Genomic DNA, 922,746 nt, shown 5'->3' on the forward strand with positions numbered 1-922,746 from the left:
GAAGCCGCATTACGGAGAGGTTCTTGCTCTGCAGGAAAAAAATGCTCCCGCAGCCGCTGCATCCCTCTCTGAACTGAGCAGCGACAGCCTCCAGCCCGCTATCATCCGTTCAGTCGCCCTTTCCTTTCTCAGCCGATACCCCGGCCCGCAGACCCAACAGGCGATCAGACTGGCGCTCAACAGTGAAGAGGCCTTGCTTCGCCATACAGCCCTGCGGATGCTCCAGGGACCGGAACAAGGTACCATTATCCGCGACATCGCTCCCAAATTGTATGATCCGGTCAAAGCTGTGCGGATAGAAGCCGCACTCAGCCTCCTCCAGCTGCCCCAGGAAAAAATCAAAGAACAGGACCGTGCCACCCTTGCCCGCACCATTGAAGAATACAGGGAGGCCATGGCCTACAACGGCGACTTTGCTCCCCAGCGATTCAACCTGGGAAATCTGGAGCGCACATTGGGCAACAGCCTGGTTGCGATTGACTATTACCGTCAGGCCCTGGCCATTGATCATCACTTTGTACCGGCCAAGGTCAACCTGGCCATGGAGTTGAACAAAATTGGAGACAATGAGGCGGCAGAGAATCTCTTCAGGGAGGTGGCGGCAGCCCATCCGCAGCTCTACCAGATCCAGTACTCGCTCGGCTTGCTCCTGGCTGAATTGCATCGGTATGCCGAGGCGATCGAATTCCTGGAAAAAGCTGCCCACGGAATGCCGGACAACAGTCGACCAGCGTACAACCTGGCCCTGGTCCTGCTCAAACTCAAACGCTATTCTGATGGTGTAAAACGGCTGGAAGCACTGGTAGGACGCGAGCCGTCAAACCAGGAATATTTTACCACCCTGGCACAGCTCTATCTCAATTTCGGGAAATATTCCGAGGCACGTCACCTGGCGGAATCGGTTCTGGAAAGGGAACCCGATCACCCTTCGGCAAAGGAATTACTGCGGCTCCTGGGCCAGTGATAATCAGCATCTTGCTCAGCCATGACCCTGCGCACCGGCTTAGCGTTGTCCGAATGGAGAACCTGGAAGAAAGGCAGGATCACACCTGCGTAAGGTGAACTGGCAGGAAAAACAGAAAGGATCAGGGGTTGAGGCAGGAAACTGGTAAGGGAAGCTCGTTCTGCTCGGCGGCAATAGCACTGTATAAAAAAACTGCATCATCACCCATGCCGCCTCCGGCAAAACAGGGATGATGATGCAATTTTACGCTGCCTACTTACGCTTAAAACTGAACTTCTGTCCGCCAAGGCTGGCTTCATACATCAGCCCCCCCTTGGTGATCTGAAAGGTAGCCATGCCTTTATTGTAGCCGGCACTGCCGATGGCTGCATTATTTTTTCCGCCGCTTGCTGTTGCCGAGCTGCCGCTGGTGTTGGCGGACGCTCCGGCCGCTGCGGTCAGAACCGTTGCCTGAGCTTCTGCACCGAACTCAAAGTTGCCATTGGTGAATTCGTCCAGGGCACGTTTATCCTGGAAAAAGACAACCTGACTGAATCCAGTGGCGCCGAGCTGAAAGCCGACACTGGCTTGGGTCATGGAGGTATCGCCGATATACTTGCCCTGCTCATACACCCGCCCCTCGCCATAGGCACCGCCTACAACAAAGCCAGCCTTGCCGATGGTCGGAAAAAGGGCATAACCATAGGCGGTTGAAAACATATCCCCGACACCGCCACCAATAAACATTTTCTGGGTTTCCTGGTACTTGTCCGCCCAGGCGGCGGTACTGACGGCCAACATCACAACAGCAAACACAAGGACACGGTAAACGGATTTCATTTCACACCTCATCATGGTAGAGATTGATAATGGCACTGCCTTGGTTATTCGTAGCGTTCCTTTCAACCGATATACAAAGAAAAATGATCCAGCCAGCAAACTCCCCCACTCACAGGGACGGCGAGAAGGCCTACAGGTTTGTCAGTGCCACTTACTCAATGAACTGCAGATTCAAGCCCAGAAAAACCTGCCATTGCGGCTGTCCGGCTCCCCGATCAGCAACCGACACCTGCGGTTCGATAAAAACATTGAAGACCGTGTGCCCTCGCTTGATCACGTGGCCTATGCCTAACCCCACGGGAATATTATAATCATCATTTTCCAGATTGTAGGTCCAAATCGGGGCCATTCGCAAATAAGTACCACCTCCGAGCTGATAGAAAGCAAACGGCTGAAACGCCGCGATGTTGACATCGGCACGACTGTCTTCGCCTGCAAAGCTCTCCTGCCACGAGAGGAGATAGCCATATTGATTTTTTTTTGACCTGCCAGCAAACAACACGTTGACCAGGCCTGCCGACCGCTTTTCTGTTCCCATTGCATCCTCAGGTGCTGTGGGGCAGTCAATTGGGGTCCAAAACCAAAACTCACTGCCGGATTGCCTGTCACAAACAGATAAGCGGCAAAAAGATTAAGATCACCAAGGCCGGTTGTGGTACCGGAAGACTGAACCGGGAAGGTATTCATCGGCAGCGAAGCCCGCAGCAAACAAAGAATCACTCTGCATGCAAGTTGCGCCATCACAGCTCTTTGCCATCTTGAGCAGCGAACACGGCTTTCCAGTCATCTTTCATGCTGATGACATGCCAACCTCGCTGTCCGGCCTCGTCCATCAGTGACTGCGGAAATGCACCAAACGGTGTTTTCTCCAACCCGTTGGCAGGGCCGTAGGCATACTCACGTTCAGCATCATCGTGAAATACCAGCATCATGAGTCGTGCGCCATCACCGGCCCCAACCCACTCCAGCATTTCCCGATCACCGGCTGAATTACCAAAAGCCGCGATAGGTCGTTTCCCGATAAACTTGTTGATAGCAACCGGTTTTCCTTTCTTGTCATCGATAAAATCGATTTCTGCAAGACGGGTCAGTTGGGGTTTCCCGTCTTTGACCTCATACTCGGTTTTGATGGATGAACCAATGACCTGCTCCGGTGGGATTCCGTAGACTTCCTCGGTCATCGGACGCATGAATTCAATGCCGCCCCCGGAAACAATATAGGTTGTAAAGCCATTGGCCCGCAGGTAGGCCAGCAGCTCCAGCATGGGTGTGAACGTCAGTTCTATATACTTGCGCTTGAAACGCGGATGAACCGATTTTTCTATCCACTCTTGAACAATAGCTTCGAATGCCGCCGTACTCATGCCGGCGTGGGAAGCCATAACCAACTGGAGCAGTCCTTTCTCGCCAGCCGCGGCAAGCGCCTTGTGGTCGTTTTCAAGAACCGCTTGGAAGGGCTGGGTCGTTTTCCATTCCGGATGCTCGGGGGCCAGCGCTTTAACACGATCCAGGGCAAAGGCCAGCTGGGTATACATGGGATGCTCAGTCCAGAGTGTCCCGTCGTTATCAAAGGTGGCGATACGATCGCCTTCAGGGACAAAGTCTTTGGATTGCGGCAGGGTAACGCTCTCGACAAACTCTAAAATAGCCGTTTTCGCTTTGCCTTGATTCCAGGATGGCAGGGGATCAGCGGCCCGGCTTTGCGCAGCGAACAGTACACTGCTTATAATCGCTAGAAAAAACATCAAACGTGGTAAACTTTGCTCACATCTCATACCTGAGACCTCATTTCGCATGAAGGTTATCGGATCAGCCTGCATTCCCGATCATCATCATTTCAGCACGTTAGACCTACACCTGTGCAGGGTTCAAAAAAGTCACCGGGCAGCATCCCGTCTCAATAAAAATATCTGCATTGGCCAATGCGAGACCAAAAGTATTGTATTTAGCCTGCCATTCTTGGACGCCCCGCGCGCGTGCCTGGCGAGTCTAAGCCTGACAATAACAATATATTAAAGTAAACAAGACGTTAAGTCGTCACGGATTCATGATTAAACTAAAAGGGATTCAGTCCGGACTGCGAATATCGCGAAAAAAAAGCAGCCACGGAATCCCGAGGCTGCCTTCATATCATCAATGTCCGCTTGCCCCCGCCTTTAGTTTGAGAACTGTAGGCACGTTTTACTGCAGTCGAAAAATAAAATCACGTAATATCAGCACGTTGCACTTTCAAGTCTCCTGATTTTGGTCAAAACCTGTAGGCACACGTTTGAGTAGTTTGTTATTGACAGGTTGGGGATACGCATTTAGCATGATAGGCAATCATGTATTTGCGAACTACTCAACGAAAGAACAAAGACGGCTCGGTAACAAAATACTACCAGCTGGCCCATAACGAACGGCATCCGGTCACCGGTAAGGTGACTGCTAAAATTATCCACAGCTTCGGGCGGGCAGACCAGTTGGACCGTGAAGCCTTGGTGCGGTTATGCCGATCCGTTGCCAGAGTCTGCGGCGTCGAGGTTATTGATCCTCTGGACGGTGAAGTGCGCAAAGGCGGCTTGCCGGAAGATGTCAAGATCCTCCGGACCGTCGATTTCGGTACAGTTAAAATCATCGAGGAACTGTGGGAGCAATACGGTATCGGCAAAATATTCAGGGAGGTTGCCAAAAAGAAGCAGGTTCCCTATGAAAAAGCCCTGCTTGCCATGGTTGCCAATCGACTGTGTACTCCGGAATCAAAACTTGGTGTTTGGGACAGGTGGCTTGAAACTGTATATCTGCCAGGGTGTGACAGCTTGCAACTGCATCACATGTATGAGGCCATGGACTTGCTCCATAGCCATTCGGATAAGGTAGAGCGGGAGATCTTTTACAATGTGGCCAACCTGCTGAACCTGACGGTGGATCTCATCTTCTATGATACCACTACAGCATCTTTTGCCATTGATTATGAGGATGAGGAAGGCCCGCGGCAGTATGGTCATACGAAAGAAGGGACATGGGCGCCTCAGGTCGTTGTCGCCCTGGCTGTTACTCGAGAGGGTATCCCTGTGAGAAGTTGGGTATTCCCCGGCAATACTGCTGACGTCAGTACTGTCGAGACCATTAAAAGCGATCTTCGAGGGTGGAATCTTGGCAGGGCGCTGTTCGTTGCTGATTCCGGGATGAACTCCGAAGGGAATCGAAAGGAACTGGCTAAGGCCTGCGGCACATATCTGCTTGCCACCAGGATGGCCAGTGTCAAGGAGGTTAAGGAAACAGTTCTTTCGCAGCCAGGTCGTTACAGGGAATTCTCTGAAAATCTTCATGCCAAAGAGGTGAACCTCGCCAACGGCAAGCGATATATCGTCTGTTATAATCCGTCGGAGGCCAGACGGCAGGCCACCCACCGAGAAAAAATTGTTGCCATGCTTGAATGGGAACTCAAGCAGCACAAAGACAAGAGTGCAACCAGGAAATGGGCTATAGCCCTGTTGGGTTCTCGAAGGTACAAAAAATACCTGACCATAACTGAGAAGGGCACCGTCCGGATCGACCGTAAAGCCATAAAGGCTGCGGCAAAGTATGATGGCAAGTGGGTACTGGAAACCAACGACATCCACCTGAGCCTTGAGGATGCGGCCTATGGTTACCGTGGCCTGATGGTCATTGAGCGGTGCTTCCGCTCACTTAAGCGTACGCAGATCAAAATGATGCCAATGTACCATTGGGCTGAAAGGCGAATAGAAGCCCATGTAAAAATATGTGTGTTGGCACTATTCGTAGAGCGGATAGCGGAGCTGAAATGCAAAAAACCCTGGTCACAGATTAGACGGGTTGCGTCTAAAATACAGGCAACGGAGTTCGCCACACCAGATCACAGTTTTTACCAATTAAATGAGCTACCCAAGGTGGCGAAGTCCATGCTGAACTGCCTTTCAATTGACCGACTTCACGAGGTTTTTGGTATAAAAACTGTTAAAAACGGTACTGCAATAACGTAGGCACACGCGAAAAACAGCGTCCTTTGCCAAGGCCCGCGGGAGCAGGCTTAGCGCCGAGGTGTTGATTTTGAATTTTAAACCCCAGCCCGCTTTGATCTGCTGTTGGATCTTTTCAAGATTGAATGACCCCGGAGACTGGGAAGGCGGGAACTCATTCATGGTCTGCAAAAATTGTGCAGCCAGCTGCTGCAGGGGTACGATCACATAGGGCCGGTCAAGAAACCAGTCATTGTAGGTATTGGAGTTGTGCTGTGCTTTTTCAAACGGATCGCGACGCAGGTGGAAGAGCAGTGGAATGCGCAGTTCTGTAAAAGGTTCACGCCATATCCCAAAGGCTTGTCCGCGGTTTTCCAGAAAGACTGCCTTCCAGGCATCGTAGCGAATAGCCACAATCTGCCCATCATCATTGACATAGAAGAATTCACTACGCGGCGACTCACTCGCCTTGCCGGTCAGGTAATCCAATTGATTGTAGCCGTCTATGTAATTTTTGTAGGTTCGTCCGATTATCTCGGTTCCCTGCTGCAGCTTGCCTTTGATGTCGGTTTCACCTGCGGCTGCGGCAAAGGTCGGCAGCCAATCCTCATGGGAAACAATACCATTGAGCACAGTATCAGCAGAAATATGCCCGGGCCAGCGAATAAAGGCCGGAACCCGGTAGGCCCCCTCCCAGTTGGAGTTTTTTTCACTGCGAAACGGCGTCGTCCCTGCATCCGGCCAGGTGTTGTAATGCGGTCCGTTGTCTGTGGAATAGAAAACAATGGTATTCTCGGCTATTCCCAGTTCGTCAAGGAGCGTGAGCAACTCACCCACATGCATATCGTGCTCGACCATGCCGTCGCTATATTCATCCTGACCGGAAATGCCCCGGTGCACGTCCTTCACATGGGTACGAAAATGCATTCTGGTCGCATTCCACCAGCAGAAAAACGGTTTACCGGATTCATGTTGACGCTTGATAAAATCCTTGGCCGCAGCAAGGGTCTCCTCGTCCACAGTCTCCATACGCTTTTTGGTCAATGGCCCGGTATCCTCAATCCGCTGGCTTCCATCCGCCTGCGCCCACGATTTGATCACCCCTCGTGGCCCGTACTGCTCCCGGAAGGTTTTACCATTGGCAAGGACCATATCCCCCGGATAATCTTCGTTCTCCGGCTCTTCTTCAGCATTCAGATGGTAGAGATTGCCAAAGAACTCGTCAAATCCATGATTGGTCGGCAGGTGCTCATCCAGGTCCCCCTGGTGGTTTTTTCCAAACTGTCCGGTTGCATACCCCAGGCTTTTCATCACTCCGGCAATGGTGACATCGGTCTCTTGCCAGCCTTCCTTGGCCCCGGGAAGCCCCACCTTGGTCATGCCGGTACGTACAGGTACATTACCTCCTAAAAAGGCTGCCCGGCCGGCTGTGCAGCTCTGTTGCCCGTAATAATCGGTGAATGACGCACCCTCATGGGCAATTCGGTCGATATTCGGCGTTTGATACCCCATCATGCCGCGACTGTTGACACTGATGTTCCACAGGCCGATATCGTCTCCCCAGATAACAAGAATATTTGGTTGGCTGCCTGCCTGATCAGCGGCATAGACCTGCCCTTCACGCAACGCCACCACCATGAACATCGCAAAAACAACAAAAATCATTCTCCGAAATCGCATCTTTGCCTCCACTGTTTGTTGGTGCTTTGCCTTTAAAACACTAACTAACTTTAGGTACAGCTTGTTGTGATGTCAAAAAAATGTAGGAAAAATTATCAACGATATCCAAACGTAATACCACGGACATACTGACGCCATTCAATAAATGGCGTTGAATAAACGGCTTTGGTCTGCGCTGATTTTTAGGTAGCTACTCCCTGTTTCCGTGGGCGATCACTAGCCGTGCAGGCGAAAAAGGACACCCAAGCTGACCACACTGAGCAGTACGCCAACAGGTAATATCGCCCCAAATGTACTGTGCCTGGCCGTCAGAGAATTCTACTCCGGGTTGTTCTTCGCAGTTACAGCAGGCCTTCCAACGACAAAAAGAACAGAAAGGAAAAACCACACTCCTATTCTGCCCTGGTCAGTGTCGAACCAAAGCTTGAAGCTGAATAACAACCTGTTATTATTTATTACTTATACAGGATAAGGGATATGCGCTAAAGTCCTTAGGCTCACCGGCTGTCCGACGTACCATTCAAGGTCTGCGCTTTACGCTATACAACAGATTCGGCTTCACGTATGGAAAAAATGGTCTTGGCTGGATGCGAAAACTATTGGGTGAATATACCCGGGAAGGAACACGGTCCCCCTGCCCTTCGGTGGCAGCCGGACCGTGTTGCATGAACTAGTCATCAACTATGCACATGGGGATACCCCCATGGGGTAAAGACTACCCGAGACCCGAGGCAGATCAGCTGTTGATGTTATAGAAGGGGTTGACGTGTCCCTGATCAGAGAAGGTTTTATCAAGAAACTGGACCTTATCCACGCCTTCGATATCTGTGACCACTTTCTCAATCCTTGAACGGATCATCTCATCATTTTTTAAGACATCGCCCACGTTGGAAAGGTAGGCGACCCTGTCTTTCACCCTCACCTCGACCACCAGGGAGTAGTCAATCATGATGGTATGAATTTTGGCCTCTAAGGTTAATTCGTTTATTCGTTTTTTTGACTCCTCGGTTGTCTGAAAAACAGGGGACTGGACAGCAGAGGAGAGGATATTGACCGCATCGTCGACCTGTAATTTATGAATATTGAGCACCATATCATAGAGTCGGCTGTCCCAGGTATCTATGCCATACAGCTGCAGTCCCCATTTACGTCGTTCAATATCATCTTTTTTTATGGTATCAAATGCTTTGGCTTCCGAGATGCCGTCTCGCTGCATCACCTCGCTGACACGATCGGTGATGTTAGCCAGCACTCTGACTTTAAAAACCGTGGGAATATCCTTTAAAAAGTAGTGCCCGGCCAGACCATGGTAGACCACATTGTCGTTCTGCACATGTTTGAGCAGGGCGTACTTGTAATAGGTCATGTACCTCAGTTTCCCCTGATTGAAACGCTCAAATATGGAGGAAGAATCATGGAGCGCACGGGAAAGCCTCATTTCCGGTATGTCAAATTCCTGGGACGCTTCAAGGAGAATTTCTCGAGAGACACACTCGTAGCCTAGTTTTTCCGCCAGTTTTTCCGCAACTTCCTTACCCCTGCTAAACGAACCCCTTGAAATGGTAATAATTGCCATATTGCTCTCCTTGATTCCTGAGTGAATTTACCGTATTGAAAGTATAGTAAAAGAAAGGGCATAACCCGTCAACCTCATGCTCCCCCTGCAGTTATCGCCCTCACTCCATGGGCATAGTAACAGGCAGACACGACTTTTCATTAAAAATGATCTGTATGTTGAAAATAACTGCATCGAATTGTGGCCCAAATAGTGCTACACAATCCAGCATACCCGCTGAATTGCTCATCCCATTACATCCTTTGAGGAATTTCCATGCGCAAACAGGTCCTTTCGTCTCTTTTTCTCTGTCCTGCCTTTCTCCTGACGGTGGGGTTCAGTAACGTTTTTGCCGCTGTCGGGCCTAAAGGAGGGGCAAGCGTATTCACCCTCCAGATGGGACTTGTTTTCGGTGTGCTTGCCCTGGTCATCGTCCTCTTTGTCTTTGAATGGGTAAGGGTCGATGTGGTCGGCATCATGATGATGGTAATCCTTCCCCTCCTCAGTCTGGTCTCCCCCCAGGAAGCCATCAGCGGCCTATCCAGCAACGCGGTGGTTGCCATCATCGCGGTAATTATTATCGGGGCGGGGCTCGACAAGACGGGCGGTATGAATATCCTTGCCCGACAGATATTGCATCGGGCGGGAAAATCGGAAAACAAAATCATTATCCTGATTTCTGTGACCGTTGCCTTTATTTCCAGTTTCATGCAAAATATCGGGGCTGCAGCGCTTTTTCTTCCTGCTGTTCGCCGGATTTCCCGGCAAACAGGTATTTCCGCCTCCAAGATCCTGATGCCCATGGCCTATTGTGCCATCATCGGCGGCACCATCACCTTAGTTGGCGCCAGCCCGACCATTCTCCTCAACGACCTGATCGAGCAAGCCAACGAGCTCAATACCTTTGCCCAGCCCATTGAGCCGCTCGGGCTTTTCACTCAAACACCCATCGGCCTTGCCCTGGTTATTTCCGCAGTACTGTATTTTGTTGTTTTCGGTCGTGTTATCATCCCGCAAAAAGATTCCAGTACTGAGGACAACCAGATCATGCCCTCTACCCTGGCTGACACTTATCAGGAGATCGCCGGAGTCTTTGAAGTGGACATCCCTGCTGACTTCGGCTCGTTTACCCTGGAGGAGCTGCATGTTCGAGACAGTTACCACGTCACCATTGCCGGGGTCTACTCGCCGGAAAAAAAACTGAAAAACTACGCTCCGACCAGGTACGAACTCATCCACTCGGATGAAACGCTTGCCCTGGTCGGCAATGAAGTCCATGTGCGACAATGTGCACACGACTTGGGATGGAGATTCAAGGGAGACCTGGATATTTTCGCAGAAGACTTTTCCCCCAACAACGCGGGCATCGTAGAGGGGATCGTCACTCCCCGTTCCGAAATGGTCGGCAGAGACATGCGGGAAATGCGATTCAGGAAAAGGCATGGCATTGTACCGGTAGTGCTCTGCCGGGATGGTGCCTGTCAATTCGATCAGATCACCAGGGAAACAATCAAGCCCGGCGACGCCCTGCTGATGTTTGGGCGGTGGGAAAAATTCCTGGAACTGGCCAAAAAAGATTGTTTTGCCTTTACCAATGAACTGAAAGGAGAAGTGGTACGAGAGGAAAAAGTCGTGACCGCCTTCGGCTGGCTGGCCCTTACCATAGCGATGATACTTTGGCTCAAGCCCCTCACCGCAGCGATCGGGGTACCGGTGAACGCCTCGCTTTCGGTATGCCTGCTTACCGGCGCACTGGGCATGATCCTGACCAGGGTGATTACCATTGACGAGGCATATAAATCCATCGACTGGATGACCGTCTTCCTGCTTGGCGGCCTTATTCCCCTGGGGCTCGCCTTTCAAAAAACCGGCGCCGCCGAATGGATGGCCACCACCATCATGACCCTGGTCGGCACCGTGCCTGATGCGTTATTTCTGCTCATCATCGGAGCGCTGACCTCGTTTTTCACCCTGGTTGTATCTAATGTCGGAGCCACGGTTCTTCTGGTACCGCTCTCCATGTCAATGGCTGTTGAAACAGGCTGCGATCCCCGGGTGGCGGCTATGGTTGTCGCCCTCGCAGCATCAAATACCTTTGTTCTGCCCACCCACCAGGTTAACGCACTGGTCATGCGACCAGGTGGCTACCAAACCATGGACTACGTGAAAGCGGGCGCAGGAATGACCATCCTGTTTCTTCTGATTTTAACGCTTATGCTGATTGCCTTTTATTAGCCATCTCTGGGTGTGAAGCGGCAGCTCGCTGCTCAACGTTGGTCTTCGTGCTGATCCATACGCTCAACACCCCCTCGACTCGGTACCGCAGCATCCGCTCTTGCCCTGATCACCAGAGAGCGAACATGGTCCGGCGCCGTGAACCTGCCTGCTGAGGATTGACCCAAGCCACACCGTTCTTAGTGTATTGCTCACAGACAGCCAACAGTCCCCCGGGACATGGCCATTCATCGACATCACTGAAAGGAGACGACCATGAGCAAAATCAGCTATCCACTTACCGGTATCCTGCTGCTCATGCTGCTTGCCGCGTGTGGGGCCAAGCAGCCTCAACCCATCATTGAGAGCGAATCAGTGCTTCCTGGAACGGAAGTAACTCGCCAATCCACCACCATGGCTCTGCTCGGCCAGGGCATCCAGGTTGGTCAGAGATTGCCGAAGACTCCCCTCGTTGATGCCCAAACCATGCAGCCGGTAGACCTGAGTGCCATCACGGGCAAAGTGCTGCTGTTGAGCATGGTGCCGTCTATTGATACCAAAGTGTGTGACATCCAGACCCACATCCTGGGAGAAGAAGGCGACAAACTCCCTGCTTCGATCAAGCGAATCACCATCAGCCGCGACACCCCATTTGCCCAAGAGCGTTTTGCCCAGGCAGCAAAACTGACTGACCTCACCTACCTCTCTGATTATAAGCAAGGGGACTTCGGCAGGGCAACCGGACTCCTGGTTGAAGGGCCGATGCTGCTCGCCCGGTCGATCATCATTGTCGATAAACAGGGGATCGTGCGCTACATCCAGGTGGTTCCCGAATTGACCCACCTGCCGGATATGGAAAAGGCCTTTGCCATTGCAGAAAAACTCGATGCCTTACCTTGAACAACCCGGTATACTCTGTGGTTGCCTTCCTTCTCCCTGTAAAGGTTCTCCTTGTGCAACCCGCACGGGTCGATGGAGCTATTTCAGCAGACGCCAGTTATCTGCTGTGAAGGCACCCATTTTTTGTATGCATCTCCACCCTCTTCTTGAAAAGATAAGGGAATTGCAACGGGAGCATAGATGGTCAAAAAGGAGATAGCCCGGTTACCTGTCATCGGTTGGCGGGAATGGGTCGCACTGCCGGATCTTGGAATACCCACCATCAAAGCGAAAGTCGACTCCGGGGCACGTACATCCTCGCTGCATGCCTTTGATATGCAAATTTTCGAGCGGAACCAGTGCCAATGGGTGCGCTTTACTGTTCATCCGGTGCAACGCTCAAAAGATAACACAGTCGTTGTCGAGGCAGCCATCCTTGAATTCAGGTCAGTGAGAAGCTCCAGCGGCGTAGCAAAAATGCGACCGGTGATTATGACCACTGTCGAATTACTCGGTGCACGCTGGCCGGTCGAGCTCACCCTTGCCAGCCGCGATGCAATGGGATTTAGGATGCTCCTTGGTCGAGAAGCTTTTCGTGGTCGATTTTTAGTTGACGGAGGCACGTCCTATTATGGCGGACGGCCTCCGCGCAAAAAAAAGCCCCCCCGCAAAAAAAGCCAAAAATAAGAGAATATTTCAGCAGAGGAACCTCATGAAGCTAGCAATATTATCGTGCAGCCCGCAGAGCTATAGCACGCGACGTCTTCGCGAAGCTGCGATCCAAAGAGGACACAATGTCAAGGTTCTTAATACGCTGAAATTCGCCATTGACCTTGAGGAAGGAAACCCTGATCTCTTTTTTCGACAAAAACGCCTTTCACAATACGATGCGGTACTGCCCAGGATAGGGGCGTCTATTACCTATTACGGCAATGCTGTTGTCAGGCAATTCGAACAAATGGACGTATTTTGTGCGAATACTTCGGCCAGTATTGCCAATTCCCGCGACAAATTACGCAGTTTGCAGATACTCAGTCGCCACAATATCGGCATCCCCCAAACGACCTTTGTCAGAGACAAGAAAGATGTGCTCCCGGCCATTGAGCGAGTCGGCGGGGCTCCTGTTATTATTAAATTGATTGAAGGTACCCAAGGGATCGGGGTTATTCTGGTCAATTCCATCAATACCGCTGCCGGCATCATAGAGCTGCTGCAGAGCCAAAAACAAAGTGTCCTGATACAGAAATTCGTCAAGGAGAGCAAGGGCAGAGATATTCGAGCATTTGTAGTGGGCGATCGGGTTGTTGGCGCCATGCGAAGGGTTGCTCAAGGACAGGAATTCCGCAGCAACGTCCACAGAGGAGGTGTGACGGAACCGGTCATCCTTGACGATCAATACAAAGAAACAGCCGTGCGGGCAGCACAGATACTTGGGCTTCGAGTCGCGGGAGTTGACCTACTTGAGGGAAAAAAAGGTCCACAGATTATGGAAGTCAATTCATCGCCCGGACTCGAGGGGATCGAAGGCTGCACCCAACTGGATATCGCTGGTTCAATCATTGATTATATTGCGGCACAGATCGATTTTCCCGAGATTGACTTGCGCCAGCGTCTTACCGTCAGCAGCGGGTATGGCGTCGCTGAAATTCAGATACCGGAAGGTTCAGAATACATAGGGAAGACCATTCATGAATCTGGTTTACGAGAAAAGGATATTGTTGTTCTTACCCTCCACCGAGAGGCAAAGGTTATCCCCAACCCCCGCTCCGATCGTGTGATACAGGCAGCGGACCGATTGCTTTGCTTTGGCAAGCTGGAACTGATGCGCCACCTGACGCCGGTGAAGATTCGTCGCAAAAGACGGCCCAAGGTAAGAGGTCTCCCCGACCTGCCCGTGGCTGATGAGGTCTTGAATGAATCTGGACTCATTGCACCGATTGCAATACCATCAGGAGGCAATCAAACCGGTAATGAATAATACTTCGAGCTATAAAAAAAACATCGCTGAGTGGTTTGGGCTCAGCATAGCTCCGGGAGAATCACGCGACGTGGAACTCGCTGTGGGAGAGAGCTACAGCGGCATGACGGTCAACATCCAGCTGCACATTCGTCGGGCAATTGCGGAAGGCCCTACGGTTTTTGTGACAGCGGCATTACACGGAGACGAACTGAACGGCTGTGGTGCTGTACGCCAACTCATCCAGGACAACGACTTTCACCTGCTGCGGGGTGCAGTCATTCTGGTGCCGGTACTTAACCTCCCCGCGTTTGAGCGGCACTCTCGATACCTTCCGGATCGCCGGGACTTAAACCGCTCATTTCCGGGCACTGCTGACGGAAGCCTTGCCAGCCGCATGGCCCATACCATTTTTAATCACATTGTCATGCGCTCCGATTACGGGATCGACCTGCACACGGCATCGGTCCGCCGCACCAACTACCCGACAGTCAGAGGCGATCTGACCAATCCGGAGGTCAAACGGATTGCCGGGGTTTTCGGCACCGAAATAATCATGAACGGCAAAGGACCAAAAGGTTCATTTCGCAGAGAAGCCTGCGCTGCTGGATGTCCGACGATCATTCTCGAAGCCGGTGAGGTGTGGAAAGTCGAGCCGGGCATTGTCGAGACCACCATTCGGGGGATCAAAAATGTGTTCAGTGAACTCGGTATGATAGAGAGCCAGACGGAAAAGCCGCCCTATCAGGTCGTCATTCAGCAATCCAAATGGATTCGCGCCGAGCAGGGCGGGTTCCTGCACTTCCATTTCAAGCCTGGTGATCTGGTCGAAAAAGGACAGCCATTGGCAACCAGCACCACCCTGTTGGGCGAGGAACAGGGGACGTTGCATGCACCTTTTAACGGTGTGATCATGGGAATGACGAGCCTGCCCTCCATCAGTCCTGGTGAGCCAATCTGTCACCTCGGCAAGCTGCCCAAAAAAGCGGTTCCCCGGAAACTCTCAAAGTTACGGGCGAAAAAAGATAGCCTGGAGCAACAGGTTCTTGAAGAATTAGGATCAAGCGTCCTCGTCGTAGAGCCCACACAAGAAGCCAGTCCGCAGGAAGAGTAAGCCGACGAGTGACGGTGAGGGACAACACTTCCTGCTTTCAGGCTACGTAGCGGTCGGCACATGAAAACAGGCACATGCGCCAAGGGAAAGGAGAGAAAAGAGGAGAAAAGACGTTCAGGCCTGATAGAAAACATCGCATACCAAGCACCCTGTTCAAACGGATCGCTACCAGGCCCGAACGCAATCAGCAGAGAAAAAGTTAAAACCACCAGATCATTTTTTTCGGCGGATTGCCGAATGATTCAAAGGAATCGCCGGATTCCCGCAACACGTCTTCCAGCTCTTCGACAGTGAATGCATAGCCGTCCTCACCGGCAAGGACTACAAATTCATCCATGGTCTTGAGTACATCGTATTTTTTGCGAATAGATTCATTTTCGCCGCCCGCTATCAGCAGTTCTTCAACATTCTTTTTCGCCATAGTCTACACTCCTTGTGTTCGTCAGGTCCATATTCCATCTATGCGATAAACTCAATCTGCAAGGTTTCATTCTCCGAATTGGCAACCATCTTATAGGTGCCGCTTTGTTGTATGTTAAAATCAAACACTTCGGCCTGGGACTGGAAGGCGTCCATAATATCACCCGTTTTTCCAGACTCGCAGTCGACGTTAAACCATACATGGAGATCTTTACCCTCTTCCCCCATTTGGACGAGGAAGGCATTATGCTCAACAAACACCAGGTCCTCATGAAAGTGGGTCGGCTGAAACCCCAAGCCTTCCAACATGGTCGCAATCATTCCCAAGGGCCGATAGGGTATAGGTTCCTGTGTTGTCATGCACTTCACCTCATGAGCTATTCGCCGTTCTTACCAAGTGTTCTCACCGATGCGATAGAGTCCCAGCTATAGTAGGTATTAACGGTTTCACCTGGTAGTGATTCCGTTATCCTGATAAAATCATCACCCAGGAACATTACCGCCTCCTCATACACGCGTCCTTCGTTCACCTGCATCTTGACCCCATTGCGCAATTTTCTTGACAGGGTGCCATGCACAGGCATGGAGGCATATTCAAAAATTTTTTCCATTATCTCTTTTTTCATCAGGTATCTCCTTCGACCTTCTTTTGTCGAACGTCTTTATTTGCTTTCCTCCTGCATATACGGCAGGAGCATCTCTTGAACATCTTCACCAATAGCAACAAAGGTTTCCACTTCCTTTGTCGTCGGGATCTGCACCCTATAGGTTTCCAGATCACATATCTCCTGAAACGAATCCAGGTATTGCATCTTACGGGCAAACTCTTGATCCGGCCCGAGATGTTGCTCTACTGCCCGTTGCAGATCACCCATGGTATGATTTTCAGCCAGGTCGCCCCGACTCATCAAAAAAGCCATGATTATTTTTTCGATCCCCATACACGTGAGGTTGTACAGTGTCTCTGGGGAAAAGGCTTTTTTCCGTTGACGGAATGCCGCATCTGCCACCCGGAGAAACTGTTTCCCATCGCGGAGATACTCCTGCCACTCGTCAATCTGTACAATATTTGTTGCACTATCAATCTGTACGACGTTCATGGTTTTCTGTTTGGTATTTGCGCAAACAGATCAGCTCTGTCTGCTGCCAGTAATTTTCCCGGTAAAAACAAAGCGCCGGTTCATTGTTTCGGTCGGCCAGAAGCTGCATCCTCCTGGCTCCCTGCTGACGACCCCAGATGCTCACTTCCCTCAGCAGATCGCTGCCGATACCGCTTCGTTGCCAGGGACGGGCCACAACCACGTCCTCCACCAGCAACGCAGGACCACCCTCTGCAGTGGAAATTACTTTCTGGCCGGTGGCCATGCCAATGACCTCGTGATCGGTTTCCGCAACCACAATGATGGCTTCCGGAGTATCCAACAGGAGTTCCAGCCCTCGCTTTTGTCGATCAGGATGAAAGGTGAAGTCTTCTTCAATGGCAAACAACTGATGCAGCAGTTGTAAGAGGGCTGTGATATCTGCCCTCGTCGCCTGTCGATAAACAACACTGTTCATATGTCTCTAGCCAATCAAATAGTCCGCAGGCGGCTCCCCATCTTCCACCCCATCCAGGATAGCATCGATGGCATCCTCACTGTCAACGCCTTTGAACCACCAGTTCTCAGGCTGCACGACCATTATCGGCCCGGACTCACACTGCTTGAGACAACCGGTGGCGATAACCTGCATATCAAGGCCGCGATCAAGGATCTCTTCTTCTATGTACTGGAGAAAACCATCGGTCTGTTTATGACAGATACCTTTGGGATCACCTTTCAAACGAAAACTCTGACAGACAAGTATCTGTTTTTCTGGAATTGCCATTACTTCTTCTCCTTCAATGCTTCGCTCTATCCATGCAGTCGCCGGCGAGCTGTCTATTGTTTACATTTATTCTTTTTCCCACCGCCATAGAGTACGTCCACGCACCCCTCGATGGGATCGTTGACCACCATTACCCTGATGCCGTTGGCACCCAGGATCTTTCGCGGACTGGCACCGGCACTGGCTACCAGCAGGGCAAAGCAATCGGAGAGCATTGATGCAAGTTCCTGCCAGCGCCCATTACCGCCGCCCTTGGGCGGAGCCGTGCGTGTGTCCAACAGGCACGCCAAACCATCATCTCGAGGGCCATACACCAGCACTCGATCGGCATGGCCAAGATGCATGTCAACTTCCATCCCATTGGAACTGACCACCGCAACATTGGGCCTGGCCGCTGACGGCTTGGGCAGCCCTTTACCGCTCAATCCGGCAGCATCAGCTGCCTGCTCCGCCTGCCATGCCGGCAACGGAATGGTCAGCGGCAGATACTCAGCCGCCGCCGCCCGCAGAGAATCAATATCAGGCGCGCTCTCCCCTTCGGCATCCGAAGAAACAACACTCAGCGACACGCCTGCTACCTTGAGTTCTTTGAGCACCGAGCAGGTATGTTTGACCTCTTGCGTGGTTGTGCCTGCATGACAGGAAATATTCCCGTAAACGGGTACGTTGCACTCCCTGAATGCCTCAATACACTGCCGCTGCTCTTCAAAGAGGATTGCTGTCGCCTTTTTGAGCGCCAGGGTTTTACGTCCAGGGCGTATCCACAGATACATCCCTGCAATAGTCTCCGGGGTAAAACCATCGGTGATGAGTTCGATGCGGGTAACGCCTGCTTCCGCATACGCTGCGGCCAATTCAGCACCGCCAATACCCAATGTTCGTATCTCTATACCGGCCTCGGGGTAGTTGTCCTTTATGGTACGCATCACCTTGAGGATCTCATCCGGTGTCGCCAGAGGGTCACCAGGACCAGCAATGACCACGGTTATTTTTTTTTCCGGAGTGACGCCTTCCGCCTCAGCAAGATAGTGCAGCACCTCTCCGGGAAGCATACAGTGGGGTTGCCCCTGCTGCATGCTGGCAAACTTTGTTCGGAAAGTTGCCAACGGCGCCACTGGCAGACTTATCGTCGATCCGCCATCCATGACGTACTGCTCGGCCTTGGCCTGTTTGTAGTCTTTGAGGGAGAAAACATTCATGTACTTCACAACCGGGAAAAGGGGTGAAGCAGCAGTGAGGAAGTACCTCACTGCTGCAAGGAAAGATTTACAGTACCAGTTCAAACGCAGTGGGTGAATCGTCGCGATCTTTTCTATCCAGCAAGGCTGTAGATATTTTCTCCAGGAGCCGTAACCCGCCCATATAGCCGACGGTGGGGAAGTGCTGGTGCCCCTGGCGATCGAGGATTGGAAAGCCCCAGCGCACAAATGGAATATCCTCGTCCCGTGCAATGTATTTGCAGTAGGTGTTGCCAATGATCAGGTCAACCGGATCATTCTTGATCCACTGATGCAGGAGAAACATATCACCCTTGGCCTTGACATTGACCTCACAGTCCATTTCCGCGGTTATTTCCTTGATCCGTTTTTCGAACTTCTTACCCGGCGTTCCGGTCACGATATGCACAGGGCACATATCTATGGACACCAGGAACTCAGTCATGGCAATCAACTGGTCTGGATCGCCGACCAAGGCCACTTTTTTTCCATAAAAGTACTGGTGCAGATCGGAAATATAGTCAACCAGTCGGCCACGCTCGACGGCAATTTCATCAGGCACAGTGGTTCCAGCCAGGGTGCGCAGGGCATCGATGAACCGATCTGTCGCCTGCAGGCCGAATGGCATATCAAGCACAGAACAAGGTACCTTACATTTGGTATCCAGCAGCCTCGCGCCATCGGCTGAGCACCACTCCCCCAAGGCAAGCGTGCCGAGTGCCCCGCCGGACTTGCGGATATCCTCAATAGGTGTGCCTGCATCCGGAAACATGTGGTATTCGCCGGTCAACGGACCATCCAGCACGCCGGAGGTATCCGGGAACATGGTAATGTCAATCCCGATCAAGGTGGCAAGCCGTTTTAATTCCGCCATGTCAGAGGGTTCTACCCAACCGGGAAGGACATTGATTTTCCCGTTCTTCTTATCCTGAGGCTCAGCCAATGCGGCCATGGCTTTGACCATGTTGGAGAAACCGGTAACATGGGAACCGACGTAGCTTGGAGTGGGCGCCCCGAAGACGGTTTTTCCTTCCGGAACCTTCTTTTCCTTAATTGCCTTGTCAAAAATCTGAGGCAGGTCATCGCCAATGGTCTCGGAGAGACAGGTGGTATGAACAGCTATCACCTCCGGTTCATAAACGGTAAAAATATTATTGATCGCCTGGAGCAGGTTAGCCTGACCACCGAAAACCGAAGCCCCCTCTGTAAATGAACTGGTAGCGGCGGAGATAGGCTCCTTGTAATGCCTGGTCAACGTGCTTCGATGATAGGCGCAACATCCCTGGGAGCCGTGACTGTGCGGCAGACATCCTTTGATACCGAGGGATGCATACATGGCACCGATCGGCTGGCAGGTCTTGGCCGGATTAATAGTCAAGGCCTTACGCTCGGATATTTCTTTTGGTGTATGTCGTAGTAACATGATCGTACCTTTTCTCTACTCTATTATTCCCACACATAGGTTGCGGAAAGTTCTGGGTTTTCCTGCCAGGGAGCCTTCATGTAACTCCAGACCCTGCTGTTTACCAGCCGGTCAATTTCCTTGTAAAAGTTCACGGCCCCTTTAAACCCGGCATAGGGCCCACCGGAGTCATAGCTGTGGAGCTGCTTCATCGGAACACCCAGCTTCTGGATGGAAAATTTTTCTTTAATGCCGGCGCAGAAGATGTCCGGTTTCAGCAGCTCGACAAGTTTCTCGGCCTCGTACTGGTTCAGGTCATCTATTACCAGGGTCCCTTCATCCATCTGCGGATTCAGCCCTTCGTACTCTTTAAATTTCAAGCCAGCTTCTTCCAGGGCCTTGAGTTCTTCTTCCGTCTTGCGCGGGCTGTAGAGCTCCGGATCGGGATCGACCTCGATCTCTTCAATGTTTCGACTGTCCGCGTCTACTTTGAGATTCGGTATGACATGACGCCCTTCATAGTCATCCCGATGGGCGAACTCGTAGCCGGCAGAGAGGGTTTTCATCCCCAGTTCCTCGAACAGGTCCTGATAGTGATGCGCACGGGAACCACCGACAAACAGCATCGCGGTCTTTCCTGTGGTCCGCGGAAGAACATCTTCCTGCACTGCCGTTACTTCTGGCATCTCTTCGGCAATGACCGCCTCCACCTGGTCTATCAGCTCCTGGTCACCAAAATACTGAGCGATTTTCCGCAACGATTTGGCCGTGGACTTAGCGCCGATAAAATTCACCTTGATCCACGGGATCCCGTACTTGGTCTCCAGCATGTCGGCCACGTAGTTGATGGATCGATGACACATGACACAGCTCAGATCAGCCTGGTTGGCAGAGGCAAACTGCTCATAGGTAGAGTTCCCGGAGAAGGTGGCGATGTTGGTGATACCGCACTTCTTGAGCACCCTGTCGATCTCGAATCCGTCACCACCGATATTATACTCGCCCAGCAGGTTAATCTTGTACTTGTCAGTCTTCTCATCCTCGCTGGTTCCAACCAGATGGGTAAAAACCTGGTTGTTGGCGATATGATGGCCGGCGGACTGGGATACGCCTTTATATCCCTCGCAACTGAACGCAAATACGTTGCAATCTCCAAATTTTTCTTTCATCTTCTTGGCCACCGCATGGATATCGTCACCAATGAGGCCGACCGGACAGGTCGCAAAGACCGCGATCCCTTTGGGATGAAACAGGTCGTACGCCTCCTGGATGGCGGCCTCGAGTTTCTTCTCCCCGCCGAAGATAATGTCCGAATCCTGCATATCGGTGGTAAAGGCATACGGCATGTAATTCTCTTCACCTTTGAGTGGTGCATCGGTCTGATTTCTTCTGGTCAGCCATGCGTAAAAGCTGCACCCCACAGGCCCATGGACCAGGTTAACGATATCACTGGTCGGGCCCATGATAACGCCCTTGCACCCGGCGTACGTACAACCGCGCATGGTGATGATACCGGGTATAGTCCGCACATTAGCAACGATTTCCGGGGTGGTATTTTCCATTGCCTCGTTAATCATTATCTGCTTGGCGCGCTTACGGGCAACTTTGGCGGGGTATTTCTCAAGGAGTTTCGCCTTGATATCATTTGGCTCCCACTGCACCAATTTTTCAGTTTTTCCCATGATATGTACTCCCTAAAGGAATTTACTGGATCGACTTGAGGCCCCGTTCGTGGGTACGAACTCTGGCGGCGTCGGGCAACGGAAGAACGAATATCTTGCCGTCTCCAGCTTTTCCTGTCTTGTTGGTGGTAATGATTGCTTCAACGATATCATCAACTTTTTCATCTTCGACAACGACGGTAACCATTCGCTTGGGGTAGAGATTGCCTTTCTCGCCGAGCAGGGCTGCAGCCTCTTCGTATCCTTCTTCCACCCCTTCCATCAGTTTGCGGTTGACGAACCCTACGCCCCTGCCTTGAACTTCATGGGCAAAGAAGGCATCCACCCCGGCCTCGGTTAATGCGGCCTTGGTTTTGTTCATCATGTTCATGCGAACAACGGCTATTATTTCCTTCATGCGGTCACCTCCTCTGCAGAGGCCCCCTCTTTGACGCCGGAACTGATGGTATAGACATCTTCCACTTCTGAGACGAAGATTTTTCCATCGCCAAAGGCTCCCTTTTTCCCTGATCGGGCTGTGTCCATAATGGTATCGATAACAAATTCCTTATCCGTTGCCGGCACAACCGTCAGCAGCATGGTTTTAGGGATCTCATCGTAGGTCACCTCCCCGATTTTGATGCCGCGCTGTTTACCGCGTCCGGCAACGGAGTACTTGGTTACCGCCGGGAAACCGGCGTCCATAAGTGCGGCAAGTACCTCATCAGACTTTTCCGGTCGAACAATTGCTCTAATCATGATCATCATTGTTTTTCTCCTGTAAAATCAATTCAATTACGCTTCCAACAAACCAAAATCGAGTAACAACTGTTCGAGTTCTTCAATTTCCAGCGGAGTCGGTACAACAAACATATCATTGGCATCAATAGCTTTGGCAAGGCCCCGGTATTCATTCGCCTGAGGACATTCTCCATTCCACTCAATGACCGTCTTCCGGTTGATCTCTGCTCGCTGCACATCATTATCACGCGGGACAAAGTAGATCATCTGGGTACCAAGTTTCTTCGCCAATTCTTCAATCATCTCCTTTTCATTGTCCACATTACGGGAGTTGCAGATCAGCCCGCCAAGACGTACCGCTCCTGACTGGGCGTACTTGACAATACCTTTACAGATGTTATTGGCCGCATACATGGCCATCATCTCACCGGAGCAGACAATGTAAATCTCTTCCGCTTTTCCATCCCTGATCGGCATCGCAAAACCGCCGCACACAACGTCGCCCAATACATCGTAAAACGCGAAGTCCAGTGCTTCACTCTCTTCATAGGCGCCAAGGGCTTCGAGCATATTAATGGAAGTGATAATTCCTCGACCCGCGCAACCAACTCCCGGTTCAGGTCCACCGGATTCAACACACCAGGTATCACCGTATCCAGCTTTGCGGATATCCTCGAGTTCCACATCTTCGCCCTCTTCCCTGAGGGTATCGAGTACCGATTTCTGTGCCAAACCGCCCAACAGCAAACGGGTTGAGTCTGCCTTGGGATCACAGCCGACGACCATAACCTTTCGGCCCATTTCCGCCAGTCCGGCTACCGTGTTCTGTGTGGTTGTGGATTTACCGATACCGCCTTTTCCGTAGATTGCTACTTTCCTCATTGTTTTCTCCTACTTATGAATAGTTTACTTTCATTGCTTGTTGTGCAGCAGCAATCTGGATCGATCTATCTACTGCAGTGTATCCCTAGCCTCATTCTTTACGTTCTCTTCATCAAAGCCTATGCCAGAAAACGAAAAATTATTTTTTCCACAACAATTACAGATAAATACAATTATAACTCCTTTCATTGTCCGCCTCCCGCCGCTGCCTGACCGTCTTTTTACCGTACAAGTAACTCACAAAATTGTAGACTTATCGACACATTTGGCAACAAACTTCCCTTTGACCTGTATCGGAAAAAATATTACAAATATGTTTGTGCAAACACTCTTGTTCGACATCTCTGTAAACCATCAAGAAGTGCTGCATGGTCATCTTTCACACAAAAAATATATAATATCAGACTGTTAAAGCGCATAACCCAGGAAAACAAAATTGGCATTGCGCTTGCTTAGATACAGGGAGACGTCTGTAGATGGCCCTTGCGCTCTCTGTGCATGGAAATACTCCCATGACCATCAGCCAGAACGCTACTGCCACCTGGTTCATCTTCACCTGCTACGGAAGGAGACAACAAGCATGCACACCGATCGAACAGACCTGCAATATACCTCTGCCACCACTGCGGGGATGGAATTGCTGGCCCTGCATCGAATAACCGAACTCATCGGCAATGCCGCCGATCTGGACACAACCCTGGCCAATATCCTGGCGGTCCTCTACGAGACTATGAAAATGGAAAGAGCCACTCTGCTGGTCTACGATAATAAACAGCAGAAACTGGTGATTAAGGCCTCATACGGCCTTTCGGAGATAGAGGAAATGCGGGGAGTATATAACCCTGGAGAGGGGGTAATCGGACAGATTTTCAAAACCAAAGCACCGTTCGTGGTCCCTGATATTCACAGCGAACCGCTGTTTCTCAACCGGACCGGCGCCAGGTCGCGACTTGACCGCAACACAGTGTCCTTTCTTGGCGTGCCGGTAATGGTGCAGGGTGCTGTGGAAGGGGTACTCACCGTGGACCGGCTCTTTGGAGACGAGGTATCGTTTGAAGAAGATATTCGTTTTTTAACCGTACTGGCGACACTGATCGCTCAGTTCCTTACGCTGCACCGGGAAATAGAGAAAAAAGAGGCCAAACTGCTGGAGGAAAACGAATCGCTGAAGGCAAAGCTGCACAAAGCACACAACGGTCACTATATCATCGGTCATTCCAAACCGATGCAGGAGGTATTCAGTATTATCGACAAACTCTCCAATAGCGACGCCACCGCTTTACTGCTGGGAGAGTCGGGTACCGGAAAGGAATTGGTCGCCCGGGCCATCCATGAAAGCGGCATCCGCAACGAAAAACCATTCATCAAACTCAACTGCGCTGCTCTGCCGGAAACCCTGCTGGAAAGCGAGCTGTTCGGCCATGAGCGGGGCGCATTTACCGGCGCCCACAGCTCAAGGGCCGGCCGTTTCGAGCTCGCTGACGGGGGAACAATCTTTCTCGATGAAATCGGCGAGATGCCGCTTTCCCTGCAGGCAAAGATGCTGCGCGCCCTCCAGGAAAAACAGTTTGAACGACTGGGGGGCACCCATACCTACATCGTGGACGTCCGCATCATTGCCGCTACTAACGTCAGCCTGGAGTCAGCCGTAACCAACGGGACTTTTCGCGCTGACCTCTATTACCGGCTGAATGTCGTCCCTATCATCCTTCCGCCCCTGCGGGAACGAACCGACGACATCCCGCTTCTGCTCAACCACTTTTTAGCGACAAGCAATGAACGCAACAACAGGCGGATAAAAATCACGTCCGAACTGTTGGACTTTCTCATGGCCTACCCCTGGCCGGGGAATGTTCGGGAAATGCAGAACCTGGTTGAACGGATGGTTATCCTCGCGGAAAGCGACAGGCTGACGATCAATGACTTACCGGCAAATATACTCTCCTTTCAGCTGCCGGCTCCTGCATCGGAGGAAGCGGGCCACCATTCCTCACCCGGCCATACACCACCAGCCCCAGAGCACTCCCAGCCAACGCCAACGGCCCTGTGTGACATCGAGCGCAATGAAATTCTTGCTGCCCTGTCCCGCAACGGTTGGGTGCAGGCAAGGGCAGCAAAAGAGCTGGGACTCACGCAACGACAGATCGGCTACCGTATCAAGAAATACAATCTCCAGCAGCAGAATCCATACAAGCGGACCCCATGACCATTGGTCGGTGTTCCCGAGCAGTCGGTGCTGCGGGCAGACCGGCTGTTACTTCAGCTTCCACTCCGGATTACGCCGCTCAAAGAAGGCTTTCACCCCCTCCTTGGCATCATCAGTGGTACACAGGCGGGCAAAGGCCTCATTCATCAGGGCAAACTGCTGGAAATACTCCATATCTTCGGAAGCATAGAACCCCTCTTTGGCGATCTGGACGGCAAGAGGACTCCTTTTGGCCAGGGACTCGGCCCAGGCGACAGCCTCCTGCTCCAGCTCTTCTTTTGGTACAACCCGGTTGACCAGCCCCAGCTCTTTGGCTTCCGGCGCCTTGATCAGATCTCCATAGAGCAGCAACTCCAGCGCTTTTTTGCGCCCTACACACCTGGCAACCGGAATGATTGGTCCCACGCAGTTCAACCCCACGTTGATGGCGGTCAAACCCATTTTGGTGTTTTCGGCAGCAATCGCCAGGTCGGCGGCAGCAACCAGGCCCATGCCATTGGCTGCAGCCACGCCCTGTACCTGGGCGATAACCGGTTTTTTCATCCGGGCAATGGTCATCAGCGGCTGCTCCATGTGCTCAATCCAGGCTCGATACTCCATGGCGGTCTTGCCTTCGAGCTCATTGACGTCAATCCCGGCACAAAAGGCCTTTCCCGCCCCCTTCACAAGTACAACCCGCACCCCCTCATCATCGTCCATGCCCTTCAACGCACAGGCAAGCTCACCGGCGAGTTCGCTGTTGAAGGTATTTAACTGTTCAGGCCGGTTTAAGGTGATGGTTCCAACAAAACGTTCACTGACTTCAGTGATTAGATGCGTATAGGACATAGGTCTCCTCCTCTGCGAATTTGAACAACGTGGTCACCATACTTCTTTCTCTCACCTTCCATCGATACACAACCTGCGCACCGTTTCCGTGCCTGCAACCGGAAAACCGAGCAGACGTAACGAAACTTATATTCTCATGCTATAAAAGCAGATCAGTCGCCCCATGGAGTGAACTTTTCCGCGTGCAGCGAACAATTGGTTGATTTTTTGATACTGATAGCCTATTCAACGTGTCCATGAACGGCTCTCATCGGCACCCCCAACGCATCATTACTCCACAATACAAAAATAGCCACCTGAAAAATGAAAGTTATCAAAATTGGCGGAGGCTGTCTCAAAGGCATTAATACCATTCGGCAAATTTCCCGCCTAATCCCCATCTACGGCAAAAACAACATCATCGTCGTCTCCGCTCTGTACGGTGTTACCGATATCCTTATTGCCGGCATCGACAAAGCGCTGGAGGATGAAGAAAAAATTCTTCCCCACCTGGAAATCATTCTTCGACTCCATCTCTCCGTGGCCTCATTGCTTATGGATGCAGAGGAGTGCATCCAGGGGTACAAGGCCGAACTGGCCGAAACAGTCAAACAGCTTGAGCGGTATTATTTCGGATTGAACTTTACCGGCGAACTCACTCCCAAGATGAATGATGCGATCAGATGTATTGGCGAGCGCCTCTCCGCCCAGTTGCTGTCCTGGACCCTGCGATCATACGGGCTAAACTGCGGATATCTTCTTCCTCAGGAGGTGAGGTTGTACACTGACGGCAAATTTGGCGACGCCACCGTTGACCTTGACGCCACCAGTGCAGCGGTCCAGGAAACCTTGCTTCCCTCGCTTGACCGACACGACCTGATCTTTATTCCCGGGTTCTACGGCATCAGTACTAAAGGGCACATAACCACCTTCGGTCGGGGCGGAAGCGATTATTCCGCAGCAGCCATTGCCGCAGCAACCCATGCCGACGTTTTGGAAATTTGGAAGGATGTGGACGGATTCATGACCTCGGATCCCAAACTGATACCTGAGGCCGCCTTTATCCAACGCCTCTCCTATGAGGAATGCGCTGAACTTTCTTATTTTGGCGCCACGATCCTCCACCCTCGCACAGTGGAACCGGTTCGACAGCGAAACATTCCCATAGTGATCAAAAATACCATGAACCCCGATGGGCAAGGATCGATCATCTCCGCTACCGCCAGGCAGTCTGCGGGAGTCATCAAGAGCATCACTTATACCGAGGACATCAGCATTCTTAAAGTCCACGCATCAGGAGTCGGTTACCGACCGGGCATCCTCAGTATTGTATCCAAAGGGATTACCGATGCAGGGCTCAACATCCGCTCGGTGGTAGCCACCCAGACCTGTATTACCTTTCTGCTCTCCACAAAGGACCTGGAACCCGCCTACAAGGCATTGAAAGCGATCCAGCCGGTACCCTTTCGGCTACTGGAAAAAGAAGACCAATTAGTGCTGCTGGCCATTGTCGGCGAGGGACTGTCTACCAATAAAGGAATTGCCGCCAAATGCTTCAGTGCCATCGCAGAAGCAGACATCAACGTGGAACTGATCTCCTTCGGGCCGAGTCCGGCAGCCCTCTACTTTCTGCTCGACCGGGACAAACTTCATCACGGGATCCAAGCGCTGCATACCACGTTTTTCACTCCTGGGAAAAATATCACCCCTGTGTCGCAATAAAAAAGAGGCTCCGCAGCACATCATTCTATTGCACCCGGAAAACTGAGTGGCTATGTTTACCACCACTTGGCTGTTGACCTGCGTCAATGGCCGAGCGCAGATGCCATACTCATGATTCACGCCACCCTTCTGTTATTGAGGCCCCTGTGATTACGTTCACCAATGTCAATAAATGGTTCGGGGATTTTCACGTCCTTGAAGATATCAATCTGGAAATCGACAAAGGAGAGGTTGTGGTGATCTGCGGCCCTTCAGGGTCGGGAAAAAGTACCCTCATCCGTTGCATTAATCGGCTGGAACCGATCCAGGAGGGCGAGATCGTTGTCGACGGTATGAACGTCGGGGATCCGGCCACCAACATGACTCACCTGCGGGCAGAGGTCGGTTTTGTCTTCCAGCAGTTCAACCTCTACCCGCACATGACCGTTCTCGACAATGTAACCCTTGCACCGACCCTGGTTCGCCGAATAGCGGCCGACAAGGCGGCGGAAATAGCCATGGAGCTTCTGGAGAAAGTCAACATTCCCGACAAAGCCGACTTCTACCCATCCCAGTTGTCCGGCGGCCAGCAGCAGCGGGTTGCTATTGCCAGGGGACTGGCCATGCGCCCCAAAATCATGCTCTTTGACGAGCCCACCAGTGCCCTTGACCCGGAGATGATCAATGAGGTTCTGGATGTGATGAAGTCCCTGGCCGGGGAAGGAATGACCATGGTCTGCGTTACCCACGAGATGGGCTTTGCCAGGGAAGTGGCGGACCGCGTGATCTTCATGGACCACGGAAAGCTGGTGGAGCAAAATCCCCCGGAAGTTTTCTTCCATAATCCCCAGCATCAGCGGACCAAGGACTTTTTAAGCAAGATTCTCAGCCACTAGCAGAAACAAGCAGTCCCTGCCGGCGGCATGGAGCGGCTGGCAGCACCCCATAACCCCCTTATATAACGAGGAGATATTTATGAAAGGTTTGAAAGTCAGTGCATTATCAGCCGTTGTATTGCTGGTGTCAGCCTGTATTGCTCTCGCGGGCCCGACCTATGACCGCGTCATGAAGGACAAGGTCGTGAAAGCCGGTATCACCAATAAGGGCAAGCCTTTTGGCTTCATTGACGCCAACAACGAATGGGTCGGTTTTGACATGGACGTAGCCAAGGAGATTGCCAAACGTCTTGGAGTAGAATTCGAACCTGTAGTAGTCAACAACAAAACCCGTATTTCCTTTCTCCAGACCAATCCTCCCAAGGTGGACATGGTCCTCTCCAACATGACCCACAAACGCGTCCGTGACGAAAAAATCGATTTCTCCATTACTTATTTTTTTGATGGCCAAAAATTTCTCGCCCAGGTCGGCACGATCAAAGACCCCAAAGACCTGGCAGGCAAAAAAATCGGTTCCATGCAGGGCACAACCTCTATTGTCAATGCCAAGGCTTACCTGAAAAAACTCGGTGACACCAACCCCAATGTTACCGGCTACCAGAACGAAGTGGAAATGTTTGAAGCGCTACGGTCCGGTCGCGTGCAGGCTATCAGCACGGACTCTACCCTGCTCATCGCTCTGGCGGCAAAAGAGCCCGGGAAATATGAACTGGTTGGCGAATTCATCTCCGACGAACCCTACGGTGTTGGCCTGCCGCAGGATGATTCCGCCTGGCGTGATGCGATCAATTTCACCATCCAGGACATGTGGAAAGACGGCACGTACATGGAACTGTACAACAAATGGTTCGGACCTGATACCGAGACCCCATTCCCCATGACTGAGAAAATTGAAATGTGGCCCTAGGCCGCACCAATCGCTACAACCGGAGCCATTGCCGCCCTTTTGGGGCAGGCAGGATTCCTCCCAACCCGCATTCCGGAGCACCCGCTCCGGAATGCGCTCTCAAGGCCGACCATGCTGCAGCACTATTTTGAAAAACCCTGGGTACAGAACTTGACCCTCGGCATCCTCCTGGGACTGATCGGATGCTACTTTGGTTTCTTTTTCCATTTTGATTACGACTTCAACTGGTCGGTTCTCTTCGAGGAAACCGAGTACGGCCATATGGGAGAGCTGCTGCTTAACGGCCTGGGACTGACGGTGACCATTTCCCTCTACTCCGCCATTATTGCCCTGGTGCTCGGCACCCTGTTCGGCCTGGCCCGGTTATCTCAGTTCAAGCCGATCTACGGGTTCGCCACAGCCTATGTTGAATTCTTTCGCAACACCCCGCTATTGGTGCAGCTCTTTTTCTGGAACTTCGCCCTGCCCGCAGGCTTGCCTGAGCAAGTTCGACACACGCTGTTCAGTCTCAACTTCGAATTCTGGGTGGCCACCTTGGGGCTTGGCATTTACACCAGCGCGTTCATGGCCGAGATCATCCGGGCTGGCATCCAATCGGTTCCCAAGGGCCTGCTCGAGGCCTCCTATTCCTCCGGCATGACCTATGGTCAGTCGCTGCGCAAAATCATCCTGCCACTCGCTTTTCGTGAAATCATGCCGCCATTGGGCAGCGAATTTCTCAACAACATGAAGAACTCATCTCTGGCCATGACTGTCGGCGTGGCAGAGGTCTGCTGGTCTGCACAGGAGGTGGAGGCACTGACCTACAGCGGTTTTGAGGCAACCGCGGCAGCAACCGGAATCTACCTCACCCTCTCCCTGATCATCTCGCTGATACTTAACCTGGTCAACGCCAAACTCAAGATCGTGGACCGCGCCAATCGATCACTGATGCGCAAGGCAGCGGATGTGCTCTTTGCCCCGGTAGCGCTCATCCATTTCGCCCTGGGCAGGGTGCTTGCCTTTTTCCACCGACCACCGGCAGATACCAAGACCCTCTCACCGGCCCAGGTTGCCTGGTTGAAGACCCACCGGATGCTCTGGCTCATTCTCACACATGGAGGCAAGGCGCTCTTTATCCTGTTCCTGGTCGCCCTGGTCGTACAGACCGGACGAGGCTTGCTCTCTTTCAACTATCAGGTGATTCTGGACAACCTGCAGGCCCTGTTGATCTGGAGATTTCCCAAAGGAGGCAGTACCGAGGTCTTCATGGGCCTGGGCGGCCTCTCCATGTCCCTGATCATGGCCGTTATCTGCATCACTGTCAGTTTTTTCATCGGCCTGGTCGTGGGCATCGGCCGCTCAGCGACCAACAAGGTGGCACGCATCCCCTGCATTTTCTACATCGAACTGATTCGTGGCAATCCGCTGATCATGGTTATTTTCTGGGTCTACTTTTTTGTACCGCCCATGCTGAAAATCCAGCTCGACGTTTTCTGGAGTGCGGTGGTGGCCATGACCATCTTTTTCGGTGCCTACATTGCTGAAATCGTTCGCGGCGGCATCGAAAACATCCCGCCAGGACAGGTGGAGGCCGCCAAATCCACGGGACTCGGCTACCTGCAGACCATGCGCTGGATTATCCTGCCTCAGGCACTCAAGCAGATGCTGCCCGCCATTGTGGGCCTGTTTATCGCCGCCTTTAAGGACACCTCGCTGGCCTATATCATCGGCGTAATGGAACTGACCACTGCAGCCTACTCCATCAATAACCGGCTGATGCTCTACCCCTTTGAGATCTACACCACGATCGCGGTCCTTTACTTCCTGTGCTGCTATGCGCTCAGCGAGTTTGCCAAACGCCTGGAACGCCGGCTCAACCCGGAAAAGGTACGGCTGGCCATGTGAACCTGCACAGCTCGCCTGAAGGTTAAACAAGAAGCTCCCACGCACCATTGCAACATACACCCTTCGGCCAGACCATGCCCCAGATACCCTCCTCCAGCCTGCTGTTCATCTTTTCCGGTGATCGGCTCCTGGTCCACCAGCAGGAAGGCGCCCTGGTGCTGCCCACAGTGCTCCCACCCGCCTATGTCGATCTGGTCGGATACGCTCGTCTGCTACCGGGGAGTGTCACTCCGGCCGTTGCCATTGACCTGTTACAGGGCGGAGAACCGGCAGCAGGTGAGTTCGTCAGCCTGCGCAGCCTGTTTCACCACCTGCAAGACGACCTGTGGTCCCTGGCAGGCACAGCCTCGCAGATTGTACGCTGGAACAGAGACCATCAATTCTGCAGCCGTTGCGGGGCCACTGTCAGCGAAAGCAGCCGCGAGCTGGCCAAGCAGTGCAGCCGATGCGGCCTAACCAGTTATCCGCGCATCACGCCGGCAGTGATCATGACCATCTCCGATGGTGATCGCCTCCTGCTCGCCCGTAACCGACGATTCCCCCCCGGCAAGTACAGCCCCCTGGCAGGGTTTGTTGAACCTGGAGAAACCATGGAGCAGGCAGTGGGGCGGGAAGTCATGGAAGAAGTCAATCTCCAGGTGGACAACATCACCTACTTCGGCAGCCAGTCCTGGCCGTTTCCCCACTCACTGATGGTCGCCTTCACTACCCGTTTCAAGGGTGGAACCCTCCAGGTCGACAATCAGGAAATCACCGATGCCCGGTGGTTCACCCGCGACCAACTCCCACCCATTCTGCCGCCCCGAGTGAGCATCGCCTACCAGCTGGTAACCCATTTTCTTCACCGGTAGCACAATCCACCCGATCCAAAATTGCTCCTCCCTCTCCCATGGAAACCGGGCAACGGAAGAAGAACCACAGCCCTCCCTTCCGGCCTTGGAAGCTGTTCACACTCCCTCTGCCTCTGTGTGGTCATAAATTCCTGTACCATTTCCTGTATTCATCCTTACCATAAAGAGATAAATTTGCAGTACTCGCCAACACGCAACCAACGGGGAAAAAGATGCACCACACCAACGGTCCTCGCCTGTTTTTCAATGCGCTTTGGTTCAGGCCCATGCTGCTGTTGCCGGCGGTATGCCTCCTGCTCCTCTCTTCAACAGCCACACACACCAAGGCATCCGCTATCTTACGCACCCTGCAGTCGGACAACCACTTTGCCCTTATACGGCATGCCATCGCCCCAGGGATCGGCGACCCGGAACATTTTACCCTTGGCGATTGCTCAACCCAGAGGAACCTTTCCGATGCTGGGCGTGAGCAGGCAATAAAGATCGGCAAACGTTTTCAGGCGCACGGGATTACTACAGCGCGGGTATTCTCCAGTCAGTGGTGCAGATGCCTTGAAACAGCCCAGCTGCTTGGCCTGGGGCGGGTCAAGGAATTACCGCAATTAAACTCCTTTTTTCGCCATTTCGAGCGCAAAGAATCACAGACGCAAGCCCTGAGTGGATGGCTCGCCAGGCAGGAGTTTACCGGCCCCCTCGTATTGGTTACCCACCAGGTCAACATCACCGCGCTGACCGGCATCTACCCTGCCTCCGGCGAAATAATTATTGTTCACCACTCCTCACCGGGTACGTACACAGTTGTTGGCAGAGTGAAACTGCATTGATCTCCCGGAATCGGAAAAGGGACCTTTTCCTGTAAAGGGCGGCCAGATGTTATCTTCTCCTTTTTCATCATCCATGCTCCATCGCTCCTCTTTTACCGTTTCAAGGACTCCAGGCAAAAGCCTGTACAACATGTCGATCAAGAACATTCCCTTTACACGACCTTGCCATGTATGTGCTCCTTGATTATTTTTTCTTCGTTTTCCATGCTATCCTGGTGCTGTTTCATCTCACCGGTTGGGCGTGGGAAACAACGCGACGCCTCCATTTGATGACGGTAAGCCTCACCTTTCTGTCATGGTTTGGCCTGGGCCTGTTTTACGGATGGGGTTACTGTCCATGCACCGATTGGCACTGGGCGGTTAAACGCGAACTCGGAGAGAGCCACCTGCCAGGTTCCTACGTCAAATACTATGCAGACAAGCTCACAGGTGGTACATGGGATGCTTTGCTCATAGATGCCATAGTTTTTATCCTCGGTCTTTTTGCATTCGTGCTTTCGTGTTGGTTCAACCTGCGCGATGCTTCTCTTCACCGAAGAACCCGAAACCTCGATTCATCGCAACGTTAAGATATTCGGCTACCCTATACCCAGCGGCCTGTACTACGGTTACTGCTCGATATGCACCACCACTCCTGGTGCATTTGCACCACGATCAATACCTTTTTTCCCCCTCTGTTTCACGCATGGAACCCCTTGCTATGGGATCTGATGGCAAAAAAGACATTGGCTGCTCCTGTGGCATAACACTTGCTATGTTTGCTGAAAAGGGTGAAGCGCATCCAACTGCTGGATCCCGGATGCTGAGAAGAAACGATAATTACGCTCGCACAGGGAGGATGAGATGAACAGGGCCATGATAATTCTTTTATTAACCATGGTTGCAGTGGCTTCGGCATCTGCAGAAACGTGGGTAGCGATCTGCAATGATGGCCAACGGCTGCAATACAACCAGGTACGCGGGGGGGAAGGTTCGCTTATTTTGCAACCTAAACCCGGCTTCGCAAGAGGTGCGCAAGGAGGCCTCGTTGTGGCACGCCTCAGGCAGACCTTTGCCAAGGGGGACCTGATCTGCGGAACGGTTAAAGGCAGTGCAACCGGCCGTGATGGGTATCCGGTCACTCAAATATGTGCGAACAAACGGCAACGCAGCCTCTTTATCCGGTACAAACATCCCTATGAGGACAAGCCACTGGAAGGGATGGCCTTTTGCGATGCCGATGTAACCATCAGGTAGCCGCTGTTCCTGGACTGTATTGCAGACAAAGGGAAGCATAGACGCGTACCTTTGCCCACTTCCAGCAACTATAGAAAAGATGTCGCTGGTTTTGGGCAAAAAAAATAGAGCAGCAGAGGAGAACAGGATGAAAAAATATGGTGCGGAATTTTTTGGAACCTTTTGGCTGGTTCTTGGCGGGTGCGGCAGCGCAGTGCTGGCGGCAGGCTTTCCCAATGTGGGTATCGGGCTGCTGGGGGTTTCCCTGGCCTTTGGCTTAACGGTCCTGACCATGGCATTTGCCATTGGACATATCTCCGGTTGCCACCTCAACCCGGCGGTAACCCTCGGCCTATGGGCCGGCGGTCGATTCCCGGCAAAAGATATCCTACCCTATATTATTGCCCAGGTCGCAGGTGGGATCGTCGCCGGCGGTGTACTGTATTTGATAGCCAGCGGTAAAGCGGATTTTTCCCTGTCCGACGGGTTTGCCGCCAACGGATACGGCGCACACTCCCCAGGCGGGTACAGCCTCCTGGCTGCCCTGATCTCGGAAGTCGTCATGACGATGATGTTTCTGCTGGTTATCCTGGGAGCAACCGACGAGCAGGCTCCTCAGGGGTTTGCCCCCATAGCCATCGGGCTCTGCTTGACCCTGATACACCTGATCAGTATTCCGGTAACCAACACCTCGGTGAATCCGGCACGCAGTACAGGGGTTGCCGTATTTGCCGGCAACTGGGCCATGGCCCAACTCTGGCTGTTCTGGGCCGCCCCCATCATTGGCGGTATCCTGGGTGCTGTGATTTACCGCATTCTCGGAAGGAAAGACTGAACTGTCCGGCAAGGAGAGGAGAAAACGTCTTCAACGCCCTCTTGCCTGGCAGGGAGAGCGAAAAAAGGAGGGCAAGAAAGGTGTGCACCAAGCACTGAACAGAGGAAAAGCAGCACTGATTGCAACGGACACTAGAGATTGGAGATGGGTGTAAACCCCGCCTTTTCATCGTCAAAATGAAGGGCTCCGATCAGGATTTCGAGACTCTGCTCCAAATCGGTCAGTTGCTGCTGGGAAAGTTTGGCCAGGGTACTGCTTAACTTACCCTGGGGAGGCGAAGGGGCCAGGTCAAGTACCGCCCGTCCCTTGTCGGTGAGGTGGAGTTTGACCGTACGCTGATCGGTCTTGCTTCGCTTGCGATACACCAATTCCTTGTCTTCGAGCTTGTCGAGCATATTTGAACAGGTTGAGCGGTGGATAGACAATTCCGTCGCCAGTTCGGAAACCTTGATACCTGGTATCGCGCCTATTTCATGCAACATCCATAGTTTGGCGCCGCTGAGTCCGCAGGCTTTTTCAACCCTTTTGGAGTGTGCCTGAATGGCCCTGAAAACTATACGCAGTTGCTGAGTTATCGCTTTTTCCTGTTCAACCCGCTTGTCCATCAATCCTCCACTGGTAAAGGGGTGTTTTTTACCCTATTAATCATGGAGCAGCCATAAAAAATAGGCTAAAAAACACTTTTCCTTTCCCCTACGGGGCGGCATTGCTACCGCCCCTCACTACGCCTCATCAATGATCGGCTGTTTTTGCTGCAGCAAGCCAGCCGTTCCATTTATCGGTATTTTTAGCGATCCATTCATCCACATGACGCTCGATGTCTTTCTGGCTCTTTTCGCCTTCGTTCATGCGGGTATTTTGCTCGTTGATATCTTCAAGCGGCAGGGTGAAGACCTCAAAAAATTTCTTCGCTGCCGGATTGTCAGCCAAAAACTTTTTATTAGCCACGATTTGCACATCCGAGACAACAAAACCAAGCTTGACCGGATCTGAAACCGCTCCTTTAATCCCGCTGACCTCCATGCGATCCTTGCCAGCCATCTGCGACTCCTTAGGCATGGTCTTGGGAACATTAATCCACATCACATCTTCGCCCGGCTTGAGCTTAAAAATGGTCCAGTTGGGTGCCCAGGTATAAAAGAAAATGGGTTGACCATCATTGTACTCGGCCAGAGCCGAGGCCATTCCCGCCTCATACGCGGCCTTTACCGGATTGATATGGTCTTTAAGCTCATACACATCCATATGATGGGCAATTACCGTCTCACAGCCCCATCCAGGAGGACAGGCTGTAAGGTCGGCTTTGCCATCCCCATTTTTATCAAAGGCTTTTTTCACCTCGTCGCGCTTAAAGTCATCAAGTGATTGGATGCCGAACTTGTCAACGTGTTCCTTGGACACCAGGTAGCCCTGCAGACCACCTGCCTTGACAACATAGCCGACTTTTTCGGCCTTGTCGTAAAAATTTTTGGGCAGCTGACCGTCGTGGTTCGGGAACCAGCCATTGGTCCAATAGTCCACATCACCGAGGGAAAGGCTTTTGTAAAAAATCGGATTGGAGAGATCCTTGGGTTTGCTCACTTTGTATCCCAGTTCTTCAAGTCCGCGTCGAACCAGGGCTTCCTGGAAAAAACCGGTGTTCCAGGTTGCCCGAGCGGGCTGCACTTTAACGCCTTCCCCGGGTAGATTGTCCGCTGCCTGTGCCACAGGACAGGCGGTCATCGCCACTGCTGCCAGGGCAACGGAGAGTATTGTGTGCTTCAACATGGTGTATCCTCCTTTAGTATTATTTTTTTTCACCCATTGCTTGGGTAATTCGATCAAGAATAATGGCGATAAGCACAATGGCCAAACCGCCGATGGTGGCCAAACCGATATCCAGGGTATTGAGGCCCAGGACCACTGGAGCCCCCAGCCCTCCTGCTCCAATCAGCGCGGCAATAACGACCATGGAAAGAGCCATCATGATAGTCTGATTCAGCCCTGCCATAATGGTTGGCAAGGCGAGGGGAATCTGCACCTTCAACAGCACCTGATTACTGGTAGCGCCAAAGGCCAGCGCCGCTTCAACCAGCTCTGGATGAACCTGACGAATGCCGAGGGCCGTCAGCCGGACAATGGGCGGCAGGGAAAAGACAATCGTTGCCAGTACCCCCGCCACATTGCCGATGGAAAAAAGCATAACGATCGGCACCAGGTAGACAAATGCCGGGGTGGTCTGCATCCCATCGAGGACAGGGCGTAACATCGATTCAAACCGATCGTTTCTGCCGGCAAATATCCCCAGGGGGATACCGACAATCGTACAGAACACGACCGAGGAAAAGACCATTGCCAGGGTAACCATGGTCTCTTCCCAGAAACCGAGCAAACCGATAAAGACCAGGGTGGCCACGGTAAACCCTGCCAATCGCAACCCGGATGTTCTCCAGGCGATAAGCGCCAGTATGACAATCATCACTACAGGGGGAATGGCCTGCAGCCCTTGCTCCAGCCCGGAGAGGGTGATCTCCACTGGCCATTTAATGCCCTGAAAAAACCACCGGTAACCCTCCACCAGCCAGTCGACAAACTGGGTAATCCAGTCATCTAAGGGGATAACTTTATCTTCAAATTCGAACATTTTCTCGTCCTCTGCGTGAATAAAAACTCGGTTTACTGGTTCTCGGTACTTCCGTCTGCCCGATACAACGTCCGGAGAAAGCGATTTTTGGAAACAACCCCCTTAAAGACCGATTCATCGTCAATAACCGGGACGGGCCACGGGTGGGAAGCTACCTGGGGAAGTATATCCTGAAGGAATTCCGACTCCTTGACCGCCAGGGCTTCTTTGATAAAGGCATGCTCTATGTTACTTTTCTGCCCAGCCGGCGTGTTCTCTACCACATCACGCAGGGTATCGATGGAGACGACGCCGTAAAAGCGTTTTTCCGAATCCAGGACATAGGCATACTCACGATCCTCGTTGTTCAGCATCTCCAGGACTGACCGAGGACTCCCTTCCGGCGTGTGCCAGATAACCGTGGGGTGCTTCTTGTGGACGATATCACCGGCGGAAATAACACCTGTGGGATCAACTCCGCGAAAGAAGGCACGCACATACTCATCTGCTGGATTCTGCAGAATTTCCTCGGGGGTTCCCACCTGGACAACTCGTCCTCCCTCCATAATCGCGATCCGATCACCGATGCGCAACGCTTCATCAAGGTCATGGGAGATGAACACGATCGTTCGTTCATGACGGTCCTGCAATTTCAGGAGTTCGTCCTGCATCTCGGTGCGGATCAAAGGATCGAGGGCAGAAAAGGCCTCGTCCATAAGCAGGATGTCGGGATCAACCGCCAGTCCACGGGCCAGACCGACCCGCTGCTGCATTCCTCCACTGAGTTCGGAGGGATAGGCATTTTCCCAGCCATCCAGCCCCACCTGCTTGAGGGCATCCTTGGCCCGCTCCTGACGTCCTTTTTTATCCACGCCATCGAGTTCCAGGCCAAAGGCAACATTGCTGAGAACATCCATGTGGGGCATAAGGGCAAACGACTGAAAGACCATGCTGGTTTTACTTCGTCTGAATCGAACCAGCTCATGCTTGTCCATCTTGTGGACAGCCTCACCATCGATAATCACCTCTCCGGCGGTTGGCTCGATCAACCTGTTCAACATGCGAACCAGGGTCGATTTACCCGAACCGGACAGTCCCATGACGACAAAAATTTCTCCTTTTTCCACATCAAAACTGGCATCCTGAACGCCGACGGTCATGCCGGTGGCCTCATAGATTTCCTCTTTGGTTTTTCCCTGTTCAAGCAGCTTTAACGCATTCTGCGGACTGGGGCCGAAGACCTTGTATAAATTTCGTATAGATAAGAGAGCCATGATTAATCCTGTTAATATACGGTATCCCAGCAGCATCCCTTGCCAGCCTGCACGACAGCAAAGCCTGATGGTAAAATACTGTATTTAGCAATATAGTTTTCTTGAAATAGTTTTGCGAAATACTACACCAGTGGCCTGAAATGTCAAGACAGTTGTCGCAACACATCCCATGAACCCCCGCCAATCACAGGCAAGTCTCACAGGTAGAGAAGGGGAAAAGGGCTGGTGGTGGATCTCCGGACGAAGGAAAGGTGTGGCTATCGAGGCATTTTCGTGCGTACCGGCCAATGCTCAAGTTTCATCGTCACTTAAGGCAGGGTTGGGGACAAGCAGAGGGAAGATGGTGACGGCATCCGCTACAGACCACGGGGTCAAAAACGAAGCCGCATACTCTAATCCTCCTGGATGGTGTCAGGCAGCTTATGCACCAGATAAAAGGTTATGCCGGTGGCAATGAGGACGGCACCGGTACCGAGCAGATAGAGGGGTTCCAGGTTTTCGTAGTCAAGGATGATAACCTTTCTGGCAATGGCCATGAGGGCGGTGGAGATGACTATTTTTACATGAATGACATTATCACGCAGGTAAAGAATAATATTTTGGAAGATTTCAATGGCGATTAAGACCACCATAAACGCACCAAAGGTAGCGAGAATATCACCGATGGTCAGGACGAGCGAGGGTTCGGCCTCAAGCCGTTTGTACAGCGTCCAGCCCACATCCACTACTCCCGAAATGATGACGAGCACCATCAGTAGACCAAGAATTTTAAGACAGTAATGAATTATCTTTTTGAGGAACCACAGGAAGGCGTCCTCTTTTTTGGAAATATCTTTCATACCTGTCGCTCCATAACTAAAGGGGAAACAAAATCGTCTGCTTTCACCGCCACCATCATCCAGTTCACCGGGGAGAGGAATTCCTCAGCCTTCTTGCCGATAAGCAGGCCCCGCAGTCCTGCTCCGAAGACCATTCCCCTGACCAGCACCTCGCCATGAAGCTGATGAAGTAACGGGGGTATCATTCTCTCTGGCTCTCCCTCGGGAAATGGAGTTGTTCTTGAATCGTCTCTAGGCCTGTCTATTCAAGCATCGCGGTCATGGTCTGTGGTCTCTGTTCAAGAATTTCCTTCTTGATGAAAAAGCATACCCTTGAATTGTTACTTTAGAGCCGCTAGAGGCAGCACAGATCACCTGGAGCTGATACGGAGTTGCTCACAAAGATACATAGTAACAACGGCGCTCACTTTGACAACAAGAGAAAAGGGATCAATAAATGATAGGCTTCCTTCCCAGCCATCGCCAGTTCCCCTGCCCTCACTCCGCCGACAATGCTGAAGTGTTTGATATGCACCACCAGAACTGGTGCATATGCACCAGTTTTGCCGAGCAAACATGGCGCAGCCGCATGGCGCGGGGACGATCTATGGCGTCTGCGCCTTAAGCATCGCATTCCTCTCCTGTGGTACGACATTTGCTACAGGGCAATTAGAGGGGAGTGTACACACCGTAGACCTCCACCTGCATGGTGTCTGCCTACGGTTGGCTCTGATCAGGTTCCTCAATCCATGGAGAGCAAATGGACATTTATCAAGAGATCTGGAGTGCAGATCAATCGGAATCAGGTGTTGTCCCCATACTGGAGAGTGAAACCGGCGACCCATCGATTGGCTACGTCAAGGTGAGCACGCAGCTCAACAGCCGGGAAGGCTCCCTGCGGGCGCTCCCGGAGGTGATTATCCCGCAAACGAAACAGCGAACCTACACCCTCTGCCGGGAACTATTTGATAACTATTCCCTCCCGGAACGCGATGAAGAGCATGACACGCCCGAGGAACGGGAAGAAGTACATGATCTGGTTCATGCAATGGTTGATACCGCACCGATGCAAGTTGCACGGGACTACGTGGCCCAAGCCACAGGTACCAGTATGACCAGGGAACGGTGGTATAACACCCTCATGGAGCTGTGGTTTCGTCGCTTTGCCCAGGGTGGAGATCCGCATTTAAGCGGCTTTGAACACGTGGTGGTTGGCGAGCAGGAAGGAGCCAAGGCCAAGGGGTACCATTTCTGGTACAAGTACTACCTGGACGACGGTTTTGCCCGGATGGTGGATGACGCCCGCGACCGTTTCGCAGGACTCGTTGACGACCGTATTGTCTACTTGGGGACACGGCTGAAAGAAGGGCAAACCCAATTCCCGGAGTCCATAACCATCTCCTACCGCTGGCACGCACCTGATTATGAGCGGGAACAGCTTCGCCCTCTGACCAAACCCATTGGCGGTTTTTTTGTCGGGTGCAGTATCGAGGGGTTGCTGGCCCTTGGTACGGTTCGGGCGCACCTCGGCGCACGTGCTCCCAAGCAGTGTACCATAAACGGGGCACTGTACAGCCTCAAGATGTTTCGCAGCGACAACAAACGGCATGTTCGCACCTTTTATCCTGAATTCTTGGGGCCTGCAGTGCCTGATAAAGGAAAAGATAGCGGAAACCCTCCCGTCACTTCCGGTCACATCCGCATTGTTGCAGCGCTGATCAATCCTAAGGGCCATGACCCCGGCAAAGAAACCGTTACCCTGATCAATACAGGCGCCACTTCGATCCCGCTTACCGGATGGCAATTACGCGATCACAAGGATCGGACTCACCCATTGCAGGACCTCACCATCGGCCCTGGCGAATGCACACGAATTTCCCTTGACCCTCGAGGGGTGCAACTCTCTAACAGAGGTGGCTCCATACGTGTGATCAATAAGGATGGACAAACAATCCACTGTGTCACCTACTCCAAAGGGCAGGCCAGGACCGATGGAGGGACGGTTCTCTTTTAACTGGCATGGATGATGTCCGATCATACGCCCAACCGGCAGCCGCTGCTGCTCCCAGGTAGGGACAACGGCGGAACTCCGTTTTCTCCAGGAGATTTAATATGATGACCGATGCAACCAATGCCGCCTTCCAGTTGGAAAAGACCTTACAGCAGATTGATCTCGCAGCGCTGACCAGGGACCGAAGCTACTTCCCCTCCCCTGCTGCATGGGAAGACCAAATACTCTACTTTCTTCTGGTGGACAGGTTTTCGGACGGCCGGGAGCATGGGGGATTCGCCGATGTGGAGGGGAACCCGATCAGCGGCCAAGATACCCAGCGGGATACGCCCCTTTTCACCCCTGAGGACGCCTGGCAGGCCGACCGAGAACAGTGGTTTGCTGCTGGAAAAACATGGTGTGGCGGGACGCTGGCAGGCCTGACCGACAAGCTGGGCTACTTGCAGCGATTAGGCGTTACTGCGGTGTGGCTCAGTCCAATTTTCCGACAGGTCGCAGGCAGCAGTGATTACCATGGCTACGGCATTCAGCATTTCCTGGATATTGATCCCCATTTCGGCACCAGAGAGGAATTCCTCTTCTTCGTCGAATCAGCACATCGGTGCGGCATACGCGTCATCCTCGATATCATCCTCAACCATGCAGGCAATGTCTTTGCCTACCAGCACGATGCCCGTTTCTTTTATCATCAGGGCCATCAGTGGCCGGTGGAGGGGTTTCGTATCCGCAGCGACGACCCCGGCAGCCTCCCTTTTGGCCGGCTCTCTCCAGAGCACCAGTCGAAGGCATGGCCGAACGGTGCAGTATGGCCCGCCGAATTCCAGGACCCGGAAACGTGGACCCGGTGCGGAGAGATAACCGAGTGGAACGATTTTCCCGATTATCTTGACGGTGATTTTTTTGCACTCAAAGATATTCATCATGGACATTCTCTCACTGCCTTCGAACAGGCCTGGGATGTGCAAAAAAGAATCAGGGAGTTTACCGCCTCCAAAACATTGCTGCATTTGTGCAGGGTCTACTGCTACTGGATTGCCTTTGCCGATCTCGACGGCTACAGAATTGACACTGTCAAGCATATGCAACCCGGAGCAGTCCGGTTGTTTGCCAATGTGATCCACGAATTTGCCCAGTCTATCGGCAAGGAAAAGTTCTACCTCATCGGTGAAGTTACCGGTGGGAGAGCCCATGCAGTCAATATCCTGAATACCACCGGCATAGATGCGGCCCTCGGGATCAACGACATTCCCGATAAACTCGAATTTCTCGCCAAAGGGTGGCGCAGCCCCGGCAACCCGCAGACCGCAGCCCAGGAGGGATATTTCGACCTGTTCCGTAACAGTTTGCTCGACCACAAGCATACCCATCAATGGTTCGGCAAGCATGTGGTGACCATGTTCGACGACCATGATCAGGTGGGTACCCGCCACAAGTTTCGTTTCTGCGGGCAGGCAAGCGATGCCCACCATCTCTTGCCGGTCGTGTTGGGCCTGCACCTGACCACCACCGGGATTCCCTGCATCTATTACGGCACCGAGCAGGCATTTACCGGCGCCGACCGGCGAACGGACGACGAGGCATACAGCGATGTTTTTCTTCGCGAATGCATGTTCGGCGGTCCCTTCGGCAGCCACCAAAGTAGCGAACGCCACTTTTTTAACGAAAACCATCGGGCCTATGGTCTGATCCGGGACATATGCCGCCTGCGCAGCGATCATATTGGGCTGCGAAGGGGGCGTCAGTACCTGCGCGAGGTCTCTGGTGGTGATGGACAATTCCACTATCCCCGGCCCATCGGCGGCACACTGCGCTGGGTTGTAGCCTGGTCGCGAATATTTGCCGATGTGGAATACCTGTGCGCTGTCAATACCGACCCCGACAAACCGCTGAAAGTGACCATTACCGTGGACCACGATCTTCATCCCCCCGGTACCTCCATGGGCTGCCTCTTTTCCACCGACCCTGATCAAAAGGGCCAACAGGTGACGGTGGAACCGAGCAACGGCTCAGCGATCAGGGTGACGGTCCCGGCCGCCGGTTTTGTAGTCTACCGTTAGTCTGCCTGTATCCAATCGATACCCTTCACAGAGCGAGATGCAGTTCTCGACCCAAGCGCTATAGTCCGTCTGTTGTACATACTCCCAGAAGGGCAACAGGCTCTGCGTCGTCAGGAATGGCGGGAGTGGAAATTGGGTTGGCAGCAGTGTTGTTTTCTGTTCAAATACACCGGTTACAACGGCTGGGTCACAGGCATCGCTTCGACGGCAATACAAAATGCTCGTGGTCTATCTATCATGCGTAAATTACCCAAACGTTGCAGGGAGAGTTGAGATGTCCTTCACCCATTTTGATACCATTGTTATCGGTTCTGGAACTGCGGCGTACTTTGCCGTGGATGGGCTCGTTCAAGCCGGCCAGCGGGTCGCCATCGTCGACGAACGTCCCTATGGCGGGACCTGCGCTCTGCGCGGCTGTCAACCGAAAAAATACCTGGTCAGCAATGCCGAGGCCGTGGCCCTGGTCAGCCAGCTGGTCGGCCGAGGCATCAAAAATCCTGCACACACTGACTGGAAGGCCCTGCAAGCACTGAAAAATCAATTTCTCGAAGGGCGCTCAGAGGCCGATGTACGCCAGTGGCAGAAAAAAGGCGTCACCACCCTGCATGGCAAAGCGGTACTGACTGGACCGGAAACAGTACGCATCAATGACCAACAGGTGACGGCAGACACCATTATTCTCGCCACAGGCGCTTTGCCCAGAGCAAACACTCTCCCTGGTGCAGAGCATATTCAAGACAGCGAATATTTTCTGAACCTGTCAGATCTGCCCAAACGTTTGCTTTTCATCGGTGGCGGCTATATTTCCTTTGAGTTTGCCCATGTGGCAGCGCGAGCAGGCGCCGAAGAGGTGACGATTCTCCATCGCTCGGCAGAGCCCTTGAAATCGTTTGACCAGGATGCCGTGGAGGCAGTCGTTCATGCCAGCAGGGAGGTCGGCATCAAGGTTATTCTCAACACCCACCCGACCGCCATCACCCCAGGGGAAGAGGGGTTCCTCCTTCATGACTCAACCGGAACAGAACACCCTGTGGACTGTATTATCGGAGCAATCGGCCGTGTCCCCAACCTGAGCGTTCTTGCCGGCAATCACGGCCGGGTCGACCATGATGAACGGGGTGTCCGGGTCAACCAATACCTGCAGAGTATTTCCAATCCCCGGGTTTATGCCATTGGTGACTGTGCCGCAACCAAGCACATGTTGGCACCGGTTGCCGATCAGGAAGGCAAAACCGTTGTCCGCAATATTTTGGAATCAAACAGCACTCCGCTTGATACCAACGTGGTCCCAAGCGTGGTCTTTACCATTCCCTGCCTTGCGACGGTCGGCCACTCCGAACAGAGTGCAGCTGCCCTGGGGTCGGAATATCGGGTGAATGCCGGAGAAACAAAAAACTGGCCGTCTTCCAAACGGATAGGGGAGGCGCACGGCTACTACAAGGTGCTGATCGATAAGGCCACCGATGAGATACTGGGCGCCCACCTTACCCGGCATAATGCTGACGAGGTGATCAACATCTTTGCCCTGGCAATCCGCCATCGAATTCCAGCTGGAGAGTTGGCGGAATTCCTCTGGGCCTATCCAACCTTTACCTCAGATATTAAATACATGGTCCGATAGGCTGGCTAAACTCCACGCGTCTCTTGCCAATGCGCCAACCGTTTACAGAACGGGTGATCACCCTCATCCATAACATTCCCCGAGGCCGGGTCACAACCTACGGAACCATTGCCGCCATGGCCGGAAATCCGCAGGCAGCGCGGCAGGTTGCGCGCATTCTCCATGCCTGTTCAGCCACGGATAACCTGCCATGGCACCGGGTCGTCAACCGCGAGGGACGTATCTCGCTCCCCCGCTGGAGCGGGTACGAGGAACAAAAGCAGTTGCTTGAGTCAGAGGGCGTGCGATTTGATGCAGCCGATCGGATCATGCTCAATCAGTTCCTCTGGCCCTCTGACCGGGAATAATTTCGCCCACCTCCCCCCGACATGCTCCGCCAATGCAACAAGACGAACTCAATCTCGATGAACCGCTGATAGCAATTCAGGTTCAGTGCCGCCTTCCCATGCTTTCACCCTTGCTCTTGTTGCTCATACGGGACATAATCGGTATACCCTTGGGCACCAGGCGTATACCACAACGACATATCATCGTAGGCGGCAAGCGGCCATCCGTTGCGCAACCGCTCGACCAAATCAGGGTTGCTGATAAACGGTCGGCCGAAGGCGGCGATATCCATGACGCCTGCATGCAGACGTTCTTCGGCATCAACGCGACTGTACCCGCAGTTGCCGATAATCATACCCGAATAATATTTTCTGAACTCGGCCAGGGTCATCGGTTTTCCCTGCTCATGGAAACCAAACGCAAGACCGTCCATGATATGGACATAAGCCAGACCTAAGGGCTCGAGCTGTTTGATCAGGTGGAGATAAGTCTCCCGGTAGTCAGCGCTTCCCATGTCGTTGAATACACCATTAGGAGAAAGCCGCACCCCCACCCTGTTTGCCGGCCAGACGGTCAACAACGCCGCCAGAACTTCCAGCAGTAGCCGGCACCTGTTTTCCACACTACCACCGTAGGCATCGGTTCGCAGATTGGTTTTGCTGTCCAAAAACTGATTGAGCAGGTACCCATTGGCGCTATGGACCTCGACCCCGGAGAAGCCGGCATCCTTTGCCCTTTCGGCTGCGACGCGATAATCCTCAACTGTCGCCAGTATCTCCTCCACTGTAAGCGGGCGGGGTGTTTCAAACTCCTTTTTCCCCACTGGCGTGCGAATCTGGTCCCCCTGCAACCTTACTGCAGAAGCGGACACCGGCAACTCACCGTGGTGAAATGCGCTATGTGATACCCTGCCGCAATGCCACAACTGAAGAAACAGATGACTGCCAGTTGGATTAACCCGCCTGGTGACCTTACGCCACCCTTCGGCCATTGCATCTGTATACATACCCGGAGACCCGACCCACCCGTTGCCTTGAGCAGAAACCACAGTAGCTTCCGTGATCAGCAGGCCGGCTGTTGACCGCTGGTAGTAATATTCCGCCATCAGCTCGTTGGGTATTCGCGCATCTCCTGCCCGACCTCGAGTCATGGGTGCCATAGCAATCCTGTTTTTCAAGGTGAGGTCGCCCAATAGTACAGAATCAAATAACGATGGTGCTGCCATATTCACCTCCTTTCCTGGGGTCAACGTCTGTTGGTATACCTCTGCAGGGCAAACTATAAGCTGTTTTTGAACGATGTCTCCATGCGGCTGGTGATCTTTGTACTGAACCAGGCGATTGACACGTTTTTTTAGCAACGGACAGGCCTCTCCCCCCGCGCCGCGAGAAGGCATCAGCGGCAGTCCGAGGATGCGTCCAGCTGCGCAGATACCCCGCGTTTCACTGTCTGATCACGGACATCTCTTTCCCATTGCTTGGTTTAAAATAACAGTTTAAGTTGACAACTAGCGGTAATTTGGGCAAAAATATATATAGCTCCACCTGACTTCCCCTCTTCACTCACTCACTGTTGCAGGGTACATGGCATGGAAGCGCTCAACACACTCCGATGCAGCATTGATGATCACCAGCTGGCCTACTCCGTATCCGGAAACGGCGTCCCGGTATTGCTGGTGCATGGCATCACCACCTACTCTTTCATTTGGCGTAACATTGTCCCGTTGATGCGGGACCATTACCAGGTACTGACAGTCGACCTGTTGGGATGTGGTGAATCGAGCAAGGAAATGAATCAACCCTATTCACTACCGAATCATGCTCGACTGTTGAAAACATTTCTCGACACCCTGGGAGTGAAAAAACTGCACTTCGTTGGCCATGACCTCGGCGGAGGAATCGGTCAAATTTTTGCAGTGGACTACCCGGAAATGCTTTATGACCTTACCTTGATCAATAGTGTTGCCTATGACTTCTGGCCGGTCCAGCCCATCCTTTCCATGCGAACCCCAATCATCAGGCAATTTGCAATGGCTGCACTGGATGCTGGCGCCCTCCGGCTGCTCATCCGCCGAGGTCTCTACCACAAGGAAAAATCTGTGGAAGAGCTGGTCGAACTTTTTGCCCGGCCACTGAAAACCCGGCAGGGAAGAAAGGCATTTCTCCATTTCGCTGCAAGCCTGGACAATCGGCACCTCATCGAAATAGCCGATCAACTGCACCAGCTCGATCTTCCAGTGCTCATACTTCGCGGAGATGCCGACAAATTTCTCAGCGCAGCGATTTGCGAAAAACTTGCCCATAATTTGAAGGATGCAAAACTTGTGCGCATCCCCACAGGCAGCCACTTTATCCAAGAGGATGAACCGGAAATGATCGCCACGGCACTCCACTCTTTCTTTCGAAAACAGCATGTTTAAGGTCATTACGGCTGGCGCACTCAATCAGTTACGGCATACCATCCATACACTCCAGGAGGAAAACGTCCATCTCATCACCGTGGCAGAAGAGGCACTCCTGCTCGGCCTTGTTTCCGATACCCTGCAGAATATTGACGACAAAATCGACATACTCGCCAACACCCTTGAACAGATATCCATACTCAAATCCATTCCCTACTGCGTCTGCGGCCTTCTCTCTGACCAGCAGAGCACCATCAAGGTGTTATCGAGTTACTGCACATCGAGCGAGGATGACGATTGCCTTGCCGCAATCAAACTGGGCAACGGTCTGCTGCGAGAGCTCCATCATGGACCCGTTGTCAGTGATAATCTGGACGCACTCACGATAGATTTTTCCTCGTTTGCCTTTTCCCCGGCTTGCTTTGCCATCATCCCGTTCGTGCTTGATGCCAGCACCACAGGCATTTTTCTCTTTATCAGTAATATTCAGGAAAAAACACGATTGGCAGCAATGATGCCCACGCTCCACCACGCTACGGATATTGCTGTTTCAAAATACAAAAACATTCATCTGCTGGAAAAACTCCAACAGATGAATGCGGAACTTGAACAAAAAATCAGCCAGCGAACAGCGGAATTGTCAGCAGCCAATGCCCACCTTGAACGGGAGATGGCTGTGAAAGAAGCCTCCCAAAAGGCCCTGCAGGAATCACACGAGAGTTTCCTGACCATTCTCAACAGTATCGATGCCATGGTGCATGCCGTGGACCTGGAAACGCACACCATACTTTTCATGAACCAGTATATGATTGATGCCATCGGTGGTGATTTTACCGGCAGTAAATGTTTTCAGCGGCTCAGGAACGGCAGCTCTCCCTGTACGGATTGCGCCAACAACCAATTGCTGGATCACAACCGGCAACCAGCCGGTGTACAGATTTGGGAAGAGCAGAACCCGATAAACGGACGATGGTACATCAACCACGACAGAGCGGTGAAATGGACGGATGGCCGCATGGTAAGGATTCAGATTGCCACGGATATTACCCGGATGAAAGAAATGGAAGCCCAATTACTCCAGGCACAGAAAATGGACGCCATAGGAACGCTCGCTGGAGGGATTGCACACGACTTTAATAACATTCTCACCGGGATCCAGGGTCACGCCTCTCTCCTTCTCGCTGACCATACCCTTGCTCCTGACCAGCGTGAACGCCTGGAGGCAATTGAGCAATATGTTCACAGTGCTGCCGAGTTATCCAACCGGATGCTCGGATTGGCCAAGGGCGGGAAATACCATGGTACGCTGATTGACGTGAACGAACTCATCACGCACAGCCTCAATCTTTTCAGCCGAACACGGAAGGCGTTAACGACCCATTGCTTACTTGCCACCAAACCACCCGTGATCTCTGCTGACAGGAACCAGTTGGAACAGGTCCTCCTCAACCTGTTCATCAATGCCTGGCAGGCAATGTCCGAAGCCGGAGAGCTCACCGTTTCAAGTGCGATAGTTGCGTTGGATGAGGACTTTTGTGCACCCCACGAGATGGAAGCTGGGACATATGCGGCAATCAGGGTCACCGACAACGGGGCAGGAATTCCGGCCGCTGATATCAGCAGAGTGTTTGACCCTTTTTTTACCACCAAGCATAAAGACCGTGGGAGCGGACTAGGCTTGGCCTCCTGCTATGCAATCATCCGCAACCACTCGGGTCTCATCACTGTTGAAAGCCAGGAGGGCAGTGGCAGTACCTTCACCTGCTACCTGCCCCATGTGGAGGCAGAAGTGGTACCACCTCCCTTGAAAAATTCAGGCAGCATTACAGGCGCCGGAAAAATCCTGTTGGTGGACGACGAGGAGGTAGTACTGGAAGTTGCCGAAGCCATGCTGGAACGGTTGGGATACTCCGTCACCGTTGCCCAGGGTGGACAAAGGGCTATAGATATTCTGGAGCAGAAAGCAGGGTCCTTTGATCTGCTGATCATCGATATGGTGATGCCCGGGGTCGATGGGAAAAGGGTGTGTGCACAGGCTGCTGCCCTCGGATACACCGGGCCGATACTCATAGCGAGCGGGTACTCGGCAAATGGCGAGGTGAAGGAACTTCTCGACAAAGGTGTGCAAGGATTTATCCACAAGCCCTTCGGCCTTTCTGATTTATCACAGAAAATCCACCAAGTGCTGAAAGCTGACCACCCATGAAAGGGCGGCCGACGCGCCCGTGGCGCTGGCATGCACCCCGGGTGTGCCGGCAATCCAGCGCAATACTGCAGGCAACCGTTACTCGAACAGTGTCACATATTCACCATACCCTTCTTTTTCCAGATCAGCGGCAGGAATGAACCGCAGCGATGCGGAGTTAATGCAGTAGCGAAGTCCTGTGGGCGGAGGCCCATCCTCAAAGACATGGCCGAGGTGAGAGTCACCGTTTTTACTGCGCACCTCGGTGCGTACCATAAAAAAGCTTCGATCCTGTTTTTCGACGATGTTTTCCTGATTCAGTGGGCGGGTAAAACTTGGCCATCCGGTTCCGGATGCAAACTTATCCGTTGAACTGAACAGCGGTTCGCCGGAAACAATGTCCACATAAATTCCGGGTTGTTTATTGTCCCAGTACTCGTTATTGAATGCAGGCTCTGTACCGTCTTCCTGGGTAACCCTGAATTGCAGAGGAGTCAACTTTTCTTGAAGGTCTGCCTTGCTTACCGTTTTCATAGGTTCCTTGCTCCACACCTTATTGAGAAAATCATCCCGACCGGAACGAGAGCGGTAAAACTTATACCGGATCGGATTCTCTTTATAATAATCCTGATGATACGCTTCTGCCGGATAAAACGGTCCGGCCTGGATTATCGGGGTCACCAGCGACCGGTTGAACCGACCACTCATTTCCAACTCCCGCTTGGATGCCTCGGCGAGCTCTCGCTGGTTCTCATCGTAATAATAAATTGCAGTGGTGTACCCATGCCCGCGGTCAACGAATTGCCCACCGGCATCTGTGGGATCTACCTGACGCCAATAGGTATCAAGAAGCCGTTGATACCCTATTTTTTCCGGTCGATAGGTTACCTGCACCACCTCCCGATGGCCATTGTGTTCATAGTTTTTATAAGTGGGATTCTCGTTCGCTCCTCCGGAATACCCTGAAACCACAGACACGACTCCATCGAGCTGCTCAAAAGGCTTTTCCATACACCAGAAACAGCCGCCGGCAAACATGGCCAGCGCTGTTTGTTCCGAAGGAACCTTCCCCTCAGCTCCCGTCTTCTTTTCTGCCGAGACACTCGCGGCTCCAATCACCAGGAGACCGAAGAGGGCAACCACCGTGATCAGATGCCCCTTGAAATAGTGCTTTGTCGTATTTGCCATTCGTCTTCCTCCGCTTTCCGCCTTCTTTGCTTTTCGTGCGGCCTGCCTCAACAAAATCGATATCCATACGATGAGCTGCAGGCTGCAGATATCGCGAAACAACCATATTCCCGCATCCACAGATTTTCCCAGCATGTATGGCTGCTCCTTGTGGTTGGTCTACGATATACCTCTCAATGTATCCATAAGGTGAAGATAAGAACGCTGGAAAAAGACGCCAGAAAAGCAATGAAAAGAATCGTTCGGGGTATGTTGACGGCTTGCTGCCCCATGCGGTTTGGTAAACAAAGTATATCGTGCAATAACAAAATATTACACGACAAAATCCGTCCTGAACGTCCACAAACGGTGTTCATCAGACGCATTATACAGTCTTTCCTGCAGAGGAGGTTCAAGCACGGTACGGATGCGAGGTCACTGGTAATACGGGAGAATAGCAAAGACCACCCCAGCAGCTGTCGACAACAAGCAGGGAAAGCCAGTTCTCCGTGCCTCTCATTGATGTATGGTGTAGAGTATGCTATCTCTTCAACGCTAGCACAGGAGAGTAAGCCTTCTTTTCCATCCCGTTCTTCAACACCCCCATGCGTTTGCCACAGCTACCTATCCATGCCGCTATCCCTGAACTGCACACCGCGCTTGAAGCCGGCTCAGCGGTCTTGGCGGCGCCTCCCGGCTCAGGAAAAACCACGATCGTCCCCCTGACCCTGCTTAACGCCCCCTGGCTCCAGGGAAAAAAAATACTCATGCTCGAACCGAGACGCCTGGCCACCCGTGCTGCTGCCGCCAGGATGGCCTCTCTGCTCGGAGAAAAAGTCGGACAAACCATCGGCTACCAGGTCCGTTTTGACCGCAGGGTGAGTACTGCAACCCGAGTCGAAGTGGTCACCGAAGGCATCCTGACCAGGCGCATCCAGGAAGACAGCGCGCTTCAGGATATCGGGCTGATTATTTTTGACGAATTCCACGAACGATCGCTTCATGCGGACCTTGCTCTTGCTCTGTGTTTGGACCTGCGTCAATTACGCGAAGATCTGCGGTTACTGGTAATGTCTGCCACCCTGGATACCAGGCCCATTGCCGAGCTGCTCGGAGGAGTGCCGATCATAACCGCCAAGGGCAGGAGCCACCCGGTTTCTATCGCCTATCTGGAACGAAAACAGACAGGAGACCTGGTAACCACCGTCACCACGGGGATTCAAAAGGTCTGCAAGGAACACACAGGTGACGTGCTGGTCTTTCTGCCCGGCACCGGAGAGATTCGCGCTGTTGGAGAGCGGCTGGCTCAGCATCCTGCTCTGGAAGCATGCTCCATTGTGCCGTTGCACGGGAATCTCCCCCTTGCTGATCAGGATCGGGCACTGACCACGGCCCCGGACGGGCGAAGACGAATCATCTTGGCCACCTCCATTGCGGAAACCAGCCTTACCATTGAAGGCATCCATTGTGTGGTTGATTCCGGCTGGTCACGGCGCCCGCAATTCCACCCTGCAAGTGGACTGACTCGGTTGACCACCGTTCGCGTCTCTCGCGCTGTTGCCGATCAGCGTGCCGGCAGAGCCGGCAGGACGAGTCCAGGGGCCTGTCTTCGCCTCTGGGCCGGAGAGGAACAATACAATCTCCCGCCCTTTCACCCACCGGAGATCCGGGAAGCGGATCTGGCCCAATTTGCGCTTGAACTGGCCCTCTGGGGAGTTGCCGACCCCGTTCAACTGCAGTGGCTATCCCCGCCTCCTGAAGGAGCCTTTCAGCAGGCCCGAACCTTGCTCGAGCAACTGGGTGCACTTGATCGGGGTGGCCGAATTACCCCTGCAGGAAAACAGATGGCTACTCTGGCCATGCACCCTCGGCTGGGCAATATGGTGCTCCAGGGAAAACGGATAGGACATGCTGCGCTGGCCTGTGATTTGGCAGCCCTCCTGTCGGAAAGGGATATCGTACGCACCCGCTCCGGCCCAAAAGATGCTGACATCCTGTCACGGCTCGCACTCCTGGAAGAGTGGCGAAAGAAAAAATCGACTGGTCTAAAAAATCGAGGCGCTGACCCTCGAGCGTGCAGTCGAGTGGACACCATAGCTCGCGCTTGGCTCAAGCGCATTGGCGCCCCTATCGACAAGGGCGGGAAAGCGGCGGTTGGGACCCTGCTCGCCTATGCCTACCCTGACCGCATTGCCCATCGCCGCTCCCAGGAGCAAGGTACCTTTCTCCTGGCTTCAGGGCGAGCAGCCAGGCTATCCCCTCTTGACCCGCTGGCTGCCAACGAGTTCCTGCTCGCCTGTCGGTTGGATGCAGGCTGCAGACAGGGGAAAATCTTTCTCGCCGCACCGGTACAACTTGCCACGTTGCTCGCCAGTCACCCTCACCTGTTCAGCCAATCGACGGTTGTAGAATGGGACACTCAGCGAGCAAGGGTGATCGCCGTTGACCGACAGTCGCTGGGAGCTATTGTGGTGGAAGAACACCCTGCCACCAGCGTTGCCCCCGCGCTGATTACCCAGGCGCTGTTAACCGGCATACGTCAGCAGGGATTGAACTGTCTGCCCTGGGACCGCCCGGCGCGCCAGCTCCAGCTCAGAGTCAACAGCCTGCGCCAATGGCAGCCACAGGCAGGCTGGCCAGATATCAGCGATAATCGACTTGAGAGGGATCTCTCCTGGCTTGAGCCCCACGTGCTAGGAATAAATACAGTGGAAAAGCTGCGTCAACTGAACCTGGCCGAGATTTTATCCTCCCAACTCGACTGGAAAAAGCAGCAGCTTCTGGAACAACTGGCACCTTCTACCATTACCGTGCCCAGCGGTTCGCGTATACGGCTGCGTTACCAGGAAGGCGAGCCGCCGATACTGGCCGTCCGCCTCCAGGAAATGTTCGGCCTCGCAGCTACCCCCACGGTATGCGGGGGCAAGGTGCCGGTGCTCCTTCACCTCCTCTCTCCGGCGCAGCGGCCCATACAGGTGACCAGCGACCTGGCTGGATTTTGGCAGCGAAGTTATCCGGAAGTCAAAAAAGAACTCAAGGGACGATACCCGAAACACTGGTGGCCGGAAGACCCGCTGACCGCGGCACCGACAAGAGGAACCAAAAAATCGATCATGAAAAACCGGGGATAAAACCGGGATTGTCGCCCCCTTCTCCATGAAAAAAACTACCTGCTCTGCCCGGAGGAACGTTCAACCACTTCCAACCTGGCAGTATCGTTCCTTCCCCTACCTGTAAAAAAAGGTCGTCACACCGTGGCATGACGACCTCTAAAAAACAAGATAAGCTCGGACAAACCCAGGAATTATACTCCAGGTCTGCCCTCGGTCAGCGCTTCTGCCCACCGATTGGCTGCCACCTCGTCGGTTGAATAATCGGGCAGGATAATCGGTGCCACTTTCGGCTTCTCAATACCGGCTTCTGCCAGATCCTGTTCAAACTTGACTACATGGTCCAGGGAGAGATCTTTCACGTCCACGCCACCGTTGATATATTCAGCAGCATGGACACCGGCACGGCGGCCAAAGGTGATGATATCCTGCAGGCTGTTGCCCATCAGTCGGTTTTCACCGTGTACGCCGCCGATCACCTCACCGGCACCAAACAGTCCCGGCAGGGTGGTGTTGGTGTTACCATTCACACAGATTCCGCCATTTTGATAGTGCAGGGTCGGGTACACCAGCATTGGTTCTTTGGAGATATCAATGCCGTGACGCTCAAACTGAATGAACTTGGCAGGCAGCTCCTTCTTGACCGTTCCCGGGCCATGCAGCTCTTCGATCATGGGAGAGTCAAGCCACAGACCGACACGACCGGTCGGGGTCATAATACCTTTGCCCTTGGCCATTGCTTCCTGGATAAGTTCGGCAGACTCCACATCACGAGGCTCAAGCGGGAAGCAGAACTGTTCACCGTCCACGTTCAACACATGGGCACCAAGACCGCGAACCTTTTCCGTAATCAGCAGCCCGACATTCTGCTCGGGATAGCTGACGCCGGTGGGATGGTACTGGGTGGAATGCAGGGACTTGTTGGCAACCCCTGCACGATAGGCCATAACAACGCCGTCCATGGTTGCGCCATAATGGTTGGTGGTGGCGAAACCTTTAATATGCAGCCGTCCGAATCCACCGGTTGCCATAATGACCGCCTTGGCCTTAATAATGGTGAACTCATGGGTTTCCATGTTGAACAGGATCGCACCGGCACATTTGCCTTCGGAGTCCAGCAGCAATTCGACTGCCGGGTTAAACTCGATAACGGAAATCATGTCGCCGCGGTTGCGGGCTTCATCGCGGACAACCCGCATGATCTCCGCTCCGGTCATATCGCCGGCGGACTGGAGACGCTTGCGGGAAGAACCGCCGCAGTGACGGACAACGGTACGACCATCTTCATACTTGTTGAACATCATACCCAGTTTCTCAAGCCAGGCGATGGAAAGGGGTGCATCCTTGGCAAGGGCAGCTACCAGGTCGCGCTGGTTGGTAAAGTGACCACCGCCGATGGTATCGAGAAAATGGTAATAGGGTGAATCAGCTTCCTGGGTCGCCGCCTGGATTCCACCTTCGGCCATGATGGTGTTGGAGTCGCCGTGACGCAGCTTGTTGGCGATAATGACCTTGCAGCCGGCATCAGCCGCCATGATAGCCGCCGAGGTACCGGCGCCGCCACCACCGATGACCAAGACATCAGTTTCCATGTCGACGTTGGCTAAATTAACCTTATCGGGACGAACAACAGACCGGGATTCCAGCAGTGCGGCAACGCCTTCCTGGAACACGTCGCCCTTATTGGGGCCGACCAGGACAGTGCGCTTAGCATCTTCCTGGTAATCGGGATGAAACTTGGACAGCACCTCGCGTCGTTCATCCATGGTAAGAGCGGGGTAGTGCTCATTACGACGGGCCATAGCCACACGCTCCGGGCGGGTAGCCTCAACTCTTTTGATCAGTTCTTTTAATTCGGGTGTATATCCCATGATATTCTCCTTACAAACAGGATAATCGATTCGTTTTATCTCTTAGAGGTACTGGGTGTCCTGAGGCATCCAGGTTCCCGGCTCGGCCATATCGGGTTCACGTTCACGAGCAACGTAGTTGGCCTCCAAGTCATCTTTGCTCATTGCACTCAACTCATCGAGCATCTGGTCATACTTACCGGATTCGATTTCAGCGGCTCTGTTTTTAAGGTGCTCCGCCTGCGGCTGGATATAGCGGGCAAAGACACGGCGCGCCAGCTGTGCAATGTGGTACTGCGGGATTTCCCCCATACACCGACTTGCACACAACCCACACTGGATACAGTCAAAAGACATGCGGGCCGCCTTTTCAATGTTGCCCTGCTTGAGAGCGGAAATATAGCCGAGTACGTCGACATCCATGGGGCATGCCTTGGTACAGAGATTACAGGCCACGCAGCGAAACAGTTCAGGATAGAGGGCATGAATGGCGTCGGCAAGCCCTTCCATCTCATCAATGTTATATTCAGCCCTGTTTGCGGGGAAAAAAGGGATCTGGGCCAGGTACATGTTGGGCTCAACAACCGTCTGACAGGCCAGTCCGAAGTGGAGCTTATAGTCGCCGGCCATTCGGTAGACGGTCGGGCACGCCCCGCAGATACCGCCTCTGCATCCTGCACCACGCAGGAAGCGGAATCCGGCGAACTCCATCGCCTTCATAATGGTAAGGGTCTCGGGCACTTCATACTTTTTTCCCATGACAAAGATGGGGATGGTACGGGCACCTTCAGGTAAAATCGCTCTATCCCCTGTTGCAAAATTCGGCGTTTTGGTACTTGTATCACACATGGTTTATCTCCATTCACTCACGAAGTATGCTTCAACTCCGGGCCCGATCAAGCTGCAGCCAGGTAGTTCTTGTTTTGTAACAGTTCCAGACTCTGAACATCGTTGAGCTCAAACCGGCAGGTCTCAGGGTCAATGCCCAGCGCTACGGCAAGCAACTGGGTGAAATAAAAGGTCGGCACCGTCTTGGTAATCGCCTGGTTGTCCACCATCAACTGCTGCTGTTTACCCAGGTTATATTCGCACAGGGGACAGCTCGTTGCCAACGCTTCGATTCCAGCATCACCGGCTATGTTGAGCACTGCGGCGGCAGCTGTGTTTTCCCCAGGTGCATTACCGAGCACCTGATACGAGCCACAGCACTTGTCAGCTGCATTAAATGGTACCACCGTCGCCCCCAGCGCCTCCATCAACCCGGTCATCTGGGTAAAACTGCCGTAGGGCTCAATTCCAACTTCAGCCGGACGCTGGAGGGTGCAGCCGTAATAGGTCCCAACCTGCAGATCGGTCAACGGAACTTTCACCTTCTCCCTGATGGCATCCCATCCGACCTGGTCCTGCAATAAGGAGAGATAATGGACAACTTCCACCTCTCCAGAATAGTCAATTTCATCATCCATGAAACGATTGATGGTTTCTCGTTTTTCCGGATCATTTTTCATCAGCTGATTAGCGCGTGCGAGCGTGTTGTAGCACATGGAGCAGAGGGTCACGAGGGTATCGGCACCCATCTCCTTTGCCCGAATCAGATTACGCACCGGCCCGACGTGATGAATGAGGTCATCGGCGGTCAGAGAGTACACCGCACCACAGCAGTTCCACCTTTCAATCTCTTCCACTTCGATACCGAGTGCTTCCAGAGAAGCAACCGCAGCCTTTTCCAGGTTGGCGGCTTTGGTTTTCAAGGTACACCCGGGATAATAACTGATTTTCATCGCTCTCCCTAACTGGTCAATTTTCTGAACCCTGCAACCATTGCGATCTGCGGCAGTTCCGCGATCTGCTCTGCCGGCATCTTTGAAGGTTCAATGTAGTTTGTGTTTGTACGCAATGTCAGTTGTCGCAAAGCTTCCATGACTTTGGCAATATCAATCCCCCTCGGGCACTTGACGGTACATGCATGACAGGACGCACACTTCCAGTACGTGTTGATCGCTTCCAGTTTGGACTGCAGCCCAAACTGCGCCATATGCATTACTTTCCGGGGGCTGTACTCCATTTCCTCAGTCATGGGGCACATACCGGTGCAAGTGGCACACTGCATACAGAGTTTTACATTTTCTCCACTCAGTTCATTCAGTTGCTTGATCGACTCCTTTGAAAGAGTCCCTTCCTTGATTTGCAATGTCATTTTGATTCTCTTCCTGAAACAGTGAAATATCCTCCTCGCCATCAGAAGGTATTGTTGTCATCCTTCCTGCCGCGATGCAGCCCTGCTCCGCTCACCCCCGGAGAAAAGATGCGGCGACAGGCCAGTCCAAACAACAGACCAATTTGACTCAGTTCTACTTAACAAAAATATCAATTTCTTTCAATACGGTTTACTTGTATACATTTCAACATATTATGCATTAATAGTGAATGAGTCCTCATTCTATTTGCACGGTCCCTTTTCCACTGGCAACCACTGCTTCCTCTTTTTTCTCTTCCCAGCGCGTTGCAAGAGCCCATCAACCCTGCTCCCTGCCCTTAGCGGAGATCGCGATCAGCGAACGGACAGGTGCCGGAAAATACACAACAAAAATAAACAATTACAATGAAATACAGCCACAATTCACCCAGAAAGAGCACGCCAGGCCCCACAAAACCGCCGGTCCCGACAAAAACAGAGACACCGCCGCATAAACATTGCCGCTGTCTCGCAAAACTTCCTGGCCAGAAAAAATACCACTTGACACTTGCTTGCCTTGTAGGGTTTATTTTTGCGTCGTCCTGATCATGGTCAGGATAATCTCTCCCTCACTTCCGCCGACATGCATCAGGCAAGGCTCTACACTGCCCGTTTTGCCACCAAGGCCTTGCACGATAATCGTCGGAACAAATCAAAGAGAAGACAGACGACGCCCGTCTGTACCACAGAAGGTACAGAGCGGTTTACCTCACTCATCACCATCACCAGGGAGTCAGCATGGCATTCTGGCGTGAGCCGCTTGATGCTCAAGAAATCCAACCAACCAAGGGTATTGTCCACATCATCGAGGATCGATGTAAGGGATGCGGGTACTGCATAGAATTCTGCCCCAAAGAAATTCTCGCTTTTGCCGACAAGTTTAACAAAAAAGGCTACCACCCACCCATGACAATCAAGCCTGATGACTGTGTCAATTGCCACTACTGCGAAATCATCTGTCCGGAGTTTGCGATCTTCTCAGAGGAGGCCCCCGAAACTCAGGCCTCACAGTAACGCCAACCGGCATGGCTCGCGGACTACGCCCTTATCCAACCCCAGATATCCCGGAAATTGATTATGAAGCCAGCAGTTCGAACAGGAGAACACTACATCACAGGCGACGTAGCCTGCGCCGAGGGCGCCATTGCCGCCGGATGCACCTTTTTTGGCGCTTACCCCATAACGCCGGCAACGGAAATAGCCGAACATATGGCAGAACGATTACCCGATATCGGCGGCACATTTATCCAGATGGAGGACGAGATAGCGGCAATGGCTTCCATTCTCGGCGCCGCCTGGACAGGTGCAAAAAGCATGACCGCTACTTCAGGTCCGGGTTTCAGCCTGATGATGGAAAACCTCGGTCTCGGTGTCTGCACGGAAACTCCGTGTGTGATCGTCAATGTGCAGCGAACCGGACCGTCCACCGGGCTGCCGACACTCACCGGCCAGGGGGACATGATGCAGGCCAGGTGGGGTTCCCACGGGGACTATGAAATCATCGCCCTCGCTCCCACTTCGCCCCAGGATTGTTTCTACCACACCATTCGCGCCTTTAACCTCAGCGAAGCCTATCGGGTTCCGGTACTGGTCATGGCGGACGAAATCGTCGGCCACATGAGTGAAAAAGTCGTCATCCCCGAAGCCTCAGCCATCAAACTGGTTGACCGGCCGAAACCAAAGGGAAGAAAGGATCGCTTCAAGCTCTACCAGCCCGGAGCTAACGGTGTAGCCCCCATGCCATCCATCGGTGACGGCTACAATGTACATGTAACCGGTCTCACCCACGATGAACGAGGTTATCCTGCAATGGATGTGGAGGCCCAGGAACGGATGATGGCGACCCTTAAGGGAAAAATTCGCAACAATCTCGACGATATTATTGCAACCGAATCCTACCGTCTCGACGACGCAGAAATTGTTATCGTTTCCTATGGAGTTTCCGTCCGTACCGGCCTGACAGCCGTCGACCAGGCAAGAGAACTCGGATATAAAGCAGGCCTGCTGCAACTGGTGACGGTCTGGCCGTTTCCTGAGCAGCTCATCAGGGATATCGCCGAACGCGTGCGAGGACTTATCACCGTAGAGATCAACCTGGGTCAGGTCCACTACGAAGTCGAGCGCTGTGCCGGCGGCAAGGCTCCAGCGTATCTTGTCGGCAGTGCTGGTGGAAAGATCATCCATCCGGACAAGGTTATCAGCCTGATCAAGGAGGCATTCTGAACCATGACCAAAAATCCTAAAAAATACAAAAAACAGCCGGTCCATCCCCTTGACGATCTCATTCGCACCGACCGCATCCCGCACATATGGTGCTCCGGGTGCGGTATCGGGACGGTCTTCTCCTCTTGCCTCACGGCGATCAAGGCTACCGGCATACCTTATAACCGTTTTACCATGGTTTCCGGTATCGGCTGTTCGGCCAGGGGCGCTGGTTATGTCAAGCTTGACTCCTTTCATACCACCCATGGTCGAGCCATCCCTTTTGCCAGCGGCATCAAGATGGCCAATCCGGACCTGAAAGTGATCGTCTTCAGCGGCGACGGCGACCTGTTTGCCATTGGCGGTAACCACTTCATCCATGCGGCACGGCGTAATATGGATATGACGGTCATCTGCGTCAATAACCTCACCTATGGTATGACCGGTGGCCAGGTGGCTGCGACCACTCCCAATAACGCCAATACCACAACCACTCCGTTCGGTAACCCTGACGCACCGTTCAACCTGCCCCTCATGGCCTTTGCCTCAGGTGCGAGTTATGTTGCCCGGTGGACCATTCTCCATACCCGTGACCTCACCGATGCCATCAACGCGGCCATTGACAAGAAAGGTTTTTCTTTCATCGAAGTACTTTCCCCTTGTCCGATTAACTACGGTCGCAGAAACAAAGAAAAGTCTCTCGACACCCTGAAGCTCTACCAGGAAAAGACCATCATTAAAAATGGGGCCAATCCGGTTGATGCAGATATTGATTTCAGCAAGGGAGTCATCCTCGGCACCTTTGTTGATACGGACCGAAGTACCTGCGACGATATGTATGCGGCTGCCTGCAACCGCTCCTGTGTTGACGACTGAACGTTATTCCACCTTACATGCCCTGCAGACGGAGAAATATGAGCAACGCACACGACAAGACCACCCGGCAACAGGAGATTATTGTCACCGGATTCGGTGGCCAGGGGATTATCCTTGCCGGTAAAATCCTGGGGATGGCCGCTTCACTCGGTGACCAGAAGGAAAGCACCCTTGTTCAGGCATATGGTCCAGAATCCAGGGGTGGTGCCTGTAATGCACAGGTGATTATTTCCGATATTCCCATTCACTACCCCTATGTCCAGCATCCGGACATCCTTATCGCCATGTCCCAGGCTGGCTATGATAAATTTTCAAGCCAGCTATCAGCTGAGAGCACCTTGCTGACCGACCAGGATCTGGTCCCAACCGTTGACGCACCGTGCGCCAGTTACGCCATCAGCTCGACCAGGATGGCGGAGAAGCTCGGTAATAAAATGATGGCGAATATTATCATGCTTGGCTTTACCACTGCCATTACCGGCCTGGTGTCCATCGCCGCTGCCGAAAAGATGATTGCCTCCTCAGTGCCCAAAGGTACGGAGGAAAAAAATATTGAAGCCTTTACCAAGGGGTATGATTACGGCCTCTCCACACTGAAAGGCAAGACAAGAAAGGCCGCCGGAAAGACAGGAGCCATTGCATAATGACACGAGAAAAAGAACGTCTACAAAGAGTTATCGTTATTGGCGCAACCCCTGAAGGTATAGCGGCCGCCAACAAGCTGGGAGAGCTCGGGGTTGCGGTCACCCTGATTGATAACGAGCCGGATATTGACCAGAAACTGGCAGGCGACGCCTTCCGCCTTCAATCAGGCCTGCGCTACAACTATGCCTACCGCCCCGGATTGATTCGAATTATGCGCAACAGCGCCATACGCAGCATTCTTCCGGCAACCATCCACTCCATCAAACACACCCCCCAGGGGTTCAGTGTGGGTGTTACCCAGGAGCAGACTTTTGTCGACCCGGAAACATGTACCCTGTGCGGTAAATGCGCCGACGCCTGTCAGGTAACCACCAGTGAAGGATGCCGCCCCATCACCTTTCACTCGCGAGTCAGCCTGCCGGGGCGCCCCTTCATCGATAAGCGTCAACAGCCCCTGTGCCAGACGAATTGCCCTCTGGGAGTCAACGCCCAAGGGTACATAACCCTGGCAGCCCAAGGCAAATACCGGGAAGCACTCAATCTCATTCGTGAACGCAACGTGCTGCCCGGCATCTGCGGTCGAATATGCACCCACCCCTGCGAGGATGCCTGCCGTAGAGGAGACTTCGACCAGGCAGTTTCCATACGTTCCATCAAACGTTTTGTCGCTGACTACGTCGAAGGGGAAGGCCAGCAGGCGGGTTCACCCCTTGCAGGTCCGCCCACTGCCAAACGGGAGGAGCGGGTTGCTGTTATAGGCTCAGGTCCTGCCGGCCTGGCTGCAGCTGCCGACCTGGCCGGCCACGGATACAGGGTCACGGTTTTTGAAAAGGAATCCAAACCTGGCGGCATGCTCCGTTATGGCATCGGTGCCCACCGGCTCCCAGAACCGGTCATAGAGAGGGAAATAGCCTACATCCAAGCCCTGGGCGTTGAATTTGCTACCGACCAACCTATCGACATAGAACGGGAACTTGCAGGAATGCAGGAGCACTACCAGGCGGTTATCCTGGGCACGGGCACCTGGTTCGATCGCACACTGGGGGTTCCGGGCGAGGAAATGGAGGGCGTCGAAGGATGCCTGGCATTTCTTGGCAGCCAGGCGGTCCGCAATCGGGAAAACCTGTCCCACCAGGTGGCGGTTATTGGCGACGGCAATTCCGCCTTTGACCTGGCACGAACCCTTACCCGGATGGGTGCACAGGTAACTCTTATTTCCTGGTTTCCCGTTGACCAGATACCAGCTGACAGCGATGAGGTTCGTGAGGCGTGCGAAGAAGGGGTAAATATCATTGATCGCACCCAGGTTACGGCCTTTTTAGGCGAGGACAACAAGCTCCAGTCACTTGCGTGCCGAAAAACCGTCCCTGGTAATACAGATGCAAACGGCGTTGCCTGGCCGGTCATAGATGAGACCGCGGACCCCTTCACCCTGGAATTTGAGCACGCGATTGTTGCAGTCGGACAGGTGGGAGGGTTCGATCCCCAATGCGATAGCCTTCCATGCACTATCACGGATCGTGGTTTTATAGCTGCCGATTCCATGCAGCAGACTTCCTGCCAGGGCGTATACGCTGTCGGCGATGCTGTTTCCGGTCCCTCCTCTGTAGTTCATGCCATGGCCTCGGGCAAGCGCGCCGCAGACGCTATTCATGCTGCGTTCAGCGGCAAGCCCCCCCGCCCGCAGACTATTCGCCCACAGGAAAAACCACTCACCATCATCCCAGACGATATACCCCGCCGCAACCGGCAACCCATGGCCGAAAGGGCCGCCGCAGAGCGAAGTATCTGCTTTGCCGAAGTGGCTCTGGGGCTGAACGAAGAACAGGCGGTACAAGAAGCGCAGCGCTGTCTCCAGTGTGGCTCCTGTTCTGAATGTTTCCAGTGTGCCGAGGCATGCGGGGCCTTGCAGGCCATTAATCATCGGCAGGAGAAACAGGAGATAAAAGAACAGGGCGGAGTGGTGATAGTTGCCGATCCCTCCATGGCGCCCAATGTCAAAGGAGAAGATGTCATTCGCGCATATGGTCCCAAAGCCGCCCGTTCCGATGTGAGCGATATGACGGTACGCGGCTTTGCTGCGGCAGGCAAGGCAATGCTCTTGTTGGAAAAAGGTAATGGGAAAAAGACCAAGGGATATGGACTGGCCGCTGCTGCCCCTGATGCCGGTCTCGCCCCCGAATTACGCCTCGGCGTCTTTGCCTGTCGCTGCAACGATTCCCTTGGCTGGCTGGACAACATGAGCGGATACCTCAATCAACTCCAAGCCACCGACGCAACCATCGTCCACACAGAAGAATTGCCCGCTGCCTGCGTCCCCGAGGGTATTGATGCCATCATCAAAACCACCAGAGAAAAAGGCCTGACCAGGATTGTGCTCGCTTCCTGCGTCTGCTGCCCGCTCAATTTTGTCTGCAGTTCCTGCACCGATCAGCGCAGCCGCCTCAAAGATGGCCTGTTTCACGGCACTGGCATCAGCCGGTCCATGGTTGAGACCTCCAACCTGCGAGGAGAAATTCTCCGCTTAGTCGGCAACAATCCGCTCCTGGCCATCGAACGATTTCAGGGGCTGCTGCAGCGATCCATAGAGCGAGCAAAAATTCTCAAACCACTGCCGGCAGTGGACCGCAACTATAATTTTACCGCCGCAGTGATTGGCCATTCGGAAGCAACCCTCACCAGTGCCATGTACCTGGCCGAAACAGGGCACGATGTTTTTCGCTTCGGTACCAGTAAGCAGCCGCTGCAAGAGCCTTCCCCGCACCCGAATATTCACAGCTTTACCGGTTGGGACGTGCAGGCCCTCAGTGGCACCATCGGTGATTTTCAGCTCCTGGTCGAATCGGCAGAGGGACGCCAGGTCGTCAGGGCCGGAACGGTTATTCTCGGTGAAAAAGCTCGCCGCGCCCTCCCCTATACCCACCAGGAAGGTCTACCGACCTGCCGGGTTGAACCGTTAATTCAGGAAAAAAAGGTTTCGGGCATCCCCTTTGCCTATCCGTGTGCCACTTCTGTTCCCGGCCTTTTCCTTGCCGAACCCTCCGGCATCAACGTCTCCAAGTTGAAAAAAGGGGCGGCTGCAGCCATTATGGCGGCTGCGGCATTACCGCGAGGCCCGAGGCAAAGTAAAGGGTTCACGGTGGTCGTCGATCAAAAACTTTGCCGGGGGTGCGGCAGATGCACCGCAGTGTGCCCCTACCATGCCGTCACCTTTCATCCTCAGCAGACGGGTGGGTGGCATGCAACCGTTGACGAGGCGATATGCAAGGGGTGCGGCAACTGTATTTCCGTTTGCCCGACCGGGGCTGCCGACAGCCCCTACCGCAGCCGAGAATACCTTGAGCAGACTCTTGAGGAAATCTTAAGCAACCAGGACATTCATGAACATGCACAGTAAGACGTCTTCTCCCATCAAGATCATCCTGTTTCTCTGCAACTGGGGCGCCCACGCCGCCTATCAGACCTTGCAGGATGAGCAGCGCACCATACCCGATGAAGTGCACATGGTGCGCATTCCATGTACCGGCAGAATTGATCGCGCGCTCCTGCTCAAGGCCTTTGCCATGGGCGCTGACGGAGTGGCTCTCCTCGGTTGCGATCCGGGTACCTGCAGATACGGCACCGGAACGGCAACTGCGCAGCGCAACACTGCAGATACGGTCAGGATCCTCGACCTGATGGGACTTGGCAGTGACCGGCTTCGCTTTGCCTCCTTTCTTCCCGACGAATCCGACAAGCTGCTCAACTTTCTCTCTACCTTTCACCAGGATCTGCAGCAAAAAGGGCATACCGGCATTCTTCCGGCCAACGGAGCACGGGCCGAACGCAACCGACCGTTACCACTCATAGCCGCGCCCCGCCTGCAGGAGCTGGCTGCCAAGCATGACATTCATGCCTGCCAGGACTGTGGAAAATGCTCATCGGCCTGTCCACTGGCACTGATCGGCAAGCCTTTTTCCGCCCGCGGCATTGCCAATGCCGTCACCGCCGGCAACCTCAACGACCCGACAGTGCGGGAAAATGTATGGTCCTGCCTGACCTGCGGATTATGCCATGAACGATGCCCTTCGGCGGTCAACTTTCCTGCCTTTATTCAAGAACTGCGTGCTCTTTACACACAGGAAAAGCAGCACGGAGAGGAGACCCATGGTGGATTCCTTCACGCTTTGATGCGTTCCATGGCTTCACCTGACCTCTCACCCAGGCGGTGGCGACAGCTTCCCGGGGAACTGCAGGTTGACCAGCAGAGCAAAACCCTTTTTTACGGTGGATGTGCGCCTTATTATGACATCTTTTTCAACAAACACCTGGATGTGCAAACAGAGAAGATCCTGTTTGACGCCATCAGGCTGCTGAATTTTTTCGATGTACGCCCCCGTCTGCTTGAGGATGAACGCTGCTGCGGACACGACCTGCTGTGGTCCGGCGATCGGGAGTATTTTGATCGCATCGCCCGCCTGAACGTGGAAAGACTCAACGGGCTCGGTATTGAAACCCTGATCACTTCCTGCCCTGAATGTTACACGACATTTCATACCACTTATCCACAGCATGGGCTGGAGCTCAACTTCCAGGTTGTCCACCTCTACGATTACCTGGAAAAAGAGATCGATCGATCGGCTGTGAGTTTTCAGCCGTTAAGCAAACACTTTACCTTCCAGGATTCCTGTCGCCTCACCCGGCTGGAAAACCGGCCGGAACTCCCGCGCCTGTTGCTGGAGCGACTCGGCTCTGCAACATTTACCGAGGTCTCAGATTCAGGGAAAGCCGCCATGTGCTGCGGCAACAGCGCCTGGACCGGATGCGATGCCTATAGTAAGGCGATGCAGGTGAAAAGGCTTGAACAGGTACAGGCTACCGGTGCCGATCTGCTGGTCACCGCCTGCCCCAAATGCCAGATTCACCTTAAATGCGCCATGGAAGACCCGCTGCGACTCAACGATCTTACCATTGAAATGCAAGACCTTACCAGCGTCCTTGCCCAGAGCATACGCTGGAAGTAACCAAAGGAGTGGAGAACACACATGACCCCAACCAATTTCCAACAAGCAACGCCAGGTGAGCACAACAGCCCCCGGATCGGCGTCTATGTCTGCCACTGCGGGCTCAATATTGCGCAATCGGTTAACTGTCCACAGGTAGCGGCACGCGCGGCTGCAGCTGACGACGTCATCCTTTCCAAGGACATCACTTACGCCTGCTCTGAACCGGGCCAACAGGAAATAAAGCAGGACATCATCGACAACCAGCTGGACCGGGTAGTAATCGCCTCCTGCTCGCCCCGTCTGCACGAGCCCACCTTCAAACAGATGGTCCAGTCGGCCGGTCTTAACCCCTACATGATGGAAATGGCCAATCTTCGGGAGCAGTGTTCCTGGGTCCACATGAATGACATGGACCATGCCACCCGCAAGGCGGAAACCCTGGTGGACATGGCTATTTCCAGGGCTCGCCACCTTGACCCGTTGACCGAGGAAACCTTGCCGCTGATCAAGAAGACCCTGGTGATCGGAGGAGGTATTGCCGGCATCCAGGCCGCTCTTGACTTAGCCGACAGTGGCTACGAGGTGGTCCTGGTGGAAAAGGAACCCTCCATAGGCGGCATGATGGCTCGGCTGGACAAAACCTTTCCCACCATGGACTGCTCGATCTGAATACTCGGTCCGAAGATGACGGATGCCGGTCGGCATCCACGAATTACACTCCTGACCTTGAGCGAGGTCGTGGACGTGAAGGGATATGTCGGCAACTTTGATGTCAAAATCGTCAAAAAAGCCAAGTATGTGGATGAAAGCGCCTGTACGGCCTGCGGGGACTGCGCCGAGGTGTGCCCGGTGGTTCGTCCGGATGAATTCAATGTGGGACTGGCCTCACGAAAGGCTATTTACAGCCCCTTCCCTCAGGCCGTCCCCTCATCCTATCTTATAAACATCAACGAATGCCTCGGGCACAATCCGGCGGTCTGTTCCAAGTGCGTTGATGCATGCGCCAAAAAATGCATTGATTTTCACATGTCGGATGAAGAGATCACCGAACATGTGGGCTCCATCATCGTTGCCACCGGCCTCACCCCGTATGACCCTACCGAACTGGATGAGTACGGCTACACACGTTTTGAAAATGTCCTGACCAGTCTGGAATTCGAACGTCTGGTCAATGCCGGGGGACCGTCCCAAGGGGCACTTATCCGGCCGACGGACAGAAAACGGCCAAAATCGGTGGGATTCATCCAGTGTGTAGGATCCAGGTCACTGCGAAAAGGGGCTCAGTACTGTTCCAATATCTGCTGTATGAATACCATCAAGTCCACCCTGGTGCTCAAAGAACACTATCCGGATATGGAGGTGAAGGTCTTCTATATCGATATTCGCGCCTTTGGCAAGGGATTTGAAGACCTTTACACTCGAAGCCGTCGGATGGGCGTGCAGTTTGTGCGCGGACTGCCAGGTTCGCTGGAAGAAAATGCCGACAAATCCATGCGGGTTGCAGTGGAAAACAGCGCCACCGGCAAGCTGGAATATCATGAGCTGGATATGCTGGTGCTCGCCCAGGGCATAGAACCAGCTCCCAGCACGCAGCGTCTACAGGAGATGATGGGGCTGCAGCTCACCCCGGACGGCTTTTACCTGGAAGCCCACCCGAAGCTCCAGCCGGTGGATGCAGCCACCCGCGGCATATTCTACGCCGGGTGTGCCGAAGGCCCCAAGGACATCAAGGAGAGCGTCACCCAGGCCTCTGCGGCGGCTGTCAGGGCCATTCGCCTGATGCATAAAGGAGAGATCACCACCGAACCGATCACTTCGGAAATCATTGTTGAGCAGTGCAAAGCCTGCGGCAAGTGTGCGGAGGTCTGTCCTTATAACGCCATCAGCGTGGATGTCAAACTGAAGAAGCCGGCCGTGGTCAACTCTGCGGCGTGCGCTGGGTGTGGCACCTGCGCCGCAGAGTGCCATTTTGACGCCATTTCCATGAACCATTACACTGACCAGCAGCTCCTCGGCCAAGTGGACGCCATGCTTGCCACTGAACCGGAAAGCAAAATTCTGGTCTTTGCCTGTAATTGGTGCTCGTATGCCGGGGCTGACTATGCCGGGGTATCCAGGTTACAATACCCGACCAACGTCCACCTGGTACGCGTCATGTGCTCGGGCAGAGTGGATGAAAAATTCATCTGGGAAGGATTTCGAGCCGGAGCACCAGTGGTCTTGGTCAGCGGCTGCCATATCGGCGACTGCCACTACATTGACGCCAACCACTGGACCGAAAAGCGTATCAATCGGCTCCACCGAAAAATGGAACGCCTTGGCATCCGCCCGGAAAGGCTGCAGCTTGAATGGATCAGCGCTGCCGAGGGCATCCGGTTTGCGGAAAAGATGAAGGTCATGGAGGAACTGAGAAAAAGCGTTACCCCTAGAGAAATAACCGACACCATTGAACTGTTGTCCAATCTCTAACCAGGTTGCGGGAAAATATTGCCTCGCCCGGAAGAAAGTGTATAGTCTTCCACACAACGGTTGAACAATGCCGTTGTGTGGAGGGGCCAGCTCTATACATCCGGGGCTGAGTCAAGACTGAATGAACCGATGATGAACAATGGTGAAAAAAGAACTGCTGGATATCCTGGCCTGCCCCCAATGCAAAGGGCCGGTGGAAATAAATAACACCCAAACCGGTCTGATATGCCGCAATTGCAAGCTGCTCTATCCTATCAAGGAAGATATCCCGGTCATGTTGATCGACGAGGCCGTTTTGCTCGATAAAGAGGATGGCCCTGCTGCCGACATGTAAATCGAATGATCGCTTTTCCGCTGAATGAGCGCACTCTAGTGCCTCCATTTGTTGTGGAAACAAGCTGCGAAGCCTGACCCTTCAATTGGTCATCAGGCAGAGAGGGCCAAGCGCATCAGCCTCCTGCTGGGAGCGGTTAGCAGGGCACAAATGCAATAATGGCCCGGTCGTAACAACCGGGCCATTATTACTCGTACCATCACTGTTACGGACAGTCCCTTGGCTTTCAGGGAGAAACCCCCATCTCTTTTTCTTTTTTCGCAATTTCAAGCCGGGTCTTTACCACTGTATCAGAGACCAGACTGATGGAATCGATTCCCTGCTCAACCAAAAAAGTGGCAAAGTCGGGAAAATCAGACGGTCCCTGGCCGCAGATACCTATCTTCCGCCCTCTTCTTTTGGCGGTCTCGATCACCATTTTTATCATGGTTTTCACGGCTTCATTGCGTTCATCATAAATATGGGAGACCAGGTCGGAATCCCTATCCAGACCAAGGGTGAGCTGGGTCAAGTCATTCGAACCGATGGAAAACCCATCAAAAACATCGGCAAAGGCGTCAGCTGAAATCACATTAGAGGGAATCTCACACATCACATACACCTCCAGCCCGTTTTCCCCTTGAACCAGGCCAAATTCGCGCATCACCTCAATGACCCGTCGTCCTTCCTCCGGAGTCCTGCAAAAGGGTACCATCAACTTGATGTTTTCAAACCCCATATCATTTCTTGCCTTGAGCAGCGCCTTGCACTCCAACTCAAACGCTACCTTGTAGCGGTCATCGTAATAGCGTGAGGCGCCGCGCCACCCGATCATGGGGTTGGATTCTTCCGGCTCGTAGAGATACCCGCCGATCAAATTAGCGTATTCATTGGATTTAAAATCCGAAAGTCGGACAATAACATCCCGCGGGTAAAATCCTGCTGCTATCCGCCCAACGCCCTCTGCCAGTTTATCAATAAAATACTGCCGTTTATCTTCAGGATAGGCGGAGGTTGTGTAGTTAATATCTTCAATGACATCCCATATTTCCTCATCATCCTTGGCCTCTTCGCAGAGTTCCTCATAGTTGTACAGGGCCAGCGGATGAATGCCGATATGGGCATTGATGATAAACTCCTCACGAGCCAGGCCGACCCCGTCATTGGGGATCTGTCCTTCGACAAAGGCCTTTTCCGGCAGCCCGACGTTCATCATCACCTTCGTCCGGGTGGGAGGGATATTGTCAAGGTCCAAGGTTTCAATCGTGTAGTCGAGCAACCCATCGTAGATATAGCCTGTTTCTCCCTCGGCGCAAGAGGCGGTTATTTCCTGTCCCTCTTGAATAACCTCGGTCCCGTTCTCAGTGCCGATCACGCAGGGGATACCCAGTTCCCTGGAGATAATAGCCGCATGGCAGGTACGTCCGCCACGGTTGGTCACAATAGCACTGGCAATTTTCATGATCGGCTCCCAGTCCGGATCGGTCATGTCGGTCACCAGGACCTCTCCAGCCTGAAAATCGTGAATCTGGCTTACATCATGTAAAATCCTGGTAGCGCCCTTGCCGATTTTGGCCCCAACCGCCTGGCCACTGGTCAGCACCTGCCCTTTTTCCTTGAGCAGATAGGTTTGCATGGATTTCTTGCTGGCCTGAGAGTGGACGGTTTCAGGACGCGCCTGCACAATAAACAGTTCACCGGTGCCAACGGTCTCGCCATCACCGTCTTTTGCCCATTCGATATCCATAGGCCTGCCGTAATGGTCCTCAATAATGCAGGCCCACCGGGCGAGCCGCAGGATGTCCTCGTCACCCAGGACATACACGCCTCTCTCGGCCGCGGTTGTCTCTACATTCATCACCGGCTCTTCTGCATCCGGGTCGGTACTATAGACCATTTTTATTTCCTTGGTTCCTACCCGTTTACCGACAATAGGCCGTTTGCCCTGCTTGAGGGTAGGTTTGAACACATAGTATTCATCCGGACTGACCGCACCCTGGACCACATTTTCTCCTAGTCCCCAGGCAGCGGTAACAAAGACCGCATCTTCGAATCCGGACTCCGTATCAATGGAGAACAACACTCCTGAGGAGGCAGAATCGGAACGGACCATCTTCTGCACCACAATGGAAAGATACACGTCAAACTGACTGAACCCCTTGTCATGACGATAGGAAATGGCCCGATTGGTGAAGAGTGAGGCAAAGCAGCGCTTGCAGGCATCGATCAAGGCTTCTGGGCCGCGAATATTGAGGTAGGTATCCTGCTGACCGGCAAACGATGCGTCCGGCAGGTCTTCAGCCGTTGCCGACGAGCGGACCGCCACATCCACCCCCTTGCCATATTGTTCTTCCATTTTTCGATAGGCATCAATGATTGCCACCCGCAAATCATCGGGAAAAGCGGCGTTACGGATAATTTTCCGCACTTTTGCTCCACGTTCCTGCAGGTTGTGGAGATCATGCGTATCAAGCCCCTGGAGGGCCTCCCGAATAGCCTCTTCCAACCCGGCATCCTTCAGCAGGTGTTGATAGGCATAGGCGGTAACGGCATATCCATTGGGTACGGCAACCCCCTGGTTGTGCAGGTGCTGATACATTTCTCCCAAAGAGGCGTTTTTTCCGCCGACCAAGGGTACATCATTTATGCCGATTTCATCAAACCAGAGAATAAGCTCCTTCGCGTGTCCTGTTTCCATTTTTTCCTCACTTCAGTATTGCAACTCCACCGCCTGCCCGCTGCTGCAGCGGCAGTCCCAAACATAATCAATACTCGGCCCCGCAGTGCGGTCTCCAGGGGGAATCAACCCGGAGCGGTGAAATGTCTTATCACTCCCTGCCCCATCTGGGACAGCCACGTGTTGCCAATCTCAGGGTGAAGCAGTATACTTTATTGCTCGATAGCATAAACAGGATGAAAATACTCGGATTAAATACAGTTCAACGTCACAATCCAAGAGGTATGCAGATGACCAACGAAGCACATGCGACTGCAATCACAGCCCGGCACATTGTCCCAGGAAACCATGCTGCCAGCGATTACTTCGCTGCAATCAGCGAACTGGTAACGCTTCGACAGGCATCCGTAGACGCCTCATCAAGCGCAATATGGCAGGATGCCATCGATGCGGTCTATGCGATGCTGAGGCAAGAGATGGTAAGCAATGCCTCGCAACCGGTTACTCCGGTAAAATTCGGCACTTCAGGATGGCGAGGTATCCTTGGCAAAGACATCTTTGTCTCTTCGGTAGCCACTGTCACCTGCGCCATCCTCAACCTGTTCCGCCAAGCCGGCGATCACCCGGAACTAGCCGAGGCATTAGATGGTATCGATTTTCACACCATGCAGGAACGCGGCTGTGTTGTCGGCTTTGACAACCGATTTGGCGGCGACCTCCTGGCCCTTGCTGTGGTCAATGTACTCGCGCACAATAAAATAAAGGTGTTCTATGCCGGGGAATCAACAACCGGTGCGCTCTCCGCCGCGGTGCTCGAACTTGGGGCCGCCTTCTCCATCAACCTGACGCCTAGTCACAATCCCATGCAGTACGGCGGTTTTAAATTCAATGCTGCCGATGCCGGCCCGGCGGCGGCTATTCTGACAGATACCATCACGGCTACCGCCAGGGAATACCTCGAGCAAGGCACCAATCCTTATCTGCCGGACAACGCCGACCTGTTGACTCCGTTGGAAGACCTTGACAATATTGCCCGGCAAGACGCACTGACCAGCTGGCAGCACCTGGTGGAACGCAACACCCCCCGCCACGGCATCGCCTACAGGCAGCTGCTCACTGACCTGGCAGAGCGGCAGGATCTGGTGATCTGTGTTGACTCTGTCCATGGCGCATCCAGAGACTACATCGAACGTTTGCTCGGCAATCCGCCACCAGAACGCCTGGTCCTGCTGCGCAATACGAACGACCCCACCTTCGGCGGTATCGCCCCGGAACCCTCGTCAGCCAACATGCAACCGGTGCTTGCAGCGCTGAGCAGCCACCCTGCGCCCCTTAAAATTGGCGCTGTCATTGATCCTGATGGAGATCGCATTCGATTCACCGATGGAGAAACGGAAATATCCATGAACCAATTCGGTGCCATGGCCTACCATTTTCTCCACGAAGTGAAGAAGAAGCAGGGGATGGTTGCGAAAACGGTTGCCACCAGCAACCTGGCAAATGCCATCGCATCCGCCCTGTCCGAGGAAACCTTTGAGCCCAGGGTTGGCTTTAAGGAGTTCAAGCCGGTTATGGGCAACGCCCTTGTTTTTTTTGAAGAGTCCGACGGAATCTCCATCATCGGGCACACCCCGGAAAAAGATGCGTTTATCGGCCTTATTCTGGCTGTTGACATGGTGCTTACCCTTGCCAAGCCCCTGGGGCACTACCTTCACCACATCGAGGACACTTACGGGCATTATTATCCGGACAGGGATGGTATAACCGTCAGCCAGAGCGGCCATGAACTCATCGAAACCCTTGGGCAACTCAAAAAATACCGGCAGGACAGTGAAGTGGTTGTTGGTGAGCGTACCAAACGGATTGCTCAGGTGATTGATATTGACGGTCGAAAGATGATCTTTGAGGACGGATCATGGATCATGATTCGTCCATCGGGCACCGAACCCAAAGTACGATTTTATGTGGAAGCACGTAATCCCCAGGAAACGGCCGCCCTCGTAAAAAGTGCGCATTCCATGCTTGCCGAAATAGGACTCCTGCCATAATGTTACCGGGGTAATAGAATAAACGAAGATTTCACCACCGTATCCAGGTGGCTGTCCTTCTCTGCCCGACCGTTTTTTTGTCAACAATACTAACATAGAGATTTACATCATGTGGGATTATACGGATAAGGTTCAGGAACATTTCATACACCCGAAAAATGTCGGAGAGGTTGAAAATGCGGACGGTGTCGGCAATGTTGGCTCCCTGGCGTGCGGGGATGCGTTGAAATTGACCATTAAAGTCGACGAGAATAACATTATCACCGATGCAAAATTCAAGACCTTCGGCTGTGCCTCGGCCATTGCCAGCTCCTCGGTGCTCACAGAAATGCTCATAGGCATGCCCATCGACAAGGCAAAAAATATCAGTAATGACGATATTGCTCAGGCCCTTGGAGGACTGCCCAAAGAAAAAATGCATTGTTCAGTCATGGGACGGGAAGCGCTTGAAGCAGCCATCGCCGACTATACCGGCGCCATACTGCCTATGGCCGAAGGAGAGGTGGTGTGTGAGTGTTTCGGCGTAACCGACCTGGAAGTGATCCGTGCGGTAAAGGAAAACAACCTGCGCTCGGTGGAGGAAATAACCAACTTCACCAAAGCCGGCGGTGGATGCGGAAAATGCGAGGACACCCTGCGCGGGCTGTTGCTCAAAACAGTTGAGGATTTGCCGGTCGCTCAACAATCGGATGCAGGGAAAAAAAGAATGACCACCCTGCAGAAAATCAAACGTATTGAGGAGGTGCTGGAGCGGGAAATCAAACCTACGCTGAAAAAGGACGGCGGCAGCATCGAGCTGATTGACGTGGACGGTGATTTTGTGCTGGTTTCTCTACGCGGAGCGTGTTCAGGTTGCCATTCATCGCAGACGACGCTCAAAGAGTATGTCGAGAAAAAATTGCGGGAACAGGTACTTGATACCCTGATTGTAGAGGAGGAGAAATAATGCAGTGCAGCCCCGATGATGTCGTTTACATGGATAACAACGCCACCACCCGAATTGCTCCCGAGGTAGTGGAGGCAATGATGCCCTTTCTCACCGACTACTATGGTAACCCCTCCTCGATGCACACCTTTGGCGGCCAGCTCGGTCAACCGGTCAAACATGCCCGCCAGGCTGTCGCCGATCTCATAGGCGCCGATCCTGAAGAGATTGTATTTACTAGCTGCGGTACCGAGAGCGATTCAACAGCGATCCTCTCTGCTCTGCAAATCAATCCCGAGAATCGTCACATCGTCACCACACGGGTGGAACACCCGGCAGTAAAAAGCCTGTGTGAAAACCTTGACAATCTCACCGGCCACAAGCACCGCATCACCTGGCTGAAGGTGGATGCCGACGGCATGCTGGACATGGAAGCCTACAAGGAATGCCTCACCGATGAAACCGCCATCGTCAGCGTGATGTGGGCCAATAATGAAACCGGAGTCATCTTTCCTGTAGAGGAGATGGCGCAGATAGCAAAAGAACGAGGTATTCTTTTTCATACCGACGGTGTCCAGGCGGTCGGCAAGATCCCCCTCAATCTCCGGGACACGGCGATTAATTTCCTCTCTCTTTCAGGGCACAAGCTGCATGCCCCCAAAGGCATAGGCGTCCTTTACGTAAAAAAAGGAACGCCCTTTATACCGTTTCTTAACGGAGGACATCAGGAGAACGGTCGCAGGGGAGGCACTGAAAATGTGGCTTCCATCATTGGGCTTGGTCGGGCCTGCGAACTTGCCCAGGGGATGATCGCAGAAGAAAACACCAGGGTGCGCGCCCTCCGCGACAAATTGGAAAAGGGACTGCTGAGTAGCATTCCACGTTCCCTGTTGAACGGCCATACGGAGCAGCGTTTGCCCAACACCACCAACATCAGTTTTGAATATGTAGAGGGGGAGGCGATCCTCCTGCATATGAATCAGTTCAATATCTGCGCGTCATCGGGCTCCGCATGCACCTCAGGTTCACTGGAACCTTCCCACGTCCTGCGCGCCATGGGCGTCCCTTTTACCGCGGCCCACGGTTCAATCCGCTTCAGTCTGTCGACCTACAACACGGAAGAAGATGTGGATTTTGTCCTGGAAAAAATGCCGACAATCATAAAAAACCTACGCGAGATGTCTCCCTTCTGGGAAGAATAAACCGCTCCTCCTGCACATTCGATCAACCCGATGATAATCACCAAGCCGTCGTATACCATCCTGCATGAACTTGATCGGCAGAGCCTCCCCGTGCGCATCGAGTACAGCGGCAGGATCTGTTATAAAAGCGAAGACCGCATTGATGAAACTTCAGCCATTCCCTTTGTTCGTAAAATGGCTCACCACGGGCACAATTCGGTGCTGGAGATGGGGGTTGCCACCTTCAGACTGCAAGGATTGAGCAGTGAGCAGATTACCGCCTTCTTCCTCTGTCAGCCGAAATTTTTGCATATTACCAGGGAGAAGGGCGATACGCTGCTGATCACCGGGTCTATCCGTGCGTACCGAGAGATGCTGCTCGCTCACCCTCAAGATACCATCACCACTGCCATTACCAGCTATCTTGCCGCCCATCATCCCTACTTTTTTGAGACCATTCTCCCAGATGACGGGACCTCATTGCCATCGGAGAGTATCACGCTGACCAAGCTGCCCCTTGAACAGGTCGAGCAATTGGAAGACCAACAGCTCGCTCTGCACCGTTTTCTGGGCGTCCGGTTCATCGTCAACCGGGCGGTCACCCATGAACTGGTCAGGCACCGTCCATGCGCCTTTCTTCAGGAAAGTCAGCGCTATTGTCGGTATGCGGATGAACGGTTCGGCAATGAGGTGACCTTCATTCAACCCCTCTTCTATGCAGAGGGCAGTTCCGAGCTTGCGGCATGGAAACAGGCCATGGAGCAAACGGAAAAGATTTATTTCGACCTGCTCAATACCTCCACAGCGCAGGCAGCAAGAACGGTATTGCCCAATTCCTGTAAAACCGAAATAATCGTTTACACCAACCTTGCCCAGTGGCAGCATATTCTCGCCCTGCGAACACCTACAAATGCCGATCCCTCGATGCGGGAAGTAATGGTCCCCCTCCAGCAAGAATTACAGGCCCTTTATCCAACACTGTTCTAACCGGTCTTCTTCACTGCGTAATTTTCCGGCATGCAACCGGAAAATTACGCACAGCGGTTCCTCTCCAATTCCTCTGTGCTCGCCCATTTCATCGAAAGAAAGGAATCATTCCTTTTTTTGACCATCTATTTCATTTGTAGTATGATGGTCCCACAGCATATATTTATCAAGACAATCCGATCCACTCCTACGCCTATAGGTTGTACACGGCATTACCATGGCTACAAAACCAGCAAATAATAAAAATTCCCAGCAACGGTCTTCGATGAAGCGGACGGTCAAGGACCAGTCTGGCGCCGGTAAATTGAAGATTGGCGAATTGCTCAGTAAAGCTGGGTATATTACTGCCGCCCAGTTTGAAGAGGCGAAAACCGTTCAAAAGAAAACCGGCGAGCGGCTGGGTCGCATTCTGCTGGAGAGCGGGGTCATCGAACGGGATACCATCGCCAATTTCCTCAGCAGGAATTATAATTACATGCTGGTGAATATTGAGGAAGAGCCGCCCAGCCAGGAAGCGCTGGAGCTATTGCCTTACGAAGTAGCCAAGGAATACCTGGCTTTTCCGCTTCGTGTTGCCGGCAACACCCTCCAGGTCACCATGACCGAACCGACAGATGCAGTAGAAGTGGAGGAACTGCAGGACAGGGTCAACAAAGGGCTGAATATCTGCGTGTCCACTGCCAAAGATATCATTGAAGCCTACAAAAAATACTACAAAATCAGCGAGGAAGAATACAACTCTTTCTTCAAGTTCGAGGAGGAAGAGCAGGAAGAGGTAACCCAGATAGATGACTTCGGCGCCTTGGTATCAGACGCTGCCGAAGATTTTGAAATTGAAAGCTCTTCCGATGCCGAAGAGGGGTTTGATCAATTTTCCGCTTCCGATGCACCGATCATCAAGTTGGTCAACGGCATCCTGGTCAAGGCGGTACAGGAAGGGGTGAGTGACATCCATATCGAACCCTTTGAAAAAACCATGCAGGTCCGCTACCGTAAAGACGGCTCCCTGTTCAAATCGATGAACCTGCCGCTCACCATCAAGAACGCGATGGTGGCAAGGATGAAGATTCTGGCGGATCTCAACATCACTGAACGTCGTATACCTCAGGACGGACGCATCAAGATGCGACTCGGCCGCAACAAAGCTGTTGATTTCCGTGTCTCCACTCTGCCCTTGCTCCATGGTGAGGGAATTGTCCTTCGTATTCTTGATAAGAGTTCACTCAATGTCGATTTGACCAAACTCGGTTTTACCCGAGACACCTTTTCCTCCCTGCAACGCTGCCTGAAGCGGCCTCAAGGACTGTTGCTGGTTACCGGCCCGACCGGCTCCGGGAAAACGGTCACCCTGTATTCAGCACTCAATTCCCTTAACACGGAAGATATCAAGATCCTCACCGCTGAGGATCCGGTGGAATTCAATTTCAAGGGGATCAACCAGGTCAACGTCAACACGGAAGTCGGTATGACGTTTGCCGCGGCGCTCAAAGCTTTCCTCCGTCAGGATCCGGATATCATCATGGTCGGTGAGATTCGAGACTACGACACCGCTGAAATCGCCATGAAGGCCGCCATGACCGGCCATCTCGTTTTTTCCACCCTCCACACCAACGATTCCCCCTCAACGGTCAGTCGAATGGTGGACATCGGCGTTCCTGCCTATATCCTCGCCTCCTCGCTGAGCATGGTCCTCGCCCAGCGACTCGGACGAAGGTTGTGCCTTGAATGCCGGGAACCGGCATCGTATCCCAAACAGGAACTGCTGAGCGCTGGCTTTAAGGAGAGCGAAATCGATGACCTGTCCCTCTACAGGGCAAAAGGCTGCGCAAAATGTAACGGGCTGGGATATAAAGGCAGGGTCGGTTTTTTCGAACTCATGGAAGTCACCGACGAGGTGGCCAAAGCCATCCAGGCTGAAGTCTCGGAGGAGCAGCTGCGCAAGGTGGCCATTCAGGAGGGGATGTATACCCTGCGGGAAGCAGCGCTACAGAAAGCAAGAGAGGGTATTACCAGCCTGGAGGAAGTCTTGCGACGCACCGTCGCCCATGAGGACAGTCTGCCCGCCTATCTGGTCAATCCCGATGTTGAAGAGTATGAAGACGGAGATGTAATCATTCAGGAGTCCAACAAAGATAAGGATTTTTTCAAACTGGTGCGGGGCAAGGTTGCCGTCCTTCGGGGAGGAAAAAAGATTGCGGAAATTACCGAACCCGGAGAATACTTCGGAGAGATGGCTGCCATCCTGGAAGAACCGCGTTCGGCATCAATCATCTCTGCAGGCCGCTGCACCATCAAACGCTACCCCGGTGACAAACTCAACGAACTGATTGAGAAATACCCGGACGTCTCCAGACACCTGTTCCGAACACTGGTTGAACGACTGCAAAAAACCGACCGCATCGTTGTTCAATTGGCAGGCGGCAACCGAAACCGTCCTCAGGTTGTCCGCCGCGCATGAAAAAAATATCCGTCTACATCATTGCCTACAATGAGGCAGAAAAAATTGCCGACGCCATCAATTCGGTCCTGTGGGCCGATGAAATAGTCCTTGCCGACTCCTACAGCCAGGACGATACGGCCACTATTGCAGAGCAAATGGGTGCTCGGGTGGTCCAGATTCCTTTCCAGGGATTCGGTGATTTGCGCAACCAGGCCATGGAGGCCTGCACCCATGACTGGATTTTTTCCCTGGACTCAGATGAACGCTGCACCCGCGAAGCGCGCGACGAGATACTCCACACGGTGGCCAATCCTTCAGCAGAGGCCTACTATATCCCGCGCCGCAATTATTTTATGGGCCGCTGGATTAAGCACTCGGGATTTTATCCGGATTATCGCCAGCCCCAGCTCTTTAAAAAAGGAACCCTGCACTTTAAAAACGACCCTGTCCATGAAGAGTATACAATACTCTCACAGATGCCGGTCGGGTACCTTAGCAATCCTATTTGGCAGTTCCCCTATAAAAATCTCGCTGAAGTCGCCCACAAAGCCAATAAATACTCCACCCTTGGCGCCGAAAAACTGCTGAACAGAGGACGCACGGCCTCCTTGGGGACCGCGCTCGCCAGGGGCATGTGGTCTTTTTTTCATATGTACATTCTCAAACGCGGCATTCTCGATGGCTGGCCCGGTTTGGTGATCGCCCTTGGCAATTTTGAAGGCACCTTCTATAAATATGCCAAACTGCATGAACTGCAGGCCGAGTGGCGACCTCCTGACTCCCCCCCGCTAAAAAGATAGCCTGCGTTCCGAGCCAGTGAGCGTTCAAGATCGGTAGAGCTGCGAGGCGGAAACATAATTGACCATACTGGAGGATATCAATACGCCTCTACCAAGGAAGCAGCTGTGACGTTCGTGGATATCCTGCGGGGCGGCCTGGTGAGCCTGCAGTGTAACATGCATCCCAGGTACTTAGCCTCACGGGTGCAGGGACTTTCCCAGGTGATTGTCAAGCCCCCGCAGACACCTTATGCTTTTGTCAACAATGGTCTGGCGAAGAATGGTGTCGTTAATTGCCAGTCTGTCTCTCGTGTTCATGGGGTGAAAGAGGTGATATCCTAAGGCAAAAAACTTGACATTTTGGCGAATTACACCCAGATTGAGCAATCTGGCCGTAAACTCCGAATCCTCACGCCCCCACCCGACAAACTCCTCGTTAAACCCGTTGATGCGGATGGCATCCTCACGCCAGAAGGCAAAGTTACAGGTTTTCACCCCTTTCAGCCTAGTACTCTTAAAGGAAAACAGGTGTGCTAGCGCAGCGGACCGAACAGCGTTTTTTCTGTTTTCCACTCCCCTGCGAAGAGGATGCATCCGCCCGAGCCCATTATCAAGAATGTCGGCGGAAAGACGCTTACCAAGCAGAACCCGGGTCCCCTGGACAAAACAATTTTTCCGAACAAACCGACAATGATCGCTGATAAAATGTCGTTCCAAAATAATATCGCCATCTATCAGGATGATATAGTTGCCTCGGGCCCTGGCTATAGCCTGATTCCGGCTTCGTGCCAAACGAAACCCCTTATCTTCATGCCAGGAATGGATCACTTCCACAGGCGCAGTCGCCTGGACGTGCTGCACCACCTGTGCAGTCTCCTCCCCCGAACCGTCATCAGCAACAATAATCTCATCGGGAAGCCGTGACTGTGCAACCGCACTTTGCAGGGAGACCTTAAGCGCTTCCGGCCAGTTATAAGTGGTGACGATGAGGCTGACCCGCAATCTATCCTTCATATCTGCTCTTGCTCTTGCTCTTGGAGTAAATCAACGACAGCCTGGTAAACCTGCTCAACCGTTATCCCTCGCATACAGGACATATGGCTGCATGTCCGTTGTCGGCAGCAAAGACAATCCAGGTTGGGGGCCTGGATAATCCGATGCAGCACATTATACGGTCCGACCCGTTCCGGGTGCGTCGGTCCGAACAACGCCACCACCGGCGTTTTCACCATGGCGGCGATATGCATGGGGCCGGTATCCAAACCGGTATATACGGCCGCCCTCTCGATTAAAGCCACTGACTGGGTCAAAGTCAGCCGACCGGCTGCAACAGGGGCAGGGTGTGTCATCAACTGAGTGATGGAACGTATATAGTCCCGATCACTTCTGCTTCCGCCAATCACAATCTTCAGCTCGGCATCGAGGAGCTGATCAGCCAGCAATGCCCATCTCTCTGCCGACCAGAATTTCGTAGCCCAGCGGGCGGTGGGATTGATATAGGCAAACCGCTGTTTCCCCGTTATCCCGTGATCAAGGAGGAATGTGGTAGCCAACCGCTTATCCGCATCACTGGTGGTCATAAAAAAATCACTCTCTGCAACCGGGCAGTGCAGGTGGTCGGCAAAAAGCAAATTTTTCTCCAGGGCATGATCAATCCGCTGAGGTACGCGAATATGCTCGTGCTGAAACAAGGTATTCATCTCTCTGGCATCCTTAAACCCCACTCGACAAGCGCCCTTATTCATCAACGATAGCAAGCCGCTTCGAAAAGAGGCATGGAGGTCGAGACTGATATCATAGGGTGTTTCACGAAAAGCGCGTCTCAACCCTGCCAAGGTTTGCATGGTTGCCAGAAATGCCCGGAGATATACACCATTTGCCGCCTGCGGGTCACTGGTTGCGGGTATGTGGATGGGGTAGACATTATCCACAGCCGCGTCCCGCTCAACGATCTCTGCCAGCCCTTGCTCAACCACCCAGCCGATACAGCAGTCAGGGTGGTGCCTTTTCAGGGCATGAACAACAGGGAGGGTATGCACAATGTCGCCCAGTGAACTCTGCTTAATTACAAGTATCCGTTTGTTGCTGAGGTCCATTCAATACTCTCTCCGGGATTGAGCCAGATCCTTTAAGGCCAAAATATGCTGCCTGGTCTCCAGGCCGTGACGGGCTGCAAATCCTGGCTCAACCGCTGCTGGCCGCAGGTTGCATATGGCTGCAGCAAGCGTCGTCGGTTGATTATCAGCAAGGACGATACCCTCTCCCGGCCCTATGAGTTCAGCGGCCCCAACTGCTGCAGAAACCACAACCGGGGTACCGCTCTCCAGGGCTTCGACAACGACTAGACCAAAGGGTTCGTAATGAGAAGGCAAAACAACGTAGTCTACGGCCCGATAAAGGGCGGCCATGTCATCCACATAGCCGATAAATCGTATGTTTTCCGAAGCCTTTCCCTGGACGCTGTCTCCCTCCCCTACCACAATCAATTCATGACGCGCAGGGTCCAGCGATGCATAGGCCGAGAGTAGTTCAGGCAGCCCTTTTCGCTGATGACTCATGGAAGGAAAAAGCAGGGTCAGCTTATCCTGGGAAACCCCAAACCTCTGCAGATCATCGTTTCTGCAAGTTTTGGCACTGCTGCCGAAACGACGCTCGTTGATAGGTGGATGCATTACCCTGATCTTATCCGATTCAATAGCGTAATGGTGCTCAATATCAGTCCGTATGGATTGTGAATGCGCCACCACCCAGGGGACAGTGGTGAGCATTTTCCGTTCGAAATAATTTTCAATGGCGTCGTGAGCCCTGCGGTAGCTGTTCTGGCTGCGTCTCGTCAGGACCGACTGAGGGTGCACCCCTCCGACAACTGCGATATCCTGGCAGGCTGTACGCGTCAGGCTGAGCGAAAGATCATAGGCATGACGGTCAAAGGAACGATTATATCGATGGAGAAAGGCATATTTTTTCAACCGACGCGGTAAATAAAACAGGGGCGTTGCATGAAACGCACAATCATACTGAGCAGCGAGTGTACGATCAATCTCATAGGCATGCACATGCACCTCATCCCCTTGGTCGAGAAACCCGTTGATCAGGGTCAACAGGTAGGATTCCATGCCACCAGACTTGTTGAACTGATTATGAATAAGTGCGATCTTCATTGCCCCGCCTCCGGGCCAGCCAAATCACGGTAAGCGGTAAAGGCATATCTGTAGCGTGCAAGTTTGGTACGCTGAAGGTGCTTTTGTCCCGGCAACGGAGGCAGGCAGGTGAGACAAAATATCCGCCATCCAGCCTGCAATGCGCGCACACGCCCGATTTTGCCGCACAGCTTTGACGAGTAGTGCTTGCGCAGGAACAACATCTCTGCCTGGAGTTTTTTTTCAAACACAACCAGTGGCTCCACCCCGCGTTCGCTTTGTCCTTCCAAGTGGGTAATTCCAGCGCCCATAATTGTTGCTATCTCCCACCCAGCCAGACGTATTCGCAGGCAGAGGTCAATGTCTTCTCCATAGAGAAAAAAATCTTCGTCAAAGCCGCCAACCTGCTCCATCACCCCGGAACGAACAACCATTCCCGCACCAAGCACCCAGGCTGTTCGTCCAGGTAGTCCATCGAGTGTTCCATTGCTGTAATGCGCTCCAGGATACTCGGCTTCCGCGGTCTGCTGCAAGGCGCCAGTGCTATCATACATCTGCACACCGCCAAGCCCTACCCGCTCATGTGCAGCCATAAATCGCCTGGCTGCCGCAAGACACCCTGGCGAGAGGGTTGTATCGGGGTTAAGCAGAAAAACCAGATCACTCTCACAGTGGGGCACTGCAAGATTATTGGCTACGCCAAACCCCAGGTTTTTCCGGTTGACGATAAGCTTCACCCACGGATACCTCTCCTGGACCATGGCAACGCTGTCATCAGCAGAGGCGTTGTCCACCACGATCACCTGCTCCCATTCTTGACGCTGCTCGCGAATTGAATCCAGGCAGGCCGGCAACAGGTCGGCAGTATTGTAATTGACGATGACAATGGAAAGTGACGGGAGGGACATTATTGATTATTTTTTCCCCACAACGACCATGGTCCCGCCATCGAATGTGCTGGTACAGACCGGACAATGCCAGTGACCATTCTCACTCACGACGCTGTCCCGATGCTGGTCTGTGGCGGTTGCCGGTAGAGCACCGCGCAAAACAAGGAAAAGAAAAAGCCGGTTTCATACACCACCAGATAGGATTCTGTCAGCATGATCACCAGAAAAAAAAGCGGGAAGGCACAGCGCATTCGCTGCAGCCCATCGCTATGCTGGCGAGCCTGCTGAAACTGGAGAAAAAAAATGGAAAGCATCACCACAACGCCAACCAGGCCGAACCTGCTTCCTACGAGGAAATACTGGCTGTGTGGGTTGTCGGTGGGGGCAATTTCCGGTGAATGCTGTTGGTTGACAGCAGCATATTCTGTATCAAAATCACCGGTCCCTACTCCAAACCAGGGGTGAGCCTTGATCAATTCAAAAGAGTTATGCCAGTAAAGCAGACGTAATCCGACCGAGGTATTGGGGTTTTGCTCGAACTGAGCAATCTCTTGTCGGGCAAGATCGACCCGTTCCTGGAAACGTGGACTCAGGACATACCCTGCAGAAAAGACCAGGGGAAGAACGATGGCCACGGTTGCCAGTGCCAACACTACATTCCTTCGCATCTTCTGCACGACAATGAGACCGGCCAAGGCGAAAAAAACCAGCTGTCCGGCCCTGCCCTCAGTGACAAACATGTTCAGGCACATGGCACCCAACAGGAAAAAACCGAGGAAACGGCTCCTCCCACTGACCTTTCCCCAGAACAGCTCATGAGCAACCATATAGATGGCGATAGCAAGAAGCGGGTTATAGACGACATGAAACGTTTTTTTGGTCAAGTGCTCGGGAGTGACATCGGCATAGTGAAGCAGATCAAACCATGCAAGATAGGTCATAGCCATGGCAACCGACATACCCAGCACAAACGCGCCCATATACCACCTGCGTTTCTCGTACACCACAAGGGTCAAAAAGAGTGGCATCAGCATGAATTTCCATCGTTTCGCCAGAAACTCAAGCCCTGAAGCTATATCATCGGTCCACAGCAGGCCAAGGATCATCAACGCAATATACGCCAGAACAGCCAGGCAGACCCTGTTACTAAGTACCGTTGCCAGTTTTTCCCTGTACCGTCCTTCAACAACCCAGCCCAGCACTATCAGGCAGGCGAGAACGGAGATCACCGATGTGGACAGCGGAAGGAAAAAGGCGAGCAACAACATCAACCACATGTTCACCTGTTCCATTCGCTGGGAAAAGCCTGCAGTCATTGCTTGACTCCTCCCCTTACCCTGCATACTGCAGCTCATAGAGGGATCTGTATTCCCCGCCAAGTGCCAGAAGCTCCTCATGGGTTCCAGACTCCACCAGTCTTCCGCCTTTGACAACGACAATCCGATCGGCATTTTTAATAGTCGACAGACGGTGAGCAATGACAATGGTCGTGCGATTCTGCATGAGGTTTTCCAGGGCACGTTGTACCTTCTGCTCTGACTCTGTATCCAGAGAGGAGGTTGCCTCATCCAGAATAAGGATGGGTGCATTTTTCAGTAAAGCCCTGGCAATGGAAATGCGTTGCTGCTGGCCGCCCGACAATCTTGCTCCCGACTCACCAACTACCGTATCCAACCCTTTGGGCAATGCATTGATAAAGTCCAATGCATAGGCGGACTTGGCTGCCTCCAGGATGTCTGCATCCGTGCATTCCTCAACCCCATAACCGATATTGTAGCGTACCGTATCGTTGAAAAGAATAGTCTGTTGCGTAACCATGGCCACTTGGTTGCGCAACGAGTGCAGAGTGACCTCTTTTATGTTGGTTCCATCAATCTCAAGAACCCCTGAAGATACATCATAAAAACGAGGGATCAGGTTTGCCAGGGTGCTCTTTCCTCCACCACTGGGTCCAACAACCGCCAGCACTTCACCCTGTTCAATGGTAAGATCAATATGCTCAAGGAGCGGCTCCTCCTCAGCATAGCGGAAAGCGACATCACGAAAGGCGATTGAGCGTGAGAAAGGCGGTAGGATTGTAGCCGTCGGTTTTTCCTGAATATCCGGAGAGATATCCAGCAAGGAAAAAATCCTCTGTGCAGAGGCCATCCCCGACTGAATCGTTGCGTTGATTTTACTGACACCTTTCACCGGCTCATACAGCATAATCAATGCGGTGAGAAACGACATAAAGGTTCCGGGGGTGGAGTTACCATTGAGGACCTGCATGCCACCAAACCAGATAATCAGCGCCATGCCTATTCCGCCGAGAAATTCAACCATGGGGTGCGAGAGGCAACGAAATCGGGTCTCACTCATCAGGATATCGAAAAGCTTTTGCATGTGACCGCTAAAACGTCGCTTCTCGAAGTCCTCCATGCAGAAAGCTTTGACAATGCGGGCACCGCCGATTGTCTCGTGGAGTTGGTTGGTTGAAACCCCCAGGTGCATCTGGTAGCGGGTACTGATTCGCCTGAATTTCTTGCCAAAAACCGTTATCGGCACAGCAGCCATTGGAATAAAAATCAAGGAAACCATCGCCAGGCGCCAGTCCATGTAGAAAATTACGCCCAACAATCCGATAACGGTAAAAAAATTACGCAGCAGATGAATCAGCGCGTGCGAAACCGACCCCTGGAGCATACTCACATCATTGACAATACGCGATATCAGCTCTCCCGTTGGGCGGGTATGGAAAAAACTCAACCCCAAGGCATTGAGGTGTTCATAGATACCGACCCGCAGGTCGCGTATGACATTCTGCCCCACCCACTCAAGAAGATAGGAATAGACGAAATAAAAAATACCCTTGACCAGAAACACCGCAAGCAGCGCTATGGGTAAAATAGTGAGCAGGGTGGCATCCTGCTTAAAAAAAATTTCATCGAGGAGCGGTTTCACCATATAGGCCTGAGCGGCATTGAAGCCGGCGACGACGACCATGGCAGCCATGGCAACAAACAACTTCGCCTGATAGGGGCGTATTACACTGTATAAACGGGTAATAATTTCTCGAGACGTCATTTCTTTCCGTGGCATGCAAAGAGAGCAATCCAGCAGGCATAGTATATGCTTACCTTTCGAACTGCTGCAGTATGTATTCAATGGCGACCTGCCCCATGCAGGTCGCAAGGCAGCACTTAGTCCCGCCTGCAATGTGCGCCCCTCTCAGGCGCAATCGGCTCATTTAGCCGCCATGCAATCAACCCTGGGTTCGTTACTGCCATTTCCCCATCGGGTTTTCCTGGTCAAGTTTTCTTCCTTCTTCCGTGATCGGTAACGGTTTGCAGGCGGCAACGCAAGACACCATCCTGGAATTTTTGACGCCCTGGAGTCTGATTTCTTGATACCTGTCTCTCGTCTGGGCCGCAAAGATGCTGGAGTATCAATGCAAACGTGTGTGTCGTGCCGCCAGGTTCCCCTATCAAGCTAAACCTTGCGTATAATTTCCGGTAAGTTTCTCTTGCCCTTCTTTTTTTCCCTGCATCCAGGCCGCGGCCGATGCCACTTCGCGCTGGAAAGCACCGCCTTGCAGGTCAACTACAAAATATGCAACTCCCATGGCCATCATTTCCTGTACATAGTTGAACAGAACCAAGGGGGCTCTCGGCCGCACATAGGTCAGGTTGTTTTTCCGCTCCACCCCATAATACTCTCCCTTGGGGCTGACCACACTTTTTCGCATCTGCAGATGCGCGGCTTGCAGACGGGCAGTAAACAGCGGGAGCCTGCCGTAGACATACATACCAATTTCAGGAAAATTGCCGCTTTGTCCATGCCTGGCAATTTCCCTGCCGGCAGCCAGGGCATGGGCAAGGGTTGCCCGATCGGTTTCAACCGAAAACAGCGTTCCATTCAGGCCCTGTTGCCTGACAAATCTACAGGCTGCACTATTGAGGATATTCAGTGTATAGTCACCAAACAATTGCAGATTCTTCGCCGGCGAGGTGTACTCGGCAAAAAGCCTGAGCTGGGAGAGGTGACCAAGCTGATAACGTATGAAGCCCCTTTTCAGCAACGCCTCAACCACTTCCCTGTACCACGCAACATCCTGCTGATGAATAACCGGCGGCAGCATCCATACTACCTGTGGATAAAGTGCGTGCGCTTTTTTTCCAAGCAGTTGCACCTGCTCCCAGGAAGTACCCGATATCTGGACCAGCAAATATGTGGGCTGAAAAGGATATCGCTGCTTTACCGGCGGAAGTTCGTTGCAGCGAAGCCACCATTGAGGGCGTCTCGAACCTTTCTCTCTACCGCCGGTAGCACTACTGTTCACAGCCGGTAGCATGTCGTCACCCTGCTGCTTCCAGCCGAGCGTACCAAGAACCTGGTCGATGCGTTTTCTGTCAGGCCGGGGAGTGGAACCGGTATTTTTTCTGGAAATCGCGGTCTCAACCCTCCCTTCGTTTTTCCTCCGTTGGCTCCGGTCAACCAGAAAAAGCAGTCCTTCCTTGACTCTGCTGCGCCCTTCCACCACGTTCCTGGGCAACCCTATTTGCACGTTCTGCCCTTTTTGGGCGTGCTGGACCGAGCGGCGATTACGCTGCAGCAACTGTAAAGTGAAGCTCTCACGCACATCATTGCGTTCATTTTGGAAACGTAATCGGTCTCCCAGGCGAATATCGGCTCGAAGCGATACCGAGCAAAGCGGCTGGGAAGCCGCCAACGCTCTTTTTCCCGAATGAAGTTTAGCCTTTCCGGCAAAAATTCCAGCCCCTCCCGAAAGGTCTGGAGAGACGATATCCTTGGTATTACCCTGAAAAAAGCCGCTGCTCCGCTTCCTGCTCATTGCCGCGTCAAGCAATGCTTCAGCCTCTTGCTGCACCCGTTTGCGCTGATCGTTTGACGCGCCCCTATTGTCCAGGCACAACCGATAAGCACGCACGGTCTGCCGTACATATTCAGCAGACTTCAAACGGCCTTCAATTTTCAGGCTCACCACTCCGATCCGTCTCAATTGATCTAAAAATCGGATCCCGCAGAGATCATTCATGGAAAAAAGAAATTTCCCCTGCCTATTCCGCTCGGAAGTGTTCATTCTCCCTTTTCGTGGGGTTGCCAATCGATAATGTCGTCGACATGGCTGAACGCATTGTCCCCGAAGACTCGACTTACCGCCATGCATACTGGAAAACAGACAGAGTCCGGAATAGCTGAAGCACATGGCTCCATGAATGAATACCTCGAGCTGGGCCGTGGTCTGCTGGCCGATTTGACGAATATCCTCCAAGGAAAGTTCGCGGGCAAGGACAACCCTCTCCATGCCCAACTCCGTCAGGTATTGCGCCCCCAGTGCATTATGCACCGACATAAGCGTGGAGGCATGAAGAGACAAAGCTGGAAAGTTCTCTTTGGCCAGGCGGAGCAGCCCGATATCCTGAATGATCAGTGCATCGGGTGAGAGTGTTTCCAGTGAGGCAAGGATTTCTACCGCTGCAGCAATTTCAGCTTCCTTCACCAGGCTGTTCATGGCGACATAGAGGCGTTTGCCCGCATCATGGGCCTGACGAATCAGTGCGCCTATATCGGCAAGAGAGAAATCACGCCGCAACGACCTGGCATTAAAGCCCGGAGCACCAATATAGACCGCATCAGCGCCTTCCGCCAGAGCCGCTTCAAAAGCGGCGAAATTCCCCGCCGGAGCAAGGAGTTCCATGGCTGGCTCCTGTGCAGTAGTTGATCTGCTCTTCATTTATTTGCAATGGATCAGAAGAAATATGGTCAATACGAGGAGAGCGGTTTCACGTGCCATCTGTGAGCAGCAACGGCTCGATATCCAAAGGCGGCAACGGGAGGATGAAGAAAAAGTTGTTCCCTTGCGGAGTCGGCTCATACCCGGCCTCACCGCCATGCATTTCGACCACATGACGAATGAAGGAAAGCCCATGACCAGTTCCGGGAATGTGCTGGCTCCCCTCGCCTCGAACCCCTTCTTCAAAGAGGCTGTTTCCCTCCTGCCTGCTGAGGGCTGGCCCAGTTGTAAACACATTGAATTTTACGCTTTTGTATCCTTTTTCTGGATAATCGTCGAGGATGTCACACCCATAGGCCATGGTCTTTCGTTGCTTTCCATGGTGATCGATAATTCCTTTTGCATATTTGGCGGCATTGGAAAAAAAGTTGGCATAGACCTGCGCCATAAGGCCAATATCGACATAAATCGGGATGTTCCCCGCTACCATGTTGGTCGGTTTCTCTATGGTTACATTGGCTGCTTCAAGCCTGCTGGCATAATGTTCCAACTGCGGATTGATCACGTCCCGTTCAATAAAGCACTGCTTGGGGTGCAGCACCAGGTGGCCTCGCTCAAAGTGTTCTTTGCGAAAAAGGCTCTCGAGAAACAAACTGGTATTGGAATGATGCTTCACCATCTCCTGGTGATAGCCCAACAGGCTTTTCTGCAGTTCGGAAAGCGCTTGAACGCATTGATTGCATTTATCCTGATCGTCATTGGATCGAAAAACGCCCTGCATTTGATCCTGAATATCTGCTATCTCCTCAATCTTTTTCCGCAACTGGTTGAAGATGTGTTTGAAATACATATTGGGCACAATAATATTGTGCTCGATATCCACCACCAGGGCATTAATGAATTTCAGATGCTTGACATTCTGGCGGGCGATAAGCCGATTATCCAGATTATACCCAATCCGGTTGGCATACTTGGTAAAAAAGAACCGGTCAGCAGCAGAGAGGTTTTCACCATCCTTTATTTCATACATGCCAAGCGTAAAGCCTTCACCACAGCTCCCATTCAGCTCCTTCCACAACGTCGTCTGCCGCTCCTGCCCTTGGCGCAGGTCTGTTCTTTCTGTGGGTTTGAAAGGATGTTTACTGAAAATCGGGATAACATACGACCCGGCAATTTCATACGGTGCATCGTGCATCCTCACCGGGTATACCGCAGGCTCCGGTTCCCTCAGCACCCCTCGTTTACTGGAACAGACCAAACTCAGGCCCTCTTCTTCCCCATGACAGAGATAGAGTGCGCTGGAGAGGCCCAGCATGGCAAAGGGAACAGAGACGCATACACGGTAGAAATCATCCAGGGAATCATACTCCTGGGCAAGATCAAAAAACGCTTTTAAAAAGTCGTTATGGTATTGAGAAAAATTATACTTTTTGTAGCTTTCCGTCTTTTGATGCACCCGTTCACAGACCTGCTGCAAGTCTCGAGGAATGGCATGATGTGGTGTTGTATTTTTGACCATAAAGCAAGTGGTTAATCGTAGTTATCGTCCGCTTCGGATGACAGGAAAAACTAGGTTGATTCAGTATGTGACAGCACCACCTGGTTCTGTTCCCCATTCTCTTCCAGCAGAACATCAACCCGTTCGAAATCGGCTGCATTCACCGACATGCCAACATAATCCGGCTGAATGGGTAGTTCCCTGCCGCCACGGTCGACAAGAACGGCCAGCTGAATCGAACGGGGACGGCCATAATCCATAATGGCATCCATGGCGGCCCGGACAGTTCTGCCCGTAAAAACGACATCATCCACCAGAATAACGATCCGATCTTCAAGTGCAAAACCTATCTCGGATTTCTTGACGATTGGATTCTGGGAAATCAGGCTCCAGTCATCCCTGTAAAGGGTAATGTCGAGACTGCCTGCTGGTAAAGCTACCTGTTCATGTTCTTTGATCTTCCGGTGGATCCTTTCTGCTAAAAATACGCCGCCGGTATGGACCCCTACCAGGGCCAACTCTTCCACCCCGTGATTGCGCTCGACGATCTCAAGGCTTATGCGATCAAGGCTTCGATCGATGTCCCGATCGGTCATGATAATCTTTTGTGCCATAATGAGTTACACCCTATGCCAAAAATAATCGATGCCCATACTGTCCACCAAATTGATTGCTGCCGGATAGGCTTCGCACTCCAAGGCAAAAACCTTGGCGGCAATGTCGTCCGGAGTATCTTCATATTCCAGACTTACGCACCGCTGCAGCACAATCGGTCCCTGGTCATACTCCTCATTGGCAAAGTGAACAGTACACCCGCTAACCGTACAGCCCTTGGCCTTGACCGCCTCGTGGACATGGTGCCCATAGTACCCCTTGCCGCAAAAAGAAGGAATGAGCGAGGGGTGAATATTCAGCACCGCTTTTTTCAGGTCTTGTGGCGGGGTATACAGTTGCAGGTAGCCCGCAAGCACAACCAGATCCACATCATACTCACCCAGCAGGGTGTTGATTGCAGCATCATCAGCCGCATAATGTGCAGGATATCCATACTTTTTCGCCTTTTCAAGGCCCAGTACAGACTGCACATTGGAGACCACTACCTGAATTTCCGCCTGCAGCGTCCCCTCTTGAATCTTCTCATGAAAATTATCCAGGGTTCGCCCGCTGCCGGAGAGGAGTACAGCCAGCTTCTGCATTATTCCTCTCCCTTGAAATAGGCTTCGGTCGCCGGATCTATGCCCTCCATCCAGTTGGCAATCGCTCTGTCATAAGCATTGGTCAACTGAAACACCTTTCTGGCCAGCAGGAAACGAGTTGCCAGGGTCGTGTCCCCCTTCTGCTCCAGTTCTTCAATCACCTTCGGGTAGTCTGCCGGATCGACAATCACCGTGACATCATGAAAATTCTTGGCAGCCGCACGCAGCAGCGTCGGCCCGCCGATATCAATATTTTCTATCGCATCCGCAAAGCTGCATCCTTGAGCAACTGTCTGCTCAAAAGCGTACAGGTTGACCGCAACGATGTCTATTGAACGAATACCGTGCGCCATGCACTGTTCCACGTGACTGGCATTATGTCGTTGATGAAGAATACCACCATGAACAAGCGGATGAAGGGTTTTTACCCGGCCGTCAAGCATTTCAGGGAATCCGGTAAATTCGGAAACATCCGTCACCTGCAGCCCGCCTTCTCTCAGTTTTTTTGCCGTACCCCCTGTTGATAAGATCTCGACTCCGAGTGCATCCAACGCTTTGGCAAATATTTCAATACCGCTTTTATCGGTTAAGCTGATAAGTGCGCGCTTACCGTTTTGCATAGATTACTCTCCTTTAAACAACGATGAAAAATGAGCTGATACACCCTGGTTGGCGGGGGACTATTGTTTTTTGAGGAATTGGCGAATTTTTCGCCGATCTCGTTTATCCGGGCGGCGCTCTGGTTTTGCGGCCGGCGCATTAATCAACCGTCTCTCCTCCCGCACCTGCTCACGTTTGGCGATGGAATCAGGGCTCTCCTCATACAGCAGCCGTGCAGCCGCAGCCGGCCCCCTGCGATCATGGAGCGAAAGAACGGTGACCTCAAAGGTCTGTGGACCCTTGCGAATTATTACTCCATCGCCCTCCTGAACCACTCGTGCAGGCTTTACCCGCTGACCGTTCAGGTGCACATGCCCGCCAGCAACTGCTTTTGCCGCCATTGAGCGGGTTTTAAAAAACCGTGCTGCCCACAACCACTTATCGATCCGTACTTTCTCCACAGGCCGGCCCCTAAGAGTGAACGATTAAAAAGAATTAAATTTACCACATTCTCTCTCATCCATCAAACAAAGAACCACATTACCATGAGAGAGCAGCGCATTGGTTGAAAAGCTTCATCTGGCAGTGCCTTTTCCTGTTGGCTCTTGCCCCTCTGCCAAAAATACAGTATGTGGTTCACCAGAAACTACCTTGCGGATTTTCAGCCGATGCGGCCACAGCTGCCTCAAACGCAGCATGAACACGGAGGCTCAGCCTTTCTATGACCCTGCAGACTGTCGGCATTCACCATTTGCCTCACCCTATATCGCTCACCACCAAAAATGGCGACATCCAGCAAACCGTTGCAACTATTGAACTGGAAGCACTCCTGCCTGGGAACTATTCCGCACCCTGTATCGACGTCATGCTTCCGTTGCTTGCCCAGTACGCGGAAAACCTCCACGTAGGAATTATTCCCGAGCTGCTGCTTTCCGTGCAAAATCGCCTTCAGGCGGAAGAGACGCGCCTCTCCATGGCTTTCTCCTATTTCATCAACAAGGCTGCTCCGGTATCAAGTACCCCAAGCCTCATGGAATACCAATGCACCTTTTCCGGCAACACCACCACCATTACCACGCCCGTTATCCGGGTCACCGTCCCTGTCACCACTCTTTGCCCCTGCTCCAAGGAGATTAGTTCCGCTGGCGCGCATAACCAACGGGCAGAGGTGACGTTAACCGTACAGTCCAGCAGATATCTCTGGCTGGAGGACCTGATCCACCTGGTGGAGGAAAGCGGTTCCTGCCCCCTTTATGCATTGCTTAAAAGACCTGATGAAAAGTATGTCACAGAAAGAGCCTATGCCAATCCCATGTTTGTTGAGGATGTTGCTCGAATGGTTGCCATGAAAACGCGGGAACTCCGTGAGGTCATCTGGTTTTCCGTGGAGGTTGAAAGTTTTGAATCAATTCACAAACACAGCGCGTATGCCTTCATTGACAGCAATGACCTGCGCCCTTGAGCGCGAAAACCGCAAGTTGGAGGAAAGCATCAACCGTCCCATGCAGTGGAGACAACGGTTGGGTGTTCTCTGCTGATGTACTCGATGCCTGTCTTACTCTTTTTTATTCCGCCAGCTGTCCCGACATGGTAACATATGACAACTGCTTACCTTTTTCATGGAAAACAAATGGCTATTGACCTGCGGAGATCAACCAGAAATCAGGATTACCTCCCCATCATCGTTAATGCGGTGGACAGTGCTGACCGCACACTGCTTGCCGGCCCTTTTTCCAGTCGTATCATTGATATTTCATCCCATGGCGCCTGCCTGCTCATGACCCAGGTTTTCAAGCAAAGGTATCATGTTTTCCATACGGCCATGGATCACAGCTCACACCGGCTTGAATTGCATATCGACCTTCCTTCAGACCAGGAGCATTACACCATCATTGCCCGTCCGATATGGATGGACCTTTTTCGTCAGAAAGAAATTACCGCTTTTAAGCTGGGGGTGGAGTTTACCGAGAGTCTTGAGGACGGCAAGCGACGAGAAATAGAAAAGGCCATCCTCAAAGAGCAAAAACAAAGAAGCTCCTGGTGGGTCCGAGCATGCGCCGCACTGGAAATGAAAAACACCCACTGAGGGTACAGGTGGTGTTTCAGGAGACTTCCCTGGCTGTGCCCTCTATGCCAGAGTTCCTCTCACCGCATATACGCTCACAGCCTCCTTAATGCCGCGCAAACGCATCTTCTCCTTTTTCTCCAGCACAAACTGACCCTGAATATCTCGCTGTACGCTTTCGGTTACAAAAATCCTGCACTGGCTGGATTCTGCAGCCAGCCGTTGAGCGATATTGACCTCATTGCCGATCACGGTATAGTCAAACCGTTTGGAAGAGCCGACATTACCAAGAAAAACGTTGCCGCTGGTAACACCAATCCCCAGGTCGATGTCGGCAAACACAGCGTTTTTCAGTAGCCACCTGTTATGTAACCGTTCAAATCGCTTTTTAATCAACAATGCGGCTTCAACGGCTGCACTGTTGGCCCGGGCATTCCTGACCGGCGCACCGAACAGGGCCAATACCGCATCGCCCATAAATTTATCCACCGTTCCCTGGTGCTGAAAAATAGTATCGGTAAAAATATTAAAAAACTCGTTAAGAAAGAAACGCAGCACATTGAGGTCAAGGTGCTGCACCAGACCTGTAAAATTGCGTATATCTGCAAAGAGAATGGTCACCTGTCGTATATCTCCCAGCCCCATTGGATCGGCTTTTTCCGCCAGCAGCAACTCGGCGACCTCCGGTGCCATGAATTGCTGCAACAAGGTTCGGGTACGGGTGGTCTCCTCTAAACGCTGCAGGGCGCGAACATTTTCCAGCGCCAGGGCGGCTTGTCCACAGACAATGCTCATTACCTCTTTTTCCACTTCAGTAAAACGATCCTCGGTTTCGGTCTTGCTGATGTTGAGCACGCCGAGAATGCGCCCCCTGATGAGAATAGGGCAAGACATGGAGGAAACGATCTCTTTTCTTTTGAGGAAGGGGGCAAAAATCGTTTTCTCCTGGTCCTCTCTATTAAGAAGGACAGGTTTCCCATGGGTAAAAACCCAACCGGCAATCTTCTCCCCGGGCAACATCCGGATGGAGTCGGCCATGCTTTTATCCATTCCCTTTGCGGCCGCGACATGCAATCGAGCCTGCTGTTCATCATACAGCAAAATGGATATCTGGGGGGAGCCGGTAAGCTCAGCCACACTGTCGAGCAGTCCGTTCACCACCTCTTGCTCGCTGGTTGACGAGAGAAACTGCTCGCCAAGAGCATACAGCGGTAATAAGGTACGTAGGTGAATGTTTTCGTCCCTGATTTCCTTCTGTAGAAAAGCCTGCTCGATCATACCCAGCAGTTGGTCCGGAACAAAAGGAATATGAAGAAGGCCGCTGAAGCCTGCAGAAAAACAGGCGGTCAGCGTTTCATTGCCAACATCCGAGGAAAGGAGAATTGCCACTATTCCCGGGGAACACAAGCGCAGGGTTGCCAAAGTCTCGGCGGCTTTCTGCCCTGGCAGTTCATTTTCTATGACAGCCAGCGATACAGGTTCTCTGCTGCATGCAGCCACAGCCTCCCGCTGGTCATGACAGCGAATAACCGTATAGTCTCCCATGAACGAGGCCATGGTCGACGCATACTGCGCATCAGATACCATAAAAAGAATAATCTTTTTTTTGGCATGCTGTATAAAAGAGTTGGACAACAACATACCGTAACATTACCATTTGGTAAGCACTGAGGCAAGGACTGTGGTTGGGTCCCGACCCTCGCACCAATCGAGAAATCCACAGGCAGAGCCATGCACCCTTTTTCCTCATCCCTTTTCACGACCCTTTGCAGCCAGGCACTGCGCAGCACCCATAGCAGAGGGCGAATAATGGCATCCAGACGAACAGCAGTTGTTTTTATTTCCCTCCTGTGCACCTTTTTTACAGTTCTCTCATCAGCACATGCGGAAAATGTCAAGCAATGGCGCCTGCTCTATTCCAATGATATCCATGGCACACTCCAGCCCTGCGGCTGAGGGAGCAATAAACTGGGCGGTCTGCTCAGAAAAACTGCTGTGCTTGATGCGCTGACAGAAAACAGAGAGGATGCACTTGTAGTTGACAGCGGCAATCTTTTTTTCCGTCCGGGAACAGCACCTGTCTCCACAAAGGAAAAAAGCAGTGCAGAGCACATTGCTCGGGACTTTCTGGCTGACAAAAGGGGTGTCGCAGCCGTTGGCAGCGGTGATCTGAGGGCCGGTACAGACTATCTGCATGGGTTGGCAACCGATTACGCTCTGGTCCTGCTCTCGGCTAATCTATACAGATCTGCAACCACGCAGCCCGTTTTCCCACCCTTCATCACTCGACAGGCCGGACCACTTACAGCGGCGCTCATCGGGCTTACCGGCACCCTACCAGCAAACAGAATCAACAGGGACCTCCTTCTCCGTTCATGGCAGGATACCCTTCCCCAAACCCTCTCCCGGCTTCCGGAAAACGTTGACGTGGTGATTGTACTGTCCAACCTTGCGCCCCATGAAAATGTAAACATTGCAAAAAAATTCAGACAAATACATATTATTGTCCAGTCAGGGGGCACCCCGGGCAACATTCCGCCTTTTTTCGTCAACAACACGCTCATTTGCCAGACGGCCGACCGAGGCCGCTACCAGGGCGTGCTGGATATGCAGTGGGACGCATCAGGCAAGTGGAGCCTGCACGCCCAACAGGAAGAGCTAGGTAGAAAAGTGGAACGTCAGCTTGTGTTGACCAAAAGAAAAATAGCTGTTGAAGCGGGTCGACAGCAGCTCAACCCGGCACTTGAGCAGCGGAAGCTGCAGTTGGAGAATGCCCTGGATACGCTTGAGCAGCAGTTAGTGAACCGGGACAGCCTGGCAGGGTGGACCTACCATAACCGGTTCATAGCCCTGTCAGGTGAAATAGTCGGCAAGAATGGGCTAAAAGCGCTGCAGCGCACAGCCTATCCGCCGGTAAACGAACAATAAAAAAAAGGGGCATGTCCGATTGGACACGCCCCTCTATCAGTCAGCCGTCAGTTGCGATAATTAGCAGCCAAACGCTTTCTGCAGGTTGGGAACGGTCTGCTTTTTACGACTCATCATACCGTCAATCCACATGCAGTTGTCGCTGAGCTTGGAATCAAATGCTTTTTCTACCAACTCTGGCTCATCGGACAGAACGACCAGATCGGTTCCTTCTTTGACGACATCCGTCAGCATCAACAGGATTGAGTGACGGCCATCGGCTTTCATCTCTTCCATTGCCTTCATCAGGTCGCCGCGAACATCAGCAACCTGATCCAGGGTTGCCAACTCAAGCTGTCCCACGCCTACCTTTTTACCATTCATGTCAAAATCTTTGTAATCACGGTTCAACAGATCCATGGCAGGAACACCGGCAACAGCGCTCTTTGCTTTCAGCATATCCATGAACAGTCCCTCGGTGTCGTCAACACCAGCAATCTCCGCCAGTTCCGCAACAGCTTTTTTATCTGCATCAGTACAGGTGGGCGATTTAAAATTTACCGTATCACTGAGGATAGCAGCCAACATCAGGCCAGCCACCTTAGGATCAATTGCCACACCATCCAGATCGTAGAGCACCTTTAAGACGGTACCAGTACAACCGACAGGCATGTTGCAGAAAAAGATGGGGACGTTGGTGGTGACATCACCGATTTTATGATGGTCAACCACGGCTACGACCTCACCATCGCTCAAATTATCAGGTGCCTGGGCCAAATCGCTGTGATCAACAAGTGCGACCTGTTTACCGGCGGCATCGGTCATAATTTCCGGCATAGCAACCCCAAAGCGATCAAGCACGGTAACGGTTTCAGGGTTTGCTTGCCCCTGCATAACCGGTACATAGTCTTCCCCTTTTGCTTTCATCAGCTCAGCATACGCAATAGCAGCGGTTACAGAGTCGGTATCCGGACTTTTGTGACCAAAAACATAAACAGACATAGCGTTATTTCCTCCAGAGTCTTAAGTAGATGACGCGGTAGATGCGATCCTAGTTCCCCTGAACCAAGCAGAACCTGGAAACAATAAAATTGAACGATATTATAACGCTCACTTATAAGCGTCAAGTAGAAAAACCAAAACTTACGTCAAGAGAGAAAGTTGTCCGCATAAACCCGAAAGATCTCCTCTCTGGTTATCCGTAGAGCAATTTTTCTCCCACCATTTGCCTGCAATCTGCTAGAGTAGAGCTACATGAAATGTGACGCAACACCTACTCTTCCTCCAGCTTCGGACCGCCATGCCAAACCCACACTACAGGCGCCCCCCAAAAAAAGGACGTATCAAGTGGATTCTTCTTGGAGCATTCCTGCTTGCAGGAAGCCTGTTTGCCCTCAATTACACGGGTTATCTCCCTCTATCACGCAGTGTGCAGCAGCAATCGAACGAATCAGCAACCGTGGTATCGCCGCTGGAGGAACAGCGGGAGCCTCTCGAGACCAGGCAGCCCGAACAAAAAGCGGTAGCCGATGAAACGCCGCCATCACTGGAAACCGCCCCACCCCAGCCTCCCTCGATAACGATGGAGCAGGAGGACGCTGAACCGCTTTTTTTTCCGCCGCTCCAACCACCGCAATGTGTAGAAGCCGCCGATCAACTGGTTCGATTCTTTACCGCCTTGGACGCTCGACCCTACATCCAAGCCTACAAGCTGTCGATTCCTTCTCAGGAGCATTTCACCGCGCTGGTCAATACGCTGCTCAGTCACCCGCCCACGGTGTCGAGAGAAACCGATGATCTCTATACCATTCTCACCAATATGGCCCATTTTTTCCGAATCATCGGTAATGACAATATTCAGCTCATTAAGGCCATTCTTGACAGGGAGCGAGATATCGTTGAAGACGTGGGCCTCACCCTGTACAGCTGGATCACCTCGAACTGTTCCAGCGAGGCGTTCACCCTACAGGCTCCCCTTGAAGGTCTCTATGAATATGCCGGTTTTTTCCTCAATACCATGGGAGGGCGCTCCTACCTCTTCCGGAGGGATTCCAGGTCAAGGCTCCTTATCCATTATTACGCGGTGCTCGTAGTTCAACGAGCCAACGAGGCCGGCATCAACAGGCATGGCCTCAACCTTGAAGAATATCTCGGCCCGCTGATCAACGAGATCGAGGCATCCAACCAACTGGTCTACAAGGAACTCTATCTCGACCACCTCTACAGCCTTTTGGAAGCCTCTGCCCAAGGCAGATAAACCGCTGGTTTTTACCCTTTGCGCGAATCGCCGATGGTGAGCGTTCCTCCTACAAAAAAAACGACAGACCTCTATCGGACCTGTCGTTTTGGCGCTTTTATTGTCTCAACAATCAATCCCGACTTCCACCGAAAAGGCGCAGCAGCATCAAGAACAGGTTGATAAAGTCAAGATACAGGGCCAATGCACCGATGATGGCTCCTTTGCGAATCGCAGCCTCGCCCTGCTCCATAATGCCCTGTTCCCCTATGGTTTTTATTTTCTGGACATCATAGGCGGTCAAACCGACGAACACCAGAACGCCGATAACCGATATCGCCCAGTAGAGGCTGGAACTCTGCAGAAAGATATTGACCACTGAAGCCAGGATAATACCGATCAGCCCCATAAACAGGAAGGACCCCATTCCTGACAGATCTCGCTTGGTCACCATTCCATATACCGCCATGGCGCCAAACATGCCGGCAGTAATGAAAAAAGTGCCGGCAATGGATGCTCTGGTATACGCCAGGAATATAGTTGAGAGTGTCAACCCATTGAGCACCGCATAGCCCAAGAAAAGTGCCGTAGCAGTGCCCGGGGCAATCTTTTCCACCCTGGCGGAAAGGTAAAACACCATGCCCAGTTCAACGAGAATCAGCACAATAAAGAGCGGACTGCTTGCAATGGTGAGCGCAAGGCCAGACTGAGCGGTGAAATAGGCAAGAAAACCGGTCACTGCCAGACCTATGCCCATCCAGTTGAAGACCTTGGCAAGAAAAACTGTGGAAGCTTCGTGTCTGGCCTGGGCCAGTGTCATTGTCTGTGTTGTTTGTGCGTGCATTACATCATACTCCTTTGTTGCTCATTTTTATCCAGCCGGATATCTCCCCTGTACGGGTCAAGCGCAGTCTATGCCAACTAAGGCGTTCCATTTTTCTGTTTGAAGTGTAACCACTTTCCCGCGGAACACAACATCTTCCGGTTTTGAGAAGGAGTATTCCCAGGTATCTTTTTCAATAGGCGCCTTTTCCGCTGAACATACACAGTACGGTTTTGCCAATGATCTTCAGATCGGTCCTGAGCGAGTAGTTGAGCACATACCAGTCATCAAGCTCAACCCTCTCCTGATAATTAACGATATCGCTTCGCTTCATCACCTGCCAGGGACCGGTGATTCCGGGTTTCATAGAGCAATATCTGCCAGCGCTCTGCTCCCCGTTCCCTTTATAGTAGGCCTCCAGTTCTTTACCGACGATTGGCCGAGCTCCGACTACGCTCATCTCCCCTCTGAGAACATTATAAAACTGCGGCAATTCATCGAGACTTGTTCGTCGTAAAAATCTACCTATACGAGTAATACGCGGGTCCTTTTTCAACTTGAAGTGTTTTTGCCACTCACGCCTCAATTCCGCATCCTCTGCTATGAGCCGTTCCAGTTGCTGGTCGGCATCAACCACCATGGTCCTGAATTTGAGACAGGAAAATTCTCTGCCGGTGGCCGTTATCCGACGATGCCGATAAAAAACCGGGCCAGGACTATCCAGCTTTATGGCCAGCGCCAACAAAAGAAAGAGCGGTAAGCCCAGGAAAAGAACAGCGACGGAAAAGCATACATCAAAGGTTCGTTTCCATTGTCGATCCGGATTGAAGTTCAGAACGAGCATGTCACCGAGTGACTGTATTTCGGCATGGTGCAGCCCAAAAATATACAGATCAGGGACCAGTAAAATCTGTGCTCCCAGGTCACGGCAGGAGTGGAGAAGAGAAAATATCTTTTTTTCCGCCCGCATGGGAAGGGCAATATAGACATAATCCACATCATGCTTGATTAAAAACGGTTCAACATCACTGATTTTTCCAAGCAGAGGCTTCTCCAGTGGCGCAAGTTTTTCCTGGGAGGCCAGTTTGTCATCAAAAAATCCAATTATTTCAATGCCGGCCCAGGGAATATTTTCCACCTGCCTGGCCATTCGAATTCCCAGGTCACCGGCACCGACGATCACCGCGTGACGAATGTTTTTGCCCTGCATACGGTAAAAACGCAGCAGCTTGCGCACAAAAAAATGACTGAGAAAGATAAGAAACGGGGTCGTCAGGCTCAGCAGGAGAAAAACAGTTCGCGAATAGGCAATAGATATTTTGAAAAAGAAGAAATAAAAGAGCAGGAAACCGATAACTGCTCCCCATGCCTGCAAAATCACCAGAAATTCTCGGTAATATTTCCATCCTCGCCAAGAACGATAAAGTTGAAATGAGTGAAAGCTGACAAAGGAACCGATAAAAAGCAGGATCATTAACCTAGTATAATAGGGTGTCCAGGGTACCCCGTACAGCCACACGTAGAGCCAGAGAAAGAAACAGACCAGCGCGCAATCAAAGATATGCAAAAATCGATAAATCAGCGAACTGCGTTCACGCAGATTGTAGGAAAGGAGAGATGACATAGAGACTACAGGGGTTATTTCCACCAACGATGGTGCATACTCAACCTACGAGCCATTGAGCGGGGTAGAAGAGTGTATCGTCTGCCAATACCGTATGCGACGAATTTTAAAACGTTGCGCACCAGACTCTGGGGGACGAGTATATATTTTTTTCTATGGAAAAGAAAGAAAATCTCTGACAGAACATAGCGTTTTCCGGCTCCTGTCGGTGCGCCAAAATTCTCCACCAGGTCCGGCTGTAGACTGTGGAGTACCCCGATATCAAAATACCGCCGGAAATCTTGTGATATTGTGTAATTATGCGAATGAACAACGCAGGCATCATGCACATAGCGCACTCGGTGACCCTTTTCGAGCAATTTCGCCAGCGTGCATGTATCCTCACCGAAAATAATGTTATCAGGAAAATACCCGACCTCCGCCAACCGCGAAGCACGGTAGGCGGCAAATGAATTGGAGATGAAGATGGTTTTAAAACCGTGTTCTTTTCGATCCTCCCAGCAACGAACATACCCCTGATCAGGATAATTGAATAGACGCAGGTGCTCGCTTGAGGGCGAGGCATCGGGGTTGGCAAGTTGACGGCCATACGTTGCGGCAAGGGAATGGTCAGCCAACAGTGGTCGCACCAGCCGCTCCAGCGCATGTTTATCTGCCGGGATGGCATCCTGGGTGAGAAAGACAAGAAACTCGCCGCTTGCCATGCGGGTAGCCATGCTTCTGGTTCCGCCGTGGTCAAAGGTACTGGTGGGGATCTTTACCACCGTGGCGTGGAAATCTCTGGCAATACCCCGTGATTGATCATTGGAACTTGAATCGATCACAAGCACTTCATCGGGACGCCAGGTCTGTTGCTGGACACACTCCAACAGCACCGGAAGCCATTGTTCGCCGTTATAGGTGGGGATTATGACGGAGATTCTTTTCCCAGGAGCTGTTGCTGAAGCCCTCTGCCCAGTGCCATTCACAGGCGTAATCCTCGCACACACAGGTACTTCAAGACGGCCCAAACCACATATACAGACGGATGGCGCATATAGAGCAGAACCTCGTTTCGTGCGGCGCTCTCCCTGAGGTGATATGCCATGCGTGAGCGTTGTCGACTCCACCCTCGACAGTGATAGACCTCCAACTCAGGAGCATACAGAATCTTCCACCCTTTTTTACGGAGCCGCAGGCTCAGTTCGATATCTTCCTTGTACAGGAAAAACGCAGGGTCAAAAACCGCTCCCCCTTCCAGCTGCACCTCTTCAAGTGCTTCTCTTCGCATAAACATGAAGGCTCCGCAAGCGGCGGGAACCTCCTCTGCATGCCCCCGCTGGCCAGTATCCGCTTCTCCCTGGTCCCTGTCGAACCAGCGACCGTACCATGTACGGAAAACCCCGGTGGAGTCCAGCCGACCTGTAGGTTGCCCCGTGTTCACATCGTAGCCCAACAGCCTGCCGCCCAAGCAACCGACGCGCGGTTTGCTGGCCAATAGCCTGACTGCCGCATCAATGGTCCCAGAGCGGACAAATGCGTCCGGGTTGAGAAAAAGAATGTATTCCGCCTTGGAAGAGCACTCTCCATACCCGACATTATTTGCTCGGGAAAAACCAATATTCTCCTCCAGCCGCACCGTGACTGCAGGCAGCTTTTCCAGCGGCTCGAGATATCCCGTGTCCGTTGACCCGGAATCGACAATGTGTACTTCCAGCGTATGCTGTTGGTCCCGCGTGAGGGCCCGCAGACACTGTTCAATAACCTGCTCGGCGTTGCAGGTGACGATGACTACGGCAACAGTGGCCATGCATCGCCATCCGGGACGTCCCCCTCTCCCTTTTCCATCAGGGGAATGGTCAAACCGAAAAGAGAAATATGCTTACTGCTTGTGGCCATTTTCCTCTCCACCTCCCAGTACTTTGCGCACATGATAAATCGGTTTACTCTGGGACTCATGGTAGGTACGAACCACCAGTTCGGCCACCAGGCCGATGGTGATGAACTGGATACCAATAAAAAGCAAGAGGATGGAAAGCAGCAGCAGCGGCCGGTCGCCAAGCGGTACACCAAAAAACTGTCGCTGAATCGTCATGATAAGGGCCAGGAAAAAACCAAGGGCCGAACAGAGAAAACCGACCCCGCCAAAAACGTGCAGAGGCCTGGTGGCATAACTCAAAAGGAACTTTACAGTGATCAAATCGAGGACGACCCGTATGGTACGGGAAATCCCGTATTTTGATGACCCAAACTGACGAGCGCGGTGATTGACCTTGATCTCAGTGAAACTAATCCCCATGCCGCTGGCAATAGCTGGAATAAAACGGTGCATTTCCCCATACAACCTGATATTCGCGGCAACTTCCTTGCGAAAGGCTTTCAGGGTGCACCCGTAATCATTGAGCTTCACACCGGTAATCCATGATATCAGCCGATTGGCTATCTTTGATGGAAGCTTTCTGGATAAAAACGGGTCTTTTCGATCGTGACGCCATCCAGTAACCACGTCATACCCTTCTTCTACCTTTTCGATCAGTGAAGGAATATCGCGAGGGTCATTCTGCAGATCCCCATCCATGGTGATACAGATATCGCCTCTGGCAAAATCAAAGCCTGCCGACATGGCGGCAGTTTGTCCGAAATTACGGCGAAAGGCCACTACCACCACTCGTTCGTCTGCCTGCTGAAGCCGCTCAAGTTCGGCAAGGCTCCGGTCCCGTGAGCCGTCATCCACAAAGATTATTTCATACGCACGCTCCAGTCCGGAAAGGGCCGTTACTATTTCCTCATACAAGAGCGGTATATTCTCTTCTTCGTTATATATTGGAATTACAATCGATACATCCACGCCAGTTACCTCTCTCAGAGTCAATTGACCACGGTTTTCCCCGGACCACGGTCCCGATTCAAGTGAATACGCAAACAAAATAAAAAACGCCGACACGCGCTCCTGCAGGACCAAACAGTTCCAGTCCAATTTTCCGTTCTTTCCCACCCTCCTGCTCCAGACGACAGGAAAAACGAAACCCTAAAGGCTGCCGGGTGAATCGGGGATATACAGCCTCAACATCCGGTCGCAGATCCGTTGGCAGGGTTTCCCCCAGTTGTCGATCATCGCAGGAAACCACAATCCGCTCTATCGCCATGTCAGCAGCTGCCGCCCACCCTCGCATCTGCAGCAGATCGCCCGGCATAACGAGAATTTCATCTATCCTGGCCATCTTGCGTCCTGCTATTTTGTCAAGCAAGGCTCGAAAAGGCACTCTTTTTACTTGGCCATACTGCACGCCGTCAAAAAAGGAAGGATGGGCATTGGTTGTCACCAAGGGAGAGACAATGGGGAGTTGGGCAATGGTCTCCATGGTGTACTGCTGTGAATGGTATTGGGAATGCGTGACCACAAAAACCAGGGTATCGACCCCAATCTCTCCAGCCTTTTCCTGGGCAGCCAGCAATTCCTCCCTGCCATCGTTGAATTCAAAAAGGATATATTTCCAGATCACCTGCGGTCTACCTTTGGACCGGGCTGATGCCGCATCAGCCATGAACCGCACTACTTTATCGACCTTTCCTTTTACCCGATACTGGCTGTAACTCTCCTGGTAAACCCCATCACAGGCAACCATTATCTCGTCAATCGGTGCACTGGTCAGGGTTTTCTGGTAGGAAAAATTCCCGTTGGTAATCACCCGCTGCCAGGCATGAGGATAGTACTCCCTGGTCAAGACCACAAACTGATCGAACTGCGGATGCATTAATGGTTCGCCCTGCCCGCAGTACTCCACACTGTCCAGCCTGTACCCCGCCTCCTTGAGAGAGCCCAATACCGCCTCAAAGGTCGATGGCTCCATGAGATGGGGTTGCTTTCTTTCCTTGACCTGCACGTCGTTGCTGCAGCACCTGCAGTTCAAGTTGCACAACAGGGAGGGTTCGAGCTGCAGTTTGGTGATATGCTTTGTGGCCAGCAGGTCGGTCAGGGGTTCTTCATGCCGCAAAAAAGCGCATTGCTCGCAAATACCGCTCCAGGGCACTACTCCCGTTGAAAAAGCGGTTCGAATGTGCTGATACTGATCGTTGCTGAACAGCCGCTCCATACCGCCGTGGGGAAGATCAACAGCAACATCGGCAAGCAGTACCCGTTCTCCATAATCATCGTTACAAAGCACTTCCCCGTTGCTTTTTATATACAGGGTATGCAGGATTTCACAGTTCACGTCACTTCACCTGGCGATTGAGAGGAGGCAGACGGAAACCGCTGCCGGCACGACGAGTAAAAACAGTCTCACGTTGCATTCAATGGTCCTTTTTTTCCCAATATACCATGCCACAGACCAAGCAACAGGTAGGCGCAGCGCCTGCTGCGCTGAGGGCCGGTCAGGAGAAGCAGTCCTCCCCGGAGCAGAAGATTGCGCCCCCCATAGGTTAACAACCACGAATACGGGATATAGTCTGCTCGCGCCAATAAAAAAAGGTTGCGCGCCTGATAGTATGTTCTCGACGGGGCATGAACACTGATCTCCCTGACAATGCGGAAAAACCCTAGCCGCCTTTTCTCCCCCACCTGATGGCTGATACGGGCCGTGCACACACCATAGCAGTCCATATGCAGGGCAGCAGCACGGAATCCCCATTCAATATCCACCAGATCGATGAACAGGGTATGGTCCAACAGTCCGATCTTTTGCACAGCCGCTATGCGAAGAAGAGTTCCCGAGGCGTGCAGATAGGCCACCCGGATCGACGGTGTATCCTTCTGGTTGCAGGTGCGCCGGGCAAAACCGCGCCGGGTTTTGACCACAAAAGGTTCCCTCTGCAGCGGGTCATTGGGCGCAACAGCCTGCGGTCCAACCGCCCCCACACCAATCCCCTGCCCTATGAGTTTTTGCTCTTCCCGGAGCAGCGCGCTCACCATATCCTCATCTGGCAGGCTATCCTGGTCCAAAAGCAGGACATGGGTATATCCACGGGATTCCGCCCACTCGATGCCTCTATTCTGTGCAGCAGCAATCCCGTCGTTGGTGCCGGAGGAAAGCAATGTTGCCTCAGGCGCTGGAGGAGCTTCCAGAACAGTCTGCGCATGCTCCGTATTATCAATAATCAGGGTATGCGCTACCTGCTTGCTCATCCGTCGGCACAGCTGCCTGAGTTGTGCATGTTCCGGATAATAGGTGACGATAACAGCCAGCACCTTCGGTTTGTTCCTGCCTGTGCCTGTTTGTTGAACCACATTCATTGCCTTGATGGCCCCTGTAGGCAAAACCGCGCCAATGTTAGGCAGAAACGGCATCTATACGCTGGAAGGCTCCCCAGGCAAGGAGGTAAATGCCCAGTGCAAGGAGCAATGCCACTTGAAATCCGAGAAAAAAAGCACAGAGCAGGCTGACAAATCCGCCAAAAACAGTGAAAAAACCGTTCATTCCCCATGCCCACGGAATTCCTTCCGGTGCGACCTGCCCCAATCGGTACATGCCGAGTGGAAAGGGCATACCCAGAAAAAAGCCAATGGGTACCATCATTGCTACCGCGGAGAGTATCCGTAGAGGAAGAGCAGCCTGCAGCAGCAGGGAAAAGAGCGGCTGATACACCGCGACAAATACTGCCCCGGTACACAATATAGCAACAAAGATTATCGACCAGCGTCGCTGTTGATGCAGCTTCCATCTTTTAGAGGCCGCCGAACCGATGCCTGCGGCAAAAAGCAGAGAAAACAAGACGGTGGCAAAGGTATGGGTCGGATACCCGATGAGTTTAGTAAAGATCTGAATCAACATCAGTTCGATGATTATAAAGCCTGCCCCCAGGCAGGAAAAATAAAGCAGGTACCATCCCCTGCCCTGCCACCTGGCCTTGCCGGCCCGAGAACCAAGTAGCGGGACAAAAACAAAGACGCAGGCAAAGATAATCGAAACGACCCCAACCACGAAAAAACTGATCAGGTCCCGGGAGAGAAACGGCAGCAGTTGAGAATTCAACACGTTGACCGTCCCCCCGTCGATATATTTTGAAGTGCCTGTACTCAGCCGCTCGGGTGTTTTTCTGATCATATTGAAAAACGGTTGATTGTCGGTCACGGGCGTCAACCGGTAATCCGCTTCCGCTGCCAGCTCCTCGGGAAAAGGCTGTTGGAGAAATCGAGCGGGCAGCAGGTTGTCTTCCAGCGCAAGAGGGTGAAAGACAATGGTATAGGGTTTTACGGCACCCACTATGTCAGCAGGAAGCGATGGGCCCCCCTGCTCATCCAACCACACGGAGAATGCTTTATCAGGGTCATTGTTGTCTGCCGTTACCTGGAAGAAAATCTCCTGCCCCGTGACATCACCGATGGGCAGAGGCAGATCGAACTTTACCTCCTGATTATCACCAATGAAACGACCGTCAACGGTCACGGCCATAGCGTCCCAGGTGGGGCCGGCATGTATCTTGAGCGTTACCGGATAAGCAAGTGACGGCTGATTATAGGTCCCGATAAGCAGGGGAAGAGCATCAAGCTCCTCGCATCGGGCAATAAAGGAGCCGGAATACGGCTGACCGGCCAATATTTTTTCCGAGGGCCTGGATACGCTTGCCCGCTCTATCTCCCTGGTCTGCTCACGATTGACATACTGGTGCACCTTCTCCACTTGAGCAGCAGTCCAAGGCGTCATCTTGATGAGCATGGTAGGCAGGGTATCCTGGGTAAATCGCTCAAGCACAACCACATGACGCGCAAAATCCGTTCTCCCCATCCGGTCCCAGGCAAGGGCGGCGGTAGTCAGCATTCGTGGATAAATATGCCGGTTAATCGAGAGGACCCCGTCCTCCTTAAGATGCTCAAAGTATTCGATGTATGCTTCCGCCGTCTGCAGATACGCTGCACCCAGCGCCCCGCTGCCCTGGGCGATGCTTGAGCTGGTGTGGTTGCTGAACATCTGGATAATATCGTACTTTTTTCTGGTGGAACGCAGAAAAGTCCGTCCTTCACCAACGGTGTAATCGACTTTCGGATGATTAAAAATGTTTCCGCTGTAGTCTGCATAGCGCCCTTTAGCGGCCGAAACCATAGCCCCCACCAGCTCAATAGCGTCAACATGACGCGCTCCAAAGACCAGTGCAGCCTTGGTTTCTCCACCTACTGCCGCCCCCAGGACAAGCACATCCGCCTCCGTGCCCTGCTTGAAATAGTGCGCCACGGAATTAAGACCAAAATAGTACGTATCCGGGGAAGACTCCATCTGCTGTGAAAAACGGCTAAAATCACCATCAAAGGCAGCCAGCCATGAGGCCTGCTGTCCCCCGTCCAGGGCAAAATACTTTGCGTGGGGATGCACATTGAATACGTCCAATTTCGACACCGCATCCCAACGGACATATTCCCGTTTCCCATCGCTTATCCATTGATCGATTCCCCGCTTGTTCCCGTGCCCGCGGAACTCGAAATAGTTATCGCGTACAAGGGGGACAATAATCAGGGCAACTATCAGGGGAACGATCCAGGCAACCCGGGAGAGTGGAATAGACGAGTAAAGCACACCGGCGAGACACAGGAAAGCGGCAATGACAAACAACAGTCCTCCTGGACCGAAATACGGTATCAGGGGGACCAGCGCCAGGCAGCCAAGCCCTGCACCGACCAGGTCGTAAAAATACAACCCATGACTTTCTGAGGAGCAGACGGAAAAAACAATGGAAATGATAATCCCGCCAATAAAAAAAGGGGTGATGAGGACGAAATATAGTCCTGCCCATGATAGGATCTGTACCCACAGAGAACCGCCAAAGTTCATATCAAAGGGCAGGAGATTGAGCAACGGCAGCAAGGCCAAGGCGGTGACGCCGTAGCCAAGGGAAAGCGGCGGCAGCAATCGGACCAGCCGGCTGCGTGACGGGTGCAGCAGATAGACATAAATCCCGCCCAGACCAAGGGCAAACATGGCAGCGGTGACAACCATGTACCCCATGGATGGGTTCAGAATAACATCAAAAACCCTGACCATACATAATTCAAGAAGAATAGTGGCCAGGGTCGTCAATCCAAGCCCCATCTTCATTCTGATCACTGAAAGGCTATCCTGCATATTCATTCCTTCTATAAAAGTGCCGGCCCGTATTGACCCTACGAACAGTTACCGCATTCATTCTTTCTTTGGTGTGCAAATCCTCTCAACGCACGATCCGAGGGCGAGAAGATAGCGGGTCTTGACTCAAACCACCCAGCGAGGTAATTCGCCCCCTGCCGGCCTAATGCTGTAAGGGTGCAAAATACCGATACACTCGCTCCAGTTCAGCCGTCCGCTGCTGCGGGCTCCACCCAAGCAGTGTTGTCATGACATCTGCGGCCATCTCAAGGGTTTCATCACTCGGTTGCGACGCTGTTGCTATACCCGTTCTGCGCAGGAGCACATCGTCGAGATGAAGCGCCATCTCCTGCTCCACTGCATACCGTATCTCGCCTGGGTCTAATTGTTCAGCGGTACCATTGGCAGTGCCAGCATTGCCCTGACCGCTCAGGTATGGTACTACGGCAAGAGCCTGACGCCCGTATCTTCTCCTCAAATAAGCAGGAAGTTCCTGCACCTGCTCGCGGCCTGGTGCGGCCGCAAAGGGTGAGGCAACCGCCTTCTCCCAGTCAGCTTTTTTCAGGATACCGCCATCAGCCAGTTGCTGAAACAGTCGGCAGGCCATGGTAAAAGCGGTTGTATACTTCACGGTCTTTACCGAATAGACATTGGGAAGGCTATCTTCCTTGCCGTGGTCGACGATCAATTCCCGCTTGTCGAGTTGGACATCGTAGGGACCTCCCCCCTCGCCGGCAATTGAGGGCATCACCCCTACATGAAAAGTGGCAATGTCCTCAAACCGGAGCTTTCCGGCCGGATAGATCTGATTGATTTCTTTGATCATGTCCTCCAGGTCCTTCCTGGTTACCGTCGCTGCCACCCGTGGGTCAGCATGGGGGGTATAGACGGTCCCGATCATGGTTCTTCCCCGCCACGGTACAAAGAAAAACAACCGCTTGCCTTTTTGTATAACTGCATCATGATCAACAAAAGAACTGGACCCCTCGAGACCGACCGCATAGGTGGGAAAAAGTTGCCGCCCAACGACCAGATTGACTGCCCTGCTCCAGCCTTTACTCTCTGCCGAAGCGGCCTGCAATGGCGCAAATTGAGTCAATCCAGGTCCGGTGCTGTTGACCACGCAGCCGGCATGCAGGGTGAGTGACGCGCCGGTTTCTCTGTCCCTGCAGGCCAAAGTCGTTGTGGTACCCTCTTGCACGATGCCGTCAACCGCAACATAATTGGCGGCATCTCCGCCCCGCTGGGTCAGCAGGACAACCAGCTCCAGTATAATACGTTCGGTATTTTCAGCCAGCGCATCGTACCAACAGGCTCCACCCGTTGTCGATTCCTGTTCCAGGCCGGAAATTATCTTTCGACAGGCCGCAACGGAAAGAATTTTTCCCCTGCCCAGATGGTGGGAAGGGAGCACTCCCCTATTTCGGGTGCAGCTGAAGAGATCGTTCAGCAACAGTCCAACCGTCATGGCCTCCCGGCTGCGCACCCCTCTTCCTCTGGTGGGCATAATGCACTGCAGGGGCCGAACCAATTCGGGGAAATTGTGCAGCATCCAGCGACGGCTTGCCACCGAGTCACGGATTCGGGGAAAATCCATATGCTGCAGGTACCGCAGCCCCCCGTGCAGAATCTTCAAACTATTGGCAGATGTGCCGCTGCAAAAATCACCACGTTCCAGCAGAACAGTGCGGAGCCCGCACGCTGCTCCCAGGGCAGAGATAACCGCCCCATGAACACCGGCGCCAATAACCGCCATGTCAAAGCGAGTCTTCTGCAACCGTTCCAGGTCTCGTTTCATTGCCTCACCTATCTGGCCAATCGCAGTTTGAATTGAGTCGACAGGAAGGTCCACAGCGGCTGACGCTGACCATACGGTTGAAGACTGGCAGTGCCCTGTTGTATAACGTTGCGAAGTGAAGCCAGTGGGTTCTGCAGGTCCAACGACTCTCGAACAATTGTACCGTAGTTGCCGACCCGAGCAATCTCTCCGTCTAGAAAAAGAGGATCAGAACCGGTAACCAGGGGGATACTGCGCTGGGCAGCTTCTGCAAATTGAGGCACCCTGGCCCACACCTGCGGACGATTGCCGTTATCGCCAAGGCAATACCCCTGAATATGATGGTTCTGCAATAACCGGCTCACCGCTTTTCCTCGATTGCCGAGCCATTTTCCGACTCCCCAGGGAACAATAACCAATGCGCCTTCACCTAGCGACTGCTCAACGCTTTCCTCCAGTGATCGCACCTCGTACGGGTGATTGGCCCCAAAAAGCAGCAATTCAAGCCGCTCGGTGGTGTTGACCTGTTCCCCGAGGGCGCAGCACAGCGTATCACCTGCTTCGTTCCGACAAAGAATACTTTGGTCTTCTTGAGTAGATTGCACTTTCCAGAGGTGCTGCCCCTTGAGCGGCTTGTCACTGTCGGCCAACTGGACCATTGTTTGCAGCCATTGCTGAGCAGGCAAGCCAGCTATGAGCAGCAGCCCTGAGATCCGACCCGATGGTTCCTGTTGCCGACGGGCATGCACGCCCATGTTATGCAGGCCGGCATCCAAAAGGTGCACGAATACCTCCGGATGCTGTAAATGAACGTGTCCGTCAAGAAAATACATGCAAAAGGGTGTGCGAATGAAAGAGGACGAAGAAAAGGGGGAAGAAACAGTGTCTGTTGCTTCCCCCTGTGCAGCATTGATGAGACCGGTGTTTCAACCAGCTGCCTGCCACCGGACTGATCAGTATGAACCGGCTTGAGAAATGCTACGCCTGCGAATCAGCAGTACAGCCACCACGGAAAGTACGCCAAGAACTCCAGCAGCAAGAAACTGCTGCCATATGCTCGCCTTGAGCAACAGGTAACTGCACATTATCAAGGGATACAGCAATACACGAACAACTCGTTTCAGATATTCACGCTCAGCGATAAAGTCAGCTATGGGAGGTGATACCGTATAGTACAGGTTGACGAAGTGTTTACCCAGCGTATTGGGCAGCAGGACCTGGTCACGAAACTGCTTGAGCACGCCGACATGAGGGGCCAATTCGGAACCAAAGGCAGCCGTGGCGATAAAACAGCCACCACCTCCACTGTCGCCGCCTCCGCCGGAACCACCGCCTCCGCCGGTGCAGGGTATATTGCCATCCCAGGCGAGGGCCATTACATTATATCCCCCATCATTGGGATGAATACCATCCCCGCTCCAGCCGCCCCAATTATAGGCGAGCGCTCCCCACATATCCACCACGGCCACTCCCAGATTGGCGCCAATACTCTGAATGAGCGGATTGTAGGTGCCGTATATATCCTTCTGGCTTGCCTCCGGCCTGGTATCTGGAGTCAAGGTGGCGAGAAGAGGAGTGACGCCGGCATCTCTGCTCTTGGCGATCATGGTTTCCAGATGGTATTGGGTTGCCCCCAGCGACATCCCGAAAAACAGGTCATTGGTACCTTCCATGATCAGAATATAGCTGGCTCCAGGATGAGCGGCAAGCGGCGTTTCGATCCTGCCCGAGCCGTAGGAGGTCGTTTCCCCTTGCTGGCCATAATTGTACACAGCCGATGCTCCGCACCTTTCGTTCAACAGGGCCTCAAGCTTGGTGGGGTACCCGCCGGTTGAACTTCCAGTGCCATAGGTTATGCTGTCGCCAAAGGCAATGACTTCCACTCCATAGACAGCGACGGCAGAACCGACGATGAACACCATGGTGAATATTTGTACCAACAGGATGGACGGCCACCCGTAACTGCGCTTACATATCGTATTGATCATCCTTTCAACTCCGCTCAACCGGATATCATAAAACATTATTTCGTCATGCCTGGTACCAGACGAAGGGGAACCGACTGCACCTCTTGCCCCGGAACATACATTGAGGCCTTGCCGGGATCCTGGAGATAATCAGGTAGCTTCAGATCAAGTATCAACGGTTCCTTTTCATCGGTAATCGTTTCGGCATACTGCAGGTACAGGCTCTCTTCAACTACGGTAACCCCTTCCCACTGTTCACCGTCCCATCGGGCAACCATGGTAATATACCCTGCATCAGCATAGTGCTTCCACTGCACCCAAACCGTCCCGTCAGCAGTCAATCCCAATACCGGCAGGACATCGGGAACACTGTTGTCGATTATACGCTCCGGCGGTTCAAATGCTGAACCGTTCCACCGAGTATAATAGATATCATCATCCTGTCCATCACCGCCAGCCCAAACGAGCCATACTACCTGCTGACTGTCAATAAGCAACGATGGCGCAATATTGGCAGGCAAGCCTGTCTCAAATGTCTGCTCCTCCGTCCACTCCCCCCGATGATAACGGGCAAAATGCAACTCGGTTGTACCGCTATCAAAGACCGTCCATGCCAACCATTTTTCCTTGCCAGCACCACGCGTTACCGTTGGCACTATATTGAGCTTATCATTTGCGGAAATCACCGCTGGCTCCCCCCATTGGTCGCCGTCATACTGGCTGTAAAATACTGCAAAGTTGCCTTTGTGCTCCTCAACCCAGGTCAAAGCAGCTCCCTCCACCGCGGTGGTGACCGAGGTGCTTTGCGCAGCCATCCCGGGAAGACAGGTCAATAGACCTGCCACCGCAACAACGAGCCCGAGCAGACTCTTTTGTAGTCGTTTACTGTGTGTACTCATTCGTCATACCTCTGCCACAGTGTAGCGTGGCAATACTGTCCGGCCATTGCATCTTTTCGGACAATCCTCTGGCCGGACTTCTTTCATATGTTCCTGTGCTGTCGCTTATAACGCGTTACGAATTAATCGCCAGTAAAAATTCAGTAAATTGTTTAAAATTTTGTACCCTGTCCGCAGAACAGGGGAAGACATCTCTTCGGTGTACACAAAAATATCACCACAGCCAATAAGTTCTCTATCCGGAACACGCCGCCGACTCTGAATTTTTTTCCGCTGCCTGAAGATATCGGGAAACTGCTTCATCACGTTGGCCATCCCGATAAAATAGTCTCCCGGTTTTTTCTGCATCACCAGGAAACCGAACAGGGGAAGTTCATAGAAAAGCAGCGCCGGCAGCACCAGCAAGAGCGTTTTCAATTGATACATTTCCAGAAGAAAACGCCACCGATTCTGTACTGCACTGACATATCTTTTGGATGCGCTGTGTCGCTTGTGAAGAACAACGGACGCGGGAACGTGATAGCAATTGAACCCCGCCATGTTCAGTTTATGGTTGAATTCACCGTCATCTCCCCACCCGAGCCTGTAGCGCTCGTTGAACCACCCCACTGAGGCGGTCTTTTCCTTGTCGATCATCTGCACCCCCCAGCCGATGCTCAGTCGGGGCGTACTGTCTGCTTCACCAACCGGCAGATCCCGGTTAATATTAGGAGAAGCACCCACATAATGCAGTATCTGTCCATCCTGGTAGATTATGTCCGGCTTCTCCTCATATACCGCCCTGGTCATACAGACTGCGGCTCCGGGGAGAGTATTCAGGGCATTCACAGCCTCATCCACACAGTCAGGCATAAGAACCACATCATTGTCAACGATGAAGACCAGTGCAGTCTCAGCCTCCTGCAGGGCTTTATTTCGCACCACATTCAGCATACCGCCCGAATTTTGAGGAAACACCACAATACGTACTTGCGGATAATGCTCCTTGACCCATTGCGGACTACCGTCGTTTGAACCATCATCGACCATGATCACCTCACCCGGTGGGTGATCAAGCTCAGTGATAGAGGCAAAAAGATCAGGGATTTTACCCAGCCCGTTATAGTTCAAAACGGCAACAGTCACATCAGCCGCTGTATACTCACCCACTCTTTGTCTCCTTGTCTCTGCTCACCGATGTCACCAATGTAGTGCCAGGACCCCCATCGCCAGCCGCTTCTCCGGCAGACTGCTGTCCGTGCTTGAATGAAAGATAAAAAATTCCGCCCATCAACCCGATCAACGTCACCATCACCGAATTGGTCCCGGATATGGCGAAGGAGTCATTCACCCCTACTCCCACTAAGGCAAAAAGGCTGATAAACGACCCTTCACGTACACCCAAACCGCCAATGGAAACCGGAATCATGATAACAATAACCGTCAGGGGGACGACGATGAAAAACTTTACCACCTCGGCGTCGATTTGAAAAGCAAGGGCTGTTATGTACAACGTGAACACCCGAATCAACTGCAGCACCAGCGAGTAGAGAAAGGATTGCACCATCACCATCGGGTACTGTTTAAAATTCAAAAACGCCCTGTGCATGCTGATGAGTTTCACCCCTATCGCATGGTGCTTGAAAAATCCTATCCTTTGCTCAAGAAATCGCGGCACCGCCTCCCAATAGGCAGCGCAGGCGGCGACCACGCAGAGAACAGTGACAAACACCACATACTCGATAATCGAGGAGGCAAAATTTGCACTATAAAACAATACACTGACCAGACAGCAAAACAGGAGCGAAAAAAGGCCCATCATCCGGTCAACGACCACCGATGCAGCCGAGAGGTCGAGATCTGCGGTATTTTTTGAGAGGTAATACCCGCGAACCACATCGGTACTGAGGCTGGAGGGGAGAAACAGTCCCCAGAACGCACCAATATTGTATATACAGAACAAGGTCCATAATGAGATATGCGTTTGCTGGGCTTTGAGGAGAAAGCGCCATTTATACACGGCCCATGCCCGCTCAACCCACAAGAGAACAAAGGCCACCCCCAACAAGGCGGGGTCGGCCATACTGAGCGTTTCCCCAAAGGCAGCCCAATCGATCCGGGAAAGGATAATCGCGATGATGGTGCAGCTGACGGTCAGCTTGAGCAGATATCGAGTTCGTGCGGATGCCATGTGCTGTCGTCTAGGTTGTGCGCGATTTTTTCACCGTGGCCGGCACACCGGCAGCGATGCTGAACGACGGCACATCCTGGCGAACCACGGCCCCACTGCCAATGATGCTATCTCTACCGATAGTTACGCCATCCTGTACCAGTACGCCACCACCAAGCCAGCAGTTATCCTCAATGGACACCCCGCGTACGACCTGCCCCTGGCTGAGAATCGGTATATCCGTCCGATCGGTCTGGTGATCGCCGCCGCCGATCACATAACAGTAGGCGCCAAACAGCACACTCGTGCCGATATGCACGCTTTTAGCAGATTGAACAAAACAATTCATGGCAATATTGGTATTATCGCCAATCACAATGTCCCCATTCTTACAGCTCAATACCGTCGATCTCCCGATCATCACGTTGCGCCCCAGGCGAATCCCCTGGTTGTCGTCTCCTTTTGCATCCAGTACGCAGTAATCATCAAACACAGCATTATCGCCGATGTGTATTTTATGCGGATGCCTGATGGTTATTGAACGACCAAACACCACCTTTTTACCGACTGAGCCAAACAGCAGCGGGTAGAGTTTGCTGCGAAGAAGCAACCCTGCTGCCCCCGGAAGCGGTCCAAGAAAAGAGGTCAACAGTTCAAACAACAGCAGCCGCCCCCAGCCGGGACGGCCGACAACGACCTCCTGGTACTTGTGCAGGGCCGACTTGCCGGTATCGGTGAGCGCAGACTGCAGGGCTGTTTTCGCCTCACCAGCCCCGTTTGCCTTCAGGATCTCTTCCCCCCGGTTTTTCTGCTCTGGCTTCATAACCACCCCTCCTGTTCATACCAGGCTATAGTCCGCCTGATGGCTTCCTCCAAGGACACCTGGGGTTGGAAGCCAAGAACATTCTTTGCCTTGTCAATGCAAAACGCTCTGTTGTTTTGGAAAAAACTCACCCGCCGGCGATGCAGGGGGGGCTCGACACCCAGGGGAACACAAAGTGCCTCGCACAGGGACGCCATCCACAGCACCGGCTGAAGAGGTATCCGCACAGATGGCGGTTTCACCTTCAGTTGTCCAGCAATGAGATCAAACAGCTCCTCCAGGGTGATATACTCGTCACCGCCGATAATGAATACTTCACCATATGCTTTTGCATTGCCCAGACAAAGAAGGAACCCGTCAACCACATCATCGATGTAGGCGGGTTGGAAGTAGGCTGAACAGGGACCTATCTTCATAAACTTGCCCTGCTTGATCATTTTAAACAGCTTAAGCATCCGGTTGTCGCCGGGGCCAATCAGTGATATCGGACGAATGACCGTCGTCTGCAGCCCATACTCCTCGGCCAGACGCCATACTTCCAGCTCTGCCTCCAGCTTGGTCTCCTGGTACAGGTCCCCGGGGTTAAACGGGGTGGTCTCGGTGGCAGGTATCTCCTGAACACTGCCGTGTACGCCAATGGTCGAACAATGGACGAGTTGCTTTACCTGGTGGGCGTGGCACGCCTCGACCACCAGGCGAGTGCCGGTCACATTGATTGCATGGGCTTCGCCCTTGTCTGAGCCTCCGTGGCGAAAATTGGAAACAGTGTGTACCACCCGGTCAACCCCTTTAACAGCCCTGTCGACCGTCTCTGGATCGCGAATGTCGCCCCAAACCGTGGGAAATCCCTCCGAAGGCTGCTGGTCGCCATGACGCCTCGCCAAAATTCGGACATCATATCCCTCTTGCTGCAGCCTGCGACAAATATGCGAACCGAGAAAGCCGTTGCCGCCGGTAACAAGAATTTGTTCTTTCATGATGTACTGTTGTTCGATTTATATTGTTGCGCCCGTGTGTAGGCGTCAAGAAGTTTAGTTGCAAATACCTTGTAGCTGTACTTTTCTCTTACCAGTTCCATCGCCGCCTGGGCCCTGGCATGGGCCCCTTCAAACTCGTGCAGTGCCTGACGAATGGCTGCGGCCATCGCTTCTTTCTCCGGTGCGACCAAAAAAGCTGTTGAATCAGAGAGGACCTGAGTATGCGTCGTTCTTCTGGTCGCGATGATCGGCTTCCCCGCTGCCATATAGGTATATATCTTCAGGGGGGTATTTTCCCCGGCAGAGCGGGGCGAAATCAGAGCCTGCGCCCTCTCCATCCATGCAGACATCTCCTGCGCCGGCCTTGGCCCGATAAAGCAAATGGTCTCCCCATGCTGCATGCCTTGGCAGCGTTCCCGGTATGCAGCAACAAGCTGCTGGGGACCGCCGACAACCACCAGGCGACCGGATGCGTCATCACCACAGGCACCAATGTAGCGCTCCCATGCCTCAACCAGAAGGTCAATGCCCTGATAGGCCTGAAGATTACCGGTATACAGGAGAATTTGTTTATTCTCCAGCCCATTGGCTTGCAGCATGGCTGCCACTTCCTGCTGAGCCTGCTGAATGTCGTCCCTATCGGTGGGAAAAGCAAACTCCAGCGGTATATCCTCAATCTGGGCCACCTCTGCTCCGGGCTTGACTGAACGGGCCGCATCAGTCAGGGAGTGGCAAACCGTCAACACAAGAGTAGCTCGTCGAATAGCCCACGCCTCAAGCCTGCGGACCCCCTCACGCAATACTGTTTTAACACCCCCAGCGCTAAACTGATCGGACAACACCGAGTCCATATCATATACAGTCGCCGCCCCTCTGATGAATAAAAATCCGGCAGCTACAGCGACGATCCCGCCCTCTTCCACGCCATGGACAACCTGGTACCTGTTTTTCAGACAGAGCCCCGCACACCACACGGGCAGCAGGCAATCCAAAAACATTTTTTTCCAGGAAAAGCCAATGGGGATATGCTTGAACAACAGGATATTGGGAAGCCTGATGACCCTGACCCCAGGGATATCGAGTGGATTTCCTGTGGGAAAAACCAACAGGTCAACAGCATAGCCGGCAGCGCCCAGTATGGAGCACATCAGGCGCACGTTCATCGGCGTACCGCGCTCCTCGTAAAAAGGCTGGGGCGCTATGAGGAGTACTTTTGCTCCCCTGGGTGCGGGTTCACCGGGTATGTCTGTCTCTGTCATAATTGGTCCTGTTTCTCCGGGCTGCGCATGTCATTGGTTTATCGGCTGCACTCAAGCTCCCTTTCTCAAGAGACAGCGCAGAAAAAATAGTGTAAGCTGCAAGGCGCAGGCTACGTGGAGAACGACTTGTTCACTTTGTGCTTTGGCGACAGAGAAGGCATGACAGACAGCGACATTTCCCATGGCCTTTCCTTGAATATTCAACAATTACCTGCAGAAAATGTTCTCGCCTCAAGCGACCTGACGACCGCTTTTCTGGATATTTCAGGATATCCCGGAGTCTTTTCCATGGCGTCCGCTTCTGCAGATAACGCCCATAACTAACCACAGCTATACGTAATTCACCAGTGGTATTCAGTTCTACGATTTTTCTTTTTTTGTTTCTCCCTGTCGTTTTGACCGGGTATTACCTTGTTCCCACCATAAGGGCAAAAAATATTTTTCTCTTATTTGCCAGCCTCTTTTTTTATGCCTGGGGAGAACAGGTTTATCTGCTCTTGATGGTTGGCTCAATCAGCCTCAATCACCTCTGCGGAATGTTCATGGTCCGTACCTCCCACCCCGGACGCCAACAATTGTACCTTGCGCTCGGGATAGCCGGCAACCTGCTCCTGCTTGCGATCTTTAAATATACCAATTTCCTTGTCGACAGCGTCAATCCGCTAATCAATCTTATGGGCTTTTCGCCGATTGCCATTGGCCAGATACATCTGCCCATCGGGATCTCTTTTTTTACTTTTCAGGCCATTTCCTATATCATTGATGTCTACAGACAAGATGCGTCTATGCAGCCCAATCCACTGGATACAGGGCTCTATATTGCGCTTTTTCCGCAGTTGATCGCAGGCCCCATTGTCCGTTATCACGACATCGCCAGGCAACTGCTCCATCGGCTGCATACAGCTGAGCGAGTCACTAGAGGAATTTTCACGTTCATCATCGGATTGGGCAAAAAAATGCTGATTGCCAATCCCATGGGCCAGGTTGCTGACACTGTTTTTGCCCTCTCCCCCCATGAACTGACCCCTCTACTCGCCTGGAGCGGAGCGTTTGCCTATGGCCTGCAAATCTATTTTGACTTTTCCGGCTACTCTGACATGGCCATCGGCCTTGGGCGACTTTTCGGCTTTGAGCTGCGCATCAACTTCAATTATCCCTACATCGCCCGCTCTTTCCGCGAGTTCTGGCGCCGGTGGCACATTTCCCTTTCCAGCTGGTTCCGAGACTACCTGTATATCCCTTTGGGCGGAAACCGGTGCAGCAAACAACGCACTGCGTTCAACCTCTTTCTGGTCTTTTTCCTGTGCGGACTCTGGCACGGAGCCAGTTGGAATTTTATCATCTGGGGCCTGTTGCACGGTACCTTTCTTGTCATGGAGCGGGGAAAAATGGGGAGCCTGCTTGCCCGCTGCCCTTCCTTGTTGGGGCATCTGTACCTGCTCGGTGGTGTAACGATCACCTGGGTGTTCTTCAGGGCGGAAACGCTGCCGGCGGCACTGCAGTTTCTCGCTGCCATGACTGGTTTTTCGTCAGCTGATCCGCAGCTTTACCCCTTGGGTCTGGTATGGACCAAACACACCCTGCTCGTCTGCGTTATCGGCATATGTGGGGCAACCCCCATCTATGCACAACTGCACAAATGGGTGCGCTCAAGATATGCTCCAAACACAGGAGGCCGATTTGTCTGTGGCGGAGTCCAGGCAGGCTTCTGTGCCCTGATATTCTGGCTATGTGCCATGGAGCTGGCGGCGGGGACGCACAACCCTTTCATATATTTCAGGTTTTAACACAATGTATACTCGACTAGCGCGTTATCTCACGATTTGCTGTTTTCTCCTTTCCCTCTGGGCGCCATTGCTTATTGCTGTCGCCACCCCGGACCAAAAAATCTCCGCAGCTGAAAAACGGCAACTTGCCTCGCGACCACAACTCCAATGGGACACGCTCTCTCAGTTCCCCGATGCATTTGAGGCATACTACAACGATCATTTCGGCTTGCGTGAAGAATTGCTTTTTGGCTACAATTACTATCAGTTTGCTCTACTGAATGTTTCCACTTCAAACAGGGTTATAGTCGGCAGCGACGGATGGCTTTTCCAGAACGGTGGCGACCATGTGCGAGATATGCGAAATATTTGGCCGTTTTCCCCAGGGGAACTGCAGCATTGGGCCAATATTCTTACCCTCAAGCACCAGTGGCTGCAGCAGCAGGGTATTGACTATCTTTTTGTCGTGACGCCCAGCAAACACCTCATCTATCCGGAAAAACTCCCTGGCGCTTTTGCACCTGTTCAGCCGGTATCAAGGGCCGATCAATTGATAACCTACCTCAAAGAAAATACCAAGGTACCGGTGGTGGATATGCGCAAAGCCTTATTCAAAGAAAAAAACAAGCTCCGCCCCTACCACAAGACCGACACCCACTGGAACAGCTATGGCGCATACATCGGCTACCGGGAAATGATGCAGCAGATAAAAAAACAGCTTCGGGGCATTCCTGTTGTCAAACTACGGCGCTCTTCTTTTGACCTGGTCTCCCAACCAGGTGGAGACCTTGCCCAATCCCTGAACCTGCATCAACAGGTACAGGAAGAGGCCCCGCTTCCCACGGCATGGAATGCTGCCTGCCTGCACAATCACAATCTGAAAGGGGAAGCTAACGATACCTCGCGCAACCAGCAGTGGTTTACCACCACCTGCCCTGAAGGAAAATACCGGGCAATCATGTTTCGCGACTCCTATTCAGTGGCTATGATGCCCTATCTCTCCCAGTCCTTTGCCTCTATCTACTATATCCCTCACAGTCCGGTCCGGGTTCAGAATATGCAGCAAATCGTCCTGGAAAACAAACCGGACCTGGTCATCGAACAACGTGCCAGCCGCTGGTTGAGGACGCCTGAGGGGTGAAAAAATGAAGCTTAAAAAAGAATTATTGCTTCTTGCGGTCCTGGCCGGCCTCCTCTCGGGCATTATTTCCTGGTACCATGCCCAGGCAGCGAGGTTTCTCACGGTTTCAATGGAAGTCACCACCAGCACCGAACTGGAGACCCCTATATTTCAGCTGTTCTACGATGTTGGAAGAGGCTTTAACGAACGGGACTCAAAAAGTTTTTTACTCAATACTGATGGGGCTACAAAAACCATATCTCACACCGTCCCCAGTCCAAGCATCTGTGGATTGCGTTTGGATTATCTTAATGGCCCGGGTCAGGTTACCCTTGAAAATATTGCTTTACACTCAAACGCTGGAGAGAGCATATTTCTCTCCTTAACTCGGGAACGATTGCAGGTAAACCAAACGGCGAGCTTTCATTTTAATCCTCGATCACTGCAGGCTACCGCTATCAGCACCGCCACCGACCCATACATACACCTTATGTTTGAGCCGGCATGCTCTGTGGCAATTACCGGCATCCAGCTTAAAGATATCAGCTTTGCACTCAAATCGTTCTTTGTCCTCTATGCAGGTATTGGCCTGATTTTTCTGCTCACACAACAAAAAAAGGCCGAATGCTGAAAAAATTCATAACGTTTACCGGTGTCGGTGCCATTGGTACAACCGCCCACTATATCACAATGTTTGTGTGCGTGCAGTATGGCCTTCTTCATCCGGTAACCGGTTCCAGCGCGGGAGCTCTTGTTGGAGCAGGAGTCAACTATATTCTCAATTACAAGTACACCTTTCAAAGCGATAGTTTACATAGAAAGACTGTTTGGAAATTTTTTTTAATCGCTTTCGTCGGTTTTCTTCTTAACGGATTTTTCATGGGAATCTTTACAGAAGCACTGCATGTGTACTATTTAATTGCGCAATGCATGACCACCGCTTTAGTCTTATTGTGGAATTTTTCCGCAAACCACCTGTGGACTTTTCGCCAAAGGTCCCAAGCATAGAAGATCGCATTCAATCCTTGTTGTCTACTGTTTCCCTTTTCACTATCCCATGGCTCGATTCAATAATGTACATGGGTCTTGCTTTGATCTCTTCGTACATCTTTGCAATATATTCACCCATTATCCCCAGGCTAATCATATTTACACTTCCAAGAATAAGTACAGTAATTATGATTGTGGCAAAACCGGACACGGAATTTCCCATAAACCATGACCACAGTGTTTCTGCCGCCACCACCCCTGCAAACAGCAATGTACAAAGCCCTAGTATGGTGACGATACGAAGAGGAGCACTTGTAAAGGAGATGATGGCCGTAACAGCAAGCCCTACCAAAGAAAAAAAAGACCACTTGCCGACGCCGGCATTTCTATCGGCAACGCAGAAGGGCACCCTGGATTGGGGGAAACCAATCCAATCGGCCAATCCACGATAGAAGCGTCCCCTCTCCGGTAAAGCCTGTACAAGAACGTCAACAGCGGTCCGATCCAACAACTTGAAATCCGATGCATTCCTCGCCTCTATGCCACCCAAACGCTTCATCAGCCCATTGAAGATGTTTGCGCGCAAGCGGGTGACATAAGAATCATTATGCCGGTCTTCCTTAACAGCATGAACAACCTTGTACCCATTTTCCCACTCGCGTAATAACGTGGGAATCAAGGTTGGCGGGTGTTGGAGGTCGGCATCCATAGTCACCACCACATCGCCAGCGGCAAGTTCCAATCCCGCCAGCAATGCCGCTTCCTTCCCGAAATTTCGGCTGAATTTGACCGCTTTAACGCAAGGATTGTCGAGCATGCTCAAGGTTGCATAGGTCTGATCCCGGCTGCCATCATCCACAACGATGATCTCGTACTGATTCGCAGAACGGGAAACGACATCCGCGACAGCCTGTACCGTGTGTATAATTCCACGCTCTTCATTATGTGCAGGAATTACCACACTTAAAAAAATATTTTTCATATCTGATACGCTTGCAGATTGTATATAGAAAGAGGGCTGGAAAGTATTAAAGATCTCTGTATCGTGTAAGCCTGACACGATATTGTTTACACAATGCGGAAAAATCAGGATGCAGCAACGCGTCAAGTTCCTCCTGCCACCGATGATAGTGGAGGATATGCTCATCGACTATCTCTTGCTGGTCAAAAAAACCCGGATGACACATCAATTCATAGATACGGCCGGGACGCAGCAGGGGTATCAATTTTCCCAAATACTCGAAATCTAAGCGACCACTCACGCCCATCCCCAGCATATGGTGTTTTCCATTTGCCTCCACTCTTTTTTTATTCACCCACCCCATCCCCTCCATGAGCACATTGCGCACAAGACCGTCCATCCCCCCCATCCTCCACTCAGGTGCGGATAACCTGACAAACGGTATATCATACTCCTCTGCAAGAGATTGTGTTCCTGAAAAAAGGGTTGGCAGCATGTGCAAATGTTCATGGGAATTCAAAAAATAGAGTTTGATGTCACTAGATAAACACCTTTCTATCTGCAAACGAAACTCTTCCAAGATGGCTCTTTTGTCGAGTCTCCCGGTCAGCAGAGCTTTGATCACCTCAAACTTGCTTACAAATTTTCCCTGGTTAAAAAATAACTGACGAGACATGTCAGGCGAAAGCGGTTCCCCATGGGTTATGTTTAAATGGACGCCGGCATCAATCTCACTGACATCCGCCAACCAAGACAGTCGTTTTTGAAAATCAACACAATTGGCCATAATCCCTGTTGCTGTAATGACACCAGCCTTTGCCCCGTGAATGATCCCCTGGGACACGCAGTCGAAGTATCCAAAATCATCGGCATTGACAATTAGACGGGTTTGTTTCTTTTTGCACGCTCTGAAGTTTCTTTCCAAAGTAGCCTACCAATAGCAATACGTAAAAAGTTTAATTATTGATTCAATCTGTTATATAATATGCAGGTCATCTATAAAAATTGCGTTTTCTTCCAATCTCGATGTTCAGTTCAAAATTATTGCCTAGGAATAATCTAAATATGCCTGCGTAGATTTTAGAGTACCCCTCGAAGTTGGGGCCTACCTGAACTTGATCGGAAATCTCATTTTGCACGATACCCTCCGACTTTACCGTCTCCAATGAACACTCTTCATCCTCTTACGACAACCATCAAAATTATGATCATAACATTTCGAAATTTGTGCATTGCTCTTTTGCTCGTTACCTGTCCTGGGCTCATTTTTAAGCCAAATGAGCCCTGTGCAAGCGTTCCCACCCCAAATCTTCATTCCATCCAGTCCTTTTTAGCGGGTGGTTCGGGAAACGACTACCTTTCAAAAATGGTACTACTCGACGAAAACCACCTCTTAATAGCTGGCAATACAACCTCCGATCGGTGGCAAAACGCTCAAAATATAATAAAAATAGGCAAGGCAAAAAAAAGTAATGTTTATATCGCCCTTGTTTCCCTTCCCCGTTTAGAGATCACTCGACTCTTGATGATAGGTGGCAGCGATAATGATTTTCTTGACGCAATGACAAGAGGACCTTCAGGAGAAATTTACCTTTGCGGAAACACCTTCTCCAAAGACTTTCCTTCAGAAAACACCCTCGGGACCCCGCATACCAACGATAAAAACGACGCATTTCTGTTGAAATTACCCCCTGACCTGACAACAATTTTAAAGTCCATCACTTTTGGCGGTAAAGATTATGACTACCCCTCTGTCATGGCAATAAATTCCGACCATATTTACGTCGGTGGCAATACCGCATCAGTGGACTTCCCTATGCCCCCCGATGCATCAAAGGATAAACTCAACACGAAGCCTCCTGGCAATAAAAACAGTTACGGGTTTGATGCCTTTATCATTGCCTTTGACTCCGCCCTCACCTCTGCAAATTGCGCCACTTTTTTGGGTGGGGAGGAGGATGAGTTTATACGAGCAATGCAGTTTAGCGAAGATGGCAAGCTTGTTGCGTCAGGATTCACCCTTTCATCGGATTTCTATCGCTCTAAGGGTATTAAGGCAACGCCATCGAGTTCTTTTGGCCTTAGCGCTTTTATAACTGTACTCAACCCAAACCTGTCCCAAATTACAGACTCCCTGATCTTGGGCACCACCAATCATCTTTATGTCCGAGACTTGGCGATTGACCCGGATGGTAGTTTCTGGATTACCGGATACTGTACAGACGGCAATTTGCCGACTACAAGCAACGTGATCGCCAAAAGGTACGGAGGGGGCGGTTACGACAGTTTTATAGTACATATATCTAAGGACATGCAATCTATTGAAGCGGCAACATATCTCGGAGGCAGTAATAATGAATTTGCCCAGAAAATTCTGGTCACCCCCCAGGGCAATGTCCTCATAGGCGGCTTCACCGACTCATTTCATGATTTTCCGATTAGCCATAATTTAAACAAGACCCTTAACCTAGGGCATTTTGATATCTTTACCACAGAACTCTCCAGAGATCTGACAACGGTACACTTTTCCCTGTTAAACGGGGGATCGGGGTATGATTATCTCTACGACATGATATTGAGCGAAGGAATTATTTATCTAGCCGGCAACTCAACCTCCGTCAAATTCGACACCATGGAACGCAATAAGACATTCCCAAAAAACAAGCTTAATAACGTATATTTTCAGACAACTACGCTTACAGACCTTCGCTAATTAATAAAAAACTTCCAAATTATTGGATGCGCCTCACCGGCAATGAACTGCAAAAAGCAAATGGTATCCACTGGTAATTGCCGCCACTTCCGGCTTTCAATAATGACTGAAAAATTAGTCAACAAAATAACCTAGCAATAGCATCCATTCACCATGTCCCCTAGCAAAAAAACACACAGCAGCCACCTATCTCCTTTATATTTATAAAAAAATCGAGCAAAATGCAGAAAAACAAACAGCATATTTTTTCTTACCGGCACTTGCTGAACGAATATTTTTGTGCATTTTTTCTTTTCATCCAACTAGTTCCATATATTGGTTACCTCTATTTCCTTGAAAACTTTTTACCCAAAAATATATGGCCCGATTCGTTTCGTTATGTATGGGAAGCAGGCAGTCAATTTGCTTTCATCACAAATTCTTCCTTAACTGTAAGGCTACTATACAGCTTTCTCGACAATAACATTGGGTTGATATGTTGTGTTCAATTAGCACTTATAGCTACATGTCAAATAGCAATATACAGAGTGATGTGTAACGGAACATTACACCGAGACTTACCTCTTGCTTTAGTGTTAATTATAATTTTTGCATCTCATAACAGTAAATGGATGTATAACATAGCAATGTCTGACAGCATATTCACATCTCTTTTTTTAATTTTTATAACAATATGCTGTATCTATGATGACCAGGATAAAAGCAGCAAGAAAATACTTTCTTTCTTACTGGTAGCCCTCTTTATATTTTCCAGAAACCCCGCACCATATATTACTATTTTCACATCCATTTGGATCCTTATAGTTCGATTATTTTTCAAACAGAAAACAACACTTCTTGCCGTATCCGCAATAATTCTCTCCCTAATAGCAATACTATCAACCAAGGCATTCGACACCACAGTCGAACTCAACGTAACACAGAATATATTGAAAAAAGTCTTTCCTGACAAAGAAAAGACTGACTTCTTTCACGAGGTTTATGGGATGCCAGTTGGCCCATTTGTTGATACCTGCAAGGGGGGGACTGTAAACTCCTTATGCTTTGATTATCAGCGGATTCAATCCGGTTCAACCTTTACCCGGACATACAAGGTAACCTTTGATAGTTTTGGCTTCGCAGACTGGGTAAGAGAAAAGGGGATGCAATCATGGCAACATTATTTATTAGTCAAAAATTTGAGCGAAACTATTCAGGAGTTTGCTTTTCAGTACAAAGATAAATTCACGAACCTGTTCACTCTTCCACCACATAAGAGATGGGGGAAAAATTACACTAGCCAATTAGATGCGCTTGACCCTTTGAAAACCCTTGGTAAGCTGTACACCTTTATTCGATTAAATAATATATACTCACTGACGACACTCATCTTTTTGTCATTGGCATGCTACATAGGCACAGGATTAAAAAATGAATTTTTATTCGCTGGAACTTTAATGGCATCCGGATTAGCGATGACCTTTATTGGCTATTTTGGAGATGTTGGCTCTGACCGTCAAGTCTACCCAGGGATTTATTCTATATACTTAGGACAATTTTTTTTCATTTTTTTTCTTATTGAGTTTGTAGCAAAAAAAATTCATATATCTTTAAATAAAATAAAATTTGCTCATATTGAGAACACATAAAGCACATGAAGATGCCACTATTAATGGCAATCCTCTTAGGAATATGCGCAACTTTTTTCCATTACAACAAAATGGGAAAAGATGTGATTTTATCCTTAGATATGGCGATAAAAAGTGATTTAAAAGTTGCAGACTCACAACTTTTTTACAATACAGGTAATGGATACAACGAAAAAGAAAGCTTTCGACAACCAATTTTGTGCGATGATGAATACCACCCTCTAAAATACAGAGCAATATTAAAAAATGGTTACAATCTTCGGTTTGATCCGCTCAACGGAAGAGGCTCTATCCGCATAAAAAATCTCGAGTTTTCTCTTTTTTACGGAAAAGCGACAATTCACATTAACGAAAACGACATCACCCAAGGTAATCAGATAGCATCAATTGTCATTGAAGAGTCAGGAGCACTATCTGTTCAGACCACAACAAATGCCACTGACCCTTATTTATTTATCAATGGGCCAAATAAAAACCTATTCAATAATTTTTCAGTTACAAAATATATTTTTTCATTTTTTTTAAAATTTTCAATTACATTTTATGTATTCTTACTGAGCATTTTACATATAACAGAAAAATAACCTTTTTTTCTTATTTACACACCATTTGACCTGTTAAACAAACCACGACCTCATCCTGAACTGCCTCATGATTGAAGACAATAAACGATTTGCGTTTTTTATTAAAAATGCAGATACAATCCTTATCCTTCTCCAACTCCTGCCATATTTTTATTATTTTTACCATTTGGAAACCTCGCTAGACAAGAACTTGGCAGCCGACTCGTTCAGGTACCTATGGAAAGATGGGTCCCCTTTGTCTTTTTTTACTAACTCTTCCTTTACGGTACGGTTCTTCTACTTTATTACCGGCAACAACATTGATCTCATAGCTTCTCTCCAACTCGCCTTTGTCGCAATAGCCCAAATAGCCATTTATAAGGCATTTGCCTGCAGATCACTCATACAAAACTTGCTTCTGGCCCTGCTGCTACTCTTCCTGTTTTCATCACATCACAGTAAATGGCTATATAACTTTGCCATGTCAGACAGCCTATTCATTACCCTGTACTTTTTATTTGCAACAACTGTATGCACAGCAAAGAAAGGTGACTCACCGGTAAAAACCGCATATATACTTGCCATTGCCGCCGCCTTTATCTTTTCGCGGAACCTTGCGCCCTATATAGCCCTACTCACCATAGCCATTACTTTCTCCCTGCAATTACTCTACAGAAACAGTTCACTCAGAATTCTTCTCTGCATCGTTGCTCTCTCACTGTGCTCTCTATTCACAACCAGCAAATTCGACACCTCCACCGAGCTCAATGCAGCACAAAATATTATCCTTAAAGTATTTCCAGACCAGGAAAAAGTTGATCTTTTTCACGAAAAATACGGGATGCCTATTGGTCCTTTTATTTCAGCATGTCGCGGCGGCAATGTCAATGCCTACTGCTTTAATTACCAGCGAGTACAGACGGGATCAACATATACTCGTACGTATAAAGTGACAACAGATGACTTTTATTTTGCAGACTGGATTAGAAACAAAGGAATGCATTCGTGGCAACACTATTTATTCATACACGATTTAAACAATACTTTTGTGAGTTTTTATTTCGGTTATACAGAAAAATTTCATAATATTTTCAAACAAATTCCAGGTGATTTTTGGGGGGAGCAATACAGAACTCCGTTCGAAAAATGGGATCCCTTCTTTTTTCTCCATAAAGCATTTCTATTTCTCCACTTTGACAACCTTATCTCATTGTCAATAATTATTCTTTGCAGTATTCTTTTTTATTTCATAACTTCATTAAAAAAAGAATTTGAGTGCGCAACAGTATTGCTTATTGGTGGAATGGCCCTTTTCTTTATCGGTTATTTTGGAGACATCTCGTCGGACAGGCAAGTATACCCCGGCATCTTGTCAATATATTTAGGTATAATACTGTTTCTTTTTCTGACCATACAAGTAATTTTCGCCAAACTCAAATCGATGTATATTCAGCCCTAAAAATAGTAAATGCAGATAGGATCACATTCAATCCCAAATCCATCAATGAAGTGGTATAATTTATTTATTATCGTTGCAACGCTTGCGCTCGTTTCCGTCGTTTTTAACTACCGAAGCACTCACCAGCAGTTAACCATAAACTTTGACATGGCTATCACTTCTGATAATGAATTTACAGCTGGTCAACTTTTCTACAATACCGGGAATGGGTACAGGGAGGAAGATTCGCATATCTTTCCGATTCGTTGCGATGGAACCCAGCAAAGGTACTCACTGCAGGTCCCCTACCATCGCAGACAACACCTTCGTTTCGACCCGACCAACGATAGCGGAGAAATTCGCATTGCCAACATGTCCATCACAACAAATAAACATATCACGCCAATTGCGGTGAAAATTAGAAATATAAGTGCTATGCAGCATATCGAAACAATTCGTTACAAAAAAAATACAGTGGTAATCAACACGGATAAAAATTCAAAAGACCCTTCACTGTTACTTCTTATTGATGCGACCAAACTTTTCCCCAGAGAAATAGTATATTATTTCTTTTTTTGGCTCCGTCTTACTTTGACATGCTTCCTGTTTCTTTTTATCGTTTTGCAAGCTCACAAAGCCTAACGGGGTATTGGCTGCATTTCCATTGACCAGTGGACACACAATGTGATATCTCATCAGGCCACCTCTATCAAGATCAAGCTCCATAGCACCATGTAAGTCCCGCTAACTGTCAAGAAACCCCTGCTAAGTTTTTTTGATAAACTGAAGGGTTGAGACATATACCATAAACGACAATTGAAACACTTGAGAAACTTCTACAACTACTAAGGTTGACTAAAATTAGCAGGAAATCAAGATTTACAATTTTGAACTAGTACAAATATGAACAAAAATTCCCTCATGGCGCATAAAAAAATGTTTTTATCATTTTCAGTGAATAACTTACAACTCGCTATATTGATAATTCTTTTATTATCTGTTTTTTCGGTGCGTTATCATATAGCCACTGAAGCTGTCACAGTTCACAACGATGAGCGTCACTATGCTGTTGATGGGCTCTGGGTCAAATCGAAAATTCCTGCTAAAATTATATTGACGGATCTTCTATACAATCATATTCGCCCACACCCATTATGGCACCCTGATATTGAAGAGGTTGTGTACCATGGAGAAACTCAACATGCATTTCCCAATAATAAAGGTGACATGGGCCCATACCCTCGTGCAGGGCACCCTGCCCTATACTCGTTACTACTAGGAATCATATTCAGCTTTATCCCCAAAAGTTATTTGTTGAGTGGAGATAACTATGTTTATGTTGCCAGAATAGTAAATATTTGTCTTGATATCGGAAGCTTAACACTTCTATTTGATATCTTTAGAAAAAACTTTTCCTATAAAATTTCAATTGCCACAACTTTTTTATTAGCAACAGCACCTTTCACACTTGTTTACGGATCACTCGCCTACTTAGACTCTCCAGGAACATTTTTTGCCACAATAAGTATCTGGTATTATATAACATTTACGCGGAAAAAGTTTGAATATATACACTGGCTGACACTGGGAACAGTTATATCACTTTCAATACTTATCAAACAATCGAATTTACTTGTCATCCCTGCATTTATAAGTATAACTTTGCTATTCCCACCCATATGGAAAACTAAAAAAAATATACTTGCTTCATCGCTTTGCTTTATTTTCTCTGCTTTTTTTACATTTATACTATTATGTAACCCTTTAGGGCTGTATAAAGAAATTCAAAACCCTACAGATCCTGACATGAGTATAGATTTTAGTATAAAACGCACTTCAAGTAATTTTGCCAAATTATTACAGCCAAAAAAACATTATTACTTTGGAGTTGAACGGCACAATACCCATACTTATGTAACCGAAAAAACACTTATTAAATTGTACGAAATAACAACACCAATATACATTATCATAGCATGCATATCTTCCATAATAATTTTATTAAATTATGGATATAGATCTATACCATTAATAGCAATACTATTATTATTTATAGCAATAATACCTATGGGATCGGTCATAAGAAGGCTCTATGTATTTATGCCATTTTACGCTCTGATAATAGCACTTTCCTTAGCAATAGTTTCAAATAAAAAACGGACACCATGCAAAAAAAATATATACATTAATTAAATTTTAAATACATCATTTGTCGAAAATATATGTATAGCGATAAACAAAAATTCTTTTCTTGAGGGGCTGCTTCACAATGAATACAAAATACAAAAACTCATTTTTAACTGGGCCAGTTTCTGTTGGCCTAGTTCACACCAATGCTGTCCTCATTCCCCCTTGCGCCTATAGCTAAAATAAACAATCCTATGTTAAACAATTGAGCTTGCCAAAAAAGACTCACAGGCCAGCCATTCTGAAACGCAGACGGTTGAGGAGTTAGCAGTCACTCTTTACTGAAGAATGACTGCCTTTAAACCACAAAATTTCAAAAATTGTGCGATAGCGCTTACCATCCCCCTCAAATCATTCGTCACTGATTCTGTCATAATACAACAGGTAATTACATGGAACCTTCAGTATACAAACTCGATAAACTATCAATAGTTATCCCAGTATTTAATGAACGAGAGACACTAAAGAGATTAGTCCACAAAGTTCAATCTGTCGAAATTCCACTCGAAAAAGAAATAATAATTGTGGATGACTGTTCAACTGACGGAACAAAGCAATTAATTGAAACAGAACTAGAACAGGACAATATTGTAAAAATTTACCACCAAATAAACCGCGGCAAAGGAGCTGCACTCCGCTCTGGATTCAAATCTGCAACAGGTGATATTATCTTAATTCAGGATGCTGACTTAGAATACGACCCTGCGGAATACAACAAATTACTAAAACCCATCCTCGAGGGTAAAGCGGATGTTGTGTACGGGTCTAGATTTGTTGGATCTGAGGCACACAGGGTTCTTTACTTTTGGCATATGGTAGGAAATCGATTTTTAACTTTACTTTCAAATATGTTTACAAATTTAAATTTATCGGACATGGAAACCTGCTACAAACTTTTTCGAAAGGATGTAATTGATCAAATTAGACTCAAGGAAAACAGGTTTGGATTTGAACCAGAAGTAACTGCAAAAATTTCTCGCCTCAGGTGTAGAATATATGAGGTGGGAATTTCCTACAGTGGACGTACTTATTCAGAAGGAAAAAAAATAAATTGGCTGGATGGCCTGAGTGCTCTCCGTTGCCTTATTAAGTATCGAATAATTGACTGAATTTCTTCAGAAGAAAAACATGAGACAAGAGGCAACCTGCTATATAAATAGCTTATCCGAAAACATGAAACCGCTCAATAATAAATACAGAAAAAACTAACGGCTCCGCACCGAAATGAACCAATACTTGTCAACCTGCACTATTTTTTTATTTTCATTACTACAAACGAAATAACGAGCTGGAAACACTATTCTTCTCAACATAGCCCGCACTTAATGCCCTATCCTATTTTTTCGTCTGTCCAGGTACAGAGATAAGAGGGTATTTCAAACGCATTAACAATGCCAGCACCAAAGCAACAAAAGAAATCAACATACTTTGATAAAAAAATGGAGGAGTATAGTGCAGTTTTATATCATAGATGCCTTTACCTGGTAAAAGGACTCCGGTAAATCCAAAATCTAGTTGTAAGAGTTGTTCTTTTTTTCCGTTTACTTGGACGCTCCAACCAGGATCAAAAGGGACCGGAAAAAACAGGATAGCAGGAGCTAACGTCCTGGCAGTTCCATGAAAGTGTTCATTACTCCAAGATGTTAATTTCAGCCCGCGTTGATTGAACACGGTGCCAGCATTATATGGCCCAAAATCCACATCCCTTGCTTTGGTTTCTATTCTGCTAATATGTGGTATTGCTGTTTCAGTAACTACTGCTTCCAGCAATATAGCGTCTTTTTCTCCCAATGAATATTCTTTGAAAAGTGAAGCACTAATTTGTTTATAAAACACCTTCCCAAAAGAATATACATAGTTATTCCTATACACTTTTATTCCGGAAATAGTGTCGAGCAATGAAAAACCTTCAAGGTCACTACACTCTTTTTCTGTTCTACAGAGAAAATATTTAACCCCAAGCAGCGACTGGAGAGCTGAGCGCTTTTCCATACCATACCGATACGAGGCAAGGCGTGGAGAGTCCTTCGAGAGCCCCAAGTAGCGATAAAAATCAACCACACCTTTGCTGACAAAACCGAAATAGGCCTGCGTACCGAAATATCCCTGAACAAGGGAGTCGTTGAGATGACCATCATTATACCCTTTTTCAAGCCTATAGAAGGAGTCATCAATCTGTTGGAGGTGGTAAAGAGTTGTCAACGTACTGGGATTAAAATAATACTCACCCCGCTTTGCAAAAAAAGGGGTCACGGTACCAGGATTACTGTCTACGGTACCCCGTGAAAACAGGCTAATCTCAACAGCTACCAAAAACAGCAAACTGTACTTCATCCAGACGAGCGATTTACGAGGCAAAAAGAAAAACACCAGCAAATACAAAAATACAAAGGCAAAGGATCGCCATAAAGTTAGGCGATCCACTGCCCAGACACCTGGATTCCATTGCTCAATTGCAAAATAGAGAGCAAGGCTTAGGCAAAATGCGATAAACAAAAGACGCATCAGGCGACGAAGGGCACCAGCTGAAGAGGAAGAAAGAGATCCTGTAAATATTTGCCCTAATAGGACTATCGCTGGGTAAAGAACGAAAAAACCACAAAACAAGGAAAGATATTTAAACGTTCCACTGGCAAACCCATTGAGCGCCGTACGGAAAAAAGGAAAGCAGCAGAGGACCAACACGCTGCAGGGAAACAACCACAGCAACCTATGTTTCTTTTCCTTTACCGCCAGGGACAGCGGGAACATTAGAAAGGACAAAATGCCAACATAGAGGGTTGAATCCTCAAAATAATTAGCCATGCCGCGATAACCGATCCAGGAGCCCAGTAGATCGCTTGCAAGAAAACGAGCAAGAAAAACTTGGAGACCGGGCCACGTCTCCAGCGAAAAAATCCTCAGTAGTGCATCCACAGCTGAGGCATCATGAACCGCGCCTTCTACCCGTGAAGAAGATAAGATGGCCGCAATGTTCGGCAGGAGCACATAGGCACTTATAAATAATCCAATAATAAAAAAAAGGGCTAGCCAACCGTATACCAACAGTACACGTGAACAGTAGCCCATGCTATTTACGCAGCGGTAGAATACATATATTGCTCCAAAACAGACCATCTGAAACAATTGTAACTCTCCCTTCAAGGCCACCGCCCCCAAGACGATCACCAGCGGAAACCAGCGCCCATCTTGAAACCAAAGCTCAAAACAAAACAAAAAAATGGCCACAAATACGGCATAATTGGCATAGTGATACCAATGAATGTTAATGACCATGTACCCGCTGAATGTAAACAAAAGCGAACCGATAATCGCAGCCACCGGCTCAATATTGAGCTTTCTGAGGAAGGCATGAAAAAACAAACCGGCAGCCATAAATTTGAGCAGGATCACCATGGGCATGGCTTCTAGGAAATAGTCCTGTCCAAACAGAAGGAAAACTAGGTCAAACGGGTTAGCATTGGCCATGAGGGAGTAGACATCAATGCCCAGATCGAACTGGAATGACCAGAAAGGAAAGGTGCCGGATAAGAGATTCTTCAGTCGAAAATACTCTATGGGATAAAACTGACTGAGGGTATCAATGGCAAATTGATCAAAGACAAATGCCTTGCGAAATAATAGGTAATCCTGGAAAATAAACGACCAGATGCCGGCTATAACAAAACAGAGGCAAAGTTGGCTGTTTCCAACAACAAGCCGCTCAATAACCAGGAGCGCTCTCTTCTCGTCTTTAATCCAGCGCATATGTTTCTGTTCCCCCTACATCTGCAGATGTACAACTGAAGAGGTCAGTTAGCTGACGTTATGTTTACTCTTCTCAAGTCCTATGGAGAAATCTTCCCGAATCAATGATAAATTGGGATTATAATAAGGGTCCCCTTGTTGGAGAAGCGTACCCCACCTTTCTTCACAAAATTGTCGTTCTTCACCAAATCGACGCCTTTTTTGAGGAGTATTCTCATAGCCGCGACTGATGGACTCGTGGTGATACAACTCGGCAAAAGGGGTATACACGACCAGATACCCTCTCTCCCTCATTTTCAGGCAGAGATCAACATCATTAAAAGCGTGGCTTAACTTCTCCTCAAAACCTCCAACCTCTTCGAACACTGAACGCTTTGTCAGCATGCAGGCCGCGGTGACTGCACTCAAGTTCTGAACCGTTTTCAATCGCCCGAAGTAACCATACTCTAAACGGGGAAAATATTTGTGGGAATGGCCGGCCACCCCGCCAATTCCAACAATTATACCGCCGTGCTGAATAGTATCATTGGAGTAATAGAGCAGGCTACCAACAGCCCCTACGTCTGGACGCTGCGCATATCCAAGCATTTCCTCCAACCACTCTGGAGAAATCACCTCGGTATCGTTATTTAAAAACAACAGGTAATCACCTTGGACTTCTTTGACTGCGTAGTTATTGATTGCAGAAAAATTAAACGGTTTGCGGTATTCAAGAATAGAAATCGCCGGATGATCATGTAACGACTGATAATAGGTATAAGTCGCCTGCTCCTCACTGCCATTGTCTACGATGTAAATATGGTAGGAGGCGTAGGAGGTGCGGGCAAGAATAGAATCTACACAGCGTCGGAGGATATCCGCCTTATCCCTGGTGGGAATGATGATAGCCACCTCGGGTCGATGTGCCAGTGCGTAGTGAATACGGTAGGAGCCGAGAAAAAGTCCCTCCTCCACCTCACCATCGATCCCGATGCGTTTCAAATGCTCGGCAAGGGCCTTTCGGGCGCTGGCGTAGGCATACATTTTCGCATCCCCTCGCTTGCCCACTGACCCTTCTATGGCACGCCAGTGATAAAGAACGGCCGGTATATGTACAATCTTTTTGGCCAGCTCGGTCACACGAAGAAAAAGATCGTAATCCTGTGAACCATCAAATCCAGCCCTGAAGCCACCGACCCTGCTCAGCAGTTCACGCTGTATGACGGTAAAATGGCACAGGTAGTTATAGCTGCGCAGCGTGTCTGGAGACCAGTCAGGCTTGAAAAACGGGTCATAGCGATGTCCCCCTTCACTGATTTTATCCTCATCACTGTACAGGACATCAGCATCCGGTTCCCTGTTAATGGCTTTCACCACCTCCAACAGAGCATGGGGTGCGAGCTCATCATCATTATCAAGCAAGCCGACAAATTCACCGGATGCCAATGCCAGGGCGGCGTTAGAGGCGCCGGCAATTCCTCGGTTTTTCGGCAGGTAGGTAATACTCACCCGCTCATCCGTTGCAGCAAAGTGCTCCAGTACCTCCTGCAGGCGTTGATCGGTTGAACAATCGTCTGCGATGCAGAGCTGCCAGTGGGGGTAGGTCTGTTGCTGTACCGAACGGAAGGCTTTTTCCAGCCATTCAGGTTTAACGTTATATACCGGCATCACCAGGCTGATGGTTGGAAGCGAGGAAAACCTCTCCATTTCCGATTCAACCTGGCGGAAGGCAGCATCCAGCGCCTCCTGTTCCAGCTCCATCCACCGTGCATATGCGTCCTTGCATACCCCCATCCGGACCAGCGGCAGCGCCAGATATTTTCGGTACAGTCGCTTGCACCGAGGTATAAAAACAGCTTGCAGCGAGGGAAACCAGTTCAACAAATGCACCCGTAACAAACGGCGAAAGAATTCTGCACAACGCCATACCTTTGAATTGAGCACACTTGCATGCTCCTTTTCCAGCCTCAACAAAGCGTGCTCCTGCTCGGCATAGAGTCGCTGCTGACGAGCGAGTTCCTGCTGTAGCCGATGCACCTCGTCCTGCTTGCAGACCTCCTCTTGCTGTGGGCTTTCCGGCCTTAGTTTACTCACAACTGTTCATCTCCAGCAAACGATGGCGCTCTTCAGGTGAACTATACCAGGTCAGGAAACTGTTTTTGGCAAAGTCCTCCCTGTCCAGGCTGAGGTTGCAGTTAAAATAGGGATCTCCGGCCTGCAGAATCTCTCTCCACTTTGCCTGAAAATAGCTGACCTCTTGCTGGAACCGGGCCTTTTTCTCCGGAGTATCTTCATACCCTCTGGAAATCGACTCATGGTGGACAGCCTCGGCATAGGGGGTGAAAATGTTCAGGTACCCGGCTTGTCTTAATTTCAAACAAAAATCCACGTCATTTAATGCGACACCGAGATGCTCTTCATCAAGCCCATTGACCTGCTCATAACAGGATCGCTTCACCATCAGCAGCGCTGCAGTCACCGCGCTGAGATTCTGGATGCAGTTAAGCCGGTTAAAGTAGCCGGCCGAGGAGCGTGCAAAATGGCGATGACCATGGCCGGCGAACCCACCGATACCGATAATAACCCCGGCATGCTGGATTGTATCATCAGGGTAATAGAGCTTTGCTCCCACTGCACCCGCCTCAGGACGCTGCGAGTGCTCAAGCATGGCCTCCAGCCAGTCACTATTCAACACCTCGATATCGTTGTTCATGAGCACGACATGCTCGCCCTGACATTCGCTGACACCGAAGTTATTGATAGCCGAATAATTAAACGGATGATTATACTCGACAAACCTAACCCGCTGATCGCTGGCCGAGAGTTTTTCCATCAGAGCGAAAGTTTCCTCCAGTTCACTGTTGTTGCTTATCCCCAGTACCTCATAATGGGGATAGACGGTTCGCTCCAACAACCTATTAATGCATTGCCTCAGGTAGTCCGGTTGATCGCGAAAGGGGATTATAATGGAGATCAACGGTCTTTTCGCTAGTCGTCGTTTTACCCGGTAATAAAATGGCAGGTTTCCGTAATAAACTTCTCCCTGAACAGCTCTACGGACAAGCGCGGCCTCAAGCGCCTTTTTGCCGGCAACATCTGCATAGGATTTCGCACCGGGATCGGCACTGGTGGAAGAGGGAAGCGTTCTCCACCTGTAGAGTATTTTGGGAATGTGTGCAATGCGCTCAGCACGCTCGGTCGCCTTCAGCAAGAGGTCATAATCCTGCGCACCGTCACAGACAGAGGCCACTCCGCCGACCGATGCATACAGGTCGGCTCGAAGGACAAGAAAGTGAGTGATGTAGTTATGGCAGAGGAGCAGGTCTGGAGAAAAATCAGGTTTATGGTGAGCCTCAAGCAAGTTGCCGTCAACATCGACAATACATTCGTCCGAGTAGACAATGTCCGCTTTCTCCTGATTCAAAGCACGCACGACCTCAAGGAGGGCATTTCGGGTTAACTCATCATCATTATCGAGAAACCCGATATACTCACCGGTAGCCATTTCCGCAGCGGCGTTGGTGGCTCCCGCTATTCCACGATTTTCCGTGAGGCAGGTAACTTTTATCCGAGGATCCAGGTTTCGGTACTCTTCAAGGACCGTCTGTACGTGGTGTTCAGAGCTGGCATCATCCACTAAGCAGAGTTCCCAGTGTTCATAGGTCTGCGCAAGCACCGAGTCTATGCAGGCGCGCAGGTACTGTGCCGGGACATTGTAGACCGGGGTAAGGATGCTGATTTTAGGCAGTGAGGGAAAGGACTCCTGTATGCGGACAGTTGATCGCCCTTCCCAAATTCCTTGACGGATGTAATGGTACAAAGGGTTTTCCCCGCTCTCGCGAACATCGGCATTAGACTCCAGATAATATCCGCTATCAAACAGAGGGTTGGGTTTGTAGCCCTGTCTTGCACCCTGGGTGAGATAGTGGGCGAGGGGAGACAAGCCGCTCTCCCTCACCTGAGGATAACACCGGAGGTAATAGTCGCTTTCAAACATTGCGCAGGGATTCCTGCCCTCTCTCCAGCCTACCGAAGCATAATGATAGAGCGGATTAATCCCCTGCTCAGCTACCTCCGGATAGGCTAGCCAGTACCAACTGGTCTCAAACAGGGGGTTGGGATTACGCCCTTCGCGGTGCCCATGCTCCAGATAATGAATGAGCGGGTTGATCAGGCTAGAGCGTAAATCGGGGTTACAGGCCAGGTAGAATGCTGTATCAAAGAGCCCTGAACGTTCTATAACCCTATATGGCTGGGAAAAAGCATAACGGGCATTGGTCGCCGTATATTTCGCTTTCCTTACGCCAAGCCTAAGCAGTTCTTTCCAGGTAAGTGATACCGCTGGCTTATTCAACTCAGCGGATTGCAGGCGATCGATTTCAGCCTTAAATCCTTGGGCAACAGCCCGCTGGCGCTCAATCTCTTCATCTTTCCGTTTCAACAGGTAGAAAAAAGCCTCTTTCCCTGTACGTAAAAAATTGAGCGAAACGGTGAAACGGGCAATACGGTTGGCATGAAAACTCGGATCTGGCAACTCGTATTGGATATGGGGAGTGTTGTTACTGAAGACCAGGTTGGTGTGATCATCATCGATGGTATTGGCCAGAAACTCCACCAACCGGACGGTGTATCCTGATTCCGAGCTGAGTTCCACAGCGTTGAGATGAAGTGCGCAATAATCATTGATCGGGTGAAAACGAAGCCGCACAACCCTGCTGAAGCTTGAGACATCAAAGGATATCTGCCTAGTCAATGGATTGAGCTTCTGGGTAAGGGTCTGCTCCTCATTGAACCCCTCACCGGTATCAACATACAACCTGGTGACGTAGTTCTCTTCGTGGCGATCTAACAGTTGGTCAATCCAGATGTGAATATTGTCCGAAAAAAGCTGCCGGTGTTTGCGGTAAATCCTGCCCAAGATCTCTGTTTTCTGCTCTCTACTCTTGGAGCGAACCATGGAATCAGCGGTAACCCGATAGTGAAACAATATTTCCGGAATCTTGTATACCTGTCGTCCGCGTTCGATCAGGGAAAGCCAGAAGTCATAGTCTTCCCACCCAAAGACCATCTCCGTGTCATACCCGCCGACAAGCTCCCAATCGGATCTTCGAAACAGACTGGAGCAGAAAATCACGTTGTCAAGCAGCATCACATCCAGCGAGTATTCCGGCAGCACCCACTCACTCTCCAGTTCACCGAACAGTCGAGCACGACAGTAAACGATCCCCATGTCCTTGCTTTGATCCAAAATGCGGACCGCTTTTTCGAGATATGTCGATTCGATACGATCATCAGCATCGAGAGGAAGGATATATTCACCGACAGCAGCCTTGATACCATTATTTCGTGCTGCTGCGAGTCCCTGGTTGTCGGTAGCAATCACCCGGGTGCGCGGTTTGGCATAGGCTGCCAGCACCTCGTTGGTGTGCTCATCGGTTGAACCATCATTGACAATGATGATCTCAAAATCATCATAGGTCTGCTGGAGAACTGACTCAACGGCCTCATCGACATAGCCCCCCTGGTTGTAACAGGGTATAACAACGCTTACTTTGGGGTGATGTTGCATGTATTCTCAAGACATGAAAAAGGAGAAAAGCGTACGCAGAAAGGAACAGGTTGGACGGCTCCTACTCTCCGCTAACCAATCCTGAGGACAATAACCGGTCAAAATACTCAATGGTGGGGCGCAATCCCTCTGTCAGCGCAACAGTGGGCTCCCAATCAATCACCTTCTTAGCCAGGCTAATATCGGGCTTTCGCTGCATGGGGTCATCACTTGGCAAGGGATTAAAGGACACCGAGGAGGAAGAACCGGTCAACTCAATGATTACATCTGCCAGTTCCTTGATGGTGAATTCACCAGGGTTGCCCATATTCATGGGACCGGTGAAACTATCATCCGTCTCCATTATGCGGACAAAAGCCTCTATGAGATCACTGACATAACAAAACGAACGGGTCTGGCTTCCATCACCGTACACGGTAATCGGCTTTCCTTGCAGAGCCTGAACAATGAAGTTGGAAACAACCCGTCCATCATGAGGATGCATTCTCGGCCCATAGGTGTTGAAGATACGGCCGACCTTTATACGTAAATTATGCTGGCGGTGATAATCAAAAAACAGGGTCTCGGCACATCGTTTCCCTTCATCGTAACAGGACCTGTAGCCGATGGGATTCACTTTCCCCCAGTAGGATTCCGGCTGTGGATGCACCTCCGGGTCCCCATAGACTTCGCTGGTAGACGCCTGAAAAATCTTCGCCTTGACCCGCTTGGCCAGCCCCAGCATATTAATGGCACCATGGACACAGGTCTTGGTGGTCTGCACCGGGTCAAACTGATAGTGAATGGGAGAAGCCGGGCAGGCAAGGTTGTAAATCTCGTCCACTTCCACATAGAGGGGAAAGGTCACATCATGGCGCAGTAATTCAAAATTGGGATTGTCCAACAGATGGGCAACATTATCCTTCGTACCGGTAAAATAGTTATCCAGACAGAGGACATCATGGCCCAACTCAAGCAGTCTTTCACAGAGGTGGGACCCCAGAAAGCCACTGCCGCCCGTTACCAGTACTCTTTTTTTTGAAAATCTCACAGTGCCTCCATGGCTACAGGATTGCTGGAAATTGGCAAGTTATCTTTGTTCCCGTGCATGCCACTGATAAGCCGTTTTGATAATAGTATCCACATCGGAATATTGTGGAGACCATTGAAGTTCTCTTTTCGCCTTGGCTGCGTTGGCTACCAGCACAGGAGGGTCGCCAACTCTTCGCTCACCATATGCAAAAGGCACCTTTACCCCACAGGCAGCTTCTGTGCTGTCAATAATTTCCTTCACCGAGGTACCGGTTTCAGAGCCAAGATTAAACTGATCACTGTTGCCGGTTGCTTCAAGCAGTGCGAGCGATCGTACATGGGCATCGGCAAGATCCATTACATGAACATAATCACGTATCGCCGTCCCATCGGAGGTAGGATAGTCATCACCATAGACCACAAGCTTATCCCTTTTACCAAGAGCCGCTTCCAGAACAATGGGAATAAGATGAGTTTCCGGGGTGTGATCTTCGCCTATCTCTCCATCCGGGTCAGCACCGGCAGCATTGAAATACCGCAGGGCAACATGCTTCATCCCATAGGCATGGTCATAGTCGGCAAGGATTTGCTCGATCATCAATTTACTGCGGCCATAAGGATTTATGGGTTGCTGCGGCGATTTCTCAGTAATAGGTAATGTTTCTGGTACGCCAAAGGTTGCACAGGTGCTTGAAAAAACGACTTTCTCGCACTCAGCCCTCCTCATAGCTTCCAGTAAATTGACAGTCCCGGAGACATTGTTGGTATAATACTTTCCCGGATCTTGTACTGATTCCCCAACATAACCAAAAGCCGCAAAATGGATAACCGCTACAGGCGAGTACTTTGCAAATACTTCCTTCAATCGGGGTGCATCGAGAATATCCCCCTCTTCAAAAGGCCCCCATTGTACGGCTTCCTTATGCCCATAAATTAAATTATCATAGGTTACAGGCAGGTACCCGTTTTGCTTGAGCACCTTACAGGTATGACTCCCTATGTAGCCTGCTCCACCGGTTACTAATACAGTTTTACTCATAATCCTCTACAATTTTATGCCTGAACTTCCCTCCGAAACAAGACTCTCGTAGAGAAGCGCATATCGTGATATCATTTGCGGTAAGGAAAAGTTTTCCTCAATGATTTGCTTTGCTCTCATCCCTAGGCGTTCTCTTAGGTCCTTACTGGAGAGGAGACGAATGACAGCATCACTAATCTCATGTGGGTCATGACTGTCAATGAGGATCCCCGACAAACCATGTTCGATGATTTCCGGATTCCCTCCTAGATTGGTCGCGACGACAGGCTTTCCCAATGCACAGTATTCCATTATGACATTGGAAAGTCCCTCTCCATCAGGGCTCAGGAGTACACAAACCTCAGCACCTTTAATATAGCCACCAGGTGCAATGCAATCATTAATTATGTGAACATGCCCTCTCAGTCCGGATTCTTGAATCTGTTGCCGGTACTCCTGCTCTCTCTCCCCCTTGCCTATTAGAAAAAGTTGATGCCTGTCAAATTTCTCACAGATCTTTGGTAATGCGTTGAGCAGTGCACCGTGGTCTTTTTTGCGAGAAAAGTTCCCAACCATGCAAAGGTAAGGAGCATCTGATTGAAATTTTTCTACATTTTGCAAAGGCTGCAAATCGATTCCATTGTAGATTACTTTAGCCCGCCATTGATCTTTCATAGAAAAAGCCTCAAGACCAGCTTGAGAGTTAGCCACTATCCTGTCAGCATACCGCATTGCCAGTTTGCTCAGCTTATCACGGCGGGTGAGCATTTTTCTTGCTGAGCGAATGGATCCGTTTATGAGATGCACGCCTGTTAATTTGGCGGCAACGACCCCAGCGATATCGGAAATGCTGCCAAATGTATGAATAATATCAATGTCCAATTCTTTGACAAACCGAGTCACCGACCATGCCAGCGTTACGTCGAGTGGATGTGACTGTCTAATTGGAAGAGTTTCATCTGCGTAGTATCGGGCCTCCTGCTCTCTTTCCCCTCCCTTGGCAAGCACCCCGAACAACGTAAAAATATGAGGGCAATCTCTCTTCAACCCTTTGAGCAATTCAACAATCTGTCGCTCTGTTCCACCGGCCGGCATTCCATCGACCAGAATAAGCACCCTGATACAAACATCTTTCTTCTTCAACAGAGACACCGGTTAGTTCTCAAAATTGGCAGCTTGGCGATAGAAACCTACCTCCAGCTTGACGTTGTTGACCTCAATGGACTCGACATGTGAACCCCAGTAACCTTTTTCAAGAAGAGTTTCCACTACCCGAGGAGAAATCTTCTTTTCCCCAAATACCAGTGCAAAGTCTGCACATTGTCGCTCCAACACTCGCTCAAAGGGTATGGAGTGGTTATCGCACACCACGCCGATGGTACGAGACTGCAACAGACTACTCCTCAGAGAAGACGGATAAGTGGAGGCCTTGCCATCTATACAATCAAACCGGCTAAAACCGCTAAGGTACCACCATGATCGCAATGCAGGGCACTCCTCAGCAGACCGGCTAAGGTATCCCCAAAAAAGCCCCCGGGACAGTAGCCCCATGGTCACAGCTCCAACGCCCTGACAGATATCAACCACTACCGTCTCGCTCAAGCTGATTCCAATATCTGACAGTAACTTTTCTACCCGACTACAAAAAACTTCAATGGCATCAGACGGCTTTCCCTTTATCTTTTCTGGGGTCTGTAATAACATTGAAGACAACAGATCGCGCCCATACCTCTCAACAACTATCTTATTGATAAGGTTAATCTTTGACGTCTCAGACAATATGAAGTTTTGTATATCTACATAGTAGATTTGGTTTCCATCTGTAACTATGTTATCCCTAAAAGATGGCGCTCTCAGGTCACAATGTTCAGCAATACTAGCCGTCATCATCCCCTTATCTCGCAGCACGCTTTTAAACTTTTCTACGAATTTTTCCCCCTTACTACCATAAACAACGGGGCCCTCTATATGTTCAACTATTTGAGCAAAACAGGCGGACCCGCCTTCACTCTTTAACTTAATCAGGTCATACACCCTCGGAGCGACCTGTTCCTGATGAAGCAAGTTAGCAACAATCCCTTTCTCAAGCACACTACCGATAGCCTTCATGCTCCAGTTAGTAGAAGCAGGAGCCAAAACCGAGGAAGTATAAAAGGGAGTGCCATCAGGCGATATTTCCTGACTCTTTATAATTTTAATGCCGAATGGCTGAGGATAGCGTTGAACAAGTGAATCACATATTTTTTTTATTTCACTTTCACCAGAAACATATACACTATGCCTACCGCTCTTATAAGTTACACCTTCATATTCAAGGACTTGACTTATGCCAATGTCACGAGAAGTTGCCAAGTCAATCTTTGAATTATATGTTAATATTGATTGCCGCCATTTTACCAATGCATTCAGTTGTTTTCTTGCTGGCCATAGTCTTAAAATAAAATAGCCATACATAGAATGAATAATGTATTTATCCACCCACCTTAAAAAAGGCCAGACACCTTCGGGCATTATTTTTTTTAGTCTTGATCTCAACAACGTACTGACTCAAAACAACGGATTTACTATACTGGCTTTGTTATCGTAAAGCAGGAGTCCGACAATTTCCGAACTTGCATTCCGGTAAAATCAGGTTCTATTCTAATAAAATTAGTTACAGCCCTTTCCATTTCCGCCAACGGTAAGTTGTCAAACTTATGTCGGGCATATAGAGCACCTTTCCGTCCTTCCCTGAATCGCCGGTAAAGGGTCAACAGATGATAATATGACCGAAATGGCGACGATGCCAACAGGCGGAAATACTGTCGCGGCTTTGACAGGTCTTTAACCAGGGACTTTAAATCATTTACGATAGCACAGCACGCCGTTCCACCAGACATATTGGATATATAATACTCAGCGACCTGCAACTGTGCTTTGCTCTCCTGGCCGTGAGAGGAGGGGTCTGGTCCTTTGAGGTGACCTATCTTGCATAGTACAGCATTGACTAACCCATCGATATCCGGCACAGTTACACTCAAGAAATTAGGCAAAAATGTTTCAAATTTTTCAGATTGTATTGGCCGAAAAGCAATAACCGGTTTGTTTAAAAGGTATGCCTCAACAGCTGTAGTGCAATCGTTATGCACAACACACTCAGAAGCTAAAATCCATTCGATAACGTTGCCTTCATGTAAAACATGGACATTCCCATACTCCGCTGTAACGTCTTTCCAATAATCATGATTTTCCGAAGGATGGGGACGAACAACAAGTTGTATATCCTCCAGTTTTGCAGCGAGTCTTTGTACCCCTCTTACAAACTCTGAAAAAATCTGTTGCTGAAACTGTCGCCACTCACGTATAAATTTCTCCATCTCCGGGCCCCTTCCTTTCTTACGAATTTTTTCTTTATAACCTGGGCCTGCAAAATGGTTCACATGCCCAAAATTCGTATTTACCAGGACGAAGCGGCCTAACTGCCTTCTGATTTTCTCTACTCGCTCCTTGTAAAAGGGACGATATTCTTTTTGCAACATATCAAACCGAGGATTACCACTCGTGATTATTTTTCCCCCGGCCTCCGACACAGATGCCTTTATTTCTTTCTCATGATGCTCACCCCAAGCATAAAACCTCTTTATTAGTCTAAAAGCATCCCTGGAAAAACGTTTTTCAACGTACGTTCCGTCATGAAAAATAAGCCCTTCTTCGTCCCATGCGACCAAGGTATTGCCCAAAGCAGAAAATCGTTGAAACCACTTCTCTTTTGACTGAGCAACACTTTTATCAACATATATTCCGGGCAACCTGAACGGCAGCTGTTCCCTTACTTCCCGCTGTTCACCAATAATCACCCTAAACCCTGCATTTGCTGCGTACAGGCTAAATAGAACCTTACCGTGTAACTCTCTTACCTTTGTTTCAATAGGAACAAAGAGATTGACAGGTTGAGATAAATTAGAGGAGTGCATAGCTACTTCAACAGCTCATGGGTGATAAATTGATCCTGCACAATATCTGCAATCAACCTTTTCCCTATTACATCATGCATATTATCCGGTGACAGTCCGGTTCCAGGCCGTTTAAACGCAAGATCTCCGGCAGTCAATTGATGCCCTGAACCAAGATCCCTGGCTGCCACAATACTTTGACGGGCCCAGTCCCTCGCCTCGCTCAGCAGCTTTTTGCGCTTCCCCTTATTACATTTCAAAGCTTGTTCTATGTCACGAATATGGGAGACCATTTGCTTTAAATCATCTGGTTCGCATGAAACAGCACAATCCAGAGAGCGCTTATCTTGCTTATCAAACGAAATATGCTTTTCAATCACCTTTGCTCCAAGTGCTGCAGCAGCAGTAGGAACATGCCATCCTATTGTATGGTCAGAGTAACCCACTGGGTAAGTAAAGCGCTGTTGCATTTTTTTTATTGCACCCAGGTCAACAATATCCAGCGGGGTTGGATAAACAGTATTGCAGTGCATAATTATTATCTCATTGCATCCCCCTTGCTCAAGAACCTGAATTGACCGCTCAATTTCATTCATTGAAGCATGCATGCCAAAAGAAATCATTACCGGTTTTCCTTTGGTCGCAACTTGCTCTAAAAAAGCTGCATTTACAGACTCACCGGACCCGACCTTCACAAACGGCACATCCAGTACATCAACAATAAAATCCAAATCTTTTTGCGTATGCGCCGTTACAAAAAAATCTATATTCCTGATCGAACAATAGTTCCGTAATTCTATTAAATCTTCATAGGTCAACTCTTTGTACTTTAACCGACGATACCAATATGGCGACTCATACCGAGAAACGAGGTCTTCCGTACTTTGTGCCTGAAATTTAATTGCATCAACTCCCGCAGCCATTGCCATGTCAACCTGTTGCTTGGCAAGATTTACATCCCCCCAGTTAGTCAACCCACCCTCAGCAATAATATAGACAGGACTATCCTTACCGATTTCAAAACGATCATTTCCAATAAAAAGGGACTTCATCATCTCTGTAACAAGCCAAACTCTAAATGTTAAACCATTTAATTACCGGTAATATAGAATCTTCTAGAATATTATTCTTTGTTTCTACAATTTTCTTTATTAACTCCCGTAAAACCTCTACGTCCAACTCCTCACTAATATCAGCAACCGATTTTGAAAGGATTCTTTCTCGCTGCTCTACAAATTCTTTTCTAGGGTTTTCGATATATTCTACGGATACATCAATCCCAAGGTCACGGATCGCATCTTGAACGAACCCCGCTGCTTGATTCAAGGACATGATGCTTCCAAAGGCATTACAGGTCTTTATATCGCCAGGCGCAACGATTTCTTGTTGCTCTACAACCAATGCGATCGCATCAACAGTATCCTGTATGAGAGTGAAACCACACCTGTGCTTTCCGTCTCCGTAAAGGGTTAAAGGCATCCCTACAACCGCTTGCACGCAAAACCTGTTAACAACTGTGCCAAAAACCCGATCATAGTGAAAAGCAGTCTGCAAATTTTCATGGAGAACCGTCTCTTCAGTGGTGACATCATATACGACCCCGGTGTTGACAACAGCGGCCTTCAGCATCCAGTTTTTACATGAAAAATACAGATTGTTATAATCATGCACACGGGATAATTCATAAAAGGAATCTGCGGCAAACGTATCTTTTGAGCACACGTTTTCCCCGTCCGCAAGTGAACTGGATCCTAATCTTACGTACAATGCTTCCGGGCATGACCGTTTCAGGGCAAATAGGATGTTGAGCCCGGTAATGATATTGTTCATCTGAGTGGTTACCGCAGTGTTTATCCCTTTCATGGAGAAAGGGGCGGAGGGCTGATCCGCACAATGCACGATGACATCAGGCTTCCACTCAAACAAATCGTATACGAAACGCTGATTGGTCAAATCACCAACAACCAAGTTAATGCTGTAACCGGTACACTTTTCCCAATACTGAATTCTGTCTTGAAGAATAGGCAACTGAACCAGCGGTTTTACCCCTATTTCCAACTCCCATTTCCGCTTATTAAAATTGTCACAAATCGTCACATCATGACCGGCACGAGACAGCTTCATGGCCGTTGGCCAGCCGATATACCCATCGCCACCTAGTATCAGAACCTTTTTTTTCATCGCAGATTAGTCTCAGTAGGTAATTTTTTTCATGAGCCACGACTCATCAAGATCAATTGTTTTCAATATCTCATAGATTCGCTCACCGGCATTGCCTGTACCAAAAATAAAGTTATTTTCAACAGTACTTCTAAATTCCTCGCTCAAACCTTTTTTAATCCCACGAAGAATGGCCTCTTTATCCGGTTCAACATCAATTACATTATTATCACGCACTCTCCCGTTCTGCCTTAGCCCGATATTAACCGTTGGCAGACCAAAATATGGGGTTTCCATTAAACCAGCACTGGAATTGCCTATAAAAAGAGTGGCTCTTGACATTAAGCTCCAAAAATCAAGCGCTTCAATATTTGGATATACATCAAGAAATTCCTTTTCCCTGAATTGATCTATTGCCTTGATGGTTCCTTTATATCCCTGATCACTACAAGGATACACCATTATTGTTTTTGTATCACACTCCTCAAGCGCAGATAACAACTCGTATGCTTCTTCATACGATTTATTTTCCTGGAGGGTCATGGGGTGTTGGATGCATATAAAATATGGCTCGTCTTCTGCAATGCCGTACCGTTTCAACACCTCTTTCGGCAGATTATATCTTTTCTGAACGATGTAATCCACATAGGTAGCCCCCACATTCTTGACCCGATGAGGTTCTTCTCCCAACTTTACAATACGCTGTGCACTATCTGAAGAAGAGGGAAAGTGCAGATGCGCCAATTTTGTAATAGCATGAATACGATTGCCGTCACGATTACCCGCAACATCACCGCCAAGAATATGAGCTATCGGTATATTCAACTCCATCGCAGCTATACAAGCAGACAGGACTTCCCCACGATCACCAAGGGTAACCAAGATATCCGGCTTTGCAAGGCTAAGTATATTGGTCATTTTCATCAGGCAGCGCCCCAAAGCAAGCGACCGCTCCTCACAACTGTCATCCAACTGGCCGAGTTCCAGTTTGTATGAAATCTTGAAAAACTTCTCCACTTCTTTGGCGGTATAGCCAAAAAAAGTTGAAAGATGCATATCGGTAACAATCAAAATTAAATCCATGTCTGGATCGTCATCGATAAACTTCATCAACCCCAGCATGGCTCCGAACCCGCCACGCTTTCCCGTTACAATTGCAATGCGCCGTTTTTTCATCAATATGTAGCTTTAGAATGCTTTCAATTTACTTTTTTTATATTCAAGCCATGCTTCAACCAACTGCAAATCACCTGGGTAATCAATATCCATGGCATACTCCCATTCAACTTCAAGAAAATGATTGCGCACGCCTTCAAGTTTCCCTTCGTTAATAAGAGTTTCGTAGGCAGTAATCCACATGTTGGCAGCCTTGTAAAACACACTCTGCTCACGAAGAGATTTATCATAATGTGCTTCAGGTTGCCAAAACTCCATGAATCCGCTCTTACCACGGACTCTTATATTGTAAGGATTGGAAGTTGTATCAACTTTCGTAACCGTTACAACAGAGTCAACCTTTTGCCGTGATTGTAGGATATCCACAGCACTTTTAATATGGGCGGAAGATAGGACGGGGGTGGTTGGTTGCAGCAACACCGTATAGTCAACATGCATTTTTTCGTTCTTTTCCAACCAATCCACAGCGTGGATTATTGTATCAACAACTTTGCTTTCTGCTCCTGCGAGAGACCTGGGCCTGATAAAGGGGACCTCTGCTCCGAAGTTAACCGCAACCCTTGCAATCTCACCACAATCGGTCGAGACAATTACTCTGGATATCTCCGGCACAGAAAGTGCTGCTTCAACCGGATAGGCAACAAGGGGCTTTCCCGCAAGCAAAGTAACATTTTTGCCAGGGAATCTTACGGATCCCCCCCTGGCAGGAACGATTGCCACAATATTGGGTAACTGCCGGCCTTTCACTGGTCACCTTGGGATTTACAATTGGGCTGCACATGTTCATCCTGTATCATTTCCCGATAAGGTCCGCTTCGCACTATTTTTCCGTCTTTCAATTCAATAATGAGATCACAGAACTGCAACGTGGTTAATCGATGGGCAATCATTATAATGGTCTTTTTCCCTGCTAAACTCCGAATCCCTTGCATGAGGGTATTTTCTGTAGCGTTGTCAAGAGCGGATGTCCCTTCGTCAAAAATCAAAACATCCGGGTTATGGTAAAGCGCACGGGCAATTCCTAATCTTTGTTTTTGTCCACCACTTAACTTGACGCCTCGTTCACCAACAACAGTTTCATACCCTTTTTCAAGAGAACCCGCTATTGTCTCATGTATTCTAGCGAGTTTACTCGCACGAATAACCGCCGCACGGTCAACTTCTCCCGGCTCCACACCATAGGCTATATTATTTTCCACAGTATCATCTAGCAAAAATATTTCCTGCGGAACGTAACCTATCTGCTTTCTCCAAGACGGCAATAAATCTGAAGACACGACAAGATCGTTTACCCTAAAATTTCCGCTTTGCGGGACCAGCAGTCCAAGTAACAAATCTACAAAGGTCGTCTTGCCCGCCCCTGTCGTACCTATGATCCCGACAGTTTTCTTGCCCTGAATAACAAAATCTATATCCCTGAGAACGGGTTTCCCCTGTCCAGGATACGTGTAACTAACTGATTCTGCTTTAATTGTATTAATCTGGCGAAACAAGTTAAGGGGCTCTTTATTTTCTCCTCTTGCGATTGGATCCTGGCTAACGGCTTCCAACTCCATGTCCTTCAACAAGCTGTCCAGAGCAGGTTTTGTATAGCGTATTTCAGATAGCCCGATAAACAGAGTCTGCAAAGCAGGCATCAGCCTATAACCAGCAAAAGCATAAAGAGAAAGCACAGGGACAAGACGGGTCAACTCATAGTCAAGGGCCAGGTAATAGATAATAATCACAAGAATTCCTCCGAAAGCAATGACTTCGAAGGCATGTTTAGGCAATTTAGAGACAACGCTTTTCATGGCCTGGCTACGGGAAAACTCCTCCGAGTACTGCTCAAACCTTTTAAGAAAAAATCGTTTTCTCTCCAGCACATTCAGTTCTTTTATTCCTTTCAACGCCTCATCAGCGGTCTTAAACCTCCCTTGATTCGCAATCGCCCGCTCTTTCCCTATTCGCTTCAGATACCGACTGATGAATGTAAAGAGAAGGGTATAGGCTCCTCCCATGCAAATGGAGGTCACAAGTGCGAGATTCGTGTCAATGTAAAGAAGCAGGGCAAAAACTGTGGTAACAGTAATGATATTCTTAGCCATTGCCAACAAAGGGCTAAGCAACCCCACTACCACCATCCGAACTTCATCAAATAAATTTTTTTCGAGATCAGAAGTGTTTGCACCTAAAAAGAACTCATAAGGTTTTCCCATGTAGTGAGAAAACATCCGCGTTGAAATACTCGCATTTCGCATCCAGGAAAAATTAAAGATCCACCAGTTAACATAAGCAGTATACCCGTTATTCAGGATGAGCAGACCTAAAACGCCACCTCCGAGAATCAACAAAAAACTTCTTTCTCCTCTACCTCCGAAGAGTTCGTACAAGTAGCTCATCATCTGGCTTTCCTGTAAGGATCCAGGATCAGAAACCACCTGCATGAAAGGAAGAATAGACCCTACTCCGACACATTCAACTACACCCAGCAGTATCATGGCCAAAACCAAACGATAAAGCTCCCATCTTTCGGCCCGTGATAATAATGTGAAAAGCTGTGTAATGAAATGAAACATCATTTTTGTGCAGTCTGCACTAAAGTGAGGATGAAAAAAATGTAAGGCGGGAAAATTTCTGAGTTACGAATTACAAAGAAACCAATCAACAGTCCTGCTAAGCCCTTCCTCAAGGCTCACCCCTGCACTCCACTTGAGTATCTGCTTAGCTTTTGTGGTGTCCGAGTAGTTCCTTTTCACATCCCCCAATCTTGGTTCTGTATATGTCACTGCAACTTCCAGGGAGTACCTTTTTTGCGCAAACACTTCTAACAATACATCAGCCATTTCTCCAACCGAGGTTTCCCGGGCTGTTGCAATTTGAAAGGTTTCCCCTCCTATTCCGGAAATACTAGATGCCTGCCGAATCGCGCTAACTAGGTCATCGATATAGAGGAAATCCCTGGTCTGGGCACCATCACCATAGACCTCGAGGTTTTTCTGCTGGAGAACATTTTTTATAAATTTTGCGACAACGCTGTCCTTTCTGGTTGAAAATGGGCCATATACATTACTAAAACGCAATGCAACAGTCTCCACTCCAAACGTTTTAAAGTAAGCGGAACAATATCCTTCACCCGCCAGTTTACTGGCACCGTATGGCGATACAGGATGTGGCGGAAGCTCTTCATGGATCGGCGGTGTGCACTCTCCAGCTGGGGCCCCACTGGAGGCAAAAACAAACCGCTTACCACCGCTCAAGCGTGCGGCTTCAAGATAGTTAAGGGTTCCTAATACGTTAGTGGTACAGTCATAGCGAGGATTCTCGACAGATGGAGCTACTCCAGTGTTCGCGGCCAAATGAACCACGACGTCCACGCCTTCTATCACCTCGATCGCCAACTGTTCATCGAGGATATCCCCAACAATCAGTTCCACCTTCCCCGGTGCTACTTCCCCGACAGACCTACTCTCCTGAAAAGCACACACAGCGGAAAGGTCTTCTTTATTTCCAACAGAGAGATTGTCCACAATCCGAATAGAATGGCCTCCTTCTTTCAACAAAGCCAGCATGAGGTTTCTTCCAATAAAACCGCACCCTCCAGTTATCAACCAGCGCATTACCACTTTACTCCTTTATAGATTACATCTTTACGGATATTGTCTTTGTACCGTCCAACTACCTCAAACATATCTTTGAGCATTTCATCTGTAAGGTAATGGGGCTTCACACCGAGTTCAAGCAACCCCTGATAGGAAGGGTTATAATAATGTTCTTCTGCTTCTTGTCTTGGGTTTTCAATTTTTTCAATCACAACATCGTACCCAACATCCCCCCCCACTCTGCTGACCATTTCAGCCAAATCGTTCACCGTAAACGTTTCCATTATCTGATTGAAAACTCTTAAATCACCGGGTTCTGGGGGATGCTGTACAGCGTGATAGACGCACTGAAGTGTGTCATTAATGTTGAGATATCCTCTGGTCTGCCCACCACCCCCGTATACAGTAAGCGGGTAGTCGGCAATAGCTTGAACGATAAAACGATTTATTACGGTCCCAAAAATCTCATCATAATTGAATATTGTTTTCAAGCTATCATCTACCAAAGATTCTTCTGTAACTATTCCATACACCGGCCCCTGCATGAGATCGGTAACAGTTAAACCCCAAGTTCTTACACCGAACCACAGGAGGTCTGTATCCATAATCTTCGAGGTGTGATATATTGAACTCGCCTGCCGTGGAAAAAGAAATTTATCGGATCTCCCTTTGTGCTCTATCTCCAACCACCCTTCTTCTATGTCTATATTGGGCGTACCATATTCCCCCATAGTACCTAACTTGACGATATGGCACTCTGGCGCGAAATCTTTCACCGCAAACATCACGTTGTTCGTAACAAGCAAATTATTGGCGATTGTTGTGTTCGCATAGGAATAATCAATTAATGAATATGGCGCGGAAGGCTGTTCAGCAAAATGAATTATTGCGTTTGGACTTCCTGTAAACCTAGCATTTACAGACCACTGGTAGGTGATTTGCCCGTTAAACAGGGACCTGGCCACTTCAGGCTTTACAAGGTCACCGATGACCACCTTAATTTCGTATCCGGTTTTTTTGTACCAAATCTTGGCTCGTTCTACCAAAGAAGGTACCGGATACAGCATCCCTACATCTAATTCGAGACAACTGTTCCTGCGAAAATAATTATCAACAACAGTTACTTCATGCCCTCTGCTTGAAAAATACATAGCACTAGGCCAACCAAGGTACCCATCACCTCCCAAAATAAGAATGTGCATGACTCAATCCCTTTCACCTGGCCAGTAACGTTTCGCAGGCATACGGTCTTCAGCCGTTGCTGACAAATCAAGCAAGTCGCTCTTTTTAAGAAACGCAAGAACCTCGCTCTTACTCAACGGTTTTTCATTGGCTGAATTATAAGGGTGCTCCACCTTTTCTCTCAAAATATCCTCATAATCATAAGTGATGTCTCGATATATCCCTCGAAACGCCGGCAAAACTATAAAAAAGTCTTCAAGTTCAACGGTTCTTCTGATTTCCTCCTCACTCATCAGTTCTTCGTATTGTTTCTCCCCCGGCTTTGTTCCAATTTCCTTTATCTCAATTTCTTCTGACTTATATCCAAATCGAGGGGCAAGCACCTCTATCATTACCTCTGCCAAATCTTTTATTCGAATGACCGGCATCTTCGTGATAAAAACATCACCCCCTTGTGCCTTTCTAGAAGATTCGACAACCAACTTGACAGCGTCACTAATGCTCATCACAAACCGGGTCATCCCAGGGTCGGTCAGAGTTACTGGGCCACCCTTCGAGATTTGTTTTTTAAAAATAGGAATAACTGAGCCACGAGACCCAAGTACATTACCAAATCGCGTTGAGGCAAAAATAGGGCCTTCGCGGCGGACATTACTATTGGCTGCCGTCATTATCCTTTCGCCCATTAGCTTGGATGTCCCCATCACATTAGTCGGATTTACAGCCTTGTCAGAACTTGTGAAGATTACTTTTCCAACACCATTTTCGTTGGCTGCAAGAATTACATTCTGCACCCCTATGATATTGGTTTGAACAGCTTCAAACGGAGAGCGTTCGCAAAGAACAACATGTTTAAAAGCCGCAGTGTGGAAAACCACATCGATACCCTTGAAAGCACGTGAAAGTTTATCCCTATCCCGCACATCTCCAAGAAAAAACGTTCCCCTCCCATCTTCGAGGTACTGCTGTTCCAAAAAAAAGAGCCCACTTTCATTGTTATCAACAGCAACAACTTCTGCGGGGTTATAGTTGCGAGTCAAGAGAAGATTGAGTAATTGTGAGCCCACAGTTCCACAGGCACCAGTAACCAAGACTCTCTTGTTTTCCAAGAACCTCCCTTTTTCAACCACTTAAACCCTCCAATGAAGTAGTTCCCATTTTTACTCTGAAGAATTCTGCATTGAAACCAACAGCTGTCTTAAAATCTTAGAGTGAAGCAATTTTTTTTCCACAGCATCTTCCATTTTACAAAAACACTGCTCCCATAACTCTTTACTCAACAACAACCTTTCAATACCTGCAGAAAAATTTTCAAATGAGACATCAAACAATATTTCTCTTGGAATTAGTTTTCTCCATGATACATCTACGGATGGCTCATTTATGTACGGCAGAGCCCCTAAACCAATAGCCTCATAATGTCGATAACAGTCCCATCCTCCCCCCTCCACAGAAACAACTATCTTGCTCTTTGCGGACAAAAAGCAATACTCATCAAAAGAAACAACATCCTTAATGACAATATTCCATCTTTTTTCTGCACTTATTTTTTCAAGAAAAAATTTAGCCTTTCTCCTTAAAGAACTTGAAGAACTGCCTGCATAAAAAACATCTATATTTTTTCACAGGATCTATTTTTTTTCAGTGAAAAATATTTTTCATCCTCTATACCAAGAGGCACACCTAAAATTTTATCAGACTCTACAAGTAATTTATCCCTCCTTACTCTCCAAGGGCTTGGTCGGTTCTGATAGTATACAAATAATCTATTGTAGGGCAACTCTCTTTTAAAGTAAAAGTCAACCTTACCTAGCACTTCTTGCTCTCTCTCAGTTATGCATATCCAGTCATTTAAATCAACGACAGCTAAAAGACTTTTTGAACAAATATTTTCAATTGGCATGGAGAGAGAGTAGAAAAAATTGTATACTTCCTTTACCCCATCAACATTTCCATGAATCATTCTTTTAAAATCTTTTAATAACTCAACCACTTTTTTTCTGAATCCAAGCGTTACATATCTAAAAAGTTTACAATCATGATCAACAATCAATACAAGGTCATAAGCACCTGATTCGATTTTTCTTCGCACTTGCCTAAAACTTGGCACGACTTTATAATTTAAATCGTCCCATTTACGACTAGCACCCCAGTATTTGTCGAGCTTATATTTTATATTTTCAGGAAATTTTGGATATTGTTCAAAATAGACATCAGGTATACCTTTTAATGCACCAGCAACAAATGCGCCAAGAAGTGGCTTTTCAGCTGACCTCAAAAAAAGAATATTCATAGTAATAATATTATAAAAATTTAATAGTTAATGAAATTTTCACATAACCATTAGTCACGGTGCAAAATTTTATGGTAAAGCACTCCATAATATCCCGATACAAAATCAAAAGAATATGTTTCCATCATTTTTTTCCTTGCAGCTAAGCCTATTCGTCTTAATTCTCCATTATTTAAATAATTATTTTTCACGCAAACAATTAGCTCTTGGACATTATCTTTTTCAAAGAAAAAACCATTTTCATTTTCATCCACCAAGTCTACATTACCACCTATACGGGTAACGATTACGGCTAGCTCTGCAGCCATTGCTTCCATAAGCGCATTTGGAAAGCCTTCTTGCCTGGAAGGGAAAACAAAAATATCACTATTTGCTAAAAACAGCTCCGGGCTATCACTTGCTCCAAGAAAAATCAACCGATTCAATCCCAAAGTATTTTTGAGTTTTTTCAGCTCAGCTTCAACGGAATCATCCTGGTCAGTACCACTCCCCAAAATAAGCAGGTAAAGGCCGGTGGTACTCTTTTCCAACTGACCCCATGCTTCAACAAGAATATCAACACCCTTTCGCCGGACAAGGCGACCGGTAAAAAGAACCACTTTAGCACTTTCTGGCATCCCTAAATTGCGCCTGAAAAGCTGACGTTTTTCTTCATCATTTTCCCGGCGAAATTTATTGCAATCAACTCCATTAGGAATACATGCGACCCGTTGCTCTTCAAGCCCAACCAATTCCAGCTCTCTTCTGATCTCCTCAGTCATACATACCACCGCATCTGACTGTTTAAAGATTTTGAGCATCAAACGCCCCAACGCCTTCTCCTGCAGCGGTTTAACTTTTCCGGCGGTGGCTATTTTCGCTACATTCTTTGCCCCGGTGACCCATGTTCCAATGCGACACAGCACACCCATTTTTACCACTCCATGGGAGTGATAACAGTCATAACGTCGACCGGACAGAAGCAGGTAGACGAATAAATGAAAGACAAAAACTAAGGTTGCAATGGGATTCGCTCCTGGTATTCCCAACCGCACAAGCGGGACACCGTCAATTCTTTCACTTTTTGCCATGTTTCTGCGCCAACGTCTCGTTACAATTGTCACGCTATGCCCAGCTTCAACAAGATAGGGGATAAGTTGACGAAGCTGATTTTCCGCTCCACCCCATACGGGAAGATAACGCTCTGTAACCATTAAAATTTTACTCATAGAAAACTACTCAAAGATTTCTTCAGCGTACTCGTAAAGAAAGTTGCGGGCATGACACAACCTCAACAAAAAATCAAATATAGCTTTTTATAATAAGCTCAGAAATTTACGACCAATTGCATGAGGTTGAATTTTCTTTTTGACGTGTTCGTAAAGGCGGGAATTTAGAAGTTGACCAGACGTTTTTTTCATCTCCAAAATGGCCTCCGCCAATTTATCCGGAGATGCAGGGGGGACGAGCAAGACGCCTGGCGTGTCAGGAGAAAGCAACTCGCGAATTGCCTCGGAATCACGTGTTACCAAGGGCCGCTCAGATTGAATCACCTGAAAGACTTTATTTGGTATCACTCTTCCAGCCTTACCGGAGTCACCAAAAATCCCCAGACATACATCCGCCTCTTCAATCAACTTACAGAGGGTTTGATACTCGATCCACGGAATAAGCCTTACAGAATCCAGTGCCCTGCTCTTTACCATTTTCTGTATCCTTTCCAACTCCTGGCCGCTTCCGATAATCGTAAAAGACACATCCTCTTTTTTGAGTAGGCTCGCAGCCTCGATAATTGTTGGAATACCATGAAGAGGAATACATTGTCCGTAAAAAACCAGTGACAATTCCTTACCTTTACCCTCTTTTGTCTTTCTTTTAACAGGTGGAAAACAATCAGGTTCAACACCCACGAATACACTGCCAACCCTCTTCGCCTCCAGGGAATAATGATGGCAGAAAAAAGCAGCATGTGCATCGGTATCAAGAATAACCTTTGCAGCAGCTCTGCAGGCCAACCATTCCCATCTATAAATTAAACGTGCTCGCAGGCTGTTTGGGGGGCAGAGCTTTCTGTCGTACACAACAGTATCGTGTATTGAGAGAAAAGCATCCCACACGATCGTCGCCCCTCTCAATTTTGCAAACATCCAGAGTACCAAAACGTCCAACTGACCGAGATAGCCAACAACTACAACGTCATGTTTCGGCAACATCAGATAGCGAAAGACCAGGACAGGATATGCAGCCAACCACCTGAGGAGAAAACGAAACCTGGTCTTTTTACTTTTCAGGTCACTCTTATCCTCTACACCTTCCCAGACATGATAATGACACTCAATAGGGTCTATTCCGTTTTCACGAAGCCCACGCAAAAGTATACGATTGCGTGGCTTCCCGATATCATATGTTCCCCAAAAAACGATGCGCATCGATCCTACAGCAACGGCCTTTATTCATCTGTGAACGCATTATTTTCAGCGTTATACTCATGCTTTTTGACCCGATACTGTATATCTTCCAATAAGCGCCTGTTTACAGATAACAAATCGGATAGAAAAGCTACTAAAATAACCTGAAAACCACCACCTATTAATATAGAAACAAGAATTAATGATTGGATATGCCCAGAACCGCTGCCTGAAAAATACTGTAGTAAAAACCTCCCTCCTAAAAGAGTCCCCAATAAAAGCAAAATCGAACCTATTACCATAAAAAAGCGAAAGGGTTTATACACCACAAATATGCGAATAATAGTGGTAATCGATTTTTTAATATAGGAGGAAATACTGGACATGAGGCGGGAAGGTCGAAGATATCCATTTGTACGGATATCAACAGAGCTAATGCTCATACGTTTTTGACCGGCCTGGATGATGGTTTCAAGCGTATAAGTGTACTCATTAAAAACGTTCATTTGCATGGCCGCATCCCTACTAATTGCACGAAAACCACTGGTTGCGTCAACCACGTCTGTTTTACTGGCAATACGCACCACCTTGCTGCCCATTTTTTGCAGAAGCTTTTTTAATGAAGAAAAATGCTCAATCTCATCGATAGGACGAGCACCGATGACCATATCCGCCTCACCAAGAAGAATCGGCTTGGTCAGTTTAGGAATATCGAGGGCATTGTACTGATTATCCGCGTCAGTATTGACAATAACATCTGCCCCTAACTTCAAACACGCTTCCAAACCGGCGATAAAGCCTTTTGCCAAGCCGTGATTTTTATTAAAGTGAACCACATGATCAACACCATGACTCAGTGCCACCTGAACGGTATTGTCACTGCAGCCATCATCGATAATTAGGCGCTCAACAACATCAAACCCCTCGACTTCCGTGGGAAGCTCTGCAAGGGCAATGGGAAGCGTTGCCGCCTCATTGTAGCAAGGTATTTGGATAATTAATTTTTTCACTGAGTATTTTCCCGTATGTTTACCTTAGCCTGGTGGTGAGCTTTCAATCACGCATCTTTTTTCATTGCTCTGCCAAAAAAGTAAAGGGAGAAACAATACTATTCCAAGAAGAACAAGAGGATAGTGATAACGGAAGATCGATTTATGGATCACAACCAGAAAAACTGGAAGTGAATTGACCAATGCCGGGAACATCACAAGGTACATTTTTTTACCTGTACGAACTGTACACACCACAACTAGTCCACAGAGAATATACAGGTAGACAGCCGGACGCCATATCCAAAACAGTAAATTATCATGTCGTGTCAATTCAAATAGAGAATAAAGCAAACTCTTTATTTTGGGCAAAAAAGATTGTTCAGTAATTCCGTACTTATTGGAACTCACATACCGTATTGTTTCGTGAGTTTCTCCAACTTGCCCCCAAAGATTAACTTGCTCTATTCTTTTATGAAAAAACGCCATTGGCGTGATACGCCATAAGGCGGATGCCGAGTAGAGCCTATCGAGAATTGGACCAAAATTGTTTTTATTATTTTCTGCTTTTTTTATATCCTCACCTGATTTCTCTTTCTTGAAGCTCTTCTCATCGTCTGTTTTTCCAACTTGCAAAAAGTCTTTTTCCAGACGTGCTATCACTTTAGTTATCGGCCCCCCAACTTTTACATCAAGATAGCTGTACAACGGCCCCTTAATCATGGCATGCCCAATACATCCAACTACCAAAACCGCCACAATCCCAGTTTTAAATCTAGGATAACTAATAAGCAGTGCTAACGGTGTCAATACGGCTGGCACAATCCCATTGTGCCGATACAGGGAAACAAGAACAAGAATGAAGCAGAGTAAGACAAGATTGGTTTTTTGATTAAGCCATTCCCCGTTTTCCACAGCAACCTGAAGTAGATATATTGCCAGTACAAACATGGCGATACTGAAAGCAACATCTTTCCACAGCGTCACAACCATATACCCATTTACCGGCCAAGTGGCACATAAAACGCTGGTACACCATAGTACGCGTCGCCGGACACCATACCGCCCCAGCACACTAAGCGCCCAGCCAATTGAGCAGGACAGGGCTACTATTTGGGCAATAACGGCTGCGGCAGGGGATTCATACACTCTAGTGACCAGCCATATGCTCATTGTGTGGAAAGCAGGGTGCCAATCCTTCCAATGACCACCATCTATCACCTGTTTCCACTGATCAAAAGAATCAGGACTCATGGACCCCGGCCAGAAAGCCAATAGCCAGATCATCCAAACAGAAAAAGGTACCAGGGAAAACAAAAGCCAATACCAACGAGACTGCGACTCCTTTCCTTTGCGAACACTTGGCCGAGTCAAGAGCCAGAACAAAAGAATACAAAGTACCGAGCCTACTGTATAAGCAAGAGACAACCAATATAATGCTGTATATTTTCCTCCTGACGCTCCTGGCAGTACCAGCAAAAATAATACCCCCACAATAGAAATCGCTCCTGCCCACACAAACCAATGGCTTACCTTCCCAGGGTAAGTGAAGAATGATCGAGCGACATAACGAGATGATGACACATAGCCTATGGCTGCCCCAAACAGCACCGCCATCAATAATGCACGCAATAGATACAGGCTCTCCTTCACCCAATGGTGCCGATCAACATCAGGACTCACATCCACTTCAAAATATGGGTCCTCTCCCAAAGGGATAAGTACAATCCCTTTCTCGGTCGCCCCCATTTCCAGGCCCATTTCAGTGGCCTCAAGCCGCTCTTTCAGTTCGCGCCCTTTAAAATCACACAGGATAGTGCCCTCTGAGAACACCTTAAACCCAAGTAAAGTAACCTCATTCCCCTGTTTTTCTGCTCGATCAACCCTCAGCCTGTACAGTTTGCCCTCAGGTTGTATGGGTATATGGTATTCATGTTCACCGGGATAAAGAGAAGCAATGGAGCTTTTTTCATGCACATAGCCATGGCTTGAAGTCCCCCAAAAGACCTGAACAGGCTCCACTGATTGCGATATGACCGTTAGAACTACTTTAATTTGTGGTTGATTCGGTCCAAAGTGGAGCACGCCCCATACTGCCAGAAAAAAAAGGGCAGTTAGCAGCACTCGCGCCCTGAAAGGCAGAGGCATTTTAGTTTTCCCTGAATAGTTGCCGTCTCGTGCTAGCATGTTCCAAAAAAGCGAGCCGCTATTCTCTTTACGCCTCGCTTTATCCTGTTATTTCGCAGGGAGCGAATAATTTCTTGCACATTACAATCATGCGCGTCGCACCAATAAATAGTCACATCAAGATACATGCTGGCGACATTTGGCAACTTGGGCAGGAATAATTGAGGGTCATCATCATGTGCAGTAACCACTAACACATCCTCTATGATGTCATGACCTTGTTTACCCCCAGAAATACATTGATCAAACCCTTCTTTAGATGAGGCCTTAAACAAAGCCCGCCCGAATTTTTTTTCCCTGATTACCAACTCTTTTATCAAAATAGTCCCAGAAGAATTTGCAGGGTCAACCCTATAGCCAACATCTTCGCCCTCAAAAGGCAGGTTCAGCCTGATAGACTGCCACTGGTTTCGTGGATAGTCAAAAAACACAGAAGCTTCTTCATCACCATGGGCATACGCTTGAAACCGTGTTGTATGCAAAAACTGTAAATCGTCTAGCCGTTTCGGTTTGAGGAAAGCATTTCGCAACTGCAGCTCTGCAAATTCCGATTTCATTTCAGCCTCTTTCCAGAGCCGCGCAAGCATGATCGCCATTTTTGCGGCATAGGGGGCCAATGCCTGCTCGTGCTTGATCATCATATACTGGATGAGATCCGTTCGTTGACGGTTCGCGGTAACGTACACCATGGAATCATAATGCCTCCGGTAACGAAACATTTCAGCGGGGAGTACGTCCCCTTCAACCCCGTTATCATGGAGAGTGAGCAGATAATCCCAATCTTCGTAAGAGGTCATCACCTCATCATATCCGCCATACTCTGCAAAGAGAGATTTTCGGTACACATTACTGCACTTTCCATGCGTATTGATATACGGCATCAATTCAGGGACATAGCCGATGGGGATGTAGGCGTTATTGATTTCGCCGAAATTCTGGGCATGGCAACTGACGTAACCGAGCTCAGGGTTGTTCTGGAGCGCCTCTACACCTTTACGAATATAGTCGTTCTCAATGAGGTCGTCGGCGTCAAGCGGTAGAACGAACTCTCCTTTTGCCGCCTCTATCCCGGCATTTCTGGCTGAGCTGAGTCCACCGTTCTCCTTAGACACCTTGACCACGCCGGACAAGGCCTCATAAGCCTCACGCGCTTCCACAGTCGAAGAGCCGTCATTGACCACAACAATTTCAATATTTGGATAATCAGAGGCCGCCACAGAGGCCACTGCCTCTTGAAGATAGTGCGGTTGGTTGTAGTAGGGTATGATCACTGAAACAAGCGGCGTATCATTACGCAACTCTGCCGGTTCTTTTTTGAGCACATCGAGGCGATAATTTCCCTCCATGACTTCAGCCGCTCTTTGCGGACTACAAATCTCACGACTCCTCAACACAGCACGATGAGAAATCTGCTCCAGGAGGGCACTCCGGGTATAGTGATTCAAGATAGTTTCGGCGATCTCGTCTGGGTCAAGCGGATCAACCACAAACCCGCTCTTTCCATGCTCAATCATCTCACTCATCCCACCGTTTTTTGAAGCGAGTACCACGCAGCCATAGGACATGGCTTCTAAACAGACATTGGCCCAATTTTCCCATCGAGAGGGATAGACACAAAAACAGGAATCATTGAAAAGAGCTGGAATCTCACTGTAGGGCACCCCCCCGCAAAAGACTATTTTATCCTGCAATTCCTTGGGAATAAGCCGAGCGGCGATATCACTATAGGTTTTTCCAAAAAGAAGAGCATTACGGTCCGCGCCCCAGATTTCAAAAAGAAAGGTATCGTCCTGCTGCAGCACCTTTACGGCAGCACGAATAAAGGTATCTATTCCTTTTCTGACCTGGATTGAACCGATCAGGCGGACCCTGCGCACCTGCTGGTCTGTAAAACACCGCCCTTCCCCTTCGGCCGGCAGCTCCATGGGATAAGGACATTGCCGAATATCCTTCCGCCCTACTCGCTGCGCAAAGTATTCCCCCAGTGAGAGTGAAGGAGAAGTCACCATATCTGCATGGGTAACACAATAGTCTTCCATGGTGTAATCACAGAGACTGTCCACATGAAGACGCCGGTCTTCATTGATCTGGTAGAGGAGCGAACTGGGGGTATGCAGCTTGACTACCAGCTTGGTGGCCGCAAAGTCTCCCAATAGCCGTTTGCCGCGGATCGCGGCAAAACCCTCAACCCCAAATTCGGCAAACTCAACTACATCAAGCTGCTCTTTACCTCCAAGCTCCTTGAGGGTGTCATAGACCCTATAGCTGTATTCGTGATGGGGAGAGACAAAACTGCCCACTCGATTGGTCCTTGTGGCAAGCGGCGCAATCAATTGTATCCCCTCGGGCAACAGTTCCATGTTACCGTCATGAAAACAGTCGGTCAGCAAAAAGACACCATGCCCCCGGTCCACCATGGCCATGCAGGCATTATATATATAGGTTCCGATACCTCCACCGGTAACAGGACCAAACTCCCGGCACACATAGACAATATTTAAACGCTTATTTTTCACAATACTTAGGAAGGATAGCTTATTGCTTAAAAAAGGGGAAACGGTCAAAAAGCGAAGAAAAACATTTGCCCCCGTCCTGGATTATGCTTTTCACCTTTTTTTCTGATGGTCCGTAATACTCTATAATTCTGTCCATGTCTCGCTCTAAAGAGCGGGTTATATCATTCATGGCCCCAAGAAGACACGGGATTTCCGCCAACGTTGTCGACAATGCCGACTCCTGCCCATGGCCTGACGGATGCAAATCCACGAGTTTCGTATACCCGGCCTCCCCCTGTTGGACAATTTCATCAGCACGCCGCCTAACTGCCTTACGGATGCATTCGTGGCTGGCAGTATCTGTAAAGAACCCTTGGAGAGCATCTACCACTGTTTCTGTGGCTGAAAAATCCACCGCAAATCGAGCAAGCTCCTCACCGATGACCTCCTCCATCCCAGTGCCCTGTGCTACCAATACCGGTACACCAGCAGCCATGGCCTCCAGGCAAACATTACCAAAGACCTCCCAGCGGGAAGGAAACAGACAGAGGGTGGCTGCGGCAAGATACTCTTCCACTTTGGCGTGATCCACCTGTCCTTTAAACTCTATGGCCTGCTCATAAGCAGACGGAATCTTCCCTGCCCACTCTTCAAGGAAAGAACTTTCATACTCTTTCCAGTAGCAGTCCCTGCCGAGAAGTACCAACCTTGTCCCTGTTCCATATTTCGCGAGAAAGCGGATAAACACCTTCAGCAATCGGTCCGCGCCTTTATGGCGGTCAAGCCTGCCAATAAACAACAGCATGGGCTTACTCTCTGCTGAAGGTTGCGGCAACGGGCTACAGCCAACTTTCCCGGTAAACAGATTAGGCACCTGGTGGACGCTCTTCACATGTATCTCCAGGCGTTGAGCCACTTCACGCCAGGCGACATTTGTCGGGGTAATAATTTCATCGGCTAAGCGCAGGCAGATATTCTCCATGGAACAAGTGAGGCGATTTTGAGGCTCCACCAGTTCACTGGCAAAACGTTCTCCAGCGCCTGCCTCATAAATAGAGAGCGATTCATGTAACCCACCGGAAAGGTGGAGTAAAAATCTGGTAGAAGGGTATCGTCCAACAGCCTTACGCAACAACAAGACCAATGCTTCGGCTCCAAAGTCCGGCGCAATCACCAGGTCTGGGCGCACCGCTTCATAAATTCGCTCAAAGGTTGCAGCTACAGCTAAGGAATAGGAAAGATTATAGGAAGAAATATTCCCGCCGCTAGGAGAGTACCGTGCCTGATGGGGAAGATCCGTTCGTTCTAAAAAGAATAGAGCAACATCGTTATAGTACGAATCAATAAGTTCGCGTTCAAAACCTTCAGGCCGAAGAGAAAGGATACCAATGGAATGACCGGATCGTCGAAACAGATTAGCCATTGCCATGAAAAGCGTGCCGATGCCGCCATAAAAAAAGGGTACAAGTTCCCTGGTAATCAGCAGTATGTTCTTTGACATGAAAAGGCCTTTACAAAAGGAAAACTGTGGAAAAAAGTTGTCCTCTAGGAGGAGCCTGTCATTTTGTCCAGAAAATATCTCAATTTCTTCTCTATTCGATAGCCAAGAGAGCGCTGCACCTGATGCAGTTCCTCTTCTCTCTCAATATACAGGGCATGGAGCTTGTGCCACTCCTGATAAATTTCTTCCCTTGCCTGCCAACCATCATGACAATTACAAATAAAATCCCGCCCCGCTTTCCGAAAAGGGTGCTCAGGGTCATCAAGGATTTCCAGAAACAACTGTTCCTTATCCCCCATATAGCCGGACAAAAGTGAAAAGATGAGCATGACCTTGTCTGCGTGATGGGTATTCAAGGAATAAAGAAACTTACCCATTGCATCAGGTGAGGCAAAATCAATGATCTTGCTCAAGTCATGAGTCAACAAAAAAGTTGAGACGACCAGTGCGCATTCAAAATCTACTGCGGCCTGATCTTCCTTAAGGGTGTTGCCTGGGTGTACCCGATATTTCAGCAAGGGATCAGCAATACACTGAACTTTACATTGAGAGGATAGCCTGAGGAAAAAGTCGTAATCATGCGTATAGCGCAGATTGCGAAACATGCCGACTTTGTCAAAACACTCTTTTCTGCAGAATAAATTTGAGGTGGTCTTGATAAAATTCCCAGCCAATAAATCCAGGGTAAGACTGCCGCTTGACTTAAATGAGTCTTCCTCCTCCTTCCCTTGCCAATTTTCCTCTGCGCCAATAACAGTTTTTAAGTACTGATCGTTTTCGTCAATATACTCCACACCCGAATAAACCGCATCTAACGACAAATCGTTGTCAAGCACATCCACACACCTCTTCAATCTCCCCAGAGAGTAAAGATCATCTGAATTCAGGATGGATATATACTTCCCAATTGATTCGCCAATCCCCCAATTGATGGCGTAGGCAGCGCCATGGTTCTCTTGATAATGATACCTAATTCTTTCATCATTTATCAATCTGACGACATCACCTGAGTTGTCGATTGAACCATCATCTATAACGATAATTTCGAAATGGTCATATGATTGATCGATAACAGAAAGAATGGTATCATGAATATAGCGGCTATGATTATATAATGGTATTACTACGCTTACAGTCGGCATAAATAACTTCTTAAATATATTTAAATCAAATTACCAACAACTTCATGCACCCTATTTCAAGAAAATTATACTAGTACAGACGACTTGATAAATCATGCTTAAGGATAGTTGTAATCATGAAAAAAATACAAAAAAGTAGCATACAACGGCAACACTAGCCATACAAAAAAAACGACATTAAACGCATACCACAAAAACAAATTACTATGCCTAGGAAAATGAATTACTAATTCGTCATGCTCAACTGAATAAAGGTCATAAACCTTTGAGGTGCTATCCCATACTACATCCACAAGACCAGAGTACCTGTGCGTTAAAAAGGCTATCGACACCCCGGCATTAAGTTGCCCTTCCCAATAGGCTTTGGTGCCTTTTCTACCGTCAGCGACTATCGCTCTTTTACGTGATAGCCACTCACCCTCAAGGACAAGATTTTCCCTATCAATTACATTGCTGAAATTATTTCTCCGGTCAATAATCCACACCTCGCAACCCCTAGACTGAACATTTTTTTGCAACAATGGACGAACTTCCAACGAATGAGAAATTTCTAACCTAGAGCTAATAGCAAAAACTATAAAAAAAGAAAAAAACAACGAGAGAAAAAGTAAAAAAACATATATTTTTACAGGAACTTGCTTCACAAAAAAACATTTAAGAAAATAACAACTGAAAAAACAAAAAAAGAAGCAAACTATGACACAAATGAAAGTATAAAAATTTACACCAAAAATTAAAAAAAGCAAAAAAGAAAACAAAAAAATCAAGCTAAAAATACAGACTAGAAAGAAAATTTTAAAAAACATTAAACTCAAGAAGAAAAAGGATCTTTTCGATAAAAAAACATATCCATACTTGAAAATGAATAGTCAATAGCATTAAATAAAATTAAAATTTTTACCAGTACAAATAATATTATAACATATAGCATAAAATATTTTTCCCAACCATCCTTCACATAAGGGCGAACGAAGGTTTCAACCTTAACTGGGGTTTAAAATTCAAAATCAACACCTCGGCGCTAAGCCTGCTCCCGCGGGCCTTGGCAAAGGACGCTGTTTTTCGCGTGTGCCTACGTTATTGCAGTACCGTTTTTAACAGTTTTTATACCAAAAACCTCGTGAAGTCGGTCAATTGAAAGGCAGTTCAGCATGGACTTCGCCACCTTGGGTAGCTCATTTAATTGGTAAAAACTGTGATCTGGTGTGGCGAACTCCGTTGCCTGTATTTTAGACGCAACCCGTCTAATCTGTGACCAGGGTTTTTTGCATTTCAGCTCCGCTATCCGCTCTACGAATAGTGCCAACACACATATTTTTACATGGGCTTCTATTCGCCTTTCAGCCCAATGGTACATTGGCATCATTTTGATCTGCGTACGCTTAAGTGAGCGGAAGCACCGCTCAATGACCATCAGGCCACGGTAACCATAGGCCGCATCCTCAAGGCTCAGGTGGATGTCGTTGGTTTCCAGTACCCACTTGCCATCATACTTTGCCGCAGCCTTTATGGCTTTACGGTCGATCCGGACGGTGCCCTTCTCAGTTATGGTCAGGTATTTTTTGTACCTTCGAGAACCCAACAGGGCTATAGCCCATTTCCTGGTTGCACTCTTGTCTTTGTGCTGCTTGAGTTCCCATTCAAGCATGGCAACAATTTTTTCTCGGTGGGTGGCCTGCCGTCTGGCCTCCGACGGATTATAACAGACGATATATCGCTTGCCGTTGGCGAGGTTCACCTCTTTGGCATGAAGATTTTCAGAGAATTCCCTGTAACGACCTGGCTGCGAAAGAACTGTTTCCTTAACCTCCTTGACACTGGCCATCCTGGTGGCAAGCAGATATGTGCCGCAGGCCTTAGCCAGTTCCTTTCGATTCCCTTCGGAGTTCATCCCGGAATCAGCAACGAACAGCGCCCTGCCAAGATTCCACCCTCGAAGATCGCTTTTTATGGTCTCGACAGTACTGACGTCAGCAGTATTGCCGGGGAATACCCAACTTCTCACAGGGATACCCTCTCGAGTAACAGCCAGGGCGACAACGACCTGAGGCGCCCATGTCCCTTCTTTCGTATGACCATACTGCCGCGGGCCTTCCTCATCCTCATAATCAATGGCAAAAGATGCTGTAGTGGTATCATAGAAGATGAGATCCACCGTCAGGTTCAGCAGGTTGGCCACATTGTAAAAGATCTCCCGCTCTACCTTATCCGAATGGCTATGGAGCAAGTCCATGGCCTCATACATGTGATGCAGTTGCAAGCTGTCACACCCTGGCAGATATACAGTTTCAAGCCACCTGTCCCAAACACCAAGTTTTGATTCCGGAGTACACAGTCGATTGGCAACCATGGCAAGCAGGGCTTTTTCATAGGGAACCTGCTTCTTTTTGGCAACCTCCCTGAATATTTTGCCGATACCGTATTGCTCCCACAGTTCCTCGATGATTTTAACTGTACCGAAATCGACGGTCCGGAGGATCTTGACATCTTCCGGTAAGCCGCCTTTGCGCACTTCACCGTCCAGAGGATCAATAACCTCGACGCCGCAGACTCTGGCAACGGATCGGCATAACCGCACCAAGGCTTCACGGTCCAACTGGTCTGCCCGCCCGAAGCTGTGGATAATTTTAGCAGTCACCTTACCGGTGACCGGATGCCGTTCGTTATGGGCCAGCTGGTAGTATTTTGTTACCGAGCCGTCTTTGTTCTTTCGTTGAGTAGTTCGCAAATACATGATTGCCTATCATGCTAAATGCGTATCCCCAACCTGTCAATAAAAAACTACTCAAACGTGTGCCTACAGGTTTTGACCAAAATCAGGAGACTTGAAAGTGCAACGTGCTGATATTAGGTGATTTTATTTTTCGACTGCAGTAAAACGTGCCTACAGTTCTCAAACTAAAGCTTAACAAAGGTTAAAAAAAATATATATCCTAATGGTAGATAAAATATATAGAAAAAAGGTAAAGACTGGCGAAGTTTTGCTCCAGCTATCGCTACATATAAAAATCTTGGAAAAAATACTAGCAAAGCAGAACAAATGAACAACTTTGCTTCGGATTTTTTTCTCAAAAAAATAAAGAACGAAAAGAATAAAACAGCTTGTTCACATACAATCAATATCCTTGGAACAGGAACAAGATTCTCCCACTGCCAAAAGATGGGAAAAAAAAAGAATAAAAACGCCTTGACCCAAGGAAAGAGATGGTCCAATCCGTAAGCAGCCCAACCAGCATGCTGCGCATTGACCAAAACATTGTCCCCACTCATCAACGTATCAATTATTCTATTAATTTTAGTTAGATAACGGACAAAAAAATCCTTTCCAGAAAACGCCAAGATACAGAAAAAAACAGAAAGAAAAGGAATAAGCTGTACAAACAGACAAGTACATTTCGAGCTCAGTTTCCTTTTTTCCAATAGAAAATAAAATGGCAATAAAAACACCAGCCATATAGCAGATTCTTTAATAAGTAAAGAAAAACCGATAAAAATGCCAGAAAGCAGAAAAAAATAGAGTTCCCTTTCTTTAAATTTCAAAGCAAGAGCTATAGTTATCAAAGAAAAATTAATAAAAAGCAACAGAACCAAATCAATATGGGGAAAATATACAAAATGGAGAAAAGTAAACGAAGTCAGAACAAAAAAACATGATAACACGCCTGAAATAAAATTAAATAAAAGACTCCCAAGAATCAGCGCCTGAACCGAAACAATGGTTATACAAACCAGGTAAAAGAAACGAATTGACTCTAAGCTATAGCCAAAAAATTCAAGCCAACCATAGAGCAATAATGGGAATAAATTTGTACGCGTCTTTGTAGCGAAAAGAGAAAATTCACCATTTGCCATATCTTCGACAATTCGAAGATAATAGTACATATCACTATAATTAAGAAGGATCCCATCAGAAATGACCAATAAAACATATAGCCAAACGACCCCTACCAATGCCACTCCTCGCAACACAAAAAAAGACTCTCGACGACACAATTGAATCTTGAAGCGAGCGGGCATTTTACTTTCCCTGCACCCTAAATAACGCTTTTAATGTTTTAACAAAAACAAGACAATCAAGAAAAAAGGAGGTGTCGTGTATGTAAAACAATTCGTATTCAAACTTCTCTCTTTGCTTTTCTCCTGAATCAGCATAGCCACAACTCACCTGGGCCCAACCGCTCAACCCTGGTTGAACTCTAAATCGCAAATCGTAAAATGGCACAGATAGAGCTAGACTATCTGCAAAATGCTTACGTATCGGCCTAGGACCAATAAACGACATCTCTCCAACAACAACATTGTACAATTGAGGAAGTTCATCCATCCTAGTTTTCCTCAATAATCTACCTATTCGAGTGACCCGACTATCGCCACACTGAGCCCAGACTGGACCAGTTTGGGCTTCGGCATCAGCAACCATTGTCCTAAACTTTATACATTTAAATGGTTTCTTATTAAGCCCCAACCGCTCTTGCACAAACAAAGCTGGCCCCTTACTATCCAATTTAATTGCCAACCCGATAACAAGCAAAAACGGCGCTAAAACAAACAACAAAGCAAGTGAAAACAAAAGATCAAATATTCTTTTTATCTTGAGGTAATATTTACAAGCTACTCCTTGAGCTGCCTCCCTCCGAAGAAGCCAATTTCCATCTATATACCTTAAAGGGATTTTACCTGTAATATTTTTATAATAGGTGGCGACATCATAAACATATTTGTGAGAAAGTCTGAGTTCCATAACCTTTTCTGCTTCTTCATCAGAAAAAGTTGAATCGACCGAATCGAAAAGAAAAATATCGCAATTATCAATTTCAGTTATATTTTTACCACCATATTCGTCTTCATCAACTATACAACTAATAAAATTATCAGCACTATTACTGTGCACCTTTTTCATTTCTGAGATGAAGGGCAAAACGACCGACTTACTCCCAACCACTTTAATTAACCTTGACCGTCTTTTTTTTAAAAGTTTTTTAACGAAGACCATTCTCCAAGAAACGAGAAAAAAAACAGACAATATTAAATTAAGGACAAAAACATAGCGGCCAAAGACATATTTAGGAACAAAATATAGCATTAATCCTATGAAACAATTTGCCAATAAAACACTTAAAAAAATGTCGAAAAATCTCTTCGTTGAATACTCATTTTTATTGGGGTTATATAAATCAAACAAATAGATACAAAACAAATAGCATAAATTTAATGGAAGAACCCATACTGATACCCGATCGACAGCCCAATCAAATGACACATGATGCTGCGTAAACAATGCTTTCAGCACAAAGCTAAAATACATTGACAAAAACACCAACAAACAATCGCCAACGAGCAAAATATATTGATGTTTTTTTGCGCCAGTATAAAAATACTCTCTCATAATATGTCACCAAAGAACCGTAGAAACTAACAGGTTACCGAAAACCTCAAGTATATTAGTCGCATACCATCACCAGGTTGTTTTTCGCCACCTGCCCTGATTTTGGCGACCAAAAAGGCAAAGCCAGAGCTTGATCATGGAAAGCGCAACTTCTAGTCCACCTGTCCCGACTCCGAGCGTGACACGTCACTCAACAACCAAGAAATTGCGGTTCGCTATAAAGACGTGGCCTATGGAACAGAGCTTTCCTTCTTAACCCTTACCTTATTTGAAGAGCCTTGATACCGGATCAGTGGCAAAGGTTCAGGCCGTATTGCATTGCCTCTCTCCGTGAAAGCCTTCTTCAGGGGTAAAGCCACCACTCTCTGACCCGAGTCATCATTTTTGGGGGACGAAAACTTTTTGACTACCCCAGGCTTCTGTCAACGTTCCATCGACCGTGAAATGCTCTTCGGAAAGAATTCCTTCCCCTTCAAACTGACTCGTAAAATACTGGAGGAAAAGTACAGGTATGTCATCACTGACTATTCGCTCATGTTTTTTTGAATGGGTGGAGTGGCTCCAAACAGTATCTTCAACAGACAGGCCTACGAGCCAGCAAAAAGGGAAATTACAATCCAGATACTCAACCAGCATATGCTCAATGCGTATCGAGTAGACCACCCCCCATAGAAATGACCTCAGGAGGTTTTCCGGACCGAGCCGGCACTGAAGTTAATTTCTTTGAAAATTGGCAGCCGTTCTCGCATTGGTTTGTCGACCATGGCACGAGCCTGTCGCAAGCGTAGCCCCTCGGAGACTCAGGCCTCTGAGGAGGCAAACTCACCATCTGAACTGACCATTCCGGAACCTTTATTCATGATTCCCAAGATAGTTATATTGGACCAGATACCGCTCGTCGCGGTGTTTATCAATTGGCGTTTTCCAACACCCTACTTAAGTAGCTAAAGTGCGCTTACAACCACGAATCAATAAGCGTTACTCACCATGCATCTTTTGACGAATATGCTCGTAAATTCGCTTGCAATTTTCGTGATCTCTATGTTGGAAAATTCGCGCAACCTTTAGCACATCACTCTCAGTATATGCCTGCTTTTTACTTGTAATATTCTCAAAAGCCTGAATAAATTGCTCACTGTTTTCAAAGATAACTGCTGGTAGGTCGTGTTCAAAATCAATTAAAGGGGGCCCATTAGGAGGAGAATACCATTCTGCCTTGTCAAACATAATACTGCATACCGGCTTGTATTGATAAAAGAAATCGTACATAACACTGGAATAATCGGTAACAAGTAGATCTGATTCGATTATATGTTTTTGCAGGGGCTCATCGGACTCAGTAATGATTTTAATATTCTTGGAATGCCCTTCAAAATCATGAATATACCTCATCATATTGAAATGCGGTTGAAAAACGAGTTGGATATCACGATTTTCAAGCATCTTGATAAATTTTTCTGATTTCAGCAGCCCTGCCCACTCTTTGTAATAGATACTTTCTCTTATATCATGCTTATTGGCCAACCATTTACGCCAGGTAGGTGCGACAAGTATCTTACGGACCATGTACTCTTTGCGATCAAGTGGTAACTTATCGAACCTAGCAATTCCCGTAACGACTACTTCACTTTCATGAAAACCATAAACGTCGACAAAAGATAGCTTTTCCCTTTCATTGCTCGTCACGACCATATTGAAATAAGGATGCCTCTCTTTATAATAGCTCATTGTTTTATTTCCAGATACACCATGCTGCAGAAAAACATTAAAAGTCTTTCTCCGAATAAAAGGTATGAGTTCAAACGGAAAAGCCAATGCTTTAAAACCGTCTGTTGAAATCAGTACCTGAGCAAAGCGGAGTAATCGGAGATGCTCCCAGGAGAATAAAATGACCACATTACCATAGGGTTGAACGTTCCCTCTCTGCACTGAATTCTTTTTGATTATATAGTATACTGGTAAATCAGGATGTTGAGTTCGTAAATAAATGAAAAAATGCAAGCTGTTATCTTCTGCACTTTGAGCCCACCTCTCATCGATGAGCCACACCTCCTGCTCATCCCATTTGTTCGCTCCCCTAACTAGAAAACTTAGATCAATAACTAGGTATTTAATTACGCAGTAAAGACCAGAAAAATTTCCTTGAGCGGCAGCCCTAGCTACTCTTTTCAGCAAGTAGTAGCTACGCCTCAAAAATCTTTTCACTAAGAAGTATTTAGGTCGAATAAACCGTTTTACTTTCTGCAAACTCGACAGACTAGACTCACCACGTTTATGTTCTTTCCAAAGGCCATGCACAAGCCGCACACAATTTGTATTTTTTATAGCCTTTAAAAAGTTACCACCATTCTCATTGCCAATCAGTCGATATAGTGCATCAATTTCGTTCTCCTTCAGCAGGATAATTTTCATCTTATCCACAGGAGAAAGATCTTTACAGGTACGCAATGCTTCAAACTGAACAAGATGCACGAGAGATTGAATGGATACAACAATTTCCCTCTGATCCTTTCCAGGCAAGGTGCCAATTACTTTTGACAGTCTATTACCAACAAGCTTTCGAATTTCAGACCTCAGGAGAAACTGAAAAATGGCCAATTGATCAGCCTGCTCGTAGAAGCTGTATAGCGAATGTGTAGTAGAAACTCGATCTTGAAAAAAAGATGCTTTTATTCTTCCCGTGCTAGCATTTACTCTGGCTCGATAATTATAAACAACTTCAGGCAGAATTGATATTTTATTGAACTCCAAGAAGACCCTGCCCATAAAATCGAGATCTTCCCCTGCTTTCTGTTCGGGAAAAAGTATGCCTGTTCCGTTTAATTTGCTTCTTCGAATCAGTTTATTGCACGCACTGATATCAGATAAAAGATCAGGGAACTCAATAATGTTTGTATTATGAATGGCTTCACCGAAATGATTCCGGTGCACAGGTACACCAACCCAGCGTCTCGTAGGACTAAAAGATTGTTGAACCCCAACGACCATATCAGATGAATTTTCCTGTGCCATTGCATACATATGCTGATATGCTGTTGGAGGTATGGTGTCATCTGAATCTAGAAATGCAACAAATTCTCCAGCAGCATGCCTTAATGCCAGATTCCTAGCCGCCCCTTGTCGTTTTCTTTGTTGCTGAAAAGTTAATATATTATCATGCAAACTTTGGTATTGCTGAATAACCTCCCAACTGCCATCGTCCGACCCGTCATCGACAATTAGTATTTCAATACCTTCTAACGATTGTTCTAAAACTGAATCAAGACATTCCGGTAGATATTTTTTAGTATTATATACTGGTATGATAACACTGAGTCGCATTTTCCTGTGATTTACTAACAATTTGCTTTAATTGAACATTTAACAACTTCTATGAACTAGATTGTCTATGATCTAGACTGGCTTCATTTACCTTTAACCATGCTTGCGAATCCTCACAAAAGGATTCATACTCCGGGAGGACAGCACTGGGGACACCATCCCTCATAACTTTACCCTGATGCAACCATATAACCCTAGAGCACATTTTTTTTACCTGGCCAATGCTATGGGATACCATAATTATAGTCTTTGTCCTCTCACGCATTTCTTCCATCCGCTTGTCAGCCTTCTTTCTGAATGCAGCATCTCCAGTGGACATAATCTCATCAAGAATGAGTATATCTGGACTAACAGCGGTGGCCACGGCAAAACCAAGCCTACTCCGCATGCCTGCCGAATACGTACGAACCGGTTCTTCCATGAACTGACCCAGCTCTGCAAAATCCTCAATCTCTGGAAGGCATTTTACAATTTCTTTCTTACTAAGGCCAAGAAGCGCACCATTTAGAAATACATTTTCCCGGCCGGAAAGCTCGTTCCTGAATCCAAGCCCAATCGAGAGAAGCTGAGCACGTCCATTTGTTATTAACGAACCTTTGTCAGGGGGTAATGAACCGCAGATCAGCATAGCGATAGTGCTCTTTCCTGAACCATTTCGTCCGATGATTCCGACCGTTTCACCTTCGTAAATGGTGAGCGAAATATCCGTAAGAGCTTGGTATTCAAATGATTGCCTCAGCTTCTTATTAAAAGACAAGAGTGAAATTGCATTTCTACTGTAAGCAAGACTGACATTGTTTAAAATGATTGCTGGCTCCCTGTCGGAGGAGTCATTTTCATCCGACTCCCTGTGGGGGGTATCACATTCATTTATTCCAATTTGGGGTGAAGGTACCACTGTATCAATATCGTTTTTCGGGGTTTCTCCTACACGTATGTCGTTTTTTGTGATTGGTGGCAAATATGGTACAGGCTCTCTCCGTTCTCCGTTTAAAAAGAATGACAGCCCATCTCGGCCAAGGCCTTCTATTTCTAATGACAGCGGGGCTAAATAAAAAACACGAGGCTCCCTGAATTCTTGCAAATCAGGAAAGAAAATCTCTGTGGCCTCTTGTTCCCCGGTATTAACATCAAAAGAAACAATTCGCGGAGGTATTTGTTCTTTTTCAGTAGCCCCCCAATGACACACACCACAAAATATTGAACCATCAACACAAGCCATTCCTCTCATATTTTGAATACTTTTCGAAAACTTCGGGTTATAAATTTCAGGTTTGTTTTCCCAGCTTTTTTTGTTAACCGGCATGCCTGCTTGATCTAGCGGATAAGTAGATAGTAGTCCTTGAGCCATCTCTTGAACAAAAAATTGGTTATCATAACATATTCCACCATGTGGCTTGTCCAGATCATTGAGTAAAATCTCGCCTGTGTCAAAGTTTAAAACACAGCCCATGTCTCCGCCGTTCACAGAACTCACCGTCAATAACACTGTTCCCAAGCCAGTCTCAACTATTTGCCTGATATGCCCATATTTAAATGGCTCGGTGATAGTTTCTGGAACTGCAAATAATAGAGGGGCTATTTTATAAAGAAAATGACGCTTAATAAACACTCCATCAACAGAAAACTCGTCCACTGAATTGAAAAGATTGTTAGCAACTAATAATTGTTTTCTTCGAGGAGAAATTAAAATCCCTAATAGGTCAGCTTGTGTCTTTGGCCCTAACAACCACTCGGGCAACGAAATTTTCCTTTTCAACTCAAAAAGTGGTTTGTCTAAATCCAGCACAACAGAATAAACAAGGACTGAGGTTGGTGTTGTGATATAAAGGCAGTCTTGGTGGTATGCCATACCACGTAACTGGTGCGATATGGTTGAGTCTGGTGGATTGTCGACCTGTAAATAGACGAGACCGTGCTCTGAGTCTATTATTCCAATACCTCCACTTTTGCTAAGTGGAGAATGTAAGGTAGCTAAAAAAACTGCCATATTCTTATCTATAACATTTTGATAATTTTTGAAGAGTTGGCACGCATCCAAATTAGCCCAACTTTAACCAGCAGCAAAACCAATAGTAGAAGAAGGGTGAACTCTCCCAAATCGTATACCTCACCAGTGAGAACTATATTTCGGGCAGATGGAAGAATCCACATCATCGGATTAAACTGTAATATGAACTTGAACTGTTCTGGTATACTGGGTGAATCAACGAGTCTTGTTGTAGGATAAAGCACCGGACTAATAAAAAAACCAGCTCTAAGTATATAGGAAATTAATTGACGTATATCTGAAAAAAATACACTAACCACTGAAGAAAAAAGACCAACTCCATAACTTAAAAGAGCTACAATAAACAAAAGTGGAACAATTGCCAATACGTTAAAACTAATAATTGAAAAATTAAATATAACGACTATAAACATTCCTACGAATGCAAAGAAAAAATTAGTTACAACAGGAATGGCAATAAGAACAGGTAAGGGAAAGGCTATCTGCCGAATAACCTGTTTGCTGCCAGATATCACATTCAGAGTAGCCATGATACTTTTTGTAAAAAACTGCCAGATTACAATTCCAGTTAATACAAAAATATGATAATCTTCACCTCCTCTGCCAAAGACACCCTTGACGAGGAAATAATATATAGCCATCATTATTAATGGATCGAGAATCCACCAGATCCAACCCAGTTTGGTTGAAAGAACAGTGGTTCTTATATTAATTCCTACTAGTACTTTAAAGGCCTGGAAATGATCATGTGTATTACGAACAAGTTGAAGCATGGTATATTTTTATGGGGGGGGGAGGGGGAGACAGAATTAATGTAAGCACCAGGTAAGCCACTCCCTGGATCACTCTAGCTTGCTTTTTATTTTTCCTAGCATTCCAAGGTAGCATTGTTTCATGATCACGCAACACCTGTGACCCCGTGAAAGGGGCTCAATATGTAGCTCACCTCTCTACCTAACGGATATTAGCAAGTCGTTAGCTAACACTGGTTTGGGCCGGTAATATAGGCTTCCTCTGCTGATACCAATCAGTTTACTCTATAGGTGAGTTCTTTACTTCACGAATAGTGGAAAGATCAACTAACATTTCAGGAGGAGCTGCAAATTTTCTGTGTTTTTCTGGAAAATCTATATAAGCTTTTTCTTCGCTCAGAGTCGCATGCCAACGTGAAAAAGAATCACGATATTTTGCTCGCACCTCCGATAATCCTCCGCCGTGGGGCCGAATTCCGTGGGTAGTATGATTAGTAAGACTGTTTGGAGTATCAAGACAAATCATAGCTATGGTTTGGGTGGCTTGAAATGCCGGACCAAATATCTTGCGTGCTCTTTCGATTAACTCGCTATCAGCACCAAATCGGATTGAATCCCAGTGCCCCAATCTTTCCTTGAATGTTTTTGCCTCAAATAATGCCGAGATAGATGCTAGTCGAGCAGCTCCGTCAAACGAAGTTTTTCCTCCTTTTACGCAGAAGTTTGTAAATTGACCTTGCTCAGTTACCCTAATCATATAGGCGATGCTGAATTTTATCCCTGGTTCAGCGAGCAAGGGCGATAATTGTTGTTCGATACGCTGTGGGTGAGACCAGTCATCGGCGTCATGACCTGTAATATAAGTACCTGTTGCATGCATCAGGGCTCGGTTCTTTGAAACATAAGGTCCGACGTTAACAGTGTTACGGAGAACTTTAATCCTTGAATCTTCGGTGGCCAAGGATTGTATGATTTGCCATGTATCATCAGTGCTAGCATCATCTACGATGATAAGTTCTATGTTTTTCCACGTTTGATTGAGAATGGAAGAGATGGAGTGAGCAATCGTTGTCTCAGAATTGAAAGCGGGCATTATAACGCTTACCTTAGGTCCCTCTGCAAGGGAATACCCGGGATTCGATGAAATTCTATAAAAAAGTGGTTTTTTACCCTGCTGCAGTTGTAATGGAGCAAGTTGAAATTGTTTTAGGTAAGAGTTAACATTCTGAGTCCATTTCGTGTCATTTTTTATATATTTATTGGCATAAAAGAGGACTGAGACGTTGTTGTCATTGTCACTTCCATGTAATTGCAAGAACTTAATTGCTTTTTTTGTTGTTTTTTTCTGTTCAATCAATGATGCTTCAAAAACAACACGTTTAGGTATAGGAGAGGGACCTTTTCGCAATTTCAGTTTTTTCTGGAAATGCATGATACCAACTCCAGTAGCAGCAAATGGTAGTTTTGCCAGTCCCAAAGGTGTTCGGGTATGCTTGCTGATCACATTTCTCAGACGGTAAGTGGTAGAGCTTCTGATTCTCTTGATAGTGTTTTTGTATTTTTGTGCAGACTTTTGTTCAACAGATATACGTTTCTTAAGTTCCTCGACGGTTTGCCTTTCTTGATCTAATTGTTCCTCGACGGTTTGCCTTTCTCGATCTAATTTTAGGCGGAGAGTATTAATTTCTCGATCCTTGTACTTTATCTGTTTATTAAAGGCCGACTTAAGGTCATCCCGCATTTTGAAAAGGTCATCACGTTCTTTGTGAAACATTGCAATGATGCGCTCAAGCTGATAGATAATCTTTTCTTTGGAGTCCTCGAATTGAGGTGCTTCCTTTTCGGGGCCAAGATCTAAAAAACTTAGATTGCTACGTGAGTCAAACTCGGCAAGAGCCTTCTGTAGGTCTCCTTCAGCACCAATATGCGTCCAGAATTGTTCGAACTCGACCTTGGGGTTGCTAATATCAATATGAAAAATTTGGGTTTTATCTTTTAAGAATAAGTTAATGTTTTCAGTGACTGTTCTAATATAGTCGAGACAGGGGTCGATTCCAAGAAGGCGAGATTGGAGTATACCGCGAGCGTATGCCAGAACAATCATTCTTGGGTACGTCCAACGTTTGTTATAGCTCTCAGCTACATCCTCTGCAGCCCTGTATAGATGAACATAGACAGCGTCGTTCCCGTATTTTTCATCAATCCTTCCCAAAAACCATGCCAATCGATTGTCGATTTCGATATGGAAGTCAGGGTAAGCTAGGCGTTCATCACCAAGTTTTGTGCACCGAGTCTCATGGCCCGATGTAAAGTTGGATATATGAGTACATGCCTTTGCAAAAGTTTTCGATCCACATCGCCCCGTGGAAAGAACAAATACGTTTCGTGGCCGATTAGATTCCTCGCCGGATTTATTGAAAGCCTCTTCCATTAGGGTAGCTCCACTAACTCTTATTAGATTATTGTCAACACCGTGGCATTGATTCCCGATAACCTTTAACTGGACTTCTAAGTCAATAGCTGCGGCAATCGAGATAATTGAAGGTTGAACCTTGCATTAAGTATTGGGGTGAACTTTGAGGAGGTGGTTAGCCTTTGTAAGCGTATTGATTGAACAGCTTTCTTGCTATCTGGCCAAGAGCATCATTTCCCAGGCTTCACAATACGCATTTTTTGTTCCAAAGTTATTCTTCATGAAACACAGAGCAAAATACTGTTTGAGCTTATGTTTGCCAAGCACTTCATGTGCTCCTTTATTCATTGTTTGCATCATTTTTGATCAGTAGAAATCGTTTTAAAATTTGTACATACTCGTTTACCTGATCCATATATTGATCAATCAAACGACAATAATCTCTCTTTTCTAATAAAATCTACTGGAAATTTAACCGTTTCTTCAATTGAGAAAGCCAGTAAATCGATCCATCCGGTGAGAGATGATGGTGATCTCGATGAGTTGATTGACCATTTTTCATGAAAAAATTGCATGTATTATTGGGACACTGGACATCTCTCACTTGAATAAATTCTGGAACTAACTGCTCGATAGTTTCATTATATGCTAACTCTCGTTCTACTCTGCTTTGATCCGGGACGCATCGCCTTTCAATTGCTTCATTAGAAATCAGATATCGAGGAACACTAGCGCAAAGGGAGATATTATTACCTGGTCGAATAAAATCACCTAGCAAAAGGACATTATGCCCCCTGTTTTTTAACTTTCGAATAATGATATTTGAAGAATTGGCAACCACATCAGGAGAACCACGTTTGGCACTCGTCAAGATCACGTTTGTCGGTTTATAATCTGAAAGGAATGCCATCATTGCTTTGTTTCGCTCAATACACTTTGCTTGGAGGTCCTCACGGCCATTCAAAGATCTGACATAGTTGCCAAATCCATTTTGTGGTGTACAGCCCGTAGAGTACGCTATGTATATGTTGTAATTTGGAAAAGTGGCTGACATTCCGCCTACTAGATGCAATGCATGGCTATCACCCCATATGAAAATATCTCGATCAGAATTCCTGAAATTTTGGCATGTTAGAAGATCTCTAGGCATATCCGGGGCGAAGGTCATACAATAATTGCGAAGTTGCAAACTACGCCATTCGGAATTTGTTTTAGTGATTCTCTCTTCAGGAATACGACTATCGAAGAATCTCGGAGATATGTACCCTAACCCTGATGTGAGTAATGCAAGAAAAGTCACTCCAACCAGAAAAGTTGGGCTTTTCGCCAATCGTTTATTCGATATTTGACCCTGATTACGAAAAGGCTGTTCAATAAATTTGTAGAAAATATACGCAAGCGTCATTGATGCGCAGACAACCATCACCTGTTCTTCGAGGGTCAAAGCTCTTAGAGTCCAACTTTTCCAGAATACAATGATAGGCCAGTGCACTAAATACAATGAGTAACTGATTAATCCGATTTGAGCAGTGAACAAATTCCTCAGTATCATTCCTAGATAACGTGAAGTTCCCCCCCAAATTACAAATGCAGCGCCGATACAGGGCAGAAGCGCGTTATAGAATGGAAATATACTTTGATCATTCAATGTTAATACGGAATAGGCAATAATTATGAGCCCTACAGCCAAACTGATTTCACGCACACTATTCGGTGCAGGTTGACGCTTGGTAGCCCAAACCATCAAACCTCCTATAACGAATTCGAACACACGAAATGGGAGCATATAAAAAGCTGTTTCTTGACCCGCTGACAGCAGCGATGTTACATAAGCTGGTAACGCTAGATTATGTACTAATTGTGTCTGAATAATTACCCAATTTAAAAAAAAACTTACTCCACCAATAACAATTAAGACTACGGGTAATGATTTCTTTATTTTTATAATAACAACGAGGAATAACGGCCAAAACAGATAAAATTGTTCCTCGACAGCTAAAGACCACAAATGGAGTAAAGGCTTCAATGAAGCATCTAAGTCAAAATACCCAACGGTATTCCAGAAATAAAAATTTGAGACACTTAATACGGCGGCAGAAAAGGAGTTGGTAAAATAGTTAAATTGTTCATCAGAAAAAAGGAGAAAAGCGAACAAATAACACAATAATAATGTTACAAACAATACCGGTAAGAGTCGTCTGCTCCTGCGTACATAGAAATTTGAGAAACTAAATTTTCCGGAAGCCTCGATTTCAACAAGTATCAAACGAGTAATCAAGAAGCCACTTATGACAAAAAAGATATCAACACCAACAAAACCACCTTGAAAGAAAGGGACTTCAACGTGATTGAACAAAACACTTAATACAGCAATTGCTCGAAGGCCATCTATGTCTGATCGATATTCTGTGTTTTTGTTTATTGCTGATTTATTCATAATTTTAACCACTATTTTCCGATCAAATCACCTTAAAATAATTTAAATACAATCAGATATACAATCATCATATTGCAAAAAAAACAATCGGTCACATTAGCCCAATTCAGGCCCTGGTAAATTGAGACTTAAAAGACACAAAACTTTTTTTCAAAAGGATTTATAATCTCTCTAGAGTTGTCGCCTGCAAATGAACATGAGATTGCGAGCAAATGGAGGGGTACCAAATAAGAGAGGAGCAAGGAGGAGACTAATTTTGTTACTTTTTGGCACCTTTTGCGGTCAACAGAATTTGTAGCAAGTAAAAAGGTAATAAAAATGTATTCTTACCCGGTTTAGTTAATGCTTTCACAATGACTTGTCCTATTTGAAAGGTGGGAGAGTTTCTTAATGCAATAAGTTTTTGATCTTTATCATTTAATTTTTGTTGAACTTCAGTCATTTCTGAATTCAGAGCTAATATTTTAATACGATGGTTTTCGTTTTCATCCCTTAAATCGATACATTCTTGAAGATATTTGTTGGCATTTAAAACAGATTTTTCCAAGTCCTTCTTAAGCTTATTGGGCTCAAAATTACCGCTGTGTTTATAGACGCGTTGTGCCTCGATTGCCCAACCTGAAAATTCGTCCATCGCAGCACGACATTCCATTATCGCATCCATGAGAGCGTGTCGATCAAATTGATCCCCACGACATTTTTCTAATTGCGCTTGCAATTTTATTACGTATCTGTTCGTTACTTCGTCGTCATTAAGAACAGCCCGATTAACATACGGTTTAATAATTTTTCTTATAATTTGAGTTATGTCCGCATCGTTACCCCAAAAGCTATCTAACTTTGTATATCTAAGAAGCTCTTTAGCCACTTCAGGTGCTCTATTTGTGAACCAGTCTTCGTAGTGGACGATGAAGCAATTACTACCAGTTTGATAAATTGCCTCTGTAATGTTGGTTAGCCAGAACAATTCCCTTGTGCTCGGGCTATGAGCCTCTTGTCTTGGCATTGACGCTACAACACTTTTCGGTTGCCTCGTCGCGAGAATATATAAAGGGATAAGGTCTAGTTCGTTGAAAACCTGAGTCCACATAGGAATATACAATGCTGTTTGGGGATCTTTGAACCCAAAAATAGTAGAATTATCCCTTAGCCTGTCAGAAATAATAGATTTCAAACGAAACTTTATTTTATTGGTGACTCCTTTGCTAAGCCAACCGTCAGGGGGTGGCATAGTTGTTGGAGACAGATGCTTAGTTAGTTTCGATTGGAGCGCAAATATCTCCGAGTCTTCATATGGAGCAAATGGATTATGCTCTTCAGCAGAAATCATATCCTTTGAAACAGTCATGCCAAAGCTATCCAATAATTGCATGAGGATAGAGGCTCCTGACCTGCTAGGTCCAATGATGACAATGATGTGTTTGCGGTTTTTCATAGCAGGTATCAGTTTTGTATATATTTTTCCGAAATTTAAACGAGTGTTGTAGTATGTAATACTACATTTTTTTTAAAAAAACTAATAATCGGCTACATTAAACAATAAAGCAAGGGGCTTCCTTCCTTGAAGATATTTTGATTGAGTTATGCTTTAGTTCTTCTTCGTCGATTTGCCATGTATGGTTGAATGATTTTTTTCTACGGACAACAGCCATATTAAATACATCAGTTGTCACAATGTTTACAGGTGTGTCTATAGAGGCAAGAAAGACATTGTCTGACCCTTTTGGAATGTCATTGTCCCATGGGTATTTTTTCATAAGTTGTGTTGTTGCACCAATGGTATTTCCTGATACATACATTTTTCCAGGATATTTTTGGTGATTATATGGTATCAGACAAAGTGGTGATCTATTGCTCTTTTTTGTGTACCAGTAGGACTCATCTGACTCATAGTATGTAAAACGAGATTGAGATTTTCCAAATAGATCAATGTCTAGTGCTTTTGTGTATAACATCATGTCAGAAATGTAATGTTCAGAATACAAGTCATCATCATCCATTTTAAAGCAATAACTGCCATTAGCAGAAGCTACACCCATATTAATGGATAAACCTAATGTTGTTTCTTCTGGGACAACTAGTAACCGAATGTTACAATCTTTTTCTTCTATTTTAGCTTTTGTTATAGAGGATGATAATGGTCCGTTGTAAATAATTATCATTTCTTTGTTTTTATATTTTTGATTTTTAAATGTTTTTATACAATTTTCAATATGACTTTCTCGCTTTGAAGCAAATAATGTTGAAATGAGTGGCAAGCTGTTATTAATTAAGGGAACACTAGCAGCCTGGCAAATTGTTTGAAATCGATGGGTAAAAGTATGCTCTGAATTAACTTTTCTCCAAGCGAGGTGAGCAAGTTTTTCTCTGTATAAGTCATCTTCTTTGAAACGATATAATTCTGTGAGAATATCTGAGTTATTTTTATGTTGAGCAACAATGTCTTTTCTAATGTCATCTTTTAATAATTCCCCTAAATGTAAAACAGGTGTTCTGCAAGCAGCACATTCCAAAGCCATCCATTGTTGAGTTGTACGCGTTGCCAAGCTTTTTGATATCATTAAAAACGCAGATGCATATTTGAGCGCAACAATGCGGCTAGCAAATGTAACACAACCAAGAATATTATTGTTGAGATCATCAAAAAAAGAAATTCTTCCCTTAAGTAATTTATACCTTGACTCTATAATAGACAGACCATATTTTTTTACATCTTTTAGTAGAGTTACGTGTTCGCCGTACTCCTCAAGGTCACATATGCCGTCATAAAGAACATTAAGAGAGGCACTTCTAGAAAAATCATATTCACGGAAGGGGTGGTAGATTGCAGGTTGGATAGCTGGTAGCAAAACAGTAGCTTTTATCCCTGCGTTACAGAGTGCTTCTACTGATCGAGTGTCTGCACAAAAAACATAATCAAAATATGCTGCAATATTTTTGTAGTGTTCAATATACTGGAAATCTTGAGTAATCCAAAAAACAGAAGGTACATTATTCTTCTTCGCTAAACTAAGAATTCTAATGACATCACTTGGACCTTTTGATAAATTATTTAGAGGTAGATGCCAATCTCCTGTAGCTGTAGCAATGCAAGATTCTACTAACAAGAGGTCAGGTCCACCATGCATCATGGTTTCTTCCCAACTATTTTCTGTCAGCAAAAGTAAATTGCATTCGTAGCGGAACCCGTGAAACAGTCGTTCACTAACGATAGCAGCGATTTTTATGGATGTATTTACTGTTTTTTTAATAGGCGAGATATGTGGCACATGCGGTTGCCAGAACTTTATATTGTCTAGTATATTTTTTCGCATTTTTTTCTTACGGCAAACGTTTGTAAAAGGCTTACTCAGTGCCGATATCAACCAACGTAACCTCAAATTCTAGTTTTCGAAATTGTTGCGTCGGTGGCTCAATCATCCTGAAATTGTTATTTGAAAAAGCGTTTTCCATTTATTTGTTTAAACTCAAGTTTCTGAGTTTTCATATGCTACTGTAAATAAGCTGTTGCTTGATGTTGCACTTAAGGCAAAGCCTGGCTATTCGCCGCATTGTCTCGACCATGCTGAGGTCATCTTTCTCGTCACTGCAGGCATAGAAAAGGGAACCGAGCGCGTTTTGGGGTCATCATGATAGCGTTGCTTATCTGGCAGGAAAACATAACGACTCATAGCGATACTAATATGTCGGATCAAGCCGCCATACGTAATGATTTTAGATTTTCAGTCAAACCAGAATCTTGAGATGAAAAATGAAACTGGTCTCTGAAAAGCAAAGCATGCCATAGTAAGGGATAAGCTGACAAAACGATAGTATCCTCATGTAAGACCTGTCTCGTATCTCAGCTCTTCTCTATTGCCAATCCACGGTACCAATTTACAGTTTTTAAGAGACCTTCTTCCAGTGTTGTTTCTGCCTGCCAGCCCAGTATATTTTTTGCTTTTGTCGTATCCGAAAAGTTTCGCTTCACATCGCCTAATCTTTTTTCTGCGTATTCAAGTTTAATTGACTTCGTAGGATCTTTTTTTGCATATATGTTAACAAGATGCTCGGCAATCCAGCCAACAGTAGTCTCTTCACTTGTTGCTATCTGGAAGGTCTCGCCCCCTATGCCAGGTTTCTCTGCTGCGATACGAATGCCCTTAACCAGGTCATTTATGTAAAGAAAATCTCGAGTCTGACTACCATCACCATAAATTATTACTGGCTCATTGCTTTCAATCTTCTTTATAAATTTAGCCACTACACTGTTTTTTTTTCCCGAAAAAGGCCCGTATACGTTGCTAAATCGAAGTACTACTGTCTCAATGTCAAAGGTCCTTGAGTACGCAGAACAATAGCCTTCTCCAGCAAGCTTGCTTGCTCCGTATGGTGAAACTGGGTGAGGTGGCATCTCTTCATGGATAGGTGGTGTACACTCACCGGCAGGGGCCCCGCTTGAAGCAAATATGAAGCGCTTCACTTTGTGAATTCTGGCACCCTCAAGATAATTAAAAGTACCAATGACATTTGTAACGCAATCCTTACGAGGATTTTCAACTGACAAAGGGACGCCGGTGTTGGCTGCAAGATGGAGGAGAACATCAATGCCATCACAGCAACTTACAGCCAACGCCTCATCCAGTATGTCGCCAGCTATCAATTGGACCGCCCCTTCATCGCGAAATGGTGTCGGTTGATTACCTTCAACAAAAGTGCATACACTACCTAGTTCCTCGCGAGTACCTACAGATAGATTGTCTACTACTCGGATATTGTGACCACCTTCATTAACGAGATCCTTAATGACCTTTCTGCCGATAAATCCACATCCGCCAGTGATGAGCCAATTCATTACCATTTCACGCCCCTAAATATAACGTCTTTTCGTATATTTTTTTTTGACGTTTCAACGACATGAAACATAGCCTTCAGCGATTTATCTGTTAAGTAATGCGGTTCAACTCCAAGGTCGAGTAACCCCTGATAAGTTGGATTGTAATAATGTTCTTCTGCTTCTTTACGGGGGTTTTCAATCTCTTTTATCTCGACAGCATAGCCTAATTCTCTTCCTACTTTCTGAACTTTTCGGGCAAGTTCATTTACCGAGAAGGTTTCCATGATTTGATTGTAAATTTTAAGTTCACCTTTGTTGGGCGGATTCGTGACACTTTTATGGATGCACTGCAGAGTGTCATTAATGTTTATATATCCTCTAGTCTGTCCCCCCTTACCATACACTGTCAGCGGATATCCTACAATGGCCTGGGTTATGAACCGGTTTAAAACCGTACCGAATATTTCATCATAGTTGAATATTGTTTTTAAACGTTCATCTATTGCAGATTCCGGTGTTTCTATTCCATAAACAGGTCCTTGCATTAAGTCAGTTATCTGTAGCCCCCACATGCGAACAGCAAACCACATAAGATCCGTGTCCATGATCTTTGTAGTGTGGTACAGAGAACTAGCCTGCCTGGGAAATAAGAACCTATCCTTTCTGCCCTTGTGCTCAATGTCAAGCCAACCTTCTTCTATATCAATATTTGGAGTGCCATATTCTCCCATGGTTCCTACATGAACCACATGGGTTTCGGGGCTCAAGTCACGGATAGCAAACATTAAGTTGTTGGTGATAAGCAGATTATTGACGATAGTCGTATTCGCATATTTGTAGTTCAAGAGTGAGTAGGGAGCAGATGGTTGCTCTGCATAATGAACAACGGTTTTCGGGATTCCCGTAAAGGTATCGTCAATAGCCCATTGATATTGTACCCGTCCCTCAAAAAAGGAGCGCATCAGTTCTGGCTCCTGCAGGTTTCCGATCACTACTTTGATTTCTTTACCTGTCTTTTTATGCCAAATTTTGGCGCGTTCAATAAGTGTAGGAACAGGGTAAAGCATGCCAACATCTAGCTCGGTGCAGGCATTACGGCGGAAGTAATTATCCACTGCGGTAACCTGATAGCCAAGTTTTGAAAAATACATAGCCGTGGGCCAACCCAGGTAACCGTCTGCACCAAGAATTAAAATGTGATTGTTGTTTTTCATTCTATTTCAGGGTTTCCTTAATAATGTGTCTTGAGCCGAAACACATTGGCTCATGATCTTTGACAACTCGCACGCTGTGGGACTAACCAGCACAGACCCTTTATCACCCCCCCACTATGACGTTGAAAAAAGGGAGCATACGATGAATATAGAATCATTAGACGACATGGAGCTTTTCGCCCTTTGTCTTTTTTAATCCCTGACCTGTTCCTCGTACCCATCAAAAAATGCGTCAAATTTTGAATTGTGATTACCACTGATTTTCAGCCACATTTATTTTGGGGGTTCGTCACTATATGACAAACCCGCTATGTCATAATTCTCCAAGAGCAAATTAAGCGGAGGATAGACATGGCGAAAAATCAAATTCAATTTCAGAAGGGCTTGGGTTTAACCAGTTCTCTTTCCCAGTATGGCGACGAAGCAAAATGCTACCAAGCCTTGTTTACATTTCGGTGGCCCAATGGGTTTAAATGCCCGCGATGGGGCCACCCCGGACATTGCCACATTGCATTACGTAAAGTTCTCCAGTGCAATTATTGCCATGCCCAAACATCTTTGACTGCCGGGACCATATTTGCGGCAACCAAGTTGCCGCTCACCGTTTGGTTTCTTGCGATATACCTGCTTACCCAGTCAAAGAGCGGTATCTCTTCGTTAAGCCTGGGGCGGCCCCTTGGCGTTTCTGCAAACACTGCGTTACGCATGAAGCATAAGCTCCAGCAGGCAATGAAAGAAAGAGACGACACCCAACCATTGCAAGCATTGGTTGTGATTGATGATGCATACTGGGGCGGCAAGAAAAAGGACGGCATTCGAGGCCGCGGCGCAACGGGAAAAACACCCTTTGTGGCGTCTGTCTCGCTTACCGAGGAGGGGCATCCGGTAAAAATGCGCCTGAGCCGTGTAAAAGGTTTTACACAACAAGAGCTCAAAGCATGGGCAAAGGTGCATTTAGCTCCCAACACGCTGGTGGTATCTGATGGCCTTAACTGCTTCCCTGGAATAAAGAAGGCGGGCTGCAAGCACGAACCAATCATAGCATATACAGACAAAGGATATGATGAGTATGGTGTTTTCAAATGGGTCAATGTCATGATCGGCAATGTTAAAAATGGGCTACATGGTACTTACCACCATGTGAGCTCCCGTCACCTGCCAAGGTATCTTGCTGAGTTCTGCTATCGGTTCAACCGAAGATTTGAGTTGCATACCATGGTCGACAGGTTGGCATTCATGGCAATGCGAACGCCGCCGATGCCACAGCGTCTACTAAAGTTGGCTGAAGTTCGTTGGTAATCACATTTTGAATTGTATTTGGCGCAACACAGCTTCAGAATAATGTTGGCATAACCACCTTCCACCAAGCCTCTGATCTTTTTTCGTAACCGTGAAAATCGAAGATATTGCAAGCACCACCAGATTCGGTTACCTGGATCCAGGCTTGACTGACCGCCAAAAGTGGTCCATGAAAATGCCAAAGCACTGCAAGTAGCGAAATAGCAGGCAAGGCAGGATGAAATTGATAGAAATGCGGTTGAGGGCAAGTTCGGTCATGGCAAACGCCGCTAAAGTTTGAACCGGATCATAATCAAGCTGTCTTGTAACAGTGAAACCGCAATTGTGATCAGTTTCTTGGTAATGAACCCGAAGCGATGGCTGTCCATCATCATTTTATTACTTTTTCAAAGAACAAAAGCTCGATTTGCATTTGCGAGTGTTTGGTGGACGCCTCATCAACTTGTTTACCTTTTGGCCGGGTTCGTAGTCATCGAAGCTGTAAACGGTTAATCGTTGTTCAGTAAACCCTATTTAATTTCAACTCAAGTTTCTTACTTGTTGAGCCAAGCGACTTTTCGCATGGCAACCATATAAAATTATTAGATATTAACGTGAAAAGCCTTTCACTTTTTGACACATTGATTTCTGCGAAAAAGTCAACAATATCAAAAAGGAAAGGCTTAAATGGACATTACCAAACAATACTACGAGCAGCAAGAAGCAAAGCGACTGCATGATCGGGTTGCATCCTTTATCAGTGACTTCAAGGTCGGTACCCTGCTTAACCGCAGCGGCATCAGCAAAATGCGAGGAGCCAAGCCGCTGGAGTTGTTTACTGTCATCTTCTTGCTGCCATTTCAAGGGGTGAACTTTGCCCAGGGAATTGTTGGCAACCCCGCACTGGGGTTCCAGAAGGATGCTGCCTACGATTTCCTCAAGAGCCCAAAGCATAACTGGCGGAAGTTCATGCTCGGCTTGGTTGAGCTCGTTGTTCGCTTCTTTGATGTGCTGACTGATGAGCAGCGAGAAAAGGTACTGATTTTTGATGACAGTACCTACGACAGATCTCGGTCCAAAGTTGTAGAGTTGCTGTCCTGGATTTATGACCATAACAGCGGCAAGAGCCTCAAAGGTTTCAGGCTGTTGACGCTGGGCTGGTCTGACGGAGCCAGTTTCTTGCCGTTGGATTTTGTACTGTGCGCCTCGACAAAGCCTGACAAGCGTCTCCAGGGAATCCGTAAGCAGATGGATAAGCGCTGTTGTGGATACAGAAGGAGGCAGGAGGCGATAACCAAATCGACTGCTCACCTGGAAACCATGGTCAAACGGGTGCTGGCCAGGGGGGTACATGCCGACTATATCCTGATGGACAGTTGGTTCTGTTTTCCTTCTCTGCTTGCGGTTCTTGGTCAATATTTGCCAGTTATCTGCATGGCGAAAAATATGCCCAAGATATTCTATCGCTATCAGGGGAAGTGGCTGACTCTCGGCAGGCTGTTTAGCCAGTTGAAAAAAAGACCCGGCAAGGCAAGAATACTTGCCAGTGTGGTAACGGAGACCAAACAGGGGCAACAGGTCAAAATCGTCTTCGTTCGTCACCACCAAAAACGGAAATGGCTGGCGGTGCTGTCGACCAGGATTGATTTGCCTGATGATGAAATAGTGCGGATCTACGGCAAGCGCTGGGACATTGAGGTGTTCTTCAAAATGATGAAGCACTACCTGAATCTTGAACGGGAAACCCAGTTGCGTGATTATGACGGAATGGTAGCGCATATCACCATCGCTATGTCCCGATACATATTCCTGTCGTTTGAGCAGCGATGTCATGATGATCCGAGAACCCTTGGGACCCTCTTTTTCGCCTGCAGCAGCGAAATGAGAGACCTTAATCTGCTTGAGGCACTGCAACGCTTGACCAGCCTTGCCATGGAGAAAGTACGTAACGTGGGCATCGTGACTGAAGATGTCGTGCTTTTGCTGGTTGATACGATCATGAGCGTTGCAGTTGACACAATTCAAAAGAGCCGGAAAATGTCTTGTTTTAATGACAGTATTTTAGTGAGTAGAACTAACTGTAGAGTAGAGCGCTAATAATCAGCATTTCCCAGACCTTATACAGACGCCCCGCCGCACGCGGCTACTACGTGTCTGAAAAGTCGCTTGTCCTATCAGCGCCCCCTCGTCAAACCGGACATGCGATTTTCCCGCATCCGGCTTTCCTGTTGTTTTCACATCATCACTCTCGCGGTGGAGGTCAGGCTTTATAGACGGATCAGGCCAAGGTGCTCGTACACAAACCCATACCATGTCATCCCTTCCGGTGGGCGGACAGGACGCTGACTCCGACGTTTAAGGTGCTTAACAAACCGGTGGCAAAGAAAGTAGTTCATGCGCTGAAATCTCATTCCATGGTGAAAACGATTAAAGTAGTGCTTCCACCCCGCCACCTGACGGTTAACTCGAGCGACCAGTTCCGCAATTGGAATATACGTCGTCTGCGCGTTCACTAGTTGGCGGACAGATTCCCGCTGACGAGAGCAGGCTTTCTCACTCGGCTCGACGCTGAGATAAGACTGTCCGGAATTATACATACTGTGCTTGAAACGGAAGGTATAACCAAGGAAATCGAAGCTCTCCCCAGTTTTTCTGAGGTTACGGACAGAGGTCTTCTCTTTATTAATCGACAGCCCCATCCATACCTCAACAGTATCTTCCACCCAAGTAAGCATTTTCGGCCCAATGTATCTTGCCAGAATAACAAAATCGTCCGCGTAGCGGACAATGTGTGCCTTGGCAAAGCAGGCCGGTCCATCTTTAGCATGAAACTTCTTGTCCAACCAGTGCAGATAAAGGTTGGCCAGCAGCGGCGATATTACTCCCCCCTGCGGTGTCCCCATTTTCCTGCAATCAGCACCCGGTGGTCGACGCTGCCCCTTGGGCGATTCCTGCACTGGTGCTTTCAACCACATGCGAATCAGACGAAGAACACTCCGATCCGATACCCGCATTCCCATGCACGCCATCAACTTATCGTGCGGAATGGTATCAAAATACGCCCTCAGGTCAGCATCATAGACTGCGGTATAACCCTTCTCGACAACGGTCTGTATTTCAGACAGTGCATCGTGGGCCGACCTCATTGGTCGAAATCCATAGGAACTTTTAAGGAAATCCGCCTCAAAGATTGGTTCCAGAATCAGCTTGGCGGCAGTCTGTATAACTCTGTCACGAACTGTGGGGATCCCCAGAGGACGTTCTCCGCCATTAGCCTTTGGAATCATTACCCGTCTTACCGCTTGCGGCTTGTAGAGCTTTGCCTTCAGCAGGGTATGTATCTCCTCAAGAAAGGCTTGCTCTCTACCGGGAGAGGTCTGTATCTGCTTGGTACTTATTCCATCCACCCCTGGTGCACCCCCGTTACGGACCACCAGAGCCCAGGCCGCCGCAAGTACGTCTTGCCGGTAAATCCGGTCATACAAAGAATAAAACCGAAATCCCGGCTCCCGCTTCGCTTTGATGTACAGTTTCTTCCTCAGCTTGAAGAGTGGTTCGGGCAGACCAAGTTGATTCACCTGAAAGGCAGGCGACAACAAAGAGTCTACATCTTCCGTAGTGGTCTTTTCAGACAAGCGGCACTCTCCTTCCGATTTCAAAACACATCAACAGTAAGGCCCCTTCGCTCCACGGGAGTTACCCCGCTTCAACACTACTATGGACCTCTCCGACTCCCACTGTCCCGGCAATCAAGGTTATGTATTCCCTCAACGCCGTCAGGGTACGACCCTCAGGGCAGTGGGCCTCCCAGGTTCCTGACTGTTCTTTCTCCACGTGCCGTCCCCAAACACCCCGAGGAGCCATGCCGCTGCAAGCGTTGGTTTCTTCACGACATGTGCAGGCTTCACCATTTCGGGCAGGCTGGCCACTCCCATAGAATTTACGAGGCCGAATCGGGTTCATTTACATTACGGCTCATGGATTCGTCCACCGGGGCTTCGACTGCACTGTTACCAGATACAACCGCCCGGCTTCCTACATACCCAACCAACAATTTATATGGTAAGCTCCTTTCAGCTTACAAGATCAGCCAGACTTTGCCTGGCGCACCCGAAACTTAAGGTTCAAGTGGTTGAGAAATATTCAGGAATAGACCATTGGAATTCTAGCAGGACCTAGCAGTACTGCGTTTCGGCGCCATACTGAAAAAAAGTACAGAACTCTAGGCCTTCTGAAACTGAATTTAATTTTCCGCCAAGACAATCTTCCCTTTGACGTGCTTTTGGAAAATTACGACATGACCACTTTACCACCTACCGACAAACCTCTAAATTAAATTTGCTAAAATAATACAAGAAGCCCCCTTATCCTGCAAATATGAGAAAGACCCCAAAATTTCCTTCTCACTTCAACTCCCCCAGCGAACAGTCCTATTACCTTTCATTCCACTAAGCAGCCCCAAGAAAGCACCACTTATTGATAAAACATAATAATAACACAACCTAATGATTCTTTTTTTTGCTTTACTAGAATATTTATTTCCATCATTTTGACAAACAGCCCTGCCAAATGCAGATAATATAAAAATTAAACAAGGCGGAATTACTGCTACTAAATAGTAAAAATTCATTCCAACAATGGACAATATGATACCTGACACAATATATGCCAGCAGTGCAGGAAAAACCAGCCTTCTCAGTAAAATCTTTGTGACAACCTGCAAGGAAAAAAAGCCATATTTAAAAGGATTTAAAATCTCCTTTACCAATACCAAAGAATAAACAGCTCTCTCTCCAATTCTTTTTTTCCGAGAAAAAATATCCTCAAAACTCTCACTCAAGGCCTCTACAGCAAGAGCTGCTCCATCATAAACAATTCGATAACCTTGGAGTACAACATACAAAGGACGCAACAAATCGTCATTTGCATCTTTTGGCAACTCGACCACCAAACTTGACCTGACAGCGAACAAGGCCCCACTCCCCCCAACCGGCATAGTGACCAAGCCCTCAAGACTTTTAACCCATTGAGAAAATTGCAAAAAAAATGATTCTTCATGAGCGACACCATTCACAACGCCCTCACCCACGTTAACAAGTCGCCCGACTACACACCCTACTTTTTCATCACAGAACTTCGATGCTACACTTAGCAAACAATTGGAATCGAGCATACTCGACGAGTCAGTAAAAAGAATAATATCGCCAGAGGTTTCCCTAAAAGCCAAGTTCTGACATGCAGTTTTCCCTATCCTCCCTTCGTAACGCAACAGGCAAATACCCTTATGGGCATAACTACGTACTATTTCATCAGTCAAATCATCACTACCATCAGAAAAAACAAAAATCTCAAGTAAAGAATTTGGATAATTTAAGCTTAAAGTGTTTTCAATCTTCTCACCAATCACTTTTTCTTCATTATAACATGCTATTATTACTGAAATTTTCGGCAAATTACCTTTAGTATCACCATACAAGGGTTGCTTGCTTTTAAAAAAAGGGGGTACTCGCGACCAAAAAAATAGCAAAACAGGGTACAACAAATGAACATATAACAAAAATATCAAACTGAAAAAAAAAATTAACTTTAACGAGAAAAGCATATCAACGAATCACCTGTCCTGTTTTTCTAATCATTTTCTCCTGGCCAATAACGTTTTGCCGGGTGTTCGTCCGAAACAGTCTGTACCAACAAATTATTCTCTCTCAAGAACTCAAGTAATCTCTTTTGAGTCATAGGTTTTTCATTAGATGAATTATATGGGTTACTCACCTTATCCGAAATTATATTTTCATAGTCATATGATATATCACGATATACACCACGAAAAGCCGGGAGGACAACAAAGTAATCTGGCAATTCTACAGCCCTTCGCATCTCCTCATCGCTCATTAATTCTTCGTAGAGCTTCTCACCAGGCTTTGTACCAATCTCAACAATTTCTATCCCCTTTGGATCATAACCATATTTTGGAGCTAACTCCGATATCATTACTTCAGCGAGGTCCCTGATCTTAACAACAGGCATCTTGGTAACAAACACTCCACCACCGCGTGCTATAGCAGCTGAATCTATGACTAATTTGACAGCCTGTTCCTTTGTCATCACAAAACGCGTCATGTCGGGATGGGTCAACGTCACAGGCCCGCCAGTAAATATCTGCCTTGCAAAAATTGGAATTACCGACCCACTAGAACCGAGAACATTCCCAAATCTTGTTGATGCAAATATCGGGCCTTTGCCCCTTGTGTTACTATTTGCGGCAGTCATCAATCGTTCCCCCATGAGCTTTGATGTGCCCATAACATTAGTTGGGTTCACAGCCTTGTCAGAACTCGTGAATATCACTTTTTCAACCTGACAATCTGTTGCTGCGAGAATGACGTTTTGAACACCATTAATATTTGTCTGCACCGCTTCATAGGGAGAACGTTCACATAATATTACATGTTTTAATGCGGCAGAATGGAACACAACATCTATACCTGCCATCTTCCTTGTAATTTTTTCACGATCTCTAATATCAGCCAAATAAAACTGGGCTCTTTTATCTTTAATAAATTTTTGCTCTAAAAAGAACAATTCACTCTCATTATTATCTAGGCCAATGACTTCATCAGGTTCATACCCACCTGTAAGCAATAATTCTATAAGACTTGAGCCAATAGTTCCGCATGCTCCGGTAACAAGAACCCTCTTTCCCTCAAGACAATACAGACTCATAATTAACACACCAAAAAATATTATTGAATTAAGCCTTAATCGTTATTATTCAAAAAAACTAATTATCTAAAAATAAATTCATATGCAGCTTTGCAAAGTTATTATATCCTAAAATATATTCTTTATACTCCTCGATTATGCGCCCTCGCTCAAAAATTGCCTGAGCAATCATCTCTGCGATGACATCAGAGCGATCAGGATAAGGAACAACCAGTCTGGAGTGGAGATAAGGGTGATCTTCAAAAAGGTGAGAATTTGGTCCAAGAAGACAGGGAACGCCTACGGCCAAGCTCTCCAAGGGCAACATAGGTGCACACTCACTCAGGGTTACGTAGAGGTTCAAATCCATCCTGGCCAGGGCCTCTGGCATTTCCTCCTGGGGTACCGGTTCCGCTCTGTGAACCAAGTCGATCCCAAAAAAACGGGCAAACTCAACAGCTCTCTCGTTTTGGCCTACCACATGTACCTTGGCCTGATCCAGCATAGCGGTTGCTGCCAGCATGGCATAGGGGGTTTTTCTCCAGATGGGTGCCAAGGCCCATAGCCCAATATGGGGAGGTTCCTTGAGCGGCCGTATCTTCCCCTCCGGTACTCGTTTAACATAGTTGGCAATGAAGCCGGTCTTTGCCCCTGTCCGCGCCACAGCTTCAGCCATCCCTTTCTTGGCAAAGCCGAGCTTCCTGATCACCCCTTCTTTATGCAACCGGCTCATGGTTAGAAATGCATGCCAGACATAGTCTTCATCGGATTGCAAAAAGCTACTATGCCAAAAAACATATATCTCAACATCCGGTGCTTTTTCCCGAAGCCTTCGCACCAACAATTCATAGGACAGGGGGAAACCGCTGATGAGCACTTTCGTGCACCCAGAGTGCACCAGGAGATCTGCATAACGGCTCGCAGAATATTCATTCAGCTTATCTTCAATAAATAAGCAATGGGAAACAAGATTTTCCGTGGCACTACGCACGCCTCTCCACTCTGGGTGGGTGACGGCTACAACCGCAGGCTGCTCCGCGAGAACAGCAGAAAGCCATTCTTGCTCCTGTTGGGTTGTATACAACTCTTGATCAGTATCACCCTCAACCAGGTCAGAAAGGGCAATCTCCACTCGACCACTTAACGGCGAATAGAGATCAAAGGAATACTCCAGACCATGCACAGTGACAGAAAGAATGCCGCTCCAAGGGTGCTTCATAAACTGAAAACAGCTGGTGGCGGGGACATCAAAGACCGCACGGTCACCGGCAGAAAAGAGCAGTGCAGACTGTTCATCCATTTTTTGCAGGTGCAACGCGCCGGTATGAGATAACTTTTCCCACGCTACCTGAGAAGCGCCGTTCTCATCGGTAATATCAAGCATCCACGCTTCATTTCCTCGGCAATCCTTGTTAGGTATATGCTTTAACCCTATTTCCACTCTGGCCCTTTCTGTGGCCATTTGGCCATCACCATCTATACGGATCTCTTGGCTTTCCGATTGACTCCTTGATGAACCCGTCGCTGCTACAGGGTAACTGCTCTTGTCGATAAGACCCTTTCTGGCTCTCCTCACCTTTTCTGCGAGCCTCCAGGCCAGGGTCTCCTCCATCCGTTTCATTTCATTTTGGAGCTGAGCCTTTTCCTGGCGCAAGCGATCATTCTCGCCTGCCAATGCCGCCTTTTCGCTGGTTACCGCCTCAATACGCTTGCGTACCTGGGCATTATCTTCCTGATAGGCAGCCAGTTTCCTTTGCACCTCCTGGTGTCCGTTGTATACAGAAAGCACCTGTTCAAGATCAGGGAATAAAAAAAAGTTTTTTTCTTTCAAGTAGCGTCGCCCGAGCGCACTTAATCGCGGGATAAACTGTTCATCTTCACCGCGATCACAGGCTGCCATCAAGAGATTCACCGCTTCTCCCACCAAGCCGGCCCCTCCCTCTGCTTCGACCTCACCGCCGGTGTGGTGCTTCAATCCCTTTTCAACAAATCCGTGGGTTGCCTCTAAATAATTTTCAGGAACTATATGGCGCAACCCAAAAGTTTCAATGAGTCGCTCAACGACCCCCTCCGGCTCATTGACCAACTGGTTAAATGAGAGAAAAAGGCGTGAACAGCCGCGGGTCACCCGCTCTGCGGTGAGGCTATGATTCATCCACAGGTTCAGCCCTTTGTTCAAGGAAAAGCCATCCCTCGCCTCTAGTGACCTCGCGACTTCCATGGGATGACGGACCGGCAGGATACAGACCGGCTGGATATCGCGTTCCAAACAGGCCTTTTTCCACAGAGGAAAAAGGATACTAATACGTGGATCTTTGATACTGAACAGCGTTGACTCGGCAAATTCCTGCTCAAGGAATGCTTCCACTTCCTTTTGAAACGGTACTGTATTTTTATGTTGCAGCCAGTTGTGACCACAGAGAAATGGGTCATCCCAACGGGAGCCAAAGTGTTTTAGGATTTCCTCGTTAAGGGCATAAACTCGCTGGTTTTCAAAAAAACCTTTGGGATTGTCAGCCAAGGGTTCCATAAGCTGCTTGCCCAGCTCTACCCCGAGGAGCTTCAACAAACCTGTCAACGCCGAAGTACCACTTCGATGCATCCCAACAACAAAAATACAGGTCTTACCGTTCATCTCGTTGTCTCTGGGCTGAGTAAAGGACACGTCGTTCTTCAATGGTGCTCAGTGGTAATATCAGGAAAGCCAACAAGAGTGGTTAATGCTGTACAATGTTGTACATCATCACCTATAACCCGAAACATAGCTACATCAATCCGGCGATCCATATAAAACTCTCCCTCATCTTCAACACCCAAAACACCTGCATTTAAAAAGTACACATCTGGATAAAAAAGGCATTGAAAAGGAAATCTCACCAAAACCACCTGGCCTTTCTGCATGGCTTCGCACTCCCTTACCGAGGAGTCAGCTGAGCAACCGCAGATCTCCACACCCTTTATGGTCTTGATCAGCATACCAAACTTTACCTTAGTGATACTCCTGTCAAATTTCACCTGGTACGCATAGTAGTACGTCTTCCCATTTTTCAAAATATTGACCAACGTTCCGTCTTCATCTTCCAGTCTCGGGTTGAAGATCGCGGCACCTTTCCGCTCGTACTCTACTATGCTTGCCGGCACCAGGTGCGGGTCGTAATATTCTGATGTTTCTTGGGTGTGCTTGCCTGCCCCCTCTCGATGCCTTTTTTTCTCACCCTGGTTGTTCTCGATCGTTTCGACCTCCTCCAGTTGTAGGTCAAAGCGATTATCCATCATCCGCATTTGCTGTTTCAATTCACCAACCGTTTCTTCAGGCGCATATATCATTTTTTGATATCTTGAAACCACCTGCTTCGGTTCTCCAGCAATAAGCAACTCACCCTTATCCAGCATGAATGCTCGTGAACAAAGCTCAACAATAGATGTGGTTGAGTGGCTGACAAATAAAATAGTGCCGCCGCGTTCCTGAATGCTGTTGATCTTAGCAAAACATTTTCGCTGGAAAGCCTCATCACCGACCGAGAGGGCTTCATCAACGACTAATATTTCCGGTTCAACACTTATTGCCACGGAAAAAGCCAACCTGACAAACATGCCGCTCGAATAGGATTTGACAGGTTGATCTATGAACTCTCCAATATCTGCAAAGGAGAGAATGTCGTCTAACCGCTCCTCAATTTCAACCTGGGTTAACCCCAGTATGGACCCGTTCAAGTGTACATTCTGGCGACCTGTAAACTCAGGATTGAACCCTGCTCCCAGCTCCAGCAATGCCGAGATACGCCCTTGCACATCCACAGCACCGACAGTCGGTTTGACAATTCCACAAATAATCTGCAAAAGGGTAGACTTTCCGCTTCCGTTTCTGCCAACAATGCCAACCGTTTCCCCCTTATGAATTTCAAGAGAAACGTTATCAAGGGCCCGAAAAGCTTGATGATACGTTCGTTCGCTAGGCAGAAAGGTCTCCACCACACGTTGAATCGGCTTGTTATAGAGACGATACTCTTTAGTCAGATTCCGGATCCGTACGGCAACTGCGTCAGATTTCATCGGTGTAACAAATCCCTTCCGCATTGGTTAGAGCACATCGGCAAACTGCGGTTTGAGTTTTCTGAAAACATATGCTCCCAGCACAAAGACTACCCCGGTAAACAGCCAGTAATAAAGTGTATATTTGGGATGGTGCCAAAAAGGGATAAAATTGATAAATGATTCTCTGTAGCCCTGAACAACGTAATAGACAGGATTTATTTTCAACCATTGCTGTACACGCGGCGACATCATGGAAATATCCCAAAATATTGGTGTTGCCCAAAAACCAACCTGCAGTACCAGGGCCACAATCTGTCCGACATCACGTAAAAACACATTCAGGGATGCGAAAATCCAGGAAAAACCAAGAGTTAAAACAGACAAGCAAAACAGATAGTACATAAACTGGACAACGTAAAATCCGATCCCAATATGCTGCAGGAGCAACAGACCAAAGAGGATAATCAGAAATACTCCATGGGTGATCAGGCCAGACAACAGTTTCACCACCGGTAGAATTTGCGATGGAAACAACGTTTTTTTCACAAGTGGTGCATTACCGACAACCGCACCGGTTGACGCCATGAGGGTTTCTGCAAAAAAGAACCATGGCGCCATTCCGGAGGTAAGCCAGACAACAAAAGGCACATCTCCCATCGGCTTGGATTTAAAACCGACGCTGAACACGAACCAAAACACCGATATCATCACTAACGGCTTGATAAAGGTCCAGATAAACCCAAGCAGTGAACCGACATATTGTTCGGCAATCTCCCGCTTGGCCATGGAAAAAATAAGGTAACGCTGCCGGACAAGCAGCGTGATAAACCTTAGAAATCCCTGTAAAAAAGCTACCATTCCTTCTCCTGCCCCATCTTGGAAATAATTCAACGCCTCAAAAACACATAAACCTGACGACGCACATCTCACGACCTGGCAACACATCAACACGGTGCATCAAAATAAGGCCGGTCAGATTGATCAATACCTATAGTAATGGAATTTCGGCTACGCTATCCGGTGAGCTCCGTACCTGCTTCCACTATCGAAGCGATAGGAAAGATCATTACAGATACATGATAAAAATAGGTAACTGCTCACGGGCACCCCACAGAATCTCCCGGTGGTCGCTTACCTGCGAGGAATAACGCTTGACCAAATCCGGAGCACCAGAGAACAGCTACGGTTCGGAGGATAACGATACTGGGGAGTTACCAGCCCGTGTATAGTAACAAAAAAACTGCAGGGGACCAGCATAGGCTCCATCGCACTCTTCAATGCTTTAGAACAAATACCTCTCTTTGCTTGGTTCACGTGGCGCAATAATTATGTCATTTCGATCCACGCCCCATCGATCAGCAACTCATGCGGCCTGAAGCGCTTTTTATAATCCATCCCTTTGAGATCTTTAATCCAGTAGCCAAGATAGAGGTAAGGTATCTTCTGGTACCTGCAAAAATTGACCAGATAGAGAATGTTATAGGTTCCAAGGCTTCTGTCTGCCAATTCCGGATCAAAATAATAGTACACGGCATTGAGCCAGCCGGCAGCGGCATCAACGACTGCCACACCGACGAGCTGATCATCGACCCGGTAACGTATTTCAAAACAGCGGGTGATGCTAGTAATAAAGAACCCGGTGTAATACCCCTCAGCGTGATTATTGCTGTCCGGATAGCGGGTGACAAGAAACTTTTCCAGCAGGTTGAGGTTCTCGCGAGACATGGTCAAGGGGGCGACGCCTGCAGTTACGTCCCTGTTTTTTTTCAACACGCGCCGCTGATTTCTATCGGGTTGGAATCGCTCGGGTCGGATACGGATCGGCACGCACAGCGAACACTGCGGACAGCGCATGTTGTACAGGGTATTGCCGTTGCGCCTATAACCCAGCGACAAAAAGCGCCCCATCATCACCTCATCCATCCAGCCGAAAATCGCCTGGTGATAGACCGCTATCTGCTCAAGCCCGTAAGGGCAACGGGCCGCAATGTCGACAAAGGAGGTATCGATGGCGAGGCCCACCCCTGCTGCAGGAGTAAACGGGGTGTTCTCCCTCTCAACCACAGCCAGCGCAGCCTCTGTCAGACCAGTCCCTGGTCAAGCATCGCATTGACCACATTGACAAATCCGGCGATATTCGCCCCGGCAACATAATTTCCCGGCATACCATACTCTTCCGAGGCCTGCACGCAGGTGGTATGAATACAGTGCATTATCTGTTTTAGACGGGACTCCACCTCCTCCCTGGGCCACTTTAACCGCATGGAATTTTGCGCCATCTCCAACCCGGACACGGCTACTCCGCCGGCATTCGCTGCTTTTCCCGGCCCATAAAGGATGTTGTTGTCAACAAAAATATCAACCGCACTGGGTGAACTCGGCATGTTTGCCCCTTCACTGACCAGGCCGACACCGTTATTGACCATGGTCTGGGCATCTTTGGCATTGATCTCGTTCTGGGTGGCGCACGGCATGGCACAGTCGGCGGCATGCGTCCAGAGCGGATTATAGTCCAGGCCGGGATCTGCCTCCACGTAAATTGCCTGAGGGTACTTTTCGCAGTATTCGCGAATCCGCCCGCGCCTGATATTTTTTATCTCTTTAACATGCTCCAGCTTCTCCCTGTTAATCCCCTCCTCATCAAAAATGTAGCCGGACGAATCCGACAGGGTGAGCACCTGTCCGCCAAGGTCAAGGACCTTTTCCGCAGTAAATTGCGCCACGTTCCCCGATCCGGAGACGAGACAGGTTTTGCCGTGCAGGGTTTCACCCCGGTGCTCGAGCATTTCCGCGGCAAAATAAACCACACCGTAGCCAGTCGCCTCCGGCCGGATCAGGCTGCCCCCCCAGGCGAGACTCTTTCCGGTCAGCACCCCGCTGAACTCATTGCGCAACTTCTTGTACATCCCAAAAAGATACCCGATTTCCCGGGCGCCGACCCCGATATCACCGGCAGGGACATCGGTATCAGGACCGATATGACGGTAGAGTTCTGCCATGAAGGCCTGACAGAACCGCATGACCTCGGCATCGGAGCGTCCCTTGGGGTCAAAATCAGACCCACCCTTGCCGCCACCCATTTGCAGCGTGGTCAGGCTGTTTTTAAAGACCTGCTCAAAGGCGAGAAACTTGATAATGGACAAGGTCACCGAAGGATGAAAACGCAGCCCCCCCTTGTATGGGCCGATGGCTGAGTTCATCTCCACCCGAAAACCTCGATTGACATGCACCTGCCCCTGATCATCCATCCAGGGAACGCGGAACATTATAACCCGTTCCGGTTCGACGACTCGTTCCAGCACTGCCTGCTTGCGAAACTCCGGGTTTCTGTCAAGTACGGGACGGACCGTCTCCAGCACCTCCTGCACGGCCTGATGAAATTCTTTCTGCTCGGGATCCCGCTGGATAATCCGTGCTATTACCTGCTCCATATTCTCTCTCTGCTCCTTACTCCTCAAAAAATCCTACGGCTTCGGATGTAATGCCATCGACTTTCAGGGTAAACGGTGTGCGAAAACGTACATGGCACGTATAGGCCCCATCTGTAATCAATTCCTGCGCATGCAGCAATTCCCAATCGATAAATTCTCGTTTTTCCGGTTCACTTTCCTCAACCTCACCCTGTTCTTGGTTGATCATCAGGTAGGGAATATCCAGGGAAGTAATATTTTGAAAGAAATGCGACCCCTGGGAAGGTTCAGCATTGATACTGCTGTCCTGGATTTCGATAATCGCCGCCACCCCGGAAATATCATTCCATTGCACAGGAATACCGAGCCACGGGTCTGCCGTTCCCCATCTGCCTGGCCCCACCAGGAGAAAAGGCCTGCCCTCCCGGTGCAGCTTGGCATTGATACGTCCTATCTCTTCAGCAATCTTTCTCGTTGCCGCCCGTTCAAAACACGCTGCCTTTACATAAATGGCATCACTGATCGCATGGTAAAGGCCGTGCCCCAGGGATCGGCCGGAGGCGATGATCGCCCTGCTCCGCTCGCGCGGCTGTATGCCGGAAAGCTTCTTCTCCATTCCTGTTACCACAGGACGCACCTGAAGGAAATACAGCTCACTTTTCAATGGATCCGGATGCAGATCCACGGCAAATTCCACTTCCACTTCACACCCCATGCCCTCGCGTGCCAGGCGGATAAGCTCCAGCAGCAGCTGCGGCAGAGGATAGATATCATATTTTAGGATCGGTGCAAAAGTCAGCACCTTGTACCCCGGGAGATCCGTATCCCTGATGCGATCCTCCTGGCTCAAATAGGTTGAACACAACAACCGCACCGGATGTTCGGCAGCCGCTTCACTCAGCTCGCGATGAATAAGGTTGCTGTTGAGGGTGTGGAGGTCACTGTCCCGGCTGCAGTCCAACGCATAAAACCGACGCTGACTGTTTTTCAAGATGTCAGCTACTGTGGAGAACTGGGGCAGGTACTCCGGATATTTTGGAGAAAAACGCAGGCTGCTTTCCCCCTCGACCACGGTCTTTCCAAACCCGACGGCAATATGGGCAATACCTTCTTTGGCCTCCATCTTACCGACCGGATAATAATTATAGGATTGCGCAACCCCGGAGATTGCCGGGTAATAAAAATCTCCATACCGACGACCCACCACCTGCTGAATGATAACGCCCATGGAATCTTCCTGGGTCTGCCCTATGGAGCGAGAAAAAGCCCGCGGCGCCTCAAACCAGGTGGAGGCATATACCAGCTTGACCGCATCAACAAGCTGGGAAAAACGGACCTCGAATGAAGCATGGGTATTGGGCAGCATGTAGGTCTTGTACAAGCCTGCATAAGGGCGGAATTGTGCGTCCTCCAGCATACTTGAAGAACGAACCGACACAGGAAAATTCACCTCCTGCAGGTAGACTCGCAGGTCCTCCACCAGCCAATCCGGCAAATCGGCCTGAAGAAAACGTGCGGCAATGGCATCATCCGGCTCATCGGCCACAGGCTGCAGACGATTGGCATGTATAAAGTCATCAAAACCGGAATTGGCGATAGCACAGGTCTGCGGAATCTTGATCCCATGGGCTGCAAGAACCGGGTTGCCTTTACCCGCCTGATGCAGGACAGAAGACATATAAGCTATCCCGCGAGCCTTGCCCCCCATCGAGCCGCTGCCGATACGAACGAAGTCGGAAATCTTTGGATCAAAGCGAGCCCTGTTGAATTGCGTCACCACGCCCTTTTGCCTCAACTTTCGCAAAGCATGCACCTTTGAGAGAATATCATCCCGCAGCTCCCGGTCATCTGTTATCTGCACAAAGTGGTGCTTGTGCAGGCGCGCCGCCAGGGCCACCTCCGCCCTCGCCATAACCCAGTTAAAAAAATGGTTGTGGTTTGCATGGTAGCGAATGGACTCCAGCGGAATCGTAGGCAGCTCTTTTTCAAATTCATACAGGGTGGAGACACGGCCCACCTGGGTTAAATCAGGCAAACGAAAAACAAAATCTCCAAAACCAAGGTAGCGAAGAAAAAAATCATGAATCTGCTGGTCAATATTAGAAGCATTTTTATCCACAAAAACCGCTGGAATTTCCTCAGCCAGTTCCTGATTGCGCTGATCTGTACTGAGCATCAATAACGGCAAGTCCTTTTTTTCTGATCGCATTTCCTGCAGGAGCAGATAGCCGGAATCATCTTCCAGCCTTCCCTGGCGGGGGAAACGCGCATCGGACATCACTGAAAAAACATACGGCTTATATCGATAAAACAGATCAAGGGCCTCCTCGTAACTGGCAGCAGTGAGGATTTTTGGCCGGGCCCGCATCTTGAGCAGCCGGTGCTGTTCATTGATTCCTTCTCCAAGAACCGACTGGGTCTGCTTGACCAGTTCACCATAGAGCAATGGAAGCAGGCGTGAGCGGTAGACTGGGGAATCCTCCACCAGAATGATAACCCTGACCATGGCTTTTTCCGTATCAAAATCGACATTCTGTTGGTCTTCCACGTTTTTGACAATGGCCAGCAGGATATCGGAATCAAACGTCCACACAAAGCTGTTGTCAATACAGGAAAACATTTCTCCTTCCGGACCGAACATAACGTCACGGTTGGTATGGGAAAGCAGAACGACGGGCACTTTGCGCCGCTTTTGCTTTACCTCGGCACTCAGTGTGCACCCATCCATGCCTCCCAGGTGGGGCATGGTGACAACCAGATCAAACTCCTTCTCCGCCAGAAGCGCCAGCGCCTCTTCACCGGTTGGCACCCGGGTAATCCGCGGCGGCTGGCTCAGGTTGAGCCCAAAGTACTCGTGTATAATCCGGGAGGCCAGGCTCCCATCTTCCTCCATAATATAGGCATCATACGGACTGGAAACGAGCAGTATTTCTCGAACCTTATACCTCATCAGCTCGTGGAAGATCTTAAAATGGGGATCATAGCCGAAGGTGCGGGAGTAGGTTTCCAAATCGGTCATGGGCAGCCTGCGTGTAATTGGTAATACAGAAAGAAACGGCACCTGCAGGTGACAGCACCATGCTGGGTTGCCGCACGGTCGACCTGTGCCGGAATAACATCCTATATTTTCAAGATAATACCATCTGGGGCCAACAACAAATAAACTTTACTTTCACCACAGTGAAGGATAAGAATACTGATAGACGTTTGATACTGGATTTCCACGTACTGCAAGGAGGTGAGCCACCAAAAGAGGAGCTATCCCGTCAAGCATCCACGCGCCTCGCGTTCCATACTCGCCTCGGTCGGTCGATTGTGGCGCCTATGGGCAACACCTGTACCGGAGCACCGCGATGCGCTGGATACCAGAGCCACAAAAAGGAGGAGGAGTCATGAAGGTAACCGTTGCCAGGAAGGTAGGCGTGCTCACGCTTTTTCTTCTGCTTTTCGGAGCTGCCATGGTCGGAGCCAGGGAAGCAGAAACCATTGACGAGCTCGTTGCGATGTTTGATGATAAAAAATGCGCCGAATGCCACGAAGAAATCTACAGCGAATGGCAGGCTTCATGGCATGCCAAGGCGATCAATTCATCCCTTAAAGGCATGCGCAACTTTATTGCTGTCGGTCTGAAAAAGGAATGGAAAACCCCGCTGACCAAAGCCGAAGTCCTCAAGTGCCTGGATTGCCACGCACCGGCCGTCAACTATGCCTCGGAGGAACTGGCTGTTGAAATCGGCAACCTTATTGTCACGGCCTTTGAAAAAAAAGGCTCTGCCGAAGGCGCGAAAGCTTCTCAGGAACTGGCCAAACTCAACGTCGGATGTTACGCCTGTCATAACATCAAGGCAACCGGTGTCGCCCCCGGCCTGCGAGGAAAACCGAAAAAAGACGTTATATACGGCCCCCACGGAGAAGATGGCGACGACTTCCATACCTCCGTTGAGCTGGTGGATATAACAACTTCCGCTTTCTGCATGCAGTGCCACGGAGTCTACAATGCTCCAGATGGGGAAACCATCCAGTGCAATACTCTTTCAGGAAGCTATCGCCACGGCTACCTGGCGGCTGGCGGCAGTAAAACCTGCCAGGAATGCCACCTCAGCAAAGGCCACCTCTTTCCCGGCGGCCATGACCTGGAAACGGTCAAACAGGGGCTGGGATTCAACCTGGAAATTGCTCAATACCAACACCTCCCCGGTCAAATCAAAGAGGTGAAAGATCCCACTGAATGGGTACCGAGTGCCGTTATTACCGCCTTTATTGAAAACAAGGCCGGCCACCGTATCCCGGACGGCTGACTGTGGTCGGGAAAAGTGGTCCTGGAAGTGACCGCAAAAGACGTTGAAGGCAACCAACTGTTTTACAAGGAAAAAAACTGGTTTGAAATCGGCCTGGACCCAGACAGGGACATGCGCTACGGGGCCTGGCAGATAAAAGAAATAATCGACCTGACCCTTCCGCCGCTCCAGACCCAGCGCGAACAGTATCTGGTTCATTTTGATACAGATATCGACGAGGTGATCGTGGAAGCAAAACTCTGGTACTATATCAGTGGCGGCAAGGGGGAGATAGTGCACGAAGAGGAAAAAACGCTGTTCTTTTAAACTCTCCTCCACCACCCGTTCATCCCGCTATCACAGGTGGCAGGATCCTTCCTGTTACCTGTGGGGCGCCAATTCCCTGGGGGTATTCACATTACACCAGCATTGCCGAAGCGCAACCGGCGGCTGGGGAGTGAATATCCCCTCGGCATCCCGCAGTCGATTAATCCGCAATGATCCCTGGGCGGCAATGCTCTCCACCGCGCCCCGACAGCGAAAATCATAATACGCCAGTAACGGCTCAACCCTGCCTCGGCCTTCGAGATCGGGAAGGATTGCCCGCCTGCCGATCCCTCGCTGATCAAGCAGCCACTGCAGAGCAGCCTCGTTCATCAACGGCAGATCGCAGGCAACGACGAGCCACGCCACATCCGAACGCCACCGAAGCAATGCCAGAATGCCGGCCAATGGACCGGCCAGCCCTTCCGCATCCTTCACCCGCTGCAAATGGCTCAGGGAGGACGGCAGGACCCCTTCCCCGGAGATGACAACCTGAGCAACCTTGGAACTCAGCACCTCTACTGCGCGCTCCACCCAGGTTGCACCGTTGCGGCGAATCAGATGCTTGGCCCTTCCCATTCTGCGGCTTTTGCCGCCGACGAGTACGCACCCCCACACCGGTGGCCGGGCCCACTGATCATCCAGCCAGCCGGCGACCTGCTCTCCCAGAATGTGAACATCGGCCATTCCGCATGGCTGCGTCCAAGGCAGGCCATGCGGCAGCACCCTGTATTTTTCCACCCACAGGTGCGCAAAGGGAAGTCTTTTCGGACTCTTCACCACAACCGCTGCATACCGCTGACAGAGGTCGCAAATGGTCTCCTCCAAGGCGACGTTGCACGGTTCATTCAAGGAATAGACGCGGGCATCCACCTGCTGCTGCCCCAGTTCCTGCTCAAGAGCCGCTGTCCATGCCGTTCGATCCGCTGCCGAGCCGCCGCAGAGACCGATAACCGGCAGGTGCGCCAGTCCACGCCGAGACTGTTCGTCCTTTAACGGAAGAGCTTCCATTCACCTTTTTCCGGATGCGCAAACAGACCCGCCTCAACGCCACGGTGCAGTAGTGCTTCAACCGCGGCGACACCTTCATCTCCCAGTTCCAGGGAAAAAGGATTAACGTAGAGACCGATGTGGCTCTGCACCACTTCATCGGCCAGCTCCTGGGCGTGCTTTTGAATATATGCGCTGCACTCCGACGGGTTTTCCATCGCATAGCGCAGGCTGGCGCGGATAGCCTCATCCAGCTCAGTGATCACTCCAGGCGACAAGCTCTTTCGCGCGGCAATGCACCCCAACGGAATCGGCAGGCCTGTAGTTTCTTCCCACCATGCACCCAGATCCTGCACGCACTCCAGGCCATGCTCCTGGTAGGTAAACCTGCTCTCGTGAATAATCACCCCTGCGTCAACCTTGCCCGCAATCACGGCGGGAATAATCTGCTCAAATCGCATCACCTCGAACTGCGAGCTCTCTGGAGCATACAACTGCAGGAGCATGGCAGCGGTGGTGAATTCACCGGGAATGGCTATTTTCCAGTCCTTGAGTGCAGGCCCCTTGGGAAGCTTACCGGTAATCAACAGCGGACCGCACCCCCTCCCCAAAGCAGCACCGGAACGCAACAACACATAGCGGTCAAGCAGATGGCCCAGAGCATGAAAAGAAAGCTTTGTTATATCAAGCCGTCCCTCCATGGCCCAACGGTTCAACGTTTCCACGTCATCCAGAACAGGAGGGGCCAGACGAAAAGCAGAACACGGTACCTGCCCGTGTACCAGCCCGTAAAAAATAAAGGTATCATTGGGGCATGGAGAGTACCCAATGGTCAATGGTCGGTTACTGCTCATCAAAGCCTCCTTGGACGACAGCTGCGGCGGCCTTGCCGCAGAGAGTTGCCGCTTCCCGTATTTTCCAGTTCTTCCGGTTCCTCTCTTCCACCAGGTTGGAGACGCACCGCATCTCCAGCATGGGCAGGGAAAACTCTTCACACACCCGCGCCGCTGCCGCCCCTTCCATATTCTCGCACAATCCATGGTAGCGGTCTGCCAGCATCTGCCCCCTGCGCGCCGTTGCACTCACACCATTTACGGTTACAAAGGTCCCGGTGCGATATGGCCACTGATGCTGTTCAAGAGTGCAACATGCCTGTTTGAGCACCCGACGGTCCAGGAGGAATTCTCGCCTGGTGTCTGCACCAACAGCGTCAAAAGGCTCAACCCGATCATCGTAGCAGATGCCGAAATCGCCCAGATACTCCTTCTCGGCAAGGCACAGATCGAGTATACGGGCACTGTTCCGGGGAGTGACATAGGCCCCGGCAATTCCCACATTTATAACCAGACGGACAGTGTCATCACAGGAACTCAGGTACCGGGTCAGCCTGATTGCCGTTTCCACAGGACCGACGCCGGTAATGAGGGTGCGGATACCACGGGTACCGTTCAGATATTGACAACAGGCCTTCATCTCCAGTTCGGTTGCAGCAGTAATCAGGTACATAAGGGGCTCTCTGAACGACAGACGGCACAAGACTTTTTTGGCAATGTATAGTAGGCTACCCTGCCTTGCAAGGCAGCTGCAGCTGTATTCCACCAATCTTTACCCTTTTCTCTGATCATTTTATGCACGACCTATCCTATCGGTTGGAAGATTACGATTATCATCTTCCTCTGGAGCGTATCGCCCAGCAGCCGGCCGAACAACGCGACCAGAGTCGCCTGCTGGTGCTGGACCCGACAACCCCTGACATCCTCCACCGGAAGTTCACCGACATACTCGACTATCTCCTCCCGGGTGACCTGATTATTGCCAATAATACCAGGGTATTTCCTGCACGAATCCTGGGAAAGAAAACCACCGGTGGGCGGGTGGAGCTTTTTCTCCTTGAGTTGCCACAGCCCTGTCCACACCAATCACCTGGGCAAAACTGGCAGGAGGCAACAGCCCCGGCGCTGCTCAAAAGTTCCAAACGGCCCCGTCCTGGCAGTACCCTGCTCTTCAGCCCCACTCTCGAGGCAACCGTTGAGAGCTACCAGGAGGACGGTACGGCCCTCGTCCGACTCCGCTACCGTCCAGCAACAGGGAAAGATCTTGAATCAGTCCTCAATGCCAATGGCCAGGTCCCTTTGCCGCCCTATATCCATCGCGAGCAGGGATCTACTCGAGAGGATGCATCCCGATACCAGACAACGTATGCCTGCCATACAGGCTCTGTCGCCGCGCCTACGGCCGGTCTGCATTTCAGCTCTTCACTGATAGACGCCATTCGAACCAGGGGGATACTCCTGGAACACATCACGCTGCACGTCGGCTTCGGAACCTTTGCGCCTGTGCGCGCAGAAGACATTCGCCACCATACCATCCACAGGGAGTACGTGACAGTCTCCGCAGCCACGGCAACAGCCGTCAATGCGGCGAAAAAACGAGGAGCAAGGATATGGGCGGTGGGGACGACATCAGTACGAACCATTGAACATGCAACGGACAAGGAGGGCCAGGTTCACCCCATCAACGGAGTGTGCGATCTGTTTATCTATCCCGGCTACCGTTTTCGCACGGTGGATAACCTGATCACCAATTTCCATCTGCCGAAATCTTCTCTCCTGTTTCTGGTTTCAGCACTTGCAGGTAGAAAACGCATCCTTCAGGCCTATGAGGAGGCAGTTTGCAGGGGATATCGGTTCTTTTCCTATGGAGATGCAATGGCAATCATAACCAGGTGAGCGAGACAGAGCGTGGAGCACTGGTGCGAAAAACGGTTCTCCAACCGGCGAGCAAAACAATATCCCCTTAACCGTCAGGGAAGGAGCTACCCCATTCTCAGTTTGAGGATAAATTGATCGGCTTCACGAATGGAAGCCTCCATCTCGCGAACCAGACGGGCTACATCCTTTTCCAGACTGAGCAACTCTCCCTGAAGTGCTGCGATAGCCCGGGCGTTGAGGTTGTGTTTCAAGTAGAGCACCTGGTCATGAAAGACGGTCAGGACAGGTTGAATTTTTTCTTCCGCCCGCTTCATCGCCTGGAGCAATCGCTTATACTGGGTCCGGGTCTGCTCCAGCTTTTGTTGGCTATCGCGTCGCAGCGCATCACTGGAATACAATCCCAGTTCCTGCTCCCATTCATCAAACAACGCCTCGGCCACCGATTCAACATCGGCAATACGGCTATGGACAGCGTCGGCCTTGTCTTTACTTTCGTCATAGGCGGCTTTGAGAACATCATACTGTTCCTCAAGGTCCCCGCCATCGACATTCACCACACTGGCAAACTGCTCATAGGCCGACTCAAACTGCTGCTTGGCCTGCTCCTGGGCATCCCGTGCTTCACCAACACGATCTACCATAATATCTCGTTTGTGCACCCCGAACTGCTCCATAGTGGAGTAGTAAGCAGATGAGCAGCCGGTGAGAAACACCAGCAACACGAGCGGCAACGACGTTATTTTTTTCATGGCATTATCCTTTCAACTTGCCCGTGATCAATGATCCCGGGCATGGCTGGTCGGAGCGTGTGTAGGCAAATCAGGAACTGGCTGAAGCAGCGGGACAGCTTTTGCAGGACTCTCCAGTCTGGCAGGGGGGCGGCGTGGAGGAGGCTGAAGGGGAAGGCTTGGAGGAGCCATTTTTTCCGTTACCGCCGCTCCCTCCGCTATAGCCGTCGGCATACCAACCACCGCCCTTGAGCTGGAAAGAACTCATGGAAATCAACTTTTTGACAGGACCGCCACATTCAGGACAGACAGAAAGGGGATCATCAGTCATTCGCTGTTGTACCTCTAAAATCTTCTTGCATTGTGGACAATCATACTCGTAAACAGGCATCGTACTACCTCTGTGGTAAAAATGGTAAAGATAATATAGTATTCCCCATTCATGGATTATTTGACGGGTCCAATAGTAATGATTCCCCTGCCCCCTGTCAACCTCCCCCTCGGTTTTACATCTTCCACCCACCACATACGGATCACCATCTACCGCCCCGTGAGCATGTGAAGAGGGAGAGATACTCCACCGACCGATAGAGGCGCCCCGATTTTTCCAAACCAAATAAAGAATTCTTCAAAAAAAGTATAGAATATGGTGATGCCTGCGAAAAAAATTTGCTTTGTTGTCCTACATGTTCTATCGTTGCCCCTAACACTATACAGTTATTCGCCACAGAATATATTTACCACATCATAAGAATCAAGGAGTACCTCATGAGTAAATCACTGGTTGAGATGACTGCTGAAATTATTCAGTCACAAATCAGCAGCAAAGAAATGTCCACCGATGAAATAAAGGACGCTCTTCAAGATACCTTCAACACGCTTAAATCGCTGCAAGAAGTGGAATCCTCCGCCACTGATTCCATTGCAGAGGAAAGCGGCCCGGTAATGGAGCCTAAAAAATCCATCCAGAAAAATAAAGTAGTCTGTCTTGAGTGCGGCCAGGAATTTAAGATGCTCTCTCCAAAACATCTTAAATCACACGGACTCACCCCAAGAGAGTACAGGAAAAAATATGGATTTTCCGCTCGACAACCGCTTTGTGCTAAGTCCCTTTCAGAAAGGCGCTCCAAATCAGGGAAAGAACGTGGACTCCCTCCCAACCTGCGCAAGGCCATAGAAGAACGCACCAAGAGAAAGACCAAGTAATCCACGTAACCGCTCCCCCTCCTTCGTCTATGGCGGAAGGAGGGGCCTATCCACTTTTTCCCCACAGCACATGATCGGCATTTTTGACTCCGGCCTCGGCGGAATGACAGTAACCCGCGCCATTGAGCAGCTCTGTCCGGAATACCCCCTGCTTTATTTCGGAGACCTTATACACACCCCTTATGGCTCTAAAAGTACCGAAGCCCTTATTACCTATGCCATCCGCAACACCGAATTTCTGCTTTCCCAAGGCGCACAACTGATCGTCATTGCCTGTAATTCGGCGGCCAGTATTGCAGGAAACGCCTTGCGCCAACATTTTTCCTGCCCCATTATTGATGTGATTGAACCTGCGGTTGCCAAAGCCGTTGAAGTGAGTCCGGGCGGCAACATCGGAGTCATCGGCACCCATGCGACTATCAAATCAGGCGTATACCAAACAAAAATACATGCTCGTCGCCCAGGGTGTACCGTCAATGCCGCAGCATGCCCGTTGCTCGTTCCACTGGTAGAAGAGGGGTGGCTTACACGAAGAGAAACCAAAATGATCGTTAAAAAATACCTGCACCCTCTTCGCTCTCATCAGGTCGACACCCTTATTCTGGGCTGTACACACTACCCCCTACTCAAAGAAATAATTATCCCTCGCATCGGTAAACGGGTTCATCTGGTCGATTCCTCCACTGAAACAGCCCTCTTCCTCCAACATTTTCTGGAGCAGAATCCTGCGCTGCAGCAGGAATTGCAGGCGACGCCTGCCGACAATCGGTTTTTTGTTTCCGATCTGCCCGTCCCCACCCAATCATTGGCCCAGGCTATTTTCAACCGTCCCGTCCATCTGGAAAAAGTCCATGTATAACGTCCCGTCCCTGCTCAGTCGCTGCGCTCTGGTTCTCATCCTGCTGGCCCAGGTTTCGCTGCGCCCCGCAGCAGCTTCCGCCTTGACAGAGGAGGCGCTCCGTATCCAGGATACCTATCAACACCTGTCAAGCATCCGCTTCACCTTTCAGCAACAGACGGCCACCAGTGGTCGAGTAAGGAAAGGAACAGGAGAAGCCGTTTTTGTCAGGCTGCCGGAACACCAGGAACAAGCCCCCCAGACCAGCAGCACCATCATGCGCTGGAACTACAGTGAGCCTGCAGAACAAATCATTCTCAACACAGGCAAGGAACTGTCGGTATATACGAAAAATGACAACCAGCTTATCATCACCTCAACCGAGCAATTGGAATCAGACATAACTCTTGCCCTGTTTGCAGGAAAGGTTGATCTCACCGACACCTTCCACATCGTCGATCAACAACCGGCAGGTTCAACCGCCCCCCTCTCATCAGCTCGGCAGCCATTGGAGCTTATTCCGCAAAAACCGCACTCGCAACTCCAGCGCCTGCGCATCTGGTACTCAGCGGACTACCTCATTGAACAGCTCGCAATGGAGGACCACTTCGGTTCAGTAACCACCATTGTCCTGACCAACATACAGCTTAACACCGTCGACACCACCGACGACCAGCAACTGGAAAATATTCTGCACATGGACATTCCTCCGGAAACGGAAATCATTCGCCAATAGTTGCGACAGCACAGGAAACGAGAGGATGCACAGACCACGCTCTCAGTTGGCTTTCTCTTAAGAAAGGGGTTGCTCAACCTGCACAAGCAGGGTAAAGATGGATACGTTTTTTCATACTTGATACTGCTCTCTTCCTCCGTGATCAAATCCTACGTGCCCATCGGCTATTGTTGCCCCCGTTCATGCTTTTAGCCATCCTTTCCGACAGCCATGACCAGATTATCCATCTCCGACGGGCAGCAGAGTTTGCTGAAACATCGGGTGCGCAGGCCCTCATTCATTGTGGAGACCTGATCTCTCCCTTCATGCTGCAACACCTCTCATTGTTTACCGGGGAAATCCATCTCATCTATGGGAACAATGGCGGCGACCACCATCTGATCTCGTCGAGATGTACAACATCTTCTGGAAAAATACACCATCATGGAGTGTTCGGTGCTTTGGAATTAGGCGGGGTGCACCTTGCTTTTCATCATTACCCTGACATCGCCAAAGGTCTTGCTGCCAGCGGCCAATATGATGTTGTCTGCTGTGGCCACAATCACCGTTGCGAAATACAGTGGATTAATAACTGCCTGCTGGTCAATCCTGGCGACCTGCTGGGCAAGGATACACCACCAGGGTTCCTTCTCCTTGATACAGAGACCCTGGTTGCCGACCACGTGGTAGTCGGTGACCCAATAAATTTTGACAGCCTTTTCACCCCACTATCAACAACCTTGAACGACCATGTTTCACAATTAACTGGCAACCTACGGAAAGCACCATGAGTGACGAAAAATTTACAGATCTTTTTCAGGCGAAAACCGTTTCCCGTTCCGCTCTCAAACCAGGCGACCGAATGCAGGCTGTGGTTGCCGCCATCAGCGGTGAGAACATCTTTCTGGATGTCGGCAAAAAAAGCGAAGGGGTACTCAATGCCGCTGAGATGAGAGATGAAAATGGAGAACTCACCGTAGCGGTCGGTGATACCATCGAGGTCTTCCTCCTTTCCAGCCGAGGCGGTGAGATGACCTTTACCACCCGGATCGGCTCTGGCCATGCCTCTTCTCAGGAACTGGAGGATGCCTTTCACTCCGGCATACCGGTAGAGGGGAAAGTACTCGAAGAGATCAAAGGGGGGTTCAGCGTCTCGGTTGCCGGACAGCGCGGGTTTTGCCCCTATTCGCAGATGGACATACGGCGGATCGAAAATCCTGAGGATTACCTTGAAGCTACCCTCTCCTTTAAAATCATTGAATTCGGCAACAGAGGGAAAAATATCATCCTTTCCGCCCGTGCCCTGCTTGAAGAACAACGTCAGGCCGCACGAGAACATTTACAGGAAACCCTCGCCGAGGGGATGCAGGTCTCTGGAAAGGTCATGTCCATACGGGATTTTGGAGCATTTGTCGATATCGGCGGTGTAGACGGCCTGATTCCCGTCTCCGAACTCGCCTGGGGACAAACAGACCGGGTTGAAGATGTTGTCCAGATCGGCCAACAGGTTGAAGTGGTGCTCAAACGGATTGACTGGGAAAACGATAAAATCTCCTTGAGCCTTCGCGAAACAATGCCAGATCCATGGAGCCAGGTAAACGAAAGGTACCCGGTGGGAAGCACGCATATGGGGAGGGTTGCCCGGCTGGCGGCCTTTGGCGCCTTTATCACCCTTGAACCGGGAGTGGACGGGTTACTCCATATCTCGAAAATGGGAAGTGGTAGAAAAATCAACCATCCCAGGGAGTTGTTTGAGGCCGGTCAGGAAGTGACCGTTAAAATTGATGGCGTGGACGAGGAAAAGAAACGCATATCCCTGGTACCGGATGACTACGAAAAGTCAGATGACCAGGATCGGGAAGCGGTTACCCGAAAAATTGCCTCTCCACCCCAGTCTATGGGAACCTTAGGCGACCTGCTCAAGGCCCAGATCGACAAAGGGAAAGGGTAATCTGCCAACCGATCCCTCCTGCACATGAAGCAGGCAACCGGAAGCATCATGCAATCCTTGCACGCAGCCGGTTGCCCGCTATGATACCCCTCGTCCAGCTTCCCAAAAAACAGCACAGCTCCCGGCGGTTTTCTTGATTATAGCCGCGCCCGCTCCTGACGCCGCATTTCAAACATGATCACCGCTGCAGCGACCGAGGCATTGAGCGAGTTAAAATTTCCATCCATGGGGATGGTTACCAACTGATCACACTGCTTCTGTACCAGCGGTCGTATCCCCTTGCTTTCACTGCCGATGACCAGACAAAGGGGACCGGAAAAATCAGCCTCGTAAAGGGAAACCGCGTCCTGTTGCCCGGCAACCGCGCCAAAAACCCAGAACCCTGCAGCTTTCAACTTTTGCAACGCATCTGTAAGATTAGAGACCTGGCAGATCTGCAGGTGTGCCACGGCGCCTGCTGAAATTTTTGCAGCCGTTCCCCCCAGGGGAGCACTCCGTTCGCGGGTAAGCAGCACATGGTGAAAGCCGGCAGCAAGGGCAGAGCGCAGGATGGAACCAAGATTATGCGGATCCTGAAGGGAGTCGAGCACAAGGACACTGCAGGGCGCATGTTCCTGTTGCTGCTGCAGCATGGAGAGAAAGTCTTCCAGGGGCACAAGCTCTGTTGCGGCAAGGCGTGCAACCACCCCCTGGTGTGCACATTTTTTTGGAACTCCAAGGCGCTGCGGGTCAACAAACCGTAGTTTAACCCTGTGTTCCCTGGCCATATCCACCAGTTGCTGAATCCGGGCCCCTGCCTTGCCTTTCTGCACACTGACCTCGGCTACCGTACCCGGCCGAGAGGTCAAGGCTTCGAGCACCGCGTTAATTCCCCAAATAAAATCTGATTCCGGGTTCAGCCGGTGGTTGGTTGCCGAACGGTCCTGAATGCCGCCTTTCATTTGCGCCGTCACCGTACCGTATTCAGCACATTGTGCAGACGATCGGCTCGATACCGGCAACGCTCTGCGATGATAATACTCTTCAGGCTGGCAACGGCCTCGTCAAGCACATCATTGACAATCAGGTAGTCATACCGGGAAGCAGCCTTCATTTCTGTTGTAGCGTTGCGCAGCCTGAGTGCGATGGTGTCGTCATCCTCTGTCCCCCTTCCACGCAGTCTCCTCTCCAGCTCGGCCATAGAAGGCGGTGCAACAAACACGCTCACAGGGGAAGCCTTTTCCATGACCTGCTCAGCCCCCTGAACATCAATATCCAACAGGACATCCTGGCCAAGCTGCTGCAGTCGTTCTACTTCGTTTCTGCTGGTCCCGTAGTAGTTACCATGTACCTCGGCCCATTCAATAAAAGCGGATGGCTTCCGGTTCCGCATATCCAGAAAACGCTGCGGGGTCACAAAATAATAATGGTGCCCATCCTGTTCCTGGCCGCGTGGTGACCGGGTAGTGTGTGAAATGGAAAAAGCCAGATTAGGCAGCTCACCCATGACCCGCCTCAACATGGTCGTCTTCCCGCAACCGGAGGGAGCGGACACAACAAGCAGCATGCCCTCACTCATCTCTGCCCTCCTGCTGCTGACGATCAAGCAGGGAAAAAGGGGTCCGTTGCTCAACATCCAATGCTGCAAGTCGCTGATTAATGGTGTCGGGTTGGACCGAGGACAACACCAGGTGCCCGGAATCCAGAATGATAATTGCTCTGGTCCGGCGCCCCTCGGTGACGTCGATAAGTTTCTTCTCCACCCGGGCATCTTCCTTTAATTTACGAATTGGCGAAGAACCGGGATTGACCACCGCGACAATACGGCTGACTTTCAATGCATTGCCGAAGCCAATGTTCACTAATCGCATACTTTCCATATTTAACTCAATGACCGGCCAGGGAGAGGAGAAGAGGCAAAATCCGACAGGACCTACTCAAGATTCTGTACCTGTTCCCGTAATTTTTCGATCTCATTTTTCATCTCCACCCCCAGGTGAGCAATATCGGCGTTGGCAATTTTTGAGGCCAGAGTATTCACCTCGCGGAGAAACTCCTGCAACAGAAAATCAAGACGCCTGCCAACCGGCTCATCACTTCCAAGGAAGGCCTTAAACTGCTCCACATGACTGCTCAGCCGCACCAGCTCTTCGGTGATATCGCACTTATCGGCAAGGATTGTAGCCTCCTGTGCCAGGCGGCTCTCATCTATCTGCACGCCTTCAAGCAGCGTCTGCAGTTTTTGTTTGAGATCTTGGTGTCGCTGAGCTAAAAGCACCGGCGCATTGTTCGCTATTGTACCGACAATGTTATGAAAATCATCCAAGCGCTGCAGCAGCTCCTTGTGTAACGCCATCCCCTCCTGCTCACGCATGCGATTGCATTCGCTTAGCGCCTGGTTGAGTGCTGCAGCAACGAGCTCCCATTCCTCATCCACATCAGGGGGTAACTCCTCCTGGGTAATGATATCGCGCATGGTCAACATATCGGCAACAGTTATCGTACCATCAAGCTGATAGTCCTCAACCAGTTGCTTGAGGCAGCGATGGTACTGACCGGCCGCGGCCTGATCAACAATTAACTGGGGAGTGGCCGCTGACTGTCCCTGCACCGCAAGGACAACATCCACTCTCCCGCGCTCCAGATGCTTTGCGACCTGTTTTTTCACGGCCTCTTCAAAACCGCTAAAAGGGCGTGGAATGACGACCCGTTGGTCGAGAAAACGATGATTAACCGTCCTGACCTCCACCGTCCATGTTCGCACATCGGCCGAGGCTTCCCCCCGGCCAAATCCAGTCATGCTGCGCAGCCCCATCTTTTCTCCTTGTCCACTCACCACAATTTATCGTTATCGCAAAGGTGACGCTTAAACGGTCTATCAAGAAACCCGGCTATTTTGCGGCAGACTGCTTTCCAATTCAGTGGCAGTGACGCAGGCTGTCCCTACCTTGCCCACCACAATTCCTGCTGCGTAGTTGGCCAGCACAGCCGCCTCTTCCATGGAACAGCCGGAGGCCAATCCAAGAGCAAGGGTAGCGGCAACGGTATCTCCAGCGCCGGTAACATCATACACTTCTTTGGCCATGGTAGGGATGGTGACCAGAGGCTGCCCCTGTTGCAGCAACGCCATACCTGCCTCTCCACGGGTAATCAATACTGCTTCGCACCCTATATCTTCCAGGATATGGTGTGCTGCCGCCAAGAGGGTATGCTCATCATGAATATCGATACCGCTCATCAGTCCCGCCTCATGATGGTTGGGAGTAATCACGGTAGCCCCGACAAAACAGTGCATATTGGAAGGTTTGGGGTCGACGATCAGAGGAAGCTTTTTTCCATGCTGCTTTTCAACACCCTCTATGATGCGGCGCAAACGAATCATCAGCTGTTCATTGACCACGCCCTTGGCATAATCTGACACCATGATCGCATCAAAGCTCCCCACATGTTGTTCCAGATAGGCAAGCAGCTGATTCAGTGTCGCCTTGGAAGGCTCACCAGTATGTTCACGGTCAAAGCGGACTACCTGCTGGCCTTGGGCAACGACTCTGGTTTTCACCGTCGTTGGCCGCTTCCCGCATACAATTCCATCGGTTGCAGCACCCAGCTCAACAACCAATTCCCGGATCTGGTCCCCCATGGAATCGGTACCGATAAGTCCGCAGATGGTCCCCTTGCCTCCCAAGGAAATAATATTTCTCAAGACGTTGGCGCTGCCGCCGAGCAGCAGTTCTTCCCTCTTGACATTGACTACCGGCACCGGGGCTTCAGGCGAAATGCGGGTCACCGATCCCCAGATGAAGTGGTCGACGATAATATCGCCTATAACCAATACCCGCGCACCGGAAACCCCCCTGACCAGGTCACGTAAGGCGTGTGATGACATCTCCCTGGTTGTCCGTTGTCTACTTCATGGCTTTGTTCAGTGCCTTGGTCACGCTTGCGGTGATATCTGCGCTGTCCTCGGCATAAAGAATTACGTTGTGTGGAAGTACCAGGGTGTACCCTTGCTCCTTGGCCACGTCCTTTACCACATTCTTCAGCTCCTGGAGGATGGGTTCAACCTTTTCTCCACGCAGTTGTTTGAGTTCCAGTTGCGCGTCTTCCTGCTTCACTGCCAGGTCCCGGCGCATCTTCTGGAACTCGATCCCTTTTTCCTGCTTCATTTCATCGCTCCAGGCAGAGCTTTTTTTCTCAATTTCCTGCTGCAGGGCCACCAAAGCGTCCTGATCCTTTTTAAAGCCAGCCTGCAGCTCCTCCATTTTCTCGGCAACCGCTGCCTGCGCATTTTTGCCAGCTTCGGAACTTGCCAGCACCTGCTGCATGTTGATGAAACCGATCTTTGCCTCTGCAGCCGTTGCATTGCCTGTTCCAGTGAAAACAACTGCCCACAGGGATACCGCACACCATACACTTATCTTTTTAATTTTACTCACAACTTTCTCCTTATATTCTCTTGAGTAACACTCATTAACGACCTAAAATATACGCCTGAATCCATAACCGTACAGCACCTGCATTCAGCTCTCTGTTTGCTGCGTAAAAACAGGACTGCACCTGGATACACGCTCAGGGTGAGCCGACATCCCGGCAACCTGTCCGGGGTGATGGCCCTTGTCTGCGGCGGCAACAGATGGAAGCACCACGTCGTATCCATTCAGTCAGTACACCGAGGCTGTGCCGCTTACAGGGAACCCACCGATCAAGTCTGTAGAAAAAAATAAACCGGACACGGTTCTCCCGGTCCGGTTATGCACTGAAAAACGGGTGGTCTTACTTAATGATTACAAAGTCGCCACGCCTGTTTTGAGCCCACGAGATTTCATCGTGGCCGAAAAGCAGCAGTTTTTCCTCTCCCCAGCTGATGGTGGTGAGTCTTTCCGGAGCAATCCCAAGGTTGATGAGATATTTTTTCGCACTTTGAGCTCTTCGTTCACCAAGGGCGAGGTTATATTCTCGAGTTCCCCGTGGGTCGCAGTTACCCTCAATACGCACCTTGACATCCTTGTTTTTCAGCAGGAAATCGCCATTTCCCTCAATACGCTGAACCTGCTCTCCAACAATATTTGACTTATCAAAAGCAAAATACACAGGCAGCATGGGGCCGGAAGTGCGCCCTTCCATGATATCCGTTTCCTTGCTCTCCAAAGATTCCTCAGGGCCAAGGCCTTCAGCAGCCATTTCTTTTGAGGCATCAGGTGCTTTTTTACCGCACCCACCAAGGACCAGCCCAGACAGTAACACCATGCAGACGACCAGACAAAACGATTTATCGATGCGCATTACGCCCTCCTCAGACAAATTTATCAATCATCTTGTAAAAATACCTTAAATTAGTGCCACGATTCTACTCAACCAGCAAAGGAATACAACATTTTTTTCCATGAAAAGGAATTCACTTGCAAAACAAATCCAGCCTTTCTAAACTTCGCTCTTGGTAATCATTACGCCCCAACCCTTTAGCCGAGAAGTACATCTTGCACTCTTTTGAATCAACACACCCTGTTTCTACCGCTGATCCCGCTACAGAGCTTCTCTGCAGTAACCGGTTCGGCACTTTTTTCGGCGTTTCCCAGTCGGTTTTCGAAACCGTGTGGGAAAGGTTTACCGCCGCTGAAGCAAACTCCGTGGCCTACGTTTCCATGGAAATCGGCGCTGACCCTGATGTTTTTCAGCCCCTTAAACATTCACTGATGCGCAATGAGGTCACCTCAAGCAAGCATCGTTTGGCCGGGACCCTCCTAAAAAAGTTCCTCCAGGGCCCACGAAAAATCCCCAATTACAGCGGCGGCCTTGGTGTACTTGCAGGCGACACCCTCAAAAGTTTTGCCGATCTGCACATGCCGGTTTTTGGCATCAGCCTGCTCTATCGAGGTGGCTATTTTTCTCAGATCGTTGACTCCAAAGTTGGGCAAATTGACCATGCCACCAGCTGGGAACCGGAAGAAACCCCGACGCTGTATCAGCTTCGCTCTCCTGAAGCGCCGGAGCAGCCACTTACAATCGATATTCCATTTTTCAATGGGCAGGACAAGCCGATGTTGATCAAGGCCCATGTCTGGATGAAAATGGAAATATCAGAGCGCCTGGACTACTTCACCCCGGAATTCCTGCTCGACTACAGCCTTCCCGGTGCACCGGAATGGATCGTTGAGGCTGCGGGTCAACTCTACAATGCCACTTCCGACATAGTAAAGGCTAACCAACGCAGAATGCTCGGCAGCGGTGTTCTTCCTCTCCTCTCTGCCTTGGGATTCACGACCCAGACCATTCATCTCAATGAACAGCACGGGGTCACCGTGACCTTGCACCTCATCCTGCAGGAGCTTGAAGCTGCCTTTGGCAGGAATTTCGGTGAACTGGTTACTGACGCCGACATCCTCAGCGCTGCAGAGCGGGTGGCGCAAAAAATCGTCTACACCATTCACACACCGGTCAAGGCTGGCCATGATCGTTTTTCACGGCAACTTTACTCGTCGATCAGCCACGCTGAATTCCAGCGGATTCTCAATGTGGCCGCCCTGGATGAGGAGAATCCCCACGCATATAATTTTACGGCCATGGCCATGCGCATCAACCGGAGCATTAACAGTGTCAGCCGGCTCCATCGGGACGTGACCAGAAAACAGTTCCCTGCCTTTGCGCAAAAGATTAAAGCCATCACCAACGGTGTCCACCACCTGACATGGATCAGCGACGCCAGGGCTGCTCTTTTTGACCGACTGCCTTCCCTTCGCCGCTGGCGTGACGTGCCCGGCTGCTTCGCTTCCATTGCCATAGACGACTACCCTGATCTCACGGCCGGTTTACAGCAAGCCTGGACAGAAGACAATAAGCACCTGATCGATTTCACCAACCAGATGCTGGAGCTACACCGCGCACAAATGACGGAAACCTGGATTGATCCGCCAAATTACCTCTCCAGGCTCGACCAGCCCGACTACCTTGAACCACAGACCTTCACCATAGGGTTTGCGCGACGCTTTTCAACCTACAAGCGGGCTGATCTTATTTTCGAAAACATAACCACCCTGGCCCGGATCCTCGTAGAAAACGACTGGCCGGTGAATTTCCTTTATGCAGGCAAAGCCCACCCCGAAGATGAGCCCGGCAAATCGGTACTCAAACTCATTCTCGACTGTCAGGAAGAACTGTACACCAAGAGCAATGGTCTGGGAAAACTGATTTTCATACCCGATTATGATATGCAGATCGCCAAGCGCATGGTTTCCGGCGTGCATGCATGGTTGAACAGTCCGAAACGGCCGCTGGAGGCCAGCGGTACCAGCGGTATGAAAGCGGCGATGAATGGCGTCCCCAACATCAGTGTACTTGATGGCTGGTGGGCGGAAGGCTACCATGAGGGCCTGACCGGCTGGAAATTCGGCTACGATGGACCGGTGGAAGAGGCGGATCTCAGTGAAGCACCTGAGACGCTGCTCTACCAGGAGGATTCAGACTCCTTTTATGAGCTATTGCCGACTATACTGGAGATGTTTTACACCAGGCCTGATGCGTACCTGGCCAAAGCTGTCAATAACCTCAAGCTCAATATTCCCATATTCAACACCCACCGGATGACAGCAGAATATATCCAGGCCTATGATCTGAAGCTCAATCAACAGGAAGCGACAAAAATCGACTTATTTCGAAGCTTATATCAAAGCGATACGTTAGAATAAAAGGCATGCACAACAGACTCTATACACGTGTACAGGAAAGCTGTTTATTTAGGCTAACCTGCCCAACAGGCCATCATTGGGCATGACCGTCTTTATCATTTTTCACCTTACCGGCTGCTTGCATGCAGTCGAAGAAAGCAGGAGCTGAGCACCATGGCCCGTCATATTAACCCGAGTAATGCCACCAATAGAACCATTGACGCCATTGATCGCAAGCGGGATCGCGAACGGATGGTTCTGCTGAAAAAAGCCCGGGAAAACAGCAGAGAGCTAGCGGTCGCACTGGTACAGCGCCTGCTGGACCAATCCATCCTGGAAACCAACGACGTGATGGCAATTCAGGAGGCCATAGATCATCAGCTGCGCACCATGGGCGACCTGGAGGAATTTGAGATGCGGTATAAAATAGCACCGATTCGCAACCTCACCCAGGATCCCAATATTGCCAGCCTGTTCATCACCCAATATGTGATCGAAGATCTCCTCGATCACCCCAAGGTACAGGACATTTTTGGCGATGATCTGGACGTTTACCAGGCGGTGGACTCTATACTCTCCGCAATCCGTCCCCGCTGAACCGCCATCCTTCGCACCACTTCCACTCCATGAGGGAGCGCCACCCGACAGCAGTACCTGCGCTGGTTTTTGCCGGCAGCGATGGTGCGGTTCAGGAATATACCGGGCTGCGAATGGCAGCCCAGTCTGCGGGTACATTCTACGCACCACCGCTGGAGGACCTGATAGAACTTCCGGAAGGCAGTGAACTCTTTGTCCTGCCCGGAAGGCATCCGGTCGGCATCGAACCAGATAGCGGCGAGCCTGCGCTCCTCGATACCGACCCCTACGACGGTTCCGGTAGCATCCAGGCTGTTGCGGCCTTTATGGCCCCTGCCTATACTGCGCTTGCCACCGCTGCCTACCAGACCAGCGCGCCAGACAGCCCAATGCTCCCTCTTTTTGCCTATACGGCTGTCGGCTGGCACGATGACAGATTCTGGGTTACGGGGTTCAGGAGCGATCGAAACCGTCGCCAGGATGCGGCCAATTTCGATCAGGACCTGATCAACCTCCGAACCCGAAAGAAATTACAACAGCACCCCCACAATCGCCTTATTCAGCACCTGGGAAAATGCTGTCTAACCTACTGCTGTCCAGCGGCAAGAAATTATTTTCTCAATCGCTGGGAAGCGCCGTTGCCGTGCTCACCGGTCTGCAATGCTTCCTGTGCGGGCTGCATTTCCCTGCAACCCTCGGGTTGCTGCGCTTCAACCCAGGAAAGGATAACCTTTGTCCCCACTGCCGCGGAAATTGCGGAAATCGCCATTGAACATTTGGAAACCGCACCAGACCCCATCGTCAGCTTTGGCCAGGGATGCGAAGGGGAGCCGCTCCTCCAGGCAGAGGTGATGGAGCGGAGCATCAGGCTCATACGCAAAAAAACAACCAAAGGCACCATTAACCTCAACACCAACGGTTCCCTGCCCTTAGCTGTCGAGCAGCTCGCAAAAGCCGGTCTTGATTCCATCCGCATATCGCTTAACAGCGCGCAACCGGAAAAACACGCCCTCTATTATCGTCCCAAGGGCTTTACCCTGACCGATGTGCGGCATTCGATGACCATCATGAAGCGCTATCAGCGCCACGTATCACTAAATTATTTTATTTTTCCCGGCTTTACCGACGCCCCGCAGGAATTTGCCGCACTGTCGGAACTCCTAAGTTCCTGCGCCCCTGATTTTATTCAGCTGCGCAACCTGAACATAGACCCCGAATACTACCTGCAGGTCATAGCGCATCACCCTGCAGACCCACCGATGGGGATCAGGGCCTGGCTGCGCAGACTGCAGGAGCATTTTCCCGCACTGCAGTTTGGGTATTTCAACCCGCAGCTGCAATCTTGAACGCGTCCGCCACATCCTGTTGAAGTTTTTTCAGTCCTTCTGCGTCGCTGCGGGAGAAAAAATCACCAGCCCTGCTGAGCGCTTCTTCCATGGTCTGGCTTGATTGCACCCGGCTGGCCAGGTGGTGTCCAAACGCATAGTTGGCTGCAAAGTAGTGGGTAAATTCCTTGAGCCGACCCAACCGCCGTTCCGGACGAAATCTTTTCTGCAAGGCCTCAGAAAAATCATAATAGACTCTAGGCAGAGAAACCATAGGATGCCCGCCGCCCTTCATCTTATAGATTTCAGCAGCAATCTCTGCAAACAACCAGGGCTTGGTAGCAGCTGCCCGACCGATCATCAGACCGTCTGCCCGGCTTTCTGCAAGGCACTGACGAGCATCATCAACGGTCCATATTCCACCGTTGGCAATGACCGGTATTGCTATGGCCTCCTTAATCTTTGCGACCCACTCCCAACGCGGTTTCCGGCAGAATGCCTCCTTTTCCAGGCGGGCGTGGACGGTCAGGAGATCGACGCCCTCGTCCTCCAGCATCTGGCTAAAATCAATCATCCTCTGCGCATCAAGATTTTTCCCCAGGCGAATCTTCGCGGAGATGGGCAGGGTCGTCTCTTTTCGTGCCTCCCGAAGGATCCTCCTGACCATGTCACTGTCCGCTGCTAACCGTGCCCCTCCTCCTGCGCGCTGTATGCGCGGAGCAGGACAGCCAAGATTGATATCAACGGCATTCGCAGAGAGTCGATGCAGCGCATCCAATGCCGGGCCAAGGGTTTCAGGCTGACTCACCAGCAGCTGGTAGGAGAGAGGCTTTTCCGCTGGTGTGCGGATAAGAAACGGGGAAACTGCAGGATTTTCCTTTGGGAGACGCCAGGCAGCAAGCATTTCCGTACTCAGCAGACCGATACCACCAAAGGTGAGAATGGTTGTTCGCAGAGCGGAATGGGTTACCCCTGCCATGGGTGCAAGCAATAACGGCGGCCAAATGGGAAGCTCACGAAACATGACCGGCGAAGTGACTGGATGGGCCTGGGAAGGATGGTTATTCATTTGCAACTTGAAAAAAAAGGCTCCAGGGTTTAAGCTGATAATAGTTATCTTGACTATTAACCATATTCATCACGGATAAGGTGTATTGCACAACGCCTCTCCGATCAAACCGAACCTGGCGAAGGTAGCACACGCTCGACCAGATTCACCTACTTAATGAAGCGAGTATGAACGCACCAACTCCAATGCTCCGCCTGACAACCCAACGTCAAGTCATCCTCGAAGAGCTGAGCAAGGTAAAAACCCACCCGACGGCAAACGAACTCTACGATATGGTACGTAAACGTTTACCGCGCATCGGCCTCGGCACCGTGTACAGAAACCTCGAACTCATGGCCGAAAACGGCATGATCCTGAAAATAGAAGTCGGTGGTTCTCAAAAGCGTTTTGATGCAACAACGGACATCCATTACCACATCCGCTGTTCACACTGCGGAAGAGTGGATGATATTGACGTTCCAGTGATCAAAGATCTTGTTGAGGAAGCCTCAGCAAACAGCGCCTACCACATTATCGGTCACCATATCGAATTCAGCGGTATATGCAATGACTGTCAACAGGCGCAAGCCGAGCAATCTACGGAAAAAGACCATCACTAGGACACCCGCCCTCTCCCAGTTACCCAGTTACAAAAAATGCGGCAGCCTCTAATTGAGGTTTGCCGCATTTTTTCCCTGCCGCTCTGAAGAAAAGAGGGCTCTTCAGCAAACAAACCACAAGGAATTGCTACGTTTTTTGCAGCCTGCAGCCGTTTCACCACTGATGTGGTCATTGCGCTCATCTGCGGTAAAGAGGCTGTGCTCCTTTTCTATTTTGCATACTCTATAGCCCTGGTTTCGCGAATAACCGTGACCCGTATCTGACCCGGGTAGGTCAACTGCTCTTCGATCTCCTTGGCAATATCGCGGCTGATCAGGGTGGCCTCGTCATCTTTCACCTTCTGACTATCCACAATGATACGCAGCTCGCGCCCGGCCTGAATGGCATAGGATTTCTCCACCCCCTTGAAGGCGTTGGCGATGGCTTCCAGGTCTTCGAGGCGCTTGACATAACTCTGGAGCATTTCCTTGCGAGCGCCAGGACGGGCTCCAGACAGCGCGTCTGCGGACTGGACCAGTATGTCGAGTACGCTCTTGGGCGGCTGATCTTCGTGGTGGGCACCTATGGCATACACAATATCCTCTGCCTCACCATATTTTCGGGCAAGGTCACGGCCAATAATCGCATGTGATCCTTCCACCTCATGATCAACGGCTTTACCAATATCGTGCAACAGGCCGGCTCGCTTGGCCTTTTTCACATCCAAGCCGAGCTCTGCCGCCATCACTCCACAGAGAAAGGCAACTTCCAGTGAATGCTGTAAAATATTCTGCCCATAACTGGTCCTGAACTTGAGTCGTCCGATGAGATTTATCAGGTCCACATGCATGCCGTGGGCTCCCACATCAAAGGTCGCCTTCTCACCGGCCTCACGAATCTCCACCTCCAGCTCTTCAGTGACCTTTTGCACAACCTCCTCAATTCGAGCCGGGTGGATACGGCCATCGGATATCAACTGTTCCAGAGCGAGGCGGGCAACCTCACGGCGGATGGGATTGAAACCAGAAAGAATGACCGCTTCAGGGGTATCATCAATGATGATATCAATACCGGTGGCGGCTTCAATGGCTCTGATATTTCGCCCCTCTCTCCCGATAATCCTGCCCTTCATGTCGTCATTGGGCAATGGAACCATAGAGACGGTTTTATCTGCAACATAATCTCCTGCATAACGGGCAATGGCCAGCGCCAAAATATTTTTCCCCTTTCTATCCGCCTCTATTTTCATCTCGTTTTCAATTCGGACCAGCCGCTTGGCAGAATCCATCCGCGCCTCAGATTCAATGGACTGCATCAGTTCCTGCTTGGCTTCTTCGCGATCTATGCCGGCGATCTGTTCCAATTTGTACCGCTGCTCATCAAGGAGGCTTGCATAGGTCTGCTGCTGCTCAGCAACCTTACGCTCAACTTCGCCAACATCTACCTCGCGGTCGCGTACCTGCTCCTGGCGTTCTTCGAGCAACTCAAAATCTTTCTGGACCTCGTCAAATTTTCGATTCAGTCGACGCTGATCATCCTTGAGTTCCTGCCGACTGATCTTAATCTCACGATCAGCCTCCTGCTTCACCTGGTACGCCTCTTCCTTGGCCTGGAGCAGAGCCTCCTTTTTGATCTGTTCAGCTTCACTGATGGAGTTCTCGATAATTTGTCGTCCCTGGGCCTCCAGGTTTCGTTGGTTCCCCTCGACAAGCCGTTTTCGTAAATATATGCCAATTCCAAGACCGACGATGAAGTTGATCACCGCCAGAAACATGGTCATCATATTGTGCTCCATGGGAGTTCCCGTATGTTGTGCAGCTCCCTGGCCTCACCGTGAACAGCGGCCAAGGCTGCGGAAAATGGAAAAATGGGAGGGGGTAAAGCGGAATACAACGGTGAGCACCGTTGTAGAGGACACAGTCGGGCCAGACAGGTTCAGGAGATTTTCACGCCTCCGCCGAACATGGGAAAGCGACCTGGTTCTCTCATCAGACTGGGCGTTGCCCGGTAGCAGGAAAAGAGTATGCTTCCACTTTTTCCCCAACAGTTCGGGCGGCGGGTTTCACGTATATAGTAAAACTGATCTCATCAGAGTTGTCTTGTTTCACTGGACCGGCTGGCGTCCACTTCTGCACTTACATCCATCCCGTTATTATACATCAGACGGCTTGATGGCCGCACTCTCCGTCACTGGTGACGGTTGCGGATATATAAAAAGAAACCCCCGCGCTGCCGTGTCAACGCAATGATTAAACCTAACGAATTAGGTGGGCAATGCCTACTGCCGCTCTCAGGGAATCAATTCAGTTTCCCATCTTTCGACACAACGGCTACCCTCATCATGAGAGTTGGCTCAATACTCCGTTGATCACCAACAGAGCAGGGGTTATCATTGCCTATTGCCTGCAGTATAGCAGAACGCAACCTGAAACTAAATAACAATCTCCCGGGATCAGTGCATTCCCTCGATTATTTTCTGGATGAGCTTTTCCACTGATTGGTCCTGTACTCGCTGCCTGTTTTCAACCTTTTGTTCCAGCTGCACGTACTTTGCCGCCAGGCGAAGACACCCCAGAACAAGCATCTTGCTGGAAGGAATAGCGCTTCGGCTCATCTTTTCACCTCCTTCCAGTTCCTGGCGAAGCAGTTCAATGGCCGAATTCACTTCCAGGTCCGGGGCGTCACTGTAAAAAGCAAACTCCTGACCAAAGAGATTGAAACGAACGAGACGTTCTTTCATGCTGAGGATCGTTTATCCGTGGTGCTCTTCCGTTTCATCATTAAACAGCGACCCCTGACCACCGGACTGGTCGTCATACTCTCCGCTCCCGTGGCCCTGTTCGCCTGCCTGTTCGTTTTCCCACTGGGTAATACGATCCAACAGACCTGAAACCCTGTTACTCACAGCAGTACGCTCTGTGCTCAGGTTTTCGATGGTCCCCTTGAGTTCCGCACACTCAGTATCCCGCTCTTGCAGCATCTCTTCAAGGGCGTGGTAGTCGGCTTTCAACTGGCTGTATTTGGTCAAAAGCTGATCAACAAGCTCTTCCAAGCGAAGCAATTCCGCATTATTCTCCATAGTCACACCTCAATTTAACTTTCTGAAAAAACTAAAAAATTAATGATCGTTTTTGATTTTCTCCACAGTGCCCAACTATACAGAGCCCAACACTCAAAGGCAAGTTTTTTAGCCTTCCTTTGTTTGCGGTCTCTCGTTGGCGGGATCGAAAAAATAACCAGATACACTTCCTCCCCCTCACGGGTCAACAGCGAACGTAGTTCCAGGAAAGAGGCCGGCCGCCGTCGTAAGGCATGTAGCCATGAAACATGCGGGGATCACCGTCAAACACCAGGGGAAGAAAAAAGCGATCTCCTTCCCACATGGGGAGGGCGTCCATATCAGACAGCAGATGCCATGCCAGTTCGCCCTCATTATTCCGGGACATCAACTCTCCGGAAAATTTGGTGATGAGAAAGACAAAGCCCAACCAATCCTCACCGTTGGGACCAAAACCGGTCCAGTTAATGGTTCCCCGTAGTTGCATTTCTTCGCAGCGTAAAGCTGATTCTTCACGTATTTCCCGATGCATGCAACTGACAACATCCTCGTCAGAGTGCATTTTTCCGCCCAACCCGTTATATTTCCCCAAATGCTGATCATCCCTGCGGGCGTTTCTGTGCACCAGCAGTACCTTTTTCTGATCCGGTGACAGAATATAACCAAGGGTGCCGACAATAGGTGTGTACATATCGCGCTTACTCGCTCGTTTTCCAGTTATTGTTTTTGCAGATGCGGTTTTCACAGTATACTATAAGGCATAAGGCTACACCTCGGCTCAAGTTCTACTTTGTCTGCGGGTAGCATACATGCTGTTGCTGTTTAACCCAGCCTATACATCACTTTTTTCCATATGCGCAATCTTTTCCATGGCTTCAGGCATATTGTGAGCATTCCACGATTCTGCATACCACTCGTCAGTACACTGTGCCTCGTTCTTTCTGCCTCCTGGTGTGCTGCAGCAAAAGATCCCTTCCCGCTCTACCCGGTTATTGCGCCCAACGTTTCCTTCTGGGAAGATGTTTACGGCACCTATACCTCCAATCAGGGTATACTCCACGACAGGGATAACCTGGAGATCGTCTACACCGTCGTCGACCTGGTCAATTGGGGTACGCTCGGATCTGCTCAAATCAACGGTAAACTGATCAAACTTGCCCGACAACGAACCAAGCGCATCCTGGCTGATTTAGGACACGGAAAAAAACCAACCACCCGTGAGGAAAAAAGAATTGCCGCCCTCTTTCCCAAACAGCGGCACACGAGTTATCTCAAGGCAAGAGATAATATTCGGCTGCAAATTGGCCAGAAAGACCGATTCAAAAAGGGCGTCATCCGTTCAGGCAGGCATATTGACCAGATCAAAAGAATCTTACAACGCTATCAACTCCCCCCGGACCTTGCCTACCTCCCCCATGTCGAATCTTCGTTCAATCCGCAAGCCAAGAGTAAAGCGGGGGCCACGGGATTATGGCAATTCACCCGCAGCACCGGCAGGCAGTACCTGACCATCAACGAGCTTACTGACCAACGGCTCGACCCCATCCTGTCAACCCACGCCGCGGCCAAACTTTTGCAAGAGAACTACGCGCAGCTTGCAAGCTGGCCTCTGGCACTGACCGCCTACAACTACGGACGACCGGGAATGTTACGAGCAGTGAAGGAGTACAAGCGATACCCCGCCATTTTTGCCAACTACCGAAAAGGGCATTTTAAATTTGCCTCGCAAAATTTCTATTCGGAGTTCCTGGCAGCGGTCCGTGTTGCCAAACAAGTGGAAAAAGACTCAAGCGTCATAATGGATCGACCTGAGGCCATTAAATCCTTTCACCTGGAGGGTTACGCCTCCCGTCAGCAGCTCTGTTCTTTTTTCCGCGTCTCCCCGGAGGACTTTGCCCGCCTCAATCCGTCGCTCAAACAGCCAGTCCTCAGCGGAACAAAGCTCATCCCTAAAGGCCACGTTATACGCCTCCCCGCAACCAAGCAGGTTCGACTCAAAATCAGCCAGTGGAAACCTGCCATGTATGCTGCCAGCCAGACTCCTGACCGGTACCATATGGTCAAGAAGGGGGAAACCGTCAGCACCATTGCCCGAAAACACCGCACCTCTGCGCAGCAGCTCAAAAAGCTCAACGGGCTCGATCGACACGCCACCATCCGGATCGGTCAAAAGCTGACGCTGCCGGATTCCGGTCGTACGGTTGTTGTTTTGAAAAACAAATCCAAAAAAAAACCAATTTAGCGAGATTCAACCATGGACATCAGCAAAACTATCCAATCCCTGAAGCAGCGCCCCGATTTCACCGACAACGTTGGCATGATCCTTATTCACAACGGCACAGTTCGCAACTGGTCAAGAGCAGACAAGGAAACAGTGAAAAGTCTGGAAACCGTTGTTGATCACCACAAGATCGAGGCGCTACGTAAAGAATACCTGGCCAAAGAAGGCATCTACGAAATCATTATCGAGGCCAACTCCGGCTCCTTTCAGCCGGGGGACGATCTCCTGTTTATCATTGTTGCAGGCGATTTACGGGAAAACATCAAGCCCGTCCTGGCGGAACTACTCGACCGCATCAAAGCTGAAGCCGTCACCAAGACCGAACACAAGGTGTAACAGCACCGCACTTTCCCAGGTCGTGCATTTTTCCCGGTCCCCATCATACGGAGATTCCTATGCTTGCGGCTGAAAAGCTGATCAAACAATTTAAAAAAACCAAAACCCTGCCGCATATTGTGACCAGGTTGGCGGAGCTGATAAAAGATGAAGATTCCACCCTCCAGGACTTTGAGGAGGTCATCCGTCTGGATCCTGCACTGGTCGCACGTTTGCTGACCCTTGTCAACAGCTCCTTCTTCGGCATGTCCCGCAGCGTGGACTCCATCTCGCGGGCGGTAGCGCTTCTGGGCATGAAAAACCTGCACAACATCGCCGTTACCGACGCTATTCAGGAAATGATTGACACCGAGGCCGCAGCGGAATTTGATCCCCAGCGCCTGTGGTCGCACAGTGCGGCTGTGGGCATTTGCTGCAAAATGATCGCTGAGCGGATTTTATCCATCAACGGCGACGACGCCTACCTCACCGGCATCCTGCATGATATTGGCCTGATTGTGGAATTCGAGACAGCCAGGGCGGACTTTCTGGAAATCATCGGTCAGTTCGATGAACACCATCCCCGGATCACCGACCTGGAACAACAGAAACTGGGTACAGACCATTGTCAAATCGGCTACCTTCTTGCCTGCGACTGGCAGATCGCCCAGCCACTGGCAGAGGCCATCAGAGATCACCACGAAGAAGGAGCAGTTTTTCAACCGACCTCCCCCTCGGCCATCCTGCAGCTTGCCGAGTATCTCGTCAACCAACTGGGGTTTTCCCTCACCGAGGGACTGCAGTCACAACTCTCTCCCGAGCTCGCCGAACACGTGCAGGAGAATATTGCCGAATACAAGGTACTTGCTGAAGACCTGCCGGAAGAGCTTGAGAACATCACCAGTATGTACGGTAAGTAGCCCATGGCAATCACTACGTTATTTGCAGATCTTGTCGACCCGGTCCACACCCTCTCTCTGCTGTGCGACCACCTGGAGCAGGAAACCGACCAGATCCTCTTTTTTTGTGTCGACCAGCAGGGTAACCATGTTGCGTCCTCTCGTTTTCCTCTTGATGCAGGGGAAGCCGGACAGCTCATCGACAACAGTCGCGACCTGGCCTCGGAAATAACGCTTGACTATACAGGCCGCTGCTACGCCCTGCACATGATCCCTGATCTAGAATGCTCCATCCTGGCAACTCCTGCAAGCAGCAGTTCCACGCCGGCGCCGGACTGGCTGAGCACTATCGTTCGCCTGAATATTCGCCTTTTCCTTGCCCACAAGGAGACAGAAGACACCATCAATCGCCTGCGGATACAAAAAAAGCAATTTGACCGGAAGTCCTCAGTCCTTGAAAAAAAGTTCCAGGACATCATGGTCGAAAACGAGGATAACTACCGAAAGATTCAAGAACAGCAGCTCAACTATTCAAAAACCCTGCAGGCGGAGATCAAGCAGCAGACAGCCGAACTTCGCCGCGCAAAAAAGGCAGCAGAATCGGCCAATATCGCAAAAAGCGAATTTCTGGCCTCCATGAGCCATGAGATTCGTACGCCGATGAATGGCATCATCGGGTTTACGGATATGCTGATTGATTCGGATCTCAACGATACCCAACGGGAGTTCGCCCAGACAATCAAGCGCAGTGCAGATGCGCTACTGTCGCTGATCAATGACATCCTGGATTTCTCAAAAGTCGAAGCAGGCAAGCTCGACCTTGAATGGATCGATTTTGATCCGGAAATTACTGCCCAGGACGTTTGCGACCTTATACGTCCCAAGGTCGATAACCGTCCCATTGAGGTTTTGTGCAGGATTGACAGCAGCCTGCCGGCGAATATTACCGGTGATCCCGGTCGATTTCGTCAGGTACTGGTTAACTTGATGGGCAACGCGGCAAAATTTACCAAATCAGGAGAAATCGAGTTGACAGTCCTGGTTGCCGAAGAATCTGATGAGCACATCACCCTGCACACTCAGGTGCGTGATACCGGCATAGGCCTGCCGGAAAACAAGCTTGAAACGATCTTCGATGCATTTTGTCAGGCTGATGGGTCTACTACCCGGGAATTTGGCGGCACCGGACTCGGTCTCTCCGTCTGCCGTAAAATCGCGTCCCTTATGGGTGGGCATGTCTGGGCTGAAAGTTGGCAAGGCGAGGGAAGCACCTTCCACTTTACCAGTCGAATGCGCAAATCCAGCCAACAGCGCCTCAAAACGTTTACCAAGGTCCCACTGGACGGAAAAAGAGTCCTTGTCGCCGACGATAATGCAACGAATGTCAGCATTCTCGAACATATTCTTGCCGATGCGGGTATGGTGGTCACCTCCACCACCGACAGCACAACCGTCCGCCACCTGATCGAACAATCACTGGCAACCCAACAACCGTTTGACCTGATCATCCTCGACATTCAGATGCCGCAACCGGATGGCTACGCCCTGGCCCGTATTATTCGCAACGAGATTCCTGCGACGGCCAATACCCCTCTGCTGGCCTATACCTCAGCCAATGACCGAAACGCCAAGCGGTGCAACCAATTGGGGTTCAATGCCTTTCTCACCAAACCGGCCCGACGTGAAATCCTCTTCAAAACCATTGAAAAGCTCTTGGGAGAAGAAAAAACCGACAAAGAAAAAGTAGCTGCTGAAAAGCTGATCACCCAGTACAGTGTCCGTGAAGAGTTGAAACAGTCCATACGTATACTGCTGGCCGAGGACAACCCGGTCAATCAGAAGCTGGCCACCCTCATCCTGACCAAAGCTGGCTACAAGGTAGAAGTAGCACATAACGGCAAGGCGGCGATTGACACCTTTTCCGCCTCCCCCGAGGAGTTTGATCTTATCCTCATGGATATTCAGATGCCGGAAGTCGATGGCCTGGAAGCGACGCGAATCATTCGTGAACGCGGCTTTATACAAATTCCCATTGTAGCCATGACCGCCAATGCCATGAAAGGCGACCGAGAGATTTGCCTCAATGCCGGTATGAACGATTATATCTCCAAACCGATAAAGCGAGAGATTGTCTTTGAAATAATTGAAAAATGGCTCTTTCGCGAGCTTGCAAACTGATACGGTCGCTCGCCCATGTCTACACCGTCTCCATCCGCTACCCGTCACTCACCCGGCCGCCATGGTCAGCGATGGGATCATTTTCTATCCAGGACCTTTGCCCAACAGGAGTCCGGCGGCCGATTACTCCCCTGGGTGCGTCCTTTGCTGCGCATTGTAATCATCGTTTTCCGAGAGGCTGTTCGCGCAAAAATTTCCATACGGGCCGCAGCCCTCACCTATTCGGTAATCCTGGCCATGGTCCCGCTGCTGGCCATGAGCACGGCCATACTCAAGGGAATGGGCAGCGGTGACCAGCTGAAAATAGCGACTGAACGTTTCATCGAACAATTCGAACCGCGACCGACTCCTTCACCAGCGGAGAACTTGCCGGAAGATGCCACCGGCACAGCGGTACAATCGCCGCGCAACACCATGAGCGGCCATCTCTACCGCGCAGTTGATACGATTTTTTCCTATGCGGAAAACACCAACTTTGCCGCCCTTGGCGCATTTGGTATCGTAGGTACCCTCCTGGTGGTTATTTCCGTTTTCAGCTCCATCGAGGAAGCGATGCTAGACATCTGGAAACAGCGGAAAGGAAGGCCGTTTTTACGCAAAGTTATGGATTACCTTGCCCTGCTGATCCTCTTGCCGGTCTCCATCAATCTGGCATTGGCCGGTGAGGCTATCCTCGTCAACCAGCGTATGCTTTCCCACATTCAATCGATCATTCCCTTTCCCTGGTTGATCGGCGCCCTCTTTAAATTCTTACCCTTTGCCTTTATCACCCTTACCCTCATGTTGATGTACCTGTTCTTTTCCAGAGCAAAGGTAACAACGCGGGCTGCTTTTACCGGGGCGTTCTTTGCTTCAATGTTCTGGTTTTTCACCCAGAAGATCTATATTTTACTGCAAGTCGGCGTCTCCAATTACAATGTGATCTACGGCTCTTTTGCCACTGTCCCGCTTTTCCTCGTCTGGGTCTACCTGGGATGGAATTTTATTCTCCTGGGAGCGGCGCTGGCCTATGCAGTCCAGCATCAGCGTCATTATACGCTCGATGACGGCTCCCAATGGCCGCTGCGTCGGTTGCAGCTGGCCTTTGATATGCTTCAGCTGATCTCATCAGATTTTCAACACCGCACCCCGACGACACTCCACTCCCTGGCCGAGCGAATGGAGGGGGTATCCGCCAGCGAACTGGAAACTATAGCCTCCACGCTGAAAGCAGCGCGCCTGGTGCACTGGTCGCGCGCAGACGAGCAATCAGTCCTCTTACCGGTCACAAGGCGGGAAAACCTCACTCCGGAAGAAATCATCACCGCCATCTGGGGACAGGCTTCCGAAACCACCTACGGCGGCAAAATGGCAGCCCTCGCACTCAGCGGGGCGCACCAGGCATGCAGCAACAACCACCTGTCTGCTCAGCCGGACAGCGAGCCCACTTAACCTCCTCTCCAGCCAGAGGACCTTCCCCGCACGACAGAATCGCCTCCCCTACTGTTCGGTATCGGGTGCCGGCTCCTGCAATAACCGATGCGCTTCTCTGAGCAGCTCCAGGGTGTGTTCAGCTCGACCTCCGTGCGCGTTGAGGGTATCGGTAAGGTTAAAGCCGTCAACCAGTGCGCCGTTATTTCCCGCTACCCAATCACTGCCCGTACTCAGCTTGGCATACCTGGCCCGGGCATAGTCCAGGAGGTCCCAGCCACGGGCAAGGTTGTACAGCCAGGCGATAAAGGGAATATTGATCATCCCTGGTGTTTGTCGATAGCAGGGATAGCGTTCCCAATCAATGTCCGGCCGATCGCACCCGCAAATGGCTTTCATGCGTTCCTGCCATCGCAGATAGATCCCGTGTACCAGAGCAATGTCATCAATCCATTCCAGGGCCCGGACATGCTCATCAAAATCGCCAGGCTGTGCCGCACCGATGCTCAGTGTATGGATCGCCGGCTGATGAAGGCAGAAAAGATCATTGAACTGCATTGGCGATAGGGGTTCACTGAGCCTGGTGAGCAGGGCCGGGGGCGTATGCAGCATTCCCCCCTTGTCCGACGGACTGATGATAAAAACCCCCATGTCGCGTTCAGCCGCCGCCGCAAGCACCGGTTGATGGCGTTGAAATATAGTATACCAGTGGAGATTGAGATAATCGAATCCCCGTTCCTCTGCATGCCCAACCGCCTGCAGCAGGAGCTCGGTGGAACCATGACTGGAAAAACCGACCCAGCCGACCTTGCCCTGCTGTTGCAGTTTCCGCGCTGCGGCAAGACATCCCCCAGGTTTACAGGCCCACCAGAGCTGCTCATAGGTATTGATACCGTGCAGCCCCAATAAATCGACCCGTTCGACCTGGAGCCGGTTCAAGGAATCGAGTACATTGTCGGTAAAAATCAGGGGGTCGGCTGTTGGAGCAACTTTGGTCTGCAGGATATAGGAAGCTCGTGAATACTTCTTGAGCACTTCTCCCAATTGGCGTTCAGACGTGCCATAAACCCTGGCGGTTTCGATGTGGTTGATGCCCACGGCAAAGGCTCGAGCGACTATTTGCTCCAGCAGTTGCTGTTCCGTTGACTGTATTTCCTCCAGGCCAACGTCTTTCCATGACTGCATAAAGCGCATTCCGCCAGCGCTCAACACCGCCATTTGCAGTTCTGTTCTGCCAAATCTTCGATACAGCATATGCCCTCTTTATCGTAGCAGGAAGTAACCGGTCTGCAGCCCGCCCATTTTTTACAGAAAAAACCACATCGGGAAGGACGAACCCTCCCTCCATCTGGTGAGATTGCCGCTCCCATGCCCCCACCTCGGCAGTCAATACGTCTGACAGGCCTGTCTGGGCAACCATTCCCCGGAACCACTTTTCTCCGCAAGAAATAGCGGCAGTTGAGTTGGCAGCAGATTCTTTTTTCTTCATGGACCGTCACCACACTTATCGAGGACATCAGGATAGAGGCCCTCTGTTCCCCTGCGTATTCTACCAGCGTACTCAACCGATACTATTTGTTTTTTCTTTTTTTCACCAATTGACCTCCTTCCCTCTCTGCATTATTCTAAAAGAGTCAGTTTGTTATCTATCCATCATCCATTTCAAATCAAGGAGAAAATCATGAAGAGGTTTCGTCTAGGTATGCTCATTGGCCTGACGCTGCTGCTTGCTGCATGTTTCGTCAGTCAGGCATCGGCTAAGGAAGTCACGAAAATGGTCGACGGCAAAAAGGTGACCTTTGTCAAATTGGCCGATAATTTTCTCGTGCTCTATGACTCTTCCAGTTCCATGCGTGCAGAATCAAAGCCTGGAACAATGCGCATTGATGTAGAGCGGCAAATCCTTACAGAAAAAGTATCCACTCTGCCTGAACTCGATTGGCAGGCCGGAATCTACTCATTTACCCCTGGATTTGGCAAAGAAGCATTCAAGACCTTTCTACCGGTGCAGACCTATAACAAAGGCCTGTTTTCCTCCACCATCGATGCCCTTCCTGCACGTCCGTCGGGAACCACCCTCCTGCAGCACGGCCTGGTCTCCCTGGACCCGATCCTTGCGCAGCTCCAAGGCGAAACAGTTGTCTTTCTCTTTACAGATGGCCAGTACACGCTTAACAAGGGGCTTCCCAAACCAGGAGCGATAGCCAAACAGCTGGCTGAAAAATACAAGGTTTGCTTCTATGTCATCGACACTGATGACGCTTCCGCGGGCGATAATGCGGTCCTGGCTGTTGCCAATGCTTCTGACTGCGGAAAAGTAATCCAATTCTCCAAGCTGCTCGGACATCCTGAATGGCTGACCAATCCCCTGTTCATGGTCAAAGAAGGTGAAATGCCCAAAGCTAAAGTTGTCGGTACAAGCGTCAGCGATGTTCACTTTGACTTTGATAAATCCAATATTAAACCCGAATACTACGTAGCACTGAACGAACTGGCGATTCTTCTGCAAAACAACCCCAAAGCACAGGTTACCCTTGCAGGGCACACCGACAGCATCGGCTCCGAAGAGTACAACTTTAAGCTTGCTCAGCGGCGGGCGGCAAGTGTACGGGCCTACCTGGTCGAAAAAGGTGGTATTGATAACAAACGCATCACGCTGAGTTCCTTTGGCAAATCAAAACCCGTTGCCAGTAATGATACCGAAGAAGGGCGTGCAAAAAACAGGCGGGTGGAAAGCATCATCACCGGCATGTAACCGTCTTCTTTGAGCGGAACATACGTTTATTTTCCCCGGCCGGCGGTTTGATTACCGCCGGCCGTATGGTCTTGCATCTGCAACGCACCATGTCTCCTGCTACGGCATGCTGAACCATAGGAAACCACGGCTCCCGTTATCCGTTGTACATCTCTACAGGGCGCTCTTCCGCCTGTTTTCTTCTCCTTTCCGCTTTGACCAGCATATATCTCTTCTCGTTGCACTGCTGGTGACAATATGCGGATGCGTCCAGCTGCCTGACTATGCTGCTCCAGTCATTCAAACAAGCAAAGATCCCGCAGCACCCTATTTCTCATATAGACCGCTTACACAGATGGATTTCAGGGCACCGGCACTGACCGGTCCGTCCCCGGAGATGCAGGCACATTTCAATGCCCGCTCAAGCATCCAGATCCGCCCCAAACCCTCGACCAAAATCGCTGTCAGGGCAAGCATGCTCGGTGATGCACCGGTCTTTTTTGCTGACATTGAAAATCTGGCTGTTGAAGCCGTATTTATCCCCGACCATTCCTGGTGGAACCCAAAAGTCCCTCCGGAAAAACAGCCGTACGTGCTCCAGCACGAACAGATTCACTTTGCCCTTATGGAATTGACGGCACGAAAAATTAACCGTGAACAGCATCAGGCTGGTCACGACCTCCCGATTATCGGCAACAGCCCTCAAGAGGCTCAGGCGCTTGCAGTAGCCAGGATCAATACCATCATCGCTGCGTACCATGAGGAAATCCTTGCCCAACACACGGATTTTGACACGGATACCTCCGCTCAATACGCTCCTGAAATACAGCAACGCTGGTGGAACGAGGTCTCCCGGCAACTGCTTCAACACCCCCCAAACTAGCTCAATCATCTCCAGCTCTCAGGTATCCCATGCATCCCTCTTCTTCTCTCACCCTCACGCCCCTTGGCTCAGGTGGCTGGATACCTACCCTTGAGCGACAAACCTGCTGCTACTGTCTCGAGATTGGCCGCTCGCTGTTTATCTTGGATGCCGGGACAGGTATGGCCCGCTTTGGCGAACCAACCGGAGCTCGGATAGCAGCCAAGTACACCTCCATCAACATCCTGCTTTCCCACTACCACTACGATCACCTGATTGGCCTCACCTATCTCCCCCTCTTTTTTCCGGGGAAACAGCTGAACATCTTCGGGCCGGGTAAGGAGCTGTACGGCAAAGGGGTTCGAGAAATCCTGAACACTTTTTTTGATACCCTTTTTTTCTCCACTCCCCTTGCAGCCTTTCCCATGAGGCTCACCTGCACCGACCTCGTCCCCGGTCGAACCGTCATCGACGGGCACCAGGTAGAAGCCGTCCTCCAGCAGCACAGCGCGCCATCGTTGGGGTACAGGATCAACGACGACATCGCCTATGTCACCGATACCTGTTCCTCCACAACCACCCTTGATTTGGCTGCTCATGTACGGCTGCTGCTGCACGAGTCTTGGCTGGATCACCAGGACTCGACCGCTCTCCCACAGGCAGAACAAGATGCTTCTCAGCCAATGCCCCACACCTCCATAGACCAGGTGCTCCATGTTGCCTGTCATGCCCAGGTCGAGCGGTTGATGCTGATTCACCTCAACCCATCCTATGCACAAAGCAGACTCGACAATATGCTGGTCTACGCCCGCCACCATTTTGCCGACACCCTGCTTGCCACCGACAACCAGCAAGTTACGCTCGGCACCATAACATAAAAAACAATTTATCTATTGACAAATAGTCAATAGATGATAAATCTACAGGCCAAGGAGGCATGATGCAACGATACGGTAAACGCCATGGAAGGAATTCTCAAGGCCGAGGCAAACGCAGAAAATCTGTATTTATCCAGACCTGCTGTCTCTTTCAACTGGCAGACAGCGACCGCCATGGATACGAACTGCTCCAAGGGTTGGCTGCCTACTCTGAATCCGCATCCATCATTGACCCCAGCATTCTATATCGAATGATGCGGGAAATGGAGCACAGTGGTCTGGTAGCCTCCTATGACGGGGAAACCAGTCGCGGTCCGCGACGCAGAGTCTACCGATTGACCACGGCTGGAAGACAACAGCTGGAACAGTGGATAGCGGAACTGGAACAGACACGCGACGAAATCAACCAGCTGCTAGCAGCGTATGCCCGGTCGCACAGCACATAGTGCTCATGCAGGAACCGCCTGCCTGATGCGGGCAGGGTGAACGGGCCGTGCATGAGCAATGATAAACCTACTCAACCATTTATTCACCACAAGGAGGATGAAATGCCTAATCAAGATCAAACAGGACCTGCCGGCCAAGGACCGGCAACAGGAAGAGGACGTGGTACCTGCCGTCAGCCAACGCAGGACAACCCGCAAAACGATGCCCCATTGTTTGGAGGATTTCGCCGAGGACAGGCGGCTAACGGCAGGGGCATGGCCCGAGGTGGACGCCGGGGATGCGGCATGGGCCGCGGAGGCAGGCGACAGGGTCGCTAATGCAGAGTGCACCTCTTGCTCTCCCGGCGGCGAAGACGTTGTTGCCGGGAGAGTCTTCTCCCGGGAGATCATCACGTTCTCCCGGTTATCATCGGCTGCAGCAACGGATATTGCAACCTATCCAATACAACTTATTGGGAAGGCGGCAACTCAAAGGCGACTTTGGTCTCTTCACTCTGCTGCAGTAACTCATTGAGTACATCCACCGTACTCCGCCAGCGGTACTGAGGAAAATCCACGATCGCCTGCTTGAGCTTTTGCTCCAGCATGTCATAGAGGATCTGAACGACCTGCTTGGCATGCCTGCCGATCCCCTCATCGATGATAAACACCAGCGCATCGATGATATCTGCGAGCTTGACGATGACCATAAACTCCGGGTTTTCCCGTTCAATCGCCGCCTTCATTTCAAACAGCCACGGCGCTATCTCCCGTTCGATTGCTTCAATAGGATTATTGTCTCCGCTCAACTGTTCAATGTGTCGCTTCAACGGACTTGGCAGATCTCCCATCAACAGTTCCGGGGTATCATGAAGAGAGGCATACTCCATGATCTGCAGCAATGAAGAATCAGACAAGTGTGGTCCGAGAATAACTTTTGCCAGACGGTTGGAAATTCGTGTGACCATGTAGTGATGTTCTGCAAGGGTCTGGTCGCGGGAAGTCCGCACACTGTGCCACCTGGTCACATGCCCAGAACGAGCAAGATCGGCAAGGGTAAGCTTCGGCAATTTCATGGTTGTTTCGGGAAGGCTCCTTCATCAAGGGACTCACACTGTTTCAACCACGCTCTCGACGGTGGGTGGAGAACACGGAAAAAACAGGGAAAGATAGTGCAACTCGATCACACTGTTCAGGCAAGGACCTCCTGAATAGTTCGACTGAGCGCAGCTCTACGGTAGGGTTTTTGAATAAACCCTCCAAGTCCGTTCTCCTGCATGTGTTGCAGTTCTTCATCAGTAATATACCCGTAGGAGAGAATGACCCGTACACCTGGGTCAATCTGCTGTAGTGCAAGCAGAGTATCCCGCCCATTCATCACAGGCATCAGCATATCTAATATAACCAGGTCAATAGTGGTATTTTCCCTGCGGAATATGCTCACCGCTTCCTTGCCGTCCCGGGCCAGCTGCACCTCAAATCCCAGCTCCTCAAGCAGTGCTTTGCCAGTGCTGCGCATGATCTCTTCATCATCCACCAGCAAAATTTTTCCTATGCCTGAACGGTCTTTCAAGGGAGAAGGCATAGCTGCCATATGCTCCCGATCAGCCACAGGTAAATGGAGGGTAAAAGTGGTTCCCTCTCCAACAAGGCTGGATACGGTGATCGCGCCGTGGTGCTGCTGCACCGTCGCAAAAACAGTAGCCAATCCCAGGCCGGTCCCTTTCTGCTCCTTGGTGGTAAAAAAAGGGTCAAATATCTTGTGCACAACCTCAGGCGCAATACCGGCGCCAGTATCACGCACAACCATCTCTAAAAATTGACCTGGCTGGAGCTCAAATGGTGAATCCTGACAGGTAGCGGCATCCAGTGTAACATTTGCGGATGAAACCACTATACTTCCGCCATCAGGCATGGCGTGGGCACTGTTTATACCGAGATTGAGAAAAACATTCTGCAGTTGCGACTGATCGCCAATCACGATGGTTTGCTGGGCATCCAGGCGGGTTTCCAGGGATATACGTGGATCAACGGTGTTCTCGAGCAGTACAATCGTTTCCCGTATGACCTGATGCATGTCGACCAAGGAGTTTTTCGGGGGTGTCCTTCGGCTCAAGGTCAGCAGTTTGCCGATCAACTCCGCTGCCCGGTCAGCTGTATCCAGAATCAGGCGATGAAATTTTTGGGCCTTTTGATCATCAGGCAGATAAACCTGGAGCATCTCTGCCGCGCCGACAATGCCGCCAAGCATATTATTGAAATCATGAGCTATCCCCCCGACTAGTTGACCGATGGCATTCATTTTCTCAACCTGCTGGAGGCGTAACTCCAGGGCAGCACGCTCCGTCTCTGCCTGCTTATGCCTCAGCGCGGTCTCTGCGAGGGCGGCAATGAAGCCTGTGAGGGCAATATCATAGTCAATGATCGTTTGTACCTTCTCTTTGGTAAAAACCGGTACCCGTTCCAGGGCCTCCAGATAGGTTTTCTGATCAAAATCATACTGATTGGCCTGCTTGATAAACAGCTCCCGGTCCGGTACCTCGCCTTCATAAAAAAACTGTCCGAGGAACAAGGTCGCCAAGTGTTTTCCGGCAACTATCACCGGCATTCCCACATTCCACAGACCGTTAAGGCACTTGTACGAACAGGGGGAGGTGCGATGAAAACCGGCCTGCACAAAAGCGTCGCTCTCCAGGCACCGTTGCAACGTTTGCGGATGGTTTCGATGAAAATGCACACAGATATCCTGCCACCCTGCGCCGACAAGGGGTGCATTATCAGCGGTATCGATCAAGCCGATGGGAATGCCGGTTGCCTGAAAATGGGAATCAGCCATTTTTTGCACAGCAGCCAGGTCAATAAGGTCGGAAAGCCGGTAAGGGTGCTCGGCTGAAGCTGGGCTGCAGGAATCCACGCCCCCTGTAATTTCGCCTCCGGCGTCTTGCCTCTCTTCCGTTGACACAGTTTCGATGTAACCTCAAACCTTGATTATTGCTCCATGGTATACCCCCCGCTACCAGGAAAACGCCGGCTGACTATGCCTCAGATGCTCATGCACGGCAGTGGTTACGGAGTTCCTTTGCCCCATACGACATCAAAAGATGGCCTTTTTGGTTCCCAATGGGGATGCGTCTTGCAGCGAAACCAGGCCCCCCTTTCAACTCACCAGCACCAAGAGTACAATAGCATGAAAAAAGGTGAGAAACTAGCGCGAATGTCCGCCTTTTCCGCCTCAGTTGAGGCGACGTCTGATTCGAAGTCTCTGCCAAAAAAACCTGGCGCTGGTGTGCACAGGAAGAAGGCTGAAGCCGATCAGTGACGAGAGGTCAAACCAATGGTGCCTTAGCAATCTCCATACAGGTAAACGCAGTACCGGCCTGCTTATTCTCGCTGCCGGCCCGATTTTTCCAGACCGAGAATCGGTCGCACGACCAATGAGGTCAACACAGTCGTCACCAGGGCCATGATCACCACCGCTGAAAAGAGGTTGGCCACCTCAGGGGGAACAGGAAAAGGCCGGGAGAACAGCCCTGCCTCCATGGCAATCTCCGCTACGATTAATTCCACAGCACCCCGTGCGCTCATGGCCGCTCCGATGCCGAATGATTGACGGGGACTAAATCCCATGGCAACAGCCGGCAACCCCGCACCTAGCAGCTTTCCGATCACCGCAGCCATTACCAGCAGGAAAACAAAGAGCGGAATCTCTGTCAGTGCGGAGAGGTTGAGATGCAGCCCGATGGAGGCGAAAAAAAGTGGCGCAAAAAAGCCTTTGGTCCAGCTTGTCAGGCTCCCCTTAATGTTCGTATACACCGCATCGCTCATGGTCCGGCGTACAAAAAACAACCCGGCAACAAAAGCCCCGAGAATAAAATGCAAGCCTAAGGCCTCTGCCAGAAGCGCGAACAGCAGGGCAACCACCAGTAAGGTGCTGAACTCAGACTCGTCTGACTTGAAACGAACCACGGTTCGATTGATCCATGGCAGGAGATACAGCCCCATTGCAATGGTTACCACAAAAAACAGGACCGCTTTCAGGAGCAGTACCAGCAGGACTGATGCTTCGGGCATTTGTCCGGTGTTGATAATCGCGGTCAGCACTGCCAACAGGATAAGGCTGAAAATATCATCAAACAGGGCGGCGGAGACGATCGCCTGTCCGAGCTTGGACCTGAGCAGATGCAGATCCATCAGGATTTTGACCGAAACAGGTACGGCGGTAATGGCAAGGGCGGTCCCAAGGAAGAGGCACTGCGCCAATTTATAGGGAGAGTCGGGCAAAAATATCCGCCCGAGGACCACGCCGAAGAGCATGGGGAGGAGCACTCCACCTGCGGCGATGGCCATAGCCGGCCCCGAGGTCTTGGCCAGGTCACGCGGCCGCAGTTCCAATCCGGCGAGCAGCATAAGAAAGAAGATCGATAGATCGGTAAAGCCCTTGTAGACCTCATTATCCGGCAATGCGGACAGTATCGGCAGTACATGGCCATAGCGCTGAAAGATCACCCCCATGGCGATGCCTGCCAGCAATTCGCCTACCAGGGATGGTTGGTTGAGCCGCTCGGCCGCCTCCCCGCAAACACGGGTAGCCAGCAACACGACAAGCAGGATGTACAGTAGATGCATAGCCAGACGCTCCGTTTTCGCTCACCGCACCCCCTGCAGCACGCTCTTTTGCTTTCTTCCCGGGAAGAGCTGCGGTTGCAGTACCCTGGCCTGCTTTACACCTCTCCCCCCGTATCGGTCATGACCGGCCAGATATGGAAATCCCTGTTGGCTTTGAACCCTACCCCAACAGCCCCTTTATGCAGGTACAACACATAGGCCCAGTCAGGAGCAAAACCGCTGGTAGTCGAACTCCAGTATGCCTCCATGGTACCTGGAAAAAAGAACGATTCAGGCAAGGCCGGCTCATAGCGGGAGGCATCGATCAGGCTTTCCAGTTCATTGATAGTCGGCAACCGAAACGGATACCCGGTCTGCCGCCCATACTGTGCCACCGCTTCGAGGGCCCCTGCCCAGGTGGTCGGTTCTTGGTTGAGCCTCCCTTCCCGATGCCATATCAGGCCGGTCAACCTGTCAAGCACGCCGCCAGCCTTTTCAACAAACCGCGGTTGAGGCCATCCAACCCCTTTTTGAAGGGCGCCGTCCTGGCCGCTGCCATCGCAGACTATTTCTCCTCCACGCTCATCATAACAGCGGCTGGAGCCGGTTCGCGGCAGGAGGGGACTCTCACCGGCCACTGGCAGTATCCAGTGATATTCTTGTTTATTACCGTAAAACATCCTGCCGCCCTCAAGGTGCAGGTACCATGCATACCTGGTCTCTATGGCGGCAGTGGTTGACGTCCAGTACCACCCTATAGCGGCATGAACAAAAGGATACTTCCGGGGCAATGCCGGCATCTTTTGGCTATGGTCAATCAGGCTGCGCAATTCCCGGCGATTGGGCAGGCGCCAGTCATCCCGGCCGAGAGCGCACTGTCGTCTCAACTCCTCCACATGATCCAGCCCTTCCTGCCAACTGAGTGGAAATTCAACAGGACACCCCTCTTTCGGCCACAACAGCCGGGTTACCCGATCAACAACCAGTCCCTCTCCCTGAGGGACAAAACGGGGCTCCGGCCAGAGTGAAGAGGTTGCCGCTGCAGCGTCTTGCCCTGCACCGTCGCATGTTATCACCTGGCCATGGGTGTCAAAACAGTCCACCTGTCCAGTCCACAAAATATGCTCAGGAACCATTGTTCTCCTTTTCACCTGCAAAGGCATCCGCTCCGCACCCCCTCTCCGGCGACACCGTTACACAATCATCCATGGTGGTCTTCATCTCCCTGAACAATGACAACGTTTTTTCCACTGGCTTTAGCAGTATAGAGGGCCTGATCTGCCCGCTTGATATACCACTCCGGTTCCAGTCCGCGGCGATTGCTGCCGTAAAGCCCAACACTCACACTAATATGCCCATGATGAAACCGGTGGGCAACTACTCCCAGGCGAATTCTTTCCGCCACCTCGCGGGCAACATCGGGAGGGGTGTTGGGCATAAGGACAGCAAACTCTTCCCCTCCATATCGTGCAGCCAGATCCATCTCCCGGGTATTCCGATTGAGAATTTTCCCAATCTGGGTCAGTACCCGGTCGCCTTCCGGATGCCCATAGTTGTCATTGACCAGCTTGAAATCATCGATATCAATCATAAGCAGGCACAGGTGCCTGCCGCTCCTGCTTGAATCAGCCACACTCTTTTTCAAGACCAGGTCAAAGACCTCACGCGTATAGAGATCGGTCAACTCATCCTTGATGGTGGAACCGATGATGAACTCGCTTTTATTCTCCTCAATTACCTTGGGATGCTGCAGTTCCCGGACAATATTCTGCAGATAATCCAGTGTGGCGACCGAGATACCGACCTCCCGCTCCAAGGCCCGGTTCATCCTTTTTCTGTGATCAAGTATGGCCTCCCACAAGCCCCTTGCTTCCTCTTCGCTGTAGGACTCATGGGTAAGCGAGAGCAGGAGCTGGGCGAAAAAGCCTCCAGGGTATCTGGCCTGCACCTGTTTACACAGCTGCCGATCATCAGCCATGGCTTCGATATGCTCCAGCGAAATCGCCCCTTCACCGATCTCTACCAGATCTTCCAACTGCCCCGCATGGGGAGAGTGCTTCCTCTTCATCTCTGCCCACCAGGTATCGGGTTGCTGCTGTTCACCTGCTACGACCCCAGCAAACACTTGTCCGAGCTATCGGCATCCGCATAATACCTGGCTTCAATGAGGTTGTGCTCGGGGTCCTGAAAGTAAATGGAGACGCCCGCCCCCCTGGCACCCCAGCGCTGTACAGGCCCCTCTTGCACAGCAATGCCATTTCTGGCAAGCCGCTCCTGCAAGGCGTCCCATTCGGCACGCTTCAGGCAGAGGCAAAAATGGTTGAGATGAGCGCGTCCCTGGACATCAGCTCGTCCCTTCTGCCACATTCGTCGGGGAAACAGGTCGATGATAGTGTCTCTGCTCAGGCGGAGAGAAGGAAACGGGACCTCACCGGCTCTATAGGCTGTCAATCGTTCCGATGCCAATCCCAGTACCTCGGTGTAAAAGGTCAGCATCGCCTCATCATCTTCCACATTCAATACAATATGGTCCATCCGGCATTCCATGCCTTCTCTCCTGTTGTCTTATTCAAGCTGCATATTCCTAAGGGTAACCGCCCTACTGTTTGAGCGCCACTCGGGCGGCTATAACCAGTGGATCCCACACATTGCCAAATGGTGGTGCATAGCTCAAGTCAAGGTGCAGCATATCCTCCAGCGTATATCCTGCATGGAGGGCAACGACCAAGGTATCAATGCGCTTGGCTGCGCCCGGTCCGCCAACGATTTGCCCCCCCAGGATGCGGGCTGTCCCCCGTTCGGCAAAGATTTTGACTGTGAGGGGTGCCGTACCGGGGTAATAGCCGGGCAAAGTACGCGCCTCAATCTCACCGGTGACGTAATCAATCCCCAGCTCGTGTAATTTTCGGGTATTCAGCCCTGTGCAGGCGCATTCAACATCCTTAAACTTGGTGATGGCGGTGCCCAGAACTCCGCGGAACGAGGCGTCGCCGCCACCAAGATTAATACCGGCTGTCCGTCCTTGCTTGTTGGCTGTCGTCCCCAGAGGGATGTACACCGGTTGTTTGCTCACCAGGTGCATGGACTGGCAGCAATCACCAGCCGCCCAGATATCTGCGACACTGGTCTGCGTGCGTTCGTTGACCTCGATACTTGCCGAGGGGCCGAGGCGCAGGCCCGCACTTTCTGCGAGCTTGGAATTGGGCGTCACGCCCATGCCCAGCACAAACAGATCGCCGGGGATGGTCCGGTCACCAGTCACCACGGCCCTGGCCGTATCACCTTCAATCTCGAACCCGGTCACCTCTGATCCGGTCAGCAGGGTCACGCCGTGCCGCTCAAGCCCTTCGGCAACTAATTTGGCCATGGAGGGATCAAAAGCCTCCATGACCTGGTCGCTTCGCTGGACTATGGTGACCTGGATGCCTCGCATGACCAGGGCTTCTGCAAGTTCGATCCCGATATACCCCCCGCCGACGATAACCGCGTGTTCAACCTGCTCCTCCTCCAGGTGCCGTTTCAACGCTATCCCTGAAGCAAGGCTTTTGAGCACGCGCAGGTTGTTAACATCTTTTGCCTCAGCAAAAGGCTGCACCGGTTGTGCACCGGTTGCGAGCAAAAGATGGTCGTAGGCTTCCTCCCGTTCTTTGCCGGTTTCCCTGTCAAGCACCTGAACGACCTTTCTGTGAGCGTCAACCGAGGTCACTTCCTGACCAAGATGCACATCAATATCCTGACGTTGCTCAAAGGTCTCTTTTGTTCGAGCTATCAGTGCCGCATGGTCATCGACCAACCTGCCGATGTAATAGGGCAACCCTCAAGCCGCATAGGATACATGCTGCCCCTGTTCAAAAACGGTAATCCGCAGGTCAGGGTCAAGTTTCCGGGCCTGGGAAGCACCGCTCATACCAGCAGCATCGCCACCCACAACAACCAAGTGTTTTCGAGACATACCCACTCCTCATGTATAAAGAAACGTTATCATAACTTATAGATATAACCACGATTCAACACAAAGACACCCCCTGGAGAATGCGCTGCGACCGGGTTCTCCCTGCCTGCCGGCAACTCCTGCCAAGGGAGAGGAAACGAAAAAAGGGCGGGCACAATGCCACCGGGCCCTAATAATCACGACAACTGACAGGCCCCCCCCCAAATCGACACGTATTTCAATGAAGGGGGACCGAAAGCGTTCGGCGCCTGGTCAGCACAAACGCTGTTTTGGCTCCGTAATAGGCCGCCTCATTGATAAAGATGGGAACGAGGGGCTCTTTTTCGTGATAGCGCGTCACCTCTCCCGAAGGATGATAAAAAAGAGGGGCTCCCGCTTTAAGGGGATGATAATCGCGATCCTGCAGGGCCTGGTGGACAACTGCGTCGATACTGCCTGCCGGGTCCACCGGGTATGAAACACTGCGCACATGCTCATGGATGGTGACTGTCTCCGGCAGGTCGAGCGGTTTTTTCAGGTTCCGCAACTCGACAAAATCCAAACAGCAGCGCACTCCTTGCAGAGCCCTTGCCAGCAGGTCGTGACGGACAATATTGTTGCCTATTGGCCCCAACTCGAGGCTGATGCCGCACCGGGCCATCGAGGTGAGAAAAGGTTGGTCTTCCATGGCACCATACACCGCCGCAGGAATGGCATAGATGCGCACGGCCGGCAGCCGTTTCTGCAGGAAAGCGGCAATCTGCAGCTTAGGCTGGTCATACCCCACCACAATCATGGTCGTGCCCATGTTGGCGGTACTGGTATGCACGTCAATCAGCAGGTCGGTTACCGGATCTTCCCTGGGGCCAAGCTGGGCATTGATCTCCCTGGCCCGCTTGAACTCGTACCCCTTCAGCTCTTGATTACCCAGGTCAGCCGCCAAAAAGGAGCGGTTCAGATCGTGGTCAATGTACCGCCTTCCCTCACGAAAAGCCCTGGGATTAGCCAACAGCAGGGTGGTGGTGAAGGTAGTATAGCACTGGTCGGGATGCTGCCTGCCGAGCCGGTGCAACACAGCAGGTCCGGTATATTCGTTGCCGTGGGTACCGCCCACGACGGCTACGGAATCGATCATATTCGCCCGCTTTAACAGGCTACTCCTGCAGATAGCCCAGGGTAACCGCCCGTTCGATGAGGGTAGAGGCAAATGCCCATAATTCGGTCGAACCTTCTGCAATGTGGCGGTTGCGTTCGATCACCTGCGCCTTTTTCACCCCGTGCTTACGCCAGGATTTCCCCTGGGAATAATAGTTGAGCATCAGCGGCATCAGTCGATCAAGCGCATTGGCAAACCGGGATTCGGCAGTTTGCCGCGCTTCAAACTCGCGCCAAAGGGCGTGCATTTCCTCTCCCTGCGCCATAGGCAGGATACCGAAGATGCGTCTTGCAGCCGCCTGTTCGCGCTGGGCCTTATCCCCATGCGCCGCCTCATCATAGCAGAAGGTGTCGCCGGCATCGATTTCCACCATATCATGGATGAGCACCATTTTCATGATATGACAGATATCAACCGACTCATCGGCATGCTCGGCCAGTACCATGGCCATCACGGCCAACTGCCAGCTGTGCTCGGCATCATTCTCCCACCGGTCGCTATCAAGCACATAGCTGCGTCGAAACACGGATTTGAGTTTTTCCATCTCCAAGAGAAATTCCAATCGCCGAGCCATGGATGGATTGTCGCTCTCCTGCACTCTCTGCCCTTCATCGGTTAACGGAACAGGTGGTGTCATCGTGCGCCTAAAACCTTTTTTATTTCCTCGTTACCGATAACCTGGATTTCGGCTTCATTATTTTTCGACTTCACCCGCAGAGGGACCGGACCGTGTAGGTCAAATGGCACCAGCTGCGGTTCGTCGTCATCAACAAAAACAATCACTGCCGGAGCTTTGGCCGTGTCCTCCAGACGAAACCCTTCCAAACGGGTGGTCTCCTTGTTGACCACAACCACCTCTTCCTCTACTGCATACATATCGTTTTTTCTCCTCAGGCAACGTAGATGTGTGCCGGGCAGAAGCCGTTGTCTCCTCCTGCATGGCCAGTAATCCTTTGTATATCTGAAGCAGACCATACAAAAGGCTGGAGCCGGAATCCATCGAAAACTGCACTCCCGGCAGACAATGACCATTCCATTCGCCAGACTCTTGTCCCCTCTGCCTCCTCCGCTTGCATTCCCAAGTTCCTCCTTTTGCCTGCGCACCCATTGACAATGGACAAAGCATTGCTACGTTGAACACATCCATCTTCATAGAGCGAGAGCTGCATGCCACTGCAGCCAGCCAACCCCAGGAGGAAGACCTATGTGTGGACGCTACGCCTTTGCCCTCCAGCCGCTGGGACCATGGTCGGCTGTATTCCGGGCCTGGATGGAATCAATGGAACCCAGATACAATATAGCCCCGACAAGCACCATCCCCGTATTCACCGCTGCTGGCTGGCACACCATGCGCTGGGGGTTGATTCCCGCGTGGTCCAAAGAATCGACGACCAGATATGCCACCTTCAATGCCCGCGCCGAATCACTAAAGGATAAACCCGCCTATCGTACAGCCTGGAAACAGAGGCAGCGATGCCTGATGCCGGCGCTGGGGTACTATGAGTGGAAAAAACAGGGGAACGGGAAAACACCCTACTTCATCCGCTCCTCAGGCAACCAACCGCTGGTTTTCGCCGGCCTGTGGGACCGTTGGCAAAGCGAACGGAAAACATTACTCTCCAGCACTATCATCACCTGCCCGGCCATCGCACAGATAGAGGAGTTGCACCCGCGTATGCCGTTTCTTCTGACCCCGCAGGCTGCCGAGGAGTGGCTTCACGGAAGCATTGCCGCCTGCGACGACCTGTTGAAACAACCGCCGGCAGTAGCGCTTAATTTTTACCCGGTGGATCAACGGGTGGGCAATGTGCACAACACGGGCGAGGAATTGACCCAACCGGCCTGAGGGGGTAGGGTTCGCTCCTCCCCTCGCCCATCCATGGCATCTGCCGGCAAATCTGTGATCTGTCATTGCCCGAAAAACTGTTAGTATGTATACATAGCTCTATGACCGAAGAGCTGCGCTCCTTTTGATCAAGGGAAGAAAATAGTGCTCTCGCCAATATTCAAACTCCATCAAATCATGACTACCAGGTTGCTTCCCACCAATGGCATCCACAAAACCACCCCATAACGAAACTGAAGAAAGGGTCACCTCCTCCCCGCTTGGTGAACCGGACAACGATGCTGCAGGGACCGGACAAACAGAACGCGGAGTGGAACGGCAAATAGAGGACGAAGACTATGTGCCGGTAATTATCAAACGGAGCGATGAAACGGTTCGTCATCCCGACGACGTGCTTGAGAAAGCCATTGAAGAAGGCCTTGAGCAGCTGGAAAGGCCGCTTCTCTCCTTTGTTCTCTCTTCCATGGGGGCGGGGCTGGTACTTGGGTTTACAGCCATGGCCGTTGCGGTCATGGCGACACTCACCGGCGATTCCGGTAACCCGCTGTATACTCGACTAACCATGGCGCTGGTTTACCCGCTTGGATTCATGATCTGTATCATGAGTGGAACCCAACTCTTCACAGAGCATACCGCCACCGCCGTCTATCCTGTGCTTGCCGGGAAAGCTCGCATACAACAGCTGCTGCGTTTATGGCTGGTCGTCATCCTGGGAAATGAAATAGGAGCGGTATGCAGCGCATGGCTACTGGTGACCGCCGATGAGGTCATCATGGCCCGCGAAGGGTATCTTTTCATTGGCCACCACCTGGTAGCGCAAAGCAACGTTGCACTGCTGGTCAGCTCCGTACTTGCCGGCTGGCTGATGGCGCTGGGCGCATGGCTGGTACTGGTAACCTCGCCGTCGCTGAGCCAGATGGTATGCATCTATATCGTCACCTTCCTCATCGGTCTGGGTGGTCTGCATCACTCTATCGCCGGCTCGGTGGAAATGTTTGTGGCCATATTCATCAGCGATGCCTATTCCCTGGGTCAAGGTCTCCGATTTATCGGCCTTGCTATTGCCGGCAACCTCGTTGGCGGCAGTGTCTTTGTGGCCGGCTTCAACTACAGCCAGATCCGGAAGACGCAGGAACTGTGAACACGCCAACACATTCTACCCCTTGTGCCATGCGGTATCGGTAGAGGCACAGGAACGGTGCTGGTTTCAAGCGGCAACGAGGGAACCTATCCCTCCTGAATACCAACCCGTACCCAGAGGCACCACACAGGTGAAAGCATGCAATGAAAAAGAACCATCACTCCCTGATAATTTTTGATGGAGTGTGCAGCCTTTGTGAATTTTCCGTGCAGTTTATCATCAAGAGAGACCCGCAAGCAAAATTTACCTTTGTTGCAGCCCAATCGGAAAAAGGGAAGGAGCTGCAGCACCAGTACGGCGTTGATACCCTGCAGGACGGGACGGTCATCCTGCTGAAAAACAATCAGGTCTATGTAAAAAGTGATGCTGCGCTGGAAATCGCAAAAGAGCTGCAGGGCCCGTGGCACTTACTGCAGTTCTTAAAAATCATACCAAAACCGGCCAGAGATTTTGTGTATTCGATCATTGCCAAAAACAGGTATCGCTGGTTTGGCAAAAAAAATGAATGCCTCGTTCCGGACAAGAAAACCCGGGAGCGATTTCTTTAATGCCCCTGTCACATGAATCTCCGCCACACCTTGCAGTAGATATTCAACAGATGAGCGTTTTTACCAGTATTCACCCCTGCTGCGCCTAAGGAGCACCGACCATTGAATATCCCCCTGTCTATCACTTAACCATGCATGAGGAGTAATTTGTGGGCATTGCGACAGATATCATCATTCTTGTTCTGACAGCTTTTTTCTGCGGATTGATTATGCAGCGGCTGCACCAACCGCTGATTCTTGGCTATATTCTTGCTGGTATCATTCTTGGCCCCTATACAGGCGGATTAACCATCACGGAAATCCACAGCATCGAACTGCTGGCCGAAATCGGGGTGGCGCTACTGTTATTTGCCCTTGGCCTTGAGTTCTCCCTCAAAGACCTCAAGCCGGTCAAACACATCGCTCTTGTGGGCACGCCGCTGCAGATGCTGGGCACCATCGGCTTTGGCATCGGGATTGGCCGCCTTTTTGGCTGGGACTGGAACACCGCCTTGTGGTTCGGGTCCCTCATCTCTCTCTCCTCCACCATGGTGATCCTGAAAACACTGATGAGCCAAGGCTGGTTGGGAACCCTGTCGAGTAAGGTGATGATCGGCATGCTGATTATTCAGGACCTGGCAGTAGTGCCGCTGATGATCATCCTCCCCCAGTTGAATGATCCGGCCACCGGCCTCGGTATTCTCGGTTTTGCGGTCATCAAGGCAGGAATATTTCTTGTCGCCATGTTTCTTCTTGGTACCCGATTGCTGCCTTTCCTGCTCAAAGTTATTGCCAGGCTCGGCTCCCGTGAGCTGTTTATACTCGCTATTTCCGCCATCGGCCTGGGGGTGGGGTACGCCACCTACCTTGTCGGCCTGTCCTTTGCCTTTGGCGCCTTTATCGCAGGCATGGTGCTCAGCGAATCTGATTACGGCCATCAGGCGCTCAGTGATATCATTCCACTTCGCGACCTCTTCGGCCTACTGTTCTTTGCCTCTGTGGGTATGCTCCTTGATCCCCGCTTTCTGCTCAACCACTTCACCCTCATCCTGGTGCTGGTGCTCGTTGTCAGCCTGGGCAAGGGATGCATCTTTGCACTGCTTGCCCGGCTTTTTCATTACCGCAACGTCGTGCCCCTTGCCGTTGGCCTGGGCATGTTCCAGGTCGGTGAGTTCTCTTTTGTGCTTGCCCGCATAGGTGTTGCCAGTGAGTCCATCAGCAGAGAGTTTTACAACCAGTTTCTTACCATGGCGGTTGTCTCCATGGCCCTGACCCCTTTTATTTCCTCACAGACCGCACGCCTATACGGCTTGAAAAAACGATGGTTTAAACACGAGCCCCTTGAATCGATCAATTTCCCGGAAACCGAGCTGCGCCATCATGTGGTCATTGCCGGATGCGGGCGCATCGGTTTTCAGGTCGCTGCGGTGCTGCAGCGGTTGGCAATCCCCTTTGTGTTGGTTGAACACGACCAGCTGCGCATCGAACGGGCCAAAGAAGCCCATTTTCCGGTTGTTTATGGAGACGGTAGCCAGGAAATCGTCCAGGAGGCTTTGCTGGTCAGCCGTGCATCCCTGCTGGTGGTCACGATCTCTGATATTGTTGTTGCCCGATCGATTATCAGTCATGCAAAAAAAGTAAACCCCGAGATCAGGATCATCGCCCGTATTTCCGACCCTGATTTTTTCTCCGTCTTCCGTGAACTGGAAGTAGTTGACCTGGTCAACCCGGAAGTGGAAGCCGGCTTGGAGATGCTCCGGCAGGTTCTGCTTTACCTTCGCTTTCCCGCACCGGAGATTCAACTGCATACGGAAAACCTTCGCCATCAACAGCTTGCAGAAGCCTTCGTGGCAGGAGAAGACTATCGGACCCTTGGCCAGATGCGGTCGGCAGAACAACAGTTTGATCTCCAGTGGATCGAACTTGAACCGGGCAACCCGCTGATCGACACGACGATCGCCAAGGCGGAAATCCGTAAAATAACCGGTGTTTCCGTTGTTGGAATTATCCGGGACAGTCAATTGATCACCAATCCGGAACCTTCTTTCCGCTTGCGGCAACATGACTTGCTCGCCATCATCGGTTCTGCCGAGGCTCGGCAGCAGTTTCACTGCTTCATAAACCCCATCTCGGAAAAATGCCTCATCCCCGAAGATCCGTTTGTGGTGCCAGTAAAGTGAGGCTGTGCCGCCTCTCAATTTCTGCACCTTCTCTACACCTCGACGTGCAAGATGGGGCTACTGTTTGTTTCCAGCTCAAGGATTGCTGATATCAAGAATTGCCGATATAGTATTCTCTCTACGCTGACAGCGTGCCGCATTAACGATCGTCACATTTCTTGACCCAAAAAGATGAACATACGACTGCATTCACAGACCATGAGATATTTTGTCATAGGGATTATCTTTTTTTGTGTAATCTCCTCCAGCCAGGCAGTCCATGCTGCACAAACCGATCATTCAGCGACCTCCCCCTCCCCCGACGCGGTTGAAACCGATCAGCAAAAGAAATTACCCAAGGATGAGCAGTTTTTTATCGAGATAAAGGCGTTCAAAACCAAACTTGCAGAGATGCGAGAGGAATTACGGGGACTCACCGGTGAGCAACAGTTGGCCCTTGGACTACAAGTGCGTGAGACGGAAACACAGCTCCGGGAGCTGTTTGGAGATGTTCTTCAGTATATTACCGAAGAAAGAAATAAAAATAGCCTCAAGCCTTACATTCTTCCACAAATAAAATCTCTCCTGCAGGAAGAATCTAAAATCATTCAACGCGAGCTAGCCTATATTGAGAAACACATCAAGTCCTTGATGGAGGGCCAGAAAGATCTTGATGCACTGCAGCTTTTTGCCAGAAAGCAAGAAATCGGCAACTATTACAAGATCTATGACGCCTTGCTGAAGGATTTTTACGAAAATGCACAACGACTTGAATCTCTTGAACTCTCTGTCGCAGATGATCTGAGCCTGCTTGATTCCCTTTTAAACCACCGGTCATTGACTGTTTCCAGCGAAATAAAGCTGGTGCTGAATAAATTGGCTGATTTGCGCGAGCAGCATAGAAACGCCATCGAAGGAGACAAGCAGAAAATCAATACAAAAATATTGGCTCTGGAAGAATATAAGGAGGGGCTTACCGATAGCCTGACGGTGCTGGTCAATCTTCTTCAGCAGCGAAAAATCGATGCAACAGAGTACAGTGAGCTATTAATCAAGGCTACCGGCCAGATATCAAGTGAAATCTTTGATAAGCAGGTTGCTTTTTCCCTCTTTTCTCATGCCATAGATGACGGAAAAGTTTGGATCAAGGAAAATGGCCTGAGGCTCTCTCTCAACCTGTTCTTTGTCCTGCTTATTCTCTCTTTTTTTAAGCTGTTGGCGTGGTTGACCAAACGGCTGCTGCAAAAAACATTACGTACGAAAAATTCCAGGATGTCCAACCTTGCCGGTAATTTTCTCGTCTCCATGTCCGGCAAGCTCGTTATGGTACTGGGGGTAATGTTGGCCCTATCGCAGCTGGGATTTAAAATTGGTCCACTTCTCGCAGGCCTTGGTATTGCAGGATTTATTATTGGTTTTGCCCTGCAGGATGTTCTGTCCAATTTTGCATCCGGGGTAATGATTCTCATGTACCGGCCGTTTGATGTGGGGGATATTATCGAGGTCCCAGAAGTGAGCGGCAAGGTCCAGGGGATGAACCTTGTCTCGACCCTTATTTTGACCTTTGACAACCAAAAGCTGGTTGTACCCAACAATAAAATTTGGGGAAACATCATCCGTAACGTCCACTCTGAACGAGTCCGACGGGTGGATCTGGTATTTGGGATTGCCTATGAGGCTGATATTGATCAGGCAGAGCAAATATTCCAGGAAATCTTAGATGACCATGAACTCGTGCTGCAACATCCTGAATCCACTATCAAACTCCATACGCTTGGCGAATCATCGATGGACTTTATTGTCCGGCCATGGACAAAAAGTGAGGACTACTGGACCGTGTATTGGGATATCACCAAAACAGTGAAAAAACGGTTGGATAAAGAGGGCATCTCCATTCCATACCCACAACGGGATGTCCATATTCATAATACAGGCTCTACGTCATAATGCACTGTTCTCTGACCATCCCCGACTATGGACGTTTATACCGCGCTCCCGTACATGACGTGGAGAAGGCCTGGTTCTGTAACCGTATCGATCAGAGGCAGGTTTTAAAGCAATACACAACCCTTGAGACATGAAACCATCTTCTCTAATGAGCAACTGAAGAACCAAGCTGTCCGAGTAGCCATTACCGCCCCCTTACCTTGCTCACGCCTGAAAAAACCGCAGCCTCAGCGCGTTGCTCACTACGGACACGGAGCTCAGTGCCATGGCACCCCCGGCAATCATCGGATTGAGTGACGGTCCGCCGAACAGGGTCAGCAGACCCGCTGCTACCGGAATACCTACTGTATTATAGGCAAAAGCCCAGAACAGATTCTGACGGATATTGCTCATGGTGGCCTTTGACAAAGCCAGCGCGGTGATAACCCCGTCCAGGTTCCCCCGCATGAGCACAATGTCGCCGGACTCAATAGCGATATCGATCCCGGTCCCCATGGCCATACCCACATCGGCCCGGGCAAGGGCAGGAGCGTCATTGATGCCGTCGCCAACCATGGCAACCTGATGACCCCGTTGCTGCAGCTCTTCGATGACATCGGCTTTTTTATCAGGCAGTACGCCGGCGATTACCTCGTCAATACCTGCCTGCGCGGCGACGGCATCCGCCGTGACCTGCTGATCACCGGTCAACATGATGCATCGCAGGCCCATCTTCCGCATGCGGGACAGAGCCGGCACCACCTCTGCCTTCAGGGTGTCCGCCACTGCAAGCAGCGCGGTCAACTGCCTGTTCACCGCCAGATAGAGAACGGTCTTGCCCTGGGAAGAAAGCTGGGCCACGGTCTCTTCGACACCCACGGTATCGATGCCATTGCCCTGAAGAAGCTGGCGGTTACCCAAGAGAATAGCCTCGCTTTCCACGGTTGCGGCTATTCCCTTGCCCTGTATCGCGGTAAATGCCTGCGGCTGCTGCAGTGCCACCCCTTTTTGCCGCGCATGGTTCACCAGGGCCTCGGCCAGGGGATGTTCTGAATGCTGCTCGCCGGAGGCGGCAAGCAAGAGCACCCGCTCTCTTTCCAGCGCATCATCCACTGAAATAATATCGGTCAGGACCGGTGTTCCGTGGGTAAGGGTACCGGTTTTATCAAAGACCACCACATCAGTCTTTTCCGCGCGTTCAAGCACCTCGCCGCTTTTTACCAGTACCCCGAGCTGAGCGCCTCTGCCGGTGCCAACCATAATGGAGGTAGGAGTGGCGAGCCCCATGGCGCAGGGGCAGGCGATAACCATCACGGCAATAAAGAAACGAAGCGCAGTCGAGAACTCCACCTCTCCCAGAAAATACCACCCAAGGCCCGTGGCCAGGGCAACACTCATCACCACCGGGACAAAATAAAGACTGATCCGGTCTGCCATATTGGCGATGGGCGCTTTGGATCCCTGGGCCTCCTGCACCATCCTCACAATCCTGGCCAGCATGGTGTCGTTGCCCACCTGCCGGGCACGGACGTGCAGCAGCCCGTTGCGGTTCAGGGTACCGCCGACGACCGCGTCTCCTTCCTTTTTGGAAACCGGGATCGGCTCGCCGGTGAGCATGGACTCATCGATAACAGAACTGCCAAAGACAACTTCCCCATCCACCGGAATTCGATCGCCGGGGCGTATGAGCAGCAGGTCACCCTCTTCTATCTCTTCGGCGGGAAGATCCCGTTGCTCCAGTTCGCCTTCTGCATCGACCAGCTGGGTCGCCACATCAGGGGTAAGCTGCATCAGTTGTGCTATGGCGTCAGAGGTATGCGACGTGGACCGGCTCTCCATATACTTGCCCACTGAAACCAGGGCAATCAGCACTCCTGCTGATTCGAAATAGAGGTCCATCACCTTTGCTTGCACATCGATACCCAGCATAATTTCCACCATGTTCCAGGTGGAGTAGATAAAGGCCGCACCCGTTCCCACGGCAATAAGCGAGTCCATATTGGGAACGCCGCGAAACAACGCGGGAAAGCCATTGAGGTAGAAGTTACGCCCCAGGAACATGATCCCCACAACAAGAATAAACTGTATAAGCGCAAAATTGACCGGATGGGAATACGGCGAAATACTCTCCGGCAAGGGAATCCCCAGCATCTCTCCCATGGAGAGAAAAAAGAGGGGCAGCGCAAGCAGGATGGCAAGGATAAGTTTTTTCTTCATCGCCGCCAGCCGTGCTGCAGTCTCCTCCCTTTTGCGAGTAAAAAGGTCCTGCTGGGCACTTACCGGGCGGGCCTCAAACCCCAGGTTGCCAATCGCTTCGCGAATTGCGCGTTGGCTGACCACATCGTTGCGAAAATCAACCCATCCGGATGCATCGGCGAGGTTGATATGCACCGCTTCCACCCCCTCCAGTTGGGAGAGCACCTTTTCAATCCTGGTGGAGCAGGCGGCGCAGGACATGCCGCTGATACTGAGATCGAGCCGGGCGAACTCGCTTTCCTCCGGAGCAACCAGCTCAAAGCCCAAGGCCTGTATGCGCTCGGCTATTTCCTCAAAAGTGTGAATGTTCTCATCCCAGACCAGGTCCATGGTCTCGGCAGCCAGGTTGACCGCTGCCCTTTCCACCCCGTCCATATTACCGGCCACCCGCTCAATTCGGCTGGAACAGGCGGCACAGTGCATTCCCTTTACGGTCAGTTGTCGTTCTTGCATACGCTTCTTAAAGTCGCTCCCTCCTGCCGGAGCGGGCTCTTCAGGGTGGTGGACACCACCTGCGGAAAAGCCATTTTGTAATTGTTCATAGCGCTGGAAATCAGTTCCATCCACGATGGTTGATAGCTCTGGTGCTGCAACCACACTCTGGGCGATAACTGATCGGTATCATTATTTTTTAAGCCGCAACTGTTCTCAGGTACTCCAGATTTGCTCAAGCATCATTTCTCGCAGGTGAGCAATCGTTGTGAGCCCCCGATAGCCTGCCTATGCGAAGGATGATGCTTGGCCAAAGAGGAAACGACCGCCAGGAGACTCCGTGGGGTGCCTGTGAGCAGTTACCTTGTTTTTTCTAAAAAAATGAGCATAGATATGCACTGAAACGCGGAACAACTCATTTGTAAACGGAGAAAATAGATGAATACAGTAAAAATCAAGGGCATGAGCTGTCAACACTGTGTAGCCTCGGTAAAAAAAGCCCTGGAGGCTCTTCCCGGTGTAAGCAACGTAACGGTTGACCTGGACAACAACCAGGCCACCTTTGAAGGAAACCCTGATGCCGTGGCAGTCGAAAAAGCAATCACCAGCATCGGCTTTGAAGTAATACGCTGAGGGGCATCCCTCTGTACTGATCCTGCCGGATGGAGCACCATGAAAAGCGAAAAAAAATTTGACCCAGGCAAGCTGCACAAACTCAACAACCCGCAGCGATTAAAGGATATCCCGGTGGAGCACATCCTTGAACAGGCAGAGCTGGAGCAAAAGGAGGTGTTTGTTGAAATAGGCGCGGGAACAGCTTTCTTCAGTATTGCCTTCCTAGAGCAGGCCGCACCGACAACCCTCTATGCGTGCGACATTTCAGCCCCCATGCTGGATTGGGTAAGGGAGAATGTCGTCCCCCGGTACCCTGCGATATACCCGGTACGCAACGAGGAGGTTACGATCCCCCTCGGTGATGCCATTGCAGACCTTGTATTCATGATCCACCTGCACCACGAGCTGGATAATCCGCAACGCATACTCGAAGAAGCATACAGGCTGCTGAGAAAAGGTGGCAAGGTTTTGGTCATAGACTGGAAAAAAGAAGAGATGACCGAAGGCCCGCCTGTCCACATTCGATGCCAGCCGCAAGAGGTTGAAAGGCAGATGAAGAGGGCCAACTTCCAGCAGATACGACACTCCAGCGAGCTTGCGAAACACTTCTTTGTGATTGCACAGAAATAGGTTCTGCTCTACCGACAATAGCGGTGGAGCGGGCAAGGCAACTTCCGGTCTGGGGCGAACACACGCTGTCCATCCTTTTCCATGCCACCCTGTGGGCACTTAATTCCCCCTTGCAACTACAGCACCATCGTGGGCTCAGTGCCCGCAACCGCAACCGTGGTTATGGTCATGGTGCCTCGGTGCAACCCGCTCTTCCCCGGATTTTTGAAAAAACCGCGCATACTGTTTCAGTATCCAGGGTTTGGCAATCAGCAGCAGCAACACAACGGCTGCAACAGTGTGCACCCACCCGTGGACATCTGTATGTTCCTGGTGCACCCACCCGGCTACGCTCAACCCCATTCCAAAATAGAGCCAATTGACCGCTACCCCCAAAAATAGAGAGCAGACAACGATCGAGGCCACATAGATAACCGCGGTCTTCCTCCCGAGGAGACGGGCAACCACGGTGATGGTTGCCATATTGGTTGCAGGCCCGGCCAGCAGAAATACCAGGGCTGCGCCAGGCGAAAGCCCCTTGAGCGCAAGGGCTGCCGCAATAGGGGTTGATGCGGTAGCGCAGACATAGAGTGGTGTTGCCAGGGCAATCATAACCAGCATGGAAAACAGCCCGTTCCCCAGGTAGTCATGAATAAACTCCGGGGAAACGAACACGGTGATCAATGCGGCAAGCACAATCCCAATGAGCAACCAGCCACCGATTTCGTTAAGCAGATTGCCAAAAGAAAATTGCATCCCTGTGCGCAGCTTACTCCATGCATTGTGCAACCGTGAAGATGCACCTGCGGGGAAGGCTTTTACGCCGTCCGGGTAATGCTGATGATGGCTTGGCACCTGGGCCATGGGGAGCACCGTCCCTGGCCCGAGAGTGGCTCCTAGCTGCTCATTCCCTGCAGGCTCCCTATCAAACATATTGACCAGCAATCCGGTCACCGAGGCAGTAAAAAAAGCGGCCAGCGGCCTGGCTGCGGTCATGATCGGGTCAAGCAGGGCATAGGTGACGGCTATGGAGTCCACCCCGGTTTCGGGGGTGGAAATCATAAAGGAGGTCACCGCCCCTTTACTGGCTTTCTGTTGCCGCAGACCTGCGGCAGCGGGGATTACCCCGCAGCTTCACAAGGGAATGGGTATCCCAAAAAGCGAAGCTTTAAAAACTCCGGCTTTTTTTCTTCCCCCAAGATGACGTTCTATAAAATGAGTGGGAATAAATCCCCTCAACAGCCCGGCGACAAAAAAGCCAAACAGGACAAAAACCGAGGATGCCAACAGGATGTCCCACGCGGCAGCCACAATATGTACCAATCCGGTACTCACACTCTGTATCATTGCTTCTGATCCACTCTTTCCAAATACGGTCCACCATGCCATGCTGGTTGGCCCATACCGCCCTCATCCGTGCAGCCGGCCAGACAGCAACGACACTCTTCACGGACAATGGCCCTGGATATGTTCCAGTCCATCACGGAGGAGCTCACGCACGTGGTCATCATCAAGGGAGTAGTATGCATGCTTCCCCTCTTTTCTGGACTTCACCACTTTTGCAGCACGCAGCACACGCAGCTGGTGGGAGACCGCCGGTTGACTCATATTGACAATATCCACCAGGTCACAGACACACAGTTCTCGTATATACAGTGCCGACAGGATTTTGAGACGGCTGACCTCGCCAAATACCTTGAAAAAATAAGCCAAGTCCTGCAGCGTTTCGTCCTGGGGCAACTGATCCCGTATTTCACTGCAATCCTTCGGTCTGCTGCATTCGATACCTGTCATGCTCTCACCATATGTTTAATATATGCACATACGTTCATATGTACTCGTTTTTTTCCCTTCCGGCCATTTTTTAATTCCCCTGCATCAACGCACACAGCCGCCCGAGAGAAAAAGGTGCAAGCCCTGGATAGCCAGGCATCCTGGTACTGCTCGCGATAATCCCCTGCTCAAAATCAATACAATGTGAAAAGGGATACTGTTTTCCCCTCCTTTCCTTCGATGATTACTTTTCAAAAATAATTCACCACTTCACTCTTGATTGGTGCTGCAGAAGCCATTACTTAATGGGGGTGCAGCAACTTTCACCAGCCATTAATCTGTTTGTTGTGAACTGCAGTATTGTGCTGCACCTGGCTACATCACTAAAACTTTACTCCAAGGCCCAAGGGCTGCACCGGGAAAGGTGAGACATGATGAATTTGCTTGATGGCGTCAAATCAGCAGATATCAAAATGAGCAAAGAAGTGCGTTCACTTGGTGAAACCGTCCAAGACACCAGCTTGTCACACCTGGAGCGTCTTGAGAGCTTCGAGGATATTATCAGTCTGGAGGTGGGCGACACTTCTCTCACCCGGGCAAGAAACCTGGAAAGAGAGCTCGATCTTCGACAGCTGTTCATCAAGTACGAAGGAGAAAATCCCTCTGGAACCCAGAAGGACAGAATTGCTTTTGCCCAGGTACACGACGCATTCAGAAGAACATTTGATACCGTGACCTTGGCAACATGCGGGAATTACGGTGTGGCTATTGCCTATGCGACCTATTTGGCGGGCTTAACCTGCAGGATTTATATACCTGAAAGCTACCACACCGAAAGAATCGGAGAAATGGAGCGTTTCAATGCCATCATTGTTCGCTTGCCCGGCTCCTATGAAGATACAGTACTGGCGTCGAGCAGGATAGCTGCTGAAAATGGATGGTACGATGCCAACCCCGGAGGCGCCAACACAGCGCTGCAGATGTCAGCCTATTCTTCCATCGCTTACGAAATCTATGACCAGTTGCGAGATGCCCCCAAGTACCTAGCCGCTCCAGTGTCGAACGGCACCCTTCTGGCCGGAGTGTACCGGGGGTTCGTCAGCCTGTTCAAGCGCGGAAAAACATCACGAATACCGATTTTCATTGCTGGTTCTGCTGCCTTCAAGAACCCAATTATCGCATCGTTTAAAGCCGGTCTCCTGGAGTGCAAGGACATCGATCCCGGCAGGGTCAAAGAAACGGCCGTTAATGAACCATTGATCAACTGGCATAGTTTTGATGGCAACGAAGCACTGCATGCCCTCAGGCAGACAGAAGGGGAAGCACGAAACATAAGCGATAAAAAAATGAGAGAAATGAGCACTTTCCTTCACAGGAAGGAAGGTTACAGAATCCTGCCCGCTTCAACAGCCGGGCTCATAGCCATGCTGGAAAAGCATCGCCAGGAATACTTCATAAACGACAGGTATGTCGCAATCCTTACAGGCAGATATTAACAATGAAAGAATCAATTGATGGTAAGGCACTTGTTTATGCTGATGGAGCGTTTAACACTCCCAACGGAAAAACGGCCCATGGCCTTGTGCGATTTACTGAGCGGTATGAGGTTGTTGGCGTCATCGATCATGTGTTTGCAGGCCAGGACGCCGGTGAAGTACTCGACGGAAGAAAAAACGGCATACCGCTTTTTGCCGATCTCTCCTCTGCGGTGTCAGCGCTCAATCTTGACACGAAAAAATCCACCCTCGTCGTCGGCCTTGCCCCAGACGGAGGCCGCTTGCCAGGCAGTGCAAAACAAACACTGGTAAAGGCCCTGGAACTCGGGATGAATATTGACAGCGGTTTGCATGATTTTCTCTCCAAAGATGAACACTTTATGGCCATTGCCGATAAACACGGATGCAGAGTTCGCGACATCCGCAAGACCCCGGACAGAGAGCAGCTCCACTTCTTTACCGGAAAGATTGAAGAGGTGAATTGCCTGAAAATTGCAGTTCTGGGAACAGATTCTGCCATAGGCAAGAGAACCACGGCCTGGATAATCGTCCATGCCCTGCGCAAAGAGGGGATCAAGGCGGAAATGGTAGGCACTGGTCAGACTGCGTGGATGCAGGGCGCCAAATACTCTATGATAATGGACAGTTGCATCAATGATTTTGTTTCTGGAGAAATAGAACATGCCGTACATGAGGCGTGGAAGAATGCATCGCCTGATGTCATTCTCATTGAAGGCCAAGGGAGCCTGATGAACCCAGCCTATCCTGGTGGCTTCGAAATCCTCGCTGCCGGCAGGCCGGATTTCATCATTCTTCAACATGCGCCAACACGAAAGGAGTATGATGGCTTCCCGGGATACAGACTGCACTCTCTCCCCGAACAGATCAAGGCGCTCGAGACCATTTGTGACAAACGGGTGAAAGCCATAACCGTCAACCATGAGCTCATGAACAACGACGAAATACAACCAGCATGCGACAGCATTACCGCAGAGACAGGGCTCCTTGCCGTGGATGTGCTCCATTCAGGGGCGGAAAGCATTGTCAAGTTAATCAAGGACGCTCTCCGATGACGATGCTCGACGCCTACCTCGTCTTGAGGAAACTCACTGTTTGCAATATTCGTGTTGAACCCAAAAAGATTCGGGCAGAGTATGTTGTCGAACAATTCTCCGGCAACAAAGCACAGTACGAGCTGATCTATTCCTACAGCAGGCCCTACTTTCATCATCAATGCCCTGAAGATGTAAATCTCGCCTCGATGATGGCTGTTCAAGTTGCCCTCAACTATGGCCTTTTCTGCCAGTCCATAGAGTTCGACGGCCTCTTTGACACGACCGACAAAGCGTTTTTGAAAAAAATGCTGGAGAATACCTCTCGGGAAATCTTGACCAACAAGCTGCTCATTGACAATGAATTCATCCTGCCCGACTACAAGCCACTCTCCGTTCCGCAACAGAAAGTGTATACCCAGGCGAAGCTAGTGTTCAGCAACACACGATTTTCTCACCTTACGCTGACAAAAGAAAATGTGCAGCCAGACAAGGACAGCTATGCAATCCTGAGCAGTGGGGGCAAGGACAGCCTGCTGACCTATGGAATCATCAAAGAGTTCGGCAAACCGCACCCGATATTTATCAACGAAGCAGGCAGGCACTGGTTTACCGCCTTCAACAGCTACAAATATTTTTCAGCAAACGAACCCAATACGGAAAAACCATGGTGCAACAGCGACCGTGTTTTTAACTGGATGCTCAAGCAACTCCCTTTTATCCGCAAAGACTATGCCTCAATCCGGGCGGACATATACCCTGTCAGGCTTTGGACCGTTGCAGTTTTTCTTTTTGGCACCTTGCCCATCGTTCGAAAAAGAAATATTGGCAACATCCTCATTGGCAACGAATATGACACAACGATTCGGGAAAAAAAGGACGGAATAGCCAATTTCGCGGGCCTCTTTGACCAGAGTACATACTTTGACGCGGCTTTGACCCAATACTTCAAAGCGAAAGGCTGGGCGATCAAACAGTTCTCATTATTGAGGTCGATGTCCGAGTTATTGATTATGAAAATGCTCTCCAACAGGTATCCGGAATTACAGGTCAATCAAGTCTCCTGCCATGCCGCCCGCAAGGAAGGGGAAAAAATGCGTCCGTGCGGCAAATGCGAAAAATGCAGAAGAATTATAGGAATGCTCATGGCACTTGATGGCGATCCCAGAAAATGCGGGTATACCGACGAACAGATACAAGACGGACTCACCGCGCTTGAAAAAAAATCAGTAAAACAGATTGGCAGTGATGCATCGCATCTCTATTACCTGCTCACGGAAAAAGGCTTGATCAACAGGACGCCGCATACAGAAAAACTCGCTTGCCGACACTCGGAAATAACCAAGCTGCGCTTCGATGCAGAGCGAAGTAATCTTGCAGATCTTCCAGAAGCTGTCCGAGAGCCATTGTTTTCCAGGCTGCAACTCTACGCTGATGGTGCGGTCAAACGAGTGGGCCGTCAATGGCAGGAAATAGTCATTGATCAGGATTTTCTTTTCAACATTCCCTATAAAGGATGACAAGTGCAGCAAAAAAAGAGAGCGCCCGAATATATGTGGGAAACCTGCTCATGGCCAGAGCTTGCAGAACGGTTGAAAATCGTTGATACCGCCATTTTACCCTGTGGGGCAATAGAGCAGCATGGTCCGCACCTGCCCGTGGATTTGGATTATTTTGACGCCGCCTACATGGCCAGGAAAGTGGCGGAAGGCTGCAACGATCCCAAGCCATTTGTTTTGCCGCCACTCCCCTATGGGGTTTCCTACCACCACAGTGATTTCAAGGGAACAATAAGCGTGACCAACACCGCCCTGTCAGCGCTTGTCTACGACATTGGCATGAGCCTGGCGCACAACGGTATTAAAAAGCTCGTTATCTTGAATGGTCATGGCGACAATGCCCCAACGCTCAACTACGCAGCCCAGATGATCAATCGCGATGCCAGAATTTTTGTCTGTGTCGAAACAGGAGAAACCAGCGATGTGGACATCTATAGGCTCTCAACCACCCAGAACGACATTCACGCCGGTGAAATTGAAACCAGCACTTCCCTGGCGATACGCCCTCATCTGGTCGATATGAAAAAAGCCGTTGACCACACCCTTGACCTGGATAATGAGTACCTTGACTTCACCTCGGACCGTGGCGTCTCCTGGTTTGTCCACACCAAAAGGCTGTCTGATTCAGGGGTAATGGGCAATCCCACAAGGGCATCTGCAGAAAAGGGACAGAAAATATGGGATATTATGATTTCCAAGATGATTGAGTTCGTGGAAACCATCAAAAACACCCCATCGGACAAACTCTACCAGAACAGGTATTAAGTTGAAAATTGCCGAAATAACCTGTTGCAGGCTCGACATGGACCTGGCAACACCCTATACAATCGCTTACGAAACAGTGAACCATGCATCCAACGTGATCCTCAAGCTGGTCACTGATACGGGCCTCGTCGGCTGGGGATGCGCAGCGCCCGACCAGGTTGTCACAGGCGAGAGCCCGGAAAAGGTGCTCACCCATGTGGATGGCACTGTCCGCGACATGCTGATTGGTCTCAACCCTTTTCAGATAGCCCGCATTACCCATGACCTGAAATGCAGCTTGCCGTCAAAATCCTCGTCCACCATCGCCATGGTTGATATGGCACTGTTTGACCTGATGGCACGCAAGGCTGACCTCCCTCTCTACCGTTTGCTTGGCGGGTATCGAGATTCGATCCCTACCAGCATCACCATCGGCATTGTTCCCCTGGAAGAAACGCTTACTATTGCCGGTAGACACCTGCACAACGGATTCACCATTCTCAAACTCAAAGGCGGTCATTCCCTTGAGGAAGATATTGAAAAAGTATTGAAGCTCAGGGAGCAGTTCGGCAAAGATTTTTTCCTGCGTTTTGATGCAAACCAAGGATACGATTTCACTCAGGCTATTCGCTTTATGAAAGAGGTCGAGGGTGCCGATATTGAAATTGTTGAACAACCCACCGCTCAAAACCAGGATGAAAGCCTGGGCAGGGTCACGCAGGCCGTGGAGGTTCCAGTCATGGCTGATGAAAGCATCAAGACCCTTGCAGATGCCTTTCGCCTGGCTGCAAATGACCGTATCGATATGATCAATATCAAACTGATGAAAATGGGCGGCATTTTTGAGTCCCTCCATATTAACTCGGTCGCCAAAGCGGCTGGTTTGGAGGTCATGGTGGGATGTCTCGATGAATCTGCTCTTGGAATTTCCGCCGGCATGCACTTTGCGCTCAGCAGAGCAAATATTGAGTATGCCGACCTCGACGGACACCTCGACCTTGTCAATGATCCCTTTCAAGGGTTATTTGATCTACACGATGGTATCCTGTATCCAACAGCTGCACCTGGACTCGGCGCCATAGGGGAACATATCGAGAAATCCCTGAATCCGTGAGCGTCTAACAATATTTGCAGATGCAAGGCAGCAAAGTAATTGGTGCGGCTGCACTTCCGCTGCCATCAACTTCTCGCGCTTTGTGTGGTCTCCTCCCTAGTCCCGACACTAGAGTTGTGTCACTGGTGTTCATCAACCAGCGCCATAATCCTGCGGCCATATTCCATTTTCAGCTGATCAAGGTAGTCTTTATCGATCGGACCTTTCCACGTGATTACCTCGTAGAAACGTTTGGGTATTTCGATTTCCCCAGGATTATAGCCTGTAGCTATCCTCGTTTTCCAACGTAACGTCCTGATATACTCCGAAACTGAGGGCATAGTCGATGCGAGCTCATCATACCCGATTGATTCCAGACAGTTACCGAGCTGCTCATCCCTGTAAATCGATCGAGAGAAAAGACAGCCAACCATTGAAGTCAAAAAAGACCTGCCAGGCTCATCCTCCATGAGAAAGCGAACACCGGCGTCCACATTTTTGTGGCTGTTTTTCTGGTCCCATGAGTATGCACCGGTATCCAGGTGAGAATGCCTGAAAGCCAAGGCCTGAGACGCAAAATACAATTCTCCAGTGGCATAGCCTGCCATCTCCTGCCCTAATACACAGGCAAAATCTTCGCCACCATACGCTGAAGCGGCCTTCAGCGTACCCTGCCCCAATGCCTGATAAAACGGATTTGTTCCATGACAAAGATGATGCGCAGCTGCCTTATAGGTATCAGCATCTCCAAAACGCAATGGTACCAGCGTCTCCTGCTGACTTATCATACGACGCTCAGTTGCCTCTGTTGCCCAGGCGAGTGCGACCCCGCCAGACATGACATCAATACCACCACTCTCCATGACATCAAGGATGCGAAGAATATCAAAGGTATTCTTTACCCCCAGCATTGCTCCGGCAGCAAATATCGGCTCATAATCATAGGGGACCTGATGATAATGGTATCGAGGCTGCTCTTTCATTTTCTCTCGAATAAACCCTATATGGATACACCCAATAGGGCAACCTGCGCATGCGCTGTTTCTCAGCAATGTTTCATCTGCAAAGGAGTCACCGTTTATGCTGTTCGCCTCAGGATCATAAGTTTTTTTAAGGTTATACCAGGGCAGCGAATGGATATCATTGAGCGGCTGCACATTCCCTGCTGTGCCGAGGCCAAAATACTTATGCATCATTTCGGTTGCTGTTACTTGTTGATACACCTCCTTGTAAACCGCGGGATACGCTTTCCCGGGTGGCGCAGGGAAATTACCATCGCCGAGCAGAAAAATACCTTTAAGATTTTTTTGACCCATGAGTGCGCCGCCACCCATCCTGCCAAAATGGCGGTAGGTATCAACATTGATGCATGCCATCGAGGAACCGATTTCTCCTGCCGGCCCTATGCGGAGAATTGAGCGGTGACCAGTACCCTGCTTGAACATCTTGCGCATGAACTTCCCTGTGGTATCGGTGTCCTTACCACGCATAAACTCAACATCTCGCACCTGCAGGTGCTGAGAGCCGATGCTCAAACAACTCAGGCGCTCTGCCTTGCCAACTATCACCAATGCATCGAGGTTACAGAAGAACAATGCAAAAGCAGCTCTGCCGCCTCCATGACTTTCGGTATACTGATTGTGATAAGACGACTTAAAGGCGCAAACAGTTTTACTCATTAAAGGAAAAAATCCCGTCAGCGGACCGATGGTGAAAATAAGCGGTTGTGCGGGGTCATCCCAGTTCAACGCGGGGTAGCCGTAGGTTGAATACAGTAGTGCTGCCAAACCACTTCCACCGGCAACCTGGTTTCTCCCATCGGTTTCAACAATTTTGCCACGGCCTGTATGAAGATCAACGATGAGCACTCGGAAATATTCTCTTATCATCTTATATCTCGCGTAGTTCCAAACAATTTTGAGGACAGAACGCTACACACCTTCCGCAATGAATACAGACAAAAACCTCTTGCTCCTGGTTGTGGTAAATAGCATCAACAGGACAAGCATTCACGCAAGCCCCACACTTGATGCACAACTTTTTCTTCACCACAACCCCTCCACCTTTTCGCTGGCTGTAGGCCTGGGTTGGACAGACCTCAGCACATGGAGCCGGTTCGCAGGCCACACATATATCGGCAACAAAACCAGTAGAAAGGCCGCCTGAAGAATGAATACGTATCCCAGCTGTATGCCAAGATATGTTACCATGAATCAATCGTGCACAGGCCAGAGAGCAGGAATGGCAGCCAATGCATTGATCTATCCGCGGAGCAATCAATTTTTTCATTACCGCACCTCCTGATAGAAAAAAGATCCTCTCTTCCAATTATCCACTGGCTTCCAATACGTTAAACCGCTTCATGGACGAAATCCCAAGTGATTGAAGAGAGACCTGCATTTCCCGAATATGCATTTCGAGAAAAAAATAACCACAACAATAGATTAGACTTCTTTCAGCCAATAGAAGCTAAAACCGGGGATAACCAGACTGTTGTTAAAAATCTCCGGGCTTTCTCCGCGATACAGATCTACCAGTTGCCGGTAGGGTGTTCGCCAATTTTCCAGATTGTCTACATTGAGGTGCTGGGGCTTCGCACTGAAATTGGCAACCACCAGTACCTGCTCGCTTGGTTGATGCAAATGGTAGCGGTTGAAGACAAACAGGTGCGGGTTTTCCACCTCGATGAGTTCACGGTTGTTGAAATCCGCAAAGACCTCAATCTCTTTCCGCACCGCGATCATCCGTTTCAACCCATGAAAAATTTCAAACTCAACCGTACCAGGGGTGTTCCGCAATTCAGCCTTTTGCCAATTGATGGAAGGACGATGCACCCAGCGTGTATCGCTTCGTTTATGAGGATCTTCACGATAGGAGTCATCGTTGAGGGTGCCAATTTCATCTCCATAATAAAGTAGAGGAATGCCGCCAAAAGACAGCACCATGCCGTGAAGGAGCAAGATCAATTTGAGGGAATCCTGTAATGCTTCGTAATCGTCAAGCTCCAGAGCATGCTCCAGTCCTATCAGGGAGGCAAGGGAACCGGATATGCGCGCATCGCCAGTCTTGGTGTTGTGGCCAAAAGGCAGGCCCCGTGCATAAGAGTGCTCAAATTTTCCGGTAAAGTAGTCGATCAAAAATCTGCGGTGTTCAGGAGGATTATAGTCACAGAGCATGACATCCCTGTCATCGAACCCCAGGCCGATATCATCATGGCAGCGAACGTAGTTCAACCAGGTGGCCCGCTCAAGCTTTACCGGCAGGTTTTTGATGCTTTGGTTAAGCAGGCGGGCATTCTTGGTTGCTACGGCATCCCAGAGTAATGCCATGTAGGTCGCATTATAGGCAATCTCGCACTCTTTGGCGATGACCGCATCTTCACCAAAATACTTGATGACTTCAAAGGGAGACACAATCGCCTCTGCAATAAACACAACACCCGGTGCCGTGACCTGGCAACAATCTTTGAGCAGCTGTAGAATCAGGTGCGCCTCCCGTTCATTTTGGCAGGTACTGCCTATTTTTTTCCACAGAAAAGCCACCGCATCCAGTCGCAGAATATCCGCACCCTGATTTGCCCAGAAGAGTATGATATCAAGCATCTCGATAAAGACCGACGGGTTGCTGTAATTGAGATCCCATTGGTATTCATTGAAGACCGTCATTACCCAACGCTCCATATCCTCATCCCACGTGAAATTGCCCGGCGCTGTTTCCGGGAAGATTTCAGGCATACTCTGTTCAAACATATCCGGGACATTGCGGGTCGAGAAGGTGTAATAATAATCTTGATACTCCTTGTCTCCAGCTTTTGCCTTCATGGCCCATTCATGGCTGTTTGAGGTATGGTTGACAACCACATCAAGCACCAGCAGGATGTCTCGACGACGCATTTCCTCAGCCAGCCGTTGAACATCTTGTAGACTGCCAAGCTCCGGATTGATCTCCTGAAAATCACTCACCGCATATCCACCGTCACTGCTTCCCTCTGGACAACGCATCACCGGCATCACATGGACCAGGTTGACACCCAACTCCTGAAAGTAATGCAACCGTTCTCGCAGCCCCTCCAAGCTGCCTGCAAAACCTTTACAGTACAGCGCCATGCCAACCCATTGTTGACTGAGAAACCAATTGTAATCCTTTTCTCGAGCAAGATCGACGGCACGGAGTTCACGGGGGCGCTTGATATACTGCAACGCCATGGTCTCAACAAGTCGCTGGGCATGCTCCTCCATATCATCCCTATACCCATAGAGGGTCTGGAACAGAGAATAAATCCCGTAAAAATTCGCCCCCAAGCGGGTATAGAAATGCCGCAAATCCTCGTCAGATATTTCAGGCTTGATTCGGTTTAGAATATCATTGAGCAATGAATGGGAAACTTGTTCGTACATTTTCAACCCAGTATTTTTTATTAGAAAGAGCTCATCGCTCGGAGTAAACGAGAAAGATGAGTATCGATACATGCCGCGATCAGCGGCTCTGATAGTTTCTTGGAGAGGCAAGGCAAATCAGCCGTTGCTGGTCAAAACCATTTTCCGTCTGGATATTGACAGGAGCCCTCCCTCTCAGTAGACGTACCATAAACACAAGAAGAAACAATTGGATCAGAATAGCATTCTGCTCCATGTTTGTTCCACGTTGATACAAAAAAAAATAGAACAAGAAGAAAAAAATGGCTTAACAGCTGATTAAATTGAAGAATCCTCTATCACGTCTTGGTGACCCGGCACGAATCGAATGTGCGACGCCAAAATTAAGAATCTTGGCTGCAATATTCACAACAGATTGATGTAAATATATTTTTTCCTGCCAAGAAAAACGCTCATTTTTTGCTCCACCTCATTTTACCTCTCTATTTTCTCTCCAACGGAAACTCTTTGATTTTTTTAATTTTTTCATGGTCCTTAATTATTGTACTTGCAAAATCTTGATTCATTGTCGATACGGCATAGGGAGAACAGGAACGGCTGTTCTGGCATATTTCCTTCAGGCTGGTTACGACTACAGAGGTGCCGAAAAGCTTCTGACATCCACTCCTTCCTGGCCAACCTCTCGCACTCAAATTGACCTGATCGATGAGTACAGCAGCAGCTTGAAGGGTTTTCACATAAAAAACAATCTAATTCAAATTAGGCCATATCCTACTAATTCAAATAAGTATTTTTTCTAGAGTTAAGGAATTTTTTGATTGGGAAAAATAGAAGACACAAGGTAACTGTGGTGCTGTTCTTTTTAAAGAGCTGACCAGGATTTTCTGTATTAAAATCAGTATAGCATCGAAAACAGGCCTCTCATCAGGGCAAAGGTTGAGCCAAAAGATTTAAATACTTTTTCCTTTTTAACAAAAGGACCATTTGACAACGCTGAAGAAAACCAAAGATCGATGCTGAATAACAGCGAAAGAGGATAATTGCTACCACCAGAAATATCGAATTGAGCCGAGAAACGATCTGATACCCTATCGATATATAAACCACATGAGGTTGCTTTATGAAAAAAAGGGACCACATCGCATCGATGCATAAATCTACCAAAGCCATTCATGTGGGAACGTTGGAACATACCGTCTACGGAGAAGTCTCAGTCCCGATTTTTCAGAGTTCAACTTTTGCTTTCCCCACCGCTGAAGAAGGCGCTGCACGCTTTTCGGGAGAATATCCCGGGTACATATACTCCCGTCTGGGTAATCCCACTGTGCAGGCTTTGGAAGAAAATGTCGCTTCCCTTGAAAACGGTTTTGCCGGCATAGCTACAGCCAGCGGTATGGCTGCTATCCATACCGTCCTTTTAGCTTTTTTGGGGAGCGGAGAGCATATTCTTGCCTCTGATTGTCTTTACGGATCTACGCTGGTACTGATTGAGGAAGAGCTTCCCCGATTCGGCATGAGGTTCACTTTTGTGAATACGTCTCACCCGCAACACATTCGCCAGGCCATTCAACCGGAAACTCGAATCATCTTCATCGAAACTCCGACCAACCCCACCATGCATATTACCGATATTCGGAGTGTTGCTGAAATTGCGCATCAACATGATGCACTTCTGGTCGTAGATAATACCTTTGCCAGCCCTTATCTGCAGCGCCCTCTAGATCATGGGGCCGATGTAGTAGTACACAGTCTAACCAAGTTTATCAATGGGCACACTGATGTTATTGGCGGTATGATTGTCACTAAAAACGAAGCACTTTATACCAAACTAAAACGGTTCCATGCGCTGATGGGCGGCATTATGGATCCGCATCAAGCCTGGCTCATACTGCGAGGAGCCCGCACTCTTCCCTTACGGATCGAAAAAGCACAACAAAACGCATTGCAACTGGCTAGGTTTCTCAGTCACCACCCCAAAGTGACCTGGGTAAATTACCCTGGCCTGCCAAACCACCCGCAACACCGCCTCGCAAAAAAACAAATGGATGGGTTTGGGGCCATGCTGTGCTTTGGAGTCAAAAATGGTCTGGAAGGCGGAAAAATAGTCATGGACAATGTACAGTTGATCACCCTGGCCGTATCTCTTGGTGGGGTGGATTCCCTGATCGAACATCCAGCTTCCATGACTCATGCTTTGGTTCCTCAGAAGGTTCGGGAACAGGCAGGAATTGTAGACGAACTTGTTCGCCTGTCGGTTGGATGCGAAGCGTTCGAAGATCTTCGAGATGATTTGGATCAGGGCTTGAACAAAATTTGCTCGTAAACAGCAGCTGAAATGAAGAGAACTGCTTTTGAGAAAAGATCGTCTCAGAGGCTCCACGCGTGACGTTGAAGTGTTCTCTGGACCTATGTAGTTCAGCAACACAACTCCTACTTGTCTAATGACAAAAGCATTTTTGCGGGAGTATGAGAAGTGGATTGAACACGAACAAAACGCTATTGAGGAAATACAAGCATTGCAGGGGATAATCGCCATCTGTGCAAATCTACCCAGCGTTTAAAGTAGCTCTTCCCAATAACCTTTGGGGAGAGGTTTGTAGCTGTAATAACAAGTAGTATTTCACCAGATTCATCCAACAACAAAAGGAGCGTAACACATGGAGAAAAAAGACTATCAGTCAGATCGTCGCAAGTTTCTCGCGGGTATGGGAATGGCTGGAGCCGCCACCCTGGCAGCTCCGGCGTTAAATGCAATGGCTAGTGAGGAAGAAGTCAAATGGAACGAGGAGCGCGAAATTGTCATCATTGGCTCTGGTTTTACCGGACTTGCTGCCGCGATTGAGGCAAAGAAACTGGGAGCAACGGATGTTGTCGTCTACGACAAGATGCCATATTTTGGAGGTAATTCGACGTATAACGGAGGATTATTTGCCGTACCGGTTTCCCCTATGCAAAAAAAGGAGGGAATCAAGGATTCCCCTGAGATCATGGCAAATGATCAGATAAAGGCTGGGCGCGGGATAGCGTATAAAGATTTACTGCTCCATGTTGCCAAACATGCAAATGAAGCGCTTCAAATGACTCTCGAGGCAGGAAGTGAGTATCTGCCATATCTCCAGCAACTCGGCGGACATTCTGTTCCACGCACCTACCAGACCGTAGAGGCATGTGGCGCCGGTATAATTCGCCCACTTGTCAAGCAATGCAGAAAGCTTGGCATAAAGCTCATTAGCAGGGCCAAATTCGATAGCCTTATCCTAGATGACCAGGGAAAGGTTGTGGGCGTAAAAATGATGATGGGGTATTACTTCGGACGAGGCGTTGACGGCACTCCGGTAAACATCCGTTCACAACGTGGCGTTTTGATAGCAACAGGAGGCTTTGCCAGAAATGTCGGGCTACGGAGCGCTCAAGATCCGACCCTTACCGAAGAAGTTCCCTCCACCAATGCTCCCTGCGCAACGGGAGAAGCTCTTCTAGAGTTGTTCCGCATCGGTGCTGTTCCGGTTCATATGGCGTATATACAGACAGGCCCATGGGCTTCACCGGATGAGGACGGTTTTGGGTATGTTTCAAACTACTCCATATACAACTTTCCCCATTCCATCTCCATCAGTGTTAAAACGGGAAAGCGGTTCATGGATGAAATTGCTGACAGGAAGACTCGGTCAGATGCTCAACTTTCTCTTCGCAAGGATGACGGTAGCCCCCTTCCCCCTATCACTATCACGAGTTACGAACATGCCAAGGAACACCCAACAATGGAAAAAGTGCTCAAATATGGCGTGGGGTGGAAATTTGATACTCTTGAGGAACTCTCAGCACATTTTGATGTACCACTAGAACCACTGAGAATCCAAATCGAAGAATATAATGGCTACGTGAAGTCAGGAGTTGATGAACAGTTTGGAAAACCGATGGATAAAGCGAAGGGGAAATACATCAAGCCCCCCTTTGTAGTGGTGAGGAATTGGCCCAAGGTTCATTATTGCCAAGGCGGTGCCCAAATTGATGTTCATGCACGTGTAATTGATTCAGTTACCTGGGAACCCATACCTGGACTTTATGCTGGAGGCGAGGTTACCGGAGGGATGCATGGTGTCAGCAGGTTAGGTAGTTGTTCAATACCAGACTGCATGGTCATGGGCATGACTGCTGCAAGGACAATGATGAAATCATAACAGTGCCACACAAGGAGACACCATGAAATCACAACTGAAATTTACATTACTTTTTATAACAGGCCTTGCTTTATTCGCTGCCGGAAACTGTTATTCTGGAGAAACCCTCAAGCAATTCGGTAACATGAAAGGTCGAACCTACCACGCTGATCTTTATGAGGGACCATCCTGCGATTCATGCCATGAAAAATCTGAACCAACAGCTTTTCCAGCTGACTTTGTCTGTTTAGATTGTCATGATGGGGAAGAGTTGATAGAAGCAACAGCCCATCCTGATGATGAACGATGGCAGAATCCTCACAACAATATGCACTATGGCAACGATGTCCCTTGTATGGAGTGTCATGGCGAACACCAGGAAAGCCAACTACTCTGTGCCGGCTGCCACTTTTTCGATTATCCAAATTTTAAAAAATAGATAAACCCAGAGGCCCAGCCAGCTCTTAGTGCTGGGCCTCTTATTAGAGGGTACGTACTGGAAACAATACTCACCCATCAACCTGAAGGTAGCGGTGACCACATCAAAAAAGAGCAATCGCAGGTCGAACGAAGTACAAATCAAATTTGCGGCTCTCGGATACTTAATAAAGGAATTGGGCAACGGCGGTACATTTTTTGTGCACATGATCCCATCACCATATCAACTAAATTTGTTCTACCCTTAATTCCCATAACCAATAAATCAGGTTTTTTGCTCTCTATCTCTTCAAGCAATGCCAAGTAAGGCACTCCAATTCTTATAGATATTTCAAATTCAACGTCGTCAACATTTGACTCTTTTACAAGTTCTTCAAGTCGCATTTTCCTATCTACCAGGTATTCATCTATATAGGGCTTCCTGAATAATGTGTTTTGAGCCGAAAACAGATTGGCTCATGATCTTTGACAACTCGCACGCTGTAGGGCTAACCAGCACAGCCCCTCTATCACCCCTACTATGACGCCGAAAAAAGCCGTTAGAGGGGCTGCAGCATGTCGTAAAAAAAGAAAGAATAGACACAAAAACGCCTCCCGCAGCAATTTTTCCAGGTTCATCACAATGAAGGTGATGGCGATCATGGTTTCACTGGTTTGCGAGAGTTTGGCCATTATTCTTGCAAGGCCGAAACGGCGTTTACCCTGTCCAAACTTCCCTTCGATGGGAATCCGATCACGTTCATCCTGTCGCTGCTGAAGCTTTTGGGCCTTGAGTGCCCCGGCATTCTTTTCCGTCTTCTTCTGGGGCCTCCCCAGGGGTGGTCCAGACATGCGTATCCCGTGCTTCTTGCAGAACTTCCGATTATTTCGGGTGCGATAAATCTTATCACAATGGACTGATGCCGGATAATGCCCGAAGCGTTTTCTGTAGTCCTCAAGCTGAGGAATCAGGTCTCCGCACTCGTTGTAGGGATCCCAGGAAAGATGGTCAAGAAACACCTCCCCTTCGACCAGACTGGCTGAGAGTTTTGCCCCGAACTCAGTGGGAGCAGATGCCTTACCCCGTACAATGGGTCTCACGTGTGGCTGACTGATGCTGACGATCCGGTCATCAACTCGATGGCACCGGTTCTCATACATCCACAGTTGCTGACGGTGTAGTTCATGAATGACCAGCAGATCACGGTATCGGCGAGGGCGCAGATGAGTCAAGGGCACCTGTTTGCTCAACTGTTCTATGGTTCTGAGGTTACGGCCGAGGAAACGTAACTGTTGCCCAAGGGCTTTGCGTCTGTGACGACTGGCATGTTTGCGTTTTTTGACATGGGCAAGATAAAGACGATGCGCTTTCCTGCGGTATGTCCGCGGTTTGCGCTGCGTCCCCTTCAGCGGCTTAAACAGAATATCGATGATCTGTTCGCTTTTTATCCGAGCCTCGTTGACCAGGCTGATATCAGTAGGGTAACGGATGTCAGCCGGGGCACAGGTCGCATCGACAATCAGCTTGCCCTTGTTGCTGCCCGGTGAATCATCCTCATCATCGTTATCGTCTTGTTCTTTCTCAGCAGTGGCTTGCTGTGTCGCTTGCTCGGCATTGACTATGGCTTCGTTGATTTGATTGAGCTGCTCCAGGTTAAAACGCTTGCGAAAATGGACATACATGGAGGGATCGAATGGAGGTTCATCGCGAAATTCTTTGAACCCAAGAAAGAACTGTAGGTAAGGGTTCTCCTGGATCTGCAGTACGGCCTCCTCATCACTCACGCCAAGACGTTCTTTGATGATGAGAGCACCCAAGGCAACACGAGCCGGTTTAGCAGAAGGACCAAGGCCGCTTCCAGCAAACTGCTTTGCATAGAACGACTCAGCAAGTTCCCAGGGAATCATGTCGGCCAGTTTGACCCAACGATTATCACTTCGGAGTTTACCTCCAAAGGGGAGTACAAAGTCTACGAAACTGAGTTGTTTGCTATACCTTTTTCGATACATTATCAAATAAAAGTGCAAGGGTTTGATAGGTAACTATCCGTTTTTCCTGCACATAATAACACGTAGTCAAAAGAATTCCTATTTAATTTCAACTGGTTGAGAAATAATCAGGAAGCCCTATATATTTTTTAACGTCAAAATCTGGCTCTTGCCTGGCAACTTTTTTTAACATATCAATATCTCTTTGATTCAATACATTTGTGAGCAACAAGCTTGCAGAGACATCTTTTGCCAAAGATGAGGCGTAACATATTGAAGGCAAAGAATAATCAGAAAAATCAACAGCAACCATTATTTTATTAATTGTTTTCACCGGAAACTCCTTGTTAAAGGTATTGATTAAAAATTTTTAGATTAAACAATACTTTATAAGTACTTCACAAAACGAGAATAAAAAATTTTACTTTTACTGATAATAATTCACCCGACCATCTTAATGCATGCAAGTATAAAAAAAATATACTATAACAGCCAATAAATAAAATTTATTTTTAACGTACAGGATGTATTTTTACTATCCCTCGCAACAATCGACCTAAAATATCTGCTCCAGTTATAATTCTTTTCGTACTACTCCAAAGAATAATCAAATCATCATCAACAACATCATCTTCCCTGTGCATGGGATTCACTTTAAAAAGTGTTATAATTCGTTCTAGGGGAGTCGCTGGATCTGATATGACTATCGGCTTGTGGCAAAAACCAATTGGATTTACAGAAATACCAGAAAAAAGAACTTTTCGTAAAAATAGATGCGCATCCAAAGCATATATAGGCCAATTTTCTTCATTTGTTATAATGACCCATTTTTTACCTGACAGCTGAACTTGAGAAAGAAACGGATCGTTTGGATCACAACTATATTCTGGAAAAACAAAGCTGTTATTGGACATCTGAAAAGATATAATGCTCTGCGGATCAATAATCTCTCCTTCATCTTTTACCAATATATCATCAAGATGAAGAAAGTTCAGAGCTCCAATTCCTTCAACAAGATCGATCTCGCTGTCAGCCTGCCTCAGGTGCAGCTTAATCATGTTTCTTAGCTCCCGCTCCTTATAAAAATGAATACCCTCAGGCCCTAGCCAAGCATCGAGCAACTTCGCAGTTGGCTTCGCGCAAGGGTATAATAATATTTGATAAAGCTTTAAAATTGGCCGCAGCAAAGAGGCCATTTTGAGGGCATGTCTTGAGAAATAAGCCTGGGGTAGAATTTCACCTATTAAGGTGATGAATACGGTTGAAAAGAGAAAAGCAGCCACACCAAATAGAACTCGACTAGAGAGAAGGGTGAGCAAAACATTAATTCCCACATTTCCCCAGAGAATAGTAGTCAGTATGAAATTGCTGTCATTGCGCATTTCCAGGACTTTTTCAGCGTCGCTATTGCCCTGCTCTTTCTCAACCTCTAGTCGCAATCGAGAAACGCTGAAATATGCCAAATTTAGCCCGGAAAAAATCGCTGATTGAGAAATACAAAAAAGAATACCGAGCCACAATACAAGCGTCATAATTCACCAAAATATGATGCAGGAATTCCCCAGAAAATCATTGAACATGATAAATAAAATTGCGAAATACAATGGAACTCAGTCACCTTTGCAAGTGAACTCGTACTTGCGAAAATAAAACGTACTTGCGAAAATAAAATTATCTTTTGTTACAATGGGGGCTTTGGACACCCTACAAGAGGTGTTTCCTCATGCGCTTAAACGCACGCAATAAAGGGGGGTGGTCGCCAAAACAAGGCAAATGGCTAAAAAACAACCGCCAGTCAAGAAGATTAGTTTAATATCCCTTTTAACACCTTACAGCATGGTCCGGTTCGTAAAAATTACTTCGAAACGGTACATCCCCTTTATCACTTAAGAATGCTGTAAAGTAAACAGTATAGACAGGGAGCGATTCTTTTCAATGCACTGCCTTTTTATCGTCGCCTGTTATTAGCGATTCAATATCAGAACCCTCGCTTTCCCTGTTTCAACTGCATGTAACCATTTCGCTACATGCTCGGTTCAGATATGCGAATGCATCCTGAACAGAGCCTCTTTTCCCCGCTTGTGGATTAGCGTCAAATATTGCCCCCTTTTAACTTTGAATTTTACCTTTTTTGCTATTTGCGACGGACTGCATACTTTTTCTCTTTAAAACCATTTTATTCTAGAAGGTTATGAGGATAAAAAAAGAAAAGGCTAGCAAGCTGAAATCACTTGCTAGCCTTGATATATTTTATGGTGCCCCCGGCACGAATCGAACGTGCGACACCAGGATTAGGAATCCTGTGCTCTATCCCCTGAGCTACGGGGGCATTGTCGTTATTTCTGATAGTTTTACACGAGCGACGCGAATCGTTGCCCCGTGTTGCAACCTGAATTAGGCAAGAATCTTTACCCTGGCGCTGCATATTTTTCAAGCAAAACCTGGCGCCGCCCCCCCCACATTGCTTCGGTTTTACGGCCTGCGATCCGCATTTTTTAGCTTTCTGCCAAACAAAAAAGACTAACAGGGATCACTATCAATCTTCAAAAGACATCGCTTCAATAAATTGTGTGTTTATACCGAGAAAGGTATGTGGCAGATTGATTCTTTTTTTAGACCATTTATTCTCTATTTTTTTTATTTCAGTAACGCTTGCTTCAAAGAGAGGTATGAATTTATCTTTAGATTTTTTCTTAAATAACCCATAAAATTTACCATTAATATCAAAAAATGAATTTGCTATGAGTGGAGTTATGATGGTTACAGACTTCATTGTTTCATGAGTCTTATCACGCATTGACACAGCACGAGACTTCTCCTGCTCATCACCAATTGTTTCATAATTATCAAAAAATATAATTATTTCTGAATATTTCAATTGAACTTTATTGAATTTTTTGTAAATTGCTTTTTCGTCAAGCGCCAACTTAGCATCACGAAGCAATATAGAGTTGTCAAAACACTTTTCATTAGGATCTTTCCAGTAAATTGTATTACTATTTAATAAATCAGTGGTTCGCATGGATTCATTAGGAACGTCAATCTTGCCGTAATAGATTTTCCCAAAGGTTGTTATAGCGACAATTGGTCGTTGAGTATTTTCCATGTTCTCCTCATTTTTAATACCATTATGCGTTTATTGTATAATAGAAATGGAGAGCAAATCAAGTTGATGTTCCTGGAACTTTGGCAGAATAGATGAAAAAACACCAAACAACAACAAGTAGTTGAGAAGGGAAAAGATAAGTTCCAAAAATTATACATATCATTTCCAATCTGGTAGAGGGGAAGAATTTTTGCTGTGTGTCCTGCAGCTTTCACCACGGTACAAGCTGAGATGAAATGCCATTAATAGCGATCAAATCATGGGTTCAACCTCCTCGTCTGGCTCAGTTAAAATACTAGTGAGGGAACGTACCTGGTGATGATTGCGACTCAGTTCTGTATATTTTTACCTTGCACCTTGCAAAGGGCCCCTCGCAAAAAGCTACGTTACGGAAGGCAAATAAACTCAACGATCCAGCATCATCGCTGCAAAAACCCTTGTTTTCTATCGGGCTAGAGGCTCGACTATTCTATATAATTTGCAGCAGGTGCTTCTCCTCCTGCCTGGCTCGGTTAAATGGATTCGCCATCCTCCAGGGTAAGTGTGCCGTTAAAGTCCTTCTCTGCAAATCCGAAGTCCACAATACAGTTGCGCCCCACGCCGGCCCCTGGAGGAATCCTTGACTCCTTGCCGATCAGAGTGATTCCGGTGTAAAGGTGCTTGGGAAACTTGCGGTTGACCACAGTCAGATTTTCGGTGTTACCGATGACTGCCCCTTCGCCGATGCGGACCCTCTTGTCGCAGATAGTCAGGTCGACCCTGGCATCACGGCCGACCACACCGTCATCAAAAATGATGGAATTGGTGACCACCGCCCCTTTTTCCACCTTGACGCCGGGTGAGAGGACAGAGTTCTCCACCGTTCCCTCGATTACGCAGCCGGCTGATATCAGTGATGAGGTGACGCTGCAACCGTCAACGAAACGGCTCGGCGCCCGATCCATGGGCCGGTCGCCGTAAGCGGGGTTGGGCTGAATTCCCCATTCTTCCGGGTTGATCTCGGCATTTTCCCGGATAATGTCCATGTTGGTCTCCCAGTAGGACTGAACCGTGCCCACATCCCGCCAGTAGCCGTAAAAGGGGTAAGCAAAGACCTGATCATGCTCTATGGCCCACGGAATGATGTGCATCCCGAAGTCTATCTCCAGCTTATCACGGGAAAGCGCTCTCAAGAGGTACTGGGTGTCGAACACATAGATCCCCATGGAGGCGAGATTGGTCCTGGGCTCCTTGGGTTTTTCCTCCCAGTCAATAATCCGGTTCTGTGCATCGACGATTCCGGCACCGAACTGATGGATCTGACTCTTGGGAACCACCATCATGCCGATAGTCACGTCCGCCTGCTTGTGCTGATGGTAGGACAGCATGGCCTCGAGATCCATCCGATAGATATGGTCGCCGGAAAGAATCACGATATGGTCTGAAGGGTTGTTACGGATAAAATCGATATTCTGGCGGATGGCATCAGCGGTTCCCCGGTACCAATCGGAATCCTTTTCTCCGGTTCGCGGCGGAAGAATCTTTACCCCGCGGGTACGACCGGTAAAATCCCAGGCTTCTCCATTGCCGATATGGGTCATCAGAGAGAGAGGCTTGTACTGGGTAAGGACCCCTACTTTATTCAGCCCCGAATTCATTACATTGGACAGACTGAAGTCAATAATCCGGTAGATCCCGCCAAAGGGAACAGCAGGCTTGGCCCGATGACCGACGAGGACGTTGAGCCGGCTGCCTATGCCGCCAGCGAGCAGCAGTACTAATGCATTCATACCATCTCCTCCCGGTCATTGATCGCCTGGTCCGGCCACCGGCACTCGTCAATGCAGGGAGCAACCGTACAGCCACTGCCGATGGTGGTTCCGGGTGGGACCTGGTTGTTCCACCCTATCACGGTCACACTCCCCGGCTCGTTCTTGTCGGGAGAACCAATCTGAACATTGCAGCCAAACGTGGTATTTACGTCGCTGACTACCCGGTTCAGTTTTGCCCCCTCCTGGACGATGTTGTCAAAAAAGAGAACCGAGTCGACTACCTCTGCCCCTTTTTCCACTCGCACACCGGGAAAGAGGATGGAGTTACGCACCGTCCCTTCGACGATACAGCCGTTATAGGCCATGGAGTTGGCAAACTCCGCGTCTTTTCCGACTTTGAGCGGCTGACGCCCGGTGATGTCGCGGTGGGCGAGGTTGGTGCGCACCCCCCAGGCCTCCAAATCGATCTTCGGCTCCGGCCCGAGCAGGTCCATGGACGTCTGCCAGTATTCATCCACGGTTCGTGTATACCCCCAGTAGCCGTTAAACTTGAACCCGTGAACATTGAGCCGATTTTCCATCATCATGGGGATGATATCCCGGCCGAATTCATAGGATTGGTTCTTCTGGTTTTCCTTGAGGATCTCGTAGAGTACTTCCGGGCGAAAGCAATAGACCGTCAGCGAAGCCCAGTCGCTTTTCGGGTCTGCCGGTTTCTCCTCATAGGAGATGACCTTGCCGCCCACAGGACTGTCTTCAGATATCTCGGCGACCCCGAAACGCGATGCAGAGCGGCTGCGCGGCACGCGAATAAACGCGGCGGTGAGGTCGGCTTTGTTTTCGTTGTGGTAGTGAATCAACTCCCGGTAATCCATCTGGTAGATGTGATCGCCGGAGAGGATCAGCAGGTTGGCCGGATCGTAGTACTTGATAAAATCGAGATTCTGGTACACTGCATCTGCAGATCCCCGATACCAGTGGGGACTCTCATAGTCTTTGAACGGCGGCAGAATCGAGATACCCCGCTTGCGGCCTATCATGTCCCAGGCTGCACCGGTCCCGATATGATTAATCAGCGAATAGGAACGATACTGGCTGAGAATGGCTATCCGCTCTATGCCGGAGTGAAGAAGATTGGAAAGTGGGAAATCTATTACGCGGGCAAAGCCGCCGAACGGTACCGCTGATTTCGGTCGATAATGGGTCAATACTCCCAGTTCATCCACACGGCTCCCGGCAAGGATCATTGCCAGAATGGAAGGTTTCGACATAGACACACCTCTGGATCGGATTACGCTCCGCCAACTTCCTGGCCCCCTGCGTGTGCATTGCCGGGAAGCGGAAAGCCTGTTGTAGATCCATAGTATTGCATAATTGTCGATTCACGCAAGTGATAACTCTCGTCATACCGCAAGATTACCCTGCGGATAGGCGGTCTGTGGCTGGCGGGTGAAGGCAGAGCAAGGGAGCTACTTGACGTGACGGGTGCCGATGCGGATGAGGGTGTTGGTTGTGAATTCCTGGTTTTCTCGCAGGGGCAGGTTTTTCAGCGGAACTTCTGCCCGGGCCGCCTCCCTGTGGCCGCCGGCCGGACCATATTCACCAAAGGTTTTCTGGGCCAGTTTCCCGGCATTTTTCCGGTAGCCGTCGCAGCGGAAGATGACCACCAGTTTTTCTCCGAAGATACCGGAGACAATCACCCAGTCAAATTTATCCACGTGATTGAAGAAATCGGCAATTATCACCAGGATGTCGGGGGTGCCGACCTTGCCGAGATGCACATAGGCCCGACCTTTCCTGCTCTTGACCTCATTGAGTGCGATGCGGAAGTATTTGAGTTCCGAACGGCGAAGCTCGGTGAGCTCGAATTTGCGCACCAGGTTCAGGTTGGCGATATTGAACAGGTAGCGAAAGGAGATACCGTCACCCACCTGCATGTTTTTCTTCTGAAAATTCTGGGTATCAACCTTGATCCCGTAAAAAAGGGCTGTGGCAAGCGCCACCGAAGGCTTGATATTTGCCGCCCGCAGGTACTCTACCATCATGGAAGAAACAGCACCGTATTCCGGTCGAATATCGATAAACTGGGCATCCCACCCCTTGGTCACAGGGTGATGATCGATGACCACATCAAACTCAATTTTTTCAAAACAGGTATGGTGGGTCGGTTGAGAATCCACCAGAATGTATTTGGAATAGTCCTTGACCGGAAGGGTATGCATCCGCTCCAGGGGAATTTTCAGACGATCCACCATGGTCATGTTGTTGAGGCGGCGAATTTCGTTGGGATAACCGATGGCCACACTCTGCACCCGGTAGCTCAGCAACCGCTTAACCGCCATGGCCGAGGCAATGGCATCGGGATCGGCGCTGATAAGGATCAATACCTCATCATCACGGCCAAAAATATCCCAAAAGCCCTGCAGCCGGGTTATGGCCGAATTCTTACTGGCGCTCTGGGTCACGGTGTCTGCAATTTTTTCCAGTCGTTTATGCATAAATGTGAGGAGAATAAAAAAAAGCCACTACAGATTTCCCTCCGGGAAACGCAGTGGCGTCAACAACCAGCCGAATAACGTGACAGTACACCGGTGTTCAGAATATTCCAGTGACCGTTGCAGGTCTTTTGCGTTATAGACTGATCCATACAATCACCCCTTTCATCCGCCAGTATGCCGGACGCAAGGAAAGCCACTATACCACAACAAAATCTAAAATAGCAAGCCTTGCCTGATCGAGCTGTATTTCAACACAACTAATTGATTTTTATACAGTTACCTGCAGGCATCTTTGGGTCCGGAAAGCAGCGAGACACCCCTCTGCACAATCATCTTTTGCTTTTTTGCCAGTCATGGTACAAGATGAACTGCTGTGCAGAGGTCACTTGTTTCCATTCGGGTACCTGGCAATCAGACGCCGGTAAACCCGTTGCTGCTCCTGCGAACATTTCGCTGAAACCGGTTGAACAGTCGCCGCCAAAACCTACCCTTTTCCCCACCGCTGCTGTGATACTTCTCTACCGTTACGTTTTTTATCAGTTCCTGCGCAACATCATCATGCTGATGGCAAGCTTCAGTGCCATTTATCTGCTGATAGATTTTTTTGAAAAAATCGACAATTTTCTCGAGAAAGGAAAATCCATGGGGCTTGTCCTTAAGTTTTTCCTGCTCAACATTCCCTTTATTCTCGACCAGATGGCTCCGGTGTGCATCTTGCTTGCAGGGGTGGTTACTCTTGGCATTCTCAATCACAGCAATGAGCTGATCGCGCTCAAGGCTGGCGGGGTTCCGCTCAAGAAAGTCACCGGGCCTATCCTTGTTTCCGGCATCCTGTTTACCCTGCTCTTCCTTGGGATGTCCCAGTTTGTCCTTCCCAAAACCATTGGAGAGACCAACCGAATTTGGCACAAAGAGATTAAAGGCAGGATACCCCTGGGCATTTACCGTAACGGACGCTACTATTACCGCGGTCAGGAAGGGTTCTACTCTTTTGCCCGCCATTCGCCGACCAGTAATGATTTCCGATTTTTTTCTTATGTTTCGTGGAATGATGACTACGAGTTAGCCACCCATATCGCTTCGCTGGAGGCCCATTGGGCAGACGATACCTGGACCCTGAAAGACGGTCAGGTACAGCAGGCTGCTGGAGAAAACAGATTTCGCACCACTCTGTTCGACACCCAGACCTTTGCCTTTCGGGAAAAGCCTGAGGACTTCTTCGTGCCTGAGTACCAGGCACTTGAACTCTCCCTGCTAGACCTGTACAAAGCCACAAGGCGGGCCTACTCCGAGGATGAACTCAACCTGGCCTGGGCAAACTTTTTCGGTCGAATTTCCTATACTCTGCTTGGCCTGCCGCTCCTTATTCTCGGCCTTCCCCTACTGCTGATCGTTTACAGAAAATGGGGCAGAGACCTCTCCCTCGCCGTACCGACCAGCTGCGGTATGGCCTTTGCGTGCTGGGGTATATGGGGGACCCTTCAGTCCCTGGCCAAGGCCGGCTACCTCAACCCCTTGCTGGCGGCCATCTCCATTCACCTGTTCATGGGCTTTTTTGGCTTTATCCTGCTGCTCCGGGAAGACAGCTAGCGTGGAATCAAGGAAAAGGCCAAACAAGCATGTACCCGCTCAATGCCTACCCCGGAAAGACTATGACCGATATCCAGTCCCTCTTCACTGAAACGCAAACAGCGCCTCAGCCATGAATAAGGGAAAGGTGTTTACACTGCACCATGCCGGTGAGGCGCACCCGATAGAACCGCTGCTTGACGCCGCAGGTCTGGACCGGTTGGTTGCCGGCCACTCCTCGATTCTTATCAAGCCAAACCTGGTTGAGGCGTTGGCCCCACCCATCACCACCCCGGTATACCTGGTCGAGCAGGTTATACGCTATCTCCAGCAGCGCACCGATGCCACTCTTGTTGTCGGCGAGGGCACGGCTGCGGCCGAATACGACACCTTGCACACCTTCGAGGTACTTGGCTACACCCGTATGGCCGAGGCATTAAACATCACACTTGTCGATTTAAACATCGAGCCCAGTGTGCGGCTGCACAACCACCGCTGCCAGAGGTGGCCGGAAATGTATCTCCCTCGCCTGGCCATGGACAGTTTCCTGCTCTCCGTGCCGGTGCTCAAGGCCCATTCATTGGCCCAGGTGACCCTGACCATGAAAAACATGATGGGCCTCGCCCCCCCTGCCCACTATCAACAGGGAGGAGGATGGAAGAAATCCGCCTTCCACCTGGCCATTCAGGAGGCAGTAGCAGACCTCAATCATTATCGCAGCCCGGATTTCACGCTCCTGGATGCCACGGTCGGGATGGCCAAGGCCCATCTGTGGGGCCCAACCTGCGACCCGCCGCCCCAGGTACTGGCCGCCAGCGACGATCCCGTGGCCATCGATGCGTACGGAGCGGCGCTACTGGGGAAAAAATGGGAGGATATCGACCATATCCGCCATGTCCACCGGGTGCTGGGGCTTGCGGAGCCGTTAACCGTTCATTCGGTAGAGGCCCCCTCTTGAAACAAAAACGCCGGGTATCGTCTACACATGCAGATACCCGGCAGAATGACCACAGAACACGCTGGTTATTTTTTCTTTTTTTTCCCTTTCGCGTCCTTCTTCTTTTTCTTTTTGTCTTTCTTTTCCTTGTCCTTCTTTTCCGCAGGAGCACCATTCAATTTTCTCAATGCGCATCCCTTGGCAAACAGAGGACAACGGCTGCAGGGTTTCCCCTTCTTGCGGAATTTAGCACAGCATTTCTTTTTACATTCTTTTTGTTTACCCATATGCTGCACCTCCCCAATGTGTTGCTTCAGCAGCAATACTCTCTGCTGTGTTAAAGAGAAAAATTAATTTTCCTCTTCGGGAATGTCAAGCAGCTCTACCGTGAATTGGAGCATGGAGCCTGGCTCAATCACCGGCGGGGCGCCTCGATCGCCATAGGCAAGTTTTGCAGGAATATACAGCTCATACGTTGACCCAACATTCATGAGCTGCAGCGCCTCCTGCCAGCCGGGAATAACCTGGTTGACCTGAAACTGGGCCGGCTCATTGCGTTTGTAGGAACTGTCAAACTCGGTTCCATCGAGGAGAGTCCCCTTGTAATGGACCTTTACCGTATCTTCAGGGACAGGTTTGCTGCCCTCCCCCTCTTTGACCACTTTGTATTGCAGTCCTGAAGCGGTCTCCACCACTCCTTCCTTGCCTTTATTCTCCGCTAAAAAGGCCTCTTCCGCCTCTCGGTTTTTCTGGACCATGGCCACGGTTTTTTTGATCTGCTGCTCCTGCTGCCGTTTGGCAAAATTCTGCTGAATGACGGCTGCCTCTTCCTCGGTTATGAGCGGCGTTTTGCCCGTGTAGGCATCGCTCATACCCCGACTGAGCACCTCCAGATCCAGTTTTTCGTCAATGTTCTGAAAATACTTCCCCAGGTCAAGTCCCATGGCATAACTGAGGCGCTGCTGTTCGGTTTCCAGCTTCATGGGGGCGTCGGCAGCCAGCACGTTTCCGGCGAGCATTACTCCTGCCACAATGGCAGATACGATAAATTTCATACAAATCTCCTGTCAATGAGAGCGCAGGCTGCTATGTACTGTACAGACCTGCAAATAAAACCCGCCTGACACGGCTACAGAAAAAAGCCGTGACGGGCGGGAAAAAAGAGTGTTGTACCGCGCAGCGGTTACTGAGAAGCACGTTCTTTGGCCAACTCCTCAGGCGACATGACCCAAAAGGGTTTGCCGTTTTTGGTCAATCGCACTTTCAGGGAAAAATAATCGCCTTTCTTGATCTTAGAGGCTAAAAAAACGTCTTCCCCGTCAATTTCAGCCCAGGCGCCACGGATTTTTACCCGATCACCGCGACGCAAACCGAAGTTGCTGCCAAGAAAGGCCTTGGGACCGATATGGACCGTCACCTTCTCCCCATCACCATCCTTGAGAATAAGGCCTATCCCTGGATCCATTCCTTCCATGGGGGTCACGTCGATCAATTTCTGAATATTTCCCTTCAATCGATCCAACTCGGAAAGCTGATATAGCTGGTTGTATTCCCCATCAATCTCCCACCCTTTCACCCCTTCTCCAGCAAAGGTTGCGGATGAAAAAGGGGACAACAGGGAGACTAGGCAGCATGCAGTCACAAACAGTATGAGCCGGCGCATAAAAAATGTACCTCCTAAAATTCGCGTTTATCAATGACCCGCTTGGATTTACCCTCGGAACGCTCAATGGTTTTTTCCTCAACCAGCTTGACGTCAACCGAGATACCCAGCTCCGAGGCAAGCCGGGCCTTAATATGATCGACCATTTGGCGCTGCTTTTTCATTTCATCAAAAAAGATATTCTCCGACACTTCCACCAGCACCGATACCTTATCGGTATGATTTTCCCTCTCAACAATGATCTGGTAGTGGGGTTCGGTCCCCTTGATCTCAAACAGCACCTTCTCAATCTGGATCGGAAAAACATTTACCCCTTTTATAATAAGCATGTCATCGGAACGGCCAATGACCCGCTGCATTTTTTTTAGGGTCCGGCCACAGGGGCAGGGCTCGGTGATGAACCGGGTGAGATCGCGGGTCCGGTAGCGGATCATGGGAAAAGCCTCTTTGGTAAGGGTGGTAATCACCAACTCCCCTACCTCCCCCGGGGCGACCGGCTCCAGAGTACGCGGGTCGACCACCTCAAGCAGAAAGTGGTCCTCGTTGATATGCAGACCGTTGCACTCCTGACACTCGCCTGCTACCCCTGGTCCCATCACTTCAGACAAGCCATAGTTGTCGGTGGCGACAATCCCCAACTTTTCATGAACTTCCTGACGCATGGCCTCGGACCAGGGTTCGCCGCCAAATAGGCCGTAACGCAGCGACAGTCCGTTGGGGTTGACCCCCATCTCCATCATGGTATCGGCGATAACCAATGCATAGGAGGGTGTACAGACCAGGGCTGTTGTCTTGAAATCCTGCATGATCTGGATTTGTCGCTTGGTATTGCCCGCTGATATGGGAATAACCGAGGCTCCAATACGCTCTGCCCCATAGTGGAGCCCGAAACCGCCGGTGAACAGGCCGTAGCCAAAGGCTATCTGGATGACATCGTTGTTGGTCACTCCAGCAGCGGTCAGGATGCGACCGACAAGGTTGGACCAGGTTTTGATGTCATTTCGGGTATACCCAACCACCGTGGCATGTCCGGTGGTGCCGGACGAGGAGTGAACCCGGACCACGTCGCGCAGGGGCACGGCAAACAGCCCGTAAGGGTAGTTATTGCGCAGGTCATCCTTTTCGGTGAAGGGAAGCCGCCGAATGTCTGCCAGAGAACGGACATCGTCGTAATTGAACTTGAGCTCCTCGAACTTCTTTCGATAAAAAGGCACATGGGTTCCCACCCGGTATAAGGTGGACTGCAACCGTTCCAGCTGCAGCTGTTCCAGGTCCTCCCTTGCCATACACTCTCTTTCTGCTTCCCAGTACATTTGCTTCAACACAAGTAGTAAATGGTTGATAATAACCCGGCAAAAACAGATAGTGTTTTCACCTGGCAACAGGTTCAGTTCTGCACGGCCATCGACAGGCAGAGCAGGTAATGCCCCTTATGGTCACTCGATTTTTTCTCTGCCCAGGTAGGCGCGCTGAACATCGGCGTTGGCCAACAGGTCCTCCGCCGGTCCCTGCAGGATCACCTTGCCCACTTCCAGCACATACCCCCGATCGGCAATACCAAGCGCGGCCTTGGCGTTCTGTTCCACCAGCAGCACCGTATTGCCATCATCACGCAGCCTGGTGATAATCCCGAAAATATTCTTGACGATCAACGGAGCCAGTCCGGTTGACGGTTCGTCCATCATCACCAGGCGCGGCTTGGACATCAACGCCCGCCCCATGGCCAGCATCTGCTGCTCCCCACCGGAAAGGGTGCCTGCAAGTTGATCCCGCCGCTCACGCAGCACAGGGAACAGGTCATACTGATACTGCAGCTCACGCTTCACCGCCTGTCTGCCTTCGGATTTTTCCAGCACGTAGCCGCCGAGGATCAGGTTCTCTTCCACCGACATCGTGGCAAACACCTGACGTCCTTCAGGCACTAAAGCGCATCCGGCGGCCACAATCCGCTGGGCAGCAAGCTTATTGCAGCACTGCCCTTGAAATTCAACGGTCCCGGTCTTTGGTCGCACCAGTCCGATGGTGGTGTGCAGCAGGGTGGTTTTACCGGCACCGTTTGCGCCGATTATGGTCACAATCTCTCCGCCGTCTACATGAAGGGAGATATTTTTCAGGACCCGCAGTTTTCCGTATCCGGCATCCAGGTTGCGAATTTTCAACATGATTGCAGCCTACTCCTCATCATCGCCAAGATAGATTCTGACCACTTCCGGGTTCTGCTGGACCTTTACCGGGATATCCTCGGCAATTTTCTCGCCAAAGCAGAGCACCACGATTTCATCGGATATTTCCATAACCAGCGACATGTCATGCTCCACCAGCAACACGGTAATGCCCATGTCGCGTATACGGCATATCAGGCGAGCCACCTCGGCGGTTTCGTAGATATTGAGTCCTGCCGCCGGTTCATCCAGCAGTAAAAGTTTGGGTTCCGAGGCCAGGGCCCTGGCCAGCTCAACTGCACGCTGCTGTCCGAAGGCGAGGCTCGTTGCCTCCACATCGGCGTATTCGGCGATTTCCAGCAAATCCAGTAATTCCATGGAGCGATCAGTGATCCACCGTTCCTCCTGTCTCGACCTCGGCAGGTGCAGCATACCGGAAAGGAATCCGGCTCGGCTGCGGAGATGGCACCCGACCTTGACACAGTCAAGCGCGGTCATGCCATGAAAAAGCTTGATATTCTGAAAGGTGCGCGACATACCGCGGCCGGCAATCTGGTGGGGCTTTTTTCCGTGAATGGGCTTTCCCTGAAAAAAAATGGTCCCACTGCTGGGCTGGAGGTTGCCGGCAATCAGGTTGAACAGGGTGGTCTTCCCGGCACCGTTGGGTCCGATAACCGCCTTTATCGCTCCCTCTTCCACCTGGAAGCTGACATTATTGACCGCGTGCAAACCGCCAAATCGCTTATTGACCGATTGAAGTTCAAGCATGAGAAACTACGACCTGATGAATGATCACTGGCGCCCCCTGCCTCGGGCGAATTCCCCGCTGTTACTGCACGGAGCCGTTTTTATTGATGAAAAGCCTGTCACGGAGGCTGAGCACACCGTCCGGCGCAAACAGCATCACCCCGATGAGAATGGCTCCAAATACCGCATCGTCCATAGTGCCGAACACACCGCGAAGAGAGAGAAAGGTCAGGCTGACGCCCATGATCAGTGTACCCCACAGGTTGGTCATCCCTCCCACGGCCACCAGGGCGACATATCGTACTGATTTCATGACTGAGGCCTCGGAAGGACCGATACCGCTGTTGTAGTGAGTGAGCAACACCCCGGCAAAGGCGGCAAAAACCGCACTGAGTACAAACACGCTCACCTTGAACCAGGAGGTGTTAATCCCGGCCGCTTCGGCAGCCTCTTCCGAACTGTGAAGGGACCGCAGTGCCCGTCCGACCCTAGAGTTCATCAGATTGAGCAGAAGCACCATACCCACGATCAATACGGCCCAGGCCGCGTAGTAATTGACGACCCGCATGCTGAAATCGCCGCTGATGACGATCGGCGGCAACGCTCCAATAGCGGGCAGCAGTTCAAGGGGTGGAACCTCGGAAATACCGTCGGCCTCGCCGAAATAGGGCGAAGCGAGCAGCAGCCTGTAGATGATGGTGCCAAAACCCAGGGTGGCCATGGCCAGGTAATGCCCCTTGAGTTTAAGGACCGGTATACCGAGCGCCAGAGCGATCAACGCGGCTGTGCCCACAGCGAGCACACAGGCTGCCCACGGCGAGACGGTGAGCAGCTGGTCACCGTAAATGTCCTGGCCAGCAACCAGGCATCCGGTACGGTCCAACAGCCGAACGAGCGGCGTGCCGGCGGACTCAAGCAGGTTATGGGTTGTCAGCGCGGCCGAGAGGTAACCGCCGATGGCGAAAAAACCGGCATGGCCGATGGATATCTGGCCGGCATACCCCATCAGAACCCCCAGCCCAATCACCACCAACCCGTAATAGGCGGACATGGTGAGCTGGGTCAGGTAAAACTGGGTACCGGTAAACAGGGTGAGCAGCTGGACGGCCACCACCAATGCACAGAGAACAGCTATCTTGACACTGTTGTTTGCTTTCATCAAAAATCCTTTAACCTCGCCGCTTCACTGGAGCCAAAGATACCGTGCGGTTTGACAAACAGGATGATGAGCAACAGGGTGATGGCAATGGCATCCTGAAAGGCCAGTGGGACAACGGACACGGAAAACGCCTCGATAACCCCCAGCAGGATCCCCGCTGCAACCGCTGCCATGGAGTTGCCGAGCCCCCCCAGAATAGCCACGGTAAACCCTTTAATGGCTAGCCCGGTCCCCGAATCGTACTGGGTATAGGTTATGGGCGACATAACGCATCCCGCGAGGGCCCCCAGGCCTGCGCTCAGCATAAACGACAGGGTGACCATATTACGGGTGGAAATACCGCACAGTATGGCGGCAGTGCGGTTGGCGGAACAGGCCCGCATTTCTCTGCCGGTGGCGGTGTAGCGAAAAAAGAGACTCAGGCCGCCCACCATCACGCTGCAGGCCCCGATCACCCACAGAACCTGGGGAGAGAGGTTAACCGACCCCAGGGTGATAGTGGTAATTTCATTACCGTAAAAATAGGGCAGGCTGCGGATAGACTCACCCCAGATATGCAGCGCTGCCTCGCGCAACAGAATGGATACCCCGATGGTAATAATGATCAGCCGCAACACCGATGGACTCGCCAGCCAACGAATAAAAAGAATTTCAATGGCCGCACCGATGAGCATGGTCAGGACAACGGCCAGGGCGATGGCCAGGGGCAAGGGCACAAACTGCAGCAGGGTAATGGCGATCATCCCGCCCAGCATGACAAATTCACCCTGGGCAAAATTGATGATACCGGTGGTGTTGTAAATGATATTATAGCCAATAGCCACAATGGCATAGATCACACCGTAGGTAATCCCGGCAAACAGATACTGGAAAAAAAGATCAACAGTCATAGGCGAAGAAAAGAAATGGCAGATTCCCTCGGAACCTGCCATGGCTGGCATTACTAACGGCCCTGGTGGTGCATGGGTTGACCGCCTCCAGGGTCCAGGGTCGCACAGGCGCGATAGCCCCTGCCCTTTCCGGCACAGGGCGCTGCTCCCGAATTCTGGTGCGGTCCGGTTACAGTGCGCAGATCTGCGCTCCTGAGAGCAGGGTGAACCCTTGCTCCTGCATGACCTCGATGGCCTTGTCCATATCGTCAAAACGGAAGATCAGCACCGCATCCTCCGCACTCTTATTGACAAAGGCATACATGTACTCCACGTTGAGTTGTGCATCGTTGGCAGCCTTGAGTACACTAGCCAGGCCGCCTGTCCGGTCGGGAACCTCCACAGCGATGACATTGGTTTTACCGACAGTGAACCCGCCTTCCTGCAAACATTTCTTTGCTGTTTCAACCTTATCGACAATCAACCGCAGAATGCCGAAATCTGCGGTATCAGCAACAGACAACGCCCTGATATTGACATCGTTTTCCGCGAGAATTCTGGTGATTTCCGCAAGACGTCCGGATTTGTTTTCAAGAAAAACGGCAATCTGTTCTACTCGCATAGCTGCTCCTCCAGGCTTGGTGGTCATGCCGGCTTCCAACTCGCTTTTACGGCGGGAGGCCGCCCGGCTGTTACAGTTTTCTCTTATCAATGACTCGCTGGGCCTTTCCTTCGGACCGCTGGATGGTGCGGGGCTCGACCAGCTTGACCTGGCAGGTTACCCCGAGCATATCCTTCACATCCGCCTGGATCTTCTTACTGAGCCCTTCCAGCACCCTGATCTCATCGGAAAAGATATCTTCACTCACCTCGACCAGGATCGACATGGTATCGAGGCTGCCCTCGCGGCTGACCTCTATCTGGTAGTGGGGTTCCACTCCTTCAATGCCGACCAGTACATGTTCGACCTGAGAAGGAAAGACATTGACCCCGCGAATAATAAGCATATCGTCGGTACGCCCCATGACCTTTTCCATGCGGACCAGGGTGCGTCCGCAGGCGCATGGTTCGGCAATAAGACGGGAGATATCCTTGGTCCGGTAACGGATCAGGGGAAACGCCTCCTTGGTCAGGGTGGTGAACACTAGTTCTCCCACCTCGCCGTAGGGAAGCGGCTCCAGAGTTTCCGGGTCAACGATCTCCGGCAGAAAGTGGTCTTCCAGGATGTGCATGCCTCGATCGGTATGGAGGCACTCCATGGCCACTCCCGGGCCGATAATTTCCGACAGGCCGTAAATGTCTACCGCTCTGATGCCCAATTTACGCTCAACCTCTTCGCGCATATTCTCGCTCCATGGCTCGGCCCCGTGAATCCCCACCCGCAACTGGAGATCCGCGGGCGAAACCCCGACATCAGCCATGGCATCGGCCAGGTTCAAGGCATAGGAGGGGGTAGAGAGCAGCACGGTCGAGCCGAAATCGCGCATGATGGTGATCTGTCGCTTGGAGTTGCCGCCAGAAACAGGAATGACCGTCGCTCCCAGGGCCTCGATGCCGTAGTGGGCACCAAGTCCGCCGGTAAAAAGGCCATACCCATAGGCGTTGTGCACCATATCACCTGGGGTGACCCCGGCCATGGCCAGGGCTCTGGACATCACCGAAGCCCACAGTTCTATATCGGCCTCGGTATAGCCGACCACCGTGGGTTGTCCGGTGGTACCGGAGGAAGCGTGCACGCGAATGACTTCCTCAAGGGGCACGGTAAACAGCCCGAACGGATAATTATCGCGCAGGTCATCCTTGGTGTTGAACGGCAGTTTGCGGAGGTCCTGCAAGGAACGAATATCGCCGGGTGCTATTCCGGCCGCCTCCATTTTGCGACGGTACGGCTCTACCGTCGCATACACCCGCTCGACCAGGGCCTGCAGTCGCTTCAGTTGGATCGACTCCAACCCCGGACGCGGTAATGTTTCGATTTCTTCAACCCACATCATACGTTTTCCTCATCTCTCCCTCTTCTCGGAGTCTGCGCTTAGCTGTCAATCGGCAAATCCTTCGAGCCTGATGCCACCTGAACGGATGAGGAATCCAGACAAACCCGAATTCCTCATAAACATCAGGGCTAAGCGTACACTGCTGCCCTGCCGGCCTCAAAAGCACGCTTGTTGACCTCGCGAAACTGTTTCTTGACCGTTGTGTCAATCACCCGAAGAAACACCTCAGGGCTAACAGCCAGGAAATTGGACATGGCGCCGACCATAGCCACGTTTACCGTCCGCATTTCCCCCACCTCTTCGGCAATGGCAAAGGCATCAATAGGTACCACGTTGATCTTGCGCTCGGTGAGTTCTGAGAGGATATCCTCCGGATAACTCGCCTTGCCCAGGGCAACTGCAGGCGGCAAGATCTTCTGGGTATTGACTACTACCGCACTATCCTTGTGCAGGTAGGGCAGATAACGGGCCGCCTCAAGGATTTCGAAGGCCACCAGTATGTCAGCGCTGCCCGGGTCGATGAGCGGCGAATAGACCCGCTCCCCGTATCGCAGATGCGCTTCCACCGAACCACCGCGCTGGGCCATGCCATGGACCTCGCTTTTTTTCACATCAAAGCCTTCGGCCAGCTGGGCGTAGGCCGTCAATTCGCTTGCCAGAAGGATCCCCTGTCCGCCAACTCCGGAAAAGAGTATGTTCCCGCTTTGCTTCATCAGTTTTCCCCCCTTCTGGTAATCGCACTGAACTTACAGACAGCGGCACACTGGCCGCAGCCGTTACACTGGACTTCGGTAATCTCCGCATACCCGCGCTGCTTCTCCCGGTATCCCCGTTCAACGGCTTCTTCCGGAGTAAGGGGATGCCAGCTGATTGCCGGACAGCCCATCTGTACGCAGGCGGTGCAGCCGGTACAGTTGTCCAGGTTGGTGAAGTAGGTCGGCTTGTTGCGCTTGACCTCTTCGGGCAGGAGAATGCAGGGTGCCTGGCTGATAATCACCGAAGGCTCTGGGGAAGCTATTTCCTCTTTCAACACTTTCCGGGTGGCATCGATATCATTGGGATCAATCACCACTACCCGCTCAACGCCCAGCGAACGGCACAGCTGTTCAAAGTCAATTGCGCTGGCCGGCTCACCATAAATACTCTTACCCGAGGCGGGATTGTGCTGATGGCCGGTCATGGCGGTTATGCGGTTGTCGAGGATAATCACCGAGGCATAGGAACGGTTGTATACCGTATTGAGCAAACCGGTGATGCCGGAGTGCATGAAGGTGGAGTCACCGATGACCGCCACCAGTCTGCCTTCACCCTCTTCACCCAGGGCCTTGGCCATGCCGTGGGCCATGCTGATCGAAGCACCCATACAGACACAGGCATCCATAGCGGAAAGAGGGGGCAGAAACCCGAGGGTATAGCAGCCAATGTCTCCGGAGACGAAGACATCCTTCATCTTGGAGAGTCCATAGAACAAACCGCGATGCGGACAACCGGCGCACATATTGGGCGGTCGCATGGGCAGTTCCAGGGGAGTGAAGAGCTCGGGCGCGGATGCCGGCTCCACCGCGGTCTTGACGATGAACGAGTTCAGCTCGCCCTGGTTGGGAATAATATCCTCTCCATGGCACGCTATCCCCATGGCCTTGATATGGAGCTCAAGAAACGGGTCGAGTTCTTCGACAATGATCAGTTCCTCGACCGAATCGGCAAAAGTGCGGATCAGCTGCTCGGGCAGCGGCCAGACCATGCCCAGTTTCAGCACCGGCGCATCCGGAAAGGCTTCCTTGACGTAATTATAAGAGGTGCCTGCTGCGATGAATCCCCGGGGACCGGTCCCCTCTTCGATGCGGTTTTCAGGCAGGGTTTCGGCCAGCTCCCTGGCCGTGGCCATCCTTTTTTCCACTTCGCGGCGCCGCACCCTGGCATTGCCCGGCAGCATCACCAGTTTGGCCGGTACTTTTTCAATGGATGGAGTGGGCAACGCCACCCGCTCGCCTTTTTCGACCACGCCTTTCACATGAGCTATCCGGGTGGTTATGCGCAGAAGAACCGGCGTATCGAGCTGCTCGCTGAGTTCAACCGCCCTGCCGACCATGGCCTTGGCCTCGGCCGGTTCGGAAGGCTCCAGCATTGGCAGCTTGGCGGCAAAGGCATAGTTTCGGTTATCCTGCTCATTCTGCGAGCTGTGCATCTCCGGATCATCAGCGGTCAGCACGACCAAACCGCCGCGGACGCCGGTGTAGGCTGCAGTGAATAACGGATCAGCGGCCACATTCAAGCCGACATGCTTCATGGTTGCCAGGGCACGCGCGCCGGCAAAAGAAGCACCGATGGCCACTTCCAGCCCGACTTTTTCATTGGGGGCCCATTCGGCATACACCCCGTCATATTGCGCAAAATTCCCCATAATTTCGGTAGAAGGGGTACCGGGGTAGCCGGAAGCCACCGTAATGCCGGCCTCCCAGGCTCCCTGTGCTATCGCCTCGTTACCGGAAAGCCACTGTTTTGTATCGCTATCTAAAACCACATTTCCTCCTTTCAAGTCTCATGTCCAGCGGCAACGGAGCCGCTGGATGTGAGTGGATCAGGAAGCGCCCCAAGCCTGTTGCCGCTTCGCATGCATCAGCAAAAACAACAGTCCACATGGTGGCGCATTCATTCCTCTCCTTCCCTGGCGGCCCGGCCGCGTATGCTGCCAACAATGACCGGCAACACAACAAATGACCATCAATACCCTGAATTCAATCGGTTAGGCAAGAGCTTTTTCCATCTCGTCCCTCGCATGAACCGCCCTGGCAGGGCCGCCTCTCTTATTCGCTCCCCGCTATCGGCTCCCGGGGAATGAGGGTGCTGTTCCATTCGGCGTGGGTTGGTGTAAAACGAGAGGTCATCCCCACCACCTCATACGCCTGGAGCAGGGCCAGGATCTCCTCCCCAAGCCGCGATGCGGAAATGCCCTGCACCGCCGACAGGGTAGTAATCAGCCAACCGGCAATATCCTCCAGCTCACGGCCGAGTCGCGCAGGATACACCACCATGGCCCCCATGCCGGCCGCTTCCAGCTGCCCCGGCAGACGAACGCCCATATCCGCTGCAACCTCTCCGGGAAGCGCATCCGCTGCTGCCGATCGATTGAGCAGGTCGACCAGTACCGACTTGCCGTTAGCAGCATAGAGCATGGTCGGGGTGAGCACCAGTGCCGGCTGGGTCGCTTCACCGGGCAACAGCGACCAATAGAAGACGGTCTGACCGCCCGCCTCGACCTGCTGTTCCCGGGCAAAACCGCTCTTATTGATGGCTGCGCGCAACCGCTCAAACACCTCCACTGCCCGCTGGTGATCACGAACCTCGACAAAGGCTACGACCTTGGGGACCGGAAAAAATCCGCTATTGACAATTTCATTAACGGTAAAACCGTACTGCGGACCAAAGGCAGCCAGCAACTCTGCCAGGGAAAGATCCAAATACTCACTGATGGCAGCATCGTACCGGTCAACCTGCTTCCGGTCTCCTGCAGCAAGGGAGTGCAGCAACAACTCTGCCGACAGAGAGGAGGACCAGTCATAGATGAGTGTCTTATTGCCAAACAGGTTGAGTGAGGTGTTGCGGCCCGATTGCTCGTCCATGGCGGCCCTGAGTGCCGGATGCAGGCTCTCGGCCGTGAAGCCCGCCCTGGTGTCACTGCGCAGTTCCTCTCCCTGATGGTACGTCAGGGAAGCGAAATAGGTAATCCCTTCCAGGTACCCGGCCAGTGAAGCAGCCTCCTCACCGCCTTGTGCAAGCAGTGCCTGAAGCGAAAGGGGATTGACAAACAGTCGGCTGTACACGGTTGCCGCCTCATTTTCCTCCCAGAAACGGCCTGTTTGCTGAAAAGCGGCCGTTGTCTCCAGGGTCTGCTCGGTGGTGGCCGCCTGCAGGCAAGCGGTCACAGTGGCTGGAACAGCGGAGAGCAGTACCAGCCCGTTGACGGTTGCACCGTAATAGGTTTTGCCGCTGTCCAACTGAACCCTGGTCAATTCGACTCCGTCAACCACCTCAGTGGTGACGGCTTGACGCATGACGGCTTTGGCAAATGTTTCCAGAGCGCCGGAAACTGTCGTCGTGGCAAAGACAACCATGGAACGCTCCACCTCTTCCCGGGGGGTTGCCCTCAATCGGGCCAGGTCGGGCGAGAGCAGCGCCAGCGCTGCATCATCGCCGAACACGGCCAGAAAGGCCGGATTGTTGACCAGGGTGACGACGCTGTCGTACGTCTCATTATAGCTGGTAATCGCCTCAGGGGAAGCCTGAAGCTCGGCAAGGATCTCATTCATGGTTGCCTTGGCAAGCAGGCGTCCAAGCGGCGAGTCGGCAAAGGATGCGCTGATCTCCGCCAAGTGGGTCAGACTCACCGTCGCCAGGGTATCCTGGGGAAGATAGGCAGCATAGGCTCCGGCATCCTCCTGCTTAAAAAAGTGTACAGCATATATCCCTGCGGCTGCGGCTATTGCCACTGCCAGCAGGAGTATTCCCACGCGTTTATTCATTGGCTTATCCTCATCTCGGTAACGGGTTACAGTTCCTGTTCTATGGCTTCCATGGCAGCCTGGGCCTCTTCCCAACGGCCGTAGGCCCGCTCCAGGTGCCGCTCGATCTGGGCATACTCTTTACTGGTCGCGGTCCATGCCTCCTGCTCTGCATACAGCTCGGGATCAGCCATCAGCTCCTCGAGTTCGGCCTTGCGGGTCTCATAGCGCTCTATCTCCCGTTCAGCATCCTGATTCTTTTTTTTCCACGGCCCGAGCCGGCGATTCAACTGCTCCCGCTCCTTGGCCCGTTGCCGCCGATGCTCCTTCTTATCTATCCGGCGTCCTTCCCGGTCGGATGTAGTCGTCGCATTTTCCTTTTCGTCGTTGGCTGAGGCAGTTGCCGTTGCCTCCTCTTCACGCTGCCGTTGTTCCAGGTAGTCGTCAACATTGCCCTCGTAGATGGTGGCCTTGCCGTCGCGAATCTCCAGCACCTTGTTGACAAAGGAGTTGACGAAAAAGCGGTTATGAGAGACCACCACAATGGTGCCCTCATACTGTGCCATTGCCTCCTGCAGCACTTCCTGGGAGCTGATATCCAGGTGGTTGGTCGGCTCATCCAGCAGCATCAGATTGGCGGGTCGCACCAGCATTTTCGCCAGTGCCACCCGCGATTTTTCCCCGCCCGAGAGGACCTGCACCTGTTTTTCCACCTCGTCCCCGCTGAAGAGAAAGGTACCCAGGAGTGAACGCACCTGGGTCATGGTCATTTCCGGAGCTGCATGGTAGACTGAGTCGAGGATGGTGAGCTCACCGGCCAGTTCCTGGGCCTGGTGCTGTCCGAAATAGGTCAAGATGACATTGTGCCCCTGGCGGATGGTCCCTTCTGCCGGTTCGAGCCCGGCCAGCATCTTGAGCAGGGTGGTCTTGCCGGCACCATTCACCCCGACCACGGCCAGCTTATCGCCGCGCTGCAGACAGAGTGAGACGTTCCGCAGCACCTGGCGACCTCCATAGGCCTTGCCGACCCCGTCCAGGGTGAGCACGTCTCTTCCCGAGGGGGCGGCCGGGGGAAAAGTAAAGGCAATGGTACGATCGGTTTCCGAGAGTTCAATCCGCTCCATCTTTTCCAGCTGCTTGACCCGGCTCTGCACCTGCCTTGCCTTGGTGGACTTGGAACGGAAGCGGGTGATGAAGCGCTCGGTCTGACGGATCATTGCCTGCTGATTGTTATAGGCAGCCCGTTCCAGCTCCAGACGCTGCTCCTTTTCCACCAGATAATGGGAATAGTTGCCCTTATAAACGGTCAGCCGCCCCAGGCTGAGTTCCCAGGTGGTCGAGGTCAACCGGTCAAGAAAGGTGCGGTCATGGGAGATGATGATCATGGCCCCCTCATACTGCTGGAGATAATTCTCCAGCCAGGTCAGCGAATCCAGGTCAAGGTGGTTGGTCGGCTCGTCAAGCAGCAGCAGCGAGGGTTTGCGCAGCAGCAGCTTGGCCAGCAGCAACCGCATGATCCATCCGCCGGAGAAACTGGCAGCCGGCGCCTCAAAATCAGCGTCACTGAAGCCCAACCCGGTCAGAATCCGCTCGATCTGCGGGCGAATGCGAAAGACATCGCACCCCTCCAGCGCATGCTGGAGCTCCCCTTGGCGGGCAAGCAGTGGGTCGATCTCCGCACTGTCCTGGTCCAATACTGCAAGTTCTTCGCTGATGCGATCGAGTTCCTGCTGCTGGGCAATAACATCGTCAAAGGCCGATTCCGCCTCCTCAAAAAGGGTGCGCCGCCCCAGGTCAAGCGTGACCTCCTGGGGCAGGTAGGACACAGAAAACCACGCCGCACGGGAGACAATGCCCGGGTCGGTCTCCTGCTCCCCGCACATGATCCGGAGCAGGGTTGACTTCCCGGTTCCGTTGACTCCCACCAACCCGATACGATCGCCGCTGTGCACCTGGACCGATACATCGCGAAATATGTGCTTGCTCCCATACTGGAGCTGTAAATCATTGACACTGAGCATTGCGCCCTCAATTAGCTGTTGCCAGGTTCCGAGATGGTTCGGATCCTTGGTTCAGATATATGAAAGATGACTCCATACAATGTGAAAACCCAGGTGCGTCGGTTGTGGACGCCCCGGATGCGGGTTTCATTGGTCATGCACCCTGATCTGATACCGCTGCTGACGGTCATCGGTCACCAGCGAAAAGCTGTCGAGCAGGCCCAGTTCAGCCAGCCGATGCATGTTGGCGGAGCGGATACCTCTGAAAATGGAGAGGTCACGACGGTTGATGACCAGGGTGGTATGATCGGCCTTTTGCCCCTGCAGGAGTCGCCTGGTTTGCCGGAGCATCAACCGGGACAGCACCAGCTCGCCGAAAGCAGGGTGATACGGACCGGCAATCAGGGACCGTTCAAGTGTTGCACCCGCCTGCAGCCCCATGCGTATAACCCGGATTCGTGCCTGATCAAAGCTTTTTTTCATATAGGCGGCCTGGAGCACGGCCTTATCCAGAGAAAGGGGGTGGTAGCGGTCAGCGCCGTAGGCTGCGGCCAGGCCACTGCCCTCCACCACCAGCACCGGATAGATGCGCACGCAATCGGGCTGTAGGTGGATGGTCCCGGCAACGGTCTTGCGCAGCGAACGAAACGATTGCCCTGGCAGGCCGAGCATCAGCTGCATGCCCACGGACAACCCGCCATCCCGGAGCAGGGAAATCGCCCTGACCACATCCTCGCAGCTGTGCCCGCGTCCTGCCAGGCGAAGCACCCGGTCATCCAGCGACTGTACCCCTAACTCGACCACGCTTACCCCATGATCATGGAGGAGGTCCAGTCGTTCCCGGTCCACATAATCGGGCCGGGTGGAAAGACGAATCTGCTGCACCCGGCCCTGCTCGACAAAGGGCCGGACAGCGCCGAGCAGTTCACGCTGGCGCGGCAGGGCAAGACCGGTAAAGCTGCCGCCGTAAAAGGCGACCTGCACCGCCTGCCCCTGTTCGGGCCGAACCCATCCCAGCCAGGTCGCTATGGTTTCGGTCACCTCAGCGGGAGTTATCTGGGGAGTGGCACTGCCACTGATCGCGTGCTGGTTGCAGAAACTGCAGCTATGCGGACAGCCCTCGTGGGCAATGAAGACAGGGATGATAAACGCCATGCTGCACTCGCTGGAGCGGGCCTACTCCTGCTCCGCCTCATCATCGTCCTGCCGGAGCTGTTCCAGGGCCGCTCTGGCAGCCTGCTGCTCCGCTTCCTTTTTGCTCGAGGCCTTGCCCATCCCTAGCTCCTCGCCCTGGAAACAGGCGGCAATGGAAAACTGGCGGGCATGGGCCGGTCCCTCTTCGCGCCGGAGCACATACTCCGGCCCCTCGTTATGCTGTTCCTGGAGCAGCTCCTGGAGCGCACTCTTGGCATCGGCAATGATCAGGTTGTCGCTGCGCCTGGCGATGTGCGGCTCAAAAAAACGGCGGACAAACGCCAGCGCCTCATCATAGCCGCCATCGAGAAACAGGGCACCGACCACAGCCTCGTAGGCGCAGGAGAGAATAGACGGCTTCTCCCGCCCCATGGAGGCATTCTCGCCGCGTCCCAGCAGCAGGTAGCGACCAAGGTCTATGCTTCTGGCCATCTGGGCAAGCCCGCCTTCATTGACCAGGGCGGAACGGATCCGGGTCAACTTGCCCTCGCGCATGTCCGGAAAACGGGTGAACAGGATATAGCCCACCGTCAGGTCCAGGACCGCATCACCGAGAAACTCAAGGGTCTCGTTGTGTCGTTTGTCGTCCAGCCGCTCAAAGGCAAAGCTGCTGTGCACGAGAGCGAGCTGCAGCAGCTGCAGGTCACGGAATTGGTAGCCAATCCGCTCCTGCAGCTGCTGCAGTTCCTCCGCGTGGTCCTGCACCAGTGCCCACAATGTTGTTCCCATGGGTGCAATTTCCTCTTGTCAAAATTTATAGCTGTGGTATAAGATGCCGCTACATTCTTACGGCGACGTAGCCAAGTGGTAAGGCAGTGGTCTGCAAAACCATTATTCAGCGGTTCGAATCCGCTCGTCGCCTCCAGACTTTAAAAGGGTCACAGCGTATACTGTGACCCTTTTTTTGTGTTTCTTGTGTTTCATAACAACTAGAAATATAACACACAATCGCATGCACAGCATCAGGTTAACAACTCTACGAAAGCGGTTGAACAAAATAACAAGTTGCCGGAAAGAAGGAAATCAGTTTGTTTTACAAATTCTTTCCAGAAAACAGGAATTTTTCCCAGAGGCATTATGAAAAAAAACAGCCAAGAATACATAACCGATTAATACATTTGATAAAAATACACGACGACCGAACTGGACCATAATTTGCTTACTTTTTATCAAGATCAATGAACATACTTTAGAGCCATTGATACACCTTATCTGAGAGGAAAAGCTATGTTGCACAAACACTTATTTCTATCGGTTTTACTTTTAAGCACCATCGTCGCGACAGCACATGCAATCCCGTCCCTACAGCTTGGCCCAGGGGGGGCTGGGACATGGAATTATGACAACGCTACAGACACATGGATGGTGTCGGACGATCCATTCACCCTCAACGCCACAGCTAATGCAATCACTGGCAATGGAGCCTACGCATGGGATATGACGGGGACTACCCAAACAGCATACCTCATCTTTGCCGCCGTACCTGATATTGGAGATGTAGATGGATTTGACATCACTGTTTCTAATGATGGTGGTAATCTAGCAGTCTTCGACTCGGGATATGGGACTCCACCCCTTGAAGACCAAAACAGCTTAGCACCGCACGGTATTTACGATACTTACTTCGAAATTTATGCCTTTAACTTTGACGGCCCCATCGTACAAATTTCTGATACTCAACCTGGACAAACGGGTACAGGCGACGGGTATATTGAGGCATTCGCTGTCACTGTCAACAGCTTGACCGCTGGCGTGACTGGCATCCATATGGACCTGTATACAGTTAGCGGAGACGGCACCTACAATCCGTTGACACAAGCCGATGACAGAGGTCTCGTTAGTGCATTTGCACCTTTCTCGCATGATGCTGAATATGACCCCGGCACCCCAGTCCCCGAACCGACCACCATGCTCCTTTTCGGAGCCGGACTTGCTGGGTTGGCCGGTGTGCTCCGCAAGAAACGAAAGTAGTTATTTCCGGAAAAAATTCCGGATAAATGAACCATCAAAAAAGCAGAGCTTCAGGGCTCTGCTTTTTACGTTGATTAGCTCTCCGCTCATGCGTCTCCCAACTCGTATTCCTCTTCCACCGTATGCACCGCCCCCTGGCGACCAAGCACGCTGGAATAGAGGCGGTAATTTTCCACCGTAAACGGCTCTGTTGAGAAAAGTCCACACTCTTCCAGGTAGCGAGCCACCTTACTGGTGGCGGTGCTTTTCAGGCGGGCAATGGTGATATGGGGGGCGAACTTGCGCCGTTCCAGGGCCAGGCCCAGGGAGGCAAGGCGGGTATAAATCTTCTGGTGCAGCCGATGGAGCCGCTCATCGGCCTCCACCCCGACCCACACCACCCGCGGCCTGCCCCGCGGCGGGAAACAGCCCACCCCGTCCAGCCGTATGGAAAAAGCAGGAACGCTCACCTGGTGCAAGGCCTCACGGATGTCATGAAACACCGCGCCATCGACCTCGCCAATAAAGCAGAGGGTCAGGTGAAGCTGCTCCGAAGCCACCCAACGAGCTCCGGGCAGCCCACTGCACAACGGTTCTACTCGAGAGGCAACGTGCTCAGGAAGATCAAGGGCAACAAATAAACGTTTTTTCATGTTCGGTTACTACAGCGCCAAGGCGTTTAACAGTGCTTCAGATATAAGCAGAAAAGCGAGGCCGCTAGAGCAAAGCTATGCGGACTCGGTTTTCCGCTTAAAGATGGAGTACTTGGAGGAGTCAGGGGACTGATTTTATTTTTCTTGTTTAAAACGGGGACAGAATGATTTTCACAGCCTCAGCCTTGTAACACAGTACATTTACATTACAGGAAAAAGAAAAATTCAATCTGTCTCCCGAATAAAAAGCTGTGAAATAAAACCAGTCCCCTGACTCCTTAACAGGTCTAACACCAGTCCATGCCGATATCGCAGGCACCAGCAGAGTGGGTCAGGCCGCCAATGGAAATCACATCCACCCCGGTCTCGGCAATGCCCTGCACCGTTTCCAGGGTAACCCCGCCCGAGGCCTCAATGGTGGCCCGGCCGTCGATACGGCCCACCGCCTCCCGCATGGTGGCAAGGTCCATGTTATCCAGCATGATCACCTCCACCCGACAGGCCAGACACTCCTCCACCTGTTCCAGGGTGTCGGTCTCGACCTCGATGCTGATCGTATGCGGTACCCGACGGCGTACCCGCTCCACCGCCTTGGTAATGGAGCCGCAGGCGGCAATATGATTATCCTTGATCATCACCCCGTCGCTGAGACTGAAACGGTGATTGGAGCCGCCGCCTACCCGGACGGCGTACTTTTCCAGCAACCGCAGTCCGGGGGTGGTTTTTCGGGTATCAACGATCTTTACCGGCAGCCCTTCCACCGCCTCGACATAGGCGGCGGTCAGGGTCGCTATGCCGCACAACCGCTGCACCAGGTTCAGGGCAACCCGTTCCCCGCGCAGCAGGGCCCTGGTGGGCCCGATAAGCTCCAGGAGGATATCCCCCTTTTCCACCCGTTTGCCGTCCTGAACGCTGCGCCCGCTGGTGGTCCTGGGATCAAGCAGGGCAAAAATCGGCCATGCTACCCTGTCCATTCCCGCTACCACCATGGGCTCCCGTGCCGTCAGGTAAGCGTGGGCCTTGTCTTTCTCGGAAAAAATCGCGTCCGTGGTAATGTCACCGTGCTCAAGGTCTTCGCGCAGGAAGGCGTCAAGCAGGGGTTTGAGCAAATAGGCATCCATAGGTTATTGTAGGTTCCGTAATCGTTGGGTGGATTCCTGGTTTTTCTCCAGCCTGGACTGCAACTCAGCCTCTATCCCCCGTTCTTTAGCCACGATTTCCGGCGGGGCATTGTTGAGGAACTTTTGGTTGCCGAGTTTGCCGCTGACCCGCTGCAACTCCTTTTCCAGTTTTCCCCGCTCACGGGCCAGTTTTTCCAGCTCAGCCTCCACGTCAATGAGTCCGCTCAGGGGAATGACCAGCTCCACCTCCTGGACCATGGCATGGCCGGCATCGTCGGGGATGGTACCCTGGTCAACGATGGTCAGCTGCTTTGCCCGCACCATGGCCTCGATGCCGCCCCTAAACTGCTCGATCACTGTACGCTTGCGCGCATCGCCACAGATAATGGTGGCATCGACCTTGGCGGTCGGGTGCAATTCCGCTTCGGTGCGGATGGTTCTGAGCCCGGAAATGACATCCATGAGCAACTCCATATCCTGCTCGGCCGCTGTATTCGTCCATTCCGGCCGTGCCTCCGGGAACTGCTCGGTCATGATGGTCGTCCGCGTACCCGGCAGCTGGCTCCAGATCTCCTCGGTCACAAACGGGGAGACCGGGTGCATCAGTTTGAGGATATTTTCCAGTACTCCCAACAAGACCCCCTGGGCATTCCGGCGTCGCGCGGGATCATCGCCATAGAGGTCGGCCTTGATCCACTCCAGGTACCAATCACAGAACTCATGCCAGATAAACTGGTAGATGGTGGAAGCGACCTCATTGAAATGATAACCTTCAAGCGCAGCCCGGACCTGAGCAATGGTAGCCGTGGTGCGACTCAGTATCCAGCGATGGGCAAGATCCAGTTCGCCCGGCGTATCAGCTACGGCGGTCACCTGCGGATCCACGTCCTTGATATGCATCTGAGCAAAACGCGCGGCATTCCACAGCTTATTGATAAAGCGTCGATACCCCTCCACCCGCTCTTCATCCATACGAATTTCCCGGCCCTGGGCGGCAAAGGCGGTCAGAGTGAAGCGGAAGGCGTCAGTACCGTACTGGCCGATCATCACCAGCGGATCGATCACGTTGCCGGTGGACTTGGACATTTTTTTCCCGTCCTTGTCCCGTACCAGGGCATGGAGGTAGACATCGCGAAAGGGCACCTCATCCATGAAATGCAGCCCCATCATCATCATCCGCGCCACCCAGAAAAAGAGGATATCAAAGCTGGTGATCAGCACCGAGGTGGGATAAAAGGTCTGCAGCTCCCTGGTCTGCTCCGGCCACCCCAGGGTAGAAAAAGGCCACAGGGCGGAACTGAACCAGGTATCGAGCACATCGGTTTCCTGCCGCAACGCGCTGCTGCCGCACTTGGTACAGGTGGTCGGGTCCTCGAGTTCGACCATCACCTCGCCGCAGTCCTCACAGGTCCAGGCCGGGATGCGATGGCCCCACCAGATCTGCCTGGAAATGCACCAATCGCGGATATTGTCCATCCAGGCATAGAAGGTCTTGTGCCAGGTGGAAGGATAGATATTGATCCGTTGCTCGCGGACCGCGGCTACCGCTTTATCGGCCAAGGGACGGACTGAAACAAACCACTGCTTGGAGGTGGTGGGCTCCACCACGGTAGCGCAGCGGTAGCATTTGCCCACCGCATGCTGATAGTCTTCAATCTTTTCCAGATAGCCCTGGGACTCCAGGTCGGCCACTATCTGTTTGCGGCAGGCAAAACGGTCCATGCCGGCATAGGACCCGGCGGCTTCGTTCATGATCCCCTTGTCATCCATGACCTTGAGGCGGTCCAGGTCATGACGCAGGCCGATTTCGTAGTCGTCACGGTCATGGGCAGGGGTGACCTTGAGCGCCCCGGTACCGAACTCGCGCTGTACGTGATGATCAAGCACCACCGGAATAATGCGTCCGGTCAGCGGCAACTCGATTCCGACCTTTTCCAGCCCCTGGTAGCGTTCATCCTCGGGATGGACCGCCACAGCCGTATCGCCGAGCATGGTTTCCGGACGGGTGGTGGCCACCACCACATGACCGCTCCCGTCGGCATAGGGATAACGGATATGGTAAAGCTTGCCGTCGGTCGGGTCGTGCTCGACCTCATCGTCGGCCAGGGCCGTGTGACAGCGGGGACACCAGTTGACAATGTAGTCGCCCTTGTAGATAAGCCCTTCCCTGTAGAGCCGGACAAACACCTCGCGTACCGCACTGGAAAGCCCCTCGTCCATGGTGAATCGTTCCCGGTCCCAGTCGCAGGAGGCGCCCATCCGCTTGAGCTGACTGATAATGGTCCCCCCTTTTTCGCGGCGCCAGTCCCAGACCCGCTCAATAAACTGTTCCCGGCCCACCTCGTGCCGGGTGGTCCCTTCGGCCGCCAGCTGTCGTTCAACCACATTCTGAGTGGCAATACCGGCATGGTCGGTTCCCGGCACCCAGAGGGTGTTGTCTCCCTTCATCCGATGGTAACGGACCAGGATATCCTGCAGGGTATTATTGAGCGCATGGCCGATGTGGAGAACCCCGGTTACATTGGGCGGAGGAATAACGATGGAAAAGGCTGGTTTCCCTGCATCCAGGGTGGCGGAAAAACTTTTTTCCGCCATCCAGCGGCTGTACCATCGCTGCTCAACTTCATCAAACTCATACCCCTTGGGCAGATCATACTTCTCGTTTATTTGCGTTGCTGATTTTTCCATCATCCTCTCGCACCGGCAGGGTACCGGCTCAATGCTCTCCAGTTTATGATATGGTCAGTAGGGTTTAAGGCGAAATAGTCGACTGTTGCCGCAGGCCGGGACTTGCTGCTACATGATGCTCCAGGGTTTGGGCATGAAAATCTGGGTGTACAGCCCAAGGGCGTACCGATCGGTCATGCCGGCAATAAAATCGCAGACCTGTCGATGCCGCTTGGTCTCTTCGGTTTTGTTGTTAATGGGTTGCCTCAGCTGGCAGTAGACGCCAGCACCGTGAACCGGGAACTCATGGCTGAGAAAGTAGCCATAGAGGTCGCGAATAATTCGCTGCGCCTTCTCAAATTCATCATGCACCCGCCAATTACGGTAGACATTGTCATAGAGGAACGAGCGCAGCTCATTGATGGTCTCCTCCATTCCGGGGCTGAGATGCAGGTGGCCATCGTCAACACCCGTGGTCGTCTCCACCAGGTCGCCGACCATGGCCTTGATCCGCTGCGATGAACTTTCTCCCAGCACCTGCCGAAGAGGCATGGGAAGATCGCTGCTCTTGACCATCTCTGCCCGAATGGCGTCATCCAGGTCATGATTGACATAGGCCATGATATCGGCAACCCGCACCAGCTGCCCTTCCAGGGTAGCCGGCAATTCCCCGGTGTTTTCCGGAAGAATGGCTCCATAGCCTTTGGAATGCTTGAGGATCCCGTTGCGCACCTCCCAGGTGAGGTTCAACCCTTGACCGTCATTTTCAAGAAAATCGACGATGCGCAGACTCTGTTGAAAATGCCTAAACCCTTTGGGATGGAGCTGATTGAGACTGAACTCACCTGCATGGCCAAATGGTGTATGCCCCAGATCGTGCCCCAGGGCAATGGCCTCGGCCAGGTATTCGTTCAACCGCAGGCAGGCGGCCATGCTGCGGGCAATCTGGGACACCTCAAGCACATGGGTGAGGCGGGTACGATAGTGGTCTCCGGCAGGAGCGAGAAATACCTGGGTCTTATGCTTGAGCCGGCGAAAGGTCTTGCAATGAATGATGCGGTCACGGTCACGCTGAAAGGCGGTCCGCAATTCGCACGGCTGATGTTTTTTTCCCCGGTTCGGGGAAAATCTTCCCCTGGACGCACTGCTCAGGCAGGCGTGGGGGGAAAGGACACGTTTTTCCAACTCCTCCTGCTGCTGCCGGATGGTCTGCTTCATGGCATTATCGTTTTTTCCTTGCTCTTGGTGTGGGAAATGCTCACGCCTTTCAGCTGTTTCCTCCAGGCTGCCACAGGAGATACGACTTGATAAAACGCTCCAGTTTGCCATCCAGCACGGCATCAACGTTGCCTTCCTCACAGCCGGTACGATGATCTTTGATCATCCGATAGGGCTGGAGAACGTAGGAACGAATCTGGGAGCCCCAAGCGATCTCCTTCTTATCTCCCTGAAGATTTTCATGCTCCTTGGCCTGCTCCTCCCGTTCCTTTTCCAGCAACCGCGCCATGAGCATCTTCATCGCCATGTCCTTGTTGCGATGCTGAGAGCGTTCGTTCTGGCACTGAACGACGATGCCGCTGGGCAGGTGGGTGATGCGAATAGCCGAATCGGTCTTGTTGACGTGCTGACCGCCGGCGCCACTGGCCCGGTAGGTATCTATGCGGATATCCTTGTCCTGGATATCCACTTCCACATCGTCGTCAAGCTCCGGCAGGACCATCACCGAGGCAAAAGAGGTATGCCTGCGGCCGCTGGCATCAAAGGGAGATATACGCACCAGACGGTGAATGCCGATCTCTGAACGAAGATAGCCATATGCATACTTGCCTTTGACCAGAACGGTAACACTTTTGGTCCCGGCTTCATCACCGGGCAGTAAGTCGAGAATATCGGTTTTGAATCCCTTATCCTCAGCCCACCGGAGGTACATGCGCAGCAACATCCCCACCCAGTCCTGTGCCTCGGTGCCGCCCGCTCCGGCATGAATGGTGACGATCCCGTTACCGGCATCATGCTCGCCGCTGAACATGCATTCCAACTCGACCAGACCAATGCGGTCCTGCAGGGTCGACAGGGCATCGACGACCTCCTGAAAGGTCTCCCCATCCGCTTCTTCCACAGCCATGTCGAGCAACATCTCGGTCTCTTCCAGGTCAGTATAACTTTTTTCCCAGGATTCGATCACGTCCTGCAGCTGACCCAGCTGCCGCTGCACCTTTTTCGCTGTTGCCTGATCGTTCCAGAAGTTGGGAGAAAGCGTCTGCCGCTCGAGCAGCTCCACCTGTTCCTTTTTATTATCTAAGTCAAAGATGCTCCTTCAGGGCAAGCATTTTGCCCTTGAGGTCATTCACTTGTTGTCGGGCATCGGCGGATTCACTGATTTCTGCCATGGGTACTCCTCTTTCTATACGCTCATTACAATGTTGACAAACGGTGTATATTATCCAGTAACCGTACAAGTCTCAAGAGGGGAAAAGCGGAAAACCGGATTTCAACCTAAAAAAAGCGCCACCGTCTGCACTCCAGCCCCTGATCAGCCCTGTCGGCGATACATCACCACCAGTGCAGCCACCCCGCACAGGCAGCAAAGCCCGAACAGGTGCCCGGCGCGGGAAAAAACCGTTTTCTCCTCCCACAGGCTGACCTGTTCGGTCAGAGCGGCTGGAACGAACAGCTCGGAGCGGCGGGTGATGTTGCCTGCAGGATCGACAAAGGCGCTGATGCCGGTATTTGCCGCACGAACCAGTGACCGCCTGGTCTCCACCGCCCGAAAAACGGCCATGGCCATGGATTGATGAGGCGCGCTTGATCGCCCGTACCAGGCATCATTGGTCAGATTGACCAGCAGGTTGGCTCCCTGGGCGACACTTGCTCGGGCGATCTCCGGGAAAATCGACTCAAAACAGATCAACACGCCCATGCGGATAGTGCCCATGGTCAGCGGCAGGCTGGATGTTCCGGCACTGAAATTGCCTACACTGACCACCAGTGGCGAAAGAAACGGGAGATATTTTTTCAACGGTACATACTCACCGAACGGCACCAGGTGCTGTTTTCGGTAATGGCCCGTCACCCTGCCATCGGTATCGAGCAGCAGGGCGGCATTGTAATAGTTGACCTGACCGTCATCTTCTCCTGTGGAAGGACCTCTGGCATAGGTGGGGGCTCCGGTCAGCAGCCAGACATTATTCTCGTGCACGAATCGGGCAACGCCAGATGCAAGAGGGCTGCGCTGCAGGTAGAAAGGCAATGCCGTTTCCGGCCAGACCACCAATTCGACATCCCCTGCGCTGAGTTCCTTTTCCGAAAGCCGGACATAGGTCGCCACGGTAGCTGCTTTTTTTCCTGGTGTCCATTTTTCAGCCTGATCGATATTTCCCTGCACAGCCGTTACCCTGGCCTGCAGGCCCCGGACAGTCGCCAGCTGCACGATATCGTAGCGCAGAAAAGAATAGCCAAAAAGGAAAACCAGGCAGCCGCCGGCCAAAAGCAGCATCCGTCGTTCACCGCGAATATTCCAGCGGACATCAGAGCGCTGACGATCGATAATTGCCACCACCAGGCTGTTGCACAGTACCAGGGCAAAGGTCACCGTATGATGGCCGCCCAGGTCGGCGGCCTGAATAAGCACGGGCTGGCTGTAGAGGCCGTACCCGAGATCCATCCAGGGAAAACCGCTGAAAAGCATGCTGCGCAGGCTATCAAGCGCAACCCAGAGTACCGGTGCGAACCAGACCAACCCGGCAATAGACCGTTCCCGCTGCCACCAGCGACCGGTAAACCGACTGAGGAGAAAACAGAACAGCGCCCAGTAGCAGCTCATGTAGAGTGCGAGCAGCACCAATGCTCCCACTGCCAGAAAAAGAGGCAGTCCGCCGTAGCGCCCCACCGCGACAACCACCCAATAGATGAGCGCCAGGTGATAGACAAAGCCTATTGCCAAACCTGCTAGCCCGCTGCGCAGGGGCGGCAGACGGAGGCAAAGCATCAGCAGCGGTACCAGCGCTATGAACAGCAGCGGCCACCAGCCGAAATGTCCCGGCATGCCAACGGTCAACAATAGCGCAGAGGTTGCCCCGCACCCGACAATGGTGCGCGACGAAAGATCAGTCATCCTGGTCAGCCGACTCCTGGAAAGTTATCCTGAGCGTTTTTACTCGCCGCTTGTCAGCCCCAAGCACTTGAAAGAGAAGCGGTGCATACTCCACCTGGTCGCCGGTTGCCGGTACCTTGCCCAGCTGGTGGATGACAAAGCCTCCCACCGATTCATAAGGACCTTCGGGCAAGTGTAGCCCGAAATGGGCCTCCACCTCTTCAATGTCTATCTTGGCATCGACAATGATGGTCTCATCGTTCACCACCCGCAGCTCGCGTTCTTCCTGGTCGTGCTCATCATCAATTTCGCCGACGATTTCCTCGATCACATCCTCCAGCGTGATGAGCCCGCGCACACTACCGAATTCGTCCACCACCATGGCCATATGGTTTTTTTTGGTCTGAAAATCCTGGAGCAGTTCAGTGATCGGCTTGGATTCCTGAATCAACATGGGTGGATTGAGGTACTCCTGGATGGTAAAGGGATGGCTGCTGTCTCCGGCACAGATTCTGAGCAGATCCTTGGCATGGAGGATGCCGAGAATGTGGTCCGGATTTTCGCGGTAGATGGGAATACGCGTATACCCCTGCTTGTTGATCATCCGCACCAACTCCTCCACGGTGGAGGTCTCTGCGGCACAGACAATTTCTGCCGAAGGGGTCATGATTTCCGAGGCTATGGTCTCGCGAAAGTCAAAGATGGAACTGATCAGCCGCTCTTCCTCACGGGTAATCAGGCCCTGTTCTTCTCCTTCCTCCAGCAACTCCTGGATTTCATTTTCCAATTCTTCAGTGGTATCCGGGGCGCCGCGCAAACGAAAAAAAGAGCGCAGTCCTTCAAGGAAACCTTTGGACGACGGGTGGGGTTCGGATTTGGTATCTGCTGATGTCTCTGATGTGTCCATGCTGCCTGGTGCAAAATTCAATAAAACAGGTGGAATATGGTGAAAGTAGGCCGGTTCACGGCAAAGTCAAGTTCTTTTGCATCACCAGAGCGTATTTCCTTGTCCTTGCCGCTTTAGTGTTTCAGCTGCAGACGACAGCCTATCCTCTGGCCATATTTTCCCTGAATAATAGAAAAAATTACCTGGTGACAGTGCATCGGACCATTTTCTGCTTATGGTGTAGGTACATGATACCTGCCATTTTCCCCTCGGCAGAGGGTCGGTGTTGACGACGGAAGCCTAACGCAACCTGGAGGTGCTCTATGGGGTATGTGGTACTGTTGTTGCTGCTGCTTGGTCTTGTTTTTTTCCTCTCTCTTTTTCGCATTTCACTCAAATTCTCTTCCCTGATTCTTGTTGCTGCCCTGGTGGTCTGGTCGCTGGCAGCCTCTCCGTTGCCTTGGGTAAGCATCCTTTTTCTGGGGGCGGGATTGGCTGCAGCAGTGGTACTCAACTACGAGTCGCTGCGGCAGCGCTACCTCACCGCCCCTCTGTTCGGCCGCGCCCGGCAGATCATGCCAAAAGTCAGCCAGACTGAGCAGGAGGCACTTGACGCCGGCAAGGTCTGGTGGGATGCCGAGCTCTGGACCGGCGCACCCGACTGGCAAAAAATCCTCGCCTACCCCCAGACCCATCTCACTGCTGAGGAACAGGCATTTCTCAGCGGACCGGTGGAGGAGCTGTGCGGCCTCCTCGATGACTGGCAGATCACCCATACACTCCTCGACCTGCCGCCTGCCGTGTGGCAGTTTCTCAAAGACAACCGTTTTTTCGGCATGATCATTCCCCGGGAATATGGCGGACTCGGCTTTTCCGCCACCGCTCATTCGGCCATTATCACCAAGATCGCCAGCCGAAGTATCCCGGCGGCAGTCACGGTCATGGTGCCCAACTCCATCGGTCCGGCGGAGCTGCTGCTTCACTACGGCACCCAGGAGCAACGGGACTACTACCTGCCGCGCCTTGCCGCAGGCGAAGAGGTCCCTTGTTTCGGCCTCACCGGCCCGGAAGCGGGAAGCGATGCCAGCTCCACCCCGGATTACGGTATCGTCTGTCGAGACGAATACCAGGGCCAGGAAGTCACCGGCATCCGCCTCAACTGGCATAAACGCTACATTACACTGAGCCCTGTCGCCACCCTCATCGGACTGGCCTTTAAGCTTTACGATCCCGACCACATACTGGGCGACCAGGAAGAGCTTGGCATTACCTTTGCCGTCATCCCCGGCGATACTCCGGGTATATGGACAGGGAACCGGCATTTCCCCCTGAACTGCCCGTTTCAGAACGGTCCCATGAAAGGCAAGAACGTCTTTGTTCCCCTGGATATGGTTATAGGCGGCAGCAGCGGCGTTGGCAAAGGCTGGAGCATGCTGATGGAGGCCCTGGCGGCAGGCAGGGGCATCTCCCTCCCCGCCCTGTCCACAGGGGGCGCTAAGCTGGCAACCAGGGCTATGGGGGCCTATGCCGTGGCCAGAAAGCAGTTTAATCTCCCTATTCACCGCTTTGAAGGCGTAGAGGAAGCGCTTACCCGCATCGGTGGCAACACCTATATCATGGATAGCGCCAGAGCCGTTACCGTCAATGGCATCGACAACGGCGAGCGGCCGGCTGTCATCACAGCGATCGTCAAATACCACCTGACCGAGTTGATGCGCTCGGTGGTGAACGATGCCATGGACGTGCACGGTGGTGCAGGCATCTGCCTGGGACCTCGAAACCTGCTGGGCAGGATGTACCAGTCAGCCCCTATCGGTATAACCGTTGAAGGTGCGAATATCCTTACCCGCACTTTCATTATTTTCAATCAGAGTCTCCTCCGCTGCCATCCTTACGTTTACCAGGAGATCAAAGCCATTGAAGCAGACAGCCTGCAGCAGTTTGACCGGGCGCTTTTCGGCCACCTCGGTTTCCTGCTCACCAACTGGAGCCGTTCCCTGTGGGGCGCTTTAGGCGCAACCCTGCTGCCGACGAGGCATGGCAACAAGGTCACCGGCACCTATATCCGCCGCGTCAGCAGGCTCTCTTCCGCATTTGCCCTTGCCGGTGACGTCTCCATGCTGGTACTGGGCGCCGATCTCAAACGCAAAGAGAAGCTTACCGGCAGACTGGGTGATACCATCGGCAACCTCTTTCTCAGCCTGGCCGTGATCAAACATTACCACGATTCCGGTGCACCGGAGAGTGACACGCCGCTGGTTGAGTGGGCGTGCCAGAAATGCCTCCACGCCGCCCAGGAGAGCCTGCTCGACCTTTATGCCAACTTTCCGGTTCCTGCTCTAGGCCGACTGCTTCGCCTGGCGACTTTTCCTCTGGGGCGTTCCTACCGGCCTCCGGGAGACCGGCTGGGCCGCCAGGTCGCCGCCATCCTCCTTGCCGACACCCCCCAGCGTGATCGTCTAACCGACGGCATCTACCTGCCCGACTCTTCCCAGGACCCTCTGGGCAGACTGGATGCCTTTCTGCGACTTTCCGCAGCGGCACAGGCAGGGGAAGCTGCCCTGCACAAAGCGATCAAGGCAGGTGAAGTCAGCGGTTCAACCGTTGAAGAACGCATTGAGCAGGGACGTGAAAAAGCATTCCTCACCCGGGAGCAGGCCGAACAGCTGCTGCGCGTCGAGCAGTATCGAAAAGAAATCATTACCGTCGATGATTTTGACAACGCAACCCTGTCAGGGGGAACATCCCTATGAGTCATCACCCGCCAGTATACATTGTTGACGGAAGCCGTACACCGTTTTTGAAATCCAGCGGCAAACCCGGACCGTTTACCGCCGCTGACCTGCTTGTTGCCACGGGCAAGCAACTGCTCGCCCGCCAGCCCTTTGCTCCGGAAGCACTCAGTGAAGTCATTATCGGCAGCGTTCTCCCCAGTCCCGATGAGGTCAACATTGCCCGGGTTGCCTCGCAGCGTCTTGGCTGCGGCCCCGGTGTGCCGGCCTGGACGGTACAACGAAACTGCGGCTCAGGCATGCAGGCCCTGGAAACGGCGATGGAGCGGATCAGAGGCGGCCATTCCACCCTCATCCTCGCCGGCGGGGTGGATGCAATGAGCCATGCACCGGTGCTGATGAGCGATGAAATGATCGGCTGGTTATCCGATGTGCAAAAGGCCAAAGGGACTATAGCCAAACTTCGACAACTGGTACAACTGCGCCCCAGGTACCTGCGCCCGATTTTCGGCATCCTTCGCGGCTTGACCGACCCGGTGGTCAATCTCAACATGGGTCAGACAGCGGAAAACCTGGCCAACATGTTTCATATTCAGCGGGATGAAATGGACAGCTATGCGCTCAGCAGCCACCAACAGCTGGCAGCAGCCTTTGATGAAGGACGCATGCAGGAGGTGACGCCGATTTATACTGCTGACGGGCACTGTTACGAGGAAGACGATGGTCTGCGCAGAGATTCCTCGCTGGAAAAGCTGTCCAGGCTGCGTCCAGTGTTTGATCGCCGCTTCGGCCGCATTACCGCTGGCAACGGTGCTCAGATAACCGACGGCGCAGCCCTGTTGCTCCTGGCCGGTGAAGAAGCCGTCAAGCAGTACAATCTGCCCGTACTCGGCACCATCGAAGACACCTGCTGGGCGGGATTGGCGCCGGAATACATGGGACTTGGCCCGGTTCATGCCACCATTCCACTCCTGGCCCGCAACCTTCTTGGGCTGCAGGATATCGACTACTGGGAACTCAACGAGGCATTCGCGGCCCAGGTACTGGCCTGTACCAGGGCCTTTGCCGACGAGAAATACTGTCGGCAGCACTTTGATCTGCACGAACCGCTGGGCACCATTGCCAAGGATCGACTGAATGTGGATGGCGGGGCCATCAGTCTCGGTCATCCTGTGGGTGCCAGCGGAGCGAGGATCGTCCTCCATCTGCTCCATGTCCTGAAGCAGCGTGATGCCCGATTAGGCGTCGCAACCCTCTGCATAGGGGGCGGTCAGGGTGGAGCAATGCTCATTAAAAACAGTGCGTGATGCACCCAGGATGCACAACCCAGCCTAGGACGTGGAGCAGAGAGATGACCATGGAAACAACTACCTTGTCACACTGGAAATACCATACAGATGACGCCGGCATATGTTGGCTGACCATTGACGTCGCAGGAAAATCCGCCAACATCCTCTCTGTCCAGGTTCTCGAAGAACTGGACTCAGCCCTTGCAGCCATCGACAAAGAAGCGCCTCGCAGCCTGGTCATCCAGTCGGGCAAGCCATCCGGCTTCATTGCCGGTGCGGATATCAATGCGTTCACCGCCATCTCCTCCAGAGAAGAGGCGCTGGCGCTTATCAAAAAGGGGCAGCACCTTTTTACCCGGCTGGAAGAGCTGCCCTTTCCCACCGCCAGCCTTATTCAAGGGTTCTGCCTGGGTGGAGGGCTGGAGCTGGCGCTCGCCTGCACCTATCGCATCGCTGCTGATGACCCGGCAACCAAAATAGGGTTGCCTGAGGTAAAACTCGGGATCCATCCGGGCTTTGGCGGCACGGTCCGACTGGTCAAACTCATTGGCGCCCCGGCAGCCCTGCCCCTGATGCTCAGCGGTAGAATATTGGCTGCCCGGCAGGCCGCAAAGCTGGGGATCGTCACCCACGCAGTACCGCCCCGTCTCCTGCGTCCCGCCGTCAGGCAAACCCTTGCCAAACAGGGCCCGCTCCGGCGGAGCCTCACTGCTCGTCTTGCAGACTCTGCCCCTGGTCGACCACTGGTAGCAGCACTTGCCAGAAAACGCTTACGCACCCGGGTCCGCGCGGAGCACTATCCCGCCCCTTTTGCCCTGCTCAAACTGTGGGAACAGCATGGCGGCTCACCACGGGATATGATGGAGCAGGAAGCCCGCTCAGTAGCGAACCTGATACGCACCCCTGCAGCCCAAAACCTGATTCGGGTCTTCACCCTCCAGGAAAAACTGAAATCTCTACCCGCTGATACCTCGTTTGCTCCCCGTCATATCCATGTGATCGGGGCTGGAGTCATGGGGGGAGACATTGCCGCCTGGTGCGCTCTGCGCGGATTCAAGGTTTCCATTCAGGACAATACCCACCAGATTCTGGCAGGCGCGGTGCAAAGGGCCGGCAAACTGTTCAGGCGAAAACTCCGGGCGCCCCACCTTGTTACAGCGGCCCAGGACAGGTTCCTTCCTGATATCGATGGCGTTGGCATTTCCAGTGCAGACGTGGTCATTGAAGCCATTTTCGAGGACGTCAGTGCCAAAAAAGCGCTCTTTGCGCAGGTAGTACCGAAATTACGCTCTGAGGCCCTGTTGGCCACCAATACCTCCTCCATCCCCCTGGAGACCTTGGCCGACGACCTGCCGGCCCCTGAGCGGCTGGTCGGTCTTCATTTTTTCAATCCTGTGGCCCGCATGCAGCTGGTGGAAGTCGTCAGCACGGCCTATTCTGCAGCCGCAGATATTGACAAGGCTATCCAGTTCACCCATACAATCGGTAAATTGCCGCTGCCTGTGCAAAGCAGCCCGGGTTTTCTGGTCAACCGCATCCTCATGCCCTATCTGCATGAGGCAGCTCTGCTCGAAGCCGAGGGCATCTCACCAACTGCCATTGACCAGGCTGCAGAGGCCTTTGGCATGCCGGTCGGTCCTATTGAGTTGATGGATCTGGTCGGCTTGGATATCTGTCATTCAGTGGCGGAATTCATGGCCGATCGGCCGGCGATGAAGATGCCGGAAAACCTGAACCGACTGCTTGAGCAGGGACGACGCGGAAAAAAAAGCGGAGCCGGCTATTACACCTACAAAAAAGGGCGACCGCGTAAACCGGCTATTGGCAAGAAAACGCCCCTCCCTGAAGACCTGACCGATCGGTTGATTCTTCGCCTGGTCAATGAAAGCGTGGCCTGTCTCCGCGAAGGCGTGGTCGCCGACCAGGAGCTGCTTGATGCTGGAATGATTTTCGGAACCGGATTCGCCCCCTTCAGGGGAGGGGTCATGCACTATGTACACGACCAGTCGACAACGGTGCTGCTGAAGCGGCTGGAGCAGCTGCACGCAACCTATGGCAAACGGTTCATGCCAGACCAGGGATGGAAAACCATCTCCAGCCCACGCCACGATTAACCATAGCTGTCGTACCGCCACCTGCATCCCGGAAACCCCAAGGAGGCTTTCGATGCCGCGACCAACAGCCTACATACTTCCTGACCACGTCCATACCCTGCATGGTCTTTTTCTGGAGCGCATTGCCCGCAGTCCGAAGAAGCGGGCCTATCACTACTACGACCGGACTGCCGATGTCTGGCAGGATATTACCTGGGAGGAAATGGGCAAGCGACTGGCGGTCTGGAAAGCAGCGCTTGCGGCCGAACAACTTACTCCCGGAGACAGGGTCGCCCTGATGCTCCCCAACAGTCCTGAATGGGTCTGCTTTGATATTGCATCGCTTTCCCTTGGCCTGGTCGTGGTGCCCCTGTTCGCCAATGACCGGCCGGAAAACATCGCCTACATCCTTGAAGAGACCGGGGCGAAAATTTTGCTCTGCCCGGGGCTTGCCTACTGGAACGACCTGGAACCGGTGCTGTTTCGGCTGAAACAGCTGCAACGGATTGTTACCCTCGATTATTGCAAAATTCAAGACGAGGACCAACGCATTGCCTGCAGCAGCGATTGGCTTGCGCACAAACCGCAAGATATCGATGAACAGATTAACGATGGCGAGCGGCTGGCGACCATTGTGTTCACTTCCGGCACAACCGGACCGCCCAAAGGGGTGATGCTGAGCCACCGTAATATTCTGGAAAACAGCTTTGCAGGTCTCAAGGCCATCAGCGTCTACCCCGAGGACCTGTTTCTCTCCTTTCTGCCGATGTCGCACATGCTGGAACGGACTGTCGGGTATTATCTGCCGGTAATGGCCGGGGCCACCGTTGCCTATGTCCGCTCAATTCCTCAGCTTGGCGAAGACATCCAGCAGGTGCAGCCGACGGCACTGATCGCCGTGCCTCGTATTTTTGAAAAGATCTATGCGGGTATAACGGCAAAACTGGCCGACAAGAGCGCGCTCACTCGAAAGCTTTTCACCCTCGCGGTAGAGGTCGGCTGGCAGCGTTTTGAATACGAGCAGGGAAGAAAAGCCTGGTCACCCACGCTCCTGTTCCATCCCTTGCTTGATCGGCTGGTTGCAGTTAAAGTTCGTAGGCAGCTCGGGGGTAAACTGCGGGTCATCATCAGCGGGGGCGCCGCCCTTGCTCAGGAGATCACCAAGGTATTTATCGGCCTTGGGCTGCCGATCTGCCAGGGCTACGGCCTGACAGAAACAAGTCCGGTGGTGAGTGTCAATCGCATGGAGGACAACCTGCCGGACAGTGTGGGCCCTCCGTTGCCAGGCGTTGAGGTGCAGATTGGCGACGACAGGGAACTTCTCGTACGCGGGAGCTGCGTGATGCAGGGGTACTGGCAGGATCCGTCTGCAACAGCCCAGGTCATGACCCCTGAGGGATGGCTGCGCACCGGTGACCAGGTATCAATGACCGGAGAGCATATCCGGATCATCGGCAGGCGCAAAGAGATCATCGTCCTCAGCAACTCGGAAAAAGTTGCTCCGGTGGATCTGGAAATGGCCATTGCCATTGATCCGCTGTTCGAACAGGTCATGGTGATCGGTGAAAACAAGCCGTTCCTGACGATGGTCGCCGTCCTGGATCCAGAGGAGTGGAAAAAGCTGTGCTCATCCCTTGACTTGCCCCAGAGCCCCGAATCGCTGGAGGCTGATGCGCTGCAGGAAGAGGCGCTGGCCCGAGTTGATCAACGACTGCACGCCTTCCCGGGCTTTGCCTGGATAAAACAGGCCACCCTGACCCTGGATCCCTGGACAGTAGAAAACGGATTATTAACCCCCACACTGAAAATCAAACGACAAAAAATCGCGGAACTCCTGGAGCAGGAGATACATCGCATGTATGCGTGAGCACGCTTACCCGAGCTGCCCTACAAAGAGTCCTATCCGCTGGAAAACCTTTTCCGCCCCCTTCCCCTGGACGATAATATGCCGGGTAAAGCTCATCAGCTCATACTCTTTCTGCGGGCTGGCAAGACGATCAAACAGACGCCGTGATCCTTTTCTCCTGACCACCGGATCGTTATCGGCATGAATAACTAGCGCCGGCACCTGTATCTGCTCGATTCTCTTGCCGAGTTCGTCCAGCAGGGTATCAACCTCCCTGATCCCTGAAACCGGGTTGCGCTGGTAGTTGATTTGGGGGTTTTCAGCGGCAAACTCAAGAAACGACTCGGCGGAATGACCGCCCCGGATTCGCTGCACCATCCGCCTCCAGGTATCGACAGGAGGCATGAACTGTTCGGAATAGTCTTTGAGCTGCAGCGGCGGGCCAACGGCAAACACTCCGGCGACCTCTGGTACTCGCGAGGCCAGATGAAAGGCCAGGCTGCCGCCGACAGATATCCCCCCGACAGCGACCCGACGGCAAGTATTGTTGAGCAGGGCATAACCGGCATCAACAGCCTCCACCCACCTGGCAGAACTGCACTCGGCCAGGTCGGCAGCACTGGTTCCGTGTCCTGGCAGCCGGAGGGCATACACCCAGTATCCCTGGTGATGGAGGTAGTCGGCCAACGCGTAAACCTCTCTGGGACCGGCCAGGTAACTGTGGATAAGCAGCACCCCGGTTCGCTTCTGCACACTGGGATAAAACAGTGGTTTTCCGATGGCAGGAGGCTGAATATCCTCTTCCGCCGACCATTTCTGCAATGCCTGCAGGTGCTGAAGCTTGGCCCTGCGCAGCAGGTAGCGTATCACACACATTTTAATCAGCACATCAGGCTGCCAGGCCAGAGAATAGAGGAATTTCTGCAGACTGCGCAACGGCTCGACTTCGTTGGCAATGACTTCGATGGGATTGTCAATTCGGCCTCGATGAAAACTGACCGGAGCGGTTAGTTGGCTGCGATCACGAACCAGCATATCCCCTTGCCTGGTAACAATCCCCTTTTCCTCGGCAAGGCGGAGGAAATTGATAAATTTCTCAAAACGATCGTCCACGATCAGATGTGCCTGGTCCTCCTGCAGGGATTTATGAAGAAAGAGACCGTGATTTTTTCGCTGCTGAAGAAGTGATGCAGCATAGAACACCCTTCGTTGGAGGTCTTTTACCCGGATTTTCTCATAAGGGTACATCCGTAAAAAAGAGGCAAAGAGGTGTTCATGGTTCACCGTGGTCATGGAGTAGATCGAATGCATGTACTGCTGCATGATCTGCCGCCCCATCTTCTGGATCGTTGCATTAAAGAAGGGGGTGGCTACAAAGGAGGTGAAATCCGATGCCAGCAGCTCCTTATCGTCTATTACCCGGGCAATGTGCTCTTGCATATCGATCGGTTGGCCGAAGCGAATATCCAGGTCAACACCGGCAAAGAGCATGGTCCCCTCGGTCATTATCTCTTCAATGACCCGCTCGGAGACCCCTTTGACCAATTTTTCCGCAAGGGCTGAGGCTATATTCTCGTGAGCCCTGAGCGGATAATAGGTCAGGTTGACCGGCACGATGCACGGGCTGACATTGCGCATGATCTCAATGGAATCCAGCCCGAGGAAATCCAGAGAGCAGGTAGCCTGGGGCGTCTTGTGCACGGCATGGAGCATTATGTATCTTCTAAACAGTTCGGCGCGCAATGCCAGTGTAGCAGCACCGGTATGCGGTTCACGGACGCCGTGAGGGTTAGTGACCATATACCGTCCACCATGCATGATCTTTTTTGTCTTGATCATGCTCCCCTCAGGAAAAATAATCCAATTTGCCTCTCCGGTCAGGAGGGTCTTGATCACCAGTTCATCGCGCTGCGGGTCCTTGGTGGAAACAGCTCCCACCATTTCAAGAAAATGTCCGAACCCGCTTTGGAACAGCTGGGCATTGGCCAATGACCATACTGGAATTCCGGTAAGGTTGAAAATATGATAGGGAAGGAGAAAGGTTTCGATGCGGGTGAAATGATTGATAACAAATATGGTGGGCTTGTCCGGGAGATTTTCTCTTCCATGAATGGCAATATTCGCCTTGGAAAAACGGGACAGCGTTTTTATGGCCATCCCGGTGGTGAGGTATGCTGAACGGTTCATCCACGGCTCCGCTGAGGATCACGCCTAACAATCGGGGAATACTTACAATATAGGAAGCGTTGCCGTATTGATCAAGGGCCGGGCCAGCCCTGCACAGGGTGGAAAAAAGGAGCGAGTTGATGGCAGGAAGTACGACTAGACCGGACCGCCCCTACGCGACGGCGGCCCGGCCTGAAGGGTATGGGACTCAGGGAAGTATGGGACTCAGGGAAGCTTGTTCTCTTCCGTTCCCTGGCCCTGTGACGGCTTCGGCTCCAAGGTTATCTCTCCGGCTGCAGCCCCGGCTTCCACCACTTCCCGAACCTTCTCCGGGGATAGATGCTGTTCGTCAACCTGCGGGACCTCGACAATCACCTTTCGGTGGGCATAATGAACGCCTTTTGCAGCCAGCGCTTCGGTAATGCGGCGGAAGGCCTCTCGGCGAATGAGAAATTGACGTCCAGGCTTGGCAGTAAATTTCACTCGTATAACCATCACCGAATTGGTAATCTCGTAGACGCCCTGGGATTTGACCGGCAGGATAAAATCCGGGCCGAGTTCCTCGTCCTGCAGCATAGCCTGACCGACTTTTTTGATGGTTTTGCGTACCAGTTCCACATCGGTATCGTAGGGAAACTCCAGATTGAACTTCACGACAATGCCGCCGCGCATGAAATTGGTAATTGATCCCAGCTCGCTGTGGGGAACAATCTGCAGCATACCCCGATGGTGGCGAAGCATGACGTTGCGAAGGGTGATATTTTCCACGGCGCCCTTGACCGATCCGGCCTGTATATACTCCCCTACCCGGAAGGCATCGTCCAGCAGATAGAAAACACCGGACAGCACATCACTGACCAGCTTCTGGGCGCCAAACCCAACCGCCAGACCGATGACTCCGGCACCAGCCAGCAGGGGTCCGATGTCCACCCCGATGGAGGACAGTACGATCAACGACACCATGACCATCAGGGTGGTGGCGATAAACTTGCGTATCATCGGCAGCAGGGTATAGGTCCGACCCAGTTGCCTGGTCGCACCGAACTCCCCACCGTCATCCGCCTCTTGTTCCTGCTCCTCGGGGAGCGACTCCTGGATCTTCCGTTCAATGAACCTGGATATATATCGCCAAACAAAGAGCGCCAGGGTGAGGGTAATGAGGATGTCAAAGGCCGCCTGCACGATATTGCCTGCCAACGGAAAATCCACCCCCCAGAGCGCCATCATCCACACAATGAGAATCAGCACGATAAAGGCACGGTAGGCCCGCAGCATGACAGTTATCAGGCGTCGCTCTTTCTCTTCCGGGCTGACGTACGCCTCGCCAAGCCTTTCCTGTTTCTCTGCTTCATCAGCCGCATCCCCTCGTAACTCCAGGGCAGTCACAATGGTTCCGACCAGCCATACCCCTATTCGATCAAAAAGGAGGTAAATGGGAACAATCAGTAGACTGATGATCAGGGCGCCGTTATCCTTACCGGTTCCGGTCAGTATGGTGTTGATCCAGATACTCCAGATAGCGAAGAGATACAGCAGGGCAAAAAAATGCCACATGGAGGCAAACTGGCGAAGTGCCCATGGAGCCTCCCGGTCGTCCCTTGCCGCGCATATCTGTCTGGCCACCGGTTCACGTATGAGAACAATCTTCACCGCAATCAGCAGCAGCAGACCGGTGCCAAGGACAGCCCCCAGGGCCAGGCGGGACCCTTGTGCCATGCCTGTGGACTCAAGAAAACTAAGCAGCATCAGGGCAGCTACAGTGTACCACACAAAAAACTGGAAGCCCCGATGCACTTGTGCTGCCAGCCGATCATCCAAGGGGAGAAGACGAAAGGCTGAGGAATCAGGGCTGCAGAGAAACCGGGAAATCAGCGACAGGCCTCTGCCGCCCACAATGGTACCGAGCAGCGCCATGAACGCAACGCGAAGCGATACCGCCTCATTGGCAAAAAGCAGGAAAAATACAATGGAGGCAAAAGCAAATGCAGTCAGGTGCATGACCGGCGGCAGCAGGCCTACCACTGCGCCCCAGAAGCGCCCCTCTCCATCATCACTGGCGGCGACTGGAGGATGGTAGATGGCTGTCCGGCCGGTAAGGCGTCGAAAAAACCATTCTGCCAGGCTCCCAAAGCCGAAGACAAGGGCCATGATCAACACATTGATGATCAGTTGCCCGAACCGTCCCTCGCCTATCTGCAGCACCGATCGCCCTAGTTCACCAGGGATACGCAGAAAAAACGGCAACAAACGTGCCCCGCCTCCATGATGCACTTCCTCCTTTTTGTCGAGGGCGTGGAGCCATTGATGCAGTCGTGTGCTCAGCCCCGAGGACGGTGTCTGTTGCACCGCTCTTGCATCAATATTCTCAGACAGCTTGCTTAATACCAGCGCTCGTATCTCACTGTCGCTGAGCCGGGCCACCATCGCTTCCACTTCCTGGGTACTTGTAGCAGCCTCCAGCCGTTGTTCTGTGTCCGACGCACCTGCATCCTCGCCCAGGACGGTTGCAGGGGGCGTTCCACACAGCATCAAAAGCACCAGTGGAAGCAATAGAACCAACCTGAAGCTGGCAATGTTGAACATCTCTCTCTCCTTACGGTCTCAAATGGTGGTGTGTGGGGGGGTAATGTATTTTCTGCTCCTGCTCAATGTGGTGCGTCCGTCTACCAGGATTATGTACGCTGCACTCCGGTCGATTGCTTTTCGCCAATCACCCGGAGCCCATTCTTAACGCTGGTTCAAGGAAAAATCTTACGGTGCGCGTCCCCTGAAATGAGGACGTTGATTGTTCAGGCGCCCATCGCTCTTTGCTGCTGGATTCTTCCTGAAGAAACATTTAAGGGCTTTTTCCGGACAGGGCCTGGTCACGATCCTCTTTGCGTATCCAGCCGCCTCCAAGGGCTTTGTACAAGCTGACGTAGGCATTGAGGTATTGCTGCTGCAGTTGAGAATGTTGCAAATCTGTCGAAAAAAGAGTCCGTTCGGTATCAAGTACTTCAAGATAGCTGCTCACGCCCTTGTCATATCGTTCTTTCGAGAGAAGGGTCGCATTTGCTGACGCTTGCAATTGACGTCGGATAGCCGCAAGTTCATTGCGATAGGTTTCGATTTCAACCAGGGCATCCTCCACCTCTCTAAACGCCGTAAGAACGGTATTTTCATACTGGAAAAGGGCCTGCTGGGTCCTCTGCTCCTGAACTTCCACGCGCCTCTTATTCTTATTAAAATCAACAATCGGTCCCAGCAATCTGCCGCCCACCGACCATACCCCGCCGTCAATGGTGATAGAGCCAAGTTCCGTGCTGGCCCCCCCCAGGGTCCCGGTAAGGGAAATTGCCGGCCAACGCAGGGCCTCGGCAACACCGATATTCTCTGTTTGCGCTTTCAGCAGATACATGGCCTGGTGTATATCCGGCCGACGCTCCAGGATTGCCGGCGGTAAGCCGACGGGAATCTCGGGAACCCGAAGTTTCTCCCCCCTTTTCGCCCCCACTGTAATGGGGCCTGGTAAGCGGCCAAGCAAAATGCTCAGGTTGTTCTCCGTCTTTGCAATGGATCGCTTGTACAGCGGAATGGCGGCAGCAGCGATCTCCCTCTGGATTTGTGCCTGATTGACGTCGAGTTCAGCTATTATCCCCTTGGTAAACCGTTGCTGAATGATCTCCAGGCTCGCCTCACGGGAAGCGAGTGTTTCTTGGGAAATATGCAGGCGACGATAAAAATCGAGCAGCTGATAGTAGTTGCTTACCACATCAGCAATCAATGTCAGCTGAATGCTTTTGAGACCGTATTCGGAGGCCATCAATTCAGCCTGCGCTGCTGCGGTTGAACGCCTGAACTTTCCCCAAAAATCCACCTCCCAGCTAACCGGCGCGGCGAGATAGACAGTAGAGTTTGTATCCTCGGAGCGAAAGCCGCCACTGAAGTTGCCGCTTGAAGCCCCTGCATCGATGTCGACACGCGGATATTGATCCGCCCGCACAAATCCGAGATTGGCACGTGCCTGTTCGATGCGGCTGACGGCGATTTGCAGGTCACGATTGTTGGCCAGAGCCGAGGTTACCAGGGCGTAGAGGGAGGGATCTTCAAAAAGCTCCCACCACTGAAGATCATCCACCGGATCAGCCGGCATGATCTGCGTACGGTACGCTTCGGGAGTGGGGGGTGAGGGGTGTATGAAATCAGGCCCCAGGGTGCAGGCCGAAAAAAAGAGCGGGAGAAGCAGAATGAGAAGAGTACTCCCCTTACCTGCTATTGTACGCGTATCCATGATCTCTATACCTGCTGCTCCTGCAGCTCTCGTTTTTTCTCGTATCCAGCAATTTTTCCGATGAACACAAAGAGCATGGGATAGAAAAATACTCCCAAAGATGTTGCAAGGACCATGCCCCCGAGCAGCGCCATCCCCATCACCACCCGTGCCTCTGCACCAGCCCCGGAGGCCATCACCAGTGGCAGGACGCCCAGAATAAAAGAAAAAGCGGTCATCAGGATCGGCCTGAAGCGTAATTTTGCGGCCTTGATGGCTGCGTCATAGAGGGACAAGCCCTTATGAAATTCGATGTTGGCAAACTCAACAATGAGAATCGCGTTTTTCGCGGCCATGCCGATAAGCATGATCAGGGCGATCTGGGCAAACACATTGAGCTCAAAACTGGTACTGGCCATACGCGCCAGATACAGTGCCCCAAAAGCACCAAACATGGCAAAGGGCGTGCCCAGCAGGATACTGAAGGGAAGCGTCCAGCTCTCATACTGGGCGGCAAGGATGAGAAAAACAAAAAGCAGGGAAAAAATCAAAACGATTCCTGCCGTGCCTGAGGACTTTTTCTCCTGAAAGGACATGTTACTCCAGGCATAGCCCATATCTGCAGGCAGGGATGCAGCAGCAACCTCTTCCAGCGCGTTCAGCGCCTGGACAGAGGTATACCCCGGAGCAGGACCGCCGGTTAACTCAATGGCACGGTACAGATTAAACCGATTGGTAAAGTCCGGCCCGGCAATATCCTTGATGGTGACAAAGGCACTCAATGGTACCAGGTCGCCTTTTCCGTTCTTTACAAAAAAGGAGTTGATCTTGTCTTCACTGAGCCGGTATTCGGGCTCGGCTTGAATGTACGCCTTGTAGAGTCGACCGAATCTGTTGAAATCGTTGACATAGGAGCCGCCAAGAAAGGCGCCGACCGTTGTATAGATATCGTTGAGCGATATGCCGGCCTTGAGCACCTTATCACGGTTGATTTCCATATAGCGTTGTGGAACCGAGGCGCGAAAGGTGGTGAAAATGGAACCGATTTCCGGACGCTTCATCGCGGTCTCGATAAATGCCGCAGTCTGGCTGGCCAAATATTCAGGTGTATTGCCTGCTCGATCCTGCATCATCATGGTAAAGCCGGAACCATTCCCCAGCCCGGGAATCGGCGGCGGTCCGAAGGCAAAAACCTGTGCTTCGTTGACCTGGGTGAAAAATTCACGATTCAGCTCTTCTACAAGCGCATTGGCGGTTTTCTCTCGCTCGCTCCAATCTTTGAGCGAGACAAAAACAAAACCGGCATTGGACGACATGCTGCCTGAAATAAGACTGAAACCAGTGGCCGCTGTAATGAATTCGACCTCTTCATGTTTACCGATGATCTCTTCAACCTTTTTGACCACCACATCTGAACGCTGCAGAGAGGCGGCATCCGGCAGTTGGACATTCACCATCAGGTAGCCCATATCCTCACTGGGCATAAATCCTCCGGGTAAAACCTTACCGAGAACAGCCAGGCCTCCGGTAAGGATGACCATGAAGGTCAGCCCCATGGCAATCTTGCGGGTGACCACCTTAGTCAGGCCGGTATAGCCATTGGTGGTTTTATCAAAAACCGCATTGAAGCCACGGAAAAAGGCGCCGAGCGGCCCGCCTACCGGTTGTTGCTTACGCAGTAGCAGGGCACACAGTGCAGGGCTCAAGGTCAGGGCATTTATCGAAGAGAAAACCACCGAGACAGCAACCGTGATGGCAAATTGCTGATATAGCTGGCCTGTGATGCCCCCCATGACCGCAACAGGAATGAAGATCGCCACCATCACCAGGGTGGTGGCGATAACCGGGGCGGTCACCTCGCGCATGGCTGCCCGGGTGGCTTCCCCCGGCGACATACCCGCCTCGATATTGACCTGAACGGCCTCCACCACGACGATGGCATCATCGACGACAATACCAATAGCCAGTACCAGGCCCAACAAGGAGAGCACATTGATGGTAAAGCCAATGAGTGGAAAGGCAATAAAGGCGCCGAGCAGAGAAACGGGAATGGCAATGGTGGGGATGAGGGCCGCCCGCCAATCCTGTATAAAAACATAAACAACCAACACCACCAATGCCAGGGCAATGAAGAGGGTTTCGATGATTTCTTCAATACCGGCAGTAATGGCAGTGGTGGTATCAAGAGAGATATCGTAGCGCATTCCCTTGGGAAAGGACGCGGATAGTTGGGCCATGGTTTCCTGCACCTGCTCCGCCAGCGCAACTGCATTGGAACCTGGTGCCTGGTACAGAGCGATCATGGCACAGGGTTGAGCATTCAGACGGGTGAAGGCATTGTAGGTTTCCACCCCCAGCTCGACCCTGGCAATATCTTTGAGTTTTACCTGGGCTCCCTCCGAAGTGGTGCGAATGACGATCTCGCCGAATTGCTTTTCGCTCTGGAGTCGATCGGGCAGACGAACAGTGTAGGTGAACTCGTTGCCCGGGGGCGCCGGCTCGGCACCGAATTTCCCTCCCGGGACCACCACGCTCTGCGCCCGGATGGCATCAAGTATTTCCGGTACCGAAATACCCAGATACGCCAATCGATCAGGTTTTACCCAGATGCGCATTGAATAGTCACTGGCTCCGATGACATTGACCCTGCCTATCCCCTTGATGCGGGCAAGAATATCCTTGATGTTGATCAGGGAATAATTGCCGAGAAACTGCTGATCAAAACGGGGATCATCTGCGGTCAGGGAGATCAGCATGAGGATATTGGGCAGAGACTTTTCAGTGGTGACTCCCAGGCGCTTCACCTCTTCAGGCAGTTTGGCCGTTGCCGCTGCAACCCGATTCTGGGTAAAGACGGTATTCATATCAGGGTCTGTACCCACCTCGAACGAGACCTGGATCGTCATGGTCCCGTCGTTGGCATTGGTGGATTTCATGTAGATCATGTTGTCCACACCGTTGATCTGCTGCTCAAGCGGTGTGGCAACCGACTGTTCAACGCTTACGGCATTGGCCCCTGTATAGGTGGCTCTCACCTCAACAATGGGGGGAGTAATATCCGGGTACTGCTCCATAGGCAACCCACTGAGGAATACCACCCCGACAATGACCATAAAAATGGCCATAACCATGGCCACTATGGGCCGTCGTACGAAAAAATCACCCATGGCTGATCACTTCTTCCCCAGATCTGTTGAATTGATTTCCACGACGGTTGGATTGACGACAATGCCGTCTTTTGCCTTTTGCAGTCCCTCGTACACCACCATCTCCCCTGGCTCGAGCCCCTCTTCAATCAGCCAGAGAGAACCGACTTTTTCTCCCACCTTGATTTCCCTGGTTTCGACCTTGTTTTCCCCGTTCACCACCAACACGTTAAAAAGACCCTGTATTTCAATGACACAGCGTTGGGGGATCAAGATGGCATCATTCAACTCCTCCACCAGGGAACGTACAACGGCAAACTGCCCCGGTCGCAATAATTTCTCCGGATTAGGAAAGGATGCCTGTACCATGATGGCACCGGTGGCCGTGTCCACCTCTCGGTCTATAAAATCAGCGTGCCCCTTGTGGGGGTACACCTCTCCATTAATCAGGATAAGTTCGAGGTTGGCCTCCCGCTGTTCCGGTTCGACCTCCTCTGTCTCGGCTATATAGCTGGCCAGGGCCAGGTACTGGGTTTCGGTGATGAAAAAATGGACAAGAATGGTATCCACCTGGGACACCGTATTGAGGATGACCGGGTTTGGGTCTTTACCGACAAAGTCGCCGACTTTGGCTTTGGTCCTGCCAATGATGCCATTGATGGGTGAGTAGATTTTGGTGTACCCGAGCTCTATCTGCGCAGAACGCAACTGCGCCTTGGCTGCATCAAGCGAAGAGAGGGTGGCCTCATAGGCGGCAACCGCCGCATCGAGGTCACTCTGACTGACGGCATTTATTGCCGCAAGGGGCCGGATCCGATCCAGATCGCCCTTATTTTTTGCCAGAATGGTCTGCACTTCAGCGACCTGGCTCATCCTGGTAGCAACCTTTTCCTCAAACGGCTGGCTTTCCAGGGTGTACAGCAAGGCGCCCTTTTCCACCTCTGACCCTTCCTGGAAATGAATGCCCTCGAGAAAGCCCTCCAATCGTGCGCGGATAGCGATGTCCTTTAGCCCTAAGGTCTGGCCGACAAATTCTTTAAAAAGAGGGAGTTGACGAGGCTGGGTCGTAACCACAGAAACGTCTGGAGGCGGGGGCGGGGCTGGAGTTTGCTTCTCCCCGCTGCAGGCGAAGAGCAAAGAGGTCAGGCAAGCAATCAAACCAATGGCTGTTAATCTCATGGTGCCTTCTCTGGGTAATACTGAAATGTTATTAAAGCACAGTCATCTACCAGGCGGAACAACAGGGAATAGATACTCCGCAGTGGTAGAGTATTTGCCGCAAACCATACCATTGCAAGAACAAGAATGATTCCATAAGTTACAATGTATTCCCGAATATACAACGAAAACCATCGACCCATGAAAAAAATCACTGGCCGACGGAATCTGCGGTGGGGAGCCGTACATTTACCCCGGGGTATGGTTGTCCTCACCCGCCTCTTTTGCTGCCCGCAGTCTCGGCAGGCACACCAAGGCCACCGCCAGCAAAACGACGATCAGGTACCAGGGAAACCATCCCATGGAGAGACGAAACGCCTCATTTTCCACCATCTCGCCAGACCATTGCGGATGCACCCCCCCTTGCTGTACACGCAGGTACTGTATCAGGCCTGCATAGAGGATACCAATCACACCGTAGGCGCCATTAAAGGCCAACCCCTTGAAGCTGAGCACTGTCGCCCGCTGGTCGGATGCGGTTATTTCGTTGAGATAATTGCTGGTAAAAAAAGAGGTCAGCATCATGCCCACAAAAACGAACATCATGGGCAACAGCCCGAAGAAGGGGATAAACAACGGCAGCAGGAATAAGGTGCCTATGGTCAGCACGGCAAGGACAAGCAGGTTGCCGGTCATGGAGATACGATCGGTCATCCATCTCGCTACCCGAGGGACCAACAGGCCAAGAAATGCCACCGCGGAGCCCAACAGGCCAAAGCTTGCCTCTGGCAGATCGATCAGGCGGTAATATTGACTGGTCATGGTCACGATCATCCGCAGGGTATGATCAAAGGTCATGGCGAACAGGATAATGGCCAACGCCAGGGGCGTATGGAGAATCCAGCCACCGGAACGCAGAGTAGTGCGGGTCATGTCCATGATGCTCAACCGCTGCTGCCCGTTTGTCTCCCCCTGGCTCGCGACTTCCGGATCGCGCATGCGCATGGTCGTCAACCAGGCCAAAATGCCCAGCACCAGGGTGAGGTATATCGGAAAACGCATGGTCACCTGCTGATCCACACTGATGGATACCCCGAGCAGGTGGAGCAGCCGGTTGACCATGCCGGGATCGTAGACCGCCGCCCCCAGGGTCATGGCAAAAATATAACCAAGGTTCTGCGCCCGCATCTGCAAGTCAAGCACTTTGGACCACTCCTGGCGAATACCGGCCTCGACCAGGGTATCATAAGCCATGGCTTCGTCAGCACCGCTCGCCATGGCCTCGGCCAGACCACTGAGTATTCTGTTCAACAGAAAAGCGGAAAAAACAATGGTACCGTTGCCAAGAGGGACAAAGGCAATCAGGGCCATCTCGGCGATCATAAACAGGGTCGTCCCCACCAACAGACGTTTTCTGCCGATCAGATCAGCAACCACTCCCAAGGGGACTTCCGCGAGAACGATGGTAAATGCCCAGACGGTGTTAAGCAGGGCAAACTGCTCCAGCGTCAGCCCGTAGTCCAGAAAAAGAATGGTAAAAACCGGATAGTAAAATCGGGCATTGAACAGTACCCTGAACAGGAGAAACAGTCGAATGTTGGGAAGGTGAAACGGTGAAACAGCAGCATTCATGGTCTTTCCGCGGAAAAAAGTGGAAAAGTTTCTGCAAGGCGGTCATCAGGCGCCGGCACATGAGCCGAGACCGATAAGATTTCTCCCATCATACCCATTTCCCAAGCGAAGACCAGTGAAAAAGCCGCTCTGGTAGGCAAAGGGGAAGCGGCATTGAATCTATTGGACTAATCCCTGACGCTTCTATATACTGTTACCGATAGGTGATGAAGAGTCATCCTCCTATCAACAGGACAACGGCATTGCCGCCTGCTGCATTGCCATCCGGGTATCTCCCGTACGGTGGCGGCCATATACACCCTGCACCTGGTATTACAATTCGTTCATGCGCTTTTTCCACCATCCATCCGTGCGTCGATTCACTTTCGTCACCATGGTGTCGGCATCGCTCCTGAGCCTCCTCGCTCTTCTTTTCTATGCTGTCCTCTGGTTTCATGAGCCCTCTGCTTCCCACAATCAATCAAGACAACTCCAGGCGCTTGCGCAAACGCTTGAACGACAGCTGACAACTTCCGTTCACACGGCCCAGCGCAATTATCTCCGCACCACTGCCGCCAATACGCTTGCATCCCTCCGGGCCATAGATTTACAGGCGAAAACAGGCGCCCTTTCGCAGGATGAGGCAAGATGGCTTGCCCGTACATTTATTTCCTCGGCCCCCTCCCCGCCCAATACCTATTCCTTTGCCTACGACGAGCGTCAAATCATCCGTGCCCACCCCATTGAGGAGATGCTGGGCAGCACACTTGATCAGCGCCTTGTAGACATGCATGGGCAGCATGCACAGAAATCAGTCTACACGTTTACCGACCGGCACGATGAAGCCGACAGCGGGATACCGGTTGCCATGCTTGGCTACTCAACCGTTTTTTCCCCGTGGCAATGGCACCTGGTCACCGCCATCCCGCTTGACAATGCCACCGCCTTTATATCTCTGCAGGATATCCGGTCAATGATAGAGCAATCTCCACTCTACCAGGACTACCAGGTTGTCGTTTTTTTCAAGGACGGAACAATCTGGACGGCCGACCCGGATGCCTCTGCAGACAACCCGGCAACGATGGAGGAGTATTCAGCGCTCACCAAAACCCTTTGGGCAAGAAAAAACGGTTTACATACCTACAAGTGGATTGATGCACAAAACAGCACGCCCCTGACCAGGAACATCGCCTATAGAGAAATCCACGCACTCAACCTGATTGTCGCTGTTTCCGCCGAACACATGCCTTCAGCGCTCACCTTTATCGTGAACCAAAACGGCCTTCCGGCTGCGGTCCTGCTGACCCTGCTCACCATCGGTTTAATTGGCTTTCTCGCCAGCCGGCTGCTTTCCCGGCCTATTGTCCAGCTCTCCAGGGAGCTTGCCACCTGCGCCGCAGAAACACACCCCTCCTCCATTCCGGGATGGAGCCCCAGGGAGATACAGCGTGCCGGCCATCACTTCAACACCGTGGTTGAGCAACTTCTCCACACGCAACAGCAACTAAACGAAGAGCAACGTACCAGTGAAACGGTCTATGAACAGCTCCGCAGCGAAATCGTCACCCGCAAAGAAACCCACCAAAAACTTTTGGCCGAGATCTCAACCCGCAAAAGTGCGGAAAATTATCTCCAGCTCTTTAAAAATATCTTTGACCATGCCATAGAAGGCATAATCATTACCGATAACCAAGCCCGCATACTCACGGTCAACCAGTCGTTTACAGATATAACCGGCTATCTTCCCGACGAAGTGATCGGTAAGAACCCAAGCATCCTGAGCTCTGGACAGCAGTCGGAAAATTTCTACCGGAAAATGTGGCAATCCCTGGAGGAAAAAGGATCATGGTTTGGTGAAATCGTCAATCGCAAGAAAGATGGTACAATCTGTCCGGAATGGCTTTCCATCAGCCAACTGAAAGACAGCAACAACCGAATCACCCATTATTTTGCCTTTTTCCACGATATCACCGAATTGAAGGAAAAGGAAAAACAGATATCCTTCATGGCCTACCGGGATGCGCTCACCCTGCTGCCCAATCGGGCTGCGCTTGAAGCTCGCCTGGCAAAGGCCATCTCCAAGGCAAAGAGGGAGGGCTCGGTCCTAGCGGTTCTTTTCATCGACCTGGATAATTTCAAAAACATCAACGACACCCTGGGGCATGACAAGGGTGATGAGGTATTGATTCAGGTAGCCGAACGGATCAATCAGACCATACGTAACGAAGATACGCTCTCCCGACTCGGCGGAGACGAGTTCATCCTGCTCAGCGAATCCATTGAAAACGAAAGCGGTATTTTCCACCTTGCCTCGCGCATCCTTGCCTGCCTCAAAGAACCGTTTACCATTGGTTTCAGCGAATTATTCATTAATGCCAGCATCGGGATCGCTACCTACCCCAACGATGGTAAAAACACCAACGAATTAATTAAAAATGCCGATATGGCCATGTACCGGGCAAAAAATGAGGGGAAAAATAAATTTGTGCTCTTTACCCAGGAAATGCACGAAAACTTTCTCACCCATGTCCGCATTGAGAACTCCATTCGAACCGGGCTCCTGAAACGTGAGTTTATCATCTACTACCAGCCGAAAATAGAGATTTCCACCCAAAAGGTAACCTCTTTTGAGGCCCTTATCCGCTGGAATAAAAACGGCCTGATCATCGGGCCGGACAAGTTCATCCCCGTTGCGGAGGAATCAGGCCTGATTGACAAAATGAGCCTCTATGTCCTTGAAGAGGTGTGTACGTTCCTCAACAAACTCCAGGCCAAGCACCTCCGTATTCTCCCGGTGAGCGTCAACATGGCCCCTCGCACATTCAACAACCTTGAAATTGTTGAGACCATAGACGATATCCTTGACAAGCATAACATTGACCATAAATATATAGAATTCGAGATCACCGAGACCACAGCCATGCAGGACATCCAGCACACGCTCAGCACTATGCATCGCTTTCGTCAACGGGGGATCAACTTCTCCATTGATGATTTCGGCACCGGCTATTCATCCCTGAGCTACCTGAGCGAAATGCCGGTCTCTACCCTGAAAATAGATAAGCGCTTTGTCAATGCGGAAGACAACCACAGCAGAAGTATTGTATCAACAATCACCGCAATGTCCCGGCAGATGCAGCTCAAAGTGGTTGCCGAAGGTGTTGAAACAGCCGAGCAGCTTGAATGGCTGCGTACGCTCGGCTGCAATGAGGCACAGGGCTACTACTTCGCCCGCCCCATGCCTGAGCAGGAAACCGTTCCTTTTTTCGACCAGGCAGCGCTCCCGCTTATGGAGCGGTAGCAAAGCCGGGAGTGGAACCGGATCGACCTGCGCTATGCACAGATGCCAGCCGCTGGTTGACAATGTCTGGAAACAAGGCGTTCCGACTGCATCTGGCCGATCGCCACTCCTCCCTTGTTTCCTCCGGTCGACCTCGTGAACCTCGTTTCTTCGCCATCAGCCAGCCCGATTACAGCGTGCCCTGGATGCGATCTGCTGATCGCCGATGTGGATGTGCTCCCTCACCATACCCAACTCTGTCCGCGCTGCAATGAGGTACTGCACCGGGATAAACACAACCCCGAGCTGAAGACGTTTGCCCTGAGCCTGACCGGCCTGCTGCTCTACCTTCCGGCAATGTTCACCCCGTTGCTCACCATGTCCATCCTGGGTAATGGGTCGGCGACCTCTCTTTTTTCCGCCTGCTGCAATCTCTTTGCTCAGCACCAGTATTTTGTCGGTCTGATGGTTCTGCTGACCGCCCTCCTCCTTCCACTGTTCACCCTGGCGGCCGTCTGTATGGTGAGCGGCGGGCTCCTGTTCAACAGGCGGTGGCCATGGATGCCGTGGCTGTTCAGGCATTACACCCATTTTCGAGAGTGGGCCATGACGGATGTCCTCCTGGTCGGCATACTGATCACTATCATCAAGATGGCTCACTCCGCGGAAATATCTTATAATCTCGGTTTTTTCTGCTTTATTGCCCTGGTCGTTGCTACGGTCGCCTCCCAGACGGTCGTCGACCGCAAACGATTCTGGTCGTTAATGGATTCTTCCTCAGCACCGACAAACGCATCCCCTGGACAAGAGGCTGCATTGGACTTTTCGCCCACCCCGGAGAAGGTGCCACATATAACCTGCCACACCTGCCATAAGGTAATGTGGTCGGATGCTCAGCCACCCTCGGGATACCCCACCCGCTGTCCTCGATGCAGAGAAAAACTTCATTACCGCAAACGCAACAGTATCGCCCGTACCTGGGCCCTTCTCTGCACAGCCATCATCTTTACCTTCCCAGCCAATCTCCTGCCGATTATGGAGGTTGAATATTTCGGTTTACCAGAGCGTTCAACCATCATAGATGGCATTGTCTATTTTTTTCAGGACGGCTCATACGGCATAGGGCTTATCATCCTTACCGCATCCATACTGGTTCCGCTTTTCAAGATCCTGGGCCTGCTGATCATTTTACTCTCGATTCATTTTCATTGGCACAGGGGCTTGCGCCACAAGGCGGCCATGTTTCGATTGATCGAATTCATCGGCCGCTGGTCCATGCTAGACATCTTTGTCATCGCCCTGCTCTGCGCCCTGGTCAAGTTTGGCTTTCTCTCGACCATAACCACCGCGCCAGCTGCTTTTCATTTTACCTGTGTTGTCCTCTCCACCATGCTTGCTGCCCTCACTTTTGACATGCGCCTGCTCTGGGATGACGCTCATTCATTGTAGGGAAAATCACCATGCACCAACCACGGCAACGGAAAAAACGCATCTTCTCCCCCATCTGGATTCTTCCGTTCGTTGCTCTCTGCATCGGCAGCTGGCTGCTCTATACAAGTTTTCGCGACGCTGGCATTGACATCCACGTTCATTTTGCCAATGCCAAAGGCATTACCCCCGGAAAAACAAAGGTCATTTTCAAAGGTATTCCAGTGGGGACGGTACGGGCCATAGCCATTGATGACGACATGGAAGGGGTTGACCTGGTCATAAAAATGGAAAACCGCGCCCGCCCGCTGCTGGTGAAGGACACGGCCTTCTGGATTGTCAAAGCAGAGGTTTCCGCCGGACGCGTTAGCGGACTGGAGACCTTGCTCGGTGGTTCCTACATCGCTGCCCAGCGCGGCACTGCAACCGAGAAAAGCACCAGGTTTGAAGGCCGCAGCACGCCACCGCCGCTAGGTCCAGCCACCCCCGGCCTTCGCTTTACCCTGGAGTCCGACACCCTCTACTCACTCCAACGCGGCTCCAACATCTACACTAAAAATCTGCAGATCGGCCATATTGAAGACTATACGCTTCAAGCGGACGGCAAAATCCTTTTCCATGCCTATGTGCAGCCCCAATTTACCCACCTGATTAAAAACGGTACCCGTTTCTGGAATTCCAGCGGCCTCTCCCTAACAGGCAATCTGCGCCAGGGGATGACCGTGAATATCCAGTCCCTGGCATCGCTGCTGTATGGCGGCATAACCTGCGACACCCACCCATCCCTGGAACATACCGCATCGGCCTCGGAAAACAGCCATTTCACCCTGTACAAAGATTTTGAAGCTGCCGAATATGGAATCAACATGACCCTGCAGCTCACATCGGGCGACGGTATTGTCCCAGGAAAAACAGAGGTTCGATATCGGGGGCTGCGGGTGGGCGTGGTCAAGGATCTCACTATCAATCAAGACAGTTTTCATACGGTTACAGCCAATATTCTGCTGGACCCCCGAGCTGAGGTCATTTTACGCGAATCAACCAGATTTTGGGTCATAAAGCCCGTAGTCGGCATTACGGGCATTGATAATCTGGAAACCCTCCTGGGCGGCAACTTCATAACCTTCAAGATTGGCGCCGGCGAATTTCAACATCACTTTACTGAGGAGCCAGACCCCATGCCCAGTCAGCTCGTTCGTGAAGGGACGACCTTTTCCCTCGAGGCGTCGAACAGCGGCTCACTGAAGGTTGGCGCACCGGTTCTCTACAAACAACTCAAAGTGGGAGAAATCATAGACATAACCCTTGAACCGGTAACAAGCAACGTGCGCATCAACATTCGGATTTTTGCACCGTACGACACGCTGGTACGCTCACAAACCGTTTTCTGGAACGTATCCGGAGTCCAGATCGATGGCAGTCTCTCCTACTTCAAGGTCAATCTTGCCTCCCTGCAGTCCATGCTTGCAGGCGGGATAGCCTTTACCACCCCTCCCCACCTTGCAGGCGCGCAGGTACCGCCCCCTGTGGAAAACCAGACCTTTTTCCTGTACGACAACTACCGTTCTGCGGTCAGGGCCAATGATCGGCTCCTGCCCGAAGGGCTGCAACTCACTATTCTTGCCGAAACCATGCCGTCACTGACTATTGGCTCACCAATTCTCTTTACATCGGTCCAGGTGGGTGAGGTCATTGATTTCCACCTCACCCCGCATTCAAGCAAGGCGGCCATCAAAATCTTTATCGAACAAAAATATGCCCACCTTGTCCATTCCGGGTGCAGATTTTATAATGTTTCCGGGCTGCAGGTCCGGGCATCTCTTCGCGGGCTGGAAGTGGAGGCTGGCTCCCTTGATTCAATACTTTCCGGCGGCCTGGCCTTTCTCGCGGAGGATCAGGGTGTACCGGCAGTCGACCACCAGCAGTTTCCGCTGTTTGAAAGCCTGACCGCAGCCTCTCATGCCGATGATATTCGCCTTGAGCTGACCCTCTCCACCGCCTCAGGCATCACCGACCAGACCAGAATCACCTGCAAGGGTATTCCTATAGGCCAGATTGACAAGGTTGAACTCGCCTCGGATGCCTCAACGGTACATGCCACCGCGTATGTTTCGCCGGAGACAGCCAACCTTTTTCGTACCGGGTCAACCCTGGCCCTGGTTCGACCGGAGGTGAGTCTTCGCGGGGTGAGGCATCTTTCCTCTCTGTTGACGGGCCCAACCATTGCCGTCCACCCCGGCCACGGGGCTCTGCAGACCAGCTTTCATGTCCAGGAACGGCCGACATCGCCCCGGGAACCGTTGCCCGGATTAAATATTATCCTGGAGGCCTCTCGCCTCGGTTCTCTCTCCCATGGCAGCCCGGTATATTACCGGCAGGTGAACATCGGCCGGGTAACCGGGTTCACCCTCTCCCCTACCAGTCAATCGGTGTGGATACGCGTGAACATCATGCCCGAATATCGACAGCTCGTGTATACAGGATCAAAGTTCTGGAACGCCAGTGGAGTACAGATCAGCGGCGGGCTGTTCAATGGAGTACAGGTCAACACCGAATCGGTGGAGACACTTGTGCGAGGAGGGATTGCCATGGCCAGCCCTGAACGGTCAGACCTGGGCTCCCCGGCCAGGAACGGCGACCATTTTCCCCTGGCGGAAAAAGGAAAACCCGAATGGCTTACCTGGAGCCCCATATTGCCGCCGCACGCTGCCGAGCACTCAGCCACCGGGGAGAACGTCCCTGATAAACCGCCGATAAGCGGAGGGGAAGATACTGCTGACGCCTACCTCTGACCTGGATCATGGCAGGAAAAAGCCTGCGTTGTACACCTGCCCGTTCTTTGGGAATAAAGCCGCAGCGCTGATCAAGAACCCAGCATCACCTCGCTCTGCCCCTGTACGGTCCGTGAACGCTCAGTGATTGAGCACCGTGCCCGACGCTTATGCGGATCGCTTCACCTCTTCTGGAAAGAGAAAATTACTGACCAATGCAAGCAATATTGCAAAACCAATAGCCGCCACACCGAGGAGAACATTATAGTAGACTGGCGCCACCAAGGCGATGCGAATCATCAAGGTGGCCAGCGCATAGCCGGAATTACGGAACACAAATTTTGCAGAGGGATGGAAGCACTGGGAAATAAGGACGATGAGAATATCAGTCAGGATCAGCAGCGTATAAAAGCCATGAAAGAATTCCGTATGTTCGCCCTCAACATGGGTGCGCAGGAGAGAGTATCCCCCCATACAAACAAAAGCGCCGAGCAGCAGCAGGGATATCCCTTTTTTGGCGGCCACAAAACCCAGAATATCCATAGGCCGGCTCCTCTCTTCCGCTCGGACCTGTATCTTGTAGTACACGCCAAGCAGGGCGAAAATCAACAGTGCGCCAAATCCATCGGAAAGGATGTGAAGGATTTTCTCTTCATTTCCCAGGTAGGTGATCGGCTCGGGGAAGTAGGACAGTTCCTTGAAGGCATTGCGAATAAGAATGAGAGAGAGAATTTCAAATTGTTTGCCCAGGGACCGTGAAAAAGAACAGGGCAGGACAAAAATCAGGCTGATCACCTCCAATACCAGAATGATGGAGAAAGCCATCTGCACCGCAAAAAAATGGTTGGCCGGTAAAAGAACGCCTATTGATGCGGGGAAAAAGTGCTGCCGGTTGAGTTCTATGACCAGCAGACTCGCCAGAAAGAAGACCACCAGGGCGGCGGACAGCTTACGATGGAGATTCTCGTGCTCGTAAAAGGCGTGCAGAGGATCAAAGAGATAGGTGATCCGCTCATAGATACTGTGCATGAAAAACAGGACCGTTTCAGGGGTTGACCAATCGCTGGTGAGTGGTGTGCATGTCGTCTGCTTTGCCTACATTCATCTGTAACCATCTACAAACAGTACAGACGCAATGCTTGTCCTTGCTCCTGCAGGGAGAAGGAACCCTGCCTGGCCAGCGCAACAGCTGCGCCTGTTCACTCGCTCGTCAATTGGCGATGTTGTTAAAGCGGCAGAATATGAATCTCTTCCTGCAGCGGATAGTTTCCCTGAATCAGCAGGCCATGGCGCCCATCAATGGCGACAGGGTCGCCAAAAGCAATGCGAAACCCGTTGATCTCGGCATATTCATCAGCTTCATAGACCTGCATATCACGGCAGCCGACAACACAGGTTTTCTCCAAGCGGGTGGCAACCACCGATGCATGAGAAGTCTGTCCACCCCGGGAGGTCACCAGGCCGTCGACCAGGGAGATCTCCCGAATATCCTCAGGCACAGTATCCTGGCGCAGGAGAATTATGTCCGTTTCTTTATCCTCAGCTCGAAGCTGTTTAATATTTTCCTCGGTGAAGACCGCTCGACCCGACATGGCGGAGCCTGAAACGCCGATCCCTTTAGTTAATATATGCTTATGGGCCAGATCACTGTCGACAAAGACATTAAGGTGCTCCTTTTTCTTGATGGTGATCATATCCCTGGTCTGGAGAATATACAGGTGCTCAGGCGTAGGGCCTTCAAAGGTAAACTCTATTTCCTGAGGATTCCAGCCCTTTTCATAAACCAGCTCGCGGCTGATTTCCCGTAGTCGGTTATAGATTTCCGGGAACCGAAGCTCCAGGCTGTTTTCCGCATTGCGGCCATCCAACTCAGCCTGCTCCACCGAAATCGGATAACTGGTCACCAGTCCTGAGACGATATCCTCTCCCTGATCTCCAGGGGCATAATCGCCCCACAGGGCCACCCGACGGACCTTACGATAGGGGTGAGCAGTAAACAACACGCCGCTGCCTGCCTGGCCACTGAGATTACCATACACCATGGCTTGTACGATCACCGCTGTCCCCCAGTCATCGGAGACATCCATTAATCGCCGGTAATCTCTAGCCTTCTGGGTATTCCATGAGGCGAGCACGGTTTCCACCGCACCTACGAGCTGCAGCCACGGGTCCTCGGGCATGCCATATCCGCGATTGCGGATGGCCTGCTGATAATTCAAGGCCAGCTGATGCATAGCCTCGGGTGAAAAATCCCTTTTCAGCCGCACATCATGACGCTGCTTATGCTCGTCCATCAACTCCTGAAAGTCCTCCCGTCCCATCCCGTGGGACATCCCCCAGGATTGAAGAAACCGGCGGTAGTTATCCCAGGCAAAGTAGGTCAGGTCCGGATGCTGGCTTACATACTCCTCGACCAATTCCTCATTGGTCCCCACATTATGAATGGTGGTCATCATTCCCGGCATGGAAATCGACGACCCGGACCGCACGGAAAGCAGCAGGGGCCGGTCCACCCCGCCGAAAACGGTATTGGTCAACCGCTCGATCTCGGTGATCGACGAACGCACCCGCCGCATAAACTCATCCCGTGCCCGGTCAAACTTGAGAACAGCCTCGTAGCAGCGGAATATTTCGGTAGTAATAATGAAAGCCGGCGGTACCGGTTTCTCATCGCGGGCCATTACCACCAGGTTAAACCCCTTGTTCCCCAGATGAATGAGATTATGGGTGCGCATGTTCTCATCATGAAGGGCGCTAATCGCTTTTTCCGGGTTATACGACATCAGGAGGTCCAGAGTATCTTCATCCAAAATATCTTTCTGGGCCTCCAGGGTCTGAATAATCTTGCTGATAAAGTTGTCCAGATGCTGCAAGCCAAATGCCGTGGCAATGTGCTCCCGGAAGAAGGACTCGGAAATCCTGAGCACGGTCTCGGGAATATTCTCATCATCCCAGAGGGAGTGATACTTTCCCAAGAGATTCTGACGGCCAACCTGGGGGACAATAATCGACAGGTTGTTCTGATGGATATTGGTGTAATAGGCATAGATGATGTCCTTGACCCCTTCGGACAACCCGCGCATGATGTCCAGGTGCTGGGTATAGGAAAATCGTTTGATGCCGATGGAGGAGGCAAGCAGGTTGGTATAGGTATCCAACCGACGGCTGGTGATCCCATCAATTTGCAGGGCCTTGGTAAAGAAACGAAGGCACTTGAGAATACGGATAAAGGTCGCCTGGGTGATAAACGAAAGATTGACCGTCTCAAACAGCCGCTCCAGGTAGATATTCGCCAGACTCTCCAGACGGAAAGTCAATCCCAGGGCATCAAACTTTCGCTCACTGTATCGGCCGTACACCGAAGGTATATCCACGGCAATATGCCGTTTGTAATAAATTTCCTCGTTGGGTTCAAAGCGCCTGCTGCTGAGGATAATCTGGCGAAGTTCGGTAAGCTGTTCCAACAGGGCATCGAGGCAACGAAAGGTGTCGTCTTCGGCCAATACCTCCATCAGGCTCTCCAGTTGGGGAAAACCATTCTGGATCGCATGCTGCAGCTGCAGATGCAGCTCCGGTAGGCTGAGATGGTACTTCTGGTGCAGCAGTTTGTACATCTTCACCAGCAGATTAAAGCGCTTCAGTTCAATCGAATCAATATCAGCCTGGTTGTCCAGAAAGCGGCGGCGCTCGCTGTCGTCCCATCCCAGGATCTGATCCATCCTGGTGAACCGCAGTTCCTGTTTGATCCGCTGGGCCAGCCGGTGCTGTCCCTCGACAAACGGACCCGAGGTTTCGACCTTGTTCAACACCTCGGGCGGCAGATAATCCTGGAGATACCCCTTGTCAAGGGTGATCCAGAAAGTGAAAATAGCTTCGATAAACCCGACAATCAGGTTGCTGGACTCCACATGGGCCTGCTTGCGGAGAAAATGGATGAGCACATCTTTGCGCTTGTGGAGCTCGTCGATCTCGGTCGAGACATCCCGCAGCTCTCCTTCTGCACCGATTTCATTAAAGAAAACAGGCATCAACCGGGTAAACTGTTTAGCCAGGTTATAGATCGGCTCAATGGGATGATTGAGCAGGTCGGTGATGTCGCGCTGAAACAGGTCGGTGTCTTTAACGCAAATCCCGGACAGATGGATATTGATGATCAGGGCCGAAAAGAGGGTGGAACACCATTTCGGTTCCTGTTGAATCAGGTTGAGCCAAATGCGAATATTGCTCAGGTGAGCGGGATTGGCAATGGGTTGCCAGTCTTCATCCACCCCTCGCACGTTGGCATATTGAAACCCGAATCGAACCGCTTCCCACAAAAACGCCTCGACCAGGCTGGAGTTGCCACGCTTGAACACTTCGTTGCCGATGACCTGGATACACTGGAGCGAGGTATGGGGGTATCGCCGCACGTTGGCTTTGAGCAACTGGAAGGTGGTGATGAAAAAACGCTCAATCTCCTCAAAACTCTGGTTTCGAATAAGCTGGACCAGTGAACGGTTGATCTCCCGCAGGGTTTCCTCATGAATGAGGCGAAGGCCGTCGGTTTCCATGATTCGAAACAGAAACAGCAGCTTCCTGTTTTCCACAAAATGGGAGGCTTCCTCATCCATGGGACCTGCCACCAGATGGGTGGGAATACGCCTGTACAGGCGGACAATATCCATATGGTTAGGAAGTTCGGCCATGGTGGCCAATGCCCTTTCCGGGTCTGTACCAAGATCGATGGCCTGCAGCTGCTGCTGATACGAACGGATTTTTTCATGGGATATGGCCACCAGGTATTCGCCGGCATACCAATTCTTGCAGTATTCACCACAACGCTCCTCAAACCACGGCAACGGATCCTCCTCGCTCAACCAATACCCGTAGTTGCGTTCCAGGATAACCCGAACCAGCACCGCAAGCTCATCCAGGTGAAACGTTTTCTCTGCAAGTCCCTGCCAAAGGGTCAACACCCTGGCTGCAATTTTTCGCACCGGGTGATGTCCCTGGACGATATGCATCATCACCTGCGGTTTGGAGGTATTAAGCTGGTGCAGGTAACGGAAGAAGGCGTTGAGTTCACGCTCATATGCAGGCAACCCCTGCGGTTCCAGGGAGGTCAGAAACTTATCGGCATAGGCCAGCAGAGCCTCGATAACCCGGGAGACCATCTGCTCGTCTTTCGCCGAATCTTCCAAAGCCTGAAAAAAAATGGAGGTAAAGAGGGTAAACGCCCGGGGCCCCTGCTCATGCTTGCGGTAATGATGCTCATTCTTGAGCACAAAAGCCCGCAGCTCGGGGATGAGCAATTTCCAGTTCCGATAGGGGTGGTGGATCTCGTAGAGCAGGGTCTCAATCTTTGAAGCCAGCCCCCGGTAGTCGCCGATGATATCGTGAAGCAGCATATACTCCGGGCTGATCTCCACTTCCCCTGCGGTTTCCAGGAGATTCGCCTTCAATGCATCCGACTGTATGGCCAGCGATGATTCAACAAAAGACATGACGTCCCTCACGCAGAATGTGACAGAAAAGAAACCTCTGGTAGAAGTCTAAATCGGATCAAGGCGAAAGTCAGCTGTTGTTTTACTTCATCCACCAAAAGATATTATCCACCGCTGCAGGACAAGGCAACGGTATACATAGAGAAGGCGGCGCGCCCCCTCTCGGCAGAAAAAAAACAGGAGGGCAATGCTGACGACACGTACAGCAACAGCAAATGACAAAGGCTTCACCCTCAACCTGTGACAGTTCAGAACCTGAGTTTTCCCAACAGAGCGTTGTTCAGAGATACAAGCGCAAGACCGTGAACGGTACAACAGGCCTTACCAGTGCGAAAAGGGGTGCCTGACAAGCGATGCATTGTAATAGCGCCGGTCGCCGGTGACCTCCTGCCCGATCCAGGGGGGGAGGTCAAAGGGCTGGTCCTCCGCTTCAAGCTCGATTTCCGCCACAATCAACCCCTGGTTGTCGCCGAAAAATTCGTCTACCTCCCAGTTGAACCCCTTGTGAGCAATAGTGTAGCGTTTTTTTTCTATCAAGGGCTGCATGCACAACTGGTCCAGCATGGCATTGGCATCGTCCAGGGGAATCGCATACTCATACTCGCTGCGTGAGGCGCCGACGGTACGGCCCTTGATGGTCAAAAAACCGCTTTTGCCCACGGTCCGCACCCGTACCGTACACTCCCCATCAGCACGCAGGTACCCCTGACGATAGAGTACGCCTTGGGCCAACTGCCGCCACTGATCACCCTGCAATAAAAATTTTCTTTCAATTTCCACTCCCATACTCCACCTTTTTTACTGTTGATCAAAAGAATAGTAGTGCGGCCACCAGTTCTTTCAGGATACGATGGTCATTGCATCCTCCATACGCTGAGGAATGAGGCAAAGCAGGGATGCCGCTCCCTCTTCTCCTGAAACGACACGCACATGACATCAAAAAATATTTGCTCCCAGTTCTCCCTTGACCTGCCCGCATGGGCCGTCAGCCGTCTTGCAGAGGTCCCCCCCAACCTGAAAACCCCAGAAGAACGGATGGAAGCCGTTCTCCGCTTCAGTGGGGAAAATTTTCGCCGTGACACCGGCGGCCCTTTTGCCGCTGCGGTCTTTGAAGAACCAACCGGCAGATTAATCAGTATCGGCGTCAACCGCGTTATCCCTACCAACTGCTCTTCCGCCCATGCGGAGGTCATGGCCCTGTCGCTTGCCCAACAGCGACTGGGTACCTACGACCTTGGAGGACCGGGGATGGCTGCGCACCAGCTGGTGGTTAACTGGTGTCCGTGTGTCATGTGCTTTGGCGCGGTTCTCTGGTCCGGGATCCGCTCGCTGGTTATTGCCGGTTCCGGGCCGCTGCTGGAGGAGATCACTGGCTTTGACGAAGGTCCGATTCATCCGGCCTGGAGAGAAGAGCTCACCCGCAGAGGAATCGCCCTGCAGGAAAATATCCTCCACCAGCAAGCGGTCGAACAATTCCGAAAATTTGCTGCCTCAGGCAGGGTGGTTTACAATGCCAGACGTGGCTGAAAACGCTTGTTTCTCTCTCTTCACCCGCTATTAGTCGCCATGGTCCGCATCATGCTGCTCGGTCTGCTGGCCGGCCTGTTTTTCAGCTCCACCTTTATTCTTAACCGGGCGATGAGCCTGGAGGGTGGTCATTGGTTCTGGTCTGCATCACTCCGATACGGCTACATGTTCGTCATGCTGGTCATGGGGCTGACGATCATCAGTGGACCTCCATACCTGCGTCGTCTGGCCGGCGAATTCGTCCGCAACTGGCGATTCTGGGTCATCAGCGGCAGCATCGGATTCGGCGGATTTTACTCGCTGATCTGTTTTGCTGCAGACTTTGCTCCCGGCTGGGTGGTGGCTACGACCTGGCAGCTGACCATCATCGCCTCCCTGGTGGTGCTGCTCGGGTTCGGCAGGACGTTTTCCCCTCAAATCTGGCTTTTTTCCCTGGTGGTCTTCAGTGGTGTATTGCTGGTGAACATCAGTCAAATGGAAACCACTGACTTTACCAGGCTCCTGCTTGGAGTCGTTCCCGTATTGGGGGCTGCCTTCTGCTACCCCCTGGGTAACCAGCTGGTGTGGGAGGCCCAGAATGGTCATCATCGCCTGCCGCAGGTGGACGGGCAACTGTTGCGCAACGGTTTTGCCAAGGTGCTGTTGCTGACCACGGGCAGCATTCCCTTCTGGACCATTCTCGGGGTGCTGGTCAAACCCGCTCCCCCTTCCGGCGGACAACTCATCTCAGTAGCCCTGGTGGCCGTCTTCTCCGGCATCGCCGCCACTACCCTCTTTCTCAACGCCCGTCATCAGGCGAGCCGTGCCAGTCAGCTCGCGGCCGTCGACGCCACCCAATCCAGTGAAGTGCTCTTTGCCTTGGGCGGCGAAATCCTTTTTCTCGGTGCAGGACTCCCCAGCGGAAGCGCACTGGCCGGCATCCTTATCACCATAACCGGCCTAATCGCCTTTGCCACCCATGATCATCGATAGCCGCTTCCCATCAGAAGCTGGCCGGGTTATGGGCTGCGGAGCTGCAAGCCAGAGCCCCCCCTTTATGCTGCCTGAAAATAATTCGGCTCGTTCCCCGGTTTCCACTTGATATTGCAGCCCATACTCGGCTTCTGCTCTTCAGGTACGGGTTCGCCGTTCACCAGGGCGTCCAGGGCCGCCCGCAGGTCCCTACCTGTAACAGGTATGTCGCTCCCTGGACGGGAGTCATCCAACTGGCCGCGATAAACCAGCCGCTTGTCACGATCAAACAGAAAAATATCCGGTGTACATGCTGCCAGATACCTTTTGGCTACGTCCTGTTCAGCATCATACAGGTAGGGAAAAGGGTAGCCCTGCTTTACCACCTCTTCCTGCATTTTTTCATAGCTGTCATCAGGATGGGTCGCGGCATCATTGGCATTGATCCCAATCACTGCAACACCTCTGGGCATATATTCACCGGCGATGGCGGTCAACTCCTGCTGGATGTGCTTTACATACGGACAATGGTTGCACATAAATACCACCAGCAATCCCTTTTCCGGGTGGAGTTCTTCAAGATGCACTGTGCGGCCGTTGGTATCCGGCAGCGAAAATGCAGGCGCCTCTGTGCCGATCTCCAGCATGTTTGATGCGGTTAAAACCATGCGTTATCTCCTTTGTTCAGGTTTTCTCTCAACAACAATCCGGTGTGGGCGCTCATGCCCCGCACCCTGGGGGTGCAGCCTCTGGCCATTGCCCCCGACAACAGTGCAAACCATAAGCATCATCGTTTTCTTTACCAGAGCGGCGGTAATACCTGGCGGTAAAACTGGCTATTCACCATTGAAAATAATATATAAACACGGTAGGTTGCATGCAGTCCATACGCATGACCACTGCCCGAACGCCCTCCTCCAGGTTCTCACCTGTGGCAAATGGTCCCTATTTTATTGAACACAACATCTTGATACCCATGCAATATAATGGTCTTTTCTTTGGTCTCACCGCGGTTGATATCATTCACTATGTCCCTCGTTTTCCGAAGGCCAATGAAAAACTGAAAAGCGAGCGTCAGCTCACCTATGCCGGCGGACCGGCGGCCAATGCGGCAGTTACCTTCTGCGCCCTGGGCAACGCGGCAACTCTTGTCACCGATATCGGCAAGCTGTTCGGAGGACAATTTGCGCGGGAGGAGCTGGCTGGCTGGGGAGTAGAAGTAATTGACTGCACCGATCAGCCCGACCGGCCGCCTGTAACCGCTTCGATCCTGGTTGATCTCTCCAACGGCAACCGCATGGTGGTCTACTCCAATACCGATGTACGCAAGATTAAAAGGGAAATCCTGAACGAAACATTACTCGACAACAAAGACATTCTCCTGTTGGACGGTCACTATCCCGAACAGGCAGCGCGGGTGGCTCAACGAGCAAGGGAAGTGGGCATCCCCACCGTTCTCGACGGCGGCAGCTGGAAAGAGGGAGAAGAGGCCTTGCTCCCCTCTATCGATTACGCCATCTGCTCGGCCGATTTCCGCCCCCCCGGGTGCGAGGACAGCAATTCGGTGATCTCCTACCTCCAGGAGTATGGCATCCGCAACCTTGCCATTACTCGAGGCGCGGATTCGGTGGTGGCCGTGAAAGACGGTGACCGCAGGGAATTGCCTGTTCTGGATATCAAGCCCATTGATACATTGGGAGCCGGCGATATCTTTCATGGTGCCTTTTGTCACTTCATCCTGCACCACGATTTTCTCACCAGCCTGGCCCGGGCATCGGAAATAGCCACCCTTTCCTGCACCTCCCTTGGCACACGCAGGTGGATTGAACAGGAAAAATTTATCTAGCCGTAAGGTCACGGCACTGCAGACCCTCTAGCGCTGACGATAGGGAATCTGGCAGTAATCTATTCCCTGGGCCGGTACAATCCCATGCTGCTCAAGAAACATTTTGAGCGAGTTCATAGAGATATTGATATGCGAGGTCGGCCCCAGGTAGCAATGGTCCAGCTGCGGAGGACTGCCGGACTCCCTCTGCAGGCAGAACTCCACATACGGCACCAGCATGGCATTGGCCTCACGAAACAGGATCCGGGAATCACCCCAACTGAGCAGAACCGGAGAAATCAGCCGCCACTCCTGCTCTTCCCGAAAGGAAGGGTGCTTGAGGATGGCCGCTATACGCAGCAGGTCGATCTCTATTTGCTCAAAAATGGTATGATACAAGGCCGACAGTTCTTCGCTGGTCGCGCCCTCCTGCACCTGCTGCTCCACATTGGCCTCCACCGCGTCCACTACATAGGCAATGAGTTGCCGTTGCCGCTCTGGTTCGTATATGCATCGACCAATCTGGAAATGCTGCTTCCTGGCGCATTGGAGAATGTAGTCTGCCGAAAATCCGAGACTTACTCCTTTGCCATGGGTGCTGTACCCTCGCCACTGGCTGAGCAGGTTACCATGCGAGCGGAAGGAGGCCCCGAACAACAGGTGTCCGTTGGTTATTCGATAGGTCACCCAGTCAACAAACTGGCCGAGCAGGTCGGCCTTGCCTTTGCCCTCGGCAAGACGTCGCTGAACTTCCAGGCGAATGAGATCTGCGGCGTGCTTGAGCTCGGCGGAATCATTCATATACCTGACATCACTGGCCCAGAGCTTCTGACTACCGACAATGCCCAGCAATCCGGTGAGGGTGGTATAATGATACAGCAGCCCCTTGGGGTTGTCGCTGAATAGGCGCCTTGTTAATTGACCGATTTGTTCCACCGTACAGGCTCCTTTGTTGTTGTACTGGTATGGGTAGCCACTGGTCCTCTCTTCTGTTTCTGCCCCTTTTGTCAGGGATCGTCCCAGGCGGCTCGACAGACGCGAAGAACCCCTTGAGTTTTTACCCTTCATCTGGTATGGAGCTTTGTCCGTCAGCCCAGTTTCGGAAGACGCGCCTTACGCCTATTGGTCGCAGCCTAACCCTCTGCGGTAGCGATGATTCAGCGTAGCAACCACTCACTTAACCAAGAGTTTTTCATGTATAGAAATTTTAAAATCGTACCCAATATCATATTCGGCCGGGGTTGCTTCACTCAACTCGACGACATACTCAGCGAACGAAGGATCAACCGGGACGCCCCTATTATATTTGTCCTGGATGACGTTTTCAAAGGCAAACCCCTTGAAGGACGCATTCCCTGTAGAGGCAATGACATGATCCTTCATGTCAATGTGGATGACGAGCCGAAAACCGGGTACATCGACGAGCTGGTTGAACGAATCAGGCAATCCTATCCAGTCACGCCGGACGGCATCATCGGCATCGGCGGCGGTTCAACCATGGATATTGCCAAGGCGGTCTCTCTCATGCTGACCAATCCAGGTTCAGCCGCTGACTACCAGGGGTGGGACCTGATCAAGCATCCAGCCGTCTACCATGCCGCAGTACCCACCCTTTCCGGTACCGGAGCGGAAATCTCCCGCACTACGGTGTTGACCGGTCCGGAAAAAAAACTCGGCATCAACTCCGACTACACCCTGTATGACCAGATTGTCCTTGACCCGGAACTCATTGCAGGTGTCCCCAAAGAACAGTGGTTCTATACCGGCATGGATTGCTATATCCATGATGTCGAGTCCCTGGAAGGCACCTACCTCAACGAATTCAGCAAAGCCTACGGGGAAAAATCCATCGAATTGTGCCGGCAGGTCTTTCTGGAGGATCATCCGGAGCGTGACGATAAACTGATGATGGCCTCCTATTTCGGGGGAATGAGCATCGCCTATTCTCAGGTTGGGGCCTGCCATGCCCTCTCTTATGGGCTCTCGTTTGTCCTTGGCACCCACCATGGTATTGGCTGCTGCATTACCTTTGACTACCTGGAAGACATCTATCCTCAAGGGGTGGAGGAGTTTCGAGGCATGATGGAAAAACATGGCATCTCCCTTCCACGCAATCTGACGGCAAAGCTGAGTGCGGAAGAGCTGGAAACAATGACCACGGTCGCTTTGGGCTTAACACCCCTGTGGGAAAACTGTCTGGGTAAGGACTGGAAACAGCAGATGACCAGGGAACGGGTTCTGGAACTCTATCGTCGTATGTAACCCCCGCAATCAACAGGGTTGTCTTGCCTGAGCGGGTAAGACAGCCCTGCAATCACCTACAGCAGTACAGCAGAACCGCTGCACTCCATAGTTCTTAAAAATTGAACACTTTGGCTTCTGCTGCCATATCAATCAGATGGGGCCCTCCGTCAAGCAGCATATTGGGATGGAAATCCGCCTCATCAAGGTTTCTGTTTTTTGCGCACGGCGTACATACGCCAGTTTCAACTTCGTTTTCAACCAGGTAGGGTAAATAGTCTTCAGGACAATCGCCGGTATCGGTTTTCTGGCTACCGTCTTTGGTCTTTATCGCCCAGTCCACCCCGCTATCAATCAGAAACAGGTTGACCTGATGCCCTTTTGAGTGAGCAATTTTTGCAAACTGGAAACAGCGGGTAGCCTTCTCGTTGTCATTGTGCCGCAGTACAAATAAAAAATTCGCCACGTTCTCCTCCTTTTTATCAGCATTTATTGGGTCATTCCAATTCACTACGCTGTTACGCAGGCTATTGAGTAAACGGACTCATTGTTACCAGCATCCGCACAGATTGACAATAGCTACTTCCGGTTAAGTCGTCATTTGCTTTGTCAACTTCGCCGCCTCCGCCTCCTCCTCTCTACACGGCAACTCATGGCACTCCTCATTCAGACAGGGTTCAACATGGATGGTGACATCAGCCCCTTCAATAGCCGCGGCGATCTCTGTCTCCAGTTCATCGGTCAACTGGTGTGCTTCGGCCACGGTCAGATGCTTACAGACCGTTATGTGAAAATCAATCAGCTTATGGGAACCGGCCTTTCGAGTGCGAAGATTATGCACATTCATCAGATGTTTTCCACCATGTGCCCCGATAACCTCCTCTACCTTTCTCCGCGTTGGCTCCGGCAATTGCTCGTCCAGAACCTCTTTTAGACTGAAACGAATCAATTTCAGGGCCTCAAAAAGGATATAACCGGCCACACACATGGAAAGCACGGCGTCGATCCAGTAGAAACGAAAAATCATCATCACCACCACTCCGGCCAACAGTGCCAGATTGGTATACACATCCATGGAGAAATGGAGGGAGTCGGCCGCCAATGCCGACGAATCGGTCTCCGTGGCGACTCTGCGCAGATAACGGCTGATGACAAAGGAAACAATGACGCTTACACAAAGCACCGCTACCCCACCGCCCAGTCCGCCCGGAGCCGAACCGGTTATCAGGCGACGGATGGATTCGAAAAAAATCCACACACCCGAGCCACCGATGATCAGCGACTGTATAAGGGTGGCCATGGTCTCGAACTTGCCGTGTCCATAGGCATGGTTTTCGTCGGCCGGTTGTTCAGCCTGACGAATACCCAGAAAATTCACGCCAGACATGAGAATATCCAGCATGGAATCAATGGCCGAGGAAAGCACTGCCATGGAGCCGGAGAGGATGCCGACAATGAGCTTCATCGCTGCCAGACCGACTGCGGTGGTAATGGAAAATTTTGCCGCCCGGATTTTTCGCTGTGCTAACTGCATGCTGCCACTCATCTTGTATCTATTCCAGCCCCCTGAAGCATCTGGAGCTCACCGAGGCTGACCATGATCTGCACTCCACCAGGTGCTGCCACTTGCCTGCACTGCTGCAGTGTTCCGCCTTTGACCCGGTGAAAAAGGTTCCACTCATCCATCGCCAACACATCCTGCCACCTCCATCCTCTCTCATCATGTGGGAGTCTGGGGCGAACGTGCACAAGTATAGCTTTTTTCTTGATCACGACAACAAAGATAATTAATTTTATATTATTTCCCGAACAGTTACCCGTTTCGGCCGCATACAACCACGGTCATCGACGCTGTTCCTTTCCGCCTCTCTGCAGACCAACTTATGGATATCTGGATCACTACGACCATACTGCTGGCCACCCTGTACCTGCTTGTTACGGAAAAGATATCCGTTGCCTTGACGGCTATCGGCATCATTGTCCTGCTGGTTGTCTCCAAAATTCTTACTCCTCAGGAGGCGGTGGCAGGCTTCGCCAACCCGGCAGTCATCACGGTGGGAGCGATGTTCGTGGTCAGCAAGGGCATGATGCGAACCGGTGGCGTGGAATTTCTCAGCCGACGAGTCATTTCCCTTACCCGAGGCAACACGACGCTGGCCCTGGCAATCATCCTGGTGTCGGTGGCCGTTGCCTCGGCATTTATCAACAATACCCCGGTGGTCATCCTTTTTATACCGGTGATCATGACCATGTGTTGTCAGTTCGGGCTCAGCCCGTCCACCTTTCTTATCCCTATCTCCTACGCCTCGATTCTCGCCGGAACCTGTACACTCATCGGCACCTCCACCAATATCATCATCAGTGACCTCAGCGCAGCTTCGGGATACGCGCCGATTTCCATGTTCGAGCTGTCAATTGTCGGGGTCCCCATCGCTGTGGTCGGTATCTGCTTCCTCCTGTTTGCAGCACCCAGGATTCTGCCGCGGCTGGCTAATCCCGTTTGCCAGATGCAGGATGGAGAGCACCGCAATTACCTCGCCGAACTACAGATTCCCGAGAACAGCGCACTGATCGGCTCCTCCCCAGCCGATATTTTTCAGCAGAAATACCCTTCGATTAATATCCTGGAACTGATTTCCAAGTCCCATATCTATCGCCCTGAACGGGACCGGAAGACCATTTCAGCACAGGACATTCTCCTGGTCAAAGGATCGTTGAACGACCTGGTGGATATCTTGCACAGAGAAGAAGTTGAGCTGCCTTCATCGGAAAAAGGGCTGACGCTGGGCGCCCAAAAAGATGCACCTATTGTCGTGGAGCTGATTATCCCCCCTCACTCTCCCCTGTGTAATCAGCGTCTGCACGGTACCGATATCGCCAAAGACCCAGAAGTACACATCATTGCGGTCAAACGGAGTAACCTCCATATCAGCGAGCACCAGATCCAGGACGTACTCTTAAAAAACGGAGACGTGCTCTTGATCTGGTGCACCGACAGTAAACTGGAGACCATTCGCACCAATGCCGATTACATTGTTATAGAGGATGTCTATGAAGAACTGGTGCATAAACGAAAGGCGGCGTGGTCGATCATCAATTTCGCCGGGATGGTGGGCACAGCCACCCTGGGTCTGGCCGATATCATGACCTGCGCCCTGACCGCCGCATTTCTGATGATCATCACCGGGTGCCTGCAGATGCGCGACGCCTACAAGGCGTTGCAGGGAGAAGTGCTTCTCCTGATTGCCGGCACTATCGCCCTGGGAGCTGCCATGCAGAAGACGGGGGCCAGCCAGCTGTATGCGGAAGCTTTTCTCAACTTTTTTTCCGGCTTCTCGCCCAACATTATCCTGGGAGCGATTATTCTCCTCACCAGTATAAGCACCCAAATTCTCAGCAACAATGCAACCGCGGTCCTGCTGCTGCCGATTGCCATCTCCACTGCCATTGGTATCGGGGTCGACCCCAAGCCCTTTATTATCGGCGTCTGCTTCGGTGCGAGTGCCTGCTTTGCCACCCCGGTAGGCTATCAGACCAATCTGCTGGTGTATGGACCAGGCGGCTACAGTTTTCGGGACTACCTGAAGCTGGGCATTCCGCTTAATATCTTTGTCGTCCTTGCCGGAATGTTCTCCATACCGCTGGTATGGTCATTTTAACCTCAACGGCTGGAGGCCCTATGTTACCGGTTGTTTCCATTTTTTCCGACTATATCTGACCATGGTGCTATTTCATTACCGGGTGTATTGAACAACTCAGCAATGATTATGCAGTGACCGTGCGCTGGCGTCCGTTCCCGCTCCATCCGCAGACACCGGTTGAGGGGCTTCCGCTGTCGCGCCTGTTTGCCGGCTCCACCGTCGACATCGAAGCCATGGGACGCCAGCTGGAGCAGGTTGCACAACAGCTTGGCCTCCCCTATGGCAAACGAACCATGACCTACAACAGTCGACTTGCTCAGGAGCTCGGCCTGTGGGCCGAGTCGCAGGGGAAAGCAGACTGTTTTCATCGGGCGGCCTTCCTCGCCTACTTCCGCGACGGCATCAACCTGGCACTTCCTACGGCCCTCATCCCTCTAGCTGAAGGATGCGGCCTTTCCGCCGCAGAGGCTCAACAGGTTGTTCGTACACGAAGCCTGGCCGAGACCGTTGATCGTGAGTGGCAAACCTCCCGCAAGCTGGGCATTACAGCGGTGCCGACCATCCTCTTCGCCGGCCACCGGCTGACCGGCTTTCAACCCTATGACCGCGTGAAGCAGCTTCTTGATCTTGGGTCGGCTATCCCAAACAACCTGGGATGATTTTTATGCTACCTGAAAAGAGAAAACTGGCGCCCATGCAACCTGTTTCTTTACCAAGGTCAACAAAGCCGTATCCCCTGTTGGTGGTCCGCATGGATGGTCGCTGTATTACCCAATGGCAGAAGCCCTGCACGATTTACGCAAGGAAGTGAAAAAAGGAGTCAGCGTTTTTCATCAACTATGTTATAGAGATGGAGGCGAACGCTTTGCTTTTTTTTATTATTGATTTATAGTGTGGAAACTTTACAGCTTTGTTTTTCAAATCCTAAAGGAGGAAACAATGTCACAGGATCTCAAGAAAATGGAATGTCCCACCTGCCAGGGAAAAGGAGTCATTGACGGTATATGCGAAACCCAAGGTGAATGGCAGGGCACCGGTTCTGACAGCAACGACGGTCAGGTATGCACCCCTGATCAGAAATGCCCGACCTGTAATGGCACAGGCTACATATACGTAGAGAAATAAGCACTCTTCTACGTGTTTGCGTGCGCCCTCTCCAAAGGGGCATGCACGCCTTACATGCTTACCGGATTGCCAGCTCCCCATAGTGCAGGCAATCCGGTTTTTTTTGCCCGGGCTGGACAGCGCCCGGCACCGGCACAGAAGCCGTTGTTGCCGTTCAATAGCCGCGCAGGCGCAGGGGACTCAGATAATCTTTTCCTGCTCCATGTAGAGCACTAAATCCAACATTCGATTGGAATACCCCCACTCATTATCGTACCAGCTCATAACCTTTACGGTCTTATCAAGCACGCGGGTACAGAGACCGTCGACAATGGAAGAGTGCGGGTCACCCTGGAAATCAATGGATACCAGTGGCTCCTCAGTGTAGCCAAGATACCTGTTCGCTGCATTTTTCAGGGCCTTGTTCACCTCAGGTACCGTTACCTCCCGTTCAACCTCCATCACCACATCCACCAGCGATACATCCGGAGTCGGTACACGCACCGCCAGCCCATCAAATTTATTCTTCAATTCGGGAATCACCAGTGCCACAGCTGCCGCTGCCCCGGTTTTTGTCGGCACCATGGACATGGCAGCAGCCCGTGCCCGACGGAGGTCGGAATGGGGAAAATCGAGCAATCGCTGATCTCCGGTATACGCATGCACGGTAGTCATCAACCCTCGCTTGATACCGAAATTATCGAGAATGACCTGAGCCACGGGTGCCAGACAGTTGGTTGTACAGGATGCATTGGAAACCACATGGTGAGTTGCCGGGTCGTATTGGTCTTCGTTCACCCCCATAACAATGGTCTTAACCTCCCCTTTTGCAGGAGCGGAAATTATCACCTTGGCAGCACCGGCGTCGATATGGGACACCGCCGAATCATGGTCACGGAAAAGACCGGTGCATTCCAGAACATACTCCACGCCCCATTCGGCCCAGGGGATGTCGCTGGGTGCCCGATGATTACTGACCGGTATGGTGCGGCCATCAACGATGATGGCATTATCGGCTGCGGTCACTGTTTTTTCATACACTCCCATAATAGAGTCATATTTGATCAGATGGGCCAGGGTGGCAACATCAGTCAAATCATTTATACCGACCACCTCAATTTCCGCAAAAGCCGGATCTTTGCTTAATGCCCTGAATATATTGCGTCCAATGCGCCCAAATCCATTGATTCCGATCCGTATACTCATCTTTTTTCTCCTTTTAAGTGCCAATGCCACCAGGATGATTGCTGCAAAGGAACCAACAGTTCGAGGTCCTGCAGCATTGACGGTTTACGGTAAAATACTCTGTGGATTACCCACCTGCTGAATGGCCGTCTCTCCCTCCATGCAGAACGGAGTAGCGACCAGGGCCAAAAAAAAGCCGCCCTTTACAATGTCTGCCTGCCAAAGACAGCCTTTCCGTCAGCAGTTATTGCCTCAAGCTGGACAACCTTGGCCATTGCTTCGCTGCATTCTTTATCCACAGCCAGAGCCCTTCTGTACATCACCAGGGCCTGATGATACCATTGACTTCGCAGGTAACTCATACCGGCAAAACAAAATCCGTGAGCAACGTTGCCGCCGAACATATCGCTAAATATACGTTCCAGCGGCTCCCCCCATACCTCTGCAAGCATGATTTCCTTTTCGGCAAGCAACCGAACAACCAGCTCGTTTTCCGCCAGAGCTGGCATCATGACACGAAGCAGATAGCAGCCCCTGCCAAAAAGGAGAGCGATCCGTTCCAGCTGATGTTCGGTATCAAGTGCAACTCTTCTAAAAACTCCGGGGATATCGACAAGCTGCGACAACGAAAAATAGGTATCCCCTGTGGTCCTGTCCCGATGACCTTCATCCTGTTCTGCACAGAACACCGCCGGGCCATAATTATTCAACAGGTACAGATTTTCCTTCAACTTCATGGCCTCATGAAAGAGCGAACCGACGAGCCAGTCCACCAGGGAACCAAGCACGTTCTGCTGACGCTCGCTCTCCGGCCAGACTATATGACAAAGATCCTTGAGCCGCCAGAGCAGTCCTCTGCTGCTTTCGGTACCGAGTATTGCCGAAAGTTGCTCATAGAGTGTCTCTCTCAGGGAAGCGGACGACGGCAGCAGCAATACGTCCGCTCCTCGTGCCGCGCCCTGGTAATGATGACGAAAATCTTGATAAAGCGCGCAGTACAACTCATCGACCTCCAGGTAATCGTTCACCACCTGGCGGATAAAAAAACTACTGCGCTTGGTCAGCCATGGGGTTTTGAGCTGCGAGGCTGCAGCTGGAAGCGTATACTGGAGGCTCATTTTTTTTCGCCGGCCCTATCCGGCTCTGCCCGCTGGTAAAGCTCAATGTAGCTATCCATTACCTGCTCCCAGGTATGGTGTTCCAGAATCCTCTTCACCGCCTGCTGCTGCATCTGCATCAAGGTCTCCGGTCGTCGATATACCTCCAGGGCCCTGTCCATGGCCGCTCTCAACGCATCAGGTTCATTCTTTGTATAGGCGAACCCCGTCCGGCCATCCAGCACTTTAACCAATCCGCCCACATGGTGCACGATCGGCAGGTTACCTAGCAGTTGTGCGATATAGTCCGTCAACCCGCACGGTTCATAGAGGGAGGGGACAAGAAAAAAATCACCGGCAGCATAGATTCTGGTGGCCAACGCCGGATCAAATCCCCGAAGAAAACAGAGCCGACCACTGCTTTGCGCTGTATTTGCCAGCCGCTGCAGTTCCGCCTCGACCCCGTGTTCACCAGAACCTAGCACCAGAAAACGGCTGTCTGCACCGGTCTGCAGAAAATACTGAATGCAGTCCAGCAGCAAACCGGTGCCCTTTTGCTGGGTCAGCCTGCCAATAAAGGTAAACAGCGGCGGATGGACAGCCTCTGCAAGCCGACCGAACTGTTCAACATGCTCCCACTGGCGAATTGCGGCGATTTCGCCCACTAAATCCTCTTTACACCGCTCTTTACCGGCAAATTCCCCACCAAGGATATCGAACGAGGCCGGTAATCCTAATTTTTCCGCATCGGCCGGGTAAAAGGAATCCGGATTGATGCCGTTGGTTATGCCGTGCAGCTTCACCTGCCGTTCTTTGAGATGATGTCCCAGCCAGCCCGTCCTGACATCCTCCACCGTCTCCTGCAGTTCATGGGCATACTGCTCACTGACGGTGTTGAGCACCGCGTAATCGGCAGCCGCGACAAATGGATCAAAACTTTCGGCAAGCAGATTGGCCTGAATCACGCCTGCAGGTAATCCGCTAACAGCCTGGGCAAATGCAAGATCCGCCACCTCCTGATGATAACCGACGCCAGCATTGTGAACGGTAACCACCGCTCCGGTTTGACGAAAAAAGTGGCGATACCCGTCGATCTCCCGCATCATGGCGGGCAGCAGGGCCGCGTGTCCGTCATGACAGTGGACGACCCATGGCGCTTCATCCAGGAGCAGCATCAGGGTAAGCGCCGCTTTCTGGTGCAGAATGTTCATGGCAAAATAATCATAATGCCCTTTCCCCTGCTCCTGCCAGGAAGTCTGCTGCTGTTCTGCTGCCGTATAGGTATATATTCCCTGCTTTTCTCCGAAGCGATCGGCCTCCAGGAGATACACAGCTACCTTATTCAACCGGCCATGCCAGACCGCAACCTTCTCCCGCCGTTCTTCCTCAGGATAGTGCATGGCCACACTGAAGCAATTGGATACGTCGTTCCCGCTGATACGGCCAGGAGCGGTACCGGCAATGGCAAGGGGTTCGAACCCCTTTTCCGATGGAGATATAAAACCATACCTCGGCAGAACCACCCGCACCTGGTATCCTTTTGCAGCCAGGGTCTCCGCCAGTTGACGGCAAACGTCCTTTACCCCACCCGCTCCTGCCAGCCCGTCATATTCCCGGCTGACCATCCAGACGGTCCTGGTCGCAGCTTGTTGTTTCTTGTTTCTTTTCACCTGTATGCTCGATGCTATTATTCGCTGTAAAGCTCAGTTTCCCCCCCAAGGGGGTGACCGGCCGGGGTGATCGAGGAAATGTACCCTTCTTTTATCAACCTGTGCAGCAGCGATGCCGCCAGGGCTTCCGGTTTGCCGCCCGCAGTATCAACAACCAGGTCCGAACCGGCAGCATAGAGCGGTGTTCGTCTAGCCAGTACCTGGACAACCTCCTCCTCAATGGAATTGTCTGTCAATGGCGGCCGTTGGCCTGCCGTCTGTCGATCAGCGCTCATACGCCTGAGGATAGTGTTGACATCGGCTTTCAACCAGACAACCACATACCTTGTCCGCAGCTGACTCCAAATGTCCTCGTGTTCAATGGCACCGCCACCAACTGCCAGTACAGTCAACCTGTTCCCGATCATCTCGCTCAGCAGGAGACGTTCCATTCTTCTGAACGCCTGCCATCCATGCGCAGCAACAATTTCCGCCACCGTCTGCCCCTGCTGTCGACAGAGCTCAGCATCGGTATCCACAAACCGATATCCCAGCCTGTCGGCTAACATCCTGCCGATCAGTGACTTGCCGGTTGCCCTGTATCCGGTCAAGAGAATGTTTTCCTTGGTATTGCTCATAATCATTTTCAACCGGAAAGAAAACCAGCCTCTGCCGGATCAGAGGTCTCATGCCCTTTTTGTAACTACGCAGCAGCACCCCAACTCTTCACGATCTGCCCACCTACTCATACCCATGTGCAGCTAATCGGTCAGCCTGGGAAATATTTGGAGCACTTCTAAACAGTTACAGGCAAAAATAGAGTGACAGCTTGTAGACCTTCGCTGAATAGTTGCTCATTTTTTCCTTTTCTTTTTCAAATGCTGCTCTTAATGTATCCTCAACTGAGATTTTTTCAAGATTCAAACAAGATAGGCTATGGAATACAAGGATTATTACCAGATACTGGGAATCGAGCGGGACGCAACTCAGGAGCAGGTGAAACAGGCCTACCGCAAAGGAGCTCGCAAGTACCACCCGGATGTCAACAAGGCCCCGGAAGCGGAAAAAAAATTCAAAGAGATCGGCGAGGCCTATGAAGTCCTGAAAGATCCGGAGAAACGAGCCGCATACGACAAGTTCGGCAGCAACTGGGAAAACGGTCAGGACTTTGAACCGCCGCCAAACTGGGACGCCGGTTTTCAATTCAGCGGGACCGGCTACACAGGAGCTGACCCAACCGGCTTCAGCGATTTTTTCGAGTCCCTGTTCGGCCATACACATTTTGGCGGTCGGAACCAGCGGACGACCTTTCGCATGAAGGGCGAAGATCAGCATGCCAAGGTAATGCTGCACCTTCGGGACGCCTTTCACGGCACACGGCAGACCCTGAACCTGAACCGTTCCACCATCGATGCCCAGGGAAATGTCGTTACCACCCCGCACACTCTCCATGTCGCTATTCCCAAAGGCGTTATCGAGGGGCAACGTATCCGTCTCGAAGGCCAGGGCGCCCCGGGATATGGCGACAGCCCAGCTGGCGATCTCTACCTGGAAATAGCCTTTTATGAAGACCCAGTTTTCCATGCCGAAAAACGCGATATTCATATGACCTTACCTATCACCCCATGGGAAGCGGCTCTGGGAGAAACGGTCACCGTACCCACCCTTGACGGCCAGGTTCAACTGAAAATACCGCCCGGTTCACAAGGAGGAAAAAAGCTCCGATTAAAAGGCAAGGGGTTGTCCACCGCACGACAGAGCGGCGACCAGATAGTCACCCTCCGGGTTGTGGTCCCTGAAGCGGTAACTGAAGAGCAGAAAAATCTCTACACCGCCATGGCTGAACTCATGCCGACCAACCCTCGCAGGAACCTGGGAGCCTGATATGGGAGAAAGAAAATATTTACACGGCACCGTCCTTGACGAAGATATCCAGTGCAGTCTCGCTGAACTCTGTCATTTTTGCGGAGTACCGGCAGAAATCATTCACGAGATGGTCGACGAAGGGTTAATCTCTCCCCATGGTGACTCCCCCGGAGAATGGCATTTCACCTTCCTGGAGATCAGACGTGTACAGACTGCCGTCCGCCTGCAGCATGACCTGCATGTCAACCTGCCGGGATGCGCCCTTGTGCTGGACCTGATGGAAGAGCTTGAAGAGCTTCGCCTGCGCCTACGCAGGCGAAGCTAATCCGAAAAAGCCTGACAGTGTGATTGTGGACACCCCCTTTTCGCTGCTCCTTCGACTCGATCCGCTCTCTGCCGCACTGCTTGGACTGGCAACAGGATTGCTGCTCGCTCCGATTCTTTTTGCACTCTATACCGGTCGACTGCGGCGACGGCTCCTGCGAACCGAACTCGGCCTGGAACAATGCATCCGGGAAAACAGCCGACAGGAAGAATTAACCCAGCGCCTGCGCCGTGAACGGGATGAACTCCGGCAGGCCTATGAGGGCCTCGGACGAGACAACGGGGCCCTGCGTGCCAGATGTTCCGGCCTTGAAGACCTGCTTGAGGAACGAGACCTGCTGCTGGAAGCTACCCAACGGCAGATTGAACAGCGATTCGAATTTCTTGCCAGCGACATTCTCACTGAAAAAAGCTCCCTGATCAACCAGCAGCACGAGTCGACCTTGAAGCTGCTGCTTTCACCGTTTCAGAAGCAGCTTCAGGAGTTCCATCGGCGAATCGACGATGTTTACGACCGCGAGGCGCGTGATCGGGTTGCCATGATAAAGGAAATCGAGCAGCTTCGGCAGCTCAACCTGCGTCTGAGCAACGATGCGGTCAACCTGACCGAAGCACTGCAGGGAAAAAATAAACTTCAGGGTCAATGGGGAGAAATGATCCTGGAGAAAATCCTTGAGGAGTCGGGGTTACGCAAAGGCAGGGAATATTCTCCCCAGGCATCCCTGCAGACGACCTCCGGCTCCAGGCGGCAGCCGGATGTTATTGTCCACCTGCCGCAGCAACGTGACGTCATTATCGATGCCAAAGTCTCCCTCAAAGCCTACACCTTTGCCCACACGGAACAGGACCAGCAGCAGCGAAAACGTCTCATCGACCGTCACCTCAGTTCTATCAACAAGCATATCTCCTCCCTGTCCGGTAAACACTACCACCAGCTGGAGGGCGCCAACAGCCTGGAGTTCGTTCTGCTGTTTATCCCCATTGAAGGTGCGTTTCAGATGGCACTGGAACATGACGCCACCCTGCTCACCAGAGCGACACGCAAGCAGATTGTCCTGTGCAGCCCTTCGACCTTGCTTGCCATATTGCGCACCATCCACCACCTGTGGCGGATTGATGATCAACACCGAAACGGTTTAATCATTGCCAAACAGGCAGGGAATCTTTATGATAAATTTGTTGGGTTTGTACAAACATTTGAACAGATCGGGGTACGTCTCGACCAGTCTCAACAGGCTTGGAGCCTGGCCAAAAAACGGTTGAGCAGCGGTCAGGGAAACCTTATCCTGCGAGCAGAGCGTCTCAAGGAACTGGGTATTCAAACCGAAAGAGAGCTGGCGGACGCACTCAAGGAGTCCCCGGCCACACAAGGAGAAAAACAATGAAATATATTACTGTAACGGCAATCATCCTGTTAGCCCTACTCACGGCCTGCGCCGATATGAATAAAGCCCAGAAAGGAGCGATCGGCGGGGCAGCCGGTGGCGCACTCATTGGACAGATGATCGGCCACAACACCGAGGCGACCCTGATAGGAACTGCCGTTGGAACCATGCTCGGCTACATCGTCGGTAATGAAATGGACAAGTATGACAAAGAGCAAATCAACCATGTCTACGAACGTGGCATTTCCAACCAGCGTTCTTCCTGGATTAATCCTGATACCGGTAACCAGTATGCCGTAACCCCGCAACCTGCATTCCAGACCCCCTCCAACCAAATTTGCCGAAAGGCAGAAATAGAGGCGGTTATCGACGGGAAAAAACAGACCACCTACTCTACCGCCTGTCGCGATGCCAATGGCCAGTGGCAGTTACAGTAAGGGGAAAACATGGTGTATGGCAATTTTGGCGTCCAGACCGCCAGTGCTATGGAAATGATTGATGTGACCAGGCAACTGCAGCATGTGGTCGCGGAAAGCGGGGTGAACGAGGGCCTGCTTACTGTTTTTAACCCGCACACCACCGCAGGGGTAACCATCAACGAAGGGGCTGACCCGGATGTGCAGGACGACCTTCTCGGCGCGCTGCAGGCCATAGTCTCCCAGCGCTACCCTTACAAACACAGGGAGGGGAATTCCCCCTCCCATGTCATGGCCACCTTGACCGGCAGTTCGGCCGCAATTTGCATTGTCGATGGAAAACTGCAGCTCGGCACCTGGCAGCGGGTCTTTTTCTGCGAATACGACGGACCGCGCAACCGGCAACTCAGCTGGCAAATACTGCCGGGTTAACACCACAGGTACCCCAGGAGACCCCATGCTGTTCGGACTCAACCGCCAGACAGACGAACAATCCATCAGGGAGCTGCTTGAACATGTGGCGCAGAGAGAGGTTACCGAGGTACTTCTTCCCCGCATGAGCGATGAAGAGATGACCCGACTTGCCGACCTGTTGATGGATCTGGTACGCACCCACCTCTCCCATGCCGAATATCATCGTCTGCTGCTCAAGGATGGCCACCACAGTCACTGATGACAGGTTGCACTCACCCTTTCCTCCTGTGGGAATATTCCATGTCGCAGACAGTCAGCCTGCGCTCTTTGCTTGATCAGTCTACTCCACAGCCCTTCACTTCATGGAACGATTGCAAAAATTTCTCGCCCAGGCAGGGGTAGCTTCCCGCCGGGGGGCCGAAAAACTGATCCTTCAGGGGCGCATCCGCGTGAACAACCGGGTTGTCACCGAAATGGGACAAAAAATCGATCCCGACAATGACACCGTCAGCTTTGACGGACGCCGGGTTACTCTGGAAAAAAAACTGTATCTGCTGCTCAATAAACCGGCAGGATACGTCACTACCCTTTCCGACCCCCAGGGGCGGCCGATTGTCACCGATCTGCTGCCGGAGATCTCAGCCCGTGTTTTTCCCATCGGCCGGCTTGACCTTGAAACCGAAGGCGCCCTCATACTGACCAATGACGGTCAGCTCGGTAACTATATCCTCCATCCCCGGTATGAGGTAAAAAAAACCTATGAGGCAACCGTACGGGGCATCCCTTCCCATGACAATATCACGCGCCTCAGCCGTGGTATTGTCATAGAGGGTCGTAAAACTTTTCCTGCCACCTTGCGATTTTTGGAAAAAAAACGGTCACAATCGAAAATAGAGATTATTATTCATGAAGGGAAGAAGCGGCAAGTCCGTAAAATGTTTCAGGCAATCGGACATCCTGTGATCCATCTGCGGCGAACGGCCTATGGAGGCCTTCAACTGGGGAGTCTTTCCATTGGAAAATATCGGACTTTAAGCCTAAAAGACCTAAAAAAAGTGTTTTCGGGAAAAATTCCCTTTACAATCAAAAACATACCTGCTTAAATTTTCTAAGCTTTACCATTGCAGCTCCTGTTTCACTGTATTCACCCAGCAGACATAAGAATACGATAGTCCCGGACAGATACCGATCGATGAAAAGGGGAGACAGATATGAATAAATCCGAACTGATTGAAGCGCTGGCAGAAGAGATGGATATTCCCATTCGCGAAGCTGCCTCCATTACCAACACCATCATAGAGACTATGAGTGATGCCCTTGCCAGGGGGGAATCCATTGAGATACGTGGATTTGGCAGTTTTGTGGTCAAAGAATATGAATCGTACGTTGGCAGGAATCCAAAGACAGGGGAAAAGATCAAGGTCTCTCCCAAAAAACTCCCCTTCTTCAAAGTAGGCAAAGATTTACGCGAGCAGGTCAATAAGCACAAAGGTTAACCTGCGGCAGTACATCTTCCCCTTTACTCGCTCATCGTCACCTCACCCACCAGGTCGTAGATGTGTGCCTCGCTTATAGCAACCTGGACAATATCACCAGCATTGACGTGACCGCTGGTGATATAGACACAGCCGTCAATATCAGGTGCCTGAAAACGGGAACGTCCTTCGAGCAGTAAATCGCTCTCACGACTGACGCCTTCAATCAGTACCGGTTCCACCCGACCGACAAAGCGTTGTTGTCGTTCCCTGCTGATCCCCGACTGCAAGTCCATCACCGCATCAAACCTTTCCTTTTTTATTTCCTCTGGAACTTTATCCTGCAATCTTGCGGCAACACTTCCTTCCTCATCCTGGTACTCAAACACCCCGACATGGTCCAGTTGCCACGTGGCAAGTGCATGGAGTAAAGTCTGCATATCCTCCTCGGTCTCTCCGGGAAATCCTACCATGATCGTCGTTCGCAACGCGCAATCAGGCAACAAGGTGCGTACCTGGTTTACCAGCCTGTCGAGGTCCTGCTTTCCGTATGGACGATTCATTCTGCGCAGCACCCGATCACTTACATGCTGCATCGGGATATCGAGGTAGGGGACGATACGCGGTTGTTCGGCCATCAGCTGCAGGAGCGCGTTGTCGATGCCGGAGGGGTAAAGGTAGAGCAGGCGAATCCATGGAACCGTCGTCTGAGCAAGCAGGGCCTCAAGGAGTGTCACCAGCCCGGTACGACCATCCTCGAAGTCCCGGCCATAGGCTGTCAGATCCTGGGCGATGAGGGTCAACTCCTTTACCCCTTGATCGGCCAGATGGACTGATTCAGCAACGAGATCATCGATGGTTCTGCTCCGTAAACCGCCGCGAATAGATGGGATCATACAGTAGGTGCAACGGTTGTCGCACCCTTCGGTGATTTTTACATATGCTCGAAAAAACGGCGTGGAGACTTTACGCGGCACCGTGGCGTCCATCAGGTAGGTGGACCGCTCACTGACAGCCATAGTCGTTGTACCCTGTGAATGGGCGGCAAGTCGCTGGACAATCTCGGGAAACTCATCAACGCCAAGAAATATATCGACCTCCGGCAATTCTTTGGCCAGCTCATCCCTGTAACGCTGAACCATGCAGCCGGTAACCACCAGCAACCGCTCAGGACGCGACTCTTTATATGCTGCCAGGTGAAGAATCTCATCCACAGCCTCCTCGACTGCCGGCTGGATGAATCCGCAGGTGTTGACCAGCAGCACTTCAGCTTCTTCCGGGGCCTCGACCACCTGGTATCCGCCTCCCTCGAGCAGAGCGAGCATGACCTCTGTGTCGATCAGGTTTTTCGGACATCCAAGGCTGACGATGTAAATGGATCTGTTTAACATGTAAATGCTCCTGAATGGGCTGCCTCGCACAAGACGGCCAGCAGACGTTGAGAGGTGGAACGAAACCCTTTGCGGTTATAATGGGGACGCCATGGGGTATGATACAGTTCATCGGAAACCAGCATCACCGCAGCCAGCTCTACGCCACGAAAGGCAGCGACCGCACTGAGGCCGGTATATTCCATATCCACTCCACAGACCCCCTCTTGCGCCACCTGCTCCATCTGGCAGTGGGTCTCGCGATAAACAGCGTCGGTGGACCAGACCAGGCCGCAATGCACTGCGGATTCGGTCTGCTGCTGCACGACTGTCTCTACCTGCTTGCGGAGCATGACAGGTGGAGCAAATCCTGTAGAGCCGGGATAGTGGGCACTTGTCCCTTCAGCGCTGATGCCTCCTTCAGGTATGAGGATATCGCCGACCTTGACGCGCCGGTCAACCGCTCCGCACCATCCGTAAACGATAATAATCCGGGCGCCGAGGGCAATGCATTTTTCCAGGCACATGGCGGCCATGGGCGCGCCAACGGCAGGCCCGGCAACAAAAAAACGGGAAGAGGCATACAGGGAGGAATGGAATAAGAATTGACGGCGCAGGTCATAGGCTGACGCAAGTGCGGTAAAGGAACCTGCATCCGATGGATTAACCGCAAGAATACCGACGGCAGGCAACAGCGGCTCACCCTTGCCCTGCACTGGATTGATAACGCATGTTTCCATAGTATTGCACAAAAAAAAAGCTGCGGCTTGGAGCCGCAGCTTTAGATAAGCGATTTCGCTTGATCTGTCTACTTACATACCAAGGGCAGCCTTGAATGGGTTAGCGTAGAGCAGGATAAACGCAATAACCAGACCATAAATCGCGATAGACTCACAGAGTGCCATACCAAGAATCATGGTGGTGGTAATCGCACCTTTTGCTTCGGGATTACGAGCAACACCGTCACACGCGCCGCGCAGACCATTACCCATACCAACACCTGCACCATGACCAGCCAGACCGATACTCAGGGCAGCACCTATACAAATCAAAGCGATTGCAATTTCCATTGTCTTACTCCTCCATTAGTTAAAAATATATATTGGCCTTCTTCGTTACTTAAACACAATTGTTCATTACTACGTTATACGATCAGTGTGCGTGTTCCATCGCTCCCGCGCAGTACAGGACCGCAAGAAGAACGAAAACCACTGCCTGAATAACACTCACCAGGACACCGAGACAGAGAATTGGCAGGGGGGCAAAAAAAGCACCAGCAAGCATAAACAGTACGGCGAGCAGTACTTCCTTTGCAAAAATGTTTCCGAAAAGACGCATGGAAAGTGATATCAGTCGAGCAAAGTTACTGATAACCTCCAGGAGAAACATGAAGGGCGCCAGCGCCTTGCTTGGCCCCATGAAATGTTTGTAGTAGCTGAGACCATGGGTCTTAAACCCGAGCACATGATGGGTAATCCAGACAATAATCGTCATTCCCAAGGTAATATTCAGGTTGGATGTCGGTGACATGAACCCTGGAATCAGCCCTATCATGTTCGCCAGGATAATATAGAAGAAAAAGGTCGCCATCATGGGGAACAACATTTTCGCCCCCTCTTCTCCCAGGTTTTCGGTAAAAAAGTCCATTAACCCGCCGATCATGACTTCCCAGAAATTCTGTCCGCTGCCCGGCACCATCTCCAGTTTGCCCATGGTCAGTTTCGGCACGATAATCAGAAATGCCATAACCAGCCAGGTATAGGTCATATAGGGGGTACAGAGCTGTTCCAGCAAGTTATGTCCGGTGACCGTATGTGGCACCGGAAGTCCAAGCTTTTCCAGAATAAGTGAAATAAATAATATTGGATGTTCCATAACCTACACGCTCCTCAAACTTTGCTCGGAATAAAAGTATTTACCTCTGCTCAGTACCGTCCCTATCACACTGAGCATAACTGTAGCCAGGCCGAGACTAAGGCCGATCATATTGATCGGCAGTCTGGCGACCAACAAGATCAACAATAAGCCCAACACAATCAGGCGGGCATAAAACTTGATGAAAAACCGTATCTTCTCTGTTCGTGAAACAGCTGCTGCATGGCTGCCGGCAACGCTTACTTTATCGAGTAGTTGCTCAAGATCCTTTTTCAGCAAAAGAAAACTGCTGTTCACCAGCACGCCGCCTATGCAAACGGAAACACCAAACTGTTTATCGATGAGCATCCAGCCGACAGTGGTCATCACTGCCAGCAAGAGCCAGGTACACCCGGTCACTGATCGAACCAGCCTTTTGCCGGGATCGACCTTTTGCTCTTTTCTTCTGTTCTTATTTACCATCCGATATCTTCCTGGTCAGTTGCCACAGACTCCTGAACCCGGCTGCAATACCAAACCCGAGAAAAACAAACGTTAAATAGGGAACCGTTTTTCCATCAAAAACCTTATTATCAAGAAACCAACCGATCCCAAAGCCTACCAGAATAGAGAAGACAAAGGTCATGCCAATTTGGCTGTACTCGGCAAGCTGCCTGAACATTTCTCTCCGATCATCAGACATTAACCGAAACACTCCCTTCTCGTAGAGGTTCAACATTTCGAGCTACTGGTATCATGCACAACAACCAAAGGCAAGATTTTTTTATTTAATTCATCAATTTTTTGAATGACGACTCAATCACATTCAATGCTTTTTCCAAATGAATACGCTCATGTGCCGCCGAAATAAACATCGCCTCAAACTGAGAAGGTGCCAGCCAGATTCCGCCTTCCAGCATATTTCTGTAGTGTTTTCCGTACATTTCAGTGTCTGCCCGCATGGCGGACTCAAAATCGATCACCGGAGTATCGGTAAAAAAGCAGGTCATCAGCGAACCGATTCGATTGAGTACGGTCGGTACCGGTGAGGCGTCGGCAATTTGTTGTAGCTGGGTTCCAAACCACTCAGCCTTTTCTTCCAGGTCCCGATAAAAATCAGGCGTCTGCAGCAGGCGCAGCATGGCCAGCCCCGCAGCCATTGCCAAAGGGTTGCCGGAAAGGGTGCCAGCCTGATATACAGGACCATCCGGAGCGATATTGTCCATTATCTCCGCCTTTCCACCATAGGCGCCGACCGGCAGTCCGCCACCGATAATTTTTCCTAAACAGGTAAGGTCCGGCACGATGTTAAAACGCTCCTGCGCCCCGCCCAGCGCCAACCTGAAACCAGTGATCACCTCATCAAAAATAAGGACAATACCCAGCTCCGCTGTCAGTTGGCGTAGCTTACGGACAAAATCCATATCCGGTACCACCACTCCCATATTGCCTGCCACCGGTTCAAGAATAACGCATGCAATATCGAGGCTCTGGTCGCGTAGAGTCTGTTCAAGCACCTCTTCATTATTATAAGGGATGGAGAGGGTATTTTTGACAATGTCGTCGGGGACACCAGGGCTGCCGGGAATACCGAGGGTTATGAGGCCAGATCCGGCTTTGACCAGAAAGGAGTCGGCATGTCCGTGATAACACCCGTCAAATTTGACCACCATATTTCTTCCTGTGTACCCGCGGGCGAGTCGCACGGCGCTCATGGTTGCCTCGGTCCCGGAATTAACGAAACGCACCTTTTCCATGGAAGGGACGCTCTTACAGACCAATTCCGCCAGCTCCACTTCAAGCGGAGTTGGCGCGCCAAAACTCGTCCCCTGCAACGCAGCATTTTGAACGGCTTTCACAACATCGGGGTGGGCATGACCGGCAATCATAGGCCCCCAGGAACCGACAAAATCTATAAAAGAATTGCCATCTACGTCAGTAACCGTACAACCGGATGCCTGCTTGATAAACAACGGATCACATCCCACGGATCTGCAGGCCCGTACAGGGGAATTCACCCCCCCGGGAATCACAGCTTGAGCATGAGCAAAAAGGGCTGCAGAGCGATCAGTATTCATAATAATATAACTCCAGATAAGATATCTTCAGGAAAGACAGTTATGCAAAAATAGACAACGACTATACCACCGTCGGTTTTACCATGTCAAAATGAAAAGGAAAACCACTATGACAACTTGACAGGATACCATTAATGCTAATTTTCTCTTGTCACGTTCATACGCTCAAGGTAAAATATCCATTTATGCTGCTAACTCACATAACCATTGAGAATTAAATATTTTACCCCAACTCTACCTCAATGGCTGCAACAAGGAGAAAACAAGATGGCAAGTGACAAGGTAATGCACGTATCTGACAGTGAATTCGACGCAAAAGTCATAGGCAATGAACTCCCTTGCCTGGTAGATTTTTGGGCCCCCTGGTGCGGTCCCTGCAAAGCCATAGGACCGGTAATCGATGACCTTGCCGACGAATTTGACGGTAAAGTACTTATCGCAAAAATGAATGTGGATGACAACCCTGCGACACCGGGTAAATTCGGCATTCGTGCCATCCCCACGCTCATCCTGTTCAAAGATGGTGAAGTTGTCGACCAGATCACCGGTGCAGTTGGAAAAAGTCAGCTGCAGGATCTGATGAACAAAGCCGTCTAGTCAATACACCCTGCAACGGTTCTCTGCTCATTCCGACAGAGAACCGTTTTTTCTTCCGTCCGTTTCCCAGCCCCGACGGATTGCTGGAGCACACTGCGGAAGAATCTTTCTTCCCGACCAAACAGCAGCTCATCATCGACCATTCCACCGTTTTCCTGCGCAAAGAACAGCTGGCAAGCACGAAACAGGAGGCACCATGAAACGAATCCGACACACCAGCACCGCTTTAGCCCCCCTGTTGCTGACGCTGCTGCTCTTGCTTTCAGGGTGCGCAACCTTTGAAGGAATGTTTGACAGCATTACCTTCGGAGAGCAGGAAGAAATAAAAGGTTCGCCGGAGGTCCTTATCGATGAGGGGATGGATGCGTATACCGTTGGTGATTATGAACGGGCGATTCGCGCCTTTGAACGCATCCTTGACGAATACCCTTTCAGCGAGCAGGCCATGCTGGCCGAACTCAAAGCTGCTGATGCCCACTATTACAATAAATCCTACCTGGAGGCTAAGCTCCTCTACCAGGAATTTGAAGAACGCCATCCGACCAACGAGGCCATTCCCTACGTCATTTTTCAGATCGGGATGTGTGACTTTACCCGGTCTGACAGAATTGACCGGGACATCAGTGGAGCGCAGGATGCCATTAAATCATTCTCCCGCCTTCTGCGAGCTTTTCCCAACTCGCCCTACAGCAAAGAGGCGAAAGCAAGGATTCAGGCTGCACGCGACTTTCTGGTCAACCACGAGTATTTTGTGGTTGTCTTTTATGTGAAAACCGAAAAATACACGCAGGCCATACATCGACTCAAATATCTGCTGGCCGTGTATCCCGACGCCACCATTGCCCCCAAGGCCCAGGCCCTGCTGGAACGACTGGAAGCCGGCGAGCCTCCGCGATGGGGATTAAACAGATGGATGCCGGATATTTCCATGCCTTCCTGGACCTTGTGGGAGGAAGACGAGAACCAAGAGCCCGCAGCTCCGCCCAAAGAAGAAGAATAAACACTGGCCATCCCGATCTCCTTGGTCCAGGCAGTTGAACGACGATCAACTGCGGGCATCCAGGAGGCAAATCACCCCACGAGTTGAGCCACTTGTTCCACCAGTGAAGCGATATCCTTCCCGGTATCAAGCACGAACAGCCCCTCGCCAGTTCCCTTTTCCGGAGCAGCAAAGGTACTGAGTTGATGCAGGTATATCTCCCAGCGCCCATCTGATACAGCCTGACTATCCTGCGCCCGTTCCTCAAGCCGCCGCCGAATTTCTGCCCGTGAACAGTGGCAATAAATAAAGCAGGCAACAGCATTACACCTTTGGGCAACCTCCTGCACAGCCGCCCTCTCCTCCTCCCGGCTATAGGATCCATCAAGGATAACCGTTTGGCACCCTCTGGAGAAATCGACGACCGCCATGTCCAGCATCCGGGCGTAGGTTTTTTCGGTCAAGGCAGCACTATAAATCCCCTGGCCCACCGGATCAGGTCGGGAATCAGTTGGGGCGAGTCCGGCCAGCTGCTTGCGGACCCTGTCGGTATTGTAGTATGGAAGGTTTTTACGTGTCGCATACGCGCCGGCCAGGGTGGATTTTCCGGAGGCGGTCATGCCAAAAAAAACAACGAGATGTCTGGCCATCAGCTATTCCTCAAGCCCTGCTCTGCAGAGTTTATTGTTTGCCCGCTGCATACCGGTGGGCAAGAGCAAAGTAACGGGCCGCACTTTCACGATTGGCCTGGCGGACGCTATCCTCGACGCCTGAATCTGCAGCGGTAAAAAGACCTATCTTTCCTCGGACATAGGCACGATAGGCTTTATAAAAATCCAACATCTCTACCAGGCCCGGATCCTTCGCCGCCTGACAAAAACGCTCGATGAAAAGCTGAGAGTAGTTTTCAAGGCCGTGATAATCAAGATCCATTGCCAAAAAAGCGACATCGCAGGCAACATCATGGAAGCGAAAACGTTCGTTGAATTCAATACAGTCGTAAATGTAGGCATGTCCCTGACTCAGACAGATGTTCACCGAGTGCAGGTCACCATGGCAATCACGAATATGGTTGCCGGCTATGCGGCGGTCAAACAATTCGGCGTCGGCCAGTACGGATGTGGAATAGGCACGGATATCTTCAAACTGTTGTGCTGACAGTTCACCCTGTCCTACAAAAGAACGTGTCTGCTCAAAATTCTCCAGCACATTGACCCCTACGGCCTCAGCGGTGCCGAAACGATTGATTTCTTCACCGGTGGCTGCCTGGTGGTAAAAAGGAACCAGCGTGTCGACAATGGTTTCCAGATGATGTTCTCGCAGTTGGCCATTGGCAATGAGGTTTGGCATCATGTGCTCTTCCGGCATGCGTACCATCTTCACTCCATATTCCACGACCTCGCCGGAACCATTCAGAGCAAAGGCACCGTGATCACGGGTAAGCTCTACCACCTCCAGATATATTTCAGGACAGAGCCGCCGGTTCAGGGTAAGTTCCTGGTGACAGTAATGCCGTCGTTTTTGCAGATCTGAAAAGTCTAAGAAGCCAAAATCAACCGGCTTTTTAAACTTATACACAAAGTCTCCCGCCACCAGGACATAGGATATGTGGGTTTGGATAAGCTCCACCCCTTCAGTCGAATGCGGATACAGTTTCGGCTGAAGAAGAGCCTGAATAAAATCGGGGAGTGGTTGGTGTGTCATTGCATTGTGCCTCAATCAGTATATGGTATGGTAATGAAGTTGTTGTAAAAAAAATCACTCTACCAAAACAGTGTGGATGCGTAAACAGCGGTTTCTGCCACTACTGGATGGCGTCCACACCAGGACTCCGGTTTCTCCACCTTCATGAACGAACAATATCTTTTCTCCCTCCTTGAGCAGTTGCAGCAGGGAAAGCTTGACGTCCCGGATATCATGGATCAACTGCGCCTGCTTCCCGGAGAAGCATTCTCCGATGTACAGCTCGATCACCATCGTGCCCTTCGCACAGGGATCCCCGAAGTCATCTTCGGGGAAAGGAAGAGCAAAGAGCAGCTGGTTGCCATCATCGAAAGAATGCTGTCCACCCCATCGGTTGTACTCGGAACAAGGGTTTCAGCACCGAAGGCTGCTTTTGTCTGTGAGCGTATTGCCGACATCACCTATCACCCCACGGCCAGGATGCTCACCGGCAACCGGCAACACATCCCCCGCAACCGTTCCAGGGGAACGGTCATCATCACTACTGCCGGCTCATCTGATATGCCGGTGGCAGAGGAAGCCAGATTGACGCTGGAACATTTTGGTCACCCGGTAGAAACTATTTATGATGCCGGGGTGGCCGGCATCCATCGGATCCTGAGCAAAAGAGACATGCTCCAGCGGGCAACCGTCGTTATTGTTATTGCCGGCATGGAAGGGGCGCTACCGTCGGTAGTCGCCGGCATGACCGGTGCTCCGGTAATCGGTGTCCCGACAAGTGTTGGTTACGGCACAGGTGCCGGTGGATACGCGGCGCTGCTGGGGATGCTCAACAGCTGCTCTCCCGGACTGGCGGTGGTGAATATCGACAACGGGTTTGGCGCAGCCTGCATGGCTGACGCCATCAACCGCAAAAAAAATATCGATTAACTCCGTTCCCTCCCGTAAAAACGCCATCTGCCCATTGCAGTCTGCTCGCTATCATCGTATAATCGTTTCTTTTTGCATATATACATTTAACCTTTCCTTATTCTCCTAACAGGCATACTTTCAATGAACACCTCCCTGAAGATGAAGATCGGGCTGCTCCTTGTCCTGGTGCTCTTTTCCTGCATGACCCTGGCGCCGTCCTTTTATCCCAATGCCCCTCAATGGTTGAAAAAATACTTCGCCCCGGAAGGCCTTAAACTTGGGCTTGACCTTCAGGGCGGCATGCACCTTGTTCTTCAGGTCGACCTGGAAAAGGCCATTGAGAACTCGCTCGACCTGGCGGCCGCTGACCTCAAAGACGGTTTGGCGGAACAACAGATCACAGCGGTGCGGATGCGTTCGGACGACCTTTCCCGAGTGGTGTTTACCTTGCCCAACACAGGAGCAGTCGATACCGTTCGCCAAACCCTTGCCGATGATTTCCCCAACCTGGACGTCCAGGTCGATGCTGAAGACGGTAGCTTCCCCCGCATCACCCTCCAGTTAAAGCCGGAAGAAATAGACTTTATCCGAAAAAATGCGGTGAACCAGTCGCTGGAAATCATCAGAAACCGTATTGATCAGTTCGGTGTGGCAGAACCGGTTATCCTCCGCCAGGGGGAAAACGAAATCGTCGTGCAGCTCCCTGGAGTGAAAGATCCTGACCGGGCCATGGACCTGATCGGCCAAACAGCTCAGCTCGAATTCAAGCTTGTCGCCGAAACACAGGGACTCAACCTAGGCAACCTCCTGGCCGATGCCCAGGCCGCGGGACAATGGCAGGTCGGTGAAAGCCGGAAAAAACTCAATCTTGCCCTTCAGGGACGGCTCCCTCAAGGAACAGAGGTCTACTTTGAGCGAGTGATCGATAAGCAGACCATGGCCGAGTCCCTGGTGCCCATTCTCCTGGAAAGCCAGGTATTGATGACCGGTGAGATGGTGAAAAATGCCCAGGTACGTATCGGCGGCAGCTTCAATGAACCCTACGTCAGCCTGGACCTGACCGGTCGGGGCGGCAAGGTCTTTGCCCATGTTACTGAAAAAAATGTGAACCGAAGGCTGGCGATAGTGCTCGACGAGGTGGTCCGGTCCGCCCCGGTCATTCGCGAACGCATCTTAGGCGGCAGTGCCCAGATATCCGGCAGCTTCACTCATGAAGAGGCCACTGACCTGGCGATTGTGCTCCGTGTCGGCGCCCTGCCGGCACCGGTTGAGATCATTCAGAACCTGACGGTCGGGGCAAGCCTTGGCCAGGATTCCATTAACAAAGGCTTGAACTCAGGTCTGTTCGGCGCCCTGTTGGTGCTCCTCTTCATGGTCGTCTATTACCGTCTGTCAGGTATTATCGCCAATTTTGCCCTCATGCTCAACATCCTGTTTCTTTTTGTCGGGCTGGCCATGCTGGGCGCCACCCTCACCCTTCCCGGTATTGCCGGTATTATTCTCTCCATCGGTATGGCGGTGGATGCCAATGTCCTCATCTTTGAGCGAATGCGGGAAGAGTTCGCTCTGGGCAGAACGATAAAATCAGGCGTTGACTCAGGCTTCAGCAAGGCATTCTGGAGTATTGTCGACTCGCAGGTGACCACCCTGATTACCGCCCTGGCCTTGTTTCTGTTTGGAACCGGCCCGATCAAAGGATTCGCGGTCACCCTTTCCCTTGGAATTATCTTCAACCTGTTTGCCGTCCTTTTTTGCACCAGGCTCGTCTATGACAGCCTCTATTCAACCCGGATGTTGAAGCGGCTGTCGTTCATGCAGCTGATACGCAATCCCCGTTTTAATTTTATGAAAGCCCGCCGGATCGCCTTTGCTTTCTCGGCAGTCATGGTCCTCGTCGGCATCGTCGCCTTTGTCCAGATTCTGCGTGGCCAGGCCAACCTTGGGGTTGATTTTTCCGGTGGCACACTCCTCCAATACAAGGCAGCTAAACCATTCAGCCTGGAGGAAGTCCGCACAGCGCTCAACGAAAACGGTTACCCGGATATTGACCTCCAGGAGGTTACGGGTGAAGATCGCCTGATCGTGAAGATGAAAAAGTCTGAAGAGACAGTCGGCCATCACGGTGATGAAATCACCACCATCCTCCGCGATGCACAGGCTGATCATGAGTTCCAGCTTGAGAGTCAATCCGAGATCGGCTCGTCCATCTCCGAGGTACTCCGCAACAAGGCGATTCAGGCCATCGCCATCTCTCTTGCTGGCGTGCTGTTTTACCTCGCCCTGCGGTTTGATTTCACCTTTGGCTTGGCTGCAGCGGCGGCAACCTTTCATGACGTCATGGTCGTGCTTGGCATCTGCTGGATCATGAACATGGAAATTACCCTGCTGGTAGTTACCGCCCTGCTGACACTCGCAGGCTATTCGCTCAATGACTCAGTGGTCGTATTTGACCGTATTCGGGAAAATATGAATAAAGAGGAAGACATCGGTTTCTTTGAGGTGATCAATAACAGCATCAACCAGGTTCTTGGCAGGTCGGCTGTCACCTCGCTCACGACTGCCTTGGTCCTGCTTTCGCTGTTTATCCTGGGCGGCTCCACCATTCATGATTTTTCTCTGACACTCCTGGTTGGTGTTCTGGTCGGAACCTATTCCTCCATTTTCATTGCCAGTCCCCTGCTCACCATTAAATCGAGGTAATACGACCGTGAGTGATACGCTGCCCAAACATTTTCACCGGCTCCTTCCAGAAGAGAAGTTCTGCTTTGCCTGCCATCCCGGCGTTCCCTGTTTCACAGAATGCTGCAGGGAACTGGACCTTGCCCTTACGCCCTACGATGTCCTACGCCTGAAAAATCGGCTCAAACTCCATTCAGGCCGATTTCTCGAGCAGTACGTCATTATTGAATGGGATGAGCAACATCCCTTTCCGGTCTGCTACCTCACCATGGTCGACGACGGTAAGGCCAGTTGCGTGTTTGTTGACCAGAACGGATGCAGTGTCTATGCTGATCGACCGGGGAGTTGCAGGGCCTATCCGGTTGGCCGCGGCACCATTCGCACCGGCGATGGAACCGTGGAAGAGACCTTTGTGCTTCTTCGTGAGGAACATTGCAAAGGGTTCTCCGAAGCGCAGGAACAGGTTGCCTCAACCTATTTTGACGATCAGGAGCTGGCGGAATACAACCGGTTCAACGATGCTCTGCTCCCGCTCTACCAGCACCCACGTATTCAGCAGGGCTACCGGCCGACCAGGGAACAACTCGACCAGTATATTCTGGCCCTGTATAATCTTGATATGTTCAGGCAGGAAATGGCTGATGGGAGAATTGCCATGCGCCGGCCTCTGAAGCCTCGCGAACTCCAGGGATTGGCCGGTGACGACGAACAATTGCTCCTGCTTGGCATAGCCTGGCTCATGCAGGAATTTTTCAACGAATAGAAATGGTTACGACCGTCGCTTCTCAAGCGTCTTTATGCCTTTTTCCACTGATCTCCTGATCGAACAGATTCATCGCATCAGTCATCGGTACAGCCTCCAGGAGGGTGGGTCCCACGGCCCTGACCATAGTGAACGGGTGTACTACATGGCGCTGGCCATCGGAACGCACATGCAGGCCGACCTGTTTGTGCTTAAGGCAGCGGCCCTGCTGCATGATATCGGCCGAAGGGCAGAAAGCGAAAGCAGAGGTGCGGTGTGTCATGCGCAGCACAGTGCCGAGTTAGCCCGAGCGGCACTGCAGGAACTGCAGCTCAGCGAAGAAACAATAGAACAAATCTGTCACTGCATCCGCAGCCACAGATTTCGCAAAGGAGAAGCGCCCGAAACCTTGGAGGCCAGGATTCTTTTTGATGCCGACAAGCTTGATTCCATCGGCGCCATAGGTATCGGACGCGCATACCTCTTCGCCGGTCAGATTGGTGCACGTCTGCACAATCCTGATAAAAATCCAGCGGATACGGCTTCCTATTCAATCGAAGATACGGCGTACAGAGAGTTCCAGGTAAAAATGTCAAAGGTGAAAAATCAGATGCTCACCCCGCTCGGCAAACGGATTGCCAGGCGGCGCCATGCCTTTATGGAAACTTTTTTTGATGAACTTAACCGCGAAATCTACGCCGTGGCCGACGGCCTCGACAGCGAGGATGAGGGGTAATATGCTGAAGTTGGTTGTTTTTGATTGCGATGGTGTCATGTTCAGTAGCCTGGAAACCAACAGGGTCTACTACAATCACCTGCTGGAGGCTTTTCACTGTCCGCCAATGGATCAGGCAGAGCTGGAATACGTTCACATTCACAATGTGGCCCGATCAATAGGACACATATTTCGCAATCATCCGCAGGTCAAGATAGAGGACGTCCGCGCCTATGCCCAGGCCCTGGACTACCAGCCGTTTCTTCAGCATATGATCATGGAGCCCGACCTGCCTGCATTTCTTGAATCGATCAAACCGCACTATCACACTGCCATCTCAACCAACCGAACCAATACTATGGATATGATCCTCGACAGCTTTCAGTTGCGATCCTGGTTTGACATGGTGGTCACGGCCAGTGATGTTGATCGTCCAAAACCGGCACCTGACGGCCTGCTGATGATCCTTGAACGTTTTGGTGTCCAACCGGACGAAGTAATCTATATCGGGGATTCCACCGTTGACCGCGATCACTGCGCCAGCGTGGGGGTCGACCTTGTGGCCTTCAAGAACCCGGCGCTTGAAGCCAAATACCACGTCAACAACTTTACCACCATTGCCCAGCTCCCCCCTTTTCAGCACCGTTGACCACTGCCGATGCCTGCCCCCAGGGGGCTAGCCTTCCTCGTCAACCCGCTTCAGACCCTCCATCAGGATCATCATAAAGTCACCAATCTCCCTGGCCTGCATAAGCGAATCCGGCAGGCCAGGATAAAAATGGAAATTTCCCTGCCTTTCCGCCAGAATGGCGTAAACCGCCTCATGATTATCAAGATCATGATATCGCGCGGCAAGCAAGCCGCCCTCACGAAACGTTACCCGTGCATCGCCCTCTGCCAGCTCCATTATCAACCTGCCGGTTTTCTGGTGCATATGAAAAACCTGCAGCAATTCTGCCGGCAAGATTTCATCGATACTCCCGCTCATGGCAGCAATTTGCTGATTATTGGTCTCCGGCGTTTGCTTCGCCGCAGGGGGGAGCAGGTCAGTCAGTTGAAATTTAATGAGTCCTGTGCATCCGCCACAGGGAAAAACAGTTTCGCGGTAGTCTGCAAAGCCAGATGATCTGTGGGGTAACAGGGTGACAAGCAGGCCTGTCAGTTCACGGATTAAGATGATGCAGGAAGGACGCTCCGGAACAAATTCCACCGCCTGGCTTGAGAGCTCAAAACCATTTCCCTTGCTGTAGAACGGACAGTTGCGCTCTTCAGTTATAATGAATTGTGCACAGAATTCAGACATGCTCTCTCGTTACATTTTGCTTGGTTGATAACCTATTGTACACGCAAAATAACTACACTCAACTAGAAGTTATGACAATAGAAGATCTTGCCCCGGCATTTTTACTGGCCTCTACCAATGGAGCTTGTTTCGACTCTGTAAATAATATACTATAGAACATGGTGCGGCCTACGGGTGCAAACCTGGGCGTTCAACTGTCACTTTCAACTTACCACAAAGCAGGATATTCCATGGCAACGGGCTCACAACAGCTTGTCGACGACTTCGAACAACTTCAAAGCTCTCTGGAACTGTACCCCAAAGTTACCATAGTAAACACCGAAGGACAGCCCCCGGATAATTATGAAATCGAATACACCCTGCGCGGATATGCAAAAGGTGCTGATGGAGCGGTTTCAATTACCAACGTACATCGGGTCCTGATCAGCCTGCCTTTTGGATATCCTCACTTTGCCCCCACGGTTAAGCCGCTCACCAATATTTTTCACCCTGATGTGGATCCTGCTGCTATCCGCATAGCTGATCACTGGCAACACAACCCCTCTCTGGCAGACCTTGTCCTCTATATCGGCGAGATGATCTGCGGGCAAACCTATAGTTTAAATGACCCTTTCAACCAGGAAGCCGCTGACTGGTATGAACGGCAGCAACCTAACTTACCACTTGACTCACTCAGCATTGCGGCAATCGAGGATGCTTCTCAGGATATCGACTCCCTGGTAGATGACACCTTTGCCTCCCTGGGGCTGGAGACTGATGATTTTCTCGAACCGGTGAAGGATTTCGCCCCAGCAGATATCGACCATATCCATATGCTGCTGGAACAAAAACAATGCTATGCTGCCAGACAATCGCTTGAAGAACTGCCTGATTCCTTCCCGGAAAGGGAAGAAATTGAAGGAAAAATCGAGCGCGCCATCTCCAAGGCCCAGCAATTGTATTCCCTTGCCGAGCAACTTGAGGAATTGGGCAAACAGGATGAAGCCATGGAGGTGGTCAATAATCTTTTTGATACTTGCAGCGACACCCCCGGAATTGACGCGCTGCGGGATCGCATTCAGCGTTCCTTTACCGCCGCGTCAGGTCGGGACCCTGTGGAACACAAGGCCAAGGGAAATGATAGTCTGATAGTGCCCCAAGAGGACACTCCCAAAAAGAAGAAAAAAAAATCCAAAGACAATGGGCAAAAAGGTGTTGTTGCCGCACCTTCCAAATTCAAACTCAAGATTCCTTTTCAACTGATCCTCACCATTACCATCCTCCTGGCGATCTGTATTGGTGCTATCAGCCTCTATTTCAAGGATCAGAATATTCTCAGTCGCTCCCAGGCCAACATCTTAAAAAGCCAGCTGCTGATTGATAAAAAACAGTTCGAAGACGCACAAGAAACCCTCATCAATGCGAAAAAGGCCCTATCCGGGCTAACGATCCTGCGCTTTCGAAAAGCGGCAGTAGAACGGGATATCCAAACCCTCCTCACCTCCAAGGAATTGGATCAAGGGTTAAAAGGACACGTCCTCTACAAGGGCCAATATATCCCTGCTGCCGAGGCAAAAGCTCTTCGTGAACTGACTACCCTCACTGATCAGGCCAAATCGCTGGTTGAGCAGAATAACCACGCAGACGCCATCACCCTCTATCGGCAGGCATTCCTTTTTGCCCAAAAAAATAAGCTCAGTGACCAGTCGGTTGAACTAGAGGCCATTATTAAATCTCTGGAACTGCAACAGACCCTCACCCTTGCTGAACAGGCTGAACTTGGAAAAAACTGGCAAGAGGCGGCTGAAACATATCGTAAAGCGCTCGAACTCTCCAGCAGCCTCTCTGACCCGAAAACCGCCAGCGCCATCACCTCCAGGCTCACCGCTGCGACCTTTCGCCATGAACTGGACCTTTCCAAGAAGACCTTTACTCGTGAACAGTGGCAGGAAACCATCCAGAAGCTTGAACATGCCCAACGGCTCATCGACTCCGACCCCAATGCCGTAACCGCCAGGGAGCGTAGGGATCTGCACCGGTTACTGGTCAATGCCCGTCTCTACGGCATCCTTTCCTCGGCCAGGGAAGCGTACCAGGCGAAAAACTGGGCAAATGCCATAACAGAATATCGCAACGCCATTGAACTGCTGGAAGATGAAAAGGAAAATTTCGAAGGACACCTAGATCCCTCAATCCAAAAAATACAGAAAACCATGTTCATGGTGAACATCGCCATGATTCAGGAAAAAGTGTTGCTTGCTGAAAATCAGCCAAATCTGAATGAGGCTGTTCGCCACTCCGAAGAAATTCTTGCACTTATCCGCAAGAGTCCCTTTCAGGACGATCCAGCGGTTCAGGATGTAGCCCGCCGGGTAAGCAAACAGATCACGGAAAAAGAGGAACAGATTGTTCACAACGACAGGATAGCCTGGTTGGAAAACCATTTTGAAGAAATCTTCCGAGCCAACTATCCGACCTTCAGGGGCTCACTACTGCTCGCTCCCAGTGCAGCTCTGCTCAAACAGGTGGACGATAAAGCCATCTACCTGCTCACCTGCACCGAAAAAAGCCAGGGAGCCTCTTCACGCCTGGAATTGAATTATATGTATGATGCGGAAAACGACGAATGGTCTGTGTATACCGGCGAGTAGCAGAAAAGCACCAATACTCTGTAGGGACTGTATTCTCTGGGTTTCTCCCTTAAATAAGGAAGCGAAACTCACCTTTTCCCAACAGATCATGGAGGTGCAATATCCCCCGCAGGAAGCCCCTTTTGTCCACCACCGCCAACACCGTGATCTCCCGACCCTGCATGAGGCTGAGGGCATCTGCAGCCATGGTCGTCTCACTGATGGTGATCGGGTTGCAGGTCATCACCTCGCGGACTGCTGAGGCGTCTGGAACTTTGCCGCTGGTCAGTAACCGCCTGATGTCTCCATCAGTCACAATGCCACTGAGCACGCCGGTACTGTCGAGCACCATAACCGCGCCTATATTTTTGTTGTTAAGCTCAGCAACAGCAGCTGTCATGGCATCGTTCTCGGATACGCACGGTACATCCTCACCGGTGAGCATTACTTCCCGCACCGCTACTTTTAAACGTTCCCCGAGGCTTCCGCCCGGATGATTCCGCCTGAAATCCTCTGCGCGGAACTGGTTTTTCTGCAGCAGGGTGACAGCCAGGGCATCGCCGAGAGCTAGGGTAGCGGTGGTGGATGATGTAGGTGCCAGACCAAGCGGACAGGCCTCTTTCGGTACACCGATATCAAGTACCACCTCACCAAAACGGGCAAGTGTTGACTGTGTGTTGCCGGTCATGGCAATAACCAGAGCACCTCGCTCCCGCAGGCTGCCCAGCAATCCATTGAGTTCCGGTGTTTCTCCCGAGTAAGATATGGCCAGGACCACATCAGTGGGCGAGACCATACCCAAATCGCCGTGCATGGCTTCAACAGGATGAAGAAAAAAAGAGGGGGTGCCGGTGGAGTTCATGGTCGCAGCAATTTTCTGGCCGACTAAACCGGACTTGCCGATACCGGTGACAACCAGCCGACTCGGACAGGCAGCAATAAGGTTGACGGCCTGTTCTATTTTCCCATCCAAACGGTCCCGAACAGCTTCCACCCCCTGACACTCAATAGTCAGTACTTCCTTTGCTTGTTCTACTATATTCACGTGTACTCCTGTTCTATGTTCTTCTCTGCTGCCACACCGTTGTCTCGCTGTTTCATTGGCATCCAGCCACCAGCGAAATGCAAGGAGCGATCCTTGACCCCTGTTGTTCAGGCGGTTGTGTTGGTGGGTGAATCCGCCTCAACCTCAAGGATAGGGATCACTGTCCTGGCAACTCTTCTGGAGGGGGCGATCGTGTGGGAAAATATTCTGGCCAAATTAATTCACGACCGGGGACCGGTCAATATGAAAGGGAGATATGAAGGTCTTTTCCTCCAGCCGTCTACAAGGAGAAACAATCGGATTAGAACGGGGTACCACTGGTCAAGGGTCGGACCTGGCCGCCGATAATTTCATGGACATTGTCGTGGTTGTCTACCATCTGATAACACCCGTTTTCGCTGATTCCCATACCGGTTCCGGTAAGGTCCAACCTTTCGGTGACGTAACGGAGTCGGCGGTTATAGAGATAATCACGTTGCTGCCAGAGACGGAGCATTTCCTGCTGATCCTCTTTGAGCAGTTCAACCGCCCTAAAAATACGATCAACCAGCTGAAGGAGCGCGGACCCAAGATCGATAAAGCCACCGGTCTGTTCGCGTATGGTGGTCAATATTGGCTGCACTTCCTCAGGATACTCTATAACAGACGTATTGGCATTGAGTCCGACCCCGATAATGGTATACGGCTGGTTCTTATCCAGGATCGACTCACAGAGAATACCACCTAATTTACGGCCTGCGCAGTATACATCATTTGGCCATTTCAGCTGAGCGGGCAGCAAAACCTCCTGATCGAGATAGTGGGCACAAGCCACCCCCACTGCCAGAGTGATCAGGGGCAGTTGATGGGCTGGCAGCTCTGGCTGCAGCAAAACGGAAAAATAGAGCCCGCCAGGAGGTGAACTGAATGATCTGCCATACTGCCCACGACCGCCGGTCTGGGATGCAGCAACAATGAGCTGCGGTTCCTCTGGAGCAATGGAGACCAATGTTTTCGCGTGGGCGTTGGTGGATTCTACCTGTTCCAATCGAATAATATGCACGGTCATCCTCTCCTGATCCTTTCATGGCACCAGGCCAAAAAAAAAGCAGAGCCACAGTGGCCCCGCTTTTCTGCGCGTACGAATGGAGAAGGGTAAAATTAGTTGATCCCTTCCTCTCCTTCCTCATTCTTGATGCGGTCAGGCCGTGCGTACATGGTAGTGGATCCTGAAGACCAGAACATCAACTCACCCTTGGTGACCAATGCGTTGGCTACTTTCTTGATCTCACGCGGTTTTGCATCAGGATCGCATTTGTAGAAATCCTTGATATAGAGCTGCGGTTTGGGAGATTTTGTTGCTTTCTCGATAATTGCAGCTTCCAGTTCTTCTAGACTGAGTGCCATGATTAACTCCTTACCAAAATAAAAGGTCAAAAAAACGATCGGCCCTGACATCCAGAGCCGATCGCGATAAATTTACTTGGTGTATGCAGCGGTATGGCTGGTGAACTTGAACTGGGTGGTTGTTCTCCACGTATCGTATGCGAGACGATAGTCATCGATAGATTTCTCGGTAAACGGAATACCGGTTTTCTCGAAGAATTTCTCCCAACCAATTCGTTCTGCCCACTCGCCAAGACGCTCGTACTTCTTGGCATCCTTGGCATATGCTTCCAGGATATCACGAACGCACTTGACGGTTTCCGGCCAGCGCGGGGTGGTGTTCGGCAGGAATGGAACAACCAGCTTGGAGAACTTAGGCGCAGATTTTGCGTTGGAAACCTTACCACCAACGAGAATCGCGATACCGTCACCTTCCGGATCAGCCAGCGGCATAGCCGGACACATGGTGTAGCAGTTACCGCAGAACATACAGCGTTCGTTGTTGACCTTAACGGTCTTGATCTCTTCGCCGTTCACTTCAGCCTTGGCAGGCTTGATCGCACCAAGCGGACAGGAAGCGATGGCCAGCGGAATCTCACAAACGCCGGTGATACGCTCGTTATCAATCATCGGCGGCGTACGGTGAATTCCAAGAATCGCGATATCGGAGGCGTGAACCGCACCACACATGTTCAGGCAGCAGGCAAGCGCAATCCGTACCTGCGCAGGCAGAGTCATGGAACCAAAGTACTCAAACAGGTCATCCATTACCGCCTTCACCGGACCGGATGCATCGGTAGCCGGGGTATGGCAGTGAATCCATCCCTGGGTATGGACGATGTTGGTTACACAGGCACCGGTACCACCGATGGGGAACTGGTTGCCGTAAGAGGCAAGGGTTTCCTTCAGCGGAGCGACCTTGTCTTCAGCGTCCACCATGAACTCGATGTTGTTTCGGGTGGTGAAACGTACGAAACCGTCGCAATGCTTGTCTGCGATGTCACAGATGTCGCGAACATAGCTTACGGTTACCAAGCGAGGGGAACCACAGCGAACAGTAAATACCTTGTCGCCGGTCTCACTGACATGTACCAGCACACCTGGCTCAAGGATTTCGTGATAGAGCCATTTGCCCTTGTTATTTTTAATGATCGGAGCCAGCATGTCTCCGTAGTACTTCGGTCCTAAGTCGGTGATTCGACCTTCCATAGGATTATTCGGATCGTAACCCATTGTATAGTCTCCTTATAATATACGTCTCAATTCAGTTATAAGCTCAGTCGGGATGCAATTACATTGCGTGACGCTTGCGGAATTCCTTGATGTCACGATCCCATCCGCCAGGTACTTCCTCTTCCTTCCAGAAGACATATGGGTTGGAGCGAGGCTCTTTCACGTGCTGCGGCAGAGGCTCAATTTCCATAACGCTGAGGAAGGTCGGCAGGCCGACACGCTGCATGGTCTCACCCACACGCTCACGGTTTTTACCAACTTCCATCCACCAGTCCCAGACCTTCTCGATAACCTCGATAACGTCTTCGAAATCGTTTTCCTTGTTGATTTCGATAAAAGGAATAACCAGCGTGGAGAACTGGGCACCGTCAAGGATAGGCGCCTTTGCACCGATCAGGATGGATGCACCTTTCTGGGCGCCCGGGCGCAGTGCGCGAGGCATAACATTAATACAGTGCATACAACGGGTACATTCTGCATCATCAATCTTCAGTTCATCGCCTTCCATCCACATACACTGGGTGGGGCAGAGGTCCAGCACTTCGGCCTGAATGTCAAACGGACCCCAGTCGCCGCCTTTATGGGCGCCACCGTTTGAAGGATACCCATCAGCACCATCCATGTAGGCTTTGACAGCAGCCTGGTCGATACGGATGTTATCTTTCCAGGTACCGACAACGGAGAAGTCGGAACGGGCTACCGCAGCAACGCAGTCATTGGGGCAACCGGAGAATTTGAACTTGAACTTATAGGGGAACGCAGGACGGTGAATCTCATCCTGGTAATGCTGGGTCAGGTGGTTACATACTTCCTGGGTATCGAAGCATGACCACTCACAGCGGGACTCGCCGAGACAGCAGGCAGGGGTACGCAGGTTGGAGCCGGAACCACCAAGGTCCTGACCGAGGTCATGGGTCAGATCCCAGAACAGGGGCTCAAGGTTTTCGGTACGGGTACCGAGGAAAATCATGTCACCGGTTGAACCGTGCATGTTGGTTACACCGGAACCATATTTTTCCCACAGATCCATCAGGGCGCGCAGGTTTTCAGTGGTGTAGTAGAGGCCGGATGGCTGAGCAATACGAACGGTATGGAAATGCTCAACACCAGGAAACTGAGCAGGAACGTCGGAGTAACGACCAACGATACCACCGCCATAGCCGAAAACACCTACGATACCGCCGTGTTTCCAGTGAGTGATCCTGTCTTTGTATGAAAGCTCAAGCTGACCAAGGATGTCCCAGCACTCCGGCTTTGTTTCAGCCTGTCGCTTGAGGTCGGTGACGAAACTCGGCCATGGACCTTTTTCCAGTTCGTCCAATAGAGGCGTTTCATGCTTTGCCATCAGTGTTCCTCCTAGAAATGATGTGGTTTGTTTACAACCGGTAAAAAGTAATAAACTGATCAACAGATAGGCGTTGATGCAAACTCGAGAGCGGACAATACACTATTGAATGCTCATTCATCTGAGCGACAATAAACGGACGACAGGCCTTTGTCAACAAAAAAGCTAACCCATTGTAGCACCATCAAAATACCGACGAATCAGCCTATTTGCTCACTCCAGGCCCGCTGTTTTCAACAAGGCTTCTTCCACACTTTTTGCCTCAGAAACAGGTGCATGATCTCCCTTGTCTGCCGTCATATGCTGCAATATTTTTTCGGCCAGCACCTTGCCCAGCTGCACCCCTTCCTGGTCAAAGGAATTTATGTTCCAGCAAAACCCCTGAAAGACGATTTTATTTTCATACATGGCCAGCAAAGCGCCCATGGATTCCGGGGTCAGCTTATCGGCAATCAGCAGCATGCTCGGTCGATTGCCTGCAAACGATCGGGCAGGGTTGTCACTGGCCCTTCCGGCGGCCATTGCAAGGGACTGAGCCAGCATATTCGCGCAGAGTTTCTGCTGGGAGGTGGTGCCTGCTACCTCTACATCCAGACCATACTGGCTTGATCGAAAGCCGATAAACTCCACAGGTACGATCTCCGTCCCCTGATGGAGAAGCTGATAGAAGGCATGCTGGCCGTTGGTCCCCGGTTCACCCCAGACAATAGGTCCTGTTGACCAATCCACCGCCATGCCATGGCGGGTCACGGATTTGCCGTTGCTTTCCATATCGCATTGCTGCAGATGCGCTGAAAATCGCGAAAGAGCCTGGCTGTAAGGAAGCACCGCCACAGTGGGCAGACCAAGAAAATTGCGGTTCCATATGCCGAGCATGGCCATGAGCAAGGGGATATTGCGCTGAATATCCCTTTCCTCTGCTGCCCGGTCCACCGCATTGGCCCCCCGGAGAATAGCCTCAAATCCACGGTAGCCAAGGACAAAGCCCAAGGTCACCCCGCCGACCATGGAGGTAGCTGAATACCTGCCTCCCACGTAATCATACATATAAAAGGATGCCATGTACCGGTCAGGATCATCCATGGGGCTTCCTTTCCCGGTTACCGCGACAATATGACGAGCCGGTTCCAGCCCGGCCTCGCGCAGTGCCGTGCGAATCAACTGCTCATTGGTCAACGTTTCCAGCGTGGAACCGCTTTTGGAGACCACATTGAACAGGGTACGGGAAAGATCGATCCCTTTAAGCACCGCTGCAGCGTCATCTGGATCCACGTTGGCGATGAAACGGGCCTGGCGGTCTGGCAGACAATACGATTGCAAAGCGAGATAAAGGGCGCGCGGCCCCAAATCCGAACCGCCTATGCCGACCTGAACGATTGTCGTATACGACTGCCCATCGGCATTGACGATTTCCCCGCTGTCAATGGCATGTAAAAACTGTTGGAGTTTTTCCAATTCCTGCTTTGCCTGAACGGTAGCCTCTTGTGCATCAGGCGTATCGCTGAAGAGATCACGGCAGGCAGTGTGCAGCACCTGTCGGTTTTCGCTCTCGTAACCGATGATCCTGTTCATCAGCTCACCTTTTTTCATGGCGAGAAACTGATCCACCAGTTCGGCTTGATCTGCCAGCCGCTGCAAGGCACCCAGGGTTTGCTGATCAACACGCTGGGTGGCGTACAGCAAATCGTACCCATTTGCGCTCCACCGAAAACGTTCAATTCTCGACGGAGAAAGAGCGTCGATGCCGGTCAAATCATACGGATCATCGGCCAAGGCGCGTAACTCGCCAACCGCTGCCAGTTGAGTAAAGTCCTGGTACCTCATTGCTCTCCTCCCTCAGTTTGCTCCGTCGCCTGCCTGCGTCCGGAGCTCATCGATAACCGACCGGTAGTCGTCCTGGCCGTAGATGGCCGATCCTGCAACAAATATATTCGCCCCGGCAGCGGCGATGCGGGCGATGGTCGCCGGACTCACCCCACCGTCAACCTCGATACCAGCTGCAGGGTTCACCCGGTCCAGCCGCTGACGAAGCTGAGTAATCTTCCTCAGGCTCGACTCGATAAACGATTGCCCGCCGAACCCTGGGTTGACGCTCATCAGCATAACCAGATCGACCTCTTCCAGCACAAAGTCCAGGGTAGTAAGCGGGGTAGCCGGATTGAGCACTGCTCCCGCCTTTTTTCCCATTTCCCTGATAGCTGTCAATGTCCGATGCAGGTGAGTACATGCCTCGACGTGCACCGTTATCCAATCCGCCCCTGCATCCCCAAAGGCGGCGATATACTGGTCCGCATCACTGATCATCAGGTGTACATCAATGGGCAGATCGGTGATGCGGCGAACCGCCTTGACCACCAGTGGCCCCATGGTGATGTTGGGGACGAAATGCCCATCCATAACGTCAACATGAATAACATCAGCACCCGCCGCTTCCACCGCCCTAACCTCCTCTCCCAAGCGCGTAAAATCCGCAGAGAGGATGGAAGGGGCAATCATTGTTGATCTCATGACCACAATCCTTTACCTGAGTTGTTTTATCGAAATGCCATCCACTTATGCTCTATGCAGGAAAGCCTACCGTATATGGGAAGAAATGAGAAGGGAAAGGACCGGGGAAGGGGGATAATTCAGGAGGCTTTCTCATACTGCTGGCCCGGAAGTTGGCGTGCCAGCCCCTTGAGCTCAAGCTGTAGCAGGAGGGCATGGACTTCACCGCTTGACCACCCCAGCTCCCTGCCCAGGGTATCTATATCCTTGGGATACACTTCCAGACAATCCAGCAACGTTTGCTCCCGGATATTTTCAACTCCATCGGCAATAGCGGTTACTGCAGATACGTTTGGTTGGACCTCAGACAGTAATCGGCACTCGCGCAGGATGTCCTCCACTCTCTGCACCAGGTGCGCCCCCTGCTGAATCAACCCATGGCATCCGCTGCTTTTCACACTGTCTATCCTGCCGGGAACGGCAAACACCTCGCGGCCTTGATCAAGTGCAAGCCTGGCGGTAATCAGTGAACCGGATTTCTCAGTTGCCTCGACAACAACAACCCCCTTGGCCAGACCGCTGATAATCCGATTTCGTGCAGGAAAGCGGTACCCTTCCGGTTTTGTGCCGAGCGGGTACTCGGAAAAGAGGGCCCCTCGCTCTAGAATGCTTGAAAAAAGTTGGCCGTGCGGCTGTGGGTAGACAACATCAACGCCACACCCGAGGACTGCGACTGTCCGCCCCTGCCCACTGAGCGTCCCACTGTGTGCAGCGGCATCGATGCCATAGGCTCCGCCGGAGACAACAGTTACTCCGGCCCGAGCCAGTTCCTGGCCGAGCAATGCACTTATTCGCTTCCCATAGGTTGTTGCCGCCCGGGAACCGACGACGGCAATGCATGGCTGATCAACCGCCTTCCGGTTGCCTCGGCAATACAGCAGCAGCGGCGGATCAGGAATATGTCGCAGGGAATCGGGAAATGCTGGACAGTAGAGTGAAAGGAGGGAAGCGTGTTCGCGTTCCAGGCGCTGCAGTTCATCAGCTGCCCGCCGACTGGCAGCAGCCCGGTTGGCAGGATCAGCCAAGCGTCTGCACAACTCAGGCCCTATGCCTGCTACGGACCGCAGGCCCTCGCCTGCACGCAGTATCTCAGCTGGAGATTGAAAATACTCAACCAGTCTGCTGATAAGCGCTGGTCCCAACCCTGGCAGGAAACTGAGGGTCAGCCACTCTTCAGCATGGGGACAGACGTACACTCCATCCTCAATCTGTTACAAATGCTTTGAGGTCGTCACTGCGCGAAGGATGTCTGAGCTTCTTGATTGCCTGGGCCTCGATCTGTCGAATGCGTTCTCGTGTGACGGAAAAACACTGACCGACTTCCTCCAGGGTGTGGTCGCAGCCGATCTCAATCCCATACCGCATTCGCAGTACCTTTTCCTCTCGAGGAGTCAGTGAACCCATAACCTTGCACAGGCAACGTTTGAGGCTTTCGGTCATCGAGTGATCCTGGGGATCCGGATGAGCGTGATCTTCGATGAAATCGCTGAGCATAGCATCTTCTTCATCACTGACCGGGGCATCGAGAGAGATGGCATCCTTAGCGGTTTTCAACGCCACCGTGACTTTGTCGACTTCTGTCCCCAGCTGATCCGCTATTTCTTGCGGGGTTGGCTCGCGACTCTCAACCCGCTGAAAATCTTTGGAAAAACGAAGCATCCTGTTAATAGTTTCAATCATGTGCACCGGAAGGCGAATGGTTCGCCCCTGATCGGCAATCCCGCGAGTCACTGCCTGGCGTATCCACCAGGTGGCATAGGTGGAAAACTTATAGCCGCGCTTGTAGTCATATTTTTCCACCGCTTTCATCAGGCCGATATTTCCTTCCTGGATAAGGTCAGGCAGCTGCATTCCCCGGTTGAGAAATTTTTTGGATACGGAAATAACCAGGCGCAGGTTACCGCGAACCAGGGCCTCTTTGGCTTGTTTTGCCATTTCTCTTCCGAGTTCTATTTCCTGCTGCACTTCGGTAAAGGCCGCCCAACTGACACCTATGGTTTCCGCCAATTCCAGGGTTACACGTCGTTCAACTTCGGCGGCACTGACCTGCTCTTCCTTACCGGCTGAAGCCTGTTCCCTCCTCAGTGCCAGTAATTCTCGCTGCTGGGCCACCACTCTGACTTTATTAAATTTACCACTTAACTCCTTGACGGCATCGGCCACCGAGAGCAGCCCCTTGGAACAGAGGCGGTAGTCCCGGAAAAGGTTGGAAATTTCCCATCCGGTATCAAGAATCTCTGTGACGATGCGCTGCTCCGAGTCGGCATCACCGGCATTTTTCTTGAGCGCGGCAAACAGCTCCCGCCGCCGCAGGTCGATGGCATTGGCCTCCTCCACCCGATCAAGAAAGGAATCACGAATCGTCTGCAGCGCTTCGCTGTCGTTTTCAGAGACCCCTCGAATGACCGTGTTGATGCGCAGACTGCCACGGAGGATGTTTTCCGCAATGTCGTTGAGCGCCGTGATGCCAAGGGTGAGGCGAAGCACAGCAAACTGAATCCGCGCCTCTCCTTCTTCCACCATCTTGGCCAGCTCAATCTCCTCCGCCTGAGTGAGCAAACGCTGGCTGCCCATCTCTCGAAGGTAAATGTTCATGGGATCGGTACTGGTCCCCTCGCCTCTACGATCAGATTTTCGCCGATCAATACCGGAACGGCGATCAATCTGCCGCCTTCTATCCTTGGGCGGGGGGCCGGTCGAATCACCTGAAGGGCCAGACTGGCAGGCTGCTCCTTCTATCCCGTTTTCTGTGTCGGACTTACTCTTCCCAGAGTTCTTGTCGACATCATAATGCGTACTATCCATTCCTTCTCTCCAGGATGCCAATCCACGTCATAGAAAATATTTTGACCACCAAGCCTGAACGGGCACACTAAAAATATGCAATATCAGCCAGATATGACCAACTGAAAGAAACTAGCTTAACCGCCCGATTTCACTTGACTTCCCAGGAAAACTCATACCCGATGAACCAACACCAGTAAAAGTACATTTTTGTAAGCTACCATCTTTATGCATTTTTTCAACATGTTATATCAATACCCGGTCCTTTTTTTCTCTGTTTCCATTTTTTTCTGTAAGAGCTGCATCAGTAACCCGGTATCTCCCTTCTGCTCGGCCTCCTTGATTTGTTGTTGCAGGCGAAGGCTTTCCTCCTGATCGCTCCTCCCTTCCAGCCATGACAACAGCTCACCCAGCATTTCTGCAGCCACCTCGGCATTTTTTTCCTGGTCAGCACCGCTTCCCTGCATGAGCAGATGTGCCACATATCGACGTTCATGCTCTGTTTCGAGCACTGTCAACAGTTGCTCTGGCGTGCTGCGCGCCTGCTCCTGCAATTCCATCAACAGTGCAACTATGCGCCGCGACAGTCCTTCTCGCAGGACCTTGTCCATGCCTGCGGCAAGCAGTTGCTCAAGGTATTCCGGATACAGGATCACGAACTCGACCAATTGCCGTTCCCTGCGCGGCAGAAGAACAAAGCCCTCCTGAGTGGGCGGAACAAATCCCCGCGCCTGCCCTCGACCGGGCCGTTCTGCATGCAGCAGGCCCGGTTCAACGCCGAGTTTTTCACTGAAATGGGCAACCATCAGTGACCGCTGCGCATTATCTGTCGCCTCTTTGAGCAGCGATCGCAATTCACGCATGATCCTGTCCTTCCCGCTGAGGGTCAAGCCATGTTCCTGAACCAGGACATCAAAATAAAACTCAGCCAGCGGCCGGGCCCCATCAACCAACTGAGTTACCGCTTTTACGCCCTCTTCACGCACCAGGCTGTCAGGATCCTGCCCGTTTGGCAACACAGCTATCCGACAGTCAACCTGCTCAGCCAGAAACAGGGGAATACTTCGCATGGCCGCTCGCTGACCGGCGGTATCGGCATCAAACAACAGGACCACGTCCCTGCAATAGCCCCGCAATGATTTGACGTGGGCTCGGGTAAGTGATGTTCCTAGAGGAGCGACCACATTGTCGATACCATGAACAGCAAGGAGCAGCAGGTCAAAATTCCCTTCCACCACGATCGCAGTCCGTGCCTGCCGGATGGCCTCTCTATGTTGATACAACCCGAACAGAAGACGGCTTTTTTCAAAAATCGGGCTCTCAGGAGAGTTCATATATTTCGGTTTTCCCTCGCCCACTATCCGCCCACCAAAAGCAACCACCCTCCCGGTCATATCGAGAATCGGGAACATTATGCGGGAACGAAACCGATCATAGCACCCGCCCCGATCTTTCTCCACCGATATGCCGGCAGCAACCAATGCCTGCGCAGACAGCGATTGCCTGCGCAGGGTCTCGGTCTGATAACTCCAGCCAACATCTTCAGGCCCCGGCACGAATCCCAATCGGTACCGACTGACAAATGCTTCCGGAACCCCCCGTTGCTGCAGATACGCTCTGGCTTCAGCGGCCCAGCTCTCCTGAGTAAGCCACCGATGATAGAGGACCGTAGCCGACTCATTGGCACGGTACAGGGTATCCTTCTCCCTTAACCGACGCTTCTCCCCCTCACTCATGTCCTTTTCCGGCAGGGCAATGTGGTACTTATCGGCCAAGGTCTTCAATGCCTCGGGAAACTCCATGCGATAATATTTCATCACAAACGAGAAGACATCGCCGGATTCACCGCATCCGAAACAGTAAAAAAACTGCCCTTGGGGATTGACCGAAAAAGAAGGGGTTTTTTCGGAATGAAAAGGGCACAGGCCCACAAATCGAGTGCCCGCCTTTTTCAAGGTAATGCACTCACCTATGACCTCTACGATATCAGCGGTTTCCCGTACAGTCTGCTTGACATTATCTCGGAGAGTATTACTGATCATGACGATGGAGATGGTAATCTTTCATTTCAATGGAAAAAGGAGACCCGGCAAGGTACATTGCCGGCAAGACATGAGGACATTGGTAAAATGCGCACACAACACGCTCGGCTCATTGGGCTCCTTGGGTTACGATGAGGCGGGCTGCCTTGAAGCGAGGCTGCCAATGGCATTCGGTCTGAATTGCCGCCATCACTGCCGGAAAGATGGTCCATCCCCCCTTTTGTTCCAGGAATCGTGCCCATGAATGAACTCGACCAGATACTTTCTCTGGAAATCAAAAAAGAAGTCGCAGACAGGTATTTCGGGTTTCGCAAAGCCATCGAGGAAGATATCAAAGCGTACAACGAGCAGCTCCTGGTCTCTCTGCGCCACCTGGAACAAACAATCGGCATAGACCTCATCAGGCTGTATATTCTGCTCAAATACCCTGAACTGATCAATGATTTTTTCGAGCTCACCGGATTGAAAGACACCACCTTTTTCGACCCCTACCTGCTGGACTCACCCACAGTGAAAAAAAGGGTTTTTTCCGGATACCACTGCCGGGGCTGGACAAAACGACAACGTTTCACCCGCTTGTTTCTTGATATATACAGGGAACTCAACCAGTACCTGGCCAGCTATGACCATACTTTACAGAAGCTGTTTGTCGAACAGGAAACAATTTCCGAAGAGATCAAACTTTTTTACCGAAATAACGATTTAAGCGCAATTCTGGGGTTTTTCAGGAACCTGGAAACCGATGCCGTTTCAGATGCCCTCGGTGCCGGTAGCGACATGCATGGCGGCGGCGATGCTCAGCTCGCCGATAAAATGCGATTGCAACCGCCGCAGACAGCAGACAAGATTCTCCCAGTCATGAAACCCTTAAAACCGCTGCAGACCATCAAATCACCACTTACCCGACTTCTTCATCAGAGCTTTGAGCGCCAGGGACACCCGGATGTTCAATCTTTCTGTCGCTAACACACTATGGATCAATTTTCACCACTTTTTGCAGCACTGGGTTCGGTGCTTTTCGGCCTGCTCATGCTCGTTGCCGGTGGAGAATCCCTTATCAACGGGTCTACCCGGCTTGCCCAACGGCTCCGCCTGACCCCACATCTTATCGGCCTGACAGTGGTTGCCTTTGGCACCTCTGTTCCCGAACTTTTCATCTCCCTGACAGCCGCCTTTCAGGGCTACCCGGATATAATGATAGGCAATGTCATCGGCAGCAACATCGCCAACGTTGGCCTTATCCTTGGCTGTTGCGCACTCCTGGCTCCACTCAAACTGGAACTGAAAGAGGTGTGGACTGAACTGTTGATTGTTACAGGAGCAAGCGTTTTCCTCATGTTGTGCAGCGGATACGGTACTTTCCCACGCATCGTCGGTCTGTTTTTCCTCTTCACCCTTATCGGGTACACCTATCTAACCTACACCGGCAATGGGAAAAAAAGCGCCGAAAACAACGAACCTGTCATCAGTCGCTCACGGTTGGAGCCGGCATTCATCGGCTGCTGCATTCTTGTCGGATTGGGGTTGCTTGCCTTGGGTTCTTCGCTGTTTATCGACGGAGCAGTCGATGTGGCACGTTTTTTCGGCATCAGCGAACTGGTCATCGGTTTGACCCTGGCGGCGATCGGCACCTCACTGCCTGAGCTGGCGGCCAGCATAGCCGCCCTGCGCCAACGGGAGACAGGCCTGCTCATCGGCAACGTCATCGGCTCCAACATGTTTAACCTGCTCATGGTATTGGGCCTAACCGGTGCGATCAAACCATTTTCTCTGGAACAGCAACTGCTGTTTCGCGACCTGCCGATCATGTTCGCCTTTACCGTGGTCCTCATTCCCATATTACGCCCTAATGGAGAGACGAAAAGGTGGCACGGCCTGCTGCTGCTGTTCGCCTATGGGACCTACTGCACCTATCTCCTCTAGCCCATCCCAAACAGCCAGGACCAACGCCCCCTCCATTTCGCCTCCCTTTCCCGCCTGCGGAAGGCGGCCTCATCGCCCTTCACCTTTTCTCTGCAGCTGAACAACGGTTGGCAACACCACGGGAAGCTGTCGTCGATTATCCGTCAGCCCAGTTCTCCAATGGCACCAAAGGAAAGATACAGTTTGCCTGCAGATTGACACTGCAGGTCCCCTGTTCGTCGACACCCTGGTGAATAACGGACACCGGACGATCGGAAGAAACGACCACCACGATAATGTTGGGATGCTCGGCGGTAAAGCGCAATGCGGAATTATAGCGGGCCCCCCTAGCCAGGTCCTCACCGGCAAAAGCGCGCCCATCAAGAAGGCAGGCAAAACCGTGCAGGTGCTGGTCAGCGCCGATATGCAGGGCGCCATCAACTTTGGCCAGCGATTTGGCCAGGTTAAGGGTATGGGGCTTGCGCAAATCCAGGGAAGGCGATATTCTCTGCCCGGAAATAGTTGCCAATTCGGGGTTGAGGTCGAGAACAATGGTGCAGCCATGCTTGCGCAACTGTGCATGATGGACAAGGCTGACGGCAATTTTAAAGAGGAAATAACAGTCTGATTTATCCAGCGCCGACTCAAGCAACAGCTCCTCCAACTGCACCAGCTTTGCCTGAAAAGTAGTTGACCCGAAACGGCCATCGGCAAAACTGCAGACCTTGTTTTTATTCACCTTGAGAAAACCGTGCCGGCCCTTGAAATGGGCACGGATGGAAAAGGGCGGAAGCGCGACATCGCAAATCCCAAGAATCGATCGTCCGTCACTTACCAATCGGCGATTGGAATTCTCGACAGAGAGCAACAGCTTGCGCACATGTTTAATGTTGGCCAGTTGTGGACGGTCTCTCTCCTGAAACTTCACCAGATAATGCAACGACCCCACCATGCTGGGGTCAACAAACAACAGCTGGCCCTCCGGCCACAGGCCTTCCTCACGTGTTTCCGATATTCTGAGAATGGCGTCAAGCACCGGGTAGACACGCAGGTGGGAATCCCACCCCAAAAGCATATTCATTTCATCAACAACATGATCCCGAACGGCATGGGTGGCGTACTCCCGTAAAAAGTAACCGGAAATACCGGTGTACAAATCCTTATCATTAGCCATATCATGGGAAAAGCGCCATACGGCATGTTCAAGCCAACGTTCGGTCGGACCGGTTGAACACAGGTCAGGATGATGCTCAGTGAACCACCGTTGAAAAAACACGGAACCGGAATAGCCGCCATAGGTCAGCAAACCGGCCAGCCCCAAATCCTTGACTGCGGTGATATCTGCAAACCGTCGCCGGTCACGGGAAACGGAGACCTTGGTGCGCCACCGTTGGTCATGCACAAAAAGCGCCCTAAAAACAGGTTCATGGCCTTTGAGCAGGTTTTGCGGGTCACAGAGCATGAGCGGCTGGTCCGGCCCGAGAGCGAGAATAACCGCAGCTCTGCTGGTGCCGGAGAAATGGGAGAGACCGTCGCTTAATCCATTGAGGATATCGCTGACACAACGCCTCAAAAAAGAGTATTGAACATCCTCTGCCATGGTCAATGGCCCCTCTTGCTCCACACTATCTTGGAAAACCACTCTATGCTCGGCCATATTTCTTCACTCTGAATTCGTGACGGCGTAAAGCCCGATTCGAGTTGTATTGTGTAATTATAAAAAAAACTGGTGGGCAGTAAGTAAACTCAGGCTCACCAGTCGCCCAGGGGGCATGCCAGACTGGTACATCTGCTGCGCTGCCGAGGCTGTCGAGATCTAAGATTTCCTTTTCCTCTTGGCTACCTCATGCGCCAGTTGGCGACTGGTCAGCAACATCTCACCACTGCAACGGCAAGGGTAACAAATCGCTGTTTCCGGCGTCAAGCCGATAATCCCTTCCAATATCTCTGCTGCCCACCCCCACTCCTGATCAAAAGCCATTGGATGAACCGAGCCGCAAAGTCGACACTGACAATCGCTTCCAGAAGAAAACAGTATCCAGAAACAATGGCGAAACGCGCCTCCTTTCCGGCACCCTTAAGCAGCCCGCTTCCCCTGATGGACAAAAAACACTGGACAACCCTGCTCACTTTTCTATTGTAACAACCGAATGCTGAGAAAACGACCGCAGCAAGTACTGCATTAACGATCCCCCTCGAGCTTGAGAGTTTCGTATGGAAGAACACATTGCCAAAGAATTAACAGCGATACTCAACGCGCACCAAGATTCTGCATATGAAAATGCCTTTGAGCGGGCATTTGAACTGACAAAGGCCTATGCAGGTTCGGCCAATGCCCAAGCATCGGCAATCCCATCGGTTTTTGAAAAACTGTTTGAACTCTTCCTGACCGGCAGCACGAAAAATTGAGCTGAGGGTGGCTGGCTAGGTCTGCATCGACTCCGCAAAAAATTGCAGTTCATAGCTGGTCGCTTGAAAAAATGCACTGGTCATCTTTTCCTGCTCGCTTTTCGGCTGCCTCCCGCCAAGCTCTTCTATGATTTCTATGAAACGTTGAGTATAGGCCGTGTACTCCGCTCCATGGTAGGTGTCGATCCATTTCTGGTATCGATTACCGTGCGCGGCTGTAGCAACAATATGGTTGCCGACCAGGCCGTATACCCAAAAACAGGAAAGCAGCGCAGCGGCGGCCACGGCATACGGTTCGTTTCGGGCATGGTGCAGCAGAAAGGTGGTATACTGATCAACAACATACGATTTCCGGACAGCAGGATGGACCTGGAAATGGTGGAGAAATTCGGCATGCAGTGTCCGCTCGATCTCCACCCCATCCACGGCCAGGGCATTGAAAAAAATCCTTTCCGCCGCTGACGGCGCCCGCGTAGCCAACAACTCCAGTGCCGCGGTGTCGTCATGAAGGTAGAGGATATCCTGTGAGAGATAGTGCGCAAAACAACGGGACGGCAGCGACCCCTCAGCCAGTTGCACGGTAAAGGGGTGAGTCAGCAACTCCCTCATCACTGGCTGCACGGCATGCAAAAGCGTCTTGGTGAACGGTCCTGCCGACCCAATAGCCCCCTCTTCTCTGCTGACGACAGCGTCAACCATCGATTCATCCACGCCTATACGTGGGCGCATATAGCCACATAATCGCCCCGGTCATACCCCTCGACCGGCTGCTCCTCAACGGCATTGGAAAAGAGCGGGTGCCTGGTGAGGGTCTGAGCGTACTCGAAATTGCCGAATCCCGCCTGCTCAAGCATAACAAGCTTCTCTTTGGTTGTACGCCAGTTGGCCACCTGAACAAATTCAATGGGATAAGGGTTAAGCGGGTGCACGCCATCGAGCAACGGATGGTCCCAGGTCCCAAGCGCTTTGGCCAGATTGTACATGACCGCATAGGAGCTCTCCTTGGGGACATCAATAACAACGGCTTTTCCTCCCGGGCGTAATGCCGCATAGGCTTTGTGCAGCACACCCTGTAAGTCACTGATATAGCTAGGTGTTCCATTAAAGAGCACAGTGTCAAATTTTTTCACCCCGAAATCCGCATCCTCTGCGGTCGCTATCTCCACCGACAATCCGCGCTTTCGGGCAATTTCTGCCATCCCCTCAGAAGGCTCGATACCGTATTTGACGGATATAGCATACTCTTGATGCAGTATCGACTCAAAGAGCCCGCTTCCGCAACCGACCGAAAGAATATCACCGGCATCCTCCAGGAAATGAGCAACCAGGTGAACCTCCGAACGGAGGAGGTTGAGGTTATCGTAAAACCAGGCGTCATACTGTTGGGCATACTCATCAAATTGTTTTTTCTGATCCATTTCCTGTTCTCTTGCTTCTCGTGGTTGATCTAATCGGCAGAGCATACGCTGCGTTTTTTTGCACACTCCGCCTTCCTTGCTTTTGTACGGGCAGCCAGTGCGCATACAGTCAATCTTGTTGGTACACCCCTCTCGCGGAGGGATGGAAAAGGTATTCTACATGGTGGGAATGGGGCGAAAAAACCACGGACGTCGCCCACTCAGGAGCGCAGGCAAGGGTACATGGGAATCATCAGCTGCAGAAAAAGACAAAAAGGGTGAGAACATCCCTGATCAAGTGCCTCACCAAACGTTTTATCCAGCTCTTTCTTTATTGCAGTGAAGGGTCCGGTCCTTTTTTAACCAGTGGAATTTTGAGCAATTCAATGCCTTCTTCTTTAAGCATTTGCTCCTGCGCTTTGGTGGCAACGCCTCTGATGTTGCGCTGCTCGGTTACGCCGTAATGCATCTTTAATGATTCTTCAGCCAGTTTGGAGCCAACATCCTCAAACTGCTGCTCGACAATCTCCTGCACTGCATGGAGATATCGTAGGACTTCATGTTCCACACCCTGGTCTTCAGACGTCTTTCCGGGTTGTTCTCGCGACCGGGCGGTCTGGATGGAAGAGACAGGCGAGAGAATTTTGCTCACCCTGTTACTGCCGCAGGACGGACAGGTAAGCAAGCCCTCTTCCTGTTGCCGGTCAAAATCTCCCCGGCTTTCAAACCAGCCCTCGAACTGACAACCGCAACCGCACTGTAAATCGAAAATAATCATACCCTGCCACTCAGAGGAGCAAGTCATCTATGGATCGCATCAGCACGCTACTACTGGGGAGGGTAAACAACAGCAAACCCGTTCTTCCCCTCCACTGGGACAACCACCACAAACCTTACCCCTCCAGAGGGCAGCAGGTCACGAAAAAAAACCGGCTGCCAACTAACCAAAGGGGTGACGCCGTGCACGCAGCGGAAACGACAATAGGCTGCACCCACACCGGCACCCCAGGCTACGCGAAAAAAGTCCGATAACGGGTTGAAAAGCGCAAGTAATCAGGCTGACTTGCGGATGGAGTCCTCCTTTCCCGGCAGAATGAGATGCAGGAAGACTCCGACCAGCGCCGACAAGCCTATGCCCTGAACCATAAACCCCTTAAAGCCGAGAGCCATATCGCCGATTCCAAACACCAGGATCAAGCTCACGATAACCAAATTTCGAGGTAAGGAGAGGTCTGTTCCCTCACGGACCAGGGTATTCATACCGATTGCGGCAATTGTCCCAAACAGCAGGGTCATAATTCCGCCCATTACCGGGGTTGGAATCGTCGCCAAGACCGCGCCCAGGGTACCGGAAAAGGAGAGCAGGATGGCAGCGCATGCCGCCCAGGTCATGATTGCCGGGTTAAACGCACGGGTAAGGGTCACGGCGCCGGTTACCTCTGAGTAGGTGGTATTTGGCGGCCCACCAAGCATTGCGGCAAGCGAAGTTGCAACCCCATCCCCCATCAGGGTCCTGTGCAGCCCAGGTTTTTCCAGGTAATTTTTCCCAGTCACGCTGCTGATGGCCAGCATATCGCCAATGTGTTCAATGGCGGGAGCAATGGCCACCGGTACAATAAAAAATATTGCCTGCCAATTGAGCTCTGGCAACACAAAGGCAGGAACCGCCAGAAAAGGGGCTTCGAGAACGGGTTTGAAGTTCACCATGCCAAAGATAATCGACACCAGGTAACCTGCAGCGATCCCCAATAAGATGGAAATCAGACGTATCATCCCCCTCCCCCCCAACACTGCGGCCACGGTAACCAGCAGCGAAACCATGGCAACGGTGAGGGCAGAGCCTTGAGGAAAAAGAACAGCCGAGCCGTCACCGGTCTTACCGAGCGCCATAAAAACAGCCACCGGAGCAAGATTCAGCCCGATGACCATGATCACCGGTCCCACAACTACCGGCGGCAGCACTTTTTTGACTATCGCCCTGCCGCGAAGCTTGATCAAGAAAGCCAGTAGTATATAGACTAAACCGGCAGCGAGCAGCCCGCTCATTGTCCCGGCAATGCCCCAGGTCTGGACGCCATAGATGATCGGAGCGATAAAGGCAAAAGATGATGCCAGAAAAATCGGCACCTGCCGCTTGGTTATAACTTGGAAAAGCAGGGTGCCTGCTCCGGCAGTAAACAATGCGACATTCGGATTGAGCCCGGTGAGGATCGGGACAAGCACCAATGCCCCGAACGCCACAAACAGCATCTGCGTTCCGACAATAAGCTGTTTCCCCAATCCGATAGTTTCTTTTTCAGTGGTCATAGGTTCCCCTTCTTTCTCCGGCCCGGTCTCATGAGCCGGCCCGTCTTTCTTTGCTGTACCGAAAAGGTAGTCCAGTATTTATTTGGTACCAAAAATCTTGTCTCCGGCATCACCCAACCCAGGGAGAATATAACCGTTTTCATCAAGTCGTTCGTCAATACCCGCCACATATACATCCACATCCGGATGAGCGGCCTCGAGCTTGGCAATCCCTTCCGGCGCTGCAACAAGAAATATACCAATAATGTCTTTACACCCTGCCTGCTTCAGCATGTCGATAGTAGCGATCAGGGTACCGCCGGTCGCAAGCATGGGATCGATGATCATTGCCTTTCGTTGCCCGATATCCTGCACCAGCTTCTCAAAATAGGTTACTGGCTGCAGCGTTTCTTCATCTCGATACAACCCGACAACCGAAACCTTGGCATTGGGAACAGCCTTCATAACTCCATCCATCATCCCCAGTCCTGCGCGAAGAATGGGAACAATGGTTATCTTTTTTCCTTTGATTCGCTCCACCTCCACCGGTCCGGACCAACATTCAATGGTCACCTTCTCTGCTGGGAGGTGCTTGGTAGCCTCATAAGTAAGCAGCATACCAACCTCTGAGGCCAGTTCCCTAAAATCCTTGGTTGATATGTCCTTTTCACGAAGGTGGCCGAGCTTATGACGTACGAGAGGATGGAGAATTTCATGAACAGCCATAGAGCGCTCCTTATGCATTAATTGTTGGAAAAAATGATTCTGTTTGTAGCACGGAACAGGCGATCAAGCCAACGTAAAAAGTGGATATCCGCCGGTGCTCTCTCAACCCCCTCTTCAGGTTTGCAGGGAGCAAAACCGACAGTGTGCAGCCCTATATCACCAAGGTCTGCATAAAAATTCGTCTTGCAATAACCGCCATTTGTTGTGATGATCGAAACAAAATAGAGCATCCGCCTCTTTCCTCAAGCCTGTGGCCCAGAGACAACCATGCCTTCAGCGCCAGAAAACAAACAGCCCAGGATTACCCAACGACCGCTTTTTTACTGGATACTCCGCCGATACAGGGGACTGCAGGTACTCCTCCTGCTTATCATTGCAATAAGCCTTTTTTTTCGGGTGTTCCCCCTGGAAATGCAGCGGCGCATCATCAACGAGGCCGTTTCCCTCAAAGATGTTGAGTTGCTGTTTCTGTACTGCGGCCTTTACATGGGGGCTATTCTCCTGGCAGGACTGACCAAATACGCCATCAATGTCCTGCAGACCATTATCGGCCAAAAAATTCTGGTCGAGTTGCGCACCGAACTCTACCACCACATCCTGCAGTTGCCGCTGCAGTTCTATCGCAAAATGCAGCCTGGAACGGTTATCTCGGCCATGACTGCCGAACTCAATGCCGTTGGTTTTTTTCTGGGCGGCGCGATCGCCATCCCCCTGACCAGTATCCTCAGCTTTCTTGTCTTTCTTGGTTTCATGTTTCATCTCAGCCCGTTGCTGGCAGTTCTCTCGGTCACCGTCTATCCGTTTGAACTGGTGATAATCCCGTGGCTGCAGAAACGATACAATACAATCAACAAACAGCGCATCGCCACAACCAGATCCATGTCCAATGCGGTCAATGAAGCTATCACCGGCCTCCATGAGATCCATGCCAACGGCAGCTACCCCCTCGAAGAAAAAAGGATGTCCACCTATGTGCATATCCTTTACGGGTATCTCAAGCGACTGTTCATCATCAAATATGGAATTAAATTTGCCAATAACCTTTTTCAATCCATTGGCCCCTTCATCCTCTTTCTGGTTGGCGGCTACCTGGCCATCCATGGTGAATTCACCCTAGGTGCACTGGTGGCGTTTCTTTCCGCCTACGAAAAAGTATACGACCCCTGGAAGGAAATGCTCGAATATTACCAGGCATACCAGGACGCCACCGTACGGTATAACCAAATCATGACCATTTTTGATCACAACATTGAACATCCGCTCACCCAACCTTCACGTCCCGTGCATACGCTGAGTGGAAAAATCGAGCTCAAAGGTGCAGGTTTTTCCGTGGAGAGCGGCCTGCGGCTTCTCGACAACATCAACCTGACCATCCGCCCCAACGAGCAGGTAGCCCTGGTGGGATTCTCCGGCTCAGGCAAATCGACGCTGGCCCTGTTGATTGCCCAACTCTACAATGTCAACCATGGGCTGATCCTGCTCGATGATATGGACATCACCACCATGAGCAAAGCGGATATCAGCCAGAATATCACGATGATTGCCCAGCGACCATTCATCTTCACCGGGACCATCCGAGAAAACTTGCTCTATGCTGCCCAAGCTTGCGCTGAAAATGAGGAACAGTTGCCAAAGCGCGAGGAAGTACTGCAGGTCATCCGTGATGTCGGGTTGACCGAGGATGTACTCCGCTTTGGGTTTAATGCGGTTATTCCCAAGGAACGGGTGCTGCCCATCAAAAATGCCCTCTTGCGCATGCGCCAGATCGTTAACTCGGAATTACGAGAGCCTTTTTCCACTGTCGTCGAGCCTTACGACATCGACGTTTTTTTGGAATATGCCAGCCTTGGCAGTAACCTCATTTTTGGAGAAAGCTTATCTGAAAGATATGCTCTCAACAACCTGCCCTATAATGACCCTTTTCGTCAACTGCTCGCCGACAACGCTGTTGAGCAACCTCTGCTTGAGCTTGGTCTGACCATTGCCAGGTCTACGGTAGAAATCCTGCGCGATCTGGGAGATGACGAGTTTTTCTTTCAGGGCAGTCCGATGAAACCCCACGAACTCGAAGAGTTTGCAGAACTGCTCTCATCAACCAAAGGAAAAATGCCACAGCAAAAGAAAAAACAGGATCGATTACTGCTTCTGGCCCTACGTTTTATCCCGGCAAAACATAAGATCACGACCATGGGTGAAAGCCTAAAGAGGAGTATCCTCGCTGCCCGGCACGACTTCCTGCAGAACATTATTCACCTCGACATGGAAGCCTGCAGCCGTTCCACGGAGGTTCTGCAAAGGGATGGCATGATCCTCTCCCTCCCTGTATACGAGCACGAACGCGACTTCATCCCCTACTGCCCCTCAGAATACCTCTACAGTCATACCCTGCGCGACAACATCCTCTTTGGGGCGACCAAACAACAACTTCGCAACTATCCCGATCTCATTGCACTGGCCATGAACACGTTTGAACGTGAAGGTCTGCTCGATGAAATCCTTGACCTCGGACTTGACTTTGAAGTCGGCAGCCAGGGGGACCGCCTCTCCGGAGGTCAAAAACAAAAACTGGCCATAGCCAGAGCCTTTCTCAAGCACTCCAGCATCCTCATCATGGACGAGGCTACCGCAAGCCTGGACAACACCTCCCAGGCAAGAATTCAACAACTGGTCGAGCGGCGCTACCGAGGCAAACAAACGGTCATTGCCGTTATTCACCGCTTGGACCTCACCCCGGGATACGATAGAATATTCGTACTCAAAGACGGATCGCTTATCGAGCAGGGAACCTACGACGAACTCATGGCAAAACATGGTGCATTCTATGAACTCATCCAGGCAAACTAACGAAAACTGCAACGACGGTCAGTGCCAGATGCAAGAAGCACTCACCTTCCTGCAGCGGCTCCCCCTGTTTCGGGAAACACCGCTTGATATCCTCAAACTCTATGCCTATCTTAGTAAAAAGGAAGAATATGCAAAGGGGGAAACCATCGTCTCACAGGGCAAGCCGTGCCAAAAGATGTACCTCATCATTAAAGGACAAGTGTCCATTGATGAAGAACATGACGGCAGGCTCTACACGCTCCAATACCTCACCGATGACGGCCTCAACTATTTTGGAGAACTGGCGTTGCTCGCGCAGTTTGACTGGCCTTTTTCCGCACGCGCGGAGTCTGATGTCACCTTGCTGACCATGACCAGAGAGGCCTTCCGAAAAGTGATGGAGCGCTACCCTGAAAAATACCCGCACGCTGTGGAAAGAATCATTGCCCTGCGCATAGCCCGCACTAATGACCAGACCCGACAGCTCCTTATGCGTACTGACCCTGAACTCTGGGAAAACTAATTTAATGAGCAACCACCTCTTTAATGGAATAATCGGCATGAAACGCAGCACCTTTTTCTTCGTTCTTGTTGGCTTTGTCTTTTTCCTCGCACCAGCCCCGGCTGAAGCTGTTTCCGCCCCCAAGGAAATCGGTGGATTTCGCCTGGGAACATCCATCAATGACTATGAATTCATCAGCTACCAGAACTACCTCAAGCAAGTGATTATTGAAAATGTCGGGGTGTTTAGAAAAGGGACCATAGAATATGGAGTATGCGAGCGTCCCGGAGAGATTGTAAAGATCAAATTAAAGTTTGCCGACAACAGTGAAGCATTTTATCGAAAATTACTGCAGCTGTACAAACAGCGGCTGGGCGAACCGGATCGATACACCGGTGACGCCTTTGGCATCTTAAAATCCTGGAAGTGGTTTTTTCAGGATGAAGATGGAGAGCGGATCTCGCTGACTCTCCAGTACAACAAAAAAAACCCCAATGAAACACTGGGCAACATGGTCAAGCTGTCCATGCCGGATCGCATTAATGCTGAGCGCCTCTGCTTCAACCAAATGTGCAATAATCGTGAACCAATGCCAGCCATCCCCGAGGAAAACATCGTAGAATTCTACATTCCCAAATAATGCCCTCAACCAGGCCGATGACGCCGAAGGCGCCCAGAGCGTCCGCGGCTGAAGCAATGGCGCAGAAACAAGATCTGCGGGTGCCGCCACAACCAGCCCCGGATCCCTTCAGAGCTGTCGCCTGGAATGGGCTTAGGATAGAAGTACCTTGCGCCTGGTACCCGGCTGTTGTGCTCAAAGATTACCTCCTCTTTGAATGCCAGGACCAACCGAAAATGGCCATAAAATGGCAACAGATAAAAGGCTCGTTCTCAGCGCAACGGGTTCTCCGACGGCTGCATCGCAGCCAACCGGAGTCGTCACTGACCGAATGGAAACTGCCCCCTCCCCTTGTCAGGGCTCTTGCCCCCTGCCGCCACCATGGTTTTCAATGGCAGAACAACCCGCAGATTAAGGGGCTGCTGCTCTATTTTGAGGCAATGCACAGAGCACTGCTGCTCCGTTTTGAGCGCTACGACGAACACGAACTGGCCGATTACCTTCATGTGCTGCAAAGCATGCACTGGGCCGCATCCGATACCGCCATACCATGGGCTGTTTTCGATATTCAGGCATCGCTCCCGGCCGAGGCGGCGTTGCAGCATCATGAATTTTATCCGGGAAAATTCACCATAACTTTTACCCTGGCCGGCAGACGGCTGGTGCTTCTTCGATTCAAGCCGGCGGCCGCGCTGCTCAACGGCACCAGCCTGACCGAGTTCGGCCGACGAATTGTTGATCAAGCTCTGCCGGTTGCAGCATCAGCTGCCAGCACCGTGCGGTTGTCTTACCGGGCAAAGGGATGGCAACGACTGCTGAGCACATTACAGAAAAAAGCGGCATGTATCGACCTCTACCTCACCCACCATCAACAGGAAAACATGATCCTCGGGGTCCTCATAGAAGGGAAAAAGCCGTTGCCGCCCGAGCAGACGGCAGCCATCACTGCCCAGTACCAGCCATTTTCCACCGCCACCGGAAACACCTGACACCGATTCCCCCCGTATACGCAATGTCCGCACACCATCAATCCAGCTCATCCTCACCAAACAGGCAACAGGCTCTTGATTGTATCCCGTTGATACATCCCGATGCACGCTCCAGTGAAACCGAAGAGGGAATCCTGCTGACCTACACAGTTGAGGTAAAGCCTTTTTTTCGCCGTTTGGCCAAGGTTTTTTCTGCTGCAGCGAGTTCAACAATTGAGCGACAGCTGCAGCTTGATCATCTGGGAAGTTCGGTATGGGGTCTGATAGATGGAGAGCGCAGTGTTCGGGAAATTGCGGCGGTCTTTCAACACCAGCATCAACTGGATAGTCGTGAAGCGGAGATATCGGTAAGCGGTTTTCTCAGAGAACTCGGTAAACGCGGTCTGGTAGCCATGCGCCCTCCCAGCTAGCCCCAATTTTTCCTGATCCCCTGATGGGTTTTTATAGTTTTTTCAATGCACTTTTCGCCGAGCAAATGAGCAGAGCGTGGAAGCCGACAAAGTGCTCACTGACCATCACGCCACAGGGCTTCATCCGCCCGGCAGCAAAAAGCGTTTCTGGATGAGCTGAAGATCGGTCCAGGTGGCCCGCTTCAATTCTTGGTGAGCAAGGAGAAAACGAGGGTGGAAGGTGACCATCACCTCGATGGGATACTGGTCATAGTAACGATAGCGATGAAACGTCCCCCGCAGCCTGACCACGGGTTTGGTGCTGTTGAGCACCGCCTGTGCACTGCAATCCCCCATGGCGCAAATGACCGATGGCCTGATGGCGGCAATCTCACGAAACAGAAACGGCAGGCAGCGAACAAGTTCTTCCTGCCCCCCGGAGACGGCCTTGGGTCCCTGACATTTCAAACAGTTTGTGACATAGACATCGGTCATGGATAACCCCAGCGCACTTACCATGTTCACCAGCATCCTGTCTTCCGCCTCTCCAAACAGGAAAGGTTTTTCCCCTGGTGAAAGGTCGCAGCAATAATCGCCGACAAACATAAGCCGCACTTTTCCGGTGGCGGCTGAGGAGGGCACAGCCAAAGTGTTAGTGGACAAAGTGCATTGCCTACAGGCTGCGACATGGCGGGAGAGTTCTTCTATGGCCTTGCCGTCCACTGTCTTATCCGGGGAGACTGGTGGTGTTTCTGATCGGTTGGACGCTCTCCGGCGTGGCGTTTTGGCGGTCGATGGTTGCGGAGAGGAGGTTGGTGGAGGTGTACTCGGCCTCAGCCCCTCGATTATCGGGTAGCTGCCGATGCCGATCTGCCGATGAAATTGCAGCAACCGACGCATCTCGGCCGCCACGCCAGCTAACTGCTGTGGGGACACCCGCAGCTTCGCCGTGGTTGATGCCTGTCGGTCTCCTCTCTTTTTGGCTGACAAAATACTTTCCCGTGTTTACTGTTGTGTTCAAATATGACTGCAGGCGGACCGCGTTGAGCCTAGCCACCACCATTCGATGCAGGCTGTGTCCGGATGTTTTTCCGTAACCTGCTTATCCCTTTGTCTGAGGTACCGATTATGCCAATTTTTGAGTATGAATGTCGTGACTGCAACCATCACTTCGAAGTTCTGACCACCACATCGAACCAGTCCGAACCCGTTATCTGCCCCCAATGCCAGAGCTCGGATGTAGTAAAAAATCTATCAGCATCATCTATTCGCATCGGCTCACCTGTTCGCCCCTCCAGAGGCTCCTCATCAGGCTGTTCCTCCCCTTCGGGTTTTTCCTGAGCCTAGTCCACATTGAACCCGTGCGGTTCAATTGCTTTGCCGGTGTGCAACCACCATCACAAAGGCTGCACACCGTAGTGCCTCCTGGGCATACCCTTATTTTTTCCTTCGTGACCGGCTGAAATCATATACCTCTTCGTTCTTTTTCAGCATCCCGTGCTTTTCTCGTGCAAGCTCCTCAATATAGTTGTCATCCTTTTTCAACCGTTCTATTTCTTCATTGAGGCTGATGTTGGCCTGGCGCAACTGTGCATTTTCCCGAGCTACCTTTTCCAGTTCTTTTTTGAGGCTACGGTGATGGAAAATGCCTCTCCCTGGAAGCAACAGCAGGACAAAAAAACCAAGAAGTGCGAACAGTAGACCAAGTCGCCACAAAAGTTTGCGATTGCGATGTACCTGCTGTTGACGGTCACGGCGCTCAGCCATACTCCATTATCTCTTCGAAAAAATAACTATGGTTACCGCTGGAGACGATACCCGAATCTTTACCGCCTGCACAGCAAGTATCCTTATTTTTGGACGAGCTGTTCAGCGCGGTCAATGCCCAGTAACCGAATCAGGAGGATACCCGTCTCATAGAGAAGATAGAGAGGACCTCCCATAAGCGCCATATTGACGACATCGGGGGTCGGAGTCAACAGTGCGGAGAGAATGGCAATTCCCAGCACCGCGAATCTTCGGTTTTTCTCAAATGTTCTCCGGGCAATAATCCCCACCTGTGAACTGAATATCATGAATACCGGCAGCTCGAATATCATACCAAAAGCAAGGATAAAGAGGGTGACAAAGTTTACAAATCGACCAATGGAGATGACAGCCTGCATATTTTCCGATTGAAAACCAAGCAGAAACTGTACCCCGAAAGGCAGGGTGACCAGATAACAAAAAACTGTCCCTCCGTAAAAAAGCAGGCAGGTGGCGGCCACGAACCAGAAAAGTTTTTTTCCGGTTACACCAAAGGGTTTTCCCATGGCCTTCCACAGCACATAGGTCAGCAACGGCATCAGCAGGTACAAGGCACCGAAAAAGGCGACCTTTACATGCGCAAGAAATGGCCCGGCAACGGAAAAGAAATACAACTGTTCATCCAGATGCTGTTGAAAAAGGAACAGCAGGTGGGCGGAAACCAGAAAAAGCACTCCCGTCCCCGCGGCCAGACAAAGGCCCAGCAGTTTGATTGATTTACGTAATTCACTGAGAAAAATGATAAAGTTATTGCTGATGTTCACAACCGCTTTGTTGCACTCCCTATGAAGGTTAGCCGTCCCTCCCCGCGAGGTACCCTGAAAGGTAGCAAACCGCAACCGATAAGGCAATCGATTGTGGTGCATTTGCAGATACCCCACCATCATGTCCACTATTCCCGGCTACGGCTGCTCCTTGTCCGCTGTCGCTGACAGGGTGGCAGGGAGGTACCAGCAGGCAGATGAATTGCCGTTGCGTTTCCCTCGCAGCCGTGATAAAAAACGAGGTTGCTTTGAACGCACACTGATTCCATCTACCCTATACCCTCGCCTATGCTAGAATTACGCTTTATCAGAGAAAACCTGGAACTTGTTCGCGAAAAAAGTCTCCTCAGAGGCGTTGACCCGACCCTGCTCGATCGATTCGCAACGCTCGACAATCAGCGCCTCGCGCTCCTTGGAGAAGTCGAACATCTGAAAAACCGACGCAACACGGTGTCCAAGGAGATAGGTCCGCTGAAACAATCCGGCGAACATGAAAAAGCAGAACCCCTCATTGTGGAAATGAGGGAGGTGGGAGATCGAATCAAAGCCCTAGATGACGACCTCGGTGCGATTGAGGCTTCCCTTAACGACATTGTCCTTTCCATCCCCAACCTCTGCGATGACAGTGTACCCCAGGGTAAGGATGACAGCGACAATGTGGAGGTGAAACGGTGGGGTACGCCACCGAGTTTTACGTTTGCACCAAAGCCTCACTGGGAACTGGGAGAGCAGTTGGATATCCTTGATTTCGAAACCTCGGCCAAGCTTGCAGGGGCTCGCTTTTGCCTGCTTAAAGGTTTTGGCTCTCGACTGTCCCGCGCGTTGGTCAATTTCTTCCTCGATCTCCACACGCAAAAACACGGCTACACGGAAGTGCTCCCACCGTTTATGGTAAACTCCACAACCATGACCGGCACCGGGCAATTACCTAAATTCAAGGAAGACCTGTTCAAGATCGATGACTGGGACCTGTGGCTCATACCAACCGCCGAAGTACCGGTGACCAATATCCACGCCGGCGAAACCCTGAGCGAGGAACAGCTTCCTCTCTATTATACTGCCTACACGCCCTGTTTTCGTTCTGAAGCCGGCTCGTATGGAAAAGACACACGGGGGCTCATCCGGCAGCATCAGTTTGAAAAAGTCGAGCTGGTCAAATTCACGACCCCGGAGCAGTCGCGAGCGGAATTGCAACGTCTTCTCACTGAAGCGGAGACAGTCCTGCAGCTCCTTAAACTGCCATACCGTGTTGTCAATCTCTGCACAGGCGATCTGGGCTTCTCTGCCACACAGACCTTTGATATTGAAGTATGGCTCCCCGGGCAGCAAACCTACCGCGAGATCTCCTCCTGCTCTAACTTTCTTGACTTCCAAGCGCGTCGAGCCGGCATTCGCTACCGACCCCAGGGTCAGAAAAAAAGCCGCCTGGTCCATACGCTGAACGGCTCCGGGCTGGCTGTGGGACGAACACTGCTCGCCATCATGGAAAACTACCAGCAGGAAGATGGTTCCATCGCCATTCCAGAAGTGCTGCAGCCCTATTTTACCAACCGCTTCAGCTGATTATCGCTGGAAAGGTCTGAGGGTCAACGCTCTGCATCGTTGTCGCGTTTTCCCTCCAGCGCAAGGCGGAGCAGTTCGTCCAGCAATTGAGGAAAGGCAAGGCCTGCGGCGGCGGCGGCCTGCGGCAATAGACTTGTCGGTGTCATGCCTGGGATAGTATTTGTTTCCAACACAAAGATGTCGTTTTCACCGATGATCATATCGGTGCGACTATACCCGTTAAGCTGCAGGCACCGGTGAGCCTTCAGGGCATATTGCTGAGCAGTTTTCCGCACTTCGTCGCTCACGTCCGCCGGGCAGATCTCTTCGCTGGCGCCAGCCACATATTTGGCCTCATAATCAAAAAAATCAAATCGGCTATCCGGGATGATTTCTACCAGGGGTAAAGGCGAGAGTTCTTTATTCCCCAGCACACCGACTGTAATTTCCCGGCCCTGTATATATTCCTCCACCATGACTTCATCATCATGCTGAAAGGCCTTTTCAAGCGCGGCACCCAGCTCCTGCTGATGCTTGACAATCGCCATCCCTATGGACGACCCCTGTTTCACCGGCTTAACCACGAGCGGCAAACGCAGCTGAGCTAATATTCCCTGCGGGTCGGAACAATCGTCGGGATGCGCCATTACCCAGGGTGCTACCGGCAGCCCATCAAGTCGATAGAGCACTTTAGCCAGGTTTTTGTTCATGGCCAAAGCACTGCCAAGTACACCCGCTCCCTGATAGGGAATCCCGAGAAGATCAAGAAATCCCTGGATTGTCCCATCTTCACCAAAAAGGCCATGTAAGAGAATAAAGGCAACATCTATCTGCTGGGCATCACGGGCGATGGCGGCAAGATCAGTAGCCGGATCATAACGCACCACTGCATATTTCTCCCGATCAAGGGCTGCCTTCACCCCCTCCGCACCTTTGAGCGAGACCTCCCTCTCATCCGATTTACCACCGGCAATAAGGGCCAATCGAATTTTTGCCATGCTTCCCTCCTTGATAAGATTATGTTTCACTGCTACCCACCTTACCATGTTCACCCAAAAAACAGTAGAGACGACCCTTCTTTTCCCGGCAGCGTCGGGTCAACCTTGCGCATCCTTGACTATGTCGTACAAGGTGATCGCGGCCTGTTTGCACATTTAGCAGCGTTCGCGTCCCCAGGCCCAACATTTAGCCCGCTGCCCTGTAAAGAGGATTGACATTTGCAATACCCCAAGGTATACTTAAAAATTCTACTAACAGCTTACTATTTTCCACACTAGCACTCTAACAAGGATGTGATGCATCATGATCGAAGTAGAAGTTAAAGGCGACCTTGAATACGCAATTCGGCAACTGAAGAAAAAACTGCAGATTGATGGTATCAAGCGGGAGTTGAAGCGACGCGAATTTTATGAAAAGCCAAGCGTAAAAAAACGCCGCAAAGCTGCTGAAGCCCTTCGAAAACTTCGTAAATTTAACCGGATGAAAAATCGAGGTTAAATAAAGCCCGGCAGACCGCCGGGTTTTTTTATTGTGTCCTCTCCTCCTGCAGCCTTCCCAAGCACCCTGGGGGAACCGCTCGCCCACTTCCTCCAACACCTTACCGTCCACCGCCGGTTAGCGCAGAATACTGTTATCGCCTACAAAGCGGACCTGCACCAGTTCTGTTCATTTCTTACTGACAAAGGCATACATGATTTTGCCGCGGTCACCAGAGAGGACCTTCAGCACTATTTTCGCATTTGCCACCAACGGCAACTCAGCACACGCTCCTCTGCACGGCGTCTTGCTGCATTGCGGGCATTTTTCCGTTACCTGCTGCAGCATGCGCTGGTTGCGACAGACCCGGTTGCCGAGATTGATCCGCCAAAACTAGGGAAAAACCTGCCAAAAGCGTTGACTCCAAAAGAAGTAGACCGATTACTCTCCCGTCCCGCGACCTCTGCCCCCCTGCCTTTGCGCAACTGGACCATGCTCCACCTCCTCTATGCAACAGGCATCAGGGTATCGGAACTTGTCGGTCTGCCGATGAACGGATGCAGTCTTGCAAGCGGTCACTTGCGGGTGCAGGGAAAAGGCGATAAGGAAAGGATCGTCCCCTTTGACGCCGAAACAACCGCTGCCTTGCGGGAATACGTTGAACGAGCACGCCCGACCCTGATCAAAGATCGCTCAAGCAACATGCTTTTTCTCTCCAATCGCGGCAAGGCTATGACCAGAAACCGCTTCTGGCAAATTATCAGGGAGTGTGCCCGCACCAAAGGCATTTCCAGGGAAATAAGCCCCCACATGCTGCGCCATTCCTTTGCCACCCACATGCTGGCGGGCGGTGCAGACCTTCGTTCTGTCCAGATGATGCTGGGGCATGCTGATATTGCCACCACCCAAATCTACACCCATGTGGACAGCAGTAGATTGAAGGCCGCTCATCAACGATACCACCCCCGCAGCTGATGATATCGTCGGAACTCTCTGCTTAACCGCTACAGTGTCCCTTCATTCCTCAGTAGTCAAAATGAGCGGGGTGGTCTGGTTGCTTCTCCACACAATCCTCTTCTACTGAAAACACCCGTCGAAGAACGAGGGTAATACCGTTGCTGGCTCAGAAGACTGTCAGCAATTCCCCTGGGCTATCCTGGCAGACGAGATCTACGCGTACCCCCGGATGCTGTTGGAGTTTTCGCTTAGCCTCGCCCCAAACCAGGTCCGGATGGTTATTCGTCTCGCTCAAATGCGCTAAAAGGAGCTGTCGGAGCGCGCCTCTTCCTGCCAGATCAGCGGCAAAATCCAAGGCCTCACCATTGGCCAGATGGCCTGTTTTGGAGCGGATTCGCTGCTGCAGTGCGAGCGGATAAGGACCATTGTGTAACAGCTCAGGATCGTGGTTGGACTCCAGAATGAGGGTATTGCAGGAGCAGAGATGGTGCATGATCAACCGGGTAATCTGTCCGGTATCCGTACAATACCCAACCTTGAGTCTTCCATTGCTGATGACAAACCCCACAGGATCAGCAGCATCATGGACAACGGAAAATGGATGAATATGCAGGTCATTGATGGTCATCGACTCACCGGTGATAAACTCCCGTTGTACCGCCAGTTTACCCATTTTTCTCTGCCCTGCCTGATAGCAGGCCTGATTGACAAATACTGGCAGCCTGTACCGCCGGGACAATACCCCTACTCCGGCAATATGGTCATTATGCTCATGGGTCACCCAGATTGCAGTCAATGATGACGCCTCTCTGCCAATAGCTGCCAAGCGACGCTCGATTTCCTTGCCGGAGAAACCGGCATCAATCAGCAGGCGAGTGGTACCCGACTCAACATAGGTACTATTCCCCCTGCTGCCGCTCCCCAGGACACAAACCTTCATCCTCCCTCCACGGTCAACGTATGCCGGTGTGGCCGAACCCGCCCTCGCCCCGCTGGGTGCTTTCGAGACGGTCAACAATGGTAAAGTCAGCCTGGCAGACCGGGGCCAGAACAAGCTGGGCAATTCGGTCTCCACGATGAACCGTATAGGGTTGGTCAGAAAGGTTAATCAAGGCTATTTTCACTTCCCCCCTATAATCAGCATCAATGGTTCCCGGGGCATTGACAATGGTGATCCCGTGTTTTACGGCAAGTCCTGACCGCGGACGCACCTGTATTTCATACCCCTCTGGTATGGCAACAGAAAACCCTGTTGGAATTAATACCCGCTCTCCAGCACCAAAGGTAACCGAATCGCTCACAGCAGCGAGCACATCCATTCCGGCCGAATACTCGGTCTCGTAGCGGGGAGGACGCAAATCCCTGTCGCGATCAGGATCAAGCCATGCAAGGAAGACAGTTTTTTTTTCCATTCTAGGCCTTGTTTTTTCGATACCTGTTAAAAAAAAAGCCGGTTGCTCTCCAGAGGAACAACCGGCTCTACGCTCATCAATTCATCGAAGACGGAAGACTGAAGACTACTCCTCCCCTTCCTCCAAGGCAGCCTTGCGACTGAGACGAATCCTTCCGCGGCTGTCGATCTCAATCACTTTGACCTTGACCATATCACCTTCTTTAAGAACATCGGTTACCTTGTTGACCCGGCTGTGTTTAAGTTCGGAAATATGCACCATGCCGTCAGTACCGGGCAGAATCTGCACAAATGCGCCGAAATCCTTAATGGTCTTCACCTCACCTTCATACACCTTACCTACTTCCGGGACAGCGGTAATCTCTTCAATTCGCTTGACCAAGGCCTTAGCTGATTCAGCGTTATTACTGAAAATCTTCACCGTTCCGTTATCCTCCACATCGATCTTGGAGTCAAACTCGGTGGTCATTTCACGGATGATCTTCCCACCAGGGCCAATTATATCCCGAATTTTATCGGGGTTAATCTGCAGGCTGATATATTTGGGCGCATGCTCAGAGACTCGATCGCGTGGAGACTCGATCGCCTCGTGCATCTTTCCAAGTATATGGACCCTGCCGCCACGAGCCTGGGCAAGGGCTTTCCCCATTATTTCCCTGTCCACACCATCGATTTTGATATCCATCTGCAGACCGGTGATCCCTGAATCAGTACCGACAACCTTAAAATCCATATCGCCAAGATGGTCTTCATCGCCAAGGATATCGGTGAGGATGACGACCTTCTCCCCCTCTTTGATCAATCCCATGGCAACCCCGGAAACCGGGGCTTTTACAGGAACACCTGCATCCATTAATGCAAGGCTGGCACCGCACACTGTGGCCATGGAAGAAGATCCATTGGACTCCAGCACCTCGGAGACCACCCGCATGGTATAGGGGAATTCATCCTGAGCCGGCAGAACAGCATCCACCCCTCGGCGAGCGAGGGTACCGTGACCAATATCCCTCCTGCTCGGTCCGCGGAGGAATCGCACCTCACCGACACAAAAAGGCGGGAAATTATAGTGGAGCATAAACCGACGATAAACGTCACCGCTCAACCCTTCAAGGTGCTGCTCATCCCGTTCACTGCCCAGGGTGGAAATAACCAGGGCCTGGGTCTCACCACGGGTAAAAAGTGCAGATCCATGCGCGCGCGGCAGAATTCCCACCTCACAGTCAATGGGCCTCACCTCTTCAAAGGAACGACCATCTAGTCGCTTGCCCTGGGAAACAATACGGTCGCGCATAACGCGTTTTTTATAACTGCTCAGTAGTTCGAAGACCTCTTTTTCGTCCTCATACAGTTCGGGGTCGACCTGGGTGATGACCTCTTCCTTCAGCTGGTCGTACCGGTCTCCACGGGCCATCTTTTCAGCGGTATTCACCACCTCTTCCATTCCCTGGGCCGCCAACGCCTCAACCTTTTCCTGCAGAGCGGTGTTAACGGTCGGCGCAATGACCTCACGCTTTGCCCTTCCCACTTCCTGCTGTAGCTGCAGCTGCAGTTCAATCAGGGGCTGAATCTGTTCATGAGCAAAAAAGATCGCATCAAGGACCGTGTCCTCACTCAGCTCTCCTGCTCTCCCTTCCACCATAACCACAGCCGAGGCTGTACCGGCAACCACCAAGTTCAGTTGCGACTTCTCCAATTGCCCGTTGGAGGGGTTAAGCACATACTCGCCATCGACGTAGCCGACTCTGGCAGCGGCAATTGGCCCTGCAAAGGGAAGGTCTGAGAGCATCAGCGCGGCAGAAGCGCCATTCATCGCCAGGATGTCCGGATCAAAGTTCTGATCTGCCGAAAAAACAGTGGCAATGAGTTGTGTTTCGCACATATATCCATCGGGAAAAAGCGGTCTGAGCGGCCTGTCGATCAACCGACAGGTAAGGACTTCCTTTTCACTGGGTCTTCCGATTTCCCGGCGGAAATAGCTGCCTGGAATGCGGCCGGCAGCATACATTCGTTCCTGATACTCTATGGTCAGGGGCAAAAAGCCCATGTCTTTTGCTTTCTTTTCAGCGACTACGGTGACCAACACCTTGGTGTCACCGCTGGAAACGACAACAGAACCATTGGTCTGCTTGGCCATTTTTCCGGTTTCAAAAGTTATCTTCTGACCACCGATCTCTACTTCACGTAGTGTATACATAGATTCTCCTGTTCCTCATGGATTGGGAACATTGTAGTAACATTGATCCTGCTACAGGTAGATGGGGTCACAAAGCCACAAAGGATACGCCGGCAAAATCAACATCTTGCCTGCCGTATCCTTTGTGTCTTTACTCCCCTGCCATGACTGCAACAGAATCGCAAAAAGGCGACGGGCAGGTACCTTTCAATCGCCCTGCCCGTCACCTCTTTCATTTATTTACGAATACCGACTTCCTTGATCAGTTCCCGATATTTTACGATATCTTTTTTCTGCAGATATTTTAACAGGCTTCTCCGACGGCCGACGAGTTTCAGCAGCCCACGCCGGGAATGATGATCCTTGCTGTGGGTCTTGAAATGTTCCGTCAGGTACTTGATCCGGTCGGTGAGCAAGGCTATCTGCACCTCGCAGGAACCGGTATCGCCTTCATGGGTTTTAAATTTTTCAATAATTTCTTTTTTCACTGCATTTGACTGTGCCATAAAGCACCTCCATTTGTCCTTCTGCTGCCAGCAAAGCACCTGCCCTCAGCCTTGTCTGGAGTCTGGATAAATAGTCCTCTCACCGGAGTCAGAGGGGTAACTCCGGAGGACTTGTAAACATTATTTTCCCACGCGCAATACGTGAGGAGCTTCTTTTCCCTGCTGCTGGTCGATTATTTTTACGGCTGCCTCAACCGACAGCATGGTTTTCATCAGCTCATTAAGGCCTGTTGATTCGTTTAACCGCTGCCCATCTACAGCCTGTTCCACCCGAAAAGGGCCACTGGCCGTTCGCCGCAATTCGATAAGGTGTGCGCCGCACCCAAGTGCACGACCAATGTCTTGGGCCAAGACCCGAACATATGTCCCTCGACTGCAGGTCACTTTCAGCCGAACCCGATCGAAGGGTGCCAATTCTCCGGTTAGGGAATATATTTGAATGGGTTTAGGCGGCTTGGTGATCGTGATTCCTTGTCTGGCATAATAATACAGAGGCTTGCCCTTGTGCTTTGCCGCGGAAAAGGGTGGTGGAGCCTGCATCTGTGGGCCGGTAAACCCTGCAAGACATGCAGTGAGCTGGGCCTGGGACAGCGGCGGCACTGGAACGATCGAGGTCACTTCTCCTTCCGGATCCAGGGTGGTGGTCTCCTTTCCCAACTGCAAAATCGCCAGGTAGGTTTTCTGTCCGCCCATGAAATGTTCAATATTCCGGGTAGCAGGCCGGCCCGCACATATGATAAGCAAACCGCTGGCAAACGGATCAAGGGTTCCCGCATGACCGACTTTTTTTATGCCCAACAGTCGTCTCACCTTGTGCACCATCGCAAAAGAGGTGGCATCCACAGGTTTATCGACCAAAAACACGCCTGCAGTAAAGAGCTGCTCCATCACTGGCAAACACTGCTCCTCAAACGGTTCAACCCATGGCCTGCTGCAAAAGAGGAATCAGCATATCGCGCACAGCATCAATGGATTGATTATGGCAGCGAAACCCGCTGGCATTTTTGTGCCCGCCTCCACCTAACTGTGCTGCCACGGTAGCTACATTGCAGTGTCCTTTGGCCCGCATGCTGACCGATACCAGATTTTCATCGACCTCCTTCAGAAAAACAGCCACCCGGACAGAGCGTACGGATCGCGGAAGGTTGATAAAATGCTCGGTGTCCTCCATGGTGGTAAAGGTTCGCTCAAGCATATTGCGGGTTACCCGGATAACGGCAATGCGGTCTTTGTGGAACATTTCCAGGCTAGCCAACACCTCCTGCAGCAGTTGCAGCCGCCCCAGGGTATAATTATCATACAGATTGGAAGCTATCCTGGCCGGATTCACGCCACGCAGGATCAATTCCCGCGCCACGGTCATCGTGTGTTCACTGGTCGATTCATATTTGAATGAGCCGGTATCAGTGGTTATGGCAGCGTAAAGGCACTCGGCTGCTTCAAGGTTCACGTCCTGACCCAGTGCCAGGGACAAGTCAAAAACCATCTCCCCGGTTGAGGACCTGGTCGGCTCCACCCAAGCCATATCGCCAAATCCATTGTTGCCCTGATGGTGATCAATTACCATGAACGGCCTAATCTGCATTAGACGGGGCCCGTTCTTTCCCAATCGTTCACGATCACCGCAGTCAAGGCTGACAGCCAGGATATTCTCACCGGCATTGTCGACAAACTGTTGCAGAGCATCCAAGTCGGTTTGTATATGCCCGCACCCGGGCAAAAAACGGTAGAGCTGGGAAGCTGGCTCTTCCATGTAGGCAAACACATTTTTTCCGAGACCAAGGGCGAGATACATCATCCCGAGCAGGGAGCCGATAGCATCGCCGTCCGGATTGATATGGGTCGCCAGTACGATATTATCAGCTCCCCGGATCGCGGTTGTAATGTGGTCAGGAACCTTCATTTTTCCTTTCCTTCTCAATCTGCCGAAAAAGCGAATCAATGCGTTCCAGCTCTTCGTTTTGATCATCAAAATGAAAAAAGAGATCAGGAGTGAAGCGCAGGTTGATGGTGGTGGCAAGGTGACTGCGGAAAAACCCTTTTGCCTTATGCAGTGCTTTGTTCACCGGCTGAATATCGCTGCCCGCAGGGAGCGTATAATACACCTTGGCCTGCTTCAGGTCAGGAGTTACGATCACATGAGAAACGCTTACCGCTGCCAGCCGCGGGTCACTGACCTTCTGCAACAACGCCAGCGACAATTCATTTTTTATTGCCTCGGCCACTCGCTTAGGCCGTGAACTTTCCGGGCGTCCAAGCCCGGGAAGAGTAAAATCAAAATCCATCGTTTTTGCCTGTATGCGTTACAGGGTTGCCTCCACTTCATCAAGAACAAAGGCTTCCAGGTGATCCCCCAGCTTGATGTCATTGAAATTTTCCACGCCGATGCCGCATTCGAAACCGGTGAGCACTTCTTTGACATCATCTTTAAACCTTCTCAGGGAACCGACCTTACCCGTATAGATAACCACGCCGTCACGCAGTACGCGTACATTGGCATTACGCTCTATTTTGCCATCAATAACCGAGCATCCGGCAATCGTTCCTACCTTGGGAACCTGAAAGGTATCTCGGACCTCGGCGGTGCCGATGACCCGTTCCTCAAACGTCGGTTCCAGCATACCGAGCATCGCTTTTTCAATGTCCTCCAGGGCATGATAAATAACATCATATGATCGGACATCGACCTGTTCCCGTTCTGCCAGTTCCTTCACCTTAACGGTCGGTCGAACATTAAACCCGATGATAATGGCATCCGAGGCAGCAGCCAGGTGAATATCGTTATCGGTAATCGAACCTGTTCCTTCATGCAGGACCCGGACCTTGATCTCACTGGTGGAAAGTTTTTCCGCTGCCTGACCAAAGGCCTGCAACGTACCCTGGACGTCGGCACGCAGTATGACACGCAGCTCCTTGACATCCTGCTCGGCCATTTTTTCAAACAGGTTATCCAGTGAAACCTTGGATGCAGACGCAAGTTCGGACTCACGTGCCTTGAGTTGCCGCGAATGAGCCAGCGATTTTGCCATTTTCTCACTGGTAACGACAACGAATTCATCACCAGCTTGCGGTACCCCTGAAAGACCTTGCACCTCTACAGGAATAGCCGGCCCGGCCTCGCTCACGTTCTCTCCGCGCTCATTGGTCAGCGTACGCACTTTGCCGCTGAAAATCCCGGCCACAAAATTATCACTGTTTCTCAGGGTTCCTTCCTGAACCAGAACCGTTGCTACCGGTCCGCGCCCTTTGTGGAGCTGGGCCTCGATCACGGTGCCTTTGGCCTTTCGGACAGGATCGGCTTTCAATTCAAGGATTTCTGCCTGCAGCTGTATGGACTCCAGCAGTTCATTGATACCAATACCTTTTTTGGCAGAGGTCTCGCAGTAAATGGTATCTCCCCCCCAGTCTTCGGGAAGCAGGCCGAATTCACCAAGCTCCCGTTTGACACGGTCGGGGTCTGCATTGTCCTTGTCTATCTTGTTGACAGCCACCACAATCGGCACATCAGCGGCCTTGGAGTGAGCTATAGCCTCTTTGGTTTGGTCCATGACCCCGTCATCGGCAGCAACGACCAGAACAACAATGTCGGTCACCTTTGCGCCCCGGGAACGCATTTCAGTAAAGGCAGCATGGCCTGGGGTATCGACAAAGGTCAGATCGCCCGAGGGAGCCTGCACGTGGTAAGCACCAATGTGCTGGGTGATCCCGCCTGCCTCACCAGTTGCGACATCGGTTTTTCTGATCGCATCGAGGATGGACGTTTTCCCGTGGTCAACATGCCCCATGACCGTAACCACAGGAGGTCTGGGCAGCGCCTCTCCCCCTTTTTCCTGCTCAAGTTCCTGAAATGCCTCCATCTCCAGTTCTTCAGTCATGGCCTGTTCAACTTCATAACCGAAATCACCCGCGACCAGGGTCGCCGTATCCACATCAAGAGCCTGATTCAAGGTAGCCATAACGCCAAGTCTCATCAGCGCGGCGATAACTTCATTGGCCTTGACTCCCATCCGTTTGGCCAAGTCCCCGACACTGATCGTCTCAACAATTTTCACCCGCCTTTTGATGGCCTTGGCCTCAGCAGCAGGTTGCTGTACATTTTTTTCCCGACGTCCGCCGTCTTTTTTCCGCTTGCCTTTCCGCGGTCGCATGTACTCAACATCGCCCCCCTGGTTGAAGTCGAGTTTACCTCGACCCCGCTTGCCGCCTTTCAATGGCTTTTTCCCTCGGGCTTCATCTCCTTCCGACTGGATAGCGACCACTCGTTTCCCTTTTTTCTTCCCTTTGACACCAGAGGGTTGAGACGGTTCCTGTCCGGCCATAGGCGCACTTGGCCGTGCCTGCGTCCCGGGACGGACCGGCCGACGGGCGGGTCTGGATCGTTTTTCGGTCGGCTGAGGGATCTCTACCCTGCCGACGATCTTTGCCAGTTTTTTCGGCTCGTGTTGCTTTTTCTTCGCCTGAACCATTTCCTGTTCATCTTTATTTTCCGACGGTTGCTCCAGAGCACTCTCCAGCTCAGACTCACTGCTCGCCTGTTCGGCCCCTTCAGCCGACACGGAGTCTGCATCGGTAGCGGCGGTATCCACTTCCACCGCTTCTTCTGCAGCCGATGCTTCGGACCGCTCCTCAACTCCCTGTTCGGTCTCACCACTGTACTGGTCTTCTCCGGACAAGTCAGCAGCGTGGACCTCTTCCCCGGCAGGTGTTTCCGCTACAACAGGCGGGTGATCAGATTCCAGATCGTCGGCAGGCACCGCTTCAACAACGGGAGCTTGAGGCGATTCATCACCCGTTTCCTCCTGCCGGACCAAGTCCTCTGCTTCTTCCTGACGCTTTAAAGCCTCTTCCTTCTGGGCCTTTGAACGGCGCCGCACAACTGTTTTCGGTCGTTTTTTCACCACTGTTGAGCGATCCTTCAGGTCAATCCGTCCTTCACCCGTTCCAGATACGGCATTTTCTTTTATTTTTTTTCGTATATCCGCTGCCATATCATCATCGACTGTCGAGCTGTGACTTTTTATAGGGTATCCCATAGCTATCAACTTATCAGCCAGCTCCTTACTTTTTAATCCGGCCTCTTTTGCCAGTTCGTACACCCGGACCCTACTCATTGCATGCTCCTGTCTTCTTTAACGCGTCAAACTGTAAGGCGAAACGCTTGTTTCAGTACTCTCTTGTTCTTTATCAACCGACTGCGGCACCGTTCATTCTCACAACAATACAGGCCGCGTCCAGGAAGGCGTCGGAGAGGGTCATCGACCAGCTTCCCATCCTGCAGGCTTAGTCGAATCAACTCCTGCTGCGGCCTTTTTGCTCCGCACCCCCGGCATGTCCGCTCAGGATAGCGTGGTTCAGGATGCCTCACCTTCAGGCTCTCCCGACTCACCAGATTCTATTGGCTCCACAGACTCGGCTGGTGCGACGTCCACCGTCGACCCACCTTCTTCCACTCGGCTTTCAGGCTGAAGAGCATCTTCCTCAGGGGGTTCCTGCTCTGCGACAGGCTGATTCTCCACTGCCGATGTGTCCGTTTCCTCCGGCACCGGCGCAAGCGCTGCTTCTTGGAGAAGAGCGGTTGCCTGATCGGGATCGACTCGTGCAATGCTCATCAACTGTTCTTGCTCTGTTGCCGCCAACTGGGCAGCCGAGGTAATTCCGGCAGCGAACAGACGATCGGCCATGCCTTCATCAACCCCTTCCAGAGCGGTCAGGGTGGCATATCCCGGGTTTTCCATGTTGGAATAGCGCTGTTCACTCTTGACGTCAATTCGCCAGCCAAGCAGGCGGGAGGCCAACCTGACATTTTGTCCCTGCCGCCCGATTGCCAGTGATAACTGGTCATCAGGGACTACCACCAGCAACGATTTTTTTTCTTCATCCACGATCACCATGGAGACTTCCGCAGGTGCCAGCGCATTATACACATACTTGGCAGGATCAGGACTCCAGGGAACAATATCGATACGCTCTCCCTGCAACTCCTGGACGACATTCTGCACTCGTGAGCCTTTAAGCCCCACACATGCCCCAACTGGATCGACATCCGACTCGATGGAGGAAACAGCGATTTTTGCTCTGAAGCCAGGTTCTCGACTGGCCCCCATGATCTTCACCACGCCCTCGGCTATCTCGGGCACTTCAAGTTCGAACAGTTTCACCAGAAACTCATTACAGGTACGGCTGAGAACCAGCTGGGCATCACGTGATTCCTGTTTAACCTCCTGCAGATAGGCTCGAATGCGGTCCCCCTGCTTGAACGATCGTTTCGGAATCTGGCCGTCTCGCGGTAGAACGGCATCGGTCCGCCCGAGATTAATGACCATGTTCCCCCGCTCAAAACGCTGAACGATACCATTGACGATGGTTCCTTCCCGGTCACGAAACATATCATAAATAACATCACGCTCCGCATCGCGCATGCGGTGAATAATCACCTGCTTCGCCGACTGCGCTGCAATACGGCCCAGATCAGCGATGTTATTCATTTTCTCACCAAGATCATCTTCCAGCTCTATCTCCGGATCAAGGCGCCGGGCGTCTTCCAGGGAAATTTCCGTTTCCTCGTCAAAGACCTCTTCTACAACTGTTCTGTACTGGAAGACCTCTATCTCGCCCAAATCTTCGCTGAACTGGACCTCTATATCCCGGCGGCTGCCGTATTTCTTGCGTACGGCAGACCGTACAGCCTCTTCGATGGCGTCCACCAACAATGTTCGGTCAATACCTTTGTCTCGGCAAATCTGGTCAATGATCCGTTTTAAGTTTTCTGTCCCTACCATCATGTTATTCACTCCTGCTTCGACGATCACGGGATGACCGTGGGCTATCGTCTTGGCACATTCAGTTCGCCCACACCTCGTTTACAGGGTGAGGCGCGCCTTGGATATATTGTGCATATCCAGCAGTAATATCTTGCCGTCCTGCTCCAGAACAACCGCTTCGCCTTCAACCCCTTTCAATAGCCCGGTAAACACCTTCTGGTCATTGAGCGGTTCATGTAATTTTATTCTTGCTTTTTTGTCTGCAAACCGGATGAAATCCTCTTTTCTTTTCAAAGGACGCTCCGCTCCTGGAGAGGAAACTTCCAGTGTATATGCGTGATCAATGAGGTCTTCCACTTCGAGATAAGAACTCACTTCCCGGCTGACATTGGCACAATCATCGATGGTCACGCCCTGTTCCTGATCAATAAATAAGCGCAACACCCACCCATGATTTTCTCGCCTGAACTGCACCTCAACCAGTTCCAGTTCCATCTCACGTAACAGCGGTTCTGCAAACCCCGTTATTTCATCAATGATCTGATTTCCTACTTTTTCCACGGTTCGTTATGACCTTGCCGCGTCATCTTCCCTGTTTACGCGACGTACAATCTCCGTTTGCTAGACAATAAAAAAAGCGGGCAGAGCCCACTTTCACGTACACCGAAATCTCGGCGTATGACAACCCTGGCAAGCCCCCACAGCCTGTTCACAGGCCTCGACTTTCCGTGGAGCGGGCAACGGGGCTCGAACCCGCGACCCCAAGCTTGGGAAGCTTGTGCTCTGCCAACTGAGCTACACCCGCCCCTGAGCCTACCAAAGTCCCTAAGCTTAACCTGTCACCTATCATTTGTCAAGCAACAACAAAATGATGAAGTTTTCGTACCCCATGGCATCTCACCGAGATGCATACCACGGTGACCGCCTCCGGCCTCCTGGCGGTTCTTCACCCGCACTGCAGCATGGATTCCCTCGTTTACCGGTACAGGAATATAGTGTATACACACAACCATGGAAATCATCACCAGCCATATCAACGCAGACTTCGACAGCTTCGCTTCCATGGTCGCGGCAAAACGCCTCTACCCTCGGGCAGAGCTGGTTTTCCCGGGATCTCAGGAGAAAAAAGTCAGAGAGTATCTCGCACAACAGTTCCGCAACATTTATGCCTTTAAAAAAATAAAGCATGTCAAGTTGCCTGAAGTTCGTCGTCTCATTATCGTCGACACCCGTCAGCCGGAGCGCATAGGCGAACTCAGCAACTGCCTGGGCAATCCTGGACTGGATATTCACCTCTACGATCACCACCCTGCCTCGCCCTCTGACATCCGGGGCAATTACGAAATAGTAGAGGAAGTCGGCTCAACGACTACCATTTTCACCGGTCTTTTTCAAGAGCGGGACATTCTCCCCACTCCTGACGAGGCGACCCTTATGGCGCTGGGCATTTACCAGGACACCGGCAATTTCCTGCACTCCTCCACCCACTCCCGGGATATGTTGGCTGCAGCCTGGCTGCTACGGCATGGGGCCAACCTTGACGTGGTAAATCAGTTCGTTGCCCGCGAAATGAGCGCCCAGCAGGTAAATCTCCTGGGCAAGCTGCACAGCAACGCCGCCACCTACCCTATCGGTTCAACTAATGTTGTACTCACCAAATTAACCGTCTCGGAATACATCGACGATTTTTCCGCCATTGTTCAGCGATTAATGACCATGGAAAATATCGATGCACTTTTTGCCCTGATTGATATGGGTGAACGGATTTACCTGATTGCGCGGAGCAGGATCCCGGAGGTCAATGTTGGCGCCATTGCCCGTGCATTCGGCGGCGGAGGCCACGCCTCAGCTGCCTCGGCAACCGTTCGGGAAATGACCCTGTTCGAAGCCGAAGAAAAGCTCATTCACCTCCTGCACCGGCACATCCGCCCCAAAGCCATTGCCGGAGAATTGATGTCCTCACCGGTGATTGCCGTCACACCCAACGTCACCATTGACGAGGCCAACCGGCTTATGACCCGATACAACGTCACGGTCCTGCCGGTTGCCGAAAACGGAGGCAATCCGGAAAAAGGGGACCGTCCCACCGGATTCCTGGGAATGATCTCCAGAATGGTTGCCGAAAAGGCCATCTATCACAAACTAGGGGCCCTGCCGGTAGCCGAATATATGACCACCGAGATAGCCACCCTGCCGGAAAACGCCACTCTGGCCGACATTCAGGAACTGATCATTGAAAACCGTCAGCGACTGATCCCGATTGTCAAGGAAAGGGAGGTTCTCGGCGTCATTACTCGCACCGACCTGCTGAACCTCCTGATTAGTGATCCCGCACACCTACCCGCAGACCTGCTCCAGGAAGACAACAGGCCATCGGTCAAACGAAGCCGGAATCTCAGCGGCATCATGACCCAGGTGCTTCCCAAAGCTACGGTTATACTGCTGAGGGATATTGGTGAGTCAGCTGCGTCCATGGGATATACCACCTATGTGGCTGGCGGCTTTGTTCGTGATCTGCTCCTGCACATCAACAACACAGACATCGATATTGTGGTTGAAGGAGACGGCGTTCATTTTGCCAAAGCCTATGCAGCACAAAACAACGCGTCGGTTCGCACCCATGAAAAATTCCAGACAGCGACCATCATCTTTCCAGATACGACTCGAATTGATGTCGCCACTGCCCGCCTGGAATATTACGAATATCCAGCGGCCATGCCCACCGTAGAACTCAGCTCGATCAAGCTGGACCTGTATCGACGTGATTTTACCATTAACGCCATGGCGATCCATCTTAACCCGCAGCGTTTCGGCACGCTTGTCGATTACTTCAATAGCCAGAACGACCTGAAGGAACGTCGCATCCAGGTACTGCATAACCTGAGTTTTGTCGAAGACCCTACCAGAATTTTCCGAGCCATCCGCTTTGAAGGCCGACTTGATTTTCAGATAACCCGGCACACCGAAAAACTGGTGAAAAACGCTGTCGTCATGCACCTTTTTGACCGGTACGAAGAACCGCGTTTTTTTTACGAACTCAAACTCATTCTCTCTGAAAACAATCCCCTTACAGCGCTCAGGCGACTTGCCCAGTTCAAGCTCTTCCCCTTTTTGTGGCCGGACCTGCGACCGAACCTGAAGATTGACCGGCGCTTTGTTCACTTCATCACCCAGGCCAATCGTGCCATCTCCTGGTACAAGCTGCTTTATCTGCCTGAAGAAATAGAGTCCTGGATGGTGTACCTGCTTGCTATCATGAGCCGGTCCAGAACCAAAGAGCTGCAAAATTTCTGTATCCGTTTTGATTTGCCGCCCAGGGATCGAAAAAAGCTGATCCAGCAGAAAACCGACGTGGAGCGTATTGCCCGGGATATGATGAAGCGACCGTTCATGAAACCCAGCGAGATATATTGGCTGCTAGCCGATCTGGACAATGAAGGGTTGCTCTACCTGATGACCATTGCCAGAAAAAAACACATTCAGCAGGCTGTGTCCTCCTTTGTCACTCGCCTCAGGGACGTAACTCCCGTTATCGGTGGCAAGGAACTCATTGATTTGGGGTACCGGCCTGGGCCTGGTTTCCGCTCCATGCTCAACCACTTGATCGAAGTACAGCTCGATGGTCAGGTGAGCACCTCTGACGAGGCGATCAACTTCATCACCAGCAACTACCCCCGCCACGACAATCGACCACTGTAGCCGCTGTAAATTCTCCTCGATTTTTTCTTTTTAGGCCTTATGGTGTGCTCACTCACAAAAAGATCCGGAACCCTTGCCATGCTTACACATCACCCCTGACGCACGATGCAGCTTAACACCTTTATTCAGCAGTTCATACTCCTTGCCCCGCCATTTCTGTTTGCGCTCACGCTCCACGAACTCGCCCATGGCTATGTCGCCTACCATCTCGGCGACCCTACCGCAAAAAATGCCGGTCGCCTTACCCTCAATCCGCTCAAGCACCTTGATCCGCTGGGTGTGCTGGCGTTTATTATCATGAAAATTGGCTGGGCCAAACCGGTACCGGTTAACCCTTCCTATTTTCGCGACCCGCAAAAAGGCATGCTCCTGGTAGCCCTTGCAGGGCCAGGGGCAAATATTGTCCTTGCCGTAGCCAGTGCCATCCTGGCCAAATTTTTTGTGATGCTGCCGCTGCTGCCACTCTTTATCCTGCAGCCTTTAGTCGGCATGCTGGTGGCATCCGTCTGGATCAATATCATGCTTGCGGTCTTCAATTGCCTTCCAATCCCTCCGCTTGACGGCTCCAAAATGCTCCTGGGTCTCCTGCCGCCAGCGGCGGCAAGGAGCTTTCTCAAATTGGAGCCATTTGGATTCATCCTGCTCCTGGTGCTCTTTTACACCGGTATCATCCCCCGGCTGATCATGCCGATTATCCACTTTTCCAACAACCTCCTGCTCGGTTAACCAGTGAAAAACCGGAGCACCGCCCCAAATAAAAGAGGAGCAGCCTAGGCTGCTCCTTTTTCTGGCCGGTTACAGCGCCCGACATACCTTATTATATTTTCCAGGTGAGTCCAAAAGTGAGTAGGTGCGCTGCGGTATCTGTAAAGGTGCCGTTAATGGTGTTCTGGACAACACTCCGGTCATCTTTGTTGTCATACAGGTAGGCAATCCCCAGTTCGAGATTTTCTGAAGCCGCATACCGAAGCCCAATGGAATAGAGCTGGGCATCGGCATCCGGCAGCTCAAAACTGACGGTATCGTCAGGCTCCGGATTCTCATCGAGGGCAAAGCCGAGCATGAGCACAAAATCGTTTTTAAAATCGTATTCAATGCTCACACGAAAGGTATCCGTATCCGACCATCTTCTTTCCAGAGGTTGATCAAAAGCCGCAAACAATACCGGATTGCTCAGCGGTTCATCGTAATTGAAATCAAGCGTTTCATATTCCGACCAGTAAGTCCGATCATACTCCAGCTCAACGGTCAGTTGATCAAAAAAGGTATATGCCGCAGAAAGAGCCAGAACGGCCGGAACCGGAACCGAAACCTCTGCATCGCCACTGTAGGCACCAGGCCCGAAGGTGGTGGCGAGATCGGCTGAACCGGAAACATCCAGGTCAACTCTCGAGCGATAGCTCACAGCCAGATGCAGATCTTCAACCGGCCGGGCGGTCAGCGAGAGGTTATAGCCCGCTTCCCAGGTATCACCTTCCAGATCCCGGCTGATTCCGGCCCCCATGGAGGTCATGCCAAAACTCTTCACCTTGCCGTCGGCATAGAGTGCCCGTAATCCGAGACCGATGGCGAACTGCTCACAAAATTTATAGGAAAGGGTCGGATTGAACTCAAACACCTTTAAGGTGAATTCTTCGGCAAAGGTACGGGGAAAGGGGTCCTTCCACTGCTTGGACAGGCCGGCGGGAGCGGTAAAAGAAAATCCAAGCCGAAAATCGCCATAATAGGGCGATACAGCAAAAAAAGTCGGCAGAAAAAAATTCTCCTCTTCCGAGTTTCCACTCAAGGCAGGATTGCGGTTATCAGTATAGGAGATGGCAGCAAGATGTATCCAGGTTCCATCCAGTTCAAGGTATCCCCGGTCATCCAGCCAGGACATATTTGCCGGGTTAAAGTACGCCGCGTCTGCTCCGGGAGTATAGGCTACATACCCACCGGCACGTGCGGTGGAATTCACCGATTGCTCAGGTATCCTCCACCCAGAACCGTATGCTGTCCCCGTAACGGCAAGGAAAACTGTTGCCACCGCCACTGTTTTTTTCATCTCTCCTCCTTTGGCTGCATGCCCGATCAGACATGCATGGTATCTGATGAATACAGATATCGTTTAATCTTGTGCGTCGCCGTCTTGATAAAAGGCTCTCTTCGCTCAAGCACCCGCGAAAGCCGGGAAGATGGCGCCAGCTTCTCATTAACTTCGACCCGCATTTCTTCAAGGACCGAAGCAATATACCGGTGCCGTTGCGACCGGCTCTTGCCGACAGTTTTGCCGTCAATAAACTCATAATCGGGGTACACCCAGGCCTCAAGCACTCCCCGGTTCTCGACCACCAGTGATTCAACGACAAACGGATACGCATTTACCCGGTGCTCAATCGCCTCGGGATACACGTTTTCCCCGTTGGAAAGCACGATAACCGATTTTGACCGCCCTCGTATATGCAGATTGCCGTCACTGTCTATATATCCAAGATCACCGGTTTTCAGCCATCCATCCCCGGAAAAGCTCTCCTGGGTTGCTTCCGGATCATTGAGGTAGCCCTGCATGATGTTCGGTCCTCGAACAACGATCTCGCCGATGCCCTCGCCTTCGGTGGCATCCTCGATCCTCACCTCAACCCGTGGAATAGGCTTCCCCACCGAGCCAAGCCGCACGCTCCTATCACCATGGGGTCCGCCGGCAACCAGGGGAGACGCCTCGGTCAGCCCATAACCTGCCAGAAACGGAAAGCCGGCATCACGAAGAAAAACTTCTACCTCCGGGTTCAGCGCCGCTCCGCCGATACCCATGAGCTGCATTCTCCCGCCGAAAAATTCAGTCAATCTTGAGCCGATCTTGCGGTAAATCAACTTTCTTCCCATGTTGAATCGACAGGCAAACGACAACATTTTACTCTTTTCCACCGCCGGCAAGACCCGTTTTTTATATATTTTCTCGATCACCAGCGGTACCACGAGCATCACATGCGGTCTTTCTTTGGCGCAAATCCGCTGCAAAACGGCCGGGGTTGGAGTTTTGCCGGCATAGACAATGCGCCCCCCGGTTAACAGGGGCAACAGGAATCCCACCGTGAACTCGTAGGTGTGGGAAATGGGCAAAACCGAGAGGAAGACCCACTCCGGCTGAATATCCATGACCCCGCTTGCGGAATAGGCATTGGCACACAGGTTCTCATGGGTCAGCATGACGGCCTTGGAAAACCCTGAGGTTCCAGAGGTATACAGGATGGAGGCCAGGTCATCGGGCTTGACAACAGGGAAAGTAAGGGTCTCTTTCTCTGCTTCCTCCCCAAATTGAGTAAGCGCCTCATCAAGAAAGCTGCCAAAAGGACGGTGGGCAATCAACCCTGTGTCATCCATGGAGTCGTCCAGAGTGACAACCGTCGTCATGTCCTTTTTCAGATCATATATTTTCTCCATCTGGCGCTGAGAGAGAAAAACCGTATTGCACTCCATCTCCTTGAGGATATGGTGGACATCGGCTTCCGGCAAGTCCGGAAGAATCGGAACGGCATGTGCACCCAGCCTGACAATGGAAAAATAGACAAGCCCCCAATAGTGAGAATTTTCGCTGAGAATGGCGACCCTGTCGCCACGCTTCACTCCCAGCGAGGCCATATAGGCGGCCACGCTCAGTATCCTGACATGCAATTCCTTGTAGCTCTGCGGTTTTTCCAAAGCCATGCCTATGGCCGGCAACTGACGAAACCGCCGACAGCTGATGTCGATAAGGTCGTTTAAGGTAAGCGCATTTTCCTGGATAGCCGGGAGGTTTTCGGCAGTATTGGCATCAACGGACTCGTGCGCCCCTGGTACCTTTATAGTCATCCTTTCTCCTTCATGCTGGCTGTTCAACGGGCGTTGACCACCCAATCCTAATTTGCTCTGTTGTTACCATAAACTACGAGAGTTTTCAAAGGAAACAGGGGGCAAATGACTTGACAGCCCCTTAGCCCTGAATGTAAAATTTCACTCTTTTTGCAACTGCTCACCATTGATCGACGCACACAAAATGCTCAAAGGCACAACTCTTTTTCTGCTCCTGCTCCTGCTCTGTCCCCTGCTCTATGCTCCGGAGCTTGATGCCGCTCAGTTGCCGGTGCTTTCCACGCCCGGCAAACAACGCATGGAAAGCCAGGCGCCACCGGCAACCGACCGTCCTTCGACTTCCCGGCCGAAAACGCCAGGAAAAATCGTCACTCTTGGCTCCAGAAACTCCCTCTCCCGGGTAAAACGCGCAGTTGCACCTGCAGGCAAAAGCAGCGTGAACCTCCCTCATATCCACAAACAGATAAGCTCGAAGAGTGTTATGGTTATGGATGCTGCAACCGGTGACACGCTTTTTGCAAAAGCCCCTGATCTCCCCCGGCAGCCAGCATCAACCATCAAGGTCCTCACTGGCGCCATTGCACTGAAAATACTACAGGAAAACGAAAAAATCAGCGTCAGCCGCAGGGCATCACAAATGCCCGCCTCCAAGGTCTACCTGGACCCGAAAAAAGAGTACCCTGCGACCGATTTGATCAATGCCGTCCTCCTCGCATCAGCCAATGATGCAAGCGTCGCGCTTGCTGAAAAAATCGCGGGTGATGAAAAGAAATTTGCCTACATGATGACCCTCAGGGCAAAACTCTGGGGCGCGAAACGTACTATTTGTAAAACAGCCTCCGGTCTCACCGCCAAAGGTCAGCAATCCACAGCACGGGATTTAGCCAATATTTTCCGGCATGCAATGCACAATACGGAATTCGCCCGTCGCATGAAAAAACGCAAAGCGGTCACTACCGAAGGCAAGACACTCTACAATCACAACAAGGCGCTATGGCGCGTAAAGGGGACCCAGGCGGGAAAAACAGGGTATACCGCTGCTGCCCGTCAAACCTATGTTGGCCAGTTTTCGAGGGATGGGGAGACTATTATAGTGGCGATCATGGGAAGTGAAACCATGTGGAGCGATGTGAAAAAACTGGTGGATTACGGCTTCAAGAAAAAACAGCAGATCCGTTTGGCTGAGGCCGCAGGGCAAGGGTCGGACACGACCCTCAATTAACCGGCAAACACCGTCACACAGCGTTGGGGCTGCGGGGTGCAGCCCCCGGCCCCTATGCCTTTTCCAACTGCTGCCGTACCAGGGAGAGAAGGGCATCGCGTTTAAACGGCTTTTCCAGAGTCGCGATATCCCCCAGGTATCCGGCCATGGTCAGGTAACGTTCCGCCTTGATCGCTCCGCCGCCGGAAATGGCGAGGATATGAAGTTCGGGGTAATCCCGTACAAGCTCCATGATAAACTTGAGCCCGTCTTTCACCGGCATGATCATGTCCGTTATCACCAGATCAAAGGAATAACGGCCAACCAGCGACATGCCATCCTCGCCGTTCTCGGCGGTATGCACTTCGTATCCTTCCTGCTCAAGCATCTGTGTTAGCATTGTACGAATCTGGTCTTCGTCATCTACAACTAATATCCGCTTCAATGGACACAGCTCCTGGTAATGAAATGGGGATTAACTTGTATACCCCCTCATCATAGCAGTGAGACGAGCAGGCGATCAACTGCTTTTTCCTCTTTTTTTACTTTTGCCTCCTGCATAACCGTCCGAAACCACCGGGAATGGTACCAGACGCGTAGAAAGCTCTCCCGTGCTTGAAATCGACGAACCAATACCCCCCCGGTTTCCGGGTGGCATCAACAAAGATAAACGGCTGCGCTGCGGAAAAGCAGGGATGAACATACTGATCTTTAGCGTTCTTTTCCTGCTGCATCAGAGAAAGGGCTTCGGCTACTGTGGGCATTCGCCAGTCAGCGTAGCCGGCGAACTGTTCACGATTGACCCTCTCCACCTCTTTTCTCAGGGAACGATTACTCATGATATCAAGTCCTTCCCGCTGCCACATCAGTCCTGACCGCACATCGACGACCGTGAGTCCGTCACCGCTGTCGGCAAGACAGGGTTGGTAGGTGCCTGCAGGGTTCCGCTCATGATCGACAAGGTTATACCTGATTATCAATGCCTCCACATCCGCCTCGCTCAACTCCGCCGGCTGATCAGGAAAAACCACCGATTCTCCCCTGAAATCGGTCTCCTCAACACTTGACAGCCCCGACTTGCCAAGCACTTCCTCCCCCTCCTCTTCCAGGGGGACAATGTAGGAATCATCCTCTGTTTCAATCACATGTTCCATCAGCCACTGCCTGAGGCGTTCATTGATCGGATGGGTCCGCTCAAACAGGGCAACCTTCCCCTGCTCCTGGACGCACTCCTCTACCATATCCCGGGGAGCCAGGATCTCGGCAACAACTCTGGCATGCTTAATACCGCGTTCCATAAGGCACAGCTTAGGCGGCTCATCCCACGCATCAATAAAGAAGTAGTACACACGCTCTTTTCCACTACGGACACGCTCTACACCTCCCCAGCTTTCAAAGGTACCGAAAGTATATTCCGGAGTCATGTCCCAGTCGATGGTTGGTATTCCTGGAAGTTGCAGTTTTTTAAACAGTCCCATAGCCTCTCCTTGAGTAGTTGGAAAAAATGTGAAACCAGGTAGAGTAGTAGTGCTTGATGCATACACCTCGTATTATCTATAATGATTATTAATATCAGGTCAAGGTGAACACCATGTCCCAATATCCTTCCGGACTGCCTCTGCCGCTTGGCGTCTCCGTCACTCCCGCAGGAGTGAATTTTGCGCTCTTTTCCCGGCATGCAGAAGGGGTTGTGCTGCTGCTGGAAGCGGAAAAGACGAAAAAAAACAACCGGCTGAAGGTACACCTTGATCCGGACCTGCACAAAACCGGAGACATCTGGCACATTCTCCTCCCTGAGCTGCAACCTCCGTTTTTCTATGGCTACAGAGTTTCCGGCCCATATGCCCCGGAGAACAGCGGCCATTGCTTTGATGACCGCCTGGTGCTCCTAGACCCGTATGCCAAAGAGCTTCGTTCCCCACAGTGGACCAAGGGATGGCAGGACCTGGGCCGACGTCCATACTGCCGGGTGCAATTGCCGCAATTCGACTGGGAAGGTGATCGCCCCCTCAACATCGCTCTCAAAGATTCCGTTATCTACGAACTGCATGTACGCGGCTTTACCCGCCACCCCTCCTCAGGAGTTGCCCACCCCGGCACCTTTATGGGGATCACGGAAAAGGTCGACTACCTGCAGCAGTTGGGCGTTACTGCAGTGGAGTTGATGCCGGTAACGGAATTCAACGAAAATGAATCACTGTTCACCAACCCCAGCACCGGCGAACGATTGAAAAACTATTGGGGCTACAGCCCGCTCTCCTTTTTTGCCCCCAAAGCAGGATACTGCAGCGACCCCAGCCAGCCGATCAATGAATTTCGAAACATGGTCAAGGCCCTGCACAAGGCGGGAATAGAGGTGATTCTTGATATTGTCTACAACCACACCGCCGAAGGTGGCCTGGACGGCCCTACCACCAGTTTCAGGGGTATCGACAACACCATCTACTACCTGCTTGACCCCTGGACTCGGGCCTATCTTAATTTCTCCGGATGCGGCAATACCTGCAACTGCAACCACCCCATTGTCCGCAACCTGATCATTGACGCTCTCCACTGGTGGGTAGTTGAGATGCATGTGGACGGATTCCGCTTCGACCTCGCCTCCATCCTGGGCCGGGACTCTACCGGTAAAGTTCTGGCCAACCCGCCCATGGTGGAAATGATTGCCGAGGATCCGGTCCTGGCCACTACCAAAATCATTGCTGAGGCCTGGGATGCGGCAGGGCTCTACCAAGTCGGCAGTTTTTCCACTCATCACCGCTGGGCCGAATGGAACGGCAAATTCCGTGATGATGTTCGCTCGTTCATGTGCGGCCACAAGCATACAGTTGCCCCGCTGGCGACCCGCATCGCCGGCAGTTCCGATCTGTATCAGCACAACAACCGCAGGCCCTGCAACTCGATCAACTTCATCACCAGTCACGATGGATTTACCCTTGCCGACCTGGTCAGCTACAACACCAAGCACAACCGCAACAACGGCGAGGACAACCGTGACGGTGAAAATCATAATATCAGCTGGAACAGCGGAGCTGAGGGACCAACGACCGATCCTGCGATCATTGCCCTTCGTTCCCGCCGCAGCCGGACCATGCTTGTCCTGTTGTTTCTCTCCCAGGGGGTCCCCATGCTGGTGGCCGGTGATGAGTTCGGCAGAAGCCAGCAGGGAAACAACAATGCCTGGTGCCAGGACAACGACATAAGCTGGATTGACTGGACCTTGCTGGAGCAAAACCATCTGCTCTTTCGCTTTGTTCAGCGGCTGATTCATCTGCGGCGAACCCATGTGGTGTTCAGAAGAGATGAGTTCTTTCTCACCGCTGACAATGAGGATGAGCCGCCGCATATGCAGGAAATCAGCTGGCACGGCATGCTGCCGGGACAACAGGACTGGTCGGGCAACTGCCATACCCTCAGTTTTCTGCTCAATGGCTCCCAATTACCCGAGCCTGATGATGATTTTTATGTCATGCTGAACGGCAGTGCTGACCAAACCCGCTCCTTTGTGGTCCCGGCACCGCCTTTCCGCTCCCACCGTCGGACATGGAAAAAGGTTATCGACACCGGTGCAGACGCTCCGGACGATGCCCTGCTGCTTGCGGAAGCTCCGGAGGTAAAAAACGGGAATATCCTCACTCTGCGCAATATGGGGTGTATCGTGCTGCAATCCGCCCCTGTGCGGGCTCACCAACAACCATCATTACTCTACTGACCATGAAAACTATACTCATGCTGGGCGACTCACTCGTGGAATGGGGCGACTGGGAGCAACTGCTGCCGGAGTACACAACTATCAATCGCGGGCGTGCCGGCGAAACAACCGAGGGACTTGCCGCCCGACTGTTCGACGAGCTCAACAGCGTTCCCGACCCGGACGCTGTGCTGCTGCAATCAGGCACCAACAACCTGCTCCTCGGCTTCCCGCATTTTCCGGCGGTCCACTCGGGAATGGTACCCACCATTCGCTCTTTCTACCCGACCACTCCAATCATCATCACTTCACTGATGCCTATGCCCATCGTTCCTTCCAACGAACTGACAGCAGTCAATGACCAGTTGCGCGAAGTGGCCGAGGCAACGGAACACTGCTTTTTTCTGGACATGGTCCCTCCGTTCACTCAATACTGCCTTCCCATCACCCAGCCGGGTTTCCTCAACGATCAAGTCCACCTGAGCACCCGGGGCTATCAAGTATGGGCAAAAGCAATCCGCCAGCAGCTCGAACGGATCGAAGAAAAGGGGGAGCGTTGACAAGCTTTAGGCTTCAGCTTACTAGTGTATCAGTCGCCGGTGCCCAGAGTGTGTTACCGGTGTTGGAAACATTTGCCGGCTACGCGGCAGAACACGTCTTTTTTGGAGGTATGCACAATGAACCGATTTATGAGCGTGCTCAGCGCGGTTGCCCTTCTCCTGTGGGCCACCTCGAGCATCTCAGCGCAGCAGGAGCTGACCGGAACCATAACCGAGACCATGAACACCGGCGGGTACACCTACCTGCAACTGGATGGAACATCGGGCAGCGTCTGGGTTGCCATTCCGGAAACCGCCGTCACCAAGGGGGCGACAGTCACTTGTCTTCCGGGCATGGAAATGCAGAATTTTGAATCCAAGACCCTCAAACGCTCTTTTGCGTCCATCTTCTTTTCCCCCGGCCTTGCCAACGCCCAGGAACTGCCGGCAAAGGCTCAGCAACCGGTAAGCGAACAGCAGCAGCCCCAGGGCACCAGTTTTTCTGAAGCACTCCAGGCCGAGCAAAAAGCCCACGCCTCCGCTCCAGGCGGGCCGGTGCTGACGGAACAGTCGCCCGGCAGCCTGGGAGCCATAGTTCCATCCAAGGACATCCACATAGAAAAAGCAGAAGGAGCAAACAGCTACACGGTCGGCGAGTGCTACGCCAAAGCCGACGAGCTTAATAACAGCCAGGTAACCGTGCGCGGCAAGGTGGTGAAGGTCTCCACCATGATTATGGGAAGAAACTGGATCCACCTTCAGGACGGTACCGGAAATCCGTTGCAAAATTCACACGACCTGGTCGTTACTACCCAGGCTACGCCTGTTGAAGGAAACGTGGCCACCTTCAGCGGCACCCTCCACGCAAACCGGGATTTCGGGGCCGGCTACAAATACGCGGTAATAATTGAAGAAGCCACTCTGCAATAACCCTCAGGACGACGAGTTAATGGAAGAGAAGATACCCCCCGGTCATATCGGGTTTGATTTTGATGGAGTGATTGCCGATACGGCAGAAACCTTCCTCCGTATCGCCTGCGAAGAATATGAACACTGCGGGATAGAACTCGAACAGATCACCCGTTTTCAGTTGGAAGAATGCATCGCGGTGGAACCAAGCCTTGTTGACACCATCTTCACCCGGATATTGCAGGACTCGGTCGGTACGCGGTTACAGCCGATGGAAGGGGCTATCCAGGTGCTGTCGGAGTTCAGCGCCCATTCCCCTGTCACCATTATCACCGCCCGTCCTTTGGCCGGACCGGTATATGACTGGATGCAGGAACACATGCCCCCGTCGCTGGTGGCACAAACGCGGCTTATCGCCATGGGAAATCATGACGACAAAGCTCGTCATGTCCGCCGACTCAACCTCTCTCATTTCATTGATGATCGGGCAGAAACATGCAAACAACTGGAGGAGGCCGGTGTCAGGTCAATCCTCTATGCTCAGCCCTGGAACCGTTCCCACAGTGGGCTGCCGTCCGTACAGGATTGGGAGGATATCAGACAGCTTTGCCTTTAACGCTCCATTTGAAAAGAGGAGCAAACCACACCCTCAACTCTTTGCAGCTCTGCCCACTATGAACTGTCCTGTATGCAACACACCGGTTACCGTCTATAGAAACCCAGTACCCACGGTGGACATCATTGTGGAACTCCATGGCGGCATTGTCCTGATTGAACGCAAAAATGAGCCTCTCGGATGGGCGCTTCCCGGAGGCTTTGTTGATTACGGAGAGTCATTTGAAGCGGCTGCCTGCAGGGAGGCAAAAGAGGAAACCGGGCTGGAGGTTACGCTGCGCGAGCAGTTTTACACCTACTCGGACCCGCAAAGAGACGCTCGCCAGCATAACAGTTCAACTGTTTATATCGCTACTGCCCAGGGAGAGCCTGTCGGAGCTGATGACGCCGTCCAGGCCCGCGTCTTTCACAAGGGGAACCTGCCGCATCTGGTCTTCGATCACCGACAGATTGTGGAAGACTATTTTCACTATATCCGCACAGGCAAGCGCCCGCCCGTCATGAGGTGACATGCGAAACAGGGGAGGCATGCCGTGAAGCGTCCCCTGCGCTTTTCACCTTACAGCACTGCTGTGAGCAGCAGGTAGGTCACCAGCCCCATACCTATGGAGCCGTAAATCAGCATTCATGGCGTGCAGTTGTCTGCTGCTTTCCTCCGGATAAACACAAGGGTTGCGCCTCCGACGACTACCGCTGCCGCCAACACAAAAAATTCTTTCACTTTCAGCTCCTCCGCTTTTTCGCTTACCCCCGCACCCGGACCCCGCTCTTCTTTCTCAACCGGATGGCTTTGGGCGTCACTTCCACCAGCTCATCATCATTGATATATGCTATGCATTCCTCCAGGCTCATGTCAACCGGCGGCGTCAGCACAACCGCATCGTCGCTGCCGGATGCGCGGACATTGGTCAACTTTTTGCCCTTGGCAGGGTTGACAACCAAATCAGCAGGACGACAGTTTTCTCCTATAATCTGTCCCTGATACGTATCCACCCCTGGCCCGAGGAACAGTTGTCCCCTCTCCTGAAGATTGAACAAGGCGTAGGCAACGGTGGTACATGGCTCTTTGACCACCATCACCCCATTGACGCGCTGCTGCAGCTCGCCGGCATAAGGCCCCCACTCGGCAAACACATAGTTCATCACGCCCATCCCCCTGGTATCGGTCAGGAACTGAGAGCGGTAGCCCAACAGCCCGCGGGTGGGCACCTTGAACTTCATCTTTGCCATCTGATTTTCCACCTGCATGTCCAGCAAAACGCCTTTGAGTTTTCCCAGTTTCTCGATAACGATTCCCTGATACTGCTCATCCACATCCACCGACAGTTCCTCATACGGTTCCAACAGTCTGCCATCCCGCTCCTGCATAATGACCTGAGGCCGGGTAACCTGAAACTCGTACTCCTCCCGTCGCATCTTTTCTATCAGTATGGAGAGGTGCAGCTCCCCCCTGCCCGAAACCTTAAAACCGACCCCTTCGGTCAGCGGTTCGACCTGCAGCGCAACATCAGCCAGGGTCTCCCGGGCCAGGCGTTCCTCGAGATGGCGCGAAGTCACATATTTCCCGTCCTGGCCGGCAAACGGCGAGTCGTTGGGAATAAAGTGCATGGATATGGTAGGCGGATCGATTTCGATCAGCGGCAATGGTCGCGGGTCTTCGGGGTCTGTAAAGGTGACCCCAACAGTAACGTCTTCCATACCGGCAACAGCCACAATATCTCCTACTTCAGCATGCTCTACCGGAACTTTGCGGTCGCCGTCAAACAGAAAAATTTTGTTGATGCGAACCGGCGAAACCGAACCGTCACGGCGGGCGACAACGAGACTGGAGCGCAGATCCAGGCGTCCATTGACGACCTTACCGATCCCCAAACGTCCCATATACTGCGAGTAGTCAATGGTATTTACCTGCAATTGCAGCGGTGCATTCGGATCTCCGGAAGGCGGCGGAACATGATCGACAATCATATCGGAGACCACCTGCATTCCGGTAGACGGGGTAACCTCCTCCTCCAGCTCTCTGATAGCATATCCGGCCTTGGCCGAGGCATAGACAACGGGAAAGTCCAGTACCTCATCCGGAGCATCCAGGCGAACCAGCATGTCAAACACCTGATCAACAACCCAGTCGCACCGGGCTGCGGGCTTATCGATCTTGTTGATGACTACCAGAATCGGCAGCCCTGCGGCCAATGCTTTCTTGACCACAAAAAAGGTCTGCGGCATGGGTCCTTCCTGGGCATCAACAAGCAACACCGCGCCGTCCGCCATTCGCAGCACTCGTTCCACCTGACCACCGAAATCTGCGTGGCCGGGAGTATCAATGATATTGATTTTATGCCCACGGTGCATGTACGACCCATTTTTCGAGGCGATGGTAATGCCGCGCTCCCGCTCCAGGTCCATGGAATCCATCAACCGTTCCGCCACCTCCTGATTATCGCGGAACATACCGCTCTGACGAAAAAGCTGATCAACCAGGGTCGTTTTTCCATGGTCGACATGGGCTATGATTGCTACGCTACGGATTTTTCCTTGTTCCATCGTTCTCCCGCCTCTGTCAGGAATTCCCTCGTCATCCCTCTCGGAATGATCTCAATCTCTAAGAATATATAGTATTTCAGGTACCGGGTTGCTTGCCTGCGCATCTTGCCTTCTTCCACTAGAAAACTCTTCTTCTCGCAACACAGCATGAAGCAACACCGGTAGATCAATTGTCCTGTGAAAAAAGCGCTGACTCTACAGGAATGGACAATAAAACACAAGCAAACTCTTGGACCAGCGGAATTTCGGGCAGATATCGATTGCCTGCCCAGCAGCAACTCGTCACAGCCTGGTGAACAGCTCTTTTCGTTTGGCAGCGGAGCGGCGCAGCACCGGTATCCGCTCATCTACATAATCGATCACCCTGGCCTTTTTCCCTGGCGCCGGACGCATGATCCTCCCCACCACCTGAAGCAGACGACCGGCAAACTTGATTGGCGTCGCCAGCATCAAGGTTGTCAGCCCCGGACAGTCAAAGCCTTCGCCTATGAGCTGGATGGTCGCCGCCAGCACCTCCACCTGCCCCTGGAGCACCTGCTCCACAATCTGCTTTCGCTGCTCATTACCGAGCTGTCCGGTAAGGAGGACCGATCTCACCCCCTTCTGTCTCAGCAGATCAGTCAAGCTTTGGCAATGGGCCACCCGGTCTGATACCAGAAGGATCGTCCCCTGGTGTCCCGTTGCAACCAAGGATGCGGCGTCTTCGGCAATCTGCCGGTTCCTGGCCTCGTCTTTTGCCAGTGCTTTGATGAGTTTGGCATAATCACCGCGAAATCCATAGGTAAATGCCGTCGGCCGCTGCGCGAACTCCGGCACCACCACCGCACCGCTTGCCGCAAGAGCAGCTCCGTCCACTGCGTGTACCCTGTCCCCCATGTAGGTGTAGATCAGTCTGGTCATGCCGTCTTCCCGGCGAAAGGCCGTTGCCGACAGCCCCAGCATGTAATAGCTGTCAAAGGCGCTGACCACGTCGGTAAACAGACTCGCCGGTACCCGGTGGCATTCATCGACAATAAGTTGGCCGAATCGTGAGGGCAACGCGTCGAGATGGCGGCGGGCCGTATTGACAATGGCCACTGTAATAGGCTGAAGATCCACCTTACCATCGCCAGCCTGCCCTGCTTCTAGACCGAGGAACTGCTCGATCCGCTCCTTCCATTGCAGCAGCAGCTCTTTGGAATGGACAATAATCAGGGTAGGCTGTTTCCGCCTGGCAATAACAGCAAGAGCCATGACCGTTTTTCCCGAACCGGTACCGGCCTCAAGCACACCGAATGCATGACTGCAGACAGCCTCTACCGCCTCCTCCTGGTACGGGCGCAGCATGCCGTGAAAATCGACATCAAAAGGATCAAGCATGCGTCGCCGGTCGAGCACCCGGGGTGAGGCGCCTGTCAGACGACGACACAGACGAACCGCCTGATTTGCATATCCCCTGGGAAAACACAGGCCCTGCCCCTGCTTCCTGAAAAAGGAGAGGGTCGGCTTCAGTTGTTTACCGATCCATCTGCCATAGCGTTTGGCCGCCGTGTACTTGGGATTGTCAATGGTCAGGGCGGCGCAAATTGCCTGCTGCAGGGCGGGAGAGGCGCCACGCAGACAACACTCTGCGGCAACCTCCATCTCAATGGGTTCACGGTCCGCCTTGTCTTTCTGCCCACTCTCTGGTACCTTCCTTTCACCACCCTGTTGCATACTTTCTCCTCTCAGCGAAAATGCCCAACACCCTGGTCCATATCGGTCTTCAAACCCTGTTCAGCAAAGCCATCAGGCCGGGTGCCGACGTAAAATGGGTTGCCCTTGGCTGCATCATCCCCGACCTGCCCTGGATCCTCCAACGCATCGTGCGCTGGTGTGCTCCGTCAGTCGACCCCATCGATCTGCGGGCATATGTCACGATTCAGGCATCGCTCTTCTTCTGCCTGATATTCTGTGGATCCATCGCCATGCTCACCCGGCAGAAGAGGGCAATATTTCTCCTCCTCGGCGGCAACGCCCTGCTCCATCTCCTCCTCGACAGCCTGCAGATAAAGTGGGCAAACGGGGTCCATCTGCTGGCACCTTTTTCGTGGCACCTGACGTCTGCTGGGCTCCTGTGGCCGGAAAACTGGAGCACAGTCATTCTTACCCTGATCGGCGGATTGCTCCTGCTTGTCTTTGCCACCAGGGACCGTGGCCTTCCGTCTGTCTTCCAGTACAGCAACCAAGGCCTTCTGATCGCGCTGCTCCTGCTGACCGCCTACCTGACAATGCCGCTTTCCCTGCTCAACGGTCCTCTGGCCAGCAATAACCACTACATCCATACCATCAGCAACCACACCCAACGAACAGGCAAGGACATACATATCGACCGGGGCGTCTATACACCGGAAAGATCCACCATACGCCTTTTTACCGGGGAAATTTTACAGGTTACATCCATTCCGGTTGTCCAAAAAACCCGGATGTCCGTACAGGGAACGTTTCGGGACAATCATACGATAACGGTTGAGGCCTATCACCTCCACTCGCCTTTCCGCGATTACGCCTCGCTCGTCGGCCTATTTGCCACCCTCCTTATCTGGTTGCTTGCGATCTTTGTCAAAGGGGGTAAAGTAGACCCATCTCAACCCCTCTGAATTCCACCAGACAATAGCCGATCATGATCATTCGCCCGCTTATATTCCTGTTGCTTATCGCCCTACTCCCGGCTCCTCCGGTCTTGAGCCTGGAAACCGCCGCAGGGAGAGATATAACCATCACCCTGCCGGCAGAGACTGTTCTCCGCTCCCTGCAGGAGATGCTGCCGCTGGAACTCTCTCCCGAAAATGCCAACCTTACAGGGCAGATAACGTTGCAGTCCCTGGAGAGACTTTCCATTGATCACAATACCCTGTCAGTGCAGGGAGTTGTGGGCGGCAAAGACCTTTCCATGGTCACCACCATTGCCGATCAGTCCATTCGCCTCAAGCTGGGCAAGGTCCACCTGCCGGTTACCTGCGACCTGCACACCCGTTTTGATCCGCAGAAAAAACTGCTCATGGTCTCCCCCACATTTCCCGTTAAGGAGTCTTCCGCACCCGGTGCATCGGCTATTCGCCCCCTGCTTAAAGCCCTGGAGGGGAAAACCTATCCGGTGGCCCTGGATATGCTCAAGCTGCAGAACATACGCATCGGCAAACACCGCTTTCCTCTCACCATGGAACCGGTGAATATTGCAGGTCGTGACAATACCCTGATCATCAGCCTGCAACCCATACTCAAACAATAATCAACCGCACACCAAGACCTGGAGGCAAAGACAATGGACACCAACTGTCTGTTTTGCAAAATTGTGGCAGGAGAAATCCCGGCAGACACCCTGTACGAAGATGACGAGATTCTTGTTTTCCGGGATATCGCTCCCCAGGCACCGGTACACTTTCTCGTTATCCCCAAAAAACACATTCAAGGTCCCGCCGCAGTGGCCAGCGAGGATGATGCGCTTATCGGCAAACTTATGCGCATTGGCACCACCGTGGCAGCCGAACAGGGCATTGATCATTTTCGAATGGTATTCAACAATGGCGAGCAGGCTGGCCAGTCAGTCTTTCATATCCATATGCACCTACTGGGCGGTCGTAGCATGCAGTGGCCTCCCGGCTGATCCTTCAGCGATCTATTCCGGCAACATCCCGTACAGGTAATTAATGATATCTGTACGGGTGACGATGCCGATAACCTCTTTTCCCTGCTGCACCGGCAGATGGCCGATATTCTGGTTGACCATCAGTTCCGCCGCTTCACTGGCCAGCGCATCGGGTGCGATGGTAATAACCTTCCTGTTCATGAATGCTTTCACCGGGCTGGTCCACTGCCGCTCGGTCTTGAGTTTTTTCAGGTCCCAGAGCACGATAATCCCTTTTATCCCTTCGTCGTCGCTTACAACCACGCCGCGGATATGTTCCTGCTCCATGATGGCTCGCACCTGGTACATGGTTGTCTCCGGCGCCACAGTGGTAACCGGAAACGACATCATATCCGCCACCAATGCGCGACCGGCCTGCTCCTGATCAAGCATTTCCATAATCCGCTGCCGGACCTGCTCTGGTGTCATACCTGTATCACCAAGGGCTGCAGATCCTGCCCCCGGATGCCCTCCTCCGCCGAACCCCGAGAGAATGGCATGCACATTGATATCTGCCGCGCCGCTCCGGCCTATGACAAACATGGTCTTATCCGGGTTGACAAATATAACAAACACCGCATCCGCATTGATTATTTTCCGGTATAACTGCACCACAGTGGCCAGTTCCGTGTACCTGCTGATCCGCACAACCCCGATACTCACATGGTTGCCCTTGATATCGACCTCCTCGGCGTCACGCATTAAACGAAACAGCACTTTTTTCTGCGCTTCTCCATAGGCCATATTCAAAAACTCGACCGCGATCGACAGGTCCGCCCCCTGCTCAAGCAGAAAAGCCGCCACATGGGCGTCTTCCGGGGTAGTTGAGCTGAAAGTGAGTTGTCCGGTATCCTCATACAGACCCAACAGAAAAACGGTTGCCTGAAGTGGCGACAACGCTATCCTGCGCTGCTGAATTTCCTGCGTCAGGAGGGTGATCGTGGCGCCGACCTTTTTCACCCGCTGCCAATGGGGATTAATATCACCGATTCCCATGTGGTGATCCCACAGCAGTACCTCCACATCCTGTCGTTTCCTCAGCGCGTCCATCCGGTCCAGGCGGCGCCACTGGTTGGTATCGACCACAATCAGACGCTGGACCGTCTCCATATCAACTTCGTGAGGCAGGACCAGGGTGAATGCCGTCTTGTGGAGAGCGAGAAAACGCTTGACGTTGGGGTGAACGTTTTTCGGACAGACTGCGACGCAGTCAGGATAGAGAAGGGTTGCAGCCAGGATGGATGCCAGTCCGTCAAAGTCGGTATTTTTATGCGTTGTTGCTATCTGCATGCCCTGCTCAAATAAAAAAAGAAAAAACAAATCCTCTCCAGCCGGGATGCACATCCCTTCTGTATGAAGACATTACCGTTGCCACCCGGAGTGCCTGATTGGCCATTCCTCCTTTCAGTGTAAGGGGTTGAAGCAAACTGTCAAGCAAGAAGCCAGGCCCTGAGAAGCCAGCTCGTCAACCAGCTTGTTGATTGCACGGACATCTGGTAAACTGGGTCCAAGTATATTGCATGATGGACGCACATCACTATTTCTGCTATCGCTCACTCTCTATGCACCTCCAGTTGCGCTTTTTTTGACAGAGCGCACAATTTCTACCCCATTCATCAGGCAACTATGAAGCAAGCGCTTTATGACAAAAATGCATTCAAGGAAAATTGCGGCTTCGGCCTGATTGCCCACCTCCACGGCGAGGCAACCCACTCGCTGCTGCAGACAGCCATCACGGCCCTGGCCTCCATGACCCATCGCGGAGGCATTGCCGCCGACGGCCGTACCGGTGACGGGTGCGGACTGCTGATGCAGAAACCGGACGCTTTCCTCCGCACCGTGGCCGAAAATTGTTGCCAGACGCCTCTTGCGCCGCTGTACGCGGTAGGCGCAGTGATGCTCAGCCCTGATGCCGAACGTGCGGCAAACGCCAGGAAGGTACTGGAGCACGAGCTGCACGGTGAGGGACTTGAGGTTGCCGGTTGGCGTGAAGTGCCCACCAATGCGGACTGCCTGGGACCGATCGCCCTGGAGAGTCTCCCTGGCTTCTCCCATATCTTTGTCAACGGGCATGGTATTTCTCCGCAGGAAATGAACGCCAAACTGTTTTTAGCCCGCCGAAAAGCGGAAAAACAGCTCAGTGAAAATCCTGACTTCCATGTCTCCAGTCTCAGCCCATCGGTCCTCTCGTACAAAGGGCTGATGATGCCTGCCGACCTGCCGCGTTTTTTTCCTGACCTGGCAGCGCCTGAGATGACAACCGCAATCTGTGTATTTCACCAGCGGTTCTCCACCAACACCATGCCCCGGTGGCCGCTGGCACAGCCCTTTCGCCTCCTGGCGCATAATGGAGAGATCAACACCATATCGGGCAATCGAAACTGGGCGCTTGCCCGAACCCCCAAATTCCACTCTTCACTCCTGCCTGATCTGCACGCCATCACCCCGCTGGTCAACCGCAGCGGTTCAGACTCCTCCAGCCTGGACAATATGCTTGAACTGCTGATGACAGGAGGCATGGAGCTGCATCGGGCGATACGTATTCTGCTCCCCCCGGCATGGCAGAATGTCGAACACCTGGACCCCGACCTGCGTGCTTTTCATGAGTATAACTCCATGCACCTTGAACCGTGGGATGGTCCTGCCGGTCTGGTTATTACCGATGGCCGTTATGCTGTCTGCGCCCTTGACCGCAACGGTCTGCGGCCATCACGCTGGGTCCTGACCCGTGACAATATCCTCACGGTTGCTTCGGAAGTCGGTGTGTATGATTATGATCCGGCCCAGGTGGTCGCCAAAGGGCAGCTCGGACCGGGACAGATTCTCTCCGTCGACACCCAGACCGGCCGGCTCATGCACGCCAACGATGTGGACGATGAGTTGAAAAGCCGTCATCCCTACAAGCAATGGCTCAAAGACAACACCCTCCGCATTGAGGCCACGCTCGACCGGGAAGATATTGAACGGAAAATTCCTGAAGAGGAACTCCTGACAGCCATGAAACTGTTCCAGGTCACCTTTGAAGAACAGGACCAGTTACTGCGCCCCATTGCCGAAACCAGTCAGGAGGCGACGGGTTCCATGGGCGATGATACACCCATGGCGGTCCTCTCCCGCAAGCAGCGGCCCCTGTACGATTATTTCCGCCAACAGTTCGCCCAGGTAACCAACCCACCCATCGACCCCCTGCGCGAAGCGGTGGTCATGTCGCTGGAGACCTGCATCGGCCCGGAACGCTCCATCTTTGAAGAGACTGAGCAACACGCCAACCGGGTGAAGTTAAGTTCGCCGATCCTTTCTACCGGCAGCTTCAAAGCGCTGATCAACCTTGACCGATGGGGATACTCAGTGCACCGGGTAAAACTCTTTCATGACCCCATCCGGGAAGACCTGGCCGCCGCCCTCCATCGCCTGTGCGGGGAAGCGGCTGCAGCTGTCCGTGACGGGGCAGTGCTCCTGCTGCTTACCGATGACTACCACGAACCAGATCTGCTGCCTGTTCATGCGCTGCTTGCAACCGGTGCGATCCATCAGCACCTGAGCACCCTCGGCCTCCGCTGTGACACCAACCTCATCGTTGAAACCGCCACTGCACGTGATGCCCATCAGACCGCCTGTCTGCTTGGATTCGGTGCGACAGCCGTATATCCCTACCTTGGCTATTCGGTGCTCAACCACCTTCACGAAAAAGGCGACCTCAACGTCACCGTTGACCAGGCCTTTAAAAATTACCGCAAAGGAATCAACAAGGGGCTACGCAAAATCCTCTCCAAAATGGGCATATCCACAATCTCTTCCTACCGAGGGGCCCAGTTGTTTGAAATAATCGGTTTGGCCAGCGAGGTGGTGGATTGCTGCTTTTCCGGAACTCCCAGCCGTATCGAGGGAGCCGGATTTTCCGACCTGCAGGCGGACCAGGCCGCACTGGCCAGACAGGCCTTCACCCCGCAGGCTCCCATTCCACCGGGCGGTCAATTGAAGTTCATGTATGGCCAGGAGTACCATGCCTATAACCCAGACGTGGTAACAGCCCTCCACAGTGCGGTTGCCAGCGGCAGCTACGACAAGTGGCAGGAATGCGCCGACCTGATCAACGCCCGCGGTGCGGCCACCCTGCGTGACCTGTTCGTGCTTACAGACACCGCAGCTCCCCTTCCGCTGGAAGCGGTTGAACCGATCGAGGCCATTGTGCAGCGGTTCGATTCCGCGGCCATGTCCCTTGGCGCACTCTCCCCGGAAGCCCATGAGGCGCTGGCTGTTGCCATGAATACCCTCGGCGGACGCTCCAACAGCGGTGAGGGTGGTGAGGATCCGGCCAGATTCGGAACCCGGCGGGTATCCAAGATCAAGCAGATCGCCTCGGGCAGGTTTGGGGTCACCCCCCATTACCTGGTGAATGCGGAGGTGTTGCAGATCAAGATTGCCCAGGGCGCGAAACCGGGTGAAGGAGGACAGCTCCCAGGAGACAAGGTAACCGAGCTCATTGCCCGCCTTCGCTACTCTGTTCCCGGGGTGACGCTCATCTCCCCGCCGCCTCATCACGATATCTATTCCATAGAAGACCTTGCCCAGTTGATTTATGACCTGAAACAGGTCAACCCCGATGCCTTGGTTTCGGTCAAGCTCGTTTCCCGGCCGGGGGTCGGTACCATCGCCGCCGGCGTCGCCAAGGCCTATGCCGACCTGATTACCATCTCCGGCTATGACGGCGGCACCGCAGCAAGCCCCCTCTCCTCAATCCATCATGCGGGATCTCCATGGGAACTGGGATTGCGTGAAGCCCACCTGACCCTCCTGGATAACGGACTGCGCCACAAGGTCCGGCTCCAGACCGACGGCGGCCTGAAGTCAGGGCTTGATGTGATCAAGGCTGCCATCCTGGGAGCAGAAAGTTTCGGCTTCGGTACCGCTCCCATGGTTGCTCTTGGGTGCAAGTACCTCCGCATCTGTCACCTGAACAACTGCGCAACCGGGGTTGCGACCCAGCGGGAAGACCTGCGCCTTAATCATTTTCACGGCACAGTGGAACGAGCGATGCAATATTTTCGCTTCGTTGCCCAGGAAACCAGGCAATGGTTGGCGCTCCTTGGCGTCCCCTCGCTCAGCGAGCTTATCGGCCGAGTTGACCTCCTCACCCCCCAGACCGGCTCCACTGCCAAACAGCAAAAGCTCGACCTCTCCGCGCTGCTGGCCGCTCCTGCCGAGTTAACGGAAAAGCCCCAGCATTGCACGGTAGCGCGGAATCAACCCTTCGACCGAGGCGAATTGGCAGAGACCATGGTCAAACAGCTGCTGCCTGCTATCGAAACAAAGCAGGGCGGCACCTTTGCCTTCAGCCTCAACTCCCGCGATCGCTCCATCGGCGCCAGGATAAGTGGTGAGATCGCCAAACGCTACGGCAACAGCGGGATGGCAGAGCATCCTGTCAAGCTGAAACTGTCCGGCATTGCCGGCCAGAGTTTCGGTGCCTGGAATGCCGGCGGCCTGGAGCTGTACCTTGACGGCGATGCCAATGATTATGTTGGCAAGGGGATGGCCGGTGGTAAAATCGTCCTCCGTCCTCCTCACCAGTCAACCTTTTCCAGCAGGGAAGCCAGTATCGTCGGCAATACCTGTCTCTATGGCGCTACTGGCGGGAAATTCTTTGCCGCAGGGCGAGCGGGCGAACGCTTCGCCGTACGCAACTCCGGGGCGCACGCCGTCATCGAAGGCGCCGGTGACCACTGTTGTGAATATATGACCGGCGGACTGGTGGTTGTGCTGGGCGCAACAGGCACCAACTTCGGGGCCGGTATGACCGGAGGCCTTGCCTATGTGCTCGATATGGACAATACCTTTGTCGACAGGTACAACCACGAGCTGGTGGAGATACAGCGCATCCATTCCGGCTATATGGAGGAATACCGACATCACCTCCACACGGTTATTGAGGAGTTCTGCCGAGAAACCAACAGCGACTGGGGTTGGCAGCTGCTCGACGACTTTATGGACTATATTGGCCGATTCTGGATGGTTAAACCCAAAGCAGCAGATTTTGCCGGTCTCCTCGACCGACTCCGCCAGCGCGGAGAATAAACGCCCGGCTATACCCTACGTAAGGTTATGAAAAACAGACTTGATAACGCCTTCCAGTTCCTTGATGTTGAGCGCAAACTCCCACCCAAGGTGAGCATGATCACCCGCAAGACCGCTTTCCGGGAAATCTACGAGGAAGTGCCGTTACAACACGTACAGCAGCAGGCACACCGTTGCATTGAGTGCGGCAACCCCTACTGTGAATGGAAATGTCCGGTCCACAACTATATTCCCAATTGGCTCAAATTGCTGGCCGAGGGGCGAATAGAGGAAGCGGCCGAGCTTTGTCACCAGACCAACACCCTCCCTGAGGTCTGCGGTCGGGTCTGCCCTCAGGACAGGCTCTGCGAAGAAGCCTGCACCCTCAATGACGGCTTTGGGGCCGTGACTATCGGCAATGTGGAAAAATACATTACCGAACTCGCCCTGGAAAAGGGCTGGCGGCCCGACATGTCCCATGTACAGTGGACGGATAAGCGAGTAGCAGTCATCGGTGCCGGACCGGCAGGCCTGGGCTGTGCGGATGTACTGGCCCGTAACGGGGTGCATCCGGTTGTTTTTGATCGCCACCCTGAAATCGGCGGGTTGCTGACCTTTGGTATTCCGGAATTCAAATTGGAAAAAAAAGTGCTCCAGCGGCGCCGGGAAATTTTCACCGGGATGGGGATCAATTTTCAACTCAATACCGAAATCGGTCGAGATGTGTCCTTTGAGGAACTGCTACTCGACTACGACGCTCTCTTTCTCGGCATGGGGACCTATCAACCAATCAGCGGAAACCTGGAAGGTGAGCGGCTGAACGGAGTGTATGAGGCGTTGGATTTTCTTATCGGCAATATCTGTCATCATCATGGATATGCCGACCATAGAGCCCAATTTATTGATACAGCCGGACGCGATGTCCTCGTCCTGGGAGGTGGAGACACGGCAATGGACTGCTGTCGTACTGCCCTTCGTCAGGGGGCAAGGAGCGTTACCTGCGCTTATCGACGGGATGAAAGCAATATGCCGGGTTCACGCAGGGAAGTGGTCAATGCCAGGGAAGAAGGGGTAACCTTCCTGTTCAATCGGCAACCCATGGCTATCAAAGGCCAGGACAGAGTGGAAGGGGTGGAGCTGGTCACCACTGAACTTGGAGAGGCCGACGAATCCGGTCGCCGACGGCCTATTATCCTACCTCACAGCCAAGAAACACTGAAAGCGGACATTGTTGTCATTGCCTTTGGGTACCGCCCCAACCCGCCGGAATGGTTGAAACGCAATGGCATCCACACCAACAGCTGGGGAGGCATTGAGGCCACCGAATCAAGCGATTGTCCCATGCAGACCAGCCACCCCCAGGTGTTTGCCGGCGGCGACATGGTCAGAGGTTCTGACCTGGTGGTAACAGCTATCTGGGAAGGCAGGCAGGCAGCTGCCGGTATCCTGAGGTTTCTGCAGCGTTAAAAGAAAAAAGCGAACCAGAGAGGTCCGTTCCAAAGGCATTGACCGGCAGCTTTAGAGTTCGATGATACCTTCTTGGTTGTTATCTACCAGAGAAGGCAGCAGACTCTGCACTTCTTCCTCAGTCCATTCGGGCTGACCGGAGAGGGTGGCGACATTGATGTGATTGAGGCCCCGGGCAATTTCAGCATAACTCTTTCCGCGCTGGCGGAGCCTGAAAACTGAATCCGACAGCTCCTCCCTGCTGAAGCTTTTCTTGCCAGCCCCGCGAGGTGCCGACGAATGCTCTGCATCCATACCTATTGACAGCCCACCATCGCCGGCTTCCGGCTTGTATTCCAGCTGCAAGCCAACCATCATTCGCATAAGATCGTCAATCTGACGGTCCCGGCGTGCCAGCTGACCGCGCATATCCTCCAACTGTTCCTTAAGCAGTTGAATCTGTTCCTTATACACTTCGAGCAACTCGTCAAGGTAATCATTGGCCGCCGCCTGACTGGTTGATGCAGGCGGCAGGCTTTCGGTGGAGCTGCCTGCCGCTGTTTGCCCGGCTGGCGGTGCAGCGGCTCTTCCTTCCTGGCCGTAGGTCGCGAGCAACTGGCGCCCTTCGTGCCATCGTGTAAGGTCAACCTGGCGGAACCGGACTTCCTGCTTCCCGGTTACCGGGTTGAGTACCATCTTGTAGGGTAACCCTTTCTTTCTGTACCTGCTGATGGTTTTGGTGGATACATTGAGATAATCGGCAGCCTGTTTTTGGGTTACCTGAAAATCGCTCTCACTCATTCACCGCCCCTTTTACGCTCAGATTGACTCGTTTACTGTTCTTTATCAAACAAGTTAACCCCAGAATGAAGAATCCTGCAATCTTATCTTGGCCGCGAACGGCAAGAACAGGCAGGCAGCCTCTCATAGAAAAAATGCACTGTCCGGTCAATCGCCTACTTGCATGTCCTCTTTTTCCAGCTCACGCCCTGTCGCGGCCACGGTCTCCAGGAGGTGTTCCACCTCTTGTCGACCGACACTCACATTGGTGATCAACAGCCTGAATGCCAGTTCCCCATCCACATACCCCGTGCCAATCAACGCCCGCTCTTTCTCCTGCATCCGGTTTCGCAGGCGGATGGTAAAATCCTCAGACACCACCCCCGCGGGAACGGTATATCGAAAACAGACATTAAACGACTCCCGGGGCACCACCATTTCCAGATGCTCGGACCGATTGATGCAAAGTTCCGCATATGTACACAACTCCAGGTATTCCTCTACGCGCTTGGCCAGGCCATCTTTTCCATAAAACTTCCAGTCAAGAAACCATTTCAGCGCATCTACCCTTCTTCCGCATTGCAGCGATTGACTGCCCAGGTCTCGTATTTCGCCATGAGCACCCTCGCGAAAAATATAGCTCTCATCGCCGGCACTGCAGATTTCCCGAAGAATTTTTGGCCGTCGATTAAAAAGGAGCACATTACACATCAGGCTGGTGCCCAGCATCTTGTGGAAATCCAATGTAAACGAGTCCGCCTTTTCCACATGCGGAAGAAATCGAGCCCGCAGCCTGTCACTCATCAGGGCAGCGCCACCCCAGGCACCATCCACATGGAGCCAGAAGCCGTACTTGTCGCGCAACGTCAATAGCGGTTCCAAGGCATCGTAAGCCCCTCGTACGGTTGTCCCGGCTGTAGCTGCAACAAAAAACGGCACGGCCTGTTGGTCGGCAACCTGCTCCAGCCTGGCCTCCAGTTCTGCGGGATCCATTCGACCATGGCCATCGGTTGCTATTTTCATTAAATTCTCTGTGCCGATGCCAAGAATAGCTGCCGCGCGATCCATGGAGTAATGGGCATCCTTATTCACAAAGGCGCAGAGTCGAGGGCGGCCATACAGTCCCTTTTTTTTCGAGGAAGGACAGGCACGATGCCTTGCCGCCATCATGACGATCATGTTGGCATTGCTGGAACCGGTAGTCATCTGCCCCACCCCGTTTTCAAAACCGACAAGATCAAGCATTTCCTGGAACATGTACTGTTCCATCAGGGTAGACACAGGGGCCGTTTCAAAGGTGCATGCCGAAGTGTTGGTGACAGCTGTAACAATCTCACCAACAATGGAGGGCAGGTTGGCTCCGGCCCACATTCGATTGACATAGCCGGGATTGGCGGTCTTTACCGCATAGGCGAGGTAGGTCTCCACCCAGTAAAAAAGCTGTTGCCAATCGCCTTCGCTTCGTTCCTCCAACCCGAGCAATGGCTTGAGCTCAGCTGGTTCATGATAAGCGACAAACGAACCGCTGGTCAGCTCCCTGTGGTATCGATCAATGATATGAAAAAGATGATGCAACACATTTTCAGGTTCCATGGTTTACCTGGTACTCCCCCTCAGCAGATGCCTGCAAGCACGGTATGTGAGCTGATCATCCAGCAGATTACAGCCCGCTGAAGAGCCACATACCCTCTCTGTTGTCCATTCCCGCTGCTACGGCCTATACTACAGGCACTGAGGATTATCGAACAGAAAGTGCTATTTGAAGCAAATTATTTATGCAAAGGAAAAAAAGCGAGAGATTACAGCGTGGGTGGGGAGATCAGGAATTACTATGATCAATATGCACCATTCCTTCCAACAGCAGATGATCAACCCGCTCATTAATCAACAGCTGTTCCTCATCAGGCAGCTGGTCAATATAGAAAAGAAAGGTCCCTTCCCTCCAGGAGAGCACATCGAAAAATGCCTCTTTGACCTGTCGATTGAGCGAAGACGTCAGGTTATCGGGAAGGATATATCCCTTCTGAATCAGGATATGCCCTAATCGTTGCTGGCGTCCACCCTCCCGATGAATAACCAGGCATTCTTCGAGTTCTTCCAGGGTGATCTGCTGCTCGGCCAAAAGTAATTCGCCGATCTTTTTCTGGTTGGTATCCAGCATGCCGAAAACCAGCATCCCCTTATCAAAATAAAAACACCCGCTGTTGGCTGCAGAGACGACCTCCAACTCCCCGGTGAGCCCGGCATGGTCAATCATTTGAAAGATATCATCAATGGGGATGGCTGCCATATCTCCCTGGAGAGCTACGTTGCCTGCCTTTTGCTCCAGTGAGGAGTCTTGCTCCCGCACTTCTGCACTCTCTGCAGATGGATACCCTTTAAATTTAAACAATGTCTGGAAGACGGATTTCATGGCCTCTGATGTTTGAAGATACAACGTGCTGCGCCTTACCTACAGTCTCTCATCCAAGGAAAAGATGTCAAGACTTTTTTCTTCGAATACAGGGGAATATACTCTCCATTACTGGAGGAGCCCAGGTGGCGGAAACCCTGATTCGTGGCTATTATTGTTACATTGTTTTTCTTTCTCTCTACGATGCTTATGGACTTTTTACAATTTCGCATTCGAGCGCATTCAATGCTGGCCGACACCCACTGGGTGCCAATCAAAGCCGGAACCAACCTTTTGCTTTGCCAATATCAACGGGTGGCCGAGGCTGCCCTGGAATACCTACAGACCATTCGTCCGGCAACCGCTGCTCAGCTGGAGGTTCTCGGTCACCGAGCCCAAAAGAAAACAACCTACCAAGGACATACCAGGCGCGTGGTGGCCGGGAAAAAGACGGCAGCATTTGCTCTTTTTGCCGCAGATGCTCAACTGGTCGCCGAGGTGGCTGCCATTGACGAAGCACTCTATGAGCTTGATCGCATCGAACTGGGCCGTCGCCTGGATGGCAGCCGTTGGATGAACTTCGTGGAACTCTCCAGTTCAGCCAGATGGAGCGAAATCAGTCATGACCTCATGACCCTGCTGGACAAACTCCCGCCAACCTGTCCGGCCCCCTTAGTGCAACCGGTAAAAACCGCCCTTGAAGAACACAAACCAACCGATCGGCTGCGTCGAGGGACGGATGCGCTGCTTATCGATCAGCTGCAGGCACTCTCCCCCCATGTTCCTCAAAACGAAAACCACCACCTTCAGACAATTCTGCACCTGGTGGAACGTTCTCACCGATTCACCCGTGCCCGGGACCGGATTTTTCCACAGGTGCCCCGATTTCTCCATCTCACTGGTTCGGCAATTGAAAACACGCATGGACAGCCGCTCTGGTTGCCATCATCCCCGCTGCCCCCGCTGGACAAGGAAGATCCCGATTCCCTGGTTCCGGCGCTCAATCAAATACTGGAGAAGCTCTTTGCTTCTCCAGGTGTGCAGTTCCACCCTAACGGAGACCGTACAGGAATGGCAATGGAAAGGGTCAAGTCGGTCAATGGTCAACCACACAAGCTGCCGGCCGTGGTCCAAGGACTGGCAGCGTTCTACTCGCACCTTGACGGACAACTCCCCCTGTTCCTGATAAACGGCTACAACCTCTCCGATGACTGCCTTCAGCAGACGGTATTCCAGCTCCAGCAACTCTCTGCGGCCCGCAGCCTTGTGGCGATCCACCCGGACCAGCATGAGGCATGCAGACACATTCTCTCTCCCCACTCGACCCTCACCGATGATGCATGGAGCTACTCCAGCGGCATAGGGTGAATTCTCGCCCGTAATCCTTCTTTCAGCGAAGTGTTATCGAGGAAATTAAAAGAAAAAATCCGAAAAATATGCTACAAGGACACAGCAGAGTCTCCTTGGATTCCTTCTCTCATTTATTGCTGCCCTGCTCATTACCAAAAGCGGGCAGGTACTCTTATTCACTGGTATACGATGAAACAACTGGAAATTGTAAACATTCTCGGCAGTCCTCGAAAAAACGGGACCTCAGCGCGTATTGCCAAGGCATTTACCGAGACCGCCTCGCAACGGGGAGCAACCGTCAAGGACTATTATCTCAATGGACTGCAGTACAGAGGATGCCAAGGCTGTGAAGGATGCCACACCCGGTCAGACAAGTGTATACTCCGTGATGATGCCACACCTATCCTGGAAGATCTCTACACCGCCGACATCACCGTTTTTTCTTCACCTATCTACTTCGGAGATACCTCCGGACAATTCAAGTCCTTTTACGATCGAATGTGGTCGCTCATACGACCCGAATACATTACCGATCCTCATGACGCCAGTCGCCTGCCTGGTGGGAAAACCGCCATACTCATCCTCTCCCAGGTCGACAAACGTGTTGCCCATGAAGATGTTCTCCAACGATATACAATGTACCTGAAACTTTACGGTTACCGGGTACATACTATCCTTGCTGCCGGCCTCGACCTCCAACCAAATACAGATGTCAGCACGTATGCCTACCAGGCGGAGCAGCTGGCCCGCGAGCTGGTACTGTAAACACGCCTTCCCGAGTCAGCCAAGGCTTCCGATCGGAGGAGCCCCCCTTTTGAGGGACTAATTGCAGCCTTTCACTTTGATGTCGGCTCGATTCCCCGGCCCCAGGGGAATACCGCATGCATCGCTGCCATCCTCGGGAATATCCGAGACAACCATACGCTTTAACGGCACCACCAGGGGACTGGTAATAAATCTGGCCGTCGTTCCCACCAATCCCCCTGTCTTGATGCCAAACCCAATGTCATCAAAGCTGCCGCTAATCCTGAGCGGAGTGGCAAGACTGAAAAATTCCGGTCTCTTGGGCTTGGGAGCAACCGACAGGTCAACCGTCTGTTGCCCAAAATCGACCTTCCCTTTCCCGCAAATCCGTATTTTACTGGTATCAATAAAAAACACATCCGGACGTAAGACACCGTCCGTGACCGTCCACCGCCCGACCGCACAGTTAATCTGCGACTGCTGCTCCTCTGTACTTGATACGATAGCTGCAATCAGGTTAACCGCCCAAAGGTCGATAATGCCTGCGGCCAGGTTGTCCAGATGGCCGGAGAAATCAAAATATCCATTCCCATGGGCAAATAACTGGTCCAGGCTTCCCGCGGAAGCCTGTAAGTCGACGTCAAGATTGACGAGCCCTTCCATTTTTGCCTCGGGCTTTTGGCGACGAACCAGGATGCCGATATCGAAATTTCGCATAACCGCCCGCAAAGAGGCTTTCGACTGCTCATAGCCAGGCTTGAGTGATGCCGACATCTCGATCTCTCCACCTGGAACCTGTAGACGAAGAGGTTCAATCGCCAGGCGGCCATCATGCACACCGGCGTTAAGGGAACCATTGCCCAAGGTATCTTCCCCTGAAAGAACCTGCTCAGCCGAAATGGTCAATGCAACTTCCACATCGTCCAGCACCTCTGGGTCCAGGAGTTTTCGTACCGCGCCTCCTTGTTTTTGTTCTTTGGCTGCTTCTTGTTCCTCAACCTGTTTTTCCGGTTGCTGTGCCTCTTCCCCTTCCTCATCCTCTGCTGCTTTCCACGACCAGTCTGGAAAATCAAAATCATCCAGTTGAACCTGGGGAGAATGGAGGGCGAGTTTCGCCGTTAACTTATCCCCCCGGGTTAAAGTAGCCTTTCCATTGAGGCTGCTTGCACCGGTTTTTACAGTCAGGTTATTGAGGTCAAATCGCTCTTCCTGCAGAACGAGGTCGGTGGCTACCATGTAATCGGCCAGCGGAGGCAAATCGAGGTTGAGCAGAGGATTAAGGCTGCTTAATCGCTCTCCCTGAACAGCCACCTTGAGCGCCAATGCACGATGCGCCTTGGCAGTATTCACATTGCCGCTAAAATCAAGACGTGTGCGCGCAAGCTCGGCGGTAATTTCCATCCAGCTGCTATTGGTGGTCAGCAGCTCCTCCAACGAGGCCACAGAGGCCTTGATCGTATAGGGATAATTGAGCAGCTCCCCATGCATATCCAGCTGCAGGGGGGAACCGGGGCGCATTACGCCATTGCACTCCTGGAGTTTCAGCGTAGAGGGCTCCTTGTGGTGGGGCGTGTAATGGGTGAGGACAATGTCATCAAAACGAAGCTTCTCCACTACAATGGAATCCCCAGCCAATGTGGTCGGAGGAGAATCCTTGGCAGACTCTGCTGCGGGCTGTTTGGGCTTTGGTTCCTCTTTTCCGCCCTTCCCTTCTTTGCCAAAGGTCCAATTGACGTTTCCCTGAGCGTTCTCTTCCAACGTCACCTGCAGCTGCTGCACCCGCACTTCGGGAAGATGCAGCTTTTTTTGCAGCAGGGGCAGCAATGCCACTTGAATGCGGGCATGGTCAAGGGAGAGGAAATGCCTTTGTGCAAAGCCTTCAGGGTTATGAATGCGGAGCCCTTTGAGGGTGAAGACCGGTTTGAGGGAAGTGGAAATACTGATGGATTGCTCGATCGTTACCGGCCGGTTCAGGGCATTGGAGACAAGTTTTTCCACCGGTTCTTTCAAGGTGGTCAGATTGATGGGAATCTGTAGAAAAATAACCGCTGCCAAAAGTATCAACACGCAGAGCAGCAGCCCGATAAGACTTCTGAAAAACCAGCGAAAAAACGTTTTCATCCTCTCTTCCCTCCCTGATAGACTACTGAAAAAAAGATAGATTAACCGTTGCCAGCTCACCAACCGGGGTTGGCCTTCTCCACCTGACCAGCGCTCTGACGACCCAGCTCTCCCCTCCGAGGCTGCAGCCTTTGCTCAAAACTGAATCAGTAGCAGCGGAGAGTCAGCGCTATATCATTTATCTGTTCCTTGAAAGCATCCGTAGCGTTTTTGAACGCTCACTGATTCAGGTCAAAAACATTCCAGCACCTGGTGATTGAACTGCACTTCTTTGACCACTCCCTTAGGGCGCTTTTTTCTTTCTCCGAGGTCAGGCGGATCGTAGGTTATATGTTCATAATCGATACAACTGAGCAAGTGCTTGATGCAGTTGAGCCGTGCTTTCTTTTTACTATCAGCCCGGACCTGATACCACCGGGCATGTTTGGTGTCGGTTGCGCGTATCATTCGCTCGTAGGCAGCGGTATAATCCCACCACCGCTGATAGGATTCCACGTCCATGGGACTTAGCTTCCATTGGCGCAAAGGATCACTCACTCGCTTGCGAAATCGCTTTTCCTGCCCATTTGGGGAGACATCAAAAAAAGACTTGATAAGGATGATGCCGGCCTCAACCAGGTAGTGTTCAAACGACGGTATATTATTTATGAAATTTTCCTAGTCTTGATCCAACCATTTTACGCAAGCAGCGGGTCCTTCTTGTGGGGTCTTCCCCAATAGCAAAGGGCGAAATCCGGCAGCCCGCCACAGACCATGCCTCTGTTTATCCTTAAGCATGACAGAGAAGGCATGCCACCTCAAAAAGCTCGTTATATCAGGGAGTAAATAAATTAAAAAACGACCTCCCAACCGACAAAGGGCCTGACAGGGCTACATTTCCTTTGTACTTTGTGCAGAGACAAAAAAAACAGGATAAACAGCGCAAGCGTTGTCTATCCTGTTTTGTCTTCCGACGGTCTATGGAAAATATTAAGCAAGCATTTCCACTTTACCGCTATGCAGATCGTAAAAACCTGCAACAACCCGTACTTTCCCACTCGCCACCAGGTCAGCCACGTAGGGCTCCGACTCCGCAATTCTGGTGGCCATATTCTTTGCCAGTTCCATGGAGGCATTGTTCACCAGATGACCGTCCTGTCCCTTGACCTTTTTGATGGCCGCATCAATCGGTGGGGTCAAGCTGGCAATATGGCCTCCAAGACGTGCACCACCGGCAACGGCTCCAACCGCTCCACAGCTTGTATGTCCCAGCACCATCACCAGCGGGCAATGAAGGTGGGATACCGCATACTCAATACTCCCCAGGATCTGATCATTGACAATGTTACCAGCTACCCGCAAGACAAAGAGATCCCCCAGCCCCTGATCAAAAATATCCACTGGTGGGACGCGTGAATCTGCACACGTAAGGATACATGCAATCGGCTCCTGCCCCTCCACCAATCTTTCTCGTGATTCTTCACAATGGTTGGGATGCTCAAGCGTACAGGAAAGAAAACGACGATTTCCTTCCAACAACATTTCCAAGGCCTCATCAGCGGTGGGCCGTTTTTCTACCTGCTCCATCTCTACACCTCTCTTGCATATCAGTATCAGTTCAAGTTGTGCTACAGCGGATTCTGGCTATATACACAATGTAGGGGCGAAAACAAAGAAAAAGAATAAAAAAAATAGATGATTCTGTTAAGAAAAACCTATACAGACGTTTTCTTACCCTTCCCCCACGCCCTTTGACCTCATGCTAATAAATCATTATAATGGACAACAGTTATCTTGGTATCCTTGAGGATGCTCCGCATTAACTCTCTTTCCCTGACTCACTATGCGTTACGAAGGCCCGATTTACAGACCTCCCAGTGAAGCTGACTCCCTGCTGATTCAGGCAACTGTCGGCTGTCCCCATAACCAATGCACCTTCTGCATGGTCTATAAAAACGGCCCTCCCTTCCGGGTACGTCCGGCAAAGGAAATCCTGGAAGACCTGGAACAGGCGGCCATCGATTACGGAACAGCAGTAACCAGCCTGTTTTTCCCTGCAGGCAATACCATAGCCATGCCCGGCCGCGACCTGGCAACCATCTGCAGATCCGCCTACCAGCTCCTCCCCCGACTGGAACGTATCACTGTATATGGTTCCTTCCAGTATCTCCACGCCAAAGGGCCGGAAAAATTACGCCAACTGGCAGAAGCAGGGTTATCCCGCATCCATGTCGGGCTGGAGACAGGCGACGACCAGCTGTTGCAGCAGATCTGCAAAGGTACCTGCAGCACTCAGCAGATGGAGGCTGGAAGATGGGTTATCGAAGCTGGCATCGAACTGAGCCTGTACGTCCTGCTCGGTATTGGCGGCACAGCCCGCTCCGCTGAGCATGCAGAAGCCACAGCCAGAGTGCTCAATGCGATTGCACCCGATTTTACCCGGCTACGTACGCTGCTCCCCAAAGCGAACACTCCCCTGTTAAACGATATCCACGCTGGGGCCTTTACCCTCCTTGGCCCCCACCAGATATTGCACGAAACCAGACAGTTGCTCAGCGACCTGCATGCGACAACATATCTCACCAGTGACCATTATACCAACTACATCAACCTGGAAGGTCGCCTGCCAATGGCCGCAGAGAGATTGATCAAGGAAATCGACCAGGCTCTGCTCAGGCCGGAAGACACCTTCCGCCCGATATACATCGGCACCCAATAGGAGCTATCGCCGCAACAGGTGCAGTTCCTCCCTTTAAATACTTATACATAGAACACTGATATGTTACGTCCCAGCCAACCGCTGGCAGAACGGATTCGGCCGCAGACCCTGGATCAATATAGAGGCCAGGAACATCTGGTGGGGCCCAACGGTCCACTGAGAAAAATGCTGGAATCGGGCAACCTTTCCTCCTCCATTCTCTGGGGTCCGCCCGGTGTAGGAAAAACCACGCTTGCCTACATCATGGCCAAACAGTTGAATCGTCACTTTCACACTCTTTCAGCTGTCCATTCGGGGGTAAAAGACGTCCGTGCCGTCATCGCCAAAGCAGAGCAGCAGAAGGTGCTGTACACCCCAAGCCCGATTCTCTTTATCGATGAAATTCACCGATTCAGCAAATCACAACAGGACTCTCTACTCAATGCGGTGGAAAGGGGAACCGTGGTCCTCATCGGAGCAACCACGGAGAACCCCTCCTTTGAAATCATCTCCCCCCTGCTCTCACGGTGCCAGGTCTATGTCCTCAAAGCATTGGAAAAGACCGAACTGAAGGGTCTACTGGAGTATGCCGTTACCGCTGACACCATCCTCAAAAAAACAACAGTTACCTTTGAGGAAATGGATGCACTGATCAACTTCTCCGGTGGTGACGCCCGCAAACTGCTCAATATACTTGAGCTGGTCATCAATGCACACGATGCTGAGGAAATCGCCATTACCAATGAGCTGGTCGCAAACGTACTGCAGGAAAATCCCTCCCTCTATGACAAGGATGGCGAACAACACTATGACATTGCCTCGGCGCTGATCAAGTCCATTCGGGGCAGCGATCCTGACGCTGCCGTATACTGGCTTGCACGAATGCTGACAGGAGGCGAAGCCCCCCGATTCATCGCCCGCCGCCTGGTCATTTCCGCCAGTGAGGACATCGGCCTTGCCAATCCCAATGCCCTGCTGCTAGCGACCTCCTGTTTTGAAGCGGTCTCCCGGGTAGGGATGCCGGAATCACGAATCATCCTCTCGGAGACCGCCATTTACCTGGCAACCTCCCCCAAAAGCAATGCCGCCTACCTGGCGATTGATAAGGCCATGGCCCTGGTACGTGAAACCGGCAACCTTCCGGTGCCACTGCATCTGCGAAATGCCCCGACTCGCCTGATGAAGGAGCTGGGGTACAGTAAAGGGTACAAATATCCCCATGATTATCCTGGCAATTTTATCGCTCAACAATACCTTCCAGACGACATTCTCCATCATCGGTTCTACCAGCCTCAGGAAACGCCGGCAGAAGTGACCATCATGGAGCGCCTCTCCTACTGGTGGAAGCGAAAATATCGCTGACCAGCTATACAGCCCAGAAGTAGGGAATCAGGAATGCAGTTGTGCAGGGAGAGTTGAAGGAGCAGCTTATGACTTCGTCTGTGCCCAAGCCTTGCCGCAAACGGATCTGCTAGTGGGAAAAGCAAGGATGATCCTGGGGGGAGACAATGTTTGAGGGAAATGTAGCGCAGACCAGGAAAAAGGAGACGCAACAGGTGGATGGAATGCAGCTGGAAACAAAAAAAAGGTTCAGCCACACGGCTGAACCTTTTTTTTGTATATGGAGCGGGAAACGAGATTCGAACTCGCGACTTCAACCTTGGCAAGGTTACACTCTACCACTGAGTTATTCCCGCTCATCAACGTTCCTTCTGAATAGGTCGGGGAGTGTACCCGACCTTCCTTCAGGTGTCAACAGCTAATCATACGCTCATTGTCACTCCACAGATTTGCACACCCCGTCGATTCATACCCCATGCAGCTTAGGCAGTACTGCTGCTGCGAAACTCAGCACAAAGAAAAAACCACACATATCGGTTACCGTCGTCAGCAGGGGGCTTGAGACGAGTGCCGGATCCAACTTAACACTTTTTAACATCAGCGGCAGCATTCCGCCAAGCATCACCGAAACAAGCGTATTCGCCGCAAGGGCTCCACCGACCACCATGCCAAGCCAGATATTCCCCTTCCACAAAAAGGCAACGCTGCCGAGAATGCAACCAAGAACCAAACCATTGAGAATCCCCACCCGCATCTCCTTGAGAAGGACCCACAGTAATTCTCCAGGGCGTACAAGTCCCAGAGCAAGTTCTCTCATGGAGACGGCAACCGCCTGGTTTCCCGAACAACCACTCATATCGCTGACCATTGGCAAAAAAACAGCCAAAGTAATCACAGCTGCCAGGGTATCCTGGTAGAGTGCAATCACGCTGGCAGCCGCAACATTGAGGATAATATTGATCGTCAGCCAGGAAAGCCTGCGCCCGGAACGGGAGAGCAACGGCATTGTACGGAACTCCTCGCCGCCTACAATACCGCTGAGCCGTAAAAACGCCCTGGTTTTGAGCTTATTGATCGCCTCTTCAACCCGATCAGGCAACACTACCCCAACAAGGCGGTCCTCCTTATCCACCACCGGTGCACCGAAGAAATTATGCTCTTCAAAAAATGCTTTCAGCTCGGCAAGACTCGCGGAATCAGCAACACTGAGCGGCCGGGCAATCATGATATCTTCCAGACAGGTTGAACGTGGCGGAAAGAGCAGATCATGCACCCTGAGCACCCCTTGAAGCTTTCCTTCACCATCAACAACATAAAAATACTGGACATTATAATCCGCATACTCAGCCTGATTCGCCATCAGGTCATCCAACACATCCTGAATCGTCAAGTCCTGCCTGAAACGGAGGAATTCTGAAATCATGATCCCTCCGGCACAATCGGAAGCATACTCCAACATCATCTTGGCTTCCGATGCTTCTTCAAGGGGCATCTGCTCAAGAATAGCCTGGCTGGCCTCTTCATCCATTTCCGCAAGGACATCAACCAGGTGGTCGCTCTCCAGTTCTTCGAGAATTGCTGCCGCCTGTTCTGAGGACATCTCCTCGACCACCTCGGCAGCCTGCAAGTCCGGTATATCCTCTATAACGTCAGCAGCATCTTCCGGATCGAGCATTGCCAGCAACCTGACCTGCTCATCCATCGGCAGCCTCGATACAGCCAGCGCAGTTTCTGAGGGACTGAGTTCTTCAAGATATGCGGTCAGGCCTGCTTTATCATTCTGCTCAATTAAACGGGAAAGTTTTTTCCAAGATAACATTTCATCTTTCATCACAGCACCTCATAGTCATTCTCTGGTGAACCTGAATCAGTGACCGGGTAGACGCTGCGTTGTGGCAATTTTCCGGTCTTTGTGCATAATACCGCACGTCGGTTGAACAACGCAGAGACGCCAAGCCCCCCTGCGCGGCATCTCATAATGGCAGCCCTGCCCAGTTGACAACGAATGGACAAACGAAAGTAGGAGTACCAATGATGTGGCCACTTTTCACCTGTTCCCTCTTGAACGTTCACCGGTTCAGTGTTGAGCGCAATCTGGTTAACAATACCCGAAGTATAGAACAAACCATATGGATGATTGCTGCTCACTCTCTCAATAGGCCCACCGCAGTGCGGTCCTCTTCCCTGGCAGCCTGCACCATTTCGATACTCTCTTAGGGGTGCCGACATCATCCGCTTTCCTTATGGTTAATGAATAAACAGTGCCCCAGAGGATAATGTAAACAACATCGTTCCTGGGGATAAAAAAAGAACAGAATAGGCAAGACATCAATAGCCGTGGATGTTTGATGTCATCTGTACGAATCTATTCTGCTCTCGCCCCTTTGGCACTTGACAAAGAGGACCGCAGAAGCAGGAAAAAACCAACCATTCAGTGGAGGGAGGACAGATGCCTAGTCACACTGATCATGGGAAGGCAGAATGCAAAAAGCCCGTTACGGATACCGTAACGGGCTTTTTGTCTATCGAATGGTGCCGGGACCAGGATTTGAACCAGGGACACACGGATTTTCAGTCCGTTGCTCTACCGACTGAGCTATCCCGGCACCGCAGTGTTGAGGCCACTCTTTTAGCAGAAGTGGCAACTCTCTGTCAACCTTTTTTTCACCTATAGTTTTTCTTCGGCAAACAATTCTCCCAGGTCCACATCAAAATTATCCAGGGCGGTGCCGGTAACCGTCGGTTTGCTCTGGCGCCTGCTCAATCTCGGCTTCTCAATATTCTTTAATTCCAGCTCATCCAACAGGAGATCCTCGAGACCCAAGTCCTGTTTCTCCTCCTCTGCCTTTTCTATGCTGTGCCCGACAGGGGATTGGTCTTGTGCAAGCTCATTCTCCAAGCTGATCAACGGTTCTTCTTCCGCCTGGGCGACAGCAGGTTCCGCCTCCGGAGGTCCTAAATCAGAAATATCCAGATCACCAAAATCGATGGTCGGCCCCTCCTTTTCCTCCTGCTCGGATTCCTCCGCAGTATCCATCATGAACTCTTCAAGCGGTCCCGTCTCTTCAAGGTCGTCCAGGTTGAGAATGATGTCGTCCTCCCCCTCGGCTTCATCTGTCCCGTTATCACCAGTCAGTTCATCCAACTCAAGAAAGAACTCATCATCCTCAGGCGCCGAACCAGGTGCAGTTTCTATCGAACCATCCAACACGCTGCTTACATCGGCATTTTCTACAGACGGCTCATCTGGAGATGCCGCCACAACTAGTTCCTGATCACTGATTTGGTCAAAACGAAGAAAACCTGGCACCTCGGTATCGAACACCGTACCGTTGATACCGTTTTCAGAACGATTCACCGCCTTGTTGCATTTTTTACATATCTCCAGGTGATCAAAAGAAATGTAGCCGCATTTTGTACAACGCATAAGATTGCCTTTTGAGTATTAAGTTGCACCACCGCGCGGTTGCCGAGTGGTTTGATGTTCATCCTGTGAGTGATTATCGCACAAGCAAAGAAAGAAAATCAAGCGGCGATAGCAAATTCATCCATTTTCTTGAACAAGAACGCTATTACCCCTTAACTGCCACTACCTCATGTTTCTCACAGCTCTCCTACTCGACCTCCGGTCAACCTCACCAGCTTCCAGATTCTGGCCCAACACAAGCACAAAAGACCACAATTCATTAACACAATAAATTTATTGAATTTCCTTCCGATACACCCTCAGTCAAAGACTGATCACCACATCGAGACTCTATTCTTTCTGCATTTCACTCTGACAGGGTCAGATTTCACAATTGCAAAGCCAATCCACTGCTCATCCGTCTAATGTTTAAGCGATCAACGAGTGAAAATAACAAAGAGACAAAATTGCCCGGAAATCGGTTTATGTGGTAATCATTGGTAATCGTTTCACACATCATGATACGAACAAACGTTTTGACAGGTCATATACAAAACCAAAACGAAATGAAACTGAGGAGATGCAGACGGCTTTTCCATGAAAACTTCTTTTCAGCTTTTTTTCGATGACACCGCATCCATACCTATAAAATGACCCTATTGGAAAAAAAATCACAAACGAACCGTAATTTTCTTCCCGCTACCATTCTCGTGGTGGAGGATAACCCTGTAGCCCTTAATTTCTTAGTATCCGTACTTAAAAAAAAACAATACGCTGTGTTAACAGCCAGAGACGGTATAGAAGCTCTGGCTGTAATAAGACAACGCAGGAAAGATATCGGAGCCATCCTCCTCGATCGAATGATGCCCAATATGGACGGGATGGAGGTCACTCGCCAGGTACTCGCCGACCAGGAGCTTAAATATATCCCAATAATCATGCAGACAGCCGCTGACAAACCAGAGGAAGTTACCGAAGGGATAAAAGCTGGAGTATTTTACTATCTTACCAAACCCATAAATCGAAACATTGTCTTGTCGATACTCTCCTCTGCTTTGCAAGAGTATCACCAACGCAGGCTGCTTGAAATTGAGATGAAAAAGCACCGAAGAGGTTTCGGCTTGGTGGAGATGCTTAGAGGTAGTTGCCGTACACTGGACGAAGCGGAGAGCATGTCATCATTTCTAGCGAACTGTTTCCCCGATGCAGCTCGAGCCCTTACAGGGATTTCAGAATTACTTTTCAACGCAGTTGAACATGGAAACCTCAACATCAGCTATGATGAAAAGACCGTATTAGTAGGAAGAAATATATGGCGGACAGAGATCGAACGTCGCTTGACCCTCCCCGAATACAAAGATAAAAAAGCAATGGTGCTCTTTGAAAAAAAAGAAGACTGTTTCTATCTGCAGGTTAACGATCAGGGGAGCGGCTTTGACTGGAAAAAATATCTGCAAATCGACCCTTCACGTGCCTCCCACAATCATGGCCGGGGAATCGCGATGGCCAACATTGTTGCATTTGACCAACTCATGTACAACGATGCAGGCAACCAGGTGACAGCAGTCATGAAAAGAAAATCGAAAACATCAGCCCTTGCAAAATAGCGTAACAGGTCACATTCAAAGAAGATTGCGTCTATCATGACACGAGCATGTTTCAAACTCGATATCCACACCCTGCTGCTTTGTTTGAACAATCATCCCCCCACTTGATAAAGCGGGGATCAATTACCGGTCGGCCATCTTTGCCCATAAAAAATTTTGCACTACTCCAATGGCCTGCACCGTCCATAAAAGCTTTCAGCGAACAGCGAAAAGAAATTGTTCCCCTTGACGGAAAACCCTATCACAGTAAATATACTCTCAAAATATATTGTAATTTAACCTCATAGCGTCTTTTTTCAGCCTGATCGGATTATCAGCTCCCATGATTACAGCAGCAAAGAAATTTTCCGCTCTTCTACCAATCACAGCCCTTATCGCCAGCGCCCTTGTCCTTGGCCAGACCGCCTTTATTCTCTTGCAGGGTGATCCACTCTGCCTAAATCAGGGCTGCACCATTGTCGAAGAAATGACTACGGTCCCCCCGCTACTGTTCAACCTGGCGGGCTTATTCTTTTTTCAGATCATTTTCTGGGCGGCAACCTTGGTCAATCGGGGTGTCCCCACGCTTCATCCCTTGACCCTCACCCTGCTTACTGCCGCTATGGCAGCCGAAGCACTGCTGATCAGCTTCCAGCACGCCATTGCCCGTACCTTTTGCTCCTATTGCCTCACCATCTGCGGGTTTGTTGTCCTGCTCAACCTGCTGGCCGGGAGACGACAGTTCCTTCGGGGCGTGATGGTCTTTCTGGCAGTGACAGCCGCTTTTTTCAGCGTAGACTTCCAGGCAGGAGGTGGAACGGCCGCCTCCTATACAGACGGAGTATTTGCCAGTCGTAAGGTTCCGGAAGCGCAAACCACGCTCCGTCTCTTTTTTTCCTCTCACTGCAGCCACTGCGAAAACATCATCCAGCTCCTGGCCTCCAGGGATGATTTGGAGGTGGACTTCCATCCCATCGACCAGGTGGAAGCGATCGATGTACCAGGAGTAGAAAAAAAAGCTGCCTATGCCGCTGACGCAAATAGAGACGTTCTCCAGGTGTTGGGGATCACCGAAGTCCCGGTGCTGATGGTTGAGGAAAGAGGAGGCCTGCTTATCCTGGAGGGTGAAGAGGCTATCCAACGGAAAATCGACGCCCTGCTTCCCCTGATGAAGGACCAGTCAGACTCACTGGGGCAATCAATTCAACAGACCGACAGTCTGATTCCCAACGGAAATGGCATGACCAGCGACGGATGTTCTGTTGAAGCAGATTGTGTCGAGGGACAAGCAACGCCTTTCAACGGCCAGCCCCCCCGCTATTGATAGCTATATCGCCTGCATTGCCTGATCCAAATCCCAGAGAATATCTTCGATATCTTCTAGGCCGATACTAAGACGAACCATATCCTCCTGCACGCCTGCCTCGGCCAACTCTTCAGGGCTCAATTGACTATGTGTGGTACTGGCAGGATGAATGGCCAGGCTTTTTGCATCACCAACGTTCGCCACATGGCTGAACAAACGAAGATTATCTATAAATGCCTGTCCGGCAGCGGCTCCCCCTTTAATCCCGAAGGTAAGGATGGCGCCTGCGCCTTTGGGGAGGTACTTTGCGGCGCGTTCATGGCTATGATGGGAGGGCAGACCAGGATAAGAAACCCAACTGGCCAAGGAGTGTTCCTGCAGGTAAGCGGCAACAGCCGTCGCATTGGCCACATGACGCTCCATTCGCAGACTGAGTGTCTCCACCCCCTGGGTGGTCAGCCAACTGTTAAACGGTGCCTGGGATGCACCGATATCCCGAAGAACCTGAACCCGGGCTTTGAGAATAAAGGCCGCAGATCCCAGATCAGCGTAGACCAGCCCATGATAGGAGGGATCAGGCTCGGTAAAATTGGCAAACCTGCCACTTCGCCAATCAAAGTTGCCACCGTCCACCAGCATACCGCCAATACTTGTTCCGTGGCCGTTCAAGAATTTGGTGGTACTGTGAGTGACTATGTTGGCCCCACATTCCAGGGGGCGACAGAGGTAAGGGGTTGCCAGGGTATTATCAATCGCCAGCGGAATACCGGCATCAGCGGCAATAGCAGCCACTTCAGCAAACGGAAAAACCGTCAGCCCCGGATTGCCGATAGTTTCGCCATAGATCAACTTGGTATTGGGACGGATGGCCCTGGCAAATGCTTGCGGGTCTTCCGGATCAGCAAAGCTCACTTCAATGCCAAGTCGAGGCAGGGTATAATGAAGTTGGTTATAGGTGCCGCCGTACAGGCTGCTGCTGCTGACAATATGATCACCGCTGCTGCAAAGGGTGAGAAAGAGCATCGTCTGCGCTCCGTGCCCGCTGCTTGCAGCCAGTGCCCCAATCCCTCCTTCCAGGTCCGCCAAGCGCTGCTCAAGTACATCGGTGGTGGGATTCATGATCCGGGTATATATATTGCCAAATTCTTTAAGCGCAAAAAGATCAGCGGCATGGCGCGTGTTCTTAAAGGCATAAGAAGTGGTCTGGTAAAGTGGCACAGCCCTGCTGCCGGTTGTCTGGTCGACGACCTGTCCGGAATGTAGCTGACGGGTATTAAACCCGAAAGCACGTTTATTTTCAGACATACACATCTCCAATCTCGGGTGATCAAAAAAATGCTCCAAAGTGAAAAAAAACAATACGCCTGTATCAGGCCCTGTCAAGCTCACAATGGCCGGGTTATTGCACTCCTCCCCTCCTGCAGGCGGACAACCGCAATTTGCCGGTCACCTATCACCCGTAGCGAGACCGCACCGCTCCTCATCCGGCTTGACTGAATCGCATTCATAGGGCAACATACAGCCTTATCCGCACCGCAAAACAGCAAAAGGCTGTTCTCCGGTCACGGTCGCACTGTTCGGGGATGCCTGCACCTTAATCCTGCAGGTATTCGGCCCCAAACAAACTGCACCCCTTTGGTAGATGCCAGCAGCACCATATTCACCTTCAGAGAAGATCGGCACGTTATGACCTCGGCCAGGCACACACGCTTTCTCTCGCTCCGCAGCCTGCCGCTGAAAATCTGTCTAGCGATTCTTCTCATCCAAGGTCTGTTTCTTTTTCTGCTTGGCAAAGAATTTCTCGCTGCCTATACCGTCGAGCTGGAAAGGACCATCCAGGATAAGCTGACCCAGCCCGGCGTACTCATGTCGCAACAGTCGATGCATTTCGTCAGGGCCAGAGAGAAAGCCGTCCTCAGCCGCACCATCAACGAAGAGGTGGTGGAATGTTTGGTCATCAATCCCAATGGCACCGTCCTCTTCTCTGACGATCCTGATAAAAATGGGGAATTCTACCAGGCCTTTCTTCACCAGCGCGAGCAGGACCTGCCGTTTACAGCTTCGGGGAAATTCACCGTTGTCCGCTACACAGACGCCTCCGGCAACCTCTATTTCTCCAGCCTTGCGCCCCTGACCATTGAAGAGCTCTTTTTCGGCAACCTCTTTCTCCGTATCAAGGCCAATCATGTGGCGGAAAAGGAGCGGAACATGCTGCTGCTTTTTCTGCTTGCCAGCGGTGCTACCCTGGCCTTTACGATCACCATGGTAGCACTGTTTATCTACCAGCTGCTCGTCCCCCGAATTGATTCAACCCTGACAGCACTTGACCGGATACAACAGGACCAGGTGTTTGAATTTCACAAAATCCCTTCCGGTCCACCCGACCAGGTAGGTTTGTTTATCCGTCGGGTTAACGAGATCCTCCTCGCAGTTACCCAAAGCAATCAAGACCTGAGAAGGCTTCACCTTGTCGGAGAACAACTTGCCACAGCAGCTGACAGAAGAACCCTGTACTCGGTCGCAACGGAAACTACCTGTCGTTTTTTCTCCGTCCAGCAGGGTGAGCTTGACCAGCTGATTGAAGGCGAGCTTGATACGCGGTATTACCATCACCCGGAAATTGGTACTCTCACCCGCAGTGACGATCGAAAAACCTTGTTCCTCTCCCTCCCAAGCCCAGAAAAACAAAACGAATTTGTCTGGGTGAAATTTTTCCGCAGCGATGAGGCTGCCATTGAGAAAGCCGACCAGACGCTCTATTTTGACTACCTGAGCCGCATCTTTAAAAGTGCCATTCGCCGTATTCGTGCCTTTGAAGAAATCGCACAGGCTGAGGAACGGTATCGGGAATTGTTCAGTTCAGCAGTGGAAGGGATCTTCAGAATTTCCGCCACCGGGCGTCTGGAAGTTGTCAATCCGGCTCTCTCCGGCATGAGCGGCTACCAATCACCAGAGGAAATGATGCGCAGCATCACCGATATCAGCACCCAGTACTATGCCGAACCCGATGGTCGGAGGAATATCTTCACCACCCTGCTGGAGGAAGGAAAGATTGTCGATCATGAAACCTTTTTTCGCCGGAAAGACGGGTCTATCTTTCCGGCAGCTATTTCCTGCCACATAGTGAAAAACAGTCAGGGAGGGATCATCGCCTATGAAGGTCGGATCGTCAACATCGAGGAAAGAAAATTACGGGAGGAAGAAGAACAGAATCGAAAGGCCGCCGAAGCAGTCAGTCGGGTGCAACTGCAGATGGTGGCTAAACTGGAAAAAAACGAACAACAACTCCAGCAGTCACTCCAGGAAAAGGAAGTGCTCCTTCGGGAAATCTATCACCGAACCAAAAACAACATGCTGGTCATCATCTCCATGCTTAAACTCCAGCTTGGAGACATTTCCGATCCCATTACCCACTCAATCTTCCAGGAAACGGAAAACCGAATACGAGCCATGGCCATGGTGCATGAGAAGCTGTATCAATCCGACAATCTGGTGGACATTGACCTGGCAACTTACCTCACCGACCTTGTTTCTGCATTGGTCAAGTCCATGGTTGTCAACCAGCAGATACGCATCAATACAGACACCCAACCGGTTCCCATTTCCATTGACAACGCTGTACCCCTCGGACTGGCTGTCAATGAAATTGTCACCAACTCTCTCAAGCACGGATTTCCTGAAAACCGATCAGGCAGCATCACCCTCAGTCTTTGTCAGTCGCCGACGAATGTGATAGAGTTACGCGTAAAGGACACCGGGGTAGGTCTACCCAAAGACTTCACTATGGAAAACAATAGTTCTTTTGGTCTGCAAATAACAAAAAATCTCGTGTGCAAACAACTGGGAGGCACACTTACCATGGTGCCCAACGGAGGTTCTGAGACCATCATTACCTTTAAGGAACCGGAACGGGTAGCGCGAATACTGTAATGCGATGAAAAAAAAAGTGCTCATTGTCGAAGATGAAATCCTCATTGGTATGATGCTGTCTGAAAACATGAGGGATTTTGGTTTTCAGCCGTGTGAAGTGGCCACTTCAGGCGAAGAGGCGCTCGCAGCTGTCCGCACCGAATGCCCTGATGCCATCCTCATGGACATCAGCCTTTCCGGCACAATGGACGGCATAGAAGCTGCCGAACATATTCGCAAGGAACTCGATGTCCCCATCCTCTTTTTTACCGGTTATCGAGATCCCCAACTGCTCAAACGTGCAGAAGCCACCAACCCTGCAGCCATTCTGGATAAATTAGGTCCGGCAGAGGCAATCAAAGAAGCACTTGATCGTCTCTTAAGCTGACCCCTCGTCTCCTTCTCTAGTGGACGGCGACACCGGTAACAATTATTTCCCCCCTTTTTTCAAGTTGGCCTACAAGCTGCTTTAGGTATCACTGTAGGCACATCTCTGTGCTATATTGCAACACTTGTGTGGTAAAATATGTTGCATGCCACACTACGCACAACAGAAGTGTAACATACCCTTTTCCTTCCGGTACCCAATGGATACAGCAAGTCAACGAATACAGCTGCTCGAACATCGGTGCAGGCTGCTGCGCACCATCTGTGAATTTAAAATTGACCATTCGGCTGACCAGGGAGAACTGGTCGTCCTTGAGCAACGAAGCCTTACACTGCTCCAGGACCATGAATACTGCTTCATCTGGGCGGCGAAAAGGGGGCATGAGCCTCATACAATGGAACCGCTTTTTGCTGCGGGTAATAGCGGCCTCTCTTCAGACGAGAGCCTCCAGCTCATTCGCCAGTACCTCGGCAAGCACCCTGCAGACAATCCAGCCTATGAGGCGCTAACAACCGGCACCCCTCAGGTTCACAATCACATCAGTTCTTCCTCATGCCAGGGACCGCTTGATGCGATTATCCGGCAAACGGGAACCAAGAGTACCATCTCCTGGCCACTGATTTCCAACAATCATGAATATGGTACTCTCACTATCCATTCAACCAACCCCGATGGTTTCAACGGCTCTGAATTTGATTTTATCGCCAACGTTACAGCTGACCTCTCCCTTGCTCTGTATGTGGATGAGACTGCGCGTCGACTTCGCCTGGAAAAGGATTTCAACAGTGAAATAGTAGGGACGGTGCAGGCGTTGCTTGTGTCGCTTTCGCCCTGCGGCAACATCCTCTCTTTTAATCAGAAAGCCCAGGAGGTGACAGGGTACAGTGAAGAGGAGGTTAAAGGCAAATACTGGGTCGATGTCCTCATCACCCCGGAACAACGTCGGCGTAGTCAGGCCGAGCTGACCGACATTCTCAAGCGGGAGAACGCTGAAATCAATTTTGAAACCGAACTCCAGACACGGCAGGAAAAAAAACGAACTATCAGCTGGCATGGTTCATTTCAACCTAACATTGAACACGGTCAGGTAGGCCTGGTGCTCTTCGGCATCGATGTGACCAGCAAGATGGCGGTTGAACGGGAAAGGGAAAATGCGCTGGCCAAATGGAACAATATCTTCACCGCTATGCAGGACCCGGCCCTCGTCGTTTCTGAGGATGGAATCATTCTCGACGTCAATCCAGCGACAGCCACAGCTGCCAAACGATCAAGGCAGGAAATTGTCGGCAAAGGAGTATGCGATATTCTCCACGGGGGCAGGTCGCCTGGGGCGACCTGCCCGCTGGAGCTGATCCTCAAAGACAAAAAAAACAGGGTTTTTGAAACCGAGCTTCGCGGCCTGCAGGGTAACTACATGATGACCATCAGTCCGTTAAAATCCTACGAGGGACAGACCGGAGTCGCCCTGCTGCTCGCTCGGGATCTCACCGAAGAACAACTGATGAAAGCTGAAGCTATCCGCTCAGCGCAGCTTGCGTCGGTTGGCGAACTTGCCGCCGGCGTCGCCCACGAAATCAACAATCCCATCAATGGCATCATTAACTATGCCCAGATCCTCAAAGACGCCAATCAGGACCCGGACAGCATTCGTTTCCTGGATCGCATCATCAAGGAAGGCAAGCGAATATCGGGCATCACCAAAAACCTGCTTGATTTTTCGAGAAAAAAAGTTGAGGAACCTGAACCGGCAGACGTTCAGGAGCTGATTCAACACTGTATAGAGCTTGTGCAGCACCAGTATACCATTGACGGCATCACCATCGAACAGGAGTACCAGCAGGCACTCCCAAAAATAATCTGCAACCCCCATCAAATACAGCAGGTTTTTCTCAATATCTTCAGTAACGCACGATATGCCCTCAATGAACGGCAGGCCCAGGGCAACAGCAGTCCTAAACTCCTGCATATCGCAGCCCAGGTCATGCGCATCGAGGGAACCGACTATGTGGAGCTAGCCATTACCGACAACGGTACAGGGATTGAACATGAAATAATCGACAGGGTCATGGACCCCTTTTTCTCCACAAAAACCAAAGGTGAGGGTACCGGTCTGGGCTTGAGCATCAGTCACAGCCTTGTTCAGGACAACAACGGACTATTTCGCCTTCAAAGTGAACGGGGCAGATATACTACCGTTCTTATCGATCTCCCAACCAACACCACCAAGGACCAATAGTATGTCGGCGCAACAGAAACTCTTTGTTCAAGTGGCTCTTTTCTTTTTCATTGCTGCCCTGCTGCTTCTTGTGATGGATATCCGCCTGCTCCATGCAGATGGTTCAAGCCGGTTGCTTCCCTACCCGCTTTTCTCTCTGATGACCATGGTCCTGCTCTTTACCGTCTCCTGTCTCCGCACAAGGACGTTCATACATGCTTTGCACTCTCAGCTGACTGATAAAGATTACCGATTAGAGGAAGTGACCAAGGCCCTGGAAGCAACCACCAAGGATTTTGAAGAACGGGTTGAACGACGAACCTTTGAAATAGCAGTGGCCAACGCCTCGCTCAACCGTGAAATTGCCGAACGAATCCAAGCGGAGACAGAAACCAAACGAATCAAACGGGAAATGGAACTGATACTCGACTCTGCAGGCGAAGGTATCTTTGGTCTCGATGCCAAGGGTAATGTCACCTTTGTCAACAAAGCCGCTTCCATCATGCTGGACTGGCCGCCCGAGGAGCTGATCGGCAAGTCGCACCATGATCTTGTGCATCACAGCTACACCAACGGCGAACCGTACCCGGTTGAGGAATGCCCCATTCACATGGCCTACCGGGACGGCAAAGTCCATTTCGGCTCTGATGAGCTCTTCTGGACCAAAGAAGGGCGCGGTTTTCCGGTTGAATATACCAGCACTCCCATTGTTGAAAACAAAGCCATTACAGGTGCAGTTGTTGTCTTCAGGGACCTCACCACCTTTCGTTAACCGACACTTTCCCCGTTAAGGAGAAACCCTATGCTTGAACAGCAAGAACAGCAGCAACCAGCTATCCTGGTGGTCGACGACGAAGAAAGCCTGCGCGACACTTTTCAGTTTTTTCTACGCAATCAGGGCTATTCGCCGGTTGTCACCGCAGCATCCTACGATGAGGCCATCACTGAAATCGACAAGCAGGCTTTTGACCTCATCATCAGCGACATCGTTCTCGGCAGTCAATCGGGGATTGATTTTCTTCGTAGTATCAGGGAGAAAAATATTGATTGCCCAGTAGTCATGATTACCGGCTACCCGAACGTGGAGACAGCATCAGAGGCCGTGCGGCTGGGTGCTTTTGACTACATCCCTAAACCGGTTGAAAAGGATACATTGCTCAAAATCACCCGTCTTGCCCTCAAGCAGCAACAGCTCGAACAAGAAAAAAAAGCAGCTGAACAGGAAAAGGAGCGCTATCGGGTTTTTCTCGAGACCGTCTTTAAAAGTGTCACTGATTGCATTATCACTGTTGACGCCAACCTGCAGATAATGGAGATGAACCCCGCTGCCCGGCTGCTGTTCAACGAACTGCATACCGGGCCGGTTGATAACTCCACCATCGCCTCCCTCTGTGCGAGCAAGGAATTTGAACCGCTGAAAACCGACCTGTTCAAGGTATTGAAAAGCGGCGTTGAAATAACCCAGCACCGACTCGAATGCCGCTCGACAAACGGCAAGGTCAAAGTCCTCAGCGTGTGCACAGCCCCCCTCCAGGGAGTTGCCGGCAGCCCGGACGGCGTGGTCATGGTCATCAGGGATATGTCCAACCCTGACACCTGCACCCAGGGCAGAAGGAGTTCTTTTCATCGTTTTATCGGCAAAAGTGATGCCATGCAGGCCGTCTACACTATGATCGAAAATGTGGGCAAGGTTGACCTTACCACCCTGATTACCGGTGAATCCGGTACCGGTAAGGAACTGGCTGCAGAGGCCCTGCACCTGGAGAGTCGTCGAAAAAACCGGCCGCTGGTAAAGGTCGACTGCACAGCCATTCCGGAAAACCTGCTGGAGAGTGAACTGTTCGGTCACCGCAAGGGTTCGTTTACAGGAGCCGACCGGGACAGGATGGGCAGAATTCTGCAGGCCGACGGTGGAACGCTTTTTCTTGACGAAATAGGTGACATCTCCCAGATGATGCAGTTGCGACTGCTGCGCTTTCTTCAGGAAAGCACGTTTTACCCGGTTGGCCAGGACACCCCGATCAAAGTGGACGTTCGGGTCATTACCGCCACCAATGTCGATCTCAAGGAAAAAGTCCGCCAGGGAGAATTCCGTGAAGATCTTTACTTTCGCCTCAGAGTCATTGATGTGATGCTGCCGCCTCTCAGAGAACGAGGCGATGATATTTTGCTCCTGGCCAATCATTTTATCACCAACATCACCCCACAGATTGGCAAAGCCATTTCCGGTATATCTGATCAGGGTGCCGAGAAGCTGCTCAGTTACCCCTGGCCCGGTAACGTCCGCGAACTCAAACACGTCCTCGAGCGAGCCTGTGTCCTCTGTAAGGGGCCTTCAATCTCAACCGCCGAGCTGCCTGCGGAAATCGTTTACTTTGGAGAAAATGCCCAACCATCGGCAACGGAATTTTCGGCTGTTCCCGGAACAAGGCCTGACACCGTGGCCGGGGCCGGCTTTTCCGAACCCGAAATGTCCGCCGGTGAACGGATAATGCACGCCCTGAAAAAAACCGGCGGCAATAAAGCCAAAGCCGCCCGTCTGCTCAATATTGACCGAACCACCCTCTACCGAAAGATCAAAGAGTACAATCTGGACCTTTCCCAACTCGAGCTCTAGGCATGCTACACTTGTGCTGCAACACTTATGTAGTAAAACTACATAAGTGTTGCAGCACAAGCTTTTTTTCCTCCTCTTCCCTGTTTTCAGCCCCGCCTTTAATATTTTAAAATTTCTCATTTAAAATCAAACAGTAACGATACAAATGAGCAAAAACTTGTATCCCGCCACTCTCTCTTGCCGCGCATTCTCACTACAGCCCACCACACACGTAACATACTAATAACATATATATTATCAATGAATAGGTATTCAAAAATGCCTGCGGACTCACCTGTGGCATTACCTGTGCAACAGTTTTTTCGATTTTACCACCAATACCCACGGAAAAATCGCTGAACCGGGACAACAGCAGCGCCATGCACCTCGACTAACTCCGACCACGGACAGCATACAGGCAGATCAGCGCACATGAAAAATCAGATACAGCTCGGCCTTCTCATCCTCACATTCGCATGCATTGTCCTGCTTGGGTATAACGTCTACCTGCGCGAAACAACCCCGCCTGAGCAGCCCTACACCGATTTCCTCCAGGCGGTAGAGCAAGGTGACATTGCCCAGGTGCACCTGCGCGGGCAACAACTGACCGGTACGTATACCTCAGGCCGTGAGTTCAGTACCTATAGCCCTGACCTTTCCGGATTACTGTCTCTGCTGGTTGCAAAGGATATTGCTGTCTCTGCCGAACCTGCTGCGGAAAACAGCGTCCTCACTTTTTTCAAAATCATGCTGCCAATCAGCATGCTCTATGGTGCCTGGCTGATTTTTCATCGACGCTCATCCAGCCATTCGTCTCCCTTCAACCTTGGGAAACAATCGCGTTTCACCCCCGTTCAGACCGAAACAGTCACCTTCCAGGATGTTGCAGGTATTGCCGAGGCTAAGGTGGAACTACTGGAGATCGTCGAATTTCTCCAACAACCGGAAAAATACAGCCGACTGGGCGCCTCCATCCCCAAGGGTGTCCTGCTGCAGGGTTCACCGGGTACCGGCAAGACCCTCTTGGCAAAAGCCATTGCTGGTGAAGCTGCTGTCGCCTTTTTTTCCCTGGGCGGGTCGGATTTTGTCGAAATGTTTGTCGGCGTTGGCGCCTCTCGGGTCCGAGAGCTGTTCAACGAAGCCAAAGCCAGCGCCCCCTGCATCATCTTTATTGATGAAATAGATGCCATCGGTGGCCGTAGAGCAGGCAACACTGCAAGCGGTGCCAATGACGAGCGGGAACAAACCCTTAACGCCCTGCTGGTGGAAATGGACGGTTTCAGCTCAGACAAAGCAGTTATTGTGGTGGCGGCAACCAACCGCCCCGATATCCTTGATCCGGCCTTGCTTCGTCCTGGCCGGTTTGACCGACAGATAACCATTGGCCTCCCTGACGTGAAAGGACGGACCAAAATCCTTGAAGTCCATGCGCGTAAAATTGCCATGGATCCAAGTATAGATCTCGGTGCCCTTGCCCGTGCCATACCAGGATTCAGTGGAGCAGAGATTGCCAACCTGGTCAACGAAGCTGCTCTCCTGGCCGGCAGAAACAATAAGAGCAAAGTGGAAATGATTGATTTTGAGGAGGCTAAAGATAAGCTCATCATGGGCCTTGAACGCAAGAGCATTGTCGTCTCCGAGGCGGACCGTCGAGTGACGGCCTACCATGAAGCCGGTCATGCCATTGTCGGCATGATGCTCGATGAAACTGACCCTCTCCACAAAATCACCATCATCCCACGGGGAAGAGCCATGGGGCTCACCCAGCACCTGCCGCTCGACGATCGCCATGCCTATTCCCGAGAATACCTGCTCAACCGGATCAAAACCCTATTGGGAGGCAGAGTGGCCGAAGCGCTGGTGTTCAACCGGCTGACCACCGGGGCGAGCAATGACATTACCGTGGCCACCGAGATTGCCACGAGAATCGTCTGCGAATGGGGAATGAGTTCCCTGGGCCCTGTTGCCTATCGTCAGGAAAACGAATCCTTCCTTCACCAGAGCAGTGTCAGCAAACCCTACAGTGAAATTACCGCTGAAAAAATAGACCATGAAATCGGCCGCATCATTGCCGACTGTTACGAGGAAACCGAAACGATCCTTCATCGACACAATCGCTTTTTGCATAAATTCGCCGAGGTACTTTTGCTCAACGAAACCCTGGATGCAGAGGAGGTGGACATTGTCTTCCGCAGCTATCTCCGGGAAAAGGAAGTTGAGTCTAAACTTGTCGGAACGAGGAGTTAGGGCCAACTCCTTGCAACCTACCCACTTACCATAGCTGGAGGAAACACAATGCGCAGTACATTCCTGGCAATACTGACCATCATGCTCATGATGGCCGGCAGCGCCCTGAACCCTGACCAGTCGTTTGCCCTGGATGCGGACGACGCCCCTGAGACCGTGGAGCTGGATACGCTCAGCAACCTGTATGAGCCGGTCACCTTTGACCACGCGATGCATACCGAAGCAGCGGAATGTGTAGAATGCCATCATCATACTACCGGCCAACAGCCGGTCAACCCGAACTGTCTGCGCTGTCACGCATCATCAGGTGAGTCCGACAGCATCTCCTGTGGCGAGTGCCATTCCGCAGAACGATTCCTCCCCAAGGATCTGGAAGAACGCAGTCAACCTGACGTCTACCATATTGATAAGCCCGGACTAAAAGGCGCGTATCACCTCAACTGTGTCGGCTGCCATCAGGAAATGGGTGGTCCAACCGGGTGCCAGGACTGCCATGCGATGACCGAGAGCGGTAAGAAGCTGTTCCAGGTATCGATTGTCCCTTCATCCCACAACAGGCATGAGTAAACGACCTAGTCAAGAATTTACAACCAGCGGAAAGAAGAAATGAAAAAATTACTTAATCGCAGAACCTTTCTCAAAGGAAGTCTCGCCGGATCTGCTGCTGCCGTCTCCCTTGGCCGCTCCAAACAAGTCGAGGCCAAAGATTTCGAGGGGTACCCCGATGCCATGGGCGTACTGGTAGATCTTTCTCGATGCGTAGGGTGCAGGAGCTGTGAAGCTGCATGCAATGCCGAACAAAACCTGCCGGCACCGGAAAAACCCTTTAACGACTTTTCAGTTTTTGATGAACTCCATCACGGCCAGAAACGGCGGACCGATGAAACACGCTATACCGTGGTTAACAGATATGAGGTCCCTGGAGTAGATCATCCCCTGTTTCGTAAAATCCAATGCAATCACTGCCAGGAGCCAGCATGCCTGACCTCCTGCTTTGTCAACGCCTATACCAAAACACCTGAAGGAGCGGTTGTTTACGATGCCAGTGTCTGCGTGGGCTGCAGAACCTGCATGGTGGCCTGCCCCTTTTATATTCCCACCTTCAAGTACTCTAGCGCGTTTAAACCGCGGATCATGAAGTGCATCTTCTGCTACGATACGCGCCTGAAAAACGGCCAGCCCCCTGCATGTGTCGAAGCCTGTCCTCAAGAGGCATTGACCTTTGGCAGGCGTGAAGACCTAATCCGCGTCGGCCGGCAGCGGATTCGGGAAAATACAGGCCGCTACGTAGACCATATCTACGGCGAACATGAAGCGGGTGGCACCTCCTGGATGTATCTTTCACCGGTGGATTTTGAACAGGTGGGCTTCGACACCACCGTTCCCAAGGAGCCGATCATCAACTTTGTAAAGGATTTTCTGGCTATCGTTCCCATGGTCCTCACTATCTGGCCCGCTCTTTTTGCTGGCATCCATCTCCTGGCCACCCGGAAAGACGACATGAAAAAACCGCAGCAAACTGAAGGGGAAACAGAAAAATGAAAACAATTGTTCAACAGTCACAGGATATTCCCATTGCCGACCATACGCGCAGCGAGGGGGGCTCTTGGAATTTGAAAGAAAAATTTCTCTTAGGGCTCACCAAGGATGAGTACATTGCCATGTTGAAAAGAAACCCGGTCAACTGGGTACTTTTCGGTATTCTCGCCGTAGGCCTGCCCCTTCTCCTTGTTCGCTATATCTTCGGATTGGACACGGTGACCCACTCTTCCAATGATTACCCTTGGGGACTTTTTCTCGGATTCGGTCTGTTCGGTATGGTTCCCCTCTCGGCTTCAGGCTTTCTGTTGGGGACCACGGTCGAAATTTTTGGCCGCAAGGACTTTGTGCCCATCGAACGTCTTGCCCTGCTTAATGGACTGCTCGGCTACTTTTTTGCCGTTATCTACCTTACCGTTGACCTGGGCATGCCGTGGCGTCTTCCCTACCCGATGTTTGTTTCCCTCGGTCCGGCAGCGGTGCTCTTCCTGGTTGCCTGGCATGTTGCTACCTACCTTTCAGTGCAGATCGCCGAGATATTACCCGCCTATTTTGAGTGGGTCGGCTGGCTAAAAGGCAAACGCTTTATCAAATCGATCACTATCGGCCTGACCATTGCCGGGATCATCCTCTCCACCCTGCATCAGGGTGCGTTGGGTGCCCTGTTCACCTATGCACCGACCAAAGTGCACCCCCTGTGGCTCTCAACCAATTTTATATGGATACATTTTTTCTGTTCAGCCATCTTTGCCGGGTTGTCCATGGTTATTTTGGTCAGCACGATCTGCAAAGGAATGATGACCTGGCGCTGTGACAGCCGCTTTCTCGACAACGTGGACCAGCTGACCATTAAGCTCGGCAAAGGGTGCGCCTATGCCATGATCACCTACCTGGTCATCAAGGTCGTCGGCATCGCCCACGACAATGAGTGGAGCTACCTGCTCACCGGCTGGGGCACCTATTTTCTCGCTGAATTGGGTATCGGCGTGGTACTCCCCCTGTTGCTGTTCACCGTTGGCGTGAAAAACCACATGGTCACCATTGTGCGTCTGGCTGCCGTGATCAGTGTCCTCGGCATCATCTGGAACAGGCTCAATACTGCCTTGATCGGCTTCAACTGGAAGCTCTACCAGGAGGTCCCACGCTGGCAGGAGATCTGGATTACCCTGACCGTTTTTGCCATCTATTTCATGGTATATCGTTTTATCCTGTATAGACTCCCCATTCTGTATGAATGGAAGGGAGAAAAATAAGCAGCACATTGGTCGCTGGAACAGGCGTTGCCTGTTCCAGCGACAACCGCTTCGAACAAATCAAGGTGAAGGGAGAAAATCCGCTGCCATGTATCGCTCACTGTTTTCCACGCTCCCTGTTAAAAAAATATTCCCTTTCCTCACAGGTTGTATTCTTCTGCTGCTGCTCGTCGTTCTCGCCCTCGGCGCCCGCCAGTACCTGCTCTATCATCGCTGTTCCTCGGTAGTTATCACCAGTGACAAACTCCTTTTTGAATATGCTGCCCTGCAAAAATATCTCAGCGAATCGCTGGTCGCCGACAATCAGGTCAACATTTCCCGTCTCGGAGAAAAATTTGAGCGACTTAACACCATGACCAGCAGCCTGCAGTCCTCCACCATCATTGCTGATTCGCTGAAAAGCCGACTGGTACCCAGAAGCCAATACGTATCGCTGTTGGCTGATCTACAGATGATGCAGGATAACCACCCCCCTTCAGACCCAAAAAAAACCGCTCTGATCAGGCAGCTCAATTCCATCAGCAGCACTCTCCAGGGATTTCGCCTTGCCCTGAGCGATCACACCCAGGGAATCCTTCAGGGACTGCATAATATCATCATCGGTATCCTTGGTCTGCTCTTTGTTATTAGCTGTGTTCTGCTCTACACCCTCAACCGTAACATAGGACCTGCCCTGCAACGACTGGGAAAGATTGCCTTCTCCCCCGTCTCAGGAAGAGAGAAGGAAGATGCGCCACGGCCTGACTGCAGCCTCGATGACCTGACCCGTAAAGTGGCAGACATCATGTCCACTCATCGTCGGGTGGTGCGGGTCGTGGCTTCCCTGCATCCTCTTTCTCTCTCCATAGACAACGGGGAACAGCCTGAAAACATGCAGCAAAAGATTTGCGACGCCCTGGTAACCAATCCGGATTTTACTTTTGTCTGGATAGGCAAGGTCGACAAGGAACAGAGAATACACCCCATGAGCTGCAGTGAAACAGCCGTCTCACGAGGGATTTGCCTGAAAACGCTTGCTGACAACCTGCCCCACTGTGATAAAGAGGGACATATTCTTCACCCGATATGGAAAAGCTGTACAACGGGAAGCATGGTTGTAGAACCCTTTCACATAGCCTCTTTTCCGATCGAACTTGGTGATTTTGACGACCAGTACAACCAGGTCGGTACCTGCATCGTCCTCCCGCTCCTTCGAAACGGCAGCCCGGTATACCTCTTTTCACTCTACAGTCCGTTGACAGATCCTTTTCCACCGGAGTTCCTTGAATTGCTCACAACCCTCCTTCACCACGCATTCCTCTTTCCTCTCAAAGATGCAACTCCCCGGCAGATGAGCAGGCAGGAACAGCCGAGCGATCGCTTTGAACGTTATTTTTACACTGCCACCGGATCTGTCTGTACAGAAGCGGCAAGCAGCATAACCAACCTGATAAACGGGACCATCAATTACACTCAGCAGCTGATCGACCTTTCAGAAAACGAAAAAAGCACTCCGCTGGTGAGGAAAACGCTGGAGACCATGCTTGTTGAAGAACATAAAATCGCCAGGCTCACTGGCACCATGCTGATGACCTCTGGTGGCCAATCCACTTCCTCCCTATCAACATCGCTGCAAAACTTTGTCAACGGACTGCGCGACATCCTTGACAAGCCGCTGCAAAGCAGGGCCATTGCCCTTACCATCGAATGTCCCCAGCACCTGACTCTCAAAGTACCTATCAGTGTGCTCTGGTTGGTCAGTCTGACCCTGCTGCATCTTGGCCGTACCACCCTTGCTGAAGACAAGAAAGCCCCGGCAGAAAAGTCCATCACTATCAAGTGCCAAGAGGATTCTGGTGCGCACCTGCTTAACATCCACTACACCAACTCCAGTGGCCAGTGGAACCTCCCCGTCCTGCAAAACCATCCACTGTGGCCATCTCTCGACTACTGCACACAAGTGATGCAACAGTATCATGGAGACATACACCGTATAGGCAACGCCCCTCTTCATCCAGATAAAATCGTACTTTCAGTCCCTTACTGACAGTTACCGGCCAGCACTTTTCCTTCACCGCTCTCCCGCAACACTATCGTGTTGCCGTGCAACAGTTTACAACACTCCTGTGCTGCGAACTGTTGCACCCCTCATAAATGCTCCATTGGTTCTCCCTGGCAACACATCAATTTCACTTGCCTACTTATCCATGCAAATTCATGCAGTTAAGTTGAAAATGCATTTTCCCCTCTGCTGTTTTTTCAGGTTGGCACTCCTGATGCAGTCTATAGGGTAAAAAGCGAAGTACAACCGTTCGCACCACAGCAAAAGGAGAAAGCCATGACAACGCAAGTACTGAAAAAGGAAGAGGCCAAGATAAACGTTGCCCAGGAAACTTCCAAATTTTCCCTGATCGCCGTTGTTACCATAGCAAGCATGGTTGGCGTGTGGGCCCTTGCCTGCCTTATCGGCGGACTCGCAAGCAGTGGCGCCGTTAACCTGATCAAAGGCTACGCAACTGCAATTTTCGGATTCTAATATTACTACGGATACTCACTGAAAACAGGAGGAAACACCAATGGCAGCACCCAGCAACACTTCAAGAAAAGTAACCACCGGTATCATCTTCACCTTCAGCGCACTGGTCATGCTCTGGGTTACAGCAGCATTCATCGGCGCACTCAATCAGGTGAACTGGCAGGTAGGAGAACTGGTGAGGCAATATATGCTGGCAACCGGCATGATGAAACCTATGCACACCCTGGTTGACTACTACACCCATATCAAGGGAGTGGAATACCTGATCTGTGTTGCCTTCTTTGTCGCCTTTCCGGTATTTGTCAAGTACATCAACAAGGAAAGAAAACCGATTTCTGTCCCCAGGTAACACACTGCACTCTTCGAGCACTAGGGGCCCTTCCCTCACCGGGAAGGGCCCTTTTTTTTACTCTCCCCCTGCGCTAATCTGGCTCTCCGGTAACACGCTCAATCTGCTTGGCCTGCAGACCATTCTCAACGGGTTTTCTTATTTTGGCAAACCGCGTTGAAGCGGGATGGCTGCAGGGAAAAATTTCCCTAAACGAAGGCCGACAAAACATAGGCTTCATTCCCCCGAGCTGCCAGGGACCGATCCAAAGGCAGCGCAACACCTTCTCGCATGTGATTCCGTTGGCCTGCGGAAATACCACGTTCTGCAACCCCATTCGTCATCAGCCCAAATCCTCCGCACCGAGATGCACACAAATGATGTGATAGCATTCCCAAAACGGTCACATCAACACCGCGAACACCCGGAAAAAATATATTGTATCAACAGGTTACCTTCAATTCCAGCTCAGCCACCTGCATAAACTGCAACACTACTGTGCCACAGTGCAACAGTTTACAACACTCCTGCGCTACCAACTGTTGCACGCAGCAAAAGTGTTGCACACTTAAACAAAGAGTAAACTTTTAACAACATATTATTTAATCCATAAATTTCATATAGTTACAAAAAAATTACTACTAGTCGTTGCTGTTTTTTCAGGTTGGCACTCCTGATGCAGTCTATAGGGTAAAAAGCGAAGTACAACCGTTCGCACCACAGCAAAAGGAGAAAGCCATGACAACGCAAGTACTGAAAAAGGAAGAGGCCAAGATAAACGTTGCCCAGGAAACTTCCAAATTTTCCCTGATCGCCGTTGTTACCATAGCAAGCATGGTTGGCGTGTGGGCCCTTGCCTGCCTTATCGGCGGACTCGCAAGCAGTGGCGCCGTTAACCTGATCAAAGGCTACGCAACTGCAATTTTCGGATTCTAATATTACTACGGATACTCACTGAAAACAGGAGGAAACACCAATGGCAGCACCCAGCAACACTTCAAGAAAAGTAACCACCGGTATCATCTTCACCTTCAGCGCACTGGTCATGCTCTGGGTTACAGCAGCATTCATCGGCGCACTCAATCAGGTGAACTGGCAGGTAGGAGAACTGGTGAGGCAATATATGCTGGCAACCGGCATGATGAAACCTATGCACACCCTGGTTGACTACTACACCCATATCAAGGGAGTGGAATACCTGATCTGTGTTGCCTTCTTTGTCGCCTTTCCGGTATTTGTCAAGTACATCAACAAGGAAAGAAAACCGATTTCTGTCCCCAGGTAACACACTGCACTCTTCGAGCACTAGGGGCCCTTCCCTCACCGGGAAGGGCCTTTTTTTATTGTTCTTTTCCAGCAAGATATTGCGCTGCATCCACATGGTCGATCTGTTCCGGCAATAGGTATTTTTCCGCGTATTCACGAAAGGCTCCGCTGACAAGAAACAGTCGAAAAAGGTCGCGGTCAATATGGTGTTCCTGCGCCATGCGGCCCATTATTTCCATCACCTCGCTGAGTTTTTTTGGACGCTTATAGGGTCTGTCCGAGGCTGTCAGCGCCTCAAAGATATCAGCAATAGCCATCATTCTCGCTGGAATCGACAACTGGTCCGCGGCAAGGCGACGAGGGTATCCGGTGCCGTCCATTTTCTCGTGGTGACTGCCAGCTATATCGGGAACCTCTTGTAAATGTTTGGGATAAGGAAGCTTTTTCAGCATAATAATGGTTTGCACGATATGATCATTAATCTGGTAGCGTTCTTCCCTGGTCAATGTGCCCCGTTGTACGGAGAGGTTGTAGCACTCACCCCGATTATAGAGATACTTGGGCGTATCGAGAAAGAAACCATAATCGTCGGCTGAAGCAATTTGCTGGTTCAACGGCCGCTCCACCAGGTGTTCTTCTTTGTCGGCAAGCAGGTGTTCGGTCACCGGCAACGTTTGCGCTGATGAACGCTGTTTGCGCTGCAATTCCTCCCAACCTAAACCGATGCGATCATCTAAGGTCCGCTGCCACGTTCTCTTGGCTATCTGCTGCAGCCGGAGAAGGTCCTCTTGTATAAAAAATTCACCGCCCTGATTACAGCTGGCAACAAAGGCGAATTCCTCATCGAGCTTTTCCCACTGGGCGTGAAGTTCCTGCGCACAGGCTTCCCGATCGGCACCGTCAACCACTTGTTGCCAGAAGCGAATATGTGCATCCCGTTTCAGCACTTCAAAACGCATTCGTATTTCGTGAAGACGATCATAGATGGTTTCCAGCTTTGTCGCCTTATCCACCACGTACTCCGGTGTCGTCACCTTGCCGCAGTCATGGAGCCATGCAGCGATATGGAGCGCTTCCCACTGGTCATAATCAAGTTGAAAATCGGCAAACGTACCTACGGTACATTCGCAGGCCTTTCGGGCCAGGAGCTTGGTCAACACAGGTACCCGCTGACAATGACCGCCAGTATATGGCGATTTGGCATCAATGGCACCGGCAAGCAAGACAACAAAAGCATCGAGCAGTTCTTTCTGCATTTTCAACATCTTCCGGCTTTCCAGGGTCACGGCTGCAAATCCGGAAATTGCCTCGGCAAATGCCACCCGATCCCGGTCAATCGTTGCTGTTTCTGAAGCTCCCCGACGGTACAGCAGGCACAGTATCCCGACCCCTTCACCCTGACGGTTTCGCAACGGCAGTATGCATGCGTCCATCTGTTGGTGACCAAGTCGGCTGAGCACCGGCCCCAGCAGCTGATCGTCTCCAGCACTCACCTGCAGTATAGCCAGCTTCCCACTCTCAAGAACTTTGGCCAGCGGGGAGGTGCCGGTCAGTTGAACCTGCACCAAAGAGTGGATATCGCAACCTAGGGCCTCCTGATCACAGCTAATGACCGGCTGCATGCTCTGACCCGACTCATCGACCAGATATGCCACCACAGCATCCGCCATGCAAATGCGCATGGTCTCCCCGGTAATCGTCTCCAGCAGGGCATCAAAATCCTGTTCGCTGGCCAGGGAGTTGATCAGCAGGGTAAACTGGGCGATGGTTGTTTGCATCATGCCCATTGCCAGGGACAACTCATTCACCTCCTTGATCCCTGAGGATCCTTCATTCTCCAGGCTAAAGTCAAAGTGGGACAGGCGCTTGGCTCGCACGGCCAATTTTCTCAGGGGAGTAGCAAGCAATCGTGCCATCAGGACCGATACGGGAATAGTCAGAGCGACCAGGCCAAGGATGATCAGCGCCCCCTTCACCTGTATGCGAATAGCCTGGGCCATGAGCTCCTGCTCAGGAGACAACATGGCCAGGTAATACCCTTTTCCCCGCAGCAGATTTTCCAGTTCCCGCACCCCACCCAGCCAGCGCTCGCCCTGAAAATGAAAATCCACCACTTCTCTGTCAAAGCTGATGGTCTCCCATGCAAAACCAAGGACCTCGCTCTTCAAATCTTTGATGGCAGGCAGGGTAGAGCGGTCAAGACCCTGCTGTTTTCTCAACATTTCCGGATCGCGATATGCCACCACCTGACCCTCTGCAGAGAGCACCAGAATTTCCGATCGTTCGGTCATCTGATGTCGGGAAAGGGTCTCGGAAAGCTGAATCAAGGTGACATCGCCGGCAACGACCGCACCCGCAGGTCGGGCCTGATAGGAAATGGTAAAGCCGATCTGGTCAATAAAATGAAAGAGGTAAGGGTCCGTCCCCTGTATCTCCTTTTTGTCAAGGGCAATGGTATACCAGGGACGCACTCGAGGGTCATAGGCTGTCGGCTCTGGCTCTACTCTGTCCAGCTCGCGCAGTGTGCGGTCGTACCATATGCGCAGCAGCCGACGGTCCCCATCGTTCGCGGTAGTGATATGATCAACGACAAAGGCGGCATCTGGAGGCGGGTGGAATCGAAGGCGCATATACTCCCAGGCCAGGGGACGGACGATAAAATAATCTCCGTTCGGATAGCCCACTTCAAGTCCTGACAAGTGTGGAGCTTCACTCAAGGCCGCCTGCATCAACGGCAAAAACTGTAACCGTTCTTCAAGGGTTTGAGCATCTACCAGGTCGGTTGCACTGAGGATGATTACAGCAGTTGCAACCGGCCTGTAGGTCCCCCGGTAATCCAGACTCAATTCCTGCTGTACCTGGTCAAAAGCCTCCTCTGAGGCCTCGAGCAGGAGCTTTGATGTTTCATTGTAGTTGTACCATCCGAGAATAGCACCAAAGGCAACGATCAGACCAATAAACACCGCTGTCATCCCTATGTGCAGCGGTACGGAAAACCTGTTTCCTTGATCGGATGACGACGAGTTGGAAGAAGAAGGTATTGGCATAGCAGTAATCTCTCTCCTCATGCTAGTCAGCTCCAAGCGTCCGCGACAAACTACGGTCAGGCACGCAAGAGGCGTGAGCTCCTGGGAAATTGGTCAAACAGGAATCGCAGGTTGTTTTGCAATCTGCACCATTCCTCATGCTACAGCAAAAAAACGAATGAACACTGTTCCTGCCTGACCTGGTTGCACTCAACCCAACTTTACAGTAGCATACATCCGTTGGTTACGACCACTTACAGGGGTGCTTTTCCTCCATAAAAGATGAAGATACGGAAAAATTTTCCGATTTAATGAAAAGTTGTTCAAAAATAATCAGTTCCGCAGCATATACTTCTGACAGAAAGTGGGCCGTATCTGCGGCCAGGGCTCACAGTCGAACACCCATTCAACAACAGGATCATTTTTTGCTTGAAAATCGATAACCTCTCCCCATTCCCTCAAAATCAACGAATCTATGGCACGAAAAGCTAAACCTCCGGAGATCAGTCCCTATATTTTTCCCGCCATACTTGCCTTTTTTGGCATCTGGTGCCTCTATGACGGGTGGATCACCACCGATCCCGCCATGCAGGAGCATCTCCTGTTCAATCGAGTGGCCAGTGCACTCCTCCTCCCCTGGGCATTGATTGATTTTCTTCGCACCCGCAAACGTGAACAGCGGGCTGCCCAGGAGAAGGCCGACAGCAAGCCGGAAAAGCCGCTACCTCCCCCGGAAGACAGCAACGAAAAATGATTGAAAACCGTCGCCTGCTCTTGCCCTATGCGGCGCCTTACTTTGCCTACGTGGTCATCGCTTCTCTCCTGGATGGGGTAGTCAGCGAGGAGTTGAATTACATCCTTCGCATCCTTGCTGCAGGCGGACTCCTTGCCTGGGGATGGCGGTGGTACCTCCCCCTTACGGGGTCGTCATCTTTCTCAGCTGCTCTCCTTCCCGGGATTCTTTACGGCATAGCCGGCTGCGTTCTCTGGATCGGCCTCCTTCTGCCGTTCACCGATCCAGGCTCAGCGAGCCCCTGGTCCCCCAGCGGCTTTGCCCTGCGTGTTCTTTCCGCCGGCTTCCTGGTCCCAGTATTTGAGGAATTGATGATTCGCGGTTACGCTTTTCGTCTTGCGCTGCAATGGGATCAATGCCGGCGGCAACAGAGGGAGGATCCACTCTCCACCGCCCTCCATGACCGCACGATCAACGAGGTACGCCCGGAAGAGTGGTCATGGAGGGCAGTAGGGATATCTACCCTGGTATTCATGATTGGTCACGCCTACGCGGAGTGGCCTGCTGCCATCGCATATGGCCTGTTGATGGCATTCGTCCTTATTCGCCACCGCTCGCTGGCTGCCTGCATCATTGCCCATGGCGTCACCAATCTCTCTCTTGCTGGTTACGTGGTTCTGACCGGCAGTTGGCAGTTATGGTAAGGCCTGCCGTCATTCCTTCTGCTTCCCCGTCTCACCATCTCTCGCGGCAAACACGCCCCTGTCATCCCTGCAGCCGACATCTTCGCTTCGCTCATGTTTCAGCGCCGAAAGCATGTGTTGCTTGCACAATTGCCTGAAAAAAGATAAAAAAAGTACTTATTGACCAGCTTCAGAGAACAGGCAATGGATACTGACAACATATACCAGGTGATTGTTGACTCGCTTTCAACCCATGTGGCTGTGCTTGACGAGCATGGAGTCATCATAGAGACCAACCATGCCTGGCGGGAATTCGGGAAAGCGAACGGTCTCAAGGCCCCCTTAAGTTCGGTGGGGCTCAATTATCTCAACATCTGTGAATCAGCGTCCGAAGAAGACCAGGAGAGCGATTACATCGCCAGCGCTATCCGCCTAGTGATCAATGGTGAGCTGCAGGAATTTCTCACCCAGTATCCCTGCCATTCACCGACGGAAAAACGCTGGTACAACCTGCGGGTGGTGCCCTATCGATCCACCACCGAAAATCGGGTGATTGTTACCCATGAAAACATTACCCCGATTATCCTGGCCCAGGAAAAGCTGCGCATTCAGGATGAGGAATTACAAACCAAAACCGCCAAGCTGGAGGAATCCAACATCGCCCTCAAGGTCCTCCTGGAGCATCGCGAACGAGACAAGACCGAACTGGAGCATCGATTTGTCGCCAATATCAACGAGCTCGTCCTGCCCTATCTTGACAGGCTTGAACAAAGCCCACTTGCCGCTCGTGAAAAGACGTTGGTGAACATCGCCACTCACCATCTTCAGGATGTAATCAGCCCTTTTCTGCAACGCCTATCAACCATGAACCTGCTGCTTACCCCGCAGGAGGTGGAGGTCGCAACCATGGTGCGTCAGGGAAAATCCAGCCAGGAAATTGCCGATGTGCTCAACGTTTCGGTTGCCACTGTCAGTTTTCATCGTAAAAAATTACGTCAAAAGCTGGGTCTGACCAAAACCGGCACCAACCTGCGCACCTACCTGCTGAGTCTGCAATGAAAGCACCGGCCTTTTCTCCTGACAAGCTCCGGATATCACTTCTTAACTCTTTGCGTACTGTGGGCCGAGCGAACGGGGACGCCTCATGAAACCCCGCTTTTATCGCTCCGTGCCCAACGTGCTGTCCATGCTTCGCCTTGCCCTGGCACCTCTGTTCCCTTTTTGCCCGGAGGCGTACTGGCTGCTGCTGATTCTGGTCAGCGGAATCAGTGATGTGCTGGACGGGTGGCTGGCCCGACGCTGGCAGGCACAGAGCTGGCTCGGCGGCATCATCGACGCGGTAGCCGATAAACTGTTTGTATGCACTGCATTGCTGACTATGGCCGCACATGGCAAGTTTGTTTTTGCCTGGGTCCCCTTTCTCCTGCTGCGCGATCTGTTTGTAGCCTTTACCGCCATCTACGCCGTCTGTATTCGCTCATGGTCCTCGTTTAAACAGATGGAGGTCAGGCGATCAGGTAAATTGGCCACCGGTGCGCAGTTTGGCCTGCTGCTCGCGGTTGCCTTTACCAACCGAGCGAACGGGTTCATCCTGTGGACAGCTGCCGGCCTGAGTTTCGTTGCAGCCTGTGATTACGGCCACCTTTTTATCGATGCAGTGCGCAGGCGGGCTGCCGAAAAAGCCTCTCACTCAGACGGTACGGACCAGGGATAACCTCAGCGCCCCCTGGGAGGGGAAAGGTACAGCAACCAAATACCCATCGAATTTCAATCACTTCTGCATTGAATTCAGTCCATCTATGATTATCTTTTTACTGCTCTGTGTGCAGTATGCATTCTTTTCTATCACTTTCAACGAGAGGAGAACCATGATGCTGGAGTTGAAAACTATTACACCTGATGGCGTACCCACCGCATTGAAACTGGCCCATCGCTACAGACTACTCAATGATCCCCAGGCTGCTGAAAGTATCTGCCTGGACATTCTTGAGGTGGAACCCACTCATCAGGAGGCTTTGATAACCCTTCTGCTGGCCCTCACCGATAGTTTTGCCTCTGGTATCGAACCCGCCTTCACCAAGGCCGAGCAGATTCTTCTTAAATTTGACGACCCATTCATGCAGGCCTACTATGCTGGAGTCATCTACGAACGGCGGGCAAAGGCGCACCTGAAACTTGACGGACCCAGTGCACGGGCGATGACCGAGACCTGGATGGAAAAGGCCATGGAAGCCTATGAACGGGCCATAGAGGCCGACAAAGACCGGCAGGAAGCAGTTATTCGCTGGAACTCCTGCGCCCGACTGGTGAATGACCAGCAATAGCAATAAAGGTTTACCAAACTCCTCCCCCTGACAGATGCGGGAAACGAGCGGTTGCCCGATTCGGTGAGTTCATCGGTCGACAACCACAGTCTGCAGCCGCTTGGCCAGAGTGTCCGCCAGGGTTGGAGCACCGTGGTCCTGATACGCATAACGGACCTGAAGCGTGGGTTGCGAGATGTTCAGCAACCGCGGCAGATCTATGGGAGTTGCGCAGAGAACCAGGTCACAGGGAGTCCTGTTGATGGTCGCCTCCAACTCCTCCATCTGCCGCCGGCCGTATCCCATGGCCGGGAGCACCTGTCCCAGATGGGGGTACCGGGTATACACCTGTTGAATACTGCCAACCGCATAGGCCCTCGGGCAGACCATCTCGGCAGCTCCATATCGCTCTGCAGCCAACGCTCCTGCCCCAAAACCCATTTCTCCATGAGTAAGGGTGGGGCCGTCCTCTACCACCAGCACTCGCTGTCCCCGAATCTTTTCCGGATCATCAACCAGGAGGGTTGATTCAGCCTGCACAATCGTTGCCTGGGGATTGGCCTGCCGGACATTTCGCTCCACCGTTCGCACCTGCTGCGGATCAGCGCTATCGACCTTATTGATTACCGCAATATCGGCCATGAGCATGTTGGTTTCCCCCGGATAGTAGAGGAGTTCATGCCCGGCGCGGTGTGGATCGAAAAGGGTGATATGAACATCTGGCAGAAAAAAGGGGGTATCGTTGTTGCCGCCATCCCACACCACCACGTCGGCATCGTTTTCCGCGGCCCTGAGGATCTGCCGATAATCCACTCCGGCATAGACAACCATCCCGGATTTTACCAGTGGTTCGTACTCTTCCCGCTCTTCTATGGTGCAGCGATGGACAGAAAAATCCTTGTAACTGGCAAATCGTTGTACTGCCTGACGATTCAGCTCGCCATATGGCATGGGGTGACGGACTACCACCGGTTTAAGCCCCCACTCCTGCAGCAGCCGGCAAATGTGACGCGTGGTCTGGGACTTTCCGCAACCGGTGCGGACCGCGCACACGGCAATAACCGGTTTGCGTGCACGCAGCATGGTCGCCTTTCCACCAAGCAGGGTAAAGGTGGCCCCCTCTGCCTCTACAACTGAGGCGATGTGCATAAGGTCGGTATGGCGGACATCACTATAGGAAAAGACAACCAGGCCAACCCCATGACGACGGATCAGCTGCCGAAGCTCTGTTTCATGCACGATGGGAATACCATCAGGATAGGCGTCTCCGGCCAGTGCCGAGGGATACGTGCGTCCGGCAATATCTGGAATCTGTGTAGCGGTTATGGCCACCACCTGATAGCGGGGGTTCTCCCTGAAATAGACATTGAAATTGTGGAAATCCCTGCCAGCTGCCCCCATGATAATCACGCGCTCACGCATCATCCTTTCCTCCTGGCTCTCTCTCCACTGCCTGCAGAGAGATAGCTGCAGCAACGGTCTGCATAGACACCTTCAGGGCGTCATTGCTCCCGGTTGAATACTGATGGCCATACTCTCTTATTATACTCTGATTCCATAACCGTTCAAGAACGGTCAGGGGGCATGCCGCTGTCAATGCTCTAATCGGGAAACACAAAAAAAATCCTTGCATAACCCAGGCAAACAATCCTTTATTAGCAGAAAAAGGTATGCACAAATCCAATACCTGAGGAGCAGAGAACAACACCATGCTGGGAGCCATCGGTGGCGATATAATCGGCTCGGTCTATGAACGTAGCCCCATCAAAAGCAAGGATTTTCCGCTTTTTCATCCCCATTGCACCTTCACCGATGATACCGTGCTCACAGTGGCCGTTGCCGACGCAATCCTCCACCATCGCTCTTATCTGCAGGCCGTGTACTCCATGGGTAACAGGTATCCCCATGCGGGCTACGGCGGCACCTTCAGGCAATGGCTTTGCGCAAAGACGCCCCTTCCCTATAACAGCTGGGGCAACGGCTCGGCCATGCGAGTCAGTCCGGTGGGGCATGCCTTCTCCACGGCAGAGGAGGTGCTGGCCGAGGCTGAAAAAAGTGCGGCTATCTCGCATAATCATCAGGAAGGAATCAAGGGCGCCCAGGCTGTTGCCCTCACTGTCTTCCTTGCCAGAGAAGGTGTGAAAAAAGCGGCCATCAGAAAACGGATCAGCGATACCTTCGGCTACGACCTTGCCCGGACAGTGGATGATATCAGGCCGAGTTATGCCTTTGACGTTTCATGCCAGGGCTCGGTGCCCGAGGCAATTATCGCTTTTCTTGACGCCGAATCATATGAAGATGCCGTTCGCAACGCGGTCTCCCTCGGCGGTGACAGCGACACCCTTGCCTGTATGGCCGGAGCCATGGCAGAAGCATTTTACGACACCCTTCCCGAGGAAATTCAGGCACGCATTACCTCCATACTGCCGCCCGAATTGCTGACCATTGTACACCAGTTCTATCGGCGCTACCTTCCCTGCTTTCGGCTGTACACCCCTCAGCCTCCTCTCCCATGAATCAGGACAAGGCATTCACCGACTCCGGCAAGGGCGTCTCTATTACCCTCCTTTTTCATCCCCTGCTGCGCCCTCTGCTGGCAGGCCCGTACCGGCAAAAGGAATCCATCACCCGCACGCTCGGCCAGCACACATCGATAAAGGATGCCATTGAGGCCCTGGATGTTCCCCACACCGAGATAGGCCGGCTGTTGGTCAACGACAGCGAGGTTGGATTTTCCTATCGCCCGGCTGCAAAAAACCATATACAGGTGCTCCCCCCACCCCTTCCTGCTGATCCCTGCCGGGCGGCCAAAACAGCCCCGCAACCGCTCCCCTGCCTTCGTTTTCTTGTTGATGTCAACGTAGGCAAACTGTGCGGTTCCCTACGCATGCTGGGCATGGATACCCTCTATCACCCGCATCTCTCCGACAGTGCGTTGGCACAACTTGCTGCAAAAGAGCACTGTGTGGTCCTCAGCAGGGATCGGGGGCTGCTCAGACGCAAAATCATTACCCATGGACACCTGCTCCGTTCCCAGGACCCCATGGAGCAGCTGGCTGAGCTGATCTATTACTATGGTCTGGAACGTAGGATAGCCCCCTTCAGCCGCTGCATGCACTGTAATTCACTGCTCGCACCGGTTACCAAGACGCAGGTGGAGCACCGTCTTGAACCGTTGACCAAACAATACTACCAGGAATTTTCCCGCTGCCTCCAATGCGGCAAGGTGTACTGGGCTGGCTCTCATCGAATCGCCATGGAACAGAGCGTTGATGCCGCGTTGCAGTTGAGCCGAAATCAGTCGGCTATGGATCGACTTTTCTTTGACAAAACCGGCTAAAAGGAAAACCGGGACCGTCAAAGGACGACCCCGGAGAGTGAAGCGAGCGGACTTCTCTGAAACCTAGGCTGCAATGGATACGGTGGGACTGGCGGTACGCAGACGATGCTGAACGATGTCCTCAATAGTCAACACCTGCATGTCCTGTCTGTCGGCAAAAGAGGTTATTTCCGGCAGCCTTGCCATGGTTCCATCCGGATTAGTCAACTCACACAGCACCCCTGCCGGCTCCAAACCGGCCAATCGCATCAGGTCAACTGTTCCTTCGGTATGCCCTCTCCGCGTGAGGACCCCGCCCTCACTGGCGCGAAGGGGAAAAACATGCCCCGGTCTGCAGAGATCATTCGGTCCGCACTCTGCAGCGGTGGCCGCTTTGATGGTGGTAACCCTATCCGCGGCTGACACACCGGTCGTCACCCCCTCCCGGGCCTCGATGGAAACCGTGAATGCCGTGCGGTTGCGACTGGTATTGTCGGCGACCATTGGCGGCAGTCCAAGTTCATCGATCCGCTCTCCGGTCAAGCAGAGGCAAACAATCCCGGAACCCTCCCTGATCATCAGGGCCATCTGCTCGTCGGTGAGATACTGGGCGGAAAAGATCAGGTCCCCCTCATTTTCCCGGTCCTCATCGTCGACCAACAGCACCCCTTGGCCGGCGCGCAGAGCCGCCAATGCTGCATCCATTCGTTGTTGTGCATTGCCAAACTGAGCCATCAATGACTGATCCATGGTAGATACTTCTCCTTTTCGTTACCAAGATCAGGGCGCAGAGATAGATTGAAGCCTATTGGAACCAACAGGCCTATACGCAATACGGCATGACGCGTATCACGTTGCTACTCTCTTCCATCCGGACTGTCACCGTCGGCTCTGGAATCGCACCAGATCTGCTTGACCCTGTGCTCGAAGGCAGCAGGCGCTCGCGGGCTTTTCCGATACCGGAATCACCGCCGGTGGGGAATTTCACCCCGCCCTGAGAATAGTGTACGCATGCCCAGCCATTGACCGGCTGGCATGCTCCATTTTTTCCTGTCTTAGGGGAAATCGCAGACCAAACACTCCGGTAAGGCCTCCCCTCAGACAGCAAATATATATACCCGGTCGGTCTGTTTCGTCAAGCAGGAGGTGTGAGTTTTTGCACTACCCGTCCGTAAATGTATGGATGCTTCTTCGCGTGGCCATCGCTTCCACCATTGCCACTGGTCTGCTCCTTGTCTTCACAGCACCTTGCTTGTCTGCATTTTCTCCAACAGGCTTGCTTACCTCCAAGCTCATGAACACCATGCTTCCCACCAGCCGCGGCCTCAACGCGCTCTTTTCCCTGAGGAGATGAAAAAAGCGATACACTATGCTGATGGAAAAAATTCAGATGCAATACAGGGCTGCTCTGGTTTAGGATTGAACATGTATTATCCTGATTCATCATTTTTACATGCTGCCCCATCATTCACCATGCTGCGATCCAGGGTGCAGCGGCGAGAGGTAATCTGCCTGACCAACCACTGCAAAAGGATTTTACCCAATGAAATATCTTCACCTGATGACCGCCTGTTTTCTTCTGACAGTCCTCTTGTGCCTATGCATTGACCCTGTCTCTGCAGCAGCGCCAGCAGGGGCCGCAACCCCGGAATTCCCCATGCAGCTGCAAAGCTACAATGATGCCGACATGGGCGGCATCGTCGACCGACTGATTCACCGGGTAAAGATCAAGCCATTCAACCTTGTCGCCACGTTGATCTTTTTCCTGGCCATTGCGCACACCTTCATGTCCTCACGGTTCATGTCCATTGCCCACCGGCTGGAACATGAACATGAGGAAAAAAGGGAGCGCGGCGAGGTGCCGAGAAAGTCGGTATCCCACCGTGCCGAACTGTACCACTTCCTGGGCGAGGTGGAGGCAATTTTCGGCATCTGGGCCATTGCCCTGGGAGTGGCTATCGTCCTTTTTTTCGATTGGTCAACCCTCAAGAGCTACCTGGTAAACCAGGTTAACTACACCGAACCGCTTTTCGTCGTTGTGGTCATGACGCTGGCTGCAACCCGCCCCATCCTCAAACTCTCTGAACAGGTAATGGAAAAAATCGCCGGGTTGTTTGGCGGTACCCTGGTGTGCTGGTGGTTGACCATCCTCACCGCTGGCCCACTGCTGGGATCACTGATTACCGAACCTGCGGCTATGACCATTTCCGCATTACTTCTGGCGAGAAAGTTTTATGACCTGGAACCACCAGAGTCGTTCAAATATGCGACCCTGGGACTGTTGTTTGTCAACATCTCAGTCGGCGGCACCATGACGCATTTTGCCGCCCCGCCTGTACTCATGGTCGCCAGTCCTTGGGACTGGGGCACGCTGCACATGCTCACCCATTTCGGCTGGAAGGCGCTCTTGGGCATTCTTGTTGCCAATGGGTGCTACTACCTGGTTTTTCGACGAACCATGGCCAGCCTGTCCGAATCTTTTGAGTTGCGTCGCCTGAAAGAAGATATCCGCAAAAAACATCTCTGCCGCGACGAGATGGAAACCATGGTCGAGACGATAGCCCCGAAGGTGACTGAAGAGTTGCAGTTCCACAAAAAAATCGATGAGCAGGTTGCCGAGGTGTCTAAGCGAATTCTTGAGGAACTGGAACCTCACTATCTGGAAAAGGTCACTGCCTCAGGGGTAAACCCCGAGTTGGCTCACAAAGCCTTTGAGCGACGTTTTGAAGAGGTCAAAGTGGCCAAGCTTCGCCAGACCTTTCCCGTCATACTGCCTGAATCCCAGCGCGCCCCTTATCGAGATCCCGATTGGGACAACAGGGAAGATCCGGTTCCAGGCTGGGTAACCCTTATCCATATTTTCTTCATGGGGTGGACCATCTTCAACGCCCATTACCCGGTGCTGTTTATTCCGGGCTTGCTCTTCTTTCTCGGTTTTGCACAGGTCACGGCTCCCTACCAGAACCGAATCAACCTCAAACCGCCGCTGCTGGTCGGTTTTTTTCTGGGCGGACTCGTCATCCACGGAGGGGTCCAGGGGTGGTGGATTGAGCCGGTGCTGAGCAGCCTTTCTGACATCCCGCTGATGCTGGGGGCGACCATTCTCACAGCCTTCAACGACAATGCGGCCATTACGTTTCTCAGCACCCTGGTCCCGAATTTTACCGACAACCTCAAATACGCTGTGGTGGCTGGTGCGGTGGCCGGGGGAGGTCTGACCGTGATCGCCAATGCTCCCAACCCGGCGGGCCAGGCATTACTCAAAGGATACTTCAAGGATGGGGTTTCTCCCGTGGGGCTGTTAGCCGGTGCCCTGGTACCGACGGTGATCGTGTGGAGTGCGTTTCTCTTCCTGTAGGAGCCCTGCGCATTTTCGTACTCGTTAGGCATGAGCGTTGAAAAGCACAGCACCCCACGGCCATCTTCTTTTCAGTTGAAACAGGCGGGGACGCTCCTTGGTCAGAAAGGAAAATCCCCGCTGTGATCCACCTCGGCATCAACCTGCTGCACAATCGGCTTTTTTGCCACTTTATGAACAGGGTTGCCATCTACAAAAATCGCCTTGTACGGTTTGGTCGGGCAGGCGTGCTCGCACCCGCCGCAACCGATGCACAATTCAGCGGTGATCTCTGGAATACCCAGCGGCTTGTTCAACGGATTGGCATAGGGAGCCAGGGTAACCGCCTTGGTCGGACAGTGTTCGGAGCAGGCGCCGCAGGCAGTATTGTCGGTATAGACCACACAGTTTTCCCGAATAAACCTGACAACGCCTATCTGGGTCAGTTTCTTGGCCTCCATTCCCAGTGCACGCAGCGCCCCTGTCGGACAGATCTGCGTGCAGCGGGTACACTCATAGGTACAGTGTCCACCACGATAGTTCATCCGCGGCAGCATCAGACCGGAGAGGCCATATTCCAGTAATGAGGGAAGCAGGACCTGGGTGGGGCAGGCACTCACGCACAGGTGGCAGGCTGTGCAGGTCGCGAAAAAACGATCTGTGCCACCAGAACCTGGCGGAGTAATCGGATTAGTTCTCACCACCGGGACCGTGGTCGGCTTGCTTTGCACAACGGCCGCTCCAGGAGCCCTGGCCTCGACAATGGCTGCCGTTCCAAGAAGGCACCCGCCTGAATAGGCAAGAAAATTTCGCCGTCCTCGATCAGCGGGTTGCATGAACCGACGGCTTCTCCAACGCGGCGCAAAACCTATCGCCTCGGTGGCACAGACCGAAATACAGTTACAGCAGCCCACACACCGACTCATATCCACCGTAGAATGCACCGTATCAATGCACTCTGCCTTACACAGAGATGCACAGCGTCCGCAGCCGGTGCATGCGTCAATATCTATGGTTACCGGAAAAAGGGCTTGTTTTGCCACCAGCCCCAGCAAAGTGCCTACCGGACAGAGCGTGTTGCAGTATAATCGTCCGCGCCTTGCAGCAAGCAGCAAAAGCAGCAACAGTGTTGCGGTGGCCACACCGATGGAAAAAGGCGCCACCGCTATCCATTGCTCACGGGAGAGGGTGTAGGTGCCATGGGGTTCAAGCAGTGCGGCCCCTGCATTATTGGCAGCCAGAACCAACGGACGGAAGAGATTGGTGAATATGCGCCCGGAACTGCTGAATGGATCAAGCAGGTGCACGAGGAGGCCATTGCCGACAACAAGCAACAGCATAAGGGTTAACAAGAAAACAGCATAGCGCAGCAGTGTGCTCGGTCGATGGAACCGAAAACCACGGCTCGCACGCCCTCGCACCGCGGCGTAGCGAAATATATCCTGCAGGGTGCCAAGCGGGCAGACTGTCGAACAGTAAACCCGACCAACCCCGGCGGTGACGAGCAGCACCACGACAAATCCCGCTGCGCCCAGAGTTGCGGTGTGTACAAAGGAGAACAGCGAAGGAACAAACTGCAGATACAGAACCATTCCGGAGATGGCAGGCATGAGCGTGTGCCTGAAATCCAGAAACACCGCCGCAACCAGCACAAAAAGCACCACCGAGACAACAACCCGCACCACTTTGAGCCGTTTCAAGCGCATGAACTATAGCCGAATGCGTTCAATCGACAGATCAGCAAGATTCATCTGCCCCAGCTGCATGTCATTGGCAAGCTGGATGTAGCGGATAGCAGAGGGTTCCATGCCGAAAATCCTTGTGGCCGCGGCATCGGCTGCAACCGGATCAGGGGAAACAATCAAAGATTTCATCGTTACCACATCCGCAGCGGAAATGCCGCGCGGACCGTTTTGCTTGAGCACATTGTAGGCATCGACCACCGTGAGGGTGGGTTTGCGATAGAGGAGAAAATCGGCAATACATTGATGCAGATCGTTTCGATGGTAGTACCAGCGATCCCATACAACCCCCATCAGGTTTTTCATGCCGATGGTGAGCTGGGTAGAAGCGTGGTGCTTCAACACCGGCACATTGATAAAAACATCGGTGTCCAGCAGTACTTCATGCACCATGGTTTCTGCAAGCCGCTTTCCATACGGCACGGTTACCCGTTGATAGTACCCCTCGTTATTGCCCGGAACCATCTTCCCCCCAGCATCTTTCACCGCCCTCTCGATGCCGGAGTTCCTGTAGCATCTGGCCCAGGCGTCACAGGTATGGTCGAGCACAAAGACTTCCGCTGCCCCTGCACGGAGACAATGCTCAACGATTCGGCCGACTAATTGCGGGTGGGTATTGCCGGCTCTGTCCGGGGCCACATCCCAGCCGATGTTCGGCTTTACCAGGACCCTCCCGCCCTTGGCCACGAACGCGTTCATGCCGCCAAAGGCTTTTATCGCTTTATCAAACATGGCTCCCGGCTCCCCGCCCTTTACAGCTACCAGGTCAAAGGGCGTGATGGTCGCTTCCGGTGCAGCCAGGACATGGGTGTAACTGCCCCATGCCAGCGAAGACCCTGCAGCGATACCGGTACCAATCATTTTTTTTAAGAAAAGACGTCTATTCATGATCTCCTCCTTGGTTCTGCCGAGATGCCCTCTGAAGAAGGCGCAATGGGAAAAAGATCTGATCAACAAGAGCAACAGGCATTCTTTTCGATGCTATCTTCTTAACCTTACGACCAGAACTATACTATACTGTCGAAAGGCGTGAATGACTATGAAGTTTTTTGAAGACTGGCGGAAGACACCATCAACCGGCGTATGGATAACCAGGAGAGACAGGATCAAGGGAGGAGAACCCTGCAGCGAATCGTGAGGGGAGAGGCGATAACTGCCACCCGCAGCCCCATTGACAGTAACGAGATATTGTTTGTGTAGCGGCGACGATACCCTTGCCACCTCCCCTCTTGCCCGTCAATCGGGAGATACGGGTAAGCGGGGTGGTTCTGGTATGCGGATGCCGTGCCGCTGATAGGTCGCAACGATATTAGCCATCATTGCCTGCAACCCGTATTTTTCGGCAATGGCCTGCCTCTGGGCCGCGACCTGTTCCTCATTGCGCTCAAGATGTTGTGCCATACGCTTGAGTCCTTCACATGCAGAGGCCACATCATTGTAGTCAACAACGGTATACCTGCTGACGACATCCAATGGCTCCATCAGTGAGGGAACTCTGCATAACAGAACCGGCAGGCCGTACAATAGCCCCTGAACAAAAGACTGGGCGATGCCCTCGCTTTCGTAGGAGGAAAAAAAGACAAGATCAAATGCAGAAAAGAATTTTTCCGGATGTTCCTGGTGCCCGGCGAAGATGACCCGATCACGTATGCCAGCCGCATCAACCATAGCTTCCAGGGCCGGCAGTTCTCCTCCGCCGCCGACAATCATGAACTTATACTGGCGGGGCATGGCAGCCGCCGTCTTAATGATAAAGGGGTGCCCCTTGTAATGCCGCAAAAAGGCCACATTGCCGACCAAGATATCCTCCTCGCCAATGCCATATTGATCGCGAACTTCTTTCCGGTCCTGTGCTGAATAGCAAAACCGCTGTTCATCAATACCGGTTGACTGCACCACGATACGGGAAGCCTTTACGCCCTGATCGATTAATTGCTGACGAATGGATTCACTGCAGGCAAAAATCACATGCGGAAACGCATTGTAACTCAAGGCTGAGGAAATCGGGGCAAGCACATGTCTGGTCCGGGTCACCAACGGCACCTTGCACAGCCTGGAGGCAAATCCAGCCATCCATGAATCTTCTGATGAATGGGTATTGATGATGTCCGGGCGAATTTTCCGCAGCACCCGAAAAAGGGCCGCCCAGGAGCTGAGACTGAATTTTGATGAAAAAGCCACCGGATAGACGGGAATGCCCTCTTCTCTGCCGCGACGAGCTAGCTCACTATCATCGGGAACAATCAGCCCGGTAGCAAAACCCAGTTTACCTATCTCCCTGAGTTCGGTCAGGATCCGTATCTCCTGTCCTCCGTATGATCGAGACCAATCGGTATGTACAACTACTGTTTTTTTATCCATGCTGCCCATTTTCCTGATTACCACTCAAATTCACCCCTGTACAACCCAACCCACGAACAACCATGCACATGGGCCGATGCTACTGGCCTGTCCCATTCCATTGACGGAAAGGAGCGGAGCGTTGCTGCTTATCGCGGGTATTCATACACTCACTCTACCTCAAAGGGCTGTACAGCCCTACCCTTTCTTCCACCATGTGCCAGCACTTGACCATTTCCACCCATAGCCCGAATTTATCATCAATCAAGTTTTTCGCAAATCAAGACGCAGGTCCTGCCGCAGGTAAGCGAAGACTCCGGTAGTAAACCTACCGCAAATGGTCTGCAACAAAGAATCTGCGGAAAAATCCGTTGACCCACAGGGTAGTTTTTTTTGATTATCGACATAAAACCAGATTGTTTTTTTGTCGATAATCAAAAAATTCATGAGAAATTCAGGATTGGGAAACCAGAGGTGTTATACTACGAGTCATCATTATACTAAATAATTAATTGAGCAAGGAACCGGGCAGGCTCTCCGGGAATGAGTCCCCCCGGTGTCAAAACAGAGCAAAGGGACCACAGGAGGGGCGTTGATGGTGTGGAAAATATTACTCTATACGTTGATCGGCTATATAACGCTCTTGGCAGCCCTTTTTCTCTTTCAGCGCAAGCTGCTCTACCTTCCCGACAATTTTCGACCTTCAAAAGCGGACCTTGCCAGGGAGCGGCTGACCTATTGGCCATCCACTGCCCACTATCGGGGATTTGTTGCTCCGGCACAGACGGCTGCCCCCCAGGGAACCATTGTCCTTTTCCATGGTAATGCCGGAGCAGCCTTTCACCGGAGTTTTTATATCCCTGCACTATCGCAGTTTGGTATGCGAATACTTCTGGCAGAATACCCGGGGTATGGCGGTCGTCCAGGCCGCCCGAGTGAACAAGTTCTGGTTGAGGACGCAATAACAACCGTTGAACTGGCCTACCAACAATACGGTGCCCCCCTCTATCTGTGGGGGGAGTCGCTTGGATGCGGAGTTGTTTCCAGCGTGGTCAGGCAAACAACGGTACCGCTGAAGGGCGTGGTGCTGTTCTTACCTTGGGACTCCCTGCCGGCGGTGGCACAAACCCATTACTGGTTTTTTCCTGCTCGCTGGCTGGTACTCGACACCTACAATAACATGGAGAATCTGCAGCAGTATACAGGACGGATAGCCGTGCTCTTGGCGGAGCAGGATGAAGTGATCCCTGTTCGGCATGGCATGAAGCTCTACGAGTCCATCAGCACCGACAAGCGACTCTGGATATTTCAGCAAACACGACATAATGAAGTCCCAATTCAACCTGAACTGCCATGGTGGCAGGAGGTGGCTGCCTATCTTACCGAGTAAGGAAAAACACCATTTCACTTTTAAGCGGCTGTCGCTCTGCACCTGCTGCCACACACCAGCAGCTTGATCAAAAGAGGAAATTTTGGCTTCCTGTTGTTCCTTGCATTATACTGTGAAAGGAGAGATGGCCCACACGCAACAGCACAATTCTACATACCAGCTCTTTTCAGCAACGTACTGAACTGATGGAAAATAAGGAGAGGAACTGACCTTGGCCTTCACGATTGGCAATTTTTTTGTTCAAGAGATTCGGTTCGGCACCTATACGTCCTACAAACAAGGGGTGCTGACCATCGATAAAAGCAAAGCGCTAGATGCTGTCTACGAAGATGACCATATAACCGAAGCAGATCTTTATCTTGTCCGACCGGGTGAGGATGTTCGGTTAGTACCTGTCAAAGATGCTGTTGAACCTCGGGTTAAAGTTGAGGGTGCACCGCTTTTCCCCGGGATCACGGGGAACGTGATACCATGCGGCGAGGGGGTTATCCATGCTCTTAAAGGATGTAGCGTTGTCGTAGTCGGACAACAATGGGGCGGGTATCAGGACGGTATAATTGATATGGGGGGTGAAGGAGCAAAATACACCTATTTTTCTCAACTTCGCAACATTGTTCTCGTTGCAGATACGGACGAAGTGTTTGAACAAAGAGAACTTCAAAAGAAGAACCGTGCCTTGCGCCGAGCCGGCTTGCGGCTGGCAGAATATATAGGTTCCGCGGTAAAGACCATGGACCCGGAAGACCTGGAAGAATACGAGATGGTGCCTGTTGCCGACAGTATACAGCGGTTGCCGAATGTTGCCTTGGTGCTGCAGGTCCAGTCCCAGATGGAAAAACCTGGGTACAACACCTTGTGCTATGGCTGGGACTGCAATCACATGCTCCCCACGTTCATCAACCCCACTGAAATCCTTGACGGTGCAATGGTTTCAGGCAGCTTCATGCCAAGTTCCTCCAAATGGTCGACCTATGATTATCAAAATTTTCCTATGATTAAACGTCTGTACCAAGAACATGGCAGTACATTGAATTTTATCGGCGTTATACTCTCCAATCTCAATGTCGACTCTGAACAAAAGGAACGATCCACGTTGTTTGTCGTCAATATAGCCAAAACATTAGGAATTGACGCCGCCGTTGTAGCGGAAGAGGGATATGGAAATCCAGATACCGATTTTACCTCCTGCATTGTCGCCCTGGAAGAAGCGGGAATAACAACCGTGGGGTTGACCAATGAATGTTCCGGACAAGACGGGCGGAGTCAGCCGCTGGTCTATATGCACGAAAAGGCAGATGCCATTGTTTCTTGTGGCAATGTATCCGAGTTGATCGAGTTACCGCCTGCAAAAGTTGTTTTAGGTGATATACAGGCGCTCGCAAGAGACGGAATGTCCGGCGGCTGGTCGAATGACGAATTACTGGGCCCTTCCGTCAGGCCGGACGGTTCAATCATCATGGAAAACAATTCCATGTTCTGCGGTGACCAGGTTGTTGGCTGGTCAACAAAAACAGTGAAAGAGTTTTGAGGGTATGAGCCATGAAAAAAGCGATCGTATACCTGAATCAGTTTTTTGGCCAGATCGGTGGTGAAGGCAGCGCATATCATCAGCCTGAGATCAAAGAAGGGGGAATTGGCCCAGCCGTGGAGCTGAATCGGCGATTGCAACATGCCGAGGTAACCCATACCGTGGTATGTGGTGATAACTATATAGCGGAAAATGAGGAGCAAGCCGTAAAACAGATAGTAGCACTGCTTGCTGATAAAAAGTTTGATATTTTCATTGCCGGACCGGCTTTCAAGGCGGGACGATACGGGCTTGCATGCGGAGCCGTCAGTAAAGCTGTTCATAATACGTTCTCAGTTCCAGTGATAACCTCCATGCACGCCGAAAATCCCGGTGTGGAAATGTATAAAAAGGATTTGCTCATCTTTTCCGGTGGGGAAAGTGTCATCGCCATGGACGAAGATCTCGGCAAGCTCGCCGTGTCTGCGGATAAAATCCTGACAAATCAACCGCTGGGAACAGCAGAGGAAGAAGGGTATCATGCCTCCGGTAACCGCCATCAAATCTGGAGAGACGATAGAATGTGTGCGGCTGATCGGGTTGTCGACATGTTGCTGAAAAAAATCAATGGCCATCCTTTTGCGTCGGAATTGCCCATTCCTGCGATAGCTACAGTTCCTATTGCCTCACCGTTATCGGACCTGGCAACAGCACGAATCGCTGTGCTGACCTCTGGTGGGGTGGTTCCTGTGGATAATCCGGATCATATACGATCAGCTTCGGCAACGCGATGGGGTAAATACAGCATTGAGGGAATGGAACGCCTGGAAGCAGGTATGTTCAAAACCATCCATGGAGGCTATGATCCGACGGTAATAGACAGAGACCCCAATATATGTGTGCCGATTGATGCGTTAAGGACCTATGAGGCAGAAGGGAAGATAGGACATCTGTATGAATTCTTTTATTCAACAGTAGGAACCGGTGTTACCCAGAGTGATGCCGCCCGAATGGGCAGAGAAATAGCAAACGATCTGCTTTCTGCCGGCGTAGATGGAGCAATAATGGTTTCTACATGAGGGACCTGTACTCGTTGCGGCGCAACGATGGTCAAGGAAGTTGAGCGGGTCGGCATCCCAGTCGTGCTCATGGCGAATTTGGTTTGCGTGGCAATAAATATCGGAGCAAACAGAATAGTTCCCACTCTTTCTATACCCCATCCACTGGGAGATCCGAATACCTCGGAAAAAGAGCAATGGAAAGTGAGACACCATAGGGTAGGTGTTGCCTTGCAAGGATTAATAACCGATATTCAACAGCAGACAGTGTTTGAGGTTTAACTCTATCGCCCCAGGGAGAAGAGCAGGAATTCTTCTTGAAAACCTCGGAGGCGAGGAGAAGGTTTTTCCTCTTTGCAACAGATAATAGGCGCCTCTCCTCCACACCACCTCACACTTACTCTGCAAAAGACTGCATCGAGGTATCCCATCGCTACCAACTAAAAAAAGGAGGTAAGCCGTTATGGCTTACCTCCTTGATATAACTGGCGCGCCAGGGAGGATTCGAACCCCCGGCCCACGGCTTAGAAGGCCGTTGCTCTATCCAACTGAGCTACTGGCGCACAATTTTTTCGCGAGCACTGTACCGAGGAACGACAAAGAAAGCAAGAAGTATAGAAAAGCGGGTGTGCCCTTCCCCGATTTTCCGGTGCCCGGCCCGGCAGTTACTCGTTATCCTTTTTCCCCCACACCGTGCCGGCAGCGCTGTCCTGCACAGTAACACCTTTTTCCAGAAGCTGATCCCGCACAGAGTCTGCCGCGGTCCAATCTTTGAGTTGCCTTGCCCGTTCACGCTGACGGATCAGCCGATCGATTTCCGGAGTTATCGGACACTGTTCCAGTTCCATTATTCCCAGGACCCGGTTGATGGAACGTAAAATCTCCAGGATATCGTTCTTCTGCTCCTGATCAAGGTGGCTGGTGTGAAGAATCGGGTTTACCTTTTTAATAAAATCAAACAGGCCGCCAATGGCACCCGAGACATTCAGGTCGTCATCCATGGATGCAGTGAATCGCTCTTCAAGTGCCGAGATAAAGGTGGCCACCTGGGGGTGGGGTAAGCCGGCCGGCAGACAAAGCAGCTTACGGGTAAAGGCATCAATGCGCTTAAGCGAGGAGACAGCGCTCTCCAGTCGCTTATAGGAAAACTGCAGTGGTTTGCGGTAATGCACGCTCAGCAGCAGCAAGCGCAACTCCCTGCCGCCAAATCCCTTATCAACAATCTCCTGGACCGTTACCAGGTTGCCGGCATCTGCAGACATCTTTCGCCCGTCGCGAAGCAGTAGCCCGGAGTGGAGCCAATAATTGGCTAAAGGCTTGCCAGTCAGGGCCTCGGCAATGGCGATTTCATTTTCGTGATGGGGGAAAACCAGATCCTGGCTTGCAGTATGGATGTCAATGGTCTCTCCCAGGTATCGGGTCGACATGGCCGAGCACTCGATGTGCCAGCCCGGGCGGACATTGCCCCAGTCAGTCTCGAAAAAAATCCCCTTTTTCAACTCAGCCAGCGTAGAACGCTTGAGCAGGGTGAAGTCACGGGGGTTGTCCTTTTCGTAGTTATCCAGGTCTACCGTCGTTCCTACCTTGATCTTGCTCAGGTCGGCACCGGACAGTCTGCCATAGTTTTTAAATTTCGATATATCGAAATAGATGGAGCCATGCTTTTCGTAGGCATATCCTTTATGCAAGAGCTCATGGGTAATCTCAATCATATCGCCGACATGTTCCGAGGCAAGCGGATAGCCGGCAGCCTTTTCTACGCCGAGCAGGGCCGCTGCCTGATGGAACTGTTCAATGAATTCGCCGGTAAAGGTCTTGAGTTCCTTTCCTGCCTTTTCTGCCCCGGCAATGGTATTGTCGTCCAGATCGGTGAAATTCATGTACGACTCCACCGTATACCCTCGAAAGCGGAGATAACGGGCAATCACGTCGGTAACAACAAAGCGCCGCAGGTGGGCAACGTTGGGTGATTCATAGGCGGTAGGACCGCAGGCATAGAGGGTCACGCGCTCCTTGTTGACCGGTTCAAAGACCTCTTTTTTGCGGGTCATGGTATTGTACAGCCTGAGGCGGGACGCCTTTTCCGGGGTTTTTTCCTGCGGGGCAAAAAGCGGGGTGCTCAGGTAACGCTCACCACCATCGGGGAGGATAACGACAATATATCCGCTATCTATACTGCGGGCCAATTCAATAGCGGCATAAGCCGCTGCCCCGCTGCTCATCCCGGCAAATATGCCCTCTTCAGCCGCCAACCGGCGGACTGTGGCAAAAGCGTCTTCATCGGCTACGTGAACGATAGCATGAGGAGCAGTCTTGTCAAAAATTCCCGGACGATAGGACTCCTTCATGTTCTTGAGTCCCTGGATCTTATGCCCCAGGTAGGGCTCCATGGCCACCACCTGCACATCAGGGTGGTACTCCCGAAACCATTTGGAAAGTCCCATGGCAGTACCGGAAGTACCGAGAGTAGCGACGACATGGGTAACCCGTCCCCCGGTCTGCTCCCAGATTTCTGGAGCAGTGGAATTGTAATGCGCCTGCCAGTTGGCAGGGTTGTTGAATTGATCAACCAGATAGTAGAGGTCGGGGTACTCGCGGGCCAAAGCATAGGCTTTTTCAATGGCACCGTCGGTCTTGCGCTTGGCCGGGGTCAGGATAATCTCGGCACCGTAGGCCTGCATAATCATCCGACGCTCTATGGAGGCGGACTCCGGCATGATCAGCTGGCACCGGTATTTTTTCGCCGCACACACCATGGACATCCCGATACCGGTGTTGCCGCTGGTGGCCTCAAGCAGAATCTTGTCCCGGGTAAGCTCCCCGCTTCGCTCGGCCGCTTCCACCATGGACAGGGCGACTCGATCCTTGATGGAACCGCCAGGATTACGCGATTCGAGCTTGCCGAAGAGCTGCACCCCTTCCACCGGTGATAAACCGGACAGATCAACAAGCGGGGTATTGCCGATTAATTCTGTTATTTTCATATGTATCTACCCTACAACACTCAGGCTACGGTTACCCAAATATTCTTTACGGCCCGATGTTCAGTGGCCAGTGCTTTTCCTGGATTCCCACAGAGCGCCCTGAAATATTTCCTCTCTGCCAGCGCTATCTACTCCGCGCGGTGGTGAAGGTATATGACCGTGCAAGAAAATCCCATTCACCATTTTTTTTGGGGAATTATTTATTTGAAGCATCTTCCTCTTCCCCGTTTTCAGCATATGCCTGCCATAGACGATGCAATGCTTGCTGACACTCTTCATTGCCCACATGAGACACCATGTCCACAAACCGCTTTTCCTGTACTTTGTCAATGGGTTTTCCCTTTCGGGGAGTCGGTTGCGGTTGCTTTTTCGTTGCCAGAGGGTGGACCACAAAACGTACATCAGTAATTCGGGTATCAGGAAGTGCGCTCTGCACCCTGGCGAGCACATCCATTTTAATAAACTGCAGCTGCTGCATCCAAGCGGCATTCTCCACATACACCCAGAGCACATCGACGCGTACAAAGGCCGGATAAGAGGCCCCCCCCACGGCTGGTCCGGCAATGTGCTCCCAGTTGTGAGCAAGATGAAAAATCTCCCACTGGCGCTGCCACTGCCTGCCGCTGTATATTTTTTTCAGCTCCTTTATCCGCACCTTTCCTCATACCTTTTACTCAAAAGGGCTCCCCAATGTTGCTTCGAGGGTGCCATAAATTCTGTCTAGCTGGCTGGAGTATACCTGGTTTCCACCCTATGTTACAATCCTGAATCTGCAACGCCGCCCCAGGGGTACCAAAGGTTGAGGCAATCCCCCTTTCCGCAAAAGCGTCCCCTTGCTGCAGGAAAACAGGACAAAAAAAAGGACGGCCCTTTACAGGACCGTCCACGTGAAACCGGAGAGTAAACCAGCGACTAATAATTATCGAGGTAGTTCTGGAGTTCCCAGTCAGTGACTGCGGTGCGGAAGGAATCCCACTCTTTTTCCTTGCCTTCGGCATACTTTTCAAAGATATGCTCGCCAAGGGCTTCTTTGGAGATAGGGTTAGCCTTGAATTCTTCCACCGCTTCAATGAGGTTTGCGGGCAGGCTGTCGATACCGGCAGCTTCTTTTTCAGCCGGAGTCATTTCAAAGATATCAAGGTCAACGGATGGGGGTGCTTCCAGGTTATTCTTGACTCCATCCAGCCCAGCGCTGAGCATCATTGCAAAAGCGAGGTAAGGGTTGCACGATGGATCCGGACAGCGAACCTCGGTCCGTGTTCCCATGCCACGGGAGGCCGGGATACGAATGAGCGCAGAACGGTTGGAGGCGGACCAGGCAACGTACACAGGAGCCTCATAGCCGGCAACAAGGCGCTTGTAGGAGTTGACCAACGGGTTAGTCACTGCGACGAAGCTTTTGGCATTTTTGGCGATACCAGCAATATATTTATAGGCGATTTCGCTCAGCTCAAGCGGTCCGTTTTCATCATAGAAGGCATTGGTGCCGTCCAGGTTGAACAGTGACTGGTTGGTGTGCATGCCGGAGCCGTTGATTCCGAAAATCGGTTTCGGCATAAAGGTGGCGTGCAGGCCGAACTCAGAAGCAATAGAGCGTACAACCCACTTGTAGGTCATGGTATTGTCGGCAGCTGCCAGGGCATCGGCATACTTGAAGTTGATCTCATGCTGTCCCTCGGCAACCTCGTGATGGGACGCCTCAATTTCAAACCCCATTTCTTCCAGGGTCTCAATGATCTTCCGACGGCAGTTAATTCCGGAATCATCAGGATCAACATCAAAGTAACCGGCTACATCGTGGGTATCGGTGGTGGAGAAGCCTTCCTCATCCTTGTCGAACAGGAAGAATTCGCACTCGGTGCCCACGTTCATCGTGTAGCCCATTTCTTTGGCTTCGGCGATCACACGCTTGAGGTTAACCCGCGGGCAGCCTTCAAACGGGGTGCCGTCTGACTTGTATACATCGCAAATAATCCGGGCAGCATTACTTCCTCCCTGGTCGCGCCAGGGCAGTACGGTGAAGGTATCATAATCAGGCTTCAGATACATGTCGGACTCGTTGATCCGAACAAAACCATCGATGGAAGAACCATCAAACATCATCTGGCCATCAAGCGCCTTTTCGATCTGGCTCTTGGGAATAGCGACATTTTTCATAAAACCGAAAATGTCCACAAACTGCAGGCGGAAAAAATTGACATTCTTTTCCTCAATGATTTTCATTATTTCTTCGCGTGTCATCATTCATCTCCTTAAGGTTGGATGATTAAGTAAATGTATCCAGAGCATTCTGGATTATTTTCCACAATACACATTTCACGGTTCAAGCAGCCAACGACTGTTCGTCCTCACTGATGCCAATTATGGCAAGCAGGGCCTCTTTCACCTTATTTATCAACACCGGGTCAAGCAGCTTGCCGCCTGCATCGGTGGTTACATAAAATATATCGATCAACTGCTCCACTTCGGTTGCCACCCGGGCATGGCCTATACTCAACCGAAAATCGGACAGGGTCTGGGTGAGTTGATACAGCGCATGGGGGCTGTCGCTGCCATAGACTTCGATGATGGTATACTCCCGGGAAGTTTCATTATCGATTAATACCTTTTGTTCCAACTGCTGCACTCTGCGCCCTGGCCCGGCCCCATAGCGTTGCTGCTTGTTCATCAGCTTTGCACCAATATCCAGGCGGTAATTGAGCGCGCGATTGCAATCCGCCTCAACCGCTACCCAGTCATGTTCACTGAACTCTAACCCCATCGAGGAAGTCACCTCAAGCACGTCAACCACCGTTTGGTCTTTCCAGGTAAAAATCTGGGCAGCACGAACGGTCAGGTTATGCAGGGCAAGCACCCCGCAGAGCTTGGCCATCAGCCCGGTCCGGTCCTTAGTCATCACCAGCAGGGACCATGATCGGTTATGGGGAGAGGGAAACAGCAACACCTGCTGACGCAACCGCTGCCGGTGCTCCCTGTGGATCTCCAGGTGACGCCCCACCTGTTGCGGGGTAAACGCCAGAAGGTAATCTTCCGGCAGCATATCGGTCCGCTGATCGCCCAAGCCCTGATCGGCCAACTGTTTGTGAAGTTGGGCCTTAAGCCATTCCGCCCCTTGCTCCACCCCATCGGCCTGTTGCTGCCCCTCCAACTGATGGCACTGGGCCTCAAGGCATGCCTTTACCTGGTGATACAGCTCGGACAGCAGGCTCGACTTCCAGCTTGACCATGCCGAGGGTCCGGTTGCCTTGGAGTCTGCGATAGTGAGCAGGTAAAGCATGGTCAGTCGCTCGACGTCGCCGATCAGCTCAGCTGTCTGCTGAATAAAATCCTGGTCACTGAGATCCCTGCGCAAGGCATTCTCCGGCAAGAAAAGATGATGCTGGACCAGGAAGGCAAGGACAGCGCTCTGTTCGTTGCCCAGCTGGAGCCGGCGGCCGATGACCTCAACCATGGCCGCGCCCCGCTCACTGTGATCTGTATGCTTCCCCTTGCCGACATCGTGGAGCAACGCAGCCAGGTATAACAGGTGCAGATTGCTGAGGTCAGCAAAGAGATCATCCATCTCCTCGCGCAATTCGTGCAGGTTGGCAACGGTTTGCAGGAGGTGCCGGTCAACCGTATAGATATGGTAAAGATCATGCTGGGCAAGGGACTCGATGGTACCGAATTCCGGGATATACAGGGGCAGCAGGCCGGTAACGAGCATACTTTCCAGCAGGGAAAACACGTTTTTGCTCTCGGTGAGCAGTTCGCAGAAGATGCGCCCGACCCGCTTGGAGCTTCGAAACTGATCATCCACCAGGTGCAGATTACTGGTCACGGTCCGCCGGGCAAGGTGATGCAGCGGACGACCGGTCCGGCCAGCCTGGAGAAAAATCCGCATGAGCAGGTAGGGGTGCTTTTCCAACTCGGCATCGGAAAAGCGAATACTCCCGTCGCGAAGCACGATGGCCCGCTCAAGCTGCTTTTCCCGCCCCTTTTCCCTGGAAAATCCAAGCACTTCATGGACATGTTCAAAAAAGAGGTCAGTGACCACAGCAATGGTCTGCAGATGGCCATACACGTCGCGCATAAAATGCTCCACGGCCAGCACACCGTCCGTATCCTGGTAGCCAAAGGCGCCGGCCATCTCTTCCTGGTACTCAAAAACCAGCTGGTCATCCTTGCGCTGGCGCAGATAGTGCAGCCGATTCCGTATTTTGGTGAGCATATTCCAAGAGGATTCAAATGCCTGGCGATCCTCCGCGCTGATCATGGCAGAAGCCTCGATGGCATCAAGGTCAGGCAGGCTGAAGACGCCTTTTGCCACCCACAGCATGGCCTGAATATCACGCATTCCGCCTTTCCCTTCCTTGATGTGCGGTTCCAGGAGGTAGGCGTGGCTGCCGAATTTATCATGCCGTTCGTCGCGATACTGCTCCATTGTCCGGACAAAGACGGAACGGCGCCCCTCAAGGATTTTTTTCCGGTACCGCTGCCGCAGTTCATCAAAAAGTGCGGCTGAGCCAGCAAGCAGACGGGCATCGAGCAATGCAACCTGGAAGATAAAGTCCTCCTCGGCAAAGCGCATGGCATCCTTGATGGTGCGCACACTGTGTCCCACGTCGAGTCCTTCATCCCACAGGGGATAGAGGATGCTCTCGGCCAGTTCCTGTATGTTTTTTTTCGAGCGCCGATCATGCAGGAGCAAAAGATCGACATCAGAAAATGGATAGAGCTCGCTCCGGCCATACCCCCCCAGGGCAACAACCGCCACTTCTCCCTTTGGCCTGATACTTTCCAGAGCCTGCAGGAAGTGCTGGGTTATGAAGGCGTCGACCCGGTCGGAATAGTGCTGCAACAACCCATGACCGCTGAGTCCCTGCCGCCACAGTTCTTCCAGCGCCCCCTTGTGTAGCCGAAGTGTTGTTGTCATTACAGCGCCTCGTTATCGACCTCGCCGGTGCGAACACGAATCACTTTATCTATGGGCAGTACAAAGATTTTACCGTCACCGATCTTACCGGTACGGGCAGCTTCAACGATGGCGGTAACGGCCTCATCAGCCTGTTCGTCCTGAACAATAACCTCGAGTTTGACCTTGGGAATGAAATCAACCACGTACTCAGCTCCACGGTAGACTTCGGTGTGCCCTTTCTGGCGACCGTAGCCTTTCACCTCCATGACGGTCATGCCCTGGATATCAATGGAGGTCAACGCCTCTTTAACGTCCTCCAGCTTAAACGTTTTGACAATGGCTTCTATTTTTTTCATTGCTTTTCCCTCTTGTTTGGTGCCGGGTGGTTCACATCAGTTAAACACTATGTCTACCGACCTTGCTCGTCCAGTATTTCTCTTGGGCTGAATTATGCAGGCGAACCAAACTTTATCATTGAATAACAAATAAATAATAAAATTAAGACGCCAGCCGTCACGGACTCGGCAAGGCTTTAGTTATACGCAGTTTCAGAGTGCTCTGCAGAGTCAAGCCCCTGGTTTTCGGCCTCAGCACTTACCCTCACGCCCAGAAACATATCCACACCTTTGATAATCCCCCAACTCATCACAAAGGCATACCCGCAGACGACAATAACTCCGAACAACTGAATGAACAGCTGCTTTATACTTCCTGCCAGCAGCCCATCCACTCCGCCGGGGTTGACTGCTGTTGAGGCAAAGACCCCCAGCAGCAAGGTTCCGGTCACTCCGCCGACACCGTGAATACCAACAACGTCAAGTGAATCATCAAATTTCAATTTTGCCTTAAGGTTCACTGCGTAGTAACAGACAAGCCCGGCAATGAGCCCAATGATAATAGCACTGTTCGGTCCGACAAAACCAGCGGCCGGAGTAATAGTCGCCAATCCTGATATGGCGCCGGAAGCCGCACCAAGGGTCGTGGGTTTACCCAGCTTGATCCACTCCATCGCTGTCCACATCGCCATCCCGGCCATCCCGGCAAGGTGGGTGGCAACAAAGGCAGTAGCTGCAACCTCATCAGCGGCAAGCGCACTGCCGCCATTAAAACCAAACCAACCGAACCAGAGCAGACCGGTTCCCAGCATAGTCATGGGCAGGCTGTGCGGCATAAAATTGGTTGTACCGTAGCCCTTGCGCGGGCCAATCACCATTACCGCAGCCAGCGCCGCCATCCCGCAAGTGGCATGCACAACCAAACCGCCGGCAAAGTCAAGAACGCCGATCGAACCCAGCCACCCGCCGCTCCCCCAGATCCAGTGACACACGGGGTTATAGACAAATATCGCCCACAGGACACTGAATACAACAAAAGGAGCAAACCGTACCCTTTCGGCAAAGGCACCGGTGATCAACGCCGGGGTAATCACCGCAAACATGCACTGGTAAATCATAAATACCGTCTGCGGAATGGTGGTGGCATACTCACTGCTCGGCGCATTGGTCACCCCATTAAGCGCAAACAGCGAAAAATCGCCGATCACCCCGCCTATATCCGGCCCAAAAGACATCGAATATCCGATATAGACCCACTCAATGGAAATAAGCGAGATCATAATAAAGCTCTGCATGATGGTTCCCAAGACATTTTCGCTTCGCACCATGCCCGCATAAAAAAGTGCAAGCCCAGGCGTCATCAGAAGAACCAAACCGGCAGCAGCCAGTATAAAAGCAGTATCCGCAGCGTTAATCATCCTCCCCCCCTTAACAAATTTAAACAAACTTGTAATTTATTTTTTACCACTCCGCACAAGACAGGATGTTTTTTCACTATCAACATCCAACACCTGTACAGTGCCTCTCCTCTTCGCCGCAAACAACAAAAACAAAAAAACAGTTTGTTACCTGGCAAAGAAACCACTGCACTGCCCAAACCAACCCCTTGGTATCGGCAACACAAAGGTGCAAATATCGCCTCCTCTCCACCGAGGCTACAATTTGCTACCAAACCCTTCACTCCAAACAGCATGCCATTTCGATCGGATTCATCTTAACATATTGGAATATAATAAAAAAAATACAAGATATCTCAACCAAGCTCTCAACATGATTGTACAATTATGTAAACTGTATATAAAAAATCTACATTTTTGTAGGATTGCTCACGGCGCACGCTATTTGACAAAAAACGTATCTCGCTGTATTTTGTGGAATACAAGAAAAAAGAGTGCGTTAGCTGCTCACTGCAGCCCTGTAGCAAAAGAGAATTGCAGTGGTCGACATGCACTGACCCAACGAGCACAAGACGGCAATACCGTTGATCAAACGAGCATCGCCATGGGGGGAACGCAGCAGAGATCCTTTTTTCGAGCGGCCCGCAGAGAGGGGGAAGAGCCTGTCACTTGATAGGGATTTATTGCTGCCAGACAAACAGGGATGTGCAGCTTGGCGCAGAGCTGACGTGCACAAAAACCAAAGAAAAAAAACGCGGTATGGGCCGACAGGATGCACTCACCTCATCTTCCTGTCCCTTCAGCCCTTGTACATTGAGGTACCTTGAAGCAAACACCCGGTAAAGGTCGACCTCATGACTGAAGAACGCAGAAACTACATCCGGCCAGAATCCTTGAACCTGCTCGACTACCTGGTGGTCGATAAACAGGGCCGCCAGGGAGAGTACTCCATGGGGCGTACACTCAATGTGAGCGAAGGAGGCATCCTCATGGAAACCCATATCCCGCTGCCCACCGGTCAGCAGGTGATGATCACCCTGGGACTTGGCGACAACCTGGTCAACATCATGGGTAGGATAATCTACACGACCTTTGATTCAAACCGGCACCAGAACGGGATTGAATTTTTTCACGTGGCAGAGAACGACCGCGCCATCCTGAAAGAGTACGTACACGCCTTCCACGAACATTACAGGGAAACGAGAAAAACACTCCCGCCAAAGGAAAGCGCTGCAAACGACGCTATTATCTGACCGGCCGCCCTCATTACACCTCCGCCACCTACAGTCTAGCTGACCTATCGTCCGTACTCATCATCAAAACGGACGATATCGTCTTCTCCCAGGTAGCTGCCAATCTGCACCTCAATCAACTCCAGCGGGATAACACCTGGGTTTTCCAATCGATGCATGGTGCCGCAGGGAATGTAGGTTGACTCGTCTTCATGCAGCAGGATGGTCTGGTCGCCATTGACCACCTGAGCAGTTCCCGAAACCACGACCCAATGCTCATGGCGGTGATGATGCATCTGCAGCGACAGCTTGGCCCCCGGGTTCACGGTTATACGCTTAATCTGAAACCGATCCTGCAGCTCCAAAGTCGTATACGACCCCCAGGGACGGTACACGGTTTTATGTACCTGGAACTCGCCCCGCTTTTCCTTTTTCAACTTGCGAACGACTTTCTTGACATCCTGGGATCGATCCATTGGGGCCACCAGGACCGCGTCAGCCGTCTCTACAATCATGGTGTCCTTGATACCCACGGCCGCCACCAGGGTATGCTCCGCGCGTATCAGCGAACTCTCCACATCTTCCAGAATAACATCTCCGCTGACAACATTCCCCTGCTCGTCCTTGTCGGCCACTTTCCACAAGGCCCGCCATGAACCGATATCACTCCACCCCATATCCGCCTTGACCACTGCCGCATTAGCGGTTTTCTCCATCAGTGCATAGTCAATGGAATCTGAAGGGCACTCGGCCATTAGCTCCTTGTCAAAACGGAAAAAAGCCCCGTCAAAGGCACCACCATTAACTGCTGCCGCCATACAATCGACAATGCGCCCTGCATACTGCTGCATCTCCTCAAGCAGGGTCGCAACGGTGAAGGCAAACATACCGCTGTTCCACAGGTAATTTCCTTTAGCTATGTACTCCTCGGCGGTGGCACGGTCGGGTTTTTCCACAAAACGCTCCACCTGCCCCCCCTTGCCCTGAGCAATATAGCCATAGCCGGTCTCCGGATGGTCCGGCACAATACCGAAGGTGACCAACTTTCCACGGTCGGCCAGTTCCACTGCCTTGCCCACTGCCTCGGCAAAGGCCTCCTGCTTGGTCACAAGGTGATCGGCAGGCAGCACCAGCAGGACATCATCGGCTGATCCATGCTCCCCGACAAAGGTGGCCGCTCCACAAATGGCTGGCCCGGTGTTCTTCCCTATCGGCTCAAGCAAGATACGAAAATCAGAAAACAGCTCCAGTTCTTCAAGCTGGCTCTTGGTCATAAATCGATGCTCTTCCCCAACCACCACGATGGGCGGCAACACCCCGGGCAACGCACTGACTCGCTTCAGGGTGGTCTGCAGGAGAGAGAGTTCGCCGGTGAGATGAATAACCTGCTTGGGATAGAGTTCACGCGATAAGGGCCACAGTCTGGAACCGGTCCCTCCGGCGAGAATAATGGGTTGAATTGCCACAATGTACCTCGTCAATGAGTTAGGCGCGAATCAGCTCAAGCAGTTCGCGAGTGATTTTTTCCAGTAATTGGCTGTCGCCCCGTGTTTCCACATTAAGACGCAGCACTGGTTCGGTATTGGATTTACGCACATTGAAGCGATACTCCGGATAGCTGACCGAAATCCCATCGGTAAAATCCATATCGCCATCACTATACTTCTGTTCGATATCCTGCAAGACCTTATCAGGGTCATCCACGGTCGAATTGATCTCCCCGCTCACCGGAAAGGCGGCAATGGCTGCATCCACCATATGCGAAAGTGGACGCCCCTCCCTGCTCATCAATGCGCAGACCAGCAGCCACGGGAGCATCCCGGAATCGCAATAGCCGAACTCGCGGAAATAATGGTGGGCAGACATCTCTCCCCCATAGACGGCATCTGTTTCCCGCATCTTTTCCTTGATAAAAGCGTGACCGGTACGGGTCATCAGTGGATGGCCTCCTGCTTTCTCAACCACTGAAACGGTATTCCACACAAGCCGCGGATCATGGAGAATAGTGGCACCCGGATGCCGTGCAAGCATTGCCTCTGCCAGCAGCCCCACGATATAATACCCCTCGATAAACCTGCCGGCCTCATCATAGAGAAAGCACCGGTCAAAATCCCCATCCCAGGCAATGCCGAGATCCGCACCGTGTGCGCGTACCGCGTCTGCGGTCACCGCCCGCTTTTCAGGCAACAACGGATTGGGCACACCGTTTGGAAAGGTGCCGTCCGGCTGCTCGTAAAGCCGAACAAAGGTAAAAGGCAGAGACCCTTCCAGCAGGTCGATGACCGGCCCGGCACACCCGTTGCCGGGATTGACAACGATCTTCATCGGCTGCAGCTGTTCTCTAGCAACCGATGCAAGCAGATGGTCGATATAGGCACTCTTGTCTTCACGATAAACGCGCTTGCCAGGGTGATGGTGCCGCTCGCCAAGCACCCTTTTTACCCATTGGGGATCGATAACCTTTGCTCCCATTTCCACCAGACCACTGTCTCCGGAAACCGGGCGAGATTCCCGCTGCACCAGCTTCATGCCGTTATATTCGGCAGGATTGTGGCTCGCCGTGATCATCACCCCACCATCAACACCGTCGGCCACTCCGCTGAAAACCGCATGATACACCTCCTCGGTGCCGCACAGACCGATATCCACCACATCTACGCCCTTGCTCTGCACAGCCTCGCACAAGGCCGTCGACAGGGCATGACTGGAAAGCCGCATGTCATGACCGACGATAAGCTTACCGGCATCGAACTGCTCGACAAAGGCCATCCCAATCAGGGCGGCGAGCTGTTCATCCAACTCCTCGGGCACCTTGCCGCGGATATCATACGCCGTAAAACAGTCTGGAACAGTCTTCACTCCGGTCTCCTGATGATTGTTGTTTGAACAAAACGGAAAAATGCAGTATGTACGAACATGGCCTGCGAGCGGTTCCCGCACGTGCGTCAGACACTCTAACAAATATACCCCAACCATGGCAATGGTTTGCTCTACGAGGCTCAATTGTGAAAGGCATCATCCTTGCCGGCGGCTCCGGCACCCGGCTCTACCCGCTCACCCGGGTCATCAGTAAACAACTGATACCGGTGTATGATAAACCGATGATCTACTATCCGCTTTCTGTGCTGATGCTGGCCGGAATACGGGATATCCTGATCATTTCCACTGCCCACGACCTGCCCCGATTCAGCGAACTGTTCGGCAACGGCGGACATCTGGGATTGCACATACAGTATGCCGAGCAGCCGCACCCCGAAGGTCTTGCCCAGGCCTTCCTCATTGGCAAATCTTTTATTGGTAACGACTCCGTCTGCCTGGTGCTAGGCGACAACATCTTCTTTGGTCATGGATTTGCCGAAATCGTTTCCCGCTGCAGTCAAATCAAAGAAGGGGGGACCATCTTCGGTTACCTGGTAAAGGATCCGCAGCGTTACGGGGTGGTGGAGTTCGATGCCCGCAACCAGGTTATCGGCATCGAGGAAAAACCCGCCCATCCCAAATCAAAATATGCGGTTCCCGGGCTCTATTTCTACGATAACCAGGTGGTAGAGATCGCTGAATCCATTACTCCCTCAGCCCGTGGTGAGTTGGAAATAACCGACGTCAACAACCACTACCTGCAGCACAAAAAACTCACGGTAGAACTGCTTGGCAGGGGGTTCTGCTGGCTCGATACCGGAACCCATGAATCCCTGCAGCAGGCCTCCAGCTACGTGCAGGCCGTACAGGATCGTCAGGGGCTGAAAATTGCCTGCCTGGAAGAAATCGCCTATCGCCTGGGCTACATTGACGGCAGCCAGGTGGAAAAGCTTGCCGCCTCAATGATGAAAAACCAATACGGCCAGTATCTGATGGACATTGTGGCCGATATCCAGCAAGGAAACTAGCAGATGAAACTATTGATAATCGGTGCAAAAGGTCAGCTCGGCAAGGACTGCATGGAACTGCTCGCCCCCAGCCATACCGTTTCTTGCTGTGACGTGCCGGAGGTAGACATCACCAACAGTACCCAGGTGGCGGAGCTTTTTGCCATCCATCTGCCGGAGGCAGTGATCAACTGTGCGGCCTATACTGCGGTCGACCGGTGTGAAACCGACCAGGAACGGTGCATGGCGGTCAATGCCCACGGCCCGAGACTCCTTGCAGAACAGTGCGAACGGTACGGCAGCCGCCTGATTCAGATTTCCACCGACTATGTGTATGACGGCAAGCTGCCGGCCCCTCAATCCTACCTGGAGGATGCAGCAACCGAGCCGCTTTCCATGTACGGCCGAAGCAAACTGCAGGGGGAGGAGGCTGCCCGAGCCGCCAGCAATCATCTGATCCTGCGCACGGCCTGGCTGTATGGTTTCGGCGGACACAATTTTCTCAAGACCATGCTGCGCCTGGCCGTTGTCAATCCCAAGCGCACCATTCGAGTGGTGCATGACCAGTACGGCTCCCTCACCTGGTCATGGCGATTGGCAGACCAGATAAGCGTGCTGCTGGAAAGCGAGCTGAAAGGCGTGGTGCATGCCAGCGCAGAGAACTCCTCCACCTGGTATGAGGGCGCCCGCTACTTTCTCGACTGCATGGACCTGCCCTACTCCATGAAACCGTGCACCACCGAGGAGTACCCGACGCCGGCAGCGCGGCCTGCCAACTCCATCCTGGAAAACAGCCGCCTCAAACAGGCCGGACTCAACCGTATGGTCGATTGGAAGACGGATGTTGAAGCATTTGTCAACCGGTACCGCGAGGAATTGTTGGAGGAAGCGGAGGCGGCAGCCTGCAGCTAACAACCTCACACGATCGTGCAGGCTACCTTTTGCCCAAGCTTTCCCGAATCAATGCATGCCATTGCCTGGACGATACTTCCCCATTCAACATACCCTACTGCTTTTTTTCAGGCGAAGAAGGCTGCGCTTTTGTTTTTTCGGCAGGCGCGGGCTCGGCTATAGCAGGTTTTTTCGGCTCGAAGTACCGTCGCAAACGTGGATCGTTGATCAGCACCTGCAGCCTGGCGGCTCCCAGGTCCAGATAGGGCACGGTAATGGATTTTTGCAACCAGTCGTTGGAGGCTGACAGACTGGAGGCAAGAAACATATAGATCAGAGAGGTCAAGACTGCCCCCTTGATCGCTCCCAGGCCGCCCCCAAGGAGGCGATCGAACCACCCCATCAGCGTGATCTCCATTACCCGCCGCAACATTTTGCCCAGCAAGGTAAAAGCAACGGCTGCAGCGAGGAAAATACAGGCAAAGCTCACGACAAACAACAGCTTCTGATTCTCAATAAAACGCGCTGCATAGGGGGCGATATCGCCGTGATAATGGGCAGCCAGCCAATATCCTCCGATCAATGCACAAAAGGCGGCCAGCTGCCGCACCAGCCCAATCCACACGCCACGAACGACAAAAAACAATACAATCAGCCCCACGGCGATATCAAACATGGTCAAGGCAGAAAAATCAGGCATGGCAACATATACGAAAAATGAATAGTTTGTCTGAAGGCGAGGAAAAATTTTCCCCCTCCCAACAGTTGTGAACATTCAACACTGGTGTCGGTGACGAGCCCAGCCTGGCGCCTCCATGGATGAACGGGAGCACAACTCACAGCATCCTTTTAAGAACCAACCCCGCAGAATAAATGATCCTGGGCAATTTGCAAGTTGCAAGTGATAGATACCCCCTACTGTTCATGAGCCCCACACCCCACGCACTGTTTATCCGCTCCATGGAAGCGCTCTCTGACCGGTTGCATGCTCTAGCTCCGCCCCACGTCATCCTGAGGGTGGCAGACCTCTCTCTGCTCAGCCACCTTGATCCTGAGACGCCCCTGGCGCCCTCCTTTCGCACCATGCTTTCACCTCACGAACAGAGCATCCTGGCGCGTTTCACCCGCAGAAAGCGATACCAGGAGTGGTTGGGCGGCCGCCTTGCCGCAAAAACCTGCTTCACTGCCTACTGCCGAAAAAACGGTCACTCCCCACCGCTTTGCGCAGAGTTCTCCATCCTGGCCAACAAGTACGGCAAGCCCTCTATCCTCACTGCAGACACGCCCTTACCGTTGCCAACCGTCTCCATCAGCCACAGCGGCACTTATGCAGCAGCATGCCTTTCCCCGGATGCACCATGCGGAATCGATGCCCAGCGCATTACTTCAAAACTTGAGCGAGTCGCTGAAAAATTTACCGACAACCAAGAAAAGTCGCTTTTTCACGACAAAGAAAAACCTCTCCATACCCTTGCCATTCTCTGGGCTGTCAAGGAAGCAGTAAAGAAATGTCTGCTCGCCGATCATTCGGTCACTTTTTCCGCCACCACCGCTATTGGCGCTGAACGACAGGCAGCCAACCTGTGGGTTGTCCACTGCCACGTGGCCGCGCCAATAGGTCAGACAGCGACCGTGCATGCCGGTTTTCTCCATGACTATGTTGTTGCCTGCGCAACCGGAGATAACCATGCCTGAGCTGCCTGAAGTTGAAGTCACCCGGCGGGGTCTGCTCCCCATGGTTCCGGGACAGACAGTGAAGGATATCTGGTGGAGCGGCAAAAAACTGCGCACCTCCCTCCCGGTGCAGCTCCTGGAGCGAACGGTCAAGCACCAGCTGGTGACTACCATTGACCGCCGGGCGAAATACCTCCTCTTTCGACTGGATAACAGTGCAGTGCTGGTGATACACCTTGGCATGACCGGGAAACTCAGTTTTCTTCCCCGGCAACACCCCAGGGCAAAACACGATCACCTCGCCCTGTTGCTGAGTGACGGTAACGAGCTGCGTCTTAATGACAGCAGAAGGTTTGGTCAGGTGCTTGTCTGGCCGCCAACGGATGCCGAGGAAAGGGAACAACGTTTTTCAGCCAGGGAAGGGATAGAGCCGTTGGGTGATGAATTTACTGCTGAAGCACTGCTGCAACTGGCCAGGGGCAAGAAGGTGGGCATCAAGCCTTTTTTAATGAACAGCCGCTATATCGCCGGCATCGGCAATATTTACGCAAACGAGACGCTTTTTCAGGCCGGGGTTCACCCTGGCACCCCGGCTCAGCAAATCACCCTGCAGGAGTGGCAGGCCATTGCAGCAGCGGCAACCCATATTCTGGAGCAAGCCATCAGGGCCGGAGGCACAACCATTTCCGACTTCCTCGGCTCAAGCGGTCAACCCGGCTATTTTCAATTGCAACTCAATGTATACGGCAACGACAAGTCCCCTTGCCCCCGATGCAGCCATCCCATCAGCAAAATGCAACTCGGGGGCAGGAGTACCTTTTTTTGCGGCTTTTGCCAGGTCAAAAAATGAACAACCATTCACTGTCGCAAAAAAGAAACAATTTATGTGCCTGAAAAAAGGCTTCTTTGCAGCCGGAGCTCCTCCATCGTATCTAAAAAGAGACACAAAGATCCACATCAGGCCCCGCCTGACGACTTAAACAGGGAAGGGACGATGTGGTGGCGATTAAGCAGCTTGTAAAAATCAGTACGATTGCGATGCGCCAGCCGGGCAGCCTGGGAAACGTTGCCCTGAGTGGTCTGCAGCAGCTGTATCAGATATTGCTGTTCAAATTGCCGCCGTGCCTCTGCTAAGGGAAGAATTTTCTTCTGATTGGTCTTGATAGCGTCATACAGCAGTTCTTCAGTGATAAATGAGGAGGTTGCCAACGCCACCGCGTTTTCCACCACATTATACAACTGTCGGATATTCCCGGGCCAAGAGGCATCAAGCAGAGTCTGCATTGCCTCCGGGGTAAACTTCTTAGGCTGCCCGTCACCTCTGGCAGTCAGTACATTAACAAAATGCTCAGCCAGGAGCGGGATATCCTCCTTTCGCTCATGGAGCGGCGGCAGTTCCAGGCTGACCACATTCAAACGGTAAAACAGGTCTTCGCGGAACTCATTGTTCTGAATCGCCTCTTCCAGATTGCGGTGGGTTGCGGAAACAATGCGCACATTGACTGGTACCGGTTGTGAACTCCCCACTGGTCGAATCTGGCGATCCTGCAGAACCCGAAGCAATTTCACCTGGATGTGCAGGGGCATATCACCGATTTCATCAAGAAAAAGAGTTCCGTTATGAGCGGACTGAAACAGTCCGGCGTAACTCCTTGAGGCCCCGGTAAATGACCCTTTGACATGACCAAACAATTCCGACTCCAGCAGGCTCTCTGGAATAGCCGTGCAGTTCACCGGGATAAACGGCCCATCCCGGTAGTGACTTGCCTTGTGCAGGGCAATGGCAAGCAATTCCTTCCCGGTGCCGCTTTCTCCCCTTATTAAAATAGTCGAATCGGTTTCAGCCACCAATTTGGCCCGGGAAAGCAGTTCCTCCATTGCTGCACTACGGGAAACGATATCCTGACGCCACTCCTCCCGCTCGCCACTGACTTCATTGCCTGGTCCGGCAGTGTTCTCAAGCGCCTTCTCAATCTCTTCGACCAATTCATTGCCGTCAATGGGCTTGGTAAGAAAAGAGAAGACTCCCTGCCTGGTCGCTTCGACTGCCTCAGGAATAGAGCCGTGGGCGGTAATGATAATCACAGGAATAGACTTGTTCTGCTTGCGTATCGCCTCAAACAGTGCCATGCCGTCAATGCCAGGCATGCGCAGGTCGGTGAGCACCACATCAGGTTTAACTGCGGCAAAGGTCGCCAGTGCCTCCTCTGCGCACTCTGCTACTGAAACATCATAACCACTTGATTGGAGACGCAGTTTCCATAATCGTAACAGGTCTGCCTCATCATCCACCAACAGCACTTTATATTGCTCTTCACTCATTGTTGATTGCCTTACAGAGCCAAAATTTTATCACAACTCTCTGTTTTTAATAATATTTTCAATATTTTTTAGCTGCTCGATCTGCTTCTGCAGTTCACCGATTCGCTTACCATCCTGCTCTATCTGTTTTTCCAGGGTCGTAACTGTATCAAAAAGCTCCCGATTTTCATCTTCCAGTGCTTCTTTTTCATCCATCAGGCGGTTGCGCTGGGTCCACCGGTTGATTTTCTCCCGGTTTATCCGCTCGATCAGGAGGTACAAGCCCTGCAAGCTTTCGTTTTCTCCGGGGTGCACCTTTATGTATTCCTGCAACGCCTGCATACCGAGCGTCATTTGCTTATAACTGGCGTAATGATTGAGACTCAGGCAGATAAACTGCAGTTGCTTGTCGCTCCCGCCCCTCTCCACCTCTTTTACAACCCGCTGAAAATAGGTTTTAAATTCTTTGCGTGACAATTCCTGGGATTGCTGCACACAGGCCAGGAGGCTGTCACAATCAGTAGGGGTGAAGACGACTGTCGCCGCCTGTTGACCGTGGGTAACGGTCGACCGGGGTTGCAGAGCGGTACACCCACTCAAGAACACGCCGAGATACAGCAAAAAAAACACACTCCACCATTTCATGCGACTCCACCTTTTACCCGTGGTAATGTTACAGAAAATCGCGCCCCCTGACTGCTGGGCAACAAGCGCAACGACCCGCCGCAACCCTGTACATACTCCTTACTTATTGCAAGACCCAGGCCAGAACCTTTGACAGTTGCCTGCTCAGGCGGTTTTCCTTGAAAAAAGGGAAGAAAGATCTGCGGCCTGTCCTCCTCATCAACACCTGGCCCACTATCCTCTATTATAATGTTTATGGTATTCATTTTCTTGCGCATGTATATGGCAATGGTACTTTTATCAGGGGTAAACTTGATTGCATTGGCGATTAGATTATCAAAGACAGTTCTAATCTGCTGGGGATTACAGGCGACCCTGCACGGTTCCAGCGAAAGATTCAGTTCTATATTTCGAGCCAGCATCGGATTATGGTGGTCTGCAAGCACCTCGTTAATAAGGCGATCAAGTTCGATCTCCATTAGGTCGATAGGCGCTTCCCGGGCTTCAGCCATATTAAAATCCAGAATATTCTCTATCAGCCGCTGCAGTTTATGGCAGTTGGTGTCCAGAATACTCACCACCTCCTCCTGGCTTCTGCTCAGCGGCCCGACAACTCCGTCTTTGAGTAAACCAGCCCCCTCCTTGATAGAGGCCAAGGGTGTCTTCAGTTCATGGGATATATGAGCAATCATCTTCACCTTTTCCTTATCCAGTGTATCCAGCCGCTTACGCAGCCAGTCAAGCTTTTCCCCAAGAGCTTCGAGGTCTTTCGAGCCAGCGACTTTAACCGGAGTGGAAAAATCCCCCTCCCCGAGCAGATCAATCGCCCTGTCGATCTGAGTAACCGGTTTGACGATCAGAGAAATGAATAAAACGATGAGTAGAACACTGAAACCCAATAAGCCTGAGACCTGCCAGATCAACGTGGTCTTATTGATCTGCACGTTCTTTTTTATCTCATCCACTTCATTGACCATCAGGGTATTGCTCAACTGCTCCAGTTGGACGGCAATCGCATCAATCTCACTATACTTTGCAAGAGCGGCCTCTTGGGTCATTCGCTGCAGTTGAGGGCCGCCTGAAACTATATTCAAGGCCGCAACCAGGTGCTCAACCATAGCCTGCAGCTTACTGATGAGGTAAAGCAACTCTTCATCAGCGCTGCTCACCGAAAATTGCCTGAGCACCTTTTCCAACTCTTCCTGCACCGCGTTCACATTCTGCAAGTGTCCGGCCTCACCAAGCACATTATACAATCTGGCAGAACGCTCTTGGCTGTGCAGCAACTCAATGATCTGTCGAGAATTCTCCACCCTGCCGACAGAGCGAAAAACCGCTACCGCACTCTGCTGTACAAGACCGTCAAGAATCTGTACGGAACTGAACAGCGCGGTAAGCAGCGGAAGAGAGACAAAGATAAACCCTGTAAGGAGCAGGGAAAAAAAGGAGCGGGGACGATAAAAACGCACGACGTTTACCTACTGAGATAGAGATGATCCAGGTACATGACCCGGGGCTGCGGCTGCTGTATTACGAAAAAACTCAGGCCTTCAATGTTTTCCATATCCATGCATCGATTTTGAGGTGATCGAGCTACGGCTTCAAGAGGAATATGGAGATCCGACCATCCCTGAGAGACTCTGAACTTACGATGAAATCTGTCTGTAAAAATGTTGCCGTTATGTTTGTGTTGCCGGTCATGGATGCGACAGTGCAACTCCAACGGAGCTTCCATCGGATTATAGACACTGAAATGAAGATTTCGATACCCTTTCCAGTTACCCGGGAAATAGAACAATGAGGTCCCGGAATAGGTGGCAGTGGTCAACTGCACACGCAGGGCACGCTTCCCATGACGAACGATGACTTTCTGGAGGCGTAGTTGATCGCTATTTACCCATCGACCTCGTTCGAAAAGGGTTTCAAAATCTGAAAGTACCGGAAACTGTTGCCGCATGATTCGCTCATCAAGAATGCTTCTTGTCAATGGCCACCCAGCAACCAGAAGGCAAACCAGGACAAAGCCAACCAATGACCGCAGCCACCGTGCAGCAACAAACACTCCTGACTTCGCAGCAACTATAGTAAACCCCAGGAGACACCCTAGTTGATTACGCATGATATCAAAAAAATCGACCGTTCTGCTGCTACCTACAGACTGCAAAAGTTCTATAATCGTACCCAGCAAGAGACAGAGCATGAACACTGCCGTAAATCGTTTGCCAGCGCGTTTAAAAGATTGCTGAAAAATGGACCTAAAGAACAAATAGCTTAAAAGGCCAAAAAAAAGGATGTGGCCAAGATTCCAGACGGCTTTGTACGATCGAGGGGAGTGATAAGAAGGTCCACCAATAAAAAAAAACGGTGCCGCCCCGGCGAGAATTAGGCACAGCAAAAGAGCAAGTCGCATTAAACCAAGTCGGAGGTCATCGTATATAGCCCTGATCTTCCAGGTAAAGCAAAATATCTTGAACAGCTTCAGCCGGAGTCATCTGACTGGTATCGATGGTCAATTCAGGATGCTCGGGAGGAATATAGGGATCAGATATACCGGTCACTCCTTTGATTACCCCTTGCCGCGCTTTGGCATACAGCCCCTTACGGTCACGCTGCTCGCAGATGGTAAGAGGGGTGGAAACATGCACCTCAATGTAGCCGCCATAGCGGCTGATGAGTTCTCGATTTGCGGCACGGGATTCTTCATATGGTGCAATAGGAGCACAGAGAGCTATCCCCCCGTTTTTGGTAATCTCGCTGGCAACAAAACCAATACGGGTAATATTCAGATTGCGATGCTCTCTGGAAAAGTTAAGTTCCGAGGAGAGATTCTTACGCACAATATCGCCGTCGAGCAGGGTCACCGGCCGGTCACGCATCTCCATGAAGTGCACCATCAGCACCTTGGCAATGGTTGACTTTCCAGATCCGGATAGACCGGTGAGAAACACGGTAAACCCCTGTCGTGAACGTGGAGGGAAGGCTTTTTGCAGTTCACTCACCACGTTGGCGTAGGAGTACCACTCCGGAACTTCCAGCCCCCACTCAAGCCTTCGCTTGAGTTCAGCAGAAGTGATATTCTTCACTGATTGATCATCGCCCACATCCTTGAGGAAGACATACTGAGCTTTTTCCTCCACATAGCCCATGGCCTGCTCCGGCACCATTTCGATCCCGGTTTCAGGCGCCATCTCCTCGACCAGCTCCCGGGCAGAATATGCAGGATAATACAGGCCGTTATCGGTCCCAGCAAAAGGGTCGCCGTGATCATCAGCTACCATAAAATGGCTGCAGCCGAAATTTTTACGAATAATTGCGTGCCAAAGTGCTTCCCTCGGACCGGCAAATCGTTCTGCCATGGGCGTAATGCCTAGCGAGATCATATTGGTTGGAAAATGCTCGACAAACTCCTGGTAACAATGGACTTGGGTGTAGTGTTCTCTGCTGCCGGGATGTTCGAGCCCAACCACGGGATGAAGGAAAATAGAGGCCCCGATATCCCTAGCCGCTGCCAGCACCATCTCCCTGTGTGCACAATGGAGATACTCGCGGGTGTGAAACCCCAGTACTCGCCGCCATCCATACTGAGTGAACCGACGATGTGTCTCCGAGGGAGTCACACGCAACTCACGAAAATCATAGTGAATAGGAAGTGATACTCCCTCTACACGCCCACCAACATACCATTCACCGGTCTGCTGCAGAAGCGTCTTCACTCCAGGGTGCCGCTGTGCATCGCCAGTACCGTAGACGGCCTCCGCCTCCCTTGCTTTATCAGGCTGCCAAATCTCAGCAACTGTAAGAATAGCAAGGAGAAATCCCTCTTGATCATTGAGCGCTACGCGCGCTCCAAGCTCAAGTTTCTCCGCTGTGGTTCTGTTTACGTCAAGGCAGATGGGAATTGGCCACACCGCACCATCTGCCAAACGCATCCCTTCCAAAACCGCAGTGTAGTCTGCCTGCTGTAGGAAACCGCCCAAGGGGTAAAAACCACGATTAAGCAACAGCTCGAGATCACACAACTGTCGACTGTTCAAATCAATAGACAGCAACCCTACCGCCTCTTCACGCAACTGCTCAGCCCGCCGGAAATGAACGATTAAACTTTCGGAAAATTCTGCTGAAGGAAACTCCACAAACACTCCTCTATAATTTAACAATAAGCATGTATATATAGCACAAATCGCCAAAACATGTCACAAACAAAAACGAGGGACGTTGTTTACATTTCAACTTTAAATTCCGCGAGAAAAATTATGCCACGTCAAGCACGCATTGATGCCCCGGGGCTGCTCCATCATGTAATGGCTCGAGGGGTTAACGGGGAATCACTGTTTTTAGAGTCAGGAGATTATCAAAATTTCCTTTCCCGCTTAGGTAAACTTTTTAACGAGCTTGACACCCAGTGCTATGCCTGGTGCCTCATGCCCAATCACGTTCACCTGTTGCTCCAGTCCGGCGATGATCCACTTGGCAAATTTATGCAGCGACTGTTAACAGGATATGCAATTTCCTTTAATCGCCGTCACCATCGCTCAGGACACCTTTTTCAAAACAGGTATAAATCCATCGTCTGCCAACATGACACGTACCTCAAACAGGTGGTGCGCTACATCCATCTGAACCCCCTGCGAGCCGATCTCGTTACGCAAAAAAATTTTGAGCAGTTCCCATACAGCGGGCACCAAGCCATACTCGACCATGTGCAACGAAATTGGCAATCTATAGATCCAGTTCTGAGACTCTTTCATAATGAACGCCAACAGGCCCAACAGCTCTATCGACAATTTGTAGCCGATGCCTTCACCGTTGAGGCTTCAAACGATGACTCAACAACTCTTATTTCAGAAAACAAGGACGATGGGACCTGTGCAACAGACAAGCGAATCCTTGGTAGTGAAGACTTTGCCAACGAAATTATAAAGCAGGAAAAGCATACCAAAGCTGAACAGGACAAACCTCCTTTCCCCCTCACCTTTAATTTGCTTGTTAAATTAGTTGGAGCCCACTTTCATATACCTCCTGACCATATCTACGGAACAAACAAGCAACGATCAGCAGTAAGGGCAAGAAGAGTAACTTGCGCTCTAGCCCACCGGCACCTACAAATGAGTATGACTCAAATAGCACACCAACTTGGAACCTCGGTCGCCACAGTGAGCGTCAATGTACACAAAGGTCAACAGGTCATCAAAAAAGAAAGCTTGGCTCTCGAAAATATCTTAAAACTTTAAACATAAAGTACGTCCCTAAATTTTTTATTTTTTATGATTCGTTTTTTTTCATTGTGGGACAAATAAATTGCCTATATGTGGTGCTTTTTCAGGTCTCCGGCTTAATTTTTTCATTTGACTTCCTCCGACCTCTTCAAATACAGTATTGTAATCACAGGCCAGCAAACTTAAAATCTTGGAGGAAAAAATGAAGAAGACTATGCTTACCCTTTTTATCGTTCTGTTCTTTGCAGCAGCTGCCATGGCTCAAGTGAACATCAATACCGCTACAGTTGATGAACTCACAAGTCTGCCCGGCATCGGCACCAAAAAAGCTCAGGCTATCGAGGCGTATCGCAAAAAGAACGGGAACTTTCATTCTGTTGAAGATCTCTCCAAGGTGAAAGGGATCGGTGACAAGATGGTTACCAAACTAAAGCCTGAAGCAACAACCGGCAAGTAAGAGAAACACCCTTCAGCCCATGCTCCTCCCGAGCATGGGCTAGCTTATCCCCTCCGTTCTTTGTATTGTTCCGACCCATATCTTCTCACACCTTTTTTCCATCAGGTGGGGCCTTTACAGCAAAAGAGAAATTTTTACTATATATCCCATATACTTAAGCACCCCTTCAGGCCAATTCCTTGGGTACTGGTTAGCTGAGGCTCCACTCTTTTAGAGCAGAACCATACTCAAGTCGCCATATCCATACTACGTATGGGCCAACGCATATAACCAACCACCAAAGCAGCATCCTCCTCATTCAAAAAAGTGTCTCCACAGACAGACATAATTCTCGCTTTTCGCTCCCCTGTACTCTAGCGCTATAAGAGAAAATGCCTTCAGTCAAAATTGCATCGATGGATAAAAAATCCGGCAAGCAAGCAAAACAGCACAAGAAGACCAAGACAAAATAATGTAATTAAGGATAGTTAAGCAAACAGACAACTGCTTGTCATTTTCTCAAAATTTCCTTTTCCCCTCAACATCACCTACATTCCAACAACCAATCACAAATTGGCATGGAATATGAATAGATGACGATGACATTTTTTATCTTATAAAGATTAACACATTCAAAAAGAAGAGATCCTATGTTTAATCGATTCACCATCACAACTCTTTTCCTTGTTCACCTTGGTTTTGCTGCAATCGCTGGGGCGGCGGAACAAACCATCCATGTTGAATGGGGCTATATCCCACCCAGCCAACCAGCAGTCTCGGGCTTTCTCCTTTATCAAGAAGGCACTCCAGTCTGCTATACGCCAAACGGCAATGCTACGGCAATGGACTGCTCGGTGTCGTTAGTAGAAGACACCAACAACTTCACCCTGACCGCTCGTTTCACAGACGGTTCCGAAAGCCCGCATTCTGACCCTTTTCAATATCAATTTAACGAGGAACCAAGTTCACCGCCAGTACTCGAGCCATCGACAAGCCAGTCCTTCACCTTTGAGTGGGACTTCACCGGACCAGAAGGGTACACATGCTCCGGGTTCAAGATTTACCAAAACAATACACTCCTGTGTGAGACGAGCAACCCGGATACCAGAGAGCTTACATGCACAGTCGAGTCAACCAGCTCAACCGACGATTTCAGTATCACTACCGTGTATTATGGTAAGGAGTACCCTCTCGACACTCTTACATATACCCAAGATAACAATACGCAAGATAACGAAGAACCAGTAATTGCTGACCTGCCAATTACGATGGAAATAGGTGAAGTTACGGTCAGCTCAAGCTGGAAACGCATTGAACTGGAGGAATCATATACTAACCCCATCGTTATTGCCGGACCTCCAACCTCCAATAGCACTGACCCCGGCGTAATTCGGCTGCGAAATATCGATGCAACAGGGTTTGAAATCAAGTATACGGAATGGGACTACAACGACGGTAGCCACGGCAACGAAACAGTCAGCTACCTGGTCATGGAAAAAGGACACTACACTATTAACGGAATGAACATTGAGGCAGGAACCTTTACAGGGAAACCATGGTTGAGATCAACCTATTTCCAAAAAAGTTTCAGCGAAGTGCCTATAGTGTTGACAACCGTTGCCTCAATAAACGAAAACTCAACCATAAGCGGACGCATCCGCAATATATCATCTTCCATGTTTCAATATTACTTCCGTGAGCAGGAGGCCAATGAAAACAAACATGTTGATGAAAAAATCAACTACATAGCCTGTGAAACTGGTAGCATATCCCTGGGAAGCATCTCCCTTGAAGCAACCCGCACCGCAAATGCCGTTACCCATGATTGGAAGGATATATATTACCAAAAAGGAACGACTGACGTCCCCTTTATCTTTGCCGACATGCAGACAACCGATGGCACAGACAGTTCGTCACTGAGAATAAAAAACGCCTCAACAAACAGCTTCGAGGTGAAGGTACAGGAAGAGCAATCAAGTGACTCTGAAGTTACCCATCCCACAGAGGTAGTCGGCACCCTAATATTCGCCGCTGATTAATGATGGGCGACCTGTGAGTCGATGATGTTTGTTGACCAGAAGATAAGTTGAAAAAATGTACGGAGCTAAACAAATAAGCCGCCCGCAGCACTGGTTAAGGAAACGCTGCCCTTAATTCCGTGCACCTCACAACGCCTTGAATACAACCTTTATAAAACTCGTCAGGCCCCTCCAAGTGGGGCCGAAGTTTAAACGAAAACAATATTTACCCAATAAACGACACAACCTATCAAGGAGATAATATCATGAGGCATACTCACTTAGGAGCCTTTTTCTCGCTATGCGCGTGCATATTTATATCCTCACAAGCTTTTGCGGCAACGACTATTTACAGCTTGCCATATACTTGCAGCAAAGCAGGGGAGACATATGTTCTCGGCAAAAATTTAACAATAAATTCAGGGACCGGGCTCACAATTAACGCCAATGACGTGACCATCGACGGCAATAACAGGACAATCACCCATAGTGTAACCGGGGCCGGAACAGCAATTTATATCAACGGCAGGTCAAATGTCGAAATTCACGATGTAACCATTTCACAATCCACCTATACAGGGTCAGGATATGTGCATGGAATCCAGGGAAGCGGGAGCAATCTCAATATTCGCGACTCGATAATCAATGTAAAAGCGCGAAAAAACTATACAGGTACCTATGGCATAAAGGTCAATGTATCGAACCATGGCGATATTCAATACTGCGACTTCAACCTCAGCGGCGTGAACAGGTTTTACGGGTTCTATGGAAGCGGACCATGGGATATCCATCACAACCGCGTCAAGGTTAGTGATCATACCTACCCAAATGCAGGCTCCTATCCGTATGTCTTTTACCTGTCAGGGAACAATCAGGAATATTATGAGAACACCATTGATGTGGGCAGCGATTCCTTTGCTGTAAACGTTTTTGCTGCCTGGGGATCGTTTAACAACAACAAAATATACGACAACACCATTAATTATGCCTCTGATCACGGCAGGCTGTTCCTGATGGACTCAGGCACAGATGACTGGGAGATCTATGGCAACAATATCACGGTTACCTCGAACAACAGCGGGTATAACAGCGTCTCCGTATTCAGGATCCGGACATCTGACCCTGGAAATCCTGCCTCTACAGGACATATTATTCACGACAACATCGTCGATGCTAGTGGTGCCAACAAGACGACGGTCTTGAGTATCGGCGACCAAGCTCCTGCGTCGAGTGGTGTCAGGTTTTACAATAACGATGTGAAAAGCGCGAGCGATGTCATCACAATTTACACCTCTAACGTTGCTGACCTGGATGTCTATTCCAACACCATAGAATACACAGGGGGCGGCTGGAACGGCGTCCCGGTCAGGATCAACAGCAGTTCCATGAAAGATGTTGTTTTCAGCAATAATAATATCAGCGGCAATCAAGCAGAAGGTGATTTGGTACAAGTATCCTACGATGTTTCTTCACAAGTGACGTTCTGTAATAGCGACATAGACAGTGCTGAAGACATCAGAGGGGGCGGCATGGTTAAGATCATTACATCCGGCACCTGTCAGGACAACTACACAGGTGAGCCGCCGGATGCTACAGAGCCTCCTGTTGCTACGCAACCCGGTGCCCCAGCTATTAAATCAATTACTATCAAGTAATATAAAGACACTTAACCAACTAAACTTCTATAAAAATAATAGGCACACAATTCACTTTGTAATAACTGTTGCCTTAAAATTGGTTGCATGATGATGATGCAGACTGATTCTGCATCATCATTACTGTTTCGCAGCCTTGTTCCTCATTTCCCACCACTCCTTGTGTTCTTAAAAGACAAGAACCTTGCCCCAACTTGTTGCAACATCCTCTCTCAATCAGGCTACAGCATGGGAGCTGTTTCCCTGCGCTTAGAAACGATATTTTACCATTAATTCGGCCCTCTACTCACCTAAAACTGCACTCTCAATAGTCGGCATTTTATCCCCCTGCAGACGCTTCTCAGCCAATATTCTGCATTGAAGGACCAACAAGGACGTCGTCGGCTAATAATATATAGTGGTTATTTACCAGAACGTGAGATTCAAACCGTGGTTTGCCCGGTATAGGTCAGAATGGCAAAGGTTCGAGACAAAAGTGGGCAAGGGATTAAATTCAACTCAAATCTTTTGCCACCCTATCTGAGAAAAACCAAAAGTGTTGAAGAGGTGTTGCCCTAGCCTACCTCAAAGGTATTTCAACGGGTCCCTTCAAGGAAGCACAGGGATTTTTATACCGTTTTTTGAGGTAGCGTTTTTGCATCCCTTTGACGATATCCCAACTGATCCCCAAATGTATGGCAACGTCTTTGATGGTCATGTACCTGGCAAGCCCCAAAGCATAGCGTTCCAACGCCTTGGTGTAGGTTACCCTCTTGTCGGCAAAACCAATATCAGCCTGACGGATAATACTACATTGCTTGCATTCAACCCGAGTGACATAGGTCACTATATAGCTGGGGCGACCACCTAAAGGGACAGAATTAAACCAGCGCGGTAACGCGCCGTGACGGATAATATCTAGTCCTTTGCAACAGGGGCAGCGAAGAGAAAAGGGCTTCCTCTCTACGGTAAAGATAATATGGATCTTGCGATAACCAAACCGAGGATAGCGCATCGATAGCCGATGAATCTCTATTCTCAACTCTTGGTCTCGATCGGTTCGAGGCCTGTTCCTTTTCGTGGTTCTTTTGAGATTGATAAGGCGACATAAGCGTTTTTCACTGACCTGATAGGTGGTCTGCAAGTAGTCGGAAACGGTCCGTCGACTGGCAAGGCTTACCACTTTTTTGTTACCACATCCTTGAGCATGCGATTATCTAGGGAGCTCGGCTACCAACTTCTTCAGTTCCGCGTTCTCCTTTTCAAGGCCTTTTAAACGCTTGGCATCTGAAACATCCATGCCACCATATTTGGTGCGCCAGCGGTAATAGGTCTGTTCTGTGATATTGTGCTGGCGGCAGGCTTCCCTGACGTGAACGAGAGCTTCTCCTTCTTTGAGTATGCGGATAATCTGTTCTTCGCTAAATCGCTTCCTTTTCATTGGGGTTCTCCAGTTGAAATGACATCAAGTCTAACATGTCAACTGGTATAAAATCCAAGGGACAGATCACTACCATTCACAGCTCCCAATCACTTAGCCTGAGTGGATACCACCACATCTCTTTGACTGCGAATTACATTCCGAATAGAGCTCACGACCCTGCAATTACATTACCGTAATTCTATCGTAATTCTATCGTCTATCCCGAAGATTAACTAAATTTGCTAACACGCCAGCATCTAAAGAGATCCCTTTCAAATAACAACATGGCACATATCCTGCTGTAAAACGGAGAAAATGAAATTATTACCCTATCTATTCAGCATCAACCTAAAGGACTCTGTTTACATCATGTTGAACCGTAACGCTCAACTCCTTATTCTGGCTTTTCTCTGTTTGTTTGCAACCAGTGCAGCCGCAGCCGATCGCTCCATTCATGTTGAATGGGGGGGGTACACCCCTCCAAGTGAACTTACGGTAAGTGGGTTTCGTCTCTATCAGGACGGCTCCCTTGCCTGCGAGATTCAAAACCCCAATGCGACCTCCATGGACTGCGCAGTGTCACTGTACCAAGACACGACCCCATTCACCCTTACCGCCACCTTCACTGATGGCTCAGAAAGCCCCCACTCAGCACCTTTTCCACTCAATTTCACCCAAGAAACGCCCCCTCCTACACCACCGGATACATCAGTCAGCCATGCCTTTACCTTTATATGGGAAGACTATGTGTCGCCAGAATCCATCAGCGGATATCGCTTCTATGTCGACGAGACGCTACTCTGTGCCACCAGCAACCCTTACGCGACGACCATCACCTGCAATACAGAGCTGACCGACAGCATGATGAACTTCTCCATGTCGGCCGTCGGTAACAGTGGCCTTGAATCCGAACGATCAAATATCCTGCAGTTTGACCCAACAGCATACGCCGAACTGTTTACCTCGGAGCAGTTGTCCTTTAGCTGGAGTTTTTCCGGGCCTTCGGGGTACTCAGGATTCAGAATCTATCAAAACGATGAACTCCTCTGCGAGACCAGCAATCCGGAAGTAAGAGAACTCACCTGCACAACCGATCCGGCCGGCACAGTTGTCACCATCGATCAGAACAATGATATCGACTCCACCAGCTCTATCGGCTCAGCAAGCGACTTTGGCATCACCGTAGTCTACTATGGCACAGAATATACCCTTTCCGACACCCTCACTTATACCACAGCAAACGCGCCGGTAATTACCGAACTTTCTGCGGCGATCACCGCCAATAAAACCACAGGAACTGCCCCGCTCACCGTTGGCTTTGACGCCTCTGCATCCAGCGGCGACGCCAGCGCTTACCATTGGTCCTTTGGGGATGGAGACACGGCAACAGCCAGCAATATCAACCATACCTTTTCTCAACCCGGAACCTATACCACCAAGTTGACCATTGCAGACAGTCAAGGCAACACAAGCAATGACACCGTCACCATTACCGTTGCCGAGGGAACGACAGCAAACAAGGCACCAACTGCCGCAATATCCTCTTCTGCCGTTACCGGAGAAGCGCCAGCGGCTATTAATTTTAATGCTTCAGGTTCAACAGACCCGGACGGCACCATCAGCAGTTACGCCTGGAACTTTGGCGACGGCTCTTCTGCAACCGGAAAGTATGCCAGTCACACCTTTGCTAGCGCCGGCACCTTTGCTGTCAGCCTGGTCGTAACCGACAACCAGGGGACAACCAATGCCACCAACATCCCCATCATCATTACCGAGCAGAGCGATACGGCAAACCAGGCGCCACAGGCCAAAATCAGCGTAACGAATGCATCAGGAGGGGCGCCGTTGACTGTTACCCTCAGTGCCGCCAACTCAACAGACAGTGACGGGACCATTGAAACCTATACATGGAACTTTGGTGACGGAACCTCTGCAACCGGTGTTTCAACCAGCCATACCTACACCGCCGAGGCAACCTACACAGCGACCCTTGAGGTAACAGACGATAAAGGCAAGACAGCAGTCGCCAGCACCACCATCACCGTTGAACCAGCTAGTGCACCCCAGCCTTTCACCATGGAAATCGGCGAGGTCGACGTCAACTCAAGCTGGAAATATGTTAAATTGGAACAGTCCTTCCACGACCCAATCATTATCGCCGGACCTCCGACCTACAATGGTACCGATCCTGGTGTCATTCGCCTGCGAAATATTGACGCATCAGGCTTTGAGATCAAGTTTGCCGAATGGGATTACTGCAACGGTACGCATGATATCGAAACCGTGAGCTACATGGTTATTGAAAAAGGGCATTATGACCTTGGTGGATACCACATAGAAGCAGGAACCTTTAGCGGAGCCACCAGCTGGAAAACAACGAGTTTCCAAGAAACCTTTCCCAGCACCCCGGTCGTATTGACAACCGTCGCATCGATGAATGAATCTTCGACGATTAGCGGCCGCATTGGCGAAGGCTCAGCCAGCGGTTTCAACTATTACTTCCGTGAACAAGAAGCCAATACCAATACCCATGCTAACGAAAGAATCAACTATATAGCCTTTCAAAAAGGATATATTGCCACTTCCACGATCTCCCTTGAAGTTGCTTTCACCGCAGACACAGTGACCCACGAGTGGAAACGCGTAAACTATCAAAAAGCTACCACCAGCATGCCCTTTGTCTTTGCCGAAATGCAAACAACGGACGGGGCGGACACCTCCGCGCTCAGGGTGCAAGACACCACTACATCCAGCTACACGGTGAAGGTGGAAGAGGAGCGATCGAACGATTCTGAAGTCTACCATACGAAAGAAGTCATCGGTTACCTCATCTTTGCAGAGAAGTAATCAGGAGGATAGCAATACCGGCAGCGCCTCATCGCAGAGCCATACGAGAGGAGGAGATATATTGACCACTGACCGGCGGCACCTGAACCTGGAACAGGAAACCAGGTTCAGGTGCAGGGCGCCTCAAACATGCCCCTGCGACCCACTGAAGGTTAAGTAGTCCCCCAATGACTGATCAATAATCAACTGATACCTGCTGGGCCAGCAAAACAGTTCAGAACAGGTAACTTTACAACACGAAGACAGCGAAACTAGCGGCATAAATTAAAACTGGCGCCAAACTTTCCGCCCTTTTTGGATACTGGCTATTTATTTTTCTTGAACAATGTACGATTGACCAGATGCCATTGATATGGCACCAAAATTTCAAAAACAATTAACACTCTATTATTTTATTAAGGAGATAGTGTCATGAGACAAATTCACCTAGGAGCTTTATTTCTGCTATGTGCCTGTTTTTACCTACCGGCCCAGGCTTTTTCGGCAACGACAATTAACAGTTTACCCTATACTTGCAGCAAATCCGGAGAGGTATATTATCTCGGACAGAATCTCACGATCAGCTCAGGAACCGGGATTACCATAAACGCTAACAATGTGACCATTGACGGCAACAACAAAACCATTACCCACAGCGTCTCCGGTGCTGGAACGGCTATTAACATCAATGGGAAATCAGGTGTTGAGATTCGCGATCTGACCATTACCCAATCCAGTTACAGCGGGTCCGGCTATATTTATGCCATTAAGGGCAGCGGTAGCGATATAACCATTCGTGATTCCATCTTTAATGTGAAAGGGAGAAAAAATGACCAAGGAACCTATGGCATTAAAGTCGATCTATCAAGTCAAGGGGATATTCAATACTGCACCTTTAATCTCGGCGGGATCAACAGGTTTTATGGATTTAAGGGAAGCGGGCCGTGGCACGTTCATCACAATACGGTAAGGGTCGGCAACCACACTTACCCAAATGCAGGATCGTACCCATTTGTCTTTTACCTGTCAGGGAACAATCAGGAATATTATGAGAACACCATTGATGTGGGCAGCGATTCCTTTGCTGTAAACGTTTTTGCTGCCTGGGGACCGTTTAACAACAACAAAATATACGACAACGCCATTCATTATGCCTCTGATCACGGCAGGCTGTTCCTGATGGACTCAGACACAGATAACTGGGAGATCTATGACAACAATATCACGGTTACCTCGAACAACAGCGGGTATAACAGCGTCGCCGTATTCAGGATCCGGACATCTGACCCCGGCAACCCCGCCTCTACAGGACATGTTATTCACGGCAACATTGTCGATGCCAGTGGTGCGAACAAAACAAATGTCCTCAGCATTGGGGACCAGGCCCCAGCGTCAAGCGGAGTCAGATTCTACAATAATGATGTGAAGAGTGCGAGTGACGTCATCATGCTCTATACCTCAAACGTTGCTGATTTAGATATCTATTCCAATACCATTGAATATACTGGTGGAGGATGGAACGGGGTTCCCGTCAGAATCAATGGCAGCAGTTCTTTGAGCGATATTGTTTTCAGCAATAATGAGATAAGCGGCAACCAGGCAGAAGGTGATTTAGTGCAGGTCAGCTCGGATGTCTCTTCAAAAGTGACCTTTTGCAAAAGTTCCGTCACCAGCCAATCACAGATCAGAGGTGGTGGTAAAGTAAAAATTGTCACCTCCGGTACCTGTCAGGACAACTACACCGGCGCACTACCAGAGGCTTCTGATCCTGTCGCCACTCAACCTGATCCCCCGGTTATTAGCTCGATTGCAATTCAGCAATAAAAAGTTCAACTAGTTGTGTGTAAGCGCGCTTTGCCAAAAAAAGATATTTCTGCACTAGTGGTTTAGCGTAATATCCTCACCATGGTGAGGCAGATAATTCTGCATCACCATGGTGTTGTACGGTAAGGGAAAACTACTCAGGAGGGTGTTGAGGAAATGGATAAACCAGGAAGAGTAGATTAGGGCTTCCTGATTATTTCTCAACCAGTTGAAATTAAATAGGAATTCTTTTGACTACGTGTTATTATGTGCAGGAAAAACGGATAGTTACCTATCAAACCCTTGCACTTTTATTTGATAATGTATCGAAAAAGGTATAGCAAACAACTCAGTTTCGTAGACTTTGTACTCCCCTTTGGAGGTAAACTCCGAAGTGATAATCGTTGGGTCAAACTGGCCGACATGATTCCCTGGGAACTTGCTGAGTCGTTCTATGCAAAGCAGTTTGCTGGAAGCGGCCTTGGTCCTTCTGCTAAACCGGCTCGTGTTGCCTTGGGTGCTCTCATCATCAAAGAACGTCTTGGCGTGAGTGATGAGGAGGCCGTACTGCAGATCCAGGAGAACCCTTACCTACAGTTCTTTCTTGGGTTCAAAGAATTTCGCGATGAACCTCCATTCGATCCCTCCATGTATGTCCATTTTCGCAAGCGTTTTAACCTGGAGCAGCTCAATCAAATCAACGAAGCCATAGTCAATGCCGAGCAAGCGACACAGCAAGCCACTGCTGAGAAAGAACAAGACGATAACGATGATGAGGATGATTCACCGGGCAGCAACAAGGGCAAGCTGATTGTCGATGCGACCTGTGCCCCGGCTGACATCCGTTACCCTACTGATATCAGCCTGGTCAACGAGGCTCGGATAAAAAGCGAACAGATCATCGATATTCTGTTTAAGCCGCTGAAGGGGACGCAGCGCAAACCGCGGACATACCGCAGGAAAGCGCATCGTCTTTATCTTGCCCATGTCAAAAAACGCAAACATGCCAGTCGTCACAGACGCAAAGCCCTTGGGCAACAGTTACGTTTCCTCGGCCGTAACCTCAGAACCATAGAACAGTTGAGCAAACAGGTGCCCTTGACTCATCTGCGCCCTCGCCGATACCGTGATCTGCTGGTCATTCATGAACTACACCGTCAGCAACTGTGGATGTATGAGAACCGGTGCCATCGAGTTGATGACCGGATCGTCAGCATCAGTCAGCCACACGTGAGACCCATTGTACGGGGTAAGGCATCTGCTCCCACTGAGTTCGGGGCAAAACTCTCAGCCAGTCTGGTCGAAGGGGAGGTGTTTCTTGACCATCTTTCCTGGGATCCCTACAACGAGTGCGGAGACCTGATTCCTCAGCTTGAGGACTACAGAAAACGCTTCGGGCATTATCCGGCATCAGTCCATTGTGATAAGATTTATCGCACCCGAAATAATCGGAAGTTCTGCAAGAAGCACGGGATACGCATGTCTGGACCACCCCTGGGGAGGCCCCAGAAGAAGACGGAAAAGAATGCCGGGGCACTCAAGGCCCAAAAGCTTCAGCAGCGACAGGATGAACGTGATCGGATTCCCATCGAAGGGAAGTTTGGACAGGGTAAACGCCGTTTCGGCCTTGCAAGAATAATGGCCAAACTCTCGCAAACCAGTGAAACCATGATCGCCATCACCTTCATTGTGATGAACCTGGAAAAATTGCTGCGGGAGGCGTTTTTGTGTCTATTCTTTCTTTTTTTACGACATGCTGCAGCCCCTCTAACGGCTTTTTTCGGCGTCATAGTAGGGGTGATAGAGGGGCTGTGCTGGTTAGCCCTACAGCGTGCGAGTTGTCAAAGATCATGAGCCAATCTGTTTTCGGCTCAAAACACATTATTCAGGAAGCCCTAGATTAGGAACAGCTCTAAAATTGTCCAGGCAACTTTGCTCTTTTTTGGCCTCGGCAATCAGGCTGGGGTTTAAAATTCAAAATCAACACCTCGGCGCTAAGCCTGCTCCCGCGGGCCTTGGCAAAGGACGCTGTTTTTCGCGTGTGCCTACGTTATTGCAGTACCGTTTTTAACAATTTTTATGCCGAAAACGGTGTGAAGTCGGTCAATTGCAAGGCAGCTTAGTATGGACTTCGCCCCCTTGGGTAGCTCATTTAATTGGTAAAAACTGTGATCTGGTGTGGCGAACTCCGTGGCCTGTATTTTAGACGCAACCCGTCTAATCTGTGACCAGGGTTTTTTGCATTTCAGCTCCGCTATCCGCTCTACGAATAGTGCCAACACACATATTTTTACATGGGCTTCTATTCGCCTTTCAGCCCAATGGTACATTGGCATCATTTTGATCTGCGTACGCTTAAGTGAGCGGAAGCACCGCTCAATGACCATCAGGCCACGGTAACCATAGGCCGCATCCTCAAGGCTCAGGTGGATGTCGTTGGTTTCCAGTACCCACTTGCCATCATACTTTGCCGCAGCCTTTATGGCTTTACGGTCGATCCGGACGGTGCCCTTCTCAGTTATGGTCAGGTATCTTTTGTACCTTCGAGAACCCAACAGGGCTATAGCCCATTTCCTGGTTGCACTCTTGTCTTTGTGCTGCTTGAGTTCCCATTCAAGCATGGCAACAATTTTTTCTCGGTGGGTGGCCTGCCGTCTGGCCTCCGACGGATTATAACAGACGATATATCGCTTGCCGTTGGCGAGGTTCACCTCTTTGGCATGAAGATTTTCAGAGAATTCCCTGTAACGACCTGGCTGCGAAAGAACTGTTTCCTTAACCTCCTTGACACTGGCCATCCTGGTGGCAAGCAGATATGTGCCGCAGGCCTTAGCCAGTTCCTTTCGATTCCCTTCGGAGTTCATCCCGGAATCAGCAACGAACAGCGCCCTGCCAAGATTCCACCCTCGAAGATCGCTTTTAATGGTCTCGACAGTACTGACGTCAGCAGTATTGCCGGGGAATACCCAACTTCTCACGGGGATACCCTCTCGAGTAACAGCCAGGGCGACAACGACCTGAGGCGCCCATGTCCCTTCTTTCGTATGACCATACTGCCGCGGGCCTTCCTCATCCTCATAATCAATGGCAAAAGATGCTGTAGTGGTATCATAGAAGATGAGATCCACCGTCAGGTTCAGCAGGTTGGCCACATTGTAAAAGATCTCCCGCTCTACCTTATCCGAATGGCTATGGAGCAAGTCCATGGCCTCATACATGTGATGCAGTTGCAAGCTGTCACACCCTGGCAGATATACAGTTTCAAGCCACCTGTCCCAAACACCAAGTTTTGATTCCGGAGTACACAGTCGATTGGCAACCATGGCAAGCAGGGCTTTTTCATAGGGAACCTGCTTCTTTTTGGCAACCTCCCTGAATATTTTGCCGGTACCGTATTGCTCCCACAGTTCCTCGATGATTTTAACTGTACCGAAATCGACGGTCCGGAGGATCTTGACATCTTCCGGTAAGCCGCCTTTGCGCACTTCACCGTCCAGAGGATCAATAACCTCGACGCCGCAGACTCTGGCAACGGATCGGCATAACCGCACCAAGGCTTCACGGTCCAACTGGTCTGCCCGCCCGAAGCTGTGGATAATTTTAGCAGTCACCTTACCGGTGACCGGATGCCGTTCGTTATGGGCCAGCTGGTAGTATTTTGTTACCGAGCCGTCTTTGTTCTTTCGTTGAGTAGTTCGCAAATACATGATTGCCTATCATGCAAAATGCGTATCCCCAACCTGTCAATAAAAAACTACTCAAACGTGTGCCTACAGGTTTTGACCAAAATCAGGAGAATTGAAAGTGCAACATGCTGATATTAGGTGATTTTATTTTTCGACTGCAGTAAAACGTGCCTACAGTTCTCAAACTAAAGTCAGGTCTATGTGAGGTTTACTGCTTTAATCGTACATGGCACTCTGCGATACACTCACATTTATCAAAGCGAGAGTTTAGAAACAACATACCCATACTTCCCTGATGCATCACGAGAAATATCCGTTACACTTTCAAAAGAAATGCGAATGTCAGGCCCGACAAGAGCCTGAAACGCTGTTTCTATTTGTTGTATATCAATATCATCAGCATCTTTGTTGGCAATTTTAACAATCAATTGCTCGTGATCAGGCTGGACAACCTGGAATTGAGCCCTCAAATTCATGTGCATGATGATTTCGGTAAAAAGGTACCCGGGTTTAGGGTTGCCATAACTATCGATAATTATATCCCTATCTCTGCCGAGAAGCTTCTCAATCATCGGAAGTTGGCTGCCGCACGCACATATTCTATCGCCAGCCGCAACGGCCATATCTCCGATATCATATCTGATTAGCGGCATTGCATGATTGAACAGATCAGTGAGTACCACTTTGCCAATTTCGCCCGGACCAGCGGGGTTACCATCTTTACGGATTATTTCCAGGAACACCCCCTCGGTAAAAACATGCATGCCTTTGTGGAGCCTGCATTCACAGGCAAACACCCCTGACTCTCTAGTCCCAACCTTCTCAAAAACCTCTCCACCGAAGACATCCTCAAACATTTCCCGCTGGTGCTGATAGAGATTTTCACCGGTACAGGAAATGACCCGCGCTGGCGGCAACTGAATACCCTGGCGCTTTACGTAATGCGCAAATGCCGTTAACGAATTGGGAAAACATTTAATGAAAGGTGCACGATACTTGACGTATTCAGGTAAAAATTCAGCCAGGTACTCGTCAGTAATGTTGTGCGGATCAAAACGAAGCATACGCTCACAGGTAGCATTCCTGATCCTGGCTTTCAATTTATCCACTGTCCCGTCAAAATGAGAAGCGGCGACAAACAGTGCGATCTTTTCACCGATCTGATATCCCATCCATCGGTCAAAGTAGTATTCCTGCCCCTTTCGCAGAAAGAGGCTGTTCCGATCCCGAAGAAACTCCATTGGCACCCCGGTTGATCCCCCGGTATTCGCGAGGAGACAATCCTCTTTGGCAATGTTTTTGGCAGTCAAATCGTCAAAGTGATTTCTGACCACCTCCTTGGTAAGCAATGGTAAGTTGAGTAATTCACCGCTATCTGTCATACTGGAAGGATCAAAGCCAGCCTCATCAAATATCTTACGGTAATAAACAGTGTGATGACACGCATGTTTCAGAAGCGCTTTAAGTCTGGTCTGTTGTCGCTCAAGAAGCTGCTGTCTGCTCAACTCATCAAGCGAATTGAAGTGGTTCAGATGACTATGTATCCGTGCATAACCATCCCTCGCCATCCAGAAAGGGTAAAAAACATGTCTCACCAAAGGGGAAAGAATCTCCATCTCGACGCGGTTTCCAACCTTAAAAAATTAGACTTCTGTATCACCTGAAACAGCCTTTACCAGCGATTCAACAATAATCCGCTCCAAGTCTAAAGATATTTCTAACGGAGGCTCAATGTTGTAGTCATCCTTGTAGACAAAGGAAGGTTTTTCCTTATAGAGATAATGATGCCATACCGGTGAAAATTCGCTGACAATAAACTTCCCGTCACTCATCAAAAGGTCAATATTGAGCCAGGAAACATCCAGAGCCTTCGCGAGGCGAACGGACAAATCAATGGCTTCCTGAGGCACATGACTCCATTCTCCGATTCCACCATCATCAATATTCATTTTCCACATTTCTTTAGTGGCCTGTAGGCGCCAATGTGCCTCAACTACTTTAAAATTACCGATGACAGTTTTCAGATCTCGGTCAATATTTATAAATTTTTGCGCCAAGATAGGAGGAGAAAAGAACGGAAAATTGACCTTTTTTTCCTTGATCAGAAAATAATAAAACTCTCTTTTGGTCAACAAGTTTAAAAAATGTTTGGCCGAATCGAAATTATAAAAATTCATGGTCGACAGGTTATAAAACTTTGTGAGCTCTTTTTTATCATTAACTCGATACACCGAACCTCCACCTGCACCAAACCGGTTTTTTATAACCATTGGATAGCCAAATCTTCTTTCAGCGACATCTACAAGCTCTTTGGACAGCAGAGGGAGGGTCTCAGCAATTGGAAAATTATTGCCTTGTAGAAATAAAAACTGACGATATTTATCGTTGTAATACCTTATCCCCTTGGGATCAGGAAACATCTTCAGGTGAGGAAACTGTTTACTGATATAGATTAAATTATCATGAACAGCTGAAAGTGCTAAAGGATGGTTTGAAGAAAAACCGAACGAAGGGAAATAGATGACAAAATCAACCTGATTGTAATCAAAGCTCATCCAGTCTTCATCTTGAAAATCTAATACCGTACAATCAACCCCATAGGAAGATAATTTTTTCTGGAAGGCCTCAAACCGGATTCTAGATCGAAATAGAACTGCTCGTAACATATGAACCCCCTTTGTTTATCTGACGTGACCGATTGGATTAACCAGACTTTCATTTTTTATTATACACACATTTTTTGTTCAAGTTGATGATCCAGGGGTGGTGGGAAGCGAAGTGAGCGGCCTGAGTTTTTCAGGTGCGACGTGTTGAATAAGGGTTCTTGCCAAAATCAAAGTGGTGTCAATAACGGGTATAGCCCCTGATACGTCTTGATCAAAAGCTAAAGGCAACTCGGTGCATGCTAATACAATCACATCAACTTTTTTCTCTTTTACATGCTCCATCACCTGGTTGATTATGGCTTTTGCTCTGTCTGTAACGGGTCTTGATTCTGCCTTAATCCCGTACTGGTGGTCATAAATTGCTTTGTGCAGAAGTCCCTGATAATAATTTTCGGGATAAATAGCATGGAGCCCGAATTTGCCCAGAGTCTGGCCATAAACATCTGAAAGCCGCGTTCCACTCGTACATAAAACCCCGACTCGTTTAATCGCTGGTTGATAATGAGCGATGACATCAGCCACAGCCTCAACCATATTCACCAGAACAATTGAAGAGTTAACCTCGTTGAGTTTTTCCCTTATTTTTGAAAAAATAGGCTCTGAATGAGATGTATTGCACGGTATCCCGGCAACAGTCACACCTATCCCATCCATGGTCTGCAGAATCTCAAAAAGAGTACCGGCTGGATTTTCAGGACATTCTCCCCTTAAAAATTCTGTTCGATCCGGGACATCAGATGGATAGGAAAACAGGACGACCTTAAGATGGTCTTGATCCTTTTCTGCACAGGTCTGGTCAAAGATTTTCTCTGCGAGATCCAAACCGGCATAGGGTCCGACCCCGCCGACAACGCCGATAATCGTTTTGTTCGTTTCTTTCATGAGAGCCTCATGAAATGCTTGCTGATGATTTTTATTGTTGCCATATAGCTTGGAACAGCACAGCGCAACTACACCTCACATTCGAATTTTACACAACAAATCCATGCCAAGAAGTACGCCGATTACGTTCACGAATGAGGCTTCATCTTGTGATGGTGTCCACCTGTAGAGTGCCCAAATCGAACGCTACCCCCTTTTCAAATGAAACGAAGAATCTAGCGACTATAACTCCTGAAAATAAACGTAAGGATTCAGAAGGCAGCAGATGCGTCATCAGGTTCATTCATAGATGAGCCTAAACCTCTGATGACGTATTTGCAAAAAATTGTTTGACTTTACCGACCACAAACGTCATCAGCTCTTTATCCAATTCATAATAAAAAGGCAGCCTCAAAAGGCGCCCACTCATCGTCTCGGTGACAGGAAACTGCCCTTCCTGGTACCCCATTTTTAAACCGACCGGCGAAAGGTGCAAAGGAACATAATGAAAAACCGAAAGAATTCCGTTTTCTTTCAAAAAATCTATCAGTGCATCTCGGGTCATTTCGTCTTTTAATATGATATAGAATAGGTGACAATTACTCTTACAATCACTACTCACATATGGAAGTCGGATATGCCCTTCATTCACAAGGTCGATCAACTCGCGATAGTAAAAATTAAATATCTTTTCCCGGCGCGTGTTAATCTGCTCCATATTTTCCAACTGCGCATAAAGAAATGCAGCCACAATGTCTGATGGCAGGAAGGAGGAACCAATATCAACCCAGGTATACTTGTCCACTTCGCCACGAAAAAACTTGCTGCGATTGGTTCCTTTTTCTCTTATAATCTCAGCGCGTTCAATAAAATCCTCATTATTGACAACCAGCGCCCCGCCTTCACCACAGATAAAATTTTTTGTTTCGTGGAAGCTATAGGCACCTAAATCACCGAAAGTACCTAAAAACTTCCCCTTATACATAGCATTTACCCCTTGAGCAGCATCTTCAACCACAAATAGATGGTGCTTCCTCGCAACATCCATAATAGTGGACATTTCACAGGCTACCCCGGCATAATGCACAGGTACGATGACTTTCGTCTTCTCGGTAATCGCACTTTCAATCTGCGTCTCATCCATATTAAGGGTATCGGGACGTATATCGACAAAAACAAGTTTTGCCCCTCGCAAATAAAACGCATTAGCTGTGGAAACAAAGGTAAAGGAGGGCAAAATAACCTCGTCGCCTTCCTTAATCTCACAGAGCAATGCTGCCATTTCCAAAGCAGCCGTACAAGAATGAGTCAGCAATATTTTTGGAGCTTCAAATTTTTCTTCCAGCAGCGCATGACACTTTTTGGTGAAAAGACCATCACCAGCTATTTTGCCGCTTAAAACTGACCGAGCAATATAATACAGTTCCTTGCCTACAATAAATGGCTTGTTGAATGGAATACGGAATGCCATGTCTTTCCTCAGTAAAAAAGTTCAGTTTAATTGTTACAATTTACAGAATAACACACAAGCGCGATAATTAACTCAAGCTATATCCGTATTTTTTTTTCCTCTGAGCCGCTAGAAAACATGACCAGACCTCCAATGGCATTATTCAACAGCATTCCAGCTAGATTAAAAAAACTGACGATCAAGGCAATTTCCGCCGGGACACCAAAGAGACTGTACAATAAAATATAAACACCTTCCCGGATTCCTACGCTACCAAACGATATGGGTAGCAAAAAAATGAAGTACAGGGTCGGGGCGATAAACAAATTAACGATAAAAGGCAAATCATAGCCCAGGGAGCAAAAGAACACCTGACTCTTCACTGAGCTGACTAGCTGTATGCCAAGAGACAGTGCAATAATCAATAAAACTTTGGGGTTGGTAACCGGTGCCAGCATTTCCTGAAAAGAAGCCGGGCTTAATCTGGTTTTATTTTCAAACCCGAACTTAGAACCGATTTTACCGAGGGTTGCCGCCATGTATCCATTTATTCTCTCCAGGCCTAGCGATAGAAGCCGGTTACGCATCACAATGATTACAACCGCGATGCATGCCAGAGCTGTTAATAGCAGCACAGTGGCAAGAAAATAAATTTGCTCAATTTCAGGGGTCGCAACAGTGGTTAACTGTGGATAGAGGATAACAATAATGGACATGCAGGTAACAAGTGCCATAATTTTTTCAATGACAATGATCACCATATTGAGGCTATACCCACCAAAGCGGCGGCCAGCGACATACACCCTGTAAGCATCCCAGCCGAGAGACGCAGGAACGAAAAATCCCAGAGCCAGTCCAATCCAGTAATGCTTGAAGATAAAACCGAGTGCCCCCCTTGCTTTTTGATAAAGAGCTAAAAGAGAATACCAGCGAAAAGCACCAATAAAAATCATCACCGGAGCATGAGAAAGGCCTAGAAAAAAAAGCCAGGGGTCGGTCTGAGAAAAATTGTCCTTCATCTGGACAAAGTCTACCTGCTTGAAGACAAAGTAAAGGACGAAGATCGGTAGAACCCAGCGAATACAGCTACGGATTTTCTTCCACCAGATGGTGTTTACATTTTTTCCCAAAATCCTGGGAAGATTCATACGTAGTCGTGTCCGATCTTTGACAATATAAACGGTGTCTTGCCACTTTTTGTCTTTTCGAGCTGTTCAACAACCTTAAAATCTATTTTTATCTCACTCCCCAATCTGACTCTCAGTGCCTCGGTAATGGAATCAGTTGACTTTTCCTCGAATGTTTCATCTACGATCATGTTGACATAAAGATGATCAACGGAATCCTGGACACATTGGGAAAGCTTAACCCCTTTAGCGTTATCGATTGTATGCTCCAAGACGTTGCCAAGGAATCTACCATCAGGGGTCTCAATATAATCATTCTGTCTGCCGATGATCTCCTTTACAACTCTAAAGTGACTCCCGCAGGCACATGTACGCCCTTCAGTGTCAAACACCACGTTATCGGCAACATTGTACCTGATAAGGGGCATGGCATAATTATAAAAGCCGGTTCCTACCAGAAGACCTGTTCCGGATTCAGCCGTGTTACCTTCCTCGTCAACAACCTCGTTATAGGCAAAATTCTCAAAAATATGCATCTGTTGATGGCGACATTCCGAAATAACCGCAACATTTTCGTGATGGGAAAAAAAATCATGTACCTTGCATCCATACGCTTCTTCGAGCAATTCTCGACGTCGCCTTGAGAGAGTCTCTCCTGCTGTAATAATTGATTCAAATGGGTGAAGCTTGATCCCCTCCTGCCTTGCAAACTGACTGATCATAAAAATAGAAAACGGGTAACCGATAAAAATATGCGGTTTAATGGTGTTGATCATATTTATGATTTCAAGGCCACTCTCTTTTTTCAACAGCTTTGAGTTAAAACGCCACATATTGACCCAAGGGTAACGTTTTGCGACCTGCAGAGGATTTTCAAAGGTATAACTTTGAATACTGAAGGTACGTTTACCTGGGAAATAGCCTGCCAACTGATACGCCCGCACAACAGCAGCTAATTTGTGCTCTTTGGTTGCGTTGTCGACGATCAGATGAAGTGGTGTCCCTGTTGAACCGCTTGTGGAATCCCAATTGACCCCAAACTGATCAGCGTTATCGGCAATAAAATCCTTTTGCCTTGTCCGCAAAACGTCCTTTTCTAACAGCGGTATTTTGTACATGTCCTCCCGCCCACGGAACTGAGCAGGATCAAGTTTTATCTCTGCAAACAGTTCTCTGTAATATGGAACATGTACAGCGGCATGCCTGATTACTTTTTTCAGCTGTTCATCTTGGTACGCTTCATACCTTTCCTTGTTCCATTTTTCAGAAGAAAGATAAAACAGGTATCGCTTAAAGGTCCTACTGGCAAGAGAAAGATTCATTTTTTTCATATAGGTTACCTTTGCTCGTTTATGTTATTTGAGGCCTATTTTTTCATTCACAACACTAACATCGAGATACGACAAAACGAACACCTGAAGTTCATGAGCAGATAAAATATATTTTCCTTTTATGCACCATCTACCAGACAATTTGCTCGACGCCTGACGATGTTTTAACTTCAATGTGCAACGTCTCCTTCACTTTATCTATAACTTTCCCCAAGCTATCAATATTTTTAGCAGCAACCAATATTGGACCAAGTCGCATGGTCTTATCGGTCAGTTTGGCGGTGGTTTGCCCGACTTGCAGGCCATCAAGAAAACTCTTATATACTCCATCAATAGCCTGCACCTCTTCGATCCCCTGAATATCCTGAATTTGCCCTTCTGGGAGATAGAAGCAAAGGTAGGCTGATGCGCCATGCGTTATCTGACTTGGCTCAATTGGGGAAATGTCCTTTTCACCAATCGCATACTTGATGAGCAATTCGTTGGCATTGACTGACGATGCCAGCGGAATCAAATCCGAAGAAATGAAGACCCCCCCGCCCCTTATGGCAGTTTCTACCAGCCTGATTTCACCGGATTGTTCATTAACCAAAAATTCACTGTGTGTAATGCCAAACTTTGGAGCAAACCCAGTAATCAACTTGGTATTTATTGCAAGCAGTTCCTGTTGCAGTTCCGGGATAACCCTGGAAGGGAAAATGGTCTGCCCGGGAATAAAAAGGTCGGGCAGGTTAAAATATACACGATCGCCAATCACCAGGTTAGTGAAACCTTCACTCCCCATGAAACCCTCAATAACCACCTCTCTGCCCTGAAAAAATTCTTCCAGTATCACCTTCTTTTCAGCGGAATGAACGATTGCCCCATCAAAGGTTTCCCTCAGTTCTTCTACGTTGTGTACCTTAACAATCCCACGACTTCCTTGACTATCCACCGGTTTCAAGACAAGCGGGAATTGAAGATCTGGAACAAGTGCACAAGCCTCTTCCACTGAAGATGCCTGGCGATGTTTTGGCCCTGGAACACCGACCTGTTCACAGCACTGCCGCATGAGATATTTATTCGTAAAACGCAAGGCACAGTCATACCCTATTCCGGGTAACCCCAACTGCTCCGCAACATAGGCAACGGTTGTCACAGGGATATCAGTTTGGTCTGTGAGTATTCCTGATATTTTCTCTGCCTGGGCGATACGGAGAATTTTCTGCCGGTCACGAACATCAACCTCGTAAAACCTGTCAGCAATGCCAAATCCGGGGTACTTGCCAGGCATGCTGATTACAACCACCTCAAACCCCATCTCCTGCGCTTGAGTAATAATCGGAACCTGGCACTCAGAGGCCCCTAGTATCATTAATGTTTTTTTCATCATAATGCTATTCAGTATAGTCGATAGGCTCCGAGACTTGCCTAAAATCCCTTAAGTTCGCTGCCGTTCACCGACCTCATCGCGAACCACGAACGGGGGTTTACCCATTGTTCGAAAATGTAATCGAGCAACATATTCTCCAATAACACCAATTGCAAACAGCTGTAGCCCCGCGAACAAGGCTATTTCTGCAGAGATAAATGCAAATCCGGGTACATAGTTTTCCTGAACCAGGCGACGAACGACGACATATAAAAAGAGGCACAAACCAAAAAGCGAGGTCAACACGCCTGCCCCACTTGCAATTCGCAGCGGCAGCGTCGAATACCCGGTGATCATATTGAAGGCAAGCAACAACAGTTTCTTCAATGTATATCCTGATTTCCCTTCCTTCCTGGGGTGATGATCGACCAAGACATGGGTCACATTGGCAGCGCTCCAAGAAAGGAGCACATCAACCGAAAGTTGAGCATCTGTAAAATTTTTAAAACCACGTCGCAACTCTGCCCGAAAAGCGCGGAACGCACTACTATGGTTGCCCATTTCCGCGCCAAGAACAACTTTGAGGGAAGATTTCAACAGTTTTGAAGAAAAATTACGCCAAGCGCTATGACTCCTTTGTGCAGGCCGTCCATACACCACATCGTATCCAGCACAAAGTTTTTCGAGTAACTTTGGAATTTCTTCAGGAGGATGCTGAAGATCGTCATCCAGAGTTACTATAATTTCATGGCGTGCGTGGTGGATACCGGCCAATATTGCATTATGCTGGCCGAAATTGGTCATCAAATTGTAACCACGAACAGAGGCTTTTTGGCTGGCTAATTGGACAACCACCTCCCAACTGTTATCATGACTACAATCATTGATGAAAAGAATTTCAAACTCCTTAACAACCGGACTCAGCGCAGACTCTATCCTGCTGGCAAGTTCTGCTAAAGTATTCTCACTATTGAAAACAGGTATGACCACTGATACTGTTGTATCCTGAATGTCAAGTTGTTTGATTTTATACATACAGCTGGAGCCTCCATCGGGCATCTATTTATAAAAAAATAAAAAAACGCACTTCAATAAGGATCTGATTTCAGAACTCCGCGAACTTCAAAAGACAACATATCAAGGAGGTATTGACCGTAACCGCTTTTTAGTTGATGTTCTGCCAGCACCTTGATCTGGTCAGCAGTAATATAGCCCATCCGATAAGCTACCTCTTCAATACAGGCAACTTTCAACCCCTGTCGCTTCTCAATGGTCTCCACATAATTACAGGCCTCAAGATATGATTCCGTGGTACCGGTATCGAACCAGGCAAACCCTCGGCCGAGCAGTTTAACTTTGAGCTTACCTTGTTGCAAATAGGCCCTGTTCACATCGGTAATCTCCAGTTCTCCGCGAGAAGAAGGCTCTAATTGCTCTGCAATGCTTATTACTTTGTTGTCATAAAAATATAATCCAGGAATAGCGTAATTGGATTTTGGCTTTTCGGGTTTTTCTTCAATGCCAACAACATTCATATCCTGGTCGAAATCAACAACACCATACCGCTTGGGATCTTTAACCCAATACCCAAAGATAAGGGCACCAGTTGTCAGATGGGACGCCTGAAGCAATGCCGGCTGAAATCCCTGCCCAAAAAAAATATTATCGCCAAGGACAAGACAGACGCTCTCAGCCCCAACAAACTCACGCCCGACAATAAAGGCATGGGCCAGACCACGTGGCTCATCCTGAATTGCATAGGAAATATTTAAGCCTAACTGTGCCCCATCACCAAACAGCTGCTCAAACCGGGGAATATCCATCGGGCTAGAAATAATGAGGATATCCCTTATCCCTGCCAACATAAGCACCGAAAGCGGATAATAGATCATGGGCTTGTTGTAGACCGGCAACAACTGCTTACTCGTTACATAGGTAACAGGATACAGCCGCGTTCCAGCCCCCCCTGCAAGGATGATCCCTTTCATAATTTTACCCTAGGCAGACGATGATAAAAAATTTGACCTATGGCTTACGCCCTCTATTCTGATCATAAAAAAATCATGACAAAAACACCCCTTAATTATTCTCTTATCACAAAAATAGCGGACAAAGAAACTTTGTCCGCTATTTTCTCCCAGGTGAAATGAACTCTTACCTCATGGAAGGTGGCTTCTGGGTGAAGTCATAATACCCATAGAGCCCGAATGGCAGGGTTTCGTACGAATAAGTCTCATACGGCAAGTTATTCAAGACGTTCAGGATTTCATCGTCCGAACTGCCAAGCAGATACAGCCGTACATAGTCCGGCCAGGGAACCGGGTTTCTTGAGTTGGCATGGGTGTAGAACATGATACCCCGTTGGTAATGATCCATGTAATACTGGCCGGTGAAACAGGTCAGATACGCCATTCTCTGGTACCGGTACTCCCGGGGATCAATGCCTTTTTCCAGTTTTGCCTTGCGGGCATCCATCATTATCTTACCGACAATGCGGCCGCGATATGTGGAGTAATAATGCGGCTTAAACAGGTAATCATTGTCGAGCCGCGTGGAGCCTACCAGCATGTCCAGATACTTCTCCTTCACTTCAGAACTCGTCCCATCAGGACCGGTAACGGTAAGGGTAACCGTGTACTCTCCTGTGCCCTTATACACATGAAATGGATTCTGCTCATCACTGGTGCTGCCGTCACCAAAATCCCAGTGCCAGCTGGTTCCGTTCCCAGTGCTCTGGTCGTAAAAATTTACCAGCAACTGCTGCCATCCCACCATTGAGCTCGCCCGAAATTGGGCGGTCAAGGGTGGAGCCGGTGTATCGACAACAACGAAGTTTTCCTTCACTTCAGTGGCCGTGACACCGTCGGTATCAGCTACCGTTAAGCTAACGGTATAGACCCCAGGTGCTGCGTACGTATGCACAGGGTTGCGCTCGGTATTGCTTTCATCGCTGGTTCCATCGCCGAAATCCCAGAGAAAAGTTCCTCTCCTGGAAGTGCCGTGAAACAAACTCCGATCACTGAACTCAACGGTCAGTGGCCCATTCCCGATCCGGTTGGTCGCAGAAAATTCCGCTTTGGTCAGTCCGGGTACATCGTCAACAGAGATAAAATCTACCCGGTCCACACACACCGTGCCATCGGCATCATCGGTTAGGACAATGGTGTTACGACCATAATTAAAGTAGTACACACCCAAGTCGTTGGAACCATCAGAGACAGTCTGATCAACTGTCACCGGCGTTGCACCGTTGGCGTGATTGATGGTAAATACCGCATTGGTCGCGTGCTCAGGGCGAGGCTGCCATCGGGCATAGACCTGGTACCAGCCTGGATAACGGACCATCATGACGATGGTAGCTTTGTCGTTCCCCGTGCCAGCAGCATTTACCTGAAAATTGGTGCCGCTGTAGTATTTACTCTCATCAGCCTCGCGTTCAGTTATCGGCCAGTTGCCGACAAACTCGATGTGGTTGAACTCCGGGTCAGGGTTGGTAACAAAATATTCAGCATCTTGAACAGGGTCCGGTGGATACGGTGAATCCCAGACCGGGGTCTGCGTATTGGAACCGAATCGTTGAAAATAACTACCGTCAGGCCGCTCGATAAAGTAACGGGTCCCATCCCCTCCAGGTATTTCGTAGGAGAGGTAATAGTTATATGGAGGAAGCCCTTCACTAAAGGTATACGGGGCGATCGCTGGGGTACCGTCGCGATAGAAAGGCTGCCAGTTTACATAGTCATTGCCGTTCCTCATGCCGCCAACATCCGGGGTAACGATGTCTGACGTGCCGTTATACCATTTCGGGGCATCAAAAGCGTCGATGTGGCCATTCTCGCTCCTGCTGATCAATGCGAGACCAGCTCCATAATTGGAGTGACCGCCTATGACGATATGCCCAAGTGGGTCACGCAGGGCTTTTTCATAGTCCGCCATCTCCTTCACTTCTCGGATGTAGTAAGTAACGCCCTTGTCAGTATTGGTATAAGTCCACACTCCAGGGCTTGACTCTACCGCACCGATCTGCTCGATGTCCGGCACAATTTCATCGATCATGTCACGAGGGGTGACATACCCATTTACGATATAGATATTCTCTATAGACGGGTTGGTATCCGGCACAATTTCACCGACATAGCGAAAGCGAACAGCATCAGCGCAGGTACTTGCAATCCGACTGCCGACCATCTCGCTTGTCGCGTAAATGGTCGCATCACCCGCACCATCAAAGGAAAACCTGCCCAGCGTATTCCACTGCCCCCCCCCCTGACTCTGGTCAACATACACCGTATCCAGACCATCCAGCGAAGTGATATCCACCTGAATGCTCGTCCCGCGGGTCGATACGCTTGTCCACCACATATCCACCTCATAAGTTCCCGGAGGATAGCCGTCAAATCTCCAGGTATAGGAGGCTGCTGGTCGTGCAAAGACACTGGTCGTGCCATATGAATTCGGACCACCGGAATCACGCCAGGTGCCGGTAGACTCGGTAGTCACCGGGTCCACCCCGTTATCAATAATCACCACCGGCCCACCGATGATCAGCTGTTGACTTTTACTTGCCTCAGCCCCTTGATCATCCGTCACGGTCAAGGTAATCTGGTGCGTTCCTGCAGTCAGCGACCCAGAAAATAAGGGTTGATCACTGAGAAATCCGTCAACATCTGATGTCCATCCATAGCTGACCACTGCTCCGTCACTGTCCACCGCCTCGCCTTCAAAATACACTGGTTCCCCTGCAAAGGGCGGATCTGCAAGGATATCAAAAAGGATGATCTCCGGCAGGGCGTTGCCGCCTCCCGGCTCAAGCTCCCCTACATAACGAAACCGAACAGCATCGGCGCAGGTGCTGGCAATTCGAGTGCCGACCATTTCACTCGTGGCATAAATGGTCACGTCTCCAGCTCCATCAAAAGAAAAGCTGCCAAGATTGTTCCATTGACCGCCACCTTGGCTCTGGTTGACAAAGAGCGTGTCCACCCCATCCAGCGAAGTTACCTCTACCTCAATATTGGCTCCACGGGTTGAGACGGCCGTCCACCACATATCCACCTCGTAAACACCAGGAGGGTAGCCATTAAATTTCCAGGTATAGGTGGCGGCCGGACGGGCAAAAACACTGATCGTGCCATATGAATTGGGCCCACTAGATACACTCCACGCCCCTGTCGATTCTGTCTCTGCAGGATCGGCACCGTTATCAATGATGACCTCCTGGGACGGGTACCCTATGACGACCTGTTGACTTTCAGTTGCCTCTCCCCCTTCATCATCAATAACCGTCAAAGAAATAGTATGGATCCCCTCAGTCAGCGTTGCTGAAAATGAAGGCTGATCACTAAGGAGACCGTCAAGGCTTGATACCCATTGGTAACTGACCACCACACCATCACTGTCAACAACTTCGCCATCAAAGAAAACAAATGCACCTGGCAGGGGCGGGTCAGCGACAACATCAAACACAATAATTTCAGGCGGGGCATTGCCACCACTCACCTGGCGGAACCACACTGCATCTGCAGAGGTGCTTGCCACCCTGTTCACAGCAGGAAGAAATTCATCTGTCGCTGTGATAGTGACACTTCCAGCCCCATCAAAATAATAGGTCCCTAAACTGTTCCAGGCCCCGCCATTCACCGTCTGATCAACCGTGGTGGCAACAGGGGTTGCCGCATTAATTTCCACGTCGATGTTCGTACCGCGGGTATCGACTACCGTCCACCACATCAGCACCTCATACTCGCCTGCCGGCTGTCCATCAAACTGCCAGGTGTGGGTCCCTTCCTGACGGGCGAATATACTGGTTGTTCCGTAGGAACCAGGACCGCCTGAATTATTCCAGATTCCAGTAGTGGAGGTGTTGGCAATATCCCCGTTGTCAACAATCACATCAGCTGACGTTATCGATGGCAACAGGAGCAAGGAATGCAGAAATAGCCATAAAACCAGATACCAACCAAACAGCATATGCTTACTTTTGTCATTCATAGTTAACTGCTCCTGTTTTCCCTATATTATTTCAATATTCTCCGCCAAGCGCGTAAGGGCGCTGCACTCGAAGCATACTGGACCCGCAATACAATCTATGCAATTACCATGCCCACCCCCTCCCTCTAAATTCAATACAATTATCTTCATAAAATTAATTAGTTGCGAAAGCACTAACCTGATACATTGGCTTCCATAACTAAGATTCAGCCCTTGTTATCATTGAAATCGTATTGTTTTTCCGAGGTGTCGAAAAACTTAACAAAACCACCGACCGTATTCCGGATTGCCGAAAAACCTAATCATGCCAAGGTTGCTTTTCCGGAATATTGAACAAAAAGACAAGCCCACTATTCAAATTTCCTCATCACATCACGGCATAACTTCCCAGCGAGCCTATTAATTCGAAAATGCCCTTAGATAAACAAACCAAACGCTCGAACTCCTGAAAAAAGTGTGTCAAAACCTTCTTCAGGTAGCTCATAGCCATGAACAGGAATTCAATAGAAATGAGTATGTAGCCGCAGCGTCAAACAACGCTCGAAAACGCTGGCGATGATCGAGGGCACCTGATCTTACATATTGAAATTAAATAAATATTCCAATATTATTTATGCGTAAGTGCAGTTGCCCCATGAGGTGCAGCTACACAGGGGTAACCTAACTGATACCACTGCAGTGAAGCTTATTCCGCACCAGCACGCCAGGGGTGCAGTTCTGTACACCTCACACTGGCACAGAAAGCGATCAATCAATTCATTTTTAAAAATATCAGCAAAGACGCTTAACCTTGGGTGTCACGAATATAGGGAAAAGTCAAAAAAGAGCGGGCAAAGAAGGCTTGCCCGCTCTTTTCAACTGAGGAGAGATATTACCTCATGGAAGGTGGCTTCTGGGTGAAGTCATAATACCCATAGAGCCCGAATGGCAGGGTTTCGTACCAGTAGGTCTCATACGGCAAGTTATTCAGGACGGTCAGGATCTCATCGTCTGAACTGCCGAGCAGGTACAGCCGTACATAGTCCGGCCAGGGAACCGGATCTCTTGAGTTACCGTGGGTGTAGAACATAATACCCCGCTGGTAATGATCCATGTAGTACCTACCGGTAAAACAGGTCAGATACGCCATTCTCTGATACCGGTACTCCTGAGGATCAATACCCTTCTCCAGTTTTGCCTTGCGGGCATCCATCATGACCTTACCGACAATACGGCCACGATAAGTGGAGTAGTAATGCGGCTTGAACAGGTAGTCATTGTCAAGCTGCGAGGCACCAATCAGCATGTTCATATACTTCTCTTTCACCACAGAGCTCGTCCCATCAGGGCCGGTAACGGTAAGGGTGACCGTATACTCGCCTACCCCTTTATATACATGGGTGGGATTCTGCTCGTTACTTGTACCACCGTCACCAAAATCCCAGTGCCAGCTGGTTACATTGCCAATACTCTGGTCATAAAAATAAGCACATAATTGCTGCCACCCAATATTCGCGCCGGCTATGTACATGTCAACCACCGAGGCTGGATAGATATCGTATTCGGGCGTTAAACCTGCACGAAACTGGGCCGTCAGCGGGGCGGGAGTATCAACCACCACAAAGTTCTCCTTCATCTCAGTGGAGGAAACACCGTTGGTATCGGTCACCGTCAGGCTCACGGTGTACACTCCAGGAGCTGCATAGGTATGCACAGGACTCCGTTCCGCATTTGTTGCGTCATTTGTCCCGTCACCAAAATCCCAGAGAAACGTACCCCGCATGGATGTCCCGTAAAACAGGCTCCGGTCTCTGAAGGCCACCGTCAAGGGACCGTTACCCGTGCGATTACTCGCTGAGAATTCAGCTCGCACAAGCCCAAGCGGATCATCAACAGAAACCAAGTCAACCCGATCCACACACACCGTGCCATCAGCATCATCGGTAAGGACGATGGTGTTGCGACCATAGTTGAAGTAGTAGACACCCAAGTCGTTGGAACCGGCAGAGACGGTCTGGTCTACCGTCACCGGGGTTGCACCGTTGGCGTGGTTGACCGTAAATACCGCATTGGTCGCGTGCTCAGGCCGAGGCTGCCACTGGGCATAGACCTGGTACCAGCCCGGATAACGAACCATCATGACGATAGTAGCCTTGTCCTCTCCGGTTCCAGCGGCATTGGTCTGGAAGTTGGTACCACTATAGTATCTCACTTCCTCTGGCCCTGCATCATCCAGCGGCCAGTTGCCGACAAACTCGATGTGGTTGAATTCCGGGTCAGGGTTGGTGATAAAGTATTCAGGATTCTGCACAGGATCCGGCGGATTTGGTGAGTTCCAGACCGGTGTCTGCGTCTCGTTGTCGTACCGCTGGAAGTAACTGCCGTCAGGTTGCTCGATGAAGTAACGGGTCCCATCCCCTCCCGGTATTTCGTAGGAGAGGTAGTAATTGTATGGAGGGAGCCCCTCGCTAAAGGTATACGGGGCGATCGCCGGGGTACCGTCGCGATAGAAAGGCTGCCAGTTTACATAGTCGTTACCATTGATCATGCCGCCGATATCAGGCTCAACAATATCAGAGGTACCGTTATACCATTTCGGGGCATCAAAGGCATCGATGTGCCCATTCTCGCTCCTGCTGATCAACGCGAGACCAGCTCCATAATTGGAGTGACCGCCTATGACGATATGCCCAAACGGGTCGCGCAGGGCATTTTCATAGTCCGTCATCTCTTTCACTTCTCGGATGTAGTAGGTAACGCCCTTGTCAGTATTGGTATAGGTCCACACACCAGGGCTTGACTCCACCGCACCGATCTGCTCAATGTCCGGCACAATTTCATCGATCATGTCACGAGGAGTGACATAGGCGTTCACGATATAGATATTCTCTATATTATCCACAACACGAATAAAACTCTCCTTGGTCTCCGTGTGCGACCCATAGGCATTGGTTACCGTGAGCGATACCGTGTACTCCCCGACTGCCCCATATGCATGTACCGGACTCTCTTCGGTGCTGGTTGCTCCATCGCCAAAATCCCACAGCGACGTTTCATACGTACCTGCGGAGACATTGGTAAACTGGATATCATTGTTCATCGCCGAAGTCGTCAGGTCCACTGTAAAATCTGCTACCGGTGGATTGGTATCCGGCACAATCGCACCGACATAGCGAAAGCGCACAGCATCAGCGCAGGTACTGGCAATCCGAGTGCCGACCATCTCGCTGGTCGCGTAAATGGTCGCATCGCCCGCACCATCAAAGGAAAACCTGCCCAGCGTATTCCACTGGCCACCACCCTGACTCTGGTCAACATACACCGTATCCAGACCATCCAGCGAGGTGATGTCCACCTGAATGCTCGCCCCACGGGTCGATACGCTTGTCCACCACATATCCACCTCATAAATCCCCGGAGGATAACCGTCAAATCTCCAGGTATAGGAGGCTGCGGGTCGTGCAAAAACACTGGTCGTGCCATATGAATTCGGACCACTGGAATCACGCCAGGTACCGGTAGACTCGGTAGTCGCCGGGTCCACCCCGTTATCAATGATCACCGTCGGCCCGCCGATGATCAGCTCTTGACTTTCAACCGCCTGTCCACCTTGATCATCCGTCACGGTCAAGGTGATCAGGTGCGCCCCTGCAGTCAGCGACCCAGAAAAAGAGGGTTGATCACTGAGAAACCCGTCAATATCTGACGCCCATTCATAGCTGACCACCGCTCCATCAGAGTCAACCGCAGCACTGTCGAAAGCAACAGGCTCACCAGGCAACGGCGAGCTGGCAACAATATCGAACAGGGTGATTTCAGGGGGGGTATTGCCCACAAACTCTATGACGAGCTCTTGACTTTCAACCGCCTGTCCACCTTCATCATCCGTCACGGTCAAGGTGATCAGGTGCGCTCCTGCAGTCAGTGACCCAGAAAAAGAGGGCTGGTCACTGAGAAATCCGTCAATATCTGACGCCCATTCATAGCTGACCACCGCTCCGTCACTGTCTACCGCCTCGCCATCAAAATACACAGGCTCTCCGGCAAAGGGCGGGTCTGCGAGGATATCAAAAAGGATGATCTCCGGCAGGGCGTTGCCGCCTCCCGGCTCAAGCTCCCCTACATAACGAAACCGAACAGCATCGGCGCAGGTGCTGGCAATTCGAGTGCCGACCATTTCACTCGTGGCATAAATGGTCACGTCTCCAGCTCCATCAAAAGAAAAGCTGCCAAGATTGTTCCATTGACCGCCACCTTGGCTCTGGTTGACAAAGAGCGTGTCCACCCCATCCAGCGAAGTTACCTCTACCTCAATATTGGCTCCTCGGGTTGAGACGGTCGTCCACCACATATCCACCTCGTAAACACCAGGTGGGTAGCCATCAAATTTCCAGGTATAGGTGGCGGCAGGACGGGCAAAGACACTGGTCGTACCATATGAATTGGGCCCACTTGATAGACTCCACGCCCCTGTCGATTCTGTCTCTGCAGGGTCGACACCGTTATCAATGATGACCTCCTGGGACGGATAACCAACGATGACCTGCTGACTTTCCGTTGCCTCCCCCCCTTCATCATCAACAACCGTCAAAGAAATAGTATGGATACCCTCACTCAACGTTGCTGAAAATGAAGGCTGATCACCAAGGAGACCGTCGAGGCTTGACACCCACTGGTAACTGACCACCACACCGTCACTGTCAACGGCTTCGCCATCAAAAAAAACAAGTTCACCTGGCAGGGGCGGGTCAGCGACAACATCAAACACAATAATCTCAGGCGGGGCATTGCCACCACTCACCTGACGGAACCACACTGCATCTGCGCAGGTGCTTGCCACCCTGTTCACAGCAGGAAGAAATTCATCTGTCGCAGTGATGGTGACGCTGCCAGCCCCATCAAAATAATAGGTTCCTAAACTGTTCCAGGCCCCGCCATTCACCGTCTGATCAACCGTGGTGGCAACGGGGGTTGCCGCATTAATCTCCACGTCGATGTTCGTACCGCGGGTATCGACTACCGTCCACCACATCAGCACCTCATACTCGCCAGCCGGCTGTCCATCAAAGTACCAAGTGTGGGTTGCCTCCGGACGGGCGAATATACTGGTTGTTCCGTAGGAACCAGGACCGCCTGAATTACTCCAAATTCCGGTAGTGATGGTGTTGGCAATATCCCCGTTGTCAACAATCACATCAGCCAAAGCAACTGATGGAACCACGACCAGGGAAAGTAATAACAGCCCTATACCTAGCCACCTATCAAGCATCCCCCTTTTCCCTGCTCCATTCATAGCACCTGCTCCCCCACGCATAACTATTTGTGTAATCGTGACAACACACTGATGAGTACGCAAACCACTCTCCAGGCAATACACTGTCCCAAATTTATTTTGCATAAAATATGCCCAAACAAACAAAACCTGCATCGTTCAAAATTTTCCCTGTAGAGTGAATTAGATACAGCCAATCTTTTTACTCAGGCCCATAGATACCCGTCGTTCCACTCGTCATTTATTTTGGGAATATAAAAAAAATTCCGGAACACCGGACAACCGGATGTAATATTTAAATAACAAAAAAAAAGAGCGGGCAAAGAAAGCTTGCCCGCTCTTTTCAACTGAGGAGAGATATTACCTCATGGAAGGTGGCTTCTGGGTGAAATCATAATACCCATAGAGCCCGAATGGCAGGGTTTCGTACCAGTAGGTCTCATACGGCAAGTTATTCAGGACGGTCAGGATCTCATCGTCCGAACTGCCGAGCAGGTACAGCCGTACATAGTCCGGCCAGGGAACCGGATTCCTTGAATTGGCATGGGTGTAGAACATAATACCCCGCTGGTAATGATCCATGTAGTACCTACCGGTAAAACAGGTCAGATACGCCATTCTCTGATACCGGTACTCCTGAGGATCAATACCCTTCTCCAGTTTTGCCTTGCGGGCATCCATCATGACCTTACCGACAATACGGCCACGATAAGTGGAGTAGTAATGCGGCTTGAACAGGTAGTCATTGTCAAGCTGCGAGGCACCAATCAGCATGTTCATATACTTCTCTTTCACCACAGAGCTCGTCCCGTCAGGGCCGGTAACGGTAAGGGTGACCGTATACTCGCCTACCCCTTTATATACATGGGTGGGATTCTGCTCGTTACTTGTACCACCGTCACCAAAATCCCAGTGCCAGCTGGTTACATTGCCAATACTCTGGTCATAAAAATAAGCACATAATTGCTGCCACCCAATATTCGCGCCGGCTATGTACATGTCAACCACCGAGGCTGGATAGATATCGTATTCGGGCGTTAAACCTGCACGAAACTGGGCCGTCAGCGGGGCGGGAGTATCAACCACCACAAAGTTCTCCTTCATCTCAGTGGAGGAAACACCGTTGGTATCGGTCACCGTCAGGCTCACGGTGTACACTCCAGGAGCTGCATAGGTATGCACAGGACTCCGTTCCGCATTTGTTGCGTCATTTGTCCCGTCACCAAAATCCCAGAGAAACGTACCCCGCATGGATGTCCCGTAAAACAGGCTCCGGTCTCTGAAGGCCACCGTCAAGGGACCGTTACCCGTGCGATTGGTCGCAGAAAATTCCGCTCGCACAAGCCCAAGCGGATCATCAACAGAAACCAAGTCAACCCGATCCACACACACCGTGCCATCAGCATCATCGGTAAGGACGATGGTGTTGCGACCATAGTTGAAGTAGTAGACACCCAAGTCGTTGGAACCGGCGGAGACGGTCTGGTCTACCGTCACCGGCGTTGCACCGTTGGCGTGGTTGACCGTAAATACCGCATTGGTCGCGTGCTCAGGCCGAGGCTGCCACTGGGCATAGACCTGGTACCAGCCCGGATAACGAACCATCATGACGATAGTAGCCTTGTCCTCTCCGGTTCCAGCGGCATTGGTCTGGAAGTTGGTACCACTATAGTATCTCACTTCCTCTGGCCCTGCATCATCCAGCGGCCAGTTGCCGACAAACTCGATGTGGTTGAATTCCGGGTCAGGGTTGGTGATAAAGTATTCAGGATTCTGCACAGGATCCGGCGGATTTGGTGAGTTCCAGACCGGTGTCTGCGTCTCGTTGTCGTACCGCTGGAAGTAACTGCCGTCAGGTTGCTCGATGAAGTAACGGGTCCCATCCCCTCCCGGTATTTCGTAGGAGAGGTAGTAATTGTATGGAGGGAGCCCCTCGCTAAAGGTATACGGGGCGATCGCCGGGGTACCGTCGCGATAGAAAGGCTGCCAGTTTACATAGTCGTTACCATTGATCATGCCGCCGATATCAGGCTCAACAATATCAGAGGTACCGTTATACCATTTCGGGGCATCAAAGGCATCGATGTGCCCATTCTCGCTCCTGCTGATCAACGCGAGACCAGCTCCATAATTGGAGTGACCGCCTATGACGATATGCCCAAACGGGTCGCGCAGGGCATTTTCATAGTCCGTCATCTCTTTCACTTCTCGGATGTAGTAGGTAACGCCCTTGTCAGTATTGGTGTAGGTCCACACACCAGGGCTTGACTCCACCGCACCGATCTGCTCAATGTCCGGCACAATTTCATCGATCATGTCACGAGGAGTGACATAGGCGTTCACGATATAGATATTCTCTATATTATCCACAACACGAATAAAACTCTCCTTGGTCTCCGTGTGCGATCCATAGGCATTGGTTACCGTGAGCGATACCGTGTACTCACCGACTGCCCCATATGCATGCACCGGACTCTCTTCGGTGCTGGTTGCTCCATCGCCAAAATCCCACAGCGACGTTTCATACGTACCTGCGGAGACATTGGTAAACTGGATATCATTGTTCATCGCCGAAGTCGTCAGGTCCACTGTAAAATCTGCTACCGGTGGATTGGTATCCGGCACAATCGCACCGACATAGCGAAAGCGCACAGCATCAGCGCAGGTACTGGCAATCCGAGTGCCGACCATCTCGCTGGTCGCGTAAATGGTCGCATCGCCCGCACCATCAAAGGAAAACCTGCCCAGCGTATTCCACTGGCCACCACCCTGACTCTGGTCAACATACACCGTATCCAGACCATCCAGCGAGGTGATGTCCACCTGAATGCTCGTCCCACGGGTCGATACGCTTGTCCACCACATATCCACCTCATAAATCCCCGGAGGATAACCGTCAAATCTCCAGGTATAGGAGGCTGCGGGTCGTGCAAAAACACTGGTCGTGCCATATGAATTCGGACCACCGGAATCACGCCAGCTGCCGGTAGACTCGGTAGTCGCTGGGTCCACCCCGTTATCGATAATCACCGTCGACCCGCCGATGATCAGCTGTTGACTTTCAACCGCCTGTCCACCTTGATCATCCGTCACGGTCAAGGTGATCAGGTGCGTCCCTGCAGTCAATGAAGCAGAGAAGGAGGGTTGATCACTGAGAAATCCGTCAATATCTGACGCCCATTCATAGCTGACCACCGCTCCATCAGAGTCAACCGCAGCACTGTCGAAAGCAACAGGCTCACCAGGCAACGGCGAGCTGGCAACAATATCGAACAGAGTAATTTCAGGGGGGGCATTGCCCACAACCTCTATGACGAGCTCTTGACTTTCAACCGCCTGTCCACCTTCATCATCCGTCACGGTCAAGGTGATCAGGTGCGCTCCTGCAGTCAGCGACCCAGAAAAAGAGGGCTGATCACTGAGAAATCCGTCAATATCTGACGCCCATTCATAGCTGACCACCGCTCCGTCACTGTCAACCGCCTCGCCATCAAAATACACAGGCTCTCCGGCAAAGGCCGGGTCTGCCAGGATATCAAAAAGGATGATCTCCGGCAGGGCGTTGCCGGAAACCTGCCTGAACCAAACCGCATCAGCGCTGGTACTGGCCGTCCTGTTAAGCGAAGGGATAAATTCATCGGCTGCGGTAATGGTGACGCTGCCAGCCCCATCAAAATAATAGGTTCCCAAACTGTTCCAGGTTCCGCCATTCACCGTTTGGTCAACAGTGGTGAAAGCTGGAGTTGCCGCGTTAATTTCCACGTCGATGTTCGTAGCTCGAGTATCGACGACCGTCCACCACATCAGCACCTCATATTCACCTGGCGGCTGTCCATCAATCTGCCAGGTGTGCGTTGCCTCTGGACGGGCATATATACTGGTTGTTCCGTAGGAGTTGGGACCACCGGACTCGCTCCACGTTCCGGTAATGGTTGTATTGCCAACATCCCCGTTGTCAACAATCACATCTGCTGACGTTATCGGTGGCAACAAGAGCAGGGACAGCAAAAATAGCCACATCCCCATATATCGACTAAAGGATCTATGCTTACCTGTGTCATTCATAGTGATTCACTCCAGTTTTCCTACTTTGCTCATCAATAGAGACCGCCAGAGGCGCAAATGTTCTCATTTTCCAAGTTACTTGTAACTGCAGTTCCATTCATGCAAATACAGTTCCCACCAGAGCGAAGCTGAAACGATTACTCTTTTTAAAATAAAAACAGATAATTAGAAAAAACCTTCTCTTGATATATTCTTGGGAAGCTGATTTTTCTTCCGGAATTCCGGATTGGGCAATTCGTAGCAATTATACAACCTGTTACAGCTCTTGCCGTACCACCTTGTAACACATTGACACCAAACACAATCCATATAAATACAAAAAACAGATATTCCATTACCCGCCTATAAAAACTATTGTCTTCGCCTAAGGTAAAGTATGATATTATTTCACAAGCTCTTCCGAAAAAAGCCGGGGACCTCACCCTCAACTACTTGACAACGCTACCCGTTGAAATAATAACAAATAATTAGAAAACAACATTATGCATATCATATGCAACGAATCCCACGGACTCACCTCATCCGGCACCAGAAAAAGCTACCCTTCGTTCCGGAATGGCGGAAAAATGAACAAAAAATTTCCGTATCTGCCAGCACTCCCTTTTACATCTCACCTGGCAGTCTATCGAAATCCGTCCGGAAAACATAAGCATTGCGGCAAATATGGTGAGCGAAACGCAAGCAAAAGCCAGATAGTGTCAATTTTTGTGGGACTCCTCTCGGCAGGAACGGGCCTTGGTGGCTATACTCTCGGCCAAGGTACCCTCGTTGGACTGTCAGGATGCCTCAAGTATTTTCGGTAACTTTTTTGCATGCAGTGTGAATGTACTGGGTTTGGGTATATTTAAGACGCTGAGAAGCAATCTTTTGGATTGTTAAACCAATCATGGCCTTTGCAGTTGAATACGGCAATCTGAAAAAAACGTCTAGGTTAACCACCCTTTTTACAGCAAGTTCGATAAACAGTTTCTGAAAAGTGAAGAAAAAGAGGGATACATGAGTAAAATTAAGCTTGCCCTTGTTATCGATACCATTGACCCTGACATAGGCGGCACCGAAAAACAGATTTTTTTATTGCTTAAGCATATTGATCGTACAAAATTTACTCCATACCTTTGCTGTTTATACAACTCTCCATGGCTTGAGCAGCACAGTGACCTCTGTGATATCCATATCATCAATTTCACGTCTTATCGCTTTCCGAGAAGCTATTGCCACCTACTCCAATTTGCTCACTTCCTTCGCCATGAACAAATCGATATTGTACAAACCTTTTTTCGTGACGGAAATATTGTCGGTACCATAGCCGCCAAACTTGCAGGGGCAAAAATCATCATCTCCAGCCGTCGAAACCTTGGACTCTGGAACACCAAACCATATCTTCTCCTCCTGCGGCTACTCAATCCTCTAGCAACTCGCTTTTATGCTAACTCGCAAAGTGTCGCCAATCACACGATAGCACAGGAAAATATCGCCCCTGATAAAATCGAGGTAATATATAACGGCATCGAGTGGTCCGCTTTTGACAACACAACAGACCTTACACCGGGGACAATTCGCAAAGAATTAAACATCCAGCCTGATGAGATGGTGATTACAGCTGTATCAAATCTCCGCGCCGTGAAGGGCGTGGAAACCGTCATTCGCGCCGCCGAAAAGGTACATTGCACCTATCCAAACATCAGACTGCTCCTTGTTGGGGAGGGGGGAGATCGAAACTTCCTTGAAGAATTAGCTGAACGGCTCGGCATAGGTGATAAGGTTTTTTTTCTGGGAAGCAGAAATGATGTCCCCAAGATTCTCAAAGATTCCGACATTGGTGTATTGGGATCATTGTCGGAAGGGTTGTCCAATGCATTGATTGAATGCATGGCTGCTGGCCTGCCGATTGTCTGCACCAGTGTCGGCGGTAATCTTGAACTCGTTGAAGACACCGTCAATGGTTTTTTGGTTCCTCCCAACAACCCGGAGTTGTTTGCGGACGCTTTAAAAAAAATACTGGCAGCCCCGGACCTGAAGCAAAGAATGGGGGAAAAATCCTATTGTAAAGCGAGGACGACCTTCAATATTGCTTATTGCGTTAAACAAACTGAAAATCTATACGAAAGGTTAGTGCGCTAGCCGTCACAACCAACCTGGAATCATCTCAATATCCATCTAAGGAAAAACACCTATAAAATTTAAAACAATGAACATGAATAAAGACAGAGGCATACGCATTTTCAATCCATTGCTCACCCTTTTGCGCCTATTAAAGTGGAAAGGTTATATCTGGCTCCCCTCCTATTGCCTGCAACCAAAACAGGTACACCGTGCACTCCCCCGAGATGTTGACATCCATGTCATGGTTCTCTTTGTCGATCATTTTGAACCGGCAAAAAAAGAAAAGGCCGCCGGTGTGACAAAGGTTAAGACATGGTGTGAGCAGTATGCAGCAATAGCTGGTCGCCATAAGGATTCTGATGGAGTGTCACCACAGCATACCTGGTTTTACCGCTACGATTACCCAAACTTTGAATGCATTCGAATACTGAGCGAGTACACATATAAAGGGTTTGGAGAAATTGAGTTCCACCTGCACCACGGCTATGACACACCGGAATCATTTTCCAACACTCTTTGCGAGGGGGTAGCATGGTTCAATCAGGCCGGCGCCATGATCTCAGCAGAACAAACGCCATCACGGCAGTTTGGGTATATCGCTGGAAATTGGGCACTTGACAACGGAAGACGCGATTCATCAATGAGTGGCGTAAACACCGAAATAGAGCTCTTAAAAGCAGCTGGATGCTATGCAGACTTTACCTTCCCTGCTTTCGGGGAAAACTCGCAGCCAAGAAAAGTCAATTCAATCCACTACGCAACCAGCACGCCAAAACCAAAGTCATACAGTACCGGAGTTGACCTGGAAGTTGAGCGCCCCCCATCTGGAGACCTGATGATTTTCCAGGGACCGATCTGGGTGGATTGGCACCGCAGCTGTATTGAGTATGCTGCTTTTGAGTCGTACACCCCCTATTTTACCGAGCGTCTTGATTACTGGTTAAAGGCTGGTATCCACGTTAAAGGTCGACCAGAATGGCTCTTTATCAAATTGCATACCCATGGAATGCAAAGCAGAGATGTTTTTTTAAGCGCACAACTCGAGCACATGCTCACGGACCTGGAGAGTAAATTCAAACAGAAACCATTCAATTTGCACTATGTTACAGCTCGAGAGGCCTACAATATCGTAAAGGCGGCCGAAGCTGGCGAGACGGGAAACCCTGACACTTACAGGAACTATGCGGTCAAAAGCCCTGGCAACAGAAAAATATACTGCAATTCTCCCTATAGCCTTCTCGAATACAGCAGCAAAAGGGTTCGCATCGAATTACCCCCTTCCAAGCAATACACTGAGATATGGTTCAGGGAGTTGCCCATAAAAAAAATCAAAGGAAAAAACCTGACAAAAATTGATGTTTCGTATACCCAGAGTTCCGTCGAGTCTCTTGATATTGTATGCGACGGTACTCCTCAGGTAGCATATGAGACGGCATAAGCTTTGTGGGCGAGAGAGCCCCCCCATTCCCATCTCCGAAGAACGCCCTTGCTGCCCGTTTCATCATTTTTCTGCATGGGTACCGGCTACAGGCGCCAAGGAAAGGTAGCCCCAGCGTAACGCCAACGTCTCTTCATCCAGGGCAATCGGCTGCAGGCCCCTGTAGACAATTGCTACGTTTATTACCATCGGTTCTGAACCGCTTTTTTCCTTGGTTTTGCTAAATCTGACAACCTGCTTCCTGTAGTTGAGATCCTGGAGACTGTATGTTTCCTCAACCGTTCCATCTATGGATATAGTGCAAACAAAATAGTCTCCTGGAATTTTTTTCAGGACCGGACTGTATAAATAAAATGTTATTGAATAGTTGCCACTGGATGATGAGGGGATGGCAAGTTCGCCAGAAAAACTAGCTCCAGTTTGCACAGTGCCTTTTGGCAAAACAATCCACTGTTCAAAAGGCTGTAGAGTTTCACCCGGAGACAACTCCATCTCAACACCACCGCCAACCGACGCTGATGTCAATTCAGCATTGCGCATATCCTCAAATACATAGTCATTCCCCCACGACTCTACCGCAACTAGAAGCGCGCCGGCTAATACAGCATAGCACAAAAGTACAATTATCCCGCTGACAGCAACCACCCTGATACCAGCAGCCACAGAAATAAATTGGCCCTCAACTTTTCTGTCACAGCAGTACAAAATGCCCTCAGCAGCAAGGAGACAGAGAACAAAATGAAAGAAATATGAATAACGCGGTGAAACTTCACCCAAAAATACTAAAACCACGCAGGCAATGAGCGGCATAGCACACAACCAGAGAAGGAGCACATTTCCTTCTTTTCTCCGAATAAAATAAAATACCCCTATTAAGCTGAAACCAAGCAAGAAAGGAGTGAATACTATTCTGGTCGCCTTAACAATGTCTGCCGCAGTCTCCTGACCTCCAGCACGAAGATTATCCCCCACGCAACTTGCATATCCAGCCATAAAAAACTTGGCGCTTTTTACAAGGGGCAACAATCCAATAATTTCCAAAGGATTATACCTAACCTGTGAAACAATAATGCGCTTTTGGACACGATCTTTTTCACTCTTTGGCGTGGCGATATCGATACCTTCATATAGCCAATTATATTCTCCAAGCGACTCCATGTTCCAACCACGTGCCATGAACGATGCCTTCCCCCCTTTTAGCTGAACAACCTGATGGGCATCTTTAAATGCATCAAACCATTTGGCCGAGGGGAGATAGATAATCATCGGCAACACTACCAAACCGACGGCCAGGATCAAGTAGCGTTTGCCTGTCCAACCTGCCTTTTTTTTAATGAATTGTAAAAAAAACAAGACCATCAGACAGATGAGCACAAACTGGTGCAGGCCTCTCTGGAGTTTCAGTGCAAACAAAAGAACTCCGAACAACACTCCATACAAGACGACCTTTTTTCCGTCAGGATGAAGCCAGATGGCCTTTATGATCAGCAGGCAGGACAGGAATAAAAAAGTACCGGGTATATCATGAGTATAGTTGAGAACTTCCCAGGTATGCAGGGGAAAAAGCGCCAGGAGAGAGACGGTGATTCGTCGAGTATGCTCTTCCACTATACCTGCAAGGAGCAGAAAGACGAGAAGGAGAGAACCAGTTTCGAGTAAAATGTTGGCTATTTGCACAGCCACAAGATCATGCTCACCAAAGAGAAACTCCATTGGCCAAAAAAAAGGGAACGAGCGGTTAACAAATGCTCGCCAATCATAAAAATGATGAAGATTTACGCTATCCGCCCCCTCAGCAACGAAAAAATTGACAAATTGCTGCATCAATGCATAGTCCTGAGTTAGGACGTATTGCGATGAAAAGAGCCAAATAACAAGCCCTTTGGATACGATAGAAAAGGAGAGAAGCCATCCAAGAAAAATTGGCCCTCGCGAGTTCCGCACCGCTTGGAAACGGACAAAGAACAAAACAAGTAAACCAAGGTAAAAGACACTACCGATTAGAAGCGAGATGCTAAACTCCCTAAGGAACTTCAGACCAACCATCCCTACAGAAAGAAGAAAAGGAGCAACCAGGAGTAACCCCAAAAAGGAGAGGAAAAATACGGTAACGCAGGAAAAAATCTTTGCTTCACTGCTAAAAAGCTTGGCCACTAATTTCATTCTTTAACAAGCAAATTTAATTTTATCGAAATTTCTGCAGTGACACCGTTCCACTGACATTCCCAAGTGACTTTTACAATTTCAAGCTGAACCCTTAGGGCTGCACTCTAAAATTGCAAGACATGAACTCTTTTCACAGCGCGGAGCGTTTAACCAGAAAACCGAGCAGTCTGGAAAAATCTCACCAAAACTTTTCTTTTACTATATGACCAGATTTACTAAGTAGTTTGTACACATAGGCTTGGATCACAACTTTGTTCTGACTTGACACGACCCCTCCATACCACGCCAGAACAGGAAAAATGAAAAAAGTAAAACTTGAAAGGGTATTCATAAAAAATGAATTTTCCCCTGATTCAAACAAGAGAATAGACGGCATGTAAGTTGCTATTGCGTAAATACAAAGTAAAAATATTTTTCTCGATTCAATCCTGAAGAAATAAAATTTTTTAGAAACAAAGCGGATAAATAGTAACCGGACAAAAAAAGTGATAGCTATAGCTATGGCAGCACCAATAGCACTATACCTTGGGATAAGTAAAACATTTAAAACAATAATAATGAAACAGCATATTCCATCAATTATTGGTTTATAATATGTCTTTTTTGATATAAGTATTCCAGCCTCAGCAACATTAGCTATACTATAACACATTGAAGCTATACAAAGAAACGGAACTAAATTATAAGCGTTGTGGAAAGCTTCAGCAGAAATTAACTTAATAACGAATGGGGAGAGAATGGAAATAAATAGTGCTATGGTCACATTTGCTGTGACTGCAAGCATAAAAACAGAGCTGACAATATCTGGGCCATCATTTTTTTTATAATTTTCAAACAAAAAAGGAGCCCAAACTTTTGCGAACGGCTCCATTAAAATCATAGTACCAAACATCCCGAGCTTAAAGGCTAGGGCATAAATACCTACAGCATCAAGGCTTGAGTACACCTTAAGCAGATAGCGATCAGAATTATTGATAATGTACATAAATATAGTGGCAGGAAAGAGAGGCAAGCCAAACTTGAAAAGCTCCTTAAAAATGTGTAGGGACAGCTTCAACTTGCTCCATTTCACGAAAAATAGTAAAAAAGGTACCGCAATCACCCCTGTTACCCAAATATTTGAGATTAAAAACCCGAAAATACCTTGACCAAAAAAATAAAGCAGCACAAAATTGGAAACAATAAGCAGAGATAACTTTATAGCATTAATAGTGACGTATAATACAGATTTCATTTGAATCTGTAAAAAAGCTAGACCAACATTTACCAAAAGCTCAAAAGGAGCCCAAAGAAGCAGCATTTTGATGAACAGCGAATATGACTCATTGTTGAACAGCTTTTCTGCAAAAAATCCGCTAAAGGGATAAAATCCAAATGCCACAATTATTGTAGAGACAAGAATACTGACAATTGTAGTACCGACTACCTTTTTATGCCATTCTTTGTCATCATGATCAAAATACATGCGGATAAATGCCTGCCTGATCCCTAAAAACATAACAAGCATCAATATATCAGCTGAGCGATTAAGAAGCTCCACAACACCATAATCACCAGGCGTCAGAACATGAGTGTACAGCGGGATAAGTAAAAAACTCCCGGCCATAGCCAAAATATTACCGACCCCATAGACAAGAGAATGACGGCCAAGCTCTTTCAGTTTTTCGCTCAAAACTAGTCTCGAGTTATTGATAAAGGTGGTGCACGAGGGTCTCGTGCCGATTTTCTTTCAGGCTGATCGACAACTCGTACTCTTCTTCGAACTGCATCCTGCCTACGACCTCTGCAAACAATCACTAACTTAGATACTTCAGATAATCTTCATACGGTTGGTTTTCTTTTTTCAAGATACTGCTGGGTCATCTGATAGGAAAGAACGGAAAAGGCCGCGACAAGAAGCCAATTGAAGCGCAACATATTGTGCCCGAATAGACCTTGGAATAAAAGCAAAAGGACCATCATTCGAGTTGCTTGAGCCATGACAAAAAAAGATCTCAATGTCGTGTCGTCATACCCCGCTGCCAGCTTCTTTGTTTTTTGGCTGTTGACGAGTACTGTGAAGATCATGAGAAAAAAAGCACCTGTACCCAAAAGGCCAGTTGTCCCCAGGAGCTGGCCAACTAGATTATGCGCTTTCTCTGAGGATCCATCAACACGCTCTTTTCTGTACTTACTAAAACCACCCAGGCCTACTCCAGTAACTGGGTATTCTTTGTACATCTGTACCCCGGCTTGAAAACCGGCAAAACGACCTTTGACTGATTGTTCAGCACTTACCGGACCGGCCCCAGGATTCCAAATTGTCTCAAACCTTTCCCTGTTACTTTCCGGCATGAATTTCCAAAGAAGAGAGCAGGTAAGCAGAATGATTACCACATACCCGATTTTTTTTGAAAAACTCCCTTGTTCCCAAATGATAAGTAGGGCTTGCTGAGCAACAAGCAAGACCATGAATTTGTGTTTAAAAAATAGTATAATCGGCGTCGTAAGTGCACAGAAAACGGCTGACACCTTCCAAAACCCTTGCACCTTCCGACAGTAACACCATGTACAAGCATAATCAGAAGCAGCTCGAACTCCCTGAATTTTCTCTACCCTTTCATGGAGAGCTGGCACCTGACAACAAATGGGTAAAATTAGCTGCCTTGATCCCCTGGGTGCAGTTCGAAGAACGCTATAGGGAAAATTTCTCGAAATCCGGTACCGGGCACCCGGCTCTCTCTGTGAGAATGGCCCTCGCCGCACTGATCATCAAAGAAGAACTAGGTGTCAGTGACAGATTATGCGTTGAGCAGATCACGGAAAATCCGTATCTGCAGTACTTTTGCGGGCTCAAGTCCTTCATCACCATGCCACCGTTTGACGCCTCCATGTTTGTCCATTTCCGTAAACGCTTTCCGGCAGATGTGTTGAGCGAGGTCAACAATGCCATTGCAGAGAAGATGCACGGAGATCAGGACCCACCGGCACCCGGCCAAACACCCCCAGGAACCGATACCGAGACGACGAGCGACCAAAAACCATCTCGCAACAGCGGCCAGTTGCTGGTGGATGCCACATGTGCTCCTGCGGATATCACCTATCCCACCGATATCAAACTCCTCAACAAGGCCCGTGAGAAGAGTGAGCAGATCATTGATATCCTGCATGAAGCCAGAGGACGAGGATATAAGAAGCCGCGCACCTACCGTCAACGAGCCAGAAGACAATTTTTGTCTATTGCCAAAGACAAGCGGATGAGTCGCAAAAAGATTCGAAAGTGCCTCCGTCGGCAATTAGGGTATCTGCGGCGCAATCTCAACTCCATTGATCAACTTGGTGAGCATCAAGGATTTACACTGCTCGGCCGTCGCCATTATAAAGAGCTGCTGGTGATTTCTGAGGTATACCGCCAACAACAGTGGATGTACGAGAACCGCAGTCATCGTATTGATGACCGTATTGTCAGCATTAGTCAACCGCATGTTCGACCGATCAAGCGTGGTAAAGCTGCTGCTGACACTGAGTTCGGGGCCAAAATCAGTATCAGCCTTGTGCACGGCATCAGCTTTGTCGACCATATCAGTTGGGACAACTACAATGAAAGTTGTGACCTTATTGCTCAAATCGAGGCGTATCGTACGCGATATGGTTGCTACCCGGAATCGGTGCATGCCGATAAAATTTATCGTAACCGCGAAAACCGCCGATATTGCAAGCACCACCAGATTCGATTGTCTGGCCCCAGGCTTGGCCGACCGCCAAAAGTGACCCAGGAAAATGCCAAAGCACTCCAAGCAGCAAAACAGCAGGCCAGGCAGGATGAAATTGACAGAAATGCGGTTGAGGGCAAGTTCGGTCAAGGCAAACGCCGCTATAGTTTGAACCGGATCATGACCAAGCTGTCATGTACCAGTGAAACCGCAATCATGATCAGTTTCTTGGTAATGAACCTGAAACGGTGGCTGGCCATCGTCGTTTTATTATTTTTTCAAAGAACAAAAGCTCGATTTGCGAATGTTTGGTGGACGCCTCATAAACTTTCTTGCCTTTTGGCCGGGTTTAAAGCCATCGAAGCCGCAAGTGGTTAATCGTTGTTCAGCAAACCCTAAGTAAAAAAAACAAAATGGTGCAAACAAAGCCAGCTCTACTATTCGTCAAGATGACGCTGATCACGGCAAGGAAGAGATAGGACAGTAAAAACCATGGTAGTATTTTTTTATATGTATCAGGCCATTCAGCACTAATTCCTTTTCTCATTTTCCATAGAAAGAAGAGAAAAGGTAAGGAATGGACAATTGAGCCTGCAAGCCCATTTGGAGAGCCATACAAATGCTCAATACCGATGAGCCTCTTGACGCCCATTGTATATTCACTATGGCCATATACAAAAAATTCCCATAGTGATTTAGAAAGATAAAGGAACATTATAGCTATATAACAGAGTGCAATAAAAACCAGATCATAGGGGGTTCGAATAACTGATATCAGGATATAATAGAGAAAAACTACTGTTAAATAGGCATAAAAAGGATCCCATGCCAATGATGGCTGCAGCCCCAGAAAACCACTCAGTCCGAGGATAAAAGTGAAAAAGCACACTGTAAACGTCTGAGCGGACATTTGGAAACGAGTTCTGGAACTCATCACAATAGCCAAAAGCGTAATCAGCGCATACGTTTTCTGAAACGGGAAATAGTCATTCATCCACGGAAGCATAATCTCCCACGGGCGTATAATAACAAGTGCCAAGTAAAATGCTGTCATCCAGAGCGTTGTCGCTTTAGGCCATATATTGGACCTCAACTCACTCTCAGCACCATCAATCATGCCAGAACCATGCAAACCGCTAACAGAATAATTATTTGATGAAGGCGTCATTGCTTAACATTGCTCTTATTGCTCTTTGAGTATTTGTGCTGCTAACTCTTCGTTTTTCGCCAAGTACCGCCCTGTTTTTTACCATGCAGGAACCGACCAGCCATTATTTTCCTTTTACCAAATTCAAATAAATAGATTCTAAGACTGGTGTCTGCCGAGAAAAACCAAAATTGGCTACTATATTGGCAAAGGCAGCCCTGGCCATTGCTTTACCCATTTCAGGGTCGCCGACAAAACGGAGCATGGCTTCGGCAAGCTCCCTCCTGTTACCTGGCTCAACCAGCAATCCGCTTTCATCGGTCGTAATGATCTCCGGCACACCTCCTACCTTTGTGGCAACTATGGGCACATTGCATGAAGCGGCCTCGAGAAGGACATTAGGAAGCCCTTCTGTTAGAGAAGGAAGCGTAAAAAGATTACAGATAGGCATTATGCAGTCGAGATCTGTTCTATGACCCATAAAATGCACTTGCGGTATGCATTCCTTTGCAACAACCTGCTCAAGATGATGACGAAGGGGGCCATCACCAAACAGCAGTAGATGGGTGTGAGGATGCTCATGATGCACCTCTTTAAAGGCAATAATCAAGTCCTCCTGCGCTTTTTCTGGACTCAGGCGACCTGCTGTTGCAATAAGAAAATCATCTGATGTAAAGCCGAGTTGTTGCCGTGTTTTTTCTCTCCTGAGAAGAAATGGCTCAAATTTTTCCGTGTCGATTGAATTAAGAACGACCTTCAGCTTCTCTTGAGGCACCCCTTTTTTGAGTAATTTTTTTGCGTACCCTTCCGATACAGCGACAATTATTTCCGCAAAACGCAGGAATTGGAATTCCAAAAATTCGAACAATTTCACCTTGGTGTTTTCTCCGGTTACCCCTCTGGAAAAAACAATGGCAGGAATGGAAAGACCTATTTTGGCAAACAAAGTCAAAATTGTCGGTTTGTATCCGTGACAGCAGATAATATCCGGCTTTGAAACTTTGAAAATGGTGCGCAATTTGAAAATGCTGGTCACTTCATAAGAATGCTTGGTAGGAATGCAAATAACATCCACACCACTTTCTTTACACCGTTGTTCCAGTTCGTTTTGCACATTTCCTTCACGGAAGGTAACAAAGGCATGACGGTAACGCCTGCTGCTTTTAATATGTCCAAGAATCTGTCGTTCCGGTCCACCAAAAAAATTGCAGGCCCTGATATGAAAAACTAATGGTATTTGATTTTTCATAAATGAACAGCCTTTTCCCAGCTCTCCTCAAGCTTTCGGGCAAGAACCTTCCATTGATATTTTTCTTCTACAAGTTTTCTGCCAGCTTTGCCGAGCTTGCCGCGAATATCTCTGTCCTGAAATAGTCTCCCGATGGCGGCAGCAAAATTTTCTGGCGTATCCGCCAAAAGAATATCTTTATTATCAACAACGTGTAGGCCTTCAGCACCAATAGAGGTGGAAACAATAGCCTTTTCCATTGACATTGCCTCAAGAATCTTCAATCGTGAGCCACCGCCGATTAACAGAGGGACAATGTATGCTGCTCCTTCATTCATATATGGCCTGACATCGTCAACAGTTCCTGTCAAGGTAACGTTTTTCCTGTCATTTACCTTATCGATGAGTACCTGCATCGGCTTTCTCCCGACTAAGGTACAATGGACCGCCGGAAAATTCTCCTGCACCAGAGGAAGAATCTCGTCAAGGAAATAGAGGAGCCCATTGACGTTTGGTCGCCAATCCAAAGAGCCGGTAAAGACGATTGAATAGGGCCGCACATCGGAGCCATCGGGATGAAAGTAGTCTATATCCACTCCGTTATCCACTACATCAATACTCTGCTGCGGAACCAAACCAGCGATTATTTCTTTGTCTGGCTCGGAAACCGTGACAATTCTTGAATAGAGAGAAAATGCCTTCCGTTCAAAAGCAACCATTTTTTTCCATTGAAGAAAAATATACGATTTTTTAAATAAGTTGCGCTCTACTTCATAGTTTCTCTGCCAGATCAAGGCTTCAACATTATGAGCATCCACCACTGCAGGTATTGTTTGCAAAAATGGCAATAAATTGATGGTGTATGGTGTCCATTCACAATGTATCAAATCGAATGGCAGCTGATCTCGAAGTGCTTGAATTTCCTGTACTAGCATTTTTGAAAAATGACTACTCACACTGTAGGGATAGCTGGAGAAAAGATTCATCATCAATGCCAGATAAAAACCAGCACCATTCTTTTTCCTGATCGGATGATCAATATGCACGGTCCTGATGCCAGCCTTTTCTAACGGCACAGGGTCATTGTCAGTCACCCCCTCATGATTTCGACAAATGAAGGTAATATCATGATGCTTAGCAAGATGCCTGAGTAGATTAAAGGTCCTGATTCTCTTGCCAGTGTTCAATGGGGCCGGAATTTCTTCGTCAACAACTAATATTCTCATAGCAAAAGTAATGAAAAAAAATTAACCCTGCTTCTCTTCAAGTCTTAAACTTTTGTCCAGAAGAGATGCTTTTAAAAACCCCCAGCCAAGCCCAAGGTGGGTTACCCATATTGCCAGGGCCACCAGTAGAGCTGGAAAAAAAGTTCCTCTGGAAGTTGCTTCCCGTAATCCTACACCCATAAGAATGAAAAAATAGAGAAGCATAGGCCAGAGGTGAAGTCCTGTTAACAATGGCAAAGACTTGTTTAATCCCATTGAAATGGGAAGCAACAGCGAACCAAGAAGAATACCCACAGGAACAATTGTTTCTTTGGTAAAGCTTTCAGGATGTTTTCGAATAAACCTCCAGCGCCCAACACCATATCTGGTCTGCTGCTGAAACAATTTACTGAAGGTATCTCTTGGATAATAATAGACTTTTAAATCAGGAGATGTATAGGCCTTGATGCCTTGTTTTCCAACGCGATAATTAAACTCAACATCTTCAGCCGCGTCAAAATTTTCGTCAAAATAGCCAACTTTTTCAAAGATTGAACGGTGATAGGCAAAACCGCTACTGGTTGGATCAATGAATCCCTCATGGTCACTGTAAATATATGATTTCCTGCTGTGCCCGATTGAACTTCCTCGAGCAACAGCTATCCAAAAAGGTAACCCTTGCCGCAAACCGGGAACATTCAGGGGCTGGGGTCGAGAGAGGCAGATTGCTTTCCTTTCTTTTACAATTTTTTCAATATTATAAAAAATATTATTATTCGGTATATAGACATGTCCATCTATGACTGCAACAATTTCTCCCTTGGCGACCTTGACCCCTATAGTACGAGCACGACTGGAGAGTTTTCCCGGGTTATTGAGCAGTGAAATATTATTTTGAGGATGCTGATCAATAAATCGGGAAACCTTTTCTTTGGTTTTATCAGTAGACATTCCATCAACAACAATCAATTCATATCGATCACAAGGATATTCTTGACTGACCAAGCAAGAAAGCGTTCCTTCAATAAACTTCTCTTCATTTCTTATTGGAATGACAATACTGAGATAGATCATTTTAAATTAACAACCATTAGATTTTCAATTCATCCTCATAGGATATCACATAAATTCTCTCGATTCCATATAAAGAAACTTGCATTTTTAGATATAATTAACGAAATAAAACAGCAAATTAAATGAATGTTTTTTTCGTATTTTTTTCGTATACCTGATCCCTTTAATACAAAAGATACCTGAAAAGTTTATTTCTTTTTTAACAATTCCGTACAGACTGTCGGGATCTTTTCCCATCCTACCCCCTCTGCAGACGTCCCTACCTTTCCGGAGATAACTGTCAAGCAATAACCTGACGACAAGCACGAGGGAAAGCGTATTACCTCCATGTGTTATCTTATAGATACATCTCCCCCAAATCCAAGGAAAGAAAACTGGGGAGGGCAACTTTCCGGAGTTGCGGGAACCCGATGATAACAAAAAGGTATCCAGTGGCGATTAGTCCGGGTAAGCAATCGCCCGGTCAGCTGGGGAGAACGACCAGGATCGAACCTGATACAGACGGGCGTATCGAAAAAAATCTCTCAATGGGCTGAAAAAACGGATGCTCCAGCGACACAATAATGGTTTGACCGTCAGCACCTGTACCAGTACCAGGTATTGGCCCACCTGTTGATATCGGCCTCCCCTAGTAAAAATAATAACAGCTCTGTGGCCAGCTGACGTAGGCGACCGGAAGGAAACACACCGCACCATGCGGTAGTTTAAAGAGAACCCGCAGCTTTTCCTACAGACACCAGCACTCTCATGGAAGGCTTTCTGCAGTGAATCATCCACGGTTTAGCTGATACTGGAAAAAAATAAAGAAACTGTTGAGATGAGGGAGCTGGTCAATAAATCAAATTTTCAAAGATCATGCCTTTGCAGCAAAGCACGACAGTAAGGCTGAGCTGCAAAACACATCAAACCGACTGATATTCATGGTGCTTACACCGGGAACGGTTGAAAATCAAAATCGTTCAATAACCTTCGTAATCGGGATTCGGTTTTTGCAAGATTGTTATAGTGACGAAACTTTGAAAAAAATGAAGCTGATTGAAACCTAGGTTGGTTGATGTCAATCTCCCAAGGGTGCAAATAAAAAATAAAAGGTTGACGCTCTTTAGTATTTATCGACCTTAATGCCATCCTGGTGAACCAGTACGGAAAGAGACGAAAATAACCTCCTCCGGAAACCGGAAAGGGCTTCCCCAATATAACAGCCGTTGAAATGGGGTACTCTTTCAGATTGAGAGAGGAGTGAACATAAGGAAAGCGGGGAGAGCCCGGAATTCCGTAATTATCATGTACAATGGGAAAGATGCTCGAGTCATAGGAAAACCCAATTTCCTCAAGTATACCAAGCGCCCACAATGATTTTTTGGTAATGGAATAGCTGGGTGCCCGATAGCCTGATACGGGCTGTCCGGAGATGTCTTCCAACAGCGCTTTTGCCTTTCGCGTATCCTCACGAAACTCATCAGGGGTAAGCGAATATACTTTGCGATGCAAATAACTATGACATCCTATGGGGTGACCGGCATTAACAATGCTGCGCACCAACTGCGGAAACCTTTCTGCCACCCATCCCACAATAAAAAATGTGGCTTTTGTGTCATGCTCGCTTAGAATTTCTATAATCCTCGTGGTATTGCGGACAACACGAGATTCAAATCCATCCCACTGTGCTGGAGTCACATTTTTTTCAAAAGCTGAAACCTGAAAATAATCTTCAACGTCTATGGTGAGAAAATTTTTCAACTGTGATTACCGTGCAACCTTCAATAACACTTTATTTACCCCTTGCAAAAACACCAATCCAAGAATAAAGACAACCACCCCTGAGAAATCATGAAGAAACCCGCGCGCAACTTCAGGGCCATAGAATGAAGCCAACACAGCTGTTCCTGAAAGTCGAATCGTATTGGCAATTATAGCAATAGGCGCGGAAGAAAAAAACAAAATCCACTTTTGCCATTGATCAAGATTAGATAGCATTGCCAATGCCCCGCTCAGAGCAAACATTGTCACAAGAGATCGAAGTCCCGAACACGCATTGACGACTTCGAGGGTCATGTTGGCAAGGTGAAGGATATTTCCTTCACGAAAAATGGGTATGCCTAGGAACCTTACAACCTCGGCTGTGACTTCACTTGATAATAGCTGCATTGGAAAGGCTATCTTGTTCCATATGATAGCCGGTAAGGGTATCATAAATATGAGATACCCTATGGGAGGCAGCATCTTCTTTGTTATTGGCTTGCCAAATAAAAACAAGCTGCTACCGAGCAGTACCACAATGAGAGAAGTTCGCTTTAGAAAATATTCTGAACCTACAGAAGCGATGTATAATTGGCACAGGCCGGCAAGCACAACAAGCAGCCCCCAATTTGCCGGCTGGATGCCTATTGCCTTTATCTCGTGTCTCATCCTGTAAATGAGATAGCAGCTGATAACCGGAATAAAAAAACCGTGAGAATAGTCATCATTGACTTTCCAATCATAAACAAGATCAACAAACACTGGATAGTAAAGTATGCCTAAAGTGGTCAATACAAGCACAAGAATACAACTGGAAAACCGGTTTATTGGATTCGATATAATCGCCTGACTCACAGCCCACTCCCGGGTATGAACTTGTCCAATTCCGGCACTACTAATTCGGCAAACTCAGTGAGAACCTTTCGGACATTGTCAACATCACCATCAGGCACAGGAGCTATTAATCGCACAAACGTTCCATCTCTCCTTTTCTTCAAAACAGAATCCACAACAAGGTAAACTTTTTCCCAGTATTCCGAATAAATAATCCTCCCCCGATTTTGGTACCAATAGTACACTACCTGATATTCACTTCCGTTTCGGATAAGCAATTCAGAGATATTCACCGACCTCTTACTTCCCTTGGGAGTGATCTGAACTAAACCGGTAGTATCTATACCCCATCCACCGCCTGGAATACAATTTTTGGGAGAATGATACCCTGTACCGTTACCGACAGCTTCGTAAAAGGCAACATAGAAGTTTACGACTACACTATCAGATTTTGAATAATTATATTCTACATAATCGTCTACTCCTAGTAACTTTATGACCTCATCACTTGATTTTTTTGAAGAAAAAGCCTCCCATTCTTCAAGTACTAAAGGAAAATTTTCAAGCGGTCTTTTTATAGGCGTACGATTCACTCCATCAACACCTCGCAGTAATATCGCAGTCAATAGAAAAAGAAGGCAGAGGAGTATTACTCGGGGAAAAGAAAGCTTCATTTTTTCTCAGTAGACTACCATCTCCACAAGTCGGCACTCGCTGAAAGTGTAAATAAAATTCGATGATCATTATACTGATCACGATTAAAATCTCCATCGGAGACATAGTATGAATAACGCAACCGGGCATTGTAATACTTTAAAAAACCATAGGTTAGACCAGCACCGACTTCATAAATATCTCTTTCATAGGTGGTATCAAGAATTGACTCCTCATCGCTAGCTCCAGCATCTTCATCGTTCGTGGTCAATCTTTCTCCCTGGGGATTGAGGCTGGATTCCCACCAATATGTGGCAAACACATCTCCTGAAAATCCTTGTGTAAACTGGAGGTTGTAACTCGCTGTTGCCCTATAAGTATCTTTAAAACCAAAATCAGTCCGACTGCCGCTGAAGTTGCGGGTATCATATTTTTTTTCTATTAACACGTTCAGAGAAGAGTGGAGAAAACCACGACTAAACTCAAGGTAGACATTATAATCCCACTCCCCTTTAGCCCCTTCACCATCAACATACGTGGGGCCACCACCTATGGTCAAGTTTGTATGTGGGTCGAAATCATGGTCCCATCCAATCGTAAACTCATGAGCCCAGCTATCCCTCTGAATTTCATTATCGTACTGTGTACCGATAAAATTATAAACAAAAGGATAAGTATTGTTTGGGTCATTCAGGTAATCAAACCTGAGGGTTGCCCTGTATTCCTCCAGGTCTCCAGAAATGGGTTCATTCGTTTCCGGGTCGATAACATTATCGTCATACAGGCCCTTTACATAATCCAGAACAATTAAGGACCGATAGTTTGTGCTATACCGATAATCAAAGTTTGCGAAAAAGTTGTGCCGATCGAACTCCCTATAGTTGCTGTCGTCTGAATCATTGCGCAAAACTTTATAACCATATCCACCACCGACACTGTTCTCCGCCCCAAAAAAATAATCGGTCTGTAATCGTAAATTATTGGTCCAATAGCGTTGCCGCCCTTGATCTCTCGTTAATTCTTCACTAGGACTAATTTCCTGCGTACTTGTGTCGGGAGATGGTTGAGGCTCTTGGGTCTCGACAGACTCCTCCTGTTCGGCACTAGAAGCCGAGACACTCAAGCCTTCACTACCAAGACGTTGCACGGGGTCATCACTCTGCTGGAAATAATTGTCCAGCCTTACCGACCAGTGACGCGTGATAAATTTTTCGCCGAATATGTCGAGATAATGATCTACTTCGTTTTCCGAGGTCTTATCATCATACTTGAACACAGGCGCATAGCGAAAAGTATATGAATCTCTAATACCCTGAGATGTTACAGTCACTTCTGGCCATATACCGTACTGCTGTTTGTCCCCTTCGTCAGGATCAACCAGAGTGCCTTCACTAACCAGCTGTTCTTCACTATCGTATGATCTCTCCCAAAAATCCAGGCCAACACCTAAACTTCCGCTCACCACGGTTTGCCTTGCCATGGCTGGAGCGACAAGTAGCGCTACTCCCATTGCTGTCAGATAATATCTTTTCAATTTCAAGTACCTACCCTTCTTAATGCGCAACAATTATATCACCCGGCTTCACAATTATGTTCTTTTCCAAGTCCTTCCCTTTGAGAAAATCATCATAGTCAAACTTGAAGGTTTGACCTGCTTTACTATTTGATTTCTCCGCTTGCGAATCAGCTGAGTAATCCTGACGAATGACAGTAATCTCAGAGTTGGACCACTCATTGAATCCGCCGGCTTTGGCGATAGCTTTAACCACGGTAAGCGGAAAATCGAGATGAAATAATCCCGGATTCGCAACGTTCCCCATCATAGTGTATTGTCTGCTATTACTCTGAACTAGAGTCGTCGTCACGCTGGGGCTTTCATATATGGTGGAGTATACTTTTTGCAGGTAGTCCGCAAGCTGGGTCAATGTCATGCCGACCACGTAAACATCACCGACGTGCCTAAGCGATATTCGGCCATCCATCCTCACTTCGGTTCCGGTTCCACGGCCACGGATAAACTCTCCGCCTTGAATAATATCAGAGGTTGTTGAAGTAGGAGTAAGCCCACCGACCCCCATGGCCCCTTCTCCGTATATTTCAACATAGATGATATCGCGATAACCGATAACATACTCCTCATCGGCAACGTCCGTTGCTTGAGCACCCAATATTTCTCTTCGAAGCTGCTCCTTCATCGCCTTGTCAACAGGAGCATCGCTGGTTGATTCCGCGGCAGAACTCACCTGTGGTACTCCAACCTGGAAAAACAGAATAATGAAAATCCAAATCGCTAGAAACAACAGATTACTTTTCATCCTTCGCCTCCTTTTTACTCAAAATAAATTCCCGTACTCATCCTCTACAGGTAAGAATTTAGAGGATTACATATAGTTGTTCAATCAATAAAGAAATAATTGGTTATTAATTTGAACACCCCTTGCTATTATTTCATCTGGGACTCAGTCATCGGCATATTCAATAATCTCCTGAAAAGCAAACTTTTTTTTTCTCTAACATTCTGATAAGGTACGTCATCAATTCTATTACTTTTCCCATATCTGACGGGGGTACCATGAAAGTTAGGGAGATTGGATATTTCACTATATCAGCTGTGATCATTGCTTTTTTCCTGCTCGCATCAGGCTGTAAGGACAATGCGAAAAACGGTGAAACGCAGTACAAAAAGGCGATGGTCTACATCGATGAGTCCAAGGAAAAGGAAGCAATCATCGAACTCCGCAATGCCATCCAAATCGATCCTAAGTTTGCCGAGGCACGCTACCAGCTCGGATTGCTGTATCTCAAAAACGGCTACCCCCGCCAGGCTTTTGGTGAGTTTCAGCGGGTCTCCACCCTTGATCCGAACAACTTAGACGCCAAGATCAAGACGGCTGAATTTTACCTTCTGGGCCAAAAACACGACGAAGCAAGAAACGCCATTGAAGGAGTTTTAACCAAAGATCCTAAAAATATAGACGGACTGGCACTCCTTGCTAACCTGGAACTCATAGAGGGAAATACCGGGCCCGCTCTTGAAAATATTATCAAAGCGATAACTCTTGCCCCGGAACTAGATCGTCTCTACATCATTCAAGGGAAAGTGTTGGCAGAGACGAGGCAGTTTAAAGAGGCGGAGGCCTCAATGATCAAGGCATTAACGTTGAACGGTGAGAAACAGGCAAATTACACTACTCTCGTCTCTTTTTATACCAGTCAACAACAGTATAATAAAGCAAACGAGGTGCTGCAAGCCATGGCTACCGCCTTTCCGCAATCTTCACAACCATACTTGCTGATGGCATCCCTTTCCATGAGAAAAGGAGAAATTGACACTGCCGAACAGCACCTTCGTAAGGCGATGAAAATCGATCCGAACAACGCTGGGCTGATAGTCTCGACAGGAGATTTTTTTAACAAGCAAGGAAAAAATGACGAAGCAGAAAAGCTGTATAAGCAAGCTATTGACCTGTCCGATAGTCCCGAAAACATAAAAGCCAAACTTGCCAATTTTTATTTTGAACAACGTCGGTTTGATGAAGCAAAACAGGTGATCGAAGCAATCTTCAAAACCAATCCTAAAAACGGCGGTGCCAAATTGGTAGAGGCAAAATTCCTCCTCAAAGATGGGCAATTTAACGAGGCTCTCGATATAACTTCCCAATTGTCGAACAAATACCCTAATTGGGGCGAGGTTTATTTTGTTAAAGCCATGGCTCATAACAGCCTAAAGGAATCAGACCTGGCCAAAAATGCGTTCCTCAAAACGGTAGAGAAAAACCCTAGCCATGCCAAGGCTCGCACCATGCTTGCGCTGCTTTTCCTGCGTGAAGGAGATTTTGCCGAAGCAAAAAAGGAGGCCGCTATCGCCTTAAAGATCGATCCGAAGAACTTTCAGGCCGCGATGCTGCTAGCGAAAGGGGTTTTGTTTTCCAAAGAGTTTGAAAATGCAAAACGAATGCTCTCCGAGTTGGATTCAAAAGTACCTAATAATACAGAAATTTTAGGCAACCTTGGCCTAGCCTACCTGGGCCTTGATCAACCGGAAAAAGCTAAGGAAACATTTGAGAAGATTATGGCTGTGCAGCCGGGTAACGCTAAGGCTTTCACCTTCTTGCTTAAACTCTCCCGGGAAGCAGGCCAGGATAAAGATACACTGATCACCATGACCCGTGAGCAGATAGACAAAGCACCGGACAGTGCTGGCCTGCAAATCCTCTTTGCCAACTTGATGCTCAGCTCCAACAAGCCCGAAGAGGCGCTGAAAGCGTATAAATTAGCCCAAGAGCTTGACCCGCATAACCCTCGGCCCTACACGATGAGTGCTATGATCCTCAACAAGCAGGGAAAGACGGCTCAGGCTATTACTGAGTATGAGGACCTGCTGGCGAAAAAACCGGATAACATTGGCGCCTATATGGGCCTTGGGGCAATCTACGAGCAAACTGGCAAAACTGAACGGGCTAAGGAGAACTACCGTAAGGTGCTAAACCTAAATCCCAACTTTGCCCCGGCTGCCAACAACCTTGCCTGGTTAATTGCTGAAAGTACAGATCCCGACCTTGGGGAAGCTCTTCGCTTGGCCATGATCGCCAAACAGGAACTGCCAGATAATGCGAACATCATCGACACCCTCGGTTGGGTGCACTTCAAGCGCGGGTCGTATACACTCGCCAGGAACGAATTCGAGCAGGCGGTGGAAAAGGACAGCAACAATACAATTCTGCGGTACCACCTTGCCCTTGCGCTGCATGGCGAAGGAAAAACGGACGAAGCCATTGAGCAGATGAAGCAGGTGGTGGAAAGCCAGCAAGAGTTCAAAGAAAAGGCCGACGCAGTTGAAAAGCTCGAGAAATGGCAGCAGTCATAGCCCTTATCCCACCCAGTAATACGCGGTAGAGGAATGTATGGACAAGAGCAAAAAAGTGCTCGGCAAAGAGGAAATTCAGCAGCGTGTAGTGCAGCTTGGGCAACAGATCACCAAAGATTTGAGCGGAAGAAAAGTTGTCCTGCTTGGCGTGCTCAATGGTGCATTTATCTTCCTCGCTGACCTCTGTCGGGAAATCAAGTTGGATCTGGAGGTTGACTTTATTCGGGTGGCCAGTTACGGCAATTCAACCCATTCTTCCGGTACCATCCGCCTCTCTAAACCAACAGAGCTGGACCTCGCCGGTAAGGATGTGGTCCTGGTTGAAGATATTGTGGACACCGGACGCACCATGGCGTGGCTGATTAATCATTTTTCTGAAATTGGCGCCAATTCGGTTAAAGTGTGTACCCTTATTGACAAAAAGGAGCGCCGCACCATCGATGTTGAGGTGGATTATGTGGGATTTGCCCTCAATCGAGGATACCTTGTCGGCTACGGCCTCGACTGTGCCGAAATTTACCGTAACCTACCGGAGATTTTCTCCCTTGATGGATAAAAACGCTGCCTTATTTTGTAAGTGAAGCAAAAACCATACTCTCTATTTTCAACCAACGAACAGGCATATGAACACAGTTAAAACTTTCATTCTCATGGCGGCGCTTACCGCTCTGTTCATGGTGGCCGGGCAGGCCATGGGCGGACAACAAGGAATGGTTATCGCGTTACTGATAGCATTGGGGTTGAATTTTTTTGCCTACTGGAACTCCGATAAAATGGCGCTGTCCATGAACCGGGCCCGTGAGGTGTCTGCAGCAGAAGCTCCGGACCTGCACGAAATGGTGGCCTCACTGGCGGCCCGTGCGCAACTGCCGAAACCCAAGGTATATGTGGTCGACAACCCGACTCCCAACGCCTTTGCCACCGGCAGGAACCCCGAGCATGCTGCAGTGGCGGTTACCACCGGTATTATGCAGGTGCTCAACCGGGATGAACTGGAAGGAGTGCTTGCCCACGAGCTCGCCCATATTAAAAATAGGGATATCCTTATAGGCTCGATTGCAGCGGTAATGGCAGGTGCCATCTCCTACCTGGCCACCATGGCTCAATGGGCGATGATCTTTGGTGGTCGGAATGATGAAGAAGGCGGCAACCCGATTGTTGCCATCGTCATGATGATCGTTGCACCGCTGGCGGCTTCACTCATCCAGATGGCCATCTCACGCAGCAGAGAATACATCGCCGATGCCACTGGCGCTGAGATCTGTGGGCATCCTCAATCGCTGGCCAACGCTTTGCACAAGCTCTCCAGTGCCAACGAACGACTGCCAATGAATGTCAACCCAGCCTCAGCCCAGATGTACATCGTTAATCCGTTGAAAGGCGGTTCCATTGCCAACCTGTTTTCCACCCATCCCCCAATGGAGGAACGAATCAGGCGCTTGATGGCAATGCGCTGATGAGGCTGGCAAAGGCAAGCGGATCAAGGCATCCTCTTCCCAGGAGGATGCCTCCTACCCCCTGCATTGTGAAAATCTGACTGCTGTTTTTCTGATTCACCCCACCGCCGTAAAGGATCAGCTGCTGGCCTACTTTTGGTGCAATACCAGCTACAGCCTGCTCTATGGAGTGGTCGCCATGAGCCCGCTCCAGCTGTTCTGCATCCTTTGGGGTATAGGCCCACCTGATGCGCAATACGTCTGCAGTATCGAATATGGCAGTTTGTTGCTGTACGTTGTCCCGATCGATACAGACAATGGGAATCAGCTCCTCGGCAAGCGACTCGTAAACCTGCTTGGCCACGTCCTGCACACCTTCGTGAAAATAGTGGCGCCGTTCCCGGTGACCGATAAGCGTATATTTGGCCAGTCCCTGCAGCCAGGCAGCCGGGGTTGATCCTGTATAACTCCCCTGCGGGTAGGCCGAAACACCTTGGGATGCCAACTCGATGCCATTGAGTGAGCCAAGCAGCTGCCCTACCTCCTGCATGCATAAAAACGGAACAGCAATCACTACCTCGACGCCTTCAACCGGCCGATACGCACTTGCAAAGGCCTCGCACCAGTCCCTTGCCCGCTGAGGAGAAAAATTCGCCTTCCAGTTTGCTAAAACCAGCTTGTTCTCTGTTGTTTGGGAATTCATAAATCTTCCAAATCTTGAAATGTTAAGAACGTCCCCGAAATTTTGAGGACCTTATTGCGGTTCTGGTGGCCGGAATGGAGGGTGATCGCGGATTTGGGGAGGTGCAGCAGTTTGGCAAAAAAAGCGATCAGGGCCTTGTTGGCCTTACCGTCCACCGGCGGGGAAGTCAACCGGACTTTGAGGGCCTCTCCATGAAGCCCGACCACCTCGTTCCTACTCGCCCGTGGCTGCACATAGACCCGCACCAGATAATACCCCTCCCCCTCCACCAACCAGGGACGTTCTTTACTTTTCAACTTTCCGGCTACTGCAGGGCCATGGCGATCTGCTGGAGAGTGGGCACCAGAAAAGACTGCAGAAAAATCACCCCGAAAATCAGAATCATGGGGCTCAGATCAAGCCCACCCATGGGCGGTAAAAACCGCCGGATACGCGACAGAACCGGCTCAGTCACCTGGATGAGAAAACGGACAATGGGGTTATAAGGATCGGCATTGACCCACGAAATGACTGCACGGCCAATCACCACCCATATGTAGACACTGAGAACAAAATTGATCAATTTAGCAACAGCCAGAATGAAATTACTAAGCATAAACATAAAATAACCTTTTGTTTCTTTTAGTTACAACATCCGCCTGCATGCGGCGTCGAAAAGGGAGACAAACGCGTATCATGCAACCCGGCTTCCGGGAGCGATATCGCCGGCCAGGGTGGAGAGCACCAGTTTTTCGGTGCCATCATCCAGTTGCTGTTTGGCCGCCAGGACCATGCCCTGGGACAGTACCCCTCGCAGCTTGGCCGGTTTGAGATTGGCTACAATGATTACCAGTTTGCCAATAAGCTCCTCAGGGGTGTAATATTCAGCGATTCCAGCGACAATGGTTCGTTCTTCATGGGCCTGCACCGTGAGCTTGAGCAGCCGATCGGCTTTGGGAATCCTCTCTGCGGCAGTAATCTTTGCCACCCGCAGTTCAAATTTACCAAATTGCTCAAAGGTGACCACCCCTTCCTCAATGGCGGGAGCCTCTGCCTTTGCCTTCTTCTTGGGCGGAGCCGGTTTGGCCTGCTGCTTTTTCTTGCGTTCGATCCGTGGAAACAGCTGCTTGGGCGAAGAAATGGCGGTACCCGGAACACTACCGCCCCACCTCCCACCTTCCGGCAAGGTGGCCGATGCCAGCGTTTCATCCATGCCGAGGGCGGCAGCCATCTTCTCTGTCGCCTCAGGCATCACCGGACGGAGTACCAGGGTGATAATGCGCAGGGTTTCAGCCAGCGAGTAGAGTACATTGTTTAACCGCAGTTGCTGGTCCTGCTCCTTGGCCAGCTCCCAGGGGGCATTGGTGACAATATAGCGATTGAGCAGGCCGATGACCTCCCACACCGTTTGCAGGGCCTTGTGAAAGTGAAAATCCTGCATGTTGGCCTGGTAGGCAGCGACCATGGTTTGGGTAGCCTGGATGAGTTCACGATCGGCCGCGGTCTCCTCGTCCTTTGCAGGAGCAGGCAGCCTGCCGTCGGCATATTTCGCCACCATGGTCAAGGATCTGGAAAAGAGATTACCCAGATCATTGGCCAGATCGGAATTCTGACGGGCAACGATGGCCTCGGTGGAAAAGGAGGAGTCCAGACCAAAGCTCATCTCACGAAGCACGAAATAACGCACCGTATCCACGCCATAGGCCTCGATCAACTCGCCTGGCCGTACGACGTTGCCGATGGATTTGGACATCTTGGTTTCATCCACATTCCAGTACCCGTGCACATGGAGGCGTTTGTAGGGAGGCAGCCCCATGGCCTGAATCATGGTCGGCCAGTAGATGGCGTGAGGCTTGAGGATATCCTTGGCAATCACATGCTCGGCCACTGACCAGTATTTCTCAAATTCCGGCCCATTCGGATACCCAATGCCGGTCAGGTAGTTGATCAGGGCGTCAAACCAGACGTAAGTGACAAATTTTTCATCAAACGGCAGCGGGATTCCCCAGGTAAGGCGCGAAGTGGGTCGGGAAATACAGAGGTCTTCCAGCGGCTCACTGAGAAAAGCGAGCACCTCGTTGCGGTAGCGCTCCGGAGTGATATACTCGGGATTGGCCTTGATATGGTCCACCAGCCAGTCCTGGTATTTGGACATGCGGAAAAAATAATTCTGCTCGGATATCTGCTTGGGTTCCACCTGATGGTCCGGGCACTTGCCGTCAATCAGTTCTTTTTCTGTGAGAAAACGCTCGCATCCCCGGCAGTAATGGCCTGAGTACTCACTGAAATAGATGTCCCCGTTATCGTATACCTGCTGCAGGATATTCTGCACCGTCTGTACATGATCCGCATCAGTGGTACGAATGGTGTAGTCCTGGGCAATGGAGAGCTTGGGCCAGGTTGCCTGGAATTCGGCAGCAATCCTGTCCACATAGTCGCGGGGCGATACGCCCTCTTTTTCTGCGGCTTCGACAATCTTTTCACCGTGCTCATCGGTGCCGGTCTGAAAACGAACGTCATCGCCACAGAGCCTGCGAAAGCGGCTGTAGGTATCAGTGACAATGGTGGTATAGGCATGCCCGAGATGCGGCATGGCATTCACGTAATAAATCGGGGTAGTTACGTAGGTACTCATGGAAAGTTGTATGTATGGGTTAAAGGGAAAACGGGAGGATTGCTCACTGCTCCTGATCTTTTTTCCTGGATTTGGATGCTGCCCCTTTTTTCCCCTGTCCTTTGCGCGTTGAGGGCTTGTGCACCGCCTCGGCTGCACGCCATTCCTTTTCCTCAAACACCCGTTCTTCTCCTTTACTGCTCAGGCCCAGAAGCGATCCGGTCAACGGCAGCTGCCGGATGACCTTGTACACCTCTCCCTCATAGCGGATGGACTTACCGGCTCGGGGCATGCCGCGCTTCATGGTGCGGTAATTATCGTATTCATAGGTCAGGCAGCAGAGCAGTCGGTTGCACAGTCCGGAAATTTTTGAGGGATTTAGCGGCAGATCCTGGGTCTTGGCCATCTTGATTGATACAGACTCAAACTTATTCCTGAATCAGTGGCGCGTAGGCGACACTACTCTTTTTGAGCTTGTCACACATTTTTTTTGACTGCAGCTTGCTTATCTGCCACCCGTTCCATTGGCAAATATCCGCTGGAAAAAGATGATCTTTGAAAATCCGACGTAAATTTCATAAAAAGAGCAAACCTCTCCTGTCCGTTGGCCGTTTTGGCTCCTGCAATCAGCTTAGGTGCCTTCAAGTAGCCGGTCATAGAGACTAGAAAACGCCAGATAGGCTGGACAGTAACTGCTGAAGCGTAATCGTAACCTGCGACCACTGCGGATTATGCGGGCTGCCAGGTAGATTAACTCCTGAATAACGGTTTTCAATCGTCTCCGCTTGGCAGGGTGTCGCACCGGTGAATTATCGCCCAATAACCCCAACTGTCCAATAAAGCGGAGGATGTTGTATGCAAAGGCACCCAAGGCCATCACGGCTTTATTGGTGGCAAACTTACCGCTTGGCAACCGCTCAAGGTCCAGATCGGTTTTGAACTCACTATGGAACTGCTCGCTGAGCCCATGATTTTTGTAAAGATTGATAATTTTCGCTGCAGGCTGATCCAGATTGGTCCACCAACCGTCAATGGTTATGTCGGGAGCGAGCAGCATCTGCCCATGTTTATCGATACGCCGTTCCGTTACCCGGACGATCTTGGTAAAAACAAATGTTTCGTCCTCGAATTGCTGACGTTTGCTAACAGTTATCGTTGCAACTTTTTTGCCTGGCCGTGGTTCGACGACCTGACCTTCAGCAAAAGCCTTTCTGCACAGCTCACCGGTGTCTTCGTTTCTGGGATTCCATTTGATAATGTATGAGACGTCTTTGGCCTTACGCAGCAAAACCCGATTTTCAATGGCATCATGGGCCGAATCAAGGCGCACCAGCAATTTTTTGCTGGTCAACTGACGGGCTTTGGCCAGGACCCTTTTCATAAAAGCAGGAAAACCTTCCTGGCTATGCTGACTCCCGGGACGAAGCTCGACCTCAAGGCACCACCCTTCCTGGCCGATGTAAGCGGCAATGGGGGCATAACCGTCACATCCCTTATAGGTGCGGCTGACCTGTTCTTTTTTCGTGCCGGAGTTGTCCTGGGGAAAAACGTCAGCATCAAGAGGAATGTGCCCAGTCTCCACAGGGCTCAGCGGGACCTTGGTATTTTTCAACAGAGTGATGGAGCATTTTTCAGCAATGGCAAGATACGCCTCTGGCTTCAGGTCAAGGCGCTGTCTCAGCCGTTCGGCTGATGGGACATCGGTAATTCCCAATGCATTTTTAAAATATGTATCCTCTCTTACAGGGGTCACTGCTTCATAATCACTCTTGCCCAGACAAAGGAGGCCGAGGTAGCTGCGTAAAAGGTCTGCGTCAGAGATAACATTGGCATGCTCTTTTATCTTACGGCCAACAGTACGCGACATCTCGCTGAACTTGTTGATACACAGGCCAACCAGGGCCAGGCCTGAATGGCTGGTATAAAATTCATCGTTGGATTGCTCAAGAATGAAACGTTTCATTTTTCACCTGTCGAGTGAGTTTTTCGCACAGGTTATTATTGCACTTTTTGTGCTGAAAAAACGATATGTTAATTGAAGAAAAAAGCAGTTTTTTCTGCAATATCGTCACGGATTAAGGTTATTTAAAAAACTCGAACAGCACAGCTCGCGCCCGCAGGAGCCAAGTCCGCCGATCATTTGGGTTTCATGGCGAACACCTATCTGGCGCATTTCCACCCTGGTCCTGAATTCCTGGACCAGAATTTTTACCAGTTCTCGAAAATCGACCCGATTTTCCGCAGTGAAATAAAAGATAATTTTCGAGCCATTGAAAAACCGCTCCACCCGGACAAGCTGCATGGGCAAACCGAGTTGCTCCACCTGTTGTCGACAATAATTGAAGGCCTCCATCTCCTGATGGGGAAGCAGGTGATACTGCTGCTGCTCCTCCGGGGAAAGGTGCCGGGTGATGGAGTAGCTGACAGGACGTCCAAGGCCAGGGTTGACCAATCCTGCTGCCCTGCCCACCACCGTTGCCGGCTCGCTGCCATGATCGGTCTTCACCATGACTGCCTGACCGTGATGCAGGTCGTCGAGTTCAGTTTCGGCGGTAAATTCCTGCCCTTCCTGACGAAAACGAATCCTGAAAAAACGGCTTTCGCCGGCAGACTCCGGTTCCGTGTCGGTGGGGAATTGCTGTTCGTCCAAATCAGCCATACACATTCATACCGTAGGGGCAAGGGCGGAGAGGTTAGAGAGTTACTGAGGATACCCAATGATCTCCAGCATTAAGACCTCACATACCAGTCCCCGGTTACAGTTCCTGGCAAGCGCTTTTTCCGCGAGGTCAACGGCCGCTATCTTAGCAGAAAGCTGATCCAAATTCCACAGTTCTCTTGCCGCAGCCACAGGAGCGGACTGTGCAGCTTGCGGCACCACGCCGGCAACAGCCTTCATCACATCCTTGAAAAAGAGCCGAAAGAGCTGCAACAGCACCGGCAAAGGTTCCTTGAGCGCGCCCATCTCAGCGGCTATACCCAGCGCCCCCTCCACTCTTTCGGCCTCGCTTGGATACCGGCGCACCATCTGCTCCAAAACCTCGGAGTAGAGCGTGAGCACCCCCTCTGTTTCAAGGATCAGGGCCTGTCCCGGACAGCCGTCGGCCAGGGCGGCCAGCAGGCGGGCATGCTCTTCGCCAAGCTCGGGCTGGTGCGCAACAATGACCGCTGTTGCGGCATCTGGGGAGAGGGGAAAAAACGGAATAACCTGGCACCGGGACACAATCGTTGGCAGCAGCGCCTCAGCAGAAGAGGCAAGCAGGAGAAAAAGGTTTCCCGGAGGCGGCTCTTCAAGCAACTTCAGCAGGCTGTTGCCAGCCTCCCGGCGCATGGTGTGTACCTCCTCAAGCACCACCACCCGGTACCCTTTTTCAAAAGGTGCATAGACAAGTGCCTCTTTAAGGGCTCGAATCTGATCAATTTTTATGGCTGCCCCCTGCGGAGCAATGCGGATGAAATCCGGATGATTGGAGGAACGGAATTTTATGCACCCCCCACACTGCCCGCAGGGTCCTGCCACGCTGTCTCCGGTACAAAACATCTGGGCGGCAAAAGCCATGGCCATGGTTGTCTTACCGACACCATCGGGCCCGGAAAAAAGGTAGCCGTGGCTCAGGCGATTGCTCGCAAGCGCCCTGGCAAGGAGGGCTTTGGCCTTGTGTTGCCCGCGGATGTGGTCAAAGAAAGGGGTATCCATGCCTGGCTGCCCACTGCACGCTTTTACCGCTGAAAAAAAAACGAATGGCTAAAACAGTGACTGTTGCTTCTGTTTGGCCTGCCCATTAGTCAGCGGCACACGTTTGCTCCTGGTTGCTGGTTGCTTGATCATGGCATGTGCTTCGCCTGGTGCCGGTTCAGCACTCTCTCCACAGGCGCGCAAATAGAGAAAGCGTTCCAACGGACGCTGGTAGGCGGTCCACTGCCAGCCCGGTTCTTCCATCTGTTCACATAACTGCTCCATATAGTTCATCTTGGCGTCCATATCGTCAAGGTGATGCAGCAGCATGGCTTCCGGGGTCATCGGCAACACCGGCGAACCAAACTCCAACTGTCCATGATGACTTAATATGAGATGAGCTATCTGATCGATCAAGGCCGCATCAATATCGCCTATCGTGCGGGCGGCCTCCCGGACCATTTCCACCCCCAGCACCAGATGACCGACCAGCCGTCCCTGGTCAGTGTATTCAATGGGCATACGGGTAAAATCAAACTCTTTTATCTTGGCTATATCATGCAAAAGCGCCCCGGCGACCATTAGATCACGGTCAATCAGCGGGTAGTGTTCTGCTGTCTTGACCGCCATACCAATGATGGACAAGGTATGCTCGACCAGGCCACCGATATAGGCATGGTGCATTTTCTTTGCAGCCGGAGCGTGGACAAACAACTCCAGTGTTTGCCCCTGAAAAATCTCCAGAAGCAGCCGCTTAAGCTGTTCATTGGCGATACCGTTGACCCGTGCCAGCAACTCGGCCTCCATCTCCGAGAGTGATCTTTGGCTGGCAGGCATGAAATCCTCAAGCCTCACCTCCTCTGCCGAGACACGTTCCAGGGAGGTCAACCCAAGCTGGAGTTCATCGCGAAAGGATTTTGCGGTGCCGTTCACCATGATCACCTCGCCGACAGCGGCCGCAGGATCATACTGCACTGCATTCTCCCACAGCCTGGCCTCTATCTCACCGGACTTATCCATTAACCCGAGTGCCAGATAGGGTTTTCCAGCCTTGGTCTCGGCCAGGTTTTTGCGGGCCACCAGGAAAATATCGTTTACCTGCTCTCCCTGCCGAAGCTCAGTAATAAATTTCTTTTTCACTCTGTTACGGTCCATGGGCACAGCCTACATCGTCTACACGTTAAAAAGAAAATGGATGCAGTCGCCGTCTTTGACCACATATTCCTTTCCTTCGGCGCGCAGCAGCCCTTTGCTCCTCGCCGCAGCCTCTGAACCGCAGGCGATATAATCTTCATAGGCGATGACCTCTGCCCGGATGAATCCCCGCTCGAAATCACTGTGTATCTTGCCTGCTGCCTGGGGGGCTTTGGTCTCTCGCGGGACGGTCCACGCCCTGGTTTCTTTCTCGCCGACCGTGAAAAAGGTAATCAGATTCAACAGCTCATAGCCGGCATGGATAAGACGGTTCAGGCCCGGTTCGCTCATGCCGAGATCTGTGAGAAACTCCTCCTGTTCATCCGGCTCCAGGAGGCTCAACTCCTGCTCGATGGCTCCTGCAATGGTAACGATGGAGGCATTCTCCTCCCTGGCAGCCGCGGCCAACCGCTCGACATAGGGATTACCGCTGCCAAGGTCTTCTTCGCTCACGTTGGCCACATAGAGGACCGGCTTGGTGGTCAACAGGAACAGTTCCCTGAGCACCCGCTTTTCCAGGTCACTCTCTGCCACCACGGTTCGCGCTGGTTTTCCCCCATTGAGGACATCCAGGACCTTTCCCAGAAAGGCGGCCTCGGCAATGGCCTGTTTATCGCCGGACTTGGTCTGGTTTTTGGCTTTGACCAGCCGTCGCTCGACCGTTTCCATATCCGCCATGACCAGCTCCATGGAAATAACTTCCAAATCGCGCAAGGGGTCCACATCTCCATCTACATGGACAATATTATCGTCTTCAAAACAGCGAACCACATGCAAAATGGCATCCACCTGACGAATATGGCCGAGAAACTGGTTGCCCAGCCCCTCTCCCTGACTGGCTCCCTTGACCAGACCGGCAATATCGACAAATTCCATTTGCGTCGGGACCTTGCTCCGGGTCTGTACCAGGTCGGCCAAGGTATCAAGCCGCACATCAGGCACAGGGACCACGCCGACATTCGGTTCTATCGTGCAAAAAGGATAATTTTCCGCATCAATGGCTGCGGCGGTCAGCGCGTTGAAAATGGTCGATTTGCCTACATTCGGCAACCCGACAATACCACATCGAAAACCCATAACTTCCTCTATCTACAGCGGGACAATATATTACATCTACAGCAAGACAGTATACTGCAGCACCTCAATTTTCATCCACGGCCATGTATCTTCTTGCCCGCAGACAGTTGACTCCAGTATACTATAGCGAGTACCAGAATAAATGTGCCACCTGTGATACACAGCCCAAGGCCGTTTTGCAAGCAGTTATGCACTGCAGCGAACCATAATCCCTCTCTGCTGAAAGGGTTGCCTCACACGACCCTACCAAAAAACTCAACGGTTTTCATGACCCCTGACCTGCTGATCACCAACATCCGCCTACTTCCTGGTCCCGCCAGGATGCCTGCTGAAGGGCCGGGCTTCATCGTCATCGACCAGGGCAGGATCATCCAGACAGGGTCAATGGAGCAGTGTCCTCCTCTTGCCGCACGGACAACCCTGGACGGACATGGACAGCTGGCCATGTCCGGCCTTGTCAACGGTCACTGTCATGCCGCAATGACCCTGTTCCGGGGTCTGGCTGATGACCTTGCACTTGGGGACTGGCTGCATAACCATATTTTTCCGGCAGAAGCCCTTTATGTGCAGGAGGAAATGGTGTACCACTGCAGCAAGCTCGCAGCAGCAGAAATGCTGCTCAGCGGGATCACCACTGTTGCCGACGGCTATTTCTTTGCCGATGCAGTCTGTCGCGCCTTTGTCGATGCCGGCATACGCGCTGTCCCTGCACAGGCAGTGGTTGATTTCCCTGCTCCGGGTGCTCCCGATCCATCCCGGGCAGTTGCCGAGGGAGCGGCATTTATTAGACGATGGGCAGGCAACAACCCGTGCATTACCCCGGCGGTCTTTGCCCATTCACCCTACACCTGTTCCGTAAAAACACTCACCGCCCTGAAACGCGTTGCCAGCGATTGCGGAGTACCGTTTTTTATTCATGTAGCCGAAACCAAAGCCGAGTACGACGCCATTTCTGACCCGCAGGGGCGGAGTCCGATCCAACACCTGGAAGCCATTGGCGTCCTTGACGAACTCACCATCTGCGTTCACGCGGTATGGGCAGACGACCAGGACATGGACATTCTTGCCCGACATGGATGCAGTGTCATCACCTGTCCTCAGAGCAACATGAAACTGGCCTCCGGCATCGCCCCGCTCCAGGCCATGCACACGCGAGGAATTCGGCTTGGGATCGGCACGGATGGAGCGGCTTCCAATAACGGCCTTGACCTGTTCAGGGAGATGGATATCTGCGCAAAACTCCACAAGCTTCCGCGTCTGGACCCTGTCGGTGTGCCTGCAGCAGCAATACTGGAGATGGCAACCAGCGGCGGCGCTCAAGCCCTTGGGCTCGGCGGGCATGTCGGCTCCCTGGTTCCCGGCAACAGCGCCGACATCATCCTGGTTGATATCGATCAACCGCATTTGCAGCCATTCTACAGCCCGAATCTGCTTGTTTACGGCGCCAGCGGCAGCGATGTCCGGTCGGTTATCGTCAACGGCAGGCTGGTCGTTCGGGAGCAACAACTGCTTACTTTTGAACTCAATGAGACCATGGAATATGTACGCACCCTCGCCTCCTCCATCCACTAGCACCTCAAATGCCACCTCCGGCTCACCGCCGGTGCGCGGAAAAGGGAGAGACATGCTCAGGCAGTGGACGGCCCGGCTGCCGCTTATTTTTCTTTTCGCTTGCTTGCTTCTGCCAGCACTGCTGTCGGCGCAGGAGCGCCCCTCTGCAACCATTGACATCGACTTGAAGAGAACAGCAAAAAGCACCCTGTTCAACCGGGTAGCTCTTCTCCCCTTCACCGGCCAGTATTCCGATCTCCCGCAGCTGCGCAAGGTACTGTTTGAGGAGCTCGACCGGATCGGTAAATACGATTTGATTGCTCCCAGCCAGGTTGACTTTCTCCTCGACCGACAAGCACCGGAAAAGGATAACGAACACCACTCGTTTACCGCTTCCACGGTCATTGATGCCGGCAAAACCCTCCACGCCAGAGGGATCATCACCGGCAAATTCAGCCACCTGGAGGCCAGTTCCAACACTGAAGCCACTATCAGCGCCCATTCTCGCCTCCTCATCGAACTCTGGGACATCCACTCCGGGCAGAAAGTCTGGACCATCCTCATCACACTCTCCGAAGCAAACGATGACCCCGCCTTGGACAGCACCGCTTTTCCCAATGCAATCGGCGAGGCAGTGAACCTCCTGCTCGACAATCTGCTGCAAATGGGGGCAATCTACTCCCCCAGAGTACCGGCGCCCACCATCCTCTCCACCCAGGGAGGAATACGTACAATCAGGGTTCTCCTTCAACCGGCCCCCGGGTACATCCACAGCGCCTACCAGCTGCTCAAGGCAGACAGCCCGAAAGGAATCTTCATTCCCCTCGGCGCTCCCGTTCCGAATACGACCCCGCCGCTGGTACTGGAAGACAATCAGCTCCAGGATGCGAGCACCTACTGGTATACCGTCATCGGCATCAATCCGCAGGGACTGGCCTCCATTCCCCGGCCACCCTTTGCCATTACCACCAGAGGCCGCCCCCAAGCGGTCACCAGTGTCAATGCTGCAGGCAACGGACTCCGCCAGATCCACCTGTCCTGGGAGCTCAGCCCGGACCCGGATATCGTCGGCTATGCCATTTACCGCAAAGATAAGGTGAACGGGCATTTGATGAAAATCTACGAGACTGACAACCGGGACCAGCAGAGTTACCTGGATCGCGGGAGCGCCAAGTCATACGAACGGTACGGCAAGCTTGCCGACAACACCCGGTATTACTACATCGTGCGCAGTAAAAACAAAGTCAGCGTGGAAAGCGACGACTCCCCGGTAGCCTCGGCACTAACCAAAGGCGCCCCGCCGCCGCCCACCCGGCTGCAGGCGATTGACAACCTGCCGCGTCAGGTTTCGCTCTCATGGAAAGAGAGCAGCGACCCGCACACCCGAGGCTACGCCCTGTTCAGGGCAACCAAACAGGAAGGCCCCTACGAAAAGGTCACCTTCATTGAGGGCAGGCTGACCAAGGAAACCGTTGATCGTGGTTCCTCCTCTACCCCCCTGCAAGACAATACCCGCTACTACTACAAGATGCAGGCCGTCAATGTTGTCAACACCTCTTCAATGGATTCGGCCGTTGTTTACGCAACAACCAAACCGGTTCCCCAGGCGGTTGTCCCCGTTTCAACCCCTGAAAAACTGGTGAAAAAAGTGCAATTGGCATGGCAGGCCAACCCTGAATCCGATATCGCCGGGTACGAAATCTTCAGTGGCGACAGACCAGAGGGTGTTGACCGGAAAATTACGTCCCTCCCTGCAGATCGACGCACCTATACCCAAACAGGTCTCGGTGATGGACAGACTCTCTGGTATCGGATCCGCGCCGTTGATCACGACGGGCTACACGGCCACTTTTCGCCCCTGATCAGAAAAACGACCAAGCCGCTTCCCGCTCGTCCGGTGGAGTTGCGCGCCCGAATAAACGACTCCGCAGTGGTGCTTACCTGGCGAGCCAACAGGGAGGAAGACATCGATTTTTACAAGGTGGTTTCCGTCGGTTTTCTCAACAAAGTGGCAGGACGCCCGCAAACCAACCGTTTTCAGATACGGGAAGGACTTGAACCGGGCCGGGAATACCGCTTTCTGGTACAGGCGGTGGACAAGGACGGACTGGAGAGCATGCGCTCGGCAACAGTTTCCATCCGCTATCCTGCCGATAAAAAGAAACCGTAGGCCTTGCTGACAGGCGCTCTACTCGTCTCCCTGCCTGATGAGCGAGCGCAGCACCTGCAGGTTCTTCCGGTCTTCGGCCAGGTCCTTCTCCTTGGGGGTTTCCAGCGTCATGGGATGGCGGCGAAAACGGCTGTCATTGACCAGCAGGCGAAACCCCTCACAGCCGATGCATCCCTTGCCGATATGGGCATGCCGATCAACCCGGCTGCCGCACGGCTTTTTCGAGTCATTGAGGTGAAAGAAAAAAACCTTCTCCAGGCCCACTGAATCGTCCAGTGCGGAAAAGGTCCGGTCATACCCAGCGCGATCGCGCAGGTCATACCCTGCAGCAAACACATGGCAGGTGTCAAAGCAGACCCCCAAATGATCCCTGTAGCGGCTTTGCTGCAACAGCCATCCCAGCTCTGAAAAATCAGCTCCCAGGCTCGTTCCCTGCCCGGCGGTTGTTTCCAGCAACAGCCGGACTGCATGGCTGGTAATATCGGCCTTGGCCAGTGCCTGGTCCATGTTGATCACCACCCGCTCAAGCCCTGCCTCGACCCCGTCTCCACCGTGGCTGCCCGGATGAAGCACCACATAGGGTATCTCCAATTGTATGCATCGCTCCAACTCTGCGGCGAGTGCATTTACAGCCCGGGCCGCCTTTCCGGGATCAGGGGTGCCGAGGTTGATCAGGTAGGAGCCATGAGCAGCAACCGGCATACCACCGGCCGCATCCCAGCTCTGTCGGAAAGCGTCTACTTCCTCATCGGTAATGGGCGGCGCCTGCCACTGCCGTTGATTGCGGGTGAAAATCTGCAGCGACTCCCCGCCGACACTGAGGATACGCTCAAAAGCGAGATGCAGGCCGCCTGCAACCGATTCATGGGCTCCCAATAGTGGCACTGTGGTGCTCCTCCAAATCGTCTTCCCTGAAACGATATACCCGCATGGTTACATCTTCCACTGCTCTTCCAGGTAATCAAGACCGCTGTGGTTGGTCACATCCAACTGAATCGGGGTCACGGAAACATACCCATGGCGCACCGCCGACTCGTCCGTATTCTCTCCACCTGACCAGTGCACGGTTCCACCGCCGATCCAATAATGCTTTTTTCCCCACGGATCAAAGGTTTCCTGGATAGCATCCTTGTATACCCGTCTTCCCTGGCAGGTAAAACGGATTCCGGAAATTTGCCCGGCCGGCAACTGTGGAATATTGATATTCAGTAAACTGCCGGGCGGCAGCTTGAAGGCCAGCGCCATGGAAGCGAGCTTCCAGGCAACACCGGCAGCCACATCAAAATTATAGGGGTGATTTCCCGCCAGGGAGAAGGCCAGCGAGGGGATGGCATACATTGTCCCTTCGATGGCTGCGGACACCGTTCCGGAATAACTGATGTCATCACCCAGGTTTGCTCCAGGATTGATGCCGGAAACAATCAAGGCCGGCTGGCGGGGCAACAGCTTGTTCAGGGCAATAGTGACGCAGTCGGTCGGGGTGCCGTCCAGGGTGTAGACATCGTCCTCCAGCTGCTCAACCCGCAACGGCCTGCGCATGGTTATAGAATGACTGACAGCCGAGTTGTCCTGCTCCGGGGCAACCGTCACCACTTGACCCAGAGGAGCCACGGCCTCGCGCAGTGCCTTGAGCCCAGGGGCATTTACCCCGTCATCGTTGGTCACCAGAATAAGCGGTTGCTTCATTGTATTAGCTCTCCACCTGCGTTCGGACCGCAGCAAGAAACTCCTGAATCCGTTTGGCGTTGGCGCCAAAATCGCTCACCCCCACCCGGGAAGCGGATCGAACGTCTACCCGGCTGCCGGCATCGGTGGCCGTAACCCGGACAACCACGTCATCCTGAAAACGAAAAACAGCCGTCGTGGCAACGGCCTCAATCCTGCCGGCATCGGGATCTTGAGCCACCACTTCCCACCCCAAACGCTTGGCTGTTTCCAGACAGGCAGCATAGACCATGGGGACTGCCGCTCCAGACAGATACGGTTTTACCTGCGGATAGGCCGCCTCCTGCTGCGCTGCCACCTCGCCGCCCGGGTACTGCACACTATTCTGCTCCGGTTTCCTGGCTGCGGCAAGCACGGTGAAGGCGGGCGGGTTGACGGTATCAGTGGAGATGTCGTGTATCGGCGGCACGCCCCTGCTCTTTACCCCTAACACCAGCAGCGCTGCCAGCGGCAGGAGCGACAGGGCCACCGCCTTAACGCAGTGACCAGCGCCGTCGTGGTTTCCCTGCCTGAATTGCAGATACAAATACAGCAGGCTGAAAAAACCGATGACACCCATCAGCAAGCTGGCCACAGCCAGAGCAAGGAGCGCAGGACGCCAGGAAAGCAGGCTATACCTCAAGGCGAACACCCCTACGCCAAGGGCAAGCAAGAGTGCTGCCTGGCAAACCACCAGCCATCGGGTCCACCGTCCACTGCTCATTTTTTTACCTCGTTCTTGATCAAATAGTCGCGACCAGCAAACGGCACACCACAGGTGTCGACACCTTGCTGAAAAAAAGCGGCGGTTGCTTGCAACCTCACTTTCTGTTTCCTATAATCACCTACAGGGGAGAAAGACATCCCCCTCATGCACGACAGACCGCCGATGTAATCGATGGCCATACCCAGCGAAAACAGCCGCGGCAACGGCTGCCGATCGCTGAAAGCCACCATCTCCCACTATACTTAAGGCCGGAACGCTTTGCAACTTCCCGCTGCCAGCACCATATGTCCGATGCAAAAGGGTCACTGATCCTCAAATCCATCACTTCTCAGGAGCAGGAGGACGAGATTGTCGCCTACCTGCAAAAATATGCAAAAAACATCCCGCCAGAGGAGATACCCCAACTGCTGAGCAACTTGCCGATAGTGCTCTCCAGAAATGTTCCTGAACAGGTGGGAAGGAGGGTGGCGGCGGAACTGCGTCGACTCCATGCGGAAGTCGCTTTTCTCCCTGCCCCAGTGCAAGCGGCACCCAGCCCCTCTGCCGAGGAAAAGGATAATACTCAGGGAGAGGTCGGAGATGGCATAAATGGTCAGCGATCTATGGCCAGGAACCAGCTCTCCCGGTTGTACGGTCTGCTCCCTTCACGAGCCCTGGCCCGATTCAAGGAACTGCTCCTTCTCCTCTCCCTCCTGGCCATCGCCTGGCTGCTGAACTATACCGTAGCCTCCCAGTACCTTTTACTTGGTTTCTACAGTCTGCCTTCGGTTTTTGCCGCCTATTCCTTTGGCAGACGTCACGCCGTGCTCACTGCTTTTGCCAGCATCCTTCTGGTCAGCCTGATCTACCTGATCAATCCCCACCGATTTGATACTTCCGACCCTGTGGGCCTGGGAGGAGCCAACCAGTGGTACCATTTGATTTCCTGGGGCTGTATCCTCCTGGTCACCGCCTACGCCATGGGCACCCTCTACGAAAAACTCCAGGAGAGAGTCAATGAGCTACGTCATACCTACCAGGGTATTCTCTTTATTCTCAGACACTTCATCACCCAGGACGAGTATGCGGAAAGCCACTGTTTTCGGGTATCTATTTACGCAGTAAAGATTGCCACTGCCATGGGGTTGGCGCCGGAACACATCGAGGATATCCGTTCGGCCGCCCTGCTCCACGATCTCGGCAACCTGCAGGTTAAACGCAACATCCTGCAAAAGGCGGCCTCCCTCATCCAGGAAGACAACAACAGCGCCCGCGAAACCTCCACCCGAAAGGATGACATTGCACTCCCCGACAACCTGAGAGGTCCACTGAAAAAGATACTGCCCATGCTCCTGGGGCAGCACCGTGCCTATACAGCCCGAAACCGTCGCCAGAATGAAGAGGTGCTCCCCATGGGCGCAGCGATCCTGGCGGTAGCAGACCGCTACGACGAACTCATCCACGAGCGCTTTTACTCGGAACCCACCCCCGAATGGAACGCCCGCGAGGTCATCCTCAGCCATGCGGGAAAGGATTTCGACCCTGAAGTGGTCCACGCCTTTTCCGCCGCCTTTGAGCGGGGGGAAATGACCATACCCGACCTGCTCGCCTGACAACGCGGCCCGCCACGCTCAAGACGCCCCCTGTTCGCCGCCCACGTCCCTTACCGTGGAGTCCTCTCCCCAGCGACTGTTTTCAAAGCGTTGGATCTGTTCCATGTAGTAACGCCTGTTGCCGGGATCAAGCCGAATGGCCTTGACGGCCGTGGCCACTGCATCTTCAACAAGGCCATTGGCCCAGAAGGCCGTGGCCAGCGTGTCAAGAATAAATCCCTGTTCATTGAGCAGTGCCGCTGTTCTCGCCAGGGTCAGTGCCCTTTCGGGATCTCGCAGGGAAGTATCCTTGGCGGTGAGCAATAGCCAGGCCAGATTGTTATTCACCTCGGCGCTGGTGGGCTTGAGCTTGAGGGCCTGTTCATACGCCTCTACCGCCTCGCCTTCCATCTGCCGGCTTTGCATGAGGTCGCCAAGCAATATCGGCCATAGACTGTTGCCCGGCTCCTGACGTGATTTCTGTAAAAGCACGGCCTCGGCGTATTTTACCTCATACCCTGCAGAGAGCTCTTGGAGATCAAGCTGCCGCGCTCCAACGGCGAGCGCGACAATACAGGTAAAGTAGACTGCCAAGGTGGCATACACCTTTTTATCATGCCGGGAAATAACTGAGCGGTCCTGTTCGCACCGCTCAAGAAACCCAATCCGCTCACCGAGTCCGAAATGGTGCCAGTTTTTTTCTTCCCTACGGGTGCCGGTCAAAAGGGATATCTTTTCAAAAGACGAACACAGGTACGCTCCCGTTCCCTGGGCCTTAAAGACAAAGGCATCGGCCTGGCGCTCAAAGTTCCTGATAAAAAAACCAAACACGAAACGAAAATAGACAATCAGCAGCACCAGCAGCGGTATGGCGCCAAGGATACCGAGCAACGCGTCCGGCGACAGGGTAAATTTTTCCAGCAGCCAGTAATAGGTATCGCTGGAGAGAATAAGATGCGGAACCGGAGTAGCCAGTGCACCGGCGAGCAGACTGAACCCGAGAAACAGCAGGACATACAGCACTAGGTGCCGGTGGCGCACGTGGCCGATCTCGTGGGCAAGTACACTCTCCAGTTCTCTTTCATCCAGGGCTTCCAGCAGCGCCGGAGTCACCAACAGGTAGCGAAACCCCGGAATAATGCCCATTATCCCGGCCGTAACCACCTGGCCTTCGAAGAGCGGCCAATAGAGGATCGGTGAATTGAACCCCTGCGTTTGACAAAAGGCACGGATCCTCTCCAGCAAAGGTCCATCAGGCATTGGCTTACAATCCCACAGGAGGCGGACCAACGGCGGAAAGAACACCACCAGAAAACAGACAAAGAGCGCAAACAACACCAGGTCACCCCACGGCGAGGCGATCAACTGGCGCAATGCGGGAAACGGCAGCAGCAGCAGTATATCAAAACTCAGGGAAAGCAGCAGCCAGGGAAGAACAATGGGTAGATTGATCTTAATATTGTTCAGCACAAAGCCAAAGGACGTATACCGACGGTGAAACAGTTGTTCGTAGAGCGGTCTGGCCTGGAGCCACATCGTACAAAAAAGCAGCATGAACACACTCAAACCGGCAAGGTTTTCCACTGCCGGCAGGCGACCGCCAAAGGACAGGGGCTGAAGAAAGAACTTGAGGTCAAACAGGTATACCCACAGAAGAAAACAGCCAACGGCCAGCAACGAGAGCTTTCGCTCAATAGAAAAATACCGGACAGAGGATGCATTGAGCGCTGCACGGTACAGCCTCCGGGCAACGGCGCGAAACCCCACAAGCAGTCCGGCAAAACCGGCAACGGCTGCCCACCAGGGAAGCCAGGGTGCGGTCGGCGCAGTAGCTGTGGAGTAGCTGAAAATGGCCACCAGAAAATAGATCAGGTTATTGTAGAGCATACCTTTCCTTGTGCGCCTGCTCTTTCTCCGGTTTTTACCGAAAAAACACTTGACGCAATTATTTTTTTTGGTATTATTTTTCGTTTACTGACATTTTGGGGCCTATAGCTCAGTTGGCTAGAGCCACCGGCTCATAACCGGTCGGTCCCTGGTTCGAGTCCAGGTAGGCCCACCATTTTTTCGGAAAGCTACACCCTTTTCAGCATTTGAAGACAACCAGCGGCTTGCGAAAAATTTTGCTGACGCGCTCAGCAAGGCATTGTACTCCAATTGTCTATCAAGAGGTACACCCTACAAGGTGTGCCTCTTTTTCTTTATAGAGTAATACATGGCGCCAACGGTTCAAGAACTAATCAAAATTCTACAACAAATTGCACCGGAGTCACTGGCCGAGGAGTGGGACAACGTCGGCCTCCTGGTCGGCAGACCGGACCAGAGGGTCCACCGGGCACTCCTTGCTCTCGACCCCACCCCCACCCTCATCGCCCAGGCCGCTTCTCTCGGCTGCGATGTCATCCTGACTCATCATCCTGCTATTTTTCGCCCCCTCTCCTCCATTCGTACAGATCATCCCATCGGTCAGTTCATCGCTCTTGCCCTGCAGAGCGAGATTGCCGTCATCGGCTGTCATACCAACCTGGATGCTGCTATCGGCGGCGTCAGTGATGTGCTGGCGGAACAGCTGGGCCTGTCCGATACGCTCCCGCTGGTCGCCAGTTCCGCCGAAGGCGGTTGCGGCCTGGGCAGAATAGGCACCTACCCCGTTCCGCTGCCAGCTGAAGCGTTTGTCACCAGGTTGATCCAAGCTATTGCCCCGCCCTGGTTACTGGAAGCGGGCCCCAGGCCGCCCCAGGTAACGACGGCAGCCGTGTGCGGTGGCTCATGCGGCGATTTTGCCGAGCTCGCCCGATCTGCAGGAGCAGATGTCTTTGTCACCGCAGAGATCAAGCATTCGGTGGCACGCTGGGCAGAGGATGCAGGGTTCTGGATCATCGACGGAGGCCACTTTGCCACCGAAAACCCGGCGATGACCATCTTTAAGGAACGCCTTGAGGAGGCCATTTCCGCTGCAGGCATTACCATTGCCGTTACCGCCGCTCATCAGGAAACGCCATTGCGGCTTACCCCGGAATCACTTCCAGCTGCAGCGAGGAGCGGACGCACCGAGCCGTCAGCAGGAAGAGACGTATAATGAACCACAGTTAGAGCCTCCCGTAGGCTACCAAGGAGCACACCATTGAAAGAAGAAATCCAAAAATTGATCGACCTGCAGGAAATAGATTCAGAAATTGCCGGGTTTGATACCGCCATTGCCAGCAAGGAACAGATCCTGGTCGACCGAGAGCAGTCCATCGAGGAAAAAACGGCAGCTATCGCTGCCTGTCACGAAAAGACCGAATCGCTGCTCCAGTTGCAACGGGAAACCGCAGCGGAAAACGAAGACGCAGGGGGACGCATTAAGGACCGGCAGAACAAAATGATGCAGGTACAGACCAGCCGCGAGCACCAGGCCCTGCTCAAGGAAATAGAAGAAAACAAGCGGCTGCTCAAGGAAACAGAAGAAAAAGGTCTGCTGATCATGGAGCAGATTGAGGCGGTCCAAGCTGAAGCAGAAGAGCTGGAAAACCTCTGTAGCGGTGAAAAAAAGCTCCTTGAGGAAGAAAAAACGGACGTTGAGAAAGAAATTAAGAAAATCGACGCCAACCGAAAAAAAGTCAACGGAAAACGTGAGACACTGGCCGAAGAGCTCAAAGCTGTTTCCCTCAAGCGCTACAACATGCTGCTCAAAAAGCGCGACGGCTTGGCAGTGGTACCGGCAATTGACAGCGTCTGCCAGGGGTGTTTCATGACCATCCCGCCTCAGCAGTTCAACGAGATTCGCAAAGGCGATAAACTCAACCTTTGCCCGAACTGCCAGCGCATCCTCTACTACCGAGTCAAAGAAGAGGAAGTAGTTGTCGAAGAATAATCGCCCTACCAGGGAACAGGTGCTGCGCACCCTGGCACAACACCTGGACGACGCTTTGCTGATTCAGCTTTTCCCCGGCGCCTCGCCCGGAACAATTCGCGAGATCATCGCTGAAGCCGATTCGGCGACTTCCACCACCAGGCAGGAACCTGCGGCATCCTCCTCTTCTGCGGCTCCCGCTACCCCCGGAAGGTGCAGGCTCTTTACCGATGGCGCTTCGCGGGGGAACCCCGGTCACGCGGGCGCAGGTGCGGTGCTGTTTGGTGCAGACGGATCCGAACTGGCTGCTCGTTCCTCCTATCTCGGGACCTGCACCAACAATGTTGCCGAATACAAGGCACTGCTTATCGGCCTGCAATCCGCACGCGACCTTGGTTGCCGTTCATTGGAGATCTTCCTGGATTCAGAATTGATCGTCCGCCAGATCCAGGGGCGCTACAAAGTGAAAAACGCGGCATTGAAACCCTTGTTTGACCAGGTGCAAACCTATCTGGTCGACCTTGACGAGTGGCGCGTACGTCACGTGCCGAGAGCACAAAACGCCCGTGCCGACGCCCTGGCCAACAAAGGTATTGATCAGCGAGAACAAAAGGTATAGGGTAGCTCAACCTGAGGGGGTGAGTGCATGATCGCTCCGCGGCTGCGGAGAGGAAAGTCCGAACACCGCAGGGCACGGTGGTTCGTAACACGAACCTCAGGCAACTGAGGGAAAGTGCCACAGAAAACACACCGCCGATGGGATGTTGTACATCCACAGGCAAGGTTGAAAAGGCGAGGTAAGAGCTCACCGCTTTCATGGTGACATGAAAGGCAGGGTAAACCCCACCGGGTGCAAGACCAAATAGGGAAGTGCTTGAGGGCGGCCCGCTCAATACTTCCGGGTAGGTTGCACGAGGCAGCAGGCGACTGCTGTCCCAGCTAAATGATCATGGCCCATCCTCGATGGGAACAGAATTCGGCTTATAACTCACCCCCTTTTTTTTATCCCGTGACCCCTTCAAATATTTCTCCATACCCACCTTCCGCCGTCATCATTCCTGCAGCCGGAACCGGCTCAAGGATGGGTGCAGACCGTCCCAAACAGTTTCTCCTGCTGCAAGGCGTACCTCTGCTCGTCCGCACCTGCAGACAATTCCTTCCCCTCCAGGCGATTCAGTACCTGATGATCGTTGTTCACCCTGACCATGAACAGGAGACGAGAAGCCTGCTGAAGCAATGGCTCCCCAGGCACCAGCACCACCGGCTGCTTTTTACCGTCGGCGGCGAGCGCCGACAGGACTCGGTCCTTGCCGGGCTCAACACCCTCCCACCGGACGTGGAGCTCGTGCTAGTTCACGACGGTGCCCGCCCCTTCATCGATGAGGCAACCATTCTTCGCACCATGGACGGCGCCCTTGCGCATGGGGCGGCCATAGCAGCGATTCCGGTCAAAGACACCCTTAAACGGATTGCAGCAGCAGCCATCAGCGCCACTGTCGACAGGTCCGGGCTGTGGCAGGCCCAAACCCCGCAGACAGTACGCAGAAGCCTCCTGGCCGAGGCCTTCGCCCACGCCGACCGCACCGGTTTTCAGGGCACCGACGAGGCCTCCCTGCTCGAACACCATGGAACAACGGTCGCAGTTGTAGACGGAAGCGAACAAAATATGAAAGTTACCCGCCCGGACGATCTGATCCTGGCTGAACAACTCCTGCAACGAAAAAATACTATGAAGATCGGCCACGGATACGACGCCCACCGGCTTGTCAGCCACCGCCAATTGATTCTCGGCGGGGTTGAAATCGATTATCACCTGGGCCTTGAAGGGCACTCCGATGCCGATGTGGTCAGCCACGCCCTCACTGATGCCCTGCTCGGAGCAATGGGCGCAGGAGACATCGGACAACATTTTCCTGACAACGACAACCGCTACAAAGACATTTCCAGCCTTCTCCTGCTGGAACAGGTTGCGGCCCTGGCCAACCGGCAAGGCCTGTACCTGGGCAATGCCGATGTCACCATCATTTGTCAACGGCCCCGTTTGGCTGCCCACCTCACTGCAATGCGAGAAAATCTTGCCCGCAGCTGCAGCTGTCCGAAGGAGGCGGTAAACATTAAAGCCACCACTACTGAAAACATGGGATTTACCGGCCGCGGTGAAGGAATCGCCGCCCATGCGGTGGTCCTTTTGGAGGCAAAAGAAAATGGAAATTAATCGAGAGCGACTGGCCGCCACTTTTACCCGTCTGTGTGAAACTGACAGCCCCTCACGGGAGGAGGGTCAGGTCAAAAACCTGCTGGAGAAACTGTTCGCCGAACTGGGCGCAGCAGAAATTATAGAAGACGATTCCGCTGCCGTTACCGGCGCCGAATGCGGCAACCTGCTCGTTCGATTCAATGGCACGCTTGACCGGGAACCGATCTTTTTCAGCTGCCACATGGATACGGTTGAACCGGCCAGAGGGGTCAAGGTGCAGCGCCAAGGCGATCGGTTCACCAGTGCCGGCACGACGGTCCTGGGAAGCGACGACAAATCAGGCCTTGCGGCCTGCCTGGAACTGATGGCGCTCCTCAAAGAGAGCGGTACCCCGCACCGCCCGTTGGAATTCGTCATCACCACCTGCGAGGAAATCGGACTCCTCGGTGCCAAAGCCTTTGATCCGTCGCTTCTCCGCGCTCCGGAGGGGTATGCCCTGGACTCAACCGGTTTTGCCCGGGTGATAACCCATGCACCGGCAGCCAACCGGATAACCATTACCGTCAGTGGAATTGCGGCCCATGCCGGCCTCCACCCGGAATGGGGGGTCAATGCCATCAGGCTTGCCGCCAAGGCGCTTTCCGCCTGCCCGTGCGGCCGCATTGATCATGAAACCACCGCCAATTTCGGCACGATTACAGGTGGAGCTGCCTCGAACATTGTTCCGGAAGAGGTCGTCATTGCTGGCGAAGTCCGCAGCCATGATCCAGCAAAGCTCGAACAGGTGACCCGGGAGATAATCGAGACCTGCGAGAAGACGGTGGCAGCGTGGAATGACCCCAGCGGAGAGGCAAAGGGGCGGCCAGCCGTCAAGGTGGACGTTAGCGCCGATTTTCCTGTCATGCAGCTTGAGCGGGAAAGCCGGGTGCTTCAGCGCATCGAACAGGCTGCCGGGCGTATCGGCATGGAACTGATCTACGAGCGGGCCGGCGGCGGCAGTGATGCCAACATCTTCAACGGTTACGGGCTGCCCACCGCCATCATCGCCACCGGAATGACCAATGTTCACTCTACTGAGGAATATTGCGACCTGGAGGATATGGTAGGGCTGACCCGTTTACTGTTCAGTCTGGCGACAGCGTCCGTCCTGTAAGGGCTCGTTGTGTGCTCTTAACAGAAGAACTAGGCAAAAAAGATACGCCCCGGGGCGTCATCGGCAATGGCCTCCCCGATAATGGCACACGCCAAAGGATATTCTTCGGCAGCCAGGAGGGAAACCAGCCGCTCGGCTGCTTCCGGAAGCATGGACAACAGCAGCCCGCCGGAGGTCTGCGGGTCGTAACCGACCATTTCCAGTGAGTCCATTTCGCCGAGACTGCTGATCACCCACTGGTTGTAAAAGTTGCGATTGGTGTACGCCCCTTCCGGGATAATCCCCATGTCCGCAAAATCGATGACATCCGGAAGGATCGGCAGACTTACGGCCCTGATCCGCATACTGACGCCGCTTCCTTCAGCCATCTCGTGCAGGTGTCCGAAAAGGCCGAACCCGGTGATATCGGTTGCTGCATGCAGCACATCGCGAATATCCGCATGGGCCGTTGCGCACTCCATGGGTTGGCGATTGAGCATGGCCATGGCAGCAACAATGGTTTGCTCGGTGAGAGCCGTTCCCAATCCCCCTTTGACGGCCGTGGAAAGAATACCGGTGCCCAGCGGCTTGGTCAGCACCAGCGCATCGCCCGGACGAGCACCGCTGTTGAGCAACAGGTCGCGGGGGTGCACCAATCCGGTAACCGACAGCCCGTATTTCAACTCCTGATCTTCCACTGAATGCCCTCCCACGAGCAGGGCGCCGGCCTCTTTTACTTTTGACAGCCCCCCCTCGACAACTGCCCTGAATACCTCATCAGCCATCTCCTTGACCGGACAGGCCAGGATATTCATGCACAGCAGCGGCTTCCCTCCCATGGCATAGACATCGGACAGGGCATTGGCAGCCGCAATTTGCCCAAAACTGTAGGGATCATCGACAATGGGGGTGAAAAAATCCAGGGTCTGGATCAGGGCGGTTGTCGGATTGAGCAGAAACACTCCTGCGTCTTCGTTGTTCTGTGCGCCAACGATCAACCGTTCGTCCTGGGGCAGATCAAGTCCGCAGAGTATTCGGCCCAGGTCCCCTGGGCCAAGTTTAGCCGCTCAGCCAGCCGCCTGAACAGTCTGGGTCAATTTGGTCATTGTGCATCTATCCTGAAAACTGGTTCTTCTGGTACTGTCCTGATACTGTCATCCTGCACGGCACGGTAACCATGATGGAAAGCTCTGGCAACCGGAGAGAGCCGTGCCGCCCTGAGTGGCACCATACACGGCTATGGTCCGGCAGACCACATTTTTCCCTGGCCGGCAGGCCGGCGCAGCCGCTCCCTGGGGAGGGAAAAGACAGGTAGACGACAGCGGTTCCCTATTATTTGCGGCAAATCGACCCATATTCCCTTGAAAAAAATGTTGTAATCTGTTTGTACATAGTGCTTTGAGGCAGTTGCTTCCACTTGTTTTTGCGTCTGAGGCACAAGGAATTGTTCTTTGTGCCTTTCAATTTTGCATCCACTGCCTCCCAGCATCCGTATAATCTCTCGCCATGAGTACACCAGATTCACGCTTTTCCAGTACATTTCCCACTGATAAACCACGCCATGAATGCGGCATCTGCGGCATTTACGGACACGAGGACGCTGCCAAGCTGACCTATTTCGGCCTCTATGCCCTGCAGCATCGCGGCCAGGAGAGCGCGGGCATCGTCGCCTCCAACGGACAGCGGGTGGCTATCCATAAAGATATGGGCCTGGTTCCCGAAGTCTTCACCGAACAAACACTCCAGCGGCTCTCCGGCCACATGGCCGTCGGCCATGTCCGATACTCCACCACCGGGGAATCCAATGTGATCAACACCCAGCCGTTTCTTGTCAACTACAAGGGCAACCCCTTGAGTGTTGCCCATAACGGCAACCTCACCAACTCCATTTCCCTTCGCCAGCGGCTTGAGCAGGAAGGCTCGATCTTCCAGACTTCCATGGATAGTGAGATTGTGGTCCACCTCATGGCCAGGTACATGGAGCGGGGCCTGAATGAAGCCATAAAACAGACCTTTACCGAGATCAAAGGAGCCTACTCACTCCTGCTCATGACCAAGGATACCATGATTGCCGTGCGCGACCCCCATGGGTTCAGACCGTTGTGCCTGGGCAAGCTCAACAACGGTTCCTATGTGGTGGCCTCAGAGACCTGCGCCCTGGACCTTATTGAAGCCGAATATCAGCGGGAGATAGAGCCCGGAGAGGTGCTGATCGTCAATAAGGACGGCATAGATTCCCTCTTTCCCTGGGAACCATGCCGGTCAAGCTACTGCATCTTTGAACACGTTTATTTTGCTCGTCCGGACAGTGACGTCTTCGGGTTCAATGTTTACCGGGCACGAAAACGAATGGGCGAGATTCTTGCCAGGGAAGCCAACATCGATGCGGACTTTGTGATGCCGTTTCCCGACTCTGGCAATTATGCGGCCATCGGCTACTCCAATGCCTCCGGCATCCCCCTGGAGATGGGCATGATCCGCAACCACTATGTCGGTCGAACCTTTATCCAGCCAACCCAGTCCATGCGTGATTTCAGCGTGCGGGTTAAACTCAATCCCGTGCGCTGCCTGCTGCGCAACCGGCGGGTCATCATTGTCGAGGATTCGATCATTCGCGGCACCACCGGCCGCAGTCGGGTAAAAAGTCTGCGTCAGGTCGGGGCAAAAGAGGTACATATGGTCGTCAGCTGTCCCCCGACCCGGCATGGATGCTATTACGGCATCGACTTTCCCTCCTCCGACAAGCTGGTGGCTGCCGGCAACAGTGTGGAAGAGATCAGGGATTACCTTGGCCTTGACTCGTTGACCTACCTCAGTGTTGACGGTCTGGTTGAAGCCACCGGCCTGGGCAAAGACAGCTTCTGCCTGGCCTGCTTCACGGGTAATTATCCGATTCTTCCGGATAAAAACTTCACCAAGGATGCCTTCTCCAATCGGGAATGATCCTCTCATTGTCCTCCGACAGACAATGGAGTATACTTTTTCCCGTCAGGAATGCAATCTTCCGTCAGCGGTATCAACCTGCCGCTGACGGGCGTGCATCGGAGTCCCCATGAAAATACTTATTGATACCTACCTGTGCAGCGCCTGTAAAACCTGCATAGAGATGTGCCCGGATGTTTTTGAACTCAATCAACATACCGGCAAGGTAGAGCTGATTGATCCTGATCAGGAAGTGACCGATGCCATTCGCGAGGCAGCTGCCTATTGCCCCGAAAAATGCATCGAAATTAAGGAATGACTTCACCGACCACTTGATCAGAAAAAGCGTTGAGGCGCCTTAGAGGGCCGTGCGGTGTTCTTCCGTGTTCAAGGGGCAGCACATCCAGCAGGGCTTTTCAGTCGCCGTCGCAGTCAGGTTCCAACATAAGGAGGCCTTTTATGGATCCCGCAACCCTCATCCCCACTCCGGATGCCATACCTGTTCACTGGAGCTGGTTCCGCATCCTGCTTCTTGTCACCTTCACCATGCATATCCTGCTCATGAACGCAATGCTGGGGACGGTGTTCATTGCCGCGGTCAACCATCTGCTGCGTGACGGCGGAGCGATTCCGCCTACTGAAGCGGTTGCCGACAAACTCCCCTTTTCCATTGCCTTTGCCGTCAACTTCGGCGTTGCACCACTGCTTTTTGTCCAGGTAATCTACGGTCACCTGGTGTATGCCAGCTCCATCCTGATGGGGACGTTCTGGCTGTCCGTCATCGGATTGCTGATCGCGGCCTACTACCTTGCCTACCTCTATAAATACAACCACCATCGTCTGCAAGGCGGCCGCTTTCTGCTTGCCGGCTCCATTACCGCCCTGTTGCTGGTGATCGGTTTCTTTTTCAGCAACAACTTTACCCTGATGCTTCATCCGGAAACATGGGTGCGGTATTTTGATCGTCCCTCCGGTTTTCTCCTCAACCTGGCCGACCCCACCATCTGGCCCCGGTATCTGCACTTCATGACTTCGGCGGTCGCTGTCGGCGGTCTGAGTATTGGGCTCTACTTCTCCTACAGACAAAAGAAGGGTGACCAGGAAGCCGCCCGCTGGGTCGGGTACGGGTGCCGGTGGTTTGCCTATGCCACCTTTGCCAACTTCGCTATCGGCGCCTGGTTCCTCGGGTCCCTCCCCAGGGGCCTGGTCACCATGCAATCCATACCCGGCATCTTTTTTCTCGTTTTTCTCGGAGCCGGTATTGTGGCCGCGGTGATCGCCGTTCTCCTCGCGCTCAGTACCCGGGTACTTCCTGCCTTGTATGCTCTGCTGACCGCGATTATTTTCATGATTCTCACCAGAGACATGCTGCGTACCCTCTACCTGCAACCCTGGTTTTCCCCGAGTGAGCTCACTGTGGAGCCTGCCTACAGTCCGCTGGTCGTTTTTCTTCTGTTTTTCGCCGGCGGCGTCCTGATCATTGCCTGGATGTTGCGCCTGGCCTTTTCCGGAACCGACAAGCAGGAGGTACAGTCATGAACTACCCTGTCTGGCAGCTGGATTTTTTAGGCGGTGGCCTGCTGATTGCCGCCATTGCCGTTTTCCATGTCTATATTTCCCATTTTGCCGTGGGCGGCGGCCTGTTTCTCGTCCTCACCGAACTCAAAGCCTATCGGGATAATGACTCCGCCATGCTGGAGTATGTCCGAAAACATACCGCGTTCTTCCTGTTGATCACCATGGTGGCCGGCGGCATCACCGGGGTCGGGATTTGGTTTACCATTTCCCTGCTCCAACCAGCGGCAACATCGGTACTGATCCATACCTTTGTCTTTGGCTGGGCCTCGGAATGGGTCTTTTTCGTGATTGAAATAGTCGCCCTGTTCATCTACTACTATGGCTTCCGCACCATGCAGCGGCGGCACCACCTGATCATCGGCTGGATCTACTTTGGCGCAGCCTGGATGTCGCTGTTCATTATCAACGGCATCATCGATTTTATGCTCACTCCCGGCAGCTGGGTAGAAAACCGTAATTTCTGGTCTGGCTTTTTTAACCCCACCTTCTGGCCGGCATTGGCCTTTCGGACCTTTTTCGCCCTGCTCATTGCCGGGCTTTTTGGATTTGTTACGGCCACGTGGAGCAAAAACAGCACGCTGCGCATTACCATGACCCGTTTTGCCGCCTTGTGGCTGCTCATACCGTTTGTTCTGTTTCTCTTTTCCGCCTTCTGGTACAAAGCAGCTCTGCCGCCGCAGGTACACCAGATGCTGTTTGAGCAGATGCCGGCCATGACGCCCTACATCAAGGGATTTATTTGGATATCGCCGATACTGGTGTTTGGCGGCCTCCTGCTGGCCATTCGCCTGCCCAGAGCCGTCACTCGCCCCATTGCTCTGGTCATGCTGTTCATAGGACTCCTCTACATGGGGTCTTTTGAATTTCTGCGCGAAGGCGGCCGTAAACCGTATATCATCTACGACTACATGTACTCCAACGCCATCTATCCCGCTCAGGTAGAGGCTATCAACCAGCAGGGGCTCCTTACCACCGCCAAATGGAGCCGCCATGCCTCGATTACCGACGACAACCGGCTGGCGGCGGGGCGGGAGGTCTTTAATATTCTGTGTTCCTCCTGCCACAGCATTGGCGGCCCCATGCACGATATACAAAAAGCGACTGTCGGATTCACGCCTTCAGGATTAGACGCCATGATCAGCGGGCTCCAATATTTCCACCCCTACATGCCGCCTTTTGCCGGCACCGAGGAAGAGCGCTATGCACTGGCCTCCTTCATCGCCTTTGGCCTCAACGGCCGATCAGACGGGATGAGTCCTCTCACTCTTACCGAAAAGCAAGTGGACCTTCCGCCCTTTGACACCGAGACCGCTACCCATCTCCTGCTGGCCTGGAACACCCTCGGCATGCATACCTTCAGCGACACCTATGCCCATTGGGCGATGCAGCCGCCCGGCAACACCATACATGCCCAGCTGATTCTGCGGGGGGAAACTCCGGAGATAGTGACCGACGATGTTGTCCTTACCTATGCGGTGGAGCCTGCCTTTTCCACGCCATCGGAACAAGTGGACTTCTGGGACACGGCTGAAGTGCTTTTCGGCAAACGTCCGGAACCCAATATTGGACTGACCGGCAATGGGTTGCAGGGAACCATGCAGGTTGAAGATGGCTATTTCAGTGCCGAACAGCTGCCGGTAGTGCCCTACACCAGATCAGGTTATGATCCCTACCCGGTCGTCACCCTTGAGGCACGGGATGCAAGCGGAACTCTGCTCGCCCAGACCATGGTTACAGCTCCGGCAGCCACTGAAATGGGATGCAACCAGTGCCATGGCGGTCAATGGCGAGTTGAGGACAGGGCCGGTTTTACCTCGACCACTGCCCACAACATTTTAGTTGCCCATGACCGAATGAGCGGCACCGATCTTGCCGCTCTCGCGGCAGCGGGCGAACCCAAGCACTGCCGAAGCTGCCATGCCGAGCAGGCAGATGCAGCCGAGACCGGGGGCGTACTCAATCTCTCTGCCGCTATCCACGGATTTCATGCAGTCTACCTCAGCGGCCAGGGCGCGGAGTCGTGCGCCCTCTGTCACCCCTCATCTCCGGCAGGAGCAACGCAGAAGCTGCGCGGGATCCACAACGAGATCGGCCTGGATTGCACCAGCTGCCACGGGACCATGGAAGAGCACGCCCTCAGCCTGCTCAACGGGGAAAAAGCCGATGGCCGCAGCCATGCCCAAGGGCTGATCAGTCACCTTGAACAGGTGGCTACCATGGATAGCGGCGAAATTACTCCCCGTCGTCCCTGGATCGGTCAGCCTGACTGCCTCAACTGCCATGTGGATTTTGAGGCGCCGGAAACCGACATCACGCTCAATCAATGGACAACCGACGAAACCGAGCTGTACAGAAACCGAACCGATGACAGCGGCTCGATTCGCTGCGCCGCCTGTCACGGCAGCCCCCATGCCGTTTACCCTGCGGCCAATGATTACGGGGAGCAGGTACACAACCTCCAACCCCTGCAGTACCAGGGCAACACCCTACCCATCGGCTCCAACAGCAACTGCGCGGTGTGCCACACCATTGACATGGAGTATGAAATGCATCATCCCAATATGCTGCGCGAGTTTCGCAACCAGTAAGCCGGCTGGCTACGCGGTGGTGGCAGGTGTGCCGTCACCGCGTTTTTAGTGGCGCGGCTTCTTCCTCACCCCATGGTCACCATCCTTCTCCTCTGGGTACTCTGGTGCCTGTTGCACAGCCTGCTCATCCATTCGTCGGTCAAGCGCCGGCTCTGTTCATTACACCCTGCCCTGACCGGCGCCTACCGTCTGTGCTACTCGCTGTTTGCCCTGCTCTCCCTCTTGCCGGTGGCTGCTTTGACCCTGGTGGCACCGCAAACCGTGGTCTTTGATTTTTCAGGGCCGTGGAGAATACTCCAGGCGGTCCTCCTCCTGTACGCGGCCCTGATGTTTTACGGCGGCGCCCGGGCCTATGATATGGATTTTTTTCTTGGAATACGGCAGTGGAACGACTACCGGGCGGGCAAGCCCCCAGGTTCGCAGGTGTTTCACGACCGCGGGGTCCTGCAAAGGGTACGCCACCCCTGGTACAGCGGCGGCATAGTGCTTTTGTGGGCAATGGGCCCGCTGACAACGGTGAACCTGCCGGTACGTCTCCTGCTTACCGGCTACTTTCTTGTCGGGACCGTCCTTGAGGAACGCAGGTTAAAGCGTCAACTGGGGCACCCGTACCGCGACTATTGCCGACGGGTGCCTATGCTCTTCCCTTGGAGATGAAGCCAACCGAGCAACTACCCCTGGACCAGCTGCCGGGTTTCCCGGGCTATGGCCAACTCCTCGTTCGTAGGGATCACGTACACAGGAATTGCGCTGGCCTCGCTACTGATACGGGTAGGCACTGCTACTCGCTGGTCATTGGCCACCGGATCCAGCTCTATGCCAAAATTCTCCAACCCCTGCAAACTGAGGGACCGCACATCCGGGTCGTTCTCACCGATACCGGCAGTAAAGACGATGCCGTCCACCCTGCCCAGCACAGCCATATATGCACCGATATACTTTTTGTTGCGATAGGTCTGGACCTCCAGTGCGACCTTGGCCCGAGGGTTGCCCGCCGCAATGGCTGCATGGATGTCGCGCATATCGTTCATACCGCACAGTCCCTTGAGGCCGGACTCTTTGTTGAGCACGGTATCGATCTGGTCAAGGTTCATCCCCTTGTTGCGGTAAAGAAAGGTATGGATGGCCGGATCGACATCACCTGACCGGGTCCCCATGACCAGCCCTTCCAACGGGGTCATGCCGAGAGAGGTATCAATGCTCCGACCGTTTTCCACTGCGGTCATCGAACACCCATTTCCCAGATGGACAGTAATCAGGTTGCACGCCTCCAGGGGTTTGTTGAGTATTCTGGCGGCTTCGCTTGCCACGAATTTATGCGAAGTGCCGTGGAACCCGTACCGCCGGACCCTGTCCTCGCTGTAGTATTCGTAGGGCAAAGCATACATGTAGGCACGCTCGGGCATAGACTGGTGAAAAGCGGTGTCAAATACCGCCACCTGCGGCACCTCCGCAAAAAGATCCATTGCCACCTTGATCCCGTCCAGGTTTGCCGGATTGTGCAGCGGCGCCAACGGGATATTGGCGGTAATGGCCTCCAGGACAGGCTCGGTGATGATGGTGGGCTCATGAAAATCCTCGCCGCCATGCACAACCCGATGGCCAATGGCATCGATCTCTGCGGCATCCTCGATTATGCCGACCTCCTCGTCGGTCAGCATGGCAATGGCGGCCAGCATGCCCTGCTCGTGGTCAGCTACCTGCTGCTCCCGGCTGACTTTGTTTTCGCGCTCCGTGCCCGGGTGAAACTTGGTCACCAGGTTGCCCACAGGCTCACCGATGCGCTCCACCAGCCCGGATGCCAGTACCAGCTCTTCCTCCATATCGAGCACCTGGTACTTGATCGAGGAACTTCCTGAATTAATAACAAGTATTTTCATACCAACTCCAACGGGTAAGTATCTTTGTGTTTACGGCTGGACCGACAACCGGCGTAGATCGGTGCGCGGCCCTATGCCTTTTCAATCTGTTGCGCTTGAATAGCGGTCAGGGCAACGGTATCAACGATATCGTGCACTGTACATCCACGGGAAAGATCGTTCACCGGCTTATTGAGCCCCTGAAGCACAGGCCCCATGGCAATGGCATTTGCCGCCCGCTGCACGGCCTTGTAGGTGTTGTTGCCGGTGTTGAGATCGGGGAAAATAAAAACGGTCGCCCTCCCGGCCACCACCGAATCCGGGGATTTGACCTTTGCCACTTCAAGGTCGAATGCGGCATCATACTGCAGAGGGCCTTCCAGCGGAATATCGAGCCCACGCTCCGCGATCAGCTGTTTGGCAATGGTTGTCGCCTCAATCACCTTCTCCACGTCCTGACCGCTGCCTGACCCGCCGGTGGAATAACTCAGCATTGCCACTCGCGGCTCAATGTTGAAGATTTTGGCAGTCTCAGCTGAGGAGATGGCAATTTCCGCCAACTGCTGGGCATTTGGATTGGGTACAACCGCGCAGTCGCCAAAGGCAAGCACCTTGCTCTGAAAGCACATGATAAAAATGGAGGAGACCACTGACACTCCAGGCTTGGTCTTGACAAATTCAAACGCCGGCCGGATGGTCTGGGCAGTGGTAGTCACCGAGCCGGAGACCATGCCATCCGCACAGCCTTTGTGTACCATCATGGTGCCGAAATAGGTCGGGTCGGACATCCGGTCCCGGGCCACATCAAGCACAATGCCCTTATGTTTTCTCGCTTCGAAATAGGTTGCAACAAAGTCCTCGTAATGGGGAGAGGAGGCGGGGTCGACAATGCTCGCCCCTTCGATATTCACGCCAAGACCTGCCGCCTTGATGCCTATTTCATTTTCGCGTCCCAGCAGGGTCACGTCGGCAATGCCCCGGCGGAGAATAATATCCGTGGCCTGGAGGATTCGTTCTCCATGGCCCTCGGGCAGAACAATGTGCTGACGATCACTGGAGGCCTTCTCAACCAGCGAGTACTCAAACATTCTCGGGGTGATCCGCGTCGAGCGCCTGGAGACGACCCGCTGGCCTAGCTCCTGCACGTCGACATGCTGATTAAACCATCCCATGGCTGTGGCAATCCGCTTGTCATCCCCTGGTTCAATCCGCCCATAGAGTTCGTTTACACTCTGGACCGTATCATAGGTATGGGATTCCACGAAGAGTACCGGAATCGGGATACCGGTCCAGCCCTTGAGCAGGGCTTTCACACTGGGACGCAAATCGATGCCGCCGGTAATCACGATGCCGGCAATATTCGGATAGGCGCTGGAAATCCTGGAGGCCAGACTGGCGATGATAATATCGGAACGATCGCCCGGAGTAATGATCAGGCTGCCGGGTTTGAGGTACTCGAGAAAGTTGCCGATCTGCATTGCTGCAACCAGGTAATTGTCCACCAGCGTCAGCATGCTCGATTCGCCGTAGAGTACCTCCGCGCCCAGCCACCGCCTGACATCATCGACCGTGGGGTTGCCGAGGGCCTTGTGTTCGGGGATAACATAGAGGGGAAGATCGCGGTTAAACTGGGCCATACATTTAATATTGCCGGCCGTTTCTTCTAAAAATCCCTCCGGCGCCCGGTTGATAATGCAACCCGCCAGCTCAACCCCTTTCTCTTCCAGAGTATCTATGGTTATTGCCGTATGGGCGCAGATTTCTTCGGTCTGCTTGTTTCTTCCCGAGGCCACTGCCAACACCGAAGCGCCCAGGTTGAGCGCTATGCTGGCATTCAGCTCAAATTCGAAATTAGCATCCTTGCCTCTGAAGTCTGTGCCCTCGCAGAGAACGAAATCATATTTCTTCTCCAGGTCCTTATATTTTTTAAGAATCTCTTCAATCAGCACTTCTTCCTGGCCGGAGGTTATCAGCTGGCGGGCCTGACTGATGGTAAAGGCATAGCTCTCCTCATAGGGTATTTCCAGCTTGAAGTATTTCAGCACCAGCTCCAGATCATGGTCATGGCGGCCAAAAACAGCGTCGTTAATAATAGGCCGGAAAAAAGCTATCCGTCCAACCTGTTTGAGGATGATCTGCATCACCCCCAGTACAATTGCCGACTTGCCGCTTCGTTCCTCTGCAGCCGTGATATAAAGATTATTCGACATGTTGGTCCTCGATGTGACAAAACACCTTGAATTAAACAAAAAAAACCCGGAGCTATTAAACTACCGGAAACGATTGCGGAATGTTCAGCATACCAGCAAGTTGGCTTTGTCACCGTCGGCCGGATGCGCATAAAAAAGCACCATTCAGGGATCCTTGCCTCAATCAGCAACCAAAGCCCAATTTTATTGGTAGTACCAATGTACACCATTCAACGCTTTTTACAACCTCAAAACAGGAGTATAGGCACACTACCCGCATCAGCCTCTAAATGTAAACAGCATTTCCTTTCCCTGCCCAAAGTTCTTTGCGCTCATCACCGCTGCAAAATCAAAAGGTTAGGGCAAGAGGAGCAAGGCCTTGGGTCTTCCGTCCTCCCTGAACTGTTCCTTGCACACCCCAAAAAGTGCCGGCTTGATCCATTAACCAGAGCGACCGGTGGAGAACAACTGTCCTCACCATCATGCCCATAATCCGGCAGCCAACAATTCCTTACCGGACATTTACTGGGATATGGCAACAGGGAGCTTTATTGTAAAGGAAACGGATGAGAGGTTTAATGCAACGCTGGCCAAAGAGTGAAGAAAAGAAAAAGACTCGGCTTTCAATCAATCCTCGTTTAACGCAGAGAGAAGACAATGCACGATATACGGGTACAGCGAACGGACACTGGTGTGGTAAGGATAACCGCAATCGGAGAAATGGACCATGCAGAGGCACACACCCTCTTTGGCACAGGCCGCAGGGAATTGACCAAGCCATCGTGCCACTCCCTGATCATAGATTTACGAGCAACCCGATTGCTGGAAAATAACTCCCTGTTTAAAATGTACAAATTACTCCACCAACTCAGCCAGCCATCAGGCCAACGACGCAAGGCTGTGCAAACCACCATACTTTACGACGGCGAGTACAAGAGAAGAAATTTTTTAGAGATGGTGCTCAATAGGGAGGGGATTCGGCTGAAATTCGACGGAAATCCTCATTCCAGCCCGACACGACAGGACCTCGCGCTTTCCCTCACGCCCATGCAGTAGTTGGGCCTTCATGGGCTTAAACGCTCTTTCGCTTGTCTGTCATGTGCGGGGAAGAGATGGCGTCCTCCCTGCGGACAAGTCCAACGTACGCGGCCTGCTCCCTCTGCTCCGGGGAGTAGCCGCCACCGGCAACGCTGGTGCTCCCGTTATCGATAACGGTCCGATATTCGTGAAGGTACATATCGGAAAGGGTCAAAAACGCTGTAACGATCAAGGGACCATATATAATCCCCAGTACGCCAAAAAGACTCATCCCACCAATAATAGCTAAAAACACCAACAGGGTATGCATTTTCACCTGGCTCCCGACAAACTTCGGTTTAATCAGGTATTCCACTGAAAACGAAAGCACCATGTAAAACACGACAGTCATCAACGCCTTGATGACCATACCATTGAGCAACAGGATGATGGCGGTGGGCAGGAGAACCAGGCCGATCCCAAAAATCGGTAAAAAGGCCAATACAGCCATAACCGCCCCCCACAGCACCGGCGACTTCAACCCCAGCAGGGTAAAAAAAACACCGCCTACCGTTCCCTGAAAAAGGCCGCTCAGCCCATTGCCGACGAGAATGACACCGGCAATTTCCATGAACTTGGTCATCAGCAACCGGTCCTGGTCATCAGGCAAAGGGGAGAGGATAGTCAGGAAGTCAATAAGCTTGTCCATCTCTATCAACAGGAAGAAAACCACCAAGATCAGGACGCAGAACTGCCAGGCAAAGCTCATAATATTGGCTGCCCACGCCGAGGCCTTGGTATAGATGAACATCCCTACCGTCTTGCTGACATTGGAGACAAGTTCGGCAATATCAGGAGGTTCAAAGTTGACCCCGTAACCGACAAGCAGTGCCTGCAACTGCTGCACCCAGGTATTATTTTGGATGACTTGCGGCAATTTGAGCAGTACATTAGTGTCCTTGCCGAGATGATAGAGGTTCAACGCCTCTGAAGAGATCGCACCCACGCAGAAAGTAAGCGGGACAAAGACAATCAGGGTTATCAGCCCGCAGGTCAGAAGGGAGGCCAACCAGGCCGAAACCCACCGGTTGAGCCAGCTGTAGATGGGCCGAAAAATTCCCGCCAAAAGGAAGGCCAGAATCAGCAACTGCCCAAAAGGCCACAGCACCCAGCCAAGCATGAGAGCGGAGAGGAGAAAGATAAAAATAAAGAACTTTGCCTGCACCGGGGAAAGGGCGCGCGCAATATGCACAGCTCTGGTCTTTTCAGGCACTGCCGTCTCCCTTTTTTTTTCATTTTGCTGATGTACCATAGCCCAAGACCATAAAGCATGGATGCAATTATTGCCAGCCTATCTCATGGGCAGGTTCAAGAATTCCGTACTGATAAAGCATTACCTACGAGGACATGATGATTACCAAGGACATTGAAATCGCGGTACACAAAGTACCCGAAGCTCAATTGAGACCAAAACCAGATCAGGACAACCTGGGGTTCGGGCAGACATTTACCGACCATATGTTTTCCATGCGCTGGAACAAAGAGCAGGGATGGCACGATGCCCGAATAGAACCGTTCCGACAACTCAAGCTTGACCCGGCGGCAATGGTGCTCCACTACGGGCAGGCCATCTTTGAAGGACTCAAGGCCTATCGCTCCAGCGACGACCGTATCCTGCTTTTTCGTCCCCAGGACAACCTCGCCAGAATGAACCGCTCGGCGCTGCGCATGTGCATGCCGCGTTTTCCTGAAGAGCAGGTGCTCAAAGTCCTGCGCGCATTGATTTACCTTGATCGGGAATGGGTCCCTTCCGCTCAGGGGGCAAGCCTCTATATCCGCCCGACCATGATCGCCACGGAACCTATGCTTGGCCTGCGTTCAGCCCAGGAGTACCTGTTTTTTATCATCAACTGTCCGGTTGGCGCCTACTATGCGGAAGGATTCAGTCCGACCAAGATCTATATAGAAGACGAGTACGTCCGTGCTGTGCCTGGCGGGGTCGGCGATGCCAAGACCGCCGGCAACTATGCGGCAAGTCTCAAGGCCCAGATCGGAGCACAGAAAAAGGGATATACCCAGGTGTTGTGGCTAGACGCCCGGGAGCGCAAATACATCGAAGAGGTTGGTACATCCAATATCTTTTTTGTTATAAATGACGTATTGATCACTCCGCCGCTGCAAGGCTCTATCCTGCCCGGCATCACCCGTGATTCGGTGCTCCGGCTTGCAAGCGACTGGGGCATGCCGGTGGAAGAACGCCGAATAACCATCGACGAGGTGGTCCAGGCCTGCCAGGATGGCTCCCTGCAGGAAAGCTTCGGTACCGGCACAGCCGCTGTTATTGCCCCGGTGGGTGAATTTTCCTACCGAGATACCCAGTATGTGATCAACAACGGTACCACCGGCCCGGTTGCTCAAAGGTTGTTTGATGAACTCCAGGGTATCCAGTTCGGCAACCGTGAAGACCACCACGATTGGGTAGTTCCCGTGAGCTGAAAAAAATAAAACCGCACCACCACTTCAAAAAACTTATCAATTAATTTCAAGATGTTGGGCGGAAAATTTTTTCCGCCCCCCTCCCCTTGATTTTTCAACAACCGTCACTATTATATTGCGCAGTTTGAAAACAGGAGCCGCCGATAACGGGCGAACAACAGGGTAATTACCACTCTGGGCTCTTTCGTATATCAAAGCGTACAGTACATCGTACACAGACTAATCAGTATGAGGAGGATTACTTATGAAAATTCGTCCATTGAATGATCGTATTCTGGTCAAGCGACTGGAGGAAGAGGAAAAAACCGCTGGTGGAATCATCATTCCTGATTCAGCAAAGGAAAAGCCGGCTGAAGGCGAAATCGTTGCCGTCGGACCCGGAAAGCTAAACGATGCCGGAGATCGTGTCGCCATGGACGTTGCCGTCGGCGACCGCATTCTTTTCTCCAAATACGGCGGAACCGATGTCAAGCTTGATGGAGAAGATTTCCTCATCATGCGTGAAGACGACATTCTCGGCGTAGTTGAAGCTTAAATCATATATTCGTAACTGAAGGAGATATTCACAATGTCTGCAAAAGAATTACAGTACGGCGCCAAAGCCCGCGAAAAGATGCTGGCCGGCGTTAACACCCTTGCCAATGCTGTTAAGGTTACCCTTGGCCCCAAAGGCCGAAATGTTCTGATCGAGAAATCTTTTGGCGCCCCTGTTATCACCAAAGACGGTGTAACTGTTGCCAAGGAGATCGAACTCTCTGACAAATTTGAGAACATGGGTGCGCAGATGGTGAAGGAAGTTGCTTCCAAGACCTCTGACGTTGCTGGTGACGGAACCACCACCGCCACCGTTCTTGCTCAGGCCATTTACAAAGAAGGCGCCAAACTGGTAGCTGCCGGTTCCAATCCGATGGAAATCAAGCGTGGAATCGATGCCAGTGTTGAAGCGGTTGTTGCAGAGCTCAAGTCCATTGCCAACCCCACCAAGGAGCAGAAGGAAATCGCCCAGGTCGGCACCATCTCCGCCAACAACGACCAGACCATCGGCAACATCATCGCCGAGGCCATGGACAAGGTTGGTAAAGAAGGGGTCATCACCGTTGAAGAAGCGAAATCCATGGAAACCTCCCTGGACGTTGTTGAAGGTATGCAGTTTGATCGCGGCTACCTCTCTCCCTACTTCGTGACCGATCCTGACCGGATGGAAGTGAACATGGAAGATCCGCTGATTCTCATCAACGAGAAAAAGATCTCCAACATGAAAGACCTGCTGCCGGTACTCGAGTCTGTGGCCAAGATGGGCAAGCCGCTGTTTATCATCGCAGAAGATGTGGATGGCGAAGCACTGGCCACCCTGGTGGTCAACAAGCTGCGAGGCACCCTGAACGTTGCCGCAGTCAAGGCTCCTGGTTTTGGCGATCGTCGTAAAGCCATGCTCGAAGATATCGCCATCCTCACCGGTGGTCAGGTGATCACCGAAGATCTCGGCATCAAGCTGGAAAACGTGACCGTCAACGATCTTGGCACTGCCAAGCGCATCGTGGTCGACAAAGACAACACCACCATCATTGACGGTGCCGGCGACAAAGAGCAGCTGGCTGCCCGCGTCAAGCAGATCCGTACCCAGATCGAAGACTCCACCTCTGACTACGACCGTGAAAAGCTGCAGGAGCGTCTTGCCAAGCTGATCGGCGGTGTGGCAGTGATCAATGTCGGCGCTGCAACAGAAGTGGAAATGAAAGAGAAAAAAGCCCGCGTTGAAGATGCCCTCAACGCTACCCGGGCGGCTGTTGAAGAAGGCGTAGTTCCCGGTGGTGGAGTTGCCTATCTCCGCTGCCTCAAGGTGCTGGACAGCCTGGAACTTCCCGGCGAGCAGGCCCTTGGCAAAAATATCATTTTTCGCGCCCTGGAAGAGCCTGTACGCCAGATCGCAGCCAACGCCGGTCGCGAAGAGTCGGTTATCGTCGAGCATGTGAAAAACATGGAAGGCGCTAACGGATTCAACGCAGCCTCTGAAGAATACGAAGACCTGATTGCCGCAGGTGTTATCGATCCTGCCAAAGTTACCCGCTCTGCACTGCAGAACGCAGCATCCGTTTCCGGCCTGCTGCTGACCACCGAGTGCATGATCGCTGAAGAGCCGCAGGAAGATGGCGGCGCCGGCGGCATGGGCGGCGGCATGCCTCCAGGCGGTATGGGCGGCATGGGCGGCATGGGCGGCATGATGTAAGCTGCTTTGCCCCTACCCGGTAGTACCCAGGCGTTTTATCCTTCAGCACTGACTGGAGGATAAAACGCTTTTTTGCAAGAGTAGAGGAAAAATAACCCTACACGGCTTTTCCCTTATGTTTCTTGTTGACAAAAGACAATAAATTTTGAATATTGTCCCGGTTCAAAGCAACCGTTCATATATACTGCTTTTGGCGATGTAGCTCAGCTGGTTAGAGCGCACGGCTCATATCCGTGGTGTCCGGGGTTCAAGTCCCTGCATCGCCACCATTTACATAAAAAGGCTGTAACCTTCGTGGTTACAGCCTTTTCTAATTCCAGGGGCCTGCATTGCTTAATTTTTAGGACGGGAAAGGGTACTGCGGGTGATCACCACCGTGGACGTCCCGGTGCGGTAGGAGACCTTTTCCACCTGAAAAATGTTCCGGTTACTGATAGTCATCACCATCCTGCCCCTGTCCATCAGGTCGATACTTTCCGCTTTCTGCATGATGCCGCTCCCTTCGGCCACCCCGCCATCGGTCATGGTAATCCGGTAAAAATACTGCGGCTGCTGCTCACGGGCCTGGGTATCGACGATCACCCGCTGCTCAGACGGCTGCATGTGCGCATAAATATAGTAAAGCGTGCCGCCGTTGGTGATCAACAACAGGGCGATGAGAACATTCTTAACCATTTGCAGACCTTTTGTTTTCTTTGGTTGCTGAATCCGTGACGGCGTAGAGCCTGAGTCGAGCTAATACGCATGCTCCTCTAGACATTCACTGGTATGCCTGCAAAAGCTCAGACTCACCAGCCGCCTTGCAGGGCTCCCAAAACAGGCCCACCGGTTCCGTTGACAGCGTGTTCATATAGTATGTAGTGTAAATCAAGTATGTTACTGCCTTGCAGCTCCACCGTTCTTAAACGCTCACTGATTGAGGTGGGATCTCGTTTCTTTGGTTGGCCCCGTCTGCCAGCGGCAGGTAGATGCAGGAGGGAGTATACCAAATATCAGCTTGGGGCAGTAGCAAACACCCCACGGACAATCATCCGGCGGACCAACAGAAATCGCACAAAAAGTGGGTTCAGCACCTCAACCTTGAGCAGTATGCATAATTTTTCTCTGCAGTCCGCTGACTAGTGCCAGAAACAGTGAAACACTCTCCTCCACCACGATGTCATTGCCCTGACCCGCAATCATACGCCATTTTCCCTTGCCTTTCTCGAAATATGGGGTATACATCCTTTTCGTCCAACCATTGGATGCTGACAGACAGCGAGCGACTACCTCGGGTTCCCTCACCCCGACAACCAAAAAGGAAGCATATGTTGCACCTCACCTCCGCGCAGATACAACGCGCACTCTTTATCTTGATCACTGTCCACATTGGCATTATTGCTGCCAGCAACTACCTGGTCCAGTTGCCGATTCAGCTTTTCGGCTTTCATACCACCTGGGGCACCTTTACCTTTCCCCTGGTCTACCTGGCCACAGATCTGACCGTCCGCATCTTCGGGCCGACTGAGGCACGGCGAATCATCTTCTGGGTAATGCTGCCGGCGCTGATCCTCTCCTATCTCATTTCCGTGCTCTTTTTTGAAGCAGCCTTCCAGGGAATCGCCCAGCTCGGAAGCCTCAATACCTTTGTTCTACGCATCGCCTTTGCCAGTTTTGCCGCCTATACCCTCGGCCAATTGGCCGATGTCCGTATTTTTTCACGCCTGCGTGAACAAGGCGCTTGGTGGCTGGCACCGAGTGCCTCCACCATTCTCGGCAACCTGCTGGACACCTTTATTTTTTATTCGGTTGCCTTCTGGGCAAGTTCAGACCCGTTCATGGCTGCTCACTGGGTGGAAATTGGCATAGGCGACTACTGCTTTAAGCTGCTGGTCAGCCTGGCGCTGCTGCTGCCCCTGTATGGCGTGGTGCTGAAATACCTCACCGACAACATCCTCACCACCCGCCCTGCCCGGCAATCGTTCATGCGCTAACTCGCCAGAATTGCTTATCAGTTGAGGAGGCGTCATATCGGTTACTGCAACCGGCTTTGCCCCTGAGCAGAGGGTGCTTCCACTTTACCTCTCCCTCGGGGTGTGGTAACTGTATATCGTTTTTCGTGACCGAGCAGGTGTTGCCTTGCTCACCCGTTGCACCGGTCACCTTGATCTTCCCACTGCCAAACGATACAGATGCCACACCTTACCCCCGAGACCATTGCCGCCTTTGCCGACTCTACCAGCATCCTGAAGCGAGGGGAGTTTCTTTACCGCACCGGTACTTTTCGTCTCCTTGAACATGACCCCGCCTGTCATCGTTTTACTTACGAGGTGGATGGCCACTATGGCGACTACCGGACCGAGGCCAGGCTTGGGCAAACCATTTCCTGCACCTGCAGCTGCCCTTACCCGCAGCCGGGGTGCAAACACAGTGTTGCTATCCTGTTTGACATCCTCCAGCGTCAGCAGGCCCCCGCGGACCCTGCCCCAGCTCTGGAAACAAAACCACCGGATGTTTTTCTCAGTCCTGAGGAAATACGTCAGCAGGCACTCGACGACAGGGCAGCGCGGGCAAAAAGGGAACAGATGTTCCTCTTTGAAGGCGATATGCTGAAAGGAGACCACACGGTCCAAACACCCACGGGAACCAGGTACCAGGTCACGCTGCATGAACCGTCCGCACGAAGCGGGCACTGCTCCTGTCCCGATTACCTGACCAACCGGCTCAACACCTGCAAGCACCTCCTTTTTGCTCACCAACAACTCAACACCAGAAAAAATTTTCTCCACCAATGCCGGCAGGAACGCTTTCCCTATGTCGATATCTACTGGGACAGCGAGCTGCTCCAGCCGCGCTTGCATAATCAGCGGCAAGAGACGCTCGATGAGGCTACCGGGAAGCTACTTGACGAGCTGTTTGACGCCCAAGGGCGACTCTACAGCGGAGAGATAACTGCGCTGCTTCCCGCCCTCGACACCCTGGAAACAGACAAGCATATCCGCATCCAGCCGGCGGTCATGAACAAAATTGAGCAGGCCGTCCTTGAACACGAACTTGAGCAGGCGAGCAGTACCCAAATTCCAAACCTTTCCGATCTACTCAAGATACAGCCCTATCCTTATCAGGAGGAGGGTATTCGTTTTACCCTGTTCAGACAGGCCTCTCTTATCGGCGACGAAATGGGGCTTGGCAAGACCCTGCAGGCCATCGCCGCCGCCCTCCTGAAAAAGGAGATTTTCGGTTTTGACCGGGTGCTGATCATCACCCTTGCCTCGCTCAAAGAGCAGTGGCAGCGGGAAATAGAGCGTTTTACGCATCACACGGCCTGCATCATCGAAGGCGGGGCGGCAGCACGCCAGGAGCAGTACCGCCACAATAGCGACCTGTTTAAAATTACCAACTATGAGGCCGTTCTGCGGGATACCGCAGCCATTGAGCGTTTTCGGCCCGACCTGATCATCCTTGACGAGGCCCAGCGAATAAAGAATTTCACCACCAAAACCGCTGCCGCCATCAAGCGGCTCCCTCGTCAGCATGCCCTCGTCCTCACCGGCACCCCGCTGGAAAACAAGCTCGAGGATGTCTACTCCATTGTTCAATTCCTGCAGCCCGACCTGCTGAGCCCTCTGTGGCAATTTGCTGCGGATCATTTTCTCCTGAGTCGCACCAAAAAGGGCAAAATCCTGGGGTATCGCAACCTGGAGCGGCTACATGATAAACTGGAGAACCTGGTTATCCGCAGGACCAAAGAAGCGGTACTCACGGAATTACCTGATCAGATTCGCAACGATTACTTCATTGATCTGCATCCGCAACAGGCTGACATCCATAACGGCTACTTCCAGTCACTGCTGCCGCTGTTGAACAAAAAGTTCCTCACCCCCATGGATCTTCGTCGCATCCAGATGCTGCTGCTCAAGATGCGTCAGGTATGCGACTCAACCCACCTCATCGATCGTGAGACCAACATTTCTCCCAAGCTGGCCGAGCTGGCCTCCATAGTGGATGAACTGGTGATCCAGAATAACCGCAAGGTGGTTATCTTCAGCGAATGGACAACCATGACGGCCCTCATCGGCAGGCAACTGTCGGCGGCGCAGATCCCCTTTGTCGAACTTTCCGGAAAAATCCCGGTAAAGAAGCGGCAGCTGCTCATCGACGAGTTCACCACCAACCCCGACTGCAAGGTCTTCCTCTCCACTGACGCCGGAGGCACCGGCCTGAACCTGCAGGCTGCCGACTCGGTCATCAATTTTGAACTGCCCTGGAATCCTGCCAAGCTCCAGCAGCGCATTGGACGGATCAACAGAATCGGCCAACAGGCCAGGTGCATCAATGTCATCAATCTGATTGCCAAGCAATCCATTGAGGAGCGCATCCTTACCGGCATTCAAATGAAAACCGATGTGTTTGATGCGGTTTTTTCAGGCAGCCGTTCAACCGTTGTTTTTGACCGGGAGAGACATCAGGCACTGCTCAAGCAGCTCCGCACCGCACTTGAAGATGATCAGTCCGAGTTTATCAGACCGCCAGAGGAGGGAGAAGAACTTCTCCCGGACACCCCGCATTACCTCAACCCGCAGGTACTCCAGGAACAACCAACGGACTACGTCGGAGAGGAACCTGTGGACTCCATCCCAGCCACCCCCGCTCAACACGCAGCGCCTGCGGCTCAATCCACCGCCCACTCCCCGGAGAAAATGGAAGAAGTCCTTAATCAGGGCATGGCTTTTCTCGGCGGGCTATTGGAGATGGCCACCGGCAGCACCATCCAGCCCTCTGCATCCTCGGACAAAATGGTGAGTGTTGACCAAACAACCGGCGAGGTAACATTGAAATTCAAGCTACCCGGTTTTTAAACCCGTATGCTTTTTCCCTTCACACCAACACGACCATTTGACCAATGAATAATGCAGAAATCCTGGCTAAAAGCCTGCTTGACCTCGGCGTCGAGCACATTTTCGGTTTTTCCGGCGCAACCATTCTCCCGGTTTTTCACGCCATCGGCTCCACTCCGATCAATATCACGGTCTGCGCCAATGAACAGGCCTGCGCCTTTGCTGCCGAGGGCTACTCCAGGGCCAGTGAAAAGGTCGGTATTGCCGTCGTCACTTCAGGACCGGCGATCACCAATACCCTTACCGCCGTTGCCGATGCTCACGCCGACTCCATCCCCATGCTGGTTTTTGCCGGTCAGGTCGCGCAGACCAAGATGGACACCGATGAATTCCAGCATATCAAGGTAAGCAGTGTTTTTGCCGATGCGGCTAAAAAGGTGATCCTTGTCAATGAAATGCACAAGATAGAGGAAGTGGTCAAAGATGCCTATTTCTTTGCCACCTCGGGTAAGCCTGGCCCGGTGGTCATTGATTTCCCCTACGATATCCAACGAACCGAGGGTGAGTATACAGGCATTGCCACCGAAAAATTTGCCGCCAAATATGATGAGGAGCGCCATCTGGGAGAAAACCAGTGCCGCCGGTTTTTTCAGCTGCTGAAAGGGGCGAAAAAGCCGCTGCTGTACATAGGCGGCGGGCTCAACTCCCAGGCGGCCAGCGACAAGATTCGGGCCTTTAACCATCGCTTTGCTGTTCCCTCCATCAACAGCCTCATGGGCAAGGGCATCCTGGATGAAACGAAGTTCTGGGCTGTCGGCATGCTGGGGATGTTCGGCGTTCCGGCAGCCAACAAGGCCATCCAGGAAACCGATCTCTTTGTCGCTTTCGGCATTCGCTGGGACGATCGCGTCTCCCAGAAGGTGGGTGAAGCAGGCCTGGATGCAGATATCGCCTACTTTGACATCAACCCGCATAAGGTGCAGGAAGTCCGATTCACGCGGGAACCGAAATTCTCGTTTATCGGTGATGCCCAGACCGTGATTGACGATCTGCTCAACTATGCGCTCAAGCATGATATCCGTCTGGACATCGGCCCCTGGCAGGAACGGATCAAACAGCTCAAGTCAGACTACCCCCTCGACTACAACCGTCAGGCTCAAGCTATCCAGCAAGCTGAGGTCATGGAGCACCTGGCCGGCCTGGTCACCCCTGAAACAAAGGTCACCACCGGGGTAGGCAACCACCAGATGCTGGCCGCCCAGTATCTGACCAGCTACACACCGAAATCCTTTCTCACCGCCGGCGGGTTCGGGCCTATGGGCTTTTCCCTGCCAGCGGCTATTGGGGCCTATTATGCGGCCCCCCGGTGCACGGTCATTGCCATAGACGGCGATGGCAGCCTGCTGATGAACCTGGGTGAGTTATTTACCATTGGAAGAGAGCAACTGCCCATCAAAGTCCTCTTGCTCAATAATCATGGCGACGGTATGGTAAGAAATATTCAAGATTTTCTCTACGATGGCGAATATGTAGGGACCATGAAAAAATCCGGTGTTCATTTCGCCAATGTCGCGAGGGAATTGGGATTTCCGTTCCAGCGGCGTATCGAAAAAAGAGAAGAGCTGCAGGCCGGACTCAGGGATTTCATGAGTGCCGCAGGGCCCGCATTTCTCGAGGTGGTGTGCGATGAGGATGAAGTACTCTATCCTCGCATCCATGCCGGCTCCGGTTACCAGGACATGATCATGGGTCCATTTATGGAAGAGGAGAAAGGTTACGCATAGCGCCGACACGCTCGTAGCCGGCCGGTTCATCAACGATAATGCTACACGAGGTCTGTATGGAAGAACAATCCTATATACTCACCATGCTGGTGGCCAACAAACCATCGGTAACCGCCCGCATCACCGGTCTCTTTTCCGGTAGGGGATACAATATCCAAAGTATTTGCGGCGCGCCGACCCATGACCCGGCGGTTTCGCGCATAACGATCAAGACTACAGCGACCCCGAGCAAGCTAGATGAAATAATGAATCAGCTCAACCGGCTGATCGATGTGATCAAGCTGCGCGACATGACCAACGATGAGGCAGTTAAAAGAGAGATGGCGCTCATCAGCGTTGCCGTGACCCCGGAAAACCGGACCGAAGTAGTCCAAACCGTGGAGATCTTCGATGCCAAAGTCGTCAGTGCCGGTATTGACTCCTATGTGATTGAGGTAACCGGAACCGAAAGAAAAATAGATGCCATCGTCACTATTCTGCGTCCGCTGGGTATCAAGAAGCTCACCCGTTCAGGCGTGCTGGCACTCTACAGAGAATTGGACGAAACCCATAAAAGCAGTTAAAATGCAGGGGAAAAATGCTCACTCACTTTTTTCTGGTGGGCTCTGTTCCTTTTTTTGGAAGAGAGGCTTAATATAGATTTTGAAGGCATAATAGAAGATAATGGGAGCTGTGCAGACAAAGAACATGCCGAACGGGCTTTCGATATAGGTATTGAAGCCTTCCATAAAACGCGTAAACTGGTCCATCCCATTCTCCTTACAGTTTTCAAAATCAGACACTCTCTGTTTATGGCAAATACACGGTGGTTTGACATCCGGCTTCCAACACGCACCGTAGAGAGCTACAGTATATACCGTAGCTCTCGGCAGCTTGTCACCCTCTCTTTTCAACCGCGTATGAACCACCCAGTATGCTCATGTTTTTTCCATTTAACCTGGTGGGATACCCATGGATAATAAAAATAAGTTCAACCTGATCTACGCATTCATTGCTGTTTTCGGCATCCTTTTTCTCCATGAAATCTGGGTACAGCAGCAGACCGTCCAGCCGATACCCTATAGTGAGCTGAAGGAGTTGCTCGATCAGGGCAAAATTTCGGAACTCTCCATCCGGGAAAATTATATCACAGGTCACCTGTCTGCGCCGGATGAACATGGAAAGGAATTTGTGATAGCCAACCGTGTTGATCCCCGGCTGGCGGAACAGCTCCTCCAGTACAAGGTTCCCTTCACCCAGGTACATGAGAGTAAATTTCTGGCCACCCTGCTTTCCTGGGTTGTTCCGGCCCTGATCTTTGTCGGAATCTGGCTGTTCATCATGCGCAAATTTGCCGAAAAGCAGGGCATGGGCGGCGGATTCATGAATATCGGGAAATCCAAGGCCAAAATCTATGTTGAGCATGAAACCGGGGTGACCTTTGACGACGTTGCCGGGGTAGAGGAAAGTAAGGCCGAACTTGAAGAAATTATCAACTTTCTCAAGGCACCCAGTGATTACGGCAAACTCGGCGCCCGCATGCCCAAAGGCATTCTCCTGGTTGGCCCTCCAGGAACAGGTAAGACTCTGCTCGCCAAGGCTGTTGCCGGAGAAGCCAGCGTACCGTTCTTCTCCATCAGCGGGTCAGAGTTCGTGGAAATGTTTGTCGGCGTCGGCGCGGCCCGCGTCCGCGATCTTTTTGAGCAGGCCAGAAAATCAGCGCCGGCCATTATCTTTATCGATGAGCTCGATGCCCTGGGCCGTTCCCGTACAGCAGCCGGCTTTGGAGGGAATGATGAGCGGGAGCAGACCCTGAACCAGCTGCTGGTTGAGCTTGACGGTTTTGACCCTACCAGCGGTGTTGTTTTGCTTGCTGCCACCAACAGGCCGGAGGTGCTTGACCAGGCATTGCTGCGGGCCGGACGTTTCGACCGCCAGGTGCTCGTCGACCGCCCGGATAAAACCGGCAGGGTCGCCATCTTGCAGGTACACATGAAAAAGGTACATCTCGACCAGGATGTCGATGCCGAACAGGTGGCGGACCTGACAACCGGGTTCTCCGGTGCTGACCTGGCCAACCTGGTCAACGAGGCCGCCCTGCTCGCCACCAGGCGACATGCAGAGGCCGTCAGTATGAACGATTTTACCCAGGCCATTGAACGAATAATTGCCGGTCTGGAAAAGAAAAACCGGCTGCTCAACCCGAAAGAACGTGAAATTGTCGCCTACCATGAAGTCGGTCATGCGCTGGCGGCCCTGGCCATTCCAGGCATGGACCCGGTCCATAAAATCTCCATCATTCCCCGCGGCATTGGCGCCCTGGGCTACACCCTGCAGCGTCCTACCGAAGATCGCTTCCTCATGACCAAGGAAGAACTCGAACATAAGATATCGGTGCTGCTCGGCGGCCGCGCGGCAGAGAAAATCGTCTTCGATCACCTTTCCACCGGCGCATCCGACGATCTCCAGCGGGTTACCGATATTGCCCGCAGCATGGTGACCAAGTACGGAATGGACGAGAAACTGGGACACGTGGTCTACGATGAAAACAAGCAGACCTATCTTGAACAGCAGGGACAACTTCCTTCCGGAATGAACTGCAGCAACAAGACGGCAGAACAGATCGACGCCTCGGTGCGGACGATCATTGACAGCACCTTTGCCACCACCGTCCGGTTGCTGGAGGAGAATCGCGATATTCTTGAAAAGTGCGCCCAGGAACTGCTCCACAAGGAGACCCTGGTGGAGGAGGACCTGCGGGAGCTGACTCAAGGCCTGAAAATGATCGCTTGATGTTTCCGGCGATCCGCTGGTCGACGAGCCCCTGACTTACCGCCAGCGAAACAGCCACCCAACGGTGACGATCGGTTCAACTTCCCGCAGCGCCGACAGGGGGTAAAGGGTCCCACGCCACCATATGCCCTGATGATAGAGGGTCGTCACCGTGGCCCGGAGAGAAATATAGAGCAAGAAATAAGGGGCCAACCAGAAAAAAATCATGCTGCTTCCCGGTACCTGCATTGACCGGGCATTTACCCGAAAGGCTGCTGCCCTCAACAGCACCGAACCCATGCACAGCCACCGGGGAGGACCGTCCAACAACACTACTCCCCACAGGGGTAAAATACTGAACACGATAATGATCAGTGCTCCGGCTATCGATTGCCACACCGAATAGTTATAGAAGGCATACACATTCTTCATCAATCCGGCGATCATCTCTCTGAGGTCGGCGTACCACGCAACAGAAACAAAGCGTTCTCCCCGCAGACAACCCTGGTGAAACCCGGCCTGCTTAAGCACCTTGCCCAGCACAATGTCGTCAATGGGATGCAGTGGATTCCGCTCGTGTCCGCCTGCTGCCCTGTAGGCCTTACGGCTGACCAGGTTAAAGGCCCCGATGCCGATAAAGTATTTACTCTTAGGATCAGCCACCCTCCAGGGGCGAAGGAGCAATAATAACCCGGTCATGGCCTCGACAATCACCGCATTGAGCAGGTTACCCGGGGTCGTATTCCTGAACAGAAGGGTCAGGTGATCAAGTTTTTTGGCCTGTACCCAGGACATAGCCCGGCACAGGGTTGTGGGTGCAAAGCGGATATCTGCGTCTGTAAAGAGTAGGAATTCGCCCCTGGCCATTGCCGCACCAAGGTGCAGGGCATGATTTTTCCCCAGCCATCCCTCGGGGAGCGTCTCTATGGTTAACGCGGTGACCCGCTTGTATCGGCGGGAAAAGTCCTCAATCACCGTGCCGGTTCCATCAATCGAGCGATCATTTATGGCAATTATTTCCAGATGCGGATACTCCTGGCCGAGTAGAGAGTCGAGGGTCGGGCCGATATGTTGTTCCTCGTTGCAGGCCGGTATGATTACTGATATCAGGGGAAACTGCGTGACTATCCTTTCCGGGCAACAGGGTACCTGCTCAAGCCCCTGCAGCCGCAGGCGGGCAATCAGGGAATAGAAGCAAATGGTTCCCGCAGCAATAAGCACCATTGCTGCCCAAAAAAACATCAGCAGACACCGTGAATGATGGAAGAATTATTGGGGCCCAGCGGTGAAAACCGTCTAATTCCGACTACGCCTGCCTGGAGGAGCATATCGCGAACCTCCCCTTCACTATAGGTTCTGCCGGCAGGATTGTTGACCAGCATATTCAAGGCAAAGAGTGCGGCAAATTCTGGCCCATCCTTGGTCTCATCAAGAAAAAAGTCATGAATCAAGATCATCCCGCCGGGTGTGAGGGCTTCTGCACATTTGCCGATCAGGGCCGTGCTCGCATCCGGCCCGAGACCATGCAGTACATGTGACATCCACACCACATCATAGTCCCCTTTGGGCAGCGGATCGGTGGTAAAATCTCCACTGGTGAATCTGATCCGCTCCTCCATGCCGTATTGGCGGACAGTAGCCGCTGCAATCGGTTCAGTGGTCGACCGATCAAAAAGGGTAGCCCGCAACCTTGGGTTGGCCTGGCAAAAGTGGATGGCATAGGTCCCCGGACCGCCGCCGATATCCAGGAGGTGAGTGCGGCCACCCAGATCGATCTCGGCCGCAAAACGCGGTGCGGTGAGCAGGGCAAGGTTCAACATGCCGAGGAGAAAGTTGGTGCGCTCCTCGGCATTTTCAGGGTCATGCTGGATGCACGGTTCACCGGTGACCACTGCCCGGTCACCAGCAATCAAGAAGGTCGTGATGGTGCAACAGGATATGCCGAATATTGGCCGGAGACTTGCTGCTGAGCAGTTGGGCGGCTGCATCGCTGTCAGAGTAGCGCTCATTGCGCTTCTCCAGCAGTCCCATGGCTGTTAACGCATTGAGCAAATAGGCAAGTCCACGCCTGTCTGCAGACAGCTGGTCAGCGAGTTCCTGCAGCGCATGCCACCCGCCGTCCAGCAGGGTAAAGAGGTCCAGGCGTACCCCGGCCTGCAACGTGCAGCTACGCCAGTAACTGTTGGAGGTGCGAAGCAGTTCATTTGCGCTCCAGCGGTGCACCATAGGTCCCTCCAAAAAAAACAGCCGGGGGATACCCGGCCGTCAATCGTGTTCATCGCTCATTATCCTGCGATCCGTCCCTATTCCAGCGCTGACGCAGGCAAAAAAGGCGTCAGGTCTTTTTCATATCGCGTAAGCACTTTAAAGCCGCCCTGCTCCAGGGCAAGCACCGCTTTTGCCCCGTCATCGCCGGCAATACGGATCACCAGGTGGGTGATGCCGGGATAATCCCTGGTCGGCCAGCAGAAGAGACTCTGGATATTGATCTGCTCCTTACTCAAAATATTGGTGACCTCAGCCAGTCGGCCTATGCTGTCATCAACAAAGACGCCCAGACGAACGCTGTCGTCACTCATGCCGATGGCACTGAGCAGCACGCCCATTACATCGGTACTGGTGATTATTCCCAGAAGTTCATCCTTGTCCACCACCGGCAGCGAACTGATATTATTGGTCTGCATGACGTATGCTGCCCGTTCAATGGTGGTGTCCGGCGGTACGGTGATCACCGTCTTGACCATGATCATCCCCACCTCGACTTTCTGCAGCAGGTAATTGAGTTCATGGGTGGAAAGCGCTGTAGCCGGAGAGGCCCAGTTCTGTTTTAAGTCACGGTCTGAGAGGATACCAACCAGTTGTCCGCGTTTATCGACCACCAACAGGTGATCAATGGACTTCTCTGCGATGAGATCACGGGCCTCAACCAGGGTGGTTTGCGGGCTGACAGTGACCAGTTCGGTGTGCATTATTCTCCCGATATACATATACGATTCTCCTTAATGAATGTCCGGCGACGAAGCTGACCCAGTTGCTACAACTGAAAAAATACATTCTTTCCGGTAAGAAAGCAAGGGTGCTTATGTATTGATCTTTGTGGTTATCATGGCCCCGCTGTCCGGATGACGAAACCGGATTTCACCCTGCAGTTGGCCGGGAGCCACCGGCATGGACAACCGCATAACCACCGTATGATTTCCGGGGCGGGCATGCTTGAACAGCCATTTGACAGTGGCTCCCTTTGTCCCTCCCGAGGGGTTGGGACTTGCCGAGAGCAGCCGTACCCCCTTGGGGAGGCGCTGCAAAACGATAAAAGCCATGGGCGCGGGATCAGAGACCACCAACTGTATAGTCACCTGATCGGATCCGGCTCCCTGGTAGCGACCGGTTACGCTGTTTTTTGCATGCAGATGCTGAGGCCAGACCATGCCGGTCACCAGAAGTAGAAAAAATAATCTTCGCGTCATTACTGCTCTCCTCGCTGCGTAGTGCGGCCTGAATCGGGTATAAATTGTTGACGTTCTTCATCCCAGCGATATCCGCCAGCCAGCCACAGGTTCTCCACCCCGGTGAAATCGACCGGTACAGTTCCCGGTAAAGAATAACTCTCGTAGGCTTCTAGAATTTCCTCATCGGTAATAACAAAATCCCGGTCATTGTCTGCCCAGTGGTAGGCCGTTATCCTGACCGCATCATCGCCCACGATGGACGTGCCCCGTTTTTTCACCTTGCCGGAGACGCAGTCGCCGGAAAATCGAAGCGACTCCCCTTTTTCTGCTGCTGGATCAGGATGCACCATATACATGAATGCTGCCTCTCCCTGCCGGAGCCGGCCAATCCAACGCGGCTGTTGTCCATATTCCTTCACACCTGGCGCGGAAGCGGCTTTTATGGCAACAGCGCGGGCCTGCCCGACGATGGTCTCACGAAGCAGGATAGGCGCATCAATGGAGGCATCGGCCTGCAACCGTATGATGACCGGAAATGGCAGGTGCGGTGCCGTATGCGGCGGCAGACTTCTGGAGGCGGTGATGTGCACCTCCTGATTGAGGTAAAACCAATAGAAACCAGCTCCACCTGTCAGTAGGAGGATCAGCAGCACCAGAATCCCGAACCTGAACACTTGCGGCACATCTAGGAAAGACCGTTTTTCCTCCCCTTTGGAGTCTTTGCCCGCGGCAGCGGAAGGCACTGGCTTTTTCTCGTCCTGCGGTTGTTCGAGAATGCTCTCTAACGGGACATCAAGGGCTTCGGCGAGTTTCTGAGCATTTTCAAACTTGATTGCCGGATACTTCTTGTTTTCCCACCGTGAGATGGTATCCGTCGTGACCCCCACCACTGTTGCAATATAGAGCTGGGTGAGATCTTTTGCCTCACGAAATGCACGAACGGCTTTGCCATCGATCTTGACGCTGCTCATTGCCTATATCTGATGAATTGGCAAGCAGAGGGTTCCGTCGCCTGCCTGGTTGTTTTTTTTGTATAACTCATCTTTGTCCACGTTGCCTTTTCGGCTCTTCATCCGGCTTTCGGGTAACGGTAACCCCCGGGCACCCGGCTGGGCTTTGGCCGCTGTCCATCGGTCTTCTGCTATCCATACCATTTTCCCTGCCTCTTTTCCCGCGTTTCTCACGATGTCGGGACGACATGACCCGATATGGCGCGTATGTCCATCGATGTCGACTGACAACGTCTGTCCCCTCTCCTATGGTGTGAAGCAGAGATGAACAACAGGATTTCCTTTCCCTACAACCCAAGGAGGTACTTCCCATGAAACACACACTCTCTATTGTACTGGTCGCCATTGCTCTGGCATTCGGTCCCGGTCTGGCACATGCCAAGACGCTTCGCTGTACCATCATCGACATTGAGGACAATAAGGTGACCATGGAATGCAAAAGCGTGGACGGCTTATCCACAGGGGTGGATGTAAAACTGCGCACGTCCGGCAAAAAAGCCATTGAAGGCTGTTAATCTCCACAGCAGAGGTAGGCACGATGAAAACACTGTACTCCACTCTTTTAGTGGCAGGAGGATTGTTTGTCTCCCTGACAGCCCTGTCCGTACCCGCACAGGCAGGGCACATCGGTTGGGCACCGGGTGGAAACTCTTCTGTTCATATTGGCATTACCTATTCCGACCACCGCTACGTTCACCCGCCGGTCCGTTCCCATCAAAAACGGACAGTGCATGTCCAAGACAGACATGGACATCGAATAATGTCCACCCGCGTCCACCCATGTCGATCATGGCACCGACCTGGTCGTCACTGGCATAAACCACATTGGCGAAACAAGCACCATCGCTCTCATCATCGATATCGCCACTAGCAGACTACTCTCCTGATGCTCTCTCCCCGGCCCGATGCTTCACCAAGTATCGGGCCTTTTTCCGTTTCCCCCTTGTGCGGGGGAAAAAAATACCCATTGTATACGCCAGGGTACAATCTATTCCGCTCTCTCAAGGTTTTGCTGATTCTATGAACATCGTGCGTTTCGTCGTTTTCCAGCTGGCCCTCGTTGTGTTGTGGCTTCCCGTCCAGGCACCAGCGACCACCATCCTCTTTCTCGGCGATTCATTAACTTCGGGATATGGGGTGGAACGCAGCGAGGCCTATCCTTCCCTGATCAGCAACATGCTGCAACAGGATTATCCGGAGACCATCACCATTATCAACGGGGGCATCAGCGGCTCAACCTCGGCAGGAGCCCTTTCCCGGCTTCGATGGTATGCACAGGTTCAACCAGACATCCTCTTTCTCGCCCTGGGGGCCAACGACGGCCTACGCGGTCTTGCCCTGGACCAGCTCAATCGCAATCTTGAACAGGTCATCCAGCAGGCCAAACAACAGTCAATGGTCGTGATTCTCGCCGGCATGATGGTGCCGCCGAATTACGGTAAAGAATACAGCACCGGTTTTCGCCAGGTGTATGTACAACTTGCAGAGAAATATGACCTTCTTTTCGTACCTTTCCTGCTCGACGGGGTAGCGGGACGCGAGGCATTCAACCTGGCCGACGGCATCCATCCCAATCCCCAGGGACACCGGCAGATCGCCCTGCTTGCCTATCCTTACATCGTTCATGCCCTGCAAAGGCTTACGCCCTCACCTGAGCAAACATCTCTCCTGTCTACCGGTAAATAATGCTTACTGCAACCCAGCTTCATAAGGCCTACCAACAAGCCGGCAAGCCTGCCTTGCCTGTACTTCAGGGTATTGACCTGCACCTTGCCCCCGGGGAAACCCTTGCCGTCACCGGGCCCTCGGGAAGCGGCAAATCAACCCTGCTCGCCTTACTCGGTGGTTTGGACAGGCCGGACAGCGGTTCCATTTCCATTGATGGCTGCGACATCACCAGCATGAACGAAGGAGAGCTGACGGATTTCCGAGGCCGCCGAATTGGCATTGTTTTTCAACAGTTCCACCTGATGCCTCACTTAAGCGCAGAGGAAAACATCAGGCTGCCGCTGGAGATCAACCATGGCACCGATATTACCCCTCGAGTTGATGCTATTCTTCAGAAGACGGGACTTGTCGACAGAAAAGATCACCTTCCAGGTCAACTCAGCGGCGGTGAATGCCAACGGGTGGCTATTGCCCGGGCGCTGGTCATCCAACCAGATATCCTGCTCGCCGACGAACCCACTGGTAATCTGGATAGCGATACCGGCAACGCCATCTCGGACCTGCTGTTCCAGCTGGTGGATGAATTTGGCATGACCATGGTTGTCGTTACCCATAATCCGGCACTTGCCGAACGCTGCCGACGACGTGTCAACATTTTTCGGGGCAAGCTCCAATGAACAGCTGGCTGAAATTAGGCTGGAAAGACCTTTTCCGCCACCGGCGCCTGACCCTGCTCTTTACCTGTAACCTGACTATCGGATTGATCGGACTGGTTTCCATCGGCTCCCTGGAAAACTCCTACATCCGCTACCTGGAAAACAGCCTCCAGGAAATTCTTACTGCCGACCTGATGGTCTACAGCTCACGCCCGCTCAAATCCGACGAGCAGCAGGTCATTCACGACACCCTCGGCAGCGAGGTGACCACCTCCCGTCAGGTCGCCTTCTACTCCATGGTCAAGGGAACCAACAATGCTATCCTCTGCCGAATCGTCGCCATTGACGACAACTATCCCCTGTATGGTGGTTTCGTCTATTCCAGTGCGCAATCCCACCAGAAGGTGATTTCGTTGCTGCAAAGCGGCCCCCGGCTTCTCGTAACCAGGGAGACTGCCGCCGCACTGGGTGCGGACCAAGGCGAGTGCGTCCAGATAGGCAAGGCCCGGTTTGCGGTCGCAGCCTTCTATGACAAGGCGCCCGGCAATGACTTGACCTCCATCGACCTGGCACCGAAGATATTTCTCGGCCTGAGTCAGCTTGAGCAGACCGGCCTGATCCGGTTTGGCAGCCGAATAGGCCATCTGGTCTACTACCGTCTTGCTCCTGCAGTCGATGCCAGGGCAACAACAACGGCGCTTCGCAGCCGTCTGGACGCCCTGGCTGATGGTGATTCGCCCCTGCGGGTCTTTGACACCCACGATATCAACCGGCGAATCGGCCGGCTTGCCGATTATTTTTTCGGCTACATGGGTTTGGTCGGAACCGTGGCCCTTTTTCTTGCCGGCATTGCGGCGGCTTACCTCTTTCGTGGCTATTTCCAGGGCAGAGTAAAAGAAATTGCCATCCTCATGAGTCTTGGGGCCAAACGGCACCACTGCATGCTGCTTTTTCTTCTCCAGCTGGCAATGATGGGGTCGACCGCCGCCTTGTTGGCCGCCCTGGTCACCTGGTGCACCCTTCCACTTATCCCGGCAATCTTTGGCGGTGTCCTGCCAGATGGATTTTCAGTTGCTCTCCACCCGGGAACCATGCTCATCACCTTCCTGCTGGGTATTTCGTGCAGCTTTCTCTTCTGTCTCCCCGAACTGATCAAGCTCTCATCGATCAGGCCACTGCACCTGCTGAAAGAGGGAGCAAGTTGGAATGCGCAGCACCCATCACAAAGCAGTCTGCGTTGGTGGCTCAGTCTGCTCCCGGCTACCGCGCTTTTTCTGCTGCTGGCGATCCTGCTGACCTCCTCCGTCCTCCAGGGGGCCGTCTTCACTGCAGGGGTTGCGGCAGCCATGCTGCTTTTTGGTGTCATCGGCCGGCTGTTTCTCGCGCTATGCCGCCGCCTCTCCTCACGCTCCACCGGCCTCAGGCGGATTACGCTTCGCAACCTCTACCGCAACCGTTTTTCCTCGCTTTCGGTATTTATCACTATTGCCACCGGAGTGTTTCTGCTTAACCTGATACCGCAAATCCAAAAAGGACTGCAGGATGAAATCAGCCAACCGGACGGCTTACGCATACCTGTTTTCTTCCTGGTAGACATCCAGGAGGAACAACGAAACGAACTGATCAATTACTTTGAGCACCGGGCAGCTGAACTTTCTTCCCTCTCCCCCATGGTCAGAGGGCGAATCGTCTCCATCAACGGTACCCCTTTTCACCAGCATCGCATCCAGGCAGACCGAAAGGGACGCGGCGGATTGCGGCGAACGGAATTCAACTTTTCCAGCCGTGATACGCTTGATCCCTCGGAAACCATCATCGCCGGTGAGCGGCTGACCACTGTTCCCTGGTCTCCCCGGACCGGAGCCCCCTTTGAGATCTCCATCGCCCAACATTTCGGCAAACGGTATGATCTGGGCCTGCATGACCGCATGCTCTTTGATATTCAGGGCATCCAGCTGGAAGGGAAGGTGGTGAATATCCGCAAGGTCCGTTGGAACAGCTTTCAGCCCAACTTTTTTCTTTTATTCCAGACAGGAGTGTTGGACAACGCCCCCAAGACCTATCTGGCCTCGGTAAGCGATGTCGCTCCAGAGGCGCAAATGCAGCTCAAAGCAGGCATTGTCGACCGGTTTCCCAATGTATCGGTTATCGATGTTACCGCCACCATCACCACCCTTATGGACCTGACCGACAAATTGACCTTTTCCATCAGGTCCATGGCCCTACTGGCCATCGGTGCCGGTCTGACTGCGCTCTATTCCATTGCCGGCAACGAGGCCGCTGCCCATGACAAGGAGATCAACCTTCTCAAAGTCCTGGGAGCGCGGTTTGCTTCGATCAGATTACTCGCGGTCATGGAATTCGGTATCCTCGGCTGCACCGCCAGCCTGGTTGCCGTTATACTGAGCAGCGGCCTTTCCTATCTGTTTTCCTGGTATTTTTTCGATCGCCTCTGGAGCGTGAACCTGCCGGCAACCCTGACCATAGCAACCGTGACTATCCTCACCTGCATCGTTACCGCCGCCCTGGCTACCCGATCGGTAATCCGTCGCAAACCTGTGTCTCTGCTTCGGTAACCCCAACCTACGGACAGAGAAATCAGCTGCCCCAAAGTTTCCTATCGAGAAACACCCGTCTTTTCCCTCACCAACAAGGAGACTACAACACATCGAAACAAATATGTTTTTTTCAAAACTCTCCATCGTCCCTGTTTCTACACAGAGGAATAAGTTGACAATTAGAAAACCACCGGTATGATCGACCGGATTATTACCCAAAATGAACCATGGCCCATAGGCCCTGCGACCCGCCCCCTCTAGGAGGAGGGCAGGTCTTCCTTCAAGCGATGCATGAGAGAACACCATGACCACCACCATTCCCTGTACATTCAAGTTGCTAACTGTCGCCGCCCTGTCCCTGGTGCTCCTGACGGGCATGCCCTCGATCAGCCAAGCCGCCTCTGTAAAATTCGGCCATGTGGCACCACCCTTCCACGGCCAATCCAAAGGGGTTGAGGCCTTTGCCGCCTATGTAAAGGAAAACACCGACGGCCGGATCGATATCGCCACCTTTCCGGCAGGTCAACTGGGTGGTGAACGCTCCATGGCCGAACAGGTGCAGAGCGGCACCCTGCAGCTGGCTACCGTCACCACGGCGGTCATGCAGAACTTTGTTCCCCAGGCCGCCGTCATGGACTTACCCTTTCTTTTCCCCGACCGGGCCACCGCCTATGCCACTCTTGACGATGCCGAACTGCAGGAAAAATTCTTCTCCTACTTTCCGAAAAAAGGGTTTATGGCCATAGGATGGACCGAGAACGAGATCCGCGATTTTTCCAACAACAAACGCCCTGTCCATACCCCGGAAGATATCAAGGGCCTTAAGGTACGGGTCATGAATTCACCCGTTTACCTGGATACGTTCCGGCAGCTTGGTGCGTCCCCGGTGGGTATACCCTTTCCTGAGATTTACAATGCCCTGCAGACAGGGGTGATCGATGCCCAGGAAAATCCGCTCCTCACCACCGTGCTCGCCAAGTTCACTGAGGTCAACAAGTATGTGACCCTCACCCAGCACAGCGTGACCGAGTGCGTTATCATTGTCAGCATGGATTACTGGGATACCCTGAGCGATAAGGACAAGGCAATTTTCCGCGAGGCTGCCAAGGTGGCCATTGCCACCAACCGCCGGGTTAATGCCGAGCTTCATCAGAAACTGCCCAAGAGCGGCATTTCTATAGCCCAGTATGCCAAGGAAAACGGAGTCGAAATCATCCGCCTCAGTGATGAAGAACGGGAGCAATTTCGTCAGGCCATGCTGCCGGTGTGGGATAAGTACCGGAAAAAAATCGGTAGTGACCTTTTTGACTTTGTGCAGCAGAAAATACAGGAGCATCAGCAGTAGCAGCTGCACCCTCGACCGACAGGAGCTAACGCAGGAACATGGCGGCAAAAGGTATTATTCAATGGCTGGACCGGCTGGAAAAGACCGTCCTGGTGTGGACGATCCTGGGTCTGGCGATTATCGGTGCGGTGCAGGTCCTCACCCGTTATGCGCTCAACTACAGCTTTACCTGGTATGAAGAGCTTGGCCGCTACCTGGGGGTATTCATCACCTTTCTCGGGGCAGCCATCGGCGTCAAGACCGGCGGACACTTCACCATGGATCTTCTGGTCACCAGGTTGAACAAACCGTGGAAACAACTCCTTCAATGCACCACGGCCCTGCTCTCCGGCTCTTTCTGTCTGCTGGTGGTGGTGTATTCCATGAAAATTGTACTCCGCATGCACGGATACGAGACGACTTCCCCGACCATGGAAATCCCCATGTACCTGGCCTACCTGCCGATCCCTTTTTTTTCCCTGGTAATGAGCATCCGTTTTTTTGCTGCCGGCTTCCTGTTCATCCTCCAGTTGCGTCAAGCGTCGATCAGGGAGGAAAGGGGATGATTGCGGTTGTCTGCGCCTCTTTTTTTCTGCTCCTTTTCGCCGGGGTGCCCATTGCCATCATCCTGGGGATAACCACCGCCCTCTCGCTGGTATTCTTTACCGGCACCCCGCTGCACATCATTGCCCAGCAGCTGTTTAATGCCCTGGACAAGTTTGTGCTCCTGGCTGTTCCGTTTTTTATCCTGGCCGGCTCACTCATGACCCACGGCGGCATTGCCCGGCGCCTGATCAACTTTGTCAACGCTCTGGTAGGCTGGTTCCCCGGCGGGCTTGGTATGGCCGGCATTCTGGGGTGCATTTTTTTTGCCGCCATCTCCGGCTCCTCTCCGGCCACAGTGGTGGCAATCGGCTCGATCATGATCCCCGCCCTCATCAAGGCCGGTTACCACGAACGCTTCTCCCTGGGGCTGATCACCGTCTCCGGTTCGTTGGGCATCGTTATCCCTCCTTCCATTCCCATGATCCTTTACTGTCTGGTGATGAACGTTTCAGTGGCGGAAATATTCATGGCCGGCGTGCTGCCTGGGTTGCTGATTGGCTGCGCCCTGATGGCCTTCACCTTTCTGGTTGCCCGAAGGTGCAACTGGCGAATTGAAAAACAGGCCTCGCTGGGCGACATCCTTACTGCCGCCAGACAGGGATTTTGGGCCCTGTTGTTACCCTTGCTCGTACTGGGCGGCATCTACTCCGGCCTTTTCACTCCCACCGAGGCCGCTGCGGTGAGCGTTGTCTATGCCCTGGTAATCGAGTTATGCGTCTATAAAGAGATCAGGTTTCGGCAACTCACCGATATCTGCACCGAGGCGTCGGTCCTCTCCGCCTGTCTGCTCTTCATTCTCGCCTGTGCCATGACCTTTCTGTGGCTGCTGACCGCTGAACAGATTCCCCAGCAACTGGCAGACATCATCATCACCCACATCCATCACCCATGGATGTTCCTGCTGTGCGTCAACCTCCTTTTCCTGGTGCTTGGCTGCTTTATGGATGATGTCAGCGCCATGCTGATTCTGGCACCCTTATTTTATGAAACCCTGAACCGCTACGGCATCGACCTGGTCCATTTCGGGGTAGTCATGGTGCTCAATATCCAGTTGGGCATGCTGACCCCACCCTTTGGGCTCAACCTTTTTGTTGCCTCCGGACTGACCAAACGCCCATTGGTCACCATTGCCAGAGGCGTACTGCCTTTTCTGGGGATTATGCTCCTCTGCCTGATGCTGGTCACCTACATCCCCTCGATTTCTCTTCTCCTGCCCGAGCTGCTGCTCAGGTAACTGAACGCGCTATGCTTACCACTTCCACCAGACAACAACTTTCCGCCATCGTCGGGCCAGAACGATACATCGACGAGACCGAGATCCTGGCCTGCTATGCCTATGACTCGTTTCTCGAAGAATCCATGCCCGAGGTGGTCCTTTTTCCGCTTACCACCCAGGAGGTATCAGCCATCCTCCAGGTGGCCTCCGCAGCAGGGGTTCCTGTGACCGCACGCGGTGCAGGAACCAGCGTCTGCGGGGCCCCGGTGCCGATACGGCACGGCATCGTGCTCTGCTTCTCCAAAATGGACCGAATCCTTGAGGTCAACACCCGCGACCGGTATGCCATTGTCCAGCCTGGGGTGATCAACGGCGATCTGCAGCGTGCGCTTGCGCCTTCCGGTTTCTTTTTCCCGCCTGACCCCGGCTCCATGGAGTTTTCCACCCTTGGCGGCAATGTGGCCCAGAACGCCGGCGGACCGCGCTGCCTCAAATACGGGGTTACTGTTGACTACGTTCTGGGCATGGAGGTCGTTCTGGCCTCCGGCAAGATTGTCCGCTTCGGCAGCAGAAACATCAAAGATGTTACCGGTTACAAACTTTCCGCCCTCTTCTGCGGGTCGGAGGGGACACTGGGCATTGTCACCGAAATCATCCTCCGGGTCATCCCCGCACCGGAAACCACCCAGACCCTGTTGGTCACCTTCGCCGACCTGGACAACACCGCCCAGGCGGTAGCCGAGATCATCGGCTCCGGCATCCTCCCGGTATCCATGGAACTGATGGACAACATGACCATCAATGCCATCGAAGATTCGGTGCAGCTGGGCCTGCCGAGGGAAGCGGCAGGGTTGCTGCTTATTGAGGTGGACGGCATCAAACAGGCGTGCGAACGGGAACGGGAGCTGATCGTGGCCAAGGTCGAAGAGCATGGCGCGACCGGTATTCAGGAGGCTGCAACCGCAGAAGAACGCGATCGGTTATGGGCAGCTAGAAGGGCGGCTTACGGGGTATTTGCCAAGATTGCGCCAGACATCCTTTCCGAGGATGTGACCGTCCCGGTAAGCAAGGTGCCGCAGATGATTAAACGCATCAATGCGATTACCGCCCACTACCAGCTCACTTCAGGGGTATTGGCACACGCCGGCGATGGCAATATGCATCCCCTGATCTGCGCCGACCGCAATAACCGCGAAGAGTGGCAACGGGTGGAAAAGGCTTTCAGGGAAATCTTTGCAGCTGCAGCCGAACTCAACGGTACCTTGTCCGGCGAGCACGGGATAGGCTTGGCCAAGGCCGAATTTCTCCCGCTGGTTATGGGTGACGACACCCGCGAATTCATGAAGGTCATCAAACAGGCGGTGGACCCGCAAGAGATCCTCAATCCGGGCAAATTCGTATGAGTACGCAACACAGCGGCAACTGCGGCAAGTGCGGTATCTGCCTCACGGTCTGCCCGGTGTACAAAGTGCTCAAGGAAGAGCATGCCTCTCCTCGAGCCCGGGTGCAGCTCGCCAGGGCCTACAGGGAAAAACGGTTGTCCTCCTCGGCCCTGCTCAAAGAACTCATCAGTAAATGCCTCATGTGCGGCAGCTGCTCAGCCATCTGCCCTTCCGGGGTTGATCACGAGTCACTATTTATGGAGATGCGGTCACGGCTCATCCGCGATCATGGCGAGCGCCCGGAAATAAGAAGCCTGGTGTACCTGCTCGCCAGGGAGCGACGACTGCGTCTGGCTGCCGGAGCGGCCCGCCTGGGGAGGAATCTGCTTCCTGCCGGGGTTCAACAGCGGTGCACCCTGGGCAACATCCCGCTGTCCAACCTTCCCAGTCTGCAGCACTCCCCGTTTCGCGCCACAGCGGCAGAGAACAACCCTCCCCTGAGCGAGGAACAGGGCGTGGTTCTTTACTTTACCGGCTGCGCGACCAATTATCTCTATCCCGAGACCGGTCACGCCACTGTCGAACTCCTCACCGCCATGGGGTACCGGGTCATCATTCCCCGCCAGCAGACCTGCTGCTCCCTGCCCATGCTCCTCCACGGTGGGGAGGAACAGGCAAAACACAATATCCTGCAGAATATCAGCTGCCTGCGGGACACCGACGCCGAGGCGGTTATTGTCGACTGCCCCACCTGCGGGATGGCGCTGAAAGAACGGTTTCCCGAACTCATGCACGCCTACGGAGAGGACGAAGGACCGGCTCGCGCACTCAGTGCCAAGGTCACCGACCTCATGAGCTTTGTCTTTCACCGGCTGAGGCTATTTCGCAAACAGCTGCACGATCCCAACAGGACCTTGCCTGCAGTGACCTACCACACGCCCTGCCATCTGAAAAACACCTTTGTTTCCGCGGAAAGAGTCCTGGAGGCATTACCTGAAATCACTTATCTGCCGAGCGCCGACCGATCAGCCTGCTGCGGCGGAGGCGGTACATTTTTTTACGAATACCCCGAGGTATCGGCCCGCATGGGTAGAGACAAGATCGCCAATGCCCTGCAGACAGGTGCACGCATATGGCTTACCGATTGTCCGGTCTGTCGTCTGAATCTTGCTGGACAGCTTGAAGCTGATAGTGAGCTTACCGTCATGCACCCGGCCCGCTACCTGGCCATGCTGCTGAAATCTGCATAACGGCTTCCTGTACCGCATCCAGCGATATCTTGGTCACACGTGAACAATGGATGAAAAAACTATAGCTGCCAACATCCAGCAATCGAGAAAAGAGCGGCAGATGACCCTGCAGGAGCTTGCAGACCGTGCCGGCCTGACAAAGGGGTACCTCTCTAAAATTGAACGCTCAGAAAAAGCCCCCCCCTACTCCACCCTCAGTAAGATAGCCGATGCCCTTGGCGTGGAAATAACCGATATCTTCAGGCAGGAAACCGGGCATGCCCGGGACAGGTCCATCGTTGTCGGCAGGGGGAAGGATGGCCGCATCATCCGCGAAAGTTCCCATTATGTCGGCTATGACTACACAGTACTTGCTGCGGATAAACCGGGAAAAAATATGGAGCCCTTTATCATCTACGCTCCGTTTGCCTTTCCCCAGTTGTTCACTCACGAGGGAGAGGAATTCATTTACGTCCTGGAAGGAACCATGGAATTCCAATACGGCGACCAGACCCATGTTCTTGATGCCGGCGATCACATTTACTTTGACTCGAGAACGCCTCACACCGGCCGCAGCCTTGGCGAAACACGTGCCAAGCTGATGGTGGTCATATACTTCTACAAACGCCGGTAACCTGACTCTCCCCGGCATGCTCCCTGATGGCATGATACACCCCGTGCTCATCGTTGGACAACGTCAACAGGTATTTTTTTCGCAGTTCTGCCGGGGCATTGGCTACCACGTAACTGAGGCCGGTGAAATCCAGTAAGTCGATATCATTGTAATCATTGCCTATGCCCATGGTTCGAGCGACCTCGAGGTGCAGGTAGTCACACAGCCACCTGGCGGCGCCACCCTTGGAGATCCCCGACGGATAAACTTCCATCCAGATGGAGCGGTGATCAAGCGGAGAGGTTGCCCTGATAACCTGGTATCCGGTAAAAAAGGCTTTGATGCGTTCAAAAAACGAGGGGTCCTCCGGCAATATCGCGATGATCTGGGCTGACCTTTCGGGCAAGGCGGCAATGCAGTTCAAGGGATTGGCGTAGCCGCGATAGGCTTCCAGCCTTCTCCGGAAATCAGGATTATAGTCGCTGCTCTGGTGGTACATAAAACAATGATTTTCAGGCACCTCATGGTGAACCATAAAATCCAGCCCGTGGCTGAGCATTCGCCTGGCAATGATATGGATATCCTCCCCGGTAAACGGCTTGGAGAAAAGCAGTCTCCGGCTACGGGCTTCAACAATCCCGGCTCCGGAAGAAACTATCAGGTAGTCTGCCGGAAAATCCCGGGTAATGACCTTTTGCAGGGAAAAGTAGGAGCGCCCGGTGGCAATCACCCGGGAAATTCCCCGCTCCTGCAATCCGCGGAAGAGGGCAAGGGTACGCCTGCTGACCTCTTTTTCCGTGGTCAGCAGGGTCCCGTCGAGATCGGTAAAAACAATATCAACATTTCTGGACATACTCGCCTGTTGTTTGGTTGAAGGGAAAGACACTCGACAACAAGGCTCTTCCCCTGCACGATCTTGCCTCCGTGGTTCAACCAAACCACGGCAAACCCACTCCGTCAAGAGGAGGCGCAGGTCACCACCCCACTCAACCCGGTCCTTTTTCAACCGGGTGCGCCATGGTGCCTGGTTGATATCCACCATCGCGGTGCTGCAAATGCACCACCACTGACCTCCCATCCCTCACACCAATGAGAAGGTATCACTCTCTCCATCCCCGGCAATGCACGCCCTGCGGCTTTTACAAATACCTGGCACGATACATGCTTAATTTTGCGCAGTTCACCCCTGTGCAGCCGGTGTGGGGATAGCCGCATGCCTAACCGGCAGGCAGGTGCCAAGGAAAAGGAAGGCACGGAGCCCCGAGGTGTTCAACACCGTGTACCCTGCTATTCCACCACTTCAAGGAGGAGATATGAACCATCTGCCGACAATCAGCCGGTTAATTATTCCGTTCGTGAGCCTCTTCCTGCTCATCCCGGCAACCGTGATCGCCCAACAAAGGACACCCCAGCGTGGTTTTCCGGACATTAATATCTCCACTCCACGCCAGGGTGAGCAATTCCTTGATCCAACACTCAGCACCACCCTCTCTTTCACTGTCAGAGACTGGTCCTCTCCAGCCCACATCCTGGCAGAGGTCACCGGTGAACACACAGGGATTTTTTTCACCATTTGCGGGGATCGAGAGCGCCCCTGTGCCGGCAGGCCCCCCCTTTACACCTTTGATCTCCAGTTGCCGGCCTTTGCAGGAAACAATACCCTGAAGCTTATGGTTACCAACAAGCTGGGAAAAACCTCCCAGCTGCTGCGCAGCTTCACCATGCAGCATTTTGACGCAGTAAGCCCAACCAGTCCACCACCAGTTCCACCGATTGCGCCGACATCACTTGCCGCACCAGAAGAAGACCACGGATCCTATACCCCGATGATGCAGGACGATGCCCGCTACCAACTGCTTATCCTCACCCACAGTAAAAAACAAACCGTGGGCAATAGCCAGCAGCTGGATGGATTCGGAAAAATCCTTCTCCCCCTGGTGGAGCACAAAAACCGCACCGGCATGCCGACCATCATGCTGCTTCTCGATGACCTGTACCAAGAACCTCAGCTGCGCGGGCGGGATCATGCCGAGATCATCAAAAACGCCATCGCACTGGCCAGAAAACGATGGGGTATCAGGTATGTGATGCTTGTTGGGGACTGCGACAGATTTCCGGTCCGTTACACCAAAACCTATGACCTGGGGCACTGGGGTCACGCCTATGCCCCCTCCGACCTCTACTATGCGGATCTTTTTGACCAGGGAGGAGCCTTCCAGAGCTGGGACCATGACAACGATGACCGTTTCGGCGAGATGCAGGCAAATTATGCCCAAAATGCCGACGACCTCAACCAGGACAAACTGGACCTGATACCTGATGTGGCGGTGGGCAGGGTGCCTGTGTCCACCGAAGAGGAACTGAGGACCTACGTCCACAAGGTCATCACTTACGAAACCACAGCGAGCAGCGACTGGTTCAAACGGGCTCTGCTCCTGACCGGTGACTATCCATGGTCCAACAGCACCAACAATCACATAGGTACCCAGCTGCAATCCCTTTCCTTTAACACCGTCAAGCTCTACCATGACCAGATCTGGCCCACGACCACGCCTGCTCAGCGTCGTCTGCTCATCGAGAACGAGCTGAACAGGGGGGTGGGGTTCCTCAGCTATGTCGGCCATGGCTGGGGGGTCAACCCGCCGGCAGCCGATGGGGGCGGCTGGGGCGGCTGGTACGACTATACAGCCATTCCCCTGCTGAATAACTCAAAGAAGTTGCCGGTCATTTTTTCAGCTGCCTGCAGCACCGCCATGTTCCATACCGGGAATGGTCCCTATTTTGCGAAATGGGGATACGAGTACCAGGGGGCCCCATATGGAGAAACACGCTTTGCCAAGTACAAATGGGGTCCTGAACCACTCGGGTTGTCCCCTTCCGGGTACGATGTCGATGCCCTGGCTGAGCATTTTCTGGTAAAGCACAACGTGGGGGGCATTGCCTTTATCGGTTCCTATACCGGCACCCAGGGAGACAGCCATACCCTGGCGAAGTTCTTTTTTGAACAGTACGCCGCAGGCGCTGATACCCTTGGTACCGCATGGAATGGCGCGCTCACAAAATTTGTTGCCAACGTCATCAACGGACTCACCTATCCGGGTACCAGCTGGTACACGGCAGCACAGTACCATCATATCCACAAGATGCTGCTTTTTGGCGATCCTTCGCTTCGACTCGGCGGGGTCCGCCCGGACCTGATCCCTGTTCCCTCACCGGCAGGCCACTTCTGCAGGATACGGGATGGTCACCTGGTGGTCACGGTACAAAACCAGGGTGGAGGAACCTCCGGAACCTCAACCACCCTGGTCGACTTTGGCCGCTTCGGCCTCTTTGCCCAGCCGACTCCGGCGCTCAACGCTGGACAACAGGTGGACCTGCTGTTCACCTTACCCCGTGGGTGCTTTAATCCTGATTGCGACTTCTCCATTACCATTGATGCCGGCCAGGAAGTGGAGGAAAGCGACGAGGGAAACAATAGAGCCACCGGTAAATGTGTCGGATGAGAAACAAGAAGACTGAGTGGAAGGCACGCTGTCCGGTTGCACTCCGGGGCAGCGTGCCCTTGCCCTGGTCCCTGCCGATCACCAGGTTGCGGTACCTCCACCCACGCTGTTTCATTCTGTAGGGGCGAGATGAGTGACTTCTTCCCTGTGCTCCTGTATAGTCTCTGCCTGGAGAGTGGGCAAGGATTCCCGCTGCTTTGCCCTTTCCCGCCTTACGCTCAACTCACCACAGGATATCCGGATGCATGGGATCATGGGGCTGCTCCCCTATATGAAAGTTGCCGCTGCTTTTGCGCTGATACTCTGCTGTATCCGCTTTAAGCTGGGATTATGGTTGGCTGTACTCGTCGGTTCGCTGGCAACTGGCCTCCTGTTCGGTCTTGACGTCGGTCAATGGCTGCAGGTCAGTATTCTTGCTCTGGGCAACGAGAAATTCCTTCTCCTGATAGCCATTGTCGGCCTGATCCTGCTCCTGTCAGACAGTCTTGAGCGTTCCGGACAGTCGCAGCGATTGATGGAGGCCCTCTCCGGCTATCTGCAGGGCAACAAGCTGCGGCTCATCTTTTTTCCTGCACTCATAGGTCTGCTGCCCATGCCTGGAGGAGCGGTCTTTTCGGCACCCATGGTCAAAGCAGTATCTGCAGAGATGCCGATTCGGGATATTGACCGTGCCCTGATCAACTACTGGTTCCGTCATGTCTGGGAGCTGGCCTGGCCGCTGTATCCCGGGATTATTCTCATCGTTGCCCTGGCCGACATCCCTCTCTCTGCCTTTGTCTCCAGGAGCTGGCCCGGGGTTGCGGCCATGTTCGTCTTTGGCTGGCTTTTTCTTCTTCGACCGGCGGTACGGAATGTGAGCCTTTCCGCCGGGAAGAGGCAGTCTGTCGCCGAACCTCGTCTGTCGCTGGCAGTCAAAGAAGCCGTCCCTCTGCTTATCGCCATCATCGGTGCCATTGGATGCGAATCTCTGTTGGCCCGTTATGCGCCTCACCTTCCTTTTGAGTGGGGAGTCATAGGTGCGCTGGCCGTGGCAGTTGGAAGCGTCATGGTACAAAACAAGCTGGGCACCCGCTCCCTGACCAGCATCCTCGGCAAAAAAAGTCTCTGGTCCATGCTTGGGGTTATTGCGGCAATCTTCATCTACAAAGACACTATGCAGGCAGCCGGGGTCGTCGAGGCTATGGCTGCAGCAAGCGGCGACCAGGCTGCTCTCCTGGCCACGGCGATTTTCCTCCCCTTCCTGGTAGGGGTTGTCTCGGGAATCACCGTGGCCTTTGTCGGCGCAACCTTTCCGTTGCTACTCGGCCTGCTGGAGCTGATGCACCTGCAGGACCAGACCCTGGCTTACCTCATCCTCGCCACCTTCAGCGGCTTCACCGGAGTAATGATTTCACCGATCCACATCTGCTTCATGTTGACCTGTGAATACTTTTCCACCGACCTGATCACCACCTGGAAACAGCTGCTGCTTCCCTGCGGTGGCTGCGCCCTCACCGGAATTGCCCTATTCCTTTTTCTTCTTTGATAATTCCTCTATACCTGTGCTAAACTTGACGTATATGTGATGCTACTTTGCGTTCCCTCACTTTGAGCCGACATCGGCTCTGATCCGCCCCGCGGGAGCATACCATGATTGACCTGCCCATATCACCGGTGCTCGCCTGGTTCCTCATCGGCATAGCCTTTTATGGAATCGAGCTGGCCGTCCCCGGTTTTGTCATCTTTTTTTTCGGCATTGGTGCCTGGTGCACAGCCCTCGGGGTATACCTGCTGGACCTGGGCCTGACCAGTCAACTGATCGTCTTTCTGGCGGCCTCCCTGCTTTCTCTGGCAGCCCTTCGCTCCTACCTGCGCAGCGTGTTTCTGGGTGAACAAAAAGAAGAAACCGACAGTGTGGCTCTCAACCCCGCTCCCTCAACCGGAACCGTTATCGAAACCATTGACCCTCCAGCTGAAGGCAAAATTCGTTATGCGGGAACCTTTTGGACTGCTGCCGCAGATGAACGGATCGAAAAGGGACAGGTGGTGGAAATCGTTGATCAAGAGGACCTGCTGGTCAACGTTCGTCCGCTCAACCATGAAGGAGAAGAATAATGGAAATGCTCATCGGTGTTGGCGTACTGATTGTCTTTGTAGTTCTAATCCTCATCAAAACCGCTGTAGTAGTGCCCCAGCGCAATGAATATGTGATTGAGCGGTTGGGAAAATACCGAACCACCCTTTCTGCAGGTTTTCACATCCTCGTCCCTTTCCTCGACAAGGTCGCCTACAAACGCAACCTCAAGGAAGAACCCATCGACATTCCGGCGCAGACCTGCATCACCTCAGACAATGTCACCATGGAGGTGGACGGTGTGCTCTATCTGCAAGTGGTCAACGCCAGGCAATCGGCCTATGGGATCGAAAACTACCATTTTGCCGCCGCCCAGCTTGCCCAGACGAGTCTTCGTTCTGCCATCGGGAAAATAAGCCTGGACAACACCTTTGAAGCCCGGGAAGTATTAAACCAGCAGGTGGTCGATGCCTTGGATGAAGCGGCCCAAAACTGGGGTGTCAAAGTGCTGCGCTATGAGATCAAGGACATCCAACCGCCGCGATCAGTCCTGGAAGCCATGGAAAAACAGATGAAGGCGGAACGGGAAAAACGGGCCGAAATCGCCCGCTCAGAAGGCCAACGCCAGTCCCTGATCAACCGCGCCGAAGGGGAACGCGCCGAGGCGATTGCTCTCTCTGAAGGAGAAAAAATGCGCCGAATCAATGAAGCCGAGGGCCGTGCCCAGGAAATTCTCAAGGTGGCCGAAGCAACCGCCGAGGGACTTCGCAAGGTAGCGGAGGCCCTGAGCAACCCGGGCGGACAGGAAGCCGCCAACCTGGAAGTCGCAAAAAAATACCTGGAAGAATTCGGCAAGATGGCCAAAGAAAACAACACCATGATTGTTCCCGGCAACCTGGCCGACGTATCCACCATGGTCGCTACCGCCATGTCCACCCTGGATCACACCCGACAGCAGCCCGCAGCAGGTACTCCCGCCAGCTAGACGCCTGCACTTTCCTCCTTTCGTACGTCACGTCAGGGCCTTTGCTGCAAAGGCCCCTTTACTTGTCTGTACTTCAAGTCTATGGTGGAGTATATTCAGCTGGAACGTATGAATGATTTTCATTATCATTGCAACTGCCCATGAAAGGAACCCTCTTTGCCATCAAACGATATGCCCTCCACGACGGTCCCAATATCAGGACAACGCTCTTTTTAAAGGGGTGTCCGCTCTCCTGCTGGTGGTGCCATAACCCCGAAGGATTGAATGCGCAAACGCAGATGGTCTGGTCGGCTGAACGGTGTATCGGTTGCCTTGCCTGCGTGGACGTCTGCCCCCAGCAGGCTCTCCGCTCCTCCGGGCTCGGCATCCTACGTGACCAGCAGCAATGCCGCAGTTGCGGCGAATGCGCCCGCACCTGCCCGGCTTTGGCCCATGAGGCAACCGGCTGGCAGGCAGAGGTGGAGGAGGTAATGACGGAACTTGTCAAGGACATACCCTTTTTTGACCAGTCGGGCGGGGGGGTCACCTTTTCCGGAGGAGAGCCTCTGGTACAGCATCGTTTCCTGCTTGCCCTGCTCAAGGCAGCCGGCAAACTCGGCCTTCATCGAGCTGTGGACACCTCGGGGTATGCCACCAGATCCGTGATCGCTGCCGTTGCCGAGCACACTGATCTGTTCCTCTATGACCTCAAACATATGGACAACCGCCAACACCGGCACTACACAGGGGTGGATAATCGACCCATCCTGGATAACCTCCGGTTCCTGCTCGATCAGGGCCACCATGTTCAGGTACGGTTCCCCCTGATTCCCGGGATCAACGATGATTCCGCCAACATTAAGGCTACCGGCGACTTTCTGCGTTCGCTGCCCCGGGTGCGCACAGTGGATGTGCTCCCCTTTCATCCCTCGGCGCGTGCCAAGTACGCTAAGCTGGAAAGGCCTGACCAGGTCCGTCACATTGCAGCGCCGGCAACCGACCACGTCAATGGTATCGTTCAACAGCTCGAACGATTTGACCTTACCGTTCGCATTGGTGGATAGACAGATGAATCAACGTATCGAATACCTCCGACAGCAAAGTTTTACCGCACGACCGTCCATCTCCATTGAACGCGCACTGCTGGAAACGGCCTTCTACCGAGAGCACGGTGGCAAATATTCCCAGCCGGTTCTGCGGGCCCGTTTTTTCAGGCACCTGTGCGAACAGAAAACCATCTATATCGGCGACTACGAGTTACTGGTCGGTGAACGCGGCCCCGCACCCAAGGTCGTCCCTACCTTTCCTGAACTTACCTGTCATACAGCCGATGATCTGCAGGTGCTGGCCAGCCGGGAAATGACCAACTACCAGGTGAAGGATGAGGACATCGCCACCTATGCCCGGGAAGTCATTCCCTACTGGCAGGGACGTTCCATGCGCGACCGCATTTTTAATGATGTGCCGCAGGAGTGGCGCGATGCCTATACCTGCGGGCTGTTTACCGAATTCATGGAGCAGCGGGCCCCCGGCCATACTGCGCTCGACGGATCCATCTACCGCTACGGCATGGGCGATTTCAAACAGCAGATCGCCGAGCGCATCGCCCGACTTGATTACCGCAACGACCCCGAGGCAGCGGACCGGCGTGAACAGCTTACGGCCATGGATATTGCCTGTGACGCGGTGATCATCTTTGCCCACCGGCATGCAGCCCTTGCCGAGGAGATAGCAGCGGAGACGACGATCGAAGCCCGCAAAAAAGAACTGCTGACCATTGCCCGGGTCTGCCGCAGGGTCCCTGAATTCAAGCCGGAAACCTTTCATGAAGCGCTGCAGATGTACTGGTTCACCCACCTCGGGACCATTACCGAACTCAACGGCTGGGATGCCATGTCTCCCGGGCATTTGGACCAGCATCTCTACCCCTTTTACCGGCAGGAGGTCGACGCAGGGACCCTTGACCGTGCACAGGCCAAAGAACTGCTGGCCTGCCTGTGGATAAAGATAAACAACCAGCCTGCCCCGCCCAAGGTGGGCGTGACGGCCCAAGAAAGCGGTACCTATAATGATTTCACCCAGGTCAACCTGGGCGGCCTGCTTCCGGACGGCCGGGACGGCAGCAACGAAGTTTCCTATATTGCGCTTGAAGTTGCCGATGAGCTGCACCTGCTGCAGCCGCAACCCTCGGTGCACATCAGCAGCCGGACACCGAACCGTTTCCTCAAGGCTGCAGCACGAGTCATCCGCAAAGGATATGGTTATCCTTCGGTGTTCAACACCGATACGGTGGTGATGGAACAGCTGCGGGTCGGTAAATCGGTGGAGGATGCCCGTGAAGGCGGTACCAGCGGATGTATTGAAACCGGAGCCTTTGGCAAGGAAGCGTATATCCTCACCGGGTACCTCAATGTTCCCAAGATCCTGGAGATCACCCTTAACAATGGTGCTGATCCGCTGACCGGCAAACAGCTAGGCCCTGCAACCGGCGATCCCAGGACCTTCACCACGTATGGGGAACTCTACCAGGCCTTCACCCGCCAACTGGAGCATATCGTCGACCTCAAGGTCAGGGTCAACAACTATATTGAACGGATGTATGCCAAATATTCACCGGCCCCCTTCCTCTCGGTGGTGATCAATGACTGTATTGCAAAAGGCCGGGACTATTATGACGGCGGCCCCAGATACAATACCAACTACATCCAGTGCTGCGGTATCGGCACCGTCACTGATAGCCTGTCAGCGATCCGCACCCATATTTTTGAACAGAAGAACTGCACCTGGGACCAGCTGCTGGAGGCTCTGTCCGCCAACTTTGCCGACCATGAAGCACTGCGTCTGACCCTCTGGAACAAGACCCCGTTTTTCGGCAACGATGACGACCGGGCCGACACGATCATGCAGCAGGTCTATGGGACCCTGTTTGCCACTATCGATGGCCGGCCCAATACCAAAGGAACGGTGTACCACCTCAACATGCTCTCCACCACCTGCCACGTCTACTTCGGCAAGATGCTCGGCGCCACCCCTAATGGCCGGTTCGCTCACCAGCCGGCCTCAGACGGCACCTCGCCTTCCCATGGTGCCGACCGCAACGGTCCGACCGCAGTGATCAAGTCCCTGAGCAAGATGGACCAGACCAAGTCAGGCGGTACCTTGCTCAACCAGCGTTTTCTGCCCAGCGTCCTGGCCAGTGAGCAGGACCTGGATCAGCTCTGCGGCCTGGTACGTTCCTATTTCAATCTGGGCGGACACCATGTCCAGTTTAATGTGGTGGATACCGAGACCCTTCGTCAGGCCCAGCAACATCCGGACGAGTACCGTAATCTGCTGGTCAGGGTTGCCGGCTACAGTGATTATTTTGTTGACCTCGACGCCGACCATCAGGAAGAGATCATCCGCCGTACAGAGCAGCAGTTTGGGTAAATGGATTGACAGGCGAGCAATCACTGCTTGGGCTAGAGAGGGGAGCAGACGATGGCCGAAGAAGGCAGAGATCGGCTGCACATTGACAGAGGGGCGCCCCTTAAACAGGGGCCTGCTGCACCCCCTTGGTGTCAACAGTAACCGGCATCAGCCCCGCAGAATCTTCTTGAAAAGCTAGGTCTACAGTGCCTTCTCGAATCAATAACCAAAAGTGGGACTGACAAATGTCAATTCCTTGGCTTGCCCACTTCTGAGCCCCGGGAGCAGAAGAATTTCTCTTCTTGGATACCGGATCAAGTATTTGCCGGAAGCAACAACCAGGGTGCACAGCCTCAGACAGCTGTTTTTTCACGGCACCCTGGAATACGCTGCGCTTTACATGGCGGCATTGATATTGTTGGTCAAGACCTTGCGAGGCCTGACACCATCAGAGGGGCCGACAACCCCTCGTTTTTCCATGAGATCAACAATTCTGGCTGCTCGATTATATCCAACCCTCAACGCCCGCTGAATACTGGAAATTGATGCCTGATGGGTGGTAAGCACCACCTCGAGCGCTTCATTGTATTTTTCATCATATTCATCATCCATGGTACTGGATTCCATTTCGTCGGTTTCCTGCTCAGTGATCACGTCAAAAATGTATTCAGGCTTTCGCTGCTGTTTAATGAACGAGGTAATTTCAGTCAGTTCCCTTTCAGAAAGATAGGTCCCGTGGACGCGGGTCAGCCTTGCCGTTCCCGGCGGCACAAAGAGCATATCCCCATTGCCGAGGAGAGTTTCCGCCCCGTTGGAATCGATGATGGTGCGCGAATCTGTTTTTGAGGAGACCTGAAAAGAGATTCTTGTCGGAAAATTGGCCTTTATGATACCGGTGAGCACGTCCACCGAAGGACGCTGGGTGGCGAGGATCAGGTGAATGCCCGCAGCACGTGCCATCTGTGCCAGGCGGGTGAGGGAAAATTCTATGTCCCGCGAGGCAGTCATCATCAGGTCGGCCAGCTCGTCAATAATTACCACAATAAAGGGCAGAGGCTCCAGTTTTTCTCCATCCTCACCATACTGAGGGGACGGGGACTCGGCAAGCTTCTGGTTATACTGCTCAATGTGCCTCACCTGGTAGTGGGCAAGGAGGTTATAGCGCCTGTCCATTTCCCGGACCATCCACTGCAACGCGATATTGGCCTTGTTCATGTCTGTGATGACCGGGGTGAGCAGATGAGGAATATCATTATAAAATGACAGCTCAATACGTTTGGGATCAATCATCAGAAATTTGACTTCATCCGGTGACGCCCTGTAGAGAATACTGGTGATCATCGCATTGAGGCCAACGCTCTTCCCTGTACCGGTCGCGCCGGCAATGAGCAGGTGCGGCATGGACTCGAGTTCCACCACAACCGGGTTGCCGATGATATCCTTGCCCAGACAGATGGGTACTTTTGACGAACACTCGGTAAACGCATCCGAGGTGACGATATCAACAAAAGGGACAAGGCTCTTTTTGATATTGGGGATCTCGATGCCCATGACATCCTTACCAGGGATGGGGGCGACAATACGGATGCTGAAGGCACTCAAGGCCAAAGCGAGATCATCGGCCAGATTAACGATTTTACTGATTTTTATCCCTGGATCCGGCTTATATTCATAGGTGGTAATGACCGGCCCGGGAGAGATGCCCATGACCTCACCTTTGATGCCGAAATAACCGAGTTTTTTCTCGAGCAGTTCAGCGTCTGAACGAATCCGTTTTCGGTCGACCTCGTTTTCGCTACTGGTAGTTTGCAGAAAAGAGAGCGAGGGGAGAACATATGATCCTGTATCAGCAACAGGAGCGTCTGCAGGAAACGCCGGAGCACTGCCTTGCTCCGGCGTGTTTATGGTATAGGACGGAGGATGCGGAACCGTGTTTTCTGCACTCTCCGCAGCAGGTCCAACAGGAGCGGTTTGCGGAATCGGGGGTAAAAAGACCAGTTGCTTTTCAGTAGAAGAGGCTGGCACGGGGGGGTGCGCAAGGTCCTCCTTTTGATCCGGGTTCTGGGTCAGGGTCGCTTCGGTGGGTGATGTCCTGACATCGGTGGATGCTGTTTGCTGCGCAGCAGCCTGTGCAAACTTCAAGGAAGTATCCGGCTCCTTTTCTACCGAGCGCTCCTGCTTTACCGGAAAACCTGTGGCCATTTGCCCGGTCACGGCTGCTGATTGCTTGTCTGCCGCTGGTGAAGCTATTGGCCTGGCAGAGGTGCTGTTCACTATGGAGCTGCTCTCCGGGGAGATGGAGGACTGCAACCCAGCCTGCCGGTTTGAGCTGGATGGCGCCTTTGGAGAAACAGCGGAACCTGACGAGGAACTGAGCACGGTTTGATGGGAGGCGCGCCTCCCCTGCTCAGAGGAATCAGGCTCTTTTGGTTGCTTGTTCTCGCTTTTACCGTGACCCGGTGCAAGGGCTGAGCGCTCCTGCTGACTGGTGGGTGTATCCTTTTTCTGCCCTTTATCCTTGTCCGGCTGCACTGAGGCTCCAGGTGTCGCGGATTCTTTTGTGTGATCAACAGGTGCTCCGGTACTGAAGGCAGAAGCGCTCCGTTTCCCGGGAAAGAGCCTGTCGGCAGGACCATGAGCAGGCCCCTCCGCCTGGTCGAGCCTATCCTGACTTGCCTGGGACGCTGCTGCTGATGGAGAAAGGGGGATATCTGTGGCAAGGTGTGCGGGCAGTGCCGCTGTTTCTATCGGGACGCTGTGTTTGGTCAACGATCCGGATTGTAACTGTGCCGAAGGATTGATGGACTGAAAGAGGGGTTTTGAGGTGTTGTGTACGGGCCGGTGCTGTTTGTGGTTGACAGATGAGGCACCAGTGTCTGTTCTTTTTTCCGGTTTAGGCTCAATCTTCTTCTCTGCAGCGTCAAGAGAGGCTGGAGAAGGAGCGGTTTGCGCCGATGACGAAGCTGCTGTGGTTGTGGCAGGAGCAGAGTCCTTGGATGCGGTTTCCTGCGCAAGAGCACCTGCAGAGGATGCAGTGCCTGCAGAGGTATTTTTTGCCGAAGCAGGCTGTGTTGTCGAAGTACGGTTTGCTGTTGTCTTGCAGAGTTCCTGGTGGGCAATAGGCTCCTTTGAGCAACCTTTGGCTGCTCCGGATGTTGCTTCCAGCCCGGCATTGGCCTTGGTCTGGATCGATGTAGACCCGCTTTGTGCACCCTGCGTTGCCCTTTCTGCAGCACCTGTCCCCTTTGCGTACTCAAGGTTGGTCAGGACTTCCTTCATTGATGCAACGGTCTTGTTTAACTGCTCATATTTCTTTTTCAGGGCAATGTGTTTTTCGCAAATGTTGAGTGTGGCAAGCATCAGCTTGGCATAGTCACTCAGGTCTGTTCTCAGCGAGCTTTTTCCCTGATCAATACGCTGCAGTTCGCCTACAACCTCACTGGCAATTTTCTCTGCCATACTCAGCAATTCTGCGTTCTCTATGGTATATTTGAACTGGCCATGTCCTGTCCGGATGACCAGGGTGTCCTTTTCAAGACTATATTGGTATATTCCCACGTTACTACCTACAGTTGAATATATAAAATGAGTCCCCGCCCCTGTATCCAGGTTCTCTGGAGGCAACGCTCCGCTCCTGTCAATTGCTGCTTGCACGCTGGAGGTTCTTCAGTGAGAAAAAAAGGAAGGGATATGTCTGTTCTCGCTGCCTGGACGATTGATGCGGTGTTATGCTTCACTAACCAAAGATTATTCGAGCCGGCCTGGCTGCTCAGGCAGACTGCCCGTGTCTTCAGAGCCCGCGCTAAAGGGAGAGGCTGTGAAAATATTCACTTCAGTCCGTAATGGCAGACCAGTCCTGAGCGCAGCCAGAGGTCTCCTGCTCAGCATCACCTTTACACTTGAGGGCTTGTTTCTTCAAAGATATCAATCTCACTATCTGAAAACAACTTAAAAAAAACCACAGCTGAGCAGAGCGCCTGTAGTCTTGATGCCCAAAAAAAGCCTGATTGGCTCCAGCTCCTGAGCGAGGAGTATACAGCGGACAGTGACAGCGCCTACTCGAAGCAATGGCTGCAAACGAGACCGTCAACAGCTCCTCTTTTTTATTCACGAGGTACGGTTCTTTTCCACGGTGGTCCAAAACGCCCTGATCAGCGGGTTTTCCATGTTGCTGGTAACCGCGCATACCCCGATGGTAAACGGTTTGAGGCGGGGTGCATCACGCAGAACGATCACTTCGTGCTGAATCAGACTTTTTTCCAGTACCAGAAGAGGGATGACCCCCACTCCGCACCCTAGCCCGACCATGGTCAGCAAGGCCTCGTTGCCGGCAACCTGCGCATAGACATTGGGATGGATAGCGTCTTGTCGAAACCATCGATCAACCGCTACCCTGCTGAGCCCCTTTTCCGGAAGGATGAGCGGGGTACGCTGCCAGTCTATCCCCTGTTGATCATACACCACAATATCCTGGTTTGTGGCAGGGGCGACAAAGACCAGGGGCGTCTCAATAACCTTGATGGAGGTGATGGAGGCCGGCAGCTTTTCCGGCAAGGCGGCTATGGTGATGTCGGCAGCCTTGTTGTAAAGTTGGTTGAGTGCCAGGGCCGCATCACCGGTCTGGAGATGCAGCTGGACCCCGGGATAGTTGGCCCGAAAGGTCTTGAGCATACCGGGAAGAATGCCGTTTGCCGCGGTAACCGAGCAGTAAAGCGAAATGTTCCCCTGCAACTCCACCTCGGCAGCCAGTCTATTCTGCAGGGTCTTCCAGCGTTTTTCCGTTTCTTCAGCATATTCGCGGAACAGCACGCCGGCCGGAGTGAGAGAGACGGAACGTCGGTCACGATGAAAAAGCTGTTTGCCGACCTCGGCTTCGAGACGCTGTACCAGGCGGGTCAGTGTAGAGGGAGTCATATGATAGGCCCGGCTGGTCTTTCCGAAATGGAGGGTTGCGGCCAGTGAATTAAAGATTTTTATGCTTCGAATATCCATGAAAAAACAGCGCGTTGATGATATAGATATGGGTTACCGATACCACTATATTGCATATTTCGCAACACAGAGTTGCGATCAAATCACTTTCCGCAACATAGAAATAGACTATACTGCGCGACAAACTGAAAAGATCTACTCACATGGGAAATTAAGGAGATACACGATGGGAAAAAATTATTTCAATAGCCTGCCGCTGCGGCTACAACTCGAAGAACTCGGCAAGTGCCGTTTTATGGATGCCTCGGAGTTTGAAGGGGTGGGTAAACTGCAGGGGAAAAAAATCGTCATCGTCGGTTGCGGTGCCCAGGGCCTTCATCAGGGACTCAACCTGCGCGATTCCGGATTGGATGTCTCCTTTGCCCTGCGCGACAGCGCTATCAGCGAGCAAAGGCAATCCTGGAAAAATGCCACTGATAACGGCTTTACTGCTGGCAATTACCAGGAACTAATCCCCACCGCGGACCTGGTCATCAACCTCACCCCGGACAAGCAGCACACCAACGTGGTTTCCGCGGTAATGCCCCTGATGAAGCAGGGTGCCTGTCTCTCCTATTCCCACGGCTTCAATATTGTCGAGGAAGGAATGCAGATTCGCGACGACCTGACCGTTATCATGGTGGCGCCCAAATCACCGGGAACCGAAGTGCGGGAAGAGTACAAGCGTGGCTTCGGGGTTCCGACGCTCATCGCCGTACACCGCGAAAACGACCCCAATGAAGAGGGATGGGACATCGCCAAAGCCTATGCCTCCGGCATCGGCTCCGACCGGGCAGGGGTCCTGCAGTCATCGTTTGTCGCCGAAGTGAAGTCCGACCTCATGGGAGAGCAGACCATCCTCTGCGGTATGCTCCAGGCGGGTTCACTGCTCTGCTACGACAAGATGATCGAACAGGGGGTTGATGCGGGATACGCCTCCAAGCTGGTACAGTACGGGTGGGAGACCGTCACCGAAGCGCTTAAGCATGGCGGCATCACCAACATGATGGATCGGTTGTCCAACCCGGCAAAAATCAAGGCTTTTTACCTGGCCGAAGAGCTCAAGAGCATCCTGACCCCGCTGTTCAACCAGCACATCGACAATATCATGTCCGGTCACTTTTCCAAGACCATGATGGAAGACTGGGCCAATAACGATGCCAACCTGCTCAAATGGCGGGCAGAGACGGCGGAAACACCATTTGAAAAATCCGTCTCCGGCGACGTGGAAATCAGCGAGCAGGAGTACTTTGACAACGGCATCCTGATGGTAGCCATGATCAAGGCCGGGGTTGAGCTGGCCTTTGACACCATGGTGGATGCGGGAATAAAGGAAGAATCGGCCTATTATGAATCACTGCATGAGACCCCGCTGATCGCCAACACCATTGCTCGCAAGAAGCTGTACGAGATGAATGTGGTAATCTCCGATACTGCGGAATACGGCTGCTACCTGTTTGCCCACAAGGCGGTACCGATGCTGCAAGAATTCATGAAAGCCGTCAATACCGATGTCATCGGCAAGGGGATGGAACGCACAGATAACGGTGTTGACAACATCGAACTGATCGAGGTGAATGAAGCCATCCGCTATACCCCGGTGGAGATCATCGGTGAAGAGCTGCGTTCCCACATGAGCGCCATGAAGCCGATCCTGTAACCCTCAGACTTCCTGAGGGTTCACAGCCTCTTTCCCGTCCCCCTGCGGTCATCCGCTGCAGGGGGATTTTTTTATGGGTACTTCCAGGGAGTCAGGCGAATTCCTGGTAGACTATCGACCCGACAATCAGCAGCAAGCCGGCAAGGGTTGTCTGGTGAATGGTTTCGCCGATGATCAGGTGAAGAAAAAAAAGCGACAGAAAGGGAGTCATATAGATCAGATTTCCCAGCCTGGCGGCACTGGTCGACAGGGTGAGCGCCTGCAACCACAGGACAAAGGTTATCCCCATCTCAAAACAGCCGATGTATAAGATGGCCGGCCAAGCAGCGAGCGGGGGAACAGTGAGGCCGCCGAAAAAGGAACTGAAAAGCAAGGCATAGGCGCTGCCAAAGGTAAACAGCCAAAAAAGCCTCACCACCGGATCACTCCTCTGCCTGGCGTTGATCAGCCAGTAGAGGGCCCAGATGCCTGTGGTGGACAAAGCCAGCAGGACTCCGACCCGGTCAAGCTCCCCGAAGCTGATGAATCTGCCTCGGGTGGCAATAATTACCGCTCCCACAAAACTCACGACCAGGGGGAGGATCTGCTTTCTTCCCAACCGCTGCCCCAGGATCGGTGCCGAGAGCAGCGTCAGGGCCAGCGGCCACCCATAATTCAGGGACATGGCCACCTGGCCCGGCAACCGGTCATAAGCGCTGAACAGGGTGATGTAGTAGAGGAAAGGGTTGAGCAGCCCCAGGGCCGCCACGCCAATAACCTCTTGCCGGGAGACCTGCAGCACAGCTCCGGCCTTCCCCAGAGCCAGCACAAGCAGCAGGAGCACCGTCCAGGAGACAAGGGAGGAAAAAACAAGCAGCGCGTAGGAGTCGACGTGCTCCAATGCGAGCTTGAAAGCGGTTGCAACCGTTGACCATAGGAGGACCGCAGCAAGCGTCATCAACAACGAACGAGATTGTCTACGCATGGGATAGGTATCAAAAAAACCGGTACCTGCTTATCTGCAGGTACCGGTTGCATGGGTGGTTTCCTGGATAGACGCTCTTCAGCCTGAATCCGTCAGCGTTCAACTAAGCTGTCACGAATCCAGGTCTTATTCAAACGAGCGATCCCCAAGGTTCCCGTATCGATGGTAGTTATCACAGATGGACTGCTGCTGGAAGTACTGGAGCAGCTCCAGGCGTCCTTCCATGTACACCGGTGACCGGGAAATGTAGAATCCGGTAGCTGCTGCAGCCGTGAACAACCCGGCAGGAACCCGGTCTTCGGCAGCATACCTGATCCGATCAATCTCGCCCAGCCGGGCGATCAATTGTTCATCGGTTTCACGAACTAGCTGCACCTCCTGCAGCAGCTGGCGGCCGTAATGGGTCGAGAGAAAGGCTGTCACTTCATTGTCCAGGGTGGTTGGCATACTGAGGGTGGTTTCACAGCCGGCAGTCCTGGCTGCAGCAACGCGAGCAAAGACCTCGAAGTGACTATCCCGGGCATCCACCCTGATCAACATCTTCTTGATCGGCAAATAGCGCAGGATATTATCCTGGCCACGGAGATGGAAGAAATCCTGCTCCTGGCCGAAAACGTTCTCCATATTATAGAGATAGCTGTTCACGGCACTGATGAATTTTTCCATATCCTCCTTGATTGGCGCCATTTTCCCCCATAAGAGCAACTTACGCCACTCCTGAGCGGTCTGGAGCAACTGATAATCGTTGACCAACCGTTTTTCGGCAGGGTGAGCAACCTCGGTAATGTCCATGAACTGCGGAACATAGTCGGGGCTGCCAGCCTTGATTCCCGGTCCAAGAGCTGATTTCCCCATGCCGCCGAAAGGCTGCCGAAGAACAATCGCACCGGTGGTACCTCGATTCACGTACAGGTTGCCGGCAAAGATTGTATTCTTCCAGATCTCCTGTTCACGCGGATCCAGGGTTTCGATTCCACTGGTCAGACCATAACCGGTCTGGTTGACCATCTCGATGGCATGCTCCAGGTTATCGGCGCGCATGACCGCGATGAGGGGACCGAAAAATTCGGTCATGTGCGTATAACTTCCCGGCTGGACCCCGTACTTAATCCCCGGTGACCAGATATAGGGATTGTCGTCAACCATGGCGGGCTTCAGGGCCCATTCTTCTCCCGGCTCCAGGGTGGTCAGTCCCCGCTCAAGGTCGCCCTTCGGCGGTTTGATCAACGCAGCTACTTTGGTACTGAACTTCCAGGCTGAACCGACCTTCCAGCTTGCAGCGGCATCCACCAGCTGCTGCCGAAAATGGGGATCGTCATAGATTGTCTTTTCCAGAACCAGCAGACTGGTGGCACTACATTTTTGCCCGCAGTTACTGAACGCTGAATGAATCACGTTTTTGATTGCCTGGTCACGGTCAGCCATGTCGGTGACAATGGTGGCATTTTTTCCACCGGTTTCCGCCGCCAGGTAGACTCCCGGGGTCTGTTCAAGGATCTGGAGCCCAGTATCCGTGCCACCGGTAAGGATGATGAAATCCACCTCAGGGCTGGCGGTCAACAGAGGCCCCACCTTGGCGCCGGAACAGGGCACAAACTGCAGCGTATTTTTTGAAACCCCTGCCCGCCAGAAGCACTGGCACAATTGCCAGGCGGTCGTCACTGCATCTGATGCAGGTTTGAAGACTACCGTACTGCCCGCTGCCAGGGCGGTAATCATGCCGCCGCAGGGAATGGCAATAGGAAAATTCCAGGGCGAAATAACCAGGCCCACGCCCTTACCCCGGGCTTCAATGTTGTCCATATCCTCCAGCTCACGGGCGGTCAGAGGATAATACTCGGCAAAATCGATGGCCTCAGAGACCTCCACATCCGCCTCGGAAAAGATCTTTCCGGTATCAGCGGCCGCTGTCCCCAGCAGTTCGCCCCGGGCCTTGCGCAGCTCCATGGCCACTCGGGAAAGGACCTCATGACGCTGGGCTGCGGTGAGCTCGCGCCATCCGTCCGGATCCTGGCGGGCAACTTCAAGCGCCCGACGGGCATCCTCCGCATCCGCAAGCGCGAATCGGGATACCATGACTTTTTCCTTTGGCCTATTGGGATCGAAAACCTCTTTAATTTCCCGCCCCTCGAACAGCTCTTCTCCGCCGATTACCACCGGGACTTCCATGGCCGTGGCATCCGCCGACAACATCCAACGTTCACGAATATTCTCCGCCCATTGACGGTTGGCGGCCAGAGACCAGTCTGTATCCGGTTCGTTGACAAACCGGTTGGAATGATAGGTGGAGACCGATTCGGGAAAGGTCTCAGTAGAACGGTCCTGAATGCGGTTGGGTCCATCCTGGGCCTGCTCCTGGTAGGCGCAGGAGGCGAGAAAACTTTCTTTGAGGTAGTTCCACTCCTCTGAACCGACCGACAGATCCGGTGAATAGCGAAGAAAATTTTCCGGTGCAGTATTTTCATCCAGGCGACGGATAAGGTAGGCAATGGCGTTGATGAACTCATCTTTGGAAGCCACCGGAGCGTACAGCAACACATCTCCGTCCCCTTCGCTGAGCGCCCGCCGGACATGGTCCGCCATCCCCTCGAGCATCTCAAAATAGAAGTATGGGTTCAAACCGTTTTGTTTTGCCAGTACCGCAGCATAGGCCAGTTCAAACAGGTTGTGGGAGGCAACGCCAAGATTAACGGCCTGAATGTTCTCCTTGTCCATGCCATAGGAGACCATCCGCTTGTAATTGGCATCCACCTCCAATTTGTTGTCATAAGGTGCCAGGGGCCAGTTGAAAAGAGCGGACTCCAGTAACTCCATCTCCATATTGGCCCCTTTGACGATGCGCAGTTTCACCGGTGCACCGCCAGCTGCCACCCGCTCCTTGGCCCAGTCAGTCAATTTCCGCTGCATGCCGAAGCTGTCCGGCAGGTAGGCCTGCAGCACGATGCCGGCCGAGTATCCCTTGAACTCTTCCTGGTTCAATGTTTCGGTAAACGCCGCATAGGTAATCTCCAGGTCCCGGTATTCCTCCATGTCCAGGTTCACGAACTTGGGGATGCGGGTGCCGTCGGAACGGGTAAAATAGTTATCCTTGGCAACCCGGTATATGGCAGAGAGCCGTTCCTTGAGAATGGCAACGGTCTCGTCAAAGGCCAGGGAATTGATCTGCGAGTAGATGGTGGATATCTTGATGGAAATGTACTCCACATCGGGATCCTCCATGTCCTTGATATAGGTTGCCAGACGACGCTTGGCCTCCTCCTCTCCCAGAACTGCCTCGCCGAGATGATTGATGTTCATCCGGATTCCCTGCTCCCTTCGTTTCTGGAGGTGTGCATGGAGTTCCTTTTCCTCACCGGGAATAATGGCCCGACTGGACCCGGCACGCATCTGGTCGATCATGGTGGGAACGGCAAGCGAGGAAAAATGCTTACCCACCCCTTTGAACATCTGAATAAAGAGTTTTTCCACCCGGCTGAAAAATTCGGGAATCCCTTCTTTATCAATCAAATGGGTGATCTGATCGGCAACCCGTTTGGGATTATGGGAGCGGAAGCTCTGATCAATCATACGGGTAAGCAACACCTTGTCGTGAGGATTGGTGAGGAGCCGTTTCATCTGGTCCTGAATATGCTTTTCTTCCTTAGTCAGCAGTTCATTGGCCCTGTTTTGCCACGACTCGGCGAGCGCTACAGCCTCATCGTACATTTCTTCGTTGTGCGTTACCATTCTGATCTCCCTTTGGTTGAAGGTATACCTTACTCTTTGTCAATTCTTGTGCAGGACACCGATGCCTTAGCGTTTCTTTTGCAGCATGAACACGGCAAACCGGCGTACATGCTGCGCAGCAAGCCGGCCGGCAGCCTCGGAGTCATGCGCTCCAATAGCAGCCACTATGTTGCGAAGGTCCTGAAAGTTCTCCTCCAGCTCGTTTTCACCGACACAGAGAAACTTATCATAATAGCGACCGATATTGGCGTGGACGCTCTGCAGCACGAAAATATACAGGGGGTTACCGGCAATCCTGGCAACCGCCTGATGGATCTGCTCATCCATCCGAACGAAATTGTCCCATTCACTTACTCCCCGGTCGCGATAGGCCTTTGCCTTGGCAAGCAGGGCTTCCAGTTGGCTGCATTCAAGAGCCGTGGCCCGTTGAGCAGCCAGGGCACTCACCGACTGTTCCACGCCTTCACGAAATTCCGCCAGGTGGTCAAGGGACACCGCATCCGACCGGATAAGCATTGCCAGATTCTCCACCATCAGCTCCGCATTGGCATCCTTGACATAGGCACCGCCGCTGGCCCCCAGACGGATCTCGATCAGGCTCTTCTGTTCCAGGATACGCAGGGCCTCACGCAGGGTACCCCTGCTGGTCTGGAACATGTCGCAGAGGACCCGTTCCGGCGGCAGACGCTCTCCGGCGGCAATCTCGCCGTCCAGGATGGCCGACTGGATCTGGTTGACCACATCCTGATAGACCCGCTTCTGTTGGGCTTTGTGAAAGATATTTTCCATTCCTCTCTTGACAGTCTGTAATTTTTTTATAACATTATAATGGTTAAACCATTGACGTCAACCTCTTTCCTCAATGGTTTTCCTCTGCAGCCTGTCCAATCCTTGGCGAACCAAAAAACGTACAGTTACCTGCAGAGACAGAAGACAATGCGTCTTGCATGCACGGACACCCCGCCCACTGCTGCAACGCGCTCTCGAGGCAGCTCTCGTCCACCCAACAGCGTACATGGTCGCAGGCGACGGGTTGAGAGCGAATCCTTTCTCGAGCTTGCAGAGCAAACTGCATCTATCCGAATTTGCACCCGTTAGGGCGGCAAAATTTATACAGCAAAAAAAGACGGAATAGAATATCAGTAAGAGCGAAGTTTTCACTTTGTACCAACCTATAGGGAGGAATACGAACACACCACTGGGACATTGAACTCCCGACTGGCAGAAACACAAACTTTCAATTTGGAGGAATGTATGTTGCGAAAAAGAGCGTTATTTATGTCGTTACTCAGTCTTGCCCTCTTTACGGGTACTGGAAATGCCGAGGACGTACTGAAGGTCGGTGTGCAGGCCCCGATTACCGGGAGCTACGCCAACGAGGGGCAGGGCATAGATAATGCCACTCGACTCATGGCAGAACAGATCAATGCCAAGGGCGGCGTACTGGGCAAGCAGATAGAGGTCATCACCTGCGATGACGAGGGAACAGCCATGAAGGCGGCAATCTGCGCCAAGGACCTGGTTAACAAGGGCGTCAAGATGGTCATCGGCTCCTATACCTCCACCTGTGCGGAAGCGGCCCAGGCCACCTATTACCGGGCAGGCGTGCTCCAGACAAGTGACGGAACCAGTGATACCCTCACCCAGCACGGCTACTGGACCTTTTTCCGGAACTCTTTCCCCAACAGTGCAGAGGCAACTTTTGCCGCCGACTACTTCGTCAACGTCAAACAATACCAGCGGATTGCCATTCTCTCTGACTTCTCCAGTTATGCCGACGGCCTGGCCACTGCGGTAGAAAACGCAGTCAAGGAAGCCGGCGGCAACATCGTTGCCAGAGAAAAAATCAAAGCCGGTGCCCAGAACTTCACCCCGGTGCTGACCCAGCTCAAGTCAAAAAAGCCTGATGTGATCTTCTTTGCCGGCTACTACTCCGACGGCGGCCTGATCCGTGCACAGATGGTAGCTCTCGGCATTCAGGCAGACTTTGTCGGCGGTGATGCCAACGACAATCCCGACTTCATCAAACTTGCCGGCAAGGCAGCTGAGGGTGCATACATCATCAATGTTCCCACCCCGGAACTCCTCCCCTACGACCTGGCCAAAGACTTCCTCAAGGCGTACAAGGAAAAATACGGCACCATGCCGCCTTCCATCTGGACCCTGCTCAATGTCGACGGTATGCGGGCCATTGTCCACGCCATGGAAAGCAACCAGAGCTTTGACACCAAGAAAGCGGCCGAATTCCTGCATACCCTCAAGGATTACCCGGGTATCACCGGACCGATCTCCTTTGCCCCTGATGGAAACAGAGTTGGTTCAGGCTACATGGCCTATGAGATTCAGGCTGACGGCAGCTACAAGATAGTCCATAAATAAGCTGCCCCACGGTTGTGACCGATTTCACGCAAGCGGGCTGATTCTTCAGCCCGCTGTCACTCAACACGTAAAAGGGTAGTATGGATATTTTCTTACAGCAACTCGCCAACGGGTTGACCATAGGATCGATGTTCGCCCTTATCGCCCTGGGCTACACCATGGTCTACGGGGTCATGAAGCTGATCAACTTTGCCCATGGTGACCTGGTGGCGGCCGCTGCTTTTGTCGGGCTGTTTATTTTTACCAGCCTGTCGTCAGGCGGAAACTCATCCCTGCTGATCGCCATTGCGGTATTCATGCTCACAGCGGTGGTTATTGCCCTGTGCGGGGTGGTGCTGGAGCGTCTCGCCTATCGACCGCTCAGAACAGCCCCGCGGCTGTCAGCCGTGGTCTCGGCGCTCGGAGCGTCCATGGTCATCCAGAATGGAATCATGCTGCTCTGGGGGCCTCAGCTCAAAATTTTCCCCGACCTGATCCCGCAAATCTACTGGGATCTGGGCGGAGTGGTCATCAGCCTGATCCAGGTCCTGATCTTGGTCCTTTCGCTCCTCCTGATGATCGCCCTCTACATCTTTATTGAAAAGACCAAACTGGGAACCGCAATCCGGGCCAGTTCCATTGACCAGGATGCAGCCCGCCTGATGGGGATCAATGTCAACAACATCATTGCCACCATCTTTATCATCGGCACCTCCCTTGGCGCTGTCGGCGGACTCTTTATCGGGCTCTACTACAAAGGCATCACCTTCAACATGGGCTGGCAATACGGGCTCAACGCTTTTGTTGCCGCCATCATCGGTGGTATCGGCAACATCCCCGGCGCCATGCTCGGCGGCATGCTGCTTGGCCTGTTCAACGCCTTTATCGCCGGCTATGTGTCCAGTACCTGGTCCGATGCCTTTACTTTCATCCTCCTGATCGCGATTCTAATCTTCCGCCCGACCGGAATCCTGGGAGAAAGGGTGGCGGAAAAAGTATGATGAAGAATATACAACGCACAGCATACCCCTTGTTCTTCCTGATTATGGCTATCCTGCCAGCCATGCTTGATTCACGCTGGCTCGCAGTGGCAACGACCTTTGTCATTTTCACCATCGTTGCCCTGAGCACCGATATAGTGCTTGGCAAAGGCGGTATGTTCAATATGGGGCAGGCCCTGTTTTTCGGGCTGGGCGCATACACCAGCGCCATCCTCAACGCCAAGTTCGGTTGGCCGCTGCTTGCAACCCTACCTGCCGCCGTCATTGTACCGGCTTTTTTCGGGGTGCTGCTCGCCGGTCCCATCGTCCACCTGCGAGGGGATTACCTGCTGGTTACCCTGATCGGCTTTAACATTGTCTTTATCCAGGTGCTGCAAAACAACCTCGGCGGCCTGACCGGCGGTCCCAACGGCATATTCGGACTCGACATCATCCACCTGCCGGGACTGGAAGCAGCTCCCCAGGCCGGGGCCTTCTATACCGCTTTGTTCGGTCTGTTGCTCACCCTGCTGGTTATGTATAACCTCGAGAAATCCAAAGCAGGACGAGCGCTCCACTATCTTCGCGAGGATGAACTGGCGGCAAGCTCTGTCGGCATCAACACCAGGGTTTACAAGATATTCGCCTTTGCCCTTGGAGCCGGGATCGCCGGCATGGCGGGAACAATCTACGCCAACCAGTATTCCGCGGTCAGCCCGGAGGCATTCGACTTTGTCCAGTCGGTCCTGTTTTTCAGTATTGTCATCGTCGGCGGGTCATCGATTCCCGGCATCTTTCTCGGGGTCTTTGTCATGTTCGTCCTGCCGGAGATTTTCAGGGAGTTTGCCACCTGGCGCTATTTTATTTTCGGTTTTGCCATGATTTTCACCATGATCCTCCGACCGCGCGGCATCTGGCCGGCAACCTTCGGCAAGATTCCCCGGCGACTGATCAAGGAGGGTACCGATGGCAACTAAGGAACTGGTACTGACCAACGTCACCAAACGTTTCGGAGGCCTGGTAGCAGTCGACGACCTAAGTTTTCGTGTCCAGGAAGGGCAGATCTACGGTATCATCGGGCCCAACGGTGCCGGAAAGACCACGGTTTTTAACTGCATAACCGGCATTCATCCCTGTGAGGAAGGTTCCATCAAGTGGCTGGGCGAAGAGATCCGACTGCTGCAGCCACACCAGGTCGCCAATCGCGGAATCGTCAGGACCTTTCAGACCATCCGTCTCTTCGGTCAGATGAGCGTTGCCGAAAATATCATGAGCGGTCGCCACATCAAATCCCGCCAGGGCTTGTGGCACGGAATCTGTCCGACCCCCTCCTCCCGGGCCGACGAGCGTAGCAACTGGGACAGGGTCGGCGAACTGCTTGACTTTTTCGATCTGGCCGAACATGCGGTCACTCCGGTGGGCTCCCTGCCTTACGGACTGCAGCGTCGGGTGGAAATGGCCCGCGCCATGGCCACCGAACCATCCCTGATGATTCTTGATGAACCGGCAGCAGGGCTCAACGACAAAGAAACCCTCGGATTGATTGAAACCATTTACAACATCCGGGAAAAGGGCATCACCATCCTCCTGATTGAGCATGACATGGACCTGGTCATGGAGGTGACAGAATACCTGACCGTTATCAATTTCGGAAAAAAGATTGCTGAAGGAACGCCCGGTGAAATCCAGACCCACCCGGCGGTGATTGAAGCCTACCTTGGGAGTGATGATGACGACTTCTAACGACATTTTATTCAAAGTCACCGATCTGGAGGTCTCCTACGGCAACATTGCAGCCATCAAAGGCATCTCCCTTGAGGTGAGGGAAGGCGAAATCGTGACCATCCTCGGGTCCAATGGTGCGGGCAAAACCACCACCATGCGGGCCATCAGCCGATTACTGAAGGCAAAATCCGGTTCCATCACCTTCAAAGGGACGGAGCTGACCAGCCTCCCGGCTCACAAGGTAGTCGCATTGGGCATCAGTCAATCGCCCGAGGGAAGACGAGTGTTCGGCGTTCTCACCGTAGAGGAAAATCTTCTGCTCGGTTCCTACACCCGAAAAAAAATTGATACCGAAATTCTCTCCTGGGTGTACGACCTCTTTCCCCGGCTGGAAGAGCGAAAATCCCAGCTTGCCGGGACCCTGTCCGGGGGGGAGCAGCAGATGCTCGCTATCGGCCGGGCCCTGATGAGCAAGCCCTCCATGCTCCTGCTTGACGAACCCAGCCTGGGTATCGCTCCCATCCTGGTCAAGGCCATATTCACCCAGATCAAAAAGATCGCCGAAACCGGCGTCACCGTGCTGCTGGTGGAACAAAACGCCAAGGCCGCCCTCAAGCTGGCAGATCGGGGGTATGTGCTCGAAGTGGGAAAAATCGTTTTTTCCGGTACTTCTGAAGAGCTTCTCAGTTCACCGAAGATCCAGGAAGCCTACCTGGGCAAAAAACGCCACTGAGAAAAGTCTCGCGCCTGTCCGGCCGAGTCTCCACTGTATGCCGCGGTGAGCGCATCCCCCTTGCGCTCACCCTTCACTCCACATTGACCACCTGTACAGCACCCATCTGACTGACCCCGCTCCAGGTGATGCGTGCACCTTCGACGATACCGATGACATCGCCTGAACGGATATACCCCCACTCTTTTGCCAGCTCAATAGAACGACGAACCATCTGTGCCCGGTTCAGTTCCTCCCGGATGATCAGGGGAAAAATATTGTTATACAGGTTGGCATGACGAGCGATGTGCACGGATTTGGTAATCAACAGGGTAGGCACCTTTCGATTCCATTTGGAAAGTGAAGGGTAGAGCTCTCCCGATGGATCAAGCAGCAGGGTAGCGACGATATTGATCAACCCCGCCATAGCTGAAAGGGCCGGATTAACCGAGGCGTCGCCGGTCAGCTGATGATAGTGCTCGGGTTTGATATCCGTGTACCGCTCCTCCTCGCAGATGATGGACGCCATGGTGCGCACCACGTTGACGGGATCAATCCCTGTGGCGGTTTCCTGGGAAAGCATGACTGCATCGGTCCCCTGTTTGATCGCCATGCTCACATCAGTGACCTCAGCCCTGGTGGGCCGCGAATGAGTGGTCATTGAATCAAGCATCTGGGTGGCGGTGATGACCGGTCGGTTATGTTCCCAGCAGAGCTGAATAATCCGCTCCTGGATACGAGGCACGGTGGCCACCGGCAGTTCCACCCCCATATCCCCCCTGGCAATCATAATGGCATCCGATACCCGTATTATATCCCGGATATTCTGCACCGCCTCGGGCCGCTCAACCTTGGCCACGACCTTTATATTCCGCTTGCCTGATCGCTCGATAAACGATTTCACCTCTTCGATCTCGGCTGCGGCCCGCACAAACGACAGCGCCACATAGTCCACCGAATGCTCCAGCCCCCACTCAAGATCCTGCCAATCCTTGGGGGTAACGCTAGGCAGGGCAAGGTTGGTGGACGGCAGGTTTATCCCTTTTCCCGATTTCAGGATCCCTCCGCACACAACCTCGCACAGGGCCTGCTCTGCATCAGTGGACACCACACGCAGCTCCAGCAGACCGTCGTCAAGCAGCACAGGGTCACCTGGCCGCAGGTCGACGAGGATGGAGGGCATGATGGTTGAAAACCGTTCATCGGTGCCTTCAACAGGTTCTGCGCAGATAGACACCTGGTTGCCGCTGTGCAGCTCCACCTGCCCATGGCGCATGGCACCGGCACGGATTTTAGGGCCGCATAGATCCTGAATGACAGCGATGGGCTTATCCCATATCTCTTCAGCCTTGCGAATGGCGCACAGGTTTTGCTCATGCTGCTTGTAGGTGCCATGGGAAAAATTCAGCCGGGCCACGTCCATCCCGGCAAGCACCATTTTGCCGAGCACCGCCGGTGTGTCGCTGGCAGGTCCAATGGTGCACACAATCCTGGCCTTCTTGCTGACACTGGTGTGTCCCTGGGGGGTAATTGTGGAAAGCAGGGACAATAAAGCAGTAAAGTCAATAGGTTTGGGAAAGATCTGCAGCACATTGGGACTGCGCATAACCTGCTGAATAGTCTGCTCATCCTTTATCTCAGCGGTGACGATGATAATCGGCAGGTTGGGGCAGATGACCTCGATTGCCTCGATAAATTTATAGCCATCCCAATGGGGCATCCGGATATCGCTGATAATCGCATCATAGGCATTGGATGCGGCAAGCTGAAACCCCTGGTGCCCGTTGCTGACCGCATCTACACCGTATCCTGCCTTTTCCAGCCTGGCCTGCAGCAAACGCTGGACAGGCGCACTATCTTCGAGAACGAGAATTCGCATGAGATATGCTCCGGAGTATGAGTTACCGATTGAATCCAGCTGTTATTTATAGCATAGTGCAAAAACAGGCAGATTGACAACAGAAGTCCGGCATCGCTGGTTGTTGCAGCACCTCAACCTGGTCGTGCGCTCGTCGTTGCGACTCATCGGATGGCCGGTTTACCCCAGGAGAAAGCTATGCATGTTATTATAGATCTTTGTGTCGTCCCCATGGGCGTTGGTGTTTCCGTTTCAGAGTACGTGGTCGCCTGCCACCGCATACTCGAGCAGGCCGGCCTGAAAACCGAGTTGCACGCCTATGGAACCAATATCGAGGGGGAATGGGATGCGGTCATGGCTGCGGTCAAGCAATGTCACGAGGCAGTGCACGCCATGGGAGCGCCCAGGATTACCACGACCATCAAGCTCGGCACCCGAAGCGACCGCGAGCAAACCATGGCAGACAAGGTAGAGAGCGTTCGTACGAAAATGTAGATTGCATACCACAGGCCCTGATGGGCAGGAGGAAGCATCATCTGCAGAAGCAACAACAGGGAAAAAACAGTCTCTTCTTCCTGGCCGGTGTGCTGAGTGCGCTGGCGATTTTACTGCTCACCGGCGCAAGGTCTACTCCTGCATCGGGCAAGTACAGCATGGAGGTCGTGGTCAGGGATCGCAGTACCCAGATCTACGTCATGGATACGTCTACCGGTGCGGTCAAGTGGGTGGACGCCATGAACACCCCCTTTGAACAGATGAAGGGCGACTAATCCACTAATTACGTTTGAACCCCTCCGGCTTACACGGGCCGGAAGTCGGCTCTGCAGGAGGAAATATCCTGATTGCGCCGTTATCCGCGGGACGCACTGAACTCAGGTGCCATTTGGCGTACCAATAGCCGATGGCCTTGCCGTCCGGAGCGATAATCCTTGCACCGTCAAAGGTACACATTAGGTTTCGCTGGTTCCTGGTATTGTCTATGAGTACCGCCAGTTGCCGCTGCGGATCAGCAACAGAGGTCCACAGCCTGGATTCCAGTTCCAGGCTCTCCTGAAGGGCGATGATGGCCACAGGCGAGTGAAAAGGACCATAGTAATAATAGGCATGGTCCGGGAGAACAGTGGCCTGGGCAAATAAATTATCCACCTCGGCATCAGGAACTATTCGCCCCCGTTCTCCGGTAGCGCAACTCATCAGCATTGTAAGCAATATCCACCAAAAGAGTACATGTAACGACTTTATCAACCCCATAACCCTAACCTCTTCTACTTCCTATGAATATCTACACACACAGCACAGACAGCAGCACAACCGGCAACGTTTCTCGGCAGTTACCCTCTTCACGCATGGCAACAGGGCTGTTGTTAACAATAAGCAGCCTGGCACTCCTCTGCCTTGTTTTTCTTCTGCCCGGATGCGGCCCTGCCACACGCATTGACTCCTCATGGGTGCAGCAGCCGCTTCCCGAACAGGATGTGAAGAAAGTCCTGGTCATCGCGCTTGCGCGGGAAGAGGTGGCGCGCAACCTCTGGGAAAATGTCTTTGTCGATCAGCTCAAGCGCAGCGATATTGAGGCGATCCCCAGCCACCCCCTGGCCGAGAAGCCGATTCCGCCCAAGGAAGCGGCAATCCGTGCCATCGTCGACCAGGCCGGGGCAGATGCCGTGCTAATTACCCACCTGATTGACTCGCAGACATCAACCAAGTGGCACCCGGGAACGCCCCGGATAGAGCCGAGCGCTTTTTATTCCGGTATCTACGGCTATTACGGGGAAGCGTACAACACTGTCTATACCACTCCGACCACCAGCACCCGTACAGTTGTCAACCTGGAGACCAACCTCTACGACGTAGCCACTGGAAAACTCCTCTGGGCAGCGCGATCCTCTACGGTGAACCCCAAACTGCTGAGAAGCGACTTTGAGTCCGTTGCCCGGAAACTTATCGGCAATATGCAACAAAAAGGGGTCATGGAAAAAATGAAATAACAAGCATGCCAACAAATGCGGCAAAGCCCTTCCGCTTCAACGATTTTTTAGAGGGGTGAACCGGCTGGCACCCTGCAGCGTACGCGCGCAGAGCAACCTGCTCCTTGACGGAGCCTGCACCGGAGCGTACACTTATACGTAATATTGGTTCAATCTATAGGGAACAGGCCAAACCTGCCGTGAGGCAGGGACGGAAAGCCTCGGGTCTTGCACAAGACAGCCGGGTTACCCCAAAACGGGTAACCCGGCTTTTTTCTTTTATCCACGTTTCACCTCATCCAGAGACACTGCATGAACAACCGTCGCTAAACAGTAATTGAACATATCTCTTGCTCAAGGGGGGCAGCATGGCCGATTCAACTGCACAGGCAACCTTCATCGCCAAAGGTCAACCCATTACGGTATCTCCTGAAGAGGGACTCATCGCGGATAAGGGGGCAGCGGCAATCCTGCAGGCCACCCCCAAAGCCGAAGCTGCCGTCACTATCGGGCAATTCCGTTCCGCCGAGGAGGCGGTGGAGATCAGCTTGAACGACGAAGAAGTGGTCGAACTGGCCATGGAGGACAACCTGGTGCTGTACACCACTGTCCAGCGGCTCAAAGAAGACCTTCTTCCGGAACGGGCACGGGGTGATGGAGAGACGTCCTTTCGCTTGCCAGAGCGGATCAGTTTCAGTAATCAGCGGACCCGCGGGGAAGAGGGACTGCTGGTCAAATCAATCAAGGCGCTCGATATCAAGGGCAAACTGCTGGACGCTGCCGGGAGCAAGGCCGGCGGACTTGCCGCCCGCAAGATCGCGGAAAAGATAGAGGAACAGTTAGTCGGGCCGGATGTTCTCTACCATCTCACCACAGCTACCGCTGAAGCTGCGGACAAGGTCTCCCTGCAGCCGGCCCTGACAGAAAATATCCCCACCACCCAACCGCTACTGCTCTTCATCCATGGGACCGCATCCAGCACCCAGGGGAGTTTCTCCGAGCTGTGGACCGACACCGACAGCAACGATACCATCTGGCAGGACCTGCGGGGCCACTATGGTGATCGTATCTATGCCCTGGAGCACCGCACCCTGACCAACAGTCCCATCGACAACCTCATTGATCTGCTCAACAAGCTGCCGGTCGGCTGTCGTCTTCACCTGGTCAGCCACTCCAGGGGGGGCCTGGTCGGCGAACTCCTCTGCCGGGCTCAGTTCAAAAATAACCGCGACCCCTTTACCGAGGATGATATCGCCCTGTTTGATCCCCAGCTGACCAGCGGCCTGGCCGGCCTGCTGGACATTCTCCGCAAGGACTACAGTCATCACCAACAGCAGCTGCGCAAACTCAATGCACTGATGCTGGAAAAAAAACCGGTGATTGAGCGCTTTGTGCGCGTGGCCTGTCCGGCTCGGGGAACCACTCTGGCCAGCGGCAAGCTGGATGTGTACCTTTCCGGGATACTGAACGTGATTGGCCTTATACCGGCATTGAAGGCAAGTCCGATCTATGATCTGCTCAAGGCCTTTGTCCTGGCAGTGGCCAAGGAGCGGACCGAGCCTGAACACCTTCCCGGTCTTGAGGCGCAGATGCCGGGCTCTCCTTTTATCGCCATGCTCAATTCCGCTCCGGAAAGCGTCGCCGCCCACCTGGCGGTCATCAAAGGAGATATCGAGCCCACCGGCATCCTCAAGAAAATAAGCATATTCTTCCTTGATCGATTTTACGAAAGTGACCATGACCTGGTGGTCAATACCCCGTCCATGGATGGCGGGGCCCGGCGAGAGCACGCCATCCCCATCCTCTTTGACCAGGGCAAAGCAATCAATCATTTCCGCTACTTTACCAATGAGCGAACCCGCAAGGGCCTGTTCGCCGGCCTCACCGACCAGGCCCTGCCGCCTGCCGGGTTCCGGCTCGAGCTGCAGAAGGCAGTGGAAATTGCCCGGACCCTGCCTATGGGCAAACAACCTGATCAGGTGCCAGCGGTCTTTGTCCTGCCCGGTATTACCGGCAGTCACCTGGCAGTGGACGGAAACCGGGTATGGATAGATTTTTTCGACCTTGTTCGCGGCCGCTTCAGCGAACTCAATATCAAGGCTGCCCATGTGGCCGCCCAGTCGCCGGTGGCCAAGGCCTACGGCGACCTGATCGATTACCTGGGACAACAACACTATGTGATCCCCTTTGCCTATGACTGGCGCAAATCATTGCTGGAGGCCGGCAGGGACCTGGGAGGAATGGTGGATGAGCGGCTGCGCAACAGCGATCAGCCGGTACGTATCGTCGCCCATTCCATGGGCGGACTGGTCACCAGGGCGATGATGGCGGAGTGCCCGCAAGTGTGGGAACGCATGCAGCAACGAGACGGCTCCCGGGTGCTGCTCCTCGGCACCCCGATCAGGGGTTCCTACTCGATCCCGCGCATCTTTGCCCGCCAGGAACGGTTAATCCGCATGCTGGCCCTGGCCGACCTGCACCACGATCAGGATGAACTGCTCGACATCATACGCAAGTTTCCGGGTGTCTGTGAGCTGCTGCCCATTGACGATCAGGGAAAGATCGCCGTTGCCGATGCTCTATGGGAAGAATTTGGCAGAGTGCTTGGAGGCAAGTGGAAACGACCGACCAAGGCAATACTCAAGCAGGCACAAGCCACCTGGAACAAACTCATGGAGGTCACCCTTGATCCGGAGAGGATCTTTTATGTTGCCGGCCGCGCCCCGGCCACCCCGATCGGGGTGCAGATCGATGACAGCGATGCCGAAACAGCAAAGATTGTCTTCTCCGCGACCGACCGCGGGGATGGACAGGTTCCCTGGGCAACCGGAATCCCTGAAGGTATCAGGTGCTGGTTCGTCAATGCGGTGCATGGTGACATTCCAGACCATCGTTCGGCCTTTGGTGCCTTTCAGGAAATTCTCGATACCGGGTTCACCCGCCAGCTGGCCACCCAGCCGCCCGTCTCCAGGGAGGCGGAAAAAGAACGCCTCCTGCCGCCGGACCATGTGGATATCTTTCCCGGTGACGACCAGCTTATTGCCGCCGCACTCGGCAAGGCCCCTCACCGGCCTGCTGCCAAAGGGCCCGGTCTGCCGCAGCTGCAGGTCAGCGTTGTCCACGGTAACCTCCGATTTGCCACTTCACCCCTTGCCGTCGGCCACTACGCAGGGGACACCATCGTCAGTGCAGAGGCGGTACTTGACGAGCTCCTTGATCACCGCCTGCGCCATCGCCAGCAGCGGGGGGTCTATCCGGGCCAACTGATGACCAGCGAAGTCCTGTTCAACCCTTCCGCCCAACAGTTTCCAGGCGTGGTGGTGGTCGGCCTGGGAGAGGTTGGTCAGCTGACTCCCGGCAAACTCACCAATACCTTTCGCGATGCCGTCATTCGCTATGTGCTCATCGGCAAGGAGACAGGGAGTTTCGCCGAGGATGAGCCGATTACGCTCTCCAGCCTGCTCATCGGAACCGGCGCCGGCGGTCTGTCGGTCAAAGATACCGTTGCCTGCCTGATACGGGGAGTAACAGATGCTAACAGGCTGCTCGCCGGGGAGACAAACAACCCCGATTATACCGTCGCTCGCCTGCAGTTCCTGGAACTACAACAGGACGCAGCCATTGAAGCCCAGTACGCCCTCCTGGGTATTGCCGCTTCAGCAGAATTCGACGGCACGGTTGTAGCAGCCCCCCTCCTTACTGCCGGCAATGGCGGTCGATGCCGCGCCTATTTCGGGGAAGACATCAACTGGTGGGAGCGACTGCGTATTGAGTCCACCCCCGATGGCGGACTGAAGTACACGGTTATGGGTAAAATGGCCCGGGCCGATATACGAACCCAAGCCATTCAGCGGCAGTCCATTGAACCTTTTCTGCAGCAGATAACCACCCATACCTCCGCCAACAATCAGGCGGGCCGAGTGCTGTTCGAGCTGCTCGTACCGCCGGAACTGAAAGGCCATGCTGCCGATAACCAGCGATTAATGCTGGTAGTGAACAAGGAAGCGGCAGCTTACCCGTGGGAACTCCTCGAATACGCGGGAAGAGAGGGAAACGAGCCTCTGGCGATCAAGGCTGGCATGATCCGTCAACTGACGACAACCAACGTTACTCCGGCAACCGTCTGTACGACCCTCAACGCGCTGGTCATCGGCGATCCCTATGCCGGGGAACGAAGCCTCTTCTCCGACCTTCCGGGGGCCCGTAAAGAAGCCAGAGCAGTGGCAACCCTCCTTGGAGAAAAACATGTAGAGGTTTCCGACCTGCTCATTCGCGAGTCAGGAACTGCCATCCTCACCAGCCTGCTCACCGGCAAATACGGTATCCTCCATCTTGCCGGGCACGGGGTAGTTGATTTCGACCTCCCAGGCACCACCGTGGCATCAGCAGCCGGTCCGGTCCGCAAGGGGAACGAACCGAGAACCGGGATGCTCATCGGTCAGGACCTGTTCCTTACGCCCACCGAGATTCGGCAACTGCCCTATACCCCCTCTTTTGTTTTTATCAACTGCTGCCATCTGGGCAAAATTAAGAGCGGACAAACCCGCTATGCAGGGCAACGCTATCGCCTGGCCGCCAACCTGGCCACCCAATTCATCCAGCAGGGGGTCAAAGCGGTAATTGCTGCAGGCTGGGCCGTTGACGACGAGGCAGCGCTCACCTTTGCCACCACCTTTTATTCACGTTTTCTCCAGGGTGAATGTTTTGGCGATGCGGTGAAACAGGCCCGTGAAACAACCTACTGCCTCCACCCATCGGTCAACACCTGGGGCGCCTACCAGTGCTACGGTGACCCGGACTTTCGCCTCACCGGCCTCACTGGACCGAGAAAATCCGCGCCTCCGACGTCTTTTGTCTCCTTGGCTGAATACATCATCGCCCTGCAGAACATTGCCCAGGACGCTGCCACTGCCACGGCTGGCGACATCTCCTCATTGACTGCCAGAATCGGGCAGATCCTTGAAAACCTGCCTGAAGGCTATGCAAAGGATGCCCGGCTGCTTGCCGCTGCCGGCGAGGCCTGGGGGGAACTCGGCAGATACCGCAAAGCCATCGACTTTTACACCAAAGCGCTGCAGGCGGAAAAGGCCTTTGCCTATATCCGTTGTGCAGAACAGCTGGCCAACTTTCAATGCCGGCTGGCTGTGGAACTCAATCGCAGTGGTGAGAAGAAGGAGGCAAAAGCCCTGATTGATGCAGCCATCACCCTGCTGCAGACACTCAACGACTCGTTCAAGAAAAACGTCGAACGACTGGCACTCCTGGGCAGCGCCTACAAGCGACTCGCCCAGGTGCACGCTGCAAACAGGGACACCGAGGCCGCCAGGAAAGGCCTCGCCCGGATGCAGTCGTTCTACCAGGACGCCTACATGCGTGCCGCCTCAAGCGGTGCTGGACCCTATGCCTATCCCCTGATCAACGCTCTGGCCGCTGGCTGGCTGCTCCAGGACGATACCGGCCCCCACCAGCTGAAGGACCCTGTCGGCCTGCTCCTGGAGGCCAAACAGGCCAATATGGTTCCGGAACTCAACCAGGAACATTTCTGGGAAGCAGTCACCGCAACCGACTGCACCCTTATGTTAATGCTCATTGAGGGAAGGCTGACGTCCGATACACGCAAAGACCTTGCGGCAAAGTACGAAGCAATTGCCAGGGTTGCTTCCTCTCCCCGGCAGATGCAATCAGTAGTCGAGCATACCGAATTTCTTGCTGAACTGAGTACCTGTATGCACCTGCCTCAGAGCAAGGAGTTGCAGCACCTGGGCCAGCAGTTGCAAAAAATCCTCTAAAACCGCCTGCTCCGGGGCATGGATTCAGGCCATGCTCCGGAGGTACTCAAACTCCCGGAACCATCGCTGCAGCCGTTCATGGTAGAAATGCTTGGCATAGGCAGGTCCGTTATAATACCTGGCCATAACGGCAAAATCCTCCGCTGTCGGCTGGACAGTGGTCACCACTTTGGGTTTGGCGGCAATAAAGCGGGCAACAAAGAGGACCTGCTCTTCCACCGGACTGTAGAGCATCGCACGTGCCGAAGCAGCACCGACGCGTTTATAGTTAAAGCCCATGATCTGCCCCAGCCCGATGCTCATTGACCGAACCCGCAACTCATCAAGCTCCATTTGCGGGTATTTTTCGTTAAAGCGGGAGAGCTTATGCTGCTCAAACCGCGGCCTGGCAATGCCCGAGGTCTCCTGCTTGATAATGGCCAATATCCATGAAGAATGAATACGTATACCCTTCTCCCTCTCTATTCGTTCTACAGCCTTGTGCGTAGATGGTCCGTAACGTTGGACAATTTGCCGGCAATCAAGCAGCATGCCCCGCTGGAGACTGTTGAGGTGAAACAGGGCGTGCTCAAGATCCCCAAAGGGGATGTTTCCCTGGTTGATGGCCGTGCGGGTCGCCTCTGCCATGTGTTCCAGGGTCGGCGGATCAAGCCGAACATCGGGTATGGACACGATCCTGCTGCGCGCCGTATTGTAGGTGCACGGATAACAGAGCTGATCACGATTGACCAGTGGGTTAAGGCCGTGTTCGACCTGGAACTGGGCCACCCCGCGGTTGGTCCCTCTCCCGAAATCGCCATCGATCAAAAAGGCTCCCGAGGAAGCGGTGGAATAGCCCAGAAAAACCAGCATCCGCTGCACGGCCATGATCGCCGCTTCTCCGGCTGAACGCCGGGTCAAGGTGGCATCGCCCTGCTCCAGCCGTTCAAGATCCCTTTCCCACCCCTTCCGACTACCGTCCATGGAAAGAATACGCAGGATTGCCTCATCGATAATCTGCATGGTGCTCCTCCTCACAATGGCCGGGACAAACTCGTATCCGCAGGTTGATTTTCAGCCCGTCGATTGATGCAACTCCCGGGCAATGACCTGCAGTATGGCTGTCCGTGATCGAGCTGTACGTACAATGTCTTCATCTTCTTCAGCCAGGTCAACCCACTGGAACAGCTCAGTCAAGGCGGACCGGGTGGAGGTCAGGTCACGGCAGTGAGCAAGAAACAGCATCTGTATCTGCTGTACCCTGTCAGCCAGGTAGAGCCCGAATTCGGTCTTCACCACGGTACAGTCGATAACCCCGAGCATCTTCAGGGCCTGGGATTCGGTTATTCCCTTGTGGCAGCCGACAAGATGGACCGGGCCTGCACAACCATGCTGCTGGAGAAGTGGAACCATCAGGTGATCATGCAGGAAAGGCTGCCCCACCATTTCACGTGCCGCAGCCTGGGAAGCTGCAGCCGGGATGGCATGGACACACCAGAGTACCTGCTGGCCATCGAGTGCGGCAACCACGGCCTGCATGCCGTTTGCAGCGGGAGCAGAACAGACTTTTCCGCCGCCAGTGACGAAATATTCCAGCAGCACCGCCTCTATCTTCTGCTTGCGCTCAACAAAATCCAACTTGGACCAGTCAAGGGCATTCCCCACATCAAAGCTGGCTCCCCTGCGTCGCCTCACCCCTTTTTTCACAAGCTTGACAATGCTTTTGGCCAAAACCTGCGCACAGATCAGGTGCAGCTCCGTTTCGTTGGCAGGCTGGTTGGGCCAGGGCTTCAATTCCTCCACATATTGCTGGAAGGCCTTATCCGCCTTTTTGCGCGAACGAACGGGGTCCCCCAAAGCAATAACCGGCAGCACCTTTTCCCGTGAAAACTGCGCCGCCTCATACAGCTCTGCATGGCATATCCCCAAACCGTTTTCCTTGACCCTGGTTCCCGCCTCACCGGTATACAGCACCAGCACCAGGTCGGCCTGACGCACTTCGTCTCTGGAGGTCTGCCACCAGCTGTCGATGCTGCTGCCCACATCCTGCTCACAGAGCCAGACGTCAAACACCTGCCTCCCGCCGAGGGTAAGCTGCTGCTCAATGTAGTCTTTCAGCCGATTGCGCAGATTGCGCAGACTGACCGGAGGATCAAAGACCCGGGCCTCAACCTGACTGGAAATCATGATTCGCAGGGTGTCGCCTGCCATGTCCCCTCCTCCTGCATTGCTCTGAATGCAGAGGTATTACCTGCCTACAGATGATTGCCCTTTCGCAGCCCCGACAAGGTCAGCACGTGCTCTCCTTTTTTGACACTGACATACTTTTTGTTTTTCTCAGAGGAAACCGGTTGCAACGGATAAAGCCGGTACCCTCCCTGATTATCCTTGAGAAGATACCCGCAGAATGGGCCACTTCCCCATAAACGGATGTTGTTGAGAACGCACAGGGAGTCATCGCTGTTCACCGACCAACTGAAAGATTCGCTTGTTCCGTCCGGGTGCTGGGTGCGGATAGCCCCGGCATCGGAAAAGTAGGCCTGATAGCTGATAACTCGTCCTGTTTTCTTCTCTTTTTTTGCCTCTGTCACCTGCATGGTCGTATCTGTCAGCAGGGCGGTAATTTCACCGGCGCTGAGTATGGCATCCAGCGCATAAGATGATCCGCAGCAGATGAACAAAGACAGCACACCGCTCAAACAACCGATAACGCGTTTCATGATCTCCTCCTGGTGGTTTTCTTTGCCGAGCGCCGAATCCATGAGCATTCGAACGTACTACAACAGCTCGGTCTTACTGAACACTAACGTGGGTATGGATGTAATGAACAACCTTGGCGCGCACCGCTGTATCGGCGCCGTTATTGACTTGGTTGTGCAGGCCGTTGCTGAACCTGACCCTTGCGAGAAAAATCGACTGGAGGGTTTCCGGGTGCGTGCTCGCTCGCTGCAAGATTTCCCCATCACTTCTTCCGACTAAGCAGGGGTGCAGGAACACCAGTGGCCACGTAGACGGAGACTGTTTGTTGACCTACTGCTCACTGCCGATGGAGTGCTCGAGCAACTCCTCCAGCGTTGCATACTCGAGCACCGCCTCATGGGTCGCCATCAGATCCACCGGCGGCGCCAGATCATGCTCCAACGCCTCCTTCCATCGGGCTGCGCACAGACACCATCTGTCGCCCGGCTGCAGACCAGGAAAATTATAGATGGGCATGGGGGTGGACAGGTCGTTACCCATCCTTTTCGTGAACTCGAGGAACTCGCGAGTAACCACCACACACACGCCATGAACGCCTGTATCCTCTTCAATAACGCTGCAACTTCCCTCCCGCGTAAATCCGGTCAACGGATCAAGGCTGCAGGTCTGCAGCGGCGTACCTAATACATTCTTCTGTTCTGTCATGGAATATACCGTCTGCTGATCACTGGAAACGAGAAAAACGTGCTCATGTTACTCTCAGTAAAGTAACCACCGCACACCCTAACACAAGGAGAATGTGTACCTTTTCCCTGATATGCATTAACAAGGTCCGGGATGCTCTTTCACAAGATCTTCAAAGCACGCCTGCCGCCGGTCGGATGCTGCAAGCTCAAGGATAAAGATGCAGTTCCAGCATTCCTCCTGCAGGCAGGCATCGTCCCGCAGAGCGGCCATGGCCGACCGGAGGTTTTCCACGGCTCCCAGGCGCAGGACATTGACCTGAAACCCGGCCCTATGACCGCGGGGATGCGTATATGCCGCAATATATATCCCTCCGCCTACCGGTAATTCATCGGATTTGGAGCAGAGATTGAAACTGTACTGTTCACCGGATTGCCCTGAAAATTGCCATTCTTTTTGTCGAAACATTTCACTCCTGTGATTGGTTGATGGGTATTTCTCCGACTTCCTCCGCCTGTACGTTACACGCCCCTGCCATGGGCCGCGCGTTCATCAATCATCGTGGACAAATTCCTTCCCGCTTCCCTGGTACTTTTCAAGGCGCCGGGCACTTGAGCCGGGCACTTCGCTTTTTCGAGCAAGCAGACAGTAGGTTACGGGTACGACAAAGATGGTGAAGAGCGTTGCCGAAAGCACCCCGGTAAGAACAACGATGCCGATAACCATGCGGGTTTCAGCTCCGGCCCCAAAAGAGATGATAAGCGGTAACGCTCCGGCAGCGGTGGTAATGCCGGTCATAAAAATAGGCCGCAGGCGAATCTCCGAGGCCAGCAGGACGGCATGATAAAAGGATCGACCTTCCACGCGCAGTTGATTGATGAACTCAACAATGAGGATACCGTTTTTGGCCGCCAGGCCGATGAGCATGACCAGGCCTATCTGACTGTACAGGTTCAGCGTGTTGCCGGTCAGGTACAACCCCAGCAACCCCCCGGCAAAGGACAGGGGGACCGTCAACATGATCACCAGGGGCGTCAGGAAGCTTTCAAACTGAGCTGACAACACGAGAAAAACAACCACCAGACCAAGCAGAAAAATAAACAGGACTGACTGGGCAGAGTTTTTATAGTCGCGCGATTGTCCCTTGTAATCGATGATCACCTTTTCCGGCAGGTGTACCCGAGCCAACTCTTCCATATACGTTAATGCCTCGCCCAGGGCAAGATCATCAGCAAGGTTGGCCTGCAGGGTGATGGCTCGGACTCGATTATACCTGTTGAGACTGTTGGCATCGGCAAATTCCCTGAGGTTCACCAGATTGGCAAGTGGAACCAGCTCTCCGCTCCTTGCCGAGCGGACATAGATATTGGTCAGGTCAATAGGCGTTCGCTGCTCCTCGCGCTCCCCCTCGACGATTACATCATATTCCTCTCCACTCTCAAGAAAAGTCGTCACCCGGCGTGAACCGAGCATGGTTTCCAGTGTTCTGCCGATATCGCCGATCCTTACCCCAAGTTCTGCTGCCCGATCATAGGCAACATCAACCTGCAGCTGCGGTTTGGTTTCCTTGTGGTCCCAGTCAAGACCGATGAGCCCCGGATTGGATTTTTCGATTTGCTCCACCAGGGTATCCCGCCACTCTACCAGCTCCGCATATGAGCCGCCGCCAATGACGAATTGCAGGGGTTTCTGGATGGAAGCACCAAATCCCTGACGCATCACCGGAAAGGCTCTGACCCCCGGTAAACCAGCCAGCAGTCCACGCACCTCATCCATAATCTGCCAGGCCGACCGTCGCTCTGCCCAATCGGCGAGTACGGCAATAACAATACCGGAATTGAAAATCTCATAGTTGGAAAAGGTTCGCGGAGCCCTGACCAGCAGTCGGGCGACCTCCCCGTTGTCGACCAGGGGCATCATCCTCCGCTCGATTTCATCCATGTACTCTTCCATGTACTGATAGGTGGCGCCTTCGGGGCCGTTGACCAGCACAAAAAAGGCTCCTCTGTCTTCCTTGGGCGCATATTCCGCGGGGAGGGTGCGGACCAGCCAGAGAATTGCTGTCAGCATTATGACCAGTAGCAGGCCCACCGCCACTGGCCTGCGAATAAAAAAGACAAGGAGACTTCTATACACCCTCCGTACCCCCCGGTAAAAAAGTTCAATACGCGACACCCCTTCCCTGGCCGTGCTCGGTGTCAATATTTTCGAGGCAAGCATGGGGGAGAGACTCAAGGCGGTAAAGCTGGAAAAGAATACCGCCGTGGCCATGGTCAGAGCGAACTCGGAAAACAGCCTGCCCACATCTCCCTGCAGAAAAGAGATGGGCACAAACACCGCTACCAGGACAATGGAGGTGGCGATCACCGCAAAACCGACCTGTCGCGAGCCATGAAAGGCCGCCACCAGCGGCGACTCTCCCTTTTCATCCATTCGCCGGTAAATATTTTCCAGGACCACTATCGCATCGTCCACCACCAGGCCGATGGCTAGCACCAGGGCAAGCAGGGTCAGCAGGTTTACTGAGAAACCGAGGGCTTTGAGCACAATAAACGTCGAAACAATGGAAACCGGAACCGTTACCGCCGGAACAATAGTGGCCCGAACATTGCCGAGAAAAAGAAAAATAACGATAACAACAAGGCCGATGGCAATGGCCAGGGTCTTATAGACCTGACCGATCGCCCCCTCGATAAAGACAGAGGTATCAAAACTCTGCTTGATTGCCATTCCTTCAGGCAGGGCAGCGTTCAGCTTTTCCGCCTGTCGTTTGGCTGCCCGTGCAACATCGATAGTGTTGGCGGTGGACTGCTTGATGATTCCAAGCCCAACCATTGCCTCCCTGTTGCCGCGAAAAAAGGTACGGTCCTCCTCGGTGCCCAGCTCAATGCGGGCCACATCCTCAAGGCGAACGATATACCCCGAGCTGCTGCGCTTCAGCGCCAGCCTGCCAAAGGATGCTGCGGAATTAAAGGGCCTGTTCAGGCGAACCGTAAACATACGTTGACGGGATTCAATGCTCCCTGCTGGCAGTTCTACGTTTTCGGTGCGAAGGGCGCTCTCTATATCGTCAACAGTGAGTTCTCGAGCTGCCATTTTGCTTCGATCGAGCCATATCCGCATAGCAAAACGCTGGCCACCGCCAATGCGGACCCGGGCCACCCCTTCGAGCACGGAAAAGGAATCCACCAGGTACCGGTCGGCATAATCGGTAATTTCCGGCACAGTGAGTCTGTCGCTGACCAGATTCAGCCACATAATGACATCGTCGTTGGAATCAACCTTCTGTATTTCCGGAGTTTCCGCTTCATCCGGCAAATCATCGAGAATACCGGATACCCGGTCGCGAATGTCATTGGCAGCGTTATCCACATCACGCCCGGTGACAAACTCAATGGTTATCGAAGACTGCCCCTCCTCACTGGCTGAAGCAATGAACTCTATCCCCTCCACCCCGGCAATCCGCTCTTCAATGGGCTGGGTAACCTGGGTTTCGACTACGCTTGCCGCAGCACCGGGATAGATGGTTTCTATGGTTATCACCGGCGGGTCAATGTCCGGATATTCGCGAAGGGGGAGCAGGGTAAAGGACACGGCGCCGAAAACCAACAGCAGAATCGAGGCCACCGAAGCAAGCACAGGCCGTTTGACGGAAAGATCGGAGAGAAACATAGCGCTACCTCCCTTCCTGATTGCCGAGCATCTCGCCTATGGGCAGGGTTCCGTCATCCACGGCCACTATTTTCACAGGGGCATCAGGGCGAAGACGCATAGCCCCATGTACAACTACCATTTCGCCCGGCGCGACCCCTTCGATGATCTCCACTTCTCCTGTTCGCCTGCCGCCGGTAACCACCTGACGTTTTTCAGCGGAAGCTGGAGTGGTCGAGGTATTGACCACATAAACAAAGGCCGTGTTGCCAATGGCAATAAGGGCATTTTCCATAACCACCACCGCCTCGCGGGAATTACTGAGCAGTTCAACGCTGAGCAGCATTCCTGGCCGCAGGGAACGGTCCGGATTGTCCAGGAGAGCGCGTGCGGTGATGGAGCGCGTCACAACATCGACCCTGCTGTCAAGACTTGCTATCTTTCCCTTGAAGACCCGCTCGCCAAATGCGGCTGACTGTGCGTGTATCTCCAGCCCCGGGGCAACACTGGCCAGAGCCGTGGCCGGCACGGCAAAATCAAGCTTCATTACGCGGTCATCATCCAGGGTGGTAATCACATCTCCCGGTTCGACCAGGGCTCCGACGCTGATGTTGCGCAAACCGACAACTCCGGAAAAGGGAGCGAGGATCAAACGATCCTGCAGCCTGGACTCGACCTGCAGCAGCCGCGCTTTTGCGGTCTCGAAATCGCGTCGCCGCTGGTCCAAAAGGGTCTCGGACCCTGCCCGCTTTTTCAGAAGCAACGTTGCACGCTCCAGCTGCTTCTCCGCCTCCAGCAGATTGGAACGCTCTTCTGCAATAAGGGCATGCTCTTCACTGTTGGTCATCTCCACCAGTATTTCACCGGCCTCCACCCTTTGCCCATCATCAAAATTTATTTGGGTAATGGTGTCGGTTACAGCGGAGGTAACCGTGATCGACTCATTGGCTTTCAAGGTACCAAGGGCCTCAAACCGATCAAAAAAGGTATCGACCCTGGCCTCGCTGACAATGACAGGTGTCGGCTGCTGGGAGTAAACCGGGCTCACAGCCCCCAGGTGGACGGACAATATAGCACTTACCAGCCAGAGCAAATTTCCTGCGGTTCCTGTCCTCATCGTCCAATACCTCCCGGTGATCTGTTCGCAGATAACGGTGAGGCATCCCGTCATAGCGGTATGCCACCCTTTGGTCAACTGTAATGACTGCGCGGAAAAAGAACATCAATCATTTCGGTAAAAGTCAGCATACGAAGCGTTGCCGTGCTGCATCACGCCTACAGCCACCTGACGTCCCTCCCCGGCTACGGGCTGGAATCACGACGTCAATATGTATTTTTCAATATAAAAACAAGCAGATGAAGCACACCCACTGACAACGGACCATTATGCCCGTAGAGTTCTCCTCATCAACAGGAGTATACTTTGCTGCAACAGGGGACGAACGGGAAAAACAAAAAACAAGGAGCAGTCCCTTTCTTCTAGGAATACTCGGGAAAGAGGCAAGAGCCTAGTGGTCTCGGCATCATAGGTACTGTCATGGAGCGGTTGGCTCTACTGCGCAGAAGCAACGGTGCAGGGGAATTCCCGGAGCACCCTGCCGACCTGCAGGGTGATTGTAGATGCGGCAAGCCGGTCACACGCAACACTCGCTGCTGATCATGCCCCGGTCAACGCTCCATCTTTCTTGAATGGTTCGCATTACAGGACCACTCCGAGAGGCGAGTGGCCCTGTGCGGTACACGCTGCATGGACTACGTATCGACTACTTGGCTGCGACCTGTGCAGGGTTTGCCTGTTTGGCGCCGTAGTAGCTGCTCAGTGCCTGGATTCCGCCTTTCAGGATATAGACGTTGTCAAAGCCGATGTGGCGAAGGGCTGTACCCACCGCTGTTGCCCGGGCGCCTGATTTGCAGATAATCATAACAGGCTTATCTTGTGGAATTTTATCGAGATTCTCCGGTTCAAAAAGGTGGTTGACCGAGATCGTAAGGTTGCTGGGAAGCGCCATAGTGTAGAGACCGGTTTCTTCCGGCGTTCTCACATCTATCGTTATATACTCCTTGCCAGCTTTGATATCGTTAACAAATGCTGCAGGTTTAACAAAATGCAGCATCTTGCCGACCCCGGCACCACAGCAGGAAGCAAAGAATTTTTCATAACTTTGCGCCATGTCAGTATCATAGGACCAGGCAACAGAACTAAAACTGAGAAAACAACCGATTACTGCGACAACCGTCCACCTTTTCACAGTACAATCCTCCTTTTTCCCCATATTTTTCATCAATAACCTGAAGCAGTGACGGCCTGGAAACAGGTGCCAGGCTGTCGCCCTTTCAGCAACAAGTCAGGGAGCGTCAGGGGGAGGGCACTCACCCAACTCACATTAAGCCATTACCAGTCATAACAGCCGAACAGCAGAGAAACAACAAAAAATACAGAAAAAACAATACTATACACCACAAAGTGCCACTGTAAGCGCATCCATTGTATACCGCCCCTCTGGCAATCCTCTCTGGGGGCAATCACGCTATGAGCCCTGTCCTGCAACATTAAATGAGGAGTCGCCATCCGCTGATCTACCGGATCGTTGCTCTCGCTGCCTGTTGAGCCATTGCCAAAGCTATTAAGCTTTGACCAAGCCGCTGCAGAATAGACAGTGCCCAAGAAAAAATACAACCTTTGATTGGTTTTGTTGTATGGTATGCATATACCGTGCAGGTAAGCTGGACTTGCGCATGCAATGGGTATCCAGAGCCAATTCCTCCACAGAGGGAGCTTATGGAACATCAATCAGGTGTTTTTATTCTCCTCTTTGTTATCGCCTCTCTTTTTACAGGCGCTCTTCTTCGGCACAGTCTGAAAAATATTGCGTTCCCTTACACAGTTGCCCTCCTGATTATTGGACTTGTTCTGGGCTTTGCCGAGCGGAGCGGTGTTTTCCCTCAGCATCTTCATGTCCTTGGTCACACCCTGCAGCTGGTTGTGCAGATCGACCCCCACCTGATCATGTTCCTCTTTCTTCCGACGCTTATCTTTGAGTCGGCCTTTTCCACCGAGGTTCATCTCTTTCGTCGGGCCTTTCTCCAGATTGCCATCATGGCCACTCCCGGCCTGCTGGTCAGTACGCTGTTGACCGCCACCCTGGCCAAAGTCTTTTTCCCCTGGGATTGGAGCTGGCCGGCGGCCCTGCTCTTCGGCTCACTCATCAGCGCTACCGACCCGGTAGCAGTGGTCGCGCTTCTCCGCGAACTGAGCTCACGAAAACGGCTGGAAACCCTGCTGGAAGGGGAATCGCTCATGAACGACGGCACCGCTATCGTCCTCTTTGCCCTCTTCTATCAGCTGGTCTTAAACGATACTCAGCAGGGGCTTTCATTGGGCCTGTTCTCGGTGGTAGGCTGGCAATTCCTGTGGAATGTCAGCATCGGTCTGCTGATCGGTCTTGCCTTTGGAGCGCTGGCGATCACCATCATCGGCAAAGTCTACAAAGACGCCATGGTCGAGATCACCATTTCCGTGGCTGTCGCTTATCTTGCCTTTCTGGTGGCTGAAGCGATTTTTCACGTGTCCGGGGTCATGGCGGTGGTGGCCCTGGCCCTGCTGCTGGCAGGCATAGGCAAAACACGCGTCTCACCGGAGATAGCTGTCTTCCTGCATCATTTCTGGGAAATGATGGCCTATTTAGCCAACACGATCATCTTTTTACTGGTAGGCTTGATCATTGCCCTGCGCGTCCATCTGGACGCTCCCGAGTCATGGAAAGCCTTGGGCATCCTGTTTGGCGGCATCCTGCTCATAAGAACCTTTTCCATTACGCTGTTTCTCCCCATTTTGAAGCATATCGGGCTGGGTATCACCTTCAAAAAAGCCATAGTCCTCTCCTGGGGCGGCCTGCGCGGGGCGGTTGCCCTTGCTCTGGCACTTACCGTTGCCCAGGATCAACACATGCCCAGGGAGTTGGGCGAGCAGATACTGTTTCTCACTGCCGGTATCGTTGTGCTTACCTTGCTGGTCAACGGCACGACCATGCGTCTGGCCCTGCAGTGGCTGGGCTTGAGCAGCTTGCCGCCTGCCAAACAAGCCACCGTGGACCGGGCAAAGCACCACATAGAACAGGAAATGGCCCTGCTGCTTCCCCGCCTGAAAAAGGATGGCTTTTTCCAGGGCGCTGACTGGAACCTAATCAATCAACAGATCAGCCTGAAAGAAACCGCGCCCCAGCAAACTGCAGAGGATGCCAGGCCTGCCTCGCCAACAGAATTGGACTATGAGTTCAGACGCCGGATACTTGAAGCGGAGCGAAGAAACTATTGGTCCCAGTTTCAGGAGGGATTGCTTGGCGGGGCGGCAACCCATGTCCTGGTGGATGCTGTTGAACGGGCGCTTGACTACGAACCGACCATAACCCCGCGCCCCCTGCTGCAAAAATTATGGGAAAAGCCCCCGCTGCTCCGCTACCTGAAAAAACTTCCGCTGGTACGAGAAGTTGCCCTCTCAGGATCCTTTGATCGGCTGGCCCTGGGGTACGATGTGGCACGAGGATTTATCCATGCCCAGGATGCCAATCTGGAATTGATAGAACAGCTGGCGCCTTCTGCGGAATCTGCTGAATCGGTCAAAAAAGAGATCCTCAAAAACAAGAGCGATACCTATGTTCGCATCGAACAGCTGCGAAAAACCTTTCCCGAAGTGGTTGTTGCCCTGGAAACCAGAGCCGCCTGCCGCTCGCTCCTCAACCGGCAGCGCGGGGTCATCGATGGGCTTATTGATGCAGGCCTGTTGGATACGGCTGAAGCGGAAAGGTTACTGAAAAATGTCGATGAACGGGTAAAACAACTTCGCCACTCGCCGACCAAGATAGAAGCCCCGGACCCGGGAGAAATACTTGAGCATGCGGTGTGGCTGGAAAACGTGCTTCCCGCGACCCGCAGCCGCCTGCTCTCCACCATAGAGGATCGCATCCATGCACAGGGAGAAATCCTTTTCCAGCAGGGAGAAACCAAAGGGTCGTTGGCGGTTATAGTGCGTGGATCGGTTGAACTGCTTAAAAAAAAGGGGGACAAAGAAGAAGTGGAGGATATTCTCGGACCCGGATCGGTCCTGGGGATTTACAACGTATTAACCGGAGAAAACGACAAGACGGTACGCGCCCTTGGCCTGGTGGAAATACTGTGGTTCAATCCGTCCGTCCTGCGAGAGCTTCTGTTCCAGGATTCGGTTTTGGTACACAACCTCAACCTCCTCTATGACGAAGAGCGAAGCGCCAGCTAACAAAGATTGCACCTTCCCTGCCTCTCCTTGGCGGTCAAACAGGTTCCCCCTGCAGGTAATCAGAATCTCTCATAACACTTTCTATATTGAGCCCAAACAGTTGATAGTATAAACAAAAAATATACAACGCAATTTACATTCTCATTTTTCCTTTACCATTAAAAGTATCCCTTTCGGCTTAAGCATCCACTAAAATGACGGCGCCAACCCGACTGCCTGTAACAGCCGCACGTTTACCTCAGGATTCCTCTGTATATAGCCCCTGGGCCTCCTCGCCTTCGTCATTCAAGGGCTGTAACAGGTTTTCCAGTTGCTTTACATGGCCTTGCTCTTCTGAGATAATCTTATCGAGCTGTTTTGAGGCTTCTTCGTTGTCAAGAAACCCGCGCAGGAACTCGTAGAACATTACTGTATCCTCTTCGAACGCACGGCATTGGGCGAGAACACTGCTGAGTTGTTCGGCACTGCTTAACGATTGCTGTTCAAGCGAAAAAGTGCGACTCCTGATCATCTCCTCCAGCAACCCCTTCCCCATTGCCTCCATCAGCTCCTGTTCTTCAGTTTTTTCGCCCAGTTTAATCTCAAGCGCCTCAAACCAGAGCAGGTGCCGTTGTTCTTCATCAGCGATCCAGTGCAGCAGATCTGCAACCTGCTCATTTACCGCCTCTTTGGCTGCGGCCCGGTATGTTTCCTCGCCGTTACGTTCGATCTGTATGGCAATGTTGCGTATATCCACATCTGTAAACATATTTACCCTCTGAATGCAAAGTGAGTGTCTTTATGGCTAACGCCATATACTCGTTCCTGAATGTATTATGACCGAATGGCACCCTGCCACAAATAGGGGGTGAAAAAAATCCGTGACGCATAGCACTCCCTTATCAGGTGCCACGCTTACTGCTGTTGCTGCAATACTCCCTCTTTGAACCACACATCGAAGTTCTTCACCGGGACAGCACGGATTGATGATGGTAGAGTACCGACGTCGCTATAACGTTTGCTAAAGCGCTGCAGTGGACTGATATTGTATCAAAAAAAAGAGATAAGGGGAATTGATTACTCCCAAGACATGTCGGCTTGCAGTGGTGGAATAGACAGGAAAAAGAAACGGGCACTCAGCATACTCGCTCAGTGCCCGTTATATATGGCGTCCCCAAGGGGATTCGAACCCCTGTTGCCGGCGTGAAAGGCCGGTGTCCTGGACCTGACTAGACGATGGGGACAGGCAAGACATTATGTTGGTGGGTCGTGCGCGGCTCGAACGCGCGACTCTCTGCTTAAAAGGCAGATACTCTACCGGCTGAGTTAACGACCCCCCGTTTGGAGGCCCAGTTTTTACATGTTTTCCCCTTGGGTGTCAATAGAAAAAAGACATTGCTGTTTCTTTTTTTTACCTTTCCGCTTACACCCCATTCCTGCCTTTTTTCTAAATCCCTTGTTCCACCAGTACAGGTTTGCTACTATTGAACGGAGAGCCTGACAATCAGGCTCAACAATCTGATACGTCAATAGAAAAGGATTACAAAAGGTTATGGGATTACTCTCCGGCGCTGCCTCGTTCACCCGTTTTTCCGTTGAAGGCGAGCTGCCTGAACATTTTTGGGATTTCGTTGCCGAAAGGGTGGCTGCAAACAGTTTTCAGGATATCGACGATACTCTGGACGAATATTCCATCGGCTGGGTCTCTGTTGCTGATATGTTTGACGCTTCCTTTGCCTACAGCTCCTATGCAGCAGGTGACTATGTGGTGCTCACCATGCGCACTGATGAGCGCAAGGTCTCTCCGGCAGTGCTGAAAAAGTATACCATGAAGGAAGAGGCACGCATTAAACAGGAAAAAGAACTTCCCCGGCTCAGCAGAGCAGTACGGTTGGAAATTAAAGAGCGGGTCCGGGCCGAGCTTATTCGCAAATCCGCTCCTATCCCGGCCACCTACGACCTGTGCTGGAACCTCTCTGAAAATACTGTCCTGTTTTTTACCACCAGCAAAAAGGCCATTGCCCTGCTTGAAGACCTGTTTAAAGAGACCTTTCACCTGTCGCTCATGCTCCAAATCCCCTGGCTGACTGGCCTGCAAATGATCGAAGATGATGCCATTGCAGATTATGAAGCCATGCGCCCGGCAATCCTACTGTAGCGACTTTATCCCCACCAGACCGCAGCGGAGACATCATGAACAGCATTATACTTGCAGTTATCGGCATCATTGTCCTGTGTGTTGCCATCCTGTTGGTGAAAAAAATATCCGGCAGCAAGCAGCAGGGACCGCCGACCGAGCAGCCGGTCCCTGCGGAAGAGAAACAGCCGCTGGATCAAACAGTAACCGAAGCGCAGCCGGAGGAGCCGGAAGGCTCGGCTGCGCCTGCTGAGGAAGAGAAGCAGCCCGAACAGCCGGAACTCGTCACTGCGCTTGAAGAGGATGTCCTGGAATCAGCAGCTGCGGCAGAGGTGCCAGAGCCACTGATAAGCGCCAAAGATGTACCCGCAGCTGATACCGCCGAGACTGAAGTAGAACACCTGCAAGAGGCCGAGCCTGCTGCTGAGGAATCGGCAGGCACACCCCCGACTGCAGTGGAAGAACCGCTCGTTGAACAGCCCGCAGAGGCCATCATCCAGGAGGACGCTGGCGAAGAAGCAGAACTTCCTGTTGCCGAAGTGGAGGAGGCACCATCCCTCGAGCCCTCCCCTGCAGCTGAAACGATAGTCGAGGAAACGGAAACCGACGAGCCGGTTGCCACGTCTGTCGTAGAAGAAGAAGCTCCTGCCGTGCACCTGAAGGACGCAGCCCCGATTGCAGCGGAAGAACCGACCGTTGAAGAGCCCATAGAGGCCATCATCCCGGAGGATGCTGGCGAAGAAGCAGAACCTCCTGTTGCCGAAGTGGAGGAGGAGGCGCCGCCTCTTGAAGCAGCACCTGCAGCCCTAGCAGACCATGAGGTTGATAAAGACGAGGTCGCAGCGCAGGTTGCCGTAGAAGGGATAAAACTGACCCTTGCCCAATACGCTGAACGCCTCAACGAGCAAGAGCAACAGCAGCGTGAAGCGCTGCAACAGGCCATCGCCGACCAGCAGGATCGGCAGCGCGATAGACTGCAGCGCGAGCTGGTGGTCATGAACGAAAAAATCGCCCTGCTCGATGCGAGCTACGAAGAAGAGATAGCGTGTTACCAGGCAACCCTGCAGGCCCTTGAAGAGGTGGAAGGAGAGTGTGCCCCGGAGGCCCTCGCCAAGGCCAGAAAAGAACTGCAAGCCGGCAACCCTGAGCCGGCGGAAACCCTCCTGGCGGATCTCGGCCAGCGTCCGGGCCCCGCACAAGGAAGCGGCGCCTACTATAGCGGCCGCCTCGCTGAAGGAAGGTTTGACCTCTCCCTGGCTTTACAGCGTTACCAGAAAGCCCTGGAAAACGATCCGACAAATGCCGACTACCTCAAAGCTGCAGGCATGGCCGCCCGCAGGCTGTTCAAATATGACCAGGCTGTTCAATGGCTGGAACAGTATGTTGCCGCCTGCTCAGGCAACGAGCAGATCAGCCCGGTGGAGCTGGCTGAGGCCAAACGTGAACTTGCCTACACCTATGTGACCAGTGGTCGGCATTCCAAGGCAGGCCCCCTGTATAAAGAAGCGATGACCAGCTTTGCCAAACATCTGGGTCAAAACAGCGAGGAAATGGCCATCAGCTGGTTCCAGATAGGTGAGTTGCAGGAGAGCCTCGGGGAGTATGAAAAAGCGGTTGGGCTCTATAAAAAAGCCCTGGCCATCCTGGAGGCGTGTCTCGGCCCCGACCATCCGGGGCTCATGGATGTGCTGGACAAACTGGCAGCCCTATGCATGGAGCTGGAGATGGAAAAGGAAGCCGTGCCACTCTATGAACGGCTGGTGGCGATCCGTCAACAACATCTCCGACCTGACCATCCTCAGCTGGCCATAAGCCTCAACAATCTCGCAGAGTCCTACAGGCTGCAGCGCCTGTATGCCGAGGCTGAGGCCTGCTACCTCCAGTCCCTTGACATTGCCGAACAGACCCAGGGAAAAAATCACCCCAGCGTCGGTGCTATCCTTCAGGAGTTGGCCAAGCTATGCTCCAGCCAGCGCAAAGGCGAAGAGGCGGAAGCCTATCAGGCCAGAGCCACGGCTATTTTCGAACAGGCAGTAGCCGCAGAGGAACAACGCTCGAAAAATACTTCTCTTTCGCTGGATTTATGAGTACTGTCGGGGGTCTTTTTTCCCTCTTTCTCGTCTGACCACCGTTAACAATGGAATAACGCACAATGGATCTTGTTGATCTGATACAGGAAAAACGCTTTCTCGGCCAGGAGTTTCTCGCCTGGCTCTGGTATAAGTCCGAGGAGCGCGGCGGTACCGTCGAGGTACCGGCCGTGGGCGACATACTCGTTGTCTTTGAAAAACACATGCTCCTTGAATACGGCGAGGGAGAGGCCAATGAAAAGGTCATCTGCCGAGGACTTCAGACAGAACTCAAGGAAGCCAGAGAAGGATTGCGGCTCGCCAAAAAACCCGAGCAGGCACGCTTACGCATCGCCCGCGGCGAGCACGAGTACGGCGTTACCCTTGCAGCAGGGGTGATGGAATTTCGCAATGTCCGTCTGCCCAAAACCGCTGGCGCCGACGATGACAACGATCCGGACAGCCTGGAAGGACAGGTGCTTGAACGGATCGCCCTTTTTGAAGAACTGATCTACCTGGTCAACGAACTCTATCGCATGTTCATCACCCTCCGGGTGGACGAGAACCGGTGGAATGATGAACTGGTGCAGATACGGCGTTGGGTGGCTGAGGGATTAACTTAAATAACAGCAGGCATCACATGGAATTTGAAACTGTAATCGGGCTGGAAGTCCACGCCCAGATGAAAACCAAAAGCAAGATCTTCTGCGGCTGCTCAACGGAATTCGGCGCACCGCCCAATACCCATACCTGCCCGGTTTGCCTGGGTATGCCCGGTTCCCTGCCCGTGCTCAACAAACAGGTGGTTGAATCGGCAATCAAGCTCGCCCTGTCAACCAACTCTACCCTGAACCAGACCAACATTTTTGCCCGGAAAAATTATTTTTATCCAGACCTGCCCAAGGGGTACCAGATCTCGCAATTTGAGCTGCCCATCGCCGAACACGGCAGTCTGGAGATCGACACCGACGGCGAGCTGAAAACCATCGGCATCACCCGTATCCACATGGAGGAGGATGCTGGCAAGCTGGTACATGACGAAAACGAACCAGTGAGCCATGTCGACCTCAACCGTACCGGCACCCCGCTGCTGGAAATCGTCAGCGAGCCAGATCTTCGCTCACCGGAAGAAGCGGCCGCCTACCTGAAAAAACTGCACGCCATTGTCCGTTACCTGGACATCTGCGACGGCAACATGCAGGAAGGCAGCTTTCGCTGTGATGCCAATATATCGCTGCGCCCAGTGGGCCAGGAAGCCTTCGGCACCCGCACCGAACTCAAAAACATGAACTCGTTTCGCAACGTTCAGCTTGCCTTGGAATACGAGGTGCGCAGGCAGCGGGACATCCTCCTGGATGGTGGTGAGGTCATCCAGCAGACCCTGTTGTGGGATCCGGACCATGGGAAAACCGAAACCATGCGGGGCAAGGAAGAAGCCCACGACTACCGCTATTTTCCGGATCCGGATCTGGTGCCGGTGGTGGTCGATCAAGAGTGGATCGAGCGCGTACGCAGCAACCTGCCTGAACTTCCGGATGCCAAGCGTCAGCGATTCGTCGAGGAACTGGAACTCAACGATTACGATGCCGGCATCCTGACAAGCTCCAGGGAGCTGGCAGACTTCTTCGAAGCGGCGCTTGCCAAATATACGCATGCCAAAAAACTGGCCAACTTTATCGGCACTGAACTCCTGCGCGAATACAGCCCCGAACAGATCGGCAGCTGCCCTGTCGCACCGGAACAGCTCGCCCGCCTGCTGAACCTGATCGAAGAGGGCACCATCTCGGGCAAGATTGCCAAAACCGTTTTTGGCGAGATGCTGGAAAACGGCGGCAATCCGGACGATATCGTCAAGGAAAAAGGGCTGGTACAGATGAGTGATGCCGGGGAGCTCCAGGCCCTGGTTCAGGAGATCATCGCAGCCAACCCGGCCCAGGCTCAGCAGTTTCGTGATGGCAAAACCAAGGTGCTCGGCTTTTTTGTCGGGCAGCTGATGCAGCGCACCAAGGGTAAAGCCAATCCACAGATGGCCAACAAGCTCTTCCAGGAAGAACTCAACAAGGAGGGGTAACCGGGCACCCGGTGCCGGGGCGGTGGACAAGGAGCATTGGCAACACAAAGGCCGGGGTCACCGGCAACGGTTACGGGACAAATTCCTCGACCAGGGGATTGCGGCCTTTTCGGACAGCGAAATCATTGAACTGTTGCTCAGCTTCGGCACTCCGCGGTCTGACTGCAAAGAGCCGGCCCGCAGGGCGCTTGAGCAATTCGGCTCCCTGCCTGCTGTCCTGGATGCGCCTGCAGCAAAGTTGCAGGAAATAAAAGGACTGGGTCCGAAAAACATCTTTGCCCTCAACTTTATCCAGGCCGTGGCGCGGCGCTATCTGCGCCATCGACTGGAAGGCAAGCACTATATCACCTCCTCGAGCGAGGTGGCTGATTACCTGGTCCACTCCATGCGGGGACTGAAGCGGGAAGTCCTGACCGTGGTCTTTCTGGATGCCGCCCATGCGGTGATCGACACCCAGGTTGTCGCAGAGGGTACAGTGAGCGTGAACACGGTCTACCCGAGGGAGCTGGTCACCCTTGCCCTCGAACACAATGCCAGCGCTCTGGTCATCGCTCACAATCACCCCTCCGGCAGTCTGCAGCCTTCGCCCCAGGATCGGCAGCTGACAAAATCCCTTCACCTGGTCTGCTCATTCATGCACATGCGTCTGCTCGACCATATCATCGTCGGCGATGGCGAGCAGGTCTACAGCTTTGCCGACCAGGGGCTCATGGAGGAAATACGAGCCCAATGCAGCGGGCTCCTGGAACAGCTCAGGTAAGATGGACCAGATCGGCCCCGGAATATACCTGCATGTGCCTTTCTGCCTCAGCAAATGCCGCTATTGCAGCTTCTACTCGTGCACCGATGCCCCGACGCTGATCCCCCCCTACCTTCAGGCTGCAGGCCGCGCTATTGAGCGGCTCGGACAACAACCGCCGTGGGACGCCCAGCGCTTTTCCACCATCTTCTTTGGCGGCGGCACCCCGTCTCTTCTGCCCCCATCCCTGCTCACAGGCCTGCTGAGCCAGCTTCGCCAGCGCTTCGCCTATGTCGAGGGCCCAGAAGAAATCTCCATTGAGGTCAATCCGGCCACCATTGATCTCCATGGGCTGACCGCCCTGCTTGATGCCGGCTTCAACCGACTCTCCATCGGCATTCAATGCCTGGATGAGCAGCAGCTTATCCAGCTCGGCCGCCCCCATAACGCCCGTCAGGCCCTGACCACCTTTGCTGCGGCCAGAAAAGCCGGCTTTACCAACATCAGCATCGACCTCATGTATGGTCTGCCCGGCCAGACGCCTGAACAATGGAATCATGATCTTGACCGGGTGCTTGCTCTTGCCCCGGAACACCTCTCCATCTATGAGCTCACCATGGAGCCGGGCACCCCCATGGCGAAGAGCGTGCAGCAGGGGCGGCTAGCCCTCCCCGATGAAGAGGCAGTCCTGGAGATGATGGCTCGAACCCGGGAGACCACGGCCGCAGGAGGGTGGGAGCAGTATGAGATTTCCAACTTTGCTCGCCCGGGGCATCGCTGTCGGCATAACCTCAATTACTGGCATAACGGTACCTACCTGGGCATCGGCCCGGCAGCAGTTTCGGCATGGGAGGGAACAAGATGGCACACCCCCGCTGATCTGCAGGGCTTCATTACTCAGGTGATGAGGGACGGCTCTCCACCTGTGGAAGTGGAGACCCTTGACCGGGAGGCCTACTTTCGGGAGACGGTGATGATTGGCCTGCGTCTTACTGCAGGCATTGACCTGGAGGCACTGCACCACCGGTTCGGAATTGATGCTGTGGTCTATTACGGGGCAACCCTGGACCGGTTATGCCGACAGGGACTGCTCGTCTGCGAGCATGATCGCCTCAGACTGAGCACCCGCGGCCTGCCCCTGGCAAACCGGGTGATGGCCGAGCTGGTCTGATCGGCCTGTTCGCCCATACCCCCAGCTGCCACCACGCCCCTCACCCGGGAAATTTTCCCGGCACGCCTCACCACTTTTCCCATGCTCTCTACTGCAATACAGGGTACTCTCCTTTTTGAATCAGTGACGACTTGGCTAGCCTGCACCGTCATTGAACGCTCACTGATTTAGGTCCTCTACAGACCTTGAGCAGCTCAGACTAAACACTTTTCCTCAAACCGGAGGAGGACAGACAGATGCAATGTGAATGTACGGTCATATGTGAAAATTCGGTAGCCGGTTCCAAAGGGTTTATCGGCGAGCACGGGTGGGCGGTGCATGTGCAGGCAGGGGACAGCACCATTCTGTTTGACACCGGCCAGGGACTTGGCCTGGTCCATAACAGCAAGCTCCTGGGTATCGATCTCAAGGATATCGATGCTATCGTCATCAGCCACGGGCATTATGATCACACCTCAGGACTGCCTGATGTGCTGCACCTCACCGGGCACAAAAATGTCTACCTCCACCCGGACTGCTTCACCAACCGTTACTGGCTCAAAGACGACGAGTGCAGGGAAATCGGTATCCGCTATAAGAAGGCGTACCTGGAATCACTCGGCGCCTGCTTTGTCCCGGTCACCCAGGTCGAAGAGATTGCCGACAACGTTTTTGTTACCGGCGAGATCCCCCGCATTTCCTCATTCGAGCCACCCGACCCCTTCATGAAGGTACGCTCCACAAACGGAGAATGGCAGCAGGACGAGCTGCGAGACGACCAGTCCCTGGTCATCCGCAGTGACGCGGGCCTGGTTGTCGTTCTCGGTTGCGCCCATGCAGGGCTGATCAACACCCTTCAGCATGTCAGCACCCGTTTTCCCGGCGAGGAAATCCATACGGTCTTCGGCGGCACCCACCTGGGGTTTGCCGGGCCGGAACAGTTCGAGGCCACTGTCAAGGCGCTTGATGATTTTCATATCCAGAAAATCGGCGTCTCCCACTGCACCGGTCTCGAGAATGCGGCACGCCTGCACCATCTGTTGGGTGAACGATTTTTCTTCTCTTCCGTGGGGTGCCGATTCACCATTCCCTGACAGATACATGAATAGCCATTCACCTCCATTCCATGGTTATTCCAGGAAAAATTAACTTTCTGTTTCCATTCGCTTGCCTTTGCCGGGAGAGCGGAGTAAAAAAGGATGGCTGTGGATCTCCGAGGTATTCTCCCGGTCCGGCCGGCTAGGATACTCCGAGGTCAGGTGTATTCGAAAAAGGGGGTGAACCTTTTTGAATAGTCCGGCGCTCACAGGTCGCCGGTTCCATTTGATTCAATGACAAAGGAGTAGCATCATGGCAGAATTTGTGTATCAGGATCCTTTTCCACTGGGAAAAGATGAGACAACCTACCGAAAGCTTGAAGGTTCGGAGCAGTATGTTTCTGTGGACGAGTTCAACGGCGAGAAGGTGCTGAAAGTTGCACCGGAAGCCATCAAAGAACTTTCCAATGCCGCTATGCGCGAAGTATCCTTCTTGCTCCGCCCAGCTCACAATGAAAGCGTTGCCAAGATTTTCAGCGATCCCCAGGCCTCTGACAACGATAAAGAAGTAGCCCTGGCCATGCTGCGCAATGCGGAAGTGGCATCCGACTTTGTGCTCCCCATCTGCCAGGATACCGGTACCGCCTGCGTTGTCGCCAAGAAGGGACAGAACGTATGGACAGGATGCAACGATGCCGAGCAAATCTCCGCCGGTGTCTATACCACCTATACCGAAGAAAACCTGCGTTACTCCCAGAACGCTCCGCTCAATATGTACGATGAGGTCAACACCAAGACCAATCTACCGGCACAGATCGACATCTACGCCACTGAAGGCGATCATTATAAATTCCTCTTTCTGGCCAAGGGCGGCGGTTCGGCTAATAAAACCTACCTCTTCCAGGAGACCAAGGCCCTGCTCAATCCGGGAACCCTGAAAAATTTCCTCGTAGAAAAGATGAAAACCCTGGGAACGGCAGCCTGTCCTCCGTATCACATCGCCTTTGTTATCGGCGGTACCAGTGCAGAGACCAACCTGAAAACCGTCAAGCTCGCCTCTGCCAAGTACCTGGACGCCCTGCCGACCAGCGGCAATGAGTATGGACGCGCATTCCGTGATCTGGAGCTGGAAGCAGAACTGCTTGCAGCGGCTCAGGAACTTGGCCTGGGCGCCCAGTTCGGCGGTAAATACTTTGCCCATGACATCCGCGTTGTCCGCATGCCGCGCCACGGAGCCTCCTGCCCGGTGGGTATGGGCGTCTCCTGCTCTGCTGACCGCAACATCAAGGCCAAAATCAACAAAGACGGCCTGTGGCTGGAGCAGATGGACACCAACCCCGGTCGCCTGATCCCCGAGGAATTCCGCAATCGTGATGCCTCCAATGTGGTCAAGATAGATCTCAACCAGCCCATGGAAAAAGTGCTGGCAGAGCTCACCAAGCACCCGGTCGCCACCCCGCTGGCTCTGACCGGCACCATTATTGTCGGCCGGGATATTGCCCATGCCAAGTGGAAAGAGCTGCTTGACAGCGGACAGCCGCTGCCCGAATACCTGAAGCATCATCCTGTGTACTATGCAGGACCGGCAAAAACCCCTGAAGGCAAGCCTTCCGGTTCTTTCGGTCCCACCACTGCCGGCCGCATGGACTCCTATGTGGATCTTCTCCAGAGCAAGGGCGGAGCAATGGTGATGATAGCCAAAGGCAACCGCTCCCAGCAGGTAACCGATGCCTGTAAACAGCACGGCGGTTTCTATCTCGGCTCCATTGGCGGCCCTGCAGCCCTGCTGGCTGAGGAGAACATCAAGAAGGTCGAATGCCTTGATTATCCGGAACTGGGCATGGAGGCCGTGTGGAAGATCGATGTCGTGGACTTCCCTGCCTTTATCCTGGTCGACGACAAAGGAAATGACTTCTTTGACGGATTGATATAACAGCACCTCCCCTTCAATTTATGCAACCAACCGATTCCGGCAGATACGTCTGCCGGAATCGGTTCCCATCAGATGCTCATGGATGACCTGAAAACTTCAGAGGCCTGGCGAATTTTCCGGATACAGGCCGAACTCATAGACGGTATCGAGACCCTCAATGACATCGGCCAGGGAGTTTCAATTTTCGGCGGTGCCCGGTTCAAGGAAGACTCTGCCTACTACCAGGCAGCGCAGACAACCGCCTCCCTGTTGGCAGGCAAAGGGCTGACGATCATAACCGGCGGCGGCCCGGGTATCATGGAGGCGGCCAATCGCGGCTGCAGTGAGGCCGGTGGCAAATCCATCGGGTTGAACATAGCCCTGCCCCGTGAACAGCATCCCAACCCCTACCAGAATGTCAGCCTGACCTTCCGCTATTTCTTTGTGCGAAAACTGATGTTTGTGCGGTATGCGATGGCCTACCTCATCTTTCCCGGCGGGTTCGGCACCATGGACGAGTTTTTTGAATCCCTGACCTTGATGCAAACCGCCAAAATCAGAAGATTTCCCATCGTTCTATACGGCAGCAGCTACTGGCAAGGACTGACCTCCTGGGTAAAACAGGAGATGATCGCCAACGGCTGTATAGCTCCGGAAGATATGGAACTCTTCCAGGTTGTCGATCGCCCGGAGGATGCCGTCAGAGCAATCGAACGCTTCCTGGAGGAGCAGCAGCGAAGCAGCGCCGAGCAACAGCAGCGCCGAGCAAGCGATGACGTTGAGCACAGCTGAACATCGATACTGCCCGCCTACCATCAACCTTTGTGCACGTGAGGACAGCTGATGGCACCTGAAAAAAGAAAATTTTCCCGTATACCGCTTGCCTTTGAGCTGACCATCCTTCTCAATGATGGTGCGTCCTATACGGTTGACCATGTGGAGAACGTCAGTATCGGCGGCTGCCTGGTATCGCTCCAGCCTGAATTTGCCCATCAGCAGGAATGTAGCGTGCGCATTGCCCTTGGCGGTGAGCAGGACTCGGGCCCGATCATAGACATTCGCGGCCAGATCGTCCGCCACAACGACCGACAGGTTGCCATCCAATTCACCCGGATTGATCCGGACAGTCTCTTCCATCTCCAGAACCTTATCCGCTACAACGCCCCTGATCCTGACCGGGTGGACGACGAGATTCAGGATCATAAAGGGTTGCGCTGACTGATTTTCCGCCTTTTCGCCCTGTCCACTATTGCCAGATATTCGTAATCCGTCTGCTATCGGTTCGTCCTGAACAGGCAGCTGATCACCGCATCGGATAATTAATGACGTTGGCCTTCTGTTGTGATAGGCTTGCCCCGCTTACGTAAACTGAACACTGCAATGGCCGCTGCTGCGCGATAGATTACCTGCAGCGGGTGACCATACCCCCAACCCCCTGCTGCTCATTTCCTGCGGACAAATTGATGTACACCTTGCTCTCTTCCCGAATGCTCGCCATTTCGTTATTTGCCGTTATTGTCGTTGGCTATGCTGCCCTGGCAATTCCAATGATTGACCAGATAGGCATTGCCTTTGACGAACAGACCGACCTGGGGATTGCCCAAAGCTATGCAGACGAGCCCCTCGGCTGGCTGCGGGGAAGCAGTGAGGATCCTACCAACGTACGCCTGCCGATGTATCTTTCCTGGCTCGCCAGCGGTCTCGATGCCAACCCGCTTTACGCTGCACGCCTGTTGAGTGTCTTCATGGGCGTGCTTACCCTGCTGGCGGTTTTTCTCTACTGCTGTACCGTGTTTTCCCCACTCACCGGGGTGCTCGCCAGTGGTATCGTGGCGATCAGCCCCTATTTCCTTTCCTTCTCCAAGATCGCCTGTACGGAAGGGGACAGCTTCATTACCTGCATGACCGCCTGGCTGCTGCTATTCGTTGCGTTGCTGAAGAAAGAAAACAGCGTCAAATGGGTCATCGGTGCCGGTGTCTGCCTTGGCCTGGCTCTCTCGGCAAAGGCCTCAGGCGCGGCCCTGGTTGCCGCGACCATGGTCTGCCTGCTGCTGCCGCGTCAGTCGCACCCCGAGCATATGTTGTCTGCCGTTGAGCTGCAGCCGGTCCTTTCCGGCAGGGTAGCCATGAGGGTCATCGCCCTGCTGACCGCGGTTCTCCTCATCATTGTCGGAGGCTACGCCCTCTCAGGACCAAGCTCTCCGGATGCCATCCCCACGGCCTATGCGCAACTAAGCGATGACCAGCTTATGCTCCATTACACCCTGGCGTTGCTCCCCTGGCTGCTGGCGCTGGGCCTGCTGTACCGGTACCGCGCGCGCTCCTTCGCCCCGGGCTGGCCGCTGCTGCTGGTGCCGGCACTGGCGGCAACCACTTTTTTTCTCATCCCGCCGGTACATGTTACCAACCCATACGTCATCACCGCACTGGTTGAAATATTCCTCTCCAGCTCCAGCACCTTTAGCTGGCTGTTCGCGTGGGAGGCTTTCACCCTGCACTTCCTGAGCATTTTGCTCAAATCCGGCGTTGTTGTGGGCATACTACTGTGGCTGGGCGTTGCGGCGGCTCTCTTTCGTTGTGTCCGGCAACCGGCCCTTCGCATTCCCCTCCTGTTCTTTGCCGCCTACTTTGCCTTTCTCACCCTGAAGATGCCCCATGCCCAGACCTTTTACATGATGCCGCTTTTTCCCCTTGCGGCAATCTTTCTCGCCGACTGGCTGCTGCAGATACACAAGCGTTCCCTGCCGCTGTTCCTGCTACTGCTGGGCAGTGCGCTCTGCTCAACGGCCTGGGACCTCGGACGTACCTATCCCTACACCCATCTCAACGGCTACCAGTGGGTGGGAGAACGTTACCTGGGGGGACGATCCACGCTCGGGTACCGGAGTGTTGCCCAGACACCTTCAGATGGACTGGAGCAGGCCCTGGAATGGCTGAAGCAGAACGTTTCCCCCGGGGAACGGGTGCTCTACTTCACCTATGCCGACCACATTGTCCGCCCGCGTCTGGGTGGGACAGGGCTTGTCTACCTCAATGGGTTTCATCCTATATATACCCTGGATCAGGCCAACTATGTCCTTATTCACATCAATGCGGACATCAATGACGGACGGGGGCTGGATAACCCCGAAGGGTCAATCGATATAGCCTATTACGATAAGGAACAGTTGCTCAAAGAATTCCGCAAGGTTCACGTGCAGAAACGCCCGTTTGGGCTGGAAGCGGCTTCGGTCTGGTATCGGAAGGTCCCGTATGCGATTGATCATACGGGCAATATCTATGGCTTTCGCACCGAGGAAGAGGGAAAATTACGTCATGGCAGTGTAGACTGAAAAATGAACGAGAGACAAGCCAGGCACCGGGCGTAGCAACGGCTTGTCTCTCGACACGTACCGGCGGCAGAAGCGCCGCTTGCTAGATCCCTTCCTCTAAAACCGATCCAGGCCCTGCCAGCGGCCGAAACGTTTTCTTGGATGATCCGCAGTAGGGGCACTGCCAATCATCGGGCAGATCCTTAAATGCTGTTCCAGGCGGTGTATTGGTCTTTGGCTCTCCCTTATCCGGGTCATAAACATAACCGCAATTGCTTACCTGACACTGATACATTTCTCTTGGCTCAGCCATAGCATTCCTCCTGATACGTGCTCGTTGAGTACCCGGTGCGTGGTTAACAGGTAACGAAGACCTCAACAATGTGCAACCCCAAACCGTCGGCCAACAGTTTTCCCCTGGGGAACGCCGCAGGCAACACCTGCCTCCACCGAAGCGGGCGGGCGACTTATTCCATCACTTGCTGAATGGTCACGTCCTTAAACATCAGTACCTTGCCCTTCTTCGCTGTGGCAAATTGCTCGGCGCTCTTTCGGTTGACAAAGGGGAAGGCCTCTTTGCCCATGGGGCCGGATTCGGTCGAACCGATCACGAAATAAGCATTCTTCCCGTATATCCAAGCCCCGGACGGATAATCAACCACCCAGACAGACATGGGCTCCAGCAGCTTACCACTGTATTTGACCGGGTGCTTCAGGTAGGCAAACAGGCACTGGGTCGAGCAGAAGTGCACCACCTGCTTGTCCCTGGTCTGGATCTGGCACTTGTTTTTCGGATAGCGGGCCGGGTACATGCTGCACACAGGGCAGACATCCTTGTTGTCAACGGGTTCGACAATTTTTCCCTTGCGTAACCGGTTCTCGGCGATTTTTTCGTTTTCTCGAGTAAAGCTCGCCGCGGCCAGGGACAGAGCCTCGTCAAATCCCACCACCCGGCCACCGCACTGGTGGGCAAACTCCTGGGCCGCTTTTTCGCGTGCAAAAGCAATTTTACTCTGCATGGTCATGGTGCCTCGCGCCTTGGAGCCTACCACGTAAAAGGCCGATGCAGCGGGAATCATCGTATACGGGTCATGGTAGAGGGCCACCCGTACATTGTGCGGCTGGTGCCCCGAATTGACGGTGGCCTCGGCAAGGCAATGGAGCGAACAGACCTCTTTTCGCTCTCCAGCCGCTTCATAGGAGATAAATGTGCGGGCCCACATCGGACGCATCATGCCGCAGTTATGGCATGCGCCCGGCAAATCTTTTTTCGGTGGTGAAAGCGGGTGCTGGACTGAGCAGGAATCAGCTGCCACCTGCTGGGAAGGAAAAAAGGAGATACCGCCAATTCCCAATATGACCCTGCCGATAAAAACACGTCTGTTGATTTTCATTGCTCCTCCACCGGGTAGTCCAAACGATACGTGTGGGTTTTCAACTCACGCCATTCCCACGCCTCTCCGCACAGCATACTATCGTACCCTATTTGAAGGGGCAGCGCCTCGATATCCTGTACCACAATACATCGTAGACTGCCTTCACAAGGGGAGCTTGTTCGGACAGCCAGGTAATCGAAAAAAAAATCGGGTAAAATAAAAGCAAGGCAGGCTATGCTCATGACAGCCTGCCCCACGTGCTGAAAAAGAGGAAAAACAGGGACAGAATTGAGGCAGGACTCAGTTACTCTGCTTGGTGCGGGTAGGTAAATTGCTTGCTATATTTCGTTCCCTGCTCACTGAAAACACAGGTGACATCCCATTTACCGCTTTCATCAAAGGTAAAATTCGCCGCATACATGCCTCCGCCAAAATGCATCAGCTTGCCTGTCTGTTCTTTTCCTGAAGGAGAGACCACCGTGATAACACCTGCCACCTGTTTCATTTGCTGGTTATCGTGAGAGAACGAGGCCATGATATGATGGGTTTTACCTGAAGGGTCTTTCATATTCATACTGGCAAGGCTCATTATCTGAAAGGATACGTTTATGCCCTCCACATCATCTGCATGCCGAAAATGCCCGGATGTGGCAGCATTGCCCTGATCCATGGCCCCATGGTCCATTGTGTGGCCTGACATTTCATGCCCTTTATGATCGTTCCCCTGCATGGCCAATGCCGGCGCTACAAGCAGCACAAGGACCAAAAAAAGTACAGCCCCATAATTTTTTTTCATCGCTTATCTCCATGGAATAGAACAATGCGCGCCCATCAGGCGCACAAAGAAAAAAGTGACGCAAGATGCCAGTCAACAACTAGCCATTTCTCGCCTCACCGTAACGATTAATACCACAAAGTGGTTTAATATGCTATTGTCCAATGTAGACACTTTTGCCCAGGATACAATTGACAGACAGGCATATCGCTACTTTTCCCTGGTGTCTTCTGCAGCCTTGCATGTCTCCGCGTCAAGCTGGTCGTCAGTGGCTGTATCCCACGGCAGAGCCACGCTCAACGCCATGAAAAACAGGGACAGTATGTTTCAATGGCAACGTGATTATCAGCTGAAAATTATGTTGGAAAAATTGCAGTTTGCGCATATTGTATGCAGTGTACACATTCTCTTGCCTCACAACAGCAAACAACAGCAGCCAGGAGGAACTCTATGGCCAACCGAAAAGGAATGCTGGTGCTGCCCTTGTGTACCCTTCTCCTCGCCCTGATACTGCCGATTGACGCCCGGACAGAGGAAGCGAGCTCTTCAGTTACCGATCTTAAAGGGTATCTTTCCCGGGCACAGGTCGCCAACCCAGACCTGATGGCCTTTAAAGCACGATATGAGGCGGCGATGCAGCGTATCCCCCAGGCCACTGCCCTGCCTGACCCCATGCTGCAGGTCACCCACTTTGTCGAATCGGTGCAGACCAGAACCGGGCCCCAGGAAAATATCTTCATGGTCAGTCAACGACTCCCCTGGTTTGGAAAATTACAATCCCGAGCGGATGCTGCCTCAGCAGAGGCTGAAGCGCTCTGGTTCGCCTTTCAGAACCGGCAACTCGCGCTGGCCCGCACGGTATCCATTGCCTTTTTTGACTATGGTTTCACCGGCAGGGCGATCACCCTCACCCGACAGAATCTGCAGTGGCTCACGGAGCTTGAACCCATCATCGAAGAAAAAGTGAGGGGAGGCGGCGAGATCAATCCGTTGCTTCGGCTCAAGGTGGAAGCAGGAAAAGTGACTGACAACTTAGCGTCCCTGCAGCAAAAAAGAGTTGCCCAATCTGCCCGCTTAGCAGGGCTTCTTGCCGTACCAGGAGATCACCTTTTCCCCTGGCCGACCCTGAATCTGCCCCCTACCGACTTGCCCGAAGCTGCAACGCTGCTCGATGCCGTTGCCAACAACAACCCTGAGCTGAAGAGGATCAAACGGAAAATGCACAGTGCGGAAGCCCGGGTCAAAAACGCCAGACTGGCAGGTTACCCTGACGTTACCCTGGGCTTTAATTATATCCAGGTCGGTGATCCCGAGGTCAACCCCTCTACCCCTGATGCCGGGACCGATCCCTGGGGCGTTACCGCTAGCCTCAATATTCCCCTGTGGACGGGAAAAAACCGATCCGCACAAGCGGAAGCCATTGCGGGCAAAAGGGCGCTTGGCCATGAGTATGCTAATAAGATGAACACATTGCAGGCAGAGCTGCTCGCCAGCCTCGCGCTGCTCAAAGACGCCAATCGACGACTGCAGCTCTATGGCGAGGAGCTCCTCGACCTGGCTGAACAGGCGGCGGAAAACAGCAGAGCCAGTTATGAAAGCGGGAGAACAGGCATCCTGGAGGTCATCGACAGCGAGCGCTCCCTGCTTGACCTCCAGCTGCTTTCCTGGCTGGCTGCGGCCGATGCCTGGAAACAACGGGTGATCATCCAGACTCTGACCAACCAGCCGATTCACGGCATCACCCTGGTGGAGGGGAAGGATGAATAAAGGGCTCTTCCTGTTTCTCTGTGCCTTCCTTTTTCTTGCCGGGCTCGGCACGGGACACTACTTCTTCCCCGGCCCTGCTGAGTTAGGGCAGGAATCGGCCGCACTGCATACACCCCGAGAGCAGGTTCGTGACGAGCAACCGACAATCTGGACCTGTTCCATGCATCCGCAGATCCAGCAGCCGGAACCAGGCAACTGTCCAATTTGCGGAATGGCCCTCATTCCCCTGGAAAAAGACGACAGCGAGGAGGAAGTACCCCGCACCCTGACCATGAGTGAAAGCGCCCGCGCGCTGGCAGCCATTCAAACCACCGAGGTGGTACGCGAATTCCCTGAGATGCACATACGCCTGGTGGGTAAACTCGCCTATGATCAAACCAGAGTAAAATCCCTTACCGCCCGTTTTCCCGCCCGCATCGATGAGCTGTACGTCAATTTTACCGGCATAAAGGTGAAAAAAGGGGAACACCTGGCCAAGGTCTACAGCCCGGAACTGCTTATCGCTCAACGGGAATTGCTCACCGCCTACGCCAGAAATCCGAACAGCTCAATTACCCGAGCCGCCAGAGACAAGCTCCGCCTGTGGGGGCTTTTACCGTATCAGATAGAGGGTATCATCAAACAGGGTAGCGCCCGTGACCGCTTTGTTCTGCGAGCGCCAATCGGCGGGATTGTGGTCACCCAGAATGTCAAAGAGGGCGATTATGTCCAGGTAGGCAGCCCCTTTTTCCGCATTGTGGACCTCAGCGAACTGTGGCTGTACCTGGATGCCTATGAATCAGACATTGTCTGGCTGCGCTACGGTCAGGCGGTGAACTTTTCCGTGGAAGCCTTTCCCGGCGAACAGTTCCACGGACGGATCGCCTTCATCGAACCGGAAGTCGATCGCCGTACCCGCACGGTCTCGGTACGGGTGAACATTCCCAACACGGATGGCCGCCTGAAACCGGGCATGTTTGCCCGAGGCAACGTTGCCGTACGAATCGCCGAACATGGGCGAGTCTACGCACCCGAATTGGCCGGTAAATGGATCAGCCCCATGCACCCGGAGATTGTCAGGGACGGTCCGGGAAAATGCGATGTCTGCGGGATGGACCTGGTTCCTGCTGAGGAGCTGGGATATGTGGTTCACCAGGAAATATCTAAACCGCTGATCATTCCCGACGCATCGGTGCTGAGGACCGGAAAACGTGCAGTGGTCTATGTGGAAACGCAAAACGCCGAACGCCCGACCTTTGAGGGAAGAGAGATTATCCTCGGGCCGCGGGCAGGCAACGTCTTTCTCGTCAAAAACGGCCTAAGAGAAGGTGACCGGGTAGTGAGCAATGGCGCCTTTAAAATTGATTCCGCTCTCCAGATCCAGGCACAGCCAAGCATGATGAGTCCGGAAGAGGATGCCGGCTCGCCTCCTACCCATGCCCATGGCGATCACGAGGCATCGAATGCTGCAGTGAATGAACAGCAGGCAGCACCACCTGACCGGATCAACATTTCCGGTGAACTGGCGGCCCGACTGCTTATGCCTTACATGCAGCTCCAGGCTGCGCTCGCAGCAGATGATCTCGCCGTGGCGAAGACGGGCCTTAAGGAGATGATGGCGATGACCGGCCACACAGGGGCCCTGCCGGAGTTGCTGCACACCATGTTGGGGGTGGAGTCTCTTGATGATCTGCGCAGACCGCATTTTGAAACCCTTTCCAACATCCTTATCGGCACCCTGAAAGCCCATCCGGAGGCCTATGAGAGTGAACTCCTGATTATGCATTGCCCCATGGCGTTCGCCGACAGGGGAGCGGACTGGCTCCAACTGTCCGAACCTCTCCGAAATCCCTATTTCGGTGCCATGATGCTCAGCTGCGGCGATGTGAAGGAACGGCTCCAGCCAACCAAGAACGGATCCGGCGAGCATGACCACTGAGCATTCATCCAACCCGATCAACCGGCTCATTCGCTTCTGCCTGGAAAACAGGCTTGTGGTCGTTCTCCTCACGGCCGCCCTTCTGCTCTGGGGGGTGATGGTTGCCCCCTTTGACTGGGAGCTGAAAGGACTTCCCCGAACCCCTGTTCCGGTTGATGCGATTCCCGACATCGGGGAAAACCAACAGATCGTCTTTACCCAGTGGATGGGGCGTTCACCGCAGGATATTGAAGACCAGATTACCTACCCCCTGACCACAGCCCTGCTCGGTCTGCCCCAGGTAAAGACTATTCGCAGTTACTCCATGTTCGGTTTTTCTTCCATCTACATTATTTTTCACGAAGAGACCGAGTTTTACTGGACCAGGAGCAGGATTCTGGAAAAGCTCAACAGTCTGCCCACAGGCACTCTGCCCCAGGGAGTCAGCCCCCAGTTGGGCCCTGATGCCACGGCGCTGGGCCAGGTATACTGGTACACCCTTGAAGGCATGGACCCTGAGGGCAACCCTACCGGAGGCTGGGACCTGGATGAGTTGCGCAGTGTTCAGGACTGGTACATCCGGTATTCGCTGCAGGGGGTGGATGGCGTTGCCGAGGTTGCTTCCATCGGCGGTTTTGTCAAAGAGTACCAGGTCGATGTGGATCCCGATGCCCTACGGACCTACGGCATTGCCCTCCATGAGGTATTTAACGCCGTGCGGGCGAGCAATATTGATGTGGGCGCCCGCACCATTGAGGTTAACAGGGTCGAATACGTGATTCGTGGCCTTGGATTTATCAAAGACCTGGACGATCTGCGACGCACGGTCATTACCCAGCGAAACAACATTCCAATCACCCTGGATCAAATTGCCCAGGTGGGGTTCGGTCCGGCCCTGCGCCGAGGGGCGCTGGACAAGGGGGGCGCGGAAGCGGTTGGCGGGGTGGTAGTCACCCGCTATGGGGAAAATCCGCTGGCGGTTATCAAACGGGTCAAAGAAAAAATAGAGAATATCTCTCCCGGACTTCCCCATAAAATTCTGGAAGACGGCACCCGCAGCCAGGTGCGCATTGTTCCCTTTTATGACCGCACAGGCTTGATCTACGAGACCCTGGGAACTCTTGAGGATGCCGTACGCCAGCAGATCCTGGTCACCATTATCGTGGTGGTGGTCATGGTGCTGCACCTGCGCAGCGCTGCCCTAATTTCGACGGTACTGCCCCTGGCAGTCCTTTTCTCCTTTATCTGCATGCGCCTGTTCAGGATTGACGCCAATGTGGTGGCTCTCTCCGGGATAGCGATCGCCATCGGTACTGTCGTGGATATGGGGGTCGTGCTGACGGAAAACATCCTCAAGCACCTGGAACGTGCCGGCAGAGATGAAAACCGACTGGAAGTGGTCTATCGTGCCTGCACAGAGGTTGCCAGTGCAGTGGTGACAGCGGTACTGACGACCATAGTCAGTTTCCTGCCGGTCTTCACCATGGAGGCTGCGGAGGGCAAATTGTTCCGCCCCCTTGCCTATACCAAAACCTTCGCCCTCACGGGTTCCATTCTGGTGGCACTTACCATTCTCCCGCCACTGGCGCATTGGCTCATTGCCGGCAAATACAGGGCACAATGGGCGAAGTACGGACTCTGGGGGGGAGTCGCCCTTTCCGGTCTGTGCGGTGCGCTTTTCTTCTCCTGGTTTCCCTGGTGGCTCGGAGTACTGCTCATGGTTGCCGCTCTTTTTCACCTGGTTGAACAGTCCATTCCCCCGTCCATGCATCGCGTGCTCATCCTGCTTGCCAATGGTGTGGTGGCGATCCTGGTCTCGATATGGCTTGCTGCTGACTGGAGTCCGCTCGGACCCGAGCGGCAGACAGCCAATATTGCCTTTGTCCTCCTGACCGTTGGCGGCCTTCTGGCATGCATCTACGGTTTCATTCACCTCTATGCACGCATTCTGAGGACACTGCTCCAGCTCAAGACCATCTTTCTCCTGGCGAGCACTACCATTGTTGTGCTCGGGTTTACCATCTGGCTCGGCGCTGAAAATGTCTTCTTTTGGGTGCCGAACACGTTGAAAAGCACGCAGCCCTACGTGCGCCTTGCCCATACCTTCCCTGGCCTGGGCAAAGAATTCATGCCCGCCCTGGACGAAGGTTCCTTTCTGCTGATGCCCACCACCATGCCCCATGCCTCTATCGGAGAGGCCATGGATGTGTTGCGCAAGCAAGATATGGCGATTAACGCCATCCCTGAAGTGGAACGTGCGGTGGGAAAAATCGGCCGGGTCGAAAGTCCTCTTGACCCTGCTCCCATTTCAATGATTGAAACCCTTATCACCTATACCTCGGAATTTAAGACTGATGACAACGGCCGTGTCCTGACCTATGCCTACGACCCCTCCGAGAACATCTTTGTCCGTGACGCAGAGGGACAGCTCATACCCGACCCTGACGGTCGCCCGTTTCGTCAATGGCGCGATACCATCACCAGCCCTGAAGACATCTGGGACCTGATCGTCAAAGCGGCAGCCATTCCGGGAACTACTTCCGCTCCCAAGCTGCAGCCCATAGCCGCCCGACTTGTCATGCTGCAGAGCGGCATGCGCGCTCCCATGGGACTCAAAGTCTATGGTCCTGACCTGGAAACCATCGAGCAAACCGCCCTCGCCATTGAACGGCTGCTCAAACAGGTCCCTTCGATCAAGTCCAACGCGGTCCTCGCCGATCGCATGGTCGGCAAACCCTACCTGGAAGTGGATATCGACCGTGAGGCCATCGCCCGCTACGGCATCAAGGTGCAGATGGTACAGGATGTGATCGAGGTGGCAATTGGCGGCAAGCCGGTGACCCAGACAGTGGAAGGGCGTGAACGATACTCGGTTCGCGTTCGCTACATGCGGGAACTGCGGGATACCATGGAATCCATTGCCGCTATCCTGGTTGCCGCCCCAGACGGTACGCAGATCCCGCTCCGCGAACTGGCAGCCATCAATTACGTGCGCGGCCCCCAGGTGATTAAGAGCGAGGATACCTTTCTCGTGGGCTATGTGATCTTTGACAAGCAGGAAGGCTACGCGGAGGTGGAGGTCGTTGAGCAGGCACAGCGATTCCTTGGGGAAAAAGTCAGCAACGGTGAGCTGCTCATCCCCGCTGGCGTGAATTATCGTTTTACCGGCAGCTATGAAAACCAGGTGCGTGCCGAAAAAAAACTGCGGGTGGTCCTTCCCATCGCACTGTTTGCCATCTGGCTCATTCTCTATTTCCAGTTCAGGAAAAACACCACCACCTTGCTTGTTTTCTCCGGGATTCTTTTTGCCTGGTCCGGTGGCTTTATACTCCTCTGGCTCTATGGCCAGCCATGGTTCCTCCATCTTGAGGTGTTTGGCCACAATCTTCGCCAACTCTTTCAGATGGGGCCCATCAACCTGAGCGTTGCCGTGTGGGTGGGTTTCCTCGCCCTGTTCGGTATTGCCACCGACAACGGGGTCATTGTCTGTACCTACCTGCAGCAGGTATTCCGGGAACAACAGCCGCAGACCGCTGCAGCCATTCGTTCCGCCACAGTGGAAGCAGGAACGCGAAGGGTACGCCCGGCAATGATGACCAGCGCCACCACCATCCTGGCCCTGCTGCCGGTACTGACCTCAACCGGCCGGGGGGCAGATGTCATGATCCCCATGGCCATTCCCACTTTTGGCGGCATGCTTTTGGCCGTGCTGACTATTTTCATTGTCCCGGTACTCTACTGCGCGCTTGCGGAGATCAACCTCAAGCGGCAGTTGAAAAAATCCTGAGTTGATGAGTTTACGCAAATCTGCGTTGTTCGCATAAGCACCATCGAACCGTTAAAGAACCGGCAGAGCACCAAACACGGAATTTGTTCGGCTGCGCATGCACAACACAGGCCGGCTGAGCCCTGTTGCATGGCAGGTACCAACACCTGCAGCGCATGCCCCCCCTCCTGTTCGCTGCCGAAAGCGAGAGAATCGCCTGGTGGCATCGCTACACTACCTGGTTCTGGTTGAAATCCACCACCACAAATGGTGCAAATGCACCACCGCCCCTCTCCACCCTGGGCTTGATTTTCTCTGAGATGCCCATAGGCCAACAGGTAGCTGGGACTACCCTTGCGGCCCTTTCCACCGGCATAATAATTGCTGGACACAGGCAAGAGATGAGAGCACACCCTGTGCAGAAATGGTCCCTGCTCGGCTGCCGCAGCCCTCTCCAGAGCAGCATAATGCTGTTCGGGCTCCGAAAACATGCACGGACGTCACTCATTGCATACTGCTCACGCTGCTCCGAACAGAGATCTATCCCTCTTTCCCTGGCGGCACCAGCCCTGCACAGCCGGGTCAACGGATACACTCTTCAACATGTCACAAGGTCATTCACAGGAGGCCGAACAATGAGTCATTCCATACAGTTTAATTTTGTGGCCAGCGTCAAAGGGGGGCCATCCATTGCTGCAAGCGGGACTGCGGACGTGGCGGTCTACAGCATGACCAGTGAAACCATCCCTGCCGAAGGGTCGGCTGTGGTCGATATTTCGCCTGACGCAGCCGGACAGCTGCTGGTCATCACCGCCGACAGCTACGAACAGGTCACCTACACCGTGACCGGCGGAGTGACCGCCACCCTGGACAGCCCCCATCTGCTGCTGGGCTCCGGAGCGGTGGGACTGCTCAACGGCGGCGATCCCGTTGAAACAATCACCTTCAGCAATGCTGCCACTGCCGATGTCGAGGTCACCATCATGCTCGGCCGTGATGCATCGTAGCCGATCGTCTGCACAGACATCTGCGATGGCCAACAGTTCGTTTTCACCATAGAGGAGAACCCACATGCCAGTTACCACAACCTACCCCGGTGTCTATATCGAAGAGTTGCCCAGCGGCGTACGGACCATTGTCGGCGTGGCCACTTCGATCACCGCCTTTGTCGGGCGGACCAAAAAAGGTCCCGTTAATCACCCGATCAGGATTGCCGGTTTCGGTGATTACCAGCGGGTATTCGGCGGGCTATGGACAGATAGCCCCTTAAGTTATGCGGTGCGTCACTTCTTCCTTAACGGCGGCACCGACGCCATCATTGTCCGAGTGGAAAACGGCAGTCTTCCAGCTGATGTCACCGTTGGCGGGTTCCAGCTGGCCACAGCCTGGAAAAACCAGGAAAACCCCGGAGACTGGGGTAATTACCTGTCAGCAGAAATCGATACCGACGCCGCTGCCAGCGACCTGTTCAACCTGGTCCTGCGACTCCACGAAGAGACCGCTGCAACCAGCACTGTTCTGGCAAACGAAGCCTTTCGCAACCTCTCTACCGACCCAAAGTCCAAGCGGTATATCGTAACCGTGCTCGAACAGGAGTCAAATCTTGCCCGCATCGTTAACGGCAGCCCCCTTCCTGGAACGATTGTGGCTGATGGACCGACGATATTCACCGGCGGCGGGGAAGGCAGCCCGGTGACCGATACGGATATCCAGGGCAGCGTGTCAGGCAAAACCGGCATCTACGCCCTGGAGGACGCTGACCTCTTCAACCTGCTCTATATCCCGCCGCTGCAAAGAGGCACACTTCCCGATCCTGCTGCCACCCTTGCCCCTGCTCTGGAGTACTGTCAGGACCGGCGGGCAATGCTGCTCCTTGACCCTCCCACGACCTGGGTGGATGTGACGGCCGCTGCAGGCGGAGTCGGCAGCCTGCTCAGCGACATCGGCGGTGCCGGCAAGGCGATCAACTCCATGGTCTATTTTCCCAACCTGCGGATGCCGGACCCCTTGCGCGAAAACCGTCGGGAATCCTTCCCTCCAGGCGGGGCCATGGCCGGGCTCATTGCCCGCACCGATGCCAATCGCGGTGTCTGGAAAGCCCCTGCCGGCATCGAGGCCTCCCTGGCCGGCGTGAGCGAGATGGTCACCAAAATGACGGACCAGGAAAACGGTCGGCTGAATCCACTGGGTCTCAACTGCCTCCGAACCCTGACCCCCTATGGCCATGTTTCCTGGGGCGCGCGCACCCTTGCCGGCGATGACCGCATCGCTTCGGAATGGAAGTACATTCCGGTACGGCGCACCGCACTCTACATCGAAGAAAGCCTCTACCGGGGGCTGCACTGGGTCGTGTTTGAACCAAACGACGAATCGCTCTGGGCACAGATCCGGCTTAACGTGGGCGCCTTTATGAAAAATATGTTTCGCCAGGGAGCATTCCAGGGCACTTCCGCCCGTGAGGCCTACCTGGTCAGATGCGACGCCGAAACCAACCCCCAGGATCAGATTGACCGGGGCATTGTTACTGTCTACGTCGGTTTCGCCCCACTGAAGCCGGCCGAATTTGTCATTATCCAAATTCAGCAGCTCGCTGGTCAGCTGGAGGGTTAAGCATGGCACAATTTACCGTAAACGCGCAGCGATTCGATCCCTATAAAAACTTTAAATTCCGCGTCAAATGGGAAGGCCGTTATGTGGCCGGCATCAGCAAAGTAGGGGCGCTCAAACGCACCACGGAAATAGTGGAACACCGCGAAGGCGGTGATCCCAGCTCGGTGCGCAAGTCACCGGGACAGACGAAGTACGAGGCCATTACCCTGGAGCGTGGAGTAACCCACGACAAGGAGTTCGAGCAATGGGCCAATAAGGTCTGGAACTTCGGCTCCGGTCTTGGCTCCGAGGTCTCGCTGGCCGACTTCCGAAAAGACCTGATTATCGAGGTCTATAATGAGGCCGGTCAGCTGGTCAAGGCCTACCAGGTATTCCGCTGCTGGGTATCAGAGTACCAGGCCCTTCCCGAGCTGGATGCAAGTGCCAATGCAGTGGCCATTGAGATGATCAAACTGGAAAATGAAGGGTGGGAAAGGGATTACGCGGTGAACGAGCCCAAAGAACCATCATTTACCGAACCGAGCTGAAGCCGCGGGTGATTAGCGAAGGAACTCCTGACCATGAACGCCGCACAATTGCTCAATACCTGGGAGGCAGGCCTCCTTGCCAAACCAGTGGAGCGAGCCTTGCTTCTCCTGGAAGCCGGCTATCCGGACTGCTCCACCCAGCATCTCGGCAGGCTCACCCTGGGTGAGAAGGAGGTCTACCTGCTCCGTCTTCGGGAACAGCTGTTCGGGCCGCGCCTGGAATGCGTGGCCGATTGCCCCCAATGCGGCGCAATGCTGGAATTCGGATTCTCTGCTGCGGATATTGGCGCCTCCTCCTATCGCCCCGGTTGCAACACCTGGTTGGCTGACCATGGAGTGGAGGTCAAGCCGCTTACCCTGGATGCTCTGTGCAGGGCTCAGGGAAACGGCAAGGCACTGCTGGCCCATGCCATTGACGGAAAATCCCCTGAAGAACAGCTGGATTCCCCTGATGCCTTCTCAGCAGAGATGGTCGACCAGGTGACCGAGGTGCTGTTGGAGCTTGACCCGCTGATGGATATCCGCCTGGAGCTGGACTGCAGCGAGTGCGGCCATCGCTGGTCAGCCCCCTTTGACGCAGCGTCCTACCTCTGGGGGGAAATTGAACGGTGGGGCAGAGGGATGCTGCAGACAATCCATTTCCTTGCCAGCACCTATGGGTGGAGCGAAGGGGAAATATTGGCAATGAGTGCCTGGCGTCGACACCGTTACCTGGAGATGATCCCATGAGTTTTGCATTTTTCCAACAGTTGGCAACAGGCGACCGAGGCAGAAGGACAGGGGTGCGGATGCGCCCTCAAAGCCGTTTTGAGTCCCCGGGAGAGTTGACAGCAGGCAGACAACGGGCTGAGCCGCCAGAGCTGTCCTCCGCAATCCCGCCGTCCAGTGATGAGGAGATGACTGCGCATCCTTCCTTAACTCCCCCCCTCCCCAGCCAGTCGTCGCCCCAGGTCGCTGCGCCTCCACCTGTCCGCCGTCCGGCCGAGCCCAGGACGCGACGCCAGAGCTCCCAGGTAGGTGTTTCAGCAGTCACAGAATCATTGTCCCCTGCTCCCGACGCTGATATCCAGGCAGCAGAAATTCCTCTCCGCGAGGGAGGTCGCGTCGCCCCTGATTCATCCACTATCGTCCCCCCGACTCTTCAACATCCCCAGAAACTCGTTGCACCTCAACCGATCCGTTCGCCTCAACCACAGCGGAGCAGGGTGGCGGTCACCGACAAAGGCGAAATTGAAAACGTGCACCCCCCGCACCATCCGCCAGAAAAGCGAGAACAGCCATCCATCGCCGCACCAGCGGGCAGACCTGTCACCGCCCGGGCGAGCAGGAAAAGGGGGCCGTCACCAACAGACACCGGTAACCTCTCCCCCTCACCGGTTCACGATATCCACCGACGGCCCCCTTTCTCTACGGCGGCAAAGGAGGCAGCAGCGAGCCGCCATCCCGGTGCGAACACGCCACCGGCCATTGAAATTTCCATTGGCCGCATCGTGCTCCAGCCCGATGCCCCTGCGCCCATCCCCCAGCAAAAACGCCGGTCATTTCAACCCCAGGTAAAGCTTGATGCCTACCTGCAGAAACGAAATGGAGGCACAGGATGAGTAATTTTTTAGGTCCGGCAACGGTTACAGCAGCCCTGCGGCTGATGCTGTCTGATTTGATTGCCCTGGATATCGACAACTTCACCGTCAATATCACCACGGTGCGGCCGGATGATATTCCCACTGCCGATGGCCAGGCCTACGTCAACCTCTACCTTTACCAGGTCGCTCCCAACACTGGCTGGCGCAACCATGATCTGCCGATCCGCAACGCACGCGGGCAGATGGTGCACACACCTCGAGCAGCAGTCGACCTGCATTATTTACTCACCTTTGTCGGCGACGACAGCCTGTTGCAGCCGCAGCGGATGCTGGGCAGCGCGGCCCATATTCTGCATCACCAACCAATCGTGACCCGAGAATGGATCGAGCATGCCCGCCACCATTCCGACTATAGCAGCTTCCTTGCTGAGAGTGACCTGGGAAATGAGGTGGAACAGGTCAAGCTGACCCCCATGGCCTACTCACTGGAAGAACTGTCCAAACTCTGGTCGGTTTTTTTTCAAACCCCCTACAACCTCTCCATTGCTTACGTGGCCTCGGTTGTATTTATCGAACCACAGGAGCAAACACCACAGACCAGGGCCGTACTTGAACGCAAGGTTGAGGTGACCCCCACGGTCGCCCCCCCCACGGTCATCACTCCGGCTGCTTTCGAGCAACTGGGTCTCTGGCTGCGCAGCGACCGGGGAGTACGCTTTGATGAGAGCGTTTCTCCTCCTCTGCTGAGATGGGAGGATCAGTCAGGGTTCAATCGCCATGCCACTCAGGACGACCATGCCCAGCAACCGCGCCATATGGCCCGCGGGATCGGCCGTTTCCCCGTCTTTTTCTTTGACGGCATCGACGATCGGCTGGGACTGGACTGGCAGCTCTCTGCTCCGCAGACTGACCTGACCATCTGTGCGGTGGTCCGCACCCTGGGTGAGGCGCTCCAGGCCCTGCTCAGTTTTGACGGTGCGAGCCACTGGGAACTCCTGGCCCATGACGGCGCAGGCAGCGCCCCCCGCGCAGCCTGGCTGACCACCAACGGCTCCGACCACACCCTCAGTGCCCCCAGCGCGACCAATGACGACCGGTGGCATGTACTCTATGTCGAGCATGAGGGCGCTGCACAAAGCAAACGTTTTTACGTGGACGGCTCTGTTCCCTCCACAGCCACTGCCCATGGCGGTGCCATTGGCACGGCCACAGGACGCTTCGGCATCATTGGCGCCTCGTCGCTGGCCACGGTTGTCGATGGAGCGGTTGATGGTCATTTTTTTCACGGCGAGCTTGCCGAACTCATTGTCATTGAACGGCTCCTGACGTCCACAGAGCGCGGTCTGTTGGAGCTCTATTTTACCAGGCGATATGGAAACGGCTGAGCGTACAACATGGCATCAGCAGCAGGCTGAAACCGACAACCAACAGCAGCTTTCAGTGGCGCTGGAACAGCTGAAAGGCTACCTTCGCGCCCACCTGGAAAGCGCAGCACCGGCCCATACCCTCTCCGGATGTCCGGCCCTGGAGACACTTGGTTCCATCTTCAGCCTTTCCGCCTTTGAACAGGGACTGCTCCTCTGGTGCGCGGGAATGGAGTTGGACAGTGATCTGGCAGCCCTCACCCACCAATTGGACCAGACGGTCCGGGCTGACTCCGGGCCGACCTTTTCCCTTGCCCTGGCAATCCTTCCCGAAGCTCACTGGAGCGCCCTGACACCGGGCGGACCTCTTCGATACTGGGGACTGGTCGAACTGCAGCCCGGCCCTTCCCTTACCCGCAGCTCCCTGCGCATTGATGAGCGGATTCTGCACTATGTTACCGGTATACAGTATCTGGACGAATGCCTGATGCCCTTCACCCAGCCGGTGACGACGGCCAGTCCGCTCCTGCCGAGTCAACAGCAACATGCCGATCGCATTGTCCGCCTGCTGGCACCGTCACCGGGTCCTCCCTATACGGCAGTCCAGCTGGTCGGTTCCGACCGGGACACCACGCTGACGGTGGTAACAGCTGCCGCCTCCGAACAGGGAGTGCAGCTGCTGATGCTGGACGGCAATCAACTACCGACAGCTGCCCAAGAACTTGAGCTCATCCTTCGCAGGTGGGAACGGGAAACCTTGTTAAGCGGTTGCCTGGTGCTGCTCAGCCTGCACCAGGTGGAGCTGCACGACCCGGCCCGGCGGAGCGCAGTGCATCAACTATGCGAGCGATTGAACGTGCCTTTTCTGGTGAGCGGCCCTCAACGCCTGCTTCCCCTCACCCGCCCCCTGGTCACCGTTGAACTGAGCCAGCCCGAGGCAGCGGAGCAACAGCTGCTGTGGGAACAGATCCTCCAGGACGACCGAAGCCGCTCCGGGGAGACGGCACTTCTGGCAAGTCAATTTACCCTCAGTGCCTCGGCTATTCGCCATGCGGCACAGTCAGCGGCCAGCGCCAGCGAGACCATGAATGAACACGCCTTATGGGATGCGTGTCGGCACCATGCACGGCCGGCTCTGGATGGACTGGCCCAACGGGTGGTATCCCAGGTAAGCTGGCATGACCTGGTGCTGCCCGAACGGGAGACCGCGCTGCTCCACGACATCACCACTCAGCTTCGCCATCGCCACACCGTATATCAACAATGGGAATTCGGCTGCAGAACCTCCCGAGGTTTGGGCATCAGCGCGCTGTTTGCAGGACCGAGCGGTACCGGCAAGACCCTGGCAGCCGAGGTGATTGCCGGCGTGCTGCGGCTTGACCTGTACAAAATCGACCTGAGCCAGGTGGTGAGTAAATACATCGGCGAGACGGAAAAAAACCTGGCCAGGATCTTTGATGCTGCTGAGGCTGGTGGGGCAATCCTTTTCTTTGACGAAGCTGATGCCTTGTTCGGTAAACGAAGCGAAGTCAAAGACAGCCATGATCGCTACGCCAACATAGAAATCAGCTATCTGCTGCAGCGCATGGAAGCCTACCGCGGATTGGCCATTCTGACCACCAACATGAAACAGGCGCTGGACAGCGCGTTTCTTCGTCGGCTGCGGTTCATCGTCAACTTTCGTTTTCCCGACAGTGAACAGCGAGCGCGAATCTGGCGCCGTGTTTTTCCGGATCAAACCCCGACCAACAACCTGGAGTGGGAAAAACTGGCGCAACTCAATGTTACCGGAGGCACCATCCGCAATATCGCTGTCAACGGAGCCTTTTTCGCGGCAGCCGACAATGCTCCGGTGGGGATGCACCACCTGCTCCGCGCAGTCCGGACGGAATACGACAAACTGGAGCGCCCACTGTCCGGTGCGGAAATTCGAGGCTGGCCATGTACAGAGTAAAAATTCACATTGAAGAGCTGTTGATCAAGGGCATGGATACTCTTGATCCGGCCGCGGTAGAACAGGCACTCTGCAGAACACTGGGCGAACGGATCGCCGCCCATGGCATTCCCGACGGCTGGCATAGCGCCACATCCGTCTCCGTTCTCGAGGCAACCTACCCGACCGGACAGGCCGACGGTGAACGGATCGGCCGACAGACAGCCGAAATGCTGTATGGAGGTGAGCATCAATGAGAACCCTCGCAGGACACCGACAACCACCGTCCGTCGCGGGCGACGGAAAGCAACCGACCAGCTTCTCCGGCTTCCGCCCTTTGCGGCAAAGGAAAATTCTTTCTCCACTTCGTCTCAGCCACCCGGGCGACAAGCTCGAGCAGGAGGCAGATATGGTGGCAGCGGCAGTCATGAGCACAGCCCACCCTGCCCTGCCTGCCATCACCCCGGTCACCAACGCACTCCAGCGCCAGGTGTCCGAGGAAGAGGAGGAGGAAGAACTGCAGATGGCCGACATCCCCATCACTCAGGGAGATTTGCTGTCCAGAAAAGCAGCGGCAGGAAGGTCGCAACCGCCAGCATCGGCGGCGGTTGAACAGTCGATCAGCAGCCTGGCAGGCGGTTCTCCACTGGCTCAGGGTACCCGTCGAATGATGGAATCCAGGTTCGGTCACCGCTTCGGCGACGTCCGCATCCACAGTGACGCCCAAGCAGGCGCTGCAGCCATGGCAATCAATGCCAGGGCTTTTACCCTTGGCAACCATATCGGTTTTGCGGCCGGCCAATACCGGCCCAACAACCGCAGCGGTCAGCTGTTGCTCGCCCATGAGTTGGCCCACGTGATTCAACAGCAGGGAACGACGGAGACGATCATGCGGGCCTGCACCTGCAGCACCGGCAGACGTGCTTCCTCCAGCGAACACCGTAATCTGCATAGACATTTGCCCCGACTCGCTGCCGACAACTACTGTATCATCGGTCCTCGATCAGCAACCTACAACTGCATCGCCTGGTCGGTGAGTGATGCCACTCAATGGATATGGAACCAGGTTGATAATCCTTATGGCAACGCCGACGGCACGGTCACCATCTCGGATTTTGATGCCTTTTATTGGGCCAAGCACCGGCTGGTACCTACCGATTATCCCAATTCCAACAGCGTGGTTGCCCTGTTTGCCAATTCATCAGGACCAACCCATGCGGCGTTGACCAGTACAGGTCAACCCAGTTGCGGCACCGTCCCCTTTACCAGCAAACTCGGGCGATCATTTCTTATTTCCCATGACCTGTACGAGCTGGAGGGGGGGACAACTTATGGCGATGTGGTGCGGTATTACCAACCAGGTTGAGCAAGGCCATGAACGAAACGACTTTCCTCCAATGGTATGCACGGTGGCTGGAGTACCTCCACCAGGATACCAGCCAGGCCTTTTCCTCGACAGACAAAGACCTGGTCAACAATGAACCCTATCGCCAGATTGTGGCGCTTGGCCAGGAGGCCATTCCCTATATCATGGAACGGCTGCTCTGTGAGGAAGAGGGCCATTTTTTGATCCACGCCCTGGCGGAAATCACCGGCCACCGCTTTTCCGGGGAGGAGATCCGGGCTGCAGAACTCCTGTTCGGAAGTCCCCTGGGCAACCAGGCCATGGCTGTCATGTGGCTCGGCTGGTGGTGGAAGCAGCAGCGCAAACAGGGCGCCAGAGGCTCTGTTGAAATGTCAAGGTGAGGTGCATGCATGACCACTTTTTCCCGATCTCCCAAGCTGGCCAAAGGAGCCATCGTCGGCTTTGACCTGTTCAACCCGGTCGCCAGTGTCATTATCTTCCAGTACAACCCGTCTCAGGTGTCGCGGCAGGTGGAAGCACGAACAGCCGGCAGCGACAGTTCACCGCGGGAAGCCCTTCGCCTTGCCGGGGCGCCGCAGGAGACCATTACCCTCAACGAGGTGGTACTGGACGCCACCGATCAGTTGGAACAGAGCGATCCGATTGCCGCGGACATGGGGGTCTATCCCCAGCTCTCGGCGCTTGAAATTCTGCTCTACCCCAAAAGCGCGACCGTGATCGCCAATACAGCGCTGATGATGGCCGGAACCATCGAGATCGTTCAACCGATGGCGCCATTTACCCTGTTTATCTGGGGCGTGAAACGGGTCCTGCCGGTTCGGCTCACCGGCTTTTCCATTACCGAGGAACGTTTTGACCCTGACCTCAACCCCATTGCGGCAAAAGTCAACCTGTCCCTGCAGGTGCTGAGCACCAATGATTTTTCGGTCACCCACCCTGGCTATTACACCTTTCTGGCCCACCAGGTGGTCAAAGAAACCATGGCGGTGATCGGCAGTGTCAACAACCTGGCAGCCGTTGCCGGAGCGGAGGTATCGCTCTAGATGCTCGTCCCCGATAAACCAGGGACGGGTGCAGGCTGACCGCAACAACCCTACTGCAGCAGAGAGGAGGTCACATGCCGACCTTTGACCCCAATTCGCGCTATACGAATACTCCGACAACCGTTTTCACCACCCCCCAGGGGCAATCGATTACCCATCTCAGGCGACGTTTCTGTCCACGCGGTGATACCCTGCCGACCCTGACAACGGTAGCCATTGAAGACGGCGATCGGCTCGATCTCCTGACCGCGCGCAGTCTCGGCGACCCGCTCCAGTTCTGGCGGGTTGCCGATGCCAACGACGCCATGCACCCATTTGATCTCATGGAAGAAGTCGGCCACAGCCTCAAGGTACCGATACCAACCGCAGAGGAAGGAGAATAATCGACATGTCCCTCTTCGGCACCACCTTCACCCTGCTGGTCGGGCCGAGTGTCCCGCTGCCCGCACCGCCGACCCTGCTGGAAACCCTTGAACGGGTTGAAGTCACCCTCAGCGATGAGGGGCGGTCCGGTTTTCAGATGATCTTCAGGGTCGGCCGGTCCCCGTCGGATATGCTTGAGTATCAGGCACTGGCGATCCCGCTCCTGCGACCTTTCAACCGGGTGATCATGGTTGTGACTTTCAATGCCCTGCCCCATGTGCTGTTTGACGGAGTGATCACCAGCCAGCAGCTTTCTCCGGGACGGGAGCCGGGCGAAGGGCGCCTTACCCTCACCGGCGAGGACCTCAGCGTGATGATGGACCTTGAAGAGGTCTCTGTCGAGCATCCGGCGCAGCCGGAAACGGTTATCGCTTTAAAGATTATCGCCACCTACGCCAGATACGGTTTGATCCCGATGGTTATTCCTCCCCCTTCTCTCGACGTTCCGCTGCCCATCGAACGCACACCGGTGCAGCAGGGAACCGACCTGGCCTACCTCCAGCAGATGGCCCAGAGATATGCCTACACCTTTTATGTGGAGGCAGGGCCGGCGCCGCTGACCAGCAAGGCCTACTGGGGGCCACCTGTCCGTGTCGGTGCACCGCAGCGGGCACTTACAACAGGCATGGGTTCCGCCGACAACGTCCTCGAACTCAATTTTCACAACAATGGACTCGGTCCGCAGCAGGTAGAGGGGCAGGTGCAGGATCGTACCACCAATGCTTCCCTGCCGGTGCGAACCTTTGCCTCAACCAGGATTCCCCTGGTGACGCAACCGGCGTGGCTGACCCAGTCGCATACCCGACGAAGGGCCTTTCGCACCTCGAGCGCCTCGGCAGTACAGGCATTCAGCCAGGCACAGGCGGAAATGGACCGATCGCAGGATGATGTGGTTACTGCCAGCGGCACCCTGGATGCACTCCAATACGAAGCCCTGCTCAGGCCGCGAGGACTGGTGGGACTTCGCGGCGCGGGATACAGCTACGACGGCCTCTATTATGTTCAGCAGGTGTCCCACACGATTGAACAGGGAAGATACCAGCAACGATTCAACCTCGAAAGGGAGGGACTTGGCGCAATAACCCCGGTGGTAACGCCGTAAGCGGTGCCGCCGGAGGAGCAGGAAGAAGAGGGAACCGACCATGCACCAGCAATAAGGAAAATGAAGCACCCGGAGTAGATCATGCCCCAATTTTTCGGCAAATATCGCGGCACAGTCGTCAACAACATCGATCCTTTGCAAACCGGCCGCGTGCAGATAAGCTGTCCCGCTGTTCTCGGCAGCGGGACCCTGAGCTGGGCCATGCCCAACGTACCGCTCTCCGGGACACAGAGCGGCATTTACTGCGTCCCCATCGTTGGCGCCAAGGTGTGGGTCGAGTTTGAGGGCGGGGATCCTGATTACCCCATCTACAGCGGCGGGTTCTGGGGCAATGCATCAGAGGTACCGCCCCTGGCGCTTTCCGGACTTCCGGCTTCACCCAGCATTGTCCTGCAGACTTCCGGACAGAACACCATTTCTATCAGCGACGTTCCCGGAGCCGGCGGGTTGCTGCTGCGGGCGGCCTCCGGAGCGATGATCACCATCAACGAAACCGGTATCACCATTTCCAATGGCCAGGGAGCAATGATCACCCTGACCGGTCCTACCGTGGACATTAATGGAGGTGCTCTGACAATCACCTGAAGCAATAAAGAGGCCTCTACCGTTTGGCAGGGTCCGGCAACGGCCCTGCAGGGAGTAAAAACAACATGCCTGGATTGGTAACCCACGTCGGAGCAACTATCACCTGCGCCCATGGCGGCCAGGCGAGCCCAACCGCACCCAACCCGCGGGTCATGGTAAGCGGCCAGCCGGTGGTGACCATTACGGCACCGCATTTGATTGCCGGATGTCCGTTTTTTTCCGGGACCAACCCGCTGCCCTGCGTCACCGGACAGTGGCTCACCGGTTCCACCCGTGTATTGGCCGGGGGACAGCCGCTGGTCATCAACACCAGCCAGTCGATCTGTACCCCGAATGGGACCCCAATGATGATCCTGGTCACCCAAACCCGGGTCACAGCGACCTGAGGTATGACTATGCATATCGCTTACCCGTACCATATTGACGGCAAAGGGCGTACCGCCACCGCAACTGAACCGCGCCACGTTCACCAGATGATCGAGCAACTGCTCTTCACCTCCCCCGGGGAGCGGGTGAACCGACCAGAATTCGGTACCGGGATCATGCAGCTGGTCTTTGCCCCGAACAGCCAGGAGCTGGCAACGGCCACCGAATTCATGATCCAAAGTGCGATTCAGCAGTACCTGGGAGATGTGATAAAGCCCGAAGAGGTCTCGGCAACCAGCCGCGACTCCACGCTGACCATCACCGTGCGCTATATCATGCTCAAGACGCAGCAGCGTCAAACAGCACAATTTTCCAGAGAGATATGACCCATGGCCCTTCAATATTTCTGTGATAACCCGTTTAGAGCCCAGCGCCTGCGTACTGATCCTGCCATTTCCCTCAACGGCATCGATTACCTTGAGGTCCTGGATCAGGAGTCTCCGGTTGAAACGCTGAGGCAGCGAACCCTCATGGTCCGGCTTTTCCGGTCGGTACCTTCCACCCTGGTTGCCGGTAACGTGCGCATTACAGGCGGGGTACGCATCACTCCCATTGCTGTCGAGTGGATCGGCGTCGCCGGCCAGGCAGCCGCTCTGGAGGCTGCCGGTCTCATCAATGGTGATGAACGGACCTATTTCAGCAGCCTCAGTGATCCTGATCAGGTCCTGCTGATACGAACCGACAGTGATGGAGACTACTCCCCCTATACCCTCTCGCTGATTGCCTCGCCAACGGCCACTGAACCGCCGCCCGGTTTCGACCCCATTCTTTCAACAGTGGAATTTTCTTTCAAAGCGGAATGCCCCACCCTCTTTGACTGTCGGAAAAAGCAATCATGCCCGCCGGAGCCATTTCCAGCCCCGGTGATCAATTATCTGGCCAAGGACTATGCCACCTTTCGTCAACTGCTGCTTGACCGCATGGCGGTCACCCTCCCCCGCTGGAAAGAAAGCCATATACCAGACCTCAACATGGCTCTGGTGGAGTTGCTGGCCTATACGGGTGACTACCTCAGCTATTACCAGGACAGCGTCGCCACCGAAGCCTACCTGAATACAGCCAGACGCCGGACCTCCCTGCGCCGTCATGCACGGCTGCTCAACTATCCCATGCACGATGGCTGCAACGCACGCACCTGGGTCTTTTTTACCGCTGATGCCGGGGTCAATGCCACATCACTGGCTGCACCGACAACCCTTGCCCAGCAGCCGGTGCGCCTCCTGACGCGAATGCCTTCGGAGCCACGAACTCTCAAGGAAGCTGATCTGGAACGATTGATCAGTGAGCAGGCTCCCACGGTGTTCGAACTGCAGCAGACAGTGGTGCTCTACCATGCGCACAACTCCATTTCCTTGTACACCTGGGGCGACGAGGCCTGCTGCCTCCCCACCGGTGCCACCCGAGCAACACTGCGCAGCAGCACCGATGCGGACAAAATGCTCCATCTCGCTGCCGGGGACGTGCTGCTTTTTGAAGAAGTACGCAGCCCGAAAAACGGGCTGGCAGCTGACGCCAACCCTTCGCACCGACAGGCCGTACGACTGACCCTGGTCGAACCCACCCTTGATCCGCTGGATGGCACCCCTGTGGTCAACATTGCCTGGGACCTGGCCGATGCGCTGACCTTTCCGCTCTGCCTGTCCGTTCGCCTGGGGACCACTCTGGTAAGCGATGTATCCGTGGCACGGGGCAACATGGGGTTGGCCGACCACGGTCAACGGGTACCCCAAGAGCACCTGCCGCCCCAAAAGGGCCTCCGCCACTACCGTCCCCTGCTGGCGGCAACCAATGTCACCATGAGGGAGCCCATTGATCACCGCCGGCCTGCAGCCCGAATGCTCGACCAGGACCCGGCAGCCGCCTTACCGGTGATCGAACTCACCGGTGACGGCGAGAATTGGCTGCCGCAGCGCGACCTGCTGGACAGCGACCGCTTTGCCCCCCATTTTGTTGCCGAGAGCGAAGAGGATGGTCGTGTCTATCTCCGTTTCGGGGATAAAGAACACTATGGTTTGTCCCCGTCCACGGATGCGTTCTCTCAGGGCGACAATGGCGCGCTCTACCGGGTTGGCAGCGGCCCGGAGGGTAATATCGGGGCTGACACGCTCTTTCATCTCATCGGATTTGATACCAGCGGAGTCGTCGGGGTGCGCAACCCGCTGCCGGCGGCTGGCGGCACTGAACGGCAATCGAGAAATTCAGTTCGCCACGCTGCTCCGCAGGCCTTTCGACGGCAGGAACGGGCGGTGACGGCTTCGGACTATGCAGCGGTAGCCACCCGCCATTCTTCTGTGCAGCGTGCGGAGGCCACCCGCCGCTGGACCGGGAGCTGGTATACGACCTTTGTGACCGTTGACCCGTTGGGAGGAGAACCGGCTACCGACAGCTTCGAACACGATATCCGGCTGCACCTGGAAAAATACCGTTTGACCGGTCATGACCTGGAAATCGACCTGCCCCAGCTCGTTCCACTGGACATCCGCATGACCGTCTGCGTTCAGCCGGAGTATTTTCGGTCCGACGTGGAGTCGCAGCTGCTCCAGGTGTTCAGCTCGCGAACAGCCCCAGACGGTCAAAAGGGCTTTTTTCATCCTGACAACTTTACTTTTGGCCAATCAGTGTACCTCAGCGAGGTCATCGCTACCGCCATGGAGGTCACCGGGGTGCAGTGGGTTGATATACTGCCTCATCCTGAAAAGGATCATCGCTTTCAGCGCTGGGGCAAAACCGCCAACGAGGAAATTGCCCTTGGCCGGATTGCCATGTCTCGCCTGGAGGTCGCCCAATTGGAGAATGACCCCAGCCGTCCGGAAAATGGCTGCATCATCCTGTATATGGAAGGTGGACAATGAGCGGAAAAACCGAACTCAACAACTGCGGATGCTGCGCATCGCAGGAGAAAAAAAACCAATTGCACAATCGCCCCGGGCTTAAGCGGCTTGACTATCGAATCGACGTGTACGGTTCGTTTTTCCAGCGCATGCTTTCGCGCCTGAGTACAGAGGAAATCCCTGACGGTGACCTTACTGGACAGCGTCCCCTGGGAGAACTCACCACCAGGGAAACCGATGATTTCAGCATTGGCCTGCTTGATGCCTGGGCCACGGTGAGTGATGTGCTGACCTTCTACCAGGAGCGGATTGCCAATGAGGGCTTCCTGCGCACGGCCACTGAACGGCTGTCGGTTCTGGAGCTGGCACGCGCCATCGGCTATGAACTAGAGCCCGGTGTAGCGGCAGAAACCTACCTGGTGTTTACCGTGGACGAAAGCGAGTCAACGCCACCAACCATCGAAATTCCGCTCGGAACCAAGGTTCAAAGCCTCCCGCAGAAGCAGGATGAGCTGCCGCAGACCTTTGAAACCGGCAAAGCCTTTATCGCCAGGCCGGCCTGGAACCGCTTCCTCCCCCGGCAACGCAGTGCCCAGCACCTTTCCCCGTCCACGACCACCATCCTCTTTGAGGGGATCGCGACCAACCTGCAGACCGGCGACCACCTGCTGCTGGTCGGGACCGAAAAACAAGCTAATCACGACAGTCCGGTCTGGGATGTACGACGCGTTCTTTCCGTGTCCACTGATCCTGCCGCAAACCAGACCTCGGTAAGCGTGCCAGTTAGCAGCAGGAAGGAGTTTCCAACCGCACCAAAGGTATACGCCTTTCGCGAGCAGGCAGCGATCTTTGGCCACAATGCGGTGGCCTGGGCGCCGCTTTCCGATCAAATAAAAACAGACTACCTCGGGCACGCTCCCGATCCGGGTGAACGACAGGAGTGGCCGCGATACTCTATTTTTGTACCCGGCAGCACCCAGATGAAACAGCTCAAGCAGTTAACCAAGGACAGCGGAGCCCCCCTGAGTGCGGCAACGGCTCGTGAACAGGCAGAATTGGCCATCATCACCGCTGCAGAAAAAAAACCGGGTATGATCAAGGTGGTCTCCGACACCATTGATCTGGACAACCGATACAGTGCCATCGTTGCCGGCAGTTGGCTCCTCTTTGCCACCGGCTCCAAGCAAGAACTCTACTCTGTTGACAGTGTAGCAGAAACCTCCCGGGCGGAATACCTGATTTCGGCAAAGGTCACCCGTCTGCAGCTCGATGGCCCCAGCCTGTCGGACTATGCAAAGGCGGTCCGGGAGTTAACCGTTTACGCGGCCCCGGAAGAACTTACCCTGGCCGAGGTCGCCATTCCTACCATGGTTTCCGGCACCGAACTGGTTGTCGACAGCAGTCTGCCCGCCCTGTTGCCGGAGCAGCCGCTGGTGGTCTCCGGGACAACCGGCACAGAGGAACAAACCGTCGCAGAAACAGTGGTGGTCAAAACCTTTCAGCAGAGCGGCAATCACAGCACCATTACCCTGAAAAAAAGTTTGAGCCGCAGTTACCTCCGCAGCAGCGTGGAAATATTCGGCAACGTGGTTCCGGCTACCCATGGCGAGACCACCGCCGAAGAAGTACTGGGAAACGGCAGCGGTGCAGCCGCCCACCAGTCCTTTATCCTCAAGCAGGCCCCCCTGACCTATACGGCCGCTCCGACGGACAGCGGAGGGCAGACCAGCCTGACCGTCCGCGTTGATGACATCGCCTGGAAAGAGGCCGACTCCCTCTACCTGCAACCGCCGACAGCCAAAGTATATACCGTACGCCGCGACAACCAGGGCAGAAGCCATATACATTTTGGCGATGGCCGGATGGGCGCCCGGCTGCCCACCGGAATGGAGAACATCAGCGCCACCTATCGCAGTGGAACCGGTCAGGCCGGGGAGGTGGCCGCCGGTACCCTTACGCTGCTGAAGACCAAACCCTACGGGGTGAAAGGGGTTGTTAATCCGGTTGCCGCCGACGGCGCAGAAGACCCTGAGCAGCTGGAATCCGCCCGAAGCAATGCTCCCATGACGGTCCGTACCCTTGACCGGGTTGTTTCCCGATGGGACTATGAGGATTTTGCTGCAACCTTTTCCGGGATCGGCAAAGCGCAGGCGCTTCCTCTCTGGGATGGTTCCCGGGAGATAATGCACATCACCGTGGCTGATCCCACCGGCGCGCCGCTCAGCTCGGAAAAGATAGATCTCCTGACCACAGCGCTTGAGCGGGTACGCGATCCGCTGTGCCAGGTCATTGTTGAAAACTTTCTCCCCAAAACGTTCAGCCTCTCGGCACGGATTACTGTTACCGAAAACTCCAGCTGGACGACAGTGCAGGCTGCGATGCAGGCATTGCTCCTGAACAGGTTCTCCTTTGCCGGACGCCAATTCGGGCAAACGGTCAGCGCAGCGGAGATCATGACCGCCCTCCATGAAGTCCAGGGGGTGACCGCCGTTGATCTCGACCAGCTGTTTATGAACCAGGCCGGACAGGATTACACCCTGAACAGTGTGCTCGGACCCGGCATTGCGACCTACAATCGGGATTCCACCGCTGCACTGCTGGCCGATCGCATTACCCCTGCCGGCCTGCTGACCATTGCCTCGAATGGCATTGACCTGAAGGAGTATGCGCTATGAGTTGGGCCAACCAGGAACGCCTCTACACCCTGCTTCCAGCCATTTACCGCCTGCGTGATCATCGTCAGGGCGAGCCGTTGCGGGCCCTGTTGTCGATCATTCAAAACGAGATGGAAACCCTGGAAAGCGATATCGACGGCCTTTATGCCAACTGGTTCATCGAGACCACCGCAGAATGGCTGATCCCGTACATCGGTGACCTTTTGGGGGTACGCAACCTCCATACCATCGACAGTGCCGGTATCTACAGCCTGCGGGCCTACGTGGCCAATACCCTTCGCTACAGACAGGGAAAAGGCACCCCGGCAGTGCTGGAACAACTGGCCGACGACATCACCGGATGGGAGGCGCGGGTGGTAGAATTTTTTCAGCTGTTGGCCACCACCCAGCATCTCAATCACCTGCGTCGGCACAACCTGCGCACCCCTGATCTGCGTCGGGCCAACGCACTGGAACTGCTCGATTCACCGTTTGACGCGACAGCTCATACGGCTGAGGTTCGCCGTATCCGAACCCGCCAGGGTCGGTATGCCATCTCCCATGTCGGTCTTTTCCTCTGGCGCCTGCAGAGCTATCCTCTTCAGCACCTTTCTCCGCGCCCTGCCGGCGGGCGACGTTTTCGACTCAACCCTCTGGGACTGGACGTACCCCTTTTCAACCGTCCGGAACGGGAACCCTCCATACGGCACCTGGCTACTGAACGCAATGTGCCTCAAGCCATTCGAAGACGAGCCATAGCCGAAGAGAAGTCAGCTTACCTTGGTCATGTGGAACCGGCTGCCGAATTTTTCTTCAGTGGCAATCAGTTAACCAGTGAGCAGATCAAGATCTGTCACCTGGAATCCTGGGACGATCCCGGCTGGACGCCGCCAACACCAAAGGGGCAGGAAAAAGTGGCTCTCGACCCTGTGAACGGCCGGTTTGTAATCCTCCCCGGAACCCCGGTACCCGACCAGGGAAGCCTGGAGGTTTCCACCACCTACGGGTTCAGTGCTGATGTGGGCGGCGGCCCCTACAACCGCAACCTGACCATGGAACAATCCGTGGAAGGCAAATGGACCGCCCGGGTCAGTCAGGACGGCAGTGGTGATTTTTCCACTCTGCAGGCAGCAGTAGCAGCCTGGAACGCTGCAGCCGCTGCCTCGGCCAACGGCCTGGAGGGGGTTATCGCCATCACCGATAACCTGACCTATAGCGAAGAGCTCACCGGAGGTGACTCCATCCTTCTGCCGGCTCATTGCCGGTTGCTCCTGACCTCTGCCCGTCCTTTCGGCCCGGCCAATGTTCGCCTGGACGCCAATGGAGCCCGGGCGCATCTTCAAGGTAACCTGACCATAGATGGCACCGCTCCCCCATCCTCGACCCATCCCGGATCGATCACCGTGGATGGACTGCTGATTGAAGGAGAGGTCCGGATCCGTCAGGGCAACCTGGGCGAATGCAACCTGATCCATACCACCGTGCTGCCGGGAACAGATGCCCTTACGGCGCCATCGAGCAGTAATCCGCGGCTCCATGTTCGTCTCCACCGCAGTATCTGCGGCAGCATTCGTCTGGCAGCAACTGTTCCCTACCTGACCATCGAAGAATCGATCATCGACGGGGACACCGGTCCGGATATTATTGCTCCCGGTGCTGAGGTATCGATCACCCGCTCCACTCTTTTCGGGGCTGATGACGACCTGACCACTCCTGCCCTTGGCCGGCTGGAAGCCAGTGAGTCGATTTTCATGGGCCGCCTACATGTAGAGCGGCGACAACAGGGATGCGTGCGCTTTTGCTCGCTGCCCCACCAGTCGAGAACACCTCGCCGCTACCGCTGCCAACCAGATCTGGCACTGGACGGAGAGACCTCAGCCACCGTCCGGACCGCGCTTCGTCACCGGCTGCGCCCGGATTTCACAAGTACGCTCTATGGCCATCCCGGTTATGCACAGCTCTCCCGCAGCTGCGCCGTTGAAATCAGGACCGGTGCTGAAGACGGTTCGGAAATGGGGGTGTTTTCTTTTCTTAAGCAACCGCAAAGGGAGTCGAACCTGTGGGCCGCCCTCGAAGAATACCTTCCGTTCGGCCTGGAGGCGGGACTGTTTTTTGTTAATTAAAACGCTCTGCCAACAAGGCTGGTGGAAGAGAGTACGGACGGATTTACAACATATCACTCAGAGTCCCTAACGGAGGACAAATATGAAAGGCGATTTTTCACGCAATACCTTTCGCAAACAGGACCATTACAGTCGCGTCCTGCAGCAACAGGGACGGGTACAACTTGATGCCGACTGGAATGAACTCAATGATATATGGCTGCATCGCTCCCGTACCACCCGTTATGACGTGATAGGACCGGCATGCGGCCCGGAAAACGATGCGGGGTTTGAAATCACCGCCGCAGGAGAAGGGCTGTTCATCAGCCCAGGCCGCTATTATGTGCACGGTATGCTTGTTGAGCTGGATTCCGAGGATGGGGCACCGGTCAGCTATACAGAACAGATAGATTACCCAAGCGCAACACTTCCCACTGCCCCTGGCAGATACCGGGCGGTTCTTGATGTCTGGGAACGACACCTCACTGCCCTGGAACAACCCTACATCCGCGAGGTGGCACTGGGAGGCCCGGATACGGCGACCAGGACCAGGGTGATTGCCCAGGTCAAATTGATTGCCGCCGAACCGGATGAGGCATGTGAGGCCTTTTCTGCCGGACCGCACTCCCCGGGAGGCGATGCTCGCGGTCTGCTCAGTGCCCGCTCCAATATCGAGGACAAAGATCCAAACCCCTGCGTGGTCCCTCCGAGTGCCGGTTACCGGCGGCTTGAAAATCAGTTGTACCGGGTAGAAATCCATGATCAAGGCAAGGTGGGTTCAGCCACCTATAAGTGGAGCAGGGAAAACGGCTCCATTGTCAGCCGCATCGTCTCCCGTGATGGCGACAATCTGGTCATTGACCCGCCCGGACGGGATGAAAATCTCGGCTACCATGGAACCAACTGGATTGAAATTACCGATGGCCAAAAAGAGCTGGCCGGCGAGGCAGGAGTTATGGTGCAGTTGGCCAGTGCGGTGGGCAACGTCCTGACCGTTGACCCGACGACCCTCGACGGGGCTGCTACCCTCGCCGCTGCCGTGGACTCGCTGGATCCGGCAAGCCGCAAGGTCAGGCGCTGGGAGTCTGCGGCAACCCCGATAACCACCGGCTCTTTCATCACCCTGGAAGAAGGGGTGCAGGTGCAGTTCAAAGCCCCTGGAAAGGGATATCGTACCGGGGATTACTGGATTATCCCGGCACGCACCAATACCGGAGATGTGGAGTGGCCCGAGGACGAGCTCAATCTTCCCCTGCCCGTGCCCCCTCGCGGAATCGACCACTTTCTGGCCCCACTGGCCTTGTTGACGTTAACGCCCCAGGGCAACTGGACGGACATCGACGACTGCCGCTGCCTGTTCCCGCCGCTTTCGGACCTGCCCGATCAAGGTTGCTGCTGCTGTACAGCGACCGTTGGCGACGGCTCCTACTCGACCGGCGACTTTACCGACATTCAGCAGGCTATCAATGTCCTGCTGGAACAAACGGGCGGCAAACAACCGGTAGAGATCTGTCTGCTGCCGGGAGTGTACCGGTTAAAGAAATCACTCCGGGTCGAAAATATGCAGTTGACCATTCGCGGCTGCGGCGAACAAAGCCGGATCATCGGGCCCAGCGGTTCGCCGGCGCTGCGTGCAAAGCAGAGTTCCATTACCCTCAAGACCATGGCTGTCAAGGGGACTGCACCTGCCGGGGCCATTGTTTTCAGCGAATGCGTGGAAAGCGGGGTGATGGAGTGCATGATCGAAAACAGCCCATCTCTGCGCATCCAGGACGACCGGAGGCCGATCGATCGCAATCGGAGGCCGATTGATGGAGACCGGAGACCGATAACGCCGGTCACTGGTAATATGGCTGCTGTCGACATCGATGCGTACGGTCAGGAGCTGATCAAGCGCCGCCTTGAACGGTATATCGCAATAGACAGCGAAATACCCCCGTTGCCTGACAGCCAGTATCCAGCAGTGGTTATCCGGCAAGCACGAGCAATAGAGGTCTGCGGCAGCGAACTCGCCGGTTTCCCCTCGCTCATACTCCAGGCACGCGAGGCGACCATATGCCGCAACCGGATGCGGGAGGGCGGTACCTGGGTGCAGGATGGCTCAATGTTCATCACCATGGAAGACAACCTGGTGCTGCAGGGGGACGGTCCGGGCATCCTCCTGGGAGGAGTGATGAACAAAAAACAGCTGACCAAAAAATCAGCTGGAGTAAGCATGATAACCATTGCCCGCAACCATATCCTGCTGATGGGGGACAGCGGCATTGCCTCGGGCACGGAACTGGACGATCTTGCCGGTCTGGGCGACCTGGAAGACATCCGGATCATCGCCAACCGCATTGAAGGTTGCGGCCGCAACCCCCTGGACGCCATGGATGGGGAGGGCGTGGGAGGAATCGTTCTGAAAAACGGTGCACAACTCATGATCCAGGACAATATTATCTGTCGCAACGGTTCCCGGCGACAACCAGCCAGCGGCATCCTCATAGAGGACAGCGAGACCGTTTCCATTCATGATAACACTGTTCAGGATAACGGCTCCGAGGCTGCCGTCACCAGAACATGCGTTGATTTTCGGGAACGGGACGATGACGGCGGGGAGGTTGCGCTTGTAGAACAGGCAATGCGCTTTGAAAATTTCAAAGCGGAGAACGGCGTGCTCTGGCGGATTGAATCCAATGTAATGCATATCAACAGGGGGTCAGGCATGCGATGCCAGGCCGGAATGCGCATCACCCTGAGCAAACCGGCCGACCTCCTTGATCTGCTGCTTATCGGCGGTGAAGCCCGCATTCGCGTTCTGGATGCCGCTGGCAATGAATTGGAAAGCATGGTCAATACCCCGCCGGTCAATGTGCAGACACCCCGCGCTGTGCCCTTTCGCCAGGGTGGCATGACGGTGGTGGAGATTGCTCCAGCCGAACGGCTCTGGCTCCAGCAGGTGTGTACCGGGGGCGCGGTCGGGTATCAGGCCGGCATTGCCGCCCTGTTTGTTCATGGAGAAGATTTCCGACCGCCGGAGGATAACTCACCCTTTTATACCCAGGAACCTGGACGTTCAGCCCTGGTTGTCCAGGGAAATACGGTGGTTACTCCGGCAGGACAGGCCCTATGGGTTGTCGGTACCGGCCAGATGCTGATCAACGATAATGAACTGATCAGTCGCAATGTCTATGCCCAACCGGTGCCGGAGGCAGATGCTGAGGAGGGACTTGATGCCTTCTGGCTCAACATCGCTCAGGCGGGCAGGTGCGCTTCGGTGATCAATCTGGGCATTGCTCTGGAATTCTCCGACCTGCTGGTGAATGCGGACTTTGCCGCCCAGACGGAAACGCTTTTCACGGCAGACCTTAACCCAGTATCCGGCACCTCCCGGGAAATCCCTCCGGGGCTGGTGCAGTTCAATGACAATCAGGTGCTGTTCTACACCGGCACAGGGGAAAGATCCATCGTGCTTCCAAGCTGCCTGGTCCTCTCCTTTGACGATGTCTCTTTCCAGGATAACCAGGTTCGCTCGGATGTAGGCAACGGCCTTCAGGTTGTGGATGCCATGGTGCTCGCCGCCACCACCCGGGTCAGCAACAACCGATTCAGTGAAACCTTTACCGGCGCCTTTGCCTCACTGGTGAGTTTTGCGATGATGAATACAACCGTCGGCAATATCGCCACCCACTGTATTTTCGCCTTTGCACGACCCGGCAATCTGCTGGCTGCGGCCAATCAGGTAGCCATCACGCAGAATTGCCCACAAAATGCAGCGGGCGTTGCAGCCCATGTGCCGAAGATGCAAGCAATCGACCTGACAAACGGGAAATAGTAACTGGAGGAGAGCAAACTCATGGCGACCACAACCACTTCCGAACAACTCCAGGCGATGCTGGGGAACCTGCTCGTTACTGCGGAAAAAAGTCAACAGACAGGCTATCAGCTTCTTGCCAGGCGAAAAGCTGCCAAAGCTGTTCGCCGCAAGGCTGTGGCTGAACGATTGGCCGCATCGCTTGAGCCAGACGATCCTCGACTCCAACTGGCCACTCTGCAGGCAGGAAAAACCAGTGAAACAGCAGCCGCCCTCAAGCAACGAATAACCCGCCTCAAAAAAAGACCGAAAGTCGGCGAAAACGACTGGATGGTTGCCGGCAACGTGCGTTTCGCCAACGGACGCGCCGGCGGCGGCCTGACTGTCCTGGTCACCCAGAAGGAGACCGACAGGGATGGGCCGCTCGGGAAAACCACTACCGACGCCTTTGGCGACTTTTTTCTGCTCTATGACACCTGCTGCGTAGACGATGAACGCGGAAAAAAACTGCCCCAGGTGTATGTTCTCATCATGGATGCAACCGGGAAGGTGCTGGCCAAAAGCACTGCCCCCCTGCCGGTAACCGCAGGTAAAACCCACTACGTACAGGTAGTGATTCCAAGAGAGAAAATCTGAAGGGAAAGGCTCGCGGATTGAGAAGGCAAAAAAAGAACCTGCTTTCAGCTGCACATACCTATCAGGTTCCCACTCCCTTGTAGAGACGGCCAGGAGACTTATGGTGTAGCAAGAGATGCCTGTTTTTTGCCGCCACCAGCCCAGGAGACTCCCATGGCCCGTACAACTTTTCAGGATAGAGCGCAAGGCGCCTTGCTCGGAGCCTTTATCGGCGACGCATTGGCCCTTGGCCCCCACTGGTACTATGACCTTGCAGAACTCCGTCGCGACTACGGAGAGTGGATCGACGGCTACACAGACCCCCAACCTGGCCGGTACCATGAGGGGTACCACGCTGGTCAACTCTCCCAGGCAGGGTTTATCCTTCAATTACTGGCGCAGTCACTGGTCAACAAGGGAGAGTACGATCACGGCACTTTCTGCCTGCAGTTAGAGGAAAAGCTTTTTGCTCTCCTGGACGGCACGCCATACAGCGGTCCCGGTGGCTATACCAGTCAGTCTATTCGTGAGGCGTGGAAAAAACGGGAGCTGGAAAAAGCATCCTGGGAACAGACCGGCGGCAATGCCGATACAACCGAGGCCATAGAACGCACCCTCGCCCTGGCGGTCCGTTACGCAAAACAACCAGCAGAGCTGGCACACACCATTGTCAGCAACACCCTGCTTACGCAGACTGACGACCTGGTGGTTTCCATGACCGTTGCCTACGGGGCAGTACTTGGGCAGCTACTGCTCGGCCACCCCTTTGACCCCTCCATAGGCGAGACCTTGATGCAGCTGGTGAAACGCGGCGACCTGCCTTTCCACGCCATAACCGAGAACAATCTCCAGCCTCCCGGCAGGGGGAATCAGGAACGGTCGCGGTCAGGTATTTTCGCCTCTCCCGACCCTTTGCTCACCCCTTCATTCATTGCCACCGCCGCTGCTGACCCTGCCGTTTCCATTGATCCGGCCTGGAAAGTTTCGCTGGTTTACGGCATGCCGTGTGCCATATATCACATCCTGCCTGCTGCCTATTACCTGGCGGCGCGCTTTACCGACGACTTTGAGTCCGCGGTCCTGCATGCGATCAATGGCGGCGGACAGAACCAGGCCAGGGCTATGCTTACTGGGGCTCTCTGCGGAGCCCAGGCGGGACTGAGCGGCATTCCCCATCGTTTTATCGACGGTCTCGAACAGGGGGAAGAGCTACTTGCCTTGGCAGCGCAGTTGGCGCAGCAGGCTGATGCCGATGTACCTGAATGATGTGCATGACCTGAGGGGCTCATAGGCGGCAGCCAGCTGGTCCTGGTGCCCTTGGAAAGGGTGGGCAGCACGAGCTGTCACCATTTGTTCTGCCGGCGATGTCTGTCCCCCCTTGCCTGAAAAGGCGACCAGGTCAGCGTCGGTTGACATTACACGACTGCACCCGGCTGATAATACTGCTGAGGTAGGAAAAAAATTGCCTGGCCTGCTCATCCGCCGGTTCTGCTTTTCGCCGCCCTTCATACTGCATGAACAATTCGATCAAAACCTGTTGGTACTCCTCAGGCTCCAGGTCGCCAAGTATCACCCATAACTCGTTTTCATTCATCCTTGTCCTCCTTTTTCGGGCCGTTGCTGCGGTTCTGCGTAATATATGATGTTACAGGCACAGCATACAAACCCCGTTGCGGGACCGTCAATCACCATATCTGCTCTGCCCTTACCTCCGAATAGTTTCAGTCAGAGAGCTCAGTGCCCGTGCCCTGCTGCTCTCCATTCCGGTCCACACCTTACCAAACGGTGGCCGAGGAACTATACTAACAGAAGAGTCTGACCGCATGGCCACTGGCGCTGCCCTATCGGCGCTGAAAACCCTCCTGCATCCGTCACGGATTCAGGTACATTGTAAGGACGTCCTCTGCAGACTGTGAAGACACAACCTCACATAGACCGCAAACGATTCAAGACCGTCCGAAACTTTTTCCTCCGCACCTTTCTGCACATTCTCTTCTGGGATATCTTCATGAACAGGCCGGTGTTTCGCCTGTTTCGAAGCCGGCCCTCCGGCCGTTGGCAGAAAATCAGCCGTAATTTTCGTCTCCTGGCAATTGATATGGGCGGAGTGTTGATCAAGCTCGGACAGTTTCTCAGCGTACGGGTCGACCTCCTGCCTTCAGAGGTCATCCAGGAACTGGTCGGCCTCCGCGATGAACTCCCCTCCGCGCCGCTTGAGGAGCTTATTCCACAGATTGAAGAAGATTTTAACCGTCCGGTTGATGCCCTGTTTGCCTGGATTGACCCGGAACCGCTCGGTGCAGCGTCCATCGGTCAGGTGCACCTGGCCCGTCTTGCCGAAACCGACGAAGAAGTGGTCATTAAAGTGCTGCGACCAGGTATTGATATACTGGTTGAGACCGATCTTGCCGCTCTTGCCATCGCAATCCGTTGGCTCAAACATTACACAAAGATTACTGCACGGGTGAATCTGGACTGGCTGATCGAGGAGTTCACCACTGTTACCCGCAATGAACTCGACCTGACAGCCGAAGGAAAAAACGCTGAAACATTTGCCAGCGACTTTGCCCATGAGCCGCAGGTCTATATACCCAAGATCTATTGGGACTATTGCGCAGACCACACCTTAACCATGGAAAATGTCGGGTATATAAAAATTGCCGACAGCAGTGCCATGGAGCAGGCGGGTATCAACCCGAAAACAGTCGCCAAAAAACTGTATAACGTCTACCTGCATCAGATTTTCAGCACCCATTTTATCCATGCCGATCCCCATCCTGGCAATATTTTTATCCGCCCGCTGCCCACCGAACAAGAACGCCTTGCAGGCCACCCAGCCTTTGGCCCGGGCGATTCTGCCCCTTTTGCCCCTGAACGTTCATACCAGATTGCTTTTGTCGATTTCGGCATGGTGACCAAAATCCCCAAACGCCTGCGCCAGGCGCTGCGGGAATACGCCATCGGGGTAGGCAGCGGCGATGCCCGCCGCATTGTACAGTCGTATGTCAGCGCCGGCACCCTGCTGCCCGGTGCCGATCTCCAACGGCTGGAGGAAGTCCACCAGCGCCTGATCGACAAGTTCTGGGGGGCTGATATAAGCGCCATGAAAGACATGGCCCTCAGCGAGGCAGGGACCATGATGCGGGAGTACCGCGACCTGATTTACGACGCTCCGTTCCAGCTGCAGGTGGATATGCTCTTTGCGGTTCGCGCCATCGCCATACTCTCGGGCATCGCCACTCAACTCGACGAAAAATTCGATCCCTGGCAGGAAATAATCCCCTTTGCCGAACGGCTGGCGACTGCTGAGCTGGCAGGCAACTGGCAGCAGTACTTCAACGAGTTACTTGTGCTCGGTCAGGCGCTCTACAAACTGCCACAACGGTTCGAAGCCATCGTTCGAAAGGCTGAACGCGACGAACTCAGTATCCAGACCACCCTCAGTAAAGACAGCCGTACCATACTCCTCCGGCTCAACAGGTCGATTCACCGCCTGTCCTGGACCATTATGGCAGCAGCAGTGATGATCAGCGGTGTGCTGCTTGGGGGGCAGTACGATAGCCCTGCCGCTCCCCTTGCCGGGACAGGGATCGCTGTGTTGCTCTTTCTTGTGGGCAGCTGGCGAGGTAAAAGGTAATGTCCACGCAATGCTATCGTTTTCTGATGATGGTTGCAATTGCACCGCCTGAATATTACTCATAAGGCTGTGAGAGAGTATGCACGCAACCTGGACCCGAGACCGCCCACCCACAGGGTCACGGGTGAAAAATTCCACGCCACCGACCACAAGCCACTTTATTACTCCTCCTGCCCTCGCCATGAACATACTGAAAATTATCAACACGACCCTGACCATGTTCACCCTTTTGTTTCTCGCACTCACAGCAGCCCGGGCAGACATGCAGACGGTGTCCCTCCCCATCACCATTGACTACCCGCTGCTGAGACAACTGTTGGTCACTCGTGCCTTTACCGAGACCGGGGAATCGGCAACCCTTGTTCATGAAGCCGGAGGATGCATTCACCTGCGGTTGGCAACGCCGCAAATAAGCCAAAAGGAGGGTACCATACGGGTCGAAATTCGTATTGATTCCCAGACAGGGGTTCCCTTTGGTGAATCCTGCTTTACCCCGATGCGGCTCCAGGGATATGTGGTCCTGTATCAACAGCCGATCATTAACCCTGATACCTGGCAACTTTCTTTCACCACGGTTCGATCCGAACTGCTTGACGCTGAACGGAACCCGGCCAAAGTTGCGGGCATGGTCTGGAAATTTGCAGAGCCCTATATCACATCCTACCTCGAGGGCATCAGCATCGACCTGATGCCGCCTGTTGCAGATATCAAAACCTTTCTTTTCCCGCTTTTCCCTCCTGACAAAGAGCAACAGGTGAAAGCCATGCTCAAGTCCATGCGGCCGGGAACCATAGAGGTAGAGCCTGATGCCCTTTATCTTCCGGTTCTTGCCGATGTGACCAGTGTTTACGCCCCCCATGAAGAACGCTTGCAGGTGGAGTCGCAGAAACAAACGCTGGAACAGACCGTTGCCCTTTGGGAGCAGTGGGATGAACTGCTGGTGTTCCTGATCACCAGGTTAGCCGGAGAGGCGCTGAGCGAAGAAGAAAAAGAAGTGCTGGTTGGCGTCCTGCTGGAAACCAGGCATCGTTTTGTATCGGAACTCGCCGATGCATCGATTCAACACGACATTGTCAGGAAGCAATTTCTCTCTGCATGGCATGATTTGGCTCCCATTTTCCGTCGACATTTCCTGCAGCAGGGCGATGCCAGTGGCATATTGGGGTATCTCGCCTTTTTTTCTTCGGCCGACGCGTTGATGGTCATGGATAGACTTGGGCCAACCTTTGGGGTGGAGATCAGTACCGCCGGCTTGGTACGGCTGATGGAGATGCTGCATGGGAACGCCAGCCTGCTCCAATACCGAATGCAGCCCAATACCGACCTTCAGGAACTATTTCAGATAGAGCCGCTGCACGACCTCCCGCAACAGGACCCTCTGCCCCAGGAGGAGCCCCCTCCAGCTACCAGCGGTTGGATTCGGAGCATACTTGAAACCTTGGCTGTCTCCAGTGCACATGCAGGCACCAGGGATAACTCAATGCAACAGATACTGCGCTGGAAGGTACCGCAGACCAATGTGGATGAGTATATCCAACGGATAGAGCGGGTGCTCGCAACCGCTACCACCGCAACCCTGGTCAAAGGCCATGTTCCTGAATCACGGCAGACCATGTTCAAGCAACTCATCCAGGCAATGGCGTGGCAGGAAAGTTGTTTTCGTCAGTTTGTCGTCAAGGACAGCAAGCTGACCTATCTTCTCTCGTACAACCGTAGCTCGGTCGGCCTGATGCAGGTGAATGAAAGGGTCTGGCGGGGATTGTACGACCTGCATCGTCTACGTTGGGATATCCGTTACAATGCTGCTGCGGGAAGTGAGATAGCCGCCCTCTACCTCAAACGCTACGCCATGCGCGAAGAGATCCGTAAGAAAAAACTGGATGATCCGACAATGGCTCGTCTTCTGTATGCCATGTATAACGGTGGTCCTTCCCAGCGAACCAAGTTCCTCAAGCGCCTCGCTGCAGGGTCCCTTTATGAAAGCGATAAACTGTTTTGGGAAAAAATGCAGATGGTTCGCAACGGAGAGGTGCACAAGGTGAGTCTGTGCCTGACAGGTCGGTAAGCCCTTCTGCCATCCAGCATCCTGCACCATCCAGCTGCATGGTGTTGGTGTTGATGCACGATACACACCCAGAGGCGCAGGAGAAGCGAGGCCAGTCTCAAAACAGAAATAATTCCAGGAGAGTAATTTGCTGATGCCGGGTTAGACGTCCTGTCTTATCGTTTTTATCTCAAGGAAAACAGCAAAAAAATTGAGGAAGACAATGAACGCATTTCAGGTAGTTGCATTAGCAGTTCTCTTCGCTACCAGCACCAGCAGAGTGGTTGCCGCCGAGGCAGCCAAAGAGGTAGTATTGAAGTCTGAAGTTACGTGGGATCACCTTAACCCCAAGCGCGGTGATCTTGCTCCCAAGGCCGGCACCCTCTGGGGAGATCGAAATGGGAATGAGCCGACAGGATTTCTTCTCCGACCGCCTGAAGACTTCCAGTCTCCTCCCCATATACACAATATCTCTTACCGCGGTGTAGTTATTCAGGGCGTCATCCATAACGACGACCCCGGTGCTGCCAAGATGTGGATGCCCGCCGGTTCATTCTGGACGCAGCCCAAAGGAGAAGTGCACATCACTTCTGCCATGAAGAAGGGCAGCCTGGCGTATATAGAAATTGAGGAAGGACCATACCTCGTTCTACCAAAAGAGGAAGCGTTTGACAGCGGAGAGCGGCCTGTTAATGTGGACAGGTCAAACATTGTATGGCTGGACGCCTCAGACACTCTCCGGATCGCCACGCAAGAAGAAGCAGACCATGCCAACGGCCCGCAGATTGCCTACCTCTGGGGAGATACCGGGCCAGGTGAAATGAATGGAACATTTCTTAAGCTGCCTGCCGGGTTCACCGGAAAAATCATGAGTGCCGGATCAGTTTTTCGAGCTGTAGTCATTAAGGGACTGCCACAGTATACCGTGAGCAAAACAGATATGAAGACCCTGGAGCCCGGGAGCTATTTCAGCTCAATGGGCGGTACCGCAGCGCATCAGATTGCCTCAACAATCAGGGAGGAGACTCTCCTCTATGTACGCACCAACGGTACGTACAAGGTGACGAGGGAATAACCCAATAAAATGATGAGGTTTATGGTACAGGCAAGAGGCTGCACGGACTGGCGCGGTCTTTGCTCATGCACCGGTGACCGTGATCATCTCTGTACATGCACAAATCGACTCAACCTGTCGTTATTTGTTCGGATCTGCAATAGAGCACCATAAGACAACAGCCAACAAATACCTCTATTCCATGTTGGAGGCGCCTCCCCGACAATAACGTCAGCAAGGCGCCTCTGATGAAATAGCTCTTCCATTCAATTGCCCTATGGATATCTTCTTTTTATGCGTAACCTGGTTTGGGTCAATTCTTGTCCTCTTTCCTGGTGCGCTCCTTATCATTGCCCTGTTCTGGAGGGTGTTCTCCCTTGCCGATGTATGCCTTATCCTGGGCGGCATACTTGGCTCATCCTTGATTACCCATCTCATAAAACTAGTTTTTTCCAGGCCGCGGCCGTCCGTTGTCCAGGATATGATTGTCAATATGCCCAAGGACTTCTCCTTTCCCAGCGCCCATACCGCGCAGGCCACCTCCTTATTTGTTGCCCTTGCGCTGATTACAACCCGATATATGCCGATGAAAGCAGGCATTGCAGCCTGGTCGCTATCCGGGCTCATCATCTTTACGGTAGGTTATTCGCGCATTTACCTGAAAGTACACTATGTCTCCGACGTCATTGTCGGGGCCGTTGTCGGAGCCAGCTGGGTATATATGCTTCACTGGCTCATTCCTCTTTTCATAACAGGCGGAATAGATGCGAAATAAATTTTTAGGTACCGGTGACACCGGCTATCATCCAGTCAGAAAGATACGAATAATTTTTTCCGGACTCAAATACGCCATTCGATATGATCTGAGTGTCACCTATAAGCTCATACTTTCCACGGTTGTGTTGCTGATCTTCTTTTTCTTCCGACAATGGGTCGACTTTCTCCTTCTCGCGGCCGCTACAGCCCTCATGCTCCAGGCCGAATTGTTTAATAGCGCCATAGAAGCCATCTGCGATTTCATTACCACCAAGGAAAGCCATAAGGTCAAAGTCATAAAAGACATCTCAGCTGCAGCCGCAGGCATCTGCATACTTTTCTGGGGCGTAATACTCGTGCTCGAATCCTGGAGAGTATTGCGGCTGATACTGGCATAACGCACACACACGCAGCATCAATGCGGGATTGAACAGAATGCTCATCGGACTGAACCGCTGTGAAAAGCCTCAGTAGACACACCCTCTTCCTCAGCCTGATCCAACGCGTGGGAAGATGGTTTCGAGATGATGTCCTCGGCATCATCCAGGATATGCGTTGGAGCTACATCCCTCCCTTAATGATCTACCTCGCCGCCGGAGTTTCCGGGTTTACCGGGATAATCGAAAGCTTCTATGTAAAGGAAGAACTGGGCTTCTCAGCTGAATTCCTTGCGGGATTGGGTTTTTGGGTTGGATTGCCATGGGCTTTGAAAATGCCTCTCGGGCATCTGGTCGATCTGTTCTGGAGCTATAAAGCTCCCTTTGTCTATCTCGGGGCGACACTCATGGCAGCGAGCCTTCTCATTATGATCGGCCTCACCGGTCACCCTGGGTTCATGACAGGAATGCTGCAGGCAGAGCAGTGGTATGTTCTCGCCAGCCTCCTGGCACCAATAGGTTTCGTGCTTCAGGACGTGGTAGCCGATGCCATGACAGTCGAGGCTGTGCCGACGCATGACTCAAGCGGCGAGGAAATAGCAGAGGATGAAATACAGCGCATGCATATTACCATGCAGACGCTTGGCCGAATCGCAATTATTGGCGGGAGTGCCCTGGTCGCAGGTCTAGGGGGATGGCTGGCAATGACCTTGTCTTACCAGGTCATGTACCAGTACGCCCTTATCATTCCGGTCATCTCCATTCTGGGAGTGTCCCTTGGCGACATAGCTCAGCGGGTACGCCGGCGCCGGCTTCATGACCTGGGTGTTGATGCAATGAATGTTTCCGGTCCTGAGGAGGAGCTACCCCCCAACTGGTACATCCTCGGCGGCAGCTGTGCCTTTATCCTGCTCAGCCTGGTGCTTGGCCTATCTGAATTTGCGTTAAAGAAAGAAGCCATTTTCCTCGGTTCACTCGGGGTGATCAGTTATCTGATGCACGTCATCCTCAAGGACCTGGACAGGGAAAAGCGAACCGAGATTATAGGAATCGCGATTATTGTCTTTGCCTTTCGCGCCATGCCCGGTTTTGGTGCAGGTGCGAGCTGGTGGCAGATTGACGTGCTTGGATTCAACGAGGCGTTTTTCGGTACCCTTCGCCAAATTTCATCATTGCTGGTCATTGCCGGCCTGTTCTGCCTGAGAGGCTGGATGAGTCGGCATCCCATACCCTACCTCATCATCTTCCTCTCCATCTACAACAGCATAATGCAGCTACCCTATGTGGGTATGTTTTACGGACTCCATGAGTGGACGGCCGAGCACCTGGGCTTTGGCGCCAGGACCATAGCCATTATCGATACCATGGCCGATTCCCCGCTGGGACAGGTTGCAATGGTACCCATGCTGGCCTGGATAGCCAGAGAGGCTCCAGCCAACCAGAAAGCGACCTACTTTGCAGTTATGGCGGCCTTCACCAACCTTGCCTTGTCCGCCTCTCAACTCGCCACAGCCTACGCCAATAAACTGTTCCTTATTGAGCGGGGGGCTTACAACCAACTTGGCGCTCTGCTCATCACCGTAACTCTTTTGAGCCTGATGGTCCCAACTGCAACGGTTCTGCTTGTGCAGGCAGTCAAGAGCAAAAGGGCGAAAGAATAGGGATGATGCAGCAGTTGGATTTCAGCCAGTCTACGCTTGATACAAATAATCCTTTCGCGCCCTTCCATGGTCATACCGCAAAATATTGCGCCTGTGGGTGGTGTACCACGATAGCTGAGGTAGTCTGCTCGGGAACCATCTGCATATTCTCCGTTAAGCTCACCCCGATCTTTTTCGGCTTGAGCATGGCAAAAAGCGGTTCATGGACATCCATATCCGGACAAGCTGAATAGCCGAAACCGTAGCGTGAGCCCTGGTAGCCAGGAGTTACCACGCCTTCAGCATCGTCAGTGCTTATCCCAAGCTCACGTCGCATCTGTGCATGCCAATACTCAGCCAGCGCATCGGTCACCTCCACGCTGAACCCATGGAGCATGAGATAGTCGTGGTATGCATCCCCCTCATATAGGCTGGCTGTTTGCTCTGCTATTTTTCCACCAATGGTGGCAACAAAAAAACCAGCGATATCACCACCCTCTTCTTTGGTTTTAAAATAGTCTGCGATACAGCGGAAAGGGGCTGAACCCTGTCGTTGAAAGCCAAAAGGGTGCACCTCGCCATCAGCTTCAACAAAAACGGTCTCCCCCTCTGCGTAGCAGCGAAAATACCCATAGCTTACCTTAGGCTGAAGCAGTCCTTGCTCAACGGTTGAGCGGCATAACTGGGCATATATCGGCTCAACGGTGCCCTCTAGCAATTCCCGATACTCATCTGCTCCCATCTTGCCGCGTCGATAGCCCCAGCGACCACGAATGAGTGCCTGTTTATTGAGTAGAGGAAAGAGCCGTTGCGGATCAATATCTTCTTGGTAGCGTTGACCAAGAAAAGGTGGTTCCGGTACGGTATGGTGGCGATCAATGGAACTCTCCCTCACGCCAGGCTTCACCCTCGGGCGCTTCTGCTTGGGATCAAAACGAGTGGAACGCAACGTGCCTTCCTCAAACTCACGTACCGCTTTCAAACCAGCAAAGGCATCCTGACAGTAGACAACCGGGGCGTCATAACCGGGAACGCAGGATTCAGCTACAAACCTGGGGGTCAGTGCTGCCCCGCCAAGCAGAATAGGCGCCTTCAACCCAGCTTCTTGGTACTGCGGCAAGGACTCCTGCATCGCAATGGCAGACTTCACCAGCAACCCACTGAGGCCGATGACATCCACATCATACTCCTGAGCCTTGGCAATAATCGCCTCGGCCGACATTTTAATGCCTACGTTGTATACGTTGTAGCCGTTGTTAGAGAGGATTATCTCAACCAGGTTTTTCCCTATATCATGAACATCCCCCTGAACCGTAGCCAACAAAACTTTGGTGGCGTTGTCGGCATCGATTTTTTCCATGAACGGCTCAAGTAAACTGACCGACTTTTTCATCACCTCAGCGGATTGGAGAACAAAGGGAAGTAAAATCTCTCCTTTACCAAAAAGCTCGCCAACCTGACGCATGGCCGGAACCAGGATCTGGTTGATAATGGCAAGAGGCGTATAACGCTGCATAAGCGCGGCGAGAATATCCTCTACTCCATCCTTATCGCCGGCTACAACCTGTTGAGCCAATTGCTCTTCCTGCGTGGTTTTCGATACCTCTTCTTGGTCAAAGCCATCATCGCTGATCTCGCTAAAATGCTCAATAAAGTGCATTAGCGGGGTTTCTTCCTGCGCACCCTGGCGGTCATAAAGCAGATCAAGGCATACCCGGCGATCCTCCTCACCTATACGGGCCAGGGGGATGATCTTGGCCGCATCCACAATGGCGGCATCAAGACCGGCTTCGACTGCTTCATGGAGAAAAACCGAGTTGAGAATTCTCCGCGCCTTAGGGGCCAGGCCAAAGGAAATATTACTCAGCCCCAGGACGGTAAGACAGCCAGGAAGTTCTTTTTTTATCAGCTTGATCCCTTCTATGGTTTGAAGAGCTGCATCGCGAAGGTTTTCATCACCCGAGCCAACAGTAAAGGTCAGGCAATCAAACAGGAGATCGCTGGGACGGAGCCCGAACTCGTTCACTGCGATGTCATGTATTTCTCTGGCAATAGCAATTTTATCCTGAGCCGCCATGCCCATGCCCTGCTCATTAATGGTCAGTGCCACCAGAGCCGCGCCATACTCCTTTGCTGCAGCGCAAACCCGCCTGAGATTCGCTCCGCCGTCCTCGAGATGAACGGAGTTGATCACGCAACGTCCCGGATATATCTGAAGGCAGGCTTCAATGCATTCCGGGGAGGTTGAATCAATCATCAACGGGGCTTTCAGCGAACGCGCACACATTTTGACCAAGGTGGTCAGGTCAGTGAGCTCATCGCGACCCGCATAGGCAGTGCACAGGTCAATAATGTGCGCCCCTTTTGCTTCCTGCTCCTGGGCTATTTTCAGGCAGCTTTCATAGTCATCGGCCAACAGCAGCTCACGAAATTTTTTTGAACCGTTTGAGTTGGCCCGCTCACCAATGAGAAGCGGCGGTATTTCCTGCTGCAGTTCAACGGCTTGATATAAGCTTGCAACGGAAGGTTTCATTGGGTCACCTCCCGAGTTGCGGGCTTCACGCCTTCAAGGGTTTGTACAAGCGCCCTGGTATGCTCTGGACTGGTCCCACAACAACCGCCAACAATGCTCACGCCAAACTCTTCAATAAATCGCTTCATATCAAGGGCGTATTGCTCAGGTGAAAGCGGATAGCAGGTCTTGCCATCCACCACTTCAGGCAGTCCCTGGTTGGGCACACAAGAAATGCGTCCGGCCCAGTGCTGGCTTAAGTACCTGATGTGCGATTCCATTTCCGCTGGCCCGGTGGCACAGTTTAAACCGAAAGACAGCAGAGGAAAGGGTTCAAAAGTGACCGCTGCTGCAGCGATGTCGGTCCCGACCAGCATGGTCCCCGTACGTTCAATAGTCACCGAGGCCATCACCGGAATATCCTCTCTGCCCAGCACCTTCAGCACCCGGAAACAGGTTGTCATCGCTGTTTTCATCTGCAGCAGATCCTGGCTGGTTTCTATGATGAGCAGGTCGACCCCGCCTTTTACCAATGCACGTATCTGCTCTTCTGTGGCGTCGGCCAGCTCTGCGACCTCAATATGCCCAAGGGATGGCAGCTTGGTTCCAGGTCCGACGGATCCTGCAATGTAGGTATTGGGTTTACCGTCAATTGCTCTACGGGCACACTCCACCCCGGCAAGGTTGATTGCTTCAACCTTATCCTCAAGCGCATATTCTCCCAAAACAATTGAGCTTGCGCCAAAGGTATTGGTCTCAATCACCGTTGCGCCGGCTTCTACAAAGCTTTGATGCAAGGCCACAATTGAGTCCGGCGAGGTCAGGTTCAACAGCTCGTTGCACCCTTCTTTTCCTTCCCAGGCCTCCTGGGGGATATCCATCAACTGCAGATTCGTTCCGCAGGCTCCATCTACAATCAGTATTTCGTGTTCAACTGGTGTCATCTTGCTCCAGGTCCTTTTTGGTACAATTATTCCTCTCCCGCAACCTGCTGATACCCGCCAGCATGCTCCTGAAGTGGTCTAATGTTCCTTTCGTTTGAAGGAATCTTGATAAACAAACAAATGCGTAGAGTAGATCGGGTGCATTGCTCTTGACCATGCATGCGGGCCGCCTCTCTCAAGTCGAGCCAACAGCCAACCCGTACTTCTCCTGCGGATGCGCATGAGATCCTTTAAAAAGCAGAACTGCATGCAGCAAAGGGACAGTTCTGTAAGCAGGCCAGACACTCAACGCATTTTTCTTCATAAAAACCTACTGTTCTACTCTCCGTGTCGACAAAATGCAGGGCTCCGGTGGGGCAATGGACGATGCAATTGCCGCAGTGGGCGCACTTCTGGGCATCCCACTGCAAACCAATATCTCCGGCATGAATTTCCACTGCACATTCTTTGAGGTAGGCATAGGCTCGCTCCATGTCCTTATCCGTGCCAGTGAGTTCAAGGGAGAGATAGCCTTCTTCTTCCGGGGTAACCTTTGCCCGATACATGTTCACACCAAGGTTGTATTGCCTGACCAACTGGTAGATGAGGGGTTTTTCGATTTTGCTTTTGGGAATATAGAGAACAACTTTTTGAGTAATCATCATTTTCCCTCCACCACGTCCAATCCCTGCATTCCCTGATTCAACGGCAATCGCTGGCCCGGTTCAGCTAACAAAAACTTTCCATCTTCAACCTCTGCCTTGAGGATGCCTGCAATTTTTTGGGCTTTGCGGTACGAAGAGATTGAAGAGACCTTGACCTTTTTCCCGTTGAACTCAACCTGCCCCGAACGCAACTCTTCATAGGAATACCGGGCAAGTATCTTGCCTGTTTTCTGTGGGTAGTCTACCGAATAGTCAGTGACGGTGCCAAAGAGTTGGCTGTCTCGTACGGTTGTTCTTTTCAGGATCTCCGTATTGAGAATGGGGATGGGAATACCGACTCCAAGCGCAAGAGACACACCGTATCCTTTAAAGCTGGCGCCTCTTACAAACTCCGGATCCATGTCTTTCATGTTGCCTGAAAGTGCAAGCGTCCCCGCACCTTCAACAGGAACGCCGTTTTCTCCCCGTTCAACATCGCTGCAATGCTGGGTCCCCTGGGAGTAGACTATACCCTGGGCGCCGGCCAGCCACACTCTGGTGCCCATGCCTATAGTCTCATAAAACGGGTCATTCAGCAGTGGAGAGAGCTGCCCGGCCGACGAATAGGTCATATTGCGCATGTTGGGCTTTAAAATGCCGAGGTAGGTATAAATCGTCTTATCCGAGGTATTGGTAGCGATATTGTAATTCTGGTAGCAGTTGCGTGGATTGGTCATTATCGCCTGGTTGAGATCATTGATATCGAACATGGTTCGAATTTCTCTTCTCGGATAGTCGTTGGTGCCGTAGGAGAGGCCAAATAGCTGCAGTTTCTTTCCGGCAACAAGATCCTCGATCACGTGACCGCCACCATAGAGAAATTCTCCGGGAAAATACATGTTGGCAGGATCATTGTGGCGAATCTGTGTCGCTCCAAGGTAAACATCTACCGCGGCAAGCCCGCAATACGCCGGAACATCCTCAATCCATGCTTCAGTAATTCGCATTTTGGGTGCGGGGTGCCCAAAGTTAAGGACACAACCGGAGGAACACATAGGGCCAAATGTTGCAGTCGTTACAACGTCTATTTCCCTGGCGGCCTTCTCCAGTCCTTTTCTGTCTGCGTATTCAATCACCTCTTCCGCGGTAAGAACAACCGCTTTTCCAGAGGCAATTTTTTCGTTTATTTCAGCATAGCTTTTGGTCATCGTAACTTTCCTTAAACTGCCGTTTTCCAAACCTTTCGTTCATTAGAGTTGCACAGCTGTACAAGGTTCCAACGGGAGATTGAAAAACAGACAAAAGTGGCGGAAGGGAGTACTGGTGTTTGAAATCGTCTTGAACCGCAGCTCAGGATAAAAAATGGTGCAGATTGGCGGGGATATTTTTGTAACCTGTAAAATTGGTGAACTCCTTCAGCAAGGCGCTGAAAGCTCTCTCTATCCCGAACCGCAACTGTTCAGCAGTGATCAAAATATTCACAAGCTGGCCGAAAAGCTCTCCATCGGTATGCGAGACGGACAGACTGTGAAGCGTTGGAATGCTTCTGAATAGTTACAAAAAATTGCAACGCAATGGCTGACAGAAAAAGGCGTAATCTGGTGCCACTACAAGCGATTTAGTGCGTAACGAGCACATGCCGTACCACTGTATAGTCCTCGAGCCCGTACATTGAAAGATCCTTACCATAGCCTGTCTGCTTCATACCGCCGTGCGGCATTTCATTGGGCAGCATAAAATGGGTATTTATCCAGGTGGTACCATATTGCAGTTTTGCCGCAACGGCATGGGCCTTGCCGACATCGCTGGTCCACACCGATGATGCCAGGCCATATTCAGAATCATTGCCAAGCGTGATGGCCTGCTCAACCGAGTTATCAAAGCGAGTGATGGAGACCACAGGCCCAAACGCCTCCTGCTGGACAATCTCGTCATCCTGCAGGGCACCCTTGAGCACCGTTGGCTCATAAAAAAATCCAGGCCCCTTAACCATCTTCCCACCACAGAGCACTTCCATGTGCCCGGTTGCTACTGCCCGCTGTACAAAACCGTCAACCCGCTCCCGATGTTTTGCTGTAATGAGGGGCGGGATTTCTCCATCCGGATCGTTGACATCACCGTATTTGATGGTCTGGACAGCTTCTGCGAGTGCCTGGGCGAACGCATCATAGATCTTATCAGCAGCATAGACCCTGCACGCGGCAACACAGTCCTGGCCTGCGTTGTAGTATCCATAGGCACGGATTGTTTCAACAGCATCGGCAATATCGGCATCGTCAAAGATGATAACGGGTGCCTTGCCGCCGAGCTCAAAATGTGTCCGCTTAAGGTTGCCTGCCGCAAGACGGAGCACTTCTTTTCCGGTGTCCACGGAACCGGTGACGGAAATCATGCGCACCCGTGGATGCCTGGCCAGCTCAGCACCAACCTCGGGACCGTTACCGGCAACGATATTCAGCACTCCTGCAGGAAAGAGTTCCTGAAACAGCGGAGCCAACTCCAGCATGGTCAGGGGGGTATTTTCAGATGGTTTAAAAACAACACAGTTTCCCGCTGCAAGCGAAGGTGCAATTTTCCATGCAGCCATCATCAATGGATAATTCCAGGGCGCGATCTGAGCCACAACCCCAACCGGGTCGCGGCGGATCATGCTGGTCATGCCTGCAAAATATTCTCCGGCAGCAGACCCGGTGAGCAGGCGGCAGGCCGAGGCATAAAAACGAAAACAGTCGACGATGGCCGGAATCTCATCCTCGAGCATGCGCGCGTAAGGCTTTCCGGTATCAAGGGACTCAAGACGCGCCAGTTCTTCAGACCGGCTTTCAATGGCATCGGCTACCTGCATGAGCAGCGCACTCCGTTCCGCAGGCGGTACGGAGGACCAAGAACCAAAGCCATTTTCCGCAGCCGTTACCGCCTCATTGACCTGGGCAGCGCTTGCTCCCTTTATCTCCGCAATCTTTTCCCCGTTTTCAGGGTTCAGTATATGCTCGACGCTTCCTTCTCCCTCAACTAAGGCGCCGTTAATCAGTATTTTTTGCTGCATGGAGTTCTCCATTTTGTCGTACAGTGTGGGAAAAAATCTACTGGATCAGCCCGCTTGACCGTAACGCCTTGGTTGCTTTTTTAATACTGGAGTCGAGTATCGCTACCATCTCATCTATCCCAGCCTTATCAATGACCAGGGGCGGCGACAGAATCAAAAGCGCCTCGTACGGACGGACGATGAGGCCCTGCTGATCGCAGAACTGATCGACTATCTGGGCCGCTGTCATATCCTTTCTTTCGGCTACGGTTCGATTGCCGCTGATAGCGCATTCTATACAGGCCATCAGGTGATTGCCCCGGGTTTCCCCGACAATTTCGTGGCGCTCGAGGGTTTTCAACTGCTCCATAAAATAGGGACCGACCTCGCGTACATGTTCACAGATATTGTCCCTTTGCATGATCTCAATGTTTTTGAGCGCTGCAGAGCAGGCGACCGGATGGCCAGAATAGGTGTACCCATTGGTAAAATAGGCTGCTTCAGGTGCGTTGCTTCCCGAGATACGATCATACAACCGGTCGGAGATCATCACCGCCCCCATGGGTTGATAGCCGCTGGTTATCCCCTTGGCCGTTGTGATGATATCGGGAAGAATCCCCCACACAGGCTCGGCTGAGAAAAAATGTCCAAGCCTGCCGAAACCAGTCACCACCTCATCAAGGATGTAGAGAACTTCATATTTCTCACACACCTTTTTCATCGCCTTGTGATAGCCCGGCGGCGGAACCAGCACACCGCCTGAACCCATGATCGGTTCAGCGATGAAACAGGCGACCTTTTCCGGGCCGATTGCAAGAACCTTGTTCTCAAACTCATCGACAAGTTGATCACAGTACTCAGCAAGGGACAGTCCCTGGTCACGGCGGTAAGGGTTCGGCCCGCTTACGTGATGCACGATATCAGAGATATAATGAAAGTATGTCCGATCAACCCCTTTACCGGACAGAGAAGCCGTAAGGAAAGAACCGCCGTGATAGCTTTCAGTTCTCGAGATAATATGTTTTTTCTCTGGCCTGCCTAGAGCGCTGAAATAAAAGTGGACAAAACGGATTGCAGAGTCGACCGCACAGGAACCGCTGGTGGTGAAGTGGACGCGGTTCAAATCTCCTGGAGCTAGTCCTGCCAACACTGCTCCCAGTTCGGCAGACAGATTATTGGTCATCGCACCAAACGGCGTATAGTAGACAAGCTCTTCAACCTGTTTGGTTATAGCTTCCGCCATTTCCTGGTTGCCGTATCCGATATTGACACACCACATACCGGCAATGCCATCGAGATACCTTTTGCCGTCGCTGTCATACACATGGTACCCTTTCCCTTTCTTGATGACATGATCCCCCTTTGTGGAGGCGGTGGCAAGGTCGGCCCATGGGTGGAGAGTATGCCGTTTATCTTTTGTACTTAATTCTTCGGTTATCCCACTTTCGGCTTCCATATGTCCTTTCTCAATCAGCATGCTACCATCACAATTTCACTTGATTCACGGTCATGCTGCTGCAACTGCTGTTCAATGTAGGCAATCCCTTCCGGACTCACCTCTTCTTTACGACCGGTAATCCAAATACGGCAGTTTGGGGTTCCACACAAACATGGAAACTGTCTAAACAGTATGTCTTCGGTCTGCGCATAGTCCATGGTCAGTGCCTGCCCGGCATCGATATCACGTAATGCCCACAGCTCAAACTCCGTCATATCAAGGTGAACATTCGGCGCACAGGAGTGAAGAAGGTACCCGGTGAAATGCGGATCGTACATATGGGTGGTAGGGGTAACCTGCAGGGTATGCTGCAGTACAGTGGGCACAATGTTTCCTGTAATTCTGGCAACCATTTCTCCGCGTTTGAGGTCTTTTTTGGTGTAGACACCGGCGCCTTTTCCGTCTTCACGTCGGCAGACCGTAAAATCTTCTTTTTTGGGGTAACCGCACTTCGGGTCCAGTCCAAATTCATCAGGGTATATGAGCATTGTGATTCTCCTGTGGGGTTCAATCGTTTGTATTCAATCTCTTACTCTGTTACTGTCGCTTGCCTCATTAATAGATATTCTGAAAATTCTCCTCGCATGCAGTGGTTCGAACTCATGGATGAGGTGTACGCTCCGGCGTTAATAAAGGCGAGCAGATCTCCCTCCTCAATACGTGGGGCCATGAGATCTTCGATGAGCACATCGAGTGCTTCGTTTATGTTACCGGCAAAGGTGACCGGGGTAAGATGGGCAGGAGCAAAAGATGCCTCTTTTGCTCTGGAAAGCACACATGGCACCGGTTCACAGGGTAGTTTGTAGTGCACCGGCTCCATTGTTAAATTAAAGCCGCCGTTCACTCCGACAAAGCGCTTGCCGGCCTTTGTCTCTACGGTATTTGCCTCCAGCACCAATACGCCTGCATCTTTTACAATGTAGGTTCCCGGCTCGACGTTGATTTCATAGGATGTATCACCAAAAACCCGCTTTATGACCGCTGCCCATTCAGAGAGATCCAGCTGCTCGTCTTCGGCTGTCAGCGGGACCCCGAGGCCTCCCCCGAGGTTAATCGCCTCAACGGTCGGTATCTTTGCAATCATCGCCAGGCATTGCTGAAGGATCTGCTCCCAGGCCGGGAGCTGGTCATTCAAATAGCCGCAGCCAGTATGAAAATGTACCCTGTCAATATGCAGGTCATAGTGATGGGCGAGCTGAACAGCCTGTTTAAGCTCAGAATCATATATCCCGAATTTTGTCGGTTTCTCACCGCTGTAACGAAGCAATTTGTTGGAAGCGTATCCTGTGCCCATAGCAGGGTTGATACGGATTCCGATTGACCTGCCTGGAGTGCGTTCACCGATCCGCCTGATCATGCTGCAGCCATCGGCGTTAAGTTGTACACCGGTGAGCCTGGTGAGGAAATCAAGGTCATCATTGGACACTGAGGTGGCGGTAAATGATATGTCGGAAGGATGAAATCCACAGCTCAACGCATGCCTCACTTCTGCCGGCGAGCAGACGTCGACACCGCATTCGGTGGATGACTTGATCAAGGTGAGCAGCGGCCCGAATCGGTTGGCCTTCAGCGCATAGTAAATTCTGCTGCGTAACCCAGTATTTTCAAGAGCCCGGTATACCCGCTCGATATTGTCGAGAATTCTATCAGCACTATATAAAAAAAGCGGTGTTCCGAGCTGCTCACCCAGTTTTTGCACATTGTTACCGGCAAAAGTAACCTGGTTGTTCTCGTTGTAGGCTAATCCCGGTCTCTCCCACCATAATTCCATGGATACATAACTCCGAAAATGTAGTCGTTCTTATCGCCTCTCAAACGATGACGCAGCAATGAGCAGTTGAATCACTGAGGCATCCGGAACGAGGCCGTCTGCTGCTGCTGTATCCTCTTCCCCACTGTAGAGATCCGCTGAAATCTCCCCGGCGGTGTGATTCTGCACGTTTACAGGCCTCATTCTAAGCGACTGCCATGGCAGAGATACCGAGCGCTTCCTGCAACTGGGAGACCCTGTTGGTCTGTTCCCACGGGAATATATCTCTGCCGAAGTGGCCGGCCACTGCTGTCTGCCTGTAGTTCCAGCCGAGCGGGGTAGTCAATCCCAGGTCGCGGACAATGGATGCCGGACGAAAATCAAAAATTTCTCCGGCTTCGAGAACCTCCTGTATATTCTTCTCTTCGACATTTCCGGTACCGAAGGTATCGATATTGATGCTTAGAGGCCTGGCAACGCCGATCGCATAGGCAACTTGGATTTCGCATTTTTCTGCAAGCCCTGCGGCAACCACATTTTTGGCAACGTACCGTGCATAATAGGCTGCGGAGCGGTCCACTTTGGAGGGATCCTTGCCGGAAAATGCGCCACCACCGTGGCAGCCGACTCCGCCATAGGTATCAACGATAATCTTTCTCCCTGTCAGACCCGCATCACCGTGGGGGCCACCTATAACGAATTTACCGGTTGGATTGATAAAGAACTGGGTGTCTTCGGTAATGAGACCGGTTGGGATAAACACATCTCTTGCAACCTCGATCAGGTCCTTGCGAATTGTCTCAAGGGCAATATCATCTGTCTGGTGTGAGATAACAATGGAGGTGATTCTGGTTGGCGTACCGTCAACATGCTCGACGGAAACCTGGGTTTTTGCATCCGGACGCAGATAACCAATATCGCCCTGCTTTCGTATAATCTGCAGCGCTTCCAGCAGCTGGTGGCTGTAGTAAATCGGGGCGGGCATCAGAGACGGGGTGGAATTGGTAGCATAGCCAAACATCATCCCCTGGTCGCCAGCACCCTGCTCTGTAAAAAGCCCTTCACCTTCCAGAACGCCCTGGGCAATATCCGCTGACTGCGGATGGATATGGCACAGATACTTGAAGGTGTCGCAGGAGAAGAGAAGCTCAGCACGGTCGTAGCCGATGTCTCGAACAACGTCCCTTGCGATTTTTTCCGGGTCGATATTCGACCAGCCATTACAAGTTATTTCCCCCAGGTTAACCACAAAGTCTGTGGTAACTGCGGTCTCACAAGCCACTTTGCTTTTGCTGTCCTGTTCAAGACAGGCATCAAGAATAGCATCTGAGATCTGGTCACAAACTTTATCGGGGTGTCCCTCACTCACTGATTCTGAGGTAAAAACGTGATTACTCTGCAACTTGCTCATAATGTTCCTTTAAATATTACGTTTATGTAGTCTTGATAAGGATCAAGCGGACTATACTTTTCGAGGCTGTAACGTCTTCCCGTCACAAAGCAATCCATGTACCACACTTGCCCATATGTTGAAAAAACCGGGAGCTGAATGGAGCGCAACCCCCTATTTTTCGGGGTGTCAGACGATTTACCAATAACGAATTTCATGAAAAATCAAGACGGCCTCAGCAACCAAACAAACAAAAGTGGGCAAATAGTGCTACTCGACTAACGAAACCACAACAAAGCAGGCAATATTTGCCCGCATGGTCGTGTTTCAGTAAATGGAGCAAATATCCGCACAAAGTTTCTGCAGACAAGAGAAAAAATAATAATCCACAACAATAGGCAGTTAACAAGATATCCCTGCTTCCCCCTATCTGCTCGATCCCGAAAGGCCCCGTATGACCACAACGGGAACTTATTGCTCAAAGTGACAAGAATGTGCATGCTGTGCACACCATACCGGCAGGGAAAAAAATCCCCCTTCCGGTAAAAGAAAGGCATAACGCTCGGATTTCCTGGCATCGCGGGCTCGCTATTGGGTGCAGACCCGATAGACACACAATTTACAACTGACGTTTTCCTCTTTCATGCAATCTGTATCAGACGCGCTCAGTAGCCTCCACATGCCGTCTGCCTCGAGTTTTTCCAGTCGCTCACCATAGTCGTGATCCTCGTAGGCGCCCTCCCGAACCGTGAAACAGATAGTCCCGCCCGGCTTTGTGATTCGGATGAGTTCATCAAAACTGTCAGGCGTGACGTGCCCGTAGGTGAATGTTCCCGTACAGACGATGGCGTCATAGGTATTATCCGAAATATCAAGCGGCCTGCTCAAATCAGCCTGCATATGGCGGGAATATATTTTTTTGGCCTCAGCCTCTTTCAGCATTTCGGTCGAGTAATCGAGTGCTTCAAGATTTACATAGCCAAGCGCAACCAGCTGCTCGCCAACAAGCCCTGTGCCGCACCCGGCATCGAGAATCAGGCTGTTTGTGTCGCTTACGACATCTGCAAGCGCCTTTGCCGTGGCAATATGTGCGACGTAACCAAAAGCGCCCACCGTATCGCGCTCATACTGTTCTGCCCAGTCATCGTACGCACTCATGAGTTCCTGGTGGTTTGCGGCGGAATACACCCTTTCCAGTTTCTTGTTATCGCTGATTTTTGTTTTGCTCATCTTTTCCTCCGGCTTTATTTCCCAGCGTCGATGCGCATTCAAGTGAAAAGCACATCAACGCTTGTTATCCATGGTGTGAGCATGCTGGCCGCGGCCGCCGGGACATCGCCCAGCGGAAACAGACCAGAAATGAACCTCTAGCCTGGCCGCCCTTAATATCGATAATGATCCGGTTTGTATGGTCCATCCACAGAGACACCGATATACTCGGCCTGCTCAGGGGTCATCCTGGTAAGGGTTGCACCCAGTTTGTCCAGGTGCAGCTGCGCTACTTCTTCATCGAGTTTCTTCTCCAGGACATGGACCCCGACCTCCTTCTTCTCCCTGTTAAGCCAGAGATCAATCTGGGCAAGTACCTGGTTGGTAAAGCTGTTTGACATAACAAAGCTTGGATGGCCGGTTGCGCACCCGAGGTTCACCAGACGGCCCTCAGCCAACAGATAGATGGAATGCCCATCTTCAAAGGTGAATTTATCAACCTGCGGCTTGATGGGGGTACGCCTTACCCCTGGCCAGCTATTCAGTGCATCGACTTGAATTTCGTTATCGAAGTGACCGATGTTACAGACGATTGCCTGGTCCTTCATCTTGCTCATGTGCTCAGCGGTAATAATGTCCTTATTCCCGGTTGTGGTCACATAAATGTCAGCCGTAGGCAATGCCTGCTCCACGGTGCATACAGTGTAGCCTGCCATACATGCCTGCAGGGCGCAGATGGGATCCACCTCTGAGACAAGGATCCTGCACTTCTGCCCGGCAAGAGACTCAGCAGACCCCTTCCCTACATCGCCGAAACCGCAGATCATTGCCGTTTTACCGGCAAGCATTACGTCCATAGCCCGAAACAGGCCATCGACGAGCGAGTGACGGCAGCCAAACACGTTGTCGAACTTGGATTTGGTCACGGAATCGTTCACATTAATTGCCGGAACAAGAAGCGAACCTTCTTTCTGCATCTGATACAGCCTGTGAACACCGGTAGTTGTCTCCTCAGAAACACCTTGCCAGCTTTGTGCAGCCCGCTGCCAGAATTGAGGATCGCCCGCATACACGTCGCCCAGCAGGGCCATGACAATATCGAGTTCCCGGTTACCGGTCTCCTCTTTCAGCAGCCGGGGATTTTTTTCCACGTCTACCCCCTTGTGAATCAACAGCGTTGCATCCCCACCGTCATCAACGATCAGCTGGGGGGTTTTGCCGTCTGGCCAGGTCATGGCTCTAAATGTACACCACCAGTACTCTTCAAGGGTTTCACCTTTCCAGGCGAAAACAGGAATCCCCTCAGCCGCAATTGCTGCCGCTGCATGATCCTGTGTCGAAAAGATGTTACAGCTTGCCCAACGCACATCCGCACCCAGGGCAACCAGCGTCTCGATCAGCACCGCCGTCTGAATAGTCATATGGAGACTGCCCATGATCCGTACGCCCTGAAGCGGCTTCTGCGGTCCATATTTTTCGCGTGTCGCCATCAGGCCGGGCATTTCCTGCTCTGCTATTTCAATTTCCCGCCGGCCCCATTCGGCAAGTGCCAGATCAGCAACCTTGCATTCAGAAGCATTTGCACCAAGAGCATCATCCATAATTGTCTTAAAACTTTTGGTATTTTTCTTTTCTGTAACGACTGGTCCATCAGCATCAAAAGACATTTTCTTCCTCTTTGTAAATTCATGGTATCCCCACAACCCAGCAGGCTGCAGCTGGCAAACGTCACTGATTCAGGGGCATCTATGTTAAACCGGCAGAGGCACTTAACTCCTGCCATTGATTCTCGGGAAGGGCGGTGCCTTCACAGGCGACAACAGCGCCGCCAAGCAATGCCCCGATGGCACCGCTCTCCTCCAGGGATTTACCGGAAAGCAGACCACAGAGAAATCCCGCCGCCCAGAAATCCCCGGCACCGGTCGTGTCAACAACCTGGTCAACCACCGCTGCCGGCACATGACAACACTCTCCCGCACGACAGAGCAAGGCTCCTTTTTCTCCAATCTTTACCGCAACCGTATCGCACAATGCAGCAAGGGACCTAAGGCCTTCTTCCGGATCGCTGTTGCCAGCAAATGCTTCCGCCTCTTCCTCATTGGCAAAAACAATGTCCACATATTCTGCCAGCAGCTCCTGAAGTGTGGTGCGACTTGCATGCACCACCTCAAAAGAGGCCAGGTCAACACTGATGGTGCAGCCTGCCGCCCTTGCAGCCTTGAGTGTTGCCAGCATGAGGTCCGGGTTAAACAGCACATACCCTTCGATATGCGCATGACCGCAGCCGACGAAGTCTTCCTCGGTTACATGTTCCGGGGCAAAGGTCATGGCAGCCCCAAGATGGGTACGCATTGTTCGCTCGGCATCCGGCGTTACCAGACTCAAGCACTGCGCCGTAGGTAAATCCGGCATTACGCGGATCGCCTTGTCGTCACCTCCGGCCTGCAGCAATTGATCTCGGAAAAAATTACCTGCGTGGTCGTCACCCAATGCGCCTAAAAACCGGCTGGGCATTCCCAGACGGGCCAAGGCAAAACTTGTATTCCCTGCGCTTCCTCCGGGGGTATAGTTCGGTTGTGCAGGAAGTTTTTCCACTATATTTAAGAAGGTGGTCGAATCGACAAGCTCCATGCCGCCTTTTTCACCACCTACTTTTTCAAGAAACACTTCTTGCACCCGGATTACCTGGTCGACAACGGGTGATCCAATACATATGACTGGTTTCAAGGAATTTTCCTCCTTCATGCTTTCTCCATTTCAGGCGTTGCCACAGCCTCTGCCATTCAAGCGCAGGTTGACGCTGCACATGAATCGAGCGGCATGCTTGCGATTGTAGGACAATGAACTGCTAGGAATAGTTACGAGAGTCCTGCGATGGACATCCGTTGAGAAACAACCACTGTTCTGTGTTGCACGACGCTTTGAAGCAATATGCATTCCACCCCTGTCTCAACACGCTATCCTGGTAACTCCGAATGGGCGGTCAGCCCGGCGTAGCAAGGACCTGGAGCAAAATGGACGCTCAGCAGCACTCTCAGATTACAGGAACAGGTGAACAGGAAAAAACGAAGCGTGAGAAAAATATGCCGCTTTTCTGCCACAATCAAAACAATTTGAGAACATTCTGCTCAATACGGACTTATTCGAAAAACAACCGGAGAGAACTCGCAGCACCCAACAAGAAACACAACAAAACAAAAAAATATGAAAAAGTAATATGTTAAACAGAAAGAGCAGCATAATCTCCACCACTCCCATATATTTCCTCTTGTAATATACCGGGAAAATGATATGTAAATTATGTGCTCAAAAAAAGGGAAAACAACTGAACCTGTTAACTTTTTCGTATCCCCTCCTCTTCATTCAGCAACAACTCTTGTATGGAAAACGACCAGCAAAAAATAAAAATCATCTGTGTTGACGAGGGGAGAGGCCTTGCACAGCAGGTCAGAAGAATTTATCCGGAATCCCGGCTGCATCTCGCCTACGAACGAAGTATTGAAGAGGTGGTTGACCGGTTCGAACATGAATCTTTTGACATTATGCTTTTCTCAAGCTCTGTAACCCATCAGCAACCGTCATCAGCGCTGGAGATACTTGAGATAATAACTGCCAAATGCCCCGAGACGCAGATCTTGTTCTTCGCTCATCCCGGCCGGCTTAAAATTGCCAATCAGGCGCTGCGTGCCGGCGCATTTCACTATTCCCTGCTGCCGGTGAGTGAAGAAGAGCTGAAGCTGCTCATTGAAACGGCGCTGGAAAAAAAACCCCAGCTCGGCCTGAACCTGCTGCTCCGGTCTGAGGTAGAAAAAACGACGTTTGAACAAATGGTCGGCCGCTCAACCTCCATGCGCCTAGTCTACCGCCAGATCAGACAGGCGGCGGCGACGGACATCCCTGTTCTCATTTCCGGCGAGACAGGAACAGGAAAAGAGCTGGCCGCACAGGCAATCCACGAATTGAGCGATCGCGCACATGAACCGTGCATCCCTGTACACATCGGCAGCCTGCCTCCTGACCTTGTTGCCAGCGAACTTTTCGGTCATGATGAAGGAGCATATACCGGTGCAAACAAAGTGCGCAAAGGCTGTTTTGAGCTGGCAGCTGGTGGCACCATTTTTCTGGACGAAATTGCAACAATAGACCAGAAGATGCAAGTGAGTCTATTGCGGCTGCTCGAAACAAAATCGTTTCACCGTATCGGTAGCCAGCACGATATTGATGTCGATGTGCGGGTCATCGCTGCGTCTAATGCAGATCTCATGGGTGAAATTCGCAGGGGCAGGTTTCGCGAAGACCTCTACTATCGGCTTGATGTACTCCACATTATCATGCCGCCCCTACGGGAGCGCCACGGTGACCTCCACCTGCTTGTGGACCATTTTATCAAACAGTCATGCGAAAACTTTCAAAAGGTAATTCGCGGTGTCAGCTCCAACTTTTTCAGCTGCTTAGAGTCCTACAATTGGCCCGGAAATGTCCGCGAGCTAAAAAACGTCATCCAACGGGCTGTGATCAACTGCCAGGAGGACATTCTCAATGTTATCCACCTCCCTGAACGTTTACTGAACAGCCAGCATGATGATATCACCATACCCATTCGCGTCGGGATGCGTCTTGCCGAAGTGGAGAATGAAGTCATTATCAGGACCCTGGAATACACCAGGCACAACCGCACCAGGGCGGCAGAAATACTCGGCATTTCCCGCCGCGCCCTGTACAATAAGCTTCAAAAGCTCCACTCCGGCGACCTCTGATTATTACAATTTCACCATTTTCGAACACGTTCACAGGAGAGGAAAAACAAAAGAAGTAAGCAATTCCTTTGTTCCGCGAGACAGGCTTCATTTTTCTGGCAATTAAGGGAGGGAATGTTCACCTATTCTGGTAATTTTGTGAAAATGACTCTGCCACCTGCGCTTGAAGGAAACATCCAATCAGTCATCAGGACTTACAGATACCAAAGCCACTACAAAGATCGCCAGGAAACACCTCGATCTTATCATTGCCGGGATTGACAACGGTGTTTTCCAATTTGCTCACCGTTTCGCCCATAGCAACAAGAAAGATCACTTCACCAAATTTGAGGGAAACCGGGTCACCAAAGAACACAAAGATATTTGTTTTGGTGAGCATGCAGCAAAATGGTTTGCAGAGATGGTTGAGGTGGTCAAATCACTCCCGACGAAGTAGATGTATTCCAGCAACAGCGAACAGGGGACAGGTTCATTTGATGACTCCGGCAAGACAAGAAGGTCATCAGCCTTGTCAGGTTAGGTCGAGTTTGCCTGGAGTTAGTGAAACTTCCTATACGGTAAAATCTAATTCACTTTGTCTAAAATTATCTATCAACCTACAATAGAATTATAGTAAATTACAGATGTTCGCTTAACGAGGCTTTCTGGAAAAATACTCTCCCAAAGAATTGACCTCTTCAATCGGAATGAAACTATGAGTACTTCAGTATGCCTTTGTATAAAAAGGTCGTTATTTTTCTCCTTACTGGTCACTCTCTTTATTTCTACCTTTTCTCCATACCTATTATTCGCATCCGTACAAACAAGCCAAAAAGATATCCAGGTAGCACCAGTGATCATTGACGGAAGAGCCCTATTCAAGGTCGTGGGAGTCTCAACCTATTCAGCCAAAAAACGCGCTAAATTTATCTCCAAGCGAATCATACAACTTGCTGAAGACAAATCGGTTTCTACCAGTTCTTTAGCCGTTAGGCGTGATAACGAAATAGTGCAGATCGTTGCAGGTGATACGTTTATAATGAAAATTTTTCAAGGAGACGCACAACTTGAAGGAGATTTTACGCCATGGATTTTAGCCAATTCTTTAATTGTAGATCAGATAACAGAAGCCATAAAAAATTATCGTCATGAACGCAATAAAAAGACTATTATTAAAAATATATACACTGCTATATGGAGAACAGCAGCCCTTATTATTGTTTTATTTGTGTTGTTTTTTACCTTCAAAAAACTTGATCACTTACTAGAGCAACATTTTAAAAGAAAAGTCGAATCTCTTGAGTCTAAGTCAAAGAAAATACTCAAAGCAAGACAAATTTGGGCACTTTTTAAGTTCATTATTCGCCTGGCAAAAATCATTTTTATATTAATCACAGTCTATATTTTTATTCATTTTGTATTAAATCTTTTTCCATGGACTCGATATTTGGCGATGACGTTGCTGGTGTATATCACAGATCCATTACATGTCATTGTTCAAGGTGTGATAGATTATCTTCCCAATCTTTTTTTCTTAATATTTTTTTATTTGTTCATTCGTTATCTTCTCAGAGCAACCCATGCATTTTTCAACCGAGTTGAAAGTGGAAAGATTCAAATTCCAAATTTTGAAGCTGAGTGGTCTTGGCCCACCTATAGAATAGTTCGCGTAATTTTTTTCATCCTCGGCGTTGTGATTGCTTACCCTTACATCCCAGGATCTGGGACGGAAGCGTTTAAAGGGGTAACTTTACTGCTAGGCGTTTTGCTTTCTCTCGGTTCCACCTCGTTGATAGCTAACCTTATTGCCGGTTATACAATGACCTATCGTAAAGTATTCAAGGTTGGAGACAGAGTGAAAATTGGTGAGCATGTCGGTGATGTCACAAAAATAAGAGTACTAGAAACCCACCTTCTCTCCTTGAAAAATGAAGAGATCGTTATTCCAAATTCACTCATTCTCAACGGCGAAGTTGTCAATTATAGCTCTTTGGCAACAACTAGGGGCGTGGTATTACACACATCAGTTGGGATAGGATACGAGGTTCCATGGCGCCAGGTAGAGGCAATGCTTCTGCATGCCGCGAAGAAAACTCAAGAAATTATGCACGATCCTAAACCGTTCGTCCTGTTGAAAACCTTGGGTGATTTCAGTGTGACATATGAACTCAATGTCTTTACCCAAAAGGCAGAAAAAATGGCTCAGATCTATTCAGATATACATAAAAACATACAGGATGTTTTTAATGAATACGAAATTGCGATAATGACGCCTCATTATGTTGCAGACACGGATCAACCGAAAATATCATTAAAAAAAGACTGGTTTGCAGCACCAGCCTATCCCCCAGCTGACTGAAACTTTAGTTTGAGAACTGTAGGCACGTTTTACTGCAGTCGAAAAATAAAATCACCTAATATCAGCACGTTGCACTTTCAAGTCTCCTGATTTTGGTCAAAACCTGTAGGCACACGTTTGAGTAGTTTTTTATTGACAGGTTGGGGATACGCATTTAGCATGATAGGCAATCATGTATTTGCGAACTACTCAACGAAAGAACAAAGACGGCTCGGTAACAAAATACTACCAGCTGGCCCATAACGAACGGCATCCGGTCACCGGTAAGGTGACTGCTAAAATTATCCACAGCTTCGGGCGGGCAGACCAGTTGGACCGTGAAGCCTTGGTGCGGTTATGCCGATCCGTTGCCAGAGTCTGCGGCGTCGAGGTTATTGATCCTCTGGACGGTGAAGTGCGCAAAGGCGGCTTACCGGAAGATGTCAAGATCCTCCGGACCGTCGATTTCGGTACAGTTAAAATCATCGAGGAACTGTGGGAGCAATACGGTATCGGCAAAATATTCAGGGAGGTTGCCAAAAAGAAGCAGGTTCCCTATGAAAAAGCCCTGCTTGCCATGGTTGCCAATCGACTGTGTACTCCGGAATCAAAACTTGGTGTTTGGGACAGGTGGCTTGAAACTGTATATCTGCCAGGGTGTGACAGCTTGCAACTGCATCACATGTATGAGGCCATGGACTTGCTCCATAGCCATTCGGATAAGGTAGAGCGGGAGATCTTTTACAATGTGGCCAACCTGCTGAACCTGACGGTGGATCTCATCTTCTATGATACCACTACAGCATCTTTTGCCATTGATTATGAGGATGAGGAAGGCCCGCGGCAGTATGGTCATACGAAAGAAGGGACATGGGCGCCTCAGGTCGTTGTCGCCCTGGCTGTTACTCGAGAGGGTATCCCTGTGAGAAGTTGGGTATTCCCCGGCAATACTGCTGACGTCAGTACTGTCGAGACCATAAAAAGCGATCTTCGAGGGTGGAATCTTGGCAGGGCGCTGTTCGTTGCTGATTCCGGGATGAACTCCGAAGGGAATCGAAAGGAACTGGCTAAGGCCTGCGGCACATATCTGCTTGCCACCAGGATGGCCAGTGTCAAGGAGGTTAAGGAAACAGTTCTTTCGCAGCCAGGTCGTTACAGGGAATTCTCTGAAAATCTTCATGCCAAAGAGGTGAACCTCGCCAACGGCAAGCGATATATCGTCTGTTATAATCCGTCGGAGGCCAGACGGCAGGCCACCCACCGAGAAAAAATTGTTGCCATGCTTGAATGGGAACTCAAGCAGCACAAAGACAAGAGTGCAACCAGGAAATGGGCTATAGCCCTGTTGGGTTCTCGAAGGTACAAAAAATACCTGACCATAACTGAGAAGGGCACCGTCCGGATCGACCGTAAAGCCATAAAGGCTGCGGCAAAGTATGATGGCAAGTGGGTACTGGAAACCAACGACATCCACCTGAGCCTTGAGGATGCGGCCTATGGTTACCGTGGCCTGATGGTCATTGAGCGGTGCTTCCGCTCACTTAAGCGTACGCAGATCAAAATGATGCCAATGTACCATTGGGCTGAAAGGCGAATAGAAGCCCATGTAAAAATATGTGTGTTGGCACTATTCGTAGAGCGGATAGCGGAGCTGAAATGCAAAAAACCCTGGTCACAGATTAGACGGGTTGCGTCTAAAATACAGGCAACGGAGTTCGCCACACCAGATCACAGTTTTTACCAATTAAATGAGCTACCCAAGGTGGCGAAGTCCATGCTGAACTGCCTTTCAATTGACCGACTTCACGAGGTTTTTGGTATAAAAACTGTTAAAAACGGTACTGCAATAACGTAGGCACACGCGAAAAACAGCGTCCTTTGCCAAGGCCCGCGGGAGCAGGCTTAGCGCCGAGGTGTTGATTTTGAATTTTAAACCCCAGTGAAAACTTGAAACTGTAGTGCAAATCTAACCTAACCTGCAAATCTCCTTTCTGAGCTTGGAAAATACAGTCGATTTGATTCTTCTACCTTTTCAGTTGTAATCAGCGGCTGAAAAGTTTTTTCAAGTTTCAGCGTATATCAAAAAATCTCAAAAGATCCCGAAGCGAGAACTTAAAATAGCCATTTCTAGAATGCAGGAGGTCGCACTTTATAGAACTTATGTTCAAAGAACATTGATTTTGACCTGATATTACAAGGAATCAAGTGGCATTAGAATCAACACCTTCAAGCGACACCCTGCCTAAATTTCCACAAAAAAGAAAAAGCCGAACAGCATGTAACTGTTCGGCTTTTCTCGTATAAATGGTCGGGGCGGTAGGATTCGAACCTACGACCTCCTGCTCCCAAGGCAGGCGCGCTAACCAGGCTGCGCTACGCCCCGACGCAATGTATGTATTTGATGGCTGAGAGCCACGCTTATCTACACTATCAAAAGGAGAAATGCAAGCATTTTTCATGCGTCTCCTTGCTGGGGGTGTGGAACGGTCTCCTCTCGTATCTGACAATTTCCCTGTACAAGCGATATGCAATAGAGTAGGTGAAATCTACTGTGCTTCACTGTCCTCCACGGGGCTTCCTCTACTGGTGAACGAAACATGAGTCAACTGAGAAAAATAAAAAAGCGTATACAGAAAAAAGACGAAGACCGGTTCTCCCAGATCATCACCGAATTTTCTGCTGACTTTCTCGCCACAGCTGGCAGTGCTGCTGCCCGGCAATCGTACCTGAACTGCGCCTGCACCGCCTGGAATCTTGCTCTTTTTCCTGAGGAAGTGATTACAGGCAAACTCGACAAGATTGTCGAGGAGTATCGTTACAATAATCCAAACACCAAAGATGACGACAGCTACCGGCATAACCTAGAACTATTGATCCAACGCAAAAAAAAGCATTATGGCCACATTCAACTCTCTGTGGTCGACGCAACCATTCTCGAACAGGATAAGGATGTCTGGATTCGCGTTGTTTCAGCACCTTTCACAACCTAAATCAAGTCATCAATTCGAAAGCAGGATCTTTTGGGAAGGGTTGTGGCTGATTTTTTCCTTTCAGGAGATGAAACTTTTTCTTGACGATCGCTACGCACTATGCTATTTACCCGACTCACTATTGAACAGTACACGCCATGAGCACAGTTCCTCGGTAGCTCAGTTGGTAGAGCAGGTGGCTGTTAACCACCCTGTCGGGGGTTCGAGTCCCTCCCGAGGAGCCAGTTTAAGCCCGGTCAAATTGACCGGGCTTTTTTTTTACCTTCTCCCCTCCGTCCGGACTTCATGACCGGCATGCAGGACCAACCACACACTGCAACCCATTTTGCTGACGAAAAGCCGACCATGCATATCCCTTGACTTGCTTCTCGCTGGCAACAGTGGTAACACTCCGTTTTTCAGTTGAACCCCGTACCCTCTCGTTCTCCACTCCATTGATACAGCATGACCATGAACACCTACACCATAGGCATTGACACCGGCGGCACCTTTACTGATGCCGTTCTGCTGGATACCGAAACACAACAGGTTGTTTGCCAGGCCAAGGAACGAACCACCCATCATGACCTGAGCATCGGGGTAGCCAAGGCACTCTCCACCCTCTTGAAAGGGGACGTACCGCCTGCAGCCATCAATCGGATGACAGTTTCCACCACTCTGGCAACCAATGCTGTGGTTGAAGGTCATGGTGCGCGGGTCGCCCTTTTTGTTCTCGGCCATGTCCGCCATTTTAAGCTGCCTATCGTGGCCAATATCTTTCTCCCCGGGGGACACACCATCACCGGGGCAGAGGACCAGCCACTGGACATGGAAGAACTGATCGACACCCTCCAGGGGTTGCGCAAAGAAGCAGACAGCTATGCGGTATGCGGCGCGATGTCGATCAAAAACCCCACCCATGAGCTGGTTGTGGAAAAAGCCATTGCCCTCGTCGACCCCGAAAAACCGGTTTTCTGCTCCCATATGGTCTCCACCCATCCGGGAATGCTGGAACGGTCGGCAACGGCCTGCCTGCACGCCAAGCTGCAGCCGCTGATGGTAAAATTTCTTGCCTCCATCCAACGCTCCATGCTCACCCTTGGCCTTACCTGCCCGGTGACGATTGTCTGTGGCGATGCCACCGGTTCCTCCCTGGAGGATACCGTTGAGCGTGCCGCCCTGACCATGGCCTCCGGCCCTGCGGCAACTGCCAGGTTCGGAGCAACCGCTGAGCACGATACTGCACTGATCGTTGATATCGGCGGTACCACCACTGATATATGCCTGGTCAGGGAGGGCAAGCCCATGATGAGCAAGGAAGGATGCCGCATCGGCCGATGGCAGACCCATGTGGATGCAGTGGATATGTACACGGCCGCAGGCGGGGGAGACAGTCATATCAAGTGCGACAGCCATGGAAAGATCAGCATGCAGCCCTATCGTGTGCAGCCTTTGGCAGTGAGTCCCGATCTTCCTGACCCGCGAACATGGTTGAATTCCGAAAAGGACGCCTACCTGGTGCTGCCTTTGGAGAGTGTTGCCCCGGAGAAGCTCCAGGATCCGGTCATCAGCCACTTACAGGAGCACGGCCCCACCAGTCCCAGCCGACTGGAGGCAGCCACCGGTATTCAGGGGATTGCCCTGGAAAAAAAGCTCGAACGACTTGCTTACGAACAACATGTCATTCTGACCGGGTTTACCCCGACAGACGCTCTCCATGTCCTTGGCACCCTGGACATCGGCGACAGCACGGCCAGTAGGGCAGGGGCCGAGGCCCTGGCTGCTTTCACTGACATGCCCCCGGACGAATTCTGTCGACAGGCACTGGATACGGTAAGCCAGGCTATTGAGCAGATTATTCTCACCTACCTCATCCGCACAACCTGGTCCAACGAACAGGCGGCAACTGCCCTCAACAACCGGGACAACGAATTCTTCTCGGTCCGGTTCACCCTCAACCTGCCGATTATCGGCATTGGGGCGGCTGCCCGTTTTTTTCTCCCTGATATCGCACGGCGTCTGCAAACCACAGTATCCTTTCCGCAGCACTATGCGGTGGGCAATGCCATCGGCGCTGCCCTCATCGGAATGGAGCGGTAACCATGGTCGGGGTGGTGCACCTTTCGCCGCACTTGCATATATGCATATTCTGGCATCGGTAACCACTTGATAAATGACAGGCGACTCAACGGCGTTGCCGCCTTGTCCCTGCCGCGTTGCCCCTGAACGCTCATCAATAGGGCCTCATCAGCGACCCGGACCGGACAAAAAATTGACATTCCTCCTTCCGATCACCTTCCTCCTTGGCTGAAAATTTTCAACCAGTAGAAATCACAGCATAAAATATTTAACCTTTTTCTGGCCTGTATTCTGCATATTACTCTATTCCCATTATCCTGAACCTGTGACGTCTTACAGCCTGAGTTGAGGGCGACTGTCTGTTTTTAAGACAGTGAATGGCACGACTCTTCAAAACTCAGGCATACCCGCCAACCGGTGGGCATCTGAATACGGCACTGTTCACCGTTTTTCAATGCTCACGGATTCAGGACCATTGCATTCACCATGAAGAGGAATACACATGAAAATAAAAGAGATTGTCACCACCGGCTGCCTGGCCCTACTGCTCAGTTCACCGGCTATTGCCGATCAGGGAAGTTTCAGTGCGGGAGTCAAGGGAGGGACCCTCGGAGTCGGGGCAGAGGTCGACCTGGGGCTCAACGAGATGCTCCACCTGCGGGGCGGAGTGAATTATCTGACATTTTCCTTTGACTCCACCATTTCCAACATTGACTACGAGATGGAACCGGAATTTAAAAACGGTTCGCTGCTGCTGGACTGGTATCCGTTTGCAGGCGCCTTCCGGCTCACCGGCGGTGTCTTCATCAATAATAATGAAATCGACCTCACCGGCACTCCCCGAAAAGATACCCTACTCCAGGGGTATACCATCCCGGCTGAATACAGCATATACGAGTCGGCAATCGATTCAGTCAGGGTAAAGGGAACCGTGGAGTTCAATACCTTTGCCCCCTATGTTGGAATGGGGTGGAACAGTAACGTGGAAAAGACGCGAGGATGGGGGGTCTCGTTTGAGCTGGGTGTTCTTTTTCAGGGAAGTCCTACAGTCTCCACCCTGACGGCAACGGCTGCCCCGCCGCTGAACGCGTTGGCCAACACCCCGTTGGTCCTCGATGCTCTGGAGGAGGAGAAAAAAGCCATCGAGGATGACCTGGAGAATTTTCAGTACTATCCTGTAGCCAGCCTGATGCTCCATTACACCTTTTAGACTGCCTCACCCAGGATGACGGACAGTTCGGAGTACACCCCTCCGTAGAGAGTTCTCCGACCTGTCCGCTCCGGCCAGATGAGGACTTCCAGGTGGCGGTCGTACCGATACTGCTGCGCCAGAGCAACCGGAGTGAACCGTAACGCCTGAGGAATGAGCACTATCAGACGCAGATACCGCACTCGGAGCAGGCGTCCGGCAGATTCTGCAAAGTGGGCTTCACCGATCTTGCTGCCTGAGCTCTCCTTTCCACTCTTTACATTCACCGGCAATAGATTATTGTGCAGGAGAGATAAACACTTCGGTGTGACCGCCTCCACTTTTCCATGCATCCTGGTTACAGCGAGGCCATACCTTCCTCCCAACCAGTTGCCGGTAATGTGCACCCATGGAAGCATTTATCAATCAACTTGAAACATCGCTCGAGACATCGCTGCTGCTCTCAATGGCCATCGCCTATGCGGGCGGGTTGCTGGCCAGTCTCACCCCCTGCATCTACCCCATGATCCCGATTACCGCGGGGGTGGTGGGACACTCCAATGTCGGTGGTTCAAGACTCAAGGGGCTGCTGCTCTCCCTGACCTATGTTTTCGGGATGGCCCTTGCCTATGCGGGGCTTGGCATATTTGCTGCAGCTACCGGCCGTTTTTTCGGCACTGTCAACAGCCATCCGTTGACGTTTCTGATCGTCGGCAATATCATCCTGCTCTTTGGCCTGGGGATGCTTGAGGTATTTTCCATGCCCTACTTCTCCCATTCGATTACCGCCAAAAGCAGGGGCGTACCGGGTGTTTTTCTTGCCGGGGTCCTGTCGGCATTTGTCGCCGGGCCGTGTACTGCCCCGGTACTGGGAGTACTGCTTGCCTACGTGGCCACTACACAACACATCATGACCGGGGGGTTGCTGCTCTTTATTTTTTCCTTTGGAATGGGTACGATTCTTATTGTGGTCGGTACCTTTTCCAGCATTCTGACGGCAATACCGAAATCCGGCAACTGGATGAACATCATCAAAAAGGCCATGGGCGTCATTATGATCCTCCTGGCAGAATACTTTTTCGTCAAAGCCGGCATGCTGTTTCTTTAACCCTGCACGCAGTACAGACACACCAATTCACACCAAGAGGACTGCTCCATGCTCACACGTCGCACCGTCATTTTTCTCCTTGTTTTCCTTCTCGTCTGTCCGGGTTTTGCCGCAGGAGTGCAGCGCGGGCAAAAACTGTACCCCTTCGTCCACAAGGATTTGAACGGCAACCTGATCGACATGAAGGAGATCGTTGGCAAGAAACCGGTGATGCTGGTTTTCTGGGCTTCCTGGTGCCCCAACTGTAAAACCGAGGCGCCAAAGGTGAATGAGCTGGTGAAAAAATACCGCGATCAAGGCATGGAGTTTATTGGCATCAATATCGGTTTTAATGACTCCATGAGAAGGGCGCGTTCGTTTGTGAAAAAAACACAGATGGCCTACCCTACAATCTTTGACGACACCCATGCAATCACCCAGCGATATATGATCCAGGGTGTACCGACCATCCTGGTGGCTGACAGCAAGGGCATTGTCCAGTTCCGTAATTTCGGCACCCCTGAGATAACCGAAGAAAATTTTCAGCTATTGATGGGCAATAATTAACCCTCCAATGCCCGAGCCAGGGGAGAACCTCTCACGGCTCGTCCGCTTCGTCGACCACGGTGTAGGCCTGCTGCACTTCAGGAGGAATTGAGCGGGGTCTGCCGCTTTGAAGGTCGCAGAAAATGAATAGGGTCTCCGCCCGGGCGATGAGGGTATCGTCACTTGGCCGGTAAAATTTAAACCGACGCAGAGAGCGGAATTTTTGTATGTGAGCGACCCAGGTGTACACCTTCAACCGATCGCCCAGGTAACTGGAATGGAGGTATTCGATGGTATGTGTACGAATTATCCAGGTCGCGCCCAGCTCCACATACCGGTCGTAAGACCAGCCCAGGGATGCAGAATGGGCCATGGCCGCATCCTGCATCCACTGGACATAGCGCACGTTGTTCACATGTCCGTTGACATCGATGGCCGATGCATCGACCGTTATTTCGGTTTCGCCAATTGCTGACATCCCTATTGCTCACGTTCCAGGGTAAACCCCTGGAGATTGCGGCCTATGGCAGCATCCAGCCGTTGCTTGGCACGGTGATAGCCCACAAGAGCCTGTGCCAACCGGCCATAGGTTGCTGTCAGGTCCCGCTGAGCCTCGTTGAGGCGGACCAGGGAAGCCTCCCCGGCTTCGTACTCATTTTTAGCCAGGTCGCGGTTTTCCTCCACCAGCCCTACACTTTCACGCTGCAGCCGTACCTGTTCTTCAGCAGCCTCCAGCAGGGCGATATCCTGCCGTACCTCTGAGGCCACCTGGTTGCGAATATTCAGCAGGGAATACTGTGCTTCCCGTTTGGCCTGTTTGGCTTCGGCCAGACGAGCCTTATCCTCGCCCCCGGAAAAGAGGTTCCAGGCAAGATTGACCGCCACCGAGTTGCCAAGGTCGTCACCGGTCAAGGAAATGTCGCCCTGAGTGGCGCTATTCACCCCACCGACCAGCTGTACCGTCGGATAAAAGGGGGCTTGGGCAATGCCTTTTGCCGCCTCCGCCTGCTTGACATTCATCTCCTGGCGCAAAACATCCGGCCGCGCCTCCAGTGCCTCGGTGATGAGCTGCTCTGCATCATCCTGAAAATAGGCGACCGTGGAATCTCTGTCCAGCGACTCCAGCTCCACATGAGCGGGAAACGTTGCATCGGGCAGCCCCATCAGCGCGGCAAGCCCGTAACCGGCAGCTTCGAATTCACGCTGGTTAAGCATCAGGCTGGTTTCTGCCGAATTGAGCTGTACCTTGATATTGAGCACATCACCCCAGGGCCCGGCCCCTACGTCATACCGGTTCTGGGCATCCTCAAGCTGTCGAATGTAAAAATCCTTGTCTGCCCTGGCAATATCGACATTGGTCTGGGCCAGCTGAGCGTTCAAAAACGCCTCAGCTACCGCGTTGACCAGCAGTCTTCTGGCATCGACCAATCCTGCACGGTTACCCTCCTCATCATAGCGGGACCGCTCAATGTTGAATTTGCGGAAAAAGCCATCAAACAGCAACCAGGTAGCCTGCAGACCGACAGTGAAACTGTCCTCTGTCCTGTCCGCTTCCCCCCCGTATAGAGAGGATATAGCCTGATTGTACTCATAGGCACTGTCAGACAACCGCTCCTTCCGGCCTACACCGGTCAGATCGACACTGGGCCACCAGGCGGCCACCGCCTGACTGACCCGGGAGCGGGCCTGCTCCACCCTCGCCTGGGCCGCGACGATGTCGGGATTATCAAGGAGCGCGATTTGCTGCGCAGTTCGAAGATCCAGCACCTCTATCTCGTCGAGATCCTGGACAATTGAAACCTCTTCCGCTGCCCGCACCTGCATGCCTACCATGGACAGGCAGCAGACAACGGCCAGTATATAGCCTTTCATGTTTTCCTCCTGTAAATCACGTCACTCGACAGCCACCCACGGGACGTATATGCTGCCCGTTCGACACTGCTGCCGTAATTCAACTTTCGTTTGTCCATACCATGCGCTCCAGCTCAAGTCCAAGCCTTTTTCTGCAGCGCGCCTGACTGAAAAACACCAAAAAAGAAAATACATTTCAATGCATTGTCATCCTGTCGACCCTGCGCACTGCGCCTGGTTCCACCCCCTCCCTCGTTGGCCAGGCGCCGGTTCGTAATTTAGTCACCCCCCGCCGCATATCGTTGACAATAACCAGCAGACTGGGAATCAATACCAGGGTGAGCACGGTGGCAAAGATAACTCCTGCGGCCAGAGACAAGGCCATGGGAATCAGGAATTTAGCCTGCATATCGGTTTCCATGATCAGTGGGGCCAATCCGCCGACCGTAGAGAGCGTAGTGAGAAATATGGCCCGGAATCGTCTTTGTCCCGCCTGTTTCACCGCATCAATGAACGGCAGCCCCTCGGCGACGTTTTCATTGACCCGCTCGATGAGAACAATGGCATCGTTGACCACTACACCGGTCAGGGCAACCATGCCGAAGATCGACATCATGGACAGGTCATACCCCAGGACAAGGTGGCCGAAAACAGCGCCGATAATGCCAAAGGGGATAGTAAACAGAATGACCAGCGGCTGCAGGTAAGAACGGAAGATGGTGGCAATGATAACAAAGATACCGATGATGGCCAGAGGAAACGATACCTTGAGTGTGGAGAAGGATTCCCGCTCATTCTTTTTGGCCCCCTGCAGGGAGATCTTGACGCCAGGATAGGCTGCCATCAGCCCTGGAAAATAATCGCGGCTCAGCTCTGCAAAAATCTCGTTGGCATTAGCCCGATTGGCGTCCACCTCCGCAGTGACAGCTACCCGGCGCAGGCCATCAGTTCGGGTGATGGTGGAGTACCCTGGTGCGGTCTCCAGCTCAGCAACCGAAAGCAGAGGGATTTCGCTGCCATCAGGGGTACGGATCCGCAGGGCTTCAAAGCCGGCCATGGTGGTGCGTTCATCCCGGGTGTAGCGCACCTTGACCCGAATATCATCTTCACCCCGCTGCAGTCGAAAGGCCTCTTCACCAAAAAACGAGGCATTGATCTGCTCTGCCAGATCGCGGACTGTGAGCCCCAAGGGGCGGGCCTCGGGTTTCAGCTTCAGGCGCAGCTCATTTTTTCCCGGACTGAAATCCGAACGAATCTGAAAAACACCATCAAAGGTCTGTAATTTCTGCTGCAGGTTATCGGCAGCGGCATTGATAATCTCCAGGTCATCGCCCTGAAGCCATACCTCTATCTCCGCCCCGCCGGGGCCGGCTGAAAGTCCTTCAAAGGTGAGCGATTTGACCCCGGGAATGGTGCCGATCTCTTCTTCCCACCTGACCAGCAGATCGTTGGAGTGGATGCCCCGGTCCTCTGAGTTGAGTAGAAGAATCTGGACCGAGCCGAGATTGGGACCCACTCTGCCCATGGTATTGCTCAGGGTCTGCCCAACCAGGGAAAGCCGTTTTTTGATCATGGGCTCCCCGGTCAGGGTAGGCTGTGCCTCTGCCACCCTTAAAAAGGCCGCCTCTATACGTTCAAGCGCTTCCAGGGTCACCCCTGGCGGGGTACCGTCGGGAAACTCTACCGTCGAGGTGATGACAAAGCCATCGATCTTGGGAAAAACCTGGAACTTGACGAAACCTGCCTGCACCACTCCCAAGGTCAGGAGAAGAATGGCCAGAGCCGTTGCCAGCGAAACGTACCGCCAACGAAGGACATGATCCAGCATGCGCATATAGCGGCCACTTACAAAATGTTCCAAACCACGCTGCATATACTGCTGAAAGCCAAGCACCAATCGGCCGAGCAGGTGCTTCCCGGTGGCTGCCTGCCGTATATCGGGCAGGTGGCTGAGGTGAGCGGGCAGGAGGAAAAGACACTCAAGCAGGGAAATTAACAGACACGATATAACCACCGCCGGAAGGATGGCAATGAACTTGCCCATGACCCCGCCGACTTGGGAGAGCGGGAAAAAAGCGACTACCGAGGTGATAATCGCGGCAATAACCGGCATCGCCACTTCATGGACCCCGTCAACCGCTGCCCGAAGCGGTGGTTTGCCTTGCCGTCGATGAACATAGATCGACTCGCCCACCACAATCGCATCATCGACAACAATCCCCAGCACCATGATAAACCCGAACAGGGAAATCATGTTAATTGATTCGCCCATGAGCCAGAGCACAAAGAGACCGCCGGCAAGGGAAATGGGAATACCCAGCCCGGCCCAGAACGAAAGGCGCAGGTCAAGGTAAAGCCACAACAGAAAAAAGACCAGGCCCATCCCCAGGATGCCGTTGCGGGCAAGCAGGTTGATCCTGGCACGAAGGATTTCGGTGTTGTCGTAGAATTCGACCATGCTGGCTCCCGGTGGAAGCACCTGCTGCTTTTGGGCAACATAGTCACTCACGCCATTGGAGATTTCCAGCGAATCCTCCTCACTGGTCTTGAACACCATTACAAAGACTGAGGGCACCCCGTCAATCAGGGCACGGATCGGATCTTCCGTGAATCCATCGCGTACATTGGCCAGCCGACCGAGACGAACAATCTCCCCACCGCTGCCGGTGAGCACCACGATTCTGGACAACTCCTCACCGGTATACTTGCGGCCGACCGTACGCACTCTGATTTCTTCACCGCTGGTACGGATGATCCCGCCATGGAGATTCAGACTGGAGCGGCGAACGGCATTCGCCACCTGGGCAAAGGTCAGTCCGTACTCCTGCAGCCGCTCCTCTGCAACTTCAATGGATATCTCGTAATCCCTGGTGCCGAACACCTCCACCTGGGAGGTGCCGGGCAGGAGCTTGACTTCATCCTTGACCTGATTTGCCCAGCGCTTCAGCTGCTTTTCGCTCAGATCGCCGGAAAGTGCCAACATGGTGACCGACTCTCGCAGCAGGACCTCGTTAATCACCGGCTGTTCAGCGTCCACAGGAAAAGTGGAGATTGCATCAACCTTGGATTTGACATCATTGAGGACTTTGATCACGTCGTACCCGTCCTGCACCTCGATGGAGGCGGTGCCAACGTTTTCCGACGATGTGGTGGTAAACTGCTTGATCCCCTCCACTGACTCAAGCGCTTCCTCGATCTTGATACTGATCCCCTCTTCAACCTCTTCCGGGTCGGCGCCCGGGTAGGGTACCTCGATGGAAATCAGGTCCATGGAAAACTGAGGGAACGATTCACGCAGCATAGTGGCAATGGCAAGTGCTCCTGCAATAAACACCATCAACAACACTATATTGGCAAAAACCGTGTTCCCGGCAAAGGCGGCAAGAACCCTTTTCATCAGTTTACTCCCTGGCCGATACCTGGATTAAGGTATGTTCCAGCGGATCCACCAACCGGGTGGTAACCACTGTATCACCAGGCCGAAGGCCTGCTGCAATATAGGCATTGGGCCCCGCCATTCTGACCACGGTCACCGGAGTGCTGCGCAGACGGGACTCCACCACCCTGTATACGGACTGTTCCTGGGTCACCGCCTGCCTGGGAAGCTGACAGACATTTTTCAGCATCTTTGCCGGCACCTCTACCCGACAGAACATTCCCGCAACCAGGGGAAACGATTGATTGGTCTCCGGGTCCAGCTTGACGGCCACCACCAGGCTTCTTGTCGTGGGTTCAAAGCGCACGACCCGGTCAAGGGTTCCGCTGCCGGCAAGCGATTCACTGCTTTCAGTCCAGTGAATTCGACAGGCAACTGGCTGCAGTTGACCGAACCAGTTAACCGGACCGGGCTGACCGGCAGGTGCAAACTCCAGCCACTTTGCCGCTTCCCTGCTGTCCAGCGCGATTTCTATTTCCAGGCTGCGGTCGTCAACAATAGTTACCAGCTGTTTTCCTCCGGCGACATACTCCCCCTGCTCCACCATGACCTCCACCACTCTACAGGGAAAAGGCGCACGGATAATGCAACGCTCCCGCTGGAGTGCGGCAAGATCACGGTCCCTCTCCACCTGGCGAATCTGATTGGCAATCGTATTGACCGCCCGCTCCGCCTGTTCCACGATTGGCAGGGTGCCGACATTTTTTTCACGATACAGACCGCCCAGCCGGTCAAACTCCTTTGTGGCGAGAACAAAGTCGCGGCGTAATACCTCCAGCCTTGCCAGGGCAGTATCATAGGCAATGGCATACTCCCGCTGGTCAAGGGTGAAAAGGACAGCTCCCTCTTCAATGAGTCTGCCCGTTTCCAGCGGCTCGTAGGTAGTAATAATTCTTCCCGCCACTTCGGTTGAGAGCACCACCGAGGTGACTGGCTGAAGCTCGCCATATCCCTCCAGGGTTACGCGGTAGTCAGCGGGCTGCACCTCCACCACTTCCACGGCCAGTGCCTTTTCCTGCTTGCTTACCTGTCGGGGCGGCTGCTTCAGCCGTTTCAATCCTGCAAAACCGCCTATCCCAACCCCGAGAATGAGGAGCACGAAAAAAACCCGAAGAAAAATTGATGGTGAGCGTTCTTGGTTATTCGCCATGATAGGTACCTTCAACGGTTACTTGTCGATTTGCTGTTGACGCTGTGCCAATACTTTTTCCACGCTCATCAATACTTCTTCCCATTTGCGCGCTATGTCCGGGCCGACATCGTCCAGCAGTCGGGTAAAGACCTGCAGTACCCGTTCCTCCATCGCATCAAGACAGGCCTCTTCATTAGGACTCACCTGGATGACCACCTTTCGCCGATCCTGCGGCGAACGATCCCGAATCAAGAGTTTCCGCTCCACCAGCTTATCCACCATCACGGAGACCGAAGGTGGCGAAACCCCCAGCTTTGCAGCAAGTTCCTTGACCGTCATCTCCCGATGATGACGAACAGTCATCAACAACTTGAATTGAGATACGGACAACTCCAGCGGTCCGCCACACGCCTGCGCGGTCTCCAATTGGGCAATGGTGGAAAAAATATGATGCTGCACCAACTTGCCCACCCTGAAGATATACCTGGCCTGTTCACCGGTCCCTCGCTGCACTGTCCCCCTCCTGATCCTTAAATGCTATAATAATTAGAATGCCTAATTATTAACCTAGGCACTTTCTGTCAACCTTTTTCCCATTGCGCTGCAAAAGTCCTCTGCCGCTCGCATTGGCCTTGACATTTGCGCCGCCATTTGGTCAGAACAACCGGTTCATCCTTCATCTTCGGTTTTTTCCCCGGCCCCATGAAAAAAAGCAACCTTCACCTGCTTGAAGCACTCCTCCAGCTCCGCATGACAGGGCCGATTATCCTCGCCCAGATTGCCCAGACCGCCATGGGCTTTGTCGATACGGTCATGGCCGGCAGGGTGAGTCCTGTCGACCTGGCTGCTGTGGCGGTTGGATCATCAATATTTTTTCCGCTGTTTCTGTTCATGGTCGGCCTGCTTTCCGCTGTCATGCCCCTTGTCGCTCAGGCCCACGGCAGGGATGATCAGCAGGGGATCTGCACTTCCATTCAGCAGGGCATGATCATTGGCATGGCCACAGGGATCCTAATGATGGGACTGTTGCTGTCCATTTCCCCTGTCCTTGTCTGGATGGATGTTGACCCTGCAGTCGTCCCCCTTACCGAAAGGTACCTTTTTGCCGTCTCCCTGGGATTCCCGGCAATTGGCGTTTTCCTGGCGCTACGCAACGGCGGGGACGGCTTTTCACAGCCGAGACTCTCTATGTTTGCCGGTTTTTTGGGGCTTGCAGCAAACATCATTGCCAACTATCTATTTATTTATGGGAAGTTGGGATTGCCGGCCATGGGAGGGGTCGGGTGCGGATGGGCAACGTCCCTCTCCATGACGGTCATGCTGGGCGCAATGGCATTGATGCTCAATCGTCATCCTGCAACCGCAGCCATCGGCCTGTTTCGTTTTCGCAGGCACCTCTCGGTCGGTATGCCTACCCTGCTGTTGCTCGGGCTACCCATCGGCTTGGCATTGTTTGTCGAATGTTCCATCTTTTCGGTGATCGCCCTGCTCATCTCGCGCCTGGGTGCTGAAACCGTAGCTGCACATCAGATAGCATTGAACTTTTCCGGCCTGCTGTTCATGATCCCCTACAGTCTGGGCACAGCACTGACCGTACGTGTAGGGTTTACCATCGGCAGAAATCAGTTCAGGCGCCTGCGGCGGGTAGTGTACAGCGGACTGACCGTTGCCGCCTGCTGTGCGGTGCTTACCTGCATCTTAATTATACTCTGCGCCGACCTGATCGCGGCAATGTATACCCCAGCTCCTCAGGTACAGGCCGTGGCGGCAACCCTGATGATCTATGCGGCTGTTTTTCAACTCCCTGATGCCGTTCAAATCAATTGTGCCGGAGCCTTACGCGGGTTCAAGGATACCAGGGTACCGATGGTGTTGATGATTGTCGCGTATTGGGGGATCGGTCTGCCCATCGGTTACCTGCTTGGATTGGGCGGGGTGGGTGGCAGGGAACAGGGCCCTGAGGGATTCTGGATCGGCCTGATATGCGGCTTAACCGCATCAGCGCTCCTGCTCGGCAGAAGGCTTATTCTTCTTTTGCGGCGAACATCACTGCCCCGGGGCGAATACTCGCCCCGACGCAGGAAAGAAAAACTAAGCGAAACAGCCCGGATGCCTCCTCAATAAAGTTGTTCTCAGGCCAGGGCACAAGCCGCGCAGCTGGAATAAACTACCGCAAATAGCTCGTGCCGCAGAGCCAACGGAAAAATCCGGCCTGGACAGGACAGGTCAGTACAACCCGTCCACCACCTCCAAGCACATGTCTGCCTTGTTGAGGGTATAGAGGTGAACCCCCGGCGCTCCGCCTTCCAAGAGTTCCTTGACCTGTTGTTTGGCATAGGCCACCCCAATCTTATATACGGCAGCATTCCCTCCCTCCTCGTTGGCCTTGATAAGGGCATTGATCAGCTGGCCGGGAACGCGGGCATTGCACATCTGCAGGATAAACCGCAGTGATCCCATGTTGCGTATAGGAAGTACCCCGGGAATAATGGGCACGGTGACCTCTCGCTTTCGAAGACGTTCAACATAGTCAAAATAGACTCGATTATCAAAATAGAGCTGGGTAATCACAAAATCCGCACCGCTGGCGACCTTGGTTTCCATAACCTCCAGATCGTGATGAATGGAGGTGGATTCCGGATGCGCCTCTGGAAAACCGGCCACCCCAATGGAAAGCTGCGGATATTTGCGGCGCACATAGGCTATCAGGTCTGTGGCATGGGGAAAGGTTGCAAACAGCTCACTGTCCTTGCCGGTGAAGTCGCCGGGACGATCACCGCGCAGGGCCAGTACGTTCTCAATACCGAGCCGGGGCAACGCATCGAGGAAACTGTCAATCCTGTCTTCATTGGCAGCAACACCGGTCAGGTGGGGCATAACCTCAAACCCGCATTGCTCGATCAGTTGTTCGCATATCTCCAGGGTGTTGTTTTGGGTGGATCCACCGGCACCGTAGGTGACAGAAACGAACGAAGGGCGCAATGCCTTCAGCCTGGTTGCGATATCGAGAAATTGCGGCCACTCCTGCTGGGATTTCGGGGGGAAAAATTCCAGCGAAACTCGTGGCTCGGAATTTTCTACAATGTCAGGTATACGCATAACTCCTCCATATAGTTACATAAATCGACAGAGAATGCCGATTGATACCATTTCTTCTCTATTGGTGACCGAGCGCTCGTCCGATGCGACGGGCACTGCTCTAGGCAGAGTACATGGGGCAGACAAGGGGAAAAAAGGAACACTGCGGGATATATACGGCAAGCCCTGAAAACAGGCTTTATGAAAAAGCGACAAGAAAAGAGAAAAAATATATAAAACCGAAAAAAGATTTTACAAATTCATCAAAATTTTCTAAGAACTCAGCTGATAAGAGTCTCCGCATCCGGAATAATGGAAAAAGGAACGTGACAAAACAACAGGCAATCAAAATACTGATGCTCAGCCCCTGTTACTGGCTGCTTGATCCGCCTGCTCGCAAAGAGCTGGTCACAGAGTACTGTGCTCAGTATGCCACTGCCGCCACAGACCTGGCTGACTCAACAGTCAAACAAACGGCTTCACCGGCTGATAGCAGCAACGGCACCATCAGCTAGCCAAGCGAAAAGCTCCCTCGCTCACCTTTTTTATCACCAACCACCCACTCAATCTCCAGTTCCAGTTTTTTCTTGGTCCGCTTCTTTCCCTCTTCTTTTTCCGCCTTTATTTCCAATTCAACCGTGGCCGGCAGATTGAGCACCACCTCTTTTTTTCCCTGCTGCAGTATTACTTGTTGCGCTTCCACCTTTTCCGCCAGCTGACGTAAAAAATCTGCAACATTGCCCACACTGCGTTTTTCTTCGATCTTAAAAAGAACAGTTTCCTTTCCCATTGCACTCTCCTTGCACACTGGTGCGTATGTTTTCAGGATTTTTATCTTTTATAAGACAGATACAAGCCGTTGACAACCTGCAGGTTACTTCCGTTTGCGCGGCCTCACCCCCCAAAGCGGGTCATCGCCGAATCGTTCCAGCCACCACTCCTCCGGATTGTACGCATCCGGTTCCCCCTGTTTGGGCCGAACAAGGGGAAATCGATATTCTGCACAGTACTCCATCAGCTGCTCATAGGCTGCAGTCAACTGATACATTTTTTCGCTGTCCGCCTCCCCTTTACCGGATGCACCATCTGGATGATACCGTTTACTGAGCCGGTGATAGGAGCGCTTGATCTCGGCCAGGGTGGCATCTTCCCCCAGCTGAAGCGTATCTCTGGCTTTTTCAATTATCGCCCATTTGTTTCCGTTCATCCCCTACACGCTCTTTTTCTTCCAGCTTTTTTCCGTACCGGTCAGCAGACGCCCAATATTCTGGTAGTGCTTGGCCCACACCAAAGCAACAATAACGCTGGCAAGCGCTACCTTCCATGATGGTGCATCAAGCAACAACAGCAGAATAACCGCACTGGCCGAACCGAGCAGGGACCCCAGAGAGACAAACCCGGATAAATAGACGGCGGCAACAAAAACCAGGAGACAGCCGATAATCACCATAGGCGACAGAAACAGGAAAAGCCCCAGGGACGTGGCAACCCCTTTTCCGCCCTTGAACTTCAAGTATACCGGAAACATATGACCGACAACGGTTGCCGCCCCACTCAAGGCCATTACCAGGTTGGCATTGGTTTTGCCCTCCATCAAGACAGCCACCACGTATATGGGCAGGAATCCTTTGAGTACATCCAAGACGAGAGTCAGGGCGCCGAGCTTTTTTCCCAGCAGCCGGGTCACATTGGTTGCACCTATATTTTTACTCCCCTGCTCACGAATATCGATGCCTGATCGGTGGGACAGCACCAGACCGAAAGGGATAGCCCCCACACAATAGGCAAGCAGGACATACAGCAATTCAATCACACTCATGCTCTTGTAACTTCCTGGTTAAATGGTCAGGCAGCGCTCTTGCACCTGCTACCCCTTGTTGTGTTTGAGCACCAGCTCCAACTCGCAAGCTGCTGCATAGGCAGCGATCTCCTCCTGCAGCGCCTGAACGTAAGGACAGTCGACCACCGCCAGCAAGGCTCCGCGCAATCGCTGAGCGCTTACCTTGCCCTCCCCGTCGAGGACCGGTTCCACTATATAAGGAAAAATCTGCGGCCTGCGACAGACCTCCGGACGCACGGGATAGACGCGGCAACGGCCGTTTTCCGGCTCAAGGTTCGGACAACGGCTGTCGGTTGGCAGGATCAGGCTCCACCCCGTCTGCCAATGGATAAGGGCAGCGGTCTCTCGTTGGTAGAAAGCGGTCCCCTCAACCTGCAGAGGAGGCGTATCCATGGAACGGCTCCGTCCTGAAGCCGGAGTAGCCACCTGCCGGACGGCAAAAAGGTCTTTTTCTTCCGCCTGCAGGGGAATCTCAAAAAATGCCTGCTGCATGCCTTGCTCCGGTCCGATGCAGCACAGGCTGCACCCGCACGGAGCACACAGCAGGCTGTTAATTGTTTCCAGCTCCCTGGTCAGAATCTGCTGGTTGGCCAGAGCAATGGCGGCCGTGCTCCTTTCGATACGCTCCCCTGCCTCGTTAATCACCGGCAGAGGCAGCTCCGCACCGTTATGCACCGCCAACAACCAGTCCAGCTGGTCTATATACGGTGCAAGCAATTCAGCCGGCCGCTCATAGTTGGCATACTCGGTCTCAATCGGTGCGGGAAGCTGATCAATAATCTCGGCAGCCGTTGAAAAATCACCGGTAGAGAGAAAAAATTCGACCATGGTCGCCAGCGGGAGAACCGGTTTGCGCAACAGCGCCAGCCCCTGATGTAATTGTTCCTTTTCCACGATTGACTCTTGTTGCTTGTTTGCTGGGGGTCCAACCCTACACAATTAGGGAACGAATAACAAGTAGCGGGGTTCACCCGGACGACGGTTTCTCTACGCTTTACAGTACAGACGAAAATGATTACATATACGGCACAACAGGATGGCAGGCAAGCCTGTTATTGTATCCTGCAGGAAAAGCACTGCCCGAGTAGTTACCTATTCCCCACAGACGTATGGCAATCAGAGAAATTATTACTTATCCACATCCGGTTTTACGCGAAGAGGCCAAAAAAGTAACGGCCTTTGATGAAGAGCTGCAGACCCTCATTCACGACATGAGCGAGACCATGTACGACGCTCCTGGCGTAGGGCTGGCAGCTAACCAGATCGCGGTAGCCAGGCAGGTTATCGTTGTAGACCGCAGTGAAAACCAGCAGGAAAGAAAATTCATCGCCCTTATCAACCCGGTTATCAGCGACGGTGAGGGCAGTGTACTTGATGACGAGGGGTGTTTGAGCGTTCTGGAGTACACTGCAAAGGTCAAGCGATTCCAGAAAATTCACGTAACCGCGCAGGACCCTGACGGCAAGCCTCTAGAGTTTGACGCAGAAGACCGTTTTGCCCGCATCATTCAGCATGAGGTGGACCACCTCCGGGGGACCCTTTTTATCGACAGAATCTCCTCCCTCAAGCGGACGCTGTATAAAAAGAAGCTGAAAAAAATGCTGCATAGCCAGGAGTAATCCGCACCATTAACAGCGTATCCCTGCCCTTAAACGAATGTAACCACCACCCTCTAGCTCCGCTGCCCTATGACCACTCCATTACGCATCCTCTTCATGGGTACCCCTGACTTTGCGGTCCCGTCCCTTCAGGCGCTTATTAGCGGACCGGAACAGGTGGTTGCGGTTGTCTGTCAGCCGGACCGAAAAAAAGGCAGGGGAAGAAAACTGCTGCCGCCGCCGGTAAAAAAAACGGCTGTGGAAGCTGGTCTGCCGGTGCTGCAGCCGGAAAATATCAGGACTGACGCTTTTCGAGCGCAGGTGGGAGCACTTCGACCCGACCTGATCATCGTGGTTGCCTACGGAAAAATCCTCCCCCCAGCCCTGCTCAGCCTGCCGCCCATGGGTGCCATCAACGTGCACGGTTCCCTGTTGCCGAAGTACCGGGGCGCTGCCCCTATTCAATGGGCGGTCCTCAACGGGGAGCAGCAAACAGGCGTAACCATTATGCAGATGGATGAAGGAATGGATACTGGAGATATTCTCTATCCGGTTGCGATCCCCATCAAGGAGAACGATACCGCTGGCACCCTTTTTGACAAATTGGCGGCTTTAGGCGGTCAGGCCTTGGCCGAGGCCCTTGAACTGCTGAAGAAGGGAGCGCTCACCCCTCAACCTCAAAACGATGCAGGTGCCTCGCATGCCCCGATGCTGACCAAGGAACAGGGACATATCGACTGGAACCAGCCGGCGGAACGCATCCACTGTACCATTCGCGGACTCGACCCGTGGCCCTCGGCCTACGGTTTTATCCACCAGAAGCGATTTCGCTTTTTCGCGCCAGAAGTCGTTCACAAGGCAGCCGCCGAACCTCCAGGAACGGTTTGCAGGGCAGATGACCAGGGACTGCTTGTCGCCACGGGCAAGGACTATATCCGCATTCGGGAGATTCAGCCGGAAGGGAAAAAACGAATGACCGTTCAAGCCTGTCTTTGCGGGACCCCCATTGTCCCCGGTGATACCGTCTCATGATGCGTTGCCTCTACCTTGACTGTTTTTCCGGGGTGAGCGGCAACATGCTCCTTGGTGCCCTGGTGGACGCTGGGGTTCCCGAGCCCTTTCTGCACGCGACCCTCCACAGCCTTGACCTCGACGGGTACGCCCTCAGGTGCGAACAGGTCCGCATAAACGGCTTTGCCGCCCGCAGAGTCACCGTGGCTGCAGATGAACAGCACCCCCACCGCCACCTGGCGGATATCGTCGCTATTCTTCGCCGATCTTCTCTGGAGCAGACCATCATCGACCAGGCAATCGCGGTCTTTACCCGTCTTGCTCGTGCCGAGGCAGCGGTCCACGGCACCACCCTTGATGCCATCCACTTCCATGAAGTGGGGGCAGTCGATGCCATAGTGGATATCGTTGGCACCGTCGCCGGCTTGCACTACCTTGCACCCACGACCATCACCTGTTCTCCCCTGCCCATGCCTGGAGGATGGGTCAATTGCGACCATGGGGACATCCCATTGCCGGCACCGGCTGTGTGTACGCTGCTCAAGGATATCCCGGTGTATGGCGTACCGCTTGAGCAGGAGCTGGTTACCCCCACCGGGGCCGCGCTAGTGGCCGAACTGTCCTCTGCCTTCGGGCCGATGCCCTCCATGATCCTGAAGACCACCGCCTATGGCGCGGGTACCATGGAACGTGCCGACGGCCGCCCCAACCTGCTACGATTGCAGATCGGCCACCCGCCTACCGGACAGGAAGCTCAGCAGGTCGATGTGCTCGATACCCATATTGATGACTGGAATCCGGAACTGTGGCCACATGTAAGCGAGCTGCTGATGGAGGCCGGTGCACTGGATGTCAGCCTCATACCGATGCAGATGAAAAAAGGCCGCCCCGGATTTCTGCTCCGAGTGATCTGTGACCCGTCGGTCACCCCCCGGATCCACCAGTGCCTGTTTGAGGAAACCAGCACCAGCGGCATCCGCTGCCGCAGGGAATCCCGTTTTACCTTGAGCCGTGAAGCGACCACTGTTTCGACCCCGTGGGGACCGGTCCAGGCCAAGCGCATCCAACGGCCTGGCTCAACGGAAATTGTTCCAGAATTTGAGGCCTGCAGACAACTTGCCCGCCTCCACCGGATACCGCTGCAGCAGATCTATGCTGCCATTCGCTCTCACCAGAACACACCCTGAGCGTGGAAGAGTAAATGGATAAATTGTTCATGTTCATCGCCACTGGAGCGTACAGTGGATATCTCCCCAAGGCACCCGGCACCTGGGGATCAGCTCTAGGGGTTGGCCTGTGGTTGTTCCTCGGTCGCCTTCCTTTGCCGACCTATGGTGCTATCGTCATCCTCTTGTTCCTCCTGGGCGTTTTTTCTGCAGGAGCAGCGGAAAAAATTGTCGACCACGGCGATCCCGGACTAGTGGTGATCGACGAGGTGGTCGGACAGCTCATCGCCCTGGCAACGATCCCCATGCAACCGGTACCGGTCATTCTCGGATTTCTCCTGTTTCGCCTGTTTGACATCCTCAAGCCTTTTCCGGTAGGTTGGCTGGATCAGCATCTCCACGGAGGGTTGGGCATTATGCTTGATGACGTCATCGCCGGGCTCTATGCCCTGCTGGTATTGAAAATCGGCCTTTTTCTCTTCGGCGCCTGACTGGTCGGCAGGAATGCAGCACATGACGGGGATCATCGATTTTCACACCCATGCCTTTGCCGATGCCATCGCCGCAAGGGCCATCACCTCACTTGAGCAAAGCGGCAATATTACCGCCTTTCACAACGGCACCATCGCCGGCCTCCTCCGCTCCATGGATCGGGCAGCCATATCGGCATCAGTAATTTGCTCCATTGCCACCCGCCCTCAGCAGTATCAACCGATCCTTGACTGGTCAAAGGCCATACGCTCCGAACGCATCATTCCCCTGCCATCCCTTCATCCGGCTGATCCGTTGGCCATTGAGCGGTTACAGGAAATTCATGCTCTCGGCTTCATTGGGATAAAGTTGCATCCCTACTACCAGGATTTCTTCCTTGACGATCAGCAACTCCTACCGCTTTACCGTGCGGCGGCCAAACTGGGCCTGCTGGTGGTTGTTCACACTGGCTTTGACATTGCCTACCCGCGCATACGCCGGTGCGATCCATGTCGGGTCATCAATATACTCGAGACACTGCCCGAGTTGCGTCTCATCACCACTCACTTGGGCGGCTGGGATGATTGGGAAGAGGTTCGCACGCGCCTTATCGGCAGGCCGGTCTACATGGAATTGTCCCTAGCCCTGGATTTTTTGGAGCCTGAGCTGGTGCGCCGCCTGCTGCTGGCCCACCCCACAGAATACCTGCTTTTCGGCTCCGACGCCCCATGGTCGGATCAGCAGGCAAGCCTGGACAAACTGCGGCAACTCGAGCTTCCGTCGCAGGTATTTGCTGCAATTACTGAAGAAAATGCCGCCAGGTTGCTAGGTGGCAAAGGGTAGGAAAAAGAAAAGGTGAGAAAAAAATAGGCCCGTTTAAGGGGTGGCAGCTCCTGTAGCCAGGCGCTGCCACCAGGTCGCAATCAGCTCAGGGCGTTGCTGATACGTTCCATGGCCTTTTTGACATTTTCTCGTGAGTTAAAGGCGGAAATTCGAATATAGCCCTGGCCGCAACGGCCGAATCCTGCACCTGGCGTGCATACTACACCTGCTTTATTCAGGAGCAGGTCAAAAAAATCCCAGGAGTCACGGTCACCCCATACCCAGATGTAAGGTGAATTGTCTCCGCCTACATAGGTAAATCCTAATTGGGTGATGGCGTTGCCGATAATTTTGGCATTGTCCAGGTAGCCGTCAATCAGGGCGGTAGTCTGTTGCTTGCCCTCAGCGGTGAAAGCGGCCTCAGCCGCACGCTGGACTGGGTAACTGACACCATTGAACTTGGTGCAGTGGCGACGGTTCCACAGGGAATGAAGCGAGTGACTGGCGCCATTGCTGTCATAGCCCATGCATTCTTTGGGCACAACGGTGTAGGCGCAACGGGTGCCGGTGAAACCGGCGGTTTTAGAGAGGCTGCGCAGTTCGATCGCCACTTCTCTGGCCCCTTCAATCTCATAAATGGAATGGGGCAGGCTGTCATCACGGATAAAGGCCTCATAGGCGGCATCATAGAGGATCAACGCCTTGTTCTCTCGAGCATAGTCAACCCAGGTCTTCAACTGCTCCTTGGTAATGGTTGACCCGGTAGGATTGTTGGGAAAGCAAAGGTATATCAGGTCAACAGGCTCTTTAGGCAGGTCAGGCACATAATTGTTTTCACGGGTGGACTCGAGGTAGACGATCCCGTCGTAGCGGTCATCGTTAAACCCGCCGGTACGGCCAGCCATGACATTGGTATCCAGATAGACCGGATAGACCGGATCCGGAATGGCCACCCGTGCATCAACCGCGAAAATCTCCTGTATATTTCCCGAATCACACTTAGCGCCATCAGAAACAAAGATCTCGTCGGCCTCAATCGCTGCTCCTCGGGCCTGAAAATCGTTGGCAGCAATGGCTTCACGAAGAAACGCGTACCCCTGCTCCGGGCCATAACCGTGGAAACCGGCCTCGGTGGCCATTTCATCAACAGCTGCATGAAAGGCTTTGATACAGGCATCAGGCAAAGGGTTGGTCACATCACCGATTCCGAGCTTGATCACGTCCTTGTCCGGATTATTTTCCTGGAATGCATTCACCCGCTTGGCAATATTGGAAAAAAGGTACGATGCCTGGAGTTTGAGGTAGTGTTCGTTGATCTTGATCATGAAAAAGGTCCTGTAGTTGATTCGTCTTTCACTTCACTTAAGGGTCAAAGGTTTACTTCCACGTGATCACCGAAATCATAGCCATCGGTGGACAGGTCGTAGTCCATTCTCCCTCCCTTGAGGGTAAAATCCGGTCCCTGCAGCTCTACTGCTCCCGGACTGACAGCCATTTTTGTGTCGTCGTAGTAATGCAGGAGATCGGTGTAGAGCACTTCCTGGCTTTGCGGTCTGCTGATCACCACGTCATCGATAAGCACCAGGTGGCGATCGTTGAGAAGATACTTCCCCCTTCGGCTGACAATGTGCGTCGGCGGGCGATCTTTGCCGATATAGGTTGCATCGACCTCCACCATTTCGATCACCCGATCGTTCTTGCCGGTTTGGGCTCGTTCGGCCTTGATCAACCACTCCTCCTTGCCGTTGCTGGAGAGGGTAAGGGTTACCGCGTCCATCAGGAAATTCTGCTCATTTTGGATCGCGGACACGGCTTTGTTCTGATCAAAGTCCCCACGAGGGCGCAGAAAGTCCGCCACCGCCGGTTGCCAGAGCGGGCTGGTGACAAAGAGGGCAAGCGGGACGATCCAGAGCAGATCACGCGGTTTTCTTCTCATCGGTCAAACCTGGCAAACATCTGTTTGTAAGTTCCCTGAGCCTCCATGATGAGCTCGCAGACCTCACGTACGGCACCTGCTCCGCCGTGGCATGTGCAGGTATAGTGCGCTCGCTGGCGGATTTCAGCCACAGCGTTGGCAGGGGCGGCGGCAAAGCCGACCCGGTTCAGCAGGGGGAGATCCACCCAGTCATCGCCCATGTAGGCGGTATGCATGGGGCGCAAACCGGTTTTTTTCAATACATCCTCGTACGCCGAAAGCTTGTCGAATTTTCCCTGGTACACATGGGCCAGCTTGAGTTCCTCGGCTCGTCGGCTAACGATAGTTGAATTCCGAGCGGTTATCAACCCCACTTCAACGCCGCTCTCCTGCAGTAGCCTGAGCCCCAGCCCGTCTTGGGTATTGAAAATTTTGGACTCTTCACCACTGCCTGCATAGACAAGCGAACCGTCGGTCAGCACCCCATCAACATCCAACAGCAGCAGCTTCACCTTCTGCGCCATCGGCAAGGCCTCCTGCCACTGGCGGCTTCGTTCAATTACAATTTTTTTCTGCATAGCTCGTGTCCGCAGGGCTTCAGTCAGTTGGCAATCGGTGGGATATTCGCCCGGCACCTCCGGCGCGCACCCGTCAAGACGCATCGGTCGCCCCCGTGGCTGCACGGATACGCAGCAACTCCTTGAGCAACGATTCAACCCGGTCAAGGGGCATGGAATTTGGTCCGTCGCAAAGCGCCTTGTCCGGGTCGGGATGCACTTCCATAAATAATCCATCAATGCCCGCAGCCACTGCAGCTCTGGTCAGGGGAGCAATGAAATCCCGTTGACCGCTCGAAGCACCTCCAGCTCCGCCGGGCAACTGCACAGAATGGGTTGCATCAAATACCACCGGGCAGCCAAAGGCACGCATCACAGGCAGGGAACGCATGTCCACCACCAGGTTATTGTAACCGAAACTGGCTCCCCGCTCGGTCAGCAGAATCCTGTCGCAGCCGCCGCCGCGAAGCTTGTTGACCACATTTTCCATCTCCCACGGGCTGACAAACTGCCCTTTTTTCACATTCACCACCTTGCCGGTTTTGGCTGCCGCAAGCAGCAGATCGGTTTGTCGGCAGAGAAAAGCAGGTATCTGCAGGATATCCAGACATTCGGCAGCAAGCGCCGCCTGCGCCGGCTCATGAATATCGGAAACCACAGGGATTTCAAGTTCCTCCCGAATTCGACCCAATTCCTGCAGTCCCTGCTCCAGTCCAGGTCCGCGAAAGGATCCCAGAGAGGTGCGGTTAGCCTTGTCGAAGGAGGCTTTGAACACGTAAGGAATACCGAGTCGGGCGGTTATCGACCGCATTTCTCCGGCGATTTCCCGCGCCATTTCAACCGATTCCAGCACGCAGGGCCCTGCCATCAGGACCAGGGGATGGCCCGAGCCGATAAAGATCGTCTCGCCCCTTTCGGTGGGTAAAGCAATAGCTCGCATAGCGTTTTCTTCCCTTGAGCGGGATGTTGATTACTGTTTGTTTTCCAGGGCGGCCTTGATAAACGCCTTGAAAAGAGGATGGGGGCGCATCGGCTTGGATTGAAACTCCGGATGGAACTGGCAGCCAACAAACCACGGATGATCAACAATCTCGATTATCTCAACCAGGGTTTCATCAGGAGAGGTGCCGCTGACCACTAGGCCGGCCTGTTCAAGCTGTTCGCGATAGAGGTTATTGAACTCGTACCGATGGCGATGGCGCTCGCTGATATCTTCCAGCTGATAGGCTTGCGCTGCCCGAGTGCCTTCCACCAGCACGCAAGGATAGGCGCCCAGTCGCAGGGTACCGCCCATATCCGAATTCTCGTCTCTGGTCTCGGTTTTTCCACTGCGAAAATCATACCATTCCGTCATCAGATAGATGACCGGATGCGGCGTACTGCTATCGAACTCCACGGAATGAGCATCGGCAATACCTGCTATGTTGCGCGCAAACTCAACAACCGCCAGTTGCATCCCGAGGCATATACCGAAAAAAGGCACTTTATTTTCCCGGGCATAGGTGATCGAACGGATCTTCCCTTCCATGCCGCGGCTCCCGAAACCGCCCGGCACCAGAATGCCGTCACATTTCCCCAGACTGGAATCATCGGGGCTTTTTTCCAACTGATCGGCGCTGATGTACTCGAGCTCGACCTTGGTATCATTGGCTATTCCGCCATGGATCAGGGCTTCGTGAAGACTCTTGTAGGATTCGGTCAGGTCAACATATTTGCCGGTAATCCCGATGGTGACGGTATGTTTGGGGTGTTTGATCTTATAGACCAGTTCCTCCCATGGTTTGATATTGGGTGCGCCGGTCCAGATACCGAGCTTTTCCAGAATACGGTCATCCACGCCCTCGGCGTGGAGCTTGAGCGGCACCTCGTAGATATTATCAACATCAACCGCAGAAATTACCGAGCTTGCCTCAACATTACAAAACAGTGCTATTTTGCGTTTCAGATCATTATCAAGCGGGTTTTCTGTTCGGCACATGAGAATATCCGGCTGGATGCCTGAGGCAAGCAACTCTTTTACCGAATGCTGGGTCGGCTTGGTTTTGACCTCGCCGGCGGTCCTGATATACGGGACCAGGGTAAGGTGAATAAACAGGGAATATTCCCGCCCCAGTTCGGCTCGCAGCTGGCGGATCGCCTCGATAAAAGGTAATCCTTCAATATCCCCCACAGTTCCGCCGATCTCGATTATGGCAATATCAGCCAGTCCGTCAAGCTGCAGGACCGCATCCTTTATTTCGTCGGTGATGTGGGGAATAACCTGCACCGTCCCGCCAAGATACTCACCGCGACGCTCCTTCATGATTACCGAGTGGTAAATTCGCCCGGAAGTATAGTTGTTTTTCTGCGCCATGACCGCATTGGTGTAGCGCTCGTAATGCCCCATATCAAGGTCAGTCTCCGCACCATCGTCGGTAACATATACTTCCCCATGCTGAAAAGGGTTCATGGTTCCGGGATCGACGTTGATATAGGGATCCAGTTTCTGAAAGGTCACGGTCATACCCCGCGACTCGAGGAGAGAGCCAATAGCGGCGGCAGACAATCCTTTGCCGAGAGAGGAGAGGACACCGCCGGTAATAAAAATAAATTTCGTTTTTTTGCTCAGAGGTTTCTTCATTCATTCACCTGGTTGTTCTGGGAGGGGGAAAATATGTCAGCCGGCGGCTGTCTTTTTTTTGGCTGGGACAAAACTATACACCATCTGTTGGCGGTTGACAATACACGGAGCCCGCGGTAAAGGCATAAATCTCAGCTCACAGCCGGAGGGCCGGAACCGGTATAAACCAGCGGCATCCGCTTCATCATCCCTACCCTTCTCCGTACGTTGACATGCAGGATCACACTCCCACCATCGCCCGCCAGATAGGCATCCGTCAATCCCAGGTCAGCGCAGTATGCGGCCTACTGGACAACGGCTCCACTATCCCCTTTATTGCCCGATACCGTAAGGAGGCAACCGACGGACTCGATGAGTTGCAGCTCACCGCCATCCGCGACAGCCTTCAGCAGTTCCAGGAGGTGGATAAGCGACGCGCAGCCATTGTCAAGTCCCTCAGGGAAAGAGAACTACTGACCCCTGCGCTGCAGAAGGCACTGACCCAGGCCAACTCCCTGACCGAACTCGAAGACCTCTATCTGCCCCACCGGCCGCGCAGAAGAACCCGGGCGGCCATTGCCAGGGAAAAAGGCCTCGAATCCATGGCACAAGCCCTTTTCAGCACAGGGAACGCACCGCTTCCCAAGCCGGAAGTCTACCTCGCCCCTGACAAGGAACTCCATACGGTGGAGGACGTGATGGCCGGCGCCCGCGATATCCTGGCCGAGTGGATCAGCGAGGACGGTCGGACACGCAGCAGGCTACGCAAGTTGTTTGCTGCTCAGGCAGTCATCACCTCTCGTGCCATTGAAAAGAACCGTGAGGCAGGACAGAAGTTCCAGGATTATTTTGACCGGGAGGAACCTGCAGCCCGTGCGCCAGGTCACAGATTGCTTGCCATGTTCCGCGGGGAACAGGAACAGGTTCTTCGGCTCTCCATCCGTCCATTGGAAGCGGAGGCGATGGAGATATTGCACCACCTGTACAGCAGGCGCAACAAAACGGCAGACCTCCAGTTGAAACAGGCCGCTGCCGACAGCTACAAACGCCTGCTCGCTCCATCGCTGGAAAATGAGCTGCGCACCCAGCTCAAGGAGAGGGCGGACCAGGAAGCCATCAGCGTGTTTGCCGCCAACCTTGAAGAGCTGCTTCTTGCCCCGCCCTTAGGCCAGAAAACCGTCATGGCCCTGGATCCGGGTTTTCGTACAGGGGCCAAACTGGTCTGTCTGGACAGTCAGGGAGCATTACTCCATCATACGACCATTTACCCGACCTTATCGAAAAAACAGCAGCAGGAGGCCGCCGAAACCGTAGGCAAGCTCTGCAAACGCTACTCCATCGAGGCCATCGCTATCGGCAACGGCACCGCCGGACGAGAGACAGAGGCCTTTATCCGCAGCCTCGCCCTTCCGTCGACCATTATGGTCACCATGGTTGACGAGAGCGGCGCGTCGATCTATTCCGCCTCTGCCATTGCCCGCAGCGAATTTCCCGATCACGACGTCACTGTTCGCGGCGCTGTATCGATCGGCAGACGCCTGCAGGACCCTCTGGCGGAACTGGTCAAGCTGGATCCTCAATCCATCGGTGTTGGCCAATACCAGCATGATGTACAGCAGAAAGCCCTGCGACAGGGACTTGACGACGTGGTCATTCGTTGCGTCAACATGGTCGGCGTGGATGTCAATACAGCCAGTGAATCGCTGCTGACCTATATCTCGGGGGTAGGCCCCGGGCTTGCGCGCAACCTTATCGCCTACCGAACCCGGGAAGGATCATTCAAGTCACGCAGGGAGCTGCTCAAGGTGCCGCGACTGGGTGCCAGGGCCTTTGAACAATGTGCCGGATTCCTGCGCATCGGCGGGGCAGCCAATCCTCTGGACAACTCGGCAGTCCACCCGGAGCGCTACTGGGTGGTTGAGCAGATGGCCCGGGATTGCGGATGCACGGTTGCCGAACTGATGGCAGCTCCGGAACTTCGCCGGCAGATCGATCTGGAGCGCTACGTTACAGAAGACATCGGCAGACCGACCCTGGAGGACATCCTCGTGGAGCTGGACAAACCAGCACGCGACCCACGCACAGCCTTTACCGCCTTCACCTTTGCCCAGGGCATCCATACCATGGAAGACCTGAAAGAGGGAATGCAGCTGCCAGGCATTGTCACCAATGTGACCCGCTTCGGGGCCTTTGTCGACATTGGTGTCCACCAGGACGGGCTTGTCCATATCAGCCAGCTAGCCGACAAGTTTGTCAGTGATCCAAGCGAGATCGTCAAGGTGCGCCAGCATGTCCACGTCCGCGTCATTGCGGTCGATATTCCACGCAAACGAATCGGTCTTTCCATGCGCCGCCCCAGCGACCAATAAGCATGCTGAAGCACAGCCCCGCAGCAGCCGGCAAGGAAGGCTCGGGGTTCCGGCCTCCTTTGCACGTCCCAGGGCAACGAACTCTTTTCCTCGCTGAGCGTGGCAAGGCCGGTGCCTGTGTTACGGCACCATCCAAAACTCGCCGGCGCCCACCGCTCGTATCTGGCGTTCGGTTATGCCGTCTGCCTCCATTGCCGACTGCAGGGCAACCAGGGGTTCCTCATAGCCGGTATCGGCCAGCTGAAACATTCCGTAATGCAACGGCAACATATGCAGGGAGTGCAGATCCCGAAAGGCCTGAACAGCCTCGGCAGGGTTCATGTGTCCATAGGACATAAACCAGCGCGGATCATAGGACCCGATGGGCAGCATGGCGAGCCTGAAGGCTCCATACTTCTGGCGGGTCGCCGCGAAATGATCGCCATAGCCGCTGTCGCCGGCAAAATAAACATTGCCCCCGGGGGTCAAGAGGACAAACGCTGCCCATAGCGCCTTATTTCGGTCAAACAACCCTCTGGCTGACCAGTGCTGCATGGGTTCAAGGGTCACACGGACCTGTTCTCCCAGGACAAAGGATTCTCCCCAGTCGTATGCTTCGGTCGCGATATCGGGATTATGTGCCCGAATGATGGCATCATTGCCCAAAGGCACGACAATCCTCGGCTGGTCACGATTCCACAATCGCTCTACCGTCATCAGATCAAGATGGTCGTAATGATTGTGGCTGATCAGGACGGCATCAATGACAGGCAGGTCGTCAAAGGCGATTCCCGGCGGATGGACCCGTGCAGGTCCTGCCCACTGAACAGGGCTGGCACGCCTCGACCATACCGGGTCGGTGAGGATGTTCATCCCCTGGGTCTGGATAAGGACTGTCGCGTGCCCGACAAAGGCAATCCGCAGGTCGTTGCCCCCCACCCTGGTCGGCGGTTGATCACGCACAGGCAGCTCGCTGTATGCGGGCCATGGCTGTTTCTGGGCAGTCAGCTGCCACTGGAGAAACTGGAGGAAGCCTTTATTCATCGGCTTTTCGGGGTTAAAAAAACGCTGACCGTCAAAATGAGTGCTCGCCGGCCCCTGGTAGTAGGTGGAGCAACCGGCGAGAAGCCCAGCCAGAAGTGAAAGGAGCATCGCTCTGCCGGAAAAAAACCTCCCGGAACGGGTTCTTCCATTCATCAGCCGATACTCCCCTCCCCCTGCACCGGCTCCCCGCCGGTATCGAGCAGCTGCTTCAACGCCTGTCCCCGATAGTCGAAAATCCGATTCAGGGTCTTTCCGATATGCAGCCAGTGCAGCAGCGTTCCAAGCGGTCCAAAGGGCGGCTGGTAGTAAACCCGATCAAGCAGCAGCACCTGATCGCCCTGCTGCTCTATTTCGTGGTAATGGTACCAGAATCGATATGGCCCCAGCCGCTGCTCGTCGACAAAAGAGTGCCGCTCCCGAATATGCTTTATTTCAGTGACCCACCCATGGGTCCCCATCATCGGGATAGTGACGCGATACTCGATGATGAGCCCGTTATACATTATTTCGGGTACAGGGGAGACTATCCGGAACCGGAGGTCTGGCGGGGTGATGCGGTTGAGGTTTTGCGGATGCTGGAGAAAACGCCACGCCTCCTCAAGGGGAGAGGTCACCAGCTGCTGACGTTCCAGGATATACATACGCTGCTCCTTGCCGAAGAAATCAAGTGAATGTGCCGGGTAAACCAGCTCCTGTCTGGGCGCTCATCCCATTCAGGCCCATAATGAAAGGGACGCCTGCCGCGCCACGGCCTGGATAATGTCGGTACGGGTCACAATCCCCAAAATCCGGTCGAAATCATCAACTATAGGCAGACTGTTGAAGTGGTAATCATTGAGGACCTGTGCTATACGCCGGATATCTGATACAGGATCGGCAGTAATCACCTTCGGGCTCATAATCTCGGTGAGAGGTTTCTCCGCAGGCCTGACAATGGATGCCCCATCTACCACCATTTCCTGCAACAGGTCGCCCTTGGCCACCATACCGATGAGCAGCCCTCTCTGGTTGCAGACAGGGACTTGACTGATCCGGCTGTTCCACAGGATCTCCCAGCAGGTCTCCGGAGTATAATCATCGCGGACGGTTATCACCGGCGCGTGCATAATCTGGCTGGCGTGAAAGATGGTGGTATTCTGCGGCTGGGGGAGGCTCTTCCGGTAGGCCTGAACAGCGGCTTTGGACAGTGGCGAGGCGAACTGCTCCTGCCGCTGCTCCTCTTCCTTTCGACGATGGGAAGAAACAGTGGAACTGACCTGATTAACACGATATAGTTGTTCAAGCGTGTCTCTGAAACTTCTTCCGGTAACATCATATATGGCAAACATTCCGCTTCCTCAGACTGAACAGCTAATCGGCAGTGCACGCTCCTGTGGATGAAAAGATAATCAGCGGACACTACTTATCAATCCTTGCAACCCAAATAAAAACAGTATGGTCTCACCAATCAACAGAAACCTGGGAATGGAACTGGTACGGGTTACCGAGGCCGCAGCACTTTCCGCTGCCGCCTACATGGGTACCGGTGACAAGGAAGGCGGCGACCGGGCAGCGGTCGATGCCATGCGTGCGACACTTGGCACCGTAGACATGCACGGGGTCGTGATCATCGGTGAAGGTGAAAAGGACATGGCCCCCATGCTTTATAACGGAGAGCAGGTGGGCAACGGCAAAGATCCGCGGCTCGACATTGCCGTCGACCCGGTAGAAGGCACCCGGCTGCTGGCATACGGCAGACCCAATTCCATTGCGGTCATCGCCGCGGCTCCGGAGGGCAGCATGTGGACCCCAGGTCCTTCCCTGTACATGAACAAGATCGTGGTCCACAAGGCGGCGCGGGAGGCAATCGATCTCACCGCCCCGGTTGCCACCAACCTGCAGCGCATTGCTTCTGCACTGGACCGCCCGGTAGGCGACCTGACCGTCTTTGTCCTGGACAAACCACGCCATACGGAACTGATCAACCATATCCGCTCCACCGGGGCACGCATCGCGCTCCATACCGATGGCGATGTCATGGGCGCCCTCATGGCCGCGGCTTCGGGAACAGGCATTGATGTACTCATGGGGATCGGCGGGACACCGGAAGGCGTCATTGCCGCGGCAGCAGTCAAGGCCCTTGGCGGCGGCATGCAAGCCATGGCGGCACCCCAGCTCCCGGAAGAAAAAGCGGCCCTTGCCGACGCCGGCGCAGACCATAGGGTGCTCGGCCTGGATGACCTCATCTGTTCCGATGATGCCTTCTTTGCCGCCACCGGCATCACCTCCGGCTCCTTTCTTGAAGGAGTGCACTACGACCGGGTCGGCGGAGTGACCACCCACAGCATCGTTATCCGTGCCATTACCGGGTCAGTTCGTCATATCAAAGGCATACATCAGCTCAATACAGAGCACATATTCGGCACAAGCAAAAAAGGCGGCAACCTGGGGTGAACGGCTGCCGCCGGAAGTCTGTTCCTTTCCCGCATGCTCAATGCTTCAGGCGATACTGGGAAAATGCCGTACTCAGCCTGCCAGCTCCTTGACCACGGCTCGCATAAAGGCCGGCAGATCTGCCGGTGTTCGACTGGTAATCAGGTTGCCGTCAACCACGACTTCCTCATCCACCCAGTTGGCCCCGGCGTGAACCAGGTCATCCTTGATGGCAAAAAAGGAGGTGACCTTTCGCCCTTCCAGTACCTCTGCTGAAGCGAGCATCCAGCCCGCATGACAGATGGCGGCAACCACTTTGCCCTGGCGGACGCCGTCAGCCACCAGCTGCACCATTGCCGGATAGCGGCGCATCATATCCGGGGCATATCCTCCCGGAATAATGACGCCGTCAAAATCAGCCGCCTGAACATCATCGGCAGCCACGTCTTGTTTTACTTCTGTTCCGGGCTTGCCATTGTACTGTTCCGCCCGGCCTGAACCGACCACGACCACCTCGGCCCCAGCCTCGAGAAGACGATAATAAGGGTACCAGAACTCGTAGACATTAAAGAGTTCTTCCACCAAAATCGCCACTTTCTTTCCTGCACATTCCATACATACCTCCATGAGTTGACTGTTGCAGCCTTTGGGCGTTTTGCTCCTCCCTCAACACCTTAACAATAAACATGCGTCTGAACAGCGCATAAAGCAATGAGCAACGGAAGAGAAGAACCTGTCTAATGACAACCACTTAAGGGCACGATTAAAATTTTTTCGCTGCCTCTTTCAGCCCTTCCTGCACGTCATCCTCAAACCAGCAGTCCAAAAACGCAGCGTCCTGCTCAGCGGCTTCAGCGAGGTAGGCACGGACAACCGGTCCGGTAAGAGTGGCCTTCATTATGGCAAATGCGCGGGTATGCCGTGATGCCAGTTCAGCGGCCTTTTCCACCGCAGCCTCCTTGAGTTGCTCCGGCGGATGCAGCTGGTCGACCAGTCCTAACTGCTCGGCTTCTGCAGGGGTCATGAAGCTGCCGCTGTACATCATTCTGGCCGCATGGCGGGGACCGACAACATTTTTCAAAAGAAGGGCAGCCAGTAGAGGCACCGGTATGCCGAGATGCACCTCATTAAGCCCCATTTTCCTGATTTCGGTGGTTGCCAATCGATAATCGCAGGACAGGGCCAGGATATTGCCTCCTGCCACGGCGTGTCCGGCGATAGCGCAGACCGTGGGAATCGGCAGGGTGTAGAGATCGAGCACCAATTGATTGAAGCCCTGCCAGAACTCGGTCATTGCCGGCCGATCCATTGTAATCAGGTCCGGCAGGTTCAAGCCAAGGGAAAAAAACTTTTCTCCACCGCTGAGTACCAACCCGGCGGCCTCCTCCTTGATGGCAGCAAGCGCCTGGGAGAATTCCTGAACCATTGTCGGTGAGAGTGGATTGGTTACCCCGTTGCTCAAGGTTAGCAGAGCGAGTCCATTGTGATAGTTCACCTCTATTGTTGTTGCCATAATCACCTCGCATCAGTTGAATATCTTCAGCTGCATGTTCAAAAGCGCGTACCCTTTTCCAATACCGCTGTAAAAAAAATAACAGGAAAAGAGCGCAAGAAACCCGGCACAAGCACAGATCAGCCGGCGATAAATCGTATCATCAAAAAAGCGCTTTCCCTTGGACACACCAAAGGAGACAAAGGTATACCAGGCCAGGTCAGCGAGGATGTGTCCCGCAAAAAACGTTGCCACTCCCAGCAGACCGTATTTGGTAGCATAGAGGATATAGCCGATGCCGACAGTCGCCCACCAGATGAGCCAATAGGGGTTGGCCAGACTCAGGAGAACACCTGCCAGTATCAGGCTGCGCCTCTTCTCTTCCGTCCCTTTTGCGGGCTGGAGCTGCAGCGTCGGCAGTTCCCGAACCATCGACCAGGCCATCCACAGCAGAATGGTACCGCCCACCAGGGAAACGGCAATAAAGACCTCGTCGCGAGCGATAAACGGGGCCAGACCTGCGAGGAGTAAAATTATCAGCAACAGCTCCAGCAACCCATGGCCGAGAATCATAAGCGGCCCTGCCACTGAACCTCGATGGGTGCTTTCGCTTACAGTGACCGTGAGCACGGGGCCGGGCATGAGCGCTCCAGAGAGCGCCAGCATAAATGATGTGCAAAAAATGGTGACCAGGGAAAAGAGCACGATGCCTCCTCACAGGCAGTTATGAACGTTGTGGCTGGAACTGTGTGTATGGAAAAACTCTTCTTTTCTTTGACATACCTGCCTTATTCGATCAACCAAAAACCGATCTTGCCCCTGCCATACCCCATAGCACAATGGCCAGAAGAGGTATACACAAGGCAGGCCGGCACCAGGATGCAGGGCACAAAGCAGCCTGGGCATCCTCATGGTCACAGCAATACAAAAAGCTTGTTGAATTGGTCAGCTTTTCCGGGAGCGCAAGAGCTTCAGCGCTGCCAGCGTACACCAATGAAGGTGATTGCCGACCATATTCTATTTTATGAGCTCTTTTTCTCTCAAATAATCTGCGACCACAAGAACTTTGCTCCAGGCAAGCGTCCCTCCCATGGAGATTGCCACTGAGCAGACCTCAAAAATCTCTGCCGGGGTGGCCCCAAGTTCTAACGCTTTGGATGTCTGAGAAATTATACAATCTTTACACCCAGCTTGAATCCCCACAGCCAATGACATTAATCTTTTTGTTTTTCCATCTAATGTGCCGTCTGTATACACCGCATTTTTGACTGGCCCATAGTATGCCTCTGCCAAGTCAGGCATTTCCTGTTTCGAGGCATCAAACAGCTGCCACATTTTTTCTTCATACTGCAGTATTGAATCGTCCATCGTATTTTCTTGATTGAGGTTATCAATTGAAGAAACCATCGGTATATTCACCGGCCTAAACCGCGTAGTGGACCAGGTCCGGCAGAATGACTGGCTGCACGCTATCTAGCTGATTGTATATGCAATGCCAAACCAAACCTCTCAATATATCGAGCCTGTCTGCTGGAGCATTTGAGCAGCAAAAGGGGACAGATTCATTTTGGAATCTTTTTCGGGCGTCCTGGCCCTTTGTTGGAAAAACGAATACCGAGTTGTAAGAAGATTTCTTCACGAAACCGGTCAGTTCCTGTCAACTGACCACGTTGCAGCGCTTCACGAATAAGCTTGACTTCATAATCAGCAACGGTTCCAAGCACATACTCTGCATACGCTGTTTGCCTTCCCTTTTCATTACGTCCCAATGCCAGATAATTGGGATCGAAGTCGACGACCAGGTCCTTCTTCCCTTCCCCTTTACAGGCGTAGCTCGACCATTGGTACACGGCAGGATGAGTAACCATGCCGGCGCGTAACGGATTCAACTCAACGTAGCGGCAGCAGGCTGCTAAATATTCCTTTTGTGAGACAATACTGGACTTATATCTCCCCTCCCATAAACTACCGCTACGCTTTTCCCTCCGGTTGACATATCTTGTCTGGCGGCCGGCAACGTGTTTCATTAACAGGGAAAGAGACTCTGGATTCGGACCCGGATCAATGACCAGGTGGACATGATTGGTCATCAGGCAGTAGGAGTAAATCTTGCAGCCAAGTTTCTGCTTAAAAAAGATAAGATTCTCACAATAATAGTTGTAATCATCGTCGGAGCAAAAAACGGTTTGGCGATTATGGCCACGCTGAACAATATGATGCGGTGTGTTGGGAAGAATTACTCGTGCAGACCTAGGCATGGCGTACAGTTACCCAGTGGACCGGTACCTGGCAAATAAAAAATAAATCTGTCCCCTTTTTTGATAGAAAAGTTGTTTGCCTCTCCCGTTATTTTTGAGTACTAAAGCAACAGGTCACGTCAAGTGTAAGTCTTGATGTATTCTTTAACAGTGTCTGGCGTCATATCTTGGTATCTGATTTCTTTTTGCTAATGAGAAAGATTGGGGCGAAATGAAATCCTTTTCTCCATCTGGTCCAGATGAAGTTGCTTCGTTCTGCAACTATGACAAAGAACCATTTTTTCTCTCTTGCATGAATCGTTAGAGACGAAGAGTAAATATACCCCTCTATTCCCGAACAATGATTTCCGGATATTTACAAGGCAAAATTTTCTATCGATGAACAAACTTTCCTTATTTCTAGTGCTCCTTATAGGAGCGCTTAGTTTTATGGTTTGGGCTACTTTCAATCGTCCAGATCAGCTTCCTCCCTGGCCAAGACACATTGACGGTTTTTCCTTTAACCCGATGCGGGTTCACGAGACTCCAAACCTGAACAACTTCCCGACTCTTGAAGAGATCGACCGGGACCTTGCCCTTCTTGAAGACAGCGTTTTTTCCATAAGGACCTACACCGTTCTCGGGACACAGGGAGAGATTCCAAGACTTGCCAGTCAGCACAACCTCAATGTTGCCGTCGGAGCATGGATAGGGCAGGATGAAAAGAGCAATGAGCAAGAACTGGAAAAGCTCTGCACCGTTTATAGAGATTCAATTAAAAACATTGTACGGGTGGTCATCGGCAACGAATCATTATTACGCAAAGATGTGTCGCTGAATACCCTGATCAATTATCTTGACCGCATGCAGAAAGTCATCAATGCCCCAATCAGTACTGCTGAACCGTGGCATATTTGGCTTGATAACCCTGAGTTGGCCAAACATGTTGATTATCTAGCTGTCCATATCCTTCCGTACTGGGAGGGAATTGATGTAAGAAGTGCTTTAGCGTTCACCCGCGAGCGGATGGCAAAACTTAAAGCAGCCTTTCCGGACAAACCGATAGTTATCTCTGAAATCGGGTGGCCCAGCCGGGGGCCCACCAGGGGCCAGGCCAAAGCCTCACTCGCCAACCAGGCACTGTTTTTGCGTCAGTTCCTCGATATGGCAGAAAAAGAAGAATATACCTATTATATTATGGAGGCCTTTGACCAGGTATGGAAGCGGCAGTTGGAGGGAGAGGTCGGCACCGCCTGGGGAGTATATAATGCCGACCGGGTGGCAAAGTTCCCTCACACGGCACCGGTTGTCCGTATACCGGAGTGGCCGACACTTGCAGGCCTTTGCGCCTCCCTCGCCCTTATTATTGCAGCTTTTCTCTTTCGTGATTCAAAAGGACTCAACTACAAAGGCAGGGGATTTTTAACGATCCTCACCTACCTGGTTGTTACGATGACGGTGTGGATTGTGTATGACTATACGCAACGCTACCTCACCCCCGGCATACTCGCTGTTGGCATACTGATGATCCTCTCCGCTCTGGGGATAGGTGTTGTGCTTCTGGCCGAAGCTCACGAATGGGCGGAAGCATTGTGGCTCGGCGCATTGCGCAGATCTCCCAAACATCTTGCCCCCCCTGATTACCGTCCCATGGTTTCCGTGCATGTACCCGCCTATAACGAACCCCCGGAAATGTTGAAGAAAACATTGGATACTCTGGCCGGACTGGATTACGTCAATTACGAGGTACTTGTTATCGACAACAACACCAAAGATTCGACAACCTGGGAGCCGATAGAAGAGTACTGCAGGATTCTGGGTGAACGGTTCACATTTTTTCACGTTGCTCCGCTGGCGGGGTTCAAAGCAGGAGCTCTCAACTTCGCCCTGCAGCATACCTCACCCGATGCTGAAATTATTGCTGTCATAGACAGCGATTATCAGGTCAGCAGGGCGTGGCTGAAGGATCTTGCCCCACTTTTCAATAACCCGAAAACAGCAATCGTCCAGGCTCCACAGGATTATCGTGATGGAGGTGAATCCGCCTTCAAAGCCATGATGCAAGCTGAATACAACGGTTTTTTCCATATCGGCATGGTGACACGAAATGAACGTAACGCCATCATTCAGCATGGAACCATGACCATGGTGCGAAGCAGTGTGATGCAAGACATAAACGGCTGGGCTGAGTGGTGCATTACCGAAGATGCAGAACTTGGATTGCGCATCTTCGAACGTGGCTATGAAGCCGTTTATGTCGCAAAAAGCTATGGACAAGGGCTGATGCCCGACACTTTCCTTGATTTCAAAAAGCAGCGTTTCCGATGGGCTTATGGAGCCATGCTCATTATGCGCCACCATCTTGCAAGTCTACTCGGTTTCAGAAAAAACGGCCTGACACGGGGACAACGGTATCATTTTCTCGCCGGATGGCTGCCGTGGATAGCTGACGGGGTAAACATGCTGTTTAACCTGGGGGCTCTGACCTGGACCACTTTGATGATCCTGCGGCCTGACCACTTCAGTCCCCCGGAAGCAATATTTTCGCTTATGCCGCTGACTTTTTTCAGCTTCAAGGTCCTGAAGATGTTTGCACTGTACAGGTGGCGGATTAAAGCCGGATACCGACAGTGTCTGGCAGCTGGCCTGGCCGGTCTTGCCCTGTCGCACACAATCGGTCGGGCCATGCTTGCAGGTTTTGTCACAAAAGGAATCGGATTTTTCAGAACGCCGAAGATGTCCACCAGGAATCAACTGATGCAAGCCCTGGCAGCCTGTCGCGAAGAGCTGCTTTTTGCCATCGCCTTTCTTTTGGGCTGTTATACGCTTGGCCTCACACAAGATCTGTCACTGCTGGATTTACGCATGTGGCAACTAGTTCTTCTTATTCAGACAATTCCGTTTCTTGCTACTGTTCTGGTTTCAATAATCAGCGCTATGCCTCGGCTGCCTGCGGGTTTAATTGGAGCCATGGAACCAATCAATCGATATGCCGCCGGTTCTGAAGAGAATGGAAAGGTGGCATCCGGAACGGTTACTCCTGAACCATGAAGGAATACACTCATCCGTTCAAGTCTGTGACAAGATGAAATTTCGAAAAACTTTTTTTGTCTATCGTAGCGTATCGGAAACCGGTCAAAATACGGTAAGCTGGAAAAAAAGCATTCTGGGGATCGGCTCGGCTGCACTCTACATTGTTGTACTTTATACGGCACTGCAGCTAGTTGATGCTCATTTTTTCTCTGTTCAGGTATGGAGTGGCACGCTGGTCAGAGACCTTGCCGCGCATATTATGTTTGGCCTCCTGCTTTATTCCATCGCCAGGAGTTGGATAATGTGGGCACTTTCCTTTTCACTGCTTGCAACTGTTTTACAAATAACCAATGCCTTGAAGCTGAACGTGCTGGGAAGCCCGTTAATGCCCGACGACTTCCTCGCCTTTACCAATATGCTCCACCTTTTTTCCGACTGGCGTCAGCCGGCTATGATAGCCGCTGTCGGCCTTCCCGTTATACTTTTAATCGTATCCATCGCCTGGAAACATAGAAGTACCTGGATTCTTTTTTTATGCGGAATCGTTGCTGTCTCACTGCTCTTTACCTATGCAGGAGAAGTGACTGCTTATATGGATAAGCAATACGGAGATTGGGTCTGGAATCAGCCGGGCAATTACAAACAGCGCGGTCTCATCCGGCATATCATCCATGAGGGCATACGAAATGTAGCCCGTAGCGAGGTGAATATCTCCCGTGACGATACCCTCAATGCGTTGGATGCGCTCCAACCAGGAATTCTTCACTTTGACAGCAGCGCTTCACTGAACAGTAAACCCAATATTTATATGATTCTCCTCGAATCCTTTTGGGATCCCATGCTGCTCACATTTGCGGGAATTCACCCGGACCCTGTTGATCCTCGGTTCAGACGGTTATGGAGCAAGGCAGCGCAGAGTACGGCAATGTCACCTGTATTTGGAGGGTATACGGCCAACACCGAGTTTGAAGCGCTGTGTGGTTTTCCGGTGACAGAAAATGCTGTATTTTTTGAAGGCAGACTGCGCAATGAGGCTCCCTGCCTGCCCCGATACCTCAAAGGCTCCGGATATACCAGTATAGCCGCACACCCGAATTACGCAGCATTCTGGAACAGGGTCAATGCCTATCAACGCATTGGCTTTGACCACTACTGGTCGCAAAACGATTTCAGCCTGGACGACATGAATCGGGAATTCCTCAGTGACGCTTCTCTTTATAGACAAGTTCTTGATAAGTTAAAGAAAGAAACAATAGCTTCCCCTTACTTTGCTTACATCGTAACCTTTTTTGGCCACCTGGACTACCCTCTCTCCGAATCGAGGCCTGAAGTTATAGATATCGGTATTGATAATCGAATGCTCAAAGGATATGTCAACCAGATCTATTACAAGAGTAAAGAATTGATGGATTTTGTCGAGCAGCTTCAAAAAATTGATCCCGACGCCATCATTGTCTTTTATGGCGATCACCTGCCATACCTTGGTCCAAATCATGATTGTTTTGTGCAGCAGGGGCTTTTCACGAAAAACAAAAGTGATTTCGATGCCGCCATGTTCAGGAATTATGTCACGACCCCGCTGATACTTTTAAATGGTCGCAAGGGTCCAGTTCAAACCGGTTCCATCCCCATGTATCAGCTCCCGGCGCGTCTCCTTGCTATCCTTGATGACGCGCACCATGGTTTTGCTGAAACTGCCCAGAGTTCACAGTTGCAGTATATCAGGCCGCTTGCCGGACTCAGTCTGTATGCTCCGCAGCATGAGACCCCCGTACTGTGTAAACAGGGTACCGAACATACCGATTCCCGCTGTACTCAAATTCTGCATTCCACCGCCATGCTCACTACCTTAAGAGATGACCTGTTTACTGCCGATCAGTTCAGCCTGACCCGTCTGGTCAACGATGGAGCCACTGATGAGGTGAGAAGAGGTAGCTTCTCAGCAAGGTAAACCACAAACCGTTCGAGCCGAGAAAATAGAGGATATCCAACCACTCTTTACTTTCTGCAACTATGACAAAGACCTCTTTGTCTTGGAGATCCCGCTTGTACTCTCTGTTTTCCTTCTGAAAAAAAATACTTTAATTTGTCTTCCGTGGATTAACATAAAAAGAGATCTGTCTCTTTTTTATGCTCTCCCTGCTTATTGGGTTTCGCCACATCCGCCTAGCGGAGGAACCAAGAGGAAATACATGATTTTTACCGCCGGCACCCTGTTATTCCGAGCGTAACGCCTCCAGAGGATCAAGCCCGGCAGCCTGCCGGGCGGGGATGATGCCGGCAACAACGCCGATGCCCATGGCCAGCAGCTCGGCCAGAAAGACAAAACTCCACGGGGTATGCACCGGCAGCAGCGGCACAAAGGTGTGGATGAGCAAGGCGCAGACAAGCCCCGCTGCCAGGCCGGCCGCCCCGCCGAGGGCCGCGAGCAGGGTTCCTTCCAGGAGAAAGAACACCAGGATCTGCGCGCGCGTCGCCCCCAGGGCACGGAGCAAGCCGATCTCACCGGTCCGTTCACGCACGGCAATGGTCATTACCGTAAAAATGCCCACACTGCCCACCAGCAGCGAAATGCCGCCCAGTGCCCCTACTGCCACAGTGAGCATGCCCAGCACCGAACCGAGCACATCGAGCATCTGCTGCTGGGTGGTGATGGTGAAATCCTCCTGACCGTGGCGCTGCAGCAGCACCCGCTTGATAGCCGCCGCCATCTCATCGGCGTCCGCGCCTTCCTGATAGAGGACATCGATCTCCATCAAGCCGTCGCGATTAAACAGATCCAATGCCCGTACCGCCGGAATGTACACGGTGTCATCCATATCAAAGCCGAGAATCTGCCCCTTGGATTCCATCACCCCGATGACCCGCCCGGGCTGGTTGCCGATCTGGATACGCTGGCCCAGTGGATTCCGACCGGGAAACAGCTCTTGCCGGGTCTTATGGCCCAGCACCACATAGGGCCGGGCGGTGCGTGCATCGTCCGGCGGCAGAAAGCGGCCACTTTTCACCTGCATGCGAAAGGCGCGATCCATATCCGGCCCAACCCCGTAAATGGTGATCCGCCGGGTGCGGCCATTGGCCTTGACCTCGGCATTGCCCTGAACCAAGGGCACCGCTGCCTCGACCCGGGGGATCTGCGCCAAGGCCTCGCAGTCTTCCAGGGTGAGCAACCGTTCGGAACCGATCACCCCGAGGGACGTGCCCATGGTGGTAACCTTGCCCGGATTGATGGCGATCAGATTGGTGCCGAACTGGGTGAATTCGCTCAGCACAAACCGCTGCAGCCCCTCGCCCATGGAGGTGAGCAGGATGACCGCGGCAATGCCCACGGCAATGCCCAGACCGGTAAGAAACGAGTGCAGCCGTTTGGCCCGGATGGAGCTGGTGACGAAATGAACCTGATCCCAGAGATCCATAGGCTCGCCTCAGTGTTTAGCCAGCGCCTGGATGGGATCAAGGCGGGCCGCCCGGCGGGCGGGCAGCAGGGAAAAAATAAACCCGGTGCCCAGCGCCGTGCCCAGGGCGGCGGCAATGGCCCAGGGCGGCGGAGTGGTCTGCAGGGTCGGGTAGAACTGGATAACCAGCCAGGAACCGCCAAAACCGAGCGCCATCCCGATCAAACCGCCGATGGTGGAGAGGACCAGAGCCTCGGTCACCAACAGCGCCATGATCTGCAATTGACTGGCACCCAGGGCCTTGCACAGTCCGATTTCCGCAGTCCGCTGGGCGACCGCCATCAGCATGACGTTCATGATCAGAATTCCGGCCACCACCAGGCTGATCCCGGCAATGCCAGCCACGGTCAGGGTGAGCACTCGGAAGATTTTATCAAAAGTGGCCAGCACCGAATCCTGGGTAATAATGGTCACATCCTCCTCGCCATAATGCCGTTTGGCAATGGTGGTACTGATGTGCTTCTTCAGGCGATTCAGGACCTCCAGATCCTTGGCCTCGATCAGGATGCGGAACAGGCCCTCGGTGTTGAGCACCATCTGGGCAAAGGCCACCGGCACTATCACCAGTTCTTCGGTATCCAGCCCCAGGGAGCGCCCCTCCGAGCCGAGGATGCCGATAACCCGGCAACGGAACCCGCCGAGCCGCACCATTTCCCCCAGCGCATTCTGCGTGCCGAACAGTTCCCGATAGACCTTGGCACCGATTACGCAGACCGGCCGGGCTATTTCCATATCCTCATCAGGTAGAAAAACGCCCCGCTCCATGGTGAGATGATGAATCTCAAGGAGTTGGGACGTGGAGCCGATCAGCGGTACCTGCCGTTCCCGGCCCCGCCAGGCGATGCTCAATTCGCCGATATTGACCGGGGTCAATCGCCGCACGGTATCACCCCGCATAAGCGCCCTGGCATCGCCCAGAGTGAGGTCACGCGGGGTCTCGCCCACCAGGGTGGCCGGGGTATTGGAAGCCGTTTCAGTGCGCCCGGGAATAACGATTACCAGATTGGTGCCCAGCGAGGCAAACTGATCAACGATGTACAGTCGGGCACCGTTGCCGATGCCGGTGAGCAGGACCACCGAGGCCACGCCGATACTCATGGCCAGCAGCATCAGCAGGGTACGGACCCGGTTGCTGCCGAGGCTTTGCATGGCAAAGCCGATGGTGTCAAGGGGCCGCATGGCCGGCTCCACGGAGGCTGTCGGCTGCGATTTGGCCGTCCACCACCCTAATCTGGCGCCTGGCCCGACTGCCGATCTCCGGATCATGGGTCACCACCACCAGGGTGAGACCATTGCTGTTCAACTCCTCCATCAGTTCGACGATCTCAGCCCCGGAATGGCGGTCCAGGTTACCGGTGGGTTCGTCGGCCAGCAGCACCGCAGGCTCGTTGATCACTGCTCTGGCGATCGCCACCCGCTGGCGCTGCCCTCCGGAGAGTTCGTCCGGGCGATGATTACTCCTGGCAGCCAGCCCGAAGGCCTCGATCAGGCGAGTGCTGCGCGCCTGCCGTTCCTTGCTCGGCACCCCCGCCAGGAGCAGGGGCAGCTCGATGTTCTGCTGGGCAGTGAGTCGGGGAATGAGATGAAAAAACTGAAAAATAAAACCGATTTTGCGGCTGCGGGTGGTCGCCAGCTGATTATCACTGAGGCTGGTGACATCCATCCCCTCCAGGAGATAGGTACCGCTGTTGGGCGTATCGAGCAGGCCCAGGATATTTAGCAGGGTCGATTTGCCGGAGCCGGAAGGCCCCATGATCGACATGTATTCGCCTGGTTCTATGGTCAGGGAGATCCGGTCCATGGCCCGCACCTCCTGCCCTCCCACGTTGAAAATACGGCTGACTTCACGCAGTTCGATCATGGCGAGACTGCCTGCTGTTCCATCTGGACCAGCGCCCCGTCGGCCAGTCCTTTGCGGTCGATGGTAGTCACTACCCGATCGCCCCTGGAAAGGCCAGAACGGACCTCGGTGAACTTCCAGTTGCTCAGGCCGGTGGTAATTTGTCGACGCTCGATGCGGTTATCCTCAGGCTGGACACGAAAGACAAAGCGCTCTTCCAGCACCGCTTCGCTGGGAATACGGAGGACATCCGTGCGGGTATCGATGATAATCTCCACATCGGCACTGTAGCCGGCCAGGAGATTTTCCGGCGCGGACTGCTCGGTAAAATCAGCTTCGATCTCCACAGTGCGTGCCTGTTTGGCCACCTCGAGCACATACGGGGCAATACTGTGCACGTGGCCCGGAAAGGTCTGTTTGGGAAAGGCGTCGAGACTTATTCGAACGTCCATGCCTGTCCGCACCTGGGCTGCATCGATCTCGTCGATGGGTGCGGTGACATAGAGCGACTGCATATTGATCAGGTCCACCGCCGGCAGGGTGGCGATTCCCGGCGGCGAAGGGGTGAGGTATTCGCCGATCTCGCCGTTGACCTCGGCGACAATGCCGTCAAAGGGGGCAGTGAGGATGGTTCGCTCCACCATGGCGCTGGCTGCCTCCACCTGGGCCGCACTGACTGCCCGCCGGGCCTTGGCTGCCTCGCAACCTGCTTTCCGGGCCTGGGCTGCGGCCATGGCCTCATCATACCTGGATTCGGAGGTGGCGCGGGTCCCGCGTAATTCCTTCTGCCGCTCGGCTTGCCGCTGGGCCAGATCGGCCATCAGACAGGTTTCCCGAACCGTGGCCTCAGCCACCAGCACCTCGCTTTTGGCCAGTTGCAACTGCGCCTGCAGATCCTTGTTCCACAGGGTAAGCAGCACCTGCCCCGCCTTAACCACATCCGACTTGCGCACGTTGAGGGTGGCAATCTGGCCGCCTGTCGCCGGGGTCAGATTGGCGCGATTGCGGGCCTTGATCGAACCGGCCCGGGTATTGGCCACCGTGGCCTCCACCACGCCGCTGTCCACCGTCTGCACAGTGACGTTGATCGGCTTTTCCCGGGTAAGATAGCGGTAACCGAAAAAGAGGCCGACAACGATGATCGAAATGGTGAGGAAATAGGCTTTTTTCATGAGTTTGCGATGCTGCTTTCCTCCTGTGAAGGGGTCACGTCTCTGTTTGACTCTTGTCAACTTCCAGCCTACTTGCTTTGGTCCGATCTATTGGCTGCTGGATTTTCAAGATTTGTTTTCTCGAAGCAATACTCCTCACCCTACTATATTTCAACAGCTGAATCTGCTCGCCGGTATCCTTTAAGCAGGGAATTGTTACTGCTGAGATGCGTCAAGCAAAGACTTGCCCCCTTTTTATGGCCTAATGGCCGAAAATGTTTCCGGCAATTGAACCTGCAAACGATGAGCTACCCGCAGACTGGAAAGAACCGCACTTTCTAAAAGGGGTACCCCCTCAGCAGCGTAGGATCCGCAGAACCAGATCCGTCTGTCAGCCTGCTGATGTAACTGCTGGAGTAAATCTAAACCAGCCAATGAATGCTCATTGACGACCGGCCGTTGTAAGATATACTGGGCGACAATGGTATCTGGCTGCGGCGCAAACAGAGGATTGATGGTTTGGATAACTGGGTGGGCAATCTGCCAATCCGGATTAAAGCGGTTCATCCACACACTGCACATTGTGGCACACCGGTCCTGAGCAATGATGAGATTTATATGAGCCCAGCCTTCATTTTTACTAGGCATCAAGGCCGGATCCTGATGAACGATAATGGGCACGTCGTCATAGCTAAAAGCGCTGAGCATTTTGCATTCAGCCTCGGAAGGGCTGGATAAAAGATCGAGGGCTTGATTCGCCTGAGTGGCGACAATCAGATGATCAAATGTTTCGGCCTGCCCCTCTGTCGTTTCCACCCGCACACCAGCCGGTGTTGGATACACCGCACAGCCCCCTGTTCGATAGCGAATATCGTCAATGCCACGACTCAAACGCTGTACAACGTCTTGCGTACCATATTTTGTTCGTAATAAGGGCTGGGCTCCAAACAGATTGAGTAATGTTTGCAAAATAACGGGAGCCGGATAAGCATCTATACTCTCATAAGAACACGTGCAAACCGTTGAAGCGAGGGTCGGATAAAGAAAATCGTAGATAAAGGCTCGTGAATAAGCCTTGGATTGAAGATAATCAGCCAGCGTTGTTTGATACGATAAGCCACCAGCCAAGTCCTGCGAAGCGCCAAAGGCAAGCCGCTTGATATCATTCATAATCTGGTTCAGGTGTTCGGTGATATCAAGCCCTTCTGGTAGTTGTGGTTGATAAGCGACCTCTACATTGAGAAAATTATGCTCACCCAACAAACTAAAAGATTGCGATGGATCAATGGGGCATAATGCAACCCCCACCTCACGATAAAGATTGACCAAATTTGGCCACTGAGTAACATTAAAAATACGGGGTGGCACATCCGTGCGCAGAGCGACACCATCCTGTTCGAGGGCCATTGAATGAGCATCCATGCCCAGAGAATGATGCTTCTCATAAAGCGTCACTTGGTGTCCAACACGATGGAAAAGCCAGGCTGCACTTAAACCGGCAATGCCGGTCCCAATTATTCCAATTTTCATATAAGTTTCCTTATGATGAGAGTTGAATGTCTTTTTGACATTTTGTCACATGGCAGTTCCTGGGACACTATATCTACCCTTTGGCCTTCTTTTTAGGACCTGGTTTTTGCGGTCTTAACCTCCGGCCAAGTTTACTCTCCAATTTATCTATAAAATCTTCTTTCCCTAGAGGGCGACCGGTTCGTTCATGAAGGTTGAGCAGATCAACTTCATCTGACGGAGTCAATTTCAAAAAACTGCGCCAATTGGGAACCAGTTCAAGTAAGGGCGCTACCTTTGCCAGCTCGTCATCCTTTCCGCTAAGATGTGCATGGACACTACTCCAGCGGTAATCTTCTGGATTTTCCACTAACCTTGCACCAACGGGATTCATTTCGACATATCGGGCTGTGGCCAACAGATGTTGCTCATCCATGGGAAAAGAGGCAAATCTTTCCTGCCACAGGTGACCTCTCCATTTTTCACGGAAATTGATTCGCCGGGTATAACGGCGATGGGCTTCACCAACGGCTCGGGCAAGACCTTCTTTGGTGTGAGGGACAGCAATAAGGTGAACATGGTTCGGCATAAGGCACCAAGCCCAGATCTCGACTTGATACTTATGACACCACTGCGCCATTAGCTCAATATATGCCAAGTAGGGTTTGCTGAACAACGATTAACCACTTGCGGCTTCGATGGCTTTAAACCCGGCCAAAAGGCAAGAAAGTTTATGAGGCGTCCACCAAACATTCGCAAATCGAGCTTTTGTTCTTTGAAAAAATAATAAAACGACGATGGCCAGCCACCGTTTCAGGTTCATTACCAAGAAACTGATCATGATTGCGGTTTCACTGGTACATGACAGCTTGGTCATGATCCGGTTCAAACTATAGCGGCGTTTGCCTTGACCGAACTTGCCCTCAACCGCATTTCTGTCAATTTCATCCTGCCTGGCCTGCTGTTTTGCTGCTTGGAGTGCTTTGGCATTTTCCTGGGTCACTTTTGGCGGTCGGCCAAGCCTGGGGCCAGACAATCGAATCTGGTGGTGCTTGCAATATCGGCGGTTTTCGCGGTTACGATAAATTTTATCGGCATGCACCGATTCCGGGTAGCAACCATATCGCGTACGATACGCCTCGATTTGAGCAATAAGGTCACAACTTTCATTGTAGTTGTCCCAACTGATATGGTCGACAAAGCTGATGCCGTGCACAAGGCTGATACTGATTTTGGCCCCGAACTCAGTGTCAGCAGCAGCTTTACCACGCTTGATCGGTCGAACATGCGGTTGACTAATGCTGACAATACGGTCATCAATACGATGACTGCGGTTCTCGTACATCCACTGTTGTTGGCGGTATACCTCAGAAATCACCAGCAGCTCTTTATAATGGCGACGGCCGAGCAGTGTAAATCCTTGATGCTCACCAAGTTGATCAATGGAGTTGAGATTGCGCCGCAGATACCCTAATTGCCGACGGAGGCACTTTCGAATCTTTTTGCGACTCATCCGCTTGTCTTTGGCAATAGACAAAAATTGTCTTCTGGCTCGTTGACGGTAGGTGCGCGGCTTCTTATATCCTCGTCCTCTGGCTTCATGCAGGATATCAATGATCTGCTCACTCTTCTCACGGGCCTTGTTGAGGAGTTTGATATCGGTGGGATAGGTGATATCCGCAGGAGCACATGTGGCATCCACCAGCAACTGGCCGCTGTTGCGAGATGGTTTTTGGTCGCTCGTCGTCTCGGTATCGGTTCCTGGGGGTGTTTGGCCGGGTGCCGGTGGGTCCTGATCTCCGTGCATCTTCTCTGCAATGGCATTGTTGACCTCGCTCAACACATCTGCCGGAAAGCGTTTACGGAAATGGACAAACATGGAGGCGTCAAACGGTGGCATGGTGATGAAGGACTTGAGCCCGCAAAAGTACTGCAGATACGGATTTTCCGTGATCTGCTCAACGCATAATCTGTCACTGACACCTAGTTCTTCTTTGATGATCAGTGCGGCGAGGGCCATTCTCACAGAGAGAGCCGGGTGCCCGGTACCGGATTTCGAGAAATTTTCCCTATAGCGTTCTTCGAACTGCACCCAGGGGATCAAGGCAGCTAATTTTACCCATTTGTTGTCAGGTGCCAGCTCTCCATGAAAGGGTAGAGAAAATTCAGGGAGTTCGAGCTGCTTCTGATTATGCTTGTACATGGTGTTACTGTCGGAAGGTGCAAGGGTTTTGGAAGGTGTCAGCCGTTTTCTGTGCACTTACGACGCCGATTATACTATTTTTTAAACACAAATTCATGGTCTTGCTTGTTGCTCAGCAAGCCCCAAGTAGTCGTCATCACAAAAAAAGGTCTGCTGGCGACGATTACCTCGCTGGGTAATATGATGAGGGTAGCCAGTGGCTATTACCCGTGCAATTCTTGCCATGATTAAAATATATCAGCACATCGACAATACACCACCATTTAAGATACTGTCCCCAGAATTCCTCAGAGACCCGCCAGCCAAAGCCTTGAGCGGTTACGCTCAACTCGAACCGGTTGATTCTACAATTTTTCTTAATGCTTGTTTTCTTGATTAGCGTGCGCTGAGTTCTTTTTCTATGCGCTCAGCAAGAAATATTTTTAAAAGAGATTGATATGGAACATCCCTTTTGTTGGCTAGAAGCTTAAGCTCTTCAATCATACTTTCCGGAAGACGAAGGGATATTTTTTTTGTTGAAGGTTTAAGGTTGGAAAAGGTGATTTTTTCGGCTTTATCCCAATTGATATAGTCTGTGGAGTCATGGTTCTCCCAAAACTCTCTTTCTTCTTCTTCATTTTTAAATTTTGGTATTCGTTTACTCATTATTGTATACCTCCCTTTCTTTTCGACTCATGTCTCTGGCTGAAATGACACGAATACGCTTGCTTCTTACAGTGAAGGCAATGAATAAGGTTCTGTTTGAGTCGGTTCGACCAAGTGCATAAAATCTTTTTTCCCTCTCTGAATGTTTTATGTCGTCTTGAATTACTAGAGGTCTATTAAAAAAAAACTGTTCGCATTCAACAGGGCTGACTTTATGTTTCAGCCAATTTTTATTTATATTTCCATCATCCCACTCAAAACCTTCACATTGGCTTAATAATTCCTTGTATATCTTATCCATGCTTTAAGTATATATCCAAGATGCACACTTTTCAAGACTGATGATTTCTTCTAGGGCACAACGTTTCGAGCTGCACGTAGTTTCAGAGTTACGGGGACAGTATATCTATCCTTTGGCCTTCTTTTTAGGACCTGGTTTTTGTGGTCTTAACCTCCGGCCAAGTTTACTCTCCAGTTTATCTATAAAATCTCCTTTCCCTAGAGGGCGACCGGTTCGTTCATGAAGGTGGAGCAGATCGACTTCATCTGACGGGGTCAAGTTCAAAAAACTGCGCCAATTGGGAACCAGTTCAAGTAAGGGCGCTACCTTTGCCAGCTCGTCATCCTTTCCGCTAAGATGTGCATGGACACTACTCCAGCGGTAATCTTCTGGATTTTCCACTAACCTTGCACCAACGGGATTCATTTCGACATATCGGGCTGTGGCCAACAGATGTTGCTCATCCATGGGAAAAGAGGCAAATCTTTCCTGCCACAGGTGACCTCTCCATTTTTCACGGAAATTGATTCGCCGGGTATAACGGCGATGGGCTTCACCAACGGCTCGGGCAAGACCTTCTTTGGTGTGAGGGACAGCAATAAGGTGAACATGGTTCGGCATAAGGCACCAAGCCCAGATCTCGACTTGATACTTATGACACCACTGCGCCATTAGCTCAATATATGCCAAGTAGTCGTCATCACAAAAAAAGGTCTGCTGGCGACGATTACCTCGCTGGGTAATATGATGAGGGTAGCCAGTGGCTATTACCCGTGCAATTCTTGCCATGATTAAAATATAGCAGCATATCGACAATGTACCACCATTTAATATACTGTCCCCAGGATTCATTGCCTTTGAGATACCGTTAACTTGGAAAATGCCGCCATGTTAAAGCCGCCCCTCTCGAACGTTTTGTTGGGCATTTGTTAAAATTTGGCCACTATATTACTTGCTTGTTGTTTATCTAATTCAATTCCTTGAATATTCATTTTGGTATTGCCCCAGTCACCTGAGTTTAACAATGGAGCATTTGCAGGGTTTAAAGGTCTAGAATTTGATGGATCGGCTCCTCCAAAAATGTTACTTTGTACAAAAACGCATTCGGCTACTTTTAAGCCACCTTTATACATACATGACTGTCGTCTATGATAAAAATGATAATTATGATTGTAGTCAATACAGGTAGAATTTGAACCTATATATCTACAACTACCAACATAACTTACTGATTCTGATATATCCGCTGCTGCTACAGGAGTTGGGTTATGTGCTAAATTAGGTGGATAAGGAGTCACTGAAGGGTTATGAACAAACTGTCGGGGAGTTGTAAATTTGTTTGATGCTAGAAGATGCGAATCAACGATGTCATCAACTCGAAGTATTGCAACTCCAAAGTACCAGTCATTCCTGGTAGAAACTTGTTTTAGTACTTTCTGTTGACCTCCGTAGATTTTCTTCAAAACAGGGTTTGGTACCTTGGTGACATATATTATTGTATCATTTTTACTTAATTTGTTACTCAATCCACGACACAATCCTGAGATGACAGCCTTAGCTGTGTTGACTGGTTGATATTGATCCAAAAAAGGATCTTGGCACATTGAACGATCAATTAACAAATTTGGGAATTTGCTTGCGTTAGCTGTCGTGTAGGCGTAGAAATCATTTCTACTCACCCAGGTTTCACAAGTAAGTAATTTTATCATTTTTGGTATGATTATCTAGTTGTTATCGAACTATTATTTTGTTGCCCAACGCCCGGCTCACGCACCGGTTTGGAGCGGCGAAGCGGCGAAAAATCGGTCGCTATGCAGCCAATTGTTAGCTTTCTGATGCACGATTAAAATCAGCTTCGGGGCACCATCTTAATAGAAAAACTGGGGTCGTTTGGCACCAACCCCTCAAGTAGGCTCGATTCGTATTCGCTAAATACTTCTTCCTTCCAGCGTTTTAGAGACGATGAATCAAAGTATGATCGTTTGGCCACATAAGACGCATTTGTTGCGCCCAATGAATAGTCAATTTTTAGCGCAACAGTCATAATCATTGGTTGCTGAGTCGTCGAAGGCTCAACATCCAAACACTCCCAAGTACCGCTGCCTTCCGGCGAAGAAAAATTCACAACCTGGCCGGGAAATACCTGACTCTCGTCAAAGAAATCGATCAAGACGGACTCTCTTGGGAAAGCCAAAATTGCATCAGCAATCGTCCTCAAATTTTCCGATGTTTTCCAAAATGCCGACAGGCGTCCAGAGATCACGACATGCTTGGCGTTACTTGATCGCAGAAATTCACTAATGTCTGAAAGAACAATACGAGCGACGCCTGGGTACCGCGCCTGACTGTTGGCTATAACTGTCGGAGAATTATCGACATACACAATTTCGAAACTTCGTGAAAGTTCTGCTGCCACCTCCGGGAATCCGCAGAAAACAACAGGATTATCGATATTTCGCAATAGTGACGTAATATTTTCGGCAACTCTCGCGGGATCATGAAACGCCCGATAAACGATATCCCAATCAAGATTGTCTGAATAATAATCCGTCATGAAATGACTCTCTAGGCCGAAGGAGCATCAAGCTAACGTTTCGAGCTGAGCGGCAGCGTCCTGCAGGGAGGTCACTGTCAAGTGGCCTCCCTGTGGGGCGATGTCCGCTCCGGCGGTTGGATGGCGGCCTGCGAATCAGCAAGCAGGCATCTTGTAATTTCGAGCTCGGCGTATTTTCCCGATTAATTTTTTTAGGCTCCTCACACAAATCGGTGGAGTCGGTAAGTTACCCATGCAGTGGTAGAGATTGCAGATAAAGTTCTCGGCAGTTCGGAACCCATAGGCCTTGTGGCTGACCACCTTGGCCTTGTTAGGCTGACCACCTTGGCCTTGTTATTGAGCCCCTCGACAGTGCCGTTGCTGATGGGCATGTGAAACCAGGTCAGGATGTTTTCTTCGTGGCGCCGGACCATCCACGCAAAATCACGGATGGGTTGCAGGCGGGAATGGGTCGCCCACCAGAACCACTGCTTCAGATGCTTTCTGGCCCACGGTTTCGTCTTGTATGACCACAGGTCGCGAAAACGCTCTTTGAGGAGATACGCCCTGTTGATCTTCAGGTTCATATGCTCAAGGCTGCTGAGCCTGACCTGCTGCTTCGGAGCCAGGTTCCAAGGGTTCTTGAGCCAGATATAACGACTGCCTTTCATGAGAGCTTTATGCTCTTTGCCTTTCTCGCGGATCTCGTCACGGCGGACCTGGTCTACGGCCTCCATCAAGTGGCGAACGATATGAAATTTGTCAAAGACCAGAGTTGCCTGGGGAGCGCATTCCTTGATCACCTCGACATAGGGTTTCCACATATCGCAACAAATACCCTGGAGGGCTGCCGTACGCTCTGGCCCGAGATAGGTGAAAAAAGATCGCAAAGCGTCCTTGGTTCTCTCCACTCCGCTCCATATCAATGTTTTTGAGCGGAGATCATAGACATTGGTGAGATACACTTGACCCTTCTTACGCGAAATCTCATCAACGCCGATGTGGGTGATACCACTGAGGTCACGGTGCTCCATGCCAAAGCTGACCACGCTCTTTACGGCCGCGGCCACGGTGCCCCAGGAACAGTTGAACAGTTTGGCCACCGAGTACCACGGAAGCATTTCAGCCCATTTGGCAAGAAAGCAGCTGTAGGCCAGGGTAAATCGGTGCTTGCCCTTTACCCAGGGAAGCTTTTCAATGCGGACACCTCTGCACCTGGGGCAGTATACCCTTCGGGGCTGATACCTGAACCAGACTGGAATATTCCACAAGGGCACATGACGGAAATAACGTTCATCACGCCTGTCTCGATACGTGGCAAGGTGGCCGCATGTTCCACAGCGGATTCCATACCGGGCGTCAGGTCGAATTTCAGCTACAAATCCGTCTGGATCATTGGTGACCCTATGTACTCGAAAACCTTGCAAATCAACCGTCTGTTTGATTATCTGTTCAACAAGCATGAGTTCCTCTGTAGGTAGAAGGATGGCTGGCCGGCCTCTATCTACCTAAAAGAACTCATGCTTTTTAATTTGTTAAGTTTTTTTATGCACCGTTTCCTGCGAAGAGCCATTTTTTTAGAGCCGTCAGCCAAGTGCTGGAGCGGTTACGCTCAGCTCGAAACGATGGCGTCGCGCGCAGCGGGACGCCAGCGTTGAGTTCACCGGCGAGCTTCAGCGAGTCTAGCGGAACGCAGTGGAGCGATGGTGAAAAGACTGGTTATGCTATTTTATTTTTATCCAAGTATTTGACTTCTCAATATCCTCGACAATCATTTTCTTCTTTTCACCATCAAATTCTAAAGTCATCCTTGAGGTTTTTTCTTTAAAATCTTGGATGAAGATTTCTTTGTCTTTAAATTGCTTTCCAAGCATTACTTGGTAGGAATTTCCACTTACATCTTTTAATTGTAAAAATAGACCTGCATTTGGTTTCTCACCTGATTCAATTAATGGTTCTACAAATTTAACATATGCATTCCAAAGAACAGAGCCAACAGTGATTATAGCAGCCGTATCATGTAATAAACCTTTCCAGTCGAAAGCCGCATTTATAAACGTACCAGGTGGTGGGTTAAATCTATATAATGTGACTCCTGGAACTTCATCTTTTATAAAATTGATAAGTTCCTGCTCATCAAAACCTGTATTTGCTAATGCACATTGTATTTGTAGCATTTCATTTCCTTAAGCAATTAAGGTAGGACGGCCAGTTACCCGACCGCCCCCTCGCAGATCCCTGCGTGCGGTATTCCCGCACAGGGCTCCTCGATATTATTCGCTTCGTACAAAAGCATTATTTGGCCCAATAACCGATTATGCGGGGTCGAGGGATACCAAAGAACTCCATAAGTTCGAGAAATCCTCGCCAGTTAAAGCTTTTCCGTTGGCTGCGTCGGTTCAACCACTTAAAGACGATCCCGCAGCTGAGGCGGTAGAAGGAATTCAGCTTGCGATAGTTCCCGCTGACACCATAGTAATTGTAGTGCCCCTGGAGCTTCGCTCGCAGTTGCTCCATGATTTCCGCCAAGCCTTTGCTGCGGTTGGTCTTTATCCACGATCGCATTGCTGAAAGGGCCAGCTGGAACTTCTTCTTTGCTGTCCTCATACTCACCAGTGGCTTCCCTTTCCTGCTCAGAACCCATCGATATTCAAAACCCAAAAAAACAAAGGTCTCACTCTTCTCGGTTTCAAATCTGGTGAATTTGATTGCTTTCGTCTTCTCTTTGGAAAGCTCGAGGTTGAACTTGCCCAGTCGCTTGCCGATGACCCTTTGCACTTTATGCAAATCTTCCCGGTACTGGAAACAGCACACATAATCATCAGCGAATCTCATGAGATAGGCGTCTCCTTTACAACGAGGTTTGACGATTTTCTCAAACCAGAGATCCAACACAAAGTGGAGGTAGATGTTGGCCAGCACGGCAGAAACTACACCACCTTGAGGAGTACCGGTCACTGGTAATATTACCCGGCCATCCTCCTCCAAGATACCAGCCTTGAGCCACTTCCTGATCAGATTCAGAAAGGAGCGATCATCTATCCGCAGCTCAAGCATACGTAACAGCCAATCATGATCAAGATGATCGAAAAAGCCTTTTATATCTGCATCCAAAATCCACCGAAACTTGCCACGATGGATTCGTTGGCTCAACTGAAGAGCCGCTTTTTGGGGCCCCTTGCCACGGCGATACCCATGGCTGCAGGGCAGGAAATCCTGTTCAAAGATTGCCGAAAGGATGTGCGCTACGCTATGCTGCACCAACTTGTCACCCATTTCCGGAATACCAAGGGGGCGTTGTTTCCCACCTGGCTTGGGAATATAGCGGCGGCGAACAAGCTTGGCCTTATAGCGTTTCTCCTTCAGGGCGGTGGTGATACCCCTGACATTACCCTGAAGATCTTTCCCAAACGTCTCCCAATCAACGCCGCTTACTCCAGGCGCTGACTTACGATTAAGCTGGCTGAAACTCCAGCACAGGTTTGTTTCGTTCAGGAGACTGTACAGATTGCCGAATCGGTGATGTGGATCCTCCTTTGCTTTCTTTGCTATTCCCCGCAGTGAGGTTTGCATATGTTTATCAGCCTGTCGTATCTGCATATGTTTCCTTTGCGGGCTGCATAATATCGTCATTCCCTTCCCCATGTGATCGGCCCTACCGTCTCGGAGTACTATGGAATGATCTGACTCCCTTCTACCCATCAGACGTTCTTCTTGTGGTTGAAACGTCTTACCTCCTGCTCACAGGAGGAGATGGAAGGGTCTCCCAGGTTCCTGACACTTCTCTCACTGCATGCCACGCTCTCGGACCCCGGCAGCCCCTCGGGAATCTTGCCAAAGCGATTCCGTTGTACTGGCTTCCGACACGTTAACATCGTCGCCAACTGCACTATACTCTGACGAGGCTGAATTGCTTGAGGGAGGTACGTCTCCCCTGCGGCCTACAGTGTTCCCTGTGTACGCTTCACGACTGTTGTTCGCCGATTTTCCGGCTCCGCGAGTCGCGCAACACTCGGTACGGGCTGCTGGCTAGGCTTTGCCCGATCGGGACTTCCCACCATACGGTGAGGCACCCGACAAGAAGCGCCAAGCTGCGCCTGGCGCACTAACGTTGCTAATCAGCGGCGCGGCTTTTTGCGTCCGCTGCATTAGCCTTGTTAGCCCTTAAATCTTTGTTTTATATACTCTTGGGTCTGACTTGCACTCAGTTCGCTTGTGGATGGACCGGTGCGGATATAAAATTTTTCCATATCTCCTTCTTTCACAAAAACAGGAGAAGGGGCTTTACGGCATTTTACGACCATTACCCGACAATCTTCATGATCTTCAAAATGAGCATTGAGACTGGTAATAGCCTGTATGCCCATTCGACTTTTTACGATATTTACCAAGTGCAATCCCATTTTGTCCTCATTGGCAAATCCATCAGTTTCGATGCCAACAGGATTTCCGTCATCAGAAATTCCCACAATTAATGTACCACCGTTTGTATTTAGAAAACCTGCCAATGTTTTAAGCACAGCAAGCTCCATCCGGGGGTCTTTACTCGAAGTATGAAGATTGGTTCGAAGGGTAGATTTAAACTCGACAGCTTCAGACTCGCCATTCATGACAATTTGAGATAAATCAAAATCGACAGTCCCTGCATCTTCTTCTATCTCGGAAGCAATTAACGTTGCATAACCTTCAGCAATTACTTGGGCCATCATCTCACGTCGTTTTTCCAAGAATTCACGGTATTCTAAGTGCTCCCAATTATCCGGTAATGCATGGTGACGATACATCCGGTCAAGTTCACTTTGTTTATGGCGACTCTTCATTTCCGAAAGGTAATCAATTGGGGCCTGATCAGATATTTTGATATTATCCCCCCATTCAACCAGAGCGTAATTTGCTATTTGGTTGGTATCCCTTATTGATGTAATTCCTATAGTCTTGAGAAAACCTTTTGGGAAAAGGTGATGGCGTTCAACTGCTGACCTATTAGCCTGTATGGCTGGATCAAGAAGTTCGGATACTCGGATTTTAGAAAATAGCGCCCGTGCATCTAACAATACCAGTGCGGCATTGTATGCAAATAATGACGGACTTCGGGGAGATGAAGTGGCAAGATCGTTTGGCAATGAAACTCCCCAAAAATCATTTGTAAGTGTGATATCACAGACGTGGTTTAGAGTCTGGATGAAGCCTTCGGCTGTATCAATATCTCTAAACCGTGCTAAGTCAAACTCCATGGCGGATTCAGGAGAACCAGTAAAACGACCTGTTACACTGGACATGAAAAACCATCGCGCAATTGCACGACGAAGGTCGAATTCCTGAACTTTATATTCTGTTCGACCGATTAAATACAACATATATGAGAAAAGCAGATTGTTTTGAGAACTGATCATTTTTCCGCTTCTAAACCCCGCTAAACGGATACAGTTCATGAAATCATGCCAATATTGTAATTTAAGAGTTCTTTCTTGAGAATTTTTTAGCAGTTCAAATTGTTGAATCCTGCGCTCATCACTGAATTTTTCTGTTTCTAAATCTTTACCACGAAGAATTGAATAGACATATTTCAAACGAGCACGTTTGAAGGCCACTCCCACAGCGACACGTAACAATTGATCGGGGGAAGGCTCTATAAAATGGTTAAAAGGAGAAGCCTCTCCTTTAGATGGTTTACGTGCGTTTCGGCAGAAAGTTTCAAGTGCAGATCGGCCTTCATCCCAGAATACAGACATTAAAGTAAGAATAAAGTCTGCTTGATTGAGCGGTGTTCCTTTGCTGTTTATGCGGACAAAAACATCAGAAACCGCTTCCTCATCAATATCTGCTGCTAATTCCAGAGCGGTGAAAGGAAAACTTACCAAACCTTGTAGGCTGCTAATTGCGTTGCGTATACTTTTACGTTCATCATCACTGACTTCACGGGATGCACTTAATCCATCCATGTAGTTGTCTACAACCTCAAATAGATCAGTTTTTTCACTCCAAAGTACAGATATGTCGGGGAGAAATGACTTGTCTCGGCGAATAGCCGCATCCGCCACTTCAAAACGCTGTTCTAATGGATTGAAGGCAATTTGAATATGTTCACTTTCGAAATTTTCACGCAAGACCGCAACTTGTTTTACTACTGCATAGAGAGACGTAAGTCTTTGTTGGCCATCAACAATTACCAGTCGCGGTGGCTTTTGTTTATTGTCGGTTCCGATGGTGCGCACATCAGAACTGGCAGCATTTTGCCAAAAAAGCAAGTAGCCGACAGGATAACCTTTGTACATAGAATCAAATAAATCTCGAACTTTGGCATTTTTCCAGACAAAAGGGCGTTGAATATCGGGTAAGCCAATTTCTCCGAGCCCGATGTATTTGACCAGCGAACCTAAGTCATAATCAACCTTGGTAAATACGGTTTTACTCATTTTTTCTCCTGTGGGCATTAAGGTAGGACGGCCAGTTACCCGACCGCCCCCTCTCAGATCCCTGCGTGCGGTATTCCCGCACAGGGCTCCTCGATATTATTCGCTTCGTACAAAAGCGTTATTTGGCCCAATAACCGATTATGCGGGGTCGAGGGATACCAAAGAACTCCATAAGTTCGAGAAATCCTCGCCAGTTAAAGCTTTTCCGTTGGCTGCGTCGGTTCAACCACTTAAAGACGATCCCGCAGCTGAGGCGGTAGAAGGAATTCAGCTTGCGATAGTTCCCGCTGACACCATAGTAATTGTAGTGCCCCTGGAGCTTCGCTCGCAGTTGCTCCATGATTTCCGCCAAGCCTTTGCTGCGGTTGGTCTTTATCCACGATCGCATTGCTGAAAGGGCCAGCTGGAACTTCTTCTTTGCTGTCCTCATACTCACCAGTGGCTTCCCTTTCCTGCTCAGAACCCATCGATATTCAAAACCCAAAAAAACAAAGGTCTCACTCTTCTCGGTTTCAAATCTGGTGAATTTGATTGCTTTCGTCTTCTCTTTGGAAAGCTCGAGGTTGAACTTGCCCAGTCGCTTGCCGATGACCCTTTGCACTTTATGCAAATCTTCCCGGTACTGGAAACAGCACACATAATCATCAGCGAATCTCATGAGATAGGCGTCTCCTTTACAACGAGGTTTGACGATTTTCTCAAACCAGAGATCCAACACAAAGTGGAGGTAGATGTTGGCCAGCACGGCAGAAACTACACCACCTTGAGGAGTACCGGTCACTGGTAATATTACCCGGCCATCCTCCTCCAAGATACCAGCCTTGAGCCACTTCCTGATCAGATTCAGAAAGGAGCGATCATCTATCCGCAGCTCAAGCATACGTAACAGCCAATCATGATCAAGATGATCGAAAAAGCCTTTTATATCTGCATCCAAAATCCACCGAAACTTGCCACGATGGATTCGTTGGCTCAACTGAAGAGCCGCTTTTTGGGGCCCCTTGCCACGGCGATACCCATGGCTGCAGGGCAGGAAATCCTGTTCAAAGATTGCCGAAAGGATGTGCGCTACGCTATGCTGCACCAACTTGTCACCCATTTCCGGTATACCAAGGGGGCGTTGTTTCCCGCCTGGCTTGGGAATATAGCGGCGGCGAACAAGCTTGGCCTTATAGCGTTTCTCCTTCAGGGCGGTGGTGATACCCCTGACATTACCCTGAAGATCTTTCCCAAACGTCTCCCAATCAACGCCGCTTACTCCAGGCGCTGACTTACGATTAAGCTGGCTGAAACTCCAGCACAGGTTTGTTTCGTTCAGGAGACTGTACAGATTGCCGAATCGGTGATGTGGATCCTCCTTTGCTTTCTTTGCTATTCCCCGCAGTGAGGTTTGCATATGTTTATCAGCCTGTCGTATCTGCATATGTTTCCTTTGCGGGCTGCATAATATCGTCATTCCCTTCCCCATGTGATCGGCCCTACCGTCTCGGAGTACTATGGAATGATCTGACTCCCTTCTACCCATCAGACGCTCTTCTTGTGGTTGAAACGTCTTACCTCCTGCTCACAGGAGGAGATGGAAGGGCCTCCCAGGTTCCTGACACTTCTCTCACTGCATGCCACGCTCTCGGACCCCGGCAGCCCCTTGGGAATCTTGCCAAAGCGATTCCGTTGTACTGGCTTCCGACACGTTAACATCGTCGCCAACTGCACTATACTCTGACGAGGCTGAATTGCTTGAGGGAGGTACGTCTCCCCTGCGGCCTACAGTGTTCCCTGTGTACGCTTCACGACTGTTGTTCGCCATTGCGGCTCCGCGAGTCGCGCAACACTCGGTACGGGCTGCTGGCTAGGCTTTGCCCGATCGGGACTTCCCACCATACGGTGAGGCACCCGACAAGAAGCGCCAAGCTGCGCCTGGCGCACTAACGGTAAAGTTGAAAGAATTTCATGCCTGTATAGAATAGCTTGTTTTAATGATTCCGAGATTGAGCCATAATTACCATCGCTAAAAAGCTTTCGGAACATTGTTTTATCACGAGAAATTCTGACCCACCAACCATGAATATTTTGATAATCATGCCTTCGAATTCCTTTTGGCACATAATAATATTTAGGATCTTGAAAAGCTGTCTTGAGCGTTTCTTCTAAATAATTATCATCGTACATGGCTGATTTTGTCTCTTAATGCTAACGAGAACATCTGCGGCTTGTCCGCAGAATGTTTTTGTTGGAATTTAGTATCGTGTCCCCTGAATATTTCCAAATTCCCGAAATCAGTTTATGCGCGTTGGCCTCGTTGATTTATCTATTTCTTGCTTTCACAATATTGACGCATTTTATAATCGTCTGGCCATTGCTGAGCACAGACGGCACTTGATGTTTTGTTGTTCATTTGCAGCGCTCTATATGCTTCGTACTGTTGAGATTCGCAATAAGCACGCATTTTAAAATCTCGCGGCCATTCTGAGGCACATTTCCCGCGGATAATTCTAAATGCAACAGGTTGGATGCCATTTGGCATACCTCGGTCTAGTGTAGAAATGCCTTCTTGTTGTTGATCCTGGCAGTAATTTCTCATTTTGAAGTCGTTCTGCCACTCCTCGGCACATTTTTGCTCAATAATCTGTGCGGCGTCCGCAGGCAAGTTTATATTTGTGTTCTCATATTTTTTAACCATTTTTTGTTCAATCTGCTTAGTGTTCGTCAAACCTATAGAAGCGCTTAAGCCTCCAAAATGATCTGCTATCGCCCATACCTGTAATAAACACAAGGAAAACACAAGACCGCCCAACACCTTCCCGCCTTGTTTTACTTCAAGCAGGGAAAATATTATTGCGATCAATATAATCAACGGCGCTATGATTGCCGGAATATAATTCGCCATAAAAAATGCAATCAACGCGATCCAACCAAAAATGTGGGACTGCTTTTGCTTTATAGCTTTAGGAGGCAATTCCTTTTCAAATTTCTGAGGGCAACCGCATGCTGGACATGCCACAGCTTCGGTTGAAATGTCCTTGCCGCATTCCTTGCACTTAACAATCATCGAAATCTCCCCACGATATGTAGTTGGCCATAAATTGCCGCTATCAAGTTATCGAGCCAAAAACGTAATGTCATTCACTAATAAGCTGTAATGTTAATGTTGGAATTTTTTATCATGTCCACCAAATACATAAGTAATTTAGTGTATGCCCAGTGAAGGGTTACAAAAATCAAGGCGTTTTAAGAATGGCTATTATTGCTGCAATCGCAGCAATAGCTGAGAAAATCGAAGCCGCTATTGCTATTTGATTCGCTCGTTTAGCAATTGAAAGAGTTTCTTCTTCTCGGCTATCACGTTTTTCAGAAGCTGCTAAGTCTCTTTCTTCCTGTTTGAGTCTTAGCCATTCTTTGGCGTATGGTACATCTAAGCTTGGAGAATAGCCTGGTGTAATGGTGTATCTGATCTGAACTTCAGATTCTCCCATTGTTTCAAACATAGTAAATAGCTTTTCTCTTTTTTCTGTTACAGTTTCGTTCATAACATATGTTCCAACGTTTAATAGGCGTCAGACGTTTTTACACGCATTGATTACTTTTTCGTTTTTCAGCTCAGCTTTTGCCTGCTGGGAATTTTCCCCAGTCATTGCAACACTTCCAGCGGCGAACGCGTCTGCACCGTGTTTTTATCTTCCATAACTAGCAAAAATTGCATTAAATATACAGTGTATAGCTCGCAGGATGCCTGATCGCAAGCACTTTTACCTGTCCAGGTTTCCGGAGAAATATTGGGAGTTTTACAGTTGACGCATAACGGGAATTTCTTTTCGTTTACCCCCACTTTTGTCTCCTGCTTTACCTGCTTTTGGCGCGGTATTTTGGGACTATGTGCTTATTATCGGTCTGCTGCATAATACGTTATTCATTTCGCTTTTTTGTTTATGTCCTCAACAAACAGTACTTTTCTAGCAACGGAATTTGGGAATTTTCTCCTGAACAATCACCTGGTACCCCAAGGTCGAGAACAATACTTCGTGATGTGGGCCCGACGTTTTTTTAAGGAGCGTTCCTCGCTAACAGAACATGCGTGGACCGAACAGTTGACCCGCTACCTTGAGGTGCTTGAAGCCGAGTCCACCGTCGAGTCATGGCAGCTACGTCAGGCTGAACAGGCGGTACGGCTCTACTTCGTCAACTTCCTGGAAACCAAGGGTGAAGCAGAGCAGGCACAACCACTGGTTGCCCTTGATGCACGTGGCGCCTTTTTGCCGGATGCCGCCCTGCAAGCCTTTACCGATGCCTTGCGCCTGAAAAATTACGCCTATCGCAGCGAAAAAACCTACCTTGGGTGGTGTCGTCGCCTGTTTCGGTATGCTGCAAAAATGCAGAACGTGACCACCTGGGAGCCAATATTCATTTCTCCTGCCCTGGTCCGTGATTATCTTGCCCGCCTTGCCGTGCAGGGTCGGGTATCAGCCTCGACCCAGAATCAGGCCTTCAGTGCCTTCCTTACCTTTTGCCGCCTGGTGCTGCGGATGGAAGTGGGTGATCTTAAGGAGGCGGTACGGGCCAGGCAGGGCAAACGCTTGCCCACTGTGTTCAGTGTAGAAGAAATACAGCGGCTGCTGCCCCACCTGGAAGGGACCATCGGCCTGATGCTGCGCATCATCTATGGCGGGGGACTTCGCCTCACCGAATGTTTGCGGCTGCGGATCCAGGATCTGGATTTCGATCAGGGGCTGGTGTACGTGCGCGGCGGGAAAGGCGATAAGGACCGGACCACCCTTCTGGCCGAGTCAGTGCATGATGGGCTGCGTGAACATCTGGCACGGGTAAGGGAGCTGCACCGCCAGGATCTGGCCGAGGGATATGGCGAGACTTCGCTTCCCCATGCCCTGGAACGCAAATACCGCAACGCTGCCAGGGAGTGGGGATGGCAATTTGTTTTTCCCAGCGCTAAGTTGTCGACCGATCCACGCAGCGGGGTGATCAGGCGCCACCATGTGAGCGCCAGTGCGGTACAGCGAGGGATGAAAAGCGCGGTCCGGGCAGCAGGGATAGAGAAACATGCCTCGGTGCATACCCTGCGCCACAGCTTTGCCACCCACCTGCTGCTCAACGGGGTGGACCTGCGCCAGATCCAGGACTACCTGGGGCACGCCAAGGTGGAAACCACCATGGTCTATACCCACGTGGTCAAGGACCTGCGCAACCCGGCGGTCAGCCCCCTGGATATGGTCGGCCACCTGGCAAAGGCCGATACATAGACGCATCTCGCCGCCCATAAGGACCATAACTCAGGCCATCACCATTCATCAGTTCACCCTGCCCGAAAACAGCAGAGGCCATGGTAGGTCACCCTGCTTGAATACGTACCGGTACCTGCCTGCGCCTGCATTCCCCAGGAGTGTATTTACCAGCCTGCAAGTCCATTGATGATCATCTCGATCAGGAACAATGCCCCCTCTGCTCCCATGGTCTTTTTCGGTATAACGTGTTGATAGCCGCTTACCGGAAGGGAGGTTTCAATGCCGGTAAATGGTCTTTGCTGGAGACGCAACCTGGCTATCAGCGCTCCGCTTCCAAAAACTACCTCTGGCATGCACTGGCCAATGCTTCGACCCAGTGCTTCTTCGCATCCGATGCTGTCCAGATACGCTGCAAGGGCATTGCGTTTTTCGGTGGTGCCATCGGTCAGGTGCACCGCAAGAGGAACCATACCAAGGTACGAATGCAGCCACTGAACAAGCGAAAGCGCAAAGGAGGCCTCCCCCTGAACGCCGAATCCGGCCCCTTTGGGAAGTCCAGTCAACGCGTTGAACCTGTTAAGAAAACCGTACGCCTGCACTCGTTTTTCCCGGATCTTGTCCAAGGCTGGTGCGGGATCAGCATTCAGTTGTTCACAGACAGAGGTTATCCATTGCTCTGTGGCGTCAAAACCTATTGGCGCGCCTGAAGCTGGTGAAATGCACTGCTGGTTCAACTGCTCGTGAACAAACGGGGCCAGTTGATCGGCAAACTCATCATGAACCACCACCGTTGCCTGGGCAGCGGTGAGGTGCTGCAGATCGGTGAGGGTGCATCCCGCACTGATCACGGTATTGACCCGGATGGAGCAATGTCCCAGCAGGGCAATCAATTCAGCGATATTGCCCTGCCAATGGTGGTGAAGGATGGAGATACCTGCAAGATTGACGCTCTTTTCCCTGTGGTGATGCGGGACCTGGGGCAGGGCGTGGAGCAAGGTCATGACTGCATCCTGGTACCCAGAGGATGGCGGCTGGGAGAATCCTGTATTCTCAATGGCAATACAGGGAACAGAGAGGGCTGATTGATGGATAAAGCGAAGCAGGTCGTCACCAATTAACGCTGCTCCGGGGGTGTTAATGACCGCGATCAGTGAATGGTTCTTGGCCGCTACAGCAGGGAGGATTTTTTCCAGCTTTTCTGTTGCGCCGAACACATAATCATAGTCGTCCAGGTAGGTCGCCGGAACCCGTGGCTGACCAAAATAAAATTCTTCTGCATAATAGATAGGGTCAATGTTGGCTACCCTGGGCAACTGGTTTTCACTGAACGCCCCATGATAGAACTTGCATCCGGTCGGCCCATTCAACAGCACTGCCGCATCCTCTATGCCCTCAACTGCAGCAATTGCCCCGGTAAGGCTGTCGGGTTGCAGCTCAAAAAAATCATCGTGGTGCGTCATGTTTCCACCCCTCCACTACCGGAGATTTGAGCAAGGTCGACCAGCGATGGGCAAAGGCAAGTCCTCCGTAGAACCCCACATCCGGACAGAGGGGGATGATATCGGCATGCAGCGGGAAAGGCAGGTTGGCCGGGGTGTAGTTGGCCAGGAGTAAATCCGGTCGTAAATGGCGCAGATCATCATCTCTCTGCGCAGGGTCATAATCGGTTTCCACCTCGAACTGACCGGGATACCTGGTAACAAAAAGATTGTCCTGGGAGTAGTGAAGTATCCCGACTTTAACCACCTCCATCCCCAGATCCATCGCCGCCTCAACGATCCAGTCCACATTGTGGATATAGGTTATGATCATTAAGCGCTTGCCTCGAAGCGATGCAGCATACGCCGAGGTTTTTTCACGGTAGAAATCCCGCTCCTGCTCGATCAGCTGCTCACCTTTAGGCCGCAGATGAAAAAAGGAACAAATTTCTCTTAGCCAGGCAGCGGTCTCACTGAATCCAACCGGAAAAGGCAGGGAAAGTGAAGGCAGCCCCAGTGTATTGCCGGCAAACTCTGCCATCAATCGCCCCAGGTAATCGGTGTAGGCCGGCAGACACAGCGATGCTTTACAGAACCCCTCCAACGCTTCAACCGAGGTATTCCTGACAAATCGGCAATTAACGGTCAGCCCCAGTTGGGTGAGCAACCCCTGGACTGTTGTAAAATTATGCTCCGCATTAAAGGCAATATTTTTCTCTGCCAGAATGTTTACACAGTGTGGTTCAGGAGGCGTACCTCTATTAATCAGGGCCGCAGCACCTTCCATGCAGCCATTGATCACCCCCTGCATATAATCCCCACGCAGATTGCCATCAGAGGTGATAGGAATGATCGGTATTTCCGGGCAGCGGTCCCGTACCTCATGGATGGCCGCCAAAGGATCATCGCCAATAACCCCTGAGGGACAGGTCGTGACCACAAACACCGCCCCGGGGTTGCGTTTCAGTGCGTTGTCAAGCGATTGGACAAGCCGCTCCTTGCCTCCATAGATCACCATGGACTCATCCATGTCCGAGGAGATGATCCTGGGATGAAGCTGCTTATCAAGAAGGATTTTTTCTCTGGTGAGGGTTCTTGATCCGGAAGAGAATATTGCCTGTCCTGCAATATACGAACAACTTACCGGCCCATGGGCAACGGTCACGGCACCGTCGATCTGGGTGAGCGTTGCCAGCGCTCCGGAAAAGGCGCAGCCATGCAGTGGTTCACGGTTGAGCAGACTTTTCGACAGAAACGGTGTTGCCCTGCTGCCGCTGCCTATGCAAGCGGCAAGGGGTTCCTTTTTCCTTGCCGCGGTTGTTGCTTCTTCGGTTGGTGCCTCCTGCGGTGTTGGCAAGGCGGTGGTCAAGCCGTCGCGGAGATGGGCCTCTCCCAGGCCGAACAGTTCTTTTTCAAGATGCTCTTCAGCAAGAAAAGTGGCACCATAGACGGTCGAGTTGTTCATCACCGTCTGGGCCAACGCATGGAACAGCAGGGCCTCTGCAGATTCGGGAAAGGCCTCCACCACTGTCTTTTCACACTGCTCTGCCCTACGAAAGATGTCACTTCTCGGCAGTGTCTGCAGGATAGGCAAGCCCACAAGCTCGGCAAACTGTTCAGCAGGCTCTTTTGCTTCACTCCCCCCTCGGCTGTTTAAGATCAACCCGGCCAGGCGATGCCCCTCATCATCATAGTTTTTCACGCCTTTGAGGATATTGTTGGCAGCATAAAGCGACATAAACTCCTCAGAGGTGACGACATAGACTCGATCGGCATAGTCTCTTCGCAGCGGTACGGCAAAACCTCCGCACACCACATCGCCGAGAACATCGTAGAGCACCACATCAAAGGAGTCAAAATCCAGCCCCAACCGTTCAAACAGCGCAAAGGTGCTTAAAATTCCCCGCCCGGCACAGCCCACGCCCGGCTCCGGCCCGCCGGCTTCAGCACAGACGACCCCTCCATACCCGGTGTGAAGCACCCGATCCAGCCTGTGCTGCGAGGCCGGCGTATTTTTCATGTACTCCATTGCCGTAACCACGGATTTGCCGCCCAGGAGCAGCCGGGTGGAATCGTGTTTGGGGTCGCAACCTATCTGCAGGACAGCATACCCTTGTTGAGCAAGCGCTGCAGACAGGTTAGCTGAAATGGTTGATTTACCGATTCCCCCTTTGCCGTACAATGCAATTTTCATTACTCATTTCGTTTTGTTAGATGGGGTTAAGGTGCTTTTTTCCTTAGAGAGGTTCCGGTCACTGTCTTTGAACCGAAGCTGTTCAACTTCACGCCACTTCATTTCGCCCCCTTTACCGCTGCCGGTGGTCGTTCGCTCCACACGTTCATCGTGCATGAGCACAATATGATCATCAGCAGTGGTGTGAACATCCACCTCTACGCGATGTAATCCGTGGTGAATGACCGCTTCAATGGCGGCAAGTGAGTTCTCAGGATATCCCAGGTGCATGCCGCGGTGGCCAAGAGGACGCCCCCCTGTTCCGGGTGTTGTTTTTGCGCCCAACATAGAAGTGTGTAAAGGCCTCCGCAACTTATGCCAAAAAGTTGTCAAGTGCTGCCTTGGCCCGACTGCTGCTGCCAAAGGCGGTAAAGATAATTGCCGGTTTCTCCTTGAGTTTTGGTTACCGCATTTTACGGCCAATGTACCCATGTTGGTGCATGATCACCCCCTATCCCTCTTTATTGCACAAGTAGTCTGTCAAAATCCACTCTGTCCTGAAAGCGCCACCCTAATATTCCACTCCCCTCTGCGCCACGATCCCTTCTTTGAGCGGATGTTTCACCGGGTTCATTTCAGTGACCAGGTCGGCCATCTCTATAATTTCAGGGGCTGCATTACGTCCGGTAATAACGACGTGCAGATCCTCGGGTTTTGCACGCAGGGTCTTCAGCACTTCGTTCTTGTCTATCATGTTGTACAGGAGTACGTAGGTGAACTCATCAAGCACAACCATCTTATATTCACCTGAAAATAGAGCTTCTTTTGCTTTTTCCCAGGCGGCCTGGGCCGTTTGGCGGTCCTTTTCCATATCATCGGATTTCCAGGTAAAGCCACGGCCGATAACCTGAAAAGTGATGGTCTCCTCAAAACGCTTGAACGCCTCCATTTCCCCGTATTTCCAACTTCCCTTGATAAACTGCAGGAAGAACACCTTCATGCCGTGGCCGGCAGCCCGCATGGACATGCCGATTGCTGAGGTTGTTTTCCCCTTGCCATTGCCGGTGAAAACCATCAGCAGCCCTTTTCTCTTTTTCTCAGTCATGCTCTATCCTCCATTCATGCTGCCATTTTTCCACCATATCGGTACCAAGCACTTCAACCTTGCCGCCCTGAAATTCCTCGCTCACCTCGCCAATAACATCTTCCTTTTTCTTTCAATTTCCAGAACCATGTTCAATACTTACAACCCTTGTCCTGCAAGTTGTTTTTGCTGTTCCAATATTTTGGTCAACTGCGCTATTGCCTGCTCCGCCTCGCGCTGATAACGTTTGTAGTCGGCAGCCTTGCTGAAGGCGGCAATGCTTGCTCGCACCTCTTGCTGCTGCCAATGACAGTAAGCGAGCATAAGCAAAGCCCGTCCTGCAGATTTTTCTTCCCCGCCTGCTGCGGCTTGTGAAAAAGCGCTTGTTGCTTCCCCATAACGCCGCAGCCCATAGAGAATTTCTCCCTTCAGCATACTGAGGTCTGCGCGTTTTTCCTTCGGGTCAAACTGCTCCAACCGCTTCAGCGCTGTCTCCATTTCCCCGAGTGCCATGTAGGCATGGACCAGCCGTCGTATTATCTCCCGGTCAGGTTTGGTTTCAAGGTAGGACTCGTAATCGCCGACAGCCTTTACCGGGACGCCGAGTTGCAGATGGAGATCGGCAACCAATTTCTTTTCCTCCATCGTCAGGGGGATAAGGAATCGATAGATGATCAGACTCTGGAGCGCAGGCTCCAACTTCCCCTGCTGCAGATAAATGTGAGCAAGGCTTTTCCACCATAACGGCTCGTCCGGTTCCAGCCTGGTGAGCCTGGTCGCCAGGTCTCGGGCCTGTGCGTACATGTGCAGCACAAGATACTGCTGCAGAAGAATCTCCCGCCACTGACGCTGCTTTTTACCTGTATACCCTTCGGCAAGCTCGCTGATAGAGGGTAAAGCCTGTTGGTTGCGGTCTACCGCCAGGAGCGCGTACACCAGGTTTTCCTTCCACGCGAGCTGCATCTCCTGTGGATGGGTTTTCAATAAATGTTCAAAAAGCGCAATGGACTGCTTGTATTGCTCCGCCATAAGCATGGTGACCGCCGCCTGGTACAGCAGTTCTGCATGGGGCGGATCACTCAGGGTGTATGCCTTATGGAAACAGCGGCTTGCCTCTTGAAAATTCTTGAGTTCATAGGCACAACGACCCAGGTTCTGCCAGGCAACCACACTATCCTGTTCACGTTGAATGGCTCTTCGATAGGCAGCGGCAGCCTCGTCGAAACGTTCCATCAGAGAGAGGCAATTGCCCAGGGTTATGTTGATTGCCGGATGCTCATATATAGATCCCTCATCCTGCCCGCTGCGGGAGCGGAATTCATTGAGCAGAACAACAGCCGCACCATACTCCTCTTTCTCCATCTGTTTGGAGGCTTTCACCAGCACCAGCTGCACTTTGACCGGCAGCCGGCTTGCCGCCAGAGCAGAAGAAAAGGTACCCAGGAGGGAGCAAGACAAGATGATGACGGCGACCGCTGCTCGCATGTTAGTCTTCCAATTCAAACGTAATTGTCGTCTCGCCCCAGGCCTTAACGGGAACACCTTCAACCGTACCGGGTCGAAAGCGCCATCGTTGAACGCACCTGATCACACTTTTATCAAAGACCTTTTCCGGCTCGGCATCAACAATGGCTACATTGCTTACCTCACCATGCTCATTCACGAGGAAACGAACTTTCACCCACCCTTCCTGTCCGCGTCGTTTCGCGCGTATGGGGTAGACCGGCGGCACGCGGGAAAGGGGCATCAGCACATCGTCAAGCTCTGCAGCATCAACGCCGTCCAGGTCACCGGAGAGGGTAAATGTGCCGGCCTCAAGGGGGGAAAACTGCAGCGTGGTGGGTGCAGTCGGCATAGCGGGACTCAAGTGAAACGGCAGGGTCGGTTTAGGCATGGCCACCGGCCGTTTCTGCGGCAAGGGATTTTTGTCAGGCTTCTTCTGTTCGTGCTGTGGTTTTGGTGGAGGGGTCTTCTTTTGGGGAGGGTTTTCCTTGTGCTTGATCCGGATGACATTCACTCTCGGCAGCACCTCCATTAATTCGGCGCGGCCTCCTCCAAGAACAAAAAAACTCGGCAACGCCAGAAACATGGCGGCATTCATGACGACAGCAACCAGGATCGAAATCGACCACTTGATAAAGGTGCGACGTCTTTGCGCCACATCGTAGGTATATCCGCTGGCGATTTCCATGACCGCTACTGCGCCGGCAGTTTTGCCGCCAGACTGACGTTACCGGCGCCGGCCTCACGACAACCGTCCATCACCGCTATGACCACTCCTGCCTCGCTGGTCTTGTCCGGAACCACAACCACGCCGCCTTCCGGATTCTCTGCCAGGGCACGCTCCACATTGGCCCGGACCGCTCTGACATCAATCTGACGGTTATCCATATAGACCTGATTCATACTGTCTATACCGATCATGATGGTCCCCTTATCCTTTACCACCGCCGTTGCAGCTGTAGGTCGATTGACGTCAATACCGGTTTCTTTGACAAAAGAAGTATTGACGAGAAAGAAAATGAGCAAGATGAACACCATATCAATCAACGGTGCGATATTCAGCTCGGCTGTTGTACGCTGACTGCGTCGAGCCGCGGAAATATTGAGCATGGTTCTCTCCCCTATAAATGTCGTCCAATATACAAACCCGCCGCAGAAACCCGCTGCTGCAGGTTGGCAACCCTTCTGCGGAGGAAGTTATACATATACAGGCCGGGGATGGCGACAAGCAGCCCTGTCTGGGTTGTAATCAAAGCCTCTGAAATCCCTCCTGCCATGGCCTTGGCATTTCCGGTCCCGAAAATGGAGAGTACTTCAAAGGTCCCGATCATGCCGGTCACCGTCCCCAGCAGGCCCAACAGCGGGGCAACAGCGGCAAGCACCCCGATAAGGGCCAGGTGATCATTGAGTCGGTGATTAACACTGAGCACCGATTCATCCAAGATGAACCGATCCAGCTCCTTGCGGCCGCTGCGTAAACGCATAAACCTTGCCACCAGCAGGCTGATGGCACCGGAATGCTTCCGAGGGTCGGGAAACCGGTTGTCTCTGATATACTGCACAGCTGTGGTGAGACGCATGTTGCGCTGATACAACCGCCGCAGGAACAGGCATCGCTCAACAATCAGCAGCCACATCACCATCGAGATAACCATCAACGGCACCATCAGTACGCCACCTTGCAAGAGATACTCTTCCAGTAAGAGGTATTGACGAAAAAGCGCCTCCAGCACGCCTCACCCCCGGTACGTATGAATAATGTTTACCAGGCTTACCGCCTTTTCCTCCATGATGCCTATCTGCCGATCAACCGCCCGGTTGAGAAGATTTTGCGCCAGCATCAGGGGGATGGCTGCAGAAAGGCCAAGCATGGTCGTTACCAGTGCTTCGGAGATCCCCCCGGACATCAGCCTCGGGTCGCCTGTTCCATGCAGAGTGATGACATGAAAGGTGTCGATCATACCGGTCACGGTTCCCAGCAACCCTATCAACGGGGCAATCGTGGCCAGCATCCCCAAAGTGGAAAGAAACCGTTCCATGGGCGGAATTTCCTGGAGAATGGCTTCCTGGAGCACATTCTCCATTTCCTCTCTCTCCAGGTCACGGTTTTGAAGACCGATCCTGAGAATACGGGCCACAGGCTTGGCACCCTGCCGAGAACAGATATCCTCGCCTTCTTGCCAATGCCCCTTGCCAGCTGCTTCCCGTATCGCATCGATAAGCACGTCGCTCTTTATTCGATGACGCAGCAGAAAAACCACCCGCTCCAGCACGATAAGCCCCCCGACAACGAACAGGGCGACAATCGGCCAGACAAGCGGACCTCCCTTAGGCACCTGCTCTGCAAGGGTCAACTGATAGGTCAGCTGACGAAGTGCCGCTCCCCGTGATATATCCATGGGAACGTCATCGGAATCACCGCGCATGTACCCGGCTATCTGCTTTTGCATCCGCCCTGACGGCAACCTGGACAAGGCATAGAGTGTGCGCTCATCAGGTGAGTATTTGAGAAAACCCTGTTCATTATCCAGGCTGTACAATGCACTAAACGGGCCAAGGACCAGTACCGTTGCCTCTCTCTTGCGGCCGGCCTGGTCCACGATTGATGCGTCCGTTCTGGTCACCTCTCCGGAACGCTGCAGCGACTCAAACAGGAAGGCTGTCATAGCCTCGACATCATCCATACCCGGGAAGCGCGTATCATTACCGATGCTTTCCATGAACCCCGGTGTCTCCTCCAGCAAAACACTCTGCAGGTTATCTTTTGCAAGTGCATCAATATCTTTGGCATTAATACGGATAACGCCAACCAACTCGTTGATCATGTCACTTGTCTCGGACAGTAGACTGGTCAATTCCACTTCCCGCTGCTCAAGCTGCGCCCTTTCTTCGGACAGCCTGTCAACGTCCTGTTCCAGAGCGGCCTCCTGCTGCTCCAGGTCGGCTATGGCCGCTTCAAGCGCTGTGCGGTCTGCAAGAATCTGCGCCTTTTTTTCCTTTGCCGCCTGCTCAGCGGCCGCTCTTTCCTCTGCAGCCCGAGCAGCGAGCTCTTTTCTGACGTTCTCGATCTCTAGCTGTTGGACCCGCATATCCTGGGCAGAGACGGATGCCAGCGGCAGCATCAGCATGACCACAATAAACTGCCAGCTTAATAATCTGATCATTGCTCCACCACCCTTACCAGCCTGCCAAGAGGCATTGTGACAAGTTCTGCAGGACGACGTTTGCCGGCAATTTCCACGACCTTCTGGATACTGTAATTATAGGTGTCGGGCAATGTCACCCACTTGTCATCCCCCTGGTCATACACGCCACATCTCCCTTGATCCAGTGTCTGAAAATAGAGCCCCAACCGGCCAAGCCGGAAAATATTGACCAGCAGAGGTTCCGCCCCCAGATCAATCTGCTGTTGATAGGTTTCAATGGTAAGACCGTACTCCATTTCCACCTGCAAGGCCTCCATGGCCTTGCGAAACTTTTCACTCAACGCTATTTCAGGATCATGGAGCGTAGCCTCGAGCTTTACAATGCGATCATTTCGTTCCCCGAGGAGAAAGGGCGGGCCGGTCTCAGGCAGCGCCTTAATGTCTTCAACCAGCTGTGCTAAAAACGGCTCCATCTTTTCTTCAATCTGGCGAATTCCCTCCAACCGCTGCTCCTTCTCGGCAATGCGGCTTTTGGCAGCACCGGTCACCTCTATCAGCTCGTTCTTTTGCGCCTGGAGCTGATCAACGGTAGCCTGCAGCTGTTCCATTTTCACAACAAGTTGCTCTTGCAGCTGCCGCCACCGTTCATCTTCCTGTTGGGTTTGTTGGCGGATAGTGATGGCTTGCGCAACCGGTTTTTCAACTTTTTCACCGAGTTCATCTCCATTCGCCGACGGCAAAACAAGAAACGTCATCGCCATCACTACACCCACAAACGTCATTTCAACCCGATTCTTCATCTGTTCCCACAGTTCCTCTATTGGCCTGCCAAGCGGCAAGAGTTTAGCCGGTTAATACGTCCTGCGCAGGTCGAAATAAGAAAGGCCCGAATTCGCATGAAGCGAATTCGGGCCCAGAATTCCTCACCACAACGCCCTCTCTGTCCACGAGATCTGACGTCACATCATCAGGCAGGTCTTCTGACTCCCGGTTCCCTCTACTTACTGCGTCTTCCCGTTAATCATTGCATCAACAGTGACATGTTGCAGCGTTCGTCCCCGGTTACAGCGGCGGGCCCGTTCCGGATTCACACCGGATTCCCTCTTCATCCATCATGCTGGAACCTGATAAGAAAACTGTAATATAAGGATATCTACAAAGTGTCAAGCTGATTGCCGAAATAAGCGACCATATCCCTGATGGTCCATGAATGCTGCCGACCGATAGGGAATCAATCTTCTCCCTCCAACTCTTGAGGGAACAATGCTTCGAGGTAGCTGGTGCTAGTGCATATGCATCAATGGGTTGCCCACACAGCAGGCTGATGAGCGGAGGTTTTGCGTTCCACCTGCGGTGTTACCTCTACAGAATACACCGTTCTCGACCCGCTCCTGTTCAGGTGGATTATGAAAAATCCGCATTGCAGAGCAAGATTTGGAGTGTATCTGCTCAGAGCAGATTCTATACTGCCCGAAACACTACCTGATCAAGAGAGGGAATATGCAACCTCAAGTTACATCTATGGGCCTTTTTGAATGGATTCTGCTCATCATCCTGTCGCTGCTGTGGGGCGGATCTTTTTTCTTTGTCGGAGTGGCTGTCAAAGCACTCCCCCCGCTTACCATCGTCTCTTTACGGGTCTTCCTGGCTGCCTTAACCCTTTTTGCGGTGGTGCATTTCTCCGGCATACGCTTGCCGATGAGACGAGAGGTATGGGTGGCCTTTTTTACAATGAGCCTTATAAACAATGTGATCCCGTTTAGTTTAATTGCCTGGGGCCAGACGCATATAGCCAGCGGCTTGGCGTCTATCCTCAATGCAACAACACCGCTGTTTACCGTTATTGCTGCGCACCTGTGGACACGCGATGAAAAAATGAGCCCCCCAAAAGTGCTTGGTGTGCTCCTCGGATTTACCGGAGTCGTCATCATGATTGGGTATGCATCAGTTGCAGGGACCGGTGGGTCGCTGTATGGTCAGTTGGCAATTCTTGGAGCGGCTTTATCTTACTCACTCGCAGGAATTTATGGACGCAGGTTCAGGCAGTTTGGCATACAGCCAATAGTCACCGCTACCGGACAGGTTACTGTTTCATCAGCTCTGCTTGTTCCCACAGCCCTGGTTATCGAAAGGCCTTTCACCCTTCCTGCTCCGGGCTTGGAAGTGTGGTCTGCAGTCCTCGGTTTAGCCGTTCTCTCCACAGCGCTGGCGTATATTTTGTATTTTCGTATTCTTGCGACTGCTGGAGCAACCAACGTCCTCCTGGTAACACTCCTCATCCCTGTAAGCGCCACACTCCTTGGCATCACCTTTCTCGATGAACAGATCGAGCCCAAACATTTGATGGGTATGGGGCTCATCAGTTTAGGGCTGTTATCCATCGACGGCAGAGTATTCAAATGGGCCAGGACGGCCGACTCTGAGTTGGCGGGCTGAAGGAGCGACCATGAACCCACACTCAACGTACACCTCGGCAGACGGCCGATGGAGGGCAATCATTGCCAGGGATCCGCGGGCAGACGGTCGTTTCGTTTATGCTGTGAAAACAACCGGGATTTTTTGTCGACCGAGCTGCTCTTCCAAATTGCCGAAGCGTGAAAATGTAGAATACTTTGGCAGCGGTGAAGAAGCGCTGGCAGCAGGATACCGGCCATGTAAAAAATGCAGACCTACCGGTAAAACGGTCAAGGAAGAGATTGAACACAAGGTAGTTCAAGCCTGCCGGATTATAGAGCGCAGCAGAACCATTCCCCAGTTACCCGACCTCGCAAAAGAGGTCGGACTGAGCCCCTTCCATTTCCATCGCCTTTTTAAGCAGGTTGTCGGCGTTACACCAAAACAATTTGCCACACACCACAGGGCCAAACGCTTCAGGACCAGCCTGCAATCAAGCAATTCGATAACCGAAGCCCTCTTTGATGCCGGGTACTCCTCAAGCAGTGGAGCGTATAACAGAAGTCAGGATCGACTCTCGATGCAGCCTAAAGAATACAGGGCCGGAGGACAGGGTATTGATATTCGTTATGGCATTGCGGAGTGTCCTCTTGGCTGGGTAATTGTAGCGGCAACTGATCGTGGTATATGTGCTATTGAATTTGGCGATGACCCAGAAAAATTACCTGAGCTCATGCATAGCAGATTTCCTCAAGCAGCTGTCTCAGCAGCTGGTCCCGGTTTTACCCGTCTGATTGAGGAAGTGGTGCATTTTATCAATACCCCGTGGAGCAATTTCACCCTCCCCCTTGATATTCAGGGTACAGCCTTTCAGCAGCAAGTTTGGGATATCCTGAGACAGATAGAGCCCGGGGAAACCATGAGTTATACCGAAGTAGCTGAAAAAATAGGAAACCCCAAGGCTGTTCGAGCTGTCGCCGCTGCCTGCGGCCAAAATACATTGGCTGTAGTGATACCGTGTCATAGAGTTATTACAAAGGATGGGCGGGTAAGCGGATATAGATGGGGTGTTGAGCGGAAAAAGATGCTGCTTGAGAACGAAAAAAAGCAAAAATGAGCCTTGCGCAGTTCACCGGCAGGAGGATAACCAGGCCCGCCTGCCCGACAGGTGTCGCAAATGCCTGGTCCAATCCAGGGGTATACCCATTTAACCGTTGTGGAATAGAAGGGGGTTGGCTATGCTTTTTCATGCTGATTACCACCTGAATCCGTGAGCGTTGAAAAGCGCCACAGATGGAAAACAGCAATGTATGGGTAATGTGTGTGGCAATTCATCACCATGGGGGCCATCCATGATTCCTTCTCTCCACTACCTGGATCGGTTCCGCAACGAGGGAACCCGAACCTACAGCACTCACTCAGATTACAGCGAGGCCAGGCCGCAGTATCGCCCTGACGCCCACTCTAGCGCCTTCCCCCTGTTGGCCTACACCCTCCCTCGCAGGGAGTTGCTCCTCTATACAGCCAACCCGCCCGATGATCTTTTTTCCCTCTACTGCGGGGCAGATACCGCTCTTTTCTGCATCCACCCGCAGGTGGTGGAAGAGTTGGCCGATGATCCGTATGTCCGGGAGGTCAGGCGCCACAGCCGTGGGTGTCACCGGATACCTGTAGTTCCCAGCTCTTCAACCAGAACCCTGTACGCAGTCAATGAGGTTCCCCATGCCCTCAAGGTTCATTTTCCCTTTCGGGTTTCCCGCTACAGTCGAAAAATGCGCAGCGAGGTTATCGAACAGGCAATCAATGTATCCAGGGAACTGGAAGAGGGGATTGAGCACTTTGACCGACGATTTGCCTTTCTGCGGGAAGTCGTGGGGATCGCCTACCCCAACCTCACCCGTTCATCTTCTCGGGCAGAAAATTGGGGCTTTCTGATCAGAGACATGCACCCCTTTCCGCGAACAGGAGAAAAGCGCCCCCTGGTTCCCGGTTTTGCTCTCTATGGCAGGGATTTTTTCCATCCCACCCAGCCACCGCTGCTCTTTGAGCTTATCGGCGATCGTGACCCGGTTGCGTTTATCCTCCAGCAGATCATGTTGCCTATCCTTCGCCACTGGGTTGATGGGTATACCCGGTTCGGCTACATGCTGGAACCCCATGGCCAGAATGTTCTGCTGGAACTTGACCGGCATAACACCATCACCCGCATCGTTCACCGGGACCTGAGTGTAGGCATTGACATGCGACAACGCGAGGCCATGGGGCTCTCGTCGGCCCATCTCAACGACTACAATCGGATGGACTCGGGCGAATTCAGCAGCATCACCTATGACATGTTCATGGGGAGTCATTTTTTCGACCGGATCATCCAATGCTGTCAGGAAAGATATACTCGCCTGACAGCAGAAGACTTCAGGGAACCCTGCCGGCAGCTCTTTGCCGAACTGTTTCCCGGGCACTCATACTTCATGCCAGCTACCGTCCACTATTTCAGTGAACAGCGAGACCGGTTTGGTAAGCCGTTATATCAGGATACCGGCAGGAAACCGGTATGGCGTCCTGCGCAGAGATAGAGGGAGGGAAAGCCGAACGCACCCGAGTCCGGCTTTCTCTTGAAGAAAAGGATTAGTCAAATGCCATGGAAGTACTCCACTCCTTCCACACCTTGCCCACCAGATCAATACCCGGTTTCAATGTCTTTTTGCCCGGCCGCCAGCCTGAAGGGGTGGCTTCCGCGCCTTTGGTCTCGCGAACGAGCTGGAATGCCTGGACCTGACGAATGGTTTCATTGATATTACGCCCTACCGGCGGGGACAGGACCTCATAACCCTGGATGATGCCTTCGGGGTCGATGATAAAACGTCCCCGGGCCTCAACCCCGGCATTTTCATCAAAAACACCGTAAATCCGCCCGACCTTGCCGCCGGCGTCGGAAAGCATGGGAAAGGGCACGCCGCCTTCAACCATCTTCGAAAGCTCATCATCATCCCACATCTTGTGCACAAACATGGAGTCTATGGACATGGACAGGATTTCTACACCCATTTCCTGAAATACCGGATATTTTTCAGCGACCGCTGAAATTTCGGTAGCTCAGACAAAGGTAAAATCACCCGGGTAGAAACAGAGTAACACCCATTTTCCCAGGTATTCCGATAGCTTTACATTAACAAATTCACCTTTCTGGTACCCCGGTGCTACAAAATCCGGAGCTTTCTGGCCAACCATTATCATACTCTTCTCCTCTGGTTGCTGTACCTGTTGTTCCTGTGTTGGTGATTCCACCGGACCTTCTCCTACCGGTCCTCCTGTGGGCCGGGCACATCCTACTTCAGCTTCTTCAGGCATATTGACCTCCATCTAGAGTTTCCACATGCTCCATTTCGAGCATATGCTCACATACTAGATACAGTTATACAAACCCAGGAGGGCTGTCAAGGTAAAGAACACGGGCACACCATCCGGCCTGGATAAAGAACACCAACAAAGAGAAAACCTACTGAAATAACGAGTAAAACTTTATTTGAGGCATACAACAGGCATGCTCCAGGGAGGAACAGGCGAAGAGTAAACAGGGGTCCCGCTTACCTCTCCCTCCCTGGAGGCCTTGTGCAGCAGGGAAAACTTTATTTCACGGTATAGCCTTTGCCCTCCAGACAGGCAGAATAGGCACGGTTAAACCGGTTGAGTTGCTCCTGGACCAGCTGCTGTTGCTGCTGCTCCACCGAGGCGGTTGCCTGTTTCTGCTGGTGTCTGCGTATACCGCCTGCAGCGGCTCCAACTGCCGCACCGGCCGCTGCCCCTTTCCCGAATTCACCGCCCAGGGAACCGCCAAGGCCGCCAACGGCCGCCCCGGCAAGCGCTCCACGTAAAACCTGTCGCTGTCCCTGTTGCTGACCGGAAGGTGCTGGGGCGGAAACCCTCGAAGGATCGACCCCGCTCTCCGTTACCGCCCACTGATGGCAAGCAGCCATATCAGCAGACCGCTGCTGCTCGGTCTGCCCCTTGGCGGGAAAAACCATCAGCTCAGCACCCTGTACTACCGTTACCTTGACCATTCCCCCAAGGAAGAGGAAAACACCACCAACCAGCATCACCTGCAAGCTCCTTCCTTTCATAGCCTCTCCATAGTTCTCTTTTCTCTTGGTAATATGAGGGGGAGGTGCTGACCACCACTCCGATCTCGCTTCCTTTTCTCCTTGTACATTGGCCCCAAGCCCATCATCCACCCCCATCCTCACACCGACCCTTTCAGCTTCAGCACAACCGCACTCACTTGGGAGGAATGCAGGTCTATGCTAGTCATTGACGATCGTCAACCCCGGCGGCGGGTCGTTATGCTCCTTGCCGCCTCGCGACCCTCTGGGTTGAACCGACACATGGACTTTATCGGTTGACCCAATGGTACGAGGCGGATCCAGTTTGGGATCAAAGTTTTCCGAAATATCAGCCTCCGGATCCCGCAGCGCCTCAAAACGTTGAAGTTCGGAGGGATCGACCGGCAAACCGCTGTCCAGAGCACGCCGCATCAACCAGCACAGGGCAATGCTTGACAGACCAATGCTCATGCCGCCCCCGACATCTGAATGCACCCCCCTGAACCAGACTTCCTCCAGCCGACCTTCCACAGGGGGATCGCCCTCACCAGCCTTCACTCGTGTGGGCTGAAAGTTACCTCGGCGCTCATCCAGTGCCATGGCATGGCAACACCTGTGCACAATTCCCGGAAGCGTGAGGTGCCACCCGATATTGAGGTCATTGCCGGGAAGCCCAAAAGAGGCGACCACATCCCATAATCCCAAAAAACGAACATCAATCCCGGGTTGTTCCTCGGCAATTTCATTGGCAAAATGCAGGGCCAAGGCTGCACCTCGGCTAAAGCCGATAATATCAACCACCCTCTCCCCTCTGGCAAGATTTTTCTCCAGCTCTTCCATTGCCTCGCGGATTCGGAAACGACCCCCGGCCCCTGCGACTCCACCTAGGATTTTTCCGACAAACCCTGCACGGGTTCCCACTCCCTTGAGGTAAAATTTCCGGCCCTGGTAACTGTTGAAGAATTTTGCCACATTCGTGTCATGCTTCTCGCCGATCTCATCCTCATTCCAGGTTCCATCAAATGCATACAATGCCATGATTTCCCTCCGCTCTCTGTGCATGTTTTCGGCTGCTCTGGAGCAGCAAAATATCGCCCACTGCCTGACCAGCCACGAGGACCAACGGAAAATGCCGAACTGCCTCGGATGAGAAAGTCCGGCTTTCCGACGCACATCCATAATTACCCGGACCGCCCGACGACAGCTTTAGCATGTTCTTCATGTAGCAATTCACCTATAGGTTATTTATACTACTGAATTATAGAGTCGGTCAACCTCGCTCATCTGCCATTCTGCAGCAGTAGAGAGGTGATACTGCCAAGAGATCAACCTGGAGAACGGCTTGAAAAAAACACCCCTGTCCCCTGCACAATTTGGCCTGCCGCCACGTACCCAGCTTGAACGCGTCGACGAGCAGACCATTGCGATCCGCATTGACCGAAAAAGCCGGATCATCATGGCAGATGGCCTGAAAATTCTGGACAAGATCACAGTCCTTCAGCAAAGCCTGCCTGACCACCTTTTCGCGCTCAAAACAACTGCCCCTGTGTGTGGAAAAACCAAAACCTTTCTCCAGCAACACGGCGTGACCGTTATCGAAGTGTAATGATAAAAATGCACAAAACAGTTCTCATCCTCCCGGGACCTCTTCACCTTATGCCGCCAAGTGCTTTTCATCACCCGGCCCTCCGGCAAAGAGGTTGCCTTTTCCCGGGCCATCATAATCCACTGAAGACCATCCATCATGTTTAACATACTTGTTTTTGGCGCGGCAGCAGTAGAAACAGACGTGCGAGGTATCTTTGACTCTGATCGGTGTAGAATACTCGGCGTAGAGCATGCACAGGACTTCTATTCTGTTGCTTTTTCAAGAAGTTATGACGCATGGATCATTGACCGCTCCCACCCGGACCTGCAGGAACTGGTCCTTGAGGAACTGGCGGTCGCCCACAGGACACCGTTGATCATCATGCTGGGAAATGATGAACCGGCAGCAACGGCAGATGCATCGGTGAAAACCTATGTTCACTCCAGGACTGATATTGCAGGCTGTTACGCTCGTTTTCTCCGGTTGATGCACAATAAACGTGAACAAAACAAGGAGAAGTACCTGGCTGGGTACGTGCACCAAAAGCCAACCCTTGAATCCATTGTGACCAAAAGTCCGTTGATGGAACAGCTGCTTGACCTGGTGAAAGATGTTGCTCCCACAGATTCACCGGTTTTTGTGGTCGGAGAAACCGGAACCGGCAAGGAGCTGCTGGCCAATATTTTCCATAATGAATCAAGGCGCCGATCCGGCCCCTTTGTAGCTGTCAATTGCGGCGCTCTCCCCGATTCCCTGCTCGAGTCAGAACTGTTCGGTTATGAAAAGGGCGCCTTTACCGGGGCCGTAGAACGGCGGATAGGAAAAATAGAACATGCTGCAGGCGGGACGCTTTTTCTCGACGAGGTGGAAAATATGTCCACAGCCATGCAGATCAAATTGTTGCGAGTTCTGCAGGAACGTTCTTTTCAGCGTTTGGGCAGCAATAACGATATCTGCACCGATTTCCGGGTCATTGCAGCAACCAATACCGACCCGACCGAACTCCTCCATTCCGGTACCCTCCGTTCAGACCTGTATTACAGGCTTGCTGTCTTTCAGGTACATGTCCCTCCTTTGCGCGACAGGACCGTGGACATTCCACTCCTGGTGCAACATTTTGTCAATCGCAAGAAAAAAGATGGCCGGGAATATGTCAAAGGATTGGATGCTCAGGCAATGAGTCTGCTGCTGTCTGTACCCTGGTTCGGAAATGTACGAGAACTGCAAAATGTTATCGAGCGAGCGGTGATGCTGGCTATTTCACCGGTTATTCCCGCCGGTTTGATCCACATACCAACCATCCCCATTGCCGACACTTCAGTAGATGTGACCAACCTGACGGATACGGCTTTCCGTCCAGGCACCACCCTCAAATCATATAAGACCCTGCTTTCTCAGTCTGCCGAGCGAAAATATCTGGTTGAGCTCCTGGAGTATGTTCACGGAAGGATTGGAGAGGCAGCGCAACTTGCCGGATTAACGCCAAGAGCGCTGTACAATAAAATGAAAATTCATGGTTTGAAGAAGGAGGACTTTAAAAAATCGGAAAAACTCGGGTAAACCGGAAATTTTCCATAAAAAACAATTATTACAAATAATTATACCAATAACACTGCCCCTGTTCGAACCGCCTCGGAATATTTCGTTCACTTTTGCTTCTCTTCCCTTCCATCATCTCAAAACCAATTAATCATCATATTACAAAGAGATAGTCAATATCGACCGCTATGGCATGCTCTTTGATAGTCCTGATGTGGCTGTGCAGAAAACTGCCGCACAAATGGCTCATCAAACATGAATGGAGATCACGATGGGAAACAACAAACGCCGCAATGACAATCATCTGTACGGAAAGTGTGAAATATGTCTGCGATACATTCCGGTTGAATACTACTTCAGTGTAGGCGACCTTATCGACTGCTATGAATGCGGGACGGTCTATACCATAGAATCCAAAAAACCCATACGGCTGAAAATGGCAGACGACCATTACACCTATAGCGATAACGACTACCCCGAGGAAATGTATTTTGATGACTATTGATGCCAGATCTCGCGCGCATTAGCTGAATATCCCGCCCCAGGGGTGTCCTCGCACCCCTGGATCAAGCCTTTTTCCACTGGTTCCCTGAATGCAGGATCATCCAAAAGATGGTGCAGGTGCCAGGCGGCAACCTCCTTGATCCTACTGAACTGTATCATTGCGTTGCCAACCGGGCAGATGTATGGTGAATGGACACCTCAAAGAGCAGCATGGTGCGCTGTTTAACGAACTATGGTAGATATATCACCAACAAGCAACAACACTTGGAGTTCAGGCTCTGCATTGTAACAGGTGGTTCTCTCTCGGTTAAAACACTATAGAAATATTCCGCACAGATACCTTTCTGCGCCCGGTAAGAAAATGAAGACACACGAGACACACACCAACCAGCACCAGGCAAAAAACGGCCTCCAGGACATTGTGGCCTGCGAATCAGAAATCTGCTGCATTGACGGTTCCCAGGGGCGCTTGATCTATCGCGGTTACGACGCGCTGGATCTTGCCCGGTTCAGTTGTTTCGAGGAAGTCGCCTACCTTCTCTGGTATGGCTGCCTACCACGGGCAACGGAATTTAAAGCCTTTCTTGACGGCTTTACCGGATCGATGTCCATCCCGATTGAAACGGTGATGATTCTGCGAATGTTCCCCAAGGCTGCCGAGCCCATGGAGGTCATACGAACCGCGGTCTCCTCTCTGGGGCATTGGGACCCGGATAGCGGCAACACCCGCCTGGATGCCTGCCTGCGTAAAGCCCAGCGACTGGTTCTGAGGATCCCGTTGCTTATCGCAGCTCATCAGCGGCTTCGGGAAGGCAAGGAACCCGTATCCCCTCTTCCCGGGCAAAGTATTGCGTACAATTTTCTCTATACCCTCCAGGGAAAGCCACCGACGCCGTTGGTTGAGCGAGCCTTTGACGCCGCACTCATTCTTCATGCTGATCACGAACTCAATGCATCGACCTTTGCCGCACGGGTCACAGCCGCAACCATGTCGGATATATATTCCTCAGTCACCGCTGCTATCGGCGCCCTAAAAGGTCCGCTCCACGGCGGGGCAAACATGGAAGTAATGCAGCTTATTGAAGAGATAGAGACACCTGAGCGAGCGGAGCAGGTAATCAGCAGCATGTTGGCACAAGGGCAGAAAATACCCGGCTTTGGTCATCGCGTTTATCGCTGCGAAGACCCTCGGGCAACCTTGTTGCGTGAATTCGCCGACAAGGTGACTGCCACTACCAACCAGCGAGCGCCATTTGAGATTACCAAAGAAATCGAGCGGGTTGTTCTCGAACGGGCTAAGGTGTTTCCGAATGTTGATCTCTACTCGGCCTCCCTGTACAGAGCCATGGGACTGCCTCGAGAACTGTTCACTCCGGTTTTTGCAATCAGCAGGGCCGTGGGCTGGACCTCTCACATCTTTGAACAGTGGGCCGATAACCGATTGATCCGACCGCGCGCCGAGTACTGCGGCCGCCAGGATCTCACCTACCGACAGATAGAAGAACGGGCCTGACATATCAACACTTGTCCTGCACTATTGTGGAGTTCCCTGACCCCTTTTTTCTCATGTTTTTTTCATACATCCTCATCGCGGTGCATGCTTCCTCTCCAGTAAGCATGTACCCCGCAGCCTGAAGCAGGACTAATGGTACCAAAAGCATCCCGCAAAAAAAAATGGTCAGTAGACAAAGCAACCGACCTCTATTGCATCGATAAGTGGGGAGCAGGATACTTTTCCATTAACGAGCACGGCGATGTGGTGGTAACCCCCTCCGGCGCTGAAAAAGGACCGAGCCTGAGCCTCTATCAGATCGCTAAGGAAGCCGAGTTGCGCGGCCTTCCCATGCCGGTGCTGCTCCGAATAGAGAACATTCTCGGCAGCCAGATCAAGCTGCTCCATGAGACCTTTCGTAAGGTCATTCATGAGAACAACTACCGCGGGGTCTACAAGGGAGTTTTTCCGATCAAGGTCAACCAGCAGGAACAGGTGGTTGAGGCCATCAGTCAGTTCGGTAAACAATTCAATCATGGACTCGAAGCGGGCAGCAAGTCCGAACTCATCGCCGCCATCTCCATGCTCCAGAATCGCCAGGCATGCCTGATCTGCAACGGCTACAAGGATGAGGAGTTTATCGATCTCGGTCTTTATGCTGTGAAAATGGGGTACCAGGTCTTTTTCGTGATCGAGGTTCCCGGGGAGGTCGACCTCATCATCGAACGCTCTCGACACCTGGGCATCCTGCCCTCTCTTGGCTTGCGAATCAAGCTCGCTACCCAAGCTGAGGGAAAATGGGCGGAATCGGGAGGTGACAGCTCTGTTTTCGGCCTTACCATGAGCCATATCATCGACGTCATCGACCGGCTCAAGGAGGAAGGGATGCTCGATTGCCTGCAGCTACTCCACTACCACATCGGCTCCCAGATCCCCAATATCAGCGATATCCGTGCGGGCGCCATGGAGGCCTGCCGTCTCTATGAAGAGCTGGTTGGAGAAGGGGCCCCCATGGGATACCTGGATCTGGGTGGCGGCCTGGCAGTGGACTACGATGGGAGTAACACAGATTCCGATTCAAGTAGAAACTACTCCATCGAGGAGTACTGTTCTGATATCGTCGAGTCGATCATTACCGTGCTCGAAAAAAACGACATCCCTCACCCGACCATCATTACAGAATCGGGCCGGGCAATTGTCGCCTACTACTCGGTCCTCCTGTTCAATATCCTGGATGTCAGTTCTTTTGAACCGCCGCCCATCCCCGCCAAATTGCCGGAAGTTGAGGGCAAACTACTGGAAAACCTGATGGCTACGTATCACCTGCTGTCCCCAAAGGATATCCAGGAATGCTGCAACGATGCCCTGTTTTACCGCAGTCAGGCCAGACAGCTCTTCAAACTCGGACATATTACCATTCGGGAACGGGCTTTGGCGGAAAATATCTTTCAGCACATCCTGATCAAAATATCGTCGATGATGCATGAACTCCCCCGCGTCCCCAAGGACGTAGAGGCGATCAACTCCCTGGTCTACGATATTTACTATGGCAACTTCAGCCTCTTTCAATCCCTGCCCGATGTGTGGGCCATTGACCAGATTCTGCCGACGATCCCGCTCCATCGACATCTGGAAAAACCAACCAGGCAGGCGATCATCTCGGATATCACCTGCGACTGTGACGGAAAAATTGATAGCTTTCCTGATCAGGAAAAGACCAGAAAGCATATCATGCTCCACCCACTCAAGGACGACGAGGAGTACTACCTGGGTGTTTTCCTTGTCGGAGCCTACCAGGAAACCCTCGGGGACCTGCACAACCTGTTCGGGGACACCAACGTGGTCTCTATCCATATCAACGAGGATGGCAGCTACCGTTTTATCGGCGAGCAGGAAGGTGATTCCGTTGCCGATGTCCTTTCGTACGTGGAGTATGATATCCGTGCAATGCGCGCCAGGTTGAGGATACTGGCTGAAGAAGCGATCCAGAAGGGACTCATCAGCCCGGTCGACCGTAAATCCATCCTGGAGACCTTTGAAGAAGGGTTGAGAGGGTATACCTATTATGAAAAATAAGCAGTACCGATAATGGTTCTGTCTTTGCCAGAGGAGGACAGTATGTCACGAATACTCATCATAGGTGCTGGCGGTGTCGGCAACGTGGTGACCAAAAAATGTGCGATGCACAACGAAGTGTTCACCGATATCTGGCTTGCCAGCCGCACAGTTGCCAAGTGTGAGGCAGTCGCCGAGGAGATTCAGCGGCAGATGGCGGTTCAGGTGCATACAGCCCAGGTCGATGCGGATTCCGTACCCGAGCTGGTCGAATTGCTCAGACGGGTCAAGCCGGAGCTGGTCATCAACGTCGCCCTCCCCTACCAGGACCTTGCCATCATGGATGCCTGCCTCGAGTGTGGGGTACACTACCTGGATACAGCCAACTACGAGCCGGAGGATACCGCCCACTTCGAATACAGTTGGCAATGGGCCTATCACGACCGGTTTCGAGAAAAAGGGCTTATGGCCCTACTTGGCTGCGGTTTCGACCCGGGAGTGACCAATATTTTCTGCGCCCATGCACAGAAACATGAGTTCGACACCATAGAAACCATCGATATCCTTGACTGCAACGCGGGCGATCACGGCCATCCTTTTGCCACCAATTTCAACCCGGAAATCAACATCCGCGAGGTCACCCAGGTTGTCCGGCACTGGCACAATGGTGACTGGGTTGAGACTCCGCCGATCCTGGATGACGACTGCGTCCATTTCACCTTCGACTATCCAGTGGCAGGCCCGCGGGAAAGCTACCTTCTCTATCACGAGGAGATGGAGTCGCTGGCCAAACATATCCCAGGGCTCAAGCGCATCCGTTTCTGGATGACCTTTGGCCAGCCTTACCTGACCCATCTCAAGGTCCTGGAGAATGTGGGCATGACCCGTATTGATCCGGTGGAATTCGAGGGCAACACCATCGTTCCCATCCGGTTTCTGAAGGCGCTGCTGCCGGACCCCGGCTCGCTGGGCAACAACTACACCGGCAAGACCGTAATCGGCTGCGTCTTTAAGGGGATGAAGGACGGCCAACCCAAGCAGCGCTACACCTACAATGTCTGCGATCATGCCGAAGCCTTTGATGAGGTCCAGTCCCAGGCGGTTTCCTATACCACCGGGGTACCGGCCATGATTGGCGCCATGCTGATGCTCAAAAAAGTGTGGAACGGAGCAGGCGTGTTCAATGTGGAACAACTCGATCCCGATCCATTCATGGAAGAGCTGAACAACAACGGCCTCCCCTGGCAGACGATCGACTTCACCGGCACCCTGCCCGAGTAACCGCTTGATGAACGTTTCCGCCACCGCAACCCCGGTCGATTTTCCCCAAGCGATGATCGACCGGGTCCAGACACCATGCTACCTGATCAGCGAGGATGCGATCAGGCGCAACTGCCGTATCCTTGATCAGATCCAGCAGAAAACCGGTGCCCGGATTCTCCTTGCCCTGAAGGCCTTTGCCCTGCCGGCAGTCTTCCCGCTGATCCGAGAATACCTGCACGGCGTCTGTGCCAGCGGCCCGACCGAGGCGCAGCTGGGTCGGGAGGAGTTCAATCGTGAAGTGCATACCTACGCACCGGCCTATACCAGCGATCAGATGGAACGGGTTGCACGCTTTTCCGATCACATCCTCTTTAATTCCATCAACCAGTGGCAGGCCCACAGGGCGGCTGTTGGTGATGCCGGGCGGCCAACCAGCGTTGGCCTGCGGGTCAACCCAGGCTACGCAGAGGTGGATGTGGACCTGTACAACCCCTGCCTGCCAGGATCCCGTTTCGGCCTCAACCCGCAAGATCTGGAAGGGGTGAATCTGGAGGGTATCTCGGGGCTCCACTTCCATGCACTGTGCGAACAGGGGGCCGACGTGCTGGTCCGGGTACTGGCACATTTTGAGGAGCGATTCGGCAAATATATTGGACAGATGCAATGGATCAACTTCGGCGGCGGACATCATATTACCCGAAGCGACTATGATACGGATCTGCTCTGCCGGACCATTGTCGATTTTCGTCAAAGAAACAATAACATTGCCGTCTACCTTGAGCCGGGTGAGGCGGTGGTGCTCGACAGCGGGGTCTTCGTCACCCAGGTGCTCGACACCATCCGCAATGGAGTGGAGATCGCCATCCTTGACGCCTCTGCCGAAACCCATATGCCCGATGTACTTGCCATGCCCTACCGGCCGCACATTATCGGCAGCGGCAAGCCGCAGGAGCACCCCTACACCTATCGCCTCGGGGGGATATCCTGCCTCGCCGGCGACATAATCGGTGATTACTCGTTTGCACGCCCCCTGCAAACCGGGCAGCGATTGGTGCTCACCGATATGGCCCTCTACTCGTTTGTGAAAAACACCACGTTTAACGGGGTTGAGCTTCCTGCGCTCTATACCTGCTCTGCTGAAAACAATACACTCCACCTTGTGCGGAGTTTCTCCTACCAGGATTACCGGAGCCGCATAGGATGAACCCTGAAAGGAAACGCCTTTTCCACGGAGACGATGTCCCCCCCTCCGCTCCTGCAGACGCCCTTTTCCACGTTATCCCGGTTCCCCTGGAGCAATCGGTTTCCTACGGCACAGGTACTGCAGAAGGCCCCCAAGCGATCCTTGAGGCGTCCTCCCAACTTGAGCTGCTCGCCTGCGGGACTGTTCCTGCACAATACGGCATATACACCGCCCCGCCAGTGGAATGCTCGGGGCCGGTGGAAGACGTGCTGCAACGAATAGGGACCGGGGTCGGCACGACCCTTGAACAAAAGAAAATCCCTGTGATTATCGGCGGCGAACACACAGTCACCTGCGGAATCACCACCTCTCTAACCAACCATTATGGTGCGTACGGGGTTATCCAGTTCGATGCCCATGCCGACCTTCGTGATACCTACCAGGGCTCATCCCTCAGCCATGCCTGTGTCATGCGCCGTATTCATGAGCAGGGTATCCCCATCTATCAGCTCGGCACCCGCAGCTACTCCCAGGAAGAAGAGCAGTATCGACTGAAGCATGGCATACTTTTTCGGGATGCTCTCGACCTGTGGCAACAAACACTGGAGTTTGAGCTTCCACCTGACTTTCCGGAAAAGGTATTCATCACCTTTGACATCGATGGACTGGACAGCGCCCTCATGCCCGCCACAGGGACCCCCGCACCAGGAGGATTGCACTGGTACCAGACAATGAGTCTGCTGCAGCAGATCATGGAGACCAGGATTTGCATTGGATTCGACATGGTGGAGTACGCTCCCATACCCGGCTTTCACGGGTACTCCTTTACAGCTGCACAACTGGTGTACAATATGATGGGGTACCTGGTCAGGAGCGCACCAAACAGGCGTTACCACGGAATCTGCTGAGAGGCAGCATTAGTGGACAAAAAAACGCGCCGGAAAAAATGCCAGAGGCCTCTGCAAAAAATGATGATTTCCGGTACAGTTGTACTCTTTACTCGTGAGCCACCCGGCTCCTGATCATAATCCCTGATGAGGTAAATTCGGGCTGGGTACCCAAAAGAACAGCTGAAGAGGAAGCATGGATTCTGCCATACAATTTCAAGTGATGATTCTTGACGGGAAAGGCGGCGGCACCTTGGTTGAAAATACTCCTCCCGCGGATTTTCCCATAATGACCGATGATCTGCTCTGTTGGGTACATGTGGATTACAGCTTTCCTGAAGCAATGGAGTGGATACGGAATGCCCAGTGGCTTGATGCCATTGTCAAGGACAATCTGCTCGACGATAGTTCTCGGCCGCGCAGTGAGCTTTTCAGCGATGGCCTGTTCCTCGCCCTTCGGGGAGTCAACCTCAACCCCGGCTCAAGTCCCGATGACATGGTTGCTGTACGGATGTGGGCTACCGATCGCACCATCATTACCTCCAACCGCCGGCATCTGCTCTCCCTGCAGGACCTACGCAGCGCCCTGCTCCGGGGAAAAGGTCCCAGGACGGCTGCTGACTTTGCAACCACCTTGATTGAATCCATTTCCCTGAGAACCGAGAAAGTCATAGAAGAACTGGAGGACCGGCTCGAATACCTTGAAGACGGGCTCGATAGCTTTGATACCGCTCACAAGGCGCAGCTCTCGGATATGCGCAGACAGGCGATCAGACTCAGACGCTATCTCGCCCCCCAGCAGGATGCCCTGCAGCACATGGTAAACGCCCCCCCGCCCTGGCTGCAAAAAAACGGTAAAAGACGCATCCGTGAGGCCATCAACCAGTTTAAGCGGTATGTGGAAATGCTCGACGCCATCAGGGATCGGGCAATTGTTGCCCAGGAGGAACTGCTGACCCACCTCTCAGAGACGCTCAACCACCGTATGTACGTTCTTTCCCTTGTTACCGCCCTTTTTTTGCCGCTTGGTTTTCTTACAGGTCTTTTCGGCATCAATGTCGGCGGTATCCCCGGTGCCCAAAGCAGCTACGGTTTTCTTCTGTTCATTTTGACCATTGTCACCCTGGTACTCTTTCTGCTCCTTTTCTTTAAAAAGAAAAACTGGTTATAATGGCTCAACAAAAAGTGCATCGCTATCCTGTACCGGAGTATAATATGGTTGTTTTTCCCAAGGGCGCCTTCCCTGTCCCCAGCCCGTGGCTTATCCTGGTTTTTTTAATCCTAACAACCCTTCTTCCTGCTGCTGCGTCATCGGCTGAGACAAAAGCCCCGCTTGAGGGACAAGAGTCATCCATACCAGATAAAGAAAGTTCGCAAAGCTCACAGCCCCAACCCGGCCTGCAGTCACTAATGCAGGAAGGCGAGCAACTCGCCAAAAAAATGGTCGACCTGCAGTTCATGCTGGATAGCCTGCCAGAGCCGCAAGGTTTCCAAAACATCATGGAGCAGCTTGCCACCCAGATTCAGGATCTTGAGTGGCAGGTCACCATGGCTGCTGCCGACCCCAACCTGGCCAGTGAGCCACTGGTTGTCTTTGCCGGAAAACTGGCAAAAATAGAGAGCCGACTGGAGAAACAGAGTCTTGCATTTAAAGAGGACCTGGCGCTGTTGATAGCGCAGCATACGGAATGGACAGGGACGGTCAAGCAAATAAAGGACAAGATAGAGCAGCTGGAAGGAAGCGAGACCTACCGCTTATTGGAGAACAATATTCTTGAAATGCTTGAGTTGTCCCAGCATGCTGTAGACCTTATAACTCAACGACTCATGCCGATGAGTGAAGCCAATACCTATGCCAATACCCTCCAGGTCAAATTATATACCCTCAAGAGCGACCTGCGAAACGCCATCACCGAAAACCAGGAGGAATACTTCCAGCAGACCTCACCGCCGATCTATAGCGATAGTTTTTATACCAAACTTCACTTCGGCCTGTTGGAGGAGATGGGAAAACGAACCATTGCCTTTGGAAAAAAGCAGACCATACTCTTGCAGCAGAACCTTCCTCGTATCGGCATACTGGCGCTCGTGACCATTATCCTCTGGCGGCTCATCCGGTTGAGCAGGGGGCTCATCCCTGCCTCTTATCGTTGGTATACGATCAACAGGTACCCGAGCTGTTCAGCCATCTTTTTTTCTGTGCTCAGCTACATTTTTCTGTGGAGCTACCTGATGGAGTTATCGACTGATCTTGTCGTGCTCATCTATTTCCTGTTTATCACCGCCCTGTTCTTCATCCGCTATACGCTCGAGATGGAACCATGGATCAATCGTTTTTTCAGCCGCACCCTTATTTTCCTCGCGGTGACACTCCTCATTGATGCCATTAGTGGACCTCCGGTAATTTTTCGCCTCTATGTTATCGCCTCAACCATATATGGCATCGTGTTCTGCCTGCAGATGAACGCCACCCTGAAAAAGCAAAATCAGGGGTTGTTGAGTCGAACCATGTTTAAAGCAACCGCACTCTTTTTGCTGATTATGTTGATTGCAGCAGTCATCGGCTTTGATCAGCTCAGCAGATATATCTTCATTGGATTCATCAAAAGCGTGGCTGCCGGACTGGTATGCTGGTTGCTCCTGCTGTATACCGACGGTCTGTTGGAGTTCGTGGTCAAGACGATGCCGCTGAACTTTCTTTCCCGTTACGGAGATACCATTTCCAGGCAGCTTAGACCGCTCTTCTGGGCTGCTTATATTTTGGTTTTCATGCTGTGGGTACGACAAATCTGGCTCCTGGAGCCTGACACCTCAAATGTGTTGAAGAAATTACTCGGGTATGGCATCCCGATTTTTTCCTGGAACCTAACCGTTGGTTTCGTCCTGACCATCTCCGCGGTTCTGTATGGCACCTATCTGATCTCTTCATGGTTGCAGACGGCCCTGTTGCAGGAGATCATGCCCAGATACAGGCTTGAGCGCGGTGTCCAGTTATCCATCAGCCGCATTGTTCACTACGTGATCTTTTTCATCGGCTTTGTGGTACTGTTGAAAATTCTCGGCCTGGAGCTGACCCAGTTGACCATCCTCGGAGGGGCGCTGGGTGTGGGAATAGGTTTCGGCCTGCAGGCGATTGTCAATAACTTCGTCAGCGGCCTGATCCTCTTGTTCGAGCGTCCGGTAAAGGTTGGAGATACCATCCAGATCGGTCAGGAGTGGGGGGAGATCAAATCACTTGGCTTGCGGGCAACCATTGTCCAAACCTTTGACAATGCCGAAATAGTTATTCCCAACGGCGACCTGATAACCAACCAGGTCACCAACTGGACCCTTGGAGAAAGACGGGTGCGCGTGAAGATTCCCGTGGGCGTCGCTTACGGTACAGATATCAGCGAAGTACTTGCTATTCTCCTGAAATCGGCCAACGGCCACCCGCTGGTACTCAGTACTCCAAAACCGGTAGCCCTCTTTCTGGCATTCGGAGCAAGCTCACTTGATTTTGAACTCCGGGTTTGGATTCCCAATGTCGATGACAAGCTGACAGTCCTCAGTGAACTCAACCAGGAAATAGACAGCGAATTCGGGGACGCCGGTATCGTGATCCCCTTTCCCCAAAGAGATGTGCACCTGTACACCACAGACACCGGGCAGAACAAAGAATGAAAAGAAGGGAAAAGGTCTCAAAAAGACCGGGCTACGCCTCTTGCCTCCAGCTAAGCAGCGGTACATACTGCGTCTCCATGCGATCTTTCAGCATCACCCCTGTTTTCCCGGTCTTGATTCCCTGTTCAACCAGGTAGGTTATCTTTTGCACAATATCAGCAACGGTTACCCCTCGATACTCGTCTACCGCTAAAGCCGCGTACCCGAATTATAAACCGATACGACTGCCTTCCTCTCCAAAGGGAAAGGATATCTTTCCCTGCCGACCTGGTACCTGCAGAAAAACATTTCACCTCGCTTCTTTCTTGACAGGAAAGTTTTTGTTTGCAAAATACTATTATCAGCACCAATGCATACCACCAGGAAGGTACAAATGGACGACAAGAAGCTCCTCGGAAAAAACCTCAAGCAGTTGAGAAAATATAAACAGATGACCCTTAAACAGGTTGCTGAAATGGCCGACTGCTCGGAAAGCCTCCTCTCCAAGGTAGAAAACGGAAGAGGCAATCCTTCCTTGAATACCCTGCACGCCATTGCCTCTGCAGTAGGAACAGACATAGGTACCCTGTTCATGGACAATGTATTTCGCGATGACGTAGTCAGCAGGAAAGGCGATCGACTGCTCACCCTCATTTCCGGGGAGGAGGAAAACGGAGTTTCCCTGGAATACCTCTCTCCACACAAACCCCACAACATCCTCCAGGCCCACGTGCAGATAGTAGCCCCGGGAGGAGGTTCAACCGGCGAAATCACCCACGAGGGTGAAGAGATGGGCTACGTGCTCGAGGGTATCCTGGAACTGACTGTTGACGGTGAGATATACATCCTCCACGCTGAGGACTCTTTCTTCTTTGACTCATCACTGCCGCACAAATTCAGCAATCCCGGAGCTGCCACCGCCCGTATCATCTGGGTAAATACTCCGCCCACCTTTTAAACTTTCCCCAAGAGAAAGATTCATCCATAACTTTACACAAAAGAAATTATTTCTCTTTGTTTTTTACATCATTGTAAACTTACAGACAAAGGGTGCTGGCTCAGCAAAAACAAATATTTTTTTATAAAACAATATCTTATAGTAGCAAAATACACCTCTGAGCATTTGGGCACACTTCCTGCTTTATTTTTCCAAGATCACGTACTCTCTATAAATATTCTTGGAGGTAAAGAAACCCATGAAACCCACCACGCTCCACCTCATTTTGTTGACTCTGCTCTGCATATTGTTCGCCCCCCTCACATCCTCTGCACAGGCAGATCTGCTGGAAGAGATTAAGAACAAAGGTGAACTTGTCATTGGAACCGAGGCCGCCTTTCCACCATTTGAGTTTGTAGAAAACGGCAAAATTGTCGGCTATTCCGCTGATATGCTGGCATTGATCATAAAAGATTTGCCAGGTGTGAAGGTCAAGCAGCTCGATATTCCTTGGCAGGGAATCCTTCCCGGCCTGGCGGCAGGCAAATTCGACTTCATCGTCACCTCAGTAACAGCAACGAAAGAAAGGGCCGATCGGTATGCGCTCAGCCTGCCCATTGCCGATGCCACGGTAGCACTCCTGGTGAAAAAGGCTTCTCCCATCACAACCCCTGAGGATGTTGCAGGCAAGGCGGTTGCCTCACAAACCGGTTCAGCACAGTTAAAAGCGCTGCAGGGCCTTGCCGAAAAACTTGCCGCTCAGGGGACACCGGTAAAAAAAATACAGGAATATGTTTCCTTTGATGAAGCATATGCTGACCTAGCCGTTGGCCGGGTGGACGCTGTCGCACAATCCTTTCCCAATCTCGCGGATGCAGTAAAAAAGCGCCCCAACATGTTTCGGATTATTACCCCGCCTTTCGGACCTAAGGTCTATTTCTCCTGGGCTGCACGAAAAGACGAGGCGAGCAAATCACTTGCAGGATTTTTTGATGCCGGCCTGCGCAAGCTCAATGAAAGCGGAAAAATGGAAGAGCTGCAGGTTAAGTGGTTTGGTTTTCCCATGCCTGTTCCGGCTGACGCCCTTCCTGCCCCTATCCAGTAAATCAAGTGCACCTGGTAACAATATCCCCAGGGAACGCGGAACGTTGTTCCCTGGGATGATGAGGCTGCCCTATGGACCTTGACCTGACCCTTATCACCACTAACCTGCCGGTGTTCCTGCGCGGAGCGCTTGTAACCCTCCTGGTCTCACTGGCAGCAATCGCCATCGGCATGGCAGGAGGCATCCTGGTTTGTCTTGCCAGGCTGTCCAGCAAACGCATCCTTGCTTATGGCGCCAGAATATATATCAGCGCCTTTCGCGGCGTGCCTATCCTGGTACTGCTGCTGATCGTCTACTACATCCTGCCGGAACTGGGGATTGAGACACCGCCGCTGGTGGCGGCTGTCGCCGGCCTGTCGCTCAACACCACGGCGTTTCAGGCTGAAATTTACCGCGGAGGGTTTGCCTCGATCCCGACCGGCCAGATTGAAGCTGCCCGCGCTTTGGGGATAAGGCCTTTACGGATATACGGCAAAATCCTCATTCCCCAGGTCATGCGGAAGGTTATGCCTTCACTGATCAATGAAATTATCATCTTGCTTAAAAACTCGTCGCTCATCTCGGCGATTGCCGTTACCGAACTCATGCGGGTAAGCCAGACCTTGGTCGCCTCTTCTTATCGCCCGCTGGAAATCTACGTGACGACAGCAATTATCTACCTGATGATGACCATGACCATTGCGGCAACCGGTTCGGCGTTCAGCAGGAAAATGCAGGCTGCAGGGTAAAATCATGAATATTTTTTTGACCTACTGGCCCCTTATTATCAGCGGGATGGCGGTAACCATCAGGATCTGTACCGTAGCGATCCTTCTCGGCCTGCTCCTCGGCCTGGCAATCGCACTCCTTCGGCGATTAAAGTGGCCCCCAATCGGCTGGCTGTGTACGACCTATATTGAATTATTCAGGGGCACCCCCATCCTGATCCAGCTGTTTCTGCTCTATTATGTTGCCCCCCACTTCGGCCTGATGCTGAATCCTGAGCTGGCCGGGATAGTAGGACTGTCGCTGTATGGCGCTGCCTACTATGCTGAGATTTTTCGCAGCGGGCTGGAATCATTTCCCAAAGGGCAGCTGGAAGCAGCCGCCAGCCTGGGTATCAGCAAGGTGCGTACCTTCAGAAAAATAGTCCTGCCTCAACTGGCGGTCCTGATCATGCCACCATCCATCAACCAGTCCATTACCCTGTTGAAAGACTCGGCGGTGCTGTCCATCATCACGGTGCCTGAACTTACCAAGATCACTACCCGAATCATTAACGAATCCTTTGCCACCACAGAGCCGCTTATTATCCTGGGGGTGCTTTACTGGCTCTTGGCAGAACTCTTCGCACATGCAGGCGCGAGAGTGGAGCGTCGGCTTACCCGTTACCTGAGACCCACAACACCCGTACTTTAGCCATGCCACATACACAACACACCGTACCCATTATCTCCATCCAGGACCTTCACAAGAGCTACGGTGATATTGAAGTGCTCAAAGGGATCGATTTGGATATCTACCCTTCCGAAGTGATCTGCTTTATCGGGCCTTCCGGATCAGGAAAATCGACCCTGCTCCGCTGTATTAATTTTCTCGAGGTCTACCAGGAGGGAAAAGTACTGATCGGCGGCGAGCAGATCGGCTACCAGGCAGTACATGGCGACAGCCAGCGACTTGCTCCGGAAAGCCACACCCGCGCCATGCGGGAAAGCCTGGGAATGGTCTTCCAGCAGTTCAACCTGTGGCCGCACATGACGGTGCTGGAAAACGTGACCGAGGCGCTGCGTTCGGTCAAGCTGCTCGGCAGAGACAAGGCTTTCCGCAAAGGCAGCCGGATGCTCGAAAAAGTGGGGCTGCTCGAAAAGGCCGAAGCCTATCCGCTGGCACTTTCAGGCGGCCAGCAGCAACGGGTGGCCATTGCGCGGGCACTGGCTATGGAGCCGGAGATAATGCTCTTTGACGAGCCCACCTCGGCCCTTGACCCCGAACTCGTCGGTAGCGTGCTTGAGGTCATGAAGGATTTGGCCGCGGAAGGAATGACCATGGTGGTCGTTACCCATGAAATGGGATTTGCCGCGGAGGTGGCCAGCCGAGTGGCCTTTCTTGACGGCGGGAAAATAGCGGAACTCGGACCGCCTGAAATTATTTTTAATACACCTCAAAGCCCGCGACTCCAGAGCTTTCTCGGCGACTGGAAAGGCGCGGGTAGCAACCAGCACTGAAGGAGTAAACGATGAACAACCTGCAGACAATACCAGCCCGAAAAGGCATGGCAGCACCCCTTGCGCAAGGCCAGAGTATCAAGATCATCAATACCCATGGTTCGCAGATCGTCGACACCTGGGCGTTCAGCACCCATGATCTCACCGAGTTCCTGTCAATGGAACACATGCGCGCTTACCTGAACAAAGTCATTCCCGGAGAGGGTGATATCCTGGCGAGCAATCGACGACGCCCCATTCTCACCTTTGTAAAAGATACCTCACCAGGCGTTCACGATACCCTTATTGCCGCCTGCGATATTCACCGTTATGTCGGGCTGGGCATTACCGAATATCACGACAATTGCCAGGACAACATGTATGCCGCCATGTCCGCCCTCGGATACAGAGCGCCGGAATGTCCCAGTCCGTTGAACTTATGGATGAATACTCCAGCAACCGACAACACCATCCAATGGCTGCCTCCAGAATCCAGCCCCGGCGATTACGTGATCTTACGGGCTGAAATGGACTGCATCGTGGCAATGTCTGCCTGCCCACAAGACATCGTACCGATTAACGGTGAACTCTGCCAGCCTACGGAAGCGCACTTTGAAATCATCACCTCCTGAACGTAACCGCCTACAGATATCGTATGACACCCACATCTGCATCCGTTGCACTTGCCCAACAGCTCATCGGATTTGACACCCGCAATCCCGGCAGCAACGAAGAGGCCTGCATTACCTTCCTGGCCGACCTGCTCGGCAAGGAAGGTTTCCGCCTCACCCGGTTGTCCTTTGCGGCCGATCGTCCGAGCCTGGTGGCCCGCATTGGCGAAGGCAAGCGACCCGCACTTTGCTTTGCCGGGCATATAGATACCGTTCCCCTGGGCAAAGCACCATGGTCGCACGACCCTTTTGGCGGGACGATCAAAGACGGAAGACTCTATGGCCGTGGCTCCAGCGATATGAAAAGCGGGATAGCCGCCATGGTCACTGCAGCCCGAACGCTCAAAAAAAAGCTGACCGCAGATGACGATCTCATACTCGTGATTGCAGCCGGAGAGGAAAGCGGCTGCCAGGGGTCTTACCACCTGGCCGAGCATGCCCACCTCCTCGGCCTGGCCGGGGCAGTAATCATCACCGAACCGACAAACAACTACCCGCTGATTGGTCACAAGGGCGCGTTATGGCTCAACATTTCTTTCAGCGGTAAAACGGCTCATGGAGCAATGCCCCATGAGGGGGTAAACGCAGTCCATAAGGCTGCCGAGGCGGTACAGCGGCTGCAGGCATTCTCTTTTAATGCCGCCCCCCACCCCTACCTGGGCTCAGCCACCCTCAATATCGGCTACCTGCATGGCGGCATCAACGTCAACTCTGTACCGGACCACGCCGAGATTGGAGTGGATATCAGAACCATTCCCGGGATGGACAATGACGGTGTTCTCCAGCAAATCGGTGGGCTGCTCGGCGACCAGGCCCAGATAACGCCAATGGTGGACGTATCTTCCTTGTGGACCGACCCGAATCTTCCTTGGGTACAGGACGTCTATGCACTTGCGGCCCCTGTGCTGGGAGAAAAACCACGCCCCCGCACGGTAGCGTTTTTTACCGATGGCCCTCCCCTACACGCTGCATACAGGCGCGCGCCTACCATCATTTTAGGCCCGGGCGATCCGACCATCGCCCATCAAACGAATGAGTATTGCCGGGTTCAAGATATCGACAATGCCACCCGGCTCTACCAGCAGATCGCAGAGCAATGGTACGGTCTGTAAGGTAAGCAATCCGCGGGAGGTGCAGGACCGATCTTCTCCCGCCAGGGTCCAAACACGGGGACCTACACGACGAGCGGCCAGAAAAGCGGAATAACGATCATCAGCAGGACCAATATGACCAGCGTCAGCGGCAGTCCGACTTTTATATAATCGATGAATTTATATCCCCCAGGACCCATGACCAGCACATTGGCCGGGTGGGAGATGGGCGAGGTAAAACTGGAGGAAGCGGCCATGGCTATGCCCATCATCAGCGGATAGGGAGAGATCCCCAGTCCTGTAGATGTTTCGAGCGCAATAGGCACCATCAGGACCACCAGGGCAGCGGTGGGTATAATACTGGTGGCGGCAAAGGTAATACTGAGCAGCCCGAACAGTACTCCGTAAGGGCCAAACGGACCGAGCACGGCGATCACTTTTTCCGCTACCAGGGAGGCGGCCCCGGTTTTATCCAGCGCCACCCCGAGCGGCAGCATGCCCGCAATCAGGAAGACCGCTTTCCACTCGATGTTACGATAGGCCTCTTCCATGGTCAGGCACTTGGTCAACACCATAAACGCTGCCCCGATGACGACCGCGATATATATCGGCACCCAACCGAAAAAGACCGGCAGCAGCACTGCTGCCATGATGGCAAGCGCTGTCTTGGCTTTCTCCTCCAGCGCCGGTTCCTGCATTTTTTCGGTCAAAACTACAAAGTCAGGCTCCCGTCCGAGGACCGCCAGTTTTTTCCACTCCCCATACAACAGGAGCGCATCCCCAAGTTGAAGCTGGAGATCGCGCAGCCCGGTACGGATGACCTTTCCCTTCCGCCAGATGGCCAACACGGTCAGTCCAAACTTTTCCCGGAATCGGATATCCTGCAGGGTTTGTCCTACAAGGGCGGAGTGGGGCGAAAGGATCACCTCCACCATGCCTACCGTATCGGTCTGGAGGATTGATGGGTCCTCCACCAGCTCCTGTTCTTTGTCAAAAACCGCTTCCAGCCCCTGCATGAGCATGATACCCACCAGGTCCGACATCCCGGAAACCACCAGCCGATCACCCGGTTCAAACATCACATTGGAGGAAGGAACCACAGCGCTATTGTTTTCCCTGATGATCACCAATATCTGCACATCAAGCGCATCGCCGAGACAACTCTCGGTAACGGTCATCCCGAGCAATCGCGAACCATTGGGAATCGTAAAGAGACGAATCCTCTTTTCTTTTTCATACTTCCTCTTCACCTCCTCATCATCAAGCACAACCGGCGGCATGATGCCCTCCACCTCTGCCAGCTGACCGATACTGCCGATGGGGCCGTGCACAACCAGCACATCCCCGGGGGCCAATCTGCGGGATTTGACATTCATGCTTATTTTTTGCTCTGTTCGCACAATTTCCAGGACATTGAGTCCATATAGATTACGAAATCCCAACTCAGAGAGTGTTTTACCTACCCATGAACAGTTGGCTGAAAGCTGGACCTCAGCCACCTGCATCCCGTACCCATGCAATACACTCTCATCCTGGAGTGTCTTTTCAGACAGCAGCTGCCCCCAATTATTCATTTCCAGGATCCGGTCAAGACGGCCTTCAACAATCAACTCATCACCTGAGAGTATTTTTTCCGCAGAGCTTGGTGCGAGCAGGGTCTGGCGCCCTCGGCTGATGCCGATCACATTGAGACCAAGCCTGGAGCCGAGATGACTCGAAGCCAATGTATGGCCAACCAGGGCTGATTTTTGGGGAATATGCACCCTGAATAGCCGCTCCTGGATGCGATACTGGTGCATGACCTGCTTTTCGTCATCGTGTTCAGAGGCAAACGCTGCCTGCTTGGGAAGAAAACGCGTGCCGACAAAGGTCACAAAGAGCATGCCGACGGCCATGACAATCACCCCTACCGGTGTAAAATCAAACAGACCGAACGGCACCAGTCCATTGGTGCGGAGCGCTTCACTGACCAGGATATTGGGAGGCGTGCCGATCATGGTGGTCAGTCCGCCGAGCAGGGAACCATACGCCAGTGGCATGAGTAAAATGGAGGGGGATTTACGGGTCTTGCGCGCAATATCCATGACCACCGGCAACATAAGCGCGGCCACGGCCACATTATTCATAAAGGCGGACAATCCCCCGGCAATGACCATGATCAGGAGAATCAACCGTGCGTCTCCGGTTCCCGCAATCTTGAGCAGATTCCGCCCAAGAATATTGGCAATACCGGTACGGGTCAGCCCGCCGCTGAGAATAAATACTGCCCAGATGGTGACCACCGCAGGATTGCTGAACCCGGCCAGGGCCTCGGTGGGCGTCACCAAACCGGCAACAGCCAGCACCCCCAGCACCAACAGGGCCAACACCTCAAGCGGCATAACTTCGGTTATCAAAACAACGATGACGACAAGAAGAATGCCGAGAACCTGGAGTATTTCCGGTGTCATTCTATGTAGCTCCTCAAAGGATTTCCACGTTCATACCTTGCCCTCCCCGCAGCGCTGTATTCGCTTCCCGCCTACAGGGCAAAGAGTAGTTTTGAAGAAATATACCTGAACATGCCGGTTCGATACAGCGTTATCCTCATCTCCCCCATTTTGACTCTTCTCAACCAGTTTCAGCTTGTTCATATCTGTTGAGGTATATGATGCCCCCTGCTTGTTTCTCTTGCATGATGGGGGCTGGGTTGTGCTTGTTATCGAACAAGGAATTAATCTCAGATGTACGTAACGCTGCAATCCCCGCACTGTAGGGTAAATAAAGCGAATGGAATAAGCCGGAAAAAAGGAATAAGTGTACTGAGACAGGGCTACAGCACAAGCACCTGCTTACCCATCATGGCACCGCTCTCCTGGCGGATGTGCATGGCCTGGATATTCTCCACTGTCAGGCCGGTGAGAGTCTCCTGCCTGGTGGCAACCAGGGTGCCGTCGTCCAGCAGCTCGGCCACAGCGGCAAGCAATTTTCCCTGCTCGGCCATGTCCTCGGTCTGGAACATGGACCGGGTGTACATAAATTCCCAGGCAATGGACACGCTCTTGAATTTAAAGATGGTGAGGTCCAGCGATTCGGCGGGGTCATCAATCAAAACGATACGGCCCTGGGGACGAATGCATTCGGCCATGGCGGCCCAGTGACGCTCCATATGGGTGGTGCAGAAGATGGCATCCACCCCGCTTTCCCCTGCAGCCTTCAGCTCTTCGTCCAGATTGTTCCGGTGGTTGAGCACCGTATCAGCACCCAGCTTGCTGCACCACTCAACGGTTTCCGGCCTGGAGGCAGTTGCCAGCACCTTCAACCCGGCCCAGCGGGCCAGCTGAATAGCCACTGACCCCACTCCCCCGGCACCGCCGATGATCAGCACACTTTTGCCTGTGTTGGCACTGGCCCGGGCGATAAAACCAAGCCGCTCAAACAGGCCTTCCCAGGCGGTAATGGAGGTGAGCGGCATGGCTGCCGCATCTTCCGGGGAGAGGGTAACCGGGGCCTTTGCCGCTATGCGGTAATCCACCAGGTGATACTCGCTGTTGCACCCAGGCCGGGTGAGGTCACCTGCATAATAGACCCTATCGCCGGCTGAAAATCCGGTCACGCCTTCCCCTGTCCGCTCAACAACCCCGCAGACATCCCAGCCAAGCACCCGGTCCTCTTCTGTCCGTTGGCGAACCTTGGTATCCACTGGATTCATGCCAACAGCCACTACGCGGACCAGGAGGTCCCTCTTTTCCGGCTCAGCAACCGGTATCGTCTCCAGACGAAAGGCGTCGTTGTCTGCTGCGCTGCTTCCACTTTTTGCCAGTACTGCCTGCATCATGCTTTCCATGTCGCTTCTCCGTATCGGTAGAACGTTGATTGCTGGCTTGAGCTGTTGAAGATTTCCTGACCGGCAGCCTCCAACAGAAAACCCTACACTATGGTTGGTGTGGTGTACATCGCTCTCCACCTTTGTGGGCTATACTATAGACAGCTCTGCGCCTTGTGCCCGAAAAAAACAGCATTCATCAGTTTTGCCACTGAAGTGAGTCCATGACGATTCACCCATAACGCAAATGCGTTCCTTCCCGTCCTCCTGAACAAATGCCCAACACCATACACCAGGTATTTCCTGCATTCCACACGGGTTTTTCTTGTGCAAATTGAGTAAGATGCCGAATGCAAACCGTATCAACCGATTTCCCATACCCTCTCCCCACAGCAACACCCGGTACACGATGCAAACAGAAAACCCTCTTTTAACCTATATCGCTCTCCTGCTGGCGGTGCTCTTCTGGGGCCTTTCCTTTGTAGCCACCAAGGTCGCCCTCCAGAGCTTCACCCCTTTTTGCCTCATCTTTTTCCGTTTTTTCACAGCATCGTTTTTTTTCCTGTTCCTGTTCTGGCGAACCGGCTTTCAACCGCTTACAAAAAAGGAAGTCTACTCCCTGATGCTGTTGGCGGTGATGCAACCAGGCCTCTACTTCACCTTCGAGACCATTGGCCTGCAGTATACCTCGGCGACCAAGACTTCGCTGATTATTGCCACCATACCAGTAGTGGTGCTGTCGCTTTCCGCGTTGTTGCTGAAGGAGCGCGTTAGGGCTATCAACCTGCTTGGCATTATGCTCTCTCTTGCCGGGGTAGGATTGCTGGTGTTCGGCAGCGCCGGGCAGGCAGAACTGGAGGGTATGCTGATCGGAGACCTGCTGGTCTTCGGCGCCGTACTGTCCGCCTCGGCATACATGATCATGGCCAGACGTTTAGGAGCGAGCATACCTTCACGACAGATTACCGGCATGCAGATCATTTTTGGGGCAATACTCTTTTTCCCGGCCTTTCTTTATGATTTGCCGAGATTCAACCCAAAGGCGGTGACCAGCGAAGCCTTGCTGGCCCTGGTCGGGCTGACCCTGTTTGCCACTATCGGTGCATTTCTCTGTTATAATTATGCCCTTACCAAAATTCCTGCGGCCAGAGCATCGGTTTGTATCAATGCTATGCCGGTGGTTACCGCCTGTGGTGCGTGGCTGCTGCTCGGTGAGTCATTAACCGTGGTGCAGTTCTGTGGTGCCGGAATTGTCCTCTTTGCCGTATTTTTGGCCAATCACGCGCCACAACCGAAAAAGGCCGCGCTTTCGCCGGCCCCCATTGGCCGACGCCGGTAAAAGCAAAATGCGGCCTATGCCTCGTGACAGCGGCAACCAAAAAAAACATCACAGAGTATGGTCTGGCGGGAAAGAATGTATTACTGCTTCAAAGAGAGAGTATATTTTCCAGTGTCCCCTCAAGAGATATTGTCATGAAATTCAACGACCCCTTTGGTCGTATGGAAAGCCGGCATCAGCAGGGCTACGAATCCATGCGTGAAACCATGCGTAACAACGGTATCGATACCCCGAAAGCAGCGAGGGAAATCATACACCAGTCAAAAAAACGGGCCCTGCAATACATGGCGATTGTGTTGGCGGTTCTCCTGCCTGCGACCTGGCTTATCCCGAGGGCAATGCCGCTCACTCTGAGCCTCGCCCTTTTCCTCATCGTGTGGATTGCCAGTTCCGCCATCAACGGTCAACGATATATCCGACGCTACATTGATGAAGACCTGACCCCATGACTGCTCGGAGCCAGGTTACATACCCTGTCTGTTCGTTGGTGCTCACTGAGCAACACAGATTAAGCTGTGCACCAGAGAGGAGCGGATGCCCACTGGTCTAACCGCAAGATCGTTGGCGAGCAAATCTTGGCGGTGAGACCAAAAAACCGGCAAACAGCATTGACAAAGAGCGTGCGCCTCAGCAGAAGATGAAAAAAACTATTCACAGGAGGGAGTGTATGGAATTAGAGCTCACCGAAAATCAGGCAGCGTTGATCCTGACCATTGATGATGCAGGAGAGGTCTCTGTGGATGTCGGTTCTTCTGACACGAACAGTTTGCCGGCTGAAATTTGCAGGGCAATCGCCTTGAAGCTGATCCAGGATGAAGCATTCCAGGAAGAGTTGATTGACTCCATAAACGAATAAAAAATGATCCAGCTGTAGGTCGGTGGAAGGATCGGTGGTGCCGTGAGGTTGACACCAACCACATGGTGGCATAACGTTTTCCTATGATTCAGTAGTCCGACATACTCAGACGTTCGAAAACCAAACCTATTGCGAAGTAGGGGCGGAAAACCACGGGTCTTTACAAGACAGCCGGGCTGCCATCTTGAGTGGTAACCCGGCTTTTTACTTTGAGCCACGTGTGCTTACCCACCCACCTCGGTCGTTTCGATTCTCCTCTGAGAACAGGGATTACAGGAACATGGAATCTGAAACGATTACCGGAGTTGAGGGAGTGGGAGTGGACTGTAAGGGCAGCATGTTCAGGCTCAACCGGAACATGCCCCCCACGGGCGCATGATTCAACAGTGGAGATGATTCTATGCAGCACACAAAAGAGGCGACACAGCAGCTTGCACGCCTGTATGCCGATCGAGGTGATCCGGACGGATGGTTTGAAGAATTCTATACGCGTGCCGGGGGCGATATTACCAAGGTATATTGGGCAGATCTCAAGCCTAACCCCCTCTTGCTTGACTGGGTAGAGGCCAATAGGCGTTCGACCGGATACAAGGCCGTCATCGTCGGTTGCGGACTGGGAGATGATGCAGAGGCATTGGCAGCAACAGGATACCAGGTCACGGCGTTTGATATTGCCGGCTCGGCCATAGAGATGTGCATGCAGCGTTTTCCGGAGAGCCTGGTTGATTATCAGGTTGCAGACCTTTTTCGCCCTCCGACCCATTGGCGCCACTCCTTTGACCTGGTCTATGAATGCAACACAGTGCAGATTCTGACCGGTGTCAATCGCCAACGTGCCATCCAGGCCATCACAGGCCTGGTTGCTCCTGAGGGGCACCTGATCGTTTCCTGCCGCAGCCGACTGAAAACGGATGATCCAGATGCATTTCCGATTCCGCTGGACCGGGAGGAAATTGAAGGCTTTGTGCGTGCAGGGTTAACAGAAACTGCATTTCTCAGTTACAACGATGATCAAAATCCGCCTGTGCCCCACTATTTTGCGGTCTACAGAAGGTTGCTCTCATCTTAACACCCGGCATTGCACTGTAGCGCACGTTGGCCCTGACAGCACATTCCTCTGCCATTATTTCGGACCGGTAAGCTGTCTCTTTCTCTGGGGAAACAGTTGCCTGGGGTATCTCCTCTCTCCCTCCTCACTCTCCGTTTTCATCAATATCCCTGACGGGAATGCAAAGACAACTGCGGCACCATCCATAGGGTCAATTCGGCAAGGATACCGGCAGCGCCTCCTCGGGCACGTCCCAGCGCTGCTCCATTCCCCAAGTTCTGTACGCACCGTCAGGATCGTATTTCCGGGCCTGAAGCTGCATGTTGAATTTGCGCGATGGACGGGGATCAGCCCCCACACCTGCCAGATAGGCCCAGTTGCCCCAGTTGGACGACACATCGTAATCCACCAGTAAATACTCGAACCACTGGGCGCCCCACCACCAGGGGACGTGGAGGTCGTGGATGAGATAACTTGCCGCACACTGCCTGGCTCTATTGCTGATGGCACCGGTAAAGAAAAGCTCTCGCATAATTACATCCACAAAGCGTTCTCCGGTTGTACCACGTGCCCATGCCCTGAAATTTTCCCAGTGACGCAAAAGAATATCGCGATCAGCCGTTTGAAACGTCATCGGCTGGCTGCTGCCTGGAAATTTCCAATGTACGGTGTCATGGAGTCCCGGGCTCCGTATGCCTTTCGTGCCGCGTGGCCTGAAGAAATTCACTCCATGTTTTGCATGGAGAAAATAAAAATAATCGCGCCACAGCAGCTCGAACAGCAACCAGTAGGTTGATTCGTTTTTCGAGTATCGCTGCTCAAAATCCAGGATTGCAGATCCAATCTCTCCAGCCTGTATGGCGTGCACAGCCAGCCATGGAGAGAGCCTGCTTGAATAGTCTCCTTGACCAAGCCCGTTTCTCGTCTGTTTGTACGTAAGGATCTGTTTATCTCTGAAGATGTAGTGCTCAACGCGCTTCCTGGCTTCGGATCCGGTTGGGGACAGCCTTTGATACCCTCCTGCAAAATTATAGAATGCGTAAGGTTTCCTCTCAATTTCCTTTCTGAATTGACTGAATGTCTGAGGAAGCGAAGCCAATGCAAACGGCAGTTCTTCTGGGGCAAGAAGGGTATTGGGGCGAAACTTTTTCCATGCTACGTCGGCGGATGTTCTCCGCTTAACGGCTGCCATAAAACCGAGTTCTTCACTCCCGATATGAGGGTAATACCAGATTTCAGCTTTTCCAGGCAGCGCTTCAAGCCTGGCCACATAGCGTTCGATGCCTTCAGCACTGGTCGTGAGTTCATAATCGTGCTCTTTGTACTGCTCATGCAGGAGTGCAATACACCTCTGGTAATGATTTAAACGGTGCTGAGACATTCGAGGAACACCAAGAAAACTATTGCCCAGCTCCTCCGGGCACCCCGAGGAATCAAGGGTGAGAAGGCCTGAGAGTTGAACGTTCTGGCCATGGATTCTGCGGAGTTCCTCCAGCGGGGCATGGAGGTCAAAGTGTTTCCAATGCCAGATAATTCGATTCGTTTTTTTCACTTGCCCCTCCTGTAATGACGATGCACCTGGAAGATTTCAGCCACTGGGATGCATGCATACTGTCCACATCCGATATCCGGGATTCTACAGATGGTCCATGTTGCGCAGATAGCTTTCAGCCTGCCTGACAATACGCTTTTTCTGGTCACTGGTCATCTGGTGGAGTTTGCTGTACATCATCTTCATCCGATGATTGGACTCGAACCGTTCTTGATGGCGAAGAAGAAAATTCCAGTAAAGAGCGTTAAAAGGGCAGGGATTGTTTTCAGTTCTCTCTTTATTGTTGTAAAAACAGGAAGCACAGTAGTTGCTCATTGTGTTGATGTAGTTTGCTGAAGAGATATACGGCTTGGTGGCAATGATACCGCCATCAGCAAACTGGCTCATACCCCTCGTATTGGTGATCTCAACCCATTCAATCGCATCGATATAGATGCCAAGATACCACTGATCAACAGCATCGGGGTGGACCCCTGCCAATAAGGCAAAATTCCCGGTGACCATGAGCCGCTGAATATGGTGGGCATAGGCTTTTTCAAGTGATTGGTCGATCGCGTGCTTGAGGCATGCCATTTTAGTGCGACCGGTCCAGAAAAAAGCAGGAAGCGGCCTGTCATGCTGGAGTCTGTTTTCTTTGGCATATGCGGGCATTTGAGCCCAGTAGACCCCTCTCATAAATTCCCGCCAGCCAATGATTTGCCGAATAAAACCTTCTACGGCAGCAATACTGATATCCGCCTGCCGCCGGTAATACCCTATGGCATTGTCCACAACCTCCCGTGGATCGAGCATTTTCGTATTCAAGGCAAAGGAGATCCGGGAGTGAAATAATGACCAGTAGTCCGTATGCATGGCATCCTGGTATTTCCCGAAATCCTTCAGGCAATTTTCAAAGAAAAACTCCAGCAATTCCAAACATTCTGACCGTTGCGTTGGCCAAATAAAACGGTCTGGATCTATGGCACCAATGGTTTTTATGCCTGCTTTGTTTATCCCCTCGACAAGTGCAGCAACGTTATGGCTGAACTCCTTGGGGGTAATGACCTCTTTGTTTTTCGGCAGTTTTTTTCTATTTTCCTTATCATAGTTCCAGCGCCCGCCCTCTGGTTCAGCACTTTCCATCAACCAGCCGTTTTGTCGACGTATATGTCGGTAAAAGGTTTCCATCAGGTACTTTTTGGTACCAAAGAATGTTGCCAGGGTTTCTCGTTCAGTGAGAAAATGTTCGGTATCGTAACTGCGCCAGGGAACGTCAAGCTGTTTACACAGTTCCTCTAACTGGTTATCGAGCCGATACTCATCGGGCAGGAGATATTCAAAGCATGCAAAGCCGTTCTGTTCAATGGCTGTGATGATCACTTCAGCAAGTGTATCTTCACTCTTCCTGTCGTCCATGAAGACATAATGCACCTGATGTCCGCAGGATCGAAGCCACCTGGCAAAGTTTCTCATGCTGGAACAGTACGCTACCACCTTTTGAATGTGATGAGTTACATAAGTCAGTTCCTGCCGTAGTTCCACCATCAGATAGGTGACTGAATCATCTCTGGAGGCGAACCAGGAGTGTTTGCTATTGAGTTGATCTCCAAGCAGGAGACGGAGTGTCTTCGCCATTGGTGCCCCCTCTATCTTTGCATATATTTTTACTGCTGCCATTTTCTCTTGTACACATCGTACTTAGATTCCACTTGGAGAGAAAGAGGCAACAGGAATGACGTCATAGCTCTGTTAGAATACTATTAAACTGATGAAAGAGCGTGAAAAAATATGCCCGGTGTGCCTGCGGCCATTTAGCTGGCGAAAAAAATGGCGCAATTGCTGGCAGGAGGTACGCTACTGCAGTAAACGTTGCCGCCGATCCAGGCGAAAGCTGCAGCCCCTGTGTCCCAATGATGACACCGCTCAGAAATAACGCTACGTCTCTCTAGAGCCAAAACTCTGGATAGCTTCTGTTGCTTTGAATATTATTGATGAGTACCGCAATAACCAACATAAGTAACGCCCCGATGCCCACTGGCAATATGACATAAAGATATCCTAAATCATCTATTTTCGTTGATCCGATAACCGCAATCAAAGCGGTAGCACCACCAGGTGGATGAAGTGTCTTTGTCCCATGCATTACCGCTATTGCCGTTGCCACGGATACAGAATAGGCGATCCCTGTTCGTCAGGCCGGCGTTTTTCCTTCGCCCCGCTTCAACTTCACCTCAGCGTCCAATCTCTTGCTGAG

The 922,746-nt window shown here is 52.0% G+C and carries 759 protein-coding genes, 12 tRNA genes, 2 other RNA genes, 8 pseudogenes and 4 riboswitches (1 of these 785 only partly in view); of the genes and pseudogenes, 345 read left to right on the forward strand and 436 right to left on the reverse strand.

The window, feature by feature from the left end:
* On the forward strand, positions 1–964 hold the 3' portion of the coding sequence (locus ACZ52Z_RS09615; protein WP_464270521.1) for a tetratricopeptide repeat protein. Its footprint begins 1,385 nt before the window's first position; 964 of the gene's 2,349 nt are visible here — the last part of the coding sequence; the start codon falls outside the window, past its left edge; it ends in the stop codon at positions 962–964.
* Between the two features lie 252 nt (positions 965–1,216).
* Here ACZ52Z_RS09615 and ACZ52Z_RS09620 read toward each other — a convergent pair whose 3' ends face one another.
* From ACZ52Z_RS09620 to ACZ52Z_RS09630, 3 genes and pseudogenes are all read right to left on the reverse strand, one after another.
* Positions 1,217–1,783, reverse strand: a complete 567-nt coding sequence (locus ACZ52Z_RS09620) for a lipid-binding SYLF domain-containing protein (protein ID WP_464270522.1) — start codon at positions 1,781–1,783, stop codon at positions 1,217–1,219.
* A 151-nt stretch (positions 1,784–1,934) separates the two neighbouring features.
* Positions 1,935–2,524: pseudogene (locus ACZ52Z_RS09625) on the reverse strand (hypothetical protein).
* Positions 2,524–3,558, reverse strand: coding sequence for an HAD family hydrolase (locus tag ACZ52Z_RS09630; RefSeq protein WP_464270523.1), 1,035 nt, complete (start codon positions 3,556–3,558; stop codon positions 2,524–2,526). The pseudogene ACZ52Z_RS09625 and the gene ACZ52Z_RS09630 overlap by 1 nt, the downstream one beginning before the upstream one ends.
* A gap of 549 nt (positions 3,559–4,107) precedes the next feature.
* Between ACZ52Z_RS09630 and ACZ52Z_RS09635 the strand changes: the two genes are divergently transcribed.
* Positions 4,108–5,769, forward strand: a complete 1,662-nt coding sequence (locus ACZ52Z_RS09635) for an IS1634 family transposase (protein WP_464267206.1) — start codon at positions 4,108–4,110, stop codon at positions 5,767–5,769.
* Here the strand turns inward: ACZ52Z_RS09635 and ACZ52Z_RS09640 are convergent.
* Both ACZ52Z_RS09640 and ACZ52Z_RS09645 read right to left on the reverse strand, forming a co-directional pair.
* Positions 5,704–7,383 (reverse strand): arylsulfatase, encoded by a 1,680-nt coding sequence (locus ACZ52Z_RS09640; protein WP_464270780.1) that lies wholly within the window; start codon positions 7,381–7,383, stop codon positions 5,704–5,706. The two genes, ACZ52Z_RS09635 and ACZ52Z_RS09640, sit on opposite strands and share 66 nt — an antisense overlap.
* A 778-nt stretch (positions 7,384–8,161) precedes the next feature.
* On the reverse strand, positions 8,162–9,001 hold the full coding sequence (locus tag ACZ52Z_RS09645) for a cytidylate kinase-like family protein (protein ID WP_464270524.1): 840 nt from the start codon (positions 8,999–9,001) through the stop codon (positions 8,162–8,164).
* Between the two features lie 255 nt (positions 9,002–9,256).
* Between ACZ52Z_RS09645 and ACZ52Z_RS09650 the strand changes: the two genes are divergently transcribed.
* The 5 genes from ACZ52Z_RS09650 (at position 9,257) to ACZ52Z_RS09670 (ending at position 15,144) form a co-directional block, all read left to right on the forward strand.
* Positions 9,257–11,215, forward strand: a complete 1,959-nt coding sequence (locus ACZ52Z_RS09650; RefSeq protein ID WP_464270525.1) for an SLC13 family permease — start codon at positions 9,257–9,259, stop codon at positions 11,213–11,215.
* Positions 11,216–11,470: 255 nt separating this feature from the next.
* Positions 11,471–12,094: a thiol peroxidase gene (locus ACZ52Z_RS09655; RefSeq protein ID WP_464270526.1), complete on the forward strand. Its 624-nt coding sequence runs from the start codon at positions 11,471–11,473 to the stop codon at positions 12,092–12,094.
* Between the two features lie 180 nt (positions 12,095–12,274).
* On the forward strand, positions 12,275–12,760 hold the full coding sequence (locus tag ACZ52Z_RS09660; RefSeq protein ID WP_464270527.1) for an ATP-dependent zinc protease family protein: 486 nt from the start codon (positions 12,275–12,277) through the stop codon (positions 12,758–12,760).
* A gap of 25 nt (positions 12,761–12,785) precedes the next feature.
* Positions 12,786–14,051: a RimK family alpha-L-glutamate ligase gene (locus tag ACZ52Z_RS09665; protein ID WP_464270528.1), complete on the forward strand. Its 1,266-nt coding sequence runs from the start codon at positions 12,786–12,788 to the stop codon at positions 14,049–14,051.
* A complete protein-coding gene (locus ACZ52Z_RS09670) occupies positions 14,044–15,144 on the forward strand; it encodes a succinylglutamate desuccinylase/aspartoacylase family protein (protein ID WP_464270529.1) in 1,101 nt (366 codons plus the stop codon). The genes ACZ52Z_RS09665 and ACZ52Z_RS09670 overlap by 8 nt, the downstream gene beginning before the upstream one ends.
* Positions 15,145–15,343: 199 nt before the next feature.
* Here ACZ52Z_RS09670 and ACZ52Z_RS09675 read toward each other — a convergent pair whose 3' ends face one another.
* From ACZ52Z_RS09675 to nifH, 12 genes are all read right to left on the reverse strand, one after another.
* Positions 15,344–15,565 (reverse strand): Nif11-like leader peptide family natural product precursor, encoded by a 222-nt coding sequence (locus tag ACZ52Z_RS09675; protein ID WP_464270530.1) that lies wholly within the window; start codon positions 15,563–15,565, stop codon positions 15,344–15,346.
* A 38-nt stretch (positions 15,566–15,603) separates the two neighbouring features.
* On the reverse strand, positions 15,604–15,924 hold the full coding sequence (locus tag ACZ52Z_RS09680) for a hypothetical protein (RefSeq protein ID WP_464270531.1): 321 nt from the start codon (positions 15,922–15,924) through the stop codon (positions 15,604–15,606).
* Positions 15,925–15,941: 17 nt separating this feature from the next.
* The gene (locus ACZ52Z_RS09685) at positions 15,942–16,190 is read right to left on the reverse strand and encodes a hypothetical protein (RefSeq protein ID WP_464270532.1); all 249 of its coding nucleotides are present in this window, start codon (positions 16,188–16,190) and stop codon (positions 15,942–15,944) included.
* A 36-nt stretch (positions 16,191–16,226) separates the two neighbouring features.
* Positions 16,227–16,664, reverse strand: a complete 438-nt coding sequence (locus tag ACZ52Z_RS09690) for a hypothetical protein (RefSeq protein WP_464270533.1) — start codon at positions 16,662–16,664, stop codon at positions 16,227–16,229.
* The gene (locus ACZ52Z_RS09695) at positions 16,645–17,121 is read right to left on the reverse strand and encodes an N-acetyltransferase family protein (protein ID WP_464270534.1); all 477 of its coding nucleotides are present in this window, start codon (positions 17,119–17,121) and stop codon (positions 16,645–16,647) included. Before ACZ52Z_RS09695 ends, ACZ52Z_RS09690 begins: the two co-directional genes overlap by 20 nt.
* A gap of 6 nt (positions 17,122–17,127) precedes the next feature.
* On the reverse strand, positions 17,128–17,430 hold the full coding sequence (locus tag ACZ52Z_RS09700; RefSeq protein ID WP_464270535.1) for a (2Fe-2S) ferredoxin domain-containing protein: 303 nt from the start codon (positions 17,428–17,430) through the stop codon (positions 17,128–17,130).
* Between the two features lie 53 nt (positions 17,431–17,483).
* A complete protein-coding gene (locus tag ACZ52Z_RS09705; RefSeq protein WP_464270536.1) occupies positions 17,484–18,629 on the reverse strand; it encodes a NifB/NifX family molybdenum-iron cluster-binding protein in 1,146 nt (381 codons plus the stop codon).
* 67 nt (positions 18,630–18,696) lie between these two features.
* Entirely contained in the window at positions 18,697–20,070 is a 1,374-nt protein-coding gene (gene nifK, locus ACZ52Z_RS09710; protein WP_464270537.1) for a nitrogenase molybdenum-iron protein subunit beta, read from the reverse strand.
* Between the two features lie 23 nt (positions 20,071–20,093).
* Positions 20,094–21,731, reverse strand: coding sequence for a nitrogenase molybdenum-iron protein alpha chain (gene nifD, locus ACZ52Z_RS09715; RefSeq protein WP_464270538.1), 1,638 nt, complete (start codon positions 21,729–21,731; stop codon positions 20,094–20,096).
* A 22-nt stretch (positions 21,732–21,753) separates the two neighbouring features.
* Positions 21,754–22,128: a P-II family nitrogen regulator gene (locus tag ACZ52Z_RS09720; protein WP_464270539.1), complete on the reverse strand. Its 375-nt coding sequence runs from the start codon at positions 22,126–22,128 to the stop codon at positions 21,754–21,756.
* Complete coding sequence (locus tag ACZ52Z_RS09725) at positions 22,125–22,478, reverse strand: P-II family nitrogen regulator (protein ID WP_464270540.1); 354 nt, start codon at positions 22,476–22,478, stop codon at positions 22,125–22,127. Before ACZ52Z_RS09725 ends, ACZ52Z_RS09720 begins: the two co-directional genes overlap by 4 nt.
* Positions 22,479–22,505: 27 nt before the next feature.
* Positions 22,506–23,333: a nitrogenase iron protein gene (gene nifH / locus ACZ52Z_RS09730; RefSeq protein WP_464270541.1), complete on the reverse strand. Its 828-nt coding sequence runs from the start codon at positions 23,331–23,333 to the stop codon at positions 22,506–22,508.
* 580 nt (positions 23,334–23,913) lie between these two features.
* Between nifH and nifA the strand changes: the two genes are divergently transcribed.
* Positions 23,914–25,539, forward strand: a complete 1,626-nt coding sequence (gene nifA / locus ACZ52Z_RS09735; RefSeq protein WP_464270542.1) for a nif-specific transcriptional activator NifA — start codon at positions 23,914–23,916, stop codon at positions 25,537–25,539.
* Between the two features lie 48 nt (positions 25,540–25,587).
* Here nifA and ACZ52Z_RS09740 read toward each other — a convergent pair whose 3' ends face one another.
* Entirely contained in the window at positions 25,588–26,367 is a 780-nt protein-coding gene (locus tag ACZ52Z_RS09740) for an enoyl-CoA hydratase/isomerase family protein (RefSeq protein ID WP_464270543.1), read from the reverse strand.
* A 303-nt stretch (positions 26,368–26,670) separates the two neighbouring features.
* Here ACZ52Z_RS09740 and ACZ52Z_RS09745 point away from each other — a divergent pair, with 303 nt between their 5' ends.
* The 9 genes from ACZ52Z_RS09745 to aqpZ all read left to right on the forward strand — a co-directional run bounded on the left by ACZ52Z_RS09745 (position 26,671) and on the right by aqpZ (position 35,462).
* Entirely contained in the window at positions 26,671–28,068 is a 1,398-nt protein-coding gene (locus ACZ52Z_RS09745; protein WP_464270544.1) for an aspartate kinase, read from the forward strand.
* 146 nt (positions 28,069–28,214) lie between these two features.
* Positions 28,215–28,943 (forward strand): amino acid ABC transporter ATP-binding protein, encoded by a 729-nt coding sequence (locus ACZ52Z_RS09750; RefSeq protein ID WP_464270545.1) that lies wholly within the window; start codon positions 28,215–28,217, stop codon positions 28,941–28,943.
* Between the two features lie 79 nt (positions 28,944–29,022).
* Positions 29,023–29,850 (forward strand): ABC transporter substrate-binding protein, encoded by an 828-nt coding sequence (locus tag ACZ52Z_RS09755; protein ID WP_464270546.1) that lies wholly within the window; start codon positions 29,023–29,025, stop codon positions 29,848–29,850.
* A 111-nt stretch (positions 29,851–29,961) separates the two neighbouring features.
* Positions 29,962–31,737 carry an amino acid ABC transporter permease gene (locus ACZ52Z_RS09760; RefSeq protein ID WP_464270547.1) on the forward strand — a complete coding sequence of 592 codons (1,776 nt, stop codon included), beginning with the start codon at positions 29,962–29,964 and terminating at the stop codon, positions 31,735–31,737.
* 47 nt (positions 31,738–31,784) lie between these two features.
* On the forward strand, positions 31,785–32,588 hold the full coding sequence (gene nudC, locus ACZ52Z_RS09765) for an NAD(+) diphosphatase (RefSeq protein WP_464270548.1): 804 nt from the start codon (positions 31,785–31,787) through the stop codon (positions 32,586–32,588).
* Positions 32,589–32,800: 212 nt separating this feature from the next.
* On the forward strand, positions 32,801–33,412 hold the full coding sequence (locus ACZ52Z_RS09770; protein ID WP_464270549.1) for a histidine phosphatase family protein: 612 nt from the start codon (positions 32,801–32,803) through the stop codon (positions 33,410–33,412).
* Between the two features lie 167 nt (positions 33,413–33,579).
* Positions 33,580–33,981: a DUF2784 domain-containing protein gene (locus ACZ52Z_RS09775; protein WP_464270550.1), complete on the forward strand. Its 402-nt coding sequence runs from the start codon at positions 33,580–33,582 to the stop codon at positions 33,979–33,981.
* A 274-nt stretch (positions 33,982–34,255) separates the two neighbouring features.
* Complete coding sequence (locus ACZ52Z_RS09780) at positions 34,256–34,648, forward strand: hypothetical protein (protein WP_464270551.1); 393 nt, start codon at positions 34,256–34,258, stop codon at positions 34,646–34,648.
* A 127-nt stretch (positions 34,649–34,775) separates the two neighbouring features.
* Positions 34,776–35,462 carry an aquaporin Z gene (aqpZ, locus tag ACZ52Z_RS09785; RefSeq protein WP_464270552.1) on the forward strand — a complete coding sequence of 229 codons (687 nt, stop codon included), beginning with the start codon at positions 34,776–34,778 and terminating at the stop codon, positions 35,460–35,462.
* A 131-nt stretch (positions 35,463–35,593) separates the two neighbouring features.
* Here aqpZ and ACZ52Z_RS09790 read toward each other — a convergent pair whose 3' ends face one another.
* From ACZ52Z_RS09790 to ACZ52Z_RS09815, 6 genes are all read right to left on the reverse strand, one after another.
* Complete coding sequence (locus tag ACZ52Z_RS09790) at positions 35,594–36,067, reverse strand: MarR family winged helix-turn-helix transcriptional regulator (RefSeq protein WP_464270553.1); 474 nt, start codon at positions 36,065–36,067, stop codon at positions 35,594–35,596.
* Between the two features lie 127 nt (positions 36,068–36,194).
* Complete coding sequence (proX, locus tag ACZ52Z_RS09795; protein WP_464270554.1) at positions 36,195–37,229, reverse strand: glycine betaine/L-proline ABC transporter substrate-binding protein ProX; 1,035 nt, start codon at positions 37,227–37,229, stop codon at positions 36,195–36,197.
* Between the two features lie 19 nt (positions 37,230–37,248).
* Positions 37,249–38,085, reverse strand: coding sequence for an ABC transporter permease (locus tag ACZ52Z_RS09800; protein ID WP_464270555.1), 837 nt, complete (start codon positions 38,083–38,085; stop codon positions 37,249–37,251).
* A 32-nt stretch (positions 38,086–38,117) separates the two neighbouring features.
* A complete protein-coding gene (gene proV / locus ACZ52Z_RS09805; RefSeq protein WP_464270556.1) occupies positions 38,118–39,338 on the reverse strand; it encodes a glycine betaine/L-proline ABC transporter ATP-binding protein ProV in 1,221 nt (406 codons plus the stop codon).
* Between the two features lie 392 nt (positions 39,339–39,730).
* Positions 39,731–40,177 (reverse strand): phosphate-starvation-inducible PsiE family protein, encoded by a 447-nt coding sequence (locus ACZ52Z_RS09810; protein WP_464270557.1) that lies wholly within the window; start codon positions 40,175–40,177, stop codon positions 39,731–39,733.
* Positions 40,174–40,362 carry a hypothetical protein gene (locus tag ACZ52Z_RS09815; protein WP_464270558.1) on the reverse strand — a complete coding sequence of 63 codons (189 nt, stop codon included), beginning with the start codon at positions 40,360–40,362 and terminating at the stop codon, positions 40,174–40,176. Before ACZ52Z_RS09815 ends, ACZ52Z_RS09810 begins: the two co-directional genes overlap by 4 nt.
* A gap of 554 nt (positions 40,363–40,916) precedes the next feature.
* On the opposite strand from ACZ52Z_RS09815, the gene ACZ52Z_RS09820 reads away from it, so the two are divergent.
* The 4 genes from ACZ52Z_RS09820 to ACZ52Z_RS09835 all read left to right on the forward strand — a co-directional run bounded on the left by ACZ52Z_RS09820 (position 40,917) and on the right by ACZ52Z_RS09835 (position 46,192).
* Complete coding sequence (locus tag ACZ52Z_RS09820; RefSeq protein ID WP_464270559.1) at positions 40,917–42,170, forward strand: hypothetical protein; 1,254 nt, start codon at positions 40,917–40,919, stop codon at positions 42,168–42,170.
* A 101-nt stretch (positions 42,171–42,271) separates the two neighbouring features.
* A complete protein-coding gene (locus ACZ52Z_RS09825) occupies positions 42,272–44,224 on the forward strand; it encodes an alpha-amylase family glycosyl hydrolase (protein ID WP_464270781.1) in 1,953 nt (650 codons plus the stop codon).
* A gap of 274 nt (positions 44,225–44,498) precedes the next feature.
* Entirely contained in the window at positions 44,499–45,845 is a 1,347-nt protein-coding gene (locus tag ACZ52Z_RS09830) for a dihydrolipoyl dehydrogenase family protein (protein WP_464270560.1), read from the forward strand.
* Positions 45,846–45,874: 29 nt separating this feature from the next.
* The gene (locus ACZ52Z_RS09835) at positions 45,875–46,192 is read left to right on the forward strand and encodes an MGMT family protein (RefSeq protein ID WP_464270561.1); all 318 of its coding nucleotides are present in this window, start codon (positions 45,875–45,877) and stop codon (positions 46,190–46,192) included.
* A gap of 104 nt (positions 46,193–46,296) precedes the next feature.
* Here the strand turns inward: ACZ52Z_RS09835 and ACZ52Z_RS09840 are convergent, their stop codons facing one another.
* Positions 46,297–47,397, reverse strand: coding sequence for an alkene reductase (locus tag ACZ52Z_RS09840; protein ID WP_464270562.1), 1,101 nt, complete (start codon positions 47,395–47,397; stop codon positions 46,297–46,299).
* 363 nt (positions 47,398–47,760) lie between these two features.
* On the opposite strand from ACZ52Z_RS09840, the gene ACZ52Z_RS09845 reads away from it, so the two are divergent.
* Together ACZ52Z_RS09845 and ACZ52Z_RS09850 are read left to right on the forward strand one after the other, a co-directional pair.
* On the forward strand, positions 47,761–48,591 hold the full coding sequence (locus ACZ52Z_RS09845) for an alpha/beta fold hydrolase (protein WP_464270563.1): 831 nt from the start codon (positions 47,761–47,763) through the stop codon (positions 48,589–48,591).
* Entirely contained in the window at positions 48,584–50,779 is a 2,196-nt protein-coding gene (locus tag ACZ52Z_RS09850) for a response regulator (RefSeq protein ID WP_464270564.1), read from the forward strand. The genes ACZ52Z_RS09845 and ACZ52Z_RS09850 overlap by 8 nt, the downstream gene beginning before the upstream one ends.
* Before the next feature lie 78 nt (positions 50,780–50,857).
* Here the strand turns inward: ACZ52Z_RS09850 and msrB are convergent, their stop codons facing one another.
* On the reverse strand, positions 50,858–52,081 hold the full coding sequence (msrB, locus tag ACZ52Z_RS09855) for a peptide-methionine (R)-S-oxide reductase MsrB (protein WP_464270565.1): 1,224 nt from the start codon (positions 52,079–52,081) through the stop codon (positions 50,858–50,860).
* 449 nt (positions 52,082–52,530) lie between these two features.
* Here msrB and hrpB point away from each other — a divergent pair, with 449 nt between their 5' ends.
* Entirely contained in the window at positions 52,531–55,056 is a 2,526-nt protein-coding gene (hrpB, locus tag ACZ52Z_RS09860) for an ATP-dependent helicase HrpB (protein ID WP_464270566.1), read from the forward strand.
* Between the two features lie 173 nt (positions 55,057–55,229).
* Here the strand turns inward: hrpB and ACZ52Z_RS09865 are convergent, their stop codons facing one another.
* The 4 genes from ACZ52Z_RS09865 to ACZ52Z_RS09880 are packed head-to-tail and all read right to left on the reverse strand — an operon-like array spanning position 55,230 to position 59,082.
* Positions 55,230–56,906 (reverse strand): FAD-binding protein, encoded by a 1,677-nt coding sequence (locus ACZ52Z_RS09865; protein WP_464270567.1) that lies wholly within the window; start codon positions 56,904–56,906, stop codon positions 55,230–55,232.
* Positions 56,907–56,948: 42 nt separating this feature from the next.
* The gene (locus ACZ52Z_RS09870; protein WP_464270568.1) at positions 56,949–57,734 is read right to left on the reverse strand and encodes a 4Fe-4S dicluster domain-containing protein; all 786 of its coding nucleotides are present in this window, start codon (positions 57,732–57,734) and stop codon (positions 56,949–56,951) included.
* Between the two features lie 47 nt (positions 57,735–57,781).
* Complete coding sequence (locus tag ACZ52Z_RS09875; RefSeq protein WP_464270569.1) at positions 57,782–58,666, reverse strand: CoB--CoM heterodisulfide reductase iron-sulfur subunit B family protein; 885 nt, start codon at positions 58,664–58,666, stop codon at positions 57,782–57,784.
* Between the two features lie 8 nt (positions 58,667–58,674).
* Entirely contained in the window at positions 58,675–59,082 is a 408-nt protein-coding gene (locus tag ACZ52Z_RS09880; RefSeq protein ID WP_464270570.1) for a 4Fe-4S dicluster domain-containing protein, read from the reverse strand.
* 777 nt (positions 59,083–59,859) lie between these two features.
* Between ACZ52Z_RS09880 and ACZ52Z_RS09885 the strand changes: the two genes are divergently transcribed.
* The 8 genes from ACZ52Z_RS09885 to ACZ52Z_RS09920 all read left to right on the forward strand — a co-directional run bounded on the left by ACZ52Z_RS09885 (position 59,860) and on the right by ACZ52Z_RS09920 (position 70,632).
* On the forward strand, positions 59,860–60,135 hold the full coding sequence (locus tag ACZ52Z_RS09885; protein ID WP_464270571.1) for a 4Fe-4S dicluster domain-containing protein: 276 nt from the start codon (positions 59,860–59,862) through the stop codon (positions 60,133–60,135).
* A 63-nt stretch (positions 60,136–60,198) separates the two neighbouring features.
* Positions 60,199–61,344, forward strand: a complete 1,146-nt coding sequence (locus tag ACZ52Z_RS09890; RefSeq protein ID WP_464270572.1) for a 2-oxoacid:acceptor oxidoreductase subunit alpha — start codon at positions 60,199–60,201, stop codon at positions 61,342–61,344.
* Positions 61,345–61,347: 3 nt separating this feature from the next.
* Entirely contained in the window at positions 61,348–62,199 is an 852-nt protein-coding gene (locus ACZ52Z_RS09895; RefSeq protein ID WP_464270573.1) for a thiamine pyrophosphate-dependent enzyme, read from the forward strand.
* Between the two features lie 38 nt (positions 62,200–62,237).
* Positions 62,238–62,843: a 2-oxoacid:acceptor oxidoreductase family protein gene (locus tag ACZ52Z_RS09900; protein ID WP_464270574.1), complete on the forward strand. Its 606-nt coding sequence runs from the start codon at positions 62,238–62,240 to the stop codon at positions 62,841–62,843.
* A complete protein-coding gene (locus tag ACZ52Z_RS09905) occupies positions 62,843–66,241 on the forward strand; it encodes an FAD-dependent oxidoreductase (protein ID WP_464270575.1) in 3,399 nt (1,132 codons plus the stop codon). The genes ACZ52Z_RS09900 and ACZ52Z_RS09905 overlap by 1 nt, the downstream gene beginning before the upstream one ends.
* On the forward strand, positions 66,231–67,847 hold the full coding sequence (locus ACZ52Z_RS09910; protein WP_464270576.1) for a hydrogenase iron-sulfur subunit: 1,617 nt from the start codon (positions 66,231–66,233) through the stop codon (positions 67,845–67,847). Before ACZ52Z_RS09905 ends, ACZ52Z_RS09910 begins: the two co-directional genes overlap by 11 nt.
* Before the next feature lie 21 nt (positions 67,848–67,868).
* Positions 67,869–70,298, forward strand: a complete 2,430-nt coding sequence (hdrA2, locus tag ACZ52Z_RS09915) for a CoB-CoM heterodisulfide reductase HdrA2 (RefSeq protein ID WP_464270577.1) — start codon at positions 67,869–67,871, stop codon at positions 70,296–70,298.
* 139 nt (positions 70,299–70,437) lie between these two features.
* A complete protein-coding gene (locus ACZ52Z_RS09920; protein WP_464270578.1) occupies positions 70,438–70,632 on the forward strand; it encodes a Trm112 family protein in 195 nt (64 codons plus the stop codon).
* 226 nt (positions 70,633–70,858) lie between these two features.
* On the opposite strand, the gene ppsA is transcribed toward ACZ52Z_RS09920, so the two are convergent.
* A complete protein-coding gene (gene ppsA, locus ACZ52Z_RS09925) occupies positions 70,859–73,309 on the reverse strand; it encodes a phosphoenolpyruvate synthase (RefSeq protein WP_464270579.1) in 2,451 nt (816 codons plus the stop codon).
* A 269-nt stretch (positions 73,310–73,578) separates the two neighbouring features.
* Between ppsA and ACZ52Z_RS09930 the strand changes: the two genes are divergently transcribed.
* The 6 genes from ACZ52Z_RS09930 (at position 73,579) to ACZ52Z_RS09955 (ending at position 81,669) form a co-directional block, all read left to right on the forward strand.
* Positions 73,579–75,336, forward strand: a complete 1,758-nt coding sequence (locus ACZ52Z_RS09930) for a phosphohexomutase domain-containing protein (protein ID WP_464270580.1) — start codon at positions 73,579–73,581, stop codon at positions 75,334–75,336.
* Positions 75,337–75,445: 109 nt separating this feature from the next.
* Complete coding sequence (gene nifU / locus ACZ52Z_RS09935; RefSeq protein WP_464270581.1) at positions 75,446–76,282, forward strand: Fe-S cluster assembly protein NifU; 837 nt, start codon at positions 75,446–75,448, stop codon at positions 76,280–76,282.
* On the forward strand, positions 76,282–77,463 hold the full coding sequence (gene nifS / locus ACZ52Z_RS09940) for a cysteine desulfurase NifS (protein ID WP_464270582.1): 1,182 nt from the start codon (positions 76,282–76,284) through the stop codon (positions 77,461–77,463). Before nifU ends, nifS begins: the two co-directional genes overlap by 1 nt.
* A gap of 30 nt (positions 77,464–77,493) precedes the next feature.
* The gene (locus tag ACZ52Z_RS09945; RefSeq protein WP_464270583.1) at positions 77,494–78,429 is read left to right on the forward strand and encodes an FAD-dependent thymidylate synthase; all 936 of its coding nucleotides are present in this window, start codon (positions 77,494–77,496) and stop codon (positions 78,427–78,429) included.
* A gap of 217 nt (positions 78,430–78,646) precedes the next feature.
* Positions 78,647–80,887: a type IV-A pilus assembly ATPase PilB gene (pilB, locus tag ACZ52Z_RS09950; protein ID WP_464270584.1), complete on the forward strand. Its 2,241-nt coding sequence runs from the start codon at positions 78,647–78,649 to the stop codon at positions 80,885–80,887.
* A complete protein-coding gene (locus tag ACZ52Z_RS09955) occupies positions 80,884–81,669 on the forward strand; it encodes a glycosyltransferase family 2 protein (protein WP_464270585.1) in 786 nt (261 codons plus the stop codon). Before pilB ends, ACZ52Z_RS09955 begins: the two co-directional genes overlap by 4 nt.
* Positions 81,670–81,846: 177 nt before the next feature.
* Here ACZ52Z_RS09955 and ACZ52Z_RS09960 read toward each other — a convergent pair whose 3' ends face one another.
* The 12 genes from ACZ52Z_RS09960 to ACZ52Z_RS10015 form a co-directional block, all read right to left on the reverse strand.
* Positions 81,847–82,662, reverse strand: a complete 816-nt coding sequence (locus tag ACZ52Z_RS09960; RefSeq protein ID WP_464270586.1) for a glycosyltransferase family 2 protein — start codon at positions 82,660–82,662, stop codon at positions 81,847–81,849.
* On the reverse strand, positions 82,659–83,744 hold the full coding sequence (locus ACZ52Z_RS09965) for a glycosyltransferase family 9 protein (RefSeq protein ID WP_464270587.1): 1,086 nt from the start codon (positions 83,742–83,744) through the stop codon (positions 82,659–82,661). Before ACZ52Z_RS09965 ends, ACZ52Z_RS09960 begins: the two co-directional genes overlap by 4 nt.
* Positions 83,745–84,809 (reverse strand): glycosyltransferase family 4 protein, encoded by a 1,065-nt coding sequence (locus ACZ52Z_RS09970; protein WP_464270588.1) that lies wholly within the window; start codon positions 84,807–84,809, stop codon positions 83,745–83,747.
* Entirely contained in the window at positions 84,806–85,696 is an 891-nt protein-coding gene (locus ACZ52Z_RS09975; RefSeq protein ID WP_464270589.1) for a glycosyltransferase family 2 protein, read from the reverse strand. Before ACZ52Z_RS09975 ends, ACZ52Z_RS09970 begins: the two co-directional genes overlap by 4 nt.
* An 86-nt stretch (positions 85,697–85,782) precedes the next feature.
* Positions 85,783–86,994 (reverse strand): O-antigen ligase family protein, encoded by a 1,212-nt coding sequence (locus ACZ52Z_RS09980; protein WP_464270590.1) that lies wholly within the window; start codon positions 86,992–86,994, stop codon positions 85,783–85,785.
* A 16-nt stretch (positions 86,995–87,010) separates the two neighbouring features.
* Positions 87,011–88,741, reverse strand: a complete 1,731-nt coding sequence (gene msbA, locus ACZ52Z_RS09985; protein WP_464270591.1) for a lipid A export permease/ATP-binding protein MsbA — start codon at positions 88,739–88,741, stop codon at positions 87,011–87,013.
* 400 nt (positions 88,742–89,141) lie between these two features.
* Positions 89,142–91,376, reverse strand: coding sequence for a peptidase U32 family protein (locus ACZ52Z_RS09990; protein WP_464270592.1), 2,235 nt, complete (start codon positions 91,374–91,376; stop codon positions 89,142–89,144).
* An 85-nt stretch (positions 91,377–91,461) separates the two neighbouring features.
* A complete protein-coding gene (locus ACZ52Z_RS09995; protein ID WP_464270593.1) occupies positions 91,462–92,931 on the reverse strand; it encodes a sensor histidine kinase in 1,470 nt (489 codons plus the stop codon).
* A gap of 50 nt (positions 92,932–92,981) precedes the next feature.
* Positions 92,982–93,524, reverse strand: a complete 543-nt coding sequence (pyrR, locus tag ACZ52Z_RS10000; protein ID WP_464270594.1) for a bifunctional pyr operon transcriptional regulator/uracil phosphoribosyltransferase PyrR — start codon at positions 93,522–93,524, stop codon at positions 92,982–92,984.
* Positions 93,525–93,530: 6 nt separating this feature from the next.
* Positions 93,531–94,106: a formyltransferase family protein gene (locus ACZ52Z_RS10005; RefSeq protein ID WP_464270595.1), complete on the reverse strand. Its 576-nt coding sequence runs from the start codon at positions 94,104–94,106 to the stop codon at positions 93,531–93,533.
* On the reverse strand, positions 94,106–94,726 hold the full coding sequence (locus tag ACZ52Z_RS10010) for an IMP cyclohydrolase (RefSeq protein WP_464270596.1): 621 nt from the start codon (positions 94,724–94,726) through the stop codon (positions 94,106–94,108). The genes ACZ52Z_RS10005 and ACZ52Z_RS10010 overlap by 1 nt, the downstream gene beginning before the upstream one ends.
* A 60-nt stretch (positions 94,727–94,786) precedes the next feature.
* Positions 94,787–95,167, reverse strand: coding sequence for an RNA-binding S4 domain-containing protein (locus ACZ52Z_RS10015; protein WP_464270597.1), 381 nt, complete (start codon positions 95,165–95,167; stop codon positions 94,787–94,789).
* A 260-nt stretch (positions 95,168–95,427) separates the two neighbouring features.
* Here ACZ52Z_RS10015 and folE2 point away from each other — a divergent pair, with 260 nt between their 5' ends.
* Both folE2 and ACZ52Z_RS10025 read left to right on the forward strand, forming a co-directional pair.
* On the forward strand, positions 95,428–96,168 hold the full coding sequence (folE2, locus tag ACZ52Z_RS10020; protein ID WP_464270598.1) for a GTP cyclohydrolase FolE2: 741 nt from the start codon (positions 95,428–95,430) through the stop codon (positions 96,166–96,168).
* A 168-nt stretch (positions 96,169–96,336) separates the two neighbouring features.
* Positions 96,337–96,792, forward strand: coding sequence for a hypothetical protein (locus ACZ52Z_RS10025; RefSeq protein WP_464270599.1), 456 nt, complete (start codon positions 96,337–96,339; stop codon positions 96,790–96,792).
* Between the two features lie 42 nt (positions 96,793–96,834).
* Here ACZ52Z_RS10025 and ACZ52Z_RS10030 read toward each other — a convergent pair whose 3' ends face one another.
* A complete protein-coding gene (locus ACZ52Z_RS10030; protein ID WP_464270600.1) occupies positions 96,835–98,412 on the reverse strand; it encodes an adenylate/guanylate cyclase domain-containing protein in 1,578 nt (525 codons plus the stop codon).
* A gap of 168 nt (positions 98,413–98,580) precedes the next feature.
* Here ACZ52Z_RS10030 and ACZ52Z_RS10035 point away from each other — a divergent pair, with 168 nt between their 5' ends.
* Positions 98,581–98,727 (forward strand): hypothetical protein, encoded by a 147-nt coding sequence (locus ACZ52Z_RS10035; RefSeq protein ID WP_464270601.1) that lies wholly within the window; start codon positions 98,581–98,583, stop codon positions 98,725–98,727.
* A gap of 39 nt (positions 98,728–98,766) precedes the next feature.
* Entirely contained in the window at positions 98,767–99,699 is a 933-nt protein-coding gene (locus ACZ52Z_RS10040; protein WP_464270602.1) for a bifunctional UDP-sugar hydrolase/5'-nucleotidase, read from the forward strand.
* Positions 99,700–99,759: 60 nt separating this feature from the next.
* Here the strand turns inward: ACZ52Z_RS10040 and ACZ52Z_RS10045 are convergent, their stop codons facing one another.
* Complete coding sequence (locus tag ACZ52Z_RS10045; RefSeq protein ID WP_464270603.1) at positions 99,760–100,680, reverse strand: manganese-dependent inorganic pyrophosphatase; 921 nt, start codon at positions 100,678–100,680, stop codon at positions 99,760–99,762.
* Positions 100,681–100,978: 298 nt separating this feature from the next.
* On the opposite strand from ACZ52Z_RS10045, the gene ACZ52Z_RS10050 reads away from it, so the two are divergent.
* Positions 100,979–101,935 (forward strand): hypothetical protein, encoded by a 957-nt coding sequence (locus tag ACZ52Z_RS10050; RefSeq protein WP_464270604.1) that lies wholly within the window; start codon positions 100,979–100,981, stop codon positions 101,933–101,935.
* Positions 101,936–102,047: 112 nt separating this feature from the next.
* On the opposite strand, the gene ACZ52Z_RS10055 is transcribed toward ACZ52Z_RS10050, so the two are convergent.
* The 17 genes from ACZ52Z_RS10055 to ACZ52Z_RS10135 form a co-directional block, all read right to left on the reverse strand.
* A complete protein-coding gene (locus tag ACZ52Z_RS10055) occupies positions 102,048–102,758 on the reverse strand; it encodes a Bax inhibitor-1/YccA family protein (RefSeq protein ID WP_464270605.1) in 711 nt (236 codons plus the stop codon).
* Between the two features lie 172 nt (positions 102,759–102,930).
* Complete coding sequence (locus ACZ52Z_RS10060; protein WP_464270606.1) at positions 102,931–104,361, reverse strand: sugar transferase; 1,431 nt, start codon at positions 104,359–104,361, stop codon at positions 102,931–102,933.
* A 14-nt stretch (positions 104,362–104,375) separates the two neighbouring features.
* On the reverse strand, positions 104,376–105,329 hold the full coding sequence (locus ACZ52Z_RS10065) for a glycosyltransferase family 2 protein (protein WP_464270607.1): 954 nt from the start codon (positions 105,327–105,329) through the stop codon (positions 104,376–104,378).
* The gene (locus ACZ52Z_RS10070) at positions 105,326–106,150 is read right to left on the reverse strand and encodes a glycosyltransferase family 2 protein (protein WP_464270608.1); all 825 of its coding nucleotides are present in this window, start codon (positions 106,148–106,150) and stop codon (positions 105,326–105,328) included. The genes ACZ52Z_RS10065 and ACZ52Z_RS10070 overlap by 4 nt, the downstream gene beginning before the upstream one ends.
* A 72-nt stretch (positions 106,151–106,222) precedes the next feature.
* Positions 106,223–107,188 (reverse strand): glycosyltransferase family 2 protein, encoded by a 966-nt coding sequence (locus ACZ52Z_RS10075; RefSeq protein WP_464270609.1) that lies wholly within the window; start codon positions 107,186–107,188, stop codon positions 106,223–106,225.
* A gap of 58 nt (positions 107,189–107,246) precedes the next feature.
* A complete protein-coding gene (locus tag ACZ52Z_RS10080) occupies positions 107,247–108,554 on the reverse strand; it encodes a radical SAM protein (RefSeq protein WP_464270610.1) in 1,308 nt (435 codons plus the stop codon).
* A 68-nt stretch (positions 108,555–108,622) separates the two neighbouring features.
* On the reverse strand, positions 108,623–109,627 hold the full coding sequence (locus ACZ52Z_RS10085; protein ID WP_464270611.1) for a glycosyltransferase family 2 protein: 1,005 nt from the start codon (positions 109,625–109,627) through the stop codon (positions 108,623–108,625).
* Positions 109,611–112,394, reverse strand: coding sequence for a spermidine synthase family protein (locus ACZ52Z_RS10090; protein WP_464270612.1), 2,784 nt, complete (start codon positions 112,392–112,394; stop codon positions 109,611–109,613). The genes ACZ52Z_RS10085 and ACZ52Z_RS10090 overlap by 17 nt, the downstream gene beginning before the upstream one ends.
* A gap of 163 nt (positions 112,395–112,557) precedes the next feature.
* Complete coding sequence (locus tag ACZ52Z_RS10095; RefSeq protein ID WP_464270613.1) at positions 112,558–114,192, reverse strand: glycerol-3-phosphate dehydrogenase/oxidase; 1,635 nt, start codon at positions 114,190–114,192, stop codon at positions 112,558–112,560.
* 8 nt (positions 114,193–114,200) lie between these two features.
* On the reverse strand, positions 114,201–114,956 hold the full coding sequence (locus ACZ52Z_RS10100; protein WP_464270614.1) for a hypothetical protein: 756 nt from the start codon (positions 114,954–114,956) through the stop codon (positions 114,201–114,203).
* 168 nt (positions 114,957–115,124) lie between these two features.
* A complete protein-coding gene (locus ACZ52Z_RS10105; protein ID WP_464270615.1) occupies positions 115,125–116,159 on the reverse strand; it encodes an SGNH/GDSL hydrolase family protein in 1,035 nt (344 codons plus the stop codon).
* Between the two features lie 35 nt (positions 116,160–116,194).
* Positions 116,195–117,037, reverse strand: a complete 843-nt coding sequence (locus ACZ52Z_RS10110; protein WP_464270616.1) for a hypothetical protein — start codon at positions 117,035–117,037, stop codon at positions 116,195–116,197.
* Positions 117,038–117,142: 105 nt separating this feature from the next.
* Positions 117,143–118,186, reverse strand: coding sequence for a glycosyltransferase family 2 protein (locus ACZ52Z_RS10115; protein ID WP_464270617.1), 1,044 nt, complete (start codon positions 118,184–118,186; stop codon positions 117,143–117,145).
* The gene (locus tag ACZ52Z_RS10120; RefSeq protein ID WP_464270618.1) at positions 118,179–119,207 is read right to left on the reverse strand and encodes a lysylphosphatidylglycerol synthase transmembrane domain-containing protein; all 1,029 of its coding nucleotides are present in this window, start codon (positions 119,205–119,207) and stop codon (positions 118,179–118,181) included. The genes ACZ52Z_RS10115 and ACZ52Z_RS10120 overlap by 8 nt, the downstream gene beginning before the upstream one ends.
* A gap of 10 nt (positions 119,208–119,217) precedes the next feature.
* On the reverse strand, positions 119,218–120,009 hold the full coding sequence (locus ACZ52Z_RS10125) for an acyltransferase (RefSeq protein WP_464270619.1): 792 nt from the start codon (positions 120,007–120,009) through the stop codon (positions 119,218–119,220).
* The gene (locus tag ACZ52Z_RS10130) at positions 120,006–120,986 is read right to left on the reverse strand and encodes an NAD-dependent epimerase/dehydratase family protein (protein ID WP_464270620.1); all 981 of its coding nucleotides are present in this window, start codon (positions 120,984–120,986) and stop codon (positions 120,006–120,008) included. The genes ACZ52Z_RS10125 and ACZ52Z_RS10130 overlap by 4 nt, the downstream gene beginning before the upstream one ends.
* On the reverse strand, positions 120,983–122,245 hold the full coding sequence (locus ACZ52Z_RS10135) for a glycosyltransferase family 4 protein (protein ID WP_464270621.1): 1,263 nt from the start codon (positions 122,243–122,245) through the stop codon (positions 120,983–120,985). Before ACZ52Z_RS10135 ends, ACZ52Z_RS10130 begins: the two co-directional genes overlap by 4 nt.
* A 126-nt stretch (positions 122,246–122,371) precedes the next feature.
* On the opposite strand from ACZ52Z_RS10135, the gene ACZ52Z_RS10140 reads away from it, so the two are divergent.
* The 5 genes from ACZ52Z_RS10140 to ACZ52Z_RS10160 are packed head-to-tail and all read left to right on the forward strand — an operon-like array spanning position 122,372 to position 126,139.
* On the forward strand, positions 122,372–122,569 hold the full coding sequence (locus ACZ52Z_RS10140) for a hypothetical protein (protein WP_464270622.1): 198 nt from the start codon (positions 122,372–122,374) through the stop codon (positions 122,567–122,569).
* A 53-nt stretch (positions 122,570–122,622) separates the two neighbouring features.
* Positions 122,623–124,032 carry an MBOAT family O-acyltransferase gene (locus ACZ52Z_RS10145; protein WP_464270623.1) on the forward strand — a complete coding sequence of 470 codons (1,410 nt, stop codon included), beginning with the start codon at positions 122,623–122,625 and terminating at the stop codon, positions 124,030–124,032.
* A 4-nt stretch (positions 124,033–124,036) separates the two neighbouring features.
* Entirely contained in the window at positions 124,037–125,152 is a 1,116-nt protein-coding gene (locus tag ACZ52Z_RS10150; RefSeq protein WP_464270624.1) for an alginate O-acetyltransferase AlgX-related protein, read from the forward strand.
* Between the two features lie 4 nt (positions 125,153–125,156).
* Positions 125,157–125,762: a hypothetical protein gene (locus ACZ52Z_RS10155; RefSeq protein WP_464270625.1), complete on the forward strand. Its 606-nt coding sequence runs from the start codon at positions 125,157–125,159 to the stop codon at positions 125,760–125,762.
* Positions 125,756–126,139: a GtrA family protein gene (locus ACZ52Z_RS10160; protein WP_464270626.1), complete on the forward strand. Its 384-nt coding sequence runs from the start codon at positions 125,756–125,758 to the stop codon at positions 126,137–126,139. Before ACZ52Z_RS10155 ends, ACZ52Z_RS10160 begins: the two co-directional genes overlap by 7 nt.
* A 10-nt stretch (positions 126,140–126,149) precedes the next feature.
* Here the strand turns inward: ACZ52Z_RS10160 and ACZ52Z_RS10165 are convergent, their stop codons facing one another.
* Both ACZ52Z_RS10165 and ACZ52Z_RS10170 read right to left on the reverse strand, forming a co-directional pair.
* Positions 126,150–127,103 carry a glycosyltransferase family 2 protein gene (locus tag ACZ52Z_RS10165; protein ID WP_464270627.1) on the reverse strand — a complete coding sequence of 318 codons (954 nt, stop codon included), beginning with the start codon at positions 127,101–127,103 and terminating at the stop codon, positions 126,150–126,152.
* A 46-nt stretch (positions 127,104–127,149) separates the two neighbouring features.
* Positions 127,150–128,007, reverse strand: a complete 858-nt coding sequence (locus tag ACZ52Z_RS10170; protein WP_464270628.1) for a carbohydrate deacetylase — start codon at positions 128,005–128,007, stop codon at positions 127,150–127,152.
* Between the two features lie 279 nt (positions 128,008–128,286).
* On the opposite strand from ACZ52Z_RS10170, the gene ACZ52Z_RS10175 reads away from it, so the two are divergent.
* The 7 genes from ACZ52Z_RS10175 to ACZ52Z_RS10205 all read left to right on the forward strand — a co-directional run bounded on the left by ACZ52Z_RS10175 (position 128,287) and on the right by ACZ52Z_RS10205 (position 136,720).
* Positions 128,287–129,795, forward strand: coding sequence for a hypothetical protein (locus tag ACZ52Z_RS10175; protein ID WP_464270629.1), 1,509 nt, complete (start codon positions 128,287–128,289; stop codon positions 129,793–129,795).
* Between the two features lie 611 nt (positions 129,796–130,406).
* Positions 130,407–131,423 carry a hypothetical protein gene (locus ACZ52Z_RS10180; protein WP_464270630.1) on the forward strand — a complete coding sequence of 339 codons (1,017 nt, stop codon included), beginning with the start codon at positions 130,407–130,409 and terminating at the stop codon, positions 131,421–131,423.
* 5 nt (positions 131,424–131,428) lie between these two features.
* Positions 131,429–132,007, forward strand: a complete 579-nt coding sequence (locus ACZ52Z_RS10185; protein WP_464270631.1) for a hypothetical protein — start codon at positions 131,429–131,431, stop codon at positions 132,005–132,007.
* Positions 132,008–132,074: 67 nt separating this feature from the next.
* Entirely contained in the window at positions 132,075–133,445 is a 1,371-nt protein-coding gene (locus ACZ52Z_RS10190; RefSeq protein ID WP_464270632.1) for a hypothetical protein, read from the forward strand.
* Positions 133,446–133,490: 45 nt separating this feature from the next.
* Positions 133,491–134,066 (forward strand): hypothetical protein, encoded by a 576-nt coding sequence (locus tag ACZ52Z_RS10195; RefSeq protein WP_464270633.1) that lies wholly within the window; start codon positions 133,491–133,493, stop codon positions 134,064–134,066.
* Between the two features lie 261 nt (positions 134,067–134,327).
* Complete coding sequence (locus ACZ52Z_RS10200) at positions 134,328–135,617, forward strand: ArnT family glycosyltransferase (RefSeq protein ID WP_464270634.1); 1,290 nt, start codon at positions 134,328–134,330, stop codon at positions 135,615–135,617.
* A gap of 386 nt (positions 135,618–136,003) precedes the next feature.
* A complete protein-coding gene (locus ACZ52Z_RS10205) occupies positions 136,004–136,720 on the forward strand; it encodes a glycosyltransferase family 2 protein (protein ID WP_464270635.1) in 717 nt (238 codons plus the stop codon).
* Positions 136,721–136,946: 226 nt separating this feature from the next.
* Here the strand turns inward: ACZ52Z_RS10205 and ACZ52Z_RS10210 are convergent, their stop codons facing one another.
* The 39 genes and pseudogenes from ACZ52Z_RS10210 to ACZ52Z_RS10400 form a co-directional block, all read right to left on the reverse strand.
* Positions 136,947–139,358 carry a YfhO family protein gene (locus ACZ52Z_RS10210; RefSeq protein WP_464270636.1) on the reverse strand — a complete coding sequence of 804 codons (2,412 nt, stop codon included), beginning with the start codon at positions 139,356–139,358 and terminating at the stop codon, positions 136,947–136,949.
* Positions 139,359–139,406: 48 nt separating this feature from the next.
* A complete protein-coding gene (locus ACZ52Z_RS10215) occupies positions 139,407–141,431 on the reverse strand; it encodes a glycosyltransferase family 2 protein (RefSeq protein WP_464270637.1) in 2,025 nt (674 codons plus the stop codon).
* Positions 141,424–144,906, reverse strand: coding sequence for a glycosyltransferase (locus tag ACZ52Z_RS10220; RefSeq protein ID WP_464270638.1), 3,483 nt, complete (start codon positions 144,904–144,906; stop codon positions 141,424–141,426). Before ACZ52Z_RS10220 ends, ACZ52Z_RS10215 begins: the two co-directional genes overlap by 8 nt.
* A 61-nt stretch (positions 144,907–144,967) precedes the next feature.
* Entirely contained in the window at positions 144,968–145,936 is a 969-nt protein-coding gene (locus tag ACZ52Z_RS10225) for a UDP-glucuronic acid decarboxylase family protein (RefSeq protein WP_464270639.1), read from the reverse strand.
* Between the two features lie 39 nt (positions 145,937–145,975).
* Positions 145,976–146,956 (reverse strand): UDP-glucose 4-epimerase GalE, encoded by a 981-nt coding sequence (gene galE, locus ACZ52Z_RS10230; protein WP_464270640.1) that lies wholly within the window; start codon positions 146,954–146,956, stop codon positions 145,976–145,978.
* 6 nt (positions 146,957–146,962) lie between these two features.
* Positions 146,963–148,078, reverse strand: coding sequence for a glycosyltransferase family 4 protein (locus ACZ52Z_RS10235; RefSeq protein ID WP_464270641.1), 1,116 nt, complete (start codon positions 148,076–148,078; stop codon positions 146,963–146,965).
* A gap of 12 nt (positions 148,079–148,090) precedes the next feature.
* Positions 148,091–149,446 (reverse strand): hypothetical protein, encoded by a 1,356-nt coding sequence (locus tag ACZ52Z_RS10240; RefSeq protein WP_464270642.1) that lies wholly within the window; start codon positions 149,444–149,446, stop codon positions 148,091–148,093.
* Positions 149,447–149,499: 53 nt separating this feature from the next.
* Entirely contained in the window at positions 149,500–150,888 is a 1,389-nt protein-coding gene (locus tag ACZ52Z_RS10245; protein WP_464270643.1) for a surface carbohydrate biosynthesis protein, read from the reverse strand.
* Positions 150,889–150,890: 2 nt separating this feature from the next.
* Entirely contained in the window at positions 150,891–151,922 is a 1,032-nt protein-coding gene (locus tag ACZ52Z_RS10250; protein ID WP_464270644.1) for an N-acetylneuraminate synthase family protein, read from the reverse strand.
* A 19-nt stretch (positions 151,923–151,941) separates the two neighbouring features.
* Entirely contained in the window at positions 151,942–153,048 is a 1,107-nt protein-coding gene (locus ACZ52Z_RS10255) for an NAD-dependent epimerase/dehydratase family protein (protein WP_464270645.1), read from the reverse strand.
* A gap of 12 nt (positions 153,049–153,060) precedes the next feature.
* Entirely contained in the window at positions 153,061–154,203 is a 1,143-nt protein-coding gene (neuC, locus tag ACZ52Z_RS10260) for a UDP-N-acetylglucosamine 2-epimerase (RefSeq protein WP_464270646.1), read from the reverse strand.
* A 12-nt stretch (positions 154,204–154,215) separates the two neighbouring features.
* Positions 154,216–154,950 carry an acylneuraminate cytidylyltransferase family protein gene (locus tag ACZ52Z_RS10265; RefSeq protein WP_464270647.1) on the reverse strand — a complete coding sequence of 245 codons (735 nt, stop codon included), beginning with the start codon at positions 154,948–154,950 and terminating at the stop codon, positions 154,216–154,218.
* Positions 154,947–156,764: an ABC transporter ATP-binding protein gene (locus tag ACZ52Z_RS10270; protein ID WP_464270648.1), complete on the reverse strand. Its 1,818-nt coding sequence runs from the start codon at positions 156,762–156,764 to the stop codon at positions 154,947–154,949. Before ACZ52Z_RS10270 ends, ACZ52Z_RS10265 begins: the two co-directional genes overlap by 4 nt.
* A gap of 60 nt (positions 156,765–156,824) precedes the next feature.
* Positions 156,825–157,802, reverse strand: coding sequence for an NAD-dependent epimerase/dehydratase family protein (locus ACZ52Z_RS10275; protein WP_464270649.1), 978 nt, complete (start codon positions 157,800–157,802; stop codon positions 156,825–156,827).
* A complete protein-coding gene (locus tag ACZ52Z_RS10280; protein ID WP_464270650.1) occupies positions 157,802–158,986 on the reverse strand; it encodes an NAD-dependent epimerase/dehydratase family protein in 1,185 nt (394 codons plus the stop codon). The genes ACZ52Z_RS10275 and ACZ52Z_RS10280 overlap by 1 nt, the downstream gene beginning before the upstream one ends.
* Positions 158,987–158,989: 3 nt before the next feature.
* Positions 158,990–160,096 carry an SDR family NAD(P)-dependent oxidoreductase gene (locus ACZ52Z_RS10285; protein ID WP_464270651.1) on the reverse strand — a complete coding sequence of 369 codons (1,107 nt, stop codon included), beginning with the start codon at positions 160,094–160,096 and terminating at the stop codon, positions 158,990–158,992.
* A gap of 30 nt (positions 160,097–160,126) precedes the next feature.
* Positions 160,127–160,447 (reverse strand): hypothetical protein, encoded by a 321-nt coding sequence (locus tag ACZ52Z_RS10290; protein WP_464270652.1) that lies wholly within the window; start codon positions 160,445–160,447, stop codon positions 160,127–160,129.
* Positions 160,448–160,578: 131 nt separating this feature from the next.
* Positions 160,579–161,259 (reverse strand): hypothetical protein, encoded by a 681-nt coding sequence (locus tag ACZ52Z_RS10295; RefSeq protein WP_464270653.1) that lies wholly within the window; start codon positions 161,257–161,259, stop codon positions 160,579–160,581.
* Positions 161,260–161,309: 50 nt separating this feature from the next.
* Positions 161,310–162,467, reverse strand: coding sequence for a glycosyltransferase family 4 protein (locus ACZ52Z_RS10300; RefSeq protein WP_464270654.1), 1,158 nt, complete (start codon positions 162,465–162,467; stop codon positions 161,310–161,312).
* Positions 162,468–162,554: 87 nt separating this feature from the next.
* On the reverse strand, positions 162,555–163,667 hold the full coding sequence (locus ACZ52Z_RS10305; RefSeq protein WP_464270655.1) for a glycosyltransferase: 1,113 nt from the start codon (positions 163,665–163,667) through the stop codon (positions 162,555–162,557).
* A 20-nt stretch (positions 163,668–163,687) separates the two neighbouring features.
* Positions 163,688–164,656 (reverse strand): glycosyltransferase family 2 protein, encoded by a 969-nt coding sequence (locus ACZ52Z_RS10310; RefSeq protein WP_464270656.1) that lies wholly within the window; start codon positions 164,654–164,656, stop codon positions 163,688–163,690.
* A gap of 24 nt (positions 164,657–164,680) precedes the next feature.
* Entirely contained in the window at positions 164,681–166,783 is a 2,103-nt protein-coding gene (locus ACZ52Z_RS10315) for a hypothetical protein (RefSeq protein ID WP_464270657.1), read from the reverse strand.
* A 32-nt stretch (positions 166,784–166,815) separates the two neighbouring features.
* Positions 166,816–169,338, reverse strand: coding sequence for a glycosyltransferase (locus ACZ52Z_RS10320; protein WP_464270658.1), 2,523 nt, complete (start codon positions 169,336–169,338; stop codon positions 166,816–166,818).
* Between the two features lie 19 nt (positions 169,339–169,357).
* Positions 169,358–170,818, reverse strand: coding sequence for a glycosyltransferase family 4 protein (locus tag ACZ52Z_RS10325; protein ID WP_464270659.1), 1,461 nt, complete (start codon positions 170,816–170,818; stop codon positions 169,358–169,360).
* 44 nt (positions 170,819–170,862) lie between these two features.
* On the reverse strand, positions 170,863–171,960 hold the full coding sequence (locus ACZ52Z_RS10330) for a glycosyltransferase (RefSeq protein ID WP_464270660.1): 1,098 nt from the start codon (positions 171,958–171,960) through the stop codon (positions 170,863–170,865).
* A 98-nt stretch (positions 171,961–172,058) separates the two neighbouring features.
* Entirely contained in the window at positions 172,059–172,604 is a 546-nt protein-coding gene (locus ACZ52Z_RS10335) for a hypothetical protein (protein ID WP_464270661.1), read from the reverse strand.
* A gap of 428 nt (positions 172,605–173,032) precedes the next feature.
* Positions 173,033–174,694: an IS1634 family transposase gene (locus tag ACZ52Z_RS10340; RefSeq protein ID WP_464267206.1), complete on the reverse strand. Its 1,662-nt coding sequence runs from the start codon at positions 174,692–174,694 to the stop codon at positions 173,033–173,035.
* Positions 174,695–174,858: 164 nt separating this feature from the next.
* Positions 174,859–175,977, reverse strand: coding sequence for a glycosyltransferase family 39 protein (locus tag ACZ52Z_RS10345; RefSeq protein ID WP_464270662.1), 1,119 nt, complete (start codon positions 175,975–175,977; stop codon positions 174,859–174,861).
* A 1-nt stretch (position 175,978) separates the two neighbouring features.
* Positions 175,979–177,346 (reverse strand): sugar transferase, encoded by a 1,368-nt coding sequence (locus ACZ52Z_RS10350; protein ID WP_464270663.1) that lies wholly within the window; start codon positions 177,344–177,346, stop codon positions 175,979–175,981.
* Positions 177,347–177,724: 378 nt separating this feature from the next.
* A pseudogene (locus ACZ52Z_RS10355) lies at positions 177,725–178,033 on the reverse strand (transposase); the annotation flags it as partial.
* A gap of 291 nt (positions 178,034–178,324) precedes the next feature.
* Positions 178,325–180,667 carry a bifunctional glycosyltransferase/CDP-glycerol:glycerophosphate glycerophosphotransferase gene (locus tag ACZ52Z_RS10360; RefSeq protein WP_464270664.1) on the reverse strand — a complete coding sequence of 781 codons (2,343 nt, stop codon included), beginning with the start codon at positions 180,665–180,667 and terminating at the stop codon, positions 178,325–178,327.
* 49 nt (positions 180,668–180,716) lie between these two features.
* Positions 180,717–182,657 carry an ABC transporter ATP-binding protein gene (locus ACZ52Z_RS10365; protein WP_464270665.1) on the reverse strand — a complete coding sequence of 647 codons (1,941 nt, stop codon included), beginning with the start codon at positions 182,655–182,657 and terminating at the stop codon, positions 180,717–180,719.
* A gap of 8 nt (positions 182,658–182,665) precedes the next feature.
* Positions 182,666–183,451: an ABC transporter permease gene (locus tag ACZ52Z_RS10370; protein WP_464270666.1), complete on the reverse strand. Its 786-nt coding sequence runs from the start codon at positions 183,449–183,451 to the stop codon at positions 182,666–182,668.
* Positions 183,452–183,710: 259 nt separating this feature from the next.
* Positions 183,711–185,861, reverse strand: a complete 2,151-nt coding sequence (locus ACZ52Z_RS10375) for a glycosyltransferase (RefSeq protein WP_464270667.1) — start codon at positions 185,859–185,861, stop codon at positions 183,711–183,713.
* Between the two features lie 442 nt (positions 185,862–186,303).
* Positions 186,304–188,280, reverse strand: a complete 1,977-nt coding sequence (locus tag ACZ52Z_RS10380) for an acyltransferase family protein (protein WP_464270668.1) — start codon at positions 188,278–188,280, stop codon at positions 186,304–186,306.
* A 259-nt stretch (positions 188,281–188,539) separates the two neighbouring features.
* A complete protein-coding gene (locus ACZ52Z_RS10385; protein ID WP_464270669.1) occupies positions 188,540–189,715 on the reverse strand; it encodes a hypothetical protein in 1,176 nt (391 codons plus the stop codon).
* A 97-nt stretch (positions 189,716–189,812) separates the two neighbouring features.
* Positions 189,813–191,594, reverse strand: a complete 1,782-nt coding sequence (locus ACZ52Z_RS10390; RefSeq protein ID WP_464270670.1) for a glycosyltransferase — start codon at positions 191,592–191,594, stop codon at positions 189,813–189,815.
* A 527-nt stretch (positions 191,595–192,121) separates the two neighbouring features.
* Entirely contained in the window at positions 192,122–193,114 is a 993-nt protein-coding gene (locus ACZ52Z_RS10395) for an NAD-dependent epimerase/dehydratase family protein (RefSeq protein WP_464270671.1), read from the reverse strand.
* Complete coding sequence (locus tag ACZ52Z_RS10400) at positions 193,114–194,310, reverse strand: NAD-dependent epimerase/dehydratase family protein (RefSeq protein WP_464270672.1); 1,197 nt, start codon at positions 194,308–194,310, stop codon at positions 193,114–193,116. The genes ACZ52Z_RS10395 and ACZ52Z_RS10400 overlap by 1 nt, the downstream gene beginning before the upstream one ends.
* A 351-nt stretch (positions 194,311–194,661) precedes the next feature.
* Here ACZ52Z_RS10400 and ACZ52Z_RS10405 point away from each other — a divergent pair, with 351 nt between their 5' ends.
* Positions 194,662–195,609, forward strand: a complete 948-nt coding sequence (locus ACZ52Z_RS10405; RefSeq protein WP_464270673.1) for an IS1595 family transposase — start codon at positions 194,662–194,664, stop codon at positions 195,607–195,609.
* A gap of 666 nt (positions 195,610–196,275) precedes the next feature.
* Positions 196,276–197,685 carry an IS4 family transposase gene (locus ACZ52Z_RS10410; RefSeq protein ID WP_464270674.1) on the forward strand — a complete coding sequence of 470 codons (1,410 nt, stop codon included), beginning with the start codon at positions 196,276–196,278 and terminating at the stop codon, positions 197,683–197,685.
* A 170-nt stretch (positions 197,686–197,855) separates the two neighbouring features.
* On the opposite strand, the gene ltrA (ACZ52Z_RS10415) is transcribed toward ACZ52Z_RS10410, so the two are convergent.
* The 9 genes from ltrA (ACZ52Z_RS10415) to ACZ52Z_RS10455 form a co-directional block, all read right to left on the reverse strand.
* A complete protein-coding gene (gene ltrA, locus ACZ52Z_RS10415) occupies positions 197,856–199,223 on the reverse strand; it encodes a group II intron reverse transcriptase/maturase (RefSeq protein ID WP_464270675.1) in 1,368 nt (455 codons plus the stop codon).
* 773 nt (positions 199,224–199,996) lie between these two features.
* Complete coding sequence (locus tag ACZ52Z_RS10420) at positions 199,997–201,064, reverse strand: glycosyltransferase (RefSeq protein WP_464270676.1); 1,068 nt, start codon at positions 201,062–201,064, stop codon at positions 199,997–199,999.
* A 152-nt stretch (positions 201,065–201,216) separates the two neighbouring features.
* Positions 201,217–202,311 carry an SDR family NAD(P)-dependent oxidoreductase gene (locus ACZ52Z_RS10425; protein ID WP_464270677.1) on the reverse strand — a complete coding sequence of 365 codons (1,095 nt, stop codon included), beginning with the start codon at positions 202,309–202,311 and terminating at the stop codon, positions 201,217–201,219.
* 58 nt (positions 202,312–202,369) lie between these two features.
* Positions 202,370–204,925: a hypothetical protein gene (locus ACZ52Z_RS10430; RefSeq protein WP_464270678.1), complete on the reverse strand. Its 2,556-nt coding sequence runs from the start codon at positions 204,923–204,925 to the stop codon at positions 202,370–202,372.
* Positions 204,926–204,963: 38 nt separating this feature from the next.
* Positions 204,964–206,343, reverse strand: coding sequence for an ABC transporter ATP-binding protein (locus ACZ52Z_RS10435; protein ID WP_464270679.1), 1,380 nt, complete (start codon positions 206,341–206,343; stop codon positions 204,964–204,966).
* Between the two features lie 27 nt (positions 206,344–206,370).
* Entirely contained in the window at positions 206,371–207,183 is an 813-nt protein-coding gene (locus ACZ52Z_RS10440) for an ABC transporter permease (protein WP_464270680.1), read from the reverse strand.
* Between the two features lie 468 nt (positions 207,184–207,651).
* Positions 207,652–208,389: an arginyltransferase gene (locus ACZ52Z_RS10445; RefSeq protein ID WP_464270681.1), complete on the reverse strand. Its 738-nt coding sequence runs from the start codon at positions 208,387–208,389 to the stop codon at positions 207,652–207,654.
* 17 nt (positions 208,390–208,406) lie between these two features.
* On the reverse strand, positions 208,407–209,756 hold the full coding sequence (gene gdhA / locus ACZ52Z_RS10450) for an NADP-specific glutamate dehydrogenase (protein ID WP_464270682.1): 1,350 nt from the start codon (positions 209,754–209,756) through the stop codon (positions 208,407–208,409).
* A gap of 16 nt (positions 209,757–209,772) precedes the next feature.
* Positions 209,773–212,754, reverse strand: coding sequence for a PEP/pyruvate-binding domain-containing protein (locus ACZ52Z_RS10455; RefSeq protein ID WP_464270683.1), 2,982 nt, complete (start codon positions 212,752–212,754; stop codon positions 209,773–209,775).
* A gap of 373 nt (positions 212,755–213,127) precedes the next feature.
* Here ACZ52Z_RS10455 and extKL point away from each other — a divergent pair, with 373 nt between their 5' ends.
* The gene (gene extKL, locus ACZ52Z_RS10460; RefSeq protein WP_464270684.1) at positions 213,128–214,339 is read left to right on the forward strand and encodes a multiheme c-type cytochrome (seleno)protein ExtKL; all 1,212 of its coding nucleotides are present in this window, start codon (positions 213,128–213,130) and stop codon (positions 214,337–214,339) included.
* A gap of 54 nt (positions 214,340–214,393) precedes the next feature.
* Here extKL and mobA read toward each other — a convergent pair whose 3' ends face one another.
* The 3 genes from mobA to mqnB are packed head-to-tail and all read right to left on the reverse strand — an operon-like array spanning position 214,394 to position 216,832.
* On the reverse strand, positions 214,394–215,347 hold the full coding sequence (gene mobA, locus ACZ52Z_RS10465; RefSeq protein WP_464270685.1) for a molybdenum cofactor guanylyltransferase: 954 nt from the start codon (positions 215,345–215,347) through the stop codon (positions 214,394–214,396).
* Positions 215,329–216,180: a 1,4-dihydroxy-6-naphthoate synthase gene (locus tag ACZ52Z_RS10470; protein WP_464270686.1), complete on the reverse strand. Its 852-nt coding sequence runs from the start codon at positions 216,178–216,180 to the stop codon at positions 215,329–215,331. Before ACZ52Z_RS10470 ends, mobA begins: the two co-directional genes overlap by 19 nt.
* Entirely contained in the window at positions 216,170–216,832 is a 663-nt protein-coding gene (mqnB, locus tag ACZ52Z_RS10475; protein ID WP_464270687.1) for a futalosine hydrolase, read from the reverse strand. The genes ACZ52Z_RS10470 and mqnB overlap by 11 nt, the downstream gene beginning before the upstream one ends.
* A gap of 122 nt (positions 216,833–216,954) precedes the next feature.
* On the opposite strand from mqnB, the gene queA reads away from it, so the two are divergent.
* A complete protein-coding gene (gene queA, locus ACZ52Z_RS10480; RefSeq protein WP_464270688.1) occupies positions 216,955–218,055 on the forward strand; it encodes a tRNA preQ1(34) S-adenosylmethionine ribosyltransferase-isomerase QueA in 1,101 nt (366 codons plus the stop codon).
* Positions 218,056–218,141: 86 nt separating this feature from the next.
* Here the strand turns inward: queA and ACZ52Z_RS10485 are convergent, their stop codons facing one another.
* Positions 218,142–218,786, reverse strand: coding sequence for a DUF2959 domain-containing protein (locus ACZ52Z_RS10485; RefSeq protein WP_464270689.1), 645 nt, complete (start codon positions 218,784–218,786; stop codon positions 218,142–218,144).
* Between the two features lie 70 nt (positions 218,787–218,856).
* Positions 218,857–219,156: an FmdB family zinc ribbon protein gene (locus tag ACZ52Z_RS10490; protein WP_464270690.1), complete on the reverse strand. Its 300-nt coding sequence runs from the start codon at positions 219,154–219,156 to the stop codon at positions 218,857–218,859.
* Between the two features lie 377 nt (positions 219,157–219,533).
* On the opposite strand from ACZ52Z_RS10490, the gene ACZ52Z_RS10495 reads away from it, so the two are divergent.
* From ACZ52Z_RS10495 to rpsA, 5 genes are all read left to right on the forward strand, one after another.
* Entirely contained in the window at positions 219,534–219,971 is a 438-nt protein-coding gene (locus tag ACZ52Z_RS10495; RefSeq protein ID WP_464270691.1) for a Ros/MucR family transcriptional regulator, read from the forward strand.
* 70 nt (positions 219,972–220,041) lie between these two features.
* Positions 220,042–220,830, forward strand: coding sequence for a glutamate racemase (gene murI, locus ACZ52Z_RS10500; RefSeq protein ID WP_464270692.1), 789 nt, complete (start codon positions 220,042–220,044; stop codon positions 220,828–220,830).
* Positions 220,823–221,545: a LolA family protein gene (locus ACZ52Z_RS10505; protein ID WP_464270693.1), complete on the forward strand. Its 723-nt coding sequence runs from the start codon at positions 220,823–220,825 to the stop codon at positions 221,543–221,545. The genes murI and ACZ52Z_RS10505 overlap by 8 nt, the downstream gene beginning before the upstream one ends.
* A gap of 182 nt (positions 221,546–221,727) precedes the next feature.
* Positions 221,728–222,315: a YfcE family phosphodiesterase gene (locus ACZ52Z_RS10510; protein WP_464270694.1), complete on the forward strand. Its 588-nt coding sequence runs from the start codon at positions 221,728–221,730 to the stop codon at positions 222,313–222,315.
* Positions 222,312–223,475 (forward strand): 30S ribosomal protein S1, encoded by a 1,164-nt coding sequence (rpsA, locus tag ACZ52Z_RS10515; RefSeq protein WP_464270695.1) that lies wholly within the window; start codon positions 222,312–222,314, stop codon positions 223,473–223,475. Before ACZ52Z_RS10510 ends, rpsA begins: the two co-directional genes overlap by 4 nt.
* A gap of 137 nt (positions 223,476–223,612) precedes the next feature.
* Here the strand turns inward: rpsA and rlmB are convergent, their stop codons facing one another.
* The 7 genes from rlmB to ACZ52Z_RS10550 form a co-directional block, all read right to left on the reverse strand.
* Complete coding sequence (rlmB, locus tag ACZ52Z_RS10520) at positions 223,613–224,416, reverse strand: 23S rRNA (guanosine(2251)-2'-O)-methyltransferase RlmB (RefSeq protein WP_464270696.1); 804 nt, start codon at positions 224,414–224,416, stop codon at positions 223,613–223,615.
* A gap of 8 nt (positions 224,417–224,424) precedes the next feature.
* Positions 224,425–225,033: a guanylate kinase gene (gmk, locus tag ACZ52Z_RS10525; protein ID WP_464270697.1), complete on the reverse strand. Its 609-nt coding sequence runs from the start codon at positions 225,031–225,033 to the stop codon at positions 224,425–224,427.
* On the reverse strand, positions 225,026–225,334 hold the full coding sequence (locus tag ACZ52Z_RS10530; protein WP_464270698.1) for a DUF370 domain-containing protein: 309 nt from the start codon (positions 225,332–225,334) through the stop codon (positions 225,026–225,028). The genes gmk and ACZ52Z_RS10530 overlap by 8 nt, the downstream gene beginning before the upstream one ends.
* Positions 225,335–225,387: 53 nt before the next feature.
* Positions 225,388–226,269, reverse strand: a complete 882-nt coding sequence (locus ACZ52Z_RS10535; RefSeq protein ID WP_464270699.1) for a YicC/YloC family endoribonuclease — start codon at positions 226,267–226,269, stop codon at positions 225,388–225,390.
* Between the two features lie 63 nt (positions 226,270–226,332).
* Positions 226,333–227,340: a D-glycero-beta-D-manno-heptose-7-phosphate kinase gene (gene rfaE1, locus ACZ52Z_RS10540; RefSeq protein ID WP_464270700.1), complete on the reverse strand. Its 1,008-nt coding sequence runs from the start codon at positions 227,338–227,340 to the stop codon at positions 226,333–226,335.
* Positions 227,341–227,359: 19 nt separating this feature from the next.
* Positions 227,360–227,890 carry an OmpH/Skp family outer membrane protein gene (locus ACZ52Z_RS10545; protein ID WP_464270701.1) on the reverse strand — a complete coding sequence of 177 codons (531 nt, stop codon included), beginning with the start codon at positions 227,888–227,890 and terminating at the stop codon, positions 227,360–227,362.
* A gap of 337 nt (positions 227,891–228,227) precedes the next feature.
* On the reverse strand, positions 228,228–228,737 hold the full coding sequence (locus tag ACZ52Z_RS10550) for an OmpA family protein (RefSeq protein WP_464270702.1): 510 nt from the start codon (positions 228,735–228,737) through the stop codon (positions 228,228–228,230).
* 194 nt (positions 228,738–228,931) lie between these two features.
* On the opposite strand from ACZ52Z_RS10550, the gene glgP reads away from it, so the two are divergent.
* The 3 genes from glgP to ACZ52Z_RS10565 all read left to right on the forward strand — a co-directional run bounded on the left by glgP (position 228,932) and on the right by ACZ52Z_RS10565 (position 233,037).
* On the forward strand, positions 228,932–231,136 hold the full coding sequence (gene glgP / locus ACZ52Z_RS10555; protein WP_464270703.1) for an alpha-glucan family phosphorylase: 2,205 nt from the start codon (positions 228,932–228,934) through the stop codon (positions 231,134–231,136).
* Positions 231,137–231,289: 153 nt separating this feature from the next.
* On the forward strand, positions 231,290–231,712 hold the full coding sequence (locus ACZ52Z_RS10560) for a hypothetical protein (protein ID WP_464270704.1): 423 nt from the start codon (positions 231,290–231,292) through the stop codon (positions 231,710–231,712).
* 29 nt (positions 231,713–231,741) lie between these two features.
* Positions 231,742–233,037 carry a radical SAM family protein gene (locus ACZ52Z_RS10565; RefSeq protein WP_464270705.1) on the forward strand — a complete coding sequence of 432 codons (1,296 nt, stop codon included), beginning with the start codon at positions 231,742–231,744 and terminating at the stop codon, positions 233,035–233,037.
* Here ACZ52Z_RS10565 and ACZ52Z_RS10570 read toward each other — a convergent pair.
* On the reverse strand, positions 233,015–234,085 hold the full coding sequence (locus tag ACZ52Z_RS10570) for a tRNA dihydrouridine synthase (protein ID WP_464270706.1): 1,071 nt from the start codon (positions 234,083–234,085) through the stop codon (positions 233,015–233,017). The genes ACZ52Z_RS10565 and ACZ52Z_RS10570 overlap by 23 nt on opposite strands.
* A gap of 167 nt (positions 234,086–234,252) precedes the next feature.
* Between ACZ52Z_RS10570 and ACZ52Z_RS10575 the strand changes: the two genes are divergently transcribed.
* Entirely contained in the window at positions 234,253–234,684 is a 432-nt protein-coding gene (locus ACZ52Z_RS10575) for a Fur family transcriptional regulator (RefSeq protein ID WP_464270707.1), read from the forward strand.
* A gap of 209 nt (positions 234,685–234,893) precedes the next feature.
* On the opposite strand, the gene rny is transcribed toward ACZ52Z_RS10575, so the two are convergent.
* From rny to ACZ52Z_RS10600, 5 genes are all read right to left on the reverse strand, one after another.
* A complete protein-coding gene (gene rny, locus ACZ52Z_RS10580) occupies positions 234,894–236,459 on the reverse strand; it encodes a ribonuclease Y (protein WP_464270708.1) in 1,566 nt (521 codons plus the stop codon).
* 422 nt (positions 236,460–236,881) lie between these two features.
* Positions 236,882–237,053, reverse strand: a non-coding RNA gene (ssrS, locus tag ACZ52Z_RS10585) — 6S RNA.
* Positions 237,054–237,116: 63 nt separating this feature from the next.
* A complete protein-coding gene (zapA, locus tag ACZ52Z_RS10590) occupies positions 237,117–237,404 on the reverse strand; it encodes a cell division protein ZapA (RefSeq protein ID WP_464270709.1) in 288 nt (95 codons plus the stop codon).
* Between the two features lie 12 nt (positions 237,405–237,416).
* A complete protein-coding gene (gene zapB / locus ACZ52Z_RS10595; RefSeq protein ID WP_464270710.1) occupies positions 237,417–237,743 on the reverse strand; it encodes a cell division protein ZapB in 327 nt (108 codons plus the stop codon).
* Positions 237,744–237,927: 184 nt separating this feature from the next.
* Entirely contained in the window at positions 237,928–238,413 is a 486-nt protein-coding gene (locus ACZ52Z_RS10600) for an NUDIX hydrolase (protein WP_464270711.1), read from the reverse strand.
* A gap of 195 nt (positions 238,414–238,608) precedes the next feature.
* Between ACZ52Z_RS10600 and ACZ52Z_RS10605 the strand changes: the two genes are divergently transcribed.
* From ACZ52Z_RS10605 to ACZ52Z_RS10625, 5 genes are read left to right on the forward strand one after another with little or no spacing between them, the layout of a single operon-like run.
* Positions 238,609–239,964, forward strand: a complete 1,356-nt coding sequence (locus tag ACZ52Z_RS10605) for a lytic transglycosylase domain-containing protein (protein WP_464270712.1) — start codon at positions 238,609–238,611, stop codon at positions 239,962–239,964.
* 12 nt (positions 239,965–239,976) lie between these two features.
* Positions 239,977–240,339, forward strand: coding sequence for a molybdenum cofactor biosynthesis protein MoaE (locus ACZ52Z_RS10610; protein ID WP_464270713.1), 363 nt, complete (start codon positions 239,977–239,979; stop codon positions 240,337–240,339).
* Between the two features lie 59 nt (positions 240,340–240,398).
* Positions 240,399–241,238 carry an HDOD domain-containing protein gene (locus ACZ52Z_RS10615; RefSeq protein ID WP_464270714.1) on the forward strand — a complete coding sequence of 280 codons (840 nt, stop codon included), beginning with the start codon at positions 240,399–240,401 and terminating at the stop codon, positions 241,236–241,238.
* A gap of 3 nt (positions 241,239–241,241) precedes the next feature.
* Complete coding sequence (locus ACZ52Z_RS10620) at positions 241,242–243,395, forward strand: response regulator (protein WP_464270715.1); 2,154 nt, start codon at positions 241,242–241,244, stop codon at positions 243,393–243,395.
* A 15-nt stretch (positions 243,396–243,410) separates the two neighbouring features.
* Positions 243,411–244,826: a YihY/virulence factor BrkB family protein gene (locus ACZ52Z_RS10625; RefSeq protein ID WP_464270716.1), complete on the forward strand. Its 1,416-nt coding sequence runs from the start codon at positions 243,411–243,413 to the stop codon at positions 244,824–244,826.
* 48 nt (positions 244,827–244,874) lie between these two features.
* Here the strand turns inward: ACZ52Z_RS10625 and ACZ52Z_RS10630 are convergent, their stop codons facing one another.
* Positions 244,875–246,059: an aldo/keto reductase gene (locus ACZ52Z_RS10630; RefSeq protein WP_464270717.1), complete on the reverse strand. Its 1,185-nt coding sequence runs from the start codon at positions 246,057–246,059 to the stop codon at positions 244,875–244,877.
* A 427-nt stretch (positions 246,060–246,486) separates the two neighbouring features.
* Here ACZ52Z_RS10630 and ACZ52Z_RS10635 point away from each other — a divergent pair, with 427 nt between their 5' ends.
* From ACZ52Z_RS10635 to ACZ52Z_RS10655, 5 genes are all read left to right on the forward strand, one after another.
* Positions 246,487–247,560 (forward strand): OmpA family protein, encoded by a 1,074-nt coding sequence (locus tag ACZ52Z_RS10635; protein ID WP_464270718.1) that lies wholly within the window; start codon positions 246,487–246,489, stop codon positions 247,558–247,560.
* Positions 247,561–247,894: 334 nt separating this feature from the next.
* Positions 247,895–248,422 carry a hypothetical protein gene (locus tag ACZ52Z_RS10640; protein WP_464270719.1) on the forward strand — a complete coding sequence of 176 codons (528 nt, stop codon included), beginning with the start codon at positions 247,895–247,897 and terminating at the stop codon, positions 248,420–248,422.
* 29 nt (positions 248,423–248,451) lie between these two features.
* A complete protein-coding gene (locus tag ACZ52Z_RS10645; RefSeq protein WP_464270720.1) occupies positions 248,452–249,279 on the forward strand; it encodes an MBL fold metallo-hydrolase in 828 nt (275 codons plus the stop codon).
* 59 nt (positions 249,280–249,338) lie between these two features.
* Complete coding sequence (locus ACZ52Z_RS10650; protein ID WP_464270721.1) at positions 249,339–249,725, forward strand: PadR family transcriptional regulator; 387 nt, start codon at positions 249,339–249,341, stop codon at positions 249,723–249,725.
* Positions 249,726–249,827: 102 nt separating this feature from the next.
* Positions 249,828–250,043, forward strand: a complete 216-nt coding sequence (locus ACZ52Z_RS10655; protein WP_464270722.1) for a DUF5320 domain-containing protein — start codon at positions 249,828–249,830, stop codon at positions 250,041–250,043.
* 131 nt (positions 250,044–250,174) lie between these two features.
* Here ACZ52Z_RS10655 and ACZ52Z_RS10660 read toward each other — a convergent pair whose 3' ends face one another.
* The 11 genes from ACZ52Z_RS10660 to ACZ52Z_RS10710 all read right to left on the reverse strand — a co-directional run bounded on the left by ACZ52Z_RS10660 (position 250,175) and on the right by ACZ52Z_RS10710 (position 260,272).
* Positions 250,175–250,780, reverse strand: a complete 606-nt coding sequence (locus ACZ52Z_RS10660) for a YfbR-like 5'-deoxynucleotidase (protein WP_464270723.1) — start codon at positions 250,778–250,780, stop codon at positions 250,175–250,177.
* Between the two features lie 116 nt (positions 250,781–250,896).
* On the reverse strand, positions 250,897–252,618 hold the full coding sequence (locus ACZ52Z_RS10665) for a PocR ligand-binding domain-containing protein (protein ID WP_464270724.1): 1,722 nt from the start codon (positions 252,616–252,618) through the stop codon (positions 250,897–250,899).
* Positions 252,619–253,085: 467 nt separating this feature from the next.
* On the reverse strand, positions 253,086–254,330 hold the full coding sequence (locus ACZ52Z_RS10670; protein WP_464270725.1) for a cation:proton antiporter: 1,245 nt from the start codon (positions 254,328–254,330) through the stop codon (positions 253,086–253,088).
* Between the two features lie 95 nt (positions 254,331–254,425).
* Entirely contained in the window at positions 254,426–255,445 is a 1,020-nt protein-coding gene (locus ACZ52Z_RS10675) for an Lcl C-terminal domain-containing protein (protein WP_464270726.1), read from the reverse strand.
* Between the two features lie 65 nt (positions 255,446–255,510).
* Entirely contained in the window at positions 255,511–256,377 is an 867-nt protein-coding gene (locus ACZ52Z_RS10680; protein WP_464270727.1) for a GGDEF domain-containing protein, read from the reverse strand.
* Between the two features lie 38 nt (positions 256,378–256,415).
* Positions 256,416–256,856 carry a VOC family protein gene (locus tag ACZ52Z_RS10685; RefSeq protein ID WP_464270728.1) on the reverse strand — a complete coding sequence of 147 codons (441 nt, stop codon included), beginning with the start codon at positions 256,854–256,856 and terminating at the stop codon, positions 256,416–256,418.
* A 52-nt stretch (positions 256,857–256,908) separates the two neighbouring features.
* Positions 256,909–258,123, reverse strand: a complete 1,215-nt coding sequence (locus ACZ52Z_RS10690) for an FAD-dependent oxidoreductase (protein WP_464270729.1) — start codon at positions 258,121–258,123, stop codon at positions 256,909–256,911.
* Between the two features lie 3 nt (positions 258,124–258,126).
* Positions 258,127–258,261 carry an NAD(P)-binding protein gene (locus ACZ52Z_RS10695; protein ID WP_464270730.1) on the reverse strand — a complete coding sequence of 45 codons (135 nt, stop codon included), beginning with the start codon at positions 258,259–258,261 and terminating at the stop codon, positions 258,127–258,129.
* 217 nt (positions 258,262–258,478) lie between these two features.
* Positions 258,479–259,375 (reverse strand): aspartoacylase, encoded by an 897-nt coding sequence (locus ACZ52Z_RS10700; RefSeq protein ID WP_464270731.1) that lies wholly within the window; start codon positions 259,373–259,375, stop codon positions 258,479–258,481.
* A gap of 19 nt (positions 259,376–259,394) precedes the next feature.
* The gene (locus tag ACZ52Z_RS10705; protein WP_464266781.1) at positions 259,395–260,033 is read right to left on the reverse strand and encodes an HD domain-containing protein; all 639 of its coding nucleotides are present in this window, start codon (positions 260,031–260,033) and stop codon (positions 259,395–259,397) included.
* Complete coding sequence (locus ACZ52Z_RS10710; RefSeq protein ID WP_464266782.1) at positions 260,030–260,272, reverse strand: hypothetical protein; 243 nt, start codon at positions 260,270–260,272, stop codon at positions 260,030–260,032. Before ACZ52Z_RS10710 ends, ACZ52Z_RS10705 begins: the two co-directional genes overlap by 4 nt.
* A gap of 328 nt (positions 260,273–260,600) precedes the next feature.
* On the opposite strand from ACZ52Z_RS10710, the gene ACZ52Z_RS10715 reads away from it, so the two are divergent.
* The 5 genes from ACZ52Z_RS10715 to ACZ52Z_RS10735 all read left to right on the forward strand — a co-directional run bounded on the left by ACZ52Z_RS10715 (position 260,601) and on the right by ACZ52Z_RS10735 (position 267,016).
* Positions 260,601–261,242 carry an SOS response-associated peptidase gene (locus tag ACZ52Z_RS10715; protein ID WP_464266783.1) on the forward strand — a complete coding sequence of 214 codons (642 nt, stop codon included), beginning with the start codon at positions 260,601–260,603 and terminating at the stop codon, positions 261,240–261,242.
* A 202-nt stretch (positions 261,243–261,444) separates the two neighbouring features.
* The gene (locus ACZ52Z_RS10720) at positions 261,445–262,383 is read left to right on the forward strand and encodes a formate/nitrite transporter family protein (RefSeq protein WP_464266784.1); all 939 of its coding nucleotides are present in this window, start codon (positions 261,445–261,447) and stop codon (positions 262,381–262,383) included.
* Positions 262,384–262,526: 143 nt separating this feature from the next.
* Positions 262,527–262,931, forward strand: a complete 405-nt coding sequence (locus ACZ52Z_RS10725; RefSeq protein ID WP_464266785.1) for a thiol-disulfide oxidoreductase DCC family protein — start codon at positions 262,527–262,529, stop codon at positions 262,929–262,931.
* Between the two features lie 149 nt (positions 262,932–263,080).
* Positions 263,081–265,090: a monovalent cation:proton antiporter family protein gene (locus ACZ52Z_RS10730; protein WP_464266786.1), complete on the forward strand. Its 2,010-nt coding sequence runs from the start codon at positions 263,081–263,083 to the stop codon at positions 265,088–265,090.
* 198 nt (positions 265,091–265,288) lie between these two features.
* Positions 265,289–267,016, forward strand: coding sequence for a mechanosensitive ion channel family protein (locus ACZ52Z_RS10735; protein ID WP_464266787.1), 1,728 nt, complete (start codon positions 265,289–265,291; stop codon positions 267,014–267,016).
* 204 nt (positions 267,017–267,220) lie between these two features.
* Here the strand turns inward: ACZ52Z_RS10735 and ACZ52Z_RS10740 are convergent, their stop codons facing one another.
* Entirely contained in the window at positions 267,221–269,704 is a 2,484-nt protein-coding gene (locus ACZ52Z_RS10740; protein WP_464266788.1) for a heavy metal translocating P-type ATPase, read from the reverse strand.
* A 417-nt stretch (positions 269,705–270,121) separates the two neighbouring features.
* On the opposite strand from ACZ52Z_RS10740, the gene ACZ52Z_RS10745 reads away from it, so the two are divergent.
* Positions 270,122–270,316 carry a heavy-metal-associated domain-containing protein gene (locus ACZ52Z_RS10745; protein WP_464266789.1) on the forward strand — a complete coding sequence of 65 codons (195 nt, stop codon included), beginning with the start codon at positions 270,122–270,124 and terminating at the stop codon, positions 270,314–270,316.
* 39 nt (positions 270,317–270,355) lie between these two features.
* Positions 270,356–270,928 (forward strand): class I SAM-dependent methyltransferase, encoded by a 573-nt coding sequence (locus ACZ52Z_RS10750; RefSeq protein ID WP_464266790.1) that lies wholly within the window; start codon positions 270,356–270,358, stop codon positions 270,926–270,928.
* Between the two features lie 135 nt (positions 270,929–271,063).
* Here ACZ52Z_RS10750 and ACZ52Z_RS10755 read toward each other — a convergent pair whose 3' ends face one another.
* Positions 271,064–272,254 carry an SO_0444 family Cu/Zn efflux transporter gene (locus tag ACZ52Z_RS10755; protein ID WP_464266791.1) on the reverse strand — a complete coding sequence of 397 codons (1,191 nt, stop codon included), beginning with the start codon at positions 272,252–272,254 and terminating at the stop codon, positions 271,064–271,066.
* 99 nt (positions 272,255–272,353) lie between these two features.
* Positions 272,354–272,701, reverse strand: coding sequence for an ArsR/SmtB family transcription factor (locus ACZ52Z_RS10760; RefSeq protein ID WP_464266792.1), 348 nt, complete (start codon positions 272,699–272,701; stop codon positions 272,354–272,356).
* 410 nt (positions 272,702–273,111) lie between these two features.
* On the opposite strand from ACZ52Z_RS10760, the gene ACZ52Z_RS10765 reads away from it, so the two are divergent.
* Genes ACZ52Z_RS10765 through ACZ52Z_RS10785 form a run of 5 tightly spaced genes read left to right on the forward strand, consistent with a single transcriptional unit; the run spans position 273,112 to position 278,645 of the window.
* The gene (locus tag ACZ52Z_RS10765) at positions 273,112–274,176 is read left to right on the forward strand and encodes a pyridoxal-phosphate dependent enzyme (protein ID WP_464266793.1); all 1,065 of its coding nucleotides are present in this window, start codon (positions 273,112–273,114) and stop codon (positions 274,174–274,176) included.
* A 2-nt stretch (positions 274,177–274,178) separates the two neighbouring features.
* Complete coding sequence (locus ACZ52Z_RS10770) at positions 274,179–275,249, forward strand: DUF1611 domain-containing protein (RefSeq protein WP_464266794.1); 1,071 nt, start codon at positions 274,179–274,181, stop codon at positions 275,247–275,249.
* Complete coding sequence (locus ACZ52Z_RS10775) at positions 275,246–276,748, forward strand: hypothetical protein (protein WP_464266795.1); 1,503 nt, start codon at positions 275,246–275,248, stop codon at positions 276,746–276,748. The genes ACZ52Z_RS10770 and ACZ52Z_RS10775 overlap by 4 nt, the downstream gene beginning before the upstream one ends.
* A 3-nt stretch (positions 276,749–276,751) precedes the next feature.
* Complete coding sequence (locus ACZ52Z_RS10780) at positions 276,752–277,552, forward strand: creatininase family protein (protein ID WP_464266796.1); 801 nt, start codon at positions 276,752–276,754, stop codon at positions 277,550–277,552.
* Positions 277,553–277,589: 37 nt separating this feature from the next.
* On the forward strand, positions 277,590–278,645 hold the full coding sequence (locus ACZ52Z_RS10785; RefSeq protein ID WP_464266797.1) for a mandelate racemase/muconate lactonizing enzyme family protein: 1,056 nt from the start codon (positions 277,590–277,592) through the stop codon (positions 278,643–278,645).
* A 119-nt stretch (positions 278,646–278,764) separates the two neighbouring features.
* Here the strand turns inward: ACZ52Z_RS10785 and ACZ52Z_RS10790 are convergent, their stop codons facing one another.
* From ACZ52Z_RS10790 to ACZ52Z_RS10800, 3 genes are all read right to left on the reverse strand, one after another.
* Positions 278,765–280,513: an aldehyde ferredoxin oxidoreductase N-terminal domain-containing protein gene (locus tag ACZ52Z_RS10790; protein ID WP_464266798.1), complete on the reverse strand. Its 1,749-nt coding sequence runs from the start codon at positions 280,511–280,513 to the stop codon at positions 278,765–278,767.
* 1 nt (position 280,514) lies between these two features.
* Positions 280,515–280,913 (reverse strand): 4Fe-4S binding protein, encoded by a 399-nt coding sequence (locus tag ACZ52Z_RS10795; RefSeq protein ID WP_464266799.1) that lies wholly within the window; start codon positions 280,911–280,913, stop codon positions 280,515–280,517.
* 155 nt (positions 280,914–281,068) lie between these two features.
* Complete coding sequence (locus ACZ52Z_RS10800) at positions 281,069–283,021, reverse strand: alpha-amylase family glycosyl hydrolase (RefSeq protein WP_464266800.1); 1,953 nt, start codon at positions 283,019–283,021, stop codon at positions 281,069–281,071.
* Positions 283,022–284,147: 1,126 nt separating this feature from the next.
* Between ACZ52Z_RS10800 and ACZ52Z_RS10805 the strand changes: the two genes are divergently transcribed.
* From ACZ52Z_RS10805 to ACZ52Z_RS10815, 3 genes are all read left to right on the forward strand, one after another.
* Complete coding sequence (locus tag ACZ52Z_RS10805; protein ID WP_464270782.1) at positions 284,148–285,323, forward strand: trans-sulfuration enzyme family protein; 1,176 nt, start codon at positions 284,148–284,150, stop codon at positions 285,321–285,323.
* A gap of 334 nt (positions 285,324–285,657) precedes the next feature.
* Complete coding sequence (locus ACZ52Z_RS10810; RefSeq protein ID WP_464266801.1) at positions 285,658–287,181, forward strand: flavocytochrome c; 1,524 nt, start codon at positions 285,658–285,660, stop codon at positions 287,179–287,181.
* A gap of 22 nt (positions 287,182–287,203) precedes the next feature.
* Positions 287,204–287,599, forward strand: coding sequence for a cytochrome c3 family protein (locus ACZ52Z_RS10815; protein WP_464266802.1), 396 nt, complete (start codon positions 287,204–287,206; stop codon positions 287,597–287,599).
* 140 nt (positions 287,600–287,739) lie between these two features.
* On the opposite strand, the gene ACZ52Z_RS10820 is transcribed toward ACZ52Z_RS10815, so the two are convergent.
* The 9 genes from ACZ52Z_RS10820 to ACZ52Z_RS10860 form a co-directional block, all read right to left on the reverse strand.
* The gene (locus ACZ52Z_RS10820) at positions 287,740–287,982 is read right to left on the reverse strand and encodes a universal stress protein (protein WP_464266803.1); all 243 of its coding nucleotides are present in this window, start codon (positions 287,980–287,982) and stop codon (positions 287,740–287,742) included.
* 72 nt (positions 287,983–288,054) lie between these two features.
* Complete coding sequence (locus ACZ52Z_RS10825) at positions 288,055–289,587, reverse strand: IS5 family transposase (RefSeq protein ID WP_464266804.1); 1,533 nt, start codon at positions 289,585–289,587, stop codon at positions 288,055–288,057.
* Positions 289,588–289,675: 88 nt separating this feature from the next.
* Positions 289,676–289,900 carry a universal stress protein gene (locus tag ACZ52Z_RS10830; RefSeq protein ID WP_464266805.1) on the reverse strand — a complete coding sequence of 75 codons (225 nt, stop codon included), beginning with the start codon at positions 289,898–289,900 and terminating at the stop codon, positions 289,676–289,678.
* Positions 289,901–290,078: 178 nt separating this feature from the next.
* Positions 290,079–291,098 carry a DUF21 domain-containing protein gene (locus tag ACZ52Z_RS10835; RefSeq protein ID WP_464266806.1) on the reverse strand — a complete coding sequence of 340 codons (1,020 nt, stop codon included), beginning with the start codon at positions 291,096–291,098 and terminating at the stop codon, positions 290,079–290,081.
* A 721-nt stretch (positions 291,099–291,819) separates the two neighbouring features.
* Positions 291,820–291,895: transfer RNA gene (locus ACZ52Z_RS10840), tRNA-Arg, on the reverse strand.
* 207 nt (positions 291,896–292,102) lie between these two features.
* Entirely contained in the window at positions 292,103–292,672 is a 570-nt protein-coding gene (locus tag ACZ52Z_RS10845; RefSeq protein ID WP_464266807.1) for a hypothetical protein, read from the reverse strand.
* 512 nt (positions 292,673–293,184) lie between these two features.
* A complete protein-coding gene (locus tag ACZ52Z_RS10850; protein WP_464266808.1) occupies positions 293,185–294,441 on the reverse strand; it encodes a glucose-1-phosphate adenylyltransferase family protein in 1,257 nt (418 codons plus the stop codon).
* Positions 294,438–295,694 carry a glucose-1-phosphate adenylyltransferase family protein gene (locus tag ACZ52Z_RS10855; RefSeq protein WP_464266809.1) on the reverse strand — a complete coding sequence of 419 codons (1,257 nt, stop codon included), beginning with the start codon at positions 295,692–295,694 and terminating at the stop codon, positions 294,438–294,440. The genes ACZ52Z_RS10850 and ACZ52Z_RS10855 overlap by 4 nt, the downstream gene beginning before the upstream one ends.
* A gap of 198 nt (positions 295,695–295,892) precedes the next feature.
* Positions 295,893–296,921, reverse strand: coding sequence for a DHH family phosphoesterase (locus tag ACZ52Z_RS10860; protein WP_464266810.1), 1,029 nt, complete (start codon positions 296,919–296,921; stop codon positions 295,893–295,895).
* Positions 296,922–297,284: 363 nt separating this feature from the next.
* Here ACZ52Z_RS10860 and ACZ52Z_RS10865 point away from each other — a divergent pair, with 363 nt between their 5' ends.
* Together ACZ52Z_RS10865 and ACZ52Z_RS10870 are read left to right on the forward strand one after the other, a co-directional pair.
* On the forward strand, positions 297,285–298,511 hold the full coding sequence (locus ACZ52Z_RS10865) for an LptF/LptG family permease (protein WP_464266811.1): 1,227 nt from the start codon (positions 297,285–297,287) through the stop codon (positions 298,509–298,511).
* 112 nt (positions 298,512–298,623) lie between these two features.
* Positions 298,624–299,448 (forward strand): DUF362 domain-containing protein, encoded by an 825-nt coding sequence (locus tag ACZ52Z_RS10870; protein ID WP_464266812.1) that lies wholly within the window; start codon positions 298,624–298,626, stop codon positions 299,446–299,448.
* A 21-nt stretch (positions 299,449–299,469) separates the two neighbouring features.
* Here the strand turns inward: ACZ52Z_RS10870 and ACZ52Z_RS10875 are convergent, their stop codons facing one another.
* The 16 genes from ACZ52Z_RS10875 to rnc form a co-directional block, all read right to left on the reverse strand.
* Positions 299,470–299,622 carry a hypothetical protein gene (locus ACZ52Z_RS10875; protein WP_464266813.1) on the reverse strand — a complete coding sequence of 51 codons (153 nt, stop codon included), beginning with the start codon at positions 299,620–299,622 and terminating at the stop codon, positions 299,470–299,472.
* Positions 299,623–299,777: 155 nt separating this feature from the next.
* Complete coding sequence (locus ACZ52Z_RS10880) at positions 299,778–300,482, reverse strand: FKBP-type peptidyl-prolyl cis-trans isomerase (RefSeq protein ID WP_464266814.1); 705 nt, start codon at positions 300,480–300,482, stop codon at positions 299,778–299,780.
* Between the two features lie 128 nt (positions 300,483–300,610).
* Positions 300,611–301,090, reverse strand: coding sequence for a hypothetical protein (locus ACZ52Z_RS10885; RefSeq protein ID WP_464266815.1), 480 nt, complete (start codon positions 301,088–301,090; stop codon positions 300,611–300,613).
* A 14-nt stretch (positions 301,091–301,104) separates the two neighbouring features.
* Positions 301,105–302,403 carry a phenylacetate--CoA ligase family protein gene (locus tag ACZ52Z_RS10890; protein WP_464266816.1) on the reverse strand — a complete coding sequence of 433 codons (1,299 nt, stop codon included), beginning with the start codon at positions 302,401–302,403 and terminating at the stop codon, positions 301,105–301,107.
* Between the two features lie 123 nt (positions 302,404–302,526).
* Positions 302,527–303,252, reverse strand: coding sequence for an ABC transporter ATP-binding protein (locus ACZ52Z_RS10895; RefSeq protein WP_464266817.1), 726 nt, complete (start codon positions 303,250–303,252; stop codon positions 302,527–302,529).
* Between the two features lie 9 nt (positions 303,253–303,261).
* On the reverse strand, positions 303,262–304,020 hold the full coding sequence (locus ACZ52Z_RS10900) for an ABC transporter ATP-binding protein (protein WP_464266818.1): 759 nt from the start codon (positions 304,018–304,020) through the stop codon (positions 303,262–303,264).
* Between the two features lie 61 nt (positions 304,021–304,081).
* Positions 304,082–305,158, reverse strand: a complete 1,077-nt coding sequence (locus ACZ52Z_RS10905; RefSeq protein ID WP_464266819.1) for a branched-chain amino acid ABC transporter permease — start codon at positions 305,156–305,158, stop codon at positions 304,082–304,084.
* On the reverse strand, positions 305,158–306,099 hold the full coding sequence (locus tag ACZ52Z_RS10910) for a branched-chain amino acid ABC transporter permease (RefSeq protein ID WP_464266820.1): 942 nt from the start codon (positions 306,097–306,099) through the stop codon (positions 305,158–305,160). Before ACZ52Z_RS10910 ends, ACZ52Z_RS10905 begins: the two co-directional genes overlap by 1 nt.
* 118 nt (positions 306,100–306,217) lie before the next feature.
* Positions 306,218–306,649 (reverse strand): ACT domain-containing protein, encoded by a 432-nt coding sequence (locus ACZ52Z_RS10915; RefSeq protein WP_464270783.1) that lies wholly within the window; start codon positions 306,647–306,649, stop codon positions 306,218–306,220.
* A 70-nt stretch (positions 306,650–306,719) separates the two neighbouring features.
* Positions 306,720–308,021 (reverse strand): phenylacetate--CoA ligase family protein, encoded by a 1,302-nt coding sequence (locus ACZ52Z_RS10920; protein WP_464266821.1) that lies wholly within the window; start codon positions 308,019–308,021, stop codon positions 306,720–306,722.
* A 128-nt stretch (positions 308,022–308,149) separates the two neighbouring features.
* Positions 308,150–308,734, reverse strand: coding sequence for an indolepyruvate oxidoreductase subunit beta (locus ACZ52Z_RS10925; protein ID WP_464266822.1), 585 nt, complete (start codon positions 308,732–308,734; stop codon positions 308,150–308,152).
* Positions 308,734–310,545 carry an indolepyruvate ferredoxin oxidoreductase subunit alpha gene (gene iorA / locus ACZ52Z_RS10930; RefSeq protein ID WP_464266823.1) on the reverse strand — a complete coding sequence of 604 codons (1,812 nt, stop codon included), beginning with the start codon at positions 310,543–310,545 and terminating at the stop codon, positions 308,734–308,736. The genes ACZ52Z_RS10925 and iorA overlap by 1 nt, the downstream gene beginning before the upstream one ends.
* Positions 310,546–310,828: 283 nt before the next feature.
* Positions 310,829–312,544, reverse strand: a complete 1,716-nt coding sequence (locus tag ACZ52Z_RS10935) for a DUF3352 domain-containing protein (RefSeq protein ID WP_464266824.1) — start codon at positions 312,542–312,544, stop codon at positions 310,829–310,831.
* A gap of 26 nt (positions 312,545–312,570) precedes the next feature.
* Positions 312,571–314,544 carry an ABC-F family ATP-binding cassette domain-containing protein gene (locus ACZ52Z_RS10940; protein ID WP_464266825.1) on the reverse strand — a complete coding sequence of 658 codons (1,974 nt, stop codon included), beginning with the start codon at positions 314,542–314,544 and terminating at the stop codon, positions 312,571–312,573.
* 126 nt (positions 314,545–314,670) lie between these two features.
* Positions 314,671–315,678 carry an elongator complex protein 3 gene (locus tag ACZ52Z_RS10945; protein ID WP_464266826.1) on the reverse strand — a complete coding sequence of 336 codons (1,008 nt, stop codon included), beginning with the start codon at positions 315,676–315,678 and terminating at the stop codon, positions 314,671–314,673.
* Positions 315,679–315,699: 21 nt separating this feature from the next.
* Positions 315,700–316,446 carry a ribonuclease III gene (rnc, locus tag ACZ52Z_RS10950; RefSeq protein WP_464266827.1) on the reverse strand — a complete coding sequence of 249 codons (747 nt, stop codon included), beginning with the start codon at positions 316,444–316,446 and terminating at the stop codon, positions 315,700–315,702.
* A 61-nt stretch (positions 316,447–316,507) separates the two neighbouring features.
* Here rnc and ACZ52Z_RS10955 point away from each other — a divergent pair.
* Positions 316,508–316,582, forward strand: a tRNA-Cys gene (locus tag ACZ52Z_RS10955).
* A gap of 362 nt (positions 316,583–316,944) precedes the next feature.
* Entirely contained in the window at positions 316,945–317,688 is a 744-nt protein-coding gene (locus tag ACZ52Z_RS10960) for a choice-of-anchor N protein (RefSeq protein WP_464266828.1), read from the forward strand.
* An 86-nt stretch (positions 317,689–317,774) separates the two neighbouring features.
* On the opposite strand, the gene thpR is transcribed toward ACZ52Z_RS10960, so the two are convergent.
* The 7 genes from thpR to ACZ52Z_RS10995 all read right to left on the reverse strand — a co-directional run bounded on the left by thpR (position 317,775) and on the right by ACZ52Z_RS10995 (position 327,108).
* Positions 317,775–318,320, reverse strand: a complete 546-nt coding sequence (thpR, locus tag ACZ52Z_RS10965; protein WP_464266829.1) for an RNA 2',3'-cyclic phosphodiesterase — start codon at positions 318,318–318,320, stop codon at positions 317,775–317,777.
* Positions 318,321–318,607: 287 nt separating this feature from the next.
* On the reverse strand, positions 318,608–319,441 hold the full coding sequence (gene nadC, locus ACZ52Z_RS10970) for a carboxylating nicotinate-nucleotide diphosphorylase (protein ID WP_464266830.1): 834 nt from the start codon (positions 319,439–319,441) through the stop codon (positions 318,608–318,610).
* Between the two features lie 3 nt (positions 319,442–319,444).
* Positions 319,445–322,129: a valine--tRNA ligase gene (locus ACZ52Z_RS10975; protein ID WP_464270784.1), complete on the reverse strand. Its 2,685-nt coding sequence runs from the start codon at positions 322,127–322,129 to the stop codon at positions 319,445–319,447.
* A gap of 108 nt (positions 322,130–322,237) precedes the next feature.
* Positions 322,238–323,326, reverse strand: coding sequence for a deoxyguanosinetriphosphate triphosphohydrolase (locus ACZ52Z_RS10980; RefSeq protein WP_464266831.1), 1,089 nt, complete (start codon positions 323,324–323,326; stop codon positions 322,238–322,240).
* Between the two features lie 49 nt (positions 323,327–323,375).
* Positions 323,376–324,498, reverse strand: a protein-coding gene (gene prfB / locus ACZ52Z_RS10985; protein WP_464266832.1) for a peptide chain release factor 2 whose coding sequence is annotated in 2 segments (ribosomal slippage) — positions 323,376–324,413 and positions 324,415–324,498 — 1,122 coding nt in all. Because the reading frame shifts where the segments join, the coding sequence is not laid out codon by codon here.
* Positions 324,499–324,641: 143 nt separating this feature from the next.
* Positions 324,642–326,222: an apolipoprotein N-acyltransferase gene (gene lnt, locus ACZ52Z_RS10990; RefSeq protein WP_464266833.1), complete on the reverse strand. Its 1,581-nt coding sequence runs from the start codon at positions 326,220–326,222 to the stop codon at positions 324,642–324,644.
* Complete coding sequence (locus ACZ52Z_RS10995; protein ID WP_464266834.1) at positions 326,215–327,108, reverse strand: hemolysin family protein; 894 nt, start codon at positions 327,106–327,108, stop codon at positions 326,215–326,217. Before ACZ52Z_RS10995 ends, lnt begins: the two co-directional genes overlap by 8 nt.
* 302 nt (positions 327,109–327,410) lie before the next feature.
* Here ACZ52Z_RS10995 and ACZ52Z_RS11000 point away from each other — a divergent pair, with 302 nt between their 5' ends.
* From ACZ52Z_RS11000 to ACZ52Z_RS11015, 4 genes are read left to right on the forward strand one after another with little or no spacing between them, the layout of a single operon-like run.
* Complete coding sequence (locus tag ACZ52Z_RS11000) at positions 327,411–329,840, forward strand: acyl-CoA dehydrogenase (RefSeq protein ID WP_464266835.1); 2,430 nt, start codon at positions 327,411–327,413, stop codon at positions 329,838–329,840.
* The gene (locus ACZ52Z_RS11005) at positions 329,837–331,126 is read left to right on the forward strand and encodes an acetyl-CoA C-acetyltransferase (RefSeq protein ID WP_464266836.1); all 1,290 of its coding nucleotides are present in this window, start codon (positions 329,837–329,839) and stop codon (positions 331,124–331,126) included. The genes ACZ52Z_RS11000 and ACZ52Z_RS11005 overlap by 4 nt, the downstream gene beginning before the upstream one ends.
* Before the next feature lie 50 nt (positions 331,127–331,176).
* Entirely contained in the window at positions 331,177–333,222 is a 2,046-nt protein-coding gene (locus ACZ52Z_RS11010; protein ID WP_464266837.1) for a 3-hydroxyacyl-CoA dehydrogenase NAD-binding domain-containing protein, read from the forward strand.
* Positions 333,223–333,274: 52 nt separating this feature from the next.
* On the forward strand, positions 333,275–335,068 hold the full coding sequence (locus ACZ52Z_RS11015) for an AMP-dependent synthetase/ligase (RefSeq protein WP_464266838.1): 1,794 nt from the start codon (positions 333,275–333,277) through the stop codon (positions 335,066–335,068).
* 6 nt (positions 335,069–335,074) lie between these two features.
* Here the strand turns inward: ACZ52Z_RS11015 and ACZ52Z_RS11020 are convergent, their stop codons facing one another.
* From ACZ52Z_RS11020 to ACZ52Z_RS11045, 6 genes are all read right to left on the reverse strand, one after another.
* Complete coding sequence (locus ACZ52Z_RS11020; RefSeq protein WP_464266839.1) at positions 335,075–337,234, reverse strand: alpha/beta fold hydrolase; 2,160 nt, start codon at positions 337,232–337,234, stop codon at positions 335,075–335,077.
* 204 nt (positions 337,235–337,438) lie between these two features.
* Entirely contained in the window at positions 337,439–339,796 is a 2,358-nt protein-coding gene (locus tag ACZ52Z_RS11025) for a mechanosensitive ion channel family protein (RefSeq protein ID WP_464266840.1), read from the reverse strand.
* A gap of 253 nt (positions 339,797–340,049) precedes the next feature.
* Positions 340,050–341,483 (reverse strand): efflux transporter outer membrane subunit, encoded by a 1,434-nt coding sequence (locus ACZ52Z_RS11030; protein ID WP_464266841.1) that lies wholly within the window; start codon positions 341,481–341,483, stop codon positions 340,050–340,052.
* A 5-nt stretch (positions 341,484–341,488) separates the two neighbouring features.
* The gene (locus ACZ52Z_RS11035) at positions 341,489–344,629 is read right to left on the reverse strand and encodes an efflux RND transporter permease subunit (RefSeq protein WP_464266842.1); all 3,141 of its coding nucleotides are present in this window, start codon (positions 344,627–344,629) and stop codon (positions 341,489–341,491) included.
* 6 nt (positions 344,630–344,635) lie between these two features.
* Positions 344,636–345,787, reverse strand: coding sequence for an efflux RND transporter periplasmic adaptor subunit (locus ACZ52Z_RS11040; RefSeq protein ID WP_464266843.1), 1,152 nt, complete (start codon positions 345,785–345,787; stop codon positions 344,636–344,638).
* Between the two features lie 228 nt (positions 345,788–346,015).
* Positions 346,016–347,398 carry an MFS transporter gene (locus tag ACZ52Z_RS11045; RefSeq protein ID WP_464266844.1) on the reverse strand — a complete coding sequence of 461 codons (1,383 nt, stop codon included), beginning with the start codon at positions 347,396–347,398 and terminating at the stop codon, positions 346,016–346,018.
* Between the two features lie 349 nt (positions 347,399–347,747).
* Here ACZ52Z_RS11045 and ACZ52Z_RS11050 point away from each other — a divergent pair, with 349 nt between their 5' ends.
* The 3 genes from ACZ52Z_RS11050 (at position 347,748) to ACZ52Z_RS11060 (ending at position 354,877) form a co-directional block, all read left to right on the forward strand.
* The gene (locus ACZ52Z_RS11050) at positions 347,748–350,678 is read left to right on the forward strand and encodes an EAL domain-containing protein (protein ID WP_464266845.1); all 2,931 of its coding nucleotides are present in this window, start codon (positions 347,748–347,750) and stop codon (positions 350,676–350,678) included.
* A 135-nt stretch (positions 350,679–350,813) separates the two neighbouring features.
* The gene (locus ACZ52Z_RS11055) at positions 350,814–352,106 is read left to right on the forward strand and encodes a paraquat-inducible protein A (protein WP_464266846.1); all 1,293 of its coding nucleotides are present in this window, start codon (positions 350,814–350,816) and stop codon (positions 352,104–352,106) included.
* A gap of 11 nt (positions 352,107–352,117) precedes the next feature.
* Positions 352,118–354,877, forward strand: a complete 2,760-nt coding sequence (locus tag ACZ52Z_RS11060; RefSeq protein ID WP_464266847.1) for a PqiB family protein — start codon at positions 352,118–352,120, stop codon at positions 354,875–354,877.
* Between the two features lie 147 nt (positions 354,878–355,024).
* Here ACZ52Z_RS11060 and ACZ52Z_RS11065 read toward each other — a convergent pair whose 3' ends face one another.
* The 3 genes from ACZ52Z_RS11065 to ACZ52Z_RS11075 all read right to left on the reverse strand — a co-directional run bounded on the left by ACZ52Z_RS11065 (position 355,025) and on the right by ACZ52Z_RS11075 (position 361,125).
* On the reverse strand, positions 355,025–355,885 hold the full coding sequence (locus tag ACZ52Z_RS11065) for a hypothetical protein (RefSeq protein ID WP_464266848.1): 861 nt from the start codon (positions 355,883–355,885) through the stop codon (positions 355,025–355,027).
* A gap of 197 nt (positions 355,886–356,082) precedes the next feature.
* A complete protein-coding gene (locus ACZ52Z_RS11070; RefSeq protein WP_464266849.1) occupies positions 356,083–360,339 on the reverse strand; it encodes a PEP/pyruvate-binding domain-containing protein in 4,257 nt (1,418 codons plus the stop codon).
* A 321-nt stretch (positions 360,340–360,660) separates the two neighbouring features.
* On the reverse strand, positions 360,661–361,125 hold the full coding sequence (locus tag ACZ52Z_RS11075; RefSeq protein ID WP_464266850.1) for a CYTH domain-containing protein: 465 nt from the start codon (positions 361,123–361,125) through the stop codon (positions 360,661–360,663).
* Between the two features lie 144 nt (positions 361,126–361,269).
* Between ACZ52Z_RS11075 and ACZ52Z_RS11080 the strand changes: the two genes are divergently transcribed.
* Positions 361,270–361,866, forward strand: a complete 597-nt coding sequence (locus ACZ52Z_RS11080; RefSeq protein WP_464266851.1) for a nucleoside deaminase — start codon at positions 361,270–361,272, stop codon at positions 361,864–361,866.
* 6 nt (positions 361,867–361,872) lie between these two features.
* Positions 361,873–362,838: a DMT family transporter gene (locus ACZ52Z_RS11085; RefSeq protein ID WP_464266852.1), complete on the forward strand. Its 966-nt coding sequence runs from the start codon at positions 361,873–361,875 to the stop codon at positions 362,836–362,838.
* A 62-nt stretch (positions 362,839–362,900) separates the two neighbouring features.
* On the opposite strand, the gene ACZ52Z_RS11090 is transcribed toward ACZ52Z_RS11085, so the two are convergent.
* Positions 362,901–363,485, reverse strand: coding sequence for a thioredoxin family protein (locus tag ACZ52Z_RS11090; RefSeq protein WP_464266853.1), 585 nt, complete (start codon positions 363,483–363,485; stop codon positions 362,901–362,903).
* 209 nt (positions 363,486–363,694) lie between these two features.
* On the opposite strand from ACZ52Z_RS11090, the gene ACZ52Z_RS11095 reads away from it, so the two are divergent.
* Entirely contained in the window at positions 363,695–364,663 is a 969-nt protein-coding gene (locus ACZ52Z_RS11095) for a PfkB family carbohydrate kinase (protein WP_464266854.1), read from the forward strand.
* 27 nt (positions 364,664–364,690) lie between these two features.
* Here the strand turns inward: ACZ52Z_RS11095 and ACZ52Z_RS11100 are convergent, their stop codons facing one another.
* A complete protein-coding gene (locus tag ACZ52Z_RS11100) occupies positions 364,691–365,578 on the reverse strand; it encodes a DUF2971 domain-containing protein (RefSeq protein WP_464266855.1) in 888 nt (295 codons plus the stop codon).
* Positions 365,579–365,836: 258 nt separating this feature from the next.
* On the opposite strand from ACZ52Z_RS11100, the gene ACZ52Z_RS11105 reads away from it, so the two are divergent.
* On the forward strand, positions 365,837–366,904 hold the full coding sequence (locus ACZ52Z_RS11105) for an iron-containing alcohol dehydrogenase family protein (RefSeq protein WP_464266856.1): 1,068 nt from the start codon (positions 365,837–365,839) through the stop codon (positions 366,902–366,904).
* 94 nt (positions 366,905–366,998) lie between these two features.
* Here ACZ52Z_RS11105 and ACZ52Z_RS11110 read toward each other — a convergent pair whose 3' ends face one another.
* The 3 genes from ACZ52Z_RS11110 to ACZ52Z_RS11120 all read right to left on the reverse strand — a co-directional run bounded on the left by ACZ52Z_RS11110 (position 366,999) and on the right by ACZ52Z_RS11120 (position 368,569).
* Positions 366,999–367,349, reverse strand: coding sequence for a DsrE family protein (locus ACZ52Z_RS11110; protein ID WP_464266857.1), 351 nt, complete (start codon positions 367,347–367,349; stop codon positions 366,999–367,001).
* A 123-nt stretch (positions 367,350–367,472) separates the two neighbouring features.
* A complete protein-coding gene (locus ACZ52Z_RS11115) occupies positions 367,473–368,417 on the reverse strand; it encodes a cation diffusion facilitator family transporter (RefSeq protein WP_464266858.1) in 945 nt (314 codons plus the stop codon).
* Between the two features lie 8 nt (positions 368,418–368,425).
* Positions 368,426–368,569, reverse strand: coding sequence for a hypothetical protein (locus tag ACZ52Z_RS11120; protein WP_464266859.1), 144 nt, complete (start codon positions 368,567–368,569; stop codon positions 368,426–368,428).
* Between the two features lie 197 nt (positions 368,570–368,766).
* Here ACZ52Z_RS11120 and ACZ52Z_RS11125 point away from each other — a divergent pair, with 197 nt between their 5' ends.
* The 3 genes and pseudogenes from ACZ52Z_RS11125 to ACZ52Z_RS11135 all read left to right on the forward strand — a co-directional run bounded on the left by ACZ52Z_RS11125 (position 368,767) and on the right by ACZ52Z_RS11135 (position 371,649).
* Entirely contained in the window at positions 368,767–370,542 is a 1,776-nt protein-coding gene (locus ACZ52Z_RS11125) for an SLC13 family permease (RefSeq protein WP_464266860.1), read from the forward strand.
* A 71-nt stretch (positions 370,543–370,613) separates the two neighbouring features.
* A pseudogene (locus ACZ52Z_RS11130) lies at positions 370,614–371,183 on the forward strand (DsbA family oxidoreductase); the annotation flags it as partial.
* A 280-nt stretch (positions 371,184–371,463) separates the two neighbouring features.
* Positions 371,464–371,649: an ankyrin gene (locus ACZ52Z_RS11135; RefSeq protein ID WP_464266861.1), complete on the forward strand. Its 186-nt coding sequence runs from the start codon at positions 371,464–371,466 to the stop codon at positions 371,647–371,649.
* Between the two features lie 180 nt (positions 371,650–371,829).
* Here ACZ52Z_RS11135 and gap read toward each other — a convergent pair whose 3' ends face one another.
* From gap to ACZ52Z_RS11155, 4 genes are all read right to left on the reverse strand, one after another.
* On the reverse strand, positions 371,830–372,834 hold the full coding sequence (gap, locus tag ACZ52Z_RS11140; protein WP_464266862.1) for a type I glyceraldehyde-3-phosphate dehydrogenase: 1,005 nt from the start codon (positions 372,832–372,834) through the stop codon (positions 371,830–371,832).
* Positions 372,835–373,016: 182 nt separating this feature from the next.
* Positions 373,017–373,931 carry a hypothetical protein gene (locus ACZ52Z_RS11145; RefSeq protein WP_464266863.1) on the reverse strand — a complete coding sequence of 305 codons (915 nt, stop codon included), beginning with the start codon at positions 373,929–373,931 and terminating at the stop codon, positions 373,017–373,019.
* Positions 373,928–375,580, reverse strand: coding sequence for a glycogen synthase (locus ACZ52Z_RS11150; RefSeq protein ID WP_464266864.1), 1,653 nt, complete (start codon positions 375,578–375,580; stop codon positions 373,928–373,930). Before ACZ52Z_RS11150 ends, ACZ52Z_RS11145 begins: the two co-directional genes overlap by 4 nt.
* 17 nt (positions 375,581–375,597) lie before the next feature.
* Positions 375,598–376,197, reverse strand: coding sequence for a shikimate kinase (locus ACZ52Z_RS11155; protein ID WP_464266865.1), 600 nt, complete (start codon positions 376,195–376,197; stop codon positions 375,598–375,600).
* Positions 376,198–376,495: 298 nt separating this feature from the next.
* Here ACZ52Z_RS11155 and ACZ52Z_RS11160 point away from each other — a divergent pair, with 298 nt between their 5' ends.
* The 8 genes from ACZ52Z_RS11160 (at position 376,496) to ACZ52Z_RS11195 (ending at position 381,460) form a co-directional block, all read left to right on the forward strand.
* Entirely contained in the window at positions 376,496–377,443 is a 948-nt protein-coding gene (locus tag ACZ52Z_RS11160; protein WP_464266866.1) for a DnaJ C-terminal domain-containing protein, read from the forward strand.
* A gap of 1 nt (position 377,444) precedes the next feature.
* Entirely contained in the window at positions 377,445–377,750 is a 306-nt protein-coding gene (locus ACZ52Z_RS11165; RefSeq protein WP_464266867.1) for a chaperone modulator CbpM, read from the forward strand.
* Positions 377,713–379,134 (forward strand): DNA recombination protein RmuC, encoded by a 1,422-nt coding sequence (locus tag ACZ52Z_RS11170; protein WP_464266868.1) that lies wholly within the window; start codon positions 377,713–377,715, stop codon positions 379,132–379,134. Before ACZ52Z_RS11165 ends, ACZ52Z_RS11170 begins: the two co-directional genes overlap by 38 nt.
* Entirely contained in the window at positions 379,131–379,571 is a 441-nt protein-coding gene (locus ACZ52Z_RS11175; RefSeq protein ID WP_464266869.1) for a glycine zipper domain-containing protein, read from the forward strand. The genes ACZ52Z_RS11170 and ACZ52Z_RS11175 overlap by 4 nt, the downstream gene beginning before the upstream one ends.
* 9 nt (positions 379,572–379,580) lie before the next feature.
* Positions 379,581–379,982 carry a secondary thiamine-phosphate synthase enzyme YjbQ gene (locus ACZ52Z_RS11180; RefSeq protein WP_464266870.1) on the forward strand — a complete coding sequence of 134 codons (402 nt, stop codon included), beginning with the start codon at positions 379,581–379,583 and terminating at the stop codon, positions 379,980–379,982.
* 25 nt (positions 379,983–380,007) lie between these two features.
* Entirely contained in the window at positions 380,008–380,223 is a 216-nt protein-coding gene (locus ACZ52Z_RS11185) for a hypothetical protein (RefSeq protein WP_464266871.1), read from the forward strand.
* A gap of 103 nt (positions 380,224–380,326) precedes the next feature.
* Positions 380,327–381,067, forward strand: coding sequence for a pseudouridine synthase (locus tag ACZ52Z_RS11190; protein ID WP_464266872.1), 741 nt, complete (start codon positions 380,327–380,329; stop codon positions 381,065–381,067).
* Positions 381,068–381,175: 108 nt separating this feature from the next.
* Positions 381,176–381,460 carry an HU family DNA-binding protein gene (locus ACZ52Z_RS11195; protein WP_464266873.1) on the forward strand — a complete coding sequence of 95 codons (285 nt, stop codon included), beginning with the start codon at positions 381,176–381,178 and terminating at the stop codon, positions 381,458–381,460.
* Between the two features lie 23 nt (positions 381,461–381,483).
* On the opposite strand, the gene rimO is transcribed toward ACZ52Z_RS11195, so the two are convergent.
* The 7 genes from rimO to hemL all read right to left on the reverse strand — a co-directional run bounded on the left by rimO (position 381,484) and on the right by hemL (position 386,741).
* Positions 381,484–382,830, reverse strand: coding sequence for a 30S ribosomal protein S12 methylthiotransferase RimO (gene rimO / locus ACZ52Z_RS11200; protein WP_464266874.1), 1,347 nt, complete (start codon positions 382,828–382,830; stop codon positions 381,484–381,486).
* Positions 382,824–383,549: a nucleoside phosphorylase gene (locus ACZ52Z_RS11205; RefSeq protein ID WP_464266875.1), complete on the reverse strand. Its 726-nt coding sequence runs from the start codon at positions 383,547–383,549 to the stop codon at positions 382,824–382,826. Before ACZ52Z_RS11205 ends, rimO begins: the two co-directional genes overlap by 7 nt.
* Positions 383,550–383,621: 72 nt before the next feature.
* Positions 383,622–383,879, reverse strand: a complete 258-nt coding sequence (gene atpE, locus ACZ52Z_RS11210; RefSeq protein WP_464266876.1) for an ATP synthase F0 subunit C — start codon at positions 383,877–383,879, stop codon at positions 383,622–383,624.
* Positions 383,880–383,961: 82 nt separating this feature from the next.
* Positions 383,962–384,684 (reverse strand): F0F1 ATP synthase subunit A, encoded by a 723-nt coding sequence (gene atpB, locus ACZ52Z_RS11215; protein WP_464266877.1) that lies wholly within the window; start codon positions 384,682–384,684, stop codon positions 383,962–383,964.
* A gap of 3 nt (positions 384,685–384,687) precedes the next feature.
* Positions 384,688–385,146, reverse strand: a complete 459-nt coding sequence (locus ACZ52Z_RS11220; RefSeq protein WP_464266878.1) for an ATP synthase subunit I — start codon at positions 385,144–385,146, stop codon at positions 384,688–384,690.
* Complete coding sequence (locus ACZ52Z_RS11225) at positions 385,136–385,402, reverse strand: AtpZ/AtpI family protein (protein WP_464266879.1); 267 nt, start codon at positions 385,400–385,402, stop codon at positions 385,136–385,138. The genes ACZ52Z_RS11220 and ACZ52Z_RS11225 overlap by 11 nt, the downstream gene beginning before the upstream one ends.
* 49 nt (positions 385,403–385,451) lie before the next feature.
* Complete coding sequence (gene hemL, locus ACZ52Z_RS11230) at positions 385,452–386,741, reverse strand: glutamate-1-semialdehyde 2,1-aminomutase (RefSeq protein WP_464266880.1); 1,290 nt, start codon at positions 386,739–386,741, stop codon at positions 385,452–385,454.
* Positions 386,742–387,008: 267 nt separating this feature from the next.
* On the opposite strand from hemL, the gene trxA reads away from it, so the two are divergent.
* On the forward strand, positions 387,009–387,338 hold the full coding sequence (gene trxA, locus ACZ52Z_RS11235; protein WP_464266881.1) for a thioredoxin: 330 nt from the start codon (positions 387,009–387,011) through the stop codon (positions 387,336–387,338).
* On the opposite strand, the gene ACZ52Z_RS11240 is transcribed toward trxA, so the two are convergent.
* Positions 387,335–387,481, reverse strand: coding sequence for a hypothetical protein (locus ACZ52Z_RS11240; RefSeq protein WP_464266882.1), 147 nt, complete (start codon positions 387,479–387,481; stop codon positions 387,335–387,337). The two genes, trxA and ACZ52Z_RS11240, sit on opposite strands and share 4 nt — an antisense overlap.
* Before the next feature lie 53 nt (positions 387,482–387,534).
* On the opposite strand from ACZ52Z_RS11240, the gene ACZ52Z_RS11245 reads away from it, so the two are divergent.
* Positions 387,535–388,338, forward strand: a complete 804-nt coding sequence (locus ACZ52Z_RS11245; protein ID WP_464266883.1) for an outer membrane protein assembly factor BamD — start codon at positions 387,535–387,537, stop codon at positions 388,336–388,338.
* A gap of 71 nt (positions 388,339–388,409) precedes the next feature.
* Here the strand turns inward: ACZ52Z_RS11245 and ACZ52Z_RS11250 are convergent, their stop codons facing one another.
* The gene (locus ACZ52Z_RS11250; protein WP_464266884.1) at positions 388,410–388,967 is read right to left on the reverse strand and encodes a P-loop nucleotide/nucleoside kinase family protein; all 558 of its coding nucleotides are present in this window, start codon (positions 388,965–388,967) and stop codon (positions 388,410–388,412) included.
* A 31-nt stretch (positions 388,968–388,998) separates the two neighbouring features.
* Positions 388,999–390,021, reverse strand: a complete 1,023-nt coding sequence (locus tag ACZ52Z_RS11255) for a hypothetical protein (RefSeq protein WP_464266885.1) — start codon at positions 390,019–390,021, stop codon at positions 388,999–389,001.
* Positions 390,022–390,165: 144 nt separating this feature from the next.
* Between ACZ52Z_RS11255 and larB the strand changes: the two genes are divergently transcribed.
* The 5 genes from larB to ACZ52Z_RS11280 all read left to right on the forward strand — a co-directional run bounded on the left by larB (position 390,166) and on the right by ACZ52Z_RS11280 (position 395,697).
* A complete protein-coding gene (gene larB / locus ACZ52Z_RS11260) occupies positions 390,166–390,930 on the forward strand; it encodes a nickel pincer cofactor biosynthesis protein LarB (RefSeq protein ID WP_464266886.1) in 765 nt (254 codons plus the stop codon).
* A gap of 123 nt (positions 390,931–391,053) precedes the next feature.
* Entirely contained in the window at positions 391,054–393,612 is a 2,559-nt protein-coding gene (gene secD / locus ACZ52Z_RS11265; RefSeq protein ID WP_464266887.1) for a protein translocase subunit SecD, read from the forward strand.
* A 7-nt stretch (positions 393,613–393,619) separates the two neighbouring features.
* A complete protein-coding gene (locus ACZ52Z_RS11270; RefSeq protein WP_464266888.1) occupies positions 393,620–394,354 on the forward strand; it encodes a YkgJ family cysteine cluster protein in 735 nt (244 codons plus the stop codon).
* Between the two features lie 34 nt (positions 394,355–394,388).
* Positions 394,389–395,069, forward strand: coding sequence for an HD domain-containing protein (locus ACZ52Z_RS11275; protein WP_464266889.1), 681 nt, complete (start codon positions 394,389–394,391; stop codon positions 395,067–395,069).
* A 1-nt stretch (position 395,070) separates the two neighbouring features.
* The gene (locus tag ACZ52Z_RS11280) at positions 395,071–395,697 is read left to right on the forward strand and encodes an HAD family hydrolase (protein ID WP_464266890.1); all 627 of its coding nucleotides are present in this window, start codon (positions 395,071–395,073) and stop codon (positions 395,695–395,697) included.
* A 27-nt stretch (positions 395,698–395,724) separates the two neighbouring features.
* On the opposite strand, the gene ACZ52Z_RS11285 is transcribed toward ACZ52Z_RS11280, so the two are convergent.
* The gene (locus ACZ52Z_RS11285; RefSeq protein WP_464266891.1) at positions 395,725–396,351 is read right to left on the reverse strand and encodes a DUF4388 domain-containing protein; all 627 of its coding nucleotides are present in this window, start codon (positions 396,349–396,351) and stop codon (positions 395,725–395,727) included.
* Positions 396,352–396,581: 230 nt separating this feature from the next.
* On the opposite strand from ACZ52Z_RS11285, the gene ACZ52Z_RS11290 reads away from it, so the two are divergent.
* Positions 396,582–398,981, forward strand: coding sequence for a ubiquitin-conjugating enzyme E2 (locus ACZ52Z_RS11290; protein WP_464266892.1), 2,400 nt, complete (start codon positions 396,582–396,584; stop codon positions 398,979–398,981).
* 49 nt (positions 398,982–399,030) lie between these two features.
* On the opposite strand, the gene ACZ52Z_RS11295 is transcribed toward ACZ52Z_RS11290, so the two are convergent.
* The 10 genes from ACZ52Z_RS11295 to dnaG all read right to left on the reverse strand — a co-directional run bounded on the left by ACZ52Z_RS11295 (position 399,031) and on the right by dnaG (position 411,321).
* Positions 399,031–400,005 carry a KpsF/GutQ family sugar-phosphate isomerase gene (locus ACZ52Z_RS11295; RefSeq protein WP_464266893.1) on the reverse strand — a complete coding sequence of 325 codons (975 nt, stop codon included), beginning with the start codon at positions 400,003–400,005 and terminating at the stop codon, positions 399,031–399,033.
* Positions 400,006–400,306: 301 nt separating this feature from the next.
* Positions 400,307–401,053: a biotin--[acetyl-CoA-carboxylase] ligase gene (locus tag ACZ52Z_RS11300; RefSeq protein ID WP_464266894.1), complete on the reverse strand. Its 747-nt coding sequence runs from the start codon at positions 401,051–401,053 to the stop codon at positions 400,307–400,309.
* A gap of 92 nt (positions 401,054–401,145) precedes the next feature.
* Positions 401,146–401,391: a dissimilatory sulfite reductase D family protein gene (locus ACZ52Z_RS11305; RefSeq protein WP_464266895.1), complete on the reverse strand. Its 246-nt coding sequence runs from the start codon at positions 401,389–401,391 to the stop codon at positions 401,146–401,148.
* Positions 401,392–401,463: 72 nt separating this feature from the next.
* Complete coding sequence (gene dsrB / locus ACZ52Z_RS11310; RefSeq protein ID WP_464266896.1) at positions 401,464–402,603, reverse strand: dissimilatory-type sulfite reductase subunit beta; 1,140 nt, start codon at positions 402,601–402,603, stop codon at positions 401,464–401,466.
* Between the two features lie 58 nt (positions 402,604–402,661).
* Complete coding sequence (gene dsrA, locus ACZ52Z_RS11315) at positions 402,662–403,948, reverse strand: dissimilatory-type sulfite reductase subunit alpha (RefSeq protein ID WP_464266897.1); 1,287 nt, start codon at positions 403,946–403,948, stop codon at positions 402,662–402,664.
* A gap of 213 nt (positions 403,949–404,161) precedes the next feature.
* Positions 404,162–405,772, reverse strand: coding sequence for a glucose-6-phosphate isomerase (locus tag ACZ52Z_RS11320; RefSeq protein ID WP_464266898.1), 1,611 nt, complete (start codon positions 405,770–405,772; stop codon positions 404,162–404,164).
* A gap of 12 nt (positions 405,773–405,784) precedes the next feature.
* Positions 405,785–406,456 (reverse strand): ribulose-phosphate 3-epimerase, encoded by a 672-nt coding sequence (rpe, locus tag ACZ52Z_RS11325; RefSeq protein ID WP_464266899.1) that lies wholly within the window; start codon positions 406,454–406,456, stop codon positions 405,785–405,787.
* Positions 406,457–406,575: 119 nt separating this feature from the next.
* Entirely contained in the window at positions 406,576–407,691 is a 1,116-nt protein-coding gene (gene dprA, locus ACZ52Z_RS11330; protein ID WP_464266900.1) for a DNA-processing protein DprA, read from the reverse strand.
* Between the two features lie 7 nt (positions 407,692–407,698).
* On the reverse strand, positions 407,699–409,300 hold the full coding sequence (locus ACZ52Z_RS11335) for a sigma-70 family RNA polymerase sigma factor (protein ID WP_464266901.1): 1,602 nt from the start codon (positions 409,298–409,300) through the stop codon (positions 407,699–407,701).
* 230 nt (positions 409,301–409,530) lie between these two features.
* On the reverse strand, positions 409,531–411,321 hold the full coding sequence (gene dnaG, locus ACZ52Z_RS11340) for a DNA primase (protein WP_464266902.1): 1,791 nt from the start codon (positions 411,319–411,321) through the stop codon (positions 409,531–409,533).
* Between the two features lie 240 nt (positions 411,322–411,561).
* Here dnaG and ACZ52Z_RS11345 point away from each other — a divergent pair, with 240 nt between their 5' ends.
* A complete protein-coding gene (locus tag ACZ52Z_RS11345) occupies positions 411,562–412,287 on the forward strand; it encodes a hypothetical protein (RefSeq protein WP_464266903.1) in 726 nt (241 codons plus the stop codon).
* A 6-nt stretch (positions 412,288–412,293) separates the two neighbouring features.
* The gene (locus ACZ52Z_RS11350; RefSeq protein WP_464266904.1) at positions 412,294–413,244 is read left to right on the forward strand and encodes a calcium/sodium antiporter; all 951 of its coding nucleotides are present in this window, start codon (positions 412,294–412,296) and stop codon (positions 413,242–413,244) included.
* Positions 413,245–413,380: 136 nt separating this feature from the next.
* Here the strand turns inward: ACZ52Z_RS11350 and ACZ52Z_RS11355 are convergent, their stop codons facing one another.
* Positions 413,381–414,880 carry a DNA integrity scanning protein DisA nucleotide-binding domain protein gene (locus tag ACZ52Z_RS11355; protein ID WP_464266905.1) on the reverse strand — a complete coding sequence of 500 codons (1,500 nt, stop codon included), beginning with the start codon at positions 414,878–414,880 and terminating at the stop codon, positions 413,381–413,383.
* Positions 414,881–415,437: 557 nt separating this feature from the next.
* On the opposite strand from ACZ52Z_RS11355, the gene ACZ52Z_RS11360 reads away from it, so the two are divergent.
* The gene (locus tag ACZ52Z_RS11360) at positions 415,438–415,632 is read left to right on the forward strand and encodes a hypothetical protein (protein WP_464266906.1); all 195 of its coding nucleotides are present in this window, start codon (positions 415,438–415,440) and stop codon (positions 415,630–415,632) included.
* Between the two features lie 15 nt (positions 415,633–415,647).
* On the opposite strand, the gene ACZ52Z_RS11365 is transcribed toward ACZ52Z_RS11360, so the two are convergent.
* The 6 genes from ACZ52Z_RS11365 to ACZ52Z_RS11390 all read right to left on the reverse strand — a co-directional run bounded on the left by ACZ52Z_RS11365 (position 415,648) and on the right by ACZ52Z_RS11390 (position 420,271).
* Positions 415,648–416,361 (reverse strand): TenA family protein, encoded by a 714-nt coding sequence (locus tag ACZ52Z_RS11365; RefSeq protein WP_464266907.1) that lies wholly within the window; start codon positions 416,359–416,361, stop codon positions 415,648–415,650.
* A complete protein-coding gene (locus tag ACZ52Z_RS11370) occupies positions 416,346–417,050 on the reverse strand; it encodes a class I SAM-dependent DNA methyltransferase (protein WP_464266908.1) in 705 nt (234 codons plus the stop codon). The genes ACZ52Z_RS11365 and ACZ52Z_RS11370 overlap by 16 nt, the downstream gene beginning before the upstream one ends.
* A gap of 310 nt (positions 417,051–417,360) precedes the next feature.
* Positions 417,361–417,807 carry a DUF1178 family protein gene (locus ACZ52Z_RS11375; RefSeq protein ID WP_464266909.1) on the reverse strand — a complete coding sequence of 149 codons (447 nt, stop codon included), beginning with the start codon at positions 417,805–417,807 and terminating at the stop codon, positions 417,361–417,363.
* 275 nt (positions 417,808–418,082) lie between these two features.
* Positions 418,083–419,336, reverse strand: a complete 1,254-nt coding sequence (locus tag ACZ52Z_RS11380) for a uracil-xanthine permease family protein (RefSeq protein ID WP_464266910.1) — start codon at positions 419,334–419,336, stop codon at positions 418,083–418,085.
* 78 nt (positions 419,337–419,414) lie between these two features.
* Positions 419,415–420,041 (reverse strand): uracil phosphoribosyltransferase, encoded by a 627-nt coding sequence (gene upp, locus ACZ52Z_RS11385; RefSeq protein ID WP_464266911.1) that lies wholly within the window; start codon positions 420,039–420,041, stop codon positions 419,415–419,417.
* 17 nt (positions 420,042–420,058) lie between these two features.
* Positions 420,059–420,271, reverse strand: a complete 213-nt coding sequence (locus tag ACZ52Z_RS11390; protein ID WP_464266912.1) for a hypothetical protein — start codon at positions 420,269–420,271, stop codon at positions 420,059–420,061.
* 37 nt (positions 420,272–420,308) lie between these two features.
* Here ACZ52Z_RS11390 and ACZ52Z_RS11395 point away from each other — a divergent pair, with 37 nt between their 5' ends.
* From ACZ52Z_RS11395 to ACZ52Z_RS11415, 5 genes are read left to right on the forward strand one after another with little or no spacing between them, the layout of a single operon-like run.
* Positions 420,309–422,885: an ABC transporter ATP-binding protein gene (locus tag ACZ52Z_RS11395; RefSeq protein WP_464266913.1), complete on the forward strand. Its 2,577-nt coding sequence runs from the start codon at positions 420,309–420,311 to the stop codon at positions 422,883–422,885.
* 28 nt (positions 422,886–422,913) lie between these two features.
* Positions 422,914–423,387, forward strand: a complete 474-nt coding sequence (locus ACZ52Z_RS11400) for a Crp/Fnr family transcriptional regulator (protein ID WP_464266914.1) — start codon at positions 422,914–422,916, stop codon at positions 423,385–423,387.
* 4 nt (positions 423,388–423,391) lie between these two features.
* Complete coding sequence (locus ACZ52Z_RS11405; RefSeq protein ID WP_464266915.1) at positions 423,392–424,006, forward strand: hypothetical protein; 615 nt, start codon at positions 423,392–423,394, stop codon at positions 424,004–424,006.
* 56 nt (positions 424,007–424,062) lie between these two features.
* Complete coding sequence (locus ACZ52Z_RS11410; RefSeq protein WP_464266916.1) at positions 424,063–424,974, forward strand: hypothetical protein; 912 nt, start codon at positions 424,063–424,065, stop codon at positions 424,972–424,974.
* Between the two features lie 23 nt (positions 424,975–424,997).
* Positions 424,998–425,384, forward strand: a complete 387-nt coding sequence (locus tag ACZ52Z_RS11415; protein ID WP_464266917.1) for a PqqD family protein — start codon at positions 424,998–425,000, stop codon at positions 425,382–425,384.
* Between the two features lie 120 nt (positions 425,385–425,504).
* Here ACZ52Z_RS11415 and ACZ52Z_RS11420 read toward each other — a convergent pair whose 3' ends face one another.
* On the reverse strand, positions 425,505–426,353 hold the full coding sequence (locus ACZ52Z_RS11420) for a uracil-DNA glycosylase (protein WP_464266918.1): 849 nt from the start codon (positions 426,351–426,353) through the stop codon (positions 425,505–425,507).
* A gap of 138 nt (positions 426,354–426,491) precedes the next feature.
* Here ACZ52Z_RS11420 and ACZ52Z_RS11425 point away from each other — a divergent pair, with 138 nt between their 5' ends.
* Positions 426,492–426,704: an FmdB family zinc ribbon protein gene (locus ACZ52Z_RS11425; RefSeq protein ID WP_464266919.1), complete on the forward strand. Its 213-nt coding sequence runs from the start codon at positions 426,492–426,494 to the stop codon at positions 426,702–426,704.
* A 96-nt stretch (positions 426,705–426,800) separates the two neighbouring features.
* On the opposite strand, the gene ACZ52Z_RS11430 is transcribed toward ACZ52Z_RS11425, so the two are convergent.
* Both ACZ52Z_RS11430 and tatC read right to left on the reverse strand, forming a co-directional pair.
* A complete protein-coding gene (locus ACZ52Z_RS11430; RefSeq protein WP_464266920.1) occupies positions 426,801–427,130 on the reverse strand; it encodes an FtsB family cell division protein in 330 nt (109 codons plus the stop codon).
* 83 nt (positions 427,131–427,213) lie between these two features.
* Positions 427,214–428,035, reverse strand: a complete 822-nt coding sequence (tatC, locus tag ACZ52Z_RS11435; protein WP_464266921.1) for a twin-arginine translocase subunit TatC — start codon at positions 428,033–428,035, stop codon at positions 427,214–427,216.
* Between the two features lie 186 nt (positions 428,036–428,221).
* Between tatC and serS the strand changes: the two genes are divergently transcribed.
* A complete protein-coding gene (serS, locus tag ACZ52Z_RS11440; protein ID WP_464266922.1) occupies positions 428,222–429,496 on the forward strand; it encodes a serine--tRNA ligase in 1,275 nt (424 codons plus the stop codon).
* A 23-nt stretch (positions 429,497–429,519) separates the two neighbouring features.
* Here serS and ACZ52Z_RS11445 read toward each other — a convergent pair whose 3' ends face one another.
* The gene (locus ACZ52Z_RS11445) at positions 429,520–430,473 is read right to left on the reverse strand and encodes a D-alanine--D-alanine ligase family protein (RefSeq protein WP_464266923.1); all 954 of its coding nucleotides are present in this window, start codon (positions 430,471–430,473) and stop codon (positions 429,520–429,522) included.
* Between the two features lie 307 nt (positions 430,474–430,780).
* On the opposite strand from ACZ52Z_RS11445, the gene rpsU reads away from it, so the two are divergent.
* Together rpsU and xerD are read left to right on the forward strand one after the other, a co-directional pair.
* Positions 430,781–430,972, forward strand: a complete 192-nt coding sequence (gene rpsU / locus ACZ52Z_RS11450; protein WP_369125042.1) for a 30S ribosomal protein S21 — start codon at positions 430,781–430,783, stop codon at positions 430,970–430,972.
* 33 nt (positions 430,973–431,005) lie between these two features.
* Entirely contained in the window at positions 431,006–431,926 is a 921-nt protein-coding gene (gene xerD, locus ACZ52Z_RS11455) for a site-specific tyrosine recombinase XerD (protein WP_464266924.1), read from the forward strand.
* A gap of 148 nt (positions 431,927–432,074) precedes the next feature.
* Here the strand turns inward: xerD and ACZ52Z_RS11460 are convergent, their stop codons facing one another.
* From ACZ52Z_RS11460 to ACZ52Z_RS11515, 12 genes are all read right to left on the reverse strand, one after another.
* Positions 432,075–432,848, reverse strand: a complete 774-nt coding sequence (locus tag ACZ52Z_RS11460) for an MBL fold metallo-hydrolase (protein WP_464266925.1) — start codon at positions 432,846–432,848, stop codon at positions 432,075–432,077.
* A gap of 13 nt (positions 432,849–432,861) precedes the next feature.
* Complete coding sequence (gene dut / locus ACZ52Z_RS11465) at positions 432,862–433,320, reverse strand: dUTP diphosphatase (RefSeq protein WP_464266926.1); 459 nt, start codon at positions 433,318–433,320, stop codon at positions 432,862–432,864.
* Between the two features lie 105 nt (positions 433,321–433,425).
* Entirely contained in the window at positions 433,426–435,513 is a 2,088-nt protein-coding gene (gene pnp, locus ACZ52Z_RS11470) for a polyribonucleotide nucleotidyltransferase (RefSeq protein WP_464266927.1), read from the reverse strand.
* A 215-nt stretch (positions 435,514–435,728) separates the two neighbouring features.
* Positions 435,729–435,998, reverse strand: a complete 270-nt coding sequence (gene rpsO / locus ACZ52Z_RS11475; RefSeq protein WP_464266928.1) for a 30S ribosomal protein S15 — start codon at positions 435,996–435,998, stop codon at positions 435,729–435,731.
* Between the two features lie 120 nt (positions 435,999–436,118).
* Positions 436,119–436,886, reverse strand: coding sequence for a tRNA pseudouridine(55) synthase TruB (gene truB / locus ACZ52Z_RS11480; RefSeq protein WP_464270785.1), 768 nt, complete (start codon positions 436,884–436,886; stop codon positions 436,119–436,121).
* Between the two features lie 28 nt (positions 436,887–436,914).
* Positions 436,915–437,901 carry a DHH family phosphoesterase gene (locus tag ACZ52Z_RS11485; RefSeq protein WP_464266929.1) on the reverse strand — a complete coding sequence of 329 codons (987 nt, stop codon included), beginning with the start codon at positions 437,899–437,901 and terminating at the stop codon, positions 436,915–436,917.
* Positions 437,888–438,283 carry a 30S ribosome-binding factor RbfA gene (gene rbfA, locus ACZ52Z_RS11490; protein ID WP_464266930.1) on the reverse strand — a complete coding sequence of 132 codons (396 nt, stop codon included), beginning with the start codon at positions 438,281–438,283 and terminating at the stop codon, positions 437,888–437,890. Before rbfA ends, ACZ52Z_RS11485 begins: the two co-directional genes overlap by 14 nt.
* A gap of 18 nt (positions 438,284–438,301) precedes the next feature.
* Positions 438,302–441,109, reverse strand: a complete 2,808-nt coding sequence (gene infB, locus ACZ52Z_RS11495; RefSeq protein ID WP_464266931.1) for a translation initiation factor IF-2 — start codon at positions 441,107–441,109, stop codon at positions 438,302–438,304.
* 26 nt (positions 441,110–441,135) lie between these two features.
* The gene (locus tag ACZ52Z_RS11500; protein WP_464266932.1) at positions 441,136–441,384 is read right to left on the reverse strand and encodes a YlxR family protein; all 249 of its coding nucleotides are present in this window, start codon (positions 441,382–441,384) and stop codon (positions 441,136–441,138) included.
* The gene (gene nusA / locus ACZ52Z_RS11505; RefSeq protein ID WP_464270786.1) at positions 441,350–442,777 is read right to left on the reverse strand and encodes a transcription termination factor NusA; all 1,428 of its coding nucleotides are present in this window, start codon (positions 442,775–442,777) and stop codon (positions 441,350–441,352) included. Before nusA ends, ACZ52Z_RS11500 begins: the two co-directional genes overlap by 35 nt.
* A gap of 81 nt (positions 442,778–442,858) precedes the next feature.
* A complete protein-coding gene (locus ACZ52Z_RS11510; RefSeq protein WP_464266933.1) occupies positions 442,859–443,320 on the reverse strand; it encodes a ribosome maturation factor RimP in 462 nt (153 codons plus the stop codon).
* 168 nt (positions 443,321–443,488) lie between these two features.
* A tRNA-Gly gene (locus ACZ52Z_RS11515) sits at positions 443,489–443,564 on the reverse strand.
* A gap of 206 nt (positions 443,565–443,770) precedes the next feature.
* On the opposite strand from ACZ52Z_RS11515, the gene ACZ52Z_RS11520 reads away from it, so the two are divergent.
* Together ACZ52Z_RS11520 and ACZ52Z_RS11525 are read left to right on the forward strand one after the other, a co-directional pair.
* Complete coding sequence (locus ACZ52Z_RS11520) at positions 443,771–446,458, forward strand: CBS domain-containing protein (RefSeq protein WP_464266934.1); 2,688 nt, start codon at positions 443,771–443,773, stop codon at positions 446,456–446,458.
* A 105-nt stretch (positions 446,459–446,563) separates the two neighbouring features.
* Positions 446,564–447,184 carry a site-2 protease family protein gene (locus tag ACZ52Z_RS11525; RefSeq protein WP_464266935.1) on the forward strand — a complete coding sequence of 207 codons (621 nt, stop codon included), beginning with the start codon at positions 446,564–446,566 and terminating at the stop codon, positions 447,182–447,184.
* Between the two features lie 91 nt (positions 447,185–447,275).
* On the opposite strand, the gene ACZ52Z_RS11530 is transcribed toward ACZ52Z_RS11525, so the two are convergent.
* The gene (locus ACZ52Z_RS11530) at positions 447,276–448,502 is read right to left on the reverse strand and encodes an OmpP1/FadL family transporter (RefSeq protein WP_464266936.1); all 1,227 of its coding nucleotides are present in this window, start codon (positions 448,500–448,502) and stop codon (positions 447,276–447,278) included.
* 26 nt (positions 448,503–448,528) lie between these two features.
* The gene (locus ACZ52Z_RS11535; RefSeq protein ID WP_464266937.1) at positions 448,529–450,286 is read right to left on the reverse strand and encodes an AMP-binding protein; all 1,758 of its coding nucleotides are present in this window, start codon (positions 450,284–450,286) and stop codon (positions 448,529–448,531) included.
* A gap of 184 nt (positions 450,287–450,470) precedes the next feature.
* Here ACZ52Z_RS11535 and ACZ52Z_RS11540 point away from each other — a divergent pair, with 184 nt between their 5' ends.
* The gene (locus ACZ52Z_RS11540; RefSeq protein WP_464266938.1) at positions 450,471–451,508 is read left to right on the forward strand and encodes a D-alanyl-D-alanine carboxypeptidase family protein; all 1,038 of its coding nucleotides are present in this window, start codon (positions 450,471–450,473) and stop codon (positions 451,506–451,508) included.
* 52 nt (positions 451,509–451,560) lie between these two features.
* Here ACZ52Z_RS11540 and ACZ52Z_RS11545 read toward each other — a convergent pair whose 3' ends face one another.
* Both ACZ52Z_RS11545 and ACZ52Z_RS11550 read right to left on the reverse strand, forming a co-directional pair.
* On the reverse strand, positions 451,561–451,932 hold the full coding sequence (locus ACZ52Z_RS11545; RefSeq protein ID WP_464266939.1) for a response regulator: 372 nt from the start codon (positions 451,930–451,932) through the stop codon (positions 451,561–451,563).
* 97 nt (positions 451,933–452,029) lie between these two features.
* On the reverse strand, positions 452,030–452,965 hold the full coding sequence (locus ACZ52Z_RS11550; protein WP_464266940.1) for an Lcl C-terminal domain-containing protein: 936 nt from the start codon (positions 452,963–452,965) through the stop codon (positions 452,030–452,032).
* Positions 452,966–453,078: 113 nt separating this feature from the next.
* Between ACZ52Z_RS11550 and glgX the strand changes: the two genes are divergently transcribed.
* From glgX to ACZ52Z_RS11575, 5 genes are all read left to right on the forward strand, one after another.
* The gene (gene glgX, locus ACZ52Z_RS11555; RefSeq protein WP_464266941.1) at positions 453,079–455,199 is read left to right on the forward strand and encodes a glycogen debranching protein GlgX; all 2,121 of its coding nucleotides are present in this window, start codon (positions 453,079–453,081) and stop codon (positions 455,197–455,199) included.
* A 2-nt stretch (positions 455,200–455,201) separates the two neighbouring features.
* Positions 455,202–455,738, forward strand: coding sequence for a GDSL-type esterase/lipase family protein (locus ACZ52Z_RS11560; RefSeq protein WP_464266942.1), 537 nt, complete (start codon positions 455,202–455,204; stop codon positions 455,736–455,738).
* Between the two features lie 117 nt (positions 455,739–455,855).
* Positions 455,856–456,647 (forward strand): DNA-binding protein, encoded by a 792-nt coding sequence (locus ACZ52Z_RS11565; RefSeq protein WP_464266943.1) that lies wholly within the window; start codon positions 455,856–455,858, stop codon positions 456,645–456,647.
* 19 nt (positions 456,648–456,666) lie between these two features.
* Positions 456,667–457,242 carry a 5' nucleotidase, NT5C type gene (locus ACZ52Z_RS11570; RefSeq protein WP_464266944.1) on the forward strand — a complete coding sequence of 192 codons (576 nt, stop codon included), beginning with the start codon at positions 456,667–456,669 and terminating at the stop codon, positions 457,240–457,242.
* A 58-nt stretch (positions 457,243–457,300) separates the two neighbouring features.
* Positions 457,301–457,750 (forward strand): NUDIX domain-containing protein, encoded by a 450-nt coding sequence (locus tag ACZ52Z_RS11575; protein WP_464266945.1) that lies wholly within the window; start codon positions 457,301–457,303, stop codon positions 457,748–457,750.
* Between the two features lie 235 nt (positions 457,751–457,985).
* Here ACZ52Z_RS11575 and typA read toward each other — a convergent pair whose 3' ends face one another.
* Both typA and ACZ52Z_RS11585 read right to left on the reverse strand, forming a co-directional pair.
* Complete coding sequence (gene typA / locus ACZ52Z_RS11580; protein ID WP_464266946.1) at positions 457,986–459,785, reverse strand: translational GTPase TypA; 1,800 nt, start codon at positions 459,783–459,785, stop codon at positions 457,986–457,988.
* A 282-nt stretch (positions 459,786–460,067) separates the two neighbouring features.
* Positions 460,068–461,480 carry a DEAD/DEAH box helicase gene (locus tag ACZ52Z_RS11585; protein WP_464266947.1) on the reverse strand — a complete coding sequence of 471 codons (1,413 nt, stop codon included), beginning with the start codon at positions 461,478–461,480 and terminating at the stop codon, positions 460,068–460,070.
* Between the two features lie 20 nt (positions 461,481–461,500).
* Between ACZ52Z_RS11585 and ACZ52Z_RS11590 the strand changes: the two genes are divergently transcribed.
* From ACZ52Z_RS11590 to ACZ52Z_RS11600, 3 genes are read left to right on the forward strand one after another with little or no spacing between them, the layout of a single operon-like run.
* A complete protein-coding gene (locus ACZ52Z_RS11590; protein ID WP_464266948.1) occupies positions 461,501–462,403 on the forward strand; it encodes a hypothetical protein in 903 nt (300 codons plus the stop codon).
* Positions 462,404–462,426: 23 nt separating this feature from the next.
* Positions 462,427–463,035 carry a hypothetical protein gene (locus tag ACZ52Z_RS11595; RefSeq protein ID WP_464266949.1) on the forward strand — a complete coding sequence of 203 codons (609 nt, stop codon included), beginning with the start codon at positions 462,427–462,429 and terminating at the stop codon, positions 463,033–463,035.
* Positions 463,036–463,068: 33 nt separating this feature from the next.
* A complete protein-coding gene (locus ACZ52Z_RS11600) occupies positions 463,069–463,410 on the forward strand; it encodes a histidine triad nucleotide-binding protein (protein ID WP_464266950.1) in 342 nt (113 codons plus the stop codon).
* A 12-nt stretch (positions 463,411–463,422) separates the two neighbouring features.
* Here the strand turns inward: ACZ52Z_RS11600 and ACZ52Z_RS11605 are convergent, their stop codons facing one another.
* Positions 463,423–464,721, reverse strand: a complete 1,299-nt coding sequence (locus ACZ52Z_RS11605) for a CBS domain-containing protein (protein WP_464266951.1) — start codon at positions 464,719–464,721, stop codon at positions 463,423–463,425.
* 336 nt (positions 464,722–465,057) lie between these two features.
* Here ACZ52Z_RS11605 and gltB point away from each other — a divergent pair, with 336 nt between their 5' ends.
* Both gltB and ACZ52Z_RS11615 read left to right on the forward strand, forming a co-directional pair.
* A complete protein-coding gene (gene gltB, locus ACZ52Z_RS11610) occupies positions 465,058–469,506 on the forward strand; it encodes a glutamate synthase large subunit (RefSeq protein WP_464266952.1) in 4,449 nt (1,482 codons plus the stop codon).
* A gap of 27 nt (positions 469,507–469,533) precedes the next feature.
* Positions 469,534–470,952, forward strand: a complete 1,419-nt coding sequence (locus ACZ52Z_RS11615; protein ID WP_464266953.1) for an FAD-dependent oxidoreductase — start codon at positions 469,534–469,536, stop codon at positions 470,950–470,952.
* 51 nt (positions 470,953–471,003) lie between these two features.
* Here the strand turns inward: ACZ52Z_RS11615 and ACZ52Z_RS11620 are convergent, their stop codons facing one another.
* From ACZ52Z_RS11620 to ACZ52Z_RS11630, 3 genes are all read right to left on the reverse strand, one after another.
* A complete protein-coding gene (locus tag ACZ52Z_RS11620; protein WP_464266954.1) occupies positions 471,004–471,732 on the reverse strand; it encodes a helix-turn-helix domain-containing protein in 729 nt (242 codons plus the stop codon).
* Between the two features lie 147 nt (positions 471,733–471,879).
* Complete coding sequence (locus ACZ52Z_RS11625) at positions 471,880–473,304, reverse strand: pyridoxal phosphate-dependent decarboxylase family protein (RefSeq protein ID WP_464266955.1); 1,425 nt, start codon at positions 473,302–473,304, stop codon at positions 471,880–471,882.
* Between the two features lie 226 nt (positions 473,305–473,530).
* Complete coding sequence (locus ACZ52Z_RS11630) at positions 473,531–474,124, reverse strand: DUF4388 domain-containing protein (protein WP_464266956.1); 594 nt, start codon at positions 474,122–474,124, stop codon at positions 473,531–473,533.
* A 144-nt stretch (positions 474,125–474,268) separates the two neighbouring features.
* On the opposite strand from ACZ52Z_RS11630, the gene ACZ52Z_RS11635 reads away from it, so the two are divergent.
* Together ACZ52Z_RS11635 and ACZ52Z_RS11640 are read left to right on the forward strand one after the other, a co-directional pair.
* The gene (locus ACZ52Z_RS11635; RefSeq protein WP_464266957.1) at positions 474,269–475,471 is read left to right on the forward strand and encodes a hypothetical protein; all 1,203 of its coding nucleotides are present in this window, start codon (positions 474,269–474,271) and stop codon (positions 475,469–475,471) included.
* Between the two features lie 171 nt (positions 475,472–475,642).
* Positions 475,643–476,218, forward strand: a complete 576-nt coding sequence (locus tag ACZ52Z_RS11640) for a flavodoxin family protein (RefSeq protein WP_464266958.1) — start codon at positions 475,643–475,645, stop codon at positions 476,216–476,218.
* 57 nt (positions 476,219–476,275) lie between these two features.
* Here ACZ52Z_RS11640 and ACZ52Z_RS11645 read toward each other — a convergent pair whose 3' ends face one another.
* The 3 genes from ACZ52Z_RS11645 to ACZ52Z_RS11655 all read right to left on the reverse strand — a co-directional run bounded on the left by ACZ52Z_RS11645 (position 476,276) and on the right by ACZ52Z_RS11655 (position 479,884).
* Positions 476,276–478,318, reverse strand: a complete 2,043-nt coding sequence (locus ACZ52Z_RS11645) for an AsmA family protein (RefSeq protein WP_464266959.1) — start codon at positions 478,316–478,318, stop codon at positions 476,276–476,278.
* A 231-nt stretch (positions 478,319–478,549) separates the two neighbouring features.
* Positions 478,550–478,966: a polyphosphate kinase 2 family protein gene (locus ACZ52Z_RS11650; protein WP_464270787.1), complete on the reverse strand. Its 417-nt coding sequence runs from the start codon at positions 478,964–478,966 to the stop codon at positions 478,550–478,552.
* A 321-nt stretch (positions 478,967–479,287) separates the two neighbouring features.
* Complete coding sequence (locus tag ACZ52Z_RS11655) at positions 479,288–479,884, reverse strand: carbonic anhydrase (RefSeq protein ID WP_464266960.1); 597 nt, start codon at positions 479,882–479,884, stop codon at positions 479,288–479,290.
* A 256-nt stretch (positions 479,885–480,140) separates the two neighbouring features.
* Here ACZ52Z_RS11655 and ACZ52Z_RS11660 point away from each other — a divergent pair, with 256 nt between their 5' ends.
* Both ACZ52Z_RS11660 and ACZ52Z_RS11665 read left to right on the forward strand, forming a co-directional pair.
* Positions 480,141–481,016, forward strand: coding sequence for a radical SAM protein (locus tag ACZ52Z_RS11660; protein WP_464266961.1), 876 nt, complete (start codon positions 480,141–480,143; stop codon positions 481,014–481,016).
* 60 nt (positions 481,017–481,076) lie between these two features.
* Positions 481,077–482,357 carry a replication-associated recombination protein A gene (locus ACZ52Z_RS11665; protein WP_464266962.1) on the forward strand — a complete coding sequence of 427 codons (1,281 nt, stop codon included), beginning with the start codon at positions 481,077–481,079 and terminating at the stop codon, positions 482,355–482,357.
* A 260-nt stretch (positions 482,358–482,617) separates the two neighbouring features.
* Here the strand turns inward: ACZ52Z_RS11665 and ACZ52Z_RS11670 are convergent.
* The 4 genes from ACZ52Z_RS11670 to ACZ52Z_RS11685 all read right to left on the reverse strand — a co-directional run bounded on the left by ACZ52Z_RS11670 (position 482,618) and on the right by ACZ52Z_RS11685 (position 485,763).
* A tRNA-Gly gene (locus ACZ52Z_RS11670) sits at positions 482,618–482,692 on the reverse strand.
* A gap of 110 nt (positions 482,693–482,802) precedes the next feature.
* Complete coding sequence (gene mgtE / locus ACZ52Z_RS11675) at positions 482,803–484,167, reverse strand: magnesium transporter (RefSeq protein ID WP_464266963.1); 1,365 nt, start codon at positions 484,165–484,167, stop codon at positions 482,803–482,805.
* Positions 484,168–484,866: 699 nt separating this feature from the next.
* A tRNA-Phe gene (locus tag ACZ52Z_RS11680) sits at positions 484,867–484,942 on the reverse strand.
* 62 nt (positions 484,943–485,004) lie between these two features.
* Positions 485,005–485,763: a hypothetical protein gene (locus tag ACZ52Z_RS11685; protein ID WP_464266964.1), complete on the reverse strand. Its 759-nt coding sequence runs from the start codon at positions 485,761–485,763 to the stop codon at positions 485,005–485,007.
* A gap of 638 nt (positions 485,764–486,401) precedes the next feature.
* Here ACZ52Z_RS11685 and ACZ52Z_RS11690 point away from each other — a divergent pair.
* A complete protein-coding gene (locus ACZ52Z_RS11690) occupies positions 486,402–487,349 on the forward strand; it encodes a response regulator (protein ID WP_464266965.1) in 948 nt (315 codons plus the stop codon).
* Positions 487,350–487,671: 322 nt separating this feature from the next.
* Positions 487,672–488,652, forward strand: a complete 981-nt coding sequence (locus ACZ52Z_RS11695) for a hypothetical protein (RefSeq protein WP_464266966.1) — start codon at positions 487,672–487,674, stop codon at positions 488,650–488,652.
* Between the two features lie 3 nt (positions 488,653–488,655).
* Here ACZ52Z_RS11695 and ACZ52Z_RS11700 read toward each other — a convergent pair whose 3' ends face one another.
* Positions 488,656–489,945 (reverse strand): O-acetylhomoserine aminocarboxypropyltransferase/cysteine synthase family protein, encoded by a 1,290-nt coding sequence (locus tag ACZ52Z_RS11700; protein ID WP_464266967.1) that lies wholly within the window; start codon positions 489,943–489,945, stop codon positions 488,656–488,658.
* Between the two features lie 375 nt (positions 489,946–490,320).
* Between ACZ52Z_RS11700 and ACZ52Z_RS11705 the strand changes: the two genes are divergently transcribed.
* The 14 genes from ACZ52Z_RS11705 to ACZ52Z_RS11770 all read left to right on the forward strand — a co-directional run bounded on the left by ACZ52Z_RS11705 (position 490,321) and on the right by ACZ52Z_RS11770 (position 506,909).
* Positions 490,321–492,564, forward strand: coding sequence for a sensor histidine kinase (locus ACZ52Z_RS11705; protein ID WP_464266968.1), 2,244 nt, complete (start codon positions 490,321–490,323; stop codon positions 492,562–492,564).
* 4 nt (positions 492,565–492,568) lie between these two features.
* Positions 492,569–492,931 carry a response regulator gene (locus ACZ52Z_RS11710; RefSeq protein ID WP_464266969.1) on the forward strand — a complete coding sequence of 121 codons (363 nt, stop codon included), beginning with the start codon at positions 492,569–492,571 and terminating at the stop codon, positions 492,929–492,931.
* 199 nt (positions 492,932–493,130) lie between these two features.
* Positions 493,131–495,167, forward strand: coding sequence for a PAS domain S-box protein (locus ACZ52Z_RS11715; protein ID WP_464266970.1), 2,037 nt, complete (start codon positions 493,131–493,133; stop codon positions 495,165–495,167).
* Position 495,168: 1 nt separating this feature from the next.
* Positions 495,169–495,918 carry a PAS domain-containing protein gene (locus ACZ52Z_RS11720; RefSeq protein WP_464266971.1) on the forward strand — a complete coding sequence of 250 codons (750 nt, stop codon included), beginning with the start codon at positions 495,169–495,171 and terminating at the stop codon, positions 495,916–495,918.
* A 30-nt stretch (positions 495,919–495,948) separates the two neighbouring features.
* The gene (locus tag ACZ52Z_RS11725; RefSeq protein WP_464266972.1) at positions 495,949–497,763 is read left to right on the forward strand and encodes a sigma-54 dependent transcriptional regulator; all 1,815 of its coding nucleotides are present in this window, start codon (positions 495,949–495,951) and stop codon (positions 497,761–497,763) included.
* A gap of 411 nt (positions 497,764–498,174) precedes the next feature.
* Positions 498,175–499,989, forward strand: a complete 1,815-nt coding sequence (gene ftsH, locus ACZ52Z_RS11730; RefSeq protein WP_464266973.1) for an ATP-dependent zinc metalloprotease FtsH — start codon at positions 498,175–498,177, stop codon at positions 499,987–499,989.
* A gap of 48 nt (positions 499,990–500,037) precedes the next feature.
* On the forward strand, positions 500,038–500,556 hold the full coding sequence (locus ACZ52Z_RS11735) for a cytochrome c3 family protein (RefSeq protein WP_464266974.1): 519 nt from the start codon (positions 500,038–500,040) through the stop codon (positions 500,554–500,556).
* 39 nt (positions 500,557–500,595) lie between these two features.
* A complete protein-coding gene (locus tag ACZ52Z_RS11740; protein ID WP_464266975.1) occupies positions 500,596–501,531 on the forward strand; it encodes a 4Fe-4S dicluster domain-containing protein in 936 nt (311 codons plus the stop codon).
* Entirely contained in the window at positions 501,528–502,781 is a 1,254-nt protein-coding gene (locus ACZ52Z_RS11745) for a polysulfide reductase NrfD family protein (protein WP_464266976.1), read from the forward strand. The genes ACZ52Z_RS11740 and ACZ52Z_RS11745 overlap by 4 nt, the downstream gene beginning before the upstream one ends.
* 88 nt (positions 502,782–502,869) lie before the next feature.
* Complete coding sequence (locus tag ACZ52Z_RS11750; RefSeq protein ID WP_464266977.1) at positions 502,870–504,807, forward strand: hypothetical protein; 1,938 nt, start codon at positions 502,870–502,872, stop codon at positions 504,805–504,807.
* A 291-nt stretch (positions 504,808–505,098) separates the two neighbouring features.
* Positions 505,099–505,296 (forward strand): hypothetical protein, encoded by a 198-nt coding sequence (locus ACZ52Z_RS11755; protein ID WP_464266978.1) that lies wholly within the window; start codon positions 505,099–505,101, stop codon positions 505,294–505,296.
* 40 nt (positions 505,297–505,336) lie between these two features.
* Complete coding sequence (locus ACZ52Z_RS11760; protein WP_464266979.1) at positions 505,337–505,645, forward strand: hypothetical protein; 309 nt, start codon at positions 505,337–505,339, stop codon at positions 505,643–505,645.
* 717 nt (positions 505,646–506,362) lie between these two features.
* Complete coding sequence (locus ACZ52Z_RS11765) at positions 506,363–506,560, forward strand: hypothetical protein (protein ID WP_464266978.1); 198 nt, start codon at positions 506,363–506,365, stop codon at positions 506,558–506,560.
* A gap of 40 nt (positions 506,561–506,600) precedes the next feature.
* Positions 506,601–506,909 carry a hypothetical protein gene (locus tag ACZ52Z_RS11770; RefSeq protein WP_464266979.1) on the forward strand — a complete coding sequence of 103 codons (309 nt, stop codon included), beginning with the start codon at positions 506,601–506,603 and terminating at the stop codon, positions 506,907–506,909.
* 55 nt (positions 506,910–506,964) lie between these two features.
* On the opposite strand, the gene ACZ52Z_RS11775 is transcribed toward ACZ52Z_RS11770, so the two are convergent.
* Positions 506,965–509,937: an HD domain-containing phosphohydrolase gene (locus ACZ52Z_RS11775; protein WP_464266980.1), complete on the reverse strand. Its 2,973-nt coding sequence runs from the start codon at positions 509,935–509,937 to the stop codon at positions 506,965–506,967.
* 454 nt (positions 509,938–510,391) lie between these two features.
* Between ACZ52Z_RS11775 and ACZ52Z_RS11780 the strand changes: the two genes are divergently transcribed.
* The 5 genes from ACZ52Z_RS11780 to ACZ52Z_RS11800 all read left to right on the forward strand — a co-directional run bounded on the left by ACZ52Z_RS11780 (position 510,392) and on the right by ACZ52Z_RS11800 (position 513,656).
* On the forward strand, positions 510,392–510,670 hold the full coding sequence (locus tag ACZ52Z_RS11780) for a hypothetical protein (protein ID WP_464266981.1): 279 nt from the start codon (positions 510,392–510,394) through the stop codon (positions 510,668–510,670).
* Positions 510,667–511,353, forward strand: a complete 687-nt coding sequence (locus tag ACZ52Z_RS11785) for a CPBP family glutamic-type intramembrane protease (protein WP_464266982.1) — start codon at positions 510,667–510,669, stop codon at positions 511,351–511,353. The genes ACZ52Z_RS11780 and ACZ52Z_RS11785 overlap by 4 nt, the downstream gene beginning before the upstream one ends.
* A 183-nt stretch (positions 511,354–511,536) precedes the next feature.
* The gene (locus tag ACZ52Z_RS11790) at positions 511,537–512,391 is read left to right on the forward strand and encodes a LuxR C-terminal-related transcriptional regulator (protein WP_464266983.1); all 855 of its coding nucleotides are present in this window, start codon (positions 511,537–511,539) and stop codon (positions 512,389–512,391) included.
* Positions 512,392–512,476: 85 nt separating this feature from the next.
* A complete protein-coding gene (locus ACZ52Z_RS11795; RefSeq protein WP_464266984.1) occupies positions 512,477–513,046 on the forward strand; it encodes a CDP-alcohol phosphatidyltransferase family protein in 570 nt (189 codons plus the stop codon).
* Positions 513,047–513,131: 85 nt separating this feature from the next.
* Complete coding sequence (locus ACZ52Z_RS11800; RefSeq protein WP_464266985.1) at positions 513,132–513,656, forward strand: hypothetical protein; 525 nt, start codon at positions 513,132–513,134, stop codon at positions 513,654–513,656.
* Positions 513,657–513,725: 69 nt separating this feature from the next.
* On the opposite strand, the gene ACZ52Z_RS11805 is transcribed toward ACZ52Z_RS11800, so the two are convergent.
* Positions 513,726–515,057 (reverse strand): cyclic 2,3-diphosphoglycerate synthase, encoded by a 1,332-nt coding sequence (locus ACZ52Z_RS11805; RefSeq protein ID WP_464270788.1) that lies wholly within the window; start codon positions 515,055–515,057, stop codon positions 513,726–513,728.
* 287 nt (positions 515,058–515,344) lie between these two features.
* On the opposite strand from ACZ52Z_RS11805, the gene ACZ52Z_RS11810 reads away from it, so the two are divergent.
* Positions 515,345–516,151 (forward strand): ADP-ribosylglycohydrolase family protein, encoded by an 807-nt coding sequence (locus ACZ52Z_RS11810; RefSeq protein WP_464266986.1) that lies wholly within the window; start codon positions 515,345–515,347, stop codon positions 516,149–516,151.
* Positions 516,148–516,975, forward strand: a complete 828-nt coding sequence (locus tag ACZ52Z_RS11815; RefSeq protein ID WP_464266987.1) for a Mut7-C RNAse domain-containing protein — start codon at positions 516,148–516,150, stop codon at positions 516,973–516,975. Before ACZ52Z_RS11810 ends, ACZ52Z_RS11815 begins: the two co-directional genes overlap by 4 nt.
* Before the next feature lie 63 nt (positions 516,976–517,038).
* Here the strand turns inward: ACZ52Z_RS11815 and ribB are convergent, their stop codons facing one another.
* On the reverse strand, positions 517,039–517,704 hold the full coding sequence (ribB, locus tag ACZ52Z_RS11820) for a 3,4-dihydroxy-2-butanone-4-phosphate synthase (protein ID WP_464266988.1): 666 nt from the start codon (positions 517,702–517,704) through the stop codon (positions 517,039–517,041).
* A gap of 105 nt (positions 517,705–517,809) precedes the next feature.
* Positions 517,810–517,960, reverse strand: a riboswitch (FMN riboswitch).
* Positions 517,961–518,497: 537 nt separating this feature from the next.
* Here ribB and ACZ52Z_RS11825 point away from each other — a divergent pair.
* Positions 518,498–520,312, forward strand: a complete 1,815-nt coding sequence (locus tag ACZ52Z_RS11825) for a putative Na+/H+ antiporter (protein ID WP_464266989.1) — start codon at positions 518,498–518,500, stop codon at positions 520,310–520,312.
* Between the two features lie 101 nt (positions 520,313–520,413).
* Here ACZ52Z_RS11825 and ACZ52Z_RS11830 read toward each other — a convergent pair whose 3' ends face one another.
* The 3 genes from ACZ52Z_RS11830 to ACZ52Z_RS11840 form a co-directional block, all read right to left on the reverse strand.
* A complete protein-coding gene (locus tag ACZ52Z_RS11830) occupies positions 520,414–521,997 on the reverse strand; it encodes a 4Fe-4S binding protein (RefSeq protein ID WP_464266990.1) in 1,584 nt (527 codons plus the stop codon).
* A gap of 3 nt (positions 521,998–522,000) precedes the next feature.
* Entirely contained in the window at positions 522,001–522,921 is a 921-nt protein-coding gene (locus ACZ52Z_RS11835) for a DUF362 domain-containing protein (protein WP_464266991.1), read from the reverse strand.
* 348 nt (positions 522,922–523,269) lie between these two features.
* On the reverse strand, positions 523,270–524,394 hold the full coding sequence (locus tag ACZ52Z_RS11840) for a glycosyltransferase (RefSeq protein ID WP_464266992.1): 1,125 nt from the start codon (positions 524,392–524,394) through the stop codon (positions 523,270–523,272).
* Positions 524,395–524,968: 574 nt separating this feature from the next.
* Here ACZ52Z_RS11840 and ACZ52Z_RS11845 point away from each other — a divergent pair.
* From ACZ52Z_RS11845 to ACZ52Z_RS11855, 3 genes are all read left to right on the forward strand, one after another.
* Positions 524,969–525,763, forward strand: a complete 795-nt coding sequence (locus tag ACZ52Z_RS11845; protein WP_464266993.1) for an alpha/beta hydrolase — start codon at positions 524,969–524,971, stop codon at positions 525,761–525,763.
* Between the two features lie 211 nt (positions 525,764–525,974).
* Positions 525,975–527,291: a glycine/sarcosine/betaine reductase component B subunit gene (locus ACZ52Z_RS11850; protein ID WP_464266994.1), complete on the forward strand. Its 1,317-nt coding sequence runs from the start codon at positions 525,975–525,977 to the stop codon at positions 527,289–527,291.
* A gap of 11 nt (positions 527,292–527,302) precedes the next feature.
* Positions 527,303–528,610: a glycine/betaine/sarcosine/D-proline family reductase selenoprotein B gene (locus ACZ52Z_RS11855; protein ID WP_464266995.1), complete on the forward strand. Its 1,308-nt coding sequence runs from the start codon at positions 527,303–527,305 to the stop codon at positions 528,608–528,610.
* A gap of 204 nt (positions 528,611–528,814) precedes the next feature.
* Here the strand turns inward: ACZ52Z_RS11855 and ACZ52Z_RS11860 are convergent.
* The 7 genes from ACZ52Z_RS11860 to ACZ52Z_RS11890 form a co-directional block, all read right to left on the reverse strand.
* Positions 528,815–528,891 (reverse strand) — tRNA-Arg (locus tag ACZ52Z_RS11860).
* A 102-nt stretch (positions 528,892–528,993) separates the two neighbouring features.
* A complete protein-coding gene (gene cysS / locus ACZ52Z_RS11865; RefSeq protein WP_464266996.1) occupies positions 528,994–531,312 on the reverse strand; it encodes a cysteine--tRNA ligase in 2,319 nt (772 codons plus the stop codon).
* 196 nt (positions 531,313–531,508) lie between these two features.
* Entirely contained in the window at positions 531,509–531,967 is a 459-nt protein-coding gene (locus ACZ52Z_RS11870) for a DciA family protein (protein WP_464266997.1), read from the reverse strand.
* A 257-nt stretch (positions 531,968–532,224) separates the two neighbouring features.
* Entirely contained in the window at positions 532,225–533,553 is a 1,329-nt protein-coding gene (gene glnA, locus ACZ52Z_RS11875) for a type I glutamate--ammonia ligase (RefSeq protein ID WP_464270789.1), read from the reverse strand.
* A gap of 82 nt (positions 533,554–533,635) precedes the next feature.
* Entirely contained in the window at positions 533,636–536,227 is a 2,592-nt protein-coding gene (glnD, locus tag ACZ52Z_RS11880; RefSeq protein WP_464266998.1) for a [protein-PII] uridylyltransferase, read from the reverse strand.
* Positions 536,227–536,565, reverse strand: coding sequence for a P-II family nitrogen regulator (locus ACZ52Z_RS11885; protein WP_464266999.1), 339 nt, complete (start codon positions 536,563–536,565; stop codon positions 536,227–536,229). Before ACZ52Z_RS11885 ends, glnD begins: the two co-directional genes overlap by 1 nt.
* Positions 536,566–536,741: 176 nt before the next feature.
* Positions 536,742–537,962 carry an ammonium transporter gene (locus ACZ52Z_RS11890; RefSeq protein ID WP_464267000.1) on the reverse strand — a complete coding sequence of 407 codons (1,221 nt, stop codon included), beginning with the start codon at positions 537,960–537,962 and terminating at the stop codon, positions 536,742–536,744.
* Between the two features lie 833 nt (positions 537,963–538,795).
* Between ACZ52Z_RS11890 and ACZ52Z_RS11895 the strand changes: the two genes are divergently transcribed.
* On the forward strand, positions 538,796–539,194 hold the full coding sequence (locus ACZ52Z_RS11895; protein WP_464267001.1) for a PilZ domain-containing protein: 399 nt from the start codon (positions 538,796–538,798) through the stop codon (positions 539,192–539,194).
* A 44-nt stretch (positions 539,195–539,238) separates the two neighbouring features.
* Here the strand turns inward: ACZ52Z_RS11895 and ACZ52Z_RS11900 are convergent, their stop codons facing one another.
* On the reverse strand, positions 539,239–540,642 hold the full coding sequence (locus ACZ52Z_RS11900) for a mannose-1-phosphate guanylyltransferase/mannose-6-phosphate isomerase (RefSeq protein WP_464270790.1): 1,404 nt from the start codon (positions 540,640–540,642) through the stop codon (positions 539,239–539,241).
* 16 nt (positions 540,643–540,658) lie between these two features.
* Positions 540,659–542,032, reverse strand: coding sequence for a phosphohexomutase domain-containing protein (locus tag ACZ52Z_RS11905; protein WP_464267002.1), 1,374 nt, complete (start codon positions 542,030–542,032; stop codon positions 540,659–540,661).
* 146 nt (positions 542,033–542,178) lie between these two features.
* Between ACZ52Z_RS11905 and rfbA (ACZ52Z_RS11910) the strand changes: the two genes are divergently transcribed.
* Together rfbA (ACZ52Z_RS11910) and rfbD are read left to right on the forward strand one after the other, a co-directional pair.
* A complete protein-coding gene (gene rfbA, locus ACZ52Z_RS11910; protein WP_464267003.1) occupies positions 542,179–543,060 on the forward strand; it encodes a glucose-1-phosphate thymidylyltransferase RfbA in 882 nt (293 codons plus the stop codon).
* Positions 543,061–543,063: 3 nt separating this feature from the next.
* On the forward strand, positions 543,064–543,951 hold the full coding sequence (gene rfbD, locus ACZ52Z_RS11915) for a dTDP-4-dehydrorhamnose reductase (protein WP_464267004.1): 888 nt from the start codon (positions 543,064–543,066) through the stop codon (positions 543,949–543,951).
* Between the two features lie 94 nt (positions 543,952–544,045).
* On the opposite strand, the gene ACZ52Z_RS11920 is transcribed toward rfbD, so the two are convergent.
* Positions 544,046–544,630, reverse strand: a complete 585-nt coding sequence (locus ACZ52Z_RS11920) for a CvpA family protein (protein ID WP_464267005.1) — start codon at positions 544,628–544,630, stop codon at positions 544,046–544,048.
* Between the two features lie 224 nt (positions 544,631–544,854).
* Here ACZ52Z_RS11920 and ACZ52Z_RS11925 point away from each other — a divergent pair, with 224 nt between their 5' ends.
* Both ACZ52Z_RS11925 and mutM read left to right on the forward strand, forming a co-directional pair.
* The gene (locus ACZ52Z_RS11925) at positions 544,855–545,625 is read left to right on the forward strand and encodes a 4'-phosphopantetheinyl transferase family protein (protein ID WP_464267006.1); all 771 of its coding nucleotides are present in this window, start codon (positions 544,855–544,857) and stop codon (positions 545,623–545,625) included.
* The gene (gene mutM / locus ACZ52Z_RS11930) at positions 545,618–546,454 is read left to right on the forward strand and encodes a bifunctional DNA-formamidopyrimidine glycosylase/DNA-(apurinic or apyrimidinic site) lyase (protein ID WP_464267007.1); all 837 of its coding nucleotides are present in this window, start codon (positions 545,618–545,620) and stop codon (positions 546,452–546,454) included. Before ACZ52Z_RS11925 ends, mutM begins: the two co-directional genes overlap by 8 nt.
* A 107-nt stretch (positions 546,455–546,561) precedes the next feature.
* On the opposite strand, the gene ACZ52Z_RS11935 is transcribed toward mutM, so the two are convergent.
* From ACZ52Z_RS11935 to ACZ52Z_RS11955, 5 genes are read right to left on the reverse strand one after another with little or no spacing between them, the layout of a single operon-like run.
* On the reverse strand, positions 546,562–547,926 hold the full coding sequence (locus tag ACZ52Z_RS11935; RefSeq protein ID WP_464267008.1) for a sigma 54-interacting transcriptional regulator: 1,365 nt from the start codon (positions 547,924–547,926) through the stop codon (positions 546,562–546,564).
* 30 nt (positions 547,927–547,956) lie between these two features.
* A complete protein-coding gene (locus tag ACZ52Z_RS11940; RefSeq protein ID WP_464267009.1) occupies positions 547,957–548,550 on the reverse strand; it encodes a hypothetical protein in 594 nt (197 codons plus the stop codon).
* Positions 548,547–549,998 (reverse strand): sensor histidine kinase, encoded by a 1,452-nt coding sequence (locus ACZ52Z_RS11945; protein WP_464267010.1) that lies wholly within the window; start codon positions 549,996–549,998, stop codon positions 548,547–548,549. The genes ACZ52Z_RS11940 and ACZ52Z_RS11945 overlap by 4 nt, the downstream gene beginning before the upstream one ends.
* 5 nt (positions 549,999–550,003) lie before the next feature.
* Entirely contained in the window at positions 550,004–550,939 is a 936-nt protein-coding gene (locus tag ACZ52Z_RS11950) for a VanZ family protein (protein WP_464267011.1), read from the reverse strand.
* A 16-nt stretch (positions 550,940–550,955) separates the two neighbouring features.
* Positions 550,956–552,668, reverse strand: coding sequence for a bifunctional sulfate adenylyltransferase/adenylylsulfate kinase (locus ACZ52Z_RS11955; RefSeq protein ID WP_464267012.1), 1,713 nt, complete (start codon positions 552,666–552,668; stop codon positions 550,956–550,958).
* Positions 552,669–552,719: 51 nt separating this feature from the next.
* On the opposite strand from ACZ52Z_RS11955, the gene ACZ52Z_RS11960 reads away from it, so the two are divergent.
* The 5 genes and pseudogenes from ACZ52Z_RS11960 to ACZ52Z_RS11980 all read left to right on the forward strand — a co-directional run.
* Positions 552,720–553,760 (forward strand): helix-turn-helix domain-containing protein, encoded by a 1,041-nt coding sequence (locus ACZ52Z_RS11960; RefSeq protein WP_464267013.1) that lies wholly within the window; start codon positions 552,720–552,722, stop codon positions 553,758–553,760.
* Between the two features lie 187 nt (positions 553,761–553,947).
* Positions 553,948–554,202, forward strand: a complete 255-nt coding sequence (locus ACZ52Z_RS11965; protein ID WP_464267014.1) for a ComEA family DNA-binding protein — start codon at positions 553,948–553,950, stop codon at positions 554,200–554,202.
* Between the two features lie 629 nt (positions 554,203–554,831).
* Entirely contained in the window at positions 554,832–556,220 is a 1,389-nt protein-coding gene (locus ACZ52Z_RS11970) for a hypothetical protein (RefSeq protein WP_464267015.1), read from the forward strand.
* 245 nt (positions 556,221–556,465) lie between these two features.
* Entirely contained in the window at positions 556,466–557,854 is a 1,389-nt protein-coding gene (locus tag ACZ52Z_RS11975) for a right-handed parallel beta-helix repeat-containing protein (protein ID WP_464267016.1), read from the forward strand.
* Between the two features lie 327 nt (positions 557,855–558,181).
* Positions 558,182–558,453 (forward strand): annotated as a pseudogene (locus ACZ52Z_RS11980) (transposase); the annotation flags it as partial.
* Here the strand turns inward: ACZ52Z_RS11980 and ACZ52Z_RS11985 are convergent.
* Together ACZ52Z_RS11985 and ACZ52Z_RS11990 are read right to left on the reverse strand one after the other, a co-directional pair.
* Positions 558,414–558,848: a transposase family protein gene (locus ACZ52Z_RS11985; RefSeq protein ID WP_464267017.1), complete on the reverse strand. Its 435-nt coding sequence runs from the start codon at positions 558,846–558,848 to the stop codon at positions 558,414–558,416. The pseudogene ACZ52Z_RS11980 and the gene ACZ52Z_RS11985 overlap by 40 nt on opposite strands.
* A 210-nt stretch (positions 558,849–559,058) precedes the next feature.
* Positions 559,059–559,274, reverse strand: a pseudogene (locus tag ACZ52Z_RS11990) (transposase); the annotation flags it as partial.
* Between the two features lie 297 nt (positions 559,275–559,571).
* Between ACZ52Z_RS11990 and ACZ52Z_RS11995 the strand changes: the two are divergent.
* From ACZ52Z_RS11995 to ACZ52Z_RS12005, 3 genes are all read left to right on the forward strand, one after another.
* Positions 559,572–562,103, forward strand: a complete 2,532-nt coding sequence (locus ACZ52Z_RS11995; protein ID WP_464267018.1) for a PKD domain-containing protein — start codon at positions 559,572–559,574, stop codon at positions 562,101–562,103.
* A 411-nt stretch (positions 562,104–562,514) separates the two neighbouring features.
* The gene (locus ACZ52Z_RS12000; RefSeq protein ID WP_464267019.1) at positions 562,515–563,906 is read left to right on the forward strand and encodes a right-handed parallel beta-helix repeat-containing protein; all 1,392 of its coding nucleotides are present in this window, start codon (positions 562,515–562,517) and stop codon (positions 563,904–563,906) included.
* 300 nt (positions 563,907–564,206) lie between these two features.
* Positions 564,207–565,739, forward strand: coding sequence for an IS5 family transposase (locus ACZ52Z_RS12005; protein WP_464266804.1), 1,533 nt, complete (start codon positions 564,207–564,209; stop codon positions 565,737–565,739).
* A gap of 191 nt (positions 565,740–565,930) precedes the next feature.
* Here the strand turns inward: ACZ52Z_RS12005 and ACZ52Z_RS12010 are convergent, their stop codons facing one another.
* The 13 genes from ACZ52Z_RS12010 to ACZ52Z_RS12070 form a co-directional block, all read right to left on the reverse strand.
* Entirely contained in the window at positions 565,931–567,592 is a 1,662-nt protein-coding gene (locus ACZ52Z_RS12010; protein ID WP_464267020.1) for an IS1634 family transposase, read from the reverse strand.
* Positions 567,593–567,825: 233 nt separating this feature from the next.
* Positions 567,826–569,187, reverse strand: coding sequence for a phenylacetate--CoA ligase family protein (locus ACZ52Z_RS12015; RefSeq protein WP_464267021.1), 1,362 nt, complete (start codon positions 569,185–569,187; stop codon positions 567,826–567,828).
* 27 nt (positions 569,188–569,214) lie between these two features.
* Complete coding sequence (locus ACZ52Z_RS12020; RefSeq protein WP_464267022.1) at positions 569,215–570,237, reverse strand: ATP-grasp domain-containing protein; 1,023 nt, start codon at positions 570,235–570,237, stop codon at positions 569,215–569,217.
* Positions 570,238–570,315: 78 nt separating this feature from the next.
* Positions 570,316–571,119, reverse strand: coding sequence for an aspartate/glutamate racemase family protein (locus ACZ52Z_RS12025; RefSeq protein WP_464267023.1), 804 nt, complete (start codon positions 571,117–571,119; stop codon positions 570,316–570,318).
* A gap of 295 nt (positions 571,120–571,414) precedes the next feature.
* The gene (gene rffA / locus ACZ52Z_RS12030) at positions 571,415–572,569 is read right to left on the reverse strand and encodes a dTDP-4-amino-4,6-dideoxygalactose transaminase (protein WP_464267024.1); all 1,155 of its coding nucleotides are present in this window, start codon (positions 572,567–572,569) and stop codon (positions 571,415–571,417) included.
* 77 nt (positions 572,570–572,646) lie between these two features.
* A complete protein-coding gene (locus ACZ52Z_RS12035; RefSeq protein WP_464267025.1) occupies positions 572,647–573,696 on the reverse strand; it encodes a lysylphosphatidylglycerol synthase transmembrane domain-containing protein in 1,050 nt (349 codons plus the stop codon).
* Positions 573,693–575,006 carry a phenylacetate--CoA ligase family protein gene (locus tag ACZ52Z_RS12040; RefSeq protein WP_464267026.1) on the reverse strand — a complete coding sequence of 438 codons (1,314 nt, stop codon included), beginning with the start codon at positions 575,004–575,006 and terminating at the stop codon, positions 573,693–573,695. The genes ACZ52Z_RS12035 and ACZ52Z_RS12040 overlap by 4 nt, the downstream gene beginning before the upstream one ends.
* A gap of 130 nt (positions 575,007–575,136) precedes the next feature.
* Positions 575,137–576,378 (reverse strand): ATP-grasp domain-containing protein, encoded by a 1,242-nt coding sequence (locus tag ACZ52Z_RS12045; protein ID WP_464267027.1) that lies wholly within the window; start codon positions 576,376–576,378, stop codon positions 575,137–575,139.
* 48 nt (positions 576,379–576,426) lie between these two features.
* Complete coding sequence (locus ACZ52Z_RS12050) at positions 576,427–577,392, reverse strand: glycosyltransferase family 2 protein (RefSeq protein WP_464267028.1); 966 nt, start codon at positions 577,390–577,392, stop codon at positions 576,427–576,429.
* Between the two features lie 53 nt (positions 577,393–577,445).
* Entirely contained in the window at positions 577,446–578,345 is a 900-nt protein-coding gene (gene rfbA / locus ACZ52Z_RS12055; RefSeq protein ID WP_464267029.1) for a glucose-1-phosphate thymidylyltransferase RfbA, read from the reverse strand.
* 166 nt (positions 578,346–578,511) lie between these two features.
* Complete coding sequence (locus ACZ52Z_RS12060; protein ID WP_464267030.1) at positions 578,512–582,348, reverse strand: golvesin C-terminal-like domain-containing protein; 3,837 nt, start codon at positions 582,346–582,348, stop codon at positions 578,512–578,514.
* 871 nt (positions 582,349–583,219) lie between these two features.
* The gene (locus ACZ52Z_RS12065; RefSeq protein ID WP_464267031.1) at positions 583,220–587,620 is read right to left on the reverse strand and encodes a golvesin C-terminal-like domain-containing protein; all 4,401 of its coding nucleotides are present in this window, start codon (positions 587,618–587,620) and stop codon (positions 583,220–583,222) included.
* 339 nt (positions 587,621–587,959) lie between these two features.
* The gene (locus tag ACZ52Z_RS12070; RefSeq protein WP_464267032.1) at positions 587,960–591,664 is read right to left on the reverse strand and encodes a PKD domain-containing protein; all 3,705 of its coding nucleotides are present in this window, start codon (positions 591,662–591,664) and stop codon (positions 587,960–587,962) included.
* A 996-nt stretch (positions 591,665–592,660) separates the two neighbouring features.
* On the opposite strand from ACZ52Z_RS12070, the gene ACZ52Z_RS12075 reads away from it, so the two are divergent.
* Together ACZ52Z_RS12075 and ACZ52Z_RS12080 are read left to right on the forward strand one after the other, a co-directional pair.
* Positions 592,661–593,785 carry a glycosyltransferase gene (locus tag ACZ52Z_RS12075; RefSeq protein ID WP_464267033.1) on the forward strand — a complete coding sequence of 375 codons (1,125 nt, stop codon included), beginning with the start codon at positions 592,661–592,663 and terminating at the stop codon, positions 593,783–593,785.
* A gap of 73 nt (positions 593,786–593,858) precedes the next feature.
* Entirely contained in the window at positions 593,859–595,205 is a 1,347-nt protein-coding gene (locus ACZ52Z_RS12080) for a hypothetical protein (protein ID WP_464267034.1), read from the forward strand.
* Positions 595,206–595,268: 63 nt separating this feature from the next.
* Here the strand turns inward: ACZ52Z_RS12080 and ACZ52Z_RS12085 are convergent, their stop codons facing one another.
* The 3 genes from ACZ52Z_RS12085 to ACZ52Z_RS12095 all read right to left on the reverse strand — a co-directional run bounded on the left by ACZ52Z_RS12085 (position 595,269) and on the right by ACZ52Z_RS12095 (position 599,822).
* Positions 595,269–597,368 carry a hypothetical protein gene (locus tag ACZ52Z_RS12085; RefSeq protein ID WP_464267035.1) on the reverse strand — a complete coding sequence of 700 codons (2,100 nt, stop codon included), beginning with the start codon at positions 597,366–597,368 and terminating at the stop codon, positions 595,269–595,271.
* A 181-nt stretch (positions 597,369–597,549) separates the two neighbouring features.
* Positions 597,550–599,043 carry a lipopolysaccharide biosynthesis protein gene (locus ACZ52Z_RS12090; RefSeq protein ID WP_464267036.1) on the reverse strand — a complete coding sequence of 498 codons (1,494 nt, stop codon included), beginning with the start codon at positions 599,041–599,043 and terminating at the stop codon, positions 597,550–597,552.
* A 149-nt stretch (positions 599,044–599,192) separates the two neighbouring features.
* A complete protein-coding gene (locus ACZ52Z_RS12095; RefSeq protein ID WP_464267037.1) occupies positions 599,193–599,822 on the reverse strand; it encodes an O-antigen ligase family protein in 630 nt (209 codons plus the stop codon).
* 95 nt (positions 599,823–599,917) lie between these two features.
* Here ACZ52Z_RS12095 and ACZ52Z_RS12100 point away from each other — a divergent pair, with 95 nt between their 5' ends.
* Positions 599,918–601,441 (forward strand): IS5 family transposase, encoded by a 1,524-nt coding sequence (locus ACZ52Z_RS12100; RefSeq protein ID WP_464267038.1) that lies wholly within the window; start codon positions 599,918–599,920, stop codon positions 601,439–601,441.
* A gap of 7 nt (positions 601,442–601,448) precedes the next feature.
* On the opposite strand, the gene ACZ52Z_RS12105 is transcribed toward ACZ52Z_RS12100, so the two are convergent.
* From ACZ52Z_RS12105 to ACZ52Z_RS12145, 9 genes are all read right to left on the reverse strand, one after another.
* A complete protein-coding gene (locus ACZ52Z_RS12105; RefSeq protein ID WP_464267039.1) occupies positions 601,449–602,231 on the reverse strand; it encodes a hypothetical protein in 783 nt (260 codons plus the stop codon).
* A gap of 103 nt (positions 602,232–602,334) precedes the next feature.
* On the reverse strand, positions 602,335–603,459 hold the full coding sequence (locus ACZ52Z_RS12110; RefSeq protein ID WP_464267040.1) for a glycosyltransferase: 1,125 nt from the start codon (positions 603,457–603,459) through the stop codon (positions 602,335–602,337).
* Complete coding sequence (locus ACZ52Z_RS12115; RefSeq protein ID WP_464267041.1) at positions 603,456–604,664, reverse strand: glycosyltransferase; 1,209 nt, start codon at positions 604,662–604,664, stop codon at positions 603,456–603,458. The genes ACZ52Z_RS12110 and ACZ52Z_RS12115 overlap by 4 nt, the downstream gene beginning before the upstream one ends.
* A gap of 21 nt (positions 604,665–604,685) precedes the next feature.
* Positions 604,686–605,717 (reverse strand): glycosyltransferase family 2 protein, encoded by a 1,032-nt coding sequence (locus tag ACZ52Z_RS12120; RefSeq protein WP_464267042.1) that lies wholly within the window; start codon positions 605,715–605,717, stop codon positions 604,686–604,688.
* Positions 605,718–606,644: 927 nt separating this feature from the next.
* The gene (locus ACZ52Z_RS12125; RefSeq protein ID WP_464267043.1) at positions 606,645–607,457 is read right to left on the reverse strand and encodes an XrtA system polysaccharide deacetylase; all 813 of its coding nucleotides are present in this window, start codon (positions 607,455–607,457) and stop codon (positions 606,645–606,647) included.
* A gap of 6 nt (positions 607,458–607,463) precedes the next feature.
* A complete protein-coding gene (locus ACZ52Z_RS12130) occupies positions 607,464–608,312 on the reverse strand; it encodes an exosortase/archaeosortase family protein (RefSeq protein WP_464267044.1) in 849 nt (282 codons plus the stop codon).
* Positions 608,309–608,965, reverse strand: a complete 657-nt coding sequence (locus tag ACZ52Z_RS12135) for an exosortase C-terminal domain/associated protein EpsI (protein ID WP_464267045.1) — start codon at positions 608,963–608,965, stop codon at positions 608,309–608,311. The genes ACZ52Z_RS12130 and ACZ52Z_RS12135 overlap by 4 nt, the downstream gene beginning before the upstream one ends.
* A gap of 14 nt (positions 608,966–608,979) precedes the next feature.
* A complete protein-coding gene (locus ACZ52Z_RS12140) occupies positions 608,980–610,485 on the reverse strand; it encodes a hypothetical protein (RefSeq protein ID WP_464267046.1) in 1,506 nt (501 codons plus the stop codon).
* Between the two features lie 13 nt (positions 610,486–610,498).
* Positions 610,499–611,260: a polysaccharide biosynthesis/export family protein gene (locus ACZ52Z_RS12145; protein WP_464267047.1), complete on the reverse strand. Its 762-nt coding sequence runs from the start codon at positions 611,258–611,260 to the stop codon at positions 610,499–610,501.
* Positions 611,261–611,517: 257 nt separating this feature from the next.
* Here ACZ52Z_RS12145 and ACZ52Z_RS12150 point away from each other — a divergent pair, with 257 nt between their 5' ends.
* The 3 genes from ACZ52Z_RS12150 to htpX all read left to right on the forward strand — a co-directional run bounded on the left by ACZ52Z_RS12150 (position 611,518) and on the right by htpX (position 615,269).
* Positions 611,518–613,812: a tetratricopeptide repeat protein gene (locus tag ACZ52Z_RS12150; RefSeq protein WP_464267048.1), complete on the forward strand. Its 2,295-nt coding sequence runs from the start codon at positions 611,518–611,520 to the stop codon at positions 613,810–613,812.
* A gap of 37 nt (positions 613,813–613,849) precedes the next feature.
* Positions 613,850–614,368 (forward strand): hypoxanthine phosphoribosyltransferase, encoded by a 519-nt coding sequence (gene hpt, locus ACZ52Z_RS12155; protein ID WP_464267049.1) that lies wholly within the window; start codon positions 613,850–613,852, stop codon positions 614,366–614,368.
* Between the two features lie 67 nt (positions 614,369–614,435).
* A complete protein-coding gene (htpX, locus tag ACZ52Z_RS12160) occupies positions 614,436–615,269 on the forward strand; it encodes a zinc metalloprotease HtpX (RefSeq protein WP_464267050.1) in 834 nt (277 codons plus the stop codon).
* Here htpX and ACZ52Z_RS12165 read toward each other — a convergent pair.
* The 10 genes and pseudogenes from ACZ52Z_RS12165 to ychF all read right to left on the reverse strand — a co-directional run bounded on the left by ACZ52Z_RS12165 (position 615,244) and on the right by ychF (position 624,491).
* Positions 615,244–615,951 carry a triose-phosphate isomerase gene (locus ACZ52Z_RS12165; protein ID WP_464267051.1) on the reverse strand — a complete coding sequence of 236 codons (708 nt, stop codon included), beginning with the start codon at positions 615,949–615,951 and terminating at the stop codon, positions 615,244–615,246. The two genes, htpX and ACZ52Z_RS12165, sit on opposite strands and share 26 nt — an antisense overlap.
* On the reverse strand, positions 615,948–616,247 hold the full coding sequence (locus ACZ52Z_RS12170) for a DUF167 domain-containing protein (RefSeq protein ID WP_464267052.1): 300 nt from the start codon (positions 616,245–616,247) through the stop codon (positions 615,948–615,950). Before ACZ52Z_RS12170 ends, ACZ52Z_RS12165 begins: the two co-directional genes overlap by 4 nt.
* 8 nt (positions 616,248–616,255) lie before the next feature.
* On the reverse strand, positions 616,256–616,552 hold the full coding sequence (locus ACZ52Z_RS12175) for a YggT family protein (protein ID WP_464267053.1): 297 nt from the start codon (positions 616,550–616,552) through the stop codon (positions 616,256–616,258).
* 72 nt (positions 616,553–616,624) lie between these two features.
* Positions 616,625–618,565, reverse strand: coding sequence for a methionine--tRNA ligase (gene metG, locus ACZ52Z_RS12180; RefSeq protein ID WP_464267054.1), 1,941 nt, complete (start codon positions 618,563–618,565; stop codon positions 616,625–616,627).
* Between the two features lie 43 nt (positions 618,566–618,608).
* Positions 618,609–618,971 (reverse strand): annotated as a pseudogene (gene ricT, locus ACZ52Z_RS12185) (regulatory iron-sulfur-containing complex subunit RicT); the annotation flags it as partial.
* Between the two features lie 204 nt (positions 618,972–619,175).
* Positions 619,176–620,507 (reverse strand): IS1380 family transposase, encoded by a 1,332-nt coding sequence (locus ACZ52Z_RS12190; RefSeq protein ID WP_464267055.1) that lies wholly within the window; start codon positions 620,505–620,507, stop codon positions 619,176–619,178.
* Between the two features lie 105 nt (positions 620,508–620,612).
* Positions 620,613–621,203, reverse strand: a complete 591-nt coding sequence (locus ACZ52Z_RS12195) for a PSP1 domain-containing protein (RefSeq protein ID WP_464267056.1) — start codon at positions 621,201–621,203, stop codon at positions 620,613–620,615.
* Positions 621,204–621,245: 42 nt separating this feature from the next.
* Complete coding sequence (gene holB, locus ACZ52Z_RS12200; protein WP_464267057.1) at positions 621,246–622,241, reverse strand: DNA polymerase III subunit delta'; 996 nt, start codon at positions 622,239–622,241, stop codon at positions 621,246–621,248.
* 48 nt (positions 622,242–622,289) lie between these two features.
* Positions 622,290–623,375 carry a 3'-5' exoribonuclease YhaM family protein gene (locus tag ACZ52Z_RS12205; RefSeq protein WP_464267058.1) on the reverse strand — a complete coding sequence of 362 codons (1,086 nt, stop codon included), beginning with the start codon at positions 623,373–623,375 and terminating at the stop codon, positions 622,290–622,292.
* An 18-nt stretch (positions 623,376–623,393) separates the two neighbouring features.
* Positions 623,394–624,491 (reverse strand): redox-regulated ATPase YchF, encoded by a 1,098-nt coding sequence (ychF, locus tag ACZ52Z_RS12210; RefSeq protein WP_464267059.1) that lies wholly within the window; start codon positions 624,489–624,491, stop codon positions 623,394–623,396.
* Between the two features lie 267 nt (positions 624,492–624,758).
* Here ychF and ACZ52Z_RS12215 point away from each other — a divergent pair, with 267 nt between their 5' ends.
* Both ACZ52Z_RS12215 and ACZ52Z_RS12220 read left to right on the forward strand, forming a co-directional pair.
* Complete coding sequence (locus ACZ52Z_RS12215; protein WP_464267060.1) at positions 624,759–626,063, forward strand: amidohydrolase; 1,305 nt, start codon at positions 624,759–624,761, stop codon at positions 626,061–626,063.
* A gap of 52 nt (positions 626,064–626,115) precedes the next feature.
* Positions 626,116–628,212, forward strand: a complete 2,097-nt coding sequence (locus ACZ52Z_RS12220; protein WP_464267061.1) for a fibronectin type III domain-containing protein — start codon at positions 626,116–626,118, stop codon at positions 628,210–628,212.
* 18 nt (positions 628,213–628,230) lie between these two features.
* Here ACZ52Z_RS12220 and ACZ52Z_RS12225 read toward each other — a convergent pair whose 3' ends face one another.
* Genes ACZ52Z_RS12225 through ACZ52Z_RS12240 form a run of 4 tightly spaced genes read right to left on the reverse strand, consistent with a single transcriptional unit; the run spans position 628,231 to position 630,873 of the window.
* Positions 628,231–629,097: a deoxyribonuclease IV gene (locus tag ACZ52Z_RS12225; protein ID WP_464267062.1), complete on the reverse strand. Its 867-nt coding sequence runs from the start codon at positions 629,095–629,097 to the stop codon at positions 628,231–628,233.
* 48 nt (positions 629,098–629,145) lie between these two features.
* Positions 629,146–629,898 carry a 5'/3'-nucleotidase SurE gene (gene surE, locus ACZ52Z_RS12230; RefSeq protein WP_464267063.1) on the reverse strand — a complete coding sequence of 251 codons (753 nt, stop codon included), beginning with the start codon at positions 629,896–629,898 and terminating at the stop codon, positions 629,146–629,148.
* A 4-nt stretch (positions 629,899–629,902) separates the two neighbouring features.
* The gene (locus ACZ52Z_RS12235) at positions 629,903–630,640 is read right to left on the reverse strand and encodes a DUF1499 domain-containing protein (RefSeq protein ID WP_464267064.1); all 738 of its coding nucleotides are present in this window, start codon (positions 630,638–630,640) and stop codon (positions 629,903–629,905) included.
* A complete protein-coding gene (locus ACZ52Z_RS12240; RefSeq protein ID WP_464267065.1) occupies positions 630,637–630,873 on the reverse strand; it encodes a hypothetical protein in 237 nt (78 codons plus the stop codon). Before ACZ52Z_RS12240 ends, ACZ52Z_RS12235 begins: the two co-directional genes overlap by 4 nt.
* A 54-nt stretch (positions 630,874–630,927) precedes the next feature.
* Here ACZ52Z_RS12240 and ACZ52Z_RS12245 point away from each other — a divergent pair, with 54 nt between their 5' ends.
* Positions 630,928–632,235: an HD-GYP domain-containing protein gene (locus ACZ52Z_RS12245; RefSeq protein WP_464267066.1), complete on the forward strand. Its 1,308-nt coding sequence runs from the start codon at positions 630,928–630,930 to the stop codon at positions 632,233–632,235.
* An 18-nt stretch (positions 632,236–632,253) separates the two neighbouring features.
* Here ACZ52Z_RS12245 and ACZ52Z_RS12250 read toward each other — a convergent pair whose 3' ends face one another.
* Complete coding sequence (locus ACZ52Z_RS12250; RefSeq protein WP_464267067.1) at positions 632,254–634,101, reverse strand: M48 family metalloprotease; 1,848 nt, start codon at positions 634,099–634,101, stop codon at positions 632,254–632,256.
* 98 nt (positions 634,102–634,199) lie between these two features.
* Between ACZ52Z_RS12250 and ACZ52Z_RS12255 the strand changes: the two genes are divergently transcribed.
* From ACZ52Z_RS12255 to ACZ52Z_RS12285, 7 genes are all read left to right on the forward strand, one after another.
* Positions 634,200–634,276 (forward strand) — tRNA-Ile (locus tag ACZ52Z_RS12255).
* 153 nt (positions 634,277–634,429) lie between these two features.
* On the forward strand, positions 634,430–635,293 hold the full coding sequence (locus ACZ52Z_RS12260) for a Nif3-like dinuclear metal center hexameric protein (protein ID WP_464267068.1): 864 nt from the start codon (positions 634,430–634,432) through the stop codon (positions 635,291–635,293).
* Positions 635,294–635,338: 45 nt separating this feature from the next.
* Positions 635,339–636,070, forward strand: coding sequence for a zinc ribbon domain-containing protein (locus ACZ52Z_RS12265; protein ID WP_464267069.1), 732 nt, complete (start codon positions 635,339–635,341; stop codon positions 636,068–636,070).
* Positions 636,057–636,668 carry a ribonuclease HI family protein gene (locus ACZ52Z_RS12270; protein ID WP_464267070.1) on the forward strand — a complete coding sequence of 204 codons (612 nt, stop codon included), beginning with the start codon at positions 636,057–636,059 and terminating at the stop codon, positions 636,666–636,668. The genes ACZ52Z_RS12265 and ACZ52Z_RS12270 overlap by 14 nt, the downstream gene beginning before the upstream one ends.
* A gap of 15 nt (positions 636,669–636,683) precedes the next feature.
* An RNA gene (gene rnpB, locus ACZ52Z_RS12275) (RNase P RNA component class A) lies at positions 636,684–637,049 on the forward strand.
* A gap of 9 nt (positions 637,050–637,058) precedes the next feature.
* Complete coding sequence (gene ispD, locus ACZ52Z_RS12280; protein WP_464267071.1) at positions 637,059–638,264, forward strand: 2-C-methyl-D-erythritol 4-phosphate cytidylyltransferase; 1,206 nt, start codon at positions 637,059–637,061, stop codon at positions 638,262–638,264.
* On the forward strand, positions 638,254–639,399 hold the full coding sequence (locus ACZ52Z_RS12285; protein WP_464267072.1) for a M20/M25/M40 family metallo-hydrolase: 1,146 nt from the start codon (positions 638,254–638,256) through the stop codon (positions 639,397–639,399). Before ispD ends, ACZ52Z_RS12285 begins: the two co-directional genes overlap by 11 nt.
* 29 nt (positions 639,400–639,428) lie before the next feature.
* Here ACZ52Z_RS12285 and selD read toward each other — a convergent pair whose 3' ends face one another.
* On the reverse strand, positions 639,429–640,484 hold the full coding sequence (selD, locus tag ACZ52Z_RS12290; RefSeq protein ID WP_464267073.1) for a selenide, water dikinase SelD: 1,056 nt from the start codon (positions 640,482–640,484) through the stop codon (positions 639,429–639,431).
* A 400-nt stretch (positions 640,485–640,884) separates the two neighbouring features.
* Here selD and purF point away from each other — a divergent pair, with 400 nt between their 5' ends.
* From purF to ACZ52Z_RS12315, 5 genes are all read left to right on the forward strand, one after another.
* Positions 640,885–642,321 carry an amidophosphoribosyltransferase gene (gene purF, locus ACZ52Z_RS12295; protein WP_464267074.1) on the forward strand — a complete coding sequence of 479 codons (1,437 nt, stop codon included), beginning with the start codon at positions 640,885–640,887 and terminating at the stop codon, positions 642,319–642,321.
* Between the two features lie 109 nt (positions 642,322–642,430).
* Positions 642,431–642,619, forward strand: a complete 189-nt coding sequence (locus tag ACZ52Z_RS12300; RefSeq protein ID WP_464267075.1) for a ferredoxin — start codon at positions 642,431–642,433, stop codon at positions 642,617–642,619.
* Positions 642,620–642,759: 140 nt separating this feature from the next.
* Positions 642,760–643,839 (forward strand): hypothetical protein, encoded by a 1,080-nt coding sequence (locus ACZ52Z_RS12305; RefSeq protein WP_464267076.1) that lies wholly within the window; start codon positions 642,760–642,762, stop codon positions 643,837–643,839.
* The gene (locus ACZ52Z_RS12310; RefSeq protein WP_464267077.1) at positions 643,836–646,466 is read left to right on the forward strand and encodes a cytochrome ubiquinol oxidase subunit I; all 2,631 of its coding nucleotides are present in this window, start codon (positions 643,836–643,838) and stop codon (positions 646,464–646,466) included. Before ACZ52Z_RS12305 ends, ACZ52Z_RS12310 begins: the two co-directional genes overlap by 4 nt.
* A gap of 48 nt (positions 646,467–646,514) precedes the next feature.
* The gene (locus ACZ52Z_RS12315; protein ID WP_464267078.1) at positions 646,515–647,123 is read left to right on the forward strand and encodes a methyltransferase family protein; all 609 of its coding nucleotides are present in this window, start codon (positions 646,515–646,517) and stop codon (positions 647,121–647,123) included.
* Positions 647,124–647,137: 14 nt separating this feature from the next.
* Here ACZ52Z_RS12315 and ACZ52Z_RS12320 read toward each other — a convergent pair whose 3' ends face one another.
* Both ACZ52Z_RS12320 and pta read right to left on the reverse strand, forming a co-directional pair.
* Entirely contained in the window at positions 647,138–648,346 is a 1,209-nt protein-coding gene (locus tag ACZ52Z_RS12320) for an acetate kinase (RefSeq protein ID WP_464267079.1), read from the reverse strand.
* Positions 648,347–648,417: 71 nt separating this feature from the next.
* Entirely contained in the window at positions 648,418–650,535 is a 2,118-nt protein-coding gene (pta, locus tag ACZ52Z_RS12325) for a phosphate acetyltransferase (RefSeq protein ID WP_464267080.1), read from the reverse strand.
* A gap of 636 nt (positions 650,536–651,171) precedes the next feature.
* Between pta and ACZ52Z_RS12330 the strand changes: the two genes are divergently transcribed.
* Positions 651,172–651,570 (forward strand): hypothetical protein, encoded by a 399-nt coding sequence (locus tag ACZ52Z_RS12330; RefSeq protein ID WP_464267081.1) that lies wholly within the window; start codon positions 651,172–651,174, stop codon positions 651,568–651,570.
* Between the two features lie 16 nt (positions 651,571–651,586).
* Here the strand turns inward: ACZ52Z_RS12330 and ACZ52Z_RS12335 are convergent, their stop codons facing one another.
* Positions 651,587–652,804 (reverse strand): AI-2E family transporter, encoded by a 1,218-nt coding sequence (locus ACZ52Z_RS12335; RefSeq protein ID WP_464267082.1) that lies wholly within the window; start codon positions 652,802–652,804, stop codon positions 651,587–651,589.
* Between the two features lie 134 nt (positions 652,805–652,938).
* Here ACZ52Z_RS12335 and ACZ52Z_RS12340 point away from each other — a divergent pair, with 134 nt between their 5' ends.
* The 4 genes from ACZ52Z_RS12340 to ACZ52Z_RS12355 all read left to right on the forward strand — a co-directional run bounded on the left by ACZ52Z_RS12340 (position 652,939) and on the right by ACZ52Z_RS12355 (position 656,523).
* Positions 652,939–654,027, forward strand: coding sequence for a branched-chain amino acid aminotransferase (locus ACZ52Z_RS12340; RefSeq protein ID WP_464267083.1), 1,089 nt, complete (start codon positions 652,939–652,941; stop codon positions 654,025–654,027).
* Positions 654,028–654,271: 244 nt separating this feature from the next.
* The gene (gene groES / locus ACZ52Z_RS12345; RefSeq protein ID WP_464267084.1) at positions 654,272–654,562 is read left to right on the forward strand and encodes a co-chaperone GroES; all 291 of its coding nucleotides are present in this window, start codon (positions 654,272–654,274) and stop codon (positions 654,560–654,562) included.
* A gap of 33 nt (positions 654,563–654,595) precedes the next feature.
* Entirely contained in the window at positions 654,596–656,254 is a 1,659-nt protein-coding gene (groL, locus tag ACZ52Z_RS12350; protein ID WP_464267085.1) for a chaperonin GroEL, read from the forward strand.
* A gap of 192 nt (positions 656,255–656,446) precedes the next feature.
* Positions 656,447–656,523 (forward strand) — tRNA-Met (locus tag ACZ52Z_RS12355).
* Positions 656,524–656,587: 64 nt separating this feature from the next.
* Here ACZ52Z_RS12355 and ACZ52Z_RS12360 read toward each other — a convergent pair.
* Positions 656,588–656,929, reverse strand: a complete 342-nt coding sequence (locus ACZ52Z_RS12360) for a hypothetical protein (RefSeq protein WP_464267086.1) — start codon at positions 656,927–656,929, stop codon at positions 656,588–656,590.
* Between the two features lie 632 nt (positions 656,930–657,561).
* Here ACZ52Z_RS12360 and ACZ52Z_RS12365 point away from each other — a divergent pair.
* The 5 genes from ACZ52Z_RS12365 (at position 657,562) to ftsH (ACZ52Z_RS12385) (ending at position 665,627) form a co-directional block, all read left to right on the forward strand.
* Positions 657,562–658,227 carry a 7-cyano-7-deazaguanine/7-aminomethyl-7-deazaguanine transporter gene (locus ACZ52Z_RS12365; RefSeq protein ID WP_464267087.1) on the forward strand — a complete coding sequence of 222 codons (666 nt, stop codon included), beginning with the start codon at positions 657,562–657,564 and terminating at the stop codon, positions 658,225–658,227.
* Between the two features lie 198 nt (positions 658,228–658,425).
* Entirely contained in the window at positions 658,426–661,092 is a 2,667-nt protein-coding gene (locus tag ACZ52Z_RS12370) for a DEAD/DEAH box helicase (protein WP_464267088.1), read from the forward strand.
* Between the two features lie 44 nt (positions 661,093–661,136).
* Positions 661,137–662,855 (forward strand): thiamine pyrophosphate-binding protein, encoded by a 1,719-nt coding sequence (locus tag ACZ52Z_RS12375; protein WP_464267089.1) that lies wholly within the window; start codon positions 661,137–661,139, stop codon positions 662,853–662,855.
* A gap of 56 nt (positions 662,856–662,911) precedes the next feature.
* Positions 662,912–663,418: an acetolactate synthase small subunit gene (ilvN, locus tag ACZ52Z_RS12380; protein ID WP_464267090.1), complete on the forward strand. Its 507-nt coding sequence runs from the start codon at positions 662,912–662,914 to the stop codon at positions 663,416–663,418.
* A gap of 388 nt (positions 663,419–663,806) precedes the next feature.
* Positions 663,807–665,627 carry an ATP-dependent zinc metalloprotease FtsH gene (gene ftsH, locus ACZ52Z_RS12385; RefSeq protein ID WP_464267091.1) on the forward strand — a complete coding sequence of 607 codons (1,821 nt, stop codon included), beginning with the start codon at positions 663,807–663,809 and terminating at the stop codon, positions 665,625–665,627.
* A 36-nt stretch (positions 665,628–665,663) separates the two neighbouring features.
* Here ftsH (ACZ52Z_RS12385) and ACZ52Z_RS12390 read toward each other — a convergent pair whose 3' ends face one another.
* The 6 genes from ACZ52Z_RS12390 to ACZ52Z_RS12415 form a co-directional block, all read right to left on the reverse strand.
* A complete protein-coding gene (locus tag ACZ52Z_RS12390; protein ID WP_464267092.1) occupies positions 665,664–666,848 on the reverse strand; it encodes a glycosyltransferase family 2 protein in 1,185 nt (394 codons plus the stop codon).
* Positions 666,848–667,519, reverse strand: a complete 672-nt coding sequence (locus tag ACZ52Z_RS12395) for a methyltransferase (RefSeq protein WP_464267093.1) — start codon at positions 667,517–667,519, stop codon at positions 666,848–666,850. The genes ACZ52Z_RS12390 and ACZ52Z_RS12395 overlap by 1 nt, the downstream gene beginning before the upstream one ends.
* Positions 667,506–667,832, reverse strand: a complete 327-nt coding sequence (locus ACZ52Z_RS12400; RefSeq protein ID WP_464267094.1) for a methyltransferase family protein — start codon at positions 667,830–667,832, stop codon at positions 667,506–667,508. Before ACZ52Z_RS12400 ends, ACZ52Z_RS12395 begins: the two co-directional genes overlap by 14 nt.
* A 77-nt stretch (positions 667,833–667,909) precedes the next feature.
* Positions 667,910–668,593, reverse strand: coding sequence for a CBS and ACT domain-containing protein (locus tag ACZ52Z_RS12405; RefSeq protein WP_464267095.1), 684 nt, complete (start codon positions 668,591–668,593; stop codon positions 667,910–667,912).
* 93 nt (positions 668,594–668,686) lie between these two features.
* Positions 668,687–669,073: a hypothetical protein gene (locus tag ACZ52Z_RS12410; protein WP_464267096.1), complete on the reverse strand. Its 387-nt coding sequence runs from the start codon at positions 669,071–669,073 to the stop codon at positions 668,687–668,689.
* Positions 669,073–670,026: a helix-turn-helix transcriptional regulator gene (locus ACZ52Z_RS12415; RefSeq protein ID WP_464267097.1), complete on the reverse strand. Its 954-nt coding sequence runs from the start codon at positions 670,024–670,026 to the stop codon at positions 669,073–669,075. The genes ACZ52Z_RS12410 and ACZ52Z_RS12415 overlap by 1 nt, the downstream gene beginning before the upstream one ends.
* Before the next feature lie 350 nt (positions 670,027–670,376).
* On the opposite strand from ACZ52Z_RS12415, the gene ACZ52Z_RS12420 reads away from it, so the two are divergent.
* The 10 genes from ACZ52Z_RS12420 (at position 670,377) to ACZ52Z_RS12465 (ending at position 681,338) form a co-directional block, all read left to right on the forward strand.
* Positions 670,377–670,580, forward strand: coding sequence for a hypothetical protein (locus ACZ52Z_RS12420; protein WP_464267098.1), 204 nt, complete (start codon positions 670,377–670,379; stop codon positions 670,578–670,580).
* A gap of 505 nt (positions 670,581–671,085) precedes the next feature.
* Positions 671,086–671,751, forward strand: coding sequence for an arylesterase (locus tag ACZ52Z_RS12425; RefSeq protein WP_464267099.1), 666 nt, complete (start codon positions 671,086–671,088; stop codon positions 671,749–671,751).
* Entirely contained in the window at positions 671,751–672,410 is a 660-nt protein-coding gene (locus tag ACZ52Z_RS12430) for an ABC transporter ATP-binding protein (protein WP_464267100.1), read from the forward strand. Before ACZ52Z_RS12425 ends, ACZ52Z_RS12430 begins: the two co-directional genes overlap by 1 nt.
* Positions 672,407–674,965: an ABC transporter permease gene (locus tag ACZ52Z_RS12435; RefSeq protein ID WP_464267101.1), complete on the forward strand. Its 2,559-nt coding sequence runs from the start codon at positions 672,407–672,409 to the stop codon at positions 674,963–674,965. The genes ACZ52Z_RS12430 and ACZ52Z_RS12435 overlap by 4 nt, the downstream gene beginning before the upstream one ends.
* 286 nt (positions 674,966–675,251) lie before the next feature.
* Entirely contained in the window at positions 675,252–676,292 is a 1,041-nt protein-coding gene (locus tag ACZ52Z_RS12440; RefSeq protein ID WP_464267102.1) for a TRAP transporter substrate-binding protein, read from the forward strand.
* 38 nt (positions 676,293–676,330) lie between these two features.
* Complete coding sequence (locus tag ACZ52Z_RS12445; RefSeq protein WP_464267103.1) at positions 676,331–676,837, forward strand: TRAP transporter small permease; 507 nt, start codon at positions 676,331–676,333, stop codon at positions 676,835–676,837.
* Positions 676,834–678,111: a TRAP transporter large permease gene (locus tag ACZ52Z_RS12450; RefSeq protein WP_464267104.1), complete on the forward strand. Its 1,278-nt coding sequence runs from the start codon at positions 676,834–676,836 to the stop codon at positions 678,109–678,111. The genes ACZ52Z_RS12445 and ACZ52Z_RS12450 overlap by 4 nt, the downstream gene beginning before the upstream one ends.
* An 11-nt stretch (positions 678,112–678,122) precedes the next feature.
* Positions 678,123–679,496: an FAD-binding oxidoreductase gene (locus tag ACZ52Z_RS12455; RefSeq protein WP_464267105.1), complete on the forward strand. Its 1,374-nt coding sequence runs from the start codon at positions 678,123–678,125 to the stop codon at positions 679,494–679,496.
* Positions 679,493–680,725: a (Fe-S)-binding protein gene (locus ACZ52Z_RS12460; RefSeq protein WP_464267106.1), complete on the forward strand. Its 1,233-nt coding sequence runs from the start codon at positions 679,493–679,495 to the stop codon at positions 680,723–680,725. Before ACZ52Z_RS12455 ends, ACZ52Z_RS12460 begins: the two co-directional genes overlap by 4 nt.
* A gap of 46 nt (positions 680,726–680,771) precedes the next feature.
* Positions 680,772–681,338, forward strand: a complete 567-nt coding sequence (locus ACZ52Z_RS12465) for a helix-turn-helix domain-containing protein (protein ID WP_464267107.1) — start codon at positions 680,772–680,774, stop codon at positions 681,336–681,338.
* Here the strand turns inward: ACZ52Z_RS12465 and ACZ52Z_RS12470 are convergent.
* The gene (locus ACZ52Z_RS12470) at positions 681,313–682,170 is read right to left on the reverse strand and encodes an HAD family hydrolase (protein ID WP_464267108.1); all 858 of its coding nucleotides are present in this window, start codon (positions 682,168–682,170) and stop codon (positions 681,313–681,315) included. The genes ACZ52Z_RS12465 and ACZ52Z_RS12470 overlap by 26 nt on opposite strands.
* Before the next feature lie 460 nt (positions 682,171–682,630).
* Here ACZ52Z_RS12470 and ACZ52Z_RS12475 point away from each other — a divergent pair, with 460 nt between their 5' ends.
* The 6 genes from ACZ52Z_RS12475 (at position 682,631) to hypD (ending at position 691,266) form a co-directional block, all read left to right on the forward strand.
* Positions 682,631–684,820 (forward strand): C25 family cysteine peptidase, encoded by a 2,190-nt coding sequence (locus ACZ52Z_RS12475; RefSeq protein ID WP_464267109.1) that lies wholly within the window; start codon positions 682,631–682,633, stop codon positions 684,818–684,820.
* 133 nt (positions 684,821–684,953) lie between these two features.
* On the forward strand, positions 684,954–686,345 hold the full coding sequence (locus tag ACZ52Z_RS12480) for a DUF401 family protein (RefSeq protein ID WP_464267110.1): 1,392 nt from the start codon (positions 684,954–684,956) through the stop codon (positions 686,343–686,345).
* A 104-nt stretch (positions 686,346–686,449) separates the two neighbouring features.
* Positions 686,450–686,914 (forward strand): NfeD family protein, encoded by a 465-nt coding sequence (locus tag ACZ52Z_RS12485; protein WP_464267111.1) that lies wholly within the window; start codon positions 686,450–686,452, stop codon positions 686,912–686,914.
* Complete coding sequence (locus ACZ52Z_RS12490) at positions 686,914–687,858, forward strand: SPFH domain-containing protein (RefSeq protein ID WP_464267112.1); 945 nt, start codon at positions 686,914–686,916, stop codon at positions 687,856–687,858. Before ACZ52Z_RS12485 ends, ACZ52Z_RS12490 begins: the two co-directional genes overlap by 1 nt.
* Before the next feature lie 140 nt (positions 687,859–687,998).
* Positions 687,999–688,901: a glycyl-radical enzyme activating protein gene (locus tag ACZ52Z_RS12495; protein ID WP_464267113.1), complete on the forward strand. Its 903-nt coding sequence runs from the start codon at positions 687,999–688,001 to the stop codon at positions 688,899–688,901.
* A 4-nt stretch (positions 688,902–688,905) separates the two neighbouring features.
* Complete coding sequence (gene hypD / locus ACZ52Z_RS12500) at positions 688,906–691,266, forward strand: trans-4-hydroxy-L-proline dehydratase (protein WP_464267114.1); 2,361 nt, start codon at positions 688,906–688,908, stop codon at positions 691,264–691,266.
* 375 nt (positions 691,267–691,641) lie between these two features.
* Here hypD and ACZ52Z_RS12505 read toward each other — a convergent pair whose 3' ends face one another.
* Together ACZ52Z_RS12505 and ilvY are read right to left on the reverse strand one after the other, a co-directional pair.
* Entirely contained in the window at positions 691,642–694,803 is a 3,162-nt protein-coding gene (locus tag ACZ52Z_RS12505; RefSeq protein WP_464267115.1) for a DNA translocase FtsK, read from the reverse strand.
* A 549-nt stretch (positions 694,804–695,352) separates the two neighbouring features.
* Positions 695,353–696,237, reverse strand: coding sequence for an HTH-type transcriptional activator IlvY (ilvY, locus tag ACZ52Z_RS12510; protein ID WP_464267116.1), 885 nt, complete (start codon positions 696,235–696,237; stop codon positions 695,353–695,355).
* Between the two features lie 166 nt (positions 696,238–696,403).
* Here ilvY and ilvC point away from each other — a divergent pair, with 166 nt between their 5' ends.
* Positions 696,404–697,876, forward strand: coding sequence for a ketol-acid reductoisomerase (gene ilvC, locus ACZ52Z_RS12515; protein ID WP_464267117.1), 1,473 nt, complete (start codon positions 696,404–696,406; stop codon positions 697,874–697,876).
* Positions 697,877–697,967: 91 nt separating this feature from the next.
* Here ilvC and ACZ52Z_RS12520 read toward each other — a convergent pair whose 3' ends face one another.
* From ACZ52Z_RS12520 to ACZ52Z_RS12530, 3 genes are all read right to left on the reverse strand, one after another.
* Entirely contained in the window at positions 697,968–698,840 is an 873-nt protein-coding gene (locus tag ACZ52Z_RS12520; RefSeq protein ID WP_464267118.1) for a DMT family transporter, read from the reverse strand.
* 126 nt (positions 698,841–698,966) lie between these two features.
* The gene (locus ACZ52Z_RS12525) at positions 698,967–702,566 is read right to left on the reverse strand and encodes a bifunctional proline dehydrogenase/L-glutamate gamma-semialdehyde dehydrogenase (RefSeq protein ID WP_464267119.1); all 3,600 of its coding nucleotides are present in this window, start codon (positions 702,564–702,566) and stop codon (positions 698,967–698,969) included.
* Between the two features lie 66 nt (positions 702,567–702,632).
* Positions 702,633–703,355: a FadR/GntR family transcriptional regulator gene (locus ACZ52Z_RS12530; protein ID WP_464267120.1), complete on the reverse strand. Its 723-nt coding sequence runs from the start codon at positions 703,353–703,355 to the stop codon at positions 702,633–702,635.
* A 465-nt stretch (positions 703,356–703,820) separates the two neighbouring features.
* On the opposite strand from ACZ52Z_RS12530, the gene ACZ52Z_RS12535 reads away from it, so the two are divergent.
* From ACZ52Z_RS12535 to ACZ52Z_RS12555, 5 genes are all read left to right on the forward strand, one after another.
* A complete protein-coding gene (locus ACZ52Z_RS12535; RefSeq protein ID WP_464267121.1) occupies positions 703,821–704,945 on the forward strand; it encodes a branched-chain amino acid ABC transporter substrate-binding protein in 1,125 nt (374 codons plus the stop codon).
* An 80-nt stretch (positions 704,946–705,025) separates the two neighbouring features.
* A complete protein-coding gene (locus ACZ52Z_RS12540) occupies positions 705,026–705,925 on the forward strand; it encodes a branched-chain amino acid ABC transporter permease (RefSeq protein ID WP_464267122.1) in 900 nt (299 codons plus the stop codon).
* Positions 705,922–706,881 carry a branched-chain amino acid ABC transporter permease gene (locus ACZ52Z_RS12545; protein WP_464267123.1) on the forward strand — a complete coding sequence of 320 codons (960 nt, stop codon included), beginning with the start codon at positions 705,922–705,924 and terminating at the stop codon, positions 706,879–706,881. The genes ACZ52Z_RS12540 and ACZ52Z_RS12545 overlap by 4 nt, the downstream gene beginning before the upstream one ends.
* Positions 706,871–707,647, forward strand: coding sequence for an ABC transporter ATP-binding protein (locus tag ACZ52Z_RS12550; RefSeq protein ID WP_464267124.1), 777 nt, complete (start codon positions 706,871–706,873; stop codon positions 707,645–707,647). The genes ACZ52Z_RS12545 and ACZ52Z_RS12550 overlap by 11 nt, the downstream gene beginning before the upstream one ends.
* Positions 707,631–708,362 (forward strand): ABC transporter ATP-binding protein, encoded by a 732-nt coding sequence (locus ACZ52Z_RS12555; protein WP_464267125.1) that lies wholly within the window; start codon positions 707,631–707,633, stop codon positions 708,360–708,362. Before ACZ52Z_RS12550 ends, ACZ52Z_RS12555 begins: the two co-directional genes overlap by 17 nt.
* 73 nt (positions 708,363–708,435) lie before the next feature.
* Here the strand turns inward: ACZ52Z_RS12555 and pyk are convergent, their stop codons facing one another.
* Positions 708,436–710,220: a pyruvate kinase gene (pyk, locus tag ACZ52Z_RS12560; RefSeq protein ID WP_464267126.1), complete on the reverse strand. Its 1,785-nt coding sequence runs from the start codon at positions 710,218–710,220 to the stop codon at positions 708,436–708,438.
* A 177-nt stretch (positions 710,221–710,397) separates the two neighbouring features.
* On the opposite strand from pyk, the gene ACZ52Z_RS12565 reads away from it, so the two are divergent.
* Positions 710,398–710,694 (forward strand): MTH1187 family thiamine-binding protein, encoded by a 297-nt coding sequence (locus ACZ52Z_RS12565; RefSeq protein ID WP_464267127.1) that lies wholly within the window; start codon positions 710,398–710,400, stop codon positions 710,692–710,694.
* Positions 710,695–710,714: 20 nt separating this feature from the next.
* Positions 710,715–710,969, forward strand: a complete 255-nt coding sequence (locus tag ACZ52Z_RS12570) for a hypothetical protein (RefSeq protein WP_464267128.1) — start codon at positions 710,715–710,717, stop codon at positions 710,967–710,969.
* Between the two features lie 4 nt (positions 710,970–710,973).
* Here ACZ52Z_RS12570 and ACZ52Z_RS12575 read toward each other — a convergent pair whose 3' ends face one another.
* The gene (locus ACZ52Z_RS12575; protein ID WP_464267129.1) at positions 710,974–711,450 is read right to left on the reverse strand and encodes a hypothetical protein; all 477 of its coding nucleotides are present in this window, start codon (positions 711,448–711,450) and stop codon (positions 710,974–710,976) included.
* Positions 711,451–711,473: 23 nt separating this feature from the next.
* On the opposite strand from ACZ52Z_RS12575, the gene ACZ52Z_RS12580 reads away from it, so the two are divergent.
* Both ACZ52Z_RS12580 and ACZ52Z_RS12585 read left to right on the forward strand, forming a co-directional pair.
* On the forward strand, positions 711,474–712,187 hold the full coding sequence (locus ACZ52Z_RS12580; RefSeq protein WP_464267130.1) for a hypothetical protein: 714 nt from the start codon (positions 711,474–711,476) through the stop codon (positions 712,185–712,187).
* 157 nt (positions 712,188–712,344) lie between these two features.
* Positions 712,345–712,420: riboswitch (cyclic di-GMP riboswitch) on the forward strand.
* 114 nt (positions 712,421–712,534) lie between these two features.
* Complete coding sequence (locus ACZ52Z_RS12585; protein WP_464267131.1) at positions 712,535–717,955, forward strand: DUF7379 domain-containing protein; 5,421 nt, start codon at positions 712,535–712,537, stop codon at positions 717,953–717,955.
* Positions 717,956–717,979: 24 nt separating this feature from the next.
* Here the strand turns inward: ACZ52Z_RS12585 and ACZ52Z_RS12590 are convergent, their stop codons facing one another.
* From ACZ52Z_RS12590 to ACZ52Z_RS12600, 3 genes are read right to left on the reverse strand one after another with little or no spacing between them, the layout of a single operon-like run.
* On the reverse strand, positions 717,980–718,957 hold the full coding sequence (locus ACZ52Z_RS12590; protein WP_464267132.1) for an N-acetylmuramidase domain-containing protein: 978 nt from the start codon (positions 718,955–718,957) through the stop codon (positions 717,980–717,982).
* 51 nt (positions 718,958–719,008) lie between these two features.
* The gene (locus tag ACZ52Z_RS12595; RefSeq protein WP_464267133.1) at positions 719,009–720,145 is read right to left on the reverse strand and encodes a ubiquitin family protein; all 1,137 of its coding nucleotides are present in this window, start codon (positions 720,143–720,145) and stop codon (positions 719,009–719,011) included.
* A 44-nt stretch (positions 720,146–720,189) separates the two neighbouring features.
* Positions 720,190–720,654 (reverse strand): hypothetical protein, encoded by a 465-nt coding sequence (locus tag ACZ52Z_RS12600; RefSeq protein ID WP_464267134.1) that lies wholly within the window; start codon positions 720,652–720,654, stop codon positions 720,190–720,192.
* A gap of 40 nt (positions 720,655–720,694) precedes the next feature.
* Here ACZ52Z_RS12600 and ACZ52Z_RS12605 point away from each other — a divergent pair, with 40 nt between their 5' ends.
* A complete protein-coding gene (locus tag ACZ52Z_RS12605) occupies positions 720,695–720,913 on the forward strand; it encodes a hypothetical protein (RefSeq protein WP_464267135.1) in 219 nt (72 codons plus the stop codon).
* Positions 720,914–720,964: 51 nt separating this feature from the next.
* On the opposite strand, the gene ACZ52Z_RS12610 is transcribed toward ACZ52Z_RS12605, so the two are convergent.
* The 5 genes from ACZ52Z_RS12610 to ACZ52Z_RS12630 all read right to left on the reverse strand — a co-directional run bounded on the left by ACZ52Z_RS12610 (position 720,965) and on the right by ACZ52Z_RS12630 (position 727,218).
* Positions 720,965–721,339, reverse strand: a complete 375-nt coding sequence (locus ACZ52Z_RS12610) for a DUF2237 family protein (RefSeq protein WP_464267136.1) — start codon at positions 721,337–721,339, stop codon at positions 720,965–720,967.
* A gap of 117 nt (positions 721,340–721,456) precedes the next feature.
* On the reverse strand, positions 721,457–721,786 hold the full coding sequence (locus ACZ52Z_RS12615) for a hypothetical protein (RefSeq protein ID WP_464267137.1): 330 nt from the start codon (positions 721,784–721,786) through the stop codon (positions 721,457–721,459).
* An 84-nt stretch (positions 721,787–721,870) separates the two neighbouring features.
* Positions 721,871–724,990: an efflux RND transporter permease subunit gene (locus ACZ52Z_RS12620; protein WP_464267138.1), complete on the reverse strand. Its 3,120-nt coding sequence runs from the start codon at positions 724,988–724,990 to the stop codon at positions 721,871–721,873.
* 4 nt (positions 724,991–724,994) lie between these two features.
* Entirely contained in the window at positions 724,995–726,086 is a 1,092-nt protein-coding gene (locus tag ACZ52Z_RS12625; RefSeq protein ID WP_464267139.1) for an efflux RND transporter periplasmic adaptor subunit, read from the reverse strand.
* A 646-nt stretch (positions 726,087–726,732) separates the two neighbouring features.
* Positions 726,733–727,218: a rhodanese-like domain-containing protein gene (locus ACZ52Z_RS12630; RefSeq protein WP_464267140.1), complete on the reverse strand. Its 486-nt coding sequence runs from the start codon at positions 727,216–727,218 to the stop codon at positions 726,733–726,735.
* A gap of 530 nt (positions 727,219–727,748) precedes the next feature.
* Between ACZ52Z_RS12630 and ACZ52Z_RS12635 the strand changes: the two genes are divergently transcribed.
* Positions 727,749–730,241, forward strand: a complete 2,493-nt coding sequence (locus ACZ52Z_RS12635; RefSeq protein ID WP_464267141.1) for a cation:proton antiporter — start codon at positions 727,749–727,751, stop codon at positions 730,239–730,241.
* 238 nt (positions 730,242–730,479) lie between these two features.
* Here the strand turns inward: ACZ52Z_RS12635 and ACZ52Z_RS12640 are convergent, their stop codons facing one another.
* The 3 genes from ACZ52Z_RS12640 to ACZ52Z_RS12650 all read right to left on the reverse strand — a co-directional run bounded on the left by ACZ52Z_RS12640 (position 730,480) and on the right by ACZ52Z_RS12650 (position 731,556).
* Positions 730,480–730,989 (reverse strand): ferritin family protein, encoded by a 510-nt coding sequence (locus tag ACZ52Z_RS12640; protein ID WP_464267142.1) that lies wholly within the window; start codon positions 730,987–730,989, stop codon positions 730,480–730,482.
* 397 nt (positions 730,990–731,386) lie between these two features.
* Positions 731,387–731,464 (reverse strand) — tRNA-Glu (locus ACZ52Z_RS12645).
* A 16-nt stretch (positions 731,465–731,480) separates the two neighbouring features.
* Positions 731,481–731,556, reverse strand: a tRNA-Lys gene (locus ACZ52Z_RS12650).
* Between the two features lie 216 nt (positions 731,557–731,772).
* Between ACZ52Z_RS12650 and rdgC the strand changes: the two genes are divergently transcribed.
* The 11 genes from rdgC (at position 731,773) to ACZ52Z_RS12705 (ending at position 744,667) form a co-directional block, all read left to right on the forward strand.
* Positions 731,773–732,378: a recombination-associated protein RdgC gene (gene rdgC, locus ACZ52Z_RS12655; protein ID WP_464267143.1), complete on the forward strand. Its 606-nt coding sequence runs from the start codon at positions 731,773–731,775 to the stop codon at positions 732,376–732,378.
* Between the two features lie 35 nt (positions 732,379–732,413).
* The gene (locus ACZ52Z_RS12660; RefSeq protein WP_464267144.1) at positions 732,414–734,444 is read left to right on the forward strand and encodes a tetratricopeptide repeat protein; all 2,031 of its coding nucleotides are present in this window, start codon (positions 732,414–732,416) and stop codon (positions 734,442–734,444) included.
* Between the two features lie 65 nt (positions 734,445–734,509).
* Complete coding sequence (locus tag ACZ52Z_RS12665; protein ID WP_464267145.1) at positions 734,510–735,049, forward strand: hypothetical protein; 540 nt, start codon at positions 734,510–734,512, stop codon at positions 735,047–735,049.
* 17 nt (positions 735,050–735,066) lie between these two features.
* On the forward strand, positions 735,067–736,497 hold the full coding sequence (gene gatB, locus ACZ52Z_RS12670; protein ID WP_464267146.1) for an Asp-tRNA(Asn)/Glu-tRNA(Gln) amidotransferase subunit GatB: 1,431 nt from the start codon (positions 735,067–735,069) through the stop codon (positions 736,495–736,497).
* Between the two features lie 22 nt (positions 736,498–736,519).
* The gene (gene radC / locus ACZ52Z_RS12675) at positions 736,520–737,257 is read left to right on the forward strand and encodes a RadC family protein (protein ID WP_464267147.1); all 738 of its coding nucleotides are present in this window, start codon (positions 736,520–736,522) and stop codon (positions 737,255–737,257) included.
* A 1-nt stretch (position 737,258) separates the two neighbouring features.
* Positions 737,259–738,407 carry a radical SAM family heme chaperone HemW gene (gene hemW, locus ACZ52Z_RS12680; RefSeq protein ID WP_464267148.1) on the forward strand — a complete coding sequence of 383 codons (1,149 nt, stop codon included), beginning with the start codon at positions 737,259–737,261 and terminating at the stop codon, positions 738,405–738,407.
* 236 nt (positions 738,408–738,643) lie between these two features.
* On the forward strand, positions 738,644–739,480 hold the full coding sequence (locus tag ACZ52Z_RS12685) for an MBL fold metallo-hydrolase (RefSeq protein ID WP_464267149.1): 837 nt from the start codon (positions 738,644–738,646) through the stop codon (positions 739,478–739,480).
* Positions 739,481–739,736: 256 nt separating this feature from the next.
* On the forward strand, positions 739,737–741,356 hold the full coding sequence (locus ACZ52Z_RS12690; RefSeq protein ID WP_464267150.1) for a fumarate hydratase: 1,620 nt from the start codon (positions 739,737–739,739) through the stop codon (positions 741,354–741,356).
* 78 nt (positions 741,357–741,434) lie between these two features.
* On the forward strand, positions 741,435–742,127 hold the full coding sequence (locus tag ACZ52Z_RS12695) for an LOG family protein (protein WP_464267151.1): 693 nt from the start codon (positions 741,435–741,437) through the stop codon (positions 742,125–742,127).
* A gap of 51 nt (positions 742,128–742,178) precedes the next feature.
* On the forward strand, positions 742,179–742,553 hold the full coding sequence (locus ACZ52Z_RS12700) for a PilZ domain-containing protein (protein WP_464267152.1): 375 nt from the start codon (positions 742,179–742,181) through the stop codon (positions 742,551–742,553).
* A gap of 245 nt (positions 742,554–742,798) precedes the next feature.
* On the forward strand, positions 742,799–744,667 hold the full coding sequence (locus tag ACZ52Z_RS12705; RefSeq protein WP_464267153.1) for a glycosyltransferase family 39 protein: 1,869 nt from the start codon (positions 742,799–742,801) through the stop codon (positions 744,665–744,667).
* An 82-nt stretch (positions 744,668–744,749) separates the two neighbouring features.
* On the opposite strand, the gene ACZ52Z_RS12710 is transcribed toward ACZ52Z_RS12705, so the two are convergent.
* From ACZ52Z_RS12710 to ACZ52Z_RS12725, 4 genes are all read right to left on the reverse strand, one after another.
* A complete protein-coding gene (locus ACZ52Z_RS12710; protein WP_464267154.1) occupies positions 744,750–744,959 on the reverse strand; it encodes a rubredoxin in 210 nt (69 codons plus the stop codon).
* A gap of 154 nt (positions 744,960–745,113) precedes the next feature.
* Positions 745,114–746,040, reverse strand: a complete 927-nt coding sequence (locus tag ACZ52Z_RS12715; RefSeq protein ID WP_464267155.1) for a nitrous oxide reductase accessory protein NosL — start codon at positions 746,038–746,040, stop codon at positions 745,114–745,116.
* The gene (locus ACZ52Z_RS12720; RefSeq protein WP_464267156.1) at positions 746,037–746,264 is read right to left on the reverse strand and encodes a hypothetical protein; all 228 of its coding nucleotides are present in this window, start codon (positions 746,262–746,264) and stop codon (positions 746,037–746,039) included. Before ACZ52Z_RS12720 ends, ACZ52Z_RS12715 begins: the two co-directional genes overlap by 4 nt.
* A gap of 62 nt (positions 746,265–746,326) precedes the next feature.
* Positions 746,327–746,818, reverse strand: a complete 492-nt coding sequence (locus ACZ52Z_RS12725; protein WP_464267157.1) for a hypothetical protein — start codon at positions 746,816–746,818, stop codon at positions 746,327–746,329.
* A 429-nt stretch (positions 746,819–747,247) separates the two neighbouring features.
* Between ACZ52Z_RS12725 and ACZ52Z_RS12730 the strand changes: the two genes are divergently transcribed.
* The 25 genes from ACZ52Z_RS12730 (at position 747,248) to ACZ52Z_RS12850 (ending at position 780,453) form a co-directional block, all read left to right on the forward strand.
* On the forward strand, positions 747,248–748,564 hold the full coding sequence (locus ACZ52Z_RS12730) for a TolC family protein (RefSeq protein WP_464267158.1): 1,317 nt from the start codon (positions 747,248–747,250) through the stop codon (positions 748,562–748,564).
* Positions 748,557–750,482 (forward strand): heavy metal-binding domain-containing protein, encoded by a 1,926-nt coding sequence (locus tag ACZ52Z_RS12735; RefSeq protein ID WP_464267159.1) that lies wholly within the window; start codon positions 748,557–748,559, stop codon positions 750,480–750,482. Before ACZ52Z_RS12730 ends, ACZ52Z_RS12735 begins: the two co-directional genes overlap by 8 nt.
* Positions 750,472–754,248, forward strand: a complete 3,777-nt coding sequence (locus tag ACZ52Z_RS12740) for an efflux RND transporter permease subunit (protein ID WP_464267160.1) — start codon at positions 750,472–750,474, stop codon at positions 754,246–754,248. The genes ACZ52Z_RS12735 and ACZ52Z_RS12740 overlap by 11 nt, the downstream gene beginning before the upstream one ends.
* Positions 754,249–754,862: 614 nt before the next feature.
* On the forward strand, positions 754,863–755,234 hold the full coding sequence (locus ACZ52Z_RS12745) for a hypothetical protein (RefSeq protein ID WP_464267161.1): 372 nt from the start codon (positions 754,863–754,865) through the stop codon (positions 755,232–755,234).
* A 64-nt stretch (positions 755,235–755,298) separates the two neighbouring features.
* Positions 755,299–756,837, forward strand: a complete 1,539-nt coding sequence (locus ACZ52Z_RS12750; protein ID WP_464267162.1) for a phage tail sheath family protein — start codon at positions 755,299–755,301, stop codon at positions 756,835–756,837.
* 2 nt (positions 756,838–756,839) lie between these two features.
* Positions 756,840–757,364 carry a phage tail protein gene (locus ACZ52Z_RS12755; protein ID WP_464267163.1) on the forward strand — a complete coding sequence of 175 codons (525 nt, stop codon included), beginning with the start codon at positions 756,840–756,842 and terminating at the stop codon, positions 757,362–757,364.
* A 33-nt stretch (positions 757,365–757,397) separates the two neighbouring features.
* On the forward strand, positions 757,398–758,093 hold the full coding sequence (locus ACZ52Z_RS12760) for a hypothetical protein (protein ID WP_464267164.1): 696 nt from the start codon (positions 757,398–757,400) through the stop codon (positions 758,091–758,093).
* Positions 758,090–758,965 carry a hypothetical protein gene (locus tag ACZ52Z_RS12765; RefSeq protein ID WP_464267165.1) on the forward strand — a complete coding sequence of 292 codons (876 nt, stop codon included), beginning with the start codon at positions 758,090–758,092 and terminating at the stop codon, positions 758,963–758,965. Before ACZ52Z_RS12760 ends, ACZ52Z_RS12765 begins: the two co-directional genes overlap by 4 nt.
* Positions 758,962–760,332 (forward strand): Pvc16 family protein, encoded by a 1,371-nt coding sequence (locus ACZ52Z_RS12770; protein WP_464267166.1) that lies wholly within the window; start codon positions 758,962–758,964, stop codon positions 760,330–760,332. Before ACZ52Z_RS12765 ends, ACZ52Z_RS12770 begins: the two co-directional genes overlap by 4 nt.
* Complete coding sequence (locus tag ACZ52Z_RS12775) at positions 760,319–762,265, forward strand: ATP-binding protein (protein WP_464267167.1); 1,947 nt, start codon at positions 760,319–760,321, stop codon at positions 762,263–762,265. Before ACZ52Z_RS12770 ends, ACZ52Z_RS12775 begins: the two co-directional genes overlap by 14 nt.
* On the forward strand, positions 762,253–762,501 hold the full coding sequence (locus ACZ52Z_RS12780) for a hypothetical protein (protein WP_464267168.1): 249 nt from the start codon (positions 762,253–762,255) through the stop codon (positions 762,499–762,501). The genes ACZ52Z_RS12775 and ACZ52Z_RS12780 overlap by 13 nt, the downstream gene beginning before the upstream one ends.
* Positions 762,498–763,610 (forward strand): eCIS core domain-containing protein, encoded by a 1,113-nt coding sequence (locus tag ACZ52Z_RS12785; protein ID WP_464267169.1) that lies wholly within the window; start codon positions 762,498–762,500, stop codon positions 763,608–763,610. Before ACZ52Z_RS12780 ends, ACZ52Z_RS12785 begins: the two co-directional genes overlap by 4 nt.
* 8 nt (positions 763,611–763,618) lie before the next feature.
* Positions 763,619–763,990 carry a hypothetical protein gene (locus ACZ52Z_RS12790; protein WP_464267170.1) on the forward strand — a complete coding sequence of 124 codons (372 nt, stop codon included), beginning with the start codon at positions 763,619–763,621 and terminating at the stop codon, positions 763,988–763,990.
* 9 nt (positions 763,991–763,999) lie between these two features.
* Positions 764,000–764,653: a hypothetical protein gene (locus ACZ52Z_RS12795; protein ID WP_464267171.1), complete on the forward strand. Its 654-nt coding sequence runs from the start codon at positions 764,000–764,002 to the stop codon at positions 764,651–764,653.
* Between the two features lie 74 nt (positions 764,654–764,727).
* Positions 764,728–765,036 (forward strand): hypothetical protein, encoded by a 309-nt coding sequence (locus tag ACZ52Z_RS12800; protein ID WP_464267172.1) that lies wholly within the window; start codon positions 764,728–764,730, stop codon positions 765,034–765,036.
* Between the two features lie 5 nt (positions 765,037–765,041).
* Positions 765,042–766,178: a phage late control D family protein gene (locus tag ACZ52Z_RS12805; RefSeq protein WP_464267173.1), complete on the forward strand. Its 1,137-nt coding sequence runs from the start codon at positions 765,042–765,044 to the stop codon at positions 766,176–766,178.
* 81 nt (positions 766,179–766,259) lie between these two features.
* Entirely contained in the window at positions 766,260–766,763 is a 504-nt protein-coding gene (locus ACZ52Z_RS12810) for a phage baseplate assembly protein V (protein WP_464267174.1), read from the forward strand.
* A 65-nt stretch (positions 766,764–766,828) separates the two neighbouring features.
* Entirely contained in the window at positions 766,829–767,149 is a 321-nt protein-coding gene (locus ACZ52Z_RS12815) for a hypothetical protein (RefSeq protein ID WP_464267175.1), read from the forward strand.
* 9 nt (positions 767,150–767,158) lie between these two features.
* Positions 767,159–767,515, forward strand: a complete 357-nt coding sequence (locus tag ACZ52Z_RS12820) for a GPW/gp25 family protein (protein WP_464267176.1) — start codon at positions 767,159–767,161, stop codon at positions 767,513–767,515.
* 3 nt (positions 767,516–767,518) lie between these two features.
* A complete protein-coding gene (locus ACZ52Z_RS12825) occupies positions 767,519–770,041 on the forward strand; it encodes a putative baseplate assembly protein (protein ID WP_464267177.1) in 2,523 nt (840 codons plus the stop codon).
* Positions 770,038–772,695 carry a putative baseplate assembly protein gene (locus tag ACZ52Z_RS12830; RefSeq protein ID WP_464267178.1) on the forward strand — a complete coding sequence of 886 codons (2,658 nt, stop codon included), beginning with the start codon at positions 770,038–770,040 and terminating at the stop codon, positions 772,693–772,695. Before ACZ52Z_RS12825 ends, ACZ52Z_RS12830 begins: the two co-directional genes overlap by 4 nt.
* Positions 772,692–774,797, forward strand: coding sequence for a hypothetical protein (locus ACZ52Z_RS12835; RefSeq protein WP_464267179.1), 2,106 nt, complete (start codon positions 772,692–772,694; stop codon positions 774,795–774,797). The genes ACZ52Z_RS12830 and ACZ52Z_RS12835 overlap by 4 nt, the downstream gene beginning before the upstream one ends.
* 82 nt (positions 774,798–774,879) lie before the next feature.
* Positions 774,880–778,593 carry a DUF6519 domain-containing protein gene (locus ACZ52Z_RS12840; protein WP_464267180.1) on the forward strand — a complete coding sequence of 1,238 codons (3,714 nt, stop codon included), beginning with the start codon at positions 774,880–774,882 and terminating at the stop codon, positions 778,591–778,593.
* A gap of 21 nt (positions 778,594–778,614) precedes the next feature.
* On the forward strand, positions 778,615–779,208 hold the full coding sequence (locus tag ACZ52Z_RS12845; protein WP_464267181.1) for a hypothetical protein: 594 nt from the start codon (positions 778,615–778,617) through the stop codon (positions 779,206–779,208).
* 153 nt (positions 779,209–779,361) lie between these two features.
* The gene (locus ACZ52Z_RS12850) at positions 779,362–780,453 is read left to right on the forward strand and encodes an ADP-ribosylglycohydrolase family protein (RefSeq protein WP_464267182.1); all 1,092 of its coding nucleotides are present in this window, start codon (positions 779,362–779,364) and stop codon (positions 780,451–780,453) included.
* Positions 780,454–780,586: 133 nt separating this feature from the next.
* Here the strand turns inward: ACZ52Z_RS12850 and ACZ52Z_RS12855 are convergent, their stop codons facing one another.
* Positions 780,587–780,781 carry a hypothetical protein gene (locus ACZ52Z_RS12855; RefSeq protein ID WP_464267183.1) on the reverse strand — a complete coding sequence of 65 codons (195 nt, stop codon included), beginning with the start codon at positions 780,779–780,781 and terminating at the stop codon, positions 780,587–780,589.
* A gap of 318 nt (positions 780,782–781,099) precedes the next feature.
* On the opposite strand from ACZ52Z_RS12855, the gene ACZ52Z_RS12860 reads away from it, so the two are divergent.
* The 6 genes from ACZ52Z_RS12860 (at position 781,100) to ACZ52Z_RS12885 (ending at position 788,716) form a co-directional block, all read left to right on the forward strand.
* Entirely contained in the window at positions 781,100–782,824 is a 1,725-nt protein-coding gene (locus ACZ52Z_RS12860; protein WP_464267184.1) for an ABC1 kinase family protein, read from the forward strand.
* Positions 782,825–782,948: 124 nt separating this feature from the next.
* The gene (locus ACZ52Z_RS12865; RefSeq protein WP_464267185.1) at positions 782,949–784,889 is read left to right on the forward strand and encodes a lytic transglycosylase domain-containing protein; all 1,941 of its coding nucleotides are present in this window, start codon (positions 782,949–782,951) and stop codon (positions 784,887–784,889) included.
* 202 nt (positions 784,890–785,091) lie between these two features.
* A complete protein-coding gene (locus ACZ52Z_RS12870; RefSeq protein WP_464267186.1) occupies positions 785,092–785,943 on the forward strand; it encodes a DUF4437 domain-containing protein in 852 nt (283 codons plus the stop codon).
* 256 nt (positions 785,944–786,199) lie between these two features.
* On the forward strand, positions 786,200–786,697 hold the full coding sequence (locus tag ACZ52Z_RS12875) for a phosphatase PAP2 family protein (protein WP_464267187.1): 498 nt from the start codon (positions 786,200–786,202) through the stop codon (positions 786,695–786,697).
* Positions 786,687–787,076, forward strand: a complete 390-nt coding sequence (locus ACZ52Z_RS12880) for a diacylglycerol kinase (protein ID WP_464267188.1) — start codon at positions 786,687–786,689, stop codon at positions 787,074–787,076. The genes ACZ52Z_RS12875 and ACZ52Z_RS12880 overlap by 11 nt, the downstream gene beginning before the upstream one ends.
* Before the next feature lie 59 nt (positions 787,077–787,135).
* Positions 787,136–788,716 (forward strand): MFS transporter, encoded by a 1,581-nt coding sequence (locus tag ACZ52Z_RS12885; RefSeq protein WP_464267189.1) that lies wholly within the window; start codon positions 787,136–787,138, stop codon positions 788,714–788,716.
* Positions 788,717–788,786: 70 nt separating this feature from the next.
* Here the strand turns inward: ACZ52Z_RS12885 and ACZ52Z_RS12890 are convergent, their stop codons facing one another.
* From ACZ52Z_RS12890 to ACZ52Z_RS12905, 4 genes are all read right to left on the reverse strand, one after another.
* Entirely contained in the window at positions 788,787–791,228 is a 2,442-nt protein-coding gene (locus tag ACZ52Z_RS12890) for a methionine synthase (RefSeq protein WP_464267190.1), read from the reverse strand.
* Positions 791,225–792,151: a homocysteine S-methyltransferase family protein gene (locus ACZ52Z_RS12895; protein ID WP_464267191.1), complete on the reverse strand. Its 927-nt coding sequence runs from the start codon at positions 792,149–792,151 to the stop codon at positions 791,225–791,227. The genes ACZ52Z_RS12890 and ACZ52Z_RS12895 overlap by 4 nt, the downstream gene beginning before the upstream one ends.
* A 230-nt stretch (positions 792,152–792,381) precedes the next feature.
* Positions 792,382–792,795 carry an NIL domain-containing protein gene (locus ACZ52Z_RS12900; RefSeq protein ID WP_464267192.1) on the reverse strand — a complete coding sequence of 138 codons (414 nt, stop codon included), beginning with the start codon at positions 792,793–792,795 and terminating at the stop codon, positions 792,382–792,384.
* Complete coding sequence (locus tag ACZ52Z_RS12905; RefSeq protein WP_464267193.1) at positions 792,792–793,982, reverse strand: homocysteine biosynthesis protein; 1,191 nt, start codon at positions 793,980–793,982, stop codon at positions 792,792–792,794. The genes ACZ52Z_RS12900 and ACZ52Z_RS12905 overlap by 4 nt, the downstream gene beginning before the upstream one ends.
* A gap of 154 nt (positions 793,983–794,136) precedes the next feature.
* Between ACZ52Z_RS12905 and ACZ52Z_RS12910 the strand changes: the two genes are divergently transcribed.
* Positions 794,137–794,328, forward strand: coding sequence for a hypothetical protein (locus ACZ52Z_RS12910; RefSeq protein ID WP_464267194.1), 192 nt, complete (start codon positions 794,137–794,139; stop codon positions 794,326–794,328).
* A 64-nt stretch (positions 794,329–794,392) separates the two neighbouring features.
* Here the strand turns inward: ACZ52Z_RS12910 and ACZ52Z_RS12915 are convergent, their stop codons facing one another.
* From ACZ52Z_RS12915 to ACZ52Z_RS12955, 9 genes are all read right to left on the reverse strand, one after another.
* On the reverse strand, positions 794,393–795,820 hold the full coding sequence (locus ACZ52Z_RS12915; protein WP_464267195.1) for a gamma-aminobutyraldehyde dehydrogenase: 1,428 nt from the start codon (positions 795,818–795,820) through the stop codon (positions 794,393–794,395).
* 37 nt (positions 795,821–795,857) lie between these two features.
* Positions 795,858–797,255 (reverse strand): aminotransferase, encoded by a 1,398-nt coding sequence (locus ACZ52Z_RS12920; protein ID WP_464267196.1) that lies wholly within the window; start codon positions 797,253–797,255, stop codon positions 795,858–795,860.
* A 14-nt stretch (positions 797,256–797,269) separates the two neighbouring features.
* The gene (locus ACZ52Z_RS12925) at positions 797,270–797,785 is read right to left on the reverse strand and encodes an SET domain-containing protein-lysine N-methyltransferase (protein WP_464267197.1); all 516 of its coding nucleotides are present in this window, start codon (positions 797,783–797,785) and stop codon (positions 797,270–797,272) included.
* A 41-nt stretch (positions 797,786–797,826) separates the two neighbouring features.
* Positions 797,827–799,068 (reverse strand): diaminopimelate decarboxylase, encoded by a 1,242-nt coding sequence (locus tag ACZ52Z_RS12930; protein ID WP_464267198.1) that lies wholly within the window; start codon positions 799,066–799,068, stop codon positions 797,827–797,829.
* Between the two features lie 30 nt (positions 799,069–799,098).
* Positions 799,099–799,236: a hypothetical protein gene (locus ACZ52Z_RS12935; protein ID WP_464267199.1), complete on the reverse strand. Its 138-nt coding sequence runs from the start codon at positions 799,234–799,236 to the stop codon at positions 799,099–799,101.
* A gap of 16 nt (positions 799,237–799,252) precedes the next feature.
* The gene (metK, locus tag ACZ52Z_RS12940; protein ID WP_464267200.1) at positions 799,253–800,458 is read right to left on the reverse strand and encodes a methionine adenosyltransferase; all 1,206 of its coding nucleotides are present in this window, start codon (positions 800,456–800,458) and stop codon (positions 799,253–799,255) included.
* A 567-nt stretch (positions 800,459–801,025) separates the two neighbouring features.
* Positions 801,026–801,667 (reverse strand): class I SAM-dependent DNA methyltransferase, encoded by a 642-nt coding sequence (locus ACZ52Z_RS12945; RefSeq protein ID WP_464267201.1) that lies wholly within the window; start codon positions 801,665–801,667, stop codon positions 801,026–801,028.
* A gap of 152 nt (positions 801,668–801,819) precedes the next feature.
* On the reverse strand, positions 801,820–803,247 hold the full coding sequence (gene ahcY, locus ACZ52Z_RS12950; RefSeq protein WP_464270791.1) for an adenosylhomocysteinase: 1,428 nt from the start codon (positions 803,245–803,247) through the stop codon (positions 801,820–801,822).
* Between the two features lie 145 nt (positions 803,248–803,392).
* Entirely contained in the window at positions 803,393–804,391 is a 999-nt protein-coding gene (locus ACZ52Z_RS12955) for an adenosine kinase (protein ID WP_464267202.1), read from the reverse strand.
* Positions 804,392–805,026: 635 nt separating this feature from the next.
* Between ACZ52Z_RS12955 and ACZ52Z_RS12960 the strand changes: the two genes are divergently transcribed.
* From ACZ52Z_RS12960 to ACZ52Z_RS12975, 4 genes are all read left to right on the forward strand, one after another.
* Positions 805,027–806,403 carry a sigma-54-dependent transcriptional regulator gene (locus ACZ52Z_RS12960; RefSeq protein WP_464267203.1) on the forward strand — a complete coding sequence of 459 codons (1,377 nt, stop codon included), beginning with the start codon at positions 805,027–805,029 and terminating at the stop codon, positions 806,401–806,403.
* Positions 806,404–806,566: 163 nt separating this feature from the next.
* The gene (locus ACZ52Z_RS12965) at positions 806,567–806,839 is read left to right on the forward strand and encodes an Arm DNA-binding domain-containing protein (RefSeq protein WP_464267204.1); all 273 of its coding nucleotides are present in this window, start codon (positions 806,567–806,569) and stop codon (positions 806,837–806,839) included.
* A gap of 396 nt (positions 806,840–807,235) precedes the next feature.
* Positions 807,236–808,741, forward strand: coding sequence for a mechanosensitive ion channel family protein (locus ACZ52Z_RS12970; RefSeq protein WP_464267205.1), 1,506 nt, complete (start codon positions 807,236–807,238; stop codon positions 808,739–808,741).
* 172 nt (positions 808,742–808,913) lie between these two features.
* A complete protein-coding gene (locus ACZ52Z_RS12975) occupies positions 808,914–810,575 on the forward strand; it encodes an IS1634 family transposase (protein ID WP_464267206.1) in 1,662 nt (553 codons plus the stop codon).
* Positions 810,576–811,025: 450 nt separating this feature from the next.
* Here the strand turns inward: ACZ52Z_RS12975 and ACZ52Z_RS12980 are convergent.
* Positions 811,026–811,103 (reverse strand) — tRNA-Pro (locus ACZ52Z_RS12980).
* 214 nt (positions 811,104–811,317) lie between these two features.
* Between ACZ52Z_RS12980 and ACZ52Z_RS12985 the strand changes: the two genes are divergently transcribed.
* The 4 genes from ACZ52Z_RS12985 (at position 811,318) to ACZ52Z_RS13000 (ending at position 814,978) form a co-directional block, all read left to right on the forward strand.
* Entirely contained in the window at positions 811,318–811,710 is a 393-nt protein-coding gene (locus tag ACZ52Z_RS12985) for a hypothetical protein (RefSeq protein ID WP_464267207.1), read from the forward strand.
* A 148-nt stretch (positions 811,711–811,858) separates the two neighbouring features.
* Positions 811,859–811,934 (forward strand) — tRNA-Asn (locus ACZ52Z_RS12990).
* Positions 811,935–812,160: 226 nt separating this feature from the next.
* A complete protein-coding gene (locus ACZ52Z_RS12995) occupies positions 812,161–813,789 on the forward strand; it encodes a hydantoinase/oxoprolinase N-terminal domain-containing protein (RefSeq protein WP_464267208.1) in 1,629 nt (542 codons plus the stop codon).
* A gap of 481 nt (positions 813,790–814,270) precedes the next feature.
* A complete protein-coding gene (locus ACZ52Z_RS13000) occupies positions 814,271–814,978 on the forward strand; it encodes a hypothetical protein (protein WP_464267209.1) in 708 nt (235 codons plus the stop codon).
* Here the strand turns inward: ACZ52Z_RS13000 and ACZ52Z_RS13005 are convergent.
* Positions 814,975–815,376 carry a hypothetical protein gene (locus ACZ52Z_RS13005; protein WP_464267210.1) on the reverse strand — a complete coding sequence of 134 codons (402 nt, stop codon included), beginning with the start codon at positions 815,374–815,376 and terminating at the stop codon, positions 814,975–814,977. The genes ACZ52Z_RS13000 and ACZ52Z_RS13005 overlap by 4 nt on opposite strands.
* Here ACZ52Z_RS13005 and ACZ52Z_RS13010 point away from each other — a divergent pair.
* Together ACZ52Z_RS13010 and ACZ52Z_RS13015 are read left to right on the forward strand one after the other, a co-directional pair.
* Complete coding sequence (locus ACZ52Z_RS13010; RefSeq protein ID WP_464267211.1) at positions 815,367–816,065, forward strand: cytochrome c biogenesis protein CcdA; 699 nt, start codon at positions 815,367–815,369, stop codon at positions 816,063–816,065. The genes ACZ52Z_RS13005 and ACZ52Z_RS13010 overlap by 10 nt on opposite strands.
* 48 nt (positions 816,066–816,113) lie before the next feature.
* A complete protein-coding gene (locus tag ACZ52Z_RS13015) occupies positions 816,114–816,611 on the forward strand; it encodes a TlpA family protein disulfide reductase (RefSeq protein ID WP_464267212.1) in 498 nt (165 codons plus the stop codon).
* 31 nt (positions 816,612–816,642) lie between these two features.
* Here ACZ52Z_RS13015 and ACZ52Z_RS13020 read toward each other — a convergent pair whose 3' ends face one another.
* The 5 genes from ACZ52Z_RS13020 to ACZ52Z_RS13040 form a co-directional block, all read right to left on the reverse strand.
* A complete protein-coding gene (locus ACZ52Z_RS13020) occupies positions 816,643–817,068 on the reverse strand; it encodes an acyl-CoA thioesterase (protein ID WP_464267213.1) in 426 nt (141 codons plus the stop codon).
* 2 nt (positions 817,069–817,070) lie between these two features.
* Positions 817,071–818,462 (reverse strand): TolC family protein, encoded by a 1,392-nt coding sequence (locus ACZ52Z_RS13025; RefSeq protein ID WP_464267214.1) that lies wholly within the window; start codon positions 818,460–818,462, stop codon positions 817,071–817,073.
* A gap of 175 nt (positions 818,463–818,637) precedes the next feature.
* Entirely contained in the window at positions 818,638–821,838 is a 3,201-nt protein-coding gene (locus ACZ52Z_RS13030; protein ID WP_464267215.1) for an efflux RND transporter permease subunit, read from the reverse strand.
* Between the two features lie 4 nt (positions 821,839–821,842).
* Positions 821,843–823,027 carry an efflux RND transporter periplasmic adaptor subunit gene (locus ACZ52Z_RS13035; protein ID WP_464267216.1) on the reverse strand — a complete coding sequence of 395 codons (1,185 nt, stop codon included), beginning with the start codon at positions 823,025–823,027 and terminating at the stop codon, positions 821,843–821,845.
* Between the two features lie 18 nt (positions 823,028–823,045).
* Positions 823,046–823,522, reverse strand: a complete 477-nt coding sequence (locus ACZ52Z_RS13040) for a MarR family winged helix-turn-helix transcriptional regulator (protein WP_464267217.1) — start codon at positions 823,520–823,522, stop codon at positions 823,046–823,048.
* A gap of 189 nt (positions 823,523–823,711) precedes the next feature.
* Between ACZ52Z_RS13040 and ACZ52Z_RS13045 the strand changes: the two genes are divergently transcribed.
* A complete protein-coding gene (locus tag ACZ52Z_RS13045; RefSeq protein ID WP_464267218.1) occupies positions 823,712–825,133 on the forward strand; it encodes an MATE family efflux transporter in 1,422 nt (473 codons plus the stop codon).
* Positions 825,134–825,235: 102 nt separating this feature from the next.
* Here ACZ52Z_RS13045 and ACZ52Z_RS13050 read toward each other — a convergent pair whose 3' ends face one another.
* Positions 825,236–826,108, reverse strand: coding sequence for a methylenetetrahydrofolate reductase (locus ACZ52Z_RS13050; RefSeq protein ID WP_464267219.1), 873 nt, complete (start codon positions 826,106–826,108; stop codon positions 825,236–825,238).
* 305 nt (positions 826,109–826,413) lie between these two features.
* Between ACZ52Z_RS13050 and ACZ52Z_RS13055 the strand changes: the two genes are divergently transcribed.
* The gene (locus tag ACZ52Z_RS13055) at positions 826,414–826,602 is read left to right on the forward strand and encodes a hypothetical protein (RefSeq protein WP_464267220.1); all 189 of its coding nucleotides are present in this window, start codon (positions 826,414–826,416) and stop codon (positions 826,600–826,602) included.
* On the opposite strand, the gene ACZ52Z_RS13060 is transcribed toward ACZ52Z_RS13055, so the two are convergent.
* The 4 genes from ACZ52Z_RS13060 to ACZ52Z_RS13075 form a co-directional block, all read right to left on the reverse strand.
* The gene (locus ACZ52Z_RS13060) at positions 826,599–826,877 is read right to left on the reverse strand and encodes an amphi-Trp domain-containing protein (protein WP_464267221.1); all 279 of its coding nucleotides are present in this window, start codon (positions 826,875–826,877) and stop codon (positions 826,599–826,601) included. The genes ACZ52Z_RS13055 and ACZ52Z_RS13060 overlap by 4 nt on opposite strands.
* 84 nt (positions 826,878–826,961) lie before the next feature.
* The gene (locus ACZ52Z_RS13065; RefSeq protein ID WP_464267222.1) at positions 826,962–827,294 is read right to left on the reverse strand and encodes a J domain-containing protein; all 333 of its coding nucleotides are present in this window, start codon (positions 827,292–827,294) and stop codon (positions 826,962–826,964) included.
* A gap of 3 nt (positions 827,295–827,297) precedes the next feature.
* On the reverse strand, positions 827,298–827,906 hold the full coding sequence (plsY, locus tag ACZ52Z_RS13070) for a glycerol-3-phosphate 1-O-acyltransferase PlsY (protein ID WP_464267223.1): 609 nt from the start codon (positions 827,904–827,906) through the stop codon (positions 827,298–827,300).
* A 48-nt stretch (positions 827,907–827,954) separates the two neighbouring features.
* Complete coding sequence (locus ACZ52Z_RS13075; protein ID WP_464267224.1) at positions 827,955–828,821, reverse strand: YkgJ family cysteine cluster protein; 867 nt, start codon at positions 828,819–828,821, stop codon at positions 827,955–827,957.
* A gap of 215 nt (positions 828,822–829,036) precedes the next feature.
* On the opposite strand from ACZ52Z_RS13075, the gene def reads away from it, so the two are divergent.
* The 5 genes from def to ACZ52Z_RS13100 all read left to right on the forward strand — a co-directional run bounded on the left by def (position 829,037) and on the right by ACZ52Z_RS13100 (position 833,016).
* Entirely contained in the window at positions 829,037–829,546 is a 510-nt protein-coding gene (gene def / locus ACZ52Z_RS13080; protein WP_464267225.1) for a peptide deformylase, read from the forward strand.
* A gap of 69 nt (positions 829,547–829,615) precedes the next feature.
* Positions 829,616–830,557, forward strand: a complete 942-nt coding sequence (gene fmt / locus ACZ52Z_RS13085) for a methionyl-tRNA formyltransferase (protein WP_464267226.1) — start codon at positions 829,616–829,618, stop codon at positions 830,555–830,557.
* Positions 830,554–831,723 carry a nickel pincer cofactor biosynthesis protein LarC gene (larC, locus tag ACZ52Z_RS13090; RefSeq protein ID WP_464267227.1) on the forward strand — a complete coding sequence of 390 codons (1,170 nt, stop codon included), beginning with the start codon at positions 830,554–830,556 and terminating at the stop codon, positions 831,721–831,723. The genes fmt and larC overlap by 4 nt, the downstream gene beginning before the upstream one ends.
* 14 nt (positions 831,724–831,737) lie before the next feature.
* Positions 831,738–832,193 carry a phosphatidylglycerophosphatase A family protein gene (locus ACZ52Z_RS13095; protein ID WP_464267228.1) on the forward strand — a complete coding sequence of 152 codons (456 nt, stop codon included), beginning with the start codon at positions 831,738–831,740 and terminating at the stop codon, positions 832,191–832,193.
* A gap of 13 nt (positions 832,194–832,206) precedes the next feature.
* Positions 832,207–833,016, forward strand: a complete 810-nt coding sequence (locus ACZ52Z_RS13100) for an amidohydrolase family protein (protein WP_464267229.1) — start codon at positions 832,207–832,209, stop codon at positions 833,014–833,016.
* An 80-nt stretch (positions 833,017–833,096) separates the two neighbouring features.
* Here ACZ52Z_RS13100 and ACZ52Z_RS13105 read toward each other — a convergent pair whose 3' ends face one another.
* The 5 genes from ACZ52Z_RS13105 to ACZ52Z_RS13125 all read right to left on the reverse strand — a co-directional run bounded on the left by ACZ52Z_RS13105 (position 833,097) and on the right by ACZ52Z_RS13125 (position 838,087).
* On the reverse strand, positions 833,097–834,320 hold the full coding sequence (locus tag ACZ52Z_RS13105) for an LL-diaminopimelate aminotransferase (protein WP_464267230.1): 1,224 nt from the start codon (positions 834,318–834,320) through the stop codon (positions 833,097–833,099).
* 44 nt (positions 834,321–834,364) lie between these two features.
* On the reverse strand, positions 834,365–834,931 hold the full coding sequence (gene lptC / locus ACZ52Z_RS13110; protein WP_464267231.1) for an LPS export ABC transporter periplasmic protein LptC: 567 nt from the start codon (positions 834,929–834,931) through the stop codon (positions 834,365–834,367).
* Positions 834,928–835,488, reverse strand: a complete 561-nt coding sequence (locus ACZ52Z_RS13115; protein WP_464267232.1) for a KdsC family phosphatase — start codon at positions 835,486–835,488, stop codon at positions 834,928–834,930. The genes lptC and ACZ52Z_RS13115 overlap by 4 nt, the downstream gene beginning before the upstream one ends.
* Before the next feature lie 73 nt (positions 835,489–835,561).
* The gene (gene kdsA / locus ACZ52Z_RS13120; RefSeq protein ID WP_464267233.1) at positions 835,562–836,407 is read right to left on the reverse strand and encodes a 3-deoxy-8-phosphooctulonate synthase; all 846 of its coding nucleotides are present in this window, start codon (positions 836,405–836,407) and stop codon (positions 835,562–835,564) included.
* Positions 836,408–836,437: 30 nt separating this feature from the next.
* Complete coding sequence (locus ACZ52Z_RS13125; protein ID WP_464267234.1) at positions 836,438–838,087, reverse strand: CTP synthase; 1,650 nt, start codon at positions 838,085–838,087, stop codon at positions 836,438–836,440.
* A gap of 212 nt (positions 838,088–838,299) precedes the next feature.
* Between ACZ52Z_RS13125 and ACZ52Z_RS13130 the strand changes: the two genes are divergently transcribed.
* Entirely contained in the window at positions 838,300–840,435 is a 2,136-nt protein-coding gene (locus tag ACZ52Z_RS13130; RefSeq protein WP_464267235.1) for a Tex family protein, read from the forward strand.
* Positions 840,436–840,555: 120 nt separating this feature from the next.
* On the opposite strand, the gene ACZ52Z_RS13135 is transcribed toward ACZ52Z_RS13130, so the two are convergent.
* The 3 genes from ACZ52Z_RS13135 to ACZ52Z_RS13145 all read right to left on the reverse strand — a co-directional run bounded on the left by ACZ52Z_RS13135 (position 840,556) and on the right by ACZ52Z_RS13145 (position 842,786).
* A complete protein-coding gene (locus ACZ52Z_RS13135) occupies positions 840,556–841,611 on the reverse strand; it encodes an MBL fold metallo-hydrolase (protein WP_464267236.1) in 1,056 nt (351 codons plus the stop codon).
* Complete coding sequence (locus ACZ52Z_RS13140) at positions 841,611–842,099, reverse strand: SRPBCC family protein (RefSeq protein ID WP_464267237.1); 489 nt, start codon at positions 842,097–842,099, stop codon at positions 841,611–841,613. The genes ACZ52Z_RS13135 and ACZ52Z_RS13140 overlap by 1 nt, the downstream gene beginning before the upstream one ends.
* A 72-nt stretch (positions 842,100–842,171) precedes the next feature.
* Entirely contained in the window at positions 842,172–842,786 is a 615-nt protein-coding gene (locus ACZ52Z_RS13145) for a CBS domain-containing protein (protein WP_464267238.1), read from the reverse strand.
* Between the two features lie 106 nt (positions 842,787–842,892).
* Between ACZ52Z_RS13145 and glpX the strand changes: the two genes are divergently transcribed.
* The gene (gene glpX, locus ACZ52Z_RS13150) at positions 842,893–843,891 is read left to right on the forward strand and encodes a class II fructose-bisphosphatase (RefSeq protein WP_464267239.1); all 999 of its coding nucleotides are present in this window, start codon (positions 842,893–842,895) and stop codon (positions 843,889–843,891) included.
* 72 nt (positions 843,892–843,963) lie between these two features.
* Here glpX and ACZ52Z_RS13155 read toward each other — a convergent pair whose 3' ends face one another.
* The 5 genes from ACZ52Z_RS13155 to ACZ52Z_RS13175 form a co-directional block, all read right to left on the reverse strand.
* A complete protein-coding gene (locus ACZ52Z_RS13155; RefSeq protein ID WP_464267240.1) occupies positions 843,964–844,485 on the reverse strand; it encodes a type 1 glutamine amidotransferase domain-containing protein in 522 nt (173 codons plus the stop codon).
* 148 nt (positions 844,486–844,633) lie between these two features.
* Complete coding sequence (locus ACZ52Z_RS13160) at positions 844,634–845,383, reverse strand: enoyl-CoA hydratase/isomerase family protein (RefSeq protein WP_464267241.1); 750 nt, start codon at positions 845,381–845,383, stop codon at positions 844,634–844,636.
* A 12-nt stretch (positions 845,384–845,395) separates the two neighbouring features.
* Entirely contained in the window at positions 845,396–846,067 is a 672-nt protein-coding gene (locus ACZ52Z_RS13165) for a LysE family transporter (protein WP_464267242.1), read from the reverse strand.
* A gap of 312 nt (positions 846,068–846,379) precedes the next feature.
* The gene (locus ACZ52Z_RS13170) at positions 846,380–846,769 is read right to left on the reverse strand and encodes a carboxymuconolactone decarboxylase family protein (RefSeq protein ID WP_464267243.1); all 390 of its coding nucleotides are present in this window, start codon (positions 846,767–846,769) and stop codon (positions 846,380–846,382) included.
* Positions 846,770–846,924: 155 nt separating this feature from the next.
* Positions 846,925–847,620, reverse strand: a complete 696-nt coding sequence (locus tag ACZ52Z_RS13175; RefSeq protein ID WP_464267244.1) for a transposase — start codon at positions 847,618–847,620, stop codon at positions 846,925–846,927.
* A gap of 378 nt (positions 847,621–847,998) precedes the next feature.
* Between ACZ52Z_RS13175 and ACZ52Z_RS13180 the strand changes: the two genes are divergently transcribed.
* Both ACZ52Z_RS13180 and ACZ52Z_RS13185 read left to right on the forward strand, forming a co-directional pair.
* Positions 847,999–850,650 carry a glycosyltransferase gene (locus ACZ52Z_RS13180; RefSeq protein ID WP_464267245.1) on the forward strand — a complete coding sequence of 884 codons (2,652 nt, stop codon included), beginning with the start codon at positions 847,999–848,001 and terminating at the stop codon, positions 850,648–850,650.
* A 34-nt stretch (positions 850,651–850,684) separates the two neighbouring features.
* A complete protein-coding gene (locus ACZ52Z_RS13185; RefSeq protein ID WP_464267246.1) occupies positions 850,685–852,583 on the forward strand; it encodes an LTA synthase family protein in 1,899 nt (632 codons plus the stop codon).
* Between the two features lie 265 nt (positions 852,584–852,848).
* Here ACZ52Z_RS13185 and ACZ52Z_RS13190 read toward each other — a convergent pair whose 3' ends face one another.
* From ACZ52Z_RS13190 to ACZ52Z_RS13295, 22 genes and pseudogenes are all read right to left on the reverse strand, one after another.
* Positions 852,849–854,048 carry an ABC transporter permease gene (locus ACZ52Z_RS13190; RefSeq protein ID WP_464267247.1) on the reverse strand — a complete coding sequence of 400 codons (1,200 nt, stop codon included), beginning with the start codon at positions 854,046–854,048 and terminating at the stop codon, positions 852,849–852,851.
* A gap of 9 nt (positions 854,049–854,057) precedes the next feature.
* The gene (locus tag ACZ52Z_RS13195; protein ID WP_464267248.1) at positions 854,058–855,266 is read right to left on the reverse strand and encodes an ABC transporter permease; all 1,209 of its coding nucleotides are present in this window, start codon (positions 855,264–855,266) and stop codon (positions 854,058–854,060) included.
* On the reverse strand, positions 855,253–855,948 hold the full coding sequence (locus ACZ52Z_RS13200) for an ABC transporter ATP-binding protein (protein ID WP_464267249.1): 696 nt from the start codon (positions 855,946–855,948) through the stop codon (positions 855,253–855,255). The genes ACZ52Z_RS13195 and ACZ52Z_RS13200 overlap by 14 nt, the downstream gene beginning before the upstream one ends.
* Positions 855,945–857,099 (reverse strand): efflux RND transporter periplasmic adaptor subunit, encoded by a 1,155-nt coding sequence (locus tag ACZ52Z_RS13205; protein ID WP_464267250.1) that lies wholly within the window; start codon positions 857,097–857,099, stop codon positions 855,945–855,947. The genes ACZ52Z_RS13200 and ACZ52Z_RS13205 overlap by 4 nt, the downstream gene beginning before the upstream one ends.
* Positions 857,100–857,333: 234 nt before the next feature.
* The gene (locus ACZ52Z_RS13210) at positions 857,334–858,608 is read right to left on the reverse strand and encodes an NAD(P)-binding protein (protein WP_464267251.1); all 1,275 of its coding nucleotides are present in this window, start codon (positions 858,606–858,608) and stop codon (positions 857,334–857,336) included.
* A 73-nt stretch (positions 858,609–858,681) separates the two neighbouring features.
* Positions 858,682–859,227, reverse strand: a complete 546-nt coding sequence (locus tag ACZ52Z_RS13215; protein ID WP_464270792.1) for a transposase — start codon at positions 859,225–859,227, stop codon at positions 858,682–858,684.
* A 39-nt stretch (positions 859,228–859,266) separates the two neighbouring features.
* The gene (locus ACZ52Z_RS13220; protein WP_464267038.1) at positions 859,267–860,790 is read right to left on the reverse strand and encodes an IS5 family transposase; all 1,524 of its coding nucleotides are present in this window, start codon (positions 860,788–860,790) and stop codon (positions 859,267–859,269) included.
* A 126-nt stretch (positions 860,791–860,916) separates the two neighbouring features.
* Positions 860,917–861,015, reverse strand: a pseudogene (locus ACZ52Z_RS13225) (transposase); the annotation flags it as partial.
* 150 nt (positions 861,016–861,165) lie between these two features.
* Positions 861,166–861,435, reverse strand: coding sequence for a BrnA antitoxin family protein (locus ACZ52Z_RS13230; protein WP_464267252.1), 270 nt, complete (start codon positions 861,433–861,435; stop codon positions 861,166–861,168).
* Positions 861,428–861,736, reverse strand: a complete 309-nt coding sequence (locus ACZ52Z_RS13235; RefSeq protein ID WP_464267253.1) for a BrnT family toxin — start codon at positions 861,734–861,736, stop codon at positions 861,428–861,430. Before ACZ52Z_RS13235 ends, ACZ52Z_RS13230 begins: the two co-directional genes overlap by 8 nt.
* 105 nt (positions 861,737–861,841) lie before the next feature.
* Complete coding sequence (locus ACZ52Z_RS13240) at positions 861,842–862,504, reverse strand: transposase (protein WP_464267254.1); 663 nt, start codon at positions 862,502–862,504, stop codon at positions 861,842–861,844.
* A 140-nt stretch (positions 862,505–862,644) separates the two neighbouring features.
* Complete coding sequence (locus ACZ52Z_RS13245; RefSeq protein ID WP_464267255.1) at positions 862,645–863,424, reverse strand: hypothetical protein; 780 nt, start codon at positions 863,422–863,424, stop codon at positions 862,645–862,647.
* Positions 863,425–863,564: 140 nt separating this feature from the next.
* Positions 863,565–864,269 (reverse strand): class I SAM-dependent methyltransferase, encoded by a 705-nt coding sequence (locus ACZ52Z_RS13250; RefSeq protein WP_464267256.1) that lies wholly within the window; start codon positions 864,267–864,269, stop codon positions 863,565–863,567.
* Between the two features lie 200 nt (positions 864,270–864,469).
* Positions 864,470–865,711 (reverse strand): ISL3 family transposase, encoded by a 1,242-nt coding sequence (locus ACZ52Z_RS13255; protein WP_464267257.1) that lies wholly within the window; start codon positions 865,709–865,711, stop codon positions 864,470–864,472.
* 261 nt (positions 865,712–865,972) lie between these two features.
* The gene (locus ACZ52Z_RS13260) at positions 865,973–866,425 is read right to left on the reverse strand and encodes a hypothetical protein (protein WP_464267258.1); all 453 of its coding nucleotides are present in this window, start codon (positions 866,423–866,425) and stop codon (positions 865,973–865,975) included.
* 118 nt (positions 866,426–866,543) lie between these two features.
* Entirely contained in the window at positions 866,544–867,848 is a 1,305-nt protein-coding gene (ltrA, locus tag ACZ52Z_RS13265) for a group II intron reverse transcriptase/maturase (RefSeq protein ID WP_464267259.1), read from the reverse strand.
* A 557-nt stretch (positions 867,849–868,405) separates the two neighbouring features.
* Positions 868,406–870,664 (reverse strand): GmrSD restriction endonuclease domain-containing protein, encoded by a 2,259-nt coding sequence (locus ACZ52Z_RS13270; protein WP_464267260.1) that lies wholly within the window; start codon positions 870,662–870,664, stop codon positions 868,406–868,408.
* Between the two features lie 118 nt (positions 870,665–870,782).
* Positions 870,783–872,087, reverse strand: coding sequence for a group II intron reverse transcriptase/maturase (ltrA, locus tag ACZ52Z_RS13275; RefSeq protein WP_464267259.1), 1,305 nt, complete (start codon positions 872,085–872,087; stop codon positions 870,783–870,785).
* 341 nt (positions 872,088–872,428) lie between these two features.
* Positions 872,429–872,833, reverse strand: coding sequence for a hypothetical protein (locus ACZ52Z_RS13280; RefSeq protein ID WP_464267261.1), 405 nt, complete (start codon positions 872,831–872,833; stop codon positions 872,429–872,431).
* A gap of 139 nt (positions 872,834–872,972) precedes the next feature.
* Positions 872,973–873,713 carry a hypothetical protein gene (locus ACZ52Z_RS13285; RefSeq protein ID WP_464267262.1) on the reverse strand — a complete coding sequence of 247 codons (741 nt, stop codon included), beginning with the start codon at positions 873,711–873,713 and terminating at the stop codon, positions 872,973–872,975.
* 169 nt (positions 873,714–873,882) lie between these two features.
* Positions 873,883–874,191 carry a hypothetical protein gene (locus tag ACZ52Z_RS13290; protein WP_464267263.1) on the reverse strand — a complete coding sequence of 103 codons (309 nt, stop codon included), beginning with the start codon at positions 874,189–874,191 and terminating at the stop codon, positions 873,883–873,885.
* Positions 874,192–874,292: 101 nt separating this feature from the next.
* Positions 874,293–874,490 (reverse strand): hypothetical protein, encoded by a 198-nt coding sequence (locus ACZ52Z_RS13295; RefSeq protein WP_464267264.1) that lies wholly within the window; start codon positions 874,488–874,490, stop codon positions 874,293–874,295.
* A 196-nt stretch (positions 874,491–874,686) separates the two neighbouring features.
* Here ACZ52Z_RS13295 and ACZ52Z_RS13300 point away from each other — a divergent pair, with 196 nt between their 5' ends.
* Entirely contained in the window at positions 874,687–875,916 is a 1,230-nt protein-coding gene (locus ACZ52Z_RS13300) for an integron integrase (RefSeq protein ID WP_464270793.1), read from the forward strand.
* Positions 875,917–876,062: 146 nt separating this feature from the next.
* On the opposite strand, the gene ACZ52Z_RS13305 is transcribed toward ACZ52Z_RS13300, so the two are convergent.
* The 10 genes from ACZ52Z_RS13305 to ACZ52Z_RS13350 form a co-directional block, all read right to left on the reverse strand.
* Complete coding sequence (locus ACZ52Z_RS13305; protein ID WP_464267265.1) at positions 876,063–877,358, reverse strand: nitrogenase component 1; 1,296 nt, start codon at positions 877,356–877,358, stop codon at positions 876,063–876,065.
* A complete protein-coding gene (locus ACZ52Z_RS13310) occupies positions 877,342–879,570 on the reverse strand; it encodes a nitrogenase component 1 (protein WP_464267266.1) in 2,229 nt (742 codons plus the stop codon). Before ACZ52Z_RS13310 ends, ACZ52Z_RS13305 begins: the two co-directional genes overlap by 17 nt.
* Before the next feature lie 3 nt (positions 879,571–879,573).
* Positions 879,574–879,897 carry a glycerophosphodiester phosphodiesterase family protein gene (locus ACZ52Z_RS13315; protein WP_464267267.1) on the reverse strand — a complete coding sequence of 108 codons (324 nt, stop codon included), beginning with the start codon at positions 879,895–879,897 and terminating at the stop codon, positions 879,574–879,576.
* A 223-nt stretch (positions 879,898–880,120) separates the two neighbouring features.
* Positions 880,121–880,654, reverse strand: a complete 534-nt coding sequence (gene cobO, locus ACZ52Z_RS13320) for a cob(I)yrinic acid a,c-diamide adenosyltransferase (RefSeq protein WP_464267268.1) — start codon at positions 880,652–880,654, stop codon at positions 880,121–880,123.
* A 138-nt stretch (positions 880,655–880,792) separates the two neighbouring features.
* Positions 880,793–882,118: a tetratricopeptide repeat protein gene (locus ACZ52Z_RS13325; protein WP_464267269.1), complete on the reverse strand. Its 1,326-nt coding sequence runs from the start codon at positions 882,116–882,118 to the stop codon at positions 880,793–880,795.
* Position 882,119: 1 nt separating this feature from the next.
* Positions 882,120–882,824, reverse strand: a complete 705-nt coding sequence (locus ACZ52Z_RS13330) for an energy transducer TonB (RefSeq protein ID WP_464267270.1) — start codon at positions 882,822–882,824, stop codon at positions 882,120–882,122.
* A gap of 5 nt (positions 882,825–882,829) precedes the next feature.
* Positions 882,830–883,246 carry an ExbD/TolR family protein gene (locus tag ACZ52Z_RS13335; protein WP_464267271.1) on the reverse strand — a complete coding sequence of 139 codons (417 nt, stop codon included), beginning with the start codon at positions 883,244–883,246 and terminating at the stop codon, positions 882,830–882,832.
* Positions 883,247–883,257: 11 nt separating this feature from the next.
* Entirely contained in the window at positions 883,258–883,869 is a 612-nt protein-coding gene (locus tag ACZ52Z_RS13340) for a MotA/TolQ/ExbB proton channel family protein (RefSeq protein WP_464267272.1), read from the reverse strand.
* 3 nt (positions 883,870–883,872) lie between these two features.
* The gene (locus ACZ52Z_RS13345; protein WP_464267273.1) at positions 883,873–885,300 is read right to left on the reverse strand and encodes a MotA/TolQ/ExbB proton channel family protein; all 1,428 of its coding nucleotides are present in this window, start codon (positions 885,298–885,300) and stop codon (positions 883,873–883,875) included.
* On the reverse strand, positions 885,297–886,082 hold the full coding sequence (locus tag ACZ52Z_RS13350; RefSeq protein WP_464267274.1) for a DUF3450 domain-containing protein: 786 nt from the start codon (positions 886,080–886,082) through the stop codon (positions 885,297–885,299). The genes ACZ52Z_RS13345 and ACZ52Z_RS13350 overlap by 4 nt, the downstream gene beginning before the upstream one ends.
* A gap of 153 nt (positions 886,083–886,235) precedes the next feature.
* Positions 886,236–886,425: riboswitch (cobalamin riboswitch) on the reverse strand.
* Positions 886,426–886,782: 357 nt separating this feature from the next.
* On the opposite strand from ACZ52Z_RS13350, the gene ACZ52Z_RS13355 reads away from it, so the two are divergent.
* The 3 genes from ACZ52Z_RS13355 (at position 886,783) to ACZ52Z_RS13365 (ending at position 890,249) form a co-directional block, all read left to right on the forward strand.
* Entirely contained in the window at positions 886,783–887,718 is a 936-nt protein-coding gene (locus ACZ52Z_RS13355) for a DMT family transporter (protein WP_464267275.1), read from the forward strand.
* 10 nt (positions 887,719–887,728) lie between these two features.
* Positions 887,729–888,793, forward strand: a complete 1,065-nt coding sequence (gene ada / locus ACZ52Z_RS13360; protein ID WP_464267276.1) for a bifunctional DNA-binding transcriptional regulator/O6-methylguanine-DNA methyltransferase Ada — start codon at positions 887,729–887,731, stop codon at positions 888,791–888,793.
* 193 nt (positions 888,794–888,986) lie between these two features.
* Complete coding sequence (locus tag ACZ52Z_RS13365) at positions 888,987–890,249, forward strand: IucA/IucC family protein (RefSeq protein WP_464267277.1); 1,263 nt, start codon at positions 888,987–888,989, stop codon at positions 890,247–890,249.
* A 52-nt stretch (positions 890,250–890,301) separates the two neighbouring features.
* Here ACZ52Z_RS13365 and prxU read toward each other — a convergent pair whose 3' ends face one another.
* The 3 genes from prxU to ACZ52Z_RS13380 form a co-directional block, all read right to left on the reverse strand.
* Complete coding sequence (gene prxU, locus ACZ52Z_RS13370) at positions 890,302–891,024, reverse strand: thioredoxin-dependent peroxiredoxin (RefSeq protein ID WP_464267278.1); 723 nt, start codon at positions 891,022–891,024, stop codon at positions 890,302–890,304.
* Between the two features lie 278 nt (positions 891,025–891,302).
* Positions 891,303–891,794, reverse strand: coding sequence for a glycine zipper domain-containing protein (locus ACZ52Z_RS13375; protein ID WP_464267279.1), 492 nt, complete (start codon positions 891,792–891,794; stop codon positions 891,303–891,305).
* Positions 891,795–891,974: 180 nt separating this feature from the next.
* Positions 891,975–892,811, reverse strand: coding sequence for a phospholipase effector Tle1 domain-containing protein (locus ACZ52Z_RS13380; RefSeq protein ID WP_464267280.1), 837 nt, complete (start codon positions 892,809–892,811; stop codon positions 891,975–891,977).
* A gap of 304 nt (positions 892,812–893,115) precedes the next feature.
* Here ACZ52Z_RS13380 and ACZ52Z_RS13385 point away from each other — a divergent pair, with 304 nt between their 5' ends.
* The 17 genes from ACZ52Z_RS13385 (at position 893,116) to ACZ52Z_RS13465 (ending at position 911,934) form a co-directional block, all read left to right on the forward strand.
* A complete protein-coding gene (locus tag ACZ52Z_RS13385) occupies positions 893,116–893,379 on the forward strand; it encodes a hypothetical protein (protein WP_464267281.1) in 264 nt (87 codons plus the stop codon).
* A gap of 138 nt (positions 893,380–893,517) precedes the next feature.
* A complete protein-coding gene (locus tag ACZ52Z_RS13390) occupies positions 893,518–894,921 on the forward strand; it encodes a sigma-54 interaction domain-containing protein (RefSeq protein WP_464267282.1) in 1,404 nt (467 codons plus the stop codon).
* Between the two features lie 250 nt (positions 894,922–895,171).
* The gene (locus ACZ52Z_RS13395) at positions 895,172–895,405 is read left to right on the forward strand and encodes a hypothetical protein (RefSeq protein WP_464267283.1); all 234 of its coding nucleotides are present in this window, start codon (positions 895,172–895,174) and stop codon (positions 895,403–895,405) included.
* A gap of 360 nt (positions 895,406–895,765) precedes the next feature.
* Positions 895,766–896,917 (forward strand): citrate/2-methylcitrate synthase, encoded by a 1,152-nt coding sequence (locus ACZ52Z_RS13400; RefSeq protein WP_464267284.1) that lies wholly within the window; start codon positions 895,766–895,768, stop codon positions 896,915–896,917.
* 132 nt (positions 896,918–897,049) lie between these two features.
* A complete protein-coding gene (gene speA / locus ACZ52Z_RS13405; protein ID WP_464267285.1) occupies positions 897,050–898,972 on the forward strand; it encodes a biosynthetic arginine decarboxylase in 1,923 nt (640 codons plus the stop codon).
* Positions 898,973–899,014: 42 nt separating this feature from the next.
* Complete coding sequence (locus tag ACZ52Z_RS13410; RefSeq protein ID WP_464267286.1) at positions 899,015–900,232, forward strand: saccharopine dehydrogenase family protein; 1,218 nt, start codon at positions 899,015–899,017, stop codon at positions 900,230–900,232.
* A 7-nt stretch (positions 900,233–900,239) separates the two neighbouring features.
* Positions 900,240–901,418 (forward strand): carboxynorspermidine decarboxylase, encoded by a 1,179-nt coding sequence (gene nspC, locus ACZ52Z_RS13415; RefSeq protein WP_464270794.1) that lies wholly within the window; start codon positions 900,240–900,242, stop codon positions 901,416–901,418.
* Positions 901,415–902,305, forward strand: coding sequence for an agmatinase (gene speB, locus ACZ52Z_RS13420; RefSeq protein WP_464267287.1), 891 nt, complete (start codon positions 901,415–901,417; stop codon positions 902,303–902,305). Before nspC ends, speB begins: the two co-directional genes overlap by 4 nt.
* 175 nt (positions 902,306–902,480) lie before the next feature.
* Entirely contained in the window at positions 902,481–903,455 is a 975-nt protein-coding gene (locus ACZ52Z_RS13425) for a zinc transporter ZntB (RefSeq protein WP_464267288.1), read from the forward strand.
* Entirely contained in the window at positions 903,455–905,947 is a 2,493-nt protein-coding gene (locus ACZ52Z_RS13430) for a mechanosensitive ion channel family protein (protein ID WP_464267289.1), read from the forward strand. The genes ACZ52Z_RS13425 and ACZ52Z_RS13430 overlap by 1 nt, the downstream gene beginning before the upstream one ends.
* Before the next feature lie 373 nt (positions 905,948–906,320).
* Positions 906,321–906,884 carry a cupin domain-containing protein gene (locus ACZ52Z_RS13435; protein WP_464267290.1) on the forward strand — a complete coding sequence of 188 codons (564 nt, stop codon included), beginning with the start codon at positions 906,321–906,323 and terminating at the stop codon, positions 906,882–906,884.
* A gap of 238 nt (positions 906,885–907,122) precedes the next feature.
* Positions 907,123–907,968: a transporter substrate-binding domain-containing protein gene (locus tag ACZ52Z_RS13440; RefSeq protein ID WP_464267291.1), complete on the forward strand. Its 846-nt coding sequence runs from the start codon at positions 907,123–907,125 to the stop codon at positions 907,966–907,968.
* Positions 907,969–908,039: 71 nt separating this feature from the next.
* On the forward strand, positions 908,040–908,696 hold the full coding sequence (locus tag ACZ52Z_RS13445) for an amino acid ABC transporter permease (protein WP_464267292.1): 657 nt from the start codon (positions 908,040–908,042) through the stop codon (positions 908,694–908,696).
* A 4-nt stretch (positions 908,697–908,700) separates the two neighbouring features.
* Positions 908,701–909,366, forward strand: coding sequence for an amino acid ABC transporter permease (locus ACZ52Z_RS13450; protein WP_464267293.1), 666 nt, complete (start codon positions 908,701–908,703; stop codon positions 909,364–909,366).
* A gap of 2 nt (positions 909,367–909,368) precedes the next feature.
* Complete coding sequence (locus tag ACZ52Z_RS13455) at positions 909,369–910,172, forward strand: amino acid ABC transporter ATP-binding protein (protein ID WP_464267294.1); 804 nt, start codon at positions 909,369–909,371, stop codon at positions 910,170–910,172.
* Positions 910,173–910,183: 11 nt separating this feature from the next.
* Positions 910,184–910,783 (forward strand): DUF1989 domain-containing protein, encoded by a 600-nt coding sequence (locus tag ACZ52Z_RS13460; protein WP_464267295.1) that lies wholly within the window; start codon positions 910,184–910,186, stop codon positions 910,781–910,783.
* Between the two features lie 23 nt (positions 910,784–910,806).
* Positions 910,807–911,934 carry a M20 family metallopeptidase gene (locus ACZ52Z_RS13465; RefSeq protein WP_464267296.1) on the forward strand — a complete coding sequence of 376 codons (1,128 nt, stop codon included), beginning with the start codon at positions 910,807–910,809 and terminating at the stop codon, positions 911,932–911,934.
* Between the two features lie 62 nt (positions 911,935–911,996).
* On the opposite strand, the gene ACZ52Z_RS13470 is transcribed toward ACZ52Z_RS13465, so the two are convergent.
* Together ACZ52Z_RS13470 and ACZ52Z_RS13475 are read right to left on the reverse strand one after the other, a co-directional pair.
* Positions 911,997–914,363 carry an SLC13 family permease gene (locus tag ACZ52Z_RS13470; protein WP_464267297.1) on the reverse strand — a complete coding sequence of 789 codons (2,367 nt, stop codon included), beginning with the start codon at positions 914,361–914,363 and terminating at the stop codon, positions 911,997–911,999.
* Positions 914,364–914,725: 362 nt separating this feature from the next.
* Positions 914,726–915,739 carry a zinc-binding alcohol dehydrogenase family protein gene (locus ACZ52Z_RS13475; protein ID WP_464267298.1) on the reverse strand — a complete coding sequence of 338 codons (1,014 nt, stop codon included), beginning with the start codon at positions 915,737–915,739 and terminating at the stop codon, positions 914,726–914,728.
* Between the two features lie 322 nt (positions 915,740–916,061).
* On the opposite strand from ACZ52Z_RS13475, the gene ACZ52Z_RS13480 reads away from it, so the two are divergent.
* From ACZ52Z_RS13480 to ACZ52Z_RS13495, 4 genes are all read left to right on the forward strand, one after another.
* Positions 916,062–917,057, forward strand: a complete 996-nt coding sequence (locus ACZ52Z_RS13480; protein WP_464267299.1) for a DMT family transporter — start codon at positions 916,062–916,064, stop codon at positions 917,055–917,057.
* A gap of 134 nt (positions 917,058–917,191) precedes the next feature.
* Entirely contained in the window at positions 917,192–917,506 is a 315-nt protein-coding gene (locus ACZ52Z_RS13485) for a hypothetical protein (protein ID WP_464267300.1), read from the forward strand.
* Between the two features lie 218 nt (positions 917,507–917,724).
* Positions 917,725–917,913, forward strand: coding sequence for a twitching motility protein (locus tag ACZ52Z_RS13490; protein WP_464267301.1), 189 nt, complete (start codon positions 917,725–917,727; stop codon positions 917,911–917,913).
* 109 nt (positions 917,914–918,022) lie between these two features.
* A riboswitch (cyclic di-GMP riboswitch) is annotated at positions 918,023–918,097 on the forward strand.
* Positions 918,098–918,313: 216 nt separating this feature from the next.
* On the forward strand, positions 918,314–918,982 hold the full coding sequence (locus tag ACZ52Z_RS13495) for a class I SAM-dependent methyltransferase (RefSeq protein ID WP_464267302.1): 669 nt from the start codon (positions 918,314–918,316) through the stop codon (positions 918,980–918,982).
* Positions 918,983–919,172: 190 nt separating this feature from the next.
* Here the strand turns inward: ACZ52Z_RS13495 and ACZ52Z_RS13500 are convergent, their stop codons facing one another.
* Together ACZ52Z_RS13500 and ACZ52Z_RS13505 are read right to left on the reverse strand one after the other, a co-directional pair.
* Positions 919,173–920,513, reverse strand: coding sequence for an FAD-binding domain-containing protein (locus ACZ52Z_RS13500; protein WP_464267303.1), 1,341 nt, complete (start codon positions 920,511–920,513; stop codon positions 919,173–919,175).
* An 84-nt stretch (positions 920,514–920,597) separates the two neighbouring features.
* Complete coding sequence (locus tag ACZ52Z_RS13505) at positions 920,598–922,127, reverse strand: cryptochrome/photolyase family protein (RefSeq protein ID WP_464267304.1); 1,530 nt, start codon at positions 922,125–922,127, stop codon at positions 920,598–920,600.
* A gap of 133 nt (positions 922,128–922,260) precedes the next feature.
* Between ACZ52Z_RS13505 and ACZ52Z_RS13510 the strand changes: the two genes are divergently transcribed.
* Complete coding sequence (locus tag ACZ52Z_RS13510) at positions 922,261–922,425, forward strand: DUF2256 domain-containing protein (protein ID WP_464267305.1); 165 nt, start codon at positions 922,261–922,263, stop codon at positions 922,423–922,425.
* A gap of 12 nt (positions 922,426–922,437) precedes the next feature.
* Here the strand turns inward: ACZ52Z_RS13510 and ACZ52Z_RS13515 are convergent.
* A pseudogene (locus tag ACZ52Z_RS13515) lies at positions 922,438–922,674 on the reverse strand (HPP family protein); the annotation flags it as partial.
* Positions 922,675–922,746: the final 72 nt, after the last annotated feature.

The organism is Desulfogranum aggregans (assembly GCF_055398265.1).

Bases quoted from the DNA above. Each gene is read 5' to 3' on its own strand.
- ACZ52Z_RS09620 (WP_464270522.1), bottom strand. From the start codon at position 1,783: ATGAAATCCGTTTACCGTGTCCTTGTGTTTGCTGTTGTGATGTTGGCC.
- ACZ52Z_RS09630 (WP_464270523.1), bottom strand. From the start codon at position 3,558: ATGAGATGTGAGCAAAGTTTACCACGTTTGATGTTTTTTCTAGCGATT.
- ACZ52Z_RS09635 (WP_464267206.1), top strand. From the start codon at position 4,108: ATGTATTTGCGAACTACTCAACGAAAGAACAAAGACGGCTCGGTAACA.
- ACZ52Z_RS09640 (WP_464270780.1), bottom strand. From the start codon at position 7,383: ATGGTGGTGGCGTTGCGTGAAGGGCAGGTCTATGCCGCTGATCAGGCA.
- ACZ52Z_RS09645 (WP_464270524.1), bottom strand. From the start codon at position 9,001: ATGGCAATTATTACCATTTCAAGGGGTTCGTTTAGCAGGGGTAAGGAA.
- ACZ52Z_RS09650 (WP_464270525.1), top strand. From the start codon at position 9,257: ATGCGCAAACAGGTCCTTTCGTCTCTTTTTCTCTGTCCTGCCTTTCTC.
- ACZ52Z_RS09655 (WP_464270526.1), top strand. From the start codon at position 11,471: ATGAGCAAAATCAGCTATCCACTTACCGGTATCCTGCTGCTCATGCTG.
- ACZ52Z_RS09660 (WP_464270527.1), top strand. From the start codon at position 12,275: ATGGTCAAAAAGGAGATAGCCCGGTTACCTGTCATCGGTTGGCGGGAA.
- ACZ52Z_RS09665 (WP_464270528.1), top strand. From the start codon at position 12,786: ATGAAGCTAGCAATATTATCGTGCAGCCCGCAGAGCTATAGCACGCGA.
- ACZ52Z_RS09670 (WP_464270529.1), top strand. From the start codon at position 14,044: ATGAATAATACTTCGAGCTATAAAAAAAACATCGCTGAGTGGTTTGGG.
- ACZ52Z_RS09675 (WP_464270530.1), bottom strand. From the start codon at position 15,565: ATGGCGAAAAAGAATGTTGAAGAACTGCTGATAGCGGGCGGCGAAAAT.
- ACZ52Z_RS09680 (WP_464270531.1), bottom strand. From the start codon at position 15,924: ATGACAACACAGGAACCTATACCCTATCGGCCCTTGGGAATGATTGCG.
- ACZ52Z_RS09685 (WP_464270532.1), bottom strand. From the start codon at position 16,190: ATGAAAAAAGAGATAATGGAAAAAATTTTTGAATATGCCTCCATGCCT.
- ACZ52Z_RS09690 (WP_464270533.1), bottom strand. From the start codon at position 16,664: ATGAACGTCGTACAGATTGATAGTGCAACAAATATTGTACAGATTGAC.
- ACZ52Z_RS09695 (WP_464270534.1), bottom strand. From the start codon at position 17,121: ATGAACAGTGTTGTTTATCGACAGGCGACGAGGGCAGATATCACAGCC.
- ACZ52Z_RS09700 (WP_464270535.1), bottom strand. From the start codon at position 17,430: ATGGCAATTCCAGAAAAACAGATACTTGTCTGTCAGAGTTTTCGTTTG.
- ACZ52Z_RS09705 (WP_464270536.1), bottom strand. From the start codon at position 18,629: ATGAATGTTTTCTCCCTCAAAGACTACAAACAGGCCAAGGCCGAGCAG.
- nifK (WP_464270537.1), bottom strand. From the start codon at position 20,070: ATGTTACTACGACATACACCAAAAGAAATATCCGAGCGTAAGGCCTTG.
- nifD (WP_464270538.1), bottom strand. From the start codon at position 21,731: ATGGGAAAAACTGAAAAATTGGTGCAGTGGGAGCCAAATGATATCAAG.
- ACZ52Z_RS09720 (WP_464270539.1), bottom strand. From the start codon at position 22,128: ATGAAGGAAATAATAGCCGTTGTTCGCATGAACATGATGAACAAAACC.
- ACZ52Z_RS09725 (WP_464270540.1), bottom strand. From the start codon at position 22,478: ATGATGATCATGATTAGAGCAATTGTTCGACCGGAAAAGTCTGATGAG.
- nifH (WP_464270541.1), bottom strand. From the start codon at position 23,333: ATGAGGAAAGTAGCAATCTACGGAAAAGGCGGTATCGGTAAATCCACA.
- nifA (WP_464270542.1), top strand. From the start codon at position 23,914: ATGCACACCGATCGAACAGACCTGCAATATACCTCTGCCACCACTGCG.
- ACZ52Z_RS09740 (WP_464270543.1), bottom strand. From the start codon at position 26,367: ATGTCCTATACGCATCTAATCACTGAAGTCAGTGAACGTTTTGTTGGA.
- ACZ52Z_RS09745 (WP_464270544.1), top strand. From the start codon at position 26,671: ATGAAAGTTATCAAAATTGGCGGAGGCTGTCTCAAAGGCATTAATACC.
- ACZ52Z_RS09755 (WP_464270546.1), top strand. From the start codon at position 29,023: ATGAAAGGTTTGAAAGTCAGTGCATTATCAGCCGTTGTATTGCTGGTG.
- ACZ52Z_RS09760 (WP_464270547.1), top strand. From the start codon at position 29,962: ATGCTGCAGCACTATTTTGAAAAACCCTGGGTACAGAACTTGACCCTC.
- ACZ52Z_RS09770 (WP_464270549.1), top strand. From the start codon at position 32,801: ATGCACCACACCAACGGTCCTCGCCTGTTTTTCAATGCGCTTTGGTTC.
- ACZ52Z_RS09775 (WP_464270550.1), top strand. From the start codon at position 33,580: ATGTATGTGCTCCTTGATTATTTTTTCTTCGTTTTCCATGCTATCCTG.
- ACZ52Z_RS09780 (WP_464270551.1), top strand. From the start codon at position 34,256: ATGAACAGGGCCATGATAATTCTTTTATTAACCATGGTTGCAGTGGCT.
- aqpZ (WP_464270552.1), top strand. From the start codon at position 34,776: ATGAAAAAATATGGTGCGGAATTTTTTGGAACCTTTTGGCTGGTTCTT.
- ACZ52Z_RS09790 (WP_464270553.1), bottom strand. From the start codon at position 36,067: ATGGACAAGCGGGTTGAACAGGAAAAAGCGATAACTCAGCAACTGCGT.
- proX (WP_464270554.1), bottom strand. From the start codon at position 37,229: ATGTTGAAGCACACAATACTCTCCGTTGCCCTGGCAGCAGTGGCGATG.
- ACZ52Z_RS09800 (WP_464270555.1), bottom strand. From the start codon at position 38,085: ATGTTCGAATTTGAAGATAAAGTTATCCCCTTAGATGACTGGATTACC.
- proV (WP_464270556.1), bottom strand. From the start codon at position 39,338: ATGGCTCTCTTATCTATACGAAATTTATACAAGGTCTTCGGCCCCAGT.
- ACZ52Z_RS09810 (WP_464270557.1), bottom strand. From the start codon at position 40,177: ATGAAAGATATTTCCAAAAAAGAGGACGCCTTCCTGTGGTTCCTCAAA.
- ACZ52Z_RS09815 (WP_464270558.1), bottom strand. From the start codon at position 40,362: ATGATACCCCCGTTACTTCATCAGCTTCATGGCGAGGTGCTGGTCAGG.
- ACZ52Z_RS09820 (WP_464270559.1), top strand. From the start codon at position 40,917: ATGGACATTTATCAAGAGATCTGGAGTGCAGATCAATCGGAATCAGGT.
- ACZ52Z_RS09825 (WP_464270781.1), top strand. From the start codon at position 42,272: ATGACCGATGCAACCAATGCCGCCTTCCAGTTGGAAAAGACCTTACAG.
- ACZ52Z_RS09830 (WP_464270560.1), top strand. From the start codon at position 44,499: ATGTCCTTCACCCATTTTGATACCATTGTTATCGGTTCTGGAACTGCG.
- ACZ52Z_RS09835 (WP_464270561.1), top strand. From the start codon at position 45,875: ATGCGCCAACCGTTTACAGAACGGGTGATCACCCTCATCCATAACATT.
- ACZ52Z_RS09840 (WP_464270562.1), bottom strand. From the start codon at position 47,397: ATGGCAGCACCATCGTTATTTGATTCTGTACTATTGGGCGACCTCACC.
- ACZ52Z_RS09845 (WP_464270563.1), top strand. From the start codon at position 47,761: ATGGAAGCGCTCAACACACTCCGATGCAGCATTGATGATCACCAGCTG.
- ACZ52Z_RS09850 (WP_464270564.1), top strand. From the start codon at position 48,584: ATGTTTAAGGTCATTACGGCTGGCGCACTCAATCAGTTACGGCATACC.
- msrB (WP_464270565.1), bottom strand. From the start codon at position 52,081: ATGCTGGGAAAATCTGTGGATGCGGGAATATGGTTGTTTCGCGATATC.
- hrpB (WP_464270566.1), top strand. From the start codon at position 52,531: ATGCGTTTGCCACAGCTACCTATCCATGCCGCTATCCCTGAACTGCAC.
- ACZ52Z_RS09865 (WP_464270567.1), bottom strand. From the start codon at position 56,906: ATGGGATATACACCCGAATTAAAAGAACTGATCAAAAGAGTTGAGGCT.
- ACZ52Z_RS09870 (WP_464270568.1), bottom strand. From the start codon at position 57,734: ATGTGTGATACAAGTACCAAAACGCCGAATTTTGCAACAGGGGATAGA.
- ACZ52Z_RS09875 (WP_464270569.1), bottom strand. From the start codon at position 58,666: ATGAAAATCAGTTATTATCCCGGGTGTACCTTGAAAACCAAAGCCGCC.
- ACZ52Z_RS09880 (WP_464270570.1), bottom strand. From the start codon at position 59,082: ATGACATTGCAAATCAAGGAAGGGACTCTTTCAAAGGAGTCGATCAAG.
- ACZ52Z_RS09885 (WP_464270571.1), top strand. From the start codon at position 59,860: ATGGCATTCTGGCGTGAGCCGCTTGATGCTCAAGAAATCCAACCAACC.
- ACZ52Z_RS09890 (WP_464270572.1), top strand. From the start codon at position 60,199: ATGAAGCCAGCAGTTCGAACAGGAGAACACTACATCACAGGCGACGTA.
- ACZ52Z_RS09895 (WP_464270573.1), top strand. From the start codon at position 61,348: ATGACCAAAAATCCTAAAAAATACAAAAAACAGCCGGTCCATCCCCTT.
- ACZ52Z_RS09900 (WP_464270574.1), top strand. From the start codon at position 62,238: ATGAGCAACGCACACGACAAGACCACCCGGCAACAGGAGATTATTGTC.
- ACZ52Z_RS09905 (WP_464270575.1), top strand. From the start codon at position 62,843: ATGACACGAGAAAAAGAACGTCTACAAAGAGTTATCGTTATTGGCGCA.
- ACZ52Z_RS09910 (WP_464270576.1), top strand. From the start codon at position 66,231: ATGCACAGTAAGACGTCTTCTCCCATCAAGATCATCCTGTTTCTCTGC.
- ACZ52Z_RS09920 (WP_464270578.1), top strand. From the start codon at position 70,438: ATGGTGAAAAAAGAACTGCTGGATATCCTGGCCTGCCCCCAATGCAAA.
- ppsA (WP_464270579.1), bottom strand. From the start codon at position 73,309: ATGGAAACAGGACACGCGAAGGAGCTTATTCTCTGGTTTGATGAAATC.
- ACZ52Z_RS09930 (WP_464270580.1), top strand. From the start codon at position 73,579: ATGACCAACGAAGCACATGCGACTGCAATCACAGCCCGGCACATTGTC.
- nifU (WP_464270581.1), top strand. From the start codon at position 75,446: ATGTGGGATTATACGGATAAGGTTCAGGAACATTTCATACACCCGAAA.
- nifS (WP_464270582.1), top strand. From the start codon at position 76,282: ATGCAGTGCAGCCCCGATGATGTCGTTTACATGGATAACAACGCCACC.
- ACZ52Z_RS09945 (WP_464270583.1), top strand. From the start codon at position 77,494: ATGATAATCACCAAGCCGTCGTATACCATCCTGCATGAACTTGATCGG.
- pilB (WP_464270584.1), top strand. From the start codon at position 78,647: ATGGCTACAAAACCAGCAAATAATAAAAATTCCCAGCAACGGTCTTCG.
- ACZ52Z_RS09955 (WP_464270585.1), top strand. From the start codon at position 80,884: ATGAAAAAAATATCCGTCTACATCATTGCCTACAATGAGGCAGAAAAA.
- ACZ52Z_RS09960 (WP_464270586.1), bottom strand. From the start codon at position 82,662: ATGAAGGATAGATTGCGGGTCAGCCTCATCGTCACCACTTATAACTGG.
- ACZ52Z_RS09965 (WP_464270587.1), bottom strand. From the start codon at position 83,744: ATGGACCTCAGCAACAAACGGATACTTGTAATTAAGCAGAGTTCACTG.
- ACZ52Z_RS09970 (WP_464270588.1), bottom strand. From the start codon at position 84,809: ATGAAGATCGCACTTATTCATAATCAGTTCAACAAGTCTGGTGGCATG.
- ACZ52Z_RS09975 (WP_464270589.1), bottom strand. From the start codon at position 85,696: ATGTCCCTCCCGTCACTTTCCATTGTCATCGTCAATTACAATACTGCC.
- ACZ52Z_RS09980 (WP_464270590.1), bottom strand. From the start codon at position 86,994: ATGACTGCAGGCTTTTCCCAGCGAATGGAACAGGTGAACATGTGGTTG.
- msbA (WP_464270591.1), bottom strand. From the start codon at position 88,741: ATGACGTCTCGAGAAATTATTACCCGTTTATACAGTGTAATACGCCCC.
- ACZ52Z_RS09990 (WP_464270592.1), bottom strand. From the start codon at position 91,376: ATGGAACTCCTTGCTCCGGCGGGGAATTTCGCCGCTTTTGAAGCGGCT.
- ACZ52Z_RS09995 (WP_464270593.1), bottom strand. From the start codon at position 92,931: ATGGTCAAAAATACAACACCACATCATGCCATTCCTCGAGACTTGCAG.
- pyrR (WP_464270594.1), bottom strand. From the start codon at position 93,524: ATGGCACAAAAGATTATCATGACCGATCGGGACATCGATCGAAGCCTT.
- ACZ52Z_RS10005 (WP_464270595.1), bottom strand. From the start codon at position 94,106: ATGCAGAAGCTGGCTGTACTCCTCTCCGGCAGCGGGCGAACCCTGGAT.
- ACZ52Z_RS10010 (WP_464270596.1), bottom strand. From the start codon at position 94,726: ATGCAAAACGGTAAGCGCGCACTTATCAGCTTAACCGATAAAAGCGGT.
- folE2 (WP_464270598.1), top strand. From the start codon at position 95,428: ATGACCCTGCAGACTGTCGGCATTCACCATTTGCCTCACCCTATATCG.
- ACZ52Z_RS10025 (WP_464270599.1), top strand. From the start codon at position 96,337: ATGGCTATTGACCTGCGGAGATCAACCAGAAATCAGGATTACCTCCCC.
- ACZ52Z_RS10030 (WP_464270600.1), bottom strand. From the start codon at position 98,412: ATGTTGTTGTCCAACTCTTTTATACAGCATGCCAAAAAAAAGATTATT.
- ACZ52Z_RS10035 (WP_464270601.1), top strand. From the start codon at position 98,581: ATGGCATCCAGACGAACAGCAGTTGTTTTTATTTCCCTCCTGTGCACC.
- ACZ52Z_RS10045 (WP_464270603.1), bottom strand. From the start codon at position 100,680: ATGTCTGTTTATGTTTTTGGTCACAAAAGTCCGGATACCGACTCTGTA.
- ACZ52Z_RS10050 (WP_464270604.1), top strand. From the start codon at position 100,979: ATGCCAAACCCACACTACAGGCGCCCCCCAAAAAAAGGACGTATCAAG.
- ACZ52Z_RS10055 (WP_464270605.1), bottom strand. From the start codon at position 102,758: ATGCACGCACAAACAACACAGACAATGACACTGGCCCAGGCCAGACAC.
- ACZ52Z_RS10060 (WP_464270606.1), bottom strand. From the start codon at position 104,361: ATGTCATCTCTCCTTTCCTACAATCTGCGTGAACGCAGTTCGCTGATT.
- ACZ52Z_RS10070 (WP_464270608.1), bottom strand. From the start codon at position 106,150: ATGGCCACTGTTGCCGTAGTCATCGTCACCTGCAACGCCGAGCAGGTT.
- ACZ52Z_RS10085 (WP_464270611.1), bottom strand. From the start codon at position 109,627: ATGCCGTTTCTGCCTAACATTGGCGCGGTTTTGCCTACAGGGGCCATC.
- ACZ52Z_RS10090 (WP_464270612.1), bottom strand. From the start codon at position 112,394: ATGCAGGATAGCCTTTCAGTGATCAGAATGAAGATGGGGCTTGGATTG.
- ACZ52Z_RS10095 (WP_464270613.1), bottom strand. From the start codon at position 114,192: ATGAAACGAGACCTGGAACGGTTGCAGAAGACTCGCTTTGACATGGCG.
- ACZ52Z_RS10105 (WP_464270615.1), bottom strand. From the start codon at position 116,159: ATGATCAATACGATATGTAAGCGCAGTTACGGGTGGCCGTCCATCCTG.
- ACZ52Z_RS10110 (WP_464270616.1), bottom strand. From the start codon at position 117,037: ATGAGTACACACAGTAAACGACTACAAAAGAGTCTGCTCGGGCTCGTT.
- ACZ52Z_RS10120 (WP_464270618.1), bottom strand. From the start codon at position 119,207: ATGGCATCCGCACGAACTCGATATCTGCTCAAGCTGACCGTCAGCTGC.
- ACZ52Z_RS10125 (WP_464270619.1), bottom strand. From the start codon at position 120,009: ATGAAGCCAGAGCAGAAAAACCGGGGGGAAGAGATCCTGAAGGCAAAC.
- ACZ52Z_RS10130 (WP_464270620.1), bottom strand. From the start codon at position 120,986: ATGAAAGAACAAATTCTTGTTACCGGCGGCAACGGCTTTCTCGGTTCG.
- ACZ52Z_RS10135 (WP_464270621.1), bottom strand. From the start codon at position 122,245: ATGACAGAGACAGACATACCCGGTGAACCCGCACCCAGGGGAGCAAAA.
- ACZ52Z_RS10150 (WP_464270624.1), top strand. From the start codon at position 124,037: ATGTATACTCGACTAGCGCGTTATCTCACGATTTGCTGTTTTCTCCTT.
- ACZ52Z_RS10155 (WP_464270625.1), top strand. From the start codon at position 125,157: ATGAAGCTTAAAAAAGAATTATTGCTTCTTGCGGTCCTGGCCGGCCTC.
- ACZ52Z_RS10160 (WP_464270626.1), top strand. From the start codon at position 125,756: ATGCTGAAAAAATTCATAACGTTTACCGGTGTCGGTGCCATTGGTACA.
- ACZ52Z_RS10165 (WP_464270627.1), bottom strand. From the start codon at position 127,103: ATGAAAAATATTTTTTTAAGTGTGGTAATTCCTGCACATAATGAAGAG.
- ACZ52Z_RS10175 (WP_464270629.1), top strand. From the start codon at position 128,287: ATGATCATAACATTTCGAAATTTGTGCATTGCTCTTTTGCTCGTTACC.
- ACZ52Z_RS10180 (WP_464270630.1), top strand. From the start codon at position 130,407: ATGTATAACATAGCAATGTCTGACAGCATATTCACATCTCTTTTTTTA.
- ACZ52Z_RS10185 (WP_464270631.1), top strand. From the start codon at position 131,429: ATGAAGATGCCACTATTAATGGCAATCCTCTTAGGAATATGCGCAACT.
- ACZ52Z_RS10190 (WP_464270632.1), top strand. From the start codon at position 132,075: ATGATTGAAGACAATAAACGATTTGCGTTTTTTATTAAAAATGCAGAT.
- ACZ52Z_RS10195 (WP_464270633.1), top strand. From the start codon at position 133,491: ATGAAGTGGTATAATTTATTTATTATCGTTGCAACGCTTGCGCTCGTT.
- ACZ52Z_RS10200 (WP_464270634.1), top strand. From the start codon at position 134,328: ATGAACAAAAATTCCCTCATGGCGCATAAAAAAATGTTTTTATCATTT.
- ACZ52Z_RS10205 (WP_464270635.1), top strand. From the start codon at position 136,004: ATGGAACCTTCAGTATACAAACTCGATAAACTATCAATAGTTATCCCA.
- ACZ52Z_RS10210 (WP_464270636.1), bottom strand. From the start codon at position 139,358: ATGCGCTGGATTAAAGACGAGAAGAGAGCGCTCCTGGTTATTGAGCGG.
- ACZ52Z_RS10220 (WP_464270638.1), bottom strand. From the start codon at position 144,906: ATGCAACATCACCCCAAAGTAAGCGTTGTTATACCCTGTTACAACCAG.
- galE (WP_464270640.1), bottom strand. From the start codon at position 146,956: ATGAGTAAAACTGTATTAGTAACCGGTGGAGCAGGCTACATAGGGAGT.
- ACZ52Z_RS10240 (WP_464270642.1), bottom strand. From the start codon at position 149,446: ATGCCCGAAGGTGTCTGGCCTTTTTTAAGGTGGGTGGATAAATACATT.
- ACZ52Z_RS10245 (WP_464270643.1), bottom strand. From the start codon at position 150,888: ATGCACTCCTCTAATTTATCTCAACCTGTCAATCTCTTTGTTCCTATT.
- ACZ52Z_RS10250 (WP_464270644.1), bottom strand. From the start codon at position 151,922: ATGATGAAGTCCCTTTTTATTGGAAATGATCGTTTTGAAATCGGTAAG.
- ACZ52Z_RS10255 (WP_464270645.1), bottom strand. From the start codon at position 153,048: ATGAAAAAAAAGGTTCTGATACTAGGTGGCGATGGGTATATCGGCTGG.
- neuC (WP_464270646.1), bottom strand. From the start codon at position 154,203: ATGAAAAAACGGCGCATTGCAATTGTAACGGGAAAGCGTGGCGGGTTC.
- ACZ52Z_RS10270 (WP_464270648.1), bottom strand. From the start codon at position 156,764: ATGATGTTTCATTTCATTACACAGCTTTTCACATTATTATCACGGGCC.
- ACZ52Z_RS10275 (WP_464270649.1), bottom strand. From the start codon at position 157,802: ATGCGCTGGTTGATAACTGGAGGGTGCGGTTTTATTGGAAGAAACCTC.
- ACZ52Z_RS10280 (WP_464270650.1), bottom strand. From the start codon at position 158,986: ATGCACATTCTTATTTTGGGAGGTGATGGGTACCTTGGTTGGCCTAGT.
- ACZ52Z_RS10295 (WP_464270653.1), bottom strand. From the start codon at position 161,259: ATGAATATTCTTTTTTTGAGGTCAGCTGAAAAGCCACTTCTTGGCGCA.
- ACZ52Z_RS10300 (WP_464270654.1), bottom strand. From the start codon at position 162,467: ATGAGTAAAATTTTAATGGTTACAGAGCGTTATCTTCCCGTATGGGGT.
- ACZ52Z_RS10305 (WP_464270655.1), bottom strand. From the start codon at position 163,667: ATGCGCATCGTTTTTTGGGGAACATATGATATCGGGAAGCCACGCAAT.
- ACZ52Z_RS10315 (WP_464270657.1), bottom strand. From the start codon at position 166,783: ATGCCTCTGCCTTTCAGGGCGCGAGTGCTGCTAACTGCCCTTTTTTTT.
- ACZ52Z_RS10325 (WP_464270659.1), bottom strand. From the start codon at position 170,818: ATGTCAAAGAACATACTGCTGATTACCAGGGAACTTGTACCCTTTTTT.
- ACZ52Z_RS10330 (WP_464270660.1), bottom strand. From the start codon at position 171,960: ATGCCGACTGTAAGCGTAGTAATACCATTATATAATCATAGCCGCTAT.
- ACZ52Z_RS10340 (WP_464267206.1), bottom strand. From the start codon at position 174,694: ATGTATTTGCGAACTACTCAACGAAAGAACAAAGACGGCTCGGTAACA.
- ACZ52Z_RS10345 (WP_464270662.1), bottom strand. From the start codon at position 175,977: ATGCCCGCTCGCTTCAAGATTCAATTGTGTCGTCGAGAGTCTTTTTTT.
- ACZ52Z_RS10350 (WP_464270663.1), bottom strand. From the start codon at position 177,346: ATGAGAGAGTATTTTTATACTGGCGCAAAAAAACATCAATATATTTTG.
- ACZ52Z_RS10360 (WP_464270664.1), bottom strand. From the start codon at position 180,667: ATGCGACTCAGTGTTATCATACCAGTATATAATACTAAAAAATATCTA.
- ACZ52Z_RS10365 (WP_464270665.1), bottom strand. From the start codon at position 182,657: ATGGCAGTTTTTTTAGCTACCTTACATTCTCCACTTAGCAAAAGTGGA.
- ACZ52Z_RS10370 (WP_464270666.1), bottom strand. From the start codon at position 183,451: ATGCTTCAACTTGTTCGTAATACACATGATCATTTCCAGGCCTTTAAA.
- ACZ52Z_RS10375 (WP_464270667.1), bottom strand. From the start codon at position 185,861: ATGGAAGAGGCTTTCAATAAATCCGGCGAGGAATCTAATCGGCCACGA.
- ACZ52Z_RS10380 (WP_464270668.1), bottom strand. From the start codon at position 188,280: ATGAATAAATCAGCAATAAACAAAAACACAGAATATCGATCAGACATA.
- ACZ52Z_RS10385 (WP_464270669.1), bottom strand. From the start codon at position 189,715: ATGAAAAACCGCAAACACATCATTGTCATCATTGGACCTAGCAGGTCA.
- ACZ52Z_RS10390 (WP_464270670.1), bottom strand. From the start codon at position 191,594: ATGCGAAAAAATATACTAGACAATATAAAGTTCTGGCAACCGCATGTG.
- ACZ52Z_RS10395 (WP_464270671.1), bottom strand. From the start codon at position 193,114: ATGAATTGGCTCATCACTGGCGGATGTGGATTTATCGGCAGAAAGGTC.
- ACZ52Z_RS10400 (WP_464270672.1), bottom strand. From the start codon at position 194,310: ATGAAAAACAACAATCACATTTTAATTCTTGGTGCAGACGGTTACCTG.
- ACZ52Z_RS10405 (WP_464270673.1), top strand. From the start codon at position 194,662: ATGGCGAAAAATCAAATTCAATTTCAGAAGGGCTTGGGTTTAACCAGT.
- ACZ52Z_RS10410 (WP_464270674.1), top strand. From the start codon at position 196,276: ATGGACATTACCAAACAATACTACGAGCAGCAAGAAGCAAAGCGACTG.
- ACZ52Z_RS10425 (WP_464270677.1), bottom strand. From the start codon at position 202,311: ATGAGTCTGTATTGTCTTGAGGGAAAGAGGGTTCTTGTTACCGGAGCA.
- ACZ52Z_RS10430 (WP_464270678.1), bottom strand. From the start codon at position 204,925: ATGAACGGTAAGACCTGTATTTTTGTTGTTGGGATGCATCGAAGTGGT.
- ACZ52Z_RS10435 (WP_464270679.1), bottom strand. From the start codon at position 206,343: ATGAAATCTGACGCAGTTGCCGTACGGATCCGGAATCTGACTAAAGAG.
- ACZ52Z_RS10440 (WP_464270680.1), bottom strand. From the start codon at position 207,183: ATGGTAGCTTTTTTACAGGGATTTCTAAGGTTTATCACGCTGCTTGTC.
- gdhA (WP_464270682.1), bottom strand. From the start codon at position 209,756: ATGGAGCAGGTAATAGCACGGATTATCCAGCGGGATCCCGAGCAGAAA.
- ACZ52Z_RS10455 (WP_464270683.1), bottom strand. From the start codon at position 212,754: ATGACCGATTTGGAAACCTACTCCCGCACCTTCGGCTATGATCCCCAT.
- mobA (WP_464270685.1), bottom strand. From the start codon at position 215,347: ATGGAAGCTCTTCCGTTAAAGGACGAACAGTCTCGGCGTGGACTGGCG.
- ACZ52Z_RS10470 (WP_464270686.1), bottom strand. From the start codon at position 216,180: ATGAGCAGTAACCGACCATTGACCATTGGGTACTCTCCATGCCCCAAT.
- mqnB (WP_464270687.1), bottom strand. From the start codon at position 216,832: ATGTACCTGATTACTGCTGCAACCGAACTGGAGATGAAGGCCTGTTGT.
- queA (WP_464270688.1), top strand. From the start codon at position 216,955: ATGCACGACCTATCCTATCGGTTGGAAGATTACGATTATCATCTTCCT.
- ACZ52Z_RS10485 (WP_464270689.1), bottom strand. From the start codon at position 218,786: ATGAAAAAAATAACGTCGTTGCCGCTCGTGTTGCTGGTGTTTCTCACC.
- ACZ52Z_RS10490 (WP_464270690.1), bottom strand. From the start codon at position 219,156: ATGCCTGTTTACGAGTATGATTGTCCACAATGCAAGAAGATTTTAGAG.
- ACZ52Z_RS10495 (WP_464270691.1), top strand. From the start codon at position 219,534: ATGAGTAAATCACTGGTTGAGATGACTGCTGAAATTATTCAGTCACAA.
- murI (WP_464270692.1), top strand. From the start codon at position 220,042: ATGATCGGCATTTTTGACTCCGGCCTCGGCGGAATGACAGTAACCCGC.
- ACZ52Z_RS10505 (WP_464270693.1), top strand. From the start codon at position 220,823: ATGTATAACGTCCCGTCCCTGCTCAGTCGCTGCGCTCTGGTTCTCATC.
- ACZ52Z_RS10510 (WP_464270694.1), top strand. From the start codon at position 221,728: ATGCTTTTAGCCATCCTTTCCGACAGCCATGACCAGATTATCCATCTC.
- rpsA (WP_464270695.1), top strand. From the start codon at position 222,312: ATGAGTGACGAAAAATTTACAGATCTTTTTCAGGCGAAAACCGTTTCC.
- rlmB (WP_464270696.1), bottom strand. From the start codon at position 224,416: ATGAAAGGCGGCATTCAGGACCGTTCGGCAACCAACCACCGGCTGAAC.
- gmk (WP_464270697.1), bottom strand. From the start codon at position 225,033: ATGAGTGAGGGCATGCTGCTTGTTGTGTCCGCTCCCTCCGGTTGCGGG.
- ACZ52Z_RS10530 (WP_464270698.1), bottom strand. From the start codon at position 225,334: ATGGAAAGTATGCGATTAGTGAACATTGGCTTCGGCAATGCATTGAAA.
- ACZ52Z_RS10535 (WP_464270699.1), bottom strand. From the start codon at position 226,269: ATGGGGCTGCGCAGCATGACTGGATTTGGCCGGGGGGAAGCCTCGGCC.
- rfaE1 (WP_464270700.1), bottom strand. From the start codon at position 227,340: ATGTCATCACACGCCTTACGTGACCTGGTCAGGGGGGTTTCCGGTGCG.
- ACZ52Z_RS10550 (WP_464270702.1), bottom strand. From the start codon at position 228,737: ATGCGCATCGATAAATCGTTTTGTCTGGTCGTCTGCATGGTGTTACTG.
- ACZ52Z_RS10560 (WP_464270704.1), top strand. From the start codon at position 231,290: ATGGCCCGTCATATTAACCCGAGTAATGCCACCAATAGAACCATTGAC.
- ACZ52Z_RS10565 (WP_464270705.1), top strand. From the start codon at position 231,742: ATGAGGGAGCGCCACCCGACAGCAGTACCTGCGCTGGTTTTTGCCGGC.
- ACZ52Z_RS10570 (WP_464270706.1), bottom strand. From the start codon at position 234,085: ATGAATAACCATCCTTCCCAGGCCCATCCAGTCACTTCGCCGGTCATG.
- ACZ52Z_RS10575 (WP_464270707.1), top strand. From the start codon at position 234,253: ATGAACGCACCAACTCCAATGCTCCGCCTGACAACCCAACGTCAAGTC.
- rny (WP_464270708.1), bottom strand. From the start codon at position 236,459: ATGGAGCACAATATGATGACCATGTTTCTGGCGGTGATCAACTTCATC.
- zapA (WP_464270709.1), bottom strand. From the start codon at position 237,404: ATGAAAGAACGTCTCGTTCGTTTCAATCTCTTTGGTCAGGAGTTTGCT.
- zapB (WP_464270710.1), bottom strand. From the start codon at position 237,743: ATGGAGAATAATGCGGAATTGCTTCGCTTGGAAGAGCTTGTTGATCAG.
- ACZ52Z_RS10600 (WP_464270711.1), bottom strand. From the start codon at position 238,413: ATGTACACACCTATTGTCGGCACCCTTGGTTATATTCTGTCACCGGAT.
- ACZ52Z_RS10610 (WP_464270713.1), top strand. From the start codon at position 239,977: ATGGACATCAGCAAAACTATCCAATCCCTGAAGCAGCGCCCCGATTTC.
- ACZ52Z_RS10615 (WP_464270714.1), top strand. From the start codon at position 240,399: ATGCTTGCGGCTGAAAAGCTGATCAAACAATTTAAAAAAACCAAAACC.
- ACZ52Z_RS10620 (WP_464270715.1), top strand. From the start codon at position 241,242: ATGGCAATCACTACGTTATTTGCAGATCTTGTCGACCCGGTCCACACC.
- ACZ52Z_RS10625 (WP_464270716.1), top strand. From the start codon at position 243,411: ATGTCTACACCGTCTCCATCCGCTACCCGTCACTCACCCGGCCGCCAT.
- ACZ52Z_RS10630 (WP_464270717.1), bottom strand. From the start codon at position 246,059: ATGCTGTATCGAAGATTTGGCAGAACAGAACTGCAAATGGCGGTGTTG.
- ACZ52Z_RS10635 (WP_464270718.1), top strand. From the start codon at position 246,487: ATGAAGAGGTTTCGTCTAGGTATGCTCATTGGCCTGACGCTGCTGCTT.
- ACZ52Z_RS10640 (WP_464270719.1), top strand. From the start codon at position 247,895: ATGGATTTCAGGGCACCGGCACTGACCGGTCCGTCCCCGGAGATGCAG.
- ACZ52Z_RS10645 (WP_464270720.1), top strand. From the start codon at position 248,452: ATGCATCCCTCTTCTTCTCTCACCCTCACGCCCCTTGGCTCAGGTGGC.
- ACZ52Z_RS10650 (WP_464270721.1), top strand. From the start codon at position 249,339: ATGATGCAACGATACGGTAAACGCCATGGAAGGAATTCTCAAGGCCGA.
- ACZ52Z_RS10655 (WP_464270722.1), top strand. From the start codon at position 249,828: ATGCCTAATCAAGATCAAACAGGACCTGCCGGCCAAGGACCGGCAACA.
- ACZ52Z_RS10660 (WP_464270723.1), bottom strand. From the start codon at position 250,780: ATGAAATTGCCGAAGCTTACCCTTGCCGATCTTGCTCGTTCTGGGCAT.
- ACZ52Z_RS10670 (WP_464270725.1), bottom strand. From the start codon at position 254,330: ATGCATCTACTGTACATCCTGCTTGTCGTGTTGCTGGCTACCCGTGTT.
- ACZ52Z_RS10675 (WP_464270726.1), bottom strand. From the start codon at position 255,445: ATGGTTCCTGAGCATATTTTGTGGACTGGACAGGTGGACTGTTTTGAC.
- ACZ52Z_RS10680 (WP_464270727.1), bottom strand. From the start codon at position 256,377: ATGAAGAGGAAGCACTCTCCCCATGCGGGGCAGTTGGAAGATCTGGTA.
- ACZ52Z_RS10685 (WP_464270728.1), bottom strand. From the start codon at position 256,856: ATGGAATGCCGGATGGACCATATTGTATTGAATGTGGAAGATGATGAG.
- ACZ52Z_RS10695 (WP_464270730.1), bottom strand. From the start codon at position 258,261: ATGTCTCGAAAACACTTGGTTGTTGTGGGTGGCGATGCTGCTGGTATG.
- ACZ52Z_RS10700 (WP_464270731.1), bottom strand. From the start codon at position 259,375: ATGATCGATTCCGTAGCCGTCGTGGGCGGTACCCACGGCAACGAATAT.
- ACZ52Z_RS10705 (WP_464266781.1), bottom strand. From the start codon at position 260,033: ATGACACCACCTGTTCCGTTAACCGATGAAGGGCAGAGAGTGCAGGAG.
- ACZ52Z_RS10710 (WP_464266782.1), bottom strand. From the start codon at position 260,272: ATGTATGCAGTAGAGGAAGAGGTGGTTGTGGTCAACAAGGAGACCACC.
- ACZ52Z_RS10715 (WP_464266783.1), top strand. From the start codon at position 260,601: ATGTGTGGACGCTACGCCTTTGCCCTCCAGCCGCTGGGACCATGGTCG.
- ACZ52Z_RS10720 (WP_464266784.1), top strand. From the start codon at position 261,445: ATGGCATCCACAAAACCACCCCATAACGAAACTGAAGAAAGGGTCACC.
- ACZ52Z_RS10725 (WP_464266785.1), top strand. From the start codon at position 262,527: ATGAAAAAGAACCATCACTCCCTGATAATTTTTGATGGAGTGTGCAGC.
- ACZ52Z_RS10735 (WP_464266787.1), top strand. From the start codon at position 265,289: ATGAGATATTTTGTCATAGGGATTATCTTTTTTTGTGTAATCTCCTCC.
- ACZ52Z_RS10740 (WP_464266788.1), bottom strand. From the start codon at position 269,704: ATGCAAGAACGACAACTGACCGTAAAGGGAATGCACTGTGCCGCCTGT.
- ACZ52Z_RS10745 (WP_464266789.1), top strand. From the start codon at position 270,122: ATGAATACAGTAAAAATCAAGGGCATGAGCTGTCAACACTGTGTAGCC.
- ACZ52Z_RS10750 (WP_464266790.1), top strand. From the start codon at position 270,356: ATGAAAAGCGAAAAAAAATTTGACCCAGGCAAGCTGCACAAACTCAAC.
- ACZ52Z_RS10760 (WP_464266792.1), bottom strand. From the start codon at position 272,701: ATGACAGGTATCGAATGCAGCAGACCGAAGGATTGCAGTGAAATACGG.
- ACZ52Z_RS10765 (WP_464266793.1), top strand. From the start codon at position 273,112: ATGATGAATTTGCTTGATGGCGTCAAATCAGCAGATATCAAAATGAGC.
- ACZ52Z_RS10770 (WP_464266794.1), top strand. From the start codon at position 274,179: ATGAAAGAATCAATTGATGGTAAGGCACTTGTTTATGCTGATGGAGCG.
- ACZ52Z_RS10775 (WP_464266795.1), top strand. From the start codon at position 275,246: ATGACGATGCTCGACGCCTACCTCGTCTTGAGGAAACTCACTGTTTGC.
- ACZ52Z_RS10785 (WP_464266797.1), top strand. From the start codon at position 277,590: ATGGACCTGGCAACACCCTATACAATCGCTTACGAAACAGTGAACCAT.
- ACZ52Z_RS10790 (WP_464266798.1), bottom strand. From the start codon at position 280,513: ATGATAAGAGAATATTTCCGAGTGCTCATCGTTGATCTTCATACAGGC.
- ACZ52Z_RS10795 (WP_464266799.1), bottom strand. From the start codon at position 280,913: ATGAAAAAATTGATTGCTCCGCGGATAGATCAATGCATTGGCTGCCAT.
- ACZ52Z_RS10800 (WP_464266800.1), bottom strand. From the start codon at position 283,021: ATGTACGAACAAGTTTCCCATTCATTGCTCAATGATATTCTAAACCGA.
- ACZ52Z_RS10805 (WP_464270782.1), top strand. From the start codon at position 284,148: ATGCATAAATCTACCAAAGCCATTCATGTGGGAACGTTGGAACATACC.
- ACZ52Z_RS10810 (WP_464266801.1), top strand. From the start codon at position 285,658: ATGGAGAAAAAAGACTATCAGTCAGATCGTCGCAAGTTTCTCGCGGGT.
- ACZ52Z_RS10815 (WP_464266802.1), top strand. From the start codon at position 287,204: ATGAAATCACAACTGAAATTTACATTACTTTTTATAACAGGCCTTGCT.
- ACZ52Z_RS10820 (WP_464266803.1), bottom strand. From the start codon at position 287,982: ATGCGACTTGAAGAACTTGTAAAAGAGTCAAATGTTGACGACGTTGAA.
- ACZ52Z_RS10825 (WP_464266804.1), bottom strand. From the start codon at position 289,587: ATGTATCGAAAAAGGTATAGCAAACAACTCAGTTTCGTAGACTTTGTA.
- ACZ52Z_RS10835 (WP_464266806.1), bottom strand. From the start codon at position 291,098: ATGACGCTTGTATTGTGGCTCGGTATTCTTTTTTGTATTTCTCAATCA.
- ACZ52Z_RS10845 (WP_464266807.1), bottom strand. From the start codon at position 292,672: ATGGAAAATACTCAACGACCAATTGTCGCTATAACAACCTTTGGGAAA.
- ACZ52Z_RS10850 (WP_464266808.1), bottom strand. From the start codon at position 294,441: ATGAATGCATTAGTACTGCTGCTCGCTGGCGGCATAGGCAGCCGGCTC.
- ACZ52Z_RS10855 (WP_464266809.1), bottom strand. From the start codon at position 295,694: ATGTCGAAACCTTCCATTCTGGCAATGATCCTTGCCGGGAGCCGTGTG.
- ACZ52Z_RS10860 (WP_464266810.1), bottom strand. From the start codon at position 296,921: ATGCATAAACGACTGGAAAAAATTGCAGACACCGTGACCCAGAGCGCC.
- ACZ52Z_RS10865 (WP_464266811.1), top strand. From the start codon at position 297,285: ATGAACTGCTGTGCAGAGGTCACTTGTTTCCATTCGGGTACCTGGCAA.
- ACZ52Z_RS10870 (WP_464266812.1), top strand. From the start codon at position 298,624: ATGAATAAGGGAAAGGTGTTTACACTGCACCATGCCGGTGAGGCGCAC.
- ACZ52Z_RS10875 (WP_464266813.1), bottom strand. From the start codon at position 299,622: ATGCGCATTGAGAAAATTGAATGGTGCTCCTGCGGAAAAGAAGGACAA.
- ACZ52Z_RS10880 (WP_464266814.1), bottom strand. From the start codon at position 300,482: ATGAAATTTATCGTATCTGCCATTGTGGCAGGAGTAATGCTCGCCGGA.
- ACZ52Z_RS10885 (WP_464266815.1), bottom strand. From the start codon at position 301,090: ATGCGCCGGCTCATACTGTTTGTGACTGCATGCTGCCTAGTCTCCCTG.
- ACZ52Z_RS10890 (WP_464266816.1), bottom strand. From the start codon at position 302,403: ATGTACTGGGAAGCAGAAAGAGAGTGTATGGCAAGGGAGGACCTGGAA.
- ACZ52Z_RS10895 (WP_464266817.1), bottom strand. From the start codon at position 303,252: ATGTTGAAAATTCGCAACCTGGATGCCGGATACGGAAAACTGCGGGTC.
- ACZ52Z_RS10900 (WP_464266818.1), bottom strand. From the start codon at position 304,020: ATGCTTGAACTTCAATCGGTCAATAAGCGATTTGGCGGTTTGCACGCG.
- ACZ52Z_RS10905 (WP_464266819.1), bottom strand. From the start codon at position 305,158: ATGAAAGCAAACAACAGTGTCAAGATAGCTGTTCTCTGTGCATTGGTG.
- ACZ52Z_RS10910 (WP_464266820.1), bottom strand. From the start codon at position 306,099: ATGCCAGCCATGGCAGGTTCCGAGGGAATCTGCCATTTCTTTTCTTCG.
- ACZ52Z_RS10915 (WP_464270783.1), bottom strand. From the start codon at position 306,649: ATGCGAGTAGAACAGATTGCCGTTTTTCTTGAAAACAAATCCGGACGT.
- ACZ52Z_RS10920 (WP_464266821.1), bottom strand. From the start codon at position 308,021: ATGATGTGGGTTGAAGAAATCGAAACATTACCGCGTCCGGGGTTGGAG.
- ACZ52Z_RS10925 (WP_464266822.1), bottom strand. From the start codon at position 308,734: ATGAAGCAAAGCGGGAACATACTCTTTTCCGGAGTTGGCGGACAGGGG.
- ACZ52Z_RS10935 (WP_464266824.1), bottom strand. From the start codon at position 312,544: ATGAATAAACGCGTGGGAATACTCCTGCTGGCAGTGGCAATAGCCGCA.
- ACZ52Z_RS10940 (WP_464266825.1), bottom strand. From the start codon at position 314,544: ATGCTCAGTGTCAATGATTTACAGCTCCAGTATGGGAGCAAGCACATA.
- ACZ52Z_RS10945 (WP_464266826.1), bottom strand. From the start codon at position 315,678: ATGGCGTTTATCATCCCTGTCTTCATTGCCCACGAGGGCTGTCCGCAT.
- rnc (WP_464266827.1), bottom strand. From the start codon at position 316,446: ATGGGAACAACATTGTGGGCACTGGTGCAGGACCACGCGGAGGAACTG.
- ACZ52Z_RS10960 (WP_464266828.1), top strand. From the start codon at position 316,945: ATGTTGCACAAACACTTATTTCTATCGGTTTTACTTTTAAGCACCATC.
- thpR (WP_464266829.1), bottom strand. From the start codon at position 318,320: ATGAAAAAACGTTTATTTGTTGCCCTTGATCTTCCTGAGCACGTTGCC.
- nadC (WP_464266830.1), bottom strand. From the start codon at position 319,441: ATGGATGCCTATTTGCTCAAACCCCTGCTTGACGCCTTCCTGCGCGAA.
- ACZ52Z_RS10975 (WP_464270784.1), bottom strand. From the start codon at position 322,129: ATGGAAAAATCAGCAACGCAAATAAACGAGAAGTATGATCTGCCCAAG.
- ACZ52Z_RS10980 (WP_464266831.1), bottom strand. From the start codon at position 323,326: ATGAAGCAGACCATCCGGCAGCAGCAGGAGGAGTTGGAAAAACGTGTC.
- lnt (WP_464266833.1), bottom strand. From the start codon at position 326,222: ATGACTGATCTTTCGTCGCGCACCATTGTCGGGTGCGGGGCAACCTCT.
- ACZ52Z_RS10995 (WP_464266834.1), bottom strand. From the start codon at position 327,108: ATGGACACATCAGAGACATCAGCAGATACCAAATCCGAACCCCACCCG.
- ACZ52Z_RS11000 (WP_464266835.1), top strand. From the start codon at position 327,411: ATGGGGTATGTGGTACTGTTGTTGCTGCTGCTTGGTCTTGTTTTTTTC.
- ACZ52Z_RS11005 (WP_464266836.1), top strand. From the start codon at position 329,837: ATGAGTCATCACCCGCCAGTATACATTGTTGACGGAAGCCGTACACCG.
- ACZ52Z_RS11010 (WP_464266837.1), top strand. From the start codon at position 331,177: ATGGAAACAACTACCTTGTCACACTGGAAATACCATACAGATGACGCC.
- ACZ52Z_RS11015 (WP_464266838.1), top strand. From the start codon at position 333,275: ATGCCGCGACCAACAGCCTACATACTTCCTGACCACGTCCATACCCTG.
- ACZ52Z_RS11020 (WP_464266839.1), bottom strand. From the start codon at position 337,234: ATGAACCGTTCAGCATACCTCACCACCGGGATGGCCATAAAAACGCTG.
- ACZ52Z_RS11025 (WP_464266840.1), bottom strand. From the start codon at position 339,796: ATGTTCAACATTGCCAGCTTCAGGTTGGTTCTATTGCTTCCACTGGTG.
- ACZ52Z_RS11030 (WP_464266841.1), bottom strand. From the start codon at position 341,483: ATGGATACGCGTACAATAGCAGGTAAGGGGAGTACTCTTCTCATTCTG.
- ACZ52Z_RS11035 (WP_464266842.1), bottom strand. From the start codon at position 344,629: ATGGGTGATTTTTTCGTACGACGGCCCATAGTGGCCATGGTTATGGCC.
- ACZ52Z_RS11040 (WP_464266843.1), bottom strand. From the start codon at position 345,787: ATGAGATTAACAGCCATTGGTTTGATTGCTTGCCTGACCTCTTTGCTC.
- ACZ52Z_RS11045 (WP_464266844.1), bottom strand. From the start codon at position 347,398: ATGAATGCTGCTGTTTCACCGTTTCACCTTCCCAACATTCGACTGTTT.
- ACZ52Z_RS11060 (WP_464266847.1), top strand. From the start codon at position 352,118: ATGCACCAACCACGGCAACGGAAAAAACGCATCTTCTCCCCCATCTGG.
- ACZ52Z_RS11065 (WP_464266848.1), bottom strand. From the start codon at position 355,885: ATGCACAGTATCTATGAGCGGATCACCTATCTCTTTGATCCTCTGCAC.
- ACZ52Z_RS11070 (WP_464266849.1), bottom strand. From the start codon at position 360,339: ATGTCTTTTGTTGAATCATCGCTGGCCATACAGTCGGATGCATTGAAG.
- ACZ52Z_RS11075 (WP_464266850.1), bottom strand. From the start codon at position 361,125: ATGGGAGTGGAAATTGAAAGAAAATTTTTATTGCAGGGTGATCAGTGG.
- ACZ52Z_RS11080 (WP_464266851.1), top strand. From the start codon at position 361,270: ATGACATCAAAAAATATTTGCTCCCAGTTCTCCCTTGACCTGCCCGCA.
- ACZ52Z_RS11090 (WP_464266853.1), bottom strand. From the start codon at position 363,485: ATGGTTTTAACCGCATCAAACATGCTGGAGATCGGCACAGAGGCGCCT.
- ACZ52Z_RS11095 (WP_464266854.1), top strand. From the start codon at position 363,695: ATGCAGTCCATACGCATGACCACTGCCCGAACGCCCTCCTCCAGGTTC.
- ACZ52Z_RS11105 (WP_464266856.1), top strand. From the start codon at position 365,837: ATGTATAGAAATTTTAAAATCGTACCCAATATCATATTCGGCCGGGGT.
- ACZ52Z_RS11115 (WP_464266858.1), bottom strand. From the start codon at position 368,417: ATGCAGTTAGCACAGCGAAAAATCCGGGCGGCAAAATTTTCCATTACC.
- ACZ52Z_RS11120 (WP_464266859.1), bottom strand. From the start codon at position 368,569: ATGGATGAGTGGAACCTTTTTCACCGGGTCAAAGGCGGAACACTGCAG.
- ACZ52Z_RS11125 (WP_464266860.1), top strand. From the start codon at position 368,767: ATGGATATCTGGATCACTACGACCATACTGCTGGCCACCCTGTACCTG.
- ACZ52Z_RS11135 (WP_464266861.1), top strand. From the start codon at position 371,464: ATGTCACAGGATCTCAAGAAAATGGAATGTCCCACCTGCCAGGGAAAA.
- gap (WP_464266862.1), bottom strand. From the start codon at position 372,834: ATGAGTATACGGATCGGAATCAATGGATTTGGGCGCATTGGACGCAAT.
- ACZ52Z_RS11145 (WP_464266863.1), bottom strand. From the start codon at position 373,931: ATGAGCCTCCAGTATACGCTTCCAGCTGCAGCCTCGCAGCTCAAAACC.
- ACZ52Z_RS11155 (WP_464266865.1), bottom strand. From the start codon at position 376,197: ATGAGCAATACCAAGGAAAACATTCTCTTGACCGGATACAGGGCAACC.
- ACZ52Z_RS11160 (WP_464266866.1), top strand. From the start codon at position 376,496: ATGGAATACAAGGATTATTACCAGATACTGGGAATCGAGCGGGACGCA.
- ACZ52Z_RS11165 (WP_464266867.1), top strand. From the start codon at position 377,445: ATGGGAGAAAGAAAATATTTACACGGCACCGTCCTTGACGAAGATATC.
- ACZ52Z_RS11175 (WP_464266869.1), top strand. From the start codon at position 379,131: ATGAAATATATTACTGTAACGGCAATCATCCTGTTAGCCCTACTCACG.
- ACZ52Z_RS11180 (WP_464266870.1), top strand. From the start codon at position 379,581: ATGGTGTATGGCAATTTTGGCGTCCAGACCGCCAGTGCTATGGAAATG.
- ACZ52Z_RS11185 (WP_464266871.1), top strand. From the start codon at position 380,008: ATGCTGTTCGGACTCAACCGCCAGACAGACGAACAATCCATCAGGGAG.
- ACZ52Z_RS11190 (WP_464266872.1), top strand. From the start codon at position 380,327: ATGGAACGATTGCAAAAATTTCTCGCCCAGGCAGGGGTAGCTTCCCGC.
- ACZ52Z_RS11195 (WP_464266873.1), top strand. From the start codon at position 381,176: ATGAATAAATCCGAACTGATTGAAGCGCTGGCAGAAGAGATGGATATT.
- rimO (WP_464266874.1), bottom strand. From the start codon at position 382,830: ATGTTAAACAGATCCATTTACATCGTCAGCCTTGGATGTCCGAAAAAC.
- ACZ52Z_RS11205 (WP_464266875.1), bottom strand. From the start codon at position 383,549: ATGGAAACATGCGTTATCAATCCAGTGCAGGGCAAGGGTGAGCCGCTG.
- atpE (WP_464266876.1), bottom strand. From the start codon at position 383,879: ATGGAAATTGCAATCGCTTTGATTTGTATAGGTGCTGCCCTGAGTATC.
- atpB (WP_464266877.1), bottom strand. From the start codon at position 384,684: ATGGAACATCCAATATTATTTATTTCACTTATTCTGGAAAAGCTTGGA.
- ACZ52Z_RS11220 (WP_464266878.1), bottom strand. From the start codon at position 385,146: ATGGTAAATAAGAACAGAAGAAAAGAGCAAAAGGTCGATCCCGGCAAA.
- ACZ52Z_RS11225 (WP_464266879.1), bottom strand. From the start codon at position 385,402: ATGTTGAACCTCTACGAGAAGGGAGTGTTTCGGTTAATGTCTGATGAT.
- hemL (WP_464266880.1), bottom strand. From the start codon at position 386,741: ATGAATACTGATCGCTCTGCAGCCCTTTTTGCTCATGCTCAAGCTGTG.
- trxA (WP_464266881.1), top strand. From the start codon at position 387,009: ATGGCAAGTGACAAGGTAATGCACGTATCTGACAGTGAATTCGACGCA.
- ACZ52Z_RS11240 (WP_464266882.1), bottom strand. From the start codon at position 387,481: ATGGTCGATGATGAGCTGCTGTTTGGTCGGGAAGAAAGATTCTTCCGC.
- ACZ52Z_RS11245 (WP_464266883.1), top strand. From the start codon at position 387,535: ATGAAACGAATCCGACACACCAGCACCGCTTTAGCCCCCCTGTTGCTG.
- ACZ52Z_RS11250 (WP_464266884.1), bottom strand. From the start codon at position 388,967: ATGGCCAGACATCTCGTTGTTTTTTTTGGCATGACCGCCTCCGGAAAA.
- ACZ52Z_RS11255 (WP_464266885.1), bottom strand. From the start codon at position 390,021: ATGACACACCAACCACTCCCCGATTTTATTCAGGCTCTTCTTCAGCCG.
- larB (WP_464266886.1), top strand. From the start codon at position 390,166: ATGAACGAACAATATCTTTTCTCCCTCCTTGAGCAGTTGCAGCAGGGA.
- secD (WP_464266887.1), top strand. From the start codon at position 391,054: ATGAACACCTCCCTGAAGATGAAGATCGGGCTGCTCCTTGTCCTGGTG.
- ACZ52Z_RS11275 (WP_464266889.1), top strand. From the start codon at position 394,389: ATGCCTTTTTCCACTGATCTCCTGATCGAACAGATTCATCGCATCAGT.
- ACZ52Z_RS11280 (WP_464266890.1), top strand. From the start codon at position 395,071: ATGCTGAAGTTGGTTGTTTTTGATTGCGATGGTGTCATGTTCAGTAGC.
- ACZ52Z_RS11285 (WP_464266891.1), bottom strand. From the start codon at position 396,351: ATGTCTGAATTCTGTGCACAATTCATTATAACTGAAGAGCGCAACTGT.
- ACZ52Z_RS11290 (WP_464266892.1), top strand. From the start codon at position 396,582: ATGGCAACGGGCTCACAACAGCTTGTCGACGACTTCGAACAACTTCAA.
- ACZ52Z_RS11300 (WP_464266894.1), bottom strand. From the start codon at position 401,053: ATGACCGTGCATATTATTCGATTGGAACAGGTAGAATCCACCAACGCC.
- ACZ52Z_RS11305 (WP_464266895.1), bottom strand. From the start codon at position 401,391: ATGGCACTCAGTCTAGAAGAACTGGAAGCTGCAATTATCGAGAAAGCA.
- dsrB (WP_464266896.1), bottom strand. From the start codon at position 402,603: ATGGGTTACGATCCGAATAATCCTATGGAAGGTCGAATCACCGACTTA.
- dsrA (WP_464266897.1), bottom strand. From the start codon at position 403,948: ATGGCAAAGCATGAAACGCCTCTATTGGACGAACTGGAAAAAGGTCCA.
- ACZ52Z_RS11320 (WP_464266898.1), bottom strand. From the start codon at position 405,772: ATGAGGTACCAGGACTTTACTCAACTGGCAGCGGTTGGCGAGTTACGC.
- rpe (WP_464266899.1), bottom strand. From the start codon at position 406,456: ATGAGATCAACAATGATTGCCCCTTCCATCCTCTCTGCGGATTTTACG.
- ACZ52Z_RS11335 (WP_464266901.1), bottom strand. From the start codon at position 409,300: ATGGATAGTACGCATTATGATGTCGACAAGAACTCTGGGAAGAGTAAG.
- dnaG (WP_464266902.1), bottom strand. From the start codon at position 411,321: ATGATCAGTAATACTCTCCGAGATAATGTCAAGCAGACTGTACGGGAA.
- ACZ52Z_RS11345 (WP_464266903.1), top strand. From the start codon at position 411,562: ATGAATGAACTCGACCAGATACTTTCTCTGGAAATCAAAAAAGAAGTC.
- ACZ52Z_RS11350 (WP_464266904.1), top strand. From the start codon at position 412,294: ATGGATCAATTTTCACCACTTTTTGCAGCACTGGGTTCGGTGCTTTTC.
- ACZ52Z_RS11355 (WP_464266905.1), bottom strand. From the start codon at position 414,880: ATGGCCGAGCATAGAGTGGTTTTCCAAGATAGTGTGGAGCAAGAGGGG.
- ACZ52Z_RS11360 (WP_464266906.1), top strand. From the start codon at position 415,438: ATGGAAGAACACATTGCCAAAGAATTAACAGCGATACTCAACGCGCAC.
- ACZ52Z_RS11365 (WP_464266907.1), bottom strand. From the start codon at position 416,361: ATGCGCCCACGTATAGGCGTGGATGAATCGATGGTTGACGCTGTCGTC.
- ACZ52Z_RS11370 (WP_464266908.1), bottom strand. From the start codon at position 417,050: ATGGATCAGAAAAAACAATTTGATGAGTATGCCCAACAGTATGACGCC.
- ACZ52Z_RS11375 (WP_464266909.1), bottom strand. From the start codon at position 417,807: ATGATTATTTTCGATTTACAGTGCGGTTGCGGTTGTCAGTTCGAGGGC.
- ACZ52Z_RS11380 (WP_464266910.1), bottom strand. From the start codon at position 419,336: ATGACCACTGAAAAAGAAACTATCGGATTGGGGAAACAGCTTATTGTC.
- upp (WP_464266911.1), bottom strand. From the start codon at position 420,041: ATGGCTGTTCATGAAATTCTCCATCCTCTCGTACGTCATAAGCTCGGC.
- ACZ52Z_RS11390 (WP_464266912.1), bottom strand. From the start codon at position 420,271: ATGCTCTATTTTGTTTCGATCATCACAACAAATGGCGGTTATTGCAAG.
- ACZ52Z_RS11395 (WP_464266913.1), top strand. From the start codon at position 420,309: ATGCCTTCAGCGCCAGAAAACAAACAGCCCAGGATTACCCAACGACCG.
- ACZ52Z_RS11400 (WP_464266914.1), top strand. From the start codon at position 422,914: ATGCAAGAAGCACTCACCTTCCTGCAGCGGCTCCCCCTGTTTCGGGAA.
- ACZ52Z_RS11405 (WP_464266915.1), top strand. From the start codon at position 423,392: ATGAGCAACCACCTCTTTAATGGAATAATCGGCATGAAACGCAGCACC.
- ACZ52Z_RS11410 (WP_464266916.1), top strand. From the start codon at position 424,063: ATGGCGCAGAAACAAGATCTGCGGGTGCCGCCACAACCAGCCCCGGAT.
- ACZ52Z_RS11415 (WP_464266917.1), top strand. From the start codon at position 424,998: ATGTCCGCACACCATCAATCCAGCTCATCCTCACCAAACAGGCAACAG.
- ACZ52Z_RS11425 (WP_464266919.1), top strand. From the start codon at position 426,492: ATGCCAATTTTTGAGTATGAATGTCGTGACTGCAACCATCACTTCGAA.
- ACZ52Z_RS11430 (WP_464266920.1), bottom strand. From the start codon at position 427,130: ATGGCTGAGCGCCGTGACCGTCAACAGCAGGTACATCGCAATCGCAAA.
- tatC (WP_464266921.1), bottom strand. From the start codon at position 428,035: ATGCACCACAATCGATTGCCTTATCGGTTGCGGTTTGCTACCTTTCAG.
- serS (WP_464266922.1), top strand. From the start codon at position 428,222: ATGCTAGAATTACGCTTTATCAGAGAAAACCTGGAACTTGTTCGCGAA.
- ACZ52Z_RS11445 (WP_464266923.1), bottom strand. From the start codon at position 430,473: ATGGCAAAAATTCGATTGGCCCTTATTGCCGGTGGTAAATCGGATGAG.
- ACZ52Z_RS11460 (WP_464266925.1), bottom strand. From the start codon at position 432,848: ATGAAGGTTTGTGTCCTGGGGAGCGGCAGCAGGGGGAATAGTACCTAT.
- dut (WP_464266926.1), bottom strand. From the start codon at position 433,320: ATGGAAAAAAAAACTGTCTTCCTTGCATGGCTTGATCCTGATCGCGAC.
- pnp (WP_464266927.1), bottom strand. From the start codon at position 435,513: ATGTATACACTACGTGAAGTAGAGATCGGTGGTCAGAAGATAACTTTT.
- rpsO (WP_464266928.1), bottom strand. From the start codon at position 435,998: ATGGCACAGTCAAATGCAGTGAAAAAAGAAATTATTGAAAAATTTAAA.
- truB (WP_464270785.1), bottom strand. From the start codon at position 436,886: ATGGAGCAGCTCTTTACTGCAGGCGTGTTTTTGGTCGATAAACCTGTG.
- ACZ52Z_RS11485 (WP_464266929.1), bottom strand. From the start codon at position 437,901: ATGAAGGTTCCTGACCACATTACAACCGCGATCCGGGGAGCTGATAAT.
- rbfA (WP_464266930.1), bottom strand. From the start codon at position 438,283: ATGGATTTTGATTTTACTCTTCCCGGGCTTGGACGCCCGGAAAGTTCA.
- infB (WP_464266931.1), bottom strand. From the start codon at position 441,109: ATGAGTAGGGTCCGGGTGTACGAACTGGCAAAAGAGGCCGGATTAAAA.
- nusA (WP_464270786.1), bottom strand. From the start codon at position 442,777: ATGGTAGGGACAGAAAACTTAAAACGGATCATTGACCAGATTTGCCGA.
- ACZ52Z_RS11520 (WP_464266934.1), top strand. From the start codon at position 443,771: ATGGAAATCATCACCAGCCATATCAACGCAGACTTCGACAGCTTCGCT.
- ACZ52Z_RS11525 (WP_464266935.1), top strand. From the start codon at position 446,564: ATGCAGCTTAACACCTTTATTCAGCAGTTCATACTCCTTGCCCCGCCA.
- ACZ52Z_RS11530 (WP_464266936.1), bottom strand. From the start codon at position 448,502: ATGAAAAAAACAGTGGCGGTGGCAACAGTTTTCCTTGCCGTTACGGGG.
- ACZ52Z_RS11535 (WP_464266937.1), bottom strand. From the start codon at position 450,286: ATGACTATAAAGGTACCAGGGGCGCACGAGTCCGTTGATGCCAATACT.
- ACZ52Z_RS11540 (WP_464266938.1), top strand. From the start codon at position 450,471: ATGCTCAAAGGCACAACTCTTTTTCTGCTCCTGCTCCTGCTCTGTCCC.
- ACZ52Z_RS11550 (WP_464266940.1), bottom strand. From the start codon at position 452,965: ATGGGACTGTTTAAAAAACTGCAACTTCCAGGAATACCAACCATCGAC.
- glgX (WP_464266941.1), top strand. From the start codon at position 453,079: ATGTCCCAATATCCTTCCGGACTGCCTCTGCCGCTTGGCGTCTCCGTC.
- ACZ52Z_RS11560 (WP_464266942.1), top strand. From the start codon at position 455,202: ATGAAAACTATACTCATGCTGGGCGACTCACTCGTGGAATGGGGCGAC.
- ACZ52Z_RS11565 (WP_464266943.1), top strand. From the start codon at position 455,856: ATGAACCGATTTATGAGCGTGCTCAGCGCGGTTGCCCTTCTCCTGTGG.
- ACZ52Z_RS11570 (WP_464266944.1), top strand. From the start codon at position 456,667: ATGGAAGAGAAGATACCCCCCGGTCATATCGGGTTTGATTTTGATGGA.
- ACZ52Z_RS11575 (WP_464266945.1), top strand. From the start codon at position 457,301: ATGAACTGTCCTGTATGCAACACACCGGTTACCGTCTATAGAAACCCA.
- typA (WP_464266946.1), bottom strand. From the start codon at position 459,785: ATGGAACAAGGAAAAATCCGTAGCGTAGCAATCATAGCCCATGTCGAC.
- ACZ52Z_RS11585 (WP_464266947.1), bottom strand. From the start codon at position 461,480: ATGCAACAGGGTGGTGAAAGGAAGGTACCAGAGAGTGGGCAGAAAGAC.
- ACZ52Z_RS11590 (WP_464266948.1), top strand. From the start codon at position 461,501: ATGCCCAACACCCTGGTCCATATCGGTCTTCAAACCCTGTTCAGCAAA.
- ACZ52Z_RS11595 (WP_464266949.1), top strand. From the start codon at position 462,427: ATGATCATTCGCCCGCTTATATTCCTGTTGCTTATCGCCCTACTCCCG.
- ACZ52Z_RS11600 (WP_464266950.1), top strand. From the start codon at position 463,069: ATGGACACCAACTGTCTGTTTTGCAAAATTGTGGCAGGAGAAATCCCG.
- ACZ52Z_RS11605 (WP_464266951.1), bottom strand. From the start codon at position 464,721: ATGCAGATAGCAACAACGCATAAAAATACCGACTTTGACGGACTGGCA.
- gltB (WP_464266952.1), top strand. From the start codon at position 465,058: ATGAAGCAAGCGCTTTATGACAAAAATGCATTCAAGGAAAATTGCGGC.
- ACZ52Z_RS11615 (WP_464266953.1), top strand. From the start codon at position 469,534: ATGAAAAACAGACTTGATAACGCCTTCCAGTTCCTTGATGTTGAGCGC.
- ACZ52Z_RS11620 (WP_464266954.1), bottom strand. From the start codon at position 471,732: ATGAGTGAGAGCGATTTTCAGGTAACCCAAAAACAGGCTGCCGATTAT.
- ACZ52Z_RS11625 (WP_464266955.1), bottom strand. From the start codon at position 473,304: ATGGAACCTGAAAATGTGTTGCATCATCTTTTTCATATCATTGATCGA.
- ACZ52Z_RS11630 (WP_464266956.1), bottom strand. From the start codon at position 474,124: ATGAAATCCGTCTTCCAGACATTGTTTAAATTTAAAGGGTATCCATCT.
- ACZ52Z_RS11640 (WP_464266958.1), top strand. From the start codon at position 475,643: ATGAAACAACTGGAAATTGTAAACATTCTCGGCAGTCCTCGAAAAAAC.
- ACZ52Z_RS11645 (WP_464266959.1), bottom strand. From the start codon at position 478,318: ATGAAAACGTTTTTTCGCTGGTTTTTCAGAAGTCTTATCGGGCTGCTG.
- ACZ52Z_RS11655 (WP_464266960.1), bottom strand. From the start codon at position 479,884: ATGGAGCAGGTAGAAAAACGGCCCACCGCTGATGAGGCCTTGGAAATG.
- ACZ52Z_RS11660 (WP_464266961.1), top strand. From the start codon at position 480,141: ATGCGTTACGAAGGCCCGATTTACAGACCTCCCAGTGAAGCTGACTCC.
- ACZ52Z_RS11665 (WP_464266962.1), top strand. From the start codon at position 481,077: ATGTTACGTCCCAGCCAACCGCTGGCAGAACGGATTCGGCCGCAGACC.
- mgtE (WP_464266963.1), bottom strand. From the start codon at position 484,167: ATGAAAGATGAAATGTTATCTTGGAAAAAACTTTCCCGTTTAATTGAG.
- ACZ52Z_RS11685 (WP_464266964.1), bottom strand. From the start codon at position 485,763: ATGCGTTGTACAAAATGCGGCTACATTTCTTTTGATCACCTGGAGATA.
- ACZ52Z_RS11695 (WP_464266966.1), top strand. From the start codon at position 487,672: ATGATTACAGCAGCAAAGAAATTTTCCGCTCTTCTACCAATCACAGCC.
- ACZ52Z_RS11700 (WP_464266967.1), bottom strand. From the start codon at position 489,945: ATGTGTATGTCTGAAAATAAACGTGCTTTCGGGTTTAATACCCGTCAG.
- ACZ52Z_RS11705 (WP_464266968.1), top strand. From the start codon at position 490,321: ATGACCTCGGCCAGGCACACACGCTTTCTCTCGCTCCGCAGCCTGCCG.
- ACZ52Z_RS11710 (WP_464266969.1), top strand. From the start codon at position 492,569: ATGAAAAAAAAAGTGCTCATTGTCGAAGATGAAATCCTCATTGGTATG.
- ACZ52Z_RS11715 (WP_464266970.1), top strand. From the start codon at position 493,131: ATGGATACAGCAAGTCAACGAATACAGCTGCTCGAACATCGGTGCAGG.
- ACZ52Z_RS11720 (WP_464266971.1), top strand. From the start codon at position 495,169: ATGTCGGCGCAACAGAAACTCTTTGTTCAAGTGGCTCTTTTCTTTTTC.
- ACZ52Z_RS11725 (WP_464266972.1), top strand. From the start codon at position 495,949: ATGCTTGAACAGCAAGAACAGCAGCAACCAGCTATCCTGGTGGTCGAC.
- ftsH (WP_464266973.1), top strand. From the start codon at position 498,175: ATGAAAAATCAGATACAGCTCGGCCTTCTCATCCTCACATTCGCATGC.
- ACZ52Z_RS11735 (WP_464266974.1), top strand. From the start codon at position 500,038: ATGCGCAGTACATTCCTGGCAATACTGACCATCATGCTCATGATGGCC.
- ACZ52Z_RS11740 (WP_464266975.1), top strand. From the start codon at position 500,596: ATGAAAAAATTACTTAATCGCAGAACCTTTCTCAAAGGAAGTCTCGCC.
- ACZ52Z_RS11745 (WP_464266976.1), top strand. From the start codon at position 501,528: ATGAAAACAATTGTTCAACAGTCACAGGATATTCCCATTGCCGACCAT.
- ACZ52Z_RS11750 (WP_464266977.1), top strand. From the start codon at position 502,870: ATGTATCGCTCACTGTTTTCCACGCTCCCTGTTAAAAAAATATTCCCT.
- ACZ52Z_RS11755 (WP_464266978.1), top strand. From the start codon at position 505,099: ATGACAACGCAAGTACTGAAAAAGGAAGAGGCCAAGATAAACGTTGCC.
- ACZ52Z_RS11760 (WP_464266979.1), top strand. From the start codon at position 505,337: ATGGCAGCACCCAGCAACACTTCAAGAAAAGTAACCACCGGTATCATC.
- ACZ52Z_RS11765 (WP_464266978.1), top strand. From the start codon at position 506,363: ATGACAACGCAAGTACTGAAAAAGGAAGAGGCCAAGATAAACGTTGCC.
- ACZ52Z_RS11770 (WP_464266979.1), top strand. From the start codon at position 506,601: ATGGCAGCACCCAGCAACACTTCAAGAAAAGTAACCACCGGTATCATC.
- ACZ52Z_RS11775 (WP_464266980.1), bottom strand. From the start codon at position 509,937: ATGCCAATACCTTCTTCTTCCAACTCGTCGTCATCCGATCAAGGAAAC.
- ACZ52Z_RS11780 (WP_464266981.1), top strand. From the start codon at position 510,392: ATGGCACGAAAAGCTAAACCTCCGGAGATCAGTCCCTATATTTTTCCC.
- ACZ52Z_RS11785 (WP_464266982.1), top strand. From the start codon at position 510,667: ATGATTGAAAACCGTCGCCTGCTCTTGCCCTATGCGGCGCCTTACTTT.
- ACZ52Z_RS11790 (WP_464266983.1), top strand. From the start codon at position 511,537: ATGGATACTGACAACATATACCAGGTGATTGTTGACTCGCTTTCAACC.
- ACZ52Z_RS11795 (WP_464266984.1), top strand. From the start codon at position 512,477: ATGAAACCCCGCTTTTATCGCTCCGTGCCCAACGTGCTGTCCATGCTT.
- ACZ52Z_RS11800 (WP_464266985.1), top strand. From the start codon at position 513,132: ATGATTATCTTTTTACTGCTCTGTGTGCAGTATGCATTCTTTTCTATC.
- ACZ52Z_RS11805 (WP_464270788.1), bottom strand. From the start codon at position 515,057: ATGCGTGAGCGCGTGATTATCATGGGGGCAGCTGGCAGGGATTTCCAC.
- ACZ52Z_RS11810 (WP_464266986.1), top strand. From the start codon at position 515,345: ATGCTGGGAGCCATCGGTGGCGATATAATCGGCTCGGTCTATGAACGT.
- ACZ52Z_RS11815 (WP_464266987.1), top strand. From the start codon at position 516,148: ATGAATCAGGACAAGGCATTCACCGACTCCGGCAAGGGCGTCTCTATT.
- ribB (WP_464266988.1), bottom strand. From the start codon at position 517,704: ATGGATCAGTCATTGATGGCTCAGTTTGGCAATGCACAACAACGAATG.
- ACZ52Z_RS11825 (WP_464266989.1), top strand. From the start codon at position 518,498: ATGAAATATCTTCACCTGATGACCGCCTGTTTTCTTCTGACAGTCCTC.
- ACZ52Z_RS11830 (WP_464266990.1), bottom strand. From the start codon at position 521,997: ATGCGCTTGAAACGGCTCAAAGTGGTGCGGGTTGTTGTCTCGGTGGTG.
- ACZ52Z_RS11835 (WP_464266991.1), bottom strand. From the start codon at position 522,921: ATGAATAGACGTCTTTTCTTAAAAAAAATGATTGGTACCGGTATCGCT.
- ACZ52Z_RS11840 (WP_464266992.1), bottom strand. From the start codon at position 524,394: ATGGATAAAAAAACAGTAGTTGTACATACCGATTGGTCTCGATCATAC.
- ACZ52Z_RS11845 (WP_464266993.1), top strand. From the start codon at position 524,969: ATGGTGTGGAAAATATTACTCTATACGTTGATCGGCTATATAACGCTC.
- cysS (WP_464266996.1), bottom strand. From the start codon at position 531,312: ATGAAAATAACAGAATTAATCGGCAATACCCCGCTTGTTGATCTGTCC.
- glnA (WP_464270789.1), bottom strand. From the start codon at position 533,553: ATGACACGCGAAGAAATAATGAAAATCATTGAGGAAAAGAATGTCAAT.
- glnD (WP_464266998.1), bottom strand. From the start codon at position 536,227: ATGACAACAACACTTCGGCTACACAAGGGGGCGCTGGAAGAACTGTGG.
- ACZ52Z_RS11885 (WP_464266999.1), bottom strand. From the start codon at position 536,565: ATGAAAAAAATAGAAGCCATTGTCAAAACGTTTAAGCTGGAGGACGTT.
- ACZ52Z_RS11890 (WP_464267000.1), bottom strand. From the start codon at position 537,962: ATGATTAACGCTGCGGATACTGCTTTTATACTGGCTGCTGCCGGTTTG.
- ACZ52Z_RS11895 (WP_464267001.1), top strand. From the start codon at position 538,796: ATGACTGAAGAACGCAGAAACTACATCCGGCCAGAATCCTTGAACCTG.
- rfbD (WP_464267004.1), top strand. From the start codon at position 543,064: ATGAAACTATTGATAATCGGTGCAAAAGGTCAGCTCGGCAAGGACTGC.
- ACZ52Z_RS11920 (WP_464267005.1), bottom strand. From the start codon at position 544,630: ATGCCTGATTTTTCTGCCTTGACCATGTTTGATATCGCCGTGGGGCTG.
- ACZ52Z_RS11925 (WP_464267006.1), top strand. From the start codon at position 544,855: ATGAGCCCCACACCCCACGCACTGTTTATCCGCTCCATGGAAGCGCTC.
- mutM (WP_464267007.1), top strand. From the start codon at position 545,618: ATGCCTGAGCTGCCTGAAGTTGAAGTCACCCGGCGGGGTCTGCTCCCC.
- ACZ52Z_RS11935 (WP_464267008.1), bottom strand. From the start codon at position 547,926: ATGAGTGAAGAGCAATATAAAGTGCTGTTGGTGGATGATGAGGCAGAC.
- ACZ52Z_RS11940 (WP_464267009.1), bottom strand. From the start codon at position 548,550: ATGAAATGGTGGAGTGTGTTTTTTTTGCTGTATCTCGGCGTGTTCTTG.
- ACZ52Z_RS11950 (WP_464267011.1), bottom strand. From the start codon at position 550,939: ATGCGACTTGCTCTTTTGCTGTGCCTAATTCTCGCCGGGGCGGCACCG.
- ACZ52Z_RS11960 (WP_464267013.1), top strand. From the start codon at position 552,720: ATGTCACAAACAAAAACGAGGGACGTTGTTTACATTTCAACTTTAAAT.
- ACZ52Z_RS11965 (WP_464267014.1), top strand. From the start codon at position 553,948: ATGAAGAAGACTATGCTTACCCTTTTTATCGTTCTGTTCTTTGCAGCA.
- ACZ52Z_RS11970 (WP_464267015.1), top strand. From the start codon at position 554,832: ATGTTTAATCGATTCACCATCACAACTCTTTTCCTTGTTCACCTTGGT.
- ACZ52Z_RS11975 (WP_464267016.1), top strand. From the start codon at position 556,466: ATGAGGCATACTCACTTAGGAGCCTTTTTCTCGCTATGCGCGTGCATA.
- ACZ52Z_RS11985 (WP_464267017.1), bottom strand. From the start codon at position 558,848: ATGCGCTATCCTCGGTTTGGTTATCGCAAGATCCATATTATCTTTACC.
- ACZ52Z_RS11995 (WP_464267018.1), top strand. From the start codon at position 559,572: ATGAAATTATTACCCTATCTATTCAGCATCAACCTAAAGGACTCTGTT.
- ACZ52Z_RS12000 (WP_464267019.1), top strand. From the start codon at position 562,515: ATGAGACAAATTCACCTAGGAGCTTTATTTCTGCTATGTGCCTGTTTT.
- ACZ52Z_RS12005 (WP_464266804.1), top strand. From the start codon at position 564,207: ATGTATCGAAAAAGGTATAGCAAACAACTCAGTTTCGTAGACTTTGTA.
- ACZ52Z_RS12010 (WP_464267020.1), bottom strand. From the start codon at position 567,592: ATGTATTTGCGAACTACTCAACGAAAGAACAAAGACGGCTCGGTAACA.
- ACZ52Z_RS12015 (WP_464267021.1), bottom strand. From the start codon at position 569,187: ATGGAGATTCTTTCCCCTTTGGTGAGACATGTTTTTTACCCTTTCTGG.
- ACZ52Z_RS12020 (WP_464267022.1), bottom strand. From the start codon at position 570,237: ATGTTACGAGCAGTTCTATTTCGATCTAGAATCCGGTTTGAGGCCTTC.
- ACZ52Z_RS12025 (WP_464267023.1), bottom strand. From the start codon at position 571,119: ATGAAAGAAACGAACAAAACGATTATCGGCGTTGTCGGCGGGGTCGGA.
- rffA (WP_464267024.1), bottom strand. From the start codon at position 572,569: ATGGCATTCCGTATTCCATTCAACAAGCCATTTATTGTAGGCAAGGAA.
- ACZ52Z_RS12035 (WP_464267025.1), bottom strand. From the start codon at position 573,696: ATGAATCTTCCCAGGATTTTGGGAAAAAATGTAAACACCATCTGGTGG.
- ACZ52Z_RS12040 (WP_464267026.1), bottom strand. From the start codon at position 575,006: ATGAAAAAAATGAATCTTTCTCTTGCCAGTAGGACCTTTAAGCGATAC.
- ACZ52Z_RS12045 (WP_464267027.1), bottom strand. From the start codon at position 576,378: ATGATGAAAAAAACATTAATGATACTAGGGGCCTCTGAGTGCCAGGTT.
- ACZ52Z_RS12050 (WP_464267028.1), bottom strand. From the start codon at position 577,392: ATGTATAAAATCAAACAACTTGACATTCAGGATACAACAGTATCAGTG.
- rfbA (WP_464267029.1), bottom strand. From the start codon at position 578,345: ATGAAAGGGATCATCCTTGCAGGGGGGGCTGGAACGCGGCTGTATCCT.
- ACZ52Z_RS12060 (WP_464267030.1), bottom strand. From the start codon at position 582,348: ATGAATGACAAAAGTAAGCATATGCTGTTTGGTTGGTATCTGGTTTTA.
- ACZ52Z_RS12065 (WP_464267031.1), bottom strand. From the start codon at position 587,620: ATGAATGGAGCAGGGAAAAGGGGGATGCTTGATAGGTGGCTAGGTATA.
- ACZ52Z_RS12070 (WP_464267032.1), bottom strand. From the start codon at position 591,664: ATGAATGACACAGGTAAGCATAGATCCTTTAGTCGATATATGGGGATG.
- ACZ52Z_RS12075 (WP_464267033.1), top strand. From the start codon at position 592,661: ATGAGTAAAATTAAGCTTGCCCTTGTTATCGATACCATTGACCCTGAC.
- ACZ52Z_RS12080 (WP_464267034.1), top strand. From the start codon at position 593,859: ATGAATAAAGACAGAGGCATACGCATTTTCAATCCATTGCTCACCCTT.
- ACZ52Z_RS12085 (WP_464267035.1), bottom strand. From the start codon at position 597,368: ATGAAATTAGTGGCCAAGCTTTTTAGCAGTGAAGCAAAGATTTTTTCC.
- ACZ52Z_RS12095 (WP_464267037.1), bottom strand. From the start codon at position 599,822: ATGGTCTTGCTTGTTGCTCAGCAAGCCCTACTTATCATTTGGGAACAA.
- ACZ52Z_RS12100 (WP_464267038.1), top strand. From the start codon at position 599,918: ATGTACAAGCATAATCAGAAGCAGCTCGAACTCCCTGAATTTTCTCTA.
- ACZ52Z_RS12105 (WP_464267039.1), bottom strand. From the start codon at position 602,231: ATGACGCCTTCATCAAATAATTATTCTGTTAGCGGTTTGCATGGTTCT.
- ACZ52Z_RS12110 (WP_464267040.1), bottom strand. From the start codon at position 603,459: ATGAAAAATCAAATACCATTAGTTTTTCATATCAGGGCCTGCAATTTT.
- ACZ52Z_RS12115 (WP_464267041.1), bottom strand. From the start codon at position 604,664: ATGAGAATATTAGTTGTTGACGAAGAAATTCCGGCCCCATTGAACACT.
- ACZ52Z_RS12120 (WP_464267042.1), bottom strand. From the start codon at position 605,717: ATGATCTATCTCAGTATTGTCATTCCAATAAGAAATGAAGAGAAGTTT.
- ACZ52Z_RS12135 (WP_464267045.1), bottom strand. From the start codon at position 608,965: ATGAAGCTTTCTTTTCCCCGAGTAATACTCCTCTGCCTTCTTTTTCTA.
- ACZ52Z_RS12145 (WP_464267047.1), bottom strand. From the start codon at position 611,260: ATGAAAAGTAATCTGTTGTTTCTAGCGATTTGGATTTTCATTATTCTG.
- ACZ52Z_RS12150 (WP_464267048.1), top strand. From the start codon at position 611,518: ATGAAAGTTAGGGAGATTGGATATTTCACTATATCAGCTGTGATCATT.
- hpt (WP_464267049.1), top strand. From the start codon at position 613,850: ATGGACAAGAGCAAAAAAGTGCTCGGCAAAGAGGAAATTCAGCAGCGT.
- htpX (WP_464267050.1), top strand. From the start codon at position 614,436: ATGAACACAGTTAAAACTTTCATTCTCATGGCGGCGCTTACCGCTCTG.
- ACZ52Z_RS12165 (WP_464267051.1), bottom strand. From the start codon at position 615,951: ATGAATTCCCAAACAACAGAGAACAAGCTGGTTTTAGCAAACTGGAAG.
- ACZ52Z_RS12175 (WP_464267053.1), bottom strand. From the start codon at position 616,552: ATGTTTATGCTTAGTAATTTCATTCTGGCTGTTGCTAAATTGATCAAT.
- metG (WP_464267054.1), bottom strand. From the start codon at position 618,565: ATGAGTACCTACGTAACTACCCCGATTTATTACGTGAATGCCATGCCG.
- ACZ52Z_RS12190 (WP_464267055.1), bottom strand. From the start codon at position 620,507: ATGAAACGTTTCATTCTTGAGCAATCCAACGATGAATTTTATACCAGC.
- ACZ52Z_RS12195 (WP_464267056.1), bottom strand. From the start codon at position 621,203: ATGGCTGATTTGGACGAACAGCAATTCCCCACCGACACGGAACCGGAG.
- holB (WP_464267057.1), bottom strand. From the start codon at position 622,241: ATGGATACCCCTTTCTTTGACCACATCCGCGGGCAACACAAGGCCAAA.
- ACZ52Z_RS12205 (WP_464267058.1), bottom strand. From the start codon at position 623,375: ATGGACCGTAACAGAGTGAAAAAGAAATTTATTACTGAGCTTCGGCAG.
- ychF (WP_464267059.1), bottom strand. From the start codon at position 624,491: ATGGGTTTTCGATGTGGTATTGTCGGGTTGCCGAATGTAGGCAAATCG.
- ACZ52Z_RS12215 (WP_464267060.1), top strand. From the start codon at position 624,759: ATGACCCCTGACCTGCTGATCACCAACATCCGCCTACTTCCTGGTCCC.
- ACZ52Z_RS12220 (WP_464267061.1), top strand. From the start codon at position 626,116: ATGCTCAGGCAGTGGACGGCCCGGCTGCCGCTTATTTTTCTTTTCGCT.
- surE (WP_464267063.1), bottom strand. From the start codon at position 629,898: ATGAAGCAACCGCTTATTCTGGTGACCAACGATGACGGGGTAAATGCC.
- ACZ52Z_RS12235 (WP_464267064.1), bottom strand. From the start codon at position 630,640: ATGAGCAGTGGACGGTGGACCCGATGGCTGGTGGTTTGCCAGGCAGCA.
- ACZ52Z_RS12240 (WP_464267065.1), bottom strand. From the start codon at position 630,873: ATGGTGGCTTTCAGCGATCGGCAGCCGTTGCCGCGGCTGTTTTCGCTG.
- ACZ52Z_RS12245 (WP_464267066.1), top strand. From the start codon at position 630,928: ATGTCCGATGCAAAAGGGTCACTGATCCTCAAATCCATCACTTCTCAG.
- ACZ52Z_RS12250 (WP_464267067.1), bottom strand. From the start codon at position 634,101: ATGCTCTACAATAACCTGATCTATTTTCTGGTGGCCATTTTCAGCTAC.
- ACZ52Z_RS12260 (WP_464267068.1), top strand. From the start codon at position 634,430: ATGGCGCCAACGGTTCAAGAACTAATCAAAATTCTACAACAAATTGCA.
- ACZ52Z_RS12285 (WP_464267072.1), top strand. From the start codon at position 638,254: ATGGAAATTAATCGAGAGCGACTGGCCGCCACTTTTACCCGTCTGTGT.
- purF (WP_464267074.1), top strand. From the start codon at position 640,885: ATGAGTACACCAGATTCACGCTTTTCCAGTACATTTCCCACTGATAAA.
- ACZ52Z_RS12300 (WP_464267075.1), top strand. From the start codon at position 642,431: ATGAAAATACTTATTGATACCTACCTGTGCAGCGCCTGTAAAACCTGC.
- ACZ52Z_RS12305 (WP_464267076.1), top strand. From the start codon at position 642,760: ATGGATCCCGCAACCCTCATCCCCACTCCGGATGCCATACCTGTTCAC.
- ACZ52Z_RS12310 (WP_464267077.1), top strand. From the start codon at position 643,836: ATGAACTACCCTGTCTGGCAGCTGGATTTTTTAGGCGGTGGCCTGCTG.
- ACZ52Z_RS12320 (WP_464267079.1), bottom strand. From the start codon at position 648,346: ATGAAAATACTTGTTATTAATTCAGGAAGTTCCTCGATCAAGTACCAG.
- pta (WP_464267080.1), bottom strand. From the start codon at position 650,535: ATGTCGAATAATCTTTATATCACGGCTGCAGAGGAACGAAGCGGCAAG.
- ACZ52Z_RS12330 (WP_464267081.1), top strand. From the start codon at position 651,172: ATGCACGATATACGGGTACAGCGAACGGACACTGGTGTGGTAAGGATA.
- ACZ52Z_RS12340 (WP_464267083.1), top strand. From the start codon at position 652,939: ATGATGATTACCAAGGACATTGAAATCGCGGTACACAAAGTACCCGAA.
- groES (WP_464267084.1), top strand. From the start codon at position 654,272: ATGAAAATTCGTCCATTGAATGATCGTATTCTGGTCAAGCGACTGGAG.
- groL (WP_464267085.1), top strand. From the start codon at position 654,596: ATGTCTGCAAAAGAATTACAGTACGGCGCCAAAGCCCGCGAAAAGATG.
- ACZ52Z_RS12360 (WP_464267086.1), bottom strand. From the start codon at position 656,929: ATGGTTAAGAATGTTCTCATCGCCCTGTTGTTGATCACCAACGGCGGC.
- ACZ52Z_RS12365 (WP_464267087.1), top strand. From the start codon at position 657,562: ATGTTGCACCTCACCTCCGCGCAGATACAACGCGCACTCTTTATCTTG.
- ACZ52Z_RS12370 (WP_464267088.1), top strand. From the start codon at position 658,426: ATGCCACACCTTACCCCCGAGACCATTGCCGCCTTTGCCGACTCTACC.
- ACZ52Z_RS12375 (WP_464267089.1), top strand. From the start codon at position 661,137: ATGAATAATGCAGAAATCCTGGCTAAAAGCCTGCTTGACCTCGGCGTC.
- ilvN (WP_464267090.1), top strand. From the start codon at position 662,912: ATGGAAGAACAATCCTATATACTCACCATGCTGGTGGCCAACAAACCA.
- ftsH (WP_464267091.1), top strand. From the start codon at position 663,807: ATGGATAATAAAAATAAGTTCAACCTGATCTACGCATTCATTGCTGTT.
- ACZ52Z_RS12390 (WP_464267092.1), bottom strand. From the start codon at position 666,848: ATGTTTTTTTGGGCAGCAATGGTGCTTATTGCTGCGGGAACCATTTGC.
- ACZ52Z_RS12400 (WP_464267094.1), bottom strand. From the start codon at position 667,832: ATGGTGCACCGCTGGAGCGCAAATGAACTGCTTCGCACCTCCAACAGT.
- ACZ52Z_RS12405 (WP_464267095.1), bottom strand. From the start codon at position 668,593: ATGTATATCGGGAGAATAATGCACACCGAACTGGTCACTGTCAGCCCG.
- ACZ52Z_RS12410 (WP_464267096.1), bottom strand. From the start codon at position 669,073: ATGACGCGAAGATTATTTTTTCTACTTCTGGTGACCGGCATGGTCTGG.
- ACZ52Z_RS12415 (WP_464267097.1), bottom strand. From the start codon at position 670,026: ATGAGCAGCGTCAAGATCGATGGCAAAGCCGTTCGTGCATTTCGTGAG.
- ACZ52Z_RS12420 (WP_464267098.1), top strand. From the start codon at position 670,377: ATGAAACACACACTCTCTATTGTACTGGTCGCCATTGCTCTGGCATTC.
- ACZ52Z_RS12425 (WP_464267099.1), top strand. From the start codon at position 671,086: ATGAACATCGTGCGTTTCGTCGTTTTCCAGCTGGCCCTCGTTGTGTTG.
- ACZ52Z_RS12430 (WP_464267100.1), top strand. From the start codon at position 671,751: ATGCTTACTGCAACCCAGCTTCATAAGGCCTACCAACAAGCCGGCAAG.
- ACZ52Z_RS12435 (WP_464267101.1), top strand. From the start codon at position 672,407: ATGAACAGCTGGCTGAAATTAGGCTGGAAAGACCTTTTCCGCCACCGG.
- ACZ52Z_RS12440 (WP_464267102.1), top strand. From the start codon at position 675,252: ATGACCACCACCATTCCCTGTACATTCAAGTTGCTAACTGTCGCCGCC.
- ACZ52Z_RS12445 (WP_464267103.1), top strand. From the start codon at position 676,331: ATGGCGGCAAAAGGTATTATTCAATGGCTGGACCGGCTGGAAAAGACC.
- ACZ52Z_RS12450 (WP_464267104.1), top strand. From the start codon at position 676,834: ATGATTGCGGTTGTCTGCGCCTCTTTTTTTCTGCTCCTTTTCGCCGGG.
- ACZ52Z_RS12455 (WP_464267105.1), top strand. From the start codon at position 678,123: ATGCTTACCACTTCCACCAGACAACAACTTTCCGCCATCGTCGGGCCA.
- ACZ52Z_RS12460 (WP_464267106.1), top strand. From the start codon at position 679,493: ATGAGTACGCAACACAGCGGCAACTGCGGCAAGTGCGGTATCTGCCTC.
- ACZ52Z_RS12465 (WP_464267107.1), top strand. From the start codon at position 680,772: ATGGATGAAAAAACTATAGCTGCCAACATCCAGCAATCGAGAAAAGAG.
- ACZ52Z_RS12470 (WP_464267108.1), bottom strand. From the start codon at position 682,170: ATGTCCAGAAATGTTGATATTGTTTTTACCGATCTCGACGGGACCCTG.
- ACZ52Z_RS12475 (WP_464267109.1), top strand. From the start codon at position 682,631: ATGAACCATCTGCCGACAATCAGCCGGTTAATTATTCCGTTCGTGAGC.
- ACZ52Z_RS12485 (WP_464267111.1), top strand. From the start codon at position 686,450: ATGATTGACCTGCCCATATCACCGGTGCTCGCCTGGTTCCTCATCGGC.
- ACZ52Z_RS12490 (WP_464267112.1), top strand. From the start codon at position 686,914: ATGGAAATGCTCATCGGTGTTGGCGTACTGATTGTCTTTGTAGTTCTA.
- ACZ52Z_RS12495 (WP_464267113.1), top strand. From the start codon at position 687,999: ATGAAAGGAACCCTCTTTGCCATCAAACGATATGCCCTCCACGACGGT.
- hypD (WP_464267114.1), top strand. From the start codon at position 688,906: ATGAATCAACGTATCGAATACCTCCGACAGCAAAGTTTTACCGCACGA.
- ilvY (WP_464267116.1), bottom strand. From the start codon at position 696,237: ATGGATATTCGAAGCATAAAAATCTTTAATTCACTGGCCGCAACCCTC.
- ilvC (WP_464267117.1), top strand. From the start codon at position 696,404: ATGGGAAAAAATTATTTCAATAGCCTGCCGCTGCGGCTACAACTCGAA.
- ACZ52Z_RS12520 (WP_464267118.1), bottom strand. From the start codon at position 698,840: ATGCGTAGACAATCTCGTTCGTTGTTGATGACGCTTGCTGCGGTCCTC.
- ACZ52Z_RS12525 (WP_464267119.1), bottom strand. From the start codon at position 702,566: ATGGTAACGCACAACGAAGAAATGTACGATGAGGCTGTAGCGCTCGCC.
- ACZ52Z_RS12530 (WP_464267120.1), bottom strand. From the start codon at position 703,355: ATGGAAAATATCTTTCACAAAGCCCAACAGAAGCGGGTCTATCAGGAT.
- ACZ52Z_RS12535 (WP_464267121.1), top strand. From the start codon at position 703,821: ATGTTGCGAAAAAGAGCGTTATTTATGTCGTTACTCAGTCTTGCCCTC.
- ACZ52Z_RS12540 (WP_464267122.1), top strand. From the start codon at position 705,026: ATGGATATTTTCTTACAGCAACTCGCCAACGGGTTGACCATAGGATCG.
- ACZ52Z_RS12545 (WP_464267123.1), top strand. From the start codon at position 705,922: ATGATGAAGAATATACAACGCACAGCATACCCCTTGTTCTTCCTGATT.
- ACZ52Z_RS12550 (WP_464267124.1), top strand. From the start codon at position 706,871: ATGGCAACTAAGGAACTGGTACTGACCAACGTCACCAAACGTTTCGGA.
- ACZ52Z_RS12555 (WP_464267125.1), top strand. From the start codon at position 707,631: ATGATGACGACTTCTAACGACATTTTATTCAAAGTCACCGATCTGGAG.
- pyk (WP_464267126.1), bottom strand. From the start codon at position 710,220: ATGCGAATTCTCGTTCTCGAAGATAGTGCGCCTGTCCAGCGTTTGCTG.
- ACZ52Z_RS12565 (WP_464267127.1), top strand. From the start codon at position 710,398: ATGCATGTTATTATAGATCTTTGTGTCGTCCCCATGGGCGTTGGTGTT.
- ACZ52Z_RS12570 (WP_464267128.1), top strand. From the start codon at position 710,715: ATGGGCAGGAGGAAGCATCATCTGCAGAAGCAACAACAGGGAAAAAAC.
- ACZ52Z_RS12575 (WP_464267129.1), bottom strand. From the start codon at position 711,450: ATGGGGTTGATAAAGTCGTTACATGTACTCTTTTGGTGGATATTGCTT.
- ACZ52Z_RS12580 (WP_464267130.1), top strand. From the start codon at position 711,474: ATGAATATCTACACACACAGCACAGACAGCAGCACAACCGGCAACGTT.
- ACZ52Z_RS12585 (WP_464267131.1), top strand. From the start codon at position 712,535: ATGGCCGATTCAACTGCACAGGCAACCTTCATCGCCAAAGGTCAACCC.
- ACZ52Z_RS12590 (WP_464267132.1), bottom strand. From the start codon at position 718,957: ATGCAGATTATCGATGAGGCAATCCTGCGTATTCTTTCCATGGACGGT.
- ACZ52Z_RS12595 (WP_464267133.1), bottom strand. From the start codon at position 720,145: ATGGCAGGCGACACCCTGCGAATCATGATTTCCAGTCAGGTTGAGGCC.
- ACZ52Z_RS12600 (WP_464267134.1), bottom strand. From the start codon at position 720,654: ATGAAACGCGTTATCGGTTGTTTGAGCGGTGTGCTGTCTTTGTTCATC.
- ACZ52Z_RS12605 (WP_464267135.1), top strand. From the start codon at position 720,695: ATGAGCATTCGAACGTACTACAACAGCTCGGTCTTACTGAACACTAAC.
- ACZ52Z_RS12610 (WP_464267136.1), bottom strand. From the start codon at position 721,339: ATGACAGAACAGAAGAATGTATTAGGTACGCCGCTGCAGACCTGCAGC.
- ACZ52Z_RS12615 (WP_464267137.1), bottom strand. From the start codon at position 721,786: ATGTTTCGACAAAAAGAATGGCAATTTTCAGGGCAATCCGGTGAACAG.
- ACZ52Z_RS12620 (WP_464267138.1), bottom strand. From the start codon at position 724,990: ATGTTTCTCTCCGATCTTTCCGTCAAACGGCCTGTGCTTGCTTCGGTG.
- ACZ52Z_RS12625 (WP_464267139.1), bottom strand. From the start codon at position 726,086: ATGAGGACAGGAACCGCAGGAAATTTGCTCTGGCTGGTAAGTGCTATA.
- ACZ52Z_RS12635 (WP_464267141.1), top strand. From the start codon at position 727,749: ATGGAACATCAATCAGGTGTTTTTATTCTCCTCTTTGTTATCGCCTCT.
- ACZ52Z_RS12640 (WP_464267142.1), bottom strand. From the start codon at position 730,989: ATGTTTACAGATGTGGATATACGCAACATTGCCATACAGATCGAACGT.
- rdgC (WP_464267143.1), top strand. From the start codon at position 731,773: ATGGGATTACTCTCCGGCGCTGCCTCGTTCACCCGTTTTTCCGTTGAA.
- ACZ52Z_RS12660 (WP_464267144.1), top strand. From the start codon at position 732,414: ATGAACAGCATTATACTTGCAGTTATCGGCATCATTGTCCTGTGTGTT.
- ACZ52Z_RS12665 (WP_464267145.1), top strand. From the start codon at position 734,510: ATGGATCTTGTTGATCTGATACAGGAAAAACGCTTTCTCGGCCAGGAG.
- gatB (WP_464267146.1), top strand. From the start codon at position 735,067: ATGGAATTTGAAACTGTAATCGGGCTGGAAGTCCACGCCCAGATGAAA.
- hemW (WP_464267148.1), top strand. From the start codon at position 737,259: ATGGACCAGATCGGCCCCGGAATATACCTGCATGTGCCTTTCTGCCTC.
- ACZ52Z_RS12685 (WP_464267149.1), top strand. From the start codon at position 738,644: ATGCAATGTGAATGTACGGTCATATGTGAAAATTCGGTAGCCGGTTCC.
- ACZ52Z_RS12690 (WP_464267150.1), top strand. From the start codon at position 739,737: ATGGCAGAATTTGTGTATCAGGATCCTTTTCCACTGGGAAAAGATGAG.
- ACZ52Z_RS12695 (WP_464267151.1), top strand. From the start codon at position 741,435: ATGGATGACCTGAAAACTTCAGAGGCCTGGCGAATTTTCCGGATACAG.
- ACZ52Z_RS12700 (WP_464267152.1), top strand. From the start codon at position 742,179: ATGGCACCTGAAAAAAGAAAATTTTCCCGTATACCGCTTGCCTTTGAG.
- ACZ52Z_RS12705 (WP_464267153.1), top strand. From the start codon at position 742,799: ATGTACACCTTGCTCTCTTCCCGAATGCTCGCCATTTCGTTATTTGCC.
- ACZ52Z_RS12710 (WP_464267154.1), bottom strand. From the start codon at position 744,959: ATGGCTGAGCCAAGAGAAATGTATCAGTGTCAGGTAAGCAATTGCGGT.
- ACZ52Z_RS12715 (WP_464267155.1), bottom strand. From the start codon at position 746,040: ATGAAAATCAACAGACGTGTTTTTATCGGCAGGGTCATATTGGGAATT.
- ACZ52Z_RS12720 (WP_464267156.1), bottom strand. From the start codon at position 746,264: ATGAGCATAGCCTGCCTTGCTTTTATTTTACCCGATTTTTTTTTCGAT.
- ACZ52Z_RS12725 (WP_464267157.1), bottom strand. From the start codon at position 746,818: ATGAAAAAAAATTATGGGGCTGTACTTTTTTTGGTCCTTGTGCTGCTT.
- ACZ52Z_RS12730 (WP_464267158.1), top strand. From the start codon at position 747,248: ATGGCCAACCGAAAAGGAATGCTGGTGCTGCCCTTGTGTACCCTTCTC.
- ACZ52Z_RS12735 (WP_464267159.1), top strand. From the start codon at position 748,557: ATGAATAAAGGGCTCTTCCTGTTTCTCTGTGCCTTCCTTTTTCTTGCC.
- ACZ52Z_RS12740 (WP_464267160.1), top strand. From the start codon at position 750,472: ATGACCACTGAGCATTCATCCAACCCGATCAACCGGCTCATTCGCTTC.
- ACZ52Z_RS12745 (WP_464267161.1), top strand. From the start codon at position 754,863: ATGAGTCATTCCATACAGTTTAATTTTGTGGCCAGCGTCAAAGGGGGG.
- ACZ52Z_RS12750 (WP_464267162.1), top strand. From the start codon at position 755,299: ATGCCAGTTACCACAACCTACCCCGGTGTCTATATCGAAGAGTTGCCC.
- ACZ52Z_RS12755 (WP_464267163.1), top strand. From the start codon at position 756,840: ATGGCACAATTTACCGTAAACGCGCAGCGATTCGATCCCTATAAAAAC.
- ACZ52Z_RS12760 (WP_464267164.1), top strand. From the start codon at position 757,398: ATGAACGCCGCACAATTGCTCAATACCTGGGAGGCAGGCCTCCTTGCC.
- ACZ52Z_RS12765 (WP_464267165.1), top strand. From the start codon at position 758,090: ATGAGTTTTGCATTTTTCCAACAGTTGGCAACAGGCGACCGAGGCAGA.
- ACZ52Z_RS12770 (WP_464267166.1), top strand. From the start codon at position 758,962: ATGAGTAATTTTTTAGGTCCGGCAACGGTTACAGCAGCCCTGCGGCTG.
- ACZ52Z_RS12775 (WP_464267167.1), top strand. From the start codon at position 760,319: ATGGAAACGGCTGAGCGTACAACATGGCATCAGCAGCAGGCTGAAACC.
- ACZ52Z_RS12780 (WP_464267168.1), top strand. From the start codon at position 762,253: ATGTACAGAGTAAAAATTCACATTGAAGAGCTGTTGATCAAGGGCATG.
- ACZ52Z_RS12785 (WP_464267169.1), top strand. From the start codon at position 762,498: ATGAGAACCCTCGCAGGACACCGACAACCACCGTCCGTCGCGGGCGAC.
- ACZ52Z_RS12790 (WP_464267170.1), top strand. From the start codon at position 763,619: ATGAACGAAACGACTTTCCTCCAATGGTATGCACGGTGGCTGGAGTAC.
- ACZ52Z_RS12795 (WP_464267171.1), top strand. From the start codon at position 764,000: ATGACCACTTTTTCCCGATCTCCCAAGCTGGCCAAAGGAGCCATCGTC.
- ACZ52Z_RS12800 (WP_464267172.1), top strand. From the start codon at position 764,728: ATGCCGACCTTTGACCCCAATTCGCGCTATACGAATACTCCGACAACC.
- ACZ52Z_RS12805 (WP_464267173.1), top strand. From the start codon at position 765,042: ATGTCCCTCTTCGGCACCACCTTCACCCTGCTGGTCGGGCCGAGTGTC.
- ACZ52Z_RS12810 (WP_464267174.1), top strand. From the start codon at position 766,260: ATGCCCCAATTTTTCGGCAAATATCGCGGCACAGTCGTCAACAACATC.
- ACZ52Z_RS12815 (WP_464267175.1), top strand. From the start codon at position 766,829: ATGCCTGGATTGGTAACCCACGTCGGAGCAACTATCACCTGCGCCCAT.
- ACZ52Z_RS12820 (WP_464267176.1), top strand. From the start codon at position 767,159: ATGCATATCGCTTACCCGTACCATATTGACGGCAAAGGGCGTACCGCC.
- ACZ52Z_RS12825 (WP_464267177.1), top strand. From the start codon at position 767,519: ATGGCCCTTCAATATTTCTGTGATAACCCGTTTAGAGCCCAGCGCCTG.
- ACZ52Z_RS12830 (WP_464267178.1), top strand. From the start codon at position 770,038: ATGAGCGGAAAAACCGAACTCAACAACTGCGGATGCTGCGCATCGCAG.
- ACZ52Z_RS12835 (WP_464267179.1), top strand. From the start codon at position 772,692: ATGAGTTGGGCCAACCAGGAACGCCTCTACACCCTGCTTCCAGCCATT.
- ACZ52Z_RS12840 (WP_464267180.1), top strand. From the start codon at position 774,880: ATGAAAGGCGATTTTTCACGCAATACCTTTCGCAAACAGGACCATTAC.
- ACZ52Z_RS12845 (WP_464267181.1), top strand. From the start codon at position 778,615: ATGGCGACCACAACCACTTCCGAACAACTCCAGGCGATGCTGGGGAAC.
- ACZ52Z_RS12850 (WP_464267182.1), top strand. From the start codon at position 779,362: ATGGCCCGTACAACTTTTCAGGATAGAGCGCAAGGCGCCTTGCTCGGA.
- ACZ52Z_RS12855 (WP_464267183.1), bottom strand. From the start codon at position 780,781: ATGAATGAAAACGAGTTATGGGTGATACTTGGCGACCTGGAGCCTGAG.
- ACZ52Z_RS12870 (WP_464267186.1), top strand. From the start codon at position 785,092: ATGAACGCATTTCAGGTAGTTGCATTAGCAGTTCTCTTCGCTACCAGC.
- ACZ52Z_RS12875 (WP_464267187.1), top strand. From the start codon at position 786,200: ATGGATATCTTCTTTTTATGCGTAACCTGGTTTGGGTCAATTCTTGTC.
- ACZ52Z_RS12880 (WP_464267188.1), top strand. From the start codon at position 786,687: ATGCGAAATAAATTTTTAGGTACCGGTGACACCGGCTATCATCCAGTC.
- ACZ52Z_RS12890 (WP_464267190.1), bottom strand. From the start codon at position 791,228: ATGAAACCTTCCGTTGCAAGCTTATATCAAGCCGTTGAACTGCAGCAG.
- ACZ52Z_RS12895 (WP_464267191.1), bottom strand. From the start codon at position 792,151: ATGACACCAGTTGAACACGAAATACTGATTGTAGATGGAGCCTGCGGA.
- ACZ52Z_RS12900 (WP_464267192.1), bottom strand. From the start codon at position 792,795: ATGATGATTACTCAAAAAGTTGTTCTCTATATTCCCAAAAGCAAAATC.
- ACZ52Z_RS12905 (WP_464267193.1), bottom strand. From the start codon at position 793,982: ATGACCAAAAGCTATGCTGAAATAAACGAAAAAATTGCCTCTGGAAAA.
- ACZ52Z_RS12910 (WP_464267194.1), top strand. From the start codon at position 794,137: ATGGTGCAGATTGGCGGGGATATTTTTGTAACCTGTAAAATTGGTGAA.
- ACZ52Z_RS12915 (WP_464267195.1), bottom strand. From the start codon at position 795,820: ATGCAGCAAAAAATACTGATTAACGGCGCCTTAGTTGAGGGAGAAGGA.
- ACZ52Z_RS12920 (WP_464267196.1), bottom strand. From the start codon at position 797,255: ATGGAAGCCGAAAGTGGGATAACCGAAGAATTAAGTACAAAAGATAAA.
- ACZ52Z_RS12925 (WP_464267197.1), bottom strand. From the start codon at position 797,785: ATGCTCATATACCCTGATGAATTTGGACTGGACCCGAAGTGCGGTTAC.
- ACZ52Z_RS12930 (WP_464267198.1), bottom strand. From the start codon at position 799,068: ATGGAATTATGGTGGGAGAGACCGGGATTAGCCTACAACGAGAACAAC.
- metK (WP_464267200.1), bottom strand. From the start codon at position 800,458: ATGAGCAAGTTGCAGAGTAATCACGTTTTTACCTCAGAATCAGTGAGT.
- ACZ52Z_RS12945 (WP_464267201.1), bottom strand. From the start codon at position 801,667: ATGAGCAAAACAAAAATCAGCGATAACAAGAAACTGGAAAGGGTGTAT.
- ahcY (WP_464270791.1), bottom strand. From the start codon at position 803,247: ATGGATGATGCTCTTGGTGCAAATGCTTCTGAATGCAAGGTTGCTGAT.
- ACZ52Z_RS12955 (WP_464267202.1), bottom strand. From the start codon at position 804,391: ATGAAGGAGGAAAATTCCTTGAAACCAGTCATATGTATTGGATCACCC.
- ACZ52Z_RS12960 (WP_464267203.1), top strand. From the start codon at position 805,027: ATGGAAAACGACCAGCAAAAAATAAAAATCATCTGTGTTGACGAGGGG.
- ACZ52Z_RS12975 (WP_464267206.1), top strand. From the start codon at position 808,914: ATGTATTTGCGAACTACTCAACGAAAGAACAAAGACGGCTCGGTAACA.
- ACZ52Z_RS12985 (WP_464267207.1), top strand. From the start codon at position 811,318: ATGAGTCAACTGAGAAAAATAAAAAAGCGTATACAGAAAAAAGACGAA.
- ACZ52Z_RS12995 (WP_464267208.1), top strand. From the start codon at position 812,161: ATGAACACCTACACCATAGGCATTGACACCGGCGGCACCTTTACTGAT.
- ACZ52Z_RS13000 (WP_464267209.1), top strand. From the start codon at position 814,271: ATGAAAATAAAAGAGATTGTCACCACCGGCTGCCTGGCCCTACTGCTC.
- ACZ52Z_RS13010 (WP_464267211.1), top strand. From the start codon at position 815,367: ATGGAAGCATTTATCAATCAACTTGAAACATCGCTCGAGACATCGCTG.
- ACZ52Z_RS13005 (WP_464267210.1), bottom strand. From the start codon at position 815,376: ATGCTTCCATGGGTGCACATTACCGGCAACTGGTTGGGAGGAAGGTAT.
- ACZ52Z_RS13015 (WP_464267212.1), top strand. From the start codon at position 816,114: ATGCTCACACGTCGCACCGTCATTTTTCTCCTTGTTTTCCTTCTCGTC.
- ACZ52Z_RS13020 (WP_464267213.1), bottom strand. From the start codon at position 817,068: ATGTCAGCAATTGGCGAAACCGAAATAACGGTCGATGCATCGGCCATC.
- ACZ52Z_RS13025 (WP_464267214.1), bottom strand. From the start codon at position 818,462: ATGAAAGGCTATATACTGGCCGTTGTCTGCTGCCTGTCCATGGTAGGC.
- ACZ52Z_RS13030 (WP_464267215.1), bottom strand. From the start codon at position 821,838: ATGAAAAGGGTTCTTGCCGCCTTTGCCGGGAACACGGTTTTTGCCAAT.
- ACZ52Z_RS13035 (WP_464267216.1), bottom strand. From the start codon at position 823,027: ATGGCGAATAACCAAGAACGCTCACCATCAATTTTTCTTCGGGTTTTT.
- ACZ52Z_RS13045 (WP_464267218.1), top strand. From the start codon at position 823,712: ATGAAAAAAAGCAACCTTCACCTGCTTGAAGCACTCCTCCAGCTCCGC.
- ACZ52Z_RS13050 (WP_464267219.1), bottom strand. From the start codon at position 826,108: ATGCGTATACCTGACATTGTAGAAAATTCCGAGCCACGAGTTTCGCTG.
- ACZ52Z_RS13060 (WP_464267221.1), bottom strand. From the start codon at position 826,877: ATGGGAAAGGAAACTGTTCTTTTTAAGATCGAAGAAAAACGCAGTGTG.
- ACZ52Z_RS13065 (WP_464267222.1), bottom strand. From the start codon at position 827,294: ATGAACGGAAACAAATGGGCGATAATTGAAAAAGCCAGAGATACGCTT.
- plsY (WP_464267223.1), bottom strand. From the start codon at position 827,906: ATGAGTGTGATTGAATTGCTGTATGTCCTGCTTGCCTATTGTGTGGGG.
- def (WP_464267225.1), top strand. From the start codon at position 829,037: ATGGCAATCAGAGAAATTATTACTTATCCACATCCGGTTTTACGCGAA.
- fmt (WP_464267226.1), top strand. From the start codon at position 829,616: ATGACCACTCCATTACGCATCCTCTTCATGGGTACCCCTGACTTTGCG.
- larC (WP_464267227.1), top strand. From the start codon at position 830,554: ATGATGCGTTGCCTCTACCTTGACTGTTTTTCCGGGGTGAGCGGCAAC.
- ACZ52Z_RS13095 (WP_464267228.1), top strand. From the start codon at position 831,738: ATGGATAAATTGTTCATGTTCATCGCCACTGGAGCGTACAGTGGATAT.
- ACZ52Z_RS13100 (WP_464267229.1), top strand. From the start codon at position 832,207: ATGCAGCACATGACGGGGATCATCGATTTTCACACCCATGCCTTTGCC.
- ACZ52Z_RS13105 (WP_464267230.1), bottom strand. From the start codon at position 834,320: ATGATCAAGATCAACGAACACTACCTCAAACTCCAGGCATCGTACCTT.
- lptC (WP_464267231.1), bottom strand. From the start codon at position 834,931: ATGAGAAGAAAACCGCGTGATCTGCTCTGGATCGTCCCGCTTGCCCTC.
- ACZ52Z_RS13115 (WP_464267232.1), bottom strand. From the start codon at position 835,488: ATGCAGAAAAAAATTGTAATTGAACGAAGCCGCCAGTGGCAGGAGGCC.
- kdsA (WP_464267233.1), bottom strand. From the start codon at position 836,407: ATGCGAGCTATTGCTTTACCCACCGAAAGGGGCGAGACGATCTTTATC.
- ACZ52Z_RS13125 (WP_464267234.1), bottom strand. From the start codon at position 838,087: ATGAAGAAACCTCTGAGCAAAAAAACGAAATTTATTTTTATTACCGGC.
- ACZ52Z_RS13130 (WP_464267235.1), top strand. From the start codon at position 838,300: ATGCAGGATCACACTCCCACCATCGCCCGCCAGATAGGCATCCGTCAA.
- ACZ52Z_RS13135 (WP_464267236.1), bottom strand. From the start codon at position 841,611: ATGAATGGAAGAACCCGTTCCGGGAGGTTTTTTTCCGGCAGAGCGATG.
- ACZ52Z_RS13140 (WP_464267237.1), bottom strand. From the start codon at position 842,099: ATGTATATCCTGGAACGTCAGCAGCTGGTGACCTCTCCCCTTGAGGAG.
- ACZ52Z_RS13145 (WP_464267238.1), bottom strand. From the start codon at position 842,786: ATGTTTGCCATATATGATGTTACCGGAAGAAGTTTCAGAGACACGCTT.
- glpX (WP_464267239.1), top strand. From the start codon at position 842,893: ATGGTCTCACCAATCAACAGAAACCTGGGAATGGAACTGGTACGGGTT.
- ACZ52Z_RS13155 (WP_464267240.1), bottom strand. From the start codon at position 844,485: ATGGAATGTGCAGGAAAGAAAGTGGCGATTTTGGTGGAAGAACTCTTT.
- ACZ52Z_RS13160 (WP_464267241.1), bottom strand. From the start codon at position 845,383: ATGGCAACAACAATAGAGGTGAACTATCACAATGGACTCGCTCTGCTA.
- ACZ52Z_RS13170 (WP_464267243.1), bottom strand. From the start codon at position 846,769: ATGGTTTCTTCAATTGATAACCTCAATCAAGAAAATACGATGGACGAT.
- ACZ52Z_RS13175 (WP_464267244.1), bottom strand. From the start codon at position 847,620: ATGCCTAGGTCTGCACGAGTAATTCTTCCCAACACACCGCATCATATT.
- ACZ52Z_RS13180 (WP_464267245.1), top strand. From the start codon at position 847,999: ATGAACAAACTTTCCTTATTTCTAGTGCTCCTTATAGGAGCGCTTAGT.
- ACZ52Z_RS13185 (WP_464267246.1), top strand. From the start codon at position 850,685: ATGAAATTTCGAAAAACTTTTTTTGTCTATCGTAGCGTATCGGAAACC.
- ACZ52Z_RS13190 (WP_464267247.1), bottom strand. From the start codon at position 854,048: ATGGATCTCTGGGATCAGGTTCATTTCGTCACCAGCTCCATCCGGGCC.
- ACZ52Z_RS13195 (WP_464267248.1), bottom strand. From the start codon at position 855,266: ATGCGGCCCCTTGACACCATCGGCTTTGCCATGCAAAGCCTCGGCAGC.
- ACZ52Z_RS13200 (WP_464267249.1), bottom strand. From the start codon at position 855,948: ATGATCGAACTGCGTGAAGTCAGCCGTATTTTCAACGTGGGAGGGCAG.
- ACZ52Z_RS13205 (WP_464267250.1), bottom strand. From the start codon at position 857,099: ATGAAAAAAGCCTATTTCCTCACCATTTCGATCATCGTTGTCGGCCTC.
- ACZ52Z_RS13210 (WP_464267251.1), bottom strand. From the start codon at position 858,608: ATGAAAATTGGAATAATTGGGACCGGCATTGCCGGTTTAAGTGCAGCC.
- ACZ52Z_RS13215 (WP_464270792.1), bottom strand. From the start codon at position 859,227: ATGGCGCAGTGGTGTCATAAGTATCAAGTCGAGATCTGGGCTTGGTGC.
- ACZ52Z_RS13220 (WP_464267038.1), bottom strand. From the start codon at position 860,790: ATGTACAAGCATAATCAGAAGCAGCTCGAACTCCCTGAATTTTCTCTA.
- ACZ52Z_RS13230 (WP_464267252.1), bottom strand. From the start codon at position 861,435: ATGAGTAAACGAATACCAAAATTTAAAAATGAAGAAGAAGAAAGAGAG.
- ACZ52Z_RS13235 (WP_464267253.1), bottom strand. From the start codon at position 861,736: ATGGATAAGATATACAAGGAATTATTAAGCCAATGTGAAGGTTTTGAG.
- ACZ52Z_RS13240 (WP_464267254.1), bottom strand. From the start codon at position 862,504: ATGGCAAGAATTGCACGGGTAATAGCCACTGGCTACCCTCATCATATT.
- ACZ52Z_RS13245 (WP_464267255.1), bottom strand. From the start codon at position 863,424: ATGATAAAATTACTTACTTGTGAAACCTGGGTGAGTAGAAATGATTTC.
- ACZ52Z_RS13250 (WP_464267256.1), bottom strand. From the start codon at position 864,269: ATGACGGATTATTATTCAGACAATCTTGATTGGGATATCGTTTATCGG.
- ACZ52Z_RS13255 (WP_464267257.1), bottom strand. From the start codon at position 865,711: ATGCTTGTTGAACAGATAATCAAACAGACGGTTGATTTGCAAGGTTTT.
- ACZ52Z_RS13260 (WP_464267258.1), bottom strand. From the start codon at position 866,425: ATGCTACAAATACAATGTGCATTAGCAAATACAGGTTTTGATGAGCAG.
- ltrA (WP_464267259.1), bottom strand. From the start codon at position 867,848: ATGCAGATACGACAGGCTGATAAACATATGCAAACCTCACTGCGGGGA.
- ACZ52Z_RS13270 (WP_464267260.1), bottom strand. From the start codon at position 870,664: ATGAGTAAAACCGTATTTACCAAGGTTGATTATGACTTAGGTTCGCTG.
- ltrA (WP_464267259.1), bottom strand. From the start codon at position 872,087: ATGCAGATACGACAGGCTGATAAACATATGCAAACCTCACTGCGGGGA.
- ACZ52Z_RS13280 (WP_464267261.1), bottom strand. From the start codon at position 872,833: ATGTACGATGATAATTATTTAGAAGAAACGCTCAAGACAGCTTTTCAA.
- ACZ52Z_RS13285 (WP_464267262.1), bottom strand. From the start codon at position 873,713: ATGATTGTTAAGTGCAAGGAATGCGGCAAGGACATTTCAACCGAAGCT.
- ACZ52Z_RS13290 (WP_464267263.1), bottom strand. From the start codon at position 874,191: ATGAACGAAACTGTAACAGAAAAAAGAGAAAAGCTATTTACTATGTTT.
- ACZ52Z_RS13300 (WP_464270793.1), top strand. From the start codon at position 874,687: ATGTGGGCCCGACGTTTTTTTAAGGAGCGTTCCTCGCTAACAGAACAT.
- ACZ52Z_RS13305 (WP_464267265.1), bottom strand. From the start codon at position 877,358: ATGACGCACCACGATGATTTTTTTGAGCTGCAACCCGACAGCCTTACC.
- ACZ52Z_RS13310 (WP_464267266.1), bottom strand. From the start codon at position 879,570: ATGAAAATTGCATTGTACGGCAAAGGGGGAATCGGTAAATCAACCATT.
- ACZ52Z_RS13315 (WP_464267267.1), bottom strand. From the start codon at position 879,897: ATGTTGGGCGCAAAAACAACACCCGGAACAGGGGGGCGTCCTCTTGGC.
- cobO (WP_464267268.1), bottom strand. From the start codon at position 880,654: ATGACTGAGAAAAAGAGAAAAGGGCTGCTGATGGTTTTCACCGGCAAT.
- ACZ52Z_RS13325 (WP_464267269.1), bottom strand. From the start codon at position 882,118: ATGCGAGCAGCGGTCGCCGTCATCATCTTGTCTTGCTCCCTCCTGGGT.
- ACZ52Z_RS13330 (WP_464267270.1), bottom strand. From the start codon at position 882,824: ATGGAAATCGCCAGCGGATATACCTACGATGTGGCGCAAAGACGTCGC.
- ACZ52Z_RS13335 (WP_464267271.1), bottom strand. From the start codon at position 883,246: ATGCTCAATATTTCCGCGGCTCGACGCAGTCAGCGTACAACAGCCGAG.
- ACZ52Z_RS13345 (WP_464267273.1), bottom strand. From the start codon at position 885,300: ATGATCAGATTATTAAGCTGGCAGTTTATTGTGGTCATGCTGATGCTG.
- ACZ52Z_RS13350 (WP_464267274.1), bottom strand. From the start codon at position 886,082: ATGAAGAATCGGGTTGAAATGACGTTTGTGGGTGTAGTGATGGCGATG.
- ACZ52Z_RS13355 (WP_464267275.1), top strand. From the start codon at position 886,783: ATGCAACCTCAAGTTACATCTATGGGCCTTTTTGAATGGATTCTGCTC.
- ada (WP_464267276.1), top strand. From the start codon at position 887,729: ATGAACCCACACTCAACGTACACCTCGGCAGACGGCCGATGGAGGGCA.
- ACZ52Z_RS13365 (WP_464267277.1), top strand. From the start codon at position 888,987: ATGGGTAATGTGTGTGGCAATTCATCACCATGGGGGCCATCCATGATT.
- ACZ52Z_RS13375 (WP_464267279.1), bottom strand. From the start codon at position 891,794: ATGAAAGGAAGGAGCTTGCAGGTGATGCTGGTTGGTGGTGTTTTCCTC.
- ACZ52Z_RS13380 (WP_464267280.1), bottom strand. From the start codon at position 892,811: ATGGCATTGTATGCATTTGATGGAACCTGGAATGAGGATGAGATCGGC.
- ACZ52Z_RS13390 (WP_464267282.1), top strand. From the start codon at position 893,518: ATGTTTAACATACTTGTTTTTGGCGCGGCAGCAGTAGAAACAGACGTG.
- ACZ52Z_RS13395 (WP_464267283.1), top strand. From the start codon at position 895,172: ATGGGAAACAACAAACGCCGCAATGACAATCATCTGTACGGAAAGTGT.
- ACZ52Z_RS13400 (WP_464267284.1), top strand. From the start codon at position 895,766: ATGAAGACACACGAGACACACACCAACCAGCACCAGGCAAAAAACGGC.
- speA (WP_464267285.1), top strand. From the start codon at position 897,050: ATGGTACCAAAAGCATCCCGCAAAAAAAAATGGTCAGTAGACAAAGCA.
- ACZ52Z_RS13410 (WP_464267286.1), top strand. From the start codon at position 899,015: ATGTCACGAATACTCATCATAGGTGCTGGCGGTGTCGGCAACGTGGTG.
- nspC (WP_464270794.1), top strand. From the start codon at position 900,240: ATGAACGTTTCCGCCACCGCAACCCCGGTCGATTTTCCCCAAGCGATG.
- speB (WP_464267287.1), top strand. From the start codon at position 901,415: ATGAACCCTGAAAGGAAACGCCTTTTCCACGGAGACGATGTCCCCCCC.
- ACZ52Z_RS13425 (WP_464267288.1), top strand. From the start codon at position 902,481: ATGGATTCTGCCATACAATTTCAAGTGATGATTCTTGACGGGAAAGGC.
- ACZ52Z_RS13430 (WP_464267289.1), top strand. From the start codon at position 903,455: ATGGCTCAACAAAAAGTGCATCGCTATCCTGTACCGGAGTATAATATG.
- ACZ52Z_RS13435 (WP_464267290.1), top strand. From the start codon at position 906,321: ATGGACGACAAGAAGCTCCTCGGAAAAAACCTCAAGCAGTTGAGAAAA.
- ACZ52Z_RS13440 (WP_464267291.1), top strand. From the start codon at position 907,123: ATGAAACCCACCACGCTCCACCTCATTTTGTTGACTCTGCTCTGCATA.
- ACZ52Z_RS13445 (WP_464267292.1), top strand. From the start codon at position 908,040: ATGGACCTTGACCTGACCCTTATCACCACTAACCTGCCGGTGTTCCTG.
- ACZ52Z_RS13450 (WP_464267293.1), top strand. From the start codon at position 908,701: ATGAATATTTTTTTGACCTACTGGCCCCTTATTATCAGCGGGATGGCG.
- ACZ52Z_RS13455 (WP_464267294.1), top strand. From the start codon at position 909,369: ATGCCACATACACAACACACCGTACCCATTATCTCCATCCAGGACCTT.
- ACZ52Z_RS13460 (WP_464267295.1), top strand. From the start codon at position 910,184: ATGAACAACCTGCAGACAATACCAGCCCGAAAAGGCATGGCAGCACCC.
- ACZ52Z_RS13465 (WP_464267296.1), top strand. From the start codon at position 910,807: ATGACACCCACATCTGCATCCGTTGCACTTGCCCAACAGCTCATCGGA.
- ACZ52Z_RS13470 (WP_464267297.1), bottom strand. From the start codon at position 914,363: ATGACACCGGAAATACTCCAGGTTCTCGGCATTCTTCTTGTCGTCATC.
- ACZ52Z_RS13475 (WP_464267298.1), bottom strand. From the start codon at position 915,739: ATGGAAAGCATGATGCAGGCAGTACTGGCAAAAAGTGGAAGCAGCGCA.
- ACZ52Z_RS13480 (WP_464267299.1), top strand. From the start codon at position 916,062: ATGCCGAATGCAAACCGTATCAACCGATTTCCCATACCCTCTCCCCAC.
- ACZ52Z_RS13485 (WP_464267300.1), top strand. From the start codon at position 917,192: ATGAAATTCAACGACCCCTTTGGTCGTATGGAAAGCCGGCATCAGCAG.
- ACZ52Z_RS13490 (WP_464267301.1), top strand. From the start codon at position 917,725: ATGGAATTAGAGCTCACCGAAAATCAGGCAGCGTTGATCCTGACCATT.
- ACZ52Z_RS13495 (WP_464267302.1), top strand. From the start codon at position 918,314: ATGCAGCACACAAAAGAGGCGACACAGCAGCTTGCACGCCTGTATGCC.
- ACZ52Z_RS13505 (WP_464267304.1), bottom strand. From the start codon at position 922,127: ATGGCGAAGACACTCCGTCTCCTGCTTGGAGATCAACTCAATAGCAAA.
- ACZ52Z_RS13510 (WP_464267305.1), top strand. From the start codon at position 922,261: ATGAAAGAGCGTGAAAAAATATGCCCGGTGTGCCTGCGGCCATTTAGC.